This is a genomic window from Pseudomonas sp. TH49, from assembly GCF_016650625.1.
GTDB classification, from domain to species: domain Bacteria; phylum Pseudomonadota; class Gammaproteobacteria; order Pseudomonadales; family Pseudomonadaceae; genus Aquipseudomonas; species Aquipseudomonas fluorescens_H.
In genome coordinates, this window is record NZ_JAEKFL010000001.1 from 824,987 (window position 1) to 1,747,732 (window position 922,746).

The 922,746-nt window shown below is 60.9% G+C and carries 780 protein-coding genes, 7 tRNA genes, 4 rRNA genes, 12 pseudogenes and 1 riboswitch (2 of these 804 only partly in view); of the genes and pseudogenes, 409 read left to right on the forward strand and 394 right to left on the reverse strand.

Annotated elements, in window-relative coordinates:
• On the forward strand, positions 1-486 hold the end of the coding sequence (locus JFU48_RS03875) for a PAS domain-containing sensor histidine kinase (RefSeq protein ID WP_201135892.1). Its footprint begins 2,268 nt before the window's first position; the window shows 486 of its 2,754 coding nt (coding positions 2,269-2,754); its start codon lies off the left edge, out of view; its stop codon occupies positions 484-486.
• Here JFU48_RS03875 and JFU48_RS03880 read toward each other — a convergent pair.
• The 5 genes from JFU48_RS03880 to JFU48_RS03900 form a co-directional block, all read right to left on the reverse strand.
• On the reverse strand, positions 483-2,480 hold the full coding sequence (locus JFU48_RS03880) for a pilus assembly protein TadG-related protein (RefSeq protein WP_201135893.1): 1,998 nt from the start codon (positions 2,478-2,480) through the stop codon (positions 483-485). The two genes, JFU48_RS03875 and JFU48_RS03880, sit on opposite strands and share 4 nt — an antisense overlap.
• A 130-nt stretch (positions 2,481-2,610) precedes the next feature.
• Positions 2,611-3,168: a DUF4136 domain-containing protein gene (locus tag JFU48_RS03885; protein ID WP_201135894.1), complete on the reverse strand. Its 558-nt coding sequence runs from the start codon at positions 3,166-3,168 to the stop codon at positions 2,611-2,613.
• Positions 3,169-3,219: 51 nt separating this feature from the next.
• Positions 3,220-3,828: a DUF4136 domain-containing protein gene (locus JFU48_RS03890; protein ID WP_201135895.1), complete on the reverse strand. Its 609-nt coding sequence runs from the start codon at positions 3,826-3,828 to the stop codon at positions 3,220-3,222.
• Between the two features lie 12 nt (positions 3,829-3,840).
• Positions 3,841-4,590 (reverse strand): methyltransferase, encoded by a 750-nt coding sequence (locus tag JFU48_RS03895; RefSeq protein ID WP_201135896.1) that lies wholly within the window; start codon positions 4,588-4,590, stop codon positions 3,841-3,843.
• Entirely contained in the window at positions 4,590-4,892 is a 303-nt protein-coding gene (locus tag JFU48_RS03900) for a MazG-like family protein (protein WP_103520865.1), read from the reverse strand. Before JFU48_RS03900 ends, JFU48_RS03895 begins: the two co-directional genes overlap by 1 nt.
• A gap of 159 nt (positions 4,893-5,051) precedes the next feature.
• Here JFU48_RS03900 and JFU48_RS03905 point away from each other — a divergent pair, with 159 nt between their 5' ends.
• Positions 5,052-5,345, forward strand: a complete 294-nt coding sequence (locus JFU48_RS03905) for a hypothetical protein (protein ID WP_003221294.1) — start codon at positions 5,052-5,054, stop codon at positions 5,343-5,345.
• A 150-nt stretch (positions 5,346-5,495) separates the two neighbouring features.
• The gene (locus JFU48_RS03910; protein ID WP_103520864.1) at positions 5,496-6,845 is read left to right on the forward strand and encodes an MATE family efflux transporter; all 1,350 of its coding nucleotides are present in this window, start codon (positions 5,496-5,498) and stop codon (positions 6,843-6,845) included.
• On the opposite strand, the gene JFU48_RS03915 is transcribed toward JFU48_RS03910, so the two are convergent.
• The 7 genes from JFU48_RS03915 to JFU48_RS03945 all read right to left on the reverse strand — a co-directional run bounded on the left by JFU48_RS03915 (position 6,839) and on the right by JFU48_RS03945 (position 14,404).
• Positions 6,839-7,714 carry an alpha/beta hydrolase gene (locus JFU48_RS03915; protein WP_201135897.1) on the reverse strand — a complete coding sequence of 292 codons (876 nt, stop codon included), beginning with the start codon at positions 7,712-7,714 and terminating at the stop codon, positions 6,839-6,841. The two genes, JFU48_RS03910 and JFU48_RS03915, sit on opposite strands and share 7 nt — an antisense overlap.
• Before the next feature lie 11 nt (positions 7,715-7,725).
• A complete protein-coding gene (locus JFU48_RS03920) occupies positions 7,726-8,520 on the reverse strand; it encodes a DUF4123 domain-containing protein (RefSeq protein WP_201135898.1) in 795 nt (264 codons plus the stop codon).
• On the reverse strand, positions 8,517-9,854 hold the full coding sequence (locus JFU48_RS03925; RefSeq protein WP_201135899.1) for a type VI secretion system Vgr family protein: 1,338 nt from the start codon (positions 9,852-9,854) through the stop codon (positions 8,517-8,519). Before JFU48_RS03925 ends, JFU48_RS03920 begins: the two co-directional genes overlap by 4 nt.
• A 230-nt stretch (positions 9,855-10,084) precedes the next feature.
• On the reverse strand, positions 10,085-11,998 hold the full coding sequence (gene speA / locus JFU48_RS03930; protein ID WP_003221289.1) for an arginine decarboxylase: 1,914 nt from the start codon (positions 11,996-11,998) through the stop codon (positions 10,085-10,087).
• Positions 11,999-12,215: 217 nt separating this feature from the next.
• Positions 12,216-12,587 carry a translation initiation factor Sui1 gene (locus tag JFU48_RS03935; RefSeq protein WP_003221288.1) on the reverse strand — a complete coding sequence of 124 codons (372 nt, stop codon included), beginning with the start codon at positions 12,585-12,587 and terminating at the stop codon, positions 12,216-12,218.
• A gap of 188 nt (positions 12,588-12,775) precedes the next feature.
• A complete protein-coding gene (locus JFU48_RS03940; protein ID WP_003221287.1) occupies positions 12,776-13,333 on the reverse strand; it encodes an NUDIX hydrolase in 558 nt (185 codons plus the stop codon).
• A 3-nt stretch (positions 13,334-13,336) separates the two neighbouring features.
• Positions 13,337-14,404 (reverse strand): DUF2333 family protein, encoded by a 1,068-nt coding sequence (locus JFU48_RS03945; protein ID WP_003221286.1) that lies wholly within the window; start codon positions 14,402-14,404, stop codon positions 13,337-13,339.
• A 436-nt stretch (positions 14,405-14,840) separates the two neighbouring features.
• Between JFU48_RS03945 and gcbA the strand changes: the two genes are divergently transcribed.
• The 12 genes and pseudogenes from gcbA (at position 14,841) to JFU48_RS04005 (ending at position 31,073) form a co-directional block, all read left to right on the forward strand.
• Positions 14,841-16,511 carry a diguanylate cyclase GcbA gene (gene gcbA / locus JFU48_RS03950; protein ID WP_201135900.1) on the forward strand — a complete coding sequence of 557 codons (1,671 nt, stop codon included), beginning with the start codon at positions 14,841-14,843 and terminating at the stop codon, positions 16,509-16,511.
• A 1,491-nt stretch (positions 16,512-18,002) separates the two neighbouring features.
• A pseudogene (locus JFU48_RS30465) lies at positions 18,003-18,509 on the forward strand (methyl-accepting chemotaxis protein); the annotation flags it as partial.
• A gap of 241 nt (positions 18,510-18,750) precedes the next feature.
• A complete protein-coding gene (gene aroQ / locus JFU48_RS03960) occupies positions 18,751-19,203 on the forward strand; it encodes a type II 3-dehydroquinate dehydratase (protein WP_003221283.1) in 453 nt (150 codons plus the stop codon).
• Positions 19,204-19,251: 48 nt separating this feature from the next.
• Entirely contained in the window at positions 19,252-19,716 is a 465-nt protein-coding gene (accB, locus tag JFU48_RS03965; RefSeq protein WP_024164417.1) for an acetyl-CoA carboxylase biotin carboxyl carrier protein, read from the forward strand.
• Positions 19,717-19,733: 17 nt separating this feature from the next.
• Positions 19,734-21,092, forward strand: coding sequence for an acetyl-CoA carboxylase biotin carboxylase subunit (accC, locus tag JFU48_RS03970; protein ID WP_045122275.1), 1,359 nt, complete (start codon positions 19,734-19,736; stop codon positions 21,090-21,092).
• A 256-nt stretch (positions 21,093-21,348) separates the two neighbouring features.
• The gene (gene prmA, locus JFU48_RS03975) at positions 21,349-22,227 is read left to right on the forward strand and encodes a 50S ribosomal protein L11 methyltransferase (protein ID WP_027613592.1); all 879 of its coding nucleotides are present in this window, start codon (positions 21,349-21,351) and stop codon (positions 22,225-22,227) included.
• A 30-nt stretch (positions 22,228-22,257) separates the two neighbouring features.
• The gene (locus tag JFU48_RS03980) at positions 22,258-23,550 is read left to right on the forward strand and encodes a DUF3426 domain-containing protein (protein ID WP_201135901.1); all 1,293 of its coding nucleotides are present in this window, start codon (positions 22,258-22,260) and stop codon (positions 23,548-23,550) included.
• Between the two features lie 185 nt (positions 23,551-23,735).
• Entirely contained in the window at positions 23,736-24,746 is a 1,011-nt protein-coding gene (gene dusB / locus JFU48_RS03985) for a tRNA dihydrouridine synthase DusB (RefSeq protein ID WP_003221277.1), read from the forward strand.
• Positions 24,743-25,063, forward strand: coding sequence for a DNA-binding transcriptional regulator Fis (gene fis, locus JFU48_RS03990; RefSeq protein ID WP_003221275.1), 321 nt, complete (start codon positions 24,743-24,745; stop codon positions 25,061-25,063). Before dusB ends, fis begins: the two co-directional genes overlap by 4 nt.
• Before the next feature lie 82 nt (positions 25,064-25,145).
• Complete coding sequence (purH, locus tag JFU48_RS03995) at positions 25,146-26,753, forward strand: bifunctional phosphoribosylaminoimidazolecarboxamide formyltransferase/IMP cyclohydrolase (protein WP_103520952.1); 1,608 nt, start codon at positions 25,146-25,148, stop codon at positions 26,751-26,753.
• Between the two features lie 150 nt (positions 26,754-26,903).
• Entirely contained in the window at positions 26,904-28,199 is a 1,296-nt protein-coding gene (gene purD, locus JFU48_RS04000; RefSeq protein ID WP_103485973.1) for a phosphoribosylamine--glycine ligase, read from the forward strand.
• A 99-nt stretch (positions 28,200-28,298) separates the two neighbouring features.
• Entirely contained in the window at positions 28,299-31,073 is a 2,775-nt protein-coding gene (locus tag JFU48_RS04005; RefSeq protein ID WP_045122274.1) for a hybrid sensor histidine kinase/response regulator, read from the forward strand.
• 21 nt (positions 31,074-31,094) lie between these two features.
• Here JFU48_RS04005 and JFU48_RS04010 read toward each other — a convergent pair whose 3' ends face one another.
• Together JFU48_RS04010 and JFU48_RS04015 are read right to left on the reverse strand one after the other, a co-directional pair.
• A complete protein-coding gene (locus tag JFU48_RS04010; protein WP_201135902.1) occupies positions 31,095-31,820 on the reverse strand; it encodes a hypothetical protein in 726 nt (241 codons plus the stop codon).
• 57 nt (positions 31,821-31,877) lie between these two features.
• Positions 31,878-32,669: a hypothetical protein gene (locus JFU48_RS04015; RefSeq protein ID WP_201135903.1), complete on the reverse strand. Its 792-nt coding sequence runs from the start codon at positions 32,667-32,669 to the stop codon at positions 31,878-31,880.
• A gap of 255 nt (positions 32,670-32,924) precedes the next feature.
• Between JFU48_RS04015 and JFU48_RS04020 the strand changes: the two genes are divergently transcribed.
• Complete coding sequence (locus tag JFU48_RS04020) at positions 32,925-33,521, forward strand: MarC family protein (RefSeq protein ID WP_201135904.1); 597 nt, start codon at positions 32,925-32,927, stop codon at positions 33,519-33,521.
• Between the two features lie 59 nt (positions 33,522-33,580).
• Here JFU48_RS04020 and JFU48_RS04025 read toward each other — a convergent pair whose 3' ends face one another.
• The 6 genes from JFU48_RS04025 to JFU48_RS04050 form a co-directional block, all read right to left on the reverse strand.
• Complete coding sequence (locus tag JFU48_RS04025; protein ID WP_201135905.1) at positions 33,581-40,639, reverse strand: TcdA/TcdB pore-forming domain-containing protein; 7,059 nt, start codon at positions 40,637-40,639, stop codon at positions 33,581-33,583.
• A 406-nt stretch (positions 40,640-41,045) separates the two neighbouring features.
• A complete protein-coding gene (gene cobJ / locus JFU48_RS04030) occupies positions 41,046-42,746 on the reverse strand; it encodes a precorrin-3B C(17)-methyltransferase (RefSeq protein ID WP_201135906.1) in 1,701 nt (566 codons plus the stop codon).
• Positions 42,746-43,480: a precorrin-2 C(20)-methyltransferase gene (locus JFU48_RS04035; RefSeq protein ID WP_408980417.1), complete on the reverse strand. Its 735-nt coding sequence runs from the start codon at positions 43,478-43,480 to the stop codon at positions 42,746-42,748. The genes cobJ and JFU48_RS04035 overlap by 1 nt, the downstream gene beginning before the upstream one ends.
• The gene (locus JFU48_RS04040) at positions 43,477-44,103 is read right to left on the reverse strand and encodes a precorrin-8X methylmutase (RefSeq protein ID WP_103520958.1); all 627 of its coding nucleotides are present in this window, start codon (positions 44,101-44,103) and stop codon (positions 43,477-43,479) included. The genes JFU48_RS04035 and JFU48_RS04040 overlap by 4 nt, the downstream gene beginning before the upstream one ends.
• Positions 44,096-45,394, reverse strand: coding sequence for a precorrin-3B synthase (cobG, locus tag JFU48_RS04045; RefSeq protein WP_201135907.1), 1,299 nt, complete (start codon positions 45,392-45,394; stop codon positions 44,096-44,098). The genes JFU48_RS04040 and cobG overlap by 8 nt, the downstream gene beginning before the upstream one ends.
• Before the next feature lie 147 nt (positions 45,395-45,541).
• On the reverse strand, positions 45,542-46,198 hold the full coding sequence (locus tag JFU48_RS04050) for a hypothetical protein (RefSeq protein WP_201135908.1): 657 nt from the start codon (positions 46,196-46,198) through the stop codon (positions 45,542-45,544).
• A gap of 234 nt (positions 46,199-46,432) precedes the next feature.
• Between JFU48_RS04050 and cbiE the strand changes: the two genes are divergently transcribed.
• The 24 genes from cbiE (at position 46,433) to JFU48_RS04170 (ending at position 71,996) form a co-directional block, all read left to right on the forward strand.
• A complete protein-coding gene (gene cbiE / locus JFU48_RS04055) occupies positions 46,433-47,644 on the forward strand; it encodes a precorrin-6y C5,15-methyltransferase (decarboxylating) subunit CbiE (RefSeq protein WP_201135909.1) in 1,212 nt (403 codons plus the stop codon).
• Entirely contained in the window at positions 47,637-48,734 is a 1,098-nt protein-coding gene (locus JFU48_RS04060) for a cobalt-precorrin-5B (C(1))-methyltransferase (protein ID WP_201135910.1), read from the forward strand. Before cbiE ends, JFU48_RS04060 begins: the two co-directional genes overlap by 8 nt.
• A complete protein-coding gene (locus tag JFU48_RS04065; RefSeq protein ID WP_201135911.1) occupies positions 48,731-49,459 on the forward strand; it encodes a cobalt-precorrin-6A reductase in 729 nt (242 codons plus the stop codon). The genes JFU48_RS04060 and JFU48_RS04065 overlap by 4 nt, the downstream gene beginning before the upstream one ends.
• A gap of 349 nt (positions 49,460-49,808) precedes the next feature.
• Positions 49,809-50,207: a DUF2946 domain-containing protein gene (locus JFU48_RS04070; RefSeq protein WP_003221242.1), complete on the forward strand. Its 399-nt coding sequence runs from the start codon at positions 49,809-49,811 to the stop codon at positions 50,205-50,207.
• 47 nt (positions 50,208-50,254) lie between these two features.
• Positions 50,255-50,734: a copper chaperone PCu(A)C gene (locus JFU48_RS04075; RefSeq protein ID WP_201135912.1), complete on the forward strand. Its 480-nt coding sequence runs from the start codon at positions 50,255-50,257 to the stop codon at positions 50,732-50,734.
• Between the two features lie 21 nt (positions 50,735-50,755).
• On the forward strand, positions 50,756-51,202 hold the full coding sequence (locus JFU48_RS04080) for a DUF2946 family protein (RefSeq protein ID WP_201135913.1): 447 nt from the start codon (positions 50,756-50,758) through the stop codon (positions 51,200-51,202).
• 85 nt (positions 51,203-51,287) lie between these two features.
• Positions 51,288-53,408, forward strand: a complete 2,121-nt coding sequence (locus tag JFU48_RS04085; protein WP_201135914.1) for a TonB-dependent copper receptor — start codon at positions 51,288-51,290, stop codon at positions 53,406-53,408.
• Positions 53,409-53,585: 177 nt separating this feature from the next.
• Entirely contained in the window at positions 53,586-54,965 is a 1,380-nt protein-coding gene (locus JFU48_RS04090; protein ID WP_201135915.1) for a PepSY-associated TM helix domain-containing protein, read from the forward strand.
• A gap of 150 nt (positions 54,966-55,115) precedes the next feature.
• Complete coding sequence (locus JFU48_RS04095) at positions 55,116-57,239, forward strand: TonB-dependent receptor (RefSeq protein ID WP_201135916.1); 2,124 nt, start codon at positions 55,116-55,118, stop codon at positions 57,237-57,239.
• Positions 57,240-57,353: 114 nt separating this feature from the next.
• Positions 57,354-58,142: an ABC transporter ATP-binding protein gene (locus tag JFU48_RS04100; protein WP_201135917.1), complete on the forward strand. Its 789-nt coding sequence runs from the start codon at positions 57,354-57,356 to the stop codon at positions 58,140-58,142.
• The gene (locus JFU48_RS04105; protein ID WP_201135918.1) at positions 58,139-59,086 is read left to right on the forward strand and encodes an ABC transporter substrate-binding protein; all 948 of its coding nucleotides are present in this window, start codon (positions 58,139-58,141) and stop codon (positions 59,084-59,086) included. Before JFU48_RS04100 ends, JFU48_RS04105 begins: the two co-directional genes overlap by 4 nt.
• Positions 59,083-60,093: a FecCD family ABC transporter permease gene (locus tag JFU48_RS04110; RefSeq protein ID WP_103485958.1), complete on the forward strand. Its 1,011-nt coding sequence runs from the start codon at positions 59,083-59,085 to the stop codon at positions 60,091-60,093. The genes JFU48_RS04105 and JFU48_RS04110 overlap by 4 nt, the downstream gene beginning before the upstream one ends.
• A 327-nt stretch (positions 60,094-60,420) precedes the next feature.
• Positions 60,421-61,686 (forward strand): urea ABC transporter substrate-binding protein, encoded by a 1,266-nt coding sequence (gene urtA / locus JFU48_RS04115; RefSeq protein WP_003221226.1) that lies wholly within the window; start codon positions 60,421-60,423, stop codon positions 61,684-61,686.
• Positions 61,687-61,849: 163 nt separating this feature from the next.
• Positions 61,850-63,352 carry an urea ABC transporter permease subunit UrtB gene (urtB, locus tag JFU48_RS04120; protein WP_201135919.1) on the forward strand — a complete coding sequence of 501 codons (1,503 nt, stop codon included), beginning with the start codon at positions 61,850-61,852 and terminating at the stop codon, positions 63,350-63,352.
• On the forward strand, positions 63,352-64,431 hold the full coding sequence (urtC, locus tag JFU48_RS04125; protein ID WP_166496046.1) for an urea ABC transporter permease subunit UrtC: 1,080 nt from the start codon (positions 63,352-63,354) through the stop codon (positions 64,429-64,431). Before urtB ends, urtC begins: the two co-directional genes overlap by 1 nt.
• Positions 64,428-65,297, forward strand: coding sequence for an urea ABC transporter ATP-binding protein UrtD (urtD, locus tag JFU48_RS04130; protein ID WP_446739764.1), 870 nt, complete (start codon positions 64,428-64,430; stop codon positions 65,295-65,297). The genes urtC and urtD overlap by 4 nt, the downstream gene beginning before the upstream one ends.
• 133 nt (positions 65,298-65,430) lie before the next feature.
• A complete protein-coding gene (gene urtE, locus JFU48_RS04135) occupies positions 65,431-66,129 on the forward strand; it encodes an urea ABC transporter ATP-binding subunit UrtE (protein ID WP_201135920.1) in 699 nt (232 codons plus the stop codon).
• Positions 66,130-66,159: 30 nt separating this feature from the next.
• A complete protein-coding gene (locus JFU48_RS04140; RefSeq protein ID WP_201135921.1) occupies positions 66,160-66,999 on the forward strand; it encodes an urease accessory protein UreD in 840 nt (279 codons plus the stop codon).
• Positions 67,000-67,146: 147 nt separating this feature from the next.
• Positions 67,147-67,449, forward strand: a complete 303-nt coding sequence (gene ureA, locus JFU48_RS04145; RefSeq protein WP_003221215.1) for an urease subunit gamma — start codon at positions 67,147-67,149, stop codon at positions 67,447-67,449.
• A gap of 9 nt (positions 67,450-67,458) precedes the next feature.
• Positions 67,459-67,992, forward strand: coding sequence for a GNAT family N-acetyltransferase (locus JFU48_RS04150; protein WP_201135922.1), 534 nt, complete (start codon positions 67,459-67,461; stop codon positions 67,990-67,992).
• 4 nt (positions 67,993-67,996) lie between these two features.
• A complete protein-coding gene (locus JFU48_RS04155; protein WP_003221211.1) occupies positions 67,997-68,533 on the forward strand; it encodes a GNAT family N-acetyltransferase in 537 nt (178 codons plus the stop codon).
• Positions 68,530-68,838 carry an urease subunit beta gene (locus tag JFU48_RS04160; protein ID WP_007966984.1) on the forward strand — a complete coding sequence of 103 codons (309 nt, stop codon included), beginning with the start codon at positions 68,530-68,532 and terminating at the stop codon, positions 68,836-68,838. The genes JFU48_RS04155 and JFU48_RS04160 overlap by 4 nt, the downstream gene beginning before the upstream one ends.
• A 182-nt stretch (positions 68,839-69,020) precedes the next feature.
• Complete coding sequence (ureC, locus tag JFU48_RS04165) at positions 69,021-70,721, forward strand: urease subunit alpha (protein WP_027613556.1); 1,701 nt, start codon at positions 69,021-69,023, stop codon at positions 70,719-70,721.
• A gap of 147 nt (positions 70,722-70,868) precedes the next feature.
• A complete protein-coding gene (locus JFU48_RS04170) occupies positions 70,869-71,996 on the forward strand; it encodes a sensor histidine kinase (protein ID WP_201135923.1) in 1,128 nt (375 codons plus the stop codon).
• 112 nt (positions 71,997-72,108) lie between these two features.
• Here the strand turns inward: JFU48_RS04170 and JFU48_RS04175 are convergent, their stop codons facing one another.
• Together JFU48_RS04175 and JFU48_RS04180 are read right to left on the reverse strand one after the other, a co-directional pair.
• Positions 72,109-72,414, reverse strand: coding sequence for a chaperone modulator CbpM (locus JFU48_RS04175; RefSeq protein ID WP_003221201.1), 306 nt, complete (start codon positions 72,412-72,414; stop codon positions 72,109-72,111).
• A gap of 23 nt (positions 72,415-72,437) precedes the next feature.
• The gene (locus JFU48_RS04180) at positions 72,438-73,388 is read right to left on the reverse strand and encodes a DnaJ C-terminal domain-containing protein (RefSeq protein WP_201135924.1); all 951 of its coding nucleotides are present in this window, start codon (positions 73,386-73,388) and stop codon (positions 72,438-72,440) included.
• Positions 73,389-73,679: 291 nt separating this feature from the next.
• Here JFU48_RS04180 and JFU48_RS04185 point away from each other — a divergent pair, with 291 nt between their 5' ends.
• Positions 73,680-74,954, forward strand: a complete 1,275-nt coding sequence (locus JFU48_RS04185; protein WP_064585745.1) for an Hsp70 family protein — start codon at positions 73,680-73,682, stop codon at positions 74,952-74,954.
• Positions 74,955-75,089: 135 nt separating this feature from the next.
• Here the strand turns inward: JFU48_RS04185 and JFU48_RS04190 are convergent, their stop codons facing one another.
• The 3 genes from JFU48_RS04190 to JFU48_RS04200 form a co-directional block, all read right to left on the reverse strand.
• The gene (locus tag JFU48_RS04190) at positions 75,090-76,103 is read right to left on the reverse strand and encodes an AI-2E family transporter (protein ID WP_003221195.1); all 1,014 of its coding nucleotides are present in this window, start codon (positions 76,101-76,103) and stop codon (positions 75,090-75,092) included.
• Positions 76,104-76,301: 198 nt separating this feature from the next.
• The gene (locus tag JFU48_RS04195; RefSeq protein WP_201135925.1) at positions 76,302-76,607 is read right to left on the reverse strand and encodes a PsiF family protein; all 306 of its coding nucleotides are present in this window, start codon (positions 76,605-76,607) and stop codon (positions 76,302-76,304) included.
• A gap of 63 nt (positions 76,608-76,670) precedes the next feature.
• Complete coding sequence (locus JFU48_RS04200; RefSeq protein ID WP_045122700.1) at positions 76,671-77,465, reverse strand: AraC family transcriptional regulator; 795 nt, start codon at positions 77,463-77,465, stop codon at positions 76,671-76,673.
• Between the two features lie 96 nt (positions 77,466-77,561).
• On the opposite strand from JFU48_RS04200, the gene JFU48_RS04205 reads away from it, so the two are divergent.
• The gene (locus JFU48_RS04205) at positions 77,562-78,449 is read left to right on the forward strand and encodes a DMT family transporter (protein ID WP_003221189.1); all 888 of its coding nucleotides are present in this window, start codon (positions 77,562-77,564) and stop codon (positions 78,447-78,449) included.
• 120 nt (positions 78,450-78,569) lie between these two features.
• Here JFU48_RS04205 and JFU48_RS04210 read toward each other — a convergent pair whose 3' ends face one another.
• Positions 78,570-79,460 (reverse strand): esterase/lipase family protein, encoded by an 891-nt coding sequence (locus JFU48_RS04210; RefSeq protein ID WP_201135926.1) that lies wholly within the window; start codon positions 79,458-79,460, stop codon positions 78,570-78,572.
• A gap of 311 nt (positions 79,461-79,771) precedes the next feature.
• Here JFU48_RS04210 and JFU48_RS04215 point away from each other — a divergent pair, with 311 nt between their 5' ends.
• Positions 79,772-80,305, forward strand: coding sequence for a ferritin-like domain-containing protein (locus JFU48_RS04215; protein WP_103520993.1), 534 nt, complete (start codon positions 79,772-79,774; stop codon positions 80,303-80,305).
• A gap of 98 nt (positions 80,306-80,403) precedes the next feature.
• On the opposite strand, the gene JFU48_RS04220 is transcribed toward JFU48_RS04215, so the two are convergent.
• Positions 80,404-82,479, reverse strand: coding sequence for an AsmA family protein (locus tag JFU48_RS04220; protein WP_201135927.1), 2,076 nt, complete (start codon positions 82,477-82,479; stop codon positions 80,404-80,406).
• A 385-nt stretch (positions 82,480-82,864) separates the two neighbouring features.
• Between JFU48_RS04220 and JFU48_RS04225 the strand changes: the two genes are divergently transcribed.
• The 7 genes from JFU48_RS04225 to JFU48_RS04255 all read left to right on the forward strand — a co-directional run bounded on the left by JFU48_RS04225 (position 82,865) and on the right by JFU48_RS04255 (position 88,244).
• Positions 82,865-83,413: a hypothetical protein gene (locus JFU48_RS04225; protein ID WP_201135928.1), complete on the forward strand. Its 549-nt coding sequence runs from the start codon at positions 82,865-82,867 to the stop codon at positions 83,411-83,413.
• Positions 83,414-83,587: 174 nt separating this feature from the next.
• Positions 83,588-84,220, forward strand: a complete 633-nt coding sequence (locus JFU48_RS04230; protein ID WP_045122272.1) for a TetR family transcriptional regulator — start codon at positions 83,588-83,590, stop codon at positions 84,218-84,220.
• Positions 84,221-84,519: 299 nt separating this feature from the next.
• The gene (gene ureE, locus JFU48_RS04235; RefSeq protein WP_201135929.1) at positions 84,520-85,020 is read left to right on the forward strand and encodes an urease accessory protein UreE; all 501 of its coding nucleotides are present in this window, start codon (positions 84,520-84,522) and stop codon (positions 85,018-85,020) included.
• A complete protein-coding gene (locus JFU48_RS04240) occupies positions 85,017-85,691 on the forward strand; it encodes an urease accessory protein UreF (RefSeq protein ID WP_201135930.1) in 675 nt (224 codons plus the stop codon). Before ureE ends, JFU48_RS04240 begins: the two co-directional genes overlap by 4 nt.
• 23 nt (positions 85,692-85,714) lie before the next feature.
• Positions 85,715-86,329, forward strand: coding sequence for an urease accessory protein UreG (gene ureG / locus JFU48_RS04245; protein ID WP_201135931.1), 615 nt, complete (start codon positions 85,715-85,717; stop codon positions 86,327-86,329).
• Positions 86,330-86,356: 27 nt separating this feature from the next.
• Positions 86,357-86,929, forward strand: a complete 573-nt coding sequence (locus tag JFU48_RS04250) for a HupE/UreJ family protein (RefSeq protein WP_003221174.1) — start codon at positions 86,357-86,359, stop codon at positions 86,927-86,929.
• A gap of 181 nt (positions 86,930-87,110) precedes the next feature.
• A complete protein-coding gene (locus tag JFU48_RS04255; RefSeq protein ID WP_201135932.1) occupies positions 87,111-88,244 on the forward strand; it encodes an AGE family epimerase/isomerase in 1,134 nt (377 codons plus the stop codon).
• Positions 88,245-88,366: 122 nt separating this feature from the next.
• On the opposite strand, the gene JFU48_RS04260 is transcribed toward JFU48_RS04255, so the two are convergent.
• The 9 genes from JFU48_RS04260 to amaB all read right to left on the reverse strand — a co-directional run bounded on the left by JFU48_RS04260 (position 88,367) and on the right by amaB (position 99,618).
• Positions 88,367-89,272: a cation diffusion facilitator family transporter gene (locus tag JFU48_RS04260; protein WP_201135933.1), complete on the reverse strand. Its 906-nt coding sequence runs from the start codon at positions 89,270-89,272 to the stop codon at positions 88,367-88,369.
• Positions 89,273-89,471: 199 nt separating this feature from the next.
• On the reverse strand, positions 89,472-90,236 hold the full coding sequence (locus tag JFU48_RS04265; protein WP_003221168.1) for an SDR family oxidoreductase: 765 nt from the start codon (positions 90,234-90,236) through the stop codon (positions 89,472-89,474).
• Between the two features lie 838 nt (positions 90,237-91,074).
• Positions 91,075-91,791 carry an ABC transporter ATP-binding protein gene (locus tag JFU48_RS04270; protein WP_047600666.1) on the reverse strand — a complete coding sequence of 239 codons (717 nt, stop codon included), beginning with the start codon at positions 91,789-91,791 and terminating at the stop codon, positions 91,075-91,077.
• Positions 91,788-92,660 carry an ABC transporter ATP-binding protein gene (locus JFU48_RS04275; protein WP_003221164.1) on the reverse strand — a complete coding sequence of 291 codons (873 nt, stop codon included), beginning with the start codon at positions 92,658-92,660 and terminating at the stop codon, positions 91,788-91,790. Before JFU48_RS04275 ends, JFU48_RS04270 begins: the two co-directional genes overlap by 4 nt.
• Positions 92,657-93,958 carry a high-affinity branched-chain amino acid ABC transporter permease LivM gene (gene livM / locus JFU48_RS04280; RefSeq protein WP_003221162.1) on the reverse strand — a complete coding sequence of 434 codons (1,302 nt, stop codon included), beginning with the start codon at positions 93,956-93,958 and terminating at the stop codon, positions 92,657-92,659. Before livM ends, JFU48_RS04275 begins: the two co-directional genes overlap by 4 nt.
• Before the next feature lie 3 nt (positions 93,959-93,961).
• Complete coding sequence (locus JFU48_RS04285) at positions 93,962-94,876, reverse strand: ABC transporter permease subunit (RefSeq protein ID WP_003221160.1); 915 nt, start codon at positions 94,874-94,876, stop codon at positions 93,962-93,964.
• A 237-nt stretch (positions 94,877-95,113) separates the two neighbouring features.
• Complete coding sequence (locus JFU48_RS04290) at positions 95,114-96,247, reverse strand: branched-chain amino acid ABC transporter substrate-binding protein (protein WP_003221158.1); 1,134 nt, start codon at positions 96,245-96,247, stop codon at positions 95,114-95,116.
• A gap of 368 nt (positions 96,248-96,615) precedes the next feature.
• Entirely contained in the window at positions 96,616-97,899 is a 1,284-nt protein-coding gene (gene amaA, locus JFU48_RS04295) for an L-pipecolate oxidase (RefSeq protein WP_103485075.1), read from the reverse strand.
• A gap of 228 nt (positions 97,900-98,127) precedes the next feature.
• A complete protein-coding gene (gene amaB, locus JFU48_RS04300) occupies positions 98,128-99,618 on the reverse strand; it encodes an L-piperidine-6-carboxylate dehydrogenase (RefSeq protein WP_201135934.1) in 1,491 nt (496 codons plus the stop codon).
• Between the two features lie 165 nt (positions 99,619-99,783).
• Between amaB and JFU48_RS04305 the strand changes: the two genes are divergently transcribed.
• From JFU48_RS04305 to nadE, 3 genes are all read left to right on the forward strand, one after another.
• On the forward strand, positions 99,784-100,695 hold the full coding sequence (locus JFU48_RS04305; protein ID WP_098966954.1) for a LysR family transcriptional regulator: 912 nt from the start codon (positions 99,784-99,786) through the stop codon (positions 100,693-100,695).
• A 214-nt stretch (positions 100,696-100,909) separates the two neighbouring features.
• Positions 100,910-102,133 carry a nicotinate phosphoribosyltransferase gene (gene pncB, locus JFU48_RS04310; RefSeq protein ID WP_003221154.1) on the forward strand — a complete coding sequence of 408 codons (1,224 nt, stop codon included), beginning with the start codon at positions 100,910-100,912 and terminating at the stop codon, positions 102,131-102,133.
• 4 nt (positions 102,134-102,137) lie between these two features.
• The gene (gene nadE / locus JFU48_RS04315) at positions 102,138-102,965 is read left to right on the forward strand and encodes an ammonia-dependent NAD(+) synthetase (RefSeq protein WP_201135935.1); all 828 of its coding nucleotides are present in this window, start codon (positions 102,138-102,140) and stop codon (positions 102,963-102,965) included.
• A 171-nt stretch (positions 102,966-103,136) separates the two neighbouring features.
• Here nadE and azu read toward each other — a convergent pair whose 3' ends face one another.
• The gene (azu, locus tag JFU48_RS04320; RefSeq protein WP_003221151.1) at positions 103,137-103,583 is read right to left on the reverse strand and encodes an azurin; all 447 of its coding nucleotides are present in this window, start codon (positions 103,581-103,583) and stop codon (positions 103,137-103,139) included.
• Positions 103,584-103,923: 340 nt separating this feature from the next.
• On the opposite strand from azu, the gene JFU48_RS04325 reads away from it, so the two are divergent.
• A complete protein-coding gene (locus tag JFU48_RS04325; protein WP_003221147.1) occupies positions 103,924-104,511 on the forward strand; it encodes an LOG family protein in 588 nt (195 codons plus the stop codon).
• A 68-nt stretch (positions 104,512-104,579) separates the two neighbouring features.
• Positions 104,580-104,768: a hypothetical protein gene (locus tag JFU48_RS04330; protein ID WP_003221145.1), complete on the forward strand. Its 189-nt coding sequence runs from the start codon at positions 104,580-104,582 to the stop codon at positions 104,766-104,768.
• 154 nt (positions 104,769-104,922) lie between these two features.
• On the opposite strand, the gene JFU48_RS04335 is transcribed toward JFU48_RS04330, so the two are convergent.
• From JFU48_RS04335 to rnr, 11 genes are all read right to left on the reverse strand, one after another.
• Positions 104,923-105,813, reverse strand: a complete 891-nt coding sequence (locus JFU48_RS04335) for a transglutaminase family protein (protein WP_201135936.1) — start codon at positions 105,811-105,813, stop codon at positions 104,923-104,925.
• Positions 105,813-108,299: a circularly permuted type 2 ATP-grasp protein gene (locus JFU48_RS04340; protein WP_201135937.1), complete on the reverse strand. Its 2,487-nt coding sequence runs from the start codon at positions 108,297-108,299 to the stop codon at positions 105,813-105,815. Before JFU48_RS04340 ends, JFU48_RS04335 begins: the two co-directional genes overlap by 1 nt.
• A gap of 88 nt (positions 108,300-108,387) precedes the next feature.
• Complete coding sequence (locus JFU48_RS04345) at positions 108,388-111,663, reverse strand: transglutaminase family protein (RefSeq protein ID WP_201135938.1); 3,276 nt, start codon at positions 111,661-111,663, stop codon at positions 108,388-108,390.
• 339 nt (positions 111,664-112,002) lie between these two features.
• Entirely contained in the window at positions 112,003-114,306 is a 2,304-nt protein-coding gene (locus JFU48_RS04350; RefSeq protein WP_003221140.1) for a YgiQ family radical SAM protein, read from the reverse strand.
• A gap of 203 nt (positions 114,307-114,509) precedes the next feature.
• Positions 114,510-115,907: a replicative DNA helicase gene (dnaB, locus tag JFU48_RS04355; protein ID WP_047600693.1), complete on the reverse strand. Its 1,398-nt coding sequence runs from the start codon at positions 115,905-115,907 to the stop codon at positions 114,510-114,512.
• Positions 115,908-116,027: 120 nt separating this feature from the next.
• On the reverse strand, positions 116,028-116,474 hold the full coding sequence (rplI, locus tag JFU48_RS04360; protein ID WP_003221136.1) for a 50S ribosomal protein L9: 447 nt from the start codon (positions 116,472-116,474) through the stop codon (positions 116,028-116,030).
• Between the two features lie 19 nt (positions 116,475-116,493).
• Complete coding sequence (locus JFU48_RS04365; RefSeq protein ID WP_003221135.1) at positions 116,494-117,387, reverse strand: hypothetical protein; 894 nt, start codon at positions 117,385-117,387, stop codon at positions 116,494-116,496.
• Between the two features lie 36 nt (positions 117,388-117,423).
• Positions 117,424-117,654, reverse strand: a complete 231-nt coding sequence (rpsR, locus tag JFU48_RS04370) for a 30S ribosomal protein S18 (protein WP_002551829.1) — start codon at positions 117,652-117,654, stop codon at positions 117,424-117,426.
• A 28-nt stretch (positions 117,655-117,682) separates the two neighbouring features.
• The gene (gene rpsF, locus JFU48_RS04375; protein ID WP_003221133.1) at positions 117,683-118,105 is read right to left on the reverse strand and encodes a 30S ribosomal protein S6; all 423 of its coding nucleotides are present in this window, start codon (positions 118,103-118,105) and stop codon (positions 117,683-117,685) included.
• 309 nt (positions 118,106-118,414) lie between these two features.
• A complete protein-coding gene (gene rlmB, locus JFU48_RS04380) occupies positions 118,415-119,179 on the reverse strand; it encodes a 23S rRNA (guanosine(2251)-2'-O)-methyltransferase RlmB (RefSeq protein ID WP_003221131.1) in 765 nt (254 codons plus the stop codon).
• Positions 119,176-121,809, reverse strand: coding sequence for a ribonuclease R (gene rnr, locus JFU48_RS04385; protein WP_201135939.1), 2,634 nt, complete (start codon positions 121,807-121,809; stop codon positions 119,176-119,178). Before rnr ends, rlmB begins: the two co-directional genes overlap by 4 nt.
• Before the next feature lie 225 nt (positions 121,810-122,034).
• Between rnr and JFU48_RS04390 the strand changes: the two genes are divergently transcribed.
• The 4 genes from JFU48_RS04390 to JFU48_RS04405 all read left to right on the forward strand — a co-directional run bounded on the left by JFU48_RS04390 (position 122,035) and on the right by JFU48_RS04405 (position 125,180).
• Positions 122,035-122,121, forward strand: a tRNA-Leu gene (locus JFU48_RS04390).
• Positions 122,122-122,302: 181 nt separating this feature from the next.
• Positions 122,303-122,389 (forward strand) — tRNA-Leu (locus tag JFU48_RS04395).
• 215 nt (positions 122,390-122,604) lie between these two features.
• The gene (locus JFU48_RS04400) at positions 122,605-123,615 is read left to right on the forward strand and encodes an iron ABC transporter substrate-binding protein (RefSeq protein ID WP_003221127.1); all 1,011 of its coding nucleotides are present in this window, start codon (positions 122,605-122,607) and stop codon (positions 123,613-123,615) included.
• The gene (locus JFU48_RS04405) at positions 123,615-125,180 is read left to right on the forward strand and encodes an ABC transporter permease (protein WP_201135940.1); all 1,566 of its coding nucleotides are present in this window, start codon (positions 123,615-123,617) and stop codon (positions 125,178-125,180) included. The genes JFU48_RS04400 and JFU48_RS04405 overlap by 1 nt, the downstream gene beginning before the upstream one ends.
• Positions 125,181-125,280: 100 nt before the next feature.
• On the opposite strand, the gene JFU48_RS04410 is transcribed toward JFU48_RS04405, so the two are convergent.
• From JFU48_RS04410 to JFU48_RS04465, 12 genes are all read right to left on the reverse strand, one after another.
• A complete protein-coding gene (locus JFU48_RS04410) occupies positions 125,281-127,215 on the reverse strand; it encodes a methyl-accepting chemotaxis protein (RefSeq protein ID WP_103485504.1) in 1,935 nt (644 codons plus the stop codon).
• 139 nt (positions 127,216-127,354) lie between these two features.
• A complete protein-coding gene (locus JFU48_RS04415; protein WP_003221122.1) occupies positions 127,355-128,644 on the reverse strand; it encodes an adenylosuccinate synthase in 1,290 nt (429 codons plus the stop codon).
• Positions 128,645-128,698: 54 nt separating this feature from the next.
• Complete coding sequence (locus JFU48_RS04420; protein WP_103485505.1) at positions 128,699-129,886, reverse strand: ATP phosphoribosyltransferase regulatory subunit; 1,188 nt, start codon at positions 129,884-129,886, stop codon at positions 128,699-128,701.
• A gap of 313 nt (positions 129,887-130,199) precedes the next feature.
• On the reverse strand, positions 130,200-131,069 hold the full coding sequence (hflC, locus tag JFU48_RS04425) for a protease modulator HflC (RefSeq protein ID WP_003221118.1): 870 nt from the start codon (positions 131,067-131,069) through the stop codon (positions 130,200-130,202).
• The gene (gene hflK / locus JFU48_RS04430; protein WP_003221116.1) at positions 131,069-132,244 is read right to left on the reverse strand and encodes an FtsH protease activity modulator HflK; all 1,176 of its coding nucleotides are present in this window, start codon (positions 132,242-132,244) and stop codon (positions 131,069-131,071) included. The genes hflC (JFU48_RS04425) and hflK (JFU48_RS04430) overlap by 1 nt, the downstream gene beginning before the upstream one ends.
• 96 nt (positions 132,245-132,340) lie before the next feature.
• Positions 132,341-133,642: a ribosome rescue GTPase HflX gene (gene hflX, locus JFU48_RS04435; protein WP_003221114.1), complete on the reverse strand. Its 1,302-nt coding sequence runs from the start codon at positions 133,640-133,642 to the stop codon at positions 132,341-132,343.
• Between the two features lie 12 nt (positions 133,643-133,654).
• Positions 133,655-133,915, reverse strand: a complete 261-nt coding sequence (hfq, locus tag JFU48_RS04440; protein WP_003221112.1) for an RNA chaperone Hfq — start codon at positions 133,913-133,915, stop codon at positions 133,655-133,657.
• Between the two features lie 94 nt (positions 133,916-134,009).
• The gene (miaA, locus tag JFU48_RS04445) at positions 134,010-134,981 is read right to left on the reverse strand and encodes a tRNA (adenosine(37)-N6)-dimethylallyltransferase MiaA (protein WP_201135941.1); all 972 of its coding nucleotides are present in this window, start codon (positions 134,979-134,981) and stop codon (positions 134,010-134,012) included.
• Positions 134,981-136,882, reverse strand: coding sequence for a DNA mismatch repair endonuclease MutL (gene mutL / locus JFU48_RS04450; RefSeq protein WP_201137053.1), 1,902 nt, complete (start codon positions 136,880-136,882; stop codon positions 134,981-134,983). Before mutL ends, miaA begins: the two co-directional genes overlap by 1 nt.
• 5 nt (positions 136,883-136,887) lie before the next feature.
• Positions 136,888-138,267, reverse strand: coding sequence for an N-acetylmuramoyl-L-alanine amidase (locus JFU48_RS04455; protein WP_400508169.1), 1,380 nt, complete (start codon positions 138,265-138,267; stop codon positions 136,888-136,890).
• A gap of 51 nt (positions 138,268-138,318) precedes the next feature.
• Positions 138,319-138,789: a tRNA (adenosine(37)-N6)-threonylcarbamoyltransferase complex ATPase subunit type 1 TsaE gene (tsaE, locus tag JFU48_RS04460; protein WP_103485508.1), complete on the reverse strand. Its 471-nt coding sequence runs from the start codon at positions 138,787-138,789 to the stop codon at positions 138,319-138,321.
• On the reverse strand, positions 138,777-140,276 hold the full coding sequence (locus JFU48_RS04465; RefSeq protein ID WP_201135942.1) for an NAD(P)H-hydrate dehydratase: 1,500 nt from the start codon (positions 140,274-140,276) through the stop codon (positions 138,777-138,779). The genes tsaE and JFU48_RS04465 overlap by 13 nt, the downstream gene beginning before the upstream one ends.
• A gap of 63 nt (positions 140,277-140,339) precedes the next feature.
• On the opposite strand from JFU48_RS04465, the gene queG reads away from it, so the two are divergent.
• Positions 140,340-141,410 carry a tRNA epoxyqueuosine(34) reductase QueG gene (queG, locus tag JFU48_RS04470; protein WP_201135943.1) on the forward strand — a complete coding sequence of 357 codons (1,071 nt, stop codon included), beginning with the start codon at positions 140,340-140,342 and terminating at the stop codon, positions 141,408-141,410.
• A gap of 2 nt (positions 141,411-141,412) precedes the next feature.
• Here the strand turns inward: queG and JFU48_RS04475 are convergent.
• The 3 genes and pseudogenes from JFU48_RS04475 to orn form a co-directional block, all read right to left on the reverse strand.
• A pseudogene (locus JFU48_RS04475) lies at positions 141,413-142,458 on the reverse strand (Fic family protein).
• 153 nt (positions 142,459-142,611) lie between these two features.
• On the reverse strand, positions 142,612-143,223 hold the full coding sequence (locus tag JFU48_RS04480) for a trimeric intracellular cation channel family protein (protein WP_003221099.1): 612 nt from the start codon (positions 143,221-143,223) through the stop codon (positions 142,612-142,614).
• Positions 143,224-143,427: 204 nt separating this feature from the next.
• A complete protein-coding gene (orn, locus tag JFU48_RS04485) occupies positions 143,428-143,970 on the reverse strand; it encodes an oligoribonuclease (protein WP_003221098.1) in 543 nt (180 codons plus the stop codon).
• Between the two features lie 107 nt (positions 143,971-144,077).
• Between orn and rsgA the strand changes: the two genes are divergently transcribed.
• From rsgA to JFU48_RS04505, 4 genes are all read left to right on the forward strand, one after another.
• Positions 144,078-145,109, forward strand: a complete 1,032-nt coding sequence (gene rsgA / locus JFU48_RS04490) for a small ribosomal subunit biogenesis GTPase RsgA (RefSeq protein WP_003221096.1) — start codon at positions 144,078-144,080, stop codon at positions 145,107-145,109.
• Positions 145,110-145,321: 212 nt separating this feature from the next.
• Positions 145,322-145,729, forward strand: a complete 408-nt coding sequence (locus JFU48_RS04495; protein WP_201135944.1) for a TIR domain-containing protein — start codon at positions 145,322-145,324, stop codon at positions 145,727-145,729.
• A gap of 2 nt (positions 145,730-145,731) precedes the next feature.
• Positions 145,732-146,691, forward strand: a complete 960-nt coding sequence (locus tag JFU48_RS04500; RefSeq protein ID WP_103522572.1) for a caspase family protein — start codon at positions 145,732-145,734, stop codon at positions 146,689-146,691.
• Complete coding sequence (locus JFU48_RS04505) at positions 146,691-147,176, forward strand: toll/interleukin-1 receptor domain-containing protein (RefSeq protein ID WP_201135945.1); 486 nt, start codon at positions 146,691-146,693, stop codon at positions 147,174-147,176. The genes JFU48_RS04500 and JFU48_RS04505 overlap by 1 nt, the downstream gene beginning before the upstream one ends.
• A 42-nt stretch (positions 147,177-147,218) precedes the next feature.
• Here JFU48_RS04505 and JFU48_RS04510 read toward each other — a convergent pair whose 3' ends face one another.
• The 7 genes from JFU48_RS04510 to motA form a co-directional block, all read right to left on the reverse strand.
• A complete protein-coding gene (locus JFU48_RS04510) occupies positions 147,219-147,494 on the reverse strand; it encodes a hypothetical protein (protein ID WP_201135946.1) in 276 nt (91 codons plus the stop codon).
• A gap of 372 nt (positions 147,495-147,866) precedes the next feature.
• Positions 147,867-148,796 (reverse strand): hypothetical protein, encoded by a 930-nt coding sequence (locus tag JFU48_RS04515; RefSeq protein WP_201135947.1) that lies wholly within the window; start codon positions 148,794-148,796, stop codon positions 147,867-147,869.
• A complete protein-coding gene (locus JFU48_RS04525; protein ID WP_242486621.1) occupies positions 148,793-152,065 on the reverse strand; it encodes a toxin VasX in 3,273 nt (1,090 codons plus the stop codon). The genes JFU48_RS04515 and JFU48_RS04525 overlap by 4 nt, the downstream gene beginning before the upstream one ends.
• Entirely contained in the window at positions 152,065-152,895 is an 831-nt protein-coding gene (locus JFU48_RS04530) for a DUF4123 domain-containing protein (RefSeq protein ID WP_201135948.1), read from the reverse strand. The genes JFU48_RS04525 and JFU48_RS04530 overlap by 1 nt, the downstream gene beginning before the upstream one ends.
• On the reverse strand, positions 152,892-154,913 hold the full coding sequence (locus tag JFU48_RS04535) for a type VI secretion system Vgr family protein (RefSeq protein ID WP_201135949.1): 2,022 nt from the start codon (positions 154,911-154,913) through the stop codon (positions 152,892-152,894). Before JFU48_RS04535 ends, JFU48_RS04530 begins: the two co-directional genes overlap by 4 nt.
• Positions 154,914-155,117: 204 nt before the next feature.
• Positions 155,118-156,182, reverse strand: a complete 1,065-nt coding sequence (motB, locus tag JFU48_RS04540) for a flagellar motor protein MotB (protein ID WP_201135950.1) — start codon at positions 156,180-156,182, stop codon at positions 155,118-155,120.
• 3 nt (positions 156,183-156,185) lie between these two features.
• On the reverse strand, positions 156,186-157,037 hold the full coding sequence (motA, locus tag JFU48_RS04545) for a flagellar motor stator protein MotA (RefSeq protein WP_007952169.1): 852 nt from the start codon (positions 157,035-157,037) through the stop codon (positions 156,186-156,188).
• 166 nt (positions 157,038-157,203) lie between these two features.
• Between motA and JFU48_RS04550 the strand changes: the two genes are divergently transcribed.
• The 3 genes from JFU48_RS04550 to asd are packed head-to-tail and all read left to right on the forward strand — an operon-like array spanning position 157,204 to position 160,478.
• On the forward strand, positions 157,204-158,742 hold the full coding sequence (locus JFU48_RS04550; protein WP_103522578.1) for an HDOD domain-containing protein: 1,539 nt from the start codon (positions 157,204-157,206) through the stop codon (positions 158,740-158,742).
• A 42-nt stretch (positions 158,743-158,784) separates the two neighbouring features.
• Positions 158,785-159,618 carry a thiosulfate sulfurtransferase gene (rhdA, locus tag JFU48_RS04555; RefSeq protein ID WP_201135951.1) on the forward strand — a complete coding sequence of 278 codons (834 nt, stop codon included), beginning with the start codon at positions 158,785-158,787 and terminating at the stop codon, positions 159,616-159,618.
• Entirely contained in the window at positions 159,618-160,478 is an 861-nt protein-coding gene (gene asd / locus JFU48_RS04560) for an archaetidylserine decarboxylase (RefSeq protein ID WP_201135952.1), read from the forward strand. The genes rhdA and asd overlap by 1 nt, the downstream gene beginning before the upstream one ends.
• Before the next feature lie 60 nt (positions 160,479-160,538).
• On the opposite strand, the gene JFU48_RS04565 is transcribed toward asd, so the two are convergent.
• On the reverse strand, positions 160,539-160,940 hold the full coding sequence (locus JFU48_RS04565) for a lectin OAA family protein (RefSeq protein ID WP_103485522.1): 402 nt from the start codon (positions 160,938-160,940) through the stop codon (positions 160,539-160,541).
• A 220-nt stretch (positions 160,941-161,160) separates the two neighbouring features.
• Between JFU48_RS04565 and JFU48_RS04570 the strand changes: the two genes are divergently transcribed.
• Positions 161,161-162,915, forward strand: a complete 1,755-nt coding sequence (locus JFU48_RS04570) for a molecular chaperone (RefSeq protein ID WP_201135953.1) — start codon at positions 161,161-161,163, stop codon at positions 162,913-162,915.
• Between the two features lie 103 nt (positions 162,916-163,018).
• On the opposite strand, the gene serB is transcribed toward JFU48_RS04570, so the two are convergent.
• Positions 163,019-164,233 (reverse strand): phosphoserine phosphatase SerB, encoded by a 1,215-nt coding sequence (gene serB, locus JFU48_RS04575; RefSeq protein ID WP_003221079.1) that lies wholly within the window; start codon positions 164,231-164,233, stop codon positions 163,019-163,021.
• Positions 164,234-164,367: 134 nt separating this feature from the next.
• Here serB and JFU48_RS04580 point away from each other — a divergent pair, with 134 nt between their 5' ends.
• Positions 164,368-165,882: an AhpA/YtjB family protein gene (locus JFU48_RS04580; protein WP_201135954.1), complete on the forward strand. Its 1,515-nt coding sequence runs from the start codon at positions 164,368-164,370 to the stop codon at positions 165,880-165,882.
• Between the two features lie 252 nt (positions 165,883-166,134).
• Here the strand turns inward: JFU48_RS04580 and JFU48_RS04585 are convergent, their stop codons facing one another.
• From JFU48_RS04585 to JFU48_RS04625, 9 genes are all read right to left on the reverse strand, one after another.
• On the reverse strand, positions 166,135-166,845 hold the full coding sequence (locus JFU48_RS04585) for a PqiC family protein (protein ID WP_003221076.1): 711 nt from the start codon (positions 166,843-166,845) through the stop codon (positions 166,135-166,137).
• Between the two features lie 186 nt (positions 166,846-167,031).
• Positions 167,032-169,296, reverse strand: a complete 2,265-nt coding sequence (gene parC / locus JFU48_RS04590; protein WP_003221074.1) for a DNA topoisomerase IV subunit A — start codon at positions 169,294-169,296, stop codon at positions 167,032-167,034.
• Positions 169,297-169,303: 7 nt separating this feature from the next.
• Positions 169,304-169,828, reverse strand: a complete 525-nt coding sequence (locus JFU48_RS04595; protein WP_103485526.1) for a retropepsin-like aspartic protease family protein — start codon at positions 169,826-169,828, stop codon at positions 169,304-169,306.
• Positions 169,825-170,814, reverse strand: coding sequence for an esterase-like activity of phytase family protein (locus JFU48_RS04600; protein WP_201135955.1), 990 nt, complete (start codon positions 170,812-170,814; stop codon positions 169,825-169,827). Before JFU48_RS04600 ends, JFU48_RS04595 begins: the two co-directional genes overlap by 4 nt.
• On the reverse strand, positions 170,814-172,721 hold the full coding sequence (gene parE, locus JFU48_RS04605) for a DNA topoisomerase IV subunit B (protein ID WP_003221068.1): 1,908 nt from the start codon (positions 172,719-172,721) through the stop codon (positions 170,814-170,816). The genes JFU48_RS04600 and parE overlap by 1 nt, the downstream gene beginning before the upstream one ends.
• 42 nt (positions 172,722-172,763) lie before the next feature.
• Positions 172,764-173,372, reverse strand: a complete 609-nt coding sequence (locus tag JFU48_RS04610; RefSeq protein WP_003221066.1) for a YqiA/YcfP family alpha/beta fold hydrolase — start codon at positions 173,370-173,372, stop codon at positions 172,764-172,766.
• Between the two features lie 158 nt (positions 173,373-173,530).
• Complete coding sequence (gene cpdA, locus JFU48_RS04615; RefSeq protein ID WP_003221064.1) at positions 173,531-174,346, reverse strand: 3',5'-cyclic-AMP phosphodiesterase; 816 nt, start codon at positions 174,344-174,346, stop codon at positions 173,531-173,533.
• A 99-nt stretch (positions 174,347-174,445) separates the two neighbouring features.
• The gene (locus JFU48_RS04620; protein WP_003221062.1) at positions 174,446-174,898 is read right to left on the reverse strand and encodes a DUF1249 domain-containing protein; all 453 of its coding nucleotides are present in this window, start codon (positions 174,896-174,898) and stop codon (positions 174,446-174,448) included.
• Positions 174,889-175,506 (reverse strand): NUDIX domain-containing protein, encoded by a 618-nt coding sequence (locus JFU48_RS04625; RefSeq protein ID WP_103485530.1) that lies wholly within the window; start codon positions 175,504-175,506, stop codon positions 174,889-174,891. The genes JFU48_RS04620 and JFU48_RS04625 overlap by 10 nt, the downstream gene beginning before the upstream one ends.
• Before the next feature lie 228 nt (positions 175,507-175,734).
• Here JFU48_RS04625 and JFU48_RS04630 point away from each other — a divergent pair, with 228 nt between their 5' ends.
• Positions 175,735-176,481, forward strand: coding sequence for an RsiV family protein (locus JFU48_RS04630; RefSeq protein ID WP_103522583.1), 747 nt, complete (start codon positions 175,735-175,737; stop codon positions 176,479-176,481).
• On the opposite strand, the gene cytX is transcribed toward JFU48_RS04630, so the two are convergent.
• Positions 176,450-177,742, reverse strand: coding sequence for a putative hydroxymethylpyrimidine transporter CytX (cytX, locus tag JFU48_RS04635; protein WP_003221056.1), 1,293 nt, complete (start codon positions 177,740-177,742; stop codon positions 176,450-176,452). The two genes, JFU48_RS04630 and cytX, sit on opposite strands and share 32 nt — an antisense overlap.
• Positions 177,743-177,929: 187 nt before the next feature.
• Positions 177,930-179,819 carry a phosphomethylpyrimidine synthase ThiC gene (gene thiC / locus JFU48_RS04640; RefSeq protein ID WP_003221055.1) on the reverse strand — a complete coding sequence of 630 codons (1,890 nt, stop codon included), beginning with the start codon at positions 179,817-179,819 and terminating at the stop codon, positions 177,930-177,932.
• A gap of 145 nt (positions 179,820-179,964) precedes the next feature.
• A riboswitch (TPP riboswitch) is annotated at positions 179,965-180,070 on the reverse strand.
• 206 nt (positions 180,071-180,276) lie between these two features.
• On the opposite strand from thiC, the gene JFU48_RS04645 reads away from it, so the two are divergent.
• Positions 180,277-181,710, forward strand: a complete 1,434-nt coding sequence (locus tag JFU48_RS04645; RefSeq protein WP_003221054.1) for a TolC family outer membrane protein — start codon at positions 180,277-180,279, stop codon at positions 181,708-181,710.
• A gap of 168 nt (positions 181,711-181,878) precedes the next feature.
• Here the strand turns inward: JFU48_RS04645 and waaA are convergent, their stop codons facing one another.
• Together waaA and JFU48_RS04655 are read right to left on the reverse strand one after the other, a co-directional pair.
• Entirely contained in the window at positions 181,879-183,153 is a 1,275-nt protein-coding gene (waaA, locus tag JFU48_RS04650) for a lipid IV(A) 3-deoxy-D-manno-octulosonic acid transferase (protein WP_201135956.1), read from the reverse strand.
• Between the two features lie 11 nt (positions 183,154-183,164).
• A complete protein-coding gene (locus tag JFU48_RS04655; protein ID WP_045122268.1) occupies positions 183,165-184,067 on the reverse strand; it encodes a LysR family transcriptional regulator in 903 nt (300 codons plus the stop codon).
• A gap of 102 nt (positions 184,068-184,169) precedes the next feature.
• On the opposite strand from JFU48_RS04655, the gene JFU48_RS04660 reads away from it, so the two are divergent.
• From JFU48_RS04660 to JFU48_RS04675, 4 genes are all read left to right on the forward strand, one after another.
• Entirely contained in the window at positions 184,170-184,502 is a 333-nt protein-coding gene (locus JFU48_RS04660) for a DMT family transporter (RefSeq protein WP_003221050.1), read from the forward strand.
• A gap of 204 nt (positions 184,503-184,706) precedes the next feature.
• On the forward strand, positions 184,707-185,882 hold the full coding sequence (locus JFU48_RS04665) for an NAD(P)/FAD-dependent oxidoreductase (RefSeq protein ID WP_201135957.1): 1,176 nt from the start codon (positions 184,707-184,709) through the stop codon (positions 185,880-185,882).
• Entirely contained in the window at positions 185,879-186,691 is an 813-nt protein-coding gene (locus JFU48_RS04670; RefSeq protein ID WP_003221046.1) for an aldo/keto reductase, read from the forward strand. The genes JFU48_RS04665 and JFU48_RS04670 overlap by 4 nt, the downstream gene beginning before the upstream one ends.
• Before the next feature lie 31 nt (positions 186,692-186,722).
• Positions 186,723-187,691, forward strand: coding sequence for a hypothetical protein (locus tag JFU48_RS04675; RefSeq protein ID WP_003221044.1), 969 nt, complete (start codon positions 186,723-186,725; stop codon positions 187,689-187,691).
• A gap of 90 nt (positions 187,692-187,781) precedes the next feature.
• On the opposite strand, the gene hldE is transcribed toward JFU48_RS04675, so the two are convergent.
• From hldE to msbA, 4 genes are all read right to left on the reverse strand, one after another.
• Positions 187,782-189,203, reverse strand: a complete 1,422-nt coding sequence (hldE, locus tag JFU48_RS04680; RefSeq protein WP_003221042.1) for a bifunctional D-glycero-beta-D-manno-heptose-7-phosphate kinase/D-glycero-beta-D-manno-heptose 1-phosphate adenylyltransferase HldE — start codon at positions 189,201-189,203, stop codon at positions 187,782-187,784.
• A gap of 93 nt (positions 189,204-189,296) precedes the next feature.
• Positions 189,297-189,917, reverse strand: coding sequence for an adenylyl-sulfate kinase (gene cysC / locus JFU48_RS04685; RefSeq protein WP_003221040.1), 621 nt, complete (start codon positions 189,915-189,917; stop codon positions 189,297-189,299).
• Positions 189,910-190,614: a sulfotransferase family 2 domain-containing protein gene (locus tag JFU48_RS04690; RefSeq protein ID WP_201135958.1), complete on the reverse strand. Its 705-nt coding sequence runs from the start codon at positions 190,612-190,614 to the stop codon at positions 189,910-189,912. Before JFU48_RS04690 ends, cysC begins: the two co-directional genes overlap by 8 nt.
• A 167-nt stretch (positions 190,615-190,781) precedes the next feature.
• Positions 190,782-192,584 (reverse strand): lipid A export permease/ATP-binding protein MsbA, encoded by a 1,803-nt coding sequence (gene msbA / locus JFU48_RS04695; protein ID WP_201135959.1) that lies wholly within the window; start codon positions 192,582-192,584, stop codon positions 190,782-190,784.
• A gap of 154 nt (positions 192,585-192,738) precedes the next feature.
• On the opposite strand from msbA, the gene JFU48_RS04700 reads away from it, so the two are divergent.
• A complete protein-coding gene (locus JFU48_RS04700) occupies positions 192,739-194,607 on the forward strand; it encodes a bifunctional O-antigen ligase/aminoglycoside phosphotransferase family protein (protein WP_201135960.1) in 1,869 nt (622 codons plus the stop codon).
• Positions 194,607-195,824 carry an acyltransferase family protein gene (locus JFU48_RS04705; RefSeq protein WP_003221033.1) on the forward strand — a complete coding sequence of 406 codons (1,218 nt, stop codon included), beginning with the start codon at positions 194,607-194,609 and terminating at the stop codon, positions 195,822-195,824. Before JFU48_RS04700 ends, JFU48_RS04705 begins: the two co-directional genes overlap by 1 nt.
• Positions 195,825-195,842: 18 nt before the next feature.
• Here the strand turns inward: JFU48_RS04705 and JFU48_RS04710 are convergent, their stop codons facing one another.
• The 17 genes from JFU48_RS04710 to JFU48_RS30180 form a co-directional block, all read right to left on the reverse strand.
• Positions 195,843-196,727 (reverse strand): glycosyltransferase, encoded by an 885-nt coding sequence (locus JFU48_RS04710; RefSeq protein WP_201137056.1) that lies wholly within the window; start codon positions 196,725-196,727, stop codon positions 195,843-195,845.
• Between the two features lie 32 nt (positions 196,728-196,759).
• Positions 196,760-197,914, reverse strand: coding sequence for a glycosyltransferase family 4 protein (locus JFU48_RS04715; RefSeq protein ID WP_139053520.1), 1,155 nt, complete (start codon positions 197,912-197,914; stop codon positions 196,760-196,762).
• Positions 197,911-199,347, reverse strand: coding sequence for a PIG-L deacetylase family protein (locus JFU48_RS04720; protein WP_201135961.1), 1,437 nt, complete (start codon positions 199,345-199,347; stop codon positions 197,911-197,913). The genes JFU48_RS04715 and JFU48_RS04720 overlap by 4 nt, the downstream gene beginning before the upstream one ends.
• Positions 199,348-199,355: 8 nt before the next feature.
• Positions 199,356-200,252 (reverse strand): antimicrobial resistance protein Mig-14, encoded by an 897-nt coding sequence (locus tag JFU48_RS04725; RefSeq protein ID WP_201135962.1) that lies wholly within the window; start codon positions 200,250-200,252, stop codon positions 199,356-199,358.
• Positions 200,252-201,382, reverse strand: a complete 1,131-nt coding sequence (locus JFU48_RS04730) for a glycosyltransferase (RefSeq protein ID WP_201135963.1) — start codon at positions 201,380-201,382, stop codon at positions 200,252-200,254. The genes JFU48_RS04725 and JFU48_RS04730 overlap by 1 nt, the downstream gene beginning before the upstream one ends.
• Entirely contained in the window at positions 201,366-203,123 is a 1,758-nt protein-coding gene (locus JFU48_RS04735) for a carbamoyltransferase family protein (protein WP_003221021.1), read from the reverse strand. Before JFU48_RS04735 ends, JFU48_RS04730 begins: the two co-directional genes overlap by 17 nt.
• A gap of 225 nt (positions 203,124-203,348) precedes the next feature.
• A complete protein-coding gene (locus tag JFU48_RS04740; protein WP_201135964.1) occupies positions 203,349-204,203 on the reverse strand; it encodes a DUF3800 domain-containing protein in 855 nt (284 codons plus the stop codon).
• A 5-nt stretch (positions 204,204-204,208) separates the two neighbouring features.
• Positions 204,209-204,544 carry a YceK/YidQ family lipoprotein gene (locus tag JFU48_RS04745; protein ID WP_201135965.1) on the reverse strand — a complete coding sequence of 112 codons (336 nt, stop codon included), beginning with the start codon at positions 204,542-204,544 and terminating at the stop codon, positions 204,209-204,211.
• Between the two features lie 213 nt (positions 204,545-204,757).
• Positions 204,758-206,209, reverse strand: coding sequence for a lipopolysaccharide kinase InaA family protein (locus JFU48_RS04750; RefSeq protein WP_201135966.1), 1,452 nt, complete (start codon positions 206,207-206,209; stop codon positions 204,758-204,760).
• Positions 206,209-206,961: a lipopolysaccharide kinase InaA family protein gene (locus tag JFU48_RS04755; RefSeq protein ID WP_003221013.1), complete on the reverse strand. Its 753-nt coding sequence runs from the start codon at positions 206,959-206,961 to the stop codon at positions 206,209-206,211. The genes JFU48_RS04750 and JFU48_RS04755 overlap by 1 nt, the downstream gene beginning before the upstream one ends.
• Positions 206,958-207,692, reverse strand: a complete 735-nt coding sequence (locus tag JFU48_RS04760; RefSeq protein ID WP_201135967.1) for a lipopolysaccharide kinase InaA family protein — start codon at positions 207,690-207,692, stop codon at positions 206,958-206,960. Before JFU48_RS04760 ends, JFU48_RS04755 begins: the two co-directional genes overlap by 4 nt.
• Positions 207,692-208,498 (reverse strand): lipopolysaccharide core heptose(I) kinase RfaP, encoded by an 807-nt coding sequence (gene rfaP / locus JFU48_RS04765; protein WP_201135968.1) that lies wholly within the window; start codon positions 208,496-208,498, stop codon positions 207,692-207,694. The genes JFU48_RS04760 and rfaP overlap by 1 nt, the downstream gene beginning before the upstream one ends.
• Positions 208,499-209,620 carry a glycosyltransferase family 4 protein gene (locus JFU48_RS04770; RefSeq protein ID WP_201135969.1) on the reverse strand — a complete coding sequence of 374 codons (1,122 nt, stop codon included), beginning with the start codon at positions 209,618-209,620 and terminating at the stop codon, positions 208,499-208,501.
• Entirely contained in the window at positions 209,620-210,681 is a 1,062-nt protein-coding gene (gene waaC, locus JFU48_RS04775) for a lipopolysaccharide heptosyltransferase I (RefSeq protein WP_103485549.1), read from the reverse strand. The genes JFU48_RS04770 and waaC overlap by 1 nt, the downstream gene beginning before the upstream one ends.
• Before the next feature lies 1 nt (position 210,682).
• Positions 210,683-211,717, reverse strand: a complete 1,035-nt coding sequence (gene waaF / locus JFU48_RS04780) for a lipopolysaccharide heptosyltransferase II (protein WP_103485550.1) — start codon at positions 211,715-211,717, stop codon at positions 210,683-210,685.
• A gap of 330 nt (positions 211,718-212,047) precedes the next feature.
• The gene (gene glnE, locus JFU48_RS04785; protein WP_201135970.1) at positions 212,048-214,987 is read right to left on the reverse strand and encodes a bifunctional [glutamate--ammonia ligase]-adenylyl-L-tyrosine phosphorylase/[glutamate--ammonia-ligase] adenylyltransferase; all 2,940 of its coding nucleotides are present in this window, start codon (positions 214,985-214,987) and stop codon (positions 212,048-212,050) included.
• Entirely contained in the window at positions 214,984-215,109 is a 126-nt protein-coding gene (locus JFU48_RS30180; RefSeq protein ID WP_256198919.1) for a hypothetical protein, read from the reverse strand. Before JFU48_RS30180 ends, glnE begins: the two co-directional genes overlap by 4 nt.
• A gap of 262 nt (positions 215,110-215,371) precedes the next feature.
• On the opposite strand from JFU48_RS30180, the gene aceE reads away from it, so the two are divergent.
• The 5 genes from aceE to msrA all read left to right on the forward strand — a co-directional run bounded on the left by aceE (position 215,372) and on the right by msrA (position 225,449).
• Positions 215,372-218,017: a pyruvate dehydrogenase (acetyl-transferring), homodimeric type gene (gene aceE / locus JFU48_RS04790; protein ID WP_003220999.1), complete on the forward strand. Its 2,646-nt coding sequence runs from the start codon at positions 215,372-215,374 to the stop codon at positions 218,015-218,017.
• A gap of 11 nt (positions 218,018-218,028) precedes the next feature.
• On the forward strand, positions 218,029-219,972 hold the full coding sequence (gene aceF, locus JFU48_RS04795; RefSeq protein ID WP_201135971.1) for a dihydrolipoyllysine-residue acetyltransferase: 1,944 nt from the start codon (positions 218,029-218,031) through the stop codon (positions 219,970-219,972).
• Between the two features lie 273 nt (positions 219,973-220,245).
• The gene (locus JFU48_RS04800; protein ID WP_201135972.1) at positions 220,246-221,643 is read left to right on the forward strand and encodes an alkaline phosphatase D family protein; all 1,398 of its coding nucleotides are present in this window, start codon (positions 220,246-220,248) and stop codon (positions 221,641-221,643) included.
• Positions 221,644-221,882: 239 nt separating this feature from the next.
• Positions 221,883-224,579: a putative bifunctional diguanylate cyclase/phosphodiesterase gene (locus tag JFU48_RS04805; protein ID WP_201135973.1), complete on the forward strand. Its 2,697-nt coding sequence runs from the start codon at positions 221,883-221,885 to the stop codon at positions 224,577-224,579.
• A 204-nt stretch (positions 224,580-224,783) separates the two neighbouring features.
• A complete protein-coding gene (msrA, locus tag JFU48_RS04810; protein WP_003220990.1) occupies positions 224,784-225,449 on the forward strand; it encodes a peptide-methionine (S)-S-oxide reductase MsrA in 666 nt (221 codons plus the stop codon).
• A gap of 125 nt (positions 225,450-225,574) precedes the next feature.
• Here msrA and JFU48_RS04815 read toward each other — a convergent pair whose 3' ends face one another.
• Positions 225,575-226,414 (reverse strand): 23S rRNA (adenine(2030)-N(6))-methyltransferase RlmJ, encoded by an 840-nt coding sequence (locus tag JFU48_RS04815; RefSeq protein WP_003220988.1) that lies wholly within the window; start codon positions 226,412-226,414, stop codon positions 225,575-225,577.
• Between the two features lie 330 nt (positions 226,415-226,744).
• Between JFU48_RS04815 and JFU48_RS04820 the strand changes: the two genes are divergently transcribed.
• A complete protein-coding gene (locus JFU48_RS04820) occupies positions 226,745-227,158 on the forward strand; it encodes a hypothetical protein (protein ID WP_003220987.1) in 414 nt (137 codons plus the stop codon).
• 97 nt (positions 227,159-227,255) lie between these two features.
• On the opposite strand, the gene JFU48_RS04825 is transcribed toward JFU48_RS04820, so the two are convergent.
• The 4 genes from JFU48_RS04825 to putP all read right to left on the reverse strand — a co-directional run bounded on the left by JFU48_RS04825 (position 227,256) and on the right by putP (position 232,451).
• Positions 227,256-227,576: a hypothetical protein gene (locus tag JFU48_RS04825; RefSeq protein WP_201135974.1), complete on the reverse strand. Its 321-nt coding sequence runs from the start codon at positions 227,574-227,576 to the stop codon at positions 227,256-227,258.
• Positions 227,577-227,902: 326 nt separating this feature from the next.
• Positions 227,903-228,607, reverse strand: coding sequence for a DUF4123 domain-containing protein (locus JFU48_RS04830; protein WP_201135975.1), 705 nt, complete (start codon positions 228,605-228,607; stop codon positions 227,903-227,905).
• Positions 228,597-230,612, reverse strand: coding sequence for a type VI secretion system Vgr family protein (locus tag JFU48_RS04835; RefSeq protein ID WP_201135976.1), 2,016 nt, complete (start codon positions 230,610-230,612; stop codon positions 228,597-228,599). Before JFU48_RS04835 ends, JFU48_RS04830 begins: the two co-directional genes overlap by 11 nt.
• A 354-nt stretch (positions 230,613-230,966) precedes the next feature.
• Positions 230,967-232,451 (reverse strand): sodium/proline symporter PutP, encoded by a 1,485-nt coding sequence (putP, locus tag JFU48_RS04840; RefSeq protein WP_003220979.1) that lies wholly within the window; start codon positions 232,449-232,451, stop codon positions 230,967-230,969.
• Between the two features lie 457 nt (positions 232,452-232,908).
• On the opposite strand from putP, the gene putA reads away from it, so the two are divergent.
• On the forward strand, positions 232,909-236,862 hold the full coding sequence (putA, locus tag JFU48_RS04845; protein WP_201135977.1) for a trifunctional transcriptional regulator/proline dehydrogenase/L-glutamate gamma-semialdehyde dehydrogenase: 3,954 nt from the start codon (positions 232,909-232,911) through the stop codon (positions 236,860-236,862).
• A gap of 260 nt (positions 236,863-237,122) precedes the next feature.
• Entirely contained in the window at positions 237,123-238,925 is a 1,803-nt protein-coding gene (locus JFU48_RS04850; protein ID WP_201135978.1) for an acyl-CoA dehydrogenase, read from the forward strand.
• Positions 238,926-239,067: 142 nt separating this feature from the next.
• Here the strand turns inward: JFU48_RS04850 and JFU48_RS30470 are convergent, their stop codons facing one another.
• The 4 genes and pseudogenes from JFU48_RS30470 to JFU48_RS04865 form a co-directional block, all read right to left on the reverse strand.
• The gene (locus JFU48_RS30470; RefSeq protein WP_446739773.1) at positions 239,068-239,913 is read right to left on the reverse strand and encodes a methyl-accepting chemotaxis protein; all 846 of its coding nucleotides are present in this window, start codon (positions 239,911-239,913) and stop codon (positions 239,068-239,070) included.
• 21 nt (positions 239,914-239,934) lie between these two features.
• Positions 239,935-241,005: pseudogene (locus tag JFU48_RS30475) on the reverse strand (HAMP domain-containing protein); the annotation flags it as partial.
• 99 nt (positions 241,006-241,104) lie between these two features.
• The gene (locus JFU48_RS04860; protein ID WP_003220971.1) at positions 241,105-241,407 is read right to left on the reverse strand and encodes a cell division protein ZapA; all 303 of its coding nucleotides are present in this window, start codon (positions 241,405-241,407) and stop codon (positions 241,105-241,107) included.
• Positions 241,404-241,634, reverse strand: coding sequence for a hypothetical protein (locus JFU48_RS04865; RefSeq protein ID WP_003220969.1), 231 nt, complete (start codon positions 241,632-241,634; stop codon positions 241,404-241,406). Before JFU48_RS04865 ends, JFU48_RS04860 begins: the two co-directional genes overlap by 4 nt.
• 344 nt (positions 241,635-241,978) lie before the next feature.
• Here JFU48_RS04865 and JFU48_RS30480 point away from each other — a divergent pair.
• The 5 genes and pseudogenes from JFU48_RS30480 to selO all read left to right on the forward strand — a co-directional run.
• Positions 241,979-242,635 (forward strand): annotated as a pseudogene (locus JFU48_RS30480) (MCP four helix bundle domain-containing protein); the annotation flags it as partial.
• Between the two features lie 303 nt (positions 242,636-242,938).
• Positions 242,939-243,538 (forward strand): annotated as a pseudogene (locus tag JFU48_RS30485) (methyl-accepting chemotaxis protein); the annotation flags it as partial.
• Between the two features lie 322 nt (positions 243,539-243,860).
• Entirely contained in the window at positions 243,861-245,603 is a 1,743-nt protein-coding gene (locus tag JFU48_RS04875; RefSeq protein ID WP_003220963.1) for a potassium/proton antiporter, read from the forward strand.
• A 34-nt stretch (positions 245,604-245,637) separates the two neighbouring features.
• The gene (gene mscK / locus JFU48_RS04880) at positions 245,638-248,991 is read left to right on the forward strand and encodes a mechanosensitive channel MscK (protein ID WP_201135981.1); all 3,354 of its coding nucleotides are present in this window, start codon (positions 245,638-245,640) and stop codon (positions 248,989-248,991) included.
• Positions 248,992-249,039: 48 nt separating this feature from the next.
• Positions 249,040-250,503, forward strand: coding sequence for a protein adenylyltransferase SelO (gene selO / locus JFU48_RS04885; RefSeq protein WP_201135982.1), 1,464 nt, complete (start codon positions 249,040-249,042; stop codon positions 250,501-250,503).
• A gap of 6 nt (positions 250,504-250,509) precedes the next feature.
• Here selO and JFU48_RS04890 read toward each other — a convergent pair whose 3' ends face one another.
• Both JFU48_RS04890 and JFU48_RS04895 read right to left on the reverse strand, forming a co-directional pair.
• Positions 250,510-250,911 (reverse strand): helix-turn-helix domain-containing protein, encoded by a 402-nt coding sequence (locus tag JFU48_RS04890; protein WP_201135983.1) that lies wholly within the window; start codon positions 250,909-250,911, stop codon positions 250,510-250,512.
• On the reverse strand, positions 250,908-251,204 hold the full coding sequence (locus JFU48_RS04895) for a type II toxin-antitoxin system HigB family toxin (protein WP_201135984.1): 297 nt from the start codon (positions 251,202-251,204) through the stop codon (positions 250,908-250,910). The genes JFU48_RS04890 and JFU48_RS04895 overlap by 4 nt, the downstream gene beginning before the upstream one ends.
• Before the next feature lie 193 nt (positions 251,205-251,397).
• On the opposite strand from JFU48_RS04895, the gene trxC reads away from it, so the two are divergent.
• Positions 251,398-251,832: a thioredoxin TrxC gene (trxC, locus tag JFU48_RS04900; protein ID WP_201135985.1), complete on the forward strand. Its 435-nt coding sequence runs from the start codon at positions 251,398-251,400 to the stop codon at positions 251,830-251,832.
• A 113-nt stretch (positions 251,833-251,945) separates the two neighbouring features.
• Here the strand turns inward: trxC and JFU48_RS04905 are convergent, their stop codons facing one another.
• Positions 251,946-252,716 (reverse strand): ParA family protein, encoded by a 771-nt coding sequence (locus JFU48_RS04905; RefSeq protein WP_103485568.1) that lies wholly within the window; start codon positions 252,714-252,716, stop codon positions 251,946-251,948.
• A gap of 351 nt (positions 252,717-253,067) precedes the next feature.
• Here JFU48_RS04905 and JFU48_RS04910 point away from each other — a divergent pair, with 351 nt between their 5' ends.
• The 22 genes from JFU48_RS04910 to JFU48_RS05015 all read left to right on the forward strand — a co-directional run bounded on the left by JFU48_RS04910 (position 253,068) and on the right by JFU48_RS05015 (position 272,364).
• A complete protein-coding gene (locus JFU48_RS04910; RefSeq protein WP_201135986.1) occupies positions 253,068-253,796 on the forward strand; it encodes a beta-ketoacyl synthase chain length factor in 729 nt (242 codons plus the stop codon).
• Positions 253,772-254,578: a lysophospholipid acyltransferase family protein gene (locus JFU48_RS04915; RefSeq protein ID WP_103521131.1), complete on the forward strand. Its 807-nt coding sequence runs from the start codon at positions 253,772-253,774 to the stop codon at positions 254,576-254,578. Before JFU48_RS04910 ends, JFU48_RS04915 begins: the two co-directional genes overlap by 25 nt.
• Complete coding sequence (locus JFU48_RS04920) at positions 254,562-254,837, forward strand: phosphopantetheine-binding protein (protein ID WP_003220949.1); 276 nt, start codon at positions 254,562-254,564, stop codon at positions 254,835-254,837. The genes JFU48_RS04915 and JFU48_RS04920 overlap by 17 nt, the downstream gene beginning before the upstream one ends.
• 9 nt (positions 254,838-254,846) lie before the next feature.
• Positions 254,847-255,101, forward strand: a complete 255-nt coding sequence (locus tag JFU48_RS04925) for an acyl carrier protein (RefSeq protein WP_003220947.1) — start codon at positions 254,847-254,849, stop codon at positions 255,099-255,101.
• Positions 255,098-255,643 (forward strand): COG4648 family protein, encoded by a 546-nt coding sequence (locus JFU48_RS04930; protein WP_007967286.1) that lies wholly within the window; start codon positions 255,098-255,100, stop codon positions 255,641-255,643. The genes JFU48_RS04925 and JFU48_RS04930 overlap by 4 nt, the downstream gene beginning before the upstream one ends.
• A complete protein-coding gene (locus JFU48_RS04935; RefSeq protein ID WP_201135987.1) occupies positions 255,640-257,319 on the forward strand; it encodes an acyl-CoA synthetase family protein in 1,680 nt (559 codons plus the stop codon). The genes JFU48_RS04930 and JFU48_RS04935 overlap by 4 nt, the downstream gene beginning before the upstream one ends.
• 128 nt (positions 257,320-257,447) lie before the next feature.
• Positions 257,448-258,182: a glycosyltransferase family 2 protein gene (locus JFU48_RS04940; RefSeq protein WP_103485573.1), complete on the forward strand. Its 735-nt coding sequence runs from the start codon at positions 257,448-257,450 to the stop codon at positions 258,180-258,182.
• The gene (locus JFU48_RS04945; RefSeq protein ID WP_201135988.1) at positions 258,179-259,126 is read left to right on the forward strand and encodes an LpxL/LpxP family acyltransferase; all 948 of its coding nucleotides are present in this window, start codon (positions 258,179-258,181) and stop codon (positions 259,124-259,126) included. The genes JFU48_RS04940 and JFU48_RS04945 overlap by 4 nt, the downstream gene beginning before the upstream one ends.
• Complete coding sequence (locus JFU48_RS04950; protein WP_201135989.1) at positions 259,107-260,657, forward strand: HAL/PAL/TAL family ammonia-lyase; 1,551 nt, start codon at positions 259,107-259,109, stop codon at positions 260,655-260,657. Before JFU48_RS04945 ends, JFU48_RS04950 begins: the two co-directional genes overlap by 20 nt.
• The gene (locus JFU48_RS04955) at positions 260,650-261,075 is read left to right on the forward strand and encodes an acyl-CoA thioesterase (RefSeq protein WP_027611337.1); all 426 of its coding nucleotides are present in this window, start codon (positions 260,650-260,652) and stop codon (positions 261,073-261,075) included. The genes JFU48_RS04950 and JFU48_RS04955 overlap by 8 nt, the downstream gene beginning before the upstream one ends.
• Positions 261,072-261,674: an outer membrane lipoprotein carrier protein LolA gene (locus JFU48_RS04960; protein ID WP_201135990.1), complete on the forward strand. Its 603-nt coding sequence runs from the start codon at positions 261,072-261,074 to the stop codon at positions 261,672-261,674. The genes JFU48_RS04955 and JFU48_RS04960 overlap by 4 nt, the downstream gene beginning before the upstream one ends.
• The gene (locus JFU48_RS04965; RefSeq protein ID WP_201135991.1) at positions 261,658-263,997 is read left to right on the forward strand and encodes an MMPL family transporter; all 2,340 of its coding nucleotides are present in this window, start codon (positions 261,658-261,660) and stop codon (positions 263,995-263,997) included. The genes JFU48_RS04960 and JFU48_RS04965 overlap by 17 nt, the downstream gene beginning before the upstream one ends.
• On the forward strand, positions 263,997-265,157 hold the full coding sequence (locus JFU48_RS04970) for a sodium:proton antiporter (protein WP_201137057.1): 1,161 nt from the start codon (positions 263,997-263,999) through the stop codon (positions 265,155-265,157). The genes JFU48_RS04965 and JFU48_RS04970 overlap by 1 nt, the downstream gene beginning before the upstream one ends.
• Positions 265,144-266,391 carry an NAD(P)/FAD-dependent oxidoreductase gene (locus JFU48_RS04975; protein WP_201135992.1) on the forward strand — a complete coding sequence of 416 codons (1,248 nt, stop codon included), beginning with the start codon at positions 265,144-265,146 and terminating at the stop codon, positions 266,389-266,391. Before JFU48_RS04970 ends, JFU48_RS04975 begins: the two co-directional genes overlap by 14 nt.
• Positions 266,388-267,113, forward strand: a complete 726-nt coding sequence (locus JFU48_RS04980; protein WP_201135993.1) for a class I SAM-dependent methyltransferase — start codon at positions 266,388-266,390, stop codon at positions 267,111-267,113. Before JFU48_RS04975 ends, JFU48_RS04980 begins: the two co-directional genes overlap by 4 nt.
• Positions 267,113-267,703: a hypothetical protein gene (locus tag JFU48_RS04985; RefSeq protein WP_201135994.1), complete on the forward strand. Its 591-nt coding sequence runs from the start codon at positions 267,113-267,115 to the stop codon at positions 267,701-267,703. The genes JFU48_RS04980 and JFU48_RS04985 overlap by 1 nt, the downstream gene beginning before the upstream one ends.
• The gene (locus JFU48_RS04990; RefSeq protein ID WP_201135995.1) at positions 267,700-268,896 is read left to right on the forward strand and encodes a beta-ketoacyl-[acyl-carrier-protein] synthase family protein; all 1,197 of its coding nucleotides are present in this window, start codon (positions 267,700-267,702) and stop codon (positions 268,894-268,896) included. The genes JFU48_RS04985 and JFU48_RS04990 overlap by 4 nt, the downstream gene beginning before the upstream one ends.
• Entirely contained in the window at positions 268,893-269,357 is a 465-nt protein-coding gene (locus tag JFU48_RS04995) for a hotdog family protein (protein ID WP_201135996.1), read from the forward strand. Before JFU48_RS04990 ends, JFU48_RS04995 begins: the two co-directional genes overlap by 4 nt.
• Positions 269,350-270,078 carry a 3-oxoacyl-ACP reductase FabG gene (gene fabG, locus JFU48_RS05000; protein WP_003220919.1) on the forward strand — a complete coding sequence of 243 codons (729 nt, stop codon included), beginning with the start codon at positions 269,350-269,352 and terminating at the stop codon, positions 270,076-270,078. Before JFU48_RS04995 ends, fabG begins: the two co-directional genes overlap by 8 nt.
• Positions 270,078-271,304, forward strand: a complete 1,227-nt coding sequence (locus JFU48_RS05005; protein WP_103519989.1) for a beta-ketoacyl-ACP synthase — start codon at positions 270,078-270,080, stop codon at positions 271,302-271,304. The genes fabG and JFU48_RS05005 overlap by 1 nt, the downstream gene beginning before the upstream one ends.
• Before the next feature lie 29 nt (positions 271,305-271,333).
• Positions 271,334-271,777 carry an excinuclease gene (locus JFU48_RS05010; RefSeq protein ID WP_103485585.1) on the forward strand — a complete coding sequence of 148 codons (444 nt, stop codon included), beginning with the start codon at positions 271,334-271,336 and terminating at the stop codon, positions 271,775-271,777.
• Positions 271,778-271,926: 149 nt separating this feature from the next.
• Positions 271,927-272,364: an excinuclease gene (locus JFU48_RS05015; protein ID WP_201135997.1), complete on the forward strand. Its 438-nt coding sequence runs from the start codon at positions 271,927-271,929 to the stop codon at positions 272,362-272,364.
• 103 nt (positions 272,365-272,467) lie between these two features.
• Here JFU48_RS05015 and JFU48_RS05020 read toward each other — a convergent pair whose 3' ends face one another.
• Positions 272,468-273,370: a LysR family transcriptional regulator gene (locus JFU48_RS05020; protein ID WP_103485586.1), complete on the reverse strand. Its 903-nt coding sequence runs from the start codon at positions 273,368-273,370 to the stop codon at positions 272,468-272,470.
• Positions 273,371-273,488: 118 nt separating this feature from the next.
• Between JFU48_RS05020 and JFU48_RS05025 the strand changes: the two genes are divergently transcribed.
• Positions 273,489-274,763 carry an MFS transporter gene (locus JFU48_RS05025; RefSeq protein WP_201135998.1) on the forward strand — a complete coding sequence of 425 codons (1,275 nt, stop codon included), beginning with the start codon at positions 273,489-273,491 and terminating at the stop codon, positions 274,761-274,763.
• 175 nt (positions 274,764-274,938) lie between these two features.
• Here JFU48_RS05025 and hemE read toward each other — a convergent pair whose 3' ends face one another.
• From hemE to JFU48_RS05080, 11 genes are all read right to left on the reverse strand, one after another.
• Positions 274,939-276,006, reverse strand: a complete 1,068-nt coding sequence (hemE, locus tag JFU48_RS05030) for a uroporphyrinogen decarboxylase (protein ID WP_103485588.1) — start codon at positions 276,004-276,006, stop codon at positions 274,939-274,941.
• A gap of 242 nt (positions 276,007-276,248) precedes the next feature.
• Positions 276,249-277,667: an FAD-dependent oxidoreductase gene (locus JFU48_RS05035; RefSeq protein ID WP_003220910.1), complete on the reverse strand. Its 1,419-nt coding sequence runs from the start codon at positions 277,665-277,667 to the stop codon at positions 276,249-276,251.
• A 33-nt stretch (positions 277,668-277,700) separates the two neighbouring features.
• Entirely contained in the window at positions 277,701-282,146 is a 4,446-nt protein-coding gene (gltB, locus tag JFU48_RS05040) for a glutamate synthase large subunit (RefSeq protein WP_003220908.1), read from the reverse strand.
• Between the two features lie 350 nt (positions 282,147-282,496).
• Positions 282,497-284,086: an AAA family ATPase gene (locus tag JFU48_RS05045; RefSeq protein WP_003220906.1), complete on the reverse strand. Its 1,590-nt coding sequence runs from the start codon at positions 284,084-284,086 to the stop codon at positions 282,497-282,499.
• A 10-nt stretch (positions 284,087-284,096) separates the two neighbouring features.
• Positions 284,097-285,197, reverse strand: coding sequence for a 3-dehydroquinate synthase (gene aroB, locus JFU48_RS05050; RefSeq protein WP_103519995.1), 1,101 nt, complete (start codon positions 285,195-285,197; stop codon positions 284,097-284,099).
• 151 nt (positions 285,198-285,348) lie between these two features.
• Complete coding sequence (aroK, locus tag JFU48_RS05055) at positions 285,349-285,867, reverse strand: shikimate kinase AroK (protein ID WP_045122260.1); 519 nt, start codon at positions 285,865-285,867, stop codon at positions 285,349-285,351.
• Positions 285,868-285,871: 4 nt separating this feature from the next.
• Positions 285,872-287,944, reverse strand: coding sequence for a type IV pilus secretin PilQ (pilQ, locus tag JFU48_RS05060; RefSeq protein WP_201135999.1), 2,073 nt, complete (start codon positions 287,942-287,944; stop codon positions 285,872-285,874).
• 13 nt (positions 287,945-287,957) lie between these two features.
• Positions 287,958-288,485: a pilus assembly protein PilP gene (locus JFU48_RS05065; RefSeq protein ID WP_201136000.1), complete on the reverse strand. Its 528-nt coding sequence runs from the start codon at positions 288,483-288,485 to the stop codon at positions 287,958-287,960.
• On the reverse strand, positions 288,482-289,105 hold the full coding sequence (pilO, locus tag JFU48_RS05070) for a type 4a pilus biogenesis protein PilO (RefSeq protein ID WP_201136001.1): 624 nt from the start codon (positions 289,103-289,105) through the stop codon (positions 288,482-288,484). The genes JFU48_RS05065 and pilO overlap by 4 nt, the downstream gene beginning before the upstream one ends.
• Positions 289,102-289,668 (reverse strand): PilN domain-containing protein, encoded by a 567-nt coding sequence (locus tag JFU48_RS05075; protein WP_003220894.1) that lies wholly within the window; start codon positions 289,666-289,668, stop codon positions 289,102-289,104. Before JFU48_RS05075 ends, pilO begins: the two co-directional genes overlap by 4 nt.
• A complete protein-coding gene (locus tag JFU48_RS05080) occupies positions 289,668-290,732 on the reverse strand; it encodes a pilus assembly protein PilM (RefSeq protein WP_003220893.1) in 1,065 nt (354 codons plus the stop codon). Before JFU48_RS05080 ends, JFU48_RS05075 begins: the two co-directional genes overlap by 1 nt.
• A gap of 219 nt (positions 290,733-290,951) precedes the next feature.
• Between JFU48_RS05080 and JFU48_RS05085 the strand changes: the two genes are divergently transcribed.
• Positions 290,952-293,396 (forward strand): penicillin-binding protein 1A, encoded by a 2,445-nt coding sequence (locus JFU48_RS05085; RefSeq protein WP_410017538.1) that lies wholly within the window; start codon positions 290,952-290,954, stop codon positions 293,394-293,396.
• 261 nt (positions 293,397-293,657) lie between these two features.
• Here JFU48_RS05085 and JFU48_RS05090 read toward each other — a convergent pair whose 3' ends face one another.
• From JFU48_RS05090 to rpmE, 3 genes are all read right to left on the reverse strand, one after another.
• Positions 293,658-294,926 carry a malic enzyme-like NAD(P)-binding protein gene (locus JFU48_RS05090; RefSeq protein ID WP_003220889.1) on the reverse strand — a complete coding sequence of 423 codons (1,269 nt, stop codon included), beginning with the start codon at positions 294,924-294,926 and terminating at the stop codon, positions 293,658-293,660.
• A 183-nt stretch (positions 294,927-295,109) separates the two neighbouring features.
• Positions 295,110-295,892: a thermonuclease family protein gene (locus JFU48_RS05095; RefSeq protein ID WP_201136002.1), complete on the reverse strand. Its 783-nt coding sequence runs from the start codon at positions 295,890-295,892 to the stop codon at positions 295,110-295,112.
• Between the two features lie 41 nt (positions 295,893-295,933).
• The gene (gene rpmE / locus JFU48_RS05100) at positions 295,934-296,152 is read right to left on the reverse strand and encodes a 50S ribosomal protein L31 (RefSeq protein WP_003220885.1); all 219 of its coding nucleotides are present in this window, start codon (positions 296,150-296,152) and stop codon (positions 295,934-295,936) included.
• 286 nt (positions 296,153-296,438) lie between these two features.
• On the opposite strand from rpmE, the gene JFU48_RS05105 reads away from it, so the two are divergent.
• From JFU48_RS05105 to JFU48_RS05150, 10 genes are all read left to right on the forward strand, one after another.
• On the forward strand, positions 296,439-298,658 hold the full coding sequence (locus tag JFU48_RS05105) for a primosomal protein N' (protein ID WP_103485593.1): 2,220 nt from the start codon (positions 296,439-296,441) through the stop codon (positions 298,656-298,658).
• 239 nt (positions 298,659-298,897) lie between these two features.
• Entirely contained in the window at positions 298,898-300,634 is a 1,737-nt protein-coding gene (gene argS / locus JFU48_RS05110; RefSeq protein ID WP_103486232.1) for an arginine--tRNA ligase, read from the forward strand.
• Between the two features lies 1 nt (position 300,635).
• The gene (locus JFU48_RS05115) at positions 300,636-301,343 is read left to right on the forward strand and encodes an SPOR domain-containing protein (protein ID WP_003220877.1); all 708 of its coding nucleotides are present in this window, start codon (positions 300,636-300,638) and stop codon (positions 301,341-301,343) included.
• Between the two features lie 304 nt (positions 301,344-301,647).
• Positions 301,648-302,184 (forward strand): ATP-dependent protease subunit HslV, encoded by a 537-nt coding sequence (hslV, locus tag JFU48_RS05120; RefSeq protein ID WP_003220875.1) that lies wholly within the window; start codon positions 301,648-301,650, stop codon positions 302,182-302,184.
• A gap of 49 nt (positions 302,185-302,233) precedes the next feature.
• A complete protein-coding gene (gene hslU / locus JFU48_RS05125; RefSeq protein ID WP_003220872.1) occupies positions 302,234-303,568 on the forward strand; it encodes an ATP-dependent protease ATPase subunit HslU in 1,335 nt (444 codons plus the stop codon).
• 153 nt (positions 303,569-303,721) lie between these two features.
• Positions 303,722-304,099: a gamma-butyrobetaine hydroxylase-like domain-containing protein gene (locus tag JFU48_RS05130; protein WP_201136003.1), complete on the forward strand. Its 378-nt coding sequence runs from the start codon at positions 303,722-303,724 to the stop codon at positions 304,097-304,099.
• A gap of 257 nt (positions 304,100-304,356) precedes the next feature.
• Positions 304,357-306,036, forward strand: a complete 1,680-nt coding sequence (phaC, locus tag JFU48_RS05135; RefSeq protein ID WP_201136004.1) for a class II poly(R)-hydroxyalkanoic acid synthase — start codon at positions 304,357-304,359, stop codon at positions 306,034-306,036.
• Positions 306,037-306,260: 224 nt separating this feature from the next.
• The gene (gene phaZ / locus JFU48_RS05140; RefSeq protein ID WP_003220867.1) at positions 306,261-307,115 is read left to right on the forward strand and encodes a poly(3-hydroxyalkanoate) depolymerase; all 855 of its coding nucleotides are present in this window, start codon (positions 306,261-306,263) and stop codon (positions 307,113-307,115) included.
• 139 nt (positions 307,116-307,254) lie between these two features.
• Positions 307,255-308,937, forward strand: a complete 1,683-nt coding sequence (phaC, locus tag JFU48_RS05145) for a class II poly(R)-hydroxyalkanoic acid synthase (protein ID WP_103520651.1) — start codon at positions 307,255-307,257, stop codon at positions 308,935-308,937.
• Between the two features lie 30 nt (positions 308,938-308,967).
• Complete coding sequence (locus JFU48_RS05150; protein ID WP_103520650.1) at positions 308,968-309,588, forward strand: TetR/AcrR family transcriptional regulator; 621 nt, start codon at positions 308,968-308,970, stop codon at positions 309,586-309,588.
• A 255-nt stretch (positions 309,589-309,843) separates the two neighbouring features.
• Here the strand turns inward: JFU48_RS05150 and JFU48_RS05155 are convergent, their stop codons facing one another.
• The 3 genes from JFU48_RS05155 to JFU48_RS05165 form a co-directional block, all read right to left on the reverse strand.
• Positions 309,844-310,728 (reverse strand): phasin family protein, encoded by an 885-nt coding sequence (locus tag JFU48_RS05155; RefSeq protein ID WP_201136005.1) that lies wholly within the window; start codon positions 310,726-310,728, stop codon positions 309,844-309,846.
• A 10-nt stretch (positions 310,729-310,738) separates the two neighbouring features.
• Complete coding sequence (locus JFU48_RS05160) at positions 310,739-311,161, reverse strand: phasin family protein (RefSeq protein WP_003220861.1); 423 nt, start codon at positions 311,159-311,161, stop codon at positions 310,739-310,741.
• 244 nt (positions 311,162-311,405) lie between these two features.
• On the reverse strand, positions 311,406-311,681 hold the full coding sequence (locus tag JFU48_RS05165) for a polyhydroxyalkanoic acid system family protein (protein ID WP_003220859.1): 276 nt from the start codon (positions 311,679-311,681) through the stop codon (positions 311,406-311,408).
• 154 nt (positions 311,682-311,835) lie between these two features.
• On the opposite strand from JFU48_RS05165, the gene ubiE reads away from it, so the two are divergent.
• The 11 genes and pseudogenes from ubiE (at position 311,836) to JFU48_RS30495 (ending at position 320,044) form a co-directional block, all read left to right on the forward strand.
• Positions 311,836-312,606, forward strand: a complete 771-nt coding sequence (gene ubiE, locus JFU48_RS05170) for a bifunctional demethylmenaquinone methyltransferase/2-methoxy-6-polyprenyl-1,4-benzoquinol methylase UbiE (protein ID WP_003220857.1) — start codon at positions 311,836-311,838, stop codon at positions 312,604-312,606.
• Positions 312,606-313,229 (forward strand): ubiquinone biosynthesis accessory factor UbiJ, encoded by a 624-nt coding sequence (locus JFU48_RS05175; protein WP_201136006.1) that lies wholly within the window; start codon positions 312,606-312,608, stop codon positions 313,227-313,229. Before ubiE ends, JFU48_RS05175 begins: the two co-directional genes overlap by 1 nt.
• Positions 313,226-314,830 (forward strand): ubiquinone biosynthesis regulatory protein kinase UbiB, encoded by a 1,605-nt coding sequence (gene ubiB, locus JFU48_RS05180; RefSeq protein WP_201136007.1) that lies wholly within the window; start codon positions 313,226-313,228, stop codon positions 314,828-314,830. Before JFU48_RS05175 ends, ubiB begins: the two co-directional genes overlap by 4 nt.
• Before the next feature lie 80 nt (positions 314,831-314,910).
• On the forward strand, positions 314,911-315,312 hold the full coding sequence (gene hisI / locus JFU48_RS05185; protein WP_003220851.1) for a phosphoribosyl-AMP cyclohydrolase: 402 nt from the start codon (positions 314,911-314,913) through the stop codon (positions 315,310-315,312).
• Entirely contained in the window at positions 315,305-315,637 is a 333-nt protein-coding gene (locus JFU48_RS05190) for a phosphoribosyl-ATP diphosphatase (protein WP_007909355.1), read from the forward strand. The genes hisI and JFU48_RS05190 overlap by 8 nt, the downstream gene beginning before the upstream one ends.
• A 25-nt stretch (positions 315,638-315,662) precedes the next feature.
• Positions 315,663-315,944 carry a twin-arginine translocase TatA/TatE family subunit gene (locus JFU48_RS05195; protein WP_003220847.1) on the forward strand — a complete coding sequence of 94 codons (282 nt, stop codon included), beginning with the start codon at positions 315,663-315,665 and terminating at the stop codon, positions 315,942-315,944.
• 9 nt (positions 315,945-315,953) lie between these two features.
• Entirely contained in the window at positions 315,954-316,409 is a 456-nt protein-coding gene (tatB, locus tag JFU48_RS05200; RefSeq protein ID WP_201136008.1) for a Sec-independent protein translocase protein TatB, read from the forward strand.
• Positions 316,406-317,197, forward strand: a complete 792-nt coding sequence (tatC, locus tag JFU48_RS05205; protein ID WP_003220842.1) for a twin-arginine translocase subunit TatC — start codon at positions 316,406-316,408, stop codon at positions 317,195-317,197. The genes tatB and tatC overlap by 4 nt, the downstream gene beginning before the upstream one ends.
• Positions 317,194-317,901 carry a 16S rRNA (uracil(1498)-N(3))-methyltransferase gene (locus JFU48_RS05210; protein WP_201136009.1) on the forward strand — a complete coding sequence of 236 codons (708 nt, stop codon included), beginning with the start codon at positions 317,194-317,196 and terminating at the stop codon, positions 317,899-317,901. Before tatC ends, JFU48_RS05210 begins: the two co-directional genes overlap by 4 nt.
• A 343-nt stretch (positions 317,902-318,244) precedes the next feature.
• Positions 318,245-319,189 (forward strand): annotated as a pseudogene (locus JFU48_RS30490) (methyl-accepting chemotaxis protein); the annotation flags it as partial.
• A gap of 141 nt (positions 319,190-319,330) precedes the next feature.
• Entirely contained in the window at positions 319,331-320,044 is a 714-nt protein-coding gene (locus JFU48_RS30495; RefSeq protein WP_371851388.1) for a methyl-accepting chemotaxis protein, read from the forward strand.
• 147 nt (positions 320,045-320,191) lie between these two features.
• On the opposite strand, the gene JFU48_RS05220 is transcribed toward JFU48_RS30495, so the two are convergent.
• The 18 genes from JFU48_RS05220 to hutC form a co-directional block, all read right to left on the reverse strand.
• Entirely contained in the window at positions 320,192-320,926 is a 735-nt protein-coding gene (locus JFU48_RS05220) for an ATP-binding cassette domain-containing protein (protein WP_201136010.1), read from the reverse strand.
• On the reverse strand, positions 320,919-321,878 hold the full coding sequence (locus JFU48_RS05225) for an amino acid ABC transporter permease (RefSeq protein WP_201136011.1): 960 nt from the start codon (positions 321,876-321,878) through the stop codon (positions 320,919-320,921). Before JFU48_RS05225 ends, JFU48_RS05220 begins: the two co-directional genes overlap by 8 nt.
• Positions 321,879-322,010: 132 nt before the next feature.
• On the reverse strand, positions 322,011-322,808 hold the full coding sequence (locus JFU48_RS05230) for a transporter substrate-binding domain-containing protein (RefSeq protein ID WP_003220833.1): 798 nt from the start codon (positions 322,806-322,808) through the stop codon (positions 322,011-322,013).
• A 173-nt stretch (positions 322,809-322,981) separates the two neighbouring features.
• Positions 322,982-325,552: a glucans biosynthesis glucosyltransferase MdoH gene (gene mdoH, locus JFU48_RS05235; RefSeq protein WP_003220831.1), complete on the reverse strand. Its 2,571-nt coding sequence runs from the start codon at positions 325,550-325,552 to the stop codon at positions 322,982-322,984.
• The gene (locus JFU48_RS05240) at positions 325,545-327,329 is read right to left on the reverse strand and encodes a glucan biosynthesis protein G (protein WP_201136012.1); all 1,785 of its coding nucleotides are present in this window, start codon (positions 327,327-327,329) and stop codon (positions 325,545-325,547) included. The genes mdoH and JFU48_RS05240 overlap by 8 nt, the downstream gene beginning before the upstream one ends.
• Before the next feature lie 307 nt (positions 327,330-327,636).
• Complete coding sequence (gene dtd, locus JFU48_RS05245) at positions 327,637-328,074, reverse strand: D-aminoacyl-tRNA deacylase (protein WP_003220826.1); 438 nt, start codon at positions 328,072-328,074, stop codon at positions 327,637-327,639.
• A complete protein-coding gene (gene pip, locus JFU48_RS05250; RefSeq protein ID WP_003220824.1) occupies positions 328,071-329,042 on the reverse strand; it encodes a prolyl aminopeptidase in 972 nt (323 codons plus the stop codon). Before pip ends, dtd begins: the two co-directional genes overlap by 4 nt.
• A 227-nt stretch (positions 329,043-329,269) precedes the next feature.
• Complete coding sequence (gene hutG, locus JFU48_RS05255) at positions 329,270-330,073, reverse strand: N-formylglutamate deformylase (RefSeq protein ID WP_201136013.1); 804 nt, start codon at positions 330,071-330,073, stop codon at positions 329,270-329,272.
• Positions 330,074-330,083: 10 nt separating this feature from the next.
• Positions 330,084-331,289 carry an imidazolonepropionase gene (gene hutI, locus JFU48_RS05260; RefSeq protein WP_201136014.1) on the reverse strand — a complete coding sequence of 402 codons (1,206 nt, stop codon included), beginning with the start codon at positions 331,287-331,289 and terminating at the stop codon, positions 330,084-330,086.
• A 100-nt stretch (positions 331,290-331,389) separates the two neighbouring features.
• Complete coding sequence (hutH, locus tag JFU48_RS05265; RefSeq protein ID WP_201136015.1) at positions 331,390-332,922, reverse strand: histidine ammonia-lyase; 1,533 nt, start codon at positions 332,920-332,922, stop codon at positions 331,390-331,392.
• 117 nt (positions 332,923-333,039) lie between these two features.
• The gene (hutH, locus tag JFU48_RS05270; RefSeq protein WP_201136016.1) at positions 333,040-334,563 is read right to left on the reverse strand and encodes a histidine ammonia-lyase; all 1,524 of its coding nucleotides are present in this window, start codon (positions 334,561-334,563) and stop codon (positions 333,040-333,042) included.
• Between the two features lie 190 nt (positions 334,564-334,753).
• The gene (locus tag JFU48_RS05275; RefSeq protein ID WP_003220814.1) at positions 334,754-335,584 is read right to left on the reverse strand and encodes a quaternary amine ABC transporter ATP-binding protein; all 831 of its coding nucleotides are present in this window, start codon (positions 335,582-335,584) and stop codon (positions 334,754-334,756) included.
• A complete protein-coding gene (locus tag JFU48_RS05280; RefSeq protein WP_003220813.1) occupies positions 335,581-336,432 on the reverse strand; it encodes an ABC transporter permease in 852 nt (283 codons plus the stop codon). Before JFU48_RS05280 ends, JFU48_RS05275 begins: the two co-directional genes overlap by 4 nt.
• Before the next feature lie 84 nt (positions 336,433-336,516).
• The gene (locus JFU48_RS05285) at positions 336,517-337,485 is read right to left on the reverse strand and encodes an ABC transporter substrate-binding protein (RefSeq protein WP_003220812.1); all 969 of its coding nucleotides are present in this window, start codon (positions 337,483-337,485) and stop codon (positions 336,517-336,519) included.
• A gap of 70 nt (positions 337,486-337,555) precedes the next feature.
• Positions 337,556-339,028: a purine-cytosine permease family protein gene (locus tag JFU48_RS05290; protein ID WP_003220810.1), complete on the reverse strand. Its 1,473-nt coding sequence runs from the start codon at positions 339,026-339,028 to the stop codon at positions 337,556-337,558.
• Positions 339,029-339,191: 163 nt separating this feature from the next.
• The gene (hutU, locus tag JFU48_RS05295; protein ID WP_201136017.1) at positions 339,192-340,892 is read right to left on the reverse strand and encodes a urocanate hydratase; all 1,701 of its coding nucleotides are present in this window, start codon (positions 340,890-340,892) and stop codon (positions 339,192-339,194) included.
• A 476-nt stretch (positions 340,893-341,368) separates the two neighbouring features.
• Positions 341,369-341,938 (reverse strand): HutD/Ves family protein, encoded by a 570-nt coding sequence (locus JFU48_RS05300; RefSeq protein ID WP_201136018.1) that lies wholly within the window; start codon positions 341,936-341,938, stop codon positions 341,369-341,371.
• Entirely contained in the window at positions 341,935-342,603 is a 669-nt protein-coding gene (gene hutC / locus JFU48_RS05305; RefSeq protein WP_232324077.1) for a histidine utilization repressor, read from the reverse strand. The genes JFU48_RS05300 and hutC overlap by 4 nt, the downstream gene beginning before the upstream one ends.
• Before the next feature lie 188 nt (positions 342,604-342,791).
• Here hutC and JFU48_RS05310 point away from each other — a divergent pair, with 188 nt between their 5' ends.
• Positions 342,792-344,156 carry a formimidoylglutamate deiminase gene (locus JFU48_RS05310; protein WP_201136019.1) on the forward strand — a complete coding sequence of 455 codons (1,365 nt, stop codon included), beginning with the start codon at positions 342,792-342,794 and terminating at the stop codon, positions 344,154-344,156.
• Positions 344,157-344,277: 121 nt separating this feature from the next.
• On the opposite strand, the gene JFU48_RS05315 is transcribed toward JFU48_RS05310, so the two are convergent.
• Both JFU48_RS05315 and JFU48_RS05320 read right to left on the reverse strand, forming a co-directional pair.
• Positions 344,278-344,847, reverse strand: coding sequence for a lipocalin family protein (locus JFU48_RS05315; protein WP_003220803.1), 570 nt, complete (start codon positions 344,845-344,847; stop codon positions 344,278-344,280).
• A gap of 31 nt (positions 344,848-344,878) precedes the next feature.
• Positions 344,879-345,133: a hypothetical protein gene (locus JFU48_RS05320; RefSeq protein ID WP_003220802.1), complete on the reverse strand. Its 255-nt coding sequence runs from the start codon at positions 345,131-345,133 to the stop codon at positions 344,879-344,881.
• Positions 345,134-345,427: 294 nt separating this feature from the next.
• Between JFU48_RS05320 and JFU48_RS30500 the strand changes: the two are divergent.
• From JFU48_RS30500 to JFU48_RS05335, 4 genes and pseudogenes are all read left to right on the forward strand, one after another.
• Positions 345,428-346,450, forward strand: a pseudogene (locus JFU48_RS30500) (cache domain-containing sensor histidine kinase); the annotation flags it as partial.
• Positions 346,451-346,543: 93 nt separating this feature from the next.
• On the forward strand, positions 346,544-347,308 hold the full coding sequence (locus JFU48_RS30505; protein WP_371920137.1) for a methyl-accepting chemotaxis protein: 765 nt from the start codon (positions 346,544-346,546) through the stop codon (positions 347,306-347,308).
• Between the two features lie 204 nt (positions 347,309-347,512).
• On the forward strand, positions 347,513-347,785 hold the full coding sequence (locus tag JFU48_RS05330) for a type II toxin-antitoxin system Phd/YefM family antitoxin (RefSeq protein WP_201136021.1): 273 nt from the start codon (positions 347,513-347,515) through the stop codon (positions 347,783-347,785).
• Positions 347,782-348,114, forward strand: coding sequence for a type II toxin-antitoxin system RelE/ParE family toxin (locus tag JFU48_RS05335; RefSeq protein ID WP_103485259.1), 333 nt, complete (start codon positions 347,782-347,784; stop codon positions 348,112-348,114). Before JFU48_RS05330 ends, JFU48_RS05335 begins: the two co-directional genes overlap by 4 nt.
• A 10-nt stretch (positions 348,115-348,124) precedes the next feature.
• On the opposite strand, the gene JFU48_RS05340 is transcribed toward JFU48_RS05335, so the two are convergent.
• The 5 genes from JFU48_RS05340 to JFU48_RS05360 all read right to left on the reverse strand — a co-directional run bounded on the left by JFU48_RS05340 (position 348,125) and on the right by JFU48_RS05360 (position 357,741).
• Positions 348,125-348,727 (reverse strand): DUF924 family protein, encoded by a 603-nt coding sequence (locus JFU48_RS05340; RefSeq protein ID WP_201136022.1) that lies wholly within the window; start codon positions 348,725-348,727, stop codon positions 348,125-348,127.
• 3 nt (positions 348,728-348,730) lie between these two features.
• Positions 348,731-349,741, reverse strand: a complete 1,011-nt coding sequence (locus JFU48_RS05345; protein ID WP_003220797.1) for a class 1 fructose-bisphosphatase — start codon at positions 349,739-349,741, stop codon at positions 348,731-348,733.
• Positions 349,742-350,070: 329 nt separating this feature from the next.
• A complete protein-coding gene (locus JFU48_RS05350; RefSeq protein ID WP_201136023.1) occupies positions 350,071-351,435 on the reverse strand; it encodes a DUF3999 domain-containing protein in 1,365 nt (454 codons plus the stop codon).
• Positions 351,432-355,019 carry a DUF2339 domain-containing protein gene (locus tag JFU48_RS05355; protein WP_201136024.1) on the reverse strand — a complete coding sequence of 1,196 codons (3,588 nt, stop codon included), beginning with the start codon at positions 355,017-355,019 and terminating at the stop codon, positions 351,432-351,434. Before JFU48_RS05355 ends, JFU48_RS05350 begins: the two co-directional genes overlap by 4 nt.
• 271 nt (positions 355,020-355,290) lie before the next feature.
• Positions 355,291-357,741 (reverse strand): glycogen/starch/alpha-glucan phosphorylase, encoded by a 2,451-nt coding sequence (locus JFU48_RS05360; RefSeq protein WP_201136025.1) that lies wholly within the window; start codon positions 357,739-357,741, stop codon positions 355,291-355,293.
• A gap of 258 nt (positions 357,742-357,999) precedes the next feature.
• Between JFU48_RS05360 and JFU48_RS05365 the strand changes: the two genes are divergently transcribed.
• Positions 358,000-358,437, forward strand: a complete 438-nt coding sequence (locus JFU48_RS05365; protein WP_045122258.1) for a YkgJ family cysteine cluster protein — start codon at positions 358,000-358,002, stop codon at positions 358,435-358,437.
• Between the two features lie 226 nt (positions 358,438-358,663).
• Here JFU48_RS05365 and typA read toward each other — a convergent pair whose 3' ends face one another.
• Together typA and thiI are read right to left on the reverse strand one after the other, a co-directional pair.
• Positions 358,664-360,484 (reverse strand): translational GTPase TypA, encoded by a 1,821-nt coding sequence (gene typA, locus JFU48_RS05370; protein ID WP_003220792.1) that lies wholly within the window; start codon positions 360,482-360,484, stop codon positions 358,664-358,666.
• Positions 360,485-360,623: 139 nt separating this feature from the next.
• Positions 360,624-362,078, reverse strand: a complete 1,455-nt coding sequence (gene thiI / locus JFU48_RS05375; protein WP_003220790.1) for a tRNA uracil 4-sulfurtransferase ThiI — start codon at positions 362,076-362,078, stop codon at positions 360,624-360,626.
• A 329-nt stretch (positions 362,079-362,407) separates the two neighbouring features.
• On the opposite strand from thiI, the gene glnA reads away from it, so the two are divergent.
• The 5 genes from glnA (at position 362,408) to ntrC (ending at position 367,976) form a co-directional block, all read left to right on the forward strand.
• On the forward strand, positions 362,408-363,814 hold the full coding sequence (gene glnA, locus JFU48_RS05380) for a glutamate--ammonia ligase (protein WP_003220788.1): 1,407 nt from the start codon (positions 362,408-362,410) through the stop codon (positions 363,812-363,814).
• 285 nt (positions 363,815-364,099) lie between these two features.
• Positions 364,100-364,612 (forward strand): DUF4124 domain-containing protein, encoded by a 513-nt coding sequence (locus JFU48_RS05385; protein WP_201136026.1) that lies wholly within the window; start codon positions 364,100-364,102, stop codon positions 364,610-364,612.
• A complete protein-coding gene (locus tag JFU48_RS05390) occupies positions 364,609-365,226 on the forward strand; it encodes a DUF4124 domain-containing protein (RefSeq protein WP_201136027.1) in 618 nt (205 codons plus the stop codon). The genes JFU48_RS05385 and JFU48_RS05390 overlap by 4 nt, the downstream gene beginning before the upstream one ends.
• Positions 365,227-365,457: 231 nt before the next feature.
• The gene (gene glnL, locus JFU48_RS05395; protein ID WP_003220783.1) at positions 365,458-366,543 is read left to right on the forward strand and encodes a nitrogen regulation protein NR(II); all 1,086 of its coding nucleotides are present in this window, start codon (positions 365,458-365,460) and stop codon (positions 366,541-366,543) included.
• Positions 366,540-367,976 (forward strand): nitrogen regulation protein NR(I), encoded by a 1,437-nt coding sequence (ntrC, locus tag JFU48_RS05400; protein WP_103485265.1) that lies wholly within the window; start codon positions 366,540-366,542, stop codon positions 367,974-367,976. Before glnL ends, ntrC begins: the two co-directional genes overlap by 4 nt.
• Positions 367,977-368,496: 520 nt before the next feature.
• Here the strand turns inward: ntrC and JFU48_RS05405 are convergent.
• The gene (locus tag JFU48_RS05405; protein ID WP_201136028.1) at positions 368,497-368,937 is read right to left on the reverse strand and encodes a hypothetical protein; all 441 of its coding nucleotides are present in this window, start codon (positions 368,935-368,937) and stop codon (positions 368,497-368,499) included.
• Here JFU48_RS05405 and JFU48_RS05410 point away from each other — a divergent pair.
• Positions 368,936-369,391: a tRNA (cytidine(34)-2'-O)-methyltransferase gene (locus tag JFU48_RS05410; RefSeq protein ID WP_003220777.1), complete on the forward strand. Its 456-nt coding sequence runs from the start codon at positions 368,936-368,938 to the stop codon at positions 369,389-369,391. The genes JFU48_RS05405 and JFU48_RS05410 overlap by 2 nt on opposite strands.
• 131 nt (positions 369,392-369,522) lie before the next feature.
• Here JFU48_RS05410 and secB read toward each other — a convergent pair whose 3' ends face one another.
• Genes secB through JFU48_RS05425 form a run of 3 tightly spaced genes read right to left on the reverse strand, consistent with a single transcriptional unit; the run spans position 369,523 to position 370,735 of the window.
• Positions 369,523-370,008 (reverse strand): protein-export chaperone SecB, encoded by a 486-nt coding sequence (secB, locus tag JFU48_RS05415; RefSeq protein ID WP_003220776.1) that lies wholly within the window; start codon positions 370,006-370,008, stop codon positions 369,523-369,525.
• Positions 370,009-370,065: 57 nt separating this feature from the next.
• Positions 370,066-370,320, reverse strand: coding sequence for a glutaredoxin 3 (gene grxC / locus JFU48_RS05420; RefSeq protein WP_003220774.1), 255 nt, complete (start codon positions 370,318-370,320; stop codon positions 370,066-370,068).
• Between the two features lies 1 nt (position 370,321).
• Positions 370,322-370,735, reverse strand: coding sequence for a rhodanese-like domain-containing protein (locus tag JFU48_RS05425; RefSeq protein WP_003220772.1), 414 nt, complete (start codon positions 370,733-370,735; stop codon positions 370,322-370,324).
• Positions 370,736-370,889: 154 nt separating this feature from the next.
• Here JFU48_RS05425 and gpmI point away from each other — a divergent pair, with 154 nt between their 5' ends.
• The 6 genes from gpmI (at position 370,890) to JFU48_RS05455 (ending at position 379,204) form a co-directional block, all read left to right on the forward strand.
• Entirely contained in the window at positions 370,890-372,419 is a 1,530-nt protein-coding gene (gene gpmI, locus JFU48_RS05430) for a 2,3-bisphosphoglycerate-independent phosphoglycerate mutase (RefSeq protein WP_201136029.1), read from the forward strand.
• 240 nt (positions 372,420-372,659) lie between these two features.
• The gene (locus JFU48_RS05435; RefSeq protein WP_003220768.1) at positions 372,660-373,946 is read left to right on the forward strand and encodes a murein hydrolase activator EnvC family protein; all 1,287 of its coding nucleotides are present in this window, start codon (positions 372,660-372,662) and stop codon (positions 373,944-373,946) included.
• Positions 373,947-373,977: 31 nt separating this feature from the next.
• Positions 373,978-375,297, forward strand: a complete 1,320-nt coding sequence (locus tag JFU48_RS05440) for a S41 family peptidase (protein WP_201136030.1) — start codon at positions 373,978-373,980, stop codon at positions 375,295-375,297.
• 2 nt (positions 375,298-375,299) lie between these two features.
• A complete protein-coding gene (locus JFU48_RS05445) occupies positions 375,300-376,076 on the forward strand; it encodes a divergent polysaccharide deacetylase family protein (protein ID WP_103520108.1) in 777 nt (258 codons plus the stop codon).
• Between the two features lie 134 nt (positions 376,077-376,210).
• Positions 376,211-377,689, forward strand: coding sequence for a S1 family peptidase (locus JFU48_RS05450; protein WP_201136031.1), 1,479 nt, complete (start codon positions 376,211-376,213; stop codon positions 377,687-377,689).
• A 210-nt stretch (positions 377,690-377,899) separates the two neighbouring features.
• A complete protein-coding gene (locus JFU48_RS05455; RefSeq protein WP_201136032.1) occupies positions 377,900-379,204 on the forward strand; it encodes a Vps62-related protein in 1,305 nt (434 codons plus the stop codon).
• Here the strand turns inward: JFU48_RS05455 and JFU48_RS05460 are convergent.
• The 7 genes from JFU48_RS05460 to JFU48_RS05490 form a co-directional block, all read right to left on the reverse strand.
• Positions 379,185-379,940: a substrate-binding periplasmic protein gene (locus JFU48_RS05460; protein WP_003220757.1), complete on the reverse strand. Its 756-nt coding sequence runs from the start codon at positions 379,938-379,940 to the stop codon at positions 379,185-379,187. The two genes, JFU48_RS05455 and JFU48_RS05460, sit on opposite strands and share 20 nt — an antisense overlap.
• A gap of 73 nt (positions 379,941-380,013) precedes the next feature.
• Positions 380,014-380,784, reverse strand: coding sequence for an imidazole glycerol phosphate synthase subunit HisF (gene hisF, locus JFU48_RS05465; RefSeq protein WP_003220755.1), 771 nt, complete (start codon positions 380,782-380,784; stop codon positions 380,014-380,016).
• 9 nt (positions 380,785-380,793) lie between these two features.
• Positions 380,794-381,531: a 1-(5-phosphoribosyl)-5-[(5-phosphoribosylamino)methylideneamino]imidazole-4-carboxamide isomerase gene (gene hisA, locus JFU48_RS05470; protein ID WP_003220753.1), complete on the reverse strand. Its 738-nt coding sequence runs from the start codon at positions 381,529-381,531 to the stop codon at positions 380,794-380,796.
• Between the two features lie 42 nt (positions 381,532-381,573).
• The gene (locus tag JFU48_RS05475) at positions 381,574-381,834 is read right to left on the reverse strand and encodes a DUF2164 domain-containing protein (RefSeq protein WP_103485273.1); all 261 of its coding nucleotides are present in this window, start codon (positions 381,832-381,834) and stop codon (positions 381,574-381,576) included.
• On the reverse strand, positions 381,835-382,473 hold the full coding sequence (hisH, locus tag JFU48_RS05480) for an imidazole glycerol phosphate synthase subunit HisH (protein ID WP_103520111.1): 639 nt from the start codon (positions 382,471-382,473) through the stop codon (positions 381,835-381,837).
• Positions 382,473-383,066, reverse strand: a complete 594-nt coding sequence (gene hisB, locus JFU48_RS05485) for an imidazoleglycerol-phosphate dehydratase HisB (RefSeq protein WP_007909204.1) — start codon at positions 383,064-383,066, stop codon at positions 382,473-382,475. Before hisB ends, hisH begins: the two co-directional genes overlap by 1 nt.
• A gap of 270 nt (positions 383,067-383,336) precedes the next feature.
• Positions 383,337-385,001 carry an OFA family MFS transporter gene (locus JFU48_RS05490; protein WP_003220745.1) on the reverse strand — a complete coding sequence of 555 codons (1,665 nt, stop codon included), beginning with the start codon at positions 384,999-385,001 and terminating at the stop codon, positions 383,337-383,339.
• 223 nt (positions 385,002-385,224) lie between these two features.
• Here JFU48_RS05490 and JFU48_RS05495 point away from each other — a divergent pair, with 223 nt between their 5' ends.
• The 8 genes from JFU48_RS05495 to JFU48_RS29890 all read left to right on the forward strand — a co-directional run bounded on the left by JFU48_RS05495 (position 385,225) and on the right by JFU48_RS29890 (position 392,533).
• Positions 385,225-385,629 carry an acetyl-CoA sensor PanZ family protein gene (locus tag JFU48_RS05495; RefSeq protein ID WP_201136033.1) on the forward strand — a complete coding sequence of 135 codons (405 nt, stop codon included), beginning with the start codon at positions 385,225-385,227 and terminating at the stop codon, positions 385,627-385,629.
• Between the two features lie 78 nt (positions 385,630-385,707).
• Entirely contained in the window at positions 385,708-387,933 is a 2,226-nt protein-coding gene (locus JFU48_RS05500) for an AsmA family protein (RefSeq protein ID WP_201136034.1), read from the forward strand.
• On the forward strand, positions 387,930-388,997 hold the full coding sequence (mutY, locus tag JFU48_RS05505) for an A/G-specific adenine glycosylase (RefSeq protein ID WP_047600902.1): 1,068 nt from the start codon (positions 387,930-387,932) through the stop codon (positions 388,995-388,997). The genes JFU48_RS05500 and mutY overlap by 4 nt, the downstream gene beginning before the upstream one ends.
• Positions 388,994-389,266 (forward strand): oxidative damage protection protein, encoded by a 273-nt coding sequence (locus JFU48_RS05510; protein WP_003220737.1) that lies wholly within the window; start codon positions 388,994-388,996, stop codon positions 389,264-389,266. The genes mutY and JFU48_RS05510 overlap by 4 nt, the downstream gene beginning before the upstream one ends.
• 103 nt (positions 389,267-389,369) lie before the next feature.
• Positions 389,370-389,445 (forward strand) — tRNA-Phe (locus tag JFU48_RS05515).
• Positions 389,446-389,708: 263 nt separating this feature from the next.
• Positions 389,709-390,782, forward strand: coding sequence for a hypothetical protein (locus JFU48_RS05520; protein ID WP_201136035.1), 1,074 nt, complete (start codon positions 389,709-389,711; stop codon positions 390,780-390,782).
• A 70-nt stretch (positions 390,783-390,852) separates the two neighbouring features.
• A complete protein-coding gene (locus tag JFU48_RS05525) occupies positions 390,853-391,644 on the forward strand; it encodes a TSUP family transporter (protein WP_103485277.1) in 792 nt (263 codons plus the stop codon).
• 328 nt (positions 391,645-391,972) lie between these two features.
• On the forward strand, positions 391,973-392,533 hold the full coding sequence (locus JFU48_RS29890; protein WP_242486680.1) for a hypothetical protein: 561 nt from the start codon (positions 391,973-391,975) through the stop codon (positions 392,531-392,533).
• Between the two features lie 14 nt (positions 392,534-392,547).
• Here JFU48_RS29890 and JFU48_RS05535 read toward each other — a convergent pair whose 3' ends face one another.
• Positions 392,548-392,829, reverse strand: coding sequence for a YceK/YidQ family lipoprotein (locus tag JFU48_RS05535; protein ID WP_045122255.1), 282 nt, complete (start codon positions 392,827-392,829; stop codon positions 392,548-392,550).
• A gap of 76 nt (positions 392,830-392,905) precedes the next feature.
• Entirely contained in the window at positions 392,906-393,355 is a 450-nt protein-coding gene (locus JFU48_RS05540) for a hypothetical protein (protein ID WP_003220731.1), read from the reverse strand.
• Between the two features lie 262 nt (positions 393,356-393,617).
• Between JFU48_RS05540 and JFU48_RS05545 the strand changes: the two genes are divergently transcribed.
• From JFU48_RS05545 to JFU48_RS05560, 4 genes are all read left to right on the forward strand, one after another.
• Positions 393,618-394,676 (forward strand): PDDEXK nuclease domain-containing protein, encoded by a 1,059-nt coding sequence (locus JFU48_RS05545; protein ID WP_201136036.1) that lies wholly within the window; start codon positions 393,618-393,620, stop codon positions 394,674-394,676.
• Between the two features lie 68 nt (positions 394,677-394,744).
• The gene (locus JFU48_RS05550; RefSeq protein WP_201136037.1) at positions 394,745-395,719 is read left to right on the forward strand and encodes an alpha/beta hydrolase family protein; all 975 of its coding nucleotides are present in this window, start codon (positions 394,745-394,747) and stop codon (positions 395,717-395,719) included.
• A gap of 28 nt (positions 395,720-395,747) precedes the next feature.
• On the forward strand, positions 395,748-396,161 hold the full coding sequence (locus JFU48_RS05555; protein WP_003220725.1) for a hypothetical protein: 414 nt from the start codon (positions 395,748-395,750) through the stop codon (positions 396,159-396,161).
• Between the two features lie 6 nt (positions 396,162-396,167).
• A complete protein-coding gene (locus tag JFU48_RS05560; RefSeq protein ID WP_003220723.1) occupies positions 396,168-396,620 on the forward strand; it encodes a hypothetical protein in 453 nt (150 codons plus the stop codon).
• A 311-nt stretch (positions 396,621-396,931) separates the two neighbouring features.
• On the opposite strand, the gene gabP is transcribed toward JFU48_RS05560, so the two are convergent.
• A complete protein-coding gene (gene gabP, locus JFU48_RS05565; RefSeq protein WP_201136038.1) occupies positions 396,932-398,323 on the reverse strand; it encodes a GABA permease in 1,392 nt (463 codons plus the stop codon).
• Between the two features lie 552 nt (positions 398,324-398,875).
• On the opposite strand from gabP, the gene JFU48_RS05570 reads away from it, so the two are divergent.
• The 6 genes from JFU48_RS05570 to JFU48_RS05595 all read left to right on the forward strand — a co-directional run bounded on the left by JFU48_RS05570 (position 398,876) and on the right by JFU48_RS05595 (position 403,583).
• Positions 398,876-399,649 carry an ABC transporter ATP-binding protein gene (locus JFU48_RS05570; protein ID WP_201136039.1) on the forward strand — a complete coding sequence of 258 codons (774 nt, stop codon included), beginning with the start codon at positions 398,876-398,878 and terminating at the stop codon, positions 399,647-399,649.
• 13 nt (positions 399,650-399,662) lie between these two features.
• Complete coding sequence (locus JFU48_RS05575; protein ID WP_201136040.1) at positions 399,663-400,412, forward strand: ABC transporter substrate-binding protein; 750 nt, start codon at positions 399,663-399,665, stop codon at positions 400,410-400,412.
• Positions 400,413-400,489: 77 nt separating this feature from the next.
• The gene (locus JFU48_RS05580; RefSeq protein WP_003220715.1) at positions 400,490-401,185 is read left to right on the forward strand and encodes an ABC transporter permease; all 696 of its coding nucleotides are present in this window, start codon (positions 400,490-400,492) and stop codon (positions 401,183-401,185) included.
• Positions 401,182-401,871, forward strand: coding sequence for an ABC transporter permease (locus tag JFU48_RS05585; protein ID WP_003220713.1), 690 nt, complete (start codon positions 401,182-401,184; stop codon positions 401,869-401,871). Before JFU48_RS05580 ends, JFU48_RS05585 begins: the two co-directional genes overlap by 4 nt.
• A complete protein-coding gene (locus JFU48_RS05590; protein ID WP_201136041.1) occupies positions 401,852-403,087 on the forward strand; it encodes a methyltransferase in 1,236 nt (411 codons plus the stop codon). The genes JFU48_RS05585 and JFU48_RS05590 overlap by 20 nt, the downstream gene beginning before the upstream one ends.
• Before the next feature lie 420 nt (positions 403,088-403,507).
• Positions 403,508-403,583: transfer RNA gene (locus JFU48_RS05595), tRNA-Thr, on the forward strand.
• Between the two features lie 115 nt (positions 403,584-403,698).
• On the opposite strand, the pseudogene JFU48_RS05600 reads toward JFU48_RS05595, so the two are convergent.
• From JFU48_RS05600 to JFU48_RS05615, 4 genes and pseudogenes are all read right to left on the reverse strand, one after another.
• Positions 403,699-403,818, reverse strand: a pseudogene (locus JFU48_RS05600) (helix-turn-helix domain-containing protein); the annotation flags it as partial.
• A gap of 89 nt (positions 403,819-403,907) precedes the next feature.
• Positions 403,908-404,090: a hypothetical protein gene (locus JFU48_RS05605; RefSeq protein ID WP_112997809.1), complete on the reverse strand. Its 183-nt coding sequence runs from the start codon at positions 404,088-404,090 to the stop codon at positions 403,908-403,910.
• Positions 404,091-404,138: 48 nt separating this feature from the next.
• Complete coding sequence (locus JFU48_RS30305) at positions 404,139-404,564, reverse strand: type II toxin-antitoxin system HicB family antitoxin (protein ID WP_103485324.1); 426 nt, start codon at positions 404,562-404,564, stop codon at positions 404,139-404,141.
• A gap of 15 nt (positions 404,565-404,579) precedes the next feature.
• Positions 404,580-404,753 (reverse strand): annotated as a pseudogene (locus JFU48_RS05615) (type II toxin-antitoxin system HicA family toxin); the annotation flags it as partial.
• Between the two features lie 467 nt (positions 404,754-405,220).
• Between JFU48_RS05615 and JFU48_RS05620 the strand changes: the two are divergent.
• A complete protein-coding gene (locus JFU48_RS05620) occupies positions 405,221-405,496 on the forward strand; it encodes a DUF3077 domain-containing protein (protein WP_201136042.1) in 276 nt (91 codons plus the stop codon).
• Between the two features lie 108 nt (positions 405,497-405,604).
• A protein-coding gene (locus JFU48_RS05625) for an IS3 family transposase (protein WP_201135842.1) occupies positions 405,605-406,860 on the forward strand; the annotation gives its coding sequence in 2 pieces (ribosomal slippage) (positions 405,605-405,956 and positions 405,956-406,860; 1,257 coding nt in all).
• Here JFU48_RS05625 and JFU48_RS05630 read toward each other — a convergent pair.
• The 3 genes from JFU48_RS05630 to JFU48_RS05640 form a co-directional block, all read right to left on the reverse strand.
• A complete protein-coding gene (locus tag JFU48_RS05630; protein ID WP_201136043.1) occupies positions 406,857-407,543 on the reverse strand; it encodes an RES family NAD+ phosphorylase in 687 nt (228 codons plus the stop codon). The genes JFU48_RS05625 and JFU48_RS05630 overlap by 4 nt on opposite strands.
• Positions 407,540-407,947: an MbcA/ParS/Xre antitoxin family protein gene (locus tag JFU48_RS05635; protein WP_201136044.1), complete on the reverse strand. Its 408-nt coding sequence runs from the start codon at positions 407,945-407,947 to the stop codon at positions 407,540-407,542. Before JFU48_RS05635 ends, JFU48_RS05630 begins: the two co-directional genes overlap by 4 nt.
• A 308-nt stretch (positions 407,948-408,255) precedes the next feature.
• Positions 408,256-408,765, reverse strand: a complete 510-nt coding sequence (locus JFU48_RS05640; protein ID WP_201136045.1) for a PBECR2 nuclease fold domain-containing protein — start codon at positions 408,763-408,765, stop codon at positions 408,256-408,258.
• Positions 408,766-409,207: 442 nt separating this feature from the next.
• On the opposite strand from JFU48_RS05640, the gene JFU48_RS05645 reads away from it, so the two are divergent.
• Positions 409,208-410,134 carry a LysR family transcriptional regulator gene (locus JFU48_RS05645; protein WP_045122253.1) on the forward strand — a complete coding sequence of 309 codons (927 nt, stop codon included), beginning with the start codon at positions 409,208-409,210 and terminating at the stop codon, positions 410,132-410,134.
• On the opposite strand, the gene JFU48_RS05650 is transcribed toward JFU48_RS05645, so the two are convergent.
• The 6 genes from JFU48_RS05650 to JFU48_RS05675 form a co-directional block, all read right to left on the reverse strand.
• On the reverse strand, positions 410,051-410,368 hold the full coding sequence (locus tag JFU48_RS05650; RefSeq protein ID WP_003220702.1) for an AzlD domain-containing protein: 318 nt from the start codon (positions 410,366-410,368) through the stop codon (positions 410,051-410,053). The two genes, JFU48_RS05645 and JFU48_RS05650, sit on opposite strands and share 84 nt — an antisense overlap.
• Positions 410,347-411,063, reverse strand: coding sequence for an AzlC family ABC transporter permease (locus JFU48_RS05655; RefSeq protein WP_003220701.1), 717 nt, complete (start codon positions 411,061-411,063; stop codon positions 410,347-410,349). The genes JFU48_RS05650 and JFU48_RS05655 overlap by 22 nt, the downstream gene beginning before the upstream one ends.
• A complete protein-coding gene (locus tag JFU48_RS05660) occupies positions 411,060-411,437 on the reverse strand; it encodes a GNAT family N-acetyltransferase (protein ID WP_003220700.1) in 378 nt (125 codons plus the stop codon). Before JFU48_RS05660 ends, JFU48_RS05655 begins: the two co-directional genes overlap by 4 nt.
• A gap of 79 nt (positions 411,438-411,516) precedes the next feature.
• Positions 411,517-412,263, reverse strand: a complete 747-nt coding sequence (locus tag JFU48_RS05665) for a 2OG-Fe dioxygenase family protein (RefSeq protein WP_003220699.1) — start codon at positions 412,261-412,263, stop codon at positions 411,517-411,519.
• Positions 412,264-412,494: 231 nt separating this feature from the next.
• Positions 412,495-413,781 carry an OprD family porin gene (locus JFU48_RS05670; RefSeq protein WP_103520123.1) on the reverse strand — a complete coding sequence of 429 codons (1,287 nt, stop codon included), beginning with the start codon at positions 413,779-413,781 and terminating at the stop codon, positions 412,495-412,497.
• A 296-nt stretch (positions 413,782-414,077) separates the two neighbouring features.
• The gene (locus JFU48_RS05675) at positions 414,078-414,746 is read right to left on the reverse strand and encodes a DsbA family protein (protein WP_201136046.1); all 669 of its coding nucleotides are present in this window, start codon (positions 414,744-414,746) and stop codon (positions 414,078-414,080) included.
• A gap of 256 nt (positions 414,747-415,002) precedes the next feature.
• On the opposite strand from JFU48_RS05675, the gene JFU48_RS05680 reads away from it, so the two are divergent.
• The gene (locus tag JFU48_RS05680; RefSeq protein WP_201136047.1) at positions 415,003-417,096 is read left to right on the forward strand and encodes a TonB-dependent receptor; all 2,094 of its coding nucleotides are present in this window, start codon (positions 415,003-415,005) and stop codon (positions 417,094-417,096) included.
• Positions 417,097-417,286: 190 nt separating this feature from the next.
• On the opposite strand, the gene JFU48_RS05685 is transcribed toward JFU48_RS05680, so the two are convergent.
• From JFU48_RS05685 to JFU48_RS05695, 3 genes are all read right to left on the reverse strand, one after another.
• Complete coding sequence (locus JFU48_RS05685) at positions 417,287-417,499, reverse strand: hypothetical protein (RefSeq protein WP_003220694.1); 213 nt, start codon at positions 417,497-417,499, stop codon at positions 417,287-417,289.
• A 244-nt stretch (positions 417,500-417,743) separates the two neighbouring features.
• Positions 417,744-418,850, reverse strand: coding sequence for an agmatine deiminase (gene aguA, locus JFU48_RS05690; RefSeq protein ID WP_201136048.1), 1,107 nt, complete (start codon positions 418,848-418,850; stop codon positions 417,744-417,746).
• Positions 418,851-419,098: 248 nt separating this feature from the next.
• Positions 419,099-422,011, reverse strand: coding sequence for an aminotransferase (locus JFU48_RS05695; RefSeq protein ID WP_201136049.1), 2,913 nt, complete (start codon positions 422,009-422,011; stop codon positions 419,099-419,101).
• Positions 422,012-422,157: 146 nt separating this feature from the next.
• Between JFU48_RS05695 and rfbC the strand changes: the two genes are divergently transcribed.
• The 4 genes from rfbC to JFU48_RS05715 are packed head-to-tail and all read left to right on the forward strand — an operon-like array spanning position 422,158 to position 426,388.
• Positions 422,158-422,703: a dTDP-4-dehydrorhamnose 3,5-epimerase gene (gene rfbC / locus JFU48_RS05700; protein ID WP_201136050.1), complete on the forward strand. Its 546-nt coding sequence runs from the start codon at positions 422,158-422,160 to the stop codon at positions 422,701-422,703.
• A gap of 42 nt (positions 422,704-422,745) precedes the next feature.
• Entirely contained in the window at positions 422,746-424,554 is a 1,809-nt protein-coding gene (locus JFU48_RS05705) for a sensor histidine kinase (protein WP_103485296.1), read from the forward strand.
• Positions 424,551-425,936, forward strand: a complete 1,386-nt coding sequence (locus tag JFU48_RS05710; protein WP_003220686.1) for a sigma-54-dependent transcriptional regulator — start codon at positions 424,551-424,553, stop codon at positions 425,934-425,936. The genes JFU48_RS05705 and JFU48_RS05710 overlap by 4 nt, the downstream gene beginning before the upstream one ends.
• Positions 425,933-426,388 carry a YiiD C-terminal domain-containing protein gene (locus JFU48_RS05715; RefSeq protein WP_201136051.1) on the forward strand — a complete coding sequence of 152 codons (456 nt, stop codon included), beginning with the start codon at positions 425,933-425,935 and terminating at the stop codon, positions 426,386-426,388. The genes JFU48_RS05710 and JFU48_RS05715 overlap by 4 nt, the downstream gene beginning before the upstream one ends.
• Before the next feature lie 207 nt (positions 426,389-426,595).
• On the opposite strand, the gene cysQ is transcribed toward JFU48_RS05715, so the two are convergent.
• Both cysQ and nudE read right to left on the reverse strand, forming a co-directional pair.
• Positions 426,596-427,429, reverse strand: coding sequence for a 3'(2'),5'-bisphosphate nucleotidase CysQ (gene cysQ / locus JFU48_RS05720; RefSeq protein WP_201137059.1), 834 nt, complete (start codon positions 427,427-427,429; stop codon positions 426,596-426,598).
• A gap of 5 nt (positions 427,430-427,434) precedes the next feature.
• Positions 427,435-428,001, reverse strand: coding sequence for an ADP compounds hydrolase NudE (gene nudE / locus JFU48_RS05725; RefSeq protein ID WP_003220680.1), 567 nt, complete (start codon positions 427,999-428,001; stop codon positions 427,435-427,437).
• A gap of 88 nt (positions 428,002-428,089) precedes the next feature.
• On the opposite strand from nudE, the gene yrfG reads away from it, so the two are divergent.
• Positions 428,090-428,752 (forward strand): GMP/IMP nucleotidase, encoded by a 663-nt coding sequence (gene yrfG, locus JFU48_RS05730; RefSeq protein WP_201136052.1) that lies wholly within the window; start codon positions 428,090-428,092, stop codon positions 428,750-428,752.
• A gap of 103 nt (positions 428,753-428,855) precedes the next feature.
• On the opposite strand, the gene lysM is transcribed toward yrfG, so the two are convergent.
• The gene (lysM, locus tag JFU48_RS05735; RefSeq protein ID WP_027611221.1) at positions 428,856-429,296 is read right to left on the reverse strand and encodes a peptidoglycan-binding protein LysM; all 441 of its coding nucleotides are present in this window, start codon (positions 429,294-429,296) and stop codon (positions 428,856-428,858) included.
• 188 nt (positions 429,297-429,484) lie between these two features.
• On the opposite strand from lysM, the gene fdhD reads away from it, so the two are divergent.
• The 3 genes from fdhD (at position 429,485) to JFU48_RS05750 (ending at position 433,480) form a co-directional block, all read left to right on the forward strand.
• On the forward strand, positions 429,485-430,324 hold the full coding sequence (fdhD, locus tag JFU48_RS05740; RefSeq protein ID WP_201136053.1) for a formate dehydrogenase accessory sulfurtransferase FdhD: 840 nt from the start codon (positions 429,485-429,487) through the stop codon (positions 430,322-430,324).
• A complete protein-coding gene (locus tag JFU48_RS05745; protein ID WP_201136054.1) occupies positions 430,321-432,669 on the forward strand; it encodes an FdhF/YdeP family oxidoreductase in 2,349 nt (782 codons plus the stop codon). Before fdhD ends, JFU48_RS05745 begins: the two co-directional genes overlap by 4 nt.
• 328 nt (positions 432,670-432,997) lie before the next feature.
• A complete protein-coding gene (locus JFU48_RS05750; protein ID WP_003220670.1) occupies positions 432,998-433,480 on the forward strand; it encodes a glycine zipper domain-containing protein in 483 nt (160 codons plus the stop codon).
• 102 nt (positions 433,481-433,582) lie between these two features.
• Here JFU48_RS05750 and JFU48_RS05755 read toward each other — a convergent pair whose 3' ends face one another.
• From JFU48_RS05755 to JFU48_RS05770, 4 genes are all read right to left on the reverse strand, one after another.
• Complete coding sequence (locus JFU48_RS05755) at positions 433,583-434,017, reverse strand: acyl-CoA thioesterase (RefSeq protein ID WP_003220668.1); 435 nt, start codon at positions 434,015-434,017, stop codon at positions 433,583-433,585.
• A gap of 30 nt (positions 434,018-434,047) precedes the next feature.
• The gene (locus JFU48_RS05760) at positions 434,048-435,271 is read right to left on the reverse strand and encodes a 3-hydroxyacyl-CoA dehydrogenase (RefSeq protein ID WP_201136055.1); all 1,224 of its coding nucleotides are present in this window, start codon (positions 435,269-435,271) and stop codon (positions 434,048-434,050) included.
• 227 nt (positions 435,272-435,498) lie between these two features.
• Positions 435,499-437,433, reverse strand: a complete 1,935-nt coding sequence (locus tag JFU48_RS05765) for a RecQ family ATP-dependent DNA helicase (RefSeq protein ID WP_201136056.1) — start codon at positions 437,431-437,433, stop codon at positions 435,499-435,501.
• A gap of 183 nt (positions 437,434-437,616) precedes the next feature.
• Positions 437,617-438,120: a polysaccharide deacetylase gene (locus JFU48_RS05770; protein WP_103520358.1), complete on the reverse strand. Its 504-nt coding sequence runs from the start codon at positions 438,118-438,120 to the stop codon at positions 437,617-437,619.
• A gap of 302 nt (positions 438,121-438,422) precedes the next feature.
• On the opposite strand from JFU48_RS05770, the gene JFU48_RS05775 reads away from it, so the two are divergent.
• The 6 genes from JFU48_RS05775 (at position 438,423) to JFU48_RS05800 (ending at position 442,857) form a co-directional block, all read left to right on the forward strand.
• Positions 438,423-438,698 (forward strand): hypothetical protein, encoded by a 276-nt coding sequence (locus JFU48_RS05775; protein ID WP_123585639.1) that lies wholly within the window; start codon positions 438,423-438,425, stop codon positions 438,696-438,698.
• A gap of 92 nt (positions 438,699-438,790) precedes the next feature.
• A complete protein-coding gene (locus JFU48_RS05780; protein ID WP_201136057.1) occupies positions 438,791-439,933 on the forward strand; it encodes a hypothetical protein in 1,143 nt (380 codons plus the stop codon).
• 342 nt (positions 439,934-440,275) lie between these two features.
• Positions 440,276-440,575, forward strand: coding sequence for a hypothetical protein (locus JFU48_RS05785; protein WP_201136058.1), 300 nt, complete (start codon positions 440,276-440,278; stop codon positions 440,573-440,575).
• 188 nt (positions 440,576-440,763) lie between these two features.
• Positions 440,764-440,925: a YhfG family protein gene (locus JFU48_RS05790; RefSeq protein WP_207199109.1), complete on the forward strand. Its 162-nt coding sequence runs from the start codon at positions 440,764-440,766 to the stop codon at positions 440,923-440,925.
• Between the two features lie 178 nt (positions 440,926-441,103).
• Positions 441,104-441,595 carry a helix-turn-helix domain-containing protein gene (locus JFU48_RS05795; RefSeq protein WP_045122694.1) on the forward strand — a complete coding sequence of 164 codons (492 nt, stop codon included), beginning with the start codon at positions 441,104-441,106 and terminating at the stop codon, positions 441,593-441,595.
• Entirely contained in the window at positions 441,592-442,857 is a 1,266-nt protein-coding gene (locus tag JFU48_RS05800) for a type II toxin-antitoxin system HipA family toxin (RefSeq protein ID WP_201136059.1), read from the forward strand. The genes JFU48_RS05795 and JFU48_RS05800 overlap by 4 nt, the downstream gene beginning before the upstream one ends.
• A 55-nt stretch (positions 442,858-442,912) precedes the next feature.
• Here JFU48_RS05800 and JFU48_RS05805 read toward each other — a convergent pair whose 3' ends face one another.
• Positions 442,913-444,454: a phosphoenolpyruvate carboxykinase gene (locus JFU48_RS05805; protein WP_201136060.1), complete on the reverse strand. Its 1,542-nt coding sequence runs from the start codon at positions 444,452-444,454 to the stop codon at positions 442,913-442,915.
• Positions 444,455-444,635: 181 nt separating this feature from the next.
• Positions 444,636-445,538, reverse strand: a complete 903-nt coding sequence (hslO, locus tag JFU48_RS05810) for an Hsp33 family molecular chaperone HslO (protein WP_003220648.1) — start codon at positions 445,536-445,538, stop codon at positions 444,636-444,638.
• Positions 445,539-445,643: 105 nt separating this feature from the next.
• On the opposite strand from hslO, the gene JFU48_RS05815 reads away from it, so the two are divergent.
• Positions 445,644-446,447, forward strand: a complete 804-nt coding sequence (locus JFU48_RS05815) for a phosphatase PAP2 family protein (RefSeq protein WP_201136061.1) — start codon at positions 445,644-445,646, stop codon at positions 446,445-446,447.
• 167 nt (positions 446,448-446,614) lie between these two features.
• Here JFU48_RS05815 and JFU48_RS05820 read toward each other — a convergent pair whose 3' ends face one another.
• Positions 446,615-447,019 carry an RNA-binding S4 domain-containing protein gene (locus JFU48_RS05820; RefSeq protein WP_003220645.1) on the reverse strand — a complete coding sequence of 135 codons (405 nt, stop codon included), beginning with the start codon at positions 447,017-447,019 and terminating at the stop codon, positions 446,615-446,617.
• Positions 447,020-447,235: 216 nt separating this feature from the next.
• On the opposite strand from JFU48_RS05820, the gene rimB reads away from it, so the two are divergent.
• Together rimB and rimK are read left to right on the forward strand one after the other, a co-directional pair.
• Entirely contained in the window at positions 447,236-447,715 is a 480-nt protein-coding gene (rimB, locus tag JFU48_RS05825) for a retropepsin-like aspartic endopeptidase RimB (RefSeq protein ID WP_003220644.1), read from the forward strand.
• Positions 447,712-448,617, forward strand: a complete 906-nt coding sequence (gene rimK, locus JFU48_RS05830) for a 30S ribosomal protein S6--L-glutamate ligase (protein WP_003220641.1) — start codon at positions 447,712-447,714, stop codon at positions 448,615-448,617. Before rimB ends, rimK begins: the two co-directional genes overlap by 4 nt.
• 130 nt (positions 448,618-448,747) lie before the next feature.
• Here rimK and JFU48_RS05835 read toward each other — a convergent pair whose 3' ends face one another.
• Positions 448,748-450,061, reverse strand: coding sequence for an ATP-binding protein (locus JFU48_RS05835; RefSeq protein WP_003220639.1), 1,314 nt, complete (start codon positions 450,059-450,061; stop codon positions 448,748-448,750).
• A 112-nt stretch (positions 450,062-450,173) separates the two neighbouring features.
• Positions 450,174-450,914 (reverse strand): osmolarity response regulator transcription factor OmpR, encoded by a 741-nt coding sequence (gene ompR, locus JFU48_RS05840; RefSeq protein WP_003220637.1) that lies wholly within the window; start codon positions 450,912-450,914, stop codon positions 450,174-450,176.
• 358 nt (positions 450,915-451,272) lie between these two features.
• On the opposite strand from ompR, the gene JFU48_RS05845 reads away from it, so the two are divergent.
• The 7 genes from JFU48_RS05845 to tauD all read left to right on the forward strand — a co-directional run bounded on the left by JFU48_RS05845 (position 451,273) and on the right by tauD (position 459,769).
• A complete protein-coding gene (locus JFU48_RS05845; RefSeq protein ID WP_045122251.1) occupies positions 451,273-453,597 on the forward strand; it encodes a Tex family protein in 2,325 nt (774 codons plus the stop codon).
• The gene (locus JFU48_RS05850; protein ID WP_003220635.1) at positions 453,597-453,980 is read left to right on the forward strand and encodes a PaaI family thioesterase; all 384 of its coding nucleotides are present in this window, start codon (positions 453,597-453,599) and stop codon (positions 453,978-453,980) included. Before JFU48_RS05845 ends, JFU48_RS05850 begins: the two co-directional genes overlap by 1 nt.
• Before the next feature lie 318 nt (positions 453,981-454,298).
• Positions 454,299-455,882 (forward strand): glutamate--cysteine ligase, encoded by a 1,584-nt coding sequence (gene gshA / locus JFU48_RS05855; protein ID WP_003220633.1) that lies wholly within the window; start codon positions 454,299-454,301, stop codon positions 455,880-455,882.
• A 282-nt stretch (positions 455,883-456,164) separates the two neighbouring features.
• Positions 456,165-457,142 (forward strand): taurine ABC transporter substrate-binding protein, encoded by a 978-nt coding sequence (tauA, locus tag JFU48_RS05860; RefSeq protein ID WP_003220632.1) that lies wholly within the window; start codon positions 456,165-456,167, stop codon positions 457,140-457,142.
• Positions 457,143-457,158: 16 nt separating this feature from the next.
• Positions 457,159-457,953 carry a taurine ABC transporter ATP-binding subunit gene (tauB, locus tag JFU48_RS05865; RefSeq protein ID WP_201136062.1) on the forward strand — a complete coding sequence of 265 codons (795 nt, stop codon included), beginning with the start codon at positions 457,159-457,161 and terminating at the stop codon, positions 457,951-457,953.
• Positions 457,950-458,783, forward strand: a complete 834-nt coding sequence (gene tauC / locus JFU48_RS05870) for a taurine ABC transporter permease TauC (RefSeq protein ID WP_003220627.1) — start codon at positions 457,950-457,952, stop codon at positions 458,781-458,783. The genes tauB and tauC overlap by 4 nt, the downstream gene beginning before the upstream one ends.
• 143 nt (positions 458,784-458,926) lie before the next feature.
• A complete protein-coding gene (tauD, locus tag JFU48_RS05875) occupies positions 458,927-459,769 on the forward strand; it encodes a taurine dioxygenase (RefSeq protein WP_201136063.1) in 843 nt (280 codons plus the stop codon).
• A gap of 155 nt (positions 459,770-459,924) precedes the next feature.
• On the opposite strand, the gene mgrA is transcribed toward tauD, so the two are convergent.
• The 3 genes from mgrA to JFU48_RS05890 all read right to left on the reverse strand — a co-directional run bounded on the left by mgrA (position 459,925) and on the right by JFU48_RS05890 (position 464,680).
• The gene (gene mgrA / locus JFU48_RS05880; protein WP_003220623.1) at positions 459,925-460,962 is read right to left on the reverse strand and encodes an L-glyceraldehyde 3-phosphate reductase; all 1,038 of its coding nucleotides are present in this window, start codon (positions 460,960-460,962) and stop codon (positions 459,925-459,927) included.
• A 171-nt stretch (positions 460,963-461,133) separates the two neighbouring features.
• Entirely contained in the window at positions 461,134-462,453 is a 1,320-nt protein-coding gene (locus JFU48_RS05885) for an LLM class flavin-dependent oxidoreductase (RefSeq protein WP_201136064.1), read from the reverse strand.
• Between the two features lies 1 nt (position 462,454).
• Positions 462,455-464,680: a TonB-dependent receptor gene (locus JFU48_RS05890; RefSeq protein WP_201136065.1), complete on the reverse strand. Its 2,226-nt coding sequence runs from the start codon at positions 464,678-464,680 to the stop codon at positions 462,455-462,457.
• A 205-nt stretch (positions 464,681-464,885) separates the two neighbouring features.
• On the opposite strand from JFU48_RS05890, the gene JFU48_RS05895 reads away from it, so the two are divergent.
• On the forward strand, positions 464,886-465,923 hold the full coding sequence (locus tag JFU48_RS05895) for a LacI family DNA-binding transcriptional regulator (RefSeq protein WP_103521440.1): 1,038 nt from the start codon (positions 464,886-464,888) through the stop codon (positions 465,921-465,923).
• Between the two features lie 100 nt (positions 465,924-466,023).
• On the opposite strand, the gene JFU48_RS05900 is transcribed toward JFU48_RS05895, so the two are convergent.
• Both JFU48_RS05900 and JFU48_RS05905 read right to left on the reverse strand, forming a co-directional pair.
• Complete coding sequence (locus JFU48_RS05900; protein ID WP_027611195.1) at positions 466,024-466,488, reverse strand: type II toxin-antitoxin system HicB family antitoxin; 465 nt, start codon at positions 466,486-466,488, stop codon at positions 466,024-466,026.
• Positions 466,485-466,667 (reverse strand): type II toxin-antitoxin system HicA family toxin, encoded by a 183-nt coding sequence (locus JFU48_RS05905; protein ID WP_003220615.1) that lies wholly within the window; start codon positions 466,665-466,667, stop codon positions 466,485-466,487. Before JFU48_RS05905 ends, JFU48_RS05900 begins: the two co-directional genes overlap by 4 nt.
• A gap of 401 nt (positions 466,668-467,068) precedes the next feature.
• Here JFU48_RS05905 and JFU48_RS05910 point away from each other — a divergent pair, with 401 nt between their 5' ends.
• Positions 467,069-467,329, forward strand: coding sequence for a hypothetical protein (locus tag JFU48_RS05910; RefSeq protein WP_003220613.1), 261 nt, complete (start codon positions 467,069-467,071; stop codon positions 467,327-467,329).
• A 24-nt stretch (positions 467,330-467,353) separates the two neighbouring features.
• Here the strand turns inward: JFU48_RS05910 and betT are convergent, their stop codons facing one another.
• Together betT and epsC are read right to left on the reverse strand one after the other, a co-directional pair.
• Positions 467,354-469,315, reverse strand: a complete 1,962-nt coding sequence (gene betT, locus JFU48_RS05915) for a choline BCCT transporter BetT (protein WP_198286800.1) — start codon at positions 469,313-469,315, stop codon at positions 467,354-467,356.
• Between the two features lie 423 nt (positions 469,316-469,738).
• Positions 469,739-470,665: a serine O-acetyltransferase EpsC gene (gene epsC / locus JFU48_RS05920; RefSeq protein ID WP_003220610.1), complete on the reverse strand. Its 927-nt coding sequence runs from the start codon at positions 470,663-470,665 to the stop codon at positions 469,739-469,741.
• A gap of 190 nt (positions 470,666-470,855) precedes the next feature.
• Here epsC and JFU48_RS05925 point away from each other — a divergent pair, with 190 nt between their 5' ends.
• From JFU48_RS05925 to JFU48_RS05980, 12 genes are all read left to right on the forward strand, one after another.
• A complete protein-coding gene (locus tag JFU48_RS05925; protein WP_201136066.1) occupies positions 470,856-471,854 on the forward strand; it encodes a D-cysteine desulfhydrase in 999 nt (332 codons plus the stop codon).
• 342 nt (positions 471,855-472,196) lie between these two features.
• Positions 472,197-472,997 (forward strand): cystine ABC transporter substrate-binding protein, encoded by an 801-nt coding sequence (gene tcyJ, locus JFU48_RS05930; protein WP_201136067.1) that lies wholly within the window; start codon positions 472,197-472,199, stop codon positions 472,995-472,997.
• Positions 472,997-473,662 (forward strand): cystine ABC transporter permease, encoded by a 666-nt coding sequence (gene tcyL, locus JFU48_RS05935; RefSeq protein WP_003220607.1) that lies wholly within the window; start codon positions 472,997-472,999, stop codon positions 473,660-473,662. The genes tcyJ and tcyL overlap by 1 nt, the downstream gene beginning before the upstream one ends.
• Before the next feature lie 4 nt (positions 473,663-473,666).
• Positions 473,667-474,416 (forward strand): L-cystine ABC transporter ATP-binding protein TcyN, encoded by a 750-nt coding sequence (gene tcyN / locus JFU48_RS05940; protein ID WP_103521961.1) that lies wholly within the window; start codon positions 473,667-473,669, stop codon positions 474,414-474,416.
• Between the two features lie 471 nt (positions 474,417-474,887).
• Positions 474,888-475,658: a hypothetical protein gene (locus JFU48_RS05945; RefSeq protein WP_003220605.1), complete on the forward strand. Its 771-nt coding sequence runs from the start codon at positions 474,888-474,890 to the stop codon at positions 475,656-475,658.
• Positions 475,659-476,057: 399 nt separating this feature from the next.
• Positions 476,058-477,299 (forward strand): SfnB family sulfur acquisition oxidoreductase, encoded by a 1,242-nt coding sequence (locus JFU48_RS05950; protein ID WP_201136068.1) that lies wholly within the window; start codon positions 476,058-476,060, stop codon positions 477,297-477,299.
• Between the two features lie 37 nt (positions 477,300-477,336).
• Entirely contained in the window at positions 477,337-478,530 is a 1,194-nt protein-coding gene (locus tag JFU48_RS05955) for an SfnB family sulfur acquisition oxidoreductase (RefSeq protein WP_003220603.1), read from the forward strand.
• The gene (locus tag JFU48_RS05960) at positions 478,530-479,888 is read left to right on the forward strand and encodes an LLM class flavin-dependent oxidoreductase (protein WP_201136069.1); all 1,359 of its coding nucleotides are present in this window, start codon (positions 478,530-478,532) and stop codon (positions 479,886-479,888) included. Before JFU48_RS05955 ends, JFU48_RS05960 begins: the two co-directional genes overlap by 1 nt.
• A gap of 119 nt (positions 479,889-480,007) precedes the next feature.
• A complete protein-coding gene (locus JFU48_RS05965) occupies positions 480,008-480,817 on the forward strand; it encodes a MetQ/NlpA family ABC transporter substrate-binding protein (RefSeq protein ID WP_103485217.1) in 810 nt (269 codons plus the stop codon).
• A 2-nt stretch (positions 480,818-480,819) separates the two neighbouring features.
• Positions 480,820-481,941, forward strand: a complete 1,122-nt coding sequence (locus JFU48_RS05970) for a methionine ABC transporter ATP-binding protein (RefSeq protein ID WP_201136070.1) — start codon at positions 480,820-480,822, stop codon at positions 481,939-481,941.
• Positions 481,931-482,575, forward strand: a complete 645-nt coding sequence (locus JFU48_RS05975; protein WP_003220597.1) for a methionine ABC transporter permease — start codon at positions 481,931-481,933, stop codon at positions 482,573-482,575. Before JFU48_RS05970 ends, JFU48_RS05975 begins: the two co-directional genes overlap by 11 nt.
• A 159-nt stretch (positions 482,576-482,734) precedes the next feature.
• Positions 482,735-483,364, forward strand: a complete 630-nt coding sequence (locus JFU48_RS05980; protein ID WP_201136071.1) for a class I SAM-dependent methyltransferase — start codon at positions 482,735-482,737, stop codon at positions 483,362-483,364.
• Positions 483,365-483,465: 101 nt separating this feature from the next.
• Here JFU48_RS05980 and JFU48_RS05985 read toward each other — a convergent pair whose 3' ends face one another.
• From JFU48_RS05985 to JFU48_RS05995, 3 genes are read right to left on the reverse strand one after another with little or no spacing between them, the layout of a single operon-like run.
• Entirely contained in the window at positions 483,466-486,519 is a 3,054-nt protein-coding gene (locus JFU48_RS05985) for an efflux RND transporter permease subunit (RefSeq protein ID WP_201136072.1), read from the reverse strand.
• Entirely contained in the window at positions 486,516-487,580 is a 1,065-nt protein-coding gene (locus JFU48_RS05990) for an efflux RND transporter periplasmic adaptor subunit (protein WP_003220590.1), read from the reverse strand. Before JFU48_RS05990 ends, JFU48_RS05985 begins: the two co-directional genes overlap by 4 nt.
• Positions 487,577-488,680, reverse strand: a complete 1,104-nt coding sequence (locus JFU48_RS05995) for an efflux RND transporter periplasmic adaptor subunit (protein WP_003220588.1) — start codon at positions 488,678-488,680, stop codon at positions 487,577-487,579. Before JFU48_RS05995 ends, JFU48_RS05990 begins: the two co-directional genes overlap by 4 nt.
• Positions 488,681-488,940: 260 nt before the next feature.
• Here JFU48_RS05995 and JFU48_RS06000 point away from each other — a divergent pair, with 260 nt between their 5' ends.
• Positions 488,941-490,101, forward strand: a complete 1,161-nt coding sequence (locus JFU48_RS06000) for an AAA family ATPase (protein WP_201136073.1) — start codon at positions 488,941-488,943, stop codon at positions 490,099-490,101.
• A gap of 120 nt (positions 490,102-490,221) precedes the next feature.
• Here JFU48_RS06000 and JFU48_RS06005 read toward each other — a convergent pair whose 3' ends face one another.
• The 15 genes from JFU48_RS06005 to JFU48_RS06075 form a co-directional block, all read right to left on the reverse strand.
• Positions 490,222-491,103: a transporter substrate-binding domain-containing protein gene (locus JFU48_RS06005; protein ID WP_201136074.1), complete on the reverse strand. Its 882-nt coding sequence runs from the start codon at positions 491,101-491,103 to the stop codon at positions 490,222-490,224.
• A complete protein-coding gene (locus tag JFU48_RS06010; protein WP_103485223.1) occupies positions 491,100-491,882 on the reverse strand; it encodes an amino acid ABC transporter ATP-binding protein in 783 nt (260 codons plus the stop codon). Before JFU48_RS06010 ends, JFU48_RS06005 begins: the two co-directional genes overlap by 4 nt.
• Complete coding sequence (locus JFU48_RS06015; RefSeq protein WP_201136075.1) at positions 491,879-492,538, reverse strand: amino acid ABC transporter permease; 660 nt, start codon at positions 492,536-492,538, stop codon at positions 491,879-491,881. The genes JFU48_RS06010 and JFU48_RS06015 overlap by 4 nt, the downstream gene beginning before the upstream one ends.
• The gene (locus JFU48_RS06020; RefSeq protein ID WP_201136076.1) at positions 492,519-493,184 is read right to left on the reverse strand and encodes an amino acid ABC transporter permease; all 666 of its coding nucleotides are present in this window, start codon (positions 493,182-493,184) and stop codon (positions 492,519-492,521) included. Before JFU48_RS06020 ends, JFU48_RS06015 begins: the two co-directional genes overlap by 20 nt.
• 652 nt (positions 493,185-493,836) lie before the next feature.
• Positions 493,837-494,634: a MetQ/NlpA family ABC transporter substrate-binding protein gene (locus JFU48_RS06025; RefSeq protein ID WP_003220575.1), complete on the reverse strand. Its 798-nt coding sequence runs from the start codon at positions 494,632-494,634 to the stop codon at positions 493,837-493,839.
• A gap of 167 nt (positions 494,635-494,801) precedes the next feature.
• Positions 494,802-495,734 (reverse strand): sigma 54-interacting transcriptional regulator, encoded by a 933-nt coding sequence (locus tag JFU48_RS06030; RefSeq protein WP_201136077.1) that lies wholly within the window; start codon positions 495,732-495,734, stop codon positions 494,802-494,804.
• A 56-nt stretch (positions 495,735-495,790) separates the two neighbouring features.
• Complete coding sequence (locus tag JFU48_RS06035) at positions 495,791-496,372, reverse strand: alpha/beta hydrolase (protein ID WP_003220572.1); 582 nt, start codon at positions 496,370-496,372, stop codon at positions 495,791-495,793.
• 289 nt (positions 496,373-496,661) lie between these two features.
• Complete coding sequence (locus JFU48_RS06040) at positions 496,662-497,063, reverse strand: ExbD/TolR family protein (protein WP_003220570.1); 402 nt, start codon at positions 497,061-497,063, stop codon at positions 496,662-496,664.
• Between the two features lies 1 nt (position 497,064).
• Entirely contained in the window at positions 497,065-497,790 is a 726-nt protein-coding gene (locus tag JFU48_RS06045) for a MotA/TolQ/ExbB proton channel family protein (protein WP_103520459.1), read from the reverse strand.
• A gap of 86 nt (positions 497,791-497,876) precedes the next feature.
• Positions 497,877-498,692, reverse strand: coding sequence for an energy transducer TonB (locus JFU48_RS06050; RefSeq protein ID WP_201136078.1), 816 nt, complete (start codon positions 498,690-498,692; stop codon positions 497,877-497,879).
• A 274-nt stretch (positions 498,693-498,966) separates the two neighbouring features.
• A complete protein-coding gene (locus tag JFU48_RS06055; protein WP_003220559.1) occupies positions 498,967-499,302 on the reverse strand; it encodes a hypothetical protein in 336 nt (111 codons plus the stop codon).
• A gap of 55 nt (positions 499,303-499,357) precedes the next feature.
• On the reverse strand, positions 499,358-499,681 hold the full coding sequence (locus JFU48_RS06060; protein WP_201136079.1) for a hypothetical protein: 324 nt from the start codon (positions 499,679-499,681) through the stop codon (positions 499,358-499,360).
• 162 nt (positions 499,682-499,843) lie between these two features.
• Positions 499,844-500,170 (reverse strand): hypothetical protein, encoded by a 327-nt coding sequence (locus JFU48_RS06065; RefSeq protein WP_003220553.1) that lies wholly within the window; start codon positions 500,168-500,170, stop codon positions 499,844-499,846.
• Between the two features lie 189 nt (positions 500,171-500,359).
• Positions 500,360-501,703, reverse strand: a complete 1,344-nt coding sequence (locus tag JFU48_RS06070; RefSeq protein ID WP_201136080.1) for an aryl-sulfate sulfotransferase — start codon at positions 501,701-501,703, stop codon at positions 500,360-500,362.
• A gap of 23 nt (positions 501,704-501,726) precedes the next feature.
• Complete coding sequence (locus tag JFU48_RS06075; RefSeq protein WP_201136081.1) at positions 501,727-504,087, reverse strand: TonB-dependent receptor; 2,361 nt, start codon at positions 504,085-504,087, stop codon at positions 501,727-501,729.
• Between the two features lie 165 nt (positions 504,088-504,252).
• Between JFU48_RS06075 and JFU48_RS06080 the strand changes: the two genes are divergently transcribed.
• Entirely contained in the window at positions 504,253-505,197 is a 945-nt protein-coding gene (locus JFU48_RS06080) for a LysR family transcriptional regulator (RefSeq protein ID WP_201136082.1), read from the forward strand.
• Positions 505,198-505,387: 190 nt separating this feature from the next.
• Positions 505,388-507,004, forward strand: coding sequence for an alkaline phosphatase family protein (locus JFU48_RS06085; RefSeq protein ID WP_201136083.1), 1,617 nt, complete (start codon positions 505,388-505,390; stop codon positions 507,002-507,004).
• 107 nt (positions 507,005-507,111) lie between these two features.
• Here the strand turns inward: JFU48_RS06085 and JFU48_RS06090 are convergent, their stop codons facing one another.
• A complete protein-coding gene (locus tag JFU48_RS06090; RefSeq protein WP_201136084.1) occupies positions 507,112-508,032 on the reverse strand; it encodes a TauD/TfdA dioxygenase family protein in 921 nt (306 codons plus the stop codon).
• A 180-nt stretch (positions 508,033-508,212) separates the two neighbouring features.
• Between JFU48_RS06090 and JFU48_RS06095 the strand changes: the two genes are divergently transcribed.
• The gene (locus JFU48_RS06095) at positions 508,213-509,133 is read left to right on the forward strand and encodes a LysR family transcriptional regulator (RefSeq protein WP_045122247.1); all 921 of its coding nucleotides are present in this window, start codon (positions 508,213-508,215) and stop codon (positions 509,131-509,133) included.
• Positions 509,134-509,255: 122 nt separating this feature from the next.
• Here the strand turns inward: JFU48_RS06095 and JFU48_RS06100 are convergent, their stop codons facing one another.
• Complete coding sequence (locus JFU48_RS06100; RefSeq protein ID WP_201136085.1) at positions 509,256-510,269, reverse strand: ABC transporter substrate-binding protein; 1,014 nt, start codon at positions 510,267-510,269, stop codon at positions 509,256-509,258.
• Positions 510,270-510,676: 407 nt separating this feature from the next.
• Here JFU48_RS06100 and JFU48_RS06105 point away from each other — a divergent pair, with 407 nt between their 5' ends.
• Genes JFU48_RS06105 through JFU48_RS06115 form a run of 3 tightly spaced genes read left to right on the forward strand, consistent with a single transcriptional unit; the run spans position 510,677 to position 514,711 of the window.
• Complete coding sequence (locus JFU48_RS06105) at positions 510,677-512,275, forward strand: ABC transporter permease (RefSeq protein WP_003220540.1); 1,599 nt, start codon at positions 510,677-510,679, stop codon at positions 512,273-512,275.
• On the forward strand, positions 512,272-513,087 hold the full coding sequence (locus JFU48_RS06110; RefSeq protein ID WP_027611158.1) for an ABC transporter ATP-binding protein: 816 nt from the start codon (positions 512,272-512,274) through the stop codon (positions 513,085-513,087). Before JFU48_RS06105 ends, JFU48_RS06110 begins: the two co-directional genes overlap by 4 nt.
• Before the next feature lie 13 nt (positions 513,088-513,100).
• Complete coding sequence (locus JFU48_RS06115) at positions 513,101-514,711, forward strand: arylsulfatase (RefSeq protein WP_201136086.1); 1,611 nt, start codon at positions 513,101-513,103, stop codon at positions 514,709-514,711.
• A gap of 103 nt (positions 514,712-514,814) precedes the next feature.
• Here JFU48_RS06115 and JFU48_RS06120 read toward each other — a convergent pair whose 3' ends face one another.
• Positions 514,815-515,888, reverse strand: a complete 1,074-nt coding sequence (locus JFU48_RS06120; RefSeq protein ID WP_201136087.1) for a fatty acid desaturase — start codon at positions 515,886-515,888, stop codon at positions 514,815-514,817.
• Between the two features lie 100 nt (positions 515,889-515,988).
• Here JFU48_RS06120 and JFU48_RS06125 point away from each other — a divergent pair, with 100 nt between their 5' ends.
• Positions 515,989-516,993 (forward strand): AraC family transcriptional regulator, encoded by a 1,005-nt coding sequence (locus JFU48_RS06125; RefSeq protein WP_003220532.1) that lies wholly within the window; start codon positions 515,989-515,991, stop codon positions 516,991-516,993.
• Between the two features lie 3 nt (positions 516,994-516,996).
• On the opposite strand, the gene JFU48_RS06130 is transcribed toward JFU48_RS06125, so the two are convergent.
• From JFU48_RS06130 to JFU48_RS06145, 4 genes are all read right to left on the reverse strand, one after another.
• A complete protein-coding gene (locus JFU48_RS06130) occupies positions 516,997-518,220 on the reverse strand; it encodes a type II toxin-antitoxin system HipA family toxin (RefSeq protein WP_201136088.1) in 1,224 nt (407 codons plus the stop codon).
• On the reverse strand, positions 518,213-518,461 hold the full coding sequence (locus JFU48_RS06135) for a helix-turn-helix domain-containing protein (protein WP_003220528.1): 249 nt from the start codon (positions 518,459-518,461) through the stop codon (positions 518,213-518,215). The genes JFU48_RS06130 and JFU48_RS06135 overlap by 8 nt, the downstream gene beginning before the upstream one ends.
• Positions 518,462-518,576: 115 nt before the next feature.
• On the reverse strand, positions 518,577-519,965 hold the full coding sequence (locus JFU48_RS06140) for a heavy metal sensor histidine kinase (RefSeq protein WP_201136089.1): 1,389 nt from the start codon (positions 519,963-519,965) through the stop codon (positions 518,577-518,579).
• The gene (locus JFU48_RS06145; RefSeq protein WP_003220524.1) at positions 519,955-520,635 is read right to left on the reverse strand and encodes a heavy metal response regulator transcription factor; all 681 of its coding nucleotides are present in this window, start codon (positions 520,633-520,635) and stop codon (positions 519,955-519,957) included. Before JFU48_RS06145 ends, JFU48_RS06140 begins: the two co-directional genes overlap by 11 nt.
• A 136-nt stretch (positions 520,636-520,771) precedes the next feature.
• Between JFU48_RS06145 and JFU48_RS06150 the strand changes: the two genes are divergently transcribed.
• Both JFU48_RS06150 and uraH read left to right on the forward strand, forming a co-directional pair.
• Positions 520,772-521,257, forward strand: coding sequence for a GlcG/HbpS family heme-binding protein (locus tag JFU48_RS06150; protein WP_201136090.1), 486 nt, complete (start codon positions 520,772-520,774; stop codon positions 521,255-521,257).
• An 11-nt stretch (positions 521,258-521,268) separates the two neighbouring features.
• Entirely contained in the window at positions 521,269-521,679 is a 411-nt protein-coding gene (uraH, locus tag JFU48_RS06155; RefSeq protein WP_003220520.1) for a hydroxyisourate hydrolase, read from the forward strand.
• 124 nt (positions 521,680-521,803) lie between these two features.
• Here uraH and JFU48_RS06160 read toward each other — a convergent pair whose 3' ends face one another.
• The gene (locus JFU48_RS06160; protein ID WP_201136091.1) at positions 521,804-522,481 is read right to left on the reverse strand and encodes a Crp/Fnr family transcriptional regulator; all 678 of its coding nucleotides are present in this window, start codon (positions 522,479-522,481) and stop codon (positions 521,804-521,806) included.
• Positions 522,482-522,563: 82 nt separating this feature from the next.
• Between JFU48_RS06160 and JFU48_RS06165 the strand changes: the two genes are divergently transcribed.
• Positions 522,564-523,088: an Mpo1 family 2-hydroxy fatty acid dioxygenase gene (locus JFU48_RS06165; protein ID WP_003220516.1), complete on the forward strand. Its 525-nt coding sequence runs from the start codon at positions 522,564-522,566 to the stop codon at positions 523,086-523,088.
• Positions 523,089-523,183: 95 nt separating this feature from the next.
• Here the strand turns inward: JFU48_RS06165 and JFU48_RS06170 are convergent, their stop codons facing one another.
• The 6 genes from JFU48_RS06170 to dibA all read right to left on the reverse strand — a co-directional run bounded on the left by JFU48_RS06170 (position 523,184) and on the right by dibA (position 529,671).
• Positions 523,184-524,173: a sulfate/molybdate ABC transporter ATP-binding protein gene (locus tag JFU48_RS06170; RefSeq protein ID WP_103520289.1), complete on the reverse strand. Its 990-nt coding sequence runs from the start codon at positions 524,171-524,173 to the stop codon at positions 523,184-523,186.
• Positions 524,174-524,176: 3 nt separating this feature from the next.
• Positions 524,177-525,049 carry a sulfate ABC transporter permease subunit CysW gene (cysW, locus tag JFU48_RS06175; RefSeq protein WP_003220512.1) on the reverse strand — a complete coding sequence of 291 codons (873 nt, stop codon included), beginning with the start codon at positions 525,047-525,049 and terminating at the stop codon, positions 524,177-524,179.
• A 13-nt stretch (positions 525,050-525,062) separates the two neighbouring features.
• Entirely contained in the window at positions 525,063-525,881 is an 819-nt protein-coding gene (gene cysT, locus JFU48_RS06180; RefSeq protein WP_003220511.1) for a sulfate ABC transporter permease subunit CysT, read from the reverse strand.
• Positions 525,882-526,110: 229 nt separating this feature from the next.
• The gene (locus JFU48_RS06185; protein WP_027611146.1) at positions 526,111-527,124 is read right to left on the reverse strand and encodes a sulfate ABC transporter substrate-binding protein; all 1,014 of its coding nucleotides are present in this window, start codon (positions 527,122-527,124) and stop codon (positions 526,111-526,113) included.
• Between the two features lie 136 nt (positions 527,125-527,260).
• Positions 527,261-527,443, reverse strand: coding sequence for a sulfur starvation response protein OscA (gene oscA / locus JFU48_RS06190; RefSeq protein ID WP_003220508.1), 183 nt, complete (start codon positions 527,441-527,443; stop codon positions 527,261-527,263).
• Positions 527,444-527,751: 308 nt separating this feature from the next.
• Positions 527,752-529,671: a phosphodiesterase DibA gene (gene dibA / locus JFU48_RS06195; protein WP_201136092.1), complete on the reverse strand. Its 1,920-nt coding sequence runs from the start codon at positions 529,669-529,671 to the stop codon at positions 527,752-527,754.
• Between the two features lie 146 nt (positions 529,672-529,817).
• On the opposite strand from dibA, the gene desA reads away from it, so the two are divergent.
• Both desA and JFU48_RS06205 read left to right on the forward strand, forming a co-directional pair.
• A complete protein-coding gene (gene desA / locus JFU48_RS06200; protein ID WP_003220506.1) occupies positions 529,818-531,002 on the forward strand; it encodes a delta-9 fatty acid desaturase DesA in 1,185 nt (394 codons plus the stop codon).
• A 247-nt stretch (positions 531,003-531,249) separates the two neighbouring features.
• Positions 531,250-532,239: a GGDEF domain-containing protein gene (locus JFU48_RS06205; protein ID WP_201136093.1), complete on the forward strand. Its 990-nt coding sequence runs from the start codon at positions 531,250-531,252 to the stop codon at positions 532,237-532,239.
• A 137-nt stretch (positions 532,240-532,376) separates the two neighbouring features.
• Here JFU48_RS06205 and JFU48_RS06210 read toward each other — a convergent pair whose 3' ends face one another.
• From JFU48_RS06210 to gabD, 3 genes are all read right to left on the reverse strand, one after another.
• On the reverse strand, positions 532,377-533,588 hold the full coding sequence (locus JFU48_RS06210) for a response regulator (RefSeq protein ID WP_003220504.1): 1,212 nt from the start codon (positions 533,586-533,588) through the stop codon (positions 532,377-532,379).
• A 140-nt stretch (positions 533,589-533,728) separates the two neighbouring features.
• Positions 533,729-535,006, reverse strand: coding sequence for a 4-aminobutyrate--2-oxoglutarate transaminase (gene gabT, locus JFU48_RS06215; RefSeq protein WP_003220503.1), 1,278 nt, complete (start codon positions 535,004-535,006; stop codon positions 533,729-533,731).
• 185 nt (positions 535,007-535,191) lie between these two features.
• Positions 535,192-536,634, reverse strand: a complete 1,443-nt coding sequence (gene gabD, locus JFU48_RS06220; RefSeq protein ID WP_201136094.1) for an NADP-dependent succinate-semialdehyde dehydrogenase — start codon at positions 536,632-536,634, stop codon at positions 535,192-535,194.
• 445 nt (positions 536,635-537,079) lie between these two features.
• Here gabD and JFU48_RS06225 point away from each other — a divergent pair.
• Positions 537,080-537,156, forward strand: a tRNA-Arg gene (locus JFU48_RS06225).
• A gap of 77 nt (positions 537,157-537,233) precedes the next feature.
• Here JFU48_RS06225 and JFU48_RS06230 read toward each other — a convergent pair.
• Positions 537,234-537,446: a hypothetical protein gene (locus JFU48_RS06230; protein WP_045122693.1), complete on the reverse strand. Its 213-nt coding sequence runs from the start codon at positions 537,444-537,446 to the stop codon at positions 537,234-537,236.
• Between the two features lie 229 nt (positions 537,447-537,675).
• Positions 537,676-538,236: a YbhB/YbcL family Raf kinase inhibitor-like protein gene (locus JFU48_RS06235; protein ID WP_003220497.1), complete on the reverse strand. Its 561-nt coding sequence runs from the start codon at positions 538,234-538,236 to the stop codon at positions 537,676-537,678.
• A gap of 139 nt (positions 538,237-538,375) precedes the next feature.
• Here JFU48_RS06235 and JFU48_RS06240 point away from each other — a divergent pair, with 139 nt between their 5' ends.
• Positions 538,376-539,899 (forward strand): FAD-dependent oxidoreductase, encoded by a 1,524-nt coding sequence (locus JFU48_RS06240; protein ID WP_201136095.1) that lies wholly within the window; start codon positions 538,376-538,378, stop codon positions 539,897-539,899.
• 31 nt (positions 539,900-539,930) lie between these two features.
• Here JFU48_RS06240 and pgaD read toward each other — a convergent pair whose 3' ends face one another.
• The 14 genes from pgaD to JFU48_RS06310 all read right to left on the reverse strand — a co-directional run bounded on the left by pgaD (position 539,931) and on the right by JFU48_RS06310 (position 555,408).
• Complete coding sequence (pgaD, locus tag JFU48_RS06245) at positions 539,931-540,458, reverse strand: poly-beta-1,6-N-acetyl-D-glucosamine biosynthesis protein PgaD (RefSeq protein WP_003220491.1); 528 nt, start codon at positions 540,456-540,458, stop codon at positions 539,931-539,933.
• Entirely contained in the window at positions 540,455-541,810 is a 1,356-nt protein-coding gene (gene pgaC / locus JFU48_RS06250; protein ID WP_003220490.1) for a poly-beta-1,6-N-acetyl-D-glucosamine synthase, read from the reverse strand. Before pgaC ends, pgaD begins: the two co-directional genes overlap by 4 nt.
• A gap of 1 nt (position 541,811) precedes the next feature.
• Positions 541,812-543,809, reverse strand: a complete 1,998-nt coding sequence (gene pgaB, locus JFU48_RS06255; RefSeq protein WP_201136096.1) for a poly-beta-1,6-N-acetyl-D-glucosamine N-deacetylase PgaB — start codon at positions 543,807-543,809, stop codon at positions 541,812-541,814.
• A 12-nt stretch (positions 543,810-543,821) separates the two neighbouring features.
• Positions 543,822-546,302 carry a poly-beta-1,6 N-acetyl-D-glucosamine export porin PgaA gene (pgaA, locus tag JFU48_RS06260; RefSeq protein ID WP_201136097.1) on the reverse strand — a complete coding sequence of 827 codons (2,481 nt, stop codon included), beginning with the start codon at positions 546,300-546,302 and terminating at the stop codon, positions 543,822-543,824.
• A 259-nt stretch (positions 546,303-546,561) separates the two neighbouring features.
• Complete coding sequence (locus JFU48_RS06265; protein ID WP_103485247.1) at positions 546,562-548,064, reverse strand: YdgA family protein; 1,503 nt, start codon at positions 548,062-548,064, stop codon at positions 546,562-546,564.
• 292 nt (positions 548,065-548,356) lie between these two features.
• Complete coding sequence (locus JFU48_RS06270) at positions 548,357-548,992, reverse strand: hypothetical protein (RefSeq protein WP_003220482.1); 636 nt, start codon at positions 548,990-548,992, stop codon at positions 548,357-548,359.
• Positions 548,993-549,085: 93 nt separating this feature from the next.
• Positions 549,086-550,528: an efflux transporter outer membrane subunit gene (locus JFU48_RS06275; protein ID WP_003220479.1), complete on the reverse strand. Its 1,443-nt coding sequence runs from the start codon at positions 550,526-550,528 to the stop codon at positions 549,086-549,088.
• Positions 550,525-551,427, reverse strand: coding sequence for an efflux RND transporter periplasmic adaptor subunit (locus JFU48_RS06280; RefSeq protein WP_003220477.1), 903 nt, complete (start codon positions 551,425-551,427; stop codon positions 550,525-550,527). Before JFU48_RS06280 ends, JFU48_RS06275 begins: the two co-directional genes overlap by 4 nt.
• Positions 551,424-551,633, reverse strand: a complete 210-nt coding sequence (locus JFU48_RS06285; RefSeq protein ID WP_098966584.1) for a DUF1656 domain-containing protein — start codon at positions 551,631-551,633, stop codon at positions 551,424-551,426. The genes JFU48_RS06280 and JFU48_RS06285 overlap by 4 nt, the downstream gene beginning before the upstream one ends.
• Positions 551,630-553,693 (reverse strand): FUSC family protein, encoded by a 2,064-nt coding sequence (locus JFU48_RS06290; protein ID WP_201136098.1) that lies wholly within the window; start codon positions 553,691-553,693, stop codon positions 551,630-551,632. Before JFU48_RS06290 ends, JFU48_RS06285 begins: the two co-directional genes overlap by 4 nt.
• Entirely contained in the window at positions 553,690-554,118 is a 429-nt protein-coding gene (locus tag JFU48_RS06295) for a MarR family winged helix-turn-helix transcriptional regulator (RefSeq protein ID WP_045122246.1), read from the reverse strand. Before JFU48_RS06295 ends, JFU48_RS06290 begins: the two co-directional genes overlap by 4 nt.
• Before the next feature lie 122 nt (positions 554,119-554,240).
• Positions 554,241-554,486 carry a hypothetical protein gene (locus tag JFU48_RS06300; RefSeq protein WP_041070983.1) on the reverse strand — a complete coding sequence of 82 codons (246 nt, stop codon included), beginning with the start codon at positions 554,484-554,486 and terminating at the stop codon, positions 554,241-554,243.
• An 87-nt stretch (positions 554,487-554,573) separates the two neighbouring features.
• Complete coding sequence (locus tag JFU48_RS06305) at positions 554,574-554,819, reverse strand: DUF2789 domain-containing protein (protein ID WP_201136099.1); 246 nt, start codon at positions 554,817-554,819, stop codon at positions 554,574-554,576.
• A 127-nt stretch (positions 554,820-554,946) separates the two neighbouring features.
• A complete protein-coding gene (locus JFU48_RS06310; RefSeq protein WP_003220467.1) occupies positions 554,947-555,408 on the reverse strand; it encodes an aminoacyl-tRNA deacylase in 462 nt (153 codons plus the stop codon).
• Between the two features lie 153 nt (positions 555,409-555,561).
• Between JFU48_RS06310 and JFU48_RS06315 the strand changes: the two genes are divergently transcribed.
• On the forward strand, positions 555,562-556,113 hold the full coding sequence (locus JFU48_RS06315) for an NfeD family protein (protein WP_003220465.1): 552 nt from the start codon (positions 555,562-555,564) through the stop codon (positions 556,111-556,113).
• 2 nt (positions 556,114-556,115) lie between these two features.
• On the forward strand, positions 556,116-556,874 hold the full coding sequence (locus tag JFU48_RS06320; RefSeq protein ID WP_003220464.1) for a slipin family protein: 759 nt from the start codon (positions 556,116-556,118) through the stop codon (positions 556,872-556,874).
• Between the two features lie 18 nt (positions 556,875-556,892).
• On the opposite strand, the gene JFU48_RS06325 is transcribed toward JFU48_RS06320, so the two are convergent.
• The 12 genes from JFU48_RS06325 to JFU48_RS06380 form a co-directional block, all read right to left on the reverse strand.
• Entirely contained in the window at positions 556,893-558,488 is a 1,596-nt protein-coding gene (locus JFU48_RS06325; protein ID WP_201136100.1) for a glycosyltransferase family 39 protein, read from the reverse strand.
• Between the two features lie 161 nt (positions 558,489-558,649).
• The gene (locus tag JFU48_RS06330) at positions 558,650-560,128 is read right to left on the reverse strand and encodes an efflux transporter outer membrane subunit (RefSeq protein WP_446739765.1); all 1,479 of its coding nucleotides are present in this window, start codon (positions 560,126-560,128) and stop codon (positions 558,650-558,652) included.
• A gap of 65 nt (positions 560,129-560,193) precedes the next feature.
• Complete coding sequence (locus JFU48_RS06335; RefSeq protein ID WP_201136102.1) at positions 560,194-561,264, reverse strand: HlyD family secretion protein; 1,071 nt, start codon at positions 561,262-561,264, stop codon at positions 560,194-560,196.
• Between the two features lie 26 nt (positions 561,265-561,290).
• Entirely contained in the window at positions 561,291-562,829 is a 1,539-nt protein-coding gene (locus tag JFU48_RS06340) for an MFS transporter (RefSeq protein ID WP_201136103.1), read from the reverse strand.
• A 213-nt stretch (positions 562,830-563,042) separates the two neighbouring features.
• A complete protein-coding gene (locus JFU48_RS06345; protein WP_103486188.1) occupies positions 563,043-563,960 on the reverse strand; it encodes a LysR family transcriptional regulator in 918 nt (305 codons plus the stop codon).
• A gap of 174 nt (positions 563,961-564,134) precedes the next feature.
• Positions 564,135-565,001 carry an ABC transporter permease gene (locus JFU48_RS06350; RefSeq protein WP_003220459.1) on the reverse strand — a complete coding sequence of 289 codons (867 nt, stop codon included), beginning with the start codon at positions 564,999-565,001 and terminating at the stop codon, positions 564,135-564,137.
• A 20-nt stretch (positions 565,002-565,021) separates the two neighbouring features.
• On the reverse strand, positions 565,022-565,882 hold the full coding sequence (locus JFU48_RS06355; RefSeq protein ID WP_201136104.1) for an ABC transporter ATP-binding protein: 861 nt from the start codon (positions 565,880-565,882) through the stop codon (positions 565,022-565,024).
• A 5-nt stretch (positions 565,883-565,887) separates the two neighbouring features.
• A complete protein-coding gene (locus JFU48_RS06360) occupies positions 565,888-566,913 on the reverse strand; it encodes an ABC transporter substrate-binding protein (RefSeq protein ID WP_098966545.1) in 1,026 nt (341 codons plus the stop codon).
• 18 nt (positions 566,914-566,931) lie between these two features.
• Positions 566,932-567,828 carry a TauD/TfdA dioxygenase family protein gene (locus JFU48_RS06365; protein ID WP_003220456.1) on the reverse strand — a complete coding sequence of 299 codons (897 nt, stop codon included), beginning with the start codon at positions 567,826-567,828 and terminating at the stop codon, positions 566,932-566,934.
• Positions 567,829-568,200: 372 nt separating this feature from the next.
• On the reverse strand, positions 568,201-569,568 hold the full coding sequence (locus JFU48_RS06370) for an HlyD family type I secretion periplasmic adaptor subunit (RefSeq protein ID WP_003220455.1): 1,368 nt from the start codon (positions 569,566-569,568) through the stop codon (positions 568,201-568,203).
• The gene (locus JFU48_RS06375) at positions 569,558-571,714 is read right to left on the reverse strand and encodes a type I secretion system permease/ATPase (RefSeq protein ID WP_201136105.1); all 2,157 of its coding nucleotides are present in this window, start codon (positions 571,712-571,714) and stop codon (positions 569,558-569,560) included. Before JFU48_RS06375 ends, JFU48_RS06370 begins: the two co-directional genes overlap by 11 nt.
• A gap of 34 nt (positions 571,715-571,748) precedes the next feature.
• Positions 571,749-573,101 carry a TolC family outer membrane protein gene (locus JFU48_RS06380; protein WP_003220452.1) on the reverse strand — a complete coding sequence of 451 codons (1,353 nt, stop codon included), beginning with the start codon at positions 573,099-573,101 and terminating at the stop codon, positions 571,749-571,751.
• A 359-nt stretch (positions 573,102-573,460) separates the two neighbouring features.
• Between JFU48_RS06380 and JFU48_RS06385 the strand changes: the two genes are divergently transcribed.
• Together JFU48_RS06385 and JFU48_RS06390 are read left to right on the forward strand one after the other, a co-directional pair.
• On the forward strand, positions 573,461-591,496 hold the full coding sequence (locus tag JFU48_RS06385; protein ID WP_201136106.1) for an immunoglobulin-like domain-containing protein: 18,036 nt from the start codon (positions 573,461-573,463) through the stop codon (positions 591,494-591,496).
• 147 nt (positions 591,497-591,643) lie between these two features.
• Positions 591,644-591,982 (forward strand): hypothetical protein, encoded by a 339-nt coding sequence (locus JFU48_RS06390; RefSeq protein ID WP_003220449.1) that lies wholly within the window; start codon positions 591,644-591,646, stop codon positions 591,980-591,982.
• Positions 591,983-592,109: 127 nt separating this feature from the next.
• Here JFU48_RS06390 and lapD read toward each other — a convergent pair whose 3' ends face one another.
• Together lapD and lapG are read right to left on the reverse strand one after the other, a co-directional pair.
• Positions 592,110-594,056, reverse strand: a complete 1,947-nt coding sequence (lapD, locus tag JFU48_RS06395; protein ID WP_103486144.1) for a cyclic di-GMP receptor LapD — start codon at positions 594,054-594,056, stop codon at positions 592,110-592,112.
• 14 nt (positions 594,057-594,070) lie between these two features.
• Positions 594,071-594,763, reverse strand: a complete 693-nt coding sequence (lapG, locus tag JFU48_RS06400; protein WP_201136107.1) for a cysteine protease LapG — start codon at positions 594,761-594,763, stop codon at positions 594,071-594,073.
• Between the two features lie 194 nt (positions 594,764-594,957).
• On the opposite strand from lapG, the gene JFU48_RS06405 reads away from it, so the two are divergent.
• From JFU48_RS06405 to JFU48_RS06425, 5 genes are all read left to right on the forward strand, one after another.
• Positions 594,958-595,668, forward strand: coding sequence for an FCD domain-containing protein (locus JFU48_RS06405; RefSeq protein ID WP_201136108.1), 711 nt, complete (start codon positions 594,958-594,960; stop codon positions 595,666-595,668).
• 767 nt (positions 595,669-596,435) lie between these two features.
• Complete coding sequence (locus JFU48_RS06410) at positions 596,436-597,212, forward strand: DUF3050 domain-containing protein (RefSeq protein WP_003220443.1); 777 nt, start codon at positions 596,436-596,438, stop codon at positions 597,210-597,212.
• On the forward strand, positions 597,209-598,138 hold the full coding sequence (locus JFU48_RS06415) for a diiron oxygenase (RefSeq protein WP_003220441.1): 930 nt from the start codon (positions 597,209-597,211) through the stop codon (positions 598,136-598,138). The genes JFU48_RS06410 and JFU48_RS06415 overlap by 4 nt, the downstream gene beginning before the upstream one ends.
• A gap of 13 nt (positions 598,139-598,151) precedes the next feature.
• Positions 598,152-601,544, forward strand: a complete 3,393-nt coding sequence (locus JFU48_RS06420) for a non-ribosomal peptide synthetase (RefSeq protein WP_201136109.1) — start codon at positions 598,152-598,154, stop codon at positions 601,542-601,544.
• 24 nt (positions 601,545-601,568) lie between these two features.
• A complete protein-coding gene (locus tag JFU48_RS06425; RefSeq protein ID WP_201136110.1) occupies positions 601,569-602,036 on the forward strand; it encodes an SRPBCC family protein in 468 nt (155 codons plus the stop codon).
• Positions 602,037-602,182: 146 nt separating this feature from the next.
• Here the strand turns inward: JFU48_RS06425 and JFU48_RS06430 are convergent, their stop codons facing one another.
• Positions 602,183-604,063 carry a methyl-accepting chemotaxis protein gene (locus JFU48_RS06430; protein WP_003220435.1) on the reverse strand — a complete coding sequence of 627 codons (1,881 nt, stop codon included), beginning with the start codon at positions 604,061-604,063 and terminating at the stop codon, positions 602,183-602,185.
• Positions 604,064-604,375: 312 nt separating this feature from the next.
• On the opposite strand from JFU48_RS06430, the gene JFU48_RS06435 reads away from it, so the two are divergent.
• The 4 genes from JFU48_RS06435 (at position 604,376) to JFU48_RS06450 (ending at position 609,720) form a co-directional block, all read left to right on the forward strand.
• A complete protein-coding gene (locus JFU48_RS06435; RefSeq protein WP_201136111.1) occupies positions 604,376-604,876 on the forward strand; it encodes a sigma-70 family RNA polymerase sigma factor in 501 nt (166 codons plus the stop codon).
• Complete coding sequence (locus JFU48_RS06440) at positions 604,876-605,877, forward strand: FecR domain-containing protein (RefSeq protein ID WP_201136112.1); 1,002 nt, start codon at positions 604,876-604,878, stop codon at positions 605,875-605,877. Before JFU48_RS06435 ends, JFU48_RS06440 begins: the two co-directional genes overlap by 1 nt.
• 87 nt (positions 605,878-605,964) lie before the next feature.
• Positions 605,965-608,466, forward strand: coding sequence for a TonB-dependent siderophore receptor (locus JFU48_RS06445; RefSeq protein WP_103486138.1), 2,502 nt, complete (start codon positions 605,965-605,967; stop codon positions 608,464-608,466).
• 75 nt (positions 608,467-608,541) lie between these two features.
• Entirely contained in the window at positions 608,542-609,720 is a 1,179-nt protein-coding gene (locus tag JFU48_RS06450) for a PepSY-associated TM helix domain-containing protein (RefSeq protein ID WP_201136113.1), read from the forward strand.
• A gap of 65 nt (positions 609,721-609,785) precedes the next feature.
• Here the strand turns inward: JFU48_RS06450 and rrf (JFU48_RS06455) are convergent.
• The 8 genes from rrf (JFU48_RS06455) to JFU48_RS06490 all read right to left on the reverse strand — a co-directional run bounded on the left by rrf (JFU48_RS06455) (position 609,786) and on the right by JFU48_RS06490 (position 618,288).
• Positions 609,786-609,901: ribosomal RNA gene (gene rrf, locus JFU48_RS06455) — 5S ribosomal RNA — on the reverse strand.
• A 105-nt stretch (positions 609,902-610,006) separates the two neighbouring features.
• Positions 610,007-610,122: ribosomal RNA gene (gene rrf / locus JFU48_RS06460) — 5S ribosomal RNA — on the reverse strand.
• 155 nt (positions 610,123-610,277) lie between these two features.
• Positions 610,278-613,169: ribosomal RNA gene (locus JFU48_RS06465) — 23S ribosomal RNA — on the reverse strand.
• A gap of 237 nt (positions 613,170-613,406) precedes the next feature.
• Positions 613,407-613,482: transfer RNA gene (locus JFU48_RS06470), tRNA-Ala, on the reverse strand.
• 9 nt (positions 613,483-613,491) lie between these two features.
• A tRNA-Ile gene (locus JFU48_RS06475) sits at positions 613,492-613,568 on the reverse strand.
• A gap of 124 nt (positions 613,569-613,692) precedes the next feature.
• A 16S ribosomal RNA gene (locus JFU48_RS06480) occupies positions 613,693-615,229 on the reverse strand.
• Together the 16S, 23S and 5S rRNA genes with 2 tRNA genes alongside form the textbook arrangement of a ribosomal RNA operon.
• A gap of 643 nt (positions 615,230-615,872) precedes the next feature.
• Positions 615,873-617,093: a CaiB/BaiF CoA transferase family protein gene (locus JFU48_RS06485; protein WP_003220421.1), complete on the reverse strand. Its 1,221-nt coding sequence runs from the start codon at positions 617,091-617,093 to the stop codon at positions 615,873-615,875.
• Positions 617,094-617,106: 13 nt separating this feature from the next.
• The gene (locus tag JFU48_RS06490) at positions 617,107-618,288 is read right to left on the reverse strand and encodes an acyl-CoA dehydrogenase (protein WP_003220420.1); all 1,182 of its coding nucleotides are present in this window, start codon (positions 618,286-618,288) and stop codon (positions 617,107-617,109) included.
• Positions 618,289-618,445: 157 nt separating this feature from the next.
• Between JFU48_RS06490 and JFU48_RS06495 the strand changes: the two genes are divergently transcribed.
• From JFU48_RS06495 to JFU48_RS06545, 11 genes are all read left to right on the forward strand, one after another.
• Positions 618,446-619,345, forward strand: coding sequence for a LysR family transcriptional regulator (locus tag JFU48_RS06495; RefSeq protein ID WP_201136114.1), 900 nt, complete (start codon positions 618,446-618,448; stop codon positions 619,343-619,345).
• A 434-nt stretch (positions 619,346-619,779) separates the two neighbouring features.
• On the forward strand, positions 619,780-620,901 hold the full coding sequence (locus tag JFU48_RS06500; RefSeq protein WP_003220418.1) for a Re/Si-specific NAD(P)(+) transhydrogenase subunit alpha: 1,122 nt from the start codon (positions 619,780-619,782) through the stop codon (positions 620,899-620,901).
• Positions 620,902-620,916: 15 nt separating this feature from the next.
• The gene (locus tag JFU48_RS06505; protein WP_003220416.1) at positions 620,917-621,237 is read left to right on the forward strand and encodes an NAD(P) transhydrogenase subunit alpha; all 321 of its coding nucleotides are present in this window, start codon (positions 620,917-620,919) and stop codon (positions 621,235-621,237) included.
• Positions 621,237-622,670 (forward strand): NAD(P)(+) transhydrogenase (Re/Si-specific) subunit beta, encoded by a 1,434-nt coding sequence (locus JFU48_RS06510; protein ID WP_007962843.1) that lies wholly within the window; start codon positions 621,237-621,239, stop codon positions 622,668-622,670. The genes JFU48_RS06505 and JFU48_RS06510 overlap by 1 nt, the downstream gene beginning before the upstream one ends.
• A 214-nt stretch (positions 622,671-622,884) precedes the next feature.
• A complete protein-coding gene (locus JFU48_RS06515; protein ID WP_201136115.1) occupies positions 622,885-624,378 on the forward strand; it encodes an acetyl-CoA hydrolase/transferase family protein in 1,494 nt (497 codons plus the stop codon).
• A gap of 320 nt (positions 624,379-624,698) precedes the next feature.
• Entirely contained in the window at positions 624,699-624,914 is a 216-nt protein-coding gene (locus JFU48_RS06520; RefSeq protein WP_003220409.1) for a DUF1127 domain-containing protein, read from the forward strand.
• 255 nt (positions 624,915-625,169) lie between these two features.
• Complete coding sequence (locus JFU48_RS06525; RefSeq protein WP_201136116.1) at positions 625,170-625,391, forward strand: DUF1127 domain-containing protein; 222 nt, start codon at positions 625,170-625,172, stop codon at positions 625,389-625,391.
• 134 nt (positions 625,392-625,525) lie between these two features.
• The gene (locus JFU48_RS06530; protein WP_003220405.1) at positions 625,526-625,843 is read left to right on the forward strand and encodes a DUF2388 domain-containing protein; all 318 of its coding nucleotides are present in this window, start codon (positions 625,526-625,528) and stop codon (positions 625,841-625,843) included.
• Between the two features lie 108 nt (positions 625,844-625,951).
• The gene (locus JFU48_RS06535; RefSeq protein WP_003220403.1) at positions 625,952-626,257 is read left to right on the forward strand and encodes a DUF2388 domain-containing protein; all 306 of its coding nucleotides are present in this window, start codon (positions 625,952-625,954) and stop codon (positions 626,255-626,257) included.
• Positions 626,258-626,300: 43 nt separating this feature from the next.
• Positions 626,301-626,621 carry a DUF2388 domain-containing protein gene (locus JFU48_RS06540; RefSeq protein WP_003220401.1) on the forward strand — a complete coding sequence of 107 codons (321 nt, stop codon included), beginning with the start codon at positions 626,301-626,303 and terminating at the stop codon, positions 626,619-626,621.
• Positions 626,618-628,579, forward strand: coding sequence for a DUF7844 domain-containing protein (locus JFU48_RS06545; RefSeq protein ID WP_201136117.1), 1,962 nt, complete (start codon positions 626,618-626,620; stop codon positions 628,577-628,579). The genes JFU48_RS06540 and JFU48_RS06545 overlap by 4 nt, the downstream gene beginning before the upstream one ends.
• 50 nt (positions 628,580-628,629) lie before the next feature.
• On the opposite strand, the gene JFU48_RS06550 is transcribed toward JFU48_RS06545, so the two are convergent.
• The 3 genes from JFU48_RS06550 to trpB form a co-directional block, all read right to left on the reverse strand.
• On the reverse strand, positions 628,630-629,055 hold the full coding sequence (locus JFU48_RS06550; RefSeq protein WP_103483939.1) for an anti-virulence regulator CigR family protein: 426 nt from the start codon (positions 629,053-629,055) through the stop codon (positions 628,630-628,632).
• A 122-nt stretch (positions 629,056-629,177) separates the two neighbouring features.
• The gene (trpA, locus tag JFU48_RS06555) at positions 629,178-629,990 is read right to left on the reverse strand and encodes a tryptophan synthase subunit alpha (protein WP_201136118.1); all 813 of its coding nucleotides are present in this window, start codon (positions 629,988-629,990) and stop codon (positions 629,178-629,180) included.
• The gene (gene trpB / locus JFU48_RS06560) at positions 629,990-631,222 is read right to left on the reverse strand and encodes a tryptophan synthase subunit beta (RefSeq protein ID WP_003220393.1); all 1,233 of its coding nucleotides are present in this window, start codon (positions 631,220-631,222) and stop codon (positions 629,990-629,992) included. Before trpB ends, trpA begins: the two co-directional genes overlap by 1 nt.
• 114 nt (positions 631,223-631,336) lie before the next feature.
• On the opposite strand from trpB, the gene JFU48_RS06565 reads away from it, so the two are divergent.
• Positions 631,337-632,254, forward strand: a complete 918-nt coding sequence (locus JFU48_RS06565) for a LysR family transcriptional regulator (RefSeq protein WP_201136119.1) — start codon at positions 631,337-631,339, stop codon at positions 632,252-632,254.
• Here the strand turns inward: JFU48_RS06565 and JFU48_RS06570 are convergent.
• On the reverse strand, positions 632,227-632,553 hold the full coding sequence (locus JFU48_RS06570; protein WP_003220391.1) for a DUF883 family protein: 327 nt from the start codon (positions 632,551-632,553) through the stop codon (positions 632,227-632,229). The two genes, JFU48_RS06565 and JFU48_RS06570, sit on opposite strands and share 28 nt — an antisense overlap.
• Before the next feature lie 157 nt (positions 632,554-632,710).
• On the opposite strand from JFU48_RS06570, the gene JFU48_RS06575 reads away from it, so the two are divergent.
• Positions 632,711-632,926, forward strand: coding sequence for a dodecin (locus JFU48_RS06575; protein ID WP_003220389.1), 216 nt, complete (start codon positions 632,711-632,713; stop codon positions 632,924-632,926).
• 124 nt (positions 632,927-633,050) lie between these two features.
• Complete coding sequence (locus tag JFU48_RS06580; RefSeq protein WP_201136120.1) at positions 633,051-633,275, forward strand: DUF1161 domain-containing protein; 225 nt, start codon at positions 633,051-633,053, stop codon at positions 633,273-633,275.
• Between the two features lie 171 nt (positions 633,276-633,446).
• Here JFU48_RS06580 and JFU48_RS06585 read toward each other — a convergent pair whose 3' ends face one another.
• On the reverse strand, positions 633,447-634,448 hold the full coding sequence (locus JFU48_RS06585) for an LLM class flavin-dependent oxidoreductase (RefSeq protein ID WP_103483943.1): 1,002 nt from the start codon (positions 634,446-634,448) through the stop codon (positions 633,447-633,449).
• Positions 634,449-634,688: 240 nt separating this feature from the next.
• Between JFU48_RS06585 and JFU48_RS06590 the strand changes: the two genes are divergently transcribed.
• Positions 634,689-635,120 (forward strand): OsmC family protein, encoded by a 432-nt coding sequence (locus JFU48_RS06590; RefSeq protein ID WP_201136121.1) that lies wholly within the window; start codon positions 634,689-634,691, stop codon positions 635,118-635,120.
• A 213-nt stretch (positions 635,121-635,333) separates the two neighbouring features.
• Positions 635,334-635,573 (forward strand): DUF1161 domain-containing protein, encoded by a 240-nt coding sequence (locus JFU48_RS06595; RefSeq protein WP_201136122.1) that lies wholly within the window; start codon positions 635,334-635,336, stop codon positions 635,571-635,573.
• 6 nt (positions 635,574-635,579) lie between these two features.
• Here the strand turns inward: JFU48_RS06595 and JFU48_RS06600 are convergent, their stop codons facing one another.
• On the reverse strand, positions 635,580-635,999 hold the full coding sequence (locus tag JFU48_RS06600) for a PA0061/PA0062 family lipoprotein (protein WP_003220381.1): 420 nt from the start codon (positions 635,997-635,999) through the stop codon (positions 635,580-635,582).
• A gap of 40 nt (positions 636,000-636,039) precedes the next feature.
• On the reverse strand, positions 636,040-636,462 hold the full coding sequence (locus JFU48_RS06605) for a PA0061/PA0062 family lipoprotein (RefSeq protein ID WP_003220379.1): 423 nt from the start codon (positions 636,460-636,462) through the stop codon (positions 636,040-636,042).
• Between the two features lie 58 nt (positions 636,463-636,520).
• Here JFU48_RS06605 and JFU48_RS06610 point away from each other — a divergent pair, with 58 nt between their 5' ends.
• Positions 636,521-637,597 (forward strand): aminopeptidase, encoded by a 1,077-nt coding sequence (locus JFU48_RS06610; protein WP_201136123.1) that lies wholly within the window; start codon positions 636,521-636,523, stop codon positions 637,595-637,597.
• Positions 637,598-637,697: 100 nt separating this feature from the next.
• Here the strand turns inward: JFU48_RS06610 and JFU48_RS06615 are convergent, their stop codons facing one another.
• Both JFU48_RS06615 and JFU48_RS06620 read right to left on the reverse strand, forming a co-directional pair.
• Positions 637,698-638,348: an HAD family hydrolase gene (locus tag JFU48_RS06615; RefSeq protein ID WP_201136124.1), complete on the reverse strand. Its 651-nt coding sequence runs from the start codon at positions 638,346-638,348 to the stop codon at positions 637,698-637,700.
• A gap of 28 nt (positions 638,349-638,376) precedes the next feature.
• Entirely contained in the window at positions 638,377-638,922 is a 546-nt protein-coding gene (locus JFU48_RS06620) for a gamma carbonic anhydrase family protein (protein WP_103519928.1), read from the reverse strand.
• Between the two features lie 62 nt (positions 638,923-638,984).
• On the opposite strand from JFU48_RS06620, the gene prlC reads away from it, so the two are divergent.
• Together prlC and JFU48_RS06630 are read left to right on the forward strand one after the other, a co-directional pair.
• Positions 638,985-641,063: an oligopeptidase A gene (gene prlC, locus JFU48_RS06625; protein WP_201136125.1), complete on the forward strand. Its 2,079-nt coding sequence runs from the start codon at positions 638,985-638,987 to the stop codon at positions 641,061-641,063.
• Positions 641,060-641,344 (forward strand): YheV family putative zinc ribbon protein, encoded by a 285-nt coding sequence (locus JFU48_RS06630; RefSeq protein ID WP_003220371.1) that lies wholly within the window; start codon positions 641,060-641,062, stop codon positions 641,342-641,344. The genes prlC and JFU48_RS06630 overlap by 4 nt, the downstream gene beginning before the upstream one ends.
• Positions 641,345-641,389: 45 nt before the next feature.
• Here the strand turns inward: JFU48_RS06630 and JFU48_RS06635 are convergent, their stop codons facing one another.
• Positions 641,390-642,034 (reverse strand): dual specificity protein phosphatase family protein, encoded by a 645-nt coding sequence (locus tag JFU48_RS06635; protein ID WP_201136126.1) that lies wholly within the window; start codon positions 642,032-642,034, stop codon positions 641,390-641,392.
• A 307-nt stretch (positions 642,035-642,341) separates the two neighbouring features.
• Between JFU48_RS06635 and JFU48_RS06640 the strand changes: the two genes are divergently transcribed.
• The 6 genes from JFU48_RS06640 to JFU48_RS06665 all read left to right on the forward strand — a co-directional run bounded on the left by JFU48_RS06640 (position 642,342) and on the right by JFU48_RS06665 (position 649,912).
• On the forward strand, positions 642,342-643,088 hold the full coding sequence (locus tag JFU48_RS06640; protein ID WP_103519929.1) for a gluconate 2-dehydrogenase subunit 3 family protein: 747 nt from the start codon (positions 642,342-642,344) through the stop codon (positions 643,086-643,088).
• 2 nt (positions 643,089-643,090) lie between these two features.
• Positions 643,091-644,875, forward strand: a complete 1,785-nt coding sequence (locus tag JFU48_RS06645; protein WP_003220366.1) for a GMC family oxidoreductase — start codon at positions 643,091-643,093, stop codon at positions 644,873-644,875.
• A gap of 12 nt (positions 644,876-644,887) precedes the next feature.
• Positions 644,888-646,192, forward strand: coding sequence for a c-type cytochrome (locus JFU48_RS06650; RefSeq protein WP_201136127.1), 1,305 nt, complete (start codon positions 644,888-644,890; stop codon positions 646,190-646,192).
• Positions 646,193-646,266: 74 nt separating this feature from the next.
• Positions 646,267-647,325, forward strand: a complete 1,059-nt coding sequence (locus JFU48_RS06655; RefSeq protein ID WP_201136128.1) for a PA0069 family radical SAM protein — start codon at positions 646,267-646,269, stop codon at positions 647,323-647,325.
• A gap of 238 nt (positions 647,326-647,563) precedes the next feature.
• On the forward strand, positions 647,564-648,295 hold the full coding sequence (locus JFU48_RS06660; RefSeq protein ID WP_003220359.1) for a carbonic anhydrase: 732 nt from the start codon (positions 647,564-647,566) through the stop codon (positions 648,293-648,295).
• A 90-nt stretch (positions 648,296-648,385) separates the two neighbouring features.
• A complete protein-coding gene (locus JFU48_RS06665) occupies positions 648,386-649,912 on the forward strand; it encodes a SulP family inorganic anion transporter (protein ID WP_201136129.1) in 1,527 nt (508 codons plus the stop codon).
• Positions 649,913-650,051: 139 nt separating this feature from the next.
• Here the strand turns inward: JFU48_RS06665 and JFU48_RS06670 are convergent, their stop codons facing one another.
• A complete protein-coding gene (locus tag JFU48_RS06670) occupies positions 650,052-650,684 on the reverse strand; it encodes a hypothetical protein (protein WP_201136130.1) in 633 nt (210 codons plus the stop codon).
• 369 nt (positions 650,685-651,053) lie between these two features.
• On the opposite strand from JFU48_RS06670, the gene coxB reads away from it, so the two are divergent.
• The 4 genes from coxB to JFU48_RS06690 all read left to right on the forward strand — a co-directional run bounded on the left by coxB (position 651,054) and on the right by JFU48_RS06690 (position 655,444).
• Entirely contained in the window at positions 651,054-652,181 is a 1,128-nt protein-coding gene (gene coxB / locus JFU48_RS06675) for a cytochrome c oxidase subunit II (protein ID WP_003220352.1), read from the forward strand.
• Positions 652,182-652,263: 82 nt separating this feature from the next.
• Positions 652,264-653,850, forward strand: a complete 1,587-nt coding sequence (ctaD, locus tag JFU48_RS06680; protein WP_103483955.1) for a cytochrome c oxidase subunit I — start codon at positions 652,264-652,266, stop codon at positions 653,848-653,850.
• A 129-nt stretch (positions 653,851-653,979) separates the two neighbouring features.
• Positions 653,980-654,531, forward strand: coding sequence for a cytochrome c oxidase assembly protein (locus JFU48_RS06685; protein WP_003220348.1), 552 nt, complete (start codon positions 653,980-653,982; stop codon positions 654,529-654,531).
• Positions 654,532-654,556: 25 nt separating this feature from the next.
• Complete coding sequence (locus JFU48_RS06690; protein ID WP_103483956.1) at positions 654,557-655,444, forward strand: cytochrome c oxidase subunit 3; 888 nt, start codon at positions 654,557-654,559, stop codon at positions 655,442-655,444.
• Positions 655,445-655,451: 7 nt separating this feature from the next.
• Here the strand turns inward: JFU48_RS06690 and JFU48_RS06695 are convergent, their stop codons facing one another.
• On the reverse strand, positions 655,452-655,655 hold the full coding sequence (locus JFU48_RS06695) for a twin transmembrane helix small protein (protein WP_003220344.1): 204 nt from the start codon (positions 655,653-655,655) through the stop codon (positions 655,452-655,454).
• A gap of 70 nt (positions 655,656-655,725) precedes the next feature.
• On the opposite strand from JFU48_RS06695, the gene JFU48_RS06700 reads away from it, so the two are divergent.
• From JFU48_RS06700 to JFU48_RS06720, 5 genes are read left to right on the forward strand one after another with little or no spacing between them, the layout of a single operon-like run.
• On the forward strand, positions 655,726-656,466 hold the full coding sequence (locus JFU48_RS06700; protein WP_201136131.1) for an SURF1 family protein: 741 nt from the start codon (positions 655,726-655,728) through the stop codon (positions 656,464-656,466).
• On the forward strand, positions 656,432-657,025 hold the full coding sequence (locus JFU48_RS06705; protein ID WP_201136132.1) for a hypothetical protein: 594 nt from the start codon (positions 656,432-656,434) through the stop codon (positions 657,023-657,025). The genes JFU48_RS06700 and JFU48_RS06705 overlap by 35 nt, the downstream gene beginning before the upstream one ends.
• Before the next feature lie 10 nt (positions 657,026-657,035).
• A complete protein-coding gene (locus tag JFU48_RS06710) occupies positions 657,036-658,115 on the forward strand; it encodes a COX15/CtaA family protein (RefSeq protein ID WP_201136133.1) in 1,080 nt (359 codons plus the stop codon).
• Entirely contained in the window at positions 658,103-659,002 is a 900-nt protein-coding gene (cyoE, locus tag JFU48_RS06715) for a heme o synthase (protein ID WP_103519936.1), read from the forward strand. The genes JFU48_RS06710 and cyoE overlap by 13 nt, the downstream gene beginning before the upstream one ends.
• Entirely contained in the window at positions 658,999-659,634 is a 636-nt protein-coding gene (locus JFU48_RS06720) for an SCO family protein (RefSeq protein ID WP_003220334.1), read from the forward strand. The genes cyoE and JFU48_RS06720 overlap by 4 nt, the downstream gene beginning before the upstream one ends.
• 281 nt (positions 659,635-659,915) lie before the next feature.
• Here JFU48_RS06720 and JFU48_RS06725 read toward each other — a convergent pair whose 3' ends face one another.
• The 3 genes from JFU48_RS06725 to JFU48_RS06735 form a co-directional block, all read right to left on the reverse strand.
• Positions 659,916-660,686: a MetQ/NlpA family ABC transporter substrate-binding protein gene (locus JFU48_RS06725; RefSeq protein WP_201136134.1), complete on the reverse strand. Its 771-nt coding sequence runs from the start codon at positions 660,684-660,686 to the stop codon at positions 659,916-659,918.
• A gap of 77 nt (positions 660,687-660,763) precedes the next feature.
• A complete protein-coding gene (locus JFU48_RS06730) occupies positions 660,764-661,438 on the reverse strand; it encodes a methionine ABC transporter permease (protein WP_003220331.1) in 675 nt (224 codons plus the stop codon).
• Positions 661,438-662,445: a methionine ABC transporter ATP-binding protein gene (locus tag JFU48_RS06735; protein WP_027610230.1), complete on the reverse strand. Its 1,008-nt coding sequence runs from the start codon at positions 662,443-662,445 to the stop codon at positions 661,438-661,440. Before JFU48_RS06735 ends, JFU48_RS06730 begins: the two co-directional genes overlap by 1 nt.
• 260 nt (positions 662,446-662,705) lie before the next feature.
• Between JFU48_RS06735 and katE the strand changes: the two genes are divergently transcribed.
• Positions 662,706-664,847 (forward strand): catalase HPII, encoded by a 2,142-nt coding sequence (gene katE, locus JFU48_RS06740; protein WP_201136135.1) that lies wholly within the window; start codon positions 662,706-662,708, stop codon positions 664,845-664,847.
• 94 nt (positions 664,848-664,941) lie between these two features.
• On the opposite strand, the gene JFU48_RS06745 is transcribed toward katE, so the two are convergent.
• From JFU48_RS06745 to JFU48_RS06760, 4 genes are read right to left on the reverse strand one after another with little or no spacing between them, the layout of a single operon-like run.
• The gene (locus JFU48_RS06745; RefSeq protein ID WP_003220324.1) at positions 664,942-665,655 is read right to left on the reverse strand and encodes a PA5502 family lipoprotein; all 714 of its coding nucleotides are present in this window, start codon (positions 665,653-665,655) and stop codon (positions 664,942-664,944) included.
• A gap of 37 nt (positions 665,656-665,692) precedes the next feature.
• A complete protein-coding gene (gene znuB, locus JFU48_RS06750) occupies positions 665,693-666,481 on the reverse strand; it encodes a zinc ABC transporter permease subunit ZnuB (protein WP_003220321.1) in 789 nt (262 codons plus the stop codon).
• A complete protein-coding gene (gene znuC, locus JFU48_RS06755; protein ID WP_003220320.1) occupies positions 666,474-667,259 on the reverse strand; it encodes a zinc ABC transporter ATP-binding protein ZnuC in 786 nt (261 codons plus the stop codon). Before znuC ends, znuB begins: the two co-directional genes overlap by 8 nt.
• Positions 667,259-667,741: a Fur family transcriptional regulator gene (locus JFU48_RS06760; protein WP_003220319.1), complete on the reverse strand. Its 483-nt coding sequence runs from the start codon at positions 667,739-667,741 to the stop codon at positions 667,259-667,261. The genes znuC and JFU48_RS06760 overlap by 1 nt, the downstream gene beginning before the upstream one ends.
• 66 nt (positions 667,742-667,807) lie before the next feature.
• On the opposite strand from JFU48_RS06760, the gene JFU48_RS06765 reads away from it, so the two are divergent.
• A complete protein-coding gene (locus JFU48_RS06765; RefSeq protein ID WP_103484039.1) occupies positions 667,808-668,728 on the forward strand; it encodes a zinc ABC transporter substrate-binding protein ZnuA in 921 nt (306 codons plus the stop codon).
• 91 nt (positions 668,729-668,819) lie between these two features.
• Here the strand turns inward: JFU48_RS06765 and JFU48_RS06770 are convergent, their stop codons facing one another.
• Both JFU48_RS06770 and JFU48_RS06775 read right to left on the reverse strand, forming a co-directional pair.
• Positions 668,820-669,773 (reverse strand): homoserine kinase, encoded by a 954-nt coding sequence (locus JFU48_RS06770; RefSeq protein WP_201136136.1) that lies wholly within the window; start codon positions 669,771-669,773, stop codon positions 668,820-668,822.
• A gap of 61 nt (positions 669,774-669,834) precedes the next feature.
• A complete protein-coding gene (locus tag JFU48_RS06775; RefSeq protein WP_003220313.1) occupies positions 669,835-670,131 on the reverse strand; it encodes a DUF2782 domain-containing protein in 297 nt (98 codons plus the stop codon).
• Between the two features lie 74 nt (positions 670,132-670,205).
• Between JFU48_RS06775 and polA the strand changes: the two genes are divergently transcribed.
• Positions 670,206-673,010 (forward strand): DNA polymerase I, encoded by a 2,805-nt coding sequence (gene polA / locus JFU48_RS06780; RefSeq protein ID WP_201136137.1) that lies wholly within the window; start codon positions 670,206-670,208, stop codon positions 673,008-673,010.
• A 283-nt stretch (positions 673,011-673,293) separates the two neighbouring features.
• On the opposite strand, the gene yihA is transcribed toward polA, so the two are convergent.
• The gene (gene yihA / locus JFU48_RS06785) at positions 673,294-673,938 is read right to left on the reverse strand and encodes a ribosome biogenesis GTP-binding protein YihA/YsxC (protein ID WP_115986479.1); all 645 of its coding nucleotides are present in this window, start codon (positions 673,936-673,938) and stop codon (positions 673,294-673,296) included.
• 191 nt (positions 673,939-674,129) lie between these two features.
• Between yihA and JFU48_RS06790 the strand changes: the two genes are divergently transcribed.
• From JFU48_RS06790 to JFU48_RS06820, 7 genes are all read left to right on the forward strand, one after another.
• Positions 674,130-674,435, forward strand: a complete 306-nt coding sequence (locus JFU48_RS06790; RefSeq protein WP_003220307.1) for a c-type cytochrome — start codon at positions 674,130-674,132, stop codon at positions 674,433-674,435.
• Between the two features lie 32 nt (positions 674,436-674,467).
• Positions 674,468-675,079, forward strand: a complete 612-nt coding sequence (locus JFU48_RS06795; RefSeq protein WP_201136139.1) for a c-type cytochrome — start codon at positions 674,468-674,470, stop codon at positions 675,077-675,079.
• Positions 675,080-675,279: 200 nt separating this feature from the next.
• On the forward strand, positions 675,280-675,921 hold the full coding sequence (locus JFU48_RS06800) for a thiol:disulfide interchange protein DsbA/DsbL (RefSeq protein WP_003220301.1): 642 nt from the start codon (positions 675,280-675,282) through the stop codon (positions 675,919-675,921).
• A gap of 14 nt (positions 675,922-675,935) precedes the next feature.
• The gene (locus JFU48_RS06805; protein WP_003220298.1) at positions 675,936-676,814 is read left to right on the forward strand and encodes an endonuclease/exonuclease/phosphatase family protein; all 879 of its coding nucleotides are present in this window, start codon (positions 675,936-675,938) and stop codon (positions 676,812-676,814) included.
• Positions 676,811-678,892, forward strand: coding sequence for a GGDEF domain-containing protein (locus JFU48_RS06810; protein ID WP_201136145.1), 2,082 nt, complete (start codon positions 676,811-676,813; stop codon positions 678,890-678,892). The genes JFU48_RS06805 and JFU48_RS06810 overlap by 4 nt, the downstream gene beginning before the upstream one ends.
• 100 nt (positions 678,893-678,992) lie before the next feature.
• A complete protein-coding gene (locus JFU48_RS06815; RefSeq protein WP_201136146.1) occupies positions 678,993-679,772 on the forward strand; it encodes an N-acetylmuramoyl-L-alanine amidase in 780 nt (259 codons plus the stop codon).
• Positions 679,773-679,848: 76 nt separating this feature from the next.
• Positions 679,849-681,462: an EAL domain-containing protein gene (locus tag JFU48_RS06820; RefSeq protein WP_400509124.1), complete on the forward strand. Its 1,614-nt coding sequence runs from the start codon at positions 679,849-679,851 to the stop codon at positions 681,460-681,462.
• On the opposite strand, the gene JFU48_RS06825 is transcribed toward JFU48_RS06820, so the two are convergent.
• Both JFU48_RS06825 and algB read right to left on the reverse strand, forming a co-directional pair.
• On the reverse strand, positions 681,459-683,249 hold the full coding sequence (locus JFU48_RS06825) for a KinB sensor domain-containing domain (RefSeq protein ID WP_201136150.1): 1,791 nt from the start codon (positions 683,247-683,249) through the stop codon (positions 681,459-681,461). The genes JFU48_RS06820 and JFU48_RS06825 overlap by 4 nt on opposite strands.
• 10 nt (positions 683,250-683,259) lie before the next feature.
• A complete protein-coding gene (gene algB / locus JFU48_RS06830) occupies positions 683,260-684,606 on the reverse strand; it encodes a sigma-54-dependent response regulator transcription factor AlgB (protein ID WP_003220286.1) in 1,347 nt (448 codons plus the stop codon).
• 426 nt (positions 684,607-685,032) lie between these two features.
• Between algB and JFU48_RS06835 the strand changes: the two genes are divergently transcribed.
• From JFU48_RS06835 to JFU48_RS06855, 5 genes are all read left to right on the forward strand, one after another.
• Positions 685,033-685,317: a hypothetical protein gene (locus JFU48_RS06835; protein WP_047297449.1), complete on the forward strand. Its 285-nt coding sequence runs from the start codon at positions 685,033-685,035 to the stop codon at positions 685,315-685,317.
• Positions 685,318-685,389: 72 nt separating this feature from the next.
• Entirely contained in the window at positions 685,390-685,554 is a 165-nt protein-coding gene (locus tag JFU48_RS06840) for a DUF1328 domain-containing protein (RefSeq protein ID WP_003177151.1), read from the forward strand.
• Positions 685,555-685,556: 2 nt separating this feature from the next.
• Positions 685,557-686,021: an inhibitor of vertebrate lysozyme family protein gene (locus tag JFU48_RS06845; RefSeq protein ID WP_003220283.1), complete on the forward strand. Its 465-nt coding sequence runs from the start codon at positions 685,557-685,559 to the stop codon at positions 686,019-686,021.
• Positions 686,022-686,723: 702 nt separating this feature from the next.
• Positions 686,724-688,055, forward strand: a complete 1,332-nt coding sequence (gene gltP, locus JFU48_RS06850) for a glutamate/aspartate:proton symporter GltP (RefSeq protein WP_201136152.1) — start codon at positions 686,724-686,726, stop codon at positions 688,053-688,055.
• A 197-nt stretch (positions 688,056-688,252) separates the two neighbouring features.
• Complete coding sequence (locus JFU48_RS06855) at positions 688,253-689,482, forward strand: nucleoside recognition domain-containing protein (RefSeq protein ID WP_201136154.1); 1,230 nt, start codon at positions 688,253-688,255, stop codon at positions 689,480-689,482.
• A gap of 121 nt (positions 689,483-689,603) precedes the next feature.
• Here the strand turns inward: JFU48_RS06855 and JFU48_RS06860 are convergent, their stop codons facing one another.
• The 9 genes from JFU48_RS06860 to JFU48_RS06900 all read right to left on the reverse strand — a co-directional run bounded on the left by JFU48_RS06860 (position 689,604) and on the right by JFU48_RS06900 (position 700,195).
• Entirely contained in the window at positions 689,604-690,230 is a 627-nt protein-coding gene (locus JFU48_RS06860; RefSeq protein ID WP_103483974.1) for an ABC-type transport auxiliary lipoprotein family protein, read from the reverse strand.
• Complete coding sequence (locus JFU48_RS06865) at positions 690,227-691,165, reverse strand: MlaD family protein (RefSeq protein ID WP_103483975.1); 939 nt, start codon at positions 691,163-691,165, stop codon at positions 690,227-690,229. Before JFU48_RS06865 ends, JFU48_RS06860 begins: the two co-directional genes overlap by 4 nt.
• Before the next feature lies 1 nt (position 691,166).
• Complete coding sequence (locus JFU48_RS06870; protein WP_201136156.1) at positions 691,167-691,970, reverse strand: ATP-binding cassette domain-containing protein; 804 nt, start codon at positions 691,968-691,970, stop codon at positions 691,167-691,169.
• On the reverse strand, positions 691,967-693,115 hold the full coding sequence (locus JFU48_RS06875) for an ABC transporter permease (RefSeq protein ID WP_045122236.1): 1,149 nt from the start codon (positions 693,113-693,115) through the stop codon (positions 691,967-691,969). The genes JFU48_RS06870 and JFU48_RS06875 overlap by 4 nt, the downstream gene beginning before the upstream one ends.
• A gap of 55 nt (positions 693,116-693,170) precedes the next feature.
• On the reverse strand, positions 693,171-694,199 hold the full coding sequence (locus JFU48_RS06880) for a DUF5924 family protein (RefSeq protein WP_201136157.1): 1,029 nt from the start codon (positions 694,197-694,199) through the stop codon (positions 693,171-693,173).
• A gap of 191 nt (positions 694,200-694,390) precedes the next feature.
• Entirely contained in the window at positions 694,391-695,779 is a 1,389-nt protein-coding gene (locus JFU48_RS06885; protein ID WP_201136158.1) for a M16 family metallopeptidase, read from the reverse strand.
• Positions 695,780-695,948: 169 nt separating this feature from the next.
• Positions 695,949-697,607, reverse strand: coding sequence for a Na/Pi cotransporter family protein (locus JFU48_RS06890; protein WP_003220268.1), 1,659 nt, complete (start codon positions 697,605-697,607; stop codon positions 695,949-695,951).
• Between the two features lie 442 nt (positions 697,608-698,049).
• Positions 698,050-698,817, reverse strand: a complete 768-nt coding sequence (locus JFU48_RS06895) for a TerC family protein (RefSeq protein WP_027610258.1) — start codon at positions 698,815-698,817, stop codon at positions 698,050-698,052.
• A gap of 70 nt (positions 698,818-698,887) precedes the next feature.
• A complete protein-coding gene (locus JFU48_RS06900; protein ID WP_007954069.1) occupies positions 698,888-700,195 on the reverse strand; it encodes a CitMHS family transporter in 1,308 nt (435 codons plus the stop codon).
• A 416-nt stretch (positions 700,196-700,611) separates the two neighbouring features.
• On the opposite strand from JFU48_RS06900, the gene JFU48_RS06905 reads away from it, so the two are divergent.
• From JFU48_RS06905 to JFU48_RS06915, 3 genes are read left to right on the forward strand one after another with little or no spacing between them, the layout of a single operon-like run.
• Positions 700,612-701,625: an AAA family ATPase gene (locus JFU48_RS06905; RefSeq protein WP_201136160.1), complete on the forward strand. Its 1,014-nt coding sequence runs from the start codon at positions 700,612-700,614 to the stop codon at positions 701,623-701,625.
• Positions 701,622-702,128 carry a hypothetical protein gene (locus JFU48_RS06910; RefSeq protein ID WP_103483982.1) on the forward strand — a complete coding sequence of 169 codons (507 nt, stop codon included), beginning with the start codon at positions 701,622-701,624 and terminating at the stop codon, positions 702,126-702,128. The genes JFU48_RS06905 and JFU48_RS06910 overlap by 4 nt, the downstream gene beginning before the upstream one ends.
• 15 nt (positions 702,129-702,143) lie before the next feature.
• The gene (locus JFU48_RS06915) at positions 702,144-702,545 is read left to right on the forward strand and encodes a GFA family protein (protein ID WP_201136162.1); all 402 of its coding nucleotides are present in this window, start codon (positions 702,144-702,146) and stop codon (positions 702,543-702,545) included.
• Here JFU48_RS06915 and JFU48_RS06920 read toward each other — a convergent pair whose 3' ends face one another.
• Positions 702,546-702,872 (reverse strand): DOPA 4,5-dioxygenase family protein, encoded by a 327-nt coding sequence (locus JFU48_RS06920; RefSeq protein WP_103522039.1) that lies wholly within the window; start codon positions 702,870-702,872, stop codon positions 702,546-702,548. It abuts the gene before it with no gap.
• A gap of 80 nt (positions 702,873-702,952) precedes the next feature.
• Between JFU48_RS06920 and JFU48_RS06925 the strand changes: the two genes are divergently transcribed.
• Positions 702,953-703,615 (forward strand): NAD(P)-dependent oxidoreductase, encoded by a 663-nt coding sequence (locus JFU48_RS06925; RefSeq protein ID WP_201136163.1) that lies wholly within the window; start codon positions 702,953-702,955, stop codon positions 703,613-703,615.
• Positions 703,616-703,619: 4 nt separating this feature from the next.
• Here the strand turns inward: JFU48_RS06925 and JFU48_RS06930 are convergent, their stop codons facing one another.
• Complete coding sequence (locus tag JFU48_RS06930; protein ID WP_201136164.1) at positions 703,620-704,570, reverse strand: choline sulfate utilization transcriptional regulator; 951 nt, start codon at positions 704,568-704,570, stop codon at positions 703,620-703,622.
• A gap of 114 nt (positions 704,571-704,684) precedes the next feature.
• Between JFU48_RS06930 and betC the strand changes: the two genes are divergently transcribed.
• The 3 genes from betC (at position 704,685) to JFU48_RS06945 (ending at position 708,915) form a co-directional block, all read left to right on the forward strand.
• Positions 704,685-706,199, forward strand: coding sequence for a choline-sulfatase (gene betC / locus JFU48_RS06935; protein WP_201136165.1), 1,515 nt, complete (start codon positions 704,685-704,687; stop codon positions 706,197-706,199).
• A gap of 15 nt (positions 706,200-706,214) precedes the next feature.
• The gene (choX, locus tag JFU48_RS06940; RefSeq protein ID WP_201136166.1) at positions 706,215-707,135 is read left to right on the forward strand and encodes a choline ABC transporter substrate-binding protein; all 921 of its coding nucleotides are present in this window, start codon (positions 706,215-706,217) and stop codon (positions 707,133-707,135) included.
• A gap of 211 nt (positions 707,136-707,346) precedes the next feature.
• Positions 707,347-708,915 carry a SulP family inorganic anion transporter gene (locus JFU48_RS06945; RefSeq protein ID WP_201136167.1) on the forward strand — a complete coding sequence of 523 codons (1,569 nt, stop codon included), beginning with the start codon at positions 707,347-707,349 and terminating at the stop codon, positions 708,913-708,915.
• Positions 708,916-709,005: 90 nt separating this feature from the next.
• On the opposite strand, the gene aroE is transcribed toward JFU48_RS06945, so the two are convergent.
• On the reverse strand, positions 709,006-709,827 hold the full coding sequence (gene aroE, locus JFU48_RS06950; protein ID WP_201136168.1) for a shikimate dehydrogenase: 822 nt from the start codon (positions 709,825-709,827) through the stop codon (positions 709,006-709,008).
• Positions 709,828-709,836: 9 nt separating this feature from the next.
• Positions 709,837-710,751 (reverse strand): oxygen-dependent coproporphyrinogen oxidase, encoded by a 915-nt coding sequence (gene hemF, locus JFU48_RS06955; RefSeq protein WP_201136169.1) that lies wholly within the window; start codon positions 710,749-710,751, stop codon positions 709,837-709,839.
• A 164-nt stretch (positions 710,752-710,915) separates the two neighbouring features.
• Here hemF and JFU48_RS06960 point away from each other — a divergent pair, with 164 nt between their 5' ends.
• Complete coding sequence (locus JFU48_RS06960) at positions 710,916-711,893, forward strand: NADPH:quinone reductase (protein WP_103521328.1); 978 nt, start codon at positions 710,916-710,918, stop codon at positions 711,891-711,893.
• Between the two features lie 65 nt (positions 711,894-711,958).
• On the opposite strand, the gene JFU48_RS06965 is transcribed toward JFU48_RS06960, so the two are convergent.
• The 4 genes from JFU48_RS06965 to JFU48_RS06980 all read right to left on the reverse strand — a co-directional run bounded on the left by JFU48_RS06965 (position 711,959) and on the right by JFU48_RS06980 (position 715,691).
• Entirely contained in the window at positions 711,959-712,633 is a 675-nt protein-coding gene (locus tag JFU48_RS06965) for a hypothetical protein (RefSeq protein ID WP_201136170.1), read from the reverse strand.
• Between the two features lie 239 nt (positions 712,634-712,872).
• Positions 712,873-713,430 carry an L-threonylcarbamoyladenylate synthase gene (locus tag JFU48_RS06970; protein ID WP_003220243.1) on the reverse strand — a complete coding sequence of 186 codons (558 nt, stop codon included), beginning with the start codon at positions 713,428-713,430 and terminating at the stop codon, positions 712,873-712,875.
• 55 nt (positions 713,431-713,485) lie between these two features.
• Positions 713,486-714,583, reverse strand: a complete 1,098-nt coding sequence (dprA, locus tag JFU48_RS06975; RefSeq protein ID WP_201136171.1) for a DNA-processing protein DprA — start codon at positions 714,581-714,583, stop codon at positions 713,486-713,488.
• 82 nt (positions 714,584-714,665) lie between these two features.
• Entirely contained in the window at positions 714,666-715,691 is a 1,026-nt protein-coding gene (locus tag JFU48_RS06980; protein WP_003220240.1) for a LysM peptidoglycan-binding domain-containing protein, read from the reverse strand.
• Positions 715,692-715,850: 159 nt separating this feature from the next.
• Here JFU48_RS06980 and def point away from each other — a divergent pair, with 159 nt between their 5' ends.
• The 5 genes from def to JFU48_RS07005 all read left to right on the forward strand — a co-directional run bounded on the left by def (position 715,851) and on the right by JFU48_RS07005 (position 720,546).
• Complete coding sequence (gene def / locus JFU48_RS06985; RefSeq protein WP_027610272.1) at positions 715,851-716,357, forward strand: peptide deformylase; 507 nt, start codon at positions 715,851-715,853, stop codon at positions 716,355-716,357.
• 57 nt (positions 716,358-716,414) lie between these two features.
• Positions 716,415-717,374, forward strand: coding sequence for a methionyl-tRNA formyltransferase (fmt, locus tag JFU48_RS06990; RefSeq protein ID WP_103521331.1), 960 nt, complete (start codon positions 716,415-716,417; stop codon positions 717,372-717,374).
• On the forward strand, positions 717,371-718,681 hold the full coding sequence (rsmB, locus tag JFU48_RS06995; protein ID WP_201136172.1) for a 16S rRNA (cytosine(967)-C(5))-methyltransferase RsmB: 1,311 nt from the start codon (positions 717,371-717,373) through the stop codon (positions 718,679-718,681). The genes fmt and rsmB overlap by 4 nt, the downstream gene beginning before the upstream one ends.
• Positions 718,682-718,703: 22 nt before the next feature.
• Positions 718,704-720,080 (forward strand): Trk system potassium transporter TrkA, encoded by a 1,377-nt coding sequence (trkA, locus tag JFU48_RS07000; RefSeq protein ID WP_003220233.1) that lies wholly within the window; start codon positions 718,704-718,706, stop codon positions 720,078-720,080.
• A 151-nt stretch (positions 720,081-720,231) separates the two neighbouring features.
• Positions 720,232-720,546: a tetratricopeptide repeat protein gene (locus tag JFU48_RS07005; RefSeq protein ID WP_103483994.1), complete on the forward strand. Its 315-nt coding sequence runs from the start codon at positions 720,232-720,234 to the stop codon at positions 720,544-720,546.
• A gap of 1 nt (position 720,547) precedes the next feature.
• Here the strand turns inward: JFU48_RS07005 and JFU48_RS07010 are convergent, their stop codons facing one another.
• The 3 genes from JFU48_RS07010 to tag form a co-directional block, all read right to left on the reverse strand.
• Positions 720,548-720,787: a PilZ domain-containing protein gene (locus JFU48_RS07010; protein WP_003220229.1), complete on the reverse strand. Its 240-nt coding sequence runs from the start codon at positions 720,785-720,787 to the stop codon at positions 720,548-720,550.
• Between the two features lie 110 nt (positions 720,788-720,897).
• Positions 720,898-721,785 carry a lysophospholipid acyltransferase gene (locus JFU48_RS07015; protein ID WP_003220227.1) on the reverse strand — a complete coding sequence of 296 codons (888 nt, stop codon included), beginning with the start codon at positions 721,783-721,785 and terminating at the stop codon, positions 720,898-720,900.
• 40 nt (positions 721,786-721,825) lie between these two features.
• Entirely contained in the window at positions 721,826-722,383 is a 558-nt protein-coding gene (tag, locus tag JFU48_RS07020) for a DNA-3-methyladenine glycosylase I (protein WP_103483995.1), read from the reverse strand.
• An 81-nt stretch (positions 722,384-722,464) separates the two neighbouring features.
• Between tag and glyQ the strand changes: the two genes are divergently transcribed.
• The 4 genes from glyQ to JFU48_RS07040 all read left to right on the forward strand — a co-directional run bounded on the left by glyQ (position 722,465) and on the right by JFU48_RS07040 (position 726,875).
• Complete coding sequence (gene glyQ, locus JFU48_RS07025) at positions 722,465-723,418, forward strand: glycine--tRNA ligase subunit alpha (protein ID WP_003187265.1); 954 nt, start codon at positions 722,465-722,467, stop codon at positions 723,416-723,418.
• Positions 723,415-725,469 (forward strand): glycine--tRNA ligase subunit beta, encoded by a 2,055-nt coding sequence (gene glyS, locus JFU48_RS07030; protein WP_003220223.1) that lies wholly within the window; start codon positions 723,415-723,417, stop codon positions 725,467-725,469. Before glyQ ends, glyS begins: the two co-directional genes overlap by 4 nt.
• 4 nt (positions 725,470-725,473) lie before the next feature.
• Positions 725,474-726,013, forward strand: a complete 540-nt coding sequence (gene gmhB / locus JFU48_RS07035) for a D-glycero-beta-D-manno-heptose 1,7-bisphosphate 7-phosphatase (protein WP_177434763.1) — start codon at positions 725,474-725,476, stop codon at positions 726,011-726,013.
• 82 nt (positions 726,014-726,095) lie between these two features.
• Complete coding sequence (locus JFU48_RS07040) at positions 726,096-726,875, forward strand: lysophospholipid acyltransferase family protein (RefSeq protein ID WP_003220219.1); 780 nt, start codon at positions 726,096-726,098, stop codon at positions 726,873-726,875.
• A 168-nt stretch (positions 726,876-727,043) separates the two neighbouring features.
• On the opposite strand, the gene JFU48_RS07045 is transcribed toward JFU48_RS07040, so the two are convergent.
• Positions 727,044-728,576 (reverse strand): sensor histidine kinase, encoded by a 1,533-nt coding sequence (locus JFU48_RS07045; protein ID WP_103521334.1) that lies wholly within the window; start codon positions 728,574-728,576, stop codon positions 727,044-727,046.
• A 168-nt stretch (positions 728,577-728,744) separates the two neighbouring features.
• Here JFU48_RS07045 and JFU48_RS07050 point away from each other — a divergent pair, with 168 nt between their 5' ends.
• Positions 728,745-729,464, forward strand: coding sequence for a response regulator transcription factor (locus tag JFU48_RS07050; RefSeq protein ID WP_201136173.1), 720 nt, complete (start codon positions 728,745-728,747; stop codon positions 729,462-729,464).
• 30 nt (positions 729,465-729,494) lie between these two features.
• Here JFU48_RS07050 and JFU48_RS07055 read toward each other — a convergent pair whose 3' ends face one another.
• The 5 genes from JFU48_RS07055 to dnaA all read right to left on the reverse strand — a co-directional run bounded on the left by JFU48_RS07055 (position 729,495) and on the right by dnaA (position 737,940).
• A complete protein-coding gene (locus JFU48_RS07055; RefSeq protein WP_201136174.1) occupies positions 729,495-731,597 on the reverse strand; it encodes a DUF6311 domain-containing protein in 2,103 nt (700 codons plus the stop codon).
• 144 nt (positions 731,598-731,741) lie between these two features.
• Positions 731,742-734,159 (reverse strand): DNA topoisomerase (ATP-hydrolyzing) subunit B, encoded by a 2,418-nt coding sequence (gyrB, locus tag JFU48_RS07060; RefSeq protein WP_103484001.1) that lies wholly within the window; start codon positions 734,157-734,159, stop codon positions 731,742-731,744.
• Positions 734,160-734,164: 5 nt separating this feature from the next.
• Positions 734,165-735,268: a DNA replication/repair protein RecF gene (recF, locus tag JFU48_RS07065; protein ID WP_003220208.1), complete on the reverse strand. Its 1,104-nt coding sequence runs from the start codon at positions 735,266-735,268 to the stop codon at positions 734,165-734,167.
• A gap of 14 nt (positions 735,269-735,282) precedes the next feature.
• On the reverse strand, positions 735,283-736,386 hold the full coding sequence (dnaN, locus tag JFU48_RS07070) for a DNA polymerase III subunit beta (RefSeq protein WP_003220202.1): 1,104 nt from the start codon (positions 736,384-736,386) through the stop codon (positions 735,283-735,285).
• 39 nt (positions 736,387-736,425) lie between these two features.
• Positions 736,426-737,940 carry a chromosomal replication initiator protein DnaA gene (gene dnaA / locus JFU48_RS07075; RefSeq protein ID WP_003220200.1) on the reverse strand — a complete coding sequence of 505 codons (1,515 nt, stop codon included), beginning with the start codon at positions 737,938-737,940 and terminating at the stop codon, positions 736,426-736,428.
• Between the two features lie 566 nt (positions 737,941-738,506).
• Between dnaA and rpmH the strand changes: the two genes are divergently transcribed.
• The 24 genes from rpmH to JFU48_RS07195 all read left to right on the forward strand — a co-directional run bounded on the left by rpmH (position 738,507) and on the right by JFU48_RS07195 (position 762,636).
• Positions 738,507-738,641, forward strand: coding sequence for a 50S ribosomal protein L34 (gene rpmH / locus JFU48_RS07080; RefSeq protein WP_003213577.1), 135 nt, complete (start codon positions 738,507-738,509; stop codon positions 738,639-738,641).
• A gap of 16 nt (positions 738,642-738,657) precedes the next feature.
• Positions 738,658-739,059: a ribonuclease P protein component gene (rnpA, locus tag JFU48_RS07085; RefSeq protein WP_045122860.1), complete on the forward strand. Its 402-nt coding sequence runs from the start codon at positions 738,658-738,660 to the stop codon at positions 739,057-739,059.
• Complete coding sequence (gene yidD, locus JFU48_RS07090) at positions 739,052-739,297, forward strand: membrane protein insertion efficiency factor YidD (protein WP_010565858.1); 246 nt, start codon at positions 739,052-739,054, stop codon at positions 739,295-739,297. The genes rnpA and yidD overlap by 8 nt, the downstream gene beginning before the upstream one ends.
• A gap of 2 nt (positions 739,298-739,299) precedes the next feature.
• Positions 739,300-740,982, forward strand: coding sequence for a membrane protein insertase YidC (gene yidC / locus JFU48_RS07095; protein ID WP_201136175.1), 1,683 nt, complete (start codon positions 739,300-739,302; stop codon positions 740,980-740,982).
• An 81-nt stretch (positions 740,983-741,063) separates the two neighbouring features.
• Complete coding sequence (gene mnmE, locus JFU48_RS07100) at positions 741,064-742,434, forward strand: tRNA uridine-5-carboxymethylaminomethyl(34) synthesis GTPase MnmE (RefSeq protein WP_103484002.1); 1,371 nt, start codon at positions 741,064-741,066, stop codon at positions 742,432-742,434.
• 553 nt (positions 742,435-742,987) lie between these two features.
• Positions 742,988-744,886, forward strand: a complete 1,899-nt coding sequence (mnmG, locus tag JFU48_RS07105; protein WP_103484003.1) for a tRNA uridine-5-carboxymethylaminomethyl(34) synthesis enzyme MnmG — start codon at positions 742,988-742,990, stop codon at positions 744,884-744,886.
• Entirely contained in the window at positions 744,883-745,527 is a 645-nt protein-coding gene (rsmG, locus tag JFU48_RS07110) for a 16S rRNA (guanine(527)-N(7))-methyltransferase RsmG (protein ID WP_003229789.1), read from the forward strand. Before mnmG ends, rsmG begins: the two co-directional genes overlap by 4 nt.
• Positions 745,528-745,545: 18 nt before the next feature.
• Positions 745,546-746,343, forward strand: a complete 798-nt coding sequence (locus JFU48_RS07115) for a ParA family protein (protein WP_003229787.1) — start codon at positions 745,546-745,548, stop codon at positions 746,341-746,343.
• 9 nt (positions 746,344-746,352) lie between these two features.
• A complete protein-coding gene (locus tag JFU48_RS07120; RefSeq protein WP_003229785.1) occupies positions 746,353-747,225 on the forward strand; it encodes a ParB/RepB/Spo0J family partition protein in 873 nt (290 codons plus the stop codon).
• A 148-nt stretch (positions 747,226-747,373) separates the two neighbouring features.
• The gene (locus JFU48_RS07125; protein ID WP_003229783.1) at positions 747,374-747,781 is read left to right on the forward strand and encodes a F0F1 ATP synthase subunit I; all 408 of its coding nucleotides are present in this window, start codon (positions 747,374-747,376) and stop codon (positions 747,779-747,781) included.
• 16 nt (positions 747,782-747,797) lie between these two features.
• Entirely contained in the window at positions 747,798-748,667 is an 870-nt protein-coding gene (gene atpB / locus JFU48_RS07130) for a F0F1 ATP synthase subunit A (RefSeq protein WP_003229782.1), read from the forward strand.
• Between the two features lie 133 nt (positions 748,668-748,800).
• Positions 748,801-749,058 carry a F0F1 ATP synthase subunit C gene (atpE, locus tag JFU48_RS07135; protein WP_003097235.1) on the forward strand — a complete coding sequence of 86 codons (258 nt, stop codon included), beginning with the start codon at positions 748,801-748,803 and terminating at the stop codon, positions 749,056-749,058.
• A 59-nt stretch (positions 749,059-749,117) separates the two neighbouring features.
• Positions 749,118-749,588, forward strand: coding sequence for a F0F1 ATP synthase subunit B (locus tag JFU48_RS07140; RefSeq protein ID WP_003229781.1), 471 nt, complete (start codon positions 749,118-749,120; stop codon positions 749,586-749,588).
• A 12-nt stretch (positions 749,589-749,600) separates the two neighbouring features.
• Entirely contained in the window at positions 749,601-750,137 is a 537-nt protein-coding gene (locus JFU48_RS07145; protein ID WP_003229779.1) for a F0F1 ATP synthase subunit delta, read from the forward strand.
• Between the two features lie 21 nt (positions 750,138-750,158).
• Positions 750,159-751,703, forward strand: coding sequence for a F0F1 ATP synthase subunit alpha (atpA, locus tag JFU48_RS07150; protein WP_003229777.1), 1,545 nt, complete (start codon positions 750,159-750,161; stop codon positions 751,701-751,703).
• Between the two features lie 50 nt (positions 751,704-751,753).
• Positions 751,754-752,614, forward strand: coding sequence for a F0F1 ATP synthase subunit gamma (gene atpG, locus JFU48_RS07155; protein ID WP_003229775.1), 861 nt, complete (start codon positions 751,754-751,756; stop codon positions 752,612-752,614).
• A 27-nt stretch (positions 752,615-752,641) separates the two neighbouring features.
• Positions 752,642-754,018, forward strand: coding sequence for a F0F1 ATP synthase subunit beta (gene atpD / locus JFU48_RS07160; RefSeq protein ID WP_003229774.1), 1,377 nt, complete (start codon positions 752,642-752,644; stop codon positions 754,016-754,018).
• Between the two features lie 45 nt (positions 754,019-754,063).
• Complete coding sequence (locus JFU48_RS07165) at positions 754,064-754,489, forward strand: F0F1 ATP synthase subunit epsilon (protein ID WP_003229772.1); 426 nt, start codon at positions 754,064-754,066, stop codon at positions 754,487-754,489.
• Between the two features lie 117 nt (positions 754,490-754,606).
• The gene (gene glmU, locus JFU48_RS07170) at positions 754,607-755,974 is read left to right on the forward strand and encodes a bifunctional UDP-N-acetylglucosamine diphosphorylase/glucosamine-1-phosphate N-acetyltransferase GlmU (protein ID WP_201136176.1); all 1,368 of its coding nucleotides are present in this window, start codon (positions 754,607-754,609) and stop codon (positions 755,972-755,974) included.
• Between the two features lie 228 nt (positions 755,975-756,202).
• Positions 756,203-756,979 (forward strand): DeoR/GlpR family DNA-binding transcription regulator, encoded by a 777-nt coding sequence (locus JFU48_RS07175; protein WP_201136177.1) that lies wholly within the window; start codon positions 756,203-756,205, stop codon positions 756,977-756,979.
• Between the two features lie 2 nt (positions 756,980-756,981).
• The gene (gene glmS / locus JFU48_RS07180; RefSeq protein ID WP_201136178.1) at positions 756,982-758,814 is read left to right on the forward strand and encodes a glutamine--fructose-6-phosphate transaminase (isomerizing); all 1,833 of its coding nucleotides are present in this window, start codon (positions 756,982-756,984) and stop codon (positions 758,812-758,814) included.
• Positions 758,815-758,889: 75 nt separating this feature from the next.
• Positions 758,890-759,816, forward strand: a complete 927-nt coding sequence (locus JFU48_RS07185; protein ID WP_201136179.1) for a LysR family transcriptional regulator — start codon at positions 758,890-758,892, stop codon at positions 759,814-759,816.
• Between the two features lie 102 nt (positions 759,817-759,918).
• Entirely contained in the window at positions 759,919-760,545 is a 627-nt protein-coding gene (locus JFU48_RS07190; protein WP_003229768.1) for a glutathione S-transferase family protein, read from the forward strand.
• A 60-nt stretch (positions 760,546-760,605) separates the two neighbouring features.
• Positions 760,606-762,636, forward strand: a complete 2,031-nt coding sequence (locus JFU48_RS07195) for a 2Fe-2S iron-sulfur cluster-binding protein (RefSeq protein WP_201136180.1) — start codon at positions 760,606-760,608, stop codon at positions 762,634-762,636.
• A gap of 141 nt (positions 762,637-762,777) precedes the next feature.
• On the opposite strand, the gene JFU48_RS07200 is transcribed toward JFU48_RS07195, so the two are convergent.
• From JFU48_RS07200 to JFU48_RS07235, 8 genes are read right to left on the reverse strand one after another with little or no spacing between them, the layout of a single operon-like run.
• Positions 762,778-763,908 (reverse strand): glycosyltransferase family 4 protein, encoded by a 1,131-nt coding sequence (locus JFU48_RS07200; protein WP_103484008.1) that lies wholly within the window; start codon positions 763,906-763,908, stop codon positions 762,778-762,780.
• Positions 763,909-765,039 carry a glycosyltransferase family 4 protein gene (locus JFU48_RS07205; RefSeq protein ID WP_201136181.1) on the reverse strand — a complete coding sequence of 377 codons (1,131 nt, stop codon included), beginning with the start codon at positions 765,037-765,039 and terminating at the stop codon, positions 763,909-763,911. It abuts the gene before it with no gap.
• Positions 765,023-766,390, reverse strand: coding sequence for a glycosyltransferase family 4 protein (locus tag JFU48_RS07210; RefSeq protein WP_201136182.1), 1,368 nt, complete (start codon positions 766,388-766,390; stop codon positions 765,023-765,025). Before JFU48_RS07210 ends, JFU48_RS07205 begins: the two co-directional genes overlap by 17 nt.
• A complete protein-coding gene (locus JFU48_RS07215; RefSeq protein ID WP_201136183.1) occupies positions 766,387-767,640 on the reverse strand; it encodes an ABC transporter ATP-binding protein in 1,254 nt (417 codons plus the stop codon). The genes JFU48_RS07210 and JFU48_RS07215 overlap by 4 nt, the downstream gene beginning before the upstream one ends.
• Positions 767,640-768,437, reverse strand: a complete 798-nt coding sequence (locus tag JFU48_RS07220) for an ABC transporter permease (RefSeq protein ID WP_003229757.1) — start codon at positions 768,435-768,437, stop codon at positions 767,640-767,642. Before JFU48_RS07220 ends, JFU48_RS07215 begins: the two co-directional genes overlap by 1 nt.
• Positions 768,438-769,880: a mannose-1-phosphate guanylyltransferase/mannose-6-phosphate isomerase gene (locus JFU48_RS07225; RefSeq protein WP_201136184.1), complete on the reverse strand. Its 1,443-nt coding sequence runs from the start codon at positions 769,878-769,880 to the stop codon at positions 768,438-768,440.
• Between the two features lie 3 nt (positions 769,881-769,883).
• Positions 769,884-770,852, reverse strand: a complete 969-nt coding sequence (gene gmd, locus JFU48_RS07230; RefSeq protein ID WP_003229754.1) for a GDP-mannose 4,6-dehydratase — start codon at positions 770,850-770,852, stop codon at positions 769,884-769,886.
• On the reverse strand, positions 770,849-771,763 hold the full coding sequence (locus tag JFU48_RS07235; RefSeq protein ID WP_003229752.1) for a GDP-mannose 4,6-dehydratase: 915 nt from the start codon (positions 771,761-771,763) through the stop codon (positions 770,849-770,851). The genes gmd and JFU48_RS07235 overlap by 4 nt, the downstream gene beginning before the upstream one ends.
• Positions 771,764-772,190: 427 nt before the next feature.
• Here JFU48_RS07235 and JFU48_RS07240 point away from each other — a divergent pair, with 427 nt between their 5' ends.
• Genes JFU48_RS07240 through JFU48_RS07265 form a run of 6 tightly spaced genes read left to right on the forward strand, consistent with a single transcriptional unit; the run spans position 772,191 to position 780,398 of the window.
• Positions 772,191-773,768, forward strand: coding sequence for a glycosyltransferase (locus tag JFU48_RS07240; protein ID WP_242486623.1), 1,578 nt, complete (start codon positions 772,191-772,193; stop codon positions 773,766-773,768).
• The gene (locus JFU48_RS07245; RefSeq protein WP_201136186.1) at positions 773,762-775,066 is read left to right on the forward strand and encodes a glycosyltransferase; all 1,305 of its coding nucleotides are present in this window, start codon (positions 773,762-773,764) and stop codon (positions 775,064-775,066) included. The genes JFU48_RS07240 and JFU48_RS07245 overlap by 7 nt, the downstream gene beginning before the upstream one ends.
• Positions 775,063-776,217, forward strand: coding sequence for an acyltransferase family protein (locus JFU48_RS07250; RefSeq protein WP_201136187.1), 1,155 nt, complete (start codon positions 775,063-775,065; stop codon positions 776,215-776,217). The genes JFU48_RS07245 and JFU48_RS07250 overlap by 4 nt, the downstream gene beginning before the upstream one ends.
• The gene (locus JFU48_RS07255; protein ID WP_201136188.1) at positions 776,211-777,029 is read left to right on the forward strand and encodes a class I SAM-dependent methyltransferase; all 819 of its coding nucleotides are present in this window, start codon (positions 776,211-776,213) and stop codon (positions 777,027-777,029) included. The genes JFU48_RS07250 and JFU48_RS07255 overlap by 7 nt, the downstream gene beginning before the upstream one ends.
• A gap of 47 nt (positions 777,030-777,076) precedes the next feature.
• Positions 777,077-778,270, forward strand: coding sequence for a DUF3142 domain-containing protein (locus JFU48_RS07260; RefSeq protein ID WP_201136189.1), 1,194 nt, complete (start codon positions 777,077-777,079; stop codon positions 778,268-778,270).
• Positions 778,257-780,398: a hypothetical protein gene (locus tag JFU48_RS07265; RefSeq protein ID WP_003229741.1), complete on the forward strand. Its 2,142-nt coding sequence runs from the start codon at positions 778,257-778,259 to the stop codon at positions 780,396-780,398. Before JFU48_RS07260 ends, JFU48_RS07265 begins: the two co-directional genes overlap by 14 nt.
• Here JFU48_RS07265 and JFU48_RS07270 read toward each other — a convergent pair.
• A complete protein-coding gene (locus JFU48_RS07270; protein WP_103484018.1) occupies positions 780,395-781,024 on the reverse strand; it encodes a LysE family translocator in 630 nt (209 codons plus the stop codon). The genes JFU48_RS07265 and JFU48_RS07270 overlap by 4 nt on opposite strands.
• A gap of 144 nt (positions 781,025-781,168) precedes the next feature.
• On the opposite strand from JFU48_RS07270, the gene JFU48_RS07275 reads away from it, so the two are divergent.
• Entirely contained in the window at positions 781,169-781,642 is a 474-nt protein-coding gene (locus tag JFU48_RS07275; RefSeq protein WP_103522514.1) for an Lrp/AsnC family transcriptional regulator, read from the forward strand.
• Between the two features lie 111 nt (positions 781,643-781,753).
• Here JFU48_RS07275 and lpdA read toward each other — a convergent pair whose 3' ends face one another.
• On the reverse strand, positions 781,754-783,154 hold the full coding sequence (lpdA, locus tag JFU48_RS07280) for a dihydrolipoyl dehydrogenase (protein ID WP_201136190.1): 1,401 nt from the start codon (positions 783,152-783,154) through the stop codon (positions 781,754-781,756).
• A 208-nt stretch (positions 783,155-783,362) separates the two neighbouring features.
• Between lpdA and hflK (JFU48_RS07285) the strand changes: the two genes are divergently transcribed.
• The 5 genes from hflK (JFU48_RS07285) to cfaB all read left to right on the forward strand — a co-directional run bounded on the left by hflK (JFU48_RS07285) (position 783,363) and on the right by cfaB (position 790,703).
• A complete protein-coding gene (gene hflK / locus JFU48_RS07285) occupies positions 783,363-785,324 on the forward strand; it encodes a protease modulator HflK (RefSeq protein ID WP_201136191.1) in 1,962 nt (653 codons plus the stop codon).
• Positions 785,321-786,343 (forward strand): protease modulator HflC, encoded by a 1,023-nt coding sequence (gene hflC / locus JFU48_RS07290; RefSeq protein WP_201136192.1) that lies wholly within the window; start codon positions 785,321-785,323, stop codon positions 786,341-786,343. Before hflK (JFU48_RS07285) ends, hflC (JFU48_RS07290) begins: the two co-directional genes overlap by 4 nt.
• The gene (hflK, locus tag JFU48_RS07295; protein WP_201136193.1) at positions 786,340-787,401 is read left to right on the forward strand and encodes a protease modulator HflK; all 1,062 of its coding nucleotides are present in this window, start codon (positions 786,340-786,342) and stop codon (positions 787,399-787,401) included. The genes hflC (JFU48_RS07290) and hflK (JFU48_RS07295) overlap by 4 nt, the downstream gene beginning before the upstream one ends.
• The gene (locus JFU48_RS07300) at positions 787,398-789,305 is read left to right on the forward strand and encodes a heavy metal translocating P-type ATPase (RefSeq protein ID WP_103484021.1); all 1,908 of its coding nucleotides are present in this window, start codon (positions 787,398-787,400) and stop codon (positions 789,303-789,305) included. The genes hflK (JFU48_RS07295) and JFU48_RS07300 overlap by 4 nt, the downstream gene beginning before the upstream one ends.
• Positions 789,306-789,515: 210 nt before the next feature.
• Entirely contained in the window at positions 789,516-790,703 is a 1,188-nt protein-coding gene (gene cfaB / locus JFU48_RS07305) for a C17 cyclopropane fatty acid synthase CfaB (protein ID WP_003229726.1), read from the forward strand.
• Between the two features lie 44 nt (positions 790,704-790,747).
• On the opposite strand, the gene cls is transcribed toward cfaB, so the two are convergent.
• Positions 790,748-792,187 (reverse strand): cardiolipin synthase, encoded by a 1,440-nt coding sequence (gene cls, locus JFU48_RS07310; protein WP_103484022.1) that lies wholly within the window; start codon positions 792,185-792,187, stop codon positions 790,748-790,750.
• A 131-nt stretch (positions 792,188-792,318) separates the two neighbouring features.
• On the opposite strand from cls, the gene JFU48_RS07315 reads away from it, so the two are divergent.
• On the forward strand, positions 792,319-792,837 hold the full coding sequence (locus JFU48_RS07315) for a DUF3617 domain-containing protein (RefSeq protein ID WP_003229722.1): 519 nt from the start codon (positions 792,319-792,321) through the stop codon (positions 792,835-792,837).
• 82 nt (positions 792,838-792,919) lie between these two features.
• Here the strand turns inward: JFU48_RS07315 and JFU48_RS07320 are convergent, their stop codons facing one another.
• Genes JFU48_RS07320 through folE2 form a run of 6 tightly spaced genes read right to left on the reverse strand, consistent with a single transcriptional unit; the run spans position 792,920 to position 798,126 of the window.
• Positions 792,920-794,251: a dihydroorotase gene (locus JFU48_RS07320; RefSeq protein WP_201136194.1), complete on the reverse strand. Its 1,332-nt coding sequence runs from the start codon at positions 794,249-794,251 to the stop codon at positions 792,920-792,922.
• 3 nt (positions 794,252-794,254) lie between these two features.
• Positions 794,255-794,815 carry a gamma carbonic anhydrase family protein gene (locus JFU48_RS07325; protein ID WP_201136195.1) on the reverse strand — a complete coding sequence of 187 codons (561 nt, stop codon included), beginning with the start codon at positions 794,813-794,815 and terminating at the stop codon, positions 794,255-794,257.
• Complete coding sequence (locus JFU48_RS07330; RefSeq protein ID WP_201136196.1) at positions 794,812-795,687, reverse strand: metal ABC transporter substrate-binding protein; 876 nt, start codon at positions 795,685-795,687, stop codon at positions 794,812-794,814. Before JFU48_RS07330 ends, JFU48_RS07325 begins: the two co-directional genes overlap by 4 nt.
• 11 nt (positions 795,688-795,698) lie before the next feature.
• Complete coding sequence (locus tag JFU48_RS07335; RefSeq protein ID WP_201136197.1) at positions 795,699-796,565, reverse strand: metal ABC transporter permease; 867 nt, start codon at positions 796,563-796,565, stop codon at positions 795,699-795,701.
• On the reverse strand, positions 796,565-797,233 hold the full coding sequence (locus JFU48_RS07340) for a metal ABC transporter ATP-binding protein (RefSeq protein ID WP_201136198.1): 669 nt from the start codon (positions 797,231-797,233) through the stop codon (positions 796,565-796,567). The genes JFU48_RS07335 and JFU48_RS07340 overlap by 1 nt, the downstream gene beginning before the upstream one ends.
• A complete protein-coding gene (gene folE2, locus JFU48_RS07345; protein ID WP_201136199.1) occupies positions 797,230-798,126 on the reverse strand; it encodes a GTP cyclohydrolase FolE2 in 897 nt (298 codons plus the stop codon). The genes JFU48_RS07340 and folE2 overlap by 4 nt, the downstream gene beginning before the upstream one ends.
• An 84-nt stretch (positions 798,127-798,210) precedes the next feature.
• On the opposite strand from folE2, the gene JFU48_RS07350 reads away from it, so the two are divergent.
• Positions 798,211-799,413: an N-acetylmuramoyl-L-alanine amidase gene (locus JFU48_RS07350; RefSeq protein ID WP_201136200.1), complete on the forward strand. Its 1,203-nt coding sequence runs from the start codon at positions 798,211-798,213 to the stop codon at positions 799,411-799,413.
• Here JFU48_RS07350 and JFU48_RS07355 read toward each other — a convergent pair.
• On the reverse strand, positions 799,410-799,787 hold the full coding sequence (locus JFU48_RS07355; protein ID WP_201136201.1) for a glutamine synthetase: 378 nt from the start codon (positions 799,785-799,787) through the stop codon (positions 799,410-799,412). The two genes, JFU48_RS07350 and JFU48_RS07355, sit on opposite strands and share 4 nt — an antisense overlap.
• A 234-nt stretch (positions 799,788-800,021) precedes the next feature.
• On the opposite strand from JFU48_RS07355, the gene zigA reads away from it, so the two are divergent.
• Positions 800,022-801,227, forward strand: a complete 1,206-nt coding sequence (gene zigA, locus JFU48_RS07360; protein WP_201136202.1) for a zinc metallochaperone GTPase ZigA — start codon at positions 800,022-800,024, stop codon at positions 801,225-801,227.
• Positions 801,227-801,877: a DUF1826 domain-containing protein gene (locus JFU48_RS07365; protein WP_201136203.1), complete on the forward strand. Its 651-nt coding sequence runs from the start codon at positions 801,227-801,229 to the stop codon at positions 801,875-801,877. The genes zigA and JFU48_RS07365 overlap by 1 nt, the downstream gene beginning before the upstream one ends.
• Before the next feature lie 4 nt (positions 801,878-801,881).
• Here JFU48_RS07365 and JFU48_RS07370 read toward each other — a convergent pair whose 3' ends face one another.
• Complete coding sequence (locus JFU48_RS07370; protein WP_003229700.1) at positions 801,882-802,238, reverse strand: hypothetical protein; 357 nt, start codon at positions 802,236-802,238, stop codon at positions 801,882-801,884.
• Positions 802,239-802,266: 28 nt separating this feature from the next.
• Between JFU48_RS07370 and JFU48_RS07375 the strand changes: the two genes are divergently transcribed.
• The gene (locus JFU48_RS07375) at positions 802,267-803,238 is read left to right on the forward strand and encodes a CobW family GTP-binding protein (RefSeq protein WP_201136204.1); all 972 of its coding nucleotides are present in this window, start codon (positions 802,267-802,269) and stop codon (positions 803,236-803,238) included.
• Position 803,239: 1 nt separating this feature from the next.
• On the opposite strand, the gene JFU48_RS07380 is transcribed toward JFU48_RS07375, so the two are convergent.
• Positions 803,240-803,653, reverse strand: a complete 414-nt coding sequence (locus JFU48_RS07380; protein ID WP_103484033.1) for a DUF3301 domain-containing protein — start codon at positions 803,651-803,653, stop codon at positions 803,240-803,242.
• A gap of 117 nt (positions 803,654-803,770) precedes the next feature.
• Here JFU48_RS07380 and pdxY point away from each other — a divergent pair, with 117 nt between their 5' ends.
• Entirely contained in the window at positions 803,771-804,643 is an 873-nt protein-coding gene (gene pdxY, locus JFU48_RS07385; RefSeq protein WP_003229694.1) for a pyridoxal kinase PdxY, read from the forward strand.
• Between the two features lie 135 nt (positions 804,644-804,778).
• Here the strand turns inward: pdxY and JFU48_RS07390 are convergent, their stop codons facing one another.
• Complete coding sequence (locus JFU48_RS07390; protein ID WP_003229693.1) at positions 804,779-805,261, reverse strand: acyl-CoA thioesterase; 483 nt, start codon at positions 805,259-805,261, stop codon at positions 804,779-804,781.
• Positions 805,262-805,543: 282 nt separating this feature from the next.
• Here JFU48_RS07390 and JFU48_RS07395 point away from each other — a divergent pair, with 282 nt between their 5' ends.
• Positions 805,544-807,307 carry a cation:proton antiporter gene (locus JFU48_RS07395; protein ID WP_003229692.1) on the forward strand — a complete coding sequence of 588 codons (1,764 nt, stop codon included), beginning with the start codon at positions 805,544-805,546 and terminating at the stop codon, positions 807,305-807,307.
• Positions 807,308-807,328: 21 nt separating this feature from the next.
• Here JFU48_RS07395 and JFU48_RS07400 read toward each other — a convergent pair whose 3' ends face one another.
• From JFU48_RS07400 to uvrD, 4 genes are all read right to left on the reverse strand, one after another.
• Positions 807,329-807,736, reverse strand: coding sequence for an SMI1/KNR4 family protein (locus JFU48_RS07400; RefSeq protein ID WP_047596914.1), 408 nt, complete (start codon positions 807,734-807,736; stop codon positions 807,329-807,331).
• A 137-nt stretch (positions 807,737-807,873) separates the two neighbouring features.
• Entirely contained in the window at positions 807,874-808,749 is an 876-nt protein-coding gene (locus tag JFU48_RS07405) for a Tim44 domain-containing protein (protein ID WP_003229688.1), read from the reverse strand.
• A gap of 176 nt (positions 808,750-808,925) precedes the next feature.
• On the reverse strand, positions 808,926-809,366 hold the full coding sequence (locus JFU48_RS07410) for an EamA family transporter (RefSeq protein ID WP_003229686.1): 441 nt from the start codon (positions 809,364-809,366) through the stop codon (positions 808,926-808,928).
• Between the two features lie 146 nt (positions 809,367-809,512).
• Positions 809,513-811,696 (reverse strand): DNA helicase II, encoded by a 2,184-nt coding sequence (gene uvrD, locus JFU48_RS07415; RefSeq protein WP_003229685.1) that lies wholly within the window; start codon positions 811,694-811,696, stop codon positions 809,513-809,515.
• 258 nt (positions 811,697-811,954) lie between these two features.
• Here uvrD and JFU48_RS07420 point away from each other — a divergent pair, with 258 nt between their 5' ends.
• From JFU48_RS07420 to JFU48_RS07430, 3 genes are all read left to right on the forward strand, one after another.
• The gene (locus JFU48_RS07420; protein ID WP_201136205.1) at positions 811,955-814,828 is read left to right on the forward strand and encodes a putative bifunctional diguanylate cyclase/phosphodiesterase; all 2,874 of its coding nucleotides are present in this window, start codon (positions 811,955-811,957) and stop codon (positions 814,826-814,828) included.
• Between the two features lie 127 nt (positions 814,829-814,955).
• Positions 814,956-815,822, forward strand: a complete 867-nt coding sequence (hexR, locus tag JFU48_RS07425; RefSeq protein ID WP_007912071.1) for a transcriptional regulator HexR — start codon at positions 814,956-814,958, stop codon at positions 815,820-815,822.
• Between the two features lie 211 nt (positions 815,823-816,033).
• Positions 816,034-816,246: a PA3496 family putative envelope integrity protein gene (locus tag JFU48_RS07430; protein ID WP_003229681.1), complete on the forward strand. Its 213-nt coding sequence runs from the start codon at positions 816,034-816,036 to the stop codon at positions 816,244-816,246.
• Here JFU48_RS07430 and JFU48_RS07435 read toward each other — a convergent pair.
• Positions 816,188-817,150, reverse strand: coding sequence for a LysR family transcriptional regulator (locus JFU48_RS07435; protein WP_045122685.1), 963 nt, complete (start codon positions 817,148-817,150; stop codon positions 816,188-816,190). The genes JFU48_RS07430 and JFU48_RS07435 overlap by 59 nt on opposite strands.
• Before the next feature lie 190 nt (positions 817,151-817,340).
• Between JFU48_RS07435 and JFU48_RS07440 the strand changes: the two genes are divergently transcribed.
• On the forward strand, positions 817,341-818,756 hold the full coding sequence (locus tag JFU48_RS07440) for an acetyl-CoA carboxylase biotin carboxylase subunit (protein ID WP_027610345.1): 1,416 nt from the start codon (positions 817,341-817,343) through the stop codon (positions 818,754-818,756).
• 11 nt (positions 818,757-818,767) lie between these two features.
• A complete protein-coding gene (oadA, locus tag JFU48_RS07445; RefSeq protein WP_103484036.1) occupies positions 818,768-820,576 on the forward strand; it encodes a sodium-extruding oxaloacetate decarboxylase subunit alpha in 1,809 nt (602 codons plus the stop codon).
• A 171-nt stretch (positions 820,577-820,747) separates the two neighbouring features.
• On the opposite strand, the gene JFU48_RS07450 is transcribed toward oadA, so the two are convergent.
• From JFU48_RS07450 to JFU48_RS07465, 4 genes are all read right to left on the reverse strand, one after another.
• Positions 820,748-822,130: an autotransporter outer membrane beta-barrel domain-containing protein gene (locus tag JFU48_RS07450; RefSeq protein WP_242486624.1), complete on the reverse strand. Its 1,383-nt coding sequence runs from the start codon at positions 822,128-822,130 to the stop codon at positions 820,748-820,750.
• A 275-nt stretch (positions 822,131-822,405) separates the two neighbouring features.
• A complete protein-coding gene (locus JFU48_RS07455) occupies positions 822,406-825,363 on the reverse strand; it encodes an autotransporter outer membrane beta-barrel domain-containing protein (protein WP_201136207.1) in 2,958 nt (985 codons plus the stop codon).
• An 81-nt stretch (positions 825,364-825,444) separates the two neighbouring features.
• Positions 825,445-826,281: an amino acid ABC transporter permease gene (locus JFU48_RS07460; protein ID WP_003229672.1), complete on the reverse strand. Its 837-nt coding sequence runs from the start codon at positions 826,279-826,281 to the stop codon at positions 825,445-825,447.
• Positions 826,278-827,099, reverse strand: a complete 822-nt coding sequence (locus JFU48_RS07465) for a transporter substrate-binding domain-containing protein (protein WP_201136208.1) — start codon at positions 827,097-827,099, stop codon at positions 826,278-826,280. The genes JFU48_RS07460 and JFU48_RS07465 overlap by 4 nt, the downstream gene beginning before the upstream one ends.
• 111 nt (positions 827,100-827,210) lie before the next feature.
• Here JFU48_RS07465 and JFU48_RS07470 point away from each other — a divergent pair, with 111 nt between their 5' ends.
• Positions 827,211-828,110, forward strand: a complete 900-nt coding sequence (locus JFU48_RS07470; protein ID WP_201136209.1) for a homocysteine S-methyltransferase family protein — start codon at positions 827,211-827,213, stop codon at positions 828,108-828,110.
• 114 nt (positions 828,111-828,224) lie between these two features.
• Here JFU48_RS07470 and JFU48_RS07475 read toward each other — a convergent pair whose 3' ends face one another.
• Genes JFU48_RS07475 through JFU48_RS07485 form a run of 3 tightly spaced genes read right to left on the reverse strand, consistent with a single transcriptional unit; the run spans position 828,225 to position 829,989 of the window.
• Positions 828,225-828,896, reverse strand: coding sequence for a GNAT family N-acetyltransferase (locus JFU48_RS07475; protein WP_201136210.1), 672 nt, complete (start codon positions 828,894-828,896; stop codon positions 828,225-828,227).
• Positions 828,897-828,908: 12 nt separating this feature from the next.
• Positions 828,909-829,355, reverse strand: coding sequence for a GNAT family N-acetyltransferase (locus tag JFU48_RS07480; RefSeq protein ID WP_201136211.1), 447 nt, complete (start codon positions 829,353-829,355; stop codon positions 828,909-828,911).
• A 10-nt stretch (positions 829,356-829,365) separates the two neighbouring features.
• Entirely contained in the window at positions 829,366-829,989 is a 624-nt protein-coding gene (locus JFU48_RS07485; RefSeq protein ID WP_045122683.1) for an FMN-binding negative transcriptional regulator, read from the reverse strand.
• A gap of 92 nt (positions 829,990-830,081) precedes the next feature.
• On the opposite strand from JFU48_RS07485, the gene pdxR reads away from it, so the two are divergent.
• Entirely contained in the window at positions 830,082-831,635 is a 1,554-nt protein-coding gene (gene pdxR / locus JFU48_RS07490) for a MocR-like pyridoxine biosynthesis transcription factor PdxR (RefSeq protein WP_201136212.1), read from the forward strand.
• Positions 831,636-831,650: 15 nt separating this feature from the next.
• Here the strand turns inward: pdxR and JFU48_RS07495 are convergent, their stop codons facing one another.
• From JFU48_RS07495 to aspA, 8 genes are all read right to left on the reverse strand, one after another.
• Positions 831,651-836,240: a dermonecrotic toxin domain-containing protein gene (locus JFU48_RS07495; RefSeq protein ID WP_201136213.1), complete on the reverse strand. Its 4,590-nt coding sequence runs from the start codon at positions 836,238-836,240 to the stop codon at positions 831,651-831,653.
• A gap of 142 nt (positions 836,241-836,382) precedes the next feature.
• Positions 836,383-840,924: a dermonecrotic toxin domain-containing protein gene (locus JFU48_RS07500; protein WP_201136214.1), complete on the reverse strand. Its 4,542-nt coding sequence runs from the start codon at positions 840,922-840,924 to the stop codon at positions 836,383-836,385.
• A 149-nt stretch (positions 840,925-841,073) separates the two neighbouring features.
• Positions 841,074-842,174 (reverse strand): polyamine ABC transporter substrate-binding protein, encoded by a 1,101-nt coding sequence (locus JFU48_RS07505; RefSeq protein WP_201136215.1) that lies wholly within the window; start codon positions 842,172-842,174, stop codon positions 841,074-841,076.
• A complete protein-coding gene (locus JFU48_RS07510; RefSeq protein WP_201136216.1) occupies positions 842,171-843,196 on the reverse strand; it encodes a histone deacetylase family protein in 1,026 nt (341 codons plus the stop codon). The genes JFU48_RS07505 and JFU48_RS07510 overlap by 4 nt, the downstream gene beginning before the upstream one ends.
• A 268-nt stretch (positions 843,197-843,464) precedes the next feature.
• A complete protein-coding gene (locus tag JFU48_RS07515; RefSeq protein ID WP_201136217.1) occupies positions 843,465-844,460 on the reverse strand; it encodes an AraC family transcriptional regulator in 996 nt (331 codons plus the stop codon).
• Positions 844,461-844,662: 202 nt separating this feature from the next.
• Positions 844,663-845,667 carry an asparaginase gene (locus JFU48_RS07520; protein ID WP_201136218.1) on the reverse strand — a complete coding sequence of 335 codons (1,005 nt, stop codon included), beginning with the start codon at positions 845,665-845,667 and terminating at the stop codon, positions 844,663-844,665.
• Positions 845,668-845,837: 170 nt separating this feature from the next.
• Complete coding sequence (locus JFU48_RS07525; RefSeq protein ID WP_003229647.1) at positions 845,838-847,283, reverse strand: alanine/glycine:cation symporter family protein; 1,446 nt, start codon at positions 847,281-847,283, stop codon at positions 845,838-845,840.
• A gap of 532 nt (positions 847,284-847,815) precedes the next feature.
• Positions 847,816-849,240, reverse strand: a complete 1,425-nt coding sequence (gene aspA, locus JFU48_RS07530) for an aspartate ammonia-lyase (RefSeq protein ID WP_003229645.1) — start codon at positions 849,238-849,240, stop codon at positions 847,816-847,818.
• 180 nt (positions 849,241-849,420) lie between these two features.
• On the opposite strand from aspA, the gene JFU48_RS07535 reads away from it, so the two are divergent.
• Positions 849,421-850,332 carry a LysR substrate-binding domain-containing protein gene (locus JFU48_RS07535; RefSeq protein WP_201136219.1) on the forward strand — a complete coding sequence of 304 codons (912 nt, stop codon included), beginning with the start codon at positions 849,421-849,423 and terminating at the stop codon, positions 850,330-850,332.
• A gap of 60 nt (positions 850,333-850,392) precedes the next feature.
• Here the strand turns inward: JFU48_RS07535 and JFU48_RS07540 are convergent, their stop codons facing one another.
• Entirely contained in the window at positions 850,393-850,962 is a 570-nt protein-coding gene (locus tag JFU48_RS07540) for a hypothetical protein (protein WP_003229643.1), read from the reverse strand.
• Positions 850,963-851,385: 423 nt separating this feature from the next.
• On the opposite strand from JFU48_RS07540, the gene purE reads away from it, so the two are divergent.
• The 4 genes from purE to JFU48_RS07560 all read left to right on the forward strand — a co-directional run bounded on the left by purE (position 851,386) and on the right by JFU48_RS07560 (position 853,955).
• Complete coding sequence (gene purE / locus JFU48_RS07545; RefSeq protein ID WP_003229641.1) at positions 851,386-851,877, forward strand: 5-(carboxyamino)imidazole ribonucleotide mutase; 492 nt, start codon at positions 851,386-851,388, stop codon at positions 851,875-851,877.
• Positions 851,878-851,887: 10 nt separating this feature from the next.
• Positions 851,888-852,970: a 5-(carboxyamino)imidazole ribonucleotide synthase gene (locus JFU48_RS07550; RefSeq protein WP_003229637.1), complete on the forward strand. Its 1,083-nt coding sequence runs from the start codon at positions 851,888-851,890 to the stop codon at positions 852,968-852,970.
• Between the two features lie 111 nt (positions 852,971-853,081).
• Positions 853,082-853,327: a GlsB/YeaQ/YmgE family stress response membrane protein gene (locus JFU48_RS07555; protein WP_085696742.1), complete on the forward strand. Its 246-nt coding sequence runs from the start codon at positions 853,082-853,084 to the stop codon at positions 853,325-853,327.
• Positions 853,328-853,418: 91 nt separating this feature from the next.
• Positions 853,419-853,955, forward strand: coding sequence for a DUF3299 domain-containing protein (locus JFU48_RS07560; protein WP_103484631.1), 537 nt, complete (start codon positions 853,419-853,421; stop codon positions 853,953-853,955).
• A gap of 127 nt (positions 853,956-854,082) precedes the next feature.
• Here JFU48_RS07560 and JFU48_RS07565 read toward each other — a convergent pair whose 3' ends face one another.
• Positions 854,083-854,982, reverse strand: a complete 900-nt coding sequence (locus tag JFU48_RS07565; RefSeq protein WP_003229630.1) for a D-hexose-6-phosphate mutarotase — start codon at positions 854,980-854,982, stop codon at positions 854,083-854,085.
• A 58-nt stretch (positions 854,983-855,040) separates the two neighbouring features.
• Complete coding sequence (locus JFU48_RS07570; RefSeq protein WP_003229628.1) at positions 855,041-855,445, reverse strand: acyl-CoA thioesterase; 405 nt, start codon at positions 855,443-855,445, stop codon at positions 855,041-855,043.
• A gap of 378 nt (positions 855,446-855,823) precedes the next feature.
• Between JFU48_RS07570 and JFU48_RS07575 the strand changes: the two genes are divergently transcribed.
• The 8 genes from JFU48_RS07575 (at position 855,824) to JFU48_RS07610 (ending at position 866,577) form a co-directional block, all read left to right on the forward strand.
• On the forward strand, positions 855,824-857,122 hold the full coding sequence (locus JFU48_RS07575; RefSeq protein ID WP_103484629.1) for an MFS transporter: 1,299 nt from the start codon (positions 855,824-855,826) through the stop codon (positions 857,120-857,122).
• Between the two features lie 255 nt (positions 857,123-857,377).
• Complete coding sequence (locus tag JFU48_RS07580; RefSeq protein ID WP_003229623.1) at positions 857,378-858,382, forward strand: phosphate ABC transporter substrate-binding protein PstS; 1,005 nt, start codon at positions 857,378-857,380, stop codon at positions 858,380-858,382.
• A 426-nt stretch (positions 858,383-858,808) separates the two neighbouring features.
• Positions 858,809-860,842 carry an ABC transporter permease subunit gene (locus JFU48_RS07585; protein WP_201137060.1) on the forward strand — a complete coding sequence of 678 codons (2,034 nt, stop codon included), beginning with the start codon at positions 858,809-858,811 and terminating at the stop codon, positions 860,840-860,842.
• 15 nt (positions 860,843-860,857) lie between these two features.
• Positions 860,858-862,528, forward strand: coding sequence for a phosphate ABC transporter permease PstA (gene pstA / locus JFU48_RS07590; protein WP_003229620.1), 1,671 nt, complete (start codon positions 860,858-860,860; stop codon positions 862,526-862,528).
• Positions 862,529-862,660: 132 nt separating this feature from the next.
• On the forward strand, positions 862,661-863,494 hold the full coding sequence (pstB, locus tag JFU48_RS07595) for a phosphate ABC transporter ATP-binding protein PstB (RefSeq protein WP_103484627.1): 834 nt from the start codon (positions 862,661-862,663) through the stop codon (positions 863,492-863,494).
• A gap of 72 nt (positions 863,495-863,566) precedes the next feature.
• Entirely contained in the window at positions 863,567-864,328 is a 762-nt protein-coding gene (gene phoU, locus JFU48_RS07600; protein ID WP_003229617.1) for a phosphate signaling complex protein PhoU, read from the forward strand.
• Between the two features lie 178 nt (positions 864,329-864,506).
• Complete coding sequence (locus tag JFU48_RS07605) at positions 864,507-865,472, forward strand: response regulator (RefSeq protein WP_201136220.1); 966 nt, start codon at positions 864,507-864,509, stop codon at positions 865,470-865,472.
• Between the two features lie 208 nt (positions 865,473-865,680).
• Positions 865,681-866,577 (forward strand): peptidoglycan DD-metalloendopeptidase family protein, encoded by an 897-nt coding sequence (locus tag JFU48_RS07610; RefSeq protein WP_003229614.1) that lies wholly within the window; start codon positions 865,681-865,683, stop codon positions 866,575-866,577.
• Between the two features lie 171 nt (positions 866,578-866,748).
• On the opposite strand, the gene JFU48_RS07615 is transcribed toward JFU48_RS07610, so the two are convergent.
• The 3 genes from JFU48_RS07615 to phoB form a co-directional block, all read right to left on the reverse strand.
• Complete coding sequence (locus JFU48_RS07615) at positions 866,749-868,089, reverse strand: hemolysin family protein (protein WP_003229612.1); 1,341 nt, start codon at positions 868,087-868,089, stop codon at positions 866,749-866,751.
• Positions 868,090-868,212: 123 nt separating this feature from the next.
• Positions 868,213-869,499, reverse strand: a complete 1,287-nt coding sequence (phoR, locus tag JFU48_RS07620; protein ID WP_207199136.1) for a phosphate regulon sensor histidine kinase PhoR — start codon at positions 869,497-869,499, stop codon at positions 868,213-868,215.
• 74 nt (positions 869,500-869,573) lie between these two features.
• A complete protein-coding gene (phoB, locus tag JFU48_RS07625) occupies positions 869,574-870,263 on the reverse strand; it encodes a phosphate regulon transcriptional regulator PhoB (protein WP_003229608.1) in 690 nt (229 codons plus the stop codon).
• Positions 870,264-870,414: 151 nt separating this feature from the next.
• On the opposite strand from phoB, the gene JFU48_RS07630 reads away from it, so the two are divergent.
• The gene (locus tag JFU48_RS07630; RefSeq protein ID WP_201136221.1) at positions 870,415-870,798 is read left to right on the forward strand and encodes a COG4315 family predicted lipoprotein; all 384 of its coding nucleotides are present in this window, start codon (positions 870,415-870,417) and stop codon (positions 870,796-870,798) included.
• 110 nt (positions 870,799-870,908) lie between these two features.
• Here JFU48_RS07630 and ubiA read toward each other — a convergent pair whose 3' ends face one another.
• Together ubiA and JFU48_RS07640 are read right to left on the reverse strand one after the other, a co-directional pair.
• Positions 870,909-871,799 (reverse strand): 4-hydroxybenzoate octaprenyltransferase, encoded by an 891-nt coding sequence (gene ubiA / locus JFU48_RS07635; protein WP_103483754.1) that lies wholly within the window; start codon positions 871,797-871,799, stop codon positions 870,909-870,911.
• Positions 871,799-872,359, reverse strand: a complete 561-nt coding sequence (locus tag JFU48_RS07640; protein WP_103483753.1) for a chorismate--pyruvate lyase family protein — start codon at positions 872,357-872,359, stop codon at positions 871,799-871,801. The genes ubiA and JFU48_RS07640 overlap by 1 nt, the downstream gene beginning before the upstream one ends.
• Before the next feature lie 200 nt (positions 872,360-872,559).
• Between JFU48_RS07640 and JFU48_RS07645 the strand changes: the two genes are divergently transcribed.
• The 3 genes from JFU48_RS07645 (at position 872,560) to JFU48_RS07655 (ending at position 874,362) form a co-directional block, all read left to right on the forward strand.
• The gene (locus JFU48_RS07645; protein ID WP_003229600.1) at positions 872,560-872,727 is read left to right on the forward strand and encodes a rubredoxin; all 168 of its coding nucleotides are present in this window, start codon (positions 872,560-872,562) and stop codon (positions 872,725-872,727) included.
• 20 nt (positions 872,728-872,747) lie between these two features.
• Entirely contained in the window at positions 872,748-873,896 is a 1,149-nt protein-coding gene (locus tag JFU48_RS07650) for an NAD(P)/FAD-dependent oxidoreductase (protein ID WP_201136222.1), read from the forward strand.
• 190 nt (positions 873,897-874,086) lie between these two features.
• Complete coding sequence (locus JFU48_RS07655; RefSeq protein WP_003213368.1) at positions 874,087-874,362, forward strand: HU family DNA-binding protein; 276 nt, start codon at positions 874,087-874,089, stop codon at positions 874,360-874,362.
• A 96-nt stretch (positions 874,363-874,458) separates the two neighbouring features.
• Here JFU48_RS07655 and JFU48_RS07660 read toward each other — a convergent pair whose 3' ends face one another.
• The 4 genes from JFU48_RS07660 to tssI are packed head-to-tail and all read right to left on the reverse strand — an operon-like array spanning position 874,459 to position 879,522.
• A complete protein-coding gene (locus tag JFU48_RS07660) occupies positions 874,459-874,815 on the reverse strand; it encodes a hypothetical protein (protein ID WP_201136223.1) in 357 nt (118 codons plus the stop codon).
• 13 nt (positions 874,816-874,828) lie between these two features.
• Positions 874,829-875,530 carry a DUF2931 family protein gene (locus JFU48_RS07665; RefSeq protein ID WP_201136224.1) on the reverse strand — a complete coding sequence of 234 codons (702 nt, stop codon included), beginning with the start codon at positions 875,528-875,530 and terminating at the stop codon, positions 874,829-874,831.
• Positions 875,517-876,188 carry a DUF2931 family protein gene (locus JFU48_RS07670; protein ID WP_103483749.1) on the reverse strand — a complete coding sequence of 224 codons (672 nt, stop codon included), beginning with the start codon at positions 876,186-876,188 and terminating at the stop codon, positions 875,517-875,519. The genes JFU48_RS07665 and JFU48_RS07670 overlap by 14 nt, the downstream gene beginning before the upstream one ends.
• Positions 876,181-879,522, reverse strand: coding sequence for a type VI secretion system tip protein TssI/VgrG (gene tssI, locus JFU48_RS07675; protein ID WP_201136225.1), 3,342 nt, complete (start codon positions 879,520-879,522; stop codon positions 876,181-876,183). Before tssI ends, JFU48_RS07670 begins: the two co-directional genes overlap by 8 nt.
• A gap of 714 nt (positions 879,523-880,236) precedes the next feature.
• On the opposite strand from tssI, the gene tssA reads away from it, so the two are divergent.
• The 25 genes and pseudogenes from tssA to JFU48_RS07800 all read left to right on the forward strand — a co-directional run bounded on the left by tssA (position 880,237) and on the right by JFU48_RS07800 (position 909,697).
• Entirely contained in the window at positions 880,237-881,799 is a 1,563-nt protein-coding gene (gene tssA, locus JFU48_RS07680) for a type VI secretion system protein TssA (protein ID WP_003229588.1), read from the forward strand.
• 32 nt (positions 881,800-881,831) lie between these two features.
• Positions 881,832-882,335 (forward strand): type VI secretion system contractile sheath small subunit, encoded by a 504-nt coding sequence (gene tssB, locus JFU48_RS07685; protein WP_003229587.1) that lies wholly within the window; start codon positions 881,832-881,834, stop codon positions 882,333-882,335.
• A gap of 25 nt (positions 882,336-882,360) precedes the next feature.
• A complete protein-coding gene (gene tssC / locus JFU48_RS07690; RefSeq protein ID WP_003229584.1) occupies positions 882,361-883,836 on the forward strand; it encodes a type VI secretion system contractile sheath large subunit in 1,476 nt (491 codons plus the stop codon).
• Between the two features lie 9 nt (positions 883,837-883,845).
• On the forward strand, positions 883,846-884,253 hold the full coding sequence (tssE, locus tag JFU48_RS07695; RefSeq protein ID WP_003229582.1) for a type VI secretion system baseplate subunit TssE: 408 nt from the start codon (positions 883,846-883,848) through the stop codon (positions 884,251-884,253).
• Positions 884,254-884,264: 11 nt separating this feature from the next.
• Positions 884,265-884,558 (forward strand): annotated as a pseudogene (locus tag JFU48_RS30310) (PAAR domain-containing protein); the annotation flags it as partial.
• 1,108 nt (positions 884,559-885,666) lie between these two features.
• On the forward strand, positions 885,667-886,050 hold the full coding sequence (locus JFU48_RS07705) for a hypothetical protein (RefSeq protein WP_003229579.1): 384 nt from the start codon (positions 885,667-885,669) through the stop codon (positions 886,048-886,050).
• Positions 886,047-886,454 (forward strand): hypothetical protein, encoded by a 408-nt coding sequence (locus JFU48_RS07710; protein ID WP_201136226.1) that lies wholly within the window; start codon positions 886,047-886,049, stop codon positions 886,452-886,454. The genes JFU48_RS07705 and JFU48_RS07710 overlap by 4 nt, the downstream gene beginning before the upstream one ends.
• A gap of 22 nt (positions 886,455-886,476) precedes the next feature.
• Positions 886,477-886,698, forward strand: coding sequence for a hypothetical protein (locus JFU48_RS07715; protein WP_242486626.1), 222 nt, complete (start codon positions 886,477-886,479; stop codon positions 886,696-886,698).
• The gene (locus JFU48_RS07720; protein WP_103483745.1) at positions 886,695-887,147 is read left to right on the forward strand and encodes a hypothetical protein; all 453 of its coding nucleotides are present in this window, start codon (positions 886,695-886,697) and stop codon (positions 887,145-887,147) included. The genes JFU48_RS07715 and JFU48_RS07720 overlap by 4 nt, the downstream gene beginning before the upstream one ends.
• Before the next feature lie 27 nt (positions 887,148-887,174).
• Complete coding sequence (gene tssF, locus JFU48_RS07725; RefSeq protein WP_003229572.1) at positions 887,175-888,962, forward strand: type VI secretion system baseplate subunit TssF; 1,788 nt, start codon at positions 887,175-887,177, stop codon at positions 888,960-888,962.
• Positions 888,926-889,933 (forward strand): type VI secretion system baseplate subunit TssG, encoded by a 1,008-nt coding sequence (gene tssG, locus JFU48_RS07730; RefSeq protein ID WP_003229570.1) that lies wholly within the window; start codon positions 888,926-888,928, stop codon positions 889,931-889,933. Before tssF ends, tssG begins: the two co-directional genes overlap by 37 nt.
• Before the next feature lie 11 nt (positions 889,934-889,944).
• Entirely contained in the window at positions 889,945-892,602 is a 2,658-nt protein-coding gene (tssH, locus tag JFU48_RS07735) for a type VI secretion system ATPase TssH (RefSeq protein WP_103483744.1), read from the forward strand.
• Positions 892,603-892,612: 10 nt separating this feature from the next.
• Positions 892,613-894,133, forward strand: a complete 1,521-nt coding sequence (locus JFU48_RS07740; protein ID WP_201136227.1) for a sigma-54 interaction domain-containing protein — start codon at positions 892,613-892,615, stop codon at positions 894,131-894,133.
• 315 nt (positions 894,134-894,448) lie between these two features.
• Complete coding sequence (locus tag JFU48_RS07745; protein ID WP_003229566.1) at positions 894,449-894,589, forward strand: hypothetical protein; 141 nt, start codon at positions 894,449-894,451, stop codon at positions 894,587-894,589.
• 18 nt (positions 894,590-894,607) lie between these two features.
• Entirely contained in the window at positions 894,608-895,801 is a 1,194-nt protein-coding gene (gene tagH / locus JFU48_RS07750; protein ID WP_003229565.1) for a type VI secretion system-associated FHA domain protein TagH, read from the forward strand.
• A gap of 5 nt (positions 895,802-895,806) precedes the next feature.
• The gene (tssJ, locus tag JFU48_RS07755) at positions 895,807-896,307 is read left to right on the forward strand and encodes a type VI secretion system lipoprotein TssJ (protein ID WP_003229563.1); all 501 of its coding nucleotides are present in this window, start codon (positions 895,807-895,809) and stop codon (positions 896,305-896,307) included.
• A 2-nt stretch (positions 896,308-896,309) separates the two neighbouring features.
• Entirely contained in the window at positions 896,310-897,641 is a 1,332-nt protein-coding gene (gene tssK / locus JFU48_RS07760) for a type VI secretion system baseplate subunit TssK (RefSeq protein ID WP_201136228.1), read from the forward strand.
• Between the two features lie 5 nt (positions 897,642-897,646).
• Positions 897,647-898,522, forward strand: a complete 876-nt coding sequence (gene icmH, locus JFU48_RS07765; protein WP_103483741.1) for a type IVB secretion system protein IcmH/DotU — start codon at positions 897,647-897,649, stop codon at positions 898,520-898,522.
• A 12-nt stretch (positions 898,523-898,534) separates the two neighbouring features.
• The gene (tssM, locus tag JFU48_RS07770; protein WP_201136229.1) at positions 898,535-902,074 is read left to right on the forward strand and encodes a type VI secretion system membrane subunit TssM; all 3,540 of its coding nucleotides are present in this window, start codon (positions 898,535-898,537) and stop codon (positions 902,072-902,074) included.
• Complete coding sequence (locus tag JFU48_RS07775) at positions 902,074-902,802, forward strand: PP2C family protein-serine/threonine phosphatase (RefSeq protein ID WP_201136230.1); 729 nt, start codon at positions 902,074-902,076, stop codon at positions 902,800-902,802. The genes tssM and JFU48_RS07775 overlap by 1 nt, the downstream gene beginning before the upstream one ends.
• Complete coding sequence (locus JFU48_RS07780; RefSeq protein ID WP_201136231.1) at positions 902,799-903,800, forward strand: serine/threonine-protein kinase; 1,002 nt, start codon at positions 902,799-902,801, stop codon at positions 903,798-903,800. The genes JFU48_RS07775 and JFU48_RS07780 overlap by 4 nt, the downstream gene beginning before the upstream one ends.
• A gap of 28 nt (positions 903,801-903,828) precedes the next feature.
• Positions 903,829-905,877 (forward strand): type VI secretion system Vgr family protein, encoded by a 2,049-nt coding sequence (locus tag JFU48_RS07785; protein WP_201136232.1) that lies wholly within the window; start codon positions 903,829-903,831, stop codon positions 905,875-905,877.
• A gap of 11 nt (positions 905,878-905,888) precedes the next feature.
• Positions 905,889-906,359 (forward strand): hypothetical protein, encoded by a 471-nt coding sequence (locus JFU48_RS07790; RefSeq protein ID WP_186448440.1) that lies wholly within the window; start codon positions 905,889-905,891, stop codon positions 906,357-906,359.
• 5 nt (positions 906,360-906,364) lie between these two features.
• A complete protein-coding gene (locus JFU48_RS07795; RefSeq protein WP_201136233.1) occupies positions 906,365-909,286 on the forward strand; it encodes a M23 family metallopeptidase in 2,922 nt (973 codons plus the stop codon).
• The gene (locus JFU48_RS07800) at positions 909,287-909,697 is read left to right on the forward strand and encodes a hypothetical protein (protein ID WP_242486627.1); all 411 of its coding nucleotides are present in this window, start codon (positions 909,287-909,289) and stop codon (positions 909,695-909,697) included.
• 55 nt (positions 909,698-909,752) lie between these two features.
• Here JFU48_RS07800 and JFU48_RS07805 read toward each other — a convergent pair whose 3' ends face one another.
• On the reverse strand, positions 909,753-910,088 hold the full coding sequence (locus JFU48_RS07805) for a DUF6124 family protein (RefSeq protein ID WP_242486659.1): 336 nt from the start codon (positions 910,086-910,088) through the stop codon (positions 909,753-909,755).
• 104 nt (positions 910,089-910,192) lie between these two features.
• On the opposite strand from JFU48_RS07805, the gene JFU48_RS07810 reads away from it, so the two are divergent.
• From JFU48_RS07810 to JFU48_RS07835, 7 genes and pseudogenes are all read left to right on the forward strand, one after another.
• Positions 910,193-910,729: a hypothetical protein gene (locus JFU48_RS07810; RefSeq protein ID WP_103521970.1), complete on the forward strand. Its 537-nt coding sequence runs from the start codon at positions 910,193-910,195 to the stop codon at positions 910,727-910,729.
• A 114-nt stretch (positions 910,730-910,843) separates the two neighbouring features.
• Entirely contained in the window at positions 910,844-912,211 is a 1,368-nt protein-coding gene (locus tag JFU48_RS07815) for a lysozyme inhibitor LprI family protein (protein WP_201136234.1), read from the forward strand.
• 140 nt (positions 912,212-912,351) lie between these two features.
• A pseudogene (locus tag JFU48_RS29900) lies at positions 912,352-912,801 on the forward strand (TIGR01777 family oxidoreductase); the annotation flags it as partial.
• Between the two features lie 27 nt (positions 912,802-912,828).
• Positions 912,829-913,745, forward strand: a pseudogene (locus JFU48_RS30315) (TIGR01777 family oxidoreductase); the annotation flags it as partial.
• A 9-nt stretch (positions 913,746-913,754) separates the two neighbouring features.
• Positions 913,755-916,205, forward strand: a complete 2,451-nt coding sequence (locus tag JFU48_RS07825) for an alpha/beta fold hydrolase (RefSeq protein ID WP_201136235.1) — start codon at positions 913,755-913,757, stop codon at positions 916,203-916,205.
• Between the two features lie 17 nt (positions 916,206-916,222).
• Entirely contained in the window at positions 916,223-916,705 is a 483-nt protein-coding gene (locus JFU48_RS07830) for a hypothetical protein (protein ID WP_201137061.1), read from the forward strand.
• A gap of 24 nt (positions 916,706-916,729) precedes the next feature.
• Positions 916,730-917,023 (forward strand): hypothetical protein, encoded by a 294-nt coding sequence (locus JFU48_RS07835; protein ID WP_201137100.1) that lies wholly within the window; start codon positions 916,730-916,732, stop codon positions 917,021-917,023.
• A gap of 114 nt (positions 917,024-917,137) precedes the next feature.
• Here the strand turns inward: JFU48_RS07835 and JFU48_RS07840 are convergent, their stop codons facing one another.
• Complete coding sequence (locus tag JFU48_RS07840; protein WP_201136236.1) at positions 917,138-917,509, reverse strand: DUF6124 family protein; 372 nt, start codon at positions 917,507-917,509, stop codon at positions 917,138-917,140.
• 515 nt (positions 917,510-918,024) lie between these two features.
• Between JFU48_RS07840 and JFU48_RS07845 the strand changes: the two genes are divergently transcribed.
• Positions 918,025-918,408 carry a helicase gene (locus JFU48_RS07845; RefSeq protein ID WP_003229522.1) on the forward strand — a complete coding sequence of 128 codons (384 nt, stop codon included), beginning with the start codon at positions 918,025-918,027 and terminating at the stop codon, positions 918,406-918,408.
• 271 nt (positions 918,409-918,679) lie between these two features.
• Here the strand turns inward: JFU48_RS07845 and JFU48_RS07850 are convergent, their stop codons facing one another.
• The 3 genes from JFU48_RS07850 to JFU48_RS07860 all read right to left on the reverse strand — a co-directional run.
• Complete coding sequence (locus JFU48_RS07850; RefSeq protein ID WP_201136237.1) at positions 918,680-920,080, reverse strand: aminoacyl-tRNA deacylase and HDOD domain-containing protein; 1,401 nt, start codon at positions 920,078-920,080, stop codon at positions 918,680-918,682.
• Positions 920,081-920,159: 79 nt separating this feature from the next.
• A complete protein-coding gene (recG, locus tag JFU48_RS07855; RefSeq protein ID WP_103369795.1) occupies positions 920,160-922,235 on the reverse strand; it encodes an ATP-dependent DNA helicase RecG in 2,076 nt (691 codons plus the stop codon).
• 9 nt (positions 922,236-922,244) lie between these two features.
• Positions 922,245-922,746: the 3' portion of a hydrogen peroxide-inducible genes activator gene (locus JFU48_RS07860; protein WP_027610401.1), read on the reverse strand. 428 nt of this gene lie beyond the right edge of the window; the window shows 502 of its 930 coding nt (coding positions 429-930); its start codon lies beyond the right edge, outside the window; it ends in the stop codon at positions 922,245-922,247.

Consider the following 922,746-nt stretch of genomic DNA (forward strand, 5'->3'; position numbering starts at 1 on the left):
GAGATCGAACAGCAACTGTTCAACCCGGCCTCGGCCATCGAGGGCACGCTGTCGCTGCTGGCCGAAGGCATGCGCGGCAAAGGCGTGGATCTGCGCATCAGCGAAACCGCGTTTGTGGTGCAGGTGCGCGGGTTTGTCGATCAACTGGAGCAGGTGTTGATCAATCTGATGGTCAATGCCCGCGATGCGCTGCTGAGCAAACGCGAGAAGGATTCGACGTTCAAGCCGTGGATCTCGATCTACGCCGAACGTGATGATCAGAAGGTACGGCTGTGGGTCGAGGACAACGGCGGTGGCATTGATCCACGGCTGCTGGAGCGGATTTTCGAACCGTTCTTCACCACCAAACCGGTGGGCGTCGGCACCGGGCTGGGCCTGTCGGTCAGCTACGGCATCATCGAGAACATGGGCGGCCATTTGAGCGTGCGCAACTCGGTGGAAGGCGCACGCTTCTGCATCGAGCTGCCACTGGCGCCGGACGCCTAGATCACCAGATAGGCTTTGCCGGTCTGGCCGCAGGTCATGTTGGCGCCCACATCGACGTCCATCAGATTGATGCCCAGGCTATTGAGCAGATTGTTCAGCAAGGGGTCGAGCAGAGGGCTGAGCAGGTTGGTAATCAATGGCTGAAGAATGGTGGTAACGCTGCTGATCAGACTGGCCACACCTGTAACGATGGCGCCCAGGGGGTTGCTGCCCAAAGGTTGATAAACAATCAGATTGATCCCCGCCAGCGTGCTGGCCAGGCTGTTGACGATGTTGCTCGATGGCGCAGCGGAAATCACACTGGGGGGCAGCTTCAGGTTGGGCGGCGTCGCGAATGGGGTCGCGCTGGAAAACACCAGGTCCTGAGTATTCTGAGCCACGCTGGTGTTGACCATGATCGCAATCCCGCCGGCCCCGTATTGCACATGCGTGCTCTCGTCGCAGCTGCCGATCCCGAGAATCTTGTGGCAGGTCACGGTGCCCAGATCCACAAGAGGCAGCGGCGTAACGGTGGGTTCCGCGGACGACGAAAAGGCATTGGTCGGGTCGATCTTGCCAACCTTCAGATCGGCAATCGAGGTGATGGTGTGCGCAGTCAGGCTCTTGGTGCCCGTGGTACCCGTCGGGCAGCTGTAATCGGTGACGTAGCTGATGGCACCACCGGCATCCAGGGCGATATCGATTTCCGGGGACGGCAATAGCAGCGGGTCGAGTTGTTGGCAGCCGGCACCTAGCAGACAGCCGACCGAATTGAGGGTCGCTACCAGGTTGAGGCTCAGCAGAGCATTCAGGGTCGGAGTCAAAGTTCCGACCAGCCCCAGTACCGCATTGACCAGACCGGTCACCCCGGACAGCACCGGCAGATTCACCGACAGCATCGTGCGAATCTGCGCCGTGCGCACATAAATCCGGTTCGGTCCCGTCGGGTTGGCCTTGGCCAGCGCCGGATCACCGATCGCGGAAAACTGCGGTGGCTCGATGACTTTGACCCGCACCGTGACGTTCGCCAGCCCCAGTACGCTGATCGGCACCGTGGCGGACACCGCGCTGTTGCTGTTGGCCAGTTGCACCACGGCCTGCACCAGTTGCAGCAACTGCAGGTTGGCATCCAGCCCCGCCGCAGTGGTACCGGTCTGCAGTTGCAGGATGTCGCCGAGCTTGACCGGCGCGGCATTGATCGCGGCGATTTGCAGCTGGCCCAGTGCGGTGATCACGTCGGCGGTCGCGCCGTTGAGTTGCACCACGGTGGCGGCGGCTTGAATCAGCTGCGTGACGGTAGCCTGGGTGTTGAGCAACTGAGTGTAATTGCCGGCGGCCACGTTGAGATTGATCGCCAGTTGATTGAGGTAACTGAGCAGGTTGACGTTGGTATTGAGCAAACCGTTCCAGCCCAGCGCGGTCAAGTTGACGTTACCGCCGAGCAGTGATGAAAACAGCGGATTGAGAATGTTCGACTGAGCCGTGTTGATGCTCGTCAGCGTGCTGCGAATGTTCAATTGCGCGACGGTCGGCTGTGGCCTCGCGGCGACGGCAGAGGCATTGAGCGTTGTGTTGAGGCTCACCGGCGTCCCGCTGAACAACGCCTGCACGCCGCCGGCAATGCTGGTGATGACGGTGCGGCTGGCGGCGACTTTCACGGCGGCGGCTTGAGTGGCGTCTACCGTGAAGGTGCGCAAGCCTGTGGCGGCGGTGACCAGCGTGCCGCAAGTGGTAACAAGGGTGTCGCTGGCATCGACGGTGTAGCCGTTACGCACGGCGCTTTGTCCGGCGTAGGTCGCGGCCGTCAGACCGGGCAGACAGGTGCCACCGCGACTGACCGCTTCCAGCGCGGCGTTATCCACCACCCGCTGCAACTTGCGTTGTTCCATGTACAACCGGCCGGTATCGACCACGAGCAACATCAATACCACTGCCAGGCTGAGGGTGACTGCCGCCATCAGCCCGATAGCCCCGCGTTGCCGCGCCGGGCTGTTGAATTGCGAACGGGGCGACATCGCGCACTCCTTTGCCGGCCCTGTGCCGGGCGCTGCCTCCATGGGTGCAGTTGAGTGTAGACGGCGCTAGTCGCAGCGCGCCATTTCGTGCGCCATAAAACCACTGTGGGAGCTGGTCAGTCTCGACGTCTTAGCGCGGTGGATAGTTGGCCAGGATACGACTGACCGTCTCACGAATCGCTTTGCTGCGATCCTCCGGGTTCGGCGTGCTGCTGAGCATCTGCTCGTCGCTGCCGCGCCACACCAGTTTGCCGTCCTTGCCGTCGAGCAGGTCGATCTGGATCGTCGCCACTTTGTAGGTGATGTTGCGGGTTTCGTTGTACATCGGTGCGCCCCAGTATCCGTTCCACGGGCCGCCCCAACCGCCGCCGTAGTTGGTGGTGACTTGCTGCTGGCGATCCTCGACGATCAGATAGGCTTGCACGTTCAGGTCGCCCTTGGTGCCCGCCGCCGCAGGACGCAAGCCACGCTGGTCGAGCTGATCACTGACGGCCTGGCGAATGCGTTGTTCGGTCAGGTCGCTCTTGATCCGTGGATCATCGGGACGGTATTGCAGCGCGGGTTCTTTCCAGTTCCAGCTGCGATAGGCGGCAAAGTCGCGGCTGGCATCGAAGTCGTGATTGACCTGGTTGGCGGCGCAGGCGCTGAGCAGTGCGGCCATGGCCAGTAAAGCGAGACGGCGGAACATGGGTTTTCTCCGGTTGAAGGCATAAACCTGCGATGCGTTCTCACATACAGACTAGCTCGGAGGATAGGCCGACATGGCTTTTTCCACAGCCTCGCGAATCGCATCGGTGCGTTCGAGCTGGCTGCCCTGATTGGCGGTCTCGCCGCTGGCGCTCCACACCGGTTGACCGGTAACTGCGTCGAACAGATTGACCTGCACCACCACGACCTGCTCCTGATAAGTGCGAACAATCGGCACGCTGTTGTACATGCCGTAACCGCGCCCGTATCGATCATAGCCACTGTATCCGCCGTAACCGTAATCGTCCTGGACCTGACGCAAGCGGGTTTCCAGACGCAGATTGGCGCTGACCAGCAGGTCGGCCGGACGGTTGTCGTGCAACGGCCGCAACCCGCGCTGATCCAGTGCATTGCTCACCGCTTCGGCCACTTGCGCCGAATCGGCCCAGGCCGTGCCCGGCGGCAACTGGCCGTTGAGCCAGGTCCAGTTGCGATAGCGCGCATAGTCGCGCGGCGGCGCCGGATAGGCGCTGCGATCAAAGGTGTTGGCGGCTTGAGGCGGCGCCGGTGGCAAGGGCCGCGATTGCGCTACGTACGGGTTGCTGCCCTGGCAGGCAGCCAACCCCAGACAGATCAGCAATAACCCGGATTGAGCTTTCATGTGGTGCTCCGATCAGATCGGCCGGCAGATCCAGTGCAAGTAACGCCCAAGCCCGGCGAAGCTTGGGTGGCGACGGTGAGCGAGCTCCATCTCCAGCAAATCCACCAGTTCGGCGCGAGCCTGGAATTCCACCGGCATGTAGTCGTGGAAAACCCGAATCCCGCTCTGGCTTTCGACCTGCCACAACCCTTCGAGTTGCGTTGCCAATTCTCGTGGATCGAGCGGCTGTTGCGGCGTCAGACTCTGCTTTTCCCCGGCCAGGGTATTCTTGCGCATTTTCTTGAAATGGCCTTTGAGCAGGTTGCGGTAGATCAGCGCATCGCGGTTATAGAACGCCAGTGACAACCAGCCACCGGGCTTGGTCAGTTGATTCAGCACCGGCAGGATCGCATGCGGTTCGGCCAGCCATTCGAGCACGGCGTGGCAGATCACCAGATCGTAGGGCTCGGTGAGCTGACCGAGCAGCTCCTGCCACGGCGCCTGAATGAACGTTGCGCTCTGCCCGGCTTCGGCGAAGCGCTGACGGGCGCCCTCAAGCATCGGCTCAGCCGGCTCGGTGAAGGTCACTTCATGGCCGCGTTCGGCCAGCCACAGCGACATGTGGCCCAGACCGCCGCCGATGTCCAGCACGCGCAGCGGTCGATCCGGCAACGCTTCGGCAAGATCGGCCTGCAATACTGCGAGGCGAATCGCACCTTTGGCACCGCCATAGATTTTTTCGGCGAAACGGGTCGCCAACTGATCGAAATGCCGGTCGCTCATCAGCTGAACCGCCGTTCGCTGTCGGCGAGCTTGTTGCGCACCACTTCATTCATGTCCAGCCCCAACTCGCTGCACAGCAGCAACAGATACAAGACGATGTCGCCGACTTCCTGCCCGGCATGCGCCAGTTTGTCCGCCGGCAACTGGCGCGACTGGTCTTCAGTCAGCCACTGGAAGATCTCCACCAGCTCGGACATTTCCACGCTGGCAGCCATGGCGAGGTTTTTCGGGCTGTGAAATTGCCGCCAGTCATTGCGGTCGCGAATGGCGTGCAGGCGTTCGGTCAGTTCAACAAGGTTCATCGGGTTCTCCTGAAGGCGTATAGCTTCGGGGGGATGCCAAACGAAGGCAAGGGGCACGCGTCGCTCCCACACAGGATTGAGGCAAACCCTCTATAGTTGCAGGGAACTCGGCCACCTGCGTTGTGGCCCAAGGCTCAGCTCTTTCATCAGGATGCACACATGCAGGTAGAAAGCTTTTTCGAATGGCTCGGCCAGGCGCTCGGTTCGGTCATCCGCTTTATCGTTGATGGCCTCAGTGGCCTGTTCAATGTGCTGAGCCATGCCGGCGGCAACTTTGTCGACGGTCTGGCCAAGACCTTGGGCATGGACACCTCGATCATCAGCATCCTCGCGCTGATCGTTGGCTTGATGCTGTTGTGGTCGGCGATTCGCGCGTTCATGAATGCGTCGATCATTGCCGGGATCATCTGGTTGCTGTTGGGGTTGTGGTTGTTGAGCTGGATCATCCACTGACACCTCTCTTCCCCTGTGGGAGCGGGCTTGCTCGCGAAAGCGTCAGATCAGTAAAAGCTGTTTTGACTGACACACTGCCTTCGCGAGCAAGCCCGCTCCCACAATAGGTCGCATGAATCGCTACAATCCCCGCTCCCCCAAGGAGCCCGCATGTCCAACCTGATCGCCGACTGGCGCGACCGCCCGACTCACCGCAAGGTCTGGGCGCTCGCTGCGCCGATGATTCTTTCGAATATTTCCGTACCGCTGGTGGCGCTGGTCGACAGCACCGTCATCGGCCATCTGCCCCATGCCCATCAGTTGGGCGCGGTGGCGGTCGGCGCCAGCCTCTACACTTTTCTTGCCTGGGCCATGGGTTTTCTGCGCATGGGCACCACCGGGTTTGCCGCTCAGGCGGCCGGGCGCAGCGATGGCGCGGCGTTACGGCAGATTCTGTTGCAGGGTTTGCTGCTGGCGCTGGGACTGGCGATCGTGCTCGGCGCTCTCGGCGTGCCGTTGAGCGGCGTGGCCCTGCATTTCATGCAGCCATCGGCAGAACTCGATCAACTGACCCGCGAGTTCTTCCACACCCGGCTATTCGGCTTGCCGGCAGCGCTGGCCAGTTACGCCCTGGTCGGCTGGTTTCTCGGCACCCAGAATGCACGGGCGCCACTGGCGATTCTGCTGACCACCAACCTGATCAACATCGCTCTCAACCTGTGGTTCGTGATAGGGCTGGAATGGGGGGTGGTCGGCTCGGCCCGGGCCTCGGTGATCGCCGAGTGGAGCGGCGCCCTGCTCGGCCTGTGGCTGACCCGTGGCGCATTGCGCGCCTATCCCGGGCACATCGCCTGGGCAGCGCTGAAGGTGTGGCAGAGCTGGCGCCCGCTGCTGGCGGTCAACCGGGACATCTTCATCCGCAGCCTGGCGCTGCAATCGGTGTTTTTCCTGATCACCGTGCAAGGCGCGCGATTGGGCGATGCCACAGTGGCGGCGAACGCCTTGCTGCTCAATGGCCTGCTGTTGACCGCGCATGCGCTGGACGGCTTGGCCCATGCGGTCGAAGCCTTGTGCGGCCACGCCATCGGCGCCCGCGACCGGCTCGCCCTGCGCCGCTCGCTGGTGGTGGCCGGTGGCTGGTCGCTGCTGGCCAGCCTCGGTTTCGCCGCGCTGTTTCTGTTGGGCGGGCACTTGTTCATCGAGATGCAGACCGACATCCAGAGCGTGCGCGACACCGCGTTCATCTACCTGCCGTATCTGGCGGTGTTGCCGCTGATTGCGGTCTGGAGCTACTTGCTCGACGGTCTGTTCATCGGCGCCACCCGCGCCCGGGAAATGCGCAACGGCATGCTGCTGACCATCGCCCTGCTGCTGCCATTCGCGTGGGCACTGCAAGGGCTGGGCAATCATGGGCTGTGGATAACGTTCCTGCTGTTCATGGTCTTGCGCAGTCTGACTCTCGGCGCCTTCGCCCTGTGGCTGCGGCGTAACGACGGCTGGTTCAGCGGCGCCACTCACTGAGTCGGTGTGTGTTTGACGAACGCCACGACCTGATCGAGTACCGGCGCCAAGCGCCGCAGCGGCCGCGACAGAGTCGCCACCAGCGTCACATGATTGGGGCGCGAGTAATACAGATCCTGCACCGGCACGCCGACCTCACGCAGTTTTTTCGCGAGGCCGGCAGTGTTGCGCGTCGGGTTGACCAGATTGTCCTTGGTCGCAGCGATCAGCAGTGCCGGAGGCTCGCCCGCCCTGACGTGGTTGATCGGCTGCGATTGCGGCGGTGAGTCCGGCCAGAAAAACACCGGGCGCACCTCGGTATTGTTGATCGGCAAAAAGTCATACGGCCCGGCCAGGCCGATCCAGCCGCTGAGGTCTTTCGACGACATGCCCACCGCCCCCAGCAGGCCGGGGTCCAGCGCCAGCATCGCGGCGTTGTAGGCGCCGGAACTGTGGCCCATCAGATACAGGCGTTGCGGGTTGCCGGCGAACTCGCGGATATGCGCGCGAGTCCAGGCCACCGCCCGCGCCGAGTCTTCAAGAAACAGCGGATAGCGCACTTGCGGGTACAGCCGATAATCCGCCAGCACCGCGACAATTCCCCGCGACGCCAGCGCCTCGCCGACAAACGCATAATCGCCGCGCTCACCGCTGTTCCAGCTGCCGCCGTAGAAGAACACCACCACCGGCGCGTCCTCCAGCAGCTGGCGCGGCACGTAGACGTCGAGTTTCTGTCGAGGATCATCGCCATAGGCAATCCCGGCGGTTTTGTGGAACGTGTCGTCGGGGGTCAGTGCATTGAGCACCTTGACCGGGGAACATCCCGTCAGCACCAGCAGCAGAAACCCGCCGAGGACTGCGCCGAACCGCTGCCACAGAGGATTTGTCATGGTGTCGCACCTCAAGATTGATCGTTCTGCCACTGTCGCCGCACATGGTCGAGCCGTTCCTGCTGGGTCAGCCCGTCCGGCACGCCTGGCAATCCCGCTCGGGGATGCTGCAAGCGTAGCCACAACCAGCCATCCAGCACGGTTCGGTCACTGAAACCCAGCGTCAGCCCCTCCTGCACATGGGAGGCCATCCGCGTGTAGTCGGTTCCGAGTGATTGGCACCAGCGCCAGATGTGGTGTTCCAACAGGCAACTTTGCAAACGTTCGCGCTGACGATGGGTAAGGCTTTCGTCGATCCCCAACGGCTCGACCGCCCACTGCGGATTGCGCAGTTGCTGCCAGCCCTGACTGCCGATGGCGAGGTCGGCCCAGGTGCCACCGAACCAGCGCATCAGCCGGATCGGCCCGAGCCAGCGGCTCAAGTCGGCGGCATCACAGGCATCGAAGAAATAACTCGCTGTCTGCCGGTTGTAGTAACCGAGCAAGGCACGGTGGTTGAGCCCGAACGAAACGCTGAGCATCCGGCGCAGGTGGCTCAGAAGTGTCTGCTGCGAAGCATCGCTGGCCAGCAGCAGACCGCGCCAGGTCTGCGGATCGCGGTGGCACAGCGCAGCCAGTGCCGGGCTCTCGTGCAACTCGACCAGCAGCGGCCCGTACTCGCTCACCGCTTGAAACTCGGTGCCCTCGAGCAGCCGCGTGCAACGTACTCCGGCGAACCCCTGACGCAGTGTCGCCAACGCCTGCTGCGCGTCGGTGCCGTCGAGCAACAGCCACTGTGCCTGCTGGGCAAACCCGACGCCGCTCAAGTGGCGCCGCCCTGATCCAGCGACGCGACCAGTCGGCAACTGCAGATCGACGCCGTGCAATGGTTGTAACTGCCGCCGCCGGGCAACAGGCACAACAGCAACAGCGGTTCGGCGGACTGGAGCCATTGCGCCAGACCCGCACTCGCCAGCACGTCCGGCAGCGCCAGTGACTCGTCGACGTCTTCGATCACCGCCGGTTCCTGCAGCACGCCACTGATCACCGGTTGATCCGGATCGCCCTCATGAAAACTCACCACCACTTCGACCCCTTCACGCAACGATGCCAGCGACGTGTCGCTCAACGCCGCCGCCAGCGGCAGCCAACAGTGGCTGGCGGCAGCGCCTTCGCCCTGGTAAAGCCAGTCAAACTGCACGGCCACCGGTCGCAGGTCGTCAGGTTGTGGTTCATCGACCGTCACCACCCAGGCACGTTGCAGGCTGTGCATCCGCGGTCGGGTACAAGTGCTCGCCAGCGGGGGGAGTGGCGCCTGGGCGGCGGCAACGATCCGATTGCTGTATGACGGCTCGCTGGCGGGGTCAGCACGATGCTCGATCCGGCTCAGCAACCAGCGGCGGTTGCACTCGGTAAACGGATGTTCGATCAGCGCCAGCCACTGCGCGCTGCGCAAGGTCGGCAGATCGCTGTGGCCGTAAGCTTTGCCGATCCGGGCGGGATGCGCGCCCGCATCCGGCGCATTCATCTCTATCTGCCAGCGTCTTACCGTCGCCGTACTCGCGCCCGTGTCCACAGACGCCACACCCGCCACGGGCAGGCGCGCAGGATCATCGGCGAAAACCACACAGTGCCCGTCGGGCCGGTGCTCGAAGTAGTAATGAATCCCGGCCTGCGCGCACAGGCGTTGCACAAACTGCAGATCCGATTCGCAGTACTGGGTACAAAAAGTGCGCACCGGGTAATCGCAGTGCAAATCAAAGCGTCGTTGCCCACCGATGATCCCGTGCTCCTTGAGCACCTGAGCGAGGATCTGCGGCACGCACTGGCCGCTGAAAATCCGCTGGCTGAACCGTAGCGCCAGGCAACTCAGCTTCGGCCCCAGCGTCACCCGGCACAGGCGGCAACCCTCAGCGTGCTCGTGCTGGACAAGACTCTGCAATTGTCCGCTCAAGCCATTGTGCAGGGGGCCGAACTGCAGGAACGCCGAGCGGAAAAGCAGACCGGCAAGGTCCAGTTGCGGATCATCGATCAACAGATCGATTGCAAAAACGAAGGGTTCGCTGATGCCCTCACTCCCGGTAAAGGCCAGCACCTCGAAGGGGTCGGGCAGCCCCGCTACATCGAGACGAAACGACGGCTCGTTGACTGATTCGAACATGGGCGGATCTCTACAGGAGGGACGGCCGGGGATTCTCGCCGAGAGCCATGGCCGAGTAGAGAGCTGAAGTACAACTTAGGAAATGACCTACGCGAAAAGCAGACCGGATGACTTCACGGGCGATGTCATGCAGTCTTTTCGCGGGGAATTTGGGAGATGTCCCACCGGGTCATCCGAATTTTCCGCAGCTTGCGGAAAAATTTCAGACAACCCGGTGCAACAGACCTGACTCAGGAAGACAGGTAGGAGGAGCGGGTCAGACCCAGACGCAAGGCATCGAGGAACTGCGTGCGCTCGCTGGCACTGATACGGGCACTGGCGCACTTGTCGCGGTAGTGGGTCATCAGTTCTTCCGGCGACAAGTGCACATAACGCAGCATGTCTTCGATGGTGTCGTGGGTCTCGATGCCAGCGTGGTACACGCTGCCATCGGCGTTCTGGTAGATGTTCACCGAGTCGGTGTCACCGAACAGGTTGTGCATGTCGCCGAGAATTTCCTGATAGGCGCCGACCAGGAACACGCCCAGCAGGTAGTCTTCACCTTCGTTCAGACCGTGCACTGGCAGGCTGGTCTCGATACTCTGCTCGTCGACGTACTGGTTGATCTTGCCGTCGGAATCGCAGGTCAGGTCTTGCAGCACGGCGCGACGCAGCGGCTCTTCGTCCAGACGATGCAGCGGGATGATCGGCAGCACCTGATCGATCGCCCAGGTGTCCGGCAGGCTCTGGAACACCGAGAAATTGCAGATGTACTTGTCGGCCAGCTTGTCGTTGAGTTCGTCGAGCACCTGACGGTGCGAACGCTGACGCGCCTTCAGCGAGTTGTGCAGGCGCCGGCACACAGCGAAGTAGCACTGCTCGGCCAGGGCTTTTTCCGCCAGGGTCAGTTTGCCGTCGGCGTACTGCGAAGCCACGTCGCTCATGTAGTGCGTGGCGCGCCAGTAAGTCTCGGTGACCATCTCGATGTCGGTCGGGCCGAGCAGGTCCACCAGCCACTGCACGGTTTCCGGCAGGTTTTCCTTGTTTTCGATCAGCGGGATTTCGTCGTTGTGTTTCTCGACGTCGGTCACCTGCACCACCAGCATCGCGTGGTGCGCGGTCAGCGAGCGGCCGCTTTCGGAGAAGATGTGCGGATGCGGCAGGCTCTGCGCGTCGCAGAATTCCTTGAGCATGCCGACCACGACACCGGCGTAGTCGTCCATGTCGTAGTTGATCGAACTGGCGTTGCGCGAGTGAGTACCGTCGTAGTCGACACCCAGACCGCCGCCGACGTCGATGTGATCGACCGGCAGGCCAAGGTTGCGCAGCTCGCCGTAGTAACGGATCGCTTCCTTGAAACCGTGCTGGTAGTCAGCCAGGTTGGCGATCTGCGAACCCATGTGGAAGTGCAGCAGGCGAATGCCCTGATCGAGGCCGGCAGCGCGGAAGCGTTCGACCACCGACAGCAGTTGCGCCGCCGACAGGCCGAATTTGGATTTCTCGCCACCGGTGTCCGCCCACTTCGAGGACGCCAGCGACGACAGGCGCACGCGCAGACCGACCTGTGGCTTGACCTTCAGCGAGGCGGCTTCTTCGATCACCAGGCCGACTTCGGATTCTTTCTCGATCACGATGAACACGTTGTGGCCGAGCTTCTGGCCCATCAGCGCCAGACGGATGAACTCGCGATCCTTGTAACCGTTACAGACGATGGTGCCGCCCTTCGGCGCCAGCGCCAGCACCGCCAGCAGCTCAGGCTTGGAGCCGGCTTCCAGACCGATGGAAACGTTCTGGGTGGCGATGATGTTCTCGATCACCGCTTCTTGCTGGTTGACCTTGATCGGGTACAGCGCGGTGTACTTGCTCTGGTATTCCAGGCGCTCGATGTTCGAGTCGAAAGCACCGGTCAGCTGACGGACACGGTCTTGCAGGATGTCGGGGAAACGTACCAGCAACGGCAGGGACAAGCCGCTCTTGCGCAGTTGGTCGACTTGTTCGAACAGGTCGATAGGCGAACTGCTCGGGCCGTTCGGACGAACTTCGACGCGACCGGCGTCATTGATCGCGAAATACCCGGCCCCCCAATGGCGAATCCCGTAAACACTGCGGCTGTCCGCAACTGTCCATTGGCTGCCATCGTCTTTACGTGTGCGTCGTACGGACATCGAAGTCCCCTATAAAGAAGTCATAGTGCGTCGCCTGATCGCAGGCCGGCGCAGTCTAAAGAATGAAAATGACGATTCGTCAGCGCGGCGGTAGACCGCGCTGACCGCGTGTAGTTTAGAAACCGGTATGAACAGGCTCTGTGAAAACCATGGAGACGACGCCGGCGCTGAGCATTTCAGAGCCGGATCAAGCCGCAGGTGGTTTTCACAGAGGCTGCTAGCCGCCGGACTTCTTCGCTTTGAAACCGAGCTTGATCAGTTCAGCCAAGAGTAGCTCGACATGATCGCCCTGGATTTCGATGATCCCGTCCTTCAACGCCCCACCGGTGCCGCAACGTTTCTTCAACGTTGTCGCCAGCTCCTTGAGGGCGTCTTCGGCCAATGGCACGCCGGTAATGGTGGTCACCGTCTTGCCGCCACGGCCCTTGCTCTCGCGACGCACGCGGGCAATGCCGTCCCCGGCCGGGATCACGGTTTGTTTGCAGATACAGGCGTCCACCGGCTTACTGCATTCCGGGCAATGACGACCTGCGTCGGTGGAAAATACCAGGCCACCAAGGGCGGCGAAGGATGCGGCTTTTTTGGCCACCGGCAATCCTCTTGGGAGGACAAAGACTGATCGCAACCTTGGGCAAGGTCATCGACCGCGAAGCCCCACTCAGGCAGGGGCAGCGCTACTGCACCGTGCGCTTCAACAAAAGCAGGTCGGTGCAGCTTGAAAAGGTCGCGCAGTGTAACGGCAAAAAGCGCAATTGCTAAGAGCCAATCGGCGCCAATTTATGAGTTCTTTGCGACGTCGCTTTGCTGAGCCTTCAGATAGCGCTTCAACGCGGCCAGAGAGTCCGGACAGTAAGGCTTTTGCTCGATTTCGCGCATCACCTGTTCGACCGGAATGAAGCGTGCTTCCAGCACTTCTTCAGGCTGCAGTTTCAACGGGCCGTCCCACACCGCGGAAAATGCCGAACACCACAAACGGTTGCCGGTGTCTTCGAAGAAGAAATGATCGTGGGCGGTCAATTCCACCCCGCTCACACCCAACTCCTCTTCCAGCTCCCGGGCTGCGGATTCGGCGTAGGTTTCATCGGCCTGCACCATGCCGCCTGCCGCAACATCCCAGTAACCGGGATAGATCGCCTTGCTCAAGGTGCGCCGATGCACGCAAAGCTCACCGGCACTATTGAACAGCATGATGTAGGTGCCGCGACCGATCAGCCCGCGTTCACGCAAATCGGCCCGCACCAAGGCGCCGAGCAGGTTGTCCTGCTCGTCGACCCAGGCGATCTGTTCGGCATCGGAGGCGGCGCGGTGGGCCGCCTCTTTGGCGCTCTCGACCATGACTCAGCCCTGATTGAGCAGTTGACGCAAATCGATCACCGCTGCGTTAGCCCGGGAAATGTAGTTGGCCATCACCAGCGAGTGGTTGGCCAGAATCCCGAAGCCGCTGCCATTGAGGATCATCGGACTCCAGACTGTCTGCTGCGAGGCCTCCAGTTCACGAATGATCTGACGCACGCTGACCGTGGCGTTCTTCTTGGCCAGTACATCGGCGAAGTCCACCTCGATGGCGCGCAACAGGTGCGACAGGGCCCAGGCCTGACCGCGAGCTTCGTAGAACACGTTGTCGATCTGCATCCAGGGAGTTTCCACGACTTCCTCATCGACCTGTGGCACCTGCCCCGGCGCCACGACTTCAGTCTTCAGCGCAGTGTTGAGCTTGACCCGACCGACACTGGCCGACAGTCGTTGCGACAACGAACCGAGACGTGTACCGACATCGCCCAGCCAGTTGTTCAGGTTGTCGGCGCGAGCATAGAACAGCGCGTTTTTCTGCGAAGGATCGGACAGGCGCGCCTGATAGCGGCTCAGGGAATTGATGCCTTCCTGATATTCCGACTCGCTCGACGGCAGGATCCAGCTCTTGTTGTCGAAGTTGAAACGCGGCTCGGCCTTGGCCAGATCGGCGTCTTCGGCCGACTGCGATTGCGAGCGGGCGAAGTCCTTGCGCAGGGCACGGGTCAAGTCACGTACCTGCACCAGCACGCCGTATTCCCAGCTCGGCATGTTGTCCATCCACAGGCCCGGCGGGAAACGGTCATTGGCGATGTAACCGCCCGGCTTGTTCAGCAAAGTACCGGCAACGGTTTTCAGGGTTTCGACCGTGGTGTAGCCGACGACCATCTGCTTGCCTTCTTTTTCGGCCGCAATCTGAGCGTTCTGCGCCACCGGGAACAGCGCCGGCTCCTCGCTCCAGTAAATGCCCAGGGCGATGGTCACCAACAGGTAAATGCCGACCAGTGTGGCCAGCGCACGGCTGAACAACAGGCCGCCGAAATAGCTGCGGGTGGCCGACTTGGGCTCGGCGGCACGTTCAGGCGCGCTGCCCGCGCGGTTCTTCCAGTCCAGCATGGCGATATCCTTTCAATCACTTGGGTTCAACGGTTCGACCACAACCATACAACAACGTGCCAAGGCCGGCACCCGCCCGTAAAGATAAGCAGCAAATCCGCGGCGCGGACGAAGCATCCGTCAGAGTCTAGGGGAATACCTGATACCGCACCCGGCAAAAATCCTTCGCCGAACGGTTTTTCAGGCACGCAAAAACCATTCAAGAGCTTTATGTCAGCCGCAGCGGAAAGTCATGTGAATGATCCCGCCAGCCACCGCATACCCCCGGCCTTCGGGGACTTGCCCGACGAACAGGTCCGTTTTGAAACCCGCCAGTCAGAAACTGAATTGTGTCGCACCGCAGATTATTGACGCACGACACTGATGTAAGGGAAAAGAGGTGCTAGCATAGAGCCACCAGTCGATCTCAGCATGCACCCTAACTAGTAGTCAGGATATGACCGAGCCAGAAGACCCCAGCCGTGAGCGCCTCAAGCACCACTTTGCCCAGCGGGTAATTCATCAGGCACGTCAGATTCTTGAGATATGGCAGCGCCTGCAACGCAGTGAGTGGTCCACCGCCGACCTCGCCGAACTGAGCGAGGCCAATCTGCGCCTGCTGCGTTTTGCCGAGCGTTTCGAGCAGCCTGAGCACACGCAACTCGCGCGTCATATCGGCCAGTCGCTGGAAGCGGTGGACGCCAATCGTGGACGCCTGAGCAGCGGCCTGATCACCGATCTCAATCGTTTGATGCAGCGCCTGTCGCGCACCGGTCTGCGCCATGGCGATCAACTCGACCAGACCTTCCTGCCGCCGCTGCGCAAACCGATCTACGTGATGTTGCAGGATTACGACCGCGCCGAGCGGCTGGCCAAGCAGCTGGAATTTTTCGGCCTCACCGCGCAGGCGCTGGACAGTGTCGCGGCGTTTCGCTCCTCGATGGTCGAGCGCTTGCCGGCTGCGATCGTCATGGACGTTGACTTCAGCGGGCCCGGCGTCGGCCTGCAACTGGCCGCCGAAGCCCAGGTCGGTCTGGAAGAACCGCTGCCGCTGCTGTTTTTCAGCCTGCACGAAACCGACACCCCGACCCGCCTCGCCGCCGTGCGTGCCGGCGGCCAGGAATTCCTCACCGGCACCCTCGAAGCGTCGAGCCTGCTGGAGAAGATCGAAGTCCTGACCTGCGTCGCCCAGTACGAACCTTATAAAGTGCTGATCATCGACGACTCCCGCGCCCAGGCCTTGCACACCGAGCGCCTGCTCAACAGCGCCGGGATCGTCACTCGCACGCTGATCGAACCGATCCAGGCGATGGCCGAACTGGCGGATTTCCAGCCGGATCTGATCATCCTCGACATGTACATGCCGGCCTGCACCGGCACCGAACTGGCCAAGGTCATTCGCCATAACGACCGCTACGTCAGCGTGCCGATCATCTACTTGTCCGCCGAGGACGATCTGGATAAACAGCTCGATGCGATGAGCGAGGGCGGCGACGATTTCCTGACCAAACCGATCAAGCCGCGACACCTGATCACCACCGTGCGCAACCGCGCTGCCCGTGCGCGCAACCTCAAGGCACGCATGGTCCGCGACAGCCTCACCGGCCTGTACAACCACACGCACATCCTGCAATTGCTCGAAGACTGCTCGTTCCGCGCGCGCCGCGAGAACAAGCCACTGAGCTTTGCCATGCTCGACATCGACCACTTCAAACGGGTCAACGACAGCCACGGCCACCCGATGGGCGACCGCGTGATCAAGAGCCTGGCGCTGTTCCTCAAGCAACGGCTGCGCAAGACCGACTTCATCGGCCGTTACGGTGGCGAAGAATTCGCCATCGTCATGCCCGACACCGATATAGAAGCGGCGCACAAAGTGCTCGACGAGATCCGCCAGCGCTTCGCCGAAATCCACTACCCGGCGCAGCCGCAGGATTTGTGGTGCACCTTCAGCGCCGGCGTGGTGGAAATGCAAGAGGACTCCGACAGCCTGATGATGGCCAGCCAGGCCGACGAGGCGCTGTACCGCGCCAAAGGTGCCGGACGCAATCGTGTACAGACCGCGTACGGATCAAAGCAAAGTGCCACTTTTTCATCGGAATCCACCGATTCGGTCATAACCCTGTAACAGAACCGCAATAAATTCAGGCGCTTACCATTTCTGCCGTTGGTAGCCGTCATGCGCCTGAAGTTGCTCACCAATCTCAACACTCTGCTGCTGGTCGCCGTCTGCGTGGCCCTCGGCGCGACGCTGTGGTGGTCGCAAAAAGCCCTGGAGCGTCCGTACCTGTTGATGGAGCGCTACCTGGGCCTGTCGCAGCAATTTCAGAATGATGTGGCGCGCAATGTCGAGGATTACCTCGCCAGTGGCGACGCCCTGCGCCTGAGCAGCGCCAGCCAGGCCATCGACGGCTTGCAGAAGGAACTCGGCGAACTGCCACCGGCACTGGCCGAGACCCTGCGCCCGAGCCTGTCGAGCCTCGAAGAATTCAGCAAAACCGACCTGCTCGCAGCCGGCAAACTGGCCGGTGATCCGCAGGCACTGCTGTTGCAGGCCGAACGTGAACTGAGCGCCAGCCTCGATCAGCTCAGCACCTACGCCAATGGCAACGCGACGTACCTGACACCCCTGCTCACCGCCTCGCAGCATCTGGGCAAGCTGTCGCTGGCCCGCGACAAACTGGTCAGCAGCGGCCGCAGTGAACTGGCCGCCGACGTCGAGCGCGAGGTCAGCAACATCCGCGCTCAGGCGCAGGTGATCGATGCCCTGCCCCTGCTCGGCGTGGTCGCCAAGAACGAATCCGGCAGCGATGACTTTGCCGCCATGATGGGCATCGAAAGCAACGAAAAAGCCGCCGCCGAAGACGCTGGTGTCAGCCTCAAGCGTGAACTCAACAGCCTGCTGGGGCGCTATCCGGCGGAGCTGGAACGCACCCGCGAGCAGATCCAGAAACGCACCGACCTGAGCACCGCCACCCACCTGAAGATCGCCGCCGTGCAGCAGGCCATCGCCGGCCTCGAACCGGTGGTGCGCGCGCAGCACGGGCAGATCCAGGGCGAAGTGCGCCTGATGCAGGGCGTGATGATCGGCCTGATTCTGCTGATCGCCCTGCTGATCGACACCCTGCAGCGGCGCCTCGCCCGCACCCTGACCAACCTCGCCCCGGCGCTGTCGACCTGGGCCGAGGGCGACTTCAGCAACGACATTCATTTGGGCAAGACCAACCGCGAGCTGCACGACATCGAAGCGTCGCTCAATCGCTTGCGCGCCTATCTGGTGGATCTGGTCGGCACGATTCGCGGCAATGCCGAACAAGTCGCCGGCAGCAGCCGTACCCTCGCCGAACTGAGCAACGAGCTGCACAGCGGCGCCGAACATCAGGCCGGCGATACCGCGTTGATCCGCGACTCCCTCGGCGAACTGGAGGCGACCATTCAGCAAGTGGCCGGTGATGCGCGCCAGGCCGCGGACGCCAGCCGCCATGCTGGGCTGGCGGTCGAACATGGACAGACCGTGATCGGCCAGAGCCTCACCGGGCTGCACGCACTGGTCGGCGAGGTGCAAGGCAACGCGCAGATGATCGAGCACCTGGCCGAAGAGTCGGCGACCATTGGTGGCGTGCTGACGGTGATCCGTTCGATTGCCGACCAGACCAACCTGCTGGCCCTGAACGCAGCGATCGAAGCGGCGCGTGCCGGGGAAATGGGCCGTGGTTTTGCGGTGGTGGCCGAAGAGGTGCGCTCACTGGCGCAACGCACGGCCGGCGCGACGGCGGAAATCCAGACGCTGATCGCCGGCCTGCAAACTGCCGCCCGACAATCGGTCGAAGGCATGCGCGCGCAGGTCGAACACGCCGAAGCCACGGCCAATCAGGCGCAGGCGGCGGACGGCGCGCTGGATAAAATCGTCGGTGCGATCCAGACCATTTCCGATACGGCGATCCGCATCGCCGACATCACCGCCCAGCAAAGCGGCGCGGTCAGCGAGATCCGCGATCACAGCGAGCGGATTCATCAATTGGGCGGGGATAACCTGCTGCGCATCGGCGAAGGCCGCGAACAGGGCGAGAACCTGCTGGTATTGGGCGGACAACTGCATACCGCCGTGCAAGCCTTCCGCGTCTGAAAAATCGCCTTCGCGAGCAAGCCCGCTCCCACATTGGAATGCGTACCCCTGTGGGAGCGGGCTTGCTCGCGAAGGCGGTATTGCCGTCACCACAAATGACCGGATCAAATTACTCAGTCACAAATTTCGCGTAAACATCGGTCATCGTGCTGGCTATTGCAGAGAACTGGACAGTCACAAAGTCTTTGCGGCATAGTCGCCGGGTTCTGACGACTGCTCATTCATAACAAGGAACACGCAGATGGCAACGCTACTGGTGCTGCACGGCCCCAACCTGAACCTGCTCGGCACCCGCGAACCCGGCACCTACGGTTCAACGACCCTGGCGCAGATCAATCAGGATCTGGAGCGCCGCGCCCGTGAAGCCGGCCATCATCTGCTGCACCTGCAAAGCAACGCCGAGTACGAATTGATCGACCGCATCCATGCCGCTCGCGGCGAAGGTGTCGATTTCATTCTGATCAATCCAGCAGCTTTTACGCACACAAGCGTCGCATTACGTGACGCGCTGCTGGGAGTGAGCATCCCATTCATCGAAGTGCATTTGTCCAACGTGCACAAGCGCGAACCTTTCCGCCATCACTCTTACTTCTCCGATGTAGCGGTGGGAGTGATCTGCGGCCTTGGCGCCAGCGGTTACCGACTGGCCCTGGAGGCCGCACTAGAGCAGCTTGAAACACAGGCAACAGCTTGAACCACAAGCGTTAAACGCCCCTGACCGACCCTTGGGAGTTGATGATTCATGGATATCCGTAAAGTTAAGAAACTGATCGAATTGCTGGAAGAGTCCGGCATCGACGAGCTCGAGATCAAGGAAGGCGAAGAGTCCGTACGTATCAGCCGTCACAGCAAGACCCCGGCTCAGCAGTACTACGCTCCGGCGCCGATGCAGGCTCCGGCCGCTGCACCTGCCGCCGCTGCCGCTCCAGTGGCTGCCGCCGCTCCGGCTGCCGCTGCTGCTCCAGCACTGAACGGCACCGTGGCCCGCTCGCCAATGGTAGGCACCTTCTACCGTAAATCTTCGCCAACCTCGCCAGCCTTCGTTGAAGTCGGCCAGACCGTGAAGAAAGGCGACACCCTGTGCATCGTCGAAGCCATGAAGATGATGAACCACATCGAAGCTGAAACCAGCGGTGTGATCGAATCCATCCTCGTCGAAGACGGCCAGCCGGTTGAGTACGACCAACCGCTGTTCACCATCGTTTGAACTGCGGAGAGCCTTTGATGACTGCGAAGTTGGAAAAAGTTCTGATCGCTAACCGCGGTGAGATCGCCCTGCGGATTCTGCGTGCCTGCAAAGAGATGGGCATCAAGACCGTCGCCGTTTACTCCAAGGCCGACAAAGAGCTGATGCACCTGGGTCTGGCAGACGAATCCGTCTGCATCGGCCCGGCTTCTGCCGCTCAGTCCTACCTGCACATCCCGGCCATCATCGCTGCCGCTGAAGTGACTGGCGCCACCGCCATTCACCCAGGCTACGGTTTCCTCGCGGAAAACGCCGATTTCGCCGAGCAGGTCGAGAACTCCGGCTTCGCCTTCATCGGCCCGAAAGCCGACACCATTCGCCTGATGGGCGACAAGGTATCGGCCAAGCACGCGATGATCGAAGCCGGCGTGCCAACCGTTCCAGGTTCCGACGGCCCGCTGCCGGAAGACGAAGAAACGGCACTGCGCATCGGTCGTGAAGTCGGCTATCCGGTGATCATCAAAGCCGCTGGCGGCGGTGGTGGTCGCGGCATGCGCGTGGTGCACAAGGAAGAAGACCTGATCGCCTCGGCAAAACTGACCCGCTCCGAAGCTGGCGCGGCGTTCGGCAACCCGATGGTCTATCTGGAAAAATTCCTGACCAACCCGCGTCACGTCGAAGTTCAGGTGCTGTCCGACGGCCAGGGTCACGCCATCCATCTGGGCGACCGCGATTGCTCGCTGCAACGCCGTCACCAGAAGGTTCTCGAAGAAGCGCCGGCACCGGGCATCGACGAGCAGGCGCGCCAGGAAGTTCTGGCTCGCTGCGTCAAGGCGTGCATCGACATCGGCTACCGTGGCGCCGGCACGTTCGAGTTCCTGTACGAGAACGGTCGTTTCTACTTCATCGAAATGAACACCCGTGTTCAGGTGGAGCACCCGGTTTCGGAAATGGTCACCGGTATCGACATCGTCAAGGAGATGCTCAGCATCGCCGCTGGCAACAAGCTGTCGTTCACTCAGGATGACGTGGTTATCCGCGGTCACTCGCTGGAGTGCCGGATCAACGCTGAAGACCCGAAAACCTTCATGCCGAGCCCGGGCACGGTCAAGCATTTCCACGCCCCAGGCGGTAACGGCGTTCGCGTCGATTCGCACCTGTACAGCGGTTATGCGGTTCCGCCGAACTACGACTCGCTGATCGGCAAGCTGATCACTTACGGCGCCACCCGCGACGAAGCCATGGCCCGCATGCGCAATGCCCTGGACGAAATCGTGGTAGACGGGATCAAGACCAACATCCCGCTGCACCGTGATCTGACCCGCGACGAAGGCTTCTGCAAAGGGGGCGTGAACATTCACTACCTCGAGCACAAGCTGGCTGGCGAGAAGCACTAAGCTTCAGCCCGCACCTGACAAAGCCGCCTTCGGGCGGCTTTGTTGTTTCTGCAGATTACATAAACCCCTGTGGGAGCGGGCTTGCTCGCGAATGCGGTGTATCAGATACATTTATTTGTCTGGCACAGCGCCTTCGCGAGCAAGCCCGCTCCCACAGGGTCAAATGCAGCTCCCACAAAACCTGCGCGCTCGCGTAAACTTGCGCGCTTCTCGCTGGCCGCTAGGCTGCAATCATATTTTTTCAAAGGTGCCCGCCATGCCTTGGCTGCAAGTACGTCTCGCCATCAGCCCGGAACAAGCCGAAACCTACGAAGACGCTTTCCTTGAAGTCGGCGCCGTTTCGGTGACCTTCATGGACGCCGAAGATCAGCCGATCTTCGAGCCGGAACTCAACACCACCCCACTGTGGGCGCACACGCACCTGCTGGCCCTGTTCGAGGGCGGCACCGAGCCTGCGCCGGTACTCGCGCACCTGGAACTGCTGACCGGCAGCCCGCTGCCCGAGCATCACAGCGAAGTCATCGAAGACCAGGACTGGGAACGCAGCTGGATGGACGGTTTCCAGCCAATGCGTTTCGGTCAGCGCCTGTGGATCGTGCCGAGCTGGCACGCCGCGCCCGAGCCTGATGCGGTCAACCTGCTGCTGGACCCGGGCCTGGCGTTCGGCACCGGCACCCACCCGACCACCGCACTGTGCCTGGAATGGCTCGACGGCCAGGACCTGAAGGACTGCAACGTGCTGGACTTCGGCTGCGGCTCGGGGATTCTGGCGATTGCCGCCCTGCTGCTCGGCGCGAAAGAAGCGGTCGGCACCGACATCGACGTGCAGGCGCTGGAAGCCTCGCGCGATAACGCCGGGCGCAACAACATCGCCGATGAGCTGTTCCCGCTGTACCTGCCGGAAGATCTGCCGCAGGTCAAAGCCGACGTTCTGGTCGCCAACATTCTGGCCGGCCCGCTGGTTTCCCTGGCGCCGCAGCTGTCCGGCCTGGTGAAAACCGGCGGTCGTCTGGCACTGTCAGGCATCCTCGCCGAACAAGGTGAAGAAGTCGCTGCAGCCTATGCGCAGGACTTCGATCTCGACCCGATCGCCAATCGCGATGGCTGGGTGCGTATCACCGGCCGCCGGCGCTAGAATGACCGCCTGCATAATCCGGATCGCCGCATGACTGACAGCTTCGTCACCCAGTGCCCGCATTGCCAAACCAGCTTCCGCGTCAGCCATGCTCAATTGAGCGTGGCCCGCGGGGTGGTTCGCTGTGGCGCCTGCCTGCAAGTGTTCAATGCCGCCAAACAGCTGCTGGAACAACACGCCGGCAAGGACGCGGTGACCCCGGTGGCACCGGCCATGGTCGAGCCAGTACCGTCTCAGCCGGTGGTCAGCGAGCCGCCGCCGGTGGTCGAAGCGCCCGTCAACGACGAACCACCCGCGCCGCGCGCCATCAGCCAGAAGCAATGGAGCGCCAACGAGCTGGACCTGGACAGCCTCGATCTGGACGAAGAACTCGCCCGGCTCGAACAACGGGAAATCCAGCCGACCACCGAATTCGGTCGTCAGCGCGAAGAGTCCCTGAGCGCCCGCCGCGACAGCCACGAAAGCGATGAAACGGAGTGGCGCGACAGCCTGTTCAGCGCACGCGACGATGAGCGTCTGCCCGAGCCCGAAGCTGCAGCCGAGCCTGAGATCGTCGAAGCCGAACCACTGAAAACCACGCGCACCGAGCCTTCGTTGTCGCTGGAGCCGGTGGATCTGGACGACGAGCCGCCGATCCCGCAACTGCGCCTGCACGACCCGATCGACCCGAATACCCGCCGCGAACGCCTGTCGGCCAACGTCGAACCGGACGATGACGACTTGCCATCGGTTGCACCGCTGCGCAAAAAACGTCAACGTGCCGAACCCGGCGTACGCGCTGAAGTGCTGCAGGACCTGACCGACGACCCGCTGCAACTGGACTGGCAGAAACGCCGCTCGCCCTGGGGCCGACGCCTGCTCTGGAGCTTGCTGGTGCTGTTGGCCGCCGCCGGTCTGGCCGGCCAGTACATCGCCTATCATTTCGATGAATTGGCGCGCCAGGATCAGTACCGCCCATGGTTCCAGCAGTTCTGTCCGCAGATCGGCTGCTCGGTGCCGTCCAAGGTCGACATCGGCAAAATCAAAAGCAGCAATCTGGTGGTGCGCAGCCATCCGGAATTCAGCGGGGCTCTGGTGGTGGATGCGATCATCTACAACCGCGCGACGTTCTCCCAGCCGTTTCCGCTGCTGGAACTGCGCTTCGCCGACCTCAACGGTCATCTGATCGCCAGTCGTCGCTTCAAACCCGGCGAATACCTCAACGGCGACCTGGAGGGCATGGCGGAAATGCCGCCGCAAACGCCAATCCACATCGCGCTGGATATTCTCGATCCAGGCCCCAAAGCGGTGAATTACAGCCTGAGTTTCCACTCGCCCGAGTGAATCGCTTCATCGCTTCAGGTTTGACGGCAGTTTTCTGACTTCGTCCGCGGCAACCAAACCGCTGGCAATAACAGAATAACTGTTCAGATTTTGTTCAATTCAGCCTTTATCCAGTCATCGAGAGCGGGTATCATGCCAACCCTTTTTCGAACTCTCATGATCCGGCCCCACTTCAGGGAAGTCCTATGTCGGCGGTACGCATCGGCCCATATACATTGCAGAACGGTTTGATTCTCGCCCCGATGGCGGGCGTCACCGACCAGCCCTTTCGTCAGCTGTGCAAGCGTCTGGGCGCAGGGCTTGTAGTCTCGGAAATGGTCACCAGTGACATGAGCCTGTGGAACACCCGCAAGTCGCGCATGCGCATGATCCACGAAGGCGATCCCGAGCCACGCTCGGTGCAGATTGCCGGTGGCGATGCGCAGATGCTGGCGGATGCGGCACGGGCCAACGTCGAACTGGGCGCGCAGATTATTGATATCAACATGGGTTGCCCGGCGAAGAAGGTCTGCAACAAGGCCGCCGGCTCCGCGCTATTGAAAGACGAAGCACTGGTTACCGAGATCCTGCAGGCCGTGGTCGCTGCAGTGGATGTGCCGGTGACCCTGAAGATCCGCACCGGATGGGATCGCGACAACAAGAACGGCCTGACCGTGGCGAAGATCGCCGAGCAGGCCGGGATCACCGCGCTGGCAGTGCATGGCCGCACTCGCGCCGATCTGTACACCGGCGAAGCCGAGTACGACACGATTGCCGCGATCAAGCAGGCGGTGTCGATGCCGGTGTTTGCCAATGGCGATATCGATTCGCCGGAAAAGGCCCGTTACGTGCTTGACGCGACCGGTGCCGATGGCCTGCTGATAGGCCGGGCTGCCCAGGGGCGGCCATGGATTTTTCGCGAGATCGAACACTTCCTGCGTACCGGCGAGAAATTGCCGGCGCCGGAGCTGAGCGAAGTGGAACGCATCCTGCTGGAGCATCTGGCCGCACTTCACGCCTTCTATGGGGATGTGATGGGTGTCCGTATTGCCCGCAAGCATGTGGGCTGGTATCTCGCAACCTTGCCGGGCGCCAGGGAGTTTCGCGCCCACTTCAATCGTTTGGATGGTACGGAAACACAATGCGCCAACGTTCGGGAGTTTTTCGCCGAGCGTTACAAGAGCCTGACAGGGGACGAAGAAGGGGTGGCCGCATGACGATGATGACCGAGACTTTAGTGAGTGGAACAGCACCCGTGAGCGACAACGTGAATTTGAAACAGCACCTCAATACCCCGAGCGAAGAAGGTCAGACCCTTCGCGGGAGTGTCGAGAAGGCGCTGCACAATTATTTCGCCCACCTTGAGGGCGCGTCCGTCACGGATGTGTACAACCTGGTGCTCTCCGAAGTCGAGGCTCCCCTGCTCGAAAGCGTGATGAACTACGTCAAGGGCAACCAGACCAAGGCCAGCGAGCTGCTCGGACTCAACCGCGGCACGCTGCGCAAGAAACTCAAGCAGTACGATCTGCTGTAAGCATTCAATCAAACCAGAAAGGCGCCCGCGTAAAACCGGTCGCCTTTTTTGCTGACTTCCTTTGCTTTTGATGGAAATTGAGATGACCGACCAGACTACCCGCCTGCCGATCCGCCGCGCCTTGATCAGCGTTTCCGACAAGACCGGGATCCTCGAATTCGCCAAGGAGCTTGAAGCCCTCGGCGTCGAGATCCTCTCCACCGGCGGAACGTTCAAGCTGCTGCGCGACAACGGTGTTGCCGCAGTGGAAGTCGCGGATTACACCGGTTTCGCGGAAATGATGGACGGTCGGGTGAAAACCCTGCACCCGAAAATCCACGGCGGGATCCTCGGTCGTCGCGGTATCGACGACGCGATCATGAACGAGCACGGCATCAAGCCGATCGACCTGGTTGCAGTCAACCTGTACCCGTTCGAAGCCACCATCAACAAGCCAGGCTGCGACCTGCCGACCGCTATCGAAAACATCGACATCGGCGGCCCGACCATGGTCCGTTCGGCAGCGAAAAACCATAAAGACGTGGCGATCGTGGTGAATGCCAGCGATTACGCCAATGTTCTGCAAAACCTCAAGGCCGGCGGCCTGACCTACGCTCAGCGTTTCGACCTGATGCTCAAGGCCTTCGAACACACCGCTGCCTACGACGGCATGATCGCCAACTATATGGGCACCGTGAATCAGGCTGCCGACGTACTGAGCACCGAAGGCCGCAGCGAATTCCCGCGCACTTTCAACAGCCAGTTCATCAAGGCTCAGGAAATGCGCTACGGCGAGAACCCGCACCAGAGCGCGGCATTCTACGTGGAAGCCAAGCCTGCTGAAGTTGGCATCGCCACCGCGACCCAACTGCAAGGCAAAGAGCTGTCGTACAACAACGTGGCCGACACCGACGCCGCGCTGGAATGCGTGAAGAGCTTCGTCAAGCCGGCCTGCGTGATCGTCAAGCACGCCAACCCGTGCGGCGTGGCCGTGAGCCCGGACGCCGAGGGCGGCATCCGCCAGGCCTACGAACTGGCCTACGCCACCGACACCGAGTCGGCCTTCGGCGGCATCATCGCCTTCAACCGTGAACTGGATGCCGAGACCGCCAAGGCGATCGTCGAGCGTCAGTTCGTGGAAGTGATCATTGCCCCAAGCGTCAGCGCAGAAGCTCGCGCTGTTGTGGCGGCCAAAGCCAACGTGCGCCTGCTGGCCTGCGGCGAGTGGTCGGCGGATCGCGTTCCGGCCTGGGACTACAAGCGCGTCAACGGTGGCCTGCTGGTGCAGAGCCGCGACATCGGCATGATCGGCGCCGACGACCTGAAAGTGGTGACCCAGCGTGCACCGACCGAACAGGAAATCCACGACCTGATCTTTGCCTGGAAAGTGGCCAAGTTCGTCAAATCCAACGCCATCGTCTACGCCAAGAACCGTCAGACCATCGGTGTCGGCGCCGGCCAGATGAGCCGCGTAAACTCCGCACGTATCGCTGCGATCAAGGCTGAACACGCTGGTCTGCAAGTGCAGGGCGCGGTGATGGCTTCGGACGCGTTCTTCCCGTTCCGCGACGGCATCGACAACGCAGCCAAGGTCGGCATCACTGCGGTGATCCAGCCAGGCGGCTCGATGCGTGATGCTGAAGTGATTGCTGCCGCTGACGAGGCTGGCATCGCGATGGTGTTCACCGGCATGCGCCACTTCCGTCACTGATTCAACTCGATACAAATGTGGGAGCGGGCTTGCTCGCGAATGCAATCTGTCAGCGACAACTGTTTCGACTGACACACCGCTTTCGCGAGCAAGCCCGCTCCCACATAAAGCGCTCCAGCAGCGCCTGACAGATTTTTGAGGTTTTTTGAAATGAATGTTTTGATCATTGGCAGCGGTGGCCGTGAACACGCCCTGGCCTGGAAAGTGGCTCAGGATCCGCGCGTGCAGAAGGTTTTCGTCGCGCCGGGCAACGCCGGTACCGCGATTGAAGCCAAGTGCGAGAACGTCGCCATCGACGTGCTGGCCCTTGAGCAACTGGCCGACTTTGCCGAGAAAAACGTTTCCCTGACCATCGTCGGCCCGGAAGTGCCGCTGGTGGCTGGCGTGGTCGATCTGTTCCGCTCCCGTGGCCTGGACTGCTTCGGTCCGACCGCCGGTGCTGCGCAACTGGAAGGCTCGAAAGCCTTCACCAAGGATTTCCTCGCGCGCCACAAGATCCCGACCGCCGACTACCAGAACTTCACCGAGATCGAGCCGGCCCTGGCTTATCTGCGTGAAAAAGGCGCACCGATCGTGATCAAGGCCGATGGCCTGGCCGCCGGTAAAGGCGTGATCGTTGCCATGACCCTGGCCGAAGCCGAAGACGCCGTGCGTGACATGCTCGCCGGCAACGCGTTCGGTGATGCCGGTTCGCGCGTGGTGATCGAAGAATTCCTCGACGGCGAAGAAGCCTCGTTCATCGTCATGGTCGACGGCAAGAACGTGCTGCCGATGGCCACCAGCCAGGACCACAAACGTGTTGGCGACGGCGACAGCGGCCCGAACACTGGCGGCATGGGTGCCTACTCCCCTGCCCCGGTGGTCACCGCCGACGTGCACCAGCGCGTGATGGACCAGGTGATCTGGCCGACCGTGCGTGGCATGGCCGAAGAAGGCAACGTCTACACCGGTTTCCTGTACGCCGGTCTGATGATCGACAAGGCCGGTAACCCGAAAGTCATCGAATTCAACTGCCGCTTCGGTGACCCGGAGACCCAACCGGTGATGCTGCGTCTGCAGTCGAGCCTCGTGCTGCTGGTCGAAGCCGCTCTGGCGCAAGCGCTGGACAAGGTTGAAGCACAGTGGGATCCACGCCCGAGCGTCGGCATCGTGCTGGCCGCCGGCGGCTACCCGGGCGACTACGCCAAGGGTGCAGCGATCAACGGTCTGGACGCAGCCGCAGGCCTGGAAGGCAAAGTCTTCCACGCCGGGACTGCGCTCAAAGATGGCAACGTGGTGACGGCCGGTGGTCGCGTACTCTGCGCCACCGCCATGGGCGCCAGCGTCAGCGAAGCGCAGCAGCAAGCCTACAAGCTGGCCGCCGCCATCGACTGGGCAGGCTGCTTCTACCGCAAGGACATTGGCTACCGCGCCATTGCCCGTGAACGTGGCGAAACCCAGGAATAAGCTGTCCTTCAAGTCCGGCGCGGGATGCAGTCCCTCGCCGGGCTGTTCCGCCGCCGCGCATCGTTATATTCTGGCATCAACCTACGAAGGGATTTCGCCGTGCGCTGGCTCAGGATTGCCATAAGCTTCACCGTCACGCTGCTGACCTTGCTCTGCATGCTTCCGGCCCAGGCCGCGCAAGGCAGTGGCTGGTCGGTATTGCTTGACGATCAGGGCAATCTGCAACTGAGCGACATCCGCTCGGCTCGCTACACCAATCAATTCAGCCCTATCGAACTTGATCGCCTCACGGCGGCCGAGCCCGATGGCGCACTGTGGCTGCGCTTCAAACTGGCGCCGGGCAAGCACGAGCAAGTGCTGCGAATCTTCGCCCCCGACCTGTCCAACCTCAGCCTTTACGTGCTGGACGGCGACAAGCTGATCGAGCAACGCACCTCCGGCACCCATCAGCCACAGGTCGAACGGCCACTGCCGAGCAGCGATTTCCTGCTGCCGCTGCCGCAAAGCGACAAATCCCTCGACGTCTATCTGCGGATGGTTTCCGACCATCAGCTACGCCCGCACATCGCCCTGCAATCGGCGGTGCTGAGTGCTGCCAACCAGAACCAGACGCTGATATTCGGTCTGCTGTTCGGCTGCCTCGGCATGTTGCTGCTGCACAACCTCGTGCGCTACGCCTATTCGCGTTCGCGCAGCAGCCTGTGGCTGGCGGTCTGCGAAGGCCTGCTGGGCCTGAGTCTGTTGCTGTTGCTCAACCTCGCCGGCCCGTGGCTGCCGAACTGGCATGCGATCCAGACCCCGGGCGCGTATCTGGCCCTGCTGCTGACCGCCCCGGCCGGGCTGATGTTCGCCCTGCGTTTCTTCGCCCCGCTCGGCCCGCACCCGCTGAACAAACTGTTGCTGGGCGACATTCTGTTCATCGTGATCTGCAGCCTGCTGCTGTTGTTCGTCAACACCCTGCCGCTGAACATCATCACTTACGCGCTGGTGGCCCTGGCTGGTCTGAGCATGTTGCTGGTCGGCTTCTATCACTGGCAGAAGGGCTACCGTCCGGCGCGGCTGTTCGTTGCCGGGATGGTGGTGTTCAACATCGGCACGCTGATCATTCTGCCGGCGTTGCTGGGGCTGACCCTGGTGTCGCCGCAAGGCCTGATCATGACCCTGATGGCGTTTATCTGCATCAGTGGCCTGCTGATGAGCATCGCCTTGGGTGAACGTCAGCGCAGCATCACCGAAAGCCGTTTCAGCATCAGCCGCGACCTCGCCGCGAGCAACGCCGAGATCAACGCCAAGGCCGAATTCCTCGCCAAGATCAGCCACGAAATTCGCACCCCGATGAATGGCGTACTGGGCATGACCGAGCTGCTGCTGGGCACGCCGCTGTCGGTCAAGCAACGCGACTACGTGCAAACCATCCACAGCGCCGGCAACGAACTGCTGACGTTGATCAACGAGATTCTCGACATCTCCAAACTCGAGTCCGGGCAGATCGAGCTGGACGATGTGCAGTTCGACCTCAACGCGCTGATCGATGATTGCCTGAGCATCTACCGCGCCAAGGCCGAACAGCAGAACGTCGAGCTGATCAGTTTCATCCAGCCGCAGGTGCCGCGGGTGATCAGCGGCGATCCGACCCGCTTGCGCCAGACGTTGCTGAGCCTGCTGGAAAACGCCCTGAAGAAAACCGACGAAGGCGAAGTGCTGATCGTCGTTGCCCTCGACGAGCGCAGTGTCAAACCGCGCCTGCGCATCGCCGTGCAGGACAGCGGCCAGCCGATGGAGCCGGAAGAGCGCGAGGCGCTGCTGCACGCCGAACTGCACAGCAAGCATTTCCTCTCCGCCAACCGTCTGGGCGGCAACCTCGGGCTGGTGATCGCGCGACAGCTGATTCGCCTGATGCACGGCGAGTTCGGCATCAAGAGCGGCGCCAATCAGGGCAGCACGCTGTGGCTGACTCTGCCGCTGGACCCGGATCGCCTCGAACACCCGACCTCCGACCTCGACGGTCCGCTGCAAGGTGCGCGGGTACTGGTGGTGGACGACAACGACACCTGCCGCAAGGTGCTGGTGCAGCAATGCAGCGCCTGGGGCCTGAACGTCAGCGCCGTGCCGTCGGGCAAGGAAGCGCTGGCGTTGCTGCGCACCAAGGCGCACCTGCGTGACTACTTCGATGTGGTGCTGCTGGATCAGAACATGCCCGGCATGACTGGCATGCAACTGGCGGCCAAGATCAAGGAAGACCCGAGCCTCAACCACGACATTCTGTTGATCATGCTCACCGGCATCAGCAATGCGCCGAGCAAGATCATCGCGCGCAACTCGGGGATCAAGCGCATCCTCGCCAAACCGGTGGCCGGCTATACGCTCAAGACCACGCTGGCCGACGAATTGAATCAGCGCAACAAGGGTCAGGTGGTGTTCCAGCCGCAAGTGGTCACCCCCGCCACAGCGGCCAAGGTGCCGAGCGATTTCCGCATTCTGGTCGCCGAAGACAACACCATTTCCACCAAAGTGATTCGCGGCATGCTCGGCAAGCTCAACCTGCAGCCGGACACCGCCAGCAACGGCGAAGAAGCCCTGCAAGCGATGAAGGCCCAGCGTTACGACCTGGTGTTGATGGACTGCGAAATGCCGATCCTCGATGGCTTCTCGGCAACCCAGCAACTGCGTGCATGGGAAGTCAGCAATCAGCGCATCCGCACGCCAATCGTTGCGCTGACCGCGCACATCCTCGCCGAACACAAGGAACGCGCGCGTCAGGCCGGGATGGACGGGCACATGGCCAAACCGGTGGAGCTGTCGCAACTGCGCGAGCTGATCGAACATTGGGTCGCCCAGCGCGATCAGCAGAATCGCACGGCCTCGACCTTCTGAGCAGGCCTGCCCGGGTGCGCCTCAATCGGCTGCGCAAAGCTGTCTGACTGCCCCTTCATCGGGCAACGTCAACCGCACAACGTTGTCCTTCAACCTGTCCCTGATTTTCAGGGCAACGGCGGCGCGTGCCGGAGCATAGAGGGTCTCAGACAAGTAGGCACCGGCGTAACGCATGCACACGTCGCCGCGCACATCCTCGGCCTGAAACAGCTCGGCCAGGGGGTTGCCGCCAAGCACCCGATCAGTCGCAAGCTCAAGATAGACACTGGTCAAGGAGGTCGGCGTGTTCGCGACGACCACCAGCAGGCGCACAGCCGTGGCGGACGCAAGCCCATCTCCGGACTCGGACGCCAGGATGCTCTTCTGGATGTGCCTGCGCAGCAAAACCATGGCCGGCTCGGTGCCGGACAGGCCTGCCAGACGTCGCAGCGCTACAGATGCAGCGCCACTGTTATCCACAGCGTCGCTGAACATCGCGGTGAGGACCCAATCACCAAGCGACTCGACGTTATCCTTTCCGATGGACCATTGCCGTCGAGCTCTGGAGTGGCGCAGCCAATAGTTATCCAGCAACTGCACATACGCGCCATACCAGTCGATCTCCGCCGTCTTTTCGATTTTTTTATTGGCCGCCAATTGCGCCAGCAACAGGCACTCGATCAAATCGTCATAGTGCGCCAGCTCCTCCGTTACCGGAACCAGCACAACGGCGCCGCCAACAATCAATACTGAATATTCGTCATTCATATCATTGCTCCCGATAACAAAAAAGGCAGCCGAAACCGGCTGCCTTTTTTTGATCAATCAAATTTCAATATCGACAATCTTTTCACTGTGAACGATGAGTTTATTTTTAATAGTTTCACGAACCGAGTCCGCTTTTAATGTGTTTTTGACAAATACCGTTTCCCCTCGATACAGATTCACATTACGCACATCGACGTCGACGAACAGCACTTTGGTAGAAGTATTCCTGCGCTGGAAACGCACGGTGCCGAGGGCCATGATCGATTCGCCATCGACTTCAACACATGCACCTGCGGAGATTCCGCCAACACCGTGTTGCAGCAGATTGCGCTCATAAGCCGTCAGTGCGGCAGTATCACGCTTCTGCAGGGCCGAGATCGCATCTCCCGCCACCTTGAGCATCAATGCACTGGCCGGGCCTGGCAGCGCAGCGCCGGCAACCACGGAACCGAGGATTTCCAGTACCAGTTTGTCCATACGCACGCTGGTGCCCTCGACATCCAGGTTGCTGTAATACTTTCTGACAGGTGTCCAGCCTGCCTGGGTCATCACCTCGCGAAAGCGCAGATACCACTCTTTACCCTGCTCTTCGGCCGGGTACTGTTTGTTTGCTGCGAGCGTCGCGAAGAGGAAAGCGTTTGCCGCATCGCGTTGGTTTTGGAGACTCATCTTGCCCACAAAGCCCATCGTGCCTTCACCTACAACAGACCCCTTGGACGGTGCTTCTACGTCGTCCCCTATACCCATCAGGGCGTGAGGACGAATAACCAACTGGTCGTCGATCTCACACTCTTCAATCGCTTTAACACAAGAAGCAATATAACTTTCGCGAACAGCTTGATTATGCACAATAAAATCCTTATTAATTATCAGACAAGTTCCTCTTGAACTTGCGATCAAACAATAACCAAACAAACATACAACCACAAACCCGAATCTGTAACATCATATCCAACAACAAAAACAACTAACAAACAACAACGACACAACGTTCAAAATAAAATTCGGAAAGATGAACTGCCGTGCGCAGCATCTTCTGCGCACACAAGCAACTAAGCGACTGATAGACTCGCTGCCACCCCTCTCCGGATGCGAGCCGCCCTCATGCTCCACGTGTTATTCAGCGTTTACCTGAAGATGCTGGTGCTCTACAGCCCGTTCTTCGTGTTGTCCTGCTTCATCAGCCTGACCCGTGGCTACTCGCGCAAGGAACAGCGGCGCCTGGCCTGGAAAGTGGCGATTGCCACGCTGGTCTCCAGCGTCCTGCTGTATCTGTTCGGACGGGTGATTTTCGACGTGTTCGGGATCACTGCGGACGCGTTCCGCATCGGTGCCGGCAGCGTGCTGTTCATCTCGGCGCTGGGCATGGCCCAGGGCAAACCGGTGGTGCAAAGTGACAACGTGCAGCAGGACGTGACGATCGTCCCGCTGACCATTCCGTTGACGGTCGGCCCCGGCACCATCGGCGCCCTGCTGGTGATGGGCGTCAGTCAGCCGCACTGGGACGACAAACTGACCGCGATCATGAGTATTACCCTGGCCAGCTTCACCGTCGGGGTAGTGCTGTACCTGTCCAATCACATCGAGCGCATCCTCGGCGATCAAGGCTTGCAGATCGTCAGCCGCCTGATGGGACTGTTCGTCTGCGCGCTGGCGGCGCAGATCATCTTCACCGGGGTAAAGGGTTACCTGATTTCCTGAAGATCGGTAAAAAGGCCTGCGCAGTGAGCTGCGCAGGCCTTTTCAGTTACAGCGGTGCGTCACGCCGGCACGGCGTCGAGCAATCGTTCAAGCGTGACACTGCCGTCGGCGTCTGCGTGGTCACGCAGCCACTGCACCAGGCTCGACACCGGATAGGAGCGACCGCCCTCGAATCCGAGGAACACCTCGCCACGCATCGCCGGATCACTCGAACACACATCACGCAGGATCAGGCTGTGCTGGCGGTCCGGGTCGACGATGAGCAAATGCTCCCCGACCTGCGACAGTTGCAGTTGCTGCGGCGCATCCAGCTGCCAGATCAACTTGCCGGGAATCGCCGGCACCTCACCCAGACGGTGGCGGCAATCGACGATCACCGAATCCAGACGCAACCAGCAAGCCTTCGACAGGTGACAGGTCACATCACCCTGCCCCAAGCGCAGAACCAGGCAGCGCACGTCATCGGCAATCAGCGGCAACAGGTCCTCGACCTTGTTCTGCGCCTCGACCACCAGGACCTCGGCGTCACGCTGCACATACTCGAAAGGGCCGATACTCTGGTGGCCGGGGTAGACAACCACCCGCTGCGCCTGGCGCTCGTGCAACAACACATGGCGGTGGCGAGTGCCGAGCAATTCGCAATCCTGTGGCAGATTCTGGTCCGCCACGCGGATCAACCGCGCATTCGCCACGTCGTACCATTGCAGGCTGCCGGAGCCGGATTCCACGGCGATGAACGGCTCATGTTCGGCGGTCTCGAGCAAGGCCTGCAGTGCAGCCAGCCATTGTTCGCCGTGCTCGCGGACCCAGCGCTGTTCGACGCCAATGATTCGCTCCGCTTCCTCAGACCGCAACAGGAGTGACACGCCGTTGACCGTTGTCCCGCGCAGCCCGCCGCCATCACCGGTCACACGGCTGAATCGCCAGTCGTCCCACTCGGCCTGCGGTGCCGGCAGCAGGTCGGCCGACAACAGTTGTGCACCGCTGCCGAAGGCCTGCTCAAGCAGCAGATGGTCAAAGAACACCTGCCTGCAGATCGCGCCGCTGGCAACGTCGAACAGCCACGCTGCCTGATTGTCCGGGGTGATACCGAGCAGGCGTATCTCGCGCTCGTGGCCCGGATCGCACAACAGCAAGCGGTTATCCACAGTCCAGGCACACAGATTGCGCTCACCGCCGGCATTGCGCACACCGAGAATGGCAAAACTGTTGATCGGATACTGCGTCGCCAGCGCTTGCAGTGCCTGCCACCACTGCGCCCGATCCTTGAGCCAACGCTCAGTAGTACCCCCAAGCAACGCTTCACCCTGAGCGCTCAGGTTGAAAAACAGCCCGTCGTCGGTCAGCGCCAGGTACCCACCCTCAACCGCCACTACGTCCTTGAGCCCGGCGGGCTGCACCCACTGATGTGTCCACTGCGCCGGCCAGCGCTCGCTGCCGGCGGACGTGGTCCGTTGCACCCGGCACAACTTCTGCGCCAGCCGGTCGTAAATGCAAAACAGATCGTGTTCATCGCTGAGCGGCAGGAGCACCAGGTCGCCGAGCTGCCTGATCGAATCGGCCCAGCCCCGGGTGTGCGGATACGGGGCATAGGGATGAATGCACAAGCGGTCACGACTGCGGATCCACACCAGGTCACGCTTGTGCGCATCGAACAGCCAGCAGACGGACACGTAATCCGCCGGTTGCCAGTCGACCGTGGTGACCCCGGCACGCTCGGGCACCGGCGATAGCACCCCATACTCGCCAAACACCACCGACCACTGCGCGAGGATCGGCTGGGCAAACACCTGGCGACCCAGCTCCCGGTCCAGCTCGTGGATCACCGCCACCAGCTGCAACCGGCCGTCATGGATCAGGTAGTTGAACTGCGTGACTTTCCCGTCAGCGCCGACCCATTGCTGCTCGACATGGATCACGCCTTGGGCATCGGCATCAATGCGTCGCACGTGGCATTCACCGGCCAGCACCAGCAGGCGGTAACGGTATTTGAGCAATCCGCTGACTGCATCGACCTGCCAGATGTCGTAGTTCTGCGCTTCGTAGAAATAGGCAAAATCATTCACCACCACCGCCAGCAACGCTTCATCCGCGGCCAGCACCTCTGCGCTGCGGATGTACAGAAAACGATTCTCTGCAGCGTCGTACCAGGCCGTGGTGTAGCGCGGCTGGTCCTCGGGCTCAAACGGAATCGGGAAATGCTGAACCGGCGTGTAGGGCAACCCCAGCCGATGCTCCCGGGCCAGCCCCTGGTAATGCAGAAGCAGCGATTGCTCGTTCTCACCGGAAGGTGCGCTCTGCTCGAGAATATCCAGTCGTCCGCCAGCGCGATTGACCTTGAACCGTTGGCGCCCTGTCAGCTGAAGCATGACCTCGTGGCGCCCCCTGCCGGTGAACGTCACCTTGACGCCGCCGACAGAAAGCCCCCCACCGACTTCGACCTGCACATCCGCCTCGGTCGCCCAGGTTGCCACCAGGCTCCACTGGCACAGCTGCAGGCTGGGCGCCTGCAACTCGATACTGACGCCGCGATTGAGGATCAGCGAGCACGCAGCGCCCGCCCCTTCAATCCGGTAAGTCAGGTGATCGTGCCAGGCTGTCGGGACCATCGGCACTGCCAGCGCACGCTCGCGGGCGTCCAGCTGCACCTCGATCACCGTTGGCCGATACGACGGTGCCAGGCGATTCACGATGTAGTGGGTGGGAAAGGAGTAGAACGAAAAGAGGAATTTCCACTGGCCGTCCTTATCCTTTTTTTCCAGCCTGCGAGCGGTATCGAAGCCCGTGTCGTGGCGCAGACTCGAGAACGGCAAGGCCTTGTATTCGTAGCCGTAGAACGTGATCGGCGTACACGGCAGGACGACCAGTTGCCCACTCGGCAGCTCGACATTGAGGTGACCGGGAAGCCCCAGTTCGCGGCGCAGATCGAGCGCCTGTTGCTCATCCGGATTGAAGTCCGGCACCCCGAAATGGTCGCGCAACCGATACACCTTCGGGCTGCCGAGCAGCAGGCTGGCGCGGCTGAAATCGAGACGTTGCACGACCAGCGCAGGGTGCACGACCCAGCCCCCCTGCGCTGCATCATGGCGATAACCGACACCGCGATAGGCCCGCTCCAGATCGTCGAAAAACAGCCCGACGTCCTGCGCCTGTTGCGCAATTCTGGCAAAGCCCTGGGCCAGGGCCGCGACGCCCACGGCCAGTCCACCGAGGATCACCCCGGCGCCGCCGAGCACGGCAGCGGCCGTCGCCGCACCCGCAGTGGCCGCACCCAGAGCACCAGCGGTCAATGCCAGACTGGCGGAGTCGAACGCCAGTTGCGTGCCAAACTGCGCCCGCTCGAGCTCGTTGTCCGCCGCCGCCAATTGATAGATGTCGAAGCCGACATTCGCCAGCCCCAGCACCGCTCCCACCCCTTCGTTGGCGACATGCCCCAGCGCCTCGCCAACCACCGGTGCGCAGGTGCGGGCGATGACCTTCTCCTCCTTGAGCGCGGTTCTGACCAGAGCGATCAGACCCGCGACATCCGCGACATTGCCGTGCGCCAGCTGCGCGTAATTGACGTACGCGTGCAGCCGCACGGCAGTGGTCAATGTGCGGCCGTCGCCCTCGCGACCGCGCAAGGCGTTCATCAATGCCTGGATCGTGAAGCCGCTATTGAGGGTGTGCACGGCGCCGGCCTCGATCAACTCCGGCGCGGGCCGGGTGCCGAGGGTCGCGAACTGCTCGGACAGATAGCGCCTGATCCGCAGCAGACGATGATCAGTGCTGACCACCTGCACCACCTGCTCGCTTTGCACCGGGTCGATCAGGTTGATCCGGTATTTGCCATCCGCAGTTATCTCAAGGGTTTCGAACAGCGGCACCAGCGGTTTTGCCAAGCTGTGCAACGCCTGCAAGGCGTCGATCGTGTGGGCGATCTGCTGTCCCCACCAATGACTGTCCAGATCGCGCAGACTGCGCCCCAGAGGCGGATTGCTGACCAGCGACTGGCCGCGCGCACTGTTCAGGCGCTGGCGAATCCGTCCACCTGAATGCTCCGGCAGCACACTGTCGGACGCCAGCAATTGCCCGACGCGAAAGCCTGCGGACAGCTGCAGAGCCGAGATCTTTTGCCCGTGCAACTCGATCAGATCAAACGTCGGGCGCGCCTCGTCACCATAGGCCGCATAGTATTTCGCCAGGCCTTGCTTCAGAAACAGGTCGGTCAGCGCCCGCCGGAACAAGGCCGGATCACTGAACTCGAACACGCCGAAGTTGGGATCGTAGAAGTGATAAGTGACGCGTTCGCCGTCGAAGGTTTTCGCCAGCAGCATGGCGTGATTGTCCGAGTTGAGCATCAGCGTGCGCGAGCTGCCGTAGGCTTCAAGGGTGCTGCCGAGCTGCTGCAGATCGACACGCCCCAGAGGCTGGCCGATGTCGTGCAATTGCACGCTTTGCAACTCCTCAAGCGCCTCCAGGAACACCTTCGAATCGCTCTGGTGCGGCTCGACAGTCGCCAGGAAAAAACGCTCGCGCAAGCGCCGCGATGCGGCAACACCGTGCTCCAGCGCAGCACTCATGATCAGCGCAAGCGGGTAACAGCGGCCACCGGGATCACCCGGGCCCTTGAGCAACAGATCCTGAGGCACCAGCTTGATGTCGCTGGCCTCGATTTGCCCCAGCACCTGCCCCAATCGCAGGATCACCTGCTCACGATGCTCGCGAGTGGCCACTTCCTGGATATGCCCGACATGCCGCCCCCACTGCAACAGCGTGTGAGCCTGCGACAGCGCCGCGCGCTTCAGCGTCAGCGCACTGTCCGACGACAGCATCGGCTGATCGACATGACTGGCCAGACCGGCCATGAACGCCGTCGCCCGCTGTTGATAAAGATGACGCTCGATGGCCGCATAGCGCACCGACGCCCCCACTTCGGCAACACGGTTGGCCAGGTTGTCGAGTTCGGCAGCGACCGCCATGAAGCTTTGATTATCCAGTGAGCGCGCGCCCAACAGTTGCCCCAACAGCACCCGCTGCAAGGCACTGACCTGGAAAAACTGCAGCGAGCCTTCGGCGATACTGCTCAGCAATTCATCCAGCGCCAGCCCCTGAACCCGCTCGTCGCTCAGCGCCACCGGCGCTTGCAGCATTGCAGGCTGCGCCTTGATGGCCTGGCGGTCAGCGAAATCGAGCCCCGGGCCCGCAGGAAAACCCAGCGCGCCATTATGGCCTCGGCGCATTGCGGCCACGAACGGTTCACCGAGCCTGTCGATCATCCGTTGCAGAACATCCGTCAACAACACCGGCCGGCCTTCGATGACCGGCCATCCCTCTTCAAACAGCACGCTCTGCTGTTTCAGCAGGGCCGCCACATCACCGTTGTAGCGCGCGCTGTATTGCCCTTGCCGCCAGCGTTGCTGCTCGTCGACAACCCATTGTTCATCGTCGTTGGCGTTGTCTTTCCAGGAGTGATCCTGTTCTTCCTCGGTCTTGTCGTTGATTATCCAGAGTGGCTCGATGGCCGCCTCCAGGCGCAGGGTTTCCGCTTCTCGCGGGACAAAGTGCTGCCGTTCGTAATCGGCCATGCCATCGCGCATCGCCGCCGGGCCGGTCAGATAAATCGTCCCCTCGCTCTGCGGGCGGATGCCGTCACTGAAGTAGCCCGCGATGGCCAGCATCAGAAAGCTGGCCGCCACGTCTTCGGTCATCGACAGTTCGGCCAGAGGGCCAAAGGCCTGCTCCAGCACTTCGCGCGCCAGCCCGGTCATGCCGTCAAAATCGCTCAAGGCGACGCCGCGCTTGGCAGCAAGGCGGGCCGTTTCGTCGATCGACTCATAGTTGAACCGAAACCGCTCGATCACACTGTTGAGCATCGGCGCTTGCGCATGGGCCGTCAGGAATGAATTGCTCAACGTGTTCTGTACGGCAACGGCTCGCAAGGCCTGTGGCCGCGCCAGCAGCTGCGCCGGAGCTTGGAACACTTCGTTCAGCGCGGGCTGTTGCCGGGCAAAGGCCTCAAGCGCGGGGCGATGCTCGGCGGGTATGCGGTCCAGGTAGTCGGTGTAGGTGTTACGCCGGGTCTGCCGTCCAGGCATCCAGTGCGGGTTGTGATCAAGCAACAGTTGCAGGACGCCCAGACGCGCATCGCCGCCGAACCCACTGATGTCGACGCCCCCCAGGCGCCGGGCCAGCGGCGGCAGATTGTCGACATCGGCATAGGCGCCGCCCTCGTTATACAAGGCCTCGACCCGCACCACATCAGAGGCGGCGGCCAGATTGCCGCGCAACCGGGTCTCGCGCTCGTAGATCGTCTGCAATTGCAGTGGCGCGTCGAGGTCATGCAGGTCGCGCAACTGCAGATCGCCGCCCGCGAGATCCAGCAGACTGCGACGGTTTTGTTCGATCCGCGTCTCCAGATCTGCGGCGTCCTGGCCGTAGGCCCGGGCCAACAGGTCGACCCGCGCTTCATCCGCTGACAGCCCCTGCTCCAGCGCGGCCTGGATGTGCATGAACATCTGCTGCTTGAGAACGATCACGCGTTCTTCGTACAACGTGCCCAGAGCCGCTGCGGAAATGCTGTGATTGCCACCCTGTTGCATGGCGTCAGCCTTGGCGGCCTCAACGATCAATCTGTCGGTTTGCCAGGCCAGCAACGCGTCACTGTCGTACCACAGATGCAGGCGATAGCCCTGCCCGCTCAAGACCTGTTTCCATACGTTGAGATAATCCCGTTGTATCGGGCCCAGCCCCCCGCCGAGCCAGACAAAGTGCAGATTTTTCGGTACCTCAGTGGCCACGCTCCTGGCATAGGACTGGCTGTTTTGCAGGCGGGTTTCGAAGGCCTCGATGCGGCTGTAGATCCGCGATAAGTCTTGGGGCCGTGCTGGCGCGTCGTCGGCATCGCGGCGCACGCGCGACAGGCCAAGCAACTGCCCCAGCGATTGTTTGAGCAATGCCAGGGGTTCGATCAATCGAGGCGAATCGAGCAGACCAATGCATGCAAAGTAATAACGCCAGACTGACTGCCAGGCGTCACTGTCGCGGTGCGCCAACAGGGCCTGTTCCAGATCCGCCTGTTTGAACAGGTTGATGAAATTCACATAACCACTGGCGTCTTGAAGTCTCTGATCCTGCATGAAAGTTTCTCCTTTGCCCTGAGCCGACATGTGTGCCTGCTGGCACTTTCCATGGCCGCCAAACTAACCACTGGCGAATAAGGGCTCAAACTGCAAAACATTCAATACATGTCAAAACAGACAACTAAAAAACAACTGGCAACACCTGTAACAGCAACAAGTTATTGCTGGCAACCCCGTTATGAATCAACGCAACTTACCAAGTCCCGTCATTACCTCGACTTGAACTTTGGTACAGGTCTTAGAGGATTCAGGATAAGTCGGACAGAATGTAAGCAACAGGAAAGCTCTCACGCAGACGCGGAGCGAATCGTACAAGTCAGGTTGAAAAGTCAGACGCGGAGCATTTCGCAGAATCCACGCGGGACAGCGGCTATGGCGAGGGAGCGCGCTCCCTCGCCAGCACTCACGACTGCGGCTTTTCGCCGTACCAACGCGGCGTGTAGACCCACTCGCCACCGTCCGCTTTGGCAAAGGTGCAAGTGGTCGAGGAACCGATCAACACCATGGTGCGCATGTCCACCTGATCGGGGGTCAGTTGCCCCAGCGTGGTCACGCGCAGGGTTTGCCCCGGCCGGCCAATGTCGCGCCCCAACACCACTGGCGTCGCCGCGCTGCGATGCTGCGCGACGATTTCCAGGGCCCGGCCCAGTTGCCACGGACGCGCCCGGGAGATCGGGTTGTAGAAGGCCAGGGCCAAATCGGCTGCGGACGCCAGATCCAGACGCTTCTCGATGATCGACCACGGCTTGAGGTTGTCCGACAGCGACATCACGCAGAAGTCATGCCCCAGCGGCGCACCCGCTTGCGCAGCTGTGGCGAGCGAGGCGGACACCCCCGGCAGGATTTCCAGTTCGACGCTGTGCCAGGCCGGATCGCTCGACTCGTGCAACGCTTCGAGCACCGCCGCGGCCATGGCGAATACGCCGGGGTCACCGGACGAGACCACAATCACCGAACGGCCCTCGGCTGCCAGCCGGAAGGCGTGGCGGGCGCGCTGCATTTCTTCGCGGTTGTCGGTGCAATGCTGCACCTGATCATCGCGAAACGGGCCGGCCATGCGCACGTAGGTTTCGTATCCGAGCACATCGGTGGCTCGCGCCAGTTCCGCCTTGACCGCAGGCACCATCAATTCGGCAGCGCCGGGGCCGAGGCCGATCACCGCCAGGCGCCCACGCTGACGACCGATCTGCGCGACGTCCAGCGGCTGCTCGGCGAGGGCAATCGTCAGACCGTTGGCACTGCTGATCGTGGCCTGTGGCAGTGCCTGACGGGCGAGCTCGCCGAGGTCTTTTTGCGCGGCGACAAAGCGCAGCGGCACACCCAGTTCGAGGGCCGCTTCACGCAGTCTGGCCGAGGCCATTTCAGTGTCAGCCGCCAGCAGACAGGCCAGCGACTGCTGCGCAACCCCGGCCTGCTGCAACGCGGCACGCACGGCATTCGGCAGATCATCTAGCTGCGCGCTCACGGCCACCGCCACGCTGCGCGGATAGATCAGCAACTCGTTGGCGCTGGCGACACGCTCGGCACTGCCGACATGAATCGAGCGCTGCGCCTGCGGGTCTTGCGGCAGCTGCGCCTGATCCAGCCACGGCGCCGCACCTTCGATACGCACGCTGTGCCCGGCCAGCAGATCGGAAACGAAACGCTTGCCCAGCTCCAGATCCGCCAGCGCATACCCGCTGGGTGGGTTGAGCAGGCAGGTGCCAAAACGCAATTCGCCACTGGTGGTGATCGCCGCTGCGACCTGCAATGCGGCGCCGATTTCACGGGCGATGACATTCACCCCGCCGAGGCCGCCGAGCAGCGGCACCACGGCGCTGCCATCTTCGGCAACGGCGAGTACTGCCGGTTCAGCGCCCTTCTCCAGCAGCAACGGCGCCAGGGTGCGAATGACAATGCCGGCCGCGCACAGGGCGATGATCGGCGTGTCCTGCTGGTACAGCTCACGCAGGGTCGCGCCGAATTCCTGATAGCTGCAGTCGGCACCTTCGACGCGTCCGGCGAGGCCGTGGATCTGCGCCGTCGGATACAACTGCTGGATCCGTCGCGCGGTGGCGAGTGCGCCCTGTCCAAGGATGACAATGGCCGGTGTGGATGGCGTCATCAACCTTGCCACCGTTCGCCCGGGACGATGATCAGCGAGAAGTACGGCGAGGACATCGGCTCGACCTGATCCAGCGGCACGATTTTCTGATTGGCCATGGTCGCGCGTTCGACGTACAGCGCCCGCTCGGCCAGACCGAGTTCTTCGAGTACCGCACGAACTTTGGGAAAGTTGCGCCCCAGCTTCATGATCACCGCCGCATCGGCGTCGGCCAGACGTCGCTTCAGATCCTCATGCGGCAACACGCCGGAGAGCACCGACAGGCTCTGGTTGCGATACACCAGCGGCGCGCCGAGCACCGAGGCGCCGCCGAGCATCGAGCACACGCCCGGCACCACTTCGGCGTCGTAGCGCGTGGACAACCGATCATGCAGATACATGTAGGAACCGTAGAAGAACGGGTCGCCTTCACAGATCACCGCGACGTCACGCCCGGCGTCCAGATGCGCCGCGACTTCTTCAGCGGCGTCATCGTAGAAGTCGCTGATGACTTGTTCATAAGACAGCGGCGCCGGCAGCACTTCGGTGGTCACCGGGTACACCAGCGGCAGCAGATTCTGCGCGTCCTGCAGGTGCGCTTCGATGATGCCGAACGCATTGCCCTTCTTGCCCTTGGCGACGAAGTACGCCACCACCGGCGATTCGCGCAGCAGGCGCAGGGCTTTGACGGTAATCAGTTCCGGATCACCGGGGCCCACGCCGAGGCCAATCAGACGTCCCTTGGCCTGCATCATTCGATCTCCGTGGCGAGGGCGTTCACCGCTGCGGCGGCCATGGCGCTGCCGCCGAGCCGGCCCTGCATGATCACGAACGGTACGCCACGACTGTCCGCCGCCAGGGCCGCTTTCGATTCAGCGGCGCCGACGAAGCCCACCGGGAAGCCAAGGATCAGTGCCGGTTTCGGTGCGCCGGCATCGAGCATTTCCAGCAGATAGAACAGTGCGGTCGGCGCGTTGCCGATCACCACCACGCTGCCTTCCAGGTGCGGACGCCACAGCTCCAGCGCGGCCGCCGAACGGGTGTTGCCCAACTCGCGGGCCAGCTCCGGCACGCTGTCGTCGCGCAGGGTGCAGATCACTTGGTTGTTCGCCGGCAAACGCGCACGGGTCACGCCTTCGGACACCATCCGCGCATCACAGAGAATCGGCGCACCGGCCGCCAGCGCATCGCGTCCGGCCTTGCCGGCGCCCTCGGAGAACTGCAGACCATCGACTGCCTCGACCATGCCGCAGGCGTGGATCACCCGCACCGCGAGTTTTTCCAGATCGGCCGGGATGCGCGCCAGATTGGCCTCGCTGCGAATGATCGCGAAGGAGTTGCGATAGATCTCCTGACCGTCGCGGATGTAATCAAGCATCAAGGGGGCTCCGTGAGCGGGCGTCGAGCAGGATCGCGGCCGCTTCAATAGTAAGGTTGCGTGCGTGCAGCGTGCCGAAACCCGGCAGCGTTGCATCGCGAAAATAGAGGTCATAGTGACCGGGGCTGACCGCCAGCAAAGTTGCCGGTGTGCGATGGGCCGCAGCGCAAGAGCGCGGGCAACCGGACAGGTGCACGCTCTGCGCTTGTGGCAATAGCGTCGCCAGCCGCCGGGCGTCGTGTTTGGTATCGGCCAGGCCTTTGCCGCAGCCGCTGGAGCCGGTGCAGGCGATCAGCCGGGACAACGGCTCGCCAGCATCCGTCAGCCAGTGCAATTGCCTCAGGTGTTGCAGAACTTGCGCAGCGTCGGTGGACTTCACGTTCGGCAACAGCAGACTTTGCCAGGGGGTGAAACGCAGGCTGCCATCACCGAACTCGCGGGCCAGTCGGGCCGCACCACGCAGCATGTCTGGATCGAGACGACCGAGCGCCGGCACCGCACCGACATACACCCGGTCGTCAGCGTTTTGCGCGTGCACACCGATGTGCAGCACATCCGCCAGCGGCGTGCGCTGTCGGGCAATGGCGGCTTTGATCGCCACGCGTTCGCGTAACTGTTCGAGAAAGGCCAGCATCGGCCATTCATCGAGCAAATGGCGCATGCGCGTCTGCTCCGGCCGAGCCAGTTCAAGGAACAATTCCAGCACCGCGACCACCAGCGCATGGCCGTTTTCCACGGTCACGGCGCCGACCGCACGATCCGTCGGGCAGCCAGCCAGACCGAACGCCAAGAGCATTTCACCGTCCCGTTCGAACGCCGACAGCCACAGATCATGCGGATGTTCGAGCATCGCCAATGCCTCTCCGCCGTCCAGTTGCACGGCAAACTTGGCGCTCAACTCGTGAAAACGGGGATGCGTCTGCAGGGTCGCCAGAATCTGCTCCGCCAGTGGCCGAGTGTCGAATTGCAGTTGCCGATCAATGCCGGCACTCGGGCTGAGCATCAGGTTGCGCACATCGTCGCCCGCGGCGGTTTGCGGCCCCAGGCCGGCGGTCAGCAAGCTGTCGATCAAAGCTGCGGACTGCTCGCCAATGCCGCGAATCTGCAGATTGGCGCGGTTGGTCGCTTCGATCGCGCCACTGGCGAAACGCTCGGCGGCATCGGCCACCGCGTCAGCCTGATCGGCAGTGATCGAGCCGCCATTGAGTTTGATCCGGCAGATGCCGCCGTCCAGCGCCTGGACAATACGCAGCAACCCCGGGCAAGCCGAGGGGCGTAAAGCGGTGGACATAGGGCGTTCGTTCAAGGGATGACCGGCTGGCTGGCAGCGCTGTGGTGGGCGAAAGGTCGCCATTATGCCTGCTTTGCCCAAGCGCATGAAAATGCCTGCCGGTCGGAAACTGCAGCCAGGCTGCAAATCTCGCCGCCTGGCGCTGCCTCAGAGCTCGTATTCCTCAAATCTGGACGCACTCTTGCGAATGGCTTGCTCCACGCTTGCCCGTCTGGCATCCATCGCCCGGCGCGTGATCACCAGTTTTCTGGCGCGGATGTCCAGTTGCGACATCGGCTGATGAACCTGCCAGAACAGATAGTTGGTACTCAATACCAACTTGATAAAGCGGATATGGCTGAGCACCACGACCAGTTCGCCGCTGGCGTTCTGGCTGACCGGCAAAATATGCGAGGTGAAGGTTTTGCCACTCAGGGCGGTAAACCTTTGTAGCAGTGTTGCGTCTTTTTCCAGCGCTTTCAGCCCTGCTTCAACCTGCTCTAATTGAGAGCGCGCGAGCAAGGGTGCTGCCAACCGCCGCCATGCCTCCTGCACACTTCCCGAAAACTCCGTCCGGACCAGCACCGCCGGTTGCTCCTCAGGGACCCAGTCGTACGACCAGAGGACCCCGGCAAAATGATCGAACCACTGCGCCGGCTGAGTGTTGCTGTCATAAACACTGTCCGCCTTGATCTGCGCGAGATAAATGCAGTTCTTCACAAAGTTGTTATCGGCCTCGGCCCGACCTTCCAGGCCGGTGAATAACATATTGTTAACGGCCATTGCATTATTCTGATTTGAACGTGTACTGGAACTGATATCCATATCATCTCCTGCCAACTTGGCATTGATTTAAAGTTATAGGTTTTATGGCGCCAGACTTACTCATAAGCACTGACTTGAACCAAACTAACAAAAACACTCGTTGAACAAAGTACTTTTGCTCAACATCAAGTTTCCGTGCCGCTCTCAACACGCCGCGACGACAGACCTGCGTCAGATGCCGGCAGCCGCGTTATCATGCCGCCCTTGAAGATCTACCCTGAATTAAGGAACGGCATGGCACCCTGGCTGACGGTTGTGGGAATCGGTGAAGACGGCTTCAAGGGCCTGGGCAAAAATGCCCGGCGCGCCCTTATGAGCGCCTCGCGGATCATCGGCGGCCAGCGGCAACTGGACTTGCTGCCGGTGTGCATACGCGGCGAACGCGCGTTGTGGCCGAGCCCGTTTTCCCTCGCGCCGGTACTGGAGCAGCGCGGCGAAGCCGTGTGCGTGCTGGCCAGCGGCGATCCGATGTTCTATGGCGTCGGCGCCAGCCTTGCGCGCCACGTGCCGAGCGCCGAGATGCTGATCCTGCCGGCGCCATCGTCCTGTTCGCTGGCCGCCGCCCGGCTCGGCTGGCCGTTGCAGGATGTCGTGACACTGTCGCTGGTCGCGCGGCCGCTGGCGGCACTCAATGCGCAACTGTTCAGCGGGGTGCGCCTGTTGTTGCTGAGCAACGACCGACAAAGTCCGGCGGCAGTCGCGACGCTGCTGCGTGAGCGCGGTTTTGGTGGCAGTCGCCTGAGCGTTCTGGAGCACTTGGGCGGCGACGCCGAGCGGCGCATCGACGGTACTGCCAATGACTGGAATGAACCAACGATTGCCGATCTGAATGTGATCGCCATCGAATGCCTGGCCGATGCGCAGGCACCGCGTCTGTCGCGTCTGGCCGGACTGCCCGACTCGGCATTCCAGCACGACGGCCAACTGACCAAACGCGATGTACGCGCCATCACCCTCGCCCGCCTCGCGCCGATCCCCGGCGAACTGCTGTGGGATGTCGGCGGCGGTTGCGGCTCGATCGGCATCGAATGGATGCGCGCGCATCCCAGCTGTCGCGCCATCGCCATCGAGGCGGACGCAGGCCGACAGGCCTTGATCGAACACAACCGCGACGCGCTGGGCGTACCCGGTCTGCAATTGGTGCGTGGCCGTGCGCCGCAGGCACTTGCCGGGCTGGAGTGCCCCGACGCGATCTTCATCGGCGGCGGCGTGACCCGTGAAGGCGTGTTTGAAACCTGCTGGGATCAACTCAAGCCCGGTGGCCGACTGGTGGCCAACGCCGTGACCCTGCAAAGCGAAGTCACCCTGATGAACTGGCGCGAACGCCATGGCGGCGAACTGACGCGCATCCATGTCGCCCAGGCGCAACCGCTGGGCGAGTTCGACACTTGGCGTCAGGCGCTGCCGATCACCCTGCTGGATCTGGTCAAACCCTTCGATGCGTGACGAAACCGCCGAACAACCCGCGCCCCTGCGCAGCGGCCTGACCACCGGCAGCTGCGCCACCGCCACCAGCCTCGCCGCGGCACGCCTGCTGCTTGGCGGCACGTCGGCGGATGCAGTGCAGATCGTTTTGCCCAAAGGCAAGCAAGTGCAGATGCGTCTGGAGTTCTGCCGCTTGACCGCCGACGGCGCCGAGGCCGGAACGATCAAGGACGCTGGCGACGACCCGGACGTAACGCACGGTGCGCTGCTCTATTCGCACGTGCGGCTGCTGGCCGAGCAGGGGATTCGCTTCATCGCGGGCGCAGGCGTCGGCACCGTGACCCGGCCGGGATTGGTGCTCGGCGTCGGTGAGCCGGCGATCAACCCGGTGCCGCGCAAGATGATCAGCGATCACCTGAGCCTGCTCGCCGCCGAAAGCGGTTATGGCGGCGGTTTCGAGATCACCGTCAATGTCGAAGGCGGCGAAGCGCTGGCGCTGAAAACCATGAACCCGCGCCTGGGCATTCTTGGCGGCCTGTCGATCCTCGGCACCAGCGGCATCGTCCGGCCGTTTTCCTGCGCAGCGTATATCGCCTCGATCCATCAGGGCATCGACGTGGCCAAAACCAACGGCTATCTGCACATCGCCGCGTGCACCGGCAACGCCAGCGAAGACACCATGCGCCGGGTCTACGACCTGCCGGAAATCGCCCTGATCGAAATGGGCGACTTTGTCGGCGCGGTGCTCAAGCATCTGCGCAAAGTGCCGGTGGATAAACTCAGCCTGTGCGGCGGCTTTGGCAAGATCAGCAAACTGGCGGCCGGGCACATGGATCTGCACTCGCGGCATTCGAGTATCGACCTGCCGCAATTGGCTGAATGGGCGGCGGCGATTGGCGCTGATCAGGCGTTGCAGCAGAGCATTCGTGAAGCGAACACCAGCCAGCAGGCCTTGGCGATAGCCAGCGCGACGGGCATTGCCCTCGGCGATGAGGTCTGCCGTCACGCGTTGAATTTCGCCCGCAGTGTGGTCCCGGCGCAGGTGCAGGTCGAGGTGTTTGCGATTGATCGGCAGGGCGGCATCGTCGGCCATGCCGGAGGTTTTGCATGAAACGTATTCTGTTGCTCGGTGGCGTCACCGAAGCGCTGGCCATCGCCCGCACGCTGGGGCCAGAACACATTTACAGCCTGGCGGGCGTGGGCCGGGTGCCGACTGATCTGAGCTGCCAGGTGCGGGTCGGCGGCTACGGCGGCGCCGAAGGTCTGGCGCAGTTCATTGGCGCTGAAGGCATCGACCTGCTGCTCGACGCCACTCACCCCTACGCCGCACAAATCAGCCACAACGCCGCCCGCGCCGCGCAACTGTCCGGCATCCCCTGCTGGGCCCTGCGCCGCCCCGCGTGGCAGGCACAGGCCGGCGACGACTGGCGCGAGGTCAGCGACTGGGCCGAACTGAGCGAAGCCCTCAAACCGTTCCGCCGCCCGCTGTTCACCCTCGGCCGCGAACCGCTGCAACACCTCGACGAAATCCCCGCCAACCAGTTCTGGATCCTGCGCGCCCTCGACGTCTACCCCGGTAACGAACGCTGCGAAGTCATCGGCGCCCGTGGGCCATTTCTGCTTGAGGAAGAACGCGCGCTGTTCGAACGCCGGCAGATCGATGTGCTGATCAGCAAGAACAGCGGCAGCACCGCGACCGAGCCGAAACTGGAAGTGGCGCGGGAGTTGGGCGTGCCGGTGATGGTGTTGAAGCGGCCGGTGTTGCCGGGAGTTGATCGGGAGCTTGTGACGACGGCTGAAGTCATCGCTGCCCTTGCCGCCTTCACCCGACTTTAACCAAGCGCAGATCTCGAGTACGCCTTCGCGGGCAAGCCCGCTCCCACAGTGGTCGGCGGCGACCGCATAGTTTGTGTATGCCAGGGATCCTGTGGGAGCGGGCTTGCTCGCGAAGGCGTGCGACCTGACAGCTCGTATCCTGAACGTTAAAAAGCAGATCAAAAGATCGCAGCCTCGTTCCACTCGTCAGCTCCTACAGGATCGGCGGATGAGTCTGGCGTTGCGAATTTCCACCGCTACACTCTGTTTCAATTGATCTGCGACACCAAACCGCACGACGCCTTTTTACTTATCGGCCCTGATCAGGCTAAATAGCCGCGCCTGATCGCCCACCCAACGGATCTGTCCCATGAACCGACACCGGCTCGCATTTGCCTGGATCGCCTGCTTCGCAGTGCTGTTCAACATGCTCGCCATGCCGATGACCGGGGCGATGGCGCAGGCGGCCAATTCACCGGCCGAACAGTTGCTGTGGAGCAGTTTCTGCACCGGTAGCGGGACGAAGATGGTGGCGATCAACATCGGCACCACGGAGCAGAAAGCCCCGTCCAACGATAGCCATTCCAACATGCAGCATTGCTGGTGCTGCTCGGGTTCCGCGCCGCTGGTGGCGTTGCCGGGCCATACGCCGCAGCTGTATTTCGCCCGCTACGAAAGCAATCGCAGCGTGGCGCCGCCCTCGTTGCAAACACCGACACCGCGCCAGCAATGGCCGAGCCTCAATCCCCGCGCCTCGCCTCTGGTCTGATCTGTCTCGCAATTGACCTGCGTTTCACATCGTTCCGGAGAACTGCCATGTTGAACAAACTCATCGTCATCGCTGCGCTGTTGCTGCCTGCGTGCTTCGCCCATGCCCACGAATACAAGGCCGGCGAGCTGGAAGTCGCTCATCCTTGGTCGCAGGAGCTGCCGCCCAACGCGCCGACCGTCGCCGCTTATTTCGTGATCAGCAATTCCGGCAAGACCGACGACCGCCTGCTCAGCGTCGACTCGCCGATCACCGCCGAAGCGCAACTGCACGAACATGTGATGCAGGGCGACCTGATGAAAATGCAGCAGGTGCCCGACGTGGTGATTCCTGCCGGCGGCACGGTGACGTTCGCACCGATGGCCTATCACGTGATGCTGCTCAACCCGAAAGACCGCAGTCTGCTCACCGTCGGCAAACACTTCCCGCTGACCCTGCACTTCGAGAAGGCCGGTGACGTGACCGTCGAGGTCGCGGTGCAGAAGAAACCTCCGCAAGAAACCCAGGCACACGATCACGCTCAGTAACCGATCCGGCTGACCACGCCCGTGCGCCCGCAACGCGCCGGGGCGTCCCGCCTGCATCGCCAGAGCCAGACTCTGACCCGCGGTAGCTGGATCGCCCTGTTCGCCATGTTGATGATCTTCATCGGCCCGCTGATTTCTCAGTCGATGCCGATGGATCAGCACGCCTCGACTTCCATGGCGATGCCCATGGACATGTCGATGACCATGCCGGGCATGGATCACGCCACGCACGGTGCACAACCGGCTGCCGAACACTGTCCGCCGCAATCCTCGCACCACGCCCTGTGGGAAAAATGCGGTTATTGCAGCCTGCTGTTCAACTGCCCGGCGCTGACCGGTGGCGGCACGTTCGCCACGTTCAGCATCGCCCACGTCAACACCTTCACCCCGCCCTCCCCGCGTCTGGGCCATGCCCGGCAGACCTTCTTCCCCGGCGCCCGCACCCGCGCCCCGCCCATCGCCGCGTAAACACCGCACCTTTGATTGCACACGGTTGAGAAGACAGCTTCAGGCTGCCGGCCGTGTCGTTTACGACTGTTTGATGGAAATTGTCATGTCCAGGTTTTCTGCTGTTCCACGTTTGAGCGCTGCTCAGGCGTCCTTTGCCTTGAACGAATCGCGCATTCGTTTCTCGCACGCCATCGCCGTCCTTTGCGGCGTCCTGCTGTCCCCGCTGGTGTTGGCCGATGACCACGCCGGGCACAACGAAGAACTGAGTCCGACGGTGATCACCGCGATCGCCCCGAGCTCGCCGCTGACCATCGTCACCAACCCCAAGGACCCGCGCCAACCGGTGCCGGCCAGTGACGGCGGCGATTACCTGAAGACCATTCCCGGCTTCGCCCTGGTGCGCAACGGCGGCACCAACGGTGATCCGGTGCTGCGCGGGATGTTCGGTTCGCGGCTGAACATTCTCACCAACGGCAGCATGTTGCTCGGCGCCTGCCCCGGCCGCATGGACGCGCCGACCTCCTACATCTCGCCGGAAACCTACGACAAGCTCACGGTGATCAAAGGCCCGCAAACCGTGCTCTGGGGGCCGGGTGCCTCGGCCGGCACGGTGCTGTTCGACCGTGAACCGGAAAGCTTCGGCGAGCTCGGCACGCGGGTGAATGCCAGCGTGCTGGCCGGCTCCAACGGACGCTTCGACAAGGTTGTCGACGCTGCTGCCGGCGGGCCTTTGGGCTATGTGCGAGTGATCGGCAACACCGCGCACTCCGACGACTATCGCGACGGCAACAACGACACTGTGCCGTCGCGCTACGACAAGTGGAACGGTGACATCGCCGTCGGCTGGACCCCGGACGCCGACACCCTGATCGAACTGACTGCCGGCAAGGGCGACGGCGAAGCACGCTACGCCGGACGCGGCATGGACGGTTCGCAGTTCCTGCGCGAAAGCCTCGGCCTGCGCTTCGAAAAATCCAACATCACTGACGTGTTGGAAAAGCTCGAAGCACAGGTCTACTACAACTACGCCGACCACGTGATGGACAACTACACCCTGCGCACGCCGTCCGGCACCGGGATGATGGCCGGTCCCATGGCCTCCAACGTCGACCGTCGCACCCTCGGCGCGCGGATCAAGGCGACTTGGCGCTGGGCCGACATCCAGCTGATCACCGGCCTCGATGCGCAGACCAACGAGCACCGCCAGCGCAGCGGCATGGGCATCGACACCTACAAGGACCAGCCGTACACCAAGGACGCCGACTTCCATAACTATGGCGTGTTCAGCGAAATGACCTGGTACGCCGCCGACCGTGATCGCCTGATCACTGGCGCTCGGGTCGACCGCGCTTCGGCCAGGGATTACCGGCAGAGCATTGGTTCGGGAATGATGAGCCGCGCCAACCCGACCGCCGACGAGACCCGCGCCGACACCTTGCCAAGCGGCTTCGTGCGTTATGAACATGACTTGGCTGACAGCCCGGCCACGCTGTACGCCGGCCTCGGCCACGCGCAGCGCTTCCCGGATTACTGGGAGCTGTTTTCACCGAAGTCTGGCCCGGTCGGTTCGCTGAATGCGTTCGACTCGATCAAACCGGAGAAGACCACCCAGTTCGACTTCGGTGTGAACTACAAGACCGCTGAACTCGAAGCCTGGGCCTCGGGCTACATCGGTGTGGTGCGCGATTACATCCTGTTCGACTACACGCCGACGATGATGGGCATGAGCAGCTCCCGTGCCGAGAACATCGACGCGCGAATCATGGGTGGTGAACTCGGCGCCGCCTACAAACTCACCGAGCACTGGAAAGCTGATGCGACATTGGCCTACGCCTGGGGCAAGAACAGCAGCGACGGCAAGGCCCTGCCGCAAATGCCGCCGCTGGATGCGCGCTTCGGCCTGACCTACAGCGAAGACAACTGGAGCGCCGGGGCACTGTGGCGTGTGGTCGCGGCGCAAAACCGCATCGACCAGAACAAGGGCAACGTGGTCGGCAAGGACTACGACAAGAGCGGCGGGTTTGGCGTGTTCTCGCTCAACGGCGCCTACCGGATCAACAAAAACTGGAAGGTCAGCACCGGCGTCGACAACCTGTTCGGCAAGGCTTACGCCGAGCACCTGAACCTGGCGGGTAACGCCGGTTTCGGCTACCCGGCCAACGACCCGCAAGCGATCAACGAACCGGGGCGCACGCTCTGGACCAAGGTCGATATGAGTTTCTAACCGAGCGGCACGCCCTGCCCTTGTGGGAGCGGGCTTGCTCGCGAAGACGGCGGTACATCCAGCATGGGTGGCGCCTGACACGACGCTTTCGCGAGCAAGCCCGCTCCCACAGGAGTGCAGTGGTGAAACTCCCCATACAGAACAACGAAAAGATCCAAGCCAAGCGGAGCAAACGTGATGCAAAAGCCCAAAGCGAATTTCTACAACCTGGCCTGGCGCTGGCATTTCTATGCCGGATTGTTCGTCGCGCCCTTCATGGTGATGCTGGCCCTGACCGGCATCATCTACCTGTTCAAACCGCAACTCGACTCACTGATGTACAGCAGCCTGCTCAACGTCCCGGCCGGACATCACACGGTGCCGGCCGATGAGCTGCTGCAACGGGTCAAGAGCGCTTATCCACAGGGTCAGATCACCCAGTACCTGCCGCCGGCCAACGCCGAACGCAGCGCGCAGTTCGTGGTAAAAAACGCCGGCCATGAACTCAACGTATTCATCGATCCGTACCACGGCGACATCCTCGGCGAGCAGGATGCAAAGAAAAATCTGCAAGCCATCGCCCGCGCCATTCACGGCGAATTGATGATCGGCACGGTGGGTGATCGCCTGATCGAACTCGCCGCCGGTTGGGGCGTGGTGCTGGTGGTATCGGGGGTCTTTCTGTGGTGGCCGCGCGGTCAGGCGGCGGGGATTCTGTGGCCTCGCCTGAACAGTCGCGGTCGGGTGTTGTGGCGTGATCTGCACGCGGTCACCGGGTTCTGGGGCGCAGCATTGCTGCTGGTGATGCTGCTCAGCGGCATGACCTGGACCGGCTTCTGGGGCAAGCAGTACGCCCAGGTGTGGAACGTGTTCCCGGCAGCGATGTGGAACAACGTGCCGACCTCCGACGTCGAGGCCGGCAGCCTGAACAACGCCGCGCGTCAGACCGTGCCATGGGCGATGGAAAACACGCCGATGCCGATGTCCGGCGACCACGCCGAACACATGGCCCACGGTGGCATGCAACACGGTCCCGCCGCACCCGCGATCAGCCTGCAAGACGTGCAGAACATTGCCGTTGAACGCAAGGTCGAACCCGGCTACAGCATCACCCTGCCAACCACCGCGATCGGTGTGTTCACCATTGCCGTATTTGCCGACGACCCGCGTAACGATGCGACCCTGCATGTCGATCAGTACACCGGCAAGGTCCTCGCCGATGTGCGTTTCGAGCAGTACGGCGCGGTGGCGCGGGCCACGGAAATCGGCGTGATGCTCCACGAAGGCAAGATGTTCGGCACCTTCAACCAGATCATCGTGCTGCTGATCTGCCTGATGATTCTGCTCAGCGCCGTCAGCGGTGTGGTGATCTGGTGGAAGCGTCGTCCGCAGGGCAAATTCGGCGTGCCGCCGCTGCGCCATGACCTGCCGAAATGGAAAACCGGGGTGGCGATCATGCTGGTGCTGGCGGTGATTTTTCCGCTGGTGGGGGCTTCGCTGGTGCTGGTCTGGTTGCTGGATCGGCTGCTGTTGTCGCGTTTGGGCCGCCAAGCTGAATCTGCCTCAACTTCATCATGAAGCAGGCGAGATGCGCGTTTTAGGCAGATCTTTAAACTGCCGGGGCTTAAACTCCGGCATTTTTTAGTGTTACTGTATAACGCAAATAGGCCACTCTGCCCGCAACCACAAGTTGCGGGCTTTCTTTTGAAGAAGTGATTCACCGCCCCGATGAACAAGTACCTCTTGTCCAGCCTCTGCCTGCTTGCCCTGAACAACGCCAGCGCCGATGGCCAACCGTTGACGCTGCCCACCGGCACCATCTCCGCGCCTGCGGTTGACGAAGAAAGTGTCAGCCTGACCACACCGACCACCGCCGGCTCACGCCTGAACCTGACGGCCATGGAAACCCCGGCCAGTGTCGAAAGCCTCAGCGGCGAGCAGGTGCGCGCCCGTGGTGATCGCAGCGTGCAGGACGCCGTGTCACGCAGCACCGGCATCAGCCGCACCGGCACCCCGGGCGATGGCGGCACCTCGTTGCAGGCACGCGGTTTTACCGGGCAGAGTTCGGTGATGCAGTTGTATGACGGCAACCGCATGTACAGCGGCATGGGCACCGTGACCTTTCCGGTCGATACCTGGTCGGTGCAGCGCGTCGACGTACTGCGCGGCCCGGCCTCGGTGCTGTACGGCGAAGGCGCGACCGGCGCGGTGGTCAACGTGATTCCGAAGAAGCCGTTCGAGGGTGAAATCGAAAACCACCTGCGCCTCGGCTACGGTTCCTACGACAGCCAGCAACAGGCGTTCGACAGCGGCGGTTCGCTGAGCGACACCCTGAGCTATCGGCTCAATCTCAATCGTCTGCGCAGCAACGGCTGGATCGATCGCGGCGACTCCTCCAGCGACTTCATCAGCGCCGCCCTGCGCTGGCAAGCCACCGACGATCTGACCTTCACCCTCGCCCACGACTACGGCGACCAGCGTCCGCAGAACTACTTCGGCACGCCGTTGATCAACGGCCAATTGCAAGACAGCCTGCGCAACAAGAACTACAACGTGCGTGACGACCAGCAGCACTACAACGATCAGTGGACGCGCCTAACCAGCGACTGGCAGATCAACGACGCGGTCAGCGCCAGCAATGAGCTGTATTACCTCAAGGCCCAGCGCCGCTGGCAGAACGCCGAGAACTACAACTTCGACGCCGCCACGCAACAGCTCAGCCGCAGCGGCTACTTCGGCATTGGCCACAAGCAGGAACAGGTCGGCGACCGCCAGACGTTCACCTTCAAACACTCGCTGTTCGGCCTCGACAGCCAGACCGTGAGCGGCGTCGATTACAACCGCATCCGTTTCCAGCTCAACAGCAACTCGCCGTTCAACGATGTGCTGCCGAACGGTCAGGCGCTGGACCTGTATCACCCGCAACCGGGCTATTTCGAAAGCGCCAACCCTTACCGTGACCAGTTCGACAGCACCACCAGACAGATGTCAGTGTTCGCTGAAAACCGCACGCAACTGAGCGAGCGCTGGTCGCTGGTGACCGGCGTGCGCCGTGATTACGTGCATGTGGATCGCAACAACCTGGTCGACGGCAGCCAGAGCGACAAGACCCTGACCGGCAACAACTGGAAGGCCGGACTGGTGTTCGCGCTGACACCACAGACTTCTTTCTACGGTCAGGTCGCGACCAGCACCGACGGCATCGGTGGCTTGATTTCGCTGAGCCCGAGCCAGCAGCAATACGACCTGTCGACCGCGCGGCAGACAGAAATCGGCATGAAGCAGTTGTTCTGGGATCAGCGCGGTGAGTTCACCCTGGCGGCCTATCGCATCGTCAAAAAGAAACTGCTTACCGACGATCCGGGCAACCCGACGCTCAAGCAGCAAGTCGGCCAGCAATCGTCCAACGGCCTGGAAGCCAGCCTCGATCTGCAACTGCCGCACGCCTGGCAACTGCAGGCCAACGCGGCGATTGTGAAAGCCAAGTACGATGACTTCTCCGAAGTGGTCAACGGGCAAACCCTGTCGTACAACGGCAATCGCCCGGTGGATGTGCCGCGTCGAACGGCCAATCTGTGGCTGAACAAAAACCTCAGCGATGACCTGAAGGCCGGCGCCGGCGTGCGTTATGTCGATGCGCGTTACGCCGACATGGCCAATCGCAACGAGCTGCCGAGTTACACCGTGGTCGATGCGACGCTGTCGTGGCAAGCCTTGCGCAACACCACGCTGGGCCTGCAGGTGAACAATCTGTTTGACCGCCAGTACGCACAAAGCCAATACAATGAGGGCCAGCAGTGGATTCTCGGCGAACCGAGATCGTTCTTCGTCACGGCCGATTACACCTTTTGATTCATGGCCCTCTTCGCGAGCAAGCCCGCTCCCACATTGAAACGCGATCAACTGTGGGAGCGGGCTTGCTCGCGAAGACGTCATCAGCAACGCCAGATATTTCAGAGTAGAAGCATGACCTCGCTAAACCTCACCAACATCGCCTGGACACCTCTGGGCCACGGCCACTGCCATCACCAGTTCCAGCTGCGTGACGCCTCGTTGCAGGTGGCCGCCGGTGAGTTCGTCGGGCTGATCGGCCCCAACGGCAGCGGCAAGACCAGCCTGCTGCGGTGCGCCTATCGCTTCAGTCAGCCGGAAAGCGGTGAGGTCAGACTCGATCACCACAACGTGTGGAAGCAGTCCTCGCGCTGGTGCGCAAAACGCATCGCCGTGGTCTTGCAGGAGTTCCCCGATGCCTTTGGCCTGACCGTCGAAGAAGTGGTCGCCATGGGCCACACACCGCATAAAGGCCTGTTCGATGGCGATACGCTGGAAGATCGCAATCTGGCGACGCAAGCGCTCACATCCGTCGGCCTCGACGGCTTCGAAGACCATGCTTTCGCCACGCTGTCCGGCGGTGAAAAACAGCGGGTGATCCTTGCCCGCGCCCTGACCCAGCAACCGCAACTGCTGATCCTCGACGAGCCGACCAACCATCTCGACCCGCGTTATCAGCTTGAGCTGCTGCAACTGGTCAAACGCCTGCAGATCGGTACCCTCGCCAGCATCCACGACCTGAACCTCGCGGCCGCCTTCTGCGACCGACTGTACGTGATCAACCACGGACGGATCGTCGCCAGCGGCACGCCGCAGCAAGTGCTCACCACCGAGCTGCTGCGCGACGTGTTCGGCGTCGAAGCGTTGATCGACTCCCACCCCCTCCACGACTACCCGCGAATCACCTGGATAACCCGACCATGACTGTGCGTTCCCTGCTTTGCGTCGCTCTTTTGTTGTGCAGTGGTCAAGCCCTGGCCGAGGCCACGCAGTACCCGCTGACGATCCATAGCTGCAACCGCGAAGTGACCTTCAAGCAGGCGCCGAAACACGCGGTCAGTCACGACATCAACATGACCCAGATGATGCTCGCCCTCGGCCTCAAATCGCGCATGGCCGGTTACAGCGGCGTCAGTGGCTGGAAGTCGGTGACGCCCGCGATGCAGTCGCTGCTCGACGGCTTGCCGGAACTGGCCGCGAAATATCCGTCGGTGGAAACCCTGCTCAACGCCAACGTCGATTTCTTCTTCGCCGGTTGGGATTACGGCATGCGCGTCGGTGGCGATCTCACTCCGCAGACCCTGCAACCGCTGGGCATCAACGTGTATGAGCTGACCGAGTCCTGCGCCTTCGTGATGAAACGCCCGGCGGCGACGCTGGACGACACCTATAACGACCTGCGCAACCTCGGGAAGATTTTCGACGTGCAGGATCGCGCCAACGCACTGATCGCCGACATGCAGCAACAGGTCGCCGAAATCCGTAAAGATCTGCCCGCCGACCAGCCGCGTGTGTTTCTCTACGACAGCGGCGAAGACCGCGCCATGACGTCCGGCCGCCTCGGCATGCCGCAGGCACTGATCGATGCGGCCGGCGGGCGCAACATTCTCGACGACGTCGAAGCAAGCTGGACCCGGGTCAATTGGGAGACTGTGGTCGAGCGCAATCCACAGGTGATCGTGATCGTCGATTACAGCGAAATCACCGCCGAGCAGAAGATCGAATTCCTGCTGAAGAACCCGGCGCTGCAATCGGTGGATGCGATCAAGAACCAGCGTTTCATCGTCATCCCCTACGTGCAGGCCACGCCGGGGATCGATAACGTGCTGGCGGTGGAAACCCTGGCCAAGGGGTTCCACGGCGAATGATCGACCGGCGCTACGCCCTGTTGTTGACCGCCCTCGGCGCCGTGTTGCTGGTGTCGTGCGTGGTGTCGCTGGGATTCGGCCCGGCGCGGGTGCCGGTGGACGTGGTGTGGCGGATTCTGCTGCACAAGGCCTTCGGTCTCGGCGAGGTGAGCTGGAGCGCCGGGCAGGAACACATCGTCTGGCTGATCCGCGTGCCGCGCATGTTGCTCGGGGCGTTGGTCGGCGCCGGGCTGGCGTTGATCGGCGCGGTGCTGCAAGCGGTGACGCGCAATCCACTGGCCGATCCGCACCTGCTTGGCGTCACCTCCGGCGCGACACTCGGCGCCGTGATCGTGGTGCTGCACATCGGTGAAATCGTCGGCCTGCTGACCTTGCCGATTGCCGCATTCATCGGTGCGTTGCTGAGCATGTTTCTGGTGCTGGGCATTGCCAACCGTCAGGGTCGGCTCGACAGCGACCGGTTGCTGCTGTGCGGCGTGGCGGTGTCGTTCGTGATGATGGCAATCGCCAATCTGCTGCTGTTCATGGGCGACCATCGCGCCAGCTCGGCGGTGATGTTCTGGATGCTCGGCGGCCTCGGCCTGGCGCGTTGGGAGTTGCTGGCGGTGCCGGCGCTGAGCGTGTTGCTCGGCCTCGGTTTGCTGCTGGGCATGGCCCGACCGTTGAACGCCTTGATGGCCGGCGAACAGACCGCCGTCACCCTCGGCCTGAATGCCCGCGCGGTGCGCCTGCGGGTGTTTGTGATCGCCTCCTTGATGACCGGGGTGCTGGTGTCGATCAGCGGCTCGATCGGTTTTGTCGGGCTGATGGTGCCGCACATTGCCCGGCGTCTGGTCGGCGCCGAACACCGGCGACTGCTGCCGGCCTGCGTACTGCTTGGCAGCCTGTTCCTGGTCTGGGTCGATGTTGCCGCGCGCACCCTGATCGCGCCGGAAGACCTGCCCATCGGCGTTGCCACCGCGGCTATCGGCGGCCTGTTCTTCATCGGCCTGATGCGCCGCCGCTGACACAACAAACATAAAAACTGTGGGAGCGAGCCTGCTCGCGAAGAGGCCGTGCCAGCCAACTTCATTTTTGAATGACCCACCGCATTCGCGAGCAAGCCCGCTCCCACAGTGAACGGCATTGTTTGCGAAATCGGCGCCCTAATCTGGCGCATACGAATGCACCGTCACACGCGACTCGTCCCTTCATGGTGCACCCCGCCCGCGCGCAACCGCTCTAAACCGACATTTTCCTGCCCGATCCCGACCGGGCACAGCCCTTGCAAAACAGTCTTCAGTCGTCCGCATCTGCCAACCATAAAAAACTTTAATGTTCATGGAGATCGCACAATGAAGCGTCGCAGTTTGATCAAGGCTTTCACACTCACGGCATCCATTGCCGCGATGGGCATGACCTGGACTGTCCAGGCCGCCGAGACCATCAAGGTCGGTATCCTGCATTCGTTGTCCGGGACCATGGCGATCTCCGAAACATCGCTCAAAGACATGGCGCTGATGACCATTGACGAGATCAACGCCAAGGGCGGCGTGAACGGCAAGATGCTCGAACCGGTGGTGGTCGACCCGGCGTCGAACTGGCCGCTGTTCGCCGAGAAGGGCCGGCAGTTGCTGACGCAGGACAAGGTCGCGGTGGTGTTCGGTTGCTGGACCTCGGTATCACGTAAATCGGTACTGCCGGTGTTCGAAGAACTCAACGGCCTGCTGTTCTACCCGGTGCAGTACGAAGGCGAAGAAATGTCGCCGAACGTGTTCTACACCGGCGCCGCACCGAACCAACAGGCGATTCCGGCGGTGGAATACCTGATGAGCGAAGAAGGCGGCAGCGCCAAGCGTTTCTTCCTGCTCGGCACCGACTACGTCTACCCGCGCACCACCAACAAGATCCTGCGCTCGTTCCTGCATTCCAAAGGCGTGGCCGACAAGGACATCGAAGAGGTCTACACCCCGTTTGGTCACAGCGACTATCAAACCATCGTCGCCAACATCAAGAAGTTCTCCGCCGGTGGCAAAACCGCTGTGATCTCTACGGTCAACGGCGACTCCAACGTGCCGTTCTACAAAGAGCTGGCCAACCAGGGCCTGAAGGCTACCGACGTACCGGTGGTGGCGTTCTCCGTGGGTGAAGAAGAGCTGCGCGGCATCGACACCAAACCGCTGGTGGGCAACCTCGCGGCGTGGAACTACTTCGAGTCCGTGGAGAACCCGGTGAACAAGAAGTTCGTCGCTGACTGGAAGGCCTACGCGAAGAAACACAACCTGCCGGGCGCCGACAAAGCGGTGACCAATGACCCGATGGAGGCCACCTACGTCGGCATCCACATGTGGGCGCAAGCCGTTGAAAAAGCCAAGTCCACCGACGTCGACAAAGTCCGCGAAGCCCTCGCCGGCCAGACCTTTGCCGCGCCGTCCGGTTACACCCTGACCATGGACAAGACCAATCACCACCTGCACAAACCGGTGATGATCGGCGAGATCCAGGCTGACGGTCAGTTCAACGTGGTCTGGCAGACCGAAGGCCCGATCCGTGCCCAGCCGTGGAGCCCGTTTATCGATGGCAACGACAAGAAGCCGGATTATGCGGTGAAGAGCAACTGAGCCATTGGGTGTCGGGCTGTTAAGACTTTCAGTCCGACACACTCCCCCTGTGGGAGCGGGCTTGCTCGCGAAAGCAGTTCGTCATTCAACTTAAATGCAAGCTGACACACCGCTTTCGCGAGCAAGCCCGCTCCCACAATTAGTCCGCGCAAGGCGACTCTTTATGCCGACTACCCTTTACCGCTTCATCCTCGTCATCGCACTTCTGTTGCCGATGACTGCCTTTGCCGGCGACGCCGAAGACTTCGTCGCCGCCAATCCCGTGCAGCAAGCCAAACTGCTGGAAGCCTGGGCCGCGCAGCCCGAGCCGGCGCGTGTCGAGCTGATCAACGCCCTGCAACAAGGCGAATTGACCCTCGACGGCCAGCCGAAAACCCTGCGCCTGAACAACCGCCTGCGGGGTCTGATCGACACCGCTTTGGCCAGCCACCAATTGCTCGCCGCCGACGCCAAAATCCGTCTGACTGCTGCGCAGCAATTGCAGAAAAGCGCGAAACCCGCGCAGCTGAAATTCCTCGACCAGCAACTGGCTGGCGAAAAAGATGAAAGCGTCCACGCCGCCCTGAGCCTGGCCCTGGCCAATCTGCAACTGGTGGACAGCGATCCGGCGGTGCGTCTGGCCGCCGTGCGCCTGCTCGGTGAAACCGGCGATCCCTTGGCCCGCACCCGCCTCGAAGGCCTGCTCGAACCCGGCGTCGAAAGCGATGCCGGCGTGCGCACCGCCGCTGAAACCAGTCTGGCGCAGGTGAAACACAAACTGCTGGTCGGCGAAATCCTCGGTGAAGCCTTCAGTGGCATGTCCCTCGGTTCGATTCTGCTGCTCGCGGCACTCGGTCTGGCGATCACCTTCGGCCTGCTCGGGGTGATCAACATGGCCCACGGCGAGATGCTGATGCTCGGCGCCTACTCGACCTACGTGGTGCAGTTGATGTTCCAGCGTTACGCCCCGCAAGCCATCGAGTTCTACCCGCTGATCGCGCTGCCGGTGGCGTTCTTCGTCACGGCGGCGATCGGCATGGCGCTGGAACGCACGGTGATTCGTCATCTCTACGGCCGGCCGCTGGAAACCCTGCTCGCCACCTGGGGCATCAGCCTGATGCTGATCCAGTTGGTGCGTCTGCTGTTCGGGGCGCAGAACGTCGAGGTGGCTAACCCGGCGTGGCTGTCCGGCGGCATTCAGGTGCTGCCGAATCTGGTGCTGCCGTACAACCGCATCGTGATCATCGCCTTCGCCCTGTTCGTGGTGGTGCTGACCTGGCTGCTGCTGAACAAGACCCGACTCGGCCTCAACGTGCGAGCGGTCACGCAGAACCGCAACATGGCCGCCTGCTGCGGCGTGCCGACCGGGCGCGTCGACATGCTCGCCTTCGGCCTCGGCTCGGGCATCGCCGGCCTCGGTGGCGTGGCGCTGAGCCAGATCGGCAACGTCGGCCCGGACCTGGGCCAGAGCTACATCATCGACTCGTTCCTGGTGGTGGTGCTCGGGGGTGTCGGTCAACTCGCCGGCAGCGTGCTCGCCGCCTTCGGCCTCGGCATCGCCAACAAGATTCTCGAACCGCAGATCGGTGCGGTACTGGGCAAGATCCTGATCCTCGCGCTGATCATTCTGTTCATCCAGAAACGTCCGCAAGGCCTCTTCGCACTGAAAGGACGGGTGATCGACTGATGAACCAGCCTCTACTTGTCACGGCCACGCAAAAGGCCGGACCGAAAGTCACCCTTGCCATCGGCGCGGTGATCCTAGCGCTGCTGATCGCCCTGCCGCTGCTCTCGCTGCTGGCGCCGGACAGTGCGCTGCATGTGTCGGCGTATACGCTGACGCTGGTCGGCAAAATCCTTTGTTACGCCATCGTCGCCCTGGCGCTGGATCTGGTCTGGGGCTACGCCGGGCTGCTGTCGCTGGGGCACGGCCTGTTCTTCGCCCTCGGCGGTTACGCGATGGGCATGTACCTGATGCGTCAGGCGGCCGGTGATGGTTTGCCAGCGTTCATGACCTTTCTGTCGTGGACCGAATTGCCGTGGTACTGGAGCGGCACCAGCAGTTTTATCTGGTCGATGTGTCTGGTGGTGCTGGCACCGGGTCTGCTGGCGCTGGTGTTCGGCTTCTTCGCCTTCCGCTCGCGGATCAAGGGCGTGTATTTCTCGATCATGACCCAGGCCCTGACCTTCGCCGGGATGCTCTTGTTTTTCCGCAACGAGACCGGCTTCGGTGGTAACAACGGCTTCACCAATTTCCGCACGATTCTCGGTTTCGGCATCACTGAGCCGGGCACCCGCGCGGTGCTGTTTCTGGCCACCGTGCTGTTGCTGGTTGCGAGCCTGTTCATCGGTTGGCGGTTGGCGCAGAGCAAGTTCGGCCGGGTGCTGACGGCGCTGCGCGATGCGGAAAACCGCCTGATGTTCTGCGGCTACGACCCGCGCGGCTTCAAGCTGTTCGTCTGGGTCTTGAGCGCGGTGTTGTGTGGTCTCGCCGGGGCGTTGTATGTGCCGCAAGTAGGCATCATCAACCCCAGCGAAATGTCGCCGACCAACTCCATCGAAGCGGCAGTGTGGGTCGCCCTCGGCGGTCGCGGCACGCTGATCGGGCCGTTGCTCGGTGCCGGTGTCGTCAACGGCATGAAGAGCTGGTTCACCGTGGCTTTCCCCGAATACTGGCTGTTCTTCCTCGGTGCGCTGTTCATTGTCGTGACGTTGTATTTGCCCAAAGGCGTGATCGGCCTGCTGAAGAAACGAGGTGAACAATGAGAGTCACTGCGAGTGCTGAATTCATGCTCGAACCGGCGTTTTTCCCCGTGGAGCCGAACAAGGACGAGGGCACCAGCCGCGACTCGATCGGCCTCGGCCAGCGCGTCGGCCCGGGCCTCGACACCCGGCACGGTACGATCCTGACCCTGGAAGACATCAGCGTCAGCTTCGACGGCTTCCGCGCCCTGAACAATCTGAACCTGTACATCGGCGTCGGCGAACTGCGCTGCATCATCGGCCCCAACGGCGCAGGCAAGACCACGCTGATGGACGTGATCACCGGCAAGACCCGCCCCAGTCACGGCAAAGCCTGGTTCGGCGAAACCATGGATCTGACGCAGATGAGCGAAGTGCAGATCGCCCAGGCCGGGATCGGGCGCAAGTTCCAGAAACCGACGGTGTTCGAAGCCCTCAGCGTGTTCGAGAACCTGGAGCTGGCGCAGAAGACCGACAAGTCGGTCTGGGCAAGTTTGCGCGCGCGTCTGAGCGGTGAGCAGAAGGATCGCATCAGCGAAGTGCTGGATACCATTCGCCTGACGGCCTCGGTCAATCGCCCTGCCGGACTGCTGTCCCACGGTCAGAAGCAGTTTCTGGAGATCGGCATGTTGCTGATGCAGGACCCGCAACTGCTGCTGCTCGACGAACCGGTGGCGGGCATGACCGATGCCGAAACCGAATTCACTGCCGAGCTGTTCAAGTCGCTGGCCGGCAAGCATTCGCTGATGGTGGTCGAGCACGACATGGGCTTCGTCGGCTCGATTGCCGACCATGTGACGGTGCTGCATCAGGGCAGCGTGCTGGCGGAAGGATCGCTGGAGCAGGTGCAGGAAAACGAGCGGGTGATCGAGGTCTATCTCGGCCGCTGAACTGCAAACACCTTTCCAAACTGTAGGAGTGAGCCTGCTCGCGATAGCGGTGTATCAGATAAGCCGGCGTTGACTGACACGCCGCTATCGCGAGCAGGCTCACTCCTACAAGGGATTTGAGGAGATTCTGGACATGCTGCAAGTCGACAAGCTGCACCAGTACTACGGCGGTAGCCACATCCTGCGCGGCCTGAGCTTTGACGTGAACGTCGGCGAAGTCACCTGCCTGCTCGGACGCAACGGCGTGGGCAAGACCACCCTGCTCAAATGCCTGATGGGCCTGTTGCCGGCCAAGGAAGGCGTGGTGAACTGGGAAGGCAAAGCGATCACCACGCTCAAGCCGCACCAGCGGGTACACGCCGGCATCGCCTATGTGCCACAGGGCCGGGAAATCTTCGGCCGGCTCACGGTGGAGGAAAATCTGCTGATGGGCCTGTCACGGTTTCCCGGCAGCGAAGCGAAAGAAGTACCAAGTTTCATCTACGAATTGTTCCCGGTGCTGCTACAAATGAAGCAGCGCCGCGGCGGTGACCTGTCCGGCGGTCAGCAACAGCAGCTGGCTATCGGTCGCGCCCTGGCCAGTCGTCCGCGTTTGCTGATCCTCGACGAGCCCACCGAAGGCATCCAGCCCTCGGTGATCAAGGAGATCGGCGCGGTGATCAAGACCCTCGCGGCGCGGGGCGACATGGCGATTTTGCTGGTGGAACAGTTTTACGACTTCGCCGCCGAACTGGCCGATCAATACCTGGTGATGTCCCGGGGCGAGATCGTGCAACAGGGGCGCGGCGAAAATATGGAGGCCGAGGGTGTACGAGGTCTGGTAACAATTTAATCTGTAGCTTCCTAACGATAATTACAAACCATGAATTTACCGCTTTCCACTGCCCTGTTTACCCCGAGCTGGCACGCCGAGCTGGAGCTGGCCTACGCCCGCTTCGGCGACTGCACGCGCCCGGTTCAGCGCCGACACCTCGGCCCGCTGCGCGTGCAAAAGCACCTGTATGCCGAAGGCCCCGAGGTCTGCCAGCACATCATCGTTCACCCACCGGGCGGGATCGCCGGCGGTGACCGGCTGAACATCAGCGTCCGCGTTGAACAGGACGCCTGGGCGCAGATCACCAGCCCCGGCGCCGCCAAGTGGTATCGCGCAGCGGGGCCGGCGTATCAGCAGCTCGAACTGAAAATCGCGGCCGGTGCGACGCTGGAGTGGCTGCCGCAGGAAACCATCGTCTACAGCGCCGCCCAGGCCGAACTCAGCACCTCGATCGAGCTGGAGGGCGATGCGCGGCTGTTTTACTGGGACGTGGTGGCGCTGGGCCGACCGGCCAGTGGCGAGCGCTTCGACCTCGGACACTTTCAAGCGCATCTGGATATCCGCCGCGACGGGCGATTGCTCTGGCACGAGCGTCAACGGATCACCGGCAATGACGGCTTGCTCGATTCGCCGATCGGCCTGGATGGCCATCCGGTGTTCTCGACGTTGCTGGTGTCCGGTGAAATCGATGCCGAATTGCTGGAGCGCTGTCGTTCGCTGGGGCACGCAGTGCGCGGGGATTTGACCCAGTTGCCCGGCCTGTTGGTGGCTCGGTGTCTGGCGTCAGAAGCACTGCTCGCCCGTGCCTGGCTCATCGATTTATGGCGTTTGTTACGCCCGGTTCTGCTAGGCCGTGAAGCCCAGCCCCCGCGAATCTGGAACACCTGAAATGCAATCCAACTGTGGGAGCGGGCTTGCTCGCGAAGGCGATGTGTCATTCACACAGATGCTGGCTGACCTACCGCTTTCGCGAGCAAGCCCGCTCCCACAGGAGATTTGTGCACATTTTTCAATCTGCCCTGATGGATACCCACAATGGACCTGACCCCACGCGAAAAAGACAAGCTGTTGATCTTCACCGCCGGCCTCGTCGCCGAGCGCCGACTGGCCCGTGGTGTGAAGCTCAACTACCCGGAAGCCATGGCCTACATTTCCGCCGCCCTGCTTGAGGGCGCCCGTGACGGCCAGACCGTGGCTGAGCTGATGCACTACGGCACCACCCTGCTGAGCCGCGAGCAGGTGATGGAAGGTATTCCGGAAATGATCCCGGAGATTCAGGTCGAAGCGACGTTCCCCGACGGCACCAAACTGGTCACCGTCCACCAACCGATCGTCTGAGGCCGCGCCATGACTTACTCCATTCGCGATGCCCTGCATGCCGACTTGCCGGCGATCCGCGACATCTACAACGACGCGGTGCTCAACACCACGGCGATCTGGAACGAGTCGGCGGTCGATCTCGGCAACCGTCAGGCGTGGTTCAGCGCCCGTCAGGCCCAGGCCTATCCGATTCTGGTTATCGTCGACGCCGACAACGTTGTGCTCGGCTACGCTTCCTTTGGTGACTGGCGGCCGTTCGACGGTTTTCGCCATACCGTCGAGCACTCGGTTTACGTGCGCAGCGACCAACGCGGCAATGGTCTTGGCCCGCAACTGATGACGGCACTGATCGAGCGAGCCAAAGCCTGCGCCAAGCATGTGATGGTCGCCGCCATCGAAAGTGGCAACACCGCTTCCATTCGTCTGCATGAACGCGCCGGTTTCAGCATCACCGGGCAGATGCCGCAAGTCGGCACCAAGTTCGGCCGCTGGCTCGACCTGACCTTCATGCAACTGACCCTCAATCCTGGCGCGGAGCCGCCTGACGCCAACAAGGAGTGACACCATGAACGCCGCCCAACTGCGCCGCGTCAATGCGGAAAGTTTTGCGCACTATCGTCAGGGCCTGATTGATCTGCTGCTCGACGCCGTGGGTTATGGCGCCAGCGTCGGCTTCATGGCCGACCTCGACGCCGCACAGGCCCGCGCCTATTTCGATGAAGTACAGCAACAAGTGAACAAGGGCAGCGTGTTGCTCTGGGTGGTGGTCAAGGATGAAGAGGTGCAGGCCAGCGTGCAGTTGGGCCTGTGCCAGAAGGCCAACGGCCTTAATCGCGCCGAAGTGCAGAAACTGCTGGTGCGCGAACAGGCGCGGCGTCGTGGCCTCGGCCAGCAATTGATGAATGCGCTGGAACTTGAAGCGGCCAAGCACAAGCGCGGCATGCTTTACCTCGACACCGAGGCCGGCTCCCCCGCCGAAGATTTCTACAAGGCCCTGGGTTACACCCGAGCCGGTGAAATTCCCGATTACGCCTGCGATCCGCATGGCACGTATCGACCGACCGCCCTTTACTACAAGATTCTGCAAGGAGCCCGGCCATGATTCCCGGCCAGTACCAGATCCAGCCCGGCGACATCGAACTGAATGTCGGCCGCCGCACCCTCAGCCTGAAAGTCGCCAACAGCGGCGACCGGCCGATCCAGGTCGGCTCGCACTATCACTTTTTCGAAACCAACGACGCGCTGACCTTCGACCGCGCCGCCAGCCGTGGCATGCGCCTGAACATCCCGGCCGGCACCGCCGTGCGCTTTGAGCCGGGGCAGAGCCGCGAGGTCGAGCTGGTGGAGTATGCCGGGCATCGGCGGGTGTTCGGCTTTGCCGGGCGGGTGATGGGTGATCTCGACTGACGATGATTTATTTGTGGTGAGGGGATTTATCTGTGGTGAGGGGATTCATCCCCGATCGACCGCGCAGCGGTCGCCAACCGCCACCTGCCCCACCATAAAATCACTTTTGCTGAATGGCGGGTGCTTCGCACCCGATCGGGGATGAATCCCCTCGCCACAATAAATTTGTGCAAGGAATTCGGATGAAAATTTCAAGACAAGCCTACGCCGACATGTTCGGCCCCACCGTCGGCGACAAGGTGCGCCTGGCGGACACCGAGTTGTGGATCGAGGTCGAAAAGGACTTCACCACCTACGGCGAAGAAGTGAAATTCGGCGGCGGCAAAGTGATCCGCGACGGTCAGGGCCAGAGCCAGTTGCTCGCCGCCGAAGTGGTCGACACCCTGATCACCAATGCGCTGATCATCGACCACTGGGGCATCGTCAAAGCCGACGTCGGCCTCAAGGACGGGCGTATCGCCGCGATCGGCAAGGCCGGTAACCCGGACGTGCAACCGAACGTGACCATCGCCATCGGCGCCAGCACCGAAGTGATCGCCGGCGAAGGCATGATCCTCACCGCCGGCGGCATCGACACGCACATTCACTTCATCTGCCCGCAGCAGATCGAAGAAGCGCTGATGAGCGGCGTCACCACCATGATCGGCGGCGGCACGGGGCCGGCGACCGGCACCAACGCCACCACCTGCACCTCCGGGCCGTGGCACCTGGCGCGCATGCTGCAGGCCGCCGACGCGTTCCCGATGAACATCGGCCTCACCGGCAAGGGCAACGCCAGCCTGCCGGAGCCGCTGATCGAGCAGGTCAAGGCCGGCGCCATCGGCCTCAAGTTGCACGAGGACTGGGGTACCACCCCGGCGAGCATCGACAACTGCCTGAGCGTCGCCGACCAGTACGACGTGCAGGTGGCGATCCACACCGATACCCTCAACGAATCGGGTTTCGTCGAAACCACCCTCGGCGCGTTCAAGGGTCGCACCATCCACACCTACCACACCGAAGGTGCCGGCGGCGGCCACGCGCCGGACATCATCAAGGCCTGCGGTTTCCCTAACGTGCTGCCGAGCTCGACCAACCCGACCCGGCCGTTCACCCGCAACACCATCGACGAACACCTCGACATGCTGATGGTCTGCCACCACCTCGACCCGAGCATCGCCGAGGACGTGGCGTTCGCCGAAAGCCGCATCCGCCGTGAAACCATCGCCGCCGAAGACATCCTCCACGACCTCGGCGCGTTCTCGATGATCAGCTCCGACAGCCAGGCCATGGGCCGTGTCGGCGAAGTCATCACGCGCACCTGGCAGACCGCCGACAAGATGAAAAAGCAGCGCGGCCCGCTGCCCCAGGACGGCGAAGGCAACGACAACTTCCGCGCCAAGCGCTACATCGCCAAGTACACGATCAACCCGGCGATCACCCACGGCATCAGCCATGAAGTGGGTTCGATCGAAGTCGGCAAATGGGCCGACCTGGTGCTCTGGCGTCCGGCATTCTTCGGTGTGAAACCGACGCTGATCCTCAAGGGCGGCGCGATCGCCGCCAGTCTGATGGGCGACGCCAACGCCTCGATTCCCACCCCGCAACCGGTGCACTACCGCCCGATGTTCGCCAGCTACGGCGGCTCGCTGCACGCCACCAGCCTGACTTTCATCAGTCAGGCCGCGCAGGAGGCCGGGTTGCCCGAGGCACTGGGCCTGAAGAAGAAAATCGGCGTGGTCAAAGGCTGCCGCGACGTGCAGAAAACCGACCTGATCCACAACGATTACCTGCCGAACATCGACGTCGACCCGCAGACCTATCAGGTCAAGGCCGACGGCGTGCTGCTCTGGTGTGAACCGGCGGAGACTCTGCCGATGGCCCAGCGTTACTTCCTGTTCTGACGCACGGCAAAAGGCCCCGGAGCCGTGTCTTGCACACGGTTCCGGGGCCTTTTTCATGGTGCTGGAAAAGCACTCTGCAAACGGTCGTGTATTTCCCGCCAAAGGGGCTAATATTCGATTCGCTCCGCCTATTTTCAGGAACTGCCCATGCGTCTTTCCGAGTTCATCGTGGCCAATATCGACCCTATCGTCGATGAGTGGGAACAGTTCGCCGCGACCATCACTCCGGCCGCCGACTATCTGGATTCCACTGCGCTGCGCGATCACGCCAGCGAGATTCTGCGGGCCGCCGCCCGCGACATGAACAAGCCGCAAAGCCCCGCCGAACAGGCTGCCAAAGCCAAGGGCGAAGGCCCGGAAAAGACCCCGAGCCTGGACGAAGCCGGCGCCAGCCATGGCGAGCTGCGCCACACCGTCGGTTTCGATCTGGTGCAGATGACCAGCGAATTCCGCCATTTGCGTGCCTGTGTGATCCGCCGCTGGGTGAGCAGCCTGACGTCACCGGACATGACCTATTTTCAGGACATGATCCGCTTCAACGAAGCTATCGACGAAGCCCTCGCCGAATCCACCGCGGCCTATGCCGAGCAGGTCAACCGCTCGCGGGACATTTTCCTCGCCATCCTCGGCCATGACCTGCGTGCGCCGCTGCAAGCGGTGAGCATGTCCACCGAACTGCTGCTGCGCAAATCCAGCCTTGAGGGCGATGCCCTGGCCTGCGCCCAGCACATCAAGCGTGGCGCGCGGCACATGGCGACGATGGTCAGCGATCTGCTGGAACTGGTACGCAGTCGTCTGGGCCGCAGCCTGCCGATCGAGCCGGAGCCGATGGATCTGGCCGTTGCGGCGCGAGCGGCGATTGCCGAAGCCTGCGCCGGTAATCCGCTATCGGATCCCAAGCTCACGGTGCACGGCGACACCAGCGGGGTGTGGGACGCCGGGCGAATCGACCAGTTACTGCAAAACCTGATCGGCAACGCCTTGCAGCACGGCACCAGCCAGCGCGACGTGACCCTCAACCTGCGTGGCGAGGGCGACAACGTGTGCCTGTCGGTGCACAACTACGGCACGCCGATTTCCGAGGAGGCCATTGGCACGATTTTCGACCCGCTGGTGCGCAGCGCCGACGAAGAACTCGGACAGCCGTCGACCAGCCTCGGGTTGGGCTTGTTTATCGTCAAGGAAGTGGTGACCGCCCATGGCGGGACGATCGAAGTCAGCTCGAGCGCGGCTGACGGGACATTGTTCAGTGTGGTGTTGCCAAGAAAGGTTTAAGCAGGCTTACGGCGTAATCGTTCTTCGCGAGCAAGCCCGCTCCCACATTTAGATCGCGATCTCCTGTGGGAGCGGGCTTGCTCGCGAAGGGGCCCGCAAAGACACTAAAAAACTATTCGACCACCAGGCGCCCCAACCGTTGGCGCAGCATCCGGTTCTCCGCCCGCAACTCATGCACCTCCTCCAGCAGATTCAGTGCCAGCGCGACGCCCTCCCACTCCAGCTCCAGCTCGCGCCGCAACTTCGCGGCGCGCTTGGCCAGGCTCAACTCGTAGTCGGTGAACCGCCATTCCCGGGGCTGCGCGCCCTGAGGTTCGAGGATGCCGTGTTCGACGATTTCGATCACGTAGACGTCCGACAGATCGGCCGCCTCACAGAATTCTGCCATGTCCAGTTGAACGATCAGGGGGCTGCTCATGATGGGCTACTCCGTCGTCGGATTCAGAAGTTCTCTCGTGGGTTGAACGCGGCTTTCTTCGCCAGTTCCTGCCACAGCGCCTTGACCTCGTCGTCCGAAGTCTTCGGCATCACGGCCTTGAGCTGCACGAACAGATAACCGCGCTCACCGGCCTTGTTTTTCAAGCCATGACCCTTGGCGCGCATGCGCTGGCCGTTCTGGCTACCGGCCGGAACCTTGAGGTTGATCTTGCCGGTCAGCGTCGGCACCGCCACTTCAGCGCCCAGCGCCAGCTCCCACGGTGCCAATGGCAGGGTGATGATCAGGTTTTCGCCTTCGACATCGAATTTCGGGTGCGGCGCAAAGCGAATGGTCAGGTACAGATCACCATTGGCCCCGCCACCGATGCCCGGTGCGCCCTGCCCCTTGAGGCGGATGCGCTCGCCGTCGGTCACGCCCGCCGGGATCTTCACGTTCAGGCTCTTGCTGGTGTTGCTGACGTGCTGGCCGTTAGCGTTGTATTGCGGCACCTGAAAGGTGACCTTCTTCGATTCATTCGAGAGCGTTTCCTCGAGGAAGATCGGCAGTTCCATTTCCACGTCTTGCCCTCGGCGCCCTGCACTGCGTGATTGCCGACCCTCGCCGCCACCGAAACCGGGGCCGCGATTGCCGAAGATCGAACTGAAGAAGTCCGAGAAGTCGCCGGTGTCGCCACCGCCGCCACCAAAGCCGCCACGGCTCTGCCAGCCCGGTGGGCCCTGGAACGGCTGACCGTGCTGGCCATAACGGCGCAGTTCGTCGTATTCGGCGCGTTTGTCGGCGCTTTTCAGCGCTTCATAGGCTTCCGAGGCGTCCTTGAACTTGGCCTCGGCGTCTTTTTCCTTGCTGACATCGGGGTGGTATTTGCGCGCCAGCTTGCGATAGGCAGCCTTGATTGCCTTGTCGTCCGCTGTCGGCTCCACGCCGAGTATCTTGTAATAGTCTTTGAAGTCCATCGAAGGAATCACCATCCGTTATCGATTTCGCGCCGAGGCCAGCATGCGCTCATTCGCGCGTGCCGGGTTGACCGATCTCAAGTTTGTGACCGGGTGGCGCAGCAGAAGTTTATCGGCAGTGGACGACGGTTCTTGCGACCGCCGGTATGTCTGCCGGCCCATGCCAGCAAGTTTGGGGCGAAGCTGCGACTTTCAAGAAGCTTAGTCGCGAAATAGCAGATGACCGGCCTTCGAATCTGCCGCGCACTGACATACACTGCGCGGCCGTTTTTTGACCGGAACCCGAAAGACATGAACAACGCCTCTCCAGCCCGTGCCTGCGGTATCGACTTCGGCACCTCCAACTCCACCGTCGGCTGGCTGCGCCCCGGCATGGAAACGATGATCGCGCTGGAAGACGACAAGATCACCCTGCCGTCGGTGGTCTTCTTCAACATCGAAGAGCGCCGTCCGGTTTACGGTCGTCTGGCCCTGCACGAGTACCTGGAAGGCTACGAAGGCCGGCTGATGCGCTCGCTCAAGAGCCTGCTCGGTTCCAAACTGATCAAGCATGACACCAGCGTCCTCGGCACGGCGATGCCGTTCAAGGATCTGTTGGGGCTGTTCATCGGCCAGCTCAAGAGCCGCGCCGAAACAGCCGCCGGTCGGGAGTTCGAGCAGGTGGTGCTGGGGCGTCCGGTATTTTTCGTCGATGACGACCCGCTGGCTGACCAGGAAGCCGAAGACACCCTGGTCGAAGTGGCGCGCAAGCTCGGTTTCAAGGACGTGTCGTTCCAGTACGAACCGATCGCTGCGGCATTCGACTACGAGTCGACCATCGAGAAAGAAGAACTGGTGCTGATCGTCGACATCGGCGGTGGTACGTCCGACTTCTCGCTGGTGCGCCTGTCGCCCGAGCGTCGCGGCATGGACAACCGTCACGATGACATCCTCGCCACCGGCGGCGTGCACATCGGCGGTACCGATTTCGACAAACAGCTGAGCCTGCAAGGCCTGATGCCACTGTTCGGCTACGGTAGCCGGATGAAGAGCGGCGCCTACATGCCGACCAGTCACCACATGAACCTGGCGACCTGGCACACCATCAACTCGGTGTACTCGCAGAAATCCACCCTGGCGCTGGGCAGCATGCGTTACGACATCGAAGACACCGGCGGCATCGACCGTCTGTTCAAGCTGATCGAACAGCGCGCCGGGCACTGGCTGGCGATGGAAGTCGAAGAAACCAAGATCCAGCTGACCCACGCCGACAGCCGCCACGTGCCGCTGGACCGGATCGAGCCGGGCCTGAGCGTGGAACTGAGCCGCGCCCTGTTCGAATCGTCGATCGACGCCTTGCTTGAGCGCGTGCGCGGCAGCGTCACGCAGCTGTTGAACGATGCCAACGTGTCGGTCGCTCAGGTCGATACGGTGTTCTTCACCGGCGGTTCAAGCGGCATCCCGGCGCTGCGCAACAGCGTCTCGGCGATGCTGCCTAATGCGCGACATGTTGAAGGCAACATCTTTGGCAGCATTGGCAGCGGTCTGGCGATTGAGGCGATGAAGCGCTACGGCGCGATGGCCTGATCCGTAATCGGCAGTGCGCCATTCGCGAGCAGGCTCGCTCCCACAGTGGATCGCATTTCAACTGAAGGAATGCGCTCAAAATGTGGGAGCGAGCCTGCTCGCGAAGAGGCCAGCTCAAACACTACAAATTCTGAATCAAACCATCCCGCCCAGCTTCAACTCACTCTTCAGATACGCGTAATAAATCGGCCCCGCCACCACCCCCGGCAGGCCGAACGCGGCTTCGAACACCAGCATCGCCAGCAGCAGCTCCCACGACTTGGCACTGATCTGCCCGCCGACGATGCGCGCGTTGAGGAAGTATTCGAGCTTGTGGATAAAAATCAGATAGCCCAGCGCCGCCACCGCCACCCAGATCGACAGCGACAGACCGACGATGGTGATCAGCGTGTTCGACATCAGATTACCGATCACCGGCAGCAGGCCGAGCAGGAACGTCAGGACGATCAGGGTCTTGGTCAGCGGCAGCTTGATGCCGAACAGCGGCAGAATCACCGCGAGGAAGATCGCGGTGAAGAGGGTGTTCAGCAGGGAAATCTTGATCTGCGCGAAGACGATGTTGCGAAAGGCTTGAACCACCAGGTGCAGACGGTCGAACAGGGCGGCGGCCAGCGGTTTGCGCTTGGTCAGGTCCGGCACTCGCTGCAGAGCAATGATCGCGCCGAGGACCATGCCGATCAGCAAGGTGACGAACATGTGCGCCGCGTCCTTGCCCACCAGTTGCAGCTCGGCCAGGTGTTTGCTCGCCCATTCGCCGATGGCCACGCGAAACTCCGCAGCACTGGCCGGCAGGTAAGCATCGAGAAACGGTGGCAATTGCCCGCGCGCGCGGTCGACCACGCCCATGAATTTGTCGAGCGAGGCGCCCGGGTTTTCCGCTTCGTGCAGCAGGAAACTGATGGCGCCGGCAAAGATCAACGCCAGCACGCTGACCACCAAAGTGCCCAGCAGCGCCACCGCCAGCCAGCGCGCGCGCCGCCCTTCGATCAGCCGCTGCAGTTGCGGGGTGAGCATGTTGACCAGCTCGAACACCAGCAAACCGGCCAGCAGGCTGGGCAACAAGCGCAATGGCAACGCCAGCAACAAACCGCCGCAAATGATGATGCAGCTGACCCAAAACACAACATGACGCTCAGAAAACGTTGGCATACAGCCTCAAAACGAACGGCGTAAAAGGATTGGCAGTCTGCCAGCGTTCAGGGGAGAGCACTAGGGATATGCAGGGGCCTTTGTCGCGCTCAATGACCCCTTCGCGAGCAGGCTCGCTCCCACAAGGGCTACGCATTTCAATGTGGGAGCGAGCCTGCTCGCGAAGAGGCCGGCCCGTTCACCGCAAATCCTTGCTGATTACTTTTTCTTCAGGCAATCACTCATGAAGGTCTTGCGCGCATCGCCGGTCAGGGCTTTGGTTTTCGCGTCGGCGTTGCAGGTCTTCATTTTCTCCTGCTGCGGGGTCAGCACCTTGGCGTCATTGGCGGCCGGTGCAGCCTTGAGACAGCTGCTCATGAAGGTTTTGCGCTCGTCGCCCTTGAGGCTCTTGGCGGTAGCGTCAGCATTGCAGGTGGTCATTTTGTTCTGTTGCGCCGTGGCGGCGAAACCCTGGGAACACAGGAGCAGACCGATGATCAACAAAGGGACACGCAACATCTTCATGGAGTTTTCTCCTTGTCGCCGCATCGATGGATGCGGCCTCCGCTGAAGTGTAGCCAAATCTTGTTACACCTTCCTGCCCTCCAGATGGCTGCGTCGGTATTGCTCCGGCGTACACCCGGCTTGACGGGCAAACATGGCGATGAAGGCCGAGCCGCTGCTGTAGCCGAGGTCGAAGGCGATTTCCTGCACGCTGCGGGTACTTTCCAGCGCCTCGATGGCTGCCAGATAGCGCAGACGCTGGCGCCATTCGCCGAAACTCATCCCCAGTTCACGCACGAACTGCCGGGCCAGCGTGCGCTCGCTGACGTGTACCTGAGCCGCCCAGTGCGCCAGTGGCTGGTTATTCCCCGGATCAGCCTGCAATGCATCGAGAATCGCCAGCAACCCGGGGTTGCGCGCATACGGCAGATAACACTCATGCACCGGCGCCTGTTGCAGTTGATCGACCAACACTTGGGCCAGACGCTGGTCAGCGTCGAGTTCGGGAATCTTCACGTCGCGGGCGGCGAAGTCCTTGAGAATCGCCTTGAGGATGTCGCTGATCGCCAGGGTGCAGGCGCGCGGCGGCAGATCGGCACAGACTTTGGGATCGAGGCACACCGCGCGGTAGTTGACCGGTTGGTGGCTGTAGAAACTGTGCTCGACCTGCGGCGGCACCCACACCGCATAGTGCGGCGGCGACATGAAGCGGCTGCCGTCGACGTCCATGTGCAGCACGCCGTGGGCCGCGTACTCCAGCGTGCCCCACGGATGACGGTGCGGCGCCGCGTATTCATGGGCGTTGAAGTCGGCATAGCGAAAGTACACCGCCGACGGCAGTTCGCTGAAATCCAGCAGATCGATGTGTTTGCTGTTCATGCTGTCCGGTTGCAGAGGCAGGTTGTCCGGTTCGCAGTATAGGGCTGCATCCAGACAGGCGATAATCACCGTTCATCAACGTTCTGGTTTTAACCCATGCAATACGCGTTTCCGCTGCTGGCGATTTTCATCTGGGCCGGCAATACCGTGATCAACAAATTGGCGGTCGGGGCAATCTTCCCCGCCGAGATCGGTTTCTATCGCTGGCTGCTCGCCGGGCTGCTGTTCACCCCGTTCATGCTCAAAGCGGTGATCGCGCACTGGCCGCAGATCCGCCCGAATCTGGGCAAGATCTTCATCCTCGGCGTGCTCGGGATGGCGGTCTATCAAAGCCTCGCCTACTTCGCCGCGACACTGACCACGGCGACCAACATGGGCATCATCCTGTCGCTGATGCCGCTGATGTCGCTGGCCATGGCCATCATCAGCCTCGGCCAGCGCCTGACTGCCGGTGCGCTGTTCGGCGCGGTGCTGTCGTTCGCCGGCGTGCTGGTGGTGGTGTCGTCCGGCAGCCTCGGCGCGCTGCTGCAACATGGAGTGAACCTGGGTGACGCGATGATGCTGATCGCTACCCTGGCCTACGCGATCTACAGCACCCTGCTGAAAAAATGGCAGCTGCGCCTGCCGCCGCTGGTGTTGTTGTACCTGCAGGTGCTGGTGGCGATTGTGGTGCTGTTTCCGCTGTACGCCGCCTCGCCGAAAACCGGCTTCACCGCGCAGAACATTCCGCTGGTGCTGTACGCGTGCCTGCTGGCCTCGATGCTCGCGCCACTGGCGTGGATGCAGGCGGTACAGCGCCTGGGGCCGAGCCGCACAACCTTGTTCTTTAACCTGCTGCCGCTGATTACCGCGCTGATTGCGGCGGTGGTGTTGAAGGAGCAGTTGGCGATGTATCACCTGGTGGGTGGGGTGTTGACGTTGGGCGGGGTGATTCTTTCCGAGCGCTGGACCACGGTATTGGGCCGCCGGATCAGCGTTGCCTGATCTGGCCCTGTGGTGAGGGGATTTATCCCCGATGGGCTGCGCAGCAGCCCTTGTTTTGAGATAAAAAGCGGGGCCGCTGCGCGCCCCATCGGGGATAAATCCCCTCGCCACAAATGCGAGTCACACGCCTGCAGCCTTGAGCCGCGCCGCATGCTCGACAAACAACCGCACCGGATCCGCCCCCTTCCCCACCAGCCCCAGCGACTGATTGACGATGTCGAAGTGATCCAGCGGATAGTCATCGCCAATCACCGTGCCGAGGTGCGAGCTGTAGCGTCCGACCATCCCGTCACACTGCCCCGGCTCGCGCACGAAGGTTTTCGCAAACAGGCGACAGCTGCGATTGGTGCCGTCGAACAGGTTGCCGCCACGATCGGTCTTGCCCGGCTGCAACGTCCCCGACCACGAGTAATAACGCACGCCGTTGACCTCTTCCGGCCCGTGACCGCCCCATGTCTCGGGCAGGCCCTGTGGATAACGCTGATTGAACAGCGCCACGCCTTCACGGGTCAGCGATTGGTGCGAGGCGTGGATGTCCACCGGCAGTTTCGGCCCGCGGTAACCGGTTTCCAACAACGCCATCAGCCAGCCGACAACACGCAGCAGCACCTCAAGCACGCGGCCCTTGGCGCTGTCCGCCGGATAGTGTTTCTGCAGATAGTCGGCCAGCTCCGAACCATGATTGGGTCCGGCCACGGACGTCACCGAAGCCACCAGATCCGGCCGTTTGGCGGCGGCATAACGTGCGGTCAGCGAGCCTTGGCTGTGGCCAAACAGATTGACCCTCGCGGCACCGGTCTCGCGCAGAATCTCGTCGATGCGCGCCAGCAGTTGCTCGCCGCGCACCTCGGTGGAGTTGAGCGGCGACACCTGCACCGCAATCACCGTCGCCCCGCCACGGCGCAACGCCTTGATGATCCCGTACCAGTACGGATACAGCACCAGCCGGATAAACCCGAGCATGCCCGGGACCAGCACCAGTGGATAACGTGTCGCCGTAGCGTGTGACATGGGCAAACATCCTTGTGGTCGTAAGTGGATGCCAAACGTGCAAAACGCCCGCCAAGCCTCCTCCTTGATGATGACAACGCCACCTTCAGCCTACTTCAGGCCCACTCCCCCCGCCACAATCAGTCCTACCGACCGCAAGCGATGAAGAGCATTACACCCCGCAAGCGGCGATTGCCACGCAAGGTCTGGGGCTGACGCCAAGGTCGCACGAAATCCCATAAAACTTTTTGCATCGCGCAGGACTCACAACTTGGGTAAACGATCACGCCTGTAGAGCGTGGCGCCATTGGATTAGCCTCCTGGAGATCAATATGAGCGACGACCTGCACTTGTCAGATGTCAAAACCCTGCGCGCACGTGCGCGGCAACACGTCGAGAACGGCGCGGTAACCGAAAGCTACAGCGCTAACCGTGAGGAGGTGCTGCGCTTGCTCAATGAATCGCTGGCCACCGAACTGGTCTGCGTGCTGCGCTACAAGCGTCACTACTTCATGGCCAACGGTCTGAAAGCCAACGTGGCCGCCGACGAATTCCTCGAACACGCAACCCAGGAAGCACAACACGCCGACCGTCTGGCCGAGCGCATCGTGCAACTGGGCGGCGAGCCAGAGTTCAATCCGGACCTGCTGTCGAAAATGTCCCACGCCCAGTACGTGGCCGGGAACACTCTGAAGGAAATGGTCTACGAAGACCTCGTCGCCGAACGGATTGCCATCGACAGCTACCGCGAAATCATCCAGTACATCGGTGAGAAAGACCCGACCACCCGCCGCATCTTCGAAGACATCCTGGCGCAGGAAGAAGAGCATGCGGATGACATGGCCGACATTCTGAAAGACCTGTAAGCCTTCAAAACCGCCTTCGCGAGCAAGCCCGCTCCCACAGTTTTTTCACTAACCTGTGGGAGCGGGCTTGCTCGCGAAGGGGCCCTGTCAGTCACCGATCATTTTGTTGGCTTGACGGTCACTGGCGCCTTGCCCGACTTCATCTGCTCCAGCAACGGCGCGCACTGATTCGGCTCACCACCGCTCGGCGCCACCAGCGCCAGCAGCCCGGCCGCCGGCGCTGCAATCACGCCCAGCGCCACCATCCCCGCCCCGCGCAACATCAACGGCACGGCCTTGACCCCGGCGTCCGGCTTGATGAACTTGCCACGCACGTACAACGGTGAACGCAGCGAAATCAGACGCCAGCCCTTGGATTCCGGCGTTACAGTCAGATCCAGTTGCTCGGTGGCCATGTTCGCGGTGCCGTCGATGTAGATGATCGCGTTTTCGGTATCGAACACAAACAGCCGCGTGCTCGCCAGGCCGGTCTTGATATCGAAGTCCGCCGCCGCGCAGTTGATCTTCACTTCCTTGTCGCCGAAGACTTTGCCGACCACGTAGTTGCCGACGTTGAGCCCCGCCAGTTCCATCAGTTCACGACTGATTGCACCGTCGTTGATCAGCATCTTCAGGTTGCCGTTGGCCCCGCCCAGCAGTTTGGCTACGGAGTTGCCGCGCCCGCTGATGTCGGCATCGCCATTGAGTTCGCCGAAACTGGTTTTCATCGGCTCGAAGGTCGGGAACAACTGCTTGAGCTTGAACCCGCGCGCGGTCAGTTTGGCCCGGCCTTCCAGCGGTTCGGTGCGACCATTGAGGCGGATCTGCGCATCCAGCTTGCCGCCGGCCACGCCGAAGCGCAGCGGTTCGAGGCTGAGCTCGCCGTCGTTGAGTTTCAGGTGGGTATAGAGGTCGGTGAACGGCAGTTTTTCGCTGTGGACGATGCGCTTGCCGGTGAACTCGACGTCGGCATCCATCGCGCGCCAGCGGTCGGTCTTGAACTCTTCCACCGGCAGCACTTTGTCGGTCGGCTGTTTGCTCTCGCCGCCACGGGCCTTTTGCTTGTCATTCGAGTCGGCGCCGATCAGCGGCGCGAGGTCGGCGAACAACAGTTGATTGGACAGCAACGCGCCGCTGAGTTTTGGCCGTGGCTGGCTGGCGATGTAGGTCAGGTCACCGTGAATGTCGCTGCCACCGATCTTGCCGTTGAACTGCTCATAGGTGAATTTGGCGCCAGCGGCGTCATGCAACTTGGCAATCAGATGACCGTCGGTGGAATACGGTGGCGTATCCGGCAGGGTCACGCCGGTCAGTGGATAAAGGTTGCCGAGGCTGGCGCCGGCCAGTTTCAAACGCAGATCGAGGGCGCCGAGGTTCAGCGGGTCGGTCAGGGTGCCGGCCAGTTCGATGCTGGTGGCGCCGATCTTCGCCTGCGCCTGCAGCGGGAACGGCTTGTTCGCATCCTGCAACGCCAGCAGCCCGCCGATCTTGCCCTGGCCGGTGAGATTCTGGCCGTGGTATTGGCCTTTGACCTTCAGCGCAAACGCATAGTCCTGAGGCGCGGCACCCTTGTCCTGGGCGGTCTTCGCGGCTTTGTCACCGACGATCTCGCTGAACGGAATCGGCTTGCCCAGCGGATCGATCACCACGTCGAGATTGGTCTTCAGCGTCTGGTCATCCAGGGTGACGTGGCCCTTGTCGAAACCGATGGCACCAATGTCCACCACCCAGTTCGACGGTTCGGCATTCGGGTCCTTCGGATCAAACTTGAACGTCCAGTTGGCACGACCATCGGCCAGACGCTGCAGTTGCGCGTTGGGTTCGGTCAGGTCGATGCGCGGGATCGTCACCCGTTGCGCCAGCAGGGCCAGCGGCGAGATGCGCAGTTCCACGCGTTTGAGCGTGACCATCTGCGGCTGCTTCGACCAGTCCGGGTTGCCCAGCGTCAGGTCTTCAGCCACCACATGCGGCCACGGCACCCAGGCCCGCCAGCCACCCTCGTCCGGCTCGCGTTGCCAGATCACTGCGAGGTTGCCGTTGATGGCGAACGGTCGATGCAGTTCTTCCGAGACTTTGGCGTTGAGCGGCGGTTTGATCCGGTTCCAATCGAAGAACACGATGATCAGAACCAGTACCGCCAGCAACAGTACGAGGATGGCGAGGGTCCAACTGAAGATTTTTCCGGTGCGCGTCATGCACAAAACTCCTGATGACGACCGCACGCCGACTTCGCGACGCACAGCTGAAACGGCGGGCCAAAGCGGCCCTCATGAAATCTACGACTGGCAAACAGTGCGCAGGTTTAATCGGAATATAGATTCCGCGGCAAAAAATCGCGCGAATGCTGACCGATTGGTCGAACAGCATTACCGCCACCCGCACATTTGCGAGGCGCGAGTGAGTCGAAAATACCCACTGCGGTGCAAAACCAGCGCCCGCAAACGCCCGAGCTAGAGCGCCTCGGCAGAACAATCAATTCTGTTGATTATTACCATTGCGTTTATGAACTTTTATATCGACTTATCGAGAGTAGCATTGGCTTCGTACCCACTTTATCGCCCTCCCAAGGAGCAACCCATCATGAAACGCCAATTACTGCTCAGCCTTACCCTGTCGATGCTAGCCAGCACTGCTTTCGCCCTGCCCGCTGCCGATCAGGCTACCCCACAAGTAAAAACCAGCCACTCGGTGTTCAGCCAGACTGTTGCTGCTGACGGCGGTGACCGCACTCCACAAGGTCAGACCCTGGCTGAAAACGGCCGCAATCGTCTGGAAGAAAAAGGCCTGGTACAAGATGGCTACGACAAGACTCCACAAGGTCAAGCTGTAGCAGAAGGTGGCCGTGACCGTCTCGAAGAGAAAGGTCTGGTTCAGGACGGTTCCGATCGCACTCCACTGGGCCAGGCTCTGGCCTCTGATGGCAGCGACCGCACTCCACAAGGTCAAACCCTCGCTTCCGACGGCAGCGACCGCACCCCACAAGGCCAGACCCTTGCCTCCGACGGCAGCGACCGCACCCCACAAGGCCAGACCCTCGCTTCCGACGGCAGTGACCGCACTCCACAAGGCCAGACCCTCGCTGAAGGTGGTGGTGACCGTGTGATCGAACGCAATAGCGCTTTGAGCTAAGCCCATGGCGGCCTGGAAAAAAAGCCCGATCAGCCGATTGGGCTTTTGACTTTTTCAGCCCCGACCAATCGCAAAACCGCATTTCCCCCCATCGACTCTCCCCCGACGTTCGACGCCAGCAAAGCCGATTTGCTAGAGTGCGGCGCTTGTCCCGCTCAAGAAAACGCCTTTGCGATGCTGCCCCGCGCCGAACAGAAACAACAGACCCGCAACGCCCTGATGGACGCCGCCCGCCATTTGATGGAAAGCGGCCGAGGATTCGGCAGCCTGAGCCTGCGCGAAGTGACCAAGACCGCCGGCATCGTGCCCACCGGTTTCTACCGGCATTTCGCCGACATGGACGAGTTGGGTCTGGTACTGGTCAGTGAAGTCGGCCAGACCTTCCGCGAAACCATCCGCCTGGTGCGCCACAACGAATTCGTCATGGGCGGCATTATCGATGCGTCGGTGCGGATCTTCCTCGACGTGGTCAGCGCCAACCGTTCGCAATTCCTGTTTCTCGCCCGCGAGCAGTACGGCGGCTCGCAGCCGGTGCGTCAGGCGATTGGCCGACTGCGCGAGAACATCAGCGCCGACCTCGCGGCCGACCTGAGGCTGATGCCCAAGCTGCAGCACCTGGACGCGGCCGGCCTGAGCGTGATCGCCGACCTGATCGTCAAATCGGTGTTCGCCACCCTGCCGGACATCATCGACCCGCCCGCCGAAGCCCTGCCGGAACATCTGACGCCACAGGCAAAGATCACCCAGCAACTGCGCTTCATCTTTATCGGTCTCAAGCACTGGCAAGGGCTGGGCAGTACCGAGTAACTCGCCTTTTTTCAAACACAACGCAAATTCCCTGTGGGAGCGGGCTTGCTCGCGAAAGCGGTGTATCAGTCAACAATAAAGTGACTGACCTACCGCTTTCGCGAGCAAGCCCGCTCCCACATTGGTTTTGCGCCGCCCATATTTGGTGCATGTAAAAATCTTCACGCACCAAAACCTTCCAAAATTCTGCAACATCTTGAAACATCCACTACGCTCCGACAGGGATTTCCTACATCTCGGCCGGTTGGCAAGCCCCTTGCTCTAGCCCTCTCTACAAGTCCACTGCTGGAAGCTTTCCGATGCTGGTGATTCATCGCAGAATCGACCCTCAACCTGTCTGGTCCGCCGAGTTGCACCTGACCTTCGAAGCGCGGAGCAAGAGCCGTTTGCGCTGTTTCAGTGCCGAGGGCGAAGACGTCGGGTTGTTTCTGGAGCGCGGTCAGGCACCGTTATATGACGGCGAATGCCTGCAGGCCGAAGACGGCCGCATCGTTCGCGTCTGCGCTCGCCCCGAGCAACTGCTCCACGTCACCTGCGCCAACGCCTTCGAACTGACCCGCGCCGCCTATCACCTCGGTAACCGCCACGTTGCCCTGCAAGTCGGCGACGGCTGGCTGCGCCTGCTTGACGATTACGTGCTCAAGGCGATGCTCGAACAGCTCGGTGCGCAGGTCGAAGCGATTGAAGCGCCGTTCCAGCCGGAACACGGTGCCTACGGCGGCGGCCATCATCATTCGCGGCACGGCGACGAGGACTTCAACTACGCGCCGAAACTGCACCAGTTCGGCGTTCGTTTATGAACCCAGCCTGGGCGCTGTTGCGCCTGGCCAGTCCGCAACTGCCGATTGGCGGCTACAGCTATTCGCAAGGCCTGGAAATGGCGGTGGATAACGGCCGCGTGCACAACCCGGACAGTGCCCGGCGCTGGATCAGCGATCAATTGCTGCTCAACCTCGCCCGTTTCGAAGCGCCGCTGCTGCTCGCCCATTGTCAGGCCGCTGCCGACGAAAACTGGCCCGAGTTGCTGCGCATCTGCGAAACCCACCGGGCCAGCCGCGAGACCCGCGAACTGCATCTGGAGAGCCGGCAGATGGGTTACTCGCTGCAGCAGTTGCTCAACGGTTTGCCGGAACTCGACGCGCCGGCCCGCGGCTTTCTTGAGCAATGCGCGGAACCGCATCTGGCCCTCGGCTGGGCACTGGCTGGCCGCGCCTGGCAGATCAGCCCGCAGGACGCCCTCGCTGCGTGGCTGTGGAGCTGGCTGGAAAACCAGCTCGCGGTGCTGATGAAAACCCTGCCGCTGGGCCAGCAAGCCGCCCAGCGCCTGACCAGCGAATTGCTGCCGCTGCTGCAACAGGCGCAGCAGGACGCCAGCCAAATCAATCCCGAACACATTGGCAGCGCCGCGTTCGGCCTGTCCCTGGCGTGCATGGCGCATGAGCGCCAGTACAGCCGACTTTTCCGTTCCTAGGGCCTGTCATCTTGGAGAAGCACATGAACACACAACCCCTGCGCGTCGGTATCGGCGGCCCGGTCGGTTCCGGCAAAACCGCGTTGACCCTGGCCCTGTGCCTGGCGCTGCGCGACCGCTATAACCTGGCCGTCGTCACCAACGACATCTATACCCGCGAAGACGCCGACTTTCTGGTGCGCAACGAAGCGCTGGCGCCGGAGCGGATCATCGGCGTGGAGACCGGCGGCTGCCCGCACACGGCGATCCGCGAAGACGCCTCGATCAATCTCGAAGCGGTCGATCAACTGAACCGGCGCTTTCCGGGGCTGGACCTGATTCTGGTGGAGTCCGGCGGCGACAACCTGTCGGCGACCTTCAGCCCGGAGCTGTCGGACCTGACCATCTACGTGATCGACGTCTCGGCCGGCGACAAACTGCCGCGCAAGGGCGGGCCGGGGATCTGCAAGTCCGACCTGCTGGTGATCAACAAAATCGACCTGGCGCCGCTGGTTGGTGCCTCGCTGGAAATGATGGATAGCGACACCAAGCGCATGCGCAACGGCAAGCCATTCGTCTTCAGCAACCAGAAAACCGGCCAGGGCCTGGAAGACATCATCGCCTTCATCGAGCGCCAGGGCCTGCTGAGCGCCGCCTGATTCAATGACCAACAAGGAAGCTTATCCATGACACTCAAACGCATTCTCGGCGCCGTGGCGCTGCTGCTGACCCCGGCCCTGGCCTTCGCCCACCCGGGCCACGGCGACAGCGGCTTGATCGCCGGCATCAGCCACCCGATCGGCGGCCTCGACCACTTGCTGGCGATGGTTGCAGTCGGCCTGTGGGCCGCGCAGCAGCAAGGCGCGGCACGCTGGGCGCTGCCCTGCACATTCGTCGGCACCATGCTGATCGGCGGCATGCTCGGTTTTGAAGGGCTGCAACTGCCGGCGCTGGAAAGCGGGATTGCGGCTTCGGTGCTGGCGCTGGGCCTGGCCGTGGCGTTGGCGGTGCGTCCGCCGCTGGTAATGGCGGTGGCGGCGACGGCGTTGTTTGCGCTGTTCCATGGTGTGGCGCATGGCCTGGAACTGCCGGACATGAGCAGCCCTTGGGCGTATGCCGCCGGTTTCGTCGCGGCGACGGCGGCGCTGCATGCGGCGGGTTATGGCCTAGTGCGCGTGTTGCCTCAGGCTGCTGCACCATTGGTGCGAGTGGCGGGGGCTGCTTCGGCGGTGACCGGTGCATGGTTGCTGGCCGGCTGATCTTTATCGCCTGAACCGGCCTCTTCGCGAGCAAGCCCGCTCCCACCCTGGATTTGCGGTGTACACAAAACCTGTGGGAGCGGGCTTGCTCGCGAAGGCGGACTGACAGACACCGCGTCTCATCAGGCCGTCGCTCTGCTACCATGTCGCGCAATCGCCCCAGCCGTGACGACGTCCGCCAATGCCCCATGCTTCCCGCTCCACCTCTCTGCCCGAATTGACCGCCCTGTTCAGTGATGTGCAACAGCACTTTCTGAACGTGATCGTGCCGCTCTGGCAAGGCCCGGGCTGGAACGCCGACATGGCGCTGCCCTACGAAGCACTGGACGCCGCACACCATCCGCTGCCGCCGCAACGCTACCGGGCGATGGCCTGCGCACGGCAGCTGTACCTTTTTTCCAGCCTGATCGGGGTTGTGGATAACGCCGAGGTGCGCGCCGCCGCGCTGTTCCGCTCGCTGCAACGGCATTTCCACGACGCCGAGCACGGCGGCTGGTTCTACAGCATCGACGCGCAAGGCAAGCCGCTGGATCAGCGCAAGGATCTCTACACCCACGCTTTCATCCTGTTCGCCTGCGCCCATTACTGGGCCAAGTCCCGCGAGCCGCTGGTGGAGTCCACACTCAACGCCGCACTGGAAGTCATCGCCCGGCGTTTCGCTACCGGCGATGGCTTGTACGAAGCGTGCCTGGACCGCGACTGGATCACCCTGCAAACCGGCCCGCTGCAAAACCCGCTGATGCACCTGGCCGAAGCGTTCCTCGCCACCCTCGCGGTACGCGAAGACGCAGCTACGCAGCAAGCGCTGGTGGAGTTATGCACAGCCATGCACAAGCAGTTCGTCGACCCGCAGCATGGCGTGCTGATGGAGAAACCGCTGGGGGCTGTGGGTAACTGGTACGAGCCGGGGCATCAGTTCGAATGGTATTTCCTGCTTGAGTCTTCAGCCCTGCTGCGTGGTTCGAAACTGCATGCAGCGCTGGACCGGGCATTCGCTTTCACCGAGCAGTTCGGCGTTGAACAACCTTCAGGTGCAGTGCGGGCGATGCTCGATCTGCAACTGGACGGTCGCCCGAAAGATTCGACTCAGCGGATCTGGGCTCAGGCTGAATACCTGCGCGCGCTGACCTTGCGTGCGGGCAGCGAAGCTACAGTGCTGCGCCAGTTGCAGGCGCTGCAGCAGCGTTTTCTGCATGCGGGCGGGTGGCATGAATGCCGGGATGAGCAGGGAGAGGTCAGCCGCAAGGACATGCCTTCGACGACGCCTTATCACTTGGCGACGTGCTACAGCGGTTTAGCCGAATATCTGCGTTGATTGAAAAATAGCTTTCGCGAGCAAGCCCGCTCCCACATGGGAATTTCGCCGAACACATAATCTGTGAACAGCTCGGATCCCTGTGGGAGCGGGCTTGCTCGCGAATAGCCGTTACACGGTCTCTAGGCAATCCACTTCTTGTCACCGGTAAAGCTGATGGTCAACCAGCGCGCCGCATCCGGCTCGCCGAGCTGCGCCGAAATCTCCTCACGCAACGCATCCAGTTGCCCCACGCTCTGCAGCCGGTAATCCGCCGGCAACACCACATGAATCTCGATGAACCGCGCCCGCCCGTGCTTCTGCACGTAGGTCACGTAATCGTCGAAACCATGCTCGACCTTTGCCGCCTCCATCACTTGGCGCACCTGATCATCCAGGGTGTCCGGGGCAATACCCAGTACATCGCGCAACGCCGGGCCGAGGATCTTGAACGCCGGCGGCAACATGGTCAGCGCCAGGACGATCAGGATCAGCGGGTCGACAAACTTCGCCCACTCGGCAAAGCCTTGGGCCTTGAGCAGCAACGCGGCGAGAAAACTGACCAACAGGCCGACCGAGAGCATCGCATCCACCAGCCAGCTGATGTTGTCGAACTGGATCAGGCTCGACTTGAGCTTGCGATTGCGCCGACGCACGTAGAAGAAGTAGGCGAACTCGACGACGGTGAACACTGCCGCATAAATGATCACCAGCCCCAGTTCGATCTCGCGGCCGCCGTTGATGATGCCGAACACACCGTTGAGAAAGGCATAGATAGCGATCAACAGCAGGAAGCTGCCTTCGATCAGCAGCACCATCGGCTCCAGATGCCAGAAACCGAACTGGAAGCGGTGATTGCTCTCTTTGGCGATCAGCCGGGCGGTGATCAGCATCAGCACTTTGATGAACGTTGCGATCAGCGAGAAAAAACCATCGAAAAGGATGGATTGGGAACCTGAAACAAAACCGGTAGCGATCCCGGCAATCGACACCGCGAACATCAGGATGGTCGATTGTTTGAGCAGTGACTGCTCACCTCGGTTACTCACGTAGCCTCCTCTAAAAACCTTTGAACCGCGGGGTGCGGTGGGGTTTGTCGGAGATGAGTTTACCTTATTGGCGGTTTTGCCCGATTTTGTGGCGAGGGAGCTTGCTCCCGCTGGGGTGCGGAGCGCCCCCCGCTCTTCAGTTCAAAAAAACGGGCCTGCTGCGCAGTCCAGCGGGAGCAAGCTCCCTCGCCACAGGGTCTTACGCCTTGTTACGCTCGATCGCAAACCCGGCCCAGGTCTGGCTCACCGGCATCAGCTCCAGACTGTTGATGTTGATGTGCGCCGGGGCATTCAGTACCCAGAAAATCGTTTCGGCGATGTCCTGCGGCTGGATCGGCTCGGCCCCGGCGTAGGTCGCGTTGTAGCGCTCCTGATCACCGGCAAAACGCACCAGCGAAAATTCGCTTTCGCACAGGCCTGGCTCGATGTTGCTGACGCGCACGCCAGTGCCCTGCAGGTCGCAGCGCAGGTTCAGCGAGAATTGCTTGACGAACGCCTTGGTCGCGCCATACACGTGGCTGCCCGGGTACGGGTAGTTTCCGGCGATGGAGCCGAGGTTGACGATACCGGCGCCACGGCCGTGGGCGATCAACCGTGGCAACAGCAGACGGGTGCTGTACATCAGGCCTTTGACGTTGGTATCGACCATGGTGTCCCAGTCGTCGAGGTCGCATTTGGGCGCCGGATCGACGCCCAGCGCCAGCCCGGCGTTGTTGATCAGGCCACGCAGCTTGGCGAACGACGGCGGCAGATTGGCAATTGCCTCTTCCATCGCCTTGCGGTCACGCACGTCGAGCACCAGGCCATGCACTTCGGTCTGCTTCGACAGTTCTGCGCACAGCGCATTGAGGCGTTCCTCACGACGACCGGTCAGCACCAGTTTCCAGCCTGCCTCGGCAAAACGACGGGCACAGGCTTCACCAAAACCGGACGTCGCGCCGGTAATAAACAGGGTGTTGGACATCGTGTTCTCCTTGCATCGACCGCCGTGCGGTCATTGGAATGGACAATCAGCAGGCAGCATGCCCGGCCCCGCTTTAACCGGCAACCACCGAATCCTGCTCATTAATTGATCAATGGCCGCCACGCCATATGCACCGTGGCCTGTAGCCATGTGCACGCATGTTATCCACAGCCCCTTCCACAGTTTCCGGGGGCAAGTGAAAAAGCGTAAAGCCGCGCCACACAAGGCTTTGCGGGCGAAATAGAAAGTTTTTTGCTTGACCCTGATCTGGCAGTTGTGCCGGTGATGGCATTCTGCACGACTGCACGGTCACAGCAGTGTTTGCGCGAGGCCAGTAATCACGGTGCTCCGCGCGGTCTTTCCAGAGTTTAATCACAGACTTATCCACAAGCTTGAGCACATGGAATTGCCGATTCTGCAGCGGCCATAAAAAGGTTGACAAAGGCGTCTATCGTTATCGCAAAAGCACCTGATCAAAAAACAATCACCACGCTGCAAGCCACGGTTCCAATGGCCTGCAGACAGCTACACCCACGTTATTCACAGCCAGCTCCACAGCAAACGGGGACAAGTCGAAACTGTGGAAAAACAGCCATTTGCAGCGTCTATATGTCGCGCTTTGGCAGGTGTGGGAATTTGTTTTCCACAATTCTGAAATCTGGCGCAGATCAACTGTGGGAGCGGGCTTGCTCGCGAAGAGGGTGTGTCAGATAACGCCGTGTTTGATGACACACCCTCTTCGCGAGCAAGCCCGCTCCCACAGGGGACTTGTGCTGGATTTGAGATGTAAAAAGCCCCGGGACTTTCGTCGCGGGGCTTGTGGACAACTCAAGCAGAATCAGTGCCCGCCCAGATAAGCGTTACGCACCTCCTCATTCACCAACAACTCTTTACCAGTGCCAGTCAGGCGAATCTCACCGTTGACCATCACATATGCCCGATCCGACAGCTTCAACGCATGGTTGGCGTTCTGCTCGACGAGGAAAATGGTCATGCCGGTTTTCGCCAGTTCCCGCAGGGTGGCGAAGATCTGTTTCACCACGATCGGCGCCAGGCCCAGGCTCGGTTCATCGAGCAACAACAGCTTCGGCCGGCTCATCAGCGCACGGGCGATGGCGAGCATTTGCTGCTCGCCGCCGGACATGGTCATCGCCCGCTGAGTGCGGCGTTCTTCGAGCCGTGGGAACAGCTCGAACATGCGCTGCATGTCCTCCTTGGCGTACTTGTCGCCAATCGGGATGGTGCCCATCAGCAGGTTCTCCTCGACGGTCATGTCGGGGAACACCCGCCGCCCTTCCGGCGACTGCGCGATGCCGTTGGAGGCGATGTAGTGCGAGGACTTGTGGGTGATGTCGACGCCCTGATAGAGGATCTGCCCGCCCGCCGCGCGCGGCTGGCCGAAGATCGACATCAGCAGCGTCGATTTACCCGCGCCGTTGGAACCGATCAGGCTGACGGTCTCGCCTTCGTTGATCTGCAGCGACACGCCTTTGAGGGCCTGGATCGGGCCGTAGAACACGTCCAGGTCTTTCAGTTCGAGGATCGGTTTGCTCATACCAGCTCCTCTTCGTCGGCGCCCAGGTAGGCGGCAATCACTTTTGGATCGTGGCGGATATCGTCGGGCCCGCCTTCGGCGATGACCACGCCGTGATCCAGCACCACGATGTGGTCGGAAATGCTCATGACCATGCCCATGTCGTGTTCGATCAGCACCACGGTCAGATCGTGCTCGTCGCGCAGCAGCCGGATCATCGCGCTCAGCGCTTCGGTTTCCTGAGGGTTGAGGCCGGCGGCCGGCTCGTCGAGGCAAATGATCTGCGGCCGCGTGCACATGGCCCGGGCGATCTCCAGACGGCGTTGCTGACCGTAGGACAGTTCACCGGCCAGACGGTTGGCGCAGTCCACCAGATCGACCACTTCCAGCCAGTAGAACGCGCAGTCCAGCGCATCGCTTTCGGCCTTGCGGTAGCCCTTGGTGTTGAGGATGCCGGCGAGCATGTTGCGGTTGACCCACATGTGCTGCGCCACCAACAGGTTTTCCAGCACCGACATTTCCTTGAACAGGCGAATGTTCTGGAACGTCCGGGCCAGGCCGGCGCGGTTCACCAGGTGCGTACCGCCGAACATCTTGTAGTACAGGCGACTGAGGAAGCTTTTCGGCGACACGAAGTCGGTCGGCTTGAACGATTCGCCCAGCAGCTGGATGACGTTGGTCTGCTTGCCGCGCACATTCAGTTCGATCTTGCCGCCGGAGGCTTTGTAGAAACCGGTCAGGCAGTTGAACACCGTGGTCTTGCCGGCGCCGTTGGGGCCGATCAGGGCGAAGATCGAGTTGCGTTTGACCTTGAGACTGACATCGCTCAAGGCCTTGATGCCACCGAAGTGCATCATCAGTTTTTCCACAGAGAGTACGACTTCACTCATGGCGCAGTCCTCTCATAGTGAATGGCACCTTTGCGTGGAGTGACCCCGGTACGGCTGATGCGGATCAGCCCGCGTGGTCGCCAGATCATCATCAACACCATCAGGATGCCGAACAGCAGCACGCGGTATTCGGCGAAGCCGCGCAGCAGTTCCGGGGCAACCGTCAGCACGAACGCTGCAATCACCACGCCGATGGTCGAGCCCATGCCGCCGAGCACGACGATGGCGAGGATCAGTGCCGATTCGAAGAAGGTGAACGAGGTCGGGTTGACGAAGCCCTGGTAGGTGGCGAAAAACACCCCGGCCAGGCCTGCAGTCGATGCACCGATGGTGAACGCCGAGAGCTTGACCAGTACGTGGTTCAGGCCCATCGAGCGGCAGGCGATTTCATCTTCGCGCAGGGCTTCCCAGGCGCGGCCCACCGGCATTTTCACCAGACGATGCTTGATGTACAGCACGGCCAGCACCACCAGGAACAACACCGCGTAGATGAAGTAATACTTCACGTCCGGGTTGTAGGCGATGCCGAAGAACTCATGGAACGGCACCCCGCCATCCTTGGCGCGTTTGCCGAATTCCAGACCGAAGAACGTCGGCAGTGGCGCCGGCATCCCGTTCGGACCGCCGGTCAGTGACAGCCAGTTGTTGAGGATCAGGCGGATGATTTCACCGAAGCCCAGGGTCACGATCGCCAGATAGTCGCCGTGCAGACGCAGCACCGGGAAACCGAGGATGCAGCCGGCCAGGCCTGCGGTGATCGCCGCCAGTGGCAGCACGGTCCAGAAGCCCAGCCCGAGGTATTGATAACCCAGCGCCAGACCGTAGGCGCCGATGGCGTAGAACGCCACGTAACCGAGGTCAAGCAGGCCGGCCAGACCGACCACGATGTTCAGCCCCAGCCCCAGCAGCACGTAGATCAACCCGAGGATGACCACGCCCAGCAGGTACGAGTTGGAGACAAACGGCACGATGACCGCGAGCACAATCAGCAGCGGGATGATCCAGCGCAGCGAGGATTTATGATCGGCAGGCAGTACGTGTACACCGGAACCGGTGCTCTCGAAGCCGTCGAGAATCTTCAGGCCCCTGGGCGTCTGCAGAAACAGACTCAAGGCAAAACGGCCGATCATCACGATGCCGATAAGCCACGCGACGCGGGTCGGCTCAAGATTGAAGCTGTAGCCTTCGAGCACGACGCCGACAATCGGGCCGAACACGATCAGGGCAATAAGGCCGGCAAGAATCGCCTCAACCAGACTTTTTTTGATATCGATGGATTTTTGGGTGGTTGAAGACATCGCTTACACCTTCGACACAAGAGGACGGCCCAACAGACCCTGAGGCCGGAAGACCAGAACAAGTACGAGCAGCGAGAAGCTGAACACGTCTTTGTAGTCGGAGTTGACCAGGCCCGAGAACAGCGACTCGGAGATCCCGAGAATGATCCCGCCGAGCATCGCGCCGGGCAGTGAGCCGATCCCGCCCAGCACGGCGGCGGTGAACGCCTTGATGCCGATGACGAAGCCTGCGTAGAAGTCGAACGTGCCGTAGTTCATGGTGATCAGCACGCCGGCCAGGGCCGCCATCGCTGCACCGATGATGAACACGTAGGAAATCACCCGGTCGGTGTTGATCCCGAGAATCGAAGCCATCTTGCGGTCTTGCTGGGTGGCGCGGCACATGCGGCCGAGCTTGGTGTACTTGATCACGTAGGTCAGCAGGCCCATGCCGACGAACGCGGCGACCAGAATGAACACCTTGGTGTAGGTGAGCTGGACGAAACCTGTGCCGACGTCGATGCGCCAGGCACCGGTGAGCAGCGTCGGAACACCCTGTTGGCGGGCGCCCTGGCTGATCTGGGCATAGTTTTGCAGGATCAGGGAGATGCCGATGGCACTGATCAGTGGTGCCAGTCGGGTGGAGTTGCGCAGAGGTTTGTAGGCGACGCGTTCGATTACCCAGCCATAGACGCCGGTGACGACGATGGTGAAGACCAGCGTGCCGAGCATCAACAGCGGGAAGGATTCGATACCGAAGTAAGCCAGCAGAGCCAGACTGATTGCCGCGAGGTAAGCGGAAATCATGTAAACCTCGCCGTGGGCGAAGTTGATCATGCCGATGATGCCGTAGACCATTGTGTAGCCGATGGCGATCAGGCCATAGACCGACCCGAGGGTCAGGCCGTTGACCAGTTGCTGCAGGAAAATACCATCCATAACGCAATCTCACGCAATGAGAACCTGCCCACCGGAGCGGGCGGTTCTTCTAGGAAAAATACAGATTTACGTCGGAGCAATGCAGACACGTTCCCCCCAACACCATCGCCTCCTGTGGGAGCGGGCTTGCTCGCGAATGCGGTGTATCAGCTACCGTTGATGGCGACTGACACCCCGCATTCGCGAGCAAGCCCGCTCCCACAGGGGTTCATGGTGTTCGGATGATCGCGTCAGCCCTTACTTCTGTTTTTCCAGCTGATGGTATTTGCCGCTCGCGTCCCACTGGTAAACCACGTAGTCGGACACTTTCAGGTCGCCTTTCTTGTCCCAGGACTTCTCGCCCATGACGGTTTTCACCGGGTTGGCCTTCAGCCACTCGGCGGCTTTTTCGCCACTGTTGGACTTGGCGCCATTGAAACCGGCCGCCAGGGCCTGAATCGAAGCGTAGGCGTACAGGGTGTAGCCTTCAGGCTCGGTCCCGGCCTTGCGGAACTGCTCGACCACGGCCTTGCTTTCCGGCAGCAGGCGCGGGTCGGCGCCGAAGGTCATCAGCACGCCGTCAACGTATTGCGGGCCGCCGGCGGTGGTCACCAGTTCGTCGGTAACAATGCCGTCGTCAGACATGAACTTCACGTCTTTCAGGCCTTCGGTGCGCAGTTGCTTGACCAGTGGGCCGGCTTCCGGGTGCAGACCGCCGAAGTACACGACGTCGGCGCCAGCGGCGCGGATCTTGGTGACCAGGGCGCTGAAGTCTTTCTCGCCGCGGGTCAGGCCTTCGTAAATCACCGGGGTCACGCCGCGCTTGATCAACTGAGCCTTGGTCGCATCGGCCAGACCTTGACCGTAGGTGTCCTTGTCGTGGATCACCGCGACTTTCTTGCCCTTGAGCACGTCGACGATGTAGTCGCCAGCGACAATGCCTTGCTGGTCGTCACGCCCGCACATACGGAACATCGCGCTCAAACCGCGCTCGGTCACCTGCGGGTTGGTGGAACCCGGGGTGATCGCGATAACGCCGGCTTCGTCGTAGATTTCCGAGGCTGGAATGGTGGAGGAAGAGCAGAAGTGACCGACCACGCCGGCAACTTTCTGGTTGACCAGGTCCTTGGCGACTGTCACCGCCTGCTTCGGTTCGCAGGCGTCATCGCCCTTGACCAGTACGATTTTCTCGCCGTTGACGCCGCCCGCCGCGTTGACCGCGTCCGCCGCTGCCTGTGCACCCTTCATGTACTGCTCGCCAAATGCCGCGTTGGCGCCAGTCATTGGACCCGCTACACCGATTTTCACATCAGCTTGAGCAAACGCAGAAACACCCAACGCAGTAGCCACTGCGAGGGCCAGAAAGCCTTTCTTGTAAAACGTCTGGGACATGAGGTGGTGCTCCAAGGTTTTTTTTAGTTGGCACTGCGACTTCACTTCACTGAATGCTCTGAGCAAGCGCCGTGCCATCGGTTTTTTATTCTTCAAAAAGTCGCTGCTTTCTTGTTATTTCGACTGTTTCGTTCCCATTTTCATTGGGCGTGCAACCGTCTAAACCGCGGAAGGTGAAACCTTTTTAAATCTGAGGCGCAACCCGCTTGCGCCATCATTGCAACCGCGGCACCAAACGACGTGCAACCAGCCTGTAACAGCTCGCGTCACCGAACTGCACACTGCTGGTGCGGGACTGCTACAACCCGCACCATTACAGGCTAGTCGCTACGCCGAAAAGCGCCGCGTCAAGCAACATATTTCAACACTCAAATCACGATGCGCAGGCACTGGCCCGCGTGATACAGCGAGAACCCGGCCTCGTACAGGCAACTGCGCAGGCCGACACCGGCCAGGGGCTGCATCGGTGCGAAGGGGATCGGCAGGGCTTGAGGATTGCCGTTACACAGGTAGTCGGCGAAGGCTTTGCCGACCACAGTGCCGGTGGTCACGCCACGGCCGTTGTAACCGGTGACGGCCACCAGTCCGGGTGCCGGCTCGAACAGCCGCATCAAATGATCGGGGGTGAAGGCGATGCGCCCGGTCCAGGTGCATTCCCATTCCACCGGTTTCAGGTTGGGGAAGTAGTGTTGCTGCACCCGGTCGGCCCAGGCTTTGAGGAACCACGTCGGTTTCTGATTGCCGTTGCCCAGGCTGCCGAGCAACAACCGGCCATCCTTGTCACGACGGATGCTGCTCAGCACCTGGCGCGTGTCCCACGAGCCCTGCCCGCCGGGGAGGATGTCATGGGCCGCGTCTTCGGTCAGCGGCACCGAAGCGACCTGATAGTAGTAACCGGGGAAGAAATTGCGCTTGAGTTCGGTCCAGTCGCCTTCAGTGTAGGCGTTGGAGGCGATCACCACTTGCTCGGCGAGCACCGATCCGTGCTCGGTCTGCACTGACCATTGCTGGCCCACGCGTTCGAGACGGGTAACCGGCGAGTGATCGAACATCTGTCCGCCCAGCCCCTTCACCGCGTTGGCCAGGCCGGTGACATAGGCCATCGGGTTGAGCGTGCCGGCACGCCGGTCGAGCAGTGCGGCGGCAATCTTCTGCGTACCGGTGGCTTGTTCGCAGGCCTTGCCGGTGAGCAGCTCGACCGGAGCGCCACGGCGCTTCCATTGTTGCTCGCGACTGCGCAGATCCGCTTCGCCCTTGGCGTTGTGCGCCATGTGCAGGGTGCCTTCGCGGCGCAACTGGCAATCGATGTTGTATTTATCCACAAGGCTGAACACCAGCGCCGGCGCCGCCCCGAGCATGCGGTTGAGCTGGCTGCCGACCGCTTCGCCGAATCCGGCTTCGATCTCGTCCGGCGGGATCCACATGCCGGCGTTGACCAGCCCGACGTTGCGTCCGGAGCCGCCATGCCCGGCGCGATGCGCCTCGAGCACACAGACGCTTTTGCCCTTCTCCAACAGATGCAGCGCCGCCGACAACCCGGTAAACCCGGCGCCGATCACGCAGACATCGACTTTGACCTCGCCCCGTAGCGCGGTGTTATCCGGGCGCTGAGGCGTGAGTTTTTCCCACAGACATTCTTCGCGTAACGGCATTGCCAGACTCCAACAGAAACCTGCCAAACACACTGCTGATCCTGTGGGATAAAGCCCTGTGGCGAGGGGATTTATCCCCGATCGGTTGCATAGCAACCGTAAAACCAGTGCATGCGGTGTATCTGAAACTCCGCGATTGCATGTTTTGGGGCCGCTGCGCAGCCCATCGGGGATAAATCCCCTCACCACAAAAGCCCGCTCCCACAGGGGATCTGCTTCATTCCAAACTCAGTCGAAGGTGATGCCCTGCGCCAGCGGCAACTCCAGCGAGTAGTTCACGGTGTTGGTCTGGCGGCGCATGTACGCACGCCAGGCGTCGGAGCCCGACTCACGACCGCCACCGGTCTCCTTCTCGCCACCAAACGCGCCGCCGATTTCCGCGCCGCTCGGGCCGATGTTGACGTTGGCGATGCCGCAGTCGCTGCCGACCGCCGACATGAATTCCTCGGCCTCGCGCACGTCGGTGGTGAAGATGCACGACGACAGGCCTTGCGGCACCGCATTGTTCAGGCGCAGCGCTTCCTGGAAGTCGCTGTAGCCGACCACGTAGAGGATCGGCGCGAAGGTTTCGCTGCAGACCACGTCGCTCTGCTCCGGCATTTCGACGATGGCCGGCGACACGTAGTAGGCGTTGGGGAATTGCTCTTCGAGCTGACGCTTGCCGCCGAACACCCGGCCACCCTCGCTCAGCGCCTGCTCCAGCGCGTCCTGCATGTTTTCGAAGCTGTGTTTGTCGATCAGCGGGCCGACCAGATTGCCTTCCAGCGGATGGCCGATGCGCACTTTGGCGTACGCGGCTTTGAGGCGGGTGACGATTTCTTCCTTCACCGACTCATGAGCAATCAGGCGACGCAGGGTGGTGCAACGCTGACCGGCGGTGCCGACCGCACTGAACAGAATGGCGCGCACGGCCATGTCCAGATCGGCGCTCGGGCCGAGGATCATCGCGTTGTTGCCGCCCAGTTCGAGGATGCTGCGGGCGAAACGCGCGGCGACTTTCGGCGCCACTTCGCGGCCCATGCGGGTGCTGCCGGTGGCGCTGATCAGCGCCACACGCGGGTCATCCACCAGCGCTTCGCCGGCATCACGGCCACCGATGATCACCTGGCACAGGTGCGCCGGCGCATCGGTGAAATTCTTCACCACACGCTCGAACAGTGCCTGGCAGGCCAGTGCGGTCAGCGGGGTTTTCTCCGACGGTTTCCACACCACCGGGTTGCCGCAGACCAGCGCCAGCGTGGTGTTCCACGCCCACACCGCGACCGGGAAGTTGAACGCACTGATCACGCCGACCACGCCCAGCGGATGCCAGGTTTCACGCATGTGGTGGCCCGGACGTTCGGAAGCGATGGTCAAGCCATACAACTGACGGGACAGACCGACGGCGAAATCGCAGATGTCGATCATCTCCTGCACTTCACCAAGGCCTTCCTGAGTAATCTTGCCCGCTTCCCACGACACCAGTTCGCCGAGATCAGCCTTGTACTCGCGCAGCACTTCGCCGAACTGACGCACCAGTTCGCCGCGGCGCGGCGCCGGCACCTTGCGCCATTGCTCGAAAGCATGATCTGCGCGACTGATGTGCTGCTCGACTTCGGCCGGGCCTTCCCAGTTCACGGCGGCGATGCGACTGCCGTCGATGGGCGAATGCACCGGCACTTTGCCGTTCTGGTACAGGGTCGGGTTCACACCAAGACGATCAAGCAATGCGGCAACCATGGGTCACTCCTCAAGCGAAAAACTGAATGTGTGCGGACGCATTGTCGCGACCGGGCAGGCCTTTAGTTGTAGCGTCAGTACGGCGAGGCAACAAACGACCTTTACGCGAGATATCATTCCGTTTATTCATGCTGCGCATAGAAAGACAAGAAAAAGGGATCACCCATGCTGAACAAACGCCACTTGCCGTCGATCACCGCGTTGCAGTGCTTCGAGGCCGTGACCCGGCACCTGAGCTTCACCCGTGCCGCTGAAGAGCTGAACCTGACCCAGAGCGCCGTCAGCAAACAGGTCGCGCAGCTTGAGGAATTGTTGCAGCACTTGTTGTTCCGCCGGGTGCGTCGGCGTTTGCAGATGACCCCGGCCGGGGATTTGTACCTGGTGGAAGTCCGAAAAATCCTCACCCAAGTGGAAATGTCCACGCATTACCTGCGTTCCTACGGCGGCGAGACCGAAGTCCTGCGCGTATCTACGCCTTCGACTTTCGGCGCACGCTGGCTGGTACCGCGCCTGAAAGGCTGGCGTCTGCGCCATCCGTCGATCCATCTCGATCTGTGCAACGAGCAGGAGGCCGACGATTTGCTGCAGGGACGCAGCGATCTGGCGTTCTATTTCGGTCAGGGCTCACGCCCCGGCACCGAGTGCCTGAAGCTGTTCGGCGAAGAGCTGGTGCCGGTCTGCGCACCCGGCAGCCTGCCGGATCAGCCCTTCACCGACCCGACGCAACTGACCGATCTGGTGCTGCTGCAAAATGCCTCGCGCCCACAGGCCTGGCATGACTGGTTCGACAGTCAGGGCTACCACACCGAACACAGCTACCACGGGCCGCGCTTCGAAACCTTTTACATGTGCATCCGCGCCGCTCAGGTCGGCTGCGGCGTCGCGCTGTTGCCACGGTTTCTGGTGGAAGAGGAATTGGCCGATGGCAAACTGGTCATTCCCTGGCAGCATGCAATGCCCAGTTCCGACGCTTACTACCTGGCCTACCCGGAACACGCGGCGGAAGTGCCGAAGGTGCGGGATTTTGTGAAGTGGATGCTGGAGCAGATTGATAGCCCGGACCTGACGCCGATATAGAGTTTTCAACAACCCTGTGGGAGCGGGCTTGCTCGCGAATGCGGTGGGCCAGTCAATTCAAATGTGACTGATGCACCGCATTCGCGAGCAAGCCCGCTCCCACAGGTGATCTCGGCGCTCTTAAAAAATGCTGGCAATCCCCACCGCTGATATGCGCCACTAGCGTCATTGATTGATCCCGCGCATCCGCGCGGTGCACCTGGAGACCCCGTTTATGAGCGAGAGTGTGTTTGCCGATCGCATCGTGCAGAACCTGCTCGACACCGACTTCTACAAATTGACGATGATGCAGGCGGTGCTGCACAACTACCCCAACGTCGAAGTCGAATGGGAGTTTCGTTGCCGTAACAGCGAGGATCTGCGCCCGTATCTGGCCGAGATTCGTTACCAGATCGAGCGCCTGGCCGAACTGAGTCTGAGTGCCGACCAGTTGAGCTTTCTCGAGCGCATCACCTTCCTGAAACCGGATTTCCTGCGCTTTCTCGGCCTGTTCCGTTTCAACCTGCGCTACCTGCACACCGGGATCGAGAACGGCGAGTTGTTCATCCGTCTGCGCGGTCCGTGGCTGCACGTGATTCTCTACGAAGTGCCGCTGCTGGCGATCGTCAGCGAAGTGCGCAACCGCTATCGCTACCGGGAAATCGAACTGGTGCAGGCGCGCGAACAGCTGTATCGCAAGTTCGACTGGCTGAGCGCCAACGCCTCGGCCGACGAACTGGCGCAATTGCAGGTCGCCGACTTCGGCACCCGCCGGCGCTTTTCGTACCGTGTGCAGGAAGAAGTGGTCAACGTGCTCAAGCACGATTTCCCCGGGCGCTTTGTCGGCACCAGCAACGTTCACCTGTCTCGCGAGCTGGACATGAAACCGCTGGGCACCATGGCCCATGAATGGATCATGGCCCACCAACAACTCGGCCCACGCTTGATCGACAGCCAGATCGCCGCCCTCGATTGCTGGGTGCGCGAATACCGTGGTTTGCTGGGGATTGCGCTCACCGATTGCATCACCACCGACGCGTTCCTCGGCGACTTCGATCTGTTTTTCGCCAAGCTCTTCGACGGTCTGCGCCACGATTCCGGGGATCCGGTGCAGTGGGGCGAAAAGTGCATCGCCCACTACCACAAGCTCGGCATCGACCCGATGAGCAAGACCCTGGTGTTCTCCGACAGCCTGACCCTGCCCAAGTCGCTGGAGATCTTCCGCGCGCTGCACGGGCGGATCAACGTCAGCTTTGGCATCGGCACCAACCTGACCTGTGACATTCCGGGTGTCGAACCGATGAGCATCGTGCTTAAAATGACCGCCTGCAACGGCCAGCCGGTGGCGAAGATCTCCGACGAGCCCGGCAAGACCCACTGCAAAGACCCGAATTTCGTCGCCTATTTGCGACATGTGTTCCAGGTTCCTGCCGATTCCAGTCTATCTAGCAAGGAGTGAATTCATGCAAGCCGTACAGCGTGAGATTGCTGAACAGCTCAAGGTACAACCGCCATTCGCCGGGCATCAGGCCCTCGAAGCGGAAGTCGCCCGGCGCATCACCTTTATCCAGGATTGCCTGGTCAATTCCGGCCTCAAGACCCTGGTGCTGGGCATCAGCGGCGGCGTCGACTCGCTGACCGCCGGCCTGCTGGCCCAGCGCGCCATGCGTGAGCTGCGCGAACGCACCGGCGACAACGCCTACAAGTTCATCGCCGTGCGCCTGCCGTACGAAACCCAGTTCGATGAGCACGACGCCCAGGCGTCGGTGGACTTCATCGCCCCGGACGAACGCCACACGGTGAACATCGGCCCGGCGGTGAAATCGCTGGCCAGTGAAGTCGCGGCGTTCGAAGGCAAGCACGCGGTGTCGGTGGATTTCGTGCTCGGCAACACCAAGGCGCGGATGCGCATGGTCGCCCAGTACACCATCGCCGGCGCGGCGCACGGTCTGGTGATCGGCACCGATCATGCGGCGGAAGCGGTGATGGGTTTCTTCACCAAGTTCGGTGACGGCGCCTGCGACCTGGCCCCGCTCAGCGGCCTGGTGAAAAACCAGGTTCGGGCGATTGCCCGCAGCTTCGGCGCACCGGAATCGCTGGTGGAAAAAGTGCCGACCGCGGATCTGGAAGACCTGTCGCCGGGCAAACCGGACGAAGCCTCCCACGGCGTGACCTACGCCGAGATCGACGCCTTCCTGCACGGCGAGCCGGTGCGTCAGGAAGCGTTCGACATCATCGTCAGCACCTACAACAAGACCCATCACAAGCGTGTGATGCCGTTCGCGCCTTGATCGGCGACTGAATGAAAAAGCCCGCTGAGGAGCGATCCTCAGCGGGCTTTTCTTTGGCCATTGCATTCATTGATGCGGATGGCCCTTCGCGAGCAGGCTCGCTCCCACATTGACGGCGCGAACCTGTGGGAGCGGGCTTGCTCGCGAAGAACGATAACGCGGTAAGCCTGCTTACTTCACAGCAATGGTGCCTTTCATCATCGAGTTGTGGCCCGGGAACGAGCAGAAGAAAGCATAATCATTGTTGGCTACCAGCTTCGAAACGTCGAAGGTCAGCGAATCTTTCTCGCCTGCACCAATGATCTTTGTGTGAGCGATGACACGCTCGTCGCCGTCTTTCAGGTAGTTCTTGTCGATGCCAGCACTCATGCCGTCAGTAGCGATACCGGCCATATCAGCCGCTTTGCTGATTACAACGTTATGACCCATGACGTTCTTCGGCAGGCTGCCAGAGTGGGTCAGTTCGACGGTGAAAGTCTTGCAGCTCTTGTCGATCACGATCGACTGGGTGTTGAAGGACATCTGGTCGGTGGAATCAACGGTGGTTTTGCACTCGGCAGCCATCAATTGGCTGCTGGCCAGCGCCAGCAGGGATACCGCAACAACTTTGGAAAACATGGTGAATCTCCAAGGCAGGGTTAACAAAAACACTAATGGTGGAAAGACTGCCTGAAATCTTCGCAAGTTCCTATGACTTGAGTCAAAAATTGTATACAACTTTCAGGCTATGACACTCATCGAAACAATCTACCGGCCAGAATCCATGGCCGGGCCTATGATCGGCGCATCTACTGAAACGGAGTGCCTGTCATGTTCTTTAACGGTCTGTTGTGCAGTTTGCTCGCCGCCTACGCCTGTGGCGCCAGCGGTACCTTTGAATCACCAGAACGCGAAGCTTAGTCCTTGGATCAAGGCGTGCCAGCCATTACCCTGTGACGGATTGACCCAGGAGGAAGGCATGTCTCTCAAATCCGTTTGTGTATTTTGCGGTGCCAACGCCGGCACTGATCCGGCTTACACCGAAGCCGCCCAAGCCCTTGGCCGGGCACTCGCCGAGCGCCAGCTGACGCTGGTTTACGGTGGGGGTGCCGTGGGCCTGATGGGCCTGGTGGCGGACGCCGCGCTGGCCGCTGGCGGCGAAGTGATCGGGATCATTCCGCAAAGCCTGATGGACAAGGAGATCGGTCACAAAAGCCTGACGCGCCTCGAAGTGGTCGATGGCATGCACGCGCGCAAGGCCCGCATGGCTGAACTGAGCGATGCGTTCATCGCGTTGCCCGGCGGCCTCGGCACGCTGGAAGAGCTGTTCGAAGTCTGGACCTGGGGCCAGCTCGGTTACCACGGCAAGCCGCTGGGGCTGCTTGAGGTGAACGGTTTTTACAGCAAACTCACCGCTTTTCTTGACCATATCGTCGGCGAAGGCTTCGTTCGCGCCCCACACCGTGACATGCTGCAAGTGAGCGAATCAGCACAAACGCTGCTCGACGCCCTGGATAACTGGAAGCCGACCGTCACGCCCAAGTGGGTCGACCAAAAACCCGGCTAACCGCCGGGCACCGATACAGGGCAGAATACGCGCCGCTCAACCTCACCTTCGACCCCAGAGGATCGCCCATGGCCAAACCCAATTACTCCTTCGCCAAACGTCAACGAGACCTGGAAAAGGAAAAGAAGAAAGAGGAAAAGCTTCAGCGCAAGAAACAGCAGGCTGAAGAAGCGGCACTGAACCCTGACGGTGAAGTGGCGACTGACAACGATGATGATGTTGTTGATGCACCGAAAGACCAGGCGCCTGACGCCTGAGCTGATTGCTGATTCGCTCCCAGAGGGAGCGATCTGTGGCGAGGGAGCTTGCTCCCGCTGGGTTGCGCAGCGACCCCAAATTGTTTTGCGACTGCTTCGCAGTCGAGCGGGAGCAAGCTCCCTCGCCACATTGGCTCCCCCCAGTGAAATTTCCTTACTCCAATGGCATCACCGTGACCCGCACTTCCGGATCATGCGAACCGCCCCCCAGAATCACCCCGCGCAACGGCGACACATCGGAAAAATCCCGGCCCCACGCCAGGGTGATGTGCTCCAGCGCCAGCTGCACGTTGTTGGTCGGATCGAAATCCACCCACCCCAGCACCGGACAAAATACTGACACCCAGGCATGCGACGCGTCGGCGCCGATCAGCCGTGGCTGCCCCGGTGGCGGCTGGGTCAGCAGATAACCACTGATGTAACGCGCCGCCAGCCCCCGTGAACGCACGCAGGCAAGCATCAGGTGGGCGAAGTCCTGACACACGCCGCGTCGGCGCTCCAGCACCTCGACCAGCGGCGTCGCCACTTGCGTCGCCTCGGCGTCGAAGGTGAATTCGCTGAAAATCTTCTGCATCAACGCCTGCACGCCCAGCAACAAGGGCCTGCCCGGTGGAAAACAGCTTTCGGAAAATTCGACGAAACTGCGTTTCAAATGCACGTAGGGTGACTGAAACCGATAGCGACAAGCCTCCAGCATTTCAGCAGACAACGGCAGGCTGCTGTAGGTCAGCGCGTTGCGCGTCTGCTCCCACGCCGGGGACAGATCGAAATCCGCCAGCGGCCGCGCCAGCACCTCAACCGTGAGCCGGGCGTTGACCTGCAATTCATCATGCGGGCGCTCAAAGGCCAGCCGGGTCAGTGGATTGCCGAACACATCCAATTCATCCCGCCGCGTGGTCGGCTCCGGGCTGATCAGCAATTGCTGCTCGGTGCAGCGCTGCCATGTGCACTCGCGCGGCCACAGGTGCGCCAATTGTTGTGCCAGGGAAACCGGGCTGTCGTAGTGGTAACAGGTGTCGTGAAAGATCTGGTAATGCGCGCTCATCAGACGGACACCGTACGCTGGCTGACATCATCGACATGGGCAAAGTGGCGCAGCGCCAGACGATCGGACACCTGACCGCTGGCCTCGGCAATCTCTTGCAGCAGATCCGCCAGACCATCGAGCGCGGCACGCACGCTGTTCTGCCCGAACAGCGGGTTTTCCAGACACCCCAGATCGAACCGCGCCAGACGCTCGACCAATTGCGGCAACCCGGTCTCGCGAGGCACACCGAAATCATCATTCAGGCGCTTGAGCGTGCGGGTCACCAGTTTCAACTGGAACAGCACCGCGTGCGGGTTCTGCTCATCCAGCAGCAACAGGTCGAGCACCGGAATCAACTGCGCCACCGCCAGATACCGCGAACGGTAGGTGATGCTGCTGTTGCCCAGTTCCAGCAGCCATTCCAGCCCCGCCTGATCGAACGCCCCGGCGCCGCGCAGAAATGCGGCCAGACTGCGGCTGAGAAACTGCAACCGTTCGATGCGCCGGCCGATCATCAGAAAGCGCCAGCCTTCGTCGCGGGTCATGTCGTCGAGCGCGAAACCCGAAAGCGCCGCCAGCGACATCACCAGCCGGTTGAGGAAATCCAGCAACTCGCCGAAGTCCGGCTCCTCGGTGTCCAGTTCCAGCGCCTCGCGTTGCAACTCGACCAAGGCCTGCCAGTTCTCCCGCGAGAGCTTGCCGCGCACCTGCGAGGCCGCCCACTGCAAGCGCTGCAGGTTGGAGCGCAGACTGAACGACCAATCCTCACCGAGCAGCGCCGCCAGCAGCCGCTCCGGCAACTCACCCTCCTCCGGCAGCAACATCAGCCGCTCACCCAGCTCCACGGCGGCCTGCAAGGCTTGCGGATCGTCGCCATCGACATAACGCGCGAGCATGATCCGCAGCAATCGCGCACTGTCGTCACAACGCTCGCAGTAACGGCCGAACCAGAACAGGTTCTCCACCACCCGCGAGGGCAGGTAAGGATCACGGCGCACCAGATCGTGCACGCCGACGTTGCGCTGGGTTTTCCATTGTTCGCCACTCGGCGCACGCTCGCCCAACACCCAGGTGTCCTTGCTCGCGCCACCGCGTTGCATCGACACCACCTCGGCATCGGCCTCGGCGGCGACCCGGGTCAGCCCACCGGGCAATACGCGATAGCCGTCACCACTGGCCACCGCGTACACGCGCATGCCGATCGCTCGCGGTTGCAGTTGGCCGTCTTCGGCCTGCCAGATCGGTGCCTGGGACAGCTGCGCCAACTCTTGCGCGACATAGGCGTATGGCCGCGCCTGCATGCGCTCGGCGAGTGCCTGGCGCTGTTGTTCACTCAGATCGCGGCCGAATACCGGCGCGAAGCTTTGCGAGGGGAATGCCGGTTTGATCAGCAGCTCCGGAAGCTTTTCCAACGCTTGCGCCAGCACCGGCGCCTCGCCGCACCACCAGGTGGCGATGGACGGCAGCAGCAGTTCTTCGCCGAACAGGTACTGATTGATCTTCGGTAAAAATCCGAGCAATCCCGGTGATTCCAGCACGCCGCTGCCCAAGGCGTTGGCCACCAGCACCCGGCCCTGACGCACCGCTTCCAGCAGGCCAGGCACACCAAGTGCCGAATCGGTGCGCAGCTCCAGCGGATCGCAGAAGTCATCGTCGAGCCGGCGCATGATCGCGTGCACCCGGCGCAGACCACTGAGGGTTTTCAGGTACACCGTGGCATCGCGCACGGTGAGGTCGCCGCCCTCCACCAACGGATAACCGAGCTGGCGTGCCAGATAAAGGTGTTCGAAGTAACTTTCGTTGAAGCGCCCTGGGGTGAGCAACACCACCAGCGGCGCGTCGTCGGCACACGGCGCCTGACGCGCGAGGGTTTCCTGCAGGGTGCGGAAGAAGCCGGCCAGGTGCTGCACTTTCAGATCGCGGTACAACTCGGGAAACGCCCGCGAAACGATGGTGCGGTTTTCCAGCGCATAACCCGCGCCCGACGGCGCCTGGGTACGATCCGCCGTGACCCACCAGCGTCCGTCCGGCGTGCGCGCCAGGTCCACGGCGAACAGATGCAGAAAGGCCTCTTCAGGCGGAGCAATGCCCTGACAGGGCCAGAGAAAATTGTTGTGGCCGAACACCAGCTCCGCCGGTAACAACCCTTCGCTGATCAGCCGCTGCGACCCGTACAGATCAGCCAGTACCGCGTTGAGCAGGCGTGCTCGCTGGGCAATCCCCGCCGACAGGTGCTGCCACTCATCAGCAGCGATCACGTGCGGCAGCAGGTCCAGCTCCCACGGGCGGTCGGCGCCCTTGGGATCGGCATAGACGTTGTAGGTCACGCCGTTTTCCTGAATCTGCCGGGCCAGCAGCGCCTGCCGCTGCACCAGTTGCGCCGGGGTGCTGCGCTGCAATTGATCGAACAGCCGCCGCCAGTGCGGGCGCACTTCCCCGCTGTCATTCAGCAGTTCGTGATAAGTGCCCGCGGTCAGCGGGTAGCGGTCTAGCAGGTCAGGCATGGAAAGCTCGGCAGACAGCAGGGAACGGTCAGACTAACGCAGGCACATGACGTGCGGATATACGAAAAATCCGCATGTCGTGCAGGACTTAGAAGCGTCGCAAATCGAGTGTCATCGGCAGCTCGTCGGAGATTGTCAGGTTAGGTATCGGAAGTTTCCCCGGCGTGTGTCCGATGCGGAAAAACCGCGCCATGCGCCGGCTCTCCGCTTCGTTGGCATTGACCGGCAAGGTCTCGTAATTGCGCCCGCCCGGGTGTGCAACGTGATACTGGCAACCGCCCAGCGAACGCTGCATCCAGGTATCGAGCAAATCGAACACCAGCGGCGCGTGCACCGGAATGGTCGGTTGCAGACAATTGGCCGGTTGCCAGGCCCGAAAGCGCACACCCGCGACGAACTCACCGATGCGCCCGGTCGGTTGCAGCGGCAGCGGAATACCGTTGCAGGTCAGTAGATAACGCTGCGGCGGCAGACCGCTGAGTTTGATCTGCAAACGCTCCAGCGACGAATCGACATAACGCACCGTACCGCCCGCCGTGCCCTCCTCGCCCAGCACATGCCAAGGCTCCAGCGCCTGACGCAGTTCCATCTCGATGCCACTGACCGCGTAATCGCCGACCTTGGGAAAACGGAACTGCAGATGCGCGGCGAACCACTCGGCGCGCAACGGATAACCGGCGTTGTTCAGTTCGACGATGACGTCGGCAAAATCCTGCTCGATAAAGTGCGGCAGCATGAAGCGGTCGTGCAGCTCGGTGCCCCAACGTGCGAGCTTCGGCGGCGCATACGGCTCGCGCCAGAAGCGTGCCACCAGTGCCCGCAACAGCAACTGCTGGGCAAGGCTCATGCGCGCGTGCGGCGGCATCTCGAAAGCGCGCAGCTCCAGCAGGCCGAGACGCCCGGTGGCGCCGTCCGGCGAATACAGTTTGTCGATGCAGAACTCGGCGCGATGGGTATTGCCGGTGACGTCGATCAGCAGATTGCGCAGCAGGCGATCCACCAGCCACGGTGCGCACGCTTCGCCCGGTTCTGGCATCTGCGCAAAGGCGATTTCCAGTTCGTACAAGGCGTCGTTGCGGGCTTCATCGACCCGCGGCGCCTGCGAGGTCGGGCCGATGAACAAGCCGGAAAACAGGTAGGACAGCGACGGGTGGTTGTGCCAGTAACTGATCAGACTGCGCAGCAGATCCGGGCGGCGCAGGAACGGAGAGTCCGCCGGGGTCGCGCCACCGAGGACGAAATGGTTGCCGCCGCCGGTGCCAGTGTGGCGGCCGTCGATCATGAATTTCTCGGTGGTCAGCCGCGTCTGTCGCGCCTCTTCATAAAGAAACTCGGTGCGCTCGACCAGTTCGTCCCAGGTCGCGGAAGGTTGCACGTTGACCTCGATCACGCCCGGATCCGGGGTGATGCGGAAATTGCTCAGGCGCGGATCGCTCGGCGGCTCGTAACCTTCCAGCAATACCGGGCAATGCAGCTCTTCGGCAGTGGCTTCGATGGCCGCCACCAGCTCCAGATAGTCCTCGACCCGCTCCAGCGGCGGCATGAATAGATACAGACGCCCTTCACGGGCCTCTGCACAGAATGCGGTGCGGGTCAGCCAGTCGGCGGACTCGTCGATCTTCGGCGCACGTTCGGCGGCCGCGGCGGGTTCGGCATGGCTGTTGAGCTGCGCGATATCCGGCAGCTCGGGGAAGTCCTGATTCGGATCGCTGGGATGAATGAACGGGTACTCCGCCGCCTTCACCCACGGCTGCGAGGCGAGCGGCAAGCGGTAACCCAGCGGTGAATCCCCCGGCACCAGTCGGCAATGCTCGTCGCGCAGATACCAGCGCCCGCTCTGCCATTGATCACCCTTGGCGGTACGCGCCAGCGGCAGCACCTGGCCGATCACTTTATCCAGGCCCTGAGCGAAAACCTTGCGCAGTCGCGCACGCTCCAGGGGCTCTTCCAGTCGCGAATCTTCAGCACTGACGTTGCTCGGCAATGCGCCCTCACGCCAGAGGTAATAGAAATGGTCTTCGTAGGCTGGAAACACGAAACGTGCCGGCAGTTTCAGGCGTTCGGCAACACTCGCCAGAAAACGCCCGGCCAGTTCGCCATCAGCGCCGTAATCCTGCTGCTCATCGGCGATCAGCGCGTTGTTGTGCCAAATCGGCACGCCGTCGCGGCGCCAATAGCAGTTGAGCGACCAGCGCGGCAATGGCTCGCCGGGATACCACTTGCCCTGACCGAAATGCACCAGACCTTTCGGCGCATAGTGCTGGCGCATGCGCTGGAACAGTTCGGCGGAGAGTCGGCGCTTGTCCGGGCCCAGTGCGGCGGTGTTCCATTCGGCACCGTCCGGATCGTCGATGGAGACGAAAGTCGGCTCGCCGCCCATGGTCAGGCGCACATCGCCTTCCAGCAGATCGGCATCGATCTGTCGGCCAAGCGCCTGGATCGCCAGCCACTGCTCATCGGTATAGGGCTTGGTCACCCGTGGCGCTTCCCAGATCCGCTCCACCGACATCTCGTGGCTGAACTGGCACTCGCACGGCTCGACCAGGCCACTGATCGGCGACGCCGAGGACGGATCGGGGCTGCAGGCCAGCGGGATATGCCCTTCACCGGCGAACAGCCCGGACGTGGCATCCAGACCAATCCAGCCAGCGCCGGGCAAGTACACCTCGCACCACGCGTGCAGATCAGTGAAGTCCACTTCGGTACCGGACGGGCCGTCGAGGCTCTTCAGGTCAGCGGTCAGTTGAATCAGATAACCGGAGACGAACCGCGCGGCCAGCCCGAGGTTGCGCAGCAACTGCACCAGCAGCCACGCCGAGTCGCGACAGGAGCCGGACGCATGTTCGAGGGTGTGTTCCGGGGTTTGCACGCCCGGTTCCATGCGGATCAGGTAGCGGATGTCTTCGCTGAGACGCTGGTTGAGCATCACCAGGAAATCCACGGCGGGCTGCGGCGTGCGGTCGATCCCGTCCAGATAGGCTTTGAAGGCGGGCGTCAGCGGCAGGGTTTCGAGGTACGGCGCCAGCTCCTTGCGCTCATCGGCCGCGTAGGTGAAGGGGATTTTATCGGCGTAGGGTTCGAGGAAGAAGTCGAACGGGTTGAACACCGCCATCTCGGCCAGCAGGTCGACTTCGATGCGCAACTCGTCGGTTTTCTCGGGGAACACCAGACGCGCGAGGTAGTTGCCCTGCGGGTCTTGCTGCCAGTTGATGAAATGCTGCTCGGGCGAGACCTTCAGCGCATACGAGAGGATTCGCGTGCGGCTGTGGGCGGCCGGGCGCAGGCGTACGATCTGCGGGCCGAGTTCGACAGCGCGGTCGTAGCGGTAATGCGTGACGTGATGCAATGCGACATGAATCGACACGGCGTGCCTCCTGCGAGCCTAAGCGTATTCGAAAGCGCGCAAGACTTATGCCATGCAGAGGCTTGGGCGCTTTCCCGGAATGCTCAGGGCAGTACAGCACCAAAATCGGGCGATGCGGGGAAATGGATTGAGGAAGTTGCGCCGAAATGTGGCGGCAGTGGTAGATGCGGCGCCTGAGATGACGCCTTCGCGAGCAAGCCCGCTCCCACAGGAGACCGCATTCCAACTGTGGGAGCGGGCTTGCTCGCGAAGGGGGCCAGTCGATTCAGCGCACTTCCTGAGCCCTGAAATGCAAAACGCCAACCCGAAGGTTGGCGTTCCGTTGAAACAAAAAGCGACTTAGCGCGGAACGACGGGCTTGCGCGCCGGCTTCGGCCCCTTGCCTTTGGCCGCTTCCTTGCGTTCCTTGGCCGCCTGCTGGTTGCGGGCGAACGCCGCAGCCTTGGCCTGTTCACGCTTGTCCCAAGGATTGCCACCGTCGCTGGCACGCGGCGGCAGGCCGGTGTGCTGGGTGAGAATCTTGGTGGTCTTCTCTTTCGCGACCTTGTGGCTGCCGGCCGGCGTCGAGTTCTTGCGACGGGCGCTCTGGTAGCTGTCGGTAGCCGGTTGATGCAGCGGAATCAACTGATCCTTGCCCGGACCGATCAGATCACCACGGCCCATGCGGATCAGCGCTTCACGCAGCATCGGCCAGCCTTTCGGGTCGTGATAACGCAAGAACGCCTTGTGCAGACGACGCTGCTCTTCGCTCTTGACGATGGTCACACCGTCGCTCTTGTAGGTGACCTTGCGCAGCGGGTTCTTGCCCGAGTGGTACATCGCGGTGGCGGTGGCCATCGGCGACGGGTAGAACGCCTGCACCTGGTCGGCACGGAAGCCGTTGCCCTTGAGCCACAGCGCCAGGTTCATCATGTCTTCGTCGGTAGTGCCCGGGTGCGCGGCGATGAAGTACGGGATCAGGTACTGCTCTTTGCCTGCTTCCTTGGTGTACTTCTCGAACATGCGCTTGAACTTGTCATAGCTGCCAATGCCCGGTTTCATCATCTGGTTGAGCGGACCTTCCTCGGTGTGTTCCGGGGCGATCTTCAGGTAGCCACCGACGTGGTGGGTCACCAGCTCTTTGACGTACTCCGGCGACTCGACCGCGAGGTCGTAACGCAGGCCGGAGGCGATCAGGATCTTCTTCACACCCGGCAAGGCACGGGCACTGCGGTACAGCTGAATCAGCGACGAGTGGTCGGTGTTCAGGTTCGGGCAGATGCCCGGGAACACGCAGGACGGCTTGCGGCACGCGGACTCGATTTCCGGGCTCTTGCAGGCGATGCGGTACATGTTCGCGGTCGGGCCGCCGAGGTCGGAGATGACGCCAGTGAAGCCCGGGACCTTGTCGCGGATCTCTTCGATTTCGCGAATGATCGACTCTTCGGAACGGTTCTGGATGATCCGGCCTTCGTGCTCGGTGATCGAGCAGAAGGTGCAACCGCCGAAGCAGCCGCGCATGATGTTCACCGAGAAACGGATCATGTCGTAGGCCGGGATCTTCTCCTTGCCGTACGCCGGGTGCGGAACCCGGGCGTAAGGCATGCCGAACACGTAGTCCATTTCTTCAGTGGTCATCGGAATCGGTGGCGGGTTGAACCAGACGTCGACCTCGCCATGCTTCTGCACCAGCGCGCGGGCGTTACCCGGGTTGGTTTCCAGGTGCAGCACGCGGTTGGCGTGGGCGTACAGGACCGGGTCGTTACGCACCTTTTCCATCGACGGCAGGCGGATCACGGTCTTGTCGCGGGTCATGCGCGGGCTGGCCAGAATCTGTACGACCTTGGCTTCTTCGGGATCATCCACCGGCCCCTTCTCTTGCTCGATGGCGCAAGCCTGGGTGTCCTGGGTGTTGACGTACGGGTTGATGATCTTGTCGACCTTGCCCGGACGGTCGATGCGCGTGGAGTCGACTTCGTACCAGCCCTGCGGCGTGTCACGACGGATGAACGCGGTGCCGCGCACATCGGTGATGTCTTCGATCTTGTGCCCGTAGGACAGACGCTGGGCCACTTCAACAATGGCGCGCTCGGCGTTGCCGTACAGCAGAATGTCGGCGCTGGCGTCGATCAGGATCGAGTTGCGTACACGATCCTGCCAGTAGTCGTAGTGGGCGATGCGGCGCAGCGAAGCTTCGATGCCGCCGAGGACGATCGGCACGTGCTTGTAGGCTTCCTTGCAGCGCTGGCTGTAGACCAGACTCGCACGATCCGGACGTTTGCCCGCCATGCCACCCGGGGTGTAGGCGTCGTCGGAACGGATTTTCTTGTCCGCGGTGTAGCGGTTGATCATCGAGTCCATGTTGCCGGCCGCGACGCCGAAGAACAGGTTCGGCTCGCCGAGCTTCATGAAGTCGTCTTTGGACTGCCAGTTCGGCTGGGCAATGATCCCGACGCGGAAGCCCTGGGACTCCAGCAGCCGGCCGATGATCGCCATGCCGAAAGACGGGTGGTCGACGTAGGCATCACCGGTGACGATGATGATGTCGCAGGAATCCCAGCCGAGCTGATCCATCTCCTCCCTGCTCATCGGCAGGAATGGCGCTGGCCCGAAACATTCGGCCCAGTACTTCGGATAGTCAAATAACGGCTTGGCTGCTTGCATGTCGATAACCGGTGTTGGCTTTCATTGAATTTCGCGGGCGCGGAATATAGCACAAATTTTGACCAATTCCGACGGCTGTGGTCGGAAATTGTGCTTTACCTGTGGCGAGGGAGCTTGCTCCCGATCGGCTGCGCAGCAGTCGAATTTTGAGGGCTGCTGCGCAACCCGGCGGGAGCAAGCTCCCTCGCCACAAGTGCTCGACGTTACTCGTCGTCGTCGAAGTTGTAACTGCCCGGCGCGAGGTTTTCGAAGCGGGTGTACTTACCGATAAAGGCCAGGCGGATAAAGCCGATCGGGCCGTTCCGCTGCTTGCCGATGATGATTTCGGCGATGCCCTTGTGCTCGGTTTCCGGGTGATACACCTCGTCCCGGTACACGAACATGATGACGTCGGCGTCCTGCTCGATCGCTCCGGATTCCCGCAAGTCGGAGTTCACCGGACGCTTGTTGGGACGTTGTTCCAGGGAACGGTTGAGCTGCGACAGCGCCACCACCGGGCAGTTGAATTCCTTGGCCAGGGCTTTCAGGGATCGCGAGATCTCGGAAATCTCGTTGGTCCGGTTGTCACCGCTGGAACCCGGAATCTGCATCAACTGCAGGTAGTCGATCATGATCAGGCCGACGTCGCCGTGCTCACGCACCAGACGTCGAGTTCGCGCACGCATTTCCGACGGGCTGATGCCGGCGGTGTCATCGATGAACAGCTTGCGGTCGTTGAGCAGGTTGACCGCCGAGGTCAGGCGCGGCCAATCGTCGTCTTCCAGTTGGCCGGAACGCACCTTGGTCTGGTCGATCCGGCCCAGGGACGAGAGCATACGCATGATCAGCGATTCGCCTGGCATCTCGAGGGAGTACACCAGCACCGCCTTGTCGCTGCGCAGTACGGCGTTTTCCACCAGGTTCATGGCGAAGGTGGTTTTACCCATCGACGGACGGCCGGCGACGATGATCAGGTCGGACGGCTGCAGACCGCTGGTCTTCTCGTCGAGGTCGGTATAGCCGGTGGACAGGCCGGTGATCGCGTCGGCGGTGTTGAACAGGGTGTCGATGCGGTCGATGGCTTTGGTCAACAGTTCGTTGACCCCCACCGGGCCGCCGGTCTTCGGCCGCGCCTCGGCAATCTGGAAGATCTGCCGTTCGGCTTCGTCGAGGATCTCTTCGGCGGTACGGCCTTCGGGGTTGAACGCGGCGTCGGCAATTTCGGTGCTGATACCGATCAACTGGCGCAACGTCGCGCGCTGGCGAACGATCTGCGCATAGGCCTTGATGTTGGCGACGGACGGCGTGTTTTTTGCCAGTTCGCCGAGGTAACCGAGGCCGCCGACCTGGGACGTCTGACCTTCCTTGTCCAGTTGCTCGGCAAGGGTCACGACGTCGATCGGCATGTTCTGATCGGCCAGTTTGGCGATCGCACGGAAGATCAGACGGTGGTCATGTCGGTAGAAATCGCCGTCGGAGACTTGATCGAGCACGCGTTCCCAAGCGTTGTTGTCCAGCATCAGACCACCGAGTACGGCCTGTTCGGCCTCGATGGAATGCGGCGGCACTTTCAGCGCGGCGGTTTGCAGATCGTATTGCTCGGGAGCGGTGATTTCGTTCATGGCCACTTGGAGTCAGGTTTGAAAACGGGATTACCAGAAAGACAAAGGGCACGACCTGTAAACAGGATCGTGCCCGATGTTACCGGCAAGCACCCGAGGGTGCCAGCCGACAAGTATTGCTTAAGCTGCTACCACGACAACGCGTACGGTGGCTTCAACTTCGGCGTGCAGGTGCACAGCCACGTCGAATTCACCCACGTTGCGGATGGTGCCGTTCGGCAGACGAACTTCGCTCTTCTGCACTTCAACGCCGGAAGCGGTCAGTGCGTCAGCGATGTCGTGAGTACCGATCGAACCGAACAGCTTGCCTTCGTCGCCAGCGGTGGCAGTGATGGTCACTTCCAGCTCGGCCAGTTGGGCAGCACGGCTTTCAGCCGATGCTTTACGGTCTGCGGCAGCTTTTTCCAGCTCAGCACGACGCTCTTCGAACGCAGCCAGGTTGGCAGCGGTCGCAGCGGTAGCTTTGCCGAAAGGCAGCAGGTAGTTACGGCCGTAACCGGCCTTAACGTTTACTTTGTCGCCCAGGTTGCCCAGGTTGGCGATTTTTTCCAGAAGGATCAGTTGCATGTGGAAATCCTCTTAACTTTTAACCTTCACCGTTCGCGTTATCGGTGTCTTTCGACACGTGACGACCGCGAAAATCAATCAGGCTGTCGACAATGGCCAGAACCACGAGCAACGGATAGAGCAGCTGCATGAACAACAGCAGCGTGACGTACAACCCCACCAGCCAGAAACCGGCCAGTCGCTTCTGCCCGACCAGCCCGTGAATCAGGGCGAGTCCGGCGAACACCAGCGGTACACTGCACAACGGCGTCAACATGGCCATCTGTGCACCGAGATTCGGGCCCAGAAGCATCAACGCCAGCAGCAACATCGCCGGCCCCAGCGGGATCCGGATGGCGCGAAACTCGCGACCAAAACCACCCGGGTTGTACAACAACGCCTGCCAATGCCGCCCGACAATCAGGCTCAGCACGCTGACGATCTGCAACAGAGCCGCAATCAGTCCGGTCAGGACTGGTGCAATCAGGGACGCGAAGCGCGCTTGCTCATCGACCGACAATTGCTTGTAGGTTTCACCAAGAAGCGCCGGCATGACCTTTATCAAGGCCTGCGCGAGCATCTCGATCTGGGCCGCAAATGCTGCCCCGAGCACCACTGAAAACACCACTCCAATCACTACGCTGACCAGCAGCGTGCGGACCCAGGATTCGCTTGCGCGCAACACCAACGCAAGCCCCGAAGACCCCAGCAGCACCAGAAGTGCCCTTGGATCATCGGCATACAGCCACCAGATCAATGCCGGCAGCAGCCCCAGGGACAGAACGCCAATGGCGTCCGTCAGTCCGCGCCGCAGAAGCACCAGGCTCCCGGCGGCAGCACCCAACCAATACAACAACGGCAATGTTGCACACCCGGCCACTACGAGAGTGGCCTGCATGCGGCCGCGCATGATGAACTCAGCTATGGCACGCATGCATTCAATCCTTTGCTACTTGTCGACTGCCCGGTCTCAGCGGCCGTGGCTGTCGGTGTAGGCCAGCAGGGCCAGGAAGCGGGCGCGCTTGATAGCGGTGGCCAGCTGACGCTGATAACGAGCTTTGGTACCGGTGATGCGGCTTGGAACGATTTTGCCGGTCTCGGATACGTAGGCTTTCAGAGTGTTGAGATCTTTGTAATCGATCTCTTTCACGTCTTCAGCGGTGAAGCGGCAGAATTTACGACGACGGAAGAAACGTGCCATTTGATAGGCTCCTTAAAAGGTCCGTGGATTACTCGTCAGCGTTATCGCTGTTGTCGCTGTCATCACCCTCAACGCCATCAGCGTCGGAGTGCTCAGGACGGTCGCGACGCTCACGGCGCTCACTGCGGTTTTCTTCAGCCTTGAGCATCTCGGACTGGCCGGTAACGGCTTCGTCGCGACGGATGACCAGGTTACGGATCACTGCATCGTTGTAGCGGAAGTTGTCTTCCAGCTCGGCCAGGGCCTTGCCAGTGCACTCAACGTTCAGCATCACGTAGTGAGCCTTGTGAACATTGTTGATTGCGTAGGCCAGTTGACGACGGCCCCAGTCTTCCAGACGGTGGATTTTGCCGCCGTCTTCTTCGATCAGCTTGGTGTAACGCTCAACCATGCCGCCGACTTGCTCGCTCTGGTCAGGGTGGACCAGAAAGATGATTTCGTAATGACGCATGAATGCTCCTTACGGGTTGTAGCCTGCCGCTCAAAAACGGTCAGACAAGGAGTGAATGACACTTATGGACTTGCTGGCGCGGGGCACATGCGTGCCTGCCGTCACAGCAAGGGGCGCAATTGTAGAGAAGGGACTGCGGAGGTGCAAGGCAATTGGTGATTATTTGAACAATCACCATTTCTTTGCCTTCGCACAAAACACTGTGGGAGCGGGCTTGCTCGCGAATGCGTTTCATCAGGCAACATTATTGTTGTCTGACACACCGCTTTCGCGAGCAAGCCCGCTCCCACAGTTTGTTTGCGTACAGCCTTATTTCTTGGCCGCAGCCTTGGCCTTGGCACCGCGTTGACGCTGCGCTTCGAACAGGCACACGCCGGTTGCCACGGACACGTTGAGGCTGCTGACGCTACCGGCCATTGGCAGGTTTACCAGATAGTCGCAGTGCTCGCGGGTCAGGCGACGCATACCCTTGCCTTCGGCGCCCATGATCAGGATGGTCGGGCCGGTCAGGTCCTGGTCATAAATGCTGACCTCGGCCTCACCCGCCGTGCCGACCACCCACAGACCGCGTTGCTGAAGCTTTTCCAGGGTGCGCGCGAGGTTGGTCACCGCCACCAGCGGAATCACTTCCGCCGCGCCGCAGGCCACTTTACGCACCACCGGCGTCAGGGTTGCCGACTTGTCCTTGGGCACGATCACCGCCAGCGCGCCGGCAGCATCCGCCGAACGCAGGCAGGCGCCGAGGTTGTGCGGGTCGGTCACGCCGTCGAGCACCAGCAACAGCGGTGCGCCTTCGGTGCGGTCGAGCAGCTCATCGAGCATCGCCTCGCCCCAGACCTGGCTCGGACTGACGTCCGCCACCACGCCCTGGTGCACGCCTTCAACCCAGGCGTCCATTTCGCGGCGCTCGGCCTGACCGATCTGCACACGATTTTCGTTGGCCAGTTCGATCAGGGTCTGCACGCGCGGATCGTTGCGGCTTTCGGCCAGCCAGATCTGCTTGACGCGTTTCGGGTGGTGACGCAGCAACGCTTCTACCGCGTGAACGCCGTAGATTTTTTCCAACTGACTCATGACTTCGCCTTCGGTTTACGCGACCCGCCACTTTTGGCTGGAGCCGAACCCGCTTTCGGCGGGCCTTTACGGTGTTTGCTCGGTTTGGCTGGCTTGCCGCCGGCAGCCTTGTCAGGCGCCGACCGTCCGGTCTTTCCCCCAGACGCCGCTTTACCACCGCTTTTGGCGTCGGCCAGCAAGGCCTTCTTCATTTCACGGCTTTTGCGCAGCTCGGCGTTTTTCGCCACGGCATCGCTCGGGCGATAGGCCTCGACAGCCTTTTCCTTGGCTGGACGACGGCTGGCGGTTTTCGCCGGAGCCTTCTCTTCCACAGCCTTGGTCGCTGCCGGAGCGGTGCTTTCGCTACCGCGCTTCTTGCGGCCAATCGGCGCGCTGATGGTTTTTTCAGCCATCTCGAAGTCGATCTTGCGCTCGTCGAGGTCGACGCGCATCACGCGCACTTCAACGGTATCGCCAAGACGGAAGCTGCGACCGGTGCGCTCGCCCGCCAGGCGATGATGCACAGGATCGAAGTGGTAGTAATCGCCCGGCAGCGCGGTGACGTGCACCAGGCCTTCGACGTAGATATCGGTCAGCTCGACGAACAGGCCAAAACCGGTCACCGCAGTGATTACGCCCGGGAACGACTCGCCGACGCGATCCTTCATGAACTCGCACTTGAGCCAATTCACCACGTCGCGGGTGGCTTCGTCGGCACGGCGCTCGCTCATCGAGCACTGCTCGCCGAGTTGTTCCAGCGCCGCTTCGTCGTACGGATAGATGCGCGCCTTCGGAATGGTCATCGCCCCGGCACGACGAACGTGCGGAGTGTCCTGTTTCGAATGGATCACGCTGCGGATGGCGCGGTGCGTGAGCAGGTCCGGGTAACGGCGGATCGGCGAAGTGAAGTGGGTATAGGCTTCGTAGTTCAGGCCGAAGTGGCCTTCGTTCTGGGCGCTGTACACCGCCTGACTCAGGGAGCGCAGCATCACGGTCTGAATCAGATGGAAATCCGGACGGTCCTTGATGCTCGCCAACAGGGCCTGATAGTCCTTCGGCGACGGGCCATCCTTGCCTTTGTGCAGAGACAGGCCGAGTTCGCCGAGGAACGCGCGCAGTTTTTCCAGACGCTCCGGTGGCGGGCCGTCGTGGACGCGGTACAGCGCAGGGATTTCGTGCTTCTTGAGGAATTCGGCGGTGGCCACGTTGGCCGCCAGCATGCATTCCTCGATCAGCTTGTGCGCATCGTTACGGGTGGTCGGACGGATTTCGGCAATCTTGCGCTCGGAACCGAAGATGATCCGGGTTTCCTGCGTTTCGAAATCGATCGCACCACGCACGTGACGGGCAGCCAACAACACTTTGTACAGCGCATAGAGCTGCTTGAGGTGCGGCACCACGTCGGTGTATTCGCCGCGAAGCTTGCGCGCTTCGGTGGCTTTCGGAGTTTCCAGCATCGCGCTGACCTTGTTGTAGGTCAGGCGGGCGTGGGAGTGAATTACCGCTTCATAGAAGCAGTAGTCGGTCATTTCGCCGGACTTGGAGATGGTCATCTCGCAAACCATGGCCAGACGATCGACGTGCGGGTTCAGCGAGCACAGGCCGTTGGACAGCTGCTCAGGCAGCATCGGCACCACGCGCTCGGGGAAGTACACCGAGTTGCCGCGCACCTGGGCTTCGTTGTCCAGCGCCGAACCGATTTTCACGTAGCTGGAAACGTCGGCAATCGCCACGTACAACTTCCAGCCGCCGGAGAACAGGCGCAGCTTGCCGGGCTTGGCTTCGCAGTAGACCGCGTCGTCGAAGTCGCGGGCATCTTCGCCGTCGATGGTGACGAACGGCAGATGGCGCAGGTCGACACGCTTCTCTTTGTCTTTTTCTTCGACTTCAGGCTTGAGCTTGGCGGCTTCTTTGAGCACGGCTTCAGGCCAGACGTGCGGAATGTCGTAGGTACGCAGCGCGACATCGATTTCCATGCCCGGCGCCATGTAGTTGCCGACCACTTCGACCACATCGCCTTGCGGCTGGAAGCGCGGCGTCGGCCAGTGGGTGATCTTCACCTCGACGAACTGACCGATCTGCGCGTTGGCGTTGCGGCCCGGGGTGACCAGCACTTCCTGCTGGATCTTCGGGTTGTCGGCAACGACGAAACCGATACCGCCCTCTTCGAAGTAGCGACCGACGATCGTTTCGTGGGCACGGGACACCACCTCGACGATCACGCCTTCACGGCGCCCGCGACGATCAAGACCGGAAACACGGGCCAGCGCGCGGTCACCATCAAACACCAGACGCATCTGCGCCGGGCTCATGAACAGGTCATCGCTACCGTCGTCCGGCACCAGGAAGCCGAAACCGTCACGGTGACCGCTGATGCGGCCGAGGATCAGGTCGAGCTTGTCCACTGGCGCATAGGTGCCACGGCGGGTGTAGATCAATTGAGCGTCGCGCTCCATGGCGCGCAGACGGCGGCGCAGGGCTTCGATCTGGTCTTCGGTGGTCAGACCAAACTCTTCGACCAGTTGCTCACGGGCAGCAGGCGAACCCCGATCAGCAAGGTGCTGAAGGATCAGTTCGCGGCTGGGAATAGGGTTTTCATATTTTTCCGCTTCACGAGCGGCCTCGGGATCGAGGGACTGCCAATCGGCCATTAGAGAGTTTTCACCTTGTCTATATGCGGGTTAGTTTGGCATAGGCGCCATCAAACGGGAAATTTCCGACTCTATAAGGCCCTTCTATAGGCTTGTATCGACGCCTGAAAGCCCTTTTGAACACCGCCGGTAAAAAAATTCATTTTTTTTGCTGACAGGGGTTTACAGTTAAAAAGGCGCTCCGTATAGTGCGCGCCATCGACGACGTACACACGTTGACGAGATGCCCAGGTGGTGAAATTGGTAGACACGCCAGCTTCAGGTGCTGGTGACCTTACGGTCGTGGAAGTTCGAGTCTTCTCCTGGGCACCAATTTCGAGTTTGAGACTAGATCAGTTTCAAGGCTCACACAAAAACCCGCGAAAGCGGGTTTTTTGCATTCTAAGCAACCGATTTGTTAAAACCGATTAATTAAAATTAAATCAGGGGTTTACAGATCAAAAAGCGCTCCGTATAGTGCGCCACATCAACAGCGGCAACGCTCGCGATGAATGCCCAGATGGTGAAATTGGTAGACACGCCAGCTTCAGGTGCTGGTGACCTTACGGTCGTGGAAGTTCGAGTCTTCTTCTGGGCACCAATTCAAACTCAAGGTCACGATCTTGAGTTTCCCAAAAACCCGCGAAAGCGGGTTTTTGCGTTTCTGGCGTTTGAAAACCTGCAGCTCCCTCGCCACACATGATCACCAGATCATGCTCTAGCAAACCTCCGCCCTCCCCGCAAGGCGCACTTGAGAAACAATATCGTTTATCATTGTTGCAAGTTTTTGCAATGCGACAGTGAGGAACCCTGCGAATGATGTTTCGAAATACCCTGCGCCGCGGCTTGACCTTCACCCTGCTCGGCCTGGCACTCGCCACTCCCCTCACCCAGGCAGCCGATGCGGTTTCCCTGACGCTCTACAACGGTCAACACAAGGAAGTCGGCGATGCGATCGCCAAGGCTTTCGAGGCCAAGACCGGCATCCACGTCAATGTACGCAAGGGCAGCAGCAACCAGCTCGCCAGCCAGGTCATCGAAGAAGGTGACCGCTCCCCCGCCGACGTGATCTACACCGAAGAATCCCCGCCACTGAACAACCTCGGCGAGCAAGGCCTGCTGGCCAAGACCGACGACGCCACGCTGGCCGTGCTGCCCAAGCAATACGTCGCAGGCAACGGCACCTGGATCGGTGTCACCGCCCGGGTTCGTGTAGTCGCCTACAACCCGAAACTGGTCGATGAGAAAGACCTGCCGAAGTCGGTGATGGAATTCTCCGATCCGAAATGGCAAGGCAAAGTCGGTTTCGTACCAACCAGCGGCGCCTTCCAGGAACAGGCCGTGGCGATCATCAAGATGCACGGTCGCGACGCCGCTGAAGAATGGCTGACCGGCCTGCGCGCTTTCGGTAAGACCTACAGCAACAACATGGTCGCCCTCAAAGCCGTGGAAAACGGCGAAGTCGCCACGGTGCTGGTGAACAACTATTACTGGTTCGCCCTGCAACGCGAGAAAGGCAAACTCGACTCGAAACTGCATTACTTCACCGGCGGCGACGTCGGCGGGCTGATCACTGTTTCCAGCGCTGCCGTCCTCAAATCCAGCAAACATCCAAAAGAAGCTCAGCAATTCCTCGCCTACATGGCCAGCGAGGAAGGCCAGCGCGTGATCACCCAGACCACCGCCGAATACCCACTGCACAAAGGCATGGAATCGGATCGCGGGCTCAAGCCGTTCAGCGAACTGCAAGCGCCAAACGTGACCCCGGCCGATCTGGGCAACGCCGAAGAAGCCTTGGACCTGGAACGTGAAGTTGGCCTGAACTGATGGCCACATCGTTATCCGCCCCCGCCGCGCGCGGGGGTTATGTGCCACGACGCAAGCGGCCGTCGATCTGGCTGGTGCTGCCGGTTTTATTGCTGGTGGTCATGAGCCTGTTGCCTCTGGCCTATGTCGGCCTGAAAGCCTGGCAGGCCGGTTGGGCCGAAGCGCTGCACCTGTTGTGGCGCCCGTACGTATTCGGTCTGCTGCGCAACACCCTGGCGTTGATGGTCGGCGTAACGCTGACTTGCGGCGTGATCGGCCTGTCGCTTGCGTGGCTGCTGGAGCGCAGCAATCTGCCGGGACGACGCCTGTGGGGCGTGATTCTGTGCCTGCCGTTTGCGGTGCCGGCGTTCGTCAGCAGCTTCACCTGGGTGTCGTTGAGCGCGCAGTTCGAAGGCCTCGGCGGGGCGATTCTGGTGATGAGTCTGTCGAAGTACCCGCTGATCTTTCTGCCGGTCGCGGCGACTCTGCGCAACCTTGATCCGTCCCTTGAAGAATCGGCCCGCACCTTGGGACAGAATCGCTGGGGCGTGTTTTTCCGCGTCACCCTGCCGCTGCTCTGGCCGTCGCTGCTGGCCGGCTCGCTGCTGATTGCCCTGCACATGCTGGTCGAGTTCGGCGCGCTGTCGATCATCGGCCTGCAAACCTTCACCACCGCGATCTACCAGCAATTCGAACTGGAGTTCAGCAACGCCAACGCGGCGATGCTTTCGGCGGTGCTGCTCGCGCTGTGCCTGATGCTGTTGTGGTTGGAGCTGCGGGTGCGCGGCAAGGGTCGGCATGTGCGCACAGGCCAAGGCGCGGCGCGTCAGGCCGAACAAGTGCGTCTCGGGCCATGGGCCGTTGTCGGTCAGCTGTATTGTCTGCTGCTGGCGATCGTCGGCAGCGGGATTCCGCTGGGCATGCTCGCGTACTGGCTGGCGGTTGGCTCATCGGCGGCCTTCCCGGTCGCGGCGATCACCGAGGCCCTGCTGTCTTCGCTGGCCTTGTCGCTCGGTGGCGCAGCGCTGTGCTTGCTGCTGGCGGTGCCGGTCGGACTGCTGGTGGTGCGTTACAAGGGACGACTGGCGATCTGGGCCGAGCGCTTGCCGTATCTGCTCCACGCCTTGCCGGGGCTGGTGATTGCGCTGACGCTGGTGTATTTCGCCCTGCATTACGTGCCGGCGCTGTACCAGACCTCGGCATTGCTGCTGATCGCTTATGCGTTGCTGTTTCTGCCGTTGGCGCAGGCACCGATTCGTACGGCACTGAACAAGGCTGCGCCGCAGCTGGAAGAAGCGGCACGCACGCTGGGGGCGTCGTCGTTCACCGCGTTTTGCCGAGTGACCCTGCCGATCATCTTCCCGGCACTGGGCGCGGCGTTTGCACTGGTGTTTCTGGATGCGATGAAGGAATTGACGGCGACGTTGCTACTGAGTCCGACCGGGCTTAACACGCTGGCGACCGAGGTATGGGCGCATACGGCGAATGTTGAGTTTGCGGCGGCAGCGCCTTATGCGGCGCTGTTGATAGTGGTGTCCGGGTTGCCGGTGTATCTGCTGACGACGCGGATGTATCTGAGCCGCTGACACCGCTTTCGCGAGCAAGCTCGCTCCCACAGCTTGACCGAGTCCCACCAGAGGAATGCGATCGAATGTGGGAGCGAGCCTGCTCGCGAAGAGGGCAACATCAGGCCCTGAACTGCCCCAGACTCGCCTTCAACTGCGCCGCCAAACCATCCAGCACCTTGCCACTGGCCGTAGTTTCCACCACCGCCTGCGCCGCCTTCTCGGCCTGGGCATGAATCGTTTCGACCCGCCCACGCACCGCCTGCGCGCCCTGCGCCTGATGCGCCGCGGCTTGCGTCGCCAGACCGATCGCCGCATGCACCTGCTCGACCGAGGCCTGCACCGACTGCTGCAGCCGCGCACTGTCGCGCAACACCAGCAAACCCTCGCTGGCCTGACGCCCGGCCTGGCCGATCGCTTCAACCGCCTCACGCGCGCCCTGCTGCAACGCGACGATGTGCGCCTGAATGTCGCCGGTGGAGCTTTGTGTCTTGCTCGCCAAGGCGCGCACTTCATCCGCGACCACGGCAAAACCGCGCCCGGTCTCGCCGGCCCGCGCCGCCTCGATCGCCGCGTTAAGCGCCAGCAGGTTGGTCTGTTCGGCGATCCCGTGAATCACCGTCAGCACCACTTCGATCTGTTCGCTCTGCTGCGCCAGTCGCTCGATGACTTTCGCCCCGGTGTCGACCTGCCCGGCCAGCGCCTCGATCAGGCTGCCGACTTTCGCCGAGGTCCGAGTGTTTTCGTCGGTGGCCTGGCGAATATCCACCACCTGTTTCAACGCCGCCTGCATGGCATGGCTTTCCGATTGCGCTTCGTCAGCCATTTGCGACAGCGCGCGCAGGCTTTCCGCCACTTCATCACGCTGCATCCCCGCCGCCGCATCGGCACCGGCATTGCGCAGGGTCATGGCGCCGATTTCCACGCCGGTACGCTGGGCCACGTCGCCCGCCTCGCGCACAATCGGCTGCAACTTATCCACAAAGCGATTGACCGCCGACGCCATGTCGCCGATCTCGTCTTTGCTGTTGATCTGCACGCGCTTGGTCAGATCGCCCTCGCCCGCCGCCAGATCATCCATCGCCGCGTTGAGCATCTTCAGGCGGTTGACTACCCGATGACCGAGCACCACCGCCAGCAACAGCAGTACGCCAAATCCAACCAGCGCCAGGCCCATGCCGATCCGCCAGCGTAGCGTCCCCGCGGCATCCTGCACGGTGCTCGCGGTATTAGCCTTCATCTCGGCAGCCGTGGACTGCGCCGACTGCAGGCGTGCACGCATGGCCGTGGCGCTGTCAGCAGCCGCCCCCTTCAGGCTGTCGCCAACCAGTTGATCACTGCTGGCAATCAGCGCCGAGAAGCGTTTGTCGAGCGCCGCCAGATCAGTTTCCACCGACGCCGTCGAGACACCCATCAGCACCTTGCCGATTTCCACACCATTGGGGTTGATCGAGGCCTCGAGGTAGTAGACCGACGGATCGTTCTTCGCCGCATCCAGCACTTTATCGAGCGCACGCTCGCCCTGGCCTTTTTCCAGCAAGGCCTTGTTGATCGGGTTTTCGCGATTGAGATAACGCGTCAGGTGCTGACCGGTGGCGTCGTCGTAGACCACGAACAGCACGTTGGGATTGCGCTGGGCGCGCCGGGCGAACTCGGAGAGGGTCGGTACGTCGTTATCCCACATGGCACGGGGCGCGACCGAGGCGAGCAACTGGGCCATGTCGTTGGCCGAGTCCTTGAGGTCTTTTTCCAGAGTCGTACGCAGCTGCGCCTGCTCTTCCTTCAGACGAGAAGACAGGCCGGCGGTCAGACGCTGCCGGGTACTTGCGGAAAGGTTATCGAGGCTCGAGGTGACTTCACGCCCAGCCTGCTCCAGCTCGCCGGAAAGCTTTTGGCTGTCAGCGCCCAGGCGAGTGCCGAGATCGGCTTCCAGCGCCGTGACGGTGCTTCGTGTCAGGGCGACTGCCACCAGCACTTGCACCAAAAGGGCGATACCAAGGGTAACGAACACGGGCCGCAACAAACGGCTTTGTAACAGTGAGAGAACGGCCGACACTGTGAATCCCTCTACTTCTGACGCCATTAATTTGATGGCACTCTTGTAGGAAGATTTACAGCAAAGGTCATGCCGTCCAACAGGCAGAAACGACAAAGGCCCCGATTAAGGGGCCTTTGTTTTTTACATCAACGACTTATCAAGCGAACGGATGACGCAGAACGATGGTTTCGTTGCGATCCGGGCCCGTCGAAATAATGTCGATCGGCGCGCCGATCAGCTCTTCAACGCGTTTGATGTAGGCACGAGCGTTAGCTGGCAGCTCTTCCAGGGTTTTGGCACCCACGGTCGATTCGGTCCAGCCCGGCACTTCTTCGTACACAGGCTGCAGGCCCACGTAGCTGTCAGCGTCGGTCGGCGCCACGGCGTTGCCTTGCGCGTCCTTGTAGCCGGTGCAGATGTTGATGGTTTCCAGGCCATCGAGGACGTCCAGCTTGGTCAGGCAGATGCCCGAGATGCTGTTCACATCGATAGCGCGACGCAGGATAACGGCGTCGAACCAGCCGCAACGACGGGCACGGCCGGTGGTAGCGCCGAACTCGTGACCTTGCTTGGCCAGGTGCGCACCCACGTCGTCGAACAGCTCAGTCGGGAATGGCCCCGAACCGACGCGAGTGGTGTAAGCCTTGGTGATGCCCAGGATGTAGTCCAGGAACATCGGGCCAACGCCCGAACCGGTGGCCACGCCACCTGCGGTGGTGTTGGAGCTGGTCACGTACGGGTAGGTACCGTGGTCGATGTCGAGCAACGAACCCTGGGCGCCTTCGAACATGATGTCTTTGCCGGCGCGACGCAGGTCGTGCAGCTCGGCAGTCACGTCCAGCATCAGCGGCTTGAGCAGCTCAGCGTATTCCTTGCACTCGGCCAGGGTCTTTTCGAACTCGATGGCAGGCTCTTTGTAGTAACCCACCAGCATGAAGTTGTGGTAATCCACCAGTTCACGCAGCTTGTCTTCGAAGCGCGGCATGTTGAGCAGGTCGCCCACGCGCAGGCCACGACGTGCAACCTTGTCTTCGTAAGCCGGGCCGATGCCGCGACCGGTGGTACCGATCTTCAGCTCGCCACGGGCTTTTTCACGGGCCTGGTCCAGCGCCACGTGGAAGGACAGGATCAGCGGGCAGGACGGGCTGATACGCAGGCGCTCGCGCACCGGTACGCCTTTCTCTTCCAGCTTGGTGATCTCACGCAGCAGGGCGTCAGGTGCAACCACCACGCCGTTGCCGATCAGGCACTGCACGCCTTCGCGCAGCACGCCCGACGGGATCAGGTGCAAGACGGTTTTCTCGCCGTCGATCACCAGGGTGTGGCCAGCGTTGTGGCCACCTTGGTAGCGCACTACGGCGGCAGCATGTTCGGTCAGCAGATCAACGATCTTGCCTTTGCCCTCATCACCCCATTGGGTGCCCAGGACTACGACATTCTTACCCATAACACTTGTCCTCATTCGCGCAAACTTGGTGCCGGCGATGGCCGGCAGGAAAACTCAAGAAGCCAGTGGCGATACTTGCCAAAGCCCGTTCTGCTGAATCAATTGCCGGTCGCAGTCCGCATCACGGGCGGCGGCCAAAGGTTGTCCAGGCAACGCCTGAACGACACGCTGACCCTCACTGCGCAACTGGCAAACCTGCTGCCAGAGTGCCGCATCCGTACTGTCAGGCATCCAGATACCGCCAGACGGTAGCTCGATCTCAGCACGCCCCAGGGTCACCAGGGTTTTCAAATCGGTAGAGAAGCCGGTCGCCGGACGGGCGCGACCGAAGTCGGCGCCGATGTCGTCGTAACGACCGCCCTGAGCGATGGACTGGCCCACGCCCGGGACAAACACCGCGAACACCACACCGGTGTGGTAGTGGTAGCCGCGCAGCTCGCCCAGGTCGAAGTACAGCGGCAACTCCGGGAAACGCGTCGCCAGACGATCGGCGATCTCCAGCAAATCTTCCAGCGCGGCCAGCACCGGCGCCGGCGCATTGGCCAGACGCTCACGGGCCGCAGTCAGCACTTCACGGCCGCCACACAGGTCGACCAGCGCCCGCAACATGCCGGACAGATCGGCCGGCAGGCCTTCGGTCAAGGTAATGACCTCGTCGATGGCCTTGCGTTGCAGCGCATCGAACAACTGCTGCTCGACTTCACCGGACAGACCGGCGGCGCGCGCCAGGCCACGATAGATGCCGACATGACCAAGGTCCATGTGCACATCCGGCACATCGGCCAGTTGCAGCATGGCCAGCATCAGGCTGATCACTTCAACGTCGCTGCTCGGGCTGGCATCGCCGTACAGCTCGGCACCCAGCTGGATCGGGCTGCGCGAGGACGACAGTGCACGCGGCTGGGCATGCAGCACGCTGCCGGCATAGCACAGACGGCTCGGGCCTTCGCGACGCAGGGTGTGCGCATCGATGCGCGCCACCTGCGGCGTGATGTCGGCACGGAAACCCATCTGCCGGCCCGACTGCGGGTCGATGACCTTGAAGGTACGCAGATCCAGATCCTGGCCCGCACCGGTCAGCAGGGATTCCAGGTACTCGATATGGGGAGTCACGACAAACTCGTAACCCCAGCTCTGGAACAGATCCAACACCTGACGACGCGCGACTTCAATGCGCGCAGCTTCCGGTGGCAGTACTTCTTCGATGCCATCTGGCAGCAGCCAGCGGTCTACCGTTGCCATTACGCCATTCCCCTTTGATCCGAGCGGCCAGCCTGCGGGCGAGCCTTGAGTGAAGCAGAAAATGACCGACTCGTTCAAAACGCACGCGCATGAACGACGCGGCGAAAGGCCTGTTACCGGCTTCGCCCATCACTTTCCTCGAAATACTCTCGGGCCATTCAACCCGATGCCTGCAACAAAAAACAGCAATCAAACGTGCAGACGCAAAAAAGCCGGGAATTTCCCGGCTGCCGCATCATACACACGTTTTCCCAAAGGATCACCCCGCCCGAGGTTTTAGCCGCCGGGCGGAGTGATTCAGGTCAACGTCGTATCAAGGCTTGGACTTTTCCAGATAACGGAAGAAGTCGCTGCTTGGGTCGAGAACCATGACGTCGGTTTTGTTCGCGAAGCTTTCACGGTAGGCACGCAGGCTACGGTAGAAACCGTAGAACTCCTGATCCTGACCGTAGGCCTTGGAGTAGATCGCAGCAGCCTGGGCATCGCCATCACCGCGAATCTCTTCGGATTCACGATAGGCTTCAGCCAGCAGCACGCGGCGTTGACGATCGGCGTCGGCACGGATGCCTTCGGCCAGCTCGTTACCCTTGGCGCGGTGCTCGCGAGCTTCACGCTCACGCTCGGTGCTCATACGTTCGAACACGCTGCGGTTCACTTCCTTCGGCAGATCGATGGCCTTGACCCGGACATCGACCACTTCGATACCCAGTTCTTTTTCTGCCATCGAGTTCAGCGACGCGGTGATGTCAGCCATCAACGCATCACGCTCACCCGACACCACTTCGTGCAGGGTACGCTTGCCGAACTGGTCACGCAGGCCCGATTCCAGGCGACGGGACAGACGCTCATCGGCGATTTGCTTGAGGCCGGAAGTCGCGGTGTAGAAGCGCTCGGCATCTTTCACGCGCCACTTGGCGTAGGCATCGACCATCACGGCTTTCTTTTCCAGGGTCAGGAAGCGCTGTGTCGGTGCATCCAGCGTCATCAGACGTGCGTCGAATTTACGCACCTGGTTAACGTAAGGCACTTTCACATGCAGACCTGGCTGAACATCGGCCTGAACCACACGACCAAATTGCAGCAACACCGCACGCTCGGTCTGAGCCACGATGTAGAAGCAGTTCCAGCCCACCAGTACCACAACAACGCCAACGATCAGGGCGATCAGCGATTTATTGCTCATCAGCGGGTCTCCCTTGTGCGTGTCTGCGGCAGATCAGTGACATGCGGCGCGACATCCGTGTTGTTGCTGGCAGCGGCCGAACCGGTCACCGGTGCATTGCTGCCCGAACTGTTCTGAATCATTTTGTCCAGCGGCAGATAAAGCAAGTTGCTCTGGCCGTTCTTGTTGCCGGTCACGAGTACCTTGCTGGTGTTGCTGAAGACTTCCTGCATGGTGTCCAGGTACAGACGCTGGCGGGTGACTTCAGGTGCCTTGCGATACTCGGCCACCAGTTTGGTGAAGCGGTCAGCCTCACCCTTGGCGCGCGAGACCGTTTCGTCGCGGTAACCGTTGGCATCCTCGAGGATACGCTGGGCCTGACCACGGGCTTCCGGCACGACGCCGTTGGCGTAGGTTTCAGCCTGGTTGCGCGAACGCTGCTCGTCTTCACGGGCGCGGATCACGTCGTCGAAGGCTTCCTGCACTTCACGCGGGGCTGCCGCGTTCTGTACGTTGACCTGAGTGACGGTGATACCGGTGCGATAGGTATCGAGGAAGCGTTGCAGACGCTCCTTGATTTCGCTGGCCATCAATTCACGACCTTCGGTGAGCACCTGGTCCATGGCGGTCGAACCCACCACGTGACGCAGGGCGCTGTCGGTCGCATGCTGCAGGCTGATTTCCGGCTGATCGACGTTCAGCACGAAGTCCTGCAGGTTGCTGATCTTGTACTGCACGGTCAGCGGCACTTCGACGATGTTCTCGTCTTCCGTCAGCATCTGGCCCTGCTTGGTGTAGGCACGCTCACGCGTGACGTTCTCCATGTACTTCTTGTCGATCGGCGGGAAGTAGATGTTCAGGCCGGGGCCGACCGTCTCGTAGTACTTGCCGAAGCGCAGCACCACGGCTTGCTCCTGCTCATCGACCACATAGACCGCGCTGTACAGCCAGACAGCCGCCAGCACGACGAGGCCGATGCCGAGCAGACCGCCGAAGCCGCCACCACTCCTGCCCGAACCACCGCCGTCATCACCACCGCGTTTCTTACCACCACCGAACAACCCGTTCAGGCTTTCCTGCAGCTTTCGGAAGGCCTCGTCGAGATCCGGTGGCCCCTTGCGGTCGCCGTTATTGCGGCGCTTGCCACCCCAAGGATCCTGATTATTCGAGTTGCCACCCGGCTCATTCCAAGCCATAGCGCTCTCCATCTGATAAAGCAAAGACGCACCCACGGCGCGCCGACCAATGCTACAGAATGCCTGCCGTCGCGGCACAACCGCTTTGCCAGGCTTTTATTGCAAAGTGTGTTGCTCGATGAATTCCATCGGCTGCAATCCTTCGCGGCTTACCAGTCGATTCAACTCGACCCGGGGCAAACGAACGGCCAGCAGGCAGATGCCTTCTTCGTCATGCTCTTCTTTCTGTACCGCACCGAGTTCGAAGAACTGCGCACGCAGTCGAGCGAACCGTTGTGGCAAGCGCAATGTCCCCACAAACAAATCACTGCCCAGCAACTCGGCAATGGCCTGCTCAAGCAATTCCAGACCCGTGCCATCACGCGCCGACAGCCAGACCCGCTGCGGTTTGCCATCGGCATCGCGCTGGATCTGTGGCTCAACGCCTTCAAGCAAATCGAGTTTGTTGTATACCTCGAGGATCGGCAAGTCCTGGGCTCCGATCTCGCCCAGCACCACCATCACCTGCTCGATTTGCAACATGCGATCCGGTTCGGCCGCATCGATCACGTGCAACAGCAGGTCGGAGTTGCTCGACTCTTCGAGCGTAGACCGAAATGCCTCGACCAGCTTGTGCGGCAAGTGCCGAATGAACCCTACCGTATCCGCCAGAACGATCGGCCCCAGGTCGTCCAGTTCCAGACGGCGCAGGGTCGGGTCCAGCGTGGCGAACAATTGGTCGGCCGCGTACACCTCGGATTTGGTCACGTTATTGAACAGCGTGGATTTGCCGGCGTTGGTATAGCCCACCAGAGAAACGGTAGGGATATCCGCACGGGAGCGGCCGCGTCGCGATTGCTCGCGCTGGCTGCGCACTTTTTCCAGACGACCCTTGATCTGCCGCAGACGAACCCGCAGCAGACGCCGGTCGGTTTCGAGCTGGGTTTCACCCGGGCCACGCATGCCGATACCGCCACCCTGACGCTCAAGGTGAGTCCAGCCGCGAACCAGCCGGGTGCTCATGTGGTCAAGCTGGGCCAGTTCGACCTGGAGCTTGCCTTCATGGGTACGGGCGCGCTGGGCGAAGATATCGAGGATCAGGCCGGTACGGTCGATCACGCGACACTCGAAAACACGTTCGAGGTTACGTTCCTGACTGGGCGTGAGAATGTGATTGAAAATCACCAGATCGGCCTTTTCGGCATGGACCAGGTCGCGTAATTCCTCGACCTTGCCGCTGCCAATCAGGAATTTGGCGGTTGGCCGATGACGCGGTACGTTAAAAAACGCAACGGTCTCGGCGCCCGCCGAATTAGCCAATTCCTGAAACTCCTGCGGATCTTCGCGCGCCTCAGGGTCCTGACCTTCCAAGTGAACGAGAATGACTCGCTCACCACCACCGTGGCGCTCAAAGAACAAAGGAGACTCCTATCAGGCGTTACCTGGCTCAGCGTCACCTGCATCGGATTCGGTTGCGCTAGGCAGACGAATTGGACGTACTGGCACGACTGTAGAGATAGCGTGTTTGTAAACCATCTGGCTCACGGTGTTTTTCAGCAGGATAACGAACTGGTCGAACGACTCGATCGTGCCTTGCAGTTTGATACCGTTGACCAGGTAGATGGAAACCCCAACTTTCTCTTTACGTAAAGTATTCAAGTAAGGGTCTTGTAGCGAATGCCCTTTTGACATGTGCCGCACTCCTTTAAGGATTCAATAATAAAAATAGGTAATTCAGATGGCTTTGGCCGCCACACCCCCAAGGATAGACGGCAATTGCAAGGACTCAGCTCAATATGGAGATGGTCCCAAGGTATTTCAAGGCGCGTGGCAGATTGTCGCAATCAAGACTGTCCAGCCAGTGCAGTTCTTCCCAGCTGCGCAGCCAGGTGAACTGGCGCTTGGCCAATTGACGCGTGGCAATGATGCCGCGTTCCTGCATTTCGGCTAACGACAGCTTGCCATCCAGGTAGTCCCAGACTTGGCGGTAGCCTACCGCACGTATAGACGGCAACCCGGAATGCAGGTCACTTCTTTTACGCAGGGCTACGACCTCGTCGATGAACCCCTGTTCCAGCATATTTGTGAATCTTTGTTTAATGCGCTCGTGCAGTACCTGGCGATTTGCCGGAGCAATGGCCAAGTTCGCGACAGTATAGGGCAATTGTTGCTGTCCCGAAGCGGCTGCTTCAGTACTTTGCGCAGATTGTTGCTGACGCAGGGCGGTCATGCTCTGACCGCTGACCCGATAAACCTCCAGCGCACGACTCAGGCGCTGCGGATCGTTCGGGTGAATGCGTGCCGCCGACACCGGATCGATGAGCGCCAGTTGATCGTGCAGGGCTTGCCAGCCAAGGCGTGCAGCCTCTTCTTCGATCTGCGCACGAACCTCGGGATCCGCCGCCGGCATGTCCGCCAGACCTTCGACCAAAGCCTTGTAATAGAGCATGGTGCCGCCGACCAGCAGCGGAATTTTCCCGCGCGCGGTGATTTCAGCCATGGCTTGCAGGGCATCGCGGCGGAAATCCGCAGCCGAATAGGCTTCGGCTGGATCGAGAATATCGATCAGCCGGTGCGGAAATTCGGCCAGCAGCTCTTTCGAGGGCTTGGCGGTGCCGATGTCCATGCCGCGATAGACCAGCGCCGAATCGACGCTGATCAGCTCGCACGGCAGCACCTTGGTCAGCTCGATGGCCAGGTCGGTCTTGCCCGCAGCGGTCGGGCCCATCAGGAAAATCGCTGGAGGAAGCTGGCTCATCAACGACCGCGCAGGAACAGTTTGTCCAGATCGTCCAGGCCCAGTTGGGTCCAGGTCGGTCGGCCATGGTTGCATTGACCGCTGCGCTCGGTGTTTTCCATGTCGCGCAGCAGACCGTTCATTTCTGGCAGGGCCAGGCGCCGGTTGGCGCGGATCGCGCCGTGGCAGGCCATGGTGCCGAGCAGTTCGTTCAGGTGTGCCTGAATCCGGTCGCTGGTGCCGTACTCCATCAGGTCCGACAACACGTCACCCACCAGGCGATTGGCCTCGGCCTGTTTGAGCAGGGCCGGAATCTGGCGGATCGCCAATGTTTCCGGGCCCAGGCGCTGCAGTTCGAAGCCCAGTTTCTGGAACCATGCGGCATGTTCTTCGGCGCAGTCGGCTTCACGCTGACTGACCGCCAGCGACTCCGGCACCAGCAATGGCTGGCCGCTCAGGCCTTCACTGGCCATGGCGATTTTCAGGCGTTCGTACATGATCCGCTCGTGCGCGGCATGCATGTCCACCAGCACCAGTCCCTGAGCGTTCTCGGACAGGATGTAGATGCCCTTGAGCTGCGCCAGCGCGTAACCCAGCGGCGGAATATCTTCCTGACCGGCCGGCAGCGCGTTGGCGTTGGCCTCGGGCAGCGGCGCGAAGAACTCGCGGTAAGCAGCTTGCGCCTCGGCGGCCGGCGGCATCGCCGACTGCGGACGTGGCGTGTACTGATACTGGTAAGCGCCGCCAGCGCTTGCAGCGGACGAGGTGTTGAACACCGGTTGCGCCTGCGGCTGCTCCAGCAGCGCGTTGGCCGCCAGACGCATTTCGCCCTGCGGGCCGAATTCGCCCGCCTCGATGCCGGTTGGACGGACGACAGCAGTGGTGACCGAACCGGCCAGTTGATCTTCCGGACGCACATCGCCCAATGCGCGGTGCAACGTGCCGTAAAGGAAGTCATGCACCATGCGCCCGTCACGGAAGCGCACTTCGTGCTTGGTCGGGTGCACGTTGACGTCCACCGCTGCTGGATCGACCTCGAAAAACAGCGCGAAGGTCGGATGACGGCCGTTGAACAACACGTCGCGATAAGCCTGACGCACCGCGTGCGCCACCAGTTTGTCGCGCACCGCCCGGCCGTTCACAAAGAAATATTGCAAGTCCGCCTGGCTGCGGTTGAAGGTCGGCAACCCGACCCAGCCCCACAGGTGCAGACCGTTGCGCTCGATCTCGATCGGCAGCGCCTGCTCAAGGAAGCCCGAACCACAAATCGCCGCCACCCGCCGGGCGCGGGCCGCATCATCGTGGGCCTCGTGCAGACTGAGGATGGTCTTGCCGTTGTGGCGCAGATGGAAGGCCACGTCGAAGCGCGCCAGCGCCAGACGCTTGATCACTTCTTGCAGGTGATCGAATTCGGTTTTTTCGGTCTTGAGAAACTTGCGTCGCGCCGGCGTGTTGAAGAACAGGTCGCGCACTTCCACCGAAGTGCCGACCGGATGCGCTGCCGGCTGAACGCGAGGCGCCATGTCGCGACCTTCGGTCTCGACCTGCCAGGCCTGATCGGCGTCGCGGGTGCGCGAGGTCAGGGTCAGGCGTGCCACGGAGCTGATCGAGGCCAGCGCTTCACCACGGAAGCCCAGGCTCATCACCTGTTCGAGGTCTTCGAGATTGCGGATCTTGCTGGTGGCGTGACGGGCCAGGGCCAGCGGCAGGTCGTCGGCGGAAATGCCACTGCCGTCGTCACGCACCCGCAGCAGCTTGACGCCGCCCTGCTCGACATCGACGTCGATGCGTCTGGCACCGGAGTCGAGGCTGTTTTCCAGCAATTCCTTGATCACCGAAGCCGGGCGCTCGACCACCTCACCGGCGGCGATCTGGTTCGCCAGCCGCGGGCTGAGCAGTTCGATGCGTGCGGCGTTCAACACCTGGTTCATTCTTTGGACGCCAGTTCGGTGCCAGGAATGGTCAGATGCTGACCGACCTTCAGCTCATCGCTGCTGAGATTGTTGGCACTGCGCAGCGTGGCGGGCGACACCTGATAACGCACGGCGATCATTGCCAGCGTCTCACCCGGACTCACGCGGTGATCACGCGGGCCTTGGGCGATCTTGCCGGAGTCACGCAGCCAGGCAATGTAGGTGCCCGGTGGCGGGTTCTGCTGGAAGAACTGCCGCACACCGCTGCTGATCGAACGCGCCAACGCCTGCTGATGGCTTGATGCAGAGAGCTTGTTCGCTTCGTTGGCGTTGGAGATGAAGCCGGTTTCGACCAGAATCGACGGGATGTCCGGCGATTTCAGCACCATGAACCCGGCCTGCTCCACGCGTTGTTTGTGCAACGGGGTCACGCGACCAATGTTGGTCAGGACTTTCTGGCCGACGTTGAGGCTGGAAGTCAGCGACGCGGTCATCGACAGGTCGAGCAACACGCCGGCGAGCATGCGGTCCTTGTCGTCGAGGCTGACGTTGCCGGCACCACCGATCAGGTCGGAACGGTTTTCGCTGTCGGCCAGCCAACGGGCGGTTTCCGACGTTGCGCCGCGATCGGACAGGGCAAACACCGAGGCGCCGAAGGCTGCCGCAGACGGCGCGGCGTCGGCGTGGATCGAAACGAACAGGTCGGCGCCCTTCTTGCGGGCGATTTCGGTACGGCCGCGCAACGGGATGAAGTAGTCGCCGGTCCGGGTCAGCTCGGCACGGAAACCTTTCATGCCGTTGACCTGACGCTGCAGTTCGCGGGCGATCTGCAGTACCACATCTTTCTCACGCTGGCCGCGCGAGCCGGACGCACCCGGGTCTTCGCCGCCGTGGCCGGCGTCGATCACCACAATGATGTCGCGTTTGCCGGCCGGGGCCGGTGGCAGTTTGATCGCCGGTTCCGAAGGCGTCACCGGCACTGCCGGCACGGTCGCAACCGAAGGCGTCGGAGCTGGCGGCGGGGCGGCATCGGCGGCGTTGTCGAACAGGTCGACCACCAGACGGTTGCCATATTGCGCGTTCGGCGCCAGGGAGAAACTTTTCGGGGTGACGGCTTTTTTCAGGTCGATGACCACCCGCAGGTCGGTCGGCGTGCGCTGGGCCGAGCGCATCGCGGTGATCGGCGTGTTGGCGGTCGAAACTTTCAACGGCGCACCCAGAGTGGCGCCATTGATATCGATCACCAGTCGATCCGGTGCGGTCAGGGTGAAGACACTGTGCTGCACCGGGCCGCTCAGGTCGAAGACCAGTCGCGTATTGTCCGGCGCCCGCCACAGGCGCACGCTGTTGACCTTTGTGTCGGCCACAGCGTTGACGGCCACTGCCATCAACATCAGTCCTGCGGCAGCCACCAACGCGCGAAAGCGCATACCTAACCCCATCATTTAATTGGATTCCAATGCCAAAGCGGCACACCAGGACTCACCACGCGCGCCCTGGGACAAAATTTTCAGCGAACGACCGCTGTCTTGCGGGGTAATGGTAATGGTCAGGTCAGGCTTTGGCAAAAAGCCTGCACCTTTATCGGGCCACTCGATCAGGCACAGGGCATCGTCTTCGAAATAATCGCGGATACCGAGAAACTCCAGCTCCTCCGGATCGACCAGACGGTACAGGTCGAAGTGAAAGGCACGGACGTCGCCGATCTCGTAGGGCTCAACCAGAGTGAAGGTCGGACTTTTTACTGCGCCGACATGCCCAAGCCCACGAATGATGCCCCGCGACAGGGTGGTTTTACCCATGCCCAGATTGCCTTCGAGAAAAATCAGGCCATGGCCCTGAGTAACGCGGGCGATCCGTGCGCCAAAGTCGCTCATGGCCTGTTCATCGGCCAGGTACAGGGTTACTTCAGACACGGTGCATGCTCCTCCAACAACTGACGAATGGCTGGAATCAGATCACTGGCCGCCAGCCCACGGCCGAATTTACCTAGTTGCGCGCCGGCATTGGCGTGCAGCCAGACTGCGAGGCAGGCGGCATCGTAGCCGTCCATGCCCTGCGCCAGCAGCGCCCCGGTCAACCCGGCGAGCACATCGCCAAGGCCGGCAGTGGCCATGGCCGGATGGCCCTGATGACACAACGCCAGACGCCCATCGGGATGAGCGATCAGGCTGCCGGCGCCTTTCAGCACGACGACGGCTGAGTATTTTTTGCACAACGCCCGCGCGGCGGCCGGGCGATCTGCCTGCACCTCAGCGGTACTGACGCCCAACAGGCGCGCCGCCTCGCCCGGATGCGGAGTGATCACGCAATTCCCGGGCAGACTGACAAAACCGCTCGCCAGCAGATTCAACGCGTCGGCGTCCCATACCTGCGGCAGCGGCGCATTGGCGGCAGCGGACAACAGCGCCCGGCCCCAACTCGCCTGTCCGAGACCCGGACCAACCACCAGCACCGAGACCTTTTCCAGCAGCCCCATCAACTGATTGGCCGACGATGTGCCGAGCACCATGACTTCCGGCATCCGCGTCAGCGCTGCCGGGACATGTTCCGGACGGATTGCCAGAGACACCATGCCGGCGCCGCTGCGCAAGGCCGCTTCGCTACTGAGCAGAATCGCCCCGCCAAAACCCTGATCGCCGCCGATCAACAGCAAATGCCCGAAGCGCCCTTTGTGCGCAGTGGGCGCACGCGGAGCCAGTCGCGGAAGATTAGCCGTCGTGAGACGCAGGACGCTGACAGGAATGTCACGGTAGATGTCGGCAGCGGCTTGCAGATCGTTAAACACCAGCGCTCCGACCTGATCCGCCGCATCACCGGTGAACAGGCCGAGCTTCAAGCCAATAAAGGTCACGGTAAGGTCGGCGTGAACCGCAACGCCAAGGACATGCCCGGTATCGGCAGACAGCCCCGAAGGAATATCCACCGCCACCACCGGCAGGCCACTGGCATTGATCGCCTTGATCGCAGCGGCATACGGCTCGCGCACATCGCCGGCCAGTCCGGTGCCGAGCAAGGCATCGACGATAATGCCGCGCAGCTCGAATTGCGCGGTCCAGCCCTGCACGGCGACGCCATCGCTCAGTGCCTGCGCATAAGCCTGCGCAGCGTCGCCCTGCAAGCGTTGCGGATCACCGACGGCCAGCACCCGCACCGCCCAACCGGCCCGGTGCGCCAGCGCGGCGATCAGAAAACCATCACCAGCGTTGTTGCCATGCCCGGCCAGCACGGTCATCTCGTTCGCCGACGGCCATTGCCGCACCAATGCTCGCCAGGTCGCGTGCGCGGCGCGCTGCATCAATTCGAAGCCCGGGGTGCCCGCAGCGATCAGCCGCGCGTCGAGTGCTCGCACCTGTGCAGCGCCATACAGCGCGTCGGGTAATTCATCTTTCGTGTGCGGCATGCGTCTTCGGGCTCCGATGTCTGGCAGAATTATACGCACCTCAGCTCCGGTTTCTCTCGCCTCATGTCCGCCATCACCACAGATCTTCCCGCCCTCGCCCAATCGATCAAGGATTGGGGCCGCGAGCTGGGCTTCCAGCAAGTCGGCATCAGCGGTCTGGACCTGGCCGAGCATGAGCAGCACCTGGAGCGCTGGCTCGCCGCCGGCTACCACGGCGAAATGGATTACATGGGCGCCCACGGCAGCAAACGCTCGCATCCGGAGGAACTGGTTCCGGGTACGTTGCGCGTGGTTTCGCTGCGCATGGACTACCTGCCCGGCGACACGCAAATGGCGCAAATGCTCGCGCAACCGGAGAAGGCCTACGTGTCGCGTTATGCCTTGGGCCGCGATTACCACAAATTGATCCGCAAACGCGTGCAGCAATTGGCCGACAGGATTCAGGCCGAGATCGGCCCGTTCGGTTTCCGTGCCTTCGTCGACAGCGCCCCGGTGCTGGAAAAAGCCATCGCAGAGCAGGCCGGACTGGGCTGGATCGGCAAAAACACCCTGGTGCTGAACCGCAAGGCCGGCAGCTATTTCTTCCTGAGCGAACTGTTCGTCGATCTGCCGCTGCCGGTGGACGAACCGCACAGCACCGAACATTGCGGGCGCTGCACCGCGTGCCTGGACATCTGCCCGACCAACGCCTTCGTCGGCCCGTATGTGCTGGACGCGCGACGGTGCATCTCGTACCTGACCATCGAACTGAAAAACGCCATTCCCGAAGACCTCCGCCCGTTGATCGGCAACCGCGTGTTCGGCTGCGACGACTGCCAGATCGTCTGCCCGTGGAACCGCTTCGCCCGGCCATCCGGGGAAAGCGATTTCAAGCCACGGCACAACCTGGACAACGCCGAACTGGCCGAGCTATTCCTGTGGGACGAGGACAAGTTTCTCAGCAGCACCGAAGGCTCGCCGCTGCGCCGCGCCGGTTACGAGCGCTGGCTGCGCAATCTGGCGGTCGGGCTGGGCAACGCGCCTTCGAGCATTCCTGTGCTGGAAGCCTTGAAGGCGCGTCGTGATTACCCGTCCGATCTAGTCCGCGAACACGTCGAGTGGGCGCTGAAACAGCACGCTGAACGCTTTACTTGAGGCTATGCCGGCTTTCTCCACTTGGCTGTGCGCCCCTTACCTGTCGGCTCAATCAGCCCTTCTGCTTTCAGTGATCGTAAAACCAGGCGCACTGTATCGCGACTGACTCCCGGACAGGACTCTTCAATTTCCGAGATGGAAAAAGGGAGGACTCGCTTCAAGGCTTCGTCTCTGATTCGATCGCTTTTACCCCCTCGACGCTTCTCTATCGTACCCACTCGCTCCTCGAACTCTTTGTACGCTTTAAGCAATGCCCCCCAAAAATAATCCATCCATGGCCGAACATCATGCGTGCCCTCGTGCCACCCCTGAGAACTCAGTTCGAGTGTTGCGTAATAGCCCTCCTTTGACTCCTCGAATATCCGTTCAAGACTGATAAATCGCCCGACTCGGTAATCAAATTGATAGAGCAGCAGCAATGTCAGCAGACGAGCGACGCGACCATTACCGTCAGAGAAGGGGTGTATACAAAGGAAGTCGAGGACCGTAAGCGGCACCAAAACCAAAGGGTCAGCGAGATTCAATGCCAGCGCCCGGTGGTAATGCGCCAGGGTTTCAGTCACCGCAATAGGGGTCATATGAGCAGGAACAGGTGGAAGCGAATCCGCGATGAACCATCGGCATGACGCTCGATGATGTCGTTGTTCATTGCCTTCCATTCACCACCATCCTGAGGTAGATAGCGGTAAAGAAGACTGTGTAATTGTCTAAGAACACCTTCGGAAAATGGCATCCCATCGGCTGATTCATGGATAAGTGACAGTGCGTCCCGATAGCCAGCAATTTCCTGTTCGGATCGGCTCTTGGGATCAGTGTTTTTGCTCATCAGTGACTTCAGCCGCGCTGGCGCGACAGTTACACCCTCCAGTCGGTTAGATGACTCCGTGGATTCAATTACGGCTATCTGCGTAAGTCCCTGGAGTACCTGCGGCGATTGAGCAACGAACAGTTGTTGCTTACCCCGAAACTCTCCCAATGCACGAAGCGTCGCAATCTGGAGACCGTCAAAGCGCAAGGCGTCAAGAAATTCCGGAGTGAGTGAGTGCATGATTCAGACAGCCGTCTAAATGAGGTAAAAAGACTTAAACAGGGTATTTCATGAAGAAATACCCCATTAAGGCTTTATTTTTACCCTATTTAGAGACGCGGCATCTATTCAACATTCCCGACAGAATATTTCCACGCGATCGCCAGCGTGACGTCAAGGTGCGTCGTTGTAGACGAACTTGGGCATTTCCCAGTGGAACCGAATCGCCAGCAGCCGCAGCAGAAAGCCGCCGAACAAGGTGATCAGGATCGCCTGCTCGCTCGGCACATTCAGATACAGACAGAGCATGTAGCACCACGCGGCGGCGAACGAGACGCTGGCGTACAGTTCGCGGCGGAAGATCAGCGGGATGTCGTTGCAGAAGATGTCGCGCAGGATGCCGCCGAATACCCCGGTGATCACGCCGCTGACCGAGGCCACCAGCATGCCGTGGCCCATTTCCAGAGCGGTCATGCAGCCGATCAGGGTGAACGCCACCAGACCGACCGCATCGAGCACCAGAAACAGTGAGCGCAGGTGACGCATCCAGCGGGCGGTGAACACGGTGAGCATCGCGGCGGCCGAAGTCAGCACCAGGTATTCCGGGTGTTTGACCCATGTCAGCGGATAGTGCCCGAGCAACACGTCACGCACCGAACCGCCACCCAGCGCGGTGACGCAGGCGATCAGCACCACACCGAACCAGTCCATGCCGCGCCGTCCGGCAGACAACGCGCCAGTCATGGCTTCAGCGGTAATGGCGATCAGATAGAGCATCAGCAACATGGCGGCGGTCCTGGCAGGAAGGCGCGCAGTCTAGCCATTTCAGCGCCGCACCAGAAGGGGGCGCGCTCCGGGATGCATTTCTGACTTGAATCTTACGGGACTCTGACGCCCTCTTCGCGAGCAAGCCCGCTCCCACAGGGGGAACGCATTCCAAATTGTGGGAGCGGGCTTGCTCGCGAAGACGTCAGGGCAGACACCCCTCAATCAGAACTTGATGAAGTGCTTGCGGTAGTGCTGCAGCTCGGCGATCGACTCGCGGATGTCGTCCAGTGCCAAGTGAGTGCTGCCCTTCTTGAAGCTGTCGCGCACGTCCGGTGCCCAGCGTGCGGCCAGCTCTTTGAGCGTCGACACGTCGAGGTTGCGGTAGTGGAAGTAGCTTTCCAGCGCCTTCATGTGGGTATAAAGGAAGCGGCGGTCCTGGCAGATACTGTTGCCGCAGATCGGCGACTTGCCCTTCGGTACCCATTTCTCGAGGAAAGCGATGGTTTCGGCCTCGGCCTCGGCCATGCTGATACGGCTGTCACGCACACGCTGGGTCAGACCCGAGTTGCCGTGGGTGCGGGTGTTCCACTCGTCCATGCGGGCGAGCACTTCGTCACTGTGGTGAATGGCGATCACCGGGCCTTCGGCCAGGGTGTTCAGGTCACTGTCGGTGACGATGGTGGCCATTTCGATGATGACGTCGTTTTCCGGATCCAGACCGGTCATTTCCAGGTCGATCCAGATCAGGTTCTGCGGGTTTTGCATATTCGGGCTCCTAGGCAATGCTGCGCAGTTTAGCCTAGGCCGATGCCCGGGCGTGCTAAACTCGCGGCCGTTTTACCTAATCGCTGCATTCTTCAGACGGAACACCCATGGCCAAACGCCAACTCAATCGTCGTCAAAACTGGCGCATCGAAAAGATTCAAGGCGAGCGCGCCGCGCGCGCCGCCAAACGCGAGTCCTCGGCGGTCGAAGCCCTCGAGGGCGGCGACCTGGGCCCCGAGCAACACGGCCTGGTGATCGCCCACTTCGGTGTGCAGGTCGAAGTCGAGGCCGTGGACGGCGAACAGGCCGGCCAGGTTTTCCGTTGCCACCTGCGCGCCAACCTGCCGGCACTGGTGACAGGTGATCGGGTGGTCTGGCGCGCCGGCAACCAGGGCATCGGGGTGATCGTCGCGCAACTGCCGCGCAGCACCGAACTCTGCCGCCCGGACAGCCGTGGCCAGCTCAAGCCAGTCGCTGCCAACGTCGACATGATCGTCATCGTCTTCGCACCGCTGCCCGAGCCGCATGCCAACCTGATCGACCGCTACCTGGTCGCCGCCGAACACGCCGGCATCCGCCCGTTGCTGCTGCTGAACAAGTTCGACCTGATCGACGAGCAGAACGCCCCGGCGCTCAACGCGCTGCTGGCGGTGTACCGCACGCTGGGTTATCCGGTGCTGGAAGTCTCGGCGCATCACGGCAACGGCATGGAACAGTTGCAGAAGCAGCTCGACGGCCGCATCAGCGTGTTCGTCGGCCAGTCCGGTGTCGGCAAGTCGTCGCTGGTCAACAGCCTGTTGCCGGAAGTCGAAACCCGTGTCGGCCCGCTGTCGGAGTTGTCCGGTCAGGGCACGCACACCACGACCACCGCGCGCCTGTTCCACTTCCCTGGCGGCGGTGAGCTGATCGACTCCCCGGGTATCCGTGAGTTCGGCCTGGGCCACGTCAGCCGCGCCGACGTCGAAGCCGGCTTCATCGAGTTCAACGACCTGCTCGGCACCTGCCGCTTCCGCGACTGCAAGCACGATCGCGAACCGGGTTGCGCCCTGCTCAAGGCCCTGGAAGATGGCCGCGTGCAGCAGCAACGGATGAACAGCTACCGCTCGATCATCGCCAGCCTGCCGGAAAACGGCTACTAAACATCTGCACCGGCAGCCCCTCGTCCGAGGGCTGCCGGATGTCGGACCACGCCTGACACATCCCCCGACCGTTTAAACGTCAGACCTTTCTGACAGGCCTGCTCGCGCCTGTCTGCAGGACATTTCTCTTTCCGCGCGCAGACCTTGCGGGCACTTTAGAGATGCCTAAATTGGGTTGTTCCTTCGCACCTTCGCGACCTTCGAGGAACCCCATGCAGACCTACCATTTGTTCATCAGCCATTCGTGGAACTACGCCCACGCCCACGACAATCTGGTGCGCCTGCTCGGCGCCAAGGCAGATTTCCGCTTCAAGAATTTTTCCGTGCCGCCGCACAACCCGATCATGGGCGCGCAGACCGACAAGCAGCTCGAGGAAGCCATCGAAAACAAGATTCGTCCGTGCTCGGCGGTGCTGATCATGGCCGGGATGTATTCGACCTACAGCAAGTGGATCAACAAGGAAATCGAGATCGCCAAACGCATGGGCAAAGTGATCATCGCAATCAAGCCGTTCGGCGCCGAGCGCATTTCCACGGTGGTACGTGAGGCGGCACACGCCGAGTGCGCGTGGAACACCAACAGCATCATCGGTGCGATCCGTCAGCACACGGCGGTGTAAACATGCGCAAGGGACTGTTTATCGGCATCAACCACTACGCGCACGTTTCGCCCTTGAGCGGTTGCTGCAACGACGCCATGGCCATGGCGTCCGTGCTGAAAACCGACGCCAACGGTGACCCCAACTTCAAGAATGTGGTGCTGACCTCGGCTGAAGACGACCTCGGCCGAGGCAAGCTCGAAGACCAGATTCGCGAGCTGTTCTCCGGCGACTGCAACGTCGCCCTGCTGTACTTCGCCGGGCACGGCGGCTTCGACAGCGACAACGATGAAGGCATGCTCCTGCCGCAGGACTATCGCAACCCCAAGGACGGCATCCGCATCAGCGACATTCTCAACTGGGCCGCCAAAGCCACGAAAATCAAAAACAAAGTGATCATCCTCGACTGCTGCCAGAGCGGCGCGGCCGGCGAAGTGCGCGCCTTGCGCAGCGAAAGCAGCGTGGTCGGCGAAGGCATGACCATCCTGACCGCCTGCAAAAAGGAAGAGCCGGCCCTGGAAGGTGCGCAACACGGCGTGTTCACCGGTTTACTGTTGCAGGCCCTGCACGGCGGTGCGGCGAACATCCTCGGCAAGATCACACCGGGCAGCCTGTATTCCTTCGTCGACAACGCACTCGATGCCTGGGAGCAGCGCCCGGTGTTCAAGACCAACGTCTCGCAGTTCATCTCCCTGCGCGAAGTCTCGCCGCTGATCCCCAAGGAGATCCTGCGCAAACTGCCGGAATGGTTTGCCGAAGCCGAATCGACGTTCCGCCTCGCCCCCAGCTACGAACCCACCGAGGCCACATTCGACCCGGAGCACGGCGAGGTCTTCGCCCAACTGCAAAAGTGCAACCGCCACAGCCTGATCGAACCGGTCGACGCCGAACACATGTATTACGCGGCCATTCACTCCACTGGCTGCCGTCTCACGGCGCTCGGCGCCTATTACCGTGAACTCGCCATAAAAGGACACTTCTGATGCCCGTATTCATCAGCTACCGCCACATGGATCGCCCGCAGGCCATGGCGATCAATGCCCAATTGATGCAGGCCAACATCAAGACCTACCTCGACGTGCTCGACCCGGAATCGCAGACCACCGACGACATCACCGGGGTCATCACGCGCAACATCACCGAATGCACGCACCTGCTGGCAGTGGTGTCGGAGAAAACCGCGTTGTCGTGGTGGGTGCCGTTCGAAATCGGCGAAGCGACGATCAGCAACCGGCGGATCTGCTCGTTCCGCACCGGGCCGGCGCAACTGCCGGAATACCTGGACAAGTGGCCGAAGCTGAGCACGAACAATGACCTGAATTTCTTTATCGATGCGTACCGTGAAGAAGTATCGAGCAAGCGTTCGATGACGCTGGATTCGAGCAATGAATCCTTTAGTGGCACTTACAAGCGTAATGCCGAGTTTTTCCACGAACAACTGAAGAACCGGATTCGACGGGGGTTCTGACAGATGTAAAAAAGCCGCGACACAATCGCGGCTTTTTTACTTTCAAAGTCCGGGTGCGACTCTATCCAGTTTCCAGCCCAACGCATCCAGCGCGTCACAGCCGTCCTGAAGCAGGATATGCGCGGCACTGGCGAAATGCTCAAGATCATGGCCTTCAGAATCTCTGACGCACAGGCAACTCACGCTGTTGAGCAAATTGCGTACGGTGTTTATGCGGTATTTGGCGTTTTCGAGAAGGGCTGAGGCTGTGGCTTCGGTATCGAGGTAAAGCGTGGGGGTGGTGCTGATGTTGCCTTGCAGGGCACGGAAATTTGGCATGGAAAAGTTCTCTTGAGTTAAGAGCCCCCACCCATAGCGGCTAAGCAAATCAGGTGGCAGCCGTACGCGGGTTAGCCGACCGGACAAGAGAATCCGGCACACCCGAAGGTGTCCCACGCACGACCGCCATAATAAAAACACAGGCAGCAAAAAGCGCCTCCATTCCGGGGGCGCCCGTGCACTCTTGTTCGACCGGCTAAAGTCGATCACCGATTCGTCGGTGACGGGCGAACTATAGGCGAGCCGATGGGTGATGTAAAACCCGCCTTATACGTCTCGGAGCCGTCCTACATCGGTCCAAGAAATTGCCTCAGTATGGGTGCCGACGAGTTGGGACTCGCTAGCTACAGCTGAGGCCTACGGTTGGCGTATTCATACCGGGGCCTCAACCGAACCGGCCAGCTCAGCTTCGCGCCGGGCGATGGCGGCTTCCAGCTCCGGGGAGCGTTTGGCCCATTGTTCAGGCGGGATTGGTTTTGACCATTCGATGATGTCGGGATAGGGCAAGTCGGGAGGCGGGTTCAACTTCCAACGCTCCAGCACATCGATCAGCAGCGTGTTGAATATGAATATTCCGCAGAACCCTTCCCAGAGAACGGTTACGAACCAGCCTCTCAACTTCGCGGCTTTGATCAGATCGTCCAGATAAGTCGCCCAGATTCCTTTTGACCTGTCGAACCGCGCGGTTTGATCCTCAACAGCCTCTGGCCCGATTTCCATATAACTGCGCATGCACTCCCACAACGCCATTGCCGTGGTGCCGCCGCCACAGTTGAAGCCTAGCGAAAAATGCTTGTTGTCTTCCGTGGCGTGCGGGTCGGGGTTTTCGAAACCGATGACCAGTAGACCCATTGTGGCTTTGCCGGCCTGACTGACTGATGACTGTTGAGTGGCGGCCGCCGTCACGGTTTCCCAGGGGACAATCCAGCACTCGCCGTTGTCACGGGGGACACAGACTTCACGGCGTTGGCGGTTGAAGCGTATGGGTAAGGGGACTTCGCGGAAGAGGCCCTGAATCACAAATATTGAAGGAATGCCTATGATCAATAACGCCGCAATCCAGATCAGCCCGGGGTCTGGAGTGATGAAGCCCATAAATACAAATACCATCAGCGACGGCCACATCACCATGACCGTTGAACCGATGCTGTAGTTACCAATATCAAGAAAAACCTCGTTCTTGCGCCAGATGATGTTGAGCACATCAGAAGGTTTCCTACCGGTGGGAATAGGTAATGGCGCGAAGTAGTCATTACGCGAGAACATCCTTTTTTGCGTTGTGCCTGCCGGTGGCATACTCATCGCTTTTCCTTGGGTTGCAGGTAAATGGCGCCGGGATGATCTTCACCGAGCGGGTAACTCGGTACACGATCAAGTTCGGGAGTTGGGTCACTTCTCAGCGCTATGACGCCAGTGGAGTTGTTCAAGGTAAAAGCTAGACCTCGCTCCCCGCCGATAAAACTCCGTGCGCCGAGTATCCCGGTCAGTGGCGTGCGATAACGCAACCTTAGCGACAACGTGCCAGGTGGCGTGTGCAGTATGTCTTTCACCTCTTTGAAAGGACCGCTTATACGCAGACCCTGACCTTCCTCGATCGGTATCCACTGGCAACTGCTGTCGGACAACCAGAAGGGCGTCATGTCACGCCACGGACGAGGAGGCCTGAAGTAGTCAGTCGGACTGCTTTTGACCAGGTACCGGTTTTCGAGAGTATCTACCGGATCACCGACCATGCTCAGTTCCAGGTAGACACTGCCTGGCTCGGCACCCGGCAAATCGATGGTCAGAGAATCAATAGCGCTGACGAAAGCCAGGCCGGAACGGCCATTATCAGGCGCCGGCTTGGAACTGCTTTGCATGGTGACCCGAGGCGTATAGAGGATGAGGTACAAACGGTCGAGTTCGTCCTGTTGAGCTTTCGGGGCGATGGGATCAAGGTCAATAGCCCGCGTCTTCGACCAACAGCAGTTGTTCAGGAAGTTTTGCAGCGGTGTTTTCTCGAAAATCCAAGCAGTCAAGTACAGCACACCAAGGCCCAGAATGATCCAGTTCAAAGGCCCCATGTAGAGCGTGTAGCGCAAGATGGCGACTTCCGCAGTTATTGAACCTGCCAAGGCGCGGGCGGTGTAGCCAAGCCCCAATATCGCTTGGGCGCCGAAGGCTGCTACCTGCCCTCCGACCGCGATCTGACGCATCTGCAGCCATGGATCAACTTGGTTTTGGGCGCTTTCCAATCGTGATTGCAGGGATTGGAATTCGTTTATTGCAGCACCCGTAGAAAGCGCACCAATCACCCCACCAAACAACGTAAGCGCCGGCGCCGCAGATGAACGAATAAAGAACCGATCCTTCCCCAACCCCATCCGCACCTGACTATCCACCACCGCCACCAACGCCGCCGCCCCATACAAACTCGCCGACACCGTGTCATTCACCCGCCGGGGATCCATCCCCTCCAGCACCCCGGCCTCGCTCAAATAGTTCTGTACATTCACCACGTTGACCAACAGCGCCGCCAACGGCACCACTCCCCCGCTGTTGACCACCACTGGCGAATTGACAATCCGCTCTACCCGCCCAACCCCAATGGCTTTCCCCGTCTTGTTCACCCATTCACTCAGCGCCTCGGCCCGTTGCCCCAGCAATTTCCACACCGGCCGCCCGGCTTCGATCGCGAACTGCAAGCGGCTCTCACCCCCCAACCTCGCGGCAAGAAAAATACTCATCCACGACGCACTGAAACCCTTGTCCCCCTTGAGCAACAACAACGCCGCGCCCAGCCGATTGACCAACACATTCCATTGGCTGTCGGCCTCGCGGGCCATGGTCGCGATGTCGTCCAGCACCACCACGCTCAGCGGCGCTAGGGCCTGATGGGTGGCGCTGAGGTTGTCGGCGGACAGGGCGGCCATCAACTCGCCAAGGCGCGAGGCGTTGTTGACTGCCGCCTCAATCGACGGTGTCCAGGCGCTGAACAGTTGTCGGAGTGCGCCACCGTCGGCGGCGCGCACGTAGTCGGCGTATTGCTCGGCGCCTTGGGCGCGGAAGCATTGGGCGGTCAGGCAACCGGTGGCGAGTTCGGTCAGCCATTGGCGAGTGTCGAGGTCGTCGTAATCGACAAACCAGGTGCCGCTGACCGAGCGTTTGAGGTACACGCCCCGGTCGGCGAACAACGCAGTGTGGCGTTGTTCGAGTTGTTGGAAGTGGCCGGCGGCAGTGTCGGTGAACCATGTGTCCATGGCATCGAGGTCGATGTACTTGCCGACCTTGGCGCTGAATGCGTGATTGTTGAGGTTGGCGTGTTTTTCCGCGCGGTATTGCCGCACCACTTCCTCCGCTTCGTCGTACAGATCGGCCGGAATAAACGCCCGCACCGGGCCGACAATGGCTGCGATACGTGCATCACGGACGGCAGCTTCGGCCTCGGTCGGCCGACCGCCGAATTGACGATCCCGGGTTTCAACCCTGAGTTCCTCGTTCAGCCGATCCTGAGTGTCGAGCATGATCTGGCCCTGTTCGGGCGTAAGGCTGATGTCGCGATCCTTGTAGCGGTAGCTGAGACTGCCGGCCAGTTCGGCGCCATCCTCGGTGATCAAACTGCGCGCAAAGCCGCCGATGCTCAGGCGCAGATTGTTTTCGCCGAGCCATTTTTCGTGGCCGGCTTCCAGCCATTCCTGTTCATGGTTGATGTCGCGCAACACGCCCAGATCGTCTTCCAGGCAGACGAAGACAGCGAACAGCCCCGTGCTTTGTGTCTTGGCATTGTCCAGCCAGTCCCGCGTGCCCTGCCCGTCCCACGGCTCGGCGCTCCACTCGCCCGGTGGCTCGTCACTGGCGTCGGGATGCCGAGCGAGGACCTTGTCGCGCTCACGGATGCGATGCCTGGCGTCTGTGTAGGCGTTGATGTTGGCAGGAGTCGGGTGCTCTAACAGCGTCGCACCGAGGGCTTCGGTGTCCTCGGCATTTTTTTGCTGGTCAACTTTCATCGACCGGGCATAGGTATCCGGGAGAAGTTCGGCGATTACCTCGTCGGCCTTCTCCAGCGGTGGACAGTGTGGGGCCTGCAGTTCGTCGGCCACCGTGCGCAAGGCAATGTGGCGCATGTGCTGGCTGCGTTTGGCACTGCTCTCGCTAAGGATTCGGCAGTGCTCGGCGTTCAACGGGAATTCGCTGTAAAGCATCCAGGCGTCGTGGATTTTTTGCAGTGACAGCCCTGTGAGTGTTGCGCCGGGCACCGGCGCGGCCGCCGCGTCCAGCGCCTGTTCCTGCAACAGACCCTGCGGCGAAACAGCAAAACGCTTGAGCGGCCCCTGATGCTGCCAGAGGTAAACAAACCCGGCCCGCAAACGCCGCGCCGCCATCGGGCGACTCTGGGGCGTAATACCGGGAACGCAACAAACGTGCTCAGCCTTTTCGTGCGCCAGCGCATAGCGCACCGGCACCACAAACAGTTCGGGCTGACTGGCGGGGCACGGATGCACCGTGCTGTTGATGTCCACATGCGGCTGGGCTTTGGCCTCGCGTTCGGCCTGAGCGGCCTCGTCGACCATGGCCAGTTTTTCGGCGCTCATCAGGCGAAGTCCTTGTCGGTCAGCAATTGGTGCGTCAATGCGCTGTTGAGGTTGTCCAGACGCTGGTGCGGCAACACTCGGGGTTCGTCCAGCAAACGCCGGTAGGCGCCGTGCTCGACACCATCGGGAAAGTCAGTGCCCAGCACTGTGAAGAAACGCGCCCAGCGCAGGACTTCATCGACGGCACTGAAGCCCCGCCGTGCAGCACTGGCCTGACACTCCATGGCCCATTGCTGCAAAGCAGTCGAATCCATTGTGTTGAGGTATTGGGGGAAATAGCGTTGACCGTGTTCGATCAACTGTCTGGCAAAAGACTGGCGCTTGGCCGCGTTCAGATGATCGAGTTGTTCCGCCGTCAGCACCAGCCACGGCTTGTGCGCATACAGGATCGCGGGGCACTCGGTTTGCTGATTGATCTGTGAATCCGGCAGACGAATCAGCCGTACTGGCCCCATCAGTCGATCACGCTCAGGCGAGGGCAAATCCTTCAGCCACAACGCGGTAATACGCGGGTCGTAGAAACGAAAAAAAACCGTCGCAACACCGTCAACCCGCGCGTGGATCAGGCCGCGCAAATGCGCCAGCACTTGATCTTCGTCGGCCTCAGACTCCAGCCAGATACCCGCCGTTGTGCTCCACTCCTGCCAAAAAACCGTTGCCAACGGGCTATCGGGGGTCACACCGATCAGCACGGGGCCGGCCTTGTCCAAAGCGCTGTAGGCGGTACGTTGATAAAGCAAGTGAACAGGCGTGCCGCCCGTCAGCTCAAACAGGCGATCCGCAAGGTTTTCGATCTGGACTCGATCCAGCAACAGATAAGCCCGGCTCATGCGCTCACCTGTGACAGTTTTTCGCACACGGCACAGACTGAGGAAGCTTGTTCTGCCGCCTGAGTCAGCGCAGCCACTTGTGCGGTGACCGACAGCGCGATCAGTGCCTGTGGATCTTCGGGCACCGCCGCCAACGCCGTCTGCGCCGCGACACCTGCCACTGGCGCGCCACACTCGACGATGGCCACACTGCTGAAAATCCCGGCCGCGCTGATCACGAGGTGATGCCCACCCGCCGTCAGCGTCAGGCTCGTGCCGGCGTCGATCACCACTTGGCTGGCCGTAAAGCGCGCATGCGGGCCGGCCTGAATCACCAACGTGCCTTGCGCCGTGGTGCTGCTGTTGCCGCTGATGCTGAGCAGGTCGTCGCTGCCGATCACCGTGTGGCGCGTACCGTCGGTGGTGTGCCGCTCATCAGCCTTGATCAGGCTGGTGCTGTGATGGTCCACCTGTTCGAAACGATCGTGGCGGATCAGGCTGTGGCTGTCGTTGAGGATCAATTGTTCGAAGTCGCGCTCGGCGCGCAGGTAGATCTTTTCCTGGCCAGCGCGGTCTTCGATCAGCAGTTCGTTGTAACCGCCGGTGTGCGGTGAGCTGTGACTGCGCAGCACGGTTCGGGTCTTGTGCTCGGGCAAGGTGTAAGGCGGGGATTTGACCTTGTTGACCACGCAACCGGTGATCAGCGGCTGGTCCGGGTCGCCCTCAAGAAAGGTCACAACGACTTCCATGCCGATACGCGGGATGGTCACCGAACCGAAATTTTCACCGGCCCAACTCGATGCAACACGAATCCAGCAACTGCTGCGTTCGCTGTCGAGTTCGGCACGGTCCCAGTTCAGCTCGCATTTCACGCGGCCGTATTCGTCACAGTAGATTTCTTCGTTGGCGGGCCCGGTGACGCGAGCGGTCTGGCTGACCAGCGGCCGGCGAGGCGCTGGTAATGGCGGGCGAAATACCACCTCGGCGGGAATCACGCTGAAGCTGTTGCGATAGCCCTGAGTGAAACCGTCGGTGTCTTTCGCGTCGCTGGTAATCGACTCCTCCAGCACCTGGGGCTGTCGACCAGTGTGAGAAACGCTGAGCAACAGCCACAGGTCATTGCCGCTTTTGCGCGGGTGCTCGGTCAGTTCGAACAGGTGGCCGCAGCGCAGGCTCGACTGATCGCTCTGCCCCTCGCCCAGTTCATAGTCGCTGCGATAGCGCTCAAGTGCCTGCCGGGCCAGTTGCTTGCCGCGCTTTTCGTTCCCGATCAACAGCGGGTAGCGGTAATCCTCAAGCGCCGGGGTGAACTCGGCGGTGAAGCGGCTTTCGAGCAGAAGTCTCGGGCGCTGGAGGTCATAGTCACGGCGGGTAACGGTGCTGGTGCGTGTGCTTTTGCGCACGCTGAAGCGGCTGACCACCGGATGCTCCGCAACCATCCCGCTATCTTGCTGATACGGCGTGGCACCGATTGTGGGCAAAAACACCTGATCGTCGGTGAACACCAGCAAATGGCCGTCCGCCGAGTGCTGGTGATGCCAGGCGATGCCGTCTTCGGCGCACAGGCGCTGGATGAATTCCAGATCGGATTCGCCATACTGAGTGCAGTACTCACGCGGCGGGTTCGCCGTGACATGAAAGATAAAGGCATCACCCTGAATGCCATGTCCCTTGAGTACCTGCGCGATGATCTGTGGCACCGTGCGCTGCTGGAAAATCCGCTGATCGTGGCTGAACTGCAAGTAATGCAGCGCTGGCACCAGCGTCAGGTGATAACGGGTCAGGCGCTTGCCGGCCTCACCGACCAGGACGTCTTCGATACGCCCATGAATACCTTCACCGTTGTGGCCAAACTGCAAAAACGCAGGCTGGCTGAGCAGGCGTTCCAGATCGAAATCCGGGTGCTCGCTAACCAGTTCGATGTGGAGGGTATAGAGCGTGCTGATCGCTTCGGTGCCATTGAAAGCCAGCACCTGAAAGTCGTGACGGATAGCAGGAATCTGCAACGCAAAATGCGCGGCATTGGCCGGCCGGAACATACGCTTATCCTTAAGCAAAGAGGAAAAGAGCGCGATGTCCAAACCGTCCTTGGTTCGTGCTCGCGAGAATTGGCGGGCACGCTAACAAGGTAAAAAAATGATTGATGTAGGGTAATTCTTCAAAACTGGAAAGAAACTTCCCTCACGAAGATCTGCCGCTCAGCAGAAACAAAAAAGCCACGGTGACCGTGGCTTTTTTGCGAATCACTGCTTCGATGCGGCGGCTGGCGGAGCCGCCGGCGCGGGCGCCGCAGTCCCCGGCACTGCCGGTTTCGGTGCGGCGTCGTCGAACAGGTTCAGGCGTTCACGCAACTCGTGCGCCGGCACCGGTTGCTGATCTGCCGGCAGCGCGTTCGGATCGACCGGCGTTGCCGGAGCGGCGCCGTTCTGACCTTCGGCAGCGGGCTTGGCCGGTTCGGCACCTTGCGAGCCTTCGATGGCGGCCTGGGCCTTCTTGGTCAGGACCACGATGTCGATGCGGCGGTTGACCGGGTTGAACGGATCTTCCTTGTCGAACAGCGCCGACGAGGCATAACCCACCACCCGCGCCACTTGCCCGTCCGGATAGCTGCCGGCAACCAGTGCACGCCGCGCGGCGTTGGCACGGTTGGCCGAGAGTTCCCAGTTGCCGAAATCGCCGGTGCCGGTATACGGCTTGGCGTCGGTATGGCCACTGATGCTGATCTTGTTCGGCACCGCTTTGATGGTGTCGGCCATGGCCAGCAGGATGTCTTCGAAGTACGGTTTCAGGCGTGCGGAACCTGAGTCGAACATCGGCCGGTTCTCGGCGTCCATGATCTGGATGCGCAAGCCGTTCGGGGTGATCTCGAACAGGATCTGGTCCTTGAACTTCTGCAGTTGCGGGTTCTCGTTGACCTTGTTCTGCAGTTCTTGCAGCAACAGTTCCAGGCGCTCTTTCTCGACCTGCTCGGCCATGCCTTCGACCTGCTCGGTGTCGACCGTGACCTTGTCCGGTTGCGGCTGCGACTTCACTTCAGGGTTGAGGGTGTTTTCCGGCGCCAGGGTCGGCGTGCCGCCCAGATCGATGATGTACGGCGTACCGCTTTCGGAGAAGCCGACCGGATCCTTGAAGTAACCGGCGATGGCGATCTTCTGCTCAGGCGTTGCGGTGGACAGCAGCCACAACACCAGGAAGAACGCCATCATCGCCGTGGCGAAGTCGGCGAAGGCGATTTTCCACGCCCCGCCGTGGTGCCCACCGGCTATGCGCTTGACGCGCTTGATGATTATCGGCTGATTATTTTCCATGGCTTAACGACCGCGAACGGCTTGTTCCAGCTCCGCAAAGCTTGGACGGTGCGCCGGGTACAGAACCTTGCGCCCGAACTCCACGGCCAGCGATGGCGGCATGCCGGAAGCCGACGCCACCAGCGAGGCCTTGATGGCTTCGTAGACGTTCAGTTCTTCCTTGGCATCGTGCGCCAGGGAGTGCGCCAACGGCCCGAAGAAACCGTAGGCCGCGAGAATACCGAAGAAGGTACCGACCAGTGCCGCACCCACGTGCAGGCCGATGGATTTCTGATCGCCTTCACCCAGCGAAGCCATGGTCACCACGATACCCAGTACCGCCGCGACGATACCGAAACCCGGCATGGCGTCAGCGATACCGTTCACCGCATGGGACGGGTGCTCGAGGTCTTCCTTGAGGCTGTAGAGTTCCATGTCGAACAGGCCTTCCAGCTCATGCGGAGCCATGTTGCCGGAGGACATGATGCGCAGGTAATCGCAGATGAACGCGGTCATGCGCTCGTCTTTGAGCACGGCCGGGTACTTGGCGAAGATCGGGCTCGCGGCAGCGTCTTCGATGTCGCCTTCGATGGCCATCATGCCTTCGCGGCGGCTCTTGTTGAGGATCTCGTAGATCAGGCCGAGCACTTCCAGATAGAACGTGTGGCTGAAACGCGAACTGAACATGCTCAGGGATTTCTTGAGCACGTGCATCGTCATGTAACCGGGGTTGGCCTGCAGGAATGCACCGAGGGCCGCACCACCGATGATCATCACCTCGAAAGGCTGGATCAGGGCGGCAATTTTGCCGTGGGAGAGCACGTATCCGCCGAGCACGCTCGCGAATACGACGATGATGCCGATAATTTTAGCCATAGGTAGGAAAGTACTTACTGAGTCGGGTTCAAGGTCATATTCGGAAGTTAAAAAATCTCTTCTTCTACTTATCGGCAAAACTGCGCCAGACTATAGCCAGTTCAGGCGAAAAGCCAATTTAGCCCATGCCGGGCGCGTCTACAGTCAGTGAAGATCTCGTCCAGACATGGCTAATGAAACGAACGTCCCACACGTAAAACCGACCACGCTCGAGGGCTGGGTCAAGCTGCTCGATGGCGTGCGCCTGCCCGTGCCGCAAGAGGCTCACGACAAGGTTTGCCGGGCGATCCGCGACAACCGCAGCTCGCTGCGCGACATCGCCGACCTGATGCAGGACAGCCCCGCACTGGCCTTGAGCATCATCCGTGAGGCCAATCGTCACACCCTCGGCACGATGACCGCACCGGCGGAAAATCTCGAGGTAGCGATCAACCGTCTGGGCCTTGCGCGCACCGAAGAATTGCTCGCGCGTCTGCCCGTCGAACCGCAGATGCAGATTCCCAAGGCGCTGCGCCAACTGCAGATGATCAGCCAGCACGCCACGCAACAGGCCAACGGTTTTTTCGCCAGTCGCCTGGCGCGGCTGTGGCAGGACATTCATTGGGGCAGCCTGTTGTTTCTCTCGCCACTATGGCCGCTGGCGCTGACGTTTCCAGAATTGCTCGAAGAGTGGGAAGTGCGGGTTATCCACAAGGGCGAATCGGCCCCGGTCGTCGAGAAGCAACTGTTTGGCGTGCGCCTGCTGAAGATCGCCGAGGCACTGGTCCAGGTCTGGCACCTGCCGATCTGGGTGCAGCAAGGCTATAAACTGCTGCTCAGCGAACAGCGCGAACTGGTGAAAGTCCTGCGCATCGCCCGCGACAGCGAGCATCCGCTGCGCCAGCAGAATCGCCTCGACGACGATCCGACCCTGCGCCGCTGGCTCAACCAGCCGGCCAACACCGTGTTGCTGGCCAACGGCCTGGCGCTGTCGGCGCAACAGGCCTGGGACAGTCCGCACAGCGAGCGCTGGCAGTACCTGACCAGCCTTTATCTGCAAATCTCGATGGACGAAGTGCAGCAGCAGTTGCACCAGCAAGCGGCCAACAGTGCGCGCCAGCATGCAATGCCCGATCTGTGGCACCCGGCCGTTTCATTATTATGGCCGTGGGGCACCCATCGGTTGCCGGCCGGGATGCTGCCGGCGGCCGCGCCGAGTGCCGAGGATCTGACTCAATGGCGCCGGCAATGCGCCGAACTGCTGGCCGAGCCGAGCCGCTTCACCAATGCCATGAGCCTGACCGTCGCCGCGCGTGATGCGCTGGTGGCCAGTGGCATGCGCCGGGTGATGATTCTGATGGCCGACCGTACGCAATCGAATCTGCGGGTGCACCAGACCTTCGGCTTGCCGAAGGAAGCCGCCGCGCTGAATTTTGTCGTCAGCCAGAGCAAAGTTCTGCAACGGTTGCTCGCGCAGCAGGCACAGGTGCGGATCAACCCCGAGAACAACGCGCAATTCTCCGCGCTGCTGCCGCAAGGCCTGCGCACACTGTTTCGCGGCGAACACCTGTTCCTGCGCTCGCTGGTCAATAACGGCCGGGTGATCATGATCGTGGTCGCCGACCAGGGCGGTGGGCCGTTCGCCGACATCAGCGTGCAGGCTTTCGGCAAAACCGCGCAGTGCATCGAAAAGGCCCTGCACAGCTTTAGCAGCCGTGGCCGATGAGGCTGCGCTACAATCCCCCCCTTTGTGCTCTGGAGACCTCACATGTCTGACTTCTCTGGCTTGCCGCTCGTCATCGAACCGAGCGACCTGCTCCCTCGGCTGGATGCCAGCGAACTGATTCTGGTGGACCTGACCAATGCCGCCCGCTATACCGAGGGCCATCTGCCAGGCGCACGCTTTGTCGATCCGAAGCGCACCCAGCTCGGCCAGCCGCCGGCGCCGGGATTGCTGCCAGCCAAGGCCGATCTGGAAGCCCTGTTCGGTGAACTGGGCCATCGCCAGGACGCGGTCTACGTGGTCTATGACGACGAAGGCGGTGGCTGGGCCGGACGCTTCATCTGGTTGCTCGACGTGATCGGTCACGACAAGTACCACTACCTCGACGGCGGTCTGCCGGCGTGGCTGGAAGCGGGTATGCCGATGTCGATCCAGGTTCCGCCTGCGGTGGGCGGCCCGGTGGCGCTGACCCTGCACGATGAGCCGACGGCCACCCGCGAATACCTGCAAAGCCGTCTCGGCGCCGCCGATCTGGCGATCTGGGATGCGCGCGGACCGCTGGAGTTTTCGGGCGAGAAGGTGCTGGCTGCCAAGGGCGGACACATCCCCGGCGCGGTCAACTTCGAGTGGACCGCCGGCATGGACAAGGCGCGTCAGTTGCGGATTCGCACGGATATGCCGCAGATCCTCGATGACCTCGGGATCACCAAGGACAAAGAAATCATTACCCACTGCCAGACCCATCACCGGTCGGGCTTCACTTATCTGGTGGCCAAATCCCTCGGTTATCCGCGGGTCAAGGGCTACGCCGGTTCCTGGGGCGAATGGGGCAACCACCCTGATACGCCTGTCGAGATTCAAGGTTCTAAGGACAACTAATGAAAGAGCGTCTGTTTATCCTCAGCCAGTACCTGCTGCCTCATCACTTGCTGTCGCGCCTGGCCGGCTGCGTTGCCGAGTGCCGCGTGCGCTGGTTCAAGAATGCCTTCACCCAGTGGTTCGCCAAGCGTTATCAAGTGGACATGTCGCAAGCACTGGTTGAAGACCTGACCGCATACGAGCACTTCAACGCGTTCTTCACCCGCGCCCTGAAAGACGGCGCGCGGCCACTGGACCAGACTCCGGGCGCAATCCTCAGCCCGGCCGACGGTGCAGTCAGCCAGCTCGGCCCGATCGAACACGGTCGCGTGTTCCAGGCCAAGGGCCACAGCTTCAGCGTGCTGGAATTGCTCGGCGGTGACGCCGCCAATGCCGCGCCATTCATGGGCGGCGACTTCGCCACCATTTACCTGTCGCCGAAGGACTACCACCGCGTGCACATGCCGCTGGCCGGCACTCTGCGCGAAATGGTCTACATCCCGGGCCGGATCTTCTCGGTCAACCAGACCACCGCGGAAAACGTCCCGGAGCTGTTCGCCCGCAACGAGCGCGTGGCGTGCATCTTCGACACCGAGCACGGGCCGATGGCCGTGGTACTGGTCGGCGCGATGATCGTCGCGTCGATCGAAACCGTATGGGCCGGTCTGGTCACCCCACCGAAGCGCGAACTGAAAACCTTCCGCTACGACGAAGCTGCCCGTGCGCCGATTCATCTGGAAAAAGGCGCGGAACTGGGGCGTTTCAAACTGGGTTCGACGGCGATCGTGCTGTTCGGCCCGGATCAAGTGAAGTGGGCTGAAGAACTGGTGGCGGGTTCGCCAGTGCAGATGGGCCAGGCCCTGGCCCTGCCGACTGCCTGAGCCGGCTGATCCGCCCTTTCACACGTCTGTGAAGGGGCGGACACGACCTGGGAGGCGCCGTTACTCTATCTGCCCACGGAAGCCGATCGGCCCTTCGTTGGCGTAGGTATTGGTGCCACTGAGGTTTTTCCCTCCATCGCTGGAAGTGACGCTCAACGCGACCACGTCCTGATTGTCCCGACCACCGATCACCCACTTGCCGCCCGGATGCCATGGGGCATCATTGCCACCCCACTGGTTCTCGACGTTGTATTGATTCTGACCGGTGCGCTGCGCCTTGAAGCCAATCGGGCCTTCGCCGGCGTAAGTCATGGTGCCGGTGAAGCTTTTGCCGCCATCGCTCGACTTGATCTCGATGGCGACGACTTTCTGGTTGTCCCGCCCGCCCAACACCCAGGTTCCACCCGGATGCCACGGTGCCGAACTGCCGCCCCATTGATTTGCCACTGCATATTTAGACATGAACCTCATCTCCTTGAAGTTTCGGGAGACCTGCCCGAGGTTGACGGCAGGCCGTGCAACCGTGCGTTTCCGATCGCACGCCTGAGAGCCTAGTAGGGCTTGTCGAATGGCATCCGGCCAGCAGACCAGCGGTCAAAAAGCCTGCCGCCATCCGGCGAAACGGATCACAGCTGCTAGAGTTCTCGGAGTTGCCTATTTCGCCGCTGGAGCCCGTCACGGCATGAGTGAGTCACGCCCCCAACCCTCCCTGCGCGCGCCGATCCCGACGCAAACGCGCCTGTCGTTCTGCGAAGCCACCCCGCGCGACCTCAAGCGCTGGATCGCCGGCCTGCCCAAGGCCAACATCGGCGAAACCGCTCGCCAGTTGTACCAGGGCCTGGGCGAACTCAACCAATTGCTTACCCCCAGCGACAATCGCCTGCACCTCCTGGAGCTGCTGCGCCCCGAGGTGTATTTCGTTTGTCAGCATCTTGAGCGGCACTTCCTGCTTCAGGCGATCATGCTCGATGATCGTTCGCGCAAGATCAGCAATCTGTGCCAGGCGCTGCAAAGTCAGCTGGCCATCGGCTACAAGCAAATCGTTCTGCGCATTGCGCCCAAGTACACCAAGGATCGTGCGGCGCTGGTCAGTCAGGCGCTGCAACGGGCAGCGCATGCACTCAAGGGGCAACTGCTGCGCGCGACGCAGCTGTATAGCCCGCCGCCGGAGCATCTGTGGATCGAGCTGCATCAGCTGTATCGCTGCGCCTGCGCATTGCAGTTGCATCAGCGCCGGGTGCCTGACGATCTGGCGAGCCTGAGCAGCGAACTGAGCCTGGAACAGACCTATATCGCCGCGTTGCTGCTGGGCAGCGCCCGTTGCAATCAATTGCGGCAGAACCAGATCGCCCGACTGGCCGAAGTGCTGGAACCGTGGAGCGCCCTGCTCAAGCTGCATCCCGGCAGGCCGGACGATGGACTGTTCGCCATCAGCGCCGAACTGGACGCCGGTCCGCGTTACCGCAGCATGTTTCGCAAAGAACAACAGGGCGCACTGCAGGGCTTCGATCCACAACCGCTGGTGAACGTGATCGAAGCGCATTTACTGCAGCAAGAGACGTCGACGCCGCTGCCCGTCCCGGCAGGACTAAGCCTCGATACCCTGCAGCATTTGCACGCGAGTTGGGGACATACCGCCGAGCGCAGCTTTCAGCGCACCATCGGTCAGGGCAGCCTGAGCGTGTGCGTCGGCATGAGCGCCCTGCACTTTTATCTGGGCGGCGAGCGCACTTTCAGCGAACTGCTGAAACATCCCGGCGCCCGCGCGGCGAACTTCAGCCGCGCCGTGGTTCAGGGCGAAAAGGACAGCTGGAGCCAGGCCTTCGACGCCGCCCCGCTGAGCGCGGCTGAGGAATTGCTGCCGTACGAGGAAATCCAGTACGAGCACTTGGGCGACGATGAAAGCAACGCCAGCAGCACTCCACACTACCCGACCTACACGTTAGCGGTGATCAACCACAGTCCCGGCGGCTATTGCCTGATGTGGCCGAGTGACGTGCCCGCCGAGTTGCAGGCCGGGGAAATGGTCGGTATTCAGGACAGTTCGAATCAGGGCTGGAGCATTGCGGTGATCCGCTGGATTCGTCAGGTACGCGGCAGCGGGCCGCAAATGGGCATCGAGCTGGTGGCGCCACACGCCGAACCCTGTGGCTTGCAACTGGTGCGTTCGCGAGACGATCACAGCCACTATTTGCGCGGCCTGTTGCTGCCCGAGATCAGCGCCATCGACTTGCCCGCGACCTTGCTCGCCCCGCGCCTGCCGTTTCAGGAAGGCAATAAAGTGCTGATCAACACCCACGGCGAAGAACATCGCGCCGGACTGGATCGACGGGTGGCGAGTACGCACAGTTTCAATCAGTTTGCCTATCGCTCGCTGGAAGCCGCGCAGAATGGCGGGGGCGAGGAGAATTTCGACTCGTTGTGGAAATCGCTTTAGATCGAGTTGAGCCCTTCGCGAGCAAGCCCGCTCCCACAGGAGGCCGAGTTCCAATGTGGGAGCGGGCTTGCTCGCGAAGTGGCCAGCTCAGGCAACAGAGATTTCAGAGTTGCCCGTCGCGATCGCGAAAGCCCAGCAGATACAGCACGCCATCCAGCCCAAGGGTGGAAATCGCCTGCTTGGCCGACTGCTTGACCAGCGGCTTGGCGCGGAACGCTACACCCAGGCCGGCAATCGCCAGCATTGGCAGGTCATTCGCGCCATCGCCGACAGCGATGGTCTGCTCCAGACACAAGCCTTCCTTGTGCGCCAGTTCCTTCAGCAGATCTGCTTTACGCTGCGCATCGACAATCGGCTCTATGGCCACGCCGGTGCACTTGCCATCGACCACTTCCAGTTCGTTGGCGAACACGTAGTCGATGCCGAGTTTGGCCTGCAACTGCTTGGCGAAGTAAGTGAAGCCGCCGGACAGGATCGCGGTCTTGTAGCCCAGGCGCTTGAGTTCGGCGAACAGGGTTTCCGCGCCTTCGGTCAGGCGTAGCGAAGCACCAATCGAGTCCAGCACGCTGACATCCAGGCCCTTGAGCAGCGCCAGGCGCTCCTTGAAGCTGGCGCGGAAATCCAGTTCGCCAGCCATCGCGCGCTCGGTGATGGCCGAGACTTGCTCGCCGACACCGGCGGCCTTGGCCAGCTCGTCGATGACTTCGGCTTCGATCAGGGTCGAGTCCATGTCGAACACCGCCAGACGCCGGTTGCGACGGAACAGCGAATCTTCCTGGAAGGCGATGTCGACATTCAGCTCCTGAGCAACGCTGAGAAATTCGGCACGCAGGGCCTGCGGATCAGCCGCTTCGCCACGCACGGAGAACTCGATGCAGCCCTTGCCCTTGTCGGCCGGCGTGTCCAGTGGCATGCGACCCGACAAACGGTCGATATGATCGATATTCAAACCATATTTGGCAGTGATCGAACTGACAGCCTGCAACTGACCGGCGGTCACTTTGCGGGTCAACAGGGTGACGATGTGGCGTTTTTTGCCCTGATTGCCCACCCACTGCTGGTAATCCTCTTCGGACACCGGGGTGAAGCGCACCTGCTGCTCAAGCTCGTAGCCCTTGAACAGAATGTCCTTGAGCACGGCTTTGCCTTGCTCGGAGTCGGGAATTTCAACCAGGATGCCGAACGACAGGGTGTCGTGGATCACCGCCTGACCGATGTCGAGAATGTTCACACCACCCTGGGCCAGAACGCCGGTAATGGCCGCAGTCAGACCCGGACGGTCGACTCCCGTGATGTTAATCAGGACGATTTCGCGCAACGCGCACCCCCGCAACTGGAAAAAAACCGCATTCTACCCACTTTCAGTGACCATCGGGCACCGCGAGCGCTTTGCCGGTCTAGGGCCTGTCGCTATACTGCGCGTCAACTTCACGGACAAAAGAGCCGAGCTCAGTGAACCGGCCCACGCCAGTTAAAACCGATAACTTCTTCCTGCTGATCTTCCGTGCACTGCGCCACCGCCGTGTGCCGATTGCATTGCGCATTGCCAGCCATAACGTGATCCTGGTCGCTCTGGCCCTGGTGATCTATGCCGGGGTGATGGGCTTGCAGTTCAAGCAGGCCATGCACGAGCAGGCCGATGCGCTGGGCGAAAGCCTGACCACGCAGACCGCCACCTCTGCCACTGAACTGTTGGTGTCCAACGACATCCTCAGCCTCAACGTGCTGCTCAACAACCTGACCAAGAACAAGCTGGTGGCACACGCCGCTATCTATAGCGTGGACAACCGCATCCTCGCCGAATCCGGTCAGCGCCCCAAGCACAGCCTGCTGGGCGAAGCCGAGGGCATGTACGAGAGCAAGATCACCTTCCAGGACGTGACCGCCGGGCAACTGCGCATCAGCCTGGACATGGATCAGTTCCAGCAGCCGATGACCATCAGCCTGCAAAGCATGGGTATTCTCAGCGCGATTCTGCTGGCCCTGTCGCTGGCCCTGAGCCTGCGCATGGGTCGCTACCTGTCGACGCCGCTGCTGCAATTGCGCGTCTGGCTGCGCAACATCGACGAATACACCCCGGCCACCGACCGTCAGGACGAGATCGGCGACTTGGCGCGTCAACTGCACGCCAACTTCGCTCCGGAGCCTGCACCAAAACCCGAGCCCGAGCCGGAACCCGAGTTCGAAGAAGATGAGCCAGAGTTCGAAGTGCGCAATCTGCGTGACCCGAGCTTTGACGAAACCCGCCCAATGGCCGCGCAAAAGCCTGCGCCGCGCCACGTGGTCAGCACCGTTGAAGACGATGATGACGACGAAGACCCGTTTGCCGATCTGCGCGACGAGTCGCTGACCGAAGCCGCTCCAGCGGCCCCGCGTCAGGCGACCCCGAGCGTTCCGCAACACAGCGCGGTGCTGGCGATCCAGTTGGGTTCGCAAGAGCAATTGCGGCGCCTGCCGCGTGCCCGTCTGGAAGAGTTGCTGGAGCGCTATCGCGACTGCCTCGACCAGGCCGCTTCGCTGTATCAGGGCGAAATCGAAACCCTGAACGATGGCAGCACACTGATGCTGTTCCACACCGAAGACAGCGGTGATGACTACCTGACCAACGCCATCTGCTGCGGCGAGTTGCTGCGGGCGCTGGGCCATCAGTTGCAGATCGAAGTCGCCGACAGCGGCATCACCCTGCAATTGCAACTGGGCCTGACCCTGGGCGATGATCTGTTCGGTCTGAGCCAGATCGACCTGCTGCTGACCGATTCGGCTCAGGATGCCCTGGCCCTGTCGCAACACAGCCGCAACCTGCTGCTGGTCGAGCGCAAGATCGGTGATGATGCGCTGATTCGCCAGCGTGCGCGGATCCGCCCGATCGCCAGCCCTGAGGGGGCCTGCTGTGTCGAGCGGTTGATGGAGCCTTATCCGTCGATGCTGGAGCGGCAACTGGCGCGGATGCATGAGCGCCGGGCGTAAGCCTTAGGCCAGATGCACAGAAGCCCGCAGACGAGTGATTGTCTGCGGGCTTTTTTGTCGCCTGTACCGGCCCTTTCGCGAGCAAGCTCGCTCCCACAGTGGACGGTTGCTGCCACAGACCTTGTGAACACCTTCAAGACCTGTGGGAGCGAGCTTGCTCGCGAAGAGGCCCGCACTGACGGCAAAGATTTCCAGCCCCCAGACACAACAAAGCCCGCACAAGGCGGGCTTTGGGTTTGACTCGATCCAGCCTTAGAAGCGGAACACTTCCATATCGGTGCGAATCGGCGAAGCCATCGGAATCTTCGGTTGCTTATCGGCATCCGCCGCCGGCGCTGCCGGTTTTGGCGCCGCTTTACGCGGAGCTTCGGCCACTGGTGGCTGGTTGGCCAATGGCTTGAGCGCCACCGACAACTGCTCGGCCAGACGCTGCAGCAGAATGCCCTGCGCCTGAACCTGCGAAGCCGTAGTCCCGGCGTGCAGCTCTTGCAGATGAACGATGCGGTTATCGCGCACCTGACCACGACGGTCGATCAGACGCCATTGCGCATCGAGGATCGCCGGTTGTTTCTCACCGGAGTCCAGACGCGTGATGGTCAGCAATACCTGCACATCCGGGGTAAAGCCCAACGTGGCCGGTGCCAGCACCACACGCTGGCTGTCGAGATGACCGGCCACCTGACGCATGAGCAATTGATCGATATCCGACGAAAGGCTGCCGGCCCAGCGACCGTCGGTCGAGGCTTGCAGGCTGCCGTCCGGTTGACGTTGCAGCAGGGTTTCACGTTGCAGGTAGTCGGCCACGACTACCGGACCCAACAAAACCGCCATGCCTGCGCTTTGCGCAGGCTGAACCGGACTTCCACTGTCCAGTTGATACAGCGACACCGGCTGGTGAACGCTGCAGCCCGCCAGGCCCAAAACGCCAGCGAGCAGGAAAATAAGGGGGCGCAGAGCAGTCATCATCCCGTCCAGGTGGCCGCCACAAGGCTGACCACAGTGAAAATACTCAATAAATATGAAGAACGCTCGGCCACGCCGGCGTTTGGAAAGGCCATATCATCCGTGAATATGCGTTCCGACTCCAGCGCCAAAGCGTCGATCTACGCGTTAAATCGCAGATCGAGCTCTCTAGGAGGGCGTTCTCGCCTAATTGAGGTTTTCGACGAGCAGCGCATCTACTCGCTGGAAGCCACGTGGCAGCTTATTGCCACGACGTCCGCGTTCACCCTTGTAGTGTTCGAGGTCGTCGGCCTTCAGCGACAGAGTCCGCTTGCCGGCCTGCAGCACCAAGGTGGCGCCTTCCGGAAGCACGGCGATGTCCGTGACATATTCTTCGCGACTGGCCACGCGCTCACCGGAAATCCCGATGATCTTGTTACCTTTGCCCTTGCCCAGCTGTGGCAGATCGCTGATTTTGAAAATCAGCAGGCGCCCCTCGGTCGTGACCGAGGCCAGCCAGTTCTGTTCACGATCGGCGACCGGACGCGGCGCGATGACTTTGGCGTTGTTCGGCAGGCTCAACAAAGCTTTACCAGCCTTGTTCTTGGCTTGCAGGTCTTCGCCTTTGACCACGAAACCGTAACCGGCGTCGGAGGCGATCACGTACAGCGCATCGTCTTCCGGCATCAGCACGCATTCGAAGGTCGCGCCCGGTGGCGGGGTCAGGCGGCCGGTCAACGGCTCGCCCTGGCCCCGAGCCGATGGCAAGGTGTGCGCGGCCACCGAGTAACTGCGGCCGGTGGAGTCGATAAACACCGCAAACTGATTGGAACGCCCCGCCGCCGAGGTCTTGAAGCCGTCGCCAGCCTTGTACGACAGACCGGTGGCGTCGATGTCATGCCCCTTGGCCGAGCGAATCCAGCCTTTTTCCGACAGGACAACGGTGACTTTCTCGTTCGGCAGCAGATCGTGCTCGGTCAGCGCTTTGGCTTCAGCACGCTCGACGATTGGCGAACGACGGTCATCGCCATAGGTTTCCGCATCTTTCAGCAGCTCGGTGCGCACCAGCTTCTTCAGCTTGGCTTCGCTGCCCAGCAGGGCTTGCAGCTTGGCCTGTTCCTTGAGCAGTTCGTCCTGCTCGTCGCGCAGTTTCATCTCTTCCAGTCGCGCCAACTGCCGCAGACGGGTGTCGAGGATGTAGTCGGCCTGAATCTCGCTGAGGGCGAAACGCTCGATCAGCTTGGCTTTCGGGTGTTCCTCGGTGCGGATGATGTGGATCACTTCATCCAGGTTGAGGTAAGCGATCAACAAACCGTCCAACAGGTGCAGACGACGTTCGACCTTGTCGAGGCGGAATTGCAGGCGGCGACGCACAGTCAGCACGCGGAACTCCAGCCATTCGACCAGCAATGCCCGCAGGTTTTTCAGCTGCGGTTTGCCGTCCAGACCGATGATGTTGACGTTGACCCGGTAGGTCGACTCCAGCTCGGTGCTGGCGAACAGGTGCTGCATCAGCGCTTCGTGATCGACGCGGCTGTTGACCGGAATGATCACGATACGGCACGGGTTTTCGTGGTCGGATTCGTCACGCAGGTCGGCGATCTGCGGCGCTTTCGACGGTTTGGCCTGCATCAGCGCGGCGATCTGCTCCAGCACTTTGGCCCCGGAGACCTGGTGCGGCAGCGCGGTGACGATGATGTCGCCGTCCTCGACGTGGTACACGGCGCGCATGCGCACCGAGCCCTTGCCGGTTTCGTACATTTTCAGCAGGTCGGCGCGCGGGGTGATGATTTCCGCTTCGGTCGGATAGTCCGGGCCTTGAATGTGCTCGCAGAGCTGTTCGACCGTGGCCTTCGGCTCATCGAGCAGACGCACGCAAGCGGTGGCGACTTCGCGCAGGTTGTGCGGCGGTACATCGGTGGCCATACCGACAGCGATGCCGGTGGTGCCGTTGAGCAGGATGTTCGGCAAACGTGCTGGCAGAACCAAAGGTTCCTGCAGGGTGCCGTCGAAGTTCGGCCCCCAGTCAGCGGTGCCCTGGCCCAGTTCGCTGAGCAGCACTTCGGAATAACGCGACAGACGGGCTTCGGTGTAACGCATGGCCGCGAAGGACTTCGGATCGTCCGGCGCACCCCAGTTGCCCTGTCCGTCGACCAGCGTGTAGCGATAGCTGAACGGCTGAGCCATCAGCACCATCGCTTCGTAGCACGCCGAATCGCCGTGCGGGTGGAACTTGCCGAGCACGTCACCGACGGTACGCGCCGATTTCTTGTGCTTGGAATCGGCGTCCAGCCCCAGCTCGCTCATGGCATAAACGATACGCCGCTGTACCGGTTTCAGGCCGTCGCCGATATGCGGCAGAGCACGGTCCATGATCACGTACATGGAGTAGTTGAGGTAGGCATTTTCGGTGAAGTCAGCCAGCGAGCGGCGTTCTACACCGTCCAGGCTGAGATCAAGGGAGTCGCTCATGCGGGCCTCATCGGTTCGTTGTCTGGCGCAGCAGCATGGTGCCACCGCGCTGGGTAAATTCAAGTTTGTTCAGGGCGCTCATGCCGAGCAGCACCTGATCGCCATGCAGCCCCGGCGCGACCAGTGCGCGGACATCCCGCAGCACGATGTCGCCCAGTTGCAGGCGGTCGATTTTTGTACGATAGCCCTGGCTCAGGCCGTTGGCCGTGCTCAGGGTCACACCGAAACCTTCTTCCAGTTTCAAGCGTTTGGCCAGATCCGCCGGGATCGCCACATCGGTGGCGCCGGTGTCGAGCATGAACTCCACCGGTTCCCCGTTGATCTGGCCGCTGGCGACAAAATGCCCTTGGGCGTTGCCGGCCAGTTGCACTTCGATCACCCCATCATGCTGCTCGGACGTGACCACGACGTTCGGATTCTGCTGACGTTCTTCCCACTGGCCGAAAAACCGCGTGGCCAGAAACAGCCCCGCGCACCAGGCCAGAATCATCAACACCCGACCGGCGCGCTTGCCCGGCGGTTGCTGACTCACGGCTTGGCGCTCCAGCCACCTTCAGGCGCGGCGAAACGCCAGACGATCGGGCGAACCTCTCCGTCGGCGCGGGGGCCGAAATTATTGTCGACGCCGACCCACGCACCATCAGCATCAACGATCAATGCCTCTTCCAACCCGAAGTTTTGCGAGTAACGGCGGTTGGCCTGCAACAGTTCAGCGGCGTACGACCAGCAGCGCTCGACCTTGGCAGTCTGCGCGTCGCGCCGACAAATCTGGAAGGCGTTGCGTTCAAGGGTAAACAATTTGCCGTTGAACAACGAAAGGTCGGAAAAGTCGCGGTCGACCGCTTTGGCGTGCGGGAACTGCGGCGGCTGCATCTCCTTGCCGCCCTCGCTGAGCAGCACGCAACGACCGTCGCAATCCCACACTGTCTGCTGACGCTTGATCAGCAGCAAGCCGCGGTTTTGCCGTTCGCCGGCCAGCCACATCTGATCGCCCGCCGGGTTGATCGCCAGACCTTCGAAGATCGCATTGAAATGCAGGAGCATGCCACTGGCCCGCGCTTCGCGAACCATCATCGGCGAAATCTTCAGCCAGTTGACCGGGCCGCTGACGGGCACCTGCAAGACCGCCGCGTGGCCCTCGCTGACAATGTAGCGATTGCCGGCGCTGTCGCAGCTGATGCCTTCGAAATCGAGGTCGCCACCGCGCACGAACGACGCGGCCCAATTGCGCGAGCGCAATCCCCACGGCAAACCGGTCTCCGGCACCAGCGGCACGTCGATGTGCAAGGCCTCGGCCTGCCAGACCTGATCGGCGGTATTGAGCCGATAGATCTGATCGTCATCACGGTCCGACACCGCCCACAACTCGCTGCCACACATGGCCAGTCCCGACAGGTTGCCGCCACGCATGCCTTCGACCGGATGCTCCGAGAGCACGCGCAACTCCTGCAGCGGCTCCGCCGACACGCCCATCGCACTCAGCAGCAACGCACCCGCCAAGGCCCAGCCAAACCGCATCAGGCCAGCACCTCGGCGAGGTTGCCCTTGGATTCGAGCCAGGTCTTGCGGTCACCGGCGCGTTTCTTCGCCAGCAGCATGTCCATCATTTCCGAGGTTTCGGCGAAATCGTCGCCCAGCGTCAACTGCACCAGACGCCGGGTGTTCGGGTCCATGGTGGTTTCACGCAGTTGCGGCGGGTTCATTTCACCCAGACCTTTGAATCGGGTGACCTGCGGTTTGCCGCGCTTCTTCTCGGCCACCAGACGGTCGAGAATCCCGTCGCGCTCGGCTTCGTCGAGGGCGTAGTAGATCTCTTTGCCGAGGTCGATGCGGTACAGCGGCGGCATCGCCACGTAGACGTGACCGGCATCCACCAGCGGGCGGAAGTGCTGGACGAACAACGCGCACAGCAGCGTGGCGATGTGCAGACCGTCGGAGTCGGCGTCGGCGAGGATGCAGATCTTGCCGTAGCGCAGCTGGCTCATGTCCGCCGCGCCCGGATCGACCCCGATCGCTACGGCGATGTTGTGCACTTCCTGGCTGGCGAGCACTTCGCTGCCGTCGACTTCCCAGGTGTTGAGGATCTTGCCGCGCAACGGCAGGATCGCCTGGAATTCCTTGTCCCGCGCTTGCTTGGCGGAACCACCGGCGGAATCACCTTCGACCAGGAACAGCTCGGAACGCATCGGATCCTGACCCGCGCAGTCAGCCAGTTTGCCCGGCAGCGCAGGGCCTTGGGTAACGCGCTTACGCTCGACCTTTTTGCTCGCCTTGAGGCGGCGACCGGCGTTGTTGATCGCCAGTTCGGCCAGCGCCAGACCGGTTTCCGGGTTGGCGTTGAGCCACAGACTGAACGCGTCCTTGACCACACCGGAGACAAACGCCGCCGCTTCACGGGACGACAGGCGCTCTTTGGTCTGGCCGGAGAATTGCGGTTCCTGCATCTTCATCGACAGCACGAAAGCGATGCGCTCCCAGACGTCTTCCGGCGCCAGCTTCACGCCGCGCGGCAGCAGGCTGCGGAATTCGCAGAACTCGCGCATCGCATCGAGCAGGCCCTGACGCAAACCGTTGACGTGGGTACCGCCCTGCGCCGTCGGGATCAGGTTGACGTAGCTTTCCTGCACCGCATCGCCACCTTCCGGCAGCCACAACAGCGCCCAATCGACCGCTTCCTTGTTACCGGCGAGGCTGCCGCAGAACGGCTCGTCCGGCAGGCGTTCGAATTCGCTGACCGCGTCCACCAGGTAGGAGCGCAGACCGTCTTCGTAATGCCACTCGACTTTCTCGCCGGTGCCTTTGTCTTCGAAGCTGACCAGCAGCCCCGGGCACAGCACAGCCTTGGCCTTGAGCACGTGCTTGAGGCGGCTGATGGAGAATTTCGGTGAATCGAAGTATTTCGGATCCGGCGCGAAGTACACGCTGGTCCCGGTGTTGCGCTTGCCGACGGTGCCGACGATTTCCAGCTCGGTGGCCTTGAAGCCATCGGCGAAGGTCATCTGGTATTCGTTGCCGTCACGTTTTACCCGTACCCGGACTTCGGTCGACAAGGCGTTGACCACGGAAATACCCACCCCGTGCAGACCGCCGGAGAACTGGTAGTTCTTGTTGGAAAACTTGCCGCCCGCATGCAGCTTGGTGAGGATCAGCTCGACCCCCGACACACCCTCTTCCGGGTGAATGTCGACCGGCATGCCGCGACCGTCGTCGCTGACTTCCAGCGAGTGATCGGCGTGCAGAATGACCTGCACCGATTTGGCGTGGCCGGCCAGGGCTTCGTCGACACTGTTGTCGATGACTTCCTGGGCGAGGTGGTTCGGCCGACTGGTGTCGGTGTACATGCCGGGGCGTTTACGCACCGGGTCGAGGCCCGAGAGGACTTCGATGGCGTCGGCGTTATAAGAGCTAGCGCTGGGAGTGGCCATAGGGTCTCGTCGTCAGTGATTCAATGAAAAAGGGGCAAGACTTCACAGTGCGGTGAAATCGATTGCCTGATACAAATCGGCGCCAATGCCGGCAAAACTCAGCAACGCCGGCAATTGCCCGGCAAAACCCTGGAAACCATGGTCGCCGCCGGCCTGAATGCGCAGAGCACAGGCCCGGTAATACTGCTGGGCGAGGCGATAATCCAGTGTTTCATCGCCGGTCTGCAACCACACCTGATAACGCTGTGCATCCACGGGCGCCGGCACTTCCAGCTCGGCCAGGGCCGTCACATGGTCGCGGGTCAATTCCCAGGTCTCATCGGTATACAGGTTTTTCTGCGTGCCCAGGTATCCGTCGAACATCCGGTGCGGGCTGACCGCCGGGTTGACCAGCAGGGCTTTCAAGCCGTGGCGCTCAGCCAGGTGAGTCGCATAGTAGCCGCCGAGCGAGCTTCCCACCAGCAACGGCCGGCCCAGCTCGGCAATCGCCTGCTGCAACTGACCGATGGCTTCACGCGGGTGGTGATGCAGCGCCGGGACACGCAATTGGTCGCTCAAACCCAGCCGCTCCATTACCTCGACCAGCTGACAGGCCTTTTTCGAAGCCGGGGCGCTGTTGAAACCGTGGATATAGAGGATCGAACCGGACATTTGAGCTCCCTGAGTGTCGGCGAAAGATAGCGGAGTTTACAGGGAGTCAGCAGATTCGGGGGCGTTTGTATGGACGCCATCGCGAGCAGGCTCACTCCTACAGTCGATCGCATTCCCCTGTAGGAGTGAGCCTGCTCGCGATGGCCGCGAAGCGGTCTTCAGTAACCGTTGGAAGCGTAATCGACGGTGAATTCGAAGTCGGTAACCCGTTCGACGCCGGTTTCCAGCCGTCCATCCGGCAACAGCCGCAACCAGCGATATCCCGGCGCCTGCTCGCCCACCTTGAAGTCTTCACTCCCCGGTTCGAACTGAATGCAGGTCGAAGGCGAGGCCATCAACCGAACGCCGTTGCGCTCGCGGTCGAATTCCTGATGCACATGCCCCCAGAGCACTGCGCGGGCCTGCGGAAAACGATCCAGCACCGCGAAAAACGCTTCCGGGTTACGCAAGCCGATCGGCTCTGCCCACGCGCAACCGATCGGCACCGGATGATGGTGGAAACACACCAGATGATGGCGCTGCGGGGCTTCGCTCAGCGAACGTGCGAGCAACTGCAACTGATCGTCCTGCAGATAACCCGGCACAGAACCCGGCACCGCCGAATCGAGCAAGGTCACCCGCCAGTTACCGATGTCCACCACCGATTCCAGCAATGCGCTTTGCTCCGCGGCCTCGGCCATGATTCGCGGCTCATCGTGATTGCCGGGAATCCAGCGCGCCGGCGCATTGATCTGCCGCGTCAGGTCACGAAACTGTCGATACGACTCCAGAGTGCCGTCCTGGGAAATATCCCCCGTGGCCAGCAGCAGATCAATCTGTGGCTGCTGACCCAGCGCCAGCTCGATGACTTTTTGCAGGCTTTCGCGGGTATTCATGCCCAGCAGCGTGCCGTCCGCCTCGGCGAACAGATGACTGTCGGATAACTGCACCAGCAACGCCGGATCGGCGGTGGTCAATGTGGATACGCTCGGCAAGGCGTTCTCCCAGGGCAAAAGCACGGAATCGGTTGAGTGCCGCAATTATGCTGGGGGATGACACAAAGAGGAAACCGACGAACCGGACGCAGTTCACAACTAGCGTACGACTTCGTACTCGTGCCCCAGGGCCAGACAATGGCTCAGCCATTCCCCCAGGAACAGATTGAGCTGGGCCTTTTCATCCGGCTGATGCATCGCGGCGTTCGGGTAAGGATAGATGCCGCGAAAGCGTCGTGCATGTTCGGCGCTGATGACCTCGGCCATGCGTGCGTCGTGGTAGACCTGCACTTCCAGCTGCGGCACCGGCAGCCACGGCAGACTGTGTTCCTGACGCACCTGCAAGGTGGTGGTGTACGGACAGGTCTGCAGCACTTCGAGGGCCAGCACGCCGAGCATCTGCTCGCCCTGGGTCACGGCGATGCGCCGCGCCTCGGGTTCGTTGCGCATGTCCGGCACCAGTCGCATCAGGCGCGCGTAGTTGGCCTCGCAGGCGGCTTGCAGCCCCGCGAGGTCGACTCGATAACGATCGCGCAGCTTGTTTACGACCATAACCCCCTCACTTCGGCGCGGTTCAGCGCCAGCCATTGCAAGGCGATGATGCTCGCCGCGTTGGCAATGCGTCCGTCACGTACGGCCTGCAAGGCATCTTCGAACGCCCAGACCGTGACGCGGATATCTTCTGCTTCTTCCTCCAGCCCATGCAGGCCGCCCACGCCGTCGGTGCTGCAGTGCCCCAGGTACAAATGCACGAATTCATTGCTGCCGCCCGGCGACGGAAAATACTTGGTCATCGGCCACAAGGACTTGATGTCCAGTCCAGCTTCCTCCTGCGCCTCGCGGTGAGCAACTTCTTCCGGCACTTCAGCCTTGTCGATCAGACCGGCGACCAGTTCGACCAGCCACGGGTTGTCGGTCTTGCCCATGGCGCCGACGCGAAACTGCTCGAGCAGCACCACTTCATCGCGCTGCGGATCGTAGGGCAGCAGGCACACGGCATCGTGACGCACGAAGACTTCGCGGTTGATCTCGCGGCTCATGCCGCCGGCGAACAGCTCATGGCGCAGGTGCAAACGGTCGAGCTTGTAGAAGCCCTCGTAGCAGCGCTCGCGCTTTACAACATCGACGGTGGCCGGAGTGGCGTTGGCAAAATCAGTCATGAGCATCCTCTCTACTGCAAATCCGATTCGAGGTTGCTTTGGGTGACCGGCAACCTCGACTTCGCGCCATCCTAACGCGCCCGCGATGATTGATGCAGCCCCTTTACCGTCAGCGGGATGGACGGTGGAGGCGAAACCCACTCTAATTAGCTTAGTGGCGAACTGACTGCCTCGACGAGAGTCGAAGCGGATAACTTTTTGCCTTCCTCTGTTTCACAAAGGACGCCCATGTCGCTCTTCAAAATTGCCTCCGTGGCCGCCATCGCCCTGACTCTTGGCGCATGCTCGAGCCTGTTCCAGCCCAGCTACCGCACGCCGCTGGAAACCACCCGCGATGCGTCGGAAACCCTGAAACCCGGCTGTTCCGGCCCGGACTGCCCACTGGTAAACATCGATACCCTGCGCTTCCCGGCTGAGCCGGCACTGGATGGCATCATTGAAAAGCGTCTGCTGCAAATGACCCGCAGCGAGCCAAATGCGCCGGTGGCACCAACGCTGGCCGCCTATCGTGATCAGTTCCTGCGCACCGCCGACCCACACTACGGCAGCTATTTGCAGGCCAAGGTACGTGAGCAGCATGACGGCTTGGTGATCATCGAGTTGTCGAGCTACCTCGACACCGGTGGCGCTCATGACACACCGGGGCGCGGCTTCATCAACTATTCGCGTCAGCAGCACAAAGTGCTGAGTCTGTCGGACATGTTGCTGCCGGGTCAGGAAGAAATGTTCTGGAAAGCCGCACAGGTAGTGCACAACAGCTGGCTGATCAACACCAGGCTCGATCAGGAACCGGAGTTCGTGAAGAATTGGCCATTCGTGAAAACCCCGAACGTGGCCCTGACAACCGGCGGCGTGGTGCTCAAGTACAACGTGAGCACCATCGCGCCTTACGCGCTGGGCCTGATCGAAATGACGATCCCTTACTCGCGCCTGAACGGCATCCTCAAGCCCGAGCTGTTTCCGGGCCGTAGCTGAAGGCTCGGCCGAGCACCAGCTGTAGCAGCCCTGCCAGCACCAGCGCCGGCAGGGTCGCGCCGACATCCGGATACAGATTCGCCAGCAAGTGGTAGGTGCTGATACCGCCCAGCCACGCCAACAGCGCCGGCCAGCGCAACGCGGCCGCAGCGACCTGGCCCCGGCGCTTGCGCAGGATGAAGTGATCGACCAGCACCACGCCGAACAACGGCGCGAACACCGAGCCGATCAGCAGCAGGAAGTTCTGGTACTGCGCCAGTGGCGCCAGCAGCGCGATCAGGGTGCAGAGCACGCCGATGGCCAAGGCCAGATGCTCGACTTTCAAGCGCAACAGAATCCCGCTCGACACCGCCGCCGAGTGAATGTCGGCGAAGGCGTTTTCCGACTCGTCCAACAGAATCAGCAACAGCGGAATCCCCAGGCCAGCACCGGCCAAAGCCAACAGCAACGCGTTGACTTCACCGCTCGGCGCGAACGCCAGGGTGTAGGCCACGCCGAGGCTCATCAACCAGAAATTGCCGATAAAGAAACCGATGGCGGTGCCACCAAATACGTTCTTCGCGCGCTTGCCGAAACGCGAGTAATCGGCGATCAGCGGCAGCCACGACAGTGGCATCGCGATGGCAATGTCGAAGCCCACGGCGAAGGGCATCGAACCGTCCCCGGTACGCGCCCAAAGCGCAGCCAGATCGGCCTTGGCGAACAGGTTCCAGGTCAGCCAGATGCAGGCCGCGAGGATCAGCCAGATGCCCCATTTACGCAGGATCTTGCGCACGAACGTCAGCGGCCCGCTGACGGCAAGCAGGGTCGCCAGCGCACCAAAGCACAAGGTCCAGAGCATCGGACTGGCCCACAGCGAACCTTCGCTGAACGCACGGGTGCCGAGCAGGCTGGCGGCGTCACGCATGACGATGATTTCGAACGAACCCCAACCGATCAGTTGCAGCAGGTTGAGCAGCGCCGGCAGGCCCGCGCCTTTGCTGCCGAGGCTGAGTTTCAGCGCGGCCATCGACGACAGGCCGGTGTCGCTGCCGATCACGCCGACTGCTGCCAGCAATAGCACGCCGACCAGGGTGCCGAGGAAGATCGCCAGCAGCGAACCGGACAGGCCCAGACCGGGCGCCAGCAAGGCACCGGTCTGCAACACCATCAGGCCGATGCCGAGGGAAAACCACAGGGAAAACAGATCGCGACCGCCGAATACCCGCTTGTCGGCGGGTACGGCGAGGTCGGGGGAATAAGTGCTGGGTTGAATGCTCAAGGGTGTTATCTCGGAGGAGTATTTTTGTCATTGAGATCCTTGACGCCTGTTCTGACGCCTTCGCGAGCAAGCCCGCTCCCACACTGGATCCCCCGTGAACACAAGTTTTGTGAACAACTGGATTCAAATGTGGGAGCGGGCTTGCTCGCGAAGAGGCCAGCACAGACACCGCAGACTTCAGGTCAGATCAAACCTTCTTGTACAGCTGACTGCCTTCCTTCTTGAACCGCTCGGCCTGTTCCGCGAGGCCTTGGGCGACATCCACGTCCACCGCGTCGATCCGCTGGTTGGCCGCGTATTCGCGGACTTCCTGAGTGATCTTCATCGAGCAGAATTTCGGCCCGCACATCGAACAGAAGTGCGCGACCTTGGCCGAGTCCTTCGGCAGGGTTTCATCGTGATACGAACGGGCAGTGTCCGGGTCCAGACCGAGGTTGAACTGGTCTTCCCAACGGAATTCGAAACGCGCCTTGCTCAAGGCGTTGTCACGAATCTGCGCGCCCGGGTGACCCTTGGCAAGGTCGGCGGCATGGGCGGCGATCTTGTAGGTGATGATCCCGGTTTTCACGTCATCCTTGTTCGGCAGGCCGAGGTGTTCCTTCGGCGTCACGTAGCAGAGCATCGCGCAACCGAACCAGCCGATCATCGCCGCACCGATACCCGAGGTGATGTGGTCGTAACCCGGAGCGATGTCGGTGGTCAGCGGGCCGAGGGTGTAGAACGGCGCCTCGTCGCAGCACTCCAGCTGCTTGTCCATGTTCTCTTTGATCAACTGCATCGGCACATGGCCCGGGCCTTCGATCATGCACTGCACGTCGTGTTTCCAGGCGATCTTGGTCAGCTCGCCGAGGGTCTCCAGTTCGCCGAACTGCGCTTCGTCGTTGGCGTCGGCAATCGAGCCCGGACGCAGGCCATCGCCCAGCGAGAAGCTGACGTCGTAGGCCTTCATGATTTCGCAGATTTCGTCGAAGTGGGTGTAGAGGAAGTTCTCTTTGTGGTGCGCCAGGCACCACTTGGCCATGATCGAACCACCACGGGAAACGATGCCGGTCACACGCTTGGCGGTCAGCGGCACGTAGCGCAGCAGCACGCCGGCGTGGATGGTGAAGTAGTCGACGCCCTGCTCGGCCTGTTCGATCAGCGTGTCGCGGAACAGCTCCCAGGTCAGGTCTTCAGCGACGCCGTTGACCTTCTCCAGCGCCTGATAGATCGGCACGGTACCGATCGGCACCGGCGAGTTGCGGATGATCCACTCGCGGGTTTCGTGAATGTGTTTGCCAGTGGACAAGTCCATCACGGTGTCCGAACCCCAGCGAATGCCCCAGGTCAGTTTCGCCACTTCTTCTTCGATGGACGAACCCAGGGCGCTGTTGCCGATGTTGCCGTTGATCTTCACCAGGAAGTTACGGCCGATGATCATCGGTTCCAGTTCGACGTGGTTGATGTTGGCCGGAATGATCGCGCGGCCACGGGCGATTTCTTCACGGACGAATTCAGCGGTGATTTCTTTCGGGATGCTCGCACCGAAGCTGTGACCGGCGTGTTGCTGGGTCAACAGGCCGGCGGCGCGGGCCTCTTGCAGCTTCATGTTTTCGCGGATGGCGACGTATTCCATCTCGGCGGTGATGATGCCTTTGCGCGCGTAGTGCATCTGGCTGACGTTGGCCCCGGCCTTGGCCCGGCGCGGGTTGTTGACGTGAGCGAAACGCAATTTGGTCAGCTCCGGGTCAGCGAGACGTTCCTGACCGAAGTTCGAGCTCAAGCCTGGCAGACGCTCGGTGTCGCCACGGTCGTCGATCCACGCCGAACGCACGTCGCCCAGACCTTTGCGCACATCGATCACCACGTTCGGATCGGTGTACGGACCCGAGGTGTCATACACGGTGACCGGCGCGTTGATTTCGCCGCCGAAGTCAGTCGGTGTCACATCCAGGGTGATTTCGCGCATCGGCACGCGGATGTCCGGGCGCGAGCCCTGAACGTAGACTTTCTGCGAACGAGTGAAGGGTTGAACGGACTGTTCATCGACCTTGGCCGAGTCACTCAGGTTGATCGCGTTTTTTGATTTTGTCGTCATCACGGGCTCTCCAGACAGCATCCAGCAGTGGATTGTCGGAGCAGAACCTGAAAGGCACGGACGCACCAGGACTGGTGCTGTGCATCGTCGTCGAGCGTTCGATTGTCGAACAATTTCCCGGACGAAGCACAAGAGGACTCGCCGGGTGACGAGAAATCTTGTTCCCTACGCAGGCGCTAACCTGATCAGGTTCAACGGGATCCGAAATTATTCGATCTCAGCCTCATAGCAAGGCACCCCGACAAGAACCCGGCCAGTCTAGACACAACCGGCAAAGAACGCCAACACCGCAGCAAACACCTTGATGAATGGCGTAATTAGCGGGACTTGCAGGATTGTTGCCGCACGTTTGCACAACTACACTCGCTGTGCCTTGCGCGCCTTGACGCTGCCGGGGCCGCGCCGTAGCCTTGGCGCGCACATTATTTTCATAATATTTTTTGCTAGGGATCGCCTCATGCTGCGCAAACTTTCACTGGCTCTTGCCGTGTCTTGTGCGTCCAACGCAATGGCCTGGGCAGCAGAAGCGCCCTTGTCGACCAAGACCGATCTGGTCAGCGTCTATCAGGAAGCGGTCGACAACAACGCCGATCTGGCCGCCGCCCGCGCCCAGTACGGTGCACAGAAAGAAGTGGTGCCGCAGGCCCGCGCCGGCTTGCTGCCCAACTTGTCTGGTGGCGCCGAAGTGGCGGACGTGCGCACCTCGATCGACCAGCCTTCGGCCATTGCCAATCGCAGCGCGCATTCCTATCAGGCGACCCTGGCCCAGCCATTGTTCCGCGCTGATCGCTGGTTCCAGTACCAGGCCGCCAAGGACGTCAACGAACAGGCCGCCCTGCAACTCTCGGCCACCGAGCAGAACCTGATCCTGCAATCGGCGGAAAGCTACTTCAACGTGCTGCGCAGTCAGGACAACCTGGCTTCGACCAAGGCTGAAGAAGCCGCGTTCAAGCGTCAGCTTGACCAGTCCAACGAACGCTTCGACGTCGGCCTGTCAGACAAGACCGACGTGCTGCAATCGCAAGCCAGCTACGACACCGCGCGCGCCAACCGCATCGTTGCGCAGCGTCAGGTGGATGATGCGTTCGAAGCGCTGATCACTCTGACCAACCGCCAGTACAACTCGATTCAGGGCATCGTTCACACGCTGCCGATCCTGCCACCGACGCCAAACGACGCCAAGGCCTGGGTCGACACCGCAGGCAAACAGAACCTCAATCTGCTGGCGAGCAACTTTGCGGTCAGCTCCGCCGAACAGACCCTCAAACAGCGCAAGGCCGGTCACCTGCCGACCCTCGATGCCGTGGCCAAATATGAAAAGGGTGACAACGACGCCCTCGGCTTCGCCAACCCGAACGCCTTCGGTACTCCGTACGGTGGCAACGTCGAGCAAAGCACCCTGGCCCTGCAACTGAACATTCCGATCTACAGCGGCGGGCTGACCAGCTCGCAAGTGCGCCAGTCCTATGCGCAGCTGGATCAGAGTGAGCAACAGCGCGAATCCCTGCGCCGGCAAGTGGTGGAAAACACCCGCAACCTGCATCGCGCGGTGAACACCGATGTCGAGCAGGTGCAGGCGCGCCGCCAGTCGATCATCTCCAACCAGAGTGCGGTGGAAGCCACGGAAATCGGTTATCAGGTGGGTACGCGCAACATCGTCGACGTGCTCGATGCGCAGCGTCAGCTGTACACCTCGGTGCGCAACTACAACAACACCCGCTACGACTACATCCTCGACAACCTGCGTTTGAAGCAGGCAGCGGGAACGTTGAATCCGGGTGACTTGCAGGACCTGGCGCGCTATCTGAAGCCCGACTACAACCCGGACAAGGACTTCCTCCCGCCGGATCTGGCCAAGGCAGCGGAAGCACAGCTCAAGGCGCGCCCGTAAACAATCTGGAAAATCCCCTGTGGCGAGGGGATTTATCCCCGATGGGGTGCGTAGCAGCCCCAAAACCATTCACCGCAGCGATTCAGTCAGATATGGCAAGCAGGGTTAACGACTGCTGCGCAGCCGATCGGGGATGAATCCCCTCGCCACAATAAATGTTCCAAGCGACTATTCGATCAACCTGCCCAGCCCATCCAGCAACCGCTGCAACGCCCCCTGATTACGCCGCATCACCGCCAGCCCGGCCTCGGCCATGCGTTGCGCATCGCGGGGTAATTCGAACAGGCGCTGCACTGCCACCGCCAGCCCTTCGGCGTCATCCACTTCGGCCAACGCCCCGGCTTCGCGCAATTGCGCGGCGATGTCGAGGAAGTTGAACAGGTGCGGGCCACTGATCACCGGTTTGGCCAGTGCCGCCGGCTCCAGCAGATTGTGCCCACCGTTCGGCACCAGGCTGCCGCCAACGAAAGCGCTGTCAGCCAACGCGTAGAGAAACAGCAACTCGCCCATGGTGTCGCCGAGCAGCACTGAAGTGTTCGCCTCGACATTGGCACCACTCGAACGGCGCACCGTGGCAAAGCCTTCACGCTGGCACAGCTCGAACACCGAGTTGAAACGCTCGGGATGGCGCGGCACCAGAATCAGCAGCGCATTCGGGTAGTTCGCCAGCAGCCGACGATGGGCGTCGAGCACGACCTCGTCTTCGCCTTCGTGGGTGCTGGCGGCGATCCATACCGGGCGCTCCAGCGCTTGCCACTGTCCGCGCAGCTCAGCGGCACGTTGCAGCAGTTGCGGGTCGATGGTCAGATCGAACTTGATCGAACCGGTGACTTCAACCGTCTGCGGGCGCGCGCCCAGATCCCGGAAGCGCTGGGCTTCGGCCTCGGTCTGCACCGCAAAAAAACTCATTTCAGCGAGCATCGGCGCGGTCAGTTTGCTGAAGCGGCCATAACCTTTGGCCGAGCGCTCGGACAATCGCCCGTTGGCCAATGCCACTGGAATCCCGCGTTTGGCGCACTGATGGATGTGGTTGGGCCACAGTTCGGTTTCCATGATCACCGCGAGTTTCGGTTTGGCGTGATCAAGAAAACGCGCCGCTGCGCACGGCAAGTCATAGGGCAGATAGCAATGCTGGATGCGCGGCTCGTTGGCGAACAGTGCCTGAATCCGTTCCGATCCGGTCGGGGTCATGCAGGTCACGGTGATCGGCAGCTGCGGATAACGTTGCAGCAAGGCGCGAATCATCGGCGCAGCGGCGATGCTTTCGCCCACCGACACCGCGTGCACCCAGATCCCGCCGGGTTGCAGTGGTGGCATCCCGTAGGAGAAGCGCTCGCCAATTCGTTTGGCATACGCCGGGGCCTTGCGCGAGCGCAGCCACAGCCGAATCGCCACCAATGGCAGCCCCAGGTAAAACAGCGCGGTGTAGAGAGTTCTATTCATGGCGGCGGAGTTTATCGACTTTTGTCGCCAATCGCCCGCAAGTGCACGGCAAAACGTTCGGCCAGCCAGCGCGCCGCAGGCCCCAGGGGTTCATCCCGGCGCCAGACCAGTTCCACCACCAAGGCCGGCGGGGTCCATTCGCTGTCCAGTTCAACCATCAAACCCTGATAGGCCGAGTACTGCACCACATGCCGGGGCAGCCACGCCCAACCGAGATCGCGCACCAGCCATTCGGCCATCACGTAGAAACTGTCGGCGCGCCACACTTGCGGGCTGGCCGGTTCGTTGCCGGGGTAGACGCTGGTTTGCGTCGACATCAGCAATTGCCGATGCTGCGCCAGTTGCTGGCAGGTGACGTAGGACTGCGTCGCCAGCGGATGGTTGATCCCGCAGACGGTGACCATTTCCACCCGGCCCAATACCCGTCGTTCCAGCGCTTCGGGGATTTCATCGTGATAGAACAGCAGGCCCAGATCGGCGCGACGCTCGACCAGTTTGCGTGCGACTTCACCCTGGGCGGCGCTGGTCAGTTGCACTTCGAGACTGGGAAATTGCTCGGCCAGCGCATCGAAGCTTTCCACCAGTGCCTGATAGGGCATCGCTTCATCCTGAGCCACGCGCAACTGCGCTTCCTGGCCGCGCATCATTGCCATCGCCCGACCGTTCAGACGCGCGCATTGGCGCAACACTTCGCGCGCCTCTTCGAGCAGTGCTTCCCCCGCTTCGGTGAGCCGGGGCTGGCGACCACTGCTACGCTCGAACAGGCTGACACCCAAATCGTCCTCCAACATGGCGATGGCGCTGCTGATCGCCGACTGCGCCTTGCGCTGCTGGCGCGCCACGGCGGAGAACGAGCGTTGCTCGGCGACGCTGACGAAGGCGCGCAGTTGATCGAGATTCCACTGGGTATTCATGCTGCAGCCCATCTTTAAAACAGATAGGTAATGACTTTACCCCATCTGGCGAGCGACTAGAATGCCGCCTCAGCAAGCAACGTTTTACATGAGGATCTACACATGAACGCCTACGCCTTCCTGGCTATCGCCATCTGCGCCGAAGTGATCGCCACCGTTTCGATGAAAGCGGTCAAAGGCTTGAGCACCCCGCTGCCGCTGATTCTGGTCATCGTCGGCTACGGGATCGCTTTCTGGATGCTGACTCTGGTGGTGCGCACTGTGCCAGTGGGTGTTGCCTACGCCGTGTGGGCCGGTATGGGCATCGTGATGGTCAGCGTCGCGGCGCTGTTCATTTATGGGCAGAAGCTGGATGTGCCGGCGATGCTCGGAATGGCGTTGATCGTGCTCGGTGTGGTGGTCATCCAGCTGTTCTCGAAAACTGCCGGTCATTAATTTGAAGTAACGCAAATTCCTGTGGGAGCGGGCTTGCTCGCGAATGCGGTTTATCAGACAACATTTCTGTTAACTGACATACCGTATTCGCGAGCAAGCCCGCTCCCACATCTGGTTTTGCATCTGCCCTGTTGATCATCGACAAATCCCCCTCTTTCCCGAGTCTGTATACTGCGCCCTCGTCTTGAACACTGAGGTCGCTGCATGCCATCCGTTATTTCCACCGACGTTCTGATTGTCGGCGCTGGTGTCGCCGGCCTCTGGCTGAATGCGCGTCTGCGCCGCCAGGGTTTTTCGACCGTGCTGGTGGAAAGCGCCAGCCTCGGCGGCGGACAGAGTGTGAAGTCCCAGGGCATCATCCACGGCGGCGCCAAGTATGCGTTGCACGGTGCGCTGACCGGTGCCTCGGAAGCCATCGCCGACATGCCGCGCCGCTGGCGTGAAGCGCTGGCCGGCAACGGCGAGCTGGATCTGTCCGGCGTGCGCCTGCTGTCCGAAGCGCATTACCTGTGGTCGCCCGGCACCCTCGCCGGCAATCTCACCAGTTTCTTCGCGAGCAAAGCCGTGCGTGGCCGGGTCGATCAGGTCAAGGGCGAGCAACTGCCGCCGGCGTTGCAAGACAAACGCTTCAAGGGCAAGGTCTACCGCCTCGCCGAGTTGGTGGTCGACGTGCCAAGCCTGATCCAGCGCCTGGCCGATCTGGCCGGTGACGGTCTGCTCGCCGGACAAACCATCGAGCCGCTGCTGGAAGCGGGTTTACTGGTCGGCCTGAAGGTCGACGGCCGCGAGATTCGCGCCCAGCGCATCGTCCTCAGTGCCGGTGCCGGTACCGCCCGATTGCTGGAAGACCTGGGCCTGACCCAACCGGCGATGCAACGTCGGCCGCTGCACATGATCATCGCCAAGGGCCCGAGCCTGAAGCCGTTGTACGCCCATTGTCTGGGCGGTGGCACCAAGCCGCGCATCACCGTCACCACTCACCCGGCCGCTGATGGCAACTGGGTCTGGTATCTGGGCGGCGACATTGCCGAAAGCGATGGCGTGGCCCGCGAGCCGGCCGAGCAAATCGCCACCGCGCAGAAAGAACTCGGCCAGTTGCTGCCATGGATCGACCTGAGCCAGGTGCAATGGGCGACCTTGCGCGTGGATCGCGCCGAGCCGCTGCAAACTGGCTTGAGCCGTCCGGACAACGCCTTCCTCGCCGAGCAGGGTCGCCTGCTGGTGGGCTGGCCGACCAAACTGGCACTGGCGCCAGACTTCGCCGACCGGGTCATCGCCTCTCTGGAACGCGACGGCATCCAGCCGCAACCGACCGAGCCGTTGCCGGCATTGCCAAAACCACCGATGGGCGTACCGGCCTGGGAGCAATTGTTGCCATGAGCGTCCCTACCCTGCACCAACTGCATCGCCCACTGGGCAGCACCGGTCTGATGGTTTCACCGCTGGGCCTGGGCACGGTCAAGCTTGGCCGCGACCAAGGGGTGAAATACCCCAACGGCTTCCAGATCCCCGACGATGACGCGGCACGCATGCTGCTCAATCAGGCCAAAGGGCTGGGGATCAACCTGATCGACACCGCGCCGGCCTACGGGCGCAGCGAAGAACGCCTCGGCCCGCTGTTGCGCGGCCAGCGGCAGGACTGGGTGATCGTCAGCAAGGTCGGCGAAGAGTTTGCCGACGGCCTGTCGCGCCATGACTTCAGCGCCGCACACACGCGGATGTCGGTCGAGCGCAGCCTGCAACGTCTTGAAACCGATTTTATCGACCTGGTGCTGGTGCACTCCGACGGCAACGACATGGCCATCCTTGAGCACGAAGAGGTCTACGCCACCCTCGCCGCACTCAAGGCCGAGGGCAAGATTCGCGGCTTCGGCTTCTCCGGCAAAACGGTCGAGGGCGGACTCAAGGCGCTGGAGCAAGGGGACTGCGCGATGGTCACCTACAATCTGAACGAACAGAACGAGAAGGCAGTCATTGACTATGCTGCTGCCCACGGCAAAGCCATTCTGGTGAAAAAAGCCCTGGCCAGCGGCCATGTGTGCCTGAGTCCGGGCGTGGATCCGGTGCGCGCCAGCTTCGAGTTGTTGTTCCAACAGCCCGGCGTTGCCAGTGCTATTGTCGGCACGATCAATCCGCTGCACCTCGCCCATAACGTTGCGACCGTTGCCCAGGTCCTTCGTGGTCACTGACGCCGCCCCGCGGCCTTAAGCAGGAGCCGACATGCCGCGCACGCTCATCAGAAAGAACCCGAGCAACTTCAAGACACTGCCGCTGTTCGTCGAGGCCACGCCCGAAGGCCTGACGTATCAGAGCGTCGGCATGCCGCTGAATTTCGCCCAGACCCTGCAACGGCGCAAACCGGTGAGCGTGGCGGATGCCGAGCGCTTCGCGGTGGAGCTGGCCAACCTCGGGGTCTCGGTGCGCCTGACCCTGCATTGGCAGAATCGCGATTACTGGGTGCTGGTGCGCCAGCGTCGGCAGGATCGTGGCGATGTGGTGCTCAAGCTGATTTCCGGTTACGTGCCTGCTCAAGAACTGAATATCCCGTTGCACACGGCGATTCAGGAAATCGCCGAAGAGTGTCTGCTGGAAACCCCGGAAGGCTGGCTCGGCGGACGCTTCAACGACACCTGGTTACCCGCACCCTACTCGTCCGCCCTGCATTACCGCGAGGCCCTGCCGTTTCGCCTGACGCCGCAATCCGGTTCCGCGCGGCCGGTGCGCTGCGCCAATCTGCAATTGCTCGAACGGCCACGGGCCTACGTGCATCTGCCGACCGCATCGCTGCAACTGATCTATGACTTGCGCCTGGAGGTGCCCAAGGAAGTCAAATCCTTGAGCCTGTTTCACGTCGATGAGCGACTGGAAGGCGATCAGCTTGTCGCACGACTGGACCGCAAGCGCCCCGATCTGTACCTGATGCCGTTGCAGGACGGCGAACCGCTGGCCGAGCTGTATACCTTGAAGAAAGGTCAGCTGTCTCCGGCAGGTACACGCGGTCTGTATCTGGCCGAAAGCTTCGCCAGACAGGATGGCTGGTTGGTGCGAGACGAGCGGATTCGCTGGAAGGACTGGTTACGCCAACAAGGCCTGACACCGCCGGAGAAACCCACGGGACTGGCGCGGTTGCGCGGCAAGGCCAGGCAATTGCTGAAGAAGATCGTACCGCGCAAGAAAGTCAGTTCCTGAAAAGCAAAAGATCGCCGCCTGCGGCAGCTCCTACAGGGAAACGCATTCCAATGTAGCAGCTGTCGCAGGCGGCGATCTTTTTAGCTTGAATCAGTTACCGCGGATTTTTTCCACGATCGCTGTGGTCGAGCTGTTTTCCACCAGACCCAGCACTTTCACCGTACCGCCGTAAGCCTTGACGATATCGGCGCCGACCACCTGGTCGATACCGTAATCACCGCCCTTGACCAGCACATCCGGCTTGACCTCGCGCAACAGGTTTTCCGGGGTGCCTTCCGGGAAGCTGATCACCCAGTCCACCGCACCGAGGCCGGCGAGTACCGCCATGCGCCGGTCGACACTGTTGATCGGGCGTCCCGGCCCTTTCAGACGGCTGACCGAGGCGTCATCGTTGATCGCCACGATCAGACGGTCGCCCTGAGCGCGCGCCTGTTCGAGGTAGGTCACGTGACCGGCATGCAGAATGTCGAAGCAGCCGTTGGTGAAGACGATGCGCTCGTTATGCGCACGGGCATCGGCCACTGCCAGCACCAGTTGCTCCAGCCCCAGAACACCACGCTCCGAACCTTCTTCACGCTGAATCGCGCGGCGCAGTTCCGGGGCGCTGATCGCTGCAGTACCGAGCTTGCCGACCACGATGCCGGCCGCCAGGTTGGCCAGCGCCACCGCGTGCGGCAGTTCTTCACCGGCAGCAATCGCCGCCGCCAGGGTCGAAATCACTGTGTCCCCAGCACCGGTCACGTCGAACACTTCACGGGCGCGGGCCGGCAAGTGCAGCGCCGGATGCTCCGGACGCAGCAGGGTCATGCCGTGTTCACCACGGGTGACCAGCAGCGCGCCGAGCTCGAGATCGTGCATCAGGGTCGCGCCCTTGCTCACCAGTTCGTGCTCATCGGCGCAACCGCCGACGATGGCTTCGAATTCGCTCAGGTTCGGCGTGATCAGACTGGCGCCACGGTAGATCGAAAAATCCTTGCCCTTGGGATCGGCCAGCACCGGAATGCCTTTGGCACGGGCCGCCTGAATCAAGGCTTGATGATTCTTCAGCGCGCCTTTGCCGTAGTCCGACAGCACCAGCACCTTGATGCCTTCGAGCAGATCATCGACCTGCGAGGCCAAGGCCAGCGCATCGGTGGCAAACGGTTCTTCGAAGTCGATACGCAGCAATTGCTGGTGCCGGCTCATGACCCGCAGCTTGACGATGGTCGGCTGATGCGCAATGCGCTGGAACAGGGCACGCACGCCCGCGCCCTTGAGACTGTTGCTCAGGCTGTCGGCGGCTTCGTCATCACCGGTCACACCGACCAGTGACGCCGGCGCGCCCAGCGCGGCAATGTTCAAGGCAACGTTGGCAGCACCGCCAGGGCGGTCTTCGATTTGCTCGACTTTTACAACCGGAACCGGTGCCTCAGGGGAAATCCGTGAGGTTCCACCATGCCAGTAACGGTCGAGCATGACATCGCCGACCACCAAGACTGGGGCTTGATCGAATCGCGGCATGGACAACTTCATGGAGCAACCCACATACAAAATGAACAGGGGCGCGATATTAACACAGGGTTGGCGCAGGCTTGTGTGCAGCCTGCAACAGGATGAAACAGCTATTTAATTTGCTTGTTTTTTGACCACAAGAGCAGCCAATTGCCGGCAGGCGGCGGATAACTCGATATCTTCGGTGTCGATTCGACACTCGGCGGCATCAGGGGCTTCGTAAGGGCTGTCGATCCCCGTGAAGTTCGAGATTCGCCCTTCGCGCGCGGCCCGGTACAGACCCTTCGGGTCGCGACGGGCACAGACGTCGAACGAAGTACTGACATGCACCTCGATAAAGTCCCCCTCGGCGAACAGTGCGCGTGCCGCTTCTCGCTCCGCGCGAAACGGCGAGATCGCCGCCACGATCACAACCAACCCGGCGTCGACCATCAAGCGCGCCACTTCTGCCATGCGGCGGATATTTTCCCGACGGCACGCATCACCCATCCCCAGATCCCGACACAAGCCGTTGCGCACGTTATCGCCGTCAAGCAAAAAGGTATGCAGCCCGAGCGGGTGCAAGGACAACTCCAGCGCATTGGCCAGCGTCGATTTTCCCGCACCGGACAAACCGGTCAGCCACAGGCAAAGGGGCCTTTGGCCCTTGAGCATGGCGCGAGCCTGGTTGGAGAGCGCCAGGCCATAGGGACTGATGGCCGAAGCCGACAGCGATGCATGCAATGCTTCATTCATAACCGAGCAACTCATAGTCACGCTGATAAGCCCGTCGAACCAGTCGCCGGGTCCGTAGAGAACAGAAGTCCCGGGCAGGCGTCGACTGACGCTGCCGGGAACAGTTGACGCGGGACAGTTGCCCGCCAATCCCCAATCGCTCGCAGACCAGTTGAAAGTCCCGCTCCAGGTGCTCCTGATAACCGACGAAATCCAGTGCCAGACGGCCCAGCGAATCAGTCAGGAAGTCCGTCTGTGCGGCGAAGTGCAATTGGCGGGTGATTGTTTCGGGATGTAGCCAGCGTGCAACAAAATCATCGAAATCCCGGTACTGCCTGACCAGTTGCTGTGCCTGCTGATCACGCCTGCCCAACTCGTTCCCGCGCAAAAAAGCGTAGGCCGAATAGGCGCGCTCCAGCGGATCTCGAACAAACGCGAATTTGAACGCAGCGGCAAACTGCTCGGGGAATTGCTCTTCGTACCAATACAACGGCAGGTGTCCTGGCCGCCAGCCATCGAACATGGCTTCGCAGACACTGCTGCCAGCACATTTGGGGACATGGATAAACAGGCAGGAACGTTGCTCGAAAGCCTTTGGAAAAGTCAGGTTGGCCGACATCGACTTGTTTACCACTTGCCGATCGACCACCGACAAACGCGCGAGCAGAAAGGACCGTTGCGACTTGGGCAGCAGTTTCCACAAAAAGCGTTGGAGCATGAAAGTACCCGCGCGACGGGGATAGCCCCCTCGATGGAAGTCAAAGTTCGTTGAGGAACCTTAACAAGCGCGGTGCCCGGATTTATTCCGGTTTGGTCAAGAAGAGTAAAGTTCTGGATACATATGACTGAGGGAGCGAATCCGCCCCCTCAGGGCAAGGCCAGGAATCAGGCGATGTCTTCGGCCGGGGCATCGAGGCCCATGGCGTTGAGGCGCGCGTAGTAGCCGTTTTGCGCCAGCAACTGTTCATGGGTGCCGCGCTCGACGATGCGGCCCTGATCCATGACCAGAATCAGGTCGGCCTTCTCGATGGTCGACAGACGGTGGGCAATCACCAGTGTGGTGCGCCCCTTCATGACCTGATCCAGCGCAGCCTGAATGTGCCGTTCGGATTCAGTGTCGAGCGCCGAGGTGGCCTCGTCGAGAATCAGCACCGGTGCGTTCTTGAGCAGCGCACGGGCAATCGCCAGACGTTGACGCTGACCGCCGGAGAGCAGCACGCCGTTCTCGCCGACCTGGGTGTCGAGGCCTTCAGGCAACTGCGAGATGAAGTCCATCGCGTAGGCATCACGCGCAGCCTTCTCGATGTCCTCACGCGGCGCACCGGCCAGATCGCCATAGGCAATGTTGTTGGCCACGGTGTCGCTGAACAGGGTCACGTGCTGGGTCACCTGAGCGATATGCCGCCGCAGATTGAGCAACTTGTACTGCTCGATTTCCACACCATCGATCAGGATTTCGCCCTTGTCGTGGTGATAGAAGCGCGGAATCAGGTTGGCCAGCGTCGACTTGCCGCTGCCCGAACGACCGACCAGCGCCACCATCTGCCCTGGCTGGACCGAGAAGCTGATGTCGTCGAGCACCTGACGTTCGGTGCCAGGATAGGTGAAGCTCAGATTGCGCACATCCAGGCGACCGGTGACCGAGTCGCGCTCGACAGTACCGGTATCGACTTCCGGCTCGACATCCAGTTGCTCGAAGATGCTCTCGGCACCGGCCACGCCTTTCTGGATGGTCGAGCTGACTTCGGACAATTGACGAATCGGCTTGGGCAACAGGCCCGCGAGGGTAATGTAGGCAACCATGTCACCGGCCGAAGCATCGCCGCGCAGATACAGCACGAGGAACATCAACACGGCCATCGCGGTGTAGATCACCAGTTGCAGCATCGGCGTGTAGATGGCGCCGGTGCGGGTCATGCGCAATTGCTTGTCGGTGTTGCTCTGGCTGGCCTTGAGGAAGCGTTTTTCCTCGTAGACTTCGCCGCCGAAGCTGCGGACCACACGATAACCCTGGATGGTTTCCGAGGCCACGTGCGTGACGTCACCCATCGCCAGCTGGATTTTCTTGCTCTGCTTGCGGAATTTCTTGCTCGCAGTGCGCACCATCAGGGCGATCAGCGGCAGGATCGCCACCATCACCAGGGTCAGTTTCCAGTTCATGAACAGCAGCGAGGCAAACAGGAAGATCACCGTCATGCCTTCACGGATTACGACCTTGATCGCATCTGTTGCCGCCCCCGTGACCATGGTCACGTTGAAGGTAATGCGCGAAATCAGGTGGCCGGAGTTATGCTTGTCGAAATAGCGGTTCGGCAGCACCAGCAGATTGTTGAACAACTGCACGCGCAGATCGTGAACCAAGCCAAGAGAAACCTTGGCCAGAAAATAGTTGCCCAGATAAGATCCCAGACCCTGCCACGCCGCGATCAGAATGATCAGCAGCGGCACGGCCTGCAGCAGTTGCAGGTCACGCAGGTAAGGCACGCTTGGAAACAGTACCGCTTCAGGATTGGACAGACCGTCAACGAAATACTTGAGGATGTAGCCGAGCATCGGCTGGGTCGAAGCGAAAATCAGAAAACCGACGATGCTGATCAGAAACAGACTGATGTACGGCCGGACGTAGCCGAGCAGGCGGAAGTAGATTTTCAAGCTCGAAGGGCTTGCGGCGGGACTGGAGTCGGTCATATCACGCGAAAGTCGATAAAAAGGACGCTGACTTTAGCACAGCTTCTCAAGGGTTCTGGCAATCGGCGAAAGGCTGCTATTGTTAGTCATCTTTTTCAGCATCAAATAGCCATCACTCGAATGGTCGATCAACTTCAGGATTGAATCTCACAGCATGCAACTTCGCGGCTTCAGCACTACGTCCAATCGAGTTTTCGATTTCATTAGCCTGTGGATACTTCCCGCCGGTTACTTTCTGCTCTTGTGCGCGCTGTTTTTCCTGCCGGGACGAAGTCTGCATCACAAGCTTTTCTACGGGTTGTTCAGCATCCCGACATTAATAGCACTGTGCCTGCGTCCGCGCGAACTCAAGGAGTTGCTGCAAGAACCCATCATTGTTGCGCTTCTGTTGTTCATAGCCTGGGCCTTGTTGAGCCTTTGCTGGGGACCACACAACGAGCCGGTCGGTGGCATGCTCAAACCACCGCTGCATACCTTTTTACTGTTCGCCGGGTGTTACCTGCTGGTGCGTTACCGTGGCGATATACTCGCGCCGCTGATGTTTGCCGCGGCCCTGGTGGCCCTGATCGCCACGACTGGCTTTCTGTTCAAGTTCGCCCGCAGCTATGAACCGGGCATGCGCCTGATTGGCGGTGGCGCGTTCGACAATCCGCTGCTCAGTTCACACCTGTTCGGTTTTTTCAGCGCTTACTGGCTGAGCGTGACCATGACCTGCAAACGCCGCCGGATGATGTGGCTCAGCGTGCCAGCGATGGCGATCATGTTCATGGCGGTCATCGGCACCGGCTCAAGGACTCCGCTGGTGGCACTGACCATGGCGGCTCTGTGGCTGTGCTTCATCTGCTGGAACCGGCGCTCGCTGGGCCTGCTGATTGCTCTGGCACTCAGCGGCGTGGCAGTGGTCAGTCTGTTCTCGAAAATGATCATGGAACGTGGCGATTCGTACCGGCTGGAAATCTGGCAGAAGGTTCTGCACATGATTGCCGAACATCCATGGATCGGCCATAGCTACAGCGCTGACTTCAGTGTCGACCCTGGCATCGGCATCAACTTTCAAGAGCCACACAGTTTCGTCCTGGGTGTTCTTTATTACGTCGGCATTTTCGGCTTGCTGCCCTGGTTGTTCTTCCTCCTCTGGGGACTGGCGAGCAGTTGGCGTCAGCGGGTACAACCGCTGCTGATCGTAGCGTCGACCCTGTTGATATTCGGCATCGGTGCCGGGCTGACGGAAGGCGGCGGGATCATCTCGCGACCGAAGGAGCACTGGTTCCTGCTGTGGATCCCGCTGGCACTGATCGCTGCCCTGAGCATCAATCAGCGCGCACGGCGCCTGCTGACGATGCCCGTGCAAAAAATGTCGATGACTGACCTCCAGCGCCTGAGCGTCGACGCTCTGGTGATCGAGGAGGACGGCCTGGGCCCTAAAGTCCTGCGCCTGAGCGATGGCAGCTTTCTCAAGCTGTTCCGTCGCCGCCGCTGGTACACCTCCGGCAGCTTCAATCCGTACTCCGAACGCTTTGCCGTCAACAGCGAACAGTTGCGTCAGATGGGCATCCCCACTCCGCAGGTACTCAATCTGTATCGCCTCGACGACGGCAGCAGCGCCGTGCATTACGCGCCATTGCCAGGACACACCCTGCGCCAGGTGCTGCAGAGCATCACCGCGCCAGCGGTGCGTCAGGCCCTGGTGGAGCGCTTTGGCAAGTTCATGGCGCAACTGCACGAGAAGGGCGTGTACTTTCGTTCTCTGCACCTGGGCAATGTGCTGGTGCTGGAGGACGGAGAATTCGGCCTGATTGATCTGGCCGATCTGCGGGTCTACCCTACGCCGCTCAGTGTTTCACTGCGTCAGCGCAATTTGCGCCACATGCAGCGCTACACCGTCGACAAGCGCTGGCTGTTCGAAGACCACTTCGATGCGCTGCTTCAGGGGTACGCCACGATGGCGTCCAAATCCGCTGTTGATAATCTGCACAGGCAAGTGCTTGCCGGCAACGCTGATGCTCCGGCCCGGGTTCACTGATGAACGTAACCAATCCACTCATTGCGCTGGCCGCCTATCTGCTGGCCATCGTATCGGCCGCACTGTTGCTGCGCGCCGTTCCGAAGATCAGCCGCCACCTGCAGCACTCGGGCGAAAGCCGCTACGCGAGTATCGATGGACTGCGTGGCTATCTGGCGTTTGGTGTATTCGTGCACCACTCGATCATTACCTGGATTTTCCTGCGCACCGGGGTGTTCGACTTTCCGCCGAGCAACTTCTACTCGATGCTGGGTCAGGGCAGCGTCGCGCTGTTTTTCATGATCACCGGGTTCCTGTTCTGGAGCCGCCTGCTGGCTCAGGGGCGACAGCACGACTGGCAGGCGTTCGCGATCTCGCGGGTGTTCCGCTTGTACCCGCTGTACCTGCCACTGATGCTGATCGTATTCGTCACGGTGTTTTATCTGCAGAACTGGCAACTCAAGGAACCCGTCACCGAACTGCTCCAGCAGACTCTGGGATGGCTGACCTTCGACCGACCGAATATCAACCAGTATCCGCACTCCGGCATGCTGATATCCAATGTCACGTGGACGCTGGCCTACGAAGTGTTCTTCTACCTGGCGTTGCCGCTGGCGGCACTGGTCTTCATCTATCGTGGCAGCTGGCTGCAAGTGCTGCTGTGCCTGATCGGCATTTACGCGCTTTATCAGGTGGTCGGTTGGGAGCACTCGCTGAAGAAGCACTTTCTGGCGAGCTTCCTTGGCGGCATTGCGGCAGCGTATTGGGTGCGCCGACCACAGCTGGTGGCCTGGAGCCGCACCCGTTTGGCGAGCGTCATCGCCCTGCTGGCGCTGGTGATCGCCTTCACCGCGTTCAGCCGTGCGTTCAAGACCGCCCCGTTGTTCTTGCTGTCACTGTTCTTCGTGATCGTGGCGTCCGGCAATAATCTGTTCGGTGCACTGAAACCACGCAGCATCCGCTGGCTGGGTGAAATCAGCTACAGCACCTATCTACTGCACGGCTTCGTGCTTTGGCTGTTGGTGCAACGCCTGCCGCTGATGTTGCATGTGGATGCCCGCGAAGCCTGGGTCTATCTGCCGCTGCTCGCCGTCTGCACCTGCCTGCTGATTCTCATCAGCAGCACCACATTCCTCTACATCGAAATGCCGGGGATGGCCGCCGGCAAGAAACTTGTGCAGTGGTTGCGTCAGCGTCAGAAGGGTGACAAGGCTCTGGCCGAGAAAGCCGCTCGCTGAACACGAACGGCTAGCGGCTCAGTCTTTTTCGAGGGGTGAAAACAGCAATCGCCCCAGCCCCCGCCAGGTCTTCTTGTTCCACGCCTTGAACGGAATCTGCGCCAGCAGCTCGCGCGCCAGCTTGCGGTCGCGGTTGGCGGTCTTGAGGAACATCGAGTTCAGCGACTTGTAGCGCACTTCGTCGTACAGCGGATGATCACTGAACAACGCGTACGTGCGCAGGATGTTCTCGATCATGAAGCGGTGGTTCTTGTACGAGTTGGTGGCGTGCTTGCGGTAGCGCGCCATCACCACGTTCAGGCCGTCGATGAAGTAACCGGCGCGGGTCACCTTCAGCTCGATGTACAGGTCTTCAAGACGAATCGTCGGATCGAACCCACCCACCTTGTCCAGCGCTTCGCGGCGGATCATCAGGGTCGGTGCCGGTGGATACGGCTTGCGCTCAAGAAACATGTCATCGAAATCGAGGCGCCGGAACGGCACATCACGGCGCTGGCGTTTTTCCGGGTAGAGGCTGCCATCGGCATGCATCAGTTCGATGTTGCCGGCGCAGATGCCGACCTCGGGTTTGCCATCCATGTACGCGACCTGGGTGGCGATACGCTCCGGGTACATGATGTCGTCGGAGCCGAATGGCACGATCAGGCTGCCCTTCGAACGGGCGATGGCGCCGTTGAGGGTGTTGGTCAGGCCCTGATTCTGCTGCACGCGAAAATCGAAGCCGTACTGCGCCTGCAACGCGTTGATCCGCTCGACGCTGTCATCCTTCGAGCCGTCATCAACCACCAGCAACTCGATGTTCTTGTAGCTCTGGTTGAGGACGCTGAGGATGCTTTCCTCGATGTACGGACCATGGTTGTACGAGGCGATGATCACGGTGACGAGAGCGTTGGCTTCGCTCATGGCTCTTTCTTCGCTCAAGGCTTTCTCTACGCTCACGGCTGTTCCTTGCGGGCCTGTTCGAGGCCAGAGTCGATCAGGTCCAGGTATTCCTGACGGAACACCTCGATGTCGTGTTGTTCCTGCAGATAGCGGTAGGCCTGCTCGCCCTTGGCCTTGAGTTCGTCGTCCGACAGCGCGAGATAGTTATCCAGCGCGGCGACCAGACTCGGTACGTCCTTGGGCGTGATCGCCAGACCACCGGCACCTTCGATCAGCGGCAACATCGCCGGCACGTTCGAGGCAATCACCGGCAGGTGCCCGCTCATGCCCTCAAGCAACGCCAGGCCCAGACCTTCAGCCAGCGACGGCATGGTCCAGATGTCGAACGCACGCACGTATTGCAGCGCGTTTTCCTTGAAGCCCAGCAGGTGTGCTCGACCGCTCAGACCCAGTTGCTCGATCTCGGCCGCCAGCGGCGCTTGCAGGCGTCCGGCACCGATGATTGCCAGTTGAGTGTTCGGGTATTTGTCCTTCAGTGCGGCAAAGGCCTGCAACAGATAGGTGTGCCCCTTGACCGACACCAGCCGCCCCAATGCGCCGATCAATCGGACATTCGGGTCGAGGCCCAACAACTCGCGAGCTTTTTCGCGGCTGTGTTGCAAGCCCTCGGCCTGCTCGATATCAATCGCGTTGGTAATGGCGTAAGTGTTCTGGTCGGTGAAGCCGCAGTCGCAATCGAGCAGGTACTGTTTGACCGCCGGCGACACACCGACGAAGCGCCAGTGCCGATCGATCAGGCGCTGGGTCTGCCGACGCCGGTAGAAGCGATCGTATTCGCCGAAACCGTGGGAGATGCCAATGCACAGCGGCACCTTCAACCAGCGGTTGAGCGCGAGCATCATGTTCACCGGTTTGAAGCGATTGCAGATCACCACGTCGAACTTTTCCCGGCGACAGAACTTGTACAACTGCCACATCGCCCGCAGGCGCATGCCTTTGAGCGACTTGTCGGAAAACTCGAAGTACACCGAATGGTCGGCGCGGCTCACCGGCTCGCCCGGCCCCGGTTTGCCGCGCAGGAAAGCGGCGGTGATCTCATAGCGCTCGCTCGGCAATGCCTTGACGATCTGCTCGGCAAGGTCGGCAAAGTCATGGGCTTTGACGTTGTAGTCGGGTTGCAGCTGCAACACCTTGAACCGTTGACTCATGACTCTCCCCGCTGGACGCCTGTCTCACCGTGCTTCAGTAGCCAGAACAACTCCTGGCGCCTGACGGCTTTTCGAAAAAATTCGTTTTCGCCGTATACCGACGAGGCCCGACCGGCCAACACGCGCTGGATCACCCGGCGCAGGCGACGCTTGAACGGTGCCGGCGGCTGCAAGTCATGCATCATGCCCAGCGCCATGGCCTTGTCGCGTTGCAACTCGATGGATAGCGGCAGGCACAGCGGTTGCATCGGCACTGCCGAATCGAAGGCCGGCGGCAAAGCGATGCCCTGCCCGGTGCTGCCCATCGGCCAACGGTCGTTGTCATGCAGATGGTTGGCGTAGCCGAGCAACGTCGGCTGCCAGTCGAGACCGTGCAGCGCCTGCAACACCGCTTGCTGGGCGCAGAGGTGATCGGGATGCGGATCGAGGGTCGGATGCGGCAGCACGATCACCTCCGGACGTGCGCGCAGCAACAATTCACGCAGGTCGGCCAGCAGGTTGTTCCAGGTCGGCGCGCCATCGGCATCGCCGGGCAAGGTGAACGGATTCAAATGGCGAAACAGTCGCGTGTCGCTCAAGTCCGCTTCGCGCGAAGCCACCACCTGATTCGGTGCGGCCTGCATCGCTGCCAGTTGCAGACAGAAATAACCGAGCTGCACGCAATGTTCCTGCGGTACCCCGGCCCAACGCGGTACGGCGAGGCTGTCCCAGGCGCGCAACCGGCCCTTGAGCCGTGCCGCCTCGACCTTGCTCATGCCCATCTGTTGATAGTGTTCGGCTTCGATCTCGCCAGCGGTCAGGGTGACGATCCAGGCTTCGTCGGCCTGGCTGTACAAGCCATAAGCCGCCAGTTCGGCATCGTCGGCGTGCGGGGCAATCACCATCACCCGCTGACGGCGGTAATCCGGTTGCTCCAGCGCCCACAGCACCGGCTCGCCATAGACCCGGCAGAAGCGCCCGCGCAAGCGCAACTGACCTTGCGCCAAGGCTTGGGCCTGACCGCTGAGGTTCAGGTAACGCAGGCCATTGACCCCGCGCTCGAAGGTTTGTGCATCAGGATTCGTCCCGCCGAGGAGTTCGACGCGTGGATCGAGAAAACGTCCCAGCCAAGTGCTTTTGACCTTTATCGCGAGGATCAACGTCGCGTCGTCGACCAGCATCACGCCCTCGTCCAGACGCAATTGCTCGCCGCTCAAATGCACCTTCGGCTGCGGTGTGAACGGCGGAAAGCTGTACTGGTAATCGTCTTTCGGCGAATAGAACAGGTGATCGGCAAACCACGCTTCATGGGCGACCCAGCCAACCACTGCAAGCACCAACGGCAACCACCACGCCACCAGCACCCCGAGCACGATCAACACGATCAGCGCGATCAACAGCGTGATGCGTTTATTGCGACGATGACGCTTGAGCAGTTGCTGTTTACGGCTCATGGGCTGACTCATACGGTGAACACCGGCACAGGATTGCACCAGCGATCCTTGTATTCACGGTCGGCGCGACCGAAGGAGAACCGCAGTGGCTTGTCCAGTGCCCGCGCATGCTCCCAGGCGCTTTGCGTATTGAGAAAGCTCAACACGCTGCCGGGGCTGAATTCACGGGTCTCGGGGTCAACGCCGCCGTTGATGTACTCGACGCTGATCCACTCCGGCGCTTCGACGCGGTACACCAGTTGAATGGCGATCGGTGCATCGTTGAGGAAAATCACCGAGCCAATCAGCAGTTCGCGCAGCAACTCGATGACTTCGGCCATGCGCGCCGCGCCGGTGGCCGGGAAGCCCCAGCGACGCTGGAACAGATCACAGTAGATCGCCGCCAGTTCGGCGCTGGAGAACTCGCCGACCGGACGCACCACACCACCCGCCTCTTCCAGCAGGCGCAGTTCGCGGCGCTGGTTGTAGCGAAACTTCTTCGACAGTTCTTCGGGGGTGCGGGCCATGGCCAGTTGCTCGGTCTGCAACTTCATGCCGCTGAAACGGCTTTCGTTGAGCGCCGACAGATAGCGTGCGCGATGGCGCAACGGCGCCTGGGCATCGGCGGCGGCCGGCAGGATCAGCTCGGCATTGCCGAGGTCGAACAGGCCTTTCTTGCCGTTACGCTTGAGCACGTCTTTGGACAGCGCCAGATCGCGGCCCCAGGTCGGGATCGCCGCTTTGACGTCACCGCCCTGCTCCCAGGCCAGATAGCGCACCGGGATGCCGGCCAGATCGGCCAGACGCTCGACCACCATAGGATGCGTCGCTACGCTGCCGCCAAAACGCTGCCAGGCGGTGGCATAGGTGGAGGCGTCAACGGGCGACCAGCCACGTTCGCGCCAGCCTTGAAATCGGTTGAGCATCAGCCCCTCGGTGCCAGATCGGTAACTTGCGGCAGACGCCAGAAGGTGTCGCGCACCGCACGGTCGGAGAAACGCTCACGCAGGCGATCGAGCATCAGCTCGGCACACTGCCGGCGCTGCTGATCATCCATACCGGCCAAATGTTGCAGGCCTTGTGCAAGGTGCTCGGCATCGCCCAGCGGGAACAGAATGCCCACACCTTCGACCACTTCCTTCGCCCCGCCACACGCAGTGGCGAGCAGCGGTACGCCGGCGGCCATGGCCTCCAGCAGCACCATGCCGAACGGTTCGTGATCGGAGCTCAGCGCAAACACATCGAAGGCACGGAAGTAATTGCGCGCGTCCGGCACCTGACCGAGAAACAGCACGCGATCACCGATACCCAGCTCGCGGGCCAGTTCCTTGAGGTCCTGTTCCAGACGACCCTTGCCGAGAATCACCAGTTGACTGTTGCCCGGCAGACCGGGCAACGCCGCGGCAAAACCGTGCAGCAGCGTGGCCTGATCCTTGTCCGGGTGCAGCCGCCCGACGTTGCCGACAATGAACGCATCCGCCGCCAGACCCAGGGTTTCGCGCGCTTCGCGGGCCGACACCTGACTGGCCTGCAAGGCTTGCACATCGATGCGGTTGTACAGGGTCTGAATGCGAGTGGACGGCCATTTCGGCAGGCAACGACGCATGTCGTCGCGCACCGCATCGGACACGCCGAGCAGGCTCAGGCGCTTGCGGAAAATGTGCGCGAACAGCTTGCGCGTGCCGCGTTTGTAATCGTCAAACGCGTGGTGCACGCCAATCACCGGCAGCGAAGTGCCGAGCAAGGCGATATAGATCGGCTTGAAGCGATGGGCGATGCAGAAACTGAAATTGCGTGAAGCGGCGATCTTGCGCAGATCGCCGATGGCGCCCAGCTTCAGGCCACGAATGGCCTTGGAGCTGTATTCCATGAACAACACTTCATCGGAAGCACACGCGGCGGCCACCTCGCTATCGGCGGCCCCGGTCAGAAAGACCGTGGTCACCCGATAACCGGTGCCCGCGAACAGGCTGGCGTACTGCCGTGCGCAGTCGAGGAACGGCCCGTCATAGCCGTGACAGAACTGCAGCACATGGCGTTCAGCCGAGCGTGTCATAAGCGTTTGCGCCCTCTTTGACCACCAGAATATCTTCCATGATCAGATACTGTAGATCCGAACCGAAGAACATGTTCAGGGCGTCGGTCGGCGAGCAGATCATCGGTTCACCGCGACGGTTCAGCGAGGTGTTCAGCGACACGCCGTTGCCGGTGAGGTTTTCCAGCGCCTTCATCATGTCGTAGTAGCGCGGATTGTATTCGCGCTTCAGCACCTGGGCACGGGAAGTGCCGTCTTCGTGAACGACTTCCGGCACGCGGGTCTTCCACTCTTCCGCCACTTCGAAGGTGAAGGTCATGAACGGCGCCGGGTGATCGATCTTGATCATCTGTGGCGCAACGGTGTCGAGCATCGACGGGCAGAAAGGCCTCCAGCGCTCGCGGAACTTGATCTGGTGGTTGATGCGGTCAGCCACACCGGCCACGCTCGGGCAACCGATGATCGAACGACCACCGAGCGCACGCGGGCCGAACTCCATGCGGCCCTGGAACCAGGCCACCGGGTTGCCATCGACCATGATTTTGGCGATCTGCTCCGGCATGTTGTCGAGCTTGCGCCAGGTCGGCTTGTTCTCGTGACGGGCGCACGCGGCGATCACGTCTTCGTTGCTGTACGACGGGCCGAGGTAGACGTGTTCCATCTTCTCGACCGGCACGCCTCGGGCGTGAGACACATAGGCCGCTGCGCCCACCGCGGTGCCGGCATCGCCGGACGCCGGTTGCACGAACAGTTCCTTGATGTCATCGCGGGCGATGATTTTCTGGTTCAGCTTGACGTTCAGCGCACAGCCACCAGCGAAAGCCAGTTTGCCGGTTTCCTTGAGCACGTCGCCCAGGTAGTAGTCGATCATCTGCAACGCCAGTTTCTCGAACAGCGCTTGCATGCTCGCGGCGTAGTGGATGTACGGCTCGTCGGCGATGTCGCCTTCGCGCTTCGGACCCAGCCACTCGATCAGCTTCGGCGAGAAGTAGAAGCCCTTGCCCTTCTCCTTGTAGCGACGCAGGCCGATCACGTTAGCGTAGTCGGTGTTGATCACCAGCTCGCCGTTCTCGAACGAGGCCAGGCGCGAGAAGTCGTATTTGCTGGCGTCGCCGTACGGCGCCATGCCCATGACCTTGAACTCGCCGTCGAGCATCTCGAAACCGAGGAACTCGGTGATCGCGCCGTACAGGCCGCCGAGGGAGTCCGGATCAAAGAATTCCTTGATCTTGTGGATCTTGCCGTTTTCGCCGTAACCGAAGAAGGTCGTGGCGTACTCGCCCTTGCCGTCGATGCCGAGGATCGCGGTTTTCTCTTTGAAACCCGAGCAGTGGTAGGCGCTGGAAGCGTGAGCCAGGTGATGCTCGACCGGCTCGATCTTGATCTTCTTCGGATCAAAACCCAGCTGCTCCAGGCACCAGACGATCTTGTTGCGATAGCGCTTGTAGCGACGGTTGCCCATCAGGATCGCATCGAGGGCGCGATCCGGCGCGTACCAGTAGCGCTTGGCGTAGTGCCAGCGGGCCTTGCCGAACAGGCTGATCGGGGCGAACGGAATTGCCACCACGTCAACGTCGGACGGCTTGATACCGGCCTGTTCCAGGCAGAACTTCGCCGATTCGTAGGGCATGCGGTTCTTTGCATGCTTATCGCGGACGAAGCGCTCTTCTTCAGCCGCCGCCACCAGCTTGCCGTCGATGTACAAGGCGGCTGAAGGGTCATGGCTAAGGGCGCCGGACAGGCCAAGAATCGTCAATGCCACAGGGTCTAGCCTCTTTAGTCTGCATTCAGGCGCGATGCGCCTTGAAAATTGATGTGCCCTCGCACCGGGCGAGAGACAGCTAAAGGGCGGGATTATAGCGTAAAAGCGCCGACAAGCCTCTAGCGGAACTGGCCGGCCTTTGCGTTGACACTCCCGAGCCTCTCAACATAGACTTCCGTGCAAATGGGCTGGGGGATCCCGGTCGGCGCTAATGCCTCGGTGAGATCACCGGGGCTTTTCGCTTTCTGGGGGAGGGAAAACCTTCAACCCCCAGTTCTCGAAACCTTTCCCAACTTTATTCCGCCCACCGCTGCAATAGAACTTGCGCCTGAGCACATCAAACGCGCGATTTTCCTGACCCGCCCTCAAAACACTCATGCCGATGGGCCTTGCAACAAGATCAGCCAGCTGCAATCCGGTGGAATTGACTTGTTTTGTGGCGAAGACGATGTCAAACGGCAGTTGAACCCCCAGTCGGTTAGACCCGCCACAAACCCTGCGAAACTCCAACTCAAGCTCGTTATCCTCCCGCTTGCCTCGCCGCTCGAAAATCACATGCGTTAACACCTTATGTTGATGCTTTTCCTGCAAAAACTCATGCAGCGTTTCCAGACAAAAACCGAGAGCCAAGTGGTAGGGGTTGTCAGCAGATGCCTGCTTTTCACGCAGCAAGACCTTGTCGATGACGCAACTGATAAGGACGAAATTGATGGCCTCGACAATGCCGGTCAATTCGTCGAGAAAGGCATGCTTGTGCACTCTCGAAGTGAACAGGCTGGAGAACGCTCCTTTTTCTTTTCGAATCTCGAGCTCATGCAGCACGATCAGATCGTGCCCCATATGGTTGAACTTGAATTTCTGGACAGCCGGAATGACCTTTTCGCAGTAATGCCTTTTGTGAAAGACGCAAAAAGCAAGCACGAATATCGGGTAATAGGGATCCAGCTTCTGCATGCCTTGATCACCGCTTTCATCAACATAGACGATGTAGTCGCTGTATCTCCCGGACGGATACAAGAGCGCTGCCGCTTCAAGAATCGTTTGCGACTCACGCTGGTTTTCAAAAAGAGAAAACTGCAAAACATTTACCCGCGATCCGATCGCCAATAGATGCCGATATTGCCATCCACGACCTGTTGATAAATCGTATACGGCAACACCACCGTATCCAGCACCCCGGACAACGGTAGGTCCAGCAGCACGAACGGCACCAGGACGCCGGAGGGGTCAGGGGGCGCGTGGAGTACGCAGAAGTCGAACGCCAGACCGCTGTAGATTCGCGGAATCGATTGGCAGTAGGTTTTCTGTTTGCGCATGTCGCGGGCGACGTCGGCGTCCATTTGCATTACCGAGGCGGCGGTACCGCAGCCGGATAAAAGCCATGCGCAGGTGCTCAGTGTTAAGGCGTTTTTGATGGTCAAGGTTTGCCCTCCGAAGTGGTCAGGGCAAGCTAGCATCGGGGCTGGAGCGGGCACAGTTCATGGCTTCCGGAGAAGCTGTAGGACAAGTCAGTGGAGTTTGTCCGTCATTGCTCAAGGGCAGTTTTTTGAGGTTTTAAAGCCTTATCGCGAGCAGGCTCACTCCTACAAGGGAATGCATTTCCATGTGGGAGTGAGCTTGCTGGCGAAGGCGGCTCAGGCCGCGCTGGAGATTTCTTTGGGCAACCGCTGATCGATCACCCGATACAACGCGCTGCTCTCGGGCCAGTTGCGCATGAACCGCGCCCGATCCCGCGCATAGGCCGGCGCGAAACTGCTGGCAGAGGTGTGCTGACACATTGAGTCCAGATCGATCAACGCCCAGCGATCCTCCTGCCAGAACAGGTTATGCCCCTTGAAGTCGCCATGACTGATGCGTTCGGCGATCAACCGTGCGAACAGTTGATCCAGGGCCTGCAACTCGGACTCCGGCGCCGCACCGCTTTCAACATACGGCGCGAAGCGCTCGATGATGTCCGGGCCCGGCAAAAACTCGGTAACCAGATAGGCGCGGCTACGCAGCCACAAAAAGCGCTTTTCCAGCACCGCCAGCGGTTTCGGCGTAGCAATACCAAGGAACGCCAGGCGATTGCCTTCGCGCCATGAATGCCAGGCGCGGCTCGGGCGCCAGAAACGCTTGAGCCAGTGCGCAAAGCCCTTGACGTTGTAGCGCTTGATCACCAGCGTGCGCCCGGCCACTTCGACCTTGCCGACGCTTGCCGCTCCACCGGTCTTGTACAGATGCCCCTGATCGAGCAACGCATCGGCCTGATCCAGCACCGGCAGCATCGCCGCCTCTTCCTCGCGACGGATTGCCCGCAAGCCAAACGCTCCGCGCTGCACACTGAACAGCGTGCACTCGCGGCCGACCTTGATCAGGTAATCCTTCAGGCGCCAGGCGCGCACCTTGGCGATCTGTTTCTGCAGGGCCTCCAGCGGCAACGCATGCTCGCTATTGCTCAGCAGGTAATACACCAGCAATTCTTCGGTGAACGGCTCCAGTGACTTGGGCAACTGGGCGAAAAACACCCCGAGGTTTTCCAGCACTTTCTGCCGCGACAACGGCTGGCCCGCGGTCTCGGCGCAGATCCCGGCGCCATCGATCAGGTACAGCTGACTGCCATGGCGCAGCAGGTTGTCCAGGTGCAGGTCTTCCTGCCACAGGCCTTTGCCATGCAGTTGACCGATAGCGCCCAGCGCTTCGGCCAGAACCGCCGATTGCTCGTCCGCCAGCAGCGGCAGTGATTCGACTTGCTGCCAGGCATCACCGAGGCTTACGGCGCCTTCGAGGAATTCGAACAGCAGCCAGCCGCCCTCGCCGTCCTTCAGCCCATCGGCCAGCAGCAGCGGCGTGGTCAGGCCCTGTTCGGCGAGCAACTTGACGCCCGCCAACTCGCGCTGAAAATGCCGCGCAGCCTTGCTGCCCACCAGCAATTTGGCCAGCACCGGCCGGCCGCGCCACACCCCGGCACCGACATAGCGCTGCCCGGGCAAAACCCGCAGCAGGCTCAGCAACTGCAAATCTGCAGGACCGGCGGCATCGGCCAGCGTGATCGTCAGCGGCAGACTCGGCGTGCGCCCGGCATTTTTCAGTTCGGACAACTGCATCAACGGGCCTCCTTGCGACTGCGCCGCGCGGTCAGTCGCGAAACCCAGCTGTCGACCAGCGAACTGTCCAGCGGCTGATCGAGATACGCCGCGAGCAACTCGCGCAGTTGCGCCTCGCTCCATTCAGGTGCACGACGCAGCAGCGGCTCCAGATCCTTGACCCGATCACGCATGCCGAACAGCAGTGGTCGGGTCTTTTCCAGGTCGATCAACTGCGCCCGGTAGGCGTCGCCATCAGCCTGCAAAAAAATGTGTTTTGGATAAAAGCAGCCGTGCACCTGACGCACGCCGTGCAGGCGGCGCGCCAGTTGTCCGCAAGCCTTGAGAATCGCTGATTGCTGCACGCTGGTCAGTTCCGACCAGCGTTGCAATAACGAGTCGAGATCGTCCCAGCCATCGAGGGCACGGGTCAGCAGGATTGCTTGAACATCGCCCTTGACCTTGCGCTCACCGAAGAACGCCGCTTGCAGCGCCGGAATCCCCAGCTTGTTGTAGCGGCTGATATTGCGGAACTCGCGGGCGAAACTCGGCTCGCCGAACGGCGCGTGCAAGGTGCGGGTCAGGTAGTTGCTCTGGCGCTTGAGGTAGTAAGCCTGCCCTTCCAGCTCCAGACGAAACACGCTGCTCCAGCCACCGCCATCGGTGTTGGGTTCGTCCACGGCTTCGAGCTGTTTGGCCCAGAGCGCGTCGAAAGTGCCGAGGCCATGACGCTCAAGCAGCGCCCGGTCTTCAGCGGCCAGGAAATCAGTCATTCACGTCCCTCGAAAAATCTCACCACGTGGCGAATCCGTTTCTTGTCGGCAGCATTGAGCCGATCACGTCCGCGGTATTGCAGGTAGAAGCGCAGGCGCTGGGTGTTCGACAGGTGATATTTAGCCACCTTGTCGAGACAGGCCAGATCCTTGGTGATCCGGTATTTAAGCCAGAAGCCGCGCCAGAAATCGCCGTTCGGGCAGTCGATCAGAAACACCTGTTCCTGATCGTCAATCAGCAGGTTGCGCCACTTCAGGTCGTTGTGGGTAAAACGGTGATCGTGCATGGTCCGGGTGTAACCGGCCAGTTGCCGGCTGATGCCATCCACCCACAGGCGATCCTTGAGTTTCGGATCGTTGCGCTCGGCCAGCGCCGAGAGGTCTTCGGTGTGCGGCAGCTCGCGGGTGATCATCGCGCCACGGGCATAGGCCGCGCCACGTCGTTCCAGGCCCCAGGCCACCACTTCAGCGGTGGGAATGCCCCACTTGGCGAAACGCTTGAGGTTCTGCCACTCCATCTTCACCCGTGGCTTGCCCAGGTAACGGCGCAAGCCTTTGCCGGCGCCGACGTAGCGTTTGACGTAGTAGTTGACGCCGTTGCGCTGCACGCGAATGACTTCGGACAGCGGATCACGGGTCAGGCGCTCGCCCTGCAGGGCAAACACCGCTTCGAGGCTGCCGAAATCTTCGGCCAGTTCGCTGTATTGCGGCTCAAGCGTCCAACCCGCCATCAGAGCGCATCCCCGTAACGCTGTTTGCGCGCATAGAGCTTGTTGGCCTTGCCTTCGAGCCAGCTCAGCAACGGCGCTTCTTCCGCCAGGATCTGCCGCAGCGGTTGCTGGAAGTAGCCTTTGAGGAAGCGCAGCTTGTCACGACGGGTCAGGCCGATGTCCAGTGCCGAAAAATACAGCGCCGCCAGATCCTTGTTGCGCCAGCGCTGAGTAATTCTGGGGCGGGTCTGGGCGCGGTGCAGGTCGATCACCGAGAGTTTGAAAGCGTCCGGGGTAACCGGTTTATCGGTGTGCAGCAGGAAGTGGCAGATGTAGCAGTCGCGGTGGTTGACCCCGGCGCGGTGCATCATGCCGGTCATGCGCGCGACTTCAGCAATCAGCGCGCGCTTGAGTTTCGGCTGCGGCGGCTGCTTGACCCAATCGATGCTGAAGTCTTCGAGGCTGATGGTCGGCGCCAGTTCTTCGGTGACGATGAACGAATGCTGATCCGCCGGGTTGCTGCCCTTCTCGCCGTAAGCCACAGCGGTCATGGTTGGCACGCCGACTTCCTGCAGACGCTGGATCGCCTGCCACTCCTGACCCGCGCCGAGCACCGGCAGCTTGGCGGTCAGCAGGTTCTTGAAGATCTCGCCCCAGCCGATGCCTCGGTGGATCTTGACGAAAAATCCGTTGCCGTCGACTTCCGTGCGCAGCGTGCGGCGAGCTTCCAGCTCGCGGTAGACCTCGCCCTGCAAGCCTTCGACTTCGGCGAACGGGTCGCGCCCGGCCCAAAGGCTCTTGAACGGTTCAGCCAGCATCAACTTCATTTAAGCGTGCTCCGCCAGAATCACATCGGCCGCGTGCTGCGGCATGCTGTAGAGGTCGGCCGTCTCGGCGAAGGCCAGACCATTGCGGCTCCAGGCCGCGCGTGCAGAGGCGTCACCCAACATCTCAGTCAGGTATTGCGTCAGTTGCGCCTGATCGAACGGCTCGTCCAGTACTCGCCCGGCATCTGCCTCGGCAATGTAATGGGCGTAACCGCAAACCGCGCTGACCAGCACCGGCAAACCGGCGACCAGCGCTTCGAGCAGCACCGTACCGGTGTTTTCGTTGTACGCCGGGTGGATCAACAGGTCGGCGCCGAGCAGGAACCGCGGAATATCGCTGCGGCCCTTGAGGAACGTCACGTTGTCGCCCAGGCCCAAAGTGGCACTCTGCATCTGGAACAATTTGGGGTCATCCTGGCCGATTACAAACAGCCGGGTGCGCTTCTTCAGCTCGGCGGGCAGTGCGGCCAGCGCCTTGAGGCTGCGATCGACACCCTTGGTCTTGAACCCGGAGCCGATCTGCACCAGCAGCAATTCGTCGTCCGTGAGGTTGAATTCGGCGCGGAAACCGGCGCGAATCTCGTCGGCATCCGCCGGCCGACGACGATCCTGGGCGATGCCCGGCGGCAGCAGGTGGAAGCGTTCAAGCGGCGTGCTGTAGTGCTTGATGAACAGCGGCTGCTGCACTTCGGAAATCATCAACACTTCGGTTTTCGCATCTTTGGCGAACACCGCGCGCTCGTACTCGGCGAAGTGCCGGTAGCGGCCCCAACGGCGGTACAGCGAATGGCGCAGGTTCTGCGCCTTGTCTTCGAAGCAGCCGTCGGCGGCGTAGTAGACGTCCAGCCCCGGCATCTTGTTGAAGCCGATCAGGCGGTCCACCGGACGCTTGGCCAGATCCGCCTCCATCCACGCGCTGAGTTTCTCGTTGCGCCGATGGTTGAAGAACGCCTTGACCGGCGCCACCAGCACTTCGAAACCGGGCGGCACGTCGCCTTCCCAGATCAGCGTGTAGACACGAATCTGGTGGCCGCGCTTCTGGCATTCGAGGGCGATGCGCATGAAGTCGCGCTGCAGGCCACCGAACGGGAAATATTTGTACAGGACAAAAGCCAATTGCATCAGCGCAGCTCCTCAGCCATTAACAACGTGCTCAGTCGGCTGGCGACACGCTCGGGATTCAGACGCGTGAAGCACAGGGGCTGCTCGCGTTTCAGGTCAAACTGACGGGCATCCTGCGCGGTCGGTTGATATGTACATTTCTTTTGCAGGCAAGGGGCGCAGGGGAAATCACTGGCCATGTGAATCTGCACCTTGCCGTAAGCGCCGGTCAGGCCCGGATTGGTCGGGCCGAACAGCGAAATCGTTGGCACATCCAGCGCGGCTGCGAGGTGACCGAGACCGGTGTCCACCGCCACGCAGGCCTGGGCGCCGGCCAGCACTTTGCCGACCCCGGCCAGATTCAGCTTCGGCAACACTTCGGCGTGCTTGAAGCCAGCGGCGATGCGCTCGGCGCGGGCCTTCTCCAGCGGGTTGCCCCACGGCAGTTTGACCCCGACGCCCAGATAGCCAACGCGTTCGGTCAGCTCGCGCCAGTAGGCTTCCGGCCAGTGCTTGGTGTCCCACGTGGTGCCGTGGAGGAACACCACGAAGGCGCTCTTGCGCGGCAATTCCACCAGCCGCTCGACGTTGAGGCCGTAATCGCCCAGACCTTTGGGCAGGTCATAACCGAGGGCGATAGCGAACAACTGGCGCACCCGCTCAACGGCATGCTGCCCACGGGCCACCGCCAGTTTGCGGTCGTAGAAACGTGCGGCGATCGGCTCGCGCGCCGAGCCTTTGTCGAGGCCGGCCACCGGGGCTTTGACGTAGCGCGTCAGCCAGGCGCTTTTCAGCAGACCCTGAGCGTCGATCACCAGATCGTATTTATGGGCGCGCACGCTTTGCTTGAAGCGCTTCCACTCGCCGCTCTTGATCGTCTGCCAGAGGTTCTTGCGCCAGCGGCGGATCGCCACCGGAATCACTTTGCCGACGGCCGGGTGCCAGGTAGGGATCTCGGCGAAGCCCTCTTCCACCACCCAGTCGAACTTGATCCCGGGAATGGCCCGGGCTGCGTCGGTCAGCGCCGGCAACGCGTGAATCACGTCGCCCAGCGATGAAGTCTTGATCAGCAATACCCGCAACTTAATGAACCTCGACCACAGTGCCCTGCAATTTCTGCAAGGCATCGTTGACCGCGTCCGGCATCAGCTGGCGCAGGCAGTTGTAATGGCCGAAACGGCAGGTGCGGTCGAAACACGGGCTGCAATCGAGACCCAGCCGAACGATTTCGACGTGCTCGGCCAGCGGAGGGGTGAAACCCGGCGACGTCGAGCCGTAGACCGCCACCAGCGGACGGTTCAGTGCTGCCGCAACGTGCATCAGGCCGGAGTCGTTGGACACCACCGAATCGGCGCAGGACAGCAGGTCAATGGCCTCGGCCAGCGAGGTACCGCCGCTGAGGTTGACCGATTCTTCACGCAGCCCGGGAATCAGCCGTGCGCGGATGTCCTCGCCCACCGCGTGGTCGTTTTTCGAGCCGAACAGCCACACCTGCCAGCCTTCGCGAATCCGCGCTTCGGCGACCTTGGCGTAATGCTCGGACGGCCAGCGCTTGGATTCGCCGAACTCGGCGCCGGGGCACAGGGCCAACACCGGGCGGTCGAGGGTCAGGCCGAATTTGGCCAGCGCCGCTTCGCGGGTCACCGGATCGATTTGCAGGCTCGGACGCGGATAAGGTTTCGGCAGCTCGGCGTTCGGCTCGTAAGCCAGGGCCATGAAGCGCTCGATCATCAGCGGATAACGTTCTTTATCCAGCGTGCGCACGTCATTGAGCAGGCCGTAGCGGAACTCGCCGCGCCAGCCAGTGCGCTGCTTGATGCCGGCGAAAAACGGCACCAGCGCCGATTTGAGCGAGTTCGGCAGCAGGATCGCCTGATCGTACTGACCGGCCAGGGACTTGCCGATCCGCCGACGCGTGGCCAATTCCAGCACGCCATGGCCGAGCGGAAAGCTCAAGGCCTTGCGCACTTCGGGCATGCGCTCAAGGATCGGCCGGCTCCACTCGGGGGCCAGCACGTCGATTTCGCATTGCGGGTGGCGCTGCTTGAGACACTGAAACAGTGTCTGCGCCATCACCATGTCACCGACCCAACTGGGCCCAACGATCAGAATATTCATGTGGTTTCCATAAACGAACCGGGGAGGCATTTACGCCTCCCCGCCTCGAGAATTCTACAAACACTGTAGATCTGCTGTGGGAGCGGGCTTGCTCGCGAAAGGGTCTTCACATCCAACATTATTGTCGTCTGATACTCCGCTATCGCGAGCAGGCTCGCTCCCACAGGGTTTCGCATCCGGCCCTGCATCTGCCATTAAACGCAGATCCACTGTGGGAGCGGGCTTGCTCGCGAAGGGGCCGTCACATCCTGCATCGGTGGTGACTGACACTGCGCTTTCGCGAGCAAGCCCGCTCCCACAGGGGCCATCAGGTGTTTCAAATATCCGGTTTCAGCTTAGCCCCAACTCTTTCCAGATCCGCAATACCTGCCGGCGCTCCTCGACAAACTGGTCGCCTGCAATCACCCCGGCGTCCTTCTGCAAGGCCTGTCGGTGTGCGGCGGAGCGGTAGGCTTTATAGGCCTCACGCAGCAGGCTGGCATCTTCGGCAGGCATCAGCCCTTCGTGTTCCAGCTCTTCCAGAATGCGGATGTTATCGGTCCAGCGCAGCAATGGCGGGTGGCTGTGCGACCACGCCAGGGCCGCGTATTGCACCATAAATTCAATATCGACGATACCTCCGGCGTCCTGCTTGAGGTCGAACGGCGCTGTGGCCTCGAAGGCATTTGCTGCCGTGCCGGCCGCCGTGCTCTTGCTGCCGAGGTTATCGCGCATCTTGGCGCGCATCTCGCTGACTTCCTGCTGCAGCTTCGCCAGATCCCGCGCCTTGCCCAAAACCTGCGCGCGGACTTTCTCGAAGGCCTGACCGACATCCTGACTGCCGACCAGCACCCGCGCCCGCACCAGCGCCTGATGTTCCCAGGTCCAGGCTTCATTTTCCTGATAGCGCGCGAAAGCACCGAGCGAACTGACCAACAGCCCCGACGCGCCGGACGGCCGCAAACGCATGTCCACTTCATACAGCTGACCGGAGTTGGTCTGCGCCGTCAGCAAGTGAATGATCCGCTGCCCCAGCCGGGTGAAGAACTGCGCGCCATCGATGGGCTTCGGCCCATCGGTTTCCGCCTGCGGATCGCCGTCATGGATGAACACCAGATCCAGATCCGAACCATGCCCCAGTTCCAGCCCGCCGACTTTCCCGTAACCGACAATGATGAAGCCGGGATCACACAGGGTGCCATCAGTGCGCAGCGGCGTGCCGTACTTGGCAACCGTCTGACGCCAGGCCAGCGCCAGCACTTGCTCAAGAATCGCCTCGGCCAGCCAGGTCAGGTAATCGCTGACTTTCATCAACGGCAGACTGCCGGCGATTTCCGAGGCAGCGACGCGCAAGCGGTGCGCCAGTTTGAAGTGACGCAGGGCTTCCATCTGCTGTTCGAGGTCGTCTTCGGGAATCCGCGTCAGGCGTTCGCGCAACTCGGCAGCCAGTTCCGGCGCCAGGGGCGGCTTGAACAGCCGGCCTTCGTTGAGCAATTCGTCGAGCAGCAGCGGGAAACGGGTGATCTGTTCGGCGATCCACGGGCTGGCCGCGCACAGCGTCAGCAAGCGTCGCAGGGCACCGGGGTTTTCCGTGAGCAACACCAGATAGGCCGAACGTCGGGCGACCGCTTCGACCAGCGGCAGCACCCGCTCCAGCACCAGATCCGGGTTGTCATGCTCCACCGCCTGGGCCAGCAGGCGCGGGATAAACGCATCAAGACGCTCGCGACCCAGCCGCTGCATCGCGCGCAATTGCGGACTGCCACGCAGGCTCGCCAGCGCTTTCAGGGCCTTGGTCGCATCGGCGAAACCGCCCTCTTCGAGCTGCCGGCAAGCGGCCTCTTCATCCTGCGCCTCTTCCCACAGCGGCAACCACTCACCGCCGACCACCACTTCGCAGTCGGCGCCCTCTTCTTCATCGGGATCGGCGATCACCTGCGCAAAGTGCCAGGCCACGCGACCGCGCCAGAACATCAGTTTTTCGTGGAAAGCTGCCCAATCGGCAAAACCGAGCATGAACGCGATACGCGCCTGATCCTGAGCGCCGTCCGGCAACATCTGGGTCTGGCGGTCGGCAATCGCCTGGATCGCGTGCTCGGTGTAACGCAGGAATTCGTAACCTTCGCGCAGCTCATTGATCACCGCCGGCGGCAGATAGCCCTGCCCTTCCAGCGTGCTCAGCACCTTTAATAGAGGACGCTGTTGCAGGCTCAGGTCGCGCCCGCCGTGGATCAACTGGAAGGCCTGGGCGATGAACTCGACTTCGCGGATACCGCCGGAGCCGAGCTTGATGTTGTCGGCCATGCCCTTGCGCCGCACTTCCTGCTGGATCAGCTGCTTCATGGTGCGCAGCGCTTCGATCGCCGAGAAATCCAGATAACGCCGGTAGACGAACGGCCGCAGCATATCGAGCAACTGCGCGCCGGCCGTCTGATCGCCGGCCACCACCCGCGCCTTGATCATCGCGTAGCGTTCCCAGTCGCGGCCCTGATCCTGGTAATACTGCTCCAGCGCATTGAAGCTCAGCACCAGCGCGCCGGACGAGCCGTAAGGGCGCAGGCGCATGTCGACGCGGAACACGAAACCGTCGACGGTCATCGGGTCGAGGGCCTTGATCAGGCGCTGGCCGAGACGAATGAAGAATTCCTGATTATCCAGCGCGCGTTTCACGCCGACGGTTTCGCCGCCCTCGGGGTAGGCGAAGATCAGGTCGATGTCCGACGACAGGTTCAGCTCGACAGCGCCGAGCTTGCCCATGCCGAGGATGACCATCTGCTGCGGCAGACCGCTGCGCCGACCGGTCGGCGTACCGAACTGCTGGCAATGGCGGCTGTACAGCCATTGGTAGGCTTGATCGATGGTGGCGTCGGCCATGTCCGACAGGTCGCGGCAGGTCTGTACCAGATCAGCCTGGCGGTTCAGGTCACGCCAGATGATCCGCACTTGATGGCGGGCACGCTGGCGACGCAGGACGCGTCCGAGTTCGTCTTCGCTTTGCGCGGTGTTCACAGCGGCAGCAATCTGCGCACACAATTCCCCCGGCGCGAACGGCCGGTCGAGTTCGCCGGACTGCACCAGCGACAGCAACATCAAAGGGTCACGAACGCTCTGTTCAATGACGAAATCACTGGCGGCACTGACGCGGGCGAATTGCGCCCAGCGTTCCGGCGTCCAGTTGGAGAAGCCGTGATCGTCTTCCAGCGCGGCGACGGCCGTACGGAACGACTGCTCGGATCGAGTGACCAACGGCAGGAGAATGGCGGGCAGTTCGGCAAGCACGGGCAGGGTCATGGTCTATCCTTGATCGGCGTGTAAATGGCCGCTTGTAGTGTTTGATGAAAACCCGCTACGCGAAGGACTGTCGAACAAAAGTTAGAAATAGCTGAAATTTCTTCTTCTTTGGCATCCAGCATCAAACTTTCACCTTTTTCGGATGGTAATCGACCAACCTTAACGATTATTCTCACAACGCAGTCGGAGGCCACAAGCCTTTCCTCTGTAGTTTTACTACTCGTCTATACAGGCGAAAGGCTGAAATGCTCAAAGATTTGTAGTAAAACTACACGCCGCCGGAACAACCTGTCGGCAATCCAAGAATTTTAAATCGTCTGCCCACAAGGCCAGTCGCAAACTCAGGCAACCGATTCTGGAAGCCTTTCCGCCCTGGAGCAAGCCATGCAAGACCTCGATCCCGTCGAAACCCAGGAATGGCTGGACGCCCTGGAATCGGTTCTCGACAAAGAAGGCGAAGACCGTGCTCACTATCTGATGACCCGTATGGGTGAACTGGCGACCCGCAGCGGTTCGCAGCTCCCTTACGCCATCACCACGCCTTACCGCAACACCATCCCGGTAACCCACGAAGCACGCATGCCTGGCGACCTGTTCATGGAACGCCGCATTCGCTCGCTGGTGCGCTGGAACGCGATGGCCATGGTAATGCGTACGAACCTGAAAGATTCTGACCTGGGTGGTCACATCTCCAGCTTCGCTTCCAGCGCGACCCTGTATGACATCGGCTTCAACTACTTCTTCCAGGCCCCGACCGACGAACACGGCGGCGACCTGATCTACTTCCAGGGCCACACCTCGCCAGGCGTTTACGCCCGTGCGTTCATGGAAGGCCGCATCACCGAAGACCAGATGAACAACTTCCGCCAGGAAGTCGACGGTCAGGGCCTGTCGTCCTATCCGCACCCTTGGCTGATGCCTGACTTCTGGCAGTTCCCGACCGTATCCATGGGTCTGGGCCCGATCCAGGCGATCTACCAGGCACGCTTCATGAAGTACCTGGAACACCGCGGTTTCATCCAGCCGGGCAAACAGAAAGTCTGGTGCTTCCTGGGCGACGGCGAGTGCGACGAGCCGGAATCCCTGGGCGCAATCTCCCTGGCCGGCCGCGAGAAGCTGGACAACCTGATCTTCGTCATCAACTGCAACCTGCAGCGCCTCGACGGCCCGGTTCGCGGCAACGGCAAGATCATCCAGGAACTCGAAGGCGTGTTCCGCGGTGCTCAGTGGAACGTGACCAAAGTCATCTGGGGCCGTTTCTGGGACCCACTGCTGGCCAAGGACGTCGACGGCATCCTGCAACGTCGCATGGACGAAGTCATCGACGGCGAGTACCAGAACTACAAAGCCAAAGACGGCGCGTTCGTTCGCGAGCACTTCTTCAACACGCCTGAACTCAAGGCGATGGTTGCCGATCTGTCCGACGACGAGATCTGGAAACTCAACCGTGGCGGCCACGACCCGTACAAGGTCTATGCGGCGTACCACGAAGCGGTCAACCACAAAGAACAACCAACCGTCATCCTGGCCAAGACCATCAAAGGTTATGGCACCGGTGCCGGCGAAGCGAAAAACACTGCGCACAACACCAAGAAAGTCGACGTCGACAGCCTGAAGTTGTTCCGCGACCGCTTCGACATCCCGGTCAAGGATGAAGAGCTGGAGAACCTGCCGTTCTTCAAGCCAGAGCCAAACAGCGCCGAAGCCCGCTACCTGAGCGAGCGCCGTGCTGCACTGGGCGGTTTCGTACCGCAGCGCCGCGCGCAGAGCTTCAGCGTACCGACCCCGGACCTGGACACCCTGAAAGCCATCCTCGATGGTTCGGGCGACCGTGAAATTTCCACCACCATGGCCTTCGTGCGGATCCTCGCGCAACTGGTCAAGGACAAGGAAATCGGCCCGCGCATCGTGCCGATCATCCCGGACGAAGCCCGTACCTTCGGTATGGAAGGCATGTTCCGTCAGCTGGGCATCTACTCCTCCGTCGGCCAGCTCTACGAGCCAGTCGATAAAGACCAGGTGATGTTCTACAAGGAAGACCAGAAAGGTCAGATCCTTGAAGAAGGCATCAACGAAGCGGGCGCCATGAGTTCCTTCATCGCCGCCGGTACTTCGTACTCCAGCCACAACCAGCCGATGCTGCCGTTCTACATCTTCTACTCGATGTTCGGCTTCCAGCGTATCGGTGACCTGGCCTGGGCCGCCGGCGACAGTCGTACCCGTGGCTTCCTGATCGGCGGCACCGCCGGCCGTACCACCCTGAACGGTGAAGGCCTGCAGCACGAAGACGGTCACAGCCACCTGCTGGCCGCGACCATCCCGAACTGCCGCACCTACGATCCGACCTACGGCTACGAGCTGGCGGTGATCATTCAGGACGGCATGAAGAAGATGACCGAAGAACAACAGGACATCTTCTACTACATCACCGTGATGAACGAGTCGTACCAGCAGCCAGCCATGCCGGCCGGTGCCGAAGAAGGCATCAAGAAAGGCATGTACCTGCTCGAAGAAGACACCCGCGATGCAGCGCATCACGTACAGCTGATGGGCTCCGGCACCATCCTGCGTGAAGTGCGTGAAGCGGCGAAGATTCTGCGTGAAGAGTTCAACATCGGCGCTGACGTATGGAGCGTCACCAGCTTCAACGAACTGCGTCGCGACGGCCTGGCCGTAGAGCGCAGCAACCGTCTGAAGCCTGGCCAGAAGCCTAAGCAGAGCTACGTTGAAGAGTGCCTGAGCGGCCGTAAGGGTCCGGTCATCGCTTCTACCGACTACATGAAGCTGTTCGCCGAGCAGATCCGTCAGTGGGTACCGTCCAAGGAATTCAAAGTCCTGGGCACCGACGGTTTCGGCCGCAGCGACAGCCGCAAGAAACTGCGTCATTTCTTCGAAGTCGACCGTCATTTCGTGGTGTTGGCAGCCCTGGAAGCACTGGCTGACCGTGGTGATATCGAACCTAAAGTCGTGGCTGAGGCCATCGTCAAGTTCGGCATCGACCCGGAAAAACGCAACCCACTGGACTGCTGAGGAGACATTTTGTGAGCGAACTCATTCGCGTACCTGACATCGGCAGCGGTGAAGGTGAAGTAATTGAACTGTTTGTGAAGGTCGGCGACCGTATCGAAGCCGACCAGAGCATCCTGACCCTGGAATCGGACAAGGCCAGCATGGAAGTGCCGGCCCCGAAAGCCGGCGTCATCAAAAGCCTGAAAGTGAAGCTGGGCGACCGTCTGAAAGAAGGCGACGAACTGCTCGAGCTGGAAGTCGAGGGCGCCGCTGCTGCGGCCCCTGCTCCTGCTGCTCCGGCCAAAAAAGCCGAAGAAAAACCGGCTGCGGCCCCTGCCGCCGCTGCGCCTGCTGCCGCTTCGGTGCAGCAAGTGCACGTGCCGGACATCGGTTCGTCGGGCAAGGCCCAGATCATCGAGATCCAGGTCAAGGTCGGCGACAAGGTCGAGGCTGATCAATCGTTGATCACCCTCGAATCCGACAAGGCCAGCATGGAAATCCCGTCGCCTGCCGCGGGCGTGGTCAAGGCCATCAGCGTCAAGCTCAACGACGAAGTCGGCACCGGCGACCTGATCCTTGATCTGGAAGTGGCGGGTGCTGCGGCCCCTGCTGCTTCCGCTCCGGCTCAGGCTGCTGCGCCAGCCGCTGCCGCTGCGCCTGCTCCTGCAGCAGCCCCGGCTGCTCCAGTTGCCGACAGCGTTCAGGACATCCACGTTCCGGACATCGGTTCGGCCGGCAAGGCCAAGATCATCGAAGTGTTGGTCAAGGCTGGCGACAGCGTTGAAGCCGACCAGTCGCTGATCACCCTCGAATCCGACAAGGCAAGCATGGAAATCCCATCGCCTGCCGCTGGCGTGGTGGAAAGCGTTTCGATCAAGCTGGACGACGAAGTCGGTACCGGCGACCTGATCCTCAAGCTGAAAGTCAAAGGCGCAGCGCCTGCTGCTGCCCCGGCTCCAGCTGCCGCTGCTGCAAGTGCTCCGGCACCTGCCGCTGCTGCTCCGGCTGCCGCTGCACCTGCGGCTGCCGCTCCGGCCGCTGCTCCGGCCAAGCCTGGTGCCAAAGTTCACGCCGGCCCGGCCGTGCGTCAACTGGCCCGTGAGTTCGGCGTCGAGCTGAGCGCTGTAGGCGCGAGCGGTCCGCACGGTCGCATCCTCAAGGAAGACGTGCAAGTTTACGTCAAGGCGATGATGCAGAAGGCCAAGGAAGCGCCGGCTGCTGGCGGCGCAACCGGTGGCGCGGGCATCCCGCCGATCCCGGTCGTGGACTTCAGCCGCTTCGGTGAAATCGAAGAAGTGCCGATGACCCGCCTGATGCAGGTCGGCGCTGCCAACCTGCACCGCAGCTGGCTGAACGTGCCGCACGTGACGCAATTCGACTCGGCGGATATCACCGAGCTGGAAGCCTTCCGCGTTGCGCAGAAAGCAGTCGCAGAGAAGGCCGGCGTCAAGCTGACCATCCTGCCGCTGCTGCTCAAGACCTGTGCGCACCTGCTCAAGGAACTGCCGGACTTCAACAGTTCGCTGGCGCCAAGCGGCAAGGCGATCATTCGCAAGAAGTACGTCAACATCGGTTTCGCGGTAGACACTCCTGATGGCCTGCTGGTACCGGTCATCAAGAACGTCGACCAGAAGAGCCTGCTGCAACTGGCTGCAGAAGCTGCTTCGCTGGCTGAAAAAGCCCGCACCAAGAAGCTCTCTTCGGACGAGATGCAAGGCGCCTGCTTCACCATTTCCAGCCTCGGCCACATTGGCGGCACCGGCTTCACGCCGATCGTCAACGCGCCGGAAGTGGCGATCCTCGGTGTTTCCAAGGCAACCATCCAGCCAGTCTGGGACGGCAAAGCCTTCCAACCGAAACTGATGCTGCCACTGTCGCTGTCCTACGATCACCGTGTGATCAACGGCGCCGCTGCTGCACGCTTCACCCAGCGTCTGGGCAGCCTGTTGGGCGACATCCGCACCATCCTGCTGTAAAGCGTTCGGCCCTCCGGCAACGGAGGGCCGATTGCGTTTCACGTTTTCGAGCGCCACACGCTCGTACCTCAACCCCGTCAGTTTGACGGGGCTTTTTTTGCCCAGAGAAAAGTACAGCGCCTCTTCCTACAAGTTCGGTTTACTTGAACTACGAACGCAGTCCACTTCGCCTCGATATTTTTCGTCGACCGCCAACTAATCTTTGCCTCCCGATCAAATAAGCAACTTCCTGCGTTATTTATCAAAACCAGACTTACTCGAATGGATTCGAATATGTTCAAACCAACTATCGGCCCGATTATCGGCCACACCACAACTAATCATGCCCGCATTTTCATGCGCGCAGACAATCAAGGCAACGCACCGGTATTTGCCGCCATTCGCCATCGGACTGCAGGAACACAACAGTGGTCAGCAGGCACTTTCGCCGAACCCAGCGCACTGCGCGACATGACCGAAGTGTTCACCCTCAATAACTTGAGCAGCGACACCGAATATGAATACCAGACCGGCTGGTTCAGCCCGATGAATCCGGTACATACCGTGGACAGTGTCGCCGAACTGCCGCTGCAGTGGCCCCGGGAAATCTATCGATTACGCACCCGCTCCAGCAAAGCCCTGCAGCCAAGGGCCTATATCGTCGGCTCCTGCCGTTACTTGCGCATGACCGCCGGCATCCCGTCGCTGCCGCATCTGGGTGACCGGATCTTTGCTTCCATCAACCAGTTGATCGAAGGCGCGCAACCACCGATCAGTGCCACGTTAATGACGGGCGATCAGATTTATGTCGATGACCTCAATCTGTTCGCACCCGATCGTGAATATAAGGAAATCCTCAGCAAGTACCGTGCGGCATTCTCTCAACCCAACATTCAGCGTTTGATGTCCGGCACATCGACTTACATGATCCTGGATGATCACGAAATCGAAGACAATTGGCCGGCGAACGCCAGCAAGTCAGATCAAGCGTTATATCGCAATGCCATGGCCGCCTATGAAATCTATCAAGCCAGCCACGGCCCTGCGCACGAACTTACAACTAACAAAGAGGTGAATCGCGTAAAGCTCGAGCACTACTGGTATCAATTCAGTGACGGTGACATCGAATGGTTCGTGACGGACAGCCGCACTCGACGCAACTTGTCAACCGATGATCGCCGCATACTGGATGAGGCGCAGGAACAGGCGCTGCTCAAGTGGCTGATCAACAGCCCGGCGCGAGTGAAATTCGTAGTGACCAGCGTAATGTTTTACCCGGATCGCAAACTGTATGGTGACGATGCCTGGAAAGCCTTCCCGGAGCAGCGCTTGCGGCTGCTGGAAACCATCCGCACCCGACGCATCAAGAATGTCGTATTTGTCTCGGGCGACGTGCATGGCTCGCTGACCTCGCGCCTGACCCACAGCGAAGACCCGGACTTCGAAGTGCACACCATCGTTTCCTCGCCGTTTTGCAACAGCAAGCTGTTGCCCTATGCCAAGGCGTCGACGTTTATCCTTGATCAACCGCTGGCGCGCACGGCGGCAGGCGATTATCAACATGAATTGACCAGCACAGTGGTCAGCGAAGACAACTTCGCCCATGTGGTGGTTGAGGCCGGAAAAATTCAGGTCAATTACCATGATCGCGACGGCAAACGCCTGCAATCGATCGAAATCAACCTGCGCTGAAGCCCTGAACAAAATGCCGTTTCCGCGCGCCAGGCGCTCTGGAACGGCACTCGCGGCGCACATCCGTATTACTTTTTGCCGCGCGCTGGAGAAATGCCCTGCGCGGCCGACATATTCTTATAGCACTTGGCCTTCATCTCTCTTGTCAGTCGGTGCCGCAATGATGCAACCTTGCCGCAGGCAACAGTAAAGAGGGCGCGAGCCCGGCGCGTTCAGCATATTTCCAAGCGAGTTCCTTCATGAAGAGCCAACCCGATGCCGCCAGCCGTATGGCGGTCGAGGTAGTGACGCAGCTGCCTGTGCCCTCGCGGCTCGGCATGCTGCGTTTCGAGCGCTTGAATGAAGCGAGCTGGGCGATGCTGTTTCTCGACCCCAACTGCGAACGCCAGTTCGGCCAGCCGGCCGTCGAATTGTGTGCCTTGGTCGGCTCGCCTTACGCCAGCCTGATGGAACCCGAAGCGCGCTATCAACTGCACGACACCATTCAGCAACAACTGCGCGACAGCCCGCATTATCTGGTGCGCTACACCCTGCACACCGCCGCTGGTGCGCTGAGCATCCTTGAGCTGGGCGAGGCCTATAAGCAACACAATCGGCACTTGCTGCGCGGCTATCTGCTGGCGGTCGATGATGTGTTCGACGAGGCACCAGCGCTGCCCTCCGTCGACCTCGAAACCCAGAACTCGCGCCTGCAGATCGCCCTCGAACTGAACCAGCGCGCCCAGCAGGAACAACTGCAGCACCTTGAGCGGGTACGCGCCCAGCAGGATCTGATTCTGCTGCTGGCTCGCCAGCGCTACAGCAGCCACAACTCGCTGCAGGAAGCCGCCGAGCTGATCACCCGCAGCGCCTGTGACATTTATGAGATCGACTGTGCCAGCCTGTGGAACCTCGAAGGCAGTCTGCTGGTGCCGATTTCGGCGTATCACCGCGCGACCCAGGAATACATCCTGCCGGAGGTGATCGACATCAGCGGTTTCCCCGATTACATGGAAGCCCTGCACGGCAGCCGCGCCATCGACGCGCACAATGCGATGCGCGACCCGCGCACCCGCGAGATGGCCGAAGCCCTGCGTCCGCGTGACGTTAACGCGATGCTCGACGCCAGCATCCGGGTCGATGGCCAAGTGGTCGGCGTGCTGTGTCTGGAGCAGACTGGCGTCACCCGCGCCTGGCAGTCCGACGAAATCGCCTTTGCCGGTGAACTGGCCGACCAGTTCGCCCAGGTCATCAACAACCACAACCGGCGTACCGCCACCAGCGCTCTGCACCTGTTCCAGCGCGCTGTCGAACAAAGTGCCAACGCCTTTCTGCTGGTCAATTGCGACGGCGTGGTCGAGTACGTCAATCCGAGCTTCACCGCGATCACCCAGTACTCCACCGAGGAAGTCCATGGCCAGCGCCTGTCGGAGCTGCCGGCGCTGGAAAACCTCAGCGAACTGCTGTTCGACGCGCCGTCGGCGCTGGCCAAGAGCAACAGCTGGCAGGGCGAATTCAAGAGCCGGCGCAAGAACCTCGAACCGTACTGGGGCCAGTTGTCGATCTCCAAGGTGTATGGCGACAACCGCGAACTGACGCACTACATCGGCATCTACGAAGACATCACCCAGACCAAACTGGCGCAGCAGCGCATCGAGCGTCTGGCGTACACCGACAACCTGACCAACCTCGGCAACCGCCCGGCGTTTATCCGCAATCTGGATGAACGCTTCGCCCGCGATAGCGATACCCCGATCAGCCTGCTGCTGGTGGACATCGACAACTTCAAGCGGATCAACGACAGCCTCGGTCACCAGACCGGCGACAAGTTGCTGATCAGCCTCGCCCGCCGCTTGCGCAACAGCCTGAGCCCGAGCGGCAGCCTCGCGCGGTTCGCCAGTAACGAATTTGCGGTGCTGCTCGACGACACCGACCTCGCCACCGGCCAACAGATCGCCAACCAGTTGCTGGCGACCCTCGACAAGCCGATGTTCGTCGACAACCAGTTGATCAGCGTCACCGGCTCCGTGGGCCTGGCCTGCGCGCCGCTGCATGGCCGCGATCCGCAAACCCTGATGCGCAACGCCGGCCTCGCCCTGCACAAGGCCAAGGCCAATGGCAAACACCAGGTTCAGGTGTTCACCGAAGCGCTGAACGCCGAAGCCAGTTACAAACTGTTCGTCGAGAACAACCTGCGCCGCGCCCTGACCCAGAACGAGCTGGACGTGTTCTACCAGCCCAAACTGTGCCTGCGCAGCGGTCGCCTGCTGGGCATGGAAGCGCTGCTGCGCTGGAATCACCCGGAGCGCGGCATGATCCGCCCGGACCAGTTCATCAGCGTCGCCGAAGAAACCGGCCTGATCATCCCGATCGGCAAGTGGATCGCCCGCCAGGCCTGCCGCATGAGCAAGGCGCTGACCGCCGCTGGCCTGGGCAATCTGCAAGTGGCGATCAACCTGTCACCGAAGCAATTCTCCGATCCGGATCTGGTCGCGTCCATCGCCAACATCCTCAAGGAAGAAGCGCTGCCGGCCAATCTGCTCGAATTGGAGCTGACCGAAGGCCTATTGCTGGAAGCCACCGAAGACACTCACTTGCAGCTCGATCAGCTCAAGCGTCTGGGCCTGACCCTGGCCATGGACGACTTCGGCACCGGTTACTCGTCGCTCAGCTACCTGAAGAAATTCCCGATCGACATCATCAAGATCGATCGCAGCTTCATCCACGAAATCCCCGACAACCAGGACGACATGGAAATCACCTCCGCGGTGATCGCCATGGCCCACAACCTGAAGCTCAAAGTCGTGGCCGAAGGCATCGAGACCGCCGAACAACTGGCGTTCCTGCGTCGCCACCGCTGCGACGTCGGCCAGGGCTACCTGTTCGACCGGCCGATCCCCGGCGGTGAGCTGATTCAGGCGCTCAAGCGCTACCCGCGCGGCCCGCTCTGCCTCTAGCCCCCACCGATACCCTGTCGATGAATTCCACTTGTGGGAGCGGGCTTGCTCGCGAATGCGGTTTGTCAGGCAATGTTGATGTCGACTGACACACCGCATTCGCGAGCAAGCCCGCTCCCACATTTGAATAGTGCGAAATCCGGCATCATTCGGCACACTGACGGTCTGACTTTTTACATCCCATCCTGACTGAGAGGAACGATCATGGTTCTGCGCTCGGAAATTCTGGTGAACAAAAACGTGCTACCGACCAAAGAACAAGCGCTGCCCGGCCGCGAAACCGCGATGACCCTGCCTGAAAAGCATTTCGTCTTCGAAGAAACCCCCTTGCTCGGCCCATTCTTTCAGGACGTCGACTTTGCGATCTTCGGTCTGGGTTGCTTCTGGGGGGCGGAACGCCGTTTCTGGCAGCGCGAAGGCGTGGTCAGCACCGTGGTTGGCTACGCCGGCGGCTACACGCCGAACCCGACCTACGAAGAAGTCTGCTCGGGCCTGACCGGCCACGCCGAAGTGGTGCTGGTGGTGTATGACAAGGCCAAAGTCAGCTACGAAGAGCTGCTGGCGATGTTCTGGGAACTGCATAACCCGACGCAGGGCATGCGTCAGGGCAACGACATCGGCACCCAGTACCGCTCGGTGATCTACGCCACTTCGCCTGAGCAACTGGATGCGGCGCTGAAGAGCAAAGCGGTGTATCAGGCTGAACTGTCGAAGGCTGGCCTGGGCGAAATCAGCACCGAGATCGAGCAGGCGCCGACCGTGTACTTCGCTGAGGCTTATCATCAGCAGTATCTGGCGAAGAACCCTGAAGGTTATTGCGGGATTGGCGGCACCGGCGTGTGCATGCCACCGAGCCTGGCGGGTAACTAAACCGCCAAAGCATCGCGGGCAAGCCCGCTCCCACAGGTTTAGCGCCGACTTCGAAATGGCGCAGTACTTTGTGGGAGCGGGCTTGCCCGCGAAGGCGTCCGTTCAGACACCGCTAAAACAGTTGATCAGCTTTCAGCAATCAACCAATCCATCTGCCACCCGCCCTGGGTCTGCCCAAGCTTCTTCGACAACCACGGCAGCAGCTCACGCAATTCTTCCTCCAGCCCCCACGGCGGATTGGCAATCGCCATCCCCGAGCCGTTCAGGCTGTTAGGCGTATCCAGCGGATGCACCAGCAGTTCCACACGCAGCAACTTCGGCGCGCCGGTACCGGCCAGATCCTGATAGAAACGGCGCAACGCACGCTGATCCTTCACCGGATACCAGATCGCCGCCACGGTTTGGCGCATCCGGCCAATCGCTTCTTTCAGCGACGCCGCACACTTTTGCATCTCGTCGAGCTGCTCGAACGGCGGATCAATCAACATCACCGCACGCTTCTCCTGCACCGGCAACATCGCCCGCGCCACATGCCAGCCCTCGCCCAGATGCACCTTGACCCGACGGTCGCCGGCCATGTTCTCTTTGAGCTGCACGCCATCTTCCGGGTGCTTCTCGTTGAGCATCACCCGATCCTGCGGCCGGGTCAGACGCCGCGCCAGCTCCGGCGAACCCGGGTAGTAGCGCAACTGGCCATCCGGGTTCATCTCGTGCAGCACCTTCATGTAGTCGGCGGTCAGCGCCGGCAGATCCGGCTGATCCCACAAACGCGCGATGCCTTCCAGGTACTCGCCGGTACGGTTGGCCTGATCACCCTGCAGGTCATACAAACCGATACCGGCGTGCGTATCGAGATAGGCAAACGGCTGCTCCTTGCGCGACATCAGCGCGATGAGGCGGGTCAAGGTCAGGTGTTTGAACACATCGGCGTGATTGCCGGCATGGAAGGCGTGACGATAATTCATGGCTGCTCCTGCGAAGGGCGCAAAGTTTACCTTTTACCGGGCGGCAAGTCAGGGGTTGGCGGCCGAGCGGACAAAAGCCGGCCCTCACCCTAACCCTCTCCCGGAGGGAGAGGGGACTGACGGTGGTGATCTTGCGAGTTACATCGACCTGAATGATCAGCGTGATCTCAGGCTTGGCCAACTGACGTTCACCACCGAAGGCGCAGGTCGGCGTACATCACCCAGACAACTCGGTCAGTCCCCTCTCCCTCTGGGAGAGGGCTAGGGTGAGGGGCTTTGCTTTTATGGCGTTAAACTGGCGAACCATGAACGACAGGAAGTCAAAAACTCATGCAATATCTGATCATCTGCTTATTCAGCCTGCTTAGCCCATACCTCGCCCTTGCCGACGAAACTCACATTGAACAGGCACGCCAGTCACTAAAAAACTACGGACTGAGCCACTGCATTCTGAAGCCATTCAACGAACGCTCCGCGCTGGAAAAAGACATCGCACTGTCCGCCAATGCCTATTCGTTCATGGGCAAAGGCATGCATACCATTTTGCAAAATGAAGACACGCTCCAGGTGCTGCACGATCCCTACAAAGAAACCCGAAACTACGTGTTGGCGGCTTACGAGCAGAAACCTTCAAACAGTAAATACTCGAATGAAAAAGTAGTGTTTTTTGGGTGCATGAAGGTCTACAACTCCGAGGCGTTCGACCGCTTTATCAAAACTCAGGATGCGTATATCGCTGATTGAGCCAAAGTCCAAAGATCGCAGCCTTCGGCAGCTCCTACACAGGATTGGCGTCCCCCCCTGTAGGAGCTGCCGAAGGCTGCGATCTTTTGTTCTTTTTTCAGGCCGGCATCGCGCTCAAGCGTTTGCCGATGACATCCAGCACATCGCAACCGTCACGCAGTGGAATGGCGCAGAGCATGGCGAAGTCGCTGAGGATGATCGAGTCGCACTCGACCGAGCCGCGCATGCACATGTTTTCCAGCACCTGGATCACGGCGCGGATGCGGTAGTTGGCGGCGTCCATAAGGATGTCGAGGGGGACGTGGGTATCGACGAACAGGGTGGGCATGTCGCTGCAGTTGCCGGTCAGGGCCATGAAGCGGTTGTCGGGATGGGGGATGATTTTTTCGTAGGGTGGGTCGGGTTTAAGCATCGTCATATTTTCTACCATGGATGTGAAAATGAACTGCCTCGCTCCTTCCTACGGGATCGGGTGGCAGCTGTGCGCGGGAGTAGGAACCGACCCATGGAATTCGGCCACGCCAAAGCGTGCCCCGCACACAGCCGCCGCTAAAGATATTGCTGGCACAAGTTACATGTCGCAATTAAATCAACAGCGCTGATGCACCATAGGTAACGGGTTCCTACACCCTGTCACCACTCTCGCGGTGACAACGAAAAGACTATCCCCGCAACCCACCGCCCACCAGTTCATGAAATCCGCCGCAACTCGCGGGAAATTTCCGAGGACTTCGCCCGGAAATTTCATTCTGCTTCGTCCTGCAAATACGTCAACAGCACCGATGGCGACGATTCTTCCGACGCTGAAATCTGAAAAAACTGCCGAACCTTGCAGCGCAACACAGCCTCGGGAAACGCCTCATGCAGCGCCGGATGCTCCTCGCTCAGCCACTGCAGCGTATTACCGATCCGGACTGAATTCCCTGCTGAAGCCAGCACTGACTCAGGCACTTTCCACCAGGGAAACACCCGCCCTGAAACCTGCGCCCTGCCCCCGATATCCACGGCCTGTCCATTGATCAAGCCGCGCGAGATCACTGGCATCAACTGCGCCGATTGCACTTCATCGGACTGCAGGATCGGCAACAAAAACCGCCCATCCCAGAAGCGAAAAAACACCGCTTTGCCATCCGGCATCAGCACCTGAGTCAGGCTGCAAAAATGCTCGACCAGCACTTCCAGGCTCGCGGAAGACACCGCCAGCCAACCCCAATCGCGAGACTCGGTAGAGGCTACCCAATCGAGAAACTCACTGTCCGCCGCGACAATTCCCACGAAGGGCATCACCGCGTCCCACTCGGCGTAGATCGTGTCAGCCCAGATCGGGCTCGGTGCAACCAACGGAGGCCTGGCGTCGCTGGCGTTACTCAAGACCGCGAACAGTTGCTCCGAAGATTTCAACGGCTCACGCGCCAGCCACTCTGAAGGCGTGAGGCACTCAGGCTGCACAGACACCGTCCTTGCAGCGTTCGCACTCTTCGCAGAATGGCGCATCACCTTTGAAGCTCATGATTTGTGCGGCGGTGAGCATGGCCGCCGGTGCCGCTGCAAGTTTCGCCGGCAGTCCCGGCACACTCGGTGCCGCGCTCATCGCGGCCATCGGCGCGCCACCGACCTGGATGGGTACGCTACTGAAAATCCCGCCGGGGCCGATGTTGATCCACTGCCCGCCCGCCTGAATCGTCGCGCTCGCGCCGCCGTCGATCACCACTTGCTGGCCGGCGCTGAGGTGGACTTGTCCGCTGGCACTGGTGGCCTGATTGCTCACGCGAATATGCCGATCACCGACCACCGTCAGGTGATCATCCTGTTTCACTTCGGTCTGGCGCTGACCGTGGGTAATGCGCTGCTCGTCAGCCTTGAGTTCATGGCTGGCAAGTCCGGTGACGATAATGCTGCGCTGGTTGTCGACCTGAACCTGTTGGTCGTGCAGTACATGCTGAGTCCAGTTGCGCTGGGCGCGCAGGTAGATTTCTTCGGCGCCCTTTTTGTCCTCGATGCGCAGCTCGTTGTAACCGCCGCCACCGGGACTGCTCTGGCTGCGAAAGATGCTGCGGGTCTGGTCGGCGGGCAGGTCCAGCGGAACCGGAGTTGCGGCGTTTGGCAGGCAACCCATCACCAACGGTTTGTCGGCATCAGCGTCGATGAAACCGACCAGCACTTCCATGCCGACCCTTGGGATCAGCACGCTGCCGTAATGGTCATGCGCCCAACCCGTGGCGACGCGCAGCCAGCAACTGGAATGCTCGTTGAGCTCGCCGTCACGATCCCAAGCCAGTTGCACCTTGACCCGGCCGTACTCGTCGCAGTGGATTTCCGTGTCTTGCGGCCCGGTGACCACGGCCGGTTGATAGCCGGGCATGCGCGGTTTTTCCGGCCCCAACGCCGGGCGAAAGAACACCTCCCACGGCGTGGCAAGAAAGGTATTACGGTAACCCTGGAATTCTTCCCCGTCGCTGGTGACCGATTCCTCCAGCACTTGCGGTTGTCGCCCACGGTGCTCGATGGCGGTGAGCAGCCACAGGTCATTCCAGTCCTGGCGTGGATGCTCGCTCAGTTGCAGGAAATGTCCGCAAACCAGTGCGGATACGTCGCTGATGCCCTCAGCCTGACGGTAGTCGGCAACATGCCTTTCCAGCATGCGTTGCGCCAGTTGCCTGCCGGTTTCTCGATCGTTGAATTGGCCGGGAAAGTGATAGTCCTCGAGCACCGGGCGCTGCTCACTGTCGCTGCGGCTTTGCAGTTGCAGTCGCGGCTTTTCGAAGTTGTAGTCGCGCCGGGTCACCACGCTGGTGCGAGTCTCCACCCGGACGTTGAAGCGCTTGATAGCCGGCGCCGTCGACGCCATGCCGCTGCCCGGCAAATACAGCGTCGGCTCGGCCAGGCGCGGGAACACCGTTTGATCGTCGCCGAACACCAGCACATGTCCATCCGGGCTGTGCTGAAAGTGGTAATGAATACCCACCTCGGCACATAGCCGCTGAATGAACGCCAGATCGCTCTCGGCGTACTGCACACAATATTCACGCACCGGGTAATCGCTGCCGAGGCGGAACTCGAAGGCATCGCGCAGGATTGCGTGATCCTTGAGGATCTGCGCGACGATCTGCGGAACCGTCTGATGCTGAAAAATCCGCTGGTTGATGCGGTGACCGAGGTAGGTCAGACGCGGAACCAGGCTCAGGTGATAGCGCGTCAGACGTTTCCCGGAATCGCCCTGCCCGACCCGATAAATCTGACCGTGAATGCCACTGCCATCGGCATCGAAGCCAAGAAACGCCTGACAGTGCAGCAGACTTTCGAGATCCAGATCGGGGCGCTCACTGACCAGCTCCAGCTCGAAACGAAAGGGTTGGCTGATGGCTTCCTTGCCCGTGAACTCAAGGACTTTGAGGTCATGCTGGGCGCCTTCGAGGGTCAACGTAAAACGCGGTTGATTGGCAGGCGCGAACATCCGATGTCTCTCTGCAGAATGAGGGCGGGCGATTCTGCATGAGGGGCAAGGGGTGTTGGTTGGGTGACGGGAAAATCAGATTTGCCCTACTTTTTCTGGCGAAAAAGCCTTCGCAAATCGGTGTATCCGACTACAGACAACCCTCTCAAAATCACCACCGAACAACTGTGGGAGCGGGCTTGCTCGCGAAAGGGCCGTGTCAGTCGACATTGATTTCATTTGACCCACCGCATTCGCGAGCAAGCCCGCTCCCACAGGGGATCTATGCTGAGTCAGGGATATTGCAGGCATAAAAAAACGGCCCGCCTCCTTGTAGGAAGCGGGCCGTTTTCCTGTGAGCCGCAGCTCAGTGCATCACTTGTTCAGGTGGAAATCCTTTTCCGCTGCCTGGAAGCGCTGCACCATGCCAGCGGTCGGCGCGCCGAGCTTGCTGACGATGTAGATCGCCAGACTGGCGAAGATGAAGCCCGGGATGATTTCGTACAGCCCCATCACCTCGAAATGCTTCCACACCACCACGGTGATGGCGCCGACCAGAATGCCGGCCAGCGCGCCGTTGCGGGTCATGTCTTTCCAGATCACCGAGATCAGCACCACTGGACCGAACGCGGCACCGAAACCGGCCCAGGCGTAGGACACCAGGCCCAACACGCGGTTTTCCGGGTTGGCGGCCATGGCGATAGCAATCAGTGCCACCAGCAACACCATCGCGCGGCCGACCCAGACCAGCTCAACCTGGGAGGCGGATTTGCGCAGGAAGGTTTTGTAGAAGTCTTCGGTGAGGGCGCTCGAGCACACCAGCAACTGGCAGCTCAAGGTGCTCATCACAGCCGCGAGAATCGCCGACAGCAAGACACCGGCAACCCACGGGTTGAAGAGGATTTTCGCCAGTTCGATGAACACCCGCTCGTGGTTCTCGGTCACGGGACCGGCCACTTCCGGGTGCGCCGAGAAGTAGGCGATGCCGAAGAAGCCCACGGCGACGGTGCCGCCCAGGCACAGGATCATCCAGGTCATGGAGATGCGACGGGCGTTGGCAATTGACTTCACCGAGTCAGCCGCCATGAAACGCGCAAGGATGTGCGGCTGACCGAAGTAACCCAGACCCCAGCCCATCAGCGAGATGATGCCGATGAAGGTGGTGCCCTTGAGCATGTCGAAGTTGCTTGGATCCTGGGCTTCGATGGCCAGGAACGTGGTATCGACGCCGCCGGTGGCCAGCAGCACGATGATCGGCGTCAGCAGCAGCGCGAAAATCATCAACGTGGCTTGTACGGTATCGGTCCAGCTCACCGCGAGGAAACCGCCGACGAAGGTGTAGGCAATCGTCGCCGCCGCACCGGCCCACAGCGCCGTCTCGTAGGACATGCCGAAGGTGCTTTCGAACAGACGGGCGCCGGCCACGATGCCGGATGCGCAGTAAATGGTGAAGAACACCAGAATCACGATCGCCGAGATGATGCGCAGCAGACCGCTTTTGTCTTCGAAACGGCTGGAGAAGTAGTCCGGCAGGGTCAGGGCATCGCCGTTGTGCTCGGTCTGCACGCGCAGACGGCCGGCGACAAACAGCCAGTTCAGGTAGGCGCCGACGATCAGGCCGATGGCGATCCAGCTTTCCGACAGACCGGACATGTAGATGGCACCCGGCAGGCCCATCAGCAACCAGCCGCTCATGTCGGAAGCACCGGCGGACAGAGCCGTCACGACGCTGCCCAGGCTGCGGCCGCCAAGAATGTAATCAGAGAGGTTGTTGGTGGAGCGATAGGCCATGAAGCCGATCAGCACCATTGCTGCGATGTAGATCACGAAGGTGATCAGTGTTGGATTGCTTACGCTCATTAAGTTACGCCCTGGCTTTGTTTTTATGTTGCAGCGGTGATTGATCGTCCACAAACGACGACGTTTGGCAGACGAAACGGGATCCCGCGCATTTAGGACTGATGTTTCCCCAGGAAAGCCACCAGCCGATGCTCCGGGTATTCCCGGTTGCACCTTGGGCGCGAATGCTATGCAACAAAGCAAAAAAGGTGCAACCAGTTTCTGGAAATTAAGTTGCACCTAATCGGATATACCGATAAATACGCGGTTTTTGCTCCCTTTTAGCGCAGTGCAGGCGCTTCGCTAGAAGCAAAAGCACCAAGCCAGAGCGGCACTTCAGTACCAGAAAATAATTCCTGACGAAGCGTTTATTTTTCCGACAAAAAAAGGGTTGCACCCGGTTGCACCTCACTCGACGCACGGCTAATCTTGCCGCCAGCTGATGCCACGCAACTGTGGCAACCATGAGGATAAAAATATGGCTACCACCACCCTTGGGGTCAAACTCGATGACCCGACCCGCGAGCGCCTGAAGGCTGCCGCGACCTCGATTGATCGCACACCGCACTGGCTGATCAAGCAGGCAATTTTCAATTACCTGGAAAAACTCGAGGGTGGTGCAACCCTGACCGAGCTGAACGGTTTGACCACCAAGGACGCCGACGACGCCGGTGAAGTCCAGAACGATCACGCCCACCAGTGCTTCCTCGAATTCGCTGAAAGCATCCTGCCGCAATCGGTACTGCGCGCTTCGATCACCGCCGCTTACCGTCGCCCAGAGCCGGAAGTGGTGCCGATGCTGATCGAGCAGGCGCGCCTCCCGGCACCGATGGCCGAAGCCACCAACAAACTCGCCGCGTCCATTGCGGAAAAACTGCGTAACCAGAAAAGTGCCGGGGGTCGTGCAGGCATTGTTCAGGGCCTGCTGCAGGAATTTTCCCTGTCGTCCCAGGAAGGCGTGGCCCTGATGTGCCTGGCCGAAGCGCTGCTGCGCATCCCGGACAAGGGCACTCGCGATGCACTGATCCGCGACAAGATCAGCACCGGCAACTGGCAGCCGCACCTAGGCAACAGCCCGTCGTTGTTCGTCAACGCCGCGACCTGGGGTCTGCTGCTGACCGGCAAACTGGTGTCGACCCACAACGAAGCCGGCCTGACTTCGTCGCTGAGCCGGATCATCGGCAAGAGCGGCGAGCCGATGATCCGCAAGGGCGTCGACATGGCCATGCGCCTGATGGGCGAGCAGTTCGTCACCGGCGAAACCATCGCCGAAGCACTGGCCAACGCGAGCAAGTTCGAAGCCAAGGGCTTCCGTTATTCCTACGACATGCTCGGTGAAGCGGCGCTGACCGAACACGACGCGCAGAAGTACCTGGCGTCGTACGAACAAGCCATCCACTCGATCGGCAAAGCCTCCCACGGTCGTGGGATTTATGAAGGCCCGGGCATTTCCATCAAGCTCTCGGCCCTGCACCCGCGTTACAGCCGTGCGCAGTACGAGCGCGTGATGGATGAGCTGTACCCGCGCCTGCTGTCGCTGACCCTGCTGGCCAAGCAATACGACATCGGTCTGAACATCGACGCCGAAGAAGCCGACCGCCTGGAGCTGTCGCTGGATCTGCTCGAGCGCCTGTGCTTCGAGCCGCAACTGACCGGCTGGAACGGCATCGGTTTCGTGATTCAGGCTTATCAGAAGCGTTGCCCGTACGTGATCGACTACGTGATCGATCTGGCCCGCCGCAGCCGTCATCGCCTGATGATCCGTCTGGTGAAAGGCGCGTACTGGGACAGCGAAATCAAGCGCGCCCAGGTCGAAGGCCTGGAAGGCTATCCGGTCTACACCCGCAAGGTGTACACCGACGTTTCCTACATTGCCTGCGCCCGCAAACTGCTGGCGGTGCCGGAAGTCATCTACCCGCAGTTCGCCACGCACAACGCCCACACCCTGTCGGCGATTTATCACATTGCCGGTCAGAACTATTACCCGGGCCAGTACGAATTCCAGTGCCTGCACGGCATGGGCGAACCGCTTTACGAGCAAGTTGTCGGCAAAGTGTCCGAAGGCAAGCTGAACCGTCCGTGCCGCGTGTACGCACCGGTCGGTACTCACGAAACCCTGTTGGCGTACCTGGTACGTCGTCTGCTGGAAAACGGCGCCAACACTTCGTTCGTCAACCGCATCGCCGACCAGTCGATTTCGATTCAGGAACTGGTGGCCGATCCGGTGGCCCAGATCGAGCAGATGGCGACCGTGGAAGGTGGTTTCGGCCTGCCGCACCCACGCATTCCGCTGCCGCGTGACCTGTATGGCTCCGAGCGCGCCAACTCCAGCGGCATCGACATGGCCAACGAACATCGTCTGGCCTCGCTGTCCTGCGCCCTGCTCGCCACCGCGCACAACGACTGGAAAGCCGCGCCGATGCTCGGTTGCGCTTCCAGCAACGAAGCGCCGGCACCGGTGCTGAACCCGGCGGATCACCGCGATGTGGTCGGTCACGTGCAGGAAGCCACCGTCGAAGATGTCAACAACGCGATCCAGTGCGCCCTTAACGCCGCACCGATCTGGCAGGCCACCCCGCCGGCCGAGCGCGCGGCGATTCTGGAGCGTGCCGCTGACTTGATGGAAGGCGAGATCCAGCCACTGATGGGCCTGCTGGCCCGTGAAGCCGGCAAGACCTTCGCCAACGCCATCGCCGAAGTCCGCGAAGCGGTCGACTTCCTGCGTTACTACGCAGTGCAGGCGCGCAACGATTTCAGCAATGACGCCCACCGCCCACTGGGCCCGGTGGTGTGCATCAGCCCGTGGAACTTCCCGCTGGCCATCTTCAGTGGTCAGGTCGCTGCCGCACTGGCCGCCGGTAACCCGGTGCTGGCCAAACCGGCTGAGCAGACTCCGCTGGTCGCCGCGCAAGCCGTGCGCCTGCTGCTGGAAGCCGGGATTCCCGAAGGCGTGCTGCAACTGCTGCCGGGTCGCGGTGAAACCGTCGGTGCCGGTCTGGTCGGTGATGAGCGCGTCAAAGGCGTGATGTTCACCGGCTCCACCGAAGTTGCGCGCCTGCTGCAACGCAATATCGCGGGGCGCCTCGACAGCCAAGGCCGTCCGATTCCATTGATCGCCGAAACCGGCGGGCAGAACGCGATGATCGTCGATTCTTCGGCACTGACCGAACAAGTGGTGATCGACGTGGTGTCCTCGGCTTTCGACAGCGCCGGTCAGCGTTGCTCGGCACTGCGCGTACTGTGCTTGCAGGAAGATTCCGCAGATCGCGTCATCGAAATGCTCAAAGGCGCGATGGCGGAAAGCCGTCTCGGCAACCCTGAGCGTCTGTCCGTGGACATTGGCCCGGTGATCGACGCCGAAGCCAAGGCCGGTATCGACAAGCACATCCAGGCCATGCGCGATAAAGGTCGCAGCGTGTACCAGGTGGCTATCGCCGACAGCGAAGAAGTCAAACGCGGCACCTTCGTCATGCCGACCCTGATCGAGCTGGAAAGCTTCGACGAGTTGCAACGCGAGATCTTCGGTCCAGTGCTGCACGTGGTGCGCTACAAGCGCAAGGACATCGACCAGTTGATCGGCCAGATCAATGCCTCCGGTTATGGCCTGACCCTCGGCGTGCACACCCGCATCGACGAAACCATCGCCAAGGTGATCGACAACGTCAACGCCGGTAACGTCTACGTCAACCGCAACATCGTCGGTGCCGTGGTCGGTGTGCAGCCATTCGGCGGCGAAGGCCTGTCGGGGACTGGCCCGAAAGCCGGTGGTCCGCTGTACCTGTACCGCTTGCTGTCGACCCGTCCTACTGACGCGATCGAACAATCCTTCGCTCGCGGTGATGCAGCCGTCGCCCCGGACGTGCGTCTGCGTGATGCCATGAGCAAACCGCTGAACGCCTTCAAGGCCTGGGCCGAGAGCAACCAGTACGCCGAACTGAGCACACTGTGCGTGCAGTACGCCGCGCAATCGCAAAGCGGCATCACCCGCGTGCTGGCCGGCCCGACCGGCGAGAAGAACAGCTACGCGATCCTGCCGCGTGAACACGTGCTGTGCCTGGCGGACGTCGAAGGCGATCTGCTGACCCAACTGGCGGCGGTATTGGCTGTCGGCGGTTCGGCGGTATGGCCGGAATCCGACATCAGCAAGGCCTTGTTCGCACGCCTGCCGAAGGAAGTTCAGGCGCGGATCAAACGGGTTGCCGACTGGCACAAGGATGAAGTGGTGTTTGATGCCGTACTGCATCACGGTCATTCCGACCAGTTGCGTGGTGTCTGCCAGCAGATTGCCAAACGTGCTGGTGCGATCGTTGGCGTTCAGGGCTTGTCCCAGGGCGAGACCAACATCGCGCTGGAGCGTCTGGTGATTGAGCGGGCGTTGAGCGTCAACACCGCGGCGGCGGGGGGTAATGCGAGCTTGATGACTATCGGTTAAACCCGAGAAGTCAGGCAACCGCGATGGTTGCCTGACAATCAAATCCCAATGTGGGAGCGGGCTTGCTCGCGAAAGCGTTGTGTCAGTCGACATCTCCAGTGACTGATCCACCGCATTCGCGAGCAAGCCCGCTCCCACAGTTGTTTTGGGGTATTTGTTAAGTCGGTGCTCGGCCCTGACATCACCGTTATCAATCATCCTGTTCAGCCTTTATCAGCAAGCCTAGACTCGGCCCAACCCCCATTTTCAGGTAGGCCGCCATGTCCGAGACGCTGCTCAGTTCCCGCAATCTGGCTTTCGAGCTGTACGAAGTCCTCGATGCCGAGGGCCTGACCCGGCGTGAGCGCTTTGCCGAACACAACCGCGAGACCTTTGACGCGGCCATCGGCACCGCGCGCAGCATCGCCGAGAAATACTTCGCGCCGCACAACCGCAAGGGCGACGAGAACGAGCCGCGCTACGAGAACGGCCAGGCGATTCTGATTCCCGAAGTCAAACCGGCGGTGGACGCGTTCCTCGAGGCGGGTTTCCTCAATGCCGCGCGAAGCTTCGAAGCCGGCGGCATGCAACTGCCGACGCTGCTGTCGCAAGCCTGCTTTGCCCACTTTCAATCAGCGAACGCGGCGACCACTTCCTACCCGTTTCTGACCATGGGCGCGGCCAACCTGATCGAAAGTTTTGGCAGCGACGAGCAGAAACAGCGTTTCCTGCAACCGATGATCGACGGTCGCTTCTTCGGCACCATGGCCCTGACTGAACCGCATGCCGGCTCGTCCCTGTCGGATATTCGTACCCGCGCCGAGCCGGCGTCTGACGGCACTTATCGGCTCAAGGGCAACAAGATCTTCATTTCCGGTGGCGATCACCCGCTGTCGGAAAACATAGTGCACATGGTTCTGGCCAAACTGCCGGACGCGCCGCCGGGGGTGAAGGGGATTTCGCTGTTCATCGTGCCGAAGTTTCTGGTCAATGATGACGGCAGCCTCGGCCAGCGCAACGATGTGCTGCTGGCCGGGCTGTTCCACAAGATGGGCTGGCGTGGCACCACTTCCACCGCGCTGAACTTCGGCGATAACGGCGAGTGTGTCGGCTATCTGGTGGGCAAGCCGCACCATGGCTTGAGCTACATGTTCCAGATGATGAACGAGGCGCGGATCGGCGTCGGCATGGGTGCGGTGATGCTCGGCTACGCCGGTTACCTGTACTCGCTGGAATACGCCCGCGAACGCCCGCAGGGTCGGGTGCCGGACAGCAAGGATCCGAGCACCGCACCGGTAGCGATCATTCAGCACGCGGACGTCAGACGCATGCTGCTGACGCAAAAATCCTACGTCGAAGGGGCCTTTGACCTCGGTCTGTACGCGGCGCGGCTGTTCGATGACACCACCACGCTGGAAACCGAAGCAGAGCGCAAACAGGCCCACGAGCTGCTGGACTTGCTGACGCCGATCGTCAAATCCTGGCCGTCGGAGTTCTGCCTGAAGGCCAACGAACTGGCGATCCAGATTCTCGGCGGCCATGGCTACACCCGCGAATACCCGGTCGAGCAGTATTACCGCGACAACCGTCTGAACCCGATCCACGAAGGCACCCACGGGATTCAGTCGCTGGACTTGCTCGGACGCAAACTGGCGCAGAACGGCGGCGCTGGGCTCAAGCAACTGATCCGCCTGATCGCCAACACTGCCGAGCGCGCGACCGCGTACGAATCGTTGACCGCACTGCGTGAGCCACTGGAGCAATTGGTGGCTCGCCTGCAAACGGTGACCATTGGTTTGCTGACTGATCTGGCACAGGGCAAGGTCAACAGCAGCCTGGCAAATTCGGCGCTGTACCTGAAAGTATTCGGGCACACGGTGATTGGCTGGCGCTGGCTGGAGCAGGCGATTCGCGCGGAGGAAGGCTTGGCCAAGGGCAATGCGGCGGATGCCGACTTCTATAAGGGCAAGTTGCAGGCGGCGCGGTACTTCCTGACATGGGAAGTGCCGGGTTGTCAGCATGAGCTGGCGTTGCTGGAGGTGCGGGATGATACGTGTCTGGCGATGCAGGATGCGTGGTTCTGATCCGGATTTTTTGTCGCTGCTGATGCCGTCTTCGCGGGCAAGCCCGCTCCCACAGGGTCCTGTGGTGCTCACATATTAAGTGACCTGTCACAAGACCTGTGGGAGCGGGCTTGCCCGCGAAGAGGCCCGAACTGACAACACATCAGGACAGCTTGAACCCACCCATCTGCCGCGCCAGATCATCCGCCAGCTTCTGCAACATCTGACAATCCTCGCGACAGGCGCGAACCTCCCCCGCCGTGGCCCGGGCCAGATCGGAAATCCCCTGCACATTGCGGTTGATCTCCTCAGTCACTGCCGATTGCTCTTCCGTGGCCGTGGCCACTTGATGGTTCATGTCGCTGATGCGCTCGACCTGCCCGGTAATCGCGGTCAACGACGCGCCGGTACGCTGGCTCGACGCAACCCCGGTGCCGGTCGCCGCCTGCCCGGTGCGCATCGATGACACGGCATTCTCTGCGCCTTGTTTGAGGCTGCCGATCATCTGCTGGATCTCGTCGGTGGACGCCTGCGTCCTGCGCGCCAAGGTGCGCACTTCATCCGCCACCACGGCAAATCCGCGGCCCATGTCTCCAGCCCGCGCCGCTTCAATCGCCGCGTTGAGCGCCAGCAAGTTGGTCTGCTCGGACACCCCGCGAATCACCGCCAGCACCGAATCGATCGACGCCACCTGATGCGCCAGCTCACCCACCGCGCCGGCCGCCAGGCCAATCTCGTCGGACATGCTTTCGATATGGCGGATCGAGCCACCGACCACTTCCCGCGCCTGCATTGCTTCATCACGAGCAGTTTGTGAAGCGAGGGCGGCGTTGCCGGCGTTCTGCGCGATTTCCTGCACGGTCAGGCCCATCTCGTGCACCGCCGTGGCGACCATGTCGGTCATTTCCTGCTGACGGCCGGAGCGTTCGGCGGTGTTCTCGACGACTTTCGCTACTTGGCCGACGGCGGTGCGCAGGCGCTCGCTGGTGGTCAGCACTTCGCCGATCATCCCGCGCTGGCTGTCGAGAAAGCGGTTGAAGCCGCGCGCGAGATCGCCCAGTTCATCGGCGCGGCTGGAATCTAACCGATGGGTCAAATCTCCACCGCCGCTACCGATTGCTACCAGCGCGGCTGTTACCTGACGAATCGGTCGCACCAACCCTTGGGCCAGCCACACCACCAGCGCCAGGCACACCAGTGCCACCGCCAGACCGATGCCGCCGCTCATCCACATCGCCTTGCGGGCTTCGGCGTAGATCTGCGCCTGCGGCACTTCGGCCACCAGCGTCCAGCCCAGATCGCGCAGCGGCAGGCTGAAGGCGAGGAAGTCTTCGCCATCGCGCTGGAAGGAACTGTTAGCGGCAACTTTTTGACCCATGACCGCTTGCGCCGCCGACGCACCGATCTGCTCCGTGAGGGTGCGCTTGCCACTGAACTGCGCCTCGGGATGGACCTGGATCAAACCGTCGGAACGCACGAGATAGACCTTGCCGCGCTCGCCAAAGCTGAAGTTGTGGATCAGCTCCGACAGCTCTTTCATGCTCAGACCCAGCCCCGCGACGCCGACCACTTTGCCGGCCTGCTCGACCTTCAAGTCGATGAACAGCGCCAATTCTCCGGTGGCGCCATCGTTATCGATGTTCAGAGTGCGCGGCTGGTTGCTGTCGAGGAAGGCATAGAACCAGGCATCGGCCGGTTTGGCCCGACTGAGGGTGCGATCCAGGCCTTTTTCGGTGATGTAGTGGTTGGAGTCGGTGCCGATGATCAACGCGGTGAAGGCTTTATGTTCGGCGCGGATGCCTTCCAGATACTGCGCGAAGGCCGCCGTTTTGCTGCTGTCTTCTCCCGAGGCCAGCCAGTCGCGCACCATGCTGTTGCTGGCGATGTCTTTGGCGGCAGTCAGGGGCTGGACGAGGATGCGTTCGATGTCGTTGCGCGTCGCTTCGATGCTCGACGGCAGCGCTTGTTCGACCAGATAGCTCTGGGCGAGGCGGTTGACCACCAGGGTATAAATGCCAACCACGATCAGGATACCGACCAGCAGGGCGGTGCCCATGCTGAGAATCAGCTGCCATTGAATACTGCGTCGCCACAACTGCATGGAGCACCCCCAAAGAATAAGTGGCCGAAACAATGCAACAGCCGTGCCGATTGTATACAACCTGATCGACAATCTATTCTTTGGTTGTGCGCAACCCCATCAGCCCTGATTGATGGTCTTGGCGATGGTTTCGACCGTGGCGCTGACTTGCTCTTGGTAACGGTCGAGTTCTTCCTGGTGCTGCTTCTTCATTTCGATCTGCTGCGAGCACAGGTTCATGGCGGCCAGCACCAGCAAGCGGTCACCGATCAGCGTCGGGTATTTGCGTTTGGTGTCGGCCAGTGCAGCCTTGAGCATCAGTGCGGCATCCAGCAGGGTCTGTTCTTCCCCGGCCGGTGCCTTGATCGAATAGTCCTCCCCAAGAATGGAGATGACTTTTACCCCTGCGGTGCCGTGGTTCATGCGCTGACAGGACCTGCGTTGACGCGATCAACCAAGGCCTGGATACGCGCTGCGGTGGCGCCGTGCTTCTCTTCCTGTTCCATCAGGCTCAGTTGCAGGCTTTCGTTTTCATCCTTGGCCTGGGCCAGTTCCGTGGACAGGGTCTGGTTGGTTTGCGTGAGGGTCTGGTTCTGTTGCACCAGGTCGCTGACGAGCTGTTCCAATTGGCTGAGGGATGCTTCCAACATTTTGATCTTCCAAGCGTTTTTCAAAGGGCGCGTACGATAAAGAAAAGTCACTGCGGATGCCAGGGTTATACCGGCGCAAGGCCTTGATTTTCCTGGTGGCCGACCGTTCTCGCGAGTTTAAAAGACTGTGATCTGCCGATCTGGTTCCTGCACTTCGTCGCTCAGCCCCATATGCGACAAATACGCACAGTGCCTCAAGACTTTAGTCGTATGACCGATAAGTCATCCATACAGCAGTCTCAGCCCGCATGGATGCGGCCCTTTTTGGTATCCGCGCCATGTCCCTTCGCAACATGAATATCGCCCCCCGGGCGTTTACCGGCTTCGCCCTGATCGGCGGCCTGATGCTGATTCTCGGCGTGTTCGCCCTGAACCAGATGAGCAAAATCCGCGGCGCCGCCGAGGACATCACCAACAGCAGTGTGCCGAGCATCAAGAACCTCGACGAGTTCACCCAGCTGACCTTGCGCCTGCGGGTGCTGTCCTACCGCTTGCTGGTCAACCGTGAGCCGGACGTGCAGCAGAAGACCATGGAACTGCTGGACACCCGCAACCAGCAGATCCGCGCCGCCCAATCGGCCTATGAACCGTTGATCAGCGGCCCGCAGGAACGCGCAGCCTACGATCAATATGTGCAACTGCTGGGCCAGTACCGGCAGATCGAAGACCGGATGAAGAGCCTGTCGCGCAACAATCAGGTGGATGAGCTGCGCAACCTGCTCAACACCGAGTTGCTGAACAACTCCGAAGCGATGAACACCGTGCTCAACCGCCTGATGCAGATCAACGGCGAGCAGATCAGCCAGACCAATCAAGAGGCGGTCGACCAGTATTCCTCGGCGTTCAATCTGGTGGTCACCCTGCTTGTCGTGGCGACCGGTCTGACTTTCCTGTTCGCCTGGCTGCTGACCATCAGCATCACCAAGCCGATCTCCAAAGCGCTGGACGCGGCGGAAACCATCGCCGAAGGCAACCTGACCCAGCCGATCCACGTCGACGGCACCGACGAAGCGGGACGCCTGCTGGCGGCCATGGCCAAGATGCAATCGAAGTTGCGCGACACCCTGCAGCGCATCTCCGGCTCTGCCACCCAGCTGGCTTCCGCTGCTGAAGAGTTGAACAGCGTCACCGACGAAAGCGCCCGTGGCCTGACCCAGCAGAACAACGAAATCGAACAGGCCGCCACCGCTGTCAACGAGATGACCAGCGCCGTGGAAGAAGTCGCGCGCAATGCGGTGAGCACTTCGGAAGCCTCGAAGAACGCCACCACTTCGGCCGGCGACGGCCGTGACCTGGTACAGGAAACCGTCAGCGCCATCGAACGCATGAGCGCCGATGTGCAGAGCACCGCGACCCTGATCGGCGAACTGGCGAATGAATCCCGCGACATCGGTAAGGTGCTGGATGTGATTCGTGGTCTGGCGGATCAGACCAACCTGCTGGCCCTGAACGCGGCGATTGAAGCGGCGCGTGCCGGTGAAGCCGGGCGTGGTTTTGCCGTGGTGGCGGACGAGGTTCGTGCCCTGGCGCATCGCACCCAGCAGTCGACCAGCGAAATCGAACGCATGATCGGCAGCATCCAGAGTGGCACCGAACACGCCGTGGACTCGATGCGCAACAGCACCGAACGCGCCGAATCGACCCTGAACATCGCCCGTGGTGCCGGGATGTCGCTGGACACCATCAACACCGCGATCGTCGAAATCAACGAGCGCAACCTGGTGATCGCCAGCGCCGCCGAAGAGCAGGCGCAAGTGGCCCGCGAAGTCGATCGCAACCTGGTGAACATCCGCGACCTCTCGGTGCAATCGGCCACCGGCGCGAATCAGACCAGTGCGGCGAGCAACGAGCTGTCGCGGTTGGCGCTGGATCTGAACAATATGGTTGGGCGGTTCAGCCTGTAAATTTTCAGATCAAGGTCAAAAGCCCCTCACCCCAGCCCTCTCCCAGAGGGAGAGGGGGAAAGGGAGCACATTGGGGGCTTTGCAGATTTTGAGTTCGGCTCGATATTGCAGGTCGGTGTAACTTGAACAAACCCCGCGGTCGGTCCCCTCTCCCTCCGGGAGAGGGCTAGGGTGAGGGTAGCGATCCCCAGCCGAACCCATACCTCAAATCCCATAGCGTAAAAAGCTTTTTGACAGCATCACATTTCAACAGGTTAGAATCGCTGGCACGCAGACTGCATGGTCAGTTTGTGCCCGTCTTTACGCTTCTGGAGTACTGCCTTTGAATGCGACGACCATCAACAGCCTGTTCTTGATCGGCGCGTTGCTGGTAGGTGCGAGCATTCTTGTCAGCTCACTTTCCTCCCGTCTCGGCATCCCCATTCTGGTGATCATTCTCGCGGTCGGCATGACCGCCGGGGTCGATGGCGGCGGGATCATTTTCGATAACTACCCGACGGCCTATCTGGTCGGCAACCTCGCACTGGCGGTGATCCTCCTCGACGGTGGCTTGCGCACCCGGGTTTCGAGTTTCCGTGTGGCCTTGTGGCCGGCGCTATCGCTGGCGACGGTCGGGGTGTTGATCACTACCGGGCTGACCGGCATGGCCGCCGCGTGGCTGTTCGACCTGAACCTGATTCAGGGCCTGCTGATCGGCGCCATCGTTGGCTCTACGGACGCCGCCGCGGTGTTCTCGCTGCTCGGCGGCAAGGGCCTCAACGAACGGGTGACCGCCAGCCTGGAAATCGAATCCGGCAGCAACGACCCGATGGCGGTGTTCCTCACCGTGACCCTGATCGACATGCTCGCCAGCGGCCAGACCGGCCTGCACTGGAGCCTGCTCGGGCATCTGGTGCGCGAGTTCGGCATCGGTGGCGTGATCGGGCTGGGCGGCGGCTGGCTGATGCTGCAACTGGTCAACCGGATCAACCTCGCCACCGGCCTGTACCCGATTCTGGTGATCGCCGGTGGTCTGGTGGTGTTCGCCCTGACCAACGCCCTGCACGGCAGCGGTTTCCTCGCGGTGTATCTGTGCGGTCTGGTGATCGGCAACCGCCCGGTGCGCAGCCGTCACGGCATCCTGCACATGCTCGACGGCATGGCATGGCTGGCGCAGATCGGCATGTTCCTCGTGCTGGGGCTGCTGGTCACCCCGCATGACTTGCTGCCCATCGCCCTGCCCGCGCTGGGTCTGGCGCTGTGGATGATTCTGTTCGCCCGGCCGCTGTCGGTGCTGGTCGGCCTGCTGCCGTTCAAGGCGTTCCACGGTCGCGAGAAAGCATTTATCTCCTGGGTCGGTCTGCGCGGCGCGGTCCCGATCATTCTCGCGGTGTTCCCGTTGATGGCCGGGCTGCCGAATGCTCAGCTGTACTTCAACCTCGCGTTCTTCATCGTGCTGGTGTCGCTGCTGGTGCAGGGCACGAGCCTGCCGTGGGTGGCCAAACTGCTCAAGGTGACGGTACCGCCGGAGCCCGCGCCGATCTCCCGTTCAGCGCTGGAAGTGCACATCACCAGCGAGTGGGAGCTGTTCGTTTACAAGCTCGGCGCCGAGAAATGGTGCATCGGTTCGCCCCTGCGTGAACTGAAAATGCCCGAAGGCACACGCATTGCCGCGCTGTTTCGTGGCCAGCAACTGCTCCATCCGTCGGGTAGTACGGTGCTGGAAGTCGATGATTTGCTGTGTGTGATCGGCCATGAACACAACCTTCCGGCCCTCGGCAAACTGTTCAGCCAGGCGCCGCAACGTGGTCTGGATCTGCGCTTCTTCGGTGACTTCGTACTCGAAGGAGACGCCCAGCTTAAAGCGGTTGCAGCGCTTTACGGGTTGCCGGCCGAGGGCATCGATCCGGACATGACGCTGGGTGCATTCATTGCCCAGAAGGTCGGTGGTGCACCGATCGTTGGCGACCAGGTGGAGTGGAACAACACCCACTGGACGGTTGCGGTCATGGACGGGAACAAGATCGGCAAAGTGGGCGTCAGATTCCCCGAAGGAAGTCGCCCGGGCCCCGGTCTCTTCCTCTAAACTGCGTCCACTATCACTTGCTTGACCGGTCTCTATGCCTACCCTGCGCTCTTTCTTTTTCGCGGCCCTGCTGGGCCTGAGTCTTTCCGTCGGCCCGCTGTATGCCGCCGAACCACCGTCCAGCGAAGCCGTGCAGGCCAGCCTGGACAAACTGGCCGACAGCAAACTGCCGGATGCCGATAAAAAGACCCTGCAGACGGTCCTGCAAAATACCCTCAATCAGCTCAACAACCGGCGTGACTACGACCAGAAGCTGATCGACCTCAAGCAACAACTGGCCTCAGCCCCTCGGCAGACCATCGAGAACACCCGCGAACTGGCACGCCTCAAGGCCACGGCGGTAGTGCCGATGGCGCAGCGTTTCCCCAGGGAGTCGATTCCGCAGTTGGAGCAGATCCTCACGGATCGCTCGACCCAGCAAAGCGATCTGCAAAAAGCGCTGGCCGATGCCAACAGCCTGATCATCACCGCCCAGACCCGTCCCGAGCGCGCCCAGGCGGAAATCTCCGCCAGCCAGACGCGCATCCAGCAGATCAACACCATCCTCAAGTCCGGCAAGGACAGCGGCAAGACCGTCAGCGCCGAACAACGCGACCAGTTGAACGCCGAACTGGCCGCGCTGAACGCGCTGATCCCGCTGCGCCGTCAGGAACTGGCGGGCAACAGCCAGTTGCAGGATCTGGGCAACAGCCAGCACGATTTGCTCTCGGAGAAATCCGACCGTCTCGACCGCGAGATCCAGGAACTGCAGACCCTGATCAACCAGAAACGTCTGGCGCAGTCGCAGGAAACCGTTACCCAGCAATCGATCGAGGCGCAGAAGGCCGGCGGCAGCAGCCTGCTCGCCAGCGAAAGCGCGGCCAACCTCAAGCTTTCGGACTACTTGCTCAAAAGCACTGACCGCCTCAACGAAGTCACCCAGCAAAACCTGCAGACCAAACAGCAACTCGACAGCCTGACCCAGAGCGACTCGGCCCTCGACGAGCAGATCAACGTGCTCAAGGGCAGCCTGTTGCTGTCGAAGATTCTCTATAAGCAGAAACAGGCGTTGCCACGACTCAAGGTCGACCGCGATCTGGCGGACCAGATCGCCGACATTCGCCTGTATCAGTTCGAAGTCAGCCAGCAGCGCGAACTGCTGAGCAACCCGGCGACCTACGTCGACAATCTGCTCTCCACCCAGCCGCCGGAGCAAGTCACCCCGCAGCTGCGCAGGAGCCTGCTGGAGCTGGCCAATACCCGCGCCGATCTGCTGGAGCGCCTGAACCGCGAACTGAGCGCGGTGCTCAACGAATCGATCACCCTGCAGCTCAATCAGAAACAACTACTGAGCACCGCGCAAAGCCTGCGCGCGACCCTTGATGAGCAGATGTTCTGGATTCCCAGCAACAAGCCGCTGGATACCGAATGGCTGCGCGGCGTGCCGGAGCGTCTGCAACGTCAGGTAGACACCCTGCCGTGGGCCTCAAGCCTGAGCGAACTGACCGACGGTCTGACCCAGCGTCCACTGCTGTTCCTGCCGCTGGCCCTTCTGATCGGCGCGCTGCTATGGCGGCGCAAACATCTGTATGCGCGGCTGAACAAGGTTCACCAGGACATCGGTCACTTCAAGCGCGACAGCCAGTGGCACACGCCGCAGGCGATCCTGATCAACATTCTGCTGGCGATGCCGGTAGCCCTGGGTCTGGGCCTGTGCGGTCTGGCCCTGCAAATCGACGCCCGCGGACAAAACGCCAACATGGGCGCGGCGCTGCTGCAAATGGGCCAGGCGTGGCTGGTGTTCTACACCGCCTACCGGATTCTCGCGCCGGGCGGCGTGGCCGAGTTGCATTTTCGCTGGGAAAAACCGCAGGTCGAATTCCTTCAAGGCTGGGTACGTCGCCTGGGCCTGGTGGTCATGGCACTGGTGGCCGTCGTGGCCGTCGCCGAGCTGCAACCGGCGGCGCTGGCAGACGACGTACTGGGCATGCCGGTGGTGCTGACCTGCTATGCGCTGATGGCATGGCTGCTCAGCCGCCTGTTGATCAGCAGTCCGGCCCATGAAAACGCTTCGCTGTTCCGCAAGGCCGTGGGCATCATGTTCACCCTGCTGCCGATCGCCCTGTTCGTCGCGGTGTGCTTCGGCTACTACTACACCGCGCTGAAACTCAGCGACCGGTTGATCAACACCCTGTACCTGCTGATGTTCTGGCTGGTGATCGAAGCCACCTTCGTCCGTGGTCTGGCGGTTGCCGCACGCCGTCTGGCTTACCAGCGCGCCCTGGCCAAACGCCAGGCCGCGAAAGAGGCCGGCGACGGCGAAGCGGTGATCGAAGAGCCGACCCTGGACATCGAAAAGGTCAACGAACAGTCGCTGCGTCTGATCCGTCTGGCGCTGCTCGGCGGCTTCATCGCCGCGCTGTACTGGGTCTGGGCCGACCTGATCTCGGTGTTCTCGTACCTCGACAACATCACCCTCTACGAATACACCAGCGGCACCGGCGCCAATATGAGCATGGTGCCGATCAGCATCGGCGACATGCTCGGTGCGCTGATCATCATCGGCATCACCTTCGCGCTGGCGCGCAACTTGCCGGGTCTGCTCGAAGTATTAGTGCTGTCGAAACTCAATCTGGCGCAGGGCAGCGCCTATGCGACCACGACGCTGCTGTCTTACGTGATCGCCGGCGTCGGCTTTGTCTCCACGCTGTCGACCCTCGGCGTCAGTTGGGACAAGTTGCAGTGGCTGGTGGCGGCGCTGTCAGTCGGCCTCGGTTTCGGTATGCAGGAGATCTTCGCCAACTTCATCTCCGGCATCATGATCCTGTTCGAACGCCCGGTGCGGATCGGCGACACCATCACCATCGGCAACCTGTCCGGCACGGTGAGCAAGATCCGCATCCGCGCCACGACCATCACCGACTTCGACCGCAAGGACATCATTGTCCCGAACAAGACGTTTATCACCGGGCAACTGATCAACTGGTCGCTGACCGACACCATCACCCGCGTCACTCTGAAACTCGGCGTGGATTATGGCTCCGACCTGGATCTGGTCAAGGAACTGCTGCTCAAGGCCGCCCGGGAAAACCCGCGCGTCCTCAAGGAACCCGAGCCGCACGTGTACTTCCTCAACTTCGGCGAAAGCACCCTCGACCACGAATTGCGCATGCACGTGCGCGACCTCGGTGACCGCAACCCGGTGATCGACGAAGTGAACCGCTTCATCAACCGCGAGTTCAAGAAGCAGCACATCAACATCTCGTTCCGCCAGATGGAGGTGTACCTGAAGAACCTTCACGACCAGGAATACAAGTTGGTGCCGGTCGAGGACGACAGCAAAACCATCGTGCCGATCAGCGGCGAGCAAAAGCCGCTGCAAGAGCCGCCGCCGGCCAAACTCGACTAACCGGTCTAATCCCAGCAGAATGCTCGGACATTCTGCTGGAGCCGGCCCTTGAAAGCCCTCGACGAACTGACCTTCGACAATCGCTTCGCTCGCCTGGGCGACGCGTTCTCCGCCCACGTGCTGCCCGAACCGATCGACAACCCGCGTCTGGTCGTCGCCAGCCCGGCGGCCCTGGCCTTGCTCGATCTCGAGCCGACGACGGCTGACACTCAGGAATTCGCCGAACTGTTCGGCGGCCACAAGTTATGGGCGGATGCCGAGCCACGGGCGATGGTCTATTCCGGGCACCAGTTCGGTGGCTACACGCCGCAACTGGGCGATGGTCGCGGCTTACTGCTGGGCGAGGTTTACAACAACGCTGGCGAGCACTGGGACCTGCATTTGAAGGGCGCCGGGCAGACGCCGTTTTCGCGCATGGGCGATGGCCGCGCGGTGTTGCGTTCGTCGATCCGCGAATTCCTTGCCTCCGAGGCGCTGCACGCGCTGAACATCCCGTCTTCGCGCGCGGCCTGCGTGATTGGCTCCGACACTCCGGTGTGGCGCGAGAAGCAGGAGCGCGCGGCGATGGTGCTGCGTCTGGCGCCGAGCCATGTGCGCTTCGGCCACTTCGAATACTTCTACTACACCAAGCGTCCCGAGCAGCAGAAACAGCTCGGTGAGCACGTACTGGCGATGCACTATCCCGAATGCCTGGAGCAGCCTGAGCCGTATCTGGCGATGTTCCGCGAGATCGTCGAGCGCAATGCCGAACTGATCGCCAAGTGGCAGGCCTACGGCTTCTGTCACGGCGTGATGAACACCGACAACATGTCGATCCTCGGCATCACCTTCGACTTCGGCCCATTCGCCTTCCTCGACGATTTCGACGCCAACTTCATCTGCAACCACTCCGATGATCAGGGCCGCTACTCGTTCAGCAACCAAGTGCCGATCGGCCAGTGGAACCTCAGCGCCCTGGCCCAGGCCCTGACGCCGTTCATCAGCGTCGAAGCCCTGCGCGAAACCCTCGGTTTGTACCTGCCGTTGTTCCAGGCGCACTACCTCGACCTGATGCGTCGTCGCCTCGGTTTCACCAGCGCCGAAGACGACGACCAGAAACTGCTCGAAGACCTGCTGCAACTGATGCAAAACAGCGGCGTCGACTACACGTTGTTTTTCCGCCGCCTCGGCGACCAGTCCGCAGAGCAAGCCGTCGCCCGCCTGCGCGATGACTTCGTCGACATCAAAGGCTTCGATGCCTGGGGCGAGCGCTACGTGGCACGGGTTGCCCGCGATGGCGACAGCAATCAGGAACAACGCCGCGCACGGATGCACGCGGTCAATCCGCTGTACATCCTGCGCAACTACCTGGCACAAAAAGCCATCGACGCCGCCGAACAAGGCGACTACTCCGAGGTGCGCCGGCTGCATGCGGTGCTGAGCAAACCGTTTGACGAACAGCCAGGGATGGAGGGTTATGCCGAGCGGCCGCCGGAGTGGGGCAAGCATCTGGAGATCAGTTGTTCGTCTTGAGACAGACTAGATGAATACGTCTACAGGCACCTTGAAGTAGTCGGCCAACCAGCGAACCTGCCGCAGGTTCAATTTGCGCTTGCCGTTCAGAATTTCTGAAACAACGGATTGAGTACCCACACCCGGCAGATCGCTTTGAGTCAGACCATGTTCGCGCATCATGTAGCCGAGGACCTCTTCTCCGCTCGCATCGGCCATCGGATGGTGCGTGCGATCCCACTCGGCAATCCAGTCACTGATGATGTCCAGCAGACTCGCGAGTGGGTGCGAGCCATCATCACCGGTTATCTCAAGGATCTCGTCGACGGCCTGAACCAAGGCATCGTAATCCTCTTCATTTTTCGGTTTTCGCAGCAACGGAGAGACAAACTCCCAGTGCTCGGCAACTGTCTTGATCAAACTACTCATACCTTTCCCTCCTTCCATTTGCCCCGATCGTATTCGCGGTGGTCGAGCACATGCTTGATGTAGAGCCTTTGTGATCGATAACTGACAAAGGCGATCAGCCTCAGTTTGTTGCCACCAATGTCGAAAACGTGGAGATCACCCACCTTGTCGGTGGCAGGAAATATCGACTTCATTGCCGCGAAGTCCTTTGAATAACTCCTGCTTGCCAGACGAAACCATTGCGCTAGCGCGCTTGCTGCCTGTGGCCACTGCTCCTTGGCCTCTCGAATGGGTTTTTCACTGAACACATGCATGCAACATCCTTATCGCATTCTGCTATGGGGAGTTAATCACAAAATAAAATTATCGCAACTTGCGATACATCCAGGCAGACCAACGGTCTGCCTCGGTACGACTCAGCCTAGATCCAACATTGAAATCCGCATGATTGAAAATATGAGCAAACGTCTCCAACTAGGGTTTATCGCCCTTCACTGGACCTCGCTCATGACCCACCCACTGCTCATCCCCTGCCCCGCCTGCAACGGCCTCAACCGCATCCCCGCCGAACGCCTGGGCGATCAGCCGAAGTGCGGGCGCTGCAAATCCGCGGTGCTGCTGAGCAAGCCGTTCGAACTCAAGCAAGGCGACTACGCCAGCCAGATCAAAGGTGATCTGCCGTTGTTGGTGGATGTGTGGGCGGACTGGTGTGGGCCGTGCAAGTCGTTTGCACCAGTGTTCGAGCAGGCGGCGGCGCAGTTGGCGGGCAAGTGCCGGTTGGCCAAGCTCGACAGCGAAGCCAATCAGCAGTTGTCGGCGCAGTTGGGGATTCGTTCGATTCCGAGCCTGATTCTGTTCAAGAACGGTAGGGAAGTGGCGCGCCAGAGCGGGGCATTTCCGTTGCCGCAGCTGCTGGCGTGGCTGCGTAGCCAGGGCATCTGACCCTCCAGAGAACCCAATGTGGGAGCGAGCCTGCTCGCGAAGGCGTCCGTTCAGTCAACAGAGATGTTGAATGTGCTGGCCTCTTCGCGAGCAGGCTCGCTCCCACAGGAAAATCAATGGTCTTCGAGCAGATTGTGCAGTTCAACGAACTGCTGCGTCAGTTTGTGCCGTGGGTCGAGGTGGATCAGCGGGGTGCTGGCCTGGTGCGACTCGCGCATGCGCACCGAGCTGTTCAGGTACACCGGCAGCACCGGCAAGCCCTCGGCAATCAATTCATCAAGAATCTGCTGCGGCAGGCTGGCCCGGGCCTGGAACTGATTGACCACGATGCCTTCGACTTCCAGCCCTTCGTTGTGGTCTTCCTTCAACTCTCCGATTTCCGCTAGCAGGCCGTACAGCGCCTGACGCGAGAAGCTGTCGCAATCGAAGGGAATCAGCACACGATCAGCGGCAATCAGTGCCGATACCGCGTAAAAGTTCAGCGCGGGAGGGGTGTCGAGATAAATCCGGTCGTATTCGCCATCCAGTTCATCCAGCAACTTACGCAGCTTGTTGATCTTGTGCTTGGCCTCAAGCTTGGGCTGCAGATCGGCCAGTTCAGCGGTGGCGGTGATGATGTGCAGGTTGTCGAACGGGGTTTCGTAGATGTCGGCCTGGTTTTTCTTCGAGAACGGACCGGAAGACAGGGTCTGCTTGAAGAAGTCGGCAATGCCCATCGGTATGTCATTCCCGGTGAGCCCCGTCAGATACTGAGTGGAGTTGGCCTGGGCATCGAGGTCGACCAATAGCGTGCGATAGCCCTCGCTGGCACTCACCGCCGCCAGATTGCAGGCAATGCTGGATTTGCCCACGCCACCTTTCTGATTGAACACCACGCGCCGCATGACAAAACCTCCGTGTATCAAAGAATGACCGAGTGTAGTTGCCTGTGCGTGCGCTTCGCTACCTTCAACGACGCGGACTACAGAGTCAGGCGCAAAAATCAGCGGGAACAGAGGGCAAAAACCTCCCGTGTGCGCTGATAGGCCCGACAGACAAATCCCCCACGATCCGGATAATGGCCAAGTGACAGTTTTTCTGCGAACCACTCAGTACATTTCGTTGAGCAAAACGTAACCAACATTTGCTACACACTCGTCGCACCGGGATAATGCGCGCCACCCGGCGCCAAGCGCCACGTCAGGTCAGCCGCGGCTTTGGCGACTCAAAGCGTCATAAAAGCCCGCAGGGGCGGGATGAACTCCGTGATCAACTTCAACATCGCCCAATGGCGCGCGTGGGCCCCGGGGCTCGACAGCGTGGACGCGTGGCAGGCCTGGAGCCGACAACCGGTCGTGCTCCCGGGCAGCGATGTCGCGCCCGATGTGTCGTTTCTGCCGGCCATGCAGCGCCGTCGGCTCAGCCGCCTGGCGCGCATGGCGTTCAGTGTCGGCTGGCCGCTGGCCGACGGACGGGAGAACCTGCCGCTGGTGTTTGTTTCGCGCCACGGCGAAACCCCGCGTACCTTCGAGATCCTCAGTGATCTGGCCAAGGACGAGCCGTTGTCGCCGACCCAGTTCAGCCTGTCGGTGCACAACGCAATCATCGGTCTGTGGTCGATCATGCGCGGCGAAACCAGCGAAATGACCGCCCTCGCGGCGGCGGGCGATGGCCTGGAACACGGCATCCTCGAAGCCGCTGCCCTGCTCGACGAAGGCGCTCCGGCGGTGCTGCTGATCATCACCGAAGAGCAGCCGCCCGAGGCCTATTCGCAGTGGATCGACGACGTCCCGTTCCCCTATGCGCTGGGCCTGCTGCTCACTCCCGGTACCGACTGGCGGCTGACCCTGAACAGCGGCCCGGAGGCACTGTCCAAAACGCAATGGCCACACGCGCTCAATTTGTTGCGCACCCTGCTCGGCCAGCAATCCCATTGCCAACATGCCTGGAAAAATCGTGTATGGACCTGGCAACGCAACCCGTGACCGCGAAGAACCGCGACGCCTATTACTGGCGCTTGCTGGCCACCGCCGCCAGTTTCGCTCTGTTCGGGCTGGGCGGGCTGTGCCTGCGCCTGCTGGTGTTCCCGTTGCTCGGCTATTTGCCGGGAGACGCGCTCAAGCATCGCCAGCGCGCGCGGCAAACCGTCAGTCGGCTGTTCTGGTTTTTCGTGCGGTTCATGGCCCGCACCGGGGTCCTGACCTACGACATTCAAGGGGCGGAACGCCTCGGCCGGCCGGGGCAGATGATCATCGCCAACCACCCGTCGCTGATCGACGTGGTGTTCCTGATCGGCCTGGTGCGCCAGGCCAATTGCGTGGTGAAGAAAAGCCTGTGGGAAAACCCCTTCACCCGCGGCCCGCTGCGCAGCACCGAATACATCAGCAATGACGGCAGCATGGACATGCTCGATGCCGCGGCCGAATCCCTGCAAAACGGCCAGACCCTGATCATTTTCCCCGAGGGCACGCGCACTCAACCTGGTCAGGCGCCAGCCTTTCATCGGGGGGCGGCGGCGATTGCCCTGCGCGGTGCGAAAATCCTTACGCCAGTGGTCATCAAGGTCAATCCGACCACCCTGACCAAGGCCGAACCCTGGTATCGCATCCCTCACCGCCGCGTGCACTTCAGTTTTCGTATCGGGGCCGATATAGATCCACAGACTTTCGCCACGCAAGGCCCTGCACCGCAGGCCTCGCGCAAGCTCAATGATTATTTGCACTCTTACTACATTAAGGAGCTCGCCGAAGATGAGCGATCTGAATAACCCTGGCCTGGTGCGCGACATCAAACTGCTGATCATCGATGCCCTGGGCCTCGAAGACATCAGCGTCGACGACATCGGTGACGAACAGACGCTGTTCGGCGAAGGCTTGGGCCTGGATTCCGTCGACGCACTGGAACTGGGTCTGGCGATCCAGAAAAAGTACGGCATCAAGATCGACGCCGACGCCAAAGACACCCGTAACCACTTCACCAACGTGGCGAGCCTTGCGGCATTCGTCACGGCAAAAAAGGCAGCTTGAGACCGGACCATGCAAACTCGTGACGACATTTTCAACACCCTGCGCGATGCCTTGGTCGAGCTGTTCGAACTGGATCCGGCGCGGATCAGCCTGGAGTCCAACCTGTATCAGGATCTGGAAATCGACAGCATCGACGCGGTCGACCTGATCGATCACATCAAACGCCAGACCGGCAAGAAAATCGCCGCCGAAGAATTCAAATCGGTGCGCACTGTCGGTGACGTGGTCGAGGCGGTCTACCGTCTGGTTCAACCGGCCGCATGAGCCGATTGATCGGCCTCGGCCTGCTGTTGGCGGGGCTGCTGTACCCCTTTGCGGTGTATTTCGGCATGGAGCACTTCGCCCCGTGGCAGTTCGGACTGCTGCTGGGCGGCCTGTGGCTGGCGCGCGCGCTGACCGGCGAGCGCAAACCCGGCAGCCGCTGGATGGCCTGCGTGGCGATCGTGTTCTGCCTGCTGCTGGCGCTGTTCGACAGTCCGCTGTTGCTGCGCTGGTATCCGGTGTTGATCAGCGGCTTCATGCTGGTGCTGTTCAGCCTGAGTCTGAAATACGGGCCGCCGATGGTCGAGCGTCTGGCGCGACTGCGCGAGCCGCACCTGCCGCCCGAGGCGATCCGCTACACCCGCCAGGTCACCGTGGCCTGGAGCGTGTTTTTCTTCTGCAACGGTTTGTGCGCCGCGCTCCTGACCCTGTGGGCGCCGCTGCATTGGTGGATGTTGTACACCGGCCTGATCTCCTACGGATTGATCGGCCTGATGTTTGCCATTGAATGGCTGATACGACAACGGGTAAGAGGCCGTAAATGAACTGGATAAAACTTGAGCAACTGTTGCTCAAGGCCCTGCCGGCGCGCGTGATCAGCGCCGCCCCGGCGCTCGATCACACGCAACTGCGCGAGCAGGCGCTGAGCGTTGCCGCCGGCCTGCAAGCACGCGGCGTGCAGAGCATGGCGGTGCATCTGGAAGATGCCGCCGACCTCGCCATCGCCCTGCTCGGAGCCTGGCGCGCCGGCGTCAGCGTCCTGCTGCCCTCCGATCTGCAAGCGCAGACCCGCCAGCGCTGGTCGAGTGAAGTCGATCTGTGGTTGAGCGATCATGCCGATGACGCTCACTTGAACGATCTGCTGCAGCCTGCCTTGCCCGGCGCCGAACTCGATCTCGAGCAGTGCCGCCTGAGCCTGTGCACCTCCGGCTCCAGCGGTGAACCCAAGCGCATCGACAAGACCCTGCGCCAACTGGCCAACGAGGTCGAGGCACTGGAGCAACTGTGGGGCGCGGATCTCGGTGAAGCCTGGATCATCGGCAGCGTCGCCACCCAGCACATCTACGGTTTGTTGTTCCGGGTGCTGTGGCCGCTGTGCGCCGGACGTCCGTTCGGGCGCAAGCAACTGGCATTCTCGGAAGACCTGCAGCGCGCCAGCCGCGAACACCCGGCCTTCGCCTGGGTCGCCAGCCCGGCGCTGCTCAAACGCATGGGCGACAACCTCGACTGGCCAGCACTGAGTGCCGTGCGCCGGGTGTTTTCCTCCGGCGGTGCGTTACCGGCAGACGCAGCACAGAGCCTGCAGCAACGCCTGCATCAGTGGCCGACGGAAATCCTCGGCAGCTCGGAAACCGGTGGCATCGCCTGGCGTCAGGGCGCCAGCCTGTGGCAGCCCTTCGCCGGGGTTGAACTGAGTCAGGACAGCGACGGCGCCCTGCTGATCGCTTCCCCCTATTTGCCCGCCGGGCATGTCGAACACACCGCCGACGCCGCGCGCATCGCTGCCGACGGGCGTTTCGAACTGCTCGGGCGGCTGGACCGCATCGTCAAACTCGAAGAGAAACGCATCTCCCTGCCGATGCTGGAACAGGCGCTGATCGCCCACGACTGGGTCGCCGAAGCACGCCTGGGCGTGGTTCAGGAAAACCGCGCGGTGCTGGGTGCCTTGCTGGTGCTCAGCGACGCAGGCCTGTTTGCCTTGCGTGAACAGGGCCGTCGCAACCTGACCGAAGCCCTGCGCAAACACCTGAGCCAGCATTGCGAAGCCTTGGCCTTGCCCCGGCGCTGGCGTCTGGTGCGGCAACTGCCGCTGAACAGCCAGGGCAAGCTGCCGCAGGCCGACATCGAAGCGCTGCTGCTGGCACCACGGCCGAAAGCCCCGGAAGTGCTGGAACAGCTCGAAACCGACGGCGAGTGGAGCCTGCAATTGAGTGTTCCGCCGGACCTGGCCTACTTCAGCGGTCACTTCCCCAAGGCCCCGGTGCTGCCCGGCGTGGTGCAAGTCGAATGGGCACTGAACCTCGGCCGACACCTGCTGAACCTGCCCGGCAAATTTGCCGGCATGGAAGTGCTGAAATTCCAGCAACTGGTGCGCCCGGGCGATGAAATCCAGCTACACCTGCGGTTCGATCCCGAACGCGGCAAGCTGTATTTCGCCTACCGAAATGAGACCGCGACCTGCTCCAGCGGGCGAATCCTGCTAGGAGCCGCCGATGCATAACCTGTGGCGAGGGAGCTTGCTCCCACTGGGCTGCGAAGCGGCCCCAAACTCGGATCACGAAAAACTGCGAGCGAGTGCAGCGTACTCGAGCGGGAGCAAGCTCCCTCGCCACAGTGGGGATGTGGTCAATGCATAACCCTTGCGCCGTGATTCCGGTCTACAACCATGAAACCGCGATCGGCACCGTGGTCGACGCCCTGCTCGCCCAAGGCCTGCCGTGCATTCTGGCGGATGACGCCAGCACCCCGTCCTGCGCGCGAGTGCTGGATGCTCTGGCCGAACGCGACCACGTGCATCTGGTGCGCCTGACCCTCAATCAGGGCAAGGGCGGCGCGGTGATGACCGGCCTGCGCGAAGCGGCGCGGCTGGGCTTCACTCATGCCTTGCAGGTTGATGCCGATGGCCAGCACGACCTGCACGACGTCGCCCGTTTCGTCGAGGAATCCCGCGCCCACCCGGACGCGATGATCTGCGGTTATCCGCTGTTTGACGAGAGCGTGCCCAAGGGCCGTTTGTACGCGCGTTATCTGACCCACGTGATGGTCTGGATCAACACGCTGTCGCTGCAGATTCGCGATTCGATGTGCGGCTTTCGCGTCTATCCGCTGGCCCCGACGCTGGCGCTGATCGACTCGGCGCGGGTCGGCAAGCGTATGGATTTCGACTCCGACATCCTCGTGCGCCTGTCGTGGCGCAACCAGCCGATGCGCTGGTTGCAGACCAGCGTGCACTACCCGCTGGACGGCGTCTCACACTTCCGCCTGTTCCACGACAACGCGCTGATTTCCAGCATGCACACCCGGTTGTTCTTCGGCATGCTGCTGCGCCTGCCCGTCATCCTCTGGCGCCGGTGGCGAGCATGAGCGTCGAGACCGACAAGAAGCACTGGGCCGACCGCGAAGAGCGCGGCAGCTTCCTGCTGATGAAATTCACCGCGTTCGCCGCCAAAGTGCTTGGCCGGCGCCTGCTGAGTCCGCTGCTGTACGGGATCGTCCTGTACTTCTTCCTCTTCGGCCGCACCGCGCGCCACAGTGCCTGGCAATACCAGCAACGGCTGGCTGACTGGAGCAACCGCGCCGAATTGCGCCCGAGTTACTGGAGCGTGTTCCGCCAGTTCATGGCGTTCGCCGATTCGCTGCTCGACAAGCTCGACGTGTGGAACGGCAAGCTGCGCATCGAGCAGATCGAAATCATCGACCCGGCACTGCTGCGCAATCAGTTGCGCGGCAGTCGCGGGCAACTGCTGGTCGGCGCGCACTTGGGTAACCTCGAGGTGTGCCGGGCGCTGGCGGAGATCGGCGAAAAGGTCACCATGAACGTGCTGGTGCACACCAAGCACGCCGAGCAGTTCAACCGCTTGCTGGGTGAAGCCGGGGCGACCAATCTGCGCCTGATTCAGGTCAGCGAACTGGACCCGGTGATCATGCTGCAACTGCACGAACGCCTGGAGCGCGGCGAATGGCTGGCGATTGCCGGCGACCGCGTGCCGTTGCACGGCGGGCGCAGCGTCAGCGTGGACTTTCTCGGCCACCCCGCAGCGTTTCCGCAAGGCCCGTGGCTGCTCGCCGGTTTGCTCAAATGCCCGGTCAATCTGCTGATGTGCCTGAAACAAGCGGACGGCCACTATCGCCTGACTCTCGAACCGTTCGCCGACAGCGTGACGTGGACGCGCCGCGAGCGCGAGCAGGTCATTCATCAGTGGGCTACCCGCTACGCGCAGCGCCTGAGTCACTATTGCCTCGAAGCCCCGCACCAATGGTTCAACTTTTACCCTTTCTGGAAGACCGATGACGACGCCAACCCATGAGCCGGTAACCTTCGGCGAACGCCCTTTGCGCATCGAAGACGTGCTGGCCCTGGCCAACCGTAAAGCGCCCGTGCAGTTGCAGAGCGACGCCGCCTACCGCGAGCGCATCGCCAAAGGCGCGCGGTTTCTCGATTCGCTGCTGGACAAGGAAGGCGTGATCTACGGCGTGACCACCGGTTACGGCGACTCCTGCGTGGTCGCGGTGCCGCTGCATCACGTCGAGGCACTGCCGCGTCATCTCTACACCTTCCACGGCTGCGGCCTCGGCAAACTGCTCGACCCGCAAGCCACCCGCGCGGTGCTGGCGGCGCGGTTGCAGTCGCTGTGTCACGGCGTGTCCGGGGTGCGCATCGAACTGCTGGAGCGCCTGCACGCCTTCCTTGAACACGACATCCTGCCGCTGATCCCCGAAGAAGGCTCGGTCGGGGCCAGCGGCGATCTGACGCCGCTGTCCTACGTCGCCGCCACCCTGTCCGGCGAGCGCGAAGTGTTGTTTTGTGGCGAACGCCGGCAGGCTGCCGATGTGCATCGCGAACTCGGCTGGACGCCGCTGGTACTGCGCCCGAAAGAAGCGCTGGCCTTGATGAACGGCACGGCGGTGATGACTGGTCTCGCCTGCCTCGCCTTCGCCCGCGCCGACTATCTGCTGCAACTGGCCACGCGCATCACCGCGCTCAACGTGGTCGCGCTGCAAGGCAATCCGGAACACTTCGACGAGCGTCTGTTCGCCGCCAAGCCGCATCCGGGGCAGATGCAAGTCGCCGCATGGCTGCGCAAGGATCTGGCGATCGACGCGCCGACCGCGCCGCTGCATCGCCTGCAGGATCGCTACTCGCTGCGCTGCGCCCCACACGTGCTCGGGGTGCTCGCCGACAGCCTGAACTGGCTGCGTTCGTTCATCGAGACCGAACTCAACAGCGCCAACGACAACCCGATCATCGACGCCGAAGCCGAGCGCGTGCTGCACGGCGGGCACTTCTACGGTGGGCACATCGCGTTCGCCATGGACAGCCTGAAAAATCTGGTGGCCAACGTCGCCGACCTGCTCGACCGGCAGCTCGCGTTGCTGGTCGACGAGCGCTACAACCACGGTTTGCCGAGCAATCTGTCCGGCGCCCCGGCGGATCGCGCCATGATCAATCACGGTTTCAAGGCCGTGCAGATCGGCACCAGCGCCTGGACCGCCGAAGCCCTGAAAAACACCATGCCGGCCAGCGTGTTCTCACGCTCCACCGAGTGCCATAACCAGGACAAGGTGAGCATGGGCACCATCGCCGCCCGCGACGCGATCCGCGTACTGGAACTGACCGAACAGGTCGCCGCCGCCACGTTGCTCGCGGCCAATCAGGGCGTCTGGTTGCGCGGTCGCGATGCAGGCGCAGGCGCACGCGCGCTGCCACCTTCGCTGGCCGCCATGCACGAAGAGCTGGCCAAGGACTTCCCGCCGGTCATCGAAGACCGCGCGCTGGAAGGCGAACTGCGCCTGTGCCTGCAACGCATCGCCGAGCAACACTGGAGGCTGCATGCGTAGCGCCGGAGTGCTGCACGCCGACACGGAAATCCTCGTGCCGTTCTTTGACGTCGACACCATGCACGTGGTCTGGCACGGGCACTACGTCAAATACCTGGAAGTGGCGCGCTGCGCGCTGCTCGACCAGATCGGCCACAACTACACGCAGATGTCCGAGTCCGGCTACGCGTGGCCGATCATCGACCTGCAACTGCGTTATGTACGTGGCGCGGTGTTCGGTCAGCGCTTGAACGTACGCGCCAGTCTGGTGGAGTGGGAGAACCGCTTGAAGATCAACTATCTGATCACCGACCTGCAGACCGGTGAGCGCCTGACCCGTGCCAGCTCGGTGCAGGTGGCGGTCGAGATCAGCAGCCGCGAGATGCAACTGGCCTCACCCAAAGTGTTCACCGATGCGGTGGAAAGGATGCTGCGATGAACCTGTTCTGCAAATGCCTTGGCGCGATGGCGCTGCTCGCCGTGTCGACGCTGGCCAACGCCTTCGACCTGCAACAGCTCAGCGAGCAACTGGCGAAACCGCAGGTAATCCACGGCCAGTTCATTCAGGAAAAACATCTGCGCGCCCTGCCTCAACCGTTGATCAGCAAGGGCAACTTTGTCCTGGCGAAAAATCACGGCCTGCTCTGGCTGCTCAAGACCCCGCTGCAACAGGATTACCGCATCACCGCCAACGGCATCGCCCGTCGTGACGGCAACGCTTGGCAGTTGCTGCCGAACAAGAGCGCCGGGGCCGAGCAGAACCGCTTGTTCCTCGCCGTGCTGCAAGGTGACAGCAGCGGCCTGCAACGGGATTTCGAGCTGGCCCTGAGCGGCGATGCACAGCAGTGGAAACTCACTCTGACCCCGCGTTCGCTGCTGCTCAAGCAAGTGTTCAAACAGATCAATATCGACGGCGGTGAACTGGTGCAGACCATCGAACTGCTGGAAACCCAGGGCGACAGCACCGTGCTGCGCATGAAAGACAGCAGCGCCGGTCAACCGTTGAGCGACACGGAGCAACATGACTTTGCCGAGTGAACGCAGGCTGCCGTGGCTGTTCCTGATCCTGCTGCTGGCGGTCGTCGCGCTGGCCGGGTGGCAGTGGCGCGACGGTGCGCCGCTGTCGGCCAACCTCATGGAACTGGTGCCCGGAACCAACCCTGACGCCCTCGAACTGCGCGCCGAACAGCGCATGCAGGAACCGCTCAATCGGGAAATGCTGGTGCTGGTCGGCCACGCCGATCACCAGCAAGCGGTGGCCATGGCGCAGACCCTCGGCGAGCAATGGCAGGCCAGCGGTCTGTTCGAAAAGGTCCAGTGGAACCTGCAGGCGGATCTGCCAGCGCTGCGCACACAATTGCTGCAAGGGCGACTGGCGATGCTTTCGGCGGATGATCGGCAACTGCTGACCGAGCATCCCGATGCGTTCATTCAGCAACGGGTGCAGGCACTGTTCGATCCGTTCAACGGTTTTACCCTGGTGCCGAGCCAGGACGACTGGCTGGGTCTCACCGGGCGTATCCAGAACAGCCAGCCGAAGCACGGCGCGGTGCAACTGGACATCGGCAGCGGCGCACTGGTCGCCGATGCCGATGGCAAGAGCTGGGTGCTGCTGCGCGCGCGCACCACCGGCAATGCCTTCGACATGAACCTGCCGCTGAAAGTCGCCGATCTGCTGCAGCACAGTCGCGAGCAGGCGGCGAAATCCGACGTGCAACTGTTGGCCGCCAGTGGTCTGCTGTACGCCGCCAACGGTCAGCAACAAGCCACCCGCGAAATGACCTGGGTCGGCGGCGGCGCCACCCTCGGTATTCTGCTGTTGCTGCTGTTGGTGTTTCGCCGCTGGCGGGTGTTGCTGGCGTTCGTGCCGGTGCTGGTGGGGATGCTGTTCGGCGCGGTGGCTTGCGTGGCGCTGTTCGGCCACATGCATGTGATGACGCTGGTGCTTGGTTCCAGCCTGATCGGCGTGGCCGTGGATTACCCGCTGCACTATCTGTCGAAAAGCTGGAGCCTGAAGCCGTGGCGCAGCTGGCCAGCCCTGCGCCTGACACTCTCCGGGCTGACGCTGAGCCTGATCACCAGCGCCATCGGTTATCTGGCGCTGGCCTGGACGCCCTTCCCGGCGCTGACGCAAATCGCGGTGTTCTCCGCCGCCGGTTTGCTCGGTGCGTACCTGTCGGCAGTGTGCCTGCTGCCGGCCCTGCTGAAAAATGTTGAACTGGTTCCGGCGCAATGGCCGCTGCGTCTGGCCGAGCGTCTGGTGCAACTGCGCGAAACTCTGCTCGAACACGTGCGCACCCCGGTGCTGCTGGCGCTGTTGGTCGCGTTCTGCGTTGGCGGTCTGGTGCAGCTGCAAAGCAAGAACGACATCCGCCAGTGGGTCGGTGCGCCACAACGCCTGACCGATGAAGCGCAGACCATCGCACGCATCACCGGCTATCAGCCGACCAGCCAGTTCTTCCTCGTGCGCGCCGCCAATCAGCAGCAACTGCTGGAGCGTCAGGCCGCGTTAAGCGAACGCCTGCAGCAACTGGTCAACCTCGACAAACTGCAAGGCTATCTGGCCCTCGATCAACTGCTCAGTCCGCCGAGCCAGCAACAGCAGGTTCGCGAAGCACTGAGCAAACTGCCGCAATACTGGCAGCCACTGCTCGACCTCGGCGTACCGCTCGCGGCGTTGCAAACCGAACTGCAACAGTTGCAGAGCCTGCCCGCCGAGGACATCGACGCGGCACTCGCCGGGCCGTTGGGCGAGCCTTACCGCACGCTGTGGCTCGGCCCGACCGCTGACGGCGTGGCGGCGATGACCAGCCTGCAAGGCCTGAACAATCCGTCACTGCTGCGGGTGCAGGCCCTGGACTTGCCGGGCGTGATGCTGGTGGATCGTCTCGGCGAATTGAACAACGTGTTCGCTGCCACTCAGATCAGCGCCGCCGAATTGAAACTCGCCTCCTGCGTGCTGATCGTACTGGTACTGATCGTGCCGTTCGGCTTCGGCGGCGCATTGCGCATCGTCGCCCTGCCGTTGCTGGCGGCGCTGTGCAGCCTCGCCAGCCTCGGTTGGCTCGGTCAACCGCTGACCCTGTTCAGCCTGTTCGGCCTGCTGCTGGTAACGGCGATCAGCGTCGATTACGCGATTCTCATGCGTGAGCAGGTCGGCGGTGCGGCGGTCAGTCTGCTCGGCACCTTGCTGGCGGCGCTGACGACCTGGTTGTCGTTCGGTTTGCTGGCGGTGTCGAGCACGCCGGCGGTGAGCAACTTCGGCCTGGCGGTGAGCCTCGGGCTGGCGTTCAGTTTCATTCTGGCGCCGTGGGCCGGACGTCACGTCCACAGCGCCGGCGTCGCGGAGCCGGCAGCGTGATGGTCGTCGGTTTCTGGCTGCTGGCCCTGGCGCTGTTCGCTGTGGCGACCCGTGTCGGTCGGCATTTCGGCCTGATCCCGATCGTCAGCCAGTTGCTGCTGGCCAGCTTCGGATTGCCGCTGCTGATGTACTTCTGGATCGAGCCGGGCTGGCAACTCAGCGGTGCCGAACTGATTGCGCCGGGGTGGCTGAAAGACCTCTACAGCCTGAGTTTCGCGCTGTTGCTCGGGCACATTCTCAGTGATGTGATCGACCTGCGACTGGACCGCCAGAGCGTGAAAATCGCCGTGCCGAGTTTTGTCGTGCCGTTCGCCTGCGGTCTGGCCGCCGCCTGCTGGCTGCTGCCGGCGCAACCGTGGCTGAACTCGATGGCGATCGGTCTGGTGTTCGCGATTACCGCGATCCCGGTGCTGTACCTGTACCTGCGCCACATCGATTATCCGCCCGCCGCCACCCGGCGTCTGGTGCAGACTGCAATCCTCATCGACCTGACCTGCTGGACGCTGTTCGGCCTCGCTCAGGGCAGCCTGCATCTGAGCAGCCTGTTGCTGCCGCTGGGTCTGGCCTGCGTGCCGCTGCTGTTGCATCTGTTGCGCGTGCGGCGACCGTTGACTTACAGCCTCGGCTTCTTCGCGCTGCTGGTGCTAGCCGAGCACTACAAACTCAACGCGCTGATTTTCGGCATCGGTTATCTGCTGTGCATGGCCTTGCTGAAGGTGCCGTTGGTGCTGCCATTGCCGGCGCGGTGGATGAGCCGTTTGCAGACGTGGATCGCGATCCCGCTGATCCTCACCTTCGGCATCGTGCAGATCGACGTGCACAGCGCCCTCGCCAGCCTCGGCGCGGTGCAATGGGCGGCGCTGCTGCTGTTGCCGATTGCCAGTAAACTGCTCGGCAACTGGCTCGGCCTGGGCTGGGCCGGTGCTTCCTTCCAAGGCGCGAGCCGCTGGCGCGAAAGCGTGCTGCTGAATATTCGCGGGCTGAGTGAAATCGTCTTTCTCAACCTGCTGCTGCAACAACAGCTCATCAGCCCGGCGCTGTACTTCGCGCTGATGCTGATGGGCCTGATCGCGACGCTGTTGCCGGCCCTGATCGGCCTGCATCGCGCGCCCCTGAATCTGCAACACCCATTGCCCCGGAGCTCACGTGCCAATCGTTGAAATGGAATCCCGTCAGGTCGTGATTATCGGTGCCGGACCGTCCGGCGCCATCGCCGCCGCGCTGCTCAAGCGCAAGGGCCACGATGTGCTGGTGATCGAGCGCCAGCACTTTCCGCGTTTTTCCATCGGCGAGAGCCTGCTCAGCCATTGCCTGGATTTCGTCGAAGAGGCCGGCATGCTCGACGCCGTCAACGCCGCCGGGTTCCAGCGCAAGACCGGTGCTGCCTTCGCCTGGGGCGAGCGCTACAGTGCCTTCGATTTCAGCGACACCTTCACCGCAGGCAAGCCAACCACATTCCAGGTGCAACGTGCCGACTTCGACAAGCTGTTGGCCGATCAGGCTGAATTGCAGGGTGCCGAAATCCGCTACGGCGATGCCATCGTCCGCGTCGATTTCGACCGGGCCCGACCGCAGCTCGACGTGCTGCGCGAGAACGGCAGCGAGTACCGCGTCGAAGCGGATTTTGTGTTGGACGCCAGCGGTTACGGGCGCGTGCTGTCGCGTTTGCTCGATCTGGAAGCACCCTCGAATTTCCCGGTGCGCCAAGCGGTGTTCACCCACGTTGAAGATCACATCGACAACCCGGCCTTCGACCGCGAGAAAATCCTCGTCACCACCCACCCTGAGCACCGCGACATCTGGTTCTGGACGATCCCGTTCAGTAACGGTCGCTGCTCGGTGGGTGTGGTGGCTGCCGCCGAACACTTCCAGGGGCGCGACAGCGATCTGGATGCCTGCCTGCGCGGCTTCATCGCCGAAACCCCGAGCCTCGCCGGTGTATTGAACAACGCGGTGTGGGACACCCCGGCGCGCACCCTCGGCGGTTATGCGGCGAATGTGAAAACCCTGCACGGCCCCGGCTTCGCCCTGCTTGGCAACGCCGCAGAATTTCTCGACCCGGTGTTCTCCTCGGGCGTGACCATCGCCATGCGTTCGGCGAGCATGGCCGCGGCGGTCTTGCACCGGCAGTTGCAGGGCGAAACCGTCGACTGGCAGCGCGAGTTCGCCGAACCGCTCAAGCGCGGAGTCGACACTTTCCGCTGCTACGTCGAGGGCTGGTACGCCGGCACCTTTCAGGACGTGATCTTTTACCAAGACAGTCAGGCGGAGATTCGCCGGATGATCTGCTCGATCCTCGCCGGTTACGCCTGGGATGAACGCAACCCGTTCGTCAGCGAAGCACGCCGCCGGTTGAAGATGATTTCCGAACTCTGTGCAAAGGACGCCCCATGAATTACTTGAGCGACAGCTACGTCGAGGAAACCCGCTTCGGTTTCTGGTTCCTGCGCAGTCACACCTGGCAGCACCATGTGCTGCGCGTGGCGATCAACGATTTGCGCGGATTGTTCAGCGAGTCGCTGCCGGCCCATCCGGTGCTGCTGGATGCCGGCTGCGGTCAGGGCAAATCGTTCCGCCATCTGCGCCAGACCTTCGCCCCACAGCGTCTGATCGGCATCGACGCCGATCCGCACAGCCTGCAACTGAGCGCCGAAGAAGCGGCGCGGCAGGGCTTCGACGTGGAGTTGATCGGTAGCGATTGCGCGACGCTCAACGTCGCCGATGCCAGTGTCGACCTGCTGTTCTGCCACCAGACCTTTCATCATCTGGTCGAACAGGAAAAAGCCCTCGCCGAGTTCTACCGCGTACTGAAGCCGGGCGGTTATCTGCTGTTCGCCGAGTCCACCGAGGCTTACATTGATACTTGGGTGATCCGCTGGCTGTTCCGCCATCCGATGCATGTGCAGAAGAGCGCGGCGCAGTACCTCGAGATGATTCGCCAACAGGGTTTCGAGTTTGGCGAGCGCAATGTCTCGTACCCGTATTTGTGGTGGAGCCGTTCGAAGGATTTCGGCTTGCTGGAGCGGTTCGGATTGCGCCGGCCGAAGCCGTTTGGCGAGCGTGAGGAAACCTTGGTGAATGTCGTCGCCCGCAAGCCGCTTGAAGGTGGTCTCTGATGCGACACATAACCTGTAGGAGTGAGCCTGCTCGCGATAGCGGTAGGTCAGCCAACATGTTTTTCGAATGTGCCACCGTCATCGCGAGCAGGCTCACTCCTACAAGGTTTGCGGTGTGGCTGATGTTGATGATGATTGCCCTGCTAAGTGGATGCGCCAACCAGGCCCCGCTGCCCGCGAGCAACCCGACGCTGCCGTTACCGCTGCAACTGCACATCGAACGCCAGCAAGCCGATCAACGTCAGGACTGGCTATTGGTGATCCAACGCGAAGGCCCCGGCATCCGCTGGTCGATGATGGACCCGCTGGGCATCCCCCAGGCGCGTCAGCAGCTGATCGACGGTCGCTGGCAGGCCGACGGGCTGCTGCCGCCCAATCCGGAAGCCCGGGAGCTGTTTGCCGCGTTGCTGTTCGCCCTGACCCCCTCCGGCGAACTGGCGCGCAATTACCCCGCCGCGCAGCAGCAGGGCGAGCAACGCACGCTGGCGCCGCGCTGGGCGATCCGTTATGCACAACCGTTGAGCTTCGAATTGAATCTGCCCCAAGGCCCGCACTATCGGGTTTCTCCCCTCGGTGAACCGACACCATGACTGCCTACCTCAATGCCCTCGGCGTGATCTGCGCACTGGGCCGCGACAAGCACCAGGTCGCGCACAACCTGTTTGCCGGTGACTGCTCGGGCATGCGCCACGAGTCAGGCTGGGTGGCCGGACGTGAGTTGCCGGTGGCCGCGGTGCACGTTGAGCTGGCGGCGATTCCGGCCGAACTGGCCGACCAGAGCAGCCGCAACAATCAACTGCTGCTGGAAGCCGCGCTGCAGATTCGCGAGGACATCGACCGGGCGATCCAGACCTATGGCCGCGCGCGCATCGGTGTGGTGCTCGGCACCAGTACCTCGGGGATCGACGAGGCCAGCCGCGGTCTGGCGCACTATCTTCGCGAGCAGCAGTTCCCTGCCGAGTACGACTATCGGCAACAGGAACTCGGCGCCCCGGCGAATTTTCTCGCCGACTGGCTGCAACTCAGCGGCCCGGCCTATGTGATTTCCACCGCCTGCACGTCCAGTGCGCGGGCGTTGATGAGCGCGCAGCGTCTGCTCAATCTGGGCCTGTGCGATGCGGTGCTGTGCGGCGGGGTCGACAGCCTGTGCAAACTCACGCTCAACGGTTTCAGCGCGCTGGAAGCGGTGTCCGACGAGCGCTGCAATCCGTTCTCGGCCAACCGCAATGGCATCAACATCGGCGAAGCGGCGGTGCTGTTCCTGATGAGCAAGCAGCGCAGCGACGGCCCGGCCATTGCCCTGCTCGGCAGCGGCGCCAGCTCCGACGCGCACCATATTTCCGCGCCGGAACCGAGCGGTCGCGGCGCCCTGCAAGCGATGCAGAAAGCCTTGAGCCGCGCACAGCTGCAAGCGACGCAAATCAGCTACCTGAACCTGCATGGCACGGCGACCCAGCACAACGATGCGATGGAAAGTCTGGCCGTCGCCACGCTGTTCCCCGACGGCGTGGCCTGCTCGTCGACCAAGCCGATGACCGGCCACACCCTCGGCGCGGCCGGCGCCCTCGAAGCAGCGTTCTGCTGGCTGAGCCTGAGCGCCGACAACCCGCAGCAAGCCTTGCCGCCACACGTCTGGGATGCCCAACCCGACCCCGACTTGCCGGCGCTGAAGTGGGTGACCGCGAGCGAACGCCTGTCGTCCATTGCACCCCGCTACCTGATGAGCAACTCGTTTGCCTTCGGCGGCAACAACGTCAGCCTGATTATCGGAGACGCCCCATGAACGACTGGCCGCTCGCCGAACTGCTGCCCCACGCTGGCGACATGATTCTGATCGACCGCATCCTCAGCTTCGACGAGGAGCAGATCCACACCCGCCTCACGGTCAAGCCCGACGGCCTGTTCAGCCTGCCCGACGGCAGCCTGCCGGCGTGGGTCGGCATCGAGTTGATGGCGCAGAGCGTCGCCGCGTTCGCCGGTTGTCATGCTCGCTTGAAGGGCAAACCGGTGGAATTGGGCTTCCTCCTCGGCACCCGCAAGTTCGAGTGCAACGTCGAGGCGTTTCCGGCCGGCAGCGAACTGACCATCCACGGCATTCGTTCGCTGGAAGACGACAACGGCATGGGTGTTTTCGAATGCCACATCAACGCCCCCGGCATCGAGGCCAGCGCCCGCCTGAACGTGTTCCGCCCGCCGCAGCCCAGCCAATACCTTGAACAAAACAGAGAGTCGAACGATGACTGAATCCGTGCTGGTCACCGGCTCCAGCCGTGGCATCGGCCGCGCCATTGCCTTGCGTCTGGCGCAGGCCGGGCACGACATCGTCCTGCATTGCCGCAGCGGCGTAGCTGAAGCCCAAGCGGTGAAAGCCGAAGTCGAAGCGCTGGGCCGCAACGCGCGCATCCTGCAATTCGACGTCGCCGACCGCGAAACCTGCAAGACCATTCTCGAAGCCGACGTCGAAACCCACGGCGCCTATTACGGCGTGGTGCTCAACGCCGGCCTGACCCGTGATGGCGCTTTTCCGGCGCTGAGCGACGACGATTGGGACGTGGTGCTGCGTACCAACCTCGACGGTTTCTACAACGTCCTGCACCCGGTGATGATGCCGATGATCCGTCGTCGCGCCGCCGGTCGGATCGTCTGCATCACCTCGGTGTCGGGATTGATCGGCAACCGGGGCCAGGTCAACTACAGCGCCTCCAAGGCCGGGGTGATCGGTGCGGCAAAAGCGTTGGCGATCGAACTGGGCAAGCGCAAAATCACCGTTAACTGCGTCGCGCCGGGCCTGATCGACACGGCGATGCTCGACGAAAACGTGCCGGTGGAAGAGCTGATGAAAATGATCCCCGCACAACGCATGGGCACCCCGCAAGAGGTGGCCGCTGCGGTTAATTTCCTGATGTCGGCGGAAGCCTCGTACATCACCCGCCAGGTCCTGGCGGTCAACGGAGGCTTGTGCTGATGAAGCGCGTCGTCGTCACCGGCATGGCCGGCATCACCTCGCTGGGCAGCGACTGGCAGACCATCGCCGGCAACTTCGCGGCCAACCGCAGCGGCATCCGCCGCATGGACGAGTGGGACCGCTTCAGCGAACTCAACACCCGTCTGGCCGGGCCGATCGATGATTTTGTCGTACCGCCGCACTGGACCCGCAAGCAACTGCGCAGCATGGGCCGGGTGTCACGGCTGGCGGTGGGCGCGGCGGAACAGGCGCTGGCCGACGCCGGCCTGCTCGGCGACGAATCGATCAAGGACGGGCGCATGGGTGTGGCCTGCGGTTCGTCCACCGGCAGCACCGACGAGATCAAGGCCTTCGGCAACATGCTGCTGAACTCGGTGGCCGAAGGCCTCAACGCCAACTCCTACGTGCGGATGATGCCGCACACCACCGCGGCCAACATCAGCATCTTCTTCGGCCTCACCGGGCGGCTGATCCCGACGTCCAGCGCCTGCACCAGCGGCAGTCAGGGCATTGGCTACGCGTATGAAGCGATCAAGTTCGGGCGGCTGCCACTGATGCTCGCCGGCGGTGCCGAAGAGCTGTGCCCGACCGAAGCCATGGTCTTCGACGCGCTCTACGCCACCAGCCTGAAAAACGATGCGCCACAGACCAGCCCACGCCCGTATGACAAGGGCCGCGACGGTCTGGTGATCGGCGAAGGCGGCGGCATGCTGGTGCTCGAAGAGCTGGAGCATGCCCTCGCCCGGGGTGCGCGGATCCACGCGGAAATCGTCGGTTTCGGCAGCAACGCCGACGGCCAGCACACCACCCGCCCCGAGCAGATCACCATGCGCCGCGCCATGGAACTGGCACTGGAAGACGCCGGACTGACGCCGGACGCCATCGGTTACGTCAACGGTCACGGTACTGCTACTGAACAGGGCGACATTGCCGAAACACTGGCGACCAGCAGTCTGTTCGGCGAACACATGCCGATCAGCTCGCAGAAGAGTTTCCTCGGCCACACGCTGGGGGCCTGCGGCGCGCTGGAGTCGTGGTTCAGCATCGAAATGCTCAATCGCGACCTGTACGTGCACACGCTCAACCTCGATGAGGTCGACCCGCACTGCGGCAAGCTCGATTACCTGCGCGGCGAATTCCGCCCGATGCACCACGAGTACGTGATGAACAACAATTTCGCTTTTGGTGGCGTCAACACCTCGTTGATTTTCCGTCGCTGGCCTTAACCGAATCAATCCAGGTCAAGGAGACCTCCATGCGTTTCAACAAACTCGCCATCACCGCCCTGCTGCTTTGCGCCCTGCCGGCAGTCAGCCAGGCCCGGGATACACAGGTCATGCTGCCGTTCGACAAAGCGGTTGCCGAAGCCACCCGCAGCGGCAAGATCGACGGCAGCGTAAAGTTCTACCTGGCCGGCACCACACCGCCCGGTAAAGTCACCGTTCTGAGCAGCGGCGCCGTGACCAACAAAAAGACCAACGCCTTCAACAAGACCGATCAGGAAGCCTGCGAATGGGTCGTGCAATCGGCCATCATCAGCCTGCACCAGGCCGCCAAAAGCGCCGGCGCCAACGCCGTGACCAATATCGTCAGCTTCTACAAGAGCAACGAGCACAAAGACGCGAAGAACTACGAATGCCACGCCGGCGCGATCATGGCCGGTGTTGCGTTGAAGGGTGATCTGGCGACGGTTCAATAATTGCCAGAAACGACCAAGGGCGCCTTTCGGCGCCCTTTTCATTTTCAGCATCTACACTCGCTCTGGCAGGTTGCCGCGTCATGCCTGCCGGAACGGCGAGCCCATCGTTCGAACACTCGCGGTTCTCTTTCACCGTCAAGGAGATGACCATGCAAGTGAAAGCCCTGATCGCCGTCGCACTCCTCGGGCTATTGCCCAGCGCCAGCCACGCCACCAACTTGATGTACATGCCGTTCGAAACCGTGCTCTCGGATGCGATTCGCGCCGGGCGGCTGGATGGCAGTGTGAAGTTCTATCTGATCGGCAATGGGCCGCAGGGCACCCAGCAGTTGTTGCGCCGCGATGTGGTCAGCGATTTACGCACCAACGGCTTCAACAAGAGCGATCACGATTCCTGCGAGTGGGTGCTGCAGTCGAACCTGATCAAGTTGCAGGCCGATGCCAAGCGGGTCGGGGCGAATGCGGTGGTCAATATCGTCAGTTATTACGACCAGCATGTGCGCAAGGATTTGAATACCTATGAGTGCCGGGCCGGGGTGTTTGTGACGCGGGTGGCGTTGAAGGGGGATTTGGTGCGGTTGCCCTGAGAAATGTGGTGTTTGGGCGGGCGTCTTCGCGAGCAAGCCCGCTCCCACAGGGGAACGTATTCCAGGGTGGGAGCGGGCTTGCTCGCGAAGAGGCCGGCAGGCATCACACTGATGAAGGCTCAACCTTGCGCGTCAGCAGTTCGACAAACGCCTTGGCCATCGGCGATTTCTGATCCTTGCGCTGCACCAGCCACACCGCCGACACCGCCTCCGGATCGAGCAATGGCCGGTAGACCACGCCGTCGATGCGCATCCGCTGATACGACGCCGGCAACACCGATACCCCCAGCCCCGCGGCGACCAGACCGATGATGGTCATCGCCTCCCCGGCCTCTTGGGCGAAGTGCGGGCTGAACCCGGCATCGCGGGCCAGACTGAGCAGTTGCGCATACAGCCCGCTGCCGTAGCTGCGCGGAAAGAACACGAACGGCTCCAGCGCCAGCGCCGAGAGGAATAGCCCTTCCTCACTGCCCTGCGCCAGCGGATGTTTGGAACCAAGCACCGCCACCAGCGGCTCACGCATCAGCTCCACCACATTCAGCGAATCCGGCAGACCCAGTGGACGCATGATGCCGACCTCGATCGACTCATCCACCAGCCCTTCGGCGACTTGCGTGCTGCTCATCTCCCGCAGATTCAGATGCACCGCCGGGAAACGCTGGCGAAAGGCAAAAATTGCCTGGGGAATGGTCGAGTTGAACGGCGCCGAAGAGGTGAAGCCAATCTTCAATTCGCCGAGTTCACCGAGTTGCGCACGCCGGGCAACGTCCGCCGCTTTGTCGACCTGCGCCAGCACCAGCCGCGCCTCCTCCAGAAACAATCGGCCGGCCTCGCTCAGCTCGACCCGACGATTGGTGCGTTCGAACAACCGCGCGCCGACCTCTTGCTCCAGCGCCTGAATCTGCTGACTCAGCGGCGGCTGGGAGATCCCCAGCACCTGTGCGGCGCGGCCGAAATGCAGTTCTTCGGCGACGGCGATGAAGTAGCGCAGATGACGCAATTCCATGGAAACCCCATTAGGTCGTTAAAGCTATCAAACAGGTCGAACAATATATTGGATAGAAACATTAGCCAGCTATATGATTTTTTCATTGCCTGCCTGGCCGTGCCCTCCGAGGTCTGAAGTGAAAACAGTTGTCGCCCCCCTGGCCCATGAAGTCCCGCCTGCCGCAGCCGACGATGTGATCGCCGAGCTGCAGGAGATCTACATCGAAAAAGGCACGCCGATGTTCATGCGCACGGTGCTGGCGCTGTTCAGCGGCGGCTTCGCGACCTTCGCCCTGTTGTACTGCGTGCAGCCGATGATGCCGCTGCTGTCCCACGAGTATTCGATCAATGCCGCGCAGAGCAGCCTGATTCTGTCGGTGGCGACCGGCATGCTGGCCTTCGGTCTGCTGATCACCGGACCGATTTCCGACCGGATCGGGCGTAAACCGGTGATGGTCGCAGCGCTGTTCGCTGCCGCGCTGTGCACCATCGCCAGCTCGATGATGCCGAGCTGGCACGGCGTGCTGATCATGCGTGCGTTGATCGGGCTGTCGCTGAGCGGTCTGGCGGCCGTGGCGATGACTTACCTGAGCGAGGAAATCCACCCGCAGCACATCGGCCTGGCGATGGGCCTGTACATCGGCGGCAACGCGATTGGCGGGATGAGCGGGCGATTGATCACCGGGGTGCTGATCGACTTTGTCAGCTGGCACACGGCGATGCTGGTGATCGGCGCTCTGGCGCTGATTGCGGCGGCAGTGTTCTGGAAAATCCTTCCCGAGTCGCGCAACTTCCGCTCGCGCTCGCTGCACCCGCGCAGTCTGCTCGACGGCTTCACCATGCACTTTCGCGATGCCGGTCTGCCGCTGCTGTTTCTTGAGGCGTTCGTGCTAATGGGGGCGTTCGTCACCCTGTTCAACTACATCGGCTATCGCCTGCTCGCCGCGCCGTACAACCTTGATCAGGTGTTCGTCGGCTTGCTGTCGGTGGTTTACCTGTCGGGCATCTACAGTTCGGCGAAGATCGGTTCGCTGGCGGACAAACTGGGGCGGCGCAAAGTGCTGTGGGCGACGATTGCCCTGATGTTCGCCGGCCTCGCGCTGACAATGTTCACCCCACTGCTGCTGGTGATCGTGGGTATGCTGATCTTCACCTTCGGCTTCTTCGGCGCGCACTCGGTGGCGAGCAGCTGGATCGGCCGGCGGGCGCTGAAGGCCAAGGGCCAGGCGTCGTCGTTGTACCTGTTCAGTTATTACGCAGGCTCCAGCATTGCCGGCACGGCGGGCGGGGTGTTCTGGCATTTGGGCGGCTGGAACGGGATTGGGTTGTTCATTGGCGCGTTGTTGCTGGTGGCGCTGGGGGTGGCGTTGAAACTGGCGAAGTTGCCGCCGCTCGGCGGAGTCAAAGCCTGACGCAAAACTCTGTAGGAGTGAGCCTGCTCGCGATAGCGGTGTGTCAGCCAACACATCTGGCGACTGACTTACCGCTATCGCGAGCAGGCTCACTCCTACAATTGATCCGCGTCCGACGTTGGATTGTGGAAAAAAAACGCCCGGCATAAGCCGGGCGTTTTCTATTGCGCGTCGATCACTCGTGATACTGCGCCGACAACTCATGCACCGCGCGCAGGAACGCGCCCGCATGTTCCGGATCGACCTCAGGGGTGATGCCGTGGCCGAGGTTGAATACGTGGCCGCTGCCCTTGCCGTAGCTGGCCAGAATGCGCCCGACTTCGGTGCGGATCGCTTCCGGTTTGGCGTAGAGCACGGTCGGGTCCATGTTGCCTTGCAGGGCTACCTTGTCGCCGACGCGGGCGCGGGCGTTGCCGATGTCGCAGGTCCAGTCCAGACCCAATGCGTCGGCGCCGGCCTCGGCGATGCTTTCCAGCCACAGGCCGCCGTTCTTGGTGAAGAGGATCACCGGCACCTTGCGACCGTCGTGCTCGCGAATCAGGCCGCTGACGATTTTCTTCATGTAGGCCAAGGAGAATTCCTGGTACGCCGCCGCCGACAGGTTGCCGCCCCAGGTGTCGAAGATCTGCACCGCTTGCGCGCCAGCCATGATCTGGCCGTTGAGGTACGAGGTCACCGACTGCGCCAGCTTGTCCAGCAGCAGGTGCATGGCTTGCGGGTTGTCGTAGAGCATCGCCTTGGTCTTGCGGAAGTCTTTCGACGAGCCGCCTTCAACCATGTAAGTGGCGAGGGTCCACGGGCTGCCAGAGAAACCGATCAGCGGCACACGGCCATTCAGCTCGCGGCGGATGGTGCTGACCGCGTCCATCACGTAGCCGAGGTCTTTGTGTGGATCAGGGATCGGCAACGCTTCGATGTCCGCCAGGGTGCTGACGACTTTCTTGAAGCGCGGGCCTTCACCGGTCTCGAAGTACAGACCCTGGCCCATGGCATCGGGGATGGTGAGGATGTCGGAAAACAGGATCGCCGCGTCCAGTTGCGGGTAGCGGTCGAGCGGTTGCAACGTGACTTCGCAAGCGAATTCCGGATTCATGCACAGGCTCATGAAATCACCGGCCTGGGCACGGCTGGCGCGGTATTCAGGCAGGTAGCGGCCGGCCTGGCGCATCATCCACACCGGGGTGACGTCTACAGGTTGCTTGAGCAGGGCGCGGAGGAAACGGTCGTTCTTCAGGGCAGTCATGTCGGCATCCGGAAAAAAAGTGCGGGCATTTTCTCAGAGCGCGACGCAAAAGGCACGGATGCAGGTCAGCCTTTTGTCTATCGGGTCAATTTATTGCGCTGTATTGAGCGCACAGAAACCAATGTGGGAGCGGGCTTGCTCGCGAAAGCGGTGTGTCAGGCAACAAATCTGTCGACTGACACTCCCTCTTCGCGAGCAAGCCCGCTCCCACATTTTTGAGCGCATTTCAGGCTGAAATGTAATCAGACGCCCAGGTAATCAAGGATCCCTTCGGCAGCATTGCGGCCTTCGAAGATCGCCGTTACCACCAGGTCGGAACCGCGCACCATGTCGCCGCCGGCGAAGATTTTCGGGTTGCTGGTCTGGTGCTTGTACTGACCCTGCTCAGGCGCGACGACGCGGCCCTGGCTGTCGGTCTGGATTTCGAACTGTTCGAACCACGGCGCCGGGCTTGGACGGAAACCGAACGCGATGACCACGGCGTCGGCCGGGATGATCTCTTCGGAGCCCGGGATCGGCTCGGGGCTGCGGCGGCCACGGGCGTCCGGTTCGCCGAGACGGGTCTCAACCACTTTCACGCCTTCGACCTTGTCTTCACCGACGATCGCGATTGGCTGGCGGTTGTAGAGGAATTTCACGCCTTCTTCCTTGGCGTTCTTCACCTCTTTGCGCGAGCCGGGCATGTTCGCTTCGTCACGACGATAGGCGCAGGTCACCGACTTGGCGCCCTGACGGATCGAGGTGCGGTTGCAGTCCATCGCCGTGTCGCCACCACCGAGTACCACGACCTTCTTGCCTTTCATGTCGACGAAATCTTCCGGCGACTTTTCAAAGCCCAGGTTGCGGTTGACGTTGGCAATCAGGAAGTCCAGCGCGTCGTAGACGCCCGGCAGGTCCTCACCGGCAAAGCCGCCCTTCATGTAGGTGTAGGTGCCCATGCCCATGAACACGGCATCGTATTCGGCGAGCAGTTGTTCCATGGTCACGTCCTTGCCGACCTCGGTGTTGAGGCGGAACTCGATGCCCATGCCGGTGAAGACTTCGCGACGATTGCTCAGCACGCTCTTCTCAAGCTTGAACTCAGGGATACCGAAGGTCAGCAGACCGCCGATTTCCGGGTTCTTGTCGAACACCACCGGGGTCACGCCGCCACGCACCAGCACGTCGGCACAACCCAGCCCCGCCGGGCCGGCACCGATGATCGCGACACGCTTGCCGGTCGGTTTGACCTTGGACATGTCCGGGCGCCAGCCCATGGCGAACGCGGTGTCGGTGATGTACTTCTCGACCGAACCGATGGTCACCGCGCCGAAACCGTCGTTGAGGGTGCAGGCACCCTCGCACAGCCGATCCTGCGGGCACACCCGGCCGCAGACTTCCGGCAGGGTGTTGGTCTGGTGCGACAGCTCGGCGGCCTGGAGGATGTTGCCCTCGGCCACCAGCTTCAGCCAGTTGGGAATGAAGTTGTGCACCGGGCACTTCCATTCGCAATACGGGTTGCCGCAACCCAGGCAGCGGTGGGCCTGGTCGGCCGACTGCTGGGGTTTGAACGGTTCGTAGATCTCGACGAACTCTTTCTTGCGTTGACGCAACAGTTTCTTCTTCGGATCCTTGCGCCCGACATCGATGAACTGGAAGTCGTTATTCAGACGTTCAGCCATTGTTAAAACCTCATCAAACTCTTCAGGCGCATATCACTGCGGGTTGGCACGAGTGCTGGAAAGCAACGATTTCAGGTTGGCAGCCTTAGGCTTCACCAGCCAGAAACGGCGCAGGTAGTCATCAAGGTTTTCGGCGAGTTCACGACCCCACTCGCTCTCGGTTTCCTTGACGTACTCGTTCAGCACGTTCTGCAAGTGGCTGCGGTAGGCTTCCATCGCCTCGCCGCTGATCCGCTGGATTTCCACCAGTTCGTGGTTGACCCGGTCAACGAAGGTGTTGTCCTGGTCGAGCACGTAGGCGAAACCACCGGTCATGCCAGAGCCGAAGTTGTAACCGGTCTTGCCCAAAACGCAGACGAAACCACCGGTCATGTACTCGCAGCAGTGATCGCCAGTGCCTTCCACGACCGTGTGGGCACCGGAGTTACGCACAGCGAAACGCTCGCCCGCGGTGCCGGCGGCGAACAACTTGCCGCCGGTGGCGCCGTACAGGCAGGTGTTGCCGATGATGGCGCTGTTCTGAGTCTGATAGACGCTGCCCTTCGGCGGCACGATGACCAGTTTGCCGCCAGTCATGCCTTTGCCGACGTAGTCGTTGGCGTCGCCTTCCAGATACATGTGCAGACCGCCGGCGTTCCACACGCCGAAGCTCTGACCGGCCGTGCCTTTGAAGCGGAAGGTGATCGGCGCGTTGGCCATGCCCTGATTGCCGTGCTTGCGCGCAATTTCGCCGGAGATCCGCGCGCCGATCGAACGGTCGCAGTTGCAGATGTCCAGTTCGAACTCGGCACCGCTGAGGTCGTTGATCGCCGAGGTCGCCATGTCGACCATTTTCTCGGCCAGCAGGCCCTGGTCGAACGGCGGGTTGCGCTCAACGCCGCAGAATTGCGGTTTGTCCGCCGGGATGTGATCGCTGCCCAGCAGCGGGGTCAGATCCAGATGGTGTTGCTTGGCGGTCTGGCCTTCGAGGATTTCCAGCAGATCGGTACGGCCGATCAGCTCTTCGAGGGAACGCACGCCGAGCTTGGCCAGCCACTCACGGGTTTCTTCGGCGACGTAGGTGAAGAAGTTCACCACCATGTCGACGGTCCCGATGTAGTGATCCTTGCGCAGCTTCTCGTTCTGCGTCGCAACACCGGTGGCGCAGTTGTTCAGGTGACAGATGCGCAGGTATTTGCAACCGAGGGCGATCATCGGCGCCGTACCGAAGCCGAAGCTTTCGGCGCCGAGAATCGCTGCCTTGATCACGTCGAGGCCGGTTTTCAGGCCACCGTCGGTCTGCACCCGGACTTTGCCGCGCAAGTCGTTGCCGCGCAGGGTCTGGTGGGTTTCAGCCAAGCCGAGTTCCCACGGCGCGCCCGCGTATTTGATCGAGGTCAGCGGCGAAGCACCGGTACCACCGTCGTAGCCGGAGATGGTGATCAAGTCCGCATAGGCCTTGGCCACACCGGCGGCGATGGTGCCGACGCCGGCTTCTGCTACCAGCTTCACCGAAACCAGTGCCTTCGGGTTGACCTGTTTCAGGTCGAAGATCAGCTGCGACAAGTCTTCGATCGAGTAGATGTCGTGGTGCGGCGGTGGCGAAATCAGGGTCACGCCCGGCACTGCGTAACGCAGCTTGGCGATCAACCCATTCACTTTACCGCCCGGCAGTTGCCCGCCCTCGCCCGGCTTGGCGCCCTGCGCGACCTTGATCTGCAGCACTTCGGCGTTGACCAGGTATTCCGGGGTTACACCGAAACGGCCGGTTGCGACCTGCTTGATTTTCGAACTCTTGATGGTGCCGTAGCGCGCCGGATCTTCGCCGCCTTCGCCGGAGTTGGAACGCGCACCGAGGCGGTTCATGGCTTCGGCCAGGGCTTCGTGAGCTTCCGGCGACAGTGCGCCCAGCGAGATACCGGCGGAGTCGAAGCGCTTGAGCACCGATTCCAGCGGCTCGATTTCACTGATGTCCAGCGGCTTGTCGAGCGTCTTGACCTTGAACAGGTCGCGAATCATCGACACCGGACGGTTGTCCACCAGCGAGGTGTATTCCTTGAACTTGGCGTAGTCGCCCTGCTGCACGGCGGCTTGCAAGGTGTTGACCACGTCCGGGTTGTACGCGTGATATTCGCCGCCGTGAACGAACTTCAGCAGACCGCCCTGCTGGATCGGCTTGCGCGGACTCCAGGCTTCGGTGGCCAGAGCTTTCTGCTCGGCTTCGATGTCGACGAAACGCGCACCCTTGATGCGGCTCGGCACGCCACGGAAGCTCAGCTCGCACACTTCTTCGGACAGGCCGATGGCTTCGAACAGCTGCGCACCGCGGTACGAGGCGATGGTCGAGATGCCCATCTTCGACAGGATCTTCAGCAGACCTTTGGTGATGCCTTTGCGGTAGTTCTTGAACACCTCATAGAGGTCGCCCAGCACTTCACCGGTACGGATCAGGTCACCCAGCACTTCGTAGGCCAGGAACGGATAGACCGCCGAGGCGCCGAAACCGATCAGCACCGCGAAGTGATGCGGATCGCGTGCGGTCGCGGTTTCCACGAGGATGTTGGAATCGCAGCGCAGGCCTTTTTCGGTCAGGCGGTGGTGCACCGCGCCGGTCGCCAGCGAAGCGTGGATCGGCAGTTTGCCCGGGGCGATATGACGGTCGCTCAGAACGATCTGGGTACGCCCGGCACGCACGGCTTCTTCAGCCTGATCGGCGACGTTGCGGATCGCCGCTTCGAGGCCGACGCTTTCGTCGTAGTTGAGGTCGATGATCTGCCGCTCGAAACCCGGGCGGTCGAGGTTCATCAGCGAGCGCCACTTGGCCGGCGAGATCACTGGCGAGCTGAGGATCACGCGCGAGGCGTGTTCCGGCGATTCCTGGAAGATGTTGCGCTCGGCACCGAGGCAGATTTCCAGCGACATCACGATCGCTTCACGCAGCGGGTCGATCGGCGGGTTGGTGACCTGCGCGAACTGCTGGCGGAAATAGTCGTACGGCGTGCGCACACGCTGCGACAGCACGGCCATCGGCGTGTCGTCGCCCATCGAGCCAACGGCTTCGTAGCCTTGTTCACCAAGCGGACGCAGTACCTGATCGCGCTCTTCGAACGTGACCTGATACATCTTCATGTATTGCTTGAGCTGATCGACGTCGTAGAACGCCGAACCGTGGTCGTTGTCTTCCATGGTCGCCTGGATGCGCAGGGCATTCTTGCGCAACCATTGCTTGTACGGATGACGGGACTTCAGACGGTTGTCGATCGCGTCGGTGTCGAGGATCTGCCCGGTTTCGGTGTCCACGGCGAGGATCTGGCCCGGGCCGACACGGCCCTTGGCGATCACGTCTTCTGGCTGGTAGTTCCAGACGCCGATTTCCGACGCAACGGTAATGAAACCGTTGGTGGTGGTGACCCAGCGCGCCGGACGCAGACCGTTACGGTCGAGCAGGCACACCGCGTAACGACCATCGGTCATCACCACGCCGGCCGGGCCGTCCCACGGTTCCATGTGCATCGAGTTGTACTCGTAGAATGCACGCAGATCCGGGTCCATGGTTTCAACGTTCTGCCACGCTGGCGGAATGATCATCCGCACGCCACGGAACAGGTCGATGCCACCGGTGACCATCAGTTCGAGCATGTTGTCCATGCTCGAGGAGTCGGAACCGACACGGTTGACCAGCGGGCCGAGCTCTTCCAGATCCATCAGATCGTTGGTGAACTTGGTCCGACGGGCCTGCGCCCAGTTACGGTTACCGGTAATGGTGTTGATCTCGCCGTTGTGGGCGAGGAAGCGGAATGGCTGAGCCAGCGGCCATTTCGGCAGGGTGTTGGTGGAAAAGCGCTGGTGGAACACGCAGATCGCGGTTTGCAGGCGCTGGTCACCGAGGTCCGGATAGAACGCGGCCAGGTCGGCCGGCATCATCAGGCCTTTATAGATGATGGTCTTGTGCGAAAAGCTGCAGATGTAGTGGTCGGTGTCGGCGGCGTTGGCCACCGACGAGCGACGACGGGCGCTGAACAGCTTGACCGCCATGTCCTGATCGCTCAGGCCTTCACCGCCGATGTACACCTGCTCGATCTGCGGCAGGCGCTCAAGGGCCAGGCGGCCGAGGACGCTGGTGTCGATCGGCACTTTGCGCCAGCCGATCAGTTGCAGGCCTTCAGCGAGGATCTCGCGGTTCATGTTCTCGCGAGCGGCTTCGGCCTTGGCCGGATCCTGGTTGAAGAAGACCATGCCGACGGCATATTGCTTGGGCAGCTCGACGCTGAAATTTTCCTGGGCAATCGCCCGCAGGAACGCGTCAGGCTTTTGAATCAGCAGACCGCAACCGTCACCGGTCTTGCCGTCGGCATTAATCCCACCGCGGTGGGTCATGCAGGTCAGGGCCTCGATGGCCGTTTGCAAAAGGGTATGACTGGGCTCGCCCTGCATGTGGGCTATCAGGCCGAAACCGCAGTTATCCTTGAATTCATCTGGTTGGTACAGACCTGCTTTCATAGACACTTTCTCACCAGGCTGCCTCTTTTCGAGGCAAATTTCTTTTCAATTCAACCACTTGCTGACCGCGCCGAACGTACGCCGGCTTTGCGGGGGCAAAAGGGTGGTCATTGTACACAGCGACACAGACGCTCACAAATTTGACGACGAAATGTCGCAAATCTATGTCGCATTTGTGAAAGGTTTAAAGCGATCTGCTGTGCTAGTCAAAACTTTTTTAATTCTGACTGCAACGACTCAAAGACTACTGTGACGCAGACACCACAAGGCACGCGGTCTGTAGAGACGGCGCGCACTCGTAGAAATTTTGAGGTGCTTGGAGAGGCGGCCTGGGTAAGGCCGCCGAATCTTCAGCGAGTTGTTGCCAGTTCCTGTTGGACGCTGGCGACAGTGCGAGGCCAAGGTTTACCAGCCTGAACCTTCGCTGGCAAGGCCTTGATGGCAGAAACGGCTGCATCACGATTGGCGAAGTTGCCGTAGGTGATCACGTAGAGAGGCTTGCCGTTGAGGACTTTCTTGAAATAACGGTACTCGCCGCCCTGCTCCTTGACGAAGTTTTGCGCGGTCGCCTCGGAGCTGGTGCCGAGGATCTGCACCACGTAGTTGCTGGTCGGCTGACCGGCGTACCAGCTGCCACCGGCAGCCTTGGCCACGGTAACCGGCTTCTCCGCCGGTTTGGCGGCAGCAACAGGCTTGGCCGGAGCCGGAGTCGGTTTGGCCGCTGGCGCTGCCGGAGCAGGCTTGGCGCTGGCGACCTGAGTCGGTGCCGGGGTCGGCTTGGCGGCTGGCACCGGAACCGGGGTTGGCGCCGGACCGGCCGGAACACCTGCCGGTGGTGCGGAAGTCGTTACGGTCGGCGGCGTCGCGCTGGAACCTTCGACAGGCACGCCATCGTCGCCTTCGGTGATGCCGCCAGCAGCCTCAGCCAACGGGCCGCGCATCACCGGCTGCGAGTTGCCGACCAGCGGCAGCGGCATCGGCTGGGTATTGCCGGCGAACTCGACGTTCGGCGCGCCACCCTTGGCGCCTTGGCCCAACGGCAGTTGTGCCTGTTCGTTGGCGGGTGCGCCAGTGGTTGGCGCCTTGTTGCGACCCGGCATCAGCCAGGCGGCGGCGACCGCGACCACAACGACGGCGGAAATCGCCAATACGTGTTTCTTCGGCATGTTGAACCCCATACTTGGACGCTTGACCGCAGAGCGGCTGGCAATCATGACTTCGATCAGTGCATCGCGAGCGACCTGGTTGATGTTGCCAGGCCAACCCTCGGCGCTTTCGTGAATCTCAGAGATCTGATCCGCGGTGAAAAGTTCGACACCCCGGCCCGCACCTTCGAGCCGTTGGTCGAGATATTCGCGGGTCTCTTCTTCGGTGTACGGCTGCAGTTCGATGACGTGGAAGCGCTCTTCCTCGAGGTGCAAGGCCTCCAGTTGCGCGATCAGCGACGATTCACCGAACAGGAACACGTGTGGACGACCTTCCGGTGCACCGGCACCCAGCGCCATCAGCGCTTCGAGCGCAGATTCGTCAAGCTGCTCGGCATCATCCACCAGCAGATAGACTTCCTGCCCGGTCAGTGCCAACTGCACCACTTGCGCCAGAATCGCGCCGACCTCGGCCTGCGCCACGTCCAGCGCCTGGGCGACCTGACGCAACACGCCTGCGGCATCGCCGGCGCCACGGGCAGAAACGACCACGCTCTGCACCGATTGCTTGTTGGTGCTGGCCACCAGCGCCTGGCGCAGCAGGGTCTTGCCGCTGCCTTGCGGGCCGGTGACCACCAGCAGCAACTGGCTGTAACGCGCCAGGTGGTGCAGTTGCCCCAGCACCGGCTTGCGCTGGGCCGGGAAGAATTTGAAGCCCGGCACCCGCGGCGCGAAAGGGTCGTGACTTAACTGGAAATGGCCGAGGAACGCCTCGTCGGCATGCAAACTAGTCATCGGAATCTTATTAACCTTTAAGCTGAGCCAGAGCGCGGTAATCCGCTCCCAGCGTGGCCTGTAGAACCTCTTTCGGATAATCGGCGGTCACCACCGCTTCGCCCATCCGGCGCAGCAGCACCAGGCGCAGACGACCGTCGATCACTTTTTTATCAATTGCCATATGTTCGAGAAAATCGGTTTCGGTCATTTCTTCCGGCGGGATCACCGGCAGACCGGCACGCTGGAACAGCCGAATGCCGCGATCACGTTCCTGCTCGCTGATCCAGCCCAGACGCGCGGACATTTCCAGCGCCATCACCGTACCTGCGGCGACCGCCTCACCATGCAACCAGACACCATAGCCCATGTGGGTCTCGATGGCGTGGCCGAAGGTGTGGCCGAGATTGAGCGTGGCGCGCACGCCGGTTTCCTTCTCATCGGCACCGACCACTGCAGCCTTGGCCGCGCAGGAGCGCTCGATGGCATAGGTCAGGGCCTTCTGGTCCAGCGCGCGCAAGGCGTCGACGTTGTCTTCGAGCCAGGTCAGGAACGGCTCGTCGCAGATCAGACCGTACTTGATGACTTCGGCCAGACCGGCGGACAGCTCACGCTCTGGCAGGGTTTTCAGGGACGCGGTATCGATCAGCACCACGTTCGGCTGATAGAACGCGCCGACCATGTTCTTGCCCAACGGGTGGTTGATGCCGGTCTTGCCGCCCACCGACGAATCGACCTGGGACAGCAGCGTGGTAGGAATCTGGATGAAATCGACGCCGCGCTGGTAGCAAGCGGCGGCGAAACCGGCCATGTCACCGATGACCCCGCCGCCGAGGGCGATGATCGTGGTGCGGCGGTCATGACGGGCGGTCAGCAGACCGTCGAAGATCAGTTGCAGGGTTTCCCAGTTCTTGAAGGCTTCGCCGTCCGGCAGCACCACCGAGATCACCGAGAACTGCGCCAGGCTGCGGGTCAGACGTTCGAGATAGAGCGGCGCAACGGTCTCGTTGGAGATGATTGCCACCTGCCGCCCGTGGATATGCGGCGCCAGCAACTCAGGCTGATCCAACAAACCTTCGCCAATATGAATCGGGTAGCTGCGCTCGCCTAGATCGACCTTGAGTGTCTGCATGTGTCCCCACAGTGAAGATGGAAGCAGGCGTCCTGCCCTGAATTATTGGTTGTCTGCAGCCTATAGCGGGTATGACGCCGCTCGCACGCCATCCGCCACAACCTCGGCGGCTCTGACAGGACGCCGAGGATAGCGCATTTCGGGCGATGCTTTAACGGGGTGGAAGCTGCGCCAGACGGTCGAGAATGTCGAGCACCACCATACGCGGTGGCCGCTCGTCGGTTTCCACCACCAGATCGGCGATTTCCCGATAGAGCGGATCGCGGATCGCCAGCAGGTCACGCAGGGTTTTCGCCGGATCGGCGGTGCGCAGCAAAGGACGATTGCGGTCGCGCGACGTGCGCCCGACCTGCTGCTCGACGGAGGCGTGCAGATACACCACCCGCCCGCCCTCGTGCAGGGCCTTGCGGTTGGCATCGCGCATCACCGCGCCGCCGCCCGTCGCCAGCACCACGCCGTCGAACGCGCACAGCTCGGCGATCATCGCCTGCTCACGGTCGCGAAAGCCGGGCTCGCCTTCCTTGTCGAAGATCCACGGGATATTGGCGCCCGTGCGCAGTTCAATTTCCTTGTCGGAATCTTTGAACGGCAGGCGCAGCTCTTTGGCCAGCAACCGGCCGATGGTGCTTTTTCCAGCGCCCATCGGTCCTACAAGAATCAAATTTCGCACAGAATCAACGACTCACAGCAATCGCCTGGTTATTCATGATACGCGGAGTGAGAAATACCAGCAGCTCGGATTTTTTCTCCGAAACCACATCACGCCGGAAAAGGCGGCCAAGATACGGCACATCGCCAAGAAATGGCACCTTATCTACGACCTTGCTTTGAGTATTTGAGAAAACACCGCCAATCACGATGGTCTCGCCGTCGTTCACCAGCACCTTGGCGTTGACCTCGTTCTTCTTGATCGGCGGGACATCCTGCACTTTGTTCAGGTAGTCCGGTTCGTCCTTGGTGACCTTGACCTCCATGATGATGCGGTTGTCGGGGGTGATCTGTGGCGTCACTTCCAGCGACAGCGAAGCCTCCTTGAACGACACCGATGTCGCGCCGCTGGAGCTGGCTTCCTGATACGGAATCTCGGTGCCCTTGAGGATCTTTGCGGTCTCCTTGTCGGAGGTGACCACTTTCGGCTGGGAAACGATTTCACCGTTGCCGGTCTTCTCCATGGCGGTCAGCTCAAGATCGAGCAGCACATTGTCGGTGATGAAGGCGATGCCGATCCCCGAGGTGTTACCGATCGTGCCCATGTCGACGAACGGCGAATTGGTGCTGGTGCTGCCCGGTGTGCCGATGGTGGTCGACGTGCCATTGCTGACCCCGGAGGTGTTCCAGTTGCCCTTGTTCTGGATCGAACCGCCCCAGCGCACGCCCAGACTCTTGTCGTAATCGACGTTGGCCTCGACGATCCGCGCCTCGATCATCACCTGGCGCACCGGAATATCCAGTTGCGCCACGATCCGCCGCAGTTCATCGAGGCGATCCTGGGTCTGGTAGGCAATGATGTTGTTGGTGCGCTCGTCGACGGTGATCGAGCCGCGCTCGTCGATTTTCGCCTCGGCGCTGGTCACCGACTGGAACAGCTTGGCGATGTCCGCTGCCTTGGCGTAGTTCACTTGCAGCAGCTCGCGGCGCAGCGGTGCCAGTTCGGCGATCTGTTTCTGCGACTCCAATTCCTGGCGTTCGCGGGCAGCGATTTCGTCGGCCGGCGCCACCAGCAGCACGTTGCCGATCTTGCGTTTATCCAGCCCCTTGGTTTTCAGCACCAGGTCCAGCGCCTGATCCCACGGCACGTTTTGCAGACGCAAGGTGATCCCGCCCTGCACCGTATCGCTGGCCACCAGGTTGAGGTTGGTGAAATCGGCGATCAGTTGCAGCACCGAGCGCACATCGATGTCCTGAAAATTCAGCGAGAGTTTTTCGCCGCTGTAGGCCTGGCGCTCGGCATTGCGTTTTTGCAGGTCATCGACCGTCATCGGGCGAATGCTGACGGTCAGTTTGTTATCGGTCTGGTAGGTGGAATAGTCGAACGTGCCGCTGGGTTCGACGGTAATGACCGCACGATCACCGGTGGCGGCGGCGTTGACGAACTGCACAGGCGTGGCGAAGTCCTTGACGTCGAGGCGCACCCGCAGCCTGTCGGGCAACTGGGTGCGGGCAAAACTGAGGATGATCTTGCCATCATGCTCCTGGATATCCGGGGCGATGGTCGGGTCCGACAGATCAATGACCACGTTGCCCTCGCCCGCAGTGCCACGCTGGAAGTCGACGCCACGAATGGCCTTGGCAGCGGGGGCGTAAGCCTTCGCCGGAGCCGCGACCGGTCGTGGCGCAGCAGCGGCTGGGCGCGGCGCAGCAGGCTTGGCGCCCTGCCCGACCACCACGAACAGATTGTTACCCTCGACCCGCGAGGTGTAGGGCGTCAGTTGCGTCAGGTTGATGATCAGGCGTGTCCGGTCGTTGGCCTCGACCACCGTCGCGGTGCGCGCATTGCCGCTGCCCAGATCGCGGGTCTTGCTCGTCAGCTGGCTGGCGACACCCGGCAGATCCAGCGCGATTCGCGCCGGAGATTCGGTGGTGTAGCCCTTGGGCTGCGGTGGTGGGCCGTCGAACGACAGCTTCAACTCGATGCGGTCACCCGGTAACGCCGCCACATCCAGCGCCTTGAGACTGGCCGCCTGAACCATCGGTGACAGCAGCGCTATCCATAGCGAAAAACCGAGGGTGGAAAAAATCCTGTTCATTGTTCGACTTCCACTATGAGTGCTCTTTCAAAGGAATGGTGCGCGGACGTTCCAGCCAGGCGCCTTCGCCGTCGGGCACGATCTCGACCACATCGACCTGAGTGGCGCTGATCGCCACGATGCGCCCGTCGTTGCGCCCCAGGTAGTCGCCGACCTTCAGCCGATGCACACCGCCGGCCCCACGCAGCAGGGCAAAGGAGCCGGAGGCATTGGAGATGGTGCCGACCATTTCAAACTGCTCGATGTTGAAACCTTCGAGGTATTGCTTGACCCGGTTGGGGTCGGGTTTGACATTGCGCGAGCCGCGCTGCTGCCCGGCCAGATCGACCCGCACCTGACGCGAGAACGGGCTGCGCAGGTTGGCCGCGCTGTAGGTAAACGTGGGGTAGGAATGGAACATCGGCGTAGGCTCGATCTTGCCCGCCGGGCGCAGGCGCACTTCGTTCATGAAGGCGTCGAGGTCGCTGAATTCGTCACTGCTGCCGCAACCACTGAGGCCGAGCACCAGCACTGACAGGGCGAAATAACGGATCGGGGTCATTTTTCCAGCCCCTTGTCGTTATAGCGGTAAGTCTTGGCGAGGATGCTCATGCGCAGCTTCGTCCCGCCTTCGGGGTTGGCCGGCGCCAGTTCGAAATCGTGCAACGTGACGATCCGTGGCAACCCGGCGACGCCACTGACGAAAGTGGCGAGGTCGTGGTAAGCCCCGGTGACGGTGATCTGGATCGGCAACTCGATGTAGAACGGCTGGGTCACTTCCGGCAGCAGCTTGATCTCTTCGAATTCGAGGCCACTGCCCAACCCGGTGCGGGTGATGTCTTCCAGCAGCCCCGGCACTTCGGTGTCGCTGGGCAACTGCCGCAGGAGCACGCCGAAGGAGTTTTCCATCTCCTTCATCTGCTGGGTGTACAGCTCCAGATTGGCGGCCATATGCGCCTTGCTGGTGAACTGCTCCTTCAAGGTGTCTTCTTCCTGATGCTTGGCTTCCAGCTGGTTTTCCATGTCGCTGATGAAAAAGTTATAGCCAAGCGCCAACACCAGCACCGCCAGCAATGCTCCCGCGATGGTTTTCACCGCGGCCGGCCAGGAACCGATGTTGCTGGTATCCAGATCGTTGAAGTCGATATTGCGCAGACTTTGCAGCCATTCGGACGGTTTCATTTGTCGCCCTCCGTCACGGCTGGCTGGGTCTGACGAACGGTCAGTTGAAAGACGTTGGCCTGATCCACCTGACCGGCGGTCGTCGCCTTCACCTCGTTTAGGCTCGGCGCATCAAACCAGTCGGAGGCATCCAGATTGCGCATCAGCTCCGAAACCCGATTATTGGACTCGGCCGCGCCATTGATGGTCAGCGTCTTGCCCACCAGTTTCACGCTGGTGAAATAGACGCCGTCCGGCAGCGTGCGTGCCAGTTGATCGAAGATCCGTCCACTGATCTGCCGGTTGCCCTGCAAGTCCTGGATGATGCGCATGCGCTCGACCAGTTGCTGGCGCCGGGCCTTGAGTTCGCTGATCTGCTTGATCCGTTCGTCGACCACCGCTATCTGCTTGCCGATGTAGGCATTGCGCGCGGCCTGCCGCTCGATGGCGGCATCGAAGATCTGATCGGCAATGAACACCGCACCCACCGAACCGACGAAGACCCCGATCAGGATCAGCAGGAAGCGCTTGCGCCGCTCTTCGCGACGCTCCTCGCGCCAGGGGAGAAGGTTGATCCGCGCCATCAGTCGAAACTCCTGAGCGCGAGCCCGCAGGCAATCATCAGGGCCGGCGCGTCACTGGCCAGGGCCCCGGCGTTGACCTTGCTGCTCAAGGCCATGTCGGCAAACGGGTTGGCGACCTGGGTCGGGGTGCCCAGGCGCTGCTCGATCAGGCGATCCAGCCCTGGCACCGACGCCGTGCCACCGGCCAGCAGAATGTGATCGACTGCGTTGTACTGCCCGGAGGCAAAGAAAAACTGCAACGAGCGCGACACCTGCTGTACCAGCGCATCCCGGAACGGCTGCAAGACCTCGCTGATATAGTCATCCGGCAGACCGCCCTGCTTTTTCGCCAGCCCGGCCTGCTCGACGGTCAGGCCGTAGCGGCGCTGAATCTCCTCGGTCAGTTGGCGGCCACCGAACAGTTGCTCGCGGGTATAGATGATGCGGCCATTGTGCAGGACGCTGAGAGTGGTCATGGTCGCGCCGATGTCCACCACGGCCACCGTCAGGCGTTCCTGCGAGGCGGCCAGTTGAGTGGCGAGCAGGCCGAACGAGCGCTCCAGCGCATAGGCCTCGACATCGACCACTCGCGCCGTCAGCCCGGCCAGCGCCAGCGCGGCCTCGCGCACTTCGACGTTTTCCTTGCGACAGGCGGCCAGCAGCACGTTGACCCGCTCCGGGTTGCGCGGCGAAACGCCCTGGACTTCGAAGTCGATGGCGACTTCGTCCAGTGGATAGGGAATGTATTGGTCGGCTTCGATCTTGAGCTGGTTTTCCAGCTCGTCATCGGTCAGCCCGGCGTCCATCTCGATGATTTTGGTGATCACCGCAGAGCCGGCCACCGCCACCGCCACGCTCTTGAGCCCGGTGCGCGCCTTGACCAGTACCCGAGACAAGGCATTGCCCACGCCTTCGAGCTCGGCGATATTCTTTTCGACCACGGCGTTGGGCGGCAGAGGCTCCACCGCGTAGGCCTCGACCCGGTAGCGGTCGCCCTGGCGGCTAAGCTCCAGCAGCTTCACCGAAGTGGAGCTGATGTCGATCCCCAGTAACGTATTGGTCTTTTTATTGAAGAGTCCCAGCACTACCAATTCCCTATGACTTTCCGTGAGTTACGGACTCTGTAATACACATTGCGTTCCTTCACCGCGCCTTGACAGAAGCGCAAATGACGCCCCCAGCAGAAAAGTGCTTATAATGCCCAGCGTTTTTTTCCGCTTTTTACTGCCGGCGCGGGTTGTTCTGTGTGTTCCCGGAACCCTGTCGCCAAATTCATTCTTTGCCCTGGATGTCCAAAAGCCTTGATTCGTCTGCTGAAATTTTTCGGTTGGTCCATCGTCGCCGTTTTCTGCGGACTGCTTTTAGGTCTCAGCGGCGCGTTTCTTTACCTTAGTCCGGGTTTGCCCTCTGTGGAGGCGCTGCGAAGCATTCAGTTGCAGATTCCATTGCGGGTCTACAGCAGCGATAACAAATTGATCGCAGAATTTGGCGAAATGCGCCGGACTCCGATCCGTTTCGCCGACATTCCCCCCAATTTCATTAATGCGTTACTAAGTGCTGAAGACGACAATTTCGCCAACCACTATGGCGTCGATCCAAGCAGCCTGATGCGTGCCGCGACCCAATTGGTCAAAAGCGGACACATTCAGTCCGGCGGCAGCACCATCACCATGCAGGTGGCGAAGAACTTCTTCCTGACCAGCGAGCGCAGCTTCTCGCGCAAAACCACAGAAATTCTTCTGGCCCTGCAGATCGAGCGACAGTTGACCAAGGACGAGATCCTTGAGCTGTACGTGAACAAGATCTACCTGGGTAACCGCGCCTATGGCATCGAGGCGGCGGCGCAGGTGTATTACGGCAAGTCGATCCGCGACGTCAGCCTGGCGCAGATGGCGATGATCGCCGGCCTGCCAAAAGCCCCGTCGCGCTTCAATCCGCTGGCCAACCCGGCGCGCAGCAAGGAGCGTCGCGACTGGATCCTCGGCCGCATGTACAAGCTCGGGAAGATTTCCGAAGCTGATTACACCGCCGCGATCAACGAGCCACTGAACGCCAGCTATCACGTGCCGACCCCGGAAGTGAACGCGCCATACATCGCCGAAATGGCCCGTGCCGAAATGGTCGGCCGCTACGGCAGCGACGCTTATACCGAAGGTTTCCGCGTCACCACCACGGTGCCGAGCAACCTGCAGGAAATGGCCAACACCGCGCTGCACGAAGGCTTGATGACCTACGACCAGCGTCACGGCTACCGTGGCCCCGAGTCGCGCCTGCCGGGCAAGACCCACGAAGCCTGGGCCACCGAGCTGACCAAGCAGCGCACCATCAGCAGTCTTGAACCGGCGATCGTCACCCAGGTCGACAAGAACGGCCTGCAAGTGCTGACCCGTAGCGGCGAAGAACACGTTGCCTGGGACACCATGAAATGGGCGCGTCCGTTCCTCAATACCAACAGCATGGGCGCCGCACCGCGCCAGCCGTCGGATGTGGCACAGGTCGGCGATCTGATTCGCGTGCAGCGTCAGCCGAACAATTCGCTGAAATTCAGCCAGATTCCGCAGGCGCAAGGCGCGCTGGTGTCGCTGGACCCGCAGAACGGCGCGATCCGCTCGCTGGTCGGCGGCTTCGCTTTCGAGCAGAGCAACTACAACCGCGCCCTGCAGGCCAAGCGTCAGCCGGGTTCGAGCTTCAAGCCGTTCGTCTACAGCGCTGCGCTGGACAGCGGTTACACCGCCGCGACCCTGGTCAACGACGCGCCGATCGTGTTCGTCGACGAGTACCTGGATAAAGTCTGGCGGCCGAAGAACGACACCAACACCTTCCTCGGCCCGATCCGTCTGCGCGAGGCGCTGTACAAGTCGCGTAACCTGGTGTCGATCCGCCTGTTGCAGGCGATGGGCGTCGGCAAGACCATCGACTACATCACCCGCTTCGGCTTCAACAAGCAGGACCTGCCGCCAAACCTGTCGCTGGCGCTGGGCACCGCGACCCTGACGCCGATGGAGATCGCTACCGGCTGGAGCACCTTCGCCAACGGCGGCTACAAGATCACCCCGTACATCATCGACAAGATCGAAAGCCGCAACGGCGACACGCTGTTCGTCGCCAACCCGCCGACCGTGCCACAGGGTGGCTCGGCGACCGATGGCTTTGCCGCGCCGGCGTCTCAACCGATCACCGTCAACGCCGCACCGGTTCCGGGTGAAGCCCCGGGCGCCGCAGCAGCGCCACAAGCACCGGCAGTAGCCGAGCGGATCGTCGATGGTCGCACCACGTACATCCTCAACAGCATGCTGCAGGACGTGATCAAGCTCGGCACCGGGCGCCGTGCACTGGCCATGGGCCGCAGCGACATCGCGGGCAAGACCGGTACCACCAACGACTCCAAGGATGCATGGTTCTCCGGCTACAACGGCGATTACGTGACCACCGTGTGGACCGGTTTCGACCAGCCGGAAAGCCTCGGTCGCCGCGAGTTCGGCGGCACCGTGGCGCTGCCGATCTGGATGAACTACATGTCGGCTGCGCTGAAGGACAAGCCGCCGCACGTGCAGCCTGAGCCGGAAGGCATCCTCAGCCTGCGGGTAGACCCGGTCAGCGGTCGCGCGGCCACACCGAGCACGCCGGGTGCCTACTTCGAGCTGTTCAAGTCGGAAGACACGCCGCCATCCGTGAATGAGTTGGGCAATGGCGCGGCGCCAGGCAGTCCGCTGCCGGCGGATGAGCAAGCACCGATCGACCTGTTCTGATCCAGCATCAACAAAAGTCCCGCCATTGCGAGATGTGCGGGGCTTTTTTATGGCTGTGATTTTATGTTGTCTGGGCCGGCCTCTTCGCGAGCAAGCCCGCTCCCACAGTGCCCGGGTTGTAGCCAGCATTTGCGCACACCACAAAACCTGTGGGAGCGGGCTTGCTCGCGAAGAGGCACTGAAGAACACCACAAATCACACAGGCACAAAAAAGCCCCGACTCTCACGAGCCGGGGCTTCTGGTTGATGCGTTACAACGTCTTAGCCGTTGAACACGTCATCCACGCTTTTCAGCGGGTAGTTCTTCGGATACGGCAGGGTGGCCACACCGGTCTCGATGGCGGCTTTGGCCACAGCGTCGGAGATCAGGGTGATCAGGCGCTTGTCCATTGGCTTCGGAATGATGTACTCACGGCCGAATTCCAGCGGCGCACCACCGTAGGCGTCGCACACGTCCTGTGGCACTGGCAGTTTGGCCAGTTCACGCAGGGCGTTGGCCGCTGCCACTTTCATTTCTTCGTTGATGCGCTTGGCGCGAACGTCCAGGGCACCGCGGAAGATGAACGGGAAGCCCAGCACGTTGTTGACCTGGTTCGGGTAGTCGGAACGACCAGTGGCCATGATCACGTCGCTGCGGGTGGCGTGCGCCAGTTCCGGGGAGATTTCCGGATCCGGGTTCGAGCACGCGAACACGATCGGGTTGGCCGCCATCGACAGCAGGCCTTCAGCGCTCAGCAGGTTCGGGCCGGACAGACCGACGAACACGTCAGCGCCTTTCAGAGCGTCAGCCAGGCTGCGCTTGTCGGTGGCGTGAGCGAATACCGCTTTGTACTGGTTCAGGTCGTCACGGCCGGAGTGGATCACACCGGTACGGTCAACCATGAAGATGTTTTCGATTTTCGCGCCCATGCTCACCAGCAACTTCATGCAGGAGATGGCCGCAGCGCCGGCGCCGAGGCAGACGATCTTGGCTTCCGGCAGGGTTTTGCCGGCGATTTCCAGGGCGTTGATCATGCCCGCAGCGGTCACGATCGCGGTGCCGTGCTGGTCATCGTGGAATACCGGAATGTCGCACTGCTCGATCAGAGCACGTTCGATCTCGAAGCACTCAGGTGCCTTGATGTCTTCCAGGTTGATGCCACCAAAGGTGATGGAAATGCGTTTAACGGTGTCGATGAAGGCTTGCGGGCTTTCGGAGTCGACTTCGATGTCGAACACGTCGATACCGGCGAAGCGCTTGAACAGTACGCCTTTACCTTCCATGACCGGCTTGGAAGCCAGTGGGCCGAGGTTACCCAGACCCAGAATCGCGGTGCCATCGGAAATGACTGCAACCAGGTTGCCCTTGCCGGTGTATTTGTAGGCCAGTTCAGGATCGCGGGCGATCTCACGCACTGGTTCAGCTACGCCGGGGCTGTAGGCCAGCGACAGGTCGCGGGCGGTAGCAGTGGCCTTGGTGAGCTCGACACTCAGCTTCCCTGGACGAGGATTGGCATGATATTCGAGAGCGGCAGTTTTCAGATCAGACATTTTGGCATTCCGCTTTTTACTGTTGGACAGACTGGTCAGCGAGGATACGCGCCTCGCAAAGTCCCCACAAGACTGAGCAGTCACCCCTGTCAAGCGCCCTGTCCTACGACTTTGGGCCAAGAGCCACGGCGCACAAGGGCTTGACTGTTCACAATCGACAGAAAAAATGTCTACAATTTTTCTTCAGCGGGCGCCTTGCAGCATCGATGGATCAGTCAGCGGCAGCAGCCAACGCGGTTGACCCGGTTGCAAGCCGCCACGGCGCGAGCGGTCGACGACCCAGCCGCGAGCCTCGACCTGCCTGCCTTTCAGCGCCTGCAATCGGGCACTGTCGAATTGGCCAACCAGATTGGGCGCAACGCGCAGTACAACCGAGTCCTGCAACTCGATCCAGATTCCGCCGCGATTGCGCTGAACCTTGCTCACACGCCCACTGACCATGGCGAAACCCGAGTGCTGAATCTGCTCCGCTTTCAGTACAGGCGACTGGCGCCAGACGCCGCGCCCAGCGGTGCGCGCGCTCTGCTCAGCGGCTTGCTGACAGGCAACAAGATCGACGTTCGGTGCAACGGCCACCTGAAAACCCAGGCCGTCGGCGAGCATTTGCGCTTCAAGATTGCTACCGCTGGCACTGTAAACATGCGCGAGGGTACGGCCGTAATGGTCTTTGGCCTGCTTGCCGGTGAGCAGACCGACCCGACCGCCGCTGTCCGCCACCAGGGTTTCGAGGCGTTTACGCGCCGCCACGGCGAATGGCTCGTCGCTGCGACCGTGCCTGCCCAGTTCGGGCGTGTTGAGACCGATCATCCGCACACTGCGTCCGTCGCTCAGGCGCAGGGTATCGCCATCGACCACGCGTTGGACCGCAACGCTGCTCAGCCCCTTCGGAGCGGGACAGAAGGCCTGGGCGCCGGACAGCCAAATCGCGGACACAAAAAAGGCGCCCGCAAGGGACGCCTTTTTCATCAGCCCGGAAAAGCCATTGAGGTTTTCCAGAATGATTGGCCTTAGGCCTTTTTCGCGCCGAAAGCACCGAAACGGTCGGCAAAGCGCTGAACGCGGCCGCCAGTATCCAGAGTCTTCTGCTTACCGGTGTAGAACGGGTGGCATTCGTTGCAAACGTCGATCGGCAGAGCTTTGCCATGAGTCGAACGAGTTACGAATTTGTTACCGCAGCTGCAGGTAACATCGATTTCTACGTAGTTTGGATGAATATCGGCTTTCATGGTGTATTCCTCAGGCTAGCGTGCCGCCACCCAACACTATTGTTGAATACCGCACGTAATTAGGCCGCGGATTCTACCAGACAATGTCAATCGCGCAAGCTGTCCCTCAGACCGACCGTCTGCTAGGCTCCCGGCCTTGAACACATTCTCCTGTGGGAGCGGGCTTGCTCGCGAATGCGCTGTGTCAGCCAACATCAAGGTGCCTGACACAGCGCATTCGCGAGCAAGCCCGCTCCCACAATTGATCTGCGCTCGCCCTTCTTTCGTGTTGATAGAGACCCCCCGCGTGCCCGACGCCATTCTGCGCCTCGCCCTGCCTTCGCCCCTGCGCCGCCTGTTCGACTATCGGGCACCGGCCGGTGTGCTGCGCGCCCAGTTGCAGCCGGGCATGCGCCTGCGGGTGCCGTTCGGGCGCAGGGAGATGATCGGGATTCTGGTCGAGATCACCGACACCAGCGAAGTGCCGGCAGAAAAGCTCAAACCGGCGCTGGCCCTGCTCGATGCCACCCCGCCGCTGCCTCCCGCATTGTTCAAGCTGTGCCTGTGGACCTCCCAGTATTACCAGCACAGCCTCGGCGATACCTTGAGCTGGGCGCTGCCGGTCCTGCTGCGTCAGGGCGAACTGGCCGAGGCCCGTCAGGAACGCTTCTGGTCGGTCGCCCCCGGCGCCAGCCTCGATGATCCACGCATCGCCCGCGCCCCGCGCCAGCGTGAAGCCCTGGCAACACTGGCCCAGCACCCGCACGGCGTCGCCCATCAGTTGTTGAGCAAACTGATGCTGAGCAAGGACAGCCTCGACCTGCTGCTGGCCAAGGGCCTGGTGCAAGTGGAGATCCGGCGCCACGCCCCCGGCGTGCGCCATGAACACTGGCTGGCCCAGCCGGAGTTGCCGCTGAACACCGAACAACGCGCCGCTTACGAAGCGATCCGCGCCGGGTTCGACAGTTATCACGCCTTTCTGCTGGCCGGGGTCACCGGCAGCGGCAAGACCGAAGTCTATTTACAGCTGATCCGCGAAACCCTCGAAGCCGGCAAGCAGGCACTGGTGCTGATTCCCGAGATCAACCTCGGCCCGCAGACTCTGGCGCGTTTCGAGCAGCGCTTCAACGCACGCATCGCCCTGCTGCACTCGGCGGTCAACGACCGTGAGCGCCTCGACGCCTGGCTCGCCGCCCGCGACGGCGAGGCCGACATTATTATCGGCACCCGCTCGGCGCTGTTCACCCCGATGAAAAATCCGGGACTGATCATCATCGACGAAGAGCACGACGGCTCTTATAAACAGCAGGAAGGTTTGCGCTACCACGCCCGGGATCTGGCGCTGGTGCGCGCGCGGCAGGAAAACATCCCGATCGTCCTCGGTTCGGCCACGCCTTCGCTGGAAAGCCTGCACAACGCTTACACCGGTCGTTATGGCCTGCTGCGCCTCAACGAGCGGGCCGGCGGCGCCAAGCAGCCACGCTTCCTGCGGCTGGACGTAAAAAGCCGTCCGCTGGACAGCGGCATTTCCGGGCCGATGCAGCAAGCTATTGGCCAGACCCTCGCCGCCGGCCAGCAGGTGCTGGTGTTCCTCAACCGCCGCGGCTTTGCGCCGACGCTGCTGTGCCACGATTGCGGCTGGATGTCCGAGTGTTCGCGCTGCGATGCGCGGATGACCGTGCACCAGCGCTATGGCGAGCTGCGCTGCCACCACTGCGGCTATGTCGAACGCACGCCGCGCCAGTGCCCCAAGTGCAACAAGGTCGATCTGCGGCCGGTGGGCGCCGGCACCGAGCGTGCGGAGGAGCGGTTGGCGATTCTGTTCCCGGACTACCCGGTGCTGCGCGTCGACCGCGACAGCACTTCGCGCAAGGACGCGATGAATCAACTGTTCGCGACGATTCAGAAAGGCCAGCCGTGCATTCTGGTCGGCACGCAGATGTTGGCCAAGGGACACCACTTCCCAAGGGTCACGCTGGTGTCGATTCTGGATGCCGACGGCGGACTGTTCTCCGGCGACTTCCGCGCCAGCGAGCGCATGGCGCAATTGATTGTGCAGGTCGCCGGGCGCGCCGGGCGGGCTGAGGAGCCGGGCAAGGTGATCATCCAGACGCACCTGGCCGACCATCCTTTATTGGTGCAACTGACCGAGCAGGGCTACTTCGCCTTTGCCGAGCAAGCCTTGAGCGAGCGCCGCGCCGCCGGACTGCCGCCGTTTGCGCATCTGGCGCTGTTGCGCGCCGAAGCGCACAAGCCGGGGCAGGCCGAGGGCTTTCTCGACGAGGCGTGCAGCGCGGCCGAGCGCTTGCTGGTCGAGCAGAATCTGACCGGCATCGAACTGCTCGGGCCGGTGCCGGCACCGATGGAGCGGCGTGCCGGGCGCTATCGGGCGCAGCTATTGTTGCAGGCTACAGCGCGGGCGCCGCTGCATCGGTTGCTCAGCAGTTGGTTGCTGGAATTAGAGCAGATGCCGAGCGGGCGGGCGGTGCGCTGGTCGCTGGATGTCGATCCTGTAGATCTGTATTGATCTGAAAATCGCCTTCGCGAGCAAGCCCGCTCCCACATTGGATCTGCGGCGTTCACAGATTATGTGTCTGACACCGATCCCCTGTGGGAGCGGGCTTGCTCGCGAATAGGCCCGAATTGTCACCACATATCCATAAGCTGCCTGCTAAGGTTGGCAAGCCCGTCTTCGCAACGGATAATGCCCAGTTTTTCCACCCGCGCATCGATGCGCCGCCGCGCTTGCGGTCGAAAGAGAAGACCATGAAAGACACCATTCGCCAGCTGATCCAACAAGCCCTCACCCAACTCGTCAACGAAGGTGTGTTGCCTGAAGGCCTGTCGCCGGCGATTCAGGTGGAGAACGCCCGTGACAAGACCCACGGCGACTTCGCCAGCAACATCGCCATGATGCTGGCCAAGCCGGCGGGCATGAAGCCGCGCGATCTGGCGGAAAAAATCATCGCCGCGCTGCCGGCCGACGAAAACGTCACCAAGGCCGAAATCGCCGGCCCAGGCTTCATCAATTTCTTCCAGAACACCCAGGCCCTCGCCTCGCGCCTCGACGCCGCGCTGGCTGACGCTCACGTTGGCGTGCGCAAGGCCGGTCCGGCACAGCGCACCGTGGTCGACCTGTCGGCACCGAACCTGGCCAAAGAGATGCACGTCGGCCACTTGCGCTCGACCATCATCGGCGACGGCGTGGCCCGTGTTCTCGAGTTCCTCGGCGACGAAGTGATCCGCCAGAACCACGTTGGCGATTGGGGCACCCAGTTCGGCATGCTGATGGCTTACCTGCAGGAAAACCCGATCACCAGCGATGAACTGTCCGATCTGGAAAACTTCTACCGCGCCGCCAAGCAGCGTTTCGACGAATCCGAAGAATTCGCCGACCGCGCCCGTGGCCTGGTGGTCAAGCTGCAGGCCGGCGATGCCGAATGCCTGGCGCTGTGGACCCGGTTCAAGGACATCTCGCTGTCGCACTGCCAGAAGATCTACGAACTGCTCAACGTCAAACTGACCATGGCCGACGTGATGGGCGAAAGCGCCTACAACGACGACCTGATCAACGTGGTCAACGACCTGAAAGCCGCCGGCATGCTGGTCGAGAGCAACGGCGCCCAGTGCGTGTTCCTCGACGAGTTCAAAAATGCCGACGGCGACCCGCTGCCGGTGATCATCGTCAAGGCTGACGGCGGTTACCTGTACGCCACCACTGACCTGGCAGCCGTGCGCTACCGCAGTGGCAAGCTCAAGGCCGATCGCGCGCTGTACTTCGTCGACCAGCGTCAGGCCCTGCACTTCCAGCAAGTGTTTGCCGTGGCGCGCAAGGCCGGTTTCGTGACCCATCCGATGGAAATGGAACACATGGGCTTCGGCACCATGAACGGCGCCGACGGCCGTCCGTTCAAGACCCGTGATGGCGGCACCGTGAAGCTCATCGACCTGCTGACCGAAGCACAGGAACGCGCCTACAACCTGGTCAAAGAGAAGAACCCGACACTGGCCGAAGACGAACTGCGCAACATCGCCAAGGTTGTCGGCATCGGTGCGGTGAAATACGCCGACCTGTCCAAGCACCGCACCAGCGACTACAGCTTCAACTTCGACCTGATGCTCAACTTCGAAGGCAACACCGCGCCGTACCTGCTGTACGCCTACACCCGTGTGGCCGGTGTGTTCCGCAAACTGGGCAAGGACTTCAGCCAAGTCGATGGCCAGATCGTCCTCGAAGCGGCGCACGAACAAGAGCTGGCGGCGAAACTGGCGCAGTTCGGCGAAGTGCTGAACAACGTCGCGGAAAAAGGCACCCCGCACATCCTCTGCACCTACCTGTATGACGTCGCCGGTCTGTTCTCCAGCTTCTACGAGAACTGCCCGATCCTCGCCGCCGAAACGCCGGCCCGGATGCAGAGTCGTCTGCGTCTGGCCGCGCTGACCGGTCGTACTCTCAAGCAAGGCCTGGAACTGTTGGGCCTGGAAACTCTGGAGCGCATGTAAGTTGGCTGCCAAGAAAAAACCTGCACCCAAGCGTGGCGCCAGCCGTTACCAAGCTCCTGCAAAGCAACCGATTCCGGGCTGGCTGTGGATGGCCATCGGCCTGACGGTCGGTGCGTTCATCGTGTTCCTGATGAAACTGGAGCCGGGCAAGGGCAGCGACACGGTCAAGCGCGAGAAGATCGAGCAAGCGCAACAGCAGAAAGCCACGAAAATCGCCGAGGCCAACAAGACCCCGCCGAGCCCGACACAACCGGTGAAGCCGAAGTACGACTTCTACACCCTGCTGCCGGAATCGGAAGTGATCGTGCCGCCGGATGCCGTGCCGGAGAAAACCCTGCCGACACCACAAGTGCCGACCACGCCGGTTACCCCGGCGGAAGCGGCGAAGATCGATACCGCGCGGGCGCAGGCTGCGCTGTCGGGCATTACCCCGCCGCCAGCGCCACCGGTGGCGAAAGCGGCGCCGGTGACCAAGTTCTTCCTCCAGGCCGGTTCGTTCCGCAAAGAGGCGGACGCGGACAAGGTACGGGCGCAGATCATTCTGCTCGGCCAGGCTGTTTCGGTTGAGTCGGGCACGGTGAAGGATGAGACCTGGTACCGCGTATTGGTCGGCCCGTTCAGCAACCGCGAACAGCTGACGACTGCGCAGAAACAACTGGCGGGCAGCGGCTTCAGCAACCTGTTGTTACAACAACGCCAGAGCCGCTGACCTCTCGCCGAACGTAAATCGTTCGGCGGACTTTGTGGCGAGGGAGCTAGCTCCCGCTGGGGTGCGAAGCGCCCCCAAAGCCTGTAAATCCGGTGCATCAGACAGTCCGGGATTGTAGATTTTGCGACTGCTGCGCAGCCGAGCGGGACGGTGCGACGATTCGACAAGCTCCCTCGCCACAGAGTTTTTCACTCTCCCACGACACCGCTCGTCCCCTCACCCGCGCTATGGTTGAAATCCTCTCCAGCACCCCCATATGAATGGGCATAAGGCATTTTCGCCCCGCTGCGTGGAGACTCTTCCCTTGACCACCATCGTTTCAGTCCGCCGCCACGGCAAAGTCGTCATGGGCGGCGACGGCCAGGTTTCTCTCGGCAACACCGTGATGAAAGGCAACGCGAAAAAAGTTCGCCGCCTGTACCACGGCCAGGTCATCGCCGGTTTCGCCGGTGCCACCGCCGACGCCTTCACCCTGTTCGAACGTTTCGAAGGCCAGCTCGAGAAACATCAGGGCCACCTGATCCGCGCCGCTGTCGAACTCGCCAAAGAATGGCGCACCGACCGCTCCCTGAGCCGCCTCGAAGCCATGCTCGCGGTCGCCAACAAGGACGCGTCCCTGATCATCACCGGCAACGGTGACGTGGTCGAACCCGAGAATGGCCTGATCGCCATGGGTTCCGGCGGTGGCTATGCACAGGCTGCAGCCAGCGCACTGTTGAAAAAGACCGACCTGTCGGCCCGTGAAATCGTCGAAACCGCACTGGGCATCGCTGCCGACATCTGCGTATTCACCAACCACACTCAGACCATTGAGGAGCAGGATCTCGCTGAAGAAGCCTGATACGGCCCCTGTGCCACGGCCTTTTTCTGCTTGAGGACCGCCAATTACTATGTCCATGACTCCCCGCGAAATCGTCCACGAACTCAACCGCCATATCATCGGCCAGGACGATGCCAAGCGCGCCGTCGCGATTGCCCTGCGCAACCGCTGGCGCCGCATGCAGCTGCCTGAAGAGCTGCGCGTTGAAGTGACCCCGAAGAACATTCTGATGATCGGCCCGACCGGTGTCGGTAAAACCGAGATCGCCCGTCGCCTGGCGAAACTGGCCAACGCGCCGTTCATCAAGGTCGAAGCGACCAAATTCACCGAGGTCGGCTACGTCGGCCGTGACGTTGAATCGATCATCCGTGATCTGGCCGACGCTGCGATCAAGATGCTCCGCGAGCAGGAAATGACCCGCGTACGCCACCGCGCCGAAGACGCTGCCGAGGACCGCATCCTCGACGCGCTGCTGCCACCGGCACGCATGGGCTTCAGCAACGAGGAGCCGGCTCAGGATTCCAACACGCGCCAACTGTTCCGCAAGCGCCTGCGCGAAGGGCAGCTGGACGACAAGGAAATCGAAATCGAAGTCGCCGAAATGGCCGGCATCGAGATCGCCACGCCGCCTGGCATGGAAGAAATGACCAACCAGTTGCAGTCCCTGTTCGCCAACATGGGCAAGGGTAAGAAGAAAGCTCGCAAGCTCAAGGTCAAGGAAGCGCTGAAACTGGTGCGCGACGAAGAGGCCGGGCGTCTGGTCAACGAAGAAGAGTTGAAGGCCAAGGCGCTGGAAGCGGTCGAGCAGCACGGCATCGTGTTCATCGACGAAATCGACAAGGTCGCCAAGCGCGGCAATGTCGGCGGCGCCGATGTGTCCCGTGAAGGCGTACAGCGCGACCTGCTGCCGCTGATCGAGGGCTGCACCGTCAACACCAAGCTGGGCATGGTCAAGACCGACCACATCCTGTTCATCGCTTCCGGTGCGTTCCACCTGAGCAAGCCGAGCGATCTGGTGCCCGAGCTGCAAGGCCGTCTGCCGATCCGCGTCGAACTCAAGGCCCTGAGCCCGGAAGACTTCGAACGCATCCTCAGCGAGCCGCACGCTTCGCTCACCGAGCAATACTGCGCACTGCTGAAAACCGAAGGCCTGAACATCCAGTTCCAGCCGGAAGGCATCAAGCGTCTGGCCGAGATCGCCTGGCAGGTCAACGAGAAGACCGAGAACATCGGTGCCCGTCGCCTGCACACGCTGCTCGAGCGTTTGCTGGAGGAGGTGTCGTTCAGCGCCGGCGATCTGGCCAGCGCGCATGACGACAAGCCGATCCTGATCGACGCTGCGTACGTCAACAGCCACCTGGGCGAATTGGCGCAGAACGAAGACCTGTCCCGTTATATCCTGTAAGCCATACTTACAGCGGTAGCGGACCCTGTGGGAGCGGGCTTGCTCGCGAAGAGGCCGTGCCAGTCGACAGCAATGTTGGCTGACACACCGCATTCGCGAGCAAGCCCGCTCCCACATTTGAATCAGGGTCGCCCACACAACGGACGCCAGACCATGACCTCAATCCCCACCGACATCAAACTGCACAAAGCCTCGAAAACCCTGACGCTCAAATACGCGTCCGGCGAGGAGTACACCCTGCCCGCCGAATTCCTGCGCGTGCACTCCCCTTCCGCCGAGGTCCAGGGCCACGGCAAACCGATCCTGCAATTCGGCAAGCTCAATGTCGGCCTCAGCGGCCTGGAACGGGCCGGTCAGTACGCACTGAAACTGACCTTCGACGACGGTCACGACAGCGGCTTGTTCACCTGGGAATACCTGTACCAGTTGGCCGTGCGCCAGGAAGACCTCTGGAACGATTATCTGGCCGAGCTCAAAGCCGCCGGGAAAACCCGCGATCCGGATCAGTCGATCGTCAAGCTGATGCTCTAGTCCGAGGCTCTTGCTGTTTAGAGGGCATTTTCTAAATTCATCTGTTTGAATGCGCTGCTGTGTGGCCGAGGATCGGCCTGCTTGCGAAAAAAATTAAACTCGGGTAACCAATGGAGCTGGCAAGTTCCCTGCAGTGCTCTACGACTGTAAAGCAGCTATGCAGAATTAACGGTCACCCGAGCAGTAGTACCTGGCATTGGCTGTGGAACTGCACAGCAGAAACCGGGTACTCGTCTCAGGACAATGGAGCGTCGTAGATGAGTAACAAGAATAACGATGACCTGAAGTACCAAGCCTCGGAAAACACCCTGGGGCTTAATCCCGTCGTTGGGCTGCGCGGAAAGGATCTGCTGGCCTCTGCTCGAATGGTGCTGACCCAGGCCATCAAACAACCGATCCATAGCGTCAAGCACGTGACCCATTTCGGTCTTGAACTGAAGAACGTGCTGTTCGGCAAATCCGAACTGCAACCGGCCAGCGATGACCGTCGCTTCGCTGATCCGGCGTGGAGTCAGAACCCGCTCTACAAACGTTATCTGCAAACTTACCTGGCGTGGCGCAAGGAGCTCCATTCCTGGATCGACGACAGCAGCCTGTCACCCAAAGACATCGCGCGCGGCCACTTCGTGATCAACCTGATGACCGAAGCCATGGCCCCGACCAACACCGCAGCCAACCCGGCGGCAGTCAAACGCTTCTTCGAGACCGGCGGCAAAAGCCTGCTCGACGGTCTCTCGCATCTGGCCAAGGATCTGGTACACAACGGCGGCATGCCGAGCCAGGTCAACATGGGCGCGTTCGAGGTCGGCAAGAGCCTCGGCGTGACCGAAGGCGCGGTGGTGTTTCGCAACGACGTGCTGGAGCTGATCCAGTACAAGCCGATCACCGAGCAGGTCCACGAGCGGCCGTTGCTCGTGGTGCCGCCACAGATCAACAAGTTCTACGTTTTCGATTTGAGCCCGGACAAGAGTCTGGCGCGCTTCTGCCTGCGCAATAACGTGCAGACCTTCATCGTCAGCTGGCGCAACCCGACCAAGGCCCAGCGCGAGTGGGGCCTGTCGACCTACATCGATGCGCTGAAGGAAGCGGTCGACGTAGTTACGGCGATCACCGGCAGCAAAGACATCAACATGCTCGGCGCCTGCTCCGGCGGCATCACCTGCACTGCCCTGCTCGGCCACTACGCCGCGCTCGGCGAGAAGAAGGTCAACGCCCTGACCCTGCTGGTCAGCGTGCTCGATACCACGCTGGACAGCGACGTCGCCCTGTTCGTCGACGAGCAGACCCTCGAGACCGCCAAGCGTCACTCGTATCAGGCCGGTGTGCTTGAAGGCAAGGACATGGCCAAGGTCTTCGCGTGGATGCGCCCGAACGATCTGATCTGGAACTACTGGGTCAACAATTACCTGCTCGGCAACGAGCCGCCGGTGTTCGACATCCTGTTCTGGAACAACGACACCACCCGGTTGCCGGCGGCGTTCCACGGCGACCTGATCGAGATGTTCAAAAACAACCCACTGATTCGCCCCAATGCACTGGAAGTGTGCGGCACGCCGATCGACCTCAAGCAGGTCACCGCTGACATCTTCTCGCTGGCCGGCACCAACGACCACATCACCCCGTGGAAGTCCTGCTACAAGTCGGCGCAACTGTTTGGCGGCAAGGTCGAGTTCGTGCTGTCGAGCAGCGGGCACATCCAGAGCATCCTGAACCCGCCGGGCAACCCGAAATCGCGCTACATGACCAGCGAAGGCATGGCCGCCAATGCCGATGACTGGCAAGAGAACTCGACCAAGCACACCGATTCCTGGTGGCTGTACTGGCAGGCGTGGCAGGCCGAGCGCTCGGGCAATCTGAAAAAGGCTCCACTGAAACTGGGCAACAAGGCGTATCCGGCAGGCGAGGCTTCGCCGGGCACTTATGTTCATGAGCGGTAACTGACGCACCTCACCCCCCTGTGGGAGCGGGCTTGTGGTGAGGGGATTCATCCCCGATGGGTCGCGCAGCGGCCCCAAAACCTGCAATCGCGGCAACTATGATTCTCCGCGTTTGAGGGTATGCGACTGCTTCGCAGTCGATCGGGGATAAATCCCCTCGCCACAATGCCCGCTCCCACAAGGGATTGGAGGTGATATTGAGATTGACCCACAGGGCCTGAAGCATGCCGCAACCGTTCATTTTCCGTACCGTCGATCTGGATGGGCAGACCCTCCGCACCGCGGTACGCCCCGGCAAGCCTCATTTGACGCCCTTGCTGATTTTCAACGGCATCGGCGCCAACCTGGAGTTGGTGTTTCCGTTTGTCGCGGCGCTGGACCCGGATCTCGAAGTGATCGCCTTCGACGTGCCCGGTGTCGGCGGCTCGTCGACGCCGAACCGGCCGTATCGCTTTCCCGGGTTGGCGAAGCTGACTTCGCGGATGCTCGACTACCTCGACTACGGCCAGGTCAATGTGATCGGCGTGTCCTGGGGTGGTGCACTGGCGCAGCAATTCGCCCACGACTACCCGGAACGCTGCAAGAAACTGGTGCTGGCGGCGACCGCGGCCGGTGCCTTCATGGTGCCGGGCAAACCGAAAGTGCTGTGGATGATGGCCAGCCCGCGACGCTACATCCAGCCGTCCCACGTGATCCGCATTGCGCCGTTGATCTACGGCGGCTCATTCCGTCGCGACCCGACGCTGGCTGCCAGCCATGCGGCGAAAGTACGTTCGGCGGGCAAGCTCGGTTACTACTGGCAACTGTTCGCCGGCCTCGGCTGGACCAGCATTCACTGGCTGCACAAGATCCATCAGCCGACCCTGGTGCTGGCCGGTGACGACGACCCGCTGATCCCGTTGATCAATATGCGCATGCTCGCCTGGCGGATTCCCAACGCCCAGTTGCACATCATCGACGACGGTCATCTGTTCCTGATCACCCGCGCCGAAGCGGTGGCGCCGATCATCATGAAGTTCCTCCAGGAGGAGCGTCAGCGAGCGGTCATGCATCCGCAACCCTCGCCGCTGGGCGGATAAATCACGGCGGCAGGCTTTATGCAGGGTTTTGAACAACGTGCGCGGCAGGACGCCGCGCAGGCAGCAACCCGTAACAGCGACTATGGTGTTCTGGTTCGGTGAGTTTGTTTTTGACCTGAAGACGAAGGAGTGTTGAGTCATGCGCGACAAACCTGCGACGGGCGTAGTGCCCAGTCCCGCCGTGTTCATCAATGCACAAAGTGCAATGACCGGGCTGCGTGGCCGTGACCTGCTCTCGACGCTGCGCAGTGTCGCAGCCCACGGTCTGCGCAACCCGATCCACAGTGCCAGACACGCGCTGAAACTCGGCGGCCAACTCGGTCGCGTGCTGCTCGGTGAAACCCTGCATCCGACCAACCCGCAGGACGCGCGGTTCGCCGACCCGGCGTGGAGCCTCAATCCGTTCTACCGGCGCAGCCTGCAGGCGTATCTGGCCTGGCAGAAACAGGTCAAGAGCTGGATCGATGAAAGCAGCATGAGCGAGGACGACCGCGCCCGCGCGCACTTCGCGTTCACCCTGCTCAACGATGCCGTGGCGCCCTCCAATACCTTGCTCAATCCGCTGGCGGTCAAGGAGCTGTTCAATTCCGGCGGCCAGAGTCTGGTGCGCGGCCTGAGTCATCTGTTCGATGATCTGCTGCACAACGACGGCCTGCCGCGCCAGGTCACCAAACAGGCTTTCGAAGTTGGCAAGACCGTCGCGACCACCCCCGGTGCCGTGGTGTTTCGCAACGAACTGCTGGAGCTGATCCAGTACAAGCCGATGAGCGAAAAACAGTACGCCAAGCCGTTGCTGGTGGTGCCGCCGCAAATCAACAAGTACTACATTTTCGACCTCAGCCCGCAGAACAGCTTTGTCCAGTACGCGCTGAAAAACGGCCTGCAGACCTTCATGATCAGTTGGCGCAACCCGGACGTACGCCACCGGGAATGGGGCCTCTCGACCTACGTCGAAGCGGTGGAAGAAGCGATGAACATCTGCCGGGCGATCACCGGCGCGCGCGAGGTCAACCTGATGGGCGCCTGCGCCGGTGGCCTGACCATTGCCGCGCTGCAGGGGCATCTGCAGGCCAAACGGCAGCTGCGGCGAATCTCCAGTGCAACCTATCTGGTCAGCCTGCTCGACAGCGAGATCGAAACCCCGACCACCCTGTTCGCCGACGAACAGACCATCGAAGCTGCCAAGCGCCGTTCCTATCAGAGAGGCGTGCTCGACGGTCGCGACATGGCCAAGGTGTTCGCCTGGATGCGGCCCAACGATTTGATCTGGAGCTACTTCGTCAACAACTACCTGCTCGGCAAGGAGCCGCCAGCCTTCGACATTCTGTACTGGAACAACGACAACACGCGCCTGCCCGCCGCGTTCCACGGTGACCTGCTGGACTTCTTCAAACACAATCCGCTGACCCACCCGGGCGGCCTGGAAGTCTGCGGCACGCCGATCGACCTGCAGAAAGTCACCGTCGACAGCTTCAGCGTGGCCGGCATGAACGACCACATCACGCCATGGGACGCGGTGTATCGCTCGACGTTGCTGCTCGGTGGCGAACGGCGCTTCGTGCTGTCCAACAGCGGCCACGTGCAAAGCATCCTCAACCCGCCCAGCAACCCGAAAGCCAATTACGTCGAGAACGGCAAGCTCAGCAGCGATCCGCGCGCCTGGTATTACGACGCCAAACGCGTTGACGGCAGTTGGTGGCCGCAGTGGCTGGAATGGATTCAGCAGCGCTCCGGCACGCAGCACGAAACCACGTTTACCCTCGGCAACCCGAACTATCCACCGATGGAGGCAGCACCCGGCACCTACGTGCATGTGCGCTGACGCTTAACCGAACTTTTCTAAGAAGACTGGATGAAAACCCGCGACCGGATTCTCGAATGTGCTCTGCAGTTGTTCAATGAGAAAGGCGAACCGAACGTCTCCACCATGGAAGTTGCCAATGAGATGGGGATCAGCCCCGGCAACCTCTACTACCACTTCCACGGCAAGGAGCCGCTGATTCTCGGCCTGTTCGAACGTTTCCAGAATGAACTGGCGCCGTTGCTCGATCCTCCATCGGATGCCGAGTTGGCGCCGGAGGATTACTGGCTGTTCCTGCACTTGATCGTCGAGCGCCTGGCGCAATACCGGTTTCTGTTCCAGGACCTGTCGAACCTCGCCGGGCGCCTGCCAAAACTGGCCAAGGGCATCCGCAATCTGCTCAACGCCCTCAAGCGCACGCTCGCGTCATTGCTGGCGCGCCTGAAGGCGTCGGGGCAATTGGTCAGTGATACCCAGGCGTTGGGGCAACTGGTGGAGCAGATCACCATGACCCTGCTGTTCTCGCTGGACTATCAGCGGATTCTTGATCGCGAGGGTGAGGTCAAACTGGTGGTGTACCAGATCATGATGCTGGTGGCACCGCATCTGCTGCCGCCGGTGAAAGTGGCGACGGAGCGGATGGCCCTTCAATACCTCGAAGATCACGAATGAAATCAAGAGCCCCTCACCCTAACCCTCTCCCAGAGGGAGAGGGGACTGACCTTATTGTCTTACGCGATACGGCGACCTGAAAAATCCAGTCGATTATGGATTCAATACAACACTTTCAGGTCGGTGTAAGGCTGAAGCATCCCCGAATCGGCCCCCTCTCCCTCGGGGAGAGGGCTGGGGTGAGGGTAAGCTTTTAAAAAGACAAACAAAAACGCCCGACCTTCACAGGCCGGGCGTTTTTTTTGCCCTGAAAAATCAGGACTGACTGTTTGGCGTCGACGGTGTCAATGCAGCAGTCGGGGTCGCTACCGGGGTCGGTGCAGCGGCGGAGTTCGACGCGCTGGCCGGGGTTGCCGGGGTAGCTGGCTTGGCTGCCGGAGCAGCCGGTTTTGGCGCAGCGGCTTTCGGCGCGGCCGGTTTTTTCACTGCCGGTTTTTTCGCCGCAGCCGGTTTGGCCGCTGGCTTGGCAGCAGGTTTGGCCGCTGCGGTTTTCGCCGCTGGCTTGGCTGCGGCTTTGGTGGCAGGTTTCGCAGCAGCTTTGGCAGCAACCGGTTTCGCGGCGGCTTTGGCGGCTGGTTTGGCAGCGGCCGTTTTAGCGGCAGGCTTGGCGGCAGCGGTTTTTGCCGCAGGCTTGGCGGCTGGTTTCGCAGTCGCTTTGGCCAGTGGCTTGGCGGCCGTTTTGGCTGCCGGTTTGGCCGCTGCGGTTTTCGCCGCGACCGGTTGGGTTTTCAGACCGGTGAGTTTCTCGATCTGCTTGGTCAGGGTTTCGACTTTGCTGTGCAGCGCTTTGACTTCATTGCGGCTAGGTACACCCAGGCGCGAAATGGCGCTGTTCAGGCGCTTGTCAAAAGCCCCTTCCAGCTCGTCCCACTTGCCCAGTGCGCGATCTTTCACGCCGCTGATGCGCGATTTGGCCGAAGAAGCGGAATCCTTGGCGGCATCGACTTTCTTGCCGACTGCAGACTTGGTGAGCTTCTCGGCTTTCTCGCCGTCTTTGACCAGTGACTCGAAGAGCTTGCTGCCGTCAGTGTCGATCTTCGAGTACACGCCTAAACCAGCCAGCCAGATTTTGCGGGAGTAGTCTTCGACTTTCCCAATCCACGAGCTGCCTTCTTTATCGGTGTTCTTTTTACCAGCCATCCCGTTCTCCTTAAGATTTACGCGCGACGCGTTCGAGCAATGCCGTCAGCTCATCGAGCTTAGCAGAGAGTGTCTCAACGTCATGTTTAGACGGAATGCCGATACGATTCAAGGCGCTTGCCACGCGGGAGTCGAACGCCTTCTCGACCTTGTCGAGCTGAACTTCGACGCGACCTTTGAACGAGCTGACTTCACCCTTGGCTTCATCGATCTCGGCATTGGCGGCTTCGAGCTTTTCGGTGACAACCTTTTTGCCTTTCTTTTCAACAGTTTGACCAGCCTTGATCAACTCCTGAAAGTAGTCGCTGCCCTCTTGGCCAACCTTGGCGTAGGCACCCAGGCCTGCCAGCCAGATCTTGCGGGCATAGGATTTGACGTCGCTCAGGGTAGAAGTCGAAGCGTCGATTTTTTTCTTCAGAATTACTTTGGCCATGGTGCACCTCACGCGCAGAAGGTTTGAGGAACTGCCCGCAAAGGTGTCGGGCTCAGGCACAAAGTAGGGAGAAAAATTAGAAACGGCACCCTAACAACTGACATAAACAACAGGGGCACCACAAAACAAATGTGGGAGCGGGCTTGCTCGCGAATGCGGTGCACCAGTCACGAGAAATGTCGACTGGTACACCGCATTCGCGAGCAAGCCCGCTCCCACAGGAGAATTTCATTTCAGGCAGAAATCAGACCAGCGCTTTGTCCAGCGCCTTCTCGATCTCGGCTTTGATCATGCCGCTCATGGCCGACATCATGATGCCCAGCTCCACGTCGACGCGGATCGAATCGTCAGCCACATGCACCGCGCCTTTCACGCCCGAGCGCTTGAGGTTCAGGGTGTCGCCCGACCACTGCGGCTCCAGGCCATATTGATCGGAGAGTTTCTGCGCCAGCTTGTCGGCCTTCTCGCGGGCGGCTTCCTTGCCCAGGCTGTGGGCACGCTCAACACTGATTTTGGCCATTGAATGACTCCTGCTTGATGAATAGGTGACGGTAAATCTTGACCGCGTCTGCGGCAAATCGTCCCGAAGGTTACCCATCTTACCTTTAGCCATTCCAAGACAAAGCATGGCTTGGGGATTAGAATGTCGCGCATTCTCTTTTGGTGACAGCGATATGACTGATCAGCGCAAAGGCAGCGATGCCGAACCCACCACTCACTTCGGCTTCAAAAACGTTCCGGAAAGCCAGAAAGCGGAAAAAGTCGCTGAGGTGTTCCACTCCGTAGCCGCGAAATACGACCTGATGAACGACCTTCTGTCGGGCGGCATGCACCGTCTGTGGAAGCGTTTCGCGATCGAACTTTCCGGTGTGCGCAGCGGTAACCGCGTGCTCGACATCGCCGGCGGCACCGGTGACCTGACCAAGAAATTCTCGCACCTGGTTGGCCCTACCGGTCAGGTGGTATTGGCCGACATCAACGAATCCATGCTCAAGGTCGGCCGTGACCGCCTGCTGGATCTGGGTGTGTCGGGCAACGTCGAATTCGTTCAGGCGGACGCGGAAAAGCTGCCGTTCCCGGACAACCATTTCGACTGCGTGACCATCGCCTTCGGCCTGCGCAACGTGACGCACAAGGAAGACGCCCTGCGCTCGATGCTGCGCGTGCTCAAGCCCGGCGGCCGCCTGCTGGTGCTGGAGTTCTCCAAGCCGACCAACGCGCTGATGTCCAAGGCCTACGACGCTTACTCGTTCGCCTTCATGCCGCTGATGGGCAAGCTGATCACCAATGACTCGGAAAGCTATCGCTACCTGGCCGAATCGATCCGCATGCACCCGAATCAGGAAACCCTGAAGTCGATGATGGTCGACGCCGGTTTCGACCGCGTGACCTATCACAACATGACCGCAGGCATCGTCGCCCTGCACCGCGGCATCAAGCCCTGATGTTGCTCACCGGGCTGCTCGCCAGCGTCGAACTCGGCCTCAACCGGGTGCTGCGTCTCGACAGCACGGCGCTGCCTCGGCTGGCGCATCTGACTGGCAAAGTGATTGCCGTCGATTGCCGCAGCCCGGCGCTGCAACTGTTCATTCTGCCCAGCGATGAGGGGCTGATGCTCGCCTCGCACTGGGAAACCGGCGTCGACTGCACCCTGCGCGCCCCGGCTTCAAGCCTGGTGAAACTGGCCGTGAGCAAAGACAAGACCGCGGTGCTGCACGCCCCGGAAGTCGAGCTCGACGGTGACAGCGGCGTGCTGCTGGAGCTGGCCGGCGTGCTGCAGGACCTCAAGCTGGACTGGGAGTACGAACTCTCGCGCTGGCTCGGCCCGGTCGCCACGCAACTGATAGGTGGCCACCTACGCAGCCGCGCACGCTGGTATCAACAAGGATTTGCCAGCCTCAACCAGAACCTCGCCGAATACCTCGCCGAAGAATCGCGCACCCTGGTCGGGCAGCGCGAAGCCGAAGCGCGGTTCAGCGAACTGGACCGGATCAAACTTGATCTGGAACGTCTCGAGGCGCGTTTCGAGCGCCTTTCCCGATCCCTCGACCCAAGCGATAACGCATGAAGCTGCTTGCCGTCCGCCGTCTGTTGCGCATCCAGCGCGTCGTGATCCGCTACCGCCTCGATGACCTGCTGTTCGAGCTGCCGCTGCCCTGGTTTCTTCTGGCGCTGCGCTACGTGCTGCCGTGGCGCTGGTTGCCGCGCAAGCCGCTGGAGCTGAGCCGTGGCGCGCGTCTGCGTCTGGCGCTGCAGGATCTGGGGCCGATCTTCATCAAGTTCGGGCAGATTCTTTCGACCCGCCGCGATCTGCTGCCGGAAGACATCGCCGATGAGCTGATGCTGCTGCAGGACCGCGTGCCGCCGTTCGATTCGCAGCTGTCGATCAAGCTGATCGAAGAACAGCTGGGCAAGAAAATCAGCGAAGTGTTCAGCCGTTTCGACGTCGAACCGCTGGCCTCGGCCTCGGTGGCGCAAGTGCATGCCGCGCAGCTGAAAACCGGTGAAGAAGTGGTGGTCAAGGTGATCCGCCCGGGCCTGAAACCGGTGATCGCTCAGGATCTGGCGTGGCTGTTCATCCTCGCCCGCGCCGCCGAAAAGGTCTCCGCCGACGCCCGCCTGCTGCACCCGGTGGACGTGGTGCAGGACTACGAAAAAACCATCTACGACGAACTCGACCTGCTGCGCGAGGCGGCCAACGCCAGCCAGCTCAAGCGCAACTTCGAAGGCTCGCCGCTGCTCTACGTGCCGCAAGTCTATTGGGACTGGTGCCGGCCGAAAGTGCTGGTGATGGAGCGCATCTACGGGATTCAGGTGACGGATCTGGCGACCCTCGCCGACCAGCGCACCGACATGAAAATGCTCGCCGAGCGCGGCGTGGAGATCTTCTTCACCCAGGTGTTCCGCGACAGTTTCTTCCACGCCGACATGCACCCGGGCAACATCTTCGTCAGCACCGTCAACCCGTGGAGCCCGCAGTACATCGCGATCGACTGCGGCATCGTCGGCAGCCTGACCCCGGAAGACCAGGACTACCTGGCGCGCAACCTGTTCGCCTTCTTCAAGCGCGACTATCGCCGCGTGGCGCAGTTGCACATCGATTCGGGCTGGGTGCCGGCGGAAACCAAGCTCAACGAATTCGAAGCGGCGATCCGTACCGTGTGCGAGCCGATCTTCGAAAAACCGTTAAAAGATATTTCATTTGGCCAGGTGCTGATGCGCCTGTTCCAGACCGCGCGGCGCTTCAACATGGAAGTGCAGCCGCAACTGGTGTTGCTGCAAAAGACCCTGCTGAACATCGAGGGCCTCGGTCGTCAGCTGTACCCGGATCTGGATCTGTGGAACACCGCTCAGCCGTTCCTCGAGCGCTGGATGCGCGAGCGCGTCAGCCCGAAAGCCTTGATCGGCAACGTGCAGAGCCAGTTCGAACAGCTGCCGCACCTGGCCAACATGGCCCGTGACCTGCTCGAACGCATGTCGCAACCGCACGCCTACGACCCGCCGCCACCGTGGCACAAACGCAAGGACGACTGGTTCCTGCGCCTGCTCGGTTGCGCGCATCTGGCGGGCGGGACGATCCTTGCCGCCGGCGGCCCGTTGCACGAACTGGGGCATTGGCCGGCGGGCATCATGGTGGCAGTCGGCTTGTATCTGGTCGTTCGCCGATAGCCAGTTTGCTGATCGGCTGGCACACTGTTTCAACGCCTGAACCCGACTATCGAAGTGGGGGTTCGCTGTCGGAGTCGAAGATGAAAAACTGGCTGGACGAGATCAAGTGGGACGCAGATGGCCTGGTGCCGGCGATTGCCCAGGATCACAAGACCGGACGCGTGCTGATGATGGCCTGGATGAACCGCGAAGCGCTGGAACTGACCGCTGCGGAAAACCGTGCAATCTACTGGTCACGTTCCCGTGGCAAGCTGTGGCGCAAGGGCGAAGAGTCCGGCCACGTACAGACCCTGCATGAAATGCGCCTGGACTGTGATGCCGACGTGATCATCCTGATGGTCGAACAGATCGGCGACATCGCTTGCCATACCGGCCGTCAAAGCTGCTTTTACCGCGTCTACGAAAACGGTGACTGGAAGACAGTCGACCCGGTTCTGAAAGACCCGCACGCTATCTATTCCGCAGGACATAAACATGAGTGACACCCTGACTCGTCTGGCCGAAGTGCTCGAAGAGCGCAAAGGCGCAGCGGCCGACAGCTCATATGTAGCTAGTCTGTATCACAAGGGCCTGAACAAGATTCTGGAGAAAGTCGGCGAAGAGTCGGTCGAAACCATTATTGCCGCCAAGGACGCCGCCATCAGCGGTGACTGCAGCGATGTGATCTACGAGACTGCCGACCTGTGGTTCCACAGCATGGTCATGCTCGCCCAACTGGGGCAGCATCCGCAGGCCGTGCTGGATGAACTGGATCGTCGCTTCGGTCTGTCCGGACACGTCGAGAAAGCCTCGCGTCCGTCCGCCTGAACAATTTTTAGAGAGGAACAGCAACATGGGCATTTTTGACTGGAAACACTGGATCGTCATTCTGGTAGTCGTGGTGCTGGTGTTCGGCACCAAGAAACTGAAAAACCTCGGCACCGACGTCGGCGAGTCGATCAAAGGCTTTCGCAAAGCCATGAACGATGACGAAAAACCGGCCGCCGATCCGACCGTAACGCCTGCGCAGCCCGTTCCACCGGTGCAGCCGCAGGCCACCGCTCAGGCCAACCCGCCGCACACCATCGACGTGCAGGCGCAGAAAGTCGAAGAGCCGATCCGCAAAGACGTGTGAGACTGACAAATGTTTGGTATCAGCTTCTCTGAACTGCTGCTCGTCGGCCTCGTCGCCCTGCTGGTGCTGGGCCCCGAGCGTCTGCCGGGCGCTGCGCGCACCGCCGGCCTGTGGGTCGGCCGACTGAAGCGCAGCTTCAACGCGATCAAACAGGAAGTTGAACGTGAGATCGGTGCCGACGAGATCCGTCGGCAACTGCACAACGAGCACATCCTGTCGCTGGAGCAGGAGGCGCGGAAGATTTTCACGCCGGTTCAGCAGGAGCCTGCGCCGGTTGAACATGTGAGTGAGCAGACGATTCATGCGCCAGCCGCGCCTACCACTCCTGCTCCGGCACCTGCTGCCAATGTGGCGACAGAATCCCTGCCCGCCGCTGCAGAGAATTCGGTTGAACACGTTGCTCCAGCCGCCGCGCCCGTAGCGCCGGCCCCTCACGACCCTACACTGCCGCCGCGAGCCCCATGAGCGATCTTCCCGAAAACGACCAGCACATGCCGCTGGTATCGCACCTCACCGAGTTGCGCACCCGCCTGCTGCGTTGTGTGGCGGCGGTGTTCATCATCTTCGCCGGGTTGTTCGCGTTCACCCAGCAGATCTACACCTTCGTCTCGACGCCGCTGCGCCAGTACCTGCCGGTCGGCGCGACGATGATCGCCACGGATGTGTCGTCGCCGTTCCTGACGCCGCTGAAGCTGACGATGATGGTCTCGCTGTTCCTCGCGATTCCGGTGATCCTGCACCAGATCTGGGGCTTCATCGCGCCGGGCCTGTACAAGCATGAGAAACGCATCGCGGTGCCGCTGCTGGTGTCCAGCATCCTGCTGTTCTACACCGGCATGGCGTTCGCCTATTACTTCGTGTTCCCGCTGATCTTCAAATTCTTCGCCGCCGCCACCCCGGCCGGCGTGGAAATGATGACCGACATCACCAGTTACCTCGACTTCGTGATGACGCTGTTCTTCGCCTTCGGCGTCGCGTTCGAAATCCCGGTGGCCGTGGTGCTGCTGGTGTGGATCGGCGTGGTCGACGTCAAATACCTGAAGAAGATTCGCCCGTACGTGATCATCGGCTGCTTCGTGGTCGGCATGATCCTTACGCCGCCGGACATCTTCTCGCAGACCCTGCTGGCAGTACCGATGTGGATGCTGTTTGAAATCGGCATTCTGTTCGGCAGCCTGGTCAGCAAGCGCGAACGCCCGGACGAAAATCCGGCCGACGATCACAACGACCAGCCGCCAGCGACCCAGGCATGAACCTGCTGTTGCTCGAAGAGGCCGACTTCATCGCGGCCGACCGCGTCGTGCTGCGTGACCGGCGCCTGACCCACATGCAGGAAGTGCATCGCTCGGAAGTCGGCGACAGCCTGCGGGTCGGGCGCATCAATGGCTTGATGGGCTCGGCCGAACTGCTGCGCCTTGAGGCCGGCGAAGCGGAATTGCGCGTCAGCCTCGATCAGTCACCGCCGGCCAAGCTGCCGCTGACCCTGGTACTGGCCCTGCCGCGTCCGAAGATGCTGCGGCGGGTGTTCCAGACCGTGGCGACCATGGGTGTGTCGAAGGTGATTCTGGTCAACAGCTACCGCGTCGAGAAGAGCTTCTGGCAGACGCCGTTTCTCGAGCCGGAAGCGATTCGCGAGAATCTGATCCTCGGCCTCGAACAGGCCCGCGATACCGTGCTGCCGGAAATCATCATCGAGAAACGCTTCAAGCCGTTCGTCGAAGATCGCCTGCCGGCGATCAGCGAAGGCACCCTCGGTCTGGTCGGCCATCCCGGTAACTTCCCGCCCTGCCCGCGCGCATTGAGCGAACCGGTGACGCTGGCGATCGGCCCCGAGGGTGGCTGGATCCCCTACGAAATCGACCTGCTGGGCAAGTCCGGCCTGCAACCGGTGCAACTGGGCGAACGTATCCTGCGCGTCGAAACCGCCGTCACCGCCCTGCTCGCCCGCCTGTTCTAAAAGGACTGTGGCGAGGGAGCTTGCTCCCGCTTGGGCGCGAAGCGGCCATTGCTCTTCCTTCAGATGAAAATGTGTTTGCCGGTTTTGCGACGGCTGCGCCGCCGGGCGGGAGCAAGCTCCCTCGCCACAATGCCGCTGCGTTCCGGACAAATCGGGTTACAGATTGCCACCCCCCAGCCGATACAGTCCCCATAAGTCCAATTAGTGGTCCGAGGGGAGTCGTCGCATGTACCGTTGGTTAGCCGAGAATCTTGGAAACGTCAGCGTCAAACGCAAGCTGGGGATCGGTTTCGGCCTGGTGCTGTTGCTGACGCTATTGATCACCTTCACCGGCTGGACCGGGATGAACGGCATCATCAGTCGCGGCGACAAGCTCGGGTTTATCTCCAGTCTCAACGAGTTGACCAAGGATCTGCGTCTGGCGCGTCTGGACTACGAAATGCGCCGGGGCGAACAAGGTCCAGGGGCGGTCAACGACTTGCTCGGCAAACTCGAAAGTGGTCTGCAAACTGCGCGTGGCGAGATTGAACAACCGGCTGACGCAGCGAAGGTCGACCAGCAACTGGCCGCCGTCGCCGAATACAAGCGCGCCTTCAACGACTTGATCCAGGCCGGCGCCAACCGCGAAGACGCCCGCAGCAAACTCGGTGCCACCGCCGACAACGCCGTGGCCAAGGTCGCCGAGGTGGAGAAGTCCATGTTGCAGGGCGACAGCGTCGCCCAGTTCAACGCGGTCATCGACCTGAGCAAACTGATCCAGCAGGCGCGCTTCCAGGTGCGCGGCTACACCTACAGCGGCAAGACCGAAGCCGAGCAGCCTGCACTCGACGCCATCGACAATGCCCTGAAAAACCTCGAAACCCTGCCGGCCAAATTGCCTGAGCAGCACATCGCCAACCTGCAACAGGCCACTGACTCGCTCAAGGCTTATCGCGCGGCGGTCAGCCAGTTCCGCGACTCGCAGGTCGCCAGTGCCAAGGCGCTGGCCCGCATGTCGACGCAGGGTGACCTGCTGTCCGACGTCAGCAAACAACTCACCGACTCTCAGACTATCGTGCGCGACACGGATGCCGCAGCAGCCAAAAACCAGTTGATCATCGCCACCTTGCTGGCCGTGGCCTTCGGCCTGCTGGCGGCGTGGGCGATCACTCGGCAGATCATCATTCCACTGAACCAGACCCTGAAAGTCGCCGAACGCGTGGCTGCCGGCGACCTGACCCATAACCTGGTGTCGCAACGCCGCGACGAACTCGGCCAGTTGCAACGTTCGATGCAGAGCATGACCCAAGGCCTGCGCGACCTGATCGGTGGCATCAGCGACGGCGTTACGCAGATCGCCAGCGCCGCCGAAGAGCTGTCGGCGGTGACCGAGCAGACCAGTGCCGGGGTCAACAATCAGAAGATCGAGACCGATCAGGTCGCCACCGCCATGAACGAAATGGCTGCCACCGTGCAGGAAGTCGCGCGCAACGCCGAGGAAGCTTCCGAAGCCGCCGTGGCCGCCGATCAACAGGCCCGCGAAGGCGACAAAGTGGTGGGTGAAGCGATTGCACAGATTGAGCGTTTGGCCGCTGAAGTCGGTCACTCCACCGAAGCCATGGGCGAACTCAAGCGCGAGAGCGACAAGATCGGCAGCGTGCTCGACGTGATCAAATCGGTAGCCCAGCAAACCAACCTGCTGGCGCTCAACGCCGCGATCGAAGCGGCGCGTGCCGGTGAGGCCGGGCGTGGTTTTGCGGTGGTCGCCGACGAAGTCCGCAGCCTCGCCCAGCGCACGCAGAAGTCCACCGAAGAGATCGAGGAACTGATCGTCGGCCTGCAGAACGGCACCCAGCAAGTGGCAACGATCATGGACAACAGCCGCAGCCTGACCGACAGCAGCGTCGAACTGACCCGCCGTGCCGGCGGTTCGCTGGAAAGCATCACCCGCACCGTCTCGGCGATTCAGGCGATGAACCAGCAGATTGCCGCGGCAGCCGAGCAGCAGAGTGCCGTGGCCGAGGAGATCAACCGTAGCGTGCTGAATGTGCGGGATGTGTCGGATCAGACGTCGGCGGCGAGTGAAGAGACCGCGGCGTCGAGTGTTGAGCTGGCGCGGCTGGGGACGCATCTGCAGATGCTGGTGGGGCGGTTCAAGGTTTGAGGTGATGCGAATACCTCGGTTGATAGAAATCCGAGGTGATGCCTTCGCGAGCAAGCCCGCTCCCACATTAGACCGCGTCCGCCTGGACAACTCGGTCAACTGTGGGAGCGGGCTTGCTCGCGAAGGCGCCAGATCAGGCGCTGAAAATTACAGGACCTGCCGCAGGAAAGCCTGCGCCCGCGGATCCTTCGGTGCATCGAAGAACTCGGCTGGGGAAGCATCTTCCAGCAGTTTGCCGTGATCGAAGAACAGCACCCGATCCGCCACTTCCCGGGCGAAACCCATTTCGTGGGTCACGCAAACCATGGTCATGCCTTCAACGGCCAGGTTCTTCATCACGTCCAGCACTTCACCGACCATTTCCGGGTCGAGGGCCGAAGTCGGTTCGTCGAACAGCATCACTTTCGGGTCCATCGCCAGCGCACGGGCAATCGCCACGCGCTGTTGCTGGCCGCCGGACAGGCGTGACGGGTATTCCCGCGCCTTCTGCGCAATACCGACCTTTTCCAGCAACGCCAAGGCCTTGGCCTCGCTTTCCTTGTGCCCGCGCTTGCGCACGACTTTCTGCGCCAGGCAGAGGTTTTCCAGCACGGTCATGTGCGGGAACAGGTTGAAGTGCTGAAAGACCATGCCGACTTCGCGGCGGTAAGCGTTGACGTCGGTTTTCGGGTCGGCCAGTTGCAGGCCATCGATGCTCACCGAGCCCGAGTCAAATTCTTCCAGGCCATTGAGGCAGCGCAGGAAGGTCGACTTGCCGGAACCGGACGGGCCGATCACCACCAGCACTTCGCCCTTGGCCACCGTGGTGCTGACGTTATCCACAGCCCGGACTACCTGGCCACGGGTGTCGAAGACTTTTACCAGATCGCGGACTTCAATCACTTTGCGCGAGCCTCCGCTCAAGCCGGCTGGCGATTTTCGACAGCGGCAGGTTGATCAACAGGTACAGGCCGGCGACGCAGAACAGGATCTCGAACGGCGAAAACGAGGTAGTGATGACTTCGCGACCGCTTTTCAGCAGCTCGGTAATCGCAATCACCGACACCAGCGAGGTGTCTTTCACCAGACTGATGAACTGTCCGGCCAGCGGTGGCAGCACGCGTTTGAACGCTTGCGGCAGTACCACGTGGCGCATCGACTGGCCGGCGCTCAGACCCAGCGAACGCGCTGCTTCATTCTGGCCACGGGCAATCGACTGCACGCCGGAACGGATGATTTCGGCCACGTACGCGCCAGTGAACAGCGACAGCGCGGCGATCCCGGCGAACTCGCGGGACAGGTTCATCACCGTGCCGATGAAGAAGTAGAAAATGAAGATCTGCACCAGCAGCGGCGTGCCGCGCACCAGTTCGACGTAGATGCTCGACAGGTCGCGCAGGGTCGGGTTGTTCGACAGGCGGCACAGCCCGGTGACCAGACCGATCAGCAGACCGAGTACCCCAGACACCACCGACAGCCACAGCGTGGTCCAAAGGCCCCACAACAGCGGCCCTGCCGCCCAGTGCCGGGTCACGCCCACGACGTCACCTTCAGCCACATCGTCGCCCTGAGCGAATTGCAGGCTGTTCTCGTCGACAGTCAGGTGCTGCTCGTCACCGGCGTCGTTGCGCAGGGTGACCTTCGCGCTGCCGCCCTTGCGCACCAGTTCGGTGACGGTGGAGATATCGGTGGCACGCTGGGATTCTTCGGCCTGATAGGCGAAGTACTGCGGCACGCGATTCCAGCGCCATTCGTAGGACATCAGCGACGTGGCGTAATACAACGCGCCCGCTAGGCCGACCAGCACCAGCACGGTCAGGACGTGCCAGGGCCATTGGGCTTTTTTCTGTTTCATTGCAGGTTCCGGATTTTGTGTTGCCTGGCAGGCCCTCTTCGCGAGCAAGCCCGCTCCCACATTTGGACTGCATTTCAAATGTGGGAGCGGGCTTGCTCGCGAATGGGGCGACTCGGTCTGACTGACCCAGTGTTATTCCATGTCCTTGAGCCACTCGGTGCTCTTGAACCACTTGTCATGGATGCGATCGTAGGTGCCGTCTTCGTGGATCTGGTGCAGGAAGTTGTTGATGAAGTTGATGCTGTCGTAATCACCCTTCTTCAGGCCGAAGGCCAGCGGCTCGTAGGTGAACGGCTTGTCGAGGAACACCAGTTTGCCGGCGCCGACCTTGTTCACCGCGACCACGTTGTACGGCGCGTCGTAGATGAACGCGTCCGCCTTGCCGTTGACCACGTCGAGCACGGCTTCCTGCTCGTTGTCGTAGCCGTGGTACTTGGCCTTGGCGATCAGCTTCTTGGCGACCATCTCACCGGTGGTGCCGAGCTTGGAGGTGATGCGGTAGTCGGCGGTGTTCAGATCTTTATAGGACTTGATGGTGCCTTCCAGCTCCTTGCGGATCAGCAGGGTCTGGCCGACGACGATGAACGGTTCGCTGAAGTTCAGGCGCAGGTTGCGTTCCTGGGTCAGGGTCATGCCGCTGCCGATCATGTCGAACTTGTCGGTCATCAAGGCCGGGATGATCCCGTCGTAACCGGTGGACACCAGCTCCAGCTTGACGCCCATGGCCTTGGACATGGCTTTGAGGATGTCGACTTCGAAGCCGATGATCTCGCCGCGCTTGTTGGTCATTTCGAACGGCATGTAAGTCGGATCCATACCGACTTTCAACGTGCCGCGCTTGACCGCGTCATCGATTGCGCCGGCGTGCGCCGCATTGACTGCAACCAGTGCCGTGACGCCGACCAGCAGCATCGACAGATACTTCTTCATCTTCAAGTCCCCAAAACCATTGCATGTGCGGCGCGAAAACCAGCAGTGATGGGCAAAAATGCCCGGGTGCGCCAATTCGGGGACGGATGCTAACGCACTCGTTCTTTTGCACAAGAGTTAATGGACGATTTGTTTAACAATAAAAAAGCCCCGCTGGATGGCGGGGCTTCTTATCAGGCCGGCTGAGCCTGCATGCTCAGCGGTCGCAACGGCAACAGCGGTGCATGCGGATCGGCTTTCACCGAGGCCCGCCAGGCATCCAGCCACTCGTTGTGGCCTTCGGCCCAGACCAGTTCGTGCAGACGCGCCAGCGCCACCGGATCGCTCAGCAATTGCAGGCGATCATGGTTGCTCAGTGCCGCCGGACCCGCCTTCAGGGCGTGACGCACACGCTCCTGACGCAGCAACTCGATCGGCTCGGCCTGACCGTGACGGGCCGTCGCCAGCGAGCACGCCAGGGCGTTCTGCTGCGGATCGACCACGGCGCGGACGAAGCCGTCGTTCAGTGCATGCCAACGGTTCTCGTGGGTGTACTGGTCGGTCGCCAGCAGTGCCTGCGGCGGATTGTATTCCTCGGGGATCAGGAACAGGCTCTCGTCACGGGACTTGAGGCCCAGACCGACACGGCTGGAAATCACCGACACCGGGATCGACAGCATCAGCGAACCGACGATCGGCACCAGCCACCACAGGAAGCTCGGGTTCAGCCAGATCACCAGCAGTGCCCAGCAGAAACCCAGCAGGGTCTGCGGGCCGTGGCGCTTGACCGCTTCGCTCCACGGCGTGGAGTCATCGTCACGTTGCGGCGAGTTCCAGGTCGCGGCCCAGCCGAGGAACGCGGCGAGCACGAAACGGGTGTGGAAAATCATCCGCACCGGCGCCAGCAGCATGGAGAACAGCATCTCCAGCAGCATCGACAGGGTCACCTTGAACTTGCCGCCGAACTCTTTCGCGCCTTTGGCCCAGATCAGGATGATGCTCAGCAGTTTCGGCAGGAACAGCAGCACGATGGTCGTCGAGAACAGCGCGATCGCCTTGTCCGGGTGCCATTGTGGCCACAGCGGATAGAGCTGACGCGGTTCGAGGAAATACTGCGGCTCCATCAGTGTGTTCACCGCCAGCAGCGCGGTCGACAGCACCAGGAAGAAGAACCACAACGGCGCCGACAGGTACGACATCACGCCGGTCAGGAACACCGCGCGGTGCACCGGGTGCATGCCTTTGACCAGGAACAGGCGGAAGTTCATCAGGTTGCCGTGGCACCAGCGACGGTCACGCTTGAGTTCATCGAGCAGGTTTGGCGGCAACTCTTCGTAACTGCCCGGCAGGTCGTAAGCAATCCACACGCCCCAACCGGCACGACGCATCAGCGCGGCTTCGACGAAGTCGTGAGACAGGATCGCCCCGGAGAACGCACCTTTACCCGGCAACGGCGCCAGGGCGCAGTGGTCGATGAACGGCTTCATGCGGATGATCGCGTTGTGACCCCAGTAGTGGGATTCACCCAACTGCCAGAAGTGCAGACCGGCGGTGAACAGCGGACCGTAGACGCGGGTGGCGAACTGCTGCATACGCGCATACAGCGTGTCCATGCCCGACGCACGCGGCGCGGTCTGGATGATCCCGGCGTCCGGCGTGGCTTCCATCAGGCGCACCAGACTGGTCAGGCACTCGCCGCTCATCACCGAGTCGGCGTCGAGCACGACCATGTACTTGTAGTCACCGCCCCAGCGACGGCAGAAGTCGTCGAGGTTGCCGCTCTTGCGTTTCACACGACGGCGACGGCGGCGATAGAAGATCTTGCCGAAGCCTTTGGCTTCACGGCAGACATCCAGCCAGGCCTGTTGCTCGGCAACGCAGATATCGGTGTCGTTACTGTCGCTGAGGACGAAGAAGTCGAAGCGATCCAGATCACCGGTGGCCGCGACCGATTCGAACGTGGCGCGCAGACCGGCGAATACCCGCGGCACGTCTTCGTTGCAGATCGGCATCACCAGCGCAGTACGGGCGTCTTTCGGAATCGGCTCGTTGCCCGCGCTTTTGCCGGAGATACGGTATTTATCGTGACCGGTGAGCAACTCGAGGAAGCCCATCAGCGCGGTCCAGAAACCGGCCGAGACCCAGCAGAACAGAATCCCGAACAGAATCAGGATGCTGGTTTGCAGTGCATACGGCAGCACTTGCGTGGCGGTTTGCAGCAGCGGCTGGTGCAGGACTTCGTCCAGATCGACGAACGACCAGCCCTGGTACGGCATGATGCCTTTCATGTACCAGCCGGCAACGATGGTCTGACCGAGCATCAGCAGCAACAGAATGTAGCGACGGATCGAACCGACGGTGCGCCAGCGCGCAGCCGGCAGAACGCGCTCGTCTTTCGGCGGCTTCGGCGGATTGGTGCGCCCGGTCAGGCGGCGCCAGCCACGCACCAGAATATTGGTGCGCCACGGCTCCGGCACGACCTTCGTGCGGCGAATCGGCGGCGTGGCTTTCAGGCTGACCCGGCCACTGGCGTCCAGCACCAGCATTTCCGCCTCTTCGAGTTCTTCGGCGGTGCTCAGGGTCAGACGCTTGCCCACCGAAGCCTGGGCGGCTTCGGCAGGGGCGTCGAACGTCGACGACGACAGGCGTTGGTGCAGTTCGCTGAAGGACTGGCAGCCCGCGAGTTCCGCGCGCTGCTCGTCGGTCATCGGCAGATGCGCCAGATACTCGGACAGAGTCTCCGGCTGTACTTGAGAATTACTCATCGGCAGGCAACTGATAGCTCCAGGTCTCGGTCAGGACTTCTTCAGTCGGTGCCGATTCCGGTGTGGCTGGGGCCGCGTTTGCAGCGGATGGCTGCTTGGCGTCTTTGTTGGCCTTGTCCTTGGCATCTGCGGTTGGCTTGGCGTCGGCCTGTTTGGCTTCGGCGGCCTTGGCTTCCTTGTCTTCCTTCTCTTGTTGCTTGGCCGCGACCTTGTCAGCCTTGGCCACCGACGAGTTCGACGCCGGTACCGAAGACTTGGCCAGATCAGCGGTCACGACTGGCTGTACCAGTGCGGCGCGCATCTCGGTGGCCTTGCTCGCGTCCTTGATCTTCATCCGCAGAGTCAGGCGCCAGCCTTTGGTTTCCGGGTTGTAGCGCACGCTGTTCTCGACCAGTTCGGCGTTATCGCCAACGCTGACCTGACTGCGCACGTCGGCATCCGGGGCCAGAGCCGCCAGCGATGGACCTTCGAAGTCGACCAGGTAAGCGACGCTGCCGTCCGGCTGACGAATCAGGTTCGACTGTTTGACGTCGCCGGTCGAACGCAGGGTCTGCTTGACCCAGGCGCTGTCGGGGGCGTGAATCGCCGCTTCGTCCATTGTCCAGTGCATGCGGTAGGCGAAGTCCAGCGGCTTGCCTGGCTCCGGCATGGTTTCCGGACTCCAGAAGGCAACGATGTTGTCGTTGGTTTCGTCGGCAGTCGGAATTTCTACCAGATCAACGGTGCCCTTGCCCCACTCGCCCTTCGGCTCGATCCAGGCGCTTGGGCGCTTGTCGTAGCGATCGTCGAGGTCTTCGTAGTGGCTGAAGTCACGGCCGCGCTGCAGCAGGCCGAACCCACGCGGGTTCTCGACACTGAAGTTGCTCACGGACAGGTGTTTCGGGTTGTTCAGCGGACGCCAGATCCACTCGCCGTTGCCGGCATGAATCGACAGACCGCTGGAGTCGTGCAGTTCACGACGGTAGTTGAGGACTTTCGACGGCTGGTTGGCGCCGAACAGGAACATGCTGGTCAACGGCGCGATGCCCAGTTTGCCGACCTTGTCACGCAGGAACATCTGCGCTTTGACGTCGACAATGGTGTCGCTGCCCGGGCGCACGATCAGGCGGTAGGCACCGGTGGCACGCGGCGAATCAAGCAGGGCAAAGATCACCAGGTGCTTGTCGCCCGGCTTCGGCTGTTGAATCCAGAACTCGCGGAAACGCGGGAATTCTTCGCCCGACGGCAGCGCGGTATCGATCGCCAGGCCACGGGCCGACAGACCGTAGGTGTGACCTTTGCCGACGACGCGGAAGTAGCTCGCGCCGAGCATGGTCATGATTTCGTCTTGCTTGTCGGCCTTGTTGATCGGGTACAGCACACGGAAACCGGCGTAGCCCAGTTGCTCAGTGGCCTTCGGATCGAACTTGAGGTCGCCGAAATCGAAGCGGGTCGGATCGTATTTGATCTCTTCGACGGTGTTCGCCGTGATTTCGTTGATTTTCACCGGCGTATCGAAGTGCATGCCCTGGTGGTAGAAGGACAGCTTGAACGGGGTCTTCTGATCGGCCCACTCCGCCTTTTCGGTGAGGAAGCGGATTTTCTGGTAGTCCGCGAACTTCATGTCACGGAATTCGTTCGGCAGGTTGCTGCGCGGGGCTTCGAACTTCTGCCCGGCCAGCTCTTTAGCCTTGGCCGATACATCGTCAAGATTGAACGCCCAAAGCTGGCCGGCGCTGAGCAGGCACAGGAGCGCCGAACCCGCTACCAGGGCACTTCGCATGCGTTTGGCAGACATTTTTGCTGCATTACAGGGACTAACAATCACGAGCAACCCTCGCCGAAAACAGATCAAAAAACCAACGGCCAGCTATCTATATGCCAGGTTGGCGAGCATTGTTCCGACTCCGCTAGGGCAAAATGATTCCCCAATCGGATCCAGACAAGTCTCTACCTAAGTCAAAAATGGAACAGCGAACGCTGATCCCCATAGCGCGCGATTATCTAGTAGCCCGCGTGACAACGCATCAGGGGTAACAAAGTATTTATCGCGAAAAACGCCTGTTTTCAGTCGAAAAGCCCTTGAAAAGATGTTTCAAGCGCTTTCATGTCTGTAACAGGAAGGTTACCGGGCCATCGTTGACCAGGTGCACCTGCATATCCGCGCCGAATCTACCTGATGCCACAGTGCCATGCATCTGTTTCGCTTTGCTTAATAGATAGTCGAACAATTCCTCGCCCAATGCCGGAGGGGCCGCGGTCGAGAAACTCGGGCGCAACCCGCTCTTGGTGTCGGCAGCCAGGGTGAACTGAGAGACCAGCAGCAACCCGCCGCCCACATCCGCCAGGGACAGATTCATCTTGCCCTCGGCGTCACTGAATACCCGATAGTTAAGCAGCTTATGCAGAAGTTTGTCGGCGCTGGTACGGGTATCGTCGGGTTCGACCGCCACCAGCACCAGCAAACCCTGATCCACCGCACCGACTATCTCTCCGGCGACTTCGACTCGCGCACCGCGCACGCGCTGTAAAAGCCCCTTCATGCTTCTTCGGGCGGCAGGTCGAGCAGGCGACGGGCCATGTTGCTCGCGGCACGCACCAGTGCATCGGTGATGCCCGGTTCGGACGCGGCGTGACCGGCGTCGCGAATCACCTGCAGTTCGCTATTCGGCCACGCCTGATGCAGCTCCCAGGCGTTGTCCAGCGGACAGATCACGTCGTAACGACCGTGAATGATCACCCCCGGCAGATGGGCAATCTTGCCCATGTCGCGGATCAGTTGATTCGGCTCGAGGAACGCATTGTTGGTGAAGTAGTGACACTCGATCCGCGCGATCGACAGGGCGCGCTGCGGCTCGGAGAAACGATCGACCACCAGCGGGTTCGGCCGCAGGGTCGCGGTGCGCCCTTCCCACGTCGACCAAGCCTTGGCCGCGTGCATCTGGGCGATCTGATCGTTACCGACCAGACGCTTGTGGAAGGCGCTGAGCAGATCGTCGCGCTCGTCCAGCGGGATCGGCGCGATGTAGTCCTGCCAGTAATCGGGGAACAGACGGCTGGCACCGGCCTGATAGAACCACTCGATTTCCTGCGGGCGGCAGAGGAAGATCCCTCGCAGGATCAGACCGTGTACGCGCTCCGGGTGGGTTTGCGCGTAGGCCAGCGCCAGGGTCGAACCCCACGAACCGCCGAACAGCACCCATTTGTCGATGCCCAGGTGCTTGCGGATACGCTCGAGGTCGGCGACCAGATCCCAGGTGGTGTTGTTTTCCAGGCTGGCGTGCGGGGTGGAGCGTCCGCAGCCGCGCTGGTCGAAGGTAACAATGCGATACAGGTTCGGATCGAAATAGCGACGGCTCTGCGCGTCGCAACCGGCACCCGGGCCGCCGTGGATGAACACTACCGGCAAGCCTTCCGGCGAACCGCTTTCGTCGACGTACAGCGTGTGGGTGTCATCGACAGCCAGATCGTGCCGGGCATGGGGTTTGATCTGCGGAAACAATGTCTGCATTGCGCGCTCCGTAAGGGGTCGAGGTCATCCCTGGGGGGACTTCTATTATTCTGCCGTTGGGCATCATAAACCCGATTTACGTCAATGAGCATGCCCGTACGCAGTCACAATTTTTCTGCTGCATACAAAACCTGTGGGAGCGGGCTTGCTCGCGAAAGCGCTGTGTCATTCAACGCATATGTTGCCTGATGCGCCGCCTTCGCGAGCAAGCCCGCTCCCACAGTGGGTTATGCGGTGTAATGCGACTTTGCCCAGGCCAGATAGCCCTGCATCAACTCCTTCAGCACCACCTGCGTCGGCTCTGCCAGATCGGCGCGGTAGCGGAACGGTTCGAACTCTTCCATGTAGGTGCTCTGGCACAGTTCCAGCTGCACGGCGTGGATGTCCTGGGCAGGGTTGCCGTAATGGCGGGTGATGTGGCCGCCCTTGAAGCGCCCATTGAGCACGTGGCTGTAATTGCCATGCCGGGCGCAGATCGCCTGCAGTTGCTCCGCCAATTGCGGATCGCAGCTCGCGCCGTTGAAGGTGCCGAGGTTGAAGTCCGGCAGTTTGCCGTCGAACAGGTGCGGGATGATCGAACGGATCGAATGCGCGTCGAACAACAGCGCATAGCCGAACTCGGCTTTCAGACGCGCCAGCTCCTGTTGCAGGGTGCGGTGATACGGCGTCCAGATCTGTTCCAGGTAGGTCGCGCGTTCTTCTTTCGAGGGCTCGTGCCCTTCGCGGAACAACGGAATGCCATCGAACAGCGTCGCCGGGTACAGCCCGGTGGTGGCGCCGGCATACAACGGTTTGTCATCGGACGGACGGTTAAGGTCGATGACGAACCGCGAGTACTCGGCGGCCAACGTGCTGGCGCCGAGTTCCTCGGCAAAATCGTAAAGCTGCGGAATGTGCCAGTCGGTATCCGGCAGGCTTTTCGCATCGGCGATCAGCCCGGCCTCGACCGCTGGTGTCAGACGCACGCCGGCATGCGGCATGCTGATCAGCAGCGGTACGCGACCTTGTTTGAAACTCAGAACCTTATCCACAACCGCTCTCCTACAGACTTGATTCGACGCCGTGACGCACGACGCGTTTGTCCAGATCACCGCCGAGCCAATAGGCCAGATCCGCCGGACGATCAATGTGCCAGGCGACGAAATCCGCGACCTTGCCGACTTCCAGCGAACCGTGCGTGTCGGCCATGCCCAGCGCCTGCGCGGCATGAATGGTCGCACCGGCCAGGGCTTCTTCCGGGGTCATGCGGAAACAGGTGCAGGCCATGTTCAGCATCAGGCGCAGCGACAGCGCGGGCGAGGTGCCGGGATTGAGGTCGCTGGCGATGGCGATCTTGACCTTGTGTTTGCGCAGGGCGTCCATCGGCGGCAACTGGGTTTCGCGCAGGAAATAAAACGCGCCCGGCAGCAGCACGGCGACGGTGTCGGACTTGGCCATGGCGATGGCGTCATCCTCATCCATGAACTCCAGATGATCGGCGGACAACGCGTGATACCGCGCGGCCAGACTGGAGCCATGCAGCGACGACAGTTGCTCGGCGTGCAGCTTCACCGGCAGGCCGAGTTTTTGCGCAGTGATGAACACCCGCTCGACCTGCTCCGGCGAGAACGCCAAGTATTCACAGAACGCGTCCACCGCATCGACCAGCCCTTCGGCGACCAGCGCCGGAAGCATCTCGGCGCAGATGTGCTCGATGTAGTCGTCAGCGCGATCCTTGTACTCCGGCGGCAGCGCATGAGCCGCCAGACAGGTGCTGCGCACGCTGATCGGCAGCTCTTTTTCCAGGCGACGAATGACGCGCAGGATCTTGCGTTCGCTGGCCAGATCCAGACCGTAGCCGGACTTCATCTCGACCGTGGTCACGCCATCGCGCATCAGGCTTTTCAGGCGCTTGGCGGCGCTGGCGAACAGCTCGTCTTCAGTCGCTTCACGGGTGGCGCGCACGGTGCTGGCGATGCCGCCGCCCTGCGCGGCGATCTCGGCGTAGCTGACGCCTTGCAGGCGCTTCTCGAATTCGCCGCTGCGGTTGCCGCCGAACACTGTGTGGGTGTGGCAGTCGATCAGCCCCGGGGTGACCCACGCGCCTTGCAGATCGTTGACCGCCGGATATTCGCCGGAAGGCAGCAGATTGCGCGGACCGATCCACTCGATGTGCGCACCGGACGTGACGATGGCTGCGTCCTCGATGATCGAGTAGACGCCCTGCGCCATGGTTGCGACGTGGCAGTGTTGCCAGAGGGTTTTCATCCCAAGTCCTCGTCTTGTTCAAAATCGATTCGCGAGCAAGCCCGCTCCCACAGTTGAAATGCATTCCCCTGTGGGAGCGGGCTTGCTCGCGAAGAGGCCATTACAGGCTAGGCAAAAGCTTCGCAGGAACCAGCTCGGTCAGGCAGCGCGAAGCCAACAACTCGGTCGCCGCATTGATGTCCGGCGCAAAGAAGCGGTCCTTCTCATAGAACGGCACTTCCTTGCGCAGAATCGCCCGCGCCTGCTCCAGCTTGGCCGAGGTCTTCAGACCGTTACGCAGATCCAGCCCCTGCACCGCCGCCAGCCATTCCACCGCGAGAATCCCGCGGGTGTTCTCGGCCATTTCCCACAGGCGCTTGCCGGCGGCCGGAGCCATCGACACGTGGTCTTCCTGGTTGGCCGAGGTCGGCAGGCTGTCCACCGAATGCGGATGGGACAGTGCCTTGTTCTCGCTGGCCAGTGCCGCGGCGGTCACCTGGGCGATCATGAAACCGGAGTTGACGCCGCCATTGGCCACCAGGAACGGCGGCAGCTGCGACATGTGCTTGTCCATCATCAGCGAGATGCGGCGTTCGCTCAGCGAGCCGATTTCGGCGATGGCCAGGGCCATGTTGTCAGCGGCCATGGCCACCGGTTCGGCGTGGAAGTTACCGCCGGAAATCACGTCGCCTTCAGCCGCGAATACCAACGGGTTGTCAGAGACGGCGTTGGCTTCGACCACCAACACGTCGGCCGCTTGACGGAACTGGGTCAGGCAGGCGCCCATGACTTGCGGCTGGCAACGCAGCGAGTAGGGGTCTTGAACCTTCTCGCAGTTCTGGTGCGAATCGGAGACTTCGCTGCGCTCACCCAGCAGGTCACGGTAAGCCGCAGCGGCGTCGATCTGGCCCTTCTGGCCACGGGCAGCGTGGATGCGCGCGTCGAACGGCGAGCGCGAGCCGAGCACCGCTTCAACGGTCAGACCGCCCAAGGCGATGGCACCGGCAAACAGATCCTCACCTTCAAACAGACCGCGCAGGGCAAATGCGGTGGACACTTGAGTGCCGTTGAGCAGTGCCAGACCTTCTTTCGCCGCCAGGGTCAGCGGGGTCAGACCAGCGACTTTCAGCGCTTCGGTGGCTTCCATCCACTCGCCTTTGTAACGCGCCTTGCCCTCGCCCAGCAGCACCAGCGACATGTGCGCCAGCGGTGCGAGGTCACCCGATGCACCGACCGATCCCTTGAGCGGAATGTGCGGATAAACCTCGGCGTTGATCAGCGCGATCAGCGCGTCGATCACCACGCGGCGGATGCCGGAGAAACCACGGCTGAGGCTGTTGACCTTGAGCACCATGATCAAGCGCACCAGCTCATCGCTGATCGGCTGGCCGACACCGGCGGCGTGAGACAACACCAGCGAACGCTGGAGGTTTTCCAGGTCTTCGCTGGCGATGCGGGTCGAAGCCAGCAGGCCGAAACCGGTGTTGATGCCGTAGGCGGTGCGGTTCTCGGCGAGGATCTGCTCGACGCAGGCCACGCTGGCCTCGATCTGCGCCGAGGCGCTGTGGTCGAGGGTCAGTTTGACCGGGTGTTGATAGACGTCACGCAGTTGGGCCAGGCTCAGTTGGCCGGGAATCAGGTTCAGCGCAGTCATTAAAATGCTCCTTTTGAGAGTTTGTTATTGGCTCGCCAGTCGCTCCGGATAATTCCGTTGTCCGTCGCATTTCGCCTTTTGGACGATCCGCGCCTTGGCACGCTGGCGTTTTAAAAATCAGTGCAGATTCGGTAGTACGTTGTGCAGCGAATTCGGGTCTTTCAAAACGTTCGCGGCGGCGGTGATATCCGGCGCCAGCCAGCGATCCTGATCGTAGGCCGGGACTGTTTCGCGCAGCAGTCGCCACGCCCGGTCAGTGCCCACGCCAAAGCGCTGTTCCTTGAGGAATTCGAACGCCTGTGCCGCCAGCAGATACTCGATGGCAAGAATCTGCGTGCAGTTTTCCAGAGCGCGGTGCAGCTTCAGCGCAGCGCTGGTGCCCATGCTCAAGTGGTCTTCCTGCAGGCCCGAGGTGACATAGTTGTCGAGCACGGCCGGTTGCGCCAGTTGGCGGTTCTCGGCACACAGTGAAGCGGCGACGTATTGCACGATCATCATCCCGGAGTTCACCCCCGGGTTGGCCACCAGAAACGCCGGCAGACCACTGACGTGCGGGTTGACCAGACGATCGAGACGGCGCTCGGCAATCGAGCCAATCTCGGCCATGGCAATCGCCAGCAGATCCGCCGCCATCGCTACCGACTGACCGTGCGGGTTGGCCTGCGACATCACCCGGAAGTTGTCCGGCGTGCCCAGCAGCAACGGGTTGTCGGTGCAGCCGTTGAGCTCGGCTTCGACCTGTTTGATCGCGTGCGCCAGTTGATCGCGCGCCGCGCCGTGCACCTGCGGGATCGAACGAATGCTCAGCGCATCCTGAGTACGAATGCCTTGGCTCGCCGCGATCACCTCACTGCCGTCGAGCAAGGCGCGCAGATTGATCCCGACCTGCTGCATGCCCGGGTGTGGCTTGAGCGCGATGATCTCCGCATCGAACGCGGCAATCTGCCCGCGCTGCGCTTCGAAACTCATGGCGCCGATCACGTCGGCCCACTGCGCCAGCCGCATCGCGTCGGCAATCGCCAGGCAGCTGAGGCCGGTCATGCACGGGGTGCCGTTGACCAGGCACAAACCGTCTTTCGCACCGAGCTGTACCGGTTGCAGGCCTTCTTCGGCCAGCGCCTGTTGCGCCGAGGTGATCTGTCCGCGATAGCTGACATTACCGACGCCCAGCAGGGCGATGCCGATGTGCGCCATGTGCGTCAGGTAACCCACCGAGCCTTGCGATGGCACTTGCGGGGTGATGCCGCGATTGAGCAGTGCCAGCAGCGCTTCGACTACCCGCCGATGCAGGCCGGATTTGCCGTGGCTGTAGTTGTGGATCGCCGCGCAGAGGATCGCGCGGGTCTGCTCATCAGGCAGCACCGGGCCGACACCGCAGGCGTGGCTGAGCAAGGTATTGCGCGAGAGCTGGCTGAGCTGTTCGTCCTTCAGCGAGACGTTGGACAGACCACCCAGACCGGTGTTGACGCCGTAAGCGCGTTCGCCGCTTTCGACAATGCGCTGGACGATGCCCTGAGCGTTTTCGATGCGCGCCCAGGTTTCGCCCGACAGCTCCAGTTGCGCGCCGTGACGGGCGACGGCGACCACGTCCTGCCAACGCAAGGGGTTACCGGTGATGATGATTTTTTCAGCCTGGGACATCTAAAACCTCATGCCTATTCTGTTGATACAAAAACCTGTGGTGAGGGGATTTATCCCCGATGGGCTGCGCAGCAGCCCTCAGGATTGCATGCGGTGTACCTGAAGCAGCCAGGCTGCAGATTTTTGGGGCGGCTTCGCCACCCATCGGGGATAAATCCCCTCACCACAAGCTGTCTCACCAAAAAATCTGTCAAACCACCGCCGCCCGCCGCTGCACGAACCGGTCGACATACTCATCCGCCGGCGAATGCAGGATCTCTCTCGGGGTGCCGACCTGAATCAGGCGGCCGTCCTTGAGGATCGCGATGCGGTTGCCGATGCGCACGGCCTCGTCGAGGTCGTGGGTGATGAAGACGATGGTCTTGTGCAGGGTCTTTTGCAGCTCCAGCAACTGGTCCTGCATCTCGGCGCGGATCAACGGATCCAGCGCACTGAACGCTTCGTCCATCAGAATAATGTCGGTGTCCGCCGCCAATGCACGGGCCAGGCCCACGCGCTGACGCATGCCGCCGGAGAGCTGGTGCGGGTATTTGTTTTCGTAGCCCTTGAGGCCGACGGTGTTGATCCAGTGCAAGGCGCGCTCGTTGCACAGTTGCTTGCTCTCGCCGCGCACTTTCAGACCGTAGGCGACGTTTTCGATCACGGTCTTGTGCGGCAGCAGGCCGAAGCTCTGGAACACCATGCTGATCTTGTGCCGGCGAAATTCGCGCAGCGCTTCCATGTCGTATTGCAGGATGTCCACGCCATCGACCAGGATCGCGCCGCTGGTGGGGTCGATCAGGCGATTGAAATGGCGCACCAGAGTGGATTTACCCGAGCCAGACAGGCCCATGATCACGAAGATCTCGCCAGTGCCGATGCTCAGCGACAGGTCGTTGACCCCGACCACGCATCCGGTCTCGTTGAGCACCTGATCCTTGGTCTTGCCCTGGCCGACCATCGCCAGTGCATCCTTGGCGCGGTTGCCGAAAATCTTGAAGACGTTTTTGACTTCGATCTTGCTCACGGTTGCGTTGCTCATTTGCTCACCTCATGCCGTGGCCGACCGTACGCCTGAGTAATGCGGTCGATGACCACCGCGAGAATCACGATCGCCAGACCGGCTTCGAGGCCGCGTCCGACGTTGAGGGTCTGAATCCCCACCAGCACGTCTTCACCCAGACCACGGGCGCCGATCATCGAGGCGATCACCACCATCGACAGGGCCATCATGGTGGTCTGGTTGATCCCGGCCATGATGCTCGGCAGGGCCAGCGGCAGTTGCACGCCGAACAGTTGCTGCCAGCGGTTGGCACCGAAAGCGTTGATCGCTTCCATCACTTCGCCGTCGACCTGGCGGATGCCCAGATCGGTCAGACGGATCAGCGGCGGCGCGGCGTAGATCACCGTGGCGAAAATCGCCGGAACTTTACCCAGACCGAACAGCATCAGCACCGGAATCAGGTACACGAAGCTGGGCATGGTTTGCATGATGTCGAGCAGCGGCATCAGCACCGAACGCAGGCGATTGCTGCGCGCCGAGAGAATCCCCAGCGGAATGCCGATCAGCACCGATATGATCGTCGCGACCATCATCAGCGCCAGGGTCTGCATGAGTTTGTCCCACAGGCCGACAGCGCCCACCAGGAACAACAGACCGACGATGACCGCAGTCGTGACGACTTTACGCGTGGCGTGCCAGGCGACGACGCCGACGATCGCCAGCATCAACCACCACGGCGCCGCACGCAGCAGGCCTTCGAGGTTGACGATGGCCCACAGCAGCGTGTCCGAGATGTGGCGAAACACATCACCGTAGTTGGTGACCAGCGCATCGACCCAACCGTTGACCCAGTCAGCGATGGAAAAGGTAAATCTTTCGGGAAACATAAGCGGCTCTCAATCAGAAATCTCAATCAAGCGATTTACGGCATATCTCCCGGCCAGCCTCACGGTTGACCGGGAGGTATCGACCTACAGCGCCGCGTCGATTTTTTTGGCTGCGTCGTCACTGACCCACGCATGCCAGACTTCAGGATGTTCCTTGAGGAAGATTTTCGCCAGCTTCGGCGACTCGATACGTTCCTTCGCCATGCGTCCCAGGTTCTGGTTCAGCAGGTCGATCGGCAGGTTGACCTTTTCCAGCACGGCCACCAGTTCCGGGGCTTGCTCGTGGAAGGTTTTCGACAGGCCGACCTTGATGCTCACGCTCTTGTCGACGCCCGGTTTTTCTTCGAGTTTGACCGCGTCGATCTGGCCCATCAGCGGGGTTGGCGACCAGTAGTAGAACAGGATCGGCTCGCCACGCTTGTAGCTCGACAGCACCGCCGCATCCAGCGCCGGGCCGGTGCCCGGACGGAAGTTGGTGTAGCTGTTTTCCAGGCCGTAGCTCTTGAGCATTTCGCTGTTGTCCAGCTCGCAGGTCCAGCCGGCCGGGCAGTTGTAGAAACGGCCCTTGGACGGCTCTTCGGCGTCTTTGAAAATGGCCGCGTACTTGCCCAGATCGGCGATGTTTTTCAGGTCCGGGGCTTTCGGCTCAAGCTTGCGCTTGGCGTCGCCTTCGATCACGTAACGCGGCACGTACCAACCTTCGACCGCACCAACGATCGGCGCGCCGACACCGACGACCTTGCCGGCCTTCTCGGCCTTGTTCCAGACCTCGCTGCGGCCGACCCACTCTTCGGCGAACACTTGAATGTCGTTGCTGCTCAGGGCGTTCTCCATGGTGATGGAGTTGCCCGGCAGGCTGTCGGTCTTGCAGTCGTAGCCTTTCTCCAGCACCACTTGCAGGACGTCGGTCAGCAGCATGCCGCTTTCCCAGTTCAGGCCGGCAAACTTCACCGGTTTGCCCGATTCGCACCAGCCAGCTGCCTGAGTCGCACCGGCACTGGCCAACAGGCCCATGGACAGCAATGTGGTCAGCAGGGTCTTGTTCGATTTCATTGTCGCGACGCTCCTAATCATGAATTGGCTTACGGCAGTTCAAGAGGCATCCAGCCCTGTCCACGTCCAGTCAGGCCTGCGCCGCAGCGCGACTGGCCCCACTTTTTTCAGGTTGTACATCGCTGTTCTGCTCGACCGGCAGAATCAGGTGATCGGGCACCGAGCCGTGCCATTTTTTCGCGCACAGGTAATACAGCGCGGCAGGCAGCACCAGGCCGATGATCCAGGAGATATCCACATCACCGAGGGCCGCCACCAGCGGGCCGGTGTAGAACTTGGTGGAGATGAACGGCAACTGCACCAGCACACCGAACACATAGATGCTGATCCCGAGCAGGTTCCAGCGCCCGTAACGACCGTTCGGATCGGCCAGCGCCGGCACGTCGTAGCGCTCGCGGGTGATGCAGTAGTAGTCGACGAGGTTGATCGCGCTCCACGGCGTGAAAAACGCCAGCAGGAACAGAATGAAAGACTTGAACGCACCGAGGAACGAGTGCTGACCGAGCAAGGCGATCAGGGTGGCCGCACTGACGATCACCAGCACGAACACCAGACGCTGCAGGCGCGAGACCGTCAGGTGGCCACGGAAGCCGCTGATGATGGTCGCGATGCACATGAAGCTGCCATAGGAGTTCAGCGTCGAGATGGTCACCTTGCCGAACGCGATGCTGAAGTACAGCAGCGCGGCGGTGGCCCCGGTGCCGCCCAGCCCGACGATGTAGGCCACTTCGTGACCGGCGAACTGGCCGTTGGCCGAAGCTGCCGCGAACACGCCGAGGACCATCGCCACCTGCGCGCCGATGACCGAACCTGCGCCAGCGGCAAAGAAGGTTTTCACCGAGGAAATCTTGCTCGGCAGGTAACGCGAGTAGTCCGCCACATAAGGGCCGAAAGCGATCTGCCAGGACGCCGCGAGCGACACCGCCAGCAGGAAGCTGCTCCAACTGAAGTGGCGAATTTGCAGGAGTGCGCCAACGTCCACCTGGCTCAGCAGACGGCTGAACAGATACACAAAGGCAATCACGCCAATCACACTGGCGACCCGACCGATCCAGTGGATCACCCGATAGCCAAGCACCGTGACCAGCACGATGACACTGGCGAACAGCAGGATGCCGACGGTGTCGCTGACGCCAAACAACTGGCCCAGCGCCTGACCGGAAAGCACCGTACCGGTGGCGGTGAAACCCAGGTACATCAGGCACACCAGCACGATCGGGATCGCTGCACCGTACACGCCAAATTGCACGCGGCTGGAAATCATCTGCGGCAGGCCCAGCTTCGGCCCTTGCGCCGCATGCAGCGCCATCACGCCACCGCCCAGCAGTTGCCCGAGCAACAGACCGATCAACGACCAGAACACATCACCGCCCAGCACCACGGCCAGAGCCCCGGTGACAATCGCAGTGATTTGCAGATTCGCACCCATCCACAGGGTGAACTGGCTAAACAGACGACCGTGTCTTTCCGCTTCCGGGATGTAGTCGATCGAACGCCTTTCGATCAACGGTTTGTTGCTTGCACGATCAGGGGTTACAGCCATGATTCAACCTCTGTGGATTGTTTTAATTGTTCACTGAGCTTCGGTAGGGCTGCTTTTCTGTGGGAGCGAGCTTGCTCGCGAATTGGCCAGCACATTCAACATCTGTGCTGGCTGACAGATTGCTTTCGCGAGCAAGCTCGCTCCCACATAAAGCCAAAGCGTGTTACTTGCCGCCGGTAATCATCGGCAGGTTCAGCCCCTGCTCCTTGGCGCAGTCGATAGCGATCTGGTAACCGGCATCGGCGTGACGCATGACACCGGTGGCCGGGTCGTTGTGCAGGACGCGGGCAATGCGCTCGGCCGCTTCGTCGGTACCGTCGCAGACGATTACCATGCCCGAGTGCTGGGAGAAGCCCATGCCGACACCGCCACCGTGGTGCAGGGAAACCCAAGTCGCGCCGCTCGCGGTGTTGAGCAGAGCGTTAAGCAGCGGCCAGTCGGAGACCGCGTCGGAACCGTCCTGCATCGATTCGGTTTCACGGTTCGGGCTGGCTACCGAGCCGGAGTCGAGGTGGTCGCGACCGATGACGATCGGCGCCGACAGCTCGCCGCTGCGCACCATTTCGTTGAACGCCAGACCGAGCTTGGCGCGCAGGCCCAGACCGACCCAGCAGATACGTGCCGGCAGACCCTGGAAGCTGATGCGCTCGCGGGCCATGTCCAGCCAGTTGTGCAGGTGGGCGTCGTCCGGGATCAGCTCTTTGACTTTGGCGTCGGTCTTGAAGATGTCCTGCGGATCACCCGACAGCGCCGCCCAACGGAACGGGCCGATGCCACGGCAGAACAGCGGACGGATGTAGGCCGGGACGAAGCCCGGGAAGTCGAACGCGTTTTCCACGCCTTCTTCCTGCGCCATCTGACGGATGTTGTTGCCGTAGTCGAAGGTCGGAATACCTTGCTTCTGGAAGTCCAGCATGGCTTTGACGTGGACCGCCATCGATTGCTTGGCGGCTTTGATCACGGCCGCGGGCTCGGTCTTGGCACGAGCGCGGTACTCTTCCCAGGTCCAGCCCGCCGGCAGGTAGCCGTTCAGTGGGTCGTGGGCGCTGGTCTGGTCGGTGACCATGTCCGGGCGCACGCCGCGCTTGACCAGTTCCGGCAGGATTTCTGCCGCGTTGCCCAGCAGGGCGATGGAAATCGCTTTGCCTTCGGCGGTGTATTTGGCGATGCGCGCCAGGGCGTCATCGAGGTCTTTGGCCTGCTCATCGACGTAGCGGCTTTTCAGGCGGAAATCGATGCTCACCTGCTGGCATTCGATGTTCAGCGAGCAGGCACCGGCCAGGGTGGCGGCCAGTGGCTGGGCACCGCCCATGCCGCCGAGACCGGCGGTCAGCACCCACTTGCCCTTGAGGTTGTCGTTGTAGTGCTGGCGACCGGCTTCGACGAAGGTTTCGTAGGTGCCCTGAACGATGCCCTGGCTGCCGATGTAGATCCAGCTGCCGGCGGTCATCTGGCCGTACATGGCCAGGCCTTTGGCGTCGAGTTCGTTGAAGTGTTCCCAGCTCGCCCAGTGCGGCACCAGGTTGGAGTTGGCGATCAGTACGCGCGGGGCGTTGCTGTGAGTCTTGAACACGCCGACCGGCTTGCCGGATTGCACCAGCAGGGTCTCGTCGTCGTTCAGATTGGTCAGGCTCTCGACGATCTTGTCGTAGCACTCCCAGTTACGCGCCGCGCGACCGATGCCACCGTAGACCACCAGCTCTTTCGGGTTCTCGGCCACTTCCGGATCGAGGTTGTTCATCAGCATGCGCAGCGGCGCTTCGGTCAGCCAGCTCTTGGCGGTCAGCTTGTTGCCGCGCGATGCACGGATTTCGACGTCACGTCTCTTTGTATAAACGGCAGTTGTAGGCTTATTGTCAGTCACGAAAAAGACTCCTCAGCGATCAATTCAAACCAACCCTGGCAGTGGGCAAGCAGCCTGTGCGCCTCAATGCGCGACAAGCGAATCAGTGGACGCTGCGGACTTATACGCATACGTCTTTACTTGTACATACAAGCATATGCAATCAAGCGGCCAACTTGCCGGCGGGCAGTTCAGGAAAAATTGCGGACAGCGCTGGAGAGCGCCTGACACAAGGGTTGTGGCGTGGATGAAATTTTTTGCTGGGAGGAAATGAGGTGGCGGCGGATCGTTACGAACCCGTGGTTTTGCGCCACGCTGGGGCGTTCGGTAACAAGTTGGTGCGCTGGGGGAAACAGGAATTGAAATGCAATTGTGGTGAGGGGATTTATCCCCGATGGACTGCGCAGCAGGCCCCTGCTTTTTAATCAAAAGCGGGGCCGCTCCGCGCCCCATCGGGGATAAATCCCCTCACCACAGGATGTGTTACCAGATTTAGATCAGCGCGCTGTCAGCTCGATCACGCAGCACGGAGCATTGACGGCCACTTCAACCAGACCGCTGTTACCGTCCAGTTGCACACAATCATGTCGGCCCAGTTGCGCGACGCTGTCACCGACTTTCGCCTCAAGCAACTCACTGACACTGAAAACCACCACCGTCCCCGCCGAGCTGAAGAACCGCTGCTCGCCGTCCAGCCACTGCAAGCGCGCGCTGTAACGCTGTGGCGCGTAGATCAGGTTGAAGTCGCGGATCGCGCCGCCGAGCAAGGTGCAGGAGACCTGGCTTTCGCCGCTGAACGCAAACGGGTCCAGCGGTAACAGTGGGCGCGTGTCATCACCGTCGACACACAGGGTCATGCCATCGCCCTGCAACACGGTGATCACCCGCTGGTAACCGCTGAAGGTGGAGAACCCCCCGGACTCGGCGATGTCGGCGATCGATAGGCGCCAGCCGAACCCCTCCAGGCCTGCGCCCGCGTCACGGGTGATTTCTTCGGTGCTGCCGCCGCCGTTTTTCCACGGCATGCGCGGGTAACCCTCGGCGCGTAAAACTTTCAGTGCACTCATTTATGAAAGCGTCCTTCCAGACGATGACGGGAACCTGGGTGAATCAGGCGCGCCGCAGTCACCGGCTGCCGCCCTGACCAGGTGCGGCGACGGATCAGCAGGCACGGCTCGCCTTTTTCGATCTGCAGCAACTTGCACTCGGACGGCTCGGCGAGAATCGCTTCAACCACGTGCTCGCCTTCGGTCAACGGCGCGACCTGATTGAGATAGGCGTAAGGGGTCTGCAGGGTGAAGTCCTGCTTGAGGTAGTCCGGGGCGACCAGCGCGTTGACGAAACGGTCTTCGATCTGCACCGGAATATCGTTTTCGTAATGCACGATCAGCGAGTGGAAGACCTTCTGCCCTTCGCGCATGTCCAGCGCCAGCGCGCGCTCGGAACCGGCGGCCTCTTCTTCGAGGGTGATCACCTGGCAGGTGTGGCGATGGCCACGGGAGGCGATTTCGTCGGCGATGTTGTGCACTTCGAACAGCGCGGACTGGCTCTTCGGTTCGGCGACAAACGTACCGACACCTTGCATGCGCACCAGCAGACCGTCGGCGGTCATCTCGCGCAGGGCGCGGTTGATGGTCATGCGGCTGAAACCGAGCTGGCTGACCAGTTCGCTTTCCGATGGCACGCGGTAGTGCGGTGGCCAGTTACCGCTGTCGATCTGCTGGGTGATCATCTGTTTGACGCGGGCGTACAAGGGCGCCGGACTGTCGCCCAGGTTCGCGGCCAACGGAGAGACTGGAGGCGGAGTCGGCACGGTTGATCCCTGTTTATTGGCTGAAAGTTGCTAGCTTGCCGGAGTTTACCGGGCAGGCAAACGTCTGTATATGTATATACAAATAACACACGATGGGGTGCTGAACCATGTCCGCCTTCTTTGCCGAACGCGCGCTGCTGCCTAACGGATGGGCCAACAATGTACGTCTTGAGGTCAGCGCCGATGGCCTGCTGACCCGAATCCTGGCCGATTCCACCGCAGACGGCGCCGAGCGGCTGAGCGGTCCGCTGCTGCCGGGGATGCCCAATCTGCACTCCCACGCCTTCCAGCGCGCGATGGCCGGGCTGGCCGAGGTGGCCGGTAATCCGAACGACAGTTTCTGGACCTGGCGTGACCTGATGTATCGGCTGGTCGGAAAAATCAGCCCGGAGCAACTCGGCGTCATCGCCCGTCAGCTGTACATCGAAATGCTCAAGGCCGGTTACACCTCGGTCGCCGAATTCCACTACGTGCACCACGACAACAACGGTCAGCCATATGCCGATCCGGCCGAGCTGGCGCTGCGCATCAGTCAGGCCGCAAGCGACAGCGGCATCGGCCTGACCCTGCTGCCGGTGCTCTATAGCCACTCGGGTTTCGGCGGTCAGACGCCGAACGATGGCCAGCGCCGCTTCATCAACAGCAGCGAAAACTATCTGAAGCTGCAAGCACGCCTGCAACCCCTGCTGGCGCAGCAAAAAGCCCAATCGTTGGGTCTGTGCTTTCACTCGTTGCGCGCGGTCACCCCGCAGCAGATCAGCGAAGTATTGGCCGCCAGCGACAAGCAATGTCCGGTACATATCCACATCGCCGAACAGCAAAAGGAAGTCGATGACTGCCTGAGCTGGAGCGGCCGCCGTCCATTGCAGTGGCTGTACGAAAACACTGAAGTCGATCAGCGCTGGTGTCTGGTCCACGCGACTCACGCCAACCCGGAAGAAGTCACGCTGATGGCCAAGAGTCGCGCCATCGCCGGCCTGTGCCTGACCACCGAAGCCAACCTCGGCGACGGGGTTTTCCCGGCGGTGGATTTCCTCGCTCAGGGCGGCCGCATGGGCATCGGTTCCGATAGCCATGTGTCGCTCAGCGTGGTCGAAGAGTTGCGCTGGCTGGAATACGGCCAGCGGCTGCGCGACCAGCGGCGTAACCGTTTGTATGGCGCGGATCAGCCGATGGTCGGGCGCACGCTATATGACGCGGCACTGGATGGCGGCGCCCAGGCTTTGGGACAGCCGATCGGTGCGCTGGAAGTCGGCAAGCGTGCGGACTGGATCGTGCTCGACGGCAATGACCCGTATCTGGCCACGGCCAGTGGTGACGGGATCTTGAATCGCTGGTTGTTTGCCGGTGGCGATCGGCAGGTGCGCGACGTGCTGGTCAACGGCCAATGGGTGGTGCGTGACGGACGGCATGCCGGCGAAGAGGAAAGTGCTAGAGCCTTCACCCAGGTTCTGCGTGAACTTTTGGGCTGACACAAAACAAAAATGTGGGAGCGAGCCTGCTCGCGAAAGCGGTGTATCAGTCAACATTTCAATCGACTGACACGCCCTCTTCGCGAGCAAGCCCGCTCCCACATTTGATCTTCGGTGATGCTTAATTCGAGGTCTTGGCCATCTGCCGATCCGACGCCCGCCAAATCAGGCGCGTGGTGTCGTAACCCTGCTGCCGCGCCTTGCTCAGCAACTCTTCACGCACTTCAGCGTTGACGGTTGGCGTGCGCGACAGCAGCCACATGTACTTGCGACTCGGATCGCCAACGATGGCGGTCTTGTAGTCATCGCTGACGTACAGCACCCAGTATTGCCCCTTCGCCACACCCGGAATCAGCCGCGAGAACCAGGTATCGAACTCGACCCACAACTTGTCGGTCTTGCCCGGCACCTGTGGATAAGCCGTGCCCTTGACCTCTTCCCACTGCCAGTCGGCCGTCAGGCAACGGTTGAGCACATCGACGTTGCCGTTGGTCTCGAGCGTGTAATGGGCCTCGGATTGCGCACAGTTGCGCTGAAAGTACATCGGCATCCGCGCCAGTTCGTACCAGGTACCCTGGTAACGCTTGAGGTTGACCTCGTGGGCCGTCTTGGGCGCCAGCGGATCTTCACCGTGCGTGGCGCAGCCGGCCAGTACCAGGCCGGCAAAAAGGACAAGCAATAACCGCTTCATTGTTTTTCTCCCGTGGGCGCACAGCCCCGGTTTACTTCAGGCCTTGGCCGGAAAACATCAGCACTTTGTCACCGGCGTACTGCACGCTGATAAAGCTGTTCTTGTCGCCCCAGGTGCAACTGGACATGCCGAGCGCGCCCGAGCAGTCGGTAGGTTTGCCGAGCAACGTCTCGACTTCGGCCTTGGCCATGCCGGCCGACAGTTTCGAGTAGTTTTCCTGATTGACCTTGCTGCATGCGGCGAGCAGCACGCAAAAGGTCAGAAGGGCGATAGATCGCAGCGACATGAAGTAACTCCTGGAGCGGAAGGGGGATGGCATGGGGCCAACCAGAAGCTTAGAAGAGAAAACCCTCATCTGGTTCCCTTCAGAAATGGCTATTTATTGCTCCGCTCGTCTGGCTTTTGCCGATAAATCAGACACTTTGCAGGGCTTCTGAGCATTTCGTCGCTTTTCACAAAAGCGCCCTAATCTTTGGCGCACCGAGGCCGAAATAAGAGCAGCGCAAAGCCCCCGAGTGTGGCAAATTGCCGCCCTTTCTCGACCAGCCCCTTCGCGGTAGTTCATTCGATGACCAGAAACATGAAATTCAGCCACAAGATCTTGTTGGCTGCCGCCCTTGTGGTGGCCGTTGCATTCGCCTGTTTCATTTTGTTCAACGACTATCGACAACGCGAAGCCCTGAGCAGCAGCACCGAAGCCTCGATGCAGGAACTGGGCAGCCTGACCACCAGCAACATCCAGACCTGGCTGGAAAGCCGTATCCAGTTGCTGCAATCGCTGTCGCAGCAGGTCGCCGCCGACGGCAGCGCCCCGGCCAGCCTCAAGCGCATCATCGACCTGCCCGCCTACACCGGCAATTTCCAGCTCAGCTACTTCGGCGGCGCTGACGGCGTAATGTTCTCGGTGCCCGCCGGCAACCGCGCGCCGGACTACGACCCGCGCGCCCGTGGCTGGTACAAGGCGGCCAACAGCGCGCAGCAGACCATCGTCACCGAACCCTACATCGCCGCTTCGTCGGGCAAACTGGTGATCACCGTCGCCACCCCGGTGCAGCGTCAGGGCCAGATGATCGGCGTGGCCGGCGCGGATATCGACCTGACCAGCGTCAGCGCGATCATCAACTCGCTCAACTTTGGTGGCCACGGCCATGCGTTCATCGTCAGCGCCGATGGCAAGATCCTGATTCACCCGGACAGCAAACTGGTCCTGAAAACCCTCGCCGAGGCTTATCCAAACGGCGCACCGAAAGTCAGTCCGGGCCTGAAAGAAGTCGAATTCGACGGCAAGACCCAACTGATCTCGTTCACCCGCGTCAACGGCGTGCCATCGGCTGACTGGTACGTGGCGCTGGTGCTGGACAAAGACACCGCGTTCTCGATGCTCAGCGAATTCCGCACCTCGGCGCTGATCGCCATGGTGATCGCGGTGGTGATCATCATCGCCCTGCTCGGCATGCTGATTCGCGTGCTGATGCAGCCGCTGCTGACCATGGGTCGCGCCATGCACGACATCGCCGAAGGTGAAGGCGACCTGACCAAACGTTTGGTGATCCACGGCCATGACGAGTTCGGCGCGCTGGGCCTGTCGTTCAACCGCTTCGTCGAGCGTATTCACACCTCGATCCGCGAAGTGTCCTCGGCCACCGGCCAAGTCAACGAAGTCGCCCTGCGCGTGGTCGCTGCGTCGAACTCGTCGATGTACAACTCCGACCAGCAGGCCAGCCGCACCAACAGCGTGGCCGCGGCGATCAACCAGCTCGGCGCCGCCGCTCAGGAAATCGCCCAGAACGCCGCCCTCGCCTCGCAGCATTCGAGCGACGCGCGCAGCCTGGCGGTCGACGGCCAGCAGGTTGTGGATAAAACCATTCAGGCCATGCAGCAGCTGTCGGCAAAAATCAGCGACTCCTGCGGCAACATCGAAACCCTCAACAGCAACACGGTGAACATCGGGCAGATTCTGGAAGTGATCACCAGCATCTCGCAACAGACCAACCTGCTGGCGCTCAACGCCGCGATCGAGGCGGCCCGCGCCGGTGAGGCTGGCCGAGGTTTCGCCGTAGTTGCTGACGAAGTACGCAACCTCGCACACCGTACCCAGGATTCGGCGCAGCAAGTGCAGAAGATGATCGAAGAACTGCAGGTCGGCGCACGCCAGGCAGTCAGCATCATGACCGAGAGCCAGCGCGAGAGCGAAAGCAGCGTCGGCATCGCCAACCAGGCCGGCGAACGTCTGGGCAGCGTGACCCAACGCATCGGCGAGATCGACGGGATGAACCAGTCGGTGGCTACCGCGACCGAAGAGCAGACCGCGGTGGTCGAGTCGATCAACGTCGACATCAACGAGATCAACACGCTGAACCAGGAAGGTGTGGAGAACCTGCAGGCAACCTTGCGTGCGTGCTCGGATCTGGAGCAACAGGCAGCGCGCTTGAAGCAGCTGGTAGGCAGCTTCAGGATCTAAGGCGCGGCCACTGGCGTCTTCGCGAGCAAGCCCGCTCCCACAGGTTTTTGTGAACGACACAGATCCCCTTTGGGAGGCAGCCTGCTGGCGATGACGGCGTTAGCGACGATTGAATTTTGAGTTGAAATACGCTGGTCAGCTCGCAATGACGCAGGACTGAATTAAGACTAAACTCAGTCCTGTTCAATTTGGCGAGACTCAACCATGAAGCTTTCATCGCAAATCAAACCGATCAGCTACCTCAAAAGTCATACAGCGGAGATCGTCAAGTCGATCACTGAAAGCCGTGAGCCATTGGTCATCACCCAAAATGGTGAAGCCAAGCTTGTAGTTATGGACGTGAAAAGCTTTGAGGAGCAGGAAGACACAATGGCTTTGCTGAAGCTATTGGCAATGGGCAATCGGGAGATTGAGGAAGGCAAGTATCGAGACGCTGAGGATGTTTTCGCGGACTTGGACAAGGCCGACCATCAATGAGTTTAAAGGTCGTTATTCTTCAGTCCGCACAGACAGATCTCAAAGAACTCCGGACCTACCTTATCAAACAGTTCTCGAGTCAGACGTGGCAGAGTACCTACGCTGATCTCAAGACCGCCATTCTTGGTCTCGCAGACCTTCCTTATTCCGGTTCAATCCCCGAGGAAATCGAGAAGCTCAACCTTGGTCAATACCGACAAATCATTTCCGGGATGAACCGAGTCATTTATGAAGTCAGAGAAAAAACCGTCTTCGTTCATATCATTGTCGACTCAAGAAAAAGCCTGCCTTCACTTTTGATGAAGAGGCTGTTGAACGGCAATCCTTGAACTCAACAATTCAGAACCGTGACCCAGGCTGACTGAGAAACGCCAACTCCTCAGCCGTAGACTCCCGCCCCAACACCGCATTGCGATGCGGAAACCTTCCAAACCGCGCAATCACTTTCCGATGCCGCTCGGCATAATCCAGATGGTCGGCAAACACCGCCCGCTCGGCTTCCGGCTGTTCGGCCAGCAGAGCGATAAAGCGCGAAACGGCTTCGTTCTGCACCGCGAGGTTTTCGCAGTGTTCGAACACCAGATAAATGAATACCCGCTGGATCGGCTTCAGTTGCCGGTCGAAGTCCGCCGCAATGCCTTGGGCGACAAGTTGCTGCGCACGCAGATCACCCGAGAATGCTTTGGGCGTGTCGCGAAAGATCATGCGCGGCAGTTGATCAAGCAGCAGCACCAGCGCCAGCCAACCTTCGGGACGTTGCGTCCACTCGGTCAATTCGCCAGCGAGGGCCTGATCGACAAAGACCCCGAAACGCTCACGCGCTTCGAGGTCTTGGCTGTCTTTCTTGCCGAACCACAACTTGCCCTTGTCAGCCGCAATCTCGTCCGGTGATTCGGCGTGTCCGAACCACCAATCGAGCAACGGCTGCCAGGGCGCGCTCATGGCTTATTCCTTGTGGTAAGCCGTGGCGCGGGCGACTTCTTCTTTCGAGCCGAGGAACACCGCTACGCGCTGGTGCAGACCTTCCGGCTGGATGTCGAGGATGCGCTGATGGCCGTCGGTGGACGCGCCGCCGGCCTGTTCCACCAGAAACGACATCGGGTTGGCTTCGTACATCAGACGCAGTTTGCCGGGCTTGGATGGCTCACGGCTGTCGCGTGGGTACATGAACAGACCGCCACGGGTCAGGATGCGGTGCACATCGGCCACCATCGCGGCGACCCAGCGCATGTTGTAGTTCTTCTTCAGCGGGCCTTCTTCGCCGGCCAGCAGTTCGCTGACGTAGCGTTGTACCGGGGCTTCCCAGTGGCGCTGGTTGGACATGTTGATCGCGAATTCCTGGGTGGTTTCAGGAATGGTGATGTCTTCGTGGGTCAGCACGAAGCTGCCCATTTCGCGGTCCAGGGTGAAGCCTTTGACGCCGTCGCCCAGGGTCAGTACCAGCATGGTCTGCGGGCCGTAGATCGCGTAACCGGCAGCAACCTGCTGGGTGCCTGGCTGCAGGAAGGCTTTTTCGTTCAGCGCTTCGTTCTGGCTCAGGTATTCGTTCGGGCAACGCAGTACCGAGAAGATGGTGCCGACCGGGGCGTTGATGTCGATGTTCGACGAGCCGTCCAGTGGGTCGAATACCAGCAGGTAGGCGCCTTTCGGGTATTTGCCCGGGATCTGGTAGGCATTGTCCATTTCTTCGGACGCCATGCCGGCCAGGTGACCGCCCCATTCGTTGGCTTCGAGCAGGATTTCGTTCGACAGCACGTCGAGTTTCTTCTGCACTTCGCCTTGGACGTTTTCAGTGCCCATGCTGCCCAGAACACCACCCAGGGCGCCTTTGGACACGGCGTGGCTGATCTCTTTGCAAGCACGCGCCACCACTTCGATCAGGAAGCGCAGATCGGCAGGAGTGTTATTGCTGCGGGTCTGCTCAATCAAATAGCGACTCAGGGTAACGCGGGACATGGACGGCTCCGGTGGAATGGGGGGCTAAAAACCCGCGCAGTTTACAGGGAGTCTGAAAACGTAGCGAGCGATGACGCCCGGTAACGTGCATTGGGGCGCAATTGCTTCCATCAGACGTGAACGGGTCGAGAGAGTTCAGGCACCGCATTCAGCGTAGTTCGAAACGGGACGGGTGGTGCATGCGGATCCGCGACCGATCTGAAATTCTTGTTGGCCGATCGGCCGCCTTCGCGAGCAAGCCCGCTCCCACAGTTGACCGAGTAGCCCTGCTGGACGCGATCAATGTGGGAGCGAGCCTGCTCGCGAATGGCGCGCAGCGCCAGCCATGCTCAGGAATTGGTCGGTGGCTTGCGCAACAGACTCGCCGCCATCGCCCCAAGGAACACCACGCTCACCAGCAACACCGCCCACAGGCCGATCTTCTTCCAGTTGGTCTCGGCCACCGCCGCCGCCTCACTGCTCGCCACCTGCGTGGTGACCACTTCGCCCTGCACCGTTGCCTTGCCCAGCGTCGCGAGTTTTTCCGCTTTGAAATCCGGAATCAGCGTGCTCAGCGGCAGGTTCGCGGTTTTCACCGTCGGATTGCCCAGCGCCAGACTGTAAGGCCCTTCACCACGCGCAAGGAAAATCACCTGCGTCGCCCGCACCGCGTATTTCAGGCTCGGTGCCTGCTCGCCCAGACCACCGCCGCGCTCGTCCACGCTCAGTTTCAATTGCTGCACAGTCTGCCCGTACAACTGCAATTCGTTCTGCACCACGTCCTGACCGTTCTGGGTCAGGCGATAAAGCAAACCGTTGCTCAACGTCTGCCACGGCAGGCTGCTTTCGCGCCGGCCCGCAAGCGTGACCGGAGCCAGACTGTTCGGTTGCTTCAGCTCGACCTGCACCCGCTCGACATTCAGCCCCATCGGCAACTCCCAGGTGTACTCGCCAGACTGGGTGCTGCTGCCCGCCAGCGCTTGCGACCAGACCAACGGCAGCGGCACGTTGCGTGGATCGCTGCTTTTCAATTGTGCCGAAGTCAGGATAGGTGCCGACGTCGGCGCCTCCCACAGCAGGCGCAGATAGCGCGCCGATTGCCCCGGCAGCGCAACCTCATGCTGTTCGATGCGCTCGTCGGAAAAGGTCAGCCGTGCCACCTGCCCCTCACCCCACGCCTGCCAATGCTGCAAGTCATCACTGGCCTCAATGCTGAAGCGCTGGAAGCCGTCACGCTCGCTGGTCCAGTCGAGAATCAGCTGCTGCAGCGGCGCCTTGATCGCACTGGCATCGAGCAGCCAGCCACGCAGCACTTCTTCGCCGGCCTCCAGTTGAGTCGACGGCTGCACTTCAACCAATGTGCCGGTGGTGGTCGATTGCACGCGCACGTTCGGCGCACGCTCACTGGCATCGGCGGCGTTGTACAGCGGGAACCACTTCACCTCATGCAACTGCCCGTCGTCGCGGGTCTGCGCCGATTCGCGGGCCAGGGCGTAGGCTTGCGGTTCACCGGCGGCGTTGAATATGCGCAGGTCGCTGAGATCGGTCTGGCGTGCCTGCAATTGCGCGCTCAGCGGCAGGTCGAGGCGATACCACGGACCGTTGCCACTCACCGCCAGAGGCACCTGCGTGGCGAAGTCCGCCGGTTTTTCCAGGGCGCCGGCAGTCATCACCACACCCAGCGCCAACCACCCCAGATTCAGCATGCGACTCAAGATGAAACTCCTTCGGTGTCCGGGACGGGTTTGTCCGCCGCCGGTTCGGCTTCGGCGCGTTTCGGTGGCAGCGGTGCAAAGTAGCCCACCACCAGCAGCAACACACCGACACCGATAAACGAGACGATCCGGGCGAGGCCGCCACGGTTGCTCAATTCGACAAAAATCAGTTTGGCCACCACCAGCGCAATCAGCGCCGCGCCGATCAGCCACACTTCGCGACGATGGCGCAGATGCCCGCCGATCATCAGACCCAGCGCCATCAGGGTCCAGACGATGGACAACCCGGCCTGCACCAGCATCGATTCGAGCAGCAGATCCAGCTCGAACGGAATCCCCGCCCAATGGTGTGCGGCGCGGGTCACCAGCGCGGTGCAGAAGGCGAACAGCGAAACCCCGGCGACCAGTTGCGTGGCGTACTCGGCGTAATCCTTGCGCAGGGCAAACTGCGTCACCGCATGACGCGACCACACGTAAACCCCGAACAGGGCGAACAGCAGGCCCAGTTCCAGCGGGTTGATCAGCGGCACATACGGCAGCGGCTCGGCGTTGCCGTCGCTGACACCGTTGGCCAGCCAGAACCACGCCAGCATCAGCACTGCCAGTGGCGCGGCAGCGTACAAACGATATTCGCGAGGGAACGCTGCCACCGGCCACGGCCAGTTGCGCGGAGCCGCCGCCAACAGCAGATACAGGCTCGGCAGGATCGCCCAGCCCAGCCAGCGCCAGGCGTTGTATTGCTCGGACAACAGCAGCAGACCGTAGCGCAGCTCCAGCGCCAGTACGCCGATCAGCAGCCAGCAACCCAGCACATGCGCAGTGCTCAAGGCCCGAGCCGGCAGCATCGGCGCCAGACGCCGCAGGCTGAAAAAATGCACGGCGAACACCAATACCCACGCCAGCCAACCGAAATTCGCCGCTGGGTGATAACGCGCATGCCACGCCGCCAGCAACACCAGCCCCGCCGCCGGAATCAGCAAGGTGCAGAGCAGGCCCAACGCCGGCCATTTCAGGCGCAGCGCCAACAGCGTCCACAACGCCACGCTCAGCGCAGCAACCAGCAGCAACAGCGGCGCCTGCAAATTCAGCGGCGCAAAACGCAGCACCTCACTGACCCACGCCAACGCCCACCAACCGGCGCCCCACACCAGCAGCACTTCGGACAGGCGTTGCAAACTCAGCGCATCGAAGGCCGAGGCGTGATTGCCCAATTGCAGGCGCCAGGCACCGACCAGCGCGGCCAACCCCAGCACCAGCGGCGTCCAGAAGCCGCCATGGGCCAACGGCCGCAGACCTTCGCTGGACAGCGGCCCGAGCAACTCGGGGCCGGCGAGCAAAAACGCCGCGCCGCCGATCAACTGCAACAACAGCCCAAAGACAAAACTCACGCGCTGTTTGAGGTACAGGCTGAGCCAGATGATCAACAGACCACTGGCCGCCCAGACCGCACTCGCGGTTTGCCACGGCAGCACGAACAGCACCGCCAGATTGATCAGCACCAACCCCGCCAGCAACACCACCGACAACCCGCGCAGCAGCCGCACATCGCCGCGCACCATCTCGTCGCGCGCCGCCAGCAGCATGCCGGCGATCAACGCCAGACCGATCAGCGATGCGCTGAGCAAACCGCTCCAACCGGCACTGAATACGGCCGCCGAATCCTCGCCCGCGCCTTGCAGGCGCAACAGGAACAGCGCGCCGCCGAGCAACTGCACGGCGAACGCGGTGAACAGGAACGTGCGCGATTGCAGGCGCAGGCCGATAAACAAGGTCACCAGCCCGGCCAAGGCCCAACTGATCGCGGTCGCCTGAACCAAGAAAAACAGCGGGGCCAACAAGTACAGGAACGTCAGGCCCAGTGCCGCCAGCACCGGCAGGCCCTGGCGCTCCCACGGCGAAGCCTGTTCCGGCGCGGCTTTGCGCAACTGATAGAAACTGAACAGCAACGCGATGCCGAGCATCAACGCCCCCAGCGCTGCGCCGTCGAGCAGGCTGCTTGTGCCGACCCGCAACTGGCTGAGGAACGCCAGCGCCGAACCCAGTTGCAGCAGCAGGGCAAACGCCCGGGCGAACGGCCGCTGCTGACGCAGGCCGAGCCAGAAAATCCCAGCGCCCTCCACTGCCCACGCCGCCGAAGTCCAGCGCGCATCGAGGCCCAGCGGGATCGCCAGACTGGCGAAAATCACCCCCAGCGCCAGACAGGTTTCACCGAGCAGCAATGCGCGACCGCCCATCATCACCCGGGCCAGCCCCATGTAGATCACGCCCAGTGCGAGTGCGCTGAACGCGGCGGCGAACTCCAGGTGCTGCACCAGCGCAAACTGCAGACCGAAGCCAACGATCGGCGGGCCGAACAGCATCGTGCCGTCAACGTAGTCGCCCTTGCGCGCCGACCACTGGAGCAGCGCCTCGCGATCGCCGTCCGCTGGCGCATCGGGCATGTCGAGCAACTTGCGCCGGGCGAACAGCAGGCCGATGGCCAGATACATCAGGAAGAACAGGATCAGGAACGGCTCGGTGCTCCACAGCAGCTCCGGGGCGTAGGAACGCAAGCCCCAGGCGAAGCCGATACCGAACGTGCCGACGAACCCGATCAGGTTGAGCAGGCGCCAGGCCTTGAACCACGCAATGGCGAGAATGCCGGCATTGAGCAGCGCGAAATAGCTGAACAGCGCGACATGGTTGCCCTCCCCGGTCGAGGTCAGGATCGGTGCGGCGAAACCGCCAAGCGCAGCGGCGGCGGCCAGTCCAAGAGCATCCTGAGTGATGGCGAGAATCGCCGAGAACAGCGTGACCGCCACCAGCAGACCCAGCGCGGCGGACGGATCGAGCAGCGGATGCAGACGCATCGCCGCAAACACCGTCAGGTACAGCACCGCGATCCCGGTGCCTTGCAGGATCAGCGCATAACTGCTGTTGCGCGTACGCAGCCACCAGCCCAGCGCCAGCAGGGCCAACGCCGCCGCAGCGACGCTGGCGTAACGCAATTCGATCGGCACCACCATGCCTTCGGTGGCGTAGCGCAACAGGAAGGCCAGACCGAAAAACAGCAGCACCACACCGACCCGCAGCACGGTGTTGCCGCCGAACAGCCAGTTGCGCGCAGCGCGGATGCCACGCTCGATCAGGTTGGGGCCACGAGGTTCGTCAGGTTGTGCGGGGGGTGATGGTTCGGCAGTGACGGCGTCCAGATGCCAGACATCGGCCGGCAATGGCTGACTGGTTTCGCTGGCAACGGCAGAGATCGGTTCGAGCTCGGGTGGCAGTTCCCAGACCAGATCCGGCGCGTCGGCGGGTGCTTGTTCGGCGACGATGGCAGGCTCGCTGACCGGTTCCGCACTTGCCGCTGGCACCGCGTGAGAGGGAGAGCCTTCCAGCACATACAGGCGCTGCGCGACGCCTTGCAAGGCCACCTTCGTCTGTTCAAGTTGGCGCTGTTGCTCCGCAGTCTGCCTGCCGAGCTGGGCGATGCGCAGCGTTTGCCCGATCGCCAGTCCCAGCAGCGCACCCAGCAGTGCGGTACTGAACGACTCGTCGAGCAGCCAGCCGAGCAACAGCCCGATCAACATGAACATCCATTGCATGGTCGATATCCCTAAGCAGCCCCAAGGCGGGGCAATCCCGACAGTCGCTTCAGTCTAGGCAAAATCCAATGTGGGAGCGGCGGTGCGACGATTCGACTTGCTCGCGAAGGCGTTGTGTCAGTCGATATCCAATTGACTGATACAACGCCTTCGCGAGCAAGCCCGCTCCCACAAGGGGGTCTTGTGCTAACTGACACATTCGGTAACCGGCGCTCAGTATATCGATCCGGCCCAACAAACGCTGGGCCTTGCGCACATTTGTTGCGAAAGATTACTCCAGCGCTTTCCAGATATCCGTGGCGTACTCACGAATCGTCCGGTCAGAGGAGAACCAGCCCATGCGCGCCGTGTTGAGCACTGCCGAACGCCACCAGTTATTGGAATCGTGCCAGTGCGCATCGACGCGCATCTGCGCTTCCCAGTACGAGTCGAAGTCGGCGCAGACCAGGAAGCGGTCGTAGTCCACCAGCGAATCGATCAGCCCGGTGTAGCGCGACGTGTCGTCCGGTGAGAACACACCACTGCGGATCGCTTGCAGCACATCGCTCAGACGATGGGACGCAGCGATGTCCGGTGCGGCGCTGAACTCGTGGTTCTGTTTACGCGCTTCGACCTGCTGCGCACTGAGGCCGAAGATGAACATGTGCTCGGCGCCGATGCGCTCGCACATTTCCACGTTGGCGCCGTCGAGGGTGCCGATGGTCAGTGCACCGTTGAGGCCGAACTTCATGTTACTGGTGCCCGAGGCTTCGAACCCGGCCGTGGAAATCTGCTCGGACAAGTCCGCCGCCGGAATGATGCTCTCCGCCAGGCTGACGTTGTAGTTGGGCAGGAACACCACTTTCAGCAAGCCGCGTACGGTCGGGTCGTTGTTCACCACCCGGGCGATGTCGTTGGTCAGTTTGATGATCAGTTTGGCCTGGTGATAACTGGCCGCCGCTTTACCGGCGAAGATTTTCACCCGTGGCACCCAGTCGGTTTCCGGCTCGGCACGGATCGCCTGATACAGCGCCACGGTGTGCATCAGGTTGAGCAACTGACGCTTGTATTCGTGGATCCGTTTGACCTGCACGTCGAACATCGCCGCCGGATTGACCGCGATCCCCAGCCGCTCGTGAATCAGGTAGGCCAGGGCCTTTTTGCTGTGCAGGCGTTGTTCGGCGAAGGCTTTGCGGAAGGCGGGTTTCTCGGCGAACGGTTCCAGATCGAGCAAGCGCTCTTCCGGGTTATCCAGCACCTCCGGGCCGAGGGAGTCGACCAGCATTGAGGTCAGCTCGGAGTTGGCCTGGAACAGCCAGCGGCGAAAGGTGATGCCGTTGGTTTTGTTGTTGATCCGCTCCGGGTAGAGCTTGTGCAGTTCGGCGAACACAGTCTTGCGCATCAACTGCGTGTGCAGCCCGGACACGCCGTTGACGCTATGCGAACCGAGGAACGCGAGGTTGCCCATGCGTACCCGGCGACCGTTGTCCTCTTCGATCAGCGATACTGCGCGCAGCACGTCGAAATCGTGAATGCCTTTGGCCCGCAGCGAGTCGATGTGCTGGGCGTTGATCAGATAAATGATCTGCATGTGCCGCGGCAGCATGCGCTCCATCAGGCCCACCGGCCAGGTTTCCAGCGCCTCCGGCAGCAGCGTGTGGTTGGTGTACGACAGGGTGTCGACGGTGACTTGCCACGCCGCATCCCAAGCCACGTCGTAGACGTCGACCAGTTGGCGCATCAATTCGGCGACGGCAATCGAAGGGTGGGTGTCGTTGAGCTGGATCGCCGCGTGATCGCCCAGGGTCAGCACCGAGGTGTGCATGTTGCGATGGCGGCGCAACAAATCCTGCAGCGAAGCGGCGACGAAGAAATACTCCTGACGCAGACGCAGCTCTTGCCCGGCTTCGGTGCTGTCGGCCGGATAGAGAACCCGGGAAATGCTTTCAGCCCGGGCGACTTCGGCGACGGCGCCCAAGTGGTCACCGGCGTTGAAGCGCTCCAGGTGCAAATCTTCCATCGCCCGGGCGCGCCACAGGCGCAGGGTGTTGACGCTCGCCCCGCGCCAGCCGACCACTGGCGTGTCATAGGCAATCGCCCGCACGGTTTCCGCAGGCGACCAGACCTGTTTGGTCTTGCCGCTGGCATCGGTGACGGTTTCGACGCTGCCGCCGAAGCCGATCGAGTACACCACTTCCGGACGCTCGAACTCCCACGGGTTGCCGAAATCCAGCCAGTGCTCGGTCTGTTCCTGCTGCCAGCCATCGACGATGGCCTGACGGAACAGACCGTGTTCGTAGCGAATGCCGTAGCCGTGCCCGGCGATGCCGAGGGTCGACATGCTTTCCATGAAGCACGCCGCCAGACGCCCGAGGCCGCCGTTGCCGAGTGCCGCATCCGGCTCGAGCAGGCGAATCCGTTCCAGATCGACACCGAGTTCAGTCAGCGCCTCACGGGCAACGTCGAGCAGGCCGAGGTTGCTCAGGCTGTCGTAGAGCAAACGACCGATGAGAAATTCCAGCGAGAGGTAATACACCCGCTTCTGGCCTTTGCGGTAGATCTGCCGGGTGTGGTCCATCCAGTGCTCGACCATGTGGTCGCGCGCCGCCAGGGCAATGGCTTCGAACCAGTCATGGTCGAAGGCGTGATCCGGGTCTTTGCCCACTGCATAGGTGAGCTTGGTCAGGACGGCATCGCGGAATGCGGCCACCTCTGCTTCGCGAACTAGTGGTTCTTGAGTCATCGATAGGACCTCGAGCGAGCGGGGAATTGTCTGAGCCTAGACGGTCTGACCGACGCTGGCGGCTCTGGTTCGGCAGTTTTTCTTGAGAGTGTGAGATCGCCCGGCATAACCTTGGCGAGCACGCTGATCGATGCATGGCCCGTGCCGGGTTAAGCGCCAATTTTGGCGGGCGATGAAAAAATCTGGCGAAAGGTTGTTCAAAAATCCACCAGTCCCGGTATGATCGCGCGCCCTGATGCACACGCCTGGTAACTCCCGATGATGAAGCCCAACCTGATTGCCGCCGCCGAGATTGATCGTCTCGATACGTGGGCCAAATATTCGGCCCCAATGTGCGGTTCTTGTATCTCCAGCTGCTGCACGCTGCCGGTCGAGGTCAAGATCAAGGATCTGGTGCGCATCGGCGTGGTCGACGAGTTCGAGCTGGGCGATCCGCCGAAGAACATCGCCAAGCGCCTGCAAAAGGAAGGGCTGGTCGAACGCTTCAACCAGAAGTCGGGGATCTTCACCCTGCAGCGCATGAGCAACAACGATTGCTACTACCTGGATCGTAAATCGCGCCTGTGCACCATTTATGACAAGCGCCCGGACACCTGCCGCAACCACCCGAAAATCGGCCCGCGTCCGGGGTATTGCGCGTACAAGCCCAAAGAAGTGGAGCGAGTGCAGAACTCGCGGTCGATCGAGAAGTTCTGACCTTTCCTGAAATTTTCGGCGCCTGTCAGGCCGCCTTCGCGAGCAAGCCCGCTCCCACAGGGAACTGTGGCGTACACAAGATTCGTGTTCACCGAGATCTACTGTGGGAGCGGGCTTGCTCGCGAAGAGGCCAGCACAAACACCGCACCCGTCTCGGTTAAATCCCGGACAAACAAAAACGCCCCCGGTCTTGCGACCGGGGGCGTTTTTTCAAGCTCGGGCTAAATTACGCCTTGGCTTTCTTGGCAGCGCGGGTACGCTCGCTTTCGTCCAGGATCTTCTTGCGAAGACGGATGGACTTAGGAGTGACTTCGCACAGCTCGTCTTCCTGGATGTATTCCAGAGCCTGTTCCAGAGTGAAGCGAACAGGTGGTACCAGAGCGATGGTTTCGTCTTTACCCGAAGCACGCATGTTGTCGAGCTTCTTGCCTTTGGTTGGGTTCACACCCAGGTCGTTGTCGCGGCTGTTCTGACCAACGATCTGACCGTTGTAGATCTCCTGGCCGTGTTCTACGAACAGCTTGCCACGAGCCTGCAGGGTTTCCAGCGAGTAGGTCAGTGCCTTGCCGGTTTCAACCGAAACCAGAACGCCGTTCTGACGGCCGGACATGTGGCCCGACTTCACTGGCGCGTAACGGTCGAAGATCGAGGTCAGGATGCCAGCACCGTTGGTCAGGGTCAGGAACTGGTTACGGAAACCGATCAGACCGCGAGCAGGGATGTTGTATTCCAGACGAACACGGCCCTTGCCATCCGGCACCATGTTGCTCAGGTCGCCCTTACGCAGACCCATCTCTTCCATGACCTTGCCCTGCGATTCTTCAGGGATGTCGATGGTGACGTTTTCGAACGGTTCCTGCTTCACGCCGTCAACTTCACGGATGATCACTTCAGGACGGCCCAGGGCCAGCTCGAAGCCTTCGCGACGCATGGTTTCGATCAGTACCGAGAGGTGCAGCTCACCACGGCCGGAAACCTTGAACTTGTCAGCCGAGTCGCCTTCTTCAACGCGCAGTGCAACGTTGTACAGCAGCTCTTTGTCCAGACGATCCTTGATGTTACGGGAGGTCACGAACTTGCCTTCTTTACCGCAGAATGGCGAGTCGTTTACCTGGAAGGTCATGGAAACGGTTGGCTCGTCAACGGTCAGCGGCTTCATCGCCTCGACGGTGTTGATATCGCACAGGGTGTCGGAGATGAACAGCTCGTCGAAGCCGCTGATGCAGACGATGTCGCCGGCCGCTGCTTCTTCAACGTCAATGCGGTGCAGACCGTGGTGACCCATCAGCTTCAGGATACGACCGTTGCGGCGCTTGCCGTCGGCGCTGATAGCGACAACCGGGGTGTTCGGCTTGACGCGACCACGAGCGATACGGCCAACACCGATAACACCCAGGAAGCTGTTGTAGTCCAGAGCGGAGATCTGCATCTGGAACGGACCGTCACGGTCAACGGCCGGAGGCGGAACGTGATCGACTACCGCTTGGTACAGCGGGGTCATGTCTTCCGCCATGGCGGTGTGGTCCAGACCGGCGATGCCGTTCAGGGCCGAAGCGTAAACAACCTGGAAGTCCAGTTGTTCTTCGGTAGCACCGAGGTTGTCGAACAGGTCGAAGATCTGGTCCAGAACCCAGTCCGGACGCGCGCCTGGACGGTCAACCTTGTTGATGACCACGATTGGACGCAGGCCGGCTTCGAACGCCTTCTTGGTCACGAAACGGGTTTGCGGCATAGGGCCGTCTTGAGCGTCAACCAGCAGCAGAACGGAGTCAACCATCGACATTACGCGTTCTACTTCGCCGCCGAAGTCGGCGTGGCCCGGGGTGTCCACGATGTTGATGTGGTAGCCGTTCCAGTTGATGGCGGTGTTTTTCGCCAGAATGGTAATACCGCGCTCTTTTTCCTGGTCGTTGGAGTCCATCACGCGCTCGTCGTTGAGCTCGTTGCGCTCCAGGGTGCCGGATTGACGCAGGAGTTTGTCTACCAGGGTGGTCTTACCATGGTCAACGTGGGCAATGATGGCGATGTTACGTAGATTTTCGATCACTTGTGTATCTCGATCAGAGGATTCGGTTTGCTGACAAGTCTTGGCAGCGATTAACAGTAGTGTCCGGCATGGCCGTTACAGCTTGACGGCGGTGTCGGGGGGCCGGTGACGCAGGCCACAGGCAAACAGCCCCGGGCACTTAGCTCGGTCGATAAACGCGCACATTGGCATGCCCCTCACTGAGCAAATGGTGAGCATGCAGGCGACTCATCACGCCTTTGTCGCAATACAGCAGGTACTGGCGAGTCGGATCCAGCTCCTTGAAACGAGCGTTCACTGCATAGAACGGCATCGTCTGTACTTCTATGCCGGCGATTTCCAGCGGGTCATCCTCGGCCGCATCCGGGTGACGGATGTCGATGACGATCTGACCGGCCAGCGCTTCGCCGACTTCTTCGATTTGCAAATCCTGGCCCAATTCGTCGATCACCCGATCGATCGACACCAGTTTGGCGTTTTCGAGCGCACGCTCGAGAACCGCCATGTCGAATTCTTTCTCTTCGTGCTCAACACGGTGGCGCTTGGCGGCGGTCTTCGGATTGACCGAGATGACCCCGCAGTACTCCGGCATGTGCCGGGCGAAATCGGCGGTGCCGATCTCGTTGGCCGTGTCGATGATGTCCTGCTTGTGCGCAACGATCAGTGGGCGCAGGACCAGCTTGTCGGTCACACAGTCGATCACCGACAGGTTCGGCAGCGTCTGGCTCGATACCTGGGAAATCGCTTCGCCGGTGACCAGCGCGTCGATGTGCAGCCGATCGGCAATGGCCGACGATGCGCGCAACATCATACGCTTCAATACGACGCCCATATGACTGTTATCGACTTTGCCGAGAATTTCGCCCAACACTTCTTCGAACGGAACACTGACAAATAGCACGCGTTGCGAGCTGCCGTACTTCTTCCAGATGAAATGCGCGACTTCCATCACGCCCAATTCGTGGGCACGCCCGCCCAGATTGAAGAAGCAGAAATGCGCCATCAGGCCGCGGCGCATGATCTGGTACGCGGCAACCGTCGAGTCAAAGCCGCCGGACATCAATACCAGCGTCTGCTCCAGGGCGCCGAGCGGATATCCGCCGATGCCGTTGTGCTGGCTGTGAATGACAAACAACCGTTGGTCGCGAACTTCGATGCGGACTTCGATTTGCGGGTCTTTAAGGTCGATTCCGGCCGCACCGCACTCACGACGCAGCTTGCTGCCGACGTATTTTTCAACGTCCATCGAGCTGAACGGATGCTTGCCTGCACGCTTGCAGCGCACCGAGAAAATCTTCCCGGCCAACACATCGCCGTAGTGCTGTTTGCACTTCTCGGTGATGTCGTCGAAGTCGCCCAGCGGGTACTCGTCGATCTGCAGAAAGTGCGCGACACCCGGAGTGCAAGTCAGGCGCTCGCCCATCTCTTTCAAGGCTTTGGGGTCGGTAACGCGGGTTTCCAGCTCGAGATTGTCCCACACACCGTTCACCACCACGGCCGGGTCCAGATCGCGGAGCACGGCGCGGATGTTCTTGGCCAGCTGGCGGATGAAACGCATCCGGACAGGGCGGCTCTTGATGGTGATCTCGGGGAAGACTTTTACGATTAGTTTCATGAAAACAGCGCGCGCAGGGCCAGCCGAAAAAGGGGGGCGCGGATTATAGCGGAAATTGCTCAAGGTTTAACCAGTTAATATGCAGAAGGTTTCACTTGCACCAAAACGGGTCATTTTTGATTTAAGACGCTACATTAAAGGGCGAGATTTTCGCCTTTATGGCGCTTTCCTCCTGTGAAAGCGTGAATTTGGGGCAAAAAACCCATGCTGGGGCACTGGCATGCAATTTGCTCCCTTGTGAGGCAGGTTGCCTTGGCAGAGTATCTGCGCCGGCATCACCCATATTAAGGGCATCCACTACCAAGCCCTAAGCCACCCCGGAGGACACTATGTCGAAGTCGGTTCAACTCATCAAAGATCATGACGTCAAGTGGATTGATCTGCGCTTCACGGACACCAAAGGCACTCAGCACCACGTGACCATGCCGGCTCGCGATGCGCTGGAAGACGACTTCTTCGAAGTCGGCAAGATGTTCGACGGTTCCTCCATCGCTGGCTGGAAAGGCATCGAAGCCTCCGACATGATCCTGCTGCCGGACGACGACACTGCCGTTCTGGACCCGTTCACCGAAGACGCGACCCTGATCCTGGTTTGCGACATCATCGAACCTTCGACCATGCAAGGTTACGATCGCGACCCGCGCGCCATCGCTCACCGTGCCGAGGAATACCTGAAGACCACCGGTATCGGTGACACCGTCTTCGCAGGTCCCGAGCCAGAGTTCTTCATCTTCGACGAAGTGAAGTTCAAGTCCGACATCTCCGGTTCGATGTTCAAGATCTACTCCGAACAAGGCTCGTGGATGTCCGACCAGGACATCGAAGGCGGCAACAAAGGCCACCGTCCTGGTATCAAAGGTGGCTACTTCCCGGTTCCGCCGTTCGACCACGACCACGAAATCCGTACTGCCATGTGCAACGCACTGGAAGAGATGGGCCAGACCGTTGAAGTTCACCACCACGAAGTGGCGACTGCCGGTCAGAACGAAATCGGTGTCAAGTTCAACACCCTGGTGAAGAAAGCTGACGAAGTTCAGACGCTGAAATACGTTGTGCACAACGTTGCCGACGCATACGGCCGCACCGCGACCTTCATGCCGAAGCCACTGTACGGCGACAACGGCTCGGGCATGCACGTGCACATGTCCATCGCCAAAGACGGCAAGAACACCTTCGCAGGTGAAGGCTATGCCGGCCTGTCCGAAACCGCCCTGTACTTCATCGGCGGTATCATCAAGCACGGTAAGGCCCTGAACGGCTTCACCAACCCGGCCACCAACTCCTACAAGCGTCTGGTGCCAGGTTTCGAAGCGCCGGTGATGCTGGCCTACTCGGCTCGCAACCGTTCCGCCTCGATCCGTATTCCTTACGTCAACAGCCCACGCGGCCGTCGTATCGAAGCCCGTTTCCCGGATCCGGCTGCCAACCCGTACCTGGCTTTCGCAGCACTGCTGATGGCCGGCCTGGACGGTATCCAGAACAAGATCCACCCAGGCGATGCCGCTGACAAAAACCTGTACGACCTGCCGCCTGAAGAGGCGAAAGAGATCCCACAAGTTTGCGGCAGCCTGAAAGAAGCCTTGGAAGAGCTGGACAAGGGCCGTGCGTTCCTGACCAAGGGCGGCGTGTTCTCCGACGACTTCATCGACGCTTACATCGCGCTGAAATCCGAAGAAGAAATCAAGGTCCGCACCTTCGTACACCCACTGGAATATGAGCTGTACTACAGCTGCTGATCCGGTAGCGCCGCGCTACGCGGCGTAACAAAAAGAGGCCTCCTTCGGGAGGCCTTTTTTATTGCGCGGATTTCGTTGGCGCCGCACGACCCTGTGGGAGCGGGCTTGCTCGCGAAGGCGTCGTGTCAGTCACCATCATCTTCAATGACCGGCCGCATTCGCGAGCAAGCCCGCTCCCACAGGGGCATTGCAGCGCCTGAATGATTTGCGGATATTTCCAGGGTTGGGCCAACCGCTGCACCTGGCCTATGCTGCATCCCATCGTTTTCATTGCCGGTCGATTTCATGGGTCGCACCTTTCTCTACCTCCTGCTGCTGATCGCCCTGCCCGCCGCAGCGCAGATCTACAAGTACACCGACGCCAACGGCAACACGGTCTACAGCGATCACTCGCCGGACGGCGTCAAGGCGCAGCCGCTGGAGTTGCCACCGCTCAACAGCGTCGAGCCGCAAGCACCGAGCACCCCGGCGCCCGCCAGCACGGACACACGCCCCGCGGCGCGCAGTGCTTATGAAGTGCTGGAACTGACCGGCCTGCCCAGCGAAGAAGCCCTGCGCGCCAACAACGGCACCTTCACCGTCAATGTGCTGATCAAGCCGCGCCTGCAGTCGCCGCACCAGCTAAGGCTGGTATTGGACGACGCGCCCTACGGCCAGCCGAGCAACGTGCCGATCCTGCAACTGGTGAATGTTGATCGCGGCGAGCATCGTCTCGCGGTGCAGGTGATCGACGGTGAAACGATCATCCAGCAGAGCCCGGCGGTGGTGTTCACCGTGCAGCGAGTGCACAAGCCGTGAGGATTTTCTGGCTGATCCTGTGCCTGTGCACCCTGCCCGTGCACGCCGAGGTCTTCACCTATGTCGACGCCCAGGGCAATCGCGTCTACACCGACCAGCCGCGCGGCAACGCCAAGCGCGTACCTATCGCGACCAGTAATCGAATGTCGGCCAACCCCACGGCTGCAGCACCGATCAGCGCTGCAAAAAAGGTCGCGGAACAACCGCTGTTCCACTACGACATGCTGCGCATCCTGATTCCCGAGCCGGACGCGACCATTCGCAGCAGCGCGGGCGAGGTGATCGTCAGCGTCACCAGCGAACCCGGTTTGCAACAGGGCCATCGCTATCGCCTGCTGCTCGACGGCCAGGCCACTGGCGAGGCGGGCCTGAGTCCGGTATTCCCATTGAGTAACGTAGACCGTGGCAGCCACAACCTGTCGGTGGAAATCCTCGATGCCGAGGGTCGCATCGTCGAGCGCACCGCCAACCAGCCGTTCCACATGCTGCGCATCTCGCTGGCGCAGAAACGCCAGGTCAAACCCTGCGTCAGCGAGGACTACGGCGTGCGCCCGGAATGTCCACTGAAAGACAAACCCGTCGAAGAAAAAAATCCCTTCCTGCGTTTCTTCTAACGCCGTTCAGCTTTGCGCACTATATTGGTGCATAAGGTTGCACCGTACCCACATCCCAACCCATTTTGGTTCGAAACTTCCCGCTCCGGCGGCAATGGCGCCACGCAAACGAGCGTCAAACGCCTGTTTCACGGGTTGAACGCTTCTTTTCGGAGCCTTGGTTTGGTTTTTGCATTTTCCGTTTAACGACGCCTGCTTCTTGCGCACGCTCCGCCCCCAAAAGAGGCTCCGATGACTATTAGCGACGCAATCCACCGTTTGCTGCTCGACAACCTGACCACCGCCACCATCCTGCTCGACGCCGAATTGCGCCTTGAGTACATGAACCCGGCGGCCGAGATGCTGCTGGCCATCAGCGGCCAGCGCAGTCATGGCCAGTTCATCAGCGAGCTGTTCACCGAGTCCACCGAGGCGCTCAACTCACTGCGACAGGCGGTCGAACAGGCACACCCGTTCACCAAACGCGAAGCAATGCTCACCGCCCTCACCGGCCAGACCCTGACCGTGGACTACGCGGTGACGCCAATCCTCAGCAACGGCGCGACCATGCTCCTGCTGGAAGTGCACCCGCGTGATCGCCTGCTGCGGATCACCAAGGAAGAGGCGCAGCTGTCCAAACAGGAAACCAGCAAGATGCTGGTGCGCGGCCTGGCCCACGAGATCAAGAATCCGCTCGGCGGTATCCGTGGTGCGGCGCAGTTGCTGGCCCGTGAGTTGCCGGAAGACAGTCTGCGCGACTACACCAATGTGATCATCGAAGAGGCCGACCGCCTGCGCAATCTGGTCGACCGCATGCTCGGCTCCAACAAGCTGCCGTCACTGGCGCTGTGCAACGTTCACGAAGTGCTCGAACGCGTCAGCCAACTGGTCGAAGCGGAAAGCCAGGGCTGCATCACCTTGGTGCGTGACTACGACCCGAGCATTCCCGACGTTCTGATCGACCGCGAACAAATGATTCAGGCCGTACTGAACATCGTGCGCAACGCGATGCAGGCGATCAGCAGCCAGAACGAGCTGCGTCTGGGCCGCATCAGCCTGCGCACCCGGACCATGCGCCAGTTCACCATCGGCCACGTCCGTCATCGCCTGGTGACCAAGATCGAGATCATCGACAACGGCCCCGGGATACCGGCGGAACTTCAGGAAACCATTTTCTTTCCCATGGTCAGCGGCCGTCCGGACGGTACCGGGCTGGGCCTGGCCATTACCCAGAACATCATCAGCCAGCACCAGGGCCTGATCGAGTGTGACAGCCACCCCGGCCACACCACGTTCTCGATCTTTCTGCCACTGGAACAAGGAGCCACATCGACATGAGCCGTAGTGAAACCGTGTGGATCGTCGATGACGACCGTTCTATCCGTTGGGTTCTGGAAAAGGCCTTGCAGCAGGAAGGCATGACCACCCAGAGCTTCGACAGCGCCGATGGCGTGATGAGTCGTCTGGCCCGTCAGCAGCCTGATGTGATCATTTCCGATATCCGCATGCCGGGCGCCAGTGGCCTCGACCTGCTGGCGCGCATCCGCGAACAGCATCCACGGTTGCCGGTCATCATCATGACCGCTCACTCCGACCTGGACAGCGCGGTGGCCTCGTATCAGGGCGGCGCGTTCGAATACCTGCCCAAGCCTTTCGACGTGGACGAGGCGGTATCGCTGGTCAAACGCGCGAACCAGCACGCGCAGGAACAGCAAGGCCTGGAAGTGGTGCCAGCGCTGACCCGCACGCCGGAAATCATCGGCGAAGCACCGGCGATGCAGGAAGTGTTTCGCGCCATCGGCCGCTTGAGCCATTCCAACATCACCGTACTGATCAACGGCGAATCCGGTACCGGTAAAGAACTGGTGGCCCACGCCCTGCACCGCCACAGCCCGCGCGCGGCCTCGCCGTTCATCGCGCTGAACATGGCGGCGATCCCGAAAGACCTGATGGAATCCGAGCTGTTCGGCCACGAGAAAGGCGCGTTCACCGGCGCGGCCAACCTGCGGCGCGGGCGCTTCGAACAGGCTGACGGCGGCACGCTGTTCCTCGACGAAATCGGCGACATGCCGGCGGATACTCAGACCCGTTTGCTGCGGGTGCTGGCGGACGGTGAGTTCTATCGCGTCGGCGGCCATGTGCCGGTCAAGGTCGACGTGCGGATCATCGCCGCGACTCACCAGAATCTGGAAACCCTGGTGCATGCCGGGAAATTCCGTGAGGACTTGTTCCACCGCCTCAACGTGATCCGCATCCACATTCCACGCCTGTCGGACCGTCGCGAAGACATCCCGACCCTGGCCAAGCATTTCCTCAGCCGCGCTGCGCAAGAACTGGCGGTGGAGCCGAAGCTGCTGAAGAGCGAGACCGAGGAATACCTGAAAAACCTGCCGTGGGGCGGCAACGTGCGCCAGCTGGAGAACACCTGCCGCTGGATCACCGTGATGGCGTCCGGGCGCGAAGTGCACATCAGTGACCTGCCACCGGAGCTGCTGAGCCTGCCACAGGATTCGGCGCCGGTGACCAACTGGGAACAAGCGCTGCGCCAGTGGGCCGATCAGGCGTTGGCCCGCGGCCAGTCGAGCCTGCTCGACAGCGCAGTGCCGGCGTTCGAGCGGATCATGATCGAGACTGCGCTGAAGCACACCGCCGGTCGGCGGCGCGATGCGGCGGTATTGCTTGGCTGGGGGCGCAACACCCTGACGCGCAAGATCAAGGAATTGGGGATGAAAGTGGATGGCGGGGACGAGGATGAGGGGGATGAGGGCTGATCAACCACGCCCTCTGTGAGAGTGGGCTTGCTCACGAAAGCGCTGTTCATGAAACGTATCAGTGACTGACGCGACGCCTTCGCGAGCAAGCCCGCTCCCACCGTGGCCCCGCCGTGCACCAACCTAATGCACTTTGACCCGTGATCGGGCATCGCAGCCGTTGCTAAAAACATCCAGGCAAGGCTGAAAAAACCAGCCAGTAAAAACACGAAAGCCCCGATTTATGGGGCTTTCGCGCATCTGAAGCTTTTTTCTGTTTCGAAATACTAAAACTGGCACGCGCCCTGCAATAACGCTTACAGGTGATTCGATTCACCACCCGTTTCGGGGACCTTGGTACAGGCAGGCCGGGGAATCCCCTCTTTACACCGGGCTCACAGCGCCAACGCGATGCGCCCACCCTTTTGGGATCCTTGGTACAGGCAGGCCGGGGGTTCCCTCTTTACACCGGACCGACGCTCGCAGCGAAGTCCACCCCGTTTTGGGAACCCTGGTACAGGCAGGCCGGGGATTCCCGCTTTTATTGCTCCCGGAGATGGATCTCCAGCCGCCAGCGGTCATCGACCTTGCCCCCGGCCCACTCCCCTTGCAGCGGCCGCGCCGCCAGCACCGTCAGCAACAACCCACCGTCACTCACCCGCGTTCGCCAGTTCACGTCCTTGCCGTTGAGCTTGAGCTGACCCTTCTGCGCCTTGCCCTCTGCCTGAAACAACAGGGCCACGGTGCCGTCGATGATTTCGCCGTGCAGCTTCGGCTCGCTGTTGAACCATACCACCAGGCCGTCACCGCTCACCTCGACCTGCTGCAGCACAGTCGGATCCGGCGTGGTCAGGCGACCGATCATCAAGCCGACCATCAAGCCGAAAATCGCCAGCGAACCGATCACCCGCGGGAATAGTTTCGAACGCGGGTCGGCTTGCGGCGTAGAATGCGCGTCATCTTTACCTTCGGAGCCGTGCATGTTTCACGTCATCCTTTTTCAACCAGAAATTCCGCCGAACACCGGCAACGTTATCAGGCTGTGCGCCAACAGCGGCTGCCACCTGCATTTGATCGAACCGCTGGGTTTCGAGATGGACGACAAGCGCTTGCGCCGGGCCGGTCTCGACTACCACGAATATGCCACGTTGCAGCGCCACGCCGACCTCGCCAGTTGCCTGGAAAGCCTCGGCAACCCACGGCTGTTCGCCTTTACCACCAAAGGTTCGCGGCCGTTTCACGATGCCGCGTTCGTCCCGGGTGATGCGTTCATCTTCGGCCCGGAAAGCCGCGGCTTGCCGCCAGAGGTACTGGACGCCCTGCCCGCCGAACAGCGCCTGCGCCTGCCGATGCGTGAAGGCTGCCGCAGCCTGAACCTGTCCAACACCGTGGCGGTGGCCGTGTACGAAGCGTGGCGGCAGAACGACTTCAAATAAGTGCACATAACAAATGTGGGAGCGGGCTTGCTCGCGAAGGCGTCGTATCAGATGACATTGATGTCGCCTGACACACCGCTTTCGCGAGCAAGCCCGCTCCCACATTGGACTTGCGTCGTCGCTCAGACTTCTTACTGAACGGTCGGCGTCTCGCCCGCTGCCTGCATGCGCTGCAGCTCTTGCGCGTACAGGGCGTCGAAGTTCACCGGTGCCAGCATCAGGGCCGGGAACGAGCCACGGGTTACCAGGCTGTCCAGGGTTTCGCGAGCGTACGGGAACAGGATGTTCGGGCAGAACGCACCCAGGGTGTGGCTCATCGAACCCGCGTCGAGGTTCTTGATCAGGAAGATACCGGCCTGTTGCACTTCAGCGATGAAGGCCACTTCGTCACCGTTTTTCACGGTAACCGACAAGGTCAGCACGACTTCGTAGAAATCGCCTTCCAGCTCTTTCTGGCGGGTGTTCAGATCCAGACCGACGGTCGGGTCCCACTGCTGGCGGAAGATCGCCGGGCTTTTCGGGGCTTCGAAGGACAGGTCGCGTACGTAGATGCGCTGCAAGGAGAATTGCGGTGCGGTTTCTTCTTCGCTGGCTGCAGTGTTCTGTTGGTCAGTCATCTCAGATCCTTTCTGATCTTGGGTCTTTTAGGGATTGCTGTACGTGGGTCCAGCCGTTCAGGCCTTGAGCAGCGCGTCGAGCTTGCCGGCGCGCTCCAGGGCATACAAATCATCACAACCGCCGATGTGCTTTTCGCCGATCCAGATCTGCGGCACGGACGTGCGTCCGGCCTTCTGGCTCATGGCAGCACGAATCTGCGGCTTGCCATCGACCTTGATCTCTTCGAAGGCCACACCTTTGTTCGCGAGCAATTGCTTGGCTCGCATGCAGTAAGGGCAGTAATCGCTGGAGTAGACGATGACTTCGCTCATATCACTTCACCAGCGGCAGGTTGTCGCCTTTCCAGCTGGAGATCCCGCCGGACAGCTTGGCGGCGGTGAAGCCGGATTTCATCAGCTCGCGAGCGTGGGTGCCAGCGGTCTGGCCCAGAGCGTCGACCAGAATGATGGTCTTGGCCTTGTGCTTTTCCAGCTCGCCGATGCGCGCAGCCAGCTTGTCTTGAGGAATGTTGATCGCGCCAACGATATGGCCGGCGGCGTAATCTTTCGCCGGACGGATGTCCACCACCACGCCTGCGTCCTTGTTGACCAGTGCGGTCAGTTCGCCGGTGCTCAGGCTTTTACCGCCGCCCTGCATCGTGTGCGCCAGCAGCAAAGCCAGCAATACGACGAAGATACCGACAAGAATGTAGTGGTTAGTGGCAAATTCAATCAGGTGAGCAACCATCGAAGGAGGTTCCAGGGCGTTAAAATGTCGGCCAGTATACACAGCCCCTAGGGTGGGCCAAACCCCGTCCGGCGGTGACGTGGTCGGAACTAAGCATTAAACTCGCCACTCCCTTTTTCAACGCCCTCTTCTTTATTAGCCACGAGTGGATTCCATGACTACCACGCCTAAACCTTTGGTCCTGATGATTCTCGACGGCTTCGGTCACAGTGACAGCCACGAATCCAATGCCGTTTATGCGGCGAAGAAGCCTGTGCTCGATCGCCTCTGGGCCACGGTGCCGAACGGCCTGATCTCCGGCAGCGGCATGGACGTCGGCCTGCCGGACGGCCAGATGGGCAACTCCGAAGTCGGTCACATGAATCTCGGCGCCGGGCGCGTGGTGTATCAGGACTTCACCCGCGTGACCAAAGCGATCCGCGACGGCGAGTTCTTCGAGAACCCGACCATCTGCGCCGCTGTGGATAAAGCCGTGGCCGCCGGCAAAGCCGTGCATTTCATGGGCCTGCTGTCCGATGGCGGCGTGCACAGCCATCAGGATCACCTGGTCGCGATGGCCGAACTGGCCTTCAAGCGCGGCGCCGAAAAAATCTACCTGCACGCCTTCCTCGATGGTCGCGACACGCCGCCGAAAAGCGCCACGTCGTCGATCGAACTGCTCGACGCGACCTTCCAGGCGCTTGGCAAGGGCCGTATCGCCAGCCTCGTCGGTCGCTACTTCGCGATGGACCGTGACAACCGCTGGGACCGCGTGTCCCAGGCCTACAACCTGATCGTCGACGGCAACGCCGAGTTCAACGCCGCCACCGCCCAGGAAGGCCTCGAAGCCGCCTACGCCCGTGGCGAGAGCGACGAATTCGTCAAAGCCACCACCATCGGTGAGCCGGTCAAGGTCGAAGACGGCGACGCCGTGGTGTTCATGAACTTCCGCGCCGACCGCGCCCGCGAGCTGACCCGCGTATTCGTCGAAGACGATTTCAAGGAATTCGATCGTGCGCGCCAGCCGAAACTGGCCGGTTTCGTCATGCTGACCCAGTACGCCGCCAGCATCCCTGCGCCGTCGGCCTTCGCCGCCGGCAGCCTGGAAAACGTGCTTGGCGACTATCTGGCGAAGAACGGCAAGACCCAGCTGCGCATCGCCGAAACCGAAAAATATGCACACGTGACCTTCTTCTTCTCCGGTGGCCGTGAAGAGCCGTTCCCGGGTGAAGAGCGCATCCTGATCCCGTCGCCGAAAGTCGCCACCTACGACCTGCAGCCGGAAATGAGCGCGCCGGAAGTCACCGACCGCATCGTCGATGCCATCGAGCATCAGCGTTACGACGTGATCGTGGTCAACTACGCCAACGGCGACATGGTCGGCCACAGCGGCGTGTTCGACGCTGCGGTGAAAGCCGTGGAATGCCTCGACACTTGCGTCGGGCGCATCGTCGAGGCGCTGGAAAAGGTTGGCGGCGAAGCGCTGATCACCGCCGACCACGGCAACGTCGAAAAAATGGCCGATGAAGAAACCCACCAGGCGCACACCGCGCACACCACCGAGCCGGTGCCGTTCATTTATGTCGGCAAGCGTGACCTCAAGGTCCGCGCAGGTGGCGTATTGGCGGACGTGGCCCCAACCATGCTGATGCTGCTGGGTCTGGAGAAACCAGTTGAGATGACTGGTACGTCGATTCTGGTGTAGTTCGCCAGATCAAACACCGCCAAACCCTGTGGGAGCGGGCTTGCTCGCGAATGCGGAGTATCAGCAACGTTGATGTTGACTGACGCCCCGCATTCGCGAGCAAGCCCGCTCCCACATTGGTTTTGCGCTATTTTTATTACCGAATCTGCTCCAGTTATCACACAAGCCCAATTGGGCGTTTTTTTTGCAGCCTCGGGCGGGCATACTAGGCCGTCCATTACCCTGGTGCCGCCCGCCTCTATGCTCCGCGTCCTGATCGCCCTCGCTCTGACATGCCTGCTCCAACCGGCCTTCGCTGACGAGCGCGCGCAAACCCAACAGCAGCTGGATGCCACGCGTCAGGACATTGCCGAGCTGAAAAAGCTGCTGGGCAAGCTGCAGGAAGAAAAATCCGGCGTGCAGAAAGAGCTCAAGGGCACTGAAACCGAGATGGGCAAGCTCGAGAAGCAGGTCGATGCCCTGCAGAAAGAGCTGAAGAAAAGCGAATCCGAGCTGCAGCGGCTCGATGCGGAGAAAAAAAAACTCCAGAGCGCGCGCACTGAACAGCAGCGACTGATCGCCATCCAGGCCCGCGCGGCCTACCAGAACGGCCGTCAGGAATACCTCAAGCTGCTGCTCAACCAGCAGAATCCCGAGAAATTCGCCCGCACCCTCACCTATTACGATTACCTGAGCCAGGCCCGCCTGGAGCAGTTGAAGAACTTCAACGAAACCCTGCGCCAACTGGCCAATGTCGAAAAAGACATCGCCACGCAACAGGCGCAATTGCTGGTACAGAAAAGCAGCCTCGACACCCAGCGCGATGAGCTGGAAAAGGTCCGCAAGGAGCGCCAGCAAGTCCTCGCCAAGCTCAACGATGATGTGAAGGCCCGCGACCAGAAACTCGCCGCCCGCGAGCAGGATCAGGCAGACCTGTCTAAAGTCCTTAAAACCATTGAAGAAACCCTGGCCCGCCAGGCTCGTGAGGCAGAAGAAGCGCGGCAGAAAGCGCTGATCGCCCAGCAGGAAGCGGAAAAAAAGCGTTTGCGTGAGGCGCAGGCTGAAAACAGCGACGCCCCACGAAAACCCGCCAGATCAACCCCCGGCGCACTGGTGTCCAGCAGCGGCGAGACCTTTGGCGGCCCTTTTGCCGCAACCCGGGGAAAACTTCCATGGCCGGTTGATGGTCGATTGCTGGCACGCTTCGGCGAAAGCCGTGGCGACGATGCCCGGACCAAGTGGGATGGCGTGATGATCAGCGCTGCTGCCGGCAGCCAGGTGCATGCCGTGCATGGCGGGCGCGTGGTGTTCGCCGACTGGTTGCGTGGCGCCGGGCTGCTGGTGATCCTTGATCATGGCAATGGTTATCTGAGCCTTTACGGTCACAACCAGACACTGCTCAAGTCGGCCGGTGACGTAGTAAAAGCCGGTGAGTCGATTTCCACTGTCGGTAACAGTGGCGGTCAGGACACACCAGCGCTGTATTTCGCAATTCGTCAGCAGGGTCACCCGAGTGATCCGGCGCAATGGTGTCACGCGCAAGGATAAGCGCGTCGCCTAATTCAGGAGTTCGTTCGACATGCTGCATTTGTCCCGCCTTACCTCGCTGGCCCTGACGATCGCTGTGGTGATCGGCGCGCCTCTGGCGTTCGCTGCTCAACCGGCCCCGGCCGTCGCTCCGGCAGGTACTGCCGCGACCTCCAAGGCACCGCTGCCGCTGGAAGAGTTGCGTACCTTTGCCGAGGTCATGGATCGAATCAAAGCCGCCTATGTCGAGCCGGTGGACGACAAGACCCTGCTGGAAAACGCGATCAAGGGCATGCTCAGCAACCTCGATCCGCACTCCGCCTATCTGGGCCCTGAAGACTTCACCGAGCTGCAGGAAAGCACCAGCGGCGAATTCGGCGGCCTCGGTATCGAAGTCGGCTCGGAAGACGGCTTCATAAAAGTCGTGTCGCCAATCGACGACACGCCTGCGTCCAAGGCTGGCATTCAGGCTGGCGACTTCATCGTCAAGATCAACGGTCAGCCGACTCGCGGCCAGACCATGACCGAAGCCGTGGACAAGATGCGCGGCAAGATCGGCCAGAAGATCACCCTGACCCTGGTGCGCGACGGCGGCACGCCGTTCGACGTGACCCTGGCGCGCGCGGTGATTCAAGTGAAGAGCGTCAAGGCGCAGCTGCTGGAATCGGGCTACGGTTACATCCGCATCACCCAGTTCCAGGTCAAGACCGGCGAGGAGGTCTCCAAGGCCCTGGCCAAGCTGCGCAAAGACAACGGCAAAAAGCTCAACGGCATCATCCTCGACCTGCGCAACAACCCGGGCGGTGTGTTGCAGGCAGCGGTGGAAGTGGTCGACCACTTCATCAAGAAAGGCCTGATCGTCTACACCAAAGGCCGAATCGCCAACTCCGAACTGCGCTTCTCCGCCACCGGCAAAGACGAAAGCGAAGCCGTACCGATGGTGGTGCTGATCAACGGCGGCAGCGCCTCGGCGTCGGAAATCGTTGCCGGTGCCCTGCAGGACCAGAAACGCGCGGTGGTCATGGGCACCACCAGTTTCGGCAAAGGCTCGGTGCAAACCGTGCTGCCGCTGAACAACGACCGCGCGCTGAAGATCACCACGGCGCTGTACTTCACGCCGAACGGCCGCTCGATCCAAGCCCAGGGCATTGTCCCGGACATCGAAGTGCGCAAGGCCAAGATCACCAACGAAGCGGACGGCGACTACTTCAAGGAAGCCGACCTGCAAGGCCACCTGGGCAACGGCAACGGCGGCGCAGACAAGCCGACCGGTTCCGGCGCGAAGGCCAAGGCCATGCCGCAGGATGACGATTACCAGTTGGCCCAGGCCCTGAGCCTGCTCAAAGGGCTGAGCATCACGTCCGGCCGTTGAGGATGTCTTTGCGTTTCCTCTTCGTCCTGCTGTGCTGTCTGGCGGGTGCTGCGCACGCAGAACCCGCCAAGACCACCCCGCCGAAAGCCTACCTGACGCTGATCATCGACGACCTGGGGCAAAACCTGCCCCGGGATCGCCGCGTACTGGCCCTGCCCGGCCCGGTGACCACGGCGATCATGCCCGACACTCCGCACGCCACCGAATTCGCCCGCGAAGCCCATCGCGCCGGCAAGATCGTGATCCTGCACATGCCGATGGACCCGGCCACCGGCCCGTACGCCTGGCACCCCGAACTGCCGCTCGAAGAGCTGCAAAAGCGCCTCGACGCCGCGTTCAAAATGGTCCCTTACACCGCGGGCATCAACAACCACATGGGCAGTCGCATGACCGCGCAACCGGTGGCGATGGCGTGGCTGATGGGTGAGTTGCAACGCCGCCACAAGTTCTTCGTCGACAGCCGCACCAGTGCGCAAACCGTGGCCGCGCAGCAGGCACAGAAGATCGATCTGGCGAGCGTTTCTCGGGATGTATTCCTCGATGACGAGCGCACCGAAGCGGCGATTTTCACCCAACTGCAGACCGCCATCAGCCTGGCGCGCAAACAGGGATCGGCGGTGATGATCGGTCACCCGTACCCGCAGACGCTGGCAGTGTTGGAGCGTGAATTGCCGAAGCTGAAAGCTCAGGGCATCGAGTGGATCGACATCAAGCAGATGATCAGCGTGCGGAGCAATAGGGCGACCGCTGCACACGGGAAAAATGGTATTTATCGCTAACCGGCCAGTTAATTAACTTCTTATTATCCCCGCGCCAAATCCAACAAATAGCAACACCTTGGAAATTCACTAACAACAAAACTCATTTATTCTGCGCCAGTCTTGCACCCCAACACACTCGCCAAGGACTGGCCATGAACTTAAAGAACATCTACACAGGCTTTTTATTACTTCCTGCATTCTCGCTGCCTGCTTATTCCATCCCTGTGGATTATGGCAAAGGCATTGAGAACTTCTCATCCTCTTATTACCTGAAAAACCAGGATGGTGACTATAACTACTGGAGCGGAATAGGCGTATACAAAAGCCCTGGGCAACTTACCTGCACCGCTTTTCTGATCGACACAAACAGCTCTGATGCGTCCGACTCTGCCTATGCACTGACCAGCGCACATTGCGTGGGCAAGGAAAATGGCGTCATGCGAATAGATGACCCCATCGAAGGCACGATCACCTTCAACCATTTCAATGACACACCGGATGCCCGCAAGACCGTCCCTCTGAAAAAAGTAGCCTGGAGCAGTATTCAGGGTGTCGATGTGGCTCTTTTGGAACTAGGGATGTCACAAGGCGAACTTCTGGCACAGGGCATCACGCCCATGAAGCTGGCCGAACAACCACCGGCCGAAGACACCGACATTCTGATTGTGCACGGACCCGGTGGAGCGCCATTACGAATTTCAGCCTGTACCCACGTACCTTCGCCGGCCATTTTCGAAAAGCCCTGGGTCTGGCGGCATAGTCTCAGCAATCAGTGCAAAGACGTTGCCTCCGGAAGCTCCGGGAGCCCTGTCATTGTTCGAGCGACCAACGAAGTCTATGGCGTTCTGGGTACGCTTGCAGCCCATCTGACGCCGCTGCCCGGCTACGGCCAGATGCCGAGCGGCAGTTACGGTAGTTCAACCTCGGTTTTCAACAATTGCTTTATCAATGGCAAACTCAATACCAACCCACAGGTGTGCGAGTTATTTCCGGCAGCTTCCATCAGGCTACCCGCCGAACTGCCAATGCATGCAAAAATCAGCGTAACTACGCAAGGCAGTTATGTGTATCCCGCGTGGAACTTCGAAATAACCGCCAGCACCCGATTTATTCGAACCAAACGTACTGCCGACTCACTCGATTGCGAAAAGCCTGAAGGCTACAGCCAACCGATCAACAGCGACACCCGCACCACTCGGTTGAATGTTCCAATGGGACCTGAAACCGGGACTAATAACCTTTGCATTATCGCTACGGACGATACCAGCGAAGTATTACCCGCCGGAACTTACCGCAACGCCGTGACGGTTCCTACCTATCTGATTGATGCGGGCCCGACACCTGCTCCTGCCCTGGACGCTTTCTATGACAAAGAAACAGACCGAGTAATATTCCTCTGGCCGAAAAGGAACAACGAGGGCATTGATCGTTATGAAGTAAAAGCCGGCCCTGCGGATACAACCCGTTGCGTCGATCCGCAGGGGTATACCGTTCCGAAATACAATTGGGTTCGCCGAGAAAGCAACTTCCCCATGAAATTCTGCATGTATGCCCTCGATACCAACAATCAGCGCTCAGTGCTGAAGGAATACATCCTGCAATGGGAAACGCTCAAAAATCGCGCCCCTTGATCTGAACGGCGCCCCGCAGCCTTGTGCTTCTGCATCAACGGCAACAGAAGAAGCGCAAGGCTGCCAATGGCCAAGATGATGTCTATCGGAAATATCCGGTCACTACGCTGAATACATAGTTACCGCCAAAGGCCTGGCGCGAATACCGATAGTGAGACCTGCAACGGGTCGCGACTCCCTTGAGTCGCCATTCAACTATCAGGAGTGAATATGACCATTCATGAACAGGCCGCAGCGCCATCCAGGCCAATCGAGCCGATCAGACACGACAACCTGCTGATCCAGTTCACCACGGAATACCACCGAATCTGGGACAGCGCCGGCTCGCGGGCAAAACCTGCGGCTTTCTGGCGGCCGACACCAGCGCCGGATGTGTTGCCGGGCTACTTCCCGCTCGGCGATGTGTTCATTGCCGGACACGACAACATTAACGGCAGCACCGTGGTCGCCGTGGTTTGCGAGGCCGATACCCCCAGCGCGGATCCAACCCGGGGCCCGGCATTACGTCGCCCGGACGACTTCGAACTGATCTGGAAAGACTCCGGCTCAAAATCGAAGAAAGACGGGGCCGTATGGCGACCGCTTGCCCCGCAAGGTTATGTGGCCATGGGAGCGGTCTGCTCCAATGATCATGAAAAACCTTCAGTCAATGCGGTTCGCTGTGTGCGTGCCGATCTTGTGATCGCATCGGACGTCGGCGAGCTGATCTGGAATGACAAGGGCAGCGGCGCCAGACAGAGCTTCAGTGCCTGGAGCATTGCGCCGCGCAGTGCACCGCCGGGAGAGATTCACTTCGCGCCAGGCACTTTTGTGGCGGCCAACGGTTTCGGCAAACCCGAGGGCGATGGCGGTGCTTACTCACTGCGGATGCAGATCGCGCCGCAGATCCTGTCGGCGCCCTCGCTGCCGACGCTTTCCGGATCGAACGTTTCACAAATCCACGCGGCGGCCACGCTTGCTCAAGTCGTCGAACTTCCCTGGTTCGTCATCAAGGATGACCTGTCACCCCTGGAACAACTGCGCACCAGCCCCCTCTATCGTCTGGAAAGAACCGATCACTACTATCTGGTCGGGAGCGGACACAACACGAGCGACCAAGCCTGTTCGTTCAAGTGGACGGCGCAGCGACTGCAGAACTCCAAGATGCTGCGCCTGTTCACGCAGCTCACAGCGATCAATTTCGTGGGGCCGTGGGCAACGACGGCAGACGCTCAGCCATCACTGCCGTTCTCGGCGAGATTGAACAGCCAGTTCACCCACAGCGAGACCTCAAGCAGTGGCTGGCAGACGGCGTTTGTCACCCAAGTCCTCGCCATGGCCGGCAAAGGCAAGTTCGTCGCGGTGTATCAACTGGAGAGTTTCTACGAGCTGGTGCGTGGAGACGGTTCACAGGCAGGGATCAACCTCGGCTACACCGAGTGCGAAAACCTGCATCTGCTGCAATATCCGCTGGAAGAATGCAGCCACGATACTGCGGACAAGGCGTTGCCGACCGCTACAGATACCGTCCCATGATCTCGTCCACCACACCGTCCTTGCGCATCTGATCCAGCGCCGCCTGCAACCTGGCGACCGTTGCATCCGACACGTCCTTGTTCAGCGCCAGGTACAACTCGGCGCTGTTGAAGCGCAGCACGGTCTTTAGTCCGGTGACGCCATCCTGCCGCGCCAGATAACGCCCGGCAGGATCACCCGTGGCCCACAGGTCGATCTGGCCATTGACCAGTTTTTTCGCGTTGTCCTGATCACGCAGCACCACGATCGGCTTCAGGCCCTGCTTGGCCAGCGTCTCGGCAATCGCGTCACCCTTGTAGGCGCCGATCTTGTATTTGCGTGCATCGTTGAGGGTGTCGAGGGTGATCTTGCTGTCGGCCCTGGCCAACATGATCCAGTCGTCCGGACCGATCGGGCCGACCCATTTGAACAGGTTCTCGCGATCCGGCAGGCGAGCCATCACGAAGGCGCCATAACCGGGGTTTTCCAGCGCCAGTTTGTAGACCCGCTCCCACGGGAAGCGCAGCGTCAGGCTGTAGGTGAGCCCGGCGCGCTTGAACATTTCGCGCACGATGTCGGCGGCAATGCCGTTGATGTTCTCGCCCTTGGCGAAATTCTTGCCGTCTTTCGCCATGTTGTAGGGCGGGAAGTTTTCGGTGAGGAGCACCAGATCGGTGTCGGGACTGTTTTCGGCCCGCGCCGTGTTGAGCAACAACACAGAGGCACTGGCGAGAACAAGAAGCAGGCGTTTGATCATGTCGGGCTACCGGAATCCATGGCGTGCCCAAGAGTGCCTTGGGTACGCCATGCTGTCCACTGGCCTGTACGGTTTAGCGCATGACAATTCCGCGTTGCGCCATGTAAGCCTTGGCCTCCTGCACGGTGTATTCGCCGAAGTGAAAAATACTCGCCGCCAGTACCGCGCTGGCGTGGCCTTCGAGGATGCCATCGGCCAGATGCTGCAGGTTGCCGACGCCACCGGAAGCGATCACCGGGATGCCCAGTGCATCGCTGATCGCCCGAGTCACGCCGAGGTCGAAGCCGTTTTTCATGCCGTCCTGATCCATGCTCGTCAGCAGGATCTCGCCGGCACCGAGGCCTTCCATTTTTTTCGCCCACTCGACTGCATCGAGACCGGTCGGCTTGCGCCCGCCGTGGGTGAAGATTTCCCAGCGCGGGGTTTCACCCGGGCCGGAGACCTTCTTCGCGTCGATGGCGACGACGATGCACTGCGAGCCGAAATGCTGCGCGGCTTCGCCGACAAACTCCGGATTGAACACCGCTGCGGTGTTGATCGAAACCTTGTCCGCACCGGCATTGAGCAGGTTGCGAATGTCCTGCACGGTGCGCACGCCGCCGCCGACGGTCAGCGGGATGAACACCTGGCTGGCCATGCGCTCGACGGTATGCAGTGTGGTGTCGCGACCATCGACGCTGGCGGTGATGTCGAGAAAAGTAATCTCGTCGGCACCCTGCTCGTCATAACGACGGGCGATTTCCACCGGGTCACCGGCATCGCGGATGTTCTCGAACTTCACACCTTTGACGACCCGGCCGTTGTCCACGTCCAGGCAAGGGATGATGCGTTTGGCCAGCGCCATGGTCAGTCCTCAGCCTTGGTACGAATCGCAGAAAGCTTGCGCTTCAGCGACGTCGAGGGTGCCTTCGTAGATCGCCCGGCCAGTGATTGCACCGATGATGCCCGGCGCCTTGGCGTCGAGCAGCGACTTGATGTCACCCAGATTGTGGATACCGCCGGATGCAATCACCGGTATCTTCGTCGCTGCCGCCAGCGCAGCGGTGAACGGTACGTTGCAGCCCTGCATCATGCCGTCTTTGGCGATGTCGGTATAAACGATCGAGGACACACCGTCGGCTTCAAACTGCTTGGCCAGATCGATGACTTGCACCGTGCTGATTTCAGCCCAGCCATCGGTGGCGACGAACCCGTCTTTGGCATCCAGACCGACGATGATTTTGCCCGGGAACGCGCGGCAGGCCTCAGCGACGAACGCCGGATCCTTCACCGCTTTGGTGCCGATGATCACGTAGCTCACGCCCGCCTTGACGTAGTGCTCGATGGTTTCCAGCGAGCGGATACCGCCGCCGATCTGGATCGGCAGGGTCGGGTAGCGCTTGGCGATCGCGGTCACCACTTCGCCGTTGACCGGCTGGCCTTCGAACGCGCCGTTCAGATCGACCAGATGCAGACGGCGGCAACCGCCCTCCACCCACTTGGCAGCCATGCTCACCGGGTCATCGGAGAACACTGTGGAATCTTCCATGCGGCCCTGGCGCAGACGTACGCAGGCACCGTCTTTAAGATCGATAGCGGGAATAATCAGCATCTGGCAAACCTTCAAAATTGAATGTTCAGCTTGGCTCGGAAATCAGTTTTTCTCGAGCGCCCACAGGTCGCTTTCGATGCTTTCAAACCGCTCTTTGAGGTGGGTCTGCACATCGAAAATCGCCCTGTTGTAATAGTGCGGAGCAATTTCGCGGGTAAACAGCTCAAGAATTTCCGCCGCTTCGAACGAACCCAGGTCGAGTTCGAACCGATCCTCCATGAACCGCTGGATCTTGCGGCTGGCCTCGTTCTCCTGCTCGGGAGTGAGGGTCAGGATCGGCGGTTTGGACTTCTTGGCGGCCATTTACCAGCGACCGTCCCACGCGGCGAAGTTCTGCAGCAATTGCAGGCCATGGGTATGGCTCTTCTCCGGGTGGAACTGCACGGCGAAACGCGAGCCTTCGGCCAGCGCTGCTGCGAAATCGACCCCGTAATGACCGCTGCCGACTACCTGCCGCGCATTGGCCGCAGCGATGTAGTAGCTGTGCACGAAGTAGAAACGCGCCTTGTCCGGAATGTCGTGCCACAACGGGTGACTGACCTTCTGCTGCACTTCGTTCCAGCCCATGTGCGGGACTTTCAGGTGCTCGCCGTCTTCATGCAGGTCTTTGCCGAAGAACTTCACCGCGCCCGGGAACAGGCCGATGCAGTCGACGCCGTCGTTCTCTTCGCTGCTGTCGAGCAGGGCTTGCATGCCGACGCAGATGCCGAGGAACGGACGATCCTGGCTGACTTCACGCACCAGCGCGTCGAAACCGAGACGACGGATCTCCGCCATGCAATCGCGAATCGCACCAACGCCGGGGAACACCACGCGGTCGGCTTCGCGGATCACGTCCGCATCGCTGGTGATCAGCACCTTGCCGGCGCCGACGTGCTCGAGGGCCTTGGCCACCGAGTGCAGGTTGCCCATGCCGTAGTCGATAACTGCAACCGTCTGCATTACAGAACGCCTTTGGTCGATGGCATTTGCCCGGCCATGCGCTCGTCCAGCTCGACGGCCATGCGCAGCGCGCGGCCGAAAGCCTTGAACACGGTTTCGATCTGGTGGTGGGTGTTGGTGCCACGCAGGTTGTCGATGTGCAGGCTGACCAGCGCGTGATTGACGAAGCCCTGGAAGAATTCCTGGAACAGGTCGACGTCGAAGCCGCCCACGGTGGCGCGGGTATACGGCACGTGCATCTGCAGGCCTGGACGGCCGGAGAAATCGATCACCACACGCGACAGCGCTTCATCGAGCGGCACGTAGGCATGGCCGTAGCGACGGATGCCTTTCTTGTCGCCGATGGCTTTGGCGAAGGCCTGGCCGAGGGTGATACCGACGTCTTCCACGGTATGGTGGTCGTCGATATGCAGATCGCCCTTGCATTCAATATCCAGGTCGATCAACCCGTGACGGGCGATCTGATCCAGCATGTGCTCAAGAAAAGGAACACCGATATCGAATCGGGCCTTTCCGGTGCCATCAAGGTTGATCGAGGCTTTGATCTGGGTTTCCAGAGTGTCGCGCTCGACAGACGCCTTACGTTCGGCCATCACCAGCTCCGCAAAATCATTGGGCGAAAAAGGCAGCCATTATAGGCACGCGGGGCCGAAACAGAAACACGAGACGTGATATGGCTGACGGACAGACTCCCGTGTTGTCGGGGATAGACATGTCCATACAAGCCATTTGAAGCAGCACAAAACAAATGTGGGAGCGGGCTTGCTCGCGAAGAGGGAGTGTCAGTCAACATCAATGCTGAATGACCTACCGCCTTCGCGAGCAAGCCCGCTCCCACAGGGGTACTGCGTTTTACCCATTACTTAGTGAAACAGTACCGCCGTCTTCTGCAGGGTCACCCACACGCCCCACGCCAACGGAATACCCACCACCAGCCATGCAGCCACAGCCAGCGGCTTGCTGCCCGGTGCGGCTTTCCACTCCAGCACGGTGCTCGCATCAGCACCCTTGTCGTGGCCCAGCGCCTGTTCGGCAGCCAGTTCGGCGTCGGTCATGAAGTACTTGTCGGCCACCGGACGGACCAGCAGGTTGCACAGGAAACCCAGCACCAGCAGGCCCGCGAGGATGTACAGGGTGATGTCGTAAGCGGCAGCGCGTTCAACGCCGATGCTCAGTTGATACTCACGCAGGTAGTTCACCAGCACCGGACCGAGCACACCGGCCGCAGCCCAGGCAGTCAGCAGGCGACCGTGGATCGCGCCAACCATTTGCGTGCCGAACAGGTCGGCCAGATACGCCGGAACGGTCGCAAAACCACCGCCGTACATCGACAGAATGATGCAGAACGCCGCGACGAACAGCGCAACGTTGCCCAGATGGCCCATGTTCGGGATCAGCGCGTACAGGGCAAAACCGAGGGCGAAGAACACGAAGTAAGTGTTTTTGCGACCCAAGTAGTCCGAGAACGAAGCCCAGAAGAAGCGGCCACCGATGTTGAACAGGCTCAGCAGGCCGGTGAAGCCGGCAGCGATCGCGGCAATCGAAGCCAGTTGCCCGGCATCCAGTTGACCGAACGGCACGTCAACGCCCAGCAACTTGCCGCCGAACACTTCCTGCAGCAGTGGCGAAGCCATGCCGAGGATGCCGATACCGGCCGATACGTTCAGGCACAGCACCAGCCACACCAGACGGAACTGCGGGGTTTTCCACGCCACATTCACGTGCACGTGACGGTGGGTGATCATCGCGTTCGAGGCTTTCTTCGCCGGAGCGGTCCAGCCTTCAGGCTTCCAGCCGGTTGGCGGCACGCGGTAGGCCAAGGCGCCACCGATCATGAACACGAAGTAGATCGCCGCCATGGCCACGAAGCTCTGCCACACGCCGACCCCGGCAGGCGAAGCGAAGTGGCTCATCAGTGCCGTCGCCAACGGTGCACCGACCATCGCGCCGCCACCAAAGCCCATGATCGCCATGCCGGTCGCCATGCCGCGCTTGTCCGGGAACCACTTGATCAGGGTCGAAACCGGCGAGATATAGCCCAGACCCAGACCGATACCGCCGATCACGCCGGAGCCGATCCACATCAGCCAGATCTGGTGGGTATAGATCCCCAGTGCCGAGATCAGCAGACCGCCGCACCAGCACACTGCCGACACCACACCAGCCTTGCGTGGCCCGGCGTGTTCCAGCCAGCCACCCCAGATCGCTGCCGAGCAGCCGAGGAAGATGAAGAACAGGGTGTAGATCCAGCCGAGCATCGAGATCGGCCAGTCGCATTGCGAAGAGAAGACCTGAGCGATGAAGCTCATGTCCGGCGCGCAAGCCACTGGCGCGGTGACGCCCAGTGCCTTGGACAGCGGCAACCAGAACACCGAGAAACCGTAGGCCATGCCGATGCACAGGTGGATGGCCAGCGCGGCCGGTGGAACCAGCCAGCGGTTGAAACCGGGCTTGGCGATGATGCGCTCCTTGGACAGGAACGCAGGCTGGTCGGCGCGAAGGCCGTCCGCCGTGATACTCGTGCTCATTGTGTATCCCCCAATTATTAGTATGGTTCGCCAGCCACTGTTCACCCTCGGCCTTTATGCACGCAGGCATGACCGTTTTTTCAGGTGAAGCTCCTTGAAGGCGCGACGTTAAGTCGCAGAAGGACGGACGAACCGGCGAAGGTTACCATTTGCACGTGACAGAAAAACCAAACTGATATCACCTTTTTCGTGTCATCTGATCTCGCCCCCTCAGGAAAAAGCCATGCCGATCGTTGTCCAAGCGCTGAACGATGCCAGTTATCAGGATCAACAGGATTTGCAGAAGATCTATCGTGACGCTCCGCAGTGGCTGTTCGCGCCGTATTCCGGGGACGCCCAGTTGATCGAAAGCAGCCTGGCGGACGGGTCTTTGATTACAGGACGTTTCAACGACCGACTGCTCGGTGCGGCGCGCCTGACAAGGCACGACGGGATTTGGTACTTGTCGCATTTGTGTGTACGAAAAGTCACCCGGCGCCGTGGCGTGGCTGAGCGATTGGTGAACCAAGCGCAGAAAATGGCGTCGCAAGCGGGTGCCCAACTGCGCCTGCTGGCACCGGCCAGACACCTTGAAACGCAGGCGCTGGCCGCCAAACTGCAAGTGCCGCTGGAAGTCTTCGCGACATGACAGCGCCCCGAACCGGGCGGATGCAGCGCTATACTCCCCGGCTAAATTACGAATTCGACTAACTACAAGGACTCGCCCATGAAAGCGTTCGGCAAAATCCTGGGTCTGGTACTTCTCGGGCTGTTGCTGATCATTGTGGCGGCGGGCTTCGCCCTGACCCACCTGTTTGATCCCAACGACTACAAAGACGAGATCCGCCAGATAGCCCGCGACAAGGCCCACATCGAGCTGACGCTCAATGGCGATATCGGCTGGAGCCTGTTCCCGTGGCTCGGCCTGGAACTGCATGAAGCCAGCATCGCCACCCTGATCAACCCGACCGAACCGTATGCCGACCTGCAGATGCTCGGTCTGTCCGTGCGCGTGCTGCCGCTGTTGCGCCGTGAAGTGCAGATGAGCGATGTGCGTGTCGAAGGCCTGAACCTGCGCCTCAAACGCGACAAGAACGGCCATGGCAACTGGGAAGATATCGGCAAATTGCCGACAGCCGCCGCGCCCGCCGGCAGCCCGGCGCCTGCCAGCGCACCTGCTGCCGAAGCCCCTGCCCAGCCGGAAAAACCGCCGCAGCCGATCCGCCTCGACATCGACAGCCTGACGGTCAACAACGCCCGCGTTGAATACAACGACGAGCAGACCGGCAAGCAGTACAGCGCCGAAAGCATCCAGTTGAGCACCGGTGCGGTACACGACTCGACCAACATTCCGCTGAAGGCCACGGCGTTCCTCAGCACCAATCAGCCTGTGCTGCGGGTGCGCACCGAGCTCAATGGCGAGCTGCGCATCGAACGCGCCCTGCAACGCTACAAGTTCGAAGACATGAAACTGTCCGGCGAACTGACCGGCGATCCACTGCAGGGCAAGGCCATGACCTTCTCCGCCCAAGGCCAGATCTCCCTGGACAAGGCAGCGAATGTCGCCGAATGGACCGGGATCAAGATCTCCGCCAACCAGTTGCGCGCCCTCGGCGAGCTGAAGGCCAACGACCTCGACAAGACCCCGCAGATCACTGGCGGGATCTCGATCGCCCAGTTCGATCTGGCGAAATTCGTCGACAGCATCGGTCAGACGTTGCCCGCCATGGCGCCCGGCAGCCTGAGCAAAGTCGAACTGGTCAGCCGCGTGGCCGCCACGCCAAACAGCGTGGCTTTCGACAACGTCAACCTGAAACTCGACGACAGCAGCTTCAGCGGGCGCATTGCCGTGGAAGACTTCGCCAAGCAGTCGCTGCGCGCGATCCTCAAGGCCGACACCTTTGATGTCGACCGCTACCTGCCGCCGAAATCGGACAAGGCCAAAAACGCCACGCAAGTGCGTCAGGCTGAAGTCGCCAGCACCGAAGCCGATGCCATGGCCGGCGCCGGCAGCACACCGCTGCCGGACAAACCGAGCAAAAGCGCCTGGAGCACCGGGCGTCTGCTGCCGGTCGAGCGTCTTGCCAAACTCGACGTCGATGCCGACCTGACCTTCGGCCAACTGACCCTCGACAAACTGCCGATCCAGAACGCTGCACTCAAGGCCACAGGCCAGAGCGGCCTGCTGACTCTGCAAAACCTGCGCGGCGAGCTATACGGCGGCGACTTCGAAGCCAAAGGCACCCTCGACGTACGCCCGAGCGCCCCCGTGCTCAATCTGCAGACCAAAATCAACCGCGTGCCGGCCGAGAAAATTCTCGAAAGCCAGGGCAAGAATCCGCCGGTCAAAGGTCTGGTCACGCTGACCAGCAACCTCACCGGCAGCGGCAACAGTCAGCAGGCGCTGATCGAAACCCTCAACGGCAACGCCAGTTTCGTGATCAACAACGGCGTGCTGCTCAACGCCAATCTTGAACAGCAACTGTGCAAAGGCATCGCCACCCTCAATCGCAAAACCCTCAGCGGCGAGCCACGAGGCAAGGACACACCGTTCCAGGAACTCAAGGGCAACCTGACCTTGCGCAACGGCGTGGCGAGCAACCCGGACCTGAAAGTGCGCATCCCGGGCATGACCGTCAACGGCAACGGCGACATCGACCTGAAAGTGCTGGGCATGGATTACCGCGTCGGCATCATCGTCGAGGGCGACACCAGCGCCATGCCGGATCCGGCCTGTCAGGTCGGCGAGAAATTCGTCGGTATCGAGTGGCCGCTGCGCTGCCGTGGCCCGCTGGAGCTGGGCGCCAAGGCCTGCCGTGTGGATAACGAACGTCTCGGCCAGGTCGCGACCAAAATCGCCGGTGACAAACTCAGCGAAAAGATCGATGAAAAACTCGGCGACAAGGTCAGCCCGGAATTGAAAAACGCATTGAAGGGGCTGTTCAAGCGATGAGAGCGGAGCAGTTTTCCACGGCGGTGCTGGAATGGTTCGACCGCCACGGCCGCCACGATTTGCCCTGGCAGCAAGACATCAATCCGTATCGGGTATGGGTGTCGGAGATCATGTTGCAGCAGACCCAGGTCAGCACCGTGCTCAATTACTTCGACCGCTTCATGGCCGCGCTGCCAACGGTGCAAGCGCTGGCCGAAGCGCCGGAGGACGAAGTGCTGCACTTGTGGACCGGGTTGGGTTACTACACCCGCGCGCGCAATCTGCAGAAGACCGCGAAGATCGTCGTCAGCCAGTATGGCGGCGAATTTCCGCGGGACGTCGAAAAGCTGACGGATCTGCCGGGGATCGGCCTGTCCACCGCCGGGGCTATCGCCAGCATCAGCATGGGCCTGCGCGCGCCGATCCTCGATGGCAACGTCAAACGCGTTCTGGCGCGTTTTACCGCGCAGGAGGGTTACCCGGGGGAACCGAAGGTCGCCAAACAGCTGTGGGCCAATGCAGAGCGTTTCACGCCGCACGATCGGGTCAACGCCTACACCCAGGCGATGATGGATCTTGGCGCCACGCTGTGTACGCGCAGCAAACCGAGCTGCCTGCTGTGTCCGCTGGAAAAGGGCTGCGAGGCGCACATGCTTGGCCTGGAGACGCGCTATCCGATTCCCAAACCGCGCAAGGCCATCCCGCAGAAACGCACGCTGATGCCATTGCTGGCCAACGGCGAAGGCGCGATTCTGCTTTATCGTCGCCCGTCGACAGGCCTGTGGGGCGGTTTATGGAGCCTGCCGGAACTCGATGACCTCGACGACCTGCAGCATCTGGCCGACCAGCACTCGCTGACCATGGGCGAGCAGCAGGCGCTGCCAAGCCTCGTCCACACCTTCAGCCATTTCCAGCTGTCCATCGAACCCTGGCTGGTTCAGGTGCAGGAGGCCGGTCAGCACGTGGCCGAGGCCGACTGGCTCTGGTATAACCTCGCCACCCCGCCGCGCCTGGGCCTTGCCGCCCCGGTCAAAACCTTGCTCGAACGCGCGGCCGCCGTATTGAACGCAGGAGAGTCGTCATGACCCGCACCATCATGTGCCGCAAGTACAAAGAAGAACTGCCCGCGCTGGAACGCGCTCCTTTCCCGGGCGCCAAAGGTCAGGATATTTTTGACCACGTCTCGGCCAAGGCCTGGGCTGACTGGCAGAAACACCAGACCCTGCTGATCAACGAAAAGCGTCTGAACATGATGAACGCCGAAGACCGCAAATATCTTCAGGGCGAAATGGACAAGTACTTCTCCGGCGAGGATTACGCCAAGGCCGAAGGCTACGTTCCGCCTGCAGAGTAAACCCGCAAAATCGGGGGTCGGATCGTAAGCGACGGAATTAATTTAAGAAATTTTAAAAAAGTCGTTGACGTAAATCCGAAAAACCCTTTTAATGCGCCCCGTTGCCCAGATAGCTCAGTCGGTAGAGCAGGGGATTGAAAATCCCCGTGTCGGCGGTTCGATTCCGTCTCTGGGCACCAAATACCGAAAACCCTGAATCGCAAGATTCAGGGTTTTTTTATGCCTGCGATTTGATCAAGCACGCCGCCCGCCTCTGCGAAGCACCGAACCGTCCCTGCGCTCCATATCAAAAATCTCCCCTTTCCTGAATTCTTTCAAAACTGCCAGAACGCTCCGTAGGCCCTAGCGGAAATGGACGACATACGCTCGCCCATGGATTGGGCAGAATTGGACTCAGAGCTGCCGCGTATCCCGAAGCAGATGCATAACAGGGATGTAACAGATGATTAGCAAGATCAGAGCCCAATCCACTGATTCATGCATTGGGCAAGAATCCAGAACCTTCACCTTCAATTGCCGGCAATCAGCATTGCTTCATCAACTCTCTATGGAAATCGCAGCCATCGGTGGACCGCAGGCTCCTGGTGCCAATTTCCTGACCTCTGCCGCGGCCAATGAATTGAAGCCTTCCTTTTCGCAACACCAATGTGCATTGCTCGAGGCGTATTCCGACAGCCTGTTCTCGGTGTTGATATTCGAAGGCCTCAAGACTATCAACACTTCCAACCCTCCAGATGAACTCCCTGATCTAGCCACTCTGGAAACTCGTCCAGATGTTCTTTGTCTGGCTTCACGCAATCAGATTTTGTTGAAGCTGGTGGACAATAACGCGTTCGCTTACGACCTAGACAACGATGGGAAATTGGTACGGCTGGTGGCCAACTTCAAGGGAGGCAGCCTTACAAAGATCAAGGCGGAGCCAGAATCCAGAGAATTGAGTTCACACTCAGGCCTGGCGCTTGGCCCGCACACTGAAGCACCTTACTGGTGTGCCGTAGATGCAAAGGACGGGCATTCACCCTCCCCGTCTTCGCTAATACTTTCTGCGCTGTGGAACCCCACCCTTGAACCTACACGGGTCATCCCGCTCCCACCTGTCCTCGAAAGAATTGGCATCATCAACTGTCTGGCGCTGACCACTAAAAACTTCCAGTTCACTCGCAGCGACTCCTTTGTCAGTGGCAAAGGTGCAAACGGTCGTGACGTGTCGATTCTGGCTTTCGACGACAAAGTCGGGTTCTCGGCCCGATTCAACTCTTATCGCTTCTCGGTGAACAGTAATGTGTCGAAGTTTGTGAAAACGGCTTACTCCGCTCTTTGCCAAAGCGTAGAGGAATCGACTCCGGCGGAGTACGCGCTGACTCAGGAATCAGCCATGGTCATCAATAACACCCGGGCACTGCACTGTCGCGATGTGATTAAAGACAACAGACGAGTACTGGTGCGTATTTTCGGACTCTCAAAATTCTCCACCCCGATTGTCATTTCAGAAGATCCATTACTAGTGCGGGGCTGATCTCCGCACTTCGGGTACGGAGCTTCTCGCAAGCAGAAAATTGATTGGTAACCATTAAAGAGGTAATGCAATGTCTTGGGACATCATCGGCATGCTGGCGCTCGTCGCATTTTGTGCCGGTTTTTTTGATGCGATTGCCGGTGGTGGTGGACTGATCACCTTGCCTGCATTGTTTCTGGCCGGTGTAGATCCGATCAGCGCGATTGCAACCAACAAGTTTCAGGCAGCATCAGCAACCATTTCGGCGACAGTGACTTTTGCTCGCAAAGGGTTGATCGAATGGCGTGAAGGACGCTTCCTGGTTGTCTGCGGATTTATTGGTGGAGCCAGCGGCGCCTTGCTGGTCAGTTCAATCGATAAACGATATCTGGAAGCTTGCGTGCCTGTAATGCTGATTCTGGTGGCGATCTATTTTGCGCTATCGCCGAAACTGGCCAATGAAGATCGGCGCAAGAGGATCGGAATTCTGCTTTTCTCTTTTACTGTCGCGCCGATCCTCGGTTTTTACGACGGAATATTCGGTCCCGGGGTGGGATCGTTCTTTATCGTTGGGTTTGTACTGCTCTGCGGCCTGGGCATGATGCGGGCCATGAGTTTTACCAAACTTGCCAACGCCTCGTGCAATCTCGGCTCGCTTTCTGTCTTCATCACCAAGGGCGTGATTATCTGGCCAGCAGCTTTAGCGATGGCGCTGGCTGCCTTCATCGGCGCACAGTTGGGCGCTCGTGCCGCTGTTCGGGTCGGGCCGAAGTTGGTCAAACCGATGTTGATCGTGGTTTGCTGCGCCTTGGCCATCAAACTTCTGAGCGTAGAGAACAATCCATTGCGCATTGCCATAGCTCAGACATTCGCTTCACTCTAAACGCTGCTTATCGATGCATTTATTCCTGATGAAAGACCCGCGCTCCTCCATGGGATCGCGGGTTTTATCGTTTCAGTCGATCAATAAGCTATCGACCAACTCAACGTGTACGTCCGCCCACCCCCGGTAATCGTAGAGATGTGCCGGGCCATGAGTCGGCAAGCAGGACAGTGTCGCGCGCTGCCCCCACACTGTGCTGCATTCCTTGTCGAGCAAGTTCTGAATCTCTGCGCTGAAGGTGCCGATGTCGGTGTCGCGGCTGCCGAGCAGGTCGCTGGTGATAGTAAGGGAACGGATAGAAGTTGGTGTCTTCGTTGCGGTAAGGCGCTTGCAGGTAGAAGTCCTGACCGAGTACATCGCTGTGGTGATAGTTGGCGTTGAGCAGCACGCGCTTGGTACGCGGGTCGAGATCGGTGGGATAACCACGCCCAGTTCGGCGTCTTCCAGGTTCGAAGCGAGCCTTCAACGTCGACGGGTTTCGAACAAAGACGATCCGCGCTACTTTGGCTACACCTTATGGAAGAGGGTCATCCGTTCGATGAACCAGAAAAGAACCCGCGTACCCCTGCCCCATCCGCCACCCTATCGCCAGAGTCGGGCTGCATTCTGGGTGACGGTGCTGGTCGGCGTACTGATCGCCTTCCTCATCGGCGCGTCGATTTATCTGATCGTCCACAGCTTGATCAGCGGCTCCATCACCACATGGAACCGCTCCGGTCCACGCCACACCTACACCCTTGCACTGCAACCGCGAATGTTCTGGTTCGAGATCGTGTCGCAATGCATCGGCACCGTATTCCTGATAGCCGTCGGCTGGATCGGACTATGGATTCACCGAATGGCGCAAGAACCCACTGACAAGCAGAAGGGCAAGCGTACGCGGGGGTAAATGACGGTTGGTCCTCAGAGGGTGTTGACGTAGTCGACCGGCAACAAAACCGTGTCGAGCGCGGCGTCTACCGGCAGCGATACCACGGTAATCACCGGGCAAACGATCATCATGTAGCAGATGACCGCGGCGGGCATGCCGTCTCCCCCTCTCACGCCAAGCAAGTGCAAGTTGCCATCGACGCCTTTGTAGTACGGTTCTGCAGAATCACCGTTCAGGCGCCCCATCATCGTTCCACAACCAGCCAACAGCAAAACCAGGCTCACCGCTGAGCCAATACGCAAAATCCCTTTCAAACCAGCACTTCCTTGCATCACAGAAACATAAGGCGCGGGATTGTACCCGCGCCTCGACTTTCAATTGAACCCAACACTATCCAGCGTCATTCCAGTGGAACACCAGATTGCGGGCAGCGCCGCTGCCAACGTCTGTCTCATCGCGCCGTGTTTCGCCATTGCGGGTGGCGACCACCGTGTACTTACCGGGTGGTAGTTGCACGTAAACCAGCGGACCCGTTTGGGTGAGGGTCAGTACGGTTTGCCCTGGTGACTTTTGAATCATCACATCGACATCAGCGGTGTACTGGTCTTGCGCCCCCACCGCGAACGTCATGTGCAGGTTGTAACCGGTAGATTGTTGAATGGCTTTTGCCTCATCAACGCCAATCCCGCCGGACAAGTAGTTGATGCCGTTTTGCTGCTGTTGTTGAGCCTGTACGCCTGCGCTGTCGACGGGCTCAAGGCTGGCCGCCTGCAGCATCGCCGGAAAAGCCAATACAGCGACCGCAGCGACTGGCAGCATGAATGAAAGAATGCGCTTCATAATCTCTACTCCCGGACTCTTTTAGAGCCCAACCGTGACTCCTTATTTGATCCGGCCAGGGAAGCACGCGTTTTAGATTGATTGGAACTTGGCCTGTGTACGAAATGGACTACAGACCATCACTCACTGAAACACCTTTTGCCGGCAACGTCCTGCAATACCCATCCCCTCTTCCTGCCGCCTATACAGGGCTCGCCCGACATCGCCGAGCGGCGAATCCCGGCATGCTTTTGCGTCTGTTTCCACTGATGCGGAAGACTCGATGAGCCAGGTAAAACCTACCGATGCGCAAGACCCGAAAATCGATTCATTGCTGGGAGAGTTGGGCGAACTGATCCGCCAGGCGCGGCAAAAAGTGCTGCGTGCGGTTGATACGATTCAAGTCCAGACCTGTTGGCAGATCGGCCGGCATATTGTCGAGTTTGAACAGCAAGGGGCGCAGCGGGCGGGGTACGGCAAGCGGTTGCTGGCTTTGTTGGCGAAGGATCTGACGGGGCAGTTCGGGAAGGGGTTTGATGAAACCAATCTTCGCAAGATGCGCCTGTTTTATCAGCTGTTCCCAATTCGAGACGCACTGCGTCTCGAATTGAGCTGGACTCACTATCGCAGGCTGCTGCGGGTCGAAAGCGCAAAAGCGCGTCAATGGTACGTGGAAGAAACCGCGAACCTGAACTGGTCCAGCCGCGCCCTTGATCGCCAGATCAATACGCTCTACTACGAACGACGCCTCATGAGTCGAGACAAGGCCGATGTGATTGAGGAAGCCTCCACCAACATTGAGGCGATGAAAGACAATCCGCGCGAATTCATTCGCGACCCAGTCTTGCTAGAGTTTCTCGGGCTGCCTGCGCCCTGCAAGATCAGAGAGGATGCTCTTGAACAGGCTCTCATCGAACACCTGCAGGGCTTTCTTCTTGAGCTGGGCAAGGGCTTTTCCTTCGTCGCTCGCCAACAACGCCTCAGTACTCATGATGTAGATCTGTACATCGATCTGGTGTTCTACAACTATTTGCTCAAATGCTTCGTGATCATTGAGCTCAAAAGCGGAAGGCTCAGTGCCCGCGACGTCGGACAAATGGACATGTACGTGCGCATGTACGACGAACTCAAGCGCAGCGAAGGCGACAAACCGACAGTCGGGATCATTCTGTGTGCTGAGAGCAATGACTCGGTCGCGCGTTACTCGATGCTCAAGGGCAATGAGCAACTGTTCGCCAGCAGTTACAAGACGATACTGCCGAGTGAGGAAGAATTACGCGCAGAACTCAATCGGGAACAGGCCTTGATCGAAGAACGCCTGCTCATTCAATCGACTGAATAAACCTTCTGGATTGTTGCCGGGCGGCGCCGAGACTATCGTTGGCAACTTACCCGCAAAGGTAGAAAGCCATGACCTGTCAGGACACGCCCGCGATGCAGGATATGCAGTCAAGGTTGCCAATTTTGACCGCGGCGCAAGGTGAACCCTTCACGGAAGCCGCCGAGGATGGCTTTGCCCTTGGCGGCTTCACCTGGCGCCATGCCCTGCCCGACATCCAGCGACCGGTAGTCATCATCAACGCCGCCACCTCGGTACGCTGCCGACACTATTCACGCTTCGCCGATTACCTGTTCGCCAACGGCTTCGACGTGATCACCTACGACTATCGAGGCATCGGCGAATCACGCCCGGCAACCCTGAAAGGCCTTGAGGCTTCATGGACCGACTGGGGCGCGCTGGATTTCGAGGCGATGCTCAAACGCGCGCAACGGGAATTCTCCGGCCAGCCAATCGATGTGGTCGGCCACAGTTTCGGCGGTTGCGCGGCCGGACTCGGCGAGTCCGGGCAGGTCATTCGTCGGCTGGTGACGGTCGGCGCGCAGTTCGCTTACTGGCGCGACTATGCCCACGAACAGCGCTGGCGCATGTTCGGTAAGTGGCACCTGCTGATGCCGCTGCTGACGCGGTTCTGTGGCTATTTCCCGGGCAAGCGCCTCGGCTGGCTGGAGGACACGCCCACCGGCGTCGTACGCGACTGGAGCACGCCTGCCGCGCGCTACGAGCAGCGTCCGAGCGGTCGCCGACTGCTGAAGGCAAGCGGTCGCCTACCCTTCGCCAACGTCCGCGCAAACACCCTGGCGATCAGCATCAGCGACGACCCCTACGGCACCATCCCAGCCATCGAACGCCTGCTCGACTACTTCAGCCATGCGCACAAAACCCACCTGCGCATCGAGCCGCAGGACATCGGCGAACAACAAGTCGGACATTTCGCCTTTTTTCGCAGCGCATACCAAGCCACACTATGGCCCATCGCTCTGACCTGGCTGCAAACCGGCGAGCTGGCCCCCGACACACCCGGGCGGCCAGTGCCACGCAGCTGAGCCCTTTCAACGCACGACGGAACACACCATGGCCTCCGCCAACAAGCAGCAAAAACGCGCCGCCCGGGCCAAGACCAAGGCCAAGCAAAACCGCAGCAAACGCGCCGAGACGCCGGTCGAACTGGACCCGAACGATGACCGTATCGACTTCGAGTCAGTGGACCTGACCGAGCTGTTCAAGAAAATGATCGATGCCGAGAAGATCAGCCAGCAAGCCATGTGCACCGCGTTCCTCGAAGACCCGCTGCTAGGACTGGTCTACGAGCAGGAAGGCGAAGAAGGCGCGATGGATTTCATCCTCGCCGCGCTGATCGAGTATCGCCAGTGGTCCCAGGAAACCGACGAAGCCGGCGCCCTGGCGTGGATCGAATCCCCGGCCTTCCAGGCCGACTATGTGGCGGCGTCCGACGCGATCGCCGCACAAACCCAACAGAAGAACTGAGTTCCCATGGCATCCCTGAACAAGCAACAGAAACGCGCCAAACGCGCCAAGGCCAAAGCCAAGCACATCCGCATGGTCGGCCGTAAGCCGCTGGACCAGGACGACAATCTCGGGCATCTGGACGAGCCGATCCCGGAATACACCCTCGCAATGTTCAGCAAAATGCGCGACGCCGAAGCCGTCAGCCGCAACGAAATGCTGCTGACCCTGCTGCGCGAACTGGCGTTCATCATCGTTGACCATCCAGAACTGCTGGACATGGAAAACGCCGAGAACGAAGGCATGGCCGCCACTCACCTGGCCGCCGACATGCTGATCGACTACCGCATGTGGGCCGATGGCATGGATATCGAAACCGCCCAGGCCTGGCTGACCGAGCCACAGTTCATCACCGATTTCGGGATTGCGCTGGATACTTACGGCAAGTCGCTGGAAGACAGCGCCCCCAAAGCCGAGTAACTTTTTGCACCTGACTTTTCACGCACGATCAAAAAAAAGGAGGTCAGGTGAGAAAAGCAGCTTCATACAAGGACGGACAATCGTCGAAATCAGAAGACTCAGCTGCGACCCTCCAAAGCAAAACCGTTAAAACTCCCAAGGAAACAACTTGGGATGAATGGTTCGACGAAGAGAAAGGCAGCTCAGACTTTATGCTCTTGCGAGAACAAAGCTGATTACGGATATGTGGCGACGTTTCGCTACCGGCAGCACAAACAAAAACGGCCGCTCGTCATCACTGACAGCGGCCGTTTTGCATTACGCGTTGCGGATCAGTTCAACACCACCGCACCACGGTTTTCCTGCTTGCGACGACGCGCCACCAGCAGGCCGGCGACGACTACCATGAGGCTCAGCAGGCCGGTTGCGAGGATTTCCACGCGGTGGGCTTCCTGGAACAGCATGATGGTCAGGGCCGCGACGATGAAGATGATCACCGCGTAGGTCAGGCCCGGGAACAGCCACATGCTGAAGACGATTTTCTCGCCGCGGGCCATGCGTTGTTTACGCATGCGCAGTTGCGAGAACGCGATCACCAGGTACACCAGCAGCGCGATGGCGCCGGAACTGGCCAGCAGGAATTCGAACACCGCGGCCGGGGCCACGTAGTTGGCGAAGGTGCAGAGGAACGCCGCGCCGGTCGACAACATCACTGCCCAGTAAGGCGTGCCGCTTTTGTTGACCCGAGTTGACATGGCCGGTGCGTCACCGCGCTTGCCGAGGGAGAACAGCATGCGCGACGAGGTGTACAGCGCCGAGTTCAGGCAGCTGGTTACCGCGACCAGCACTACGATGTCGACGATCATTTTCGCGTTCGGGATGCCCATGCGCTCAAGCACGGTCTGGTAGGAACCGAGGTTGGCCAGGGTCGGATCGTTCCACGGCACCAGGGCCACAACGATGAAGATCGACACGAGGTAGAACAGGCCGATCCGCCAGATCACCGAGTTGGTAGCCTTGGAGATCTGTTTGCCCGGGTTCTTCGATTCCGCAGCCGCAATGGTCACGATTTCGGTACCCATGAACGAGAACATGGTGGTCAGGATTGCACCCAGCACCGCGCCCATGCCGTTTGGCAGGAAGCCGCCGGAGTCGAACAGGTGCGAAACACCGCTGACCTGGCTGTTCGGCAGGAAGCCGAAGATCGCCGCAAGGCCAAGGATGATGAAGCCGATGATCGCCAGCACTTTGATCAGGGCGAACCAGAATTCGAACTCACCGTAGTTCTTCACACTAAACAGGTTGGTGACCGTCAGCAGCAGGGTGATGATCAGTGCGAACGCCCAGATGCCGACACTCGGGAACCAGGCATGGAGGATGGTCGCAGCGGCGTTGGCCTCCAGCGGAATCACCAATACCCAGAACCACCAGTACAACCAGCCGATGGTGAAACCGGCCCAGTGCCCGATGGCACGGTCGGCGTAAGTCGAGAACGAGCCGGTGTCGGGCGAAGCGACAGCCATCTCACCGAGCATGCGCATCACCAGCACCACCAAGGTACCGGCGGCGGCGTAAGCCAGCAGCACAGCAGGGCCGGCGGCAGCGATAGCGTGGCCGGAGCCAACGAACAGACCGGCGCCGATAACACCGGCGATCGACAACATGGTCACATGACGCGGTTTGAGCCCCTGTTCGAGGCCATTGGAGCTTGGGGTACTGCTCATCGGAACTACCTTTGCGAGGAAAGCGATTGCGTCCGTCCCGTCTGGTTTTCCTTCTCGTAAAAAGAAACCAACGGGGCGTTCCAGATTCTGCACGCAATAAGTGCGCCAAAATGTTTCAAACTCTTCTGGCCCGCGGCTTTTAACGCGACCGGACAGTCATCGCAAGTCCTTAAAATTAATGGCAATTCGCCAGAACGTTACCCTGCGACTCACTTTTCAAACGAACGAGCGCACCAGAAACACACTGAAAAAGTGTGGGATGCACAATAAAAGGGCGATTCAGGAACGTTCGGCCGGATAGCGCTTCCAACACCCCGCCAAAGCTGGCAACATCGCGCCTTTTTTTACGCAACACCCACGGGGCTGCACGTTTAAACACCCGTTCGGTTGTTGATGGGGCGACAGTCTGCTGTGCCGATGCGACAACCTGCCACACGCCATCCGCTTACCGCTCGTAGCGCTGTTGGCTGCCATTGAAACGCTATGCTAGCTTGGCCGCCTCGCCAGGAAGGCCCGCCAACAGCAGGAGCGCAACATATATGAGGAACGCACATGGCTGAGGCCACGCCCGCGCTTGAAATCCGCAACTTGCACAAACGCTACGGACAGCTTGAGGTGCTCAAAGGCATCTCGCTGACCGCCCGCGACGGCGATGTGATCTCGATCCTCGGTTCCTCCGGTTCCGGCAAGTCCACGTTCCTGCGTTGCATCAACCTGTTGGAAAACCCGCACCAGGGCCAGATTCTGGTGGCCGGTGAAGAACTCAAGCTCAAGCCGGCCAAGAATGGCGAACTGATTGCTGCCGACGGCAAGCAGATCAATCGCCTGCGTTCCGAGATTGGTTTTGTGTTTCAAAACTTTAATCTGTGGCCGCACATGAGCGTGCTCGACAACATCATCGAAGCCCCGCGCCGCGTGCTCGGCCAGAGCAAGGCCGAGGCGATCGAAGTCGCCGAAGCGCTGCTGGCCAAGGTCGGCATCGCCGACAAGCGCCACGCCTACCCGGCGCAATTGTCCGGTGGTCAGCAACAACGGGCCGCGATCGCCCGCACGCTGGCGATGCAGCCGAAGGTGATTCTGTTCGACGAGCCCACCTCCGCCCTTGACCCGGAAATGGTTCAGGAAGTACTTAGTGTCATCCGCGCACTGGCCGAAGAAGGCCGCACCATGCTGTTGGTGACCCACGAGATGGGCTTTGCCCGTCAGGTCTCCAGCGAAGTGGTGTTCCTCCACCAGGGGTTGGTGGAAGAGCAAGGATCGCCTCAGCAGGTGTTCGACAACCCGCTTTCGGCGCGCTGCAAACAATTCATGTCCAGCAACCGCTAACGGAGCAACATGCATGCAGAATTTTAAAAAGGTCTTCCTGGCCGCCGCCGTCACCCTCGCGTTCAGCGCCGGTGCCATGGCCGAGACCCTGAAGATGGGCATCGAAGCGGCGTACCCGCCGTTCAACAACAAAGACGCCAGCGGCAACGTGGTCGGCTTCGACAAAGACATCGGCGACGCCCTGTGCGCCAAGATGAAAGTCGAGTGCACCGTGGTCACCTCCGACTGGGACGGCATCATCCCTGCGTTGAACGCGAAGAAGTTCGATTTCCTGATCTCCTCGCTGTCGATCACCGAAGAGCGCAAGGGCGCGGTGGACTTCACTGACCCGTACTACTCGAACAAGCTGCAGTTCATCGCACCGAAAAACGTCGACTTCAAAACCGACAAGGATTCACTCAAAGGCAAGATCATCGGCACGCAGCGCGCCACCCTCGCCGGCACCTGGCTCGAGGACACTTACGGTAGCGATATCGAAGTAAAACTCTACGACACCCAGGAAAACGCCTACCTGGACCTGACCTCCGGTCGTGTCGACGCGATCCTCGCCGACAAGTACGCCAACTACGACTGGCTGAAAACCGACGCCGGCAAGGACTACGAGTTCAAGGGCGACCCGGTCGTGGAAAGCGACAAGATCGGCATCGCCGTGCGTAAAGGCGATCCGCTGCGTGAGAAGCTGAACGCCGCGCTGAAGGAAATCGTCGCTGACGGTACCTACAAGAAGATCAACGACAAGTACTTCCCGTTCAGCATCTATTGATCTGACCTGCGGGACCGGCGCCGTGATCCGACGGCGCCGGCTCCCGGCCTTGCCTGCCGCGATTTGAAAAGAAATCCATGATTATCGACCTCTACGGATTCGGCCCGGCCCTCGCCGCCGGTGCGCTGATGACCGTCAAACTGGCGCTGACGGCCCTGTGCCTGGGACTGGTGCTCGGTCTGCTCGGCGCCTTGGCCAAGACTTCCCCGTACAAGCCGCTGCAATGGCTTGGCGGTACTTATTCGACTTTGGTGCGCGGTGTCCCGGAATTGCTCTGGGTGCTGTTGATCTACTTCGGTACGGTCAACCTGATGCGCAGCCTCGGTGAGTTCTTCGGCAACCCCGACCTGCAACTCAGCGCATTCGCCGCTGGCGTGATTGCGTTGGGCCTGTGCTTCGGCGCCTACGCCACGGAAGTGTTCCGCGGCGCGATCCTCGCCATTCCCAAGGGCCACCGTGAGGCCGGCGTGGCGCTGGGCCTGTCGAAATGGCGGATCTTCACCAAGTTGATCATGCCGCAGATGTGGCGCATCGCCCTGCCCGGCCTGGGCAACCTGTTCATGATCCTGATGAAAGACACCGCGCTGGTGTCGGTGATCGGCCTGGAAGAAATCATGCGTCACGCGCAGATCGGCGTGACCGTGTCGAAACAGCCGTTCACCTTCTATCTGGTGGCCGCGGTCATGTATCTGGGCCTGACGGTGCTGGCGATGAGCGGCATGCACTTCCTGGAAAAACGCGCCGCTCGCGGCTTTGCGAGGAGCGCTTCATGAACTGGGAAGTGATCATCAAGTGGCTGCCGAAACTGGCGCAGGGCGCAACCCTGACCCTGGAACTGGTGGCGATTGCCGTGATTGCCGGCCTGCTGCTGGCCATTCCGCTGGGCATCGCCCGCTCCTCGAAGCTGTGGTACGTGCGCGCTTTGCCCTACGCCTACATCTTCTTTTTCCGTGGCACGCCGCTGCTGGTGCAACTGTTCCTCGTCTACTACGGCCTGGCGCAGTTCGATGCGGTGCGTAGCAGCGCACTGTGGCCGTACCTGCGCGATCCGTTCTGGTGTACCACCGCGACCATGACCCTGCACACCGCGGCGTACATCGCCGAGATCCTGCGCGGCGCGATCCAGGCGATTCCGCCGGGCGAAATCGAAGCGGCGCGGGCACTGGGCATGTCCAAGCCCAAGGCAATGTTCTACATCATGCTGCCGCGTGCGGCGCGCATCGGCCTACCGGCCTACAGCAACGAAGTGATCCTGATGCTCAAGGCCAGTGCGCTGGCGAGCACCGTGACCCTGCTGGAACTGACCGGCATGGCCCGCACGATCATTGCCCGCACCTACCTGCCGGTGGAAATCTTCTTCGCCGCTGGCGTGTTCTATCTGCTGATGTCCTACGTGCTGGTGCGCGGCTTCAAGCTGCTGGAGCGCTGGCTGCGCGTCGATGCCTGCCAAGGGCGTTGAAACTTCCCACGTGCTGACGGGCGAGGACCTACTCGCCCGTTTCACTGCGCTGGATGCTTTTTTGATTGAGCATCAGGCGCTGTGGAAACCTCGTCCGTTCACTCATCTTTCGCTTCCATGGGAAACCGCCTACCCCGAATTGGCTTCGTGGCTACGCGGACGATCGCTGGAAGATGCAGAGCTTGTGCATAACCACCCTGCCGATCTCATCGATGCGCCGGAGCCGTTCGCTTCATTGGCGGCGTTGTCGGCTGCGCTGAGCGCAGTCGGAGAGTTGCCGGGACATGCGCTGGAAGCGGCAGGCCATCGATTGAATGTCGATGTGCCGGGGCGCAAGTGGCAGCAAATTGAAGCGTTCGCCAGCCGCTTGTCTTTCGCCTCTGCGCCAACACATTGGCTGGACTGGTGTTCCGGCAAGGGGCATTTGGGCCGACGCCTGCTGGGCGCCGGGCAACAGCTGACCTGTGTTGAATACGATCCGGCGCTGGTCGCCAGCGGTCAGGCATTAAGTCAGCGCCATCATTTGCACGCCCTGCATGTCGAGCAGGATGTGCTGGCAGCAGACGCCACGACTGTTTTGAGCGCTCAACACACCCCGGTCGCCCTGCACGCCTGCGGCGACCTGCATGTGCGCCTGATGCAACTGGCGAGCGCTGCCGGATGTCAGCAGATGGCCATCGCCCCGTGCTGCTACAACCGGATCAATCGCAACGAGTACCAGGCCTTGTCCTGCGCCGGCATGCGATCTGCCCTACAACTCTCGCTCGAAGATCTGGCACTGCCCATGAGCGAAACCGTCACCGCCGGCGCACGCGTCCGACGTCAGCGCGACACCTCGATGGCCCGGCGCCTGGCCTTCGACCTGCTGCAACGGCAACTGCGCGGCGTCGACGAATACCTGCCAACCCCGTCCCTGCCCAGCGTCTGGCTGGACAAACCCTTCGCCGATTACTGCCGCGACCTGGCAGCGCTGAAAGAGTTATCCACAATCGGCACGCCAGACTGGCAGGCACTGGAAGCCGCCGGTTGGCAGCGGTTGGCCGAAGTTCGCAACCTGGAACTACTGCGCGGACTGTTCCGACGACCGTTGGAGCTTTGGTTGAACCTGGATCGAGCCATTTTCCTCAGTGAACAGGGGTATGTCGTACGCCTCGGCACCTTTTGCGACACCCCACTGACACCGCGTAATTTCCTGCTGCTGGCCGAACGCGCTTAAAATCTTTACAGCCTGTGGATAACTCTGTTGATGGTTTTCCAGTGGATCCAATATTCACGGACGTTAGACCGCTTAAACAGCATTGGTCATTTTTTGTTCATATTGATAAACAACCTGTAAAACAGGGATTTGCGCACAAAATGAGAACGTGTCCACAAAATCCCCTGCAACACTGCCGTTGCGTCGATCCGTTGTGCATAAGCTTCCAATCAAAACGACATAAACGGGTGAAATGGGTGCTTGAACGGTGCGGAAATCCTGCCCTCACGCTCAGTCTGGCTTGATCGCGTAGCACCTCGGTTTTGCGGCTAAAAACCCGGCGTCACCGCTCACGCCAAGCCTGATCCAGCGCCTGCGTAAAAATAGTCTGAATTCAGGGGTTTACAGAACCAACCCAATCGCTATAATCGTCGCCCACACGCCGGTATAGCTCAGTTGGTAGAGCAACTGACTTGTAATCAGTAGGTCCCGGGTTCGACTCCTGGTGCCGGCACCATACAAAACGAAGCCCCTGCAGAAATGCAGGGGCTTTGTTGTTTCTGGTACGTCCACATTGCCTGTCACAGCCGTGCACTCAAAATTCGTCGTTAATCTGGATGGCTCGTCGGGGAGGCAACTGCTTCTGCCGGTGCAGAGAGCGGTACCTCGGTGACACGTGCAGCCTTTCCGGCCTTCATTTGACGTACAGATTCCAGCAAGTCTTGCTGGAATTGCTCCAGTTCATTGAGCATCGCTGATTTCCTCCTTCAGTTGCTTATGGAAATAAGGGTCAGACCACGTTTTGAGCTGAGACTGTGGTCTGACTCTATTTTTTCCCACCTTATTTTGCTCGTGTCACCACGGTGCTTAGGTTGGCGAAAACGCTTTGAGAAACCCTGGCCTTCCTTTGCTCTTCATTGGCCGCCGAGAGCGGCAGCAGCGTTGCGCGCGAGGCCTTTCCAGCCTTCATCTGACGTACAGATTCCATCAAGTCCGTCTGAAATCGCCCTAGTTCATTTGCCATGCCTTTTCGTCGACTTCAGCCATTTTCTCCAACGCTCGCTTGCTGAACTTATGCAGCTTGAACCGAAAGCGAAATCCGCCTTCCAAGTTGCTGCAACGCACGCTCAACATTCTCGATTTTGGAGTGATGCAGGAAATCTACCAGGCGATCGACCTGGGGCCGTTGTACGCCGAGACGACGTGCCAACTCGGCCTTGCTTAAACCTGACTCCAAAAGCGTATTCCACAGAGCAACCTTTGCTGCAGTCAGCGCAGGCAGACGCAATACAACGTCACTTGCCTGTTCTCCTGCCTGCCCGGTCGGAATCAACCGGCGATCATCAACGTATATCGAGAATGCCGTCTCGATTGCATCGATGGCGGTGTCCAACGCTTGCTCGAGGGTGTCGCCAACGGCGTGCATCTCAGGAATTTCTGCGCAGGACAACCAGACACTGTCCGGCTCTTCGTGAACTTCCAACGCATATTCGAACATCACGATTCCTCTCATGAGGCCCAGCTGTTTGATTATCGATATTCTCAGCCCTTCGCCCATTTCCTTGGCTCCATGGTCGGGAAACACAGTTGATTTGCCATTCAAGGAAACCTTGAAGTGACTGCCCTTGCCGGTTTGAAACTCAACGCCTTGGGCTTTCAACCATCGCCGAAACTCGCTGTACTTCATGTGCATCACTCGCCGTTTCGGTAAAGCGAATGTGCAACATATTTGCTGCATTCGCAACATAAGTGTTGCACTACACAGAGATGGCAACGGCCACCACCTGGCCACGATTGCGCGTCCGTCCTCCGCAAGCTACCGTCAAACCCGTCGCTGCCAAATCAGCGACCGGGCCTGAGAACCCGCGTAAGATGCAGGCGCACCAGCGCCCCAAACCCATGATTGCCGGCGCTTTTTTGCACCCGCATTCACGTGTAATGGCGGCTGTGCGTGGGAGACCTTCGGGTCTGCCGGATTCCTGTATCTCCGGTTTCTCAGCCTGCGCATAGCTGCCACCCTTTCGCCTGAGAACGAAAATGGCAGCTCTCATTTGATACAGGGAGTTTACAAATGAATGCCATCGATCCATCCGTAATCCGCAGCGCTGCCACATCGGTCAACTCACTCCACGCATTAGATACAGGTGAAGCGAAATGACCAACTACCTCGATTTGAAAACACCAGGCCTTACGCACTTTTCCTTCCAGGCCAATCAAGCGCTGTTCCGCACCAATCGTGGTGTTCCGGTAATAACCGCCCTTTCCCACGCCTCCCACTTGCTTCACATCTCACGATTGCTCACTGCGGACACTTCAGTCGCGCGCGATCCGGATCTTCACGCTTATGCCTCCCAGTATCTGCAGGAGTTAAGCAAGGCGCTGATCGACGACGTGGTGAAAGTGCTGGATGCGCCAACAGCAAGCCATTGACGTAAACCGCCAAAAGAAAGCCCTCGCGGTATCGCGAGGGCTTTTTGCGTTTCAATGTCGCGTCCTGAATAAGGTTTACACCTTCTGACCAATCTTCAGGAGGATTCAATGGATACCGGAAAAAGGCGGAGCCAGCGCGATTACACGCTAGCTTTTAAATTGTCAGTCGTAGATCAAGTCGAAAAAGGCGAGTTGAGTTATAAAGAGGCTCAACGGCGCTTTGGCATTCAAGGCCGGTCCACGGTACTGGTTTGGTTACGCAAGCATGGCCGACAGGACTGGAGCCAAGGCGCCTCAATCCGAGCGCCGCGGAGCAGGCCGATGACCGACCCCAACCTACCGCTGACACCCGAACAGCGGATCAAAGAGCTTGAAGAACAGTTGGCGCTGAGCAATCAGAAGGCCCAGTTCTTTGAAGCTGTCGTGAACGTCTTGAAAAATGATTACGGTGTGTCCATCGTAAAAAAGCGACCCGGCAAGTCCTCTCGCAAGGGCAAATCCAAGACCTGAGCATTACCAGGGCTTGCCTGTTTATGGGCATTTCGCGCCAAGCGTATTACAAGCGCAACCGAGCCTTTGACGCGAGAGTTTGCCAAGACCAGCAGGTAGTGGAATTCGTTCTGGAAAAGCGTCGGCGCCAGCCGAGGCTTGGGACGCGCAAACTGCACCACCTGATGCTAATTGAAGCTGCAGCGACGCTACGTGTCGGTCGAGACCGCCTGTTTTCTATCTTGCGAGAGGCGCGAGAGCTGGTTCCTCGCAAACGTGCTTATCATAAAACCACGCATAGCCATCATCGCTTCCGCCGTCACCCCAACCTACTCAAAGCTGGCCCGGAACAAGTTGTAGCCAGCAGACCTGAGCAGGTTTGGGTCGCAGACATTACCTATCTCCCAACGCGGGAAAGTGTCGCTTACGTTAGCCTGATAACAGACGCGTACTCACGCAAAATCGTGGGTCATCATGTGCACAGCAGCCTGCATACGGAGTCGGTGGTCAGGGCGCTGCAGAAGGCTGTTAGTCAGCGAAAATCCGATCAACCGCTCATTCATCATTCAGATCGCGGAGCCCAGTATTGCTCCGACTTATACCAACGGATGCATACCCGGCATGGAATCAGGTGCTCAATGACTGACGGTTATGATTGCTATCAGAACGCTATGGCGGAGAGGGTAAATGGGATTTTGAAGACTGAGTTTTTGCTGCATCGCCCCAAAGACCTGGCGGATGCAGTGAAAATGGTGGATGAATCGGTGCAAATCTACAACCGGGAGCGGCCGCACTTAGCCCTGAAATACAAAACGCCCGATGCGGTGCATCGGGCGTTTGAGACTGAAACAGGTGTAAACCTATTTCAGGACTAGACACAAACCTGACTGATCTCAAACACAAACGAAATCCTGCTCTGACTCGCACTCCACACATAACGCAAATGCTTACCCTGCTTCGGAATCGACACGGCCGGCGGCCGGAACGCGGCAACACATTCGTGGCCCGGCAGGCGAACGCTGTTGTAGAGCATCCCCCACGATTCAGACTCACGCAGTTGTCGGGCAAACGCCTGGGATGGGCCATAGGCGTCTGGATCGGGTTGATGCAAATCTGGAAAGTCGTGACGAACATCATGCAGCGGCTTAACCACGCGATTAACGTAAGTACGCATGGTCAACTCAAGATCCGCTTCGTTGGTGGCCGCAAGAAAACGTTCCTGGTGATAGCAGGTTTCGGCGATGGCCGCGGCCTGGCTGCTGGCGGCGTAGTAGACGCCGAAGGTGCCATCGGTGAAGCGGCTGCTTTTGCCGATGTGGGTAAACGCCGCCATCACCGGGGTTGAACCGGGGCCGGAGAGCCGGTCTTCGGGGCGCACGCGGGCGAGGACGCCGGCCTGCTCGATCAGGCGATCATTGGTCAGCGCTTCCAGCGCGTAGGCGATTTCCAGGTCTTCGGGGTCGAGCACGTCTTCGAACAACGCAATCGGCGGGAAGCTGCTGTTGACGATCCGATAGGCCTTCGGCCATTGCGGATCGGCCAGTGGCGGGGCCTTCAACCGCGCACCCCGTCGAGGTAGCGGCGCACGTCGGCGATATCGACCACCCTCCCCGCCAGCATGTAATCCAGCGCCGTTCGACCATTGAATGGCGCCGCCGTGTTCGGGCTGCTGACCCACGTATAAGCGCGCTCGCGGCTATTGCTGAAGATGATGCTCAGCGCCTTGTGAATACCCATCAGGTAGGAGATCCGCTCAAGGGTGTCGTTAGGCAGACGTATGTTCGGCAGGTGTTTGTATTTGTAGAACGTGGTGTTGCCAACTCCGCCGAGTAATGTGCGTTGCTGCTCGGCGCTGCAGCCCCAGCGCTCCATGAGGGTGAAGAAAAACTTCAGCGCGACGCGCCCGGCTTCGGGGACGTCGAGTTGTTCACGCGGGGTGAGGGCTGGGGATGAGGTAGGCATGGTCGTCCTTCTTCGCTGTTCCGCAAGCTCAGCGTAGTACACATATGAATTTTTTCAATAACTCTATCCGCATACGAATAAAATCCTCAAAACCTCAGGTTGACACCTCAATGTTCCGTGGCAGAGAATCTGGCTCAAGAGCGCGAAACCGACTGCCTTCAGGTGGCAATAGTCGGCGTTAGGAACCCCGTTGATGACCTGAAAATCAGCGCTCGGGTGAGACCTCTTCTCCCCTGCTTGAGGGAGCACAATATCAAGCGACATTCATGTGAAGGGCAGCCTGAGAAGGCTGCCCTTTCTTGTTTGAGCTACCGGTAACGTCGATACAACAGTTCACCATGCCGATGCTTGTTCAGGCCCTTCTTGTCACAGTTCATGAAATTCCAGAGTAGGTTGCCACGCTCAACATGGATGACCACCAGCATCTGGTATCTCGCGTTGTAGGCGCCGATGAAGGAGAGTCGAAACGAGGCGTCATCGTAGGGGACCCGCCATATTTCTAACGGTTTCGTCAGGGTATCTCGCGCAAATTCGGTGAATCGCTCACGGGCATTCGGGCGCTTTTCCACCGTATGAAGCAAATGCTCATGCTTCACCAAAACCGGTCCATATGGCGTTTCGATCAGAACAGCATCAAGACCGTGAACAAGTCCAAAGCCTCTGGCGACTTGCTCCCACGCTGCATTAAGACTCGAGGCACCCGGAAGCTCTCTGACTGCAGAAATCAGGAGGCCGGGGTCGATATCGCGAATATCCGGTAAGCCCAGATCTTTCCAGGTTTTTTGATCGGGTAACGCCCTGCTCCCCTGCAAACTCATGGCATCGACTCGCTAGCTTCGCGGATGCCGGCATTGCCTGGAAATCCATGGCCTCGGACTAAAAGTCCCGAAAATAACTACCTGATATTTCAGCCACTTGTGCATTGGCGGTAAATCAGCCCGTTCGCTCTTTTCTATAGGAGGCTTCCGACAACGGTGCAAAACAGTGACGTTTCGGTGTGGGAAATACTCAAAAATGCAGTAGTCCCGGGGCATAAAAAAGTGCCCGACTCGTCCGAGCCGGGCACTTTTCTTGACCCCAATCACCCCCACGTCATCAAAAATCCCGATCCTGTGTCAGCTTCCAGCCATCGGCGGGGACATCAATTCGCTACTAAACCCGCGACAACTATGCTCAGGTGCTGGAATATAGCCGGCATATGACGCCGGATCGGCAGTCTCGTAAACAACAATACCCAGCCCACTTCAGAGGGCATTACCCATGGATAGCAGAACCTTACGCAACCTCATGCGCATCGTGCAGACCGGCTCGTTGTCGGCCGCAGCCGAGCATTCGTGCCTGACTGTGCAGGCCTTGGCCGCACAGTTGAACAAGGTCGAAGAGCAGTTCGGTTTCCGCTTGTTTCGTCGTTCCAACAAAGGGCTGACGTTGACGCCGCAAGGCACGGAGCTGACGCCCTACATCGACAAAGTGCTGATTGCCACGCGACAGATGGAAGAAAAGGTCGAGGCGCTCAAGGTGCCTGGCCAGCGCACATTGAAGGTTGCGTTGAACAACACGTTGTCGTCTGACTTCAACCGGCGAATGATCGGACGCCTGATCGAGGTGTTTCCCGATTACCAGATGGAATTCAGCTACGCCGAGTCGATGGAGAACCTGAGCAAGCTGAAGAATGAGGACTTTGACCTCGCGGTGCTGATCGGCCCGCAACGTCCGGGTCTGCCGAGCATTGTTTTGCCGGATGTGCAGGTGCAGGTGGTCGGTGCCCATTGCGGGCAGGAAAACGATCCACTGACGTTGCTGGGCAACAAGTTTCAGGTGCGTCCTGCGGAAGATTGTCCGTATTCCCACAGCTTCCTGCGCTTTCTCGACGCTGGTCTGGGCAATCACGAGAACGGTCAGCGCATGGTCTATTCCTGCAGCGAGACCCTGACGCTATCGTTGATCACGCAGATGGACGCGGTCGGCATGGTGTCTCGTGAGGCCGCGCAAAAGAACGGCCTGACGATTTTCCCCGGTTTCGAGGATTTCCTCGAAGTGCGTCTGGCGGTGAACAATCCGAACCTGTCGGGCCAGGCCCTGAATGACGTGGTCGATCTGCCGCTACATGAACGAGCCGAGCGCAATGTACGCAGCCGTCCCAACCGCCACACTGAGAAAGAGGTTTTTGCTGAAATACGCACATAACAGCGTCGGAATGGCTGCATAAAATTCCGGGCGGTCGAGCTGTAGGTGCTGATCCTTGATCAACAAGGGAGTCAGGCTGATCGCAGCGACGATCGCCACCGGCAGGTATTCCAGCGCCCGCGCAACGAATGGCGGCCAGTGCTCGGTGTTGACTTGCAGTGGCAACGCGCGCGGCAGGAAAGTCACGGCCATCATCAGCGCTACCACCAGGATCAGGAACGTTTGGTCAGGCATACACCCACTCCGCAGCCCACAAACGTGGCGATGAATACGTTAAATGGCGAAGTACCGACCAGGCTCAGCGCACCCATGCAGGCGACGGCAGCCGCTGCGGCGATGAGTTTGTTGCGGGTGTTGCACAGCGACACCAGCACGTAGAGCATCATCGCGGTCAGTGCGTAGTCGAGCTGGTATTTGATCAGGTGCGATGCATATTGCGCGCAAACGGCGCCCAGCAATCCGCCCAGCACCCAGGAGGTGTGGCAGAACAGGTTGAAGCCGATCAGGTAACGGATATTGACCGGCGCGCCGGTGCCCAGCTTGACGCTGTGAAACGCAAAAGACTCATCGGTCAGTCCACCCGCGTAAGCCCAGCGCTCCATGCGGCTGAGCCCCAGTGCGCGCAGGGCCTTGGCCATGTACACCGACATCAGCATGTGCCGCGCATTGATCAGGAACGTGGTCAGCACAATGGTAGTCAGCGAAGCACCGCTGGAGATCAGCGCCAGCGCGGCGAATTGCGAAGCGCCGGCGTAGACGAACAAGCACATCGCCACCGGCAGCCACATCGGCAGCCCGGCGTTGACCGCCATCAGCCCGAACACGAACGACACCGTGAAATAACCGGCCACCACCGGGCTGGCTTCGGCAAACGTGCGCGATGGCTGATGGGCAGCCATCAGCGGCGCACTGCCGGACGTTTCATTCATAGATCCCTCTCAAATGTCCGCTCGCCGTGGGGTTCGCAAAAACCCTGGGCAGTCCAGAATCGCTTGCCCGCGAGGTTAGCATCGTCGACGAACAGAAACATCCGTAATACACCGACCCGTTTCATGTCAGACGACGCCGCTTCCACCAGCCGCTGGCCGACGCCCTGGCTGCGATAGCGTGGGCTGACCGCCAGGTGGTTGATGGTGCCGCGGCTGCCGAGCATGCCGCCGAGCACCGCACCGACGATTTCGCCTTCGACGTCGAAGGCCAGATAGGCCGTGGTGGTCTTCTGGATCAATACACCGCGCAGGCATTTGGCGTCCTGCCACTCACAGAACGACACCTCGTCGAACTGGCGGAAGAAACGCTCCATGCGCTGCGCGTCCTTGGCGGTAGCGCGTCGCAGCACCACCGGCGTCGAGCACTCGACGCCATCGATTGGGGTGATCTGATTAGCGAACAATGTCGAAAGCGGTCCCGGGCCGCGAGAAGGAAATCGCCAGAATCTGCCGGTAAGCCATGGCATGCGTGTGGGTGTTGCGCGCCGGAGTCACGTAGTGGCGCATGTCGCGGTCAAGGAAGTACGTGGTGTCGAGGATTTCCTTGTAGGTAGTCGACGCCAGTTGATGCTCGTGCACATCGTACAAACGGCTTTCCGCGCCCTCGACGTTGTTGCGCCCCCAGAAGTGCACACCGCTGAACGGATAGCCGTCGCAGTGAATCCCTTCCGGAGTGATTTCCAGTTGCTTGCCGGGTTTGATCTCGATGCGGATCTGATGGATCTGGCACTGCCAGATTTCATCGTGCAGCTCTTCCGGCAACACGCTTTTGTACACTTCAAAATCGGTGTCGATCAGGCTGCGCATCACCGGCGAAGTAATCACTTCATCGGAGAAGTCCTGAAAGTGCCGCACAACACCACCCACGTAGGCGTTGTTCTCTTTGGACTGCACGTACGCGCGATGCTCGAGTTGCTTCAATTCACGTGTTTTCGGGTTGTACTCAAAGTCGCTGTAACGACGGTAACGCATGCCGGCTTCGGCCTGACCGTAGTAACTGTCTGGCTCCATGTTTTCCCAACTTTTGGTCAGTCTGACGAAGTCGGCAAAATGACCGTAGAGATTGAAGTCACCACCCTGGACGTTGACATATTTGTCGCGCCGTAGCGATTCGCCCACTTCTCTGTTCAAAACGATCATTACCAAATTCTCCGCTGCGTTGAGCGGCCTAATCTATTAGGTGGAGAATTTGCGTCCATGAGAAAGAATTTCAGGCATTTAAAGCCCAGTTTGAAACGGAGTTTGCAGCAGCGTAAAAACAACTTTTACATGACAAAAACACGGGTTTTTTACAGTTTCTATAGAAAAGACCTCGAAAAAAAACCCCGAACCAGTCGGGGTTTTCTCATATTTCTTACACCGGATCGTTCATCAGAAGATGTTGATCGGGTAGTCCACGAATACACGCAGCTCGTTGCCGCTGACGTTGTACTCGCTGGATTTCTGCGACACGCGCAGGATCGAGCTGCGCAATTTCACGCTCAGGTCTTTCGCCGGACCACTTTGTACGACGTATTTGACCTGGTTGAAGATCTCACGCTCGGTACCGCCTTCGCTGGTGGAAGTGGTGATGTTGTCGCCACGCACATAAGCGAAGTTGTAGCTCAGACCCGGTACGCCGAATGCGCCGAAGTCCAAACCGTAACCCAGCTGCCAGCTGCGCTCGTCTTCAGCGTTGAAGTCCGACCAGTAGGAGTTGGCCAGGTAGATGGTGTTGCCACCGTCACCGACACGACCTTGCTCTTTCTGATAGCCGCCGTAGGCGTAGCCCAGGTTGCTGTCGCCGGTGGAACGCTGGTGCGCCACGGTGAACGAGTGCGGGCCGGTGGCGAACGTAGCTGCCAGGCTCCAGATCTTGTTGTCGTCACCGGTAGCACCGCTCTGACGAACATAGGAGTCGTCGAGCTTGGTGCGGTAGCCGTTGAAGTCCAGGGTCAGGGACTGATCCTTGTCGATCGGGAACACGTAGTTGGCGTTCACGTACTGCTTCTTCAGCACGTCTTCAACGTCGGAAGCGTACAGCGCCGCCTTGAATTGTTCGGTGAACTGGTAGCTACCGCCCAATACGTTGATAGCCTTCAGACCACCGCTGTCACGACCTTCAGCGCTTTTGCGCGATTCGGCAGTGAAACGACCGGCGTCCAGTTGCAGGCCTTTGATCTCTTTGGAAGTGATCAAGGTACCGGTGTAGCTTTCCGGCAGCAGACGCGAATTGTCGTAATTCAGCACCGGCAGGGCCGGCATCTGGTCGCCGTAGGTCAGCGTGGTATTGGACAGACGGAATTTGACCGCTGCGCCGCCCTTGGACAGGTCGTTGGCAGGTTTGCCGCTGTCGCCACGTTTGAAGAAGTCGATGCCGCCGGCACCGCTGCGATCTTCGCTACGCTCCAGGTTCAGGGCGTACAGGCCGAAGGCGTCAACACCCACACCGATGGTGCCTTGGGTGAAACCGGACGAGAACGTACCGATGGCCGCTTGGCCCCACTCAGACTTGTCTTTGTTGCCGTCTTTGTAATCACGATTGATGTAGGCATTGCGCAGCAGCACTTTCAGGCTGCTGTCTTCTACAAAACCCTTGGATTCGGCCTGGCCGTCAGCCATTGCCGAAGTGGCACTCAACATCCCCAGTGCGATCAGACTGATTCGCTTGTTCAACATTTTGTTTTCCTTATTACGGGTTGAAACGCGCTGTGTCGAACGGCTGAAACGGCGCTAATGCACTCTTTTTTCACCCCGAAAACAAAAAGGCCCGCCCACGGAAAAACCGTGGCGGGCCTGTTTATTATTTTGAGTCATGGCGGTTGGCCACAGGCGTTGGGCCGAATCGTAGCCGCGCCCTCAATAATGTGTCAATTTCAAGAATCGTCTTTAAATAGGTAAAAATCGTCTAAGAATCGTAAATTTTGCGATAGCGCATTGCTCGGAAATGCGCTCAGCCAGTGAATCCAGCGCGATTACACGCAGCCGTCGAGACCGCATTGCGCGGGGGATTGCCCTGGCTCAACAGCGACAACCGCTTGCCCCAACCACTCGGCGAATGCCTGCGGTTTGCCAAGCCATGGGCTGATGTCGAGCAAGGTAAATTGTCCGTCCTGCTCCAGTGCCAACGTTGGAAATCCCTTGCCGCCCAGTTGCGCCAACAGCGCGCGGCTGGCTTTTACATGCGCTGTCGTATCAACGGACTTAAACGCAGCCACAAAGGTGTCCTCGGCGTAATCCAACTCACTAGCGAGTTCGAACAGCACAGATTCATCGGCAATGCGCCGCCCTTCCACGTAATGCGCCGTTTGCAAACGTCCGAGCAGTTGCAGACCACGGCCGTCGATAGACTCTGCCGCCATCACCGCTGCGATCGGCGGCGTCGAATCGAAAACCGCAGAGTGATCGCGCAGCAGGCGTTCGAAATACGCCTCGCCAAATGGCTGCCCGGTATATTCGGCAATGCGCCGGTCGTGGGGCATGACGTAATCGCGCAGTTGCGGCGAAACGCGCTGGCGATTCGCGCCGCTCATCATTCCACCCGCATGGGCAACGACCGGCAGCACTTTCTGCGCCGCTTGCACCAGCGGTTTGGCGCCGTAGCACCAGCCGCACAATGGGTCGTAGATGTAGTGAAGGATCATGGGAGTACTCCGGCAACCAATCAGGAAAATTCGATGCCGGCAGACTATTCCCTCGTGTGTTGGCGAAAAACGTCGGAATGCCTTTCAGACTGTTTCGGTAATCGGTCAAATTGTTCAAAGGGTCGGTGTGTATCGAGATCGACACAAATTGAAACAATCCAATAGGGGAACTTCTCAGGAATAAATTACGGGAGCAAATGCAAAGCATTACCATTTGCGCGTTTGAATTTCCCTACCCTTTCGGATGCGCTTTTCCATGCCTGCCCCGTTCCGCCTCACGCCCGTCACCCTTGGATTGTCTGCCTTTCTAACCAGCGGTTTTGCTTACTCCGCCACCGAACTGCCTGCCACCGCGATCAGCGCCGAAGAACAAGCCGAGGACCCGCGCGTCAAAATCAGCAGCACTGCGACCCGCACCTCGACCCCGGTGCGTTATGTGCCGCAGGCCATCGACTCGATCAAGACCGCGAACGTCGCCGACTACGGCACCAATGACATCGGCGACGCCCTGAGCGGCATTCCCAACGTCAGCAGCAGCGCCGACACCCGCTTCGACAGCCTGCGCATCCGTGGCTTCGACGCCAGCAACGACTTCTATCTGGACGGTATTCGCGACGACAGCCAGTACAAGCGCGACCTGCACAACATCGAACGGGTCGAAGTGCTCAAAGGCCCGGCGGCGGTACTTTACGGCCGTGGCAGCCAGGGCGGGATCGTCAACCGCGTGAGCAAGCTGCCCGAATTCGGCCGTCGCTCGACCATCGAAGCGCAGGGCGGCAGCGAAGACCTGCGCAGCCTGTACGCCGACCTCAGCACCGACCCCAGCAAAAATCTCAGCCTGCGCCTGAACATGGGCAACATGGATGAAAACAGCTTCCGCGACGGCGTCAGTGGCAACCGCCAGCTGTTCGCGCCATCGATGAGCTGGCAGCTGACCCCGGACCTCAACTGGCTGGTGCAATACGAGTACAGTCGCTACAACCGTACGCCGGATCGCGGTATTCCCGGCGTCAACGGGCGCCCAGCAGATGTCGGTCGCGACACGACCTACGGCAATGATCACGACTTCATCGATGACAAGGCGCAGTCCCTGCGCTCCAAACTCACGTACGAGATCAACGACAACTGGCAGCTGCGCCAGACCTTGGGCGTGTTCAAGCTCGACAGCGATTTCGACAACACCTACCTGACCAACTTCGACCCGAAAACCAACAAGGTCGCGCGCCAGCACTGGCAGCAGGATCTGACCACCCGCAACGTCTACAACAACGTTGAGCTGGAAGGCGGATTCGATACCTTCGGCCTGGAGCATCGCTTGTTGACCGGCGTCGAAATCGGCAGCCAGCGTCGAGATCCAAAGTTGTACAACGCCGCAACCGGCAAAACCCCGGGCGCACAACCGGTGCCATCGCTTGACCTGTTCAATCCCAATCGCGAGCTCCGCCACAGCGGCAGCATGCAGGTGTTTAGCAACAGCCACACCGAAGTCGAAAGCCGCGCGGTCTACGTCCAGGATCAACTGCGCCTGAATGATCAATGGCAACTGCTGGCCGGCTTGCGCTACGACACCTTCGATATCGAGTCGACCAACAAACTCAAGAACATCACTGAGGATCGCGACAGCCACAGCACCAGCCCGCGCGTCGGGATTGTCTGGACGCCGCTGCAGAACCATTCGTTCTACGCCTCGTGGTCGAAGACCTTCTCGCCGGTCGGCGGCGGCCTGATCGGCATCACCCCGGGGGCTGCCGGCAATAGCAACGACTTGAGTCCGGAGCTGACCAAAAAGAAAGAAATCGGGGTGAAAAGCGACTGGCTGGATGATCGCTTGAGCACCACGCTGGCGGTCTACGACCTGGAACTCTACAACCGCCGCACCAGCGATCCGAACGATCCGACCCTGACCGTCATGACCGGTCTTCAGCGTTCCCGCGGTGTCGAGCTGACCGCCACCGGCAAACTGGTCGGCAACTGGTACATGCGCGGCGGCGTCGGCGTGCAGGACACCACCATCGAGAAGGACAACAACGGCCTGGAAGGCAAGCGCGTCAACAACGTGGCCAAACACAACGGCAGCCTGTTCCTGACCTGGAAACCGGAAATGGGCTGGTACGGCGAAACCGGCCTGACCCTGGTCGGCCAGCGTTATGCCGACAACGCCAACACCACCGTGCTGCCGGGGTATGGCCGCTGGGATGCACTGGTCGGTTACCGCTTCAAGGACTGGGACTTGCGTGCGGCACTGAACAACATCACTGACCGCGAGTATTACGCCTCGGCCACCAGCCAATATCAGATCCAGCCTGGCGCACCGCGCAGCGTGGTGATGACCGGTACCTACAGCTTCTGATTTCACACAAATCCTGTGGGAGGGGGGCTTGCTCCCGAAGGCGTCGGATCAGGCAACATCATCGTCACTGACTTACCGCATTCGGGAGCAAGCCCCCTCCCACAGGTCCAATGTTCGCAGTGGGTTTTGTGTCGTGCATAAAAAAGCGCCGCCATCCCGGCAGCGCTTTTACCAATCCTTGTTGTTTTTCTTATCCTTGCATCACAGCCCATAACGCTTCCAGTTCGGCCTCGCTGAACAGGCCAGCGGGATAGCGCTCGATCATCATCCGGCGCGGATCAGGTTCCCTGATCTGACGCGTTCCATTGGATTTCAAAAAGTGCGCGACAATCTGGAGCGATTCGCCGTTTACGACCATGGGATGCAAATTCCGCTCGCTGACTACGTTCACTTCGGCGTTCATTTCAGCGCTCTCTCCCCGTTCGTGAGCGGCCAAGTTATCCAAGGTTTATGACAGAACTATTGAAGTCCCCCCTCTCCCTAGTGCGCTTTGTCCGATACAAGAGCTATGCCAAGGTTTCCGATTTGTCGACAAGCGGATACAAAGAAGCCCGCGGTCCAGTAAGGCCGCGGGCTTCTTTGCATGCACAGCAAGCTAATTGTTGCCTGGCTGATTTATGAATCAACTCAAGCTGTTACGTCTCAACTCACTCTTTGTGCGGCGCTGGCTGCTGTTGGGTAAGGCAGTGAATATTGCCACCGCCCAGTAACAGTTCACGACCCGGCACCATCACCACTTCGTGCTGCGGGAACAGCTTCTGCAGAATTTCTCGTGCAGGGGCATCCATCGGATCGTCGAAGCTCGGCGCGATGATGCCGCCGTTGACGATCAGGAAGTTCACGTAGGAACCGGCCAGACGCACAGAAGGATTGCGCTCCTGGGTACCGTCGACCGGATCGACGCCCGCGCACTCTTCTTCGGTGGCATACAGCGGCCCCGGGATCGGCATCTTGTGCACCTTGAACGGGCGGCCCTTGGCGTCGGTGCTGCTTTGCAGCACGTTCATTGCGGCCTGGCAGCGCGGGTAGTTCGGATCCTGCGGATCGTCGGTCCACGCCAGCAGCACTTCGCCCGGGCGCACGTAGCAGCAGAAGTTATCCACATGACCGTCGGTTTCGTCGTTGAACAGGCCATCCGGCAGCCAGATGATCTTATCCACAGACAGATTGTCGCGAAGCACCGCTTCGATCTCTTCGCGGCTCAGGTGCGGGTTGCGATTGTGGTTGAGCAAGCACTCTTCGGTGGTGATCAGCGTGCCTTCGCCGTCGACGTGAATCGAGCCGCCTTCCAGCACAAAACCTTCGGTGCGATAACGCGGGCTGCGCTCGATTTCGAGGATCTTGCCGCCGACCTGCGAGTCGCGATTCCACGGCGAGTACAGACCGCCTTCAAAGCCGCCCCAGGCGTTGAAGTCCCAGTTCACACCGCGCACTTCACCGCTGTTATTGATGACGAAAGTCGGGCCGCTGTCGCGCACCCAGGCGTCATCGCTGGACATCTCGACCACACGGATATTCGGCACGTCGAGGCGCGCACGGGCGTTTTCGTACTGGCCAGCGGAAACCGCGACGGTCACTGGTTCAAACCGGGCGATGGCCTTGGCCACGGCGGCATGCGCAGCTTGTGCCGGCTTGCCACCCAGGCGCCAGTTGTCCGGGCGCTCGGGCCAGATCATCCAGGTCTGGGTCTGCGGCGCCCACTCGGCCGGCATGTAGAAGCCATCGTCACGCGGGGTACTTTTCAAAGTGGTCATCGGATCAGGACTCCTGGGAACCGTCGAAGGGTTGCAAAGCAATGGCGACTTTATAACCGATAAATATCGTATTTTAAATGCTTTAAAATGACGCTCGTCTAAAAAAAACAGTTAAATACCGATACAAATCGAATTAGCACTAAACCCATGTGGGAGCGGGCTTGCTCGCGAAGGCGGCACATCCGTCGATATCACCTTTGAATGAAAAACCGCATTCGCGAGCAAGCCCGCTCCCACAAAAGCAGCGTTTACAGACCTTCTTCGAGCACCCGATCCAGCATGTCGACAAAGAAGTCCACACTGCGCCGCGAGGTGACCATCGGCGGTTTGATCTTGAGAATATTCAGGTCATCCCCGGTAGGTTGCATGAAGATCCCCAGCTCGCGCAGGCGATCGCACAACAACGTGGTCTCCTCGGTGGCCGGCTCCAGCGTCTCGCGGTTGCGGATCAGTTCCACCCCCAGATAGAAGCCGGAGCCATGTACCGCACCCACCAGCGGATGTTTATCGATCAGCGCTTCCAGCCGCGCCTTGAAGTGACCGCCGACGATCTGCGCGTTTTCCCAGAGCTTTTCTTCTTCCATCACATCCAGGACTGCCATGCCGATCTGACAGCTCACCGGGCTGCCACCGGCCGACGAGAAGAAATAGCCTTCGGCCTCTAGCGCCTCGGCGATTTCCCGACGCGTAATCACCGCGCCGAGCGGCTGGCCGTTGCCCATGCCCTTGGCCATGGTGATGATGTCCGGCACCACGCCCTGCTCTTCGAAGCCCCAGAAAAAGTGGCCCATGCGCCCGTAACCGACCTGCACTTCGTCGGCGATGCACACCCCGCCCTGCGCACGTACCAGCGCATAGACCTGTTTCAGATAACCGGGCGGCAGGGAAATCCCGCCGGCATTGCCGTAAACCGGTTCGCAGATGAACCCGGCCAGTTGGCGCTTCTGCGCGGCGATATGCGCCAGTTGCGCTTCGACGCTGCGCACATAGTCCGGCGCAGAATCGAGACCACGGAATTGGCCACGATAAATATTCGGCGCGGTCACCGGGTGCACCCAGTCCGGACGGCTTTCCAGCGCACGCGGGTTGTCGGCGATGGATGTCGATACCGCATCGGCGCCGACCGTCCAGCCGTGATAGGCCTCGAGCACGCTGAGCATGTCGCGCCCGCCGCTGTAGGCCCACGCCAGACGAATCGCCAGGTCGTTGGCTTCGCTGCCGCTGTTGACCAGAAACACCCGGTCCATGCCGTCCGGCGCCAGTTTCAGCAAGCGTTCGGAAAACTCCGCCACGGCGGCATAGTTGAAGCGCGAGTTGGTGTTGAGCAGCGACCACTGTCGCGCCGCCACCTGAGCCATGCGCGGATGACCATGACCGAGCACCGCGACGTTGTTGAGCATGTCGAGGTAGCAGCGGCCCTGCATGTCGATCAGGTGATTGCGCCAGCCGCGCTCGATGCGCGGCGGGTCGACGTAATAATGTTTTTGCGTGCGGGCGAAACTCGCGTCGCGCCGTTCCAGCAAGGTTTTGCTGTCCAGCTCCGGTTCGGCATCGCAGGCCAGCCCGAGCAGAGTGGCTGGCGAAGGACACAAGGCCTGCCACGCGGCAGCGCGCGAAGGGCTGCAGAACCATGGCGCATCCAGCGATGCCACTCGACCCAACTGCACAAGCAACGGACCGCTGACCGCACCCAGCACCTGCCCTTTGACCAACGCCGCGCCGCTGTGCAGCGAAGCATTCACACCGCGCAAACGCACGCTCAGCTGCGGCCCGTCGAGCTGCAGCACACCGTCCGCCGCGTGGTGCAGCACACCGGCAAACGGCGCTTCCACGGTCGTGCCCTGTGGCACGCGCAGTTCAACGTGCAGCGGGAAGGTCTCCGGCTCTACCGCGCTGTCCACTCGCGTCTGCGACAAACGGTATTGCCCATAACGACTCGCCGCCAGGCCATGCGCGGCAGCGGCTTCAGTCAGCAGCCGTTGATCGATCCCCTCCTGCTCCCAGTTGCCCGCTTCGAAGTGCGGACTGAGGACGCCAAGATCTATCAACGCAAACTCGCGCCCGACCAGCTCTGGCAACAACGGAGCGAAGCCTTCACTGTCAATGGCCGGCAGCGGCTGGCCGACCGCCGTGAGGATCGCCGCTTCCATCAGCGCCAGCGGCACAGACGTGGCCACGTGGAAAATTTCCCATTCGTGGCCAAGGTTATCGCGGCTGTAGGTGTTGCCCGGATCGATGCTGACCTGCTGCTCGCCACTGAGTACCAGCACCGCTGCGCGGGCCACGATCAATGGCCACAACGCCAACAGCTCTGCATGTTGCAACGGATTGACTGCGTGATAGGCCTGCACTGCCGGCAGAATCACCAACGGATCACCGCCAGCATGGTGCAGCAGCGCCGCGCACGTTACCGACAGATCGGTAATGCGCCAGGTGCGCACCAGATCTCCGAAGTCGATCACACCCTGCAATTGCCAATGACGTTTGGCATCGCGTTGCCAGACGACGTTATCGTCGGTGATGTCCATGTGGATCGCCTGCACCGGCAGCTTGTCCAGCAGCGGCTGCAAGCGACGTTCGGCCTGTTCGGCAGCGTCAGCAATCAGTGCGCGCTGGCCTTCATCCTTGATCACCGGCAGCAGATGCTTGATCAGCGCACTGGCGTGACGCGCATCCCACTGCAGCGTGCGCTGAAGGCCTGGGTGATCGAAGCCGGCCAGGGCCAGATCCATCTCGCCACACAGTTGACCGAAACCGGCCACCACGTCGTGGCCCAAGTGATCAAGATGAGTCAGCGACTGACCCTCGATGTAGTCCAGCAAACGCACGTGCACTGGCTCGCCGTCGGCCTCCAGCGATAACAGATCCGCTCCGTTACTGGCCGGGATCACTCTGGGCACGTGCACCGAAGAGTGTTCGGCAAGGTACTCGAGGCCTGCATGCTGAGCCTGCAACTCCACAAGTGCATAGTCGCCGCGGCAGATTTTCAGGACAAACCGCCCACGCTCAGTGTCGACCCGATAATTCAGATCCTGCTGACTGCCCAGTGCCTGTAACGTGCCACTGAGGCCGTAATGCTCCGCCAACCACTGCCGGGCCTGCGCTTCAGAAACCTGTGGGCTGGGCAAACTGGCGCGATGAATCAACGTGGCGAGCGGCATGGAACGACCCCTGAAATTTTATTAGGCGCCTATATCGCCATTGCTACCGTGGATGCGCAACCCCCGATCCGTGTTATTCAAGCGCTCGCATCCGCGGGCACTTTGCGCAAGAATGTCGGCCATTCACATCTATCTGGAAAAACCTCATGAATGTAATCACCACCGATCTGCCCGGTGTTCTGATCATCGAACCCAAGGTATTTGGTGACGAGCGCGGCTTCTTCTACGAGAGTTTCAACGCCAAGGCATTCCAGGATGCAACGGGGCTGGACACCCAATTCGTTCAGGACAACCATTCGCGCTCGCAGAAAGGTGTGCTGCGCGGCCTGCATTACCAACTGCAAAATACCCAAGGCAAACTGGTCCGGGTAACGGCCGGTGAAGTGCTGGATGTGGCCGTGGACATCCGTCGCAGCTCGCCGCACTTCGGCAAATGGGTTGCCGTACGCCTGTCGGCTGAAAACCACCGTCAACTGTGGGTTCCGGAAGGTTTCGCCCATGGTTTCGTGGTGCTGAGCGAGTTCGCCGAGTTCCTCTACAAGACCACCAACTACTACGATCCATCGTCCGAGCGCAGCATTCGCTGGGACGACCCCGCTCTGGGCATCGACTGGCAGCTTGATGAAGCACCGAAGCTGTCGGCCAAGGATCAGTCCGGCGCGCTGCTCAAGGACGCTGACGTCTTCGCCTGAGCCTAGGCATAATGCGCCTGTCACCACAGGCGCATCCGGCTCATGAAACCTACCCTTCCCCGCAGACCTCGCTGGCGCAGCCTCGCCCTGCTGGCGCTGTGTCTGGCGCCGCTTCTATGGCCGCTGGAACATCTGGCCGAGCGCTATTACCGCAGTGAACTGGCCGGGCAAAACCGCCAGACCCTCGACCTCTACGTTGCCAACCTGCTCGGTACCCTGCACCGCTATGAAGTGCTGCCGCAGATCCTCGGCGACCTGCCGGCCCTGCGCGCCGTACTCGGCGCACCGGACGACGGCGTCACCCAGGGCAATGCCAACCGCCTGCTGAAAAACATCGCGGCGCAGACCGGCGCCGAAGTCATGTACCTGATGGACACCAGCGGCCAGACCCTGGCAGCGTCGAACTGGGACAAGCACGACAGTTTCGTCGGGCGCAATTTCGCTTTCCGTCCGTATTTCAGCGAGGCCATGGCCGGACGCCTCGGACGTTTCTTCGGCCTCGGTACCACCTCGGCCAAGCGCGGTTATTTCTTCGCGGCGGCAGTGCGCAACGGAGAGAAAATAATCGGGGTGCTGGTGATCAAGGTTGACCTCGACCACACCGAAAGCCTGTGGGGCAAAACCCCGGAACAACTGCTGGTGACCGACCATAACGGCGTGGTGATTCTCACCTCGCGTCCGGAATGGCGCTTCCGCTCGACCCGCCCCCTGAGCGAGCCCGAGCGTTTGGCGATCACCGCCATCCAGCCCTATCCAACACGTGAGCCGCGCCCGCTGAACCTCAGCCCCAATGCCTGGCTGACGCAAACCGTGAACATCGCCGAAACCGGCTGGAGCGTCAGCATCCTCGCCCCGCGTACGCTGATCGACCGTCCGGTACGCACCGTGGTGGCGATCGGTGGCGCCACACTGTTGGTGGTGATGCTGTTGCTGGGGCTGATGATGCAACGCCGTCGGCATTACCTGGAGCGCATCGCTTTCGAAGCCAAGGCCCGTCGCGAACTGGAAGGCCGGGTGGCTGAACGGACCAGCGATCTCGAAGGCCTCAACCGCCGCCTCAAGCAGGAAGTGCTGGAGCGCGAACAGGCCCAGCAGGAACTGGTGCGCGCCCAGGACGATCTGGTCCAGGCCGGAAAACTATCGGCGCTCGGAACCATGTCGGCGAGCATCAGCCATGAACTCAATCAGCCGCTGGCGGCGATTCGCAGCTACGCCGAAAACGCCGAAGTGTTGCTCGATCATCAGCGCACCGACGACGCCCGCGGCAACCTCAAACTGATCAGCGAACTCACCGGGCGCATGGCCTCGATCATCGCCCACCTGCGGGCCTTTGCCCGCCGCGATCGCCATGCCCCGGAAAGCGTGGCCCTGCAACCGGCGCTGGACGATGCGCTGGCGTTGCTGGCCAAACGGCGCCGCAGCATGGAAGTCGAGCTGATTCGCGACCTGCCGGCCGCCACCCTGTGGGTCGAGGCCGGGGAAACCCGGCTGCGCCAGGTGCTCGGCAACTTGTTGGCCAACGCGCTCGATGCGCTGACCGAAAAAGGCCCGCCGCGCAAACTGTGGCTGAGTGCCGAATCCACCGCCGAGGGCGTCAACCTGTACATTCGCGACAACGGTCCGGGGTTCTGCATGGAAGCCCTCGGTCGCGCCAGCGAGCCCTTCTACACCACCAAGACCCGCACCCAGGGCCTTGGCCTGGGGCTGGCCATCTGTGAAACCCTGATGCGCGCCTTCGGTGGTGAACTGTCGTTCGCCAACCACAAGCAAGGTGGCGCCTTGATCACCCTGCGGCTGCGCGCCGGCGCGCCCGGGGTCAGCCTGCAACCGTCCGAGGATCGAAGTGCATGACCATCGACAATCGCATTCAGGTGGTGTTGATCGACGACGATCCGCACTTGCGTCAGGCCCTCGGCCAGACCCTGGACCTGGCCGGGCTGAAAATCCTCCCGCTGTCCGAAGCCAAAGGTCTGGCCGGGCAACTGGAGCGTGACTGGCCCGGCGTGGTGGTCAGCGACATCCGCATGCCGGGCATGGACGGCCTGGAGCTGTTGAGCGAATTGCATGCTCAGGACCCAGAGCTGCCGGTGCTGCTGATCACCGGCCACGGCGATGTGCCGCTGGCGGTGCAGGCGATGCGTGCCGGCGCCTATGACTTTCTGGAAAAACCGTTCGCCAGCGATGCGCTGCTCGACAGCGTGCGCCGTGCCCTGGCCCTGCGCCGGCTGGTACTGGACAACCGCAGCCTGCGCCTGGCCCTGAGCGATCGCAACGAACTGAGCGCGCGACTGGTCGGCCACTCGGCGCCGATGCTGCGCCTGCGCGAGCAGATCGGCGCGCTGGCGGCGACCAAGGCTGACGTGCTGATCCTCGGTGAAACCGGCGCCGGCAAAGAAGTCGTGGCCCGTGCGCTGCACGACTTGTCGAGCCGGCGCAACGGCCCGTTCGTGGCGATCAACGCCGGGGCACTGGCCGAATCGGTGGTCGAAAGCGAACTGTTCGGGCATGAGCCGGGCGCGTTCACCGGCGCGCAGAAACGCCGCATCGGTAAATTCGAATTCGCCAACGGCGGCACGCTGTTCCTCGATGAAATCGAAAGCATGAGCATGGACGTGCAGGTGAAATTGCTGCGCATGCTGCAAGAGCGCGTGGTCGAACGTCTGGGTGGCAATCAGTTGATCCCGTTGGACATCCGGGTCATCGCTGCGACCAAGGAAGACCTGCGTCAGGCCGCCGATCAAGGGCGTTTTCGCGCCGACTTGTACTACCGACTGAACGTCGCCCCCCTACGCATTCCGCCGCTGCGCGAACGCGGCGAGGACGCGCTGGTGCTGTTCCAGCATTACGCCGATGAAGCCAGCGCCCGCCACGGTTTGCCGCCTCATGAACTGCAACCGGCGCAACGCGCCTTGCTGCTGCGCCACACCTGGCCGGGCAACGTGCGCGAACTGCAGAACGCTGCCGAGCGTTTCGCCCTCGGTCTGGAACTGGCGCTGGATAACAGTGGAAGCGAAGGCGGCGGCAGCACGGTGGAAGTCATCAGTGGCGGGCTCAGCGAGCAAGTGGAAAACTTCGAGAAATCGTTGATTGCCGCCGAGCTGGCGCGCTCGCACAGTTCGGTACGCAGCCTCGCCGAAGCCCTGGGCATTCCGCGCAAAACCCTGCACGACAAACTGCGCAAGCACGGCTTGAATTTTGCCGACAGTAGCGCCCATGGAGACGAAGCCGAATGAGTCGCGACAGTCGCTATCTGGAATCGGTGCTGCATCACGACATTCCCCTGACTCGGGAGATGGGCCTCAAGGTTCTCGCCTGGCACGAGCAGCAGTTAAGCCTGCACTTGCCGCTGGAGCCGAACGTCAATCACAAGAGCACCATGTTCGGCGGCAGTCTCTACTGCGGCGCGGTGCTGGCGGGTTGGGGCTGGCTGCATCTGCGCCTGAAGGAAGAAGGCATCGAGGACGGGCACATCGTGATTCAGGAAGGGCAGATCAGCTATCCGCTGCCTGTGACCGGTGATGCCACGGCGATTTGTCCGCCACCGCAAGCGCTGGTCTGGAACAAGTTTCTGGCGATGTATCAGCGTTATGGACGCGCGCGATTGACGCTCAATACGCGGATCGTCAACGCCGGCAGCGACGAGGATGCGGTGACGTTCAGCGGGCAGTACGTTCTGCACCGCTGAACGTCAACAGCCCCTCACCCTAACCCTCTCCCGGAGGGAGAAGGGACTGACCGAGGCGTCTTGCGTCAGGCATCGACCTGAAAGATCGGCAGCGATTATGGATTCAGTAGAACTGGCTCAAGTCGGTGAACCTCACCAGCATCCCCCAATCGGCCCCCTCTCCCTCCGGGAGAGGGCTGGGGTGAGGGGAATCGAGAATCCACCCACTTACCCCCGAGCCAGTTCCAGCAATCTGGACCGCCAAGCCGCCTTTGCCGGCAGCGCCAGAAAGAATTCATTGAGCAGCGATTCCCGCGCCGGATAACAGAACGCTTCGCCCTGCAGATCCACCACCTCACCGCCCGCACCTTCGAGCACGCCCTGTGCTGCCGCGGTATCCCACTGCGAAGTCGGCGCCAGTCGCGGATAGCAATCCGCTGCCCCTTCGGCCAACAGACAGAATTTCAACGAACTGCCGATATTCGTCAGTTGCAGCTCGCCAAGGCTGGCGCTCAGACCAGCGAGCAGGCGCTCCTGCTCCGGACTGGAATGCCGGCGGCTCGCCACCACGGTGAACGTTTCACCAGCGGCGAGTACGTCACGCACCTGAATCGCCACCGGCGAGCCACCTTTATCCCCACGCCACGCGCCGAGACCCGCACCGCCGACATAGAAACGCCCATTGGTTGGCATCGACACCACGCCAAACACCACCCGACCGTTTTCGATCAGCGCGATGTTGACGGTGAACTCTTCACTGCCACTGATGAACTCCTTGGTGCCATCCAGTGGATCCACCAACCACCAGCGCTGCCACCCGGCACGCACGCTCTGCGGGATGTCGGCATCTTCTTCGGACAGAATCGGGATACTGGAGTCCAGCGCGGTCAGCCCAGCAACGATCACATGGTGCGCAGCGATGTCCGCCGCCGTCACCGGTGAGTCATCGGACTTGGCGGTAACCGCCACATCGGCGCGCCAGAACGGCAGGATCGCCTCGCCGGCCTGCAATGCCAACTCAACCACTGGCGCCATCAACGGATGGGGAAAACTCATCGACATCTCACTCATGACTGAAAAAACCCGCGCTGCGTCAGCAGATCACGCGCCAGATACAACGCCGCCAAGGCACGGCCTTCGGTAAATTGCGGGTTCTGCGCCAGCGCCGCCAGTTCACTCAGGTTGACCTTGTCGACACGCATCGGCTCGGGTTCGTCGCCCTCCAGACGCTCCTCGTAGAGGTCGGTGGCCAGCACCACCTGGATCTTCTGGCTCATGTAGCCCGGCGATAGAGAAAGCTCGGTCAGATGTTCCAGCTGGCGCGCGCCGTAACCGGCCTCTTCCTTGAGCTCCCGCTCAGCGGCTGCCAGCACATCCTCGCCCGGCTCGATCAGACCTTTGGGCAGGGACAGTTCGTACTCGTCAGTACCACCGCAGTATTCCTCGACCAGCACCGCGTGTTCGCTATCGAGCATTGCCACAATCATCACCGCGCCATAGCCCGCGCCTTTGCCGACCAGACGCTCGTAGGTGCGTTCCACGCCGTTGGAAAAACGCAGCTTCAGTTCTTCGACGCAGAACAGGCGACTGGTGGCGACGATCTCGCGGGCGAGTACAGTGGGTTTCTGGCGCATGCAAAGCTCCTTGGCGTGAACGCGCTACTATAACGCGGCTTTCCCGATTGTTTGTGTCGGATATCTTTCTACCGCTCGAGACGTTGCCATGCCTTCTTTACCATGGTCTGACATCGATACCGTCCTGCTGGACATGGACGGTACGCTGCTGGACCTGCACTTCGACAACCATTTCTGGCTGGAGCACCTGCCGCAACGCTACGCCGAATTGCACGGTGTGAGCCGGGCCATGGCCGACATGGAATTGCAGCCGCTGTTCGAGCGCCATGCCGGGCAACTGCAGTGGTACTGCCTGGATTTCTGGAGTGCCGAGCTGAAGCTCTCGGTGCGTGAACTGAAACTGGAAACCGCACACCTGATCGCGCTGCGCCCGGATGCCGATACCTTTCTGCACGCGCTAAAACAGGCCGGCAAGCGGGTGATCATGATCACCAACGCCCACCGGGACTCGCTGTCGCTGAAACTGGAACGGATCGAACTGGCGCCGTATTTCGAACGGCTGATCAGCTCCCACGATTACGGTTTCCCCAAGGAGAACCCGCAGTTCTGGGATGCGTTGCAGGCGGATATCGCTTTTGATCCGGCGCGCAGTCTGTTCATCGACGATACGTTGCCGATTCTGCGTAGTGCACGGGAATTTGGTGTGACGCATTTGTTGGCGGTGAAACAGCCGGACAGCCGCAAGGGGCCGAAGGACACCGCCGAGTTTGCGGCGGTTGAAGACTACCGCGACTTGATCCGGGGACTCTGATTTCCTGTAGGAGCTGCCGCAGGCTGCGATCTTTTGACTTTGATTGTTTAAAAAACAAGATCAAAAGATCGCAGCCTTCGGCAGCTCCTACAGGGGTTGTGAGTTACTCAGGGATACGCAGGGTCTGGCCTGGATAGATTTTGTTCACATCCTTGAGCATCGGTTTGTTGGCTTCGAAAATCTTGTTGTACTGATTGGCGTTGCCATACACCGCCAAGGAAATCGCGCTGAGGGTGTCGCCCTTTTTCACCACTACAAAACGCGCGGCGGCCACCACCGGCCCGGTCACGGTGATCTGGTCATCGACACTGCCGACGCCTTCGATATTACCCACCGCCAGCAGAATTTTTTCCTTCTCCTCCTGGCTCGCTACCTCACCGGTAACGGTGACCTTGTCGCCGTCCACGGTTGCCTGAACATTGGGATTGCCCAACCCGACCTTGCTGATATGTTCCTTCAACTGCTCACTCGCATTGGCATTGCCCGGGGTCAGCAGGTCGATCAGCTTTTCACCGGCCTCTTTCACAAAGCTCAACAGACTCATAGCGCACACTCCTTGATTTGGATTCCAGACGTCCAAGCCTAGACCACACCAGACCAGCCCGGTTCCGGGCCGACCAATGACCCGACAGCCGCTTGATCGACGCCATCTATCAATAGATCGACAGTACCGATTAGACGCGACAAGTTGCCGCGCCTAGTCTTAGCGTTGATCAATCCGTCGGTGATGCCATGAACGCCAAGCGCCCAACTTGCGCGGCGCCTGCACTCGAAACGCCCGCGCCCGCCGCCAGCCAGACCTACAGCTACAGCGATCTGCCCCTTGTGGAATCGGCCAGCACCGCGCTCGCCGAGGAAGTTGCGTTGGCGATCGCCTACAACGGCATCAGTCAGGCGGTGATGCTGGTGACGCCGACGGATCTGGAAGATTTCATCGTCGGATTCAGCCTCGGCAGCGGCATCATCGAAGACGCCAGCGACATTTATGACCTGCAACTGACCGGCGCCGGCTCGGCGCAATACGCGCAGGTGACCATCGCCAACCGCGCGTTCTGGAACCTCAAGCAACAGCGCCGACAACTGGCCGGCACCAGCGGCTGCGGCCTGTGTGGCGTTGAAGCCGTCGAGCAAGCCTTGCCCGATCTGCAAGTTCTGCCCGGCGCACCGCTGCCGCCAGCCGTGTGGCTCGACGGTCTGCGCCAGCGCATCGGGGCGTTCCAGCCCCTCGGCCAGCATTGTGGCGCGGTACATGCGGCGGTGTTCATGAACGCCAGTGGTGAACTGTTGCTGGGCCGTGAAGACATCGGCCGGCACAACGCCCTCGACAAACTGATCGGCGGGCTGATCCGCCAGAAGATTTCCACAGAAGGCGGTCTGGCGATTGTCACCAGCCGTTGCAGTCTCGAATTGATCCAGAAAGTTTTACGCGCCGGCATCCAGACTCTGGTCAGCCTGTCCGCGCCCACGGGCCTTGCCGTGCAATGGGCCCGTCGCCACAACCTCAATCTCATCCACCTGCCGCAGAAGAATGCGCCGCGGGTCTACAGCCCAGCGATGGAGAATCAAGCGTGAGCCAACATCATCAAGCCGACCAGAAACCTGTCCCGCGCTACAAACCTTACAAAGGTGCAGCCGGCGGCTGGGGTGCGCTGATCAGCGTGGCCCAAGCCTGGTTGACCAGCGACAACGCGTTGAAAAACCTGCGCATGATGCTCAAGACCAACCAGAACGGCGGCTTCGACTGCCCGGGTTGCGCCTGGGGCGACTCGCCGGAAAGCGGCATGGTCAAGTTCTGCGAGAACGGCGCAAAAGCGGTGAACTGGGAAGCGACCAAGCGTCGGGTGGACAGCAAGTTCTTCGCCAAACACAGCGTGACCTCGTTGCTGGAGCAGAGCGACTACTGGCTCGAATATCAGGGTCGCCTGACCGAGCCGATGGTCTACGACGCCGAAACCGATCGTTACAAACCGATCGCCTGGGACGATGCCTATGCCCTGATCGGCAAACACCTGCAAGCACTGTCGAGCCCCGACCAGGCCGAGTTCTACACTTCGGGCCGCGCCAGCAACGAAGCCGCGTATCTCTATCAGCTGTTCGTGCGCGCCTACGGCACCAACAACTTCCCGGACTGCTCGAACATGTGCCACGAGGCCAGCGGTGTGGCGTTGGCCCAGAGTGTTGGCGTCGGCAAAGGCACCGTGACCTTCGACGACTTCGAACACGCCGACGCGATTTTCGTCTGGGGCCAGAACCCCGGCACCAACCACCCACGGATGCTCGAACCGCTGCGTGAAGCGGTGAAGCGCGGCGCGCAAGTGGTGTGCATCAACCCGCTCAAGGAGCGTGGTCTGGAACGCTTCCAGCACCCGCAGCACCCGATCGAAATGCTCACCAACGGCGACAAGCCGACCAACACCGCGTATTTCCGTCCGGCATTGGGCGGCGACATGGCGGTGCTGCGCGGTATGGCCAAGTTCCTCCTGCAATGGGAGCGCGATGCGCAGAAGGCCGGCACGCCGGCAGTGTTCGATCATGACTTCCTCAATGCGCACAGCGCCAACGTGCTGGAGTATCTGGGCGTGGTCGATGACACGCCATGGGAGCAGATCGTCGCGCAGTCCGGCCTGACTCTGGTGGAGATCGAGCAAGCGGCGCGCATGTACGCCAAAGGCAAGAACGTCATCATGTGCTGGGCGATGGGTATCACTCAGCATCGCCATTCGGTGCCGACCATCCAGGAAATCGCCAACCTGATGTTGCTGCGCGGCAACGTCGGCAAGCCGGGCGCCGGCCTGTGTCCGGTGCGCGGTCACAGTAACGTGCAGGGCGACCGCACCATGGGCATCAACGAGCGTCCGCCGGTGGCGTTCCTCGATTCCCTTGAGCGGCGTTTCCAGTTCAAGGTGCCGCGCGAAAACGGGCACAACGTGGTCGAGGCGATCCATGCGATGGCCGAGGGCCGCGCCAAGGTCTTCATCGGTCTGGGCGGCAACTTTGCCCAGGCCACGCCGGACAGCCCGCGCACCTTCGCGGCGCTGAGCAATTGCGACCTGACCGTGCAGATCAGCACCAAGCTCAACCGCAGCCACCTGGCCCACGGTAAAGATGCACTGATCCTGCCGTGCCTCGGCCGCACCGACATCGATATCCAGAGCGAAGGCCCGCAAGCGGTCACCGTGGAAGACTCGTTCAGCATGGTTCACGCGTCCAACGGCCAGTTGCAGCCGCTGTCGAACCAGATGCGCTCGGAACCGGCGATCATCGCCGGCATCGCCGCCGCCACGCTGGGCAGCAAACCGGTGGACTGGAACTGGCTGGTGGCCGATTACCGGCGCATCCGCGACCTGATCGCCGATACCATTCCGGGCTTCAAGGACTTCAACGAGAAGGTCAAGAACCCGGGCGGCTTCTACCTCGGCAACAGCGCTGGCGCGCGCAAGTGGAACACCCCGTCGGGCCGGGCCAATTTCCGCGCGAACCTGTTGCCGAAAGATCTGGTGCATGAACGCACCCGCGCCACCGGACAACTGCCAGACCTGATCCTGCAATCGATGCGCTCCCACGATCAGTACAACACCACGATCTATGGCCTCGACGACCGTTACCGTGGGGTCAAGGGCCAGCGCGATGTGTTGTTCGCCAACGAGGCCGACATCATTCGTCTGGGCTTCCGCCCGGGACAGAAGGCCGACATCGTGTCGATCTGGGACGATGGCCGTGAGCGTCGGGTGAAGGGTTTTACCTTGCTGGCGTTTGATATTCCGGCGGGTCAGGCAGCGGCTTACTACCCGGAAGTGAATCCGCTGGTGCCGCTGGAAAGCACCGGGGATGGCAGCCATACGCCGACATCGAAGTTCATTGCGATTCGCCTTGAAGCGGCGAGTGAGACGGGGTTGATCATGGCCAAATCTGCGTAATGCGGTGCCTGGACTGACCCCTTCGCGAGCAAGCCCGCTCCCACATTTGAAATGCATTTCAATGTGGGAGCGGGCTTGCTCGCGAAGGCGGTGGCTCATTCAACAAAATCCTTTGTACCCTGCACCTTTCAAACGCCCACAAAAAAGGCCGCTTTTTCACAAAAGCGGCCTGTCCGAAGTAGCTAAAGACCGGCAAAAATCGCTTAAGTTCCGCATAAAAAACAGTAACTTGCAGAATTGTATACAAGTCGTGTTATTCGTCGGAATTCGATTGTCAGCCTTGTTACACCACTTCAGGATCGCGCCGTCATCCCTTTGAGGCTCCTCTATGAAGTTCTCCTCGATTCTCTTGTTGTCCCTTGGCCTGGTCAGTGGTTTTGCATCTGCTGGAGGCACCACCGAAGCAGGTGTGGGCGGCGCATTGGGCGGGGTTCTTGGCTCGGTCGTCGGTCAGTCTTTAGGCGGCAGCACAGGTTCAACCATTGGCGCAGCCCTGGGCGGCGCGGGTGGTAGCGCGGTCGGCGCCAACAAACACAGCCGTGGCGAAGCGGCCATTGGCGGTGCGTTGGGCGCAGCCGGCGGTAACGTGGTTGGCCGCAGCATGGGCGGCACCACCGGCAGCCTGATCGGTGCCGCAGCAGGTGGCGGTGCCGGTGGCGCGCTGGGCAATTACATGGGCAACAAGAGCAATGAAGACGATCGTCGTTATGATCGTGGTCGCGACGACCGTCGCTACTACCGCGACGACCACCGCGGTCGCGGCCATGCTTACGGCCATCGCAAGCATCATCGGTATTACAACCACCGCTGATTGCCAAGCCTTGCGGGCAACGGATCAAAAGATCGCAGCCTGCGGCAGTTCCTACAGTCGAACCCTGTTAGGAGCTGCCGCAGGCTGCGATCTTTTTTGCGTTTAGCAAACCAGCAAACGCTCCAGCGCCTGGCGCAACTGGCCGGGAATCGGCACCGGTTGATTGCTCGCCCGATCCACAAACACATGGACGAAACGTCCCGCCGCACACGCCTCGCTTTCGCCAGCCTTGAACACCGCCAGTTCATATTGCACCGAACTGTTGCCCAGCTTGCCGACCCGCAAACCGACCTCGATCTGATCCGGGAACGCGATCGAGGCGAAGTAATCGCAAGATGAACTCACGACGAACCCCACTACCTCGCCATCGTGGATATCCAGGCCACCGACCTGAATCAAATAAGTGTTCACCGCGGTATCGAAAAAGCTGTAGTAGGTAACGTTGTTGATGTGTCCGTAAGCATCGTTGTCGTGCCAGCGGGTGGTGATCGGCTGGAAATGCGGGTAATCGGTGCGTTGCGGCATGGTGCTGGACATCGGTGTCGATTCCTTGAGTTTCTGCCCAGTCTAAAGGTAAAAACCTTTCCCTCGCGCCGCCAACTCGCCAATCAGTGGCGCCGGCCGCCATTGATCGCCCTGTCGCGTCTCCAGCGCCAGCAAGCGCTTGTGAATGTCTGCCAGCCCCTGATCGTCCGCCCAGGCCATCGGGCCGCCTCTGTCCGCCGGGAAGCCATAGCCATTGAGGTACACCAGATCGATGTCATGCGCCGATCCGGCAATGCCTTCCTGCAGAATTTTCGCGCCCTCGTTGATCAGCGCCAGAAGACACCGCTCGAGGATTTCCTCGGACCCAATCTCCCGGCGCTGAAAGCCGAGGCCTTCGCTGACGCTCAATATCAGCGCATCGACCTCGGGATCATGTTCGGCCTGACGACTGCCCGGCTCATAATGGTAATAACCGTTGCCGGATTTCTGCCCGAAGCGGCCCAACTCGCACAAGCGGTTGTCGACCTGAACCTCCGGCGTATCCTGGCCCTTGCCGGCCAATTCGCGCGCACGCCATTCCAGATCAATGCCGACCACGTCGTACATGCGGAACGGCCCCATCGCGAAACCGAAGCCCTGCAACGCCGCATCGACCTGCTGTGGATAAGCGCCTTCGAGCAGCATCTTGCGCGCCTCCAACACATACGGATGCAACATGCGATTGCCGATAAAACCGTGGCAGTTGCCCGACACCACACTGACCTTGCCCATGCGCTTGCCCAGCGCCAGTGCTGCTTCCAGCACGGCTAGAGAAGTCTGCGCCCCACGAACGATTTCCAGCAGCTTCATGATGTGCGCCGGGCTGAAGAAATGCAGGCCGAGTACTTGCGACGGACGCTTTGTTACAGCGGCAATCGCGTCGATATCCAGCGCCGATGTGTTGCTCGCCAACAACGCCGCAGGCTTGAGCACGCTGTCCAGTTCACGAAAGATCTTCTGTTTGAGCTCAAGATTTTCGTACACCGCTTCAATCACCAGATCGACATTACGGATCGCCGCATAATCCGCCGCTGCACGAACTCGGCCGATCCGCGCATCCGCTTCGGCCTGATCAATCCGGCCCTGGCGCACGTTGTGAGCATAAGTGTCGGCCACCGTGCCCAACGCCTGTTCAAGCATCTGTGGATTGTTATCAACCCACTGCACGGCGATGCCGGCATTCGCCAGGCACATGACGATGCCACGGCCCATGGTGCCCGCGCCGATCACGGCAGCTTGCTGAATATCGAACGATGTCTGGCTCATGTTGTTCTCTTGTTGGCGATCCGAAGACAGCCTTCACCATAGTCAGGCACCGGGCATTTTTGAAGTTTATTACCGTGATGAGCGACATTCAGCGCATGGATGAGGCCGTCAGGGCACCGCACTCCCCCTGTGGGAGCGGGCTTGCTCGCGAAAACGGAGTGTCATGCATGGATATTTCAACTGACATGACGCCTTCGCGAGCAAGCCCGCTCCCACAGGGTTTGTACTTACTCGGGCAGATGATTGTCAGCCCAACCGCGAACCTCGGCGTACGGATACTCCTCCAGCGCCGCATACCCCGAGATCGTTCGCGCCTTTAACCTGGTAAACAACGGCACACTGATCCCGCACAGAAACCGCGTCAGGCGCTCCGCCGTCGGCACACTGCCGGTGTGCTGTTCGTGCCTGTGGATAAAATCACCGCACAGCGCCGCGAAGTTTTTATCCACAAGCGCTGGCAACTCGGGAGGGGCCGGAAGCCGTGCGACATCACCGTGGCACACCGAACAGTGCCCGCAGCGCTCGGGCGCGTTGTGGTCGCCGAAGTATTCGGCCAGGCGATAACCCAGGCAGCGCTCAGTGCCGAACAGTTCGAGCATGGCGTGAATCCGCGCGATTTCAGTCTGCTCATGCCGGGTGAAACAGGCGTGCAACTCAGCGCTCAATACAGCGCTGTCGAAATCACTGTGCAGCACGTTGTAGACCTCGGTCATCTGCTTGCTTTCAAGCTCGACCCAGCCCTTCTCCTGAAAGTAATCCAGCGCCTTCACCACCCGATTGCGCTCAGCTGAATACTGCGTGTACATCGCCTCGAAATTCACCGTCGCCCAGGTGCGTGCACGGCTGGAGGTCTGGATGATGGCCGCGACAAAATCCCTGCGCTCACCGTCGAAACGCTCAAGCAACGCTTCCGGCTCCAGCAGGTATTTGAAACGGTACTCGGCGTAATAGGCATATCGCGGAGCAATCAGGCCGCGCAGCTCCATTTGCACCAACAACGTCTTCAGCGGCAGCGTGCGAATGTTGCTCTGATCCGCCAACGGCCCGAGCAGAAATTCCCACTGCCCTTCAGGTGCGGCAGCCTGCATTTCCTCCAGCACACAACGAATCCCCTCGCGCTCCGGGGTATCGCCGTAGACGAAGTTTTCCAGCACGTTGAGGCTGTCGCGGTTGGCCAGCACCAGACAATCCGATGGCTGCCCGTCCCGCCCGGCGCGACCGATTTCCTGACTGTAGTTCTCGATGGATTTCGGCAGGTCGAAATGCACTACGTTGCGGATGTCGCTCTTGTCGATGCCCATGCCGAACGCAATGGTCGCGACAATGCAATTGGACTGCCCGGCCATGAAGCGCTTCTGAATCGCCTCGCGCTGATCGTTGGGCAACCCGGCGTGATAAGCCTCGGCCTGTATGCCGTTGCGCCCCAGATGTTCAGCGATGTACTCGGCGGTTTTCTGCAACGTGACGTAGACGATGCTCGGCTGGCCCGGACGCTCGCTCATCCACTCCACCAGACGTCGGCGTTTGTCCTGGCCGCGCACCGGCTCCACCAGCAGATTGAGATTGGGTCGGTAGAAACCGGTGGTCACCACATCCGCTTCGGCGATGGCGAATTTGGTCTGCATGTCGGCGATGACCTTCGGCGTCGCCGTAGCGGTCAGCAGCAGCGTTTGCGGGATGTTGAACTGGCGTTGATAGTCCGGCAGTTTCAGGTAGTCGGGGCGGAAGTTGTGGCCCCATTCCGAGATGCAGTGCGCCTCGTCAATCACCAGCAGCGAGATCGGCACCTGCTGCAAAAAGTTGCGAAAACGCTCGTTCTTCAGGCGCTCCACCGAGATCATCAGGATCTTCAATTCACCCGAACGGGCGCGGGCCATCACATCATTGGCGTCATCGCGGCTTTGTGCCGAATCGATGCTGCCGGCACTGATGCCGTGGCGCTTGAGGAATGCCAGTTGATCCTGCATCAACGCCAACAGTGGTGAGACCACCAGGGTCAGATGCGGCAGCAACAGTGCCGGTACTTGATAGCACAGCGACTTGCCGGACCCGGTGGGGAAAATCGCCGCCGCCGAGCGCCCGGCCAGTACCGCGCTGATCGCGGCTTCCTGCCCGGGTCGAAACTGTGGATAACCGAAAACCTGTTCCAGGGTGTTGTGCATGCGCTGTCACTCCGTTGACCGCTGTGATGCCAACAGCCTAGCGGGCGATCGCAACGAGTCGAGAAAAGGCCGGGGGTCAATTCAATACGGGATGATACAGCCAATGGCGCAAACACCTCGGTCCCCTGTGGGAGCGAACCCGTTCGCGAAGAGGCGCTGCCGAACAACACCAAAACAAACCATTCAGGGCCGCAAAACCGCCACTCGCAGTTGCTCGTTCAACATCTGCTCATGCACGCCCTGGCTCTTGCTTGCCCACAACGCATGAGCCGGGCTGATGTCACCCGTGAAGGCCGCCGCCAACTGCCGCAGCTCCGCGACACTGCGCACGCGCGGGCAGAACGGCTGTCCGTCACAGTCCTGACTGGCGTTGCGATAGGTACTCAGCAAACGCTCCCACCACCCATCACGCACCTGTCCGATCGACTTGAGCTGCACATGCGGCACACCCAGCCGCTGCTCCAGCCCTGCCTCGTCCAGCGCTTCGCTGGCGAGCAGGGCTTTACCGAACATCAACACCTCGGCACGCGAGGCGGTATCGATACTGGTCTGGCTGGAGAGCGCATCGGGCCAACCGGTGCGTTCAAGGTCGGCAAACATCCAGCCGTTACCGACGTCCGACGCCAGGGCCAAACGGCAACCACTGGCCCACAGCAATAAAATCGAGGCCAAACGTAGCCACTGCATACCTAATTCCCTTTAAGTGCGTATCGGACGCTTGGAAACGCCCTACAGATTCTGGCGCGCACCATACAGACGTTTGCCAAGAAACGCCTGTGAATCCTGTGGGAAATTTCAGCGCTAGGGGTTTCACCTCGAAAAAGCCGCAAAACCTTGTAGGGCATATGCCCGATCCTCGGAAAAACCCCTACGAACTCTGTCCATCGCGGCGCTCTTGTGAGTGCTCGCCACGCACTTCTATAGTGGCCGGCGCGACTGACCACTGAATCAGCCCCGCCCAAGTGCCTTTGTAAAGGACAAGCCTCACCATGATTACCCGCTATCGCCCCTTGAAGACTTGCTACAACGAAAATCCCGTATTGGTCATCGATACTCAGTCCAGCCATCGCGATCTGCTTGATGCCGCTGACCAGCGACTGCGTGCCGCCAGCGATCTGCTGGAAACCCTTTACTGTTTATGTTTCAAACAGGCCGACGTGAAAGATATACCTAACATCGTCAATGCTCTTTATTTATTAGTGCAGGATGGCTGTGACTTGCTCGAAGTAGCAAAACATAAACCCCAACAACCAGACCCACACTGAAAACAACTAAAATCCAGAAACAACAGAATGCTTTAATAAACAACCAGAATAGAACTAAGTTGTTGACTCTTACTTTCACCGAGAGCAACACAATGACTGTTTTAACTATCTTTTTTTGCGGCACTGGTTCCAATAAATTCGACGTCGCCCACGAAAACTTCTGGAACGGCGAACTGATTTCCACCTTGGCTGCCAATCATACGGGTCACGAGTTTGCCGAGTGGATCGTGGTCGATGGCCCCGGCAGCGGCAACATGCAGGCCGACGATCTATTCACCAAGACCAAGGAATACGGCATGAGCGGCACCTTGTTCGGCAAGGGCTGGGAAGAAAACGTGTTGCACGCGCTCAATATCATCAAGGGCAAGTGCGACTGGCAACGCGAGCAACTGACTGAGGCCGAATACAATCGCCTGAAGGCTGCCGGCATTCCGATTGAAGATGTAAAAGCCGAGGGTTCGTGGTTTTGGCGCAAATATAATTACGGTAATCGCAGCATTACCCAGCAGCAATTACAGGAAGGAATCATCAAAACCCACCGCAAGGATGGTGTTATTCCTACTCAAGTCAATCTCGTCGGTTGGAGCCGAGGCGGTATCAGTTGCCATATGTTGGCCAATGCAATGTTCAAGGACAGTCTGCTGAAAAACATCCCGGTCAATATCTTTGCGCTTGATCCCGTGCCAGGCATTGGTAACTTTCAGGAAGAGCGCGTCAAACTCGCGGGCAATGTCAAAGAGTATGTAGCGTTCTATGCTCGTGACGAACGCTCCAAAGGTTTCAGCTGCGTCATCCCGCAGACCGCTACCGGCACCAAAACCTACATCTACCCTATGGCTGGCCGCCACGCCACCATGGCCGGCAATGCCACCAGCAGCGGCGGCGTCCCGACCGGCGCCAGTGATCTGAAAGCGCTGTCCGAGCCCGGACGCATCGTGCGCCACCTCGCTGAAACCTGCCTAAAACGCTGGGGCGTACGACTGCAAAAAACGTTGAATCTGACCCAGGCCGATCTGGAAAACCTCACCAACGGCATCGCACGCGATGAAGCCAAATACAAATTGATGCACAAACTTTCCTACACCTACTTCACCGAGCTGGATCAAGGCGAACGCTACGTTTCGCTGGGCAGTAAAGGTGTGCCGTTCAGCAGCGTGAAAGGCGAGATCTACAAGCCGGCGACCGGCCTGGCAACCAGCTTGCTGGATATTTCGGCGTATCAGCATTTACGTTGAAAAACGATGAAAGACCGGTAGGAACGTCCGATGAAATCTTCATCCCGTTCCTACACGCCAAGACTCTTTGTCGCCTATCGCGGCTTGAGGGCACAAATCTATAGTCGTGACTGTCGCTGGCAAATCAGCGGCTCGGGCTTGGTCACCCGGAGGGACACATAAATGCGTCCGTTGTATGCTGCCGGCAGTTCAAATGTCTGCACGCTTAATGGTGGCTGTGTTTGGGACGCCTTTGAGCGTGCCGGACTTGTGTGTTCCTTCGGTTGACCAACCCGAACACAGTTCGCCTCCCATCGCTTGGTCACGGTGGGATGAATCCTCACGACATTTGGAATACACACTATGAAAGCATGGACCCCGCTTCCCCTCGATCGCTACCGCTCACTCGAATCCAGCCTCACCGACACCAAGCCCCTGATCATCGACACAGAGGCCAACCCGCAAGACATCCTCGAATGCGCCGTCCAGCGCCTGCGCGCCTCCAGCGACCTGCTGAAAACCCTCTACTGCCTCAGCTTCAAACAAGCCGACGTCGAAGACATCCCCCATATCACCCACGCCCTCTATCTGCTGACGCAGGATGGCTGTGACCTGCTGCAGGTCGCGCAGCAGCAGATGCTCGGCTGGAAAGCACCGGCCTGAGATTGACAATGTTCGGATCGCTCTGCCGCCTCACCTGAGAGCGATCAATAAAAACGTGATCAAACATTGGAGCAACCATGAGCGAGTTTTTTGATGCACTGATGGAAAGCGTTCAGGAAATGGACGAGATCTTGCACGCGCAGCGCTGCAACTCGCCCCTTGCTCCGAAAATATCTGAAAAGAACACGCTGACTTTCCAGCAGAAACAAGCCTATTACGACAAGGTATGCCGCTCGAATTATCTCGCCAGTTTACGCATTGAAGGCTTTGAAACGGTGCCTGCCGATGCGGCTGAATCATTGCCTGTTCGGCAGCAAATCCCTGATCGATACCGTCACAATACTAGCTGACCCCAGAGAGTGATCTGCGGCACTTAAGTGGCATTATTCTGGCTGTTTACATGAAAAAAATCTTGAATAATGGTAGTTAACAGGAGCCGTTATTGCCGACTCCACGCCAAGAGGCAACCTTCTACTTAAGTGCTATTATTCTGGCAGTTAAGGAAAAAAAATGAAGGAATACTGCCACATGGCCAAGAAAACAGCGCCACTTCTGCCCGCCTCCGCTCGACTGCTGTCGGAATTTGGCGAACGGCTGAAGCTGGCTCGTCTGCGCCGCAAGCTGACGGCAAAGCAGGTCGCTGAACGGTCAGGCATGTCGCTGACCACCTTGCGCAATCTGGAGTCAGGCGAATCAGGAGTAACCATCGGCGCTTATCTGTCGGTCATGCAGGTGCTGGGCCTGGAAAAGGATCTGAATCAGCTTGCCGCGACCGATGAAATGGGCCGACAGCTACAGGATGCTCAGTTAATGCCTGCATCAAGATCCCCAATCAAAAAGCCACAGCGAGTACGCGGAGTCAGCGCGTTAAAAAAAGCTGCATCCGATCACAGCGAGACTTCAAGCGTCATCGATGCCGCTACTACAACAAAACTTCCGGACGATTTTCCAATCAACACGCACACTCTCTCCAATCTGTTGAAGAAGAAAAAGCCAGGCTCCACGACAGGTGAAAAATGACGCTGATCGCTGTTTATGCAGATTGGGAATCGTTGAACGGCGCCAGGCGTCTCGGCTTCCTGCATGCCCGTAAGGCACGCAACACCAACGTATTCGAGTTTGAATACGATCCCGTAGCGCTGGCCGACCCCGAGTTAAGCTTCACACAGCTGGACCCACGAATCGGACTTTTTCAAGGACGTCAGTTTCCTGGTCAACATCAGACTCGTTTTGGCGTCTTCGCTGACTCAAGCCCTGATCGTTGGGGCCAACTGCTAATGAAGCGGCGCCTGGAGAGGGATATCCGCGACGGTTTGATTCCCAAGGGCAGCAAGCTATTCGAGTCTGACTATCTCCTTGGCGTGCATGACCAGTTCCGCGTCGGCGCCATCCGCTACAAGCTCAACGACGAGGGTAATTTTCTCGACGATCGCGATGGCGTTGCTGCCCCACCCTTTGTTGAATTGCGTGCGCTGGAACAGGCGAGTCTGGCCTTGGAAAACGACACGGACAACACCGCACTCAATGGCCGCGAATGGCTAAGAATGCTCATCGCGCCGGGCGGCTCACTGGGCGGCGCCAGACCAAAAGCCAGTGTGGTCGACGAGCATGGCCAACTGTGGATCGCCAAGTTTCCGAGTACGCGAGACGACTACGATGTAGGTGGCTGGGAAATGCTGGTGAACGCCTTGGCGGTCAACTGCGGGCTACGTGTCGCAACCGGCATGGCACGACGTTACGCGAGCGACCACCACTGTTTTCTGATCAAACGCTTCGACCGAACCGAACGCGGTGGGCGCCACCACTTCGCCTCAGCCATGACCCTGACCAACCGCACCGACGGCGACGACGCTTCAACAGGCGCCAGCTACCTTGAGTTGGCGGAAGTACTCATGGAACACGGTTCGGAGCCCAATGCAGACCTTCGCGAGTTATGGTCGAGAATCGTCTTCAACATCCTGGTATCCAACACCGACGACCACCTGCGTAATCACGGATTTATTCTGGATCCCGGTCGGGGATGGCGCTTGTCGGCAGCGTATGACATGAATCCCGTAGCGCATGCAGATGGGTTGAAGCTGAACATCACTGATGCTGACAACGCGTTGGATCTGGAGCTGGCGAGGGAAGTGGCGGGGTATTTTCGAGTGAGCTCGATACATGCAGAAGAAATAATTGAGCACTTTAAATCCGAGATCAGCAACTGGCCGGAAGTAGCACGTGTATTGGGACTATCCAAGCGTGAACAGGACCTTATGGCAACAGCGTTTAGTCCCCTTTAATGCCCACAAAAAAGCCGCCCCTGGAGGCGGCTTTTTAGTTCACAACGAACCAATCTTACAAATTGGGACCCGCAGCCTTGATCGCGTCGCTCACTTCGAACTTCTTGAAGTTCTCGATGAACAGACCGGCCAGGGCCTTGGCAGCTTCGTCGTAGGCAGCCTTGTCAGCCCAGGTGTTGCGTGGGTTGAGCAGGTTGGTTTCAACACCCGGTACGGCCAATGGCACGTCGAGGTTGATGGTGTCCAGGTGCTCGGTGGCAGCACCGATGAGCGCGCCGCTCTGGATCGCTGCGATCACCGCACGGGTGGTCGGGATATTGAAGCGTTTGCCGACGCCGTAGCCGCCGCCGGTCCAGCCGGTGTTGACCAGGTAGACCTTGGAGCCGAAGCCGCGGATGCGCTTGATCAGCAGTTCGGCGTATTCGCCAGCCGGACGCGGGAAGAACGGCGCGCCGAAGCAGGTGGAGAAGGTCGACTTGATGCCGCTGCCCGAACCCATTTCAGTCGAGCCCACCAGCGCGGTGTAGCCGGACAGGAAGTGGTAGGCCGCTTGTTCTTCGTTGAGGATCGACACTGGCGGCAGCACGCCGGTCAGGTCGCAAGTCAGGAAGATTACAGCGTTTGGCTCGCCGCCCAGGTTCTTCTCGGAACGCTTGGCAACGTGCTCCAGCGGGTAGGCCGCGCGGCTGTTCTGGGTCAGGCTGACATCGGTGTAGTCGGCGTGTTTGGCGTCGTCGATGACCACGTTTTCCAGCACAGCGCCGTGTTTGATGGCTTTCCAGATGACCGGCTCGTTCTTCTCGGACAAGTCGATGCACTTGGCGTAGCAGCCACCTTCGATATTGAAGACAACGCCTTCGCCCCAGCCGTGTTCGTCGTCACCGATCAGGTAACGGCTTTCGTCGGCCGACAGGGTGGTTTTACCGGTGCCCGACAGACCGAAGAACAGGGTCACGTCGCCTTCTTCGCCGATGTTGGCAGCGCAGTGCATTGGCAGCACGTCAGCGGCCGGCAGCAGGAAGTTCTGCACGGAGAACATGGCTTTCTTCATCTCACCGGCGTAACGCATGCCGGCGATCAGCACTTTTTTCTGCGCGAAGTTGATGATCACGCAACCGTCGGAGTTGGTGCCGTCACGCTCTGGTACGCACTCGAAGTTGGCCACGTTGAGCACTTGCCACTCGTCACGACCGGCCGGGTTGTACTGGGCCGGGTTGATGAACAGGCAACGACCGAACAGGTTCTGCCAGGCAGTCTGGGTGGTCATTTTCACGGCCAGGTAGTGATCTTCAGCCGCACCTACATGCACATGGGAAACAAAGTGCTCTTGCGCGTTGTTGAACGCCTCGACACGAGCCCACAGCGCGTCGAACTTGTCGGCCGGGAACTTGCGGTTGATCGGGCCCCAGGCGATAGCGGCCTGGGTGGAAGGCTCTTCAACGATGAAACGATCGACTGGCGAACGACCGGTACGGTGACCGGTGCGAACGACCAGAGCGCCGGTATCGGCAAGCTCGCCCTCACCGCGTTGCAGGGCTTCTTTTACCAGATCATCAACACTCAGATCGGTGTACACGGCGTTATTGGCTTGCGTCATGAGGTTCCCCGTCGGCCAGTGGCCGAGTGTGCTCCAAACGTTTTGTAGTAGAAAGTCGTGCACTACTACCGCGAAAAAAGTGGGCCGGATTATGCCAGAAAAGCCCAAAAAGAGTAGGGTCCTCCCGTCGTAACGGCGAAATTCCGTCGTTACGCAGTGAATTTACCTGCGCTGAACCGTTTTAGTGCCGGGTATCTGACGGCGTGTCGACGCCTGCGCCAGCGAACAATTGAGCAATATCGGCCGCATCGAACAGGTAACGCTGGTTGCAGAACTGGCAATCGATCTCGATTTCGCCACCGCGTTCGGCCACCAGTGCCTGCGCGTCTTCCAGACCCAGACTGACCAATGCATTGCCCGAGCGTTCCCGCGAGCAGCTGCAACGGAAGCGCAGGTTCTGCACATCGAACAGGCGCACCTGCTCTTCGTGGTAGAGGCGATGCAGCACGGTTTCGTTGTCCAGGCTGAGCAATTCATCGGCGGTCAGGGTGCTGGCCAGCGCGGTGATGTGCTGCCAGCTGGCGGCGCGGTCTTCTTCGTCTTTCAGACGGTCGGCCGGCAGTTGCTGCAGCAGCATGCCACGGGCACGACGGCCGTCGGCGAACAGCTTGAAGCGCGTGCCGACCTGTTGCGACATGACGAAATAATTGGTGAAGCATTCCGACAGGGTTTCACCATCGAGGTCGACGATACCCTGGTAACGCTGGCCGATCGTCGGGTCGACGGTCAGGGTCAGGTCACCACCCGGCATCAGGTCGGCGAGGGTGGCATCCGCAGCGATCTGCTCGGCGTCATATCGCGCCAGACCACGGATCTCGCGCTCGCTGGAGCATTCGATCATCAGCAGCGGAATCGGGCCTTCGGAACGCGCCTGAAGAATCAGCAAGCCGTCGAACTTCAGGGTGCCCACCAGCAACGAAGCGGCCGCCATCAGTTCGCCCAGCAACTGCGCGACCGGCTCCGGGTACGGGTGCTTGGCGAGGACTTCGGCGTAGCTGCGTTCCAGCGCCACCAGTTCGCCGCGAGTGTCGCTGTCATCGAAGATGAAGCGTTGGGTGTAGTCGGTATCCGGTAGGTCGGTCATAGGTCTGGGTATCTGAATTGATGACAAAAAGGTTACAAAAGATGAAAATCCCGCGCTTTCTTCGCACCTGTTTGGTGCAAAACGTTCAGCCACGGGAGGCATTTTATGAACAATCCGGGTTTGTTCCAATCAAGGTGGAACCTCGGCCGGCTGGTTCTGTGTAACGTAGTGCCATTAGCGCTACTGGCTTTCTGGTTATGGCCTACGGGCCAGATGCTGTGTGTGATTTTCGACGAGTGGCTGTTTCGCTCACTCAATGCACCACTGGCCAGCAACCCCATATGGCTCCACATCTGGGCAATTGCAAGTCTGCGCCCGTTCGACATCGTTGTCGGACTGATTCTGCTGACGCTGCTGATCAAGGGCGACTGGGTGTTCAAGGCGATTGATGTGCGTCGCGCCTTCTTCGGTTTTTTCTCCATTCTGCTGTTGATGGTGGTGATCCGCGCGCTGTTTTCCAAATTCGCCGACTACATGGACTGGCAACACAACAGTCCGTCGATGGTGCTGGAAGGCGCGGTGCACCTCAGTGACTACTTCCCGCAACTGGAAAAAGCCTGGGAGCTGAAGGATCGCTCAAGCCAGAGCTTCCCCGGTGACCACGCTTCGGTGTTGCTGATCTGGGCGCTGTTCATGGGTGTGTTCAGCCGTTCGGTCGGGCAGTTCCTGACGGTCTGGGGCCTGGCGCTGCTGTTCATGCTGCCGCGTCTGGTGGCCGGCGCGCATTGGGGGCAGGACGATTACATCGGCGGCCTGCTGCTGGCGGTGTGGGCGTTGGGCTGGGGTTACTACACGCCGTTTGCCTGTCACGCGGCGAATTTCTGGCTGAAGGTAACGGCGCCGATTTTCGCTTTGCTGGGCAAGCTGCCGCTGGTTTCGCGGATGAGTGTGGTGTCTGCCGCCAACTGACAGTTGTGTGAAGACCTGTGGCGAGGGAGCTTGCTCCCGCTCGGCTGCGTAGCAGTCGCTTTACTTGTCGATGCAGTTGTATTTTGAAATACGTGCTCGCCTGTACAGGGCGTCCTTCGGCCGCCAGCGGGAGCAAGCTCCCTCGCCACAAGTGTGTTCGTCGCACACTACTCGTTGCTGCTGCCACGAAATTTAAACAGATCCCGCCGCTGCTTCTTGCTCGGCTTGCCATCGGTGCTCACGCCCAACGCCCCGGCCTTGCGCATCGCCGCTGCCGCTTCACGTTTGGCAATACTCGCCTCGGTCTCGGTATACAGCGTCTGCGCCTCGGGTGCGCCGCGACGCACGATCGATAAGGCTTCGACCCTCACCGTGCGCTCTTCAAAGCCGGTACGAATCTCGAATTCATCACCAATGCGTGGCTCTTTGCCAGGCTTGCAGCGGTCACCTCGGCAATGCACCTTGCCACTCTCGATGGCCGCTTTGGCCAGGGCCCGGGTTTTATAAAAGCGCGCCGCCCACAACCACTTGTCGAGACGGACCTTGTCGTCCTCTTCGCTTTTTTGTGCCATGGAATTTCCTCATTCTGAAATATTGATGAACTGTACTACCGTTTCTGTCGTGCCATGAATTACGCCGTCCCGGATTACAATGCGCACCACCCGACACCCGCTTGAGGGGTCGGCAATCCGGGCCGTAGATATCTGTCGCCTTTTAACCATTATTCTGCGTGAATACCGCGAATTCGGCCGTACGCGGCCCGAGCGGTTTTTGCCGGTTGAGTACCTTTGAAGACATTTGACCATTTGACCGTTGTCGGTCTGCGCGAGTGGGTGGCGCTCCCTGATCTGGGAGTCGCGGGCCTGCGGGCGAAAATCGACACCGGCGCCAGCACCTCCAGCCTGCATGCCACCGACATCGAGCCATTCGAACGCGACGGCGAGAAGTGGGTGCGCTTCACCGCGCACCTGGGCACGGTGGTGCAGTTGCGTCACCGGCGCTGCGAAGCACCGCTGGTGACGCGCAAAACCATCAAAAGCTCCAACGGCCAGGCCCAGGTGCGCTATGTGATCAGCACCACCCTGGCCCTCGGTGATCGGGTCTGGGCAGTCGAGTTCACCCTCGCCTGCCGTAAGTCCATGCGCTATCGCCTGTTGCTCGGTTCCAAAGCCCTGATCGACGGCCAGTTGGTGGTCAACCCAGGCATCAAGTATGTACAAGACAAGCCGGTGTTCCCGGTATCTACCTCCTCCACAGGTGTTGCATGAAGATCGCTGTGCTGTCGCGGAATCCGCGTCTGTATTCCACCCGTCGTCTGGTCGAAGCCGGCACCGAACGCGGGCATGAAATGGTAGTGGTCGACACCCTGCGCGCCTACATGAACATCGCCAGCCACAAGCCGCAAATCCACTATCGCGGCAAGCCGCTGGAAGGCTTCGACGCGGTGATCCCGCGGATCGGTGCGTCGGTGACGTTCTACGGTTGCGCCGTGTTGCGCCAGTTCGAAATGATGGGCGTGTTTCCGCTCAACGAGTCCGTAGCCATCGCCCGTTCGCGGGACAAACTGCGTTCGCTGCAATTGCTGTCGCGCCGCGGCATCGGCCTGCCGGTAACCGGCTTCGCCCACTCGCCGGATGACATTCCCGACCTGATCGACATGGTCAACGGCGCGCCGCTGGTGATCAAAGTGCTGGAAGGCACCCAGGGTATCGGCGTGGTGCTGTGCGAAACCGCGACCGCAGCCGAATCGGTGATCGAGGCGTTCATGGGCCTGAAGCAGAACATCATGGTCCAGGAATACATCAAGGAGGCCGGCGGTGCCGACATTCGCTGCTTCGTGGTCGGCGACAAGGTGATCGCGGCCATGAAACGTCAGGCCAAGCCGGGCGAGTTCCGCTCTAACCTGCACCGCGGCGGCAGCGCCAGCCTGATCAAGATCACCCCGGAAGAACGCATGACCGCGTTGCGTGCGGCCAAGGTCATGGGCCTGGCGGTGGCGGGTGTGGATATCCTGCGTTCGAACCACGGCCCGCTGGTGATGGAAGTGAACTCGTCGCCGGGGCTGGAAGGGATCGAGACCACCACCGGCAAGAACGTGGCGGGGATCATCATCGAGCACCTTGAGAAGAATGGCGGGCCGAATATGACCCGGACCAAAGGCAAGGGTTAACCCGTCAGAAATGTGGTGGCTGGGCGGCTGCGTTCGCGAGCAAGCCCGCTCCCACATTTTGGCATGCGCTCCCCGGTGGGAGCGGGCTTGCTCGCGAAGGGGCCATCAGCCCCGCTGAATATCTCGGCTGTCAGACGGCATCTCGCGGCAACATCAACCCCAACGGCAATCGCACTCGCGCCTCCAGTCCGCCCCCGGAGCGGTTGCGCAACTCGACATTGCCGCCATGCATCGAAGCAATCCGCTTCACGATCGCCAGACCCAACCCCGTACCTTTGCCGCCCCGGGCACGGTCGCCACGGGTGAACGGGTTGAAGATCGCTTCCAGCTCCGACGGATCGATCCCAGCGCCACGGTCCATCACGCTCAGCACCACGTACGGCGCGCTGGTATCGCCGGACACATAAGCCGCAACCTCGACGCCGCTGCCGGCGTGATTCAAGGCGTTGCCGATCAGGTTGTTCAGCAGGCGTTTCATCGACACCCGGCGCAGTGGAAACGGCTGGATCGGCTCCAGACGCAAGCGCACCTTCTCTTCGTTCTGGTTGTACGGTGCGGCCACCTCACGCACCAGATCGCTCAGGTCCACCTCTTCCACCGACTCGTCGCGACCATCGCGAATGAACGCGAGGAACTGGTCGAGAATCGCGTCCATGTCTTCGATGTCGCGCACCATGTCGTCGGTCAAATCGTTGCGGTCGCCCATCAGCTCCAGCGACAGCCGCAAGCGGGTCAGCGGCGTGCGCAAGTCATGCGACACCCCCGCCAGCATCAGCTCACGCTCACGGCCGGCCTGCTCGACGTCTTCGGCCATCTGGTTGAAGGCGCGATACACCTCGGTCATCTCGCTGGGCGTATCGCTGATCGGCAGGCGCACGCTGCGACCCTGACCGAGTTGCCGCGCGGCATATACCAGACGCTTCAACGGCTGGTTGAGCTGGCTGACGAAAATCCAGGCCGAGGCGGTGGACAGCAAACCGATGGCGAGGAACCAGCCGAGCACGTTCCAGATTTTCTGCCCGCGCAGCGGATGCGGGTACAGCGGCACTTTCAGCCAACCGTCGCCGAGGCTTGGCGCACGCACCCACAGCGCCGGCGGCGAGTGCATGCGCAAACGCACTTCGGTGTCGGCGCCCAGCTCCGCCTGCATCTGCCGCTGATAGATTTCACTGTACGGCCAGTGCTGCTCGCCCTCCGGCACCCCGGCGCCGACCACCCGGATCAGGGTCGCGGCATCGGCGATCTTCGCGCGGTTTTCTTCATCGGCCGCCCAATAGGCGCGCAGCGTCAGGGCGACGCCGTGGCTGTACTGACGATCTACCAGCACGTCCTCGTTCATCAACAGATAAACCAGGGTCAGTGCCTTGGAAAACAGCACGACGATGAGCACCAGCCAAAGGGTGCGGGAGAAAAAACTTTGGGGGAACCAGACGGGGGTTTTCATCGATAACCGTTAAACACTTGCAGGAGCGAGCAATGCTCGCATATTGCGGATTGCGAGTCTGCGTAGAGGGTCGATCAACCCGATGCGCAGACCCGCTCCTACAAATCGCCGATCACTTGGTGGCGGCGCCGTCCGGTACGAACACGTAGCCCACACCCCAGACAGTCTGGATATAGCGTGGTTTGGACGGATCCGGCTCGATCATCCGGCGCAGGCGGGAAATCTGCACGTCGATGGAACGCTCCAGGGCATCCCACTCGCGGCCACGGGCCAGGTTCATCAGTTTGTCGCGGGTCAGCGGCTGACGCGCGTTCATCACCAGCGCCTTGAGCACCGCAAACTCACCGGTGGTGAGCATGTGCACTTCTTCGCCACGTTTCAGCTCGCGGGTCGCCAGCGACAGCACGTAATCACCGAAGGTGACATTTTCGTCTTCGCTGCCCGGCGCGCCCGGCACCGGTGCGGCCTGACGACGCAGAACCGCTTTGACCCGAGCCATCAGCTCGTCCGGGTTGAACGGCTTGGCCAGATAGTCATCGGCGCCCAGTTCCAGGCCCTTGATGCGGCTCATCTCATCGCCTTTGGCGGTGAGCATGATGATCGGAATCTGATTGTTCGCCGCCCGCAGGCGACGGCATGCGGTCAGGCCGTCTTCGCCCGGCAGCATCAGGTCGAGGACGACCAGATTGAACACTTCACGCGACAGCAGACGGTCCATTTGCTCGGTGTTCGGTACGGCACGGGCACGGTAGCCCTTGCTGACGAAGAAACGTTCCAGCAGGCTACTCAGCCCCGGATCGTCGTCAACAATAAGAATTTTTTCGCCTTCAGCATTGTTTGCAGTGCTGCTCATTGGATGCTCCTTTTAGCTCGGCGCGCATTATGGCGTAGCTGCCGTTATACGCACCGTGTGCATTGTTAGCAGATTTTTCCTTCACTGCCAGAAAACCGGGGTTTATGCCTACAGACTGCTACACCCCCGAATGACAGAACGCTGGTTATAATGCGCGGCGTTTTGTGCCAGGCAACGTCTGAATCGTTACCGCAGGTGGCCGGGCTTTTTTCCCGGTGGCCGCAGTAATTGTTCGATTTCACGGGTCAATGGGCTGCCTCTTGACCCAGGCAGCGGCAATTTTCTAGCCGCTCAACCAGACTCCGGGCCTTTATTTCCGTGCCTGCGAGCCTGCTTTCACAATATGTCAGGTGGTTTTATGGACAGCATCAACAGCCGCATCGCCGAGGAACTCGGCGTACGCCCGCAACAGGTCGAAGCGGCCGTCGCGCTACTCGATGAAGGCTCTACCGTTCCCTTCATCGCCCGTTACCGGAAAGAAGTCACCGGCAGCCTCGATGACACCCAGTTGCGTCATCTGGAAGAGCGTCTGCGCTACCTGCGAGAACTCGACGAACGGCGCATCAGCATCCTCGCCAGCATCCAGGAGCAGGGCAAACTCACCCCGGCCCTTGAGCGCGACATCAAGCTCGCCGACACCAAGACCCGCCTCGAAGACTTGTACCTGCCGTACAAGCAGAAGCGCCGCACCAAGGGCCAGATTGCCCTCGAAGCCGGCCTCGGCGAGCTGGCCGACGGCCTGTTCAACGACCCGAACCTGACGCCGGAAACCGAAGCCGCCCGCTTCGTCGACGCCGAAAAAGGCGTGGCCGACGTCAAGGCTGCGCTGGAAGGCGCCAAATACATCCTGATGGAGCGCTTCGCCGAAGACGCCAGCCTGCTGGAAAAACTGCGTAACTTCCTCAAGCAGGAAGCGACCATCAGCGCCCGCGTGATCGCCGGCAAGGAAGAAGAAGGCGCGAAGTTCCGCGACTACTTCGAACACGACGAGCCGCTGAAAAGCATGCCGTCGCACCGCGCACTCGCTATTTTCCGTGGCCGCAACGAAGGCATCCTCAGTTCCGCGCTGAAAGTCGGCGACGAACTGCCGGGCACCATGCACCCGTGCGAGGGCATGATCGGCCAGCAATTCGGCATCCAGAACCAGAATCGCCCGGCCGACAAATGGCTCGGCGAAGTGGTGCGCTGGACCTGGAAGGTCAAGCTTTACACCCACCTCGAAACCGACCTGCTCGGCGAACTGCGCGACAGTGCCGAAACCGAGGCGATCAACGTCTTCGCCCATAACCTGCACGACCTGTTGCTGGCCGCGCCGGCCGGCCCGCGCGCCACCCTGGGCCTCGACCCGGGTCTGCGTACCGGCTGCAAGGTCGCGGTGGTCGACTCCACCGGCAAACTGCTCGATCACGCCACGGTTTACCCGCACGTGCCGCACAACAAGTGGGATCAGACCATCGCGATTCTGGCCGCCCTGTGCGCCAAGCACTCGGTTGACCTGATCGCCATCGGCAACGGCACCGCCAGTCGCGAAACCGACAAACTGGCGATCGAGCTGATCAAAAAATACCCAGCGATGAAGATGACCAAGGTCATGGTCTCCGAGGCCGGCGCATCGGTGTACTCGGCATCGGAACTGGCGGCCAAGGAATTCCCGGACCTGGACGTGTCGATCCGTGGTGCGGTGTCCATCGCCCGTCGACTGCAGGATCCGCTCGCCGAACTGGTGAAGATCGATCCGAAATCCATCGGTGTCGGCCAGTACCAGCACGACGTGTCGCAACTGAAACTGGCGCGTGGTCTGGACGCGGTGGTCGAGGACTGTGTGAACGCCGTCGGCGTCGATGTGAACACCGCTTCGGTGGCGCTGCTGGCGCGGATCTCCGGCCTCAACGCGACTCTGGCGCAGAACATCGTCGCTCACCGCGACGAACACGGTGCGTTCAAGACCCGCGCAGCGCTGAAGAAAGTCGCGCGTCTGGGCGAGAAAACCTTCGAACAGGCCGCAGGCTTCCTGCGCGTGATGAACGGCGACAACCCGCTGGATTCCTCGGCCGTTCACCCGGAAGCCTATCCACTGGTACAGCGTATTGCCGCTGAAACCGACCGCGACATTCGCTCGCTGATCGGCGACGCCGCGTTCCTCAAGCGTCTGGATCCGAAGAAATTCACCGACGAAACCTTCGGTCTGCCAACCGTCACCGACATTCTGCAAGAACTGGAAAAACCGGGTCGCGACCCGCGTCCGGAGTTCAAGACTGCCGAGTTCCAGGAAGGCGTCGAAGACCTGAAAGACCTGCAACTGGGGATGATCCTCGAAGGCGTCGTCACCAACGTGACCGCGTTCGGTGCATTCGTCGACATCGGCGTGCATCAGGACGGTCTGGTGCACATCTCGGCGCTGTCGGAGAAGTTCATCAAGGACCCACGCGAAGCGGTGAAGGCCGGTGACGTGGTGAAAGTGAAGGTCATGGAAGTCGATATCCCGCGCAAACGCGTCGGTCTGTCGATGCGCATGAGCGACACTCCTGGCGAGAAAATCGACGGCGCCCGTGGTTCGCGTCCAGGCTCGGCACCGCGCCAGTCTTCGGGCAACGCACCGCGTAAGGAAACGGCCACAGCCGCTCCGGTGAACAACGCCATGGCCTCGCTGTTCGCCAACGCCAAGCAGTTGAAGAAACGCTGATGGAAGTTCCGGCCGGGCTCGTCGAGAGCGCGTTTTTCAAGCTGTTGGGCTGCCGCCTGCACAGCCTGGAGACCGGGGTGGCGCAAGTCGCCCTGGTGCTGGAACCGCAACTGCGCAATCGCGGCGGCAAGTTGCACGGTGGCGCGCTGTTCAGTCTGGTTGATATCGCCATGGGTCTGGCCTGTTCCAGCACCCACGGCTTCGATCAGCAGAGCGCGACCATCGAGTGTAAGATCAACTACATCCGCGCCGTGTCCGACGGTGAGGTGCTGTGCACGGCGCGGGTCATCCACCCGGGCCGCCGCACTTTGGTGGTCGAGGCCGACGTGATGCAGGGCGACAAACTGGTCGCAAAAGCGCAAGGCACGTTCGCTGTCCTGTAGATGTTGTTCATCATTTTGAGTTAATTTCGGCGCTGTGATCGCAGCGTCGAGCTTTTCTGTGGGAGCGGGCTTGCTCGCGAAGGGGGCGTGTCAGTGTGCATGGCAGTGACTGATACACCGCATTCGCGAGCAAGCCCGCTCCCACAGGGACCGCATAATCTTCGCGTGCATCTGCCAGATTCAGGGATTGAAGTCGGCGGTTCGAAAGGGGCTTCGTGAGCCCAAAAAACCAGGCGAAAACGCCAGTTTCAACTTCACCCTTGTAGACCGTCCTGCCCACCCCCATATTGGGGCGACTGACGCGTGAAGGAATCCAAATTGAGCGAACTTCTCAACCGCCGCCTGGCTCTGCTCGGCGAGCGCGCCAACCTCTCTCTGCTCGAACAGTGCCTCCACGGTATCGAACGTGAATGCCTGCGCGTGACCAGTGAAGGTCGTCTGGCGCAAACGCCGCACCCGGAAGCCTTGGGTTCCGCGCTGACCAATGAACAGATCACCACCGACTACTCCGAGTCGCTGCTGGAATTCATCACCCCCGCCCTGCCCGATCCGGCCGATACGCTGGCGAGTCTGGACAAGATTCATCGCTTTGCCTACAGCAAGCTCGGCAACGAGTACCTGTGGAGTCCATCGATGCCGTGCCCGTTGCCGGCCGAGGAAGACATCCCGATCGCCTATTACGGCACGTCCAACATCGGTCAGCTCAAGTACGTCTACCGCAAGGGCCTGGCCCTGCGGTACGGCAAGACCATGCAGTGCATCGCCGGGATTCACTACAACTTTTCCCTGCCGGAAAAGCTCTGGCCACTGCTGCGCGAGGCCGAGGGTTTTGTCGGCACCGACCGCGACTTCCAGTCATCGTCGTACATCGCGCTGATCCGTAACTTCCGCCGCTACAGCTGGCTGCTGATGTACCTGTTCGGGGCTTCGCCGGCGCTGGATGCCGGTTTCCTCCGTGGGCGCTCGCATCAACTGGAACAGCTCGATCCGGATACTTTGTATCTGCCGTACGCCACCAGCCTGCGCATGAGCGACCTTGGGTACCAAAGCAACGCCCAGGCCGGCCTGACGCCTTGCTACAACGATCTGGCGAGCTACACCGACAGCCTGCGCAAGGCCGTCGCCACGCCGTACGCGCCGTACGTTGAGGTCGGCACGCACAAGGATGGCGAGTGGGTGCAGCTCAACACCAACATCCTGCAGATCGAAAACGAGTACTACTCCAACATCCGCCCGAAACGCGTGACCTACACCGGCGAACGGCCGATCCAGGCGCTGATGGCCCGTGGCATTCAGTACGTCGAAGTGCGTTGCCTGGACATCAACCCGTTCCTGCCGATGGGCATCGACCTTACCGAGTCACGCTTCCTCGACGCGTTCCTGCTGTACTGCGCGCTGAACGACAGTCCGCTGCTGACCAGCAATTCCTGCAGCAACGCCACCTCGAACTTCCTCAGCGTGGTCAAGGAAGGCCGCCGTCCGGGCCTGCAATTGCAGCGCGACGGTGAAGCGGTCGAGTTGAAGGTCTGGGCAGCCGATCTTCTGGAAAAAATCGCACCGCTGGCGGCCCTGCTCGATCAGAGCCATGGCGGCGACGCCCATAGCAAAGCGCTGGACGCGCAACTGGCCAAGGTCAAGGATTCGTCCCTGACCCCTTCGGCCCAAGTGCTCGCGGCGATGGCCGAACACAAGGAGAGCTTCGCGCAATTCTCCCTGCGTCAGAGCCAGGCGCATGCCGAGTTCTTCCGCAGCGAACCGTTGGCGGCGGCTGAGCAAGCGAAGTTTGAGGAGTTGGCGCGTTCGTCGCTGGCGGCGCAGGCTGAGCTGGAGCAGAACGAGGTGGGCGATTTCGATGTGTTTGTCGGGTCGTATCAGGCGAGCATTCTGGCCATCAGCAACTAACCACTATTCCCTGTGGCGAGGGAGCTTGCTCCCGCTCGGCTGCGCAGCAGTCGCAATTTCAGTCCCCCGGTGCATAAGAAGCACCGTGATGAATTGATATTGGAGTCCTTCGGCCTCCAGCGGGAGCAAGCTCCCTCGCCACAATGACCTCACCAGCAATCCCTCACGCCTTAGATTTTTCCGCTCATAAGCTAAGTCTAAAAAGTTATTTATTTTTAGATTCTTAGATCATTTAGTCTCCTTTCACGCCGATCATCGGTCGCCTGACTTGGAGCACTTCCCATGAAACTGAATTTCCCGCTTCGCCTGCTGGCCGTGGCCTCGTTGGCTGCTGCGAGCTTTCTGGCGCAGGCCGCCGACCTCACCGTCGCCTACCAGACCACCGTTGATCCGGCGAAAGTCGCCCAGGCCGATGGCGCCTACGAGAAAGCCACCAAGGCCGACATCAGCTGGCGCAAGTTCGATAACGGCGCCGACATCATCGCCGCCATCGCTTCCGGTGACGTGCAGATCGGCTACCTCGGTTCCAGCCCGCTGACCGCCGCCATCACCCGCAAAGTCCCGGTGGAAACGTTCCTCATCGCCACCCAGATCGGTGCCGCCGAAGCGCTGGTCGCTCGCGACGGTTCCGGGATCAAGACCCCGCAGGATCTGGTCGGCAAGAAAATCGCCGTGCCGTTCGTGTCCACCGGTCACTACAGCCTGCTCGCGGCGCTGAAACACTGGAACATCGATCCGTCGAAAGTCACCGTGCTCAACCTCGCGCCGCCAGCGATCATCGCCGCATGGAAACGCGGTGACATCGACGCCACTTACGTCTGGGATCCGGCCCTCGGTGTCGCCAAGGAAAACGGCAAAGTGCTGATCACTTCCGGCGAACTGGCCAAGTTCGGCGCGCCGACCTTCGATGCCTGGATCGTGCGCAAGGACTACGCCGAGAAGCACCCGGAAATCGTCACCGCGTTCGCCAAGGTCACCCTCGACGCCTACGCCGATTACCGCAAGGACCCGAAAGCCTGGCTCGCCGACCAGTCCCACGTCGACAAGCTGGTGAAGCTCTCCGGCGCCAAGGCCAGCGACATTCCATTGCTGCTGCAAGGCAACGTCTACCCGCTGGCGGCTGATCAGGTGATCACCCTCGGCGCGCCGACCACCAAAGCCATCACCGACACCGCCGCGTTCCTCAAGGAGCAAGGCAAGGTCGAAGCCGTACTGCCGGACTACGCGCCGTACGTCAGCGCCAAATACATCACCAACTGATCGGGAGTTAACTGCGATGGCCTTGCTACAGCTGGAGCGCATCAGCGCACAGTATCCCGGCAGCCCGGAGCCGGTGCTGGCGGACATTTCCCTGACCCTCGGGCCTCAGCAATTGCTGGTCGCCCTCGGCCCGTCCGGCAGTGGCAAGACTTCGCTGTTGAACCTGATTGCCGGCTTCGTCGAACCCAGCGCCGGGCGCATCACCCTCGACGGCGTGCCGGTCAAAGGCCCGAGCGCCGAACGTGGCGTGGTGTTCCAGGATGACGCCCTGCTGCCGTGGCAGGACGTGCTGGCCAACGTCGCTTTCGGTCTGGAGCTGGCCGGCGTTGCCAAGGACAAACGCGAACAGCGCGCCCGCGAGATGCTTGCGCTGGTCGACCTCACAGGTTTTGAACGCCGCCGTATCTGGCAGCTTTCCGGCGGCCAGAAACAGCGTGTCGGCCTGGCCCGCGCCCTCGCCGCCGACCCGCGCGTGCTGCTGATGGACGAACCCTTCGGCGCCCTCGATGCATTCACCCGCGAGCAGATGCAGGAGCTGTTGCTGCAAGTCTGGCAGCGCACCGCCAAACCGGTGTTCCTGATTACCCACGACATCGAAGAAGCGGTGTTCCTCGCCACTGACCTGATTCTGCTGGCGCCGAATCCGGGGCAGATTGTCGAGCGTCTGCATCTGGACTTCGGTCAGCGCTACGCCGCCGGTGAGTCGGCGCGAGCGATCAAATCCGACCCGCGTTTTATCGAGACCCGCGAGCACGTGCTGAGCAAAGTGTTCTCGCAACGCAGCGCCGTTCAACGGCAGGAGCGCGCATGAGCAGTTACGACGTTTCCGCCCCGGTAGCAAAAGCCCCGTCGGTGGTGATTCCGGTGCGGCGCAGCCTCAGCACCCGCTGGATCAGCCTGCTGACCCTGCTCGCCTTGCTGGTGATCTGGTGGGCCGTGACTGCCAGCGGTTTGATCGAACCGCTGTTCCTGCCACCACCGTCCGCCGTGCTGCAAAAAGGCTGGTTGCTGGCGACCACCGGTTACATGGATTCGACCCTGTGGCAGCACCTAGGCGCGAGCCTGAGCCGCATCGGTCTGGGCCTCGGTTTCGCGATTCTGACCGCGGTGCCGGTGGGCATCGCCATCGGCGCCAACCGTATTGCCCGTGGTGTGCTTGATCCGCTGATCGAGTTCTACCGGCCGATTCCGCCATTGGCTTATCTGCCGCTGATCGTGATCTGGTGCGGCATCGGCGAGTTGTCGAAAGTGCTGCTGATCTACCTGGCGATTTTCGCGCCGATCGCCATCGCGACCGCGACCGGCGTGCGTACCGTTGACCCGGCTAAATTGCGTGCCGCGCAGTCGCTCGGTGCCACTCGCGCGCAACTGATTCGTCATGTGATTTTGCCCAGCGCGTTGCCGGATATTCTCACTGGTGTGCGCATTGGTCTCGGCGTCGGCTGGTCGACCCTGGTCGCTGCCGAGCTGATCGCCGCCACCAGCGGCTTGGGCTTCATGGTGCAATCGGCCGCGCAGTTCCTGGTCACCGATGTGGTGGTGCTGGGGATCCTGGTGATCGCCCTGATCGCCTTCGCCATGGAAATGGGCCTGCGTGCCCTGCAGCGCAAACTGGTGCCGTGGCACGGCCAGGCGCACTGACATATTTGATGTGAATCCCCTGTAGGAGTGAGCCTGCTCGCGATTGCGGTGTGTCATTCACCCCAGCATTGACTGCCAGCCTGCAATCGCGAGCAGGCTCACTCCTACAAAAGCTCTATCCCCCGAATTCGAAGAGTAAGACCATGAGCAGCCTGACCATCACCCCATTAAGCTCGGCCCTCGGCGCGCAGATCAGCGGCGTCGACGTCAGCCAGCCGTTGAACCCGGAACAGCGCGACGCCATCGAGCAGGCGCTGCTCAAGTATCAAGTGCTGTTCTTTCGCGACCAGCCGATCGAACCGTCGCAACAGGCGCGTTTCGCCGCGTACTTCGGCGACCTGCACATTCACCCGATCTACCCGAACGTGCCGGAGCAGCCCGAAGTGCTGATCCTCGACACCGCCGTCACCGACGTGCGCGACAACGCGATCTGGCACACCGACGTGACGTTCCTGCCGACCCCGGCGATGGGCGCGGTGCTCAGCGCCAAGCTGCTGCCCGAGTTTGGCGGCGACACCCTGTGGGCCAGCGGGATTGCCGCGTATGAAGCACTGTCGGCACCGATGAAAAACCTGCTCGAAGGGCTGACCGCGACTCACGATTTCACCCGCTCTTTCCCGTTGGAACGCTACGGCAATACGCCGCAAGCACTGGCCCAGTGGGAAGAGGCGCGACGCAAGAACCCACCGTTGTCACACCCGGTAATCCGCACCCATCCGGTCAGTGGACGGCGCTCGTTGTTCGTCAACGAAGGCTTCACCTCGAAGATCAACGAACTGTCGGACACCGAGAGCGAAGCGATTCTGAAACTCCTGTTCGCTCATGCAACGCGGCCGGAATTCACCATTCGCTGGCGCTGGCAGAAAGACGATATTGCGTTCTGGGACAACCGCGTGACCCAGCATTACGCGGTGGATGATTACCGTCCGGCACGACGGGTGATGCAACGGGCTACGGTGTTGGGGGATGTGCCGTTTTTTAAATAAAGCCTGATTTAGGTGTTGAATTTAAAGGCCCCTTCGCGAGCAAGCCCGCTCCCACAGTTTGATCGTGTTTCTTCAGGAGGAACGCGATTAACTGTGGGAGCGGGCTTGCTCGCGAAGGCGTCAATGCAGGCGCCAGATCAACCGGCGCCTGACAATTATTCAGCCGTCGAAGGCTTCTCCCAAAGATTGATCCCGCCCTCTTGGGCAAACCGGTCGATCTCCGCCAGTTCCTCGGCACTGAAACTCAGGTTTTTCAACGCCCCGACGTTCTCGATGATCTGCTCCGGCCGGCTCGCGCCGATCAGCGCCGAGGTCACGCGTGGATCACGCAGGGTCCAGGCCAGTGCCAGTTGCGCCAGGCTCTGGCCGCGACGCTTGGCGATCTCGTTCAATGCGCGAACATGCGCAATGTTGGCCTCGGACAGGTGCGAAGCCTGCAGCGAACCACCGCCCGGACGATTGACCCGCGCATCCGCCGGCACGCCGTTGAGGTATTTGTCGGTCAGCAGACCTTGCGCCAACGGCGTGAAGGCGATGACGCCAGTACCGAGTTCTTCGGTGGTGTCGAGCAGGTCTTTTTCCACCCAGCGATTGAGCAGGTTGTACGCCGGCTGATGAATCAGCAGCGGTACTTTCCATTCCTTGAGCAGCGCAGCGATCTCGCGGGTTTTCACCCCGGAGTACGACGAGATACCGATGTACAACGCCTTGCCCTGCTGCACGGCGGTGGCGAGGGCGCTGGCGGTTTCTTCCAGCGGGGTGTCCGGGTCGAAGCGGTGCGAATAGAAGATATCCACATAGTCCAGACCGAGGCGCTGCAGACTCTGATCGAGACTGGCCAGCACGTATTTGCGCGAACCGCCGCCCTGACCGTAGGGGCCGGGCCACATGTCCCAACCGGCCTTGCTGGAGATGATCAGCTCGTCGCGGTAGTGCTTGAAGTCTTCGCGCAGCAGGCGACCGAAGTTGATCTCGGCGCTGCCGTACGGCGGGCCGTAGTTGTTGGCCAGGTCGAAGTGGTTGATCCCCAGGTCGAACGCGGTGCGCAGCAAGGCGCGCTGGGTGTCGATCGGCGTGCTGTCGCCGAAGTTGTGCCACAGGCCCAGCGACAGCGCCGGCAGTACCAGACCACTGCGGCCGACGCGGCGGTAAGGGATGGAGTCGTAGCGGTTTTCGGCAGCGGTATAAGTCATCGAATCCTCTCTTGTTTGATTGCCAGCAAATTGAGGGTGAATCCCAACTTTGTGGTGAGGGGATTTATCCCCGATGGACGGCGTAGCCGTCCCAAAAAATCGCGAATTTGAATGCAGATTTGGGGGTGGCTTTCGCCACCATCGGGGATAAATCCTCTCACCACAGGGTGTTTACACAAATCTGTTTTGCGGTCGGGCAAGGCCCAGGTTTTCGCGCAAGGTCCGGCCCTCATACTCGGTTCTGAACAGCCCACGGCGTTGCAGTTCCGGGACCACGCCATTAGCGAAGTCTTCGAGTCCGCCCGGCAGGTGCGGCACCAACACGTTGAAGCCATCCGCCGCGCCCTGTTCGAACCACTCCTGCAAGCGGTCGGCGATCTGCGCCGGCGTGCCCACCAGGCTGTAATGCCCGCGCCCACCGGCAATCCTGCGGCCCAATTCGGCGAGGGTCAGATGCTCCCGCCCTGCCAGTTCAGTCAGCAATTTCTGCCGGCTCTGCTGGCCGCTGTCGGTCAGCGGCAACGCCGGCAGCGGTGCGTCCAGCGGGTACTTCGACAAGTCGAAGTTGCCCAGCATACGCCCAAGCAACGCCACGCCAACCTCCGGTTCGACCAATTGCTGAAACGTTTCACATTTTTCCTGCGCTTCGGCTTCTGTCTGCCCGACGACGACAAACACCCCCGGCATGATTTTCAGCGAATCGGCGCTGCGCCCGTACTTGGCCAAGCGGCCCTTGAGGTCGGCGTAGAACGCCTGCGCGCCGGCCAGCGAAGTCTGCGCGGTGAACACCACCTCAGCGGTCTGTGCCGCCAGTTCACGCCCGGTTTCGGACGAGCCAGCCTGCACGATCACCGGTTGCCCCTGCGGCGAGCGCGCCACGTTCAGCGGGCCTTTCACCCGAAAATGCTCACCGACGTGATCCAGCACATGCAGCTTCGCAGGGTCGTAATACGCGCCACTGGCCTTGTCGCGCACAAAAGCATCGTCCTCCCAACTGTCCCACAGCCCGGTGACCACCTGATGAAACTCGCGGGCGCGGCTGTAGCGTTCGGCGTGGCCGATGTGCTCGTCGCGACCGAAATTCAGCGCCTCGGCGGCGTTGTCCGAGGTCACCAGATTCCACCCGGCGCGGCCACCCGACAGATGATCGAGCGAAGCGAATTTACGCGCCACGTGGTACGGCTCGTTGTAACTGGTGGTCGCCGTGGCGATCAGACCGATGTGCTCGGTCACCGCGCTCAGGGCCGAGAGCAAGGTCAGCGGTTCGAAGTGATCCGAGCGCGCCATGCGGCTGGCGATGTCCTGGGTCGGCGCGGCCACACTGTCGGCGACGAACAGCGTGTCGAACTTCGCCGCCTCGGCAATCTGTGCCAGACGCTTGTAGTGGGCGAAATCCAGCCCGGCATTCGCCGGAACCTGCGGGTGACGCCACGCGGCGACGTGGTGCCCGGTGGCCATGAGAAAGGCGCCGAGTTTCAGCTGTCTGCTCATCTCAGAAATCCTTGCGCAGTTGCACGCCGAAGTAGCGCTCATCATCCCGTGGCACGGCGCGGTAGATGTAGTTGCCGCCGCTGGCCAGCAGCGGTGAGTAGGATTTGTCGGCGAGGTTCTTGCCCAGCAGCGCCACGCGCCAGCCGTTGCTGTAATCGGCCAGCGCCACACTGGCGTTCCAGATGCCGTAGGCGCCCTGCTTGGTATCGGCGTTCTGACTGATGTCGTACTGCACTTCGCTCTGCCAGCTGTAGTCGGTGCCGAGCTCGATATCCAGACCGTTTTCCAGCGGGATGGTGTAGTCGGCACGTACGTAGCTTTTCCAGTCCGGGCTGAACGGCAGCGGCTTGCCATTGACGTTGCACGAGGCCGCCGCGCCCGCCGGGCAGCTGAATTGGTCGATGCGTGCGCGGGTGTAGGCCAGCGCCCCGGAGAATTTCAGTTGCTGGGTCGCCTGCAAGGCGTAATCGAGTTCGACACCTTCGGTGCTGACGCTGCCGGCGTTGATCAGGCGCGTCACCACTTGCCCGGCGACGGTGTCGAAAAAGTTCGCCTGATAGTTGTCGTAATCGCTATGGAACACGGCGAGGTTGGTGGTCAGCCGGTTGTTCCAACTGGTGGCCTTGATCCCCGCCTCCCAGGTGTTCGAGGTTTCCGGTTTCAGCGCCTCGGTGTCACGCGGCTGCATGTTGAAAAACACGTTGTACGCCGGGCCTTTGTAGCCGCGCGAGTAGGTCAGGTACGTGGTGACCGCAGCGCTCAGGTCGTACTGCACGCCGAGGCGGCCGGACCAGCCGTCCTCGTCCACCGAACCGGAACTGCTGGTGGCCGGCTGGATGCCGCTGACCGTGGTCGCCGAGGTCGAGACACGACGGTGATCGTATTCCAGATCATCGTGGGTGTAGCGCAGGCCGGCGATGCCACGGAAAGCCGACGTGAAGTTCAGCGTGGTCTCACCGAACGCGGCATAGCTGTCGCTGGTGGTGCTGTAGTCAGCCACGCCACGGTTGACGCTGGTCGGCGTCGTCAGGGTGCGCTGGTAGGTCTCGTCATCCTTGCCGTGCATGTAGAACAGGCCGCCGACGTATTCAAGGAACTCACCTTTTGGCGAGGCCAGGCGCAGCTCCTGCGAGTACTGATCGAAGGCCAGATCGCCCTTGTCGGCGGTGCCGGGGAACGCGGCGGTGATCGTGCTCAGCCGATCGCCGTCCTGATATTGCGTGTTGTCCCAGCCGCGCCACGCGGTGATCGACGTCAGGGTGTAATCGCCCAACTGCCAGTCGAGCTGACCGGACAGGCCTTTGTTGGTGTCCTCGACGTGGGTGCGGGTATCGGTGTTGATGTCGCGGTTGTGGTTGCTCGCATAGACCGGGCTCAGCGCGTTGGCGAAGGCCGGGGTCAACGACTTGCTGACGACGCCGTTGGGACCGTCGTCGTGGGACTGCATGTAGTCGGCGATCAGGGTGAAGGTGACGTCGTCATTCGGGGTGAATTCGAGCTTGCCGCGCACGCCGCGATGGTTGTAGCCGTTGACCTCCTGGCCGTTGTATTTGTTGTCGACGTTGCCGTCGTAGCTACTGACCAGGGTGCTGATCGAGCCCTTCAACATATCCGGAATCAGGCTGCCGCCAATGCCGAAGCGGGTGCGGCTTTCGTTGCCGCTGTAGTACGACTGGTCGATGTAGCCGTGGGTCTCGTTGGTCGGCGCCTTGCTGGTGATGTTGAGCACACCGGCCGAGGCATTCTTGCCGAACAGCGTGCCCTGCGGGCCGCGCAGTACTTCGACGCGCTCCAGATCCAGCAGGTCGAGAGTCGATTGACCGGGACGCGCATAGACCACGCCGTCGATCACCGTGGCCACCGTTGGCTCGACGCCGGGCGAGGTGGAAATCGTGCCGACGCCACGCACGAACAACGAGGTGTCCTTGTTCGACGCCCCAGTGCGGAAATTCAGCGACGGCACTTGCTGGACGATGCTCGCCACGCCATTGCGGTTGTCGCGCTCCAGTTGTTCACCGTCGATCACCGAGACCGCCACCGGCACCTTCTGCAGCGACTCTTCGCGGCGGGTGGCGGTGACCGTGACGGACTTGAGGGTCGGCTCTTGATCGCTGCTGTCAGCGGCAAAAGCATTGGTCAGCGGCAACGCCGCCAGCCCGGTGAAAATCCAGCCAGCGGCGCGAATCGACTGCGCCAGTTTGTGTGTCGCCCCAGGAATGTTGTGCATGTTTGCCCGCTCGAAATTGGCCCTGAACCGCTGCCGTTCTGCGACGACAGCGCCTGAATCGATGTCTTGGGCATTCGCTCGAGCGAGTAGCAGACAATGCGCTTTGTTAGCGCTAACATCGCCAGTATCGGCAAGCTCGGCATAGAGCGTCCAATACTGAAAAATTACTTTTATATGCGTTTTGGTTTTTAAAAAGGATCGAGCCTTGAGCCAGGAAAAGCCCCGCAAACGCCGTGGCGCCGGACGCGTGACCCTCAATGCGGTAGCGCGCGAGGCCGGGGTGTCGGCGATTACCGTGTCGCGCTATTTCAATCAGCCGGAAACCGTCTCGCCGGAGCGCCGCGAGCGGATTGCGGCGGTGGTCGCCGAGTTGGGTTACGTGCCGAACCTGGTGGCCGGCGGGCTGGCCTCGGCGCGGGGCAAAATCGTCGGCATGGTGATTCCGAACATCTCCGGGCCGATCTTTGCCAACACCATCCAGGGCTTCAGCGACACCCTCAGCCGCCACGGTTATCAACTGCTGCTGGCGTCGAGTTACTTCAGCACCGAGCAGGAAGAAAACGCCGTGCGCGCATTTCTCGGCTGGTCGCCGGCGGCGCTGGTGTTGACCAGCCACTTCCACAGTTCGGGCACGGAAAAGATGATCGCCGAGGCAGACATTCCGGTGATCGAGACCTGGGATTACCAGCCGGATCGCGAGCCGATGCAGATCGGCTTCTCGCACTACGAAGTCGGCGTCACGGCTGCACAATATCTCCACGGCCAAGGCTATCGCCGCATCGCCTTCGTGCAAAACAGTGCCCCCGGCGACCTCAGCGCACTGGAACGCCGCGATGGTTACGCCGCCACCGTGCGCGAGTTCGGACTGCAGCCGTGGGTGTTCGCCCCGGACGCCGACCGCGCGCCGTTCGAAGCCGGCAAGCAAGCGATGGAAGCACTGATGAACGCTTCACCCCGCCCCGACGCCATCATCTTCGCCAACGACAACCTCGCCGCCGGCGGCCTGCTCGCCGGGCAACGCGCCGGCCTGAAGATCCCCGAAGACTGCGCCGTGCTCGGCTTCGGCGATTACCCGTTCGCCGAAATGCTCCTGCCGAGCCTGAGCACGATCAAACCACCGGCACTGGAGATCGGCGTGCTGGCGGCAACGCGGGTATTGGAAAGTCTTGGGGTGTTGCCGAGCGATGAGGTGCAGCGGCTGAATCTGTTGCAGTGCAAGGTGATCGAGCGCGAGAGCACCTGAGACACATGCCTCGGTAGGAGCTGCCGCAGGCTGCGATCTTTCGCATTTCAAAGCCAGAATCAAAAGATCGCAGCCTGCGGCAGCCCCTACAGGTTGTTCGTCATGCCGACAATTCGCGTAACGCAGCTGCGGCCAGAAATCCGGAGCGGGAACTGTAGCGTTGATCACGCCGGACTGTTTGATCAATACGCTCCAGCAGTTGCTCGGGCAGCGTGGCGTTGAAGCGTACCGACTTGCCGAAATAGGGCGTGATATCAAAGTCGACAACACCCCAGATTCCACCCGCGTAATCCGGGTTGTCGAGATGTGCATCAATGTCCTGAACTCGAGGCAACGGTGCACCATCAGCCACCAGTCCCTCATAGTGCAGGGCCAGAGCCTCCTGAGTGTTTTCAAAAGCTTCGGCTACCGTGCTACCTGCGGAGAAGCACCCCGGTACATCCGGGACAATCACTCCGTAGTCCGAGTCGGCATCCTTGTGCAAAACGACCGGGAATTTCATAAACGTGAATCCTTCCTCTGACGTGTCCATAAAAGGACTTTCACTTCCAATAACGGGCTTCATTTCAACCCCGCCTGTTTCAAAATGCTGTTGATCGTCCCTTTGGGAAGGTCTGAATCCGGATGCTTGATCGTCACCCGACCCAGCTTGCGCGGATGCTTGTACTGATGGTGACTACCCTTCACTGCAACCAGATACCAACCATCCTCCTCGATCATCCTGATCATTTCCCGACTACGCATTTCCTTCGCCCTGTTCGACAGCAAGAGCTGGTCACTTTAGGGCGTAAGCAACCGATTTATACACACGATACACACTCTGAGAAATATTAGCTGGGTGAACAAACGCTCGGTAATTGGTTCGACCAACGGCAGGCGCGGGCCAGTGAAAAAGTGCCTTGCCGTCTAGATACATTTGAATGCGTCGCGAAATGTGTCTGATCGAGAATGGTTGGCTTGTATTGATGCGGGCTGACTTGTCTATGCTCTTAATGACACCGAAGTGGCCCTATCGCGAGCAGGCTCACTCCTACAAGGAATGCGGTTGGCCACAGGATTTGTGCACAGATGCGTTCACTGTAGGAGTGAGCCTGCTCGCGATAAAGGTCTATCAGGCGATATTCATCTACTAGGCAGAACCCGCTATGCACACCGCCATCATCATCTTCTTCGGCCTGGTCCTGCTCGCCCTGATGCTCTACATCGGCGAGCGCGTTGGCTTCAGCCGACAAACGTTGGCCTACAGTTTCGCCGCGCTGTGGCTGGCGTTGACGGTGATCAATGGTGCGGTGGGGGTGGTACATGCCGGGCAGCCGCTGGGGTCGGAAATCGCGGTGGGCAGTGCGGTGTTCGGGGTGCCGATGGCGGCGATGGTGTTGTTCATGGTGCTGAGCGCCGAGTCGTGAAACGTCCCGGCGCTCAGTTGCCGATCAACGCACCAGATGCAGGAACTGCATGTGGCGTTCGTACTGATCGAGGATGTCGTTGATGATCTGCTCTTTGGTGTAGCCGACCAGATCGTAGTCCTGACTGCCCTCGCTCAAGTGCACTTCAGCGCGGTAATAGCGGCGGTTGTTGAGCTGCTTGGAGCCCATGCCACCCCGGGCAAACGACGGCGTGAAATAGCCGCGCATCTGCACCTGGTAGATGAACGGATGCTGCTCACCGTGGCCGATTTCCAGGCTGATGTTGTCGTGCGCCGGATCCGGCTGGGTGACCACGTTCAAACCCTTCTCGACGAATACCGCCGTCACCTCTTCAATCGCCGGGCGCACCGTGGTGTCCATGAAGCGGTACACCTCGTCGCGCGACGGGAAGTGCACCGCCTGACTCAGACGCTGGCGCCAGCCGCCCGTGCCACGCCGCGAACCGGAGACCGGTGCCAGCGAATGCAACTGCGCGATCTGCTTCTGCGATTCCAGATAGAACGCCTTGTGCAGCCCCCACATCATCAGCAACAGAATCAGCGAGAACGGCAGCGAGGTCAGCACTACCGCTGACTTCAGCGCATCGATACTGCCGGAGAACAGCAGCGCACTGGTCACCAGCGCAGTCATCGCGCCCCAGAACACCCGCAGCCACTTAGGCCCGTCTTCATCCGGGTTACCGCCCTTGGCCGACAGGGTCGAGAGCACCACGGTGCCGGAATCGGCGGAAGTGACGAAGAACACGAAGCTGATGAACACCGTCACCGCGATGACGGTCTTGCTCCACGGGTAGGTTTCCAGCAGCAGGTAGAGGGTCATCGACGGGTTGTCGATGGCCGACATACCCAGCGCCGACATGCCGTGGTTGAGCACCTGATCGATGGCGCTGTTGCCGAAGATCGACATCCACGCCAGGGTGAAACCGAGCGGAATCAACAGCACGCCGAAGACGAATTCACGGATGGTCCGACCACGGGAAATCCGTGCGATGAACAGGCCCACGAACGGCGACCATGCGATCCACCAGGCCCAGTAGAACACCGTCCAGCCACCGAGCCAGTCGCTTGGTTTGTCGTAGGCGTAGAGGTCGAAACTCTTCATCGGCAACGCGCCGAGGTAATCGCCGAGGTTCTGGATCAGGGTATTGAGCAGGTGCTGGGTAGGGCCGGCGAACAACACGAACAGCAGCAGCGCACAGGCCAGCAGCATGTTGATGTCGGACATCACCCGCACGCCCTTATCCACACCCGACACAGCGACGATGATCGCCGCGCCCATCATCAGCGTGATCAGGCCGACCTGAATCCACTGGGTATGCGCGATGCCAAACAGGTAATCGAGACCGGAGTTGAGGTGCAGCACACCGAAGCCCATGTCGGCACCCAGACCGAACACCGTGGCGATGATGCCGAAGCCATCCACCGCGTACCCGATGGGGCCGTTGATGCGTTTGCCGATCAGCGGATACAGCGCCGAACGCAAAGCCAGCGGCAGGTTATGTCGGTAGGCGAAATAGGCCAGCGCCATGCCGACGAAAGCGAACACGCCCCAGCCGTGCAGGCCCCAGTGCAGAAACAGAATCTGCATCGCCTGCCGCGCCGCGTCCGCCGTGCCGGCCTCGCCTTGTGGCGGCTGGAGCATGTGCGTCAGCGGTTCAGAGACACAAAAGAAAAACAGCGTGATGCTGATCCCGGCGGCAAACAGCATGCCGGCCCAGGACAGGTAACTGAACTCGGGTTCGTCGTGGTCGGCACCGAGTTTGATCTTGCCGTAGCCCGATAACGCGGTGACCACCACGAAGACCAGATACAGCGTCATCGCGAGCATGTAGTACCAGCCGACCGTGTTGGCCGCCCAGTTTTGCGCTTGCAGCAGCCAGGCACCGGCCTGCTCCGGCATGGCGATGACAACCAGACCAAACAGCAGAATGACCGTCGCGGCGAAGTAGAACACCGGCGGATTCATGCGTACCAGACCGCTGGCGGGGGTAGACGATGCACTCATGAAACGTGCACCTCGAGGGGTTGAAACGTGGCTGAAATGATCGGACTCAGCAAAGGCAAGCCTCCTGTTGTGAGCGGGCAGCGAACCACCGGTTTAACTTGAATGAACGTTCAAGTTAAACATGGATAGGGCGCTAAGGACTAATCGCAGGGCCAGGCGGTAGTTTTCCTACAGTAGCCCAAGGAGGGGTATGACGCGGGTTTGAGGGGATTCGTTCAATGGAGAATTGGCTGAATGCCATCAACCTGAATTGATGGGTAAATTGTGGCGAGGGAGCTTGCTCCCGCTGGACTGCGCAGCGGTCCCAATCCGGCGTTAGTCGCAATTGGGAGTCCTGCGGCCTCCAGCGGGAGCAAGCTCCCTCGCCACAAACGAACTGGAATCTTACTTCTGCGTGCCGTCATCATGCTGCAGATTGGCCTGCGTCAGGTTGCTCCCCGCCGGCACGCTGCGCGTCAGCCAGACGTTGCCGCCAATGGTCGAACCCTGGCCGATGGTGATCCGCCCGAGAATCGTCGCCCCGGCATAAATCACCACGTCGTCCTCGACAATCGGGTGCCGTGGATGGCCCTTTTGCAACTGCCCGTCTTCATCCGCCGGGAAGCGCTTGGCCCCGAGGGTCACAGCCTGATAGATCCGCACCCGCTCGCCGATGATCGCGGTCTCGCCGATCACCACACCCGTGCCGTGGTCGATGAAGAAACTGCGGCCGATCTGCGCGCCCGGGTGGATATCGATACCGGTGGCCGAGTGCGCAATCTCCGCGCTGATCCGCGCCAGCAACGGCAACCCGGCGCGATACAAATGGTGTGCCAGACGATGGTGAATCACCGCCAGAATCCCCGGATAGCAGAGCAGCACTTCATCGACACTGCGCGCCGCCGGATCACCGTGATAGGCGGCCAGCACGTCGGTGTCGAGCAGGCTGCGCAGGCCCGGCAAGGCCAGCGCGAAATCCTGAATGATGCGGATCGCCTGAGCTTCGACGTCAGCGTCACCTTGAGCGCTGTGCCGGGCGACATAACGCAACTCCAGCCGCGCTTGCCCCAGCAACGCATTCAGGGCCGCATCGAGGGTATGCCCGACATAGAAGTCCTCACTCTCCTCACGCAGGTCCACCGGCCCCAGACGCATCGGGAACAACGCGCCACACAGCGCCTCGAGAATCTCTGCCATCGCGGCGCGAGACGGTAACTCGCGGCCACCCTGCTCGCCGCTGGCCCGGCCATTCTGGGTACGCCACTGATCCCGCGCGGTACGCAGTTGGCTGACGATGGTCTGCAATTGCCAATGGCTGGAACGCTCGCTCACGGTAAAGACTCCTCACGGGCGGCCGGACGGTCGGGCCGCGTCAACGGCGACTACTTTACGGCATGCCAACGAAGGCGAATTAAGAACCGATAGTGCTGGGCTAAGCACATTTGGCTATAAGCGATTCACGGTTGCCCCGGTAAAACGGCGTGCCTATAGTCCTGTCATCTTTCTCCGCCAGTACGGGCTCATGATCAAACAACAGCTGGATCGCTTTAACCGTCTCGACTTGCTCGGCCAACCCACGCCGCTGGAAAAACTTGAACGCCTGTCCGCCTGGCTGGGCCGCGAGGTGTACATCAAACGCGATGACCTGACGCCGCTGGCCATGGGCGGTAACAAGCTGCGTAAACTCGAATACCTCGCCGCCGATGCCCTCGCCCAGGGCGCCGACACGCTGATCACCGCCGGCGCCCTGCAATCGTACCACGTGCGCCAGACCGCCGCGCTGGCGGCCAAACTCGGCCTGGGGTGCGTGGCGCTGCTGGAAAATCCGCTGGGCACCGACGACAGCAACTACACCGGCAACGGCAACCGCCTGCTGCTGGATCTGTTCGACACCAAGGTCGAGCTGGTGGACAACCTGGATAACGCCGACGAACAACTCGCCGCCCTCGCCGTGCGCCTGCGCAGCAATGGCAAGAAGCCGTATCTGGTGCCGATCGGTGGCTCGAACGCCCTCGGCGCACTGGGTTACGTGCGTGCCGGTCTGGAATTGGCGGAACAGATCAAGGACACCGGCCTCGATTTCGCCGCCGTGGTGCTGGCCTCGGGCAGCGCCGGGACCCACAGCGGTCTGGCATTGGCCTTGAGCGAAGCACTGCCGAAATTGCCAGTGATCGGCGTGACCGTTTCGCGCACTGAGGACGATCAGCGACCAAAAGTGCAGGGACTGGCCGAACGCACGGCAGACCTGCTGGGCGTGAAATTGCCGGAGAGCTTCAAGGTCGAGTTGTGGGACGAATACTTCGGCCCGCGTTACGGCGAGCCGAATGCCGGGACACTGGCGGCGGTGAAACTGTTGGCCAGTCAGGACGCGGTGCTGCTCGACCCGGTGTACACCGGCAAGGCCATGGCCGGGTTGCTCGACGGGATCGGCCGCCAGCGTTTCGACGATGGCCCGATCATCTTCCTGCACACCGGTGGGGCGCCGGCGTTGTTTGCCTACAAGGACGCTTTGAGCGGTTGAAGCGCCTTTGTGGGGAGGGAGCTTGCTCCCGCTGGGGCGCGCAGCGCCCCCAAACTTGCTTCCCCATTTTCAGTTGAACACTGGCGGAAGGTATTGCGACTGCTGCGCAGTCGGGTGGGAGCAAGCTCCCTCGCCACAGGTAAATGCCACATATTCCATATACGAATATCAAATTAGATATTAAGTATTTTCAAGTCTAAAGCAGACATCTTATAGTCTCGCCGCAGGCGAATTTCGGGCAAGACGCATAAGCTGCTTTAGGGCACGATAACGCAGTCGTTCAAATCCCGAATTCGCCAACTTTCCTTAAGCGTCTTCCATAAGAAAACACAGGGGCTTGTCATGAATTTTTCCGCACTACGTCGCAATCTGCTGGTAGGTTCGCTGGGCCTTGCACTGAGCGCCGGCCTGATCGGTCAGGCAACCGCCGGTGAGCAACTGCAACAGATCAAGGACAAAGGCGTTATCAACGTCGGCCTGGAAGGCACTTACCCACCGTTCAGTTTTGTTGACGAGAACGGCAAGCTGTCCGGTTTCGAAGTCGAGCTTTCCGAAGCCCTGGCGAAAAAGCTGGGCGTCAAAGCCAAGATTCAGCCGACCAAGTGGGACGGCATTCTCGCGGCGCTGGAATCCAAGCGTCTGGACATCGTGGTCAACCAGGTGACTATCTCCGACGAGCGCAAGAAGAAGTATGACTTCTCCGAGCCGTACACCATTTCCGGGATTCAGGCGCTGGTGCTGAAGAGCAAGGAAGCCGCGCTGAACATCAAGACTGCTGCCGACCTGTCCGGCAAGAAAGTCGGTGTCGGCCTGGGCACCAACTACGAACAATGGGTCCGCGCCAATGTGCCGGGCGCTGACGTGCGTACCTACGATGATGATCCGACCAAGTTCGCCGACCTGAACAACGGCCGCACCGACGCCATCCTGATCGACCGTCTGGCTGCGCTTGAATACGCCAAGAAAGCCCCGAAAACCGTGGCTGCCGGTCAAGCGTTCTCCCGTCAGGAATCCGGTATCGCCCTGCGCAAAGGCGAGCCTGAGCTGCTGGCTGCGGTGAACAAGGCTCTCGATGAGCTGCGTGCCGACGGTACCCTGGCGAAGATCTCGGAAAAATACTTCCAAGCTGACGTCACCAAATAATGGAAGAAGCTTTCCAACTCGCACTGGACTCCGCGCCCTTTCTGCTCAAGGGCGCGTACTACACGGTCATCCTCAGTCTGGGCGGCATGTTCTTCGGCTTGCTGCTGGGCTTCGGCCTGGCCTTGATGCGCCTGTCGCGCTTCAAACTGGTGAGCTGGATTGCCCGCATCTACGTGTCGTTCTTTCGCGGCACGCCGTTGCTGGTGCAACTGTTCGTGATCTATTACGGCTTGCCGCAATTGGGTCTGGAACTGGATCCGCTCCCGGCTGCCCTGATCGGCTTCTCGCTGAACATGGCCGCCTACGCCTGTGAAATCCTGCGGGCCGCGATCGGTTCGATCGAGCGTGGTCAGTGGGAAGCCGCTGCGAGCATCGGCATGACCCGTGCACAAACCCTGCGCCGGGCCATCCTGCCGCAAGCGATGCGCACGGCGCTGCCGCCGCTGGGCAACAGCTTCATTTCGCTGGTCAAGGACACGGCACTGGCCGCCACCATTCAGGTGCCGGAACTGTTCCGCCAGGCGCAACTGATTACCGCCCGGACTTTCGAAGTCTTCACCATGTATCTTGCCGCCGCACTGATCTACTGGATTCTGGCCACGGTGCTGTCGCACCTGCAGAACAAGTTGGAAGAGCGGGCCAATCGGCACGACCAGGAGTCCTGACCCCATGATTGTCGTGGAAAAACTGACAAAGCAGTTCAAGGGTCAAGAGGTGCTCAAAGGCATCGATCTTGAGGTGAAGGAAGGCGAGGTCGTGGCCATCATCGGCCCCAGCGGTTCGGGTAAAACCACGTTCCTGCGCTGCCTGAACTTCCTTGAACAACCCACCAGCGGCCGGATCAAGGTCGGCGATATCGAAATCGATACCAGCCGCCCGCTGAGCCAGCAGCAGAGTCTGGTGCGCAACCTGCGCCAGCACGTGGGTTTCGTGTTCCAGAACTTCAACCTGTTTCCCCACCGCACCGCACTGGAAAACGTCATCGAAGGGCCGATCGTGGTCAAGAAGATGCCGCGCGAGCAAGCCGTTGCCCTGGGCATGAAGCTGCTGGCCAAGGTCGGTCTGGCCGGCAAGGAAGATGCGTATCCGCGTCGTCTGTCCGGCGGTCAGCAACAGCGCGTGGCGATTGCCCGGGCGCTGGCGATGGAGCCGGAAGTGATCCTGTTCGACGAGCCAACCTCGGCCCTCGACCCGGAACTGGTGGGCGAAGTGCTGGCGACCATTCGCGGTCTCGCTGAAGAAAAACGCACCATGGTCATCGTCACCCACGAAATGGGTTTCGCCCGCGACGTGGCCAACCGTGTGGTGTTTTTCGACAAGGGCGTGATCGTCGAGCAAGGCGAAGCCAAGGCGTTGTTTGCCAGCCCGAAAGAAGAGCGCACCCAACAGTTTCTCAGCAAGTTTCTGAATCACGCCTGAGAACATCATTGTTTTGCATCATTAACTTCCATGGATGGAAGTTATACTTCTCCCGATTTGAAAAAACATCTAAACCGCTCCAGCCTTAAACCTATCAAAACAATTCATATATGTTCTGCAACAGATACAACTAATCTGATGCGCGCTTATTTGCCTGTGAAATGAACTGGATGAGCCCGCACAAAAATCGCAAAAACTCGCGAAAAACCGTAGTTCCATTCGCAATCAACGCTAGGCAGCATGCCTCATCAGCGTAGGAAGCTTCTGATTAATCCGTAATTCATGGATTAACTAAGGCGCTCTATTGACACTCTTTCCCGCACGCTCTTATCTAGTCGCCAACCGGCACCCATTAGTTGAATCAATCCGTACTCAGCCCGAACAAAAGTTCATGGCTGCATTACCGATTCATCACGCCTTTTGTTTTTTCAAGAAACGGACTTCGCCGCAAGACTTCAAGGAGAGAACCCGATGACCCGCACTTCGCCTACCCCCGAACTGGCAGCGCCGAACCTCGCATCCGCGCAGAAAAACGCCATCAACCTGGCCGCTGCCGCGCACTTGCTGATTGATGTCATGCCCTACCCCGGCATGGACGTCGGCGATCTGATCGAACTGTTCTGGAACAACTGTTACGTCGCCTCGCGGGTCCTGACCAGTGAGGATCTTGGCGCAACGGTCAGCCTGCGGGTGCCGGAGAGTTTCATCGCCAGTGGCACCGCGCGGATTCATTATCGGGTGATGCAGATCGGCCAGGGACCGGCGCTGTCGGCGGCAACCCGGGTGCAGGTCAAGCTCGACTGCCCCGGCGGCCAGCCTTCGCCGTTGTGCGGTGATGAAAATCAGCAACTCGCACCAGTCACGTTTCCCGACACCATCCGCCGTCAGGGCGTGAACCCCAATCAGATCAAACGCGGTGTGCCCCTGACCATCGAACCCTACCTGAACATGGCCGAGGATGACGCAATCACCTTGCGCTGGGGCGACGTGCGAATGGATCTGGCACCGATCACCGCCGCCGATATCGGCCTGCCTATCCAGGTCTGGGTGCCACCGGCGGTGATCGTCGAGGGCGGTGAGGATCTGCGCCTGGACGTGACCTATTGCGTCCTCGACTGGGTGGGCAACAACTCGCGCTGGGCACCGCCTCGAACGCTGAAGATAGGCTGTGTGAACCCTTATCTGAAGGTGCCGCTGCGCCAGGAGCTGAAGGCCGCTGAATCGCGCCAAGAAGAACGCTGAACCTTGTGGCGAGGGAGCTTGCTCCCGCTGGGGTGCGAAGCGCCCCCAGACCTGCGCACCGCGTTCATTCAAATGAAAGGTGGGATCAGGTTTCGCGACTGCTGCGCAGCCGAACGGGACGTTGCGAGGATTCGACAAGCGTCCTTGCCACAGACTCCAGTCACCGAAACAAAGTTGTTAACCAACCCGACCACCACCCCTTCTATACATATTCCTAAAAGTTAGTTTATTTAATATTTATACACGCTTAGGGTATATGAACCGGACCACCGGACATTCTTTCGTTCGCCGCACTTTTGCGGCGTTTTTCATGAGATGTGAGGTAGGTAGTATGGTCCGGAACACAATCACCCCAGTGCAGATCGCCAGGGCATTGCGTGCAGCCAAGGAGCGGCATTGATGTCCAGTCTGGCCGATGCAAACGTCCAGTCTGATCTGGACATCGCCCCACTGTTGTTGCCCGCGCAGGTCTTGCGCAACGACGCCCAAGCCATCAAGGCTGCCCACGAACTGGCGCAGGTTGCCCGTGTGCAGGCCGCCAAGCGCGACCGCCAGCGCAAGCTGCCATGGTCGGAAATCGAACAGTTCACCCGCAGCGGTCTGGGCAGCATTGCGATCCCGCGCGAATACGGTGGCCCACAAGTTTCATTCGTCACCCTGGCCGAGGTATTCGCGATCATTTCCGCAGCCGACCCGGCGCTGGGACAGATCCCGCAGAACCAGTTCGGCATCATCAACCTGGTACTCGGCAGCGCCACCGAGGCGCAGAAAAAGCAGCTGTTCCAGAGTGTTCTGGAAGGCTGGCGCATCGGCAATGCCGGCCCTGAGCGCGGCACCAAAAATACTCTGGAATTGAAAGCGCGCATCACCGCCGACGGCGATGACTACGTGATCAACGGCCAGAAGTTCTATTCCACCGGCGCGCTGTTCGCGCACTGGGTGGCGGTCAAGGCGCTCAATGACGACGGCAAGCAAGTGCTGGCCTTCGTCCGCCGTGGCACCCCGGGTCTGCGCATCGTTGATGACTGGTCGGGCTTCGGTCAGCGCACCACCGCCAGCGGCACGATTCTGCTGAACAACGTGCGGGTCGAGTCGAGCCTGGTGGTCGACAACTGGAAGATCAACGAGAAGCCGAATACCCAAGGCGCCGTGTCGCAGCTGATTCAGGCGGCCATCGATGCCGGCATCGCCCGTGGCGCCATCGACGACGCCATCGAATTCGTCAAAACCCGCGCGCGGCCATGGATCGACGCCAAGGTCGAACGCGCCAGCGATGACCTCTACGTGATCGCCGACATCGGCAAACTGAAAATCGAACTGCACGCCGCTGAAGCGTTGCTGCGCAAGGCCGGCAAAGTGCTCGACCAAGTCCATGCCGCGCCGCTGACCGCCGAATCAGCCGCCCGCGCTTCGATTGCCGTGGCCGAGGCCAAAGTGCTGACCACCGAGATCTCGCTGCTGGCCAGCGAAAAACTCTTCGAGCTGGCCGGCAGCCGCGCCACCCTCGCCGAATTCAACCTCGACCGTCACTGGCGCAACGCCCGGGTGCACACCCTCCACGACCCGGTGCGCTGGAAGTATCACGCGGTCGGCGCCTATCGCCTCAACGGCACTTTGCCGGCTCGCCATTCCTGGATTTAACGACCGCACACTTTTGACCAGATCTCTGGAGAAACACATGACTTATTCTCATCACGTCGCGGTCATCACCAGCGATGAGCAAGCCCTGATTGTCGCCAGCGACCTGGCCGAAGATTTCAAACGCGACAGTGCCGTGCGCGACCGTGAACGCCGCCTGCCACTGCCGGAACTCGACGTGTTTTCCCGCTCCGGCCTCTGGGGCATCAGCGTGCCCAAGGAATACGGCGGCGCCGGTGTGTCCAACGTGACCCTGGCCAAAGTCATCGCCCTGATCGCTCAGGCCGACGGCTCCCTCGGACAGATTCCGCAGAACCATTTCTACGCCCTCGAAGTGCTGCGCGTTAACGGCAGCCACGAGCAGAAACAACGGCTGTACGCCGAGGTGCTGGCCGGTCAACGTTTCGGCAACGCCCTGGCGGAACTCGGCACCAAAACCGCCCACGACCGCGTCACCAGCCTCAAGCGTGACGGCGACGGCTATCGCATCAACGGGCGCAAGTTTTATGCGACCGGCGCGATCTACGCGCAGCGCATCCCGACTTCCGTCGTCGATGAAAACGGCGTGCAGCAACTGGCCTTCGTCCCGCGTGACAGCCAAGGCCTGACGGTGATCGACGACTGGAGCGGCTTCGGCCAGCGCACCACCGGCAGCGGTTCGGTGGTGTTCGAAGACGTCTATGTCGCTGCCGAAGACGTGATCCCGTTCCAGAGCGCCTTCGAGCGCCCGACCACGGTCGGCCCGCTGGCGCAGATTCTTCACGCCGCCATCGATACCGGCATCGCCCGCGCTGCTTATGAAGATGCCCTGCACTTCGTGCGCAGCAAGACCCGGCCATGGATCGACTCCGGCAACGACAAGGCCACCGAAGACCCGCTGACCCTGAAGAGTTTCGGCCACTTGAGCATTCGTCTGCACGCCACCGAAGCACTGCTTGAGCGCTCTGGCGAGTTCCTCGACAAGGCCCAGGCCGAGACCAACGCCGAAACCGTCGCCGCCGCGTCGATTGCCGTCGCCGAGGCACGGGCGATCAGCACTGAAATCTCGCTCGCCGCCGGCAGCACCCTGTTCGAACTGGCCGGCAGTCAGGCGACCCTGATCGAACACGGCCTCGACCGCCACTGGCGCAACGCCCGGGTGCACACCCTGCACGACCCGGTGCGCTGGAAGTATCACGCGGTGGGCAATTACTACCTCAACGATGAAAACCCTCCGCTGCGAGGGACGATCTGATGAGCACCGCGAAAAAGAAGATCCTGCTCAACGCGTTCAACATGAACTGCATCGGCCACATCAACCACGGGTTGTGGACGCATCCACGCGATACCTCGACGCGCTACAACACGCTCGAATACTGGACCGAACTGGCGCAGTTGCTGGAGCGCGGTTTGTTCGACGGGCTGTTCATCGCCGACATCGTCGGCGTGTACGACGTCTACCAGAACTCGGTGGACGTCACGCTCAAAGAGTCGATCCAGTTGCCGGTCAACGACCCGCTGCTGCTGGTCTCGGCGATGGCCGCCGTGACGAAAAACCTCGGCTTCGGCCTCACCGCCAACCTCACCTACGAACCGCCCTATCTGTTCGCCCGACGCATGTCGTCGCTCGATCACCTGAGCCGCGGTCGGGTCGGCTGGAACATCGTCACCGGTTACCTCGACAGCGCCGCCAAGGCCATGGGCCTGCGCGAACAGGTCGAGCATGACCGTCGTTACGATCAGGCCGACGAATACCTCGAAGTGCTCTACAAACTCTGGGAAGGCAGTTGGGAAAACGGCGCGGTGCTTAATGACCGTGAGCAGCGCATCTATGCGCAGCCGGAGAAGGTGCACAAGGTCGAACACCACGGCGAGTTCTATCAGGTCGAGGGTTATCACCTCTGCGAGCCGTCGCCGCAGCGCACACCCGTGCTGTTCCAGGCTGGCAGTTCCGATCGTGGTTTGCTGTTCGCCGGGCGTCACGCCGAGTGCGTATTCATCAGCGGCCAGAACAAGCCGTCGACCAAAGTGCAGGTGGACAAGGTCCGCGCCAGCGCCGTCGAAGCCGGACGCAATCCCGAGGACATCAAGGTGTTCATGGGCCTCAACGTGATCGTCGGCGCGACCGAAGAAGCCGCGTGGGCCAAGCACGCCGAGTACCTGAGTTATGCCAGCGCCGAGGCTGGCGTCGCGCATTTCTCAGCCTCCACCGGCATCGACTTTTCCCAGTACGAAATCGACGAACCGATCCAGTACGTCAAGAGCAATGCCATCCAGTCCGCGACCAAGAACCTGCAGAACAACGACTGGACCCGGCGCAAATTGCTCGAGCAGCACGCCCTCGGTGGCCGCTACATCACCGTGGTCGGCTCGCCTGAGCAAGTGGCGGATGAACTGGAATCGTGGATCGCCGAAACGGGACTCGACGGCTTCAACCTGACGCGCATCGTGACCCCGGAAAGCTATGTCGATTTCATTGAGCTGGTGATTCCGGAGCTGCAACGGCGCGGGTCGTACAAGACCGCGTATGACAACGGCAGCTTGCGCGAGAAGTTATTCCGCGGTGAAGCGCATTTGCCTGAGCAACACACCGGTTCTTCGTACCGCCGCTAAAAGCATCGCGAGCAGGCTCACTCCTACAGGGGTACGCATTCCAAATGTAGGAGTGAGCCTGCTCGCGATGAGGCCCGACCAGACACCACAAAATTCATGCACTGACTGGAAACCACACCATGACTCAGAAATTCCTGTCCCACCCAGTCAAAGCACTGGCCCTGGCCTTCGGCCTGTTCAGCTCGGCGGTGTTCGCTGCCGACGCTCCACTGAAAATCGGCACCACCGCCGCCTTCGCCATTCCCCTGGAAGCCGCCGTCGAAGAGGCCTCCAAGCAAGGCCTGAAAGTCGAGCTGGTGGAGTTCACCGACTGGATCGCACCGAACGTCAGCCTCGCCGCCGGCGACATCGACGTGAACTACTTTCAGCACATCCCGTTCCTCGAAAATGCCAAGGCCGCCTCCGGTTTTGACCTGGTGCCGTTCGCCCCGGGGATCATCAACAACGTCGGCCTCTATTCGAAAAAATACAAAAGCTTCGACGAGTTGCCTGAAGGCGCCAGCGTCGCCATCGCCAACGACCCGATCAACAGCGGTCGCGGTCTGCAACTGCTGGCCAAGGCCGGTCTGATCACCCTGAAACCGGGGGTCGGCTACAAGGCCACCGAGGACGACATCGTTGCCAACCCGAAGAAGATCAAGATCCTGCAAGTCGAAGCCGTGCAACTGGTGCGCGCCTACGATGACGCCGATCTGGTCCAGGGCTACCCGGCCTACATCCGTCTGGCGAAGACTTTTGACGCCGGCTCCGCGTTGCTGTTCGACGGTCTCGACCACAAGGAATACGTGATCCAGTTCGTGATCCAGCCCAAGAGCAAGAACGACCCGCGCCTGATCAAATTCGTCGACATCTATCAGCACTCGCCGGTTGTTCGCGCCGCGCTGGATAAGGCTCACGGCAAGCTGTATCAGGCCGGTTGGGAAAGCTGAGCATGACGGCCGCGATCCAACGGCGACTGGATATTCCAGAGCCCAAAAATGCTGAAAAAACCGAACTGCATCCCGAGCTGAATCGCGCCCACGTGCGCTTCATCGGCCTGGGTAAAACCTACGAGGGGCGGCAAGGCCCGGTCGCGGCCCTGCAAGGCATCGATCTGGCGATCCAGCACGGCGAGGTGTTCGGCATCATCGGTCGCAGCGGCGCCGGCAAGTCGTCGCTGATCCGCACGATCAATCGTCTGGAACAACCGACCGCGGGGCGGGTGCTGATCGATCAGGTCGACATCGGCGAGTTCGACGAAGACCGTCTGGTCGCCCTGCGCCGGCGCATCGGCATGATCTTCCAGCACTTCAACCTGATGTCGGCCAAGACCGTGTGGCAGAACGTCGAACTGCCGCTGAAAGTCGCTGGCGTGCCGAAGGAACAGCGGGAAAAAAAGGTCCGTGAACTGCTCGAACTGGTCGGCCTGCAAGCCAAGCACAAGGCCTACCCGGCGCAGCTTTCCGGCGGGCAGAAACAGCGCGTCGGTATCGCCCGCGCATTGGTGCATGATCCGGACATTCTGCTCTGCGACGAAGCCACTTCAGCGCTCGATCCGGAGACCACCCAATCGATCCTCGGCCTGCTGCGCGAGATCAATCAGCGCCTGGGCCTGACGATTGTTTTGATCACCCACGAAATGGCGGTGATCCGCGAAATCTGCGACCGCGTGGTGGTACTGGAACACGGACGGATCGTCGAGCAGGGCCCCGTCTGGGAGGTGTTCGGCAATCCGCAGCACGAGGTCAGCCAGACCTTGCTCGCACCGCTGCAACACGCCTTGCCGGCAGAACTGCAAAGCCGTCTGCATGCCCAACCGCCCTCCCCGGGCGCGGCGGTGGTGCTGCGTTTGCAGTTCACTGGCAGTGCCGGCGACGAGCCGGATCTGGCAGCCCTGTTCACCGCCCTCGGTGGTCGGGTGAAGTTGCTGCAGGGCGGCGTCGAACGGATTCAGGGCCACGCGCTGGGACAACTGTTGTTGGCGGTCAGCGGCTCGACCTTGAGCGCCGAACAATTGCGCGAGCGCGCCGCGCAGTGGGCACAACGGGTGGAGGTATCGGGTTATGTGGTTTGATCGTTTGCTCCAGGGTTTCATCGACACCTTCCTGATGGTCGGCGTGTCGTCGCTGATCGCCTTGCTGGTGGGGATCCCGATGGCGGTGATTCTGGTCACCAGCGACAAGGGCGGAATCTACGAAGCGCCCGTACTCAACAAAGCGTTGGGCGCGTTCGTGAACCTGTTCCGCTCGATCCCGTTTCTGATTCTGATGGTCGCGCTGATTCCGTTCACCCGGCTGATTGTCGGCACCACGTACGGTGTGTGGGCAGCGGTGGTGCCGCTGACGATTGCCGCGACGCCGTTCTTTGCGCGGATTGCCGAAGTGAGTTTGCGTGAGGTCGATCACGGTTTGATCGAGGCGGCGCAGGCCATGGGCTGCCGACGCTGGCACATCGTCTGGCATGTGCTGTTGCCTGAAGCGCTGCCGGGGATTGTTGGCGGGTTCACGATTACGCTGGTGACGATGATCAACTCGTCGGCCATGGCCGGGGCGATTGGTGCCGGCGGCCTCGGCGACATCGCCTACCGCTATGGCTATCAGCGCTTTGACAGCCAGATCATGTTGACGGTGATTGTGTTGCTGGTGGCGTTGGTGGCGGTGATTCAGTTGGGTGGGGATCGTCTGGCGCGGGGGCTGAACAAGCGTTAAGTCATGCCGCACCTCTGAAACCGCTATCGCGAGCAGGCTCACTCCTACAGGGGAACGCATTTCAAATGTAGGAGTGAGCCTGCTCGCGATGAGCTGCGCAGCGGCCCCGCTGGTTGGCGTATATTCGGCAAATCCTCATTGCCCGCGCAGCCCTCGACCATGAAGCAAACGCCCACCGATCTGGAACAGATCACCGCCACCACCCTCGGCCACTACAACTCGGTGGCCGAAGACTTTCGCGAAGGCACCCGCGATCACGATGTCAGCCAGAACATCGACGCCTTGCTTCGCCATATCCAGGGCACGGCGCCGTTCTCCATTCTCGATTTCGGCTGTGGGCCAGGGCGTGACTTGCTGACGTTCACTCGCCTGGGCCATGTTGCGGTCGGCCTCGATGGCGCGGAAAAATTTGCGCAGATGGCCCGCGAAGACAGTGGCTGCGAGGTTTGGTGTCAGGACTTTCTGAAACTCGATCTGCCGGCTGAGCGCTTCGACGGGATCTTCGCCAATGCGGTGCTGTTTCATGTGCCGTTGCAGGAGTTGCCGCGAGTGCTCAAGCAGTTGCATGGCACGTTGAAACCGGGCGGGGTGTTGTTCAGTTCCAATCCGCGTGGGGATAACCGTGAGGGCTGGAACGGGCCGCGCTATGGTTCGTACCACGATCTGGAAGCGTGGCGCGGGTTGCTGACGGCAGCGGGGTTTGTCGAGCTTGAGCATTACTACCGGCCCGCGGGGTTGCCGCGCGAGCAGCAGCCTTGGCTGGCCAGTGTCTGGCGTAAATCTGCGTAGTCAGTTCTGACGCCTTCGCGAGCAAGCCCGCTCCCACAGTTGGAATGCGTCCCCCCTGTGGGAGCGGGCTTGCTCGCGAATAGAGTGCGCAGCACTCGCTTTCAAGCGGCCTCTTTCTTCGGCTCGCGAATCCTGTACCAGGCCACATACAGCGCCGGCAAAAACAGCAGCGTCAGCAACGTCGCGACCACGATCCCGCCAATCATCGCGTAAGCCATCGGCCCCCAGAACACTTCGCGGGCAATCGGGATCATGCCCATGCTCGCCGCCGCGGCGGTCAGCAGGATCGGTCGACGGCGGTGTTCGGTCGCTTCCACCACCGCATCCCACGGCGCATAGCCCTTCTTCTCGTACTCATCGATCTGCGTCACCAGAATCACCGAGTTGCGAATGATGATGCCGATCAGCGCCAGAATCCCGAGGATCGCCACGAAGCCCATCGGCGTGCCGGTCGGCACCAGCGCCAGCACCACGCCGATCAGACCCAGCGGCGCGACACTCGCCACCAGGAACATCTTCTGTACGCTGTGCAGCTGGATCATCAGGAAGGTCGCCATCAAAAACAGCATCAACGGCAGCACCTTGGCGATCGGCCCCTGGGCCTTGCCGCTTTCCTCGACCGTACCGCCGGTGGCGACTTTGTAGCCGACCGGCAGCTTTTCAGCAAAGGCGTCGATTGACGGCTTGAGCAGTTTCACCAGGTCGGTCGGCTGGATCTCGTCGCGCACCGAGGCCTTGATGGTGATGGTCGGCAGACGGTCGCGACGCCACACCAGCGGCTGCTCCAGCTCATACCGCACGGTGGCGAAGGCCAGCAGCGGAATCGAGGTGCCGTTGGGCGTGACGATCTGCAGGTTCTGCAGGGTTTCCGGGGTGCCGCGCTCGGAATCCACCGCGCGCCCGACGACGTTGATCAGGTAGATATCGTCATCGACCTGGGTCAGTGGCGAACCGCTGACGATGCTGTTCATCAACTTCGCCACGTCTTCCGACGACAGCCCGAGCTGACGCGCCTTGTCCTGGGCGATGTCGATACGCAGGACTTTGCCCGGTTCGTTCCAGTCGTAAATGATCTCGCCGATGTGTTCGTTCTTGTCCAGCTCGGTCGCCAGGTCGATGGCGTGCTTGCGCACCTGATCGATGTCCTTGCCGCTGACCCGGTACTGGATCGGCCGGCCCACCGGCGGGCCCATTTCCAGCGCCTGCACGTAACTGCCGATGCCGACGAAGTCCTTGTGCAGACGCTCACGCAGGCGCTGGCTCAGGGCCTCGCGGGCTTTGAAGTCTTTGCTGACGATCACCAGTTGCGCGTAGTACGGGTTCTGCAATTGCTGGTCGAGCGGCAGGTAGAAACGGATCGCTCCCTGACCGATGTAAGTGCTCCAGCGCACGATGTCCGGGTCGCCCTTGAGCGTGGCTTCGAGCTTGTCCACGGCCTTGCGGGTTTCGTCGATCGAGGCGTTTTGCGGCAGGTTCAGATCGACGAGGATTTCCGGGCGATCAGAGGACGGGAAAAACTGGTTCTGCACAAAGCGCATGCAGAACACCGCCAGCACGAAGCACAACACGGTGATGCCGATCGCCCACCAGCGGTTACGCATCGACCACAACAAGCCGTGATTGAATGCCCGGCCAATGCGCCCCGGCTCGGCTGCGTGGGGTTTCACGTTGGTGCTGAGAATGTGCACGCCGATCACCGGTGCGAACAGCACCGCGACGATCCACGACACCAACATCGCCACCGCGATTACCGCAAACAGGGTGAAGGTGTACTCACCGGCGGAGCTGGCGTTGAGGCCGATCGGCACGAAACCGGCGACCGTCACCAGCGTACCGGTGAGCATCGGGAACGCTGTGGAGGTGTAGGCGAACGTGGCCGCCTGCTCCTTGGTCTCGCCCATTTCCAGGCGCGTGACCATCATCTCCACGGTGATCATCGCATCGTCGACCAGCAGGCCGAGGGCGATGATCAGCGCACCGAGGGAAATCCGCTGCATGGTGATGCCGCTGTACTCCATGAACACGAAGACCATCGCCAGCACCAGCGGAATCGAGCACGCCACCACCAGCCCGGCGCGCACGCCAAGGCTGATGAAGCTGACCACCAGGACGATGATCACCGCTTCGAACAGCGCGCTGGTGAAGCCGCCGACGGCCTCTTCCACCACCACCGCCTGATCGGACACGGTGTGCACGCCGACGCCCACCGGCAGGTCGGCCGTCAGTTGATCAATGCGTGCGTGCAGCGCCTTACCGAACGCCTGCACGTTACCGCCCTTCTGCATGGCAATCGCCAGGCCGATGGCCGGTTTGCCGTCGAAGCGAAATTCCGGGGTGGCCGGGTCGACGTAACCACGGCTGATGTCGGCGACATCGGCCAGACGATAGAAGCGGTCATTGAGCTTGAGATTGACCTCGGCCAGATCCTTCTCCGAAGCGAACTGCCCCGAGGTGCGCACGGAAATCCGCTCCGGACCGGCCTCGATCACACCCGCCGGGGTCACCGCGTTCTGCGATTGCAGGCTCTGCACCACCTGGCGCTGATCGATGCCCAGCGCGGCGAGTTTGCGCGTGGAGAAGTTCAGGTAGATCACTTCGTCCTGCTGGCCGACCATCTCGATCTTGCCCAGCCCCGGCACGTTGCGGATCTCGGCGCGGGCCTGTTCCACGTAGTCGCGCAACTGGCGCATGGTCAGGCCATCGGCAGTAAAGGCGTAGACCGAGCCGTAGACGTCACCGAACTCATCGTTGAATCCGGGTCCCTGAATCCCTTGGGGAAACTGCCCGCGAATGTCATCGATCTTCTTGCGCACCTGGTACCAGATTTCCGGAATGTCCTTGGCGCTGGTGGTGTCGCGCAGGTACACGTAGACCGTCGATTCACCGGGCCGCGTGTAGCTTTTCACGTAATCGAGGGAGTCGAGTTCCTCAAGTTTTTTCTCGATGCGGTCGGTGACCTGCTTGAGGGTTTCTTCCTGGGTTGCGCCCGGCCACTTGGTCTGGATCACCATGGTCTTGATGGTGAACGACGGGTCTTCTTCGCGCCCCAGATTGAAGTAGGAAAACACCCCCATCAGCAGCGCGACGAACATCAGGTACCAGACGAACGACTGATGCTTGAGGGCCCATTCGGAGAGATTGAAAGAGCCTTTCATTGACTGTCCTCGTCGAGTTTCACGGCTTGTCCGGGTTTGAGGCTGTTGACGCCTGCGCTGACCACCTGCTCACCACTCTTGACCCCGCCGGCCAGCACCACGGTGCTGTCAGTGCGGCTGGTCACGCTGACGTCACGGGGGGAGACGGTTTTGCTCTGGGGGTCGATGACCCAGATGCGGGTCTTGCCGTCGACTTCCTGCAACGCCGTCGCGGGCAATTCGATCCGCGACTTGATGGCCGAGCTGAGGGTCACGCTGATCGCCGTGCCGAGACGAAACCCGGGCGGGGTTTCGCTCAGGGTCAGGCGTGCACGACGGGTACGCGTGGCGCTCTGTGCCTGGGGTTCGATTTCGCGAATGATCGCCGTGGTGCTGATGCTCGGGTCGAGCTGCGCGGCCACCAGAAACACCACGTCGGCGGGGATCTGATCGACCAGCGTATCCGGCAGGTCGATCACCGCTTCCTTGATGTCCGGTTGCGCCAGGGTCACCACTTGCTGGCCGGCAGTTACCACTTGGCCGGCCTCGGCATTCCATGCCGTGACCACGGCTTTGTGGTCGGCGCGCAGTTCGGTGTAGCCGAGCTGATCCTTGCTCTGGTTGACCGCCGCCCGCGCCTGATCGAGCGAAGCCTGGGTGGTTTTCAGGTCGGTGGTGGCGATGTCCAGTTGTGCCTGGGCGCCCACGCCGCGATCGAACAGCGCTTGCTGACGCCGGGCATTGGCCTGAGCGTTGATCAGTTGCGCCTGCACCTTGGCCAGATCGCCCTGGGCCGAGCGCAACTGGTTCTGTTGATCGGTCGGGTCGAGGGTGGCAAGCAGCGTGCCCTTATCCACTTCGGCGCCGACATCGACGTTGCGACTGGCGATGCGCCCGCCAACGCGAAACCCGGTATTGCTCTCGTAGCGCGCCTGAATGCTGCCGGCAAAACGCCCGAGGGTTTCTTCGTTCAGCGCCTGCACCTTGATCGACAGCACCGGCCGCACCGGCTCCGGCGGTGGCTCGCTTTTCGAGCAGGCAGCCAGCAGCACGCCAATGGACAACAGCCCCAAACGCTTCATGGCTGTGCTCCCGGTTGCAGATCCTTGTAGGTGTTTTCGGCGATTTCGACTTTCATGCCCGGGTGCAGCAGTTGTCCACCGGCAACGATGACTTTTTCACCGCCGTTGAGGCCGCCGCTGATAATGACCTTACCGGTCAGGTAGCGGCCGACGGTGACGTTATGCAATTGCGCTTGACCCTTGTCATCGACCATCCACACCGCCGGGTCGCTGATGTTTTTGGTCAGCGCCGACCACGGCAATTCCACTGCCGTTTTGCCAGTGCCCTTGGCGGTGGCACTGACCACCGAGCCGAGCTGCATGCCTTGCGGGAGGCTGTCGAGGGTGACCTTGACCTGCACCGTGCCCGATTGCGCCGACACCGCCGGGGTGATTTCACGTACGGTGCCGGTGGTCTTGATGTTGGGGTTGTCGAGCAGACTGACGACGATCGAGCGATCGGCAGGCCGTTCCGAGAGCAGCGATTCGTAGACGTTGAACACCGCATCGCGGTCGCCATCGCGAGCCAGTTTGAAAATCGGCGCGGTCGCCTGGACCACCTGGCCGACTTCAGCCTGGCGCTCGGTGATGATGCCGGGGGCATCGGCGATCAGCGAGGTGTAGCTCAACTGATCCTTGGCATTGGCCAGTTGCGCCTGGGCCGCGCTCAGAGCGCTCTGGCTGCTGCGCAACGCGGCTTGGGCGGAGTCGAATTCGCTCTGGCTGGTGTAGCCCTTGGGCAACAGTTTTTGCTGCCGCACGAACGCCGCAGCGCTTTGTTTGACCCGCGCCTGCTCGGCGACAACCTGCGCCTGGGCGGAATCGACGTTGGTCTGCAAATCCTTGGGATCGAGTTTGGCCAGCACCTGTTTGGCGCTCACCCGGTCGCCGACATCGACCATGCGCTGGATGATCTTGCCGCCGACCCGGAACGACAGTTCGGTCTGCACCCGCGCCTGCACGTCACCGGTGAGGGTCACGGCAGCGGCATAGTCAGCCGGTTTCACCACTTGCACAAAGACCCGGGGGAAGTACTCCGCCGGGGCCTCTTTCTTGCCGCAAGCGGTCAGCGCCGTGAGCAGGCTCAGCACGACCACTGTTTTCAATCCGGGACTCGCCATGCAGACTCCTTCCTGTGTACGAACGTGCAAGTGACGATACGACTGTGAGCTTAGAACAGGGTTCAACCTTCGCTCGCGGGAATAACGCATTTTCCACATTGATTTCTGTGGCGAGGGAGCTTGCTCCCGCTCGACTGCGAAGCAGGCGCAAACCTCTCGAATCGGGGGTTGGGGCCGCTTCGCAGCCCGGCGGGAGCAAGCTCCCTCGCCACAGGGGTACCGGCACGGCACACTATCGGTTCCGGCAGAAGGAAACGCCCATGCTCAAGACCCTCGCGGTGGCCAATTACCGCTCGATCAATAAATTGGTGATTCCGCTGGGCCGCTTGAATCTGATCACCGGCCCCAACGGCAGTGGCAAGTCCAACCTGTACCGCGCGCTGCGCCTGTTGGCGGAAACCGCGCAGGGTGGCGTGGTCAATGCGCTGGCCCGCGAGGGTGGGCTGGATTCGACGTTCTGGGCCGGGCCGGAAACCATCAGCCGGCGCATGCGCAACGGCGAAGTGGCGATCGAGCCGACCGTGCGTCAGGGCGTCAAACGCCTGCGTCTGGGGTTTGCCGGGGAAGACTTCAGCTACGCGATCGCTCTCGGCTTGCCGGAGCCGAGCCTCTCGTTCTTCTCCCTCGATCCGGAGATCAAGAAGGAATGCATCTGGGCCGGGCCGCTCTATCGTCCGGCGAGCCTGCTGGTGGATCGCCACGGCCCGATGATTCGCGCCCGCGAAGGGCGCGGCTGGGACGTGCTGGCCCAGCACACGCCGAACTTCGACAGCCTGTTCGATCAGGTCGGCAGCCTGCGCAGTTCACCGGAGGTGTTCCAGATGCGCGAATTCATCCGCCGCTGGCGCTTCTACGATCACTTCCGCAGCGACGCCGACGCCCCGGTGCGCCAGCCGCAACTGGGCACGCGCACGCCAGTGCTGCATCACGACGGCCGGGATCTGGCCGCAGCGTTGCAGACCATTCGCGAAATCGGCGACCCCGAGGCGTTGCAGGCAGCGATCAGCGATGCCTTCCCCGGCGCACGACTGAACATCGCACCGCTGGCCGGCGGCCGCTTTGCCATCGAGTTCTTTCAGGAGGGGTTGCTGCGACCGCTGTCGGCGGCGGAGCTGTCGGACGGCACGTTGCGTTATCTGCTACTGATCGCCGCGCTGCTGACGCCACGCCCACCGTCGTTGATGGTGCTCAACGAACCGGAAACAAGTCTGCATCCGGATCTGCTGCCGGCGCTGGCACGCTTGATCATTCGCGCTTCGCAGGAGTGTCAGGTGTGGGTGGTGTCCCACGCACGACGGTTGATTTCGGCGTTGCAGGAAGATCCCGAGTGCAACTGCATCGTGCTGGAGAAGACGCTGGGGCAGACCGGGATTGTCGGCCAGCGGGTGCTGGATGAGCCGGCGTGGAACTGGCCGGATTGAGCGGCGCCTGAACCACCGCTTTCGCGAGCAAGCCCGCTCCCAAAGTTGGAATGCGTACCCCTGTGGGAGCGAGCCTGCTCGCGAAGAGGACCTTCAGGTCAGCGCAGATTTAACGGCCAATCACCCCTGCCACTTGCCACCCTCGACAATCACGCTCTCAGGCTTGGTGTCATCGCTCAGCTCTTTACGCACGTATTGGTCATACAGCTTGAGCAGGTACTTCTCTTCACCCAACTTGGCCAGCTCGGTATTCACCCAGTCACGCAGCTCGACGTTGCCCTTCTTCACTGCCGGCGCGATCGGCGCCTCAGCCCCGAGTTTTTCGTCCAGCACGCGGTAGCCCGGGTTCTGCTTGGCCCAGCTGAACAGCACCAGATTGTCCTGCGCGTAGGCATCGCCGCGACCGTTGGCCAGAGCTTGCAGCGACTCGGAGTTTTTCTCGAACTTCAGCAGTTTCCAGTCCGGGTGATTCTTGGTCAGCCAGATGTCGGCGGTGGTGCCGGTGGTGACGATAGTGGTGCGAGTCGCCAAGTCATCGAGGTTCTTCACGGAACTGCCCTGCGGTACCAGCGCCTGGACTGCGACCTTGAGGTTCGGGTTAGTGAATTCCACCGCTTCCTTGCGCTCAGGGGTCACGGTCATGTTGGCGAGGATCAGGTCGACCTTGTCGCTCTGCAGGAACGGAATGCGGCTCGCCGGCTCCACGGCCACGAACTCGACCTTGTTCTCGTCGCCCAGCAGATCCTTGGCGAAACGCCGACCGATATCGGTGTCGAAGCCGACGTAGCGCCCGGCTTCATCGACGAAACCGAACGGTGGCTTGTCGGTGAATACGCCGACGATCAGTTTGTCGCGGGCCTTGATCTTGTCCAGATAGCTGGCCGGCGCGGTGCTTTCGCTGGCGACTTTCGGCTTGGCCGGTTCTTCGGATTTGTTGCAGCCGGCGAGCAGCGCGAGCCCCAGCAGCGGCAGTAAAAACAGGGATGACTTGGCAGTTTTCATAGCGGTTCCAGTTCCTTTGTCGGATTCGTTTCAGGCAGTGTTGCAACGAAGGAGAACTTCTCCAGAAACTGCTGCGCGCGTGCGGTTTGCGGGTTCGTAAAGAAAATCTCGGGCGGGTTCTGTTCAAGGATGCGTCCGGCATCCATGAACACGATACGGTCGGCCACCGCGCGGGCGAAGGCCATTTCATGGGTGACGATCAGCAGGGTCATGCCCTCGCGAGCCAGACCCTGAATCACTTGCAGCACTTCCTTGACCATCTCCGGATCGAGGGCGGCGGTGACTTCATCGAAGAGCATGACCCGCGGGTTCATGCACAACGAACGGACGATGGCGATGCGTTGCTGCTGGCCGCCGGAGAGCTGGCGCGGGAACGCATCGCGCTTGTCCGCCAGGCCCACCCGTTCGAGCAAGGCTTCGGCTTGCTGCTGCGCTTCACGGCGCTGGCGCTTTTGCACCTTGAGCGGGCCGAGCAGCAAATTGTCGAGCACGCTCATGTGCGGGAACAGGTGATAACTCTGGAACACCATGCCGATCTGCTGGCGGATCTCGCGCCAGTCGGTGGCCTTGTCCAGCAGCTCGCGGCCGACAAATTTCAGGCTGCCGCTGTGGGCCTCCTCCAGACCATTGAGGCAACGCAGCAAGGTGCTTTTGCCACAACCGCTCGGGCCGAGGATGACGATCACTTCGCCGCTGCGCACTTGCAGGTCGATGCCCTTGAGCACCTGCTGTTCGCCGTAGAATTTGTTGAAACCGTGAAACTCGATCAATGCGCTCATGCTTGCGTCCAGCGCCGCTCCAGCACGCGCGAGGCGGCCGACAGCGGGTAGCAGATGAAAAAGAAAAACAGAAACAGCGCGCCGTAGATCAGCACCGATTCGTAGGTGCGCTCGATGATCTGCTGGCCGACCTTGATCACATCGACCACGCCGATCAGCACCGCCAGCGAGCTGGTCTTGATGATCCGCGTGTAGACGTTGATGGTCGGCGGCGTCATGCGTTTCAGCGCTTGCGGCAACAACACGTAGCCATACAGTTGCGCCGCATTGAGGCCGATCGACAATCCCGCCTCACGCTGCCCGCGCGGCAACGAATGCAGCGCGCCACGGGCCACTTCGCCGACCTCGCTGGCGCCCCACAGCGACAGCACCAGCACCGCGCACCAGAAGCTCGGCAAGCTCAGACCGAAGAAAATTGGCAGGCCGAAAAACAGCAGGTACAGCCAGACCAGCACCGGGATCGCCCGGAACAGTTCCAGATAAACCCGCAGGATCAGGTTCAGCCACGTCACGTTGAGCGTGCGCAATACGCCGTAGAGCACACCGCCAATGGTGCTGATCGCAATGCTCAGGAACGAGATCGACAAGGTTTGCCCGGCGCCTTTTGCCAGTTGCGGCAACGACACCCAGAGCAGTTCAAGACCCGAACTGGCCATGCTGGAGCCTCCTTTCCAGACGGCTGAGCAGCAGCGACAACGGCAAGAACAACAGCACGCAAATCAGCGTCAGCACGGCGAGCATTTCGTAGGTTTTGTAGTAGAGCGCGATGTAGCTCTTGGTGGTGTAGAGGATTTCCGGCACGGCCACCGCCGAGACCACGGTGGTTTCCTTGAGCAGGAAAATGAAATTGGCGAACAGCGACGGCAGGCTGAGAATCCCCGCTTGCGGCAGGATCACGTAGCGCAGCAACTGGCCGTGGGACAGGCCGATGGAACACCCCGATTCCAGTTGCGCCTGCGGCACCGCGTCGACACCGGCACGCAGCACCTCAGTGAGGTAAGCACCGCCGAGGAAGGTCATGGTGATGATTGCCGCGGTGAACCCGGAAACCTTGATCCCCAGCGCCGGCAGGGCGAAGTAGACGAAGAACAGTTGAATCAGCAGCGGCGTGTTGCGCGCCAGTTCTACATACAGGCCGACGGCGCGCTGCAGGTAAGGCGTGCGAAACACCAGAATCGTCGCGTTGAGCAGCGCCACCAGCAGCGACGTGCCGATGGCGATGAACCCGACTTGCAGCGTCACGCCCACGGCTTTGAGAAAGGCCGGCAGGGTGCTGAGGATAAATGCGTAATCGAATGTCATGAAACGTCCTGACGCCACTCGGTAAGTGGCGGTGGTGCAGTCCATGGACAGCGGGTGGCTGTCCGGCAGGCACTGACTTTATAGGTATAAAAACAAGAATTTAAATACCGTTAAAGCATATTGATATCACCCAAAAAACTATCCTGTGGGTTTGCCGGGAAGGAATAAGAAGGCTATTTTCCCTTGCGCTGTAGGAAGGATCTTTTTTGCATGAAAGCCCTCCAAGGACGAACAGCTTTTGGCCAGACTCCTCCGGCCAAACCATTACAAGGAAGACAACATGGACGTAAAAGTGCCGCAGCGACTGGACCCGCAGGACATCGTGAAATTGCTCGTGGCGTTGCGCCGGGCGTTGAAGGCTCAGGTAACCTGAGGTCAGGATCAACAGCACCCTCACCCCAGCCCTCTCCCCGAGGGAGAGGGGGCCGACCGCAGTGTCTGGCGATTAACATCGACCTGAAAGATCGAGTCGATTATGGATTCGGCAGAAAACTTTCACGTCGGTGTACTTCTACAGCATCCCCCAATCAGTCCCCTCTCCCTTTGGGAGAGGGCTAGGGTGAGGGGCTTTTCAACGCACACACAAAAACGCCGATGACCATCACTGGCCATCGGCGTTTTCATACCTTGAAGGGGTGGTTCACGCGTCGGATCAGAACGCCGGCAGTACCGCGCCGTTGTACTTCTTCTCGATGAACGCTTTGACTTCCGGGCTGGTCAGGGCAGCGGCCAGTTTCTGGATCGCGTCGCTGTTCTTGTTGTCCTCACGGGCCACCAGGAAGTTCACGTACGGCGAGTCAGCGCCTTCGATCACCAGCGCATCCTTCGTCGGGTTCAGCTTGGCTTCCAGCGCGTAGTTGGTGTTGATCATGTCCAGATCAACTTCCTTCAGGACGCGTGGCAGCAGGGCCGATTCCAGTTCCTTGAACTTGAAGTTGTGCGGGTTCTTGGCGATGTCTTTCGGGGTCGCCAAGGCGTTTTTCGGATCTTTCAGTTCGATCAGGCCAGCCTTCTGCAGCAGGATCAGCGCACGTCCGCTGTTGCTGCCTTCGTTCGGGATGGCGATGGTCGCGCCGTCCGGCAGTTCAGCCAGAGTCTTGTACTTGCTCGAGTAGCCACCGAACGGTTCAATGTGCACGCCCTTCACGGTCACCAGGTACTTGGCTTTGTCGTCCTTGTACTTACCGGCGTTGAAGCTGTTCAGGTACGGTTCGGTCTGGAAGTAGTTGGCATCCAGACGCTTCTCACCCACCTGCACGTTCGGCTGCACGTAGTCGGTGAAGACCTTGATTTCCAGATCCACGCCTTCTTTGGCCAGGGTCGGTTTGATCAGCTCGAGAATTTCCGCGTGCGGCACCGGAGTCGCCGCCACCACCAGTTTCTCGCCAGCCTGGGCCAGGGAAGCAGTCAGAGCAGCCGCCAATGCGGTAAACAACAGAACCTTTTTCATGCAGTGTCCTTATCGAGAATCACGGTCGCGAATGGCGACGGCTATTAATACGAGTGCCAGTGAAGTGCTATCTCTGGCGTGAAGCGGACAATACCGGGATTTTTTATTCCCGGACAATAACGTTTATTCACTTTGATATTCCATTTCGTTCATACAGAACTGAACGGCTACAACTGCTGGCTCAAACCAATCAGCAGATCTTTCAAAGCCTTACGTTCGTCAACGCTACCGCCGATATTGATTTGTGCTACCAGTCGTTCGATCTGAAGCTGCGGCCCAGACACTTCGGGCAGGTTCAGGTGCTCCGGGAGGATTTCGTCACCGGTACTGACCAACAGCGCAAAGTGAATGACGTTTTCCAGCTCGCGGGTGTTGCCCGGCCAGCTGTGGCGCTCCAACAGGTGCTGCGCCGCTTCGCTGATCAACGGCACCGGCAGATCCAGGCGCTGGCTGTAGATGCCGAGGAAATACTCTGCCAGCGACAGGATGTCGCCAATCCGCTCGCGCAGGGCCGGCAATTCCAGTTGACCGTCGCTGAGGTAGTGATAGAGCCGTTCGTGGAATTTTCCGGCGTCCACCGCTTGCGCCAGATCGATGCTGGTGGCTGCGACCAACCGCACATCCACCGGGCTTGGCTGATGTGCGCCGACGCGGGTGACTTCATGATTTTCCAGGGCGGCGAGCAGTTTGATCTGGATCGGCAACGGCAGATCGCCGATCTCATCGAGGTACAAGGTGCCGCCGTTGGCCGAACCGAACCAGCCGGCCCGACTGCTCGCCGAACCTGTATAGCTGCCGGCGGCATAGCCGAACAGCTCGGCATCGGCGTAGGTCGGACTGATCGCGCCGCAATTGACCGAGACGAACAGACCGCTGCGATCACTGGCACGGTGGATGTGGCGCGCGAGCAATTCTTTGCCGGTGCCGGTCTCGCCGCGGATCAATACCGAGATGGCACGCGGCGCCAGATGCTCAAGTTCTTCGCGCAACTGGCGGGACCGGGGATCGACGAACACCAGCGCCTTGGCGCGGATGCTCAGGGGACTTTTTTCCGCATCGGGAAAGGTCAGCAACGGCTGACCGAACGTTTCGAAACTCATGGCAGACTCCCGCCCAGAACCGCCGGCAGACGGGGGCGTTCAGAAAAGAAAAAGGTTCAAGCGCGACGCCGGGCGTGGTGTTCCATGCGGTTTTGCAGGCGATACAGATAAGCGAAACCCTGCTCCCAGCGCTGATGCCCGGACTTGACGTTAATGTGCCCCGCCCCGGCAAGAATTCCCGCCTCGGCGCCCCAGTTGCGCGCCAGCTCAAGAGCGCGCGGAGCGCTGACGGCGGCGTCGTTGTCGGAACTGACCACCTGGCTCGGGAACGGCAACAGATCGGTCGGGATCGGCGCGAAATTGCGCAACGCAGGCGCGCAGGCCGGACGCTCGACATCGGCAGGTGCGACCAGCAACGCACCGCGCACCTGACGCAGGTATTGCACAGGCGCGGTAGCCGCCCAATGTGCAACGGTGATGCAACCCAGGCTGTGAGCAATCAGGATCACCGGCGTGCTGTCGGCAGCAATCGCTTCGGCCAGCGCCGCGACCCAGTCTTCACGGCGCGGCGTCAGCCAGTCGGCCTGCTCCACGCGTGCGCTGTTGGGCAGACTGTTCTGCCAGTGGGTTTGCCAATGATCTTCTGGCGATCCTTGCCAGCCCGGCACAATCAAATAGCGGATTGATTCGTTGCGCATGGGGAGCCCTCCTGCGTCGTGTCTGTTCCTGATCGAGTATAGGGACGGGATTTATATTCGTTAAGGAATAAGAAGCTATTTATTAAGACCCGAAAAGAATATTGGATGCAACCCTGTGGGAGCGGGCTTGCTCGCGAATGCATTCTTTCAGTCACAGATAAATTGACTGACCCAGCGCCTTCGCGAGCAAGCCCGCTCCCACAATGAATCGCTGGCGAGGCTTGTTTTGCGGGATAAAAAAAGGGCCGCACCCTGCCAAGGAGACGGCCCCGGAAAAACGTAAATCCTGTTACCGCGCGGTAATCACCGACAACTTGGTAATCCCTGCCCGCTCGATCGAGGCCATGGCCCGCGCCACTTCGCCGTAGTTCACCCCGTCGTCGGCCTGCAATTGCACGCGTACTTCCGGGTCCTTGGCCTTGGCCGACTTGAGGTTGAATTCCAGCAAGTCCGGCTGGATTTCATCCTTGTTGATAAACAGTTTGCCGGCGCCGTCGATGCTCACCACCAGCGGATCTTTCTGCTCGACCGGTGCTACCGCTTCGGTCTTCGGCAAGTTGATCGGGATCGCGTTGGTCAGCAGTGGCGCGGTGACGATAAACACCACCAGCAGCACCAGCATCACGTCCACCAGCGGCGTCACGTTGATCTCGCTCAGCACCTCGTCGCTGTCTTGCGTGGAGAAGGCCATATCAGGACGCCTCCTTCACTTTTGTTGCGTTGCCCGGTGCCGCTACCTTGTTTGCAGTCGGGTGGATCAGCACACGGAACGCACTCTTCTGCGCCAGGCTGTAGAAGTCGTGGGCGAAGTCATCCAGATCCGCCGCCGTCAATTTCAGACGCCGCAAAAAGTAGTTGTAAACCAGCACCGCCGGCACTGCGACCGCGATCCCCACTCCGGTGGCAACCAGTGCCGCACCGATCGGACCGGCAACTGTTTCCAGGCTCGCCGAGCCTGCCGCGCTGATGCCTTTGAGCGCTTCCATGATTCCCCACACCGTACCGAACAGACCAATGAACGGCGAGGTGCTGCCAATACTCGCGACCACTGCCAGACCGGTTTCCAGCGAACGCCGTTCGCGGACGATCTGCTGGCGCAAGGCACGCTCAAGGCGATCCTGATGGTTGATCGCCTGACTCAGGTCATTGGCCTGTGGCGCTTCGCCGACCTGGATCGCCGCATAACCGGCCTGTGCCACCCGAGCGGCAGCGCCGGGTTGGGTTTCGCTCAACTCGGCGGCGGAGTCGAGACTCGACGCCGCCCAGAAACGTTTATGAAACCTGCGATCCTGCGCCTTCAGACGACCGAACTGCACAGCCTTGAGCAGCGCCAGTCCCCAGGTGGCAACGGAAAAAACCACCAGCAGCCAGATCACCGCGCTTTCGATGGATTCCAGTGGAGAGGCCAGTAACGTCATGATGTATTCCCTCGTGTGTGGGAGCCGAGCTTGCTCGCGATGGCGGTTCCAGACACACCGCGAGAATAAAGTCAGCTGATTACCAATTAATGAATCTTGAAATCGATGGGCACGCTGACCCAGCCGTCCTGGGCGACATCACCCTGCTTGGCCGGCACAAAGCTCCACTGCTTGACCGCGCTTAGCGCCGCATCGTCGAGTTGCTGCCGACCGCTGCTTTTCTGAATCTGGATCTCACCGGGCTTGCCGTTGGCCAATACGTGCACCCTCAGCATCACCGTGCCTTCCCAGCCGCGACGCTGGGCCAGCGATGGATATTCCGGCGCCGGGTTCTTCAGGTACGCCGCGTTGGCCGAGGCCGGTGTCACTGGCGCGGGAGCCGGTGGCGCGGGCGGTGCCGGGGCCGCGACCGGAGCGGCCGGTTGTGGCGGCGCCGGAGGCTGCTCGAGCGCTTTGGGTGCCGGTTTCGGCACCGGTTTGGCCACGGGTTTCGGCTTGGGCTTGGGAATCGGTTTGGGTGGCGGCGGCTTCACCGCCAACTCGTCTTCAACCGGCGGCGGTGGCTCAACCACCGGTGCCGGTGGCGGCGGTTCGACCACCGGCGGCGCGGGTGGCGCCGGCCGCGAAAACTCGATGGTCATCGGCGGAATTTCCGGCGGCACGATCGGCAACGCCGGCGTCGGATGCTGGTTGATCCAGTAGATCACCGCGCCGTGCACCAGCAGCGCCAGCACGCCGAGCAGAATGGTTTCACGGCGGCTCAGAATGCCCTTCGGCGCACGCTGCAAACGCAGTTGCCCCAGCGGCACACGATGAGGCCGGCCGAGATCGACCAATTCGCCACTCGGTGCCTGGCGCCACGGCACCTCCTGTGCACTGGCGGCGGTCTGGACATTGCCCATTGATTCACTCCCTGCGGTCTCTTTGCGAAGTACCCGACGGGTCGCCGCAAACATCCCCCGGGCGACCGGTCGTTGGGTGAATCATTGGAGCAATTGCTTATCTCCGAAAGTAACTTTTCTTGATGTGCTTAGTCTTTTTAAGAATATAAATTTCTGCCGAATGTCGCGAAGCCGCGGCCGGCAAGGGCTAGCGTCCGGGCGCAGATTTACAATGCTTTTCAAGCATGAAAAATATTCGGCGAAGGCATGCGAAAACCGTTCAATCCAGGCTTTTTCACGGCTCTTGTCGGACAAATTCCAGGCCGGTCAGCGCGACATCCCCTGACAGGTCGGCCGCACTACCCATTGCACGCAGGCGTGCATAGGTCTGATCGGCGGAGAACATTACCCACGCTTGTCGCCTGCCATCGGTCATCTGCGTGCTGAAGGTGATCGCAATCGTGCCTGTTGAAAAGCCGTGCTTGAAATGAAAATTGCCAAACGCGAGCGGGTGGTCGATCCCGGACAGCGACAATGTGCCGGTGAAACTGCCGGTGCGGTCATCGCCCTCGGTCAGGGTCAACGTTGTCGCGGAAGGCTCGTGGCGATAAACGCCGTTGATCGTGGACATGTGCAGCATCCTTGCTTGGTTTATTTGAAGAGAGACAGCGGGCGCCGGCGGCGCCTCAGGCATTGCGCAGCAAGTCACCGGGCAACGTGCTGACCGCACCGTCGTAGGTGACGCGCACGCAGTGGCCGCGCAGCTCGTGGGTGCCACGGCTTGGCGAAAACAGGGTCAAGGCGAAGTAACCGTGATCCTGGTTAGCCGCCAGGAGCGAAACCACGGTGGGAGGCTGATAGCCGTTGAGGCTGGAATAACGACCGTTGACGATGCTGTAGTTGATGCCTTCGTGATGCAACGTGCCACCGAAGACGCCAGTGCGATCATCGGAATCGACAATGGTCAGAGAGGGACCATCAAGGGTATTGGAATAAAGCCCGTTTTGCATGTAAGCATCCTGATCGAGTGATGAAGTTCGCAGCGAGCTTAGAATCAAGCACAAGCAAACTCTGTCATCCAAAGGAAGTACGATAGACATGAAAACGACTTATTGAGTGTAAGAAAAAGCCGCCGAGCTTAAATAGCACGGCGGCTTTTTTGTGTCTCCAGATTACTGTTTGATAAATTCTCCAGCCAGCCCCACAACATCACCATCAAAGTTGGTACGCGAACCCACCGCACGAACTTTCGAATAGTTGTGATCCGGCGAGAACAGCGTCCAGGATTGATAACCGGTGCCGTCATTCAGAGCCGCGAAGGTGATGATCGTAGGCTGCCCGGTGCTGTTCTGGAAATGGTAATGCCCGTAAGCGATGTCGTAGTTCACGCCGTTCTGGCTGAACTTGCCGCTGAAGGTGCCGTTGGAGTCGTTGCCATCGGTAATCGTCAGTTTGGCGCCAGCGTTAGCGTTTACATAATTGCCATTAATGCTCGACATAACGAGATTTCCTTTATCGTTGGATAAGTGTCTTCCGATGAGAGCAAGTTTCCTCCTGGAAACTCACGACACTCAGGATGGTTGGCCATTCACTTATTGTCCACGCGACTTTTCAACGAAATTGCAATAAGCACTATTCATCTCCCACATAACTTATCGCCATTCATTCGAGCATTAATTCCATTTCAACTAACGACTGGCGCTGACTTGTTGCGCGGACGGTGTCGGGGCGACAACCGCAGTCTCGGAACGCGGGGTTCCGGCCGGCACCCAGTCATAACTCACCGGCAACGCCCGATAGACCCAGTTGCTGATCGCGTCACTACCCGGCGCTTTGCCCAGATACGGGCTGACGTATTCCCAGACGTTTTCACCGCTGGCCGTGATCTGGAAAAACCGTCCGTTCATACCTTCGTCGATCAGCGTATTACCGTTGGGCAAACGCCGCGCGCTGCTGATGAACGAACTGTAGAAGGCCCACCCCGGCTGCTTCGAATTCGCCGCGCTGTACTGCCAGACAATTTCATTTTTCAGCGGATCGATTTCCAGCACCCGCGAGCCGGAAATCAGCCCGAGGGTGACGTTCGGATACCCCGCCGAACCCTGGTTGTCGAACACCAGCAGGTTGCCCGCGCCGGGCAGCCCGGCCGGGATGATGTGCGCGTCGTGCTGGCCAACGAATTGATCGACCGGACGCGGCAGTTTCTGCGCGGTTTTCGGGTTGATCAGCGGCAGGTTCGGACCGAGGCGCCAGACCACTTTGCCGCTGTGCTTGTCGATGATCGCGATGAAGTTGGCGTTGCGCGAATCAAGCAACAGGTTGTCCGGGTTAAAGCGTTTGTCACCGGCATCGAACCACTTGTTCGGCCCGACCACGCTGAGGTTGTTGATGTGCAGGTAATCCGGGTTGTCGCTGGCGCGTACCAGCTTCAATTGCTCCGGGGTGAAACCGAATTCGTTCAGGTGTTCCGAGGCCAGCCACTGCCATTTCACCTGCCCGTCGGGGCTGACTTCATAGATCGCATCGTCGATCACCTCGGGTACTTTGAAGCCTTTGACCTGATGCACCTTGTTCGCCAGCACCACGGTGTTGCCGTTGCTCAGGCGCCGCTGGTCATGGTGTTGCTGCGCCGCGCCACCGGGCGCCTTGTCGCCCCATTGCCAGACGACTTTGCCGTTCCAGTCCAGCTCGCCGACGCTCTGATTGCCCAGGCCATTACCGGCGGAGCCGAGCTTGCCCGGATCCTTGTCGCTCAGTTGCAGCAGCACATGCCCGCGCTCGCCGCCGACCAGTTGCGGGTCGATGATCGCCGATGGGAAACCCGCCTGCGGCCAGGTTTTCACCTCGTTGCCGTTCATGTCGATCAGGTGCGTCTGCTTGTCGGCGCCACTGAAGATCACGTACTGGTTGAACGCCTTGTCCGGGTCATAACGGGTGACGCCGGTCGGGTACACGCTGGGGGCGGCGAGCGCCCCGGTGCCTGACACTGCGCCGGATAACAACAGCGCTAAAGCGGTTTTGCCTGGCAACATGATGCAGCTCCTTGAATGACAGATCAGAAGTCGTAGCGACCGGTAACGCCGAGGGTGCGCGGCGTACCGAGCAGGCCTTCATAACCGCCGTTGCCGCCGGTCCACAGGGTCGTGTAGTAGGTCTTGTCGAAGGCGTTTTTCAGCCACAGCGAAACGTCCCACTGGCCCTGATTGAAATCACCGCGCAGACCGGTGGACAGGTTGACCACCGCGTAGCTCGGGATCTGCCCGTAGTCGGAATCTTCGACCGTGCCCACCGCTTTCGAGCGGAACGCGTAGCTGGCGGTGACGTAGGGTTCGAAGCCGTTGGCCAGATTCCATTTGTATTCGCCGTTGGCGTTGCCGATCCATTTGGAAGCGCCGACCACCTGGTGCCCACTGAGATCGCAGGACGCCGGTGCGCCCGGGGCCTGGCTGATTTCCGGCGGGCATGGCGCATCTTTGTACGAGAGGTAGCTGACGTCGTTGTACGAGCCATTGAAGTTCAGCGTCAGGCCGCGCAACGGAATCACCGTGCTTTCGAATTCAACCCCGCGCGAGCGTACCGAGCCGGCGTTGGTCAGGTATTGCACGCGGTTGACGTCGTCGTAGGCGTTGGTCTGATAGGCGTTGACCTGGGTCCAGAACACGTTGGCGTTAAGCTGCAGACGCCGATCCCACAGGGTGCTCTTGAAGCCGAGTTCGGCGTTGTTGGCACGCTCGGTGCCGATCAACAACGAGTCGGCGCCAGCGGTTGGCGCCGAACCCACCGCGAGGTTCACGCCACCGGATTTTTCGCCGTGGGACAGCGTGGCGTAGCCGAGCAGATCATCGGTGATGCGGTAGCTGAGGTTGAGCAACCCGGAGGGGCTTGAGCTGTACTGGTTGAGATCGCCGGAATCGTAGGCGCCAGTGCGTCCGCGTCGTGCAGTGGCCGCGGCACCGGTCACCGCAGCGCCACCGACTGGTGCATCGCGAGTGACCCAGGCGGTTTTTTCTTCATAGGTGCCGCGCACTCCGGCGGTGAAATCCAGGCGCTCGGTCAGGTGCCAGGTGCCTTGAGCGAACAGGGCGAAACTGTCGGTCTTGATGTGGCCGTTACCGACACTGCCGACGTTGGCCAGTGCACCGCGTGGCGTGCCGTTCCAGATGTCGGCCTGCGGGCCGTAATAGGCGAAGGATTTGTTGTCCAGATCCGAGCCGAAGTAGTACGCGCCCACCACGTAATCGAAGAACTCGCCCTTGGGCGAGGCCAGGCGAAATTCCTGCGAGTACTGTTTGTCTTCGACCGAAACGCCAGCGTTGTAGGTCGCCGCGACGTTGAGACCGTCGTCGTTGGCCGGGGTGAAATTCCAGAAGCGGTAGGAGCTGATCGAGGTCAGGGTAAAATCGCTCGGCAGCGTCCAGTTGGCCTCCACCGACGTGCCGCCCTGATGCACGGTGACGTGCTGATCGTTGTCCAGATTGACCTTGCGGTGCGAGCCGTTGACCAACGTCGCACCGGCCGCATCGGCCCGCGACTGGTACAGGTTGACGCCATTGATGGTCGGCCCGGTGCTGTACAGCACGCGGGTGCCGGCGCTGGAGTCCTCTTCGTTGTAGTCGCCGATCCAGCGCAGGTTGAAGTCTTCGTTGGGCTTGAACAGCAACTGCGCGCGGAAGCCATCGCGCGAGCCACCGTTCAAATCATGGCCGTTGTATTCGTTCTTGATGTCGCCGTCGCTGCGGGTGCGATAGGCCGAAAAACGTCCGGCCAGCTCATCGTTGATCGGCCCGGAAATCGTGCCCTTGGTCTGGAAATAACCGTCCTCGCCGAACGAGGTTTCGATGCTGCGCTCAGGGGTGAATGTCGGCGCGCGGGTGCTGATGTTGATCACCCCGGCGGTGGTGTTCTTGCCGAACAGCGTGCCCTGCGGCCCACGCAGGACTTCGAGCTGTTCGATGTCCATCAGGTCGAACACCGCCATCCCCGGACGGCCCAGATACACGTTGTCGATGTACAGACCGACACTGCCCTCCAGACCGTCGCTGGCCGGGTTGTTGCCGAGGCCACGAATCGACACGCTGGACTGGCGCGCATGCATGTAGGCAACGTTGACGCTCGGCACCAGTTGCTGCAAATCCTGAATCCGGTAAACGCGCTGCGTCTCCAGAGTCTGGCCGCTGACCACGCTCATCGGTGTCGGCACGTCTTGCGAGCTTTCTTCGCGACGGCGGGTGGTGACGGTCACGGTCTCCAGCTGCGAGCTGTTGGCCGCAGGCTTGCCGGCGGTAGCTGGTGGCGGGGTGTCGGCGTCGGCGGCGTAGCTGTGAGTCCAGCTGGCACTCCCCGCCAGCAACAGGGCCAGAGGCAGGCGTTTGAGCCGTCGTGGCGTTAAGGGTGACGCAAGGTTCAACGGACTCATGGCGCGGCTCCTGGTCAAAAAACACACAGTCAACTTTTGCGCTGTATATTCTTTAAAGTTATTTATTTATGTTTTTACAAAGATTTACTGCATAAGAGATTGCCTTTATAAGGATTCGACCTAATGCATATCCAATGCATTTCCCGGATATTTTTTATGTGAAAAATGCATATCGACTTGCGCCAACTTCGACACTTCATCGCCCTCGCCGAACAACGCAGCTTCGTCGCGGGCGCGCAGGCGGTGAACCTGTCGCAGTCGGCCTTCAGCCGCAGCATTCAGGCGCTGGAACACAGCGTTGGCTGCCAGTTGGTCGATCGCGGACGCAAGGATCTGCCGCCGACCAAGCAGGGTCAGGTGTTGCTCGAACATGCGCGGCGACTGGTCAGCGGTGCGCAGCAGATGGCCAACGAGATCAGTCAGTTCAATGGTCTGGAAGCGGGCGAACTGCGCTTCGGTTGCGGCCCGGCGCCGGCAGCCGGATTGATTCCGCGCGCGATCGGCGCGTTCATCGGGCGCTACCCGAAAGCGCGGGTGCAATTTCAGGTCGATGACTGGCAGAGCCTGAGCAAACGCCTGCTCAGCGAAGAGTTCGAATTCTTCGTCGCCGACACCCGACACTTCGAAGCCGATCCGGATTACCTGACTTACCGCCTGCGGCCACGCAAATGGCATTTCTGCTGCCGTGCCGGGCATCCGTTGGCGGCGTTTGAACGGGTCTCGGCCGAGCAGCTGATGAGTTATCCACTGGCGGTGAGCATTCGTCCGCCGAACCTGCGCAAGGTCATCGTCGACCTCAGCGGCCGCCCGGACTTCACCCCCAATGTCGAATGCGAAAACAGCTCAAGCCTGCTCAGCGTGGTGCTGCGCTCGGATGCGATCGGGATTGTCGGGGCGTATTCCGATGCGCTGCATCAGGCCAAGGGTGAGCTGGTGTGTTTGCGGATCGACGGCCTGGCGGATGATCTGGAGGAGTTGTACACGCGCTACGGGATTGTCAGCCGTGCGGGGTATCGGTTGTCGCCGCTGGCCGAGGCGATGATTGAGCAGATCAAGGCGATTGATGCGGTGGATGATGAGGTGTGTTCGCTGGAGAATTTTGCCGTCTGAGCCACCCTCTTCGCGAGCAAGCCCGCTCCCACATTTGGAATACGTACTCCTGTGGGAGCGGGCTTGCTCGCGAAGGCGTCGCCACTCACACCGATGCATCCACTGCATAAAACCCATTCCCCAAATGCACTTGCCGAACACCCCCGCCGAAAGCGACAACCCTCGCCTGTCTTTCTGACCGGTGAACCCCATGTCCAACCCGCAAAACCCTGTGCGCAACGTGCTGTACATCATGTGCGATCAACTGCGCCGCGATTACCTGTCCTGCTATGGCCACCCGCATCTGCACACGCCGAACATCGATCGCCTGGCCGCCGCCGGCGTACGCTTCAGCCGTGCCTACACCCAGGGCACGATCTGCGGCCCGTCGCGGATGTCGGCCTACACCGGACGCTACGTCAGCAGCCATCAGGTCGCATGGAACGCCGTGCCGTTGCCGCTGGAAGAACTGACGATCGGTGATTACCTGCGCCCCCATGGCATTCGCACCGCGCTGGTCGGCAAGACCCACGCCACGGCCAATGTCGATGCCTTGCAGCGTCTGGCGATCAACCCGGACAGCGCGCAGGCCGAGGTGCTCAACGAGGTCGGTTTCGAACCGTACTTTCGCCACGACGGAATCTTCCCCGACGACCCGCTGTTCGACGACAAACGCGAGTCCGCGCCCTACACCCATTACCTGCGCGAGCAGGGTTTCGACGGGCGCAATCCCTGGCACGACTGGGCCAACGCCGCCGAAGGCGAGAACGGCGAAATCCTCAGCGGCTGGCAGATGCGTCATGCGCATTTGCCAGCGCGAATTCCCGAGCAGTTCTCAGAGACTGTCTACACTACTAATCGAGCCATCGACTTCATCACCGAGCAAGGTGATAAATCCTGGTGTTTACACCTCTCCTACATCAAACCGCACTGGCCCTACATCGTACCGGCGCCATACCACGCCTTGTACAGTACGAAATCGATTCTCGAAGCGGTCCGCGCGACGCCCTCCGAAGCCAGCAAACACCCCGTATACACGGCGTTTCGTCAACATGAGGAAAGCCTAAACTTCTCCCGTGATTCAGTACGATTGAATGTAATCCCTACCTACATGGGCCTGATCAAGCAGGTGGATGATCAACTCGGGCGGCTGTTCGATTTTCTGCAGAGCAACGGCAGGTGGGATGACACGCTGATCGTGTTCACCAGCGATCACGGCGACTTTCTCGGCGACCACTGGCTGGGCGAGAAGGAGTTTTTGCTGGAGCAAGCGGTGGGCGTGCCATTGATCGTGCGCGACCCGCGCGCGGCGGCGGATATCACCCGGGGTACGGTGGATGAGCGGCTGGCGGAAACCATTGATGCGTTGCCGACGTTTCTCCAGGCCCTGGGCCTGCCGGGGGCCGAGCATCGCCTGGAAGGACGCTCGCTGATCCCGCTGCTGCACGGCGAAAATCCCGACTGGCGCCGCTACGCGATCAGCGAATACGACTACGCCTTTCAGGCCCCGGCGCGCGAGCGACTTGGCCAGCCGATCGACCGCTGTCGCATGACCATGGTGCGCAGCGAGCGCTGGAAATACCTGGCGTACGACGGGTTCCGGCCGCAGTTGTTTGATCTGCTGAATGATCCGCAGGAGTTGCGCGATCTGGGTGAGGACCCGGCATACGCGGCGGTGCGCGAAGAGCATGCGGGGTATCTGTTCGAATGGGTGCGCGGCTTGAAGCGGCGGACGACCATCAGCCATCAGGAGATCGATCTGCGCGGGCAGCGGTTTCGCTATGGCGAGCCTGAGACCGAGAAAGTCGTGCAGATTGGCGTTTGGTGAAAGAGCTTCGCGAGCAAGCCCGCTCCCACAGGGTTCTGTGTCGTTCACATCCACTGTGTTCAACACATTTCCACTGTGGGAGCGGGCTTGCTCGCGAAGAGGCCCGATCAGACGCCGACGAGCTCGGCACCTTTGATGGTTTGACTACGCTGCCCTGAAACCCCAACCGGAACTTCCCCCTTGAGCGTCACCCGCCGCACGATGCGATCCTGGGTGCCGTAATCATCAATCGCATAATGCTGGGTCGAACGGTTATCCCAGATCGCCACGTCACCGGCCTTCCAGCGCCAGCGCACGGTGTTTTCCTGACGAATCACATGGCTCTGCAACAGGCCAAACAAGTGCGCCGAATCGGCCTGCGAATACCCCTTGATGCGTTTGACGAAGTGCCCCAGCAGCAAGCTTTTCTCGCCGCTGATCGGGTGTACGCGCACCACCGGGTGTTCGGTCTCGTAGACGGTCGAGGTGAAGATCTTGCGATAGCGCTCAAGCTTCTCCGGCGACACGTCCGGCTTGGCCCCGGCGTAGTCGTATTCGTTGCTGTGTACGGCGACCAGCTTGTCCGCAAGCTCGCGCAGTTCGCTCGGCAGTTCGTTGTAGGCGGTCGCGGTGTTGGCCCACAGGGTGTCGCCACCGAAGGCCGGCGCCACCACCGAGCGCAGGATCGAGGCTTTCGGGTAGACGTCGACGAAAGTCACGTCGGTGTGCCAGGAGTTGGCGCGCTGGCCTTCGGCCCCGTCAAGCTCCAGCAGATAACGCGTGCCCTCACGCACCGGTACGGTCGGATGCGCCACGGGCTCACCGAGCAGATGGGCGAAGGCTTCCTGGCGCTGATCGTCGAGCTGGGTCTGCTCGCGGAAGAACACCACCTTGTACTGGATCAGCGCCTGCTGAATGGCTTCGACCGTGACGGCGTCCAGTTCACCGGACAGGTGCACGCCACGAATCTCGGCGCCGATACGGCCGGCCACCGGGTGGATTTCCAGCGCGTGGACAGCGGGTTTTACAGCGAGTGCGGCATTGCTCATGGGTAGACCCTCATCGACTGCTTGCGGTTGGCGGCAGCGAAACATCGCTCTATCTATATTCCATTTACATCTAATAGATATTCACATGCTTCGTTGACGGAATAAGAGCTTGCATTTAAAACCTCAAGCAACCCTCGTCGCAAATGCCTTCGAGCTATTTTTAGGATGCCGGAAAAGCATATGGATCTTCGCCAGTTGCGCTACTTCATCGCCCTCAACGAACACCGCAGTTTTGTCCGCGCGGCAGACGCGATGGGCATCACTCAACCGGCGTTCAGCCGCAGCATTCAAGGGCTGGAGCAAGAGTTCGGCTGTGTGCTGGTGGATCGCGGCAACAAGGATCTGCGCCCGACGCCCGAAGGCCAGGTAGTGCTGCAACACGCCCTGACCCTGGTGCAAGGCGCGGCGCTGCTCAGCGCCGAAGTGACGCAGATGACCAAGCTCGATGCCGGTGAACTGCACTTCGGCTGCGGCCCGGCCCCGGCGGTGAAACTGGTGCCGGATGCGGTGGCGCAATTCATCAACGCGCACCCGAAAGTGCGCACCTGTTTTCAGGTGGATAACTGGGAAAAACTCAGCCGTGCGCTGAGCCGTGAAGAGATCGAATTCTTCATCGCCGACATCCGCCACTTCGAAGCCGATCCGAACTTCCAGACTCAGGCCCTGACGCCCAAGCGCGGGGTGTTTTTCTGCCGGCCCGGACATCCGCTGCTGGCCAAGGAAAGCCTGTCGACCAACGACATGTTCGACTACCCGCTGGCGACCACGCTGATTCCGCCGGGAATTCGCAAACTGCTGGCGAACCTCAGCGGCCGGATCGATTTTTCCCCGACCATCGAGACCGAGCACTTCCCGGCGCTGGTGAAAGTGGTGCTGCAATCGAATGCCATCGGCATCGGTACGGAAGAAGCGTTTTACGAGGACATTGCCCAGGGTTCACTGGCGCTGCTGCACTGGCGCAACCTGCCGCAGAATCTGGAGAGCATGAACGCGCGCTGCGGGATTGTCAGCCGTACCGGGTTTCGCTTGTCGCCGGCAGCGCGGGCGATGATCGAGACGCTGGTGGCGGTGGACAAGCAGGAAGTCAGCGTCGCGGTTTGAGCACGCCTTCGCGAGCAAGCCCGCTCCCACAGGGGACCGTTGTGAATACACAATCTGTGTTCACTGAAGATCCCTGTGGGAGCGGGCTTGCTCGCGAAGAGGCCCGTCCAGACGCCGCAAATTCAGAGCTTGGCCGCCGCCAGTTCAGGCGCCACCCAATCGCTGACCTTGAACGGCTTGCGAATCAGCTTCTGCTGCGCCGCCAGATCCACCGAGTCCTGCAATTTTCCGAGGAATACCGGGTCCAGCGTCGACGGAAACACTTCGCTGAGTTTCTGATCCTGCAGGTCCTGGGTCAGGATCACCGGTGGATAACTTGCCAGCCCCGACACCAGCTGCACGTAGGCATCCTTGTTGCTGTCCTCGGTCAGCCAATCCACCGCCTGCTGCTGCGCCTTGAGCAGTTTCGCCACGACCTCCGGATGCCCGTCGACAAACTTGCCGGCCCCCACCAGCACCGATTGCACGCTACCGGCACCCCCCAGGTCCTTGGTGTTGAGCGGCAATTCGGCCAGCCCCTTGCTCTGCAAAGCGGCCAGACCGGAGCTGCCCCACGACGCATCAATCTGCTTGGCCGCCAGCGCGGCGGTAGCCCCGCTGAAGTCGAGATTGATCACCTTCAGATCCTTCTCGCTCAAGCCTTGACTGGCCAGCGCCGCATCAAACGACAACTGGGTGGCGGTGCCACGGAAGATCGCCACGCGCTTGCCTTTCAGATCCTGCAGGGTCTTGATCCCGGAACCCGGCACCACGCCCAGATATTGCTTCACCCCACGCGCACTGGCGCTGAGCAAACGTGTGTCGAGGCCATTGGATTTGCCGATGATCGCCGCGAGATCGCCCAGATACGCCAGATCGACCTGACCGTTGGCAAACGCCTCGTTGATCACCGGCCCGGCGCCCTTGAAGAAGCTCCATTGAATCTTGATGCCCTGATCGGCGAAGGCTTTTTCGAAGATCTGCCGATCACGCAGCACGTCCACCACACCGCCGCCGCTGTGCTGGGTGCCGGCGCTCAGGTCGGGCACGGCGATCCTGATTTCCTTGAGCTCGTCGGCCTGCGCGGTAAACGCCAGCAGGCCCGCCAGTGCCGGGATGGCAAACAGACTGAAGACTCGTTTGAAGGGAAGGTTCATGGGTGCGGCTCCTTGATCACGACGGGCGTTGAGGAGCCGAAAGTAGGCCGAAGCATGACCTTCGCTTAAATACTAAAAATGCACATTTCTATAGCTTTTGACGCTAAGCAAGCAATGACGCGGATTGCAGCGGCGTATGCATTAACAGCATCGAAAATATTCTTCGAATGCATTGGATGCGCGTCGGGCTGCAGGCCTTAAATGATCTGGCTTATCTCTCAATAGAATTGATTTGAATTTTTATAGATCGAATTTGCATACACCGCTAGCCAATTGTGGGAGCGGGCTTGCTCGCGAAGGGGGCGCGTCATTCGCCATCACCGGCGCCTGACACTGCGCCTTCGTGAGCAAGCCCACTCCCACAAAGCCAAGCGGTTCGCCATGCAACCCGACAACGGAGGTCACCCATGGCCCGTGATTCCTTGCTCAGTCTGCCACTGCCGGCGCCGCCACTGAAAAGTCGGCGCGCGTGGCCGAGCCTCAACCAACGTCTGTTGCCATGGCTGCTGCCGATCAGCCTGTTCGCGCTGTGGTGGCTGGCCGCGCGCAATCAATGGATGAGCGAGCAGATCCTGCCGGCGCCATCGCTGGTGTGGAACAGCGCCATCGAGCTGTCCCAGGGCGAGCTGTGGAGTCATTTGTGGATCAGCCTGCAACGCCTGCTCTGGGGCTTGCTGGCAGGGATCTCTGCGGGCGCAGTGCTGGGTGCTGCTCTGGGCTTCAGCCGGCGTCTCGAACGCCTGGTTTTCCCCACGTTCGCCGGTCTGGCACAAGTGCCGACGCTGGCTTGGATTCCGCTGTTCATGGTGTTTTTCGGCATCGGCGAAGTGCTGAAACTGGTGGTGCTGATCAAGGCCATCGTGGTTCCGGTGACCCTGCACACCTTGGTCGGCGTTCGTGATGCGCAACCGAAACTACGCGAAGCCGCGGCCGTATTACGCCTGCCGTCTTACCTGCTGATCCGGCGCCTGGTGCTGCCCGCTGCACTGCCGGCGTTCATGGCCGGCGTGCGTCTGGCCCTGGCTGCTGGCTGGACTTCATTGCTGGCGGTGGAGCTATTGGCATCCAGCGAAGGTATCGGCTACCTGATGGTCTGGGCACGGCAACTGTTCATGCTTGACATCGTGTTCGTGTGCATCGTGGTCATCGGTGTGCTCGGTGTAGCGATGGATCGCGGCATCGGTTTTCTCGACCGCAAACTGGTGCACTGGCCGCACCCGGCGACTGCGGAAATCCGCCGTGGCCCGCGCTATGAAGGCTGGCAGCGGCTGCAACCGTGGCTGTTGCCACTGGGCCTGATTGGCGTCTGGCAAGTGGCGAGCGATCAGCAGTGGGTCGATGCGAACATCCTGGTCAGCCCGCTGGCGGTGCTGGACACGACCAGGAACGGTCTGCTCGACGGCACGCTGATCAGCGGCATGGCCTTGAGCCTCGGTCGTACCCTTGGCGGGTTGCTGCTGGGCGGCGGACTTGGTTTCGCCCTCGGCTTGCTGTTGGGGCTTTCACGTACCAGCGAACGGCTGCTCGGCCCGACCCTCGCCGCCATCCGCCAGATCGCGATTTTTGCCTGGGTGCCGCTGCTCACCGCGTGGTTCGGCTTGGGTGAATTGGCGAAGTGGGTGTTCGTCGCCCTCGCCGCGTTTTTCCCGCTGTTCATCGCCACCCAGCGCAGCGTCGCCAACCTCTCGCCACAACTCAACGAGGCCGCGCAGGTGTTGCGTTTGAGCCTCGGTCAGCGCCTGCGCCGACTGGTGCTGCCGGGTGCGGCGCCGGGGATTTTCGCAGGGCTGCGCCTGAGCCTGATCTACGCCTGGCTCGGCACCATCGGCGCCGAATATTTCATGCCATCCAACGGCGGCATCGGCAGCCAGATGATCGGCGCTCAACAACTGCTGCGCATGGACCTGATCATGGCCGGGATGCTGCTGGTCGGCCTCACCGGCGCCCTGCTCAACCTCATCGGCCAACGCCTGGAAATTCGCGCCACTCGCTGGAGACACGCATGAACGCACCGATTGTCAGCTTCACCCACGTAGGCAAATCCTTCGATGTCGACGGTTTCGAACTGGAGGCGATTCGCGAATTCAACCTCGACATCGCCGAGGGCGAGTTCGTCGCCATCGTCGGCTCCAGCGGCTGCGGCAAATCCACCTTGCTGCGCTTGCTGGTGGGTCTGGATACGCAGTTTCGCGGGCAGATCAGCGTCGATGGCAAAGCCGTCAGCGGCATCGGCGGCGAGCGTGGCATCGTGTTTCAGGAGCACCGTTTGTTCCCGTGGCTGACGGTGGCCGACAACATCGGCCTCGGCTTGGTCAACGAGCCGCTGAGCACCGCCGAAAAGCAGCAGCGCATCAACGATTTCATCGATCTGGTCGGCCTGCGCGATTTCACCCGCGCCTATCCGCACCAGCTCTCCGGCGGCATGGCCCAGCGCGTGGCGATTGCTCGCGGGCTGGTCGCCAGCCCACGGATCCTGTTGCTCGACGAACCGTTCGGCGCCCTTGATGCACTGACCCGTCAGCAAATGCAGGACGAGCTGCTGGCGATCCGTGACCGGGCAAAAATCACCACGATCCTCGTCACCCACGACGTCGAAGAAGCGATCTTTCTTGCCGACCGCGTGGTGGTGATGGAGCCGCGTCCGGGGCGGATCAAGCAAGTGGTCGATATCGCCCTGCCGCACCCGCGTCAGCGCAGCAGTTTCGACTTCCATCAGTTGCGTGAAGAGCTGCTGCACGAACTGACCAGTGACGACCATTACCAACCGAGCCTGCCGGTACAGATCCGCGATCTGCCGCTGTCGTTCATTGCCTGCTGAGAGGAGCTTTTCGATGCCGCAACGCCCCAACTTTCTGGTGATTCTGGCCGACGATCTCGGCTTCTCCGACATCGGCGCGTTCGGTGGCGAAATCGCCACGCCGAACCTCGATGCCCTGGCCAATAACGGCCTGCGCCTGACCGATTTCCACACCGCACCGACCTGCTCGCCAACCCGTTCGATGTTGCTGACCGGCACCGACCACCACATCGCCGGCATCGGCACCATGGCCGAAGCGCTGACCCCGGAGCTGATCGGCAAACCGGGTTACGAAGGCTATCTCAACGACCGCGTTGTGGCCCTGCCCGAGCTGCTGCGCGAGGCCGGTTACCAGACGTTGATGAGCGGCAAATGGCACCTCGGCCTGACCGCTGAACTGGCGCCGCAGGCCCGCGGTTTCGAGCGTTCGTTCTCGCTGCTGCCGGGTGCGGCCAACCACTATGGTTTCGAGCCGACTTACGACGAACACACACCCGGACTGCTGAAATCGACGCCAGCGCTGTATATCGAAGACGACACCTTTGTCGACGCATTGCCCAAGGATTTCTACTCGTCGGATGCCTTCGGCGACAAGCTGCTGCAGTACCTCAAGGAGCGCGATCAGAGCCGGCCATTCTTCGCCTACCTGCCCTTCTCCGCACCGCACTGGCCGTTGCAGGCACCGGCCGAGGTGGTCGAAAAATACCGTGGCCGCTACGACGCCGGTCCTGAAGTCTTGCGCCTCGAACGCCTGGAAAAACTCAAGGCGCTGGGGCTGATCGAGCCGGATGTCGAGCCACATCCGCTGATTCAACTGAATGCGCAATGGGACGCGCTGAGTGATGAGCAACGGCAGATTTCCGCGCGGGCCATGGAGGTCTACGCGGCCATGGTCGAGCGCATGGACTGGAACATCGGTCGGGTGGTCGATTACCTGCGCCAGCAGGGCCAACTCGATAACACCTTCATCCTGTTCATGTCCGACAACGGTGCCGAGGGCGCACTGCTGGAGGCGTTTCCCAAGTTCGGCCCGGAACTGCTGACCTACCTCAATCAGCATTACGACAACAGCCTCGACAACATCGGCCGCGCCAATTCCTACGTCTGGTACGGGCCGAGCTGGGCGCAGGTGGCGACCGCACCGTCTCGGTTGTTCAAGGCGTTCACCACCGAGGGTGGGATTCGCGTACCGGCGCTGCTGCACTATCCGCAATTGCCGATCAAAGGGCAGATCAGCCACGGTTTCGGCACGGTGATGGACGTCACCCCGACCATTCTCGATCTGGCCGGCGTGCGCCATCCGGGCAAGCAATGGCACGGCAAACCGGTGGCGCCGCTGCGCGGTAAATCGTGGCTGGGCTTTTTGTCCGGCGAGACGGCGCAAGTGCACGACGAGCACACCGTCACCGGTTGGGAATTGTTTGGCCGCCGGGCGATTCGCCAAGGGTCGTGGAAAGCGGTGTGGATCCCCGGGCCGGTGGGGCCGGCGACCTGGCAGCTTTATGATCTGAGCAGCGATCCGGGAGAGATTCATGATCTGGCGGCGCATCAGCCGGACAAGCTCAACAGCTTGATCGGGCACTGGCAGCAGTATGTGGAGGAGACGGGTGTGATTCTCAGTGCTTCGCCGTTTCAGCCGGATTGAGGTTGCCTGATCCGGTGCCTTCGCGAGCAAGCCCGTTCCCACAGTTGAAATGCGTTCCCCTGTGGGAGCGGGCTTGCTCGCGAAGAGGCCCGCAAATTCACCATCAAGCCTGAGCCGTACGCGCCTCCTCCGCTACCACTTCATCCCGACGAACAAACCGGTTCGCCCGCCAAAACGTGCCGAAATCATTGAACCGAACGCCCATCTCACGCATCACCTTGTGCGCCACCGGCACGGTCATCTGCCGGATGTAAAACGGTTCCTTCACCACAAAATGGTGAATCCCGTGGCTGCTGCCAAAGTTGAAGCAGAACGCCTGCAACGGCCACAACCACCACGGATTCAACACCTGGCATTGCTGCAGCACATTGCCCGCCTCGATGTCGCCGTAGTAATGCATGTTCGAGCTGATGAAGTGCAGGCAAAAGGTGCGCAGCACGTTGGGGCCGATGATCACCACCGCCGCGATGTCGATCACCTGCATCACCGACAGCGTGGTTACCGACCATTCAATCGGCGAGCCCATAAGGTAGGCGATGCCATTCGCCGCATGAAAACCGAGGAACACGTACCACGCGCCCCAATGCACCAGCGCCAGCGGCGCGTAGACCTTCAGGCTGCGTTTGATGATGCTGAATTTGTGCGCCCAGGTCTTGGCTCGCAGCATGCGGATGAACGCCGACATCACGTTATCGCCGACCATCAGCAAGCGCGCAAAACCCCATGGCTCGCCGTTGGTGATCGCCCGCTCCTCCATGTCGGTTTCGGTGCCGGAGACCTTGTGGTGATTGAGGTGCAGATGGCGGCGGATCCACGGGTTGATCGTGCTCGGCCGCGCCAGCCACACCAGGCCCATCATCAGGTTGTGCGGCACCCGTTGTTTGCGGAAATACATGCTGTGGATCAGGTCGTGTTCCAGCTCATGGGTCAAGGAGGCGAAAAACGCATTCAGCAGCAGGCACACCCACCACGCCATGTGGCCGGTGATGTACAGCACTGCCGAACCGATCATCCCGGCCAGGGCGAAGGCCAGAATGCCGGCGCCGAGGGCATCCTGATGCTGCAGAATCGGGTAGCGCTCACGCAGTTCGACACCCTTGGCCAGCACCACTTCGCGAATATGCGCTGATCGCTGGGCAGCATTGTGTCGCGGGGGACTTGCAGAAGTACGGTCCATGCTTCCATCCTCTGGTTATTGATGTTCGCATCCTGCCTTGCGAAAGCTTTATTGATGATAGCCGTGAACGCCAACCTGTTGACCGGAAGCGCCAATCAGCATGAAGGAACCGACCTCTCTCGCCAGCTGGACCCGTGCCTTGCGCAAGCAACTCGATGCGCTGGGGCTGGACAGTCTCGGCCTGTGCCAGCAGGCCGGGCTCGACCCGCAGTTGATGGACGACCCGAACGCACGTTATCCGTTGTCCGGCACCACACGCCTTTGGCAACTGGCGGTGCAGTTCAGCGGGGATCCGGCGATCGGCCTGCGGGTGTCGCGCTTCGTCAGCCCGACCACGTTCCATGCGCTCGGTTACGCGCTGGTGGCCAGCGGCAGCCTGCGTGAGGTATTCGAGCGCATCGTGCGTTATCACCCGGTGGTCAGCGATGCGCTGGAACTGGAACTGAGCCGCAGCGATGACCGTTACCTGTTCCGTCTGAAAATTCCGTCAGGCAATCCGGCGCCGGCCTTCGAAGCCATCGACGCGTTTGCCGCGATCTACGTGCGCACCTGCCGCAATCGCCTGGGGCGCGATTACGCGCCGCTGGCGGTGTACCTGCGCCGCCCGGAACCGTCCGATGCACATCAGTGGCACAAGGTGTTCCGCGCCCCGGTGCATTTCTCCTGCGCCGAAGATCGCCTGGAATTCGCCCTCGCTGACTTCGACAGCCACCTCGACGACGCCAACCCGGAACTGGCCGAACACAACGAAGCGGTGCTCAAGCGCACCCTGGCCCAGCTCAAACCGCTGACCTGGGAGCGTAAGGTGCGCGATGCCATCGAGGAACAACTGCCCGAAGGCGAACCCAGCGCCGAACGCATTGCACAGGCCTTGCACCTGAGCCTGCGCAGCCTGCAACGGCACTTGGCGGATGAAGGCTGTCGCTTCGACACGCTGCTCAACGAGAGCCGCGAAAACCTCGCGCTGCTGCACCTGCGCGATCCGCATTGTTCGTTGAGTGAAGTCAGCTACCTGCTGGGGTTTGCCGACACCAGCAGCTTCAGCCGCGCGTTCAAGCGCTGGACCGGGATGACGCCGGGGCAGTTTCGCGATCAGCTGCGCTGAGCGTCAGCCCTTGATCAAGCTGCGTTGCAGGCCGGATGTCCACTGTTCGATCATCGCCTCGCCTACTTCGGCAAACTCGGGATGCTGGCGGCTGTGTCTGGCCATTTCCTCGATTGCCATCTGCATGCCATGAGCCACTTGTTGCAATAATTCGTTGCAACGCGCCTCGGTCAGGTTGCATGCCGTGCGACCGAACCGCACCAACATCTTGTACTTGGGCCAGGCTTTCGAACCGCCCAGCAGCAGCGCCATGCTGTCGCTCTTGATATAAACCGACGTTGTGATGATGTCGTAAGCCGGCGCGAGCCTGACGGATAACTGCTCTGCACAATCTTCGTAAAGCACGCCAAAATTCTTCAGATGCGCATCACCGTTTTTCAGCCCCGCAGACAACGCGACAATCTTGAAAAACGCTTCCAGGGCAGAGCCCAGCAACTGCGGCGAAACGAATGCCTTGATCTGCCGCGCGGCACCTTCATAGGAACCGTCGTATTTGGCCTTCGACGGCCACCCGTTCAGTACACAGAAGTCTTCGAAACCGAGGTACCCCGAGTCGCTCAGGTCAAAACGCTCGACCACCAGAAATTTGCCGCGCTCGCTGAGCTCGAATTTTGGCACTTCGAGACCGCAGTGCTGCGCCGCCCGCATACAGAAATATTCATTGGTTGCCAGCTGCGGATACTCTTCGGCGCGAAAGGCCTTGACCAGATGAGTCGCCCCCCGATGAGTCAGGCGATCAATCGCGGCGGCGCTGTCGCGCACCAGCACTTTGGGCTGCACGCCTGACACTCCGGAATACTGACCGTAGGTCTGTAACAGATCTTCGAACAAGCCTTGAGCACCATCGTGCACCAGCAGATCGCGAAGGGATGTTGCGGGAGGCTGCTCGGTCGCCGGTGCGCAGGCAATTGCCAGACGGCCGAGCTGATGGGGCCCGACGATAGCCAACAAAGCAAAATCATCGAAGCCACGCACTGCTTTACTGAAGCGCCGCATCAACTCCTCACGCAGCGCGCCTTCGGGCAAGTTCATCTCGAAGACGGGGTGGATGCCATGTTCCCAGCCATAGCTGTCCAGGCGAGTGGGCATCGTCAGCGATACAGCATTGTCTGCGCTGGCATCTTCACGGTAACTGAACACACTGTCGTCGCGAACCTGCCCGCGCCCCAGCGTCCCGACCACCTGTTCACCCACACGGATTTGCAACCTGTCCGGCGTTTCAGTCATGGAAATTCACTTTTTGCAGAGCGTCGAGGGTTGGGCGATTTGACTTCCGGGGAACGGCAATCAGCTCGTAACCGAAGCCATTAAGAATTGCTTCAACCTTGCGCAGCCCGATTTCGGAGACCGTATTGTTTTCGATCCCCGAGATAGTGGCGCGGCTCATGCCATATTGTTGAGCCAGTGCCTGCTGTGAAAGTTTGCGCGCCTTGCGCAAGCTTCTGATCAGTTCGCCGATCTGTTCCATTTACGCATAACCTGCACTATTTACGATGCATTCATAAAAAAAAAAGCAATATGCATCGTATGCGATACACAGATAGACAAACTCTAGCGGAGTTTCAGAAGACTTGCACGGCGCATCATGGGCTCAGAACAAAACCCAGCTCAAACACAGTCCCAGTGACATCACTGCTCACCCGCACCCGCCCGCCATGCAGTTGCATGATCGACTGCACAATCGCCAGCCCCAGCCCACCCGAATCCCCAGGCTGCGCCCGTGAAGGGTCGACGCGATAGAAGCGGTCGAACAGTTTGCCCAGATGTTCTGGCGCGATCACCGGACCGTGGTTGTGTACCTGCAACCAGCACACGCCCGGTTCATCGCGGCGGCGCAGGCTGATCAGCGTGCCTTCATCGGCGTGGCGCACCGCGTTGGCCAGCAGATTACCGAGGGCGCGCTGCAGCAGTTGCTGGTCGGCCAACAGTTCGCCGTGCAGCTGGTTTTCCAGGTGCAACTGGCGATCATCGGCCAGGGCTTCGAAGTAATCGCACAGCTCGCTGCCGACGCTGTGCAGATCCAGCACTTGCAAGTCGAGCGCGCGCTCTGCCTGTTCGGCGCGAGCAAGGAACATCAGGTTCTCGGCCATGCGCTTGAGGCGTTCGAACTCTTCCATGTTCGAGGCCAGCAGCTCCTGATACTCCGCCGTGCTGCGCGGGTGGTTCAGCGCCTGGCCGTTGCTGGCGAGCAAGGTGTGCAACGGGGTGCGGATCTCGTGGGCCAGATCGGCGGAAAACTGCGACAGCCGCTGCACGCTGTCGTCCAGCCGCGCGAGCATGCCGTTGAGCGCCTGCACCGGTTCGAGCAGTTCGGCGGGGGTGCCGCTGGCGGGCAGACGTTGGTCGAGGCTGCGCAGATCAATCCCGCGCACCGCCGCGCTCAACTGGCGCAACGGTTGCAGACCACGGCGCAGCAGCACCAGGCCCAGCGCGAACGCCAGCAACGCGCCCAGCCCGACGGCCAGATACAAGCGCAAGCGATAACTGGCGAGCATCTGTTCACGTTCAGTGAGCACCTTGCCGGCGATCACCGTCAGCGGTTCGCCGTTCGGCCCTTGGGCGTCACCGGACAACAGCGCCAACTCGGCGCCGTCCGGCGCTTGCCAGGTCAGCACATCGCGACGCTGCGGCGTTTGCTCGCGCGCGATTGCGTTCAATGGCGGTAGCTCGCGCTGGCGCGGGTTGATCGCGATCACGTTCGAGCCATCGGCCCGCCGCACCAGCAACAGGCTGTCGAGGTTACCGAGCATGTTCTGGTACAGCCGTGGCCGCGCCTGCAAGGCACCGAGGCTGTCGCTGTCGGCGAGCAAGGCGCGCACCTGCTCCAGTCGACCGAGCAACGCGAGGTCGTCGCGGTAGGCGATTTCCGAGGCCAGCGAGCGGTAGAGAAACACGCCAATCACGCTCAACACCAAAGCGCAAACAATCGCGAACGCCAGCGCCAGGCGCCAGGCGATCGACTTAGAGCGCATCGTCCGGCGCTTCCAGTTGATAGCCGACGCCGCGCACGGTGTGGATCAGTTTCGGCATGTACGGGTCATCGACCTTGGCCCGCAAACGCCGCACCGCGACTTCGACCATGTTGGTGTCGCTGTCGAAATTCAGGTTCCACACCTGCGAGGCGATCAGCGTGCGCGACAACACTTCGCCCTGGCGGCTGGCGAGCAGTTGCAGCAGGGCGAACTCCTTGTTGGTCAGGGCAATGCGCTGACCGCCGCGACTGACCCGACGCCGTAGCACGTCGATTTCCAGATCGGCGATGCTGTAGGACTCGGCCTCGCGCAGCGGCCCGCGCCGCAATAACGTGCGCACCCGCGCGAGCAATTCGGCGAAGGCGAAGGGTTTGAGCAGGTAATCGTCGGCGCCCAATTCGAGGCCGCGCACGCGGTCTTCGATGGCGTCCTTGGCGGTCAGGAACAACACCGGGGTGGCGCCGCGCTGGCGGATCAGTTGCAGCAGCTGCCAGCCATTGAGGCCCGGCAGCATCACGTCGAGGATGATCAGGTCATATTCCTGCTGCTCGATGAAATAGCGCCCATCGAGACCATTGAGCGCCACGTCCACGGCAAAACCCGACTCGCCCAGGCCCTTGGCCAGGAAATTCGCGGTTTTGGCTTCATCTTCTACAACCAGCAAACGCATGGCACACCTCAATTGATCAGGCACACAGGCTAGGCGCCTTCGGCCCGATTGCCCATTACAAACTTGTAATCCGACTGACGGGGTTCTGACGAAGAGCGGCGGCTAAGGTGATGTCCTTCGCTTTTGGAGCCTGTCCATGACCGTCAAATACCTCGCAGCGAGCCTCGCCCTCGGCCTCAGCGCCAGTGTTTTCGCCGCCCCTGAACTGCCGCGCCACGCTGACCTCGATCTGAAAACCGCACGCTTGCTGGCCGACACGGCGCTGAGCAATTGCACCGCCACGGTATCGGTGCTCGACCGTGGCGGCAACTTGCTGGTGACCCTGCGCGGCGATGGCATCGGTCCGCACAACACCGCTGCCAGCCAGCGCAAGGCCTACACCGCGCTGTCGACGAAAACCCCGACCCGGCTGTTCGCCGAGCGCGCCCGCAGCAATCCGGAAACCGCCAACCTCAACACCCTTGATGAGCTGCTGTTGCTCGGCGGCGGGATCCCGTTATTCGCCGCTGATGAACTGGTCGGCGCCATGGGCGTGGCCGGCTCCGGCGGCGGCGAGCAAGACGAAAGCTGTGCCATCAAGGCCGCCGAAAAGGCCGGCCTGACCCTGACCCGTTCCCAATAAGGAGACTGACCATGACCACCCTGCGCATGACCTTCGCCGCACTCGGCCTGAGTGCCTTCTCCAGCCTGGCGCTGGCCGCCGGCAACCCGCTGAGCGTGCACGTGCTCAACCTGGAAAACGGCCTGCCCTCGCCGGGCGTCAACGTGACCCTGGAAAAACACGTCGGCCAGAACTGGCAGCCACTGGCCCAGGGCACCACCAATGAACAGGGGCGCATCGCCGAACTGTTCCCGGCCAAACAGCCTTTCGAGGCGGGCGAATACCGGGTGGTGTTCAAGACCGGCGAGTATTTCGCGAAGAACAAGCGCGAGACGTTTTTCCCGGAGATTCCGGTGATTTTCCAAGTGAAGCAGACTGACCAGCACTACCACATCCCGCTGCTGCTCAGCCCTTATGGGTTCTCGACCTATCGCGGCTCGTAAGCCACGCACGTTTCCCCTGTAGGAGTGAGCCTGCTCGCGATAGCGGTGTATCCGTTCATGATGTGTCGGCTGACACACCGCTATCGCGAGCAGGCTCACTCCTACAATGGATCGGTGTGAAATTTTAAAGTGTGGCGAGGGCGCGCAATCGCTCGGCATCGAGAATCTCGATCTCGCCATACCCCAGCCCGATAATCCCCTGCCCCTGCAGATCCTTGAGGATCTGGTTGGTGGTCTGGCGTGACAACGACAACATCGACGCCAGCTGCTCCTGCGGCAGTTGCAGGACCCGGCGTGGCGCATCGATTTCGCCGTAGCCCTCGGCGATCATCAGCAAGCGATGGGCCAGGCGCGCCGGAGCCGGCAGCAGGCTCAACTGCTCGAGATTGATAAAGGTCAGGCGCAGCTTGTGGCTCATCAGCAATGCCAGATGCCGCCAGTACAGCGGCTGTTCGTCGAGGATTTTCAGCAGCGTGGCCTGCGGGATATTCAGCAGGGTGCACGGCCCGACCGCGTAAGCATCGTGAGTGCGTGGCTGGCCATCGAACAGGCAGATTTCGCCGAACCAGTGCGGTGCCTCAACCAGGCTCAGCAACGCCTCCTTGCCCTGCTCGCTCACCGCCCCGATCCGGATCGCGCCGTCGAGCACCGCGTACAACCCGCAAGGCGGATCACCGCGCTGGAACAAGCGCTGCCCCGCCGTCAGCCGCCGCTCCCGAGCCGCCGCCAGCAGACTATCCTGAAAGGATGCCGGCAGATGACTGAACCATTGCCCGCTCAGCAGCCGTGAACGCTTATCCATGAACACTCCCAATTGTCGCCTGCCTGACAGAGCGAACGCCGAACCCGAGGCATGCTGCACGCACCCTACAGGAGGAACAACAATGAAAAGCCTCGTCGACCATCTCAGTCAATACGCCGCCTACCACCGCGACCCGCGCAACATCGCCAGCCACTTTATCGGTATTCCGCTGATCGTGGTGGCGGTGGCGGTGTTGTTGTCGCGACCAGAGTGGTCGCTGGGCGGTTTGTGGCTATCGCCGGCGGTGCTGCTGGCACTGGCGTCGGCGTGGTTCTACCTGCGCCTGGAAGTGAAACTCGGCGTGTTGATGACGGTGCTGATGGGCCTGTCGGTCTGGGCCGGACATGCGCTGGCGCAGCAGAGCACGATGGTCTGGCTGAGCAGTGGGTTGGCGATGTTTGTGATTGGCTGGGTAATCCAGTTTGTCGGGCACCACTACGAGGGGCGCAAACCGGCGTTTGTCGATGACGTGAGCGGATTGATCGTCGGACCGCTGTTTGTGGTGGCGGAAGTGGCCTTCCTGCTCGGCATGCGCCATGAGTTGAAAGAGCAGATCGAGGCGCGGGCGGGGGTGGTGCGGGTCAATCCGAATCGCGCGGCTGTATAGGCCGCTTTCGCGAGCAAGCCCGCTCCCACAATGGAATGCATTCCAAAGGTGGGAGCGAGCCTGCTCCGGGCGGCGATCCGACGAAGCTTTTGACTTTAGAGGCTGGCGACTTTCTGCCAGACCTTCGGCTTGAAGAACAGCGTTTCACCCTTGGCCAGTCCGATCAGGCTGTCGTGATCCTTCACCACTTCGGCCTCGATCAGATCGGTCTGCCCTTCGACCTTCAACGTCACTCGCGTGGTCGCACCCAACGGGCGAATATCACGCACTTCAGCGGCGTGGTGATCTTCCAGCTCGTGCTTGGACAACGACACTTCGTGCGGACGGAACAGCACGTGGTTGTCGTCGCTGAGCAACAAGCGGTTCGAATCACCGAGGAAGTGATAAACGAAATCGCTGGCCGGGTTTTCGTAGACGTCGCCCGGTGAGCCGATCTGCTCGATCACGCCCTTGTTCATCACCACGATGCGGTCGGCGACTTCCATCGCTTCTTCCTGGTCGTGGGTCACGAACACCGAGGTCAGGTTGATGTCTTCGTGCAGGCGTGCGAGCCAGCGGCGCAGCTCTTTACGCACCTTGGCGTCGAGGGCGCCAAACGGTTCGTCGAGCAGCAGCACTTTCGGTTCCACCGCCAAGGCACGGGCCAGGGCGATACGCTGACGCTGACCGCCGGACAGTTGCTCCGGGTAGCGATCCGCCAGCCAGTCCAGTTGCACCATGTTCAGCAGTTCGTGAACCTTGGTCGCGATCTGGCTTTCGCTTGGGCGCTGGTTTTTCGGTTTCATGCGCAGGCCGAACGCGACGTTGTCGAACACCGTCATATGGCGGAACAAGGCGTAGTGCTGGAACACGAAACCGACGTTGCGATCACGTACGTCGTGGCCGGAGACGTCTTCGCCGTGAAACACGATGTTGCCCTGATCCGGGGTTTCCAGGCCGGCGATGATCCGTAGCAGCGTGGTCTTGCCGCAGCCGGACGGGCCGAGCAACGCCACCAGTTCACCGCTGTGGATGTCCAGGCTGATGTTGTCCAGCGCCTTGAACGCATTGAAATTCTTGCTGACGTTACGCACTTCGATCGACATGAATTATTCCTCCGCGGCGCTGGCGCGCAGGCGGTTGATACGGTTTTCGCTCCACTGCTTGAGCAGCAGGATGAAGAGCGCCAGGATCAGCAACAGGCTCGCCACGGCGAACGCGGCCACGTGGTTGTATTCGTTGTAGAGGATCTCGACGTGCAGCGGCAAGGTGTTGGTCACCCCGCGAATGTGCCCGGAGACCACCGACACCGCACCGAACTCACCCATGGCCCGCGCGGTACACAGCACCACGCCATAGATCAGGCCCCACTTGATGTTGGGGACGGTGACATGCCAGAACATCTGCCAGCCATTGGCGCCGAGCAGCCGCGCGGCTTCTTCTTCCTGCGTGCCTTGTTCCTGCATCAGCGGAATCAGCTCGCGGGCCACGAACGGCACGGTAACGAAGATCGTCGCCAGCACGATGCCCGGCAGGGCGAAGACGATCTGGATGTCGTGATCCTGCAGCCACGGCCCGAACAGGCCCTGAGCGCCGAACATCAACACGTAGACCAGACCGGCGATCACCGGCGACACCGAGAACGGCAGGTCGATCAGCGTCACCAGCATGCTCTTGCCACGGAACGAATACTTGCTCACGCACCATGCGGCGCTGACCCCGAACACCAGATTCAGCGGCACCGAGATCAGCACGGCGATCACCGTGAGTTTCAGCGCCGACAAGGCGTCCGGTTCAAAGATCGCGGTGAAGAACGCGCCGAGGCCGTTCTTCAAACCCTGCGACACCACGATGAACAGCGGCAGCACCAGAAACAGGAAAAAGATCAGCCAGCCGAGACCGATCAGCACGCGCCGTGAAGTAGCACTGCCACGGCGTGCAGCGTTGGCCGAGGACGCGGCCGCAATAGACGATTGGGACATGATTCGCGCCTCCTTATGGGGTTTCGATGCGCCGCTGCAACAGGTTGATCAGCAGCAACAGGACAAAGGAAACCACCAGCATCAGCACGCCGATGGAAGTGGCGCCGGTGTAATCGTATTGGTCGAGTTTGACCATGATCAGCAGCGGCAGGATCTCGGTTTTCATCGGCATGTTGCCGGCAATGAAAATCACCGAACCGTACTCGCCGACACCCCGAGCGAACGCCAGGGCAAAACCGGTCAACCACGCGGGCAACAGCGCCGGCACCAGAATGTGACGGAACACCTGCAGCGGTTTGGCACCGAGGCAGGCAGCGGCTTCTTCGACTTCACGGGGAATGTCAGCCAGTACCGGCTGCACCGTGCGCACCACGAACGGCAGGGTGACGAAAGTCAGCGCGAGGGTGATGCCCAGCGGGGTGTAGGCGATCTTGAAACCGAGGTCGGCGGCGAACTGGCCGACCAGACCGGTCGGGGTGTACAGCGCGGTCAGGGCGATACCGGCCACCGCCGTCGGCAAGGCGAACGGCAGGTCGATCATCGCGTCGATCACCTTGCGCCCCGGGAACGTGTAGCGCACCAGTACCCAGGCCAGCAGCGTACCGATGATGCCGTTGATGATCGCGGCACACAGCGCCGTGCCAAAGCTCAGCTTCAAGGCGGCGAGCACGCGCGGCGCGGTGATGATCGTCCAGAACTGATCCCAGGTGAGTTGAGCGGCGTGGACGAACATCGCCGCCAGCGGGATAAGCACAATCAGGCTGAGGTACACCAAGGTGTAGCCCAGCGTCAGCCCGAAGCCGGGTATGACGGGGGAGATACGACGCGACATAAAAGTCCTTGGTTAAAAACGCATCAATGTGGGAGCGAGCCCTGTGGTGAGGGGATTTATCCCCGACCGACTGCGAAGCAGTCGCAAAACCAGAGTTCGCGGTAGATTTGATTCACCGCAAAGGTCGGCATTGGGGCTGCTGCGCAACCCATCGGGGATGAATCCCCTCACCACAAAAGCTCGCTCCCACATGTCATGTGCCCAAACATCAGGCTGGTTAAGGGTCAGATTACTGCGCCTGATAGATCTGGTCGAACACGCCACCGTCGTTGAAGAATTTCGGCTGCGCGGATTTCCAGCCGCCGAAGTCCTTGTCGATGGTCACCAGTTCCAGTTTCGGGAACTGCTGGGCGTACTTCGCCGCCACGTCCTTGTCACGCGGACGGTAGAAGTTCTTCGCCGCGATCTCCTGACCGGCCGGGCTGTACAGGTGCTTCAAGTAGGCTTCGGCGATCTGCTCGTTGCCCTTCTTCTCGGCGTTCTTGTCGACCACGGCCACCGGTGGCTCGGCAAGGATCGACAGCGAAGGCACAACGATGTCGAACTTGTCGGCGCCGCCGTCTTCTTTCAGCGCCAGGAACGCTTCGTTTTCCCAGGCCAGCAACACGTCACCCTGACCGTTGTTGACGAAGGTGATGGTCGAGCCGCGAGCACCGGTGTCCAATACCGGCACGTGCTTGAACAGGGTCTGTACGTATTCTTTGGCTTTTTCTTCGCTGCCGCCGTTGGCTTTCAGGCCATAGGCCCACGCGGCGAGGAAGTTCCAGCGTGCACCACCGGAGGTTTTCGGGTTCGGGGTGATCACCGAGACGTCGTTCTTGACCAGGTCGCCCCAGTCCTTGATGCCTTTCGGGTTGCCCTTGCGCACCAGGAACACGATGGTCGAGGTGTACGGGGTGCTGGCATCCGGCAGACGCTTCTGCCAGTCGGCCGGCAGGGTCTTGCCGAGCTTGGCGATTTCGTCGATGTCGCCGGCCAGGGCCAGGGTCACGACGTCGGCGCGCAGACCGTCAATCACCGCCCGGCCCTGCTTGCCCGAACCACCGTGGGATTGCTGGATTTTCACGGTGTCGCCGGCATGATCCTTCTGCCAGAACTTGATGAATTCGGCGTTGTAGTCCTGATACAGCTCGCGCGTCGGGTCGTACGACACATTGAGCAGTTCGTAATCCTTGGCAACCGCGGAACCGGCAAACACAGCACTGGCCAGCGCGGCCAAAGCGTAACGGCGAATCGACGACATGGTGAAAGCTCCTGGAATTCTTGGTGGTGGCTTTTTCTTATGTGTTGCTGGAATCGGGTGCTCATTCAAAGATCGCCGCCTGCGCCAGCGCTTGCGCACAGCCCCCTGCAAAAGCTGGCGCAGGCTGCGATCTTTTTCAGCTCGGCTTGTTACCCGGCTGCTGCAAACGGAATTTCTCTTTGCGTTCGATCTGCACGACTTGAGCGTTGTGCACAGTGATCTCCACCGCGCCAAATCGCAGATCGCGCAGGGCGCTCTGGATCTCACGCAAAATGGTGGTTTCGTCCTGACCGTCAACGCTGCGAAGGGATGCGCTCATGGTGCTGCTCCTTTGAATGGGAAATGCCTGGCAGTGGGCGGCACTGCGTTCGGCGTGGGAGCAATATAAGAGAGGCGCAGATATTCTTAAAAAGACTATTTAAGAATGTTTATATAACTGGAAAACATTATCTGACAGAGCAAGGGTTTGCGCGGTGTTCACCGAGTTTGAAGCTTGTATGAAACCTTGTGGTGAGGGGATTCATCCCCGATGGACTGCGTAGCAGTCCCTGTTTTTTAGGGCCGCTGCGCGACCCATCGGGGATAAATCCCCTCACCACAGGTTTTGTGTCAGCCACAACAGGACTGCTAACCGATAACAGGTGCCCGCGCCCAATCAATCTCCCCCGCCGGCACCGGCCGCCCAAACCAGTAACCCTGCCCCAGATCACATTCCTGCTCCAGCAGAAACGCCGCCTGCTCGGCCTGCTCGATGCCTTCGGCATGCACCTGCATGCCCATGCTGCGAGCCAGGGCGATGATCACCCGGACGATCGCCGCATCATCCTCGTCCCACGGCAGACCGGCGACGAAACCCTGATCGATCTTCAACTTCTGCACCGGCAGGCGCTTGAGCCGCAGCAGCGACGAGTACCCGGTGCCAAAGTCATCAATCGCCAGGCGAATACCCAACTCACGCAGACGATGCATCTGCTCCAGCGCCACTTCCGGGTCATCCATTACCGCGCTTTCGGTGACTTCCAGTTCCAGATACGCCGGATCCAGCCCGGTCTCGTGCAGCACCTGCGCCACCTGCTGGTACAGCTCACGCCGGGCAAACAGGCGCGACGACACATTCACCGCCACGAACGACAACACCACCCCGGCCTGCTGCCATTGGCACATCTGCGAACACGCCTGACGCATCACCCAGGCGTCGATTTCGGCAATCAGCCCGGTGCGTTCGGCAATCGGGATGAATTCCGCCGGCGACACCAGACCGCGCTGCGGATGCTCCCAGCGCACCAGCGCTTCGACGCCGATCAGCCGACTGCTGTGCAAATCGTGAACCGGTTGGTAATAGACGCGCAGCTCCTGCTGCTCCAGCGCGCGACGCAGCTCGAAGGCAATCTCGACCCGTTGCTGCGCATGCGCGGTCAACTCTTCGGTGTACAGCGCGTAGCCGTTACGCCCGCTGCTCTTGGCCTTGAACAGCGCGGCGTCGGCATTGCGCAGCAATTGATCGGCACTCAATGCATCGCTGGGGAACAGGCTGATACCGATACTGGCGTTGATGAACAGCTCATGCCGATCGATGCAGAAGCGCTCCTTGAGCGCATCGAGAATGCGTTGGGCCAGCGCCGCCGCCTGAACCAGCTGTGGACAACTCTCCGCCAGCACCGCGAACTCGTCACCGCCGAGCCGTGCCAGGGTGATCCCGGGGCCGAACAGTTCCTGCAGGCGCGCCGCCACCGCTTTGAGCAGGCGATCGCCGACGTTGTGCCCGAGGCTGTCGTTGATCATCTTGAAGTGATCCAGATCGATCATCAGCAGGGCGCAGCCGCGCTTGTGGATCTGCGCCGACGCCAGCGCCTGCTCGGCGCGGTCGCTGAACAACAGGCGATTGGGCAGGTCGGTCAGCGGGTCGTGGTGGGCAAGGTGCTTGAGTTCGTGTTCGGAGTCCTTGATCGCACTGATGTCGGAAAACACTGCCACATAGTGACTGAGCCGGCCCTGATCATCGTGAATCACGCGGATGGTCTGCCACTGTGGATAAATCTCGCCGCTTTTACGCCGGTTCCAGATTTCTCCGCTCCATTCACCCTCCGCTTCCAACGTGGCAAACATCGCCTGATAGAAGCCCGGCGGATGGTGGCCGGACTTGAACAGGCTCGGTTGATGCCCGAGGACTTCTTCGCGCTGATAGCCGGTGATCTCCATGAACGCGCGGTTGACGTGCACGATCAGGCCCTGACGGTTGGTGACCAGCACGCCTTCTCGGGTGCAATCGAACACCGCTGCCGCCTGGCGCAGGCGCTCGCGATCAGCCTGCCGCTCACGCAACCGCGCGCCGATGCCGAGAAACTCGCACAAGCGCACGCGGGCCAGAAAAATCAGCCCGGCACTGAGCGCCGCCCAGACGTAACCGTTGATCAGTTGCCAGCGCAGTTGATCGACGGACTCATCGAAGAAATTGTTTAATAAATAACCAGTACCTTGCAGCCAGACGGCGGCAAGCACGAGATAGAGCAGCGCTGCACGCAAGGCATCGCGATAAGTGGCAGACATTCGGCTGTCCATGTCCCTACAAAAAGGTTGGAATTATAGGTCAAGAAACATCCAGCGACTCTTATCTGAAAGGGCGACTGGTTTTATCTGTGTGCTTGGTGATAATGCAACGGCTGTTTTTATCTTTATCGAGGGCCCTATAGCCTATGTGGTACGAAGGTTTTCTTGGCTTGTCGGCCTGGTCACTGGTCGCGGTCACCCTGCTGATGACCCACGTGACAATTGTCGCCGTCACGGTCTATCTGCACCGTTACTCGGCCCACCGTTCGCTTGAGCTGAACGCCGGTCTGAAACACTTTTTCCGCTTCTGGCTGTGGCTGACCACGGCGCAGAACACCCGCGAGTGGACCGCCATCCACCGCAAACACCACGCCAAATGCGAAACCGAAGATGACCCGCACAGTCCGGTCATCAAGGGCCTGTCCACCGTGCTGCGCAAAGGCGCCGAGCTGTATCGCGCCGAAGCCGAGAACCCGGAGACCCTGCGCATCTACGGCAAGAACTGCCCCGAAGACTGGATCGAACGCAACGTCTACAGCCGCTATCCGCTGCTCGGCGTCGCCATCATGGGCGTGATCGACCTGCTGCTGTTCGGCACCATCGGCATCACCATCTGGGCGATCCAGATGATGTGGATCCCGGTCTGGGCGGCCGGCGTGGTCAACGGTCTCGGCCATGCCATTGGCTATCGCAACTTCGAATGCCGCGATGCGGCAACCAATCTGGTGCCATGGGGCATCCTGATCGGTGGCGAAGAACTGCACAACAACCATCACACCTACCCCAACTCGGCCAAGCTGTCGGTGAAGAAGTGGGAGTTCGACCTCGGCTGGGCATGGATCAAGGTCTTCAGCTTCTTCGGTCTGGCCAAGGTGCAGCGCGTGGCACCGATTGCCCACCGTGTCGAAGGCAAGGGCAATCTGGACATGGACACCGCCATGGCGATCCTCAACAACCGGTTCCAGATCATGGCCCAGTACCGCAAATTGGTGATCGGGCCGCTGGTCAAGCAGGAGCTGGACAAGGTCGATCATTCGGTACGCCATCAATTCCATCGGGCCAAACGCCTGCTGTCGCGGGAAACCAGCCTGCTGGAAGACCGTCATCACTTGCGCATCCAGAACATGCTCGAGCACAGCCAGGCGCTGAAGGTCATTTATGAAAAACGCCTGGCCTTGCAGCAGATCTGGGTCAAGACCAGCGCCAATGGCCACGACATGCTCGCCGCCATCAAGGAATGGGTGCACGAGGCCGAGGCCAGCGGCATCCAGTCCCTGCGTGAATTCGCCGACCAGTTGAAAACCTACTCGTTACGCCCCGCCGCAGTCTGACTGCGGTGAATGAGTCCCCTGTGGTGAGGGGATTCATTCCCGATCGACTGCGCAGCAGTGGTAGATCAGGCGACGCGTTTTGACAGACAAAACGCGTCGTTCCTACCGCCCGGCGGGAGCAAGCTCCCTCGCCACAAAAGCGCGGAACTAAGCCAACAATCCCCTATCTCAAAGACACTTCGCCACCCCGGCGGGCAGTACTGTGGCCGTTGTCGATATTGCGGCACGCCCTTTGAGATAAGTGCCGATGGTCAACAACAATCAAAAAGACTCATCCATCCCGCAGTGGCCCGAAGCCGCGCAAACCCTGATGGCATTGATGCACGCCCAAGGTGAAGTGGCGCGCCTGAGCGAACGCGAGCAGCTGTTCAGCTCGCTGCTGGTGAGCGTCAACGCGGTACTCTGGGCCTTCAATTGGGAAACCCGTCAGGTGCTGTATGTCAGCCCGGCCTACGAGCGGATTTTCGGTCGCTCCGCAGGCCTGTTGCTGGCCGACTACAACCAGTGGCGCGACAGCATCTACCCCGACGATCTGGACTACGCCGAACGCAGCCTTGCCGAAGTGCTGCACAAAGGCGCAGTGGAAGACCGAGAATACCGGATCATCGCCGCCGACGGCCAGGTCCGTTGGCTCAGCGACAAGTGCTTCATCAACCGTCAGGATGAGCCTGGACAACCGGTGATTATCGTCGGCATCGCCGAGGACATCACTGACAAAAAGCACATGGAAACCGAGCTGCAACGGCTGGCCACCACTGACGTGCTGACCCAGAGCAGCAACCGCCGCCATTTCTTCGAATGCGCCAACCGCGAGTTCGAAGAGGCGCGCCTGCAAGGTGCGCCTCTAGCCTTTCTGCTGCTGGATATCGATGACTTCAAACTGATCAACGACAGCTACGGCCATCCGGAAGGTGACAATGTGCTGCAGCGCATCGCCGAGTGCGGGCGCGCGTCGTTACGCCGCGGCGATCTGTTCGGACGTATCGGCGGCGAGGAGTTCGCCGCCGTGTTCCCCGCTTGCGCACCGGACATGGCGATGCAGGTGGCCGAGCGGCTGCAGCAGGAGATTCAACGGTTGAGCTTCAATATTGAAGGCCAGACCTTCAGCATCAACGTCAGCCAGGGATTGACCAGCCTGAAGGACGAAGACCAAAGCCTCGACAGCCTGTTCGCCCGGGCGGATGCGGCAATGTATGAGGCCAAGCGTCAGGGCAAGAACCGGATCATCTCTGCCTGATCCAGAATTTCAGCCACTCAGAGATCCAATGTGGGAGCGGGCTTGCTCGCGAAGGCGTTGGGTCATTCAGCATTTGTGGTGCTGATAGACCGCCTTCGCGAGCAAGCCCGCTCCCACAGGGGTTTATGCAAATCCGGTTACTTACGCATCCGCATCAATTCCGGCAGCCCGATCTTCAGCAACCGCGCCGTACGACTCTTCGCCAGCTCTTCAACGCCCTCATGCTCGGTCAGACGGGCCATTTGCGCTGCCATGTTCATCACCAGCGCCTCACGGGAATACACCCCGCCACCGAGCTGGTAAACCGAAGCAATCAGCTCCCGCAGCTCCAGCGGCAGGCGCCAGCGCGTGCGCAGCGCCGAACCGTAGGCCGCGCCGAATTCCGCCAGCGCCTCGCCGACTTCCTCCAGTTCATCCAGTGCGCCACCGGCCTGCTGCCACTCCTGCAAACAGCGTAGCAACGCCAGGTCACCGAGACGATGCAACATACCGGCGCAGTAGCAGCGCTCCTGATCCAGATCGAGCAGGCGCGCCAGTGTGCGCGCGTATTCCGCAGTGTGCAGCGACAGCCCCCAGTAGCGCTCGGCGTAGTCCGCCAGGCACGGGTCACTGAGCTTGGCGCTGCGTTTGAGCGCCAGGCCGAGGATCAGGTTCATGCTCTGCCCGGTGCCGAGCCGATGCAGCGCCTGCCCCAGGGTCTGTACCGCTGCGCCATGATGCTGCGCCGCGCTGTTGGCGGCGGCGATCAGCACGGCGGTGATCTGCGGATCAGTGCGGATCTCTTCTTCCAGCAGCTTCAGGTCGAGGCCATTGGGATTGAGGCTGCGTTTGACCGCCACCTGCACATCGGTCATCAACGGCGCGCCATCGGCCTGCTCGCGGCGTCGCTCGAGGAACACCGACAAGGTCATGCCCGGCGCCAGCGTCGGCACTTCGCAGAACACCTCTTCACCCGCGTTCAGCAGCAAACCCTGCAGTCGCTCGGTCAGGCTTTCCATGTTCAACGGTTTGGTCAGGTAGGCCGTCGGGGCCAGCGGTATGGCTTCGCGCACGCTGGCGCTGTCGTTACGACTGCTCATCAGAATGAACGGCAGCGGCGGATTGCGTTTGCGCTGGCGTACGCTGCGCAGCACGCTCAGACCGTCGATGCCCGGCAACTCCCAATCGACGATGGCCAGGTCATACGGCACTTCGCTAAGCAACGACAGCGCTTGCTGGCCGTCGGCACACAGATCCAGTCGCGCATCGCAGCGCACATTGAGCAGCACTTGTTTGAGCAGGTCACGAGACCATGGGTCAGCCTCGGCAATCAGCACTCGGGGTACGGCGGGTAAATCAACGGCAGTCATGCGCGCTCTCCCTTGCAATGCCTGAACCTTAGCCAATGCTGGCCTTTCGATACAGCGCAAAAGCGCCTGATGTGTTTCAAGGGGCGTAAAAAAACCCGCCGAAGCGGGTTTTTTGTCGAGCCGATCACACAGTGCCGGGCTTACAGCTCCGAGAAGCACTCTTCGATGATCGCCAGACCTTTGTCCAGTTGCTCATCCGGCGAGGTCAGCGGTACGAGTACGCGCAGCACGTTGCCGTAGGTGCCGCAGGACAGCAGGATCAGGCCCTTGTCACGCGCCTTGGCCACGACTGCCGCAACGGCGGTCGGGTTTGGCTTGTGGCTGTCGCCGTTTTCGAACAGCTCGACCGCAATCATCGCGCCCAGGGCACGCACTTCGCCGATCACCGGGTACTTGGCCTGAATGGCCTTCAGGCCAGTCACCAGACGCTCGCCGACAGCCTTGCAGCGGTCCAGCAGTTGTTCTTCTTCGAACACTTCCATCACGGCCAAGGCCGCAGCGCAAGCGATCGGGCTACCGGCGTAGGTGCCGCCGAGGCCGCCTGGAGCGATGGCGTCCATGTATTCGGCCTTGCCGCAGACACCGGCCAGCGGGAAGCCGCCAGCGATGGATTTGGCGAAGGTGGTCAGATCGGCAGCAACGCCCATCTGTTCCATGGCGAAGAAGGTGCCGGTACGGCCAGCGCCGGTCTGCACTTCGTCAGCGATCAGCAGGATACCGTGCTGGTCGCACAGGGCACGCAGACGCTTCATGAATTCTTTCGGCGCGACGTAGAAACCACCTTCACCCTGCACAGGCTCGATGATGATCGCGGCGATGTCTTTCGGCTCGGCGTCGTTCTTGAAGATGCGTTCGATGGACGCGATCGAATCGTCGATGCTCACACCGTGCAGTTCGTTCGGGTACAGCGCGCGGAAGATGCCGCCTGGCATCAGGCCCATGCCGGCCGAGTAAGGCACGACTTTACCGGTCAGGCCCAGGGTCATCATGGTGCGACCGTGGTAAGCGCCGGTGAAGGCGATCACACCGGCACGGCCAGTGGCGGCACGGGCGATTTTCACGGCGTTTTCCACGGCTTCGGAACCGGTGGTCACCAGCAGGGTTTTCTTGGCGAAATCACCTGGCACCTTGGCGTTGATCTTTTCGCACAGCTCAACGTACGGCTCGTAGGCCAGTACCTGGAAGCAGGTGTGGGTCAGCTTGTTCAGCTGTTCGGTCACGGCGGCGATGATTTTCGGGTGCACGTGGCCGGTGTTCAGCACAGCGATACCGCCGGCGAAGTCGATGAATTCACGACCTTCAACGTCAGTCACAGTAGCGTTCTTCGCCGACTCAGCGAAGATCGGGTGAATCTGGCCAACACCACGCGGAACAGCTGCGGTACGACGGGCCATCAGTTCAGCATTAGTCTTGCTCATTACAGTCCTCATTCACCGCTCATCGGGCGGCGTGGTTCAAGGATTAAGCGGGAGGAATCGGCGGTGGCAGCATGCGATGATCGACTGCCACGGCGTTCCCGGCCGCAGAGAAAATTCCGGTTTGAAACGACGCAAAGGGACAGCGCTCTCGTGCCCTTTGCGTTTGCAGCGATCCCTTTCCCGGCTTAGATGCCCAGGCAGAGGTATTTGATTTCCAGGTAATCCTCGATGCCGTACTTGGAGCCTTCACGGCCCAGGCCCGACGCCTTGATGCCGCCGAACGGCGCGACTTCGTTGGAGATCAACCCGGTGTTGACGCCGACCATGCCGTATTCCAGGGCTTCAGCCACACGGAACACCCGGCCCAGGTCGCGAGCGTAGAAGTAGGAAGCCAGACCGAACTCGGTGTCGTTGGACATCGCGATCACTTCGGCCTCGTCTTTGAAGCGGAACAGCGGTGCCAGCGGGCCGAAGGTTTCTTCCTTGGCGACAGCGGCATCTTTCGGCACGTTGGTCAGGATGGTCGGCTCGAAGAAGTTGCCTTCCATCGGCTTGCCACCGGCCAGCACGGTGGCGCCTTTGGCCACGGCGTCAGCGATGTGCTCTTGCACCTTGGCCACGGCTTTCTCGTCGATCAGCGGGCCAGTGGTGGTGCCTTCTTCCAGACCGTTGCCGATCTTCAGCTTGGCCACCGCCACTTTCAGCTTCTCGGCGAACGCGTCGTAGACCGAATCCTGAATGTACAGACGGTTGGCGCAGACGCAGGTCTGGCCGTTGTTGCGGTACTTGGAGATGATCGCGCCTTCGACGGCCTTATCCAGGTCTGCGTCGTCGAACACGATGAACGGCGCGTTGCCGCCCAGCTCCAGCGAGACTTTCTTGATGTCCTTGGCGCATTCCGCCATCAGCTGACGACCGATTTCGGTCGAGCCGGTGAAGGACAGCTTGCGCACGATCGGGTTGCTGGTCAGCTCGCTGCCGATGTCGCCGGCGCTGCCGGAGACCACGCTGAACACGCCTTTAGGGATGCCGGCGCGCTGGGCCAGTTCGGCCAGGGCGAAGGCGGAGAATGGGGTTTGCGACGCGGGCTTAAGCACCATGGTGCAACCGGCGGCCAGCGCCGGGCCGGCTTTACGGGTGATCATCGCCGCCGGGAAGTTCCAAGGGGTGATTGCGGCGGTCACGCCGATCGGCTGCTTGATCACGATCAGGCGCTTGTCTGGCTGGTGGCCCGGGATCACGTCGCCGTAGATGCGCTTGGCTTCTTCGGCGAACCACTCGATGAACGAAGCGGCGTAAACGATTTCGCCCTTGGCTTCAGCCAGCGGCTTGCCCTGCTCGAGGGTCATCAGGCGCGCGAGGTCGTCCTGGTTCTCGATCATCAGTTCGAACCAGCGACGCAGCTTGCCTGCACGCTCCTTGGCGGTCAGTGCACGCCAGGCCGGCAGCGCTTTGTCAGCGGCTTCGATGGCACGGCGGGTTTCGGCGGCGCCCATTTTCGGCACGGTGCCGAGGATTTCGCCGGTGGCCGGGTTGTTGACCTTGATCGTCTGACCGTTGTCCGCATCGACCCAAGCGCCATCAATGAAGGCTTGCTGGCGGAACAACAGGGAGTCTTTAAGCTGCATGTCGGCTTTCCTTAACAGCACCGCGGCCTGCGCGGAGCAAAATTATGATTGTAGAAAGGCGCCTCGCAAGGCTGCCGTCAGGGAAATCATGGACCGGGCTGAAACCTCTAAATAGCGCACGGTTGCAAACACGTGCGGCTCAACACCCGATCAAAGAGCGTTTGAAATCTCAAACGGATCGTAGGAGCAAAGGGGTTAAAGGACAATAGGCCGTTCGAAAAAAAGAACAAAAACCCAGCGTTTGCTGGTTTTTTCAGATCAACGAGCAAAAACCCCCGGCCGCAGCCAAACCATAGATCAGCCGGGAAAAAGCGCCAAGCGAGGGTTTTGCAGGACGTTACAGCTTTAAGGAATGCAGCGTCCGCGCACCGACACGCGCACTGACAAAACCCGCCCAAACCCGGCATGGACGCCCCGAGCCGACCTAGGTATGATGTCGCCCGCTGCACCAGTAGCTCAGCTGGATAGAGTACTGCCCTCCGAAGGCAGGGGTCGTGGGTTCGAATCCCGCCTGGTGCACCATGAATTGAAACGAGAAAGCCCCGGACTGTGATGGTCCGGGGCTTTTTTGTGGGCGCAACGCAGTCCTCTGGCGGCGGTCACTCCGTCGTCCAGTCAAACTCGTCGTAATCGTCGTCTTCGTCTTCCTGATCTTCCCCAACCTCCTCAAAAACCTCGTCCTCTTCCACGACGTCTTCTTCCGACTGGTTCAGCAGAAACTCCTTGCGAGCCTCGGTAATCGCTCGCCGCATCTCCTCGCCCTTCTGCGGGCAGTTGAGGAGTTGGGCGATGCGGTCGATTTTTGGTGCCACTTTGTTCTCCAGCGCTTCAGCCATGGCCGATAGTGCGCGTTTTTGCCGGGCAATGCCAAATGGCTGGAGATTCATCCGCTCGCTGGCAGCGGATTTGTTCGCGGCACAGGCGTCGCGGTAAAGGCAGGCAACGAAACATGGGCTGCCCGCCTCAGTGAATGAACGTGATCATTCATCCACTGAGGCAGGCAGCCCCTTCAGATCGGGTTAAACGCCGCCGAAATTAGCTTCAGCGGTGATAACGCCGCACCACGCTGCTGTTACGCAGTACGTGGCCTTTGATTTTGTCCATCAGCTCGGCGCGGGTCAGGCCGGCGGGCAAGGCGTCCGGGGCCAGATCGAGGGCGTAGATCTGAATGATGTAGTGGTGGGCGCTGTCGCCGACCGGAGGGCAAGGCCCGATGTAGTGGGTGGTGCCTTTGGTGTTGGTACCGCCCACGCCTTCCAGGTTGGATTTGGCGCCGACACCGGCCGGGATCTGCCGGGTGGTGGCCTTGATCCCGTAGTGAATCCAGTGATCGACGCCCAGGCCTTTCTGGCCGTCCGGATCGTGCATGACGATCGCGTAGCTCAGGGTACCGGCAGGGCCCGCATTCCAGGCCAGCGCTGGCGACTGGTTCTTGCCGCCACAGCCTGCCGCATCGCTCGCGGCAGCCGAGGTGAACAGGCGGTTGTCCGAGACACCGGGGATGTCGAGGGTAAAGCGCTCGGCCGCCTGCGCCGGAAACTGCACGCAAAGGGCGACGGCGACGGCCGCCAGCCAAGGGTTTAGAGAGGTCAATCGGGTCATTCCGGGAGCACCTTGTGCAGTTGGGCCTTCGTCGGCTTGCAAACTATAGCCGTACCGTTCGTGCCGTGGCAGTAGCAATTGGCTGAACCTCGCACTGCGCCGCAAACTCGTAAGAGAAATACCTGCCAGGAGCACGAACATGAGCCTGCACCGTGTCGCCCGTTTCGCCGATGTCCCTGAAGACCGTGGCCTGCCGGTGCAGATCGGTGACTGCAAGCTGGTTTTGTTGCGTGTCGCCGGCCAATTACGTGCATTTCAGGGCGAATGCCCACACGCCGGCGCGCCATTGGCTGACGGAGCGCTGTGCCATGGTCGTCTGATCTGCCCGTGGCACAAAGCCGCGTTCCGCGCCGAGGACGGTGCACTGTGCGAACCGCCGGCGCTGGACAGCCTCAAGCGTTATCCGCTGGAAATGCGTGGTGATGAAGTCTGGGTGGATGATCAGCCGATATTCGATCCGCATGTTCCACCGGCCGATGATGCGCGCACCTTTGTGATCGTCGGCGCCGGAGCGGCAGGCACGGCGTGTGCGGCGGCGCTGCGGGAAAAGGGCTTTGGTGGCCGCGTCGTGATGATCGACCATGAACCCGAGGCCGGCTATGACCGTACGGTGCTGAGCAAATTCGTCCTCGCCGCAGAGATGCAAGTCAGCGAAACCCCGCCGCTGCGTGATGACGATTTTTACCGCGAACAACGCATCGAACGCCTTCAGGACGAAGTCCGGTCAATCGATGTCGACGGCAAAATCCTGCACCTGCGCGAGGGCCAATCCCTGCGTTACGACGCGGCCGTGCTGGCCACCGGTGCTGTGCCCAATTCACTGGAGCTGCCCGGCGCCGATCTGCCGCAAGTCTTTGTCCTGCGCTCGAAGGCGCAAGCCGGGCAGATCATGAGCGCAGCCAAGGCGGAGCAACGCGCGGTAATCATCGGCGACAGCTTTATCGCCCTCGAATGCGCTTCGGCGTTGCGCCAGCACGGCCTCGAAGTGACCGTGCTGGCGCGGCACCAGGTACCGTTCGCCGCGCAGTTCGGCGAAGCCGTGGGCAAAGCGATCCGTGCACTTCACGAAAAAAACGGGGTGAAGTTCATCGCTGAGCATCAAGCGCGGGAAATCGTTGGTGAAGGCAAGGTGGAGGCAGTGCTGCTGGATAATGGCCTGCGGGTGAAGGCGGATCTGGTGCTGGCAGGGATCGGCGTACATCCGGCCACCGAGGCCTTCGCTTCGCTCCCCAGGGAAAAGGATCAGTCATTGCGGGTCGATGCCGGCATGCGCGTCGCTGAAGGCCTGTGGGCGATTGGCGACATCGCGACCTTTCCCTTGAACGGCCAGCCACAACGCATCGAACACTGGCGCCTGGCCCAGCAACACGCGCGCATTGCCGCCGCCAACATGCTCGGCGCTGACGAACATTATCTGGACGTACCGTTTTTCTGGACCTGGCACTTCGGCAAGAACTACGACTACCTGGGCCACGCCGAACATTGGGATGAAGTGGAGTTCATCGGCGAGCCGGAACAGCCACCGTTCCTTGGCCTGTTCGGCAGAAACGGCGTCGTCGTTGCCGCCGTGGCGTGCGAGAAAGAGCGGGAGATGGCCATGCTCGCCGAACGCATGAAGCAACCGCTGGAGATGGAAGAAGCGTGGGAGCTGATTCGCGGGTGAATACAGCTCCTGCCGAGGTTGCGTGAGCCGGTCAGTGAGCCGTCGGCCCGCGATTGTCATCGTCTTCCGAGTGCAGGAAGATCACCCGTGGATGCTCCAACGGCGCCAGCGGCGGTGGCAGTTCCGTGGCCTCGACTGGCCTGAAGTTCAGCACGACACGGCTGACATCGCCCTCCTGGTCGTTATGAATGGTGATCACCCCGGGGGTGCGCAGTTGCTGCAAGCGGTCATCGCAGATCTTGAAGCTCTTGCTCAGGCCTTCGTCATCGACAACCGGTGCCGGTAATCGACGCTGCGCGAAGCTTCGGCTTTTGCGCTGCTGATAACGCGCCCAGCCAATCAGAATGACCGCATTGACCAGCGCCACCCACAGGTAAATCTCCAACGTACCAAGGGCCTCGAACGCCGAACTGTCGATCCGCGGCCCGCCGGCGTGCGTCTCGATCAATGGCCACAACCCGCGAATCAGCAGGTACAGCAGGCCAACCCAGGCCAGCACAGTGAGGATCACATCGACGACCACCAGAAATGGCCGCTGGCGGGTCCGGATGATTTTCATTTGATGACCTCCTCTTCGTCGTCTCCGGCCGGTTTGATACCCCGGTCAGGACTGACCCAACGCGCACGCTTCTGATGTTGGCCGAACAGCACTTTGGGAAAACTGACGAGCGTGGTCAGCAGGCTGATGAACCAGAACACCAGCGGATACCACACCACCCAGAACATGGTTCGGCCCAGCCCCGGTTCGTAGCGCCGGTCGATAACGATACTGACCGCGAACTGCACCAGACAGACGAACGCCAGCAACAGTCCGGTGAACGCCGGCGGCATCAGGTGGTGTACGGCGATGGCGTCGGGCATGACCACGAACTTGCCGATCGCCCAGAAAATCACCGACAGCAGGAAGGTGAACGCCCAACCGGTCGACAGGCAGTATTCGAACAGCAGTGGCCACAGATAACGATGGCGGTACTGCCAGATGCCGCGGATGTTCTTGAACAGCACTTCGGCACCACCCTGCGCCCAGCGCAGGCGCTGCTTCCACAGGCCGCCGAGGGTCTCCGGCATGAGGATCCAGCACAGCGCACGCGGTTCGTAGAAGATGCTCCAGTGATCGAGTTGCAGCTTCCAGCTGATGTCGATGTCTTCGGTGATCATGTCCGGGCTCCAGTAGCCGACCCGGTTCAGCGCCGTACGGCGGAACGCGACGATCACGCCGGACACGGTGAAGATCCGCCCGAACACCCGTTGCGTGCGCTTGATCAGCCCGATGATCGATGAGAACTCGCCAACCTGCACTCGCCCGACCAGCGTCGAACGCGTGCGAATCCGCGGGTTGCCGGTCACCGCGCCGAGGCGCGCGTTGTCGAGCATCGGCGCCACCAGATAGGCCGCGGTGTTCGGCGCCAGCAGTGCGTCACCGTCGATGCACACCAGATATTCGCTGCGCGCAGCGATGGCGCCCATGCGCAGGGCCACGGCCTTGCCCTGGTTTTCCGCCAGATGCAGGACCCGCAGCCGCGGGTCTTCCTGAGCGAGCCGGTCGAGCACTTCGGCGGTGTTGTCCTTGGAGCCGTCGTTGATCGCGATGACTTCGATGTTCGGGTAATGCTGGGCCAACGCCGCATGAATGGTGTCGGCGGCGTTTTCACCTTCGTTGTAGCAAGGAATCAGGATCGAGATCAGCGGCTCGCCTTCCAGTGGCGGCGGCAGGGTGTCGTCCTTCCACGGCCAGTGGCGCTCCCAGTGCAGCCAGAAATACAGGCCGCCGGCAATCCACAGGCCGGACATGAACAACGGGTAGAAGAACACGAAGTCCATCAGGAACTGCCCGGTGACCAGGAAGATCAACCCCAGCGGCACGCCGAGGACGAGCGCCAGAACAAGCAGGGCTAACAGTCTATCCAGCATGTCATGGGTTCCATTTGTTGGAGAGCGCAGGCCTTACGGTTTTCAGGTCCGGCAGGTTGTCGAGGAAGTTGTCCGGGTAGTAACCGAAACTGGTCGCACCCTGACGCTTGAGCCGGCCCATCCAGTCGGCCAGTTGCGCACCGTCGATGTCGGCCTGATCCTTTTTCGTCCAGTCGCGGGCCTGCAATTCGAAAACTGTGCGGTCCAGGGCGCCGGGGCGCTGTTTGATCTTTGCCACCAGCGCTTCGAGCCACGGGCCGGATTGCGCCTGGGTCTGTTTTTCCATCAGCGGCATGGCCATCGGCGCCGTCCAGTCGTAGGCCACGAGGAAGTCGTCGAGGTTCTGCGCGAACCAGGCTTCGCTGTCGGGATTGAGCACCGGTTCGGCGAAGATGTTGCGTGCGGTCAGCACTTGCGGGCCACGGATCGCACGTACCTTGGCGGTCAGCTCATTGGTGAAGTCGATCAGGTATTGGCTCTTGAAGCGCGTCCAGCGCTGCATGGCTGCCGGATCATCGCGAAGCGCAGCAATGGACCCCGGCAGGCCATGCGCGGCATAAGCCTTCAGGGCCTCGGGGCTGGCATCTTCGAAATCCGAGAGCACCGCGTCGTCGTGGTAAAGGATGCCGTCGACCGAAGTCAGGCGCGCCACGTCTTCGTAGATTTCGCCAATGATCCGCCGCACTTGCGGATCGAACGGCGACAGACGCTGGTACTGGTCCGGATCCACCGCAGTGGTGCCGGTCTTCGGATCCCAGCGAGTTACGCGCGGAAGCTTCGCATCGAGGCCGAAACTCAGCACCGGCATCCACGCGAACACTTTCACGTGGGCCCGTGTCCGCAGTTGCCAGGCTACACGGTCGAAGATATCGGCGCGCACCGGCAAGTGACGGTTGGGGAAATACAGCGAGTGCACCAGACCATCGCCTTTCGGATCGGCGAAAGCTTGCAGGAACACGGTGTTGGCGCCCATGTCGGCCATGCGCTGGATCAGTTTGCCGAGGTTGATTTCCTGCTGCGCCGGATCAGGGTCGTAGACATTGTCCAGATCCACATGCACCACGCGCATGGTGAAATCCGACTGCACCGCGACGATGCTGTTGGCGAAGTGTTCGCCGTCAGGATCGGAGGCAACGAGGAAGCGCGGGCTGCTCATCAGGTTGTCGAGAGCGTCGAGGCCGTCGTCGAGCGTCAGAGCCAATTCATAGCCTTCTTCGCCAATCACCGTCAGCGAAGTGCCATCCGCCGTCCCGTACGGCCAGACCCAGACGCGCGGCTTCTTGCCGGTGACCTTGCGGATTTTTTCCGAAATGGTCACCACGTCGTTGCGAATCCGTGCGCGGAAATCATCTTCCGATTCATAGCGTTTGGTCACCGGATCATAACGCCGGGTCGCGGCCGCCGGCTGCAGGTTGCCCTGGGGGTTGGCGAGGATGCCCTTGTGGCTCGCGTCGGTGTGAGCGGCGATTTCCACCAGCCCCGATTGCGAGATTTCCCGCACCTGGTCCCAGGTCAGAAACTCGGAACGCGGACGCATATCGCCAGCGAAATCCACCCGTTGGTTGGAGGGTGTATCGATCCAGGTGCCGACCGGCGCGAGCAGTGCGTGCCAGTTGTAGGCGCGCAGCACCGGCAGCACGCGGGTATAGAAGCTCGAATAACCATCGTCGAAACTGAGCAGAATCGCCTTCGGCGGCAGCTCCGGTCCCCCCTTGCGGGCGGCCATGATCTGGTCGACCGTCACCGGCTTGTAGCCGTTCTCGCGCAGCCAGGCCAGTTGTTCGATCATGCGTTCGGTACGTACTGCCACCACCGCCTGATCGGGATCGCGGTCTTCGATGTCGTGATAAGCAATGCCCAGCACGTGATTTTTCGGCCACGGTTTTTCGCTGGCCGCCAGCGGTCGTTCCGACGGCGGCGCGAAAGCCGGGGCTTGCTGGGCACAGGCGCTGACCAGCAGCACTCCCAGCAGAAGGATGAAACGCGAAATCAAAGGCATCTTCAAACTCTTCTAGAAGCGGAAAGTGAGGTCGACGAGCAGACGCAGATCGGTTTCCCGATCGCCGTCGTAGGGCCGGTTGATCACACTGAACAAGCCGCCCACCTCGAACACGTCGTTCCAGGCATAACGCTGGCCATAACCGAGCATCGCCATGCCGCCAGTACCGTAATCACGCTGGCTGTAGGTGCCCGCACCGGCCTGGAACTGCTGGCTCCAGGAGGTTTCGTAGCGGTGGTAGAGCACGTGATTGACGTTGACCGTCGGCATGACGCTGAAGTCCGACTTCGGGTTGAAGTACGGCACATCCTCGGAATTGGAGTTGTGGCTGGTGCCGACCTCCAGACCGGCATCGACCTGTATGTTCGGCGCGCTGTAGACGCCCTCGCGCCCGGTGAGCAGGGCCTCGACGCGGTTGTTGCCGTCGCTGAAGTGCGACGGGCTGACCGACAGTTTCCACTCGCGGCTTTCGTTGGCGCGCCAGCGGATGAACGCGTTGCCGCCGTTGGCCTTGATATCGCTGTTCAACGCACGCAACGGCGTCTCGGCCGACAGATAGGAGAAGCTGCCGCCGTACTGCCAGTTGTCGTTGATGTCACGGGCAATCGCCACGCGCGCGCCTTGCTTGTCGCCATAGCCGTAGTCGTGGTTGGAGACTTCGGCTTCCAGGGTCATGTCGCGGGTACGCCGCTCCAGACCCACGCGCTGGAAGCGGTCGGTGCCGGTGCCTTCGGCAAAATCACCAGTGGCATAACCGGCACCCACGAACACGCGCCAGTCTTCATCGATCGGCGGGCTGTACAGCGTGCTCTGGATACCGAAATCACGACTGCCGCTGACCGCCCCGGCGCCGCTGCTGCCGCCGCCATTGGCCTTGCCGCCGTAGGCTTCGACGCGCAGTTCGGACATGTCATGCACTTCACGCTCACGCTCGGCGCGCTGCACCTGGCGATTGTCAGGGAAACGCTCGACGAGGTCGTCGGTCAGCGCATCCATTTGCCGCCATTCCTGCAGGGTCATCGCGGTGCGCGCCTGAGCGAGTTCCAGGCTCATGTCGCGCGGCACCATGCTCTCGACTTCCTTGAGCTGACTCTCGGCGCGGCGCGGCCAGTCACGGGCCAGATACAGATCCGCCTGGGCCACGCGCAAGCCGACGTTGCCCGGCGCCTGGTCGACCAGGGTCTGCAGGCCTTCCTCGCCGTGAGGCAGGTCGGCGCCGTACGTCCCGGCCTGCGCGGCCAGTTGCTGAGCATCCATCCACTCGTCGTTGGGGTTGCCGATTGGCAGACCCTTGAGTTCGACCCGTGGCTTCTCTGACTTGGCCAGATCATCCGCAACCTTGCGGGCCTCCTCGGGGTGATCACTTTCCAGCAGCGAGTAATACAGGGCGGTGGTGTCTTCCAGACGATCCCCCGGATCGGCGTCAGGTGCCGCCAGCACCTGACGGTACAGATCGGTGGAGATTTCCGGCTGGCGCTGATCCAGATACGACGCCGCGACCCAACGCAAGGCGTAGGTCGGAACCTTCACGCCTTCGGCTTGCAGCTTCTGGTATTCGCTGATGACTTCAGCGGTTCGCGTCCGCGCCTTGAGGGCGCCCATGCGGTCGATGCGCCAGCGAACCACGTCGTCGTGGGAACTGGCGTCGGGGGTCCAAGTGGCGAGCAGCTTGTCGTAGTCGGCCAGCGCGCGGTCGGCGATGACATAGCGCTCTTTTTCGCTGCGGGTGGCGAACTCGGCGAGGCGCACACGCTCGGCGGCCAGGTCGCCTTCGAGGCGGCGCAGGGTTACCGGGTCGATCAGGCCCGGACGCTGGTTGGCCAGACGCAGTGCCGGCTCCGGCAGACGCGCCTTTTGCAGGGCGACCACATACTCACGGGCAACGTCCGGTTTGCTGCCGGCGCGGATGAACGCCTGATCATATTCAAACAGGGCATCGTATTGCTTGCCGGCGCGGGTCAGGGCATAGCCCAGCGCCAGGCGACGAGTCGGATCATCGGGTTTGGCGGCGACCAGCGCTTTGGCGCGGGCGACGGCTTCGTCGGGTTTGCCCGAGTCGGCCTGGGTCAGCGCCAGCCCCAGTTGCAGATCAGCGTTGCTCGGCTCCAGCGCCAGGGCTTTGTTGTAGACCTGGATTGCCTGATCCCAACGCTTGAGGTTGCGATAGGCACGGGCCGTGGCGGTCAGTGCCTGCACCGGCAGCGCACGGTCGCGACCCTGGGTCTCATAGACCTGCACCACTTCGGCATCAAGGCCCGCCCAACTGGCGATCTGCAGGTGATCGCTGATCTGGCCGGTGGTCGATTGCCCGGGTGGCACCTGACGCAGCACATTCAGCGCAGGCGTGGTCTGCCCGGCACGGGCATCACGCACCATCTGATCATAGGGCGTATCGGCAAACGCCAGTGCCGGCCAGAGCAACTGGCTGCACAGCGCGACACGAAACAACGGGCGTAAACCACGATGTAGAACAGGCACATCAATACGCGGCATTCGTCAGCATCCTTACATGGCCAGCCGGGTCGCAATGCCCCCTTGCCCATTAGTAACGGCGGCCGAGTCGAGAGCACTCGGCCAAGCTTAGTCAGGCAGTCTTGCATGCAAGCGTAGACCAATATTCAGAACACAATAATTGTTCAGATTCGTGACGCAGCGTCTGCCCCCAACCTGAGCAAAGCCTGATGCCAGACAGCAAAACGCCCGGCGTCTGCATTGCGCAGAGGCCGGGCGTCGCTTTTGGAACGCGCGGGTGTTACTGGATCTGAACCCCGGCGAATTTGCTCATCAGGAAGCCGACGAACTGTTCCACGGTCATCTTCTGGCCGTTGAACTCCACCTGGTTGGCGGCGTAGTGCAGTTTGGTCACCACATTGGTGCCGTCGAGAGTCGCCAACTGCGAACCGACTGCCATGCCGGCAAACATGTCGGCGCCGGCGCTGGCCTGATCGACAATGGCTTTGGCATCGGTCTGGCCATCGACTTGCGCCTGCACGCTGAGCAGATCGACCAGCATCGGCTTGGACACCTGCACATTGAGGTCGAGCAGTGCGATCAACTGTTTGACCAGTTGGTCCGGCGGCATGTCCATCGAGGCCGGTTTGGTCAGGTCGATCACCAGATTGGCGCGGCTTTCACCGTTGGCGGTTTTCAGCGACAGGTTTTCCAGGGCCAGTTGCGGGCCGGCGGCCAGCAGTTTTTGCAGATCGGATTTGACTTGCGCGTTTTCCGCCTCGGTCAGATTCAGCTCCGGAGCTGGCAGGCCAGCGGCAGCGGCATCAGCAGCAGCCTTCTCGTAAGGCTGCAGTTTGGTCTGATAGATCTGCATCAACGACAGGGTCGACGGGATGTCGAGGTTCTTCAGGCTCATGGCCAGTTGCGCCGAACCGATCTTTTTGTCGTTCAGCGACACTTCACCGATCTGGTAATCCGCACGGCCGGAGGCGTTGCTGCCGTTCTCTTCGGTGAGGTTCTTCATTTCGAAGTTCTTCACGCCAAGCACCGACTGTTTGGCACCGAAAGTGGTTTTGCTGCTGGTCAGCTCCAGGGTGTTTTCCCCGGTGTAGTAGCCGTAGCTGCTCTTGGTCAGGTTGCTGGCCAGGGTCAGACCGTTGAGTTCGACCTGCACCGGCGCCTGATCCTGGGCCACGGTGACCAGTTTCAGATTGTCCATGTAGCCGTCAGCCTTGACCTTCTGCGCCTGGGCACTGGCGGAGATGTTCATGGTCAGGCCGGAGAATTTCAGGCTCGATTGCTCGTCCAGCGCGGTTTCCAGTGGCAGCAACTCAAGGCTGCTGGTAGTGGATTCGTCGTAGCCGATGTTGGTCACGCCCTTGAGCGGCGCGGCGCCTTTGGTGGCGGCAAACCATTTTTCGGTGGCCGGGCTCTTTTCCAGCTCGTAATTGCTGGTGGCCATGACCGGCAGCCACTTCAGCGATACCAGACGCGAGAACGGCAGCGGGCCGTGTTCGATATGGTCGACGAACAGCAGCTCGACCGGCTTGTCACCGAACATCTCGCCCTCGCCCTTGAGGCGGTAGTGCGCGGTGCTGGTGAAGGTGTGACGCTCCAGCGACACCAGCTCCAGCGATGCAGTGCCATTGGAGCCGGCCATCGCGGTCTGCAGCTCTTTATTGGCGTTGGTGACGGCGTTGTTCAGCACGCCTTCGATCTTGGTTCCGGTGTACCAGGCCCCGCCGGCGCTGATGGCACCGATGGCTACAACAATCCCGAGAAGCACGCCTGCTGATTTATTCATGAATGACCTGATCAATGTCCGTGGCTGAAAGTGTGGTCGTCTTCCCTGAACCCGTGACCGGGTCGCGGCTCGACTCCGCTGAAATTAGCGGTGGAGATTAGCACTGGCAGCGCGAGGCGGCCCAATGTTTAAAGGTTAAAGAGTGTCTATGGGGAGTGTGGACAGCTGACAGGCGGGGAGAGTTGCAGTGTTTTTGAGGACGCTATCGCGAGCAGGCTCACTCCTACAATTGAAATGCGTTCCCCTGTAGGAGTGAGCCTGCTCGCGATAGGGCCACCGGATTCGCAGAAAATCAGGAATACTGGACCTCAATCTCATCGAGTTGATGATCAAAGCTCTTCAATCGCGCCGTCCACGTATACACCAGCACTTCGAAATCCCGATCGATCACCGCTGCGCCCGGTCCCTCGGCGCGCGGGTCGCAGAAATCCAGTTGATAACGCTCCCGGGCCATGGCCGTGGCGACATCCGACAGTTCGCGGGCATTGTTGAGCCAGTGCCAGCCTTCATCGGCAATCTGCTTGTCGAGTTCAAGGCACTGTTTTTTCAAGGCTTCGAGGCTTTTTTCCAGCGGGGTGCCGGTGAGCTCGCCCATGACTTCGGCGAAAGTACGTCCAGGTTGCCAGTAACTGCCCCAGAAGTAGCGATCGAATACGGTTTCGACCCGACGCAGAGCGACTTTGGTGTCCCAGATCAGCACCAGGGTCTTGCCTTGTTCAAGCTGTCTTTTCTTGACTCGCTGCACCTGGACCGAGGCCCACGCCACGACGACGATTGCCATCACCGCGATCAACGCCGTGGCGCTGTCGAGGAAGACCATGGCCTTATCGATCTGATGGGCCAGCATGATGCCGTAGAAATAGGTGGCCGACAGCAGCACCAGCGCTACCAGGGCGCACCAGAAGCCGAGAGCGTAAGGGTTTTTCATTATTGGTTTCCCCTAGACCAGCGCTAGCAATGTGCGCTGGAAGGGCGCCGTGCTCAGGGCACCCTTCCAACACTTCAAAGCATAGCAACGGCTTCAGGGTTTGCTGGCGCTTGAGGCTTGCGTTCGTCCGCTTTCCCAACCGCCGCCCAGCGCGAGGAACAAATCGATCTGGCTCATGGCAACCTGGGTGTTGGCGGCGGCCAGTTGCGCAGTAACGTCGGTGTAGGTGCGGGTCGCTTGCAGGTCGGCGAGGAACGACTCGCGCCCGGCCTGGAAGAAGCGGTGCGTCTGGTCGGCGGCGAGTTTCGCCGACTGTTCCGCATCGGCCAGCGCATCGCGGCGTTGCAGCAGCGCGGTGTACTGCGCCAGGCCGGTCTGGGTTTCGCGGATGGCGTTGAGCACCACGCCATCGAAGTGCGCCAGCGCACCCTGGGTATTGGCTTCCGCCTCGCGAATACGGGCGCGGGCGCCGTTGGTCGGGACCTTCCAGCTCAACGACGGGCCGAAGCCCCAGCGGTTGGTCGACGGATCGCCAAGGTCGGAAATAATACCGACAGTGCCGATGGTCGCGCCGATGCTGATGTCCGGGTACAGCTCGCCAGTGGCGATGCCGATCCCGGCGGTCGCGGCGGCGAGGCGACGTTCGGCCTGACGCACATCAGGCCGACGCTTGAGCAGCGCCGCACCGTCGCCGACCGGCACCAGTTGGGCGATTTTCGGCAGTTCGGCGCAGGTGGCGGTGCCGGCAGGCAACTGATCGACCGGTTTCGCCAGCAACATCGACAGGCGGAACAGCCCGGCCTGACGCGCCGCTTCATAGCGCGGCATGTCGGCGCGCAACGACTTGAATTGGGTTTGCGAACGGGTGACCTGGGTTTCATCGCCACGCCCGGCATCGCGCAGGCGCTGGATCAGGGTCGTGCCTTGCGACTGCAGGTCGAGAGAGTGTTGAGCGATCTCCCGCTCTTCATTGGCGGCACACACCTGGGTGTAGGCGCGAACCACGTCCGCTACCAGAGTGATGCGCGCGGTGTCGGCGGCGGCCTGGGTCGCATCGGCGTTGGCCTTGGCGGCTTCGATCCCGCGCTGCAACGTGCCCCACAGGTCGAACTGGTAAGAGGCGCTGATGCCGATATCGCCGACGTTGGCCACCGGCACCTTTTCCGTCAGCAGGTAGGCCTGACCGGACTCCTGCAAGCGCTGCGCGCCCATCTTCACCCCGGCACTCCAGCCGCCCGCCGCTTCGGCCTCATCGACCTGGGCCCGCGCCCGCGACAGGTTCGCCGCCGCCACGCGCAAGTCGGTATTCGACGCCATGGCCTGCTGCACCAGTTGGTCCAGACGCGGGTCCTGATACAGCCGCCACCAGTCGGCGGGCACCGGCGCTGACACCACCGGTTTGCCCTCCACCGCCAGTTCGCCCTGAAAATCCTTGCGCTGCACCGCCGCGTCAGCGGGCAGGTGATAGTCCGGCCCGACCATCTGACAGGCCGAGAGCATCACGCCCAACCCGGCGATCATCAGGGCCTTGTTCATTGCGCGGGCTCCTGTTTGTGGTCGTCGCGTGGCTGATCGTCGATGATCGACACGGTAGCGGTCCGCCCGGCGATCATGCGGAAATCTTCCGGCACTTCGTCAAAGGCGATGCGCACCGGAATCCGCTGCGCCAGCCGTACCCAGCTGAACGCCGGGTTGACGTTGGGCAGCAGGTTGTTGCCGCTGGTGCGGTCGCGGTCTTCGATACCGGCGACGATGCTTTCGACATGCCCGCGCAGCTTGGCCTTGTCACCGATCACACGGATGTCCACCGACTGCCCGACATGAATGCCGTCGAGTTTGGTTTCCTCGAAATAGCCGTCGATGTGGAACGAATTGCTGTCGACCACCGACAGTACCGGGCGCCCGGCGGTGACGAACTCCTGCACACGCGGCGCGCGGTCGTTGACGTAGCCGTCCACCGGGCTGCGGATCACCGAACGGTCGAGGTTGAGTTGGGCGCTGTCCACCGTCACCAGCGCTTCGGCCAGCGCCGATTGCGCACGGGCAACTTTTGACAGGCTTTCTTCCAGCTGTTCGGCCGGCACCAGATTGCCCAGCCCACGGTTACGCTTGGCTTCACGCTGCGCCTGGGCCAGGGTTTCTTCGCGATCGGCAACCGCCGCCTTCGCCTGACGCAAGGCCAGTTTGAAGCGGTCCTGATCGATGCTGAACAGCACCTGGCCGCGTTTGATCAACTGGTTGTCCTTGACCTCGACCTGCTGGATCAGCCCGGACACGTCCGGGGCGATCTGGATGATGTCGGCGCGGATGTGGCCGTCACGGGTCCACGGCGCGAACATGTAATACATCACCATGCGCCAGACGAGGACAACGGCAAAAGTCACGATCAGCAGGGTCAGTACCACGCGACCGATAGTCAGAAACGGTTTTTTCATGTCATCAGGTATCGACTGAGTGAGTCCACGCCGTACAGCATCACGGCGTAGAGGGCCACGTTGAACAATGCCCGGTGCCAGACCAGACGGTAAAAGTGCAGGCGCGTGAGCACGCCATGCACCAGCAAAAACAACACATAGGTGATGCCCATCAACACCAGCAGGGTCGGCAGGAAAATCCCGCTGATATCCAGATCACCGATCATAGGGGCGCTCCATCGGGCAGCGGTTCTTCGGCATCGCTCGTGCTGACGAATTCCACGCCGGGCAGCAGCGCCAGGCGCAAACCGCTCAGGGCATGCAACAGGTTTAGTCGGGTTTCTTCGTCGCCGTGGCCTTTGAGGGCGCGACGCGCACGGTCCATGGTCATCAGTAGCGGGCTCGGTGCCGGCAAGCGTTCACCGGCCTTGAGGCAGGCGCGGAAATATTCGCCGACCTCAGCCACCACTTGTTGCAGCAGGGCATTCGGCGCGCCTTCCACCCGTGGGGTGTAGGCCAGCAGATCGAGCAGGTTGAGGCCGACGCGCACTTCACGCATGGCGATGCCGGTGTCCTGACCGGTCATGGCCAGACGCGGCAGGTGCTGCATCAAACGGTCGAGCAACTGCACGCCCAGTTGCCGGTGCTCGGCGAGGTTCGCCGGCTCGGTCATGCGCACGATGTCCTTCCAGCTGAAACGGGTCAGACGTTTGGCCGCCAGTTCGACACCGAACGGGCGGGTGACCAACGTCCAGATGAACGCGAACAACAGGCCCATCGGCCCGGCCAGATTGGAATTCACGAAGGCAAAAAAGTCCGCGTCGTACGCGCCCTGAATGCTGATGAACGACGAGGTGTTGACCAGTGTCAGGAGCATGCCGAGATAGAACCGTGGCTGCACCGTCAGGGTGCCGACACAGATGAACGGAATCGCAAACGCCAGCACCAGCATCGGAAAATCGTGCAGGTTCGGCAGAATCAGAAACAGGTAGAGACTGGCGAACAGTACCGACATCCCGGTCCAGAAAAAGAACCGGTAGATCTGCGGCGCCGGGTCGTCCATCGAGGCAAAGAAACTGCACGCTACCGCCGCCAGAATCACCGCGCTGCCACCGTCCGGCCAGCCGAGCAGAATCCACAGCACCGAAGCGACGATGATCGCCAGAATGGTCGAGGCCACCGAATACAGCATCATCCCGCGGTCAAGAAACGGCGTCAGCCGCCCGAGGCGCCAGTGCCGGTACACCGCACGCCAGCTGTCCTGGCGCTCGCAGAGAATCGCGTCCTGCAGACTGCGGCAGTCCTGCCACAGATCGATGAATTCGCCGAGGCGATAAATCGCGTTGGAGAACAGCAATTGCTTGCGATCGTCCAGCGCCTCGCAGCTTGGTTGCAGGGCCTGGAGTTGATCCTTGAGCGCCTGCCAGCGGTCCAGATCGGCGTCTTTGTGACCGAGCCATTCCTGGGTCGCGGTCAGCAGTGGGGCAAACTTTTCCACCAGTTCCGGCGTGCGCCGTTCAAGCGCGTAGAGCGAATCTTCCAGAGCGTCGATCACCGGCAACAGGTGGATCATCCGCCCGCGCAGCTCCTTGGTGTTGCGCACGGTTTGCGGCCGGGCGCCTTCATGCGGCAACTGGCCGATCATCAATTCGAGGCTGTTGAAATTGGCGACCATGGCCATGCGCAGCGCGGCGATCTGCTCAGGCTGCACGTCGCGGCTGAGAAACTTCAGGCTGTAGGTGGTGGCGTCAGCGAACCACTTGCCCACCGCGTCGTTGAACACCGGCGCCAGACGCCGTGGCCAGAACATCGCACCGATCACCGCCGCCACGGCGATACCGAGAAAAATCTCTTCGGTCCGCGCTTCCGCCACGTCCCACACCGCCAACGGGTTATCCACAGTCGGCAAGGCAATCAGCGGCAGGGTGTAACCGGCGAGCATCAATGCGTAGTTATTGGCCGTGCGCAGGTGCAGCGACAGGAACAACAGGATCCCCGTCCACAGCGCGATGACCACCACCAGCACGTACGGACTCTGCACGAACATCGGCACGAACAGCACCGCCGCCGCCGCTCCGAGAAAGGTGCCGATGGCGCGGTACAGCGCCTTGGAACTGGTCGGGCCGAGGAACGGGCTGGAGACGATATACACCGTGGCCATCGCCCAATACGGACGCGGCATTTGCATGAGCAAGGCGATGTACAGCGCAATCATCGACGCTGCAAAGGTGCGGACCCCGTAGAACCAGTCCCGGGCCGGAGGAATGCCGGAGAAAAAACCGTTCAAGAATTGATCACCACAGGCGGATGGGCCGCCTCAAAAGCTCGCAGTACCCGAAGCGTAGCCTCCAGATCGCTCTGGTCGATGCCTTCGAGCACTTCATGACGCAGACGTACCAGTTCACTTTCCACCGCTTGCACCAGCTCACGGCCGGTGTCGGTCAGGCTCAGGCACTTGGCCCGACGATCCTGTGCATCTTCGGTGCGGCAGACATAGCCGGCGTGGCACAACTGATCGAGCAGGCGCACCAGCGACGGACTCTCCATCCCGGCCGCCTGCGCCACCTGCACCTGACGCACGCCCTCGCCCAACCGCCCGATCATCAGCAACGGCACGGCGCAGGCTTCGGAGATGCCATAGTTGACCAGCGTGGTCTGGCAGATCTTCCGCCAATGCCTGGCGGCCACCACCATGGCACTGCTGATGTTCATCTGGAGAGCGTCGAGGGAATTCGGCACGGGAAAATGCACACTGTTAGTTTGCTAACTATCAATATCGCATTGGCGGGGAATTTCAGTCAAGTTTTGAAACAAATCTTCTCGGCAGAGAATTTCTATAGTTCATCCAGCTCGATGGCTACCCCTACTTCGTTCCTGCGCGAATATGTGATTGACACCAAATCGAAATCATCCAGCTTATTCAGGATCGCTTCATAAATTTCTGGCGAAATCAGCACAGCCACTGTTGTGTCGTGCTTCCGAAACTCGACAGGCCCGTTGGAGATGCTTTCGATCACTGCCTCAATACAGTCCCCAAGCGCGTCAACATCAATTGTTCTGACTGGCAAAAATGATTGCATCGACGGCTCCGGATTGTTGAATTGGCAAGCTACTCCAACATCGATAGGGATCCTGCGGACATTCTGTAATAAGGTTTTACTTCAGTCCTACAAAACCCGCCCCTTGCGCAACAACACATTCAACTGATCCACCACCTCCGCCCAATCCGCATCATCAAGAATCTCGCCGCGCAAAAAATCCGCCTGGCTCTCGCTCCAGAAAAACGCGTCTGCGAGGTGCAACTCGGGTTTGAGTGGTGAATGGGTGGCGATGAATTGGTCGATGCTGGTCGGGTCGCTGCTCAGGCCGAGTTGGTCGAACAGGGATGGGAGGCTGTGGGTGGGCTGTTCCATGGAGGACTCCTTCAAGAATGCGGTGGATGGGCGATTATTCGCGAGCAAGCCCGCTCCCACAGGGGATTGCGGTCAACCTGTGGGAGCGGGCTTGCTCGCGAAGGCGTCAGTGGCCGCACCACAAAACCTAATGACTCAACTCCCGCACCTGCGCATGTGGCACCATTTTCAAAAACTCGGGCATGCTCATGTGCAGCAGGTAGTTGTGGTTGCCGGCTTCCAGGTAGATGTCTTTCTGCCGAGTCAGCAGCGGGTCGATGACCATGTCCAGGCCGTAGGAATCACCCAATGGCGGCACCGCGCCGCGTTCGCAGTCATCGAAAATATGCGCCAGATTGCTCTCGCGGGTGATCTGCCATTCACCGCTGCTGCGCACTTTGCTCAAATCCAGATGCCGGCTGGCGGGCAGCACGGCCATCAGGTAATGCCCGTGGTGGTCGTCGAGAATCACCGATTTGGCCACGCGCTCGGCGGGCACCCCGGAAACCCGCGCGGTTTCCAGGCTGCTGGCCGAGTGTCGGTGGGCCACGACGTCATATTCGCAGTGCGCCCGACTCAGGCTGCTCTGCACTTTTTTTGCCATACGCATGATGCACCTCGGTGTCACGCTGAACGTTGTACCTGTTCTGCTGAGTCTAGTTCGGCAAGCCACTGGCGAAGGGAAATCCGCTCACTGGACACATCTGCTCATTGATCAGAATTCATCCAGCGCCAGGCTCAACTAGACTCAAGGAACCAACCCATGACTCTCCCGGAGGGTCACGTGACCAGTCGATGTTGTACGTTTTTCCTGATGCTGCTGCTCAGCGGCTCGGCCCTCGCGGCTGACGTCCCGCTGACGGCGGTCAATCCGGTCGGCCTGTGGCTGATCACCCTCGGGATTGCCTTTCTGATTGCCGAAGCCGCGCTGCCCAACTACGGGGTAATCGGCCTGGGCGGGATCATCATGTTCGTCATCGGCGCGCTGATTCTGAGCAATGCCGATTTGCCGGTACCCATGATGATCGGGCTGGGCCTGATCAGCGCCTTGCTGTTGATCGCGCTGATCATCCGCGCCTTGAAAACCCGTCCGCGTCACGCCGTCAGCGGCGATGCCGGGCTGGTCGGCAGCGTGACGGCGGTGACCACCGTGCAAGCGGAAAACACGCACAACGGCTGGGTGCAATTGCAGGGTGAGCATTGGCAAGTGCAAAGCACAACACCGCTGCACACCGGGCAATCGGTGCGTGTGGTCGGGCGTAAGGGCTTATTGCTGAAAGTCGCCGCGACTGACGCGGCAGGACACGGAGAGTGATCATGGGTCTGCAAATCGGTTTCGTTGCACTGTTGCTGCTGGTCATTGCCCTCGCCGGGTCGACCTTTCGCATCCTGCGTGAGTACGAGCGCGGCGTGGTGTTCCAGCTCGGACGCTTCTGGCAGGTCAAGGGTCCGGGGCTGATCCTGCTGATTCCAGTGGTGCAGCAAATGGTCCGGGTCGACCTGCGCACCGTGGTGCTCGACGTGCCACCACAGGATGTGATCACCCGCGACAACGTCTCGGTGAAGGTCAATGCGGTGCTGTACTTCCGGGTGCTCGATCCGCAGAAGGCGATCATTCAGGTCGAAGATTTTCTTTCGGCCACCAGCCAACTGGCGCAGACCACCCTGCGCGCGGTGCTCGGCAAACATGAACTGGATGAGTTGCTGGCCGAGCGCGAGCAGTTGAACATCGACATCCAGCAGGTGCTCGACGCCCAGACTGACGCATGGGGCATCAAGGTTGCCAACGTCGAGATCAAGCACGTTGATCTGAATGAGTCGATGGTGCGCGCGATTGCCAAACAGGCCGAAGCCGAACGCGAACGCCGGGCCAAGGTGATTCACGCCGAAGGCGAACTGCAAGCCTCGGAAAAACTCATGCAGGCCGCCGAAATGCTTGGTCGTCAGCCCGGCGCCATGCAGCTGCGTTACATGCAGACCTTGAGTTCGATTGCCGGCGACAAGAGTTCGACCATTGTTTTTCCGCTGCCGATCGAGCTGCTCAAAGGGATGGCGGATCTGTCAGGCAAGTCCTGAGCATGCGCACACCAGCGATTATCCCCCCGGTTTATCGGCGCTTGGCGCCATCACGTACAAGCGTGCAAAAGCGCCGCCCGCATGCACATCGCTTTGCCGCTGCCAGCCTTCGGGCAACGCCGCAAAGTCAGTGGGTTCGTCCAGGGTGCCGATCAACCATACCCGAGCGCCAACCTTGGACAAATCGCCGAGTTGGTCGAGATAAACATCCTCGCTGACCAGCGTGCCGAACCCGTAGGCATTGGGCCGCGTGGAGCGTCCGTCCGCCGCCGGTGGCGTGTACAGGCGAACCTGCGCATCGGTGCGGTTGTAATAGATGTAACTGAGGTACCACATCATGTCGCTGGTAACGATCCGGTCACCCTCAACGAAGTGCCGGTTGACGTAGTCGACCACCACGCTGAACTGATCGTTGCTGTCGACCGTGGCGTTGTTCTTCACACCCACCAGTTCGACCCCAACGAACAACACCAGAATCGCCAGCGCCAGCACGCGAGAACCTGTGTACAGCCGATCGACCGCCAGCGCGACCAGCATCGGCAGCCCCAGCGCATAGGCCGTCACATAACGTTCGATGAACACCGGTGAGATGAACGACACGCCAAACACCAGCAGAATCGGCAACACGCTGTAGAACAGCAGCAGCAAGCTGCCGCGAAATACGCTGCGATCACGTAGCAGGGCAACCCCGATCACCGCCACCAGCGCCGATGGCAAGAGCAAAAACAGCCAACCCGGCAGGGTCATGCCATCGTCTTGAATCAGCAGCGACCAGACCATCGACGGCAGTGAGCTGAGGGTGACCGGATCTTCCCAGCCAATGTCATTACTGGCCTTGAGTTCCGGGATGTGTTGCAGCAGATCCAGCAGATTGGGCACCCACGGCAGGTACAGCAACGCAATGACCAGATTCGCCAGCCACCACGCCGGTCGCTGGATATGCCGCAGCCGATACCCCGGCTGCACGCGCACTGCCGCCAGGTACAGCCAGTGGCTGATCACGCAGAGCACGGTGAAGTAATGGGTATAAAACGCCGCCGTCATCAGCAGCGCGTACGCCACCAGGTAGCGATGCCGCCGAGGCTGCCGAACCCAATAGACCAACGCAATGGTCGCCGCGATCAGCCACATGCCGAGCAGCGAATACATGCGCACTTCCTGGCTGTAGCGCACGGCCGTGGGCAACAGCGCCAGCAGCAGCCCGGCCAGCAGCGCGGCGCGGCGGGTGGCGAGCAGATCCACCAGCCACACACCGAGACCGACGGTAATGATCCCCGGCAGCGCACTCATCAGGCGAATGGACAGGATGCCGTCGCCGAACAGCCCGATCCAGCCGTGCAGCAACAGGAAATACAACGGCGGGTGCACGTCGTGGGCTGCACGCCCCCAGATTTCAGTCAGCGAAAACTGGCTCAGCAGGACGCTGGAGCCCTCATCGAACCAGATCGCTGCCGCCGTCAGGTCGTAAAAACGCACCACCGCCGCCAGCAGCATGATCGGTAACAGCCAGTGTTCTCTGGCCCAACGAATCAAGCGCAAGGCAACCAGCCATGCCCCCGGGACCGCACGCGGATCCTGCGTGTCGCCAACCGGCGTTTCTCTGTGTGCCGCCATTGCATCCTCTTGCTGTGCCGGAATATCGCGAACGGAAGGCTCCGAACCTGACCGTCACTTTAGGTCAGCCACGGGAGGGCCGTCGATGGCGGTGTGCGGTTTCACGACATCCGGCACCCTGGACAATCCCAAACAGCCCTCGGCATTTTCAGTTCACGCCATCAGCGTTGCGCCATCTCCCCCGCCGGATAGACCGACTCCCAACCCCCGCCCAACGCCCGGTACAACCCGACCATCGCCAGCGAAACGCCGGTCGAACTCTCCACCCACTGCTCCTGCGTCGCCAGCAACGCACTTTGCACGGTGAGGACGTTGACGAAATCCACCGCGCCCTCGACGTATTGCTGCTGCGCGGTGCGCAGGGCGATCTGGTTCTGGCGTACAGCTTCGGCGAGGCTGTCGCGGCGACGCTGGCTGGCGTTGTAGGCGGTCAATTGATCGTCGATTTCATGCCAGGCGCGCAGCACGGTCTGCTGATAGGCGATGCCCGCTTCCTGTTGCTGGGCTTCGCGCAGTTGCAGCATGCCGCGCAGGCGTCCGCCGTCGAACAACGGCAGGCTGAATTGCGGGCCGATGCCGAATGCACGTGAACCCCAGGAACCGAAGTCGCTCAGTTGCATCGCTTGCGATTCGAGGTTGCCGGACAGGGTGATGCGCGGATAGAAGTCGCCCTTGGCCACGCCGATGTTGGCGGTGGCGGCGTGCAGGCGCGCTTCGGCCTGACGGATATCCGGACGGCGTTCGGCCAGCTGCGACGGCAGGCCGATGGCGACTTGCAGCGGTGACTGCGGCACCGCGCCGTCTGTGGATAACTCTTTGGCCAGGGCTTGCGGCGGCTCGCCCATCAGCAGGCTGATCGCGTTGATCAGTTGCGACTGACGCTGCTCAAGCGCCGGCAGGCGCGATTCGATGGCGGAGACCTGCGCGGCGGCTTCGGCGACGTCGAGATCGGTCGCCACACCATCGTTCAGGCGCAATTGCGAGAGCTTGAGGCTGTGCCGGGCAACATCGAGGTTCTGCTCGGTGACCGCGCGAGTGTTCTGCACGCCACGCAGCTGGATGTAGTTCTGCGCAGTGTCGGCGAGCACTGCCAGAAGCACACCGCGCCGGTCGTTTTCAGCGACTTCTAGGTTGGCATCGGCGGCTTCGGTTTCGCGGCGCACACGGCCCCAGAAATCCAGTTCCCAGGAAGCGGAGAAACCGGCGTCCCACAGGTTGAAGGCGGAATCGCCGTTGTGCCCGGACGGGTCGCTCAAGCCTTTGCCGCTATTGCGTTCGCGTGCGTAGCTGCCGGTGGCTGCCGTCGACGGATAGCGATCAGCGGTGATTACCTGACGCGCGGCGCGGCTCTGTTGCAGACGGCTGCTGGCCAGTTGCAGGTCGAGGTTGCTCTTGATTGCACGCTGGGTGAGGGCCGAGAGCTGCGGGTCGTGGAAAACCTCCCACCAGCGTTCGTTCAGGGGTTCGCTGACGGCTTGACTGGGGGCGGACTTGGCGGGTTTGGCCCAGTCGGTGATCTGTGCGGCTTCGGGCTTGTGGAAGTCGGGGCCGACGGTGCAGGCGCTGAGGCCAATAGCGAGCAATGCACCGAGGGTGAGTTGCTGCCACTGGCCTCTTCGCGAGCAAGCCCGCTCCCACATTGGGTAATGCGTTCCCCCGGTGGGAGCGGGCTTGCTCGCGAAGGCGTCAGTTCTATCAAAACTGTTCATCGCTGAGTCACCTCACGTTCCGCTGACGCCGAACGGCGAGTATCGATACTCGCCTCCACCGACATGCCCACACGCAAACGCTCGGCCAACGGCTGACCCGGTTCAAGCACGATCTTCACCGGAATCCGCTGCACGACCTTGGTGAAGTTACCCGTGGCGTTGTCCGGTTTCACCGCGGCGAATGTCACGCCAGTTGCCGGGGCGATGCTTTCGACGCGACCGCTCAAGGCCTCGCCACCAAGGCTGTCGACGCGCACCTGCACGTGCTGGCCCTGCTGCACGTCCGTCAGTTGGGTTTCTTGAAAATTGGCGACCACATACGCCTGCTTCAACGGCACCACCGCCAGCAGCTTGCTGCCCGGCGTGACATAAGCGCCGACGCGCACAGCACGCTCGCCGATCATGCCGTCCTGCGGCGCGGTGATCCGGGTGTAGGACAGCTCGAAACTGGCGATTTCCAGCGCCGCTTGCGCGTGCTTCAGATTGCCTTCGGCGGCATCGCGCTGCGCCGTGAGAATCTCGACCTGCTTGCGTTCAGCCGCGAGCTTCGCGCTGGCGGTATCGAGCCGAGCGCTCGCCTGATCTATACGCGTGCGGGCCTGTTGCGCGTTCTGCACCGTGCCGGCACCCACGCCAGCGAGGTGGTTGTAACGATTGAGCTCCTGCTGGGCGAACGCCATTTCTGCCTTGGCCGAGACCACCGAGGCCTGCGCCTGAGCAATCACCGACGTCTGCCGCTCCAGCGTGGCCTTGGCGTTTTGCAGTTGAGCGCGGGCGACCAGGGTTTGCGCATCGGCCGCTTCAGCGGCGGCGCGCAAATCGCGATCATCGATCAGCGCCAGCAACTGCCCGGCCTTGACCTGCTGGTTGTCTTCCACCAGCACTTCCTTGATGAATCCGGCCACACGCGGCACCACCAGGGTGAAGTCGGCGGAAACGAACGCATCGTTAGTGTTTTGCTGGGTCCGCTTGCCGAACAGTCCCGGCACCGCCAGGTACAGCAACACGCCGACAGCCAGTGCGGCCGCCACGGCCACCGCGAGTTTTTGCTTTGCTTGAGTCGTCATAAAAACCTTCGGTATCAGTGAAGCAGTCAGGTCGGCGCACGGGGCGGAAAGATCCGCGTCGGCAGCCAGAAAATCAGCAGGATCAGCGCCGCCGCGACGCCGGCCATGCACACATAGAGATCAGAGGAAGTCAGCACCACGGCCTGTTCGTGCAGGCGATGGGCGAGGCCCGGATCGCTGCGATCGGCCAACGGTGAATTGCCGAGGTTGTCGATCAACATGGTCGAGTGGAAATGCAGGCGCGCGGTGGTCAGCGCCTCAATGACTCCGGTGGCGATCACCGCCGCCAGACCTTTCACCGTGTTGAACCACGCCGAGGCAAACGGCCCGTCCTGCGGCTGGATGCTGCCGGTCGACAACATCAACAACGGCAGCACCGACATCGGCTGACCGAAAATCTGCAGCCATTGCAGGACGTAGAAATTGTCGCGGATCCACTCCGAGGTCAGCAGCGAGCCGCCCAGGCAAGACAGGGTCAACATGCTCAAACCGATGCCGAGCACCCAGCGGCAATCGACCCAGCGCAGGTTGCACAGCGCCGCCACCAGCGGCAGCGCGATCAGTTGCGGCAACGCGGCGATCAGCATGATCGGCGCGGTCTGCACCGGGCGATAACCCTGGACCTGCGCCAGATAGCTCGATGGAATCAGCACCACTGCCTGCAACACCACCAGCACCCCGGCCAGGGTCATCAGGGCGAACGCCAGGTTGCGGATGCCGAGCATCTGCAACTTGAAGAACGGAATCGGCTGCGACCACTCATTGATCAGAAACGCCACCAGCAACAGCGAGCCGGCGCCGAGCAAACCGCAGATCAGGCTCGACTCGAACCAGTCCAGCCGATTGCCTTGCAGCAAGCCGATCACCAACATGCAGATCGCCGGAAAACCCAGCAGCAGGCCTTTCCAGTTGAACGTCTTGAGGCGTTCCAGACGCAGCGGATCCTGCGGAATCCCCCAAGCGACCATCGCCATGGCGATCAGGCACGGCACGATGATTTGCCAGAACGTCCATTGCCAGCCGACGTACTCGCTCCACAGCCCGGCCAGCGGCGTGCCGAGGCCCGGGCCGAAAGTCGCCGTCAACGCATAACCGGCCAAACCATAGAGCTTGAAGTTGGCCGGCAGAAAACGCAGGGCGACGGTCATCAGCATCGGCGGCAACGCGCCGCCGGCCAGACCTTGCAGGGTGCGCATCAGCAGCAGGCTTTCGTAATTGGGGGCGAATGGGCACAGCACGCCGAGCAGGGTAAAGACGCTGATCATGCAGAGGGTGAAACGGCGCAGCGAAAAGGTCACCGAGCACCAAGGGGCGAATGCCATCGCGGCAACCGAGGTCGCGGTGTAGCAGGCAACCAGCCACGTGCCTTCGTCGTAACCGATGTGCAGCGCGCCACGGATGTCGGCCAGCGCGACCTTGGTCACCATCTCGTTGAGGCCCGAGACCAGCACCGCCAGCAGCACGCCGACCAGGCCCGTGATGATCCGCGCCCCGAATACCGGTGGCGCGGCCGCCGTCGCCGGACTGGCCGCAGCGAGGGGCGCCGGGACCGACAGGGATGTCATGGATTCAAACTCCGGAGAAAAAATACCGGAGCATTTTAGTAAGGCTTACTGCTGACGAAAATTGACTTATTGGCAGGTTATAAGTGCGCTCAGTGCAGCAATGAATATCCAATGTGGGAGCGGGCTTGCTCGCGAAAGCGGTGGGTCATTCACCCTATGCATTGCCTGGCACGACGCCTTCGGGAGCAAGCCCCCTCCTACATTGATTCGGTGTCAGGGCTGTGCGGCCAGCCAGGTTTCGTCGCAACACGCCTTGAGCGTTTCACGCAGCCAGCGGTGCGCCGGGTCCTTGTCGAAGCGCGGATGCCAGGCCTGGGTCAGCATCAGCGTCGGCAACGGAATCGGCAGATTGAACGAGCGCAGCTTCAGGCCTAATCGGCGCACGCTGAGCAACGCTTCCTTGGGCACCGGCAGGATCAGGTCGGAATCCGGCAAGGCAAACATCGCCGCGTGGAAACTCGGCGCGATCACCGCCACCCGCCGCTCCAGGCCCAGTGCATTCAGCGCGGTGTCGATGGGGCCGCGAGCAATGCCACGGCGCGACATGCTGATATGCGAGTAACCGGCATAACGCTCGGCGGTGATCTCGCCGTCGAGCAACGGATGATCTTCCCGCACCAGACCGACGAAATGCGTGGAAAACAGGTTCTGCACTTTGACCTCCGGGGACACCGGACGGGTGTTGCTGACACTCAGATCAATCCGTCCTTCGCGCAGCGCTTCGTCGTCACCATCGCCCTCGGGGACGAAGCGCAACTCGCAGTGCGGCGCCTGCTGGTCGAGGGTATCGAACAGCTTGCCGCCATACACACCGATGAAAAAGTCGTTGGCGCGGATGCTGAAGCGCCGGCGCAACGTGCCCAGATCCACGCTGTCGGCGGAGCGAAACAGCAGCGCCGCCTGCTCGACCACATCGCGCACTTGCTCGCGCAGTTCCAGCGCCTTGGGGGTTGGCACCAGGCCGCGACCGGCGCGCACCAGGATCGGATCGCCGATCGCCTCGCGGATTCGCGTCAGGGTGCGGCTCATGGCAGCGGGACTGAGGTTCATCCGCCGCGCGGCGCCAACCACACTGCCCTCGTCGAGCAAGGCGTCGAGGGCGACCAGAAGGTTCATGTCCGGGAGTTGCATGCAGAGCACTCGTGGCTGATCTGGATTGATCTGGGTGCAATGCTAGCAAACATCCTTGAAACCGGTGGCGCATGCACCGACGCCTTCGCGAGCAAGCCCGCTCCCACAGGGGAAACGCATTCCAAAATGTGGGAGCGGGCTTGCTCGCGAAGGGGCCAGCGGGAACAACACAAATTACCGCTGCATGCCCCAGCGCTTCACCGTCACCCGCTCCAGCGTATCGAACACCAGATTCTCCACCAGCAACCCGATCAGGATCACCACCGCCAACCCGGCGAACACCTTGTCGGTGTACAGCTCGTTGCGGTTCTGGAAGATGTACCAGCCCAACCCGCCCTTGCCGCTGGTGGCGCCGAACACCAGTTCGGCGGCGATCAGCGTGCGCCAGGCAAACGCCCAGCCGATTTTCAGCCCGGCGAGGATCGACGGCAGCGCTGCCGGAATCAGGATGAACAACACAAAACGCATGCCCTTCAGCCCGTAATTGCGCCCGGCCATGCGCAGGGTTTCCGAGACGCCGAGAAAGCCGGCGTAAGTGTTCAGCGCCAGCGCCCACAACACCGAATGCACCAGCACGAAAATCAGGCTGTTCTGCCCCAGCCCGAACCAGAGCAAAGCCAGCGGCAGCAAGGCAATCGCCGGCAGCGGGTTGAACATCGAGGTCAGGGTGCTCAGCAGGTCGCGACCAAACTGCGTCGACACCGCCAGCGTGGTCAGGGCAAACGCCAGCACGATGCCGATCAGGTAACCCTTGATCAGCACCACCAGCGATATCCACACCTTGCCCAGCAACTCACCACTGAGCAGGCCGTCGTACAGCGCATGACTGGTCTGCAGAAAGCTCGGCAGCAGCAGGTCGTTGTTCTGCACCCGGGCGATCACTTCCCAGAGAATCGCCAGCAGAATCAGGATCACACTCTTACGCAACCAGCCCTGTTGCCACAGGCGTTGGCCCAGCGGCAGTTCGCGCTCAAGCGGCACGCTGGTCAGTGGTTCAAGGACGGTTTCAAACTCTTGTCGTACAGACGATGGTTGGCTCATCGGGCAATCCTCCAGAACGCTCAATAAGCGATACGAATGTCGTTGAAATCGTGCTCGCGCTCTGTTTCCGGCGACTGGCCTTCATCGAACAGCAAACGGTGAATGCGCCGTGCCGACTCCTGAAACGCCACGCCGCCGAGGCTTTGCAGATCGTATTGATGGCTGTGCACTTCAGCGCGCACCCGCCCCGGATGTGGCGACAGCAGCAGGATGCGATTGCCGACCACCAGCGCCTCTTCGATCGAGTGGGTGACGAACAGCAAAGTGAAGCGCACCTCCTCCCAGAGCAGCAGCAATTCTTCCTGCATCTTGCGCCGGGTCAACGCGTCCAGCGCGGCGAACGGCTCGTCCATCAAGAGGATTTTCGGCTGCATCGCCAGCGCCCGGGCGATCGCCACCCGCGCCTTCATGCCGCCGGACAGGGTGTGCGGATAGGCATCGGCAAACGCTGCCAGTCCGACTTTTTCCAGATAGTGCAGCGCGCGTTCTTCGGCCTCCTTTTTCTTCAGTGTGCGCGAGGCCAGCAGCGGAAACATCACGTTCTGTTTCACGGTTTTCCACGGCGGCAGTTGATCGAATTCCTGAAACACCACGATCCGGTCCGGCCCCGGCGCATCGACGCGCTGGCCTTGCAGGCGGATCTCGCCTTCGCACGGCGCAATGAATCCGGCGACCGCTTTGAGCAAGGTGGATTTGCCGCAGCCGGACGGGCCGAGCAGGACGAAGCGGTCCGCCGGATCGACCTCGAAACTGACTTGATGCGTGGCCCGTACCACCCGTTGCGGGGTGCGGTATTCAAGGCTGACTTGGTCAACCGCCAGCAGCGCCTGGCTGCTGGCGATCGGGTTGCTGGCCGCGTGGCCTTGCAAGGGGGCGTTCATCTCGATCAGCTCCCTTGCAGCGGTTTGGCGTCCTGGAAGAAGTAGTCCTTCCACGATTCCGGTTTGTTCTTGATCGCCCCGACGCGGTAGAGGAATTCGGCCAGCGGATAGGTGTTTTTCGGCGTGACGCTGAATTCGAACTGCGGGTTGTCGATGATTTTCAGCAACTCGGCGCGGTCGATCTTGGCCTTGGTCACGCGGATGTACGTGTCCGCCGCCGCGCCCTTATCGTTCTGCGCAAATTGTGCGGCTTCGGTCAGCGCCTCGACGAAGGCTTTGTAGGTTTTCGGATTGTCGTTGCGGAATTTCTCGGTGGCGAACAGCACCGTCGGCGAGTTCGGGCCGAGGATGTCGTAGGAGTTGAGCACCACGTGCACATTCGGGTTCTGCAGCGCCTGATCCTGGAACGGCGGGTTGGAGAAATGCCCGGTCAGTTCGGTGCCGCCGGCGATCAACGCAGCGGTCGCGTCCGGATGCGGAACGGCGATGGTGTATTTGTCGAGGCGATTGAATTCCTTGTCGCCCCACTGCTTGGCCGCGGCGTATTGCAGGAAACGCGACTGCACCGAAACGCCCACCGCCGGCACCGCAATGCGGTCCTTCTCGGTGAAATCGGCAATGGTTTTGACCTTGGGATTGTTGCTGACCAGGTAGTACGGAAAGTTGCCGAGCGAGGCTACAGCCTTGACGTTCTGCTTGCCGTGGGTGCGATCCCAGATGGTCAGCAGCGGGCCGACGCCGGCACCGGCAATGTCGATAGAGCCGGACAGCAGCGCATCGTTGACCGCCGCGCCGCCCGAGAGCTGCGTCCAGTCGACCTTGATGTCGAGGCCTTCCTGCTTGCCGTACTTCTCGATCAGGCCCTGATCGCGCACCACGTTGAGCAATAAATAGACAATCCCGAACTGTTCGGCGATGCGGATTTCACCTTCGGCGTGGGCCACGGTCGGCGCCACCAGGCTGCCGGCGATCAGGCTGAAACCGAGGCCAATGGCCGCCGCCAGCGGTGCAAATGGAAGACGTTTGGACATGATCGAATCTCCGGCAAATCAGAAAGGCGCGTCGCCCTGAATGGTCGTGCGATACAGCTTGCGGCGCAGGTGCGCGGGGCAGCCGGCGGCGAGGTGGATCAGCGAACGGTTGTCCCAGAACACCATGTCGTGGGGCTGCCACTGATGGCGGTAGATGTTTTGCGGCAGCACGCTGTGGGCGTAGAGCTCGGCCAGCAGTTGTTGGCTCTCGTCCTCCGGCAGACCGACGATACGGGTGGTGAAGCCTTCGCTGACGAACAACGCCTTGCGGCCGTTTTCCGGATGGGTGCGAACGATCGGGTGCACCACTTCGGCGACCTGCGCCAGTTGCTCCGGGGTCAGGGTCGGGCGCCAGTTGCCTTCGAATTTGGTCTCGCTGTAGCGCGCCGTATAGGAGTGCGCAGCCGAGCGCCCTTCCACGGCTTTGCGCAGCGCTTGCGGCAGGTTGTCCCAGGCTTTGTGCATGTCGGCGAACAGCGTGTCGCCGCCCTCGGAGGGCAGCTCCTGCGCGTGCAGCATCGAGCCGAGGCTCGGCAGTTCTTTATAGGACAGGTCGGAGTGCCAGAACTTGCCGGCATCGCCCAGGCCGATGTTCTGGCCGTTCTCGACGATGTTGGAAACGATGAGTATTTCCGGATGATTGGCCAACAGGAACTGCTTGAGTACGTGAATCTGCAACACGCCGAAGCGGCGGCTGAAATCGATCTGCTGTTGCGGGGTGATGCGCTGGTCGCGGAACACCACAACGTGGTGATCCAAATGCGCACGATGAATGCGGGCGAAGTCCTGATCGTTGACCGGCCGGGTCAGGTCCAGGCCGATGATCTCGGCACCGACGGCACCGCTGAACGGGCGAATTTCAAAGCTTTGCGGCGCGGCAGTCGCGGCGCTTGGGGTGGCAGTAGCTGCGGACATCTTTCAATCTCCCACGCACGGCGCGCTCACAGGCGCGCACGTCGATCAGAAACTCACGCTGGATTGCGTGTTGGTTCAGGTCGTGCGGCGCGCCGATTGGTCGGCAGGTACGCAGGTGGCTGACTTTAAAGCTATAAGAACGGGAAATTAAATACCGTTAATGAATAACGATATGGCGGATGGTGAGGAATGGACTGGATGGTGAATGACGATTTGTGTCCCTTACTGACAGGGCATGGTGATTTTGCTGGCCCCTTCGCGAGCAAGCCCGCTCCCACAGTGGATCTCGGTCGAACACAGAACTTGTGTCCACTGAAGATCAAATGTGGGAGCGGGCTTGCTCGCGAAGGGGCCATGTGCCGCGCTGAAGACCTACCGCTCGTGCAACGCCTCAGCCCGCGCCCGAATGATCGGCTTGAGCAAATAACTCAGCACCGACTTCTTGCCGGTGATGATATCCACCGACGCCACCATCCCCGGAATGATCAGCAGCGGTTTTTCATCAGTACCCAAGTGGCTGCGCTCGGTGCGGACCTTGATGATGTAGTAGGTGGTTTTCTTGTCTTCGTCGGTGATGGTGTCGGCACCGATCTGCTCCAGTTTGGCTTTCAGCCCGCCATAAATGGTGTAGTCGTACGCGGTGAATTTGACGATCGCTTCCTGGCCCGGATGCAGGAAAGCAATGTCCTGCGGACGGATCTTGGCTTCGACCAGCAAGGTGTCATCCAGCGGCACGATTTCCACCATGTCGCTGCCCGGCTGGATCACGCCGCCGATGGTGTTGACCAGCAACTTGTTGACGATCCCGCGTACCGGCGAGGTGACCAGCGTCCGGCTGACCCGGTCTTCCAGGGCTTTGCCGGTGGCCTGGGCCTTGTTCAGGTCGGTGCGGGCTTCGTTGAGCTGGGTCAGCGCATCGCTGCGGAATTTGCCGCGCGTCTCGTCAATCTTGCGTTGTACTTCCTTGATGGCCGATTCGGCGCGCGGAATCGCCAGCGTGGTGGCATCGAGCTGACCGCGGGTCTCGACTTCGGCACGCTTGAGTCGCAGCACTTCTACCGGCGACACCGCGCCCTGCGCCACCAGCGGCTCGGACATGTTGATTTCCTGGCGTTGCAGGCCCAGTTGCTGGCGATATTGCGCCTGCTTGGAGGTGAATTCGCGCAGCTCTTGCTGACGCTGAATCAGCTGTTCCTGTAAACCGCCAATCTCGTCGTGCAATTGCTGGCGACGGCTGATGTACAACGATTCTTCGCTTTTCGCCTGACCCGGCACGGCTTTGAGCACGTCGTCCGGGAAATTCAGCGGACGGTCATCGACCTCGGCGCTCAGGCGTTCGACGCGCAGCAGCATCGACAGGCGATCGGCTTCGGTTTCGCCGACGTTGGAAGCAAATCGCGTGTCGTCGAGGCGAATCAGCGGAGCGCCGGCCTCGACGATCTGACCTTCCTTGACGAACATTTCCGAGACAATCCCGCCCTCAAGGTTCTGGATTTTCTGGATCTTCGACGATGGAATCGCTTTGCCGTCGCCCTTGGTCACTTCGTCGATCACGGCGAAGTTGGCCCACAGCAGCAGGAACAGGAAGAAGCCGATGATTGCCCAGATAGTCAGGCGCACGACGCGCGGGGCGTCCTCGATCAGCGCCTTGTTGACCTCGGGCAGCGGCTGGCCCTGCAGCGAGGCAGAACCCTTGAAGTAGCGACGGATCGACTCTTTGACACCCGACTTAAGCAACACTGATCTGCCCCTTCTTCAACGCTTCCATCACGGCGGCTTTCGGGCCATCGGCGAGAATCTGTCCACGGTCGACCACCAGCAGGCGGTCGACCAGCGACAGCAGCGAGGCCCGGTGCGTCACCAGTACCACGGTCTTGTTTTCAACCACGGCAGCCAGACGTTGCTTGAGGCGTTCTTCGCCGGTGTTGTCCATGGCGCTGGTCGGTTCGTCGAGCAGCAGGATCGGCGGGTTGAGCAGCAGCGCCCGGGCCAGTGCGACGTTCTGCCGTTGGCCGCCGGACAGGTTCTGCCCGCGCTCGCCGACTTGCAGCTCGTAGCCTTGCGGATGCAGGCGGGCGAATTCGTGGACGCCGGCCAGTTCAGCGGCTTGCAGCACCAGTTCGTCCTCTACATAGCGCGCGCCGGAGACCAGGTTGTCACGCAGGGTGCCGGCCAGCAGTTGGATGTCCTGCGGCACGTAGCCGATGTTGTAGCGCAGCTCGCTGACGTCGATCTGGCGGATGTCCACGCCGTCCACCAGCAACGCGCCGTCGTCCGGCTGATACAGGCCCACCAGCAGTTTCGCCAGCGAACTCTTGCCCGAACCGCTGCGGCCGATGATGCCGATCTTCTCGCCGGGACGAATCACCAGGTTGATGTTCTTCAACGCCGGGTTCTGTTGTTCCGGATAGGTGAAGTTCAACTGACGGCACTCGATCGCGCCTTGCAGCACCTTGCGGCTCAGCGGACGTTCTTCGAAATTGCGCTCCTGCGGCAGCTCCATCATCTGGTCGACGGAAGTCATGGTCACCCGCGCCTGCTGGTAGCGGGTCAACAGACCGGACAGCGACGCCAGCGGGCTCAGCGCGCGGCCACTGAGCATGTAGCAGGCAATCAGACCGCCCATGCTCAGGTTGCCGGCAATGATCTGGTACACGCCGAAGACGATCATGATCACCCCGGCCAGTTGCTGGATCAGCAGGGTGATGTTCATCGCCAGACCAGAGAGCATTTTCACTCGCAGCTCGAGACGGCTGAGGGTGCCAATGGTCTGTTCCCACTGGTACTGACGTTCGCTTTCGGCGTTGTTGACCTTGACCGCATCGAGGCCGGCGAGGGTTTCGATCAGACTCGACTGACGCTCGGCGCCGAGGGCCATGGTGCGTTCCATGGTCGCGACCAGCGGCTTCTGCAACGCGTAGCCGATCAACAGGGCAATCGGGAACGCCAGCACCGGAATCCACACCAGATGGCCGCCGAGAATGGCGATGACGATGAAGATCAGAATGGTGAACGGCAGATCGATCAGACTGGTCAGCGTCAGCGAGGCGAGGAAGTCGCGCAGGCTCTGAAATTCATGGATGTTCTGGGCGAAGCTGCCGACCCGTGCCGGGCGGTACTTCATGGCCATGCCGACGATACGCTCGAACAGCGTCGCGGAGATGATCAGGTCGGTTTTCTTGCCGGCCAGATCCAGGCACAGGCTGCGCAGGCTTTTGAGGATCAGGTCGAAAATGTAGGCACCGGTGATGCCCAGCGCCAGCACCCAGAGGGTCGCTTCGGCCTGGTTCGGCACCACGCGGTCGTAGACGTTCATCACGAACAGCGGCGCGGCCATGGCGATGATGTTGATCAGGAAACTCGCGGCGATCGCATCCGCATACAACCAGCGCGAACGCTTGAGGGTGTCGCGAAACCACGAGCGCGCACGCGGGATCAGCGTGCCGTGGTTGACGTCGAATTTGTGCTGCGGCTGGGCGAAAAACACTTTGCCGGTGTAGTCGTCGGCCAGCAGTTCGTGGCTGACCACCGATTCGCCGCCATCACTTTCGCTGAGCAGCACCCGTGCTTCGTTTTCACCTTGCCAGCCGACCAGGACGGCGCTGCGGCCATCCTTGAGCAGCAACAACGCCGGCATGGCAATCGCCGGAATCTCTTCCAGCTTGCGTTGCAGCACCCGGCCTTGCAGCCCGGCGCGAGCCGCCGCACGCGGCAGCAACTCGACACTCAGGCGTTGTTTGGGCAGCGGCAGGCCGGTGGTCAGCATCGCCGCGCTGGCGGGCTTCTGGTGCAGCATGCAAAGGGCGAGCAGACCATCCAGCAACGGATCGTCGTGCAACGCGCGTGGATCATGACTGAGATGAACTCGACTGACTTCTGATTCCACGCTCGACACTCTTTAACAGTTGAAAAGGGATAACTCAGTTCATCCCGGGCAGCTGAACCTTGGGCTTCACGTCGTTCTGCACAACGGATGCCAATGGTGCGACCACTCCCTGGCTTTTGAGCAATTCGCCCATGGTCGCCTTGATTCGGTATTGAGTAAATAACTGAATGTTTTTGATTTCAGCCAGACGCCGCGAAGCGGTGAACAACTCGTTTTCGCTGTCGAGCAAATCGAGCAGGGTCCGCTCACCGAGGCTGAACTGACGCTGGTAGGCAGTGCGCACGGCGGTGCTGTGATCAACGTACTGCTGAGCAATCGGCACCTGCGCATTGGCGTTGTTCAGGGCGTTCCAGGCCAGGCCCAGTTCTTCGTTCAACTGACGCAGGGCGTTGTTGCGGATGTCCAGCGCCTGGTTCGACAGGTACGACTTGGATTCCAGATCGGCCTTGTTGCTGCCACCGGAGTACAGGTTGAAGCGCATGCGCAGCATGGCCTGCCACTCGTTGTTGTGGCCGTTCTGACCGTCGAGATCGTTGTCGGCAGTGCGACCCAGCTCGGCGTCGAAACGAGGGTAGAAGGTCGACTTGGCGGTTTCGTACTGCTTCTCGGCAGCGGCGATATCGGACTCGGCCGAACGCAGGATCGGGCTGTTTTCCAGCATTTGCTGGCGTGCTTCATTGAGGTTGACCGGCATCATCGCCATGAACGGCGCCGGACGCTCCAGCTGGTCAGGCATCTGGCCGACAGCGCTGAGGAAGTTGGTCTCGGAGTCGGCGAGGTTGGTCTGTTCGGTGATCAGGTTGTTGCGCGCCTGGGCCATCCGCGCTTCGGCTTGATCAAGGTCGGCGCCGCTGCCAACGCCGCGCTGGGTACGCAACTGGATCTGGTCGTAGATACGCTGGTGGCTCTTGAGGTTTTCCTCGGCCAGACGCACGAATTCGCGGCGGGTCAGCACGTCCAGGTACACCTGGGCGACGGTCAGCGCGGTGCGCTCGGAAGTGCCCAGCAGGGAGTAGGCGCGGGAGTTGACGGTGGCTTGTTGACGCCCGACTTCGCTGGACGTTGCAAAACCGTCAAAAACCATTTGCGAGAGACGTAAACTTGACTCGCCGCGGTTCAGGGTTTCCCAGTGATTGCCACCACCGTTGGCCCGCGTGGTCACGCTGTCGGTGCCCTCACGGCCATACCCGCCCAGCAGATCAACTTTGGGCAGGTATCCACCTTTGGCTGCCTTTAATTGATAATCCGCGGCCAAACGACTGTTGACCCCTGCCTGGATTTCCGGGTGGACATCCAATGCCTGTTGCATGGCTTCCGGTAAGGATTGTGCCTGGACGAAAGAGGCGGCGAGAGCGAACGGTAGAGCCTTGAACAAGTGCAAACGCATGGTAAAGATTTCCCAGGACTTCTTGTCTTGAATCACAGCAAAACGTGCTGCTGCGTCGAATAATTGGCAACCGGAATGACCGTATGTCGGAAAGTTCAAAATAGGAACTGGATCACACGCTGAGGGACAGGTCGCCGCGGAAATATCAATGTGACATTAGTGGGGCGATTGTTTAGGATGGCACCCAGAAGGTCAATAGTTTGGCATAAAGTTAATAGCGAAAGAATCTAGCCAAATTTTTGACACAGAACAGCGTCAAACTTGATTAGCAAATTTTAAAAGTACGTCCAGACTGATTCGGCGCCGAAGCCATCAGGTCTATGGAAGTCAACTGAACGTGACACCCCGGAGAGTCTTCAATGAGCAGTGTTGTTGCCATCGTCAAAAGCATTGTCGGTCAGGTATTCGCGGTGTCCCCGGAGGGCGTCCGTCGCGTACTCGTTGAAGGCGACCGCCTGTTCGTCGGCGACCAGATCGATACCGGCCTCTCCGGCGCGGTGTCGCTGGAACTGGCCGATGGCCGCACTCTGGACCTGGGCCGCGAGACTCAGTGGAGCGCCAACGCGCCCGACTCCAGCACTGATCTGGCCGAAGCCACCGCGCAGGCCGCGCCGTCTGTAGCAGAACTGCAGCAGGCTATCGCTGCCGGCGCCGACCCGACCACCGATCTGGAAGCCACCGCTGCCGGCCCGAGCGCTGCGGGGACAGGTGGTGCTGCCGGTGGTGGCCATAGCTTCGTGATGCTCGACGCCACCGCTGGCCGCGTCGACCCGACCATCGGATTCCCGACTGCGGGCATCAACTCCGGCGCGCAAGCCGCGCAGAACATCACCGGTGGGCAGACCACCGACAGCACCGCCAACGCTCTGCGTGAGTCGACTCTGAGCCTCAGCGCCACGCCGACCATCACCGAAGCCGGCGGCGTGCTGGTGTACACCGCGACCCTGACCCAGGCGCCGCTGACCGACCTGACCATCACCCTGTCCAACGGCTCGGTGATCGTGATTCCGGCCGGTTCCACCACCGGTACCGTCAACGTGCCGCTGGCACCGAACGACACCGTCTACAACGACCCGACCCAGATCAACGTGACCGTCACCGGCACCACCGGTGGCAACGGCATTACCGTCACCGTGCCGACTACTCCGGCCGTGACCCAGGTCACCGACACCATCGACACCACCACCGTTACTCTGACGGCGGGCAACAGCGTCACCGAAGGTGGCCAGATCACCTACACCGCGACCCTGACCAATCCAGCGCAGACGCCGGTTACCGTGACGCTGTCCAACGGTTCGACCATCACCATCGAAGCCGGCAAGACCACGGGCACCGTCAACGTGCCGACACCGCCGAACGACGTCTATAACAATGGCAGCACCGTCACCACCACCATCACCGGTGCTACCGGCGGCAACTTCGAAAACCTGGTGCCGAATCCGACGCCGGCGGTGACCACCATCACCGACTCGATCGACACCACCAACCTGACCCTGACCGCCACCGGCAGCGTGGTTGAAGGCGGCCAGATCACCTACACCGCGACCCTGACCAACCCGGCGCAGACACCGGTTACCGTGACGCTGTCCAACGGTTCGACCATCACCATCGAAGCCGGCAAGACCACGGGCACCGTCAACGTGCCGACACCGCCGAACGACGTCTACAACAACGGCGGCACCATCAGCACCACCATCACCGGTGCTACCGGCGGCAACTTCGAAAACCTGGTGCCGAGCACGACGCCAGCGACCACAACCGTTACCGATTCCATCGACACCACCAATCTGTCGCTGAGCGCTACCGGTAGCGTGGCTGAAGGCGGCTCGATCGTTTACACCGCGACCCTGACCAACCCGGCCGGCACCCCGGTGACCGTGACGTTGAGCAACGGCTCCGTCATCACCATCGAGGCTGGCAAAACCACCGGCACTGTGACCGTTCCGGCGCCTGCGGACGACGTCTACAAAGATGCCGGCAAAGTCGAAGTCAGCATTACCGGTACAACCGGCGGTAACTTCGAGAACCTCGTTCCGAGCACTGTTCCGGCTGTCACCGAAGTCACCGACACCATCGATACCTCGACCGTCAAACTGACTGCCGATACCTCGGTCGCTGAGGGCGGCACCGTCACCTACACCGCCACCGTCGGCGCTCCGGTCACCGGTTCGCCGGTTGTTGTGACCTTGGCGAACGGCCAGACCATCACCATTGAGGTCGGCAAGACCACCGGCACCGTGACCACCACCGCGCCGAACGATGCGCTGACCGGCAACCCACCGTTGACCAACGCCATCACCAATGTCAGTGGCGGTAACTACGAGAACCTCGTCGCCGACAAAACTCCGGTTTCGACCACCGTTACCGATACCGTCGACACCACCAACCTGTCGCTGAGCGCGACCGGTACCGTGGCTGAGGGCGGTTCGATCGTTTACACCGCGACGTTGACCAATGCTGCCGGCTCCCCGGTCACCGTGACTCTGAGCAACGGCGCCGTGATCACCATCGAAGCCGGCAAAACGACCGGTACCGTGACGGTCCCAGCGCCTGCCGATGACGTCTACAAAGATGCCGGCAAAGTCGAAGTCAGCATTACCGGTACAACCGGCGGCAATTTCGAGAACCTGGTGCCGAGCACCGTTCCAGCCGTGACCGAAGTCACCGACACCATCGATACGTCGACCGTCAAACTGACCGCCGATACCTCGGTCGCCGAGGGCGGCACCGTCACTTATACCGCCACCGTCGGTGCGCCCGTGACCGGTTCGCCGGTGCTGGTGACCCTGGCCAATGGTCAGACCATCACCATCGAAGTGGGCAAGACCACCGGCACCGTCACCACCACCGCACCGAACGACGTGCTGAACGGCCAGGCACCGCTGAGCAACTCGATCACCGGCGTGACCGGTGGCAACTACGAAAACCTCGTAGCGGACAAAACCCCGGTCAGCACCACCGTCACTGACACCGTCGACACCACCAACCTGACGTTGAGCGCCACTGGCTCCGTCACTGAAGGCGGTTCGATCGTCTACACCGCGACCCTGACCAATCCGGCTGGCACTCCGGTAACCGTGACGTTGAGCAACGGCTCCGTCATCACCATCGAAGCCGGCAAAACCACTGGCACCGTGACTGTTCCGGCGCCTGCCGATGACGTCTATAAAGACGCCGGCAAAGTCGAAGTCAGCATCACCGGTACCACCGGCGGTAACTTCGAAAACCTCGTTCCGAGCACTGTTCCGGCTGTCACCGAAGTCACTGACACCATCGACACTTCGACCGTCAAATTGACCGCCGATACCTCGGTGGCCGAGGGCGGGACCGTCACTTATACCGCCACAGTGGGCGCGCCTGTCACCGGTTCGCCAGTGACCGTGACTCTGGCGAACGGCCAGACCATCACCATCGAAGTCGGCAAAACCACCGGCACCGTCACCACCACCGCGCCGAACGATGCGTTGAACGGTCATGAACCACTGACCAACGCGATCACGGATGTAAGCGGCGGCAATTACGAAAATCTGGTTGCGGACAAAACACCGGTCAGCACCACCGTCACCGACACCGTCGACACCACCAACCTGACGTTGAGCGCGACCGGCACCGTGGCCGAAGGCGGTTCGATCGTCTACACCGCGACCCTGAGCAATCCGGCCGGTACTCCGGTGACCGTGACCCTGTCGAACGGTTCGGTGATCACTATCGAAGCCGGTAAAACTACCGGCACCGTGACTGTTCCCGCCCCAGCCGATGACGTTTACAAAGACGCTGGCAAGGTTGAAGTTACGATCAAAGACGCCGCAGGCGGCAATTTCGAGAACCTGGTGCCGAGCACGGTTCCAGCCGTCACCGAAGTCACCGACACCATCGACACCTCGACAGTGAAACTCACGGCCGATACCTCTGTGGCCGAGGGCGGCACCGTCACTTACACCGCCACCGTCGGCGCGCCTGTCACCGGCTCGCCAGTGGTCGTGACTCTGGCGAACGGTCAGAGCATCACCATCGAAGTCGGCAAAACCACCGGCACCGTGACCACCACCGCGCCGAACGATGCGTTGAATGGTCACGAGCCGCTGACCAACGCGATCACCGACGTCAGCGGCGGCAACTACGAAAACCTCGTCGCCGACAAGACCCCGGTTTCGACCACCGTCACCGACACCATCGACACCACTAACCTGACGTTGAGCGCAACAGGTTCCGTCGCTGAAGGCGGTTCGATCGTTTATACCGCAACCCTGACCAATCCGGCGGGCACTCCGGTAACCGTGACCCTGAGCAACGGCTCCGTCATCACCATCGAAGCCGGCAAAACCATCGGCACCGTAACCGTTCCAGCCCCTGCCGATGACGTCTACAAAGACGCCGGCAAAGTCGAAGTCACGATCAAGGATGCTGCGGGCGGCAATTTCGAGAATCTGGTGCCGAGCACTGTTCCAGCCGTAACCGAAGTCACCGACACTATCGATACCACCTCGGTCAAACTGACCGCGACCGAGTCCGCTGCTGAAGGCGGCACGGTCACCTACACCGCTACCGTTGGTGCACCAGTGACCGGTTCGCCAGTCGTGGTGACCCTGGCCAATGGTCAGAACATCACCATCGAAGTGGGTAAAACCACTGGCACCGTGACCACCACCGCGCCGAACGACGCGCTGACCGGTCACGAACCGCTGACCAACTCGATCACCGGCGTAACCGGCGGCAACTACGAAAACCTCGTCGCCGACAAGACGCCGGTCAGCACCACCGTCACCGACACCGTCGACACGACCAATCTGTCCCTGAGCGCCACCAACTCGGTCGCCGAGGGCGGTTCGATCACCTACACCGCGACCCTGACCAATGCGGCCGGCACCCCGGTGACCGTGACCCTGTCCAACGGTTCGGTGATCACCATCGAAGCGGGCAAGACCACTGGCACCGTAACCGTTCCAGCGCCTGCCGATGACGTCTACAAAGACGCCGGCAAAGTCGAAGTCACAATCAAGGATGCTGCGGGCGGCAATTTCGAGAATCTGGTGCCGAGCACCGTTCCAGCCGTAACCGAAGTCACCGACACTATCGATACCACCTCGGTCAAACTGACCGCGACCGAGTCCGCTGCTGAAGGCGGCACGGTCACCTACACCGCTACCGTTGGTGCACCAGTGACCGGTTCGCCAGTCGTGGTGACCCTGGCCAATGGTCAGAACATCACCATCGAAGTCGGCAAGACCACCGGCACCGTAACCACCACCGCGCCAAACGACGCGCTGACCGGTCACGAACCGCTGACCAACTCGATCACCGGCGTAACCGGCGGCAACTACGAAAACCTCGTGGCCGACAAAACCCCGGTCAGCACCACCGTCACCGACACCGTCGACACGACCAATCTGTCCCTGAGCGCCACCAACTCGGTCGCCGAGGGCGGTTCGATCACCTACACCGCGACCCTGACCAATGCGGCCGGCACCCCGGTGACCGTGACCCTGTCCAACGGTTCGGTGATCACCATCGAAGCGGGCAAGACCACTGGCACCGTAACCGTTCCAGCGCCTGCCGATGACGTCTACAAGGACGCGGGCAAGGTTGAAGTGACCATCAAGGATGCGTCCGGTGGCAACTTCGAAAACCTCGTCCCGAGCACTGTTCCGGCGGTGACTGAAGTCACTGACACCATCGATACGTCGACCGTCAAACTGACCGCGACCGAGTCGGCCGCTGAAGGTGGCACCGTCACCTACACCGCTACCGTTGGCGCGCCGGTCACCGGTTCGCCAGTCGTGGTGACCCTGGCCAATGGTCAGAACATCACCATCGAAGTCGGCAAGACCACCGGCATCGTGACCACCACCGCACCGAACGACGCGCTGAACGGTCATGCACCGCTGACCAACTCGATCACCGGCGTAACCGGCGGCAATTACGAGAATCTGGTCGCCGATAAAACCCCGGTTTCGACCACCGTCACCGACACCATCGACACCACCAACCTGTCGCTGACTGCGACCGGCACCGTGGCTGAGGGCGGTTCGATCGTCTACACCGCGACCCTGACCAACCCGGCCGGTACTCCGGTGACCGTGACCCTGAGCAACGGCTCCGTCATCACCATCGAAGCCGGCAAAACCATCGGCACCGTGACCGTTCCAGCCCCTGCCGATGACGTCTACAAAGACGCCGGCAAAGTCGAAGTCACGATCAAGGATGCTGCGGGCGGCAACTTCGAGAACCTGGTGCCAAGCACCGTTCCGGCCGTGACCGAGGTCACCGACACCATCGATACTTCTACCGTCAAACTGACGGCCGATACGTCGGTCGCAGAGGGCGGCACGGTTACCTACACCGCCACGGTCGGTGCGCCAGTGACCGGCTCACCTGTGGTCGTGACCCTGGCGAACGGCCAGAGCATCACCATCGAAGTCGGCAAAACCACCGGCACCGTCACCACCACCGCGCCGAACGATGCGTTGAACGGTCACGAGCCGCTAAACAACTCGATCACCAACGTCAGCGGCGGCAACTACGAAAACCTCGTAGCGGACAAAACGCCGGTCAGCACCACCGTCACCGACACCGTCGACACCACCAACCTGTCGCTGAGCGCGACCCCGGCGGTGAACGAAGGCGGCCAGATCACCTACACCGCCACCCTGACCAACGCCGCCGGCACCCCGGTGACCGTGACGTTGAGCAATGGCGCGGTCATCACCATCGAGGCCGGCAAAACTTCCGGCACCGTGACCGTCGATGCACCGAAGGATGACGTCTACAAGGACGCCGGCACCGTTGAGGCGACCATCAAGGGCGCGACCGGTGGCGACTTCGAAAATCTGGTGACCAGCAACACTCCGGCGGTGACCACCGTCAACGACACCATCGACACCTCCACCGTGTCGCTGACCGCCACCGCCAACGTCGCCGAAGGCGAGACCGTGGTTTACACCGCGAGCGTGACCGCACCAGTAACCGGCTCGCCAGTCGTGGTCACCCTGTCCAACGGCCAGACCATCACCATCGCCGTCGGTGAGACCACCGGCAGCGTGAATTTCGTTGCGCCGAACAGCCCATTGGCGGGCGGCAGCTCGCTGAGCGTCGCCATCGACAAGGTTGCCGGCGGCAACTATGAAAACCTGGTGGCCGACAAGACACCGGCTAACACCTCGGTGTCGGACACTGTCGACACCACCAACCTGAACCTGACCGCCAGCGACTCGGTGGCTGAAGGTGGTTCAATTGTTTACACCGCGACACTGACCAACCCTGCCGGCACTCCGGTGACCGTGACCCTGTCCAACGGCGCGGTGATCACCATCGAAGCCGGTAAAACGTCGGGCACCGTGACCGTTCCAGCTCCAGCTGACGACGTGTACAAAGACGCGGGTAAAGTCGAAGCAACCATTTCCAGCGCTACCGGTGGCAACTTCGAGAATCTGGTACCGAGCACCGTTCCTGCGGTCACCAACGTTACCGACACCATCGACACCACTACGGTCAAACTGACCGCGACCGAATCGGCTGCGGAAGGTGGCACCGTCACTTACACCGCGACTGTCGGCGCGCCAGTGACTGGCTCGCCGGTCGTGGTGACCTTGGCCAATGGTCAGAACATCACCATCGAAGTGGGTAAAACCACTGGCACCGTGACTACCACTGCGCCGAACGATGCGTTGACCGGCCACGCGCCGCTGACCAACGCCATCACCGACGTGAGCGGCGGTAACTACGAAAACCTCGTGGCGGATAAAACGCCGGTGTCGACCAATGTTACCGACACCGTCGACACCACTAACCTGTCGCTGTCAGCGACCGGCACCGTGGCCGAAGGTGGCTCGATCGTTTACACCGCGACTCTGACCAACGCCGCTGGTTCGCCAGTCACCGTGACGTTGAGCAACGGCGCTGTGATCACCATCGAGGCCGGCAAAACCACCGGCACCGTGACCGTTCCTGCTCCGGCGGACGACGTTTACAAAGATGCCGGTAAAGTCGAAGCGACCATTTCCACCGCTACCGGTGGCAACTTCGAAAACCTGGTGCCGAGCACCGTGCCGGCAGTGACCGAAGTCACCGACACCATCGATACTTCTACCGTCAAACTGTCCGCTGATACCTCGGTCGCCGAGGGCGGCACCGTGACCTACACCGCAACCGTCGGCGCACCAGTGACCGGTTCGCCGGTTGTGGTGACCCTGGCCAACGGTCAGAACATCACCATCGAAGTGGGTAAAACCACCGGCACCGTGACCACCACCGCGCCGAACGACGCGTTGACCGGTCATGCGCCGCTGACCAACGCCATCACCGAAGTCAGCGGCGGCAACTACGAAAACCTCGTGGCTGACAAAACTCCGGTTTCGACCAATGTCACCGACACCGTCGACACCACTAACCTGTCGCTGTCCGCGACCGGTACCGTGGCCGAAGGTGGCTCGATTGTTTACACCGCGACCCTGACCAACGCCGCTGGTTCGCCGGTGACTGTGACCCTGAGCAACGGCGCCGTGATCACCATCGAGGCCGGCAAAACCACCGGCACCGTGACTGTTCCAGCTCCGGCGGACGACGTTTACAAAGATGCCGGTAAAGTCGAAGCGACCATTTCCACCGCTACCGGTGGCAACTTCGAAAACCTGGTGCCGAGCACCGTGCCGGCCGTGACCGAAGTCACCGACACCATCGATACTTCTACCGTCAAACTGTCCGCTGATACCTCGGTCGCCGAGGGCGGCACCGTGACCTACACCGCTACCGTCGGCGCGCCGGTCACCGGTTCGCCGGTTGTGGTGACCCTGGCCAATGGTCAGAACATCACTATCGAAGTGGGTAAAACCACCGGCACCGTGACCACCACCGCACCGAACGACGCGTTGACCGGTCATGCGCCGCTGACTAACTCGATCACCGGTGTGACCGGTGGCAATTACGAAAACCTCGTGGCTGACAAAACCCCGGTCAGCACTAACGTCACCGACACCGTCGACACCACCAATCTGTCGCTGAGCGCGACCGGTACCGTGGCTGAAGGCGGTTCGATCGTTTACACCGCAACCCTGACCAACGCCGCTGGTTCGCCAGTCACCGTGACCCTGTCCAACGGCGCCGTGATCACCATCGAGGCCGGCAAAACCACCGGCACTGTGACTGTTCCAGCTCCGGCGGACGACGTGTACAAAGACGCCGGTAAAGTCGAAGCAACCATTTCGACAGCCACCGGTGGCAACTTCGAGAACCTGGTGCCAAGCACCGTTCCGGCCGTGACTCAGGTCACCGACACCATCGACACCACCACGGTCAAACTTTCCGCGACCGAGTCCGCGGCTGAAGGTGGCACCGTCACCTACACCGCGACCGTTGGTGCGCCAGTGACTGGCTCGCCAGTTGTGGTAACTCTGGCTAATGGTCAAAACATCACCATCGAAGTGGGCAAAACCACTGGCACCGTGACCACCACCGCGCCGAACGACGCGCTGACCGGCCATGCCCCGCTGACCAACGCCATCACCGGTGTGACTGGCGGTAACTACGAAAATCTGGTCGCTGACAAGACGCCGGTTTCGACCACGGTTACTGATACCGTCGACACTACCAATCTGTCGCTGAGCGCTACCAACTCGGTCGCCGAGGGTGGTTCGATCATCTACACCGCGACCCTGACCAACGCCGCTGGCTCGCCAGTCACCGTGACGTTGAGCAACGGCGCCGTGATCACCATCGACGCCGGAAAAACCACCGGCACCGTGACCGTTCCGGCACCGGCCGATGACGTGTACAAAGACGCGGGCAAAGTCGAAGCGACCATTTCCACCGCTACCGGTGGCAACTTCGAAAATCTGGTGCCGAGCACCGTTCCAGCCGTGACCACCGTCACTGACACCATCGACACCACCACGGTCAAACTGACCGCGACCGAGTCTGCGGCTGAAGGTGGTACTGTCACTTACACCGCTACCGTGGGTGCGCCAGTCACCGGTTCGCCTGTGGTCGTGACGCTGGCCAACGGTCAGAACATCACCATCGAAGTGGGTAAAACCACCGGTACCGTGACCACCACTGCGCCGAACGATGCGCTGACCGGTCATGCGCCGTTGACCAACGCCATCACCAATGTGACCGGCGGCAACTACGAAAATCTGGTAGCCGACAAAACTCCGGTTTCGACCACCGTTACCGACACTGTCGACACCACCAACCTGTCCCTGAGCGCTACCAACTCGGTCGCCGAGGGCGGTTCGATCATCTACACCGCGACCCTGACCAACGCCGCTGGTTCGCCAGTCACCGTGACGTTGAGCAACGGCGCCGTGATCACCATCGACGCCGGAAAAACCACCGGCACCGTGACCGTTCCGGCACCAGCCGATGACGTGTACAAAGACGCGGGAAAAGTCGAAGCGACCATTTCCACCGCTACCGGTGGCAACTTCGAAAATCTGGTACCGAGCACTGTGCCGGCTGTGACTCAGGTCACCGACACCATCGATACCACCACGGTCAAGCTGACCGCGACCGAGTCTGCGGCTGAGGGTGGTACTGTCACTTACACCGCTACCGTGGGTGCGCCAGTCACCGGTTCGCCTGTGGTCGTGACGCTGGCCAACGGTCAGAACATCACCATCGAAGTGGGTAAAACCACCGGCACCGTGACCACCACCGCGCCGAACGATGCGCTGACCGGCCATGCGCCGCTGACCAACGCGATCACCGGTGTGACTGGCGGTAACTACGAAAGCCTCGTTGCCGACAAGACGCCTGTTTCGACAAACGTCACCGACACCATCGACACCACCAACCTGTCGCTGTCCGCGACCGGTACCGTGGCCGAAGGTGGTTCGATCGTTTACACCGCAACGCTGACCAACGCGGCTGGTTCGCCAGTGACCGTAACGCTGTCGAACGGTGCTGTGATCACCATCGACGCGGGCAAAACCACTGGCACCGTGACCGTTCCGGCCCCTGCCGATGACGTGTACAAAGACGCGGGCAAAGTCGAAGCAACCATTTCCACCGCTACCGGTGGCAACTTCGAGAACCTGGTGCCGAGCACTGTGCCGGCTGTGACTCAGGTCACCGACACCATCGACACCACCACGGTGAAACTCACCGCGACCGAGTCTGCGGCTGAAGGTGGTACCGTCACCTACACCGCGACCGTTGGTGCACCGGTAACTGGTTCGCCAGTGACCGTGACTCTTGCCAATGGTCAGAACATCACCATCGAAGTGGGCAAAACCACTGGCACCGTGACCACCACCGCGCCGAACGATGCGCTGACCGGCCATGCCCCGCTGACCAACGCCATCACCAACGTCAGCGGCGGTAACTACGAAAACCTCGTTGCCGACAAGACGCCTGTTTCGACAAACGTCACCGACACCATCGACACCACCAACCTGTCGCTGTCCGCGACCGGTACCGTGGCCGAAGGTGGTTCGATCGTTTACACCGCAACGCTGACCAACGCGGCTGGCTCGCCAGTGACCGTAACACTGTCGAACGGTGCTGTTATCACCATCGACGCGGGCAAAACCACTGGCACCGTGACCGTTCCGGCCCCTGCCGATGACGTGTACAAAGACGCGGGCAAAGTCGAAGCAACCATTTCCACCGCTACCGGTGGCAACTTCGAAAATCTGGTGCCGAGCACTGTGCCGGCTGTGACTCAGGTCACCGACACCATCGATACCACCACGGTCAAGCTGACCGCGACCGAGTCTGCGGCTGAGGGTGGCACCGTCACCTACACCGCCACCGTCGGTGCGCCGGTAACTGGTTCGCCAGTGACCGTCACTCTGGCCAATGGTCAGAACATCACCATCGAAGTGGGCAAAACCACTGGCACCGTGACCACCACCGCGCCGAACGATGCGCTGACCGGCCATGCCCCGCTGACCAACGCCATCACCGGTGTGACTGGCGGTAACTACGAAAACCTCGTGGCTGACAAAACCCCGGTCAGCACTAACGTCACCGACACCGTCGACACCACCAACCTTTCGCTGACCGCGACCGGTACCGTGGCCGAAGGTGGTTCGATCGTTTACACCGCAACGCTGACCAACGCGGCTGGTTCGCCAGTGACCGTAACGCTGTCGAACGGTGCTGTGATCACCATCGACGCGGGCAAAACCACTGGCACCGTGACCGTTCCGGCCCCTGCCGATGACGTGTACAAAGACGCGGGCAAAGTCGAAGCAACCATTTCCACCGCTACCGGTGGCAACTTCGAGAACCTGGTGCCGAGCACTGTGCCGGCTGTGACTCAGGTCACCGACACCATCGACACCACCACGGTGAAACTCACCGCGACCGAGTCTGCGGCTGAAGGTGGTACCGTCACCTACACCGCGACCGTTGGTGCACCGGTAACTGGTTCGCCAGTGACCGTGACTCTTGCCAACGGTCAGAACATCACCATCGAAGTGGGCAAAACCACTGGCACCGTGACCACCACCGCGCCGAACGACGCGCTGACCGGCCATGCCCCGCTGACCAACGCGATCACCAACGTCAGCGGCGGTAACTACGAAAACCTCGTTGCCGACAAGACGCCTGTTTCGACAAACGTCACTGACACCATCGACACCACCAACCTGTCGCTGACCTCGACCGGTACCGTGGCCGAAGGTGGTTCGATCGTTTACACCGCAACGCTGACCAACGCCGCTGGTTCGCCAGTGACCGTAACGCTGTCGAACGGCGCTGTGATCACCATCGACGCCGGTAAAACCACCGGCACCGTGACTGTTCCTGCGCCTGCCGATGACGTCTACAAAGACGCCGGCACCGTGCAGGCAACGATCAAGTCGGCGACCGGTGGCAGCTTCGAGAACCTGGTCCCAAGCACCACGCCAGCCGTGACCACCGTCACTGACACCATCGACACCACCACGGTGAAACTCACCGCCACTGGCACCGTGGCCGAGGGTGGTACCGTCACCTACACCGCGACCGTTGGTGCGCCAGTGACTGGCTCGCCAGTTGTGGTAACTCTGGCTAACGGTCAGAACATCACCATCGAAGTGGGTAAAACCACCGGCACCGTGACCAGCATCGCCCCGAACGATGCGCTGACCGGCCACGCTCCGCTGACCAACTCGATCAGCAACGTGACCGGCGGCAACTACGAAAACCTCGTCGCCGACAAAACCCCGGTCAGCACCACCGTGACCGACACCATCGACACCACCAACCTGTCGCTGACCGCGACCGGTACCGTGGCCGAAGGTGGCTCGATCGTTTACACCGCAACGCTGACCAACGCCGCTGGCTCGCCAGTGACCGTGACCCTGAGCAACGGCGCCGTGATCACCATCGACGCGGGTAAAACTACCGGCACCGTCACTGTTCCTGCGCCGGCCGATGACGTCTACAAAGACGCCGGCACCGTGCAGGCAACGATCAAGTCCGCCACTGGTGGCAGCTTCGAGAACCTGGTCCCAAGCACCACACCAGCCGTGACCAATGTCACCGACACCATCGACACCACTGGAGTGAAACTCACCGCCACTGGCACCGTGGCTGAGGGTGGCACCGTCACCTACACCGCCACCGTGGGTGCACCAGTCACCGGTTCGCCTGTGGTCGTGACCCTGGCCAACGGCCAGAGCATCACCATCGACATCGGCAAAACCACCGGCACCGTGACCAGCATTGCCCCGAACGACGCGCTGACCGGCCACGCGCCGTTGACCAACGCGATCACTAACGTGAGCGGCGGCAACTACGAAAATCTGGTGGCCGACAAGACCCCGGTCAGCACCACCGTGACCGACACCATCGACACCACCAACCTGTCGCTGTCCGCGACCGGTACTGTGGCCGAAGGCGGCTCGATCGTTTACACCGCAACCCTGACCAACGCGGCTGGCTCGCCAGTCACTGTGACCCTGAGCAACGGCGCAGTAATCACCATCGACGCGGGCAAAACTACCGGCACCGTCACCGTTCCTGCTCCAGCCGACGACGTCTACAAAGACGCCGGCACCGTGCAGGCAACGATCAAGACCGCGACCGGTGGCAACTTCGAAAACCTGGTACCAAGCACCACACCAGCCGTGACCAGTGTCACCGACACCATCGACACCACTGGCGTGAAACTCACCGCCACTGGCACCGTGGCCGAGGGTGGCACCGTCACCTACACCGCCACCGTCGGTGCACCTGTCACCGGTTCGCCAGTGACCGTGACCCTGGCCAACGGCCAGAGCATCACCATCGACATCGGCAAGACCACCGGCACCGTCACCAGCATCGCGCCGAACGACGCGCTGACCGGCCACGCGCCGTTGACCAACTCGATCAGCAATGTGACCGGCGGCAATTACGAAAACCTCGTCGCCGACAAAACCCCGGTCAGCACCACCGTGACCGACACCATCGACACCACCAACCTGTCGCTCAGCGCGACCGGCACTGTGGCCGAGGGTGGCCAGATTACCTACACCGCGACCCTGACCAATGCCGCCGGCTCGCCGGTCACCGTGACCCTGAGCAACGGTTCGGTGATTACCATCGATGCCGGCAAAACCACTGGCACCGTGACCGTTCCGGCTCCGGCTGACGACGTCTATAAAGACGCCGGCAGCGTGCAGGCAACCATCACCAACGCCAGCGGTGGCAATTTCGAAAATCTGGTGACCAACACCACGCCAGCCGTGACCAACGTCACCGACACCATCGACACCACCACCGTCAGCATCACCGGCAGCACCTCGGTGACCGAAGGCCAGACCGCCAGCTACACCGTCAGCCTGACCCACCCGGCGCAGACCGACGTGACCCTGAAAATCGTCTACAGCGGCACCGCCGCCGACGGTTCGGACTTCACCGGTGTGTACACCGTGAAGATCCCGGCGGGCGCCAGCAGCGCGCAGTTCAACGTCGCGACCATCGATGACAAGATCACCGAAGGCACCGAGAACTTCGTAGTCAAGATCGACTCGGCGACCGGCGGCAACTTCGAGAACCTGGCCGTCAGCAGCACCAACGGCAGCGTCAGCACCTCGATCATCGACAACGATGCGCCACCGGTCATCGACCTCGACGCCAACAACTCCAGCGGCGCCACCGGTGCCGACTACAAGGTGACCTTCACCGAAAACACTCCGGGCGCCGGCGTGTCGATTGCCGACACTGACCTGACGATCACCGACCCGGACAGCACCATGCTGACCGGCGCGACTATCGTGCTGACCAACCGTCAGGACGGCGATGCGCTGAACCTCGGCAACAGCGTCAACGGCATCACCATCAACGCCAACAGCACCAACGGCACCGTGACCCTGACCCTGTCGGGTAACGCGACGCTGGCCGACTACATGCAGGCGATCAAGAACATCACCTTCACCAACAGCAGTGAAGACCCGAGCACCGTGCCGCGGATCATCACCGTGACCGTGACCGATGGCGGCAACCACTCCAACACCGCGACCACCACGGTCAACGTGGTGGCGGTCAACGATGCGCCGGTTGCAGCGCCGGTCAATGTCACCGGCACCGAAGACACGCCGCTGATCCTCGGCTGGTCGACCTTCGGTGTGACTGACGTCGACAGCCCGGCCAGCAGCCTGGGCATCAAAATCACCCAGCTGCCGGGCGAAGGCAAACTGCAGTATCTGGACGGCTCGACCTGGAAAGATGTCGCCAACAACCAGACCTTCAGCAAGGCTGACATTGACGCCGGCAAGCTGCGCTTCATGCCGGATGCCAACGAGTCGGGCGTCAACGGTTACGGCGGCACCGGCCTGGGCAACAACCAGGCTGACTATGCACAGATCAAGTTCCAGCCTACCGACGGCCAACTGCTGGGCAACACCGGCACCGTGAAGATCGACATCACGCCGGTGGCGGATGCACCGACCGTGAGCGTGGCCGACAACAGCGTGAAGTCCACCGGGCTGGTCAAGGAAGTCTGGACCGGCCTGCCGGGTCTTGGCACCGACGGCAGCGGCGCGAACTCGACCACCCTGAAAAACGTGATCGACGGCGCCGGCACCCCGAACTCCAGCACCAACGTGAATAACGTGCAGTCGGACGGCAGTGTGACCGCCGGCACCGCGTCGAAAACTTCGGGCCTGATCTACCTGGAAGCCGGCAAGACCTACAGCTTCAGCGGTGTGGCTGACGACAGCCTGCTGATCACCATTGGCGGCAAGAGCGTGGCGTCGGGTACCTGGGGCGCGGGCGGTGCGATCAGCGGTTCGTTCACCCCGACCACCAGCGGCTACTACACCCTGGACATCTACCACCACAACCAGAGCGGCCCGGGTAGCTATGACGTGAACCTGTCGGTCAACGGCAGCACGCCGATCGACCTGAGCAGCGCCGGCGTGCCGATCTACACCGGCGTGCAGGATCTGGTGAACGCCGGCGTGACCGTCTCCGACCTGCACGGTACCAACGGCGAAGGCTATTACGACGGCTACAAGCTCAACACTGGCGCCGAAGGCACCACGGTGAAACTGTCGGCGATCAACACTGCGCTGACCGACACCGACGGTTCGGAAACCCTGAGCGTGAAGATCAGCGGTGCGCCAGTGGGTTCGGTCCTCTCCGACGGCCATGGCCACAGCTTCACCGTCACCGCGAGCAATGGCGAAGCCAACGTCACCGGCTGGAGCCTCGGCAGCCTGACCGTGACCCCGCCGACCTACTACAACGGCCAGTTCAACCTGACCGTGACGTCGACCTCCACCGAGATGGTCGGCGGCTCGGCCAGCAGCACCGCGACCATTCCGGTCACCGTGGTGCCGGCGGTGTACAACGCCGTAGTCGGGACCTCTGGCGACGACACCTTCAACGGCACCGATGGCAACGACATCATGGTCGCCGACATCGGCGGTCTGACCGTGGTGCCGGGCACCAACTACAACATCGCGTTCATGGTCGACAGCTCGGGCAGCATGAGCACCTCGTCGATCAACGCGGCCAAGGACTCGCTGACCTCGGTGTTCAACACCCTCAAGCAGAGCCTGAGCGGCAGCAACTCGGGCACGGTGAACATCTTCCTGGTGGACTTCGATACCCAGGTCAACAAGTCGGTGTCGGTGAACCTCAACGACCCGAACGCGCTGACCAAGCTCAAAGCCGTGCTCGACTCGATGACCTCCGGCGGCGGCACCAACTACGAAGACGTGTTCAAGACCACGGCCAACTTCTTCCAGAGCACCGAAGCGCTGGCCAACACCGGGGCGAAGAACCTCACGTACTTCATCACCGACGGCCAGCCGACCTACTACCAGAGCGGCGAGCAGACCAACCCGACGCTGTACGGCAGCGTGAAGTTCGACAGTGTGGTGACGACCAGCAACTACAAGCTGGGCGATACCTTCAGCACTTACATCGACAGCACGCATTACCTGAGCATCAGTGCCGCCGGTGCTGCTGTTCTGCAAACGTATAAAAACGGCAGCTGGAACTGGAGCAGCCTGGGTACCGTTCACGCTCAGGGTGATGGCACCTATGAGCTGTCGAGCCTGGCGGGCAGCGGCAGCAGCACCAGCTCGGCCACCACCGATAACGCCAACAGCAGTTTTGCCTTGCTCAGCGGCCTGTCGAACGTCGAAGCCATCGGTATCAACAGCGGTGTCAGCCTCAACGATCTGAAACCGTACGACTCGGATCACTCGCCGCAGACCAACATCGATCCGAAGGACCTGGCCAACTCGATCATCGGCCACACCGAAGCGACGATGCCGGGCAACGACACTGTCAGCGGTGGCGACGGCAACGACATCCTGTTCGGCGACCTGGTGAGCTTCAACGGCATTGCCGGCGAGGGTTATCAGGCAATGCAGGCGTACGTCGCACAGCAAACCGGTGTGGATGTCAGCAAAGTCACCACCAGCAACGTGCACCAGTACATCACCGAGCACTATCAGGCGTTCGATGTGTCCGGTGCGCATGACGGCAACGACACGCTGCTGGGCGGCGCGGGCAATGACATCCTGTTCGGCTCGGGCGGCAATGACCTGCTCGATGGCGGCAAGGGCAATGACATCCTGCTCGGCGGCACCGGCAATGACACGCTCATCGGCGGCCAGGGCAACGATATCCTGATCGGTGGTTCCGGTGCCGACACCTTCGTCTGGAAAGCAGGCGACACCGGCAACGACGTAATCAAGGACTTCAACGCCAACGAAGGCGACCGCATCGATCTGCGTGACCTGTTGCAGGGCGAGACCGGCAGCACCATCGACAACTTCCTGAAGATCACCACGGTCGACGGCGTGTCGTCGCTGCAAGTCAGCTCCGGCGGCAAGTTCAACTCCGGCGATGCCGCTGCGGCCACTCCGGACGTGACGATCAAACTGGAAGGCAACAACTGGTCAACCGCCAACATTCATAACCTGATTGCCGGCAGCGATCCGACCATCAAAGTCGACCACAGCAACAGCTGATGCGTGAACAAAACGGCCGCCCCTTGGGGCGGCCGTCACGTTTGCGCCTATCGCACCGGTGACGATTTCGTCGCCGCACCGCATACTCGCGCGCAGTTGGCCTATGCTGCTGACAGCATGACGCTGGTTCTTTCTGAGGGATGCTCAATGTTTTACGTGCAACGCGATGCGCAGGGTCAGCTGATCCGCGTGGAAGCTGCGGCCTACGCCGAAGCCTCGGAAACGCTGCCCGCCGACAGCCATGAAATCCAGGCCTGGTTCGCCAACGAGGTCGTGGAAACCAGCCTGAAACAGCTCAAACAGAGCGATCTGGAGATGATTCGGGTACTCGACGACCTGATTCAGGTGCTGACCCAGAAGGGCGTGATCCGCGTTACCGATCTGCCGCCGGCGGCGCAGGCCAAGCTGATGGATCGGACCCAGGCGCGGGAAGCGCTGGGCGGGTTGAGCCACTTGATCGACGACGAAGAGACCGGGCTGATCTGATCCGCGATCTTCAGTGACCGGACTGACCCCTTCGCGAGCAAGCTCGCTCCCACATTTGAAATGCATTCCAATGTGGGAGCGAGCCTGCTCGCGAAGACGGCATCAATGACGCCGCCGTACTAAAAGTTTACTTCCAGGGCTTGGGCTCACCAAACAACTGCCCCTGCACCCCATACAAGCCCATCTCGCGAATCACTGACAACTCCCCTTCGGTCTCGACCCGCTCGGCAATCAGCGGCAGATCGATGCTGTGCGCCGCACGCTGGATCGCCTCGATGAACAGGCGCTTGTCGCTCTCCTGATCGATCGCGCGAATGTAGCTGCCATCGATCTTCAGGTACGCCAGCCCCAGCCGCGCCAGGTTGCCGATCATGCTGAAGCGTCCACCAAAGCGCTGCAGGCTCAGGGAAAAACCGAGTTCACGCAGACGTCGGGTCAACTGCTCCAGCACCGCTTGCTCCGGCAATTGTTCCTCGCCGATCTCCAGCGTCAGGCGCTCGCCGAGGTCGGAGTGCGCACGCAGAATCTCGAACACTTTGTTCAGCGCTTGCGAATCGGCCAGGGTTGCCGAAGACAGGTTCAGCGCCAGCGAATCCTCGTGCCCTTTCATCTGTTCCAGCACCCGCTCGAGCATCAGGCGGTCGAGTCGCGCGGTCCAGCCAAAACGCTCGAGCCACGGCAGGAAACGTCCGGCCGGAATGGTCTCGCCCTGCTCATCCAGCAGTCGCGACAGCACTTTGTAATGCAACACCAGTTGCGTGTCCTGGGCGGCCACCACCGGTTGGAAGTACAGCTCGAAACGCTGCTGGTTCAGCGCCTGATCAAGCAACCGATGCCAGGCGTGGTGATCGTCACCGACATCGGCCACCAGGCTCTGATCGATACAGGCCCAGTTCCGCTCGCCCTGCCCCTCGGCCTGCGCCAGCGCCTGATCACCCAGTGTCAGCACAGCTTGCGGTGAATCGCCGTGAGCAAACGGTGCGAGGCCGATCGAGGCCACGGCCGGTACATCCGTGGCGCCGGTGGCGTGCAGGCTGCTCAACGCACTGTCGAGGTTCTGCGCCAGTTGCAGCGCTTCTTCGCGCACCAGCCCCGGTGCCAGCACGGCGAACTCGCCGCCGCGAATGCGCGTCACGAGGTTCTGGGTTTCCGGGTAGCGGGCGCACTCGCGGGACAATTGCTCGCCGACCGCTTTCAACAATTCATCGGTGCGCTGACCGCCCAGGCGCTGGTTGAGCCCGGCCAGATCCTTGACCCGCAACAGCAGCAAATAACCGGAGCTGGCCTGTTCGGCATTGCTCACCCGGTTGTTCAACTGCATTTCGAAATAACGTCGGTTGGCCAGGCCGGTCAAGTTGTCCTGATAGGACTCGACACGCAGTTTTTCACTGCGCTCGGCCTGCTCCTGGAACAGCGCCTTGAGCTTCTCGACCATCTGGTTCATCGCCTGCACCACGCGGCGCAGTTCCGGAGTACGCGGCAGCTCCGGCAGGCTGAGGAATTCGCGGCGGGCGATGGCGTGGGACTGTTTGACCATGTAGTCGAGCGGGCGCAATTGCCGGCGCAGCAGCAGCGCGCCCAGCGCCGCACTGACCGCGCCGCACAGCAGCAGCCAGCCGAGGCTGCCCAACGCGCTCTGCCACAGCTTGGCCACGGCGAACATCGGATGGCTGACCACTTCAACCCGCGCCGCCTGTTCCCACCCACGGCTGACCAACGCATCGCCGCCGGCCGGCTCCAGCCCAATCAGTTTGACGAACCAGTCCGGCACATTGCTGACCGCCGGAATCCCGCTGCGCTCGACGATGGTCTTGTCGGTCTTGAGATCGACCACGCGGATGCTCGCGTAATAGCCGCTGTCGAAAATCGAGCTGACCAGCAGCTCGACCATCGCCGGATCGTCGATATTCGGCGTCAGCGACAACGCCAGCGCCGTGGCCGCGTCCTGGGCGTGGGAGCGCAGCTGGTTGACGTACTGGGTGCGCGAGCTCTCCAGACTGACCATGAAGCTGCCGGTGAAGGCGACCACCAGGAACAGACAGATAGCGATCAACAGCTGTTTGAACAAAGACATCTGAGCGCGTGCTCCTAGTTAGTCGTTTCGACCGGGAAACCTTCGGCCTGCATTTTTCTCAACACATCCTGCCAGCGCGACAGGCGTTTGGTGTCACCGACCCTTTTGTTGCCCTTGGCCCCCGGCAGGTACAGACCTTCGGCATTGAAAGAGTAGACCGGCAGCAAATCGGTTCGCCGCGACGCCGGCTGGATCTGATCGATCAGGCTGTCGAGCACCAGTGGCATGGCATCGGGGGTGGCGTAGTAAGTCAGCACCATGTGCGCGCGGTTCTGGCGCAGTGCCTTGACGTAGGTGATGCGCAGCTTGTCACTGGATACCCCGAGATGGCGCAGGCTGAAATACTTGGCGATCGCATAGTCTTCGCAATCGCCGGCGCCTTTCCACAACGCCTCGATGGGCGTCTCCCAATAATCGACCTGCCCCCACAGATCGATGTCCTCTACATAGCGCATCTGCTTGTTGAAAAACAGGTTCACCACCTTGAGCTTTTCCATCTCGCTGACCTGTTTCTGCGTCGCCAGCAGATTCTGCCAGGCATCGATCCGCTGCTGCCCGGCACCCAGCGGGCCGTACAGCGCCGTGGCCTTGCGGCTGATCGCGGAAAAATCCCAATCGGCATGCAGACCGCCCAGCATGACGCCGGCCAGCAACAGTGCACAGCCTAGCCAGCGCAAAGTCCGGGGGATCGCGAAACGTACCGCCACAGCAGGTTTCCAGGAGGCAGGAAGGAAAGCGTTTGATGGTGAAGCTTAGCCGGACAAAAAACAATGGCACACTGAGATCATCGCCAGCGCGCTAAACTTCGCACAGGATCGCCGCTTCACACGGTTTGACAACCTGTGGAGCAATCACTAGTGTCCTTGGATCCAAATTCCGTCTTCATTCAGGGTGAGTAGTTGTGACACAGAAGCCCAAACCGCTGCACAGCATCAAAGTCGACGGGCCGATTCCCGCACACCTCGCCCGTTCGATCATCGAAGAGACCTTGCGCTCGGCGATCCTTGACGGTCGTTTGCCATGCGGCACCGCCCTGCGTCAGCAGGACCTGGCCGACCTGTTCGGGGTCAGCCGCATGCCGGTGCGCGAGGCTCTGCGTCAGCTGGAGGCCCAGGAGCTGCTGAGTGTCACCACCCACAAGGGCGCTGTGGTTGCCCCGCTGATTCAAGGCGACGCCACCGAAACCTACGAGTTGCGGATCCTGCTCGAATCCGAAGCCATGCGCCAATCGATCCCGCTGCTGACCAGCGCCGATCACGCACGCGCCGCCAGCTATATCGAAGAGCTCGAGACCCAGCACGACTACGGCGAAATCGGTCGGCTCAATCGCCTGTTCCACATGGCCTTGTACAGCAAGGCCCCGAATCAGCGGCTGCTGCGACTGGTCGAAGACGGCCTCAACGAGGAGGAGCGCTTTCTGCGTTTCAACCTTGAAGCCATGGGCCTGGGCAAGTTGTCCCAGGAAGATCACCGCGCCATGCTCCACGCGGTGATCGAGCGCGATGTCGAGCTATCGGTGAAGCTGCTCACGCAACACCTCAACCGTGGCGTCGACGTGATCACCCGTTACCTCGCCAGCTCTGCCGGACAAAACCGCAAGGCCGTACGCTGATTCCCTTTCTGCCGGTCTCTGCTCTTCACGCCTGACCGGCGAATAACCCGCTTACAAATCCTCTCTGCGCTCCGCCGCAAATCTGCTGGCGGATCGGCCTGTTCGCTCTAACCTCCCAGCGCCCATATGCCCGGCATTGCAGCTCGCTGCGGACGAATCGGTCATAGCCGTCCTGCCAATTTACCCGCACTCTTTAACGGCCAACCCATGAAGAACGGGCGACGCTCCGCACCGCCGGCGCAGTCCCCGCACCAGGAACCTACGGAAGGAGCCTTGCCACGGGATAAAAGGAAGTTACGGCGCCGTTTCCGGCCAACTTTCATTCCTATACATCACTTCAATCTTTGCATCGGAAAGTTGCTTTGAGTGAGGCATTCACTCTTGTCTTCAATTTTGGCCATTATTTGCCGAAAGGAGCAACTACGCCCAAGTAAAACTGAAATCAAAAGTTTTACCGGGCCAACTCATACTTGAAAAACACACAACTAAAAATAATTAAAAATAAACTTGTTAAGTTATTTGACGATGTATTAGCTTTTCCTCGCCGAGCGGGTTCAACCCGCAAACACGGCACGGCTCCGCAGTCAGCCAATAGCTTTGGCAAATAGTCGCCAACGCATGGCCGAGAGCCTTTCATGCACTTTGCAAACTTTCATTAATCCGAATGAGGCCCGCACTCGCCAATAGAAAACATTTCAAATTTATCAAGTCCGCGTTGATGCACTGAACGAGCAACTCCCTCTATTCCAATAACACCGAGGTTCGCCATGATGCCAACTAAAGAACAACTCGCCCTGAAAAAAGCTCAATTGAGCGTTCACCCGATCTTTACCGAAATCGATTCGTTATCGGTACTGCGCCGGTTCATGGAGTCTCACGTCTTCGCCGTGTGGGATTTCATGTCGCTGACCAAACGCCTGCAACAGGAACTGACCTGCACCCGCCTGCCATGGCTGCCGCCACGCGATCCGCATGCTGCGCGGCTGATCAACGAGATCGTGCTTGGCGAAGAGTCGGATGATCGTCCCGCCCACGGCCATTACAGCCATTTCGAGCTGTACCTGGACGCCATGCGCGAAGTCGGTGCGAGCACCACGGCGGTCGAGCGGTTTGTCGCGCTGCAACAGGAAGGCGTGAGTTACGACGTCGCTCTGCAGAGTGTCGAGGTCGATCCGGCAGCAGCGAAATTTGTCCGCGAGACGCTAAACACCGCGCTGCATGCGCCAGGCCACAGCGTGGCCGCCGCGTTCCTGCATGGCCGCGAGAGCGTGATCCCGCCAATGTTCCAGCGCATCCTCGATGACTGGGGGATCGGCATCGAACAGGCACCAACCTTTCGCTATTACCTGGAACGCCACATCGAGGTCGACTCCGAGGATCACGGCCCGGCCGCCGAGCAATTGCTTGAGCGCCTGGTCGATGGCGATCCGCAGCGTGAAGCCGAGGTCTACGCCAGCGCCATCGCGGCCGTGGAAAGCCGCATCGCCCTGTGGGACGGCCTGCGTCTGAGCATGCGTGAACCCTTGGCGGAGGTGGCCCAATGAACGCCGCCGACTATCAATCCTTCGCCGACGCCTGGGAAACCCGCGCCACCATCCGCACCCGGCCACGGCGTGTTCTGGAAGACGATGAACGCCTGATCTATCCGTTGAGCCGCCAGCCCCTGGTGCTCAGCGAAACCTTCCTGCGCGAGTGCCCGCAGCAGCGTGATTTTGCGTTGGTGCAGACGCTGTACAAGTTCATCAACGACGTGGTGATTTTCGAGACCGAAATCGTCGACCAGACCGCCCGCGCCATCGCCAAGAATCGCTTCGCCGTACCCTTCCCGTTCGCCTGTCGCTACGACGCGATGACCGTGGTGGTGGACGAGGATTATCACGCACTGGTGGCGATGGATTTCATGCAGCAGACCGTGGCCATGACCGGCATCGAGCCGATCGAACTGCCTGCTGAAATCGAACTGAGCCGGGCGATTCCCGCCGCTGTGGCTCTGGCGCCCGAGCACCTGCGCAGCGCGGTAGAACTGATCTGCGTGGCCATCGCCGAAAACACCGTGACCGGCGATGTCGCGGCGTTCGCTCGCGACGACACGGTCAAGCCGTCGATCAAAGGCCTGATGGCCGATCACTTGCTCGACGAGGGTCGGCACTCCAGCTTCTGGGCGCGCATGGTGCGCATCTATTGGCATACCGCCAATGACGCGGACCGGGAAACCATTGCGCAGATCCTGCCGGTGTTCATCGGCCATTACCTGACCAATGACATCCAGAAGTCCTTCGATCTGCGCCTGATCGACGCCTTGCCGGTCAGTGATGCGATCCGCCGCTCGCTCAAGGACGAAATGGCCGGGCTGGCCTTCCCGATCAATCGCCACCATCCGCTGGTGGGCAACATCGTGCGTTTTTTCCACAACAGCTCGCTGCTCGACACGCCCTGCGTGCAGCACGCCCTGCGTGACTATCTGGTGTGATGAGGAGGCCGACATGAGACGTCTCGACATTTTGCTGATTGGCGCCAGCCAGGCCATGACCGACCTGGCACAGGAACTCGAACAACACGGTCACTCATTGATGCGCAGCGGCGCCGCGCAATCGACAGTGGATCTGATCATCGACGATGGCTTCATCGGCGCCGGCGATCGCTGTGCAATCCCCCATCTGCATCTGCGCCTGGGTATCGGAAGGCAAAGCATTGGTGGTTTGCCGACACTCGACCTGCTGTGTTTCATCGGCTCGTCACTGATCAGCCGCGTGCCGATTGGCGAGGAGCCGTCCGGCAACGGTCAGGCACTGCGCCAGCGAGTGCTGACACAGTTGGTTGACGAAGTCGCGCTGCTGGTCAGCCGCTTCTCCCGCGATGCCGGGTACTTCCAGCAGGCATCGCCGGCCACGGCGCCGGACTTCGAGCAGGTGGAAGACCTGTCGTTTCTCGACAGTCTGGCCTACGTCCATCGCCTCAACGCCACGGCGCATCCGGCATTGTTGCAACAGGCGCAGACACCGCTGATCGAGCGACTGCAACAGAGCCTGATCGAACACGCCGAGCGACCGGCGCTGCATCTGGCCGAGCAGTCGCTCAGCTACCGCCAGTTGCACGCCCACAGCCGTGCGATCCAGCAACGCCTGCAACCGCTGCTCGAGCAGCATCCGCAGCCGTGGATCGTGGGTATCTGCCAGCCGAAAAGTCCGGCGCTGTTCGCCTCGATTCTGGCGGTGCTCGGCAGTGGCGCGGTGTATCTGCCGCTGGAGCCGAGCCATCCGTTGCAGCGCCAGCAATACATCCTGCAAAACGCCGGCGCGGTGTTGTTGCTGCACGACGGCGAGCACCCGCTCAGCGAGTCAATGCCCGGGCTGGATGTCAGTCGTATCGACAGTGCCGACGCCGATCTCGACCTGCCGTTGATGCGTCAGCGACTGACGCTTGAAGCGCCATGCATGGCGCTCTACACCTCGGGCACCACCGGCCATCCGAAGGGCGTGCTGCTGAGCCAGGCGAACCTCGCCCACTTCACGGCGTGGTACGCCGATTACGTGCAGTTGCGCGCCGAGAGTCGGGTCTTGCAGTTCTCTTCGCTGAGCTTCGACTCATCGCTGATCGATATCTTCCCGAGTCTGCTGCAGGGCGCCGAACTGGTGGTGCCCGACGACACCCAACGCCGCGATCCACTGCAACTGGTGGCGCTGATCCGCCGCCGACAACTGACCCACGCGTTCCTGCCGCCGGCGCTGCTGAGCATCCTGCCGCTGGAGCAACTGCAAGGCGTGGAGGTGATGACCGGTGGCGACGTCTGCGAGCCTTTCGTCATCGAGCAACTGACCCGGCAGGGCAAGCTGCACAACCTCTACGGCCCCACCGAGGCGACGGTGCTGATCACGGCTCGCCAGCTCCAACCGGGTGACAGCAACCGCACCCTCGGCGCACCGATTGCCAACAGTCAGGTGCTGATTCTCGATGACGACTTGCAACCGGTGCCGGAGAACACCGTCGGCGAATTGTTCATCGTCGGTCCCGGCGTCTGCCTCGGTTATCTGAACAACCCGCAGCAGACCGCCGAGCGCTATCTCACCTTGCAACTGCCAAACGGCCAAGCGTTGCGCGCGTACCGCAGCGGCGACATGGCCAAGTGGGGCGAGCACGGTATCGAGCTGTGCGGACGGCGCGACAATCAGGTAAAGATCCGCGGTTTCCGGGTCGAGCCGGAAGAGATCGAGCGCTGCCTGCGCGAGAGCCAGTTGTACCGTCAGGTGGCGGTGGTGATCGACAGTCAGCGGCGGATTCTGGCGTTCCTTGCGCAGCCGCAATCGGACGCTGCCCGCGATCTGTTGAAGGCGCATGCCCAGCAGTTTTTGCCGGACTACATGCAACCGGTGGCCTGGACTGAACTGGCGCAGATGCCGTTCGCCAGCAACGGCAAGGTCGACCGCAAGGCATTGCTGGAGCTGCCGGTGAGTGTGCAGGACAGCGGCCCGAAATGCCTGCCGGCAAACGCCGACGAAGCGCTGCTGCTGGAGATCTGGGCGGAACTGCTGGAGCTGCCGAGCAGCGATATTTCCACCGACGAAAGCTTCTTCAATCTCGGTGGACATTCGATTCTGCTGTCGCGGATGTTGCTGCGCTTGCGTGAGGAGTTCGGGCGCAGCATCTCGATCAACCGCTTCATCGAACTGCCGACCATAATCAAACTCGCGACGCTGGTGCGCGGCACCGATGACAGCGCGGTGCTCAGCGCCCAGGCCATGGCCGACGCCGAGCGCCCGCTGAACATCGAGCCGCTGCCGATCAGTCGTCTGGGCGATGTGCACAAGGTGATCGTCACCGGCGCCAACAGTTTCGTCGGCGTGCACATCGTCGAAGCGCTGCTCGGTTGGGGCGCCAGCGAGGTGGCGTGTCTGGTGCGTGATGGTGGCGGGCAAACGGCGGCGCAGCGTTTTGCTCAGGCATTGCGCGAGAACCGTCTCGAGCACCTGGATCTGAGTCGGGTGCGGATCTATTCGGCAGACCTCACCCGCCCGCAACTGGGCCTGGCCGACGACGATTATCAGCGCCTCGATCGCGAGTTCGGCGCACTGGTGCACAACGCCGCCAACGTCAACCACGTGCTCGATTACGAGTCGCTGGCAGCGGATAACGTCGAGCCGATTTTCGAGCTGCTGCGCCTGTGTGAAGGACGCAGCAAAAAGGTCTTCAACTTTGTCTCGACGCTGTCCGCTTCAAGCACCGTCGATGGCGAAGGCCGAGTGCTCGAATTGCCTGCCGCGCCGACCCCGCCGATCTACATCCGCAACGGCTACAACCTGTCGAAGTGGGTCGGCGAGCGCGTCCTCGAACGGGCGCGCGAGCGGGGGGTGTGGGTCAACCTGTATCGCCCCGGCAACATCAGTTTCAACAGCCTGAGCGGCGTCTGCCAGCCGCACAAAAACCGTTTGATGCTGATGCTCAAAGGCTCGATCCAGCTCGGTCAGGTGCCGGCCTTCGCGCTGAATTTCGACCTGATGCCGGTGGACTTTCTAGCGCGTTTCATCGCCTTCCACGCCAGCCGTTATTCGACCGAGCGCGCGGTGTTCAACCTGCACAACCCCGAACCGCTGAGTTGGGATGCCTACGTCGCCTCGTTCCGCGAAACCGGCAGTGAATTCTCGCTGGTAAGCGTCGCCGACTGGCAGCAGCAACTGGGCCGGGTCGACACCGACAACGCGCTGTTTGGCGTGCTCGGTTTCTACCTCAACGGCTTCGAGGAGGACATTGGCGACATCTCCCTGATCGGCCACGCCAACGCCGAAGCCGGCGTGCAACAGATGGGCGCGCACTACCCGGAAAAATCCCCGGCGTTGCTGCGTCGCGGCTGCGATTACCTGAAAGAAATCAACTTCATCTGATTCATCCAAAAAAGGAGCAACACCATGAGCACTCTGCAACCGGACACCCTGATCAAAAACCCTCACGGCTGCCATGTCATCTCTTCGGTGGAAGTGCCGGCGGACGCCGCGCAGGTCTGGGCGGTGGTCGGCAATTTCGCTGGCTTCGACCGCTTCATCCCGGCGCTGTCGCACATCGAAATGACCGGCGAAGGCGTGTCCTCGCTGCGCAAGAAATTCTTCAAGGACGGCAACGTGGTGGTCGAGCAACTCAACTCCCGCGATGAGCAGGCACGGGCCATGACCTGGACCACGATCTACAACACCTTGGGTGTGGCCAATCTGTGGGCGGCGATGAATGTGGAATCGTTGGGCGCAGGGAAGTCGCGGGCGACCTGGACGATCATTGCCGAGCCGGCTTCAGGTGGGGAGGAAGCACTGCCGGGGTTCAAGGATTTCGTGCAGGGGTTTGCCGATGATGCGATGGGGAATGTGTTGAAGCTGTTTGTTTAAGGCTTCAGTTCTGCGGTGATTGAGCTACCGCCTTCGCGAGCAAGCCCGCTCCCACATTTTGATTGCATTCCTTCAAGAGGAACACGGTCAACCTGTGGGAGCGGGCTTGCTCGCGAAGAACGATAACGCGGTCTTCAATCTGCGGATCAGATCTTGAAGCTGTCCACCAGTTGCTTCAGGCGGTTGGCCTGCTGCGACAACGCATCACAGTCCTTCAATGTTTCATTGAGGTTGGCCACGCTCTGCTGGTTCAGCAGGTTGATCTGGTTGACGTCGACGTTGAGGGTTTCCACCACGGCGGTCTGCTCCTCGGTTGCAGCGGCCACCGACTGGTTCATGCCATCGATTTCGCCGATGCGCTGGGTCACGCTGACCAGGCGCAGACCGGCCTGGTTCGCCACTTCCACGCTCTCTTCGCTGGACGCCTGACTGGCGTTCATGGTGGTCACCGCTTCACGGGAACCGACCTGCAAGGAGGTGATCATCTTGTGGATCTCTTCCGCCGATTCCTGGGTGCGATGGGCGAGGTTGCGCACTTCGTCCGCCACCACCGCAAAACCGCGTCCGGCTTCACCGGCACGTGCCGCTTCGATGGCCGCGTTGAGCGCCAGCAGGTTGGTCTGCTGCGAGATGCCTTTGATCACATCGAGGATGTGGCCGATGTTGTCGGTACTGGCGTTGAGTGTTTCGATCTGCGTGCACGACAGGCTGATCTTCTGCGACAGCTCGGTCATCGCCTGAATGGTCTGCTCGACCACCTGACGACCGTCATCGGCCTGCTCGCTGGCGCCGCTGGCGTGCTGCGAAGCATCGGCGGCGTTGCGGGCGATTTCCTGAGTGGCGGCGCCCAACTGGTTGATCGCGGCGGCCACGCTGTTGGTGCGCGCGCTTTGTTCGTCGGAACCGATGATCGAGGCGTTGGACGAGGCCATCACGCGTTGCGACAGGTCGTGCACGTGACGCGTGGCCGAGGACACTTCGGAAATCGACGCGTGAATACGCTCGACGAACTGGTTGAACGAGCTGCCCAGTTCAGCGAACTCATCCTTGCCTTCCACGACCAGACGCCGGGTCAAGTCACCTTCGCCCTGGGCGATGTCCCGCATCGCGCGGCCCATGGTGGTCAGTGGACGCATCAGGACGTTGATCAGCAGACTCAGCAGCAGCGCAATCGCAGCGACCGCGACGAACATCGCGATCAGCGCCGAAGTACGGAACTGGCTGAGGGCGGCGTAGGCCTTGTCGCGATCGATCGACAGACCGATGTACCAATCGGCATTCGGCAAGTCGCTGACCGGAGTGAACGACAGAATGCGTTCCTGACCGTTGAGCACCACGTTCTGGTTGCCCTTCTCGATGCGCACACCGGAATTCGGGTAGATGTCCTTGAGGTTCTTCATCACCTGGTCTTTGTCCGGGCTGACGATCACTTGACCGTCACCGCTGACCAGGAATGCGTGGCCGAGGCCACCGAAGTCCACCGAGTTGATGATCTTTACCAGGGTTTCCAGGCTCAGGTCACCGCCGACCACCCCCAGCAGCTCGCCACTCTTTTTCACCGGCATGGCGATGGTCACCACCAGACCACCGACCGCGGCCATGTACGGCGGGGTCAGCATGGTTTTGTCGGCAGCAACGGCTTGCTTGTACCAAGGACGCTGACGCGGGTCGTAGCCGTCGGGCATCTTCGCGTCAGGGCGCTGGGTGAACACACCGTTGGCCTGACCGACGTAGGTGAACTGGAAGTTCGAGGTGAAGGCCGGTTGATCGACCAGCCCAGGGAAGTCGGCGTCCTTGCCTTGATGGGCAACGTTCTGCGCGAGGTTTTCCAGCACCAGAATTCGCCCGCTCATCCAGTTCTGCACGCTGCTGGCGGTCAGATCGCCGGCCTGCTGCACAGACGACTGGAGGTTCTGGCGAATGGTGTTGCGCTGCAGATAGTCGTTGTAGAGGGTGAACAAAGCGAAAGCCAGGACCACGACGCCCGAGGCGGCCAACAGGATTTTATGGCTGAACTTGAGATTCATTTCATGGGACTTCTTATGCAAAAGTGGGGATGCGTTCCGGGATGCAACATTCCATGTACAGCGCAGGCAGCGTTCTGATGGCCGCTCTACTTTGGTGCACGCATGTCTCACCAGTCTGTCGGCACGGTTCGCAGAAATCTTAGGGTTGTGTGGGAAATGCACGGCATTTCTGACAGATTCCCGCCGAACGGCGTGCCAGAGCGTTCGCTATAAAGTTTTTTATGCTGGTTATCCGAGCGGAGGTTGCAAAATTCACCGCCCTTGATAAAAATGCGACTAATTATCATTTGTGACGTTCGGGCTGTCGCGTTCATGTCCTCACCTGAGTTTGCAGTGCAGGCGCTTTACAGTAGTCATCACGGCTGGCTCAACGCCTGGCTGCGAGCACGGCTGGGCAATGCCGCAGATGCGGCGGATCTGGCTCAGGACACCTTCGTACGCCTGCTACAACGTACCGAAAGCCTGGAGCTCAAGGCGCCCCGCGCATTTTTACGCACTATCGCTCGCGGCCTGGTGATCGACCATTGGCGTCGTGAAGAAATCGAACGCGCCTATCTCGAAACCATCGCCCACTTGCCCGAAGCCGAAACCCCGAGCGCCGAAGCCCGCGCGTTGGTGATCGAGCTGCTCGAAAGCATCGCGCGCATGCTCGAAGGATTGCGGCCGAAAGTCCGTCAGGCATTTCTGCTGGCGCAGTGCGAAGGTTTGACGCACAAGCAGATCGCCGAACAGCTGGGCTTGTCTCTGCGCTCGGTGGAGCGTTACGTCGCCGATGCGCTGTATCACTGCTACGTGTTGCGGTACGACAGCTGATGCCTGTGGATAACCTCTCGACCGGGCGACGCGCCGAACCGCCGCAACAGGTGGTCAAACAAGCCATTCACTGGCTGCTGCGGCTGCGCAACAACCATGGCAATGCGCGCCTGAGTCGCCAATGCGAAGCGTGGCGCGCCGAACATCACGAGCATGAACTGGCGTGGCAGCGCGTGCAGTCGCTGCAGGCCGAACTGAGCCACAACCTGCGCGCCGTGCCCGGCGCACAGGTGGCGTTCAATACCCTGGAAAACAGTGCGCAGGGGCTGGGGCGGCGGCAGGCCTTGAAGCTGCTGTCCGGCGCGGTGCTGATGGGTTCCGCCGCATGGCTGGCCAAGGACACCGCCGTCTGGCAGCAGTGGCGCGCCGACTACGCTACGGCGACCGGCGAGCGTCGCGGCTTCCAGTTGCCCGACGGCACGCGGATCGAGCTGAACACGGCCAGCGCCGTGGATCTGGATTACACCGCGCAGCAGCGGCTGATCAAACTCACCCGTGGCGAAATCATCGTCACTTGCGGGAGTAATGATGAAGGCGCGGCATTCAACCGGCCGCTTCGCGTGCAAAGTCGCCATGGCACTTATGAGCCGGCCAATGCCCGCTTCATCCTGCGCCAGGAAAACGATTGCACGCGACTGAGCGTCAGCTCCGGGCGCGTCGCCATCCACAACGGCGGAGCTTCGGTTGAGGCTCTCGCCGGACAGACCTTTCTGATCGATCACCATCAGGTGCGCCCTGCACCTCCACTGGATATGGACGTGGGCGCCTGGGTCGATGGTTTGATCGTGACCCGCAACATGCGCCTGGGCGATTTCCTCAATGAAGTCGGACGTTATCGTCAGGGCTTCGTGACGTGCACGCCGCAGGTGGCTGATCTGCGCCTGTCCGGTGTGTTCCGCCTGGAGGACACCGACAAGCTGCTGGCAATCCTGCCGCAGACTTTGCCGGTGCAATTGCGCTATCGCACCCGTTGGTGGGTAACGCTTGAGGCTGTGGCCTGAAATTATTTTGGCGGGTTTTCGCGACAAGTCCGGCTTGGTCAGTAAGCACTTCAACTCAGCCTTTGCGACTGCCTACGGAAACCTACAATGACTGTCCGCCTCACCTGTAAGAACTCGCTGAACTTCACTGCCGAATCGGGCCTGCTGGGGCACGCCATTCGCGCTGCCCTGCTGTCCACCGTTCTGGGCGCCGGTGTGCTGCCAGGCCTGAGCCTCGCCGCCAATGCCAGTGAAGCGAGCAGTCATCGCTACAACATCACCGCCGGCCCGCTGGGCGAAGCGCTGAACCAGTTCGCGCGTCAGGCGGGCATCACCTTGTCGATGACCCCGCAGCAAACGCAGGGGCGGCAGTCTCCGGGCGTACAGGGCGAATATTCCACCGATCAGGCGTTGAGCCATTTGCTGGGCGGCTCGGGTCTGGAAGCGGTCAGCCAAGACGGAAACAGCTACATCCTGCGTTCAATCAGCGAACCCGAGGCGCTGGCACTGCCAACCACCGACATCAAAGGTTTCGCCCTCGGTAACGCGCTGGGCAGCATGGAAGGCTACAACGCCACACACAGCCAGATCGCTACCAAAACCAGTACCGCGCTGCTGGAAACCTCGCAAAGCGTATCGGTGGTGACCCGCGAGCAAATGGACGATCAAGGCTCACAGACCGTCTCCCAGGCGATGCGCTATACCCCCGGCGTGCTGACCAACCCTTACGGCGCGACTCATCGCTACGACTACGTGGCGATGCGCGGTTTCAACGATGGCTCGGTGGACAACATCTACCTCGACGGCCTCAAGTCGATGGGCGACAGCGGCACCTACAGCACCATGCAGGTCGATCCGTATTTCCTTGAGCGTGTGGATATTCTCAAAGGCCCGTCGTCGGTCTTGTATGGCCGCAGCTCGCCCGGTGGCCTGGTGGCGCTGACCAGCAAAAAGCCGTTGTACGAGGCCTATCATCAGGTTCAGGCCACGGTTGGCACCCAAGGTCAGCGCGGTGTCGGTTTTGACTTCAGCGGTCCGGTCGATGACGACAAACGCATTGCCTATCGTCTGACCGGTTTGACGGATCAGTCCGACACGCAGTTCGACCACAACAAGGAAAAACGCTTCGCCCTCGCACCGACCCTGAGCATCGACTTCAGCGAAGACACTTCGCTGACGCTGCAGGCGTATCTGCAGCACGATCCGGATGGCGGCTACCACGGTGGCGTGCCGGCGGATGGCACGATTCATCAGCGCAACGGCAACCGCATCTCGCCGCACTTCTTCGAGGGGGAGCCGGGGATTGACGGTTACTCGCGGGATCAGCAGTCGTTCGGCTATCAGTTCGAACATCGCTTCAACGATGTCTTCACGGCGCGGCAGAATTTCCGTTACCTCGACTCCAAGGTCAACATGGATCAGGTCTACGCCTACGGCTGGACGACGCCAACCAGCAACGAACTGAACCGCTACTACACCGGCGGCGATGAACGCCTGCATGCGTTCATCGTCGACAACATGCTGCAGGCCGAATTCTTCACCGGTGCCACCAAGCACACCGTATTGATGGGCGCCGATTATCAACGGCGCAAAACCGTGGTCGACTGGACCAGTGGCGGCTTGGCCCCGATCAACGCGTTCAACCCGGTCTACGGCAATTCGGCGATCGATATGTACGGCGACACCAGTTACCTGCGGCGCCTGGAGCAGACCGGCGTGTACCTGCAAGACCTGATCGAGATGGACCAGTGGCGCTTCTCGCTGGGTCTGCGCCAGGACTGGGTCGAGACTTCGGATGAGAACCGTATCGCCGAAGCAGGCCGTCCGGTCGGTACTGAAATCAATGACCGGCGCACCAAACTGACCGGCCGTGCAGGCGCGTTGTATCTGTTCGAGAACGGCCTGGCGCCGTACATCAGCTACTCCGAGTCGTTTAACCCGAACTCGTATGCCGACAGCGCTGGCAATCCTCTGCCTCCGACCGATGGCACACAGTGGGAAGTCGGCCTGAAGTATCAACCGCCGGGCACCGACAACCTGTTCACCGCCTCGCTGTTCCGGATCGATCAGGAAAATCTGGCGACCAAGCTGCCTCAGGAAAATTTCTACCGCGCGGTGGGCGCTGTCCGCTCGCAAGGCCTGGAGCTGGAAGCGCACATGCAGTTGACCGACAACCTGAAAGTGCTCGGCAGCTATACCTTCACCGATATCGAGTACTCGAAGTCGATGGTCAGCACTCTGAGCACGCCGACCGCCGTGATCGAGAACAAAGGCAACTCGCCGACCCAGGCGCCGCGGCATATGGCGTCGTTGTGGGCTGACTACAAGTTCGACAGCGCGGCGCTCGATGGCCTGCGTCTGGGCGGTGGTGTGCGTTATGTCGGTTACAGCTGGGCGGATGCGGAGAACACCCTGAAGGTGCCGTCCTACACACTGTTCGACGCATCGATCGGCTATGACCTGGGCAAGGTCGGTTTGAAAGGTGTCGACGTGCGTCTGAACGCGAACAACCTGACCAACGAATCCTACGTGGCCTCCTGCGCGAGTCTGAACTTCTGCTACATGGGCGAAGAGCGCAACGTCGCTGCCACGGTCAGCTACCAGTTCTAAACCTTTGCCTTGTGCATAAAAAAGCCAGCCTCTGTTTTCAGGGGCTGGCTTTGTCGTCTCTGTGGGGAACATTTCATGCGCGCATTGTTGGTGTTGTTGCATCGCTATATCGGGTTGGCGACGGCGGTGTTTTTGCTGCTGGCCGGGATCACCGGAAGCATTCTTGCGTTCAATCATGAGTTGGATGAGTGGCTGAATCCGCAGTTCTACGCGGCGTCATCTGAGGGGCAACGATTGCCTCCCGGGACCTTGGTCGACGCGGTGCAAACCTCGCATCCGAAGTTGCAGGTCTGGTACATGGAGTATCCGCAGGAGGCGGGACATACCGCCATGTTGGCGGCGGTGCCGCGCAATGATCCGGCGACCGGCAAACCGTTTGATGAGCGCAATCAGGTGTTCTATCTGGACCCGGTAAATGCCGAGCAGAAGGGCCAACGTTACTGGGGTGAATGCTGCTTTGCGCGGGAGAACTTCATTCCGTTCATTTTTGAGTTTCATTACAACCTGACGTTGCCCGGCAACTGGGGCCTGTGGTTGATGGGCCTGGTTGCCATCGCCTGGGTAATCGATTGCTTCATTGCGCTGTGGCTGACGCTTCCCCGTGGCAAACCGTTCTGGAAAAAGTGGTCGTTGGCCTGGAAGATCAAGGGCGGGCACGCTTATCGGCTCAACTTCGATCTGCATCGCGCGGGGGGATTGTGGCTGTGGTTGTTGTTGCTACCGATCGCGGTCAGCAGTGTCGCGATGAACTTGCCCAGTCAGGTCTTCAAACCGGCGGTGTCGCTGTTTTCACCGATCGAGCCGAGCGTTTATGAGGCCCGAGGGCGAATGCCTCCGTCGGCGTTGGGGGTGACGCAGTTGAGTTATCAACAGGCGTACGAAAGGGCATTGCTGGAGGGGAAGAGGTTAGGACTGACAGCGGCGATCGGGGAGTTGTATTACAGCTTTGAGTACAACTTCTACGGCGCAGGATTCGGGCATCACGACACTGAAGCGCATGGCAAATCCTGGTTGTTCTTCCACGGTACTGACGGGCGATTATTAGGTCAGGAAATTGCCGGACAAGGGACGCTGGGGGAACGATTTTACCGCTTGCAACTACCGATACATGGCGGACGGATCATCGGCTTCACCGGGCAAGTAATCATCGCAGTATTGGGGGTTCTGATCGCGGGGCTATCGGGGACTGGCGTCTACATCTGGTGGCGCAAGTGGCAGGCCCGGCGCATCAGCAAGGCTCGCAAAGCGGCCTGAGTTTTGGGAGCCCTGAAACGACAAAACCCCTGTCTGCGTTAGCAGACAGGGGTTCTGGAATTTAATCTTGACGATGACCTACTCTCACATGGGGAAACCCCACACTACCATCGGCGATGCATCGTTTCACTTCTGAGTTCGGGATGGGATCAGGTGGTTCCAACGCTCTATGGTCGTCAAGAAATTCTGTATCTGGCCCGTCAACACGGTAACGTGCCAGCAAAATCGGTGACTTCTACTAAAACAAAACCCCAACTGCTTTCGCAATTGGGGTTTCGGAATTTAATCTTGACGATGACCTACTCTCACATGGGGAAACCCCACACTACCATCGGCGATGCATCGTTTCACTTCTGAGTTCGGGATGGGATCAGGTGGTTCCAACGCTCTATGGTCGTCAAGAAATTCGGGTACTGACTCGTGACCTGTTGGCCTCGCTTCAGCAAATCGGGTATGTGATACAGGTGTCTTGTGAGCATCGCGAACTTTCGGTTCATTGCGTCTTCACACACCGCAATCTGATGCTCTCTCGAGTAGTCAAATTGCTTGGGTGTTATATGGTCAAGCCTCACGGGCAATTAGTATTGGTTAGCTCAACGCCTCACAGCGCTTACACACCCAACCTATCAACGTCGTAGTCTTCGACGGCCCTTCAGGGAACTCAAGGTTCCAGTGAGATCTCATCTTGAGGCAAGTTTCCCGCTTAGATGCTTTCAGCGGTTATCTTTCCCGAACATAGCTACCCGGCAATGCCACTGGCGTGACAACCGGAACACCAGAGGTTCGTCCACTCCGGTCCTCTCGTACTAGGAGCAGCCCCTCTCAAATCTCAAACGTCCACGGCAGATAGGGACCGAACTGTCTCACGACGTTCTAAACCCAGCTCGCGTACCACTTTAAATGGCGAACAGCCATACCCTTGGGACCGGCTTCAGCCCCAGGATGTGATGAGCCGACATCGAGGTGCCAAACACCGCCGTCGATATGAACTCTTGGGCGGTATCAGCCTGTTATCCCCGGAGTACCTTTTATCCGTTGAGCGATGGCCCTTCCATACAGAACCACCGGATCACTAAGACCTACTTTCGTACCTGCTCGACGTGTCTGTCTCGCAGTCAAGCGCGCTTTTGCCTTTATACTCTACGACCGATTTCCGACCGGTCTGAGCGCACCTTCGTACTCCTCCGTTACTCTTTAGGAGGAGACCGCCCCAGTCAAACTACCCACCATACACTGTCCTCGATCCGGATAACGGACCTGAGTTAGAACCTCAAAGTTGCCAGGGTGGTATTTCAAGGATGGCTCCACGCGAACTGGCGTCCACGCTTCAAAGCCTCCCACCTATCCTACACAAGCAAATTCAAAGTCCAGTGCAAAGCTATAGTAAAGGTTCACGGGGTCTTTCCGTCTAGCCGCGGATACACTGCATCTTCACAGCGATTTCAATTTCACTGAGTCTCGGGTGGAGACAGCGCCGCCATCGTTACGCCATTCGTGCAGGTCGGAACTTACCCGACAAGGAATTTCGCTACCTTAGGACCGTTATAGTTACGGCCGCCGTTTACCGGGGCTTCGATCAAGAGCTTCGCGTTAGCTAACCCCATCAATTAACCTTCCGGCACCGGGCAGGCGTCACACCCTATACGTCCACTTTCGTGTTTGCAGAGTGCTGTGTTTTTAATAAACAGTCGCAGCGGCCTGGTATCTTCGACCGGCATGAGCTTACGGAGCAAGTCCTTCACCCTCACCGGCGCACCTTCTCCCGAAGTTACGGTGCCATTTTGCCTAGTTCCTTCACCCGAGTTCTCTCAAGCGCCTTGGTATTCTCTACCCAACCACCTGTGTCGGTTTGGGGTACGGTTCCTGGTTACCTGAAGCTTAGAAGCTTTTCTTGGAAGCATGGCATCAACCACTTCGTCACCCAAAGGGTAACTCGTCATCAGCTCTCGGCCTTAAGATCCCGGATTTACCTAAGATCTCAGCCTACCACCTTAAACTTGGACAACCAACGCCAAGCTGGCCTAGCCTTCTCCGTCCCTCCATCGCAATAACCAGAAGTACAGGAATATTAACCTGTTTTCCATCGACTACGCTTTTCAGCCTCGCCTTAGGGACCGACTAACCCTGCGTCGATTAACGTTGCGCAGGAAACCTTGGTCTTTCGGCGTGGGTGTTTTTCACACCCATTGTCGTTACTCATGTCAGCATTCGCACTTCTGATACCTCCAGCAAGCTTCTCAACTCACCTTCACAGGCTTACAGAACGCTCCTCTACCGCATCACTTACGTGATACCCGTAGCTTCGGTGTATGGTTTGAGCCCCGTTACATCTTCCGCGCAGGCCGACTCGACTAGTGAGCTATTACGCTTTCTTTAAAGGGTGGCTGCTTCTAAGCCAACCTCCTAGCTGTCTAAGCCTTCCCACATCGTTTCCCACTTAACCATAACTTTGGGACCTTAGCTGACGGTCTGGGTTGTTTCCCTTTTCACGACGGACGTTAGCACCCGCCGTGTGTCTCCCATGCTCGGCACTTGTAGGTATTCGGAGTTTGCATCGGTTTGGTAAGTCGGGATGACCCCCTAGCCGAAACAGTGCTCTACCCCCTACAGTGATACATGAGGCGCTACCTAAATAGCTTTCGAGGAGAACCAGCTATCTCCGAGCTTGATTAGCCTTTCACTCCGATCCACAGGTCATCCGCTAACTTTTCAACGGTAGTCGGTTCGGTCCTCCAGTCAGTGTTACCTAACCTTCAACCTGCCCATGGATAGATCGCCCGGTTTCGGGTCTATTCCCAGCGACTAGACGCCCTATTAAGACTCGCTTTCGCTACGCCTCCCCTATTCGGTTAAGCTCGCCACTGAAAATAAGTCGCTGACCCATTATACAAAAGGTACGCAGTCACCCAACAAAGTGGGCTCCCACTGCTTGTACGCATACGGTTTCAGGATCTATTTCACTCCCCTCTCCGGGGTTCTTTTCGCCTTTCCCTCACGGTACTAGTTCACTATCGGTCAGTCAGTAGTATTTAGCCTTGGAGGATGGTCCCCCCATATTCAGACAAAGTTTCTCGTGCTCCGTCCTACTCGATTTCATGACCAAGAGATTTTCGCGTACAGGGCTATCACCCACTATGGCCGCACTTTCCAGAGCGTTCCGCTAATCTCAAAGCCACTTAAGGGCTAGTCCCCGTTCGCTCGCCACTACTAAGGGAATCTCGGTTGATTTCTTTTCCTCAGGGTACTTAGATGTTTCAGTTCCCCTGGTTCGCCTCTTGCACCTATGTATTCAGTACAAGATAACCATCTTATGATGGCTGGGTTCCCCCATTCAGACATCTCCGGATCAAAGTCTGTTTGCCGACTCCCCGAAGCTTTTCGCAGGCTACCACGTCTTTCATCGCCTCTGACTGCCAAGGCATCCACCGTATGCGCTTCTTCACTTGACCATATAACCCCAAGCAATCTGGTTATACTGTGAAGACGACATTCGCCGAAAATTCGCAAAACTCTTAAGAGTCACTCACAAATTTTACCTTAGCCTGATCCGTTACCAGTGAAAGTAACGTTCAGTCTATCTTTCTATCACATACCCAAATTTTTAAAGAACGATCTAATCAAAGACTAGAAATCAATATTCACACCGGAATATTCATTTCTAAACTCTAACAAGCAGAAGCAGTTAATGGTGGAGCCAAGCGGGATCGAACCGCTGACCTCCTGCGTGCAAGGCAGGCGCTCTCCCAGCTGAGCTATGGCCCCATACAAAATTGGTGGGTCTGGGCAGATTCGAACTGCCGACCTCACCCTTATCAGGGGTGCGCTCTAACCAACTGAGCTACAGACCCAATTTCGAGCGCGTAACTGATTAGCTAAGAGCTATCAGCTTGGAGCTTAAAGCTGCTTCTATCGTCTTCTTCAATGAATCAAGCAATTCGTGTGGGAACTTATGGAGCAGCTGATGTCGTCGATTAAGGAGGTGATCCAGCCGCAGGTTCCCCTACGGCTACCTTGTTACGACTTCACCCCAGTCATGAATCACACCGTGGTAACCGTCCTCCCGAAGGTTAGACTAGCTACTTCTGGTGCAACCCACTCCCATGGTGTGACGGGCGGTGTGTACAAGGCCCGGGAACGTATTCACCGCGACATTCTGATTCGCGATTACTAGCGATTCCGACTTCACGCAGTCGAGTTGCAGACTGCGATCCGGACTACGATCGGTTTTGTGGGATTAGCTCCACCTCGCGGCTTGGCAACCCTCTGTACCGACCATTGTAGCACGTGTGTAGCCCAGGCCGTAAGGGCCATGATGACTTGACGTCATCCCCACCTTCCTCCGGTTTGTCACCGGCAGTCTCCTTAGAGTGCCCACCATAACGTGCTGGTAACTAAGGACAAGGGTTGCGCTCGTTACGGGACTTAACCCAACATCTCACGACACGAGCTGACGACAGCCATGCAGCACCTGTCTCAATGTTCCCGAAGGCACCAATCCATCTCTGGAAAGTTCATTGGATGTCAAGGCCTGGTAAGGTTCTTCGCGTTGCTTCGAATTAAACCACATGCTCCACCGCTTGTGCGGGCCCCCGTCAATTCATTTGAGTTTTAACCTTGCGGCCGTACTCCCCAGGCGGTCAACTTAATGCGTTAGCTGCGCCACTAAGAGCTCAAGGCTCCCAACGGCTAGTTGACATCGTTTACGGCGTGGACTACCAGGGTATCTAATCCTGTTTGCTCCCCACGCTTTCGCACCTCAGTGTCAGTATCAGTCCAGGTGGTCGCCTTCGCCACTGGTGTTCCTTCCTATATCTACGCATTTCACCGCTACACAGGAAATTCCACCACCCTCTACCATACTCTAGCTTGCCAGTTTTGGATGCAGTTCCCAGGTTGAGCCCGGGGATTTCACATCCAACTTAACAAACCACCTACGCGCGCTTTACGCCCAGTAATTCCGATTAACGCTTGCACCCTCTGTATTACCGCGGCTGCTGGCACAGAGTTAGCCGGTGCTTATTCTGTCGGTAACGTCAAAACAGCAAAGTATTAATTTACTGCCCTTCCTCCCAACTTAAAGTGCTTTACAATCCGAAGACCTTCTTCACACACGCGGCATGGCTGGATCAGGCTTTCGCCCATTGTCCAATATTCCCCACTGCTGCCTCCCGTAGGAGTCTGGACCGTGTCTCAGTTCCAGTGTGACTGATCATCCTCTCAGACCAGTTACGGATCGTCGCCTTGGTGAGCCATTACCTCACCAACTAGCTAATCCGACCTAGGCTCATCTGATAGCGCAAGGCCCGAAGGTCCCCTGCTTTCTCCCGTAGGACGTATGCGGTATTAGCGTTCCTTTCGAAACGTTGTCCCCCACTACCAGGCAGATTCCTAGGCATTACTCACCCGTCCGCCGCTGAATCCAGGAGCAAGCTCCTTTCATCCGCTCGACTTGCATGTGTTAGGCCTGCCGCCAGCGTTCAATCTGAGCCATGATCAAACTCTTCAGTTCAAACATCTTTGGGTTTTTAAGAAACCCTAAACTTGGCTCAGCAATCGTTGGTTACATCTTTGATTTCTCGCGGAGTAACTTGTGATGCTGATAATCTTGTTGACTATCAGTCTGACTCCACAAGCACCCACACGAATTGCTTGATTCAGTTGTTAAAGAGCGGTTGGTTAAGATCTTTTGTCTCAACCGAGGCGCGCATTCTACAGCAGCCTCATTTGCTGTCAAGTGATTATTTTCAGAAGTTTTCGAAGATTTCTTCAACAACTTCAACCACTTGCGCTTCCGATCTCTCGTTAGCGGGAGGCGAATTCTACAGCGTTACACGCTGCTGTCAACACCTCTTTTTCTCCGCTTTCGACCGAGAAGATCGAACCGTCAAAAGAGCCAAACATCACCGCTCTTTCAACTCCTTCCAGGCTTCGATGAACTGAAGCAAGCCGCTGTCGAAAACTGCTTAACTCATTGAATCTCAAGGAGTTTTCCGTTTCGACTGCGCCGGAAGTGGGGCGAATTATAGACCTCCAGAATCTGCCGTCAACCGTTAATTTCAGTTTTCTTTCAACAACTTACGGATCGGTTAAAAAACATACAAACCCCTCTATATATAAGAAGGAAAACCACTCCTTCTATATAGAAGGAACGCTCAAAGCACTCCATCCGCCCTGAGCGCATCCACTGTACCTGCGCCCAGACCCAGCACCCGCTGCAAAACTTCCAGCGTATGCTCGCCCAACAACGGAGGCGCGCGACGGTACTCGACAGGCGTCTGCGACAACCGGATCGGACTCGCCACCTGCGGTACCATCCCCGCCAGCGCATGCGGGAGTTCTATTGCCAGCCCACGCGCCTTCACCTGCGGATCCTCAAACACTTGGGACAGATCATTGATCGGCCCACACGGCACACCCGCCTGCTCCAACTGAGCCACCCATTCGGCGGTGGTCTTGAACACTGTCGCCTGACGGATCAGCGGAATCAACACTGCACGGTTAGCCACCCGCAGTTTGTTAGTCGCGAATCGCGGATCGTCCGCCCACTGCGGCTGGCCCGCCACCTCGGCAAACTTGCGAAACTGGCCGTCATTGCCAACGGTAAGAATGAAATCACCGTCGGCCGTCGGGAAGTCCTGATAAGGCACGATGTTCGGGTGTGCATTGCCCAGACGTTTCGGCGCATTGCCGGTAGTCAGGTAGTTCATTGCCTGGTTCGCCAGGCATGCGACCTGTACATCCAGCAAAGCCATATCGATGTGTTGCCCGCCACCGTCGTGATCACGATGCGCCAGCGCCGCCAGTATCGCCACGGTCGAATACAGCCCCGTAAGAATGTCCGTCAGCGCCACTCCCACCTTCACCGGCCCGGCGCCTTCATCACCTTCAGGGCGACCGGTCAGGCTCATCAGCCCGCCCAGCCCCTGAATCATGAAGTCATAACCCGCACGCTTGGCATACGGCCCGGTTTGACCGAAGCCAGTGATCGAGCAATAGATCAGATCCGGATTGATCGCCTTCAGCGACTCATAGTCCAGCCCATAGGCAGCCAGCCCACCGACCTTGAAGTTCTCGATCAGAATGTCCGACTTCGCCGCCAGCTCCCGTACCAGGTTCTGCCCTTCAGGCCGAGTGAAGTCGATCGTCACTGATTGCTTGTTGCGGTTGGCCGACAGGTAATAGGCCGCCTCGCTGGTGTTCTCCCCATAAGCGTCTTTAAGGAAGGGCGGCCCCCAGGCACGCGTGTCATCGCCATTGCCCGGGCGCTCGACCTTGATCACCTCGGCGCCAAGGTCGGCGAGAATCTGCCCGGCCCACGGCCCGGCCAGCACACGCGATAAATCCAGTACCCGCAGATGCGACAGCGCGCCCATGGTCGCTCTCCTGTTAATAGAACGCCTGCAGACCGGTTTGCGCGCGACCGAGGATCAGCGCGTGAACGTCGTGGGTACCCTCATAGGTATTCACCACTTCCAGGTTGACCAGGTGACGGGCCACGCCGAACTCATCGGAGATGCCGTTGCCGCCCAACATGTCACGGGCCATGCGGGCGATATCCAGCGACTTGCCACAGGAGTTGCGCTTCATGATCGAGGTGATCTCGACCGCTGCGGTTCCTTCGTCCTTCATGCGCCCCAGACGCAGACAGCCTTGCAGGGCCAGAGTGATCTCGGTCTGCATGTCGGCCAGCTTCTTCTGGATCAGTTGAGTGGCAGCCAGTGGACGCCCGAACTGCTGACGATCGAGGGTGTACTGACGAGCGGTGTGCCAGCAGAACTCGGCAGCGCCCAAGGCACCCCAGGAAATACCATAGCGTGCGGAATTGAGGCAGGTGAACGGGCCTTTCAGACCGCGCACGTCCGGGAAGATGTTCTCTTCCGGCACAAACACGTTGTCCATGACGATTTCGCCAGTGATCGATGCGCGCAGACCGACCTTGCCGTGAATCGCTGGAGCGCTCAGGCCTTTCCAGCCTTTCTCCAGTACGAAGCCACGGATGTCGCCGGCATCGTCCTTGGCCCAGACCACGAACACATCGGCGATCGGGCTGTTGGTGATCCACATCTTGGCGCCGGTCAGGCTGTAGCCGCCGTCGACCTTGCGCGCACGGGTGATCATTGCGCCCGGGTCGGAACCGTGGTTTGGCTCAGTCAGACCGAAGCAGCCGATCCATTCGCCAGACGCCAGTTTCGGCAGGTATTTCTGTTTCTGTGCTTCTGTACCGAATTCGTTGATCGGCACCATCACCAGCGAGGACTGCACACTCATCATCGAACGGTAGCCGGAGTCGACGCGCTCTACTTCACGGGCGATCAGACCGTAGCTGACGTAGTTCAAGCCGCTACCACCGTACTGCTCAGGAATGGTCGCCCCCAACAGGCCGACTTCGCCCATTTCGCGGAAGATTGCCGGGTCGGTTTTCTCATGGCGGAAAGCTTCAAGCACGCGTGGCGCCAGGCTCTGCTGAGCGAATTGGGCGGCGGTGTCGCGGATCATGCGCTCCTCTTCGGTGAGCTGTTGATCCAGCAGCAGGGGATCGATCCAGTTGAAGCTAGCTTTACCGCCCATGAGTGCGTCCTCGCAAATCGGTGAATTAACGTGGCATTGATCCTAGGCCCGGTTCGCCAGCGCGGCAAACGAGGATTTCGCATCCTGTTGTGCTAATTTCTCACTCCGAAACGTCGCTGAATGCCTTTTATGCGGCGCATTAGTGAGGTTGCAGTACATGCGCAGGAAGATCCCCAGTACCACGGCCCTGATCAGCTTCGAAGCCGCCGCCCGGCACGAAAGCTTTACCAAGGCTGCCGAAGAACTTTCCCTCACCCAGGGCGCCATTTGCCGACAGATCTCCAGCCTTGAGGAGTTCCTCAGTGTGGAACTGTTCCGACGCTCGCGACGCGGAGTGAAGCTGACGGAAGCAGGCCTTTCCTACAGTCGTCGGGTGGCCACGCAACTCGACGCCGTCGAGCGCGACACGCTTTCGGTGATGGGCCAGCAGGGCACAAATGTGATCGAACTGGCGGTGGTGCCCACCTTCGGCACGCAATGGCTGCTGCCACGGCTCAAGGACTTCCAGCTCAAACACCCGGAAGTAACGGTCAACCTGACCAACCGTACCCGCCCGTTCCTGTTTGCCGACACTGATTTCGATGCGGCGATCTACTTTGGCGACGCCGATTGGTCGGGTACCGAATCCCACAGGCTGATGGGCGAAAATCCGATGCCGGTGTGCAGCCCCGCTCTCCTCGGCAGCAAGAAACATCTGACGCCCAACGAGATTGCCGAGCTGCCTCTGCTGCAACAAACCACCCGTCCCTACGCCTGGCGGCAGTGGTTCAACTCCCTGAACCTGAACATCCCACGCGACATGACAGGCCTGCGCTACGAGCTATTCTCCATGCTGGCCCAAGCGGCCATGCACGACATGGGCATCGCGCTGATTCCACCGTTCCTGATTCAGCGCGAACTGGCCGAGAAACGCTTGGTGATCGCCAACCCGAGTGCGCTCTCCAGCATCAAGGCGTATTACCTGATGATTCCGGAGCGAAAGGTCGAATCGGCATCACTCAAGGCTTTTCGCGATTGGCTGGTCAACCAGGCAAACAGCTACAGCCTAGAAGGATAAGGCCTTACAGCGATTACTAACCCGGTAGTCAGGAAAATCAAAGCCCTACAGATATAAGTATTTGTCGCAAAATCGCAGACTGTATCCGAAAGTCGTACAGACGTCCCACAAGCGCCTGCGGACGTGGCTTTGAGCCTCTATTCACGACTCATTACGGCCTATTCACGCCGCCGATGAGAAATTTTTTCAAATTCAGCCAGAATCCTTACAAGGCACGGCCTGCAAGGGATTCAGCTGGCCATCTGCGACATTCGGTCACGGGATGACTTGTAGTTAATTTTCCGTCACCCGTCATAATCCCTTGAAGGGCATAAAGTTCGCCTGCAAAATGCCGCGCCCCGCCCTGATTTGGCGGGATCGTGCTGATCGGCCGCCCCAGTCGCACCATCCGCAGTGCCTGGGTTTACTCAATAAGATCACGCAGGAGATTTGACGTGCACATTGGTGTCCCTCTCGAAACCCAGACCGGTGAAACACGGGTTGCTGCAACCCCGGAAACCATTAAAAAGCTGATCAGCCAAGGTCATAAGGTCACTGTGCAAACCGGCGCCGGCGTCAAAGCCAGCGTTGTCGACAGTGCCTATGAAGCGGCGGGCGCAACCATTGGCAGTGCCAACGATGCGTTCGCTGCCGAGCTGATTCTCAAAGTGGTCGCCCCCAGCGACGCCGAACTGGCGCTGATCAAGCGCGGCACGGTGCTGGTGGGCATGCTCAACCCCTTCAATAACGACACCATCGCCAAAATGGCCGAGTGCGGGATTACTGCGTTCGCCCTGGAGGCGGCGCCGCGTACCTCTCGGGCGCAGAGTCTCGATGTGCTGTCGTCGCAGGCGAACATTGCCGGCTACAAGGCTGTGTTGCTGGCCGCGCACTACTATCCGCGCTTCATGCCGATGCTGATGACCGCTGCGGGCACCGTGAAAGCGGCGCGCGTGCTGATTCTCGGCGCGGGCGTGGCCGGGTTGCAGGCGATTGCCACGGCGAAACGTCTGGGTGCGGTGATCGAAGCGTCTGACGTGCGTCCGGCAGTGAAGGAACAGATCGAATCCCTCGGTGCGAAGTTCGTCGATGTGCCTTACGAGACTGACGAAGAACGTGAATGCGCGGTCGGTGTCGGCGGTTACGCGCGACCAATGCCGGCGAGCTGGATGCAACGTCAGGCCCAGGCTGTGCACGAACGCGCCAAGCAGGCCGACATCGTCATCACCACCGCACTGATCCCGGGCCGCAAGGCACCCGTATTGCTGAGCGCGGAAACCGTGGCGCAGATGAAGCCAGGCTCGGTGGTCATCGACCTCGCAGCAGCTCAGGGCGGCAACTGCCCGCTGACCGTGGCTGATCAGGTCGTGGTGGAGAACGGCGTGACCATCGTCGGCCCGACCAACCTGGCGGGTGAAGTCGCTGCAGACGCCTCGGCGCTGTACGCACGCAATCTGCTGGACTTCCTCAAGCTGGTGTTCACCAAAGAAGGCCAGTTCGACGTCAACCTCGAAGACGACATCGTCGCCGCGTGCCTGATGTGCCGCGACGGCCAAGTCATCCGCAAAAACGCCTAAGCAGGGATTCAGACGATGGAAGAGCTTATCTCCCCCGGTATCTACAACCTGATCATCTTCGTGCTGGCGATTTATGTCGGTTACCACGTGGTCTGGAACGTTACACCTGCGCTGCACACGCCGCTGATGGCAGTGACCAACGCCATTTCGGCGATCGTGATCGTCGGCGCCATGCTGGCCGCCGCGCTCACCGTCACGCCGCTGGGCAAGACCATGGGCACCCTCGCCGTAGCGCTGGCTGCGGTCAATGTGTTCGGTGGCTTCCTGGTCACCCGCCGCATGCTTGAGATGTTCAAGAAGAAAGCCCCGAAAGCAAAAGAAGAGGCGCCGAAGTAATGAGCATGAATCTCGTCACGACGCTCTACCTGATCGCGTCGATCTGTTTCATCCAGGCCCTCAAAGGCCTGTCGCACCCGACCACCTCGCGGCGCGGCAATCTGTTCGGCATGCTCGGCATGGCCCTGGCCATCCTCACCACCATCGGCCTCATCTATAAGCTCGGTGCTGAACTGGCGACTGCCGGCATCGGTTACGTGATCGTCGGCCTGCTGATCGGCGGCACTGCCGGTTCGATCATGGCCAAGCGCGTTGAAATGACCAAGATGCCGGAACTGGTCGCGTTCATGCACAGCATGATCGGTCTGGCGGCGGTGTTCATCGCCATTGCCGCCGTCGTCGAGCCGCAGTCACTGGGTATCGTCAAACAACTGGGCGACTCGATCCCGGCGGGCAACCGTCTGGAGCTGTTCCTCGGCGCGGCGATTGGTGCAATCACCTTCTCCGGTTCGGTGATCGCCTTCGGCAAGCTCTCGGGCAAGTACAAGTTCCGCCTGTTCCAAGGTGCGCCGGTACAGTTTGCCGGTCAGCACAAGCTGAACGCGGTACTCGGTCTGGCGACACTGGTGCTCGGCGTGACCTTCATGCTCACAGGCAACCTCGCAGCGTTCGCACTGATGCTGGCCTTGGCGTTCGTGATGGGCGTGCTGATCATCATCCCGATCGGCGGCGCCGACATGCCGGTGGTGGTGTCGATGCTCAACAGCTATTCGGGCTGGGCGGCAGCGGGCATTGGCTTCTCGCTGAACAACTCGATGCTGATCATTGCCGGTTCGCTGGTGGGGTCGAGCGGCGCGATCCTCTCGTACATCATGTGCAAGGCGATGAACCGTTCTTTCTTTAATGTACTGCTCGGCGGTTTCGGCAACACGGCTGATGCTGGCCCGGCCGGTGCGAAAGAAGCCCGTCCGGTGAAGTCCGGTTCGGCCGACGACGCAACGTTCCTGCTGACCAACGCCGACACCGTGATCATCGTCCCGGGTTACGGCTTGGCGGTGGCCCGCGCGCAGCATGCCCTGAAAGAGCTGACCGAGAAGCTGACCCACCGTGGCGTGACCGTGAAGTACGCGATCCACCCGGTGGCCGGTCGCATGCCGGGGCACATGAACGTGCTGCTCGCCGAGGCCGAAGTGCCTTACGACCAGGTGTTCGAGATGGAAGACATCAACTCCGAGTTCGGCCAGGCCGACGTGGTGCTGGTGCTCGGTGCCAACGACGTGGTCAACCCGGCTGCCAAGAACGATCCGAAATCGCCGATTGCCGGCATGCCGATTCTCGAAGCGTTCAAGGCCAAGACCATCATCGTCAACAAGCGCTCGATGGCCAGCGGCTATGCCGGTCTGGACAACGAACTGTTCTACCTGGACAAGACCATGATGGTCTTCGGCGACGCGAAGAAAGTCATCGAAGACATGGTCAAAGCGGTCGAGTAATCCTCCGTGGCGGCACCCAACGCCCCGACTTGTCGGGGCGTTTTTGTTTGCGCAAAACGTCGGACAATTTGCCACGTTGTTGCAGATCCAGTAACGGTGTTTTACTTCAAACCCGCTAAATAGACGCCTCGTTTGCGACCTTGGTAGCGGGACAGGCGCCCGCGAAATTCACTAGACTGCGCATCCTGCTACTCGCTTCCCGAGAAAATAATCCATGTACCGTGACCGTATTCGCCTGCCTTCGTTGTTGGATAAAGTGATGAGCGCCGCCGACGCCGCCGCGCTGATTGAAGACGGCATGACCGTCGGCATGAGCGGCTTCACCCGCGCTGGCGAAGCCAAAGCCGTCCCTCACGCACTGGCCGAGCGAGCCAAGGTCACGCCGCTGAAGATCAGCCTGATGACCGGCGCCAGCCTGGGCAACGACCTCGACAAGCAACTGACCGAGGCCGGCGTGTTGTCGCGGCGCATGCCGTTCCAGGTCGACAGCACCTTGCGCAAGGCGATCAACGCCGGCGAAGTGATGTTCATCGACCAGCACTTGTCGGAAACCGTCGAGCAACTGCGCAACCAGCAACTGAAGCTGCCGGACATCGCAGTGATCGAAGCCGTGGCCATCACCGAGCAAGGCCACATCGTGCCGACCACCTCGGTGGGCAACTCGGCGAGCTTCGCGATTTTCGCCAAGCAGGTGATTGTCGAGATCAACCTGGCGCACAACGCCAACCTCGAAGGCCTGCATGACATCTATATCCCCACCTATCGCCCGACGCGCACGCCGATCCCGCTGGTGAAAGTCAACGATCGCATCGGCAGCACCGCGATCCCGATCCCGCCGGAGAAAATTGTCGCCATCGTCATCACCCAGCAGGCGGACTCGCCGTCCACGGTGTCGACACCGGATGTCGACACCAACGCCATCGCCGAGCACCTGATCACCTTCTTCAAGCAGGAAGTCGACGCCGGGCGCATGACCAACAAGCTCGGCCCGTTGCAGGCCGGGATCGGCAACATCGCCAACGCGGTGATGTGCGGCCTGATCGACTCGCCGTTCGAAGACCTGACCATGTACTCCGAAGTGCTGCAGGACTCGACCTTCGACCTGATCGACGCCGGCAAGCTGAGCTTTGCGTCGGGCAGCTCGATCACATTGTCGGAGCGGCGCAACAGCGACGTGTTCGGCAACCTGGAGAAGTACAAGGACAAACTGGTGCTGCGGCCGCAGGAGATCTCCAACCACCCGGAAGTCGTACGTCGCCTGGGTATCATCGGCATCAACACCGCGCTGGAGTTCGACATCTACGGCAACGTCAACTCCACCCACGTCTGCGGCACGCGGATGATGAACGGTATCGGCGGTTCGGGGGATTTTGCGCGCAACGCGCACCTGGCGGTGTTCGTGACCAAATCGATCGCCAAGGGCGGCGCGATTTCCAGCGTGGTGCCGATGGTCAGCCACGTTGACCACACGGAGCATGACGTCGACATTCTGGTGACCGAAGTCGGTCTGGCTGACCTGCGTGGCCTGGCCCCACGCGAACGCGCTCGGGTGATCATCGACAACTGTGTGCACCCGGACTATCGCCAGGCGCTGAACGACTACTTCACCGCAGCGTGCGCCATCGGTGGCCACACCCCGCACATTCTGCGTGATGCCTTGAGCTGGCATATAAACCTGGAAGAAACCGGGCACATGCTGGCGGTGTAATTCACACAGTCAAACCGCCGATGCAAACACAGTTTGTTTCGGCGGTTTTTTCATCAGCCTCTTCTGGAAAAAACTGTACTACTGTACCGGTGTTTTCCTACAGCTTTTTCCTACCTCCTCCCCCAAATCGAGCAAAAATGCACCAGTTAAGTGCAGACAGGTACAGTTTGCTCAATTTTGACCCGTACACCCCCTATAAACAGTTAACTGGTCACTCACAATACAGTTGAACTGTATCTAGAGAGACTAGGCAAACGAGAGGATCATGGGCACCAGTCAAACCACTACCTGATCCCGCCACAAGCGGAAGGATGTCAACCATGGAACGTACACTCAGTTCCGAACTGTTCTTCGAAGACAAAGCTGCAAAAACCCAGGCTTCCCTGCCTCTGCGCGTTATCGCCAACCTGATGTTGTGGCAGCGTCGCATCTCCAGCCGCCACCAACTGGCTCGTCTGGATTCGCGTCTGCTGGCTGACGCCGGTATCAGCGAAGCACAACGCTACGAAGAGCTGAGCAAGCCGTTCTGGCGCTAAGTAGCGTCGCTGGCTCTGGTCGTTAGACCCACCGCCAGCAACCCGAATCGAACACACAAGACCCGTCGCGGGAAACCGCGACGGGTCTTGTCGTTTCAGGGTCCGAAAACGCCCGTACAGCTTGGTTTTGGAAGTACAAGTACAGTTTCTAACAATCAACATCTGAACCAGTACAATTTTCCATTGGTGTATCTGCCTGCCAAACTGCATCGGGCGCAGCATGTCCTTAACCCATCTCGGCTTAAGGGAAACGCCATGAAAGACTTACAGGATGTTTCGGGAATTTCGGCTCAACCTCTCCGTAACCCGCACCCGCTGCGGCGCCTGTTTCGAAGCCTGTTTCGAAGCCTGTGGCAAAGGCTGGAGCGCGCCAGGACGCGGCGCTTGCTGGCTCAACTGGATAACCGCGATTTGGCGGATCTGGGCTTAAGCCACGCCGATCGACTGAATGAACTGGAGAAACCCTTCTGGCGCTAGCATTTTGCCCACTGTGCGAACCCGGCGCGCAGGCCTAATATCGCCGCCAGAACGTGGCGAATCTTCTGTAACCCGCGTCTGACTCATCAGACACAAGCCACCTCTCTATACGGTTTACTTTCAGGAGATCCACCATGTCCCGTCTTCGCCTGCTCAGCGCTGCCGCCTTGCTGGCCGTGGCTGCCAATGCCAGCGCATCCAGCTTCATCGTGACCACCGACGCAGTGGTTGGCGCATTGAAGTCCTCTTCCGACGCCACCTCCGATGCCACCTCGTCCCTGCGCGACAACAAGGTTGTAATCGCCGCTCGGGACGACGCTGCCAGCTTCGTCGCCAGCGAAGGCCAGATCCGCGGCGTGAAACTGGAAAGCGCTCTGGACCTTATTCGTCATCAGGCACCGCAATTGAATGCGACTGACGCTCAACTGGCGCAAGCCATCCTGGCGATCTGATCCTGCATTGCTTGAAGGGACACGCAAGACGTGTCCCGATGTTTCGCCGCTGGCTCTGGCCCGGGCGTTTGCGCTAGCCTTGGGGCTCGTTAACAGTTATCGAGCCCCATGCGTTTACTCAAACTGCTTTTCCCTTCTGTCCTGATCAGCGCCTGCTGGGCGACGTCGGTCGATGCCTTTGATGTCTCCACGCAAAACACCGTGGTCAGCCTTTGGGCGACCGGCATGGTGTCTTCCGCGCCGTTCGACCGTAAACTGATCATCGCTGCTCACGATGATGCGGCTGCGTTTGTTGCCAGTGACGGTGAATTGCGAGGCGCGCAGCTCGAATCCGCACTGCATTACCTACGCAAGAGCCGACCAAAACTTCATGCTGGCGACCTTGAACTGGCGCAGGCAATTCTCGTCCAATAGCTATCCTGATCCCTCGTTAACATTGCCCCTCCGGAGTCGTTCCATGCGTAGCCCGCTGATTGCTGCCGCCCTTGGCCTGTTGTTGTTGGCCGATGTGGCCCAGGCGCACACCCTGGTAGCCACCAGTAACATCATCGTTCGCGCCTCCCAGCGCACCGTTGATTTCACCTCAGACACCACCACCTCGATTCGCGACTCGAAAATCATCCGTGAAGCCCACGACGATGCTGCCAGCTTCGTCGCCAGCAATGGCGACATTCGTGGCGCCAACCTCGAAGCGGCCTTCAATACCTTGCGCAGCCGAGTGCCGGAAGCCCGCGACGCCAGCGACCAGGTATTGGCCGAAGCCATTCTCGCCCTGTGAAGTCACTCAGCGCCTGGCTGCTGGCCAGCGCGTTGTTGCTCTTGGGCAACAGCGCCCACGCCAGCCTGCAATTGCGGCTCAAGACCGACGGCCTGAGCCCTGCCGAACAACAGGCCAGCCAGGCGCTGCTCGATGAAGCGATGCAGAAATTGCCGCCGCGCTTCATCGAGCAACTGGACCGGCGCATCGATGTCGGCTGGACCGACGAAATGCCCGACAACGCCTATGGCGAAGCGGCGCTGGTCTCCGAACTCGATCTGAACCGCAAACTGCTCGCCGGCCTCACCGACGGTAGCGCGGCCAAAGAGAAAACCAACCGCCCCCACGGCACGGTGCGCCAGGAACTGCTGGCAACCGTGCTGCACGAACTCACCCACATTTATGACCGCGCCCGCCTGTGGCCCGCCGCCGAACGCACGCTGATCCAGCGCTGCACTCGGCGCAGCAACAGCGCGGGCCTGATCGGCATTCCCGATGAATGTCGCGGCCAGAACGGTCGCCGCTTCACCCTCAGCGATGACCCACGCCTGCTCGACCTCGCCGGCTGGCAGCAATACGTCGGGCGCCGTGGCGAGCGCGAACAGCACAACCGGCAGATCGCCCGCAGCCCGGACCTTTACGAGATCTCCAGCCCCAAGGAGTTCGTCGCGGTCAACATGGAGTATTTCCTCCTCGACCCGAGCTACGCCTGTCGACGTCCGGCGCTCTATCGCTACTACCAGGAACGCTTTGGCTGGACCCCGCCCGCCAAGGACACCTGCAGCAAGACCTTTGCGTTTCTCAACGCCGGTAACGACTTTGCCAAACAGCCGCTGGGCCAGGTCGATCCGGAACGGGTTTACGCCGTCGACTACCTGCTGGCGGAGGCCAACCAGAACTGGGTCAGCCGCTGGGGTCACAGCATGTTGCGCCTGGTGATCTGTGCACCCGGCCGACCACGGGGTCCGGATTGCCGGCTCGATCTGGATCAACATCTGGTGCTGTCCTACCGCGCTTTCGTCGGTGATGTGCAGCTGTCGAGCTGGGATGGACTGGTCGGCAAGTACCCGTCGCGGCTGTTCGTACTGCCACTGGCGCAAGTGATCGACGAGTACACCAAAACCGAAATGCGCAGTCTCGCTTCGGTACCCCTGAACCTGTCGCGTACCGAGATTGAAGAGGTGGTCGAACACGCCGCCGAGATGCATTGGAGCTACGACGGCAACTACTTCTTCCTGTCCAACAACTGCGCCGTGGAAAGCCTGAAACTGCTGCGCAGCGGCAGCAACAACAAGCAACTCGTCGGTCTGGACAGCATCATGCCCAACGGTTTGCTCGAAGTGCTCAAAGGCCGTGGCCTGGCCGACACCAGCGTGCTGGACGATCCGAAAGAGGCCTTGCGGCTGGGCTACCGATTCGACTCGTTCCGTGATCGCTATCAGGCGATGTTCGATGTGTTGAAGAAGCAATTGCCGATCAAGCAGACCAGCGTCGAAGAGTGGCTCTCACTTTCCGCCGAAGAACGTCGTCAGTGGTTCGAGCGTGCAGACCTGCGCACCAGTGCTGCGTTGTTGCTGCTGGAACAGGCGAGCTACCGTCGCCAGTTATTACTGGCCCAGGATGAGGTCAAGCAGCGCTACCTTGGCGCTCGGGAGCTGGAAAACGGTGGCATGGACAAAGCCAACGCGACCTTGCAGGAGATTCTTGCCAACAGCGGCTTCCTCAGCCGTCCGGCGGAGTTGCTCGACTCCCATGGCTACGGCCTGCCGCAGCCAAGCGAATTCGGTCGTCTGGAAGCTGAAAGCAGCCAGCGCCAGAAACAACTGCTGGCGCTGAGCGGCGACCTGGACAAAGAAGTACGGGCACTGCTGGAGCCCAAGCGCGCTGCGGAAATTGCGGCCTGCGAGGCCAACGTGAAGCAGGTTGGCGAGCATTTGCGCAAATTGCACAAGGCATCCGGCGGACTTGAGCTGCCCTGAAAAAAAGATCGCAGCCATAGGGCTGCGATTTTTTTTTTAGGGTCTGTCGATCAGTTCAAAACACCGTCCAGAATTTCGTAGACGATCCCGGTACCTACCGCGATCAGCACAATGTCACCGCCGGCACGGCGCCATTCATACCCCGGGTACACCGGCAAGCGGCTCAAAGCCCGACCGTCCAGCCGTTCCCCATAGTAGCCATGAGGAAGCGGCCGGCCTCGTTCCAGACGAATGCCTGGAGGTGGTGGGGCACCGCGAACGAAGTAGCCGTGATTATCACGAATGGTCTGACGGATCGGGCCGAAGTCGTGCGGTGGACCACCTCGGTGGTCGTTCTGTGGGCCGCGATTATCGTAATGGCCCTGTGGCGGGCCGCCGTGGCCATAATCGTCACGCTGATCGGCGCTGGCGAGCAGCGGTGTCGCGCTGATCATCAGCACGCCCAGACTGGCAATCAGACGTTTCGGCATTTTCATGGGGGTTTTTCCTCACTGCACTAACAGCAAAAAGGGATTCAGAACGTGGTTCTGAATCCCTCGGTCTTGCTCATTAGGTTGCGCAGCGAGACGCTAATTCCTCTGTATCAGGAACTTTACTTTCAGCTGACGCGGGCCTGACGAACGCCTTCGGACAGCGCCTTGCATAGACCCAGCACACCATCGACGGCCTGGGCCGGCGTGGTCGCATTGGCGATATGATCGATCAGTGCCGAACCCACCACCACACCGTCGGCCAAACGAGCGATGGACGCCGCCTGCTCCGGAGTCCGAATACCGAAACCGATGCTGATCGGCAGGTCAGTGTGTCGACGCAGACGAGTCACCGCTTCCTCGACGTGTTCCAGGGTTGCCGCACCGGCACCGGTCACACCGGCCACCGACACGTAGTAAACGAAGCCCGAGCTGCCATTGAGCACCTTCGGCAGACGCGCATCGTCGGTGGTCGGGGTGGTCAGGCGGATGAAGTCCAGGCCCGCAGCTTGCGCCGGATCGCACAGTTCATTGTTGTGCTCCGGCGGCATGTCGACCACGATCAGACCATCGACGCCAGCGTCTTTGGCGTCAGCGATGAAACGTTCAACGCCATACATGTGGATCGGGTTGAAGTAGCCCATCAGCACCAGCGGTGTGTCGCTGTTGCCTTCGCGAAACTCGCGAACCATTTGCAGGGTTTTCGCCAGATTCTGCTTGGCGCCCAACGCACGGATGTTGGCCAGTTGAATCGCCGGGCCGTCGGCCATCGGATCGGTGAACGGCATGCCCAGCTCGATCACGTCGGCGCCAGCGCCCGGCAGACCTTTGAGGATCGCCAGCGAAGTGTCGTAGTCCGGATCACCGGCGGTGACGAAGGTCACCAGCGCGGCGCGATTCTGTTCTTTGAGATCGGCAAAACGGGTTTGCAGGCGGCTCATCAGTGTTTCTCCTGCTTCGACTGTTCCATGTGATGCATGACGGTCTGCATGTCTTTGTCGCCACGGCCGGACAGGTTGACCACCATCAAGTGATCCTTCGGCAGTTTTGGCGCGCGTTTGAATACTTCAGCCAACGCGTGCGCGCTTTCCAGCGCCGGGATGATGCCTTCGAGGCGGCAGCACTGGTGGAACGCGGCGAGGGCTTCGTCGTCGGTCACCGAGGTGTACTGGACGCGGCCGATATCATGCAACCAGGCGTGCTCGGGGCCGATGCCCGGGTAGTCGAGGCCGGCGGAAATCGAGTGGGCGTCGATGATCTGGCCATCGTCGTCTTGCAGCAGGAACGTGCGGTTGCCGTGCAGCACACCCGGTACGCCGCCGTTGAGGCTGGCCGCGTGCTTGCCGGTTTCGATGCCGTAACCGGCCGCTTCGACGCCGATGATTTCGACGCTCTGATCATCGAGGAACGGGTGGAACAGGCCCATGGCGTTGGAACCGCCGCCGATGCACGCCACCAGGCTGTCCGGCAGACGACCTTCCTGAGCTTGCAGCTGCTCGCGGGTTTCCTTGCCGATCACCGCCTGGAAGTCGCGCACCATGGCGGGATACGGATGCGGGCCGGCCACGGTGCCGATCAGGTAGAAGGTGCTGTCGACGTTGGTCACCCAGTCACGCAGCGCTTCGTTCATCGCGTCTTTCAGGGTGCCGGTGCCGGCCACTACCGGGATCACTTCGGCGCCCAGCAGCTTCATGCGGAACACGTTGGCCTGCTGACGCTCGATGTCAGTGGTGCCCATGTAGATCACGCAGTCCAGACCGAAACGTGCGGCCACGGTGGCCGTCGCCACGCCGTGCATGCCAGCGCCGGTCTCGGCGATGATGCGTTTCTTGCCCATGCGCCGCGCCAGCAGGATCTGGCCGATGCAGTTGTTGATCTTGTGCGCGCCGGTGTGGTTCAGCTCTTCGCGCTTGAGGTAGATCTTCGCGCCGCCGCAGAACTCGGTCAGACGCTCGGCGAAGTACAGCGGGCTCGGACGTCCGACGTAGTCACGCTGGAAATAGGCCAGTTCTTCTTTGAACGCCGGATCGTCCTTGGCCGTTTCGTATTCACGGGCCAGATCGAGGATCAACGGCATCAGGGTTTCCGCCACGTAGCGGCCGCCGAACGCGCCGAACAGGCCGTTATCGTCCGGGCCGCTACGCAGGTTGGAGGTGTTCGAAGTCTGGGTCATGATGTGCTCCAGGTGAATTCGGGTTAGAAGACAATGGCGTCCACTCTACCCCTGACCTTCCAGGCTGAAAACCGATAAGATCGCCACAACCTGTCAGGAAAACTCACAGATCACATGAGCCATGACCTTCCCCCGCTGAACGCATTGCGCGCGTTCGAAGCCACCGCCCGACTGAACAGCGTCAGTCAGGCGGCCGAACAGCTGCACGTCACCCACGGCGCGGTTAGCCGTCAGCTCAAGGTGCTCGAAGAGCACCTCGGCGTCAGCTTGTTCGTCAAGGACGGCCGTGGCCTTAAACTCACAGATGCCGGAGTTCGTCTGCGGGACGCCAGCGGTGAGGCCTTTGATCGCTTGCGCAGCGTCTGCGCCGAGCTGACGCAGAGCACCGCTGATGCGCCGTTCGTACTCGGCTGCTCCGGCAGTCTGTTGGCGCGCTGGTTTATTCCACGCCTGGGACGACTCAACGCGGACTTGCCGGACTTGCGTCTGCATCTGTCGGCTGGTGAAGGCGATCTCGACCCGCGGCGCCCCGGACTCGATGCCTTGCTGCTGTTCGCCGAGCCGCCATGGCCGGCCGACATGCAGGTGTACGAGTTGGCGGCGGAACGCATCGGGCCGGTGATGAGCCCGCTGTTCAGCGGTTATCAGCGCCTGCAAACCGCGCCGGCATCAGCCTTGCTCAGCGAACCGCTGCTGCACACCACATCGCGCCCGCAAGCCTGGCCGAGCTGGGCACAGCAAAATCACCTCGACGCCAAGGCGTTGAAGTGGGGGCAAGGTTTTGAGCATTTGTATTATCTGCTGGAAGCCGCAGTGGCCGGACTCGGCGTGGCAATCGCGCCAGAGCCGCTGGTGGCCGAGGACTTGAAGGCCGGTCGCCTGGTTGCGCCGTGGGGCTTTTGCGAAACCCCGGCGCAACTGGCGTTGTGGCTACCCAAGCGCGCCGCAGACGGGCGCGCCCGGCAACTGGCGCAGTGGCTCAAGAATGAGTTGCGCCAGACGGATCACTCGCCGCGCTTGAACAGCAAGTAGGCGGCCAGCAGACCGATTGCACCGACTGCCACACCGGCGGTGGTCCAAGGATGTTCCTGAGCGTAATCGCGGGTGGCGATGCCGGTCTCGCGAGTTTTTACTTTGACTTCTTCATAGGCATCGCTGAGCAGGCTGCGCGAATGTTTCAGCGCGCTTTCAGCGTTGCTCTTGAGCGCCTTGAGGGTCTTGCGCGACTCGTCCGAAGCGTCGTCTTTCAAGCTTTCCAACGATTTGAGCAGACTCTCGATCTCGGCTTCCATGCTTTGCAACGAGGCTTTACGTAAAGAGGTGTTGGCCATGGTGGCTCTCCTGCATTGGTGATGAGTGGCGTGTGTTGGTTGGGACTTCAGCGGTTTGAGAAAGTGCAGAAAATCTGAACTTCACTTGCATCGGGCCGCCGAAATCATCAGTGCAGATTCACTGCTAGTCTCAAATCCACACATCCAGGAGATCGCCATGAGTGACCATCACACGTACAAGAAAGTCGAGCTGGTCGGCTCGTCCACCAGCAGCATCGAAGACGCCATCAACAACGCGCTGGCCGAAGCCAACAAGAGCATCAAGCATCTGGAATGGTTTGAAGTGGTCGATACCCGTGGCCACATCAAGGACGGCAAGGCGGCGCATTTCCAGGTAACACTCAAAGTCGGCTTCCGCATTGCCAGCAGCTGAGTTTGGGCTACGCTTCTGAACTTGCGCGCTGGCCGAGTGCCATAGGAATGGCAAAGCGCTACAAGGTGAGCGCATCGGCACCGCCGGTGCCCGCCTCTTTTAATCCGACCAGGGAGTGCGACCGATGAAGAAGTTCATATTGGCAGTAGGTTTGTTGAGCCTTGCGGGTGGCGCGTTTGCTGCTGGCAAGCCTTGTGAAGAGTTGAAAAGCGAGATTGCGGCGAAGATTGATACCAAAGGTGCCTCCAGTTATTCGCTGGAGATTGTCGACAAGGGTGCTGCCGCTGGCGGCAAAGTCGTTGGCAGTTGCGAAGGCGGCACCAAGGAAATCGTCTACAAACGCGGTTGATCGCACTTGAAATGCAAAAGCCGACGCGAAGGCGTCGGCTTTTTTGTGGGCAACACATTCCCAATGTGGGAGCGGGCTTGCTCGCGAAAGCGTTATGTCAGCCGACATCCAAGGTGTCTGACACTCCGTCTTCGCGAGCAAGCCCGCTCCCACAAGGGCGGTATTCCAGAGTCAACCCTTCATGACTTGAGCCAGCAGTTCGTAGGAATGCAGGCGATCGGCATGCTCATACAGATCGCAGGTGAAAATCAGCTCATCAGCCTGCGTCTGCTCGACCAGTACCTCCAGCTTCGCGCGGATTTTCTGCGGGCTGCCGACCATCGCCAGGCCAAGGAAATCGCCCACTGCTTCACGCTCATGGGGCAGCCACAGGCCATCCATGCTCTTCACCGGCGGGCGCTGCACCAGACTTTGCCCACGCATCAACGCGAGAATGCGCTGGTACACCGAGGTCGCCAGGTAGTCGGCCTGCTCATCGGTATCCGCCGCCACCAGCGGCACACCGAGCATCACATAAGGCTTGTCGAGTACCGCCGACGGCTTGAAGTGGTTGCGATAGACGCGAATCGCCTCGTGCATGAAACGCGGGGCGAAGTGCGAGGCGAAGGCGTAGGGCAAACCGCGCTCACCGGCCAGTTGCGCGCTGAACAGGCTGGAACCGAGCAACCAGATCGGCACGTTGGTGCCGGTGCCGGGCATGGCGATCACCCGTTGATCCGGGGTGCGCGGGCCGAGGAAGCGCGCCAGCTCGGCGACGTCTTCCGGGAAATCATCGGCGCTGCCGGAGCGCTCACGACGCAGGGCGCGGGCAGTCATCTGGTCGGAGCCCGGCGCGCGGCCCAGACCCAGATCGATGCGTCCCGGATACAGGCTTTCGAGGGTGCCGAACTGCTCGGCGATCACCAGCGGCGCGTGGTTGGGCAGCATCACCCCGCCGGAGCCGACACGAATTGTCGAGGTGCCGCCGGCCAGATACCCCAGCAGCACCGAGGTGGCGGAGCTGGCGATACCGTCCATGTTGTGGTGTTCGGCGACCCAGAAGCGCGTATAGCCGAATTTCTCGACATGCTGCGCCAGATCCAGCGAATTGCGCAGCGATTGCGCCGGGCTGCCGTTCTCGCGCACGGGCACCAGATCGAGGGTGGAAAACTTTACATCGGACAGTTGCTTCATAAACCTGCGTCTCCGAGTGGTCTGCAGGTTTTTTCTTGCGAACGAAAACCTGCCGAATTCATAAGCGTGTTCTGTGCAATGAGGGCATATACCCGAGTTTCAATAGCTGAGGGAAAAATCCTACTAAAAAAGTCAACGATTCACTCGGGCTGAACTTTGTCCCGGCGTCTATCCTCAGAAGCCTTGCAAGCAAAAACCACGACGGCGCGGCGTTCCGCGCCAGATCTTGAGGAGGCAGACATGGCTATCGTGAAGAAAGCATCCGCACATTGGGCAGGCGATCTGAAAACCGGCATCGGCTCGATCTCTACCGAGACTGGCGTCCTCAGAGAAGCGCCGTACGGCTTCAAGGCCCGCTTCGAAGGCGGCAAGGGCACCAACCCGGAAGAACTGATCGGCGCGGCGCATGCCGGCTGTTTTTCCATGGCGTTCTCGATGATTCTCGGTGATGCGGGCCTGAAGGCCGAGAGCATCGACACCCAGGCTGAAGTCACCTTGGATCAGGTCGAAGGTGGCTTTGCCATCACCGCGATCAAACTGATCCTCAAGGCGAAAATCCCGGGCGCTACTCAGGCGCAGTTTGAAGAGCTGAGCAACAAGGCCAAGGAAGGATGCCCGGTGTCCAAGGTGTTGAATGCGAAGATTACCCTTGAGCCTTCTCTGGTCAGCTGAGTCAGCGCTGACTGACCTATTCGCGAGCAAGCCCGCTCCCACCTTTGAAATGCATTCCAATGTGGGAGCGGGCTTGCTCGCGAAGGCGATCTGAATAGCAACACAGTCTCTGAAGATGTGAGCGAAGTCAGAACGCGCGCTGCAAAAATATGGTCGAATAAGTGACAGCAGGTTCAGCGCACGCCCGTGCGCGCTGCCCCAGGGAGCTTCAAAATGAAACGTATTGGCTTGGCGATCCTCTGCAGTGCACTGGCCACCTCGGTTCTCGCCGCACCCAAAGACTGCGAAGAACTCAAGAAAGAAATCGAAATCAAGATCCAGGCGAATGCCGTGCCCTCCTACACACTGGAAATTGTGAGCAAGGAAGAGGCCGACAAACATGACGCGGCGATGGTCGTTGGCAAATGCGATTACGGCAGAAAAGCAATCATCTATCAGAAAAACAGCAACTGACTCATCTCAGCTGAGGCAGTCCATGTCGTGATCCTCGGCAACGATCTCACGCTTGGCGTTGTACAACCGTGCGCTTGGTGTGAAGCCGAGTGAACGGCCCTCCAGCATGTAACGCTGCCCGGCCTCGAAATGGTCGTAGCGGATGTACAGATAGCACAGTCGCTCGACAGGGCCGGTCATCAGACTGCCGCCGCCGCCAAACACTTCGAAGTCGTAACGCACCCGCAGCTCATGGCTGCCGGGGGTGACCTGGAAGAAACGCCCGTCGCTCAGGCGTTGATTGTCCAGGCGCTCGGCCATGAGCAATTTGCCGCCCGGGGTCGGCGTCGAGAAATCGACCCAGGCCATTTGTGGATCGACCGGTGGTAATGGGGTCTGGCAGCCGGCGATGACGCCAAACGCGAGCAACAGCATCAACTTGCGCATGATGGATGTCTCAGGATTCAGACCTTAAGCATAGCCCCGATCAAGTGCGCTGACAGCCTGCCGGTGTGCCCTGGCCGACCACATTGTGTTGCTCGTCATAGAGCTTGGCCCATGGCCGGAAACCGATGCTGCCAGCTTGCAGCTGATAACGCTGACCGGCGTTGAAGTCCTTGAATTTCACATTCAACTGGCAGTCGCGCCACAGCGGTTCGGCATCGGGGCCGATGTTGGTGGCTTCGACCGGGAATTGATAGCGCACCTGCAATTGGTGGCTGCCGGGCTCAACTTCAAAATAACGTTTGTCGACGGTCACCTTGTCATCGACTTTCAGCGCCTGCAGCGCGGTGTCCTGTTGCCGGGCATCGAGATCGATCCAGGCTTGCGAGGGGTCAGGATCGGGCATTCCGAATCCGGCACAACCGGCCAGCGTCAGCAGGCCTCCTGTCAGCATCAACATGCGCATAGCGAAGCTCCAAATGGCGGGATAGTCTTGCGGGCAGACTTTCCAAAGGATTTTTATTTTGAGCAGGCCGCTTCCAAGCCATGGGTTACTTGATCGCGTTTTTCGGATTTTGTTTCCGGGTGTGATGCTTTTGTTGCTCAACGGTTGCTCCAGCGTCGGCTATTACAGCCAATTGGCTGGCGGCCAGTTGCAGTTGCTGCGGGCGCGTGAGCCGGTGGCGAAGGTGATTGCCGACCCGAGCCGCGACGCAACATTGCGCGCGCACCTGGTCCAGTCGCAAAAGGCCCGAGTCTTCGCCAGTGAGCACTTGCACCTGCCGGACAACCAGAGCTATCGGCTGTACGCCGACATCGGCCGGCCCTATGTGGTGTGGAACGTGTTCGCCACTCCGGAGTTTTCCCTGACGCCCCAGAGCCATTGCTTCCCGATTGCCGGGTGCGTGGCCTACCGCGGCTATTACAGTCAGAGCGCGGCCCGTGGCGAGGCGGCGCTCCAGCGCCTGCAGGGCATGGACGTGTCGATTGGCGGCGTCGAGGCCTACTCGACGCTCGGCTGGTTCAATGACCCGATTCTCAATTCGATGATGGGCTGGGGCGACGAACGCGTGGCCACGCTGATCTTTCACGAACTGGCGCATCAGCGCTTCTACGTGAAAGACGACACCGAGTTCAACGAGTCTTACGCCACCTTCGTCGAACAGGAAGGCACCCGCCAGTGGCGCGCGTTTCGCGGCTTGCCGCCGGAGAACAGCTCGTTGATCACCCAGCGCGACCAGTTCACCGTACTGGTGCTCGAGACCCGTTCACGTCTGGAGAAGCTCTATACGCAGCCGCTGCCAGCCGAACAGATGCGCGCACGCAAAGCGGCGGAGTTCGAGCGGTTTCGCCAGAATTACCGGGTGATGCGCGACAGCCAGTGGGGCGGCGACAAGCGTTATGACACTTGGGTCAATGCGCCATTGAATAATGCGCGGTTGTTGCCGTTCGGGCTGTATGACCAGTGGGTGCCGGCGTTTGCGGCGTTGTTCAGGCAGGTCGGGGGGGATTGGCCGCGGTTTTATGCTGAGGTCGAGAGGCTGGGTGAGCTGCCGGTGGCTGAGCGTAAGGCGGCACTTAGAGCGCTGGCCGAATCCTGATTGCGCATTGGCTGAACCGGCCCCTTCGCGAGCAAGCCCGCTCCCACAGTTGAAATGCATTCACTCTGTGGGAGCGGGCTTGCTCGCGAAGACTGACTGATCAGCGCCGCAAAAACGCCTGGTGCAACTCCGCCAGCGTTTCAAAGTGATAAGCCGGCGCCTCGGCACTCAACTCTTCAAAGCTGCCAAACCCATACCCCACCGCCGCCGCATCCACGCCATTGCTGCGCGCACCGATCAGGTCATGCTTGCGGTCACCGATCATCAGCGTATTGACCGGATCCAGCCCTTCTTCGGCGATCAGGTGCGCAATCAGCTCGACCTTGTTGGTCCGCGTGCCATCCAGCTCACTGCCGTAGATCACCTTGAAGTGTTTAGCGAAGTCGAAGTGCCGGGCGATTTCCCGGGCGAACTCCCAAGGTTTGGAGGTCGCGATATACAGCTGTCGCCCTTGCCCGCTCAGGGTTTTCAGCAGCGGCGTGACGCCATCGAACACACGGTTTTCGTACAGGCCGGTGACCTTGAAGCGCTCGCGGTAGAAATTCACCGCTTGCCAGGCCTTGGCCTCGTCGAAGCCATAGAACTGCATGAACGCCTGCAACAGCGGCGGGCCGATGAAGTGTTCGAGTTTGGTCAGGTCCGGCTCGTCGATGCCGAGTTTGCTTAAGGCAAACTGGATGGAACGGGTGATGCCTTCACGCGGGTCGGTCAGGGTGCCATCGAGGTCGAACAGTACGGTCTGGTAATGCATGAGAAATCCTGAGCAGGTGTAAGTCGTTTCAGAGCTGGTCGTAGCCTTCGGCCAGATGCAGGTCCTTGAGCTTCACGTAGTTCGCCGCGCTGTAGGTGAAGAAGGCTTGTTCCTTGTCGGTCAGCGGGCGGATCTGCTTCACCGGGCTGCCCACGTAGAGGAAGCCACTTTGCAGGCGCTTGCCCGGCGGCACCAGGCTGCCGGCGCCGATGATCACATCATCCTCGACCACCGCGCCGTCCATGACGATGCTGCCCATGCCGATCAATACGCGGCTGCCGACGCTGCAGCCATGCAGCATGACCTTGTGGGCGATGGTCACGTCATCGCCGATCAGCAACGGGAAACCATCCGGGTTGAACGGGCCGGCGTGGGTGATGTGCAGCACGCAACCGTCCTGCACACTGGTGCGCGCACCGATGCGGATGCGGTGCATGTCGCCACGGATCACGGTCAGCGGCCACACGGAGCTGTCTTCGCCGATTTCGACGTCGCCGATCACCACCGCCGAGGCGTCGACAAACGCGCCTTTGCCGAGTTGCGGGGTGTGATTCTGGTACTTGCGAACGGGCACGATAAGTTCTCTCTCTGTCGCCGATAGCTGCGGTGAGTGTCGATTGTAATTAAGATGGGCGCATGTTTCTTCCAGCCAAGGTGCCAACCGTGAGCGTGAACAACCCTCTTCTGCAGTCCTACGACCTGCCGCCGTTCTCCACGATCCGTGCCGAACACGTGCTGCCAGCCATCGAAACGATCCTGGCCGACAACCGCGCCGCCATTGCCGAAATCCTCAAGACCCAGGGCCAGAATCCGACGTGGGCCGGCCTGGTGCTGGCGATGGACGAACTCAACGATCGCCTCGGCGCTGCCTGGAGTCCGGTCAGCCACCTCAACGCCGTGTGCAACAGCGCTGAACTGCGCGAAGCCTACGAGTCGTGCCTGCCAGCCCTGAGCGCCTACTCCACTGAGATGGGCCAGAACCGCGAACTGTTCCAGGCTTATGAAGCGTTGGCCAACAGCCCGGAAGCCGCCGGTTTCGATGTGGCGCAAAAAACCATTCTGGAACACGCCCTGCGCGATTTCCGTCTGTCGGGTATCGACCTGCCGGAAGCCGAACAGAAGCGTTACGCCGAAGTGCAGAGCAAACTGTCCGAGCTGGGCAGCCGCTTCTCCAACCAGTTGCTCGACGCCACGCAAGCCTGGACCAAGCACGTCACCGACGAAGCCGCCCTCGCCGGCCTGACCGATTCGGCCAAGGCGCAAATGGCTGCCGCCGCGCAGGCCAAAGGCCTCGACGGCTGGCTGATCACCCTGGAATTCCCGAGCTACTACGCGGTGATGACCTACGCCCAGGACCGTGCGCTGCGTGAAGAAGTCTACGCCGCCTACTGCACCCGTGCGTCGGATCAAGGCCCGAACGCCGGTCAGAACGACAACGGCCCGGTGATGGAAGAGATCCTCGACCTGCGTCAGGAGCTGGCCAAGCTGTTGGGCTTCGCCAGTTTCGCCGAGCTGAGCCTGGCGACCAAAATGGCCGAGTCCAGCGATCAGGTGCTGAGCTTCCTGCGCGACCTGGCCAAGCGCAGCAAACCGTTCGCCGCGCAGGATCTGCAGCAGCTGCGCGCCTACGCCGCGGAACAGGGCTGCGCTGATCTGCAAAGCTGGGACAGCGGTTTCTACGGGGAAAAGCTGCGTGAACAACGCTACAGCGTCGCTCAGGAAACCCTGCGCGCCTACTTCCCGATCGATAAAGTCCTCGGCGGTCTGTTTGCCATCGTCCAGCGCCTGTACGGCATCGAAATCGCCGAACTGAAAGGCTTCGATACCTGGCACCCGGACGTGCGCCTGTTCGAAATCAAGGAAAACGGCCAGCACGTCGGCCGCTTCTTCTTTGACCTGTATGCCCGCGCCAACAAGCGCGGCGGTGCGTGGATGGACGGCGCCCGCGACCGTCGCCGCACCGTCGACGGCGTGCTGCAAAGCCCGGTGGCCAACCTGGTGTGCAACTTCACCCCAGCCGACAGCGGCAAGCCTGCGCTGCTGACCCACGATGAAGTGACCACCCTGTTCCATGAATTCGGCCATGGCCTGCATCACCTGCTGACCCGTGTCGATCACGCCGGTGTCTCCGGGATCAACGGCGTGGCGTGGGATGCGGTCGAGCTGCCAAGCCAGTTCATGGAAAACTGGTGCTGGGAGCCGGAAGGCCTGGCGCTGATCTCCGGTCACTACGAAACCGGCGAACCACTGCCGCAAGACCTGCTGGAAAAAATGCTCGCGGCGAAGAACTTCCAGTCCGGGTTGATGATGGTGCGTCAGCTGGAATTCTCGCTGTTCGACTTCGAACTGCACGCCACCCACGGTGACGGCCGCAGCGTGGCGCAAGTGCTGGAGGGCGTGCGCGACGAGGTGTCGGTGATGCGTCCACCGGCGTACAACCGCTTCCCCAACAGCTTCGCGCACATCTTCGCCGGCGGTTACGCGGCGGGTTACTACAGCTACAAGTGGGCAGAAGTGCTGTCAGCCGATGCCTTCTCCAGGTTCGAAGAAGACGGCGTGCTCAACGCCGAGACCGGTCGCGCCTTCCGCGAAGCGATTCTGGCGCGCGGCGGTTCGCAGGCGCCGATGGTGCTGTTCGTCGACTTCCGTGGCCGTGAGCCATCGATTGACGCACTCTTGCGCCATAGCGGCCTGAGTGAGGACGCAGCAGCATGAGTGAGGCACCTGTGATTACCAAGAAGCGCTTTATCGCCGGGGCGGTCTGCCCGGCGTGCAGCGAGCCAGACAAACTGATGATGTGGAACGAAGACAGCGTGCCGCACCGCGAGTGCGTGGCCTGCGGTTACTCGGATACGCTGAACGAGCAGGGGTTGTCGGTTCCCAAGGAGTTGGGCACGCGGGTCAATACCAGCGCGCTCAAGCCGGCGGCGGACAAGACGGTCCAGGCCGTGCAGTTTTTCCCGAATCCGAAACTGAAGAAAAAGTCCGAAGACTGAGCCGGCGATTGACCCTCCACGGTGCAATGCCGTGGAGGGTGCGGCTTACTTGAGGTTGACCGACTGGAACCAGCTCTTCATCGAGCAGGTGGCAAAGGCACTGGTGCTGCAATCGCCGTTGGCCAGCGCGGTGCGCAGTTTGTCGACATCAGCCTGCATCACGTAGCGCACGCTATCTTTGAAGTGACCGCTTTCGCCAAAACCACCTTCGGTCATTTCGCGCAACGCGTCTTCCTTGCTCCAGCCCTGCACCACAATCCGGTACATCGCCGCCATCAGGCCGGTGCGGTCGGAACCATGCTTGCAATGCATCAGCACCGGGCCGTTGGTTTCGGCAGCCTGAATCGCGCGAAGGGTCTTGAGCACATCGCTGTCATCAAATTGGTTGGTGCGATATGGCAACTGCACCTGATTGATACCCGGCTCGGACAACCAATTGCTGTCAGCTTCCGGCAGGAAGTTGATCACCGTCACCACTTTCAGATTTTTCAACAACGGCACCACGCCGCCATCCGGCAAGGCACTGCGGTAGAGCGTGGGCGACATCTGGAACAGGTTGTATTGCACTTCCACCGGCTGCGCCCACTCCGGCGGACGCGACGGCGCAGAGGCGTCAGCCTGGGCCGGCATCAAATGCAGCAGGGCAACAAGCGACAAACACAAAGCAGGAAAAAGGCGCACTCGAGACATGCTGGGCTGACCGTATCGGGATTCATCAATGAAAGGTCCCGTAGTTTCCAGGGATGAGGGTCAAAGCCCTGTGAGGCACTTGTCAAAGAATCGTGAATCCGCACGATTTCATTGAGCACTTCAGTAAAAAACTGTGGGTTTTTCCGCTGAATCGGTTCATCCCGATGTGTAGCCTGCTACCATTTGTCACACGATGTTGCAGGCGTCCCCCTTTTCCCGGTCAACCACCGGGCCACGCCGCGACGAAAAAATGCTCAAGCCGTTCGCAGAAACGGACAACCATCAATGCCTGATGAGGTGCACCCCCATGTCTGATGCAGATCGAGACAACCCCCGGCGTGAGTTCCTGCGCAAATCCCTGACCCTGATTCCCGTGGTCACCCTCGCCGGTACCGGTCTGGGCAGCAGCGTGTTGCAAGCTGCGCCTGAGGCTACCCCGGCGGCGCCAGCAGCCACACCGGCCAAGGCGGACGCCAGTGCTTATCAGCCGAGCTATTTCACCGCCGAGGAATGGGCCTTCATCAACGCCGCCGTGGCGCAATTGATCCCCAACGACGAGCAAGGCCCGGGCGCCCTGGAAGCCGGCGTGCCGGAATACATCGACCGCCAGATGAACACCCCTTACGCCGCCGGTGCCCTGTGGTACATGCAAGGCCCGTTCAACGCCGACGCCGCGCCGGAGATGGGCTGGCAGAGCAAACTGGTGCCAAAAGAGATCTATCGCCTGGGCATCGCCGCGACGGATCAGTGGGCAAAATCGCTCAACGGTAAAACATTTGCCGAGCAAGACAGCGCTACCCGAGACGATCTGCTCAAGCAACTTGAAGCCGGAAAACCGCAGTTCGATGCGGTTCCCGCGAAGATTTTCTTCAGCCTGCTGCTGCAAAACACCAAGGAAGGGTTCTTCTGCGACCCGATCCACGGTGGCAATAAAGGCATGGTCGGCTGGACCATGATCGGCTTCCCCGGCGCCCGCGCCGATTTCATGGATTGGGTGGAACGCAACGAGCAATACCCCTTCCCGGCAGTTTCGATTCGCGGCGAGAGGGCTTGAGCATGGCAACGGTAATGAAGAAGGTCGACGCAGTGATCGTCGGTTTCGGCTGGACTGGCGCGATCATGGCCAAGGAGCTGACCGAAGCCGGGCTCAACGTGCTGGCGCTGGAGCGCGGGCCGATGCAGGACACCTATCCCGACGGCAACTATCCGCAGGTGATCGACGAACTCACCTACAGCGTGCGCAAAAAACTCTTTCAGGACATCTCGAAAGAAACCGTCACCATCCGCCACAGCGTCAACGACATCGCCCTGCCGAACCGCCAGTTGGGTGCGTTCCTGCCGGGCAATGGTGTCGGCGGTGCCGGTCTGCACTGGTCGGGCGTGCACTTTCGCGTCGATCCGATCGAACTGCGCATGCGCAGCCATTACGAAGAACGCTACGGCAAGAGTTTCATCCCCAAGGACATGACCATCCAGGACTTCGGCGTCAGCTATGAAGAGCTGGAGCCGTTCTTCGATTTCGCCGAAAAAGTCTTCGGCACCTCCGGCCAGGCCTGGACCGTAAAAGGCCAACTGGTCGGTCAGGGCAAGGGCGGTAACCCGTACGCACCGGATCGCTCCAATCCGTTCCCGCTGGAAGCGCAGAAGAACACCGTTTCCGCACAACTGTTCGGCAAAGCGGCGACAGAAGTCGGTTACAAACCCTACAACCTGCCTTCGGCGAATACTTCAGGCCCTTACACCAATCCCTACGGCGCGCAGATGGGCCCGTGCAACTTCTGCGGATTCTGCAGCGGTTACGTTTGCTACATGTATTCCAAGGCTTCGCCGAACGTGAACATTCTGCCGGCGCTGCGTCCGCTGCCGAATTTCGAGCTGCGCGCCAACGCCCATGTGCTGCGGGTCAACCTCGACAGCACCAAGTCCAAAGCCACCGGCGTGACTTACATCGACGGCCAGGGCCGCGAGATCGAGCAACCGGCGGATCTGGTGATCCTCGGCGCCTTCCAGCTGCACAACGTGCGCCTGATGTTGCTCTCGGGCATCGGCAAACCGTACGACCCGATCAGCGGCGAAGGCGTGGTCGGGCGTAACTTCGCCTACCAGAACATGGCGACCATCAAGGCGTTCTTCGACAAGGACACCCACACCAACAACTTCATCGGCGCCGGCGGCAACGGCGTGGCGCTGGACGATTTCAACGCCGACAACTTCGACCACGGTCCGCATGGCTTCGTCGGCGGCTCGCCAATGTGGGTCAACCAGGCGGGCAGCCGTCCGATTGCCGGCACCTCGAACCCGCCCGGCACCCCGGCCTGGGGCAGCCAGTGGAAGCGCGCGACCGCCGATTACTACACCCACCAGGTGTCGATGGACGCCCACGGCGCGCATCAGTCCTACCGTGGCAACTACCTCGATCTGGACCCGGTGTACCGCGATGCCTACGGTTTGCCGCTGCTGCGCATGACCTTCGACTGGCAGGAAAACGACATCAAGATGAACCGCTTCATGGTCGAGAAAATGGGCAAGGTCGCCCAAGCCATGGGCCCGAAAGCCATCGCGGTGATCGGCAAGCAGGTCGGTGATCACTTCAACACCGCGGCCTACCAGACCACCCACCTCAACGGTGGCGCGATCATGGGCACCGATCCGAAGAAGAGTGCTCTGAACCGTTACTTGCAGAGCTGGGACGTGCACAACGTGTTCGTGCCGGGTGCTTCGGCATTCCCGCAGGGCCTGGGTTACAACCCGACCGGGCTGGTGGCGGCGTTGACCTACTGGTCGGCCAAGGCGATTCGCGAGCAATACCTGAAAAACCCCGGCCCGCTGGTTCAGGCTTAAGGAGCGATGACCATGAAAAATCTCGTTATCGCTACCCTGGCCCTGCTCGGCAGTGCTGCCGTGCACGCCGCCGACGTCGATCAAGCGTTGATCAAACAAGGCGAATACCTCGCCCGCGCGGGTGACTGCGTGGCCTGCCACACCGCCAAGGGCGGCAAACCTTTCGCCGGCGGCCTGCCGATGGAAACGCCGATCGGCACGATCTACTCGACCAACATCACCCCGGACAAAACCGGTCTGGGTGACTACAGCTTCGAGGATTTCGATAAAGCGGTGCGCCACGGCGTCGCCAAAAACGGCAGCACGTTGTACCCGGCAATGCCGTATCCGTCCTACGCCCGGGTCAGCGAAACCGACATGCAAGCGCTTTACGCTTACTTCATGCACGGCGTCGAACCGGTGGCCCAGGAGAACAAGGCCAGCGACATTCCATGGCCGCTGAGCATGCGCTGGCCGCTGATGGGCTGGCGCTGGCTGTTCGCGCCGAAGGTCGAGGACTACAAGGCCACCTCGGATGATCCGGTGATCGACCGCGGCGCCTATCTGGTCGAAGGCCTCGGCCATTGCGGCGCCTGCCATACCCCGCGTGCCCTGACCATGCAGGAAAAATCCCTGAGCGCCACCGACGGCAAAAACTTCCTCGCCGGCAGTGCGCCGCTGGAAGGCTGGATCGCCAAGAGTTTGCGCGGTGATCACAAGGATGGCCTGGGCAACTGGAGCGAAGCGCAACTGGTGCAATTCCTCAAGACCGGGCGCAGCGACCGCAGTGCAGTGTTCGGCGGCATGAGCGATGTGGTCACCCACAGCATGCAGTACATGACCGATGCCGACCTGACCGCAATTGCTCGTTACCTCAAGTCGCTGCCGGCAGTTGATCCAAACGATCAGCCGCACCAGTACGACGAGAAAGCGGCCAAAGCCCTGTGGAACGGCGACGACAGCCAGCGCGGCGCGGCGGTGTACATCGACAACTGCGCGGCCTGCCACCGTACCGACGGCCATGGTTACACCCGAGTGTTCCCGGCGCTGGCGGGCAATCCGGTGCTGCAATCGGAAGACCCGACCTCACTGATCCACATCGTGCTCAAGGGCGGCACCCTGCCGGCCACACACACCGCGCCATCGACCTTCACCATGCCGGCGTACGCCTGGCGGTTGTCGGATCAGGAAGTGGCGGATGTGGTGAGTTTCATTCGTGGCAGCTGGGGCAACAAAGGGGCACCGGTCAAGGCCAGTGATGTGGCCGCGCTGCGCAAGGATGATATGCAGACCACGTCCGGTGATGACCTCGGTCAGGTGACGCAACACAACAACTGAGCAATCGCCCGACGGCACTAGTCAGATGTGCTACGCCCCGATACTGTGTGCATATACAGTATCGGGGCGTTTTCATGTCTACTCCATTGCCACCTCGCGGTCGCGGCACCGCGACCAACCCGCACAACCGCTTTGCGCCGAATCGCTCGGTGGTCGAGGACGACGGCTGGCACCAGGAAGTGCCCGAGACGCAGAACACCGAGGTGATGATCGAGACCGCGAAAACCATCATCACCCGCAACACCTCGCCTGACCTGCCGTTCGACCGCTCGATCAATCCCTACCGCGGCTGCGAGCACGGTTGCATCTATTGCTATGCACGACCGAGCCACGCCTATTGGGACATGTCGCCGGGGCTGGATTTCGAAACCCGGCTGATCGCCAAGACCAACGCCGCCCAGGTGCTGGAGGAACAGCTTGGGAAAAAAGGCTATCAATGCGCGCCGATCAACCTCGGGTCCAACACCGATCCGTATCAGCCCATCGAACGCGAGCACAAGATCACCCGCCAGACCCTCGAAGTGCTGCTGCGTTACCGGCATCCGGTGACCATTGTCACCAAGGGTTCGCTGATCCTGCGCGACCTCGACCTGCTCACCGAACTGGCGCAGCAACGACTGGTGGCGGTGATGATCAGCCTGACCACGCTGGACGACGAACTCAAACGCATCCTCGAACCCCGTGCCGCCGCGCCCAAAGCCCGATTACGAGCGATCCGGGTGATGCGCGAGGCGGGGATTCCCGTGGGGGTGCTGTGTTCGCCAATGATTCCGATGATCAACGACAGCGAAATCGAAAGCCTGCTGGCCGAAGCCCACGCCGCTGGCGCGCAAAGCGCCGCGTACATGATGTTGCGCCTGCCGCTGGAGGTGGCGCCGCTGTTCGAGGAATGGCTGCAGGCGCACTATCCGCAGCGGGCCGCCCATGTGCTGAGCCTGATCCGCCAGAGCCGTGGCGGCGAGCTCTACGACAGCCGTTTCGGCGCGAGGATGCGCGGCGAGGGGCCGTTTGCCGACCTGCTCGCGCAGCGTTTCGCCAAAGCCATTAAACGTCTCGGTTTGAACCACCGTGAAGGCTACAACCTCGATTGCACTGCCTTCTGTCCGCCGGGTCGCCAGATGTCATTGATTTAGCGACAATTAGCCTACGGTTGATGGGTTGGAATCCTTCCGTCGAAACACGCCAGTCACGTTTTTTGTGATCTGGAACACACGTTCTAGAGCGCTTGATTCAGTTTGAGTTAAGTTTCGGCGGCTACCTTGTTCATCGAGTGACTGACGGGTCGGGATGGCCCGGATGTTTTAAACAGCCACTGGCTTCATACCGGAATACACGGGAACGACTCCCCGAATCCGCCAAAGAGGATGAATCATGAGTGACAAGGATAAACAGCCGTTGGCTGCCTCGGCGCAAGCCGTCCCTGGGGCGGAATCCGCCGATGCAGCGCTGCGAACGATCGTTGACGGCTTTTTGCATTTTCATCATGAGGTCTTCCCCCAACAGGAAGAACTCTTCAAGAAACTCGCCACGGCGCAATCGCCACGGGCAATGTTCATCACCTGTGCCGACTCGCGCATCGTGCCCGAGCTGATCACCCAGAGCTCCCCCGGGGATCTGTTCGTGACCCGTAACGTCGGCAACGTCGTGCCGCCTTACGGCCAGATGAACGGCGGCGTTTCCACCGCCATCGAATACGCGGTACTGGCACTGGGCGTGCAGCACATCATCATCTGCGGCCATTCCGATTGCGGCGCCATGCGTGCGGTACTCAACCCGGACAGCCTGGAAAAAATGCCGACGGTCAAAGCCTGGTTGCGCCACGCCGAAGTGGCAAAAACCATGGTGCACGAAAACTGTAATTGCGCCGACGAAAAAGAAAGCATGCCGATCCTCACCGAGGAGAACGTCATCGCCCAACTGCAGCACTTGCGTACCCATCCTTCGGTAGCCTCACGCATGGCGAACGGTCAACTGTTCATCCATGGCTGGGTCTACAACATCGAAACCAGCGAAATCAAAGCTTACGACGCGGATCAGGGACGCTTCCTGCCGCTCGACGGCAGCCATCCGATTCCGGTGGCGACGCCCAAAGCGCGCTTCTAAATCTTCCTAAAAATCTGTGTGGTTTGACGCCGGCCGCTGTTTCAGCGGTTCGGCGAAGCCATGCCTGAAGAAAACTTCGGGAGAGTCACCATGCGTGCTGCTCAATTGAAAGCGGTTCTGCCACGGGAGCTGCTGGCTTCGGTGGTGGTGTTTCTGGTCGCGCTGCCGCTGTGCATGGGCATTGCGATTGCGTCAGGGTTGCCGCCAGCCAAAGGCCTGATCACCGGGATCATCGGTGGCCTGGTGGTCGGTTGGCTGGCGGGTTCGCCGTTACAGGTCAGCGGGCCGGCGGCGGGTCTGGCAGTGCTGGTATTCGAGCTGGTGCGCCAGCACGGGATCGAGATGCTCGGGCCGATTCTGTTGCTCGCCGGGTTCCTGCAACTGGTGGCCGGGCGTTTGAAGCTCGGGTGCTGGTTTCGGGTCACGGCACCAGCGGTGGTCTACGGCATGCTCGCCGGGATCGGCGTGCTGATCGTTCTGTCGCAGGTGCATGTGATGCTCGATGCCAAGCCGCAACCCTCCGGGCTGGATAACCTCACGGCCTTCCCCGGCGCGGTGGCGCAGGCCTTGCCGTCGTTCGGCTGGCAGGCCGGGTTGCTCGGGCTGGCGACCATTGCGGTGATGTGGCTGTGGGAGAAGTTTCGCCCGCATTCGCTGCGCTTCATTCCCGGTGCGCTGCTCGGTGTCGGTCTGGCCACGGGTGCCAGCCTGCTGCTGGCGCTGCAGGTCAAACGCGTCGAGGTGCCGGAGAATCTGGCCGAAGCCATCGACTGGCTGAAACCGGCGGACCTGCTCAGCCTCGCCGACCCGACCCTGCTGATCGCCGCATTCGCGGTGGCGTTTATCGCCAGCGCCGAAACGCTGTTGTCCGCCGCTGCGGTGGATCGCATGCACAACGGCGTGCGCTCGGACTTCGACCGTGAACTGTCAGCGCAAGGCGTCGGCAACATGCTCTGCGGTCTGGTCGGTGCGCTGCCGATGACCGGGGTGATCGTGCGCAGTTCGGCCAACGTGCAGGCCGGCGCGACCACCCGTTACTCGACGATCTTCCATGGTCTGTGGCTGCTGGCGTTCGTGCTGTTGTTGTCGAGCGTGCTGCAGAGCATTCCGGTGGCGAGTCTGGCGGGGGTGCTGGTGTACACCGGTTTCAAACTGGTGGACTTGAAAGCGTTTCGCGGCCTGGGCCGTTACGGGCGGATGCCGATGTTCACCTACGCCGCCACGGCGCTGGCGATCATCTTCACCGACCTGCTGACCGGTGTGTTGATCGGTTTCGGTTTGACGATGTTGAAACTGGCCTTCAAGGCCTCGCGCCTGAAGATCAGCCTGATCGACCTGCCGCAGGACGGCGAGATGGAATTGCGTCTGGTCGGTGCGGCGACCTTTCTCAAGGTGCCGGCGCTGACTCAGGTGCTGGGGAGCATTCCGGCGGGCACGACGGTGCACGTGCCGCTCAATAACCTGAGCTACATCGACCATTCGTGTCTGGAGTTGCTGGAAGAGTGGGGCCGGGCGAATGCGGCGAAGGGGTCGAAGCTGTTGATCGAGTCGCGCGGGTTGAAGCGACGGTTGGAGGGGCGGGTTCGGACTAACACCGGGATCGGTGCGGCCAGCTAAAATCACCCGCTTGCAAAGAAACCCTGTGGGAGGGGGCTTGCTCCCGAAGGCGGTGGATCAGTCGATATTGATATTGACTGACCCACCGCCTTCGGGAGCAAGCCCCCTCCCACAATTGGGATTTGTACCGGGCTTTGAATCAGGCAGCTGGCTGATCCAGCTCCAGACCCACACCCAGGCGACGGCCCATGCACGGCCAGCGCTTCCACGCGGCACCGGTATCCGGGCTGCTCAGTTTGTCGCGGTAGGCCTCTACCGATTCCAGCGCAAAACTATCGTCGTCGAGCATCTCGTCGATGGCGTGATGCACCACTTCGTCCAGTTGATTGGCAAATTCCTCACCGAGCAATTGGTGAGCAATCAGATTGGCGACCGTCATGTCCAAGGGGATCAGTGGCTGGCCGAGGTGCTTGATGTACAGGTCGTTGACCTCTTCGACAAAGCGGTGCGCCAGATAGGCTTCGTCCAGCAGGCTGTCCAGACCGACCGGCGGCTGAAGGAAGTACTGCTCGGCGATTTTCAGCACCGGTTTGATCTGCGACTCGATTCCCGCTTCCCTGGCAACTTCATTGGCTGCGTCCAGCATGTCTGGTACTTCGTCGATATAGGCGGTGACAAAGCTCGTCAACGCTTCTTCGCGGTTAGCGTCCGGCAACTGGATGGCCGAATGCAGATGAGGCAGTTTGGCTTCCAACTGACGCTTGAGGCGTCCGGTTTCATTTTCGGTTTGTCGGGCTTTTTGGATCTGCTCGCGCAATGCGGCGGTGTTCATGAAAACTCCAGGAAACAAGGCAATGAAATAGGGAAGACATAACTTAGCTGGCTTACGAAAAATGCTAAGACGCATTTGTCATAATTATTTCATCCTTGATACACCTGCGTTATATCGGTTTGCCACCACTCGTCTGCATCCTTCTCCATTCGTGCCCTTGAGCGCAAGTCCCGGCTGTTTCAGATCATTTACGCGATCGCGTTGCAATTCTCCGCCGCTGTCTATACTCGCCATTGAATGGAGTTAGCTGATGACGCCCGACTGCACCCGCAGCAAGGCCCGGCGATTCAAGTTCGTAGTCTGATGCAGCCGCTCCCTTGCCGCAGGCGAAAGCCGGCGGGATAACAAGAACGATAAGGGGAACCCGCAATGATGCGACATCCACACGTCTGGATGGGCCTCCTGTTGTGGTCGATTTTCAGCCCGGCCAATGCGGCCTGGACTGTGAATATGGCGCCTGGAGCGACTGAAATCAGTCACGCAGTATTCGACCTGCACATGACCATTTTCTGGATCTGTGTGGTGATCGGGATCATCGTCTTCGGCGCCATGTTCTGGTCGATGATCGTGCATCGCCGCTCGACCGGGCAGGTCGCCGCAAAATTCCACGAAAGTACCACCGTCGAGATCCTCTGGACCGTCGTGCCGTTCCTGATCCTGGTGGCGATGGCCGTGCCGGCGACCGCTACTTTGATCCGCATGTACGACACCAGTGAACCGGATATCGATATCCAGATCACCGGTTACCAGTGGAAGTGGCACTACAAATACCTCGGTCAGGATGTCGAGTTCTTCAGCAACCTGGCCACCCCCGCCGAACAGATCCACAACAAGGAAGCCAAGGGCGAGCACTACCTGCTCGAAGTCGACAAGCCGCTGGTGCTGCCGGTCGGCGCCAAGGTGCGCTTCCTCGTGACTTCCGCCGACGTCATCCACTCGTGGTGGGTGCCGGCCTTCGCGGTCAAGCGCGATGCGATCCCCGGGTTCGTCAACGAAGCCTGGACCCGCATCGACAAGCCCGGCATCTACCGCGGGCAGTGCGCTGAATTGTGCGGCAAGGATCACGGCTTCATGCCGATCGTGGTCGACGTCAAAGAGAAGCCCGATTACGACAAATGGCTGGCCGACCGCAAAGCCGAAGCCGCGCAGCTCAAAGAGCTGACCAGCAAGGAATGGACCCTCGACGAACTCAAAGAGCGCGGCGACAAGATCTATCACACCACCTGCGTGGCCTGTCACCAGGCCGAGGGCCAGGGTCTGCCGCCGATGTTCCCGGCGCTCAAGGGCTCGCCGATTGCCACCGGGCCGAAAGCCGACCACCTGCACCGCGTGTACTTTGGCAAGCCCGGCACCGCCATGGCCGCGTTCGGCAAGCAATTGTCGGAAGTCGATATCGCAGCGGTCGTGACCTACGAACGTAACGCCTGGGGCAACAACAAGGGCGACATGGTCACGCCAAAAGAAGTGCTGGAGCTCAAACAGGCGGAAAGCAAATGAGCCGGTCTATCGCGTACTTCGTGAACCGGCCGGGGCAACGCGCCCCGGCCAGCCCCGTCCACTCACGTAAAGGAGACCGGCCATGAGCGCTGTAATCGATGACCACGGTCATGCCGACCACGCCCACGGCCCCGCCAAAGGCCTGATGCGCTGGGTGCTGACCACCAACCACAAGGACATCGGCACGCTGTACCTGTGGTTTGCGTTCTGCATGTTCCTGCTCGGCGGCTCGTTCGCAATGGTGATCCGCGCCGAGCTGTTCCAGCCCGGGCTGCAGATCGTCGAACCGGCGTTCTTCAACCAGATGACCACCATGCACGGCCTGGTGATGGTCTTCGGGGCGGTGATGCCGGCGTTCGTCGGCCTCGCCAACTGGATGATCCCGTTGATGATCGGCGCGCCGGACATGGCCCTGCCTCGGATGAACAACTTCAGCTTCTGGCTGCTGCCGGCGGCGTTTCTGCTGCTGGTCTCGACCCTGTTCATGCCCGGTGGCGGGCCGAACTTCGGCTGGACGTTCTACGCGCCGCTGTCCACCACCTACGCGCCGGAAAGCGTCACCTACTTCATCTTCGCCATCCACCTGATGGGGATCAGTTCGATCATGGGCGCGATCAACGTGATCGCCACCATCCTCAACCTGCGCGCCCCCGGCATGACCCTGATGAAAATGCCGCTGTTCGTCTGGACCTGGCTGATCACCGCGTTCCTGCTGATCGCGGTGATGCCGGTGCTGGCCGGTTGCGTGACGATGATGCTGATGGACATCCACTTCGGCACCAGTTTCTTCAGCGCCGCCGGTGGCGGTGACCCGGTGCTGTTCCAGCACGTGTTCTGGTTCTTCGGCCATCCCGAGGTGTACATCATGATCCTGCCGGCCTTCGGCGCCGTCAGCCAGATCATCCCGACCTTCTCGCGCAAGCCGCTGTTCGGCTACACCTCGATGGTCTACGCCACGGCGAGCATCGCGTTCCTGTCATTCATCGTCTGGGCGCACCACATGTTCGTGGTCGGCATCCCGCTAGTGGGCGAGTTGTTCTTCATGTACGCGACCATGCTCATCGCCGTGCCGACCGGGGTAAAGGTGTTCAACTGGGCCAGCACCATGTGGCAAGGCTCGCTGACCTTCGAGACACCGATGCTGTTCGCCGTGGCGTTCGTGATCCTGTTCTCGATCGGCGGTTTCTCCGGGCTGATGCTGGCCATTGCTCCGGCGGACTTCCAGTATCAGGACACCTACTTCGTGGTCGCGCACTTCCACTACGTGCTGGTGCCGGGGGCGATCTTCGGGATCTTTGCCTCAGCCTATTACTGGCTGCCGAAGTGGACCGGGCACATGTACGACGAAACCCTCGGCAAGCTGCACTTCTGGCTGTCGTTCGTCGGCATGAACCTGACTTTCTTCCCGATGCACTTTGTCGGGTTGGCGGGGATGCCGCGACGGATTCCGGACTACAACCTGCAGTTCGCCGACTTCAACATGGTCTCGTCGATCGGCGCTTTCATGTTCGGAACCACGCAGATCTTCTTCCTGTTCATCGTGATCAAGACCATCCGTGGCGGCGAACCGGCACCGGCCAAACCGTGGGATGGCGCCGAAGGCCTGGAGTGGAGCGTGCCGTCACCAGCGCCGTATCACACCTTTACTACGCCGCCGGAAGTGAAATGAAACGCCTTGCCTTTGTGGGAGGGGGCTTGCTCCCGAATGCGTCAGATCATTCCACTCATGTGTTGAATGATGAACTGCATTCGCGAGCAAGCCCGCTCCCACAGGGGATCTCGGCTGAGGCTGAAAATCATGGCTGACTCGATCTCGCTGAAAAAACTGGTCACCCGCCTGCTCGGCGTGGTGGTGGCAATGTTTGTCTTCGGTTTTGCCCTGGTGCCGATCTACGACGTGATGTGCAAGGCCTTCGGCATCAACGGCAAGACCGCCGGGCAGTACGAGGGTGAGCAGGTGGTGGATAACTCCCGGCAGGTGCGCGTGCAGTTTCTGTCGATGAACAACGCCGACATGCCGTGGGAGTTCTACCCCAAGGGTGAGGAACTGGTGACCCATCCCGGCGGCGTAAACGAGATGATCTTCGTCGCCCGCAACCCCACCGACAAACCGATGAGCGCCCAGGCCGTGCCGAGTATCGCACCCAGCGAAGCGGCGGCGTATTTCCACAAGACCGAATGCTTTTGCTTTACCCAGCAGGTGCTGCAGCCCGGTCAGCAGATCGAGATGCCGATGCGTTTCATCATTGACCGCGACATGCCCAAGGACGTGAAGCACCTGACGCTTTCCTACACGCTGTTCGATATCACCGCCCGTCATCCACCGGTGGCTGCAAACACTGGCGGTTAAGCGTGCCCGATAAGGAGAACAATAAATGGCAACTCATGAGCACTATTACGTTCCGGCCCAGAGCAAATGGCCGATCGTCGCCACCATCGGCATGGTCACCACCGTGTACGGCCTGGCGACCTGGTTCAACGATCTGAAGGCAGCGCGCCCGGAATCCCACGGCCCATACATCTTTTTCGTCGGCGGGCTGCTGCTGGCGTACATGCTGTTCGGCTGGTTCGGGGCGGTGATCAAGGAAAGTCGCGCCGGGCTGTACAGCCCGCAGCTCGACCGCTCGTTCCGCTGGGGCATGAGTTGGTTCATCTTCTCCGAGGTGATGTTCTTCGTCGCCTTCTTCGGCGCACTGTTCTACGTGCGGCACATTTCCGGCCCGGCGCTGGGTGGCGAAGGCCCGAAAGGCATCGCGCACATGCTCTGGCCGAACTTCCAGTTCACCTGGCCGCTGCTGCACACCCCGGACCCGAAACTGTTCCCGCCGCCCAAGGAAGTCATCAGCCCGTGGGGCCTGCCGCTGATCAACACGATTCTGCTGGTCAGCTCCAGCGTGACCATCACCATCGCCCACCACGCCTTGAAAAAAGGCCATCGCGGTGCGCTGAAAATCTGGCTGGCGATCACCGTGCTGCTGGGCTGCGGCTTCCTCGCGTTGCAGGCCGAGGAGTACATGCACGCCTATCACGAACTGGGTTTGACGCTGGGTTCGGGCATTTACGGCGCGACGTTCTTCATGCTCACCGGTTTCCACGGCGCCCACGTGACCATCGGCACGATCATTCTGTTCGTGATGCTGATGCGCATCATGAAGGGCCATTTCGATGCCGAGCATCAGTTCGGCTTCGAGGCGGCGAGCTGGTACTGGCACTTCGTCGATGTGGTGTGGATCGGCTTGTTCGTCTTCGTTTACGTACTCTGAGCGCTGCTCACCAAGGCGCGTGCGACACCAGTTGGCCGCTGTAGAAGCCCCAGGCGATCAGGCCGACGGTGGCCGCGGCCAATGCCACCCGAACACTCAAGGCGATCACCAGGCGATTGGAACTGCTGTCGTCCTTGACCAGGAAAAACAGGCCGCTGAACAGGCTGATCACCGTGGCAATCAGCAGCAGGACGATGGCTGCTTTGAGCATGGGAAGACTCCGGGGGACAGGCGATGCAGTTGAGTATAGCGATCGCGACGACTGACTTTGTGGCACGGCCATGAAGCGCTTCCGGCCGGGCGTGATACCGACCGTGGTGGTGGCGTTGCTGTTGCCGCTGCTGGTGTCGCTGGGCTTCTGGCAACTGGGCCGGGGGGCGGAGAAAACCGCCCTGCTCGCCACTTACGCCGAGCGCCGCGCGGCTGATCCGATGGCCAGCAGCGAATTGCTGCACAGCGCCGACCCGGCCTTTCGCCGCGTGCATCTGTACGGCCAGTTCGATGGCGCCCACAGCCTGCTGCTCGACAACCGCCAGCGCAACGGCAAGGTCGGTATCGAGCTGCTGCAACCGTTTCAGGATCGGGCCACCGGCCAGTGGCTGCTGGTCAATCGCGGCTGGCTGCCATGGCCGGATCGCCGGGTGACGCCGCAATTCGCAACCCCCACCGACGCGGTCAACCTGGATGCCTGGGTCTACGTCGCCCCCGGCGCGACCTTCCAGTTGCACGCCGACCCGGTCAGCAGCAACTGGCCGCAAACGATCACCGCCGTCAAGCCGGCCAAGCTGTGGAAAACCCTCGAACGCGACGGCTTCGCCTATGAACTTCGTGCCGAACCCGGCCCCGCCAGCTATGAGGCCGACTGGCCGGTTGTCGCCATGGGCCCGGAAAAACACCTTGGATACGCCGTGCAGTGGTTCGCCATGGCCACCGCCCTGCTCGGCCTCTACCTCTACCTTGGATTGCACAACGCAAAGGAGAAACACCATGGGAACGGCCATGAATCCACCCAGCATGTCTGAGGCGAAAACCCCGGCCACCCGCCGCCGCGGGCGGATTCAGCTGCTGCTGATTCTGCTCGGCGTGGTCGGCCCGATGGTGCTGGCGACCGGCATGTACAAACTGCAGTTCTGGGTACCGGAAGGTCGCAGCTACCACGGCGAACTGATCGGCAACGGCCAGACCCGCGCCGACCTCGGCGTACAAGCCGATGAACAGCGCTGGCAGATGCTGGTGACCGCGCCGAAGGATTGCGCGGTGGACTGTCAGCAACTGGTGTACCTCGCCCGGCAGATCCAGATCGGCCTCGGTCGCGACGCCGGTCGCGCCAGCCACGCCCTCGCCGCCGCGCAACCGTTGAGCGCCGACTACGAGGCCAAGCTGACCCGCGAATATCCGCAGCTGCAACGTTATCCACTGGACAGCGCTGCGTTCAGCAAGACCACCGGCGACAAGGCCACGCCGCAACTGTGGATCATCGACCCCCACGGCAACCTGGTGCTGCGCTACGACCCGAGTGTCAAAGGCAAGGATCTGCTCAACGACCTGCGCCACCTGCTGAAACTGTCGAACATCGGATAAGGGCATCGTCATGGCCAAACCTGGATTTCGCCTCGCGTTGTTTGCCACCCTGCTGGCACTGATCGTCGTGCTGCTCGGCGCCTACACCCGCCTGACCCACGCAGGCTTGGGCTGTCCGGACTGGCCGGGCTGTTACGGTTTTATCAGCGTGCCGAAAAGCGAAGCCCAACTGGCGCATGCCGAGCTGCATTACCCCGACTCGCCGGTGGTGGCGCACAAGGGCTGGAACGAGATGATCCACCGCTACTTCGCCGGCACTCTCGGCCTGCTGATTTCGATTCTGGCTGGACGCGCCTGGGTCAATCGTCGTCATCCGGGGCAGCCGCTGAAGCTGCCACTGTTTCTGCTGGCCGTGGTGTTCGCCCAAGCGGCGTTCGGCATGTGGACGGTGACGCTCAAGCTCTGGCCGCAAGTGGTCACCGGGCATCTGCTCGGCGGTTTTGCGACATTGAGTCTGTTGTTCCTGCTGACCTTGCGCCTGTCCGGCGTGCTGCCGGCGCTGACCGTGCCCAAGCGCTTGCAGTATTGGGCGACGGCTGGGCTGTTGCTGGTGATCGGCCAGATTGCCCTCGGCGGCTGGGTCAGCTCCAACTACGCGGCGGTGGCCTGCATCGACTTCCCGACCTGCCACGGCCAGTGGCTGCCGCCAGCGGACTTTGCCAACGGCTTTCACCTGACCCAGCACATCGGCCCCAATTATCTCGGCGGCCAACTCGACAGCGATGCGCGCACGGCGATTCACCTGACCCACCGCATCGGCGCGCTGCTGGTGACGATCATCCTGCTCGGTCTGGCCTGGCAACTGAAAGCCGTCGGCATGACCCGACTCGCCGGGCTGGTGCTGGTCGCCCTCGGCGCACAGATCACCCTCGGTATCAGCAACGTATTGTTCCATCTGCCGCTGCCGGTGGCCGTGGCCCACAACGCCGGTGGCGCCGCGCTGCTGCTGACCATGGTGCTGGTGAATTATCACGCGCGCACCAGTCTGGTTCGGGTCAAACAGCCGGTGCTCGCCCGCTGGCGCCTCAGCCCGCGCAAACACGTGGCGGCGCCCATCACTATTAAAGGAGAAACGCCATGGCGCTTCTGATCAGCGAACGTCCCGCGCAAGCGCTGTGGCGTGACTATCTGGAGCTGACCAAGCCGAAAGTGGTGGTGCTGATGCTGATCACCTCGCTGGTCGGCATGTTCCTCGCGACCCGCGCCGGGGTGCCGTGGACGGTGCTGGTGTTCGGCAATCTGGGGATTGCGTTGTGTGCCGGCGGCGCGGCGGCGGTCAACCATGTGGTGGATCGGCGTATCGACGCGGTAATGGCGCGCACGCACAAACGGCCATTGGCCGAGGGCCGGGTTTCGCCGGCAGCGGCGCTGACCTTTGCGCTGGTGCTGGCGCTGCTCGGGCAGGCGATGCTGCTGACGTTCACCAATGCGCTGACCGCGTGGCTGACCCTCGCTTCGTTACTCGGCTACGCGGTGATCTACACCGGTTTCCTCAAACGCGCGACGCCACAGAACATCGTCATTGGCGGTCTTGCCGGCGCCGCTCCTCCGCTGCTCGGCTGGACCGCCGCCACCGGCCATGTCAGCGCCGAACCGTTGCTGCTGGTGCTGATCATCTTCGCCTGGACCCCGCCGCACTTCTGGGCGCTGGCGATTCATCGTAAAGAGGAATACGCCAAGGCCGACATCCCGATGCTGCCGGTGACCCACGGCGAGCACTACACCAAGGTGCATATTCTGCTGTACACCTTCGCCCTGCTCGCGGTGAGCCTGCTGCCGTACGTGATTCACATGAGCGGCGTGCTCTACCTGATCTGCGCCCTCGCGCTGGGCGCAAGGTTTCTGCAATGGGCCGTGGTGCTGTACCGTGGCACTCGGCCGCACGCGGCGATCAACACCTTCAAGTACTCTATTTATTACTTGTTCCTGTTGTTCATCGCCCTGCTCGTAGACCACTACTTACTGTTGAACCTATGACTCGAACCCAGAAAACCGTCTTCATCCTCGTCGCCGTGATCGCGCTGATCCTGGGACTTACCGTCAACAAAGTGCTGAGTGGCAAGGGTCAGGGCGACCCCACCGCGCTGATCGACGCCGGCATCATCCTGCTGCCGCAGAGCCGTACGTTGCCGGGCGTGACCATGACCAATCAGGACGGCCAGCCGGTCGCCATCGACGAGTTGAAAGGCAAGTGGAGCCTGCTGTTTTTCGGCTACACCTTCTGCCCGGACATCTGCCCGACCACCCTCGCCCAACTGCGCCAGATCAAGAGCGAGTTGCCCAAGGATGCTGTGGATAAACTGCAGATCGTGCTGGTCAGCGTCGACCCGAACCGCGACACCCCACAGCAGTTGAAGCAGTACCTGGGTTACTTCGATCCACAGTTCATCGGCCTGACGCCGAAGTCGATCGACGAACTGCAGAAGGTCGCCAATGCGGTGAGTATTCCGTTCATTCCGGCGGACACCAGCAAGCCGAATTACACCGTGGATCACAGCGGCAATCTGGCGGTGATCGGCCCGGACGGCACGCAGCGCGGCTTCATCCGTGCGCCGCTGAACAACGCCAAACTGGTGGCGCAACTGCCAGTAATGCTCAACCGTAAATAGCCAAGATCAAAAGCCACCCCTCACCCTAACCCTCTCCCGGAGGGAGAGGGGACTGACCGAGGGATGCTGACGAAATACGCCGACCTGTAAGTCCTTTGCCGAATCCATAATCGACCCAATCTTTCAGGTCGATGTACAACGCAAGACACCTCGGTCGGCTCCCTCTCCCTCCGGGAGAGGGCTGGGGTGAGGGGCGAATACACAGCAGGTCCAAAACCGAACACTCGGCCACAAAAAAAGGGGACGCCATTGGCGTCCCCTTTTCATTGCAGCTGTCTGTATCAGAACGCCGGCAACACCGCGCCTTTGTACTTCTCGGTGATGAATTTCTTCACTTCCGGGCTGTGCAGGGCAGCAGCCAGTTTCTGCATCGCGTCGCTGTCCTTGTTGTCGGCACGGGACACCAGGATGTTGACGTACGGCGAGTCGTTGCCTTCGATCACCAGCGCGTCCTTGGACGGATCGAGCTTGGCTTCCAGCGCGTAGTTGGTGTTGATCAGCGCCAGATCGACCTGGGTCAGCACGCGCGGGATGGTCGCGGCTTCCAGCTCACGGATTTTCAGGTCTTTCGGGTTCTGCGCGATGTCTTTCGGGGTCGACAGAATGTTGGTCGGATCCTTCAGGGTGATCAGGCCGGCCTTGGCCAGCAGCAGCAGCGCACGGCCGCCGTTGGTGGCGTCGTTCGGGATCACCACGTTGGCGCCGCTTGGCAGGTCTTTCAGATCCTTGATCTTGCTCGAGTAGGCGCCCAGCGGCTCCAGGTGCACGCCGGTCACAGCCACCAGGTTGGTGCCCTTGGCCTTGTTGAACTCATCGAGGTACGGCTGGTGCTGGAAGAAGTTGGCGTCCAGGTGCTTCTCGGCAACCTGTACGTTCGGCTGGATGTAGTCGGTGAAGACCTTGACCTTCAGCTCCACGCCTTCTTTTGCCAGGGCCGGCTTCACGAATTCGAGGATTTCCGCGTGCGGCACCGGGGTGGCGGCAACGGTCAGGGTTTCAGCGTGGGCCGAAAAAGCGGCTACGGCAGCGAAAGCAGCGATCAGTTTTTTCATTCAGCTAACTCCTTATAAGGCGCCCGTGTGGCGCCTGCCAGCGAATGGCCGGCTCATCTCTTGATTACAAAAACCGGTTATTTGCGCGAGAAATGCACGACCAGTCGGTCGCCGACCATTTGCAGCACTTGTACCAGAATCAGCAGCAACACCACGGTAACGATCATCACGTCAGTCTGGAAACGCTGGTAGCCGAAACGGATCGCCAGGTCACCCAGACCACCGGCGCCGACCACACCGGCCATCGCCGTGTAGGACACCAGAGTAATCGCGGTCACCGTAATCGCTGCGAAGATGCCTGGACGGGCTTCCGGCAGCAAGGCGTTCATGATGATTTGCCGAGTGGTCGCGCCCATCGACTGGGTCGCTTCGATGATGCCGCGATCGACTTCACGCAGCGCGGTTTCCACCAGACGCGCGAAGAACGGGGTCGCACCTACCACCAGCGGCGGAATCGCACCGGCCACGCCCAGCGAAGTGCCGGTGATCAGCACGGTGAACGGAATCATCACGATCAGCAGAATGATGAACGGCAGCGAGCGCAGAATGTTCACCGCCAGCGACATGAAGGCGTAGAGGCCACGACTTTCCAGCAACTGACGCGGGCTGCAGAGGAACAGCAACACGCCCAACGGCAAGCCGAGCAACACGGTGAACAGCAGCGATCCGCCAAGCATCAGCATCGTGTCGCCGGTGGCCAGCCAGATTTCGTACCAGTCGATATTGGTGAAGAAACTCATCAGGGCTTCCATTAACGCAGCACCTCCATGTGAACGTCAGCGGCGGTGAAGCGGGCGAATGCCGCTTCCATGTCGCCACCGGTGACGGCGAGGGTCAATTGCCCGTAAGGAATGTCTTTGATGCGGTCGATGCGACCGGCGAGGATGCTGTAGTCGACCCCGGTTTCCCGGGCAACGGTACCGAGCAACGGCGCGTAGGTTGCTTCGCCCTGGAAGGTCAGACGCACGATGCGACCCGGCACGTGAGCGAAGTCATCGCGCTGTTCACTTTCGTCGATCTGCTCGCTTTCCTGGACGAAACGCTTGGTGGTCGGGTGCTGCGGATGCAGGAACACATCGGCCACCGAGCCTTGCTCGACGATCACCCCGGCGTCCATCACTGCCACCTGATCGCAGACGCGACGGATCACGTCCATCTCGTGGGTGATCAGGACGATGGTCAGCTTCAGTTCGCGGTTGATCTCGGCCAGCAGTTGCAGGACCGACGCGGTGGTCTGCGGATCGAGGGCACTGGTGGCCTCGTCGCACAGCAGGATCTTCGGCTTGGTCGCCAGGGCGCGGGCGATGCCGACGCGTTGTTTCTGACCGCCGGACAATTGTGCCGGGTACTTCTTGGCGTGATCGGACAGACCGACCCGCGCCAGCAACTCGGCGACACGCTGATTGATTTCGCTGCTCGACAGTTCGCCGGCCAGGGTCAGGGGCAGCGCGACGTTGTCGGCCACGGTCTTGGAGGCGAGCAGGTTGAAGTGCTGGAAGATCATCCCGACTTGCTGACGGAAGCGGCGCAGGCCGTTGGCGTCCAGCGCGGTGACTTCTTCGCCGTCGACGATGATCTTGCCGCCGCTGGAGTCTTCCAGGCGATTGATCAGACGCAGCAGGGTACTTTTTCCCGCACCGGAATGGCCAATCAGGCCGAAGACCTGACCGTTTTCAATCGAAAGACTGGTCGGGTGCAGGGCGGGGATGTCCTTACCGGCGACGCGGTAAGTTTTGTGGACGTTTTGAAACTCGATCACGTAGCGAACCTTGTGGGGCGCGTTAGAAAAGGATCAGCGGTTAGCCGGGCGCGCATTTTAGCCTGTCCGTATAGAGGTTCTTAGCATTTATTTCGCAATTAACCTTCGATTTGGCAATAACAAGATCAAAGGTCATAAAAAAGGAACGCCCATTCCTGCTCATTGGTCACTAGTTAAGCGACTTGAAACCCTGGGTAACCGTGCCCGGAAACGCTCAAGAGTCCCCGTTGAAACGGGGTCAACCGAGGAGTTTACGTCTGATGAGCAGCAAGAAACCTACGACCGACAAAAGCCAACTGGCCGGAACCGATACCAAGGATCGCGCCAACACCAACGCCAAACTCGACAGTCTGGAGAAGTTTCGCTCCGACGCGACCGGCCAGGCCCTGCGCACCAATCAGGGAGTGAAGGTCGCCGATAACCAGAACACCCTCAAGGCCGGCCCGCGCGGGCCGTCGTTGCTGGAAGACTTCATCATGCGGGAAAAGATCACGCATTTTGACCATGAGCGAATTCCGGAGCGCATCGTTCACGCGCGCGGTACTGGCGCGCATGGTTTCTTTCAGGCCTACGAGAACCATTCGACGCTGACCAAGGCCGGCTTCCTGCAGGATCCGGGGAAAAAGACCCCGGTGTTCGTGCGTTTTTCCACGGTGCAGGGGCCGCGCGGTTCCGGCGATACCGTGCGTGACGTTCGCGGTTTTGCCGTGAAGTTCTTCACCGACGAGGGCAACTTCGATCTGGTCGGCAACAACATGCCGGTGTTTTTCATTCAGGACGCGATCAAGTTTCCCGACTTCGTCCATGCGGTAAAACCCGAACCGCACAATGAAATCCCGACCGGCGGCTCGGCCCACGACACGTTCTGGGACTTCGTTTCGCTGGTGCCGGAATCGGCGCACATGGTGATCTGGGCGATGTCCGACCGGGCGATCCCGAAAAGCCTGCGCAGCATGCAGGGCTTTGGCGTGCACACCTTCCGCCTGGTCAACGCCGAGGGCAAATCGCGCTTCGTCAAATTCCACTGGCGCCCGACCGCCGGCACCTGCTCGCTGGTGTGGGACGAGGCGCAGAAGCTCGCCGGCAAAGACACCGACTACCACCGTCGCGATCTCTGGGAAGCCATCGAGATGGGCGACTACCCGGAATGGGAGCTGGGTGTGCAGATCATCGAAGAGGAAAACGAGCACGACTTCGATTTCGACATCCTCGACCCGACCAAGCTGATCCCCGAAGAAATTGTGCCGATCACCCCGCTGGGCAAGATGACCCTGAACCGTAACCCGGACAATTTCTTTGCCGAGACCGAACAGGTCGCGTTCTGCCCGGGCCACATCGTGCCGGGGATCGACTTCTCCAACGATCCGCTACTGCAAGGCCGGCTGTTTTCCTACACCGACACGCAAATCAGCCGACTCGGTGGGCCGAACTTTCATGAGCTGCCGATCAACCGCCCGGTCGCGCCGTTCCACAACGGCCAGCGCGATGCCCAACACCGCACGGTGATCGACAAGGGGCGCGCGTCCTACGAGCCGAACTCGATTGATGGCGGCTGGCCGAAAGAGACCCCGCCAGCCGCGCAGGACGGTGGTTTCGAGACTTATCCGGAACGCATCGACGCCGCCAAGATCCGCCAGCGCAGCGAATCGTTCAGCGATCACTTCTCGCAGGCGCGACTGTTCTTCAACAGCATGAGTGACCATGAGAAGGAACACACCATTGCCGCCTACAGCTTCGAGCTGGGCAAGGTTGAGCGCGAGTTCATCCGTGCGCGGCAGGTGAATGAGATTCTCGCCAATATCGACATGGAACTGGCCAAACGTGTCGCGGCCAACCTCGGGCTGCCGGCGCCAAGCAAAGGTACGGTCGAGGTGCGCAAGACTTCGTTCGATCATTCGCCAGCGCTGAGTCAGGCCAATCTGCTGCCAGAGAACATCAAAACCCGAAAAGTGGCGATTCTTGCGGCGAACGGTGTCGATGGTGCGGCAATTGATGCCATGAAGAAGGCATTGGCAGCGGAAGGTGCCCACGCCAAGCTGCTCGGCCCGACTTCGGCACCGGTGAAGACGGCCGACGGCAAAGCCCTGCCGGTGGACGCTTCCATGGAAGGCATGCCTTCGGTGATCTTCGATGCGGTGTTCGTGCCCGGTGGCGCGGCGTCGATCAAGGCGTTGAGCGCTGACGGTGTGGCGTTGCACTACCTGCTGGAGGCGTACAAGCACCTGAAGGCGATTGCGCTGCACGGCGAGGCCAAGCAATTGCAGGATCTGCTGAAGCTTGAGGCGGATGCGGGGTTGCTGCAGGGCAAGGATGTGCCGGGGTTGACCAAGCCGTTCTTCGCGGCGATCGGGCAGCATCGGGTTTGGGATCGCGAGCCTAAGGCCAAAGCTGTTCCAGCTTAAGTTCTTGGCTGGCTGAGAGGACGCTTTCGCGAGCAAGCCCACTCCCACAGGGTTCACGCTGAACCTGTGGGAGCGGGCTTGCTCGCGAAGCTTTTCAGGGTTTAGCTGGAATCAGAACCATCTGCGCCGGCACCGTGCGCAGAATCTGCTTCTCGATGCGCAACTCGAAATCCGGATTCAGTTTCTTCACCCGCTTGCTCAGCAGAGTCGCCAGCCAAGGGTAATCCTGAGTGCGCGGTGCCTGAATGCTCACGGCACATTCGTAATTCACCACATCGGCGGCGATCGCGTCGAGTTGCCGGCGAAGTTTGCGGCTATCGTTGATGTTCAGCGCCACCGTGGTGCTTTCGGCGGTCGGATCGATGACCTTGGCTTTCGGTTTGGCTTCGGCTGCAAGCAGCGCCGCTTCGGCTTTCTCCAGCTCGGCTTTACGAGCTTCGGTGATCGCGCCGTTGACGCCACCGGTCAGCGCCGGGGCCTTGGGCATCAGCGCGCGAGCACGGCTCAGTGCGGTCGCTGCCGCGTTCACATCACCTTTCTGTAACACGATCTGACTGCGGCGCAGGTAGGCTTCGGCCAACTGGCGCTGGTATTGCTCGAGCGACTGATCGTTGGGGTTCTGTGCCTGCAAGGCGGCCAATTGGTCTTCGGCGGTGGCCAATTCGCTGCTGGCCAGGCTTTGCTCCAGCTGTGCGATGGCCGTGGCCCGCGCGTCGGGGGCTTCGGCCACCGGCGGCGTGCTTTGGCAGGCGCCCAGCAGCACGGAAAATGCGACAAGGAGCAGATAACGGGAGGCGAACGGCTTCATTCCTGCGACTCTCTATTTGCGCAAAAAGCGAGCAAGTCTACACCCCTCGACGGGGCAGAACAAAACTCAGCAGAAACAGTGCGGCTGCCGTCACAACGATTGACGGCCCCGCCGGGGTGTCCTTGAACCATGACAGCGCCAGCCCGCCACACACGGCGAGCATGCCCAGCAGGCTCGCGCCCAGCGCCATCTGCTCCGGCGAACGGGCGTGACGTTGTGCCGCAGCCGCCGGGATGATCAACAGCGAAGTAATCAGCAACACACCGACGATTTTCATCGCCACCGCGATCACCACCGCGATCAACAGCATCAGCGCCATGCGCAGACCCGCCACCGGCAGGCCTTCGACCCTGGCCAATTCCTCATGCACGGTAATCGCCAGCAGCGGCCGCCACAGCGTCACCAGCAGCACCAGCACTGCCGCGCTGCCACCGAGGATCCACGCCAGATCGGTCGGGCTGATCGCCAGCAGGTCGCCGAACAGATAGGCCATCAGGTCGATCCGCACTTCATGCATGAAGCTTAGTACCACCAGGCCAAGAGAGAGCGTACTCGGCGCGAGAATCCCCAACAGCGTGTCCGACGCCAGCGGCTGACGCTGTTGCAACGTCACCAGCAGCACCGCCAGCAGCAGGCAGCCGACGGTCACCGCCACCGTCGGACTGACATCCAGCAGAAAGCCCAAGGCCACGCCAAGCAGCGCGGCGTGGGACAGGGTGTCGCCGAAATAGGCCATGCGCCGCCAGACCACGAACGAACCCAACGGCCCGGCAACCAGCGCCAGCGCCAGACCTGCAAGCAGGGCATACAACAGAAAATCAGCCATGCTTGCAGTGGTCTCCGTGAACGTGGGTGTGGCCCGCAGCGGGCGCCTTGACCACCGAACCGTGCAGGTCGTGGGCGTGGTCGTGATGGTGGTGATAGATCGCCAGGCTCGGTGCGTTCTTGCCGAACAGCTCGACGAACGCCGGATCGCCGCTGACCTGCTCGGGGTGCCCGGAACAGCAGACGTGTCGGTTGAGGCAGACCACCTGATCGGTGGTGCTCATCACCAGATGCAAATCGTGCGAGACCATCAGCACCCCGCAACCATGCCGGTCGCGCAGGCGGGTGATCAGGCTGTACAGCTCGGCCTGGCCGGCGACATCCACGCCCTGCACCGGCTCGTCGAGCACCAACAATTCCGGCTCGCGCAACAGCGCCCGGGCCAGCAGCACGCGCTGCATTTCGCCGCCGGAAACGGTCTGCACCGGGCTGTCGATAACGTGCTCGGCGCCGACTTCCTTCAGCGCAGCCAGCGCACGCGGGCGATCAACACCCGGCACCAGACGCAGGAAACGCAGCACCGACAGCGGCAAGGTCGGGTCGACGTGAAGTTTTTGCGGCATGTAGCCGACGCGCAGTTTCGGCTTGCGCCAGACACTGCCGCTGTCAGGCTTCAGCAGGCCAAGCACGGCGCGCACCAGTGTGGTCTTGCCAGCGCCGTTGGGGCCGATCAGGGTGACGATCTGCCCCGGCTCGACGCTCAGCTCGATGTTGTCCAGCACGGTCTGCCCGGCAAACGTGACGGCGACGTGCTCCAGACGGATCAACGGGTTGCTCATCAGGCCCCCTGGCAACCGGAGCACAGGCCGACCACTTCGACGGTCTGTGCTTCGACGATGAAACCGACATCCTTGGCGCTATTGATGATCGCGTCGCTGATAGCTTTCTGTTCCAGCTCAATGGCGGCGTGGCAGTCGCGGCAGATCAGGAACTGGCCCTGATGCGCATGTTCCGGATGCACGCAACCGACAAAGGCGTTGAGCGAAGAAATGCGGTGCACCAGGCCATTTTCCAGGAGGAAATCCAGCGCGCGGTACACGGTCGGCGGCGCGGCGCGGCGGCCGTCCTGCTCGCTGAGCACCGCCAGAATGTCGTAGGCGCCCAGCGGCTTGTGGCTCTGCCACACCAGCTCCAGCACCCGCCGGCGCAACGCAGTCAGGCGCAGGCCTTTCTGGGCGCACAAGGTGTCGGCCTCGGTCAGTGCGCTGTGCACGCAATGAGAGTGGTCGTGTGGACGGCTGGCAATCGGTGTAATAGGCATGGGCGGCGACGAGTTTTGATAGAGACGTTATTATGTTACCCGTTCTCGCCTCCTTGAGTGGTCATCGTGTCCCGACTTTTTTCTGTTTTTGTGGCGTTTATCGCCAGTTTTCTGCTGATCGGTTCGGCTCAGGCCGAGGTCAAGGTCCTCACCAGCATCAAACCGTTGCAGCTGATTGCCGCGGCCGTGCAGGACGGCGTGGCGATTCCCGAAGTACTGCTGCCGCCGGGCGCTTCGCCGCATAACTACGCGCTGCGCCCGTCCGACGTGCGCAAGGTGCAATCGGTGGATCTGCTGTACTGGATCGGCCCGGACATGGAAGGTTTCCTGCCACGGGTGCTCAACGGTCGTACGCTGCCAAGCGTGGCCGTGCAGGATCTGCCGGGCATGAAGCTGCGCCGCTTCGCCGAAGACAGCCACTCCCACGCCGAAGACGCCGACGAGCATGATCACGATCATCGCCCGGGCACACTGGACGCGCATTTGTGGCTATCGCCGGTCAACGCGCGGGTCATTGCCGAGAAAATGGCTGCCGACCTCAGCGCAGCCGATCCGGCCAACGCCGAACGCTATCAGAGCAATGCCAAGGCTTTCGATGAGCGCCTCGACGCACTGGATGCACGCTTGAAGAAGCGCATGGCTGATGTCGAGGGCAAACCGTACTTCGTGTTCCACGAAGCGTTCGATTACTTCGAAGACGCTTACGGCCTGAAGCACACTGGCGTGTTCAGCGTGGCCGCCGAAGTCCAGCCGGGCGCGCAGCATGTCGCCGCGATGCGCAAGCGCCTGCAGGAAGTGGGCAAGACCTGTGTGTTCAGTGAACCGCCGCTGCGTCCGCGCCTGGCGGAAACCCTGGTGGCAGGCCTGCCGGTGAAGCTGGCGGAGCTGGATGCACTGGGCGGCTATACGCCGGCGACAGCTCAGGGGTATGAGCAGGTGCTGGAGAAGCTGGGCAACGATTTGGCCGGGTGCCTGGAATCACTGTAATCCCCGGCATAGGTGTTGCCCCCATTCGCGAGCAGGCTCGCTCCCACAGGATCGCCGAGACCCTGTGGGAGCGAGCCTGCTCGCGAAGCTTTTAAAGGGCGAAAGGTAGCGGTGTATGCACCTGCTGCCGCTGCGCCAAACGCTGCTCGAACTCCTGCGGATCGTGAATCAGCACGTCCTGCCCGGCAAACTGCTCGGCGGCGATCAACCGCGACAACCAGAACCGCACACACGCCACGCGCAACATGGTCGGCCACAGCTCCGCTTCAGCGGCCGTGAACGGACGCAGCGCCGCATAGGCACCGAGGAATGCGCGGGCACGCGGCCCGTCAATCAGGCCTTCCTCGTCCGAACACCAGTCATTCAAGGCAATCGCCACGTCGTAGAGCATCGGCCCCGAGCAGGCGTTGTAGAAGTCGATCAACCCGGTCAGGTGCGTGCCTTCGAACATCGCGTTGTCGCGGAACAGGTCGGCGTGAATGTTGGCCCGTGGCAGCGCGAGAATTTTGTCTTTCTGTTGGGTGATTTCATCCAGTGCCTTGTGCAGCAACGCACGCGGCTCGTCACTCAGGTGCGAGAGAAATTCGGTGCCCTCCTCCAGCATCCAGTCCAGGCCACGATCGGTCTTGCGTTTGATCATGCGCTCGCCTTGGGTCGCCAGGTGCAGATGCGCCTGCAACTCGCCGACCTGCGCGCAATGCTGGGCGTTGGCGACTTTGATGTGCTTGCCGGACAGGCGCGGCTGGAGCAATGCCGGTTTACCCTTCAGTTCACGCAGCGCCACGCCGTCAGTGGTGCGCAGCGCGTAGGGCACCGGCAGATCAGCCTCGTGCAGCACGTCGAGCAGGTCGATGAAGAACGGCATTTCCTGCACCGGGCCGCGTTCGACCAGGGTCAGGACGAACTCGCCCTGCTCCAGGCTGATAAAGAAATTGGTGTTTTCGCTGCCGGCGGCGATCCCCTGGAAATCAAGCAGACGGCCGAGCCCGTAAGGGGCGAGAAAGGTTTCCAGCTCGGGCCGAGCCAGGGGGGTGAACACAGACATGGTTAAAAACTGCTCAGTTCGGGCGCCGCGATCAAGCGGCGCCGATTAAAAGTCGGGAATATTACTTCCAGGTAAAGATTTCCCACGACGGAATCAGCATATCCGGCTGGTCGGAACGGATGTAGTTCGCGTCCGAACCATCGGCGCGCACCAGGAAATACGGTTTACCGCCCTTCGGCGTGACCTTGATCGCATAGACGAAGCCACTGCGGCTGTATTCCTGAATGACCTTGTCGCCTTCGGTGTGCGTGTTAATGGTAACTTCCGGCTCCTTTGACGGCGCATCATCCGCCGCGATCGCGGCCAGCGGTGAGACAGCAATCAAACTGACCAGCAGCAAGCGATTTAACGTACGCATGATAACCTTGTCCCTTTGTCGTCAACGGTCCCGCTATTCTAGCGCCGGGCCCGCCGAAAAGGTTGATTCTGCTCATGAGCCAAGCCCCCCTCGTCCTGGTGGACGGTTCGTCTTACCTGTACCGCGCGTTCCATGCACTGCCACCACTGACCACCTCCAAAGGCCTGCCGACCGGCGCGGTCAAAGGTGTGCTGAACATGCTCAAGAGTCTGCGCAAGCAGTACCCGGACAGCCCGTTCGCCGTGGTCTTCGACGCCAAGGGCGGGACGTTTCGCGATGAGATGTACGCCGAATACAAGGCCAACCGTCCGAGCATGCCCGACGACATGCGCGTGCAGATCGAGCCGCTGCACCAGAGCGTGATCGCCCTCGGCTTCCCGCTGCTGTGCGTGGAAGGCGTCGAGGCTGACGACGTGATCGGCACCCTGGCCCGCAGCAGCGCGGCGGCGGACCGCCCGGTGATCATCTCCACCGGCGACAAGGACATGGCGCAACTGGTCGACGGTCACATTACCTTGGTCAACACCATGTCCGGTAGCTCGATGGACGTGGAGGGCGTGAAGGAGAAATTCGGCGTCGCTCCCGAGCAGATCATCGATTATCTGGCGCTGATGGGCGACTCTTCCGACAACATCCCGGGCGTTCCGGGCATCGGCCCGAAGACCGCTTCCGGCCTGCTGGTCGGGGTCAACGGCGGCCTCACCGAGCTTTACGCGAATCTCGACATTGTGCCGACCCTGCCGATCCGTGGGGCCAAGACCCTGCCGGCCAAGCTCGAAGAGCACAAGGAGATGGCCTTCCTCTCCTACCAACTGGCGACCATCAAGGTCGATGTGCCGCTGGACATCGGCCTCGACGACCTGCAAATGGGCGCGGAAGACCCGGCCAAGCTCTACGAGCTCTACACCCTGCTGGAATTCAAGAGCTGGCTGAATGATCTGGATCGCGACGCCAAGCGCCAGGAACTGAACGCGGCCGCCGAGCCTGCGCCGGCTGGCGATCTGTTCGGCGCGCCTGAAGCCGAAGCGCCAGCCGCTCCCGCTGAAGCCGCTTACGAAACCATTCTCGATCAGGCGCGTTTCGACGTCTGGCTGGAGAAACTGAACAACGCCAAGCTGTTCGCCTTCGACACCGAAACCACCGGCATCGACGCGCAACAGGCGCAACTGGTCGGCCTGTCGTTCGCGGTGCAGGCCAACGAAGCGGCGTACATCCCGCTGACCCACTCCTACATCGGCGTGCCCGAGCAACTGGATCGCGACACCGTGCTGCGCGCGCTGAAGCCGATCCTGGAAGACCCGAACAAGCTTAAGGTCGGTCAGCACGCCAAGTTCGACATGAACATCCTGGCCAACTGCGCCATCGGCGGCGATCAGAGCCAGGGCATCAATGTGCGCGGGATCGCCTTCGATACCATGCTTGAGTCCTACGTGCTCAACTCCACCGCGACCCGCCACGACATGGACAGCCTCGCGCAAAAGTACCTGGATCACACCACCGTGAGCTTCCAGGACATCGCCGGCAAAGGCGCCAAGCAGCTGACCTTCGACCAGATCGCCCTGGAACAGGCCGGCCCGTACGCCGCCGAAGACGCCGACATCACCTTGCGCCTGCACCAGACCCTGTTCGACAAACTCAGCGCGATTCCGAGCCTGGCCAGTGTGCTGACCGACATCGAGATCCCGCTGGTGCCGGTGCTGGCGCGCATCGAGCGGCAGGGCGCGTTCGTCGACGCCGAACTGCTCGGCATCCAGAGTATCGAGCTGGGCAACAAGATGGTCGCGCTGGAGCGCGAAGCATTCGAGATCGCCGGGGAAGAATTCAACCTCGGCTCGCCGAAGCAGTTGGGCGTGATCCTCTACGAAAAGCTCGGCCTGCCGGTGCTGAAGAAAACCGCCAAGGGCCAGCCATCGACCGCCGAGGAAGTGCTGGCCAAGCTCGCCGAGGACGATCACCGTCTGCCGAAAGTGCTGATGGAACACCGTTCCATGAGCAAACTGAAAAGCACCTACACCGATCGGCTGCCGGAGCAGATCAACCCGCGCACCGGGCGTATCCACACCTCGTACCACCAGGCCGTGGCTTCTACCGGGCGCCTGTCCTCCAGCGATCCGAACCTGCAGAACATTCCGGTGCGTACCGCTGAAGGCCGGCGTATCCGCCAGGCGTTCGTCGCGCCAAAGGGCTACAAACTGCTGGCGGCGGACTATTCGCAGATCGAGCTGCGGATCATGGCCCACCTGTCCAAAGACGAAGGCCTGATGAACGCCTTCCGCAACAACCTGGACGTACACACCGCGACCGCCGCTGAAGTGTTCAAGGTTGAGCTGAACGAAGTGACCTCCGACCAGCGCCGTGGCGCCAAGGCGATCAACTTCGGCCTGATCTACGGCATGGGCGCGCAGAAGCTCGGCAAGGACATCGGCGTCGACACCAAGACCGCCAAGGCCTACATCGACACCTACTTCGCCCGCTACCCGGGTGTGCGCGAATACATGGAGCGCACCCGCAAGCAGGCCGCTGATCAGGGCTATGTCGAGACCTTCTTCGGTCGTCGCCTGTACCTGCCGGAGATCAACTCGAACAAGCCGCAGGAGCGCGCTGCCGCCGAGCGCACGGCGATCAACGCGCCGATGCAGGGCACCGCCGCCGACATTATCAAGAAAGCCATGGTGGCGGTGGATAACTGGCTGGCGGCTTCGGGGCTGGACGCCAAAGTCATCCTGCAGGTGCACGATGAACTGGTGCTGGAGGTTCGCGAGGATCTGGTCGATCAGGTCAGCCAGGAAATCCGCCTGCACATGAGCGAAGCGGCGAAGCTGGACGTGCCGTTGCTGGTGGAAGTCGGCGTCGGCAACAACTGGGATGAAGCGCACTAAGGCATCTGGCCCGGGCGTTTGCCGCGACACACCGTCGCGGCAAACGCCCGAAGCGCGCTTATTTCGAAACGCGCTTGGGGTTATTCCAAAGCTTTTTGAAAAAAATCTGAACTAATCTGACAACTCACTACTCAGAGATACTGAATGGCTGGTGAAGCCCTTCAATGCTCCTATGTTGTGTTAAGTGTTGGCAGATATCTGAACCCCGCCCTAGCGGTTCGGAGCTTAAACCCCGGAACTTCTCCCTCCCCAAATGAAGTCCGGGGCTTTTTTTGCCTGCGATTTACTCAGCAGGCAATTCGGCACCTTTATCGGCCAGTTCCATCCAGCCCGCCAACACAGTGTAGGCCTCTTCCAGGCCCATGCGTTTTGGCGCGGAGAACAGCTGGATCGTCACCAGATCACCCCAGCCCTTTCGGATTTCCGACTGCACTTTCAGCAGGGTGTTCTTGGCGGCGCCATAGGTCAGCTTGTCGGCCTTGGTCAGCAGAATGTGCATCGGCATGCCGGCGGCAACGGCCCAGTCGAGCATCAGCAGGTCGAAATCGGTCATTGGATGACGGATGTCCATCATCAGAATCAAACCCTTCAAACTCTCGCGGCCACCGAGGTAAGCCTCGAGGTGACGCTGCCAGTGTTGCTTGAGCGGGATCGGTACTTTTGCATAACCGTAGCCCGGCAGGTCGACCAGACGCCGTTCATCGTCTAGCTTGAAGAAGTTCAACAGCTGTGTGCGACCCGGAGTTTTCGAGGTGCGCGCCAGGCTGGCGTGAGTCAGGGTGTTCAGTGCGCTGGATTTACCGGCGTTGGAACGACCGGCGAACGCCACTTCGAAGCCTTCGTCGTCAGGGCATTGATCGACTTTGGCGGCACTGAGCATGAACGTGGACTGTTGGCACAGGCCGAGGATGGGATTCTTGAGTTGCATGGGATTTCCGATGTGGGCGGCGCCGGGATTGGGCGCGGAACGCGGTGTCGCTTCCGTTTCAGTGACGCCAGTATATAATGCCGCAGATTTTGTGTGTGCTTTGTCCCAGCGAAGGATGAAGTTCACGAGAGCCAAAGACCTTGATTGCGCATCAGAACGCAGAACGCTCTCAACCCTGAAAAGGTCGTTTTATGACGAAATGGCTGCTGGCTGCCGGAGTCCTGATACCGCTTTGCGGCGCACAGGCTACACAGGAACCGGAAGCCGTGTACAACCGTGTTTGTGGTGCCTGTCATTCCGGCCAACTACCCATGGCGCCCGAAAGAGGCGATCAGGCAGCTTGGACGCCGAGGTTGGCGAAAGGTATGGGGACGCTGGTGCAACACGTGACCCAGGGTTTCAAGGCGATGCCGCCGCGTGGTTTGTGCATGGACTGCAGTGCCGAGGATTACCAGGCCATCATCCTTTGGATGAGCGAGAGTAAACCCGGTCCATAACTCTTAACCCTTAGCCGTAGTTGGATTAGCTGATGAACAAATTGATCGTGAGTCTGCTGTTGACCGTGGGAATTTCAGGCTTCGCCCATGCTGCCGGTGATGCCGCCGCCGGCCAGGCGAAAGCTGCCGTATGCGGAGCCTGCCATGGCCCGGATGGCAACAGCATGGCGCCAAACTTCCCGAAACTGGCCGGTCAGGGTGAACGCTATCTCGACAAGCAGTTGCACGACATCAAATCGGGCAAGCGCGTCGTTCTGGAAATGACCGGCCTGCTGACCAACTTGAGCGATCAGGATCTGGCTGACATCGCCGCCTACTTCGCCAGCCAGAAAGGCAGCGTCGGCGCCGCCGATCCAAAGATCGTCGCGCGTGGTGAAGCCCTGTTCCGTGGCGGCAACCTGGAAAAAGGCCTGCCGGCCTGCACCGGCTGCCACTCGCCGAACGGTGCCGGCAACGCCGCCGCAGGCTTCCCGCACCTGGGTGGCCAACACGCTCAATACATCGCCAAACAACTGACAGAATTCCGCAAGGAAGAAGGCGGTCGCGCCAACGACGGCGACTCCATGCCAATGCGCACCATCGCACGCAAACTGAGCGACGAAGACATCGCCGCGGTCGCCAGCTACATCCAGGGCCTGCACTAACCGCCCTGAATCGAGCGTTAACGCTGATGGACATCTCCTGCAACGTTAACGCTCGATTAATCCGTCGCAGCAAGTATAAAAAGGGTGGCTTTGGCTGCCCTTTTTTGTGGCCGCTGCCGTTACACTACAGAACTCATGCCCGCCAGGATCTGTCTGAAAACAGGTCGCGCGAGGCGACCAAAATTGTCCAGGAGTAAAGCATGCGTAATCTGATCATCAGCGCCGCTCTCGTCGCTGCCAGCCTGTTCGGCTTCACCGCCCAGGCTGCCGAAGCACCGGCCGCCCCTTATGTCGAGCTGGCCAACCCGGTGCCGGTGGCAGTACCTGGCAAGATCGAAGTGGTGGAGCTGTTCTGGTACGGCTGCCCGCACTGCTACTCCTTCGAGCCAGTGATCAATCCCTGGGTTGAAAAACTGCCATCCGACGTCAACTTCGTGCGTATTCCGGCCATGTTCGGCGGCCCGTGGGATGCTCACGGTCAGATGTTCCTGACCCTTGAAGCGATGGGCGTCGAACACAAGGTTCACGCTGCGGTATTCAACGCGATTCAGAAAGATCGCAAACCTCTGACCAAGCCGGAAGACATGGCCGACTTCCTTGCCACTCAGGGCGTGGACAAGGACAAGTTCCTGGCCACCTTCAACTCGTTCGCCATCAAGGGTCAGATCGTAAAAGCCAAAGATTTGGCCAAGAAGTATGAAATCTCCGGCGTTCCAACCATGATCGTCAACGGCAAATACCGCTTTGACGTCGGCTCTGCCGGTGGCGAGAAAGAAGCGCTGCAACTGGCTGATCAACTGATCGCCAAAGAGCGAGCGGCCAACAAGGCAGCTGCCAACTAAGCGCGGTAATCGCCATGCGCCGCTGGGGCACCGAACGCATCGTTGGCCTGCATGATCCGCAGGTCAACGAGCATCACCTGGAGTCCACGGGCCTGCCCGCAGACCATCGTCTGCGCTTGCTCAGCTTCAACATCCAGGTCGGCATCAGCACCGAGCGCTATCGGCACTACCTGACCCGCAGCTGGCAGCATCTGCTGCCGCACACCGGGCGCTCAGGCAATCTGCAAAAAATCGGCGACCTGCTTGGCGACTTCGATCTGGTCGCCCTGCAGGAAGCCGATGGCGGCAGCCTGCGCTCAGGCTACGTCAATCAAGTCGAACACCTGGCCCACCTCGGCGCCTTCCCCTACTGGTATCAACAACTCAATCGCAACCTCGGCCGACTGGCCCAGCACAGCAATGGCGTGCTCAGTCGCCTGAAGCCGTGGGCGATCGAAGATCATCCGCTACCCGGCCCGAAAGGTCGCGGCGCGATCCTGCTGCGCTTCGGCGAAGGTCCGGAGGCGCTGGTAGTGGTGATGATGCACCTGGCCCTCGGCGCCCGGGTGCGCAGCTTGCAACTGGCCTACATTCGCGATCTGATCGGTGGCTACAAGCACCAGATATTGATGGGCGACATGAACACCCATGCCAGTGATCTGCTACAACAGTCACCGTTACGCGATCTCGGCCTGCTGGCCCCGCAGATGGAAGCGACGTTCCCCAGTTGGCGGCCGCAGCGTTGCCTGGATCATATTTTGCTCAGCCCGACCCTGACCCTGGAAAAGGTCGAAGTGCTGGCTCAACCCATTTCCGATCACCTGCCGGTCGCGGTAGAGATCCGTCTGCCGGGTTCGCTCACGGCCGATGCATTGCCCGCGATGAGTCCTGCCCCTCGCGGAACCCCTGAATGAGCGACGACGCCCAGCGCTGGAAAGAGAAGTACCTTAAAAGCATCGAACAACAGGACAAGCTCGAACGTCGCTGGGCCGCCCGGCTCGACTTGCTGCGTCGCGGTCTGGTGCGCAGCACGCTGGCCGCTGAAGGCACCGACAAAGTCGTTGATCAGTGCATGAAAGAGATGCGCGACGTGGTGCGCACCGACGACATGGACGCTGGCCTCGCTGCCCTGCTGCCGCGCCTGGAAAAAGCCGTGCTCGACTCCGAGCAGCGTCGCGAGACCCGAATCGATCAGGTCAGCACCGCGCTGACCGCACTGGTCACCCAACTGCAAGCCTTGCCACTGCCTCGGGAAGTCGCTCAGCCGCTGAAGAAATTCGCCAAGCAACTCGACAGCCGGGTCGGTCAGGCGCGGGAAATGCCGCTGCTGCTGAGCGAACTCAGCGGTTTGCAGGGCAAGGCGTTGAGCCAGCTGGAAACTCCGGCCGAGCCGGACCGTCCGGGCTTTCTGCAGCGGTTGTTTGGCAGCCGCGACAGTGAAGAGGCAACAGCCGCGCCGCCGGCCCCGGATCAGCCTCAAGCGCCTGCGCCATCCAGCGCGGGACCTGCGCCAGAGCCAGAGCCAGAGCCCGTGCCGACAAAAGCAATCGAACCGGTGCCGGTAGCGCCGCTCACCGCAGAGGCCATTGCGCAAACTCCGGAGGTTGAGCTTCAGCAAACGCCAGCCGTGCAACCCCAGGCCGAATCGCCCGTGGTTTCATTTGTGCCACCCGTGGTTGCGGTCGAGCCGATCAGCGAACCCGCTGCCGCGCCCGCACTGCCGGCAACCGAACCGGAAGTCGCGCGGCCGGCCACCCCGATCACATCACCAGCGCTGGTTGCCGCGATCAACCCCGATGAGTTGATCCACCCCGGTGACAGCCCGACACCGTTGCTGCTCGACAGCCTGCCCCTGCCCGAACCGATCGCCCAGGCCCTGGCCGCTATCGATCCGGAGCAACCCGAGCAGGACATTCTGTACGCCCTGCCCGACTCGCCGGAGCCGTCCTACAGCTCGGTGGCCAAACACATTGAAGACACGCTGATCGGGCTGCTCGACGACCTGACCTTGCCCGAGCGCCATCGTCCGCAGGCCGAGGCGATGCGCGACCGCTTGAAAAATGGCCTGAACTGGTACGAACTGCTGCCGATTCTCGACGATCTTGCGACCTTGATGCTGGCCATCACCGACAGCGGCCAGCACGAGTTCGAAGCCTATCTGCAACAACTCAACGAACGCCTCGAAGCGTTCCAGAGCAACTTGCAGGCCGCCAGCGAGGGCCACGCCGACAACAGCTCGGCGACGCGGGCAATGGACACGCAGATCCGCGAGCAAGTCGACGGCTTGCAGACCAGCATGCAGGAAGCGGCCGATCTGGATGACCTCAAGCAGGTGCTGGAGAACCATCTCGAAGGCCTGCTCGGCACCATGGATCAGCACCAGAAACAACGCGATGCCCGCGAGCAGGAAGTGGCGGCACGTCTCAAGGGGCTGGCCGAGCGCGTGGCGCACATGGAGCAGGAAGCCCTGGGTTTCCGCGAACACCTGGAAGAACAACGGCAGAAAGCCCTGATCGATCCGTTGACCGGCCTGCCCAACCGCGCCGCCTGGAGCGAACGGCTGGAACACGAGATCAAGCAGTGGCAGCAACACGGCAACACCTTGAGCCTGGCGATGCTCGACCTCGATCATTTCAAACGCATCAATGACAACTACGGCCATCTGGCCGGCGACAAGGTACTGAAGATCATCGCCACCGTACTGCGCAAACGCCTGCGCGGTGCAGATTTCATTGCCCGCTTTGGTGGCGAAGAATTCGTTCTGCTGCTGCCAGCGACCACGCCGGCCGTGGGCGCCAAACTGCTGGAAAGCCTGCGCGCGGCGATCGAAGCCTGCCCGTTTCACTTCAAGGGTGAACGGGTGACGATCACCATTTCCATGGGCCTGGCGTCGTTCAGGACGGGAGAACACAGCGATCTGGTGCTCAAAAGAGCCGATCAGGCGCTGTACCGCGCGAAAAACGGCGGGCGCAATCGGGTCGAACTGGGCTGAGCAATTGTTCCATTTTGTTTAAATCAGCTCGTCGGCCGTCGAGACGCAAGGCAGTACGTTACACTGTTGCATTACTGTCTTGCGTGTACTGTCTTCTGCCATGAAATTTTTTGCCCTCCTCGCGTCGCTGCTCATTCTGGCCGGTTGTGCCAGCGCCCCGCGTTACGACACCAGCCATCCTTCGGCCAATCACGACAGCCGCGTGCAGTTCGTGATCGTGCATTACACCTCTGCATCGCTCGCACGTTCGCTGCAGCTGTTGACCCACGGCGAAGTCAGCAGTCACTACCTGATCGGCGACGACAAAAGCGCCACCATCTACAAACTGATGGATGAAAACCAGCGTGCATGGCATGCCGGGGAAAGTCAGTGGCAGGGCCGCACCTGGCTCAACTCCAGCTCGATCGGCATCGAAATCGTCAATCCGGGCTTCAAGGACACGCCGACCGGGCGCCGCTGGTTCCCGTACAGCGAAGCGCAGATCCAGTCACTGATCGTTCTGCTCAAGGACATCAGCCAACGCCAAGGCATCAGCCCGCGCCATATCATCGGCCACAGCGACATCGCCCCCCTGCGCAAACTCGACCCCGGCCCACTGTTCCCGTGGAAACGTCTGGCTGCCGAAGGCCTGGGCGTATGGCCCAATGAACAAGCGGTGGCCCGCCAGCAGGCGCAGTTCAGCGCCGAACTGCCGAGCATCAGCTGGTTTCAGGAACAGCTGGCGCGCGTCGGTTACGACACTCCGCAAACCGGCGAGCTGGATGTCGCGACCCGTCATGTACTCGCCGCCTTCCAGATGCATTTCCGCCCTTCACGTTTCGACGGTATGCCGGACGCGCAAACAGCCGCGTTGTTGCTGGTACTCAATCAGACAAAATAATGACGCCCGCCCGACGGTCAGGGCGAAACCTTAATCAGCAGCTATAACTCATTGGTAATTCTTCGGATATTCCATGATGGTTGCTACCCGAGCGACGCTGCGTAGCTGGTTCTATCGCCCGTGGTTTTTGGCGATGATCGCGGCTGTCCTCAGCGCTGCGCTGCTGATCGCCGGTGGGATGTTCTTCGCCATGCACCAGATCGAACAAAACGAGAGCCAGGAGATGAACGCTCAGGGCGAGCGTTTTCTGGCTCGTCTGGAGCAACTGTTCGGGCAATTGCGCGAAAGTCTCGACGACCTCGAAGCGCAGCCGTTACGCAGTTGCGATGACGAAATGATCGCCACCCTGCAACAGGTCACCTTCAACTATCGCTTCGTCTATGAAGCGGCCTACATGGACGGCAAGCGAATCTGCTCCAACCGGCCCCGGCAAGAAGGGTTGTCGGTCGTCCGTGCGCCGGACATCAAAGGCCCGACTTACAGCTACTGGCTCAACACAACCACCGAACCCGATGAAAACCGCGCAGCCCTGATGCTCGGGCGCGGCAATTTCCGCGTGGCCACATCCCGAGGGCATTTGACTGACATGGTCGACCTGCCACCGGACAGCAGCCTGCTGGTGGTGCTCGATCACGGCAAGCGAGCTATTCCGGTACTCGGCAAAGCCCAGGCATGGCCACCGACCGAGGCCTGGCCACCAAAAAGCCGCGAAGCGCTGCAAGTCACCCAGTCACGGCTGATCTACCGCATGCCAACTAAAAATCCGGAATACCAGTTGGTGCTGATCACGCCACGAACCGGCATGCACATTCCCACCGTCTGGTGGTGGATGGTGCCGGTCTGCCTGCTGCTTGGAGCGTTGTCGGGGTTCCTGGTGTTTCTGCTGGTGCGCCAGCGACAGTCGCTGGACGCCGAGCTTCAGGGCGCGATTCGTCGCGGCGAACTGCAAGTGCTGTATCAGCCGATCTTCGACCTCGACAGCCGCAACTGCGTGGGCGCCGAAGCCCTGCTGCGCTGGCGCCGGCCGGACGGTACGTTGACCAGTCCCGACCTGTTCATCCCCATGGCGGAAAACACCGGGCAGATTCGCCAGATGACCGATTTCGTCCTGCAACGGCTGCTTGAACAACTGGGGCCGGTGCTGCGCGCCAACCCGCAGCTGTACATCTCGGTCAATCTCGCCGCGTGCGACGTGATGGTGCCGCGCATCGGTCAGGTCATGGCCAAGCTGTTGACCCTGCACCGGGTCGCGGCGCGGCAGATTGCCTTTGAGGTCACCGAACGTGGGCTGATCGACGTGGTGGTCGCGCGGGAGAACCTGCAAGCCTTGCGTGATGTCGGCCACCAGGTGTTGATCGATGATTTCGGCACTGGCTACTGCAGCCTCGCCTATTTGCAGACGCTGCCGGTGGATTGCCTGAAAATCGACAAGGCCTTCATCGATGCCCTCGGCCATGACGCCGCCAGCAGCGGCGTTGCTCCGCACATCATTCACATGGCGCAGGCACTGGATCTGAAGGTGATCGCCGAGGGCATCGAGCACGAAGCACAAGCGGTGTTTCTCAGCAGTGAGGGGGTCAAGTTCGGTCAGGGTTGGCTGTTCGCCCAGGCACTGAGCGCGGTGCAGTTTATCGAACTGATCACCCGTGGACGGCGCCTCGCCGGGCGCCGGCTGGACGACGAAGCCTAGACCGCCAACGCCATGTAGAACTGCGTGCCCTGCCCCGGCCGCGAATAGACGCCCATCCGCCCGCCATGCAACTGCACAATTTCCTTGCACAGGGCCAAGCCAAGGCCGGCGCCGCCCTTCTTGCGCCCGACCTGCACGAACGGTTCGAAAATCCGTCCCTGCTGACCGTAGGCAATGCCTTCGCCGTTGTCTTCGACGCTGATGATCACCCGCTCGCCATGCCGGCGCGCTTGCAGACGGATCTGGCCGTCGCGGGCGGTATGACGCAGGGCGTTGTCTATCAGGTTGTCGAGCACCCGTTCAAGTTGCGCCTGGTCGGCCTGCAGGCGCGGCAACGGCCCCTGCACTTCGACGTTCAAGGCAATGCCATTGGCCGCCGCCGAATCGGCGAAACGCGACTGCGCCTGCTCCAGCAAATCTTCGATGGAACACGGCGCCAGGGTGAGTTTCTGCAAACCGTTCTGATAGCGCGAGAAGTTGAGCAAGTCGTTGATCAACTGCATCAGGCGCTGCATCTCTTCGTTGACCGTGTCGAGCAGGTCCGCCTCGCGTGACTCCGGGGGAAACTTCGCCCGCTCGCGAAACAGCCCGAACGCCATGTGCATGCCGGTGACCGGCGTGCGCAGCTCATGGGAGGCGCGCAGCACGAACTCGCTGCGTACCCGTTCGAAGGCGCGCTGCTCGGTGACGTCGTGCAGCACCATCACCGCGCCAAGAATATGTCCCTGGGTGTGGCTGACCGGGGTCAGGCTATAGGTCAACAAGCGTGATTCGCCATCGACCTCGATGCTCAAATCCTCCGGGGCGCGCTCAAGGGTGCCGCCGCGCAGCACCAGTTGCAGTTGCGCATCAAGCTCCGGGCGCTCAAGCGCAGTGCCCAGGCCCTGCCCCAAGCGGTCACTGTCCCAGCCCAGCTGGCGCTGGGCCACCGGATTGAGGTGCTCCAGATGCCCTTCGCGGTCGATCATCAGCAAGCCGTCGTCGATGCTGTCGAGCACCGCCTGCAAGCGCTGCTGACCGGCCAGCAGCTCGTCGATGTTGGTCGCCTGATGCTCGCGCAGCGCCTCGGCCATAAGGCCGAAGCGCTTGGTCAGCTGGTTCATTTCCATCGCCGAGGAAATCGGCAGCGTGACTTCGAAATTGCCCTGGCCGATGTTGTCCGCCGCTTGCGCCAGTGCCTCGATTGGCGCGCCGAAGCGCCGTGCAATCGCATGGGCCGTGACAAACCCGATGATCAACACCGCCAGCCCTACCAGTCCGAGCAAGCCAGAGACCAGCAGCGCCCGCTCCCGGGCGTCATGCTGTACCGCGTTGATGTTGTCCAGCGCATGCTTGTGTTCGGCGATCAGACCGTTGCGCAAGGTGTTGAAGCGCTCTCTGAGTTCGCTGTTGCCACTGAGCACGTTGCCGGGGTCACGCGACTGCTCGAACGCCTGGAGAAAACTCAGGTAATCGGCTTTGGCCTGGGTAAACCCGTACTGTCGGCCATCGCCGTCTGCCTCCTGCGAAATGCCTTCATCGAGTAATTGCAGGTAATGCTGCTTTGACGCCTCGAACGCCGCGGGATCGGGCTTTTCAGCCAGCATCAGCACCAATTGGTCGCCGAGGGTCTGGCGCAATTTGAGCCCCAGATCCAGGGTCACGAAGTTGCTGCGGATCGTTGCTTCCTGAGTACCGGCCATCTGCATCACGCTCACCAGCCCAAGCAACAGCCCGAGCAAGGCAACCGTGATCAGCGCAGAAATACTCAGGAACAAGCGAGTGCGCAACTTCATCGCCAGCTTCATCGTCGGGCGCTCACAGGTTGTACTGCTTGCGTTTGCGATACAGGGTCGACGCATCGATGCCCAGGGTTTTCGCCGCCTGATCGAGGGTGCCTGCCGTCGCCAGCACCGCGCCGATGTGGGCTTTTTCCAGCTCATCGAGACTCAGCGCCGCGCCGACCCGTGGTGCGTTGTTCGCCGGTTGCTCGGCCATGCCCAGGTGGCTGATTTCCACGCGTTCCTGCGGGCAGATGATGCTCGCCCGCTCCACCACGTTGCGCAGCTCCCGGATGTTGCCCGGCCAGCGATAACCCAGCAGCGCCTCCCGCGCCTCGTCACTGAAGCCCCGGGCCGGACGCGCGTACTCTTTGACGAAGCGCGCGAGGAAACGGTCAGCCAGGGTCAGAATGTCTTCGGCACGCTCGCGCAGTGGCGGCAGATGCAGGGTGATCACGTTGAGGCGATAGAGCAGGTCTTCACGGAAGCGCCCGTCGCGCACCATGTCCTCGAGGTTGAGGTTGGTCGCGGCGAGAATCCGCACATCGGCGCGGCGGGTCACCGGATCCCCTACCCGCTCGTATTCCTTGTCCTGAATAAAACGCAGCAACTTGGGTTGCAATGTCAGCGGAAAATCGCCGATCTCGTCGAGAAACAGCGTACCGCCGTCAGCCTGATTGACTCGACCAAGCGTGCTTTCGCTGGCGCCGGTAAACGCACCGCGACTATGACCGAACAGCTCGCTTTCCATCAGCTCGGCGGTCAACGAAGGGCAGTTGATGGTCACGCAGGATTTCTTCTCGCGCTTGCTCCAGCCGTGAATGGCCCGAGCCAGCTCACCCTTACCCGTACCGGATTCGCCGAGGATAAGGATGTTGGCGTCGGTACCAGCGACCTGACGTGCTGTTTCCAGTACGACTTTCATCGCCGGGCTGTGGGAGTCGAGGCCATCCTTGGGTTTGCGGATCTCGCCTTCGAGCGCTTCCAGGCGCGCCGAGAGCTGGCGCACTTCCAGTTGCTTGGCGGTGGCCAGACGCAACTGGTCGGGGCTGCACGGTTTGACCAGATAGTCGGCGGCGCCCGCCTGGATCGCGTCCACGGCGGTATCGACTGCCGAGTGCGCGGTGACGATCACCACGCGCATCCATGGCGCCTGAACGCGCATCTGCGCCAGTACATCGAGACCGTTGTCTTCACCCAGACGCAAATCAAGGAAGCACAGGTCGAACACCTGGCGTTGCAACAATGCCTCAGCCTGGGCCGCGCTGTTGGCGGTGGCCACCGTATAACCTTCGTCTTCGAGGCAGTAACGAAAGGTTCGCAGGATGGCGGACTCGTCGTCCACCAGCAGAATGCGGCCTTGATGCTCAGTGGCAGATTCCATTTTTCCTACGCTCCATAGTGATTGATCTTGGGTTAGTCCCGGAAAAATCGGGCAAGTTGCATGGTTGATTCTGAACGATGCGAGCCATAGGAGGGTAGCTCTCTCCTGCCTTAACGGCCAATCCATTGATTTTGTTGAGTTTTTAAACAATCACCGATTTACAGGGGGTTCCCTGCGTACTTTTCTGACATCCGGGACGTGCTCTCAATTCAATAAGAATGAAATCTCCTACGAAATAATCGTGCATTCCGCACGACCGTAGACGACCCATCGTGCAGGATGCGTCCGTCGCTGAATTTTCATCACTTGTAACTTATTGATTTTATTGAATATTTTTCAAATAAAAAACTGGCATGCAGCCTGCAATAACTCATTCAGCCCGGGCAGATTCCACTGCCCCCACCGAATAAGAGTGAGGAACCCAGGATGACTCGCCAACGTGCCGCCCAAGTGCGTATCTCGCCACTGCATATTCAGCAAGGCCTGTTTGGCGTACTTGCGCTGTTGATCACCCTGATCGCTTGCCAGCAATACCTGAGCTGGGAAAACAGCCAGAAGCCTGAGCCACTGATCTCGATTCAACACAGCACGCAGACGCACTTCAGCGCCGTCAGCAGCAGTCAGGCCGAAAGCGCCTCGATGCGCATGATGGATGTCGATCAGCCACAGCCGCTGGATCAACTGCCACGTGAAGAGCGCTGGGTTTTCTGACGAACCGAAGAATTCGGGCGCATCGCGCCGGAACACGCAATATCCCTAAATAGAGAAGTAAGGAGAATCACCATGTTGAGCTGGGCAATTACATTCTTGATCATTGCCATCATCGCCGCCGTACTGGGCTTCGGTGGTATCGCGGGCACCGCCACGGGTATCGCCAAGATTCTCTTTGTCGTGTTCCTGGTGATGTTCATCGCTTCCTTCTTCTTTGGCCGTCGCGGCCGAGGTTAACGATGATTGCTTTAAAGACACTGGCAGCCGCCCTGCTTCTGGGCGGTAGTGCCATGGCGATGGCGGCCAATGATGGCCAGGCGCGGGTCAACGAGCTGCTCAGCTCCGACCCGCAATACCGGGAAACCTGGCAAGGCGTTGTGAAGCACGAAGAACGCCTGCCGGAATGGGTGATGAACCTGTCCGGCACGCCAGACCAGCAGATGAATGCCGTGACTGAAGATGGCGACAAGTATCTGGTCGGGCCGCTCTGCGAATCCGCAGACAAGTGCCTAAACCACCGCTTGATCGTAGCTTTCAGCTTCGACAAGAAAGATGCGTACGCCATGCTCGTCGATGTGCCCGAAGGATTGCCGGCCGACAAGTCGCCCACGCGACATGCGACCTACCGCTTCCTTGGCAAACCAGATCAGGGCATGCAGAACCTGTTGATGGAAACGCTGAAGAAAGATCCAAACTGGTACTGATTCGAACATGAGGGCAGCGCCCCGCTGCCCTTTATTGCGCCTGCCCGAGGAAGGCCGGCGCATGACCAGGGGGCCGGGACGTTCTGACTGTTACAGGGTCGGAGTGACCTACGGGTACAGGGAGTGCCTGCGCGAGGGCCGGGTCAGGGTAAAAGCTGCGACGCAGGTTCGCCGACCCACAGCGGTTCGACGGACTTGCGCTGAGCTTTGTCCGATGCAAAAACATTGATCTAGAGCGTCCTGCTCGTCTTTTAATGCCTCACACTGCGCGCGAAAACATTTCGCGGTGTTTCCTGGCGACCGTATATCGAGAAAGAGTCCCTTTAAACAGTGGGAGATCTAGTCTGCAAATGTAGGCTTTTTCCTAAATTTTCCGACGAATTCACTCGTTCAAAAAATAACCAACCTCGGCTGTAATGGCCGGTTCACGGCACTTATGCCGGCTGAAATGTCGTAATCGAACCGGTTGGGACGCCAGTTTCATTTAAAAAAGCTCATGCCGATTCGGCATAGGGTAGGCGTTTACGGCATTAGACGGCGCAACCTTGCATCGGAATAGTTGCGCCTTTTTTCGCCTGCCGAAGAGCCGTAAACACGCGCTTCGGGGCACCTTATACGGAGGCAGATGCACAGACTTTTCCGCTGAAAGAGCGTTCCAGTTCCTGCATGTGCCTGAGTCAAACGCAAGTAAGGGTAAAGATAATGAAGAAGGCAAAACTCAGCCTCGCCTGGCAGATCCTCATCGGTCTGGTATTAGGTATTGCAATCGGAGCGTTGCTCAACCACTTCAGTGCCGAGAAAGCCTGGTGGATCAGCAACGTCCTGCAACCGGCAGGCGATATCTTTATCCGTCTGATCAAGATGATCGTGATCCCGATCGTCATCTCTTCCCTGATCGTCGGCATTGCTGGCGTGGGCGACGCCAAGAAGCTCGGGCGTATCGGCCTGAAGACCATCATCTACTTCGAAGTCGTCACCACCATCGCGATCCTCGTCGGTCTGGTGCTGGCCAACGTGTTCCACCCGGGCGCCGGCATCGACATGAGCACCCTGGGCACAGTGGATATCTCCAAGTACCAGGCGACCGCCGCCGAAGTGCAGCATGAACACGCGTTCATCGAGACCATCCTCAACCTGATCCCGTCGAACATCTTCGCGGCCATGGCCCGCGGCGAGATGCTGCCGATCATCTTCTTCTCCGTGCTGTTCGGTCTCGGTCTGTCGAGCCTGCAGTCGGACCTGCGCGAGCCGCTGGTGAAGATGTTCCAGGGCGTCTCGGAAAGCATGTTCAAAGTCACCCACATGATCATGAACTACGCCCCGATCGGCGTGTTCGCCCTGATCGCAGTGACCGTGGCCAACTTCGGCTTCGCCTCGCTGCTGCCGCTGGCCAAACTGGTGATCCTGGTTTACGTCGCCATCGCTTTCTTCGCCTTCGTGGTGCTGGGCCTGATCGCCAAGCTGTTCGGCTTCTCGGTGATCAAGCTGATGCGCATCTTCAAGGATGAGCTGGTCCTGGCTTACTCCACCGCCTCCTCGGAAACCGTGCTGCCACGCGTCATCGAGAAGATGGAAGCCTACGGCGCACCGAAAGCCATCTGCTCCTTCGTGGTACCGACCGGCTACTCGTTCAACCTCGACGGTTCGACCCTGTACCAGTCGATCGCCGCGATCTTCATTGCCCAGCTGTACGGCATCGACCTGTCGATCAGCCAGCAACTGCTGCTGGTGCTGACCCTGATGGTCACCTCCAAAGGCATCGCCGGCGTACCGGGCGTGTCCTTCGTGGTGCTGCTGGCGACTCTGGGCAGCGTGGGTATCCCACTGGAAGGTCTGGCGTTCATCGCCGGTGTCGACCGCATCATGGACATGGCGCGTACCGCACTGAACGTGATCGGCAACGCCCTGGCAGTCCTGGTTATCGCACGTTGGGAAGGCATGTACGACGACGCCAAGGGCGAGCGCTACTGGAACTCCCTGCCACACTGGCGCAGCAAGGAAAAGCTGCCGGCTGGCGAGATCTCGAAGAACTGACACAAATCCTGTAGGAGTGAGCCTGCTCGCGATGAGGGCTGTACATTCAACATCTCTGTTGTTTGATACACCGCAATCGCGAGCAGGCTCACTCCTACATTGGACCGAGCAGGCCAGACAAACCCCGGAGCAATCCGGGGTTTGTCGTTTCTGGCGACCCCGCTATCATTCGCCGCATCTTCCGGGGGATTTGACTGATGCTTAATGGCCTGTGGCTTGGCTTCTTCGTCGTGGCAGCAATATCTGCGCTGGTGCAGTGGCTGGTCGGTGGCAACGCCGGAATTTTCGCGGCGATGGTGGAAAGCATTTTCGCCATGGCCAAACTCTCGGTCGAGGTCATGGTGTTGCTGTTCGGCACGCTGACGCTGTGGCTGGGCTTTCTGCGCATCGCCGAAAAGGCCGGGATCGTCGAATGGCTGGCCAAGGTGCTCGGCCCGCTGTTTCTGCGGCTGATGCCGGAAGTCCCGGCCGGTCATCCGGCACTCGGCCTGATCACCCTGAACTTCGCCGCCAATGGCCTGGGCCTGGACAACGCCGCCACGCCGATCGGCCTCAAGGCGATGAAAGCGTTGCAAGAGCTCAACCCCAGCACGACCATCGCCAGCAACGCGCAGATCCTGTTCCTGGTGCTCAACGCCTCGTCGCTGACCCTGCTGCCGGTGACGATCTTCATGTACCGCGCCCAGCAAGGCGCGCCGGACCCGACCCTGGTGTTTCTGCCGATCCTGCTGGCGACCAGTTGCTCGACCATCGTCGGCTTCCTCTCGGTGGCGTTCATGCAGCGCCTGCGTATCTGGGATCCGGTGGTGCTGGCCTATCTGATTCCCGGCGCACTGATCCTCGGCGGCTTCATGGCGCTGCTGGCGACGATGTCGGCCACAGCGCTGGCCGGACTGTCGTCGATCCTCGGCAACCTGACGCTGTTCGGCCTGATCATGCTGTTCCTGGTGATCGGCGCGTTACGCAAGGTCAAGGTTTACGAGGCGTTCGTCGAGGGCGCGAAGGAGGGCTTCGACGTCGCCAAGAACCTGCTGCCGTATCTGGTGGCGATGCTCTGCGCGATTGGCGTGCTGCGTGCTTCCGGAGCGCTGGACTTCGGCCTCGATGGCATTCGGCATCTGGTGCAGTGGGCCGGTTGGGACACACGTTTCGTCGATGCGTTGCCGACCGCGATGGTCAAACCGTTTTCCGGCAGCGCCGCACGGGCGATGCTGATCGAGACCATGAAGACCTCCGGCGTCGACAGCTTCCCGGCACTGGTCGCGGCGACGATTCAGGGCAGCACCGAGACCACGTTCTATGTGCTGGCGGTGTATTTCGGTGCGGTGGGGATTCAGCGGGCGCGGCATGCGGTAGGTTGCGCGCTGCTGGCGGAACTGGCTGGCGTAATCGGCGCGATTGGCGTCTGCTACTGGTTCTTCGGTTAACCAGAAATCCCCATTGTGGGAGCGGGCTTGCTCGCGAAAGCGGTGGGTCAGTCGACCTGTATATTGACTGACACACCGCCTTCGCGAGCAAGCCCGCTCCCACAGGGGTTATGCACAAGGTTTAAGGTCTGGGTTGTTGGGTGAATTGCTGGCCTTGCTGAACGGCCCACGCGACAACCTTGGCCGTCAGCCGATCACTGGCCTGCCCAAACCCCGCCACCACCGCCGGCACCTGCACATCGTTCAACGGCTGACGCTCTTCAAAGCGGCGGCTGGCGAGGATCTTCTGGTCATAGCCGCGCACCAGTAGCGCATCGACGCGCACCACGACGCTGGCCTGATTGCCCTGATACTCGGTCTGAAACGCCTGCAAATTGCCGCCCAGTTCCAGATCCGCGGCGAAGTTGCTGTCATCGGTACTGAGCAGCGTCACCCGACCATCCCGGGCAAAGCCATCCAGCAGCCGATTACGCACCAGCACCGGCGCCGGATCGCTCCAGCGCGAAGCCTTGTAGCTGCTGATCACGTCGCCCTGTGGAATCACCGCAATGTTGGGCCGGTTCAGCGCTTCGCTGGCCTGCAACTTGTTCAGGCGCAGCGACCAGTGCTGGGTCGCTGCTGAGCTGGCCGAGGCGGGCGCTTGCGCGGCGGGCAGGCGATAGACGTCCGAAGGCTCGGCCTTGGGCAGGATCGAGCACGCCGAGAGCAGGGAGAAACTGGCGAGGAGAGCGAAGTGAGTCAGCTTCATGGGGTGAATTCCTTGTTCTTGTCACTGCCCAGCAGGTAGCCGCTGGGGTTGGCCTCAAGGCGTTGCGAAATGCCGCGCAGCGAAGTCAGGGTTTCGCGCAGTTCGCGGATCGCCGGGGCCAGGCCATTGAGGCCCTGCAGACCGTTGTCGAGGGAGTTCTGGTTCTTGCTGAGCAAGCCGTTGATGGTGGCGCTGCTCTGTTCCAGTGACTTCATCGCCTGCTCGGCACTGCCCAGCGCCTGCTTGCCCTGATCATTGAGCAGGCCGTTGGCGTTGCGCATCAACGCCGAGGTTTGCTCGAGCATGCTGCCGGCCTGCTTGCCGACGCTCGCCAGTTGCTGCATGGCCTGGCGCAGGTCGCCACGCTGATCGTTGATCGAACCGGTGGTTTGCTCCAGGTGCGCCAGGGTGTTGCTGACGCGCTCGACGTTCTCCGGGGAAAACATCTGGTTGGCATTGTTCAGCAGGGCGGTGATGCCGGTCATCAGGTCGTTGCTGTCGTTGAGCAGCCGGGAAATGGGCGAGGGTGCCGCGACGATGGTCGGCAATTCGCCGTCATGTCCGCGCAGTTTCGGGCTCTCCGGGGTGCCGCCGCTGAGCTGGATGATCGAAGTGCCGGTGATCCCGGCCAGCGCCAGTTTGGCCTGGGTGTCTTCCTTGACCGGGGTGTCACCGCCCAGACGAATCCGTGCCAGCACCCGGCGGGGGTCTTTCGGGTCGAGACGCAGGCTGACCACGTCACCGACCTTGATCCCGCTGTACTGCACCGGGCTGCCCTTGGACAGGCCGCTGACCGCCTCGTTGAAGACCACTTCGTAATCCTTGAACTCGCTGTCGACGCTGGACTTGGCCAGCCACAGGCCGAAGAGCAGGGCGCCTGCCACGACAATCACTGAGAACAGGCCGATCAACACATGATGGGCTCGGGTTTCCATGTCAGACCTCGTTGAGCAATTTGGCGGCGTCCAGCGCCGAGCGGCCGCGCGGGCCGTGGAAGTATTCGTGAATCCACGCGTCGTTGGTTTCCGAGACCACATCGATCGGGCCGGCCACCAGCACTTTCTTCTGCGCCAGCACTGCCACGCGGTCGGTGATGGTGTAGAGCGTGTCGAGGTCGTGGGTCACCAGAAACACGCTCAGACCCAGCGCATCACGCAGGGTGAGGATCAGTTGATCGAACGCTGCCGCGCCAATCGGGTCGAGGCCGGCGGTGGGTTCGTCGAGAAACAGGATGTCCGGATCCAGTGCCAGCGCTCGGGCCAGCGCAGCGCGCTTGATCATCCCGCCGGACAGCGACGCCGGGTATTTGTCCGCCGCCGACAACGGCAGCCCGGCCAGCGCCAGCTTCACCGCCGCCAGGTGCTCGGCGTCGTTGCGGCTCAGGCCGGCGTGTTCGATCAGCGGCAGGGCGACGTTTTCGGTGACGGTCAGCGAGGAGAACAGCGCGCCTTTCTGGAACAGCACGCCGAAACGTCGCTCAACCAGCGAACGCTCATGCTCGGACAGGCTCGGCAGGTTCTGGCCGAACACCTTCACGTTGCCTTCGCTGGGCTGACGCAAACCGACAATGCTGCGCAGCAGCACCGATTTACCGCTGCCGGAACCGCCAACCACGGCGAGGATTTCGCCTTTGTACAAATCCAGATCAAGGTTCTCGTGCACGCTCTGGCTGCCAAAGCGATTGCACAGGCCACGGACTTCGATCACCGCCTCCGAGGGCGCGCGGGGTAGACGACTCACCAGCCCATCTCCATGAAGAACAGCGCAGCCACCGCATCGAGCACGATCACCACGAAAATCGACTGCACCACGGCAGACGTGGTGTGCGCGCCGACCGATTCGGCGCTGCCGCTGACCTTGAAGCCTTCCAGGCAACCGATCGTGGCGATCAGGAAAGCAAAGATCGGCGCTTTCACCAAGCCGACCAGAAAGTGCTGAATGCCGATGTCGCTTTGCAGCAGCGAGAGGAACATCGCCGGCGAAATCCCCAGCGACACCGCACACACCACGCCACCGCCGATGATCCCGCAGAGCATCGCCAGAAACGTCAGCATCGGCAGCGCCACCAGCATCGCCAGCACGCGCGGCACCACCAGCAGTTCCATCGGATCGAGGCCGAGGGTGCGGATCGCGTCGATCTCCTCGTTGGCCTTCATCGAACCGATCTGCGCGGTGAACGCACTGGCGGTGCGGCCGGCCATCAGGATCGCCGTGAGCAGCACACCGAACTCGCGCAGAAAGGAAAAACCCACCAGATCCACGGTGAATATCGTCGCACCGAAACTGGCGAGCACCGTGGCGCCGAGAAACGCCACCACCGCACCGACCAGAAAGGTCAGCAGCGCCACGATCGGCGCGGCGTCGAGACCGGTCTGTTCGATGTGGGCAACGACGGGGGTGATGCGCCAACGCTTGGGGCGCAGCAGATTGCGGGCGATGGTTTCGAGGATCAGGCCGATGAAGCCCAGCACTTGCAGGGTGTCCTGCCAGACCGTTTCCACCGCGCGCCCGATGCGGGTCAGCAGTTGCACGCTGACGCTGACTTCCGGCTCCTTGATCGGCACGCAGAAATCGGTCAGCGAGCGATACACCGTTTGCAGCAGTGCGCGGTCAGCCTGGGAAATCGTGCAGTCAGGGTGTTCGGCGGATCTGCCGAGGCGCTCGGAACCGAGCAGTTCCACCAGCAACGAAGCGCCAGCGGTGTCGAGGGCGCCGAGGCTGTTGAGGTCGACCACGGTATTGGCGTCGTACTGGCCGCGGAGTTTTTCGGTCAGGTGCTTGAGGTCGGCGTAATGGGCAAGCGTCCAGTCCCCGGAAACCCGCAGGCGGGCAGGGCTGATCGAAGTGTCCAGCTGGGCATTACCGCTCATTGAGCTGCTGATCATAAGCTCCGTGCTTGTTCGGCTAAATACGCTGGCATACGTAATAGCACGAACCGGATTACTTTTCTTTGATCGCTGTGCTGTCGGTCACTTCGAAACGCAGCACGCCGATCACCTGACCGTCCTCGGTCAGCACCCGCACCTGCCACTTGCCCGCCGGGTTGCCGGGGAAGTTCTGCTTGTGCGTCCACGCCCGATAGCCTTCCTTGCGCCCGCCGTGGATGTCGAGGGCGATGCGGTCGACTTCCTGACCGTTGAACTGCCACACATGGTAGATCCGCTCATCCAGCCCGCGCGGCGCATTGATCGCGGTGTAGGCGTAGAGACCGCCGTTGCGGATCTGCTCGGCACTGACCTGTTCGAGACTGTCGCCCGGGGTGCGATCCTGGAGCTGGGTGCTGATCGCTACGTCGGTCATCCACAGCGTTGCCGGCGGCACCCACGAGCGCAGGGTCCAGCCGACCGCGCCGATGCCGACGGTAATGCACAGAATGGCCAGCGCGTTGCGCACCGTGCGGATCGGGAAGATCGACGCCAGGCTCGGGAATGACAGCACCACCGCCGTACCCAGCGCCCATTTGAAACTCTGCGCGGTGGTCAGGTGCATGATCACCGGCAGCGCGGTGAGCAGGGCGGCGAACAGGGTCAGGGTGTGCAGCGCGAGAAACGCCCAGCGCCGTGGCGCCAGCCATTTGTAATAGAGCGGATCGACAATCGAGATCAGCGCGGCGATGCACAACAGCCCGGTGAAGATCAGTTGGCCGCTGTTCCAGGTGGTGGTGATGAAGAAGAACGGCAGGACGAAAAACAGGCTTTCCTGATGGATCATCTGCGTTGCGTAACGCAGCAGCGGCTGGGGGATTTCCCGCTTGAAGATGCGCGTGAACAGGCCGGTCAGGGTGTTTTCCAGCATCAGCCAGATCCAGCTGAGCAGCATGATGATGGTGATCCAGCTCGCCAGCCCCTGCTGGCGGTCGACCAGAATGAAACTGCCGACCCCGGAGATGAAACCGCCAAGCGCAATCACCCCGGGATAGCGCTTCATCAGCTCGAGAATGCGCTGGATCAGGAGGGGGATTTTCGGCATGTGGGCGGTTCACGACTGAATAGGAAAAAACCTCGACAGAGTACCGTCCGCCGGGCGACGTGGCGAGGCTCCCGGTCAGTAAAATCACCACAGTTCCCTGTGGGAGCGGGCTTGCTCGCGAAGGCGTGGTATCAGTCAGTGCATGTATTGCATGACACACCGCATTCGCGAGCAAGCCCGCTCCCACAGGTTCAGTGTTTGACTGGCTTACGACGGTGCAAGCGCCAGCCAATCAGCCCCAGCAACACCAAGCCCAGACCGCCGGCAATCAGCCACAACACCTCATCATCACTGAGCAACGGTTTCTCGACCCGCAGATACCCCGGTTGCAGCAGCAACTCGCGCATGGCCTTGTTCGCCGTTTCCAGCGTCACGCCTTGCAGCTCGCGGGCGGGGTTGGCGAAGCGGCCGTCTTCGTAGTCGCCCAGCGCGCTCCAGTAGTAATCGGCCATCGCGCTGTTGCCTTGGACCGCCCAGGCCTGATGGGCGATGGCGGCTTGTTTGATCCGGGCGAAGGTGTCCGGGTCGAGGCCGTTTTTCAGCAGATCGGCCTTGAGGTCTTCCAGCACCTGTTGGGCTTCGGCGAGGTCATCGCGATCCACATCGGCGTTGAGGCTCATGAAGCCGACCCCGCCAAACACTTCACGCTCGGCCCACGGCCCGTAGGACAAGCCATGGTTCAGGCGGATCTGCCGGTACAGCGCCCAGTCGAGGTAGTCCTTGAGGATGTCGAAGGTCTCGTCGTATTGATCGTCGAGCATCGGCTCCGGCACCAGCCAGTGCAACTTGGCGCCGTCGCCGATGAAGCCGCGGGTGAGGGTGCGTTCATGGGCGGCGCTGGTGCGGATGTCCGGCAGCTCACGGTGCTCCGCCGGGTCCACCGCTTCGAGCGCGCCCCAGGTGCGTTCCAGATAGGATGGCAGCAGTTTGTCGAGCTCGCCGACGACGATCAGGGTCATGTTGTTCGGCGCGTACCAGGTCTTGCGCACCTTCTCCAGTTGCTCCTGGGTCAGATGGCCGACTTCGGCGCGTTGCGGGCATTTCAGGCCCAGTTCCACTGCCAGTTGATTGCTCGCGGTGTGGCCCAGATCCTGGCGGTCGAGGAAGCGCTGCAGGCGCGTGTAGTGCCCGCCGTCCTCACGCTCGACCACACGTTTGGCGGCGTTGATCGCGTTGTCGTCGATGCGGGTCTGGGTCAAAAGGTCGAGCAGCAGGTCGAGCACCTTGCGCTGATTCTTTGCCGGGGCTTCGATGACGAACGTGGTGTCGGCGTTGCTGGTGAATGCGTTCCACTCGCCGCCCAGCGCCTGCAAGCGCTCCTCGAGGCCGCCTTCGCCGGTGGCGTCGACGCCGCTGAACAGCAGATGCTCAAGCAGATGCGGCAGCTCTTTTTCATCGCAATCGAAATCGTCGAGACCAACGCCCACCACCAGACGAATCGCCACATGCCCGCGTTCGGTGCCAGGCTTGAGCAACAGCTGCAAACCGTTGGGCAGCGCATAGCCTTCGACCTGAAATCGATCAACAGCGAAGGCGGGCAGTGAACCGAGCAACAGACAGGCGAACAACAGGCAACGCATAACAGGCTTCCATACGGCTGATTTGGAGATCCGTGTCGTCAGTCAGGCCCTCATCGCGAGCAGGCTCACTCCTACATTTGAAACGCGTTCCCCCTGTAGGAGTGAGCCTGCTCGCGATAGCGCCCTGAAGGCTGAATCAATGTTACTGACTGAGCCCAGCCCCAGACGTTCAAGGCGAATGCGTAATGTCTACCATATCGTCCGACTCCAGCGCCCCGGTGTCCGAGGTTTCCAGCACCACATAAGCACTGCTGCAAAACAGCGAATTCAAGCGTTTCATATCCGCAATCAACTCCAGATGCAGGGAACTGGTTTCCAGACTCTGCACGATCTTGCGTTGCAAACGGCTGACATGCGCATGGGCCAAACGGCGTTCCTGTGCGCGGAAACGACGTTTCTCGCGTAACAGTTGCCGAGCACTTTCCTTGTCGCCGCTGAGGAACACCGACAGGCCCAAGCGCAGGTTGGCGATCAGTTGCTGATGCAACCCGGCCAGCTCTTCCAGACCGTCCTCGGAGAACGAGCGACGCTGCGAAGTCTTCTGCTGCTGCACCTTGCGCAGCATGCGTTCGATCAGGTCGCTGGCCAGTTTCAGATTGATCGCCAGCTCGATGGTCTCCGCCCAGCGCCGACTGTCCTGCTCGCCAAGGTCCTCGCGGGGCATTTGCGCCAGATACAGCTTGATCGCGCTGTACAGCGCTTCGACGTCATCGGTCAGACGGCGCATTTCCTGGGTGATGGCGGTCTGCTTGCCGCGCAGCACATCGAGCATCGCGTCGAGCATGTTGTCGATCAGGTCGCCCATGCGCAGGGTCTCGCGGGCGGCATTGGCCAGCGCCAGGCTCGGAGTGACCAGCGCCGTTGCATCGAGATGACGCGGCTTGGCGGTGCCGTTGACCTCCGCACGCTCCGGCAGCAGCCAGGCACACAGGCGTGCCATCGGCGAAACGCTGGGCAGCAGGATCAGGCAGCGCGCAGTGTTGTAGAGCAGGTGGAAGCCGATGACCATTTCCTGCGGGCTGAAATCCAGGCCGTCCATCCAGTGCACCAGCGGATCGAGCACCGGGATGATCAGCAGCAGGCCGATCAGCTTGTACAACAGACTGCCCAGCGCCACTTGCCGGCCCGCCGAGTTCTGCATGCTGGTGCTCATGAACGCCAGCACGCCGCTGCCGATGTTGGCGCCGATCACCAGACCGATCGCCACCGGCAGGCTGATCACGCTGGCGCCAGCGAGCGTTGCGGTCAGCAGCACGGCAGCGAGGCTGGAATAGGAAATCATCGCGAACAACGCGCCGACCAGGGCGTCGAGCAGAATGTCGCCGGTCAGCGAGGCAAAAATCACCTTCACCCCTTGGGCATGGGTGATCGGCGCGGCGGCCTCGACGATCAATTGCAGCGCGAGAATGATCAGCCCCAGGCCAATCGCCACCCGGCCCATCTGCCCGAGCCGCGTCTGTTTGCGCGACAGAAAGAAAATCACCCCGAGGAAAATCAGCAGCGGCGACAGCCACGACAGATCGAACGTCAGCACCCGCGCCATCAGCGCGGTACCGACGTCGGCGCCGAGCATGGTCGCCAGCGCCGGGGTCAGCGCCATCAGGCCCTGGCCGACGAAGGAGGTCACGAGCATGGCGGTGGCGTTGCTGCTCTGCACCATCGCGGTCACGACGATGCCGGCGACGAACGCGAGCCAGCGTTTGGACATGTTCTGGCCAATCACATGGCGCAGATTGGTGCCGTACACCCGCAGGATGCCGGTTCGGACGATATGCGTGCCCCAGATCAGCAGGGCCACGGCAGAAAGCAAATTGAGCAGGGTGAGCATGCAGACCCCCTGTAATGGCAGCGCCCCAGAGGGGCAAGTTGACGGTAGCGCGCGGTTTCTACGTTTTTGATACTTAAGCTGTAGTTGGCTAACGGACTGGGCGCCAGCATTGCACAGCTAAAGTGCGGATTGAAACAAAAGTGTCATGAAAATGGGTTTATTCACCTCATCTGAAATCAACGCGGTCCCCTGTAGGAGTGAGCCTGCTCGCGATAGGGCCATCAACTTCAACATCGTTGTTTACTGACGGACCGGCGATCGCGAGCAGGCTCACTCCTACAGGTATTACGGCTGCCCCAGATTCTTCAGTACCCCTGAACAACTGTGGGAGCGAGCTTGCTCGCGAAAGCGGTGGGTCAGCCAACATTGTTGTCGACTGACACTCCGTCTTTGCGAGCAGGCTCGCTCCCACAGCGGTGTTGCGTGATTCAGGACTACCGGGTTATTGCCCCGGAACGTCCTTGCGCAGTTTCACCGGATCTTGCTGCTGTTTCTTCCTGGCCATCGCGCCGCGCAGTTTGATGTTGATCGCTTCCACCGCCAGCGAGAACGCCATGGCGAAGTAGACGTAGCCTTTCGGTACGTGCACGTCGAACGATTCGGCGATCAGCACTGTACCGACCACCAGCAGGAACGACAGCGCCAGCATCTTCAGCGACGGATGCTTGTCGATGAACTCGCTGATCTTGCCCGAGGCCGCCATCATCACCAGCACGGCGACGACGATTGCCGCGACCATCACCGGCACATGGGAAACCATGCCGACAGCGGTGATCACCGAGTCCAGCGAGAACACGATGTCGATGATCGCGATCTGGATGATCGTGTAGAGGAAGTTGCCGCCCTTGCCCGAAGGCTCGTCGCCGCTTTCGTCTTCGCCTTCCAGCGCGTGGTACATCTCTTGCGAGCTCTTCCACAGCAGGAACAGGCCACCGAAGAACAGGATCAGGTCACGCCCGGAAATGCCTTGGCCGAACACCACGAACAGGTCGGCGGTGAGGCGCATGACCCAGGTGATCGACAGCAGCAACAGGATCCGCGTGATCATCGCCAGGCCCAGGCCGAAGATGCGCGTGCGCTGCTGCATGTGCTTGGGCATGCGGCTGACCAGGATCGAAATCATGATGATGTTATCGATGCCCAGAACGATTTCCAGGGCGGTCAGGGTAAAGAAGGCAACCCAGATTTCGGGGTTGGTCAGCCAATCCATGTGTATTCCTTTGAGCGAGTGTTAAACCAGAACGCCAGCAAGCAGCTGGCGTCATGGTGAGTGAATGCCGTTACAACGTGCTGAACAGCGGGAAAGTCCCCAGCAGCAAGGCGGCCACCAGTATGCACAGGCACACCAGCACTGCCCACTTCAGGGTGAAACGTTGGTGATCACCGAACTCGATACCGGCCAGCGCCACCAGCAGGTAGGTCGACGGCACCAGCGGGCTGAGCAAGTGGACGGGCTGACCGACGATCGAGGCACGGGCCATTTCCACTGCGGTGATGCCGTAATGGCTGGCCGCTTCGGAGAGCACCGGCAACACGCCGTAGTAGAACGCGTCGTTCGACATGAAGAACGTGAACGGCATGCTCACCAGCGCCGTGATCACCGCCAGGTACGGGCCGAGGAAGTCCGGAATCACTGCCAGCAGACTTTTCGACATGGCGTCGACCATGCCGGTTCCGGACAGGATACCGGTGAAGATACCCGCAGCGAAAATCAGACTGACCACCGACAGCACGCTGCCGGCGTGGGCCGCAACGCGGTCCTTCTGCATTTGCAGGCACGGGTAATTGACGATCATCGCGATGCTGAACGCCACCATGAACAACACCGGCAGCGGCAGCAGGCCGGCGATCAGGGTGCACATCAGCGCCAGGGTCAGCAGGCCGTTGAACCAGATCAGCTTCGGACGGCGGGCATCGGGGAATTGCGACACGCTGATTTCACTGTGATCGATTTCGTCGCCGATCAGGTGCAGCTCGCCCAGACGCGCACGCTCACGTTTGCCGTAGAAGTAGGCAATGATCAGGATCGCCACCACACCGGCGGCCATGGCCGGGATCATCGGCACGAAGATGTCCGACGGGTCGACATGCAGCGCACTGGCGGCACGCGCGGTCGGGCCGCCCCACGGGGTCATGTTCATCACGCCACCGGCGAGGATGATCAGACCGGCCATGATCCGCGGGCTCATGCCGATGCGGCTGTACAGCGGCAGCATGGCGGCCACGCAGATCATGTAAGTGGTCGCGCCGTCACCATCAAGGGAAACGACGAGCGCCAGCACGGCGGTACCGACCGAAACTTTCAGCGGGTCGCCCTTGACCAGTTTGAGGATCTTGCGCACGGCCGGGTCGAACAGGCCGGAGTCGATCATCAGGGCGAAGTACAGAATGGCGAACATCAGCATCACGCCAGTCGGCGCAAGCTTGGTAATACCTTCGAGCATCATCGGGCCAATCTTCGGCGCGAAACCACCGAACAGGGCGAACAGGATCGGGATGATGATCAGGGCGATCAGCGCAGACAGGCGCTTGGTCATGATCAGGAACATGAACGTGATGACCATGGCAAAGCCAAGGAAAGTCAGCATGGGAATACTCCAGGCGTAGCGCGGCGAGTGAAGTGAGCGGATCGGAAAGGGATCAGCGCAGAACGGGAAGCACGAGACGTACGGGCGGAGTGACAGCGAAGAGGCGGGTTACAGAGGACATCAGATCACCATTGTTGTTGTTAATTGGGCCTGACGTGCGAGCGATCACACGCGCTGGCCAACCGGTCTGTTGCCGGTAGTGGCGGCGATCCTAATCGGGCAACCTTTCAGCTACCTTTCGCGGATGAAAGGTCTGACGAGAGGCGCGGCCACTTTCATGCAACTGGAAGCAGATACAACGATGAACGTCGTAAGACCTTTCTGTAGTTTCTGAGGGAGCGTCTTCACCCGCTGTATGGAAGGGAAACGCAATGCTAGGCTTGCGCCACTGCAATGTTTGAGAGGAGCTCCAACCAATGCTTAATAGCGTTGAATTAGATAATTTCGGCCCGCTACAAAAAATCCGCTGGGGCAAGCTCTCAAACTTGAATCTGATTATCGGAGCAAACAGCAGCGGCAAGACGTTTTTGCTCAAAGCGCTTTACTGCACGATGCGCACGCTCGAAGAGTACCAGCGTGGAAATGAACAACGTTCCGCCGCGGAGATACTGGCAGACAAACTTTACTGGACGTTTCAGGCAGACAAGATTGGCGACCTGGTAACAAAAAGTGCAGACGGTCCGTTGATGTGCAAGGTCAACGTTGACTCTCGAGCGTTTCGGTACGGATTCGGCAAAGACACGACAAAGAACATTGCCACGTTAGAAAATCACGTCCCTCCACGAGGCAGCAACTCAATATTTCTTCCTCCCAAGGAAGTACTTTCCCTGCAACACATTATTCTGAAAAGCCGTGACATCGATAAAGACTTCGGTTTCGACGACACCTATTACGATCTGGCGAAAGCACTCCGCCTCCTACCGACGAAAGGAAAAAATCACGCTCATTTCGCAAAGGCCAGGGAGAATCTGGAGGAGATGTTCGGCGGCAAGGTGGAATTCGACAGCAGTACAAATCGCTGGCAATTCAAAAAAGGCAATCAGAAGTTCCAGATTGGCTCTACTGCTGAGGGCATCAAGAAAATTGCCATTCTCGACACCTTGCTGGGCAATCGATTCCTGACCAAAGATTCCATGGTATTCATCGACGAACCCGAGTCGGCCTTGCATCCGGTAGCCATCACCAGGCTCGTCGATATCATTGTGTCTCTGGCCGCAAGCGGGATTCAGTTTTTCATTGCCAGCCACTCGTATTTCGTCATTAAAGCGCTGTATCTCGCGGCGCAAAAACAGAACATGTCTATCCCTGTTCTCTCGTCAATTGACGGCGAATGGCTCGGTGATGATCTTCTCAAAGGTATGCCGGACAACCCCATCGTCGATGAGTCCATTCGTCTTTATGAAGAGGAAGTGGAGCTGGCTCTGGGATGACTATTTCAATCGAAGAATCAGGGATGATTTTCGGGCCGTTTTCAGAGGATCAGCTTTTTCCGATCGAAAACAGTCCACTGTCCAAAAAAATAGGAAACGGCATCAAGGTCACTGAGTTTGTTCTACTTCGCGATCTTCAGGACAAACCTCAGGAAGTCTGGTTTGTAGAGGCAAAATCAAGTGCTCCTCGGCAGACCGAAGTATTCGTAGAAGAGATCAGGCAAAAATTCACCAACTCAGTGCAATTGACGCTTGCGGCCTGCCTTAGGCGGCACCCTCACAGTGATGAACACCTTCCAGCAGGTTTCTTGAATCTTGATCTCTCAAACTGCGCCATAAAATGCATTCTGGTCATAAACCAATTTCCAAAGGAATGGATGATCGGACTACGTGACGCGCTGAATAAGGCAATGAGCTCTTTAGCGAAGACTCTCGGGCTAAAACCGGGCTCAGTCGTCGTCATTAATGACGAAATGGCACGGGCCAGGAATCTGATAAGTTAACTAAGAGGGCAGGCGATGACTTTATCGCACAGCGGCGGCTGCCATTGCGGACATATCCGCTATCGGTTCAGCGGGCCATTGCAGGACATTGCCCACTGCCACTGCTCGATCTGCCGCAAGGTCAGCGGTGGAATCGTCACCACCTGGATCACGGTTCCGGCAGCCAGCTTTCATTGGCTGGCGGGGACGCCTTCGCGCTATGACTCGTCGGGCAGTTGCGCGCGGTATTTCTGTCCGCGTTGTGGCGCGCAGCTGGCGCTGGTGACATTGCTCAGTCCCGAGAGCATCGATGTGACCATCGCCACGCTGGATCACCCGGAGCGGGCGCCGGCCGAGCGGCACATCTGGACCGACAGCCAATTGCCTTGGCTGCATCTGGACGAGCATCTGCCGGGCGAGCCTGAAGAAACCCTTTGATCAGAAAATAGACAGATCCAGCGGACGCATCGCCCCCATCCAGATCGCATGCTCGGTGTGATCGAGCAAGTCATCGCCGGTATCCGGGTGCAAAAACACCACCAGCCCCTTGCGATTGAGCGCCAGCCACGGCAACAGATCGCCGATCAGCTGCGGGCCAAAAGCCAACTGGCAGCTCCAGTCCGGGTGTGGGCCGACCGGACGTTCGTGCATCCGGCCCATCTGCACTGGAAACAACTGCGCGGCCTGTTCGCACAAGGCCCGGGCCTGAGCAATCGTGCTGGCGTCGTAATAAATATGGGCGTGGTAGCCCTTGATCGTGTGCATTTGAAAGCCTCTGAATCGAATTCGAACCCTCGCCGTTTCCTGTAGGTCACACGCCATATGACAGGAACAGGAGCTCAGCCATGAAAAATGCCGAAACCCCGACGGTGAAAGTGGTGCTCTATGGTGCCATGGCCAGCCTCGGCGGTGCGTTGATGGCTGAATTGCTGCGACGGCAGCACGAAGTCATCGCGATTCTCGACGATTTGAACGTACTCGCGCCACGTCCCGGCCTGCGCACCAAAAGCGGCGATCTGTTCGATGCCGAGCGGGTCAAGCAAAGCGTAGCGGGCAGTTCGGCGGTGATCTGTCTGCTGGATGCTCCGGGGTTGCCGTTCAGCAGCGACCATGTGGAAAGGTCCGTGGTACTCGGCCCGGTGGAACAGGTGCTGGCGGTCGATGCATTGGTCGACGGCTTGCAGGCGGCCAACGTGCCACGGCTGTTCCTGGTGGGGAATTTTGCCGTGCTCGACGAGCCGGAGCTGGACGACGGGCTGCAACGCCACGCCGCCGAAGAAATCCGCGAAGCCCTGCAAAGCAGCCCGCTGCAGTGGACACTGGTGAATGCGCCCCACGGGGTGGCGGGGCTGACCATTGAGCATTTCAGTCAGGTGGGCGGCAATCTGGAGCCGGGGCTGGCGGAGCCGCTGGAACGGCTGAACCGGGTCGCGGTGGGGATTGCCGATGAGCTGCGATTGAACCTGCATGTGGGGCAACATGTGAATTTTGTCGCCGCAACTGGCTGAGCGTTCAAACCGCAATCGACGGTAACGCTAACCCGGCGAGAGATTCGGCGCTGCTGGCCTGTTCCGCCATCAACCAATCGACAAACTGCTGAATCAACGCGCCCCGGCGTTTGCGTTGCGGCAGCACCACGTAATACCCCAGACGCGACAACGTGGTCTCGGCGATTGGCCGACAGAGCAAGCCTTGGCTCAGCAAGTTATCCACAAGGTGGCGCCAGCCGATGGCCACACCCTGACCGCCAATCGCCGCTTGAATCAACAAGGTGTAATTGTCGAAACGCAATTGGCCCGGTGCTGGCGGGGTACTGATGCCCAGTTCGCGAAACAACCCGCTCCAGTCAAACCAGTTGCTGCTGTTCTCCCCGCGCAGGTGCAGCAGCGGCAACTCCAGCAATGCCTGAGCAGGCAAGGGCAGGGCACGCTCCTTGAGCAATTGCGGACTGCATACGGGAAACACTTCTTCGCTGAACAGCCAATGGCTTTCGCCCTGCTTGAAGCGCCCGTCTCCAAACAGCACCGCAACATCAATGTCGGTGCGCAGCATGTTGTGGTTGCGCTCGCTGGTGACCAGGCTGACGTCGACATTCGGATTGGCTTCGTGGAAGCGATGCAGGCGCGGCATCAGCCAGTAGGCGGCGAAGGCGAAGTCGGTGGCGACCTGCAACACCTCATGTTGCTGTTGCGCGCTGATCGCACTCAATCCTGCGTCGATGTTCTGCAAACCGAGCTGAACCTGCTCGAACAGAATCGTCCCGCCCTCGGTCAGTTCGATGCCGCGGTAGATCCGGTCAAACAGTCGTGCGCCCAGTTGTTCTTCCAGACGCTTGATCTGCTGGCTGATCGCTGGCTGCGTGGTGCCCAGCTCCACCGCCGCCGCGGTAAAGCTGCGGTGACGGGCCGCCGCCTCGAAGGCGCGCAACAGGTCGAGGGACAGATTGCCGAGGGCTTCATACATAAGCTGTGCTTATCCTAGTCATTGTCCGGCGCGGGCTTTACCTGACAGGGCATGGACTCCATGCTCGATCGCAGCAATGTCGCATAAATATTCACTATGGAATGCCGCGATCACATGAAGCGCAAGAACATTCTTTTCATCATGGCCGATCAAATGGCCGCGCCAATGTTGCCGATCTACGGCCCGTCGCCGATCAAACTGCCGAATCTTTCGCGCCTCGCCGCTCAGGGCGTGGTGTTCGACGCCGCTTATTGCAACAGTCCGCTGTGCGCGCCGTCGCGCTTTACCCTGGTCAGCGGTCAGTTGCCGAGCAAGATCGGCGCCTACGACAACGCCGCCGATTTCCCCGCCGACATTCCGACCTACGCCCATTACCTGCGCCGCCTCGGCTACCGCACCGCGCTGTCGGGCAAGATGCATTTCTGCGGCCCGGATCAATTGCACGGCTACGAAGAGCGCCTGACCAGCGACATCTACCCGGCCGATTACGGCTGGGCGGTGAACTGGGACGAGCCGGACGTGCGCCCGAGCTGGTATCACAACATGTCGTCGGTGCTGCAGGCGGGGCCGTGCGTACGCACCAACCAGCTCGACTTCGACGAAGAGGTGGTGTTCAAGGCCCAGCAATACCTGTTCGATCACATTCGCGAGGACGGTGATCAGCCGTTCTGCCTGACCGTTTCGATGACTCACCCACACGACCCGTACACGATTCCCAAGGCGTTCTGGGATTTGTACGACGACGGTGACATCCCGTTGCCGAGCACTCCGGAGCAACATTCCCTCGATCCACACTCGCAACGCCTGCTCAAGGTCTACGACCTGTGGGACAAACCGCTGCCTGTGGATAAAATTCGCGACGCGCGCCGCGCCTATTTCGGCGCGTGCAGCTATATCGACGCCAACGTCGGCAAACTCCTGCAAACCCTCGAGGATACCGGGCTGATCGACGACACCATCATCGTGTTCTCCGGCGACCACGGCGACATGCTTGGCGAGAAAGGCCTCTGGTACAAAATGCACTGGTTCGAGATGGCTGCGCGGGTGCCGCTGTTGATCAGCGCTCCGGGGCAGTTCGCTGCCGGCCGGGTCAGCGCTGCGGTGTCCACCGCTGATCTGTTGCCGACCTTCGTCGAACTGGCCGGCGGCAGCCTGGAGCCGAACTTGCCGCTGGACGGCCGCTCGCTGCTGACGCACCTGCAAGGGCAGGGCGGGCATGACGAGGTGTTCGGCGAGTACATGGCGGAGGGCACGGTCAGCCCGCTGATGATGATCCGTCGCGGCGCCTACAAATTTATCTACAGTGAAAGCGATCCGTGCCTACTCTTCGATGTGCACAATGATCCGCGTGAACTCGAAGAACTCAGCCATTCGCCGCAACATCGCCAGCTGTTCGACGATTTTCTCGCCGAAGCGCGGGCCAAGTGGGACATCCCGGCGATTCACCGCGAGGTGCTCGCCAGCCAGCGACGCCGGCGTTTTGTTGCCGATGCCCTGACCATCGGCAAGCTGAAGAGCTGGGATCACCAGCCGCTGGTGGACGCCAGTCAGCAGTACATGCGCAACCACATCGACCTCGACGATCTGGAACGCAAGGCCCGTTATCCACAACCCTGCCAAAACCAATAATGTAAGGGGAAGTCCATGCGCAAGTTATCCACAGCACTGACGATTGGCCTGCTGGCTCTGGCCAGCGCCTCGGCATTCGCCGAACAAAGCTGCGAAACAGTGAAAATGGCCGACCCGGGCTGGAGCGACATCGCCGCGACCAACGCCATCGCCGGGTTTCTGCTGGACGGCATGGGCTACAAGGCCAAGGTTGACACCCTCGCGGTGCCGATCACCTTCGGTGGTTTGAAGGACGGTCAGGTGGATGTGTTCCTCGGCAACTGGATGCCGGCGCAGCAGGGCTTCTACGACAAGTTCGTCGCCACCGGTGACGTCACGCAACTGGCGAAGAACCTCGATGGCACCGAGTTCACCCTGGCCGTCCCGGATTATGTGTGGGACGCCGGTGTGCATAACTTTGCCGACCTGAACAAATACGCCGACAAGTTCGACAAGAAGATCTACGGCATCGGTTCCGGTGCGCCAGCGAACATTTCGCTGCAGGAAATCATCAAGAAGAACGACTTCGACCTCGGCCAGTGGAAGCTGATCGAATCCAGCGAACAGGCGATGCTCGCCGAAGTCTCGCGGGCGGTGAAGAAACAGAAATTCGTCACCTTCCTCGGCTGGACCCCGCACCCGATGAACGTGCAGCTGAAGATGCATTACCTCAAGGGCGGCGAGAAGTATTTCGGCGACACCGGCAGCGTCTATACCCTCACGCGCAAGGGCTACGCCGAGGCCTGTCCGAATGTGGGCAAGTTGCTGACCAACCTGGCGTTCACCCAGGACATGGAGAACAGCATCATGGCTGAGGTGGTGAACAAGAAAGTCAGCAATGCCGATGCGGTGAAGGCATGGATCAAAGCCAATCCGGCGGTGCTGGACAAGTGGCTGGATGGGGTGAAGACCGTGGATGGCAAGGATGCGTTGCCTGCGGTGAAGGCCAAGCTCTAACGCTTTCTACTTGACGACAACTTACCCGTGGCGAGGGGATTTATCCCCGATCGGCTGCGCAGCAGTCGCAAAATCTATGCACTCGGTATACCTGACTCACCGAGACCGTCGGTTTTGGGGCCGCTTCGCAGCCCATCGGGGATAAATCCCCTCGCCACAGTGATTGGCGCGTCCTGATAACCTTGCATAAACCCACACACCACGAGAACCCATGGCCCTGCCCAGTCGCCACTCACTCTTCCCCTTCCTGACATGGCTGCCCCGGCAAACCTGCGCCAGCGTCGGCCGGGATCTGGTCGTTGGCCTGAGCGGTGCCATTCTCGCGCTGCCACAGTCGATCGCCTACGCGCTGATCGCCGGCCTGCCACCGGAATACGGCCTCTATGCCGCGATCATCCCGGTGCTGATCGCCTGCCTGTGGGGTTCCTCGTGGCATCTGATCTGCGGCCCGACCGCAGCGATTTCGATTGTGCTGTATGCCAGCGTCAGCCCCTTGGCCGTGCCCGCGTCCCAGGACTACATCACCCTGATCCTGCTGTTGAGCTTTCTGGCGGGGATTTTTCAGTGGCTGCTCGGCCTGCTGCGCTTCGGTGCGCTGGTGAATTTCGTCTCGCATTCGGTGGTGCTCGGCTTCACCCTCGGCGCAGCGGTGGTGATTGCCATCGGCCAGTTGCCGAATCTGCTGGGGCTGGATCTGCCGGCCAAAGCCACGGCGCTGGACAGCCTGATGGATCTGCTGCAGCACCTGCAGGCTGTGGATAAACCTTCATTGGTATTGGGCGTGGCCACGGTGGTGGTCGGTTTCGTGCTCAGACAATTGCTGCCGCGCTGGCCGACCCTGTTGATCACCCTGGTGCTCGGCAGCCTGCTGGTGTGGCTGTGGCCGACGATGTTCGGCCACGTGCATCGGGTCAGCGCCTTTGTCGGGCGCTTGCCGCCGTTCAGCGCGTTGCCGCTGGATCTGGATCTGGTGCTGCGCTTGCTGCCGAGCGCCGTGGCGGTGGGCATGCTCGGGCTGGTGACGAGTCTGTCGATTGCCCGTTCGATTGCCGCGCGCTCCCAGCAGTTGCTCGATGCCAATCAGGAAGTCCGTGCGCAGGGTCTATCGAACATCGTCGGGGCGTTCTTTTCCGGTTCGTTGTCCGCCGGCTCGTTCACCCGCTCAGGTCTGAGCTACGAGGCCGGTGCCTGTTCGCCGCTGGCCGGGGTGTTTTCGGCGATCTGGGTCGCGCTGTTCGCGATTTTCGGCGCCGGGCTGATTTCACACATTCCCATTCCGGCGATGGCCGGAAGCATTCTGCTGATCGCCTGGGGGCTGGTGGATCATCGCGGGATTCGTTCGCTGCTGCGGGTCAGCCGCGCCGAGTTCGTGGTCATGGCCCTGACCTGCCTCGCCACGCTATTGCTGGAATTGCAGACGGCAATCTACGCCGGGGTGCTGGCGTCGCTGTTCTTCTACCTCAAGCGCACCTCGCAACCACGGGTACAGCACTGGCGCGAGGGTGAGGAGGATGTGTTGCGGGTTGGCGGCTCGATCTTCTTCGGCGCCAGCCATTACCTGCAAGTGCGCCTGCAACGGCTGCACGGCACGCGGGTGGTGATCGAGGCGCAGCAGATCAACTTCATCGATTATTCGGGGGTGGAAATGCTGCATCAGGAGGCGCGGCGCCTGCTGCGTCAGGATCGCAGCCTGACCCTGCGCCGGGCGCGGCCGCAGGTGGTGGAGGAGTTGAGAAAGCTGGAAGGGCCGGAGAAATGCCCGATCCGGTTTGAGGATTGATCCAGAATCGGCGGTGCGGCCATTCGCGAGCAAGCCCGCTCCCACATTTGATCGCATTCCAATGTGGGAGCGGGCTTGCTCGCGAAGCTTTTAAAGGGCCAACTGGCGGCGTAGTTCGGCGAGCACCGGCGCCGTATCCGGACGCACCCCGCGCCACAGGAAAAATGCCTCGGCAGCCTGTTCAGCCAGCATCCCCAGACCATCCATCGACACCGCCGCGCCATGCTCGCTGGCCCAGCGGCAGAACGCGGTCGGTTCCTTGCCGTACATCATGTCGTAGCACAGGGTCTGGCCCGGTTCGATCAGGCTCGGCGCAATCGGCGGTACATCGCCGGTCAGACTGGCGGAGGTGGCGTTGATGATCACGTCCACCGGCTCCTGCAACCAGTCGAAACCACTGGCCGACACCGGCCCCAGATCACCGAACAACTCCGCCAGCAGCTCGGCCTTGTCCACCGTGCGATTGGCGATGATCACCGATGCCGGCTTCTCGGCCAGCAACGGCTCCAGCGCGCCACGCACCGCGCCGCCAGCGCCGAGCAGCAGGATGCGCTTGCCGGTCAGGCTGAACCCGGCATTCACCGACAGGTCGCGCACCAGTCCGGCGCCATCGGTGTTGTCACCGAGCAACGAGCCGTCGGCCAGTTTGCTCAGGGTGTTCACCGCACCAGCGCGTTGCGCACGGGCGGTCAGGCTGTTCGCCAGGCGGAAGGCTTCTTCCTTGAACGGCACAGTGACGTTGGCGCCGCGACCGTCCTGGAAGAACGCCATGGCGCAGTGAGTAAAGTCGTCGAGTGGCGCCAGCAGGGTGCTGTAGTCGAGGCGCTGGCCGGTCTGCTCGGCGAACAGTTTGTGAATCATCGGCGACTTGCTGTGGCCGATCGGGTTACCGAAAACGACGTAACGATCCATCAGCAGTCCTCAGGCCTCGGCCAGCCAGTCGCGGTCTTGCAGGAAGTAGTCGGTCAGGCGCGCTTCTTCACTGCCGGGCTCGGCCTTGAAGTCATAGGCCCAGCGCACTTGCGGCGGCAGCGACATGAGGATCGACTCGGTACGCCCGCCCGATTGCAGGCCGAACAGCGTGCCACGGTCGTAGACCAGGTTGAACTCGACGTAGCGGCCACGGCGGAATTCCTGGAATTCACGCTGTTTCGCGGTGAACGCATCGTTCTTGCGGCGCTGCACGATGGGCAGGTACGCATCGATGTAAGCGTCACCGATAGCGCGCATGAAGGCGAAACTGGTGTCGAAGTCCCACTCGTTCAGGTCATCGAAAAACAGGCCGCCGATGCCGCGCGGTTCGTGGCGATGCTTGATGTGGAAGTAGATGTCGCACCACGCCTTGTAGCGCGGGTAGACGTCCGCACCAAACGGCGCGCAGGCCTGTTCGGCGACGCGGTGCCAGTGGATGCAGTCTTCTTCGTTGCCGTAATACGGAGTCAGGTCGAAGCCGCCGCCGAACCACCAGACCGGCTCTTCACCTTCCTTCTCGGCGATGAAAAAGCGCACGTTGGCGTGGGACGTCGGCACATGCGGGTTGTGCGGATGGATCACCAGCGACACGCCGAGGGCTTCGAAACCGCGACCGGCCAGTTCCGGACGGTGGGCGCTGGCCGACGGTGGCAGGCCGCTGCCGAACACGTGGGAAAAGTTGACGCCGCCCTTTTCGATCACCGTACCGTTCTCGATCACGCGAGTACGACCGCCACCGCCGGCAGGCCGGGTCCAGGCGTCTTCGACGAAGCGCGTGCCGCCGTCTTCGGTTTCCAGCGCGGCGCAGATGCGGTCTTGCAGGTCGAGCAGATAGGCCTTTACGGCGTCGGTGCGGGTCGTCATGGCTTCACCTTGAATCAGGGGCATCACTACGCGGGCGCCCCGCAGGCAGGGGGCGGCGCAAATGGGCGCGTAGCATAACACCGCAGACCCGAGCGCCGCAGTTGACGAAGATCAAGCAGGGGAGTTGGATAGGGGCCTCGCAAAACGACCCAAGGAGTAGGCAGATGGCAAAGCGTATCCAGTTCCGCGCCCACGGCGGACCCGAAGTACTCGAGTATGTCGATTACCAGCCCGCCGCCCCCGGCCCGCAACAGGTGCGAGTGGCCAACAAAGCCATCGGCCTGAACTTCATCGACACCTATTTCCGCAGCGGTCTCTATGCGCCACCGGCGCTACCATCGGGTCTGGGCGCTGAAGGCGCGGGTATCGTCGATGCCGTGGGCAGTGAAGTCACCCGGTTCAAGGTCGGTGATCGCGTGGCGTATGGCAGCGGCCCATTGGGTGCCTACAGCGAGTTGCACGTGCTGCCCGAGGCCAACCTGGTGAAACTGCCGGACGAGATCAGCTTCGAAACCGCCGCCGGGGTCATGCTCAAGGGCCTGACCGTGCAGTACCTGCTGCGCCAGACCTATGAACTCAAGGGTGGCGAAACCATTCTGTTCCATGCCGCCGCCGGGGGCGTCGGTTCGCTGGCCTGCCAATGGGCCAAGGCCCTGGGCGTGAAACTGATCGGCACCGTCAGCTCCAAGGAAAAAGCCGAACTGGCCAAAGCCAACGGCGCCTGGGCAACCATCGATTACAGTCACGAAAACGTGGCACAGCGGGTGCTGGAGCTGACCGACGGCAAGAAAGTCCCGGTGGTGTACGACGGCGTCGGCAAGGACACCTGGCTGACCTCGCTCGACAGCGTCTCGCCGCGCGGGCTGGTGGTGAGTTTCGGCAATGCCTCCGGTGCGGTGGACGGGGTGAACCTGGGGATTCTTTCGGCCAAGGGCTCGCTGTACGTGACCCGCCCGACCCTGGCGACCTACGCCAACAACGCCGAAAACCTGCAGCGCATGGCCGACGAGCTGTTCGAGATGATCATCAGCGGCAAGATCAAGGTGGACATCAGCCAGCGTTATCCACTGGCTGACGCGGCAAAGGCGCAGACCGAACTGTCGGCGCGGCGCACCACCGGCTCGACCATCCTGCTGCCCTGATCAACCTTCGGCATCTTGCCAGTCAGGGTTGCGAACCCACGGCTGGCAAGACAGTTCGAACGCGTTCAGCACCTCGGCAGAGGAGACTCCAACGGTTTTTGCACCATGTGGCCAACCGTCGCGTGATCGGGCTGTTGAACCGCCGCGAGGATTTGCCGCCACTCGGCTGACAACACCCAATAATCGCCGCGTGCGCGCTGGTCGATATGCAGCGCATTGGAGGCGATCGGCATCAGGCCGAAACGCTGATAAAAGCGCAGTTGTTGCGATCTGCACAACGCGGTCACCCCCTGATAGCCGCGTTTTATCGCCCACTCGGTAGCGGCCGCCAACAGACCGTTGATCGCGATGGGCAGTTGATTGGGCGTGTACGAAATCAAGCGACTGAATTCGACATGGCGCGACAGCGCCACCGTGGGCGAAACGTGTTGCTGCGCCAGCGATACCCATTCGAACGGCGCCGGAGTCGCCCTCAATACTGCCAACAGTTGATCGTGCCGATACAGCAGAAAGTGGGTACTTCGCGACTTTATCGCCAGTCTGGTTTCGAGCATCCGCGCCCGTGAAGTCAGCATGTAATGCTGCAGCCGGAGTCGAAATTGCCGATCGACAAACCGGTCGAACTCCTGAGTATCCGCCCCCGCTTCAAGCATCACGATACGGCAACCCTCATGGTGACTCTTTAACGTCACCTGAAGCGCCTGCAGATAATCCGTGAGTTGCAAATTCGTAGTGTCCATTCTTTCTCCGCAGACCTTAACTTATCGAAGTATTTCGAGTGCAGGGAAAGGATGGTTGCTTTTGGCGATTCCGCCACGCCAGAAAGTCTGATAATCCGGTGGGAAAACTCAATGAATCCGGGTACTTGGCGACTTTTCCGACATAGAAACGGGCGTCATTGCAGGACAAATCGCAGGTACGCGTAGTCCTCCTCGCCATCAAGGCGAAGAGGACTCACGTAAAGGTTTTCGAGCCAGGATCAGTCGGGACGAATGACCTTGCCGGTCGCCAGATCACGGATCACGCTGGGGTTCTTGCGCCCGCCCAGTTGCCCGCCGAGGATCAGGTCGATCTGCCCACGGAAATACTGCTCGACGCGCAACCGCGTGCGCGCCGCCGGCCGTCCTTGCGGGTTCGCCGAGGTGGAGATCAGCGGCCCGACCATCGAGCACAGATCCCGCACCTGCGGATGATCGCTGACCCGCAGCGCCACCGTGTCATGCACGCCCGTCACCCACTCCGGCAGCAGGTTTTGATGCGGCACCAGCCAGGTGTTCGGCCCCGGCCAGGTACTGGCCATGCGGTCGAGCCACTCTTGCGGGAAGTCTTCGAACAGGAAGTCGAACTGGCGAATGTTGTCGGCGACCAGGATCAGGCCCTTGTCCACCGAACGGTTCTTGATCGCCAGCAGACGATCCACTGCCTCTTCGTTCCACGGGTCGCAACCCAGCCCCCAGACGGCTTCGGTTGGATAGGCAATCACCGCCCCGGCGCGAATCTCTCGTGCGGCTTGCTGCACACGCCAACTGTTGACCATGAAAAAACTCTCCGCAAACAGGTTTTGCGCAGTTTACCGATCTTCCCTGTAAAACCTAGCGTGTCCTGGCCTGCCAGCGACCGTTTTCACACACTGCCCGGCCTTCCATTTCCAGCTCGGTGAGTGCCGCGAGAACTTTGGGCAACGCCCAGCCGCTGCTGTCGACCAAGGCTTCGCTGGTGTGCGGCGCCGCGTGCAGCAGGCGCAGCAAGGGGTGCCCGGCATCCGGCGTCTCTGTGGATAACGGCACATGCTGCCAGCCGCGCAGGGCTTCGAGGATGTGTTCGATGGTTTCGACCAGCACCGCACCGTCGCGGATCAACTGGTGACAGCCGCGTGCGCCAGGGTGATGGATCGAGCCTGGAATCGCGTACACCTCGCGGCCCTGCTCTGCCGCCAGCCTGGCAGTGATCAGCGAACCGCTGGCAACACTCGCTTCGACCACCAGCACACCGAGGGACAAACCGCTGATGATCCGATTGCGTCTGGGGAAGTTGCTCGCCGTCGGACCGGCGTCCAGTGGAAACTCCGAAAGCACCGCGCTGCCCGAGGCAATCATCGCGTCGGCCAGTCGGCGATTGCGCTGTGGATAAAACTTTTCCAGGCCGGTGCCGAGCACGCCGACGGTTTGCCCGCCGACGTCCAGCGCCGCCTGATGGGCAGCTGCATCGATGCCCAGCGCCAAGCCACTGGTGATGACAAAACCGGCCCCGGCGAGGCTGCGGGAAAATGCTGCAGCGGTGTCCATTCCCGGGCGTGAAGCACTGCGACTGCCGACCATCGCCAGTTGCGGTTTTTCCAGAATCAGCGGGTCGCCCGCAACAAACAACAGCGGTGGTGGGTCAGGGATCTGCGCCAGCAGCGCCGGATAATCCGCCTGATCCAACAGCAATAGGTGCTGGCCGGGCCGCTCTAGCCAGCGCAATGCATGGCTGGCGCCGTCGCGCACTTCGGGGCTGCGCCGGGCCTCGGCCGACGCCGCCGGCAATCCCAGCGCACGCCAGGCATTGGCCGGCGCGCTCAGGGCTTTTGAAGCCGAGCCGAAGGCTTCAAGCAGTTTGGCAAAACGTTTCGGACCGATTTCCGGCAAGCGGTGCAGGCGCAAACGCGCTTCCAGTTCCGCAGGGGAAACCGGCGTACAGGCAGACAGCATCGTGGATCATCCTTGATCGTTATAAGTCCCGAACCATTCGGAACAAGCTGTGGATAACTCTGTTGGTAACTTGTGAAGCCAGCTAAGGATTTCGTACCTTGTCGAGCACCGCCAGCGAGCGCGATGCGTTGAGTACCAGGCCATAGCTGATTTTTTCGTAGGTGCGGAACACCATCAGCAAACCGGCACGTTCGTCGGGGATTTTCAACGGCTGGCCGGTTACCCGGTCACGTACGGTTTCCCCGGTTTTCATCACTGCCAGAACGTTGCCTTCGACCAGGCCGTCGCGCTGGCCCTTGTTCAGGGTGACCACGTCCATCACGCCGATCTGCGTGACGCCGCGCGGCACGTCGATGATCACGCCGTTGATGTTGGTGCTCGGGGCGCTGGGCATGAAGGTCGAATTGATCGAGCGCTCTTCGCCGCTGAACAAACGGTCGCCGAGGCGCACTTCCTGCGTGGTGCGTTGCAGGGCGAGGGTGGCGACATCGCCTTCGGTGGCAACGATTTCGCCGCCGCCAACGTCATCGGCATTGATCCCCAGGAACTCCTTGGTCTGCGGGTCGGTGTAGACCTTGCCCTGGCGGAAGATGCCGTACACCGGCTGACTGGGGTCGAAATGGCCACGGGCATAAATCCGGTCGCCGGTGCCGGAAAGCACCCGCTCCGCATCGCCGGCGACGATATAGGGTGCCTTGTCGAAGTCCTCGACCTTGTCGACGATGCGGTTGCTCAGCAGAAAGGCGTTGATCGATTTCAGCGGAATGCTCGGGATCGCCTCGGCCACCGGGCTGGTGCGGATGCGTGGCGACAGTTTGATGGTGCCGCGCGACTCGCCGCGATTGACGGTCAGTCGAGGCTGACCGTCGACATAACTCAGCGTCAGCGTGTCGCCGGGATAGATCAGGTTGGGGTTTTCAATTTGCGGGTTGGCCCGCCACAGCTGTGGCCATTGCCAGGGCTCGCGCAGGTATTTGCCGGAAATGTCCCAGAGTGTGTCTCCCGAAACCACCGTGTATTGCTGTGGAAAACCATCCCTGAGTTGCACTTGCCCTTGCGCCACGCCGGCCGAGACCAGAAGCAGCAGGGCGAGTAGTGTTTTCCTCATGCAGCGAATCCCTTTATCATGTGCGTTCGCGTGAACCGTCAGAGCCCCCGTGGCTCGCTACTGCAAATTGCATTAGCTACGCTTCACAACGGTAGCCTGCATCTTCGGACCTGCCAGGCCATCGACCCGACTTTACTCAATACGTGCAGCAATCAGCCTATGGCCATTTTAAACATCCTCGAATTCCCGGACCCGCGTCTGCGTACTATCGCCAAGCCTGTGGCTGTAGTGGACGACGAAGTGCGTCAGTTGGTCGATGACATGTTTGAAACAATGTATGAAGCGCCGGGCATCGGCCTCGCCGCGACCCAGGTCAACGTGCACAAACGTATCGTCGTGATGGACCTTTCCGAAGACCGCACCGAACCCCGGGTGTTCATCAACCCCGAGTTCGAATCGCTGACCGACGAGATGGATCAGTACCAGGAAGGCTGCCTCTCGGTGCCGGGTTTCTACGAAAACGTCGACCGCCCGCAGAAGGTCAAGATCAAGGCGCTGGACCGCGACGGCCAGCCTTACGAACTGATCGCCGAAGGCCTGCTCGCGGTGTGCATCCAGCACGAATGCGACCACCTCAACGGCAAGTTGTTCGTCGATTACCTGTCCACGCTCAAACGCGACCGGATCAAGAAGAAACTGGAAAAGCTGCATCGCCAGAACGCTTGATGCCCTCCTTCAAAGGCTTGCTGCGGCAAGCCTTTTTCTTTTTATGAGACGCCCTTCATGACTGAGCCACTGCGCATCGTTTTTGCCGGTACCCCGGAATTTGCCGCCGAACACCTCAAGGCCCTGCTGAACAGCCCTTACGAGATCGTTGCGGTCTACACCCAACCGGATCGTCCGGCCGGTCGCGGGCAAAAACTGATGCCGAGCCCGGTCAAACAGTTGGCCCTGGAAAATAATATCCAGGTGTTGCAGCCGCCGACCCTGCGCAACGCTGACGCTCAAGCCGAGCTGGCCGCGCTGAAACCGGACTTGATGGTGGTGGTTGCCTACGGCCTGATCCTGCCGCAAGCGGTGCTGGATATTCCGCGTCTGGGCTGCATCAACAGCCACGCCTCCCTGCTGCCACGCTGGCGCGGTGCGGCGCCGATCCAGCGCGCCGTGGAACACGGTGATGCCGAAAGCGGCGTGACCGTGATGCGCATGGAAGCCGGCCTCGACACCGGGCCGATGCTGCTCAAGGTCGTGACCCCGATCAGCGCCGACGACACGGGCGGCACGCTGCACGACCGTCTCGCCGAAATGGGCCCGCCCGCCGTGGTCCAGGCGATTGCCGGCCTGGCCGCCGGAACCCTCGAAGGCGAAGTACAGAACGACGAGTTCGCCACCTACGCCCACAAACTGAACAAGGACGAAGCGCGCCTCGACTGGAGCCGTCCGGCGGTTGAGCTGGAGCGTCTGGTACGCGCCTTCAATCCATGGCCGATTACCCACAGCACCCTCAACGGTGAAGCGCTGAAAGTACTGGCCGCGACCCTGGCTGACGGCAAAGGCGCACCGGGTGCAATCCTCAGCGCCAGCAAGGACGGCCTGATCGTCGCGTGCGGTGAGCAGGCGTTGTGCCTGACCCGTCTGCAACTGCCCGGCGGCAAGGCGCTGAACTTCAGCGACCTGTTCAACAGCCGTCGCGAGAAATTCGCCGTCGGTACCGTGCTCGGCGCCGTGGTGGACGCGCAATGAACCCGCGTCTGGCTGCCGCCAAGGCACTCGCTGCCGTCCTCAGCGGCAAGGCTTCGTTGAACAGCTCCCTGCCGACGCAACTGGACAAGGTCGAAGACCGTGATCGCGGCTTCACCCAGGATCTGGCGTTCGGCACCGCGCGCTGGCAGCCACGGCTGTCGGCGCTGGCGGAAAAGCTTCTGCAGAAGCCGTTCAAGGCTGCCGACGCCGATGTCGAGGCGCTGCTGCTGGTCGGTCTCTATCAACTGCTCTACACCCGCGTGCCGCCGCACGCGGCCATCGGCGAAACCGTCGGTTGCGCCGACAAGCTGAAAAAGCCCTGGGCCAAGGGTCTGCTCAACGCCGTGCTGCGTAATGCCCAGCGCGAAAGCGAGACGATTTTTGCCGAGCTGGAGCGCGATCCGGTGGTGCGCACCGCCCACCCGCGGTGGCTGCAAAAATCCCTGAAAGCCTTCTGGCCGGAGCAATGGGAAGCGATCTGCGCCGCAAACAACGCGCACCCGCCGATGATCCTGCGCGTCAACCGCCGGCATCACAGCCGCGACGCCTACCTCGGCTTGCTCAGCGACGCCGGCATCGTTGCCACGCCCTGCGTCTATAGCCGCGACGGCATCGTCCTTGAAACCGCCGCCGATGTACGCAGCCTGCCGGGGTTTGCCGAAGGCTGGATCAGTGTGCAGGACGAAGCCGCGCAACTGGCCGCCGATCTGCTCGATCTGGCCCCGGGCCAGCGAGTGCTCGACGCCTGCTGCGCCCCCGGTGGCAAGACCTGCCACATCCTTGAAGCCGAACCGGCGCTGGCCGGCGTGGTGGCGGTGGATCTGGAAGCCAAACGTCTGGTGCGCGTAAAGGAGAACCTTGAGCGGCTGGGCCTGAGCGCCGAACTGATCGCTGCCGACGGTCGCGATACCGCCGCGTGGTGGGACGGCAAACCGTTCCAGCGCATCCTGCTCGACGCGCCATGCTCGGCCACCGGCGTGATCCGCCGCCATCCGGACATCAAACTGACCCGTCAGGCCGACGACATCGCCGCCCTCGCGCTGCTGCAAGACGAGCTCCTCGACGCCCTGTGGAAAACCCTCGAAGTCGGCGGCATCCTGCTCTACGCCACTTGCTCGACCTTGCCCACCGAGAACACCGAAGTCATTGCCGCGTTCCTCGAGCGCACGCCCGGTGCCCGCGAGCTGGATCTGGCCACCACGGCCGGGATCAAACAGCCCCATGGTCGCCAATTGCTGGCCCAGCAGGGCGGGCATGACGGGTTCTACTACGCCAAGCTGATCAAGATCGCTGCCGCGCGCGGCTAAACGGATTCAATGGAGTGACTGGATGAAAATCATCATCCTCGGTGCGGGGCAGGTCGGCGGTTCGCTGGCTGAACACCTGGCGAGCGAAGCCAACGACATCACCGTGGTCGACACCGACGGCGAGCGCCTGCGCGACCTCGGCGACCGCCTCGACATCCGCACCATTCAGGGCCGCGGCTCGCTGCCGTCGGTGCTGCGCCAGGCCGGCGCCGACGATGCCGACATGCTGGTGGCGGTGACCAACAGCGACGAGACCAACATGGTCGCCTGCCAGGTCGCGCACACGCTGTTCCACACCCCGACCAAAATCGCCCGGGTGCGCGAAGCGTCCTACCTCAATCGCGAAGAACAGCTGTTCCAGAACGAAGCGATTCCGGTCGACGTGCTGATCAGCCCCGAGCAGGTGGTGACCAACTACATCAAACGCCTGATCCAGCATCCGGGCGCGCTGCAAGTGATCGACTTCGCCGAAGGCCAGGCGCAACTGGTGGCGGTGCGCGCCTATTACGGCGGGCCGCTGGTGGGCCAACAGCTGCGCCAGCTGCGCGAACACATGCCGAATGTCGAGACGCGTGTCGCGGCGATTTTTCGCCGCGACCGGCCGATCCTGCCGCAAGGCGACACGGTGATCGAGGCCGATGACGAAGTCTTCTTCATCGCCGCCCGTGAGAATATTCGCGCGGTGATGAGCGAAATGCGCCGCCTCGACGAAACCTACAAGCGCATCGTGATTGCCGGCGGCGGGCAGATCGGCGAGCGTCTGGCCGAGGCCATCGAGAGCCGTTATCAGGTGAAGATCATCGAGATGAACCCGGCACGCTGCCGCTACCTCTCGGATACCCTCGACAGCACCGTGGTGCTGCAGGGCAGCGCGTCGGACCGTGATCTGCTGCTGGAAGAGAACATCGCCGACGCCGACATCTTCCTTGCGCTGACCAACGATGACGAAGCCAACATCATGTCGTCGTTGCTGGCCAAACGCCTGGGCGCGAAGAAGGTGATGACGATCATCAACAACCCGGCGTACGTCGACCTGATCCAGGGCGGCGACATCGACATCGCCATCAGCCCGCAACTGGCGACCATCGGTACCTTGCTGGCCCACGTACGGCGTGGCGATATCGTCAGCGTGCACTCACTGCGCCGGGGCGCGGCGGAAGCCATCGAGGCAATTGCCCACGGTGATGCGAAGTCGAGCAAGGTCATCGGCCGACCGATCGAGAAAATCGGCCTGCCACCGGGCAGCACGATTGGCGCGATCATCCGCAACGAAGAAGTGATCATCGCCCACGACGATACGGTGATCGAAACCGGTGACCATGTGATTCTGTTCCTTGTGGATAAAAAGCATATCCGCGATGTGGAGAAGTTGTTTCATGTGGGTCTCAGCTTCTTCTGATCTGGATTACTGCGTGATCAGACTGGCCTCATCGCGAGCAGGCTCACTCCTACAGGGGAACGCATTCCAAATGTGGGAGCGGGCTTGCTCGCGAAAGCGGTGTAACTGACACCGATCAACACCTGACACTCCACAGAAAAGGACTCCGCCCATGCTCGAATCCCTGGAAAAAATGCTCGCCAAGGGTGTGGATAACTCATTGCTGCGCTTCGGCCTCGGCAAGGGTTATCTGGATTTGGGCGAGAACGCCAAAGCCGCCGAGCATTTCCAGCGCTGTGTCGGCTTCGACCCGAAGTACTCGGCGGCGTGGAAGCTATTGGGCAAGGCGCAACTCGCACTCGGCGATCACGCCGCCGCAAGGCAGGCATGGGAACAAGGTCTGGAAGCCGCCCGCGCCCATGGCGACAAGCAGGCCGAGAAGGAGATGGCGGTGTTTCTGAAGAAGCTCGATCGTCAGGCGCAATAAGCTAGAGATAGCGCAGGCCGATGCCCTCGGCATCCACCGTCACCACTTCCATTCGCACCCGTGGCGCGCCCGTTGGCAAGCCCTGTACTTGCCCGTAAACCACAGCGCCCTTGGGCAGCGAAGCCAGGCGCGGATGCTGGACGTAGACCCCCGTAGTGGACAGATTGCGCGTTTGCCCGAGGCATTCGCCGAAGCTGTCGTGGGTGATCTTGATGCGGAAAGATTTGCAGTGTTCGGACATCTTTATGCGCCCTTGAATGAACGAGGCTGTGGATAAGCCGCAGAAGCAGGATCAACAGATCGCCGCCTGCGGCAGCTTCTACAGGTTATCCACAGAGTGTGCCAACTTGCTCAGTACCAGCGCGCTTCGCCCGGCGGCCGCTTTTTGAAACGCTTCATGCTCCACATATACTGGCTCGGATACGCCGCGACATACCGCTCGACCACCTTGCTCATGGCCGCGCAGGATTCCTCGGTATCGGTGCTGTACATGGCTTCCGGCGCCGCTTCGAGGATCACTTTGTAGCCGGAACCGTCCGGCAGGCGCAGCGCGTGCAGGAACACGCCGACCGCTTTGCCGCCGGCGAGCATGTTCGGCACGAATTTGCTGGTCAGCGCCTGGGTGGCGAAGAACGGCACGAAGATCCCGGCGGATTCGGCCGGTTCCGGGTCAGCCGGAATGCCCACTGCACCACCTTTGCGCACTTCCTTGATGACGCTGAGGATGCCTTCCTTGGTGGAAGCGGCGACTTTGTTGCCCAGTTGCACGCGTTGTTTGCGCAGCAATTCATCCACCGCCTTGAGCTTCGGCGGGCGGTAGAAAATGATCGGTTTACACTGGCTGCAATAGAAGTGGTTGAGCACTTCCCAGTTGCCCAAATGGCTGGTGATGCCGACCACGCCTTTACCCGAGGCCAGCGCCTCCTTGAGGATGTCGAGGCCTTCGACTTCGCGCACCAGATCGATGGAGCGTTGGGCCGGCCAGATCCACGCGCAGGCGCTTTCGGTCAGGGACTTGCCGATGTCTTTGAGGCTCTGGCCGACCAGGCGCTCGCGCTCGGCCGGGTCCATCTGTGGAAAACATTTGGCGAGGTTGATCCGCACCACGTCGCGGGAGCGGTTGGGGGTTTTCCACATGATCCAGCCAATCGCCGAACCCACGGCCTGCACGGCCCGCCATGGCAGCAGGGCAAACAGCCGCAGAGCGCCTACCAGCAAGGCGCCTTTAAACTTTTCCACAGGTCACTCCTGAATTTGTGCTGTGCGCGAGGCGGCCATTCTAACCGCCGTTGACCAGCTGCGCGTAGCGATCGCAGTCCTGGGTGTGATCCATGACCATGCCCGAGGCCTGCATCAGCGCGTAGCAAATGGTCGGGCCGACGAAGGTGAATCCGGCCTTTTTCAGGGCTTTGCTCATCGCCACGGCTTCGGGGGTGATGGCCGGGACTTCGCTGCGATCCTTGAAATGATTGATGACCGGTTTGTCACCGACAAACGACCAGAGGAAGGCCACCGGGTCTTCCAGCGCCAGCCAGGCCTGGGCGTTGCGCCGGGCGGCATTGAGTTTGAGGCGGTTGCGGATGATCCCCGGATCGAGCATCAACTCAGCGATTTCCGCGTCGCTCATCTGCGCCACGCGCTGCACGTCGAAGCCGTACAACACCTCGCGGTAGCGCTTGCGTTTGCGCAGCACGGTGATCCAGGAAAGGCCGGCCTGGAACCCTTCGAGCAAAAGCAACTCGAACAAACCCTGCGCATCGCGTAGCGGCGTGCCCCACTCCTGATCGTGATAAGCCATGTACAGCGGATCTTCGGTACACCAAAAGCAGCGTGGCATAAGGCTCCAGGGGGTGGAGGTGCGACTGAATCGGGTATACTCCCGCTCTTTAAATCGCAGCCCAAGAAACAGGTGAATTTCGTGAGCCAGCCTACGCCAGCCGTGCGTACCTTCCAAGACTTGATCCTCGCGCTCCAGCAATACTGGGCCGAGCAAGGTTGTGTGGTACTTCAGCCCTACGATATGGAAGTAGGCGCCGGCACTTTCCACACCGCGACCTTCCTGCGCGCCATCGGCCCGGAAACCTGGAACGCCGCGTACGTGCAGCCAAGCCGCCGTCCGACTGACGGCCGCTACGGGGAAAACCCGAACCGTCTGCAGCACTACTACCAGTTCCAGGTCGTCCTGAAGCCGAACCCGGACAACTTCCAGGAACTGTACCTGGGCTCGCTCAAGCATGTCGGCCTGGACCCGTTGGTCCACGACATCCGCTTCGTCGAAGACAACTGGGAATCGCCGACCCTCGGCGCCTGGGGTCTGGGCTGGGAAGTCTGGCTCAACGGCATGGAAGTGACCCAGTTCACTTACTTCCAGCAGGCCGGCGGCATCGAATGCTACCCGGTCACCGGTGAAATCACCTACGGTCTAGAGCGTCTGGCCATGTACCTGCAGGGCGTGGATTCGGTCTACGACCTGGTCTGGGCCGACGGTCCGTTCGGCAAGGTGACCTACGGCGACGTGTTCCACCAGAACGAAGTGGAGCAGTCCACCTACAACTTCGAACACGCCAACGTCGACAAACTGTTCGAACTGTTCGACTTCTATGAAAGCGAAGCCAAGCGCCTGATCGAACTCGACCAGCCGCTGCCGTTGCCGAGCTACGAAATGGTCCTGAAGGCCTCGCACACCTTCAACCTGCTGGATGCGCGCCGGGCGATCTCGGTGACCGCGCGTCAGCAATACATCCTGCGCGTGCGCACCCTGGCGCGTTCCGTTGCGCAAGCCTACCTGCTGGCCCGCGCCAAGCTGGGCTTCCCGATGGCGACCCCGGACCTGCGTGACGAAGTACTGGCCAAGCTGGAGGCTGCACAATGAGTGCTCAAGATTTTCTGGTTGAACTGGGCACCGAAGAACTGCCACCCAAAGCCCTGAACACCCTGGCTGAAGCGTTCCTCGCCGGTATCGACAAGGGCCTGCAAGCTGCCGGCCTGAGCTACGAAAGCAAAACCGTCTACGCCGCACCGCGTCGTCTGGCCGTGCTGATCACGGCGCTGGCCACCCAGCAGCCGGATCGCAGCATCAACCTCGACGGCCCGCCGCGTCAGGCTGCGTTCGACGCTGAGGGCAACCCGACTCAGGCAGCCCTGGGCTTTGCCAAGAAGTGCGGCGTCGAGCTGAGCGAAATCGACCAGAGCGGTCCGAAACTGCGCTACAGCCAGAACATCGCCGGCAAGCCGACCGCGAGCCTGCTGCCGACCATCGTCGAAGATTCGCTGAACGACCTGCCGATCCCGAAACGCATGCGTTGGGGTGCGCGCAAGGAAGAGTTCGTGCGTCCGACCCAGTGGCTGGTGATGCTGCTCGGTGACCAGGTCATCGACTGCACCATCCTCGCGCAAAAGGCTGGCCGTGATTCCCGCGGTCACCGTTTCCATCACCCGGAAAGCGTGCGCATCGGTTCGCCGTCAAGCTATCTGGCCGACCTGCGTGCCGCTTATGTCCTGGCCGATGCCAACGAGCGTCGCGAGATCATCAGCAAGCGCACCGAAGAGCTGGCGACCCGTCAGGAAGGCACCGCGATCGTGCCGCCGGCGCTGCTCGATGAAGTGACCGCACTGGTTGAATGGCCGGTGCCGCTGGTGTGCTCGTTCGAAGAACGCTTCCTCGACGTGCCGCAGGAAGCACTGATCACCACCATGCAGGACAACCAGAAGTATTTCTGCCTGCTGGATGCCGACGGCAAGTTGCTGCCACGGTTCATCACCGTCGCCAACATCGAAAGCAAGGATCCGCAGCAGATCGTCGCCGGTAACGAGAAAGTAGTTCGCCCACGCCTGACCGACGCCGAGTTCTTCTTCAAGCAAGACAAGAAGCAGAAACTCGAAGACTTCAACCTGCGCCTGCAGAACGTGGTGTTCCAGGAAAAACTCGGCAGCGTCTACGACAAGGCCGAGCGTGTTTCGAAACTGGCGGCGTACATCGCCGCACGTATCGGCGGCAACGCTTCGTGGGCGGCCCGTGCCGGCTTGCTGTCGAAGTGCGACCTGGCCACCGAAATGGTCGGCGAGTTCCCGGAGATGCAAGGTGTCGCCGGTTACTACTACGCGCTCAATGACGGCGAGCCGGAAGACGTCGCGCTGGCGCTGAACGAGCAGTACATGCCACGCGGTGCCGGTGCTGAACTGCCGGCGACCCTGACCGGTGCGGCCGTCGCAATCGCCGACAAGCTCGACACCCTGGTCGGCATCTTCGGTATCGGCATGCTGCCAACCGGCAGCAAAGACCCGTATGCCCTGCGCCGTGCGGCCCTCGGCGTACTGCGCATCCTGATCGAGAAACAACTGGATCTGGACCTGAACGACGCCGTGGCCTTCGCCGTGAATGCGTTCGGTGCCAAGGTCAAGGCTGCCGGCCTGGCCGACTCGGTACAGGAATTCATCTTCGACCGTCTGCGTGCGCGTTACGAAGACGAAGGCGTCGATGTCGCCACCTACCTGTCGGTCCGTGCGCTGAAGCCGGGTTCGGCGCTGGACTTCGACCAGCGTGTACAAGCGGTACAAGCCTTCCGCAAACTGCCGGAAGCGGCAGCGCTGGCAGCGGTCAACAAGCGTGTGTCGAACCTGTTAAGCAAAGTCGAAGGCTCGGTGCCGACCGTGGTCGAGGCCAAGTACTTCGACAACGCCAACGAGTTCTCGCTGTACTCGGCGATCCAGCAAGCGGATCAGGCGGTGCAGCCAATGGCCGCAGCGCGTCAGTACAACGAATCGCTGGCACGTCTGGCTGCATTGCGTGAGCCGGTAGACGCGTTCTTCGACGCCGTCATGGTCAATGCCGAAGACGCCAAGGTCCGGGCCAACCGCTACGCGCTGCTGGCGCGCCTGCGTGGTCTGTTCCTCGGGGTTGCCGACATTTCGCTGCTGGGTTGAGGGACTGCTGTTGAAACTGCTGATTCTCGATCGGGACGGAGTGATCAATTACGACTCCGACGCTTATATCAAGTCGGTGGAGGAGTGGATTCCTTTGCCCGGCTCGATCGCAGCGATTGCGCAGTTGAGCAAGGCCGGCTGGACGGTGGCGGTGGCCACCAACCAGTCGGGCATTGCTCGCGGCTATTACGACCTCGCCACCCTCGATGCCATGCACGCGCGCCTGCGCGAGCTGGTGGCGGAGCAGGGCGGTGAAGTCGGGCTGATCGTGTACTGCCCGCATGGCCCGGATGAGGGTTGCGATTGCCGCAAACCGAAACCGGGGATGTTGAAAACCATCGCCGAGCATTACAACGTGGCGCTGACGAATGTCTGGTTCGTCGGCGACAGCCTTGGTGACCTGGAGGCCGCCAAAGCCGTCGATTCACAGCCCGTTTTGGTAAAGACCGGGAAAGGCGAAAAAACTCTGGGCAAGACCCTTCCGGTCGGCACCCTGATTTTTGACGATCTGGCGGCGATTGCCGCAGAACTTATCCACAACTAGAGTGCTTCTGAAGTTCCTGACCAGGGATTGATCGGGAGTGCGCTTGAACAGTCGGGCATCGCCCGTAACGGTAAACGTCGCCATGTCGATACTGCAGGCCATCAGAATCTTCCTCTTTTACCTGCTGCTGGGCACCACTGCCTTGCTGTGGTGCAGCCTGAGCTTTTTTATCGCGCCCTTTTTGCCGTTCAAGGCGCGCTATCGTTTCATCAACGTGTACTGGTGCCGCTGCGCCTTGTGGTTGACCAAGGTGTTTCTCGGCATTCGTTACGAGATCAAAGGCGCGGAAAACGTGCCGGACCGGCCCTGCGTGATTCAGTCGAACCACCAGAGCACCTGGGAGACGTTCTTTCTCTCCGCTTATTTCTCGCCCTTGAGCCAGGTGCTCAAGCGTGAATTGCTGTACGTGCCGTTCTTCGGCTGGGCCATGGCCATGCTGCGGCCGATCGCGATTGACCGCGACAACCCGAAAGCGGCACTCAAGCAAGTGGCCGCCAAAGGCGATGAACTGCTCAAGGATAACGTCTGGGTATTGATCTTCCCTGAAGGCACCCGCGTTCCTTACGGCACCGTCGGCAAGTTCTCCCGCAGTGGCAGCGCGTTGGCGGTGAATGCGGCGCTTCCGGTACTGCCGATTGCACACAATGCCGGCAAATTCTGGCCGAAAATCGGCTGGGGCAAGCAGCCGGGCGTGATCACCGTGGTCATCGGCGAGCCGATGTATGCCGAAGGCACTGGCCCGCGTGCCATCGCCGATCTGAATGACCGGGTACAAGCCTGGAACGAACGGACTCAGCGCGAAATGGGTTCGCTTCCGCCGGCACCGCAGGCGCCCGCAGCCAGTGATCAGATGGCTGTCTGAGATTTTGTGGATAACCTGTGTACGGTTTTGTTGAAAAGGCCTGAATCTTTAATTTAAGTGACTGATTTACCTATATATTTCTCAAGCTCATAAAGCACCGTAAAAGGTGCATAAGTTTTTTTCGGAAGTAAAAAAACCGGCTGATATAGCCGGTTTTTTTGTGCCTGTTCACTCCGCGATCAGCGGTAACTGCAGCCTGAACGTGGTGCCTTGATCGACGATGCTGTGGCACTCGATGCTGCCGCCATGATGATCGACCACTGCCTTGACCATCGACAGCCCCAAACCCACACCATCGATACCTTGCGCCGATGAAAAGCGTCGGTACTGCATAAACAGATCCGGCAATTCCTCGGCGGCGATGCCTTTGCCCTGATCGCTCAGTTCACAGCGCAACCAGTCGCCCTGGCAACTGACACTCAACTCGATCGTTGTGTCGGCCGGGCTGTACTTGATGGCGTTTTCCAACAGGTTGAACAAGGCGCGGGTCAGCAGGCCTTGATCTGCGTTGATCAGACGCTCCTGAGATTGTTCGTCCATCGTGTGCAGCAGTTTGATGCTTTTCTGCTGGGCGATGGGCAACGCCTGATCCAGCACGTCCAGCACCAGCATCGCGAACAGGCTGGGCTGAAACTGGTAAGCCTCGGATTCCGCCCGCGCCAGCAACACGAAGCCATCGGTCAATTCCAGCGCGCGGCGGACCTGGCGCTCGATCTGCTCGAACAGCGGTGAATCCGCTCCGGCCTGATGGCGATGCACATCGAGCAGAGCAAGGATCGCCGAATGCGGGGCCCGCAGGTCGTGGGACAGAAAACGCAGCAGTACGCTGCGCTGTTCTTCAGCGGCGCGTTCGGCACTCAGGTCGGTGAGGCTGAGCAGCCAGCCAATGGGAGTATCGCCGTCCACCGGCAGCAATGCCGCCCGCTCCAGACGCAGGCTGCGTTCCTTGTGATCGCGAAACTCCAGCAGTGCCAGGGTGGACAATGCCGGGCGCGGTTCTGTGGACAACTCCGGGTAACCGAGACGGGCCAGTTGCTCGAGAACGTCGCCGCCCACCAGCGGGTGATCGAACAATACCCGAGCCTTGCGATTACCCAAGAGAATCTGCCCCTTGGGATCGCTGATCAGCGTCGCCACCGGCAGGTACTCCAGACCGTCGGCAATGAAGCGCCGGGTATCGCGGGTGCGGCTCATGGCTTGCTCCAGCGCCATGATCTGGCCCTGCAGCTGGTCGGCGCTGGTGAATTGCGCGCGGCGCCGTTCCGGAAATACTTTCGGCTCGCGGTCCAGCCGCGCCAGCTCCCAGCCAAAGTACGTCAGCACCACGCTCAGGCGCCGCCAGTTCCAGATCAGGTAACCGAACAACATGCCGAGCGCCGATGGGGTCGGTGACCACCAGTGCCGGACTTCCGCCAGGCCAACGCTGGCCAGCAACACGCACGCCACCCCGCCCAATGTTACCCAGATCGCCCAGCGCGGGCGCCACAGCAGCAAGCCGAGGACACACGCCACCAGCCCCACCGAGAGCAATGCGCTCAGGCCTGGCGACGTGTCGTGCAGATTGATCTGGGCGCGATACGACAACAACGCAGTCAGCGGCAACAACACTAGACTTATCCACAACCACTCACGGACCAGCCGCCGAAACAGGCGCTGGACCTGACTCGGCTCGCGGCTTTCACGCCGACGCGGGCTATTCATGACAAACAGGGCAGGTGACAGTGAATGGTTTCATGGGTCACAGGTCTGAGGATGTAGATCCGAAGAATCATAGCGGACGACGACCGATGGTGGATTGCTTACTTTCCCCGCACAGGCCAAGCCGTTATGGTGGCCGGCCACTGCCCAAGCAACAAGGAACCCACGCGTATGCGCGTTGCGATACTGGACGATGAACCCGCCGAACTGCGTCGGGTCGAGCAAACCCTGCAGCAGATGGCTGCGGCGGGAGACCAGCCCTGGTCGCTGCACAGCTTTGAGCGGGGCGAGGACCTGCTGCGCCAGTTGCGCCGGGACACCTTCGACCTGCTGATCCTCGACTGGCAACTGCCCGACCTGACGGGCCTGGCGCTGCTGCGCTGGACCCGTGAGCACATGGAGTCGCCACCCGCCGCGATCATGCTGACCAGCCGCGACGGCGAAAGCGATATCGTCCAGGCGCTGAACGCCGGTGCCGACGATTACGTGAGCAAACCGTTCCGTCCCAACGAGTTGAAAGCCCGAGTCGCCGCCGTACTGCGCCGGCATAGTCAGCAGCGCAGTACCGCTGCCGAAGTCCTGACCTTCAATGACCTGACATTCGACGATGCCGAACTGAGCGTCACCCGCGAGGGCAAGGCAGTCATCATGACCGAGCGTGAATACCGCCTGGCGCGCTGCCTGTTCAGTAACCTGGGTCGACCGTTGTCGCGCGAATATCTATACGAACGCTTCTGGCCCCATGAAGAAGTGGCGTCGTCACGGCCACTGGATACGCACATCTATCGCCTGCGCAACAAACTGGGGCTGACGGCGGATCGGGGTTGGCAGTTGCTGACCATTTATGGTTATGGCTATCGATTGGAAAGCGTAACGCCAGCTCAGGAATAAAGCCCACCGCATCGTAGCCTTCGGCAGAGATCAATGAAGCGTCAGCCCTAAAAGCCCGATTGCCAGTTCACGCTCATCATCGCCCATACCCAATTCACGAGGGCTGATGGCGAGGGGAAGATTGAACTTGAGACGCATGAAACCTTCGCGCGCTATCGACGCTCGTACTTCGGCCGGGAGCGTAATGTCGAATGTGTTGGAAGCGGTGGTCAGGCTGGCGCCAAGGACCTGGATATCATTAATACGGATCTCCATTGCCTGGCGTGGGTGGGCCTGGGTCAGGAAGGTATTGGTTTCGAGCGACACAGCGCTCACATCAGCGCTGGGTCTGAGTATCACTTCAGCCTCTTTGCCGACTGAACCGGTGCCCCATGCTTCGGAGTCCCACCAGCCTTTGGCAAGCGCGGTACTCCCCGAACCTCCTTCCGTGAACTGGATTCTCTCGCCGAGCCTGACCGCGGGGATCAGCTCGTGCAAATCGGCTTCAGGAAATTGTGGGCACTCGGAACAGCGTTTCCAACCCGGTGCGAGCACCTGAAAACCGTCGACTTTTATCAGCGAATCGGTACTTCGATCGATGGTGAATGCCGCTTGAAGCGTTGAACGCTGATCGAGAACGTAGAGGGAATCAGCCTCGAAACGTCCTGATGCAATGACCTTGGCTGCCGCGCTCTGCGCGGACTGCAGAGACGCATAATTCACTCTTCCCAGATAAACCGCGTCCGTTGCGAGATGGTATTTACCCGCGAAATCGGCAAGTTCTATCCAATGGGTCGAATAGCTTTGCGGCTTGATCCATCGCACCTTTTGATAGTGCGACGCTGCGATGCTCCAGAAAGGATCAACCAATGGGGTTTTCCATTGCGCGCTGGGGGAGGCCATCAGTTTGCTGCGAATGGTTCCCCAGCCCGCACGGGTATCGACCACCTGCAGCACGAGTGCTGTCGCGAATAACAGAACCGCAGTGCGAGAGCTGTAACCACGCACAATCACAAACAGCACCGCAAAGATCGTTGCGTACATGACGGGCCAGATCATCCGGCCAGCTGCGCGGAAAACGCCGGCTTTCGCGATGATGAATTCCGGTAGCCAATAGTGGAGTTCGAAGGGACCAATGCCGACATTATTGGAAAACGCATAGATCATCAGTCCGGACAGGGCGAGCACTAACACCCAACGCGGACGTACAACAGAAAGGAGCTGACTGCGACCCGACACCAGCAACGGCAGCGCGCAAACGGTTAGAAAAAGCACCCCCAGCCCTGGAAAAGCCAGCCCATCGATATCGCCCGGTACGCCGGGCAAATCACCCAGTACATAGGACCATCCGGCAGAGTCGAAGAAGGTCAGCACATTGGCGCGCAACAATCCAAACCCGATTAAACCGAGTCCAGCACTGTCGACACTGAAATAGCCTGCCTGCCAGCAGCAGAAACCCGTCAGCACCAGGATGCCGGCCAGTTCGGCAAAGGCTTTCCCCGGCGTCAGCTGGCGTTTGATGGTTCTCGCCAGCAGATCCGCCAGCCAGATCAACGCGACCATAGCCAGCAGATAGGCATGCACCAGCGCCGATGCAACCAACAAAGCTGCCCAGGCAAAGGATTGTTTACGGGTAGAAGGGCGCAGGGCCAGATACAAAGCGGCCAGGACCAGAAAATGCCCCGCGAGGGACAAGTGCTCGCCCATCCGAAGAATCATCGCGGGAGCGAAGAGAAAGAGCGCCGAACCGAGCAAGCGCACGATCAGATGGTCGCTGGCCAAACCCATCAGCTTCCACGCAAACCAACTCTGGAGCATGAAACACATCAGGAACCAGAGACCGAAATATTGGAACGGTTCGGGCAATAACGCTGCGAACGGCTTGAAGAGCAACGCAAAGAGCGGGTTTGAATCCGAAAATACGATGGCATTGCTCAGTTCCAGCCCGTACGACGGATTGAGTCCGACAGGAAATGACCAAGGCGCACTCCTGAAAAACACCCACCCCAAATAATGCGTAGCCGGATCGCCACTGCTCAGCCATGCGATGTTTTGCGGATTCAGCGCCCTGGGGCCAACGACAATCAGAAAGGCCAGCACGCCCATCAATAGAGGTAAAAGATTGACCGGCAAGCGTTTGACCAGATCCTTCATCGATAAAAGTCCATTTGTCATGCGCCCGTCAATGTACAGGCAGAAATCGAGCTGTATCGTACGTAAAAAAAAGCCCGCTTGCGCGGGCTTTCTCTTGCTTTGGCAGGCCGCCCTGAAGGGTGCCCGAGCGGTCACTGATCTGGATCAGAAGTCCAGGTTGGAAACCGCCAGCGCATTGCTCTCGATGAAGTCACGGCGAGGTTCGACCGCATCACCCATCAGGGTGTTGAAGATCTGGTCTGCGCCAATGGCGTCTTCGATGGTGACTTTCAGCATGCGGCGCACGCTTGGGTCCATGGTGGTTTCCCACAGCTGATCAGGGTTCATTTCGCCCAGACCTTTGTAGCGCTGGATGGTGTGGCGCTTGGTGCTTTCGGCCATCAGCCAGTCGAGGGCTTCCTTGAACTCGGTGACCGCTTTCTTGCGCTCGCCACGCTGGATGTACGCGCCGTCGTCGAGCAGGGTGCTCAGTTGAGCGCCGAGGGTGACGACGGTCTTGTAGTCGTTGCTGCCGAAGAAGTCGCGGTTGAAGGTGACGTAGTTCGACAGGCCGTGGGAGATCAGCTCGACCTCTGGCAGCCACACGCCACGTTCACGATCTTCACGCAGGCTGGCCTTGTAGACCAGACCCGACTTCTCGACGGTGCGCAGACGTACTTCGTACTGAGCCAGCCAGTCTTGCATCTTCGCGTGGTCGCCGAGCATTTCCAGGCTCACGGCCGGCAGATAGATGAAGTGCTCGGTCAGTTCCTGCGGGTACAGGCGCGACAGACGCTTGAGGGTCTTCATCACCATGCGGAAGTCGTTGACCAGACGCTCGAGCGCTTCACCGGAAATGCCCGGGGCCTCTTCGTTCAGGTGCAGGCTCGCATCTTCCAGGGCCGACTGCGTCATGTACTCTTCCATGGCGTCGTCGTCTTTGATGTATTGCTCTTGCTTGCCTTTCTTGACCTTGTACAGCGGCGGCTGGGCGATGTAGATGTAGCCGCGCTCGATCAGCTCCGGCAACTGACGGAAGAAGAAGGTCAGCAGCAGGGTACGGATGTGCGAACCGTCGACGTCAGCATCGGTCATGATGATGATGTTGTGATAGCGCAGCTTGTCGATGTTGTACTCTTCGCGCCCGATACCACAGCCCAGTGCGGTGATCAGCGTGCCCACTTCCTGGGACGAGATCATCTTGTCGAAGCGTGCTTTCTCGACGTTGAGGATCTTGCCCTTCAGCGGCAGGATCGCCTGGGTCTTGCGGTTACGTCCCTGCTTGGCAGAGCCGCCCGCGGAGTCACCTTCCACGAGGTACAGTTCAGACAGCGCAGGATCTTTTTCCTGGCAGTCAGCGAGCTTGCCCGGCAGACCGGCGATGTCCAGCGCGCCTTTGCGGCGGGTCATCTCACGGGCCTTGCGCGCCGCTTCACGGGCACGGGCCGCGTCGATCATCTTGCCGACGACCAGCTTGGCTTCGTTCGGGTTTTCCAGCAGGAAGTCGGAGAAGTACTTGCCCATCTCCTGCTCGACCGCGGTCTTCACTTCGGAAGACACCAGCTTGTCTTTGGTCTGCGAGCTGAACTTCGGATCCGGCACCTTCACCGAGATGATCGCGGTCAGGCCTTCACGGGCATCGTCACCGGTGGTGGCGACTTTGTGCTTCTTCGCCAGACCTTCCTGCTCGATGTAGTTGTTCAGGTTACGCGTCAGTGCGGAACGGAAACCCACCAGGTGAGTACCGCCGTCGCGCTGTGGAATGTTGTTGGTGAAGCACAACAGGTTCTCGTTGAAGCTGTCGTTCCACTGCAGGGCGATTTCCACGCCGATGCCGTCTTCACGCTGGATGTTGAAGTGGAACACCTGGTTGACCGCAGTCTTGTTGGTGTTCAGGTATTCAACGAACGCACGCAGGCCGCCTTCGTACTTGAACAGTTCTTCCTTGCCGCTGCGCTCGTCCTTGAGGACGATGCCGACACCGGAGTTGAGGAAGGACAGTTCACGAATGCGCTTGGCCAGGATGTCCCAACTGAAGTGAATGTTCTTGAAGGTTTCGCTGGAAGCCTTGAAGTGGATCTGGGTACCAGTGGTTTCGCTGTCGCCAACGATCGCCATCGGCGCCTGAGGTACACCGTGGACGTAGGTCTGTTCCCAGATCTTGCCGCTGCGGCGTACGGTCAGTACCAGCTCTTCGGACAGGGCGTTCACTACCGAAACACCTACACCGTGCAGACCGCCGGATACCTTGTAGGAGTTGTCGTCGAACTTACCGCCAGCGTGGAGGACGGTCATGATGACCTCGGCGGCGGAAACGCCTTCCTCTTTGTGCACGTCTACCGGGATGCCACGGCCGTTGTCTTTAACGGTGATGGACTCATCCGGGTGGATGATGATGCTGATGTCGTCGCAGTGGCCAGCGAGGGCTTCGTCGATCGAGTTGTCGACCACCTCGAACACCATGTGGTGCAGACCGCTGCCATCGTCGGTGTCACCAATGTACATACCGGGACGTTTGCGTACGGCATCCAGGCCTTTCAGCACTTTAATGCTCGTTGAGTCGTACGTATTTTCTTCGCTCAATGCCTTCACTCCCGATGGTCGTGGGTCTGGGTGATACGGCCCTGTTCCACGTGGAACAGAGCGACTGGCGTTTCCGTCTGCCAGCCTTCCCTCAATAATTCGTGATCTACACAGGTGATGAACACCTGGCAGCGTAAGTCTTCCAGCAAGCGGCACAGCGCGCGACGGTGGCTCTCGTCCAGCTCGGACGGCAAGTCATCCACCAGATAAATACACTGGCCGCGTCGGGCCTGGCTCACCAGATGCCCCTGGGCAATTCGCAAGGCACAGACCACCAGTTTCTGCTGACCCCGGGACAAGATGTCCGCGGCATTGTGTGCGCCCAATCTAAGACGCAAATCAGCCCGTTGCGGTCCGGCCTGGGTATGACCCATTTGCTGGTCCCGTTGCACGGATCCAGCCAATACGGCACTCAATTCCCGGTCCTTGTCCCAGCCTCGGTAATAGCTGAGCGTCAAACCTTCAAGCTCAACCAGTTCGCTCAAGGTTTGTTCAAAGACTGGTTTCAAGGCTTTGATGTAAGCGCGGCGGTATTCATCGATTTCAGCGCTGGCCTGGCACAGTTCCCTGTCCCAAACCGCTTGCGAAACGGCGTCAAGTGTACCATGCCGCAGCCAGGAGTTTCTCTGGCGCAAGGCCTTCTGCAAACGCTGCCAGGTCGCCATGAAACGCGGTTCGACGTGGAACACACCCCAATCGAGAAACTGCCGGCGAATCTTCGGCGCACCTTCGAGCAGGCGAAAGCTGTCGGGGTTGATCAGCTGCAACGGCAGGATTTCTGCCAGTTGCGCGGCGCTGCGGGCATTCTGCCCGTCGATGCGGATCTGGAACTCTCCCTGACGGTCGCGAGATATCCCCAACGCACTGTGGCCACCCTCGGCCAATTCGACCTGACCGAACACGGTGCAGGCGAGTTGTTCGTACTGGATGACCGGCAACAGCCGCGTGCTACGAAACGAACGGGCAAGCCCCAGCAGATGAATGGCTTCCAGAACACTGGTTTTGCCGCTGCCGTTGGCGCCGTAAAGAATGTTGATGCGGGGGGAGGGGGAGAAGGTCACCGGGTGCAGATTGCGCACCGCGGTGACCGAAACACGACTTAAGGACATCCAGGATCAGCTGATTACAGACGCATCGGCATGACAACATAAGCCGAGTCGTCATTGTCGGACTCTTGCACCAGCGCACTGCTGTTGGAGTCGGACAGGATCAGGCGAACCTGCTCGGTGGTCATCACGCCCAGCACGTCGAGCAGGTAGCTCACGTTGAAGCCGATTTCCAGCGAGCCGCCGTTGTATTCAACGCCCACTTCTTCTTCCGCTTCTTCCTGCTCCGGGTTGTTGGCCTGGATCTTCAACTGACCGTTGGCCAGTTGCAGACGGATGCCGCGGTACTTCTCGTTGGAAAGAATCGCGGTACGGCTGAACGCTTCACGCAGGGCCTGACGATCGCCCAGTACCAGCTTGTCGCCGCCCTTCGGCAGAACGCGCTCGTAGTCCGGGAATTTGCCGTCGACCAGCTTCGAGGTGAAGGTGAATTCGCCGGTGGTGGCGCGGATGTGGTGCTGACCCAGAACGATGCTGACGTTGCCATCCGGCTCGGTGAGCAGACGCGCCAGTTCCAGAATACCCTTGCGCGGCACGATCACCTGATGGCGATCCGGCTGACCGATATCGGCCTGCATCGAGCACATCGCCAGACGGTGACCGTCGGTGGCCACGGCGCGGATCACACCGGCCGAAACTTCCAGCAGCATACCGTTGAGATAGTAGCGCACGTCCTGCTGGGCCATGGCGAAGCTGGTGCGTTCGATCAGACGACGCAGTTTGCTCTGCTCCAGGCTGCAGGTCAGCGAACCCGGCCCTTCTTCAACCGTCGGGAAATCGTTGGCCGGCAGGGTCGACAGGGTGAAACGGCTACGGCCGGCCTTCACGACCAGCTTCTGCTCGTCGACCTTGATGTCGATCAGCGCGTCGTTGGGCAGGCTCTTGCAGATGTCCATCAGCTTGCGCGCAGGCACGGTGATGGAACCGGTTTCGGCCGGCTCTTCGAGTTGCACGCGCCCCACCAGCTCGACTTCCAGATCGGTACCGGTCAGCGACAGTTGCTGGCCATCGACGACCAACAGCACGTTGGACAGTACCGGCAAGGTCTGTCGGCGCTCGACGACGCCTGCGACCAGTTGCAGGGGTTTCAACAGGGCTTCGCGTTGAATGGTGAAATGCATGGTCTAGTCCCTTGCCTTAATAAGCTGCGCTGGTGTTCATCAAGTGGTCAGTGTACGCAGCAGGTTCTTGTAGTCCTCGCGGATGTCCGCGTCGGATTCCTTAAGTTCGTTGATCTTGCGGCAGGCGTGCAACACCGTCGTGTGGTCGCGACCACCAAACACATCGCCGATTTCCGGCAGGCTGTGGTTGGTCAGTTCCTTGGACAATGCCATGGCCACCTGACGCGGACGAGCCACCGAGCGCGAACGGCGCTTGGACAGCAGGTCGGAAATCTTGATCTTGTAGTACTCGGCGACAGTGCGCTGAATGTTATCCACAGAGACCAGTTTGTCCTGCAGTGCCAACAAATCCTTCAGGGATTCGCGAATCAACTCGATGGTGATATCGCGGCCCATGAAGTGCGAGTGGGCGATCACGCGTTTCAGCGCGCCTTCCAGCTCGCGGACGTTGGAACGAATTCGCTGGGCAATGAAGAACGCCGCGTCGTGCGGCAACTCGACTTTGGCCTGGTCGGCCTTCTTCATCAAGATCGCCACGCGGGTTTCCAGTTCCGGCGGCTCGACGGCAACCGTCAGGCCCCAGCCGAAACGCGATTTGAGGCGCTCTTCAAGGCCTTCGATTTCTTTCGGGTAGCGGTCACTGGTGAGAATGACCTGCTGGCCACCTTCAAGCAGCGCGTTGAAGGTGTGGAAAAACTCTTCCTGGGAACGCTCTTTACGGGCGAAGAACTGAATATCGTCGATCAGCAACGCGTCCACCGAACGGTAGAAACGCTTGAACTCGTTGATCGCGTTCAGTTGCAGCGCCTTGACCATGTCGGCCACGAAGCGCTCGGAATGCAGGTACACGACCTTGGCATTCGGGTTCTTCTTTAATAGATGGTTACCCACCGCGTGCATCAAGTGGGTTTTACCCAAGCCGACGCCGCCATAAAGGAACAGCGGGTTGTAGCCGTGCTTCGGGTTATCCGCTACTTGCCAGGCCGCCGCACGGGCGAGCTGGTTGGACTTGCCTTCGACGAAATTCTCGAAGGTAAAGGTGCGGTTCAGGTAGCTGGTGTGTTTGAGCGCGCCTTCGACCTGCACAGTGCGCTGTTCGGCGCGAACCGGGGCCTGTTGCGATGCCGCACCGGCCATCGGATCAAAGCTGTCGCGGGACGGCTCTTCACTGACTTCCTCGGTTTTCTGCGTCGAGCGCTTGGCCGGGGCTGCGCTCGGCGCTGGCGTTGGCGGGCTGGCCGGCGCGGCATTGGCCTGAGCTTGCGCCGCAGCCAACGGTGCATTCGGCGCGGCGCGCGGTGCCGAGCTGCGTTTACTGCCTATTAATAAGGAAAGCGCTGGCGCCATGCCGTTGCCGTGCTCATCCAGCAGTTCAAGGACGCGACCGAGGTACTTTTCGTTGACCCAGTCCAGCACAAAACGGTTCGGTGCGTAGACGCGCAACTCGTCGCCTTCGGCTTCGACCTGTAGTGGACGGATCCAGGTGTTGAATTGTTGGGCAGGCAGCTCCTCGCGCAAAAGCTCCACGCACTGCTGCCAAAGTTCCACTGACACGGATATCCCCTAAGTTGAAAGCCGGTGAGGCAAAAACAAGCGGCCATTGTAACGGCGAGCCGTCCACTTATCCACATGCAGGTTGTGTGGTGACCATGATTAATCAATGCGTTAACCGATAAAAAGGCGACCAACGGTGTGTGAATAAGCTCTGTGGATAACCATCTCTGAGGGCACTGGACAACTGGGGGTGGAACTCGGTGGATAACCTGCCTGTGGATAACTAACGGTTCCACACACAGGTTATCCGATAGCGCAGCACAGGCTGACCACGGTTTTCCACTGTAGTTGTCATTCTCTGTACATCAAGCCAGACAAGGCCTGAACGTGGTTATCCACAGAAGACTGTCGCCCTAGCTTTTATAAGCTTTACAGAAAAGCTTTAAATAATTCCCTTCTTTATTTTTATGTTTGGCAGACAAGGTCTTGGTTCTGGATGCTCCAGATATCTATTTATAAGGAAACGTTGGTTGGAAATTGACCTGAAGGCTTGCTTTCTCTAGAATCCCCGGTCTCTTAAAACGGGGGCCATTCCGGCCCGTTGTGGACGAACCAGGTAACACGACATGAAACGTACTTTCCAACCAAGCACTATCAAACGCGCTCGTACCCACGGTTTCCGTGCTCGCATGGCTACCAAGAACGGTCGTGCCGTCCTGTCGCGTCGCCGCGCCAAAGGTCGTGCGCGTCTGGCAGTTTGATAATCCGGCACTGGAGGTGAGTCAGGACTTCAGTCGGGAAAAGCGTCTGCTTACCCCCCGGCATTTCAAGGCAGTCTTTGACTCCCCTACCGGCAAGGTTCCGGGGAAAAATCTCCTGCTCCTTGCGCGCAACAACGATCTCGATCACCCCCGTCTCGGGCTGGTTATCGGGAAAAAGAGCGTAAAGCTCTCCGTTGAGCGCAATCGCCTCAAACGTCTGATGCGCGAATCGTTCCGTCTGCACCAGGACTCACTGGTCGGCTGGGACATCGTTATCGTCGCGCGTAAAGGTTTGGGCGATGTAGAAAACCCCGAATTGATTCAGCATTTCGGCAAACTCTGGAAACGCCTGGCCCGTAACAAGCCAGTTCCAGCAGTCAACACCGAAACTGTAGGGGTAGACAGTCCAGATGCGTAAACTGGCCCTCGTTCCGATCCAGTTTTATCGCTATGCCATTAGTCCCCTGATGGCTGATCACTGTCGTTTCTACCCCAGTTGTTCCTGCTACGCGTTAGAAGCCATCGAAAATCATGGCCTTCTGCGCGGTGGCTGGCTGACCTTTCGTCGTTTAGGTCGCTGTCATCCGTGGAATCCCGGTGGTTATGACCCGGTTCCACCTATCCCTACCTCCCGTTCTTCTTCGATGGCCGAGTAATCATGGATATCAAACGCACGATCCTGATCGTCGCCCTGGCAATCGTGTCCTACGTTATGGTTCTTAAATGGAACCAGGACTATGGCCAGGCTGCCCTGCCGACTCAGAATGTTGCTTCCAGTACGACTGCATCCGGTTTGCCGGACACCGTTCCTGGCAATAACGCTTCCGCCAGTGACGATATTCCGCGTGCCGCAAGCGATACCAGCGCGCCTGTGGAAACTCCGGTCGCTGCCAGCAAGGATCTGATCCAGGTCAAAACCGACGTGCTCGATCTGGCGATCGATCCACAGGGCGGTGACGTTGCTCAACTGACTTTGCCACTGTATCCACGTCGTCAGGACCGTCCTGATGTGCCGTTTCAGCTGTTCGACAACGGCGGCGAGCGTACTTATCTGGCACAAAGCGGCCTGATCGGCACCAACGGTCCGGACGCAAGCCCGGCCGGTCGTCCGGTTTACTCCTCGGAGAAGAAAAGTTATCAACTGGCTGACGGTCAGGACCAACTGGTCGTCGACCTGAAGTTCAGCAAGGACGGCGTCAACTACATCAAGCGTTTCACTCTGAAACGCGGCCTGTATGACGTGACCGTCAGCTACATTGTGGATAACCAGAGCGCTCAGCCTTGGTCCGGTTCGATGTTCGCCCAGCTGAAGCGCGACGCCAGTGCCGACCCTTCGTCGACCACTGCCACCGGTACCGCGACTTACCTGGGCGCCGCCCTGTGGACAAGTTCCGAGCCGTACAAGAAAGTGTCCATGAAAGACATGGACAAAGGTCAGCTCAAGGAAACCGTCACCGGTGGCTGGGTAGCCTGGCTGCAACACTACTTCGTGACTGCATGGGTTGCGCCGAAGGGCGAAAACAACATCGTTCAGACGCGTAAAGACAGCAAGGGCAACTACATCATCGGTTACACCGGTCCTTCGCTGACCGCTGCACCGGGTGCCAAAGTTGAAACCAGCGCCATTCTGTACGCCGGTCCGAAAAGCCAGGCCGTGCTGAAAGAGTTGTCCCCAGGTCTCGAACTGACTGTCGACTACGGCATTCTGTGGTTCATCGCTCAGCCGATCTTCTGGTTGCTGCAACACATCCACGCGATCGTGGGTAACTGGGGCTGGTCGATCATCTTCCTGACCATGCTGATCAAAGGGATATTCTTCCCGCTGTCGGCTGCCAGCTACAAATCCATGGCGCGCATGCGTGCCGTGGCGCCGAAACTGGCTGCACTGAAAGAGCAACATGGCGATGACCGGCAGAAAATGTCGCAAGCCATGATGGAGCTGTACAAGAAAGAGAAGATCAATCCGCTGGGTGGCTGCTTGCCGATCCTCGTGCAGATGCCGGTTTTCCTTTCGCTGTACTGGGTTCTGCTGGAAAGCGTTGAAATGCGCCAGGCGCCGTTCATGCTGTGGATCACCGACCTGTCGATCAAGGATCCGTTCTTCATCCTGCCGATCATCATGGGCGCGACCATGTTCATCCAGCAGCGTCTGAACCCGACTCCGCCGGATCCGATGCAGGCGAAGGTCATGAAAATGATGCCAATCATCTTCACCTTCTTCTTCCTGTGGTTCCCTGCTGGTCTGGTGCTGTACTGGGTTGTGAACAACTGCCTGTCGATTGCCCAACAGTGGTACATCACGCGTAAGATCGAAGCGGCGACGAAAAAAGCCGAGGCGTAACTTACTCTGTGGATAACACCACTCAAAACGCCCCCTAGTGGGGCGTTTTGCTATCTGCCACTTTTGTCTGGATTCCGGTTTATGAGCGCACCTCGTGAAACCATCGCCGCCGTCGCCACCGCTCAAGGTCGTGGCGGTGTCGGCATCGTCCGTATTTCCGGGCCGTTGGCCAGTGTTGCGGCCAAAGCCATCAGCGGCCGCGAACTGAAACCGCGTTACGCGCATTACGGGCCATTTTTCAGTGATGACCGGCAGGTGCTGGACGAAGGTCTGGCGCTGTATTTCCCGGGACCCAACTCGTTCACCGGCGAAGACGTGCTGGAGTTGCAGGGGCACGGTGGCCCGATCGTTCTCGACATGTTGCTCAAGCGTTGCCTGGAACTGGGTTGCCGTTTGGCCCGTCCGGGTGAATTCAGCGAGCGCGCGTTCCTCAACGACAAACTCGACCTGGCTCAGGCCGAGGCCATTGCCGACCTGATCGAAGCCAGTTCTGCACAGGCTGCACGCAATGCCTTGCGCTCCCTGCAGGGGGCGTTTTCCCAGCGTGTGCATAACCTCACCGAACAACTGATCGGCCTGCGCATCTACGTCGAAGCCGCCATCGACTTCCCGGAAGAGGAAATCGACTTCCTCGCCGATGGCCACGTGCTGAGCATGCTCGACAAGGTGCGTGAAGAGTTATCCACTGTGCTGCGTGAAGCCGGGCAGGGCGCATTGTTGCGTGATGGCATGACCGTGGTGATCGCCGGTCGTCCGAATGCCGGCAAGTCCAGTCTGTTGAATGCCCTGGCCGGCCGCGAAGCCGCGATCGTGACGGAGATTGCCGGCACCACCCGCGATATCCTGCGCGAACATATCCACATCGACGGCATGCCGTTGCACGTGGTGGACACCGCCGGTCTGCGCGATACCGATGATCAGGTGGAAAAGATCGGCGTCGAGCGTGCGTTGAAGGCGATCACTGAAGCGGATCGGGTGCTGCTGGTAGTCGATGCCACCGCGCCGGAAGCTGCAGATCCGTTTGCCCTGTGGCCGGAATTCCTCGAAACCCGGCCGGATCCGGCCAAGGTCACCTTGATCCGCAACAAGGCTGACCTGACGGGTGAAGCAATCGCTCTGGAAGTCAGCGACGATGGCCATGTGACCCTCAGCCTGAGCGCCAAATCCGCCGGCGAAGGTCTGGAATTGCTGCGCGAACACCTCAAGGCCTGCATGGGCTACGAGCAAACCTCGGAAAGCAGCTTCAGTGCCCGTCGACGGCATCTGGAAGCTCTGCGCCACGCCAGTGCAGCGCTGGAACATGGTCGTGCACAGCTGACCTTGGCGGGTGCCGGTGAGCTACTGGCCGAAGATTTGCGCCAGGCGCAGCACTCTCTGGGCGAAATCACCGGGGCATTCAGCTCCGATGATCTGCTTGGCCGGATCTTCTCCAGCTTCTGCATCGGCAAATAACCCTTCCGCTGTTCACAGACAGGCCCGATCGCGGCCTGTCTGCACTCCTCATTTCTCAATTCCATTCTTCAGCGCCGGGCAGATTCTCTCGCCCTGAGCGGATTTCCGTTGCCCGCCAATCACTCATTCAGCTGATTTCTGTGGATTAAGCCCTGTGAATAACTGCCAATGAGGTCAGTTGATAACAGGGCCTCAAAACTGGATATAACTGCCTCTGTGGATAACCATCCCATTCATCCACAGGCTTAAACCGGTTATCCAAGGGCCTCATTGGCACCTGATAACAGGGTTTTGAAACTCTGTACACATTGAATAATAAGGCCTGTAGCAATCTATCCACAGAAAGGTCGGTCAGTAAGAATAAACATAAAAACAAAGGTTTTATAAATTTCTCTCTTTTTTATTCTTTTAACTTCGAGTTCTCCACAGCTGGTTAAATTTTGTGCAAAGGGTTCTTTAGGAAGGGCGAAGTCCCTATACTTGTCGACCAGGTCCAGAAACCTGATCTCAAACTATTCCTGAATTACCTACTTAAGCAGGCACGAGGTGCGTGGTGGATTTCCCTTCCCGTTTTGAAGTGATCGTCATCGGCGGCGGTCATGCCGGTACCGAGGCAGCACTGGCCTCAGCACGTATGGGGGCAAAAACCCTGTTGCTGACGCATAACGTGGAAACCCTCGGTGCCATGAGCTGCAACCCGGCCATCGGCGGCATTGGCAAAAGCCATCTGGTCAAGGAAATCGACGCCCTCGGCGGCGCGATGGCCATGGCTACCGATCTGGGTGGCATCCAGTTTCGCGTGTTGAACAGCCGTAAAGGTCCGGCCGTACGGGCGACCCGTGCGCAAGCCGACCGGATTCTGTACAAGGCCGCTGTCCGCGAAATCCTCGAAAACCAGCCGAACCTGTGGATATTTCAACAGGCCGCTGACGACCTGATCGTCGAGCAAGAGCAGGTACGCGGTGTTGTCACCCAAATGGGTCTGCGTTTCTTCGCCGATTCCGTGGTGTTGACCACCGGTACCTTCCTCGGTGGACTTATCCACATCGGCTTGCAGAATTTCTCCGGCGGTCGCGCCGGTGATCCGCCGTCGATTGCCCTCGCGCATCGTCTGCGTGAACTGCCGCTGCGTGTCGGTCGCCTGAAAACCGGTACCCCACCACGCATTGATGGCAAGTCTGTGGATTTCTCGGTCATGACCGAGCAACCGGGCGATACGCCGATCCCGGTCATGTCGTTCATGGGCAACAAGGAACAACATCCGCGCCAGGTCAGTTGCTGGATTACCCACACCAACGCCCGTACCCACGAAATTATCGCGGCGAACCTCGATCGTTCGCCGATGTATTCCGCTGCCGGCGAAATCGAGGGCATCGGTCCACGGTATTGCCCGTCGATCGAAGACAAGATCCATCGCTTTGCCGACAAGGAAAGCCATCAGGTGTTCATCGAGCCGGAAGGCCTGACCACCCATGAGCTGTACCCGAACGGGATATCCACAAGCTTGCCGTTCGACGTGCAATTGCAGATCGTGCAATCGATCCGCGGTATGGAAAACGCGCACATCGTGCGTCCGGGTTATGCGATCGAGTACGACTACTTCGATCCGCGCGACCTGAAGTACAGCCTGGAAACCAAAGTCATCGGCGGTCTGTTCTTCGCTGGCCAGATCAACGGCACCACCGGTTACGAAGAAGCCGGTGCGCAAGGTTTGCTCGCCGGGGCCAACGCCGCGTTGCGTGCCAAGGGCAAAGAAGCCTGGTGTCCGCGTCGCGATGAGGCGTACATCGGCGTGCTGGTCGACGACCTGATCACCCTCGGTACCCAAGAGCCGTACCGCATGTTCACTTCCCGTGCCGAGTACCGCCTGATCCTGCGCGAGGACAACGCCGACCTGCGTCTGACCGAAAAAGGTCGCGAGCTGGGTCTGGTCGATGACGCGCGCTGGGCGGCTTTCTGCAAGAAACGCGAAAGCATCGAACTCGAAGAGCAGCGCCTGAAAAGCACCTGGGTTCGCCCTGGCACCCAGCAGGGCGATGCCATTGCGGAAAAATTCGGTACGCCGCTGACTCACGAATACAACTTGCTCAATCTCTTGAGTCGTCCGGAAATCGACTACGCTGGTCTGGTCGAAGTGACCGGGCAGGGCGCCGAAGATCCACAGGTTGCCGAACAGGTCGAGATCAAGACCAAGTACGCCGGTTACATCGACCGTCAACAGGACGAAATCGCCCGTCTGCGCGCCAGTGAAGACACGAAACTGCCTGTGGATATCGATTACACCAACATTTCCGGTCTCTCCAAGGAGATCCAGAGCAAGCTCGGTGCGACGCGTCCGGAGACGCTCGGCCAGGCTTCGCGGATCCCGGGTGTGACCCCGGCAGCGATTTCGCTGTTGATGATTCATTTGAAAAAACGCGGCGCGGGCCGTCAGTTGGAGCAAAGCGCTTGAGTTCTAAGGTCACTTCGCAACACGCCGAAGAGTTATCCACAGGAGCCCGCGAGCTCGGTGTCAATCTCAGCGCAGCCCAGCACGAATTGCTGCTGGGTTACCTGGCCCTGTTGATCAAATGGAACCAGGCCTACAACCTGACCGCCGTACGCGATCCCGACGAAATGGTTTCGCGGCACCTGCTCGACAGTCTCAGCGTGATGTCGTTTATCGAAAACGGTCGCTGGCTCGACGTCGGCAGCGGCGGCGGGATGCCGGGGATCCCGTTGGCGATCCTGTATCCGGACTCGCAAGTGACCTGTCTGGACAGCAACGGCAAGAAAACCCGCTTCCTGACTCAGGTCAAACTCGAACTCAAACTGGATAACCTGCAAGTTATCCACAGTCGCGTCGAAGCCTTCCAGCCTGCCCAGCCATTCAACGGGATCATTTCCCGGGCGTTCAGCAGCATGGAGAACTTCACCAACTGGACTCGCCACCTCGGCGATGCCGACACGCGCTGGCTGGCAATGAAGGGCGTCCATCCGGCCGATGAGCTGGTAGCATTGCCGGCAGACTTCAAACTCGATAGCGAACACGCCTTGGCCGTACCCGGTTGCCAAGGCCAACGCCATCTGCTGATACTGCGCCGCACGGCATGATTGGGAACACAAGCAAGAATGGCTAAGGTATTCGCGATAGCGAACCAGAAGGGTGGTGTGGGCAAGACCACCACCTGCATCAACCTCGCAGCATCCCTGGTCGCGACCAAGCGCCGGGTGCTGTTGATCGATCTCGATCCACAGGGCAACGCCACCATGGGTAGCGGTGTGGATAAACATGGCCTGGAAAACTCGGTCTACGACCTGCTGATCGGCGAATGCGATCTGGCCCAGGCCATGCACTACTCCGAGCACGGCGGTTATCAACTGCTGCCGGCCAACCGCGACCTGACCGCGGCTGAAGTGGTTCTGCTGGAAATGCAGATGAAGGAAAGCCGTCTGCGCAGTGCGCTGGCGCCGATCCGTGAAAACTACGATTACATTTTGATCGACTGCCCGCCGTCGCTGTCGATGCTCACCCTGAACGCACTGGTTGCCGCCGATGGGGTGATTATCCCCATGCAGTGCGAATACTTTGCGCTTGAGGGTTTGAGCGACCTTGTGGATAACATCAAGCGCATCGCCGAACTGCTGAACCCGAACCTGAAAGTCGAGGGTTTGCTGCGCACCATGTACGACCCGCGCCTGAGCCTGATGAACGACGTCTCGGCGCAGCTCAAGGAACACTTTGGCGAACAGCTGTACGACACGGTGATCCCGCGCAACATCCGGCTGGCCGAAGCACCGAGCTACGGTATGCCCGCACTGGCCTACGACAAGCAATCGCGCGGCGCTCTGGCCTACCTGGCCCTGGCGGGCGAGATGGTTCGCCGTCAGCGCAAAAATTCACGCATCGCCGCTGCCCAGCCAACTTAAGGAATCCCCATGGCCGTCAAGAAACGAGGTCTCGGACGTGGACTGGATGCACTGCTGAGTGGTCCGACCGTCAGCGCGCTGGAAGAACAGGCGGCGCAGGCCGATACCCGTGAACTGCAACACCTGCCGCTGGATCTGCTGCAGCGTGGCAAATACCAGCCGCGCCGCGACATGGATCCACAGGCGCTGGAAGAGCTGGCCCAGTCGATCAAGTCACAAGGCGTGATGCAGCCGATCGTGGTTCGCCCGATTGGCGGTGGCCGTTTTGAGATCATCGCCGGTGAACGCCGCTGGCGCGCCAGCCAGCAGGCCGGCCAGGAAACCATCCCGGCAATGGTCCGTGATGTGCCGGATGAAACCGCGATCGCCATTGCGCTGATCGAGAACATCCAGCGTGAAGACCTGAACCCGATCGAGGAAGCAGTCGCCTTGCAGCGCCTGCAGCAGGAATTCCAGCTCACTCAACAACAGGTTGCCGAGGCTGTGGGTAAGTCTCGCGTGACTGTGGCTAACCTGTTGCGACTTATTGCACTGCCGGAAGTCATCAAGACCATGCTGTCCCACGGTGACCTGGAAATGGGTCATGCCCGGGCTTTGCTCGGTCTGCCGGACAATCAGCAGGTGGAAGGGGCGCGACATGTTGTCGCACGCGGCCTGACTGTGCGCCAGACTGAAGCACTGGTTCGCCAGTGGTTGAGTGGTAAACCGGAGCCTGTGGAAGCGGCCAAACCCGACCCGGATATCGCCCGGCTCGAACAGCGTCTGGCCGAGCGCCTAGGCTCTGCGGTGCAGATTCGCCACGGGAAGAAGGGAAAAGGTCAGTTGGTGATCGGTTACAACTCCCTCGATGAGCTTCAAGGTGTGCTCGCACACATCCGCTGAAACATTTCCTCATGTAGCGCGCAGTCGGAAATCACTACCTGACAGTTGAATAGGGGCAGAACCGCCCCTATACTCTGCGCGCATTTTGTCGGCACAAATTATGCCAAGTTATTGAATTTCGGCAGCCGACCATTGGAGAGCAATCGTGATGGAAACCCGCAAGCCAAACCGCCTGCCGTTCCATCGCCTGGCGGTTTTTCCGGTGTTGATGGCTCAATTTGTCATTTTGCTCATTGCCGCTTTGGCGCTCTGGCAATGGCACGGAGTCGTTGCCGGATACTCGGGACTTTGCGGAGGCCTGATAGCCTTGCTGCCCAATGTTTATTTCGCTCACAAGGCATTTCGGTTTTCCGGCGCCCGAGCAGCCCAGTCCATCGTCCGGTCATTTTATGCCGGCGAGGCAGGCAAACTGATTTTGACGGCAGTGCTGTTTGCACTGGTGTTTGCAGGTGTGAAGCCATTGGCGCCGATCGCAGTATTCGGCGCTTTCGTGCTGACTCAGTCGGTCAGCTGGTTCGCTCCCCTGCTGATGAGAACAAGACTTTCGAGACCTTAGGGCGTTTGAGGCAACCATGGCAGAAACAACCGCTTCGGGCTATATCCAGCACCACTTGCAGAACCTGACCTTCGGTCAGCTACCTAACGGCGGCTGGGGCTTTGCCCACACCGCAGCAGAAGCCAAGGAAATGGGCTTCTGGGCTTTCCACGTCGATACCCTCGGCTGGTCGGTCGCGCTGGGTCTGATCTTCGTTCTTCTTTTCCGCATGGCGGCAAAGAAAGCGACTTCGGGTCAGCCAGGTGCTTTGCAGAACTTCGTTGAAGTATTGGTCGAATTCGTCGATGGCAGCGTGAAAGACAGCTTCCATGGCCGTAGCCCGGTGATCGCACCGCTGGCACTGACCATCTTCGTCTGGGTGTTCCTGATGAACGCCGTCGACCTGGTACCGGTCGACTGGATTCCTCAGCTGGCCATCCTGATCACCGGCGACCACCACATCCCGTTCCGCGCCGTGTCGACTACCGACCCGAACGCGACCCTGGGCATGGCGTTCTCGGTTTTCGCACTGATCATTTTCTATAGCATCAAGGTCAAGGGCATCGGCGGCTTCATCGGCGAACTGACCCTGCACCCGTTCGGCAGCAAGAACATCTTCGTTCAGGCCCTGCTGATCCCGGTGAACTTCCTGCTGGAATTCGTGACCCTGATCGCCAAACCGATCTCTCTGGCTCTGCGTCTGTTCGGCAACATGTATGCCGGCGAGCTGGTGTTCATTCTGATCGCTGTGATGTTCGGCAGCGGCCTGCTCTGGCTGAGCGGCCTGGGCGTTGTTCTGCAGTGGGCGTGGGCGGTGTTCCACATCCTGATCATCACCCTGCAGGCGTTCATCTTCATGATGCTGACCATCGTCTACCTGTCGATGGCGCACGAAGAAAACCATTAAGAGCAGCCTCGGCTGATCTGATGTCCCTCCCGGTCAAACGGGAGGGGGCTCTTAAACGGGCCTCTGAAACGATTTGTTTTACCGCTTTAATCTAAAAAACCTAAACCATACGACGTAAAAGTCGGGAGGAAAGATGGAAACTGTAGTTGGTCTAACCGCTATCGCTGTTGCACTGTTGATCGGCCTGGGCGCACTGGGTACCGCAATTGGTTTCGGCCTGCTGGGCGGCAAGTTCCTGGAAGGCGCAGCGCGTCAGCCAGAAATGGTTCCAATGCTGCAAGTTAAAATGTTCATCGTTGCCGGTCTGCTCGACGCCGTAACCATGATCGGTGTTGGTATCGCTCTGTTCTTCACCTTTGCGAACCCGTTCGTTGGTCAGATCGCTGGCTAATTACCCGGATTCTTCCGAGTAATTTGGTGTGATGGACAACGTAACTGCGAGGTGTTGGCGTGAACATTAATGCGACCCTGATTGGCCAGTCCGTTGCGTTCCTGATTTTTGTACTGTTCTGCATGAAGTATGTATGGCCTCCGGTCATCGCTGCTCTGCACGAACGTCAAAAGAAGATCGCTGATGGTCTGGACGCTGCCAGCCGAGCAGCTCGCGACCTGGAGTTGGCCCAAGAGAAAGCGGGTCAGCAACTGCGCGAAGCGAAAGCTCAGGCAGCTGAAATCATCGAGCAAGCCAAGAAACGCGGTAACCAGATTGTCGAAGAGGCTGTTGAAAAAGCCCGTGTCGACGCTGACCGTGTGAAGGTTCAGGCTCAAGCCGAGATCGAACAGGAACTGAACAGTGTCAAAGACAAGCTGCGCGCCCAAGTGGGCTTGCTGGCTGTCGGCGGCGCCGAGAAGATCCTGGGTGCCACAATCGATCAAAACGCGCACGCAGAGCTGGTTAACCAACTGGCTGCTGAAATCTAAGCGAGGGCGATCATGGCAGAACTGACCACGTTGGCCCGACCTTACGCTAAGGCGGCCTTCGAGCACGCTCAGGCCCACCAGCAACTGGCCAATTGGTCAGCCATGCTCGGCCTGGCAGCAGCGGTGTCGCAAGACGACACCATGCAGCGCGTGCTCAAGGCCCCGCGACTGACGAGCGCAGAAAAGGCCGCCACGTTCATTGACGTGTGCGGCGACAAGTTCGATGCCAAGGCACAGAATTTCATCAATGTCGTTGCCGAAAACGACCGTCTCCCGCTTCTGCCGGAGATCGCCGCTCTGTTCGACCTGTACAAGGCCGAACAAGAGAAATCGGTAGACGTTGAAGTGACCAGTGCTTTTGCATTGAACCAAGAACAGCAAGACAAACTCGCCAAGGTTCTCAGTGCACGACTCAACCGGGAAGTGCGCCTGCAAGTCGAGGAAGACAAATCCCTTATTGGGGGTGTTGTCATCCGCGCCGGCGACCTGGTTATCGATGGCTCGATTCGCGGCAAAATCGCGAAACTTGCCGAAGCATTGAAATCTTGAGTTTGAAGGGGCAGCAGAGCAATGCAGCAACTCAATCCTTCCGAAATAAGTGAAATTATCAAGGGCCGCATCGAAAAACTCGATGTGACCTCCCAAGCCCGTAACGAAGGCACTGTCGTCAGCGTATCTGACGGCATCGTGCGGATTCACGGTCTGGCCGACGTCATGTACGGCGAGATGATCGAGTTTCCGGGCGGCGTCTACGGTATGGCCCTCAACCTGGAGCAAGACTCCGTAGGTGCCGTTGTACTGGGCGCATACACCAGTCTGGCTGAAGGCATGAGCGCCAAGTGCACTGGCCGCATCCTCGAAGTTCCGGTTGGTAAGGAACTGCTGGGTCGCGTAGTCGACGCACTGGGTAACCCTGTTGACGGCAAAGGTCCACTGGGCAACACCGAGACCGACGCGGTCGAGAAAGTTGCACCGGGCGTGATCTGGCGTAAGTCGGTAGACCAGCCTGTACAGACTGGCTACAAGGCTGTCGATGCCATGATCCCTGTCGGCCGTGGCCAGCGTGAGCTGATCATCGGTGACCGTCAGATCGGTAAAACCGCTCTGGCGATCGACGCGATCATCAACCAGAAAGACAGCGGCATTTTCTGCGTCTACGTGGCAATCGGTCAGAAGCAATCGACCATCGCCAACGTGGTTCGCAAGCTGGAAGAAAACGGTGCACTGGCTAACACCATCATCGTTGCAGCGAGCGCTTCGGAATCTGCAGCACTGCAATTCCTGGCTCCGTACTCCGGTTGCACCATGGGTGAATTCTTCCGCGACCGCGGTGAAGACGCGCTGATCGTTTATGACGATCTGTCCAAGCAGGCAGTGGCTTACCGCCAGATTTCCCTGCTGCTGCGCCGTCCACCAGGCCGTGAAGCTTACCCAGGCGACGTGTTCTATCTCCACTCCCGTCTGCTGGAGCGCGCATCCCGCGTTTCGGAAGAGTACGTAGAGAAGTTCACCAACGGCGCAGTGACCGGCAAAACCGGTTCCCTGACCGCACTGCCGATCATCGAAACCCAGGCTGGCGACGTTTCCGCGTTCGTTCCGACCAACGTGATTTCCATCACCGACGGTCAGATCTTCCTGGAATCGGCCATGTTCAACTCGGGCATCCGCCCTGCAGTGAACGCCGGTGTTTCGGTATCCCGTGTGGGTGGTGCCGCTCAGACCAAGATCATCAAGAAGCTGTCCGGTGGTATCCGTACCGCTCTGGCTCAGTACCGTGAACTGGCGGCATTCGCCCAGTTCGCTTCTGACCTGGACGAAGCGACCCGTAAGCAACTTGAGCATGGTCAGCGCGTTACCGAGCTGATGAAGCAGAAGCAATACGCGCCAATGTCGATCGCCGACATGTCGCTGTCGCTGTATGCCGCTGAGCGTGGGTTCCTGACTGACATTGAAATCGCCAAGATCGGCAGCTTCGAGCAAGCGCTGATTGCTTACTTCAACCGCGATCACGCCGATTTGATGGCCAAGATCAACGTTAAAGGTGACTTCAATGACGAAATCGACGCTGGCCTCAAAGCCGGTATCGAGAAGTTCAAGGCCACCCAAACCTGGTAAGCCGCAGCGGGAGCCGCAAGGCTCCCGCTTGCTAACCTGATAGGTGTTACATGGCAGGCGCAAAAGAGATTCGCAGTAAGATTGCGAGCATCAAAAGCACGCAAAAAATTACCAGCGCCATGGAAAAAGTGGCGGTCAGCAAAATGCGCAAGGCACAAATGCGCATGGCTGCTAGCCGTCCTTATGCGGAGCGTATCCGCCAGGTAATTGGGCATCTGGCCAACGCCAACCCGGAATACCGCCACCCGTTCATGATCGACCGCGAAGTAAAGCGTGCCGGTTATGTCGTAGTGAGCAGTGACCGTGGTCTGTGCGGTGGCTTGAACACCAACCTGTTCAAGGCCCTGGTCAAGGACATGGCGGTAAACCGCGAAAACGGCGTCGAGATTGATCTGTGTGTAGTGGGTAGCAAGGGTGCGGCCTTTTTCCGCAACTTCGGCGGTAACGTCGTTGCAGCTATCAGCCACCTGGGTGAAGAGCCGTCGATCAATGATCTGATCGGCAGCGTCAAGGTGATGCTGGATGCCTACCTGGACGGCCGTATTGACCGCCTGTCCGTGGTATCCAACAAGTTCATCAACACCATGACGCAACAGCCTACCGTGGAGCAGTTGATTCCACTGGTGGCGACCCCGGATCAAGAACTCAAGCACCACTGGGACTACCTCTACGAACCAGACGCCAAAGAGCTGCTTGACGGCTTGATGGTGCGCTACGTGGAGTCGCAGGTGTACCAGGCGGTGGTCGAGAACAACGCGGCCGAACAAGCTGCGCGGATGATCGCGATGAAGAACGCTACCGACAACGCCGGTGATTTGATCAGCGATTTGCAGCTGATCTACAACAAGGCGCGTCAGGCTGCGATCACCCAAGAGATCTCGGAAATCGTCGGCGGCGCTGCCGCGGTTTAACGGTTCAAATATTCAGAGGATCCAGCTATGAGTAGCGGACGTATCGTTCAAATCATCGGCGCCGTTATCGACGTGGAATTTCCACGCGACAGCGTACCGAGCATCTACGACGCCTTGAAGGTTCAAGGCGCCGAAACCACTCTGGAAGTTCAGCAGCAGCTGGGCGACGGCGTGGTACGTACCATTGCGATGGGCTCGACCGAAGGCTTGAAGCGCGGTCTGGGCGTCAACAACACTGGCGCAGCCATCTCCGTACCGGTCGGTAAAGCGACTCTGGGCCGGATCATGGACGTACTGGGCAACCCGATCGACGAAGCTGGCCCGATCGGCGAAGAAGAGCGCTGGGGTATCCACCGCGCCGCTCCTTCCTTCGCTGAACAAGCTGGTGGCAACGAGCTGCTGGAAACCGGCATCAAGGTTATCGACCTGGTTTGCCCGTTCGCCAAGGGCGGTAAAGTCGGTCTGTTCGGTGGTGCCGGTGTAGGCAAAACCGTAAACATGATGGAACTGATCCGTAACATCGCCATCGAGCACAGCGGTTATTCCGTGTTCGCCGGTGTGGGTGAGCGTACTCGTGAGGGTAACGACTTCTACCACGAGATGAAGGACTCCAACGTTCTGGACAAAGTGGCACTGGTTTACGGTCAGATGAACGAGCCGCCGGGAAACCGTCTGCGCGTAGCTCTGACCGGCCTGACCATGGCCGAGAAGTTCCGTGACGAAGGTAACGACGTTCTGTTGTTCGTCGACAACATCTACCGTTACACCCTGGCCGGTACTGAAGTATCCGCACTGCTGGGCCGTATGCCTTCGGCAGTAGGTTATCAGCCGACTCTGGCTGAAGAGATGGGCGTGCTGCAAGAGCGCATCACTTCGACCAAGCAAGGTTCGATTACTTCGATCCAGGCGGTATACGTACCTGCGGACGACTTGACTGACCCGTCGCCAGCTACCACCTTCGCCCACTTGGACGCCACCGTCGTTCTGTCCCGTGACATCGCTTCCCTGGGTATCTACCCAGCGGTAGACCCACTGGACTCGACTTCGCGTCAGCTGGATCCGAACGTGATCGGCAACGAGCACTACGAAACCGCTCGCGGTGTTCAGTACGTGCTGCAGCGCTACAAAGAGCTGAAGGACATCATTGCGATCCTGGGTATGGACGAGCTGTCGGAAGCCGACAAGCAGTTGGTAAACCGTGCTCGTAAGATCCAGCGCTTCTTGTCGCAGCCGTTCTTCGTGGCTGAAGTCTTCACCGGTGCTTCGGGTAAATACGTTTCCCTGAAAGACACCATTGCTGGCTTCAAAGGCATCCTCAACGGTGACTACGACCACCTGCCAGAACAAGCGTTCTACATGGTTGGCGGCATCGAAGAAGCGATCGAGAAAGCCAAGAAACTGTAATCCCGGCGCCCGGCAACGGGCGCTAATTTAGGTTGAGGCAATCAGATGGCTATGACAGTCCATTGCGATATCGTCAGCGCGGAAGGGGAAATCTTTTCCGGCCTGGTCGAGATGGTGATTGCGCACGGTGCACTGGGTGATCTTGGTATCGCTCTGGGTCACGCGCCGCTGATCACTAATCTGAAGCCAGGTCCGATCCGCCTGATCAAGCAAGGCGGGGAAACCGAGGTGTTCTACATCTCCGGTGGTTTCCTCGAGGTTCAGCCGAACATGGTCAAGGTTCTTGCCGACACTGTGCAACGTGCCGCCGACCTGGATGAAGCTCAGGCTCAAGCAGCCCTCAAGGCTGCCGAAGCTGCTCTGCACGAGAAGAGCGCAGATTTCGATTACGGAGCTGCGTCCGCACGTCTGGCCGAGGCTGCAGCTCAGCTGCGCACCGTCCAGCAGATCCGCAAGAAGTTTGGCGGTTAATCCGTCAGCCACTTGTTGTGTGATTGATAAAAAAGGGTAGCCTCGGCTACCCTTTTTTCTTTTCCGATTTTTACAACCCGGTCGCAGTTGCTGACCACCCAGGATTGGTAGCCAGTCATGTCTCTCGAAATCGTTATCCTCGCGGCCGGTCAAGGCACCCGTATGCGTTCGGCGTTGCCGAAAGTGCTGCACCCGGTTGCCGGCAACTCCATGCTTGGCCATGTTATCCACAGCGCGCGACAACTTGATCCGCAGCGCATTCACGTGGTTATCGGTCACGGTGCCGATGTGGTGCGCGAGCGCCTGGCGGCTGACGATCTGAATTTCGTGCTGCAGGACAAGCAATTGGGCACCGGTCATGCAACGGCTCAGGCTGTGCCGTTCATCACCGCCGATACCGTGCTGATTCTCTACGGTGACGTGCCGCTGATTGAAGTCGAAACCCTGCAGCGTCTGCTCAAGCACGTCGTACCGGGCCAGATGGGCCTGTTGACCGTTGAGCTCGAAGATCCGACCGGTTACGGCCGTATCGTGCGCGACGCGAACGGCAAGGTTGCCGCCATCGTTGAGCATAAAGATGCCAGCGAAGCTCAGCGCGCAATCACCGAAGGCAACACCGGCATCCTCGCCGTTCCGGCCAATCGTCTGGCTGACTGGATGAGCCGTCTGTCGAACAACAACGCACAGGGCGAGTACTACCTGACCGACGTGATCGAAATGGCGGTCAACGATGGCCTCGTGGTCGCCACTGAACAACCGCACGACCCGATGGAAGTGCAGGGCGCCAACGATCGCAAGCAACTCTCCGAGCTGGAGCGTCATTACCAGTTGCGCGCCGGCCGCCGGCTGATGGCGCAAGGCGTGACCCTGCGTGACCCGGCGCGTTTCGATGTGCGCGGTGAAGTGACCGTTGGTCGCGATGTGCTGATTGACGTCAACGTGATTCTCGAAGGCAACGTTGTTATTGAAGACGACGTGGTGATCGGCCCGAACTGTGTAATCAAGGACAGCACCTTGCGCAAAGGCGTGGTGATCAAGGCCAACAGCCACATCGAAGGTGCGGTTCTCGGTGAAGGCAGCGATGCCGGTCCGTTCGCCCGTCTGCGCCCAGGCACCGTGCTCGAAGCACGCGCACATGTGGGTAACTTCGTCGAACTGAAAAACGCCCGCATGGGCGAGGGCGCCAAGGCCGGGCATCTGACCTACCTGGGCGATGCCGAAATTGGCGCACGCACCAACATTGGCGCGGGCACCATCACCTGCAACTACGATGGCGCCAACAAGTGGAAAACCGTGTTGGGCGAGGACGTGTTCATCGGCTCCAACAACTCGCTGGTGGCGCCTGTGGATATCTCGTCCGGTGCAACCACGGCGGCCGGTTCGACCATCACGCAGAATGTGGATAACGCCCAGTTGGCCGTTGGTCGCGCGCGGCAAAAGAATATCGATGGCTGGAAGCGGCCGGAGAAGATCAAGAAGAACTGAGTTATCCACAGCTGCACTTAATGCTTGAATCCAAATGTGGGAGCGGGCTTGCTCGCGAATGCGGTGTTTCAGTTTCACATTTCAGTGACTGACCCTCCGCATTCGCGAGCAAGCCCGCTCCCACATTCGTCTGGGTCGTTTCTAAAATTTTCGATCTGTCGCTTGACGATTTATGACCGATAGGTTTTGATTGCTTCCGTTATCTTTCGAATCGAAACTTAAGCCACCATGTCGAAACGCAACACGCCCCAACGCCGGCACAACATCCTCGCCTTGCTCAATGAGCAGGGCGAAGTCAGTGTGGATGAACTGGCCAAGCGCTTCGAAACATCGGAAGTTACGATCCGCAAGGATCTGGCCGCGCTGGAAAGCCATGGACTGTTGCTGCGCCGTTACGGCGGGGCGATCACCATGCCGCAGGAACTGGTGGCAGAACCCGGCCAGAGCGTTTCGAAATACAAACAGGCAATTGCCCGCGCTGCCGTCAAACGCATTCGCGAGCACGCCCGCATTATCATCGACAGCGGCAGCACCACCGCCGCGATGATTCCCGAGCTTGGCCTGCAGCCGGGCCTGGTGGTCATGACCAACTCGCTGCACGTTGCCAACGCCTTGAGCGGACTCGAACACGAACCGGTGCTGCTGATGACCGGTGGCACCTGGGATCCGCATTCGGAATCCTTTCAGGGCCAGGTGGCCGAGCAGGTACTACGCTCTTACGACTTCGACCAATTGTTTATCGGCGCCGATGGCATCGATCTGGTGCGCGGTACCACTACGTTCAATGAACTGCTCGGTTTGAGCCGGGTGATGGCCGACGTGGCGCGGGAAGTGATCGTGATGGTCGAGGCCGACAAGATCGGCCGCAAGATTCCCAACCTGGAGCTGCCGTGGAGCAGCGTCCATACCCTCATTACCGATGATCGCCTGCCTATCGATGCACGCGATCAGATTCAGGCCCGCGGTATCACCGTGATTTGCGCGGCTGTCAGTCAGGAGAAATAAGCATGTGTGGAATTGTCGGCGCAGTTGCTGAACGTAATATCACCGCCATCCTGCTCGAAGGCCTCAAGCGCCTTGAATACCGCGGCTATGACAGCGCCGGCGTGGCGGTTTTCACCAACGATGAAAAGCTTGAGCGCATGCGTCGTCCGGGCAAGGTCAGCGAACTCGAAGCAGCGCTGGCCGCACAGCCGCTGGTTGGCCGTCTCGGTATCGCCCACACCCGTTGGGCCACCCACGGTGCACCGTGCGAGCGTAACGCGCACCCGCATTTTTCCGGCGATATCGCCGTGGTGCACAACGGCATCATCGAAAACCATGAAGCCCTGCGTGAGCAACTGAAAGCGCTGGGTTACGTGTTCACTTCGGACACCGACACCGAAGTCATCGCTCACCTGCTGAACCACAAACTCAAGGATCAACCTGACCTGACCGTCGCGCTCAAAGCAACGGTCAAGGAACTGCACGGTGCCTACGGTCTGGCCGTGATCAATGCACAGCAACCGGATCGCCTGGTTGCCGCACGCAGTGGCAGCCCGTTGGTGATCGGCCTGGGCCTGGGCGAGAACTTCCTCGCGTCCGACCAGTTGGCCCTGCGCCAGGTCACTGACCGCTTCATGTACCTGGAAGAAGGTGATATCGCCGAAATTCGCCGCGATAGCGTGCAGATCTGGGACGTTGATGGCAAAACCGTCGAGCGCCAGACCGTGCAATACAGCGATGGCGCCGAAGCCGCCGACAAGGGCGAATTCCGTCACTACATGCTCAAGGAAATCCATGAGCAACCGTCTGTGGTACAGCGCACCCTGGAAGGTCGTTTGAGCCCGAACCAAGTGCTGGTTCAGGCTTTCGGTCCACAGGCTGCCGAGCTGTTCGCCAAAGTGCGCAACGTGCAGATCGTCGCCTGCGGTACCAGCTATCACGCCGGCATGGTTGCGCGTTACTGGCTCGAAGAACTGGCCGGTATTCCGTGCCAGGTCGAAGTCGCCAGCGAATTCCGCTACCGCAAGGTGGTGGTGCAGCCAGACACCCTGTTCGTGACCATCTCGCAGTCCGGCGAAACCGCCGACACCCTGGCCGCGCTGCGCAATGCCAAAGAGCTAGGCTTCCTCGCCAGCCTGGCAATCTGCAACGTCGGCATCAGCTCGCTGGTGCGTGAGTCCGACCTGACTCTGCTGACCCAGGCCGGTCGCGAAATCGGCGTGGCCTCGACCAAGGCGTTCACCACGCAACTGGTCGGCCTGTTATTGCTGACCCTGTCTCTGGGTCAGGTGCGCGGAACCTTGGGCAAAGACGTCGAAGCCACGTTGGTGGAAGAGCTGCGTCGCTTGCCGACTCGTCTGGGCGAAGCGCTGGCGATGGACAGCACGGTGGAAAAGATCGCCGAACTGTTCGCCGAAAAGAAACACACCCTGTTCCTCGGCCGTGGCGCGCAATTCCCGGTGGCGATGGAGGGCGCCTTGAAGCTCAAGGAAATCTCCTACATCCACGCCGAAGCCTACCCGGCCGGTGAACTGAAGCACGGTCCGTTGGCGCTTGTGGATAACGACATGCCGGTGGTCACCGTGGCGCCGAACAACGAACTGCTGGAGAAGCTCAAGTCCAACCTGCAGGAAGTCCGTGCCCGTGGCGGTGAACTGATCGTGTTCGCCGACGAGAAAGCCGGGATGACCAACGGCGAAGGCACCCACGTGGTGCAGATGCCGCATATCCACGACATCCTCTCGCCGATCCTCTACACCATCCCGCTGCAGTTGTTGTCCTACTACGTCGCCGTGCTCAAGGGCACCGACGTCGACCAGCCGCGCAACCTGGCCAAGTCGGTGACGGTGGAATAAGTTATCCACAGCTGACATTGACCCGCAAAAATCGCAGCCTCGGCTGCGATTTTTGTATCTGATTCGAGGACATCCATGGACCGCTTCCAGGAAATGCAGATCTTCGCCACGGTGGCCCAGGAGCAGGGCTTCTCGGCAGCGGCGCGACGTCTGGGTTTGTCCGCCGCCAGTGTCACCCGGGCGGTGGCGGCGCTGGAGCAGCGCATCGGTACGCAGTTGTTGATTCGTACCACGCGCAATGTGCACCTCAGCGAGGCCGGTCAGCGTTATCTGGAAGACTGTCGGAGAATTCTCGTCGAGGTGCAGGAAGCCGAGGATTCGGCGGCCGGCAGTCACGCCCAGCCCCGTGGGCAATTGACGGTGACCGCGCCGGTGTTGTTCGGCGAGTTGTTCGTCACGCCGCTGATGGCCGGCTATCTGACGCAGTACCCGGACGTTTCGATCAATGCGCTGTTGGTCGATCGGGTGGTGAGCATGGTCGAGGAGGGCATTGATGTCGCGGTGCGCATCGGTGAGTTGCCGGACAGCAATCAGCACGCGATCCGTGTCGGCGAGGTGCGGCGGGTGATCTGTGCTTCGCCGGTCTATCTGGCCCAGCACGGTCGTCCCGAGCATCCGCAGGCGCTGGCCGGCGCGCCGGTGGTGGCGACTTCGTCCATCGGCCAGTTACGCAGTTGGCCGTTTGTGGACCAGGGCGAAGCGATCAGCGTGCGGCCCGAGCCGAGGCTGGTGGTCACCGCCAATCAGGCGGCGATTGCCGCGGCCTGCCTGGGGTTGGGGCTGACCCGGGTGTTGTCCTATCAAGTCGCCGGCAAGGTGGCGTCAGGTGAGCTGGAAATCGTCCTCGCCGACTTCGAACTGCCGCCGCTGCCGATCCACGTGGTGTATCAGGGCGGCCGCAAGGCGCCGGCGCGGGTGCGCAGTTTTGTCGACTATGCGGTGAAGGCCCTGCGTGAGCATCCGGCGCTGCAGAACGCGGCGTTATTTCATCAGGTGAAATAATCGATTGCGATTGCTGGTGATTCTATTGCTTTGAGGATGGGTGGAAGATGGCCTCCATCGGCGCTGCCATCCCGAACGGCGCCACCTCCAGCGGAGTCGACCATGCAAGCGATCAAACTCTACAACTTCCCGCGTTCCGGCCACGCCCATCGGGTGGAGCTGATGCTGTCCCTGCTGCAACTGCCGACTGAACTGATCCTGGTCGATCTGGCCAAGGGTGAGCACAAGCAGGCGCCGTATCTGGCGATCAACAGTTTCGGTCAGGTGCCGGCGATCGACGATGGCGGCGTGGTGCTGGCCGATTCCAACGCGATTCTGGTGTATCTGGCGCTCAAGTACGGCAATGGCCGTTGGCTGCCCACCGATCCGCTGGGCGCTGCGCGGGTCCAGCGCTGGTTGTCGGTGGCGGCGGGGCCGATTGCCTTTGGTCCGGCGGCAGCACGCCTGGTCACGGTGTTTGGCGCGCAACTGAATGCCGAGGAACTGATTACCCGCGCGCACAACCTGCTCAAGGTGATGGAGCTGGAACTGGGCAAGACCCCGTACCTGGCCGGCAGCGAGCCGACCATCGCTGACGTGTCCGCCTACAGCTACATCGCCCATGCGCCGGAAGGCAACGTGTCGCTGGATGACTACGCCAACGTGCGTGCCTGGCTGGCGCGTGTCGAAGCCTTGCCCGGTTTTGTCGGCATGCCGCGTACCGTCGCCGGTCTGCAGAAGACTGCTTGAGGGTTGGGCCCGATCTGATCGAGTTATCCACAGTGCGCCAGCGGCGCGGGGAGATGCGTGATGGAACGTTCACCGTGGCACGCTGGCGAGCAACAACTGCAGGCCCATGTCGGCGTTGCCGAACGCATGGAAACCTTCGGCCGCAAGGTGATTCGCGACTGGATGCCGGACCAACACCGCGCGTTCTATGCGCAATTACCGTTCATGCTGTACGGCGCGGTCGATGCCGAGGGGCGTCCATGGGCCAGCGTGCTCGAAGGCGCGCCGGGGTTTGCCGGTTCGCCCGATCCGCAGCACCTGCAATTGTCCAGCCTGCCGGCGGCCGATGATCCGGCGCAGTTGCACGACGGCGCCGCCATCGGTTTGCTCGGCATCGAGTTGCACACCCGGCGGCGCAATCGTCTCAACGGTCGCGTCGGCAACTTCGACGCCAGCGGTTTCGCGGTGACGGTGGATCAGTCGTTCGGCAACTGTCCGCAATACATTCAACTGCGCCAGTTCCAGCGCGTGCCGCTGAGTGATCCGCAGACGCGGCCAGCGCAGCAGGGCAATGGTCTTGATGACGCGGCCAGGGCCATGATCGAAGGCGCCGACACCTTCTTTGTCGCCAGTTACGTCGAGGTCGACGGGCAGCGTGCGGTGGATGTTTCCCATCGCGGCGGTCAGCCGGGCTTCGTCCGGGTCGAGGGGAACCGCCTGACCATCCCGGATTTTGCCGGCAATCTGCACTTCAACACCCTCGGTAATCTGTTGCTCAACCCCCGTGCGGGACTGCTGTTCATCGACTTTTCCACAGGTGATCTGCTGCACCTGAGCGGGCGTACCGAGATCATTCTGGAAGGGCCGCAGATCGAAGCCTTTCAAGGCGCTGAACGCCTGTGGACATTCGAGGTGGAGCAACGGGTGTGGCGTCCGGCGGCACTGGCCTTGCGCTGGCGCTTCGACGGCATGTCGCCCACCAGCCTGCTGACCGGCACCTGGGCCCAGGCCGATGCACGCTTGCAGGCCAAAGCACTGGGTGACCGCTGGCGGCCGCTGCGGGTGACCCGCATCGAAAGGGAGAGCCAGCACATCCGCTCGATTTATCTGCAACCGGACGATGGCGCGGGGATGCCGGTGTTTCAGGCCGGCCAGCATCTGCCGCTGCGCTTCAAGCTGGGTGATGAAACGCCTATCCGCACTTACAGCCTGTCGAGTGCGCCATCGGATGATTTCCTGCGTATCAGCGTGAAACGCGAGGGCCTGGTCTCAGGCCATTTGCACCAGCAGATCCGGGTCGGCGATATCCTCGAGGCGCGGGCGCCACAGGGGCACTTCACGGTGGCGCCGCTGGAGCAGCGACCGCTGGTGTTGCTGGCAGCGGGGGTTGGTATCACGCCATTGCTGTCGATGCTGCGCGAGGTGATTTATCAAGGCCTGCGCACCCGCAGGATCCGGCCGACGTGGCTGCTGCAGAGTTCGCGCAGCCTGGCCGATCAGCCGTTTCGCCAGGAACTCGATCGCTTGCTGGAAAAAGCTGGCGATGCAGTGCGGGTGGTGCGCCTGCTCAGTCAGCCGGAGGCCGATCTGCAGGAGGGCGAAGATTTCGATCTGCGCGGGCGCATCGACGCTACGGTGCTGCGCGATCTGCTGGACATCGAGGATTACGACCAGATCGATTTTGCGGTCTGTGGCCCCGGCGCTTTTACCCAAAGCGTCTACGACAGCCTGCGCGACCTCGATATTCGCGATGCGCGGATCCATGCCGAAACCTTCGGCCCTTCGACGCTCAAGCGCCAACCGGACCCGGATGCCGTGGTCATCGAGCAGCCGCCGGCCGCCATCACTTCGGTACCGGTAGTGTTCGAACGCTCGGCCAAAGAGGCGCGCTGGCAGCCGGACGGCGGCAGTCTGCTGGAGCTGGCGGAAAGCCGTGGCCTGCGCCCCGAGTTCAGTTGCCGTGGAGGTTCGTGCGGCACCTGCAAGACGCGGTTGGTTAGTGGCGCGGTGAATTATCCACAGCCCCCGGCAGACATGCCGGAAGCGGGGCAGGTGCTGATTTGCTGCGCGGTGCCGGCGCTGAGTGAACAGCCGCTGGTGCTGGATCTCTGACGGCTCATTTGAAATCACGACAACCCCCCTGTGGGAGCGGGCTTGCTCGCGAAGGCGTCAGGTCAGTCGACATGATTGTTTACTGAAAGATCGCCTTCGCGAGCAAGCCCGCTCCCACTGGGGATGTGTTTCAGCAACGGGTCAGGCGTAGGACAGGTCTTTCTCTTCCAGCAGCTCCTGATACAGCTCGGTCCACTTGCGGGCCATCTCGTCGGCGGTGAACAGCTGCCGGTAACGCGCCTCGGCCTTGATGCCCATGGCTGCCGCGCGCTCCGGGTTTTCCCACAAGGTGCGCATCGCCTCGCGAAACGCCAGTGGATTGCTCGGAGGCACCACCAGGCCGGTTTCGTTGTGGATATTGATGTAACTGGTACCGGTACCGATTTCACTTGAGATCATCGGTTTGCCATACATCGCGCCCTCAAGCAGTGAAATGCCGAACGCTTCGGAGCGCAGGTGCGACGGGAACACGATGGCGTAGCTCAATTGCAGCAGGGCGACCTTGTCTTCATCGCCCAGGCGTCCGAGGAAGTGGATATTGCGCAGGCCCAGCGCAGCGGCCTGGGCATGCAGCTCCAGTTCCAGCGGCCCGGCGCCGACGATTACCACCGGATAGTCCACGTCCTTCAAGGCATCGAGCAGGATGTGCAGGCCCTTGTAATAACGCATGACCCCGACGAACAGGAAAAACTTATCCCCAAGCTGCTGGCGCCAGCGATTCATGCGTTCGCTGTCCGCCTGTGGATAACCGGCCTTGTTCAAGCCGTACGGAATCACCCGGGTCTTGTCCTGGAACTGCTGCAACACGTCGCTGGTGTGCAGGTAGTTCGGCGAGGCCGCGACAATCCGGTCGGCGCTGGCGAGAAAGCGGTTCATCAGCGGTCGGTAGAGTTTGAGCAGATGCTTCTGGCGGATGATGTCCGAGTGGTAGGTCACCACGCTCGGCTTATTCATGCCGCTGGCGAAGTGCACCAGGTCCATGAACGGCCAGGGGAAGTGGTAGTTGACCACATCGGCTTCGGCGGCCAGCTCGCGAAACTGTTTGAACACGCTCCAGGAAAAACCGGTGGAGGCGAACTGGATGTCGAGTCTGGCGCGATGCACTTCATGTTGACCGAGTTGCACCACGGGCGGGGTCGGATCGGCGCTGAGGGTCAGCACCTGACCGTCGATGCCATGATGCGCGCCGCTTTCGCACAGCTGGAAGATCACCTGTTCGATGCCGCCGACCGAGTCAGGCAAGTAGGTTTTGAAAAAGTGAAGAACTCGCATTCAGCCTCCCATGGCCTGGCGGTAGGCACCGGCGGTGGCCTGTGCGCAACGTACCCAGGAAAAAAGCCGCGTCCGGTGCAGTCCGGCTTCTCGGCAGGCCTGCCAATGCGCTTGATCGTCGATCAGGCGATTCAGCGCATCGCGCAAGCCGTGTGCATCGTCAGGTTCAATGTAGTTGCCTGCCGCGCCGGCAACTTCCGGCATGGCTGAAGATCGGGTGAGGATCACCGGGGTGCCGCTGGCCATGGCTTCCAGGACCGGCAGACCGAAACCTTCATACAGTGATGGAAACACCAGCGCCCGGGCGCCGGCCAGCAGTTGGGCGACGTGTTCATCCGGCAGATAGCCGAGCAGGCAAACGTGCCCTGAGGCCAGGGCCTGGCGCAGTTCGTCGCTGAACTGGGCCTGTTGCCAGCCGGCCATGCCGACGATCAGCAGCGGAAAGCGCTGGCGTACGGCATCCGGCAGCAAGGCGTGGGCACGCAGGGCCAGGCTCAGGTTCTTGCGCGGTTCCAGGGTGCCGACACACAAAAAATATTCTCGCGCGGCAACGGCATGCGCCTTGAGCAGCGCTTCGATGGCGTGTGGTTCCCGTGGGTGGAAGCGCTCGGCCACACCCAGTGGCGCCACCACGAAACGCTCGGCCGGCAGGCCGAAGTAGGCTTGGGCCTCGTCGGCGATCGCCTGTGAGTCGGTCACGATCCGTTGCGCCTGTTGCACGCCAGCAGCCAGGCGCCGTTCGATTTCCTTGAGACGCGCCGCCGGTTGCGAATCAGGAAAGTGCAGGTGGGTCAGGTCGTGCAGGGTGATCACGGTCGGGCCATCGAAGGCCAGCGGCCACAGGCTCGGCTCGTGATACAGGTCGATGCCTTGCGTGCGGCCCTGATCGAAGCGTTTCTGCTCCAGCCAGCGCCGCGCCTGATAGGCGCCGGGGATCTGCCGCAGCAGCGGCGTCAGGCGCGAATAGCCGGGCATCGCCGCTTCCGGCAGCGCCGAACTCCAGCCCCAGCCGTGGAACAGCGCCACTTCGACATCGGTGGTGCTGCGCAAGGCACGAACCAGTTCGGCGACGTAATGGCCGATGCCGGTGCGCGGTGCCTGCAAAATCCGGGCGTTAAGGGCAATGCGCATACGGCCTCGCTGGCGCCGATGGCGCTTTCAGGACGTTGTGTGCGGTGCGTTCGATCAATTGGGCGCTGGCCTCGCGCCAGCCGATCCAGCGCCAGTCAGCCACATTGCGGGCAGCGGGGAACTGACCGCTTTGCTGGAACCGGATGATCAAGTCGGCGAGGCTTTGCGGGTCCTGCAAATCGAAGTAGGCCATGAACTCGCCGCCGATTTCGCGGAACACCGCGATGTCGCTGCCCATCGCCGGCAAGCCGCGCTGCATGGCTTCTACCAGTGGCAGGCCAAAGCCTTCGACAAACGAAGGGAATACCAGCGCACTGGCGTGGGCGTAGGCATGTTCGAGGCTGGTGTCGCTCAACTCGTTGAACATGAACAGGCGGCGATTCAGTTCGGGATGATTGTGCACCCGGGCGAGCAGAGCGTCGCACTTCCAGCCGATGCGTCCGGCGATGCACAGCCGCGCCGTGCAGCCGGCGGCCCAGGCCCGCTCGAAGGCATCGAGCAGGTACGTGTGGTTTTTGCGCGGTTCGATGGTGCTGACCATCAGGAACACGGGCTCCGGTGTACTGAACAGTTGTTGCAGGCGCGGTTCGACGGTAGCCCTGGCGCTGTGCAGATCCAGTTCGGAACCGAGATGGAAATAATCGAACCAGAGTCTGTCGGTGTGTGCCGGGCCGACCCGTCGCTGCAGTTCGGCGCGCAGCTGATCGCGCACCGTTGCGGAAATCGCCATGTAGCCATCGGCGGTGCGGGTGATCCAGTCGAACCATGCGCTGAAGACCTGCACCAGCCGCGTGTCGTAGAACTGCGGGTGGGTCAGCGGGATCAGGTCGTAGATCACGGCGACGATACCCACCCCGTCACGCTTGAGTTGTTCGGCGTGGGGAAAAAAGTCCGAATGCCAGGACGAATCCAGTAGCACCAGTTGGTCGCCAGGCTGATGTTGCAGTGGCGTGCAGCGCTTGAGCAGTTGCTTGCGGTTCATCAGCCTGATCAGGCGCAGCGGACAACCAAACAAGCCGAAGGAGGTCAGTCGGTAAGCGACGTACAGAACGCGTCGGGTGAGTTTCGACGGACAGCGTGGATCAAGGCGCTGGTGCCACTGCCAGAATCGGTGGGCGAGGCGTTCCAGCCGCTCGCCAAAGGTCGCAACGGCGTTGAGCAATGGCGAGTCCAGCGGGGCCAGGCGTGTGACCCGATAGAGCTGGCCCCTGAGCGAAATCACCGGCAGGCACTCGACATCACCCACCCGCTCGGGCAGTTGCTTGATGACGTTACGCACCACTCGTTGAATACCGGAGTTGATCGTCGGGTGCTTGAAGACGTGGGTGCACTCCACCAGCAGCCGGGTCATGGTGCACGCTCGGTCAGCTCTGCCTCGCTATGGCGGGTGATCGAGGTCTTGGCGTTGAGCCAGGAACAGCCGACGAAATCTTCCTGGCGGTTGTTGATCACATGAAACACCAGACCGTAATCGCGCCATTCGAAGTTGCGGTCCAGGTGCGAGTCCAGGCGTGACAGGCTCAGCGATACGGAATAGTTGCCCTTGCCCAGGCCCATGACGAAGGCAAAGCGGTAAGTGAAGCGTTCGCCGGCGTGCAGGTCAGTCAGAGCCTTGTTCAGACGATGGGTGTTGATGCCATACATCATCTGGCCCAGACGATCCTTGAGGATGAAGCCGAGCACCAGTCGTTCAATGTCGCGCCGAACCTCCACCTGAACTTCCAGTACCACTGGCTGGCCGACCTCGGCAGCGTCGATGGCGCGATCGTGTTCGTCCAGCAGGCGCACACTCAGAATGCCTGCCTCGCCGGTGCCGGACACGGTTTGCACTTCGCCGCCGGCGAGCATTTCCTGACGCACGATCTGCCCTTCGCGTTCGGCCATCAGGGCGTTGTAATAGTCGAGCACCACTTCCGGCTTGTCGTACAGGGCCATGCGCCCATCCTTGAGCAGGATGGCCGAATCGCAGATTGACTGGATGGCCGAGCGATCATGGGAGACGATCAGCAAAGTGGTACCGGCCTTGCGGAAGCTGCGGATGCGTTCGAAGCTCTTGTGCTGGAAGTAGGCGTCACCCACCGACAGGGCCTCGTCGACGATCAGAATGTCCGGGCGCCGCGCGGTGGCGACGCTGAACGCCAGGCGCATTTGCATGCCGCTGGAGTAGGTGCGGACCGGCTGGTCGATGGCTTCGCCGATTTCCGCGAAGTGTTCGATGTCCGGCATCAGCGCTTCGATCTCGCTGACCTGCAGGCCCAGCAACTGCCCGGCCATGAACGCGTTCTGGCGACCGGTAAAGTCCGGGTGAAAGCCCATGCCCAGCTCCAGCAGTGCGGCCACGCGACCTTCGATTTCGATCTTGCCGCACGTGGGCTGAGTGGTGCCGGTGATCATCTTCAGCAACGTGCTCTTGCCCGCACCGTTGGCGCCGACGATCCCCACCGCCTCGCCGGGCGCGATCTCGAACGCGACGTCCTGCAGTACCCAGTGCTGATGGTGACGAACGGGTGAAAAAGGTATCAGCCATTCCGCCAGGCGACTCCAGCGCGTCGGGTACTGTTTATAGGCCTTGCCCAGGCCTGTAACGCGAATATGCCCCATCAGAGTTCATCCACCATTTCGCCGACGCGCTGGCGAAACAGGCGCAGGCCGATCAGACACATCAGCACGGCGGCGATGAACGCCGGTAGCAGCGAACTCCAGACCGGCCATTGCCCATACAGGAACAGGTTCTGATAGCTGCCGATCAGGCTGGTCAGCGGGTTGAGCTGCAACAGACGCTGGACCCACTCCGGCAGGATCGTGATCGGGTAAACAATCGGCGTCAGCCAGAACCAGAACTGCAGGCAGATGGCGAAGAGCTGGCCGACATCACGGAAGAACACGTTCAACACGCCAAGAATCATTCCCAGCCCGGCGCAGAACATCATTTGCAGCGCGATCAGCGGAATCAGCGCCAGCAGCGCCATGCCCGGCCAGCGCCCGGTGACCAGCAGGAAACCCAGAAACAGGGCGATGATGATCGCGAAATTGATCCCGGCGTTGATCAGCACGATCACCGGCAGGCAGATACGCGGGAAGCTGATTTTCTTCAGCAGGTTGGCGTTGTCCAGAAACATGGTCTGGCTGCGCAGGGTGATTTCCGAAAACATTCCCCAGGCCAGCAACCCGGCGCAGAGATAGACGCTGTAGGCCATGCTGTCGTCCACACCCGGCAGGCGCGCGCGCATGATGTGCGAGAAGATCACGGTGTAGACGATGATCATCGACAGCGGATTGAAGATCGGCCACAGAGCGCCGAACAGTGAGTTGCGGTACCGCGCTTGAAACTCCCGCTGCACGCTGCCGAGGATGAAACCCCGGTAGCTGTGCAGCGAGCGGTAAAGGGAAAGCAGCATTCAATCCGTCCTGCCGTATTGGTCTTCGAAGCGCACGATATCGTCTTCACCCAGGTATTCGCCGCTTTGCACTTCGATGATCACCAGGTCGATCACGCCAGGGTTTTCCAGGCGATGCCGGTGTCCGGCGGCGATGAACGTCGATTCGTTCTTGGCCACCAGATGGGTGCCCGTGCCGTTGTTGGTGACCTTGGCCATGCCTTCGACCACGACCCAGTGTTCGTTGCGGTGATGGTGCATTTGCAGCGACAGCTTGCCGCCGGGCTTGACCACGATGCGCTTGATCTTGAAGCGCGGACCTTCCTCGAGCACGGTGTAGGTGCCCCATGGCCGGCTGACGGTGCGGTGCAGGCGATAGGCTTCGTGGGATTTGTCCTTGAGCTGCTTGGCGACACGCCGCACATCCTGGGCGCGGTCGGCGTGGGCCACCAGCACGGCGTCGGCGGTGTCGACGATGATCAGGTTATCCACACCGACGGCGGCCACCAGCCGGCCTTCGCTCTGCACGAAGTTGTTGTGGCTGTCGATGAAGACCGCTTCGCCACTGGCGCGATTGTTGTCGGCATCGGCCGGCACCAGTGCGGCCACGGCGCCCCAGGAACCGATGTCGCTCCAGTCGAAACCGGCGGGCACCACCACGACTTTTTCCGAGCGCTCCATCAAGGCGTAGTCGATGGAGATGTCGGTGATTTCGGCGAACAACGCCGGTGACAGTTCCTGTTGCAGGCAGCCGACGGTTTCCACCGGGGCGCTGGCGTCCATGCACGCGCGGGTCTGTTCCAGCAGCTCCGGGGCATGCCGTTGCAGCTCGTTGATCACGGTCGCGGTGGTGAAACAGAACATGCCCGAGTTCCACAGGAAGTTGCCGCTTTCCAGGTAATGCGTGGCGGTCTGCAGATCGGGTTTTTCCACGAAACGCTGCACTTTTGCCGCGCCTTTGGCGTCCAGTGGCGCGCCGGTCTCGATGTAGCCGAAGCCGGTTTCCGGGGCAGTCGGCAGCACACCGAAGGTCACCAGATAACCGTCCTTCGCCAGGTTGACCGCGTGCTCGACGGCACTCTTGAGTGCGTCCTGGTTGACGATCAAATGGTCGGCGGGCATCACCACCATGATTGCGTTGTCGCCGTGCAGCGCCTGCAGTGACAGGGCCGCTGCGGCAATCGCCGGGGCGGTGTTGCGCCCGGTCGGCTCCAGCAGGAAGTGCCCGCGATGGCGCGACACGTGGGCGGCACAATAGTGATCCTTGCTCTGGAAGTAGTACTCGCGGTTGGTCACCGTGACGATGTCGCCCCAGCCGTCGAGCAATGCTGCCGCCCGCTGGTAGGTCTTGCCGAGCAGCGACTGGCCGTCGGGCAGGGTCATGAACGGCTTGGGATGGCCCTCGCGGGACACCGGCCACAAACGAGTACCGGCACCGCCGGACAGAATCACGGGGATCAGCATGACCTACTCCTTGGCGACGCGTTTCATGTCCGCATCCATCATCATGCGGATCAAGGTGTCCAGATCGGTTTTCGGCTTCCAGCCCAATACGCGCTGAGCCTTGGCCGGGTTGCCGAGCAGCACTTCGACTTCGGCCGGGCGGAAGAACGCCGGGTCGATCTTCACGTAGTCGCGGTAGTTCAGGCCGACGTGATCGAAGGCGATGCGGCACATCTCGCGCACGGTGGTGGTGACGCCCGTGGCGACCACGAAATCGTCAGGTTTGTCCTGTTGCAGCATCAGCCACATGGCTTCGACGTAGTCACCGGCAAAACCCCAGTCGCGTTTAGCGTCGATGTTGCCCAGGGCCAGTTCCTGCTGCTTGCCCTGCTTGATGCGGGCCGCGGCGTCGGTGACCTTGCGGGTGACGAACTCGATGCCGCGCAGCGGCGACTCGTGGTTGAAGAGGATGCCGCTGCTGGCGTGCAGGTCGAAGCTTTCGCGGTAGTTGACGGTGATCCAGTGACCATAGAGCTTGGCCACGCCGTAGGGGCTGCGCGGGTAGAACGGGGTGTTCTCGTCCTGTTGCTCGGCCTGGATCAGGCCGAACATTTCGCTGGTGGAGGCCTGATAGAAACGCGTGTGCGGGCTGAACTGGCGGATCGCTTCGAGCAGGTGGGTCACGCCCAGGCCATCGACGATGCCGGTGGTCACCGGTTGATTCCAGGACGCGGCGACAAAGCTTTGCGCGGCAAGGTTGTAGACCTCGTCCGGGGCTGACTTGATGACTGCGCGCTGCACCGAGCAGGCGTCAGCCATGTCGCCATCGAGGTACTCGATGTCGGCTTCGACGCCCATCTCGCGCAGGCGCCAGCGCGAATCGCTGCTGCGCCGAGCAACCAGGCCGTGAACCTTGTAACCCTTGTCGAGCAACAGTCTGGCCAGATAGGCGCCGTCCTGACCGGTGATCCCTGTGATCAATGCACTTTTCATTCTTGTTGTACTCGCTGCTCCCAGTCGGACAGGATCGCCCGCAGGGATTGTTGTGTTGTGATTTCAGGCGTCCATCCTGTGGTTTGGGTCAGTCGTGCGTGACTGCCGCAAACGCGACGCTGATCGGCACGACGCATGCGTGCCGGATCCTGAACCAGTTGCACCTGGACCTGCGCCAGATCGCTCAGCTGTTCGATCAGACTGCGGATGCTCTGCTCGCGGCCCGAGCAGATGTTGTACACCTGCCCCGGCGTGCCTTTTTCCAGCAGTGCGAAATAAGCCGAGAGCACATCGCCGACATCGAGGAAGTCCCGCGTGACGTCAATGTCGCCGACCTCCAGTTGCGGGGCTTGCAGGCCCTGTTTGATGCGGTTGATCTGGCGCGCAGCGCTGGCGATGACAAAGCTGTCTTTCTGCCCGCTGCCGATGTGGTTGAACGGCCGCGCCACCAGCACCGGCCAGCTTTCGCTCAAGCCCCATTGCAGGCTGAGAAATTCTGCCGACAGTTTGCTCACCGCGTAGGGATTGCGCGGGCAGGGCGGTTGTTGTTCGGTGATCGGCAGGGCGGACTCGGCGACCTGGCCGTAGACATCGCCGGAGCTGACGTACAGGAACGTGCCGGCAAAACCGCGAGCCTTGAGGGCCTGTAACAGATTGAGGGTGCCGAGCAGATTGATCTCGAGGGTGCGGGCCGGATCGCGGAAGGCTTCGGGAACAAACGTCTGGCCGGCCAGATGAATCACCGCGTCGGGCAATTGCGGCCACAGGTCGACGAGACTGTCCGGCACCGTGAGGTCGTAGGGCGATGCGCCAGGCAGCAGCTGCCATGTCGAATCAGGCGACGCCAGACGCGACTGGATATGTTGCCCCACGAATCCACCCAGCCCCGTGACGAACAGACGCTTTTTCAAACCGCGACCCCTTGGTCTTGAATCTTCGCCATTTCCCACAGCCTCTATGGGCGTGTCTGTCAGAACGCTGGTAAATACCGGTCGGACATCGGGCGAAGTCATTGTTGTAGTTGTTTGGTTGCCAATCTGTGCCAATTACGCAGCAATTTCAACAGGCCAAACCGTGACTGGTCAGTTCTCGTCAGAGTAGCCTGATTTATTCTCGCCGGGTGGTTCGCGAATCCCCGACGGATGTGTTTAGAATGCCCCTCGTCGCGTTCTCCCGGTGTTGTTCAGAGTGACTGCAATCCCGGCTGCAACCGACCACTAAAACAAGAACAAAGACGGGCCCGAAGACGCAGGACGAGTGCCGGCATGCCGACCACGATCCAGCGCTTGGCCGTCATGGATTGAAGCGGCCGGGATGGCGACTTCATCGTGGGATGCCATGAATTTCATTCTTTACTCGGACGTCAACGACAGCTCCATCAGCCAGAGTCTCGGGCGTCCCGAATACAGTTATTACTTCGTGCTCAAGGCCTATCGTCCGGTGCTGGAAAGCCTTGGGCGGGTGCATGTGGTGTCCTCCAGCGCCGACGTCGATCCGCTGTACCGCCAATTGCGCGCGGCCGGCGAAGACAGCCTGTTTCTCTCCTTCACCCCGCCGCAGAAAACCCCGACCGACCTTGAATGCCCGACCGTCTGCGTGGTGGCCTGGGAGTTCGACTCGATCCCCGATGAGCAATGGGACAATGACCCGCGTCAGGACTGGACGCAGATGCTCGCACGTCAGGGTCGGGTCATCACGTTGTCGAGCCATACTGCGCGGGCGATCCGCCGGGCCATGGGGGATGACTTCCCGGTGCTGGTACTGCCGACGCCACTGTGGGAAAACTTCGCTGCCATCCGCGCACGTCACGTCAGTGAGCCGTTCAATCCCGGCACAACGCTGGCGATCAAGGGCTGCGTGTTCGATAGCCGCACGCTGGGCTTGTCTGCCGATGCGCTGATTCCGATACCGCCGACTGCCGAGGAAGAGGCAGCGCTGGCCGCTGAAATCGAGGCTGCGCGTCCGCCACCGCTTACCCTCAAGCGGCGCTTTGTGATTGCCCGCCACTACCTGCGTCTGTGGGTTCTGGATTCAGGCCGCGAGCAAGTACCGGCGGTGCCACGCGTGAAGTTTTTGCATCACTGGTACTGGGAAGGTGTGCGCGATCTGCTGTCAGACGAGGCGCATGCCTGGCTCGAACAGCGTTTGCCGAACGTCGCCGGCGCCCCCGCCGTGCCGGTCATCGAACCTGCGCCTCTGGATTTGCCGGACACCTCAGCGGTTGTCGAAACCTGTGTCGATGGCGTGGTCTACGTCAGCGTGTTCAACCCCAGGGACGGCCGCAAGAACTGGCACCACATTGTCACCGCGTTCTGCTGGGCCTTTCGCGACAAGCCCGACGCTACGCTGGTGCTCAAGATTACCCATAACGATCTGACGTCCTACTACAGCGAATTGATGACCCTGCTTGCGCAGTTGTCGCCGTTCGCCTGCCGGGTGCTGGTGCTGCACGGTTACCTCGACGACGGGCAATATGCGCGGCTTTACGAAGCCGCCAGTTTTTACGTCAACGCCTCGCGCTGTGAAGGCCTGTGCCTGCCGTTGATGGAGTTCATGTCCAGCGGTAAGCCGGTGATCGCGCCGGATCACACTGCGATGGAAGACTATATCGACGATTCGGTGGCGTTCGTGGTCGAGTCCAGCGAGGAACTGACCATCTGGCCGCAGGACAGCCGCCTTATTTATCGCACGCTGCGCCACCGGCCGGACTGGGGTTCACTGAAAAACGCCTACGAAAGCAGTTATCGGATGGCCAAGGCTCAGCCGCAGGATTATCGGCGCATGTCCACGGCCGCGGTCGAGCGCATGCACCAATACTGCGCTTTCGCGCCCGTGCAGCAACGTATGGCGGACTTCTTCGGGCTGGTTGCACACACGCCGCAGGCTGTGTCAGTGACGGATAACGCCTCATGCTGATCATCATTTATTCGGAAACCAACCAGCACACCATCGCGCAGAACCTGGGACGCTCGGAATACAGCTATTACTTCGTGCTCAAGGAATACCGGCCGGTACTCGAGCGGCTCGGGCGGGTGGTGGAAGTGCTCGATCCGCAGACCGAAGTCGACGCGCTCTATCGGGAGTGCGCCGCCCGGGGCGAGCCGTGCGTGTTCCTGTCGTTCTCGCCGCCGCACCGCACGCCGCTGAACCTGGCGTGCCCGACGCTGCCGGTGTTCGCCTGGGAATTCAGCACCATCCCCAACGAGCCGTTTGCCGGGGAGCCGCGCAACGATTGGCGCACCGTGCTGCGCGTCTGCGGTGCGGCGATCACTCATTCCAGCTACACGGTCAATGCCGTGCGCGAGGCGATGGGGGCTGATTACCCGATTGTCGCGGTGCCGGCGCCGGTGTGGGATCGCTTTGCCGCACGCGGTGCGCAGTTGCCACGTGAGCCGCAGGCGGGCCCGCTGCGCCTGAAGATCAAGGGCCTGGTGGCCGACAGTCGCCAGCTCGACCTGAACGCGTTCGCTCCGCTGCAACTGCGCAGCGGCGTCGGTATTGATTTTGCGGCCCCGGTGACCGAGCAGGAGTTGCTGCTCGACGGCGTGGTCTACACCTCGGTGTTCAACCCCGGCGACGGGCGCAAGAACTGGCAAGACATGCTCAGCGCATTTTGCGTGACGTTCCGCGACAACGATGACGCGACGCTGGTGCTCAAGCTCACCCACCATGATGCCGAACTGGCGATGAGCGACATCCTCCATCACCTGTACAAGAACCAGTCCTATCGCTGTCGCATCGTGCTGATCTATGGCTATCTGGCGGATGCCGATTACGAACGACTGGTGCAGGCGACCCGCTACGTGGTCAACACCTCTTACGGCGAGGGCCAGTGCCTGCCGCTGATGGAGTTCATGTCCTGCGGCAAACCGGCGGTCGCCCCGCGCACCACGGCGATGATCGATTACCTGAGCGCCGACAATGCGTTCCTGATCGACTCCACCGATGAGCTCACTGCCTGGCCGCACGACCCGCGCAGTGCTTTCCGCACCTTGCGCTACGTGACCAACTGGGCGTCGTTGTGCGTGGCCTATCGCGCCAGCTACGAAGTGGCCAGACACGATCCGCAACGGTATGCGCAGATGGCAGCGCAAGCGATTAACAGCCTGCAGGGTTTCTGCAGTCAGTCAGTGGCCGAGCAGCGTTTGCAAATGTTTCTGACGCAGTTGTTCGACCGCCTGCCTGCCGCCCATGTAGAGATTTCCGGCGCATGAGCAGCAAACGGATCATGGACATCGAAGTGCTGCGGGCAATCGCGGTGCTTGGTGTGCTGTTTCATCATTTGCAGGGCAGCCTGTTCACCGATCCGGTGCCTCTGTTGGGAAACATTCACGCCTGGGCGCAGTCGTGGTGGGGCGTCGATCTGTTTTTCGCGATCTCCGGATTCGTTATCGCCCGCAGCCTGATCCCGGCGCTGCGAGCTTGTACGACCCGGCAGGAATACTGGACGCAGACGCGTAACTTCTGGTTGCGACGGGTATTTCGTCTGTTGCCGTCGGCGTGGTTGTGGCTGGCGTTGATACTGCTGGCGTGCGTGTTTCTCAACCGTTCCGAGGCGTTCGGCACCCTGCACGCCAACTTGCAAGCGACGCTGGCGGGAGTGTTGCAGTACGCGAACTTCCGCTTTGCCGACAGTTTCTTTAACTACGAATACGGCAGCAGTTTCGTCTACTGGAGCCTGGCGCTGGAGGAGCAGTTCTACCTGTTGTTCCCGCTGCTGATTCTGGTGTGCCGCAAACACCTGGTCTGGGTATTGCTGGCGCTGGTGGCGGTGCAATTGTTCACCCTGCGCACGCCAATGCTGATGGTGGTGCGTACCGATGCGCTGGCCCTCGGCGTGTTGCTGGCGATGTGGAGCGTGCAGCCGGGTTATCAGCGCTGGCAGCCGACGTTCCTGCAGCGGCCATGGGCCGGCGTATCGACGCTGATTTTGCTGGCACTGATGCTGAGCTACATGGCCACCGACCGTTTCACCTTCGCCTCTTACCGCATCGGCTCGATTGCCGTGCTCAGCGCGCTGCTGGTGTGGATCGCCTCGTACAACCGCGATTACCTGCTGCCGGCCGGTGGTCTGCAACGGTTGATGGCGTGGATCGGCAGTCGGTCCTACGGCATCTACCTGATCCATATTCCGGCCTATCTGCTGGTCCGCGAGCTGATCTTCCGCTTGCAAAGCGCCGGTCTGCCGAACCCGGCCGGGCACCCTGTACTGACCATCCTGCTGGCGTTCGGCCTGATCGTGCTGCTCAGTGAACTCAATTACCGCTTTATCGAAATGCCGATGCGCAATCGCGGCGCTGCGCTGGTGCGTCGCCTCGATACTTCGCGAACCGCCGTCCCATCCTCTGGAGCCACCTCATGCTGAGCCTTTTGAAGAAACTCAGGGCAGCGTCGCCTGCGCCGGTCCCCGCGCCGTCTGCTGCGGACAAAGTCGACCCGTACATGCTCGGCCTTTACGACGCGAAGCTCAGCGGCTGGTTCAACCAGGAGACCGACGAGTTGTTCACCGGGTTCCGGGTGAGTGCTGACGACATCCTGCTTGATGTGGGGTGCGGGGACGGCGGCAACGTGTACTTTTGCGGCATGCGTGGGGCGAAGATCATCATTGCCGACATCGACGGTGCCAAGGTCGAGGCTACTCGCCAGCGCCTGAGCGATACGCCGGCGCGTGAAATCGAATGCCATGTCACCGACTGCAACCCGCTACCGATCGCCGATGCCACCGCCACTCGGGTGGTGTCCACCGAAGTGATTGAACACGTCGACGATCCGGCGCAATTTCTCGCCGAGCTGGTGCGCGTCGGCAAGCCGGGCGCGCTGTACCTGCTGAGTGTGCCGCACCCCAGTTCCGAAGAACTGCAGAAGGACATTGCCTCGCCGGAGTATTTCCAGAAGCCCAATCACATTCGCATCATCAGTGAAGAACAGTTCAAGGCAATGGTCAGCGATGCCGGGCTGGAGATTATCAGCCATAGCCAGTACGGCTTTTACTGGTCGATGTGGATGCTGCTGTTCTGGGAGGCCAAGGTCGATTTCAGTAACCCGGATCACCCGTTGCTCGAGCATTGGGCCAACACCTGGCAAACCGTGCTCGACTCGCCACGCGGCGCGCAGATCAAGCAGGCGCTGGATGCGGTAGTGGCGAAAAGTCAGGTGATCATTGCCCGCAAGCCTTGAGCGGTTTGTGTAACCTTGCAGCCTGATGTCTCAGGGATCTGCAAGGTATGCGCGTTATCGTCGGCTTGTCGGCCATGCTGGCTGTGTTGTTGCTCTGCGCCTGTGAACGACAGGATGCAGCGCCGCTCGATCAGCAGCTCTACGTCTGGCAGCGGCATTGGACGCCGGCTCATGAGCTTGCACTGAAAGACAGTCGCGGCGACTTTTCGACGCTGCGGGTGCTGGCGTTGCAGGCCTTTCCGAATGCCGGATGGAGCCGCGCGCGCATCGATCCGGCGTTGCTCAAACAGGATGCTCGGCCGTTGATTGCGGTGATCCGGCTTGACGGCCAGCTCAAGGCGCTCGACGAGCAACAAGTCACGGCACAGATCCTTCAGGTGCTGGCGGACTGGCAAGGGCAGGGGCTGACCCTGAGCGGCATCGAGATCGATCACGACGCCGGGAATGCGCGTCTGCCGGCCTATACCGAATTCCTTCTCCATCTGCGCGGCGCATTGCCGGCCAGCCTGCCGCTGAGCATCACTGCGTTGCCGGCCTGGCTCGACAGTCCGCAACTGCCGGCGCTGCTGGCAAGTGTCGACAGCAGTGTGCTGCAGGTGCATGCGGTCAGCGATCCGCGTCGCGGTCTGTTCGACCCCGAGCAGGCGCGGCGCTGGGCCGAGGCTTGGGGGCGGGTAACCGACAAACCGTTTTATCTGGCAATGCCGGCCTACGGGGTGGCGCTGTTGCCGGATGCTGACGGCGCCCCGTTGGTGGAAAGTGAAGTGCCACTTGAGCGCGGCGGACAACGGCGCGAATTGCTCGCCGATCCGCAGCAATTGAGCCGACTGGCCAAGGAGTTGCGTGAAGATCGCCCGGCGCATCTGGCCGGTCTGATCTGGTTTCGCCTGCCGCTGGTCAACGATCGTCGCGCCTGGAGCCTGAGCACGCTGCGTGCCGTCGCCCGTGGCGAAGCATTGAGCAGTCAACTGAGCCTGACGCTCAGCGAGAGTAATGGCCTCTATGACATCGCCCTCAACAACCGCGGTAACCTCGACAACGCCTGGCCCGCACGCATCAGCGTGAAGGCGCGCGATTGCGAAGGCGCCGACGCGCTCGCCGGTTATGCGTTGCAACAAGGCCCGGATCTGCTTACCTTCACCCGCCAGCGCGACGGTCGTCTGCCGGCGGGCGGACAACGCGCCATCGGTTGGGCGCGCTGTGCATTTATTGATCAAGGAGGTTCGCATGTTGACCCGTAACTGGCCCCGCCATCTGCTCTGCCTGAGCCTCAGCCTGCCGCTGGGTTCGGCGCTGGCCTGCGGCCCGGACTTCCCGATGCGCCTGCTCGACAATCGCGGGCAGACCCTGGCCGAGCTGCCGGAGGGCAACTTCAACTTTGAGCTCAGCCGCCTGGGCAAAGCCATCCCCGGGCTGAAGAACGTCACCGCGGCGACCTACAACCCCAACGATTTTTACGCTGAACCGACCGAGCCTGCCAATCAGCGTGACAAGGCCGAGCAGGCCGGTCTCACAGCCGAACAGCAAGCGCTGGTCAAACAGCTGCGCAGCCTGACTGACGCGCATCAGGTCGATGTGCAGGGCGCCAGCCTGCCGGCGGAGATTCGCCTGTACCTGGCCGGTGCCGTGGCGTTCGGCGCGGGCGACTATCAACTGGCGGTCGAGTATTTCCGCCAGTTGCTGGCGTTGCCGGCCGAGCAACGGCCGTTGCGCAGCACTTGGGCGGCGTACTCGTTGGGCCGTGCGTGGGTGGCCAGAAGTACCGAGGCCAACAACGCCATCGATGCACTGGAACAGGCGCGGGATGCCTTCCGCCAGGCTCGACAGTTGAGCATCGACGGTTTCAGTGACCCGTTGGAACTGGGCGTCGCCAGCCTCGGTGAAGAGGCGCGGGTACTGCGCACTTCGGGCGATTGGGCCGGCGCCATCGAATTGTACGAAGCGCAGAACCTGCACGGTTCGGCGGTGGGCAATACCTCGCTCAAGCTGCTGATGAATGATCTGGCGCAGTTGCCCGAGGAGCCACTGGCGAAGTTGCTCGAACACCCTTCGGTGCAACAACTGGTCACCGCCTCGTTGATCAGTCGTCAGGGCTGGTCATTCGGCGATGAGCCGCCAAACCAGAAGAAACTGGTCAAGCTCCTGCAGAACAGCACCCGCGGCAGCTTCGACAACGCCGACCGGCTGGCGGCGGTCAATTATCAACAGGGCGATTACACCAACGCCAAGGCCTTTCTCGAACACGCCGGTGACGGCGGCCTTGCGTGGTGGTTGCGGGCCAAACTGGCGGTGCGTGACGGCGATAAAAATGCCGCGGCTGCTGCCTATTCCAAAGCCGCGCAGGCCTTTCCGCAGACCGAGGATTGGGGCTATCGGCGCACGCAGGACTGGGACTTTGAAACCGTTCAGCCCAAATGCCGGGTCGAAGGCGAGAGCGCGATCCTGGCGCTGCAACGCGGTGAATACCTGCAAGCCTTTGTTCAGTTGTACCGCAGCAACAACATCTATTGGTTCGACGCCGCGACAGTGGCCGAGCGAGTGCTGACGGTCGATGAACTGAAACGCTACGTCGATGACAACGTGCCGGCGCCACCGCCGCTGACCCAGCAGGAGCGCGACAACTATGTGCAGTTGCCGGTTGCCGCCAGCCTGCGCAATCTGCTGGGCCGACGTCTGTTGCGTGAGGGGCGGTATGAAGAAGCGGTCGGCTACTTCGACAATCCCGACCTGCAAAACAAAGCGAAACTCTACGGCCAGCAGCGTCTGAAAGCCGACAGCGCCTGGTGGCCGACCAAACGCGCCAGTGCGTTGTACAACGCTGCGTGGACGGCCCGCGAGTGGGGTATGGATATTCTCGGTTACGAGATGGCACCGGATTACGCCACGTTCGGCGGCAACTACAGCCTGGAAAACGCCGCGCTGAAAGTCGGGCCGCTGGTCGCTGAAGACGAAGTCAAACGTCAACAAGCCAGCGAAGCCAAGCCGGACGAGCGTTATCACTATCGCTTCGTTGCCACCGCGCTGGCCAGTCGTGCCGCCGACAACCTGCCGCACACCAGTCAGGCGTTTGCTGCCGTGTTGTGCAACGCCGCCGGTTGGAACAGCAGCCTGCAGGAACAGAGCGATCTCTATGAACGCTATGTGAAGGAAGGTGCTTACGTGCCGTGGGCGGTGGATTTCGGTCATCAGTGCCCGTACCCGGACTTTGAAAACGCCGACAAGCGCTACGTCACCCAGGTTACCGATGCTGCGCGCTCGGCACTGCGCCCTTACAAATGGCCGGTGCAGATCGGTGGGGCGGTGCTGGTGGTCGGCGTTGCGTTGTTCCTGATCACTCGTCGGCAACGCCGGGCGGCGCGCAAAGACTAGGCCTGTTGCACGAACGTCAGGCGCAGGGCGAAGCCGATCAACAGGCTGCCGAACAGCCACTGTTGCAAGCGTTGGGCCGAGGGACTGCGTTGCAGCCAGCGGCCCAATGCGGCGCCGATCAGCGCGTAGGTCGAGTCAAACAGCAGCCCGGCAGCCACCAGCAGCATGCCGAGGATGGCGAACTGCGTCAGCACCGGGGCACCGTCGGCGACGATAAATTGCGGAAGCAGCACCGAGCAGAACAGCAGCGCCTTGGGGTTGAGCAGATTGGTCAGCAAGCCACGGCGGATCGCTTCACGCCATTGTCCGTGGACGTCGGTCACACCGGCGGCATTCAGGTCCGGCAGCAAGGTGCTGCGCAGGCATTGAATGCCGATCCACAGCAGATAGGCCGCCCCGGCCAGACGCACCACGTCGAACGTCCACGGCGCGGCTTTGAACAGCGCCGCCAGTCCCAACGCCGCCAATGCGACATGACATCCCCGAGCAATCGCCAGGCCCACCGCGGTGGCCAGCGCGGCGCCGCGGCCCTGCCGGGCGCCGGTTTGCAAGAGCAAGATCATGTCCGGCCCAGGCAACAGATACACCACCGCCAGCGCCAGAAAAAACATCCACATACCCGCCATGCTGCCGCCCTTTCGTTGTCGATTCGGTCGGCTCAGTCTATGGCCGAAGGGTGGGGCAGGTGCTTGCGTAGTCGGCTTCAAAATGGGTCAGTATTGGCATAACCTGCTTTCTTTTTTCGATCTGACCATCAGGATCTGCCAAACATGAAACTCGACGCCTTCGACCGCAAGATTCTCGCCGCCCTGCAACGGGACGGACGCCTGAGCAACGTCGAGCTGGCGGACGAGATCGGCCTGTCGGCGTCACCGTGCCTGCGCCGGGTGCGGATGCTGGAGGAGGCCGGGGTGATTCGCGGGTATCAGGCCAACCTCGATCGCGATGAAGTGGGACTGGGGCTGACGGTATTTGTCGGGGTCAAGGTCGAGCGCCACAACGATGAACAGGCCGAAGCCTTTTATGCGGCGGTGACGGCACTGCCGGAGGTGATCTCGGCGTTTCTGGTGTCGGGGGAGTCGGATTTTCTGTTGCAGGTGGTGGTGCCGGACTTGCGCGCGTATGACCGGTTTCTCAGCGGCTGCCTGCTGAAGCTGCCGGGGGTGAGTGACATTCGCAGCAACTTTGCGATTCACACGGTGAAGACGCCGGGGGCGTTGCCATTGGGGCATCTTCCGGATTGAAACCGGGTGGCCTTCATCGCGAGCAGGCTCACTCCTACAATTGATCGCGCTCCCCTGTAGGAGTGAGCCTGCTCGCGAAAGCGGTCGTCCGGTCACCCAAACTTTTGCTGACTACATCTGTGTCGCCATTCCTTCGACATTCATTGCCGCCTGACGCAGCGCCTCGGAGCGGGTCGGGTGCGGATGGCAGGTCAGCGCGATGTCTTCGGCCGAGGCACTGAATTCCATGGCCACGCAGTACTCACCGATCATTTCGCTGACGCTCGGGCCGACCAGGTGCACGCCGAGGATTTCGTCCGTGCGTTCGTCGGCAAGGACCTTGGCGAAGCCTTCGGTCTCGTGGTTGATCTTCGCCCGGCTGTTGGCGGTGAACGGGAACTTGCCGACCTTGTAGGCGCGTCCTTCGGCCTTGAGCTGCTCTTCGGTCTTGCCGACGCTGGCCAGTTCCGGGCGGGTGTAGATGACGTTGGGAATCAGGTCGTAGTTGACCTCGCCGGCCTTGCCGACAATTTGTTCCACGCAGGCCATCGCTTCGTCTTCGGCCTTGTGTGCGAGCATCGGGCCGGACGTTACGTCACCAATCACCCAAATGCCGGAGGCTTCGGTGCGGTGCTGGCGGTTGGCGAGCATGCCGCGCTTGTCGGTGCTCAGGCCAACGTTCTCCAGGCCCAGACCCTTGGTGTACGGGCGCCGGCCGATGGCGACCAGCACGTAGTCGGCTTCCAGTAACTCGGCGCTGCCACCCGCTGCAGGTTCGACGCTGAGCTGTACGCCGCTGGCCGAAGTCGTGGCGCTGGTGACCTTCGAACTCAACTTGAAGCTGATGCCTTGCTTGCTCAGCGAGCGCTGCAGGGTTTTGCCGGCCTCGCCATCGACGCCGGGGCAGATGCGGTCGAGGTATTCGACCACGGTCACCTGGGCGCCGAGACGGCGCCAGACCGAGCCCAGCTCCAGGCCGATCACCCCGGCGCCAATCACCACCAGATGCTTGGGTACTTCGCTCAGTGACAGCGCGCCGGTGGAGTCGAGGATGCGCTGATTGTCGATCTCGACGCCGGGCAGGGGCGTGGGTTCGGAGCCGGTGGCGATGATGATGTCCTTGGCGATCAGCTCGGTCTTGTTGCCTTGATCGTCGCTCACCGTCACTTTGCCCGGGCCATCGATGTGGCCCCAGCCCTTGATCCAGTCGACCTTGTTTTTGCGAAACAGAAACTCGATGCCTTTGGTCAGGCCGCTCACGCTCTCGTCTTTCTGTTTCATCATTTGCGCGAGGTTGAGCGTGGGTTTGACCTCGATCCCGAGGTTGGCGAATTCCGCACCCATGGCCGCGTCGTACAGTTCCGAAGCATGCAGCAAGGCCTTGGATGGCATGCAACCGACGTTCAGGCAGGTGCCGCCGAGGGTGGCGCGGCCTTCCACGCAAGCCGCCTTCAGGCCTAACTGGCCGGCGCGGATCGCCGCGTTATAACCACCGGGGCCGCCGCCCAGAATCACCACGTCATAGTTGCTCATGCTGTTACTCCTGGTTGGGAATGCGGATCGCTAAAAGTAGTAGTCGAATAAAATTACGAACGTAATATGTGCATTTCCGGACATTTCGGTCAAGGCTTCAGGCAAGCGACAGGTTGGACATCTTTAGATAAGTGCATTTGTGTACGAATATTTCACGCTTTTCGTTATATCGTAACGAATGGGCGAATGACAATGGCTTTGGGGTGATATGCAAGTCGATCTGGATGTCGATGGCACGCAAGTGACCGGGTTGCCGCGCTTTCAACAAGCGGCCACGCAGGGGCGGCGATTGCGTCGTCTGGCCATCGGTCTCGGCGCGTTGGCCGGGGCAGGGTGGGTGCTGGCGCTGTTTGTCGAGCTGTTTGCCGCGCAATCAATATGGCCGGCGTTGCTGATGAATCTGGGCGCGGCGTTGCTGGTGCTGGTCGCTGGCCTGCAGTCGGCGTGGTGGGTGACGCAATGGCGTGCGCGGGTCATGCACCCGGTGGCGCAGGAACCGCTGAACGAGGTCGAGCAAACGGCCCCTGATGGCTGGTACGAACGGCTGCTGGAGCGTTTGGGTCAGCGCGGCCTGCACCTGCTCGGTCAGATCGGCGCGGCCGCGTTGTGGCTGGGTGGCTGGTCAGTGCTGATAGTGCTCAGCATCGAACAGGTGTGGAATCTCGCGGTGCCGGCCGCGACCGTCGGTTTGTCGGCCACGGTGGGTGCAGCGCTGATGTTGCTGTTGGGTTTCGGCTTGCTGGTGCTGGAGCGGCAACTGGCTCAGGAAAACCCGGCGCAATGGCCGGAAGCCGGAAACCTCGCACAATTGGCGCGGGTGGCGATCATCAGTCTGGTGTTGGGCGCGTTGTGTCTGCTGTTCGCCAGCGACGCTTCGGTGTGGCCCGTGCGCCTTGCGGTATTGATCGGGATCTTGCCGGGACTGGTCGCGATCGAGTTGCTATTGCGCGCAGTCCTGTCGGTGTTCAGTCCCCGTCGCGAGCAGCTCGAACCGACCCTGCTGGCACGCAGTTTTGTCGCTGACATGCTGCGCTGGCCGCCGCAGCCGCTGCTGGCCTTGCAGCACGAATTGCACAATCGTTTCGGCATCGATCTGCGCCAGATCTGGGCGTTCAGCTACATGCGCCGCGCCTTTCTGCCGGTGCTGGCGCTGGTCGCTGCCGTCGGCTGGATGCTGACCGGGATCCACGAAATCCCGCTGCAGGGGCGCGGTATCTACGAGCGTTTCGGCAAACCGGTGCAAGTGTTCGGCCCCGGATTGCATGCTGGGTTGCCGTGGCCGTTGGGCCGTGTATTGAGCGTCGAGAACGGCGTGGTGCACGAGTTGGCAACCAGCGTCGGCGATGCGCCTGCGCCGACCCAGGCCGAGCCAGCCGAAGGCCCGGCGCCGATGACCGCCAACCGTTTGTGGGATGCCAGCCACGTCAACGACAAATCCCAGGTGATCGCCAGCAGCCGTGGCGATCAGCAGAGCTTTCAGATCGTCAACATGGACGTGCGCTTCGTCTATCGCATCGGCCTGCGGGATCAGGATGCCTTGGCGGCTACCTACAACAATGCCGATGTACCGACGCTGATCCGCAGCACCGCGAGCCGGATTCTGGTTCACGATTTTGCCTCGCGCACCCTCGACGGTTTGCTCGGTGCCGACCGGGTAGGGCTGGGCGAGGAAATCGGCCACGCGGTGCAAAACGATCTGCAGCAACTCAACAGCGGCGTGGAAATTCTCGCCACGATGGTGGAAGCGATTCACCCGCCCGCCGGTGCTGCCAACGCTTACCACAGCGTGCAAGCGGCGCAGATCGGCGCCCAGGCGTTGATCTCCCGTGAGCGCGGTGCGGCGGCCGAAGCCAGTAATCAGGCGCAATTGCAGGCCAGTCTCGCCCGCGATCAGGCCAGTGCCAGCGCCCGTGAAATCAACGCCACAGCGCAGGCGGCGGATCTTAAGTTCAGCGCTGAACAGAAAGCCTACGCCAGCGCCGGCCAGGCATTCGTGCTGGAACAATATCTGAGTCAGCTCAGCCTCGGCCTGAGCAAGGCCAAACTGCTGGTACTCGACCACCGTTTAGGCGGCAGCAGCAATGCGCCGACCATCGACCTGCGTACGTTCACGCTGCCGGCTGATCCGACGCCCGCGCGCACCCCCGCTCAACCAGGAGTTGCCCCTTGAGCCAGTTGCACACTCACGATTCCCATGACCACAGCGGCCACCATCATCATGGGCATCATCACCATCACCACGGTGCGCCGGAAGAGGCCGGGCCGTTCCCGTGGCGGCGGATGGGCTGGGCGCTGTTGCTGGTGGCGTTTGCCATCGCTGCGGCAAGCCTGGTGCAGGTGCGCTCGGGCGAGGCGACCGTTATCACCCGTTTCGGCAATCCGTCGCGAGTGTTGCTTGATCCCGGTTTGAGCTGGCGCTGGCCCGCACCGTTCGAAGCGGCGATCCCGGTGGACCTGCGCCTGCGTACCACCTCCAGTGGTTTGCAGGATGTCGGCACCCGCGATGGTTTGCGCATCATCATTCAGGCCTACGTGGCGTGGCAGGTGCAAGGCGACCCGGACAATGTGCAGCGTTTCATGCGCGCGGTGCAGAACCAGCCGGACGAAGCGGCACGGCAGATTCGCACCTTTGTCGGCTCGGCGCTGGAGACCACCGCCAGCAGTTTCGACCTGGCGGATCTGGTGAACACCGATGCCAGCAAAGTGCGTATTGCCGATTTCGAAGCGCAACTGCGTCAGCAAATCGACCAACAGTTGCTCGCGACTTACGGTGTGCGCGTGGTGCAGGTGGGCATCGAACGCCTGACCTTGCCTTCGGTGACTCTCACGGCCACGGTTGATCGGATGCGCGCCGAGCGTGAAACAATTGCCACTGAGCGCACCGCCATCGGCAAGCGTGAAGCCGCGCAGATTCGTTCTGCTGCCGAGCGCGATGCGCGAATTGTGCAGGCCGATGCCACGGTGAAAGCGGCAGAAATCGAAGCGCAGTCGCGAGTCGAAGCCGCGCAAATCTATGGCCGTGCCTACGCCGGCTCGCCGCAGCTGTACAACCTGCTGCGCTCGCTCGATACCTTGGGCACCATCGTGACGCCGGACACCAAACTGATCCTGCGCACCGACGCTGCACCATTCCGTGTGCTGGTGGACGGTCCGCCGAATGTTGAAAACAAATCCGGATCGCAGCCATGAGTGATGAAGTTCCACGTGGAACACATTCGTTGAGCAGTCCGTGGATTCAGGCCGGACGCCTGGCGTTTTTCGCCTTGTACGCAGTGACCGTATTGGCCGCGTTGGCGTGGGCGTTTTCCAATGTTCGGCAGATTGATCCGCAGAATCGCGCGGTGGTTCTGCACTTTGGCGCACTGCAGCGCATCCAGAATGCCGGCCTGTTGTTGGCCTGGCCGCAGCCGTTCGAGCAGGTGGTTTTGCTGCCAGCAGCGGATCGGGTGATTGAGCGCCGAGTGGAGAATCTGCTGCGCAGCAGTGAGGCGATCAAGGCTGATCGCGTTGCGACTTTCGCCACACCCTTGAGTGATGCGTTGGCCGGCTCCGGCTATTTGCTGACCGGCGACGCCGGCGTGGTGCAACTGGATGTGCGGGTGTTTTACAAAGTCACCGATCCCTATGACTTCGTGCTGCAGGGTGATCATGTGCTGCCGGCACTGGATCGGCTGGTCACGCGCAGCGCTGTGGCCCTGACCGCCGCACGGGATCTGGATACGATTCTGGTCGCTCGACCGGAATTGATCGGTGCCGACAATCAGGCCGCCGAGCGCCGCGAACGCTTGCGCGGTGATCTGGTGCAAGGCATCAACAAGCGTCTGGCTGAATTGAAGGCGAGCGGGCAGGGCATTGGCATCGAAGTGGCGCGGGTTGATGTTCAATCGAGTCTGCCCGACCCGGCTGTCAGCGCGTTCAATGCCGTTTTGACCGCCAGCCAACAAGCCGACAAAGCCGTCGCCAATGCACGCACCGAGGCGGAAAAGCTCACCCAGACCGCCAACGAACAAGCCGACCGCATCCTGCAAGTGGCCCATGCGCAGGCCGGTGAGCGGCTGGCGAAGGCGTCGGCCGACACCGCCACGGTACTGAGCCTGGCCAAGGCGCAGCAGCAGGGGATCGACCCGCAGATGCTGCTGCGGCTGTACCGCGAACGCATGCCGAAGATTCTCGGGCAGGCCGGTTCCGTGACCACGGTCGATCCGAAAGACGATTCCCGCCTGATCATTCAGGGAGCCAGTAAATGACCGCGACCACTGCCGCACCGAGCTTGTTGTCCTCGGCCGAACAGCGCCGCGCTGCACGGCAATTGACCCTGGCGATGCTCGCCCTTGGCTTGCTCGGCCTCGGTCTGATCTGGCGTTGGCTGGTGCCGGAGCAAACCGGTGTCAGTCAGTTGCTGCTGGGTTTCGCCTCCTTATTAGTGGCGGTGCCGGTGATGCGCTCGGCGTGGTACAGCCTGCGTTATCCAAGCCTGCACGGCATCACCGATCAACTGATTGCCCTGGCGATGCTCGGTGCGTGGGCGACCGGCGATCTGCTGACGGCGGCGTTGCTGCCAATCATCATGATCTTCGGCCATGTGCTGGAAGAGCGCAGCGTGATCGGCTCGCAGGAAGCGATTCATGCTCTCGGCCAATTGACCCGCAGCCACGCGCGCAAGATTCAGGCGGACGGCTCGATCATCGAAGTCGATAACGGCACGCTCAAACCCGGCGATACGGTCGAGGTGCGTGCAGGAGATCGGGTGCCGGCGGATGGCCGAGTGCTGTTCGGTCAGGCCAGCCTCGACACGGCGTCGATCACCGGCGAATCGGTCCCGGTAGAAACGGCGGTGGGCATGACGGTGTTTGGCGGGGCAATCAACCTCGACGGCTTGCTGCGCATTGAGGTGACCCGTACCGGCGATCAATCGACGTTGGGCAAAGTCATCGCACTGATGCAGAACGCCGAACGCTCGAAGCCACCGATCACCCGCCTGCTTGAACGTTATGCCGGCAGCTACATGGTGCTGGTGTTGCTGTTGGCGGCGGTGACCTGGTTTGTCACTAATGACGCGCAAGCGATGCTCGCGGTGCTGGTGGCGGCCTGTCCCTGTGCCTTGGTGCTATCGGCACCGGCCACGGCGATTGCCGGAGTGGCAGTGGCGGCGCGCCACGGCATTCTGATCCGCAGCTCGGCGTTTCTCGAAGAACTGGCGGACCTCACCTCGTTGGTGGTCGACAAGACCGGCACCCTGACTTACGGCACCTTGCGTCTGCAATCGATCAACAGCCCGCGTCTGCAACAGTCCGCGGTCATGGCGTTGGCGGCCAGTCTTGGCGCGGCCAGCAGTCACCCGGTCAGCCGGGCACTGGCGGGGCTGGTCAGTCAGGAGCAGAGCCTGCCGCTGACGGACATTCACGAGCGTCAGGGCCTCGGCGTCGTGGCCATGACCGCGCAAGGCGAGGCGGCGCTGGGGCGTCCCGAACTGTTCGCGCAACTGGGCATCGTCACGACGACCGTTCCCGAGCACGATGGGCCGATCGCCGGGTTGGCGCTGAATGGCGAGTTTGTTGCCTGGTTGTTGTTGGCCGATAGCGTCAAACCGGAAGCGCGCTTTGCCCTCAATGAATTGCGTGAACTGGGTCTGGGTCGCCAGTTGCTGCTGACCGGCGATCGCCAGAGTGTCGCCCAGACACTGGCCCGCGAAGTCGGCCTGCAAGAGGTGGAAGCCCAAGCGCTGCCTGAGGACAAACTCAACCGCGTGCTCAAGGAAATCGACAACGGTTTCCGGCCGATGGTGGTGGGTGACGGCATCAATGATTCGCTGGCGCTCAAGGCCGGCGTGGTCGGCGTGGCGATGGGTGCCGGCGGGGCCGACATTGCGCTGGCCTCGGCAGATATCGTGTTGATCGGCAGCGACCTGCGCCGCCTCGGCACCTGTGTGCGGCTCAGTCGCCAGTGCCGGCGAACCTTGCAGGTCAATGTGATCATCGGTCTGGGCTGGACCCTGGCGATCGTGGTGTTTGCGGCATTCGGCTGGCTCGGCGCGGCGGGGGCAATGATTGCCGCGCTATTGCACAATCTCAGTACGCTACTGGTGTTGGGCAATGCCGGGCGTTTGCTGCGGTTTCAGGAGCCATTGCTCAAACTCAAGGATGATCACTGAAGCGGGTTTCATCGAACTGTGCGCCGGATAGACAGTCATCTATGGAAGAGGGCGCACACTTCTTTGCCGTTATCTGGGCTGAAACAGTGAGTGCATGACGGCATGTTGGAGCGTCTGGAACGATAGTGTCGGCTAATTAAATCGATAGCCTGCTATTTTTCAAGGATGGTCTACCCTCAGATCTGACGTCTGAAACAAGGGGGATTTTCCATGCTCGCGCAACTTCCACCAGCCTTACAGAATCTGCAGCTTCCGCTTCGCCTGCGGCTCTGGGACGGCCATGAATTCAATCTGGGTCCGGCGCCCAGCGTTACCATCGTGGTCAAGGACCCGCAGATGGTCAGCCAGCTCACGCATCCAAGTCTCGACGCGCTGGGGGCGGCGTTTGTCGAAGGCAAGCTTGAGCTGGAAGGCTCGATCAGCGAGGTCATCCGGGTCTGCGACGAATTGAGCAGCGCCTTGCTCAATGAGGACGACGATGCACAGCCTGTGCGTTCGGTGCACGACAAGGAAACCGACGCCAAGGCCATTTCCTATCACTACGACCTGTCCAACGCGTTCTACCAGTTGTGGCTGGACAGCGACATGGCGTATTCCTGCGCGTATTTCGAAACCGGCAGTGAAACCCTCGAACAGGCACAACAAGCCAAGTTCCGGCATCTGTGTCGCAAGCTGCGTTTGCAGCCGGGCGATTACCTGCTGGATGTCGGTTGTGGCTGGGGCGGTCTGGCCCGTTACGCGGCGCGTGAATTCGGCGCCAAGGTGTTCGGCATCACCCTGAGCAAGGAACAGCTGGAACTGGCCCGCGAGCGCGTCAAGGCCGAGGGCCTGGAAGACCAGGTTGAACTGCAATTGCTCGACTATCGCGATCTGCCGCAGGACGGGCGTTTCGACAAGGTGGTCAGCGTCGGCATGTTCGAACACGTCGGCCACGCCAACCTCGCTGAATACTGCAAGGTCCTGTTCGGCGCGGTGAAGGAGGGCGGTCTGGTGATGAACCACGGCATCACCGCCAAACACACCGATGGCCGTCCGGTAGGCCGCGGCGCCGGCGACTTCATCGAGAAATACGTGTTCCCCAACGGCGAGCTGCCGCACCTGGCGATGATTTCGGCCGAGATCAGTGAAGCCGGGCTGGAGATCGTCGACGTCGAAAGCCTGCGTTTGCACTACGCGCGCACACTCGACCATTGGAGCGAGCGCCTGGAGGACAACCTCGAAGCCGCCGGGAAACTGGTGCCGGATCAGGCGCTGCGCATCTGGCGGCTGTATCTGGCCGGGTGTGCCTACGCGTTCGCGCGTGGCTGGATCAACCTGCACCAGATTCTCGCGGTGAAGGCGCATCCGGATGGCAGCCATGAACTGCCTTGGACTCGCGACGACATCTACCACCCTTGATGCCTGAACCATGCCCTCTCGCTCGGAGAGGGTGATGGGGCTTGCTAGAGAATCGGTGAAATGAGCCGGGCGATCCGCATGCCGAGCTGTTGCAGGCGGTGGACTTCCCGGCTCTCTTCTTTGGCGACTTCGTAAGCCTGCTCGAAGTCATCGTTGAGCATCTGCTCTACGCTGGCAGCGAACTCGCAGTCGACGGTCAGCAGCATCACTTCGAAATTCAGCCGGAATGAGCGGTTGTCCAGATTGGCGCTGCCGATGGCGCTGATCTCGCTGTCGATCAACACCACTTTCTGATGCAGGAACCCCGGCTCGTAGCGGAACACCCGCACGCCGGCGCGCACCGCTTCGAACGCATAGAGGCTGGAAGCGGCGTAGACGATGCGGTGATCGGGGCGCGATGGCAGCAGCAGGCGCACATCGACGCCGCGCAGTACCGCCAGGCGCAACGCGGCGAAGACGGCCTCATCGGGAATGAAGTAAGGACTGGTGATCCACACCCGCTCGGTCGCGGCGTGGATTGCTTCGACGAAGAACAGCGAACAGGTTTCGTAGGCGTCGGCCGGGCCGCTTGCCAGCAACTGGCAGAGCACGCCGTCCTCCGGGTAAACGTCCGGCAGGATCAGCGGCGGCAACGTGCGCGCGGCCCAGAACCAATCCTCGGCAAACGACTCCTGCATGCAGGCCACCACCGGCCCACGCACTTGCACGTGGGTGTCGCGCCATGGCGCCAGTGGCGGCTTCTCGCCCATGTATTCATCGCCGACGTTATGCCCGCCGACAAAGCCGAGTACGCCATCGACCACGACGATTTTGCGGTGGTTACGGAAGTTTACCTGGAAGCGATTGAGCCAGCCGCTGCGCGTGGCGAAGGCTTTGACCTCGATACCGCCATCGCGCAACGCCTGCACATAACTGTGGGGCAGGGCGTGGCTGCCGATGCGGTCGTAGAGCAGATGAATCGCCACGCCCTCAGCCGCTTTCTTCAGCAACAGGTCGCGCAGGCGCTGTCCGAGGCGGTCGTCATGGATGATGAAAAACTGGATCAGTACGGCTTCGCGCGCTTGATCGATTGCCTGGAAAATCGCCTCGAAGGTGGCGTGTCCATTCACCAGCAGCTGCACTTCGTTGTTTGCCAGGCACGGCATGCGCCCCAGCTTGGGCATGGCGCGTAGCGAGGCATAGGCTTTCGACGCGCGGGCGGTGAGCGCTTCTTCCACCCACGGGCGCCAGTTCAGCTCGGATATCGCCTGGCGCATCTGTTCGTTGGCCTGACGGCGCGCCTTGATGTAACCGTCGAAAGTGCTGCGGCCGAACACTAGGTAGGGGATGAGGGTCAGATAAGGAATGAAAATAAGCGACAATGCCCAGGCGATCGAGCCTTGGGCGGTGCGTACCGTCAGCACCGCGTGGATTGCGGCGATCAAGCCGAGGCTATGTATAAGAGCGATCAGATAACCGAAAATGTGCGGTCCAAAATAATCCATGGGGCGACCTTGCTCCTGAAGATTCAATGCGTAACAGACCATGTTCCGAGGCGATTGTCGCTATTTAATTGGCGCATGAACCGAAGCAATCGGCCGGCGTCTAACGGCCACTACTGATCAGGAGTTTTTCGATGAACGTTCGTCTGCTGGGTTTGGCACTGGGCCTGGGTTTGGCAATGCCAGTGATTGCGCAGGCACAAATGCTGCAACCGGGGCTATGGGAAATGACCTCGAGCAACGTCAAGGTCGATGACCAGCCAATGGATGTGCAGTCGATCCTCGGTCAGTTGCAAGGCCAGATGACGCCGCAACAGCGCGCGGCGCTGGAAAAGAACGGAATCAACATCGGTGGCAAGGGCATCCGTGCCTGCCTGACACCGCAGCAAGTGGCGACCAACGATATTCCGCTGGCCGATCCGCAGTCGGGCTGCAAACAGCAGATCACCGAGCGCACCGGTAACCAGTGGAAATTCCGCTTCAGTTGCCCGAAAGCGCAAGGCACCGGTGTCGCGACGTTTGTCAGTGATCGTGAGTTCACCACCGTGGCCAACGGTACGTTCAACGCTATCGGGATCAACCAGAAGGGCAGCCTGGAAACCCGCGCGGTGTGGTTGGGTCAGGATTGCGGCACGGTGAAGCCAAGAGCTTAAAAGCTTCGCGAGCAAGCCCGCTCCCACAGGGGACAGCACAATCCTTGTGGGAGCGGGCTTGCTCGCGAAGGCGTCTTGGTTGTCACCGCATGAATCGCAGCGCCAGCCCCTGACATCCTTCGTTGATACGCTGCTCGCGCCAGGCAATCTGCCCCGACACCAACGTCGTATTCACCCGATAGCGGAAAGTCTTGTCAGCAAACGGCGTCCACCCGCACTGCGACAGGATCGGTTGCCGCGACACTTCCAGAGCCGCTGGCTCAACCAGCACCAGATCCGCCCAATACCCCTCCCGCAAATAACCTCGATCCGGAATCGCAAACAGATCCGCCACCCGATGGCTGGTCTTCGCCACCAGCGTGGTGATCGGCAGCACGCCATCGGCCACCAGCTCCAGTAGCGCCGGCAAAGCGTGTTGCACCAGCGGCAAACCGGACGGCGCCTCGGCATATGGGCGCTGTTTTTCCGCCCAGGTATGTGGCGCGTGATCGCTGCCGATCACGTCCAGTCGATTGCTCAGCAGCGCCGCGCGCAAAGCATCGCGGTCGGCTCGGGTCTTGATCGCCGGGTTGCATTTGATCAGGTTGCCGAGGGCTGGATAGTCGCTTTCATCGAACAGCAGGTGATGCAGGCAGACTTCAGCAGTGATGTGTTTTTGCGCGAGTGGTTTGTCTTCGAACAACGCCAGCTCGCGGGCGGTGGTCAGGTGCAAAACGTGCAGGCGAGTGCCGTGACGTCTGGCCAGTTCCACCGCCAGCGAAGAAGAGCGGTAGCAAGCCTCGGCATCGCGAATCAAGGCATGGATATTGGCGGGCAGGTGCTCACCCAGGCGCGCACGCAGTCGGGCTGCGTTGGCCTCGATGCTCGGCGTGTGTTCACAGTGGGCCAGCAGAATCGTCGGCACTTCGGCAAATAAACGCTCGAGAGTCCTCGGATCGTCCACCAACATGTTTCCGGTGGACGCGCCCATGAACACTTTGACCCCGGCCACTTCGCAGGGGTTGAGCGCGGCGACGGTGTCGATGTTGTCCCGGCTCACACCGAAATGAAAGCCGTAGTTGGCCACAGAGTTGATCGCCGCCCGACGCTTTTTATCCGCCAGTGCTTCGAGGGTGAGGGTGGCCGGTCGGGTGTTGGGCATGTCCATGAAACTGGTGATGCCGCCCGCCACCGCCGCTCGAGACTCGGTGTGAATGCAGCCCTTGTCCGGCGCCCCCGGTTCGCGAAAATGCACTTGGTCATCGATCATCCCCGGCAACAGCCATTGGCCGTTGGCGTCGATTTCCACCCGCGCAGTTTCACCGTCGATGCTGCGCGCAATCTTGACGATGCGGCCATGGCTGACCAACAGATCGCCGTCGAACTCGCGTCCTTCGTTGACCAGTCTGGCGTTGCGAATCAGCACGCTGCTCATGGTTCAGAACTCGTTCTGCAAGGCTTTGTAAGCGCGCACCAGATCGACGTTGGTGCGTGCCACGTCTTCGGAAAACTCCGAGGCGCTGACACTCACCGGCGGGAACTGCGAGAGGTCGGTGTTGGGGCCGATGCGGGTGGTGGAGGGCAGGTAGAACGCGTCCGGCAAATCGCGGCCATCGACCACCGAGTTGTGCCGCACCACGCAGCCATTACCGACCACGCAATTGAACAACACACTGTTGAAGCCGATGAACACGCGGTCGCCAACCACGCACGGACCGTGCACGATCGAGCGGTGAGCGATCGAGCTGAACTCGCCGATGGTCACTGCCGCGCCGGATTTGGAGTGGATCACCACGCCGTCCTGAATATTCGAATTGGCACCGATGGTGATCGGCTCCATCGCTCCCGAAGCATCCACTTCGTCGGCGCGGATCACCGCGTAGGGGCCGACGAAAACGTTCTCGCCGATGATCACCTTGCCGCAGATGATCGCGGTTTTGTCGACGTAGGCCGACTCGGCAATTTGCGGCAGATCGCCTGAAGGATTCTTGCGGATCATGGCTGGCTCAGTGCGTCGTAAAGGGTGTTGAGGTTGTATTCGAACAGCCCGGTAAAGTTGCTGGCCGGGCCGCTGGCGGCGAGGGCATCGGAGTACAACGTACCGCCGATATGCGCGCCGCTTTCATCGGCGATCTGCTTGAGCAGGCGCGCGTCCTTGATGTTTTCCATGAACACCGCTTTGACCTTGGCCTGACGAATCTGGGTGATCAGTGCGGCGACTTCGGCGGCCGATGGCTCGCGCTTGGTGGACAGACCTTGCGGCGCCATGAAGTCGATGCCGTAGGCCTGACCGAGATAACCGAAGGCATCGTGGCTGGTGACGATCTTGCGGTTGCCCGGCGGCAGTGAACCGAGCTTGGCCTTGGCTTCGGCGAGCAGGGCGTAGATCTGTTTCAGATAGGCCTGGCTGTTGCGTTGGTAGTCGGCCTTGTTCGCCGGATCGGCGGCGATCAGCGCCTTGGTGATGTTGGCGATGTACAACTCGGTATTCGCCAGATTGTGCCAGGCGTGCGGGTCGGGAACGCTCTCGCCGTCTTCATCCAGCGAGCGTGGAATCACGCCGTGACTGGCACTGATGACAGGGGCTTTGGTCTCGGTGCTGGTGACCAGGCGATCGAGCCATGGTTCGAAACCGAGGCCGTTCTTGATGATCAGCCTGGCCTTGAGCAGCGCTTTGGCGTCATCGGGGGTCGGTTCATACGTGTGGGCATCGGCGTCCGGGCCGACCATGTTGGTGATCTGAATATGCTCGCCCCCCACCTGATGAACCATGTCGGCAAGGATGCTGAAGCTGGTGACCACCGGCAATTTTTCCGCCGCCGACAACGACATCGACAGCATCAGGCTGAACAACACGAGTAGAGCACGCATCGGGAAACACCTCATGGGGATGTGAGCAAAGGCGGGCGGCGCAGCAAACCGTGCACCGGTCCGAACACCACGGACAGCAGATAACCGATGCCGGCGACCAGCACGATCGCCGGACCGCTCGGCAGCGAGTAGTAGAACGAGATCAACAATCCGCACCCCACCGAGAGGCAGCCGATCAGCGCGGAGATGGCAATCAGGCTCGGCAGGCGCCGACTCCAGAATCGTGAAGCGGCGGCGGGCAGCATCATCAGACCCACCACCATCAAGGCGCCGATGGCCTGGAAACCGATCACCAGATTGAGCACCACCAAGGTCAGGAACACGCCGTGGGCGAGTGGACCGAGACGGCTGACGGTTTGCAGGAATAGCGGATCGAGGGTGTCCAGCAGCAGCGGTTTGTAGATCAGAGTCATGGCGATCAGGCTCAGCCCCGACACCCACAACATGCCGTTGAGGGTCGGGCCGTCGACGGCGAGTGCCGAGCCGAACAGCAAGTGCAACAGGTCGAGACGCTTGCCGGCGATGCCGAGAATCAACACGCCGCTGGCGAGCGAGATCGGATAGATCGCGGCGAGGCTGGCGTCTTCACGCAGACCGGTGCGACGGGTGATCCAGGCGGCGAGACCGGCCATGCCCAGGCCGGCGCCGAGGCCACCGAGTGTCAGCGCCGGCAGACTCAGACCGGCGAACCAGAAGCCCAGCGCCGCTCCGGGGAGGATGCCGTGGGCGACGGCGTCACCGATCAGGCTCATGCGCCGCAGGATCAGAAACACGCCAAGCGGAGCCGTGCTGCAGGCCAGTACCAGACCGCCGAGCAGTGCGCGGCGCATGAACACGAACTCGTTGAACGGTTGCCAGAGATGGCTGACGGTGAGCATCAGGCCACCTGCGTGTTGGGTGTTTGCCGGATCAGTTCGACACTGGGGCCGAACACGCACTGACGATTTTTGATCAGCAACGTCTGCGGGATGTGTTGGCGCACCGCGGCGAGGTCGTGGCAGACCACCAGCAGTGTTCGCCCTTCGGCATGCCAGGCGTGGAGGTGTTGCCAGAGTAACTGCTGGCCCAGCTCATCGAGGGCAGCGTGGGGTTCGTCGAGGAGTAGTAACGGGGCGTCGGTCAGACTCAAACGGGCGAGCAGGGCGCGTTGCAATTCACCGCCGGAAAGGGCCATCAGCGGACGTTTTTCCAATCCGCTCAAGTGCCAGTTTTCCAGTGCGCTGGCAAGTCTTTGCGCGCGCAGTTGCGTCGACAATCGGCGGCCCCAGAAACCCGCGGCCACTAGTTCTTCGAGGCTGATGGGGAACTGTCGGTCGAGGTGTTGCTGTTGCGGCAGGAACGCCAAGCCGCCCTGACGTGGAACACCCAGTGCGACTTTTCCCGATAAAGGCTTCTGCAATCCGGCGATGACTTTCAGCAGGCTGCTTTTACCGCAGCCGTTGGCGCCGATGATGGCGCTGAGGCTGCCGTGTTCCAGCGAGAGCGTCAGTGGCGAAGTCAGTGGTTGGCCGAGTGCGCCCCAAGTCACGGTTTGGCAACGGATCATGCGAGTTCTCGGTGCCAGTGGCTTTCGGCGACAGCGTCGTGGGCGTGCAGGCTTTCGGCGTGGATCACCCGCAGGTGGAAACCACTGACGCCGGGGGAGCGGCGCAGGGCCAGATTGAGTCGTCGCGCGGCGTCTTCGCAGAACATCAGGTTTTGCCCATTGGCCAGAGCGAAGGCTTGTTCGTCGGCGCGTTTCACGGCGGTTTGTACGGCGGTGCCGAGTGCCGCTTCGGCATCATTGATGATGACGCTCAGAGGTAGCTCGTCGATGAACTCGTCGAGATGCATATGCAGTTGCGCGGTGCTGCGTTGGCTGTGCGGGGTGGCGACAATGCCTTGGCTCGATCCAAGCCAGGCCAACACTTCGGCATGTTGCAGTGGCTTGTTGGCGAAATCATCGATGAATTGCTGCTGGATCAACTGCCGCGCCAACGCTGCTGAGCAGGGGCAAGTTGAGGAGTAAGGCACTTCGATTTTCAGTTCCACGTGGAACACTTTGCTTTTCAGGCTCGCACAAATGCTCACTGGATAGCTCTTCCAACCGGCCAGAGGGCTGACTAACGCAGGCCTTTTCAGCAGTACTCCGCAATGGATGTTCAGGTAGGCGCTGTTGGATAAACCTTCGTGGCTGACCAGAAAATCATCGAGTACCTCGCGCAATAAGGCGGGAGAGAGGTTGTGCCGTTCAAGCGCCGCCAGCGCCAGATACAGCCGCGACATGTGAATACCGCGCGCCTCGCCATCATCGAGACTGACGCCTGCATCTGCTTTTGCGCTCAGACGTTGGCCTTCCAACAGAACAGGCAGAGCGATACCGCACATGCCCACCCAATCAAGCGGTAACGCCTGGCGAGCGACTTGAGTCGCTATATCCGGAAGTGTCAGCGAATTCATGTTCGGAACCATCGTGTTGATTGAATCGGATGTTACATTATAACAATTCAAATCACGTTAGCTTTTTCATGAACGGGCTTTCATATGCACAGACGTCATCTGCTCAATCTGCTGCTGGCCAGTACGGCCCTGGCTTTCCCCTTCAGTGTCTCGGCTACACAGATTCGCAATGCGCGGCTCTGGCGTTCGGATGAAAAGCTGCGATTGGTGTTCGACTTGAGCGGTCCGGTGCGCTACAAAACTTTCTCCCTGAGCGCTCCAGAACGCCTGATCATTGACCTTTCAGGAGCGAGTTTGAGCGGTGATTTCAGCCAGTTGGTGCTTGCCGATACCGCCATTCGCTCCATTCGATCAGGTCACTTTGGTCAGGGTGATACACGGATTGTTCTCGACCTGAACCATCCAGCGCTGTTGAACAGCTTCCTTTTGGCGCCCGAAGATGGCCAAGGACACCGCTTGGTGCTTGATCTGGTGAACGCCAAACAGGCATCAAGTGCGGCAATGGTTCCACGTGAAACACCCTTGAATAAAACTCACCCCAAGCGCGACATCATCGTCGTCGTCGACCCCGGGCACGGCGGAAAAGACCCGGGCGCGGTTGGTGCCAAAGGTGAACGGGAAAAAGATGTGGTGCTGTCCATCGCCCAGTTGCTCGCCAAACGGTTGAAGAGGGAGAAAGGCTTCGACGTGAAACTGGTGCGCAATGATGATTTCTTCGTACCACTTCGCAAGCGTGTGGATATAGCGCGCCAGCACAAGGCAGACATGTTTATCTCAGTGCATGCCGATGCGGCGCCACGTCTGACGGCGTCGGGAGCGTCTGTGTATTGCCTGTCCGAGGGTGGCGCGACGTCTGCGACTGCGCGCTTCATGGCGCAACGAGAGAATGGCGCGGATCTGCTCGGTGCGACCAGTCTGCTCAACCTCAAGGACAAGGATCCGATGCTCGCCGGAGTGATCCTCGATATGTCGATGAACGCCACTATCGCCGCCAGTCTGCAACTCGGCAGCACCGTTCTCGGCAGTCTGGCAGGTATTACCACGCTGCATCAGAAGCGCGTAGAACAGGCCGGATTTGCCGTGTTGAAGTCGCCGGACGTGCCGTCGATTCTGGTGGAAACCGGCTTCATTTCCAACGCCCGAGACAGTCAGCGACTGATCACGCCTCGGCATCAGCAAGCCGTGGCGAATGGCTTGTTCGAAGGGCTACAGCGTTACTTTCAGAAGAATCCACCCGTCGACAGCTATATCGCCTGGCAGCAGGAGCAGCAAAACGCGCAGGTTTAGCAGCCAGTGATCCGGCTGCAGGTGAACTTCGCGCTACTGCCGCCAGAGCTGGAAAAACGATTGATCGTCGTCCAGCCGACGCGACGGGTGTAGCCCACCCAGGCTTCCCCGTCAGAGGCGATCCCAGTAAAGAAAGTCAGTTGGCCGAAACGGCTGTTGGTCTGCGCCCAGTAGCGGTTGCCGTCCTTTTCAAAGCCCCGCAGATAAATTGTGCTGCCCACCGTGTTCACGCTGTAGGCATTGCCTTGCGCGTCGATGCAGGCCAGCAGATTGGCGCTGCGTGTGCAGTTGGCGAGTGCGGGAATTTGCCCCCAGGCGTCGGCCCCCGACAGCAACGCGAGACTCAGCAGCGAGTATTTCAAAGCAGTTTTCATCTCGGTTCCCAATGGGCAGATTGCGTGCAGCTTCCTGCGCTTTATCGGTTTGGGCAAGCGCGGGGCTGGCTTATTCATATTGTTATACTATAACATTAATTTGTATTGAGTCTGAGTTCGCCGATTTCAAGCGTCTGCTTCTACCAGATCGCTGTTTTGAAGCCATAGAACGCGGTGCGCTACGCCAAACCAGGCCAAAGTGCACATCGGCCGCCATCTGATGAGGATTATCCAATGTCATCTCCGCTTCCCGTGACCGTTCTTTCGGGCTTTCTCGGTGCCGGAAAAAGTACACTTTTAAATTACGTACTACGTAATCGAGAAGGCTTGCGCGTTGCTGTTATCGTTAACGATATGAGCGAGATCAACATTGATGGTAGCGAAGTTCAGCGCGATGTCAGCTTGAACCGTGCTGAAGAAAAACTGGTGGAGATGAGTAACGGTTGTATCTGCTGTACGTTACGCGAGGACCTGCTCGAAGAAGTCAGCAAGCTCGCCCGCGAAGGACGATTCGATTACCTGCTCATCGAATCCACCGGTATTTCCGAGCCGCTACCGGTCGCCGAAACGTTCACCTTCCGTGACGAGCAGGGCCAGAGCCTCGCCGACGTCGCACGCCTCGACACCATGGTGACTGTAGTCGACGGCGTGAATTTCCTCCTCGACTATCAGGCCGCCGAGAGTCTGGCTTCCCGAGGCGAGACCCTGGGCAATGAAGACGAACGCTCGATCACCGATCTGCTGATCGAACAAATCGAGTTCGCCGACGTACTGCTGATCAGCAAAATCGACCTCATCAGCCGCCAGGAGCGCGAAGAGCTGATGGCAATCCTCAAGCGCCTCAATGCCCAGGCGGAGATCATTGCAATGGTGATGGGCGAGGTGCCGCTGGAGAAAATCCTCAACACGGGCCGATTCGACTTCGAGAAAGCCGCTCAGGCCCCGGGCTGGTTGCAGGAATTGCGCGGTGAGCATGTGCCGGAAACCACGGAATACGGCATCGCCTCGACGGCCTACCGCGCACGCCGCCCGTTCCATCCGCAGCGTTTCTTCAACTTCATCGATCGCCCATGGCCGAACGGCAAACTGCTGCGCTCCAAAGGCTTCTTCTGGCTCGCCAGCAAACCCTCCGACGCAGGCAGTTGGTCGCAGGCCGGCGGTTTGATGCGCCATGGTTTCGCAGGCCGCTGGTGGCGTTTCGTGCCGAAAAACCAATGGCCGCAGGATCAGGAAAGTACCGCAGCGATCATGGAAAACTGGACGCCGGGCGTCGGAGATTGTCGTCAGGAGCTGGTATTCATCGGCCAGAACATCGACTTCGTACAGCTCAAGTCGGAGCTCGATGCCTGCCTGCTGACTGACGAAGAAATGGCCATTGGCGTAGACGGTTGGCGCCGGCTGGCGGATCCGTTCGGCCCTTGGCACGAAGAGGCCGCCTGATGCTCGCGCTCAAGTTGCAGCAAAACCGGGCGCGCCATCAGCATCAGGGAGCGACGCCGAAAACGCTGACGCGAATCCTCGAAGACGACGTCAATCTTGCGGTCTGGCAGCGTCAACTGCCGCTGCACATCGCCGATTTTGCAGAATTGCTGCTGTCGCTCAACGAGCCTCTGGCGGAATCGCTGTGCATCGAACTGCCGGATGAAGACGCCGATCCTGATCTAAAAGGATTGGCCGCCGGATTCCGTGATCTGCAAGGCTACGAAGCCTTCATCGCTGACCTGCAATGGCTGGTGAGTGCCTTTGCCTGTCTGCTGGGGGCACGGCGTATCGGTTTGCGCCTGCGGGTGTTGGATAAAGCCATGTGCCCACGTTTCCATGTCGATCATGTGCCGGTGCGCTTGATCACAACCTTTGCGGGGATTGGCAGCCAGTGGCTCAAGGAGGGCGTGATGGATCGCGAGCAACTGGGCCAGGCCAACGCCGAGCCACACGGCATGAGCCAAATCCAGCAACTCAAACGGGGTGATGTGGCGCTATTGAAGGGCGAGAAGTGGCTCGGCAATGAAGGCTTTGGCCTGATTCATCGCTCCCCGCAACCGGCGCCGGGTGAGCGACGGCTGCTGCTGACCCTCGACTGGCTCGGCTGACAGCTCAAGGCTTGAGCCACTGGCCCTGGCTTTGGCCTTCGCAGTACGGCTGCAAATACGCCGCGTCGGAGGCGACACCGTAATAGTGGATATCCTGGCGATAGGGCATATTGGCGACTTGCGCGTTGCTGCACACGCCGAACGCGCCGCTCGGGCATTGATCGACGTACTGCACCTCGACTTTCTGCCCGGCCAGCGTCGGTTGGCAGAAGCCGTCGCTGAACAGTTTCTCGGGAATACTGCGGTTTTGCTGGCAGACTTTGACGTCAAGTCGCTCACCCTGGCTGTGCACCACGCAGGCCTGGGCCCAGGCTTCGCTCGACAGCAGCATCAACAGCAACGACCATCCCATCCAACGCATGCCCAATCCCCTCAGAAAACTCCCAGTCATGTTGCAGAACATTCCTACCCATGTCATCGCCGGCCCTTTGGGCGCCGGCAAGACCAGTCTGATTCGCCAGCTCATGGCCCAGCGGCCGGAAGGCGAGCGCTGGGCGGTGCTGATCAATGAGTTCGGCCAGATCGGCCTCGATGCCGCGTTGCTGACCCGCGACGCCGATGGTATCGCACTGGGCGAAGTCGCCGGAGGGTGTCTGTGTTGCGTGAATGGTGCGCCGTTTCAAATCGGCCTCGGCCGTTTGCTGCGCAAGGCCCGGCCGGATCGGCTGTTCATTGAGCCGTCCGGGCTGGGCCATCCGGCGCAGTTGCTCAAGCAGTTAAGCGAAGCGCCGTGGCGTGGTGTACTGGCGGTACAGCCCTGTGTGTCAGTGCTGGATGCCCAGGCGCTGGCATCCGGGAAAGCGCTGCCGCCCGCACAGCAGGAGGCTTTGGCCAACGCCGGTCTGCTGTTACTGAACAAGGCAGAAAGTCTGAATGAGGCTGTTCGGCATACCATCGCCGAGCGTCTGCCGGCAGTCAAACTGATCTGGACGCAGCAGGCGCAATTGCCCTTGCATGAGTTGCCGGGTGTGGCGGCGCAAGCAATTGCAGGTGTGGATAACCTCATCGTGCCGCAGGGATTGGCGTCGATTCCGGCGATCTGGAGCGATCCGCAATCGCCGATCTGCCTGAGTCAGGCACAGCAGGGCGGTTGGAGCATCGGCTGGCGCTGGCACCCGGGACAAACGTTCGATACGCAACGCTTGAGCCAATGGCTGCAAAGCCTGGACTGGCGACGGGCGAAACTGGTTATCCACAGCGCACAGGGTTGGGTTTCAGCCAATGCCCTGGATAACGCTGAACTGAATTGGCAACCCAGTGAGTGGCGCCGGGATTCACGTATCGAGCTGATCTTTGCCGATGCGCAAAATGTCGATAATTTGCAGGCAGGCCTGGCGCAATGCCGGGTTCAGGCGGATTAGCTCAAGGCTTCCACTTGTTGTGATCCTGACGCCACTGGCTCAGCTCGATCACTTCGGCCCGTGGGCGGGTGACCTCGACCACGGGTGGCGTGTCGTCGAACGGTGCAGGGTAGGGCGCCAGTTCGATCTGCGCGCTGTGTGCGCCAAACTGGGTGATGGTGCCGTTGTGCCGGGTTTCGCCGGTCACGGTGAACTCGAAGTTGTAGACCCGGGCCAGGCGCCGCCGGCCGCTGCCATCCTTGATCAAACCGATTTTTTTCAACGCGACGTTGCCGTCCAGCAGTTCGACACCAACGTTGATGCAATGCTGCTTGACCCGCTCCAGCGCCCGCTCGCGCAAGCCGTGGTTGTGCCAAAGCCATGCGCCGGCAGCGGCGAACAGCATCAGCACGAAGATGTTTTCGAGGGTCAGCATCAACAGGAAACTCCAAAAGATAAGCTCAGCTTAACTGCGTCGCCGGTCTGTCGTACAGGCTGTGTTTCGTCGCATACTGCGCGGCTTGAATTTCAATCGTTTTACGGAATAACCCGAATGAAACGTACGCCTCATCTGCTCGCCATTCAGTCCCATGTGGTCTTCGGCCATGCCGGCAACAGCGCCGCGGTTTTTCCGATGCAGCGGGTCGGGGTGAACGTCTGGCCGCTCAACACCGTGCAGTTTTCCAACCACACCCAGTATGGGCAGTGGGCCGGTGAAGTGCTGTCGCCGCACCAGATCCCCGAACTGGTCGAAGGCATTGCCGCCATTGGCGAGCTGGGCAACTGCGACGCCGTGCTCTCCGGTTATCTGGGCAGCGCGGCGCAGGGCCGGGCGATTCTCAGTGGTGTCGAGCGCATAAAATCGGTCAATCCGAAGGCGTTGTACCTGTGCGACCCGGTAATGGGTCATCCGGAGAAAGGCTGCAGTGTGCCGACCGAAGTCAGCGATTTTCTGCTGGAAGAAGCGGCCGCGGTGGCGGACATCATGTGCCCGAACCAACTGGAGCTGGACAGCTTCTCCGGGCGCAAGCCGCAGTCCTTGTTCGATTGCCTGGGGATGGCCCGGGCACTGCTGGCACGCGGCCCGAAAGCGGTGCTGGTCAAACACCTGGATTATCCGGGCAAACCGGCGGACGGTTTCGAGATGTTGCTGGTGACCGCCGACGAAAGCTGGCACCTGCGCCGTCCGCTGCTGGCGTTTCCGCGTCAACCGGTGGGTGTGGGTGATCTGACGTCCGGTTTGTTCCTGGCACGGGTACTGCTTGGTGACAGTCTGGTGGCGGCGTTTGAATTCACTGCAGCGGCGGTGCATGAAGTGCTGCTGGAAACCCAGGCGTGTGCCAGTTACGAGCTGCAACTGGTGCGGGCGCAGGACCGGATCGCGCATCCGCGGGTGAAGTTCGAGGCTACCGCGATCAGTCTGTAAGACCGCGTTACACCCATTCGCGAGCAAGCCCGCTCCCACCTTCGATCGCGTTCTCATGGGAGGACTGCGATTGAAGGTGGGAGCGGGCTTGCTCGCAACGGCTATTTATAAAGCAACATCATTCCAAAGGATCGATCAGGCGTCGCCCTTGATCTCCTGATAGCGCTTCTCCAGCTCCTGACGAATCTGCCGGCGCTGCTGGGCCTGCATGTAGCGACGCTTGTCTTCGCTGTTCTGCGGTTGCAGTGGCGGTACAGCGGCAGGTTTGCGCTGGTCATCCACCGCGACCATGGTGAAGAAGCAGCTATTGGTGTGGCGTACCGAGCGCTCGCGGATGTTCTCGGTCACCACTTTGATGCCGACCTCCATCGAGGTGTTGCCGGTGTAGTTGACCGACGCAAGGAAGGTCACCAGTTCGCCGACATGGATCGGCTCGCGGAAAATTACCTGATCCACCGACAGCGTTACCACGTAGCGGCCGGCATAGCGGCTCGCGCAGGCGTAGGCCACTTCGTCGAGGTATTTGAGCAGGGTACCGCCGTGGACATTGCCAGAGAAGTTGGCCATGTCGGGGGTCATCAATACCGTCATCGACAGTTGGGCGTTTCCGGGTTCCATAACGTTCTCACGGATCAAGGCTGGATGGCTGGACGCACCTCTGCGGGTGCCTGGTGGCTTTTTCAAAAGCACCGTTATCGGGACGCCAGACGACTGGCTGCCGTCACGCCGCGACCGATCTGTTTCCTTATATTGCACCGCCTTCCAGCCGGAAGTCGCGGTGTTAACCTGCAAAAGGCCCTGCCCAAGGGCAATTCCCACACGAAAAGCGGATTTTTACCCAGCTCGCTCAGACCTTTCTGATGTCTGACGGCGGGTCACGTCATACAAGGAGCCCACACCATGCATGCCATCAGCTTTATTCAGGACCTGGCAGTGATCATGTTGGTCGCAGGTGTGGTCACCGTGCTGTTTCACCGCTTCAAGCAACCAGTGGTGCTCGGCTACATCGTCGCCGGTTTCATCATCGGCCCGCACACGCCGCCGTTTGGCCTGATCCACGACGAAGAAACCATCAAGACCCTCGCCGAGCTGGGGGTGATTTTCCTGATGTTCTGCCTCGGGCTGGAATTCAGCCTGCGCAAGTTGTTCAAGGTTGGCGCCACGGCGTTTATCGCGGCGTTTCTCGAAATCGTCCTGATGATCTGGATCGGCTACGAGATCGGTCGCTGGTTCGACTGGAACACCATGGACTCGCTGTTCCTCGGCGCGATCCTCGCCATCTCCTCGACCACCATCATCGTCAAGGCGCTGAACGACCTGAAGATGAAGAACGAGCGCTTTGCGCAGCTGATCTTCGGCGTACTGATCGTCGAGGACATCCTCGGCATCGGCATCATCGCCTTGCTGTCGAGTATCGCGGTCAGCGGCACGGTCAGCTCCGGCGAAGTGTTCTCCACGGTCGGCAAGCTGTCGCTGTTCATGATCGTTGCACTGGTGGTGGGCATTCTGCTGGTGCCGCGTCTGTTGGCTTATGTCGCCAAATTCGAAAGCAACGAGATGCTGCTGATCACCGTGCTTGGTCTGTGTTTCGGTTTCTGCCTGCTGGTGGTCAAGCTCGAATACAGCATGGTGCTCGGCGCCTTCCTGATCGGCGCGATCATGGCCGAGTCGCGGCAGCTGCTGAAGATCGAACGGCTGATCGAGCCGGTTCGCGACCTGTTCAGTGCAATCTTCTTCGTCGCCATCGGCCTGATGCTCGATCCTATGATCCTGCTGCAATACGCGTGGCCGATTGCAGTCATTACCGTGGCGGTGGTGCTCGGCAAGATGTTGTCCTGCGGCCTCGGGGCGTTTATCGCCGGCAATGACGGACGAACCTCACTGCGTGTGGGGATGGGGCTCTCACAGATTGGCGAATTTTCCTTCATCATCGCCGCGCTCGGGATGACGCTGCAGGTCACCAGCAACTTTCTGTATCCCGTCGCGGTGGCGGTGTCGGTGATCACCACGCTGCTGACGCCGTACCTGATTCGCGCGGCCGACCCGTTGTCGATCAAGCTCTCGGCGGCGGTGCCCAAGCGGTTGGGCCGGGTGTTCGGCATGTATGGCGAATGGCTGCGCAGCATTCAGCCGCAAGGCGAGGGCGCGATGCTGGCGGCGATGATCCGGCGGATCCTGTTGCAGGTCGGGGTCAATCTGGCGCTGGTGATCGCGATCTTCTTCAGCGGCGCGTTCTTTGCCGGACGGCTGTCGGTGTGGATGCAGGACTGGATCGGTGATCCGAGCTGGCAGAAGGCGTTGATCTGGGGCGGGGCGCTGCTGCTGTCACTGCCATTCCTGATCGCGGCGTATCGCAAACTCAAGGCGCTGTCGATGCTGCTGGCGGAAATGGGCGTGAAGCCGGAGATGGCCGGGCGTCACACGCAGCGAGTGCGTCGGGTGATCTCCGAAGTGATCCCGATCCTCTCGCTGCTGGTGATTTTCCTGCTGTTGGCAGCCTTGTCGGCCAGTATCCTGCCGACCAACAAGTTGCTGGTGCTGGTCGCCGTGGTCGCGGCCGCCGTGGCGGCGCTGCTCTGGCGCTGGTTCATCCGCGTGCACACGCGGATGCAGGTGGCCCTGCTGGAAACCCTCGACAACCACAAGGAGTCGTCGGGGCACTGACCGGCCCGGGCATCCGGCTAATCAGCTCTCCAGCCAGACGTCCCGCGCCCAGTGCCACACCGATTCCCAGGATTCTTCGGTGATCAGCTCTTCTTCGCCGGACCACAGCACCACGGTGCCGTCTTCTTCGACGCAGTAGTAGTTGTCGCCGTCCTGGCAGATCGGGATCAGGTCGCGCGGTACGCCGATGTCCCAGGCGTTGGCCGCCACGTCCGGCAGATAGGTGTGCGATTGCGGGTCGGTGACGGTCACCGGCTCGAGGCTGCCGTACACCACGTCACTGACGGTCAGCAGAAACTCTTTGAAGACGAATGGGATGTTGATGAAGAGTTCTTCTTCGATTTCTACCAATTGGTCTTCGTCGGGCAATTCCAGGGGAACCGGTACGGGTTCGTTGGCTTCGCGCAGTTGTTCGATGATTTCTTCCACGTCCGGGATCCTCTTGCTTGAATGGCGCGGTTTATATGGGCCGGTTTATACAGTAGCTCGCTATAGATGCAACCGTGAAATAGAAAACCCCGGCCGAGGCCGGGGTTTTTATTACCACATGCGTAACGCGATGGGGATCAGCCGTTCTGGCGGATACCGGCCACCAGCCAAGGCTGGTTTTCGCCCTGTGGACGTTCCATGTTCCAGCTTTCGCTGAACACTTCGCCCTGGTCGAAACGCGAGGTCTTCGACACACCGCTGAAGGTCAGGGTGGCGATGGTCTTGTCGGCGCGATCATCCACGCCGTCCAGTTGAACCTGCAGGTTTTCGATGTAAGTCGACTGGAAGCCGTCGCCCAGATCCGCACGCTCACGCTTGAGGAAGTCGAGCATTTGCGGGGTCACGAACTCAGCAATCTTGTCCATTTCGTTGGCGTCCCAGTGCTGCTGCAGCGCCTGGAAGTGGCTGCGCGCGGCGGCAAGGAAGTTCTGCTCGTTGAACCAGGCCGGTGCGTTGATCACCGGACGAGCGGCAACCGGCGCGGCCGAACCACCGAAGATCGAACCCATGGCAGCAGGCTTCTGCTCGAATACTTCACGCTGCATCGGCGCGCCGGCCGGAGCCAGGTGCTCCTGCTGCTTGCGTCGACGAGCGGCGATGAAGCGGAAGATCACGAACGCGATCACGGCCATGATCAGGATGTCGAAGATCTGCATGCCCTGGAAGCCGCCGCCCATGAACATGGAAGCGAGCAGGCCACCGGCGGCGATACCGGCCAGAGGGCCGAGCCATTTCGAAGCGCCGCCAGCCTTGGCAGCGGCACCGGCAGCGCCGGCAGCACCAGCGGTCGCTGCTGCGCCGCCCATGCCTGGGGAAGAAGGAGCCATCTGGCTGGTCTGGTGCGTCGGCGCAGCGCCGGCGCTTTTGCCACCACCAAAGCGCTTGGCGTTGGCGTCGAGGCTCATCGTCAGGCCGATGCACAACGCCATGGCGATGCTAAGAAAACGTTTCATAAAGGGAATTCCCGTTTGTGGAGACACGCGCGCCATGTTGCACAGCTGAAGTGTTACTGGCTAGCGAGAGAGTGTTTCGGGCTTTTGCCTGACAGGTTATGTTCAGCTCCGTCGAAGCAATAAGGCCATGTACTTTTGTCTGTAGGAAAATGGGATAGGTTCAGCGGGAAACTTGCTTATCGACGCAACGCCAGCAGCACCACACCGGCGGTGATCAGGCCGATGCCGCCCCATTGGCGCAAGTCGAGTTTCTCGCCCAGCAGGATCACGCCGAGCACCGCCACCAGTACCACGCTGAGTTTGTCCACTGGTGCAACCAGCGAGGCCGGGCCGACTTTCAGCGCGCGGAAGTAGCACAGCCACGACGCGCCGGTACCCAGACCGGACAACAGCAGGAACAGATAGCTCTTGGCGGAAATCGATCCCAATGACTGATATTGGCCCGTCGCGTACAAAATCAAGGCCAGACTGACCAGGACCACGATGGTGCGCAGCAGGGTGGCGAAGTCGGAATTGACGTTTTCGATGCCGATCTTGGCGAAGATCGCCGTCAGCGCGGCGAAAGTCGCCGAGAGCAGGGCCCAGAATGTCCAGGAAGAAAAGAAGCCTGAGCCCATGGAAATGTCCTTTGATCAACCAGCCGACACAAAGCCTTGTAGGAGTGAGCCTGCTCGCGATGAGGGCGTGTCAGACAACAAAGATATTGAATGACAAATCGCTATCGCGAGCAGGCTCACTCCTACAGAAGCAATCGAGCGAGGCGTTAAATGGCTTCCAGCTTGGCGTACCCCAGCATCAGCCACTTGCTGCCTTCGCTGAAGTTCACCTGCACCCGCGCCTGCGCGCCGGCGCCTTCGAAGTTGAGGATCACGCCGTCGCCGAAGATCGAGTGACGCACCGCCTGACCCAGGCTGAAGCCGGTTTCCGGAATCTCGCTGCCGCTGAACAGGTTGCTGCCGCTCATCGACTGGTTGCCGCCGAACGGTCGGCTGACGCTGTTCGACAGGCGTACTTCCTGAATCAGACCCTTCGGCACTTCACGGACGAAACGCGAGACCTTGTTGTAGGTTTCGCTGCCGTACAGGCGTCGGGTTTCAGCATAGGTCATCACCAGGTTCTGCATGGCCCGGGTGATGCCGACGTAGGCCAGACGACGTTCTTCTTCAAGGCGACCCGGTTCTTCCAGGCTCATCTTGTGCGGGAACAGACCTTCTTCCATGCCCACCAGGAACACGTAAGGGAATTCCAGGCCCTTGGCGCTGTGCAGGGTCATCAATTGAATGCTGTCTTCGTGTTCGTCGGCCTGAGTGTCGCCGGCTTCCAGCGAAGCGTGGCCGAGGAACGCCGCCAGCGGCGTCAGCTCTTCGTCTTCTTCGGTGTTCTCGAAGTTGCGCGCGGCGCTGACCAGCTCCTCAAGGTTTTCTACCCGGGCCTGGCCTTTCTCGCCTTTTTCCGCTTCGTGATAGGCGATCAGCCCCGATTGCTCGATGACGGTCTGGGTCATCAGATGCAGCGGCATCTCCATGCACTTGGCGGCAAGGTTCTCGATCAGCTCGATAAACGCACCCAAGGCGCCGGCAGCACGACCGGTCAGGCCTTTATTGGCGACCAGTTGGCGCATCGCTTCCCACATCGACACATCGCTGTGGCGTGCATGGTCGCGGATCGCTTCGACGGTTTTCTCGCCAATACCACGGGCCGGGACGTTGATCACCCGCTCCAGTGCGGCATCGTTGCCACGGCCTTCGAGCAAACGCAGGTAGGCCATGGCGTTTTTGATTTCCGCGCGTTCGAAGAAGCGCTGGCCGCCATAGATGCGGTACGGAATGCGCTCGCGCAGCAAGGCTTCTTCCAAAACGCGCGATTGGGCGTTGGAGCGGTAGAGAATTGCGATATCGCTGCGGGCCAGGCCGGTTTTCAGCGCGCTTTCGATGGTTTCGACAACGTAGCGCGCTTCGTCGTGTTCGTTGAACGCGGCGTACAGGTTGATCGCTTCGCCGTCGCCGCCGTCGGTCCACAGCTCTTTGCCGAGACGCCCGGTGTTGTTGGCGATCAGGGCGTTGGCGGCCTTGAGGATGCCGGCGGTGGAGCGGTAGTTCTGCTCCAGACGAATGGTCACCGAGTCCGGGAAGTCTGAGGAGTACTGATGGATGTTCTCGATTTTCGCCCCACGCCAGCCGTAGATCGACTGGTCGTCGTCGCCGACCACCATCAGGCTGTCGCCGCCCTTGCCGAGCAGACGCAACCAGGCGTACTGCACGGCGTTGGTGTCCTGGAATTCGTCGACGAGGATATGGCGGAAGCGCTTCTGATAGTGCGCCAGCAGGCCCGGATGGTCGCGCCACAGGTCGAGCGCGCGCAGCAGCAGTTCGGAGAAGTCGATCACGCCGGCGCGCTGGCAGGCAGCCTCGTAGGCCTCATAGATGCCGCGCATGGTCGCCAGGTACAAGTCGCCGCTGGCCTGAATGTGTTGCGGACGCAGACCTTCGTCTTTCTGCCCGTTGATGAACCACTGGGCCTGACGGGCCGGCCAGCGCTGTTCGTCCAGCCCCAGCTCGCGGATCACCCGCTTGACCAGCCGCTGCTGGTCGTCGCTGTCGAGAATCTGGAAAGTCTGGCTCAAGCCCGCTTCCTGCCAGTGCGCCCGCAGCAAGCGGTGCGCCAGGCCGTGGAAGGTGCCGACCCACATGCCGGCCGGGTTGATACCCAGCAACTGCTCGATGCGATGACGCATCTCGGCAGCGGCCTTGTTGGTGAAGGTCACCGACAGAATGGAGTGGGGCGAGGCGTTTTCGACCTGGATCAACCAGGCGATACGGTGCACCAGCACTCGGGTTTTACCGGAGCCGGCACCGGCCAGGACCAACTGACGGCCAACGGGGGCTGCTACGGCCTGGCGTTGGGCATCGTTGAGGGAGTTCAGCAGAAGGGAGAGATCATCGCGCATCGGGGCATTCTAGGGTGCGCCGCAGGCCCGGGCAAACCGAGCTTTGCATTAGCCGATGAAAGTGCCGCCAATGACGACCGGTCGGTCACTGGCTACAGGCTTCGGCCCGCCTCGCTCTGCGGGTTTTGTCGGCGCTGCGGGGGCGAAAAGTTTCGCTGAAATTATGATCTGGAGCAGTTTGGCAACTGGATCGGCTTGTGTATGCTCCGTGCACATTTCGGGCGCATGCCCGTCCTAATAAGAACAAGAACGTTGCCCATGACCCTCAGCTCCGAACTGTCGGGCCCCTCTGTGGAACCCCGGGTTATCCGCAAACACTACGCCACCGAGATGGCGGTCGAACGCACGCGTCTGCTTTATCAGGGCTCATTGCTGCCCACACTCTTCATGTTGATCAATGGTCTGGTCTGCGCCGGTTTGCTCTGGAGCCCACAGCGCTATTTCGTGGTCAGCATCTGGCTGGTCTGGCTGCTGTCGCTGGTGGCGCTGCGGGTGATTCAGGTCGCGGCCTTCGATTCGGCGATTCCCGATCGTCAGGCTCAGCCGATCTGGTTCCGCATGTTCCTGCTCGGTTCGACCATGACCGGCCTGACGCTCGCCGGGGCCGGTATTGCATTGGTGCCCGCCGACAATTTCATGCAACAGGCCTGGGTCTTCGGCCTGATCGGTGCTGCGACATTGTCGGCCAGTGTTGCCTACGCGGTCAGTCTGCCGGCGTTTCTTTCCTTCGCCTTGCCGTGCCTGCTGCCGGCGATCGGTTACCTGTTCTGGGGTGGTGATGAACTGGCGCGCGGTTGGGGCTGGCTCGGGCTGATCCTGCTGGGCTCGCTCAGCGTAGTGGCGTGGCAAGTCAATCGGCTGATTGATCGCGGCCTGCTGCGGCGCTTTCAGAACCAACACCTCATCGAACACTTGCAGCGGGCACAGAGTCGCAGCGAACAGCTCAATCAGGAACTGGGCAAAGAGATCGAACAGCGGCGCTGCGCCGAGGGCCAGTTGCGCGAGGCTCAGGTCGAACTGGAAGATCGCGTGGCCCTGCGCAGCCGTGAACTGGATGTGGCCAGCCAGGCACTCATCAAAAGCGAAGCCCGTCTGGCCTTGGCGTTAAAGGCCAGTGAGCTGGGGTTGTGGGACTGGAACCTGCAAACCGACGAAGTCCATCACACGCAGATCCAGGAACTGTTCGGCCTCGCGCCGGAGTACGTCACGGCGCTCCTGCGCGACCTCAAGCCCCGTCTGCACCCCGAGGACGTGCCGTCGCTCAAGCAGGCGCTGATCGAACACCTGAAAGGGCGCACCGAGGACTATCAGATCGAATACCGCGTGCGCCACGGCGACGGCCATTGGGTGTGGATCGAGGACCGCGGTCGCGCCGTGGAGCGCAGTGACAGTGGGCGGGTGATCCGCATGGTCGGTACCCGGCGCGACATCAGCGCGAGCAAAAGTCTTGAAGAACAGCAGCGACTGGCGGCCACGGTGTTCGAAGCGGCCAGCGAAGGCATCGTCATTCTCGATCCGAACTACGCGCTGATCGCGATCAATCAGGCGTTCAGTCGTGTCACCGGTTATGACATCGACGACATGCTCGGGCGCAATGTCGTCGAGCTGCCGTGCAGTCGTGATGCGCGGCGGCATTACGTCTCGATCCGTCACGCACTGGAGCAGCACGGCAGCTGGCAGGGCGAACTGGTGGAAACCCGCAAGAACGGCGAGCTGTATCCGCAGTGGCTGCAACTCAACGCGGTGCGCGACAGTCGGGGAAACGTCAGCCATATCGTCGGCTTCTTCGCCGATCTTTCGGCGCGGCGCGAATCCGAAGAGCGCATGCGCTTCCTGACGCACTACGATGAACTGACCGGGCTGGCCAACCGCTCGCTGTTCCGCGAACGCCTGCACGAAGCCCATCAGCGCGTGCGTCAGGGCGGGCGCCGCAGTCTGGCGCTGCTGCACATCAATCTGGATCGCTTCAAGCTGCTCAACGACAGCCTCGGTCACGAGGTGGCGGATCAGCTATTGCAGAAAATGGCTCGACGGCTGGTCAATGCGTTGCCGGAGGCCGACACCATCGCGCGGCTCTCCGGCGACGAATTTGCCGTGCTGTTCGATGCCTACGGCAACCTGTCGAGCCTGGCGCGGGTCGCCACGCGTCTGTCGAGCAAGCTGCGTCTGCCGTTGACGATCGAAGGGCATGAGCTGGTGGTCAGTGCCTCGATGGGCATCAGCATGCTGCCGGACAACGCCCGGGAGATTTCCGCGCTGGTCAGTCAATCGAACATGGCCATGCAACACGCCAAGCATCTGGGCGGCAACAATTTCCAGTTCTACACCGACAGCCTGCAGGCCAGCACCCTTGAGCGTCTGCAACTGGAGAACCAGTTGCGCAAAGCCATCGAAGACAAGCAGCTCAAGGTGTTCTACCAGCCGAAGCTGTGCCTGCAGACCGGGCGCCTGAATGCGGCGGAAGCGCTGGTGCGCTGGGATCACCCAAGCATGGGCCGGGTGCCGCCGGGGGACTTCATCGGTCTGGCCGAGGAAACCGGACTGATCGGCCCGATCGGCGAATTTGTGCTGCGCCAGGCCTGCTGGCAGGCGTGCGAATGGCAGCGCCAGGGGCTGGAGCCGATTCGGGTATCGGTGAACCTGTCGGTGCATCAACTGCGTCAGGGCAAACTGGTCAGTCTGGTGCGCCAGGTGCTGGAGGAAACCGGGCTGGCGCCGCACTACCTCGAACTGGAACTCACCGAGAGCCAGTTGCTCGACAGTGTCGAACACATCATCGCGACCTTCCAGCAGTTGCGCGATCTGGGGGTGAAGCTGGCAATCGATGACTTCGGCACCGGCTATTCGTCGCTGAGTTATCTCAAGCGGATTCCGGTGGATTACGTGAAGATCGATCAGGCATTCATTCGCGGACTGGGGCAGGGCAGCGAGGATGCGGCGATCACTCGGGCGATCATCGCCATGGCCCATGGGCTGTCGTTGAAAGTGGTCGCCGAAGGTGTCGAGCGGCAGGAGCAGCTGGAGTTTTTACGTGCTGAACGCTGCGACGAGGTGCAGGGGTATCTGATCAGTCGTCCAGTGGAGGCCGACCGTCTGGCCGGGCTTTTGCGCGAACAGGGAAATTCGTTTTAAGGGCTACATGCAGTCCATCGCGCCTGATACGGGGACATGGAGTTACGCATTGAGCAGGCAAAAAGCCAATTCATGTAGTATAACTACAAGCGTGCTACATCCTTGCCCATAAGAAGAGTCCAGCCCCTTGAATCTGCTGCAACACATCGCCCAGTCACGTCACCTGTTACGCAAGTCGGAGCTCAAGGTCGCCGACCACGTGCTGCTTGACCCTGCGGCCGTGATGCACAGTTCCATGGCCGACCTGGCTCACAGCGTCGGCATCAGCGAGCCGACCATCGTGCGTTTCTGCCGGGCCATCGGCTGCTCCGGGTTTCAGGATCTCAAGCTCAAACTGGCGCAAAGCCTGGCCGCCGGTGCCAGTTTCGGTCAGTTCGCGATCCATGAAGACGACTCGGTCGCCGACTACAGTCTGAAAATTTTCGACACCACGTTGCACACCTTGATGGAGGTTCGCGAGAAGCTCGATCCGGTGGAATTGCAGCGCGCGGTGACGCTGATGTCTCAGGCGCAGCGTGTCGAGTTCTACGGCTTTGGTGCGTCGGGCGCGGTGGCGGCGGATGCGCAGCACAAGTTCTTCCGTTTGCTGCTGACGGCGGCGGCGTATTCCGACCCGCACATGCAGGCGATGTCGGCGGTGACGCTGAAGCCGACTGACGTGGCGATCTGCATTTCCCAGTCCGGGCGCTCCAAGGATCTGCTGATCACCGCCAACCTGGTTCGCGAGAGCGGCGCATCGTTGATCACCCTGTGCCCGAGCCAGACACCGCTGGCTGAGCTGTCGACCGTCAACCTGGCGATCGATGTGCATGAAGACACCGAAATCTATACGCCGCTGACCTCGCGCATCGCCCATCTGGTGGTGATCGACGTGCTGGCCATGGGCGTGGCCATGGCGCGCGGGCCGAGCCTGGTCAATCACCTGAAGAGCGTGAAGCGCAGTCTGCGCAGCTTGCGGCTGTCCCCGAAAGCTGCAAAAGCGCTGGATGACTGAAGCCTGCTTTTGTGGCGAGGGAGCTTGCTCCCGATGGGGCGCGCAGCGGCCCTGAAAGGCCGGGCCTGCTTCGCAGTCCAGCGGGAGCAAGCTCCCTCGCCACAATGAAACGCAATCGGCAAACTTTCATCGCACTGTCATCCCCGCGCAGCCAAACCGTCATCCCCCACGCCTATCGTGAAACTCCCGTACTCGCCTTGGGAGACTCGAAATGGCTCAGCCCTACGAAGAACGCAACAGCGCCGCGAAAACCCGCCGTCAACAGGAAGACCAACGTCGCATGGAATTCCGTCGCGCCATCGAAGATCGTTTCGAACTCCGTCAGCTTCAGAGCGAAATCAACGATTTTCCCGAGGACATCGAACTCAACTACTGGCAGGCAGCACCGGCAGCTTCCCGTCGAAGCGCTCAACCAGCGCGCTGATCTGCACGCGTTCGCTGCGGATAAACGCCAGGAAGGCGTGCGCCACCGGTGACAGCCGTTTGGCCTTGGCTTGCACCAGGCACCAGCTGCGAAACAGCGGCAACTCTTCGACCGGCAGCTCGACCAGGCCGCCGGTTGCCAGCTCCAGGTTCAGGGCGTGGCGCGTCAACAGCGCCAGGCCCAGACCCGCCACCACGCATTCGCGCTGGGCTTCGGCCGAGGCCACTTCCTGAGTCTGGGTGAAGTGCACGCGTTTCTCTTTGAAGTATTCCTCGCAGGCCAGTCGCGTCCCGGAGCCGGGTTCACGGATCAGCAACGTGTAAGGCTCGAGATCCTGCAAACGCAGCGGCCCCATGTGCGCCAACGGATGATCCGGGCGCGCCACAGCGACGATCGGGTTGTTGAGAAACGGCAGAAATTCCAGGCCCATGTCCTGCGGCACCATCGACATGATCACCAGGTCGTCGCGGTTGTCCGAAAGACGACGAATCACCTGGCCGCGGTTGACCACGGTCAGTTGCAGGTTCACTTCCGGGTGCTGGCGCTTGAAGGCGGCGAACAGGTGCGGCACGAAGTATTTGGCGCTGGATTCCACTGCCAGTTTCAGCTGGCCCTGCAGCGAGCCCTGCATGTCCGAGAGCTGCATATCGAGGTTTTCCAGGCGCCCGAAGATGTCCCTGCTGGCACGCTGCAGGGCCTCGGCAGCCTCGGTCATGTAGAGTTTTTTGCCGACATAATCGAATAATGGCTGGCCGATCAGCTCTTCAAGCTGACGAATCTGTAGGCTGACGGCCGGTTGTGTGAGAGACATTTCATCGGCGGCGCGGCTGTAGGAACGTAAATCACACACTTCGTTGAAGATTTGCAATTGGCGTAATGTCATACGCATCAAGGACTTACGCATTTTTTATGGGCTCTGACGGCAGGCTGGTGGTTTAACTATAAGTCTTTGCTTATGCCTGACCCAATTTTTATTCATTTTTGTTAATCCCTTGCGAGGGCTAGTGTGGGGTCGCGACCAGATTGAAACATTTGGTCACGCGTCGACCTGGGTCTAGCAGGTCGTGGTGCCACCGGCTCAAGGGAATTTCCAAGTGATAAAAAAGATCCTGATCGCCAACCGTGGTGAGATTGCCGTACGAATCGTGCGGGCCTGCGCCGAGATGGGCATTCGCTCGGTAGCGATTTTTTCCGACGCCGACCGCCATGCCTTGCATGTGAAGCGTGCGGACGAAGCCCACAGCATCGGTGCCGAGCCACTGGCCGGTTACCTCAACCCGCGCAAGCTGGTGAATCTGGCGGTGGAAACCGGTTGCGATGCATTGCACCCCGGTTACGGCTTTCTCTCGGAAAATGCCGAGTTGGCAGACATCTGCGCCGAACGCGGAATCAAATTCATCGGCCCGTCGGCAGAAGTCATTCGCCGCATGGGCGACAAGACCGAAGCCCGCCGCAGCATGATCAAGGCCGGTGTGCCGGTCACCCCGGGCACTGAAGGCAACGTGTCGGGTATCGAAGAAGCCCTGACCGAGGGTGACCGCATCGGTTATCCGGTGATGCTCAAGGCCACCTCCGGTGGTGGCGGGCGCGGCATTCGTCGCTGCAACAGCCGCGAAGAACTCGAACAGAACTTCCCTCGGGTGATTTCCGAAGCGACCAAGGCGTTCGGTTCGGCGGAAGTGTTCCTGGAAAAATGTATCGTCAATCCCAAGCACATCGAAGCGCAGATCCTCGGCGACAGCTTCGGCAACGTGGTGCACCTGTTCGAGCGTGACTGCTCGATCCAGCGCCGCAACCAGAAGCTGATCGAGATCGCCCCTAGCCCGCAACTGACCCCGGAACAGCGCGCCTACATCGGCGACCTGTCGGTGCGCGCAGCCAAGGCCGTGGGTTACGAGAACGCCGGCACCGTGGAGTTCCTGCTCGCCGAGGGCGAGGTGTATTTCATGGAGATGAACACCCGAGTGCAGGTGGAGCACACCATCACCGAAGAAATCACCGGGATCGACATCGTTCGTGAGCAGATCCGCATCGCCTCCGGCCTGCCGCTGTCGGTTAAGCAGGAAGACATCCAGCACCGTGGTTTCGCGTTGCAGTTCCGCATCAACGCCGAAGACCCGAAAAACAACTTCCTGCCAAGCTTCGGCAAGATCACCCGCTACTACGCCCCCGGCGGTCCGGGCGTGCGCACCGACACGGCGATCTACACCGGGTACACCATTCCGCCGTTCTACGATTCGATGTGCCTGAAACTGGTGGTCTGGGCGTTGACCTGGGAAGAGGCGATGGACCGGGGCCTGCGCGCCCTCGACGACATGCGTCTGCAAGGCGTGAAAACCACCGCCGCGTACTACCAGGAAATCCTGCGCAATCCGGAATTCCGTAGCGGCCAGTTCAATACCAGCTTCGTTGAAAGCCACCCGGAACTGACCAACTACTCGATCAAGCGCAAACCCGAAGAGCTGGCCCTGGCCATCGCCGCCGCCATCGCCGCCCACGCAGGCCTGTGAGGAATACAACAATGACCAAGAAAATTTTCGTAACCGACACCATCCTGCGCGACGCCCACCAATCGCTGCTCGCCACCCGCATGCGCACTGAAGACATGCTGCCGATCTGCGACAAGCTCGACAAAGTCGGCTACTGGTCGCTGGAGTGCTGGGGCGGCGCGACGTTCGACGCCTGCGTACGTTTCCTCAAAGAAGACCCGTGGGAACGCCTGCGCCAACTGCGCGCCGCGCTGCCTAACACCCGTCTGCAAATGCTCCTGCGCGGGCAGAACCTGCTGGGCTACCGCCACTACAGCGATGACGTGGTCAAAGCCTTCGTTGCCAAGGCCGCGGTCAACGGCATCGATGTGTTCCGCATCTTCGACGCGATGAACGACGTGCGTAACCTGCGCGTAGCCATCGAAGCGGTGAAGGCTGCGGGCAAACACGCCCAGGGCACCATCGCCTACACCACCAGCCCGGTGCACACCATCGACGCGTTTGTGGCGCAAGCCAAGCAGATGGAAGCCATGGGCTGCGACTCGGTCGCGATCAAGGACATGGCCGGTCTGCTGACCCCATACGCCACCGGTGAACTGGTCCGTGCGTTGAAAGCCGAGCAGTCGCTGCCGGTGTTCATCCACTCGCACGACACGGCGGGTCTGGCGGCGATGTGCCAATTGAAAGCCATTGAAAACGGTGCCGACCACATCGACACCGCGATCTCCAGCTTCGCCTCGGGCACCAGCCATCCGGGCACCGAGTCGATGGTTGCAGCGCTTAAAGGCACCGAATACGACACCGGTCTGAACCTGGAACTGCTGCAGGAAATCGGTCTGTACTTCTACGCCGTGCGCAAGAAGTACCACCAGTTCGAAAGCGAGTTCACCGCCGTCGATACCCGCGTGCAAGTCAACCAGGTGCCGGGCGGGATGATCTCCAACCTCGCCAACCAGTTGAAAGAGCAGGGCGCGCTGAACCGCATGGGCGAAGTCCTGGCGGAAATCCCGCGGGTGCGTGAAGACCTTGGTTTCCCGCCACTGGTGACCCCGACTTCGCAGATCGTCGGCACCCAGGCGTTCTTCAACGTGCTGGCCGGCGAGCGCTACAAGACCATCACCAACGAAGTGAAGCTGTACCTGCAAGGCGGCTACGGCAAGGCGCCGGGCGTGGTCAACGAGAAGTTGCGTCGTCAGGCCATCGGCAGCGAAGAGGTGATCGACGTACGTCCGGCCGATCTGCTCAAGCCGGAAATGACCAAGCTGCGTGCCGACATCGGCGCACTGGCCAAGTCCGAAGAAGACGTGCTGACTTTCGCCATGTTCCCGGACATCGGGCGCAAGTTCCTCGAAGAGCGTGCCGCCGGCACCCTGACCCCGGAAGTGCTGTTGCCGATTCCTGAAGCCGGCAAGGTCGCCTCAGCGGGTGGCGAAGGCGTACCGACCGAGTTCGTCATCGACGTCCACGGCGAAACCTACCGCGTCGACATCACCGGGGTTGGCGTGAAGGCCGAAGGCAAGCGTCACTTCTACCTGTCCATCGACGGCATGCCGGAAGAAGTGGTGTTCGAACCGCTCAACGAGTTCGTTAGCGGTGGCAGCAGCAAGCGTAAACAGGCGTCTGCGCCGGGCCACGTCAGCACCACCATGCCGGGCAACATCGTCGATGTGCTGGTCAAGGAGGGCGACACCGTCAAGGCCGGCCAGGCGGTGCTGATCACCGAAGCGATGAAGATGGAAACCGAAGTCCAGGCGGCGATTGCCGGCAAGGTCACGGCCATTCACGTTGCCAAGGGTGACCGAGTGAATCCTGGCGAAATCCTGATCGAGATCGAAGGCTGAGATAACTGCCGCGATCCAACGCTTTAAACCTCGGGGGGGCATGTGCTCCCCTTTTTTTTGCCTGCAATTTACCGTCCTCTGTAGGAGCTGCCGCAGGCTGCGATCTTTTGATCTTCAAGAGCAAAGTCAAAAGATCGCAGCCTGCGGCAGCTCCTACACAAGCGCGTTGTGTCAGAACGCCATTCGCCACTGGCCTGTCACGCCGTAACTGCGGCTGTCGTTGCCGGCCTCGCCAGTGAGGCCAATGCCCAAGGTGTTGCGGGCGGACAGAGTCAGATCCACACCCGCATCCAGCGTAAAGCTGTTGCGATCCATCTCGGCTCCGGTGACTTCAAAGCTTTTGCCACCCCTGACCAGTTGCTGGCGCGTTTCGTTGTCGAGCTCACCGTAGGTGTGTTTTACGCTCGCGCTCAGGCGCGGCGTCAGCTGCATGCCATTGGACAGGTGGCTGGTGTTCGCCATGCGCAGGCCGAGGGTGCTGCTCGGATTCGCCCGCGTTTGCCCGTGAACCTTGAGTGCCGCATCGCCACCTTTTTCGATGTAGCCGTCACGCTGGTAGCGTTGATAACCCACGCTGGCGAACGGTTCGATGCTGACGTTGCCACGACCGAGGTCGTAGCCGACTTCGGCAAAGACCTGCTGGGTACTGGCGTCATAGCTGCTCTTGAGCCGATCACTGAAACCATTGAAGTCGACGCGACGTTTGCCGTTGCCGTCATGATGGCCGTACGAGGCACCCAGGCGCAGGGCGAACGGGCCTTCCTGCCGCAGCGCGTAGGCGCCGAGGTGCCAACTGTCGAGATCGCCGTCGAAGTGTCGGGCGTCGAAGTGGGTCTGCGCTTTTGCGCCCATCAGGCCGACATGCCATTGCTCGTCGAGTCGCCAGTCGGCGCCCATTATCAGACCTTGGGTGGAATGCTTCAGGACACTGTCGGCGTCACGATCGACCTTGCCGCCGTGCCCCAGCGCTTGCAGCCAGACCCGCCCGTTGCCTTCGCCGCCAGCCGCCAGACGCGGCGCATTCCCCGATCCTTGCGCAGCATTACGGTTGTCCAGTTGATGCATCGCCGAGAGCATGCTGGCGCTGACCGGATTGACGCTGCTCAATGTGGCTTTGGCGAGATTGGCGTTGCTGCCGGCGGCGAGTTGGTCGAGGGCGATGACGGTGGCGGTCTGATCGGCGGTCTGCAGGGCCTCGACCGCCGCATTGTCCGGGGCAGCTATTTGCCGGGCGGGCTCAGGTGCCGGGGCTGGCAGAGTCTCTGGCTTTTTCGCCTGAACCGGATCGGGCGAGGAGGCTGGTTTTTGAATGCTTTTTTTGATCGCACTGCCGTTTTCTGTCGGGACGATTTTCTTCGGCGGAGCCTCACCCGGCGGATGGCCTGGCGCCACAGGCGTCTGCGCTCGGTCGGCGGCTTTTTCTGGAAGCGGATCGCTCTTTTCTGCCGTTTCCCCAGCGTCCATCGGCTTCGGCGTAACGGGCTTTTCCGTCTTCTTGCGCGGCTTCTTGGGCTTCACCTCGGCGTTGACCTGAGGTTCCGTTTGCTCGGCCAATGAAAACTCTACGCACCCGACAGCCAATGCAACGGCCAGGACCAGATGTTGAAGCTTGTAGGTGTGAATGGGCATGCAGTTGGTCTCTCGAAGAATGAGACCAAACTCTAAAAGTCGATGCCGGTGCGCCGATGCCGGGCGATTCCGAGCAGAGTGCAGGTTTTGCGGGCTGGTTGTGTAGCCGGGTCACTGGCAAGTTTCGAATCTGCCTCGTTTACCCGACTGTCCAGACGCCTTTGCCTACAACACCTGCTGAAGTATCGATTGGCGAAATCTCAGAAACTCATCTGCCACTGCCCGATCAACCCATGGTTGCGACTGTTGTTGCCGATCTCGCCGCTGTAGCCGACGCCCAATGTTTGCCGGGCGGAAATCCCCAGATCCAGTCCGGCTTCGAGCACCAGACTGTCGCGATCCAGCGAACTGCCATCGACGTTGAATGCGCTGCCGCCGACCACGAATGCCTGACGCGTCGAGCTGCTGACATCGCCGTAGGTGTGTTTCCAGCCAGCGGCCATGCGCGGGGTCAGGCTCATGCCGTTGTCGAGGCTGTTCAGGTGCGCCAGGCGCAGGCCGAAGGTGCTGCTGAAGTTGTCCTGGGTCTGGCTGTCGACGTCGAGTGCGGCGGCGCCACCCTTTTCCTGGTAACGGTCGCGGTGGTAGCGCTGGTAGCCGAGGCTGGCGAACGGCTCGGCGCTGAGGCGGCCGCTGCCCATGGCGTAGCCGAGTTCGGCGAAGGCTTGCTGGCTGTCGGCGTCGTAATCGCCTTTGGGCCGATCACTGAAACCATTGAACGCCACCGTGCGTTTGCTTTCGCCCTGATGGCCACTGTAGGCGGCGCCGAGGCGCAGGGAGTACGGGCCGCTCTGGCGCAGTGCGTAGACGCCGGCGTGCCAGCTCTCGACGTTGCCATCGACGCCGGTCGCGTCCAGATCAGTCTTCGAATAACCGCCGAGTACGCCGAGGCGCCACTGCGGATTCAGTGCCCAGTCGGCACCCAGTACGCTGCCCTTGGTGCGTTGCTCCAGGCCGCTGTTGCCGTGCTCGCCGTCGAGCTTGCCGTAGCCGCCGATGGCTTGCAGCCACAGGCGTCCGCGCGCGTTCGGATCATTCAGATTGCGCGCTTCCGAGGGTACGCCGTTGGCCGCCAGCACCGGGGTGTCGCGTTGATCAAGGCCAACCATCAACCCCGGGCTGCCGCCCATTTGCTGCATCGCCGACAGCATGCTGTTGCCCACCTGGCTGCTGGCGCCGAGCGTGGCGCTGGTCAGATTGGCGTTGCTGGCGCCGGCCAGTTGTTCGATCGCCGCGCCGGCCGTGCTTTGGGTGGTGTTGAGCAAGGCGTTGTACAGCGCGTTGTTTTTGCCCATCGTGGCCAGGCTGTTGGCCGCGTGGCTGCCGTTGCCGGTCGCCGCGAACTGATTGAAGGCCACGTCATTGCGGGTGTAGGTCAGGTCGACTTGTGTCGGTGTATAGGCCAGTGTCGGCGTGAGGAACGCGTAGTGGCTGGTGACGTTGCCGAAGGTGCCGTTGACGTTGGCGGCTTGCAGCACGGTGTAATGGCTCTGCCACGGATAAGTGCCGCTGCCGGGGTTCACCGCCAGGGTCGCACCATTGAGGCTGGCGGTGCCGCCGACCTGAACCGGGGCGCTGCTGCCATCGGCGTTGACGCCGTAGACGAGGGTCGAGCCGCTGCCCATGTTCAAGTCATGGACGATGGTTGCGCGACCCAGGCCGGTGTCGGTACGCAGCGTGCCGTTGACGTTGAGATTGCCCACCGAGCCGCCACCGGCATACACACCGCCGGCGTCTACGGTCAGGCTGCCGGCAATGCCGCCCTGGTTGATCAGGGTCGCGCCATTGCGCACCGCGCCGCCATCGCTGAAATCGCCGCTGCCGGTGAGTGTCCACGCACCTTGCCTGACCTCCAGCCATTCGAAATTGCGGCTGGCGCCGAAGCTGCCGCCCGCCGCATCGTCCATCACCACCCGGTCGTACCCGCTGCCGCCATCGACCACGCCGACGAAGCGACTGCCGTTACGCAGGGTCAGGCTGTCGTTGCCGCCACCGAGGTCGAGTGCCAGGCCGTTGCTGCCGCTGATGGTGCCGCCGTTGATCACGTTGTCGGCGAATTCGCCGACGAACTTCACGCCGAAGCCGTCGAGGCCTTGAATGGTGCCGTAGTTCTCCAGGGTGGTGGCTCCCAGCCCCGAACCACCGCTGCCGTCGTCCACCAGAATCGCGCTGTTGGCGCCGCTGATCAGTGCGTTGCTCGCGTTGAGAATGTAGCCGCCGCCGAGGGCGATGCCTTCACTGCCGTTGGCGAATCCGCCCTTGTCCACGCCACCCGCACCGACGCCCTGAATGGTGCCGTAGTTTTCGATGTGGGCGATCTTGTCGATGTCCACGCCATCACCGTCACCGTTCGCCTGCAAGCCTGAGTAAGTACCGGTGATGGTGCCGTGGTTGATCACCGTGCCATCGCCGTCGGAACCGAATCCGGAACCATTGCGACCGGTGATCTGCCCATAGTTGACCAGCGTCGCACCGAGGTCGGTGGTGATGCCATGGCGGCCGCCGGAAATCACCCCGTAGTTGGTCACGCTGACACCGCTGGCCGAGTCGATGTCGATGCCATCAAACTTCTCATCGGCGTTGTGCGAGTCGCCGGTGGAGATCTCGCCGTAGTTGGTAATCGTCGCGTTGGCGCCGGTCTTCATGCCGTCGCTGGCATCGCCACGAATCAGTCCGCCAGCGCGGTTGATGAGGGTGGTTTTGACGCCGTCGCTGCGCAGCGCATCGAGGTCCAGGCCCTGGCCGGTGGTCGAGCGAATCACGCCGCTGTTGTCGATCAACAGACTGCCACTGACGAAGTTGCTGTCGATACGCAAAGCGTCATTGGCGCCGAGAATCTGCCCGCCGCTGCGGTTGAAGATCTGGTAATTGCGCGCCTGGGTCAGGTCACCACTGCTGTCGATGGCCCGGCCACCGCTGGAAACGATTTTGCCCGCGTTATCGATCACCACACCGGCGCCGCTGGTGCCGTCCTTCAGGCTCACCGCCTTGCCGCTGTTGGTGATGCTGCCCGGTGCCGAGATCGTCAGCGTGTCACTGCCGCCAAGGGTTTGCGCGGCAGTAGTGGCAGTGTCGATCTGTACGGTCTTGCCGTGGGCGGTGCCGGCGGTGATCAGCAGAACGGCAGCAAGGGACAAGCGCTGAGGCGGGAAGGTCATGGACGGACGGCCTTTTGTTATAAGCGGGCCGTTCTGTATAGCGATGGGTTTTTACAAAATGATGTCTGTTGTCGGATCAGCTCAGCTACGCCGCACATAAGCCTTGCCGTAATGCCGCTCCATTCGCGCCTGAATCAACTCCAGCCCAATCGACATCAGCCAGTAAATGATCGCCGCCGTGGTCAGCATCTCGATGTAGCGGTAGCTCGAGCGGCCGTAGGACTGCGCCAGAAACATCACTTCCCAGACGCCCATCACCGAGATCAGTGACGAGTCCTTGAGCATCGAGATGAACTGGTTGGTGGTCGGCGGGATGATCGTGCGCATCGCCTGGGGCAGGGTGATGCGCCAGAAGATCACGCTCTCGCGCATGCCCAGCGCCAGTGAAGCTTCGCGTTGGCCGTAGGGCACGCCGAGGATGCCGGCGCGGAAAATCTCGCTGAGGTAGGCGCCATAGTTGAGTGACAGGGCAATGATCCCCGCCACCACCGCGCCGGGTACGACACCCAGTTGCGGCAGGCCGAGGTAGATCAGCAGGATCTGGATCAGCAGCGGCGTGCCGCGAAAGAACGAGGTGTAGAAACTGGCGATACCGAACGCCACGGCGCTTTTCGACAGGCGCGCGAGGGCGGTGACGAAGCCCAGCAAGGACGAGGCGACGATGGCGCACGCGCAGAGAAACAGGGTCAGTGCCGCACCCTGCAGAAAGCCGTTGGGCGCCAGGTGCACGCCGAGCAGATTCGGCAGCTTGTCGAGGATGATCGAGAGCTTCAAATCGAAGCTCAGGAAAAACCCGGCGAACAGGCTGAACATCGCCGCCCATGTCAGGTACAGGCGCGTGCGGAAACCGAACAGCCGTTGCAGGCGCGATTCAGCCACCGGTTGTGGCGGCTGTGGAGGTGTCGGGAAGGCAGTCATTGGCTGATGTCGGCGCCGATCCATTTCTGCGACAGCTTGCTCAGCGTGCCGTCCTGCTTGAGTTGCGCAAACACCTCGCGCACTTTGGCGTCCCACTGGGCGTCACCCTTTTCGATGGCCACCGAGTTCGGCTCCGAGTACAGCGGCGCGCCAGCCAGTTTGAAGCGCTGGTCCTGATTCAGGCGCGGCTGCGCGGTCACCAGGTTGGTGAGGATGGCGTCCAGGCGCACACCGGCGCCCAGGCCCAGGTCCTGGAAGGCAACGTTGTCGGTATCGTACGGAGCGATCTGCACATCTTCGAACGGGTATTCCAAGTGCGTGTCTTCGGCGCCTTCGATGACCAGATTCTTGTTCAGATAACTTTCGTAGCTGCTGGCGCTGGTCAGGCCGACTTTCTTGCCGCTCAGGTCCTTGGCGCCGTGGATGCGATCGTCCTTGGCGTTGACCACGATCACGGCAGGCGAGGCGTAGTACTCGACCGGGAAATCGAACACTTCGGCGCGGGCCTTGCTCGGCGTCATGGAGCAGATGCAGATGTCATAGCGCCCGCTCCAGCGGCCGGCCGCAATGACGTCCCAGGACGGCGTTTCGAGGCGCAGCTTGACCCCCAGCTTGTCCGCGACGGCTTTGGCGACGTCCACGTCGAAGCCGTCGAGCTGGTTTTGCTCATTGAGAAACGAGAAGGGTGGGTAGCTTTCCATCAGCACGCCGACCAGTTCTTTTTTCTGTTCGACGCGATCGAGTGTGGCGCCGCCGAAGGCTTGAGTGGACGCGGCCAGAATCGTCAGGCCCAGGGCCAGTAGCGGTTGAAATTTCACAGTCGACACCTGAAAAAAAGGGGTTGTTATTAACCGGATGGTGCGTATTAAATAGTTATAAGAACTACTCTGGTAGTGAGTAATTTTCATAAGCATATGAGCGAAAAGCATATGGGCACAGCAAGCACGGTAATTCTCGATGGCGGCATGGGCCGTGAGTTGCAGCGCGCCGGGGCGCCGTTTCGGCAGCCCGAGTGGTCGGCGCTGGCCCTGATCGAAGCGCCGCAAGCGGTCGAAGCGGTGCACGCCGCCTACATCGCCAGCGGGGCCGATGTAATCACCAGCAACAGCTATGCGGTTGTGCCGTTTCACATCGGCGAGGCGCGGTTTGCTGCTGAAGGGCAGGCACTCGCGGCGTTGGCCGGAGAACTGGCGCAGCGTGCGGTGCAGGCGTCGGGCAAAGCGGTGCGGGTGGCCGGTTCGTTGCCGCCGCTGTTCGGCTCCTATCGCCCGGACCTGTTCGAAGCAGCGCGGGTGAACGAGTTGCTGGCGCCACTGGTGACCGGCCTGGCGCCGCATGTCGACCTGTGGCTGGCGGAGACCCAGAGCTCGATCATCGAGGCGCGTTCCATCCGCGCCGGTCTGCCGCAGGACGGCAAGCCGTTCTGGCTGTCGTTTACTTTGAAGGATGAAGACACCGATGAGGTGCCGCGCCTGCGTTCCGGTGAATCAGTGGCAGAAGCGGCAGCCGTGGCGGCCGAGTTGGGCGTCGAGACGCTGCTGTTCAACTGCAGCCAGCCGGAGGTGATCGGGGCGGCGATTGATGCGGCGCGCGCCACCTTCGAACGCCTGGGCGTGCAGATTCACATCGGCGCGTATGCCAATGCGTTCCCACCGCAACCCAAAGAGGCGACCGCCAACGACGGCCTCGACCCGTTGCGCGACGATCTGGATCCGCCGGGGTATCTGCACTGGGCGCAGGATTGGCAGCAGCGCGGTGCCAGCCATTTGGGCGGCTGCTGCGGGATCGGCCCGGAACACATTGCGGTGCTGGCGCAAAAGCTGGGGTAAAAAGCAGATCAAAAGATCGCAGCCTGCGGCAGCTCCTACATGGGATTGACGTTCACCTCTGCAGGAGCTGCCGAAGGTTCGGGCCGCGATCGGACGATCTTTTGCTTTGACGATTTAACTACGGCACTCGACCAAACCTTTGAGTTGCCCGGTCGGCGTCTGGTTGGCATCGCTCAACCACTGCTCGAAACCTGCTGCAATCGCCGGCCACTCCGAATCCACAATCGAATACCACGCGGTATCGCGGTTCTGTCCCTTGACCACCATGTGCTGGCGGAACACGCCTTCGAAGCTGAAGCCCAAGCGTTCGGCGGCGTATTTGGAGCGGGCGTTGCCGTTGTTGCACTTCCATTCCAGGCGCCGGTAGCCCTGTTCGAAGGCATATTTGGCCAGCAGGTAAACCGCTTCGGTGCTCTTCGGCGAGCGTTGCATCGGCGCGCCGAAGGTCACGTGGCCGATCTCGATACGCCCCTGCGCCGGGACGATCGACATCAGGCTGAGGATGCCCTGCACCTGACCTGTGACGCGGTCGATGACGCTGAAGAAATACGGGTCGCTGCTGGCCGCATGGTTGTTCAGCCAGTCATTGAAAACGCTGCGCTGCGGGAACGGCCCATAGGGCAAATAATCCCAGAGCTTCGGGTCGGCGCCGGGGCCTTCGAGGGCGTTGAACAGATCATCGGCATGGCGCGCCGGGTCGAGGCGTTCCAGACGGATGAAGCGGCCTTCGAGCAAGGTCGCAGTGGGGGCGGGAACGCCTTTCCAGTCGGCAAGTGCAGTGGTCATGTACGCGGCTCCTTAAATGGCTTTGCGAAACTGGATGAATCCGGGGCGTTCGGCGATGCGCTCGTAGAGCTGGATCGCGGTGGCATTGGTTTCGTGAGTCAGCCAATGCACCTTGCAGCAACCGTCGGCCTTGGCGGTGGCGTAAACGTGTTCGATCAGCAAGCGACCGACGCCGGTGCCACGGGTCTCTGGCGCCACCAGCAGGTCCTGCAGGTAGCAGGAGTTTTCGATGCTCCAGTTCGAACGGTGGTAGATGAAATGCACCATGCCCACCGCTTTGCCATTGGCCCAGGCGAGGGCGGCGTGGGTCGGCTCGCTCGGGTCGAGGAAACGCTGCCAGGTGCTGTGGCTGACGGCGTCCGGCAATTCGCTGTTGTAGAAGCGCAGGTAGGCTTGCCACAGAGGCAGCCAGGCGGCGTGGTCGCCGGCAGTCACCGGGCGGATGTCGATCTGACTCATGCTGATTTCCTTAACGCATCAAGTGGGCGAGGGTTCGGTCGGCGATGTCGGGGCTGGCAGCCAGGCCTTCACGCACGCCGGCAATGTCTTCGGCGCTGCGGTTCTGGCTGAGCTTGCGCTTGCCTTCGAGACGGTCGATGGGAATGGCGAATCCGACGATGGCCTTGAGCATGCCGTCGATATAGTCGGCCGGCGCATCGTCGACCTTCCACGGTTGCGCGCGGCCGGCTTCATGGCGATCCGTCAGCGTGCTGACGATGTCGAGCAGGCGCCCGCCGTCGCTGAAGGTTTCGGCGTGACCGTAGGCGTGCACCGCGACATAGTTCCAGGTCGGCACGACTTTGCCGTGCTCGGCCTTGCTCGGGTAAAACCCCGGGCTGACGTAGGCGTCAGGGCCCGCGAATATCAGCATCGCTTCAGCGCCGTCGCGCAGGTCTTTCCACTGCGGATTGGCTTTGGCCAGGTGCCCGTACAGCGTGCCGTTCGGGCCTTGTTCGCGGTGCAGCAGTACCGGCACGTGGCTGGCTTGCAGGCCGTTTTCACCGTGGCTCACCAGAATCGCGAGACGGCTGGCGAGGATCAGTTCGTGCAGTTGCGACAGTTCGTCGATGGCAAAGGCGCGGGGCGTGTACATGGAGAGATTTTCCTTGGCGAATGCCTGCATCCTAGGCAGGCTATTGGTCTGTTGTAAGAGCCATTGATGAGCAATTTCATAGGTCCATTGTCATGCCCGAATCGCCCACGCTGTCCATGCCGTTCAATCCGGCCGGTATCGAGCTCGACCGCCGTCAGGGTTTGAGCCGCCAGCTCTATCAGGCGCTGCGTCTGCGGGTGCTGGACGGGCGTCTGGCCAGTGGCACGCGGCTGCCGGCCAGCCGTGATCTGGCGACGGCGTTGGCGATTTCCCGCAACAGCGTGGTGCGCGCCTACGATCAGTTGTACGCCGAAGGCTTCATTGAAGGCCGGGTCGGGGACGGCACGTACGTCGCCCAATTGCCGCAAAGCGTATTGCCCAATAAAAAACTATCCACAAAAGTATCCATAGGGTTTTCAACAGGCTTACCCACAGCCTTATCCACAAATTGGCTGGATTTACCTGTGATTCCATCCAGTAAAGTTATCCACAGCGGTGCTGCGCAGCGTCTGGAAAACAACCATTTATCGTTACCGCCAAGTGGCCCGCCGAAGGCTTTTCGGGTCGGTGTGCCGGCCTTCGATCTGTTCCCGTTCGAGGTCTGGGCCAAGCTCAACGCGGCTTTCTGGCGCAAACCCGATCTGCAGCAACTGTGTTACGGCGATCCGGCCGGGGATCAGCGTCTGCGCGGATTGATCGCCGCGTATTTGCGCAGTTCGCGCGGCATGCAATGCACCGCTGAGCAAATAGTGATCACCAGTGGCGCGCAGCAGGGCATCAGCCTTTGTGCACAGCTGCTGGTGGAGCCGGGCGATGCGGTGGGCATCGAGAATCCCGGCTACCGCGCAGCCGGCCATGCCTTTGCGGTAGCCGGGGGCCGGTTGCACGGGGTGCCTGTGGATCAGGACGGCATTGATTGCACAGCGCTGGGGCAAATTGCCGATTGCCGGCTGGCCTATGTCACACCTTCCCACCAGTACCCGACCGGTGTGGTCATGAGCCTCGCCCGTCGGCTTGAACTGCTGGCCTGGGCCGAGCGCAGCCAGGGCTGGATCATCGAGGACGATTACGACGGCGAGTACCGTTACAGCGGCGCACCGCTGGCTCCGTTGGCGGCACTGGATCGTCAGGGCCGGGTGCTCTACGTCGGCACCTTCGGCAAAGTCGCCTTTCCGGCGCTGCGTCTGGGCTATCTGGTGTTGCCGCAGGGGCTGGTACAGGCCTTCGCCCGACGCCGCGCGGTGGACGTGCGGCATTCGGAAGTCAGCACCCAGGCGGTGATGGCCGAATTCATGGCCGCCGGACATTTTCAACGGCATATCCGCCGGATGCGGCGCGCCGCCCTGAGTCGGCGCAACTGTCTGCTGGCGCACTGGCCGGAGTCCATCGAAGGCGTTGGCGGGCTGCCCGCCGTGGCCGCCGGTTTGCACCTGACGGTCGCCGTGGACAGCATTGCCCGTGAGCATGAGCTGATTGCCCAGGCCGAGAGCGTCGGTGTCGAGGTCAACGGCCTGAGCAGCTACTGGTTGCCTGACTCACGCACCCCGATGGATCGGCGCGCGGGTCTGGTGCTGGGTTTCGCCGCCGTGCCGGAGGCCGATATTCAAGCGGCTCTGGCACGGCTGCGCAGGGTCTGGTGCGCCTGATCGCGTCGACGCTTTTCAGCCAGCGGCCGGGTCCTGCTGGCGGGGGTGGATAAACAGGTCCCTGATGGTCGGGCTGACGATCCGCCGCAGCGCGTTATCCACGGCATCGAAGCGCTCCAGCTCCAGCCGGGTTTTAGCCGGCAGTTCCTGCAGATAGCCATCGGCGATTTTCAGGTGTGCGGCGGTGAAGCGGTCGCTCGGATCGGTCAGCGAGTTGTAGTGGAAATGGGCGACCCACAAGGGTTTGTTCTGGCGACGCTGGTCGAGAATCTGATACTCCTGAAAGTAGTCCTTGCGCTTTTTGGTGCGGATCCGCCCGTGGTCGTTTTTGACGATCTGTACCAGACCGTGTTGATGCAGCCATTGCAGATAACTCTCCCGGGGTCTGCGTCCGGTGAGCATGCTGCCGTAGACGCTGATACCTTCGCGACGCAGGCGCGCCGCCGCCTCGCGCAGTTCCGTAGGGAGACTGCCCACCGGCAGTTCGGCGCGCCGCCGGGCGAGTATCGCGTCGATATCTGCCGCCCGCTGATCGAGGCGGGTGGCCTGCTGGTCGAAGAGATCCTGCATGTCGGCGGGAATGCGCGACGGGCGCTGGGCATCGGTGCGCCAGCGCCGGATCAGCGGCTCAAGTTCCTGGAGCATCTGCATGGCACTGCCGACCATTTGCTCGTCGCTGAGGTTTGGGGTCGTAGCCGGTTGTTTGTGAATGGTCCTGATCAGCGGCAGTTCTTCCTGTGCATGCGCCGTGGAGGTTGCGCTGGACGCGGGCCTGGGGGTTTCGATGACCCGCGGCCGGGACTTGTTGACCTTGCCGGTGGCGCGGGAAGTGGAGGGCGTGGGTTCGGCTCTGGCGGTGACGGTCGCCGGCAACTCTTGCGGTTCCGGCAGGAGCTTGAGCAAGTGCTCGCGCGCGATCTGGTGAAAATCGCTGACCAGATACTGAATGCGCTGGAAGCGAACCGGCTCCAGCTGTGCGGACGAGCTAGCAAATACATCCTCCAGGCGGCGCTCTGCATCGGCGAGCCGGTCGACCACGCTGCTCAATTTCTCGACGTTCGGCGTGAGCTGGTGACGCCGCTCGACCAGTTGATGGCCGGCGTCCGCCGCGCTCTCGAAAATCGGTCCGATCAGCTCCCGTAACGGCTCCAGCACGCTGTCCGGCGCCTCCAGCATCGACAGCTCGATGGACATGCCGATCTCATTGGCGTGCAGGTCGCGGCGGCTGAACGAAGGCATCAGCCGCTTGAGATCAGCGGCCACCTTGCGCGTGGCTGAGGTGTGCTTTTGCAAGGTGTTCAGCGAGCTGTACAGATGCTCGAGACGCTCGACCATTTCGTCGCTGACGGCGATGGCCTTGCTCGCGGCTTGCATCTGCACTGACCGCGAACGGGTCTGTGCCGGCTCCAGCGGGCTGATTTGCGGCGCGACAATGTGCGCGTATTCGCGCAATTTCATGCGCATCCAGCCGCTGAGGAAGCGGTGCTGTTCGACGGTCATGCGCATTAATTCAGCTTGATAAACACCTCCGGTGCCGCCCGCCTCGCGCCACTTTTCCAGCTCTGCCAGGGCCTGACGGTAGCCTGTGGACAAATCGTCGGCCTTGGCGATGTAGGTGCTGATCGCCTCTTCAGACAACGGCGTGTTCTGGTCGCCAGTGTCCAGGGGCAACAGGGCCTCGTCCAGACCGGCCTTGCGGGGGGCCTCCTGTGCGAAGAAACGACGCAGTGCCGCCCAGGCTTCGTCCTTGCGCGCCTCCCGTTCCCGGACAAAGGCGTCGATACGCCGCGTGGGGCCACCGCCACGCAGGCGCAGGCGCAAATCCCAGTGCCAGCGCAGGGTCTTGGGGTCGAGCCGGATGCACAGGCCGGGGCGCGCCGGATGCTCCGGGTCGAGGATCTGCACCGGCTCGTCCGCCTCGGCGCGGACCTGGAACCAGCGTTCGCCGACCTGGGCGTACAGCTTTCCGGCGAACTCGTAGAGATGACGGGCGTTGGCCTGAGCGTTGGCGGCAAGGGCCGGCCTCGGCACTTTCAAGCGCTCGATCGTCAGCAGGAACGAGGGCTGCGTGTTGCGCGTGAGCGGGGTGGATACCAGCAGCGACGGCTGTGGCGCGGGATCAACGGACGTCAGTTCCACGGGGTCGTGAACGACGCGGGGTGGTGCCTCGTGGGGTATCGCGATCGCCGGCAATCGGTCGGAGCGCAGGCGGTATCCCGCGGTGTTTTCGCTGCGCGGGCCGGAGGGCTGGATGCGCCGAATCGCCACCTTCTGCACCAGCAGAATGCTCAGTGTCAGCAGCACGTCGCCGATCGACGACCATTCAACCGAGGTTGCGCCTTGTTCATGGGCATCCAGCGCCTGCTGGATCTGGCTGATGGTTTGCCAGACCCAGACCGCCGCGCCCGCCGGGCCGCTGAGGAAGTTGGCGGCAACGCCGAACAGCGCCCAGCCGCTGTCCACCAGCAGGGCCCAGCGGCGCTCGGCGTTGGAGGTCGACTGGCGATCGGCAAGGTCGGCCATCGCCTGACTGTTGCTGGCAAACAGCGTGGCGAAAATATCGCCGCTCAGGGGAGTGTTGGCCAAGTCGACGGCGGCGGTCAGGTCGAGGTGAATGAACGGCTCGAAGGCCAGTTCGGTCACGGTCCATGGCGAGGGCAGGCCGCTGGAAAACACGTACTGAGCGTACTCGAAGCTCAGTGCCCGGGTCGGCAGCCAGGCCAGTATCGAATCCTGCAGTTCGCCGGGCTGGTAAAACGCGTACAGCAGGTTCTGCGCGGAGGGGAACTGGCGCAGCGGTTGCTCGAGCAGCGGTCGATACAGCAGACACGGACCGCTGCTGCCGTCTCGTGGGCCGATGATGTACATGTTCGCCACGGTGTCGGACGTTTGGCTCAGACGAAAGCGCGGGACGAACGCCAGCGGACGGATCTGCACCGGCCACTGCGCGACGGGCGTCTGCGCGGTGATCGAATCGAGCAACTGGCGAACCAGACGATAACCCTGCTCGTCGACATCGCCCTGATGCTTGAGTTTGCACTCCAGCGCCAGGATCGACAGCAGCCATGGCAACTGGCGGCAGTAGCGGGTCTTGTGGCGCCGGGCTTGAACCGAGTCATCAATCAGGGTGCGCTTGATCAACTGCGGGTAGTGTTCACCGATGTTCACCTCACCGGCGATGCGTTGCAGCAGTTTGACGGTCAGCCAGGCTGGTGCGGACGTGCCGTCGGCGTAGTCGAGAGTCGTGAGGTAGGCAGGCGTGTTGCGCAGGGCAAATTCGCCGAGGCTCAACTCGCGGATGCTGTGCGGATCGGGCAGAACGAATCCGCCGGCTTCGAAGCTGTCAGTGAGGGTGATCCGCAGGTCATCCAGGCGCAGCAGTGAAGCCTGTTCAGGAGGCTGCTCGGCGAGGATGGCGGCGCGCATCTGCTGCTCGGCATAGTCGAGGATCAGCGGGACTTCCCGGACATCGAACGCGTCGCTGTCGGGGCCGCCCCGCAGGTTGCCCAAGGCGCTCAGGTCACTGCTGTAGCGCTGGATATCTTCAAGCGATGCGTTCTTGAGCCATTCGGGGATGGCCTGCTCCAGTTGTTCGAAGCGTGCGTTGTCCTGCGACTCGATGACCTCGCCATAGGGCTGACGTGCGCCGAACCGGGCCAGCGGCGAACGGCTGGCGGGATCCAGAGACTCGATCGCGTCGAGTTGGCAACCCACCAGCGCCTGGACCATGGCATCGAAAATATTGCCGTCGGGTTCATACAACCGCCACTTCAGACCCCGGCCGCTCAAATCCATGTCGAGGCGTTCAGGCAATGTGGCGGCCAGTTGCGCCAGTGAACTGAACGATTCGTAGCCATCTTCGATGGTGTACAGCGCGATCAGCTCTCGATCGCCGGCTGTTGCGGTCAGTACCAGCGCACCGGCGAGCATCAGGTGCCGGGTGCGGCTGCTCTCCGCGAGGTCGAAGACCAGATCGAGGTCAACCAGACGCGCGCGTATGTTGGTCAAACCGCCACTGGCCGTCGCGCGCAGCGTCTTCTCCGGCTGTTGTGCGACGTGCCGGGCGAGGCTGCACTCATCGACCGTCCAGCCGTTGGCGGTGCGTACGTTCAGGGCATTTCTCAGGTTGTCGGACAGCTGTTGCCAGCGCGGCTGGCGGTCAACGGTTTCATTCCAGTAGTGCAACTGGCTTTTGGCAAAACCGAGGAACAGTGCAGGGGCCGTTTCGTTGAGGATTGTGGTGATCGCGTCCATGCCGACCGGCAGGTGCACCGGCTCGGCGTCGTTCGGGGACAGGGTGAGAAAATGCTCGCCTTCGATGTAATTGGCGCTGTCCTGGGTGAACGCCTGCCGCGCCAGCGCATGGGTCAGCGATTCGAAGTGGCTGCTGTGGCTCACCAGACGTTCTCCCTGCGCCTGCCAGAGCGGGGTGATCAGCATGGCTTTGTCCGGGTCGATCGGCAGTTGCGGAATATGCTGCTTCAGGCTGATGCGCAACAGGTGTGCGGCGGCGTCGTGGAGGATCGGTCCGCCGCTGGTCTGCTCGATCAGGCGACTTTTGTTCTGCAGTTGGGGGACAACGTTGGTTCGGGTTGTGTCACTCATGGAATCTGCACCGGTAGGAGGGTGGATGGCGCGGCACCTGCCGCATGCAACCGACAGTAGCGAGGCCTCCACCGGCCCGGGTGGTAGATATGTATAGGGTGCATCCAGACCCGCGCGCGGTGTGCGCGGGCCTGGATGCCGGTCAGGCGAAGAACACCGCAGCGGCTTGCGTATGGCTGATGCTGCTGCGGTGAATCGCGATCAGCTCCTGGTTGCTGCGGTTGTCGCGTTCGACGTAAGCGCCGCCCAGGAGCCGTTGCTCAACGGTTTTCAGGTGCGCGGCGGTGAAGGCGGTCAGCGGGTCCGTCGGCGCAGCGTAGTGAAAGTGCGCGTACCACAGGACTCGGCCGCTCGGTCGGTCGAGAATCGAGTATTCCAGCAGGTAATCCTTGCGCGGCCCTTTGAGGCGCCGGCGCTCGGTGGTTTTGCCGATGCTCACTTCGCCCTTGCCGAGCAGCCACTCGACGCGCGCGGCCGTGGGCGGTTGTTGTTTGGTCAGGCTGATTCGGGCGCTGCGCCCCGTGGCATACAGTGCCTTGGCCTCGGTATCGAGTTGCTGGCGCAGCGCCGAAGCGGAGACCGTGCGGCTCTCGGTGTGGTTGCCGGCGACCAGGGCCTGATCGACTTTTTCCATGGCCTCGTGCAATCGCGTGGCGTGCAGATAGTAGGTTTCCTCGATCTCCGTCGGATTGCGTTGCGCCCGATCAATGTGCGCCTGGGTACGCCGGCGAAACACCGGCAAGCCGTCGATCAGGGCTTGTCCGTCCTGCAGGCTTTTCGCCAGATCGGGGCTTGGGCGAGGCGACGTACCTGGCCTGGCCGGTACCCGTTCGACCCAGTTGCCCGGGGTCTTCTCGTGGAACGTGGCGATCACGCGGCCGGTCAGCGGCGCGCGCACGTCGACCAGATCGCTGTCCTTGCCGTCGGCACTGCGCCGGGGCTGGCCGACCAGCGTGCCCTTGTAACGGGTCTTGATGATTTTGCGCGCCGGGGGTGTCGGCGATTTCGAGGGGCCGGCCACCGGTTCCACCAGGCGTTGTTCGCGCAGCATATTGGACAGCTGCTGCACGGCGTCCTGCTGGAATCCGCCCACGCGTTTTTTGATGTCCTCCAGCCGTTCGGTCATCAGCTCCTGCGGATACTCGGTGACGAGATCAGTGAAGCGCTGTTCGATGACGTCGAACTGTTCCACCAGATTGTTCATCGCCTCGATACGTTCGCCGAGCTGTTCCAGGCTCTCTTCAGCGCTCAGGTCCAGCGCGCTCTGAATATTCAGCGAGGCATCTTCGATCAGGCTTTCCAGATCGACACGCGCTTGTGCGCGAAACTCACCCGGCTCGGCCGTCAGGCACAGCTCTTGCCCCAGCGTGATCTGCAGCAGCTTCAGGTCGTCGAGGGAAAATTGCGGCAGCCGTGGCTTGTACTGCCGGATGGTATCCACCCCCTCTTTGCCCAGCAGGCTCAGTTCGGCGAAGCGCTCGTGGGCGAACTCGATTTTATCGATGATGCCTTTGGTCAGTTCGGCCATTTTCTCGAAGGGATCGCTGCGATCGCTGGCCGCGTTGTCAGCGGTTTCATCGAGCAATCCAAGGGTGACTTCCATGCTCTGGCGAAAGGCCGGGTAGGTTTCTTCGATCCATGACTGCATCAGAAACAGTTGCAGGGAGATGCGGTCGACCATCGCGGTACGGTAGTTGGGCACCGCTTCAAGAATGTTCAGCTCTTTGAGGCCGTCGATGTGCACGCTGTAGGCCTGCATCTGGCTCTCGAGGGTATCGAGAAACTGCTGGCGCGCGGCTTCGGCAGTCTGCGGCGTGGACTCGAGCATGGCGCGGCGCACCGTGACAAGTTGGCTGCGCTGGTCTTCCAGGCTTGCTTCGAAGTCGCGGATGGCCTGTTTTTTCTGGCGTAAATTTTCCGCGTTCGCCTCCTGCAGCTGCTTGCGCCGGCTCTTCAGGCCGCCGGCGCGCAGGCGCAGGCGCAGGTCGATGAACCATTCACCGCGGGCATTGCCGATCAGCAGGGGGCCGCTGCGGGGCGATTGCTGACGGCTGTCGATGATCTGCACGTCATCGTTGTCGTTGAGTGCGACCTCGAACCAGCGGCTGCCGACCTCGGCGTACCATTTTTGTCCGGCACTGCGCAGATGGCGATGCGCGCCCTCGCTGGCGGGAGCGGACAGGGCTTCGGGCCGGCTGATTTTCAGGCTGTCGAGGAAGGTGCCGAGGTCCGCGGGTGCAGGGTGCAAGGCCCCGAGAATGTGCAATGACAGTTGATGGTCGTCCGGCAGTTGCGCACCGCCGATGTCCGGCAGGCGGGAGACGCGGATCAGCGGGCGGGTGGTGGGGCTGCTGATCGGGCGAGTCTGTTCATGGGGGCTTTCCACAGCCTTGTGCGGTACCGGTTTGCGGGTGGCGGCGCGATGGGCCAGAACCATGCCCAGCGACAGCAGCAGGTCGGTCAGCGCTGTCCAGTCCAGCGTCTGCTGTTGGTCCTCGGTGTCGGCGAGGCTTTGCAGGTCATCGAGGATTTGCCACACCCATGCAGCAGTGCCGACGCCGCGTCCCAGAAATGGCAGCGCCGCATTGAACAGCGCCCAGCCGCCCTGCTTGAGGCTGGCCCAACGCGCCTCGGCATTCGAGGTGCTGCTGCGGTCGGCCTGGGTCACCAGTGCCTCGGCGTTGCGCTGGAACAGGGTCGCCAGCAGGTCGCCTTCAAGCACGCGGGTGCCCAGGGTCACATTGGCATCCGGGTCGGGCGCCGCCGTCGGGTCGATCAACAGCTGCGGGATCGTCCATACCGAGGGCAACGCCCCGGGGAACACATACTGTGAATAGTTGAAGCGCACGCGGTCCGGCAACCAGGCCAGCACCGACTGGCGCAACGTTCGCGAATGCTTGATGGCGTACAGCAGGTTGGCGGTTGACGGGTACTGCAACAGCGGTGCTTCGAGCAGCGGGCGATACAGCAGGCACGGGCCGGAGTCCGTCGCGCGCGGACCGATCACGAACATGTTGAGCACTTCGTCGCTGTTGCCGCCCATGACGAAGGCGAGCGGGCGAATCACGATGTCCTGGCCGTCGACCTGGCGGTCCGCCGGCTCGGCGGCCAACGCGGCGGCCACATAGCGATAACCCAGCTCATCCACACCGGCTTCGCCGCGGATCTTGTGTTGCAGCGCCAGCAGCGGCAGTTCGATCGGCAACTGACGGCTATAGAGCTGGCGCAGGCGGGCAGCCTGGGTCGCGTCTGTGATCAGCCGGTTTTGCAGAAACTGGGGGTAGGCCTTGCCGATGTTCACCTTGCTCACCAGGGTTGTCAGATACACCGGGGTCATCCAGGACGGAACTGCGGTGACGCCATCGCGGTAGCGCACGCTGAAATTTCCCAGCGGCAAGCCCGACAGATTCTGCAACGCCAGTTCAACCAGGGACAGGGTCAGGGTCTGTTCATGCTCCGGTGCCACGAACGTGCCCCAGACCACCACGCTGGTGTCGGTGAGTTCCACATCCTGCAATGCGAACTTCTTGTCCGGTGCCAGATGGATGGCGTCGTTCAACTTTTCCAGGGTGAATGCCTGAATGCCCGGCACCTCGGTCTGGAAGGTCTTCCCGGCGTTCTGTTGCTGCACGGCGACCAGATCCAGCAGATGCCGGCTGTAGCGAGCCTGATCGGCGGGCGCAGCGCTGGCCAGCCATGCCGGCAACGATTGCTCGACGCGGACGATGGCGGGCGAAGGGTGGGGGGCGACGCTGTCGTCATCGCGACGGGAGCGCGATATCCCGCGCCCGGTACGCTGGAAGAAGTCGATGTCACCAATCGCCTGGGCTTCCAGCGCAATCAGCGCGCAGGCCTGGTGAGCGAAAAAATTGCCCTGGGGTTCGAACAGTCGCCACTTCACATGGATGTCGCCAACGCCGCCTGCCACGGGCCAGTGCAGTGATTGTTGCAGCTCGGCGAAGCTGTCGAAACGCTGGAAACCTCGGGGTAGCGAATGGCTGATGATCAGGGTGCGCGGGCCGACGGTTCCGACCAGCACGACCGTGTCGAGAATGTTGAGGTGGCGGCGGGTGGATGCTTCATCCAGGTCCAGATCAATCAGGCAGGCGCGGGTCTGATAGGGGTCAGTGGGAGCGCGCAGGCGTTTGTCCGGTTGATTGAACACGGCACGCGCCATGGCACGCTGATCGGCGTCCCAGCCGTTGTCGTCGCTGACGTTCCACAGCTGCTGCAACGACTGCGAGAGCTGATGCCAGCGCGGCATGGAGGGGCTGACGATATCGTTCCAGTACTCGATCTGTTGCTCCTCATAGGCCTTGAACAACAGCGGGGCGAGTTCGTTGAGCAGGGCGCCGATGGCCTCGATCTTCACGGGCAACTGGATACCCGATTCCTGGGTCAGAAAGTGTTCGCCGCCGATGAAGGTGACCGCTGTGCCCGACAGGCTCAGGCGGACCAGCGCATCGGTCAGCGATTCGATCTGGTAAGGCCCGACCTCGATCCCGTCGTCATCGACCAGCCAGGTCGGGGTGGCAATCAGCGCCAGCGCCGGGTCGATGGTCACCGGCGGATCCATCCCGGCGAGAGCGGGGCGCAGGGCCCCTGAGGCGACTTCGGTGAGCGAGGGGCCGCTGACCAATTGTGTGAGTACATCGACAGCGCTGGGGGCGGTGCTTTCGGGCATGACCAAATCCTTGTCTGACGTTGGCGGCCTGCGGTGTGCAGTGCCGGACAAGGGCGAAGGTAGGGCGCTGGTCAGGACGTCGGGTGGTACATAGATATCGCCGGCAAAAAAAGACCCGCAACGGTGCGGGTCTTGGGTTCAGTGACGGCTCAGGTGCCGGACTTGATCTTGGTCCAGGCCCGGGTGCGTGCCCGCTCGGCATCCCGCGGCAGCGGTTGCAGGGTGTAGAGCGTGCCCATTGCCGCATCGGTCGGGTACAGATTGGGGTTGTTGCGGATCGCCGGATCGACCCGTTGCGTGGCGTCCTTGTTCGGGTTCGGGTAACCGACAAAATCGCTGACTGGCGCAATCACCGCCGGTTGCAGCAGGTAGTTGATGAAGGTGTAGGCGTCCTCGGGGTTCTTCGCGCCCTTGGGAATGGCGAGCATGTCGAACCAGATCGGTGCGCCTTCCTTGGGCAGGCGCATGTCGACCACGACACCGTTCTTCGCTTCCTTGGCGCGGTTGGCTGCCTGCGAGAAACTGCCGGAGTAACCGACCGCGACGCAGATGTCACCGTTGGCGATATCGGCCATGTATTTGGAGGAGTGGAAGTAGGTGATGTACGGCCGGATCTTCATCAGCAGCGCTTCAGCTTTCGCATAGTCCGCCGGGTTTTTGCTGTTGGGGTCCAGACCCAGGTGTTGCAGGGCCAGTGGCAGGATCTCCGACGGCGAGTCGAGCAGGGCGACGCCGCACTGCTTGAGCTTGCTGATGTTGTCTTCGTTGAAGATCAGGTCCCAGCTGTCCACCGGCGCGTTGTCGCCCAGCGCGGCCTTGACCTTGGCCGGGTTGAAACCGATCAGGATCGTGCCGTACATGTACGGCACGGCGAACTGGTTGCCCGGGTCGTTGGCCTCGATCAGCTTCATCAGTTTCGGATCGAGGTGATTCCAGTTCGGCAGCTTGCTGCGATCCAGCGGCTGAAATACGCCGGCCTCGATCTGCTTGGCGAGGAACACGTTGGACGGCACCACTACGTCATAGCCGGAGTTGCCGGTCAGCAGCTTGGCTTCCAGTGCTTCGTTGGTGTCGAAGATGTCGTAGACCAGTTTGGTCTGGGTGTTCTGAGCCTTGAAGTCTTCCAGCGCCTTGGGCGTGATGTAGTCGAACCAGTTGTAGACGCGCAGGGTGCGTTCTTCGGCGTGGGCGCCAACGCTGAGCAGCGCCGCGCACAGGGCTGGCGCAATGCAGTGCTTGAGTCGGCTCATTGTGCAAAACCTTCCAGCACATTTACTGCGTTGATGCCGATTTCTTCCACCGCGTAGCCACCTTCCATGACGAACAGCGTCGGTTTGCCGAGGGCGGCGATGCGCTTGCCCATGGCCAGGTAATCCGGGCTGTCGAGTTTGAACTGCGAGATCGGATCGTCCTTGAACGTGTCGACGCCCAGCGACACGACAATGATGTCGGCGCCGTAGCTGTCGATCTCGTTGCAGGCCTGTTCCAGCGCCGCGCTCCAGGTGTCCCAGCCGGAACCGGCCGGCAGCGGATAGTTGAAGTTGAAGCCTTCACCGGCACCTTCACCGCGTTCATCTTCGTAGCCGAGGAAGAACGGAAACTCGGCTTCCGGGTGGCCGTGGATCGAGGTGAACAGCACGTCGCTGCGCTCGTAGAAAATCGACTGAGTGCCGTTGCCGTGGTGATAGTCGACGTCGAGGATCGCGACTTTCCTGTGGCCGGCATCGAGAAATGCCTGGGCGGCGATGGCGGCATTGTTGAGGTAGCAATAACCGCCCATCAAGTCGCCGGCGGCGTGGTGTCCCGGTGGCCGGCACAGGGCGAAGGCGCTGTGCGCGCCGCGCTGGATTTCGGCCTGGGCGGTGAGGGCGACTTGTGCTGCGCTGTAGGCTGCTTGCCAGGTACCGGCGGTGATTGGCGCGCCGCCGTCGAAGCTGTAGTAACCGAGCTGGCCGTGCAGGCTGGTCGGTTTGATCTGCCGCAAGGTGCGCGCTGGCCAGGTGTAGGGCAGCAGGTCACCGTCGGTGTTGAATTCGGTCCAGCGCGCCCATGCGCCTTTGAAGAAGTCGAGGTAGTCGCGGCTGTGGATGCGTGCGATCGGCTCCAGGCCAAAATCCTTCGGCGCTTCCACCGGGCCGAGGTTCTGGTGTTGTACCCGTTGCAGCACGTGGTCGGCGCGCGACGGCATTTCGAAGCACGGCTTGAGCTGGCCGTCGATGAGTTCGCAGCGGCCGTGGTGCAGGTGGTGATCGTCCGAGTAGATCGTCAGCATTTGTTGTTCTCCGCAGGGGGCTGATTCGGTTGCCCCCAGTGTTGCGGCGCGCGGCGAATCGGAGAACGGCAGGAAAGGCCAAAAGGGGATCGATATGGCCAAAAACTCTGACCGCAATTCGCCCCTCTTTTCAGTACAGCCTTGCTTCGATTCAGGCATGAAATGCATCCCGGTGGGAGCGGGCTTGCTCGCGAATACGGTATGTCAGATAAATTGATCGCGACTGACACTGCGCATTCGCGAGCAAGCCCGCTCCCACATTGGAACATCAATGAGGGCGAAACTGGCTCGGCGCAACACCGCTCCAGCGCACGAACGCATGGCGGAAACTCGCGGTCTCGCTGAAACCCAGGGTCTCGGCGATGCGGTAGATCGGCAGTTGATCCTCACACAGCATCTGCTTGGCCCGCTCGAAGCGCAGTTCGTCGAGCAGTTCCTGATAGCTGCTGCCCATGTCCTTCAAATGGCGGCGCAAGGTGCGCGGCGAACATTTCATCTGCTGGGCCAGTCCCTCAAGCCCCGGTGCTGCATTGAGCTGGGCGCTGAGCAACTGGCGGATCCGCCCGAGCCACGCTTGCCGTCCGGTGAACTCGATGTTCTGTTTGCGGCAGCGTTCGGCCATGGCCTGGTGGGTGATGCTGTCGGCCAGCGGCAACGGTTGATCGAGCCAGCGCCGGTCGAAGGCGAAGGCGTTGTCCTTGGCGGCGAAATGCAGTGGACTGTTGAAGTGCTCGGCATAGCTGTCGCGATAATCCGGCGCGGCATGTTCAAAACGTGTCGCCCGCAACGGTAGCGGATGTCCGAGCAAGTCGTCGCAGATGACCTTCAACGACACCAGGCAGAATTCCGCGTTGAACACCGCCATCGACGGACTCTCGCGGTAATCGGCGGCGACGAACCAGACCTGCTCGCCATCGTCCTCCAGGCTCAGTTCGAAAAGTGTTCCCAGCAGCGCCGGATAGCGAATCGCCAGGCGCAAAGCGTCACCTAAGGTGGCACTGGTGAGCAGCGCGTAACCGAGGATGCCGTAGCAGGAAACGTGCATCCGCCGCCCCAGTTCCAGGCCAATGTCATGCTTGAGCGCGACGGCGTTGGCGCAGACCTGCATTTCCTGATTGGTGGTGATGCGCGTGTCGGCACGGGCCAGATCTGCCGTGCTGATGCCGCTGCCGGCCAGCAGCGCGTCGCTCGACAAACCTTCAGCCTTGAAGGTGTTGAGCACCAGCGAGACGGCGTTGAGCGTGGTGAGGTGGGAGTGCAGCATAAGATCTTCCAGCCTGGGGATGCTGGAAACGGCAGCAAGTTATATGCCGTACGCGGATCAAACAGTGTGAGGGCTGCTGTGGCGAGGGAGCTTGCTCCCGCTGGGGCGCGCAGCGGCCCCAAAACACTGCGACGGCTGCGCAGTCGAGCGGGAGCAAGCTCCCTCGCCACAGGGGCTCACTCCTGCAAGGTATTGCGTTGCGTCAGATCAGTTCGCCACACAGGTCGAGCTCGATCAGGCGCCGCACTTCGGCCGATTCCAGGCCTGCACCCAGCAGTGCCTGCAATTTGCCGAACGCCGCTTCGCGGGTCATGCCGCCACCGGACAACACGCCAACGCCGCGCAAACGGCTGCCGGCTTCATACACATCCAGCTCGACACCGCCTTCATGGCACTGCGTGACCGCGACCACCACTACACCGTTGTCCCGCGCGCGGCCGAGGCTGGCGAGGAATTCTGGATTGTCGCTCGGCCCGGTACCGCTGCCGTAGCACTCCAGCACCAGACCCTGGATGCCGCTGGCCAGCAGGCCATCAACCACCTCGGCGCCGATGCCGGGGAACAGTGGCAGCACAGCAACCTTGGCCAGTTGTTTCGGCTGGTTGTAGTTCAGTGCGGCCGGAATCGACGGCGCTTTCACCCCGCCGCCCTGACGCTCCAGGCGCTTGAACGGATGACGACCGAAGCTGCGCACTTTCGCGCAGCGGGTCGGCGCCAGCAGCTCGCCATGGAAGTACAGGTGCACGCCCGGCGCCAGACCCTGGCCCAGAGCAACCAGCGCGCCGCCGAGGTTTTTCCAGGCATCGCTGTCGGTGACGCCGGCCGGCAGCATCGAGCCGGTGAAACACACGCGGGCATGCAGGCCGAGCAACTGGAAACTCATCGCCGCAGCGCTGTAGGCCAGGGTGTCGGTGCCGTGCAGGATCAGCACGCTGTCGCAGCCTTGCACGTCCACCGCATCGACCACTGCTTCACGCAGTTGCTGCCAATAGGCCGGGGTCATGTTGGCGCTGTCGATCAGCGGCGCCATTTCCCGGAAGCGCCACTGCGGCACCACCAGCTCAGGCTGGCTGTGCAGGTAGTCGCGCATGCGGGCTTCGAAACCGGACGCCGGGGCCAGACCGTTGGCGCTGGCCTGCATGCCGATGGTGCCACCGGTGTAGAGCACCATGACGTGTTGGGCGGCGGGATAAGTCGAAGGGTTCATAGGATTCTCCGAAACGATGAGTTCCTGTGGGAGCGGGCTTGCTCGCGAATGCGGTGGGTCAGATACAAAAATGTCGACTGATTCACCGCATTCGCGAGCAAGCCCGCTCCCACAGGTAATGCATTGCACTGTAACTGACGGGCGCAGGGGATGCGCCCGTCATTCACCTGTCAGCGTTGCGCTGCAGGCACGCCTTGCGGCTCGGCTGCGGTCTTGCCGGCGGCTGGCGCCTCGGCCGGCCAGGCCTTCAGGTCCAGGTCCAGATCGGTAAATTTGCTGGAGTCGAACACCGGCTGCTTGATGCCGGCGCGGCGCTGCTCGTCGTAGTCGCGCATCACGCGCATGCCGACCTTGAACAGCATGGCCAGGGCCATCAGGTTGACGAAGGCCAGGCAGGTCATGGTGATGTCGGCGAAGGCGAACACGGTCGACAGATCCTGCATCGAACCCCATACCACCAGCGCCAGGACCAGACCGCGGAACACCATCAGCAAGGCGCGGTTGCGGCTGAGGAACTGCAGGCTGTTTTCGCCCAGGTAGTAGTTGTAGAGGATGCAGGTGAAGACGAACAGCGACAGCGCGACGCTGACGAAGATGCGGCCCCAGTCACCGACCACGGCGGCCAGCGAGTTCTGGGTGAGGACGATGCCGTCACCTTCGAAGCCCGGGGTGTAGAAGCCCGACAACAGGATCAGCAGCGCGGTGCAGGTGCAGATCACGAAGGTGTCGAGGAACACGCTGAAAGCCTGAACCACGCCCTGAGCGCCCGGGTGTTTCACCGAGGCCACGGCGGCGACGTTCGGCGCACTGCCCAGGCCCGCTTCGTTGGCGAACACGCCACGCTTCACGCCCATGACGATGGCGCTGCCGAGCAGGCCGCCGAAGGCCGGGTCGAGACCGAAGGCGCTCTTGAAGATGGTTTCCAGCATGGCTGGCACGTGTTCGATCTGGGTGCCGATCACGTACAGGGTCACGCCGATGTAGGCCAGGGTCTTGACCGGTACCAGCAGGTCGGACACCGCGGCGATGCGCTTGATGCCGCCGATGAAGGTGATGGCCAGCAGCACCGCCAGGACGATCCCGGTGTGGCGTGGGTCGAAGGCAAAGGCGTTCTGCAGCGAGTGGGTCACGGTGTAGGACTGCAGGCCGATGAAGGCGAAGCCGTAGGTGACCAGCAGCAGGATCGAGAACACCACCGCCATGCCTTTGAGTTTCAGGCCGTGCTGGATGTAGTAGGCCGGGCCGCCACGGTACAGACCGTCGCCATCGGCGCGCTTGTAGACCTGAGCCAGGGTGCATTCGAAGAAGCTGCTGGACATGCCGACCAGTGCGGTCACCCACATCCAGAACACCGCACCTGGCCCGCCGAGGGTTACGGCGATGCCGACACCGGCGATGTTGCCTGCACCGACACGGCCGGCAAGGCTGAGCATCAGGGCCTGGAACGAGCTGAGTTGCCCGCCGCTGCTTTTGAGGCTGTCGCGGAACACCGCGAACATGTGGAAGAAGTGCCGCAATTGAACGAAACGCGAGCGAATCGTGAAGTAGCTACCGAGCCCGACAATGAGCACGATCAGTACTTTCCCTGAGAGGAAGTCGTTGATGACTTCGAGCATGGATTTTTCCTCGCTGTTTTTTGTGTAAGCAAATACTGGACGGTGGAAACATCGTGTTACACCGGTGTGCACGCGGCACGACAGGTGAGGCGATGGTTTCGTCCCGGATCCATTTCGCGGGTTTGTTATTAGTTCGGGTTTCGCATGGGTTATGGCCTCGTTACCGACGACCGCTCACGCGAAGAGGGGCGGCACTATACCGATCAGTGCGGCGCCCGTCTGCACGCTCGTGGTGCAAGCGACGAAACGAAGCTTTGAAACACCCGGCGTTACCGGCGCCGGGCTTGTGCGGGAATTGCTCTTTTGTGGGAGCGGGCTTGCTCGCGAATGCGGTGTGTCAGGTTCATTCTGGTCGACTGACACGACGCCTTCGCGAGCAAGCCCGCTCCCACATGAAGCAGTCCCCAGACATACGGGTCTCAGGGTCAGAAAGTTAAAAAAAAGGGCTTGGGGACAAATCCCCAAGCCCTCAAAAGGTGAGAGGTGTCTAGTCCCTCGACCTGGTGAGCGGTGCTACAAATAACGCGTCGGCTTAGGCTTTGAGCGGAACCAGACGCGGGGCAATCATGTTTTCCGGGCGCAGGATGTCGGCGAGCATCGCTTCGTCGAGCAGGCCTTCTTCGCGCACCAGTTCCAGCACGCCGCGGCCGCTTTCAAGGGCGATACGGGCGATGCGGGTGGCGTTTTTGTAGCCGATGTACGGGTTCAGCGCGGTGACCAGACCGATCGAGTGCTCGACCAGTTCGCGGCAGCGCGCTTCGTTGGCGGTGATGCCGACGATGCAGTGCTCGCGCAGCATGTCCATGGCGCGTTGCAGCAGGCGGATCGAGTCGAGGATCTTGAACGCGATCAGCGGCTCCATCACGTTCAGTTGCAGTTGGCCGCCTTCGGCTGCCATGGTCAGCGCCAGATCGTTACCGATGACCTGGAAGGCCACCTGGTTAACGGCTTCCGGAATCACCGGGTTGACCTTGCCGGGCATGATCGAGCTGCCTGGCTGACGCGCTGGCAGGTTGATTTCGTTGATGCCGGTACGTGGGCCGCTGGACAGCAGGCGCAGGTCATTGCAGATCTTCGACAGCTTGACCGCGGTGCGCTTGAGCATGCCGGAGAACAGCACGAAGGCGCCCATGTCGGAGGTGGCTTCGATCAGGTCGGCGGCGGGCACCAGCGGCTGACCGCTGATCAGTGCCAGGCGTTGTACGGCCAGAGCCTGATAACGCGGGTCGGCATTGATGCCGGTGCCGATCGCGGTGCCGCCCAGGTTCACTTCAGTCAGCAGTTCCGGGGCCAGCGTCTTCAGACGGGCCAGGTCTTCGCCCATGGTGGTGGCGAAAGCACGGAACTCTTGACCCAAAGTCATCGGCACGGCGTCTTGCAGCTGGGTACGACCCATCTTCAGGACGTGGTTGAATTCTTCACCCTTGGCCGCGAATGCCTGAATCAGGCTGTCGAGGCTGGCCAGCAGCGCGTCGTGACCCAGCAGCAGACCCAGGCGGATCGCGGTCGGGTAGGCGTCGTTGGTCGACTGCGCCATGTTGACGTCGTCGTTCGGGTGCAGGTACTGGTACTCGCCTTTCTGATGACCCATTGCTTCGAGCGCAATGTTGGCGATCACTTCGTTGGCGTTCATGTTGGTGGAGGTACCGGCGCCACCTTGAATCATGTCGACCACGAACTCTTCGTGGAAATCACCGCGGATCAATCGAGCACAGGCTTCGCTGATGGCAGCGTGCTTGGCTTCGCTCAGATGACCCAACTCACGGTTGGCGTCAGCGGCGGCCTGTTTGACCATCGCCAGACCGACAACCAGTTTCGGGTAATGCGAAATCGGAACGCCGGAGAGACGGAAGTTGTTCACCGCTCGCAGGGTCTGGATGCCGTAATACGCTTGAGCCGGTACTTCGAGGGCGCCAAGCAGGTCGTTTTCTGTGCGGAATGATGCAGCGGAGGACATGATAGAAATCATCTCGATATGGACCCGGTCTATGCCGGAACGCTGCGAATGCTAGGCTTCTGGGATTTTTTGGGCCAATGCTGTTAAACACTGCCCTATGCACATTCGGCATAATGCCCGTGTGACGCCGCGTGCGCGGCAGACGTGTGACCTGTTTTGGTGCGTGTCCGGGAGGACGTGATGAATCTGGAAAGCAAATGGCTCGAGGACTTCAGTGCCCTGGCCGCCACCCGCAGCTTCTCGCAGGCGGCCGAACGGCGCTTCGTGACCCAGCCGGCCTTCAGTCGGCGAATCCGCAGCCTCGAGGCCGCACTGGGGCTGACGCTGGTCAACCGCTCGCGCACGCCGATCGAGCTGACGGCGGCCGGGCAACTGTTTCTGGTGACTGCGCGCACCGTGGTCGAACAGCTCGGCGAAGTGCTGCGTCATCTGCATCATCTGGAAGGCGGGCAGGGCGAGGTGATTCAGGTCGCGGCGGCGCACTCGCTGGCGCTGGGCTTCTTCCCGCGCTGGATCGCGCAACTGCGCAACGAAGGCTTGAACATCGCCACGCGGCTGGTGGCGACCAACGTTGGCGACGCGGTGCACGCGCTGCGCGAGGGTGGCTGCGACCTGATGCTGGCGTTCTACGACCCGGACGCGGCAATGCAGATGGACCCGGAAATCTTCCCGTCGCTGCACCTGGGCCAGACCGAAATGCTGCCGGTGTGTGCAGCGGACGCCGATGGCAAACCGCTGTTCGATCTGGAAGGCGAAGCCAGTGTGCCGCTGCTGGCCTATAGCGCCGGGGCGTTTCTCGGGCGTTCGGTGAATGGTCTGCTGCGCCAGCGTCAGTTGCGCTTTACCACCATTTACGAAACCGCCATGGCCGACAGCCTCAAGAGCATGGCGCTGGAAGGCCTCGGCATTGCCTGGGTGCCGCAATTGAGCGTGCGCGCCGAACTTGGCCGAGGTGAACTCGTTGTTTGCGGCGGCCCGCAATGGCATGTGCCGCTGGAGATTCGTCTGTATCGCTGCGCACTGGTGCGCAAGGCCAACGTGCGCTTGTTGTGGCGCAAGCTTGAGGGCGGGGCAGCCGGCCCGGCGACTTGAGGGGCCCAGGCGTGAAAGTCCCAATGGGCTTTCACGCTGTTGTTCATGACTTAAAGCGTTTCAAGCATTTTCTTCGAGATACTTGCGGATTCTTTCCCGGTTTTTATCACTGAAGCGTTTGGCATTGCCTCTGAGAGAGGATTCAAGCGATCCGGAGGCCATGATGGTTTCATCCCACCAACCGTTGTAATAAACCTCGAAGTCTTCATGGCGTGCGCCGAACATATGCCCCACTTCATGCGCGGGCGTCTGGTCACCGTTAATGGATGCAATGGCAACAAAGCCCGTTTGACTTGCAATCCCTGCCACCGTGCTGCTGAGATTGTCGCGTGTCAGCAGAAGATACTTGCGCGTGTGGTTGGTATAAGTGTCGGCGGGCTGGGTCTGTTTATGCTGTTCGACTTTTTTAGACCAGGAAAGAAGTGTCTGTTCCGGGCTGTCAATCTTGTAGCTCAGGTCTGTGAGGGCCGGTGCGTCTGAGGGTGACTTGAAAAGGATTGCGAGCGGCCGTCCGGAAAGTGTTTCGAATTCCTTGGCCAACCATTTGAATTGTTTTTCGTAAATATCATCAGCGTCATGATCTGCCAGATCCTTATGAACAAACACTAATAACAGCAATGGGTGTGGCATTTAAATGCTCCAATGGTTTCTGGGTTCGGTGGTGGGTGCCGAAAATATTGATAATTGAATAAGGGCGAAATATTTATTAAGTTGAAGTTCGCAAGTTGCCGGAACTTCACGCTGTTTATATAACATTGGTAGCGTGTGACGCGGCTGGTTAGTGTTTTAGCGTTTATTTCCTGATGCGCTTTACTTGGCGTTTATCGGGTGCAGTTCAGGGGCGATGTTCTTGATTCTCGAGTCAATAAAACCGCTGTATTGCCTCGGCTGACAGATGGTCGAATCGGGGGCTGTTTATTGCTTTCTTTGCGGTATACTGCGCGGCCTTCGGCCGGCACGTCCGGCCATTTTTCGTACAATCAAGCCACGCAATCCTGCGTGGCTTGTTGTTTTTGACGCGCCTGCGGGCGCCCAGAGAGAAGAGGCGCGACGATGAGTGCACTGGTTGGCGTGATCATGGGCTCCAAGTCCGATTGGTCCACCCTTAGCCACACCGCCGATATGCTGGAAAAGCTCGGCATCCCGTACGAGGTCAAGGTGGTTTCTGCCCACCGCACCCCGGATCTGCTGTTCCAGTACGCCGAAGAGGCTGAGGGCCGCGGCATCGAGGTGATCATCGCCGGTGCCGGTGGCGCAGCCCACCTGCCAGGCATGTGTGCGGCCAAGACCCACCTGCCGGTGCTGGGCGTTCCGGTGCAGTCGTCGATGCTCTCGGGCGTCGATTCGCTGCTGTCGATCGTGCAGATGCCGGCGGGCATCCCGGTTGCCACCCTGGCCATCGGCAAGGCCGGCGCGATCAACGCTGCGCTGCTCTCGGCGAGCATTCTCGGCGCCAAGCATCCACAGTTCCACGCGGTACTGAAAACCTTCCGTGCCGAGCAGACAGACAGCGTCCTGGACAATCCAGACCCACGTATTGCCTGAGGTTGTTGAGATGAAGATCGGTGTAATCGGTGGCGGCCAGTTGGGCCGCATGTTGGCGCTGGCGGGTACTCCGCTGGGCATGAACTTCGCTTTCCTCGACCCTGCGCCGGACGCTTGCGCTGCGGCACTGGGCGAACACCTGCGGGCCGATTACGGCGATCAGGATCACCTGCGCCAGTTGGCCGATGAAGTCGATCTGGTGACCTTCGAGTTCGAAAGCGTCCCGGCCGAAACCGTGGCGTTCCTCTCGCAATTCGTGCCGGTGTACCCGAGTGCCGAAGCCCTGCGCATCGCTCGCGACCGCTGGTTCGAGAAGAGCATGTTCAAGGACCTGGGCATCCCGACCCCGGCCTTCGCCGACATTCAGTCGCAAGCCGACTTGGATGCCGCCGTGGCTGCCATCGGTCTGCCGGCCGTGCTGAAAACCCGCACCCTGGGTTACGACGGCAAGGGCCAGAAAGTCCTGCGCAAGCCGGAAGACGTGGTCGGTACGTTCGCTGAACTGGGCAGCGTTGCCTGCCTGCTGGAAGGCTTCGTGCCGTTCACCGGCGAAGTCTCGCTGATCGCCGTGCGTGCCCGCGACGGTGAAACCAGGTTCTATCCGCTGGTACACAACACCCACGACAGCGGCATCCTCAAGCTGTCGGTGGCCAGCACCGATCACCCGCTACAGGCGCTGGCTGAAGACTATTCCAGCCGCGTGCTCAAGCACCTGGATTACGTCGGCGTGATGGCGTTCGAGTTCTTTGAAGTCGACGGTGGCCTGAAGGCCAACGAAATCGCCCCGCGCGTGCACAACTCCGGGCACTGGACCACCGAAGGCGCCGAGTGCAGCCAGTTCGAAAACCACCTGCGTGCCGTTGCCGGCCTGCCGCTGGGTTCGACGGCCAAGGTCGGCGAGAGCGCGATGCTCAACTTCATCGGCGTGGTTCCGCCGGTGGAGAAGGTCATCGCCATCGAAGATTGCCATCTGCACCACTACGGCAAAGCCTTCAAGGCCGGGCGCAAGGTCGGTCACGCCAACCTGCGCTGCGCCGACATGGCCACGCTGCAGGCGCAGATCGTCAAGGTCGAAGCGCTGATCGCCGAGTAAAAGCAGTTTCATCTGGCGGCGGCGGAACCATTGCGGGGCCGCCGTTCTCTGATGGCAGGATGCGAAAGTCTGACTAGGCTTTCGCATATCTACTATTCAGAGGGAAATGCCATGGGAATTATCGGAACCATCTTTATCGGCTTGATCGTCGGCCTGCTGGCACGCTTTCTCAAACCGGGCGATGACAGCATGGGCTGGATCATGACCATCCTGCTCGGTATCGGCGGTTCGCTGGCAGCCACCTACGGCGGCCAGGCCCTGGGCATCTATCAGGCAGGTCAGGGCGCAGGCTTCATTGGCGCACTGGTCGGCGCGATCATCCTGCTGGTGATCTACGGCCTGATCAAAAAGAACTGATCCAAAGCGACAAAGCCCTCTCTGCCAAACCGGTGGGGAGGGCTAGAATGCGCGGCGACTGTTCGTCCCTTCTTTTTTACCGAGCTCCTCCATGCGCCGCATTTTGTTGACTCTCCTTTTTCTGGGCAGCGGTTTGGCCCACGCCGGCGAACTGCCGGAAACCGACTGGCTGGAATTGATGCCCAAGTCGGACCAGAAAGCCCTCGAGGCCATGCCTGAAATCGATCACAACTCCCCGGAAGCCACCGGCACTTTCACCCAAAAGGGTGGCATGAAGCAGGCCAAGGGTTTGCCGGCGGTGATGTATTCGACCAAGACCGTGGCGGCGATGAACGACAAGCACATTCGTATCGGTGGTTATCCGGTGCCGCTGGAGTCCGATGCCAAGGGCCGCAGCACGGTGTTCTTCCTCGTGCCGTACCCGGGCGCTTGCATCCACGTGCCGCCACCGCCGCCGAACCAACTGGTGCTGGTGCGTTATCCCAAAGGCTTGAAGCTGGATGACATCTACACGCCGTTGTGGGTGACCGGTACGCTGAAGATCGAGAAGGTCAACAACGATCTGGCGGACGCGGCGTATGCGCTGGATGCGGACAAGGTGCGGGTGGTGCAGGAGTCCGATCTCTAAACACCTGTCGCAGAACCCAATGTGGGAGCGGGCTTGCTCGCGAATGCGGTGTATCAGAGAGATTAATGTATCTGACACACTGCATTCGCGAGCAAGCCCGCTCCCACAGTTTGTTTCGCACCAGGGTTTAAAGCGGTTTGCTGCCGACGCTGACACCCATCGTATGGCTCACACCCGAGCCCAGCGTGACCACGTCATCCATCACATTCGCCGTCTCGATGCACAGCATGCGCTGCCAGCCATCGTTGTCCATGTCGCTGAACGCCGCTGCGCGGTCGATCCATGGGTTCCAGATCACCGCCGTGCGTGAGCCAGTGGCGGTCAGCACGATGCGCCGTTTCCAGGTCGGATCGACGATGCTCAGTTGCGGCGGAGCGTCGAGGTAGATGCGGTCGGTTTCCCCGGCGAAGCGTAGTTCGCCCTGCTGTTTGTGGGTATTCCAGTTGTCCAGAGTCTCGATGTAGTCCAGGCCGTCCACACCGTCGACGTGCACGTTGCGCACATCGCTGACCGCGAAGTAACTGTGCAGCGCCTGGCTGATGCTGACGCTTTCGGCGCCCCGGTTGTGGCTGGTCAGGCTGATGTGCAACTGATCATTCAGGTGCAGGGTCAGGGTCAGATCGACCTGGTGCGGCCAACCCGGGAAGCCACCTTCGGGATACGGCAGCTTGAACTCGACCTTGATGCCATCGTCCTCGGCTTCGATGCCGCCCAGTTGCCAATCCATCGCCCGGACGAAACCGTGGGACGCTGCCGGTTCTTCGCTGACGCGCATTGCTTGCACGCTTTGCGGGTTGCGATCAAACACACCAAACCATGGCCAGCACACCGGCACACCGGCGCGGATGCTCTTGCCGGTCTTGAACAGCGCCTTGTCGTTGAGCCAGATGATCGGCGGCTGACCGTCAACCTGATAACTGAGGATGTGCGCGCCTTGCTGGGCCACCAGCACTTCGGCCTGACCGTGGCGGATGCGCCAGCAGTTCAGTTCATCCAGTTTCACGGCTTCAACGTTGGGCGTGTTCATGGGACAGCTCTCGATCAGACACTTGGGACGACTATCGACCGCAAAACCGCGGCGAGGTTTAACGCGCGCGTGGCGGTACCGAACGGGTACGACCGCTGCCGTCGATGGCGACGAAGACGAACACCGCTTCGGTCACTTTACGCCACTCGCTGGACAGCGGATCGTCGCTCCACACCTCGACCATCATCTGGATCGAGCTGCGGCCGATTTCCAGGGTCTGGGTGTAAAAGGACAATTGCGCGCCCACCGCCACCGGCACCAGGAACGCCATGCGGTCGATGGCCACGGTCGCCACACGGCCACCGGCAACCCGGCTGGCCATCGCAGTGCCGGCCAGATCCATCTGCGCCACCAGCCAGCCGCCGAAAATATCGCCAAAGCCGTTGGTTTCGCGGGGGAGTGCGGTAATTTGCAGGGCCAGGTCGCCTTGCGGGATCGGATCTTCTTGTTCGAGCTCTATCATGCCGGGGGTGCCTCTGACCCGTGACTCTTCTTTGGTATTGCTGGTGGTAGCCGTCTTCGGGAAAAACGATTCAGCACCGAACATACTGCGTTCGTCACGTTTTCCATAAGGCAACTAAAGGGGAAACTCTGCGAAACCGGCTGATCCCGTTCAAAGGCCGGGCCAACGACGTTTTCGCACAGCAACCCCCTACAAACCGGAGCAAGGTTGCGAGTATATCGGTCGGTAGACTCCGCGACGACCATCGGGTTCTGATTTTGACCGTCAAATACGCGCCTCTATGTGCTTTTTCGAACAATTTGCTATGGTGCCGAACCTGCCGAAGCCACAGCCAGCGTTGTTGTGGCGGCGGATCCGACTATAAGAGAAGCCCTTGCCATGACCACAGCGCCTTCGAGCCTCGCGCAGCCCGAGCAACCTGCACGCCCCCTGACCCGCAATGATTACAAGACTCTGTCGCTATCGGCCCTGGGCGGTGCGCTGGAGTTTTACGACTTCATCATCTTCGTATTCTTCGCCACCGTGGTCGGCAAGCTGTTTTTCCCGGCCGACATGCCCGAGTGGCTGCGCCTGATGCAGACCTTCGGCATTTTCGCCGCCGGCTACCTGGCGCGGCCGCTGGGCGGCATCGTCATGGCGCACTTCGGCGACCTGCTGGGACGCAAGAAGATGTTCACCCTGAGCATTTTCATGATGGCCGTGCCGACCCTGATCATGGGCCTGCTGCCAACCTATGCGCAGATCGGTATGTGGGCGCCGATCCTGTTGTTGCTGATGCGAGTGATCCAGGGCGCGGCGATTGGTGGTGAGGTGCCGGGTGCGTGGGTCTTCGTTTCCGAACACGTGCCGCAAAAGCACATCGGCTACGCCTGCGGCACCCTGACCAGCGGCCTGACGGCGGGTATCCTGCTCGGCTCGCTGGTCGCTACGGCAATCAACAGCATTTATACGCCGGGGGAAGTCGCGGATTACGCCTGGCGCATCCCGTTCCTGCTCGGTGGTGTGTTCGGTCTGTTCTCGGTGTATCTGCGTCGCTGGCTGCACGAGACCCCGGTGTTCGCCGAGCTGCAACTGCGCAAGGCGCTGGCCGAAGAAGTGCCGCTGCGCGCGGTGTTGCGTGACCATCGCGGGGCGATTGCGATCTCGATGCTGCTGACCTGGCTGCTGTCCGCCGGGATCGTCGTGGTGATCCTGATGACCCCGACCGTGCTGCAGACGGTCTATCACTTCTCGCCGACGATTGCGTTGCAATCGAATAGCCTGGCGATCGTGTTCCTCAGCGTCGGCTGCATCATCTCCGGTGCCCTGGCGGATCGTCTCGGCGCCGGCCGGGTGTTTGTCTTCGGTTCGCTGGGCTTGCTGATCAGTTCCTGGACCTTCTATCACAGCCTCGCCGATCACCCGAACTGGCTGTTCCCGCTGTATGCGCTGACCGGTCTGCTGGTCGGCACCATCGGTGCGGTGCCATACGTGATGGTCAAGGCGTTCCCGCCGGTAGTGCGCTTCAGTGGGCTGTCGTTCTCGTACAACGTGGCGTACGCGATCTTCGGTGGCCTGACGCCAATGGTAGTCAGCCTGCTGCTTAAAGAAAGTGCGATGGGCCCGGCTTACTATGTGGCCGTCCTTTGCACGATGGGGATTCTGGTGGGGGCGTGGCTCTGGAAGAAGGGGCGCTGAAAATCTTTACCTGTGGGAGCGGGCTTGCTCGCGAATGCGTTGTGTCAGTCTGCATATGAATAGGCTGACACGGCCTCTTCGCGAGCAAGCCCGCTCCCACATTGGTTCTGTGTTGTTCTTTGAGATCTTCGAATCATCTTGCAAAACCCCGATACTGGCCTTTCATCCAATTGTCATATTTCAGCCATAGAGTGTTCACACGGCCTGCTGATACTTGGCCCCGACTTAACACCCCCTATCTGCTAGGAGTAAGGCATGAAACTGAAGCGTTTGATGGCGGCAATGACTTTTGTCGCTGCTGGCGTTGCGACTGCCCACGCGGTAGCCGCTGGCGTTGACCCGTCAATTCCGGCTTACACCAAAGTCACCGGTGTCTCGGGCAACCTGTCCAGCGTTGGTTCCGACACTCTGGCCAACCTCATGACCCTGTGGGCTGAGAACTACAAGAAAGAATACCCGAACGTAAACATCCAGATTCAGGCCGCTGGCTCCGCCACCGCGCCACCTGCGCTGACTGAAGGCACCTCCAACCTGGGCCCGATGAGCCGCAAGATGAAGGACACCGAACTGGCGGCCTTCGAGCAGAAATACGGCTACAAGCCAACCGCAATCCCGGTTGCCGTGGACGCCCTGGCGGTGTTCGTGCACAAGGACAACCCGATCCAGCACCTGACCATGGAACAGGTTGACGCGATCTTCTCGTCCACCCGTCTGTGCGGCGCCAAAGCCGACGTGAAAACCTGGGGCGACCTCGGCGTAACAGGCGACCTGGCCAACAAGCCGGTGCAACTGTTCGGTCGTAACTCGGTATCCGGCACCTACGGCTACTTCAAGGAAGAAGCCCTGTGCAAAGGCGACTACAAGCCTAACGTCAACGAACAGCCAGGTTCGGCGTCGGTCGTGCAGTCGATCAGCTCCTCGCTGAACGGCATCGGTTACTCGGGCATCGGCTACAAGACCGCCAGCGTGAAAACCGTTGCTCTGTCGAAGAAAGGCAGCACTGACTTCATCGAAGACACCGAAGAAAACGCCCTGAACGGCAAGTACCCGCTGTCGCGCTTCCTCTACGTTTACGTGAACAAGGCCCCGAACAAGCCTCTGGCCCCGCTGGAAGCCGAGTTCGTGAAACTGGTTCTGTCCAAACAGGGGCAGGAAGTCGTAGTGAAAGACGGCTACATCCCACTGCCGGCCAAGGTTGCTGCAAAAGCACTGGCTGACCTGGGTCTGCAGGAAGGCGGCGCTGAAGTCGCAAAGAAGTAACAAATTGAGTCAGGGGTGAACCCCGCCTGACTCAAGTGTGGGGCCCGGCCCGCAAGCGGCCGGCTCCCACACCCTCCGAATTTTTCTATCCACTGCCAGTACCCCGCTGGCGGCGGATTTGGTGCGTCACTGCATTGTCATCTTTCTGTCATACAGGATCGCTAGGGTGTGCGCATGAATGATCTGGCCAATTCCCCAATGACTACGACTTCCCCTCCCAAGCGCATTGATTTCAATACGCCTGAGCTGCAACGCAAGCGCCGCATTCGCGCGCTCAAGGATCGCTTCACCCGCTGGTACGTCCTCGTCGGCGGCCTCGCCGTGCTGGCAGCCATCACCCTGATCTTCTTCTTCCTCGCCTACGTCGTTGCACCGTTGTTCCACGGCGCCAGCCTGACCGCGAAGGATGCCATTACCCCGGCCTGGATGCAGGACGCCGGCAAGCCGCTGATGATTTCGCTCGAAGAGCAGAATCAGGTGGCGATGCGCGTTTCCGACAAGGGCCAGGCGCTGTTCTTCGATATCGACAGTGGCGCTGAATTGAAGCGCGTCGATCTGCCTGTGCCAGCCGGCACCACCGTGACCTCCATTGGCGAAGACCAGCCAGGTCATCCGCTGGTAGCCGTGGGCCTGTCCAACGGCCAGGCGCTGGTGTTCCGTCACACCTATAAAGTCAGCTACCCCGATGGCAAGAAAACCATCACTCCGGCCATCGAATACCCGTATGGCGAAGCGCCGATCGCGGTGAACGAGGGCGGCGGGGCGCTGGAGCACGTCAGCCTCAACGCGACCGATTCGACCCTGATGCTGGTGGGTTCGACCGGTTCGCAGCTCAATGTGCTGGCGCTGACCAGCGAAGAAAACATGATGACCGGCGAAGTCACCAACGAGCAGAAGCGTATCGAGCTGCCGCAGATGACCGAGCCGGTGAAGAACATCTTCGTCGACCCGCGCCAGCAATGGCTGTACGTGGTCAACGGGCGGGCCCAGGCCGACGTGTTCAGCCTGCGCGACAAGAGCCTCAACGGTCGCTACAAACTGCTGGAAAACGCCGACGCCCAAGTCACGGCCTCGACCCAACTGGTGGGCGGTATCTCGCTGATCATCGGTGATTCCACGGGTGGTCTGGCCCAATGGTTCATGGCTCGCGATACCGATGGCGAGTTGCGTCTGAAACAGATCCGCACCTTCCAGATGGGCACTGCGCCGATCGTTGAAATCACTGCCGAAGAGCGTCGCAAGGGCTTCGTTGCCCTCGATGCCAGCGGCAAGCTCGGCGTGTTCCACAGCACCGCGCACCGCACCCTGCTGGTCGAGCCGGTCGCCGAAGGCCAGGGCCTGTTCGGTCTGTCGCCGCGTGCCAACCGGGTGATCGTCGAGGCCGGCGGCAAGCTGCAACCGCTGCTGCTCGACAACCCGCACCCGGAAGTGTCGTGGAGTGCGTTGTGGAGCAAGGTCTGGTACGAAAACTACGACGAGCCTAAATACGTCTGGCAATCGACCGCCGCCAATACCGATTTCGAACCGAAACTGAGCCTCTCGCCACTGACCTTCGGCACCCTGAAAGCCGCGTTCTACGCGATGTTGCTGGCCGCACCACTGGCGGTTGCCGCAGCGATCTACACCGCGTACTTCATGGCCCCGGGCATGCGCCGCAAGGTCAAACCGGTTATCGAGCTGATGGAAGCGATGCCGACGGTGATCCTCGGTTTCTTCGCCGGTCTGTTCCTCGCGCCGTATGTGGAAGGTCATCTGCCGGGCATCTTCAGCCTGCTGATGCTGCTGCCGATCGGCATTATGGTCGCCGGTTTTACCTTCAGTCGCCTGCCTGAGTCGATCCGCCTGAAAGTCCCGGATGGCTGGGAAAGTGCGCTGCTGATTCCGGTGATCCTGTTTGTCGGTTGGTTGTCGCTGTACATGAGCCCGTACATGGAGAACTGGTTCTTTGGCGGCGACATGCGCATGTGGATCTCCCACGACCTGGGCATCACCTACGACCAGCGCAACGCTCTGGTGGTTGGTCTGGCGATGGGTTTTGCGGTGATCCCGAACATCTACTCGATCGCCGAAGACGCCGTGTTCAGCGTGCCGCGTGGCCTGACCCTCGGCTCCCTGGCACTCGGTGCCACGCCGTGGCAGACCATGACCCGCGTGGTGATCCTCACCGCCAGCCCGGGCATTTTCTCGGCACTGATGATCGGCATGGGCCGTGCGGTCGGGGAAACCATGATCGTGCTGATGGCTACGGGTAACACCCCGGTCATGGAAATGAACCTGTTCGAAGGCCTGCGCACCCTGGCCGCCAACGTCGCGGTGGAAATGCCCGAGTCGGAAGTCGGCGGCAGCCACTACCGCGTGCTGTTCCTCTCGGCGCTGGTGCTGCTGTTGTTCACCTTCGTCATGAACACCCTGGCAGAACTGATTCGTCAGCGTCTGCGCAAGAAATACTCGTCGCTTTAAGAAAGGTAGAAGTCTGTGAAACAGAACTCCCTGAATGGATGGTTCAAGAGCGGCGCCCCGGGCGTCTGGATCAGCGGTGGCGCGGTGTCCATCGCGGTCATCATGACCATTGGCCTGCTGGCGGTGATTGCCGTGCGCGGTCTGGGTCACTTCTGGCCGGCGGACCTGATCCATGCCAGCTACGACGTACCGGGCCAGGCCAATCACCTGGTCATCGGCGAAGTGGTACAGAAAGAAGAAGTGCCGCGTGCACGCCTGAAAAGCGCCGGCCTGCCGGTGCCTGATCAGGGCCCGGAATTCATGACCCGCGAGCTGATCAAGGTCGGCAACCGTGACCTGAACGGCAACGACTTCACCTGGGTGGTCGGCGAGTGGCTGACCAACCAGACCACGCCGCCGGAACTGATGGCGATCGAGCGTCGCGAGTGGGGCAACTTCTACGGCTACCTGGTCAACGTCAAACAGGACGGCAAGGTGATCGCCGAAGGCGAAGCGGCCTGGCCTGAGCTGCAAGCGCGGATCGACCGCGTGAACAAGCTCGCCGCGCAGCTCAAGTCGCTGGAAAAGACTGATATCGGGGCGATCAACGCAGGCCTGGAACGCATCCGTCTGCACGGTCGCAAACTGGAACTCGACGGCAAGCTCGACGCCACCGCGCAAGCGGACATGGACGCCGAGCGTGCCGAGCTGAACGCGCGTTATCAGGACATCGAAGCGCGTCTGGCGGATCTGCATGCGCAGTTCAACCGCGACGCTTTGACCGCTCGCGATGCCAACGGCAAAGAGATCGAAATCGGCCTGGGCAAAGTCGTTCACGCCTATCAGCCGAACGCGATGAGCACCTTCACCAAGGTCGGTTTCTACTTCAGCAAGATCTGGGAATTCCTCTCGGATGACCCGCGTGAAGCGAACACCGAAGGCGGCATTTTCCCGGCGATTTTCGGCACCGTGATGATGACCCTGATCATGGCAATGATCGTGACTCCGTTCGGCGTACTGGCGGCGGTGTACCTGCGCGAATACGCCAAGCAGAACACCCTGACGCGGATCATCCGGATCGCGGTGAACAACCTCGCCGGTGTTCCGGCGATTGTCTACGGCGTGTTCGGTCTGGGCTTCTTTGTTTATGTGTTGGGTGGTTCGGTTGACCGTCTGTTCTTCCCGGAAGCACTGCCGGCACCGACCTTCGGTACGCCGGGCCTGCTCTGGGCGTCGCTGACTCTGGCGCTGCTGGCGGTACCGGTGGTGATCGTGGCGACCGAGGAAGGTCTGGCGCGTATTCCGCGTACCGTCCGTGAGGGCTCGCTGGCCCTTGGTGCGACCAAGGCGGAAACCCTGTGGAAGATCGTTATTCCGATGGCCAGCCCGGCGATGATGACCGGCATGATCCTCGCCGTGGCCCGCGCCGCCGGTGAAGTGGCGCCGCTGATGCTGGTGGGTGTGGTGAAACTGGCGCCGTCGCTGCCAGTGGACGGCAACTACCCGTACCTGCACCTGGACCAGAAGATCATGCACCTGGGCTTCCACATCTATGACGTCGGCTTCCAGAGCCCGAACGTCGAAGCGGCACGGCCACTGGTGTACGCCACGGCGCTGCTGCTGGTGCTGGTGATCGCGATCCTCAACCTGTCGGCGGTGTGGATTCGTAACCACCTGCGTGAAAAATACAAAGCACTGGATAGCTGATTTCTTATGTAGGAGTGAGCCTGCTCGCGATGGCAACACCGCGGTTTCATAGATAAACCGCAGCGCCTGAATCGCGAGCAGGCTCACTCCTACAAAAAACCGAACCGAATTTGTTAGCACAGGGAGCCTCCCATGCAGCACGAAACACCTACCCACGGCATCAACATGTCGGCCCTGGGGCGCGACAAGCAGAGCCTGAATCTCGAGCAGGAAACCGTGGCCATCGAGGTACCGGGCCTGAGCCTGTACTACGGCGACAAGCAAGCCCTGTTCGACGTCAGCATGAACATCCCGAAACAGCGCGTGACCGCGTTCATCGGCCCGTCCGGCTGCGGCAAGTCCACGCTGCTGCGTACCTTCAACCGCATGAACGATCTGGTTGACGGCTGCCGTGTCGAAGGCGCAATCAACCTGTACGGTAACAACATCTACCGCAAGGGCGAAGACGTCGCCGAACTGCGTCGTCGCGTCGGCATGGTGTTCCAGAAGCCCAACCCGTTCCCCAAGACCATCTACGAAAACGTGGTTTACGGTCTGCGCATCCAGGGCATCAACAAGAAGCGCATCCTCGACGAAGCGGTCGAGTGGGCGTTGAAAGGCGCGGCGCTGTGGGACGAAGTCAAAGACCGTCTGCACGACTCGGCACTCGGCCTGTCCGGCGGTCAGCAGCAGCGTCTGGTGATTGCCCGCACCATCGCCGTTGAGCCGGAAGTGTTGCTGCTCGACGAACCGTGCTCGGCCCTCGACCCGATCTCGACCCTGAAAGTCGAAGAGCTGATCTACGAGCTGAAGTCCAAGTTCACCATCGTCATCGTCACCCACAACATGCAACAAGCTGCGCGGGTGTCCGACTACACGGCGTTCATGTACATGGGCAAACTGGTGGAATTCGGCGACACCGACACCCTGTTTACCAATCCGGCGAAGAAGCAGACCGAAGACTACATCACCGGTCGTTACGGCTAGCAGACGCTGGTTGTCGCTCACTGAATTGACTGCGGCCCGCCGCACCTTACCGGACGCTCCAAGGACGCCAACATGATTAGTAAAGAAGGCCTTACCCACCACATTTCCGCGCAGTTCAACGCTGAACTGGAAGAAGTGCGCAGCCACCTGCTGGCCATGGGCGGGCTGGTCGAGAAGCAGGTCAACGACGCGGTCACCGCGCTGATCGAGGCCGACTCCGGCCTGGCCCAGCAGGTGCGCGAAATCGACGACCAGATCAATCAGATGGAACGCAACATCGACGAAGAATGCCTGCGCATTCTCGCCCGTCGTCAGCCGGCGGCATCCGACCTGCGTCTGATCATCAGCATCTCCAAGTCGGTGATCGACCTGGAGCGCATCGGCGACGAAGCGACCAAGATCGCCCGTCGCGCCATTCAGCTGTGCGAAGAAGGCGAAGCGCCGCGTGGTTACGTCGAAGTGCGTCACATCGGCGACCAGGTGCGCAACATGGTCCGTGATGCGCTGGACGCGTTTGCCCGTTTCGACGCCGATCTGGCCCTGTCGGTGGCGCAGTACGACAAAGTCATCGACCGCGAATACAAGACCGCGCTGCGTGAACTGGCCACCTACATGATGGAAGACCCGCGCTCTATCTCGCGGGTTCTGAGCATTATCTGGGTACTGCGTTCGCTGGAGCGGATCGGCGACCACGCGCGCAACATCTCGGAACTGGTGATCTACCTGGTGCGCGGCACCGACGTGCGTCATCTGGGCCTCAAGCGCATGAAGGAAGAAGTTGAGGGCACAAGCGGCGAAACCGCTAATGTTCCGGGCAATGCTGACGATAAGTAAGATTGCCTGAGAAAAGCGCCCGGCCCTTTGGCCGGGCGTTTTTGTTTGGGCGCTTGAATCAGGAAACCGAATTAAAAAGCAGCACCCGCGAACGAAAAGTCCCGGCGTGACTGAAGATTGTTGGCAATGTGCCATCAGCAAAGCGGTATGCTTGCCGGGATTTTTATAGGGGTGTTGGATGAGCAAGATCAGTGTGTTGGTCGTGGACGACGCTTCGTTCATTCGCGACCTGGTGAAAAAGTGCCTGCGTAACTACTTCCCGGGGATTCGTACCGAGGACGCCATCAACGGCAAAAAGGCCCAGGCGATGCTGGCCAGGGAAGCGTTCGACCTGGTGCTGTGCGACTGGGAAATGCCGGAAATGTCCGGCCTGGAACTGCTGACCTGGTGCCGCGAGCAGGACAACCTCAAGACCATGCCGTTCATCATGGTCACCAGCCGTGGCGACAAGGAAAACGTAGTGCAGGCGATTCAGGCTGGCGTTACCGGCTACGTCAGCAAGCCATTCACCAACGAACAGCTGCTGACCAAGGTCAAGCAGGCGCTGAACAAGGTTGGCAAGCTCGATACCCTGATGAACAGCGCGCCGACCAAGATGAACTCGGCGTTCGGTAACGACTCCCTGAGCGCGTTGACCGGCGGCAAGCCTGCCGTGGTCGGTACTGCGCCGGCGGCCGCTGCTGCGGTGAATCCGTTCGCCAAGCCTGCTGTTGTCGCGTCAGCGCCAGCGCCAGCCGCTGCGCCGTCGCGTGGTTTGCTCAACAGCCCGCCGGTGCAGGCACCGGCTGCCTCGAAAGCGCCGGCCGGTGGTCGTGGCCAGGGCCAGTTGCGCCTGCCAAGCGGCACCCAGCAATGCGTGATCAAGGCCCTGAGCATCAAGGAAGCGCTGTTGGTGGTGAAACGCACCGACACCCTGCCACAGATTCTCGACAGCGCCGTGCTCGACCTGGAGCAGGGCGACAACGCCGAAATCGCCCGTCTCAATGGCTACCTGCACGCTGTGGTCGCACACGAGCCGAAGCCGGACAGTGAATGGCTGCAACTGACTTTCCGTTTCGTCGACCAGGACGCGCAAAAGCTCGATTACATCTCGCGCCTGATCGCCCGCGGCACGGCGCAAAAGCACTTCGTTCCGGGCGCTTGATCCTCGTCGCCTGACACACCGCCTTCGCGAGCAAGCCCGCTCCCACCTTTGAAATGCATTCCAAGGTGGGAGCGGGCTTGCTCGCGAAGGGGTCATCACTGACGACGTCCATTTTCCAGACTGCCCAATTTGAAACATCTGTCGACTAGCCTGGTCTGTCTCAGCTGCTAGGCTCTTTTCCAGGCCTTACTCGACAGAACCTTTGCCCATGCTCGCGCGCCTGCTGTTTTTCTGTGGTCTTTTCCTGGCCTCCACCTCGACTGTGGCCATGACCATCTACAAATCTACCGATGCCAACGGCGTGGTCTCGTACAGCGACCGGCCGAGCAAAGGCTCGCAGGTGTTCGTGTTTCAGGACCGCATGGTCGAGCACCTCGAGCGCCAGGTGTACCTCGATATCAAGAAGCAGAAGGGTACCGACGTGGTGTTCGTGCGCAATGACCTGTATGCGCCGGTCGAGGTGGCGCTGGCGTTCACCGGCATGAGCAATGTGCGTGGCGCCCCGGCGCAAACGATCCGCCGGGTGCTGCCGGCGCGCAGCAATACCCGGTTGGCACTGCTGACGGCGATTAGCGGCAGCCAGCCGCTGGTGTATACGCCGCAGTTCCAGTACTCGCTGGGCGACCCCGCTGGCGCCGCGCAGAGCTATCGCTATCCGTTGCCGTGGCGGGGCGGGCCGTTCCGTCTGAGTCAGGGCGCCAACGGCCAGTACAGCCACTACGGGCCGAAGAACAAGTACGCGATGGACATCGCCATGCCGGTGGGGACGCCGATCATTGCCGCACGGGCCGGGGTGGTGGTGAAAACCGAAAACTCGCAGAGCGGGCGCGGCAATGATGCGTCCGGCAATTTCGTCCGGGTGCTGCATGACGACGGCACCATGGGCGTGTACCTGCATCTCAAGCAAGGTTCGGTGAGCGTGCGCGAGGGGCAGCGAGTGACGGTCGGCAGCCCGCTGGCGCTGTCCGGTAACACCGGCAACAGCAGCGGCCCGCACCTGCACTTTGTGGTGCAGCGCAATACGGGGCAGGGGCTGGTGTCGATTCCGTATCAGTTCAACCAGCCGCTGGGGGCGCTGCCCAACTTTGCGTTGGGCAAACAGTAAAGGCAGTGGAGCTCAACTGTGGCGAGGGAGCTTGCTCCCGCTGGGCTGCGAAGCGGCCCCAAAAACCTGAAACCGCGTTCGATCAGATACACCTAGCACACAGTTCTGCGACTGCTGCGCAGCCGAGCGGGAGCAAGCTCCCTCGCCACAAAAGCTGTCCTGCAATCGCGATCAATCCAGCATCAACACCTTCGCCAGCACAATCTTCGGCCCTTTCATCTTCTTGATGATGATTCGCAGGCCTTCGACTTCCAGCACTTCTTCCTCTTCCGGCACCCGTTTCAGGGTTTCGTAAACGAGGCCAGCGAGGGTTTCGGCTTCGATGTGGTCCAGGTCGATCCCCAACAGGCGCTCAACCTTGAACAGCGGCGTATCGCCACGCACCAGCAGCTTGCCCGGCTGATACGCGAGGATCCCGCGCTCGGCCTTGCGGTGTTCGTCCTGAATGTCGCCGACCAGCACTTCCAGCACGTCTTCCATGGTCAGGTAGCCGATGATGTTGCCGTCGGCCTCTTCAACCACGGCGAAGTGCGAGCCGCCCTTGCGGAATTGCTCCAGCAGCTGCGACAGCGGCATGTGCCGCGAGACGCGCTCCAGCGGACGGGTCAGTTCAGCCAGGTTGAACGACTCCGGAATGTGGTCCAGCGCCGCCAGTTCCAGCAGCAGGTCCTTGATGTGCAGCAGGCCGACGAACTCCTGACGCTCGCTGTCGTACACCGGGTACCGGCTGAACTTGTGGCGACGGAACATCGCCAGAATTTCTTTCAGAGGCGCGTTGAATTCGAGGGTGATCAGGTCTTCGCGGGAGTTGGCCCAATCGACCACTTCCAGTTCGCCCATTTCCACCGCCGAGGCCAGCACGCGCATGCCTTGGTCGCTCGGATCCTGACCACGGCTGGAGTGCAGGATCAGTTTCAGTTCTTCGCGGCTGTAATGGTGTTCGTGGTGCGGGCCGGGTTCGCCCTGGCCGGCAATCCGCAGAATCGCGTTGGCGCTGGCATTGAGCAGGTAGATCGCCGGGTACATCGCCCAGTAGAACAGGTACAGCGGCACCGCCGTCCACAGCGACAGCAGCTCGGGTTTGCGGATCGCCCACGACTTGGGCGCCAGCTCACCGACCACGATGTGCAGGTAGGAAATGATGAAGAACGCGGTAAAGAACGAAATGCCCTTGACCACTTCCGGCGACTGCACGCCGACCGCGCTCAGCAGCGGTTCGAGAATGTGCGCGAACGCCGGCTCACCGACCCAGCCGAGGCCGAGGGAGGCGAGGGTGATACCGAGCTGACACGCCGAGAGGTACGCATCGAGCTGACTGTGGACGGTGCGCAGGATGTGCCCGCGCCAGCCGTTCTTGTCAGCGATGGCCTCGACCCGGGTCGAGCGCAGTTTGACCATGGCGAATTCCGCCGCAACGAAAAAGCCGTTGAGCAAAACCAGGATCAGAGCGAAAAGAATCATGCCGAAGTCGGCGAAAATCGTAGCGAGGGACAAGCCAGGGGAAGGGTCCATGATGGAGTTTTGCAGGTTCCGTGTGATTCGTAAGAGAGAAGAAATCGCGCCTGAAAGGCAGACGCAAGTCAGCCAATGTAGCGGCTGACATGGCGATTGCCTAGTGGCGCGTGCTGGCCGGTATCACTCGGCGGCGCTGATGGCCCGTGCCTGGGCCACCTGAGCCGGGGCGAAATGGCAGGTGAACGTGCTGCCATGACCGGGCACGCTGCTGATCTCCATTCGCGCGCGGTGGCGCAGCAACACGTGTTTGACGATCGCCAGGCCCAGCCCGGTGCCGCCGGTGTTGGAGTTGCGGCTGGAGTCGACGCGGTAGAAGCGTTCGGTCAGGCGCGGCAGGTGCTTGCTGTCGATACCGATCCCGGAATCCTGCACGCTCAGGTGCGCGCCTTGCTCGTCGCCCCACCAGCGAATGCGGATGTTGCCCTCGGCCGGGGTGTACTTCACCGCGTTGAACACCAGGTTGGAGAAGGCGCTGCGCAGTTCCGCCTCGCTGCCCTTGAGCAGGATGCGCGCATCGGCTTCGAGGGTGATTTTCTGGTTCTTCTGCCCGGACAACTGCTGGGCGTCGCTCTTGATTGACTGCAGCAGGGCGTCGATCTGCACTGGCTGGTTGTCCGACGGGTAATCGGTGGCTTCCAGTTTCGCCAGCAACAGCAGATCGTTGAGCAGCGTCTGCATGCGTCCGCCCTGTTGCTGCATCTGCTGCAGGGCGCGGCTCCAGCGCGGGTTCACTTCCTCGACGTTGTCGAGCAGGGTTTCCAGGTAGCCGCAGATCACCGTCAGCGGTGTGCGCAGTTCGTGGGAGACGTTGGCGATGAAGTCTTTGCGCATCTGTTCCAGCTGATGGATGCGCGTAACGTCGCGCACCAGCATCAAGTGTTCGTTGTTGCCGTAGCGTGTGAGGTACAGCTGAATGCGCACGCGATCATTGGTCGGCGAAGGGATTTCCAGCGGTTCGGCGTAGCTTTCCTGCTCGAAGTATTCCTTGAAGCGCGGATGCCGTACCAGGTTGGTCACCGGTTGGCCGCTGTCCTGCGGGGTCTTGAGGCCGAGCAGGGTTTCCGCGGCGCGGTTCCACCATTCCAGGTTGCCGTCGCTGTCGAGCATGATCACCGCGTCTTTGAGCGCGGCGGTGGACTCCTGCACCCGGTCGATCACCGCTTGCAGGCGCCCGCGTACCCGTTGATCGCGGCGTTGCAGGTGGTAGATGCTGTCGAATACCTCGCCCCACAGGCCATAGCCGTCGGGCGGTGCTTCATCGGGTTGGTGCAGGCGCAGCCATTCGTGCAGACGCAGCAGTTGCTTGAGCGTCCAGGCCAGGTAAATCCCCAGGCCTGCTGCGAGGCTCCAGCCGTAGTAGCCGGTGATCAGGCCGATCACCAGACACGCTGTGACCAGCAACAGCATGTGGCGAATCAGGGTGCCATGCCAGTTTTGATTCACGGAAAATACGGTCCTTGTCAGCGAGTCTGGCGGTCGGATCAGGCCTTGGTGGAAAACCGGTAGCCGGTGCCGCGCACGGTTTGTACCAGATTTTCGTAGGCGTCGCCGAGGGCCTTGCGCAGGCGGCGGATGTGCACGTCGACGGTGCGCTCTTCAACATAGACGTTGCCGCCCCAGACCTGATCCAGCAACTGCCCGCGCGTGTAGGCGCGTTCCTGGTGGGTCATGAAGAATTGCAGCAGACGGTATTCGGTCGGGCCCATCTCGGCCGGCCGGCCGTCGATGGTCACGCGGTGGCTGATCGGGTCGAGCAGCAGGCCGCCGACTTCGATCGGCGCTTCGCCATCAGTCGGACCGGCGCGGCGCAGCACAGCCTTGAGGCGGGCGACCAGTTCGCGTGGGGAAAACGGTTTGGTGATGTAGTCGTCGGCGCCGACTTCAAGACCCTGGATCTTGTTGTCCTCTTCGCCCTTGGCGGTGAGCATGATAATCGGGATGTCCCCGGTCAGCTCGTCACGCTTGAGGCGGCGGGCCAGTTCGATGCCGGAGGTGCCGGGCAGCATCCAGTCGAGCAGGATCAGGTCCGGTTTGCGGTCAACGATGATGGCGTGTGCCTGCTGCGAGTTCTCCGCCTCGAGGCAGTCATAGCCGGCCATTTCCAACGCAACGGCGATCATTTCGCGAATGGGCGCTTCGTCGTCGACGATCAGAATGCTCCTGCCAACCATGCCTTAATCCTCTTGTCATTTAACTGTCTTGCGCCGCATTAGATAACGGAATTATTGCAGTCGTGTGACAGTATTTTAGTCGCCCGGCGGTTGGCGTGATCCTGGACTAAGCTCTAAGTCCGAATCCTGACAACCACAAAAGAAGGTTTCCATGACACAAATGACTGCTTCTTTCAAAGCTCTGCTGCTGGCTGCTGCCGTTGCTTTACCGACCATGGCGTTTGCTGCTGAGCCAGCGATGGAGAAGGACGGCATGTTTACCGATCACAAGGGCATGACCCTGTACACGTTCGCCAAAGACTCGGCGGGCAAGTCCATGTGCAACGACAAGTGCGCAGCGAACTGGCCACCGCTGATGGCTACGTCCGGCGACAAGTCCATGGGCGACTGGACCGTGATCAAGCGTGACGACGGCAAGATGCAATGGGCCTACGAGGGCAAACCGCTGTACACCTTCGTGATGGACAAGAAGGCCGGTGACATGACCGGTGAGGGCAAAATGGACGGCGCCTGGCACGTCGCCAAAGCCAAGTAAACGCAAACCCCTTGTAGGAGTGAGCCTGCTCGCGATGACGGTGTATCAGTTAACAGCAATGTGGCTGATACACCGTCATCGCGAGCAGGCTCACTCCTACAGGTTTGTGTTTAGCGCAACGCGTAATCCAGCACGATCCCGACAAAAATCGCCAGCCCCGCCCAGTGGTTGTGCAAAAACGCCTTGAAGCAACGCATCCGGTCGCGATCACGGGTGTACCAGAACTCCCACGCATAACATCCAGCGGCCACCAACAGACCGAGATGGAACCAGATGCCCAGCTCGAACTTCGACCCGGCCAGCAACAGGCAGCCCAGCGACAGCGCCTGCAACGTCAGGATGATCACCCGATCCGCATCGCCGAACAGAATCGCCGTGGATTTCACGCCGATCTTCAGGTCGTCGTCACGGTCAGTCATCGCGTAATAGGTGTCGTAACCCACCGTCCACAGCAGATTGGCGATCCACAGCAGCCACGCGGCGGCGGGCACCGCGCCGGTCTCGGCGGTGAACGCCATCGGCATGCCCCAGGAAAACGCCGCGCCCAGCACCACTTGCGGGTAGTAGGTGTAGCGCTTCATGAACGGGTAGGTGAACGCCAGTGCCAGACCGCCCAGCGACAGCCAGATCGTCGGCGCGTTGGTGCACAGCACCAGCAGGAAACTCACGCCCATCAGCAGCGCGAAGAACACCAGCGCCTCTTTCGAACTGATCTTGCCGCTGGCCAGAGGGCGTTGCGCGGTGCGTTTGACGTGGCCATCGACCTTGCGGTCGGCCCAGTCGTTGATCACACAGCCACCGGCACGGGTCAACACCACGCCGAGGACAAAAATCGCGATGTTGGCCAGCGATGGCGAACCCTTGCCGGCAATCCACAGTGCCCACAGCGTCGGCCACAGCAGCAGGTAAATGCCGATCGGCTTGTCCATGCGCGTCAACTGAATGAAATCCCAGGCGCGCGGGTTCAAGCGGTTCAAGGACTTGAGCAGGCTCTGGTACATCAGCAGTTCTCCGGATGGGCGCGGGCGGCGTTCCACAGGGTCGGCAGGAAAATCTCCGCCACCAGTACGCTCAAGGCGCCACGGTCGAAACGCGAGCGCCGGCCCCACAGCTCGGGGGCGCGGCAGGCTGGCGGCAACCAGTCCTGCGGGTAGTGACAGACCTCGATGGCGCGGCGCTGGAAGGCGTGGTCGCAAAACAGCAGTTCGCCCAGCGAGCGGCTGCCGAGTTCGTCCATGTGCAAGCCGTCGCCTTGCAGGGCGGCGCGTGAAGCCACGCTGCGGGCGAACACCCAGGCTTCGCCGTGACCGCGCAGATACACCTCGCGCACCCAGCCTTCGCTGCCTTCGGCCAGATCCAGCGCCGCGCATTCGTCGCTGCGCAGGGTGTCCCAGCCTTCGAACAATGGCATGACGCTGAAGCCGTCGTTCGACAGCCGCGTCAGGCGGCGGGTCAGTGAGCCTTCGTCGAACAACCAGTCCAGGGTCAACGAATCGGGAAGGGGCGTCAGTCGGCTTTGAGTCAGCCAGAGCGGGGCCGGGCAGGCATTTGAATGTTGCACAATGAGTCATTATTGGCCGCAAATGAGGCGGCGAGCTTAACATGGCGTGCTGCGAATTTGATGGATCCGGGGCGCCGTTGCGCCGAACAGGCTTGCATCTGCCCGGCACCCTCAGTACAAAACGCCCTGAGCCGGATGGCAGCGCTCCCACCATCGACCGTCCGCGCCGACAATAGCCTGAACCCTGAGGAAGTACCTGAATGAAAAAGTGGCAATGCATCGTCTGCGGCCTGATCTACAACGAAGCTGACGGTTGGCCGGATGACGGCATCGCGCCGGGCACCCTGTGGCAGGACGTGCCGGAAGACTGGCTGTGCCCGGACTGCGGCGTGGGCAAGTCGGACTTCGAAATGATCGAAATCAACTGAGAAAAACCAAGGAGTAAGGCATGAACGCACCTGTCGTAATCGTCGGCACCGGGCTTGCGGGTTACAACCTGGCCCGGGAGTTTCGCAAACTCGATGGCGAAACCCCGCTGCTGCTGATTACCGCCGATGACGGGCGCTCTTACTCCAAGCCGATGCTTTCCACCGGTTTCGGCAAGAACAAGGACGCCGATGGCCTGAGCATGGCCGAACCCGGCGCCATGGCCGAGCAATTGAAGGCCGAAGTGCGCACCCACACGCGCATCAGCGGCATCGACGCCGGCCACAAGCGCCTGTGGATCGGCGAAGAAGCGGTGTACTACCGCGACCTGATCCTCGCCTGGGGCGCCGAAACCGTGCGTGTGCCGATCGAGGGTGATGGCTCCGAGCTGGTATTCCCGATCAACGATCTCGAAGACTATGCGCGCTTTCGTGCAGCCGCTGCGGGCAAACGCCGCGTATTGCTGCTGGGGGCGGGCCTGATCGGCTGCGAATTCGCCAATGACCTGATCCTCGGTGGTTACGAGGTGCAACTGGTGGCGCCGTGCGAGCAAGTGATGCCGATGCTGCTGCACCCGGCCGCTGCGGCCGCCGTGCAGGCCGGGCTGGAAAGCCTGGGCGCGCGTTTTCACCTCGGCCCGGTGCTGACCCGCCTGCAAAAAGTCGCAGACGGGCTGGAAGCGCATCTGTCCGACGGGCAGGTGATTGCCTGCGATGTGGTGGTGTCGGCCATTGGCCTGCGCCCGCGCATCGATCTGGCCGCGGCGGCCGGAGTGCAGGTAAATCGCGGTGTCGTAGTCGACCGCTACCTGAAGACTTCCCACGCCAATATCTACGCCTTGGGCGACTGCGCCGAGGTCGATGGGCTGAATCTGTTGTACGTGATGCCCCTCATGAGCTGTGCGCGTGCGCTGGCACAAACCCTGGCGGGCAATCCGACGGCCGTGAGTTACGGCCCGATGCCGATCACGGTGAAAACTCCGGTGTGCCCGTTGGTCGTTTCGCCACCGCCACGGGGCAGCGAAGGCGTCTGGACCGTCGAAGGGCAGGGGGCCGACATCAAGGCCCTGTGCCACAGTGCCAATGGTCAGTTGCTCGGTTACGCGCTGACCGGCGCGGCAGTGATGGAAAAACTTGCTCTGAACAAACAGCTTCCGGCCCTGCTGGCGTAAATACCGGTCGTTCTGTCGGAATCACCCCGCTTTTGCCCCTACAAAGGTCGCGGGGAGACTGGCGCCGCCGGTATCCGCGTGCCATTCTCACTCCCGTCTGCCGCAGAGTAGAGCCTGCGGCGCCTTGGGCGCTGTTCCAACGAGAACAGCACGGACATAACAACAAAAAACCGTCAAAGGGGCTTCACTAATGCGTAAACCAGAACTCGCCGCTGCAATCGCTGAAAAAGCGGATCTGACCAAAGAACAGGCCAACCGCGTTCTCAACGCCGTCCTCGAAGAAATCACCGGCGCTCTGCACCGCAAGGACAGCGTCACGCTGGTGGGCTTCGGCACCTTCCTGCAACGCCACCGCGGCGCCCGCACCGGCAAGAACCCGCAAACCGGTGAGCCGGTGAAGATCAAGGCCAGCAACACCGTGGCATTCAAGCCAGGCAAGTCGTTGAAAGACAGCGTCAATCCTTAAATTGCGGCGAACTTCCTGAATGACGGGGAGTACCGCAATAAAAAATGGGCACACCGATTGCGGTCGGGTGCCCATTTTTTGTGCCTGCCAATCGGTTTATTGACGCCGGAAGCAGGCCTTGCCGTTGCCGAAATCCACGGCCAGGCAGTTCGGCTCGATCGCCAGTTGCAGATCCTGAAACAAGCCGGACAAATCGCTGTTCGACGCCGGTTTGGTCTCGCTCTTCAGCGTCACGGTGTCGTTTTCCACCTGCCAGGTACCCTTGGCAAACCCGTCTGCGCTGCCATAAGCCACGCCTGCATCAAACGTGCCGTCCTTGCGCAGCAGCAATTCGGCGCCCATTTCCATTGCACCGGTCAGATAGTAATGACCTTCCAGTGGCGGGGTGTCTGCAGAGGCTTGAGTGACGGGTAGCCACATCAGTGCTGCGAAAAGCAGGGGTTTCAATTCCATGAGGTAAAGCTCCTTACCAGCTCCCGAAGGGGATGCCGAATTTTTCGATGTAGGTTTTTGAGGCATCAGAAAGAGGTCGATGTTTACCGCCGGATTTGCCTTCGTAGGGGCCTTTGGGGTTGATGGTTCCTTGCACGCGGACAATTTCGACCGACTTCAAACAGGCTCCCCCTAGCCAAACCTTTGCAATGCCGCCGGGGGCCAGACCGATACCCATATTGTCACGGGATTCGGTGATCCACTCTGAGCCAAACCTGCAGTACGCTTTTTCGGGTTTGCGCATGATTTCCCGTGCAGATTCGGGAATTACGATGTACGCCTCGTAGGTTTGGGGTTCGGCCAGTGACTGCCATCGCACGTAGATCAGGCGAGGTAAATCGGCGCTGGTCATATATTTGCCTTTCCCGCTGCCGGGGTTGTCCGGCCAGCCAGCGGGGTTACCTTTTTGATCGTCAGGCCTCTGTACTGAAGCAATGCCTGATCCTGCCCGCCGGAACACTCTTTCTTGGATATCCACCACATCGGCCGTTTCAATCCAGACCTCCATGTAATCCGGTGCTCCAAAGCCAAGGAACCAGGGCAGTTTGTCTTTCGCTTGCGCATGAATTTGAGTGCAAACCGCCAGCAGTAGTCCTGTAAACAGGCTTGTGAGTGTCTTGATGCGAAGGGTCGACCTTCTCGGCGTGATCACCGGGCTGTCCTTACCAAGAGCCATAAGGAATTCCAAATTTTTCCACGTAGGCCCTGGACTCCGGCTCAAGGGGCAGACCATAGCGGCCTTCATTTTTCCCTTGGTATGGACCCTTTTTATTCACGGTGCCTACGATCCGGGCAATCTCGATTGCCTTGAGGCATGTTCCAGTGAGCCATACTTTGGCAATGCCGCCGGGTGCCAGCCCAATCACCAGGTTTTTGCGCAATTCAGTAACCCACTTAGAGTCAAAGTTGCAGAACGCTTTTTCGGGTTTGCGCATGATCTCCCGGGCTGATTCGGGGATGACGATATAGGCTTCATAAGTCTGAGGTTCGGCCAGAGATTGCCAGCGTACGTAGACCAAGCGGGGCAGGTCGGCACCCGTTACATACTTGCCTTTTCCACTTCCAGGGTTTTCTGGCCAACCCGCGGGGTTGCCTTTGTGTTCCACGGGATTCTGTACTGATGCAATACCCGATCCGGCACGCTGAAACACTCGCTCCCGGATATCCACCACATCGGCGGTTTCAATCCAGACCTCCATGTAGTCCGGTGCTCCAAAGCCAAGGAACCAGGGCTGCTTCTTTGCAGCAGGGGAGACGTCTTGTACACAGCCGGCCAAAAATATGCCAAGCAGGAAACATATTGTTTTGCCGAGAGGTCGAGTGAAGTCATTCATGGGGGTGCACCACTCGTTGGTTGCTCTTGGCCGGGCGGTTGATGAAAACGATGTTCATGTCGCTGCTGTTCAAGCCCTTGGCTGCATTCCAGTGAGCGGAAAGATGGATATAGCGGCTACGTAACAATTCCCTTTCTTTGATGGTCAGGCCTTCGACAGATGATTTTCCAAGCGCATAAGCTTCAAGCTTGGCGTGTATCGGGATCAATTCCGTCGGTAAGGACAGTCTTGGCTCATTTTCGTCAATGACCTCGAATGGGACTCCATGTCTGACCGCCAGCTCACGCATGATGCGCAGATACACCAGAGACAGCTCCCCGTGTACTGGTCGCTCAATGCTGGCCGCCGCGTAAACCCGCTTCTGGGGATCCTGTCTGTATCCACCTTTTTCCGTTGGTTGAGTCACGGCTCTTTCCCAAAGTGCAACGCGTAATTGACTGCCCGGGGCGTCCTCTTCGATGACGCCTTTTGCATACCAGGCATAGGCTTCTTTTTCGGCAGCAGCATAGGCTGCACTGCGGGTCGCGTCCTTGTCTCGGCTGATAGTGCTGGTGAGCGGGTTGCTCAGCAGAAGTTTTTCCTTGGCTTTAGGCAAATAGCCGCCGCCCAGATCCGAGTGAGCGCCGGGCAAGACCAGATCGATGTCGCCCAGGCTGTTGAGTGCGAAGTTCTCGCGATATTCATCACGGGCAACCAGGTGGGCTATTTTGTTGGCGCAACCATCAGGCAGCTTCAACTCGAGGCCGGGGTTTATACTGTTAGCGCCGGTAAAATCGAACAGCCACGGGTTGGCGATTGCTGCAACGGTGTCAAAAACCCCAATGAAGTTGATCTCCGTATCGACCTTGGGTTGCCAGTTGAAGCCTTCAGCCAAGCCGCTGGGAAGCGACTTGGCGAGTAACCCCTCATTACCCTTAAGCACTTCATTTGCAAAGTGTCTGGCTGCTGCGGCTCCTCGGCTGAAACCGAAAATATCGAATTCGATTCGCTGAATTACCAATTCTGGGTTCCGTTCAATCAGCTGCTGTATTTGTTGTCTGATAAATGTCGGACTTTGCTCAACACGAGCGGCAACTCCTGTTTCACCCCTACCTGTTGCTTGTGAGTAGAGAGAGTCGGCGTCATTGCTTTTGGTGCCGACGCCTTCTATGTAAACTGCTATCGATGCGGTTTTTGCGGACACTGGTAAAAGCTTGTAAGTGTCGTCGGTGTAAAGCTCATACAACCTCGCAATATTGCTCACATCATTTCCATAACTGTTATCCGGCGAGTTTCCATCACCGTCGTACCCGTAGGTGGCGCAGTGCTGCTGGATCTCTGCAGCCGCCTCCGCAAGATTGGCGTCCGGGGCGTAACACGCTGCGACCGTTTCGCTGTTGGCCTTGTTATTCCCCGTGCCATCGAAAAACACCCCGATACGCAAAGTTATTCCCCCCGGCGTCTCATCCTCCAGGTCGACTTCTTCCTCCTCTTCCTCGAGTTCTTCCTCTGCGCGTTCGTGTACCGCTGGCGCACTGGGTAATGCGCCATCCAGTCCATGCGGCAGCAGATGGGGCGCGTCACTGTCTTGCGGCTTGCGGCCCGTTTCGATTTCAGTGCTGCTGAAAATGCCACCGCTATCGATCACGAGGTGATGACCGCCAGCCTTCAGCGTGATGCTGGCGCCGGCATCCAGCACCACACTGGCGCCAGCCTTGAGCAGCACTTGCTGGCCGGCCTCAATGTTGAGAGACCGGCCAGCATGGGTGTAACTGTTGCCATTGATGGTTTCGCGGCGCTCGTTGCCCACTTCCAGTTGAAGGCTGTTGCCGATTTTTTGCGCCATGTCGCGCTGTGCGCGCACATAGATGAGCTCTTGCCCGGCACGATCCTCGATCGACAGTTCGTTGTAACCGCCATTGCGCGGCGAGCTTTCGCTGCGCAATACAGTTCGGGTCTTGTGGTCGGGTAACGAGTAGGGCGGCGCGGTAACTCTGTTGGACACACAACCGGTGATCAGTGGTTTGTCCGGGTCGCCCTCCAAAAAGGACACCACGACTTCCATGCCAACCCGCGGAATGGTCACTGCGCCAAAATGATCGCCGGCCCAACTGCTCGCTACGCGTACCCAACAACTGCTGCGCTCACTGTTGAGTTCTTTGCGATCCCAGGGAAATTCGATCTTCACGCGACCGAACTCATCGCAATAAATCTCTTCGCCTTCGGGGCCGGTAACCCGTGCGGTCTGAGTCACCAGCGGACGACGTGGCGCCGGTAGCGGAGGCCGGAAAACCACCTCGGCGGGAATCACGCTGAAGCGATTTCGGTAACCCTGGGTGAAACCGTCGGCGGATTTGACATCGCTGGAGGCGGACTCCTCAAGCACTTGTGGCTGTCGGCCTTCATGGGCGACGCTGAGCAGAAGCCACAGGTCGTTGCACTTTTTTCGCGGGTGTCCGGTCAGCTCAAACAAGTGGCCGCTACGCAAATTCGTCTGATCGCTCGCTCCGTCGCCCAGTTCATAATCGCTGCGGTGGCGCTCCAATGCCTGCCGGGTAATTTGCTTGCCGCGCCTTTCGTTCTCGATCAGCAATGGATAACGGTAGTCCTCCAATGTTGGAGTGAATCCGGCGGTGAAGCGGCCTTCAAGCAACAGGCTCGGGCGTTTCAGGTCGTAGTCACGACGAGTGACGGTACTGGTGCGCGTGCTGTTGCGCACACAGAATCGGCTGACCACCTGATGCTCGGCCACCATGCCGGATTCTTGCAAATACGGCGTCACAGCCAGCTTTGGGAGAAACACTTGGTCATCGGTAAATACCAGCAAATGGCCGTCCGCCGAATGCTGGTGATGCCAGGCTATCCCGTCCTCGGCGCACAGGCGCTGTATGAATTCAAAGTCGCTTTCCGCGTACTGAGTGCAATAGTCGCGTGGCGGATTCGGGGTGACATGGAAGGTAAACGCATCACCTTGAATGCCATGCCTCTTGAGCACATGCGCGATGATCTGCGGCGCCGTACGCTGCTGAAAAACCCGCTGATCATGACTGAACTGCAAGTAATGCAACGCAGGCACCAGCGTCAGCTCATAGTGGGTCAAGCGCGTTCCGCTTTCACCCACCCGCACATCTTCAATGCGTCCGTGAATACCTTCGTTGTTGAACCCGAATTGCAGAAATGCCGGCTGACTGAGCAGGCTTTCCAGATCGATATCTGCACGTTCGCTGACCAGCTCGACTCGGATCGCGTACAGGCAGCTGATGGCTTCAGCACCCTCAAATGCGAGCACCTTGAAGTCGTGGCGAACGCCGGGGATGAGCAGAATAAAAGGCGCGCAACTGCCCGTGCTGAACATACGCTTGTCCTTAAGCAGGTGAGTCGATGCGCGGTGTTCGATCGTCCCTGATCGCCACGCGAAAAGAATTTGCTCAAGCAAGCTAGCAATGCGGGAAATAAATTGATGTAAGAAGTATCCCTGACATTTGTCAGAGTATTCCGGGCGTGAAAGTGTTGTTAAGACAGTAGGAAATGGCTGTAGGAAGGTGCTTCGATAAATATTGAGTTAGCACTAAAGTGCAATTACTTTCGGGGCTTCTAAAGTTCCAGAAAAATGAAATGACATCAAATTGATGGCACTTTTGTTGTCGGGTGTTGTCTTCGGTAAATTTTTATAAAATCCAGTGAATTTTCGGAAGAATCCTACTTCTATTTTTTTCGAGAATTGTCATGCTTGCCGCCGTGTAATGGGACGAACGCTCGGGTCGGTACGCTCAGGCGGGATCGCGCCGCTCTGGATCAAGGGTTTTGAGGGGGTAGGGCAGATGCGTGCAATATAAATCGATATCAGGGATTCCCCTGCCACATATAGGGCGATCTCCTACACGGCCCAATGAACACTTCGTCTTGTTGTTTAATCAGATGCTTGCTAGTGGCCATCATAGTGATTACGATGCGCCCACTTGAAAGAGCACATCTCAATTGGATGAGTCGCTTCACCGCTCTTCGATACTGTCTCGCGCCGTGGCAACTCCAATAGGCGCATGACTGTAATCCTAATTAAAGGCCATGGATGTCCTACTCAAGCAAACTTTCCGCCCATTACCTCGAACTCGCAAAAGTCTCTGTTTCCAAAGAGAATTTCGCGGGCGAAGACGTTCGTTTTTCGAGCGAATTCGAGGCGCTGGAAAGCGAGCTGGCCAAGGCTTCGTCGATGCACGAAAGCGGGCAGATCGACTGGCTGAAAATCCGTGAAAACAGCGAAAATCTGCTGCGCACCCAATCCAAGGATTTGCGCGTCGGCGCCTGGCTGACCTGGTCGTTGTACCAGCGTGAATCCTTCCCCGGGCTGCTGGCCGGCCTCGGTCTGCTGCACCATCTGTCGGAAAATCACTGGGCCGACGTTCACCCGCTCAAACCACGCACCCGTGCCGCCGCTATCGGCTGGCTGGTGCCGCGTCTGGAGCAGGTGCTCACCGAAAACATCGCGATCAAGGAACAGCTGCCGATGTTCCGGCAGTTGTCGGAGCATCTGGCCGGCCTCGATGCCGCGTGCACCGAGCACTTGGGCGATGACGCGCCGCTGTTGCTGCCGCTCTCGCGTCGCTTGAAAACCATGATCCAGCGCGCCGCCGACAACCAGCCAGCCCCCGGTGTGGTGGGTGCGGCGGTGGCGCAGGTCAAGCAGGCCGCGAGCCAGTTGCTGACCCCCGGCGCACCGATCGACAACGAAAAAGACGCTTACAAGGCCCTGCGCGCCCAGCAGGAAAGCGCGCGTCCGTTGTGTGCCTGGTGGCTCAAACAGAAAGCCACCGACCTGCGCGCCCTGCGTCTGAACCGCACTTTGCTCTGGCTGCCGATCGACGCGGTGCCTGAGCGCAATGCCGAGCAGATCACCGTGCTGCGCGGTCTGCCTGTCGACAAGCTCAAGCAGTATCAGGATCGCTTCGATCAGGGCAAATACGCCGACCTGCTGGTGGAACTGGAGGCGAGCCTGGCGAAGGCGCCGTTCTGGTTCGATGGTCAGAGGATGGTCTGGGAATGTCTCCAGAACCTCAACGCCGAGATGGCAATGCGCGAAGTGGAAATCCACTTCGCGCTTTTGGTTCAGCGCCTGCCCGGCATCATCGAATGTCGTTTCCATGACGGCGCGCCGTTTGCCGATCCGTCCACCCGGGCGTGGATCGCCGGCAATGTCATGCCGCACCTGCAAAGCGCCAGCGCGCCGCGCAAGGTCGAAACCGACGACGTTGAAACCCAGCCGGCCTGGGAAAAGGCCCTGCAGGAAGTGCTGCCGCTGCTGCGCAAGGAAGGCCTGAAGCCTGCCGTGCAAATCCTCAAGCAGGGGCTGCAATCGGCCCACGGCGGACGCGAGCGGTTTTTCTGGCAGTTCGCCCTCGCGCGACTGTGCTTCATGGCCAAGAAGTACGAACTGGCCAAGAACCAGCTCGAAACCCTCGATCAGACATTACAGGACTCAGGCCTGCACGCCTGGGAGCCCGATCTTGCATTGGAAGTGCTGCACCTGCTGCACAGTTGCTGCGAGTTGTTACCGCAGAACCATGCAGTGCGTGAACGCAAGGAAGAGATTTATCGCAGGCTGTGCCACCTCGATCTCGAAGTGGTACTCGAATAGGCCCCAGGGCCACAACCGCAAGGAGAAAAGCCATGGCCAAAGAAGGCTCGGTAGCCCCCAAGGAACGCATCAACGTCACCTTCAAACCCGCCACCGGCGGTGCTCAGGAAGAGATTGAACTGCCGCTGAAGCTGCTGGCAATCGGTGACTACACCCACCGCAAGGACGATCGCAAAATCGAAGATCGCAAGCCGATCAGCATCGACAAGATGACCTTCGACGAAGTGTTGGCCAAGCAAGAACTGGGTCTGACGCTGAGCGTGCCGAACCGTCTGCAGGAAGATGGCGAGGCCGACGAGCTGGCTGTGCAACTGCGCGTCAATTCGATGAAGGACTTCAACCCGGCCAGCCTGGTCGAGCAAGTGCCTGAGCTGAAAAAACTGATGGAACTGCGCGATGCGCTGGTGGCCCTCAAAGGCCCGCTGGGTAACGCACCTGCGTTCCGTAAAGCGATCGAAGGCGTGCTCGCCGACGACGAATCCCGCGGTCGCGTACTCGGTGAGCTGGGCCTGAACGCCGCAGCCCCGGACGCCTGAGACTCCAGCCAAGGAAGCCAACACAATGAGCACTAGCGCAGCACAAGAGAAGAGCGCCGAAAGCGGCGAGTACAGCATTCTCGACAGCATCATCGCCGAAACCCGTCTGACTCCGGACGACGAAGCCTACGACATCGCCAAGCGTGGCGTGTCGGCGTTCATCGAAGAACTGCTCAAGCCGCAGAACAACGGTGAGCCGGTCAAGAAGGCCATGGTTGACCGCATGATCGCCGAGATCGATGCCAAGCTCAGCCGTCAGATGGACGAGATCCTGCACCACCCGGACTTCCAGGCTCTGGAATCGTCGTGGCGTGGCCTGCAGTTGCTGGTCGACCGCACCAACTTCCGCGAAAACATCAAGATCGAAATCCTCAACGTCTCCAAAGAAGACCTGCTGGACGATTTCGAAGACTCGCCGGAAGTCATGCAGTCGGGCCTGTACAAGCACATCTACACCGCTGAATACGGCCAGTTCGGTGGTCAGCCGGTGGGCGCGATCATCGCCAACTACTTCATGTCCCCAAGCTCGCCGGACGTGAAACTGATGCAGTACGTGGCCAGCGTTTCGTGCATGTCCCACGCGCCGTTCATCGCCGCGGCCGGCCCGAAATTCTTCGGTCTGGAAAGCTTCACCGGCCTGCCGGATCTGAAAGATCTGAAAGACCACTTCGAAGGCCCGCAATTCGCCAAATGGCAGAGCTTCCGTACTTCGGAAGACTCCCGTTACGTCGGTCTGACCGTGCCGCGTTTCCTGCTGCGTAACCCGTACGATCCGGAAGAAAACCCGGTGAAATCGTTCGTGTACAAGGAAACCGTCGCCAACAGCCACGAGCACTACCTGTGGGGCAACACCGCTTTCGCGTTCGGCACCAAGCTGACCGACAGCTTCGCCAAATTCCGCTGGTGCCCGAACATCATCGGCCCACAGAGCGGTGGCGCAGTTGAAGACCTGCCGCTGCACCACTTCGAAAGCATGGGCGAAATCGAAACCAAGATCCCTACCGAGGTTCTGGTCTCCGACCGTCGTGAATACGAACTGGCCGAGGAAGGCTTCATCTCCCTGACCATGCGCAAAGGCTCCGACAACGCGGCGTTCTTCTCCGCCAGCTCGGTGCAGAAGCCGAAGTTCTTCGGCATCAGCGCAGAAGGCAAGGCGGCAGAGCTGAACTACAAGCTCGGCACCCAACTGCCGTACATGATGATCGTCAACCGCCTGGCTCACTACCTGAAAGTGCTGCAGCGCGAGCAACTCGGTTCGTGGAAAGAACGTACCGACCTCGAGCTGGAACTGAACAAGTGGATCCGCCAGTACGTGGCCGACCAGGAAAACCCGAGCGCCGAAGTCCGTGGCCGTCGTCCGCTGCGCGCTGCGCAAGTGATCGTCAGCGACGTTGAAGGCGAGCCGGGCTGGTACCGCGTCAGCTTGAACGTGCGTCCGCACTTCAAGTACATGGGTGCCGATTTCACCCTGTCGCTGGTTGGCAAGCTGGACAAAGAGTAAGAGCAGCTCATGGACGGATACGGCAGCCTTTTCGAACGCCTCAACGGCGATGCGGAACTACGCAAGGGCAGGAGCCTCGAGGCTTCTGCCATGGCGTCGGTGGCTGCCCATCTGGCCAAAATGCTCAGCACCCGGGCGGGCAGCGTGCAAACGCTGTCCGACTACGGGTTGCCCGATCTCAATGACATGCGCCTGAGCCTGCACGACTCCCTGAGTCAGGCCCGCCTGGCCATCGAAAGCTTCATCGAAGCCTACGAACCGCGCCTGAGCAACGTGCGTGTCATTTCCCTGCCGCGTGACCACGACCAACTGCGGCTGGCCTTCAGCATCGAAGGCCTGCTGGAAGTCGAGGGTTTCAAGCGTCAGGTCAGTTTTTCCGCGCGCCTGGATGGCAGCGGTCAAGTGAAGGTCACCTAAGGAGATTCCCGATGTCTGGCAAACCCGCAGCACGCGTATCCGACCCCACCGCTTGCCCACTTCCAGGCCACGGTACCAACCCGATCGCCGCCGGTTCCGGCGACGTGTTCTTCGACGGCCTCGCGGCCGCCCGCCAAGGCGATGCCTCGGCGTGTGGTGGTGCGTTGGTCGGCGATCTGGCGACTACGGTTTTGATCAATGGCAAACCGGCCGCCACAGTCGGCTCCGTTGGCTCTCACGGGAACAAGGTCACGGCAGGTTCCGGGACGGTGATCATCGGGAATTCGCATTCGCCAGCGCCATTTTCGGGGCTAGCCGCTATAGCGGTTGTCGCGGCGCTGGATTACCGACTGAGTTTGCAGTCCGGTGGCAACTCGGTAATGACGCCGCTGGAAATTCCAGACTTCGACGAGCTGAAATCAGGAACATCGAAAAACCGTGAGTTGGTCGATTTCGTCGTCGAGAACCGCATGGACGCAGCTGACAGTGTGAAGCTGGAAGTGCTGGACGGCGAAAAGCCGGTCTACGCCGAAGCCAACACTGCGCCGTTCCTGCCGCCAGGCAAGCATCCCTGGCAATGGGACGGCTACGACACGGCCGGCATCCTCGACACCAAAATCCTCAAAAGCCCAAACCTCAAGGTACGTCTGACCGCGACCGGAGCAGGCAAGCAGCAAGTCACCGAAGTGAAGCTCGCTTGTTCGGCCGAAGAGGTGAAGTGGGTCGATGTGCGTATCGATCGTAATGCCAAGACCGTGGAAGTGACCCTGCGCCCGAGCTTCTCGGATGGTGGCAGCAGTGGTTCCACGCCTGGCCTGGTGCCTACGCCATTCAGCACTCTGCTGGGTTGGGCCAAGGAAGGCATCGAACTGTATTGGTCTCGCAATGGTTCGCGCGGCGGTGGTATTGCAGAAGGCATCACGACCAGCAAAGGGCTCTACAAAGTCACGGTCAAGGCCGACGTCAATGTCGAGCCCAAGGCCGGGAACTTCCCGTTGATTGATTCGTTGTCAGCGGACTTCGGTCGTTCGACCAGCCTGGCGATTGCCCGCAAGGTTTACCACAACGCTGGCTATGCCTTTGACCAGCTCGTCAAGCGTCAGGGCCTCACGGCTGCGGATGCTGCCAACTACGCCCAGGAAGAGTTCAAAGAGACTTCGGCGCATGAATTCGGGCATCTGATTCTCAACGAATACGGTGGCGGGCTGATCCCGAATTACTCGTGGACGCACAAGGAAACGTCAACGTTGATGCAGAACCCCAAGGCCAACCACCCGACACCGAGCACGGGTGAGGTGGATGTCATGCATTACTTCAGCAGCTACACCCAGTCGGCCGCCAACCTGCAGAAGCGCATGGCCGCTTCCGAACAAGACGTGAAGAGCTTGCTTTGGCTGGCCAGGGTTGAATTCGATGACTAGGTTCGCCGGTTTCATCCTGCTGTTTGTCTCCCTGTACGGCTGCGCCGCGCAGCAGGTCTACAACAACCATGTGTACATGGAAAACCGTTGTGGCCAGCCACTGGAGATCAAGGTCTCCAACAGCTCGAACATGCATTCACTGGAGCGCAACCTTACCGTTGCAGCAGGCGCACGCGCGCTCGTGGCGAGTTTTGCTTCTTACGGTGAAGACGTGATCGAACAGATCCCGAGCAATTATCAACTGACCCTCCACGATGCCGCGGGTAGCAAGACCCTGGACGCCGCTCAGTTGAAACAACACCTGGCTGCCGTCGAGAAAGTCACTGAAGGCACGCAGCGCGAGTGGACAATCAGCGAGGCATCGGTTTGTCCATGAAACTGCCAAAGACGATTTTGACGATGAGATGGGTAAGTTTCTTCGCGTACTTCTTTTCGCTGACTGCATGCGCTGCGCAGCAGGTCTATCGCAATGATGTTTACCTGCTGAACACTTGTGGAGTACCACTGGAGCTGACGCTGGCGAACGACTCCAACTATGCCGATCAGCCACGCAGTTTCACGTTAAACCCGAACCAGCGCAGTTCCATCGGCAACTACCAGTCATTCGGTGAAGACGTATCCGGTCAGATCAGCGACCAGTACAGCCTGTCGATCAAAAGCCAGAACGCGACTAAGTCCATCGACGCGCAGACCTTGCGAAATGCAGTAGCGAGCATCGAAAAAACTGAAGAAAAAGCGGTCCGTTCCTGGACGGTCGATACCGGGGCTTTCTGCCCATGAAGCATTTGTTCGGGTGGGCTCGATGAAACTCAAAGCCTGGCAATGTCTCATCGCTTTTCTCGGCTCGGTCGGTTTGCTGACGATTGTGGTCGGCTTGACGCTGCTGGTGCGAATGCAAAGCTCGACCGAACCAAAGCTGTTCGCGCATCCCAACGCGCTGTGGGTTGGAGCCGAGGATGGCGGGGTGTTCGTCGAGATTACCAAGCAAGAAGCGCCGGATCACGCTGTGGAGGTTCGCCGATGACCGACTCATCAAGCGAGATGCTCGTCCTCAGTCGCGCGCAACTCAGCTTCTTCATGGCTGCATTGTGGCTGCCACTGCTGGCGGTGTTGGCGTTTACTTCCTATGACCAGTGGAATGGCGAGTATTTAACGCCCGAGTCGTCCGGGATTTATTGGCAGTACCTGTTGTGGTGGGGAATCCCCGGGCTTCTTGGTTTCTCGCTGTGGATGTCCCGATCGGCGCAGCGCCGCAACGAGCAGCAGGCATTGCGAATGGTTTGGTTGGCGCCGGTGAAGTTCATCCCGTTCTATGCCGTGCCGTGGATGCTGTATGGCTTGCTCAGTCTGGTCGTCGGTCAGCTCAGTGATGCCTACATGGCGTACGGCTGGATCACGATTGTGCCGTTCCTGCTGATTGGCGGTTATGTCTGTGCCGGCGTGACGGTCGCGCTCTACAGGATATTTTTTTGATGAGTTCCACTACCAGGCAGGTAACCCGTGTCCTTTAACCACTACTACCAAAGCGAACTCACCGCACTGCGCCAACTCGGTCGCCGTTTCGCCGAGCGTAGTCCGGCGTTGGCGCCGTTCCTGGGCCAGGCCGGGCGGGATCCGGATGTGGAGCGGTTGCTGGAAGGCTTTGCGTTCCTCACCGGGCGGCTGCGGCAGAAGCTCGATGACGAGCTGCCGGAGCTCAGCCACTCGCTGATGCAGTTGTTGTGGCCGAACTACATGCGCCCGCTGCCGGCGTTCAGCATTTTGCAGTTCGATCCGTTGAAGCGTTCCGGGCCGGCGCTGTTGGTCGAGCGCGATACGCCGATTGAAAGCAAGCCGATCGAAGACGTGCGTTGCCGTTTCCGCACCTGCTACCCGACCGAAGTGCTGCCTCTGGATCTGGCCGCGCTGAACTACTCGGTGAAGGGCGACGGTTCGCTGCTCAGCCTGCGTCTGGAGATGAGCGCCGACGGCCACCTCGGTGAGCTGGAGCTGAGCAAACTGCGCCTGCACTTTGCCGGCGAACGCTACATCAGCCAGATGCTCTACCTGAGCCTGCTGCGCAACCTGGAAGGCATCGAGCTGATCCCGCTCGACGGCGCCGGCAAGCCAATCGATGGCGTGGCCGGCAAACCGATGGCGTTCAAGATTCCGGGTGACCGGGTCAAGCCAGTGGGCTTTGCCGAAGAAGAAGCGTTGATCCCGTATCCGCTGAACACCTTCCGTGGCTATCGCTACCTGCAGGAATACTTCGCCTTCCAGGACAAGTTCCTGTTCGTCGACGTCAACGGTCTGGACATTCTCAAGGCGCTGCCGGAAGACACCCTCAAGCAGATGCGCGGCCTGGAGTTGCGTTTCGATATCCGCAAGAGCGGGATCATGCGCATGCGTCCGACGCTGGATAACGTGAAGCTGTTCTGCACGCCGATAGCCAATCTGTTCGCGCACGACGCACTGCCGATCCGCCTCGACGGCAAACAGGATGAATACCTGCTGCTGCCGGCGGAATACGATCTGGAAAACTGCGGCGTGTTCTCGGTGGAAACCGTCACCGGCTGGAAACCCGGCGGCCTCGGTTATCAGGAGTACGTGCCGTTCGAATCCTTCGAGCATGACCCGAGTTTCGACGTGCCCAACAGCCGTCCGCATTACAGCATCCGCCAGCGTTCGTCGTTGCTGCATGACGGCCTCGACACCTACCTGAGCTTCGGTATCCGCCACACCGAAGCCCACGAAACCCTGTCGATCGAGCTGATGTGCACCAACCAGAACCTGCCGCGCAAGCTCAAGCTCGGCGACATCTGCATGGCCTGCGAAGAGACCCCGGAGTTCTTGAGTTTCCGCAACATCACCCCGGCCACTTCGAGTTTCGCGCCGCCGCTGAACCGTGACTTCCTGTGGAAGCTGATCAGCAACATGTCGCTCAACTATCTGTCGCTGGCCGATGTCAACGCGTTGAAGGTGATTCTCGAAACCTACGACCTGCCGCGCTACTACGACCAGCACGCGGAGAAGGTCAGCAAACGCCTGCTCGGCGGCCTCAAGCACATCAAGCACCACCACGTCGACCGGCTGCACCGTGGCTTGCCGGTGCGCGGTCTGCGCACCGAACTGACCATCGACCCGGAAGGGTATATCGGCGAAGGCGACCTGTTCGTTTTCGCTTCGGTTCTTAACGAGTTTTTCGCGCTTTACGCCAGTCTCAATTCGTACCACGAGCTGCGGGTAAAAAGCACACAGGGAGAGGTGTACCAATGGACACCACGTATGGGCCTGCAGCCCCTGCTTTAAGCGGGCTGACCAAGGTAATACGCGAGTACTCGCTGTTTCAGGCCGTGCTGCTGGTGATCGACCGGCTGCGCGAGGCGCACCCGTACCTGAGCGAAGACGATCTGTACGATCAGGTGGAGTTCCAGGCCAACCCGAGCCTGGGCTTTCCGCGCAGCGACGTCGATCGCGTGGAGTTTTTCGAAGAGCACGGGCAGATGCGCGCGCGCATGCGTTTCAACCTGATCGGGCTGGTCGGCTCCGGTTCGCCGCTGCCGGCGTTCTACGGCGAACAGGCCTTGGGCGACAGCGAGGACGGCAACCCGACGCGCAACTTCCTCGACCTGTTCCACCATCGCCTGCAACGGCTGATGCTGCCGATCTGGCGCAAGTATCGCTATCGCGCCAGCTTCCAGAGTGGCGCGATCGACCCGTTCTCGTCGCAGCTGTTCGCACTGATCGGTCTGGGTGGCGACGAGATCCGCAAGGCCAAGGAACTGAACTGGAAACGCCTGCTGCCGTACCTCGGTTTGCTCAGCTTGCGCGCGCACTCCGCAGCGCTGATCGAAGCCGTGCTGCGTTACTACTTCAAGCACGAAGACCTGGTCATCGAGCAGTGCATCGAGCGTCGCGTGGAGATCCTCGACGAGCAGCGCAACCGCCTCGGTCGTGCCAACAGCCTGCTCGGTGAAGACCTGGTGCTGGGCGAGCAGGTGCGCGACCGCAGCGGCAAATTCCGCATTCACATCACCGAACTCGACTGGGAGCGATTCCACGAATTCCTGCCGATCGGTTTCGGTTACCAGCCGCTGTGCGCGCTGGTGCGGTTCACCTTGCGTGACCCGCTCGATTACGACATTCGCCTGGTGCTGCGCCCGGAAGAAATCCGCGAACTGCGCATTGGTGAGAAGAACGACTGTCGCCTGGGGTGGACCAGTTGGCTGGGCTGCGAAAAAGCAGACGGCGTGGTCACCCTGGGCAGCAAAATTCATTAAGGACGTGAGCCATGATCAACGTAGACCTGCAACAACTCATCCAGGCGCTGGACGCCGAAACCCGTCGCGACCTGGAGCGTTCGGCTGAACGTTGCGTGGCCCGTGGCGGCAGCAAGATCCTCGTCGAAGACCTGCTGCTGGGTCTGCTGGAACGGCAGAATGGCTTGCTGTCCCGCGCTTTGCAGGATGCCGATGTCGACGCCGGTGAACTGAGCGCCGCGCTGCAATCTCGCGTTGAACACAGCGCCTCGCGCAACCCGGTGTTCGCCCCGGAACTGGTGCAGTGGCTGCAAGACGCGCTGCTGGTGGCCAACCTCGAACTGGGCCAGACCCAAGTCGAAGACGCCGCGTTGATCCTCGCGCTGCTGCGCAACCCGATGCGCTACGCCGGCAGCCGTTACCAGCCGCTGCTCGCCAAACTGAACATCGATCGCCTGAAGGAATTTGCCCTGTCGCAACAGGAGCAACCGGCCGCCAACGGCAAGCCGGCGGCGCAGGGCGAGTCGCTGCTGCAGCGCTTCACGCACAACCTGACCCAACAGGCCCGCGACGGCAAACTCGACCCGGTGCTGTGCCGCGATGGCGCGATCCGGCAGATGGTCGACATCCTCGCCCGTCGCCGCAAAAACAACCCGATCGTGGTCGGTGAGGCCGGTGTCGGTAAAACCGCCATCGTTGAGGGCCTGGCCTCGCGCATCGCTGCTGGTGAAGTGCCGCAGGTGCTCAAGGGCGTCGAGCTGTTGTCGCTGGACATGGGCCTGCTGCAGGCCGGCGCCAGCGTCAAAGGTGAATTCGAGCGTCGTCTCAAAGGCGTGATCGACGAGGTCAAAGCCTCGCCGAAACCGATCATCCTGTTCATCGACGAAGCCCACACCCTGATCGGCGCGGGCGGCAATGCCGGTGGTTCCGACGCGGCCAACCTGCTGAAACCGGCACTGGCCCGTGGCGAACTGCGCACCATCGCCGCCACCACCTGGGCCGAGTACAAGAAATACTTCGAGAAGGACCCGGCGCTGGCCCGTCGCTTCCAACCGGTGCAACTGCACGAACCGACCGTCAGCGAAGCGGTGACCATTCTCCGTGGTCTGGCGCAGGTCTACGAGAAGAGCCACGGCATCTACCTGCGGGATGACGCGGTGGTCTCCGCTGCTGAGCTGTCCGCCCGCTATCTGGCCGGTCGCCAACTGCCGGACAAAGCCGTCGACGTCCTCGACACCGCGTGTGCCCGCGTGCGCATCAGCCTCGCCGCCGCCCCGGAAAGCCTCGAACGCCTGCGTGGCGAACTGGCCGAAGGTGGCCGTCAACGTCAGGCTCTGCGCCGCGATGCCGAGGCTGGTCTGCTGATTGACCACGAAGCGCTGGATGCGTTGGAAGCGCGACTGGACGAAGCCGAAAGCGAAATGGTCGCGCTGGAAAGTCTATGGACCGAGCAGAAACAACTGGCCGAGCGTCTGCTGGAACTGCGTCAGCAACTGGCCAAGGCCCGCGAAGCTGCCGCCGTCGAGCCGACCGTCAGCGTTGAAGAAGACGCCGAAGGCACGGTGATCGAAACCCTCGTTGCCGAGGTCGAGGAAGGCCAGAGCGTCGAAGCGCTGGAGGCCGAGCTGAATAAGACCCACAGCGCCCTGACCGCTGCGCAGGTCAAGGAGCGTCTGGTCAGCTTCGAAGTCTGCCCGCGTCTGGTGGCCGAAGTGATCAGCGCCTGGACCGGCGTGCCCCTGGCGCAACTGGCCCGCGAACACAACGCCAAGGTCGCGAGTTTCGCCACCGACCTGCGCACGCGTATCCGTGGTCAGGAACAAGCCGTGCACGCTCTGGATCGCTCGATGCGCGCAACCGCCGCTGGCCTGAACAAACCGGACGCGCCGGTCGGCGTATTCCTGCTGGTCGGCCCGAGCGGCGTCGGCAAGACCGAAACCGCGCTGGCCCTGGCTGACCTGCTGTACGGCGGTGACCGTTTCATCACCACCATCAACATGTCCGAATTCCAGGAGAAGCACACCGTCTCGCGTCTGATCGGTGCGCCACCGGGCTACGTCGGTTATGGCGAGGGCGGCATGCTCACCGAAGCGGTGCGCCAGAAGCCGTATTCGGTGGTGCTGCTCGATGAAGTCGAGAAGGCCGATCCGGACGTACTCAACCTGTTCTACCAAATCTTCGACAAGGGCGTGGCGAACGACGGCGAAGGTCGCGAAATCGATTTCCGCAACACTTTGATCCTGATGACCTCGAACCTGGGCAGCGACAAGATCAGCGACCTCTGCGAAGACGGCGCCCGCCCGACCGCCGAGCTGCTGGAAGAGACCATTCGCCCGGTGCTGAGCAAACACTTCAAACCGGCGCTGCTGGCGCGGATGAAAGTGGTGCCGTACTACCCGGTCGGCGGCCCGGTGCTGCGCGAGCTGATCGAGATCAAGCTCGGTCGTCTCGGCGAGCGCCTCAACCGTCGTCAGCTGGATTTCAGCTGGTGCCAGAACCTCGTCGATCACCTGTCCGAGCGCTGCACGCAAAGCGAAAGCGGCGCGCGCCTGATCGACCATCTGCTCGACCAGCACGTGCTGCCGCTGGTAGCCGATCGTTTGCTCGATGCGATGGCCACCGGTGAAAGTCTCAAGCGTGTGCATGCCACGCTCGACGGCAACGCCAGCGTGACGTGCGAGTTCGCCTGAGGTGGGTGTGATGTTCACTCAAGTGCCGCAGCCACTGGTCTATGCCGAAGCCTTGCTGGCGCAGTTCGCCAGCCTGTCGCGCGCGGCGGAAGGTGCTGCGCTGCTGGGTGACTTCGTGCGTGGTCTGGCCGAGCTGAGCGGTTGCGAATTGACCCAGCTGTACCTGCTCGACGCCACCCACACCTGCCTGGGGATGAACGCCGAATGCCTCGACGGCGCGCTGCAACCGCGCGCCGCCACCAGCCTGCCGGCGGACTACAACGGTGAGCAACTGCTGCAGTTCGCTCTGTGCCAGAACCGCGTGGTGTGCCTGGATGATCTGGGTGCCAGCCTGCACGAAACCAGTTTCCTGCCGGCCACCGCCGGAGCCTGGCAATCGCTGCTGTGCGTGCCGCTGGTCAATCAGCAGAAGGCGGTAGAAGGCCTGTTGCTGTGCGCCAGTCGCCGTCACGTTGACCTGCAGGGTTTTGCCGATTCCCTCGGCCAGCTCGGCTCGTTCGTCCTTGGTCAGTTGCACTTGCTGCAACGCCTGCGTCAGCCGGTCGGGGTCGAGACGCCAGTGAGTCGTAGCGTGCCGAGTCTCAACGGCTATGGCCTGATCGGCAAGAGCGCGGCGATGCGTCAGACCCACTCGCTGATCAGCAAAGTCCTGCACAGCCCGTACACCGTGCTGTTGCGCGGCGAGACCGGCACCGGCAAGGAAGTGGTGGCGCGGGCGATTCACGATTGCGGTCCCCGTCGCTCCCAGGCGTTCATCGTGCAGAACTGCGCGGCGTTCCCGGAAAACCTGCTGGAAAGCGAGCTGTTCGGCTACCGCAAGGGCGCCTTCACTGGCGCTGATCGCGACCGCGCCGGACTGTTCGATGCGGCCAACGGCGGCACCTTGTTGCTCGATGAAATCGGTGACATGCCGCTGTCGCTGCAGGCGAAGATTCTGCGGGTGTTGCAGGAAGGCGAGATCCGCCCGCTGGGTTCCAACGACACGCACAAGATCGACGTGCGCATCATCGCCGCGACGCACCGCGACCTGGCGGTGCTGGTCAGCGAAGGCAAGTTCCGCGAGGACTTGTACTACCGCCTGGCACAGTTCCCGATCGAACTGCCGGCCCTGCGTCAGCGCGAAGGCGACATCCTTGATCTGGCCCGGCACTTCGCCGACAAGGCCTGTGCTTACCTGCAGCGCGACCCGGTGCGCTGGTCTGACGCGGCGCTTGAGCACCTGTCCGGTTACACCTTCCCCGGCAACGTGCGGGAACTCAAGGCACTGGTCGAGCGCGCGGTGCTGTTGTGCGAGGGCGGCGAATTGCTGGCCGAGCATTTCTCCCTGCGCATGGAGCCGATGCCCGAAGACCACAGCGGCCTGAACCTGCGCGAACGCCTGGAGAAAGTCGAACGCACGTTGTTGCTCGACTGCCTGCGCAAGAACGACGGCAACCAGACCCTCGCTGCCCGCGAACTGGGCCTGCCGCGCCGCACGCTGCTCTACCGCCTCGGGCGCCTGAATATCAACCTGGGTGACTTCGATGGTTGATCTGCAGAAGTGTCCTGAATCGGAATATTCCCCTGTGGCGAGGGAGCTTGCTCCCGCTCGGCTGCGCAGCAGTCGCAACCCGATGAACTCGGTTTCCCTGAGGCACCGCAGTGTCTGGTTTTGGGGCTGCTGCGCACCCCGGCGGGAGCAAGCTCCCTCGCCACAAATTGCTCATTTGCCACAAGAGGTACTTGTACCTCGCTGGTCTGGCTCAAGGCCCCGATGTAGAGCCTTCGAGACCACCCAAAGAATTAATTTCAGCGCCGCCCGCAAGGGTCGGCGCTTTGTGCTTTGTCTACCCCTGGAGACCCTCTGATGTCTGTTCGTCACTGGCACGCTGTCCTGCTGACCCTCGTCGTTCTATGCGGCCTTGGCGGCTGTAGCGGCAATTACAAATTCAACGACAACGACTATCGCCCGTTGGGTGATCCGCAAGCGGTCAATCGCGGCAAGTGACCGCAAGGAGCATCAAACATGGAATTGGTTTTCGAAATGCTGAACACCAAGCAGTTCGTGCCCACCGAGTTGTGCCAGAAGACCTTCAAACAGGCTGGCGGCGTGATCGGGCGGGGCGAGGACTGCGACTGGATCATTCCTGATCGCAAGCGTCATCTGTCCAATCACCACGCGATTGTCAGCTACCGCGAGGGCACGTTTTTCCTCACCGACACCAGCAGCAACGGTGTCCAGGACGGCGACAGCGGCGCACGCCTGCACAAGGGCGAACCGGTGCGCATCGAGCACGGCAGCACCTACGTGCTCGGTGACTTCGAGATTCGTGCGCGGCTGGTGCGTGACCCGGCGACCTTCGACGGTGAAGTCGGCCGTCCGCGTGCCGCTGGCAGCATCATTCCGGACGACGCCTTCCTCGATCTTGATCCGCTGAACGCGATTGAACAGCAAGAGCGCGTCTATTCGGAAATCGACGAACTGTTGGCCCCGACCGCCAAGCCCGAGGACTCCCGTCAGCGCGCCGACTATGCGCGCATCGACATGGAAAGCCTGATGGTGCCGGAGCTGATCGCCCCGGTTGAGCCCGAGCCAGCTCCGGCCCCGAAGGTCGTCGAGCGGCAGAGCGAGGGTTTCTGGGAGCATTTCGGCGCGGCGCTGGGCGTTGACGTCAAAGGCCTGGATCACGACGCCCGCGAAGCGCTGGCACTCAACGCCGCACGCCTGCTGCGGCAGAGCATCGGCGGTTTGCAGCAGAGCCTGCGCACCCGTTCGGAGCTGAAAAACGAACTGCGTCTGGCCCAGACCACCGTGCAAGGCACCAACAAGAACCCGCTGAAATTCGCCGTCGATCCGAGCGAAGCGCTGGAGATTCTGTTGCAGCCGCACAAGCCCGGGCACTTGCCAGCCGAGCAGGCGATCTCCCGTGCGTTCCGCGATCTGCAAGCGCATCAGGTCGCGCTGCTCACCGCCAGCCGCGCCGCCGTGCGCGGCACCCTGGAGCACTTCTCGCCGGAGCAACTGACCCTGCGTTTCGAGCGCGACAACAAGCCGTTGATCGCCACGTCGGGCGGGCGCTGGAGAGCGTTCGGCCGTTACCACCAGGCCCTGCGTCAGGACGATGACTGGAGCGAGCGCCTGCTGGCCCGCGATTTCGCCCAGGCCTACGAAGAACAGATCCGCCTGATCTCCACCCTCCACACCGACCACCAAGGATGATGCGCATGTCTCGCCGCTCGACCGCTTTTTTCAAGACGCTGACTGCGCTCACCGTACTGGTGCTGCTCGCCGGTTGCTCGTCGCTGTCGCCGTACTCGAAAGTGACCAAAGTCAATCTGAAGCTGACCGGCAGCGATCAGCTCAACCCGGACCTCAACGGTCGTCCGTCGCCGATCGTCGTGCGCCTGTTCGAACTCAAGCACCCGGTGACGTTCGAGAACGCTGATTTCTTCAGCCTCTACGAGCGCGCCAAGGAGTCCCTCAATCCGGATCTGGTGGCCAGCGAAGAACTCGAACTGCGCCCGGGTGAGACCGTGGAAATGAAGCTCAGCGTGGAGGAGGGCAGCCGCTACGTCGGCGTTCTTGCCGCCTACCGTGATCTGCCGGAAACCAAGTGGCGCTACACCGTGCAGGTCACGCCGCTGGAACTGACCGATGCCGATCTGACCCTGGATCAGGCCGGTATCCGCAACACCCATGAAGCGCTCGCCAAGGCGGATGACTGAACATGAATACCCATAAAGTCATTTGGCAGGAAGGCATGCTGCTGCGGCCGCAGCACTTCCAGCACAACGATCGCTATTACGATCACCAGATGAAAACCCGCACCCAGTTGCTGGGTGGCTACACCTGGGGTTTCCTCAATCTGGAGATCGACCTGCAGTTCCTCAACATGGGCAAACTGGTGATCAGTGCCGCCTCTGGGATCCTGCCGGACGGCAGCCTGTTCGAACTCGGCGGCAACACCGAGCCGCTGGCGCTGGACGTGCCGCCAAACACCGGCAACACGCCGATTTACCTGGCGCTGCCGTTGGTCACCGGTAACCACATCGAAGCGCGCCGTCCGGAGCAGTCCGACGTGCTGGCGCGGTACACCGCGTATGACGCCGAAGTGGCTGACTCCAACGCCGGCGACGATTCCGCCAGCCAGGTCAGCTGTGGCCGCCCGGACTTCAAGCTGTTGCTCGGCGAGCAGCAGAGCGCTCAGGCCTATGTGAAGCTGAAGATCTGCGACGTGCTCGACACCACGCCGGACGGCGTGATCAGCCTCGATCCGGATTTCGTACCGACCTACATTCAGGCCCACGCTTCCAGTTATCTGCTGTCGTGCCTGAAAGAAGTCATCAGCATGCTCAACCACCGTGGCGACACGATTGCCGAGCGGATCCGCTCCAACGGCAAGGTCGGCGGCGCGGAAGTCGGTGACTTCATGATGCTGCAACTGATCAACCGTACCGAACTGCTGCTGCGCCACTACCTCGGTCTGGAGCAGGTGCATCCGGAAGAGTTGTATCGCACGCTGCTGACCATGCTTGGCGATCTGGCGACCTTTTCCAGCGACAGCAAGCGCCCGCGTCTGGACAGCCGCTATTCCCACGCCGATCAGGGCGCGAGCTTCCGCAAACTGATGGAAGCGATTCGTCAGGTGCTGTCGATGGTGCTGGAACAGCACGCTATCGAACTGATCCTGCAGGCGCGTCAGTACGGGATCATCGTTTCGCCGTTGCACGACCACAAACTGCTCGGCTCGGCGTCGTTCGTGCTGGCGGCAAGTGCCAACTGCGACTCCGAAGAACTGCGCCACCGCTTGCCGGCGCACCTCAAGGTCGGCCCGGTGGAGCGCATCCGCCAACTGGTCAACCTGCACCTGCCGGGGATCAAGGTCAAACCGTTGCCGGTGGCCCCGCGGCAGATCGCGTTCCACTCGAACAAAACCTACTTCATCCTCGAACTCAGTTCCGAAGACCTGGCGCAACTCGAGCGCTCTGGCGGCTTCGCGTTCCACGTGTCCGGCGAATTCGCCGAGCTTGAACTGAAATTCTGGGCCATCAGGAACTGACCGACATGATCAAGGAAACGGATTACAACCAGGACGACAAAACCGTCCTGCTCGATCGTCAGGGCCACGGACCGGCAGCCAGTCCGCTGACCGACTTCGCCGCGCCGCCGCGCTTCGAGCAACTGGAAGAACGGATGATCTACGCCGCGCGCCTGCGCCCGGCGGAGGCGTTCAACATCAGCCTCAATTCGCTGGTGGCGGCGTCGTCCGAACTGCTCTCGGAAGTGGTGCGCCTCAAGCACAGCGAAACCCGCGAAGACCTCTACGCGCTCAACGAGCGCCTGACCGCCGGGCTCAAGCTGTTTGAAGTGCGCGCGTTGCACAACGGTGCCGAAAGCAGTCAGGTGATGGCCGCCCGTTACGTGCTCTGCACCGTGGTCGACGAAGCTGTCGTGACCACACCGTGGGGCAACGAAAGCGAGTGGTCGCAGATGAGCCTGCTCAGCAGCTTCCACAACGAGACGTTCGGTGGCGAGAAGTTCTTTCAGCTGCTTGATCGGCTGTCGAAGAACCCGGTCAAACACCTGCCAATGCTCGAGCTGATGTACCTGTGCCTGTCCCTCGGTTTCGAGGGCAAGTACCGCGTGCAGGCGCGTGGCATGCTCGAACTTGAAGGCATCCGCGACGCCCTGTACCGGCAGATCCGCCAGTTGCGTGGCGACGTGCCGCGCGAGTTGTCGCCGCACTGGGAAGGCCTCAACGATCAGCGCCGCAACCTGGTGCGCATCGTGCCGGCGTGGATGGTGGTGCTGTTCACTGTCGTCTGCCTGGTGGTGATGTATTCGGGCTTCGCCTGGGTTCTGGGCGAGCAGCGCGACACCGTTCTGCAACCCTATCAGCCGATCGATCCGGCCGCGGTTCAACCGCAGTCGCAGCCGTAACAGGGACGTGTGATGAAAAAGTTTTTCAAGAAAGTCGGCGCCTTCCTGCGCAAGACCTGGGTCTGGACCTTGCTGCTGGTGCTGTTCGTGGCATTGCTGGTGTGGTTCGTCGGCCCGTTGTTGGCGGTGGATGACTACAAGTTCTGGGAGAGCGCGACCTCGCGCCTGCTGACCATCAGCGTGCTCTTCCTGATCTGGGGCCTGACCATGGTCTTCGTCAGCTGGCGCGCGGGTATCCGCAAAAAAGCCGTCGAAGAAACCGAAGACGGTCAGGATCGCATTCGTCGTGACGAACTGATCGAAGAAGAGCAGAAAGAGTTGAAGGCGCGCTTCAAGGACGCGCTGAAAACCCTGAAGACTTCGAGCCTGTATCGCGGGCGCAGCGAACGCTGGCGCAACGACTTGCCGTGGTACCTGCTGATCGGTCCGCAGGCTTCCGGCAAGACCAGCCTGCTGGACTTCTCCGGGCTGGAATTCCCGATCAACAAGATCGACCGCAAGCTGACCCGCGACACCCTCGGCACCCGTCATTGCGACTGGTACTTCGCCGACCACGGTGTGCTGATCGACACCGCCGGGCGCTATACAACGCAGCCAGACGCGGAAGTCGACGGCAGTGCCTGGACCACCTTGCTCGAACTGTTGCGCAAGCGTCGTCGCGGGCGTCCGTTGAACGGCGTGCTGGTGACCATTCCGGTGGAATCCCTCACCGGTGGCAGCGAGCAGGACATCGACACCCTGGCGCGCCAGGTGCGCGGTCGTCTGCAAGACGTCTATCAGAAACTGCACGTCGATGTGCCGGTGTATCTGGTGCTGAGCAAGGCGGACAAGCTGCTCGGTTTCGACGAATTCTTCGATCAACTGACCCGCGAAGAAAGCGATCAGGTGCTGGGGACCAGTTTCCGCAAGGATCAGGTCGGCACCGACGTCGCGGTACTGCGCAGCGAGTTCGAAGAGCTGCTGCGTCGCCTGAACAATCAGGTGATCATGCGCATGCACTCCGAGCGCGATACCCAGCGCCGTGGCCGCATCCTCGACTTCCCGCATCAACTGGGGCAGATCGGCGAGCGCCTGTGCCTGTTCGTCGACCTGGCGTTCACCGGCAACCGCTACCAGCGTGCGACGCTGTTGCGTGGTTTCTACCTGACCAGCGCTCCGCATCTGACGCAGGAAATGGACGCGACCACCGCCGGCATCGGCGCCAACCTGGGCATGAATGCCGGTGTGCTGCCGACCCTGCGCAGCGGCCGTTCGCGCTTCATCCATCATCTGCTCAGCCGGGTGATCTTCCCCGAGTCGGATCTGGCCGGTCTGGACAAGCGCGAGCGCAGCCGCATTCATTGGGGCCAGCGTGCGTTGTACGTCGGTGCACTGGCGGCACTGGCCCTGTTCGGCATGCTCTGGGCCGGTGGTTTCTCGGCCAACTACGAACGTCTGGAAAACCTGCGCACCTTGGCCCAGAACTGGACTCAGCAACGTTCGGCGCTAACCCCGCGTGATGATGCGATGGGCGTGCTGAAAACCCTCGACACCAGCTACGCCGCGACTCAGGTGTTCCCGAAGAAGGGCGACGTCTCGTACCACGAGCGTGGCGGTCTGTATCAGGGCGAAGACGTCAATCCGATGGTCAGGCAAGCCTACGAGCATGAGCTCGAAGCGCAATTGCTGCCACGGGTAGCGACGATGCTCGAAGGGCAGATCCGCGCCAACATGAAGGACCGCGACAAGCTGCTCAACAGCCTGCGTGCGTACCTGATGCTGAACATGAAAGACCGTCGTGACGCCGCGTGGCTCAAGGACTGGGTCGCCACTGACTGGTCACAGCGCTACACCGGCAACACCGCGGTGCAGAATGGTCTGAACACCCACCTCGAGCGTCTGCTGAAGCAGCCGTTCATCTACCCGCTGAACGATCAACTGGTGACTCAGGCACGTCAGGTGCTGCGCGCCGAATCGCTGGCCACCGTGGTCTACCGCATGCTCCGCGAGCAGGCACGCAACCTGCCGGAATACCGTTTCAGCCAACACCTTGGCCCGCAGGGCTCGCTGTTCATCGGCACCGAATACGTGATCCCGGGGTTCTACACCCAGCAGGGTTATCAGCAGTATTTCTCGGTGCAGGGCTCGGCGCTGGTCACCGACATCCTGCGTGACAACTGGGTGCTGGGCGAAGGCGCGGGCATCAGCGACATGGACTTGCGTCGCCTGATGGTCGAACTGGAGCAACTGTACTTCCGTGACTACGCCAATTACTGGAGCGAAGCTGTTGGCCAGGTGGCCTTGCCGCCGATCAGCGACGCCGGTGAAGGCGCCGAGCAACTGGCGGGCCTGACGTCGGCCAACTCGCCGGTGCTGGCATTGCTCACTGAAGTGCGCGAGAACACGCGCTTCCCGGCTGCTGCCGATCCGGTGGATGAAGCCGGTGATGCTGCCGATGCACTGGCAGGGCAGAAAGGCAAACTGGGCAAGGTCGGCAAACTGGCCTCGGCTGTCGCCGACAAGGCTTCGGCGCTGAACGTGGCGAAGAGCCTGCCGGACACCGCGAAGAAATCCCTGCAACGTCGCTTCGAGCCGCTGCATCGTTTGCTCGATGACAACAACGGCCCGGCCGCTGACCTGACCCCGGCCCTCACCGCGCTCAACGACCTGCAACTGCAACTGTCCGGTCTGGCCCGTTCCAGCACGCCGGAACAGGCCGCGTTCGAAATGGCGAAAACCCGCATGAGCGGCCAGCGTGATGCGCTGACCAACCTGCGTGCGGCCTCGGGTCGCCTGCCGCGTCCGCTGAGCGTGTGGTTCAACGTGCTGGCCGAGGACTCGTGGCGCCTGGTGCTCAACGACGCTTACCAATACCTGAACGGCCGTTATCAGAACGAGTTGTACAGCGTGTATGGCAAAACCATCAGCAAGCGTTATCCGTTCAGCGCCAGCAGCACCAGCGACGTGGCGATCAGCGACTTCCGCGAGTTCTTCCGCGCTCAAGGCACCGTCGACCGCTTCTTCGACAGCTACATGCGTCCGTTCGTCAGCGGTGATCCGGGCAACTACCGGATGCGCAGCGTCGACGGTCACAGCCTGCCGGTATCGAAGATGTACCTCGACCAGATGGCGGCGGCGCTGACGATTCGCCAGAGCTTCTTCTCGATCAACCCGGCCGAGCCGACCGTGCAGTTCAAACTGGAACCGTACACCCTCGATCCGGCGGTGAGCCGTTCCGAGTTCAAGTTCGGTGACAAGACCATCGAGTACCGTCACGGACCGATTGTGCCGGTGTCGTTCAAGTGGCCGACCGATGCTGAAGACGGTCGCACCAGTCTGGTGATGGACAAGATGGCGGGGCGTCCGATCGGTATCGAGAAGAACTCCGGCCCATGGTCGCTGTTCCGTCTGTTCGACCTGATGCAGACCGAGTACCTGACCGGTCGCGACGTGCTGGTGCTGAAAGCCGACGTGGGTGGCCTGCGCGCCAACTACCTGCTGACCAGCCAGCGCACGCCGAACCCGTTCGACATGGGCGTGCTGCGCACCTTCCGTATGCCGGTGCAGCTCTGATGCTGGTGGCCAGTCCCTGGCGCAGTGCGGCGCGTACCGACCCGGGCAAGGTGCGGGCGCGCAACGAAGATGCCTTCCTCGATAATCCACAGCAGGGGCTGTGGGTGGTCGCGGACGGCATGGGCGGTCATCAGGGTGGCGACATCGCCAGCCAGTTGATCGTCGCCAGCCTGGCTGAGCTGCCGCAGCACGAGGACTTCGACGAACGCCTCAAGGCCATCCGCCAGTGCCTGCACTGGCTGAACCGGCGCCTGGGGCAGGAGTTGACGGTCACCGCCGGACGCCACGACAGCATCATGGGCAGCACCGTCGTGGCGCTGTTGGTGGAAGGCAGTCGCGCGGCCTGCATCTGGGCCGGCGACAGCCGTTGCTACATGTGGCGTGGGCAGCGGCTGTATCAGCTGTCCAAAGACCATTCGCTGCAACAGCAACTGATCGACGAACAGCAAATGAGCGTCGAACAGGCGGCAGCGCACCCGGCGGCTCAGGCCTTGACCCGAGCCGTCGGCGCCGCTGAACAGCTGACCCTGGATGTCCTCGAACTCGAGGTCTATCCGGGCGATGCGTTTTTGCTGTGCAGCGATGGTTTGTATCAGGGCCTGAGCAGCGATGCCCTCGGCAACGCCCTCAGCCTCAGCGCGCCACACGTGGCGCTGGAACGCCTGTTCGACGGCGCCCTGCGTGGCGCTGCCCGGGACAACCTGACTGCCGTGGTGATCCGCCAATGACTGAAATCGAATCCTCAGTCGATGACTTGCTGATGAGCGAAGAGCAGGCCAGCAACCTGACCTACTTCGCCTTCGCCAAGGCAAACAACGCCGAGCCGTTGTTGGCGCCGACCAAGGCCAGCATCGGTGCATTGCCGGACGTACTCGCCGGCCGCTACCACCTCGAGCGTCTGCTCGGGGCGGGCGGCATGGGTGCGGTTTACAGGGCGCGAGATCTGCTGCAAGAACAGTTCGGCGATCCCGACCCTTACATTGCGCTGAAAATCCTCAGCGAAGAATTTGCCGAATCGCCGGACGCCAGTGCCTTGCTCTACAGCGAGTTCGCCCTGACCCGACGCCTGCGCCACGACAACGTCGTGCGTGCACACACCTTTGAAGTCGACACCGACTGCCAGCGGGCCTTCATCACCATGGAATACATGCGTGGCCTGACCCTGGACAAATTGCTCTGCGAGCGGCCCCTGGGCCTGCCGTGGAAAGAAACGCGCGACATCGCGCTGCCGCTGCTCGATACGCTGGCCTACGCCCACCGTCGCGGCGTGCTGCACGGTGACATGAAACCGAGCAATGTCATGCTCAGCGAAGACGGCCTGCGCCTGTTCGACTTCGGTCTCGGCCAGGCAGACGAGGGCGTGTTGCCCGGCCTGCCGCACCTGAGCCGCGAGCGCTTCAACGCCTGGACCCCGGGCTACGCCGCCCCCGAACTGCTTGAGGGCCAACCGTTGTCGGCCAGCGCGGACGTGTACGGCGTGGCCTGCGTGATCTATGAACTGGCGAGCGGCAAACACCCGTTCCGCCGCTTGCCCTCGACCCAGGCCCGCGACGAGCACCTGGAGCGCGAGCTGCAAGCCCCGGCGAACTTACCGAAACACGGCTGGCCAGCGCTGCGAACCGCGCTGAGCTTCAACGCGGCAGAACGCACCATCACTGCCCAACAATTGCGTGACGCCTTGGGCGCCACTTCGTCCTGGCTGCAACGGTTGCGACTTCGGGCGTAACGGACGACATTCGAACAGGGAGCGCTTTATGTTCAACCCAGCTAACGAAACCCACTTCAGCCTCAAGGTCGAAGACTACGTGGGCGACCTGCAAGTGCTGTCGTTCACCGGCACTGAAGGCATCAGCCAGCCGTTTCGTTTCGACCTCGAACTGGTCAGCGAAAACCCCGATCTGGATCTGGAAAAGCTCCTGCACAAACAGGCGTTTCTCGCATTCGATCCGCAGGGCTCCGGCATTCACGGCCAGATCTACCGCGTCGCCCAGGGCGATGCCGGCAAGCGCCTGACCCGCTACAAGGTCTCGCTGGTACCGCAACTGCAATACCTGCATCACCGCACCAACCAGCGCATCTACCAGCAGATGTCGGCGCCGAAAATCATCGCGCTGATCCTCGACGAACACGGGATCAAGGGCAACGCCTACAGCTTCCAACTGAGCCAGCCGTGCCCGGATCGCGACTACTGCGTGCAGTACGACGAAACCGACCTGCACTTCTTCCAGCGTCTATGCGAGGAGGAGGGTATTCACTACCACTTCCAGCACAGCGAAAAGGCTCACCTGCTGGTGTTCGGCGACGACCAGACCGTGTTCCCCGACCTCGGCCAGCCGACCGCTTACATACAGGGCAGCGGCATGGTCGCCGAAGAACCGGTGATCAAAGGCTTCAAACTGCGCCTGGAAACCCGCACCAGCCGCACCACGCGCCGCGACTACGACTTCGAAAAACCGCGCTTGCAAATGGAAGCGGCTTACAAGCCGGATGGCGCTTCCGACAGCGAAAACAGCGAACCGGATCTCGAAGACTACGACTACCCGGGCCGCTTCATCGACCGCGCACGCGGCAAGTTCCTCAGCCAGCGCGCCCTCGAACGCCACCGCGCCGACTACCGCCAGGCCGAAGGTCGCGGCGACCAGACCAAACTGGTCAGCGGCCACTTCATGGCCCTGTCCGAGCACCCGCGCAGCGAGTGGAACGACCTGTGGCTGCTCACCGAAATCTTCCACGAAGGCAAACAGCCGCAAGTCCTCGAAGAAGGCGTGACCAGCGACACCACCGACAACAAGGACGACTTCCACCAGGGCTACCGCAACACCTTCCTCGCCACCCCGTGGGACGTGTTCTACCGCCCGGCCCTCGAACACCCGAAACCGCGCGTGCTCGGCAGCCAGACCGCCATGGTCACCGGCCCCAAAGGCGAAGAAATCCACTGCGACCAATACGGCCGCATCAAAGTGCAATTCCACTGGGACCGCGAAGGCCTGGCCGACGACAAAACCAGCTGCTGGCTACGCGTCTCCAGCTCCTGGGCCGGCGACCGCTACGGCGCCATCAGCATTCCGCGCGTCGGCATGGAAGTCCTCGTCACCTTCCTCGAAGGCGACCCCGACCAACCCCTCGTCACCGGCTGCCTGTACCACAAGGAAAACCCGGTGCCGTACGCCCTGCCGGCAAACAAAACCCGCAGCGTCTTCAAAACCCTCAGCTCCCCGGGTGGCGGCGGGTACAACGAGCTGCGCATCGAAGACAAAAAAGGCGCGGAGCAGATCTACATCCACGCCCAGCGCGACTGGGACGAAAACATCGAGCACGACCAGAAGATTCGGGTCGGGAATGAACGTCACGACACCGTGGTGAAGAACACCTACACCGAACTCAAGGCCGAAGAGCACCGCACGACGATTTCCGACCGCAAGGTTGAAGCGAAGCTGGATGATCACCTGACGGTTGGGCAGAACCAGCATGTGAAGCTGGGCACGGCGCAACTGACCAGCGTGGGCAAAGAGATTCACCTCAAGGCTGGGGACAAGATTGTTATTGAGGCGGGGACGGAGCTGACGATTCTTGGGGGTGGGAGCTTTATCAAGCTCGATGGCGGTGGTGTGACGGTGGTTGGGCCGGTGGTGAAGATTAATGCCGGTGGGTCGCCGGGGAGTGGGACTGGCATCGGGATTAAACCGCCGGTGCTGCCGGGGGCGGCGGATAAGGATAAGGCGGGGAGTTTGATGGATCAGGCGTTGGGGAATGCGCCGCCTGAGAAGGTTAAGCCGAAGGCTTTTTTTGTGTTTTCAGAGTAAGGATGAAGCGAATGCTCAACATCAGAACATCTCAGGCAATGCAGCGATTCAAACGGGCTCCGCTGCTTATTGCTCTCTTGGTATTAAGCGCTTGCTCCCAAATGACGCTGGAGGAGCAGTTCACCGGTATTGAAACGTGCAACATCCATAACATTTTTCTCGACCCGGTTACCAACAAGCCAAGTGGCCAATATTTTATTGATAAAAAACTTGAGCCTTGTCGGGTTGATGAAGCAGCGTTTTACTGCGTGAACGATAAATTCTATGGTTTGACGGTCAGCCAGATTGCCATTCCGTATAAAGGCCCTTTCAGTGTTCACGCCATCTACTTGAAAGAAAGTCCAGTGGTTGTTGAAGCCGCCTTACGTGAGCGCTTCAAAGACTTAAAAATAAATCAGAGCGAAGGTAATGCTCCGATTTTGATCGCCGACCCAAAGCAACAAGGAAGTTCGGTCTTCTACTGTGATGAGTACAGTGAGTAATCAATATGGAATATTTTAATCCAGGCGCGCCATTTCATTATACGAGTGCATGGAACCCTACTCGAGTGCATCCGGTGAGCGGGTTGGTCAGACCACACCGGGGTGAAGACTGGGCGGCACCCGCTGGAACACCCATTCCAGCAGCCGGCGCGGGAAAGGTTGTTTATAAAGGTGTCATGAATGGCTACGGCAATGTGGTCGTTCTAGAGCACGCGAATGGCGCTGAAATCGTGCATACGCTTTATGCACATATGCGCTCAGCATCGCCCTTGGCGATGGGGGCAGCGGTAGCAAAGGGTGGAACGGTCGGTCCGTGTGGCAACACCGGTATCGGAACCGGTGCCCATTTGCATTTTGAGGTTTTGAGGAACGGCACCAAAGGTCACCCCAACCTGGCGCAAGGTCATGCGACGGTGAACCCTCGTGGGTTCGATATCTCGAATCTGACGCATCCGGATAACGCAACGGCGGCCGCTCCTGCGGCAACACCTGCCACAACGCCTGCTGCCGCTGCGTCGACGCAAAAAATGAGCTTCCAATACCCGATCAGGAAGCATGGCGGCAGCCAGTTTGAGGATGCAGAGGAACTGTACAAAGCCTTGGAAGGCGAGACAGCCGGGCACTATTTGCTCGGAAGCAACCATTTCTGGCACGGTGGAATCCACATCACTAACGCCAGTGCACCACAGTGCATCAGGGACGAGCCTGTGCGCTGTATGGCCGATGGGGTAGTCGTCGCCTATCGCTTGAACAAGAACTATCTGACGTCGGATTTCGAACCGGCCAAAGGCTTGCAGTACTCCACTTCATTTTGTCTTGTTCGACACGAGTATGAATCACCCGCGAATGAAAAGTCCGAGGGGGTAAAAACCAATAAGCTGGTTTTCTTTAGTCTTTACATGCACGTGTTGCCCTATGAGCTTTATACGGCAGAAGAAGAGAAATCCCCTAGAGTGGTTGCCGTTGTTAACGGTGGCTGGCCTGCTCGAACACATCATAAAGACGATCCACAAAGTAAGGTCGTGGAAAACATACCGTCGGGTGTCGAGTTTGAAGTACTAAAAGAGCAGCCGACGGCTGACGGTAAATACAATTTTGCTCAGGGCAAAATCCTCAAGGGCAAAATTGGTGAACTCAAGAAAGATGATGTCGTCTGGTTCGCTATCGAAGAAGACGGTCAGCCCATTAAGAACAGCAAAAACAAGGAACGCTTGAAAACAGTGCTCCCACCCGAGCGCAAGGTTCCTGGCTACTGGAAAGGCATGGTGGAGGCTACGATTACAGCTCCACGTGGTCTGAAAGTTCGAGGTGCTCCATCCGGCGATAAAGCAGGAGAACAAGTAGCTCCCGATCAAGTGCTGTGTACCGGAAGTACAATCCGCTTTGACAGTGACAAGATCAAATGGCTGTTAGTGGATGGTAAAAAGTACCCTATGGCAGAATGCACTTTCGTTCCGTCGGGAGGCACAGGCCTAAAAGGCGAGGGTGTTTTGCCTGCGACGTTCTGGTGCAGTGTGGACGATGTCGGGTCAGGTGCTGTTATCAAGAGAAAAAGCACAATTCCTACTGTTTTTGACAGTGTTGTGGTGTGTAATTCAGCAATCAAGGCGGGTGAGCCGATCGGTTATCTAGGTCTCTACGAAACACCTGCGGACGATAAAGGAAATATCAACAAGAAACATCAGGTTCACATCGAGATTTTCAGCTCGGATGAAAAACTTGAAGAGTATTTGAAAAACCCTGCGGCATTGGTTGAAGGCAAAAAATATCTGAAGTTGAAAAAGGGTCAGGTATTAGCTGCCAAAGGTGGTACCGATCAGGCACCGGTATTCACTCCTCAGGAGCCCGGGTTACCAGCAGACACATTAGTGCCCGTTGATCGCCCAACCATTATTAAAGACAGTGCAGGCAAGGAATGGGTTCGGGCCGCATTTCAGAGTGACGGCAAACCGCAAACCGGGTTTATCGAAAAAGAAAAACAGGAAATCATCTGTCAACATGATTGGGAAAAGCTTGGCTTCAAAGTCATCAAAGAGAGCAATGCCACAGCCGACGGGTTTCTGGATCCAGGTGACATGCCCGCTTTCTTTAAGGAGCTGTATGCCAAGATTGATGCAAAAGGTACTCAGGATAACGAAGTTACGTCTGCTGAATTGCAACGCGCTTTGCGAGATCCTGAGATCCGCAGCGAGTGGTCGAAGCTAATTGCTTACCATCCAACGGAATGGCAAGCGAAGTCCAGTGAACCCAAGTGGGAGCGGCTGAAAACACTGATGAAGGATTCGCCTGAACTACTCAAACATGAGCAAGAGCGGATAGATAAGCTCGTCTTCTGGGATGAGATGGCGGGTGCCATGCAAATCCCGTTGCCAAGCCAGATTTATCATTTTCATCCGATAGAGTTCATCGGTAATTTCAAGGCCAAAGGTCCTGTTGCTCACGCTGGATTATTTACCGTCGCCGATGGCAAAGCCGCGATCAAGATAATTTACGAGAAATACGGGAAAGACATGGCGGTCATCATTGAACGTATGTACCGCGATGAGACCGGCCACTTCGAGTCAGGGCAGTACGCGAATTGCGGAACCGGTGGTATGGAAGCTTTTGGTAGCCCTCCATATTATGGTTGGGACAGTTCTATTTTTGAGGCCAATCCTGAATACACCCCCACCGGTACGTGGTCGGCGTTTGAAAACAAGGGGATGAGTGGGCAAGGCGGAAACGCACAAATCACCGACAAGAAGAAAGTTTTTGTCGTATTGCCTTCGGTGATAGCGGGTATGGAGTATAAGGCGGCCTATATCAAGCGGCACAATGGTCAGTGGGCACGCTGGCACTCTACCGATACGAATGTGCAAGCAGTATACAAAAAACACATTGAGGCGATTCGCGCTCGTTTTGTAGAAGCGTTGGAGAAAGGTGAATAAATGAAAGTCATGAAATATAAACGTATCAGCTTGAACCTGTTTTTTGGTTTTGTTTTTTCGGCTTTTGCCAGTTTGGTGTTTGCAGGTAACGATGAAGCTGTTGATGCGCGCTCAGACAGTGCGGGTTGCTATGGGTATCTGACAGAACTGGTGAGAAGCAGTAACTTTCCATTTCGTTATACAAAGAAAGAAAAAATCAACCTGCTGATTGATGATGATAATGGAGAGAGAGTGCTCGCGCAGTTGCACTATGATACGTCGGGAGAAGGTATCGTCGGCTGGATCAAATATTATCCACAAGACAAAACCTTGTTTAATGCCTCGGCTGATCTGGATGAGCCGGTTGAATTGGTGTACGACAAAAAGTATTCAGAGCTTTATGAGAAGTGCGTTGCAAAGCTGAATAACTGACCGAAAAATAGCTTAACGGAGGACGGATTTATTTGAATCCGTCCCCTTCTTATCTTTACGTCTTAACTTCCTGCCTCGCCGCAGTTAACTCCTCCAGATGATCCAGCGCACGCTCCACCATAAGCTGCGCGCCATCGGCAATTCGGCTAAGGGCTAACGCTACGGAGCGGTTGGGGCCTTCGACATCGTCGGCTAATTTGGCAGCGATGGCGCTGATGGACAACATGTCGTCGGAGGCGTTGGCCAGGAGGTCTTCCGAGTCGATGTCATTGGCGACGGTGAAGAGTCTGCCTTTGCGGCGTTTGGACTGTTTGTCGTTGGTAGGCGGGAAGGAGTGAAATAGGGCCAGACCACCTTTTAGTAGTATCCGAAAAACGTGGTCTGTCCCCAATTTCCCCAAATGGTGAATGGCGGCCAAAATGGATATGCGGACAGGAACAGTAGGTTTCAAGCACTCGCTGCACTTATGAACATTAACTAAGAGGTCGTTCTGCAATGCTCCGTGTATTTATGTTTGCTTTTGTTTTCCTTCTGGCAAACTCCAGCAGTGCGCAAGATGTAGACTATCTTCAGGGAACGGTAATCCAAGGACCATTTAGAACTGACGTCGTAAATGGGGGTGAATTATCATTCCTGCAGACGACGAGCGAGGAGTTTCCTGTTTCTCTGGTTCTGGATGTTGTTGGGGTCGACAATAAAAAAAATAGAAGTCTTGTCGATAAATACGATGTGGCTGGGTCAGACCCAAAAATTGAGTCGATTTTCTTTTATCCAGTTAAGGGTAAGAAAAATGTGCTTGTTTTGGTTTCTTGGGAAATTACGAGCAGAGGAATTGGAACGTACGGGACCCTTTATCAAGTTTATGGGTATGAAAAAAGTGCGGACAATAAATTGGTTGTGAATAAGCTTGTCCGATTTGATAAGAATCTGAGTGGGATGGAAGGGTATCAAGAAGGTGAGGAGCAACATTTTCCTTATGTTAATGCAGGGTTGATAAAATCTTATATCAAGAAAATAAATGGCGCTAAATAGCGATGGCTGCCAATGTTTTGCGTTTAATAGGGCAGGCTACTCTTTATTATGCGTGAACGTGGTTTGGCCCCGGCTCGCCGAGCGCAAAGCCTGAATGACTCAAGGATGAACACAGTGAACCGCTTTGTTTTTACGCTGTTGGTCGCACTACTACTGCCGGTTTCAGCGGCCTATGCGCAGGACGACTGCAGCCATGTAGCCTCAAGCCTGGAAATGGTGCCCTGCTCGGAGGCGGCGAAGAAGGCTGCCGATGCGCAGTTGAACGTTAGCTACAAGCAGTTGATGGCGCGACTTGAATCTGACTATCGAGCAGATCCCGCGCTGGGCGCGGAGTACGCGGCGAAGGTTAAAGAGTCGCAACGTGCGTGGTTGAAATTGCGCGATGCGAACTGCCCGTTGGAGGCGTTCGAGATCGAGACGGGGATGCCGGCGCATGTGTTCGCCGTTAACTCGTGCATCGCCAGAATGAGTCGTGAGCGCTCGGCGTACCTGGACAAGATCGTCCCTGCTCTTGCATCCGACAAGAGCACTTCGACGGCGCCGGTCAACGACGCCTGTCCTTCAGAGGAATTCCCAGCTTTCCTTACAGCGTTTTCCGCCAACAGCGAATCACAACGCCGTCTCACTGCGATGACGGTCAAGTTGCTTGTGTTGAAGCCGGTTGCAGGCAAGGACCGTAGTACCTTTGAGCCTTCGACCTCGGGCGTCAGCGGAGCTTCTTTCACCTACCCGCTGATGGCCGCCATCACACCCGGCAAGACACCTGGAGTCGAGATTGAAGAGGTCGATGACAGTCACGTCAACGTGGTCGATAAGCGGGCGGGCAATAGTAATGTAAAAATCTTCAACTTCTCTCGTCAGGCATGTTGGGTGCTGGAGGGGATTGAGGATTGGTCGGTCAGCGAACAGTATCTGGTGGCAACAAATAACCCAGGAATGAGCCGTGCCGAGCAGTTCTGTTATCAACGTGCTGAAGCGTTAGGTGGGTTAGGGTTTCTTGAGCAGTACCGACTGACAGTGGAGTTGATCGAAGCGTCCTTGGAAAATTACTTGTGTGCCGCAGAGTCGGGGGATGCACAGGCGAGCCTGTCGGCGGCAAGCCTTAGCCTTTCGCAAATGGCGTCTCAGTTGGAAACCCCGAGGGTTGAAGCGCTGTTCAAAGCGGCTTCGAAAATACCGAGTGGCGCGTTGGCCTATGCCACGTTTTTTTGCTTAGGAAATTCCACAGACTATGGCGGCCCTTGCCTTCATCCAGCGCAAGCGGAAGAGCAGATCATTCGGGCGGTAAAGATGGATTCGACCGAAGCGATGAATTATCTGGCTTCTACATTCGAGGATGGAAGACTGGGCACAAAAGATGTGTCCCGCGCATTGGCTTGCTACCAAATGGCTGCTGACAAAGGTGACCCCCGGGCGAAGGAGCACTTGAAGCTTTTAAGCTCGCAAGGCACACAGCCGATCAAAGCCAGTCACTGCATTTGAAGTTCGTGGGGCATGTTTGGTGCGCTTTCGCACGCGCTGATCTTGAACCAGTCGCACTAAATAGCTTAACGCTTGTGCATCTGACAACCCCCATTTTCCTTTAAACTCCCCGCCCTCAAGGAATGCGCTCAGGACACGGAATGCCAGCCCCCTCGATCTCCCTTCGCCCAGCGTTAGTACTCTGGCTATACGCCGCCGCAATCGCGCACATACTCGCCGGCCTCACCCTGACCTGGGCCGGTCACTCCGGTTTACTCGACGGCTATCTGCAAGTTCTCGAACTCGCATTCTGGGGCGCCGATGCGGTGCCCGCCGCCGGCCACGAACAACAGGTCTGGTGGCTCGCGCTGTTCGGCGCGACGCTGCAAAGTTATTCGCTGTACATGCTCGCGCTGGTGCACCTGGGCAATCGCTTGAAAGCCCCGGCAGTCTGGGGTTGGTTGATCGCGGGCATCCTGTTATGGGCGCCGCAGGACATGTGGCTTTCAGCGCAACAACAGGTCTGGTCGCACATGTGGCTCGATGGTTTTGCGTTGTTGGTGCTGGTGCCGCCGTTGTTCTGGCTGTATCGGCATGACCGCCGAAAATCCCCTTCAGTAAAGACTCGGAGCCAATCCAACTCGTTTGCCGGCGGCGCTTTCAAACGCGTGCTGATCACCGGCGGCACCGGGTTTATCGGTGAAGCCTTGGTCAATCAATTACTCGACGCCGGCCATTCGATCAGCGTCCTGACGCGCGATCCGTTGAACGCGGCCAATCTGTTCAACGGCCGCGTCCGCTGTGTGTATTCGCTCGGCGAACTCAGCCACGACGAAGCCTTCGACGTAGTGATCAATCTCGCCGGCGCGCCCGTCGCCGGTCCACGCTGGAGTCCCAAGCGTCAGGCGCAACTGCTCGCCAGCCGAGTCGGCACCACCGAAGCGTTGATGACTTGGTTGAAGAACACCGAGCACAAACCAGCACTGTGGATTCAAGCCTCGGCGATCGGTTTCTACGGCGTGCGCGATGCCAGCGAAAGCCTCGATGAACAGGCCAGCAAGGGCGACGGTTTCATGGCCGAACTCTGCGCGCGTTGGGAAGCCGCCGCACAACCGGCCACTGAGTTTGGCGTGCGTCAGGTGGTGCTGCGTCTCGCGTGGTCTTCGGCCCGGGCGGCGCGTTGACGCCGTTGCTGCTGCCGTTCCGCTTGGGCTTCGGCGGGCGCATGGGCGATGGTCGGCAGATCATGAGCTGGGTGCACCGCGACGATGTGCTTCAGGTGATCGCAAGGGCTTTCAATGACGACAGTCTGCGCGGCACCTACAACATGGTGGCGCCGGAAACGGTCAGTCAGGCAGCCTTTGCCGAGAACGTTGGCAAGGTCCTCAAGCGTCCGGTGTGGTTCCACATTCCAGCCGCGCCAGTACGTGCGCTGGCAGGGGAGATGGCGCAGTTGTTCTTCGACGGTCAGCGCGTGGTGCCGCAGCGTTTGACCGAGGCTGGCTACACATTCCGCTTTCCAACCCTCGACGCCGCTCTGCGCGATCTGACCTGAGGATCGCTCATGAGCAAGCCCTTGATGTACCTGTTGGCCGGCAACGGCAGCGCCGCCGATTGGTGGGATGACGCGCAGCCGCACTTCAAACGTTACGAAGTGGTGCCGCTGGAGTTGCCGGGTTTCGGCGCCAATCCGCAGCCGCCCTGTGAGGATCTGGCGGACTACGCGCAGACCTTGCTGGCGATGACACAGCAGGGCAGCGCGATCATGGCGGTCGGGGTCAATGCGTTGCTGGTGTTGCATGCGTTGCAACGTCGGCCGGGACACTTTTCCCGCAGCGTTTTGTTGGCGCCGGTCGGTGCGTTTCTGTGGCAGCGGCGGTTGCCGGCGCTGATGTCGCCGCTGCCGATTCGCAAGACCATTCACTGGTTGCTCTCGAACAAACCCACGCTGTTCGCGCGCAAGTTTTCCAACCAGACCTGGACGCCCGAGCAGTACCAACGCATGGGCGCGGGCTATGCGCGCTGCCGTGCGTTCGTGCCGCACTGGGATCTGATTCGCGCCGACACCGCGCTGCCACTGCTGGAGTGGATCACCGATCCGGTCGAGCTGGTTTGGGGCGATCAGGACGCTGTACTCGGCATCGAGCAAGCGGCAGCGTGGTCGGCGATTCTCGCTCGCGCTGATCTGACCATCAGCCTCAAACCCGGTTGGGGTCATTACCCATGGATCGACTCGCCCGCGCAGTTCGCGCAATGGCTGGAGTCGGGCGAGCGCGGGTTTGTTGCGCACACCAAGGGCGGGCGTTTGCGCCTGGCTGAACTGGCGCGGCAAGCGGTGCCGGCGGCGCTGACGCTCAACGATTGCAATGATCCGCGTCTGTCAGCCTTTCTCGCCGCGCAACCCGACGTGACCTGGGCGGTACGCTCCTCCAGTTATGGCGAAGATCAGGCCGATTCGGCGAATGCCGGTTTGAGCACCACTTACCTGCGCGAGCCGCGCGCCAATGTGCCGAAACGCATCGCCGAACTGACGGCCGAAGGCGTCGAGGAAGTGGTGGTGCAGCGCTTCATCACGCCGGTAGTTTCCGGGATCGCGTTCGTGCGCCATCTCTCGGTAGAACTGGAATGGATTGAAGGTCATCTCGAATCGCTGGCCGATGGACACGTCAGCCCCTCACGAGCAACGCTTTCGCGACTCGGCGATGCGTGGCGCAGCGGCACGTTCACGCCGTCCCACGGCTTGACCGAAGACCTGCTGTGGCGCTTTCTGCAAGACGTGTTGCGCGTGTTCCACTACGTGCCCGGCGACGTCGAATGGGCCTGGGACGGCTCGCAACTCTGGCTGCTGCAATACCGGCCGATCAGCGACTACGGCTGGCGCCGGCACCTGACCGCCGCCAACATCGCCGAGATCCTGCCGCCGCAACCGAGCGTGCTGGTGGAGTACGCCCAGCGCCGCGCGGCGGTGAGTATCCCGGCGATCATGGCGCGCTGGGATGCGCGGGTGTTGCAGGACAACGAGCCGTTCACTGCTGTGTTCGGCGGCGCGTCCTACATCAACAATGATCTGTTTCTTGCCCGGTTGGCCGACTGGGGCATCAGCGCCGATAACTACGCCGGTGAAGTTGGTGGTGCGACGCCGCATCTGCCGTGGCAACCGTTGAAGATGCTGCGTTCGTTGCCGCTGTTTTTGCGTATGCAACGCAAGGCTCGCGGCCATTTGCTGAACCTTGAAAACGGTTTGCAGCGCTTCGATCGGGAGCTGGCCGAACTGGTCGCCCAAAGTGCCAATGGCCAGCAATTAGCAGACTGGTTCACCCGGTTCTACGTGTTCGTGGTGCAAGGCAATCTGTGCGTCGCCACGGCGCTGGCCAGCAGTGGCGGCGACTGGCTGGGCCGTCCGCCGACCGCGTACGACAATCTGGAAAACAGTCCTCATCGACTGCCGTGGGAAACCGATCCGGCTACCCCGCGACCCGCGTCGAGCGAACTGCCGCTACAGTCATTCCCACAATGGTCCGGGCTGATCCGCCTCGCGCGTTCGACCGGCCTGCCGGGCCTGCGCGGTTACTACCTGCAAGTACGCGAGTGGTATCGCGACAATCTGATGCGCATCTTCTTCCGTCTGCACCACGCCATGCCCATGGCGGATCGCGAACATTGGTTCGCGCCGCATCCCGACGTGCGCACCCGCGATGGCAGCTTCTGGCAGGACGGTCGCGAAGGTGCGGAGCAAGCGACCGGATTCATGATTTATCCGGGGCAAGCGCAAGGCATTCTCGGCGAGGACATCTTGCTCGAAGACACCCTCGATCCCGGGCGGCATGCGCACTACCAAACCGCGCGGGCGGTGATTGCCCGGATGGGCGGGCGCTTGTCGCATGGCTCGACGTTGTTGCGCGAGTTGCGCAAGCCGTCGGCGGTGATGCCGCAGGTGGATCCGGCGTGGATGGGGTGTGAGGTGTTGTATCGGGATGGTGAGTTGGAATTGATCAATTCGAAGGATAGGAAGTGAAAACACTATTGTTGCGTATGAACTGGCTGTCACTGGTAGCGGGCAGTCTCTTGGCAATTTCAACCGCCATGGCCTTCGCTGCAGATCCAACCTTCAAGGATTACACCGTCACGCCAGTTTTCACCGGCCCCAACCATAAGCTGGTGCCGCAAGAAAACAGCAGCCCAATGATGGACCAAGCGCGGGCACAAGCCCTGAAAGGCAAGGTCAACTTCGCCGGCCATTACATCCTGCACAGGCTCGGCTGCGGCGGCAACGCCATTTGCGGCGAAGTGCTGGACGCCCAGACTGGGGAAGTCGTGGGTGGTCTGCCGAATGCCTCCGACGGCAGCACCTTCGGCATTGTCTACCAGCCCGATAGTCGCATGCTCATCGTTTCCGGCATTTCCGCCGATACTGAAGAAGACGCACAGGGCAATGAGCTGGAAACCCGCTACAGGACTCGCTACTACGAGTTTGTGAACAACGAGTTCCGATTGCTGATGTTCAAAGACTTGTAATCGCCGCCGCTTGATTAAGGATGATTGGATGAACCGTTTTTCCATTCGGCTCACGCCGAATGCTCTTTTACTCTTGCCCCTTATCTGCGGGCCGGCGTGTTATTGGGGTTGAGCGGTAATACTATCCAGTCAAATTTCGAGACCCGAGAGGTTTCCATGAAAAAGTCCAAACATGAACCCAAGCCTATGATGGCTGCCCGGTTCCAGGCCGAAGCTCGTGAGGTTTTGGCCAAACGTTCCGGTAAGCGCAGCCGCTTTCTGGATGTCGCACTGTCCAAAGGCAGTGATTTCGAGCCTGTCGGTCGACTGGCCGGCTGAAGGTTTCGGATTCTCGAAAAAGCTGCCTGATTGGCAGTTTTTTTGTGTCTGGATTTTTTACCGATAGGTGCAGAAAGGGGACTTAACGTCCCCTTTTTTCATCCGCAAATTTCGCTAGGACTTGGCCGCCAGGTTCCGCACTTCAATATGGTCGAGCGTCCCTTCCACCATCAATCGCACCCCATCCGCCATTCTGCTCAGGGCCAGCGCGACCGAGCGGCGGGAGCCGTGGAGGTCGTCGGCGAGGTCGCAGGCGATGGCGCTGATGGACAGGAGGTCTTCGGAGGCGTTGGCCATCAGGGCTTCGGCATCGGTGCCGGGGGTGAGGCTGAAGAGGCCGGTTTCGCGTTTGGGTTGGGATTCGGTGCGCGGTTTGAAATGGTGGTCGAGGGCGCGTTCGGCGGCTTCGTGGAATTTCCTGGATTCCAGCGATTCGTAGGGCGATATGTCTGGGGTTTCGGGGGGATTGGGTGTTGGTTTGATCATAGGTATTTTCCGAGTTATGGAGCCAACACCGTTTCGCTTGCTTCGAGAGGGTGGCAGCTGTGTATAGGTGTGCAAGACCGGACTCGGAAACCGGCAGACCCGAAGGTCTCCCATACACAGCCGCCATAACAGTTCGCGAGCATAGGAAAACGCCCGGCGAATAGCCATAACTGAATGCATAACGAGTCTGGACTTGCACGTCCGAGTCACCGATTTTGCAGTGACACACACAGGCTATCGACGATGCTCCAACCTGCCTAGTTCACGCACAACACCACGCCTTGCAGGAAATTTCCCATAGGTTTGCAGGCTGGAAGATCAAAAGATCGCAGCCTTCGGCAGCTCCTACAGGGATGTGTTTCAACAGGTGTAGGAAGTGGATTGCTGAAGCGTGACTTGGCGGTCATCGTGCGGGAAATGGGCTGCATCATCTTCCATTAGAGGCAGATAGTGGCGTTATCGTCTGAATCCCTTACACTGCCCCGGCCGTTCATTTTCCTTTTGAGGCTGTGCGCATGAAATTTCGTTTTCTTCTGTGGATGATGGGTTTGTTGATGGGTAAGGCCAGCCGGACAAATCCTGCATTCCAGCAGCAGTTGGGTGACAAGGATCTGGTGTTTCAGCTGCAGACGCTGGACGGGAAAGTGGCGCGGCATTTCGTGGTGAAGAATCAGCGGGTTACCAGCAAGTCTGGGGTGGTGGCGGAGCCGGCGTTTGCGATTGCGTTCAAGGATGCGGGTTATGCCTTTGCCACGATGCAGGCGAAGAACAAGCAGCTGGCGTTTATGCAGGGGATTCAGGACAAGTCGATCCAGCTCAAGGGTAATCCGGCGCTGGTGATGTGGTTTCAGGGGTTGATGAAGTATTTGAAGCCGAGGAAGGCCAAGCCTAAGGCTTGAGCCGAGTCTTGATCAGAAGAGCTTTTGTGGCGAGGGAGCTTGCTCCCGCTGGGCTGCGGAGCGGCCCTAAACCCTGAGGCCTTGTTGTGTCAGGCATATTTTGTTGGCTGGTTTTGCGACTGCTGCGCAGTCGAGCGGGACGGTGCGACGATTCGACAAGCTCCCTCGCCACAAGAGTTTGCTGAGCCAGTTGGATCGTGGTGGATTCTTCGCGAGCAGGCTCGCTCCCACAGGGGTTGTGTAAACCTTGGGGGAGCGGGCCTGTTTTGGTTCAGGCCTGGCTGAATTGCGAGGCCAGTTCGCGCAGCAGGACTTCGGCTTCGAGGACTTTGCTGACGACATCATTGGCTTTGTCGCGGGTCAGGCCGACGCGTTCGAGCAGGGCGTCGGGGATGTCTTCGTCGGGGCCGGAGCCGATGCCGCGGCTGCGCAGCAGGCGTACGGCCAGGCAGACGAGGTTCGGGTATTCGGCGTAGGCGCCGTCGTAGCTTGGGTCGTGCTGGAAGCGCAGGGCGGTGGCCAGTTCATCGGGCATGTCCCAGTAGCGCATCAGCCACGAGCCGATCTGTTCGCGGCTGATGCCCAACAGGTGCTGCTCGATGTAGCTGTGGCACAGGTGCGGGTTGACCTCCAGGTGACGGCAGATCAGCGAGAAGTGCGGCGGGAACACGTGGGCCAGCAGCAGGTAACCGAAGTTGTGCAGCAGACCGGCGAGATAGGTCAGGCCGGCTTCCGGGCGCTGGGCGCGGGGCATGGCGCGGGTCAGGCCTTCGATGACGGCGGCGGTGTAGATCGACTGCTGCCAGTACGGCGTGGTGTGTTGCGGGTGGTCTTTCGGCAGGCTCAGGGTCTTGCCGAGGGCCAGGCCCAGCGCCAGGTTGATCACCAGATCGAAACCGAGCACGCGAACGATCGCGTCTTCCACGGAACGGATTTTGCCCGGCGACGCGTAGTACGGCGATGCGGCCCAGCTCACCACTTGTGCAGCCAGCGCCGGGTCGGTTTCGACCACGCCGGTGATGTCATCGATGGTGGCGTTGGGGTCGACGCGCAGCTTGATGATTTTTTGCGCGGTTTCGGCCAGCGGGGGAATCTCGATGGTCGCTTCCAGACGCTGCTGAATCCGGCGTGCAGTGAACGCCTGCACGGCCTGGGTGATTTCCTCGCGGTCATCGTCCGGGCGGTCGAGGTTCGGGCGGATGCTGCTCAGGGCTTCGCCGAAATTGGCGGCGCTGGCCTTGGTCAGCATGGTCTTGAAGTTCTCGCTGGTGATTTCCAGGAGCAGGCCCGGCTCGCCGGAGTTGATCAGCAGCTTCGGTTCGCGCAGCAGGCTTTCTTCGTAGAGACACGGCGAACTGGTCAGCGCCGGCAGGCCCGGCAGCAGGCTCAGACTGTGTTTGCCGAGCATCTTTTCCAGGCGCTCGGTGGACACGGCGGTCAGACGTCGGCCAGTGAGTTCGGCGAGGCGATTGAGGTCGAGCAACTGGCTCTGCGGAAACAGCACCATCAGCGCGCCCACAGCATCGTCCAGCAATACGGCTTGTACCTTGCGCGAAGCATTGAGGCCGTGGTGGTCGAGCACTTCTTCGTAAGCGATGCCCAGCTTGCCCAGCAGCAGCCGAATGACGGACGGAGCGTGCGGGAGTTCGGGGGCGAGAGCGGCTTCGGTCATGGTGTGTATCCGTTTTTGAAACAATGGCAGGAGTATAACCAGCTCTGTAGGAACGATCCTGCACAAACTGCGACGGTGCTCACACTTGGCCGTATTGCTGCCCGTGGCGCAACCAGCGGTCGAGCAATGGGCTGACGTGAGTCGGCCAGCGCTCGAGCAAAGCTTGCGCGGCATCGCGTACGGCGGGCAGCAGATCGGCGTCGCGCATCAGGTCGGCGACCTTGAATTGCAGCAGACCGGTCTGGCGCGTGCCGAGCATTTCGCCGGGGCCGCGCAGTTCGAGGTCTTTTTCGGCGATGACGAAACCGTCGTTGGTCTCGCGCATGATGCCCAGGCGCTGGCGGCCGATCTGCGACAGCGGCGGATGGTAGAGCAGCACGCAATGGCTGACCGCGCTGCCCCGGCCGACGCGGCCGCGCAACTGGTGCAACTGCGCGAGGCCCAGACGCTCAGGGTTTTCAATGATCATCAGGCTGGCGTTGGGCACGTCGACGCCGACTTCGATCACGGTGGTGGCGACCAGCAGTTGCAGGTTGCCGGCCTTGAATTCGGCCATGACCGCCGCTTTTTCGGCGGGCTTCATGCGCCCGTGGATCAGCCCGACTTTCAGCTCGCCGAGAGCGGCGGTGAGGTCTTCGAACGTGGTTTCGGCGGCCTGACAGGTCAGCTCTTCCGACTCTTCGATCAGGGTGCACACCCAATAGGCCTGACGCCCTTCGGCGCAGGCGCTGCGCACCCGTTCGATGACTTCGACGCGACGGGTGTCGGTGACCAGCACGGTGTTGACCGGGGTGCGACCGGGCGGCAATTCGTCGAGGATCGAGGTATCGAGGTCGGCGTAGGCGCTCATCGCCAGGGTGCGTGGAATCGGCGTGGCGGTCATGATCAGTTGATGCGGGCACATGCGCCCGCCGACACCTTTCTGCCGCAGCGCCAGACGCTGTTGCACGCCAAAGCGGTGCTGTTCATCGATGATCACCAGTGCCAGATTTTTGAACTGCACTTCGTCCTGGAACAGCGCGTGGGTGCCGACCACCATCGGCGTGCCGCTGGCGATCTGTTCCAGCGCGGTGACGCGATTCTTGCCCTTGAGCTTGCCGGCCAGCCACGCGACGTCGATGCCCAGCGGTTCGAGCCAGCGCTTGAAAGTGATGAAGTGTTGCTCGGCAAGGATCTCGGTCGGCGCCATCAGCGCGACCTGATAACCGGCCTCCAGCGCTTGCAGCGCCGCGAGGGCGGCGACCACGGTTTTGCCCGCGCCGACATCGCCCTGAATCAGCCGCAGCATCGGTTCGTGCTGGCTGAGGTCGTAGGCGATTTCGTTGCCGACGCGTTGCTGAGCACCCGTCGGGTTGAAGCCGAGGTTGGCCAGATATTTCGGTGGCAGTTTTTTCGCCTTCGGCATCGCTGGCGCGCGCAGGGAACGCATGCTTTCGCGCAGACGCTGTTGCGACAGTTGATGGGTCAGCAGTTCTTCGAAGGCCAGCCGATGCTGGGCCCAGTGATGACCGAGGGCCAGCTCATCGACATCGGCATCGGCGGGCGGGTTGTGCAGGTAGCGGATCGCATCGGCCAGCGGCGCCAGTTGGTAGTCGCGGGCCAGTTCGGTCGGCAACCAGTCGGGCAGGGTGTTCGGCTTGAGTAGCGTCAGGGTCTGCATGCACAACTGGCGCAGGCGCTGTTGGGTCAGGCCTTCGGTGAGCGGGTAGACCGGGGTCAGGGTTTCATCCACGGGCGGCGGTTCGTCACCGGTGATGGCGCGGTATTCCGGGTGGTAGATTTCCAGCCCCGAAGCGCCGGGCCGTACTTCGCCGTAGCAGCGAATCCGCGTGCCGCGCTTGAGGCCTTCTTTCTGCGCGTTGCTGAAATGGTAGAAGCGCAGGCTCAGCCCGCCGGTGCCGTCCTGCATGCGCACCACCAGGCTGCGACGCCGGCCCATGACCACGTCGGCGCCGCTGACGGTGCCTTCGACCACGGCGTCCTGGCCCGGTCGCAAGTGGCCGATCGGCACCACGCGGGTGCGATCCTGATAACGCAGCGGCAGGTGAAACAGCACGTCCTGGAGATTCTCCAGGCCGACCTTGGCCAGCTTCTCGGCCATGGCTTCGCCGACACCCTTGAGTGCCGTCACCGACACTTGCGACAGCTCAGTCATGTCCCTGGCTTAACCGGCCGTAACCGGTGCGGCGGGCTTGGCCACCGAGCACAGGCGAACGGAGTCGGCGAGGATTTCGATGGCTTTCGGCCGCGGGAAGCTCGCGCGCCACGCAATCGCCACGGTGCGGAACGGCACCGGCGCCGACAGTGGACGCACTTCGATCACGCCGGGGGCGTAGTGGTGGCTGTCCACCGCCGACAGCGGCAGGATCGAGATGCCCAGACCGGACGCGACCATGTGGCGGATGGTTTCCAGCGAACTGGATTCCACCGTGGTGTGCTTGGCGCCATCGTTGCCCTTGGTCAGGGTCGGGCAGGCCTCAAGCACCTGGTCGCGGAAGCAGTGGCCTTCGCCGAGCAGCAGCAGGCTCTTGTCGTTGAGCAGGGCAGCGTCGATGGATTCCTTTTGCGTCCACGGGTGCTGGGCCGGCATCAAGACGTAGAACGGCTCGTCGTACAGCGGCAGGGTCAGCACGTCGGCTTCGTTGAACGGCAGGGCGATGATGATC

What these genes read in the sequence shown, in the direction of transcription:
- JFU48_RS03880 (WP_201135893.1), bottom strand. Translation starts at nt 2,480, where the DNA reads ATGTCGCCCCGTTCGCAATTCAACAGCCCGGCGCGGCAACGCGGGGCT.
- JFU48_RS03885 (WP_201135894.1), bottom strand. Translation starts at nt 3,168, where the DNA reads ATGTTCCGCCGTCTCGCTTTACTGGCCATGGCCGCACTGCTCAGCGCC.
- JFU48_RS03890 (WP_201135895.1), bottom strand. Translation starts at nt 3,828, where the DNA reads ATGAAAGCTCAATCCGGGTTATTGCTGATCTGTCTGGGGTTGGCTGCC.
- JFU48_RS03895 (WP_201135896.1), bottom strand. Translation starts at nt 4,590, where the DNA reads ATGAGCGACCGGCATTTCGATCAGTTGGCGACCCGTTTCGCCGAAAAA.
- JFU48_RS03900 (WP_103520865.1), bottom strand. Translation starts at nt 4,892, where the DNA reads ATGAACCTTGTTGAACTGACCGAACGCCTGCACGCCATTCGCGACCGC.
- JFU48_RS03905 (WP_003221294.1), top strand. Translation starts at nt 5,052, where the DNA reads ATGCAGGTAGAAAGCTTTTTCGAATGGCTCGGCCAGGCGCTCGGTTCG.
- JFU48_RS03910 (WP_103520864.1), top strand. Translation starts at nt 5,496, where the DNA reads ATGTCCAACCTGATCGCCGACTGGCGCGACCGCCCGACTCACCGCAAG.
- JFU48_RS03915 (WP_201135897.1), bottom strand. Translation starts at nt 7,714, where the DNA reads ATGACAAATCCTCTGTGGCAGCGGTTCGGCGCAGTCCTCGGCGGGTTT.
- JFU48_RS03925 (WP_201135899.1), bottom strand. Translation starts at nt 9,854, where the DNA reads ATGTTCGAATCAGTCAACGAGCCGTCGTTTCGTCTCGATGTAGCGGGG.
- speA (WP_003221289.1), bottom strand. Translation starts at nt 11,998, where the DNA reads ATGTCCGTACGACGCACACGTAAAGACGATGGCAGCCAATGGACAGTT.
- JFU48_RS03940 (WP_003221287.1), bottom strand. Translation starts at nt 13,333, where the DNA reads ATGGTCGAGAGCGCCAAAGAGGCGGCCCACCGCGCCGCCTCCGATGCC.
- JFU48_RS03945 (WP_003221286.1), bottom strand. Translation starts at nt 14,404, where the DNA reads ATGCTGGACTGGAAGAACCGCGCGGGCAGCGCGCCTGAACGTGCCGCC.
- gcbA (WP_201135900.1), top strand. Translation starts at nt 14,841, where the DNA reads ATGACCGAGCCAGAAGACCCCAGCCGTGAGCGCCTCAAGCACCACTTT.
- aroQ (WP_003221283.1), top strand. Translation starts at nt 18,751, where the DNA reads ATGGCAACGCTACTGGTGCTGCACGGCCCCAACCTGAACCTGCTCGGC.
- accB (WP_024164417.1), top strand. Translation starts at nt 19,252, where the DNA reads ATGGATATCCGTAAAGTTAAGAAACTGATCGAATTGCTGGAAGAGTCC.
- accC (WP_045122275.1), top strand. Translation starts at nt 19,734, where the DNA reads ATGACTGCGAAGTTGGAAAAAGTTCTGATCGCTAACCGCGGTGAGATC.
- prmA (WP_027613592.1), top strand. Translation starts at nt 21,349, where the DNA reads ATGCCTTGGCTGCAAGTACGTCTCGCCATCAGCCCGGAACAAGCCGAA.
- JFU48_RS03980 (WP_201135901.1), top strand. Translation starts at nt 22,258, where the DNA reads ATGACTGACAGCTTCGTCACCCAGTGCCCGCATTGCCAAACCAGCTTC.
- dusB (WP_003221277.1), top strand. Translation starts at nt 23,736, where the DNA reads ATGTCGGCGGTACGCATCGGCCCATATACATTGCAGAACGGTTTGATT.
- fis (WP_003221275.1), top strand. Translation starts at nt 24,743, where the DNA reads ATGACGATGATGACCGAGACTTTAGTGAGTGGAACAGCACCCGTGAGC.
- purH (WP_103520952.1), top strand. Translation starts at nt 25,146, where the DNA reads ATGACCGACCAGACTACCCGCCTGCCGATCCGCCGCGCCTTGATCAGC.
- purD (WP_103485973.1), top strand. Translation starts at nt 26,904, where the DNA reads ATGAATGTTTTGATCATTGGCAGCGGTGGCCGTGAACACGCCCTGGCC.
- JFU48_RS04010 (WP_201135902.1), bottom strand. Translation starts at nt 31,820, where the DNA reads ATGAATGACGAATATTCAGTATTGATTGTTGGCGGCGCCGTTGTGCTG.
- JFU48_RS04020 (WP_201135904.1), top strand. Translation starts at nt 32,925, where the DNA reads ATGCTCCACGTGTTATTCAGCGTTTACCTGAAGATGCTGGTGCTCTAC.
- JFU48_RS04025 (WP_201135905.1), bottom strand. Translation starts at nt 40,639, where the DNA reads ATGCAGGATCAGAGACTTCAAGACGCCAGTGGTTATGTGAATTTCATC.
- cobJ (WP_201135906.1), bottom strand. Translation starts at nt 42,746, where the DNA reads ATGACGCCATCCACACCGGCCATTGTCATCCTTGGACAGGGCGCACTC.
- JFU48_RS04035 (WP_408980417.1), bottom strand. Translation starts at nt 43,480, where the DNA reads ATGATGCAGGCCAAGGGACGTCTGATTGGCCTCGGCGTGGGCCCCGGT.
- JFU48_RS04040 (WP_103520958.1), bottom strand. Translation starts at nt 44,103, where the DNA reads ATGCTTGATTACATCCGCGACGGTCAGGAGATCTATCGCAACTCCTTC.
- cobG (WP_201135907.1), bottom strand. Translation starts at nt 45,394, where the DNA reads ATGTCCACCGCTTTACGCCCCTCGGCTTGCCCGGGGTTGCTGCGTATT.
- JFU48_RS04050 (WP_201135908.1), bottom strand. Translation starts at nt 46,198, where the DNA reads ATGGATATCAGTTCCAGTACACGTTCAAATCAGAATAATGCAATGGCC.
- cbiE (WP_201135909.1), top strand. Translation starts at nt 46,433, where the DNA reads ATGGCACCCTGGCTGACGGTTGTGGGAATCGGTGAAGACGGCTTCAAG.
- JFU48_RS04060 (WP_201135910.1), top strand. Translation starts at nt 47,637, where the DNA reads ATGCGTGACGAAACCGCCGAACAACCCGCGCCCCTGCGCAGCGGCCTG.
- JFU48_RS04065 (WP_201135911.1), top strand. Translation starts at nt 48,731, where the DNA reads ATGAAACGTATTCTGTTGCTCGGTGGCGTCACCGAAGCGCTGGCCATC.
- JFU48_RS04070 (WP_003221242.1), top strand. Translation starts at nt 49,809, where the DNA reads ATGAACCGACACCGGCTCGCATTTGCCTGGATCGCCTGCTTCGCAGTG.
- JFU48_RS04075 (WP_201135912.1), top strand. Translation starts at nt 50,255, where the DNA reads ATGTTGAACAAACTCATCGTCATCGCTGCGCTGTTGCTGCCTGCGTGC.
- JFU48_RS04085 (WP_201135914.1), top strand. Translation starts at nt 51,288, where the DNA reads ATGTCCAGGTTTTCTGCTGTTCCACGTTTGAGCGCTGCTCAGGCGTCC.
- JFU48_RS04090 (WP_201135915.1), top strand. Translation starts at nt 53,586, where the DNA reads ATGCAAAAGCCCAAAGCGAATTTCTACAACCTGGCCTGGCGCTGGCAT.
- JFU48_RS04095 (WP_201135916.1), top strand. Translation starts at nt 55,116, where the DNA reads ATGAACAAGTACCTCTTGTCCAGCCTCTGCCTGCTTGCCCTGAACAAC.
- JFU48_RS04100 (WP_201135917.1), top strand. Translation starts at nt 57,354, where the DNA reads ATGACCTCGCTAAACCTCACCAACATCGCCTGGACACCTCTGGGCCAC.
- JFU48_RS04105 (WP_201135918.1), top strand. Translation starts at nt 58,139, where the DNA reads ATGACTGTGCGTTCCCTGCTTTGCGTCGCTCTTTTGTTGTGCAGTGGT.
- JFU48_RS04110 (WP_103485958.1), top strand. Translation starts at nt 59,083, where the DNA reads ATGATCGACCGGCGCTACGCCCTGTTGTTGACCGCCCTCGGCGCCGTG.
- urtA (WP_003221226.1), top strand. Translation starts at nt 60,421, where the DNA reads ATGAAGCGTCGCAGTTTGATCAAGGCTTTCACACTCACGGCATCCATT.
- urtB (WP_201135919.1), top strand. Translation starts at nt 61,850, where the DNA reads ATGCCGACTACCCTTTACCGCTTCATCCTCGTCATCGCACTTCTGTTG.
- urtC (WP_166496046.1), top strand. Translation starts at nt 63,352, where the DNA reads ATGAACCAGCCTCTACTTGTCACGGCCACGCAAAAGGCCGGACCGAAA.
- urtD (WP_446739764.1), top strand. Translation starts at nt 64,428, where the DNA reads ATGAGAGTCACTGCGAGTGCTGAATTCATGCTCGAACCGGCGTTTTTC.
- urtE (WP_201135920.1), top strand. Translation starts at nt 65,431, where the DNA reads ATGCTGCAAGTCGACAAGCTGCACCAGTACTACGGCGGTAGCCACATC.
- JFU48_RS04140 (WP_201135921.1), top strand. Translation starts at nt 66,160, where the DNA reads ATGAATTTACCGCTTTCCACTGCCCTGTTTACCCCGAGCTGGCACGCC.
- ureA (WP_003221215.1), top strand. Translation starts at nt 67,147, where the DNA reads ATGGACCTGACCCCACGCGAAAAAGACAAGCTGTTGATCTTCACCGCC.
- JFU48_RS04150 (WP_201135922.1), top strand. Translation starts at nt 67,459, where the DNA reads ATGACTTACTCCATTCGCGATGCCCTGCATGCCGACTTGCCGGCGATC.
- JFU48_RS04155 (WP_003221211.1), top strand. Translation starts at nt 67,997, where the DNA reads ATGAACGCCGCCCAACTGCGCCGCGTCAATGCGGAAAGTTTTGCGCAC.
- JFU48_RS04160 (WP_007966984.1), top strand. Translation starts at nt 68,530, where the DNA reads ATGATTCCCGGCCAGTACCAGATCCAGCCCGGCGACATCGAACTGAAT.
- ureC (WP_027613556.1), top strand. Translation starts at nt 69,021, where the DNA reads ATGAAAATTTCAAGACAAGCCTACGCCGACATGTTCGGCCCCACCGTC.
- JFU48_RS04170 (WP_201135923.1), top strand. Translation starts at nt 70,869, where the DNA reads ATGCGTCTTTCCGAGTTCATCGTGGCCAATATCGACCCTATCGTCGAT.
- JFU48_RS04175 (WP_003221201.1), bottom strand. Translation starts at nt 72,414, where the DNA reads ATGAGCAGCCCCCTGATCGTTCAACTGGACATGGCAGAATTCTGTGAG.
- JFU48_RS04180 (WP_201135924.1), bottom strand. Translation starts at nt 73,388, where the DNA reads ATGGACTTCAAAGACTATTACAAGATACTCGGCGTGGAGCCGACAGCG.
- JFU48_RS04185 (WP_064585745.1), top strand. Translation starts at nt 73,680, where the DNA reads ATGAACAACGCCTCTCCAGCCCGTGCCTGCGGTATCGACTTCGGCACC.
- JFU48_RS04190 (WP_003221195.1), bottom strand. Translation starts at nt 76,103, where the DNA reads ATGCCAACGTTTTCTGAGCGTCATGTTGTGTTTTGGGTCAGCTGCATC.
- JFU48_RS04195 (WP_201135925.1), bottom strand. Translation starts at nt 76,607, where the DNA reads ATGAAGATGTTGCGTGTCCCTTTGTTGATCATCGGTCTGCTCCTGTGT.
- JFU48_RS04200 (WP_045122700.1), bottom strand. Translation starts at nt 77,465, where the DNA reads ATGAACAGCAAACACATCGATCTGCTGGATTTCAGCGAACTGCCGTCG.
- JFU48_RS04205 (WP_003221189.1), top strand. Translation starts at nt 77,562, where the DNA reads ATGCAATACGCGTTTCCGCTGCTGGCGATTTTCATCTGGGCCGGCAAT.
- JFU48_RS04210 (WP_201135926.1), bottom strand. Translation starts at nt 79,460, where the DNA reads ATGTCACACGCTACGGCGACACGTTATCCACTGGTGCTGGTCCCGGGC.
- JFU48_RS04215 (WP_103520993.1), top strand. Translation starts at nt 79,772, where the DNA reads ATGAGCGACGACCTGCACTTGTCAGATGTCAAAACCCTGCGCGCACGT.
- JFU48_RS04220 (WP_201135927.1), bottom strand. Translation starts at nt 82,479, where the DNA reads ATGACGCGCACCGGAAAAATCTTCAGTTGGACCCTCGCCATCCTCGTA.
- JFU48_RS04225 (WP_201135928.1), top strand. Translation starts at nt 82,865, where the DNA reads ATGAAACGCCAATTACTGCTCAGCCTTACCCTGTCGATGCTAGCCAGC.
- JFU48_RS04230 (WP_045122272.1), top strand. Translation starts at nt 83,588, where the DNA reads ATGCTGCCCCGCGCCGAACAGAAACAACAGACCCGCAACGCCCTGATG.
- ureE (WP_201135929.1), top strand. Translation starts at nt 84,520, where the DNA reads ATGCTGGTGATTCATCGCAGAATCGACCCTCAACCTGTCTGGTCCGCC.
- JFU48_RS04240 (WP_201135930.1), top strand. Translation starts at nt 85,017, where the DNA reads ATGAACCCAGCCTGGGCGCTGTTGCGCCTGGCCAGTCCGCAACTGCCG.
- ureG (WP_201135931.1), top strand. Translation starts at nt 85,715, where the DNA reads ATGAACACACAACCCCTGCGCGTCGGTATCGGCGGCCCGGTCGGTTCC.
- JFU48_RS04250 (WP_003221174.1), top strand. Translation starts at nt 86,357, where the DNA reads ATGACACTCAAACGCATTCTCGGCGCCGTGGCGCTGCTGCTGACCCCG.
- JFU48_RS04255 (WP_201135932.1), top strand. Translation starts at nt 87,111, where the DNA reads ATGCCCCATGCTTCCCGCTCCACCTCTCTGCCCGAATTGACCGCCCTG.
- JFU48_RS04265 (WP_003221168.1), bottom strand. Translation starts at nt 90,236, where the DNA reads ATGTCCAACACCCTGTTTATTACCGGCGCGACGTCCGGTTTTGGTGAA.
- JFU48_RS04270 (WP_047600666.1), bottom strand. Translation starts at nt 91,791, where the DNA reads ATGAGCAAACCGATCCTCGAACTGAAAGACCTGGACGTGTTCTACGGC.
- JFU48_RS04275 (WP_003221164.1), bottom strand. Translation starts at nt 92,660, where the DNA reads ATGAGTGAAGTCGTACTCTCTGTGGAAAAACTGATGATGCACTTCGGT.
- livM (WP_003221162.1), bottom strand. Translation starts at nt 93,958, where the DNA reads ATGTCTTCAACCACCCAAAAATCCATCGATATCAAAAAAAGTCTGGTT.
- JFU48_RS04285 (WP_003221160.1), bottom strand. Translation starts at nt 94,876, where the DNA reads ATGGATGGTATTTTCCTGCAGCAACTGGTCAACGGCCTGACCCTCGGG.
- JFU48_RS04290 (WP_003221158.1), bottom strand. Translation starts at nt 96,247, where the DNA reads ATGTCCCAGACGTTTTACAAGAAAGGCTTTCTGGCCCTCGCAGTGGCT.
- amaA (WP_103485075.1), bottom strand. Translation starts at nt 97,899, where the DNA reads ATGCCGTTACGCGAAGAATGTCTGTGGGAAAAACTCACGCCTCAGCGC.
- amaB (WP_201135934.1), bottom strand. Translation starts at nt 99,618, where the DNA reads ATGGTTGCCGCATTGCTTGATCGTCTTGGTGTGAACCCGACCCTGTAC.
- JFU48_RS04305 (WP_098966954.1), top strand. Translation starts at nt 99,784, where the DNA reads ATGCTGAACAAACGCCACTTGCCGTCGATCACCGCGTTGCAGTGCTTC.
- pncB (WP_003221154.1), top strand. Translation starts at nt 100,910, where the DNA reads ATGAGCGAGAGTGTGTTTGCCGATCGCATCGTGCAGAACCTGCTCGAC.
- nadE (WP_201135935.1), top strand. Translation starts at nt 102,138, where the DNA reads ATGCAAGCCGTACAGCGTGAGATTGCTGAACAGCTCAAGGTACAACCG.
- azu (WP_003221151.1), bottom strand. Translation starts at nt 103,583, where the DNA reads ATGTTTTCCAAAGTTGTTGCGGTATCCCTGCTGGCGCTGGCCAGCAGC.
- JFU48_RS04325 (WP_003221147.1), top strand. Translation starts at nt 103,924, where the DNA reads ATGTCTCTCAAATCCGTTTGTGTATTTTGCGGTGCCAACGCCGGCACT.
- JFU48_RS04330 (WP_003221145.1), top strand. Translation starts at nt 104,580, where the DNA reads ATGGCCAAACCCAATTACTCCTTCGCCAAACGTCAACGAGACCTGGAA.
- JFU48_RS04335 (WP_201135936.1), bottom strand. Translation starts at nt 105,813, where the DNA reads ATGAGCGCGCATTACCAGATCTTTCACGACACCTGTTACCACTACGAC.
- JFU48_RS04340 (WP_201135937.1), bottom strand. Translation starts at nt 108,299, where the DNA reads ATGCCTGACCTGCTAGACCGCTACCCGCTGACCGCGGGCACTTATCAC.
- JFU48_RS04350 (WP_003221140.1), bottom strand. Translation starts at nt 114,306, where the DNA reads ATGCAAGCAGCCAAGCCGTTATTTGACTATCCGAAGTACTGGGCCGAA.
- dnaB (WP_047600693.1), bottom strand. Translation starts at nt 115,907, where the DNA reads ATGAACGAAATCACCGCTCCCGAGCAATACGATCTGCAAACCGCCGCG.
- rplI (WP_003221136.1), bottom strand. Translation starts at nt 116,474, where the DNA reads ATGCAACTGATCCTTCTGGAAAAAATCGCCAACCTGGGCAACCTGGGC.
- JFU48_RS04365 (WP_003221135.1), bottom strand. Translation starts at nt 117,387, where the DNA reads ATGCGTGCCATAGCTGAGTTCATCATGCGCGGCCGCATGCAGGCCACT.
- rpsR (WP_002551829.1), bottom strand. Translation starts at nt 117,654, where the DNA reads ATGGCACGTTTCTTCCGTCGTCGTAAATTCTGCCGCTTCACCGCTGAA.
- rpsF (WP_003221133.1), bottom strand. Translation starts at nt 118,105, where the DNA reads ATGCGTCATTACGAAATCATCTTTCTGGTCCACCCTGACCAGAGCGAG.
- rlmB (WP_003221131.1), bottom strand. Translation starts at nt 119,179, where the DNA reads ATGAGTCAGTTGGAAAAAATCTACGGCGTTCACGCGGTAGAAGCGTTG.
- rnr (WP_201135939.1), bottom strand. Translation starts at nt 121,809, where the DNA reads ATGGCCGATTGGCAGTCCCTCGATCCCGAGGCCGCTCGTGAAGCGGAA.
- JFU48_RS04400 (WP_003221127.1), top strand. Translation starts at nt 122,605, where the DNA reads ATGATGTTTCGAAATACCCTGCGCCGCGGCTTGACCTTCACCCTGCTC.
- JFU48_RS04405 (WP_201135940.1), top strand. Translation starts at nt 123,615, where the DNA reads ATGGCCACATCGTTATCCGCCCCCGCCGCGCGCGGGGGTTATGTGCCA.
- JFU48_RS04415 (WP_003221122.1), bottom strand. Translation starts at nt 128,644, where the DNA reads ATGGGTAAGAATGTCGTAGTCCTGGGCACCCAATGGGGTGATGAGGGC.
- JFU48_RS04420 (WP_103485505.1), bottom strand. Translation starts at nt 129,886, where the DNA reads ATGGCAACGGTAGACCGCTGGCTGCTGCCAGATGGCATCGAAGAAGTA.
- hflC (WP_003221118.1), bottom strand. Translation starts at nt 131,069, where the DNA reads ATGAGCAATAAATCGCTGATCGCCCTGATCGTTGGCGTTGTTGTGGTA.
- hflK (WP_003221116.1), bottom strand. Translation starts at nt 132,244, where the DNA reads ATGGCTTGGAATGAGCCGGGTGGCAACTCGAATAATCAGGATCCTTGG.
- hfq (WP_003221112.1), bottom strand. Translation starts at nt 133,915, where the DNA reads ATGTCAAAAGGGCATTCGCTACAAGACCCTTACTTGAATACTTTACGT.
- miaA (WP_201135941.1), bottom strand. Translation starts at nt 134,981, where the DNA reads ATGAGCCAGCTTCCTCCAGCGATTTTCCTGATGGGCCCGACCGCTGCG.
- JFU48_RS04455 (WP_400508169.1), bottom strand. Translation starts at nt 138,267, where the DNA reads ATGTTGATGGCAGTGGCCGTCAACGCTGTGGCCGACACAAAGGTCAAC.
- JFU48_RS04465 (WP_201135942.1), bottom strand. Translation starts at nt 140,276, where the DNA reads ATGCCGCACACGAAAGATGAATTACCCGACGCGCTGTATGGCGCTGCA.
- queG (WP_201135943.1), top strand. Translation starts at nt 140,340, where the DNA reads ATGTCCGCCATCACCACAGATCTTCCCGCCCTCGCCCAATCGATCAAG.
- JFU48_RS04480 (WP_003221099.1), bottom strand. Translation starts at nt 143,223, where the DNA reads ATGTTGCTGATGCTCTATCTGATCGCCATTACCGCTGAAGCCATGACT.
- orn (WP_003221098.1), bottom strand. Translation starts at nt 143,970, where the DNA reads ATGCAAAACCCGCAGAACCTGATCTGGATCGACCTGGAAATGACCGGT.
- rsgA (WP_003221096.1), top strand. Translation starts at nt 144,078, where the DNA reads ATGGCCAAACGCCAACTCAATCGTCGTCAAAACTGGCGCATCGAAAAG.
- JFU48_RS04495 (WP_201135944.1), top strand. Translation starts at nt 145,322, where the DNA reads ATGCAGACCTACCATTTGTTCATCAGCCATTCGTGGAACTACGCCCAC.
- JFU48_RS04500 (WP_103522572.1), top strand. Translation starts at nt 145,732, where the DNA reads ATGCGCAAGGGACTGTTTATCGGCATCAACCACTACGCGCACGTTTCG.
- JFU48_RS04505 (WP_201135945.1), top strand. Translation starts at nt 146,691, where the DNA reads ATGCCCGTATTCATCAGCTACCGCCACATGGATCGCCCGCAGGCCATG.
- JFU48_RS04510 (WP_201135946.1), bottom strand. Translation starts at nt 147,494, where the DNA reads ATGCCAAATTTCCGTGCCCTGCAAGGCAACATCAGCACCACCCCCACG.
- JFU48_RS04515 (WP_201135947.1), bottom strand. Translation starts at nt 148,796, where the DNA reads ATGAGTATGCCACCGGCAGGCACAACGCAAAAAAGGATGTTCTCGCGT.
- JFU48_RS04525 (WP_242486621.1), bottom strand. Translation starts at nt 152,065, where the DNA reads ATGAGCGCCGAAAAACTGGCCATGGTCGACGAGGCCGCTCAGGCCGAA.
- JFU48_RS04530 (WP_201135948.1), bottom strand. Translation starts at nt 152,895, where the DNA reads ATGAGCCGGGCTTATCTGTTGCTGGATCGAGTCCAGATCGAAAACCTT.
- JFU48_RS04535 (WP_201135949.1), bottom strand. Translation starts at nt 154,913, where the DNA reads ATGTTCCGGCCGGCCAATGCCGCGCATTTTGCGTTGCAGATTCCTGCT.
- motB (WP_201135950.1), bottom strand. Translation starts at nt 156,182, where the DNA reads ATGGAAAATAATCAGCCGATAATCATCAAGCGCGTCAAGCGCATAGCC.
- motA (WP_007952169.1), bottom strand. Translation starts at nt 157,037, where the DNA reads ATGGCTAAAATTATCGGCATCATCGTCGTATTCGCGAGCGTGCTCGGC.
- JFU48_RS04550 (WP_103522578.1), top strand. Translation starts at nt 157,204, where the DNA reads ATGGCTAATGAAACGAACGTCCCACACGTAAAACCGACCACGCTCGAG.
- rhdA (WP_201135951.1), top strand. Translation starts at nt 158,785, where the DNA reads ATGTCTGACTTCTCTGGCTTGCCGCTCGTCATCGAACCGAGCGACCTG.
- asd (WP_201135952.1), top strand. Translation starts at nt 159,618, where the DNA reads ATGAAAGAGCGTCTGTTTATCCTCAGCCAGTACCTGCTGCCTCATCAC.
- JFU48_RS04565 (WP_103485522.1), bottom strand. Translation starts at nt 160,940, where the DNA reads ATGTCTAAATATGCAGTGGCAAATCAATGGGGCGGCAGTTCGGCACCG.
- JFU48_RS04570 (WP_201135953.1), top strand. Translation starts at nt 161,161, where the DNA reads ATGAGTGAGTCACGCCCCCAACCCTCCCTGCGCGCGCCGATCCCGACG.
- JFU48_RS04585 (WP_003221076.1), bottom strand. Translation starts at nt 166,845, where the DNA reads ATGACTGCTCTGCGCCCCCTTATTTTCCTGCTCGCTGGCGTTTTGGGC.
- parC (WP_003221074.1), bottom strand. Translation starts at nt 169,296, where the DNA reads ATGAGCGACTCCCTTGATCTCAGCCTGGACGGTGTAGAACGCCGCTCG.
- JFU48_RS04600 (WP_201135955.1), bottom strand. Translation starts at nt 170,814, where the DNA reads ATGCGGTTTGGCTGGGCCTTGGCGGGTGCGTTGCTGCTGAGTGCGATG.
- parE (WP_003221068.1), bottom strand. Translation starts at nt 172,721, where the DNA reads ATGGCCACTCCCAGCGCTAGCTCTTATAACGCCGACGCCATCGAAGTC.
- JFU48_RS04610 (WP_003221066.1), bottom strand. Translation starts at nt 173,372, where the DNA reads ATGTCCGGTTCGATCCTCTATATCCACGGTTTCAACAGCGCCCCGGCT.
- JFU48_RS04620 (WP_003221062.1), bottom strand. Translation starts at nt 174,898, where the DNA reads ATGGTCGTAAACAAGCTGCGCGATCGTTATCGAGTCGACCTCGCGGGG.
- JFU48_RS04625 (WP_103485530.1), bottom strand. Translation starts at nt 175,506, where the DNA reads ATGACTGATTTTGCCAACGCCACTCCGGCCACCGTCGATGTTGTAAAG.
- JFU48_RS04630 (WP_103522583.1), top strand. Translation starts at nt 175,735, where the DNA reads ATGTCGCTCTTCAAAATTGCCTCCGTGGCCGCCATCGCCCTGACTCTT.
- thiC (WP_003221055.1), bottom strand. Translation starts at nt 179,819, where the DNA reads ATGACGACAAAATCAAAAAACGCGATCAACCTGAGTGACTCGGCCAAG.
- JFU48_RS04645 (WP_003221054.1), top strand. Translation starts at nt 180,277, where the DNA reads ATGCTGCGCAAACTTTCACTGGCTCTTGCCGTGTCTTGTGCGTCCAAC.
- waaA (WP_201135956.1), bottom strand. Translation starts at nt 183,153, where the DNA reads ATGAATAGAACTCTCTACACCGCGCTGTTTTACCTGGGGCTGCCATTG.
- JFU48_RS04655 (WP_045122268.1), bottom strand. Translation starts at nt 184,067, where the DNA reads ATGAATACCCAGTGGAATCTCGATCAACTGCGCGCCTTCGTCAGCGTC.
- JFU48_RS04660 (WP_003221050.1), top strand. Translation starts at nt 184,170, where the DNA reads ATGAACGCCTACGCCTTCCTGGCTATCGCCATCTGCGCCGAAGTGATC.
- JFU48_RS04665 (WP_201135957.1), top strand. Translation starts at nt 184,707, where the DNA reads ATGCCATCCGTTATTTCCACCGACGTTCTGATTGTCGGCGCTGGTGTC.
- JFU48_RS04670 (WP_003221046.1), top strand. Translation starts at nt 185,879, where the DNA reads ATGAGCGTCCCTACCCTGCACCAACTGCATCGCCCACTGGGCAGCACC.
- JFU48_RS04675 (WP_003221044.1), top strand. Translation starts at nt 186,723, where the DNA reads ATGCCGCGCACGCTCATCAGAAAGAACCCGAGCAACTTCAAGACACTG.
- hldE (WP_003221042.1), bottom strand. Translation starts at nt 189,203, where the DNA reads ATGAAGTTGTCCATGCCGCGATTCGATCAAGCCCCAGTCTTGGTGGTC.
- cysC (WP_003221040.1), bottom strand. Translation starts at nt 189,917, where the DNA reads ATGAATGAAGCATTGCATGCATCGCTGTCGGCTTCGGCCATCAGTCCC.
- JFU48_RS04690 (WP_201135958.1), bottom strand. Translation starts at nt 190,614, where the DNA reads ATGCTCCAACGCTTTTTGTGGAAACTGCTGCCCAAGTCGCAACGGTCC.
- msbA (WP_201135959.1), bottom strand. Translation starts at nt 192,584, where the DNA reads ATGACCGACTCCAGTCCCGCCGCAAGCCCTTCGAGCTTGAAAATCTAC.
- JFU48_RS04700 (WP_201135960.1), top strand. Translation starts at nt 192,739, where the DNA reads ATGCAACTTCGCGGCTTCAGCACTACGTCCAATCGAGTTTTCGATTTC.
- JFU48_RS04705 (WP_003221033.1), top strand. Translation starts at nt 194,607, where the DNA reads ATGAACGTAACCAATCCACTCATTGCGCTGGCCGCCTATCTGCTGGCC.
- JFU48_RS04710 (WP_201137056.1), bottom strand. Translation starts at nt 196,727, where the DNA reads ATGAGCGAAGCCAACGCTCTCGTCACCGTGATCATCGCCTCGTACAAC.
- JFU48_RS04715 (WP_139053520.1), bottom strand. Translation starts at nt 197,914, where the DNA reads ATGAGTCAACGGTTCAAGGTGTTGCAGCTGCAACCCGACTACAACGTC.
- JFU48_RS04720 (WP_201135961.1), bottom strand. Translation starts at nt 199,347, where the DNA reads ATGAGCCGTAAACAGCAACTGCTCAAGCGTCATCGTCGCAATAAACGC.
- JFU48_RS04725 (WP_201135962.1), bottom strand. Translation starts at nt 200,252, where the DNA reads ATGCTCAACCGATTTCAAGGCTGGCGCGAACGTGGCTGGTCGCCCGTT.
- JFU48_RS04730 (WP_201135963.1), bottom strand. Translation starts at nt 201,382, where the DNA reads ATGACACGCTCGGCTGAACGCCATGTGCTGCAGTTCTGTCACGGCTAT.
- JFU48_RS04750 (WP_201135966.1), bottom strand. Translation starts at nt 206,209, where the DNA reads ATGCAGTTGTCCGAACTGAAAAATGCCGGGCGCACGCCGAGTCTGCCG.
- JFU48_RS04755 (WP_003221013.1), bottom strand. Translation starts at nt 206,961, where the DNA reads ATGACTGATTTCCTGGCCGCTGAAGACCGGGCGCTGCTTGAGCGTCAT.
- JFU48_RS04760 (WP_201135967.1), bottom strand. Translation starts at nt 207,692, where the DNA reads ATGGCGGGTTGGACGCTTGAGCCGCAATACAGCGAACTGGCCGAAGAT.
- rfaP (WP_201135968.1), bottom strand. Translation starts at nt 208,498, where the DNA reads ATGAAGTTGATGCTGGCTGAACCGTTCAAGAGCCTTTGGGCCGGGCGC.
- JFU48_RS04770 (WP_201135969.1), bottom strand. Translation starts at nt 209,620, where the DNA reads ATGCAATTGGCTTTTGTCCTGTACAAATATTTCCCGTTCGGTGGCCTG.
- waaF (WP_103485550.1), bottom strand. Translation starts at nt 211,717, where the DNA reads ATGAATATTCTGATCGTTGGGCCCAGTTGGGTCGGTGACATGGTGATG.
- glnE (WP_201135970.1), bottom strand. Translation starts at nt 214,987, where the DNA reads ATGACCCTGCCCGTGCTTGCCGAACTGCCCGCCATTCTCCTGCCGTTG.
- JFU48_RS30180 (WP_256198919.1), bottom strand. Translation starts at nt 215,109, where the DNA reads ATGCTGGATGCCAAAGAAGAAGAAATTTCAGCTATTTCTAACTTTTGT.
- aceE (WP_003220999.1), top strand. Translation starts at nt 215,372, where the DNA reads ATGCAAGACCTCGATCCCGTCGAAACCCAGGAATGGCTGGACGCCCTG.
- JFU48_RS04800 (WP_201135972.1), top strand. Translation starts at nt 220,246, where the DNA reads ATGTTCAAACCAACTATCGGCCCGATTATCGGCCACACCACAACTAAT.
- JFU48_RS04805 (WP_201135973.1), top strand. Translation starts at nt 221,883, where the DNA reads ATGAAGAGCCAACCCGATGCCGCCAGCCGTATGGCGGTCGAGGTAGTG.
- msrA (WP_003220990.1), top strand. Translation starts at nt 224,784, where the DNA reads ATGGTTCTGCGCTCGGAAATTCTGGTGAACAAAAACGTGCTACCGACC.
- JFU48_RS04815 (WP_003220988.1), bottom strand. Translation starts at nt 226,414, where the DNA reads ATGAATTATCGTCACGCCTTCCATGCCGGCAATCACGCCGATGTGTTC.
- JFU48_RS04820 (WP_003220987.1), top strand. Translation starts at nt 226,745, where the DNA reads ATGCAATATCTGATCATCTGCTTATTCAGCCTGCTTAGCCCATACCTC.
- JFU48_RS04825 (WP_201135974.1), bottom strand. Translation starts at nt 227,576, where the DNA reads ATGACGATGCTTAAACCCGACCCACCCTACGAAAAAATCATCCCCCAT.
- JFU48_RS04835 (WP_201135976.1), bottom strand. Translation starts at nt 230,612, where the DNA reads ATGTTCGCGCCTGCCAATCAACCGCGTTTTACGTTGACCCTCGAAGGC.
- putP (WP_003220979.1), bottom strand. Translation starts at nt 232,451, where the DNA reads ATGAGCGTAAGCAATCCAACACTGATCACCTTCGTGATCTACATCGCA.
- putA (WP_201135977.1), top strand. Translation starts at nt 232,909, where the DNA reads ATGGCTACCACCACCCTTGGGGTCAAACTCGATGACCCGACCCGCGAG.
- JFU48_RS04850 (WP_201135978.1), top strand. Translation starts at nt 237,123, where the DNA reads ATGTCCGAGACGCTGCTCAGTTCCCGCAATCTGGCTTTCGAGCTGTAC.
- JFU48_RS30470 (WP_446739773.1), bottom strand. Translation starts at nt 239,913, where the DNA reads ATGATCGGCGAAGTGCTGACCACCAGCGAGCGCCTGCGCACCGCCGTC.
- JFU48_RS04860 (WP_003220971.1), bottom strand. Translation starts at nt 241,407, where the DNA reads ATGAACCACGGCACCGCAGGGGTAAAAGTCATCTCCATTCTTGGGGAG.
- JFU48_RS04865 (WP_003220969.1), bottom strand. Translation starts at nt 241,634, where the DNA reads ATGTTGGAAGCATCCCTCAGCCAATTGGAACAGCTCGTCAGCGACCTG.
- mscK (WP_201135981.1), top strand. Translation starts at nt 245,638, where the DNA reads ATGCCTACCCTGCGCTCTTTCTTTTTCGCGGCCCTGCTGGGCCTGAGT.
- JFU48_RS04890 (WP_201135983.1), bottom strand. Translation starts at nt 250,911, where the DNA reads ATGAGTAGTTTGATCAAGACAGTTGCCGAGCACTGGGAGTTTGTCTCT.
- JFU48_RS04895 (WP_201135984.1), bottom strand. Translation starts at nt 251,204, where the DNA reads ATGCATGTGTTCAGTGAAAAACCCATTCGAGAGGCCAAGGAGCAGTGG.
- trxC (WP_201135985.1), top strand. Translation starts at nt 251,398, where the DNA reads ATGACCCACCCACTGCTCATCCCCTGCCCCGCCTGCAACGGCCTCAAC.
- JFU48_RS04905 (WP_103485568.1), bottom strand. Translation starts at nt 252,716, where the DNA reads ATGCGGCGCGTGGTGTTCAATCAGAAAGGTGGCGTGGGCAAATCCAGC.
- JFU48_RS04910 (WP_201135986.1), top strand. Translation starts at nt 253,068, where the DNA reads ATGAACTCCGTGATCAACTTCAACATCGCCCAATGGCGCGCGTGGGCC.
- JFU48_RS04915 (WP_103521131.1), top strand. Translation starts at nt 253,772, where the DNA reads ATGGACCTGGCAACGCAACCCGTGACCGCGAAGAACCGCGACGCCTAT.
- JFU48_RS04920 (WP_003220949.1), top strand. Translation starts at nt 254,562, where the DNA reads ATGAGCGATCTGAATAACCCTGGCCTGGTGCGCGACATCAAACTGCTG.
- JFU48_RS04925 (WP_003220947.1), top strand. Translation starts at nt 254,847, where the DNA reads ATGCAAACTCGTGACGACATTTTCAACACCCTGCGCGATGCCTTGGTC.
- JFU48_RS04930 (WP_007967286.1), top strand. Translation starts at nt 255,098, where the DNA reads ATGAGCCGATTGATCGGCCTCGGCCTGCTGTTGGCGGGGCTGCTGTAC.
- JFU48_RS04935 (WP_201135987.1), top strand. Translation starts at nt 255,640, where the DNA reads ATGAACTGGATAAAACTTGAGCAACTGTTGCTCAAGGCCCTGCCGGCG.
- JFU48_RS04940 (WP_103485573.1), top strand. Translation starts at nt 257,448, where the DNA reads ATGCATAACCCTTGCGCCGTGATTCCGGTCTACAACCATGAAACCGCG.
- JFU48_RS04945 (WP_201135988.1), top strand. Translation starts at nt 258,179, where the DNA reads ATGAGCGTCGAGACCGACAAGAAGCACTGGGCCGACCGCGAAGAGCGC.
- JFU48_RS04950 (WP_201135989.1), top strand. Translation starts at nt 259,107, where the DNA reads ATGACGACGCCAACCCATGAGCCGGTAACCTTCGGCGAACGCCCTTTG.
- JFU48_RS04955 (WP_027611337.1), top strand. Translation starts at nt 260,650, where the DNA reads ATGCGTAGCGCCGGAGTGCTGCACGCCGACACGGAAATCCTCGTGCCG.
- JFU48_RS04960 (WP_201135990.1), top strand. Translation starts at nt 261,072, where the DNA reads ATGAACCTGTTCTGCAAATGCCTTGGCGCGATGGCGCTGCTCGCCGTG.
- JFU48_RS04965 (WP_201135991.1), top strand. Translation starts at nt 261,658, where the DNA reads ATGACTTTGCCGAGTGAACGCAGGCTGCCGTGGCTGTTCCTGATCCTG.
- JFU48_RS04970 (WP_201137057.1), top strand. Translation starts at nt 263,997, where the DNA reads ATGGTCGTCGGTTTCTGGCTGCTGGCCCTGGCGCTGTTCGCTGTGGCG.
- JFU48_RS04980 (WP_201135993.1), top strand. Translation starts at nt 266,388, where the DNA reads ATGAATTACTTGAGCGACAGCTACGTCGAGGAAACCCGCTTCGGTTTC.
- JFU48_RS04985 (WP_201135994.1), top strand. Translation starts at nt 267,113, where the DNA reads ATGCGACACATAACCTGTAGGAGTGAGCCTGCTCGCGATAGCGGTAGG.
- JFU48_RS04990 (WP_201135995.1), top strand. Translation starts at nt 267,700, where the DNA reads ATGACTGCCTACCTCAATGCCCTCGGCGTGATCTGCGCACTGGGCCGC.
- JFU48_RS04995 (WP_201135996.1), top strand. Translation starts at nt 268,893, where the DNA reads ATGAACGACTGGCCGCTCGCCGAACTGCTGCCCCACGCTGGCGACATG.
- fabG (WP_003220919.1), top strand. Translation starts at nt 269,350, where the DNA reads ATGACTGAATCCGTGCTGGTCACCGGCTCCAGCCGTGGCATCGGCCGC.
- JFU48_RS05005 (WP_103519989.1), top strand. Translation starts at nt 270,078, where the DNA reads ATGAAGCGCGTCGTCGTCACCGGCATGGCCGGCATCACCTCGCTGGGC.
- JFU48_RS05010 (WP_103485585.1), top strand. Translation starts at nt 271,334, where the DNA reads ATGCGTTTCAACAAACTCGCCATCACCGCCCTGCTGCTTTGCGCCCTG.
- JFU48_RS05015 (WP_201135997.1), top strand. Translation starts at nt 271,927, where the DNA reads ATGCAAGTGAAAGCCCTGATCGCCGTCGCACTCCTCGGGCTATTGCCC.
- JFU48_RS05020 (WP_103485586.1), bottom strand. Translation starts at nt 273,370, where the DNA reads ATGGAATTGCGTCATCTGCGCTACTTCATCGCCGTCGCCGAAGAACTG.
- hemE (WP_103485588.1), bottom strand. Translation starts at nt 276,006, where the DNA reads ATGACTGCCCTGAAGAACGACCGTTTCCTCCGCGCCCTGCTCAAGCAA.
- JFU48_RS05035 (WP_003220910.1), bottom strand. Translation starts at nt 277,667, where the DNA reads ATGGCTGAACGTCTGAATAACGACTTCCAGTTCATCGATGTCGGGCGC.
- gltB (WP_003220908.1), bottom strand. Translation starts at nt 282,146, where the DNA reads ATGAAAGCAGGTCTGTACCAACCAGATGAATTCAAGGATAACTGCGGT.
- JFU48_RS05045 (WP_003220906.1), bottom strand. Translation starts at nt 284,086, where the DNA reads ATGACTAGTTTGCATGCCGACGAGGCGTTCCTCGGCCATTTCCAGTTA.
- aroB (WP_103519995.1), bottom strand. Translation starts at nt 285,197, where the DNA reads ATGCAGACACTCAAGGTCGATCTAGGCGAGCGCAGCTACCCGATTCAT.
- pilQ (WP_201135999.1), bottom strand. Translation starts at nt 287,944, where the DNA reads ATGAACAGGATTTTTTCCACCCTCGGTTTTTCGCTATGGATAGCGCTG.
- JFU48_RS05065 (WP_201136000.1), bottom strand. Translation starts at nt 288,485, where the DNA reads ATGACCCCGATCCGTTATTTCGCCCTGTCAGTGCTGGTGCTCGGCCTC.
- pilO (WP_201136001.1), bottom strand. Translation starts at nt 289,105, where the DNA reads ATGAAACCGTCCGAATGGCTGCAAAGTCTGCGCAATATCGACTTCAAC.
- JFU48_RS05075 (WP_003220894.1), bottom strand. Translation starts at nt 289,668, where the DNA reads ATGGCGCGGATCAACCTTCTCCCCTGGCGCGAGGAGCGTCGCGAAGAG.
- JFU48_RS05090 (WP_003220889.1), bottom strand. Translation starts at nt 294,926, where the DNA reads ATGTCTGATCTGAAAACTGCCGCTCTCGAATATCATGCCAATCCTCGT.
- JFU48_RS05095 (WP_201136002.1), bottom strand. Translation starts at nt 295,892, where the DNA reads ATGAAAAAGGCGTCCCTTGCGGGCGCCTTTTTTGTGTCCGCGATTTGG.
- rpmE (WP_003220885.1), bottom strand. Translation starts at nt 296,152, where the DNA reads ATGAAAGCCGATATTCATCCAAACTACGTAGAAATCGATGTTACCTGC.
- argS (WP_103486232.1), top strand. Translation starts at nt 298,898, where the DNA reads ATGAAAGACACCATTCGCCAGCTGATCCAACAAGCCCTCACCCAACTC.
- hslU (WP_003220872.1), top strand. Translation starts at nt 302,234, where the DNA reads ATGTCCATGACTCCCCGCGAAATCGTCCACGAACTCAACCGCCATATC.
- JFU48_RS05130 (WP_201136003.1), top strand. Translation starts at nt 303,722, where the DNA reads ATGACCTCAATCCCCACCGACATCAAACTGCACAAAGCCTCGAAAACC.
- phaC (WP_201136004.1), top strand. Translation starts at nt 304,357, where the DNA reads ATGAGTAACAAGAATAACGATGACCTGAAGTACCAAGCCTCGGAAAAC.
- phaZ (WP_003220867.1), top strand. Translation starts at nt 306,261, where the DNA reads ATGCCGCAACCGTTCATTTTCCGTACCGTCGATCTGGATGGGCAGACC.
- phaC (WP_103520651.1), top strand. Translation starts at nt 307,255, where the DNA reads ATGCGCGACAAACCTGCGACGGGCGTAGTGCCCAGTCCCGCCGTGTTC.
- JFU48_RS05150 (WP_103520650.1), top strand. Translation starts at nt 308,968, where the DNA reads ATGAAAACCCGCGACCGGATTCTCGAATGTGCTCTGCAGTTGTTCAAT.
- JFU48_RS05155 (WP_201136005.1), bottom strand. Translation starts at nt 310,728, where the DNA reads ATGGCTGGTAAAAAGAACACCGATAAAGAAGGCAGCTCGTGGATTGGG.
- JFU48_RS05160 (WP_003220861.1), bottom strand. Translation starts at nt 311,161, where the DNA reads ATGGCCAAAGTAATTCTGAAGAAAAAAATCGACGCTTCGACTTCTACC.
- JFU48_RS05165 (WP_003220859.1), bottom strand. Translation starts at nt 311,681, where the DNA reads ATGGCCAAAATCAGTGTTGAGCGTGCCCACAGCCTGGGCAAGGAAGCC.
- ubiE (WP_003220857.1), top strand. Translation starts at nt 311,836, where the DNA reads ATGACTGATCAGCGCAAAGGCAGCGATGCCGAACCCACCACTCACTTC.
- JFU48_RS05175 (WP_201136006.1), top strand. Translation starts at nt 312,606, where the DNA reads ATGTTGCTCACCGGGCTGCTCGCCAGCGTCGAACTCGGCCTCAACCGG.
- ubiB (WP_201136007.1), top strand. Translation starts at nt 313,226, where the DNA reads ATGAAGCTGCTTGCCGTCCGCCGTCTGTTGCGCATCCAGCGCGTCGTG.
- hisI (WP_003220851.1), top strand. Translation starts at nt 314,911, where the DNA reads ATGAAAAACTGGCTGGACGAGATCAAGTGGGACGCAGATGGCCTGGTG.
- JFU48_RS05190 (WP_007909355.1), top strand. Translation starts at nt 315,305, where the DNA reads ATGAGTGACACCCTGACTCGTCTGGCCGAAGTGCTCGAAGAGCGCAAA.
- JFU48_RS05195 (WP_003220847.1), top strand. Translation starts at nt 315,663, where the DNA reads ATGGGCATTTTTGACTGGAAACACTGGATCGTCATTCTGGTAGTCGTG.
- tatB (WP_201136008.1), top strand. Translation starts at nt 315,954, where the DNA reads ATGTTTGGTATCAGCTTCTCTGAACTGCTGCTCGTCGGCCTCGTCGCC.
- tatC (WP_003220842.1), top strand. Translation starts at nt 316,406, where the DNA reads ATGAGCGATCTTCCCGAAAACGACCAGCACATGCCGCTGGTATCGCAC.
- JFU48_RS05210 (WP_201136009.1), top strand. Translation starts at nt 317,194, where the DNA reads ATGAACCTGCTGTTGCTCGAAGAGGCCGACTTCATCGCGGCCGACCGC.
- JFU48_RS30495 (WP_371851388.1), top strand. Translation starts at nt 319,331, where the DNA reads ATGAACGAAATGGCTGCCACCGTGCAGGAAGTCGCGCGCAACGCCGAG.
- JFU48_RS05225 (WP_201136011.1), bottom strand. Translation starts at nt 321,878, where the DNA reads ATGAAACAGAAAAAAGCCCAATGGCCCTGGCACGTCCTGACCGTGCTG.
- JFU48_RS05230 (WP_003220833.1), bottom strand. Translation starts at nt 322,808, where the DNA reads ATGAAGAAGTATCTGTCGATGCTGCTGGTCGGCGTCACGGCACTGGTT.
- mdoH (WP_003220831.1), bottom strand. Translation starts at nt 325,552, where the DNA reads ATGAGTAATTCTCAAGTACAGCCGGAGACTCTGTCCGAGTATCTGGCG.
- JFU48_RS05240 (WP_201136012.1), bottom strand. Translation starts at nt 327,329, where the DNA reads ATGTCTGCCAAACGCATGCGAAGTGCCCTGGTAGCGGGTTCGGCGCTC.
- dtd (WP_003220826.1), bottom strand. Translation starts at nt 328,074, where the DNA reads ATGAAGGGGCTTTTACAGCGCGTGCGCGGTGCGCGAGTCGAAGTCGCC.
- pip (WP_003220824.1), bottom strand. Translation starts at nt 329,042, where the DNA reads ATGCAGACATTGTTTCCGCAGATCAAACCCCATGCCCGGCACGATCTG.
- hutI (WP_201136014.1), bottom strand. Translation starts at nt 331,289, where the DNA reads ATGAAAACCCTCTGGCAACACTGCCACGTCGCAACCATGGCGCAGGGC.
- hutH (WP_201136015.1), bottom strand. Translation starts at nt 332,922, where the DNA reads ATGACTGCGCTGAACCTGATTCCCGGCCAACTGAGCCTGGCCCAACTG.
- hutH (WP_201136016.1), bottom strand. Translation starts at nt 334,563, where the DNA reads ATGTCCCAGGCTGAAAAAATCATCATCACCGGTAACCCCTTGCGTTGG.
- JFU48_RS05275 (WP_003220814.1), bottom strand. Translation starts at nt 335,584, where the DNA reads ATGAGCAACGCAACCGTGAGCAAGATCGAAGTCAAAAACGTCTTCAAG.
- JFU48_RS05280 (WP_003220813.1), bottom strand. Translation starts at nt 336,432, where the DNA reads ATGTTTCCCGAAAGATTTACCTTTTCCATCGCTGACTGGGTCAACGGT.
- JFU48_RS05285 (WP_003220812.1), bottom strand. Translation starts at nt 337,485, where the DNA reads ATGAAATCGAACAAGACCCTGCTGACCACATTGCTGTCCATGGGCCTG.
- JFU48_RS05290 (WP_003220810.1), bottom strand. Translation starts at nt 339,028, where the DNA reads ATGGCTGTAACCCCTGATCGTGCAAGCAACAAACCGTTGATCGAAAGG.
- JFU48_RS05300 (WP_201136018.1), bottom strand. Translation starts at nt 341,938, where the DNA reads ATGAGTGCACTGAAAGTTTTACGCGCCGAGGGTTACCCGCGCATGCCG.
- hutC (WP_232324077.1), bottom strand. Translation starts at nt 342,603, where the DNA reads ATGATCACCCAGCAGATCGACAGCGGTAACTGGCCACCGCACTACCGC.
- JFU48_RS05310 (WP_201136019.1), top strand. Translation starts at nt 342,792, where the DNA reads ATGTCCGCCTTCTTTGCCGAACGCGCGCTGCTGCCTAACGGATGGGCC.
- JFU48_RS05315 (WP_003220803.1), bottom strand. Translation starts at nt 344,847, where the DNA reads ATGAAGCGGTTATTGCTTGTCCTTTTTGCCGGCCTGGTACTGGCCGGC.
- JFU48_RS05320 (WP_003220802.1), bottom strand. Translation starts at nt 345,133, where the DNA reads ATGTCGCTGCGATCTATCGCCCTTCTGACCTTTTGCGTGCTGCTCGCC.
- JFU48_RS30505 (WP_371920137.1), top strand. Translation starts at nt 346,544, where the DNA reads ATGTACAACTCCGACCAGCAGGCCAGCCGCACCAACAGCGTGGCCGCG.
- JFU48_RS05330 (WP_201136021.1), top strand. Translation starts at nt 347,513, where the DNA reads ATGAAGCTTTCATCGCAAATCAAACCGATCAGCTACCTCAAAAGTCAT.
- JFU48_RS05335 (WP_103485259.1), top strand. Translation starts at nt 347,782, where the DNA reads ATGAGTTTAAAGGTCGTTATTCTTCAGTCCGCACAGACAGATCTCAAA.
- JFU48_RS05340 (WP_201136022.1), bottom strand. Translation starts at nt 348,727, where the DNA reads ATGAGCGCGCCCTGGCAGCCGTTGCTCGATTGGTGGTTCGGACACGCC.
- JFU48_RS05345 (WP_003220797.1), bottom strand. Translation starts at nt 349,741, where the DNA reads ATGTCCCGCGTTACCCTGAGTCGCTATTTGATTGAGCAGACCCGCAGC.
- JFU48_RS05355 (WP_201136024.1), bottom strand. Translation starts at nt 355,019, where the DNA reads ATGCAATGGATGTTCATGTTGATCGGGCTGTTGCTCGGCTGGCTGCTC.
- JFU48_RS05360 (WP_201136025.1), bottom strand. Translation starts at nt 357,741, where the DNA reads ATGACTCAAGAACCACTAGTTCGCGAAGCAGAGGTGGCCGCATTCCGC.
- JFU48_RS05365 (WP_045122258.1), top strand. Translation starts at nt 358,000, where the DNA reads ATGATGAAGCCCAACCTGATTGCCGCCGCCGAGATTGATCGTCTCGAT.
- thiI (WP_003220790.1), bottom strand. Translation starts at nt 362,078, where the DNA reads ATGAAACTAATCGTAAAAGTCTTCCCCGAGATCACCATCAAGAGCCGC.
- glnA (WP_003220788.1), top strand. Translation starts at nt 362,408, where the DNA reads ATGTCGAAGTCGGTTCAACTCATCAAAGATCATGACGTCAAGTGGATT.
- JFU48_RS05385 (WP_201136026.1), top strand. Translation starts at nt 364,100, where the DNA reads ATGGGTCGCACCTTTCTCTACCTCCTGCTGCTGATCGCCCTGCCCGCC.
- glnL (WP_003220783.1), top strand. Translation starts at nt 365,458, where the DNA reads ATGACTATTAGCGACGCAATCCACCGTTTGCTGCTCGACAACCTGACC.
- ntrC (WP_103485265.1), top strand. Translation starts at nt 366,540, where the DNA reads ATGAGCCGTAGTGAAACCGTGTGGATCGTCGATGACGACCGTTCTATC.
- JFU48_RS05410 (WP_003220777.1), top strand. Translation starts at nt 368,936, where the DNA reads ATGTTTCACGTCATCCTTTTTCAACCAGAAATTCCGCCGAACACCGGC.
- JFU48_RS05405 (WP_201136028.1), bottom strand. Translation starts at nt 368,937, where the DNA reads ATGCACGGCTCCGAAGGTAAAGATGACGCGCATTCTACGCCGCAAGCC.
- secB (WP_003220776.1), bottom strand. Translation starts at nt 370,008, where the DNA reads ATGACTGACCAACAGAACACTGCAGCCAGCGAAGAAGAAACCGCACCG.
- grxC (WP_003220774.1), bottom strand. Translation starts at nt 370,320, where the DNA reads ATGAGCGAAGTCATCGTCTACTCCAGCGATTACTGCCCTTACTGCATG.
- JFU48_RS05425 (WP_003220772.1), bottom strand. Translation starts at nt 370,735, where the DNA reads ATGGTTGCTCACCTGATTGAATTTGCCACTAACCACTACATTCTTGTC.
- gpmI (WP_201136029.1), top strand. Translation starts at nt 370,890, where the DNA reads ATGACTACCACGCCTAAACCTTTGGTCCTGATGATTCTCGACGGCTTC.
- JFU48_RS05435 (WP_003220768.1), top strand. Translation starts at nt 372,660, where the DNA reads ATGCTCCGCGTCCTGATCGCCCTCGCTCTGACATGCCTGCTCCAACCG.
- JFU48_RS05440 (WP_201136030.1), top strand. Translation starts at nt 373,978, where the DNA reads ATGCTGCATTTGTCCCGCCTTACCTCGCTGGCCCTGACGATCGCTGTG.
- JFU48_RS05445 (WP_103520108.1), top strand. Translation starts at nt 375,300, where the DNA reads ATGTCTTTGCGTTTCCTCTTCGTCCTGCTGTGCTGTCTGGCGGGTGCT.
- JFU48_RS05450 (WP_201136031.1), top strand. Translation starts at nt 376,211, where the DNA reads ATGAACTTAAAGAACATCTACACAGGCTTTTTATTACTTCCTGCATTC.
- JFU48_RS05455 (WP_201136032.1), top strand. Translation starts at nt 377,900, where the DNA reads ATGACCATTCATGAACAGGCCGCAGCGCCATCCAGGCCAATCGAGCCG.
- JFU48_RS05460 (WP_003220757.1), bottom strand. Translation starts at nt 379,940, where the DNA reads ATGATCAAACGCCTGCTTCTTGTTCTCGCCAGTGCCTCTGTGTTGTTG.
- hisF (WP_003220755.1), bottom strand. Translation starts at nt 380,784, where the DNA reads ATGGCGCTGGCCAAACGCATCATCCCTTGCCTGGACGTGGACAACGGC.
- hisA (WP_003220753.1), bottom strand. Translation starts at nt 381,531, where the DNA reads ATGCTGATTATTCCCGCTATCGATCTTAAAGACGGTGCCTGCGTACGT.
- JFU48_RS05475 (WP_103485273.1), bottom strand. Translation starts at nt 381,834, where the DNA reads ATGGCCGCCAAGAAGTCCAAACCGCCGATCCTGACCCTCACTCCCGAG.
- hisH (WP_103520111.1), bottom strand. Translation starts at nt 382,473, where the DNA reads ATGCAGACGGTTGCAGTTATCGACTACGGCATGGGCAACCTGCACTCG.
- hisB (WP_007909204.1), bottom strand. Translation starts at nt 383,066, where the DNA reads ATGGCCGAACGTAAGGCGTCTGTCGAGCGCGACACTCTGGAAACCCAG.
- JFU48_RS05490 (WP_003220745.1), bottom strand. Translation starts at nt 385,001, where the DNA reads ATGAGCACGAGTATCACGGCGGACGGCCTTCGCGCCGACCAGCCTGCG.
- JFU48_RS05495 (WP_201136033.1), top strand. Translation starts at nt 385,225, where the DNA reads ATGCCGATCGTTGTCCAAGCGCTGAACGATGCCAGTTATCAGGATCAA.
- JFU48_RS05500 (WP_201136034.1), top strand. Translation starts at nt 385,708, where the DNA reads ATGAAAGCGTTCGGCAAAATCCTGGGTCTGGTACTTCTCGGGCTGTTG.
- mutY (WP_047600902.1), top strand. Translation starts at nt 387,930, where the DNA reads ATGAGAGCGGAGCAGTTTTCCACGGCGGTGCTGGAATGGTTCGACCGC.
- JFU48_RS05510 (WP_003220737.1), top strand. Translation starts at nt 388,994, where the DNA reads ATGACCCGCACCATCATGTGCCGCAAGTACAAAGAAGAACTGCCCGCG.
- JFU48_RS05520 (WP_201136035.1), top strand. Translation starts at nt 389,709, where the DNA reads ATGATTAGCAAGATCAGAGCCCAATCCACTGATTCATGCATTGGGCAA.
- JFU48_RS05525 (WP_103485277.1), top strand. Translation starts at nt 390,853, where the DNA reads ATGTCTTGGGACATCATCGGCATGCTGGCGCTCGTCGCATTTTGTGCC.
- JFU48_RS05540 (WP_003220731.1), bottom strand. Translation starts at nt 393,355, where the DNA reads ATGAAGCGCATTCTTTCATTCATGCTGCCAGTCGCTGCGGTCGCTGTA.
- JFU48_RS05545 (WP_201136036.1), top strand. Translation starts at nt 393,618, where the DNA reads ATGAGCCAGGTAAAACCTACCGATGCGCAAGACCCGAAAATCGATTCA.
- JFU48_RS05550 (WP_201136037.1), top strand. Translation starts at nt 394,745, where the DNA reads ATGACCTGTCAGGACACGCCCGCGATGCAGGATATGCAGTCAAGGTTG.
- JFU48_RS05555 (WP_003220725.1), top strand. Translation starts at nt 395,748, where the DNA reads ATGGCCTCCGCCAACAAGCAGCAAAAACGCGCCGCCCGGGCCAAGACC.
- JFU48_RS05560 (WP_003220723.1), top strand. Translation starts at nt 396,168, where the DNA reads ATGGCATCCCTGAACAAGCAACAGAAACGCGCCAAACGCGCCAAGGCC.
- gabP (WP_201136038.1), bottom strand. Translation starts at nt 398,323, where the DNA reads ATGAGCAGTACCCCAAGCTCCAATGGCCTCGAACAGGGGCTCAAACCG.
- JFU48_RS05570 (WP_201136039.1), top strand. Translation starts at nt 398,876, where the DNA reads ATGGCTGAGGCCACGCCCGCGCTTGAAATCCGCAACTTGCACAAACGC.
- JFU48_RS05575 (WP_201136040.1), top strand. Translation starts at nt 399,663, where the DNA reads ATGCAGAATTTTAAAAAGGTCTTCCTGGCCGCCGCCGTCACCCTCGCG.
- JFU48_RS05580 (WP_003220715.1), top strand. Translation starts at nt 400,490, where the DNA reads ATGATTATCGACCTCTACGGATTCGGCCCGGCCCTCGCCGCCGGTGCG.
- JFU48_RS05585 (WP_003220713.1), top strand. Translation starts at nt 401,182, where the DNA reads ATGAACTGGGAAGTGATCATCAAGTGGCTGCCGAAACTGGCGCAGGGC.
- JFU48_RS05590 (WP_201136041.1), top strand. Translation starts at nt 401,852, where the DNA reads ATGCCTGCCAAGGGCGTTGAAACTTCCCACGTGCTGACGGGCGAGGAC.
- JFU48_RS05605 (WP_112997809.1), bottom strand. Translation starts at nt 404,090, where the DNA reads ATGGCAAATGAACTAGGGCGATTTCAGACGGACTTGATGGAATCTGTA.
- JFU48_RS30305 (WP_103485324.1), bottom strand. Translation starts at nt 404,564, where the DNA reads ATGTTCGAATATGCGTTGGAAGTTCACGAAGAGCCGGACAGTGTCTGG.
- JFU48_RS05620 (WP_201136042.1), top strand. Translation starts at nt 405,221, where the DNA reads ATGACCAACTACCTCGATTTGAAAACACCAGGCCTTACGCACTTTTCC.
- JFU48_RS05635 (WP_201136044.1), bottom strand. Translation starts at nt 407,947, where the DNA reads ATGCCTACCTCATCCCCAGCCCTCACCCCGCGTGAACAACTCGACGTC.
- JFU48_RS05640 (WP_201136045.1), bottom strand. Translation starts at nt 408,765, where the DNA reads ATGAGTTTGCAGGGGAGCAGGGCGTTACCCGATCAAAAAACCTGGAAA.
- JFU48_RS05645 (WP_045122253.1), top strand. Translation starts at nt 409,208, where the DNA reads ATGGATAGCAGAACCTTACGCAACCTCATGCGCATCGTGCAGACCGGC.
- JFU48_RS05650 (WP_003220702.1), bottom strand. Translation starts at nt 410,368, where the DNA reads ATGCCTGACCAAACGTTCCTGATCCTGGTGGTAGCGCTGATGATGGCC.
- JFU48_RS05655 (WP_003220701.1), bottom strand. Translation starts at nt 411,063, where the DNA reads ATGAATGAAACGTCCGGCAGTGCGCCGCTGATGGCTGCCCATCAGCCA.
- JFU48_RS05660 (WP_003220700.1), bottom strand. Translation starts at nt 411,437, where the DNA reads ATGGAGCGTTTCTTCCGCCAGTTCGACGAGGTGTCGTTCTGTGAGTGG.
- JFU48_RS05665 (WP_003220699.1), bottom strand. Translation starts at nt 412,263, where the DNA reads ATGATCGTTTTGAACAGAGAAGTGGGCGAATCGCTACGGCGCGACAAA.
- JFU48_RS05670 (WP_103520123.1), bottom strand. Translation starts at nt 413,781, where the DNA reads ATGTTGAACAAGCGAATCAGTCTGATCGCACTGGGGATGTTGAGTGCC.
- JFU48_RS05675 (WP_201136046.1), bottom strand. Translation starts at nt 414,746, where the DNA reads ATGATCCTTCACTACATCTACGACCCATTGTGCGGCTGGTGCTACGGC.
- JFU48_RS05680 (WP_201136047.1), top strand. Translation starts at nt 415,003, where the DNA reads ATGCCTGCCCCGTTCCGCCTCACGCCCGTCACCCTTGGATTGTCTGCC.
- JFU48_RS05685 (WP_003220694.1), bottom strand. Translation starts at nt 417,499, where the DNA reads ATGAACGCCGAAGTGAACGTAGTCAGCGAGCGGAATTTGCATCCCATG.
- aguA (WP_201136048.1), bottom strand. Translation starts at nt 418,850, where the DNA reads ATGACCACTTTGAAAAGTACCCCGCGTGACGATGGCTTCTACATGCCG.
- JFU48_RS05695 (WP_201136049.1), bottom strand. Translation starts at nt 422,011, where the DNA reads ATGCCGCTCGCCACGTTGATTCATCGCGCCAGTTTGCCCAGCCCACAG.
- rfbC (WP_201136050.1), top strand. Translation starts at nt 422,158, where the DNA reads ATGAATGTAATCACCACCGATCTGCCCGGTGTTCTGATCATCGAACCC.
- JFU48_RS05705 (WP_103485296.1), top strand. Translation starts at nt 422,746, where the DNA reads ATGAAACCTACCCTTCCCCGCAGACCTCGCTGGCGCAGCCTCGCCCTG.
- JFU48_RS05710 (WP_003220686.1), top strand. Translation starts at nt 424,551, where the DNA reads ATGACCATCGACAATCGCATTCAGGTGGTGTTGATCGACGACGATCCG.
- JFU48_RS05715 (WP_201136051.1), top strand. Translation starts at nt 425,933, where the DNA reads ATGAGTCGCGACAGTCGCTATCTGGAATCGGTGCTGCATCACGACATT.
- cysQ (WP_201137059.1), bottom strand. Translation starts at nt 427,429, where the DNA reads ATGTCGATGAGTTTTCCCCATCCGTTGATGGCGCCAGTGGTTGAGTTG.
- nudE (WP_003220680.1), bottom strand. Translation starts at nt 428,001, where the DNA reads ATGCGCCAGAAACCCACTGTACTCGCCCGCGAGATCGTCGCCACCAGT.
- yrfG (WP_201136052.1), top strand. Translation starts at nt 428,090, where the DNA reads ATGCCTTCTTTACCATGGTCTGACATCGATACCGTCCTGCTGGACATG.
- lysM (WP_027611221.1), bottom strand. Translation starts at nt 429,296, where the DNA reads ATGAGTCTGTTGAGCTTTGTGAAAGAGGCCGGTGAAAAGCTGATCGAC.
- fdhD (WP_201136053.1), top strand. Translation starts at nt 429,485, where the DNA reads ATGAACGCCAAGCGCCCAACTTGCGCGGCGCCTGCACTCGAAACGCCC.
- JFU48_RS05750 (WP_003220670.1), top strand. Translation starts at nt 432,998, where the DNA reads ATGAAGTTCTCCTCGATTCTCTTGTTGTCCCTTGGCCTGGTCAGTGGT.
- JFU48_RS05755 (WP_003220668.1), bottom strand. Translation starts at nt 434,017, where the DNA reads ATGTCCAGCACCATGCCGCAACGCACCGATTACCCGCATTTCCAGCCG.
- JFU48_RS05760 (WP_201136055.1), bottom strand. Translation starts at nt 435,271, where the DNA reads ATGAGCCAGACATCGTTCGATATTCAGCAAGCTGCCGTGATCGGCGCG.
- JFU48_RS05765 (WP_201136056.1), bottom strand. Translation starts at nt 437,433, where the DNA reads ATGCACAACACCCTGGAACAGGTTTTCGGTTATCCACAGTTTCGACCC.
- JFU48_RS05770 (WP_103520358.1), bottom strand. Translation starts at nt 438,120, where the DNA reads ATGCAGTGGCTACGTTTGGCCTCGATTTTATTGCTGTGGGCCAGTGGT.
- JFU48_RS05775 (WP_123585639.1), top strand. Translation starts at nt 438,423, where the DNA reads ATGATTACCCGCTATCGCCCCTTGAAGACTTGCTACAACGAAAATCCC.
- JFU48_RS05780 (WP_201136057.1), top strand. Translation starts at nt 438,791, where the DNA reads ATGACTGTTTTAACTATCTTTTTTTGCGGCACTGGTTCCAATAAATTC.
- JFU48_RS05785 (WP_201136058.1), top strand. Translation starts at nt 440,276, where the DNA reads ATGAAAGCATGGACCCCGCTTCCCCTCGATCGCTACCGCTCACTCGAA.
- JFU48_RS05795 (WP_045122694.1), top strand. Translation starts at nt 441,104, where the DNA reads ATGGCCAAGAAAACAGCGCCACTTCTGCCCGCCTCCGCTCGACTGCTG.
- JFU48_RS05800 (WP_201136059.1), top strand. Translation starts at nt 441,592, where the DNA reads ATGACGCTGATCGCTGTTTATGCAGATTGGGAATCGTTGAACGGCGCC.
- JFU48_RS05805 (WP_201136060.1), bottom strand. Translation starts at nt 444,454, where the DNA reads ATGACGCAAGCCAATAACGCCGTGTACACCGATCTGAGTGTTGATGAT.
- hslO (WP_003220648.1), bottom strand. Translation starts at nt 445,538, where the DNA reads ATGACCGACCTACCGGATACCGACTACACCCAACGCTTCATCTTCGAT.
- JFU48_RS05815 (WP_201136061.1), top strand. Translation starts at nt 445,644, where the DNA reads ATGAACAATCCGGGTTTGTTCCAATCAAGGTGGAACCTCGGCCGGCTG.
- JFU48_RS05820 (WP_003220645.1), bottom strand. Translation starts at nt 447,019, where the DNA reads ATGGCACAAAAAAGCGAAGAGGACGACAAGGTCCGTCTCGACAAGTGG.
- rimK (WP_003220641.1), top strand. Translation starts at nt 447,712, where the DNA reads ATGAAGATCGCTGTGCTGTCGCGGAATCCGCGTCTGTATTCCACCCGT.
- JFU48_RS05835 (WP_003220639.1), bottom strand. Translation starts at nt 450,061, where the DNA reads ATGAAAACCCCCGTCTGGTTCCCCCAAAGTTTTTTCTCCCGCACCCTT.
- ompR (WP_003220637.1), bottom strand. Translation starts at nt 450,914, where the DNA reads ATGAGCAGCACTGCAAACAATGCTGAAGGCGAAAAAATTCTTATTGTT.
- JFU48_RS05845 (WP_045122251.1), top strand. Translation starts at nt 451,273, where the DNA reads ATGGACAGCATCAACAGCCGCATCGCCGAGGAACTCGGCGTACGCCCG.
- JFU48_RS05850 (WP_003220635.1), top strand. Translation starts at nt 453,597, where the DNA reads ATGGAAGTTCCGGCCGGGCTCGTCGAGAGCGCGTTTTTCAAGCTGTTG.
- tauA (WP_003220632.1), top strand. Translation starts at nt 456,165, where the DNA reads ATGAAACTGAATTTCCCGCTTCGCCTGCTGGCCGTGGCCTCGTTGGCT.
- tauB (WP_201136062.1), top strand. Translation starts at nt 457,159, where the DNA reads ATGGCCTTGCTACAGCTGGAGCGCATCAGCGCACAGTATCCCGGCAGC.
- tauC (WP_003220627.1), top strand. Translation starts at nt 457,950, where the DNA reads ATGAGCAGTTACGACGTTTCCGCCCCGGTAGCAAAAGCCCCGTCGGTG.
- tauD (WP_201136063.1), top strand. Translation starts at nt 458,927, where the DNA reads ATGAGCAGCCTGACCATCACCCCATTAAGCTCGGCCCTCGGCGCGCAG.
- mgrA (WP_003220623.1), bottom strand. Translation starts at nt 460,962, where the DNA reads ATGACTTATACCGCTGCCGAAAACCGCTACGACTCCATCCCTTACCGC.
- JFU48_RS05885 (WP_201136064.1), bottom strand. Translation starts at nt 462,453, where the DNA reads ATGAGCAGACAGCTGAAACTCGGCGCCTTTCTCATGGCCACCGGGCAC.
- JFU48_RS05890 (WP_201136065.1), bottom strand. Translation starts at nt 464,680, where the DNA reads ATGCACAACATTCCTGGGGCGACACACAAACTGGCGCAGTCGATTCGC.
- JFU48_RS05900 (WP_027611195.1), bottom strand. Translation starts at nt 466,488, where the DNA reads ATGAAGCCCGTTATTGGAAGTGAAAGTCCTTTTATGGACACGTCAGAG.
- JFU48_RS05905 (WP_003220615.1), bottom strand. Translation starts at nt 466,667, where the DNA reads ATGCGTAGTCGGGAAATGATCAGGATGATCGAGGAGGATGGTTGGTAT.
- JFU48_RS05910 (WP_003220613.1), top strand. Translation starts at nt 467,069, where the DNA reads ATGCACACCGCCATCATCATCTTCTTCGGCCTGGTCCTGCTCGCCCTG.
- betT (WP_198286800.1), bottom strand. Translation starts at nt 469,315, where the DNA reads ATGAATCCGCCGGTGTTCTACTTCGCCGCGACGGTCATTCTGCTGTTT.
- JFU48_RS05925 (WP_201136066.1), top strand. Translation starts at nt 470,856, where the DNA reads ATGATCAAACAACAGCTGGATCGCTTTAACCGTCTCGACTTGCTCGGC.
- tcyJ (WP_201136067.1), top strand. Translation starts at nt 472,197, where the DNA reads ATGAATTTTTCCGCACTACGTCGCAATCTGCTGGTAGGTTCGCTGGGC.
- tcyL (WP_003220607.1), top strand. Translation starts at nt 472,997, where the DNA reads ATGGAAGAAGCTTTCCAACTCGCACTGGACTCCGCGCCCTTTCTGCTC.
- tcyN (WP_103521961.1), top strand. Translation starts at nt 473,667, where the DNA reads ATGATTGTCGTGGAAAAACTGACAAAGCAGTTCAAGGGTCAAGAGGTG.
- JFU48_RS05945 (WP_003220605.1), top strand. Translation starts at nt 474,888, where the DNA reads ATGACCCGCACTTCGCCTACCCCCGAACTGGCAGCGCCGAACCTCGCA.
- JFU48_RS05950 (WP_201136068.1), top strand. Translation starts at nt 476,058, where the DNA reads ATGTCCAGTCTGGCCGATGCAAACGTCCAGTCTGATCTGGACATCGCC.
- JFU48_RS05955 (WP_003220603.1), top strand. Translation starts at nt 477,337, where the DNA reads ATGACTTATTCTCATCACGTCGCGGTCATCACCAGCGATGAGCAAGCC.
- JFU48_RS05960 (WP_201136069.1), top strand. Translation starts at nt 478,530, where the DNA reads ATGAGCACCGCGAAAAAGAAGATCCTGCTCAACGCGTTCAACATGAAC.
- JFU48_RS05965 (WP_103485217.1), top strand. Translation starts at nt 480,008, where the DNA reads ATGACTCAGAAATTCCTGTCCCACCCAGTCAAAGCACTGGCCCTGGCC.
- JFU48_RS05970 (WP_201136070.1), top strand. Translation starts at nt 480,820, where the DNA reads ATGACGGCCGCGATCCAACGGCGACTGGATATTCCAGAGCCCAAAAAT.
- JFU48_RS05975 (WP_003220597.1), top strand. Translation starts at nt 481,931, where the DNA reads ATGTGGTTTGATCGTTTGCTCCAGGGTTTCATCGACACCTTCCTGATG.
- JFU48_RS05980 (WP_201136071.1), top strand. Translation starts at nt 482,735, where the DNA reads ATGAAGCAAACGCCCACCGATCTGGAACAGATCACCGCCACCACCCTC.
- JFU48_RS05985 (WP_201136072.1), bottom strand. Translation starts at nt 486,519, where the DNA reads ATGAAAGGCTCTTTCAATCTCTCCGAATGGGCCCTCAAGCATCAGTCG.
- JFU48_RS05990 (WP_003220590.1), bottom strand. Translation starts at nt 487,580, where the DNA reads ATGAAGCGTTTGGGGCTGTTGTCCATTGGCGTGCTGCTGGCTGCCTGC.
- JFU48_RS05995 (WP_003220588.1), bottom strand. Translation starts at nt 488,680, where the DNA reads ATGGCGAGTCCCGGATTGAAAACAGTGGTCGTGCTGAGCCTGCTCACG.
- JFU48_RS06000 (WP_201136073.1), top strand. Translation starts at nt 488,941, where the DNA reads ATGCTCAAGACCCTCGCGGTGGCCAATTACCGCTCGATCAATAAATTG.
- JFU48_RS06005 (WP_201136074.1), bottom strand. Translation starts at nt 491,103, where the DNA reads ATGAAAACTGCCAAGTCATCCCTGTTTTTACTGCCGCTGCTGGGGCTC.
- JFU48_RS06010 (WP_103485223.1), bottom strand. Translation starts at nt 491,882, where the DNA reads ATGAGCGCATTGATCGAGTTTCACGGTTTCAACAAATTCTACGGCGAA.
- JFU48_RS06015 (WP_201136075.1), bottom strand. Translation starts at nt 492,538, where the DNA reads ATGGCCAGTTCGGGTCTTGAACTGCTCTGGGTGTCGTTGCCGCAACTG.
- JFU48_RS06020 (WP_201136076.1), bottom strand. Translation starts at nt 493,184, where the DNA reads ATGACATTCGATTACGCATTTATCCTCAGCACCCTGCCGGCCTTTCTC.
- JFU48_RS06025 (WP_003220575.1), bottom strand. Translation starts at nt 494,634, where the DNA reads ATGAAAAAGGTTCTGTTGTTTACCGCATTGGCGGCTGCTCTGACTGCT.
- JFU48_RS06030 (WP_201136077.1), bottom strand. Translation starts at nt 495,734, where the DNA reads ATGAGTTTCGAAACGTTCGGTCAGCCGTTGCTGACCTTTCCCGATGCG.
- JFU48_RS06035 (WP_003220572.1), bottom strand. Translation starts at nt 496,372, where the DNA reads ATGCGCAACGAATCAATCCGCTATTTGATTGTGCCGGGCTGGCAAGGA.
- JFU48_RS06040 (WP_003220570.1), bottom strand. Translation starts at nt 497,063, where the DNA reads ATGGCCTTCTCCACGCAAGACAGCGACGAGGTGCTGAGCGAGATCAAC.
- JFU48_RS06045 (WP_103520459.1), bottom strand. Translation starts at nt 497,790, where the DNA reads ATGACGTTACTGGCCTCTCCACTGGAATCCATCGAAAGCGCGGTGATC.
- JFU48_RS06050 (WP_201136078.1), bottom strand. Translation starts at nt 498,692, where the DNA reads ATGGGCAATGTCCAGACCGCCGCCAGTGCACAGGAGGTGCCGTGGCGC.
- JFU48_RS06055 (WP_003220559.1), bottom strand. Translation starts at nt 499,302, where the DNA reads ATGTCCACGATCAACGGCGTTTATCGCCACGAGCCTTCCGCGACAACG.
- JFU48_RS06060 (WP_201136079.1), bottom strand. Translation starts at nt 499,681, where the DNA reads ATGCAAAACGGGCTTTATTCCAATACCCTTGATGGTCCCTCTCTGACC.
- JFU48_RS06065 (WP_003220553.1), bottom strand. Translation starts at nt 500,170, where the DNA reads ATGTCGAGCATTAATGGCAATTATGTAAACGCTAACGCTGGCGCCAAA.
- JFU48_RS06070 (WP_201136080.1), bottom strand. Translation starts at nt 501,703, where the DNA reads ATGTTGCCAGGCAAAACCGCTTTAGCGCTGTTGTTATCCGGCGCAGTG.
- JFU48_RS06075 (WP_201136081.1), bottom strand. Translation starts at nt 504,087, where the DNA reads ATGAGTCCGTTGAACCTTGCGTCACCCTTAACGCCACGACGGCTCAAA.
- JFU48_RS06080 (WP_201136082.1), top strand. Translation starts at nt 504,253, where the DNA reads ATGCATATCGACTTGCGCCAACTTCGACACTTCATCGCCCTCGCCGAA.
- JFU48_RS06085 (WP_201136083.1), top strand. Translation starts at nt 505,388, where the DNA reads ATGTCCAACCCGCAAAACCCTGTGCGCAACGTGCTGTACATCATGTGC.
- JFU48_RS06090 (WP_201136084.1), bottom strand. Translation starts at nt 508,032, where the DNA reads ATGAGCAATGCCGCACTCGCTGTAAAACCCGCTGTCCACGCGCTGGAA.
- JFU48_RS06095 (WP_045122247.1), top strand. Translation starts at nt 508,213, where the DNA reads ATGGATCTTCGCCAGTTGCGCTACTTCATCGCCCTCAACGAACACCGC.
- JFU48_RS06100 (WP_201136085.1), bottom strand. Translation starts at nt 510,269, where the DNA reads ATGAACCTTCCCTTCAAACGAGTCTTCAGTCTGTTTGCCATCCCGGCA.
- JFU48_RS06105 (WP_003220540.1), top strand. Translation starts at nt 510,677, where the DNA reads ATGGCCCGTGATTCCTTGCTCAGTCTGCCACTGCCGGCGCCGCCACTG.
- JFU48_RS06110 (WP_027611158.1), top strand. Translation starts at nt 512,272, where the DNA reads ATGAACGCACCGATTGTCAGCTTCACCCACGTAGGCAAATCCTTCGAT.
- JFU48_RS06115 (WP_201136086.1), top strand. Translation starts at nt 513,101, where the DNA reads ATGCCGCAACGCCCCAACTTTCTGGTGATTCTGGCCGACGATCTCGGC.
- JFU48_RS06120 (WP_201136087.1), bottom strand. Translation starts at nt 515,888, where the DNA reads ATGGACCGTACTTCTGCAAGTCCCCCGCGACACAATGCTGCCCAGCGA.
- JFU48_RS06125 (WP_003220532.1), top strand. Translation starts at nt 515,989, where the DNA reads ATGAAGGAACCGACCTCTCTCGCCAGCTGGACCCGTGCCTTGCGCAAG.
- JFU48_RS06130 (WP_201136088.1), bottom strand. Translation starts at nt 518,220, where the DNA reads ATGACTGAAACGCCGGACAGGTTGCAAATCCGTGTGGGTGAACAGGTG.
- JFU48_RS06135 (WP_003220528.1), bottom strand. Translation starts at nt 518,461, where the DNA reads ATGGAACAGATCGGCGAACTGATCAGAAGCTTGCGCAAGGCGCGCAAA.
- JFU48_RS06140 (WP_201136089.1), bottom strand. Translation starts at nt 519,965, where the DNA reads ATGCGCTCTAAGTCGATCGCCTGGCGCCTGGCGCTGGCGTTCGCGATT.
- JFU48_RS06145 (WP_003220524.1), bottom strand. Translation starts at nt 520,635, where the DNA reads ATGCGTTTGCTGGTTGTAGAAGATGAAGCCAAAACCGCGAATTTCCTG.
- JFU48_RS06150 (WP_201136090.1), top strand. Translation starts at nt 520,772, where the DNA reads ATGACCGTCAAATACCTCGCAGCGAGCCTCGCCCTCGGCCTCAGCGCC.
- uraH (WP_003220520.1), top strand. Translation starts at nt 521,269, where the DNA reads ATGACCACCCTGCGCATGACCTTCGCCGCACTCGGCCTGAGTGCCTTC.
- JFU48_RS06160 (WP_201136091.1), bottom strand. Translation starts at nt 522,481, where the DNA reads ATGGATAAGCGTTCACGGCTGCTGAGCGGGCAATGGTTCAGTCATCTG.
- JFU48_RS06165 (WP_003220516.1), top strand. Translation starts at nt 522,564, where the DNA reads ATGAAAAGCCTCGTCGACCATCTCAGTCAATACGCCGCCTACCACCGC.
- JFU48_RS06170 (WP_103520289.1), bottom strand. Translation starts at nt 524,173, where the DNA reads ATGTCGATCGAAGTGCGTAACGTCAGCAAGAATTTCAATGCGTTCAAG.
- cysW (WP_003220512.1), bottom strand. Translation starts at nt 525,049, where the DNA reads ATGTCCCAATCGTCTATTGCGGCCGCGTCCTCGGCCAACGCTGCACGC.
- cysT (WP_003220511.1), bottom strand. Translation starts at nt 525,881, where the DNA reads ATGTCGCGTCGTATCTCCCCCGTCATACCCGGCTTCGGGCTGACGCTG.
- JFU48_RS06185 (WP_027611146.1), bottom strand. Translation starts at nt 527,124, where the DNA reads ATGTCGTCGATTCGCCGTTACGCTTTGGCCGCGCTGGCCAGTGCTGTG.
- oscA (WP_003220508.1), bottom strand. Translation starts at nt 527,443, where the DNA reads ATGAGCGCATCCCTTCGCAGCGTTGACGGTCAGGACGAAACCACCATT.
- dibA (WP_201136092.1), bottom strand. Translation starts at nt 529,671, where the DNA reads ATGTCTGCCACTTATCGCGATGCCTTGCGTGCAGCGCTGCTCTATCTC.
- desA (WP_003220506.1), top strand. Translation starts at nt 529,818, where the DNA reads ATGTGGTACGAAGGTTTTCTTGGCTTGTCGGCCTGGTCACTGGTCGCG.
- JFU48_RS06205 (WP_201136093.1), top strand. Translation starts at nt 531,250, where the DNA reads ATGGTCAACAACAATCAAAAAGACTCATCCATCCCGCAGTGGCCCGAA.
- JFU48_RS06210 (WP_003220504.1), bottom strand. Translation starts at nt 533,588, where the DNA reads ATGACTGCCGTTGATTTACCCGCCGTACCCCGAGTGCTGATTGCCGAG.
- gabT (WP_003220503.1), bottom strand. Translation starts at nt 535,006, where the DNA reads ATGAGCAAGACTAATGCTGAACTGATGGCCCGTCGTACCGCAGCTGTT.
- gabD (WP_201136094.1), bottom strand. Translation starts at nt 536,634, where the DNA reads ATGCAGCTTAAAGACTCCCTGTTGTTCCGCCAGCAAGCCTTCATTGAT.
- JFU48_RS06235 (WP_003220497.1), bottom strand. Translation starts at nt 538,236, where the DNA reads ATGACCCGATTGACCTCTCTAAACCCTTGGCTGGCGGCCGTCGCCGTC.
- JFU48_RS06240 (WP_201136095.1), top strand. Translation starts at nt 538,376, where the DNA reads ATGAGCCTGCACCGTGTCGCCCGTTTCGCCGATGTCCCTGAAGACCGT.
- pgaD (WP_003220491.1), bottom strand. Translation starts at nt 540,458, where the DNA reads ATGAAAATCATCCGGACCCGCCAGCGGCCATTTCTGGTGGTCGTCGAT.
- pgaC (WP_003220490.1), bottom strand. Translation starts at nt 541,810, where the DNA reads ATGCTGGATAGACTGTTAGCCCTGCTTGTTCTGGCGCTCGTCCTCGGC.
- pgaB (WP_201136096.1), bottom strand. Translation starts at nt 543,809, where the DNA reads ATGCCTTTGATTTCGCGTTTCATCCTTCTGCTGGGAGTGCTGCTGGTC.
- pgaA (WP_201136097.1), bottom strand. Translation starts at nt 546,302, where the DNA reads ATGCCGCGTATTGATGTGCCTGTTCTACATCGTGGTTTACGCCCGTTG.
- JFU48_RS06265 (WP_103485247.1), bottom strand. Translation starts at nt 548,064, where the DNA reads ATGAATAAATCAGCAGGCGTGCTTCTCGGGATTGTTGTAGCCATCGGT.
- JFU48_RS06270 (WP_003220482.1), bottom strand. Translation starts at nt 548,992, where the DNA reads ATGAAAAACCCTTACGCTCTCGGCTTCTGGTGCGCCCTGGTAGCGCTG.
- JFU48_RS06275 (WP_003220479.1), bottom strand. Translation starts at nt 550,528, where the DNA reads ATGAACAAGGCCCTGATGATCGCCGGGTTGGGCGTGATGCTCTCGGCC.
- JFU48_RS06280 (WP_003220477.1), bottom strand. Translation starts at nt 551,427, where the DNA reads ATGAAAAAACCGTTTCTGACTATCGGTCGCGTGGTACTGACCCTGCTG.
- JFU48_RS06285 (WP_098966584.1), bottom strand. Translation starts at nt 551,633, where the DNA reads ATGATCGGTGATCTGGATATCAGCGGGATTTTCCTGCCGACCCTGCTG.
- JFU48_RS06295 (WP_045122246.1), bottom strand. Translation starts at nt 554,118, where the DNA reads ATGAACATCAGCAGTGCCATGGTGGTGGCCGCCAGGCATTGGCGGAAG.
- JFU48_RS06300 (WP_041070983.1), bottom strand. Translation starts at nt 554,486, where the DNA reads ATGCAATCATTTTTGCCAGTCAGAACAATTGATGTTGACGCGCTTGGG.
- JFU48_RS06305 (WP_201136099.1), bottom strand. Translation starts at nt 554,819, where the DNA reads ATGGAACAGCCCACCCACAGCCTCCCATCCCTGTTCGACCAACTCGGC.
- JFU48_RS06310 (WP_003220467.1), bottom strand. Translation starts at nt 555,408, where the DNA reads ATGCGTATGGCAAAAAAAGTGCAGAGCAGCCTGAGTCGGGCGCACTGC.
- JFU48_RS06315 (WP_003220465.1), top strand. Translation starts at nt 555,562, where the DNA reads ATGACTCTCCCGGAGGGTCACGTGACCAGTCGATGTTGTACGTTTTTC.
- JFU48_RS06320 (WP_003220464.1), top strand. Translation starts at nt 556,116, where the DNA reads ATGGGTCTGCAAATCGGTTTCGTTGCACTGTTGCTGCTGGTCATTGCC.
- JFU48_RS06325 (WP_201136100.1), bottom strand. Translation starts at nt 558,488, where the DNA reads ATGGCGGCACACAGAGAAACGCCGGTTGGCGACACGCAGGATCCGCGT.
- JFU48_RS06330 (WP_446739765.1), bottom strand. Translation starts at nt 560,128, where the DNA reads ATGTGGGAGCGGGCTTGCTCGCGAAGAGGCCAGTGGCAGCAACTCACC.
- JFU48_RS06335 (WP_201136102.1), bottom strand. Translation starts at nt 561,264, where the DNA reads ATGACGACTCAAGCAAAGCAAAAACTCGCGGTGGCCGTGGCGGCCGCA.
- JFU48_RS06340 (WP_201136103.1), bottom strand. Translation starts at nt 562,829, where the DNA reads ATGACATCCCTGTCGGTCCCGGCGCCCCTCGCTGCGGCCAGTCCGGCG.
- JFU48_RS06345 (WP_103486188.1), bottom strand. Translation starts at nt 563,960, where the DNA reads ATGCAACTCCCGGACATGAACCTTCTGGTCGCCCTCGACGCCTTGCTC.
- JFU48_RS06350 (WP_003220459.1), bottom strand. Translation starts at nt 565,001, where the DNA reads ATGAGCCAACCATCGTCTGTACGACAAGAGTTTGAAACCGTCCTTGAA.
- JFU48_RS06355 (WP_201136104.1), bottom strand. Translation starts at nt 565,882, where the DNA reads ATGAACGCCCCCTTGCAAGGCCACGCGGCCAGCAACCCGATCGCCAGC.
- JFU48_RS06360 (WP_098966545.1), bottom strand. Translation starts at nt 566,913, where the DNA reads ATGTCCAAACGTCTTCCATTTGCACCGCTGGCGGCGGCCATTGGCCTC.
- JFU48_RS06365 (WP_003220456.1), bottom strand. Translation starts at nt 567,828, where the DNA reads ATGTCCGCAGCTACTGCCACCCCAAGCGCCGCGACTGCCGCGCCGCAA.
- JFU48_RS06380 (WP_003220452.1), bottom strand. Translation starts at nt 573,101, where the DNA reads ATGCGTTTGCACTTGTTCAAGGCTCTACCGTTCGCTCTCGCCGCCTCT.
- JFU48_RS06385 (WP_201136106.1), top strand. Translation starts at nt 573,461, where the DNA reads ATGAGCAGTGTTGTTGCCATCGTCAAAAGCATTGTCGGTCAGGTATTC.
- JFU48_RS06390 (WP_003220449.1), top strand. Translation starts at nt 591,644, where the DNA reads ATGTTTTACGTGCAACGCGATGCGCAGGGTCAGCTGATCCGCGTGGAA.
- lapD (WP_103486144.1), bottom strand. Translation starts at nt 594,056, where the DNA reads ATGTCTTTGTTCAAACAGCTGTTGATCGCTATCTGTCTGTTCCTGGTG.
- JFU48_RS06410 (WP_003220443.1), top strand. Translation starts at nt 596,436, where the DNA reads ATGATGCCAACTAAAGAACAACTCGCCCTGAAAAAAGCTCAATTGAGC.
- JFU48_RS06415 (WP_003220441.1), top strand. Translation starts at nt 597,209, where the DNA reads ATGAACGCCGCCGACTATCAATCCTTCGCCGACGCCTGGGAAACCCGC.
- JFU48_RS06420 (WP_201136109.1), top strand. Translation starts at nt 598,152, where the DNA reads ATGAGACGTCTCGACATTTTGCTGATTGGCGCCAGCCAGGCCATGACC.
- JFU48_RS06425 (WP_201136110.1), top strand. Translation starts at nt 601,569, where the DNA reads ATGAGCACTCTGCAACCGGACACCCTGATCAAAAACCCTCACGGCTGC.
- JFU48_RS06430 (WP_003220435.1), bottom strand. Translation starts at nt 604,063, where the DNA reads ATGAATCTCAAGTTCAGCCATAAAATCCTGTTGGCCGCCTCGGGCGTC.
- JFU48_RS06435 (WP_201136111.1), top strand. Translation starts at nt 604,376, where the DNA reads ATGTCCTCACCTGAGTTTGCAGTGCAGGCGCTTTACAGTAGTCATCAC.
- JFU48_RS06440 (WP_201136112.1), top strand. Translation starts at nt 604,876, where the DNA reads ATGCCTGTGGATAACCTCTCGACCGGGCGACGCGCCGAACCGCCGCAA.
- JFU48_RS06445 (WP_103486138.1), top strand. Translation starts at nt 605,965, where the DNA reads ATGACTGTCCGCCTCACCTGTAAGAACTCGCTGAACTTCACTGCCGAA.
- JFU48_RS06450 (WP_201136113.1), top strand. Translation starts at nt 608,542, where the DNA reads ATGCGCGCATTGTTGGTGTTGTTGCATCGCTATATCGGGTTGGCGACG.
- JFU48_RS06485 (WP_003220421.1), bottom strand. Translation starts at nt 617,093, where the DNA reads ATGGGCGCGCTGTCGCATCTGCGGGTACTGGATTTATCGCGTGTGCTG.
- JFU48_RS06490 (WP_003220420.1), bottom strand. Translation starts at nt 618,288, where the DNA reads ATGGGCGGTAAAGCTAGCTTCAACTGGATCGATCCCCTGCTGCTGGAT.
- JFU48_RS06495 (WP_201136114.1), top strand. Translation starts at nt 618,446, where the DNA reads ATGCGCAGGAAGATCCCCAGTACCACGGCCCTGATCAGCTTCGAAGCC.
- JFU48_RS06505 (WP_003220416.1), top strand. Translation starts at nt 620,917, where the DNA reads ATGGAAGAGCTTATCTCCCCCGGTATCTACAACCTGATCATCTTCGTG.
- JFU48_RS06510 (WP_007962843.1), top strand. Translation starts at nt 621,237, where the DNA reads ATGAGCATGAATCTCGTCACGACGCTCTACCTGATCGCGTCGATCTGT.
- JFU48_RS06515 (WP_201136115.1), top strand. Translation starts at nt 622,885, where the DNA reads ATGTACCGTGACCGTATTCGCCTGCCTTCGTTGTTGGATAAAGTGATG.
- JFU48_RS06520 (WP_003220409.1), top strand. Translation starts at nt 624,699, where the DNA reads ATGGAACGTACACTCAGTTCCGAACTGTTCTTCGAAGACAAAGCTGCA.
- JFU48_RS06525 (WP_201136116.1), top strand. Translation starts at nt 625,170, where the DNA reads ATGAAAGACTTACAGGATGTTTCGGGAATTTCGGCTCAACCTCTCCGT.
- JFU48_RS06530 (WP_003220405.1), top strand. Translation starts at nt 625,526, where the DNA reads ATGTCCCGTCTTCGCCTGCTCAGCGCTGCCGCCTTGCTGGCCGTGGCT.
- JFU48_RS06535 (WP_003220403.1), top strand. Translation starts at nt 625,952, where the DNA reads ATGCGTTTACTCAAACTGCTTTTCCCTTCTGTCCTGATCAGCGCCTGC.
- JFU48_RS06540 (WP_003220401.1), top strand. Translation starts at nt 626,301, where the DNA reads ATGCGTAGCCCGCTGATTGCTGCCGCCCTTGGCCTGTTGTTGTTGGCC.
- JFU48_RS06550 (WP_103483939.1), bottom strand. Translation starts at nt 629,055, where the DNA reads ATGAAAATGCCGAAACGTCTGATTGCCAGTCTGGGCGTGCTGATGATC.
- trpA (WP_201136118.1), bottom strand. Translation starts at nt 629,990, where the DNA reads ATGAGCCGCCTGCAAACCCGTTTTGCCGATCTCAAAGAACAGAATCGC.
- trpB (WP_003220393.1), bottom strand. Translation starts at nt 631,222, where the DNA reads ATGACCCAGACTTCGAACACCTCCAACCTGCGTAGCGGCCCGGACGAT.
- JFU48_RS06565 (WP_201136119.1), top strand. Translation starts at nt 631,337, where the DNA reads ATGAGCCATGACCTTCCCCCGCTGAACGCATTGCGCGCGTTCGAAGCC.
- JFU48_RS06570 (WP_003220391.1), bottom strand. Translation starts at nt 632,553, where the DNA reads ATGGCCAACACCTCTTTACGTAAAGCCTCGTTGCAAAGCATGGAAGCC.
- JFU48_RS06575 (WP_003220389.1), top strand. Translation starts at nt 632,711, where the DNA reads ATGAGTGACCATCACACGTACAAGAAAGTCGAGCTGGTCGGCTCGTCC.
- JFU48_RS06580 (WP_201136120.1), top strand. Translation starts at nt 633,051, where the DNA reads ATGAAGAAGTTCATATTGGCAGTAGGTTTGTTGAGCCTTGCGGGTGGC.
- JFU48_RS06585 (WP_103483943.1), bottom strand. Translation starts at nt 634,448, where the DNA reads ATGAAGCAACTGTCCGATGTAAAGTTTTCCACCCTCGATCTGGTGCCC.
- JFU48_RS06590 (WP_201136121.1), top strand. Translation starts at nt 634,689, where the DNA reads ATGGCTATCGTGAAGAAAGCATCCGCACATTGGGCAGGCGATCTGAAA.
- JFU48_RS06595 (WP_201136122.1), top strand. Translation starts at nt 635,334, where the DNA reads ATGAAACGTATTGGCTTGGCGATCCTCTGCAGTGCACTGGCCACCTCG.
- JFU48_RS06600 (WP_003220381.1), bottom strand. Translation starts at nt 635,999, where the DNA reads ATGCGCAAGTTGATGCTGTTGCTCGCGTTTGGCGTCATCGCCGGCTGC.
- JFU48_RS06605 (WP_003220379.1), bottom strand. Translation starts at nt 636,462, where the DNA reads ATGCGCATGTTGATGCTGACAGGAGGCCTGCTGACGCTGGCCGGTTGT.
- JFU48_RS06615 (WP_201136124.1), bottom strand. Translation starts at nt 638,348, where the DNA reads ATGCATTACCAGACCGTACTGTTCGACCTCGATGGCACCCTGACCGAC.
- prlC (WP_201136125.1), top strand. Translation starts at nt 638,985, where the DNA reads ATGTTTCTTCCAGCCAAGGTGCCAACCGTGAGCGTGAACAACCCTCTT.
- JFU48_RS06630 (WP_003220371.1), top strand. Translation starts at nt 641,060, where the DNA reads ATGAGTGAGGCACCTGTGATTACCAAGAAGCGCTTTATCGCCGGGGCG.
- JFU48_RS06635 (WP_201136126.1), bottom strand. Translation starts at nt 642,034, where the DNA reads ATGTCTCGAGTGCGCCTTTTTCCTGCTTTGTGTTTGTCGCTTGTTGCC.
- JFU48_RS06640 (WP_103519929.1), top strand. Translation starts at nt 642,342, where the DNA reads ATGTCTGATGCAGATCGAGACAACCCCCGGCGTGAGTTCCTGCGCAAA.
- JFU48_RS06645 (WP_003220366.1), top strand. Translation starts at nt 643,091, where the DNA reads ATGGCAACGGTAATGAAGAAGGTCGACGCAGTGATCGTCGGTTTCGGC.
- JFU48_RS06650 (WP_201136127.1), top strand. Translation starts at nt 644,888, where the DNA reads ATGAAAAATCTCGTTATCGCTACCCTGGCCCTGCTCGGCAGTGCTGCC.
- JFU48_RS06655 (WP_201136128.1), top strand. Translation starts at nt 646,267, where the DNA reads ATGTCTACTCCATTGCCACCTCGCGGTCGCGGCACCGCGACCAACCCG.
- JFU48_RS06660 (WP_003220359.1), top strand. Translation starts at nt 647,564, where the DNA reads ATGAGTGACAAGGATAAACAGCCGTTGGCTGCCTCGGCGCAAGCCGTC.
- JFU48_RS06665 (WP_201136129.1), top strand. Translation starts at nt 648,386, where the DNA reads ATGCGTGCTGCTCAATTGAAAGCGGTTCTGCCACGGGAGCTGCTGGCT.
- JFU48_RS06670 (WP_201136130.1), bottom strand. Translation starts at nt 650,684, where the DNA reads ATGAACACCGCCGCATTGCGCGAGCAGATCCAAAAAGCCCGACAAACC.
- coxB (WP_003220352.1), top strand. Translation starts at nt 651,054, where the DNA reads ATGATGCGACATCCACACGTCTGGATGGGCCTCCTGTTGTGGTCGATT.
- ctaD (WP_103483955.1), top strand. Translation starts at nt 652,264, where the DNA reads ATGAGCGCTGTAATCGATGACCACGGTCATGCCGACCACGCCCACGGC.
- JFU48_RS06685 (WP_003220348.1), top strand. Translation starts at nt 653,980, where the DNA reads ATGGCTGACTCGATCTCGCTGAAAAAACTGGTCACCCGCCTGCTCGGC.
- JFU48_RS06690 (WP_103483956.1), top strand. Translation starts at nt 654,557, where the DNA reads ATGGCAACTCATGAGCACTATTACGTTCCGGCCCAGAGCAAATGGCCG.
- JFU48_RS06695 (WP_003220344.1), bottom strand. Translation starts at nt 655,655, where the DNA reads ATGCTCAAAGCAGCCATCGTCCTGCTGCTGATTGCCACGGTGATCAGC.
- JFU48_RS06700 (WP_201136131.1), top strand. Translation starts at nt 655,726, where the DNA reads ATGAAGCGCTTCCGGCCGGGCGTGATACCGACCGTGGTGGTGGCGTTG.
- JFU48_RS06705 (WP_201136132.1), top strand. Translation starts at nt 656,432, where the DNA reads ATGGGAACGGCCATGAATCCACCCAGCATGTCTGAGGCGAAAACCCCG.
- JFU48_RS06710 (WP_201136133.1), top strand. Translation starts at nt 657,036, where the DNA reads ATGGCCAAACCTGGATTTCGCCTCGCGTTGTTTGCCACCCTGCTGGCA.
- cyoE (WP_103519936.1), top strand. Translation starts at nt 658,103, where the DNA reads ATGGCGCTTCTGATCAGCGAACGTCCCGCGCAAGCGCTGTGGCGTGAC.
- JFU48_RS06720 (WP_003220334.1), top strand. Translation starts at nt 658,999, where the DNA reads ATGACTCGAACCCAGAAAACCGTCTTCATCCTCGTCGCCGTGATCGCG.
- JFU48_RS06725 (WP_201136134.1), bottom strand. Translation starts at nt 660,686, where the DNA reads ATGAAAAAACTGATCGCTGCTTTCGCTGCCGTAGCCGCTTTTTCGGCC.
- JFU48_RS06730 (WP_003220331.1), bottom strand. Translation starts at nt 661,438, where the DNA reads ATGGAAGCCCTGATGAGTTTCTTCACCAATATCGACTGGTACGAAATC.
- katE (WP_201136135.1), top strand. Translation starts at nt 662,706, where the DNA reads ATGAGCAGCAAGAAACCTACGACCGACAAAAGCCAACTGGCCGGAACC.
- JFU48_RS06745 (WP_003220324.1), bottom strand. Translation starts at nt 665,655, where the DNA reads ATGAAGCCGTTCGCCTCCCGTTATCTGCTCCTTGTCGCATTTTCCGTG.
- znuB (WP_003220321.1), bottom strand. Translation starts at nt 666,481, where the DNA reads ATGGCTGATTTTCTGTTGTATGCCCTGCTTGCAGGTCTGGCGCTGGCG.
- znuC (WP_003220320.1), bottom strand. Translation starts at nt 667,259, where the DNA reads ATGAGCAACCCGTTGATCCGTCTGGAGCACGTCGCCGTCACGTTTGCC.
- JFU48_RS06760 (WP_003220319.1), bottom strand. Translation starts at nt 667,741, where the DNA reads ATGCCTATTACACCGATTGCCAGCCGTCCACACGACCACTCTCATTGC.
- JFU48_RS06770 (WP_201136136.1), bottom strand. Translation starts at nt 669,773, where the DNA reads ATGTCTGTGTTCACCCCCCTGGCTCGGCCCGAGCTGGAAACCTTTCTC.
- JFU48_RS06775 (WP_003220313.1), bottom strand. Translation starts at nt 670,131, where the DNA reads ATGCGTACGTTAAATCGCTTGCTGCTGGTCAGTTTGATTGCTGTCTCA.
- polA (WP_201136137.1), top strand. Translation starts at nt 670,206, where the DNA reads ATGAGCCAAGCCCCCCTCGTCCTGGTGGACGGTTCGTCTTACCTGTAC.
- yihA (WP_115986479.1), bottom strand. Translation starts at nt 673,938, where the DNA reads ATGCAACTCAAGAATCCCATCCTCGGCCTGTGCCAACAGTCCACGTTC.
- JFU48_RS06790 (WP_003220307.1), top strand. Translation starts at nt 674,130, where the DNA reads ATGACGAAATGGCTGCTGGCTGCCGGAGTCCTGATACCGCTTTGCGGC.
- JFU48_RS06795 (WP_201136139.1), top strand. Translation starts at nt 674,468, where the DNA reads ATGAACAAATTGATCGTGAGTCTGCTGTTGACCGTGGGAATTTCAGGC.
- JFU48_RS06800 (WP_003220301.1), top strand. Translation starts at nt 675,280, where the DNA reads ATGCGTAATCTGATCATCAGCGCCGCTCTCGTCGCTGCCAGCCTGTTC.
- JFU48_RS06805 (WP_003220298.1), top strand. Translation starts at nt 675,936, where the DNA reads ATGCGCCGCTGGGGCACCGAACGCATCGTTGGCCTGCATGATCCGCAG.
- JFU48_RS06810 (WP_201136145.1), top strand. Translation starts at nt 676,811, where the DNA reads ATGAGCGACGACGCCCAGCGCTGGAAAGAGAAGTACCTTAAAAGCATC.
- JFU48_RS06815 (WP_201136146.1), top strand. Translation starts at nt 678,993, where the DNA reads ATGAAATTTTTTGCCCTCCTCGCGTCGCTGCTCATTCTGGCCGGTTGT.
- JFU48_RS06820 (WP_400509124.1), top strand. Translation starts at nt 679,849, where the DNA reads ATGGTTGCTACCCGAGCGACGCTGCGTAGCTGGTTCTATCGCCCGTGG.
- JFU48_RS06825 (WP_201136150.1), bottom strand. Translation starts at nt 683,249, where the DNA reads ATGAAGCTGGCGATGAAGTTGCGCACTCGCTTGTTCCTGAGTATTTCT.
- algB (WP_003220286.1), bottom strand. Translation starts at nt 684,606, where the DNA reads ATGGAATCTGCCACTGAGCATCAAGGCCGCATTCTGCTGGTGGACGAC.
- JFU48_RS06835 (WP_047297449.1), top strand. Translation starts at nt 685,033, where the DNA reads ATGACTCGCCAACGTGCCGCCCAAGTGCGTATCTCGCCACTGCATATT.
- JFU48_RS06840 (WP_003177151.1), top strand. Translation starts at nt 685,390, where the DNA reads ATGTTGAGCTGGGCAATTACATTCTTGATCATTGCCATCATCGCCGCC.
- JFU48_RS06845 (WP_003220283.1), top strand. Translation starts at nt 685,557, where the DNA reads ATGATTGCTTTAAAGACACTGGCAGCCGCCCTGCTTCTGGGCGGTAGT.
- gltP (WP_201136152.1), top strand. Translation starts at nt 686,724, where the DNA reads ATGAAGAAGGCAAAACTCAGCCTCGCCTGGCAGATCCTCATCGGTCTG.
- JFU48_RS06855 (WP_201136154.1), top strand. Translation starts at nt 688,253, where the DNA reads ATGCTTAATGGCCTGTGGCTTGGCTTCTTCGTCGTGGCAGCAATATCT.
- JFU48_RS06860 (WP_103483974.1), bottom strand. Translation starts at nt 690,230, where the DNA reads ATGAAGCTGACTCACTTCGCTCTCCTCGCCAGTTTCTCCCTGCTCTCG.
- JFU48_RS06865 (WP_103483975.1), bottom strand. Translation starts at nt 691,165, where the DNA reads ATGGAAACCCGAGCCCATCATGTGTTGATCGGCCTGTTCTCAGTGATT.
- JFU48_RS06875 (WP_045122236.1), bottom strand. Translation starts at nt 693,115, where the DNA reads ATGATCAGCAGCTCAATGAGCGGTAATGCCCAGCTGGACACTTCGATC.
- JFU48_RS06880 (WP_201136157.1), bottom strand. Translation starts at nt 694,199, where the DNA reads ATGCCGAAAATCCCCCTCCTGATCCAGCGCATTCTCGAGCTGATGAAG.
- JFU48_RS06885 (WP_201136158.1), bottom strand. Translation starts at nt 695,779, where the DNA reads ATGCGTTGCCTGTTGTTCGCCTGTCTGTTGCTCGGTTCACTGCCCGCC.
- JFU48_RS06890 (WP_003220268.1), bottom strand. Translation starts at nt 697,607, where the DNA reads ATGCTCACCCTGCTCAATTTGCTTTCTGCCGTGGCCCTGCTGATCTGG.
- JFU48_RS06895 (WP_027610258.1), bottom strand. Translation starts at nt 698,817, where the DNA reads ATGGATTGGCTGACCAACCCCGAAATCTGGGTTGCCTTCTTTACCCTG.
- JFU48_RS06900 (WP_007954069.1), bottom strand. Translation starts at nt 700,195, where the DNA reads ATGCTGACTTTCCTTGGCTTTGCCATGGTCATCACGTTCATGTTCCTG.
- JFU48_RS06905 (WP_201136160.1), top strand. Translation starts at nt 700,612, where the DNA reads ATGCTTAATAGCGTTGAATTAGATAATTTCGGCCCGCTACAAAAAATC.
- JFU48_RS06910 (WP_103483982.1), top strand. Translation starts at nt 701,622, where the DNA reads ATGACTATTTCAATCGAAGAATCAGGGATGATTTTCGGGCCGTTTTCA.
- JFU48_RS06915 (WP_201136162.1), top strand. Translation starts at nt 702,144, where the DNA reads ATGACTTTATCGCACAGCGGCGGCTGCCATTGCGGACATATCCGCTAT.
- JFU48_RS06920 (WP_103522039.1), bottom strand. Translation starts at nt 702,872, where the DNA reads ATGCACACGATCAAGGGCTACCACGCCCATATTTATTACGACGCCAGC.
- JFU48_RS06925 (WP_201136163.1), top strand. Translation starts at nt 702,953, where the DNA reads ATGAAAAATGCCGAAACCCCGACGGTGAAAGTGGTGCTCTATGGTGCC.
- JFU48_RS06930 (WP_201136164.1), bottom strand. Translation starts at nt 704,570, where the DNA reads ATGTATGAAGCCCTCGGCAATCTGTCCCTCGACCTGTTGCGCGCCTTC.
- betC (WP_201136165.1), top strand. Translation starts at nt 704,685, where the DNA reads ATGAAGCGCAAGAACATTCTTTTCATCATGGCCGATCAAATGGCCGCG.
- choX (WP_201136166.1), top strand. Translation starts at nt 706,215, where the DNA reads ATGCGCAAGTTATCCACAGCACTGACGATTGGCCTGCTGGCTCTGGCC.
- JFU48_RS06945 (WP_201136167.1), top strand. Translation starts at nt 707,347, where the DNA reads ATGGCCCTGCCCAGTCGCCACTCACTCTTCCCCTTCCTGACATGGCTG.
- aroE (WP_201136168.1), bottom strand. Translation starts at nt 709,827, where the DNA reads ATGGATCGTTACGTCGTTTTCGGTAACCCGATCGGCCACAGCAAGTCG.
- hemF (WP_201136169.1), bottom strand. Translation starts at nt 710,751, where the DNA reads ATGACGACCCGCACCGACGCCGTAAAGGCCTATCTGCTCGACCTGCAA.
- JFU48_RS06960 (WP_103521328.1), top strand. Translation starts at nt 710,916, where the DNA reads ATGGCAAAGCGTATCCAGTTCCGCGCCCACGGCGGACCCGAAGTACTC.
- JFU48_RS06965 (WP_201136170.1), bottom strand. Translation starts at nt 712,633, where the DNA reads ATGGACACTACGAATTTGCAACTCACGGATTATCTGCAGGCGCTTCAG.
- JFU48_RS06970 (WP_003220243.1), bottom strand. Translation starts at nt 713,430, where the DNA reads ATGGTCAACAGTTGGCGTGTGCAGCAAGCCGCACGAGAGATTCGCGCC.
- dprA (WP_201136171.1), bottom strand. Translation starts at nt 714,583, where the DNA reads ATGCTGTCTGCCTGTACGCCGGTTTCCCCTGCGGAACTGGAAGCGCGT.
- JFU48_RS06980 (WP_003220240.1), bottom strand. Translation starts at nt 715,691, where the DNA reads ATGAGGAAAACACTACTCGCCCTGCTGCTTCTGGTCTCGGCCGGCGTG.
- def (WP_027610272.1), top strand. Translation starts at nt 715,851, where the DNA reads ATGGCCATTTTAAACATCCTCGAATTCCCGGACCCGCGTCTGCGTACT.
- fmt (WP_103521331.1), top strand. Translation starts at nt 716,415, where the DNA reads ATGACTGAGCCACTGCGCATCGTTTTTGCCGGTACCCCGGAATTTGCC.
- rsmB (WP_201136172.1), top strand. Translation starts at nt 717,371, where the DNA reads ATGAACCCGCGTCTGGCTGCCGCCAAGGCACTCGCTGCCGTCCTCAGC.
- trkA (WP_003220233.1), top strand. Translation starts at nt 718,704, where the DNA reads ATGAAAATCATCATCCTCGGTGCGGGGCAGGTCGGCGGTTCGCTGGCT.
- JFU48_RS07005 (WP_103483994.1), top strand. Translation starts at nt 720,232, where the DNA reads ATGCTCGAATCCCTGGAAAAAATGCTCGCCAAGGGTGTGGATAACTCA.
- JFU48_RS07010 (WP_003220229.1), bottom strand. Translation starts at nt 720,787, where the DNA reads ATGTCCGAACACTGCAAATCTTTCCGCATCAAGATCACCCACGACAGC.
- tag (WP_103483995.1), bottom strand. Translation starts at nt 722,383, where the DNA reads ATGCCACGCTGCTTTTGGTGTACCGAAGATCCGCTGTACATGGCTTAT.
- glyS (WP_003220223.1), top strand. Translation starts at nt 723,415, where the DNA reads ATGAGTGCTCAAGATTTTCTGGTTGAACTGGGCACCGAAGAACTGCCA.
- JFU48_RS07040 (WP_003220219.1), top strand. Translation starts at nt 726,096, where the DNA reads ATGTCGATACTGCAGGCCATCAGAATCTTCCTCTTTTACCTGCTGCTG.
- JFU48_RS07045 (WP_103521334.1), bottom strand. Translation starts at nt 728,576, where the DNA reads ATGAATAGCCCGCGTCGGCGTGAAAGCCGCGAGCCGAGTCAGGTCCAG.
- JFU48_RS07050 (WP_201136173.1), top strand. Translation starts at nt 728,745, where the DNA reads ATGCGCGTTGCGATACTGGACGATGAACCCGCCGAACTGCGTCGGGTC.
- JFU48_RS07055 (WP_201136174.1), bottom strand. Translation starts at nt 731,597, where the DNA reads ATGAAGGATCTGGTCAAACGCTTGCCGGTCAATCTTTTACCTCTATTG.
- recF (WP_003220208.1), bottom strand. Translation starts at nt 735,268, where the DNA reads ATGTCCTTAAGTCGTGTTTCGGTCACCGCGGTGCGCAATCTGCACCCG.
- dnaN (WP_003220202.1), bottom strand. Translation starts at nt 736,386, where the DNA reads ATGCATTTCACCATTCAACGCGAAGCCCTGTTGAAACCCCTGCAACTG.
- rpmH (WP_003213577.1), top strand. Translation starts at nt 738,507, where the DNA reads ATGAAACGTACTTTCCAACCAAGCACTATCAAACGCGCTCGTACCCAC.
- yidD (WP_010565858.1), top strand. Translation starts at nt 739,052, where the DNA reads ATGCGTAAACTGGCCCTCGTTCCGATCCAGTTTTATCGCTATGCCATT.
- yidC (WP_201136175.1), top strand. Translation starts at nt 739,300, where the DNA reads ATGGATATCAAACGCACGATCCTGATCGTCGCCCTGGCAATCGTGTCC.
- mnmE (WP_103484002.1), top strand. Translation starts at nt 741,064, where the DNA reads ATGAGCGCACCTCGTGAAACCATCGCCGCCGTCGCCACCGCTCAAGGT.
- JFU48_RS07115 (WP_003229787.1), top strand. Translation starts at nt 745,546, where the DNA reads ATGGCTAAGGTATTCGCGATAGCGAACCAGAAGGGTGGTGTGGGCAAG.
- JFU48_RS07120 (WP_003229785.1), top strand. Translation starts at nt 746,353, where the DNA reads ATGGCCGTCAAGAAACGAGGTCTCGGACGTGGACTGGATGCACTGCTG.
- JFU48_RS07125 (WP_003229783.1), top strand. Translation starts at nt 747,374, where the DNA reads ATGGAAACCCGCAAGCCAAACCGCCTGCCGTTCCATCGCCTGGCGGTT.
- atpB (WP_003229782.1), top strand. Translation starts at nt 747,798, where the DNA reads ATGGCAGAAACAACCGCTTCGGGCTATATCCAGCACCACTTGCAGAAC.
- atpE (WP_003097235.1), top strand. Translation starts at nt 748,801, where the DNA reads ATGGAAACTGTAGTTGGTCTAACCGCTATCGCTGTTGCACTGTTGATC.
- JFU48_RS07145 (WP_003229779.1), top strand. Translation starts at nt 749,601, where the DNA reads ATGGCAGAACTGACCACGTTGGCCCGACCTTACGCTAAGGCGGCCTTC.
- atpA (WP_003229777.1), top strand. Translation starts at nt 750,159, where the DNA reads ATGCAGCAACTCAATCCTTCCGAAATAAGTGAAATTATCAAGGGCCGC.
- atpG (WP_003229775.1), top strand. Translation starts at nt 751,754, where the DNA reads ATGGCAGGCGCAAAAGAGATTCGCAGTAAGATTGCGAGCATCAAAAGC.
- atpD (WP_003229774.1), top strand. Translation starts at nt 752,642, where the DNA reads ATGAGTAGCGGACGTATCGTTCAAATCATCGGCGCCGTTATCGACGTG.
- JFU48_RS07165 (WP_003229772.1), top strand. Translation starts at nt 754,064, where the DNA reads ATGGCTATGACAGTCCATTGCGATATCGTCAGCGCGGAAGGGGAAATC.
- glmU (WP_201136176.1), top strand. Translation starts at nt 754,607, where the DNA reads ATGTCTCTCGAAATCGTTATCCTCGCGGCCGGTCAAGGCACCCGTATG.
- JFU48_RS07175 (WP_201136177.1), top strand. Translation starts at nt 756,203, where the DNA reads ATGTCGAAACGCAACACGCCCCAACGCCGGCACAACATCCTCGCCTTG.
- glmS (WP_201136178.1), top strand. Translation starts at nt 756,982, where the DNA reads ATGTGTGGAATTGTCGGCGCAGTTGCTGAACGTAATATCACCGCCATC.
- JFU48_RS07185 (WP_201136179.1), top strand. Translation starts at nt 758,890, where the DNA reads ATGGACCGCTTCCAGGAAATGCAGATCTTCGCCACGGTGGCCCAGGAG.
- JFU48_RS07190 (WP_003229768.1), top strand. Translation starts at nt 759,919, where the DNA reads ATGCAAGCGATCAAACTCTACAACTTCCCGCGTTCCGGCCACGCCCAT.
- JFU48_RS07195 (WP_201136180.1), top strand. Translation starts at nt 760,606, where the DNA reads ATGGAACGTTCACCGTGGCACGCTGGCGAGCAACAACTGCAGGCCCAT.
- JFU48_RS07200 (WP_103484008.1), bottom strand. Translation starts at nt 763,908, where the DNA reads ATGCGAGTTCTTCACTTTTTCAAAACCTACTTGCCTGACTCGGTCGGC.
- JFU48_RS07205 (WP_201136181.1), bottom strand. Translation starts at nt 765,039, where the DNA reads ATGCGCATTGCCCTTAACGCCCGGATTTTGCAGGCACCGCGCACCGGC.
- JFU48_RS07210 (WP_201136182.1), bottom strand. Translation starts at nt 766,390, where the DNA reads ATGACCCGGCTGCTGGTGGAGTGCACCCACGTCTTCAAGCACCCGACG.
- JFU48_RS07215 (WP_201136183.1), bottom strand. Translation starts at nt 767,640, where the DNA reads ATGGGGCATATTCGCGTTACAGGCCTGGGCAAGGCCTATAAACAGTAC.
- JFU48_RS07220 (WP_003229757.1), bottom strand. Translation starts at nt 768,437, where the DNA reads ATGCTGCTTTCCCTTTACCGCTCGCTGCACAGCTACCGGGGTTTCATC.
- JFU48_RS07225 (WP_201136184.1), bottom strand. Translation starts at nt 769,880, where the DNA reads ATGCTGATCCCCGTGATTCTGTCCGGCGGTGCCGGTACTCGTTTGTGG.
- gmd (WP_003229754.1), bottom strand. Translation starts at nt 770,852, where the DNA reads ATGAAAAGTGCATTGATCACAGGGATCACCGGTCAGGACGGCGCCTAT.
- JFU48_RS07240 (WP_242486623.1), top strand. Translation starts at nt 772,191, where the DNA reads ATGAATTTCATTCTTTACTCGGACGTCAACGACAGCTCCATCAGCCAG.
- JFU48_RS07245 (WP_201136186.1), top strand. Translation starts at nt 773,762, where the DNA reads ATGCTGATCATCATTTATTCGGAAACCAACCAGCACACCATCGCGCAG.
- JFU48_RS07250 (WP_201136187.1), top strand. Translation starts at nt 775,063, where the DNA reads ATGAGCAGCAAACGGATCATGGACATCGAAGTGCTGCGGGCAATCGCG.
- JFU48_RS07255 (WP_201136188.1), top strand. Translation starts at nt 776,211, where the DNA reads ATGCTGAGCCTTTTGAAGAAACTCAGGGCAGCGTCGCCTGCGCCGGTC.
- JFU48_RS07260 (WP_201136189.1), top strand. Translation starts at nt 777,077, where the DNA reads ATGCGCGTTATCGTCGGCTTGTCGGCCATGCTGGCTGTGTTGTTGCTC.
- JFU48_RS07265 (WP_003229741.1), top strand. Translation starts at nt 778,257, where the DNA reads ATGTTGACCCGTAACTGGCCCCGCCATCTGCTCTGCCTGAGCCTCAGC.
- JFU48_RS07270 (WP_103484018.1), bottom strand. Translation starts at nt 781,024, where the DNA reads ATGGCGGGTATGTGGATGTTTTTTCTGGCGCTGGCGGTGGTGTATCTG.
- JFU48_RS07275 (WP_103522514.1), top strand. Translation starts at nt 781,169, where the DNA reads ATGAAACTCGACGCCTTCGACCGCAAGATTCTCGCCGCCCTGCAACGG.
- lpdA (WP_201136190.1), bottom strand. Translation starts at nt 783,154, where the DNA reads ATGAGCAACTATGACGTGGTGATTCTGGGCGGCGGCCCCGGTGGTTAT.
- hflK (WP_201136191.1), top strand. Translation starts at nt 783,363, where the DNA reads ATGCAAGTCGATCTGGATGTCGATGGCACGCAAGTGACCGGGTTGCCG.
- hflK (WP_201136193.1), top strand. Translation starts at nt 786,340, where the DNA reads ATGAGTGATGAAGTTCCACGTGGAACACATTCGTTGAGCAGTCCGTGG.
- JFU48_RS07300 (WP_103484021.1), top strand. Translation starts at nt 787,398, where the DNA reads ATGACCGCGACCACTGCCGCACCGAGCTTGTTGTCCTCGGCCGAACAG.
- cfaB (WP_003229726.1), top strand. Translation starts at nt 789,516, where the DNA reads ATGCTCGCGCAACTTCCACCAGCCTTACAGAATCTGCAGCTTCCGCTT.
- cls (WP_103484022.1), bottom strand. Translation starts at nt 792,187, where the DNA reads ATGGATTATTTTGGACCGCACATTTTCGGTTATCTGATCGCTCTTATA.
- JFU48_RS07315 (WP_003229722.1), top strand. Translation starts at nt 792,319, where the DNA reads ATGAACGTTCGTCTGCTGGGTTTGGCACTGGGCCTGGGTTTGGCAATG.
- JFU48_RS07320 (WP_201136194.1), bottom strand. Translation starts at nt 794,251, where the DNA reads ATGAGCAGCGTGCTGATTCGCAACGCCAGACTGGTCAACGAAGGACGC.
- JFU48_RS07325 (WP_201136195.1), bottom strand. Translation starts at nt 794,815, where the DNA reads ATGATCCGCAAGAATCCTTCAGGCGATCTGCCGCAAATTGCCGAGTCG.
- JFU48_RS07330 (WP_201136196.1), bottom strand. Translation starts at nt 795,687, where the DNA reads ATGCGTGCTCTACTCGTGTTGTTCAGCCTGATGCTGTCGATGTCGTTG.
- JFU48_RS07335 (WP_201136197.1), bottom strand. Translation starts at nt 796,565, where the DNA reads ATGCTCACCGTCAGCCATCTCTGGCAACCGTTCAACGAGTTCGTGTTC.
- JFU48_RS07340 (WP_201136198.1), bottom strand. Translation starts at nt 797,233, where the DNA reads ATGATCCGTTGCCAAACCGTGACTTGGGGCGCACTCGGCCAACCACTG.
- folE2 (WP_201136199.1), bottom strand. Translation starts at nt 798,126, where the DNA reads ATGAATTCGCTGACACTTCCGGATATAGCGACTCAAGTCGCTCGCCAG.
- JFU48_RS07350 (WP_201136200.1), top strand. Translation starts at nt 798,211, where the DNA reads ATGCACAGACGTCATCTGCTCAATCTGCTGCTGGCCAGTACGGCCCTG.
- JFU48_RS07355 (WP_201136201.1), bottom strand. Translation starts at nt 799,787, where the DNA reads ATGAAAACTGCTTTGAAATACTCGCTGCTGAGTCTCGCGTTGCTGTCG.
- zigA (WP_201136202.1), top strand. Translation starts at nt 800,022, where the DNA reads ATGTCATCTCCGCTTCCCGTGACCGTTCTTTCGGGCTTTCTCGGTGCC.
- JFU48_RS07365 (WP_201136203.1), top strand. Translation starts at nt 801,227, where the DNA reads ATGCTCGCGCTCAAGTTGCAGCAAAACCGGGCGCGCCATCAGCATCAG.
- JFU48_RS07370 (WP_003229700.1), bottom strand. Translation starts at nt 802,238, where the DNA reads ATGCGTTGGATGGGATGGTCGTTGCTGTTGATGCTGCTGTCGAGCGAA.
- JFU48_RS07375 (WP_201136204.1), top strand. Translation starts at nt 802,267, where the DNA reads ATGTTGCAGAACATTCCTACCCATGTCATCGCCGGCCCTTTGGGCGCC.
- JFU48_RS07380 (WP_103484033.1), bottom strand. Translation starts at nt 803,653, where the DNA reads ATGCTGACCCTCGAAAACATCTTCGTGCTGATGCTGTTCGCCGCTGCC.
- pdxY (WP_003229694.1), top strand. Translation starts at nt 803,771, where the DNA reads ATGAAACGTACGCCTCATCTGCTCGCCATTCAGTCCCATGTGGTCTTC.
- JFU48_RS07390 (WP_003229693.1), bottom strand. Translation starts at nt 805,261, where the DNA reads ATGGAACCCGGAAACGCCCAACTGTCGATGACGGTATTGATGACCCCC.
- JFU48_RS07395 (WP_003229692.1), top strand. Translation starts at nt 805,544, where the DNA reads ATGCATGCCATCAGCTTTATTCAGGACCTGGCAGTGATCATGTTGGTC.
- JFU48_RS07405 (WP_003229688.1), bottom strand. Translation starts at nt 808,749, where the DNA reads ATGAAACGTTTTCTTAGCATCGCCATGGCGTTGTGCATCGGCCTGACG.
- JFU48_RS07410 (WP_003229686.1), bottom strand. Translation starts at nt 809,366, where the DNA reads ATGGGCTCAGGCTTCTTTTCTTCCTGGACATTCTGGGCCCTGCTCTCG.
- uvrD (WP_003229685.1), bottom strand. Translation starts at nt 811,696, where the DNA reads ATGCGCGATGATCTCTCCCTTCTGCTGAACTCCCTCAACGATGCCCAA.
- JFU48_RS07420 (WP_201136205.1), top strand. Translation starts at nt 811,955, where the DNA reads ATGACCCTCAGCTCCGAACTGTCGGGCCCCTCTGTGGAACCCCGGGTT.
- JFU48_RS07430 (WP_003229681.1), top strand. Translation starts at nt 816,034, where the DNA reads ATGGCTCAGCCCTACGAAGAACGCAACAGCGCCGCGAAAACCCGCCGT.
- JFU48_RS07435 (WP_045122685.1), bottom strand. Translation starts at nt 817,150, where the DNA reads ATGCGTAAGTCCTTGATGCGTATGACATTACGCCAATTGCAAATCTTC.
- oadA (WP_103484036.1), top strand. Translation starts at nt 818,768, where the DNA reads ATGACCAAGAAAATTTTCGTAACCGACACCATCCTGCGCGACGCCCAC.
- JFU48_RS07455 (WP_201136207.1), bottom strand. Translation starts at nt 825,363, where the DNA reads ATGACCTTCCCGCCTCAGCGCTTGTCCCTTGCTGCCGTTCTGCTGATC.
- JFU48_RS07460 (WP_003229672.1), bottom strand. Translation starts at nt 826,281, where the DNA reads ATGACTGCCTTCCCGACACCTCCACAGCCGCCACAACCGGTGGCTGAA.
- JFU48_RS07470 (WP_201136209.1), top strand. Translation starts at nt 827,211, where the DNA reads ATGGGCACAGCAAGCACGGTAATTCTCGATGGCGGCATGGGCCGTGAG.
- JFU48_RS07475 (WP_201136210.1), bottom strand. Translation starts at nt 828,896, where the DNA reads ATGACCACTGCACTTGCCGACTGGAAAGGCGTTCCCGCCCCCACTGCG.
- JFU48_RS07480 (WP_201136211.1), bottom strand. Translation starts at nt 829,355, where the DNA reads ATGAGTCAGATCGACATCCGCCCGGTGACTGCCGGCGACCACGCCGCC.
- JFU48_RS07485 (WP_045122683.1), bottom strand. Translation starts at nt 829,989, where the DNA reads ATGTACACGCCCCGCGCCTTTGCCATCGACGAACTGTCGCAACTGCAC.
- pdxR (WP_201136212.1), top strand. Translation starts at nt 830,082, where the DNA reads ATGCCCGAATCGCCCACGCTGTCCATGCCGTTCAATCCGGCCGGTATC.
- JFU48_RS07495 (WP_201136213.1), bottom strand. Translation starts at nt 836,240, where the DNA reads ATGAGTGACACAACCCGAACCAACGTTGTCCCCCAACTGCAGAACAAA.
- JFU48_RS07500 (WP_201136214.1), bottom strand. Translation starts at nt 840,924, where the DNA reads ATGCCCGAAAGCACCGCCCCCAGCGCTGTCGATGTACTCACACAATTG.
- JFU48_RS07505 (WP_201136215.1), bottom strand. Translation starts at nt 842,174, where the DNA reads ATGAGCCGACTCAAGCACTGCATTGCGCCAGCCCTGTGCGCGGCGCTG.
- JFU48_RS07510 (WP_201136216.1), bottom strand. Translation starts at nt 843,196, where the DNA reads ATGCTGACGATCTACTCGGACGATCACCACCTGCACCACGGCCGCTGC.
- JFU48_RS07515 (WP_201136217.1), bottom strand. Translation starts at nt 844,460, where the DNA reads ATGCTGCACTCCCACCTCACCACGCTCAACGCCGTCTCGCTGGTGCTC.
- JFU48_RS07520 (WP_201136218.1), bottom strand. Translation starts at nt 845,667, where the DNA reads ATGAACCCTTCGACTTATCCCGCCGCCCAACACGTCATGGTGCTCTAC.
- JFU48_RS07525 (WP_003229647.1), bottom strand. Translation starts at nt 847,283, where the DNA reads ATGCTCGAAGTCATCAACGACTTCCTCTCAGGGAAAGTACTGATCGTG.
- aspA (WP_003229645.1), bottom strand. Translation starts at nt 849,240, where the DNA reads ATGTCCTCCGCTGCATCATTCCGCACAGAAAACGACCTGCTTGGCGCC.
- JFU48_RS07535 (WP_201136219.1), top strand. Translation starts at nt 849,421, where the DNA reads ATGAATCTGGAAAGCAAATGGCTCGAGGACTTCAGTGCCCTGGCCGCC.
- JFU48_RS07540 (WP_003229643.1), bottom strand. Translation starts at nt 850,962, where the DNA reads ATGCCACACCCATTGCTGTTATTAGTGTTTGTTCATAAGGATCTGGCA.
- purE (WP_003229641.1), top strand. Translation starts at nt 851,386, where the DNA reads ATGAGTGCACTGGTTGGCGTGATCATGGGCTCCAAGTCCGATTGGTCC.
- JFU48_RS07550 (WP_003229637.1), top strand. Translation starts at nt 851,888, where the DNA reads ATGAAGATCGGTGTAATCGGTGGCGGCCAGTTGGGCCGCATGTTGGCG.
- JFU48_RS07555 (WP_085696742.1), top strand. Translation starts at nt 853,082, where the DNA reads ATGGGAATTATCGGAACCATCTTTATCGGCTTGATCGTCGGCCTGCTG.
- JFU48_RS07560 (WP_103484631.1), top strand. Translation starts at nt 853,419, where the DNA reads ATGCGCCGCATTTTGTTGACTCTCCTTTTTCTGGGCAGCGGTTTGGCC.
- JFU48_RS07565 (WP_003229630.1), bottom strand. Translation starts at nt 854,982, where the DNA reads ATGAACACGCCCAACGTTGAAGCCGTGAAACTGGATGAACTGAACTGC.
- JFU48_RS07570 (WP_003229628.1), bottom strand. Translation starts at nt 855,445, where the DNA reads ATGATAGAGCTCGAACAAGAAGATCCGATCCCGCAAGGCGACCTGGCC.
- JFU48_RS07575 (WP_103484629.1), top strand. Translation starts at nt 855,824, where the DNA reads ATGACCACAGCGCCTTCGAGCCTCGCGCAGCCCGAGCAACCTGCACGC.
- JFU48_RS07580 (WP_003229623.1), top strand. Translation starts at nt 857,378, where the DNA reads ATGAAACTGAAGCGTTTGATGGCGGCAATGACTTTTGTCGCTGCTGGC.
- JFU48_RS07585 (WP_201137060.1), top strand. Translation starts at nt 858,809, where the DNA reads ATGCAGGACGCCGGCAAGCCGCTGATGATTTCGCTCGAAGAGCAGAAT.
- pstB (WP_103484627.1), top strand. Translation starts at nt 862,661, where the DNA reads ATGCAGCACGAAACACCTACCCACGGCATCAACATGTCGGCCCTGGGG.
- phoU (WP_003229617.1), top strand. Translation starts at nt 863,567, where the DNA reads ATGATTAGTAAAGAAGGCCTTACCCACCACATTTCCGCGCAGTTCAAC.
- JFU48_RS07605 (WP_201136220.1), top strand. Translation starts at nt 864,507, where the DNA reads ATGAGCAAGATCAGTGTGTTGGTCGTGGACGACGCTTCGTTCATTCGC.
- JFU48_RS07610 (WP_003229614.1), top strand. Translation starts at nt 865,681, where the DNA reads ATGCTCGCGCGCCTGCTGTTTTTCTGTGGTCTTTTCCTGGCCTCCACC.
- JFU48_RS07615 (WP_003229612.1), bottom strand. Translation starts at nt 868,089, where the DNA reads ATGGACCCTTCCCCTGGCTTGTCCCTCGCTACGATTTTCGCCGACTTC.
- phoR (WP_207199136.1), bottom strand. Translation starts at nt 869,499, where the DNA reads ATGCTGTTGCTGGTCACAGCGTGTCTGGTGATCGGCCTGATCACCGGC.
- phoB (WP_003229608.1), bottom strand. Translation starts at nt 870,263, where the DNA reads ATGGTTGGCAGGAGCATTCTGATCGTCGACGACGAAGCGCCCATTCGC.
- JFU48_RS07630 (WP_201136221.1), top strand. Translation starts at nt 870,415, where the DNA reads ATGACACAAATGACTGCTTCTTTCAAAGCTCTGCTGCTGGCTGCTGCC.
- ubiA (WP_103483754.1), bottom strand. Translation starts at nt 871,799, where the DNA reads ATGTACCAGAGCCTGCTCAAGTCCTTGAACCGCTTGAACCCGCGCGCC.
- JFU48_RS07645 (WP_003229600.1), top strand. Translation starts at nt 872,560, where the DNA reads ATGAAAAAGTGGCAATGCATCGTCTGCGGCCTGATCTACAACGAAGCT.
- JFU48_RS07650 (WP_201136222.1), top strand. Translation starts at nt 872,748, where the DNA reads ATGAACGCACCTGTCGTAATCGTCGGCACCGGGCTTGCGGGTTACAAC.
- JFU48_RS07655 (WP_003213368.1), top strand. Translation starts at nt 874,087, where the DNA reads ATGCGTAAACCAGAACTCGCCGCTGCAATCGCTGAAAAAGCGGATCTG.
- JFU48_RS07660 (WP_201136223.1), bottom strand. Translation starts at nt 874,815, where the DNA reads ATGGAATTGAAACCCCTGCTTTTCGCAGCACTGATGTGGCTACCCGTC.
- JFU48_RS07665 (WP_201136224.1), bottom strand. Translation starts at nt 875,530, where the DNA reads ATGGCTCTTGGTAAGGACAGCCCGGTGATCACGCCGAGAAGGTCGACC.
- JFU48_RS07670 (WP_103483749.1), bottom strand. Translation starts at nt 876,188, where the DNA reads ATGAATGACTTCACTCGACCTCTCGGCAAAACAATATGTTTCCTGCTT.
- tssI (WP_201136225.1), bottom strand. Translation starts at nt 879,522, where the DNA reads ATGTTCAGCACGGGCAGTTGCGCGCCTTTTATTCTGCTCATCCCCGGC.
- tssA (WP_003229588.1), top strand. Translation starts at nt 880,237, where the DNA reads ATGTCCTACTCAAGCAAACTTTCCGCCCATTACCTCGAACTCGCAAAA.
- tssB (WP_003229587.1), top strand. Translation starts at nt 881,832, where the DNA reads ATGGCCAAAGAAGGCTCGGTAGCCCCCAAGGAACGCATCAACGTCACC.
- tssC (WP_003229584.1), top strand. Translation starts at nt 882,361, where the DNA reads ATGAGCACTAGCGCAGCACAAGAGAAGAGCGCCGAAAGCGGCGAGTAC.
- tssE (WP_003229582.1), top strand. Translation starts at nt 883,846, where the DNA reads ATGGACGGATACGGCAGCCTTTTCGAACGCCTCAACGGCGATGCGGAA.
- JFU48_RS07705 (WP_003229579.1), top strand. Translation starts at nt 885,667, where the DNA reads ATGACTAGGTTCGCCGGTTTCATCCTGCTGTTTGTCTCCCTGTACGGC.
- JFU48_RS07710 (WP_201136226.1), top strand. Translation starts at nt 886,047, where the DNA reads ATGAAACTGCCAAAGACGATTTTGACGATGAGATGGGTAAGTTTCTTC.
- JFU48_RS07715 (WP_242486626.1), top strand. Translation starts at nt 886,477, where the DNA reads ATGAAACTCAAAGCCTGGCAATGTCTCATCGCTTTTCTCGGCTCGGTC.
- JFU48_RS07720 (WP_103483745.1), top strand. Translation starts at nt 886,695, where the DNA reads ATGACCGACTCATCAAGCGAGATGCTCGTCCTCAGTCGCGCGCAACTC.
- tssG (WP_003229570.1), top strand. Translation starts at nt 888,926, where the DNA reads ATGGACACCACGTATGGGCCTGCAGCCCCTGCTTTAAGCGGGCTGACC.
- tssH (WP_103483744.1), top strand. Translation starts at nt 889,945, where the DNA reads ATGATCAACGTAGACCTGCAACAACTCATCCAGGCGCTGGACGCCGAA.
- JFU48_RS07740 (WP_201136227.1), top strand. Translation starts at nt 892,613, where the DNA reads ATGTTCACTCAAGTGCCGCAGCCACTGGTCTATGCCGAAGCCTTGCTG.
- JFU48_RS07745 (WP_003229566.1), top strand. Translation starts at nt 894,449, where the DNA reads ATGTCTGTTCGTCACTGGCACGCTGTCCTGCTGACCCTCGTCGTTCTA.
- tagH (WP_003229565.1), top strand. Translation starts at nt 894,608, where the DNA reads ATGGAATTGGTTTTCGAAATGCTGAACACCAAGCAGTTCGTGCCCACC.
- tssJ (WP_003229563.1), top strand. Translation starts at nt 895,807, where the DNA reads ATGTCTCGCCGCTCGACCGCTTTTTTCAAGACGCTGACTGCGCTCACC.
- tssK (WP_201136228.1), top strand. Translation starts at nt 896,310, where the DNA reads ATGAATACCCATAAAGTCATTTGGCAGGAAGGCATGCTGCTGCGGCCG.
- icmH (WP_103483741.1), top strand. Translation starts at nt 897,647, where the DNA reads ATGATCAAGGAAACGGATTACAACCAGGACGACAAAACCGTCCTGCTC.
- tssM (WP_201136229.1), top strand. Translation starts at nt 898,535, where the DNA reads ATGAAAAAGTTTTTCAAGAAAGTCGGCGCCTTCCTGCGCAAGACCTGG.
- JFU48_RS07775 (WP_201136230.1), top strand. Translation starts at nt 902,074, where the DNA reads ATGCTGGTGGCCAGTCCCTGGCGCAGTGCGGCGCGTACCGACCCGGGC.
- JFU48_RS07780 (WP_201136231.1), top strand. Translation starts at nt 902,799, where the DNA reads ATGACTGAAATCGAATCCTCAGTCGATGACTTGCTGATGAGCGAAGAG.
- JFU48_RS07785 (WP_201136232.1), top strand. Translation starts at nt 903,829, where the DNA reads ATGTTCAACCCAGCTAACGAAACCCACTTCAGCCTCAAGGTCGAAGAC.
- JFU48_RS07790 (WP_186448440.1), top strand. Translation starts at nt 905,889, where the DNA reads ATGCTCAACATCAGAACATCTCAGGCAATGCAGCGATTCAAACGGGCT.
- JFU48_RS07795 (WP_201136233.1), top strand. Translation starts at nt 906,365, where the DNA reads ATGGAATATTTTAATCCAGGCGCGCCATTTCATTATACGAGTGCATGG.
- JFU48_RS07800 (WP_242486627.1), top strand. Translation starts at nt 909,287, where the DNA reads ATGAAAGTCATGAAATATAAACGTATCAGCTTGAACCTGTTTTTTGGT.
- JFU48_RS07810 (WP_103521970.1), top strand. Translation starts at nt 910,193, where the DNA reads ATGCTCCGTGTATTTATGTTTGCTTTTGTTTTCCTTCTGGCAAACTCC.
- JFU48_RS07825 (WP_201136235.1), top strand. Translation starts at nt 913,755, where the DNA reads ATGAGCAAGCCCTTGATGTACCTGTTGGCCGGCAACGGCAGCGCCGCC.
- JFU48_RS07830 (WP_201137061.1), top strand. Translation starts at nt 916,223, where the DNA reads ATGAACTGGCTGTCACTGGTAGCGGGCAGTCTCTTGGCAATTTCAACC.
- JFU48_RS07840 (WP_201136236.1), bottom strand. Translation starts at nt 917,509, where the DNA reads ATGATCAAACCAACACCCAATCCCCCCGAAACCCCAGACATATCGCCC.
- JFU48_RS07845 (WP_003229522.1), top strand. Translation starts at nt 918,025, where the DNA reads ATGAAATTTCGTTTTCTTCTGTGGATGATGGGTTTGTTGATGGGTAAG.
- JFU48_RS07850 (WP_201136237.1), bottom strand. Translation starts at nt 920,080, where the DNA reads ATGACCGAAGCCGCTCTCGCCCCCGAACTCCCGCACGCTCCGTCCGTC.
- recG (WP_103369795.1), bottom strand. Translation starts at nt 922,235, where the DNA reads ATGACTGAGCTGTCGCAAGTGTCGGTGACGGCACTCAAGGGTGTCGGC.